At 70.3% G+C, this 667,460-nt stretch carries 607 protein-coding genes, 6 tRNA genes, 1 other RNA gene, 11 pseudogenes and 2 riboswitches (1 of these 627 running past the window's edge); of the genes and pseudogenes, 308 read left to right on the plus strand and 317 right to left on the minus strand.

The features are described from left to right. The 4 genes in view from FHP08_RS01320 to FHP08_RS01335 are tightly spaced (at most 23 nt apart) and all read left to right on the plus strand, a layout consistent with a single transcriptional unit that may run on beyond the window. Positions 1–397, plus strand: partial view of a cytochrome b/b6 domain-containing protein gene (locus FHP08_RS01320; protein WP_147702499.1) — the 3' portion only. It extends 224 nt beyond the left edge of the window; 397 of the gene's 621 nt are visible here — the last part of the coding sequence; the start codon falls outside the window, past its left edge; the stop codon is at positions 395–397. 23 nt (positions 398–420) lie between these two features. Next, positions 421–744: a PepSY domain-containing protein gene (locus FHP08_RS01325; protein ID WP_147702500.1), complete on the plus strand. Its 324-nt coding sequence runs from the start codon at positions 421–423 to the stop codon at positions 742–744. A gap of 4 nt (positions 745–748) precedes the next feature. Beyond that, complete coding sequence (locus tag FHP08_RS01330) at positions 749–1,504, plus strand: response regulator transcription factor (protein WP_147702501.1); 756 nt, start codon at positions 749–751, stop codon at positions 1,502–1,504. Further along, the gene (locus FHP08_RS01335) at positions 1,501–2,880 is read left to right on the plus strand and encodes a sensor histidine kinase (RefSeq protein WP_147702502.1); all 1,380 of its coding nucleotides are present in this window, start codon (positions 1,501–1,503) and stop codon (positions 2,878–2,880) included. Before FHP08_RS01330 ends, FHP08_RS01335 begins: the two co-directional genes overlap by 4 nt. 11 nt (positions 2,881–2,891) lie before the next feature. Here the strand turns inward: FHP08_RS01335 and FHP08_RS01340 are convergent, their stop codons facing one another. Both FHP08_RS01340 and norR read right to left on the minus strand, forming a co-directional pair. Continuing rightward, positions 2,892–3,260, minus strand: a complete 369-nt coding sequence (locus tag FHP08_RS01340) for a YbaN family protein (protein WP_147702503.1) — start codon at positions 3,258–3,260, stop codon at positions 2,892–2,894. Positions 3,261–3,273: 13 nt separating this feature from the next. Then, entirely contained in the window at positions 3,274–4,866 is a 1,593-nt protein-coding gene (gene norR, locus FHP08_RS01345; RefSeq protein WP_147702504.1) for a nitric oxide reductase transcriptional regulator NorR, read from the minus strand. A 171-nt stretch (positions 4,867–5,037) separates the two neighbouring features. Between norR and ytfE the strand changes: the two genes are divergently transcribed. Beyond that, positions 5,038–5,751: an iron-sulfur cluster repair protein YtfE gene (gene ytfE, locus FHP08_RS01350; protein ID WP_225878991.1), complete on the plus strand. Its 714-nt coding sequence runs from the start codon at positions 5,038–5,040 to the stop codon at positions 5,749–5,751. Beyond that, positions 5,744–8,044, plus strand: coding sequence for a nitric-oxide reductase large subunit (locus FHP08_RS01355; protein ID WP_147702505.1), 2,301 nt, complete (start codon positions 5,744–5,746; stop codon positions 8,042–8,044). Before ytfE ends, FHP08_RS01355 begins: the two co-directional genes overlap by 8 nt. 138 nt (positions 8,045–8,182) lie before the next feature. Here FHP08_RS01355 and FHP08_RS01360 read toward each other — a convergent pair whose 3' ends face one another. Together FHP08_RS01360 and FHP08_RS01365 are read right to left on the minus strand one after the other, a co-directional pair. Further along, the gene (locus FHP08_RS01360; RefSeq protein WP_147702506.1) at positions 8,183–8,680 is read right to left on the minus strand and encodes a cyanophycin metabolism-associated DUF1854 family protein; all 498 of its coding nucleotides are present in this window, start codon (positions 8,678–8,680) and stop codon (positions 8,183–8,185) included. After that, positions 8,677–10,935, minus strand: a complete 2,259-nt coding sequence (locus FHP08_RS01365) for a cyanophycin metabolism-associated ABC transporter (protein WP_225878992.1) — start codon at positions 10,933–10,935, stop codon at positions 8,677–8,679. The genes FHP08_RS01360 and FHP08_RS01365 overlap by 4 nt, the downstream gene beginning before the upstream one ends. A 326-nt stretch (positions 10,936–11,261) precedes the next feature. Between FHP08_RS01365 and FHP08_RS01370 the strand changes: the two genes are divergently transcribed. Genes FHP08_RS01370 through FHP08_RS01385 form a run of 4 tightly spaced genes read left to right on the plus strand, consistent with a single transcriptional unit; the run spans position 11,262 to position 17,623 of the window. Next, a complete protein-coding gene (locus FHP08_RS01370; protein WP_147702508.1) occupies positions 11,262–13,505 on the plus strand; it encodes a cyanophycin synthetase in 2,244 nt (747 codons plus the stop codon). 56 nt (positions 13,506–13,561) lie between these two features. Next, a complete protein-coding gene (gene cphA, locus FHP08_RS01375; RefSeq protein ID WP_147702509.1) occupies positions 13,562–16,135 on the plus strand; it encodes a cyanophycin synthetase in 2,574 nt (857 codons plus the stop codon). Positions 16,136–16,144: 9 nt separating this feature from the next. After that, entirely contained in the window at positions 16,145–17,200 is a 1,056-nt protein-coding gene (locus tag FHP08_RS01380; RefSeq protein ID WP_147702510.1) for an acyltransferase family protein, read from the plus strand. Positions 17,201–17,215: 15 nt separating this feature from the next. Next, complete coding sequence (locus FHP08_RS01385; protein ID WP_147702511.1) at positions 17,216–17,623, plus strand: diacylglycerol kinase; 408 nt, start codon at positions 17,216–17,218, stop codon at positions 17,621–17,623. Between the two features lie 41 nt (positions 17,624–17,664). On the opposite strand, the gene FHP08_RS01390 is transcribed toward FHP08_RS01385, so the two are convergent. The 9 genes from FHP08_RS01390 to lptF all read right to left on the minus strand — a co-directional run bounded on the left by FHP08_RS01390 (position 17,665) and on the right by lptF (position 29,528). Then, positions 17,665–18,681 carry a patatin-like phospholipase family protein gene (locus FHP08_RS01390; RefSeq protein WP_147702512.1) on the minus strand — a complete coding sequence of 339 codons (1,017 nt, stop codon included), beginning with the start codon at positions 18,679–18,681 and terminating at the stop codon, positions 17,665–17,667. Between the two features lie 97 nt (positions 18,682–18,778). Beyond that, entirely contained in the window at positions 18,779–22,123 is a 3,345-nt protein-coding gene (mscK, locus tag FHP08_RS01395; RefSeq protein ID WP_147702513.1) for a mechanosensitive channel MscK, read from the minus strand. A gap of 37 nt (positions 22,124–22,160) precedes the next feature. Then, complete coding sequence (locus tag FHP08_RS18385; protein WP_187272119.1) at positions 22,161–22,829, minus strand: DUF937 domain-containing protein; 669 nt, start codon at positions 22,827–22,829, stop codon at positions 22,161–22,163. 447 nt (positions 22,830–23,276) lie between these two features. Further along, a tRNA-Ala gene (locus FHP08_RS01405) sits at positions 23,277–23,352 on the minus strand. 72 nt (positions 23,353–23,424) lie between these two features. Next, the gene (locus FHP08_RS01410; protein WP_147702514.1) at positions 23,425–24,321 is read right to left on the minus strand and encodes an NAD(P)-dependent oxidoreductase; all 897 of its coding nucleotides are present in this window, start codon (positions 24,319–24,321) and stop codon (positions 23,425–23,427) included. 68 nt (positions 24,322–24,389) lie between these two features. Further along, positions 24,390–25,322 carry a CysB family HTH-type transcriptional regulator gene (locus tag FHP08_RS01415; RefSeq protein ID WP_147702515.1) on the minus strand — a complete coding sequence of 311 codons (933 nt, stop codon included), beginning with the start codon at positions 25,320–25,322 and terminating at the stop codon, positions 24,390–24,392. Further along, complete coding sequence (locus FHP08_RS01420) at positions 25,319–26,887, minus strand: glycosyltransferase family 39 protein (RefSeq protein ID WP_147702516.1); 1,569 nt, start codon at positions 26,885–26,887, stop codon at positions 25,319–25,321. Before FHP08_RS01420 ends, FHP08_RS01415 begins: the two co-directional genes overlap by 4 nt. 398 nt (positions 26,888–27,285) lie before the next feature. Beyond that, the gene (lptG, locus tag FHP08_RS01425) at positions 27,286–28,419 is read right to left on the minus strand and encodes an LPS export ABC transporter permease LptG (protein ID WP_147702517.1); all 1,134 of its coding nucleotides are present in this window, start codon (positions 28,417–28,419) and stop codon (positions 27,286–27,288) included. Then, on the minus strand, positions 28,419–29,528 hold the full coding sequence (gene lptF / locus FHP08_RS01430) for an LPS export ABC transporter permease LptF (RefSeq protein ID WP_147702518.1): 1,110 nt from the start codon (positions 29,526–29,528) through the stop codon (positions 28,419–28,421). The genes lptG and lptF overlap by 1 nt, the downstream gene beginning before the upstream one ends. A gap of 66 nt (positions 29,529–29,594) precedes the next feature. Here lptF and FHP08_RS01435 point away from each other — a divergent pair, with 66 nt between their 5' ends. The 4 genes from FHP08_RS01435 to FHP08_RS01450 all read left to right on the plus strand — a co-directional run bounded on the left by FHP08_RS01435 (position 29,595) and on the right by FHP08_RS01450 (position 35,062). After that, positions 29,595–31,076 (plus strand): leucyl aminopeptidase, encoded by a 1,482-nt coding sequence (locus tag FHP08_RS01435; RefSeq protein ID WP_147702519.1) that lies wholly within the window; start codon positions 29,595–29,597, stop codon positions 31,074–31,076. A 49-nt stretch (positions 31,077–31,125) separates the two neighbouring features. Further along, a complete protein-coding gene (locus FHP08_RS01440) occupies positions 31,126–31,554 on the plus strand; it encodes a DNA polymerase III subunit chi (RefSeq protein ID WP_147702520.1) in 429 nt (142 codons plus the stop codon). Positions 31,555–31,574: 20 nt separating this feature from the next. Beyond that, a complete protein-coding gene (locus FHP08_RS01445) occupies positions 31,575–31,970 on the plus strand; it encodes a hypothetical protein (RefSeq protein ID WP_147702521.1) in 396 nt (131 codons plus the stop codon). 68 nt (positions 31,971–32,038) lie between these two features. Next, positions 32,039–35,062 (plus strand): valine--tRNA ligase, encoded by a 3,024-nt coding sequence (locus FHP08_RS01450; RefSeq protein ID WP_147702522.1) that lies wholly within the window; start codon positions 32,039–32,041, stop codon positions 35,060–35,062. 703 nt (positions 35,063–35,765) lie between these two features. On the opposite strand, the gene FHP08_RS01455 is transcribed toward FHP08_RS01450, so the two are convergent. From FHP08_RS01455 to FHP08_RS01485, 7 genes are all read right to left on the minus strand, one after another. Then, positions 35,766–36,503: an SDR family NAD(P)-dependent oxidoreductase gene (locus FHP08_RS01455; protein ID WP_147702523.1), complete on the minus strand. Its 738-nt coding sequence runs from the start codon at positions 36,501–36,503 to the stop codon at positions 35,766–35,768. A 1-nt stretch (position 36,504) separates the two neighbouring features. After that, the gene (locus FHP08_RS01460; protein ID WP_147703097.1) at positions 36,505–36,732 is read right to left on the minus strand and encodes a sulfurtransferase TusA family protein; all 228 of its coding nucleotides are present in this window, start codon (positions 36,730–36,732) and stop codon (positions 36,505–36,507) included. Between the two features lie 124 nt (positions 36,733–36,856). Next, complete coding sequence (locus tag FHP08_RS01465) at positions 36,857–37,384, minus strand: chromate transporter (RefSeq protein ID WP_147702524.1); 528 nt, start codon at positions 37,382–37,384, stop codon at positions 36,857–36,859. Beyond that, a complete protein-coding gene (locus FHP08_RS01470; RefSeq protein WP_225878993.1) occupies positions 37,381–37,971 on the minus strand; it encodes a chromate transporter in 591 nt (196 codons plus the stop codon). Before FHP08_RS01470 ends, FHP08_RS01465 begins: the two co-directional genes overlap by 4 nt. Next, a complete protein-coding gene (locus tag FHP08_RS01475) occupies positions 37,968–39,137 on the minus strand; it encodes an MFS transporter (protein WP_147702525.1) in 1,170 nt (389 codons plus the stop codon). Before FHP08_RS01475 ends, FHP08_RS01470 begins: the two co-directional genes overlap by 4 nt. A 69-nt stretch (positions 39,138–39,206) precedes the next feature. Beyond that, complete coding sequence (alaS, locus tag FHP08_RS01480) at positions 39,207–41,825, minus strand: alanine--tRNA ligase (RefSeq protein ID WP_147702526.1); 2,619 nt, start codon at positions 41,823–41,825, stop codon at positions 39,207–39,209. A 212-nt stretch (positions 41,826–42,037) separates the two neighbouring features. Then, on the minus strand, positions 42,038–42,463 hold the full coding sequence (locus tag FHP08_RS01485) for a hypothetical protein (RefSeq protein ID WP_147702527.1): 426 nt from the start codon (positions 42,461–42,463) through the stop codon (positions 42,038–42,040). Between the two features lie 213 nt (positions 42,464–42,676). Between FHP08_RS01485 and FHP08_RS01490 the strand changes: the two genes are divergently transcribed. From FHP08_RS01490 to FHP08_RS18600, 11 genes and pseudogenes are all read left to right on the plus strand, one after another. Then, positions 42,677–44,689: a PAS domain-containing sensor histidine kinase gene (locus FHP08_RS01490; RefSeq protein WP_147702528.1), complete on the plus strand. Its 2,013-nt coding sequence runs from the start codon at positions 42,677–42,679 to the stop codon at positions 44,687–44,689. Beyond that, positions 44,686–45,312, plus strand: a complete 627-nt coding sequence (locus tag FHP08_RS01495; RefSeq protein WP_147702529.1) for a response regulator transcription factor — start codon at positions 44,686–44,688, stop codon at positions 45,310–45,312. Before FHP08_RS01490 ends, FHP08_RS01495 begins: the two co-directional genes overlap by 4 nt. Positions 45,313–45,447: 135 nt before the next feature. Then, complete coding sequence (locus FHP08_RS01500) at positions 45,448–46,407, plus strand: Bug family tripartite tricarboxylate transporter substrate binding protein (RefSeq protein WP_225879022.1); 960 nt, start codon at positions 45,448–45,450, stop codon at positions 46,405–46,407. 215 nt (positions 46,408–46,622) lie between these two features. After that, positions 46,623–47,084 (plus strand): tripartite tricarboxylate transporter TctB family protein, encoded by a 462-nt coding sequence (locus tag FHP08_RS01505; protein ID WP_147702531.1) that lies wholly within the window; start codon positions 46,623–46,625, stop codon positions 47,082–47,084. A gap of 16 nt (positions 47,085–47,100) precedes the next feature. Continuing rightward, entirely contained in the window at positions 47,101–48,612 is a 1,512-nt protein-coding gene (locus FHP08_RS01510) for a tripartite tricarboxylate transporter permease (protein ID WP_147702532.1), read from the plus strand. A 205-nt stretch (positions 48,613–48,817) separates the two neighbouring features. Beyond that, on the plus strand, positions 48,818–49,789 hold the full coding sequence (locus tag FHP08_RS01515) for a Bug family tripartite tricarboxylate transporter substrate binding protein (protein WP_147702533.1): 972 nt from the start codon (positions 48,818–48,820) through the stop codon (positions 49,787–49,789). Between the two features lie 17 nt (positions 49,790–49,806). Beyond that, positions 49,807–50,538, plus strand: a complete 732-nt coding sequence (locus tag FHP08_RS01520; protein ID WP_147702534.1) for a haloacid dehalogenase type II — start codon at positions 49,807–49,809, stop codon at positions 50,536–50,538. A gap of 21 nt (positions 50,539–50,559) precedes the next feature. Further along, positions 50,560–52,173, plus strand: coding sequence for a gamma-glutamyltransferase family protein (locus tag FHP08_RS01525; RefSeq protein WP_147702535.1), 1,614 nt, complete (start codon positions 50,560–50,562; stop codon positions 52,171–52,173). Positions 52,174–52,206: 33 nt separating this feature from the next. Continuing rightward, positions 52,207–53,151 (plus strand): annotated as a pseudogene (locus FHP08_RS01530) (NAD(P)-dependent oxidoreductase); the annotation flags it as partial. A gap of 76 nt (positions 53,152–53,227) precedes the next feature. Continuing rightward, positions 53,228–53,605: pseudogene (locus FHP08_RS18595) on the plus strand (DUF1499 domain-containing protein); the annotation flags it as partial. A gap of 48 nt (positions 53,606–53,653) precedes the next feature. Then, a complete protein-coding gene (locus tag FHP08_RS18600) occupies positions 53,654–54,007 on the plus strand; it encodes an FKBP-type peptidyl-prolyl cis-trans isomerase (RefSeq protein ID WP_225879023.1) in 354 nt (117 codons plus the stop codon). 7 nt (positions 54,008–54,014) lie between these two features. On the opposite strand, the gene FHP08_RS01540 is transcribed toward FHP08_RS18600, so the two are convergent. Beyond that, positions 54,015–55,349, minus strand: coding sequence for a DUF1302 family protein (locus FHP08_RS01540; RefSeq protein WP_147702537.1), 1,335 nt, complete (start codon positions 55,347–55,349; stop codon positions 54,015–54,017). Between the two features lie 56 nt (positions 55,350–55,405). Next, a complete protein-coding gene (locus FHP08_RS01545) occupies positions 55,406–56,155 on the minus strand; it encodes an ABC transporter ATP-binding protein (protein ID WP_147702538.1) in 750 nt (249 codons plus the stop codon). A 34-nt stretch (positions 56,156–56,189) separates the two neighbouring features. Between FHP08_RS01545 and FHP08_RS01550 the strand changes: the two genes are divergently transcribed. From FHP08_RS01550 to pepA, 7 genes are all read left to right on the plus strand, one after another. Then, entirely contained in the window at positions 56,190–57,059 is an 870-nt protein-coding gene (locus tag FHP08_RS01550; protein ID WP_147702539.1) for an outer membrane lipoprotein-sorting protein, read from the plus strand. 201 nt (positions 57,060–57,260) lie between these two features. Then, positions 57,261–58,106, plus strand: coding sequence for an N-acyl amino acid synthase FeeM domain-containing protein (locus FHP08_RS01555; protein ID WP_147702540.1), 846 nt, complete (start codon positions 57,261–57,263; stop codon positions 58,104–58,106). 187 nt (positions 58,107–58,293) lie between these two features. After that, a complete protein-coding gene (locus FHP08_RS01560) occupies positions 58,294–59,064 on the plus strand; it encodes an N-acyl amino acid synthase FeeM domain-containing protein (protein ID WP_225878995.1) in 771 nt (256 codons plus the stop codon). A 145-nt stretch (positions 59,065–59,209) separates the two neighbouring features. Next, the gene (locus FHP08_RS01565; RefSeq protein ID WP_147702541.1) at positions 59,210–59,983 is read left to right on the plus strand and encodes an N-acyl amino acid synthase FeeM domain-containing protein; all 774 of its coding nucleotides are present in this window, start codon (positions 59,210–59,212) and stop codon (positions 59,981–59,983) included. Positions 59,984–60,033: 50 nt separating this feature from the next. Continuing rightward, positions 60,034–60,900 (plus strand): ThiF family adenylyltransferase, encoded by an 867-nt coding sequence (locus FHP08_RS01570; protein WP_187272120.1) that lies wholly within the window; start codon positions 60,034–60,036, stop codon positions 60,898–60,900. Positions 60,901–60,907: 7 nt separating this feature from the next. After that, positions 60,908–61,969 carry a hypothetical protein gene (locus FHP08_RS01575; protein ID WP_147702542.1) on the plus strand — a complete coding sequence of 354 codons (1,062 nt, stop codon included), beginning with the start codon at positions 60,908–60,910 and terminating at the stop codon, positions 61,967–61,969. Positions 61,970–62,146: 177 nt separating this feature from the next. Next, the gene (gene pepA, locus FHP08_RS01580; RefSeq protein WP_187272121.1) at positions 62,147–62,959 is read left to right on the plus strand and encodes a flocculation-associated PEP-CTERM protein PepA; all 813 of its coding nucleotides are present in this window, start codon (positions 62,147–62,149) and stop codon (positions 62,957–62,959) included. 115 nt (positions 62,960–63,074) lie between these two features. On the opposite strand, the gene FHP08_RS01585 is transcribed toward pepA, so the two are convergent. Beyond that, positions 63,075–64,301, minus strand: a complete 1,227-nt coding sequence (locus tag FHP08_RS01585; RefSeq protein ID WP_147702544.1) for an ABC transporter permease — start codon at positions 64,299–64,301, stop codon at positions 63,075–63,077. Between the two features lie 41 nt (positions 64,302–64,342). Beyond that, positions 64,343–65,530 carry an FtsX-like permease family protein gene (locus tag FHP08_RS01590; protein WP_187272122.1) on the minus strand — a complete coding sequence of 396 codons (1,188 nt, stop codon included), beginning with the start codon at positions 65,528–65,530 and terminating at the stop codon, positions 64,343–64,345. 155 nt (positions 65,531–65,685) lie between these two features. Here FHP08_RS01590 and FHP08_RS01595 point away from each other — a divergent pair, with 155 nt between their 5' ends. Further along, entirely contained in the window at positions 65,686–67,467 is a 1,782-nt protein-coding gene (locus tag FHP08_RS01595) for a glutamine--tRNA ligase/YqeY domain fusion protein (RefSeq protein WP_147702546.1), read from the plus strand. Here the strand turns inward: FHP08_RS01595 and FHP08_RS01600 are convergent. Continuing rightward, positions 67,464–68,114, minus strand: a complete 651-nt coding sequence (locus FHP08_RS01600; protein WP_147702547.1) for an MBL fold metallo-hydrolase — start codon at positions 68,112–68,114, stop codon at positions 67,464–67,466. The genes FHP08_RS01595 and FHP08_RS01600 overlap by 4 nt on opposite strands. Continuing rightward, positions 68,111–68,497, minus strand: a complete 387-nt coding sequence (locus tag FHP08_RS01605) for a DUF2237 family protein (RefSeq protein ID WP_147702548.1) — start codon at positions 68,495–68,497, stop codon at positions 68,111–68,113. Before FHP08_RS01605 ends, FHP08_RS01600 begins: the two co-directional genes overlap by 4 nt. A gap of 179 nt (positions 68,498–68,676) precedes the next feature. Between FHP08_RS01605 and FHP08_RS01610 the strand changes: the two genes are divergently transcribed. Beyond that, positions 68,677–69,066, plus strand: coding sequence for a hypothetical protein (locus tag FHP08_RS01610; protein WP_147702549.1), 390 nt, complete (start codon positions 68,677–68,679; stop codon positions 69,064–69,066). Positions 69,067–69,115: 49 nt separating this feature from the next. Then, positions 69,116–70,555 (plus strand): amidase, encoded by a 1,440-nt coding sequence (locus FHP08_RS01615; RefSeq protein WP_187272123.1) that lies wholly within the window; start codon positions 69,116–69,118, stop codon positions 70,553–70,555. 42 nt (positions 70,556–70,597) lie between these two features. On the opposite strand, the gene FHP08_RS01620 is transcribed toward FHP08_RS01615, so the two are convergent. From FHP08_RS01620 to FHP08_RS01630, 3 genes are read right to left on the minus strand one after another with little or no spacing between them, the layout of a single operon-like run. Next, positions 70,598–71,107, minus strand: coding sequence for a TPM domain-containing protein (locus FHP08_RS01620; protein WP_147702551.1), 510 nt, complete (start codon positions 71,105–71,107; stop codon positions 70,598–70,600). Further along, the gene (locus FHP08_RS18715) at positions 71,107–72,084 is read right to left on the minus strand and encodes a TPM domain-containing protein (protein WP_147702552.1); all 978 of its coding nucleotides are present in this window, start codon (positions 72,082–72,084) and stop codon (positions 71,107–71,109) included. Before FHP08_RS18715 ends, FHP08_RS01620 begins: the two co-directional genes overlap by 1 nt. Continuing rightward, positions 72,081–72,692, minus strand: coding sequence for a LemA family protein (locus FHP08_RS01630; protein ID WP_147702553.1), 612 nt, complete (start codon positions 72,690–72,692; stop codon positions 72,081–72,083). The genes FHP08_RS18715 and FHP08_RS01630 overlap by 4 nt, the downstream gene beginning before the upstream one ends. A 123-nt stretch (positions 72,693–72,815) precedes the next feature. On the opposite strand from FHP08_RS01630, the gene FHP08_RS01635 reads away from it, so the two are divergent. After that, on the plus strand, positions 72,816–73,817 hold the full coding sequence (locus tag FHP08_RS01635; RefSeq protein ID WP_147702554.1) for a Bug family tripartite tricarboxylate transporter substrate binding protein: 1,002 nt from the start codon (positions 72,816–72,818) through the stop codon (positions 73,815–73,817). A 19-nt stretch (positions 73,818–73,836) separates the two neighbouring features. Here FHP08_RS01635 and msrA read toward each other — a convergent pair whose 3' ends face one another. Continuing rightward, on the minus strand, positions 73,837–74,376 hold the full coding sequence (gene msrA, locus FHP08_RS01640; protein ID WP_147702555.1) for a peptide-methionine (S)-S-oxide reductase MsrA: 540 nt from the start codon (positions 74,374–74,376) through the stop codon (positions 73,837–73,839). Further along, complete coding sequence (locus FHP08_RS01645) at positions 74,373–74,753, minus strand: DnaJ family domain-containing protein (RefSeq protein ID WP_147702556.1); 381 nt, start codon at positions 74,751–74,753, stop codon at positions 74,373–74,375. The genes msrA and FHP08_RS01645 overlap by 4 nt, the downstream gene beginning before the upstream one ends. 96 nt (positions 74,754–74,849) lie before the next feature. On the opposite strand from FHP08_RS01645, the gene FHP08_RS01650 reads away from it, so the two are divergent. From FHP08_RS01650 to FHP08_RS01660, 3 genes are read left to right on the plus strand one after another with little or no spacing between them, the layout of a single operon-like run. Then, the gene (locus FHP08_RS01650) at positions 74,850–75,626 is read left to right on the plus strand and encodes an SDR family oxidoreductase (protein ID WP_147702557.1); all 777 of its coding nucleotides are present in this window, start codon (positions 74,850–74,852) and stop codon (positions 75,624–75,626) included. 17 nt (positions 75,627–75,643) lie between these two features. Continuing rightward, positions 75,644–76,582 (plus strand): 3-hydroxyacyl-CoA dehydrogenase, encoded by a 939-nt coding sequence (locus FHP08_RS01655; RefSeq protein ID WP_147702558.1) that lies wholly within the window; start codon positions 75,644–75,646, stop codon positions 76,580–76,582. 12 nt (positions 76,583–76,594) lie between these two features. After that, a complete protein-coding gene (locus tag FHP08_RS01660; protein WP_187272124.1) occupies positions 76,595–77,524 on the plus strand; it encodes a BKACE family enzyme in 930 nt (309 codons plus the stop codon). A 6-nt stretch (positions 77,525–77,530) separates the two neighbouring features. Here FHP08_RS01660 and FHP08_RS01665 read toward each other — a convergent pair whose 3' ends face one another. After that, a complete protein-coding gene (locus tag FHP08_RS01665; RefSeq protein ID WP_147702560.1) occupies positions 77,531–78,430 on the minus strand; it encodes a LysR family transcriptional regulator in 900 nt (299 codons plus the stop codon). Positions 78,431–78,529: 99 nt separating this feature from the next. On the opposite strand from FHP08_RS01665, the gene FHP08_RS01670 reads away from it, so the two are divergent. Together FHP08_RS01670 and FHP08_RS01675 are read left to right on the plus strand one after the other, a co-directional pair. After that, positions 78,530–79,738, plus strand: coding sequence for an acyl-CoA dehydrogenase (locus FHP08_RS01670; RefSeq protein WP_147702561.1), 1,209 nt, complete (start codon positions 78,530–78,532; stop codon positions 79,736–79,738). Positions 79,739–79,790: 52 nt separating this feature from the next. Continuing rightward, positions 79,791–81,275: an MFS transporter gene (locus FHP08_RS01675; RefSeq protein ID WP_187272125.1), complete on the plus strand. Its 1,485-nt coding sequence runs from the start codon at positions 79,791–79,793 to the stop codon at positions 81,273–81,275. Between the two features lie 33 nt (positions 81,276–81,308). Here FHP08_RS01675 and FHP08_RS01680 read toward each other — a convergent pair whose 3' ends face one another. Both FHP08_RS01680 and FHP08_RS01685 read right to left on the minus strand, forming a co-directional pair. Beyond that, entirely contained in the window at positions 81,309–82,319 is a 1,011-nt protein-coding gene (locus FHP08_RS01680; RefSeq protein ID WP_225878996.1) for an asparaginase, read from the minus strand. A gap of 10 nt (positions 82,320–82,329) precedes the next feature. Then, positions 82,330–83,250, minus strand: coding sequence for a 2-hydroxyacid dehydrogenase (locus FHP08_RS01685; protein WP_147702564.1), 921 nt, complete (start codon positions 83,248–83,250; stop codon positions 82,330–82,332). Between the two features lie 125 nt (positions 83,251–83,375). Here FHP08_RS01685 and ltnD point away from each other — a divergent pair. The 3 genes and pseudogenes from ltnD to otnC all read left to right on the plus strand — a co-directional run. Continuing rightward, a pseudogene (ltnD, locus tag FHP08_RS01690) lies at positions 83,376–84,293 on the plus strand (L-threonate dehydrogenase); the annotation flags it as partial. Between the two features lie 2 nt (positions 84,294–84,295). Then, the gene (gene otnK / locus FHP08_RS01695; protein WP_147703100.1) at positions 84,296–85,561 is read left to right on the plus strand and encodes a 3-oxo-tetronate kinase; all 1,266 of its coding nucleotides are present in this window, start codon (positions 84,296–84,298) and stop codon (positions 85,559–85,561) included. A 1-nt stretch (position 85,562) separates the two neighbouring features. Further along, a complete protein-coding gene (otnC, locus tag FHP08_RS01700) occupies positions 85,563–86,210 on the plus strand; it encodes a 3-oxo-tetronate 4-phosphate decarboxylase (RefSeq protein WP_147702566.1) in 648 nt (215 codons plus the stop codon). Between the two features lie 40 nt (positions 86,211–86,250). On the opposite strand, the gene FHP08_RS01705 is transcribed toward otnC, so the two are convergent. Both FHP08_RS01705 and upp read right to left on the minus strand, forming a co-directional pair. Then, on the minus strand, positions 86,251–86,706 hold the full coding sequence (locus tag FHP08_RS01705) for a MaoC family dehydratase (protein WP_147702567.1): 456 nt from the start codon (positions 86,704–86,706) through the stop codon (positions 86,251–86,253). 43 nt (positions 86,707–86,749) lie between these two features. Continuing rightward, positions 86,750–87,400, minus strand: coding sequence for a uracil phosphoribosyltransferase (gene upp, locus FHP08_RS01710; RefSeq protein WP_147703101.1), 651 nt, complete (start codon positions 87,398–87,400; stop codon positions 86,750–86,752). A 132-nt stretch (positions 87,401–87,532) separates the two neighbouring features. Here upp and FHP08_RS01715 point away from each other — a divergent pair, with 132 nt between their 5' ends. Together FHP08_RS01715 and FHP08_RS01720 are read left to right on the plus strand one after the other, a co-directional pair. Continuing rightward, the gene (locus FHP08_RS01715; RefSeq protein ID WP_147702568.1) at positions 87,533–88,294 is read left to right on the plus strand and encodes an SDR family NAD(P)-dependent oxidoreductase; all 762 of its coding nucleotides are present in this window, start codon (positions 87,533–87,535) and stop codon (positions 88,292–88,294) included. Between the two features lie 630 nt (positions 88,295–88,924). After that, positions 88,925–90,274, plus strand: a complete 1,350-nt coding sequence (locus FHP08_RS01720; protein ID WP_147702569.1) for a universal stress protein — start codon at positions 88,925–88,927, stop codon at positions 90,272–90,274. 59 nt (positions 90,275–90,333) lie between these two features. Here FHP08_RS01720 and FHP08_RS01725 read toward each other — a convergent pair whose 3' ends face one another. The 5 genes from FHP08_RS01725 to otnI form a co-directional block, all read right to left on the minus strand. After that, positions 90,334–91,323, minus strand: a complete 990-nt coding sequence (locus FHP08_RS01725) for an L-threonylcarbamoyladenylate synthase (RefSeq protein WP_147702570.1) — start codon at positions 91,321–91,323, stop codon at positions 90,334–90,336. Further along, a complete protein-coding gene (locus FHP08_RS01730; protein WP_147702571.1) occupies positions 91,320–92,504 on the minus strand; it encodes a 5-(carboxyamino)imidazole ribonucleotide synthase in 1,185 nt (394 codons plus the stop codon). The genes FHP08_RS01725 and FHP08_RS01730 overlap by 4 nt, the downstream gene beginning before the upstream one ends. Before the next feature lie 17 nt (positions 92,505–92,521). Further along, positions 92,522–93,016 (minus strand): 5-(carboxyamino)imidazole ribonucleotide mutase, encoded by a 495-nt coding sequence (gene purE, locus FHP08_RS01735; RefSeq protein WP_147702572.1) that lies wholly within the window; start codon positions 93,014–93,016, stop codon positions 92,522–92,524. A 1-nt stretch (position 93,017) separates the two neighbouring features. Next, positions 93,018–93,917 (minus strand): phosphoribosylaminoimidazolesuccinocarboxamide synthase, encoded by a 900-nt coding sequence (locus FHP08_RS01740; RefSeq protein ID WP_147702573.1) that lies wholly within the window; start codon positions 93,915–93,917, stop codon positions 93,018–93,020. A gap of 79 nt (positions 93,918–93,996) precedes the next feature. Beyond that, positions 93,997–94,773 carry a 2-oxo-tetronate isomerase gene (gene otnI / locus FHP08_RS01745; protein ID WP_147702574.1) on the minus strand — a complete coding sequence of 259 codons (777 nt, stop codon included), beginning with the start codon at positions 94,771–94,773 and terminating at the stop codon, positions 93,997–93,999. A gap of 173 nt (positions 94,774–94,946) precedes the next feature. Between otnI and FHP08_RS18535 the strand changes: the two genes are divergently transcribed. From FHP08_RS18535 to FHP08_RS01760, 3 genes are read left to right on the plus strand one after another with little or no spacing between them, the layout of a single operon-like run. Beyond that, complete coding sequence (locus tag FHP08_RS18535; protein WP_222707794.1) at positions 94,947–96,242, plus strand: amidohydrolase family protein; 1,296 nt, start codon at positions 94,947–94,949, stop codon at positions 96,240–96,242. An 11-nt stretch (positions 96,243–96,253) separates the two neighbouring features. Then, positions 96,254–97,534 (plus strand): cytochrome-c peroxidase, encoded by a 1,281-nt coding sequence (locus FHP08_RS01755; protein ID WP_147702575.1) that lies wholly within the window; start codon positions 96,254–96,256, stop codon positions 97,532–97,534. Then, positions 97,531–97,842 (plus strand): YdhR family protein, encoded by a 312-nt coding sequence (locus tag FHP08_RS01760; RefSeq protein ID WP_147702576.1) that lies wholly within the window; start codon positions 97,531–97,533, stop codon positions 97,840–97,842. The genes FHP08_RS01755 and FHP08_RS01760 overlap by 4 nt, the downstream gene beginning before the upstream one ends. A 620-nt stretch (positions 97,843–98,462) precedes the next feature. On the opposite strand, the gene FHP08_RS01765 is transcribed toward FHP08_RS01760, so the two are convergent. The 10 genes from FHP08_RS01765 to tkt all read right to left on the minus strand — a co-directional run bounded on the left by FHP08_RS01765 (position 98,463) and on the right by tkt (position 111,021). After that, a complete protein-coding gene (locus FHP08_RS01765) occupies positions 98,463–99,968 on the minus strand; it encodes a M20/M25/M40 family metallo-hydrolase (protein ID WP_147702577.1) in 1,506 nt (501 codons plus the stop codon). Positions 99,969–100,029: 61 nt separating this feature from the next. Next, complete coding sequence (fba, locus tag FHP08_RS01770; protein ID WP_147702578.1) at positions 100,030–101,094, minus strand: class II fructose-bisphosphate aldolase; 1,065 nt, start codon at positions 101,092–101,094, stop codon at positions 100,030–100,032. Positions 101,095–101,247: 153 nt separating this feature from the next. Continuing rightward, the gene (locus FHP08_RS01775; protein ID WP_147702579.1) at positions 101,248–102,267 is read right to left on the minus strand and encodes a LacI family DNA-binding transcriptional regulator; all 1,020 of its coding nucleotides are present in this window, start codon (positions 102,265–102,267) and stop codon (positions 101,248–101,250) included. Between the two features lie 11 nt (positions 102,268–102,278). After that, positions 102,279–103,061 (minus strand): SDR family NAD(P)-dependent oxidoreductase, encoded by a 783-nt coding sequence (locus tag FHP08_RS01780; RefSeq protein ID WP_147702580.1) that lies wholly within the window; start codon positions 103,059–103,061, stop codon positions 102,279–102,281. A gap of 17 nt (positions 103,062–103,078) precedes the next feature. Continuing rightward, positions 103,079–104,401 carry a histidinol dehydrogenase gene (hisD, locus tag FHP08_RS01785; RefSeq protein ID WP_147702581.1) on the minus strand — a complete coding sequence of 441 codons (1,323 nt, stop codon included), beginning with the start codon at positions 104,399–104,401 and terminating at the stop codon, positions 103,079–103,081. 425 nt (positions 104,402–104,826) lie between these two features. Beyond that, entirely contained in the window at positions 104,827–106,266 is a 1,440-nt protein-coding gene (pyk, locus tag FHP08_RS01790; protein ID WP_147702582.1) for a pyruvate kinase, read from the minus strand. A 114-nt stretch (positions 106,267–106,380) separates the two neighbouring features. Further along, on the minus strand, positions 106,381–107,559 hold the full coding sequence (locus FHP08_RS01795; protein ID WP_147702583.1) for a phosphoglycerate kinase: 1,179 nt from the start codon (positions 107,557–107,559) through the stop codon (positions 106,381–106,383). Positions 107,560–107,567: 8 nt separating this feature from the next. Beyond that, positions 107,568–107,885: a DUF7693 family protein gene (locus FHP08_RS01800; RefSeq protein ID WP_147702584.1), complete on the minus strand. Its 318-nt coding sequence runs from the start codon at positions 107,883–107,885 to the stop codon at positions 107,568–107,570. A 7-nt stretch (positions 107,886–107,892) separates the two neighbouring features. Continuing rightward, on the minus strand, positions 107,893–108,903 hold the full coding sequence (gene gap / locus FHP08_RS01805; protein WP_147702585.1) for a type I glyceraldehyde-3-phosphate dehydrogenase: 1,011 nt from the start codon (positions 108,901–108,903) through the stop codon (positions 107,893–107,895). A 45-nt stretch (positions 108,904–108,948) separates the two neighbouring features. Further along, positions 108,949–111,021 carry a transketolase gene (tkt, locus tag FHP08_RS01810; RefSeq protein ID WP_407703955.1) on the minus strand — a complete coding sequence of 691 codons (2,073 nt, stop codon included), beginning with the start codon at positions 111,019–111,021 and terminating at the stop codon, positions 108,949–108,951. Between the two features lie 288 nt (positions 111,022–111,309). Between tkt and speE the strand changes: the two genes are divergently transcribed. Both speE and FHP08_RS01820 read left to right on the plus strand, forming a co-directional pair. Next, a complete protein-coding gene (speE, locus tag FHP08_RS01815) occupies positions 111,310–112,560 on the plus strand; it encodes a polyamine aminopropyltransferase (protein WP_147702586.1) in 1,251 nt (416 codons plus the stop codon). A 49-nt stretch (positions 112,561–112,609) separates the two neighbouring features. Further along, on the plus strand, positions 112,610–113,344 hold the full coding sequence (locus FHP08_RS01820) for a 16S rRNA (uracil(1498)-N(3))-methyltransferase (RefSeq protein ID WP_187272126.1): 735 nt from the start codon (positions 112,610–112,612) through the stop codon (positions 113,342–113,344). A gap of 97 nt (positions 113,345–113,441) precedes the next feature. Here FHP08_RS01820 and FHP08_RS01825 read toward each other — a convergent pair whose 3' ends face one another. The 7 genes from FHP08_RS01825 to FHP08_RS01855 form a co-directional block, all read right to left on the minus strand. Further along, a complete protein-coding gene (locus FHP08_RS01825; protein WP_225878997.1) occupies positions 113,442–113,867 on the minus strand; it encodes a barstar family protein in 426 nt (141 codons plus the stop codon). A 13-nt stretch (positions 113,868–113,880) separates the two neighbouring features. Next, positions 113,881–114,258 (minus strand): ribonuclease domain-containing protein, encoded by a 378-nt coding sequence (locus FHP08_RS01830; RefSeq protein WP_147702589.1) that lies wholly within the window; start codon positions 114,256–114,258, stop codon positions 113,881–113,883. A 49-nt stretch (positions 114,259–114,307) separates the two neighbouring features. After that, complete coding sequence (locus tag FHP08_RS01835) at positions 114,308–116,506, minus strand: DUF1631 family protein (protein WP_147702590.1); 2,199 nt, start codon at positions 116,504–116,506, stop codon at positions 114,308–114,310. A 169-nt stretch (positions 116,507–116,675) separates the two neighbouring features. Next, on the minus strand, positions 116,676–118,952 hold the full coding sequence (locus FHP08_RS01840) for an NADP-dependent malic enzyme (protein WP_147702591.1): 2,277 nt from the start codon (positions 118,950–118,952) through the stop codon (positions 116,676–116,678). A gap of 130 nt (positions 118,953–119,082) precedes the next feature. Further along, the gene (locus FHP08_RS01845) at positions 119,083–120,231 is read right to left on the minus strand and encodes a molybdate transporter family protein (protein ID WP_147702592.1); all 1,149 of its coding nucleotides are present in this window, start codon (positions 120,229–120,231) and stop codon (positions 119,083–119,085) included. Next, complete coding sequence (locus tag FHP08_RS01850) at positions 120,232–123,309, minus strand: FAD-binding and (Fe-S)-binding domain-containing protein (RefSeq protein WP_147702593.1); 3,078 nt, start codon at positions 123,307–123,309, stop codon at positions 120,232–120,234. It lies immediately after the preceding gene. Beyond that, entirely contained in the window at positions 123,306–123,995 is a 690-nt protein-coding gene (locus FHP08_RS01855; RefSeq protein WP_147702594.1) for a GntR family transcriptional regulator, read from the minus strand. The genes FHP08_RS01850 and FHP08_RS01855 overlap by 4 nt, the downstream gene beginning before the upstream one ends. Before the next feature lie 115 nt (positions 123,996–124,110). Between FHP08_RS01855 and FHP08_RS01860 the strand changes: the two genes are divergently transcribed. The 7 genes from FHP08_RS01860 (at position 124,111) to FHP08_RS01890 (ending at position 131,677) form a co-directional block, all read left to right on the plus strand. After that, positions 124,111–125,337, plus strand: coding sequence for a pyridoxal-phosphate-dependent aminotransferase family protein (locus FHP08_RS01860; protein ID WP_147702595.1), 1,227 nt, complete (start codon positions 124,111–124,113; stop codon positions 125,335–125,337). Between the two features lie 69 nt (positions 125,338–125,406). After that, positions 125,407–126,408 (plus strand): TRAP transporter substrate-binding protein, encoded by a 1,002-nt coding sequence (locus FHP08_RS01865; RefSeq protein WP_222707795.1) that lies wholly within the window; start codon positions 125,407–125,409, stop codon positions 126,406–126,408. 43 nt (positions 126,409–126,451) lie between these two features. After that, the gene (locus tag FHP08_RS01870; protein ID WP_147702596.1) at positions 126,452–126,973 is read left to right on the plus strand and encodes a TRAP transporter small permease; all 522 of its coding nucleotides are present in this window, start codon (positions 126,452–126,454) and stop codon (positions 126,971–126,973) included. A gap of 55 nt (positions 126,974–127,028) precedes the next feature. Next, entirely contained in the window at positions 127,029–128,312 is a 1,284-nt protein-coding gene (locus FHP08_RS01875; protein WP_187272127.1) for a TRAP transporter large permease, read from the plus strand. Positions 128,313–128,401: 89 nt separating this feature from the next. Then, the gene (locus FHP08_RS01880; RefSeq protein ID WP_147702597.1) at positions 128,402–129,193 is read left to right on the plus strand and encodes an enoyl-CoA hydratase/isomerase family protein; all 792 of its coding nucleotides are present in this window, start codon (positions 128,402–128,404) and stop codon (positions 129,191–129,193) included. Positions 129,194–129,205: 12 nt separating this feature from the next. Continuing rightward, positions 129,206–130,417: a CaiB/BaiF CoA transferase family protein gene (locus FHP08_RS01885; protein ID WP_147702598.1), complete on the plus strand. Its 1,212-nt coding sequence runs from the start codon at positions 129,206–129,208 to the stop codon at positions 130,415–130,417. Between the two features lie 66 nt (positions 130,418–130,483). Continuing rightward, positions 130,484–131,677 (plus strand): pyridoxal phosphate-dependent aminotransferase, encoded by a 1,194-nt coding sequence (locus tag FHP08_RS01890; RefSeq protein ID WP_147702599.1) that lies wholly within the window; start codon positions 130,484–130,486, stop codon positions 131,675–131,677. 69 nt (positions 131,678–131,746) lie between these two features. Here the strand turns inward: FHP08_RS01890 and FHP08_RS01895 are convergent, their stop codons facing one another. Beyond that, complete coding sequence (locus tag FHP08_RS01895) at positions 131,747–132,871, minus strand: lytic transglycosylase domain-containing protein (RefSeq protein ID WP_147702600.1); 1,125 nt, start codon at positions 132,869–132,871, stop codon at positions 131,747–131,749. A 457-nt stretch (positions 132,872–133,328) separates the two neighbouring features. Between FHP08_RS01895 and FHP08_RS01900 the strand changes: the two genes are divergently transcribed. Next, entirely contained in the window at positions 133,329–134,885 is a 1,557-nt protein-coding gene (locus FHP08_RS01900) for a UbiD family decarboxylase (protein ID WP_147702601.1), read from the plus strand. Here FHP08_RS01900 and FHP08_RS01905 read toward each other — a convergent pair. Further along, positions 134,842–136,095, minus strand: a complete 1,254-nt coding sequence (locus FHP08_RS01905) for a VanZ family protein (RefSeq protein ID WP_187272128.1) — start codon at positions 136,093–136,095, stop codon at positions 134,842–134,844. The genes FHP08_RS01900 and FHP08_RS01905 overlap by 44 nt on opposite strands. After that, the gene (dacB, locus tag FHP08_RS01910; protein WP_147702603.1) at positions 136,088–137,560 is read right to left on the minus strand and encodes a D-alanyl-D-alanine carboxypeptidase/D-alanyl-D-alanine endopeptidase; all 1,473 of its coding nucleotides are present in this window, start codon (positions 137,558–137,560) and stop codon (positions 136,088–136,090) included. Before dacB ends, FHP08_RS01905 begins: the two co-directional genes overlap by 8 nt. A gap of 50 nt (positions 137,561–137,610) precedes the next feature. Between dacB and FHP08_RS01915 the strand changes: the two genes are divergently transcribed. The 6 genes from FHP08_RS01915 to FHP08_RS01940 all read left to right on the plus strand — a co-directional run bounded on the left by FHP08_RS01915 (position 137,611) and on the right by FHP08_RS01940 (position 143,052). Next, the gene (locus FHP08_RS01915) at positions 137,611–138,375 is read left to right on the plus strand and encodes an SDR family NAD(P)-dependent oxidoreductase (RefSeq protein WP_147702604.1); all 765 of its coding nucleotides are present in this window, start codon (positions 137,611–137,613) and stop codon (positions 138,373–138,375) included. A gap of 102 nt (positions 138,376–138,477) precedes the next feature. Further along, positions 138,478–139,881, plus strand: coding sequence for an oxygen-independent coproporphyrinogen III oxidase (gene hemN / locus FHP08_RS01920; RefSeq protein WP_147702605.1), 1,404 nt, complete (start codon positions 138,478–138,480; stop codon positions 139,879–139,881). Positions 139,882–139,953: 72 nt separating this feature from the next. Next, positions 139,954–141,639, plus strand: coding sequence for a long-chain-fatty-acid--CoA ligase (locus FHP08_RS01925; RefSeq protein ID WP_147702606.1), 1,686 nt, complete (start codon positions 139,954–139,956; stop codon positions 141,637–141,639). Between the two features lie 91 nt (positions 141,640–141,730). Then, positions 141,731–142,261, plus strand: a complete 531-nt coding sequence (locus FHP08_RS01930; RefSeq protein WP_147702607.1) for a carboxymuconolactone decarboxylase family protein — start codon at positions 141,731–141,733, stop codon at positions 142,259–142,261. Then, entirely contained in the window at positions 142,258–142,602 is a 345-nt protein-coding gene (locus FHP08_RS01935; protein ID WP_147702608.1) for a hypothetical protein, read from the plus strand. Before FHP08_RS01930 ends, FHP08_RS01935 begins: the two co-directional genes overlap by 4 nt. 240 nt (positions 142,603–142,842) lie before the next feature. Then, complete coding sequence (locus tag FHP08_RS01940) at positions 142,843–143,052, plus strand: cold-shock protein (RefSeq protein WP_147702609.1); 210 nt, start codon at positions 142,843–142,845, stop codon at positions 143,050–143,052. 75 nt (positions 143,053–143,127) lie between these two features. On the opposite strand, the gene FHP08_RS01945 is transcribed toward FHP08_RS01940, so the two are convergent. Next, positions 143,128–144,087, minus strand: a complete 960-nt coding sequence (locus FHP08_RS01945) for a nucleoside recognition domain-containing protein (RefSeq protein WP_147702610.1) — start codon at positions 144,085–144,087, stop codon at positions 143,128–143,130. A 284-nt stretch (positions 144,088–144,371) separates the two neighbouring features. Between FHP08_RS01945 and groES the strand changes: the two genes are divergently transcribed. Together groES and groL are read left to right on the plus strand one after the other, a co-directional pair. Further along, on the plus strand, positions 144,372–144,659 hold the full coding sequence (gene groES / locus FHP08_RS01950; protein WP_147702611.1) for a co-chaperone GroES: 288 nt from the start codon (positions 144,372–144,374) through the stop codon (positions 144,657–144,659). Between the two features lie 28 nt (positions 144,660–144,687). Then, a complete protein-coding gene (groL, locus tag FHP08_RS01955) occupies positions 144,688–146,331 on the plus strand; it encodes a chaperonin GroEL (RefSeq protein ID WP_147702612.1) in 1,644 nt (547 codons plus the stop codon). A 112-nt stretch (positions 146,332–146,443) separates the two neighbouring features. Here the strand turns inward: groL and FHP08_RS01960 are convergent, their stop codons facing one another. The 5 genes from FHP08_RS01960 to FHP08_RS01980 all read right to left on the minus strand — a co-directional run bounded on the left by FHP08_RS01960 (position 146,444) and on the right by FHP08_RS01980 (position 151,233). Further along, positions 146,444–147,235, minus strand: a complete 792-nt coding sequence (locus tag FHP08_RS01960) for a transglutaminase-like domain-containing protein (RefSeq protein ID WP_222707796.1) — start codon at positions 147,233–147,235, stop codon at positions 146,444–146,446. Positions 147,236–147,425: 190 nt separating this feature from the next. After that, positions 147,426–148,076 (minus strand): OmpA family protein, encoded by a 651-nt coding sequence (locus tag FHP08_RS01965; RefSeq protein WP_147702613.1) that lies wholly within the window; start codon positions 148,074–148,076, stop codon positions 147,426–147,428. 131 nt (positions 148,077–148,207) lie between these two features. Beyond that, positions 148,208–149,881, minus strand: a complete 1,674-nt coding sequence (locus FHP08_RS01970; RefSeq protein WP_147702614.1) for an alkaline phosphatase D family protein — start codon at positions 149,879–149,881, stop codon at positions 148,208–148,210. 6 nt (positions 149,882–149,887) lie between these two features. After that, positions 149,888–150,226: a hypothetical protein gene (locus FHP08_RS01975; RefSeq protein WP_147702615.1), complete on the minus strand. Its 339-nt coding sequence runs from the start codon at positions 150,224–150,226 to the stop codon at positions 149,888–149,890. Positions 150,227–150,327: 101 nt separating this feature from the next. Next, positions 150,328–151,233 (minus strand): DMT family transporter, encoded by a 906-nt coding sequence (locus tag FHP08_RS01980; RefSeq protein ID WP_147702616.1) that lies wholly within the window; start codon positions 151,231–151,233, stop codon positions 150,328–150,330. 44 nt (positions 151,234–151,277) lie between these two features. Between FHP08_RS01980 and pyrF the strand changes: the two genes are divergently transcribed. The 19 genes from pyrF to gloA all read left to right on the plus strand — a co-directional run bounded on the left by pyrF (position 151,278) and on the right by gloA (position 172,044). Continuing rightward, positions 151,278–152,102: an orotidine-5'-phosphate decarboxylase gene (gene pyrF, locus FHP08_RS01985; RefSeq protein WP_147702617.1), complete on the plus strand. Its 825-nt coding sequence runs from the start codon at positions 151,278–151,280 to the stop codon at positions 152,100–152,102. Between the two features lie 26 nt (positions 152,103–152,128). After that, a complete protein-coding gene (locus FHP08_RS01990; protein WP_147702618.1) occupies positions 152,129–152,848 on the plus strand; it encodes a response regulator transcription factor in 720 nt (239 codons plus the stop codon). Beyond that, positions 152,845–154,446: a sensor histidine kinase gene (locus FHP08_RS01995; RefSeq protein WP_147702619.1), complete on the plus strand. Its 1,602-nt coding sequence runs from the start codon at positions 152,845–152,847 to the stop codon at positions 154,444–154,446. Before FHP08_RS01990 ends, FHP08_RS01995 begins: the two co-directional genes overlap by 4 nt. A gap of 93 nt (positions 154,447–154,539) precedes the next feature. Then, positions 154,540–154,616: transfer RNA gene (locus FHP08_RS02000), tRNA-Met, on the plus strand. Between the two features lie 93 nt (positions 154,617–154,709). After that, positions 154,710–155,120, plus strand: coding sequence for a hypothetical protein (locus FHP08_RS02005; protein ID WP_147702620.1), 411 nt, complete (start codon positions 154,710–154,712; stop codon positions 155,118–155,120). 86 nt (positions 155,121–155,206) lie between these two features. Then, a complete protein-coding gene (miaB, locus tag FHP08_RS02010; RefSeq protein WP_267285481.1) occupies positions 155,207–156,502 on the plus strand; it encodes a tRNA (N6-isopentenyl adenosine(37)-C2)-methylthiotransferase MiaB in 1,296 nt (431 codons plus the stop codon). A gap of 4 nt (positions 156,503–156,506) precedes the next feature. Next, positions 156,507–157,904 carry a tetratricopeptide repeat protein gene (locus FHP08_RS02015; protein WP_147702622.1) on the plus strand — a complete coding sequence of 466 codons (1,398 nt, stop codon included), beginning with the start codon at positions 156,507–156,509 and terminating at the stop codon, positions 157,902–157,904. Between the two features lie 17 nt (positions 157,905–157,921). After that, complete coding sequence (locus FHP08_RS02020) at positions 157,922–159,979, plus strand: FecR domain-containing protein (protein WP_147702623.1); 2,058 nt, start codon at positions 157,922–157,924, stop codon at positions 159,977–159,979. A gap of 7 nt (positions 159,980–159,986) precedes the next feature. After that, the gene (locus FHP08_RS02025; protein ID WP_147702624.1) at positions 159,987–160,955 is read left to right on the plus strand and encodes a PhoH family protein; all 969 of its coding nucleotides are present in this window, start codon (positions 159,987–159,989) and stop codon (positions 160,953–160,955) included. After that, the gene (ybeY, locus tag FHP08_RS02030; RefSeq protein WP_147702625.1) at positions 160,927–161,433 is read left to right on the plus strand and encodes an rRNA maturation RNase YbeY; all 507 of its coding nucleotides are present in this window, start codon (positions 160,927–160,929) and stop codon (positions 161,431–161,433) included. Before FHP08_RS02025 ends, ybeY begins: the two co-directional genes overlap by 29 nt. An 88-nt stretch (positions 161,434–161,521) precedes the next feature. After that, positions 161,522–163,573 carry an elongation factor G gene (gene fusA, locus FHP08_RS02035; RefSeq protein WP_147702626.1) on the plus strand — a complete coding sequence of 684 codons (2,052 nt, stop codon included), beginning with the start codon at positions 161,522–161,524 and terminating at the stop codon, positions 163,571–163,573. A 423-nt stretch (positions 163,574–163,996) separates the two neighbouring features. Then, positions 163,997–164,878 (plus strand): HlyC/CorC family transporter, encoded by an 882-nt coding sequence (locus tag FHP08_RS02040; protein ID WP_147702627.1) that lies wholly within the window; start codon positions 163,997–163,999, stop codon positions 164,876–164,878. A gap of 4 nt (positions 164,879–164,882) precedes the next feature. Then, positions 164,883–166,406, plus strand: a complete 1,524-nt coding sequence (lnt, locus tag FHP08_RS02045) for an apolipoprotein N-acyltransferase (protein WP_187272129.1) — start codon at positions 164,883–164,885, stop codon at positions 166,404–166,406. 47 nt (positions 166,407–166,453) lie between these two features. Continuing rightward, positions 166,454–167,341: a glycine--tRNA ligase subunit alpha gene (glyQ, locus tag FHP08_RS02050; protein WP_147702629.1), complete on the plus strand. Its 888-nt coding sequence runs from the start codon at positions 166,454–166,456 to the stop codon at positions 167,339–167,341. A gap of 4 nt (positions 167,342–167,345) precedes the next feature. After that, entirely contained in the window at positions 167,346–169,490 is a 2,145-nt protein-coding gene (gene glyS, locus FHP08_RS02055; RefSeq protein ID WP_225878998.1) for a glycine--tRNA ligase subunit beta, read from the plus strand. Continuing rightward, positions 169,490–170,062: a D-glycero-beta-D-manno-heptose 1,7-bisphosphate 7-phosphatase gene (gmhB, locus tag FHP08_RS02060; RefSeq protein WP_147702630.1), complete on the plus strand. Its 573-nt coding sequence runs from the start codon at positions 169,490–169,492 to the stop codon at positions 170,060–170,062. Before glyS ends, gmhB begins: the two co-directional genes overlap by 1 nt. Before the next feature lie 13 nt (positions 170,063–170,075). Next, positions 170,076–170,840 (plus strand): lysophospholipid acyltransferase family protein, encoded by a 765-nt coding sequence (locus FHP08_RS02065; RefSeq protein ID WP_147703107.1) that lies wholly within the window; start codon positions 170,076–170,078, stop codon positions 170,838–170,840. Then, positions 170,840–171,652, plus strand: coding sequence for a M48 family metallopeptidase (locus FHP08_RS02070; protein ID WP_147702631.1), 813 nt, complete (start codon positions 170,840–170,842; stop codon positions 171,650–171,652). The genes FHP08_RS02065 and FHP08_RS02070 overlap by 1 nt, the downstream gene beginning before the upstream one ends. Beyond that, the gene (gene gloA, locus FHP08_RS02075) at positions 171,649–172,044 is read left to right on the plus strand and encodes a lactoylglutathione lyase (RefSeq protein ID WP_147702632.1); all 396 of its coding nucleotides are present in this window, start codon (positions 171,649–171,651) and stop codon (positions 172,042–172,044) included. Before FHP08_RS02070 ends, gloA begins: the two co-directional genes overlap by 4 nt. Before the next feature lies 1 nt (position 172,045). On the opposite strand, the gene rsmA is transcribed toward gloA, so the two are convergent. The 3 genes from rsmA to FHP08_RS02090 are packed head-to-tail and all read right to left on the minus strand — an operon-like array spanning position 172,046 to position 176,705. Beyond that, positions 172,046–172,867, minus strand: a complete 822-nt coding sequence (rsmA, locus tag FHP08_RS02080) for a 16S rRNA (adenine(1518)-N(6)/adenine(1519)-N(6))-dimethyltransferase RsmA (RefSeq protein ID WP_147702633.1) — start codon at positions 172,865–172,867, stop codon at positions 172,046–172,048. 38 nt (positions 172,868–172,905) lie between these two features. Further along, positions 172,906–174,354 carry a peptidylprolyl isomerase gene (locus FHP08_RS02085; RefSeq protein ID WP_147702634.1) on the minus strand — a complete coding sequence of 483 codons (1,449 nt, stop codon included), beginning with the start codon at positions 174,352–174,354 and terminating at the stop codon, positions 172,906–172,908. Continuing rightward, positions 174,351–176,705: an LPS-assembly protein LptD gene (locus tag FHP08_RS02090; protein ID WP_147702635.1), complete on the minus strand. Its 2,355-nt coding sequence runs from the start codon at positions 176,703–176,705 to the stop codon at positions 174,351–174,353. Before FHP08_RS02090 ends, FHP08_RS02085 begins: the two co-directional genes overlap by 4 nt. A 107-nt stretch (positions 176,706–176,812) precedes the next feature. On the opposite strand from FHP08_RS02090, the gene FHP08_RS02095 reads away from it, so the two are divergent. From FHP08_RS02095 to FHP08_RS02145, 11 genes are all read left to right on the plus strand, one after another. Continuing rightward, positions 176,813–177,955: an aminoglycoside phosphotransferase family protein gene (locus tag FHP08_RS02095; protein WP_147702636.1), complete on the plus strand. Its 1,143-nt coding sequence runs from the start codon at positions 176,813–176,815 to the stop codon at positions 177,953–177,955. Positions 177,956–177,965: 10 nt separating this feature from the next. Further along, entirely contained in the window at positions 177,966–178,643 is a 678-nt protein-coding gene (murU, locus tag FHP08_RS02100) for an N-acetylmuramate alpha-1-phosphate uridylyltransferase MurU (protein WP_147702637.1), read from the plus strand. A 14-nt stretch (positions 178,644–178,657) separates the two neighbouring features. Continuing rightward, positions 178,658–179,989: a Xaa-Pro aminopeptidase gene (pepP, locus tag FHP08_RS02105; RefSeq protein ID WP_147702638.1), complete on the plus strand. Its 1,332-nt coding sequence runs from the start codon at positions 178,658–178,660 to the stop codon at positions 179,987–179,989. After that, on the plus strand, positions 179,986–181,050 hold the full coding sequence (locus FHP08_RS02110) for an FAD-dependent monooxygenase (RefSeq protein ID WP_147702639.1): 1,065 nt from the start codon (positions 179,986–179,988) through the stop codon (positions 181,048–181,050). Before pepP ends, FHP08_RS02110 begins: the two co-directional genes overlap by 4 nt. Before the next feature lie 208 nt (positions 181,051–181,258). Beyond that, positions 181,259–182,335: a tRNA dihydrouridine synthase DusB gene (gene dusB, locus FHP08_RS02115; protein ID WP_147702640.1), complete on the plus strand. Its 1,077-nt coding sequence runs from the start codon at positions 181,259–181,261 to the stop codon at positions 182,333–182,335. Beyond that, the gene (locus FHP08_RS02120; RefSeq protein WP_147702641.1) at positions 182,332–182,568 is read left to right on the plus strand and encodes a helix-turn-helix domain-containing protein; all 237 of its coding nucleotides are present in this window, start codon (positions 182,332–182,334) and stop codon (positions 182,566–182,568) included. Before dusB ends, FHP08_RS02120 begins: the two co-directional genes overlap by 4 nt. Positions 182,569–182,584: 16 nt before the next feature. Beyond that, a complete protein-coding gene (purH, locus tag FHP08_RS02125; RefSeq protein ID WP_147702642.1) occupies positions 182,585–184,237 on the plus strand; it encodes a bifunctional phosphoribosylaminoimidazolecarboxamide formyltransferase/IMP cyclohydrolase in 1,653 nt (550 codons plus the stop codon). Beyond that, entirely contained in the window at positions 184,237–184,788 is a 552-nt protein-coding gene (gene ruvC / locus FHP08_RS02130; protein WP_147703108.1) for a crossover junction endodeoxyribonuclease RuvC, read from the plus strand. Before purH ends, ruvC begins: the two co-directional genes overlap by 1 nt. A gap of 80 nt (positions 184,789–184,868) precedes the next feature. Beyond that, positions 184,869–185,450: a Holliday junction branch migration protein RuvA gene (gene ruvA, locus FHP08_RS02135; protein WP_147702643.1), complete on the plus strand. Its 582-nt coding sequence runs from the start codon at positions 184,869–184,871 to the stop codon at positions 185,448–185,450. Further along, positions 185,447–186,496: a Holliday junction branch migration DNA helicase RuvB gene (gene ruvB / locus FHP08_RS02140; protein WP_147702644.1), complete on the plus strand. Its 1,050-nt coding sequence runs from the start codon at positions 185,447–185,449 to the stop codon at positions 186,494–186,496. Before ruvA ends, ruvB begins: the two co-directional genes overlap by 4 nt. 19 nt (positions 186,497–186,515) lie before the next feature. After that, positions 186,516–187,241: a rhomboid family intramembrane serine protease gene (locus tag FHP08_RS02145; protein WP_147702645.1), complete on the plus strand. Its 726-nt coding sequence runs from the start codon at positions 186,516–186,518 to the stop codon at positions 187,239–187,241. On the opposite strand, the gene eda is transcribed toward FHP08_RS02145, so the two are convergent. Continuing rightward, positions 187,201–187,911: a bifunctional 4-hydroxy-2-oxoglutarate aldolase/2-dehydro-3-deoxy-phosphogluconate aldolase gene (gene eda, locus FHP08_RS02150; RefSeq protein WP_147702646.1), complete on the minus strand. Its 711-nt coding sequence runs from the start codon at positions 187,909–187,911 to the stop codon at positions 187,201–187,203. The genes FHP08_RS02145 and eda overlap by 41 nt on opposite strands. 116 nt (positions 187,912–188,027) lie before the next feature. Here eda and FHP08_RS02155 point away from each other — a divergent pair, with 116 nt between their 5' ends. From FHP08_RS02155 to FHP08_RS02205, 11 genes are all read left to right on the plus strand, one after another. Next, positions 188,028–188,957 carry a sugar kinase gene (locus FHP08_RS02155; protein WP_147702647.1) on the plus strand — a complete coding sequence of 310 codons (930 nt, stop codon included), beginning with the start codon at positions 188,028–188,030 and terminating at the stop codon, positions 188,955–188,957. 11 nt (positions 188,958–188,968) lie between these two features. Then, the gene (ybgC, locus tag FHP08_RS02160; protein ID WP_147702648.1) at positions 188,969–189,439 is read left to right on the plus strand and encodes a tol-pal system-associated acyl-CoA thioesterase; all 471 of its coding nucleotides are present in this window, start codon (positions 188,969–188,971) and stop codon (positions 189,437–189,439) included. Continuing rightward, positions 189,436–190,107 (plus strand): protein TolQ, encoded by a 672-nt coding sequence (gene tolQ / locus FHP08_RS02165; RefSeq protein WP_147702649.1) that lies wholly within the window; start codon positions 189,436–189,438, stop codon positions 190,105–190,107. The genes ybgC and tolQ overlap by 4 nt, the downstream gene beginning before the upstream one ends. A gap of 2 nt (positions 190,108–190,109) precedes the next feature. Then, positions 190,110–190,553 carry a biopolymer transporter ExbD gene (locus FHP08_RS02170; protein WP_147702650.1) on the plus strand — a complete coding sequence of 148 codons (444 nt, stop codon included), beginning with the start codon at positions 190,110–190,112 and terminating at the stop codon, positions 190,551–190,553. Between the two features lie 28 nt (positions 190,554–190,581). Next, positions 190,582–191,757, plus strand: a complete 1,176-nt coding sequence (tolA, locus tag FHP08_RS02175) for a cell envelope integrity protein TolA (RefSeq protein ID WP_147702651.1) — start codon at positions 190,582–190,584, stop codon at positions 191,755–191,757. Positions 191,758–191,795: 38 nt separating this feature from the next. Then, positions 191,796–193,061: a Tol-Pal system beta propeller repeat protein TolB gene (gene tolB / locus FHP08_RS02180; protein WP_147702652.1), complete on the plus strand. Its 1,266-nt coding sequence runs from the start codon at positions 191,796–191,798 to the stop codon at positions 193,059–193,061. 58 nt (positions 193,062–193,119) lie between these two features. Beyond that, positions 193,120–193,674 carry a peptidoglycan-associated lipoprotein Pal gene (pal, locus tag FHP08_RS02185; protein WP_147702653.1) on the plus strand — a complete coding sequence of 185 codons (555 nt, stop codon included), beginning with the start codon at positions 193,120–193,122 and terminating at the stop codon, positions 193,672–193,674. Beyond that, on the plus strand, positions 193,674–194,453 hold the full coding sequence (gene ybgF / locus FHP08_RS02190) for a tol-pal system protein YbgF (protein ID WP_147702654.1): 780 nt from the start codon (positions 193,674–193,676) through the stop codon (positions 194,451–194,453). The genes pal and ybgF overlap by 1 nt, the downstream gene beginning before the upstream one ends. Next, a complete protein-coding gene (queC, locus tag FHP08_RS02195) occupies positions 194,453–195,181 on the plus strand; it encodes a 7-cyano-7-deazaguanine synthase QueC (protein WP_147702655.1) in 729 nt (242 codons plus the stop codon). Before ybgF ends, queC begins: the two co-directional genes overlap by 1 nt. Positions 195,182–195,197: 16 nt before the next feature. Then, positions 195,198–196,313 carry a YeeE/YedE family protein gene (locus FHP08_RS02200; protein WP_147702656.1) on the plus strand — a complete coding sequence of 372 codons (1,116 nt, stop codon included), beginning with the start codon at positions 195,198–195,200 and terminating at the stop codon, positions 196,311–196,313. A 105-nt stretch (positions 196,314–196,418) separates the two neighbouring features. Continuing rightward, positions 196,419–196,494: transfer RNA gene (locus FHP08_RS02205), tRNA-Lys, on the plus strand. 115 nt (positions 196,495–196,609) lie between these two features. Here the strand turns inward: FHP08_RS02205 and FHP08_RS02210 are convergent. After that, positions 196,610–197,977, minus strand: a complete 1,368-nt coding sequence (locus tag FHP08_RS02210) for a PQQ-dependent sugar dehydrogenase (RefSeq protein ID WP_187272130.1) — start codon at positions 197,975–197,977, stop codon at positions 196,610–196,612. A gap of 202 nt (positions 197,978–198,179) precedes the next feature. Between FHP08_RS02210 and FHP08_RS02215 the strand changes: the two genes are divergently transcribed. Beyond that, positions 198,180–199,301: a flotillin family protein gene (locus FHP08_RS02215; protein ID WP_147702658.1), complete on the plus strand. Its 1,122-nt coding sequence runs from the start codon at positions 198,180–198,182 to the stop codon at positions 199,299–199,301. Between the two features lie 62 nt (positions 199,302–199,363). After that, positions 199,364–199,966, plus strand: a complete 603-nt coding sequence (locus FHP08_RS02220; RefSeq protein ID WP_147702659.1) for an IMPACT family protein — start codon at positions 199,364–199,366, stop codon at positions 199,964–199,966. On the opposite strand, the gene nanR is transcribed toward FHP08_RS02220, so the two are convergent. Continuing rightward, the gene (gene nanR, locus FHP08_RS02225; RefSeq protein WP_147702660.1) at positions 199,866–200,705 is read right to left on the minus strand and encodes a transcriptional regulator NanR; all 840 of its coding nucleotides are present in this window, start codon (positions 200,703–200,705) and stop codon (positions 199,866–199,868) included. The genes FHP08_RS02220 and nanR overlap by 101 nt on opposite strands. After that, entirely contained in the window at positions 200,705–201,538 is an 834-nt protein-coding gene (locus tag FHP08_RS02230; RefSeq protein ID WP_147702661.1) for a phosphogluconate dehydrogenase C-terminal domain-containing protein, read from the minus strand. Before FHP08_RS02230 ends, nanR begins: the two co-directional genes overlap by 1 nt. A 162-nt stretch (positions 201,539–201,700) precedes the next feature. Here FHP08_RS02230 and FHP08_RS02235 point away from each other — a divergent pair, with 162 nt between their 5' ends. From FHP08_RS02235 to FHP08_RS02300, 14 genes are all read left to right on the plus strand, one after another. Then, the gene (locus FHP08_RS02235) at positions 201,701–202,945 is read left to right on the plus strand and encodes a ribulose-bisphosphate carboxylase large subunit family protein (protein ID WP_147702662.1); all 1,245 of its coding nucleotides are present in this window, start codon (positions 201,701–201,703) and stop codon (positions 202,943–202,945) included. Positions 202,946–202,983: 38 nt separating this feature from the next. After that, positions 202,984–204,393, plus strand: coding sequence for a 3-oxo-isoapionate kinase OiaK (gene oiaK, locus FHP08_RS02240; RefSeq protein WP_225879000.1), 1,410 nt, complete (start codon positions 202,984–202,986; stop codon positions 204,391–204,393). A 59-nt stretch (positions 204,394–204,452) separates the two neighbouring features. After that, positions 204,453–204,851, plus strand: coding sequence for a VOC family protein (locus FHP08_RS02245; RefSeq protein ID WP_147702664.1), 399 nt, complete (start codon positions 204,453–204,455; stop codon positions 204,849–204,851). A gap of 121 nt (positions 204,852–204,972) precedes the next feature. Beyond that, positions 204,973–206,151, plus strand: coding sequence for an alpha-hydroxy acid oxidase (locus FHP08_RS02250; RefSeq protein WP_147702665.1), 1,179 nt, complete (start codon positions 204,973–204,975; stop codon positions 206,149–206,151). Between the two features lies 1 nt (position 206,152). Further along, the gene (locus FHP08_RS02255) at positions 206,153–207,205 is read left to right on the plus strand and encodes a TRAP transporter substrate-binding protein (protein WP_147702666.1); all 1,053 of its coding nucleotides are present in this window, start codon (positions 206,153–206,155) and stop codon (positions 207,203–207,205) included. Beyond that, positions 207,202–207,900: an AzlC family ABC transporter permease gene (locus FHP08_RS02260; protein WP_187272131.1), complete on the plus strand. Its 699-nt coding sequence runs from the start codon at positions 207,202–207,204 to the stop codon at positions 207,898–207,900. The genes FHP08_RS02255 and FHP08_RS02260 overlap by 4 nt, the downstream gene beginning before the upstream one ends. Continuing rightward, positions 207,893–208,219: an AzlD domain-containing protein gene (locus FHP08_RS02265; protein WP_147702668.1), complete on the plus strand. Its 327-nt coding sequence runs from the start codon at positions 207,893–207,895 to the stop codon at positions 208,217–208,219. The genes FHP08_RS02260 and FHP08_RS02265 overlap by 8 nt, the downstream gene beginning before the upstream one ends. 87 nt (positions 208,220–208,306) lie before the next feature. Then, positions 208,307–208,717 (plus strand): ribonucleotide reductase subunit alpha, encoded by a 411-nt coding sequence (locus tag FHP08_RS02270; RefSeq protein ID WP_147702669.1) that lies wholly within the window; start codon positions 208,307–208,309, stop codon positions 208,715–208,717. 144 nt (positions 208,718–208,861) lie between these two features. Continuing rightward, a complete protein-coding gene (locus tag FHP08_RS02275) occupies positions 208,862–211,093 on the plus strand; it encodes a CFI-box-CTERM domain-containing protein (protein WP_147702670.1) in 2,232 nt (743 codons plus the stop codon). Positions 211,094–211,136: 43 nt separating this feature from the next. Then, positions 211,137–212,051 (plus strand): EamA family transporter, encoded by a 915-nt coding sequence (locus tag FHP08_RS02280; protein WP_147702671.1) that lies wholly within the window; start codon positions 211,137–211,139, stop codon positions 212,049–212,051. A gap of 83 nt (positions 212,052–212,134) precedes the next feature. Next, positions 212,135–212,911 (plus strand): ferredoxin--NADP reductase, encoded by a 777-nt coding sequence (locus FHP08_RS02285; RefSeq protein WP_147702672.1) that lies wholly within the window; start codon positions 212,135–212,137, stop codon positions 212,909–212,911. 163 nt (positions 212,912–213,074) lie between these two features. Further along, a complete protein-coding gene (locus FHP08_RS02290; RefSeq protein ID WP_147702673.1) occupies positions 213,075–214,847 on the plus strand; it encodes an N-acetylglutaminylglutamine amidotransferase in 1,773 nt (590 codons plus the stop codon). Positions 214,848–214,891: 44 nt separating this feature from the next. Further along, entirely contained in the window at positions 214,892–216,637 is a 1,746-nt protein-coding gene (gene ngg, locus FHP08_RS02295) for an N-acetylglutaminylglutamine synthetase (protein ID WP_187272132.1), read from the plus strand. Next, the gene (locus tag FHP08_RS02300) at positions 216,634–217,863 is read left to right on the plus strand and encodes an osmoprotectant NAGGN system M42 family peptidase (protein WP_147702674.1); all 1,230 of its coding nucleotides are present in this window, start codon (positions 216,634–216,636) and stop codon (positions 217,861–217,863) included. The genes ngg and FHP08_RS02300 overlap by 4 nt, the downstream gene beginning before the upstream one ends. A 158-nt stretch (positions 217,864–218,021) precedes the next feature. Here FHP08_RS02300 and FHP08_RS02305 read toward each other — a convergent pair whose 3' ends face one another. From FHP08_RS02305 to FHP08_RS18545, 8 genes are all read right to left on the minus strand, one after another. Beyond that, entirely contained in the window at positions 218,022–219,128 is a 1,107-nt protein-coding gene (locus FHP08_RS02305; protein WP_147702675.1) for an IS5 family transposase, read from the minus strand. Between the two features lie 92 nt (positions 219,129–219,220). Continuing rightward, the gene (locus FHP08_RS02310; protein ID WP_147702676.1) at positions 219,221–220,582 is read right to left on the minus strand and encodes a diguanylate cyclase domain-containing protein; all 1,362 of its coding nucleotides are present in this window, start codon (positions 220,580–220,582) and stop codon (positions 219,221–219,223) included. Between the two features lie 68 nt (positions 220,583–220,650). Beyond that, positions 220,651–221,778 (minus strand): PepSY-associated TM helix domain-containing protein, encoded by a 1,128-nt coding sequence (locus FHP08_RS02315; RefSeq protein ID WP_147702677.1) that lies wholly within the window; start codon positions 221,776–221,778, stop codon positions 220,651–220,653. Positions 221,779–221,837: 59 nt separating this feature from the next. Next, positions 221,838–223,931, minus strand: coding sequence for a TonB-dependent siderophore receptor (locus FHP08_RS02320; protein WP_147702678.1), 2,094 nt, complete (start codon positions 223,929–223,931; stop codon positions 221,838–221,840). Between the two features lie 106 nt (positions 223,932–224,037). After that, positions 224,038–224,703, minus strand: a complete 666-nt coding sequence (locus FHP08_RS02325) for a DsbA family oxidoreductase (RefSeq protein WP_147702679.1) — start codon at positions 224,701–224,703, stop codon at positions 224,038–224,040. Positions 224,704–224,762: 59 nt separating this feature from the next. Then, positions 224,763–225,893, minus strand: a complete 1,131-nt coding sequence (locus FHP08_RS02330; protein ID WP_222707797.1) for an AI-2E family transporter — start codon at positions 225,891–225,893, stop codon at positions 224,763–224,765. 37 nt (positions 225,894–225,930) lie between these two features. Further along, positions 225,931–226,569 carry a trimeric intracellular cation channel family protein gene (locus FHP08_RS18540; protein ID WP_225879001.1) on the minus strand — a complete coding sequence of 213 codons (639 nt, stop codon included), beginning with the start codon at positions 226,567–226,569 and terminating at the stop codon, positions 225,931–225,933. Further along, positions 226,566–227,135: a DUF2062 domain-containing protein gene (locus FHP08_RS18545; protein ID WP_222707798.1), complete on the minus strand. Its 570-nt coding sequence runs from the start codon at positions 227,133–227,135 to the stop codon at positions 226,566–226,568. The genes FHP08_RS18540 and FHP08_RS18545 overlap by 4 nt, the downstream gene beginning before the upstream one ends. A 222-nt stretch (positions 227,136–227,357) precedes the next feature. On the opposite strand from FHP08_RS18545, the gene phhA reads away from it, so the two are divergent. The 5 genes from phhA to alkB all read left to right on the plus strand — a co-directional run bounded on the left by phhA (position 227,358) and on the right by alkB (position 231,722). Continuing rightward, positions 227,358–228,215 carry a phenylalanine 4-monooxygenase gene (gene phhA / locus FHP08_RS02345; RefSeq protein ID WP_147702681.1) on the plus strand — a complete coding sequence of 286 codons (858 nt, stop codon included), beginning with the start codon at positions 227,358–227,360 and terminating at the stop codon, positions 228,213–228,215. After that, on the plus strand, positions 228,215–229,174 hold the full coding sequence (locus FHP08_RS02350) for a delta(1)-pyrroline-2-carboxylate reductase family protein (protein ID WP_147702682.1): 960 nt from the start codon (positions 228,215–228,217) through the stop codon (positions 229,172–229,174). Before phhA ends, FHP08_RS02350 begins: the two co-directional genes overlap by 1 nt. A gap of 95 nt (positions 229,175–229,269) precedes the next feature. Continuing rightward, positions 229,270–230,349: a bifunctional DNA-binding transcriptional regulator/O6-methylguanine-DNA methyltransferase Ada gene (gene ada, locus FHP08_RS02355; protein ID WP_147702683.1), complete on the plus strand. Its 1,080-nt coding sequence runs from the start codon at positions 229,270–229,272 to the stop codon at positions 230,347–230,349. Further along, the gene (locus FHP08_RS02360; RefSeq protein ID WP_225879002.1) at positions 230,346–231,047 is read left to right on the plus strand and encodes a 2OG-Fe(II) oxygenase; all 702 of its coding nucleotides are present in this window, start codon (positions 230,346–230,348) and stop codon (positions 231,045–231,047) included. The genes ada and FHP08_RS02360 overlap by 4 nt, the downstream gene beginning before the upstream one ends. A gap of 12 nt (positions 231,048–231,059) precedes the next feature. After that, positions 231,060–231,722, plus strand: coding sequence for a DNA oxidative demethylase AlkB (alkB, locus tag FHP08_RS02365; RefSeq protein ID WP_147702684.1), 663 nt, complete (start codon positions 231,060–231,062; stop codon positions 231,720–231,722). Between the two features lie 18 nt (positions 231,723–231,740). Here alkB and FHP08_RS02370 read toward each other — a convergent pair whose 3' ends face one another. Then, positions 231,741–232,484 carry a DUF4197 domain-containing protein gene (locus FHP08_RS02370; RefSeq protein ID WP_147702685.1) on the minus strand — a complete coding sequence of 248 codons (744 nt, stop codon included), beginning with the start codon at positions 232,482–232,484 and terminating at the stop codon, positions 231,741–231,743. A 170-nt stretch (positions 232,485–232,654) separates the two neighbouring features. Between FHP08_RS02370 and FHP08_RS02375 the strand changes: the two genes are divergently transcribed. The 4 genes from FHP08_RS02375 to FHP08_RS02390 all read left to right on the plus strand — a co-directional run bounded on the left by FHP08_RS02375 (position 232,655) and on the right by FHP08_RS02390 (position 236,352). Continuing rightward, on the plus strand, positions 232,655–233,113 hold the full coding sequence (locus FHP08_RS02375) for a MarR family winged helix-turn-helix transcriptional regulator (protein ID WP_147702686.1): 459 nt from the start codon (positions 232,655–232,657) through the stop codon (positions 233,111–233,113). Beyond that, positions 233,110–234,411 carry an MFS transporter gene (locus tag FHP08_RS02380; RefSeq protein WP_147702687.1) on the plus strand — a complete coding sequence of 434 codons (1,302 nt, stop codon included), beginning with the start codon at positions 233,110–233,112 and terminating at the stop codon, positions 234,409–234,411. Before FHP08_RS02375 ends, FHP08_RS02380 begins: the two co-directional genes overlap by 4 nt. Positions 234,412–234,505: 94 nt before the next feature. Further along, positions 234,506–235,177: a GTP cyclohydrolase II gene (gene ribA, locus FHP08_RS02385; RefSeq protein ID WP_147702688.1), complete on the plus strand. Its 672-nt coding sequence runs from the start codon at positions 234,506–234,508 to the stop codon at positions 235,175–235,177. Next, a complete protein-coding gene (locus FHP08_RS02390; RefSeq protein WP_147702689.1) occupies positions 235,174–236,352 on the plus strand; it encodes an NAD(P)/FAD-dependent oxidoreductase in 1,179 nt (392 codons plus the stop codon). Before ribA ends, FHP08_RS02390 begins: the two co-directional genes overlap by 4 nt. 21 nt (positions 236,353–236,373) lie before the next feature. On the opposite strand, the gene FHP08_RS02395 is transcribed toward FHP08_RS02390, so the two are convergent. Genes FHP08_RS02395 through FHP08_RS02415 form a run of 5 tightly spaced genes read right to left on the minus strand, consistent with a single transcriptional unit; the run spans position 236,374 to position 241,431 of the window. Beyond that, positions 236,374–237,216 (minus strand): tRNA threonylcarbamoyladenosine dehydratase, encoded by an 843-nt coding sequence (locus tag FHP08_RS02395; protein ID WP_147702690.1) that lies wholly within the window; start codon positions 237,214–237,216, stop codon positions 236,374–236,376. A 10-nt stretch (positions 237,217–237,226) separates the two neighbouring features. After that, positions 237,227–238,195 (minus strand): quinone oxidoreductase family protein, encoded by a 969-nt coding sequence (locus FHP08_RS02400; RefSeq protein WP_147702691.1) that lies wholly within the window; start codon positions 238,193–238,195, stop codon positions 237,227–237,229. A gap of 31 nt (positions 238,196–238,226) precedes the next feature. Continuing rightward, positions 238,227–239,006 carry an SDR family oxidoreductase gene (locus tag FHP08_RS02405; RefSeq protein WP_147702692.1) on the minus strand — a complete coding sequence of 260 codons (780 nt, stop codon included), beginning with the start codon at positions 239,004–239,006 and terminating at the stop codon, positions 238,227–238,229. A gap of 2 nt (positions 239,007–239,008) precedes the next feature. Beyond that, the gene (locus FHP08_RS02410; RefSeq protein WP_147702693.1) at positions 239,009–239,914 is read right to left on the minus strand and encodes a DMT family transporter; all 906 of its coding nucleotides are present in this window, start codon (positions 239,912–239,914) and stop codon (positions 239,009–239,011) included. Further along, positions 239,911–241,431 carry a helicase HerA-like C-terminal domain-containing protein gene (locus FHP08_RS02415; protein ID WP_147702694.1) on the minus strand — a complete coding sequence of 507 codons (1,521 nt, stop codon included), beginning with the start codon at positions 241,429–241,431 and terminating at the stop codon, positions 239,911–239,913. The genes FHP08_RS02410 and FHP08_RS02415 overlap by 4 nt, the downstream gene beginning before the upstream one ends. Before the next feature lie 146 nt (positions 241,432–241,577). On the opposite strand from FHP08_RS02415, the gene FHP08_RS02420 reads away from it, so the two are divergent. From FHP08_RS02420 to FHP08_RS02465, 10 genes are all read left to right on the plus strand, one after another. Beyond that, complete coding sequence (locus tag FHP08_RS02420; RefSeq protein ID WP_147702695.1) at positions 241,578–242,315, plus strand: YebC/PmpR family DNA-binding transcriptional regulator; 738 nt, start codon at positions 241,578–241,580, stop codon at positions 242,313–242,315. Next, a complete protein-coding gene (purD, locus tag FHP08_RS02425) occupies positions 242,312–243,607 on the plus strand; it encodes a phosphoribosylamine--glycine ligase (protein WP_147702696.1) in 1,296 nt (431 codons plus the stop codon). The genes FHP08_RS02420 and purD overlap by 4 nt, the downstream gene beginning before the upstream one ends. Continuing rightward, positions 243,604–244,566 carry an oxygen-dependent coproporphyrinogen oxidase gene (gene hemF / locus FHP08_RS02430; RefSeq protein ID WP_147702697.1) on the plus strand — a complete coding sequence of 321 codons (963 nt, stop codon included), beginning with the start codon at positions 243,604–243,606 and terminating at the stop codon, positions 244,564–244,566. The genes purD and hemF overlap by 4 nt, the downstream gene beginning before the upstream one ends. Positions 244,567–244,602: 36 nt before the next feature. Continuing rightward, positions 244,603–245,268: a nicotinate-nucleotide adenylyltransferase gene (gene nadD / locus FHP08_RS02435; protein WP_147702698.1), complete on the plus strand. Its 666-nt coding sequence runs from the start codon at positions 244,603–244,605 to the stop codon at positions 245,266–245,268. Positions 245,269–245,301: 33 nt separating this feature from the next. After that, complete coding sequence (gene rsfS / locus FHP08_RS02440; protein WP_147702699.1) at positions 245,302–245,880, plus strand: ribosome silencing factor; 579 nt, start codon at positions 245,302–245,304, stop codon at positions 245,878–245,880. A gap of 6 nt (positions 245,881–245,886) precedes the next feature. Continuing rightward, positions 245,887–246,357 carry a 23S rRNA (pseudouridine(1915)-N(3))-methyltransferase RlmH gene (gene rlmH / locus FHP08_RS02445; RefSeq protein ID WP_147702700.1) on the plus strand — a complete coding sequence of 157 codons (471 nt, stop codon included), beginning with the start codon at positions 245,887–245,889 and terminating at the stop codon, positions 246,355–246,357. 19 nt (positions 246,358–246,376) lie between these two features. After that, positions 246,377–246,994 (plus strand): Maf family protein, encoded by a 618-nt coding sequence (locus FHP08_RS02450; RefSeq protein WP_147702701.1) that lies wholly within the window; start codon positions 246,377–246,379, stop codon positions 246,992–246,994. Further along, positions 246,991–248,454, plus strand: a complete 1,464-nt coding sequence (gene rng / locus FHP08_RS02455) for a ribonuclease G (RefSeq protein ID WP_147702702.1) — start codon at positions 246,991–246,993, stop codon at positions 248,452–248,454. Before FHP08_RS02450 ends, rng begins: the two co-directional genes overlap by 4 nt. 144 nt (positions 248,455–248,598) lie before the next feature. Continuing rightward, complete coding sequence (locus FHP08_RS02460; protein WP_147702703.1) at positions 248,599–250,059, plus strand: PQQ-dependent sugar dehydrogenase; 1,461 nt, start codon at positions 248,599–248,601, stop codon at positions 250,057–250,059. A gap of 7 nt (positions 250,060–250,066) precedes the next feature. Next, positions 250,067–250,555 (plus strand): c-type cytochrome, encoded by a 489-nt coding sequence (locus tag FHP08_RS02465; RefSeq protein ID WP_147702704.1) that lies wholly within the window; start codon positions 250,067–250,069, stop codon positions 250,553–250,555. Here the strand turns inward: FHP08_RS02465 and FHP08_RS02470 are convergent, their stop codons facing one another. The 8 genes from FHP08_RS02470 to dnaE are packed head-to-tail and all read right to left on the minus strand — an operon-like array spanning position 250,556 to position 260,806. Further along, entirely contained in the window at positions 250,556–250,912 is a 357-nt protein-coding gene (locus FHP08_RS02470) for a DUF4870 family protein (protein WP_147702705.1), read from the minus strand. Positions 250,913–250,971: 59 nt separating this feature from the next. Then, a complete protein-coding gene (locus FHP08_RS02475) occupies positions 250,972–251,550 on the minus strand; it encodes a peroxidase-related enzyme (protein ID WP_147702706.1) in 579 nt (192 codons plus the stop codon). A 26-nt stretch (positions 251,551–251,576) separates the two neighbouring features. Beyond that, positions 251,577–252,407, minus strand: coding sequence for an FkbM family methyltransferase (locus tag FHP08_RS02480; RefSeq protein ID WP_187272135.1), 831 nt, complete (start codon positions 252,405–252,407; stop codon positions 251,577–251,579). Then, on the minus strand, positions 252,404–253,159 hold the full coding sequence (locus FHP08_RS02485) for a glycosyltransferase family 2 protein (protein WP_147702708.1): 756 nt from the start codon (positions 253,157–253,159) through the stop codon (positions 252,404–252,406). The genes FHP08_RS02480 and FHP08_RS02485 overlap by 4 nt, the downstream gene beginning before the upstream one ends. Then, entirely contained in the window at positions 253,156–254,274 is a 1,119-nt protein-coding gene (locus tag FHP08_RS02490; protein WP_147702709.1) for a glycosyltransferase family 4 protein, read from the minus strand. The genes FHP08_RS02485 and FHP08_RS02490 overlap by 4 nt, the downstream gene beginning before the upstream one ends. Positions 254,275–254,284: 10 nt before the next feature. Next, complete coding sequence (gene msbA, locus FHP08_RS02495) at positions 254,285–256,036, minus strand: lipid A export permease/ATP-binding protein MsbA (RefSeq protein WP_147702710.1); 1,752 nt, start codon at positions 256,034–256,036, stop codon at positions 254,285–254,287. Beyond that, positions 256,033–257,325: an O-antigen ligase family protein gene (locus tag FHP08_RS02500; RefSeq protein ID WP_147702711.1), complete on the minus strand. Its 1,293-nt coding sequence runs from the start codon at positions 257,323–257,325 to the stop codon at positions 256,033–256,035. Before FHP08_RS02500 ends, msbA begins: the two co-directional genes overlap by 4 nt. 1 nt (position 257,326) lies before the next feature. Then, positions 257,327–260,806: a DNA polymerase III subunit alpha gene (gene dnaE, locus FHP08_RS02505; RefSeq protein WP_147702712.1), complete on the minus strand. Its 3,480-nt coding sequence runs from the start codon at positions 260,804–260,806 to the stop codon at positions 257,327–257,329. Between the two features lie 18 nt (positions 260,807–260,824). On the opposite strand from dnaE, the gene FHP08_RS02510 reads away from it, so the two are divergent. Genes FHP08_RS02510 through FHP08_RS02520 form a run of 3 tightly spaced genes read left to right on the plus strand, consistent with a single transcriptional unit; the run spans position 260,825 to position 263,360 of the window. Continuing rightward, positions 260,825–261,718, plus strand: a complete 894-nt coding sequence (locus tag FHP08_RS02510; RefSeq protein ID WP_147702713.1) for a DMT family transporter — start codon at positions 260,825–260,827, stop codon at positions 261,716–261,718. Continuing rightward, positions 261,715–262,494, plus strand: coding sequence for an HAD-IIB family hydrolase (locus FHP08_RS02515; protein ID WP_147702714.1), 780 nt, complete (start codon positions 261,715–261,717; stop codon positions 262,492–262,494). The genes FHP08_RS02510 and FHP08_RS02515 overlap by 4 nt, the downstream gene beginning before the upstream one ends. After that, entirely contained in the window at positions 262,491–263,360 is an 870-nt protein-coding gene (locus FHP08_RS02520; RefSeq protein WP_187272136.1) for an alpha/beta hydrolase, read from the plus strand. Before FHP08_RS02515 ends, FHP08_RS02520 begins: the two co-directional genes overlap by 4 nt. A gap of 32 nt (positions 263,361–263,392) precedes the next feature. Here the strand turns inward: FHP08_RS02520 and FHP08_RS02525 are convergent, their stop codons facing one another. After that, complete coding sequence (locus tag FHP08_RS02525; protein ID WP_147702716.1) at positions 263,393–263,947, minus strand: flavodoxin family protein; 555 nt, start codon at positions 263,945–263,947, stop codon at positions 263,393–263,395. A gap of 156 nt (positions 263,948–264,103) precedes the next feature. Here FHP08_RS02525 and gluQRS point away from each other — a divergent pair, with 156 nt between their 5' ends. Continuing rightward, positions 264,104–265,093 (plus strand): tRNA glutamyl-Q(34) synthetase GluQRS, encoded by a 990-nt coding sequence (gluQRS, locus tag FHP08_RS02530; RefSeq protein ID WP_147702717.1) that lies wholly within the window; start codon positions 264,104–264,106, stop codon positions 265,091–265,093. Here the strand turns inward: gluQRS and FHP08_RS02535 are convergent. Then, positions 265,090–266,637, minus strand: a complete 1,548-nt coding sequence (locus FHP08_RS02535; RefSeq protein WP_147702718.1) for a DEAD/DEAH box helicase — start codon at positions 266,635–266,637, stop codon at positions 265,090–265,092. The genes gluQRS and FHP08_RS02535 overlap by 4 nt on opposite strands. A 179-nt stretch (positions 266,638–266,816) precedes the next feature. On the opposite strand from FHP08_RS02535, the gene FHP08_RS02540 reads away from it, so the two are divergent. Both FHP08_RS02540 and FHP08_RS02545 read left to right on the plus strand, forming a co-directional pair. Continuing rightward, positions 266,817–267,338 carry a hypothetical protein gene (locus FHP08_RS02540; RefSeq protein WP_147702719.1) on the plus strand — a complete coding sequence of 174 codons (522 nt, stop codon included), beginning with the start codon at positions 266,817–266,819 and terminating at the stop codon, positions 267,336–267,338. A gap of 107 nt (positions 267,339–267,445) precedes the next feature. Next, positions 267,446–269,047: a peptide chain release factor 3 gene (locus FHP08_RS02545; protein WP_147702720.1), complete on the plus strand. Its 1,602-nt coding sequence runs from the start codon at positions 267,446–267,448 to the stop codon at positions 269,045–269,047. A 301-nt stretch (positions 269,048–269,348) separates the two neighbouring features. Here the strand turns inward: FHP08_RS02545 and FHP08_RS02550 are convergent, their stop codons facing one another. The 4 genes from FHP08_RS02550 to FHP08_RS02565 are packed head-to-tail and all read right to left on the minus strand — an operon-like array spanning position 269,349 to position 273,996. Next, complete coding sequence (locus FHP08_RS02550; RefSeq protein WP_147702721.1) at positions 269,349–270,596, minus strand: YbfB/YjiJ family MFS transporter; 1,248 nt, start codon at positions 270,594–270,596, stop codon at positions 269,349–269,351. Positions 270,597–270,617: 21 nt separating this feature from the next. Beyond that, positions 270,618–271,592: a quinone oxidoreductase family protein gene (locus tag FHP08_RS02555; protein ID WP_222707812.1), complete on the minus strand. Its 975-nt coding sequence runs from the start codon at positions 271,590–271,592 to the stop codon at positions 270,618–270,620. Positions 271,593–271,612: 20 nt separating this feature from the next. Continuing rightward, positions 271,613–273,052: an aldehyde dehydrogenase family protein gene (locus tag FHP08_RS02560; protein WP_147702723.1), complete on the minus strand. Its 1,440-nt coding sequence runs from the start codon at positions 273,050–273,052 to the stop codon at positions 271,613–271,615. A 14-nt stretch (positions 273,053–273,066) separates the two neighbouring features. After that, complete coding sequence (locus tag FHP08_RS02565; protein ID WP_147702724.1) at positions 273,067–273,996, minus strand: dihydrodipicolinate synthase family protein; 930 nt, start codon at positions 273,994–273,996, stop codon at positions 273,067–273,069. Positions 273,997–274,094: 98 nt separating this feature from the next. Here FHP08_RS02565 and FHP08_RS02570 point away from each other — a divergent pair, with 98 nt between their 5' ends. Continuing rightward, positions 274,095–275,426, plus strand: coding sequence for a DUF3300 domain-containing protein (locus FHP08_RS02570; RefSeq protein ID WP_187272137.1), 1,332 nt, complete (start codon positions 274,095–274,097; stop codon positions 275,424–275,426). A gap of 35 nt (positions 275,427–275,461) precedes the next feature. Then, the gene (locus FHP08_RS02575) at positions 275,462–276,478 is read left to right on the plus strand and encodes an alpha/beta fold hydrolase (RefSeq protein WP_147702726.1); all 1,017 of its coding nucleotides are present in this window, start codon (positions 275,462–275,464) and stop codon (positions 276,476–276,478) included. Positions 276,479–276,482: 4 nt separating this feature from the next. On the opposite strand, the gene FHP08_RS02580 is transcribed toward FHP08_RS02575, so the two are convergent. Next, positions 276,483–277,490, minus strand: a complete 1,008-nt coding sequence (locus tag FHP08_RS02580) for a recombination-associated protein RdgC (RefSeq protein WP_147702727.1) — start codon at positions 277,488–277,490, stop codon at positions 276,483–276,485. Positions 277,491–277,638: 148 nt separating this feature from the next. Here FHP08_RS02580 and FHP08_RS02585 point away from each other — a divergent pair, with 148 nt between their 5' ends. Genes FHP08_RS02585 through FHP08_RS02595 form a run of 4 tightly spaced genes read left to right on the plus strand, consistent with a single transcriptional unit; the run spans position 277,639 to position 281,426 of the window. Beyond that, positions 277,639–278,889, plus strand: coding sequence for an MFS transporter (locus tag FHP08_RS02585; RefSeq protein ID WP_147702728.1), 1,251 nt, complete (start codon positions 277,639–277,641; stop codon positions 278,887–278,889). A gap of 31 nt (positions 278,890–278,920) precedes the next feature. Further along, positions 278,921–279,046 carry a hypothetical protein gene (locus FHP08_RS18720; protein ID WP_267285473.1) on the plus strand — a complete coding sequence of 42 codons (126 nt, stop codon included), beginning with the start codon at positions 278,921–278,923 and terminating at the stop codon, positions 279,044–279,046. 21 nt (positions 279,047–279,067) lie between these two features. Then, positions 279,068–280,768, plus strand: coding sequence for a gamma-glutamyltransferase (ggt, locus tag FHP08_RS02590; RefSeq protein ID WP_222707799.1), 1,701 nt, complete (start codon positions 279,068–279,070; stop codon positions 280,766–280,768). Positions 280,769–280,805: 37 nt separating this feature from the next. Further along, positions 280,806–281,426: a glutathione S-transferase family protein gene (locus FHP08_RS02595; protein ID WP_147702729.1), complete on the plus strand. Its 621-nt coding sequence runs from the start codon at positions 280,806–280,808 to the stop codon at positions 281,424–281,426. Here the strand turns inward: FHP08_RS02595 and FHP08_RS02600 are convergent. The 3 genes from FHP08_RS02600 to FHP08_RS02610 form a co-directional block, all read right to left on the minus strand. After that, positions 281,423–281,761: a nucleotide pyrophosphohydrolase gene (locus FHP08_RS02600; RefSeq protein ID WP_147702730.1), complete on the minus strand. Its 339-nt coding sequence runs from the start codon at positions 281,759–281,761 to the stop codon at positions 281,423–281,425. The two genes, FHP08_RS02595 and FHP08_RS02600, sit on opposite strands and share 4 nt — an antisense overlap. 31 nt (positions 281,762–281,792) lie before the next feature. Continuing rightward, a complete protein-coding gene (locus FHP08_RS02605; protein WP_147702731.1) occupies positions 281,793–282,929 on the minus strand; it encodes an iron-containing alcohol dehydrogenase in 1,137 nt (378 codons plus the stop codon). Positions 282,930–283,022: 93 nt separating this feature from the next. Continuing rightward, on the minus strand, positions 283,023–283,598 hold the full coding sequence (locus tag FHP08_RS02610) for an RraA family protein (RefSeq protein ID WP_222707800.1): 576 nt from the start codon (positions 283,596–283,598) through the stop codon (positions 283,023–283,025). Positions 283,599–283,981: 383 nt separating this feature from the next. On the opposite strand from FHP08_RS02610, the gene FHP08_RS02615 reads away from it, so the two are divergent. Next, complete coding sequence (locus FHP08_RS02615; RefSeq protein WP_225879024.1) at positions 283,982–284,614, plus strand: DUF1989 domain-containing protein; 633 nt, start codon at positions 283,982–283,984, stop codon at positions 284,612–284,614. Here FHP08_RS02615 and FHP08_RS02620 read toward each other — a convergent pair. Genes FHP08_RS02620 through FHP08_RS02630 form a run of 3 tightly spaced genes read right to left on the minus strand, consistent with a single transcriptional unit; the run spans position 284,611 to position 287,149 of the window. Continuing rightward, positions 284,611–285,252, minus strand: a complete 642-nt coding sequence (locus FHP08_RS02620; RefSeq protein ID WP_147702734.1) for a 2-hydroxychromene-2-carboxylate isomerase — start codon at positions 285,250–285,252, stop codon at positions 284,611–284,613. The genes FHP08_RS02615 and FHP08_RS02620 overlap by 4 nt on opposite strands. Continuing rightward, positions 285,249–286,076 carry a MipA/OmpV family protein gene (locus FHP08_RS02625; RefSeq protein WP_147702735.1) on the minus strand — a complete coding sequence of 276 codons (828 nt, stop codon included), beginning with the start codon at positions 286,074–286,076 and terminating at the stop codon, positions 285,249–285,251. Before FHP08_RS02625 ends, FHP08_RS02620 begins: the two co-directional genes overlap by 4 nt. Further along, entirely contained in the window at positions 286,073–287,149 is a 1,077-nt protein-coding gene (locus FHP08_RS02630) for an AraC family transcriptional regulator (RefSeq protein ID WP_147702736.1), read from the minus strand. The genes FHP08_RS02625 and FHP08_RS02630 overlap by 4 nt, the downstream gene beginning before the upstream one ends. Positions 287,150–287,206: 57 nt before the next feature. Here FHP08_RS02630 and FHP08_RS02635 point away from each other — a divergent pair, with 57 nt between their 5' ends. Further along, entirely contained in the window at positions 287,207–287,587 is a 381-nt protein-coding gene (locus FHP08_RS02635; RefSeq protein ID WP_147702737.1) for a DsrE family protein, read from the plus strand. Here FHP08_RS02635 and FHP08_RS02640 read toward each other — a convergent pair. Continuing rightward, the gene (locus tag FHP08_RS02640; protein ID WP_187272139.1) at positions 287,577–288,761 is read right to left on the minus strand and encodes an MFS transporter; all 1,185 of its coding nucleotides are present in this window, start codon (positions 288,759–288,761) and stop codon (positions 287,577–287,579) included. The two genes, FHP08_RS02635 and FHP08_RS02640, sit on opposite strands and share 11 nt — an antisense overlap. A 100-nt stretch (positions 288,762–288,861) precedes the next feature. On the opposite strand from FHP08_RS02640, the gene FHP08_RS02645 reads away from it, so the two are divergent. Continuing rightward, positions 288,862–289,461: a flavin reductase family protein gene (locus tag FHP08_RS02645; RefSeq protein WP_147702739.1), complete on the plus strand. Its 600-nt coding sequence runs from the start codon at positions 288,862–288,864 to the stop codon at positions 289,459–289,461. Positions 289,462–289,601: 140 nt separating this feature from the next. On the opposite strand, the gene FHP08_RS02650 is transcribed toward FHP08_RS02645, so the two are convergent. The 5 genes from FHP08_RS02650 to FHP08_RS02670 all read right to left on the minus strand — a co-directional run bounded on the left by FHP08_RS02650 (position 289,602) and on the right by FHP08_RS02670 (position 295,616). Then, positions 289,602–292,121 carry a solute carrier family 23 protein gene (locus FHP08_RS02650; protein ID WP_147702740.1) on the minus strand — a complete coding sequence of 840 codons (2,520 nt, stop codon included), beginning with the start codon at positions 292,119–292,121 and terminating at the stop codon, positions 289,602–289,604. Next, on the minus strand, positions 292,114–292,497 hold the full coding sequence (locus FHP08_RS02655) for a response regulator transcription factor (protein WP_147702741.1): 384 nt from the start codon (positions 292,495–292,497) through the stop codon (positions 292,114–292,116). Before FHP08_RS02655 ends, FHP08_RS02650 begins: the two co-directional genes overlap by 8 nt. After that, entirely contained in the window at positions 292,494–294,110 is a 1,617-nt protein-coding gene (locus FHP08_RS02660; protein ID WP_225879025.1) for a sensor histidine kinase, read from the minus strand. Before FHP08_RS02660 ends, FHP08_RS02655 begins: the two co-directional genes overlap by 4 nt. 5 nt (positions 294,111–294,115) lie before the next feature. Then, a complete protein-coding gene (locus FHP08_RS02665; RefSeq protein WP_222707801.1) occupies positions 294,116–295,057 on the minus strand; it encodes a TAXI family TRAP transporter solute-binding subunit in 942 nt (313 codons plus the stop codon). Between the two features lie 169 nt (positions 295,058–295,226). After that, positions 295,227–295,616: a RidA family protein gene (locus FHP08_RS02670; protein WP_187272140.1), complete on the minus strand. Its 390-nt coding sequence runs from the start codon at positions 295,614–295,616 to the stop codon at positions 295,227–295,229. Positions 295,617–295,770: 154 nt separating this feature from the next. Between FHP08_RS02670 and FHP08_RS02675 the strand changes: the two genes are divergently transcribed. The 5 genes from FHP08_RS02675 (at position 295,771) to FHP08_RS02695 (ending at position 299,757) form a co-directional block, all read left to right on the plus strand. Beyond that, a complete protein-coding gene (locus FHP08_RS02675; protein ID WP_147702745.1) occupies positions 295,771–295,965 on the plus strand; it encodes a hypothetical protein in 195 nt (64 codons plus the stop codon). 326 nt (positions 295,966–296,291) lie between these two features. Further along, the gene (locus FHP08_RS02680) at positions 296,292–296,693 is read left to right on the plus strand and encodes a GreA/GreB family elongation factor (RefSeq protein ID WP_147702746.1); all 402 of its coding nucleotides are present in this window, start codon (positions 296,292–296,294) and stop codon (positions 296,691–296,693) included. A gap of 97 nt (positions 296,694–296,790) precedes the next feature. After that, positions 296,791–297,720: a universal stress protein gene (locus tag FHP08_RS02685; protein WP_147702747.1), complete on the plus strand. Its 930-nt coding sequence runs from the start codon at positions 296,791–296,793 to the stop codon at positions 297,718–297,720. Then, on the plus strand, positions 297,717–298,442 hold the full coding sequence (locus FHP08_RS02690) for an N-acetyltransferase (protein ID WP_225879003.1): 726 nt from the start codon (positions 297,717–297,719) through the stop codon (positions 298,440–298,442). Before FHP08_RS02685 ends, FHP08_RS02690 begins: the two co-directional genes overlap by 4 nt. A 412-nt stretch (positions 298,443–298,854) precedes the next feature. Beyond that, entirely contained in the window at positions 298,855–299,757 is a 903-nt protein-coding gene (locus tag FHP08_RS02695) for an alpha/beta fold hydrolase (RefSeq protein ID WP_147702748.1), read from the plus strand. A gap of 6 nt (positions 299,758–299,763) precedes the next feature. Here FHP08_RS02695 and FHP08_RS02700 read toward each other — a convergent pair whose 3' ends face one another. After that, positions 299,764–300,510, minus strand: a complete 747-nt coding sequence (locus FHP08_RS02700) for an IclR family transcriptional regulator (RefSeq protein ID WP_147702749.1) — start codon at positions 300,508–300,510, stop codon at positions 299,764–299,766. Between the two features lie 62 nt (positions 300,511–300,572). After that, complete coding sequence (locus FHP08_RS02705) at positions 300,573–301,784, minus strand: CaiB/BaiF CoA transferase family protein (RefSeq protein WP_147702750.1); 1,212 nt, start codon at positions 301,782–301,784, stop codon at positions 300,573–300,575. A 132-nt stretch (positions 301,785–301,916) separates the two neighbouring features. Here FHP08_RS02705 and FHP08_RS02710 point away from each other — a divergent pair, with 132 nt between their 5' ends. Then, positions 301,917–303,083, plus strand: coding sequence for an acyl-CoA dehydrogenase family protein (locus FHP08_RS02710; protein WP_147702751.1), 1,167 nt, complete (start codon positions 301,917–301,919; stop codon positions 303,081–303,083). A 57-nt stretch (positions 303,084–303,140) separates the two neighbouring features. Here FHP08_RS02710 and FHP08_RS02715 read toward each other — a convergent pair whose 3' ends face one another. Continuing rightward, on the minus strand, positions 303,141–304,091 hold the full coding sequence (locus FHP08_RS02715) for a LysR family transcriptional regulator (protein ID WP_187272141.1): 951 nt from the start codon (positions 304,089–304,091) through the stop codon (positions 303,141–303,143). Between the two features lie 81 nt (positions 304,092–304,172). On the opposite strand from FHP08_RS02715, the gene FHP08_RS02720 reads away from it, so the two are divergent. The 4 genes from FHP08_RS02720 (at position 304,173) to FHP08_RS02735 (ending at position 307,769) form a co-directional block, all read left to right on the plus strand. Continuing rightward, positions 304,173–305,234, plus strand: a complete 1,062-nt coding sequence (locus tag FHP08_RS02720; protein WP_187272142.1) for a Bug family tripartite tricarboxylate transporter substrate binding protein — start codon at positions 304,173–304,175, stop codon at positions 305,232–305,234. A gap of 59 nt (positions 305,235–305,293) precedes the next feature. Next, positions 305,294–306,205 (plus strand): amidohydrolase family protein, encoded by a 912-nt coding sequence (locus FHP08_RS02725; protein WP_147702754.1) that lies wholly within the window; start codon positions 305,294–305,296, stop codon positions 306,203–306,205. 35 nt (positions 306,206–306,240) lie between these two features. Then, entirely contained in the window at positions 306,241–307,254 is a 1,014-nt protein-coding gene (locus tag FHP08_RS02730) for an NADP-dependent oxidoreductase (RefSeq protein WP_225879005.1), read from the plus strand. Between the two features lie 143 nt (positions 307,255–307,397). After that, positions 307,398–307,769: a plasmid pRiA4b ORF-3 family protein gene (locus tag FHP08_RS02735; RefSeq protein ID WP_225879006.1), complete on the plus strand. Its 372-nt coding sequence runs from the start codon at positions 307,398–307,400 to the stop codon at positions 307,767–307,769. Here FHP08_RS02735 and FHP08_RS02740 read toward each other — a convergent pair. The 7 genes from FHP08_RS02740 to FHP08_RS02770 all read right to left on the minus strand — a co-directional run bounded on the left by FHP08_RS02740 (position 307,750) and on the right by FHP08_RS02770 (position 314,139). Continuing rightward, the gene (locus FHP08_RS02740) at positions 307,750–309,030 is read right to left on the minus strand and encodes an ABC transporter substrate-binding protein (RefSeq protein ID WP_147702755.1); all 1,281 of its coding nucleotides are present in this window, start codon (positions 309,028–309,030) and stop codon (positions 307,750–307,752) included. The two genes, FHP08_RS02735 and FHP08_RS02740, sit on opposite strands and share 20 nt — an antisense overlap. Positions 309,031–309,076: 46 nt before the next feature. Beyond that, on the minus strand, positions 309,077–309,775 hold the full coding sequence (locus FHP08_RS02745; RefSeq protein WP_147702756.1) for an ABC transporter ATP-binding protein: 699 nt from the start codon (positions 309,773–309,775) through the stop codon (positions 309,077–309,079). After that, positions 309,768–310,538 (minus strand): ABC transporter ATP-binding protein, encoded by a 771-nt coding sequence (locus FHP08_RS02750; RefSeq protein ID WP_147702757.1) that lies wholly within the window; start codon positions 310,536–310,538, stop codon positions 309,768–309,770. Before FHP08_RS02750 ends, FHP08_RS02745 begins: the two co-directional genes overlap by 8 nt. Positions 310,539–310,545: 7 nt before the next feature. Beyond that, positions 310,546–311,184: a DJ-1/PfpI family protein gene (locus FHP08_RS02755; RefSeq protein ID WP_147702758.1), complete on the minus strand. Its 639-nt coding sequence runs from the start codon at positions 311,182–311,184 to the stop codon at positions 310,546–310,548. Next, positions 311,184–312,176, minus strand: coding sequence for a branched-chain amino acid ABC transporter permease (locus FHP08_RS02760; protein WP_147702759.1), 993 nt, complete (start codon positions 312,174–312,176; stop codon positions 311,184–311,186). Before FHP08_RS02760 ends, FHP08_RS02755 begins: the two co-directional genes overlap by 1 nt. Continuing rightward, entirely contained in the window at positions 312,173–313,033 is an 861-nt protein-coding gene (locus FHP08_RS02765; protein ID WP_147702760.1) for a branched-chain amino acid ABC transporter permease, read from the minus strand. Before FHP08_RS02765 ends, FHP08_RS02760 begins: the two co-directional genes overlap by 4 nt. Positions 313,034–313,140: 107 nt before the next feature. Continuing rightward, complete coding sequence (locus FHP08_RS02770; RefSeq protein ID WP_147702761.1) at positions 313,141–314,139, minus strand: LysR family transcriptional regulator; 999 nt, start codon at positions 314,137–314,139, stop codon at positions 313,141–313,143. Positions 314,140–314,255: 116 nt separating this feature from the next. Here FHP08_RS02770 and FHP08_RS02775 point away from each other — a divergent pair, with 116 nt between their 5' ends. Next, a complete protein-coding gene (locus tag FHP08_RS02775; RefSeq protein ID WP_147702762.1) occupies positions 314,256–315,284 on the plus strand; it encodes a carbon-nitrogen hydrolase family protein in 1,029 nt (342 codons plus the stop codon). Next, positions 315,268–316,650 (plus strand): malonyl-CoA decarboxylase, encoded by a 1,383-nt coding sequence (locus FHP08_RS02780; RefSeq protein ID WP_147702763.1) that lies wholly within the window; start codon positions 315,268–315,270, stop codon positions 316,648–316,650. Before FHP08_RS02775 ends, FHP08_RS02780 begins: the two co-directional genes overlap by 17 nt. 165 nt (positions 316,651–316,815) lie before the next feature. Here FHP08_RS02780 and FHP08_RS02785 read toward each other — a convergent pair. Continuing rightward, positions 316,816–316,894: transfer RNA gene (locus tag FHP08_RS02785), tRNA-Ile, on the minus strand. Between the two features lie 124 nt (positions 316,895–317,018). Between FHP08_RS02785 and FHP08_RS02790 the strand changes: the two genes are divergently transcribed. Further along, positions 317,019–318,224: an MFS transporter gene (locus tag FHP08_RS02790; RefSeq protein WP_147702764.1), complete on the plus strand. Its 1,206-nt coding sequence runs from the start codon at positions 317,019–317,021 to the stop codon at positions 318,222–318,224. Next, positions 318,221–319,009 (plus strand): enoyl-CoA hydratase/isomerase family protein, encoded by a 789-nt coding sequence (locus tag FHP08_RS02795; protein ID WP_147702765.1) that lies wholly within the window; start codon positions 318,221–318,223, stop codon positions 319,007–319,009. Before FHP08_RS02790 ends, FHP08_RS02795 begins: the two co-directional genes overlap by 4 nt. Here the strand turns inward: FHP08_RS02795 and FHP08_RS02800 are convergent. The 8 genes from FHP08_RS02800 to rpsU form a co-directional block, all read right to left on the minus strand. After that, positions 318,996–321,137 carry an acetate--CoA ligase family protein gene (locus tag FHP08_RS02800; protein ID WP_225879007.1) on the minus strand — a complete coding sequence of 714 codons (2,142 nt, stop codon included), beginning with the start codon at positions 321,135–321,137 and terminating at the stop codon, positions 318,996–318,998. The genes FHP08_RS02795 and FHP08_RS02800 overlap by 14 nt on opposite strands. Positions 321,138–321,183: 46 nt before the next feature. Then, the gene (locus tag FHP08_RS02805) at positions 321,184–322,149 is read right to left on the minus strand and encodes a DMT family transporter (protein WP_147702767.1); all 966 of its coding nucleotides are present in this window, start codon (positions 322,147–322,149) and stop codon (positions 321,184–321,186) included. Beyond that, positions 322,146–322,355, minus strand: coding sequence for a DUF2788 domain-containing protein (locus FHP08_RS02810; RefSeq protein WP_147702768.1), 210 nt, complete (start codon positions 322,353–322,355; stop codon positions 322,146–322,148). Before FHP08_RS02810 ends, FHP08_RS02805 begins: the two co-directional genes overlap by 4 nt. Position 322,356: 1 nt before the next feature. After that, the gene (locus FHP08_RS02815) at positions 322,357–323,208 is read right to left on the minus strand and encodes a DUF2189 domain-containing protein (protein WP_147702769.1); all 852 of its coding nucleotides are present in this window, start codon (positions 323,206–323,208) and stop codon (positions 322,357–322,359) included. 19 nt (positions 323,209–323,227) lie between these two features. Then, the gene (rpoD, locus tag FHP08_RS02820) at positions 323,228–325,819 is read right to left on the minus strand and encodes an RNA polymerase sigma factor RpoD (protein WP_407703971.1); all 2,592 of its coding nucleotides are present in this window, start codon (positions 325,817–325,819) and stop codon (positions 323,228–323,230) included. 337 nt (positions 325,820–326,156) lie between these two features. Continuing rightward, positions 326,157–328,124, minus strand: a complete 1,968-nt coding sequence (gene dnaG, locus FHP08_RS02825; protein ID WP_147702771.1) for a DNA primase — start codon at positions 328,122–328,124, stop codon at positions 326,157–326,159. A gap of 25 nt (positions 328,125–328,149) precedes the next feature. Next, positions 328,150–328,599: a GatB/YqeY domain-containing protein gene (locus FHP08_RS02830; RefSeq protein WP_147702772.1), complete on the minus strand. Its 450-nt coding sequence runs from the start codon at positions 328,597–328,599 to the stop codon at positions 328,150–328,152. A gap of 139 nt (positions 328,600–328,738) precedes the next feature. Continuing rightward, a complete protein-coding gene (rpsU, locus tag FHP08_RS02835; RefSeq protein WP_147702773.1) occupies positions 328,739–328,951 on the minus strand; it encodes a 30S ribosomal protein S21 in 213 nt (70 codons plus the stop codon). A gap of 179 nt (positions 328,952–329,130) precedes the next feature. Here rpsU and FHP08_RS02840 point away from each other — a divergent pair, with 179 nt between their 5' ends. From FHP08_RS02840 to FHP08_RS02850, 3 genes are all read left to right on the plus strand, one after another. Next, entirely contained in the window at positions 329,131–330,138 is a 1,008-nt protein-coding gene (locus FHP08_RS02840) for an AAA family ATPase (protein WP_147702774.1), read from the plus strand. A gap of 105 nt (positions 330,139–330,243) precedes the next feature. Then, positions 330,244–331,422, plus strand: a complete 1,179-nt coding sequence (locus tag FHP08_RS02845) for a GGDEF domain-containing protein (protein ID WP_147702775.1) — start codon at positions 330,244–330,246, stop codon at positions 331,420–331,422. Between the two features lie 88 nt (positions 331,423–331,510). Beyond that, entirely contained in the window at positions 331,511–332,698 is a 1,188-nt protein-coding gene (locus tag FHP08_RS02850) for a GGDEF domain-containing protein (protein ID WP_147702776.1), read from the plus strand. A 286-nt stretch (positions 332,699–332,984) separates the two neighbouring features. Here FHP08_RS02850 and FHP08_RS02855 read toward each other — a convergent pair whose 3' ends face one another. Then, positions 332,985–334,211 (minus strand): BaiN/RdsA family NAD(P)/FAD-dependent oxidoreductase, encoded by a 1,227-nt coding sequence (locus FHP08_RS02855; RefSeq protein WP_147702777.1) that lies wholly within the window; start codon positions 334,209–334,211, stop codon positions 332,985–332,987. A gap of 74 nt (positions 334,212–334,285) precedes the next feature. On the opposite strand from FHP08_RS02855, the gene tsaD reads away from it, so the two are divergent. After that, positions 334,286–335,359: a tRNA (adenosine(37)-N6)-threonylcarbamoyltransferase complex transferase subunit TsaD gene (gene tsaD / locus FHP08_RS02860; RefSeq protein WP_147702778.1), complete on the plus strand. Its 1,074-nt coding sequence runs from the start codon at positions 334,286–334,288 to the stop codon at positions 335,357–335,359. 28 nt (positions 335,360–335,387) lie between these two features. On the opposite strand, the gene FHP08_RS02865 is transcribed toward tsaD, so the two are convergent. The 4 genes from FHP08_RS02865 to FHP08_RS02880 are packed head-to-tail and all read right to left on the minus strand — an operon-like array spanning position 335,388 to position 338,602. After that, entirely contained in the window at positions 335,388–336,338 is a 951-nt protein-coding gene (locus FHP08_RS02865) for an ROK family protein (protein WP_147702779.1), read from the minus strand. A gap of 7 nt (positions 336,339–336,345) precedes the next feature. Continuing rightward, a complete protein-coding gene (gene plsY, locus FHP08_RS02870; RefSeq protein WP_147702780.1) occupies positions 336,346–337,029 on the minus strand; it encodes a glycerol-3-phosphate 1-O-acyltransferase PlsY in 684 nt (227 codons plus the stop codon). A gap of 51 nt (positions 337,030–337,080) precedes the next feature. Next, on the minus strand, positions 337,081–337,566 hold the full coding sequence (gene ybaK / locus FHP08_RS02875; protein ID WP_147702781.1) for a Cys-tRNA(Pro) deacylase: 486 nt from the start codon (positions 337,564–337,566) through the stop codon (positions 337,081–337,083). A 7-nt stretch (positions 337,567–337,573) separates the two neighbouring features. Next, the gene (locus FHP08_RS02880) at positions 337,574–338,602 is read right to left on the minus strand and encodes a 2-dehydropantoate 2-reductase (protein ID WP_147702782.1); all 1,029 of its coding nucleotides are present in this window, start codon (positions 338,600–338,602) and stop codon (positions 337,574–337,576) included. A 330-nt stretch (positions 338,603–338,932) separates the two neighbouring features. Here FHP08_RS02880 and FHP08_RS02885 point away from each other — a divergent pair, with 330 nt between their 5' ends. Further along, positions 338,933–341,329, plus strand: a complete 2,397-nt coding sequence (locus tag FHP08_RS02885) for a putative bifunctional diguanylate cyclase/phosphodiesterase (protein ID WP_147702783.1) — start codon at positions 338,933–338,935, stop codon at positions 341,327–341,329. Between the two features lie 22 nt (positions 341,330–341,351). Here FHP08_RS02885 and FHP08_RS02890 read toward each other — a convergent pair. Continuing rightward, positions 341,352–341,498: pseudogene (locus FHP08_RS02890) on the minus strand (class II aldolase/adducin family protein); the annotation flags it as partial. Positions 341,499–341,923: 425 nt separating this feature from the next. Continuing rightward, positions 341,924–342,811 (minus strand): diacylglycerol/lipid kinase family protein, encoded by an 888-nt coding sequence (locus FHP08_RS02895; protein ID WP_187272143.1) that lies wholly within the window; start codon positions 342,809–342,811, stop codon positions 341,924–341,926. A 161-nt stretch (positions 342,812–342,972) separates the two neighbouring features. Here FHP08_RS02895 and FHP08_RS02900 point away from each other — a divergent pair, with 161 nt between their 5' ends. From FHP08_RS02900 to FHP08_RS02915, 4 genes and pseudogenes are all read left to right on the plus strand, one after another. After that, positions 342,973–343,467 (plus strand): fumarylacetoacetate hydrolase family protein, encoded by a 495-nt coding sequence (locus tag FHP08_RS02900; protein WP_147702785.1) that lies wholly within the window; start codon positions 342,973–342,975, stop codon positions 343,465–343,467. Next, entirely contained in the window at positions 343,454–343,939 is a 486-nt protein-coding gene (gene hpaR / locus FHP08_RS02905) for a homoprotocatechuate degradation operon regulator HpaR (protein WP_147702786.1), read from the plus strand. Before FHP08_RS02900 ends, hpaR begins: the two co-directional genes overlap by 14 nt. Positions 343,940–343,949: 10 nt before the next feature. Then, a pseudogene (locus FHP08_RS02910) lies at positions 343,950–344,204 on the plus strand (cation transporting ATPase C-terminal domain-containing protein); the annotation flags it as partial. A gap of 37 nt (positions 344,205–344,241) precedes the next feature. Next, complete coding sequence (locus FHP08_RS02915) at positions 344,242–344,829, plus strand: Uma2 family endonuclease (RefSeq protein ID WP_187272144.1); 588 nt, start codon at positions 344,242–344,244, stop codon at positions 344,827–344,829. A gap of 37 nt (positions 344,830–344,866) precedes the next feature. Here the strand turns inward: FHP08_RS02915 and xerD are convergent, their stop codons facing one another. The 5 genes from xerD to FHP08_RS02940 are packed head-to-tail and all read right to left on the minus strand — an operon-like array spanning position 344,867 to position 352,767. Then, a complete protein-coding gene (xerD, locus tag FHP08_RS02920; protein WP_147702789.1) occupies positions 344,867–345,772 on the minus strand; it encodes a site-specific tyrosine recombinase XerD in 906 nt (301 codons plus the stop codon). Positions 345,773–345,777: 5 nt separating this feature from the next. Continuing rightward, positions 345,778–346,989: a chalcone isomerase family protein gene (locus FHP08_RS02925; protein ID WP_147702790.1), complete on the minus strand. Its 1,212-nt coding sequence runs from the start codon at positions 346,987–346,989 to the stop codon at positions 345,778–345,780. Further along, positions 346,986–348,428, minus strand: coding sequence for an efflux transporter outer membrane subunit (locus tag FHP08_RS02930; RefSeq protein ID WP_147702791.1), 1,443 nt, complete (start codon positions 348,426–348,428; stop codon positions 346,986–346,988). The genes FHP08_RS02925 and FHP08_RS02930 overlap by 4 nt, the downstream gene beginning before the upstream one ends. After that, on the minus strand, positions 348,425–351,574 hold the full coding sequence (locus FHP08_RS02935; RefSeq protein WP_147702792.1) for an efflux RND transporter permease subunit: 3,150 nt from the start codon (positions 351,572–351,574) through the stop codon (positions 348,425–348,427). Before FHP08_RS02935 ends, FHP08_RS02930 begins: the two co-directional genes overlap by 4 nt. Positions 351,575–351,576: 2 nt before the next feature. Then, positions 351,577–352,767, minus strand: coding sequence for an efflux RND transporter periplasmic adaptor subunit (locus FHP08_RS02940; RefSeq protein ID WP_147702793.1), 1,191 nt, complete (start codon positions 352,765–352,767; stop codon positions 351,577–351,579). A gap of 87 nt (positions 352,768–352,854) precedes the next feature. Between FHP08_RS02940 and FHP08_RS02945 the strand changes: the two genes are divergently transcribed. Continuing rightward, entirely contained in the window at positions 352,855–353,772 is a 918-nt protein-coding gene (locus tag FHP08_RS02945; RefSeq protein ID WP_147702794.1) for an AEC family transporter, read from the plus strand. On the opposite strand, the gene queG is transcribed toward FHP08_RS02945, so the two are convergent. After that, positions 353,762–354,928, minus strand: a complete 1,167-nt coding sequence (queG, locus tag FHP08_RS02950) for a tRNA epoxyqueuosine(34) reductase QueG (protein WP_147702795.1) — start codon at positions 354,926–354,928, stop codon at positions 353,762–353,764. The two genes, FHP08_RS02945 and queG, sit on opposite strands and share 11 nt — an antisense overlap. 27 nt (positions 354,929–354,955) lie before the next feature. Here queG and tsaE point away from each other — a divergent pair, with 27 nt between their 5' ends. Further along, the gene (tsaE, locus tag FHP08_RS02955; protein ID WP_147702796.1) at positions 354,956–355,468 is read left to right on the plus strand and encodes a tRNA (adenosine(37)-N6)-threonylcarbamoyltransferase complex ATPase subunit type 1 TsaE; all 513 of its coding nucleotides are present in this window, start codon (positions 354,956–354,958) and stop codon (positions 355,466–355,468) included. Next, on the plus strand, positions 355,411–356,871 hold the full coding sequence (locus FHP08_RS02960) for an N-acetylmuramoyl-L-alanine amidase (RefSeq protein WP_147702797.1): 1,461 nt from the start codon (positions 355,411–355,413) through the stop codon (positions 356,869–356,871). Before tsaE ends, FHP08_RS02960 begins: the two co-directional genes overlap by 58 nt. A 4-nt stretch (positions 356,872–356,875) precedes the next feature. On the opposite strand, the gene FHP08_RS02965 is transcribed toward FHP08_RS02960, so the two are convergent. Then, the gene (locus FHP08_RS02965) at positions 356,876–357,559 is read right to left on the minus strand and encodes a winged helix-turn-helix domain-containing protein (RefSeq protein ID WP_187272145.1); all 684 of its coding nucleotides are present in this window, start codon (positions 357,557–357,559) and stop codon (positions 356,876–356,878) included. A gap of 223 nt (positions 357,560–357,782) precedes the next feature. Here FHP08_RS02965 and mutL point away from each other — a divergent pair, with 223 nt between their 5' ends. The 4 genes from mutL to FHP08_RS02985 are packed head-to-tail and all read left to right on the plus strand — an operon-like array spanning position 357,783 to position 362,204. After that, the gene (gene mutL, locus FHP08_RS02970; protein WP_147702799.1) at positions 357,783–359,675 is read left to right on the plus strand and encodes a DNA mismatch repair endonuclease MutL; all 1,893 of its coding nucleotides are present in this window, start codon (positions 357,783–357,785) and stop codon (positions 359,673–359,675) included. Continuing rightward, positions 359,672–360,628: a tRNA (adenosine(37)-N6)-dimethylallyltransferase MiaA gene (miaA, locus tag FHP08_RS02975; RefSeq protein WP_147702800.1), complete on the plus strand. Its 957-nt coding sequence runs from the start codon at positions 359,672–359,674 to the stop codon at positions 360,626–360,628. Before mutL ends, miaA begins: the two co-directional genes overlap by 4 nt. 26 nt (positions 360,629–360,654) lie before the next feature. Then, positions 360,655–361,662 (plus strand): phosphogluconate dehydrogenase (NAD(+)-dependent, decarboxylating), encoded by a 1,008-nt coding sequence (gnd, locus tag FHP08_RS02980; RefSeq protein ID WP_147702801.1) that lies wholly within the window; start codon positions 360,655–360,657, stop codon positions 361,660–361,662. 56 nt (positions 361,663–361,718) lie between these two features. After that, the gene (locus tag FHP08_RS02985) at positions 361,719–362,204 is read left to right on the plus strand and encodes a gluconokinase (protein WP_147703116.1); all 486 of its coding nucleotides are present in this window, start codon (positions 361,719–361,721) and stop codon (positions 362,202–362,204) included. On the opposite strand, the gene FHP08_RS02990 is transcribed toward FHP08_RS02985, so the two are convergent. Genes FHP08_RS02990 through purM form a run of 3 tightly spaced genes read right to left on the minus strand, consistent with a single transcriptional unit; the run spans position 362,189 to position 368,974 of the window. Next, complete coding sequence (locus FHP08_RS02990; protein ID WP_147702802.1) at positions 362,189–366,082, minus strand: translocation/assembly module TamB domain-containing protein; 3,894 nt, start codon at positions 366,080–366,082, stop codon at positions 362,189–362,191. The genes FHP08_RS02985 and FHP08_RS02990 overlap by 16 nt on opposite strands. Then, positions 366,082–367,953 carry an autotransporter assembly complex protein TamA gene (locus tag FHP08_RS02995; protein ID WP_147702803.1) on the minus strand — a complete coding sequence of 624 codons (1,872 nt, stop codon included), beginning with the start codon at positions 367,951–367,953 and terminating at the stop codon, positions 366,082–366,084. The genes FHP08_RS02990 and FHP08_RS02995 overlap by 1 nt, the downstream gene beginning before the upstream one ends. Then, positions 367,928–368,974 carry a phosphoribosylformylglycinamidine cyclo-ligase gene (purM, locus tag FHP08_RS03000; RefSeq protein ID WP_147702804.1) on the minus strand — a complete coding sequence of 349 codons (1,047 nt, stop codon included), beginning with the start codon at positions 368,972–368,974 and terminating at the stop codon, positions 367,928–367,930. The genes FHP08_RS02995 and purM overlap by 26 nt, the downstream gene beginning before the upstream one ends. 118 nt (positions 368,975–369,092) lie before the next feature. Here purM and FHP08_RS03005 point away from each other — a divergent pair, with 118 nt between their 5' ends. The 13 genes and pseudogenes from FHP08_RS03005 to FHP08_RS03065 form a co-directional block, all read left to right on the plus strand. Beyond that, positions 369,093–370,169, plus strand: coding sequence for an AI-2E family transporter (locus tag FHP08_RS03005; protein WP_147702805.1), 1,077 nt, complete (start codon positions 369,093–369,095; stop codon positions 370,167–370,169). Next, positions 370,166–370,918, plus strand: coding sequence for a DnaA regulatory inactivator Hda (gene hda / locus FHP08_RS03010; protein ID WP_147702806.1), 753 nt, complete (start codon positions 370,166–370,168; stop codon positions 370,916–370,918). Before FHP08_RS03005 ends, hda begins: the two co-directional genes overlap by 4 nt. Positions 370,919–370,931: 13 nt before the next feature. Then, positions 370,932–371,639, plus strand: coding sequence for a histidinol-phosphatase (locus FHP08_RS03015; RefSeq protein WP_225879008.1), 708 nt, complete (start codon positions 370,932–370,934; stop codon positions 371,637–371,639). Beyond that, positions 371,636–373,036, plus strand: coding sequence for a polynucleotide adenylyltransferase PcnB (pcnB, locus tag FHP08_RS03020; protein ID WP_147702808.1), 1,401 nt, complete (start codon positions 371,636–371,638; stop codon positions 373,034–373,036). The genes FHP08_RS03015 and pcnB overlap by 4 nt, the downstream gene beginning before the upstream one ends. A gap of 31 nt (positions 373,037–373,067) precedes the next feature. Beyond that, the gene (gene folK / locus FHP08_RS03025) at positions 373,068–373,643 is read left to right on the plus strand and encodes a 2-amino-4-hydroxy-6-hydroxymethyldihydropteridine diphosphokinase (RefSeq protein ID WP_147702809.1); all 576 of its coding nucleotides are present in this window, start codon (positions 373,068–373,070) and stop codon (positions 373,641–373,643) included. Continuing rightward, positions 373,640–373,990 carry a DMT family protein gene (locus FHP08_RS03030; RefSeq protein WP_147702810.1) on the plus strand — a complete coding sequence of 117 codons (351 nt, stop codon included), beginning with the start codon at positions 373,640–373,642 and terminating at the stop codon, positions 373,988–373,990. Before folK ends, FHP08_RS03030 begins: the two co-directional genes overlap by 4 nt. A gap of 19 nt (positions 373,991–374,009) precedes the next feature. Then, entirely contained in the window at positions 374,010–374,699 is a 690-nt protein-coding gene (locus tag FHP08_RS03035) for a deoxynucleoside kinase (RefSeq protein WP_147702811.1), read from the plus strand. A 61-nt stretch (positions 374,700–374,760) separates the two neighbouring features. Next, a complete protein-coding gene (locus tag FHP08_RS03040) occupies positions 374,761–376,077 on the plus strand; it encodes a hemolysin family protein (RefSeq protein ID WP_147702812.1) in 1,317 nt (438 codons plus the stop codon). A gap of 215 nt (positions 376,078–376,292) precedes the next feature. After that, a complete protein-coding gene (cspE, locus tag FHP08_RS03045; RefSeq protein ID WP_147702813.1) occupies positions 376,293–376,499 on the plus strand; it encodes a transcription antiterminator/RNA stability regulator CspE in 207 nt (68 codons plus the stop codon). A gap of 209 nt (positions 376,500–376,708) precedes the next feature. Further along, positions 376,709–377,587: pseudogene (locus FHP08_RS03050) on the plus strand (ISL3 family transposase); the annotation flags it as partial. Between the two features lie 67 nt (positions 377,588–377,654). Then, complete coding sequence (gene istA / locus FHP08_RS03055) at positions 377,655–378,668, plus strand: IS21 family transposase (protein ID WP_147702814.1); 1,014 nt, start codon at positions 377,655–377,657, stop codon at positions 378,666–378,668. Beyond that, complete coding sequence (gene istB, locus FHP08_RS03060) at positions 378,665–379,447, plus strand: IS21-like element helper ATPase IstB (RefSeq protein ID WP_147702815.1); 783 nt, start codon at positions 378,665–378,667, stop codon at positions 379,445–379,447. The genes istA and istB overlap by 4 nt, the downstream gene beginning before the upstream one ends. A gap of 80 nt (positions 379,448–379,527) precedes the next feature. After that, a pseudogene (locus FHP08_RS03065) lies at positions 379,528–380,013 on the plus strand (ISL3 family transposase); the annotation flags it as partial. Positions 380,014–380,095: 82 nt separating this feature from the next. Here the strand turns inward: FHP08_RS03065 and merA are convergent. From merA to merT, 3 genes are read right to left on the minus strand one after another with little or no spacing between them, the layout of a single operon-like run. Continuing rightward, positions 380,096–381,790, minus strand: a complete 1,695-nt coding sequence (gene merA, locus FHP08_RS03070; RefSeq protein ID WP_147702816.1) for a mercury(II) reductase — start codon at positions 381,788–381,790, stop codon at positions 380,096–380,098. Between the two features lie 10 nt (positions 381,791–381,800). Further along, complete coding sequence (merP, locus tag FHP08_RS03075; RefSeq protein ID WP_012480190.1) at positions 381,801–382,079, minus strand: mercury resistance system periplasmic binding protein MerP; 279 nt, start codon at positions 382,077–382,079, stop codon at positions 381,801–381,803. Positions 382,080–382,091: 12 nt separating this feature from the next. After that, a complete protein-coding gene (merT, locus tag FHP08_RS03080) occupies positions 382,092–382,442 on the minus strand; it encodes a mercuric ion transporter MerT (RefSeq protein ID WP_019183730.1) in 351 nt (116 codons plus the stop codon). A 74-nt stretch (positions 382,443–382,516) separates the two neighbouring features. Here merT and merR point away from each other — a divergent pair, with 74 nt between their 5' ends. Together merR and FHP08_RS03090 are read left to right on the plus strand one after the other, a co-directional pair. After that, entirely contained in the window at positions 382,517–382,924 is a 408-nt protein-coding gene (gene merR, locus FHP08_RS03085; RefSeq protein ID WP_012480188.1) for an Hg(II)-responsive transcriptional regulator, read from the plus strand. A 289-nt stretch (positions 382,925–383,213) separates the two neighbouring features. Then, positions 383,214–383,462 (plus strand): hypothetical protein, encoded by a 249-nt coding sequence (locus FHP08_RS03090; RefSeq protein WP_147702817.1) that lies wholly within the window; start codon positions 383,214–383,216, stop codon positions 383,460–383,462. Between the two features lie 71 nt (positions 383,463–383,533). Here FHP08_RS03090 and FHP08_RS03095 read toward each other — a convergent pair whose 3' ends face one another. From FHP08_RS03095 to galE, 5 genes are all read right to left on the minus strand, one after another. Beyond that, positions 383,534–385,225, minus strand: a complete 1,692-nt coding sequence (locus FHP08_RS03095; RefSeq protein ID WP_147702818.1) for an NAD(P)/FAD-dependent oxidoreductase — start codon at positions 385,223–385,225, stop codon at positions 383,534–383,536. A gap of 97 nt (positions 385,226–385,322) precedes the next feature. Next, positions 385,323–385,823, minus strand: a complete 501-nt coding sequence (locus tag FHP08_RS03100) for an arsenate reductase ArsC (protein WP_147702819.1) — start codon at positions 385,821–385,823, stop codon at positions 385,323–385,325. A gap of 167 nt (positions 385,824–385,990) precedes the next feature. After that, on the minus strand, positions 385,991–387,247 hold the full coding sequence (arsJ, locus tag FHP08_RS03110; RefSeq protein ID WP_225879009.1) for an organoarsenical effux MFS transporter ArsJ: 1,257 nt from the start codon (positions 387,245–387,247) through the stop codon (positions 385,991–385,993). Positions 387,248–387,266: 19 nt separating this feature from the next. Continuing rightward, complete coding sequence (locus tag FHP08_RS03115; RefSeq protein ID WP_147702821.1) at positions 387,267–388,310, minus strand: ArsJ-associated glyceraldehyde-3-phosphate dehydrogenase; 1,044 nt, start codon at positions 388,308–388,310, stop codon at positions 387,267–387,269. A 138-nt stretch (positions 388,311–388,448) separates the two neighbouring features. After that, positions 388,449–389,486, minus strand: a complete 1,038-nt coding sequence (galE, locus tag FHP08_RS03120; protein WP_147702822.1) for a UDP-glucose 4-epimerase GalE — start codon at positions 389,484–389,486, stop codon at positions 388,449–388,451. A 74-nt stretch (positions 389,487–389,560) separates the two neighbouring features. On the opposite strand from galE, the gene thpR reads away from it, so the two are divergent. The 3 genes from thpR to phoR are packed head-to-tail and all read left to right on the plus strand — an operon-like array spanning position 389,561 to position 392,230. Then, on the plus strand, positions 389,561–390,163 hold the full coding sequence (gene thpR, locus FHP08_RS03125) for an RNA 2',3'-cyclic phosphodiesterase (protein WP_187272146.1): 603 nt from the start codon (positions 389,561–389,563) through the stop codon (positions 390,161–390,163). Positions 390,164–390,206: 43 nt separating this feature from the next. Continuing rightward, the gene (phoB, locus tag FHP08_RS03130; protein WP_147702824.1) at positions 390,207–390,893 is read left to right on the plus strand and encodes a phosphate regulon transcriptional regulator PhoB; all 687 of its coding nucleotides are present in this window, start codon (positions 390,207–390,209) and stop codon (positions 390,891–390,893) included. 53 nt (positions 390,894–390,946) lie between these two features. Then, on the plus strand, positions 390,947–392,230 hold the full coding sequence (gene phoR / locus FHP08_RS03135) for a phosphate regulon sensor histidine kinase PhoR (RefSeq protein WP_187272147.1): 1,284 nt from the start codon (positions 390,947–390,949) through the stop codon (positions 392,228–392,230). Positions 392,231–392,279: 49 nt separating this feature from the next. Here the strand turns inward: phoR and phoU are convergent, their stop codons facing one another. The 8 genes from phoU to FHP08_RS03175 all read right to left on the minus strand — a co-directional run bounded on the left by phoU (position 392,280) and on the right by FHP08_RS03175 (position 401,232). After that, positions 392,280–392,981, minus strand: a complete 702-nt coding sequence (gene phoU, locus FHP08_RS03140) for a phosphate signaling complex protein PhoU (RefSeq protein ID WP_147702826.1) — start codon at positions 392,979–392,981, stop codon at positions 392,280–392,282. Positions 392,982–393,010: 29 nt separating this feature from the next. Continuing rightward, a complete protein-coding gene (pstB, locus tag FHP08_RS03145) occupies positions 393,011–393,811 on the minus strand; it encodes a phosphate ABC transporter ATP-binding protein PstB (RefSeq protein ID WP_225879027.1) in 801 nt (266 codons plus the stop codon). A 52-nt stretch (positions 393,812–393,863) separates the two neighbouring features. Next, on the minus strand, positions 393,864–394,715 hold the full coding sequence (gene pstA, locus FHP08_RS03150; protein ID WP_407703973.1) for a phosphate ABC transporter permease PstA: 852 nt from the start codon (positions 394,713–394,715) through the stop codon (positions 393,864–393,866). A gap of 7 nt (positions 394,716–394,722) precedes the next feature. Then, positions 394,723–395,745, minus strand: a complete 1,023-nt coding sequence (gene pstC, locus FHP08_RS03155; RefSeq protein ID WP_225879010.1) for a phosphate ABC transporter permease subunit PstC — start codon at positions 395,743–395,745, stop codon at positions 394,723–394,725. A gap of 124 nt (positions 395,746–395,869) precedes the next feature. Next, positions 395,870–396,907, minus strand: coding sequence for a phosphate ABC transporter substrate-binding protein PstS (gene pstS, locus FHP08_RS03160; RefSeq protein ID WP_147702828.1), 1,038 nt, complete (start codon positions 396,905–396,907; stop codon positions 395,870–395,872). Between the two features lie 198 nt (positions 396,908–397,105). Continuing rightward, the gene (locus FHP08_RS03165; protein WP_147702829.1) at positions 397,106–398,251 is read right to left on the minus strand and encodes an acyl-CoA dehydrogenase family protein; all 1,146 of its coding nucleotides are present in this window, start codon (positions 398,249–398,251) and stop codon (positions 397,106–397,108) included. 2 nt (positions 398,252–398,253) lie between these two features. Then, positions 398,254–399,432, minus strand: a complete 1,179-nt coding sequence (locus tag FHP08_RS03170; RefSeq protein ID WP_147702830.1) for an acyl-CoA dehydrogenase family protein — start codon at positions 399,430–399,432, stop codon at positions 398,254–398,256. A 102-nt stretch (positions 399,433–399,534) separates the two neighbouring features. Then, positions 399,535–401,232 carry a potassium/proton antiporter gene (locus FHP08_RS03175; protein ID WP_147702831.1) on the minus strand — a complete coding sequence of 566 codons (1,698 nt, stop codon included), beginning with the start codon at positions 401,230–401,232 and terminating at the stop codon, positions 399,535–399,537. Between the two features lie 202 nt (positions 401,233–401,434). Here FHP08_RS03175 and FHP08_RS03180 point away from each other — a divergent pair, with 202 nt between their 5' ends. Then, positions 401,435–401,659: a hypothetical protein gene (locus FHP08_RS03180; protein WP_147702832.1), complete on the plus strand. Its 225-nt coding sequence runs from the start codon at positions 401,435–401,437 to the stop codon at positions 401,657–401,659. Here the strand turns inward: FHP08_RS03180 and FHP08_RS03185 are convergent. From FHP08_RS03185 to FHP08_RS03210, 6 genes are all read right to left on the minus strand, one after another. Then, positions 401,656–403,800 carry an FAD-dependent oxidoreductase gene (locus FHP08_RS03185; RefSeq protein WP_147702833.1) on the minus strand — a complete coding sequence of 715 codons (2,145 nt, stop codon included), beginning with the start codon at positions 403,798–403,800 and terminating at the stop codon, positions 401,656–401,658. The two genes, FHP08_RS03180 and FHP08_RS03185, sit on opposite strands and share 4 nt — an antisense overlap. A gap of 65 nt (positions 403,801–403,865) precedes the next feature. Next, the gene (gene gorA / locus FHP08_RS03190) at positions 403,866–405,251 is read right to left on the minus strand and encodes a glutathione-disulfide reductase (RefSeq protein WP_323808884.1); all 1,386 of its coding nucleotides are present in this window, start codon (positions 405,249–405,251) and stop codon (positions 403,866–403,868) included. Between the two features lie 145 nt (positions 405,252–405,396). Continuing rightward, on the minus strand, positions 405,397–405,696 hold the full coding sequence (locus FHP08_RS03195; protein ID WP_147702834.1) for a hypothetical protein: 300 nt from the start codon (positions 405,694–405,696) through the stop codon (positions 405,397–405,399). Positions 405,697–405,856: 160 nt separating this feature from the next. Continuing rightward, a tRNA-Leu gene (locus FHP08_RS03200) sits at positions 405,857–405,943 on the minus strand. 82 nt (positions 405,944–406,025) lie between these two features. Further along, complete coding sequence (locus FHP08_RS03205; RefSeq protein ID WP_225879011.1) at positions 406,026–407,453, minus strand: FAD-binding oxidoreductase; 1,428 nt, start codon at positions 407,451–407,453, stop codon at positions 406,026–406,028. Continuing rightward, a complete protein-coding gene (locus FHP08_RS03210) occupies positions 407,443–408,690 on the minus strand; it encodes an SAM-dependent methyltransferase (RefSeq protein ID WP_147702836.1) in 1,248 nt (415 codons plus the stop codon). Before FHP08_RS03210 ends, FHP08_RS03205 begins: the two co-directional genes overlap by 11 nt. Before the next feature lie 65 nt (positions 408,691–408,755). On the opposite strand from FHP08_RS03210, the gene queA reads away from it, so the two are divergent. Together queA and tgt are read left to right on the plus strand one after the other, a co-directional pair. Next, the gene (gene queA / locus FHP08_RS03215; protein ID WP_147702837.1) at positions 408,756–409,874 is read left to right on the plus strand and encodes a tRNA preQ1(34) S-adenosylmethionine ribosyltransferase-isomerase QueA; all 1,119 of its coding nucleotides are present in this window, start codon (positions 408,756–408,758) and stop codon (positions 409,872–409,874) included. Positions 409,875–409,881: 7 nt separating this feature from the next. Next, positions 409,882–411,012, plus strand: coding sequence for a tRNA guanosine(34) transglycosylase Tgt (gene tgt / locus FHP08_RS03220; protein ID WP_147702838.1), 1,131 nt, complete (start codon positions 409,882–409,884; stop codon positions 411,010–411,012). A 31-nt stretch (positions 411,013–411,043) separates the two neighbouring features. On the opposite strand, the gene FHP08_RS03225 is transcribed toward tgt, so the two are convergent. Next, entirely contained in the window at positions 411,044–412,633 is a 1,590-nt protein-coding gene (locus FHP08_RS03225) for a glycine betaine ABC transporter substrate-binding protein (RefSeq protein ID WP_147702839.1), read from the minus strand. Positions 412,634–412,757: 124 nt separating this feature from the next. Between FHP08_RS03225 and FHP08_RS03230 the strand changes: the two genes are divergently transcribed. The 5 genes from FHP08_RS03230 (at position 412,758) to FHP08_RS03250 (ending at position 417,203) form a co-directional block, all read left to right on the plus strand. Next, complete coding sequence (locus FHP08_RS03230; protein WP_147702840.1) at positions 412,758–413,138, plus strand: VOC family protein; 381 nt, start codon at positions 412,758–412,760, stop codon at positions 413,136–413,138. A 137-nt stretch (positions 413,139–413,275) separates the two neighbouring features. After that, the gene (gene yajC / locus FHP08_RS03235) at positions 413,276–413,623 is read left to right on the plus strand and encodes a preprotein translocase subunit YajC (protein ID WP_147702841.1); all 348 of its coding nucleotides are present in this window, start codon (positions 413,276–413,278) and stop codon (positions 413,621–413,623) included. Positions 413,624–413,627: 4 nt separating this feature from the next. Next, positions 413,628–415,487, plus strand: a complete 1,860-nt coding sequence (secD, locus tag FHP08_RS03240) for a protein translocase subunit SecD (protein ID WP_147702842.1) — start codon at positions 413,628–413,630, stop codon at positions 415,485–415,487. A 32-nt stretch (positions 415,488–415,519) separates the two neighbouring features. Beyond that, complete coding sequence (gene secF / locus FHP08_RS03245; protein WP_147702843.1) at positions 415,520–416,461, plus strand: protein translocase subunit SecF; 942 nt, start codon at positions 415,520–415,522, stop codon at positions 416,459–416,461. 73 nt (positions 416,462–416,534) lie between these two features. Next, positions 416,535–417,203 carry a cytochrome b/b6 domain-containing protein gene (locus FHP08_RS03250; protein WP_147702844.1) on the plus strand — a complete coding sequence of 223 codons (669 nt, stop codon included), beginning with the start codon at positions 416,535–416,537 and terminating at the stop codon, positions 417,201–417,203. Between the two features lie 57 nt (positions 417,204–417,260). Here FHP08_RS03250 and FHP08_RS03255 read toward each other — a convergent pair whose 3' ends face one another. Next, positions 417,261–417,719, minus strand: coding sequence for a c-type cytochrome (locus tag FHP08_RS03255; RefSeq protein ID WP_147702845.1), 459 nt, complete (start codon positions 417,717–417,719; stop codon positions 417,261–417,263). A 138-nt stretch (positions 417,720–417,857) separates the two neighbouring features. Further along, entirely contained in the window at positions 417,858–419,237 is a 1,380-nt protein-coding gene (gene purB, locus FHP08_RS03260) for an adenylosuccinate lyase (RefSeq protein WP_147702846.1), read from the minus strand. 130 nt (positions 419,238–419,367) lie between these two features. On the opposite strand from purB, the gene FHP08_RS03265 reads away from it, so the two are divergent. After that, on the plus strand, positions 419,368–419,976 hold the full coding sequence (locus tag FHP08_RS03265) for a glutathione S-transferase N-terminal domain-containing protein (protein ID WP_147702847.1): 609 nt from the start codon (positions 419,368–419,370) through the stop codon (positions 419,974–419,976). A gap of 91 nt (positions 419,977–420,067) precedes the next feature. On the opposite strand, the gene mnmA is transcribed toward FHP08_RS03265, so the two are convergent. Both mnmA and FHP08_RS03275 read right to left on the minus strand, forming a co-directional pair. Next, positions 420,068–421,156, minus strand: a complete 1,089-nt coding sequence (gene mnmA / locus FHP08_RS03270; protein WP_147702848.1) for a tRNA 2-thiouridine(34) synthase MnmA — start codon at positions 421,154–421,156, stop codon at positions 420,068–420,070. Then, positions 421,153–421,626 carry an NUDIX hydrolase gene (locus FHP08_RS03275; protein ID WP_147702849.1) on the minus strand — a complete coding sequence of 158 codons (474 nt, stop codon included), beginning with the start codon at positions 421,624–421,626 and terminating at the stop codon, positions 421,153–421,155. The genes mnmA and FHP08_RS03275 overlap by 4 nt, the downstream gene beginning before the upstream one ends. A gap of 142 nt (positions 421,627–421,768) precedes the next feature. On the opposite strand from FHP08_RS03275, the gene FHP08_RS03280 reads away from it, so the two are divergent. From FHP08_RS03280 to FHP08_RS03310, 7 genes are read left to right on the plus strand one after another with little or no spacing between them, the layout of a single operon-like run. Continuing rightward, positions 421,769–422,884 carry a Re/Si-specific NAD(P)(+) transhydrogenase subunit alpha gene (locus FHP08_RS03280; RefSeq protein ID WP_147702850.1) on the plus strand — a complete coding sequence of 372 codons (1,116 nt, stop codon included), beginning with the start codon at positions 421,769–421,771 and terminating at the stop codon, positions 422,882–422,884. Positions 422,885–422,939: 55 nt separating this feature from the next. Next, entirely contained in the window at positions 422,940–423,260 is a 321-nt protein-coding gene (locus tag FHP08_RS03285) for an NAD(P) transhydrogenase subunit alpha (protein WP_147702851.1), read from the plus strand. Then, positions 423,257–423,514, plus strand: coding sequence for a hypothetical protein (locus tag FHP08_RS03290; protein WP_147702852.1), 258 nt, complete (start codon positions 423,257–423,259; stop codon positions 423,512–423,514). Before FHP08_RS03285 ends, FHP08_RS03290 begins: the two co-directional genes overlap by 4 nt. Continuing rightward, positions 423,511–424,941, plus strand: a complete 1,431-nt coding sequence (locus FHP08_RS03295; protein ID WP_147702853.1) for an NAD(P)(+) transhydrogenase (Re/Si-specific) subunit beta — start codon at positions 423,511–423,513, stop codon at positions 424,939–424,941. The genes FHP08_RS03290 and FHP08_RS03295 overlap by 4 nt, the downstream gene beginning before the upstream one ends. A 25-nt stretch (positions 424,942–424,966) precedes the next feature. After that, complete coding sequence (locus FHP08_RS03300) at positions 424,967–425,620, plus strand: MarC family NAAT transporter (RefSeq protein WP_147702854.1); 654 nt, start codon at positions 424,967–424,969, stop codon at positions 425,618–425,620. Between the two features lie 3 nt (positions 425,621–425,623). Beyond that, positions 425,624–425,971, plus strand: coding sequence for a DUF4870 family protein (locus FHP08_RS03305; protein WP_147702855.1), 348 nt, complete (start codon positions 425,624–425,626; stop codon positions 425,969–425,971). Beyond that, positions 425,935–426,657, plus strand: coding sequence for a hypothetical protein (locus tag FHP08_RS03310; RefSeq protein ID WP_147702856.1), 723 nt, complete (start codon positions 425,935–425,937; stop codon positions 426,655–426,657). The genes FHP08_RS03305 and FHP08_RS03310 overlap by 37 nt, the downstream gene beginning before the upstream one ends. Before the next feature lie 6 nt (positions 426,658–426,663). On the opposite strand, the gene FHP08_RS03315 is transcribed toward FHP08_RS03310, so the two are convergent. The 9 genes from FHP08_RS03315 to FHP08_RS03355 form a co-directional block, all read right to left on the minus strand. Then, the gene (locus FHP08_RS03315) at positions 426,664–429,705 is read right to left on the minus strand and encodes a pilus assembly protein (RefSeq protein WP_147702857.1); all 3,042 of its coding nucleotides are present in this window, start codon (positions 429,703–429,705) and stop codon (positions 426,664–426,666) included. Positions 429,706–429,715: 10 nt separating this feature from the next. After that, positions 429,716–430,288: a PilX N-terminal domain-containing pilus assembly protein gene (locus tag FHP08_RS03320; RefSeq protein WP_147702858.1), complete on the minus strand. Its 573-nt coding sequence runs from the start codon at positions 430,286–430,288 to the stop codon at positions 429,716–429,718. Next, a complete protein-coding gene (locus FHP08_RS03325) occupies positions 430,285–431,304 on the minus strand; it encodes a PilW family protein (RefSeq protein ID WP_147702859.1) in 1,020 nt (339 codons plus the stop codon). Before FHP08_RS03325 ends, FHP08_RS03320 begins: the two co-directional genes overlap by 4 nt. 2 nt (positions 431,305–431,306) lie before the next feature. Next, the gene (locus FHP08_RS03330) at positions 431,307–431,864 is read right to left on the minus strand and encodes a type IV pilus modification PilV family protein (RefSeq protein WP_147702860.1); all 558 of its coding nucleotides are present in this window, start codon (positions 431,862–431,864) and stop codon (positions 431,307–431,309) included. After that, positions 431,861–432,376: a GspH/FimT family pseudopilin gene (locus tag FHP08_RS03335; RefSeq protein ID WP_147703120.1), complete on the minus strand. Its 516-nt coding sequence runs from the start codon at positions 432,374–432,376 to the stop codon at positions 431,861–431,863. The genes FHP08_RS03330 and FHP08_RS03335 overlap by 4 nt, the downstream gene beginning before the upstream one ends. Positions 432,377–432,381: 5 nt before the next feature. Next, the gene (locus FHP08_RS03340; protein ID WP_147702861.1) at positions 432,382–432,795 is read right to left on the minus strand and encodes a type IV pilin protein; all 414 of its coding nucleotides are present in this window, start codon (positions 432,793–432,795) and stop codon (positions 432,382–432,384) included. 94 nt (positions 432,796–432,889) lie between these two features. Beyond that, on the minus strand, positions 432,890–434,134 hold the full coding sequence (gene glcF / locus FHP08_RS03345; RefSeq protein WP_147702862.1) for a glycolate oxidase subunit GlcF: 1,245 nt from the start codon (positions 434,132–434,134) through the stop codon (positions 432,890–432,892). 23 nt (positions 434,135–434,157) lie between these two features. Then, positions 434,158–435,291, minus strand: coding sequence for a glycolate oxidase subunit GlcE (gene glcE, locus FHP08_RS03350; protein ID WP_147702863.1), 1,134 nt, complete (start codon positions 435,289–435,291; stop codon positions 434,158–434,160). 4 nt (positions 435,292–435,295) lie between these two features. Further along, positions 435,296–436,804, minus strand: coding sequence for an FAD-linked oxidase C-terminal domain-containing protein (locus FHP08_RS03355; protein ID WP_147702864.1), 1,509 nt, complete (start codon positions 436,802–436,804; stop codon positions 435,296–435,298). 91 nt (positions 436,805–436,895) lie between these two features. Between FHP08_RS03355 and FHP08_RS03360 the strand changes: the two genes are divergently transcribed. From FHP08_RS03360 to FHP08_RS03415, 13 genes and pseudogenes are all read left to right on the plus strand, one after another. Further along, positions 436,896–437,834, plus strand: coding sequence for a DMT family transporter (locus FHP08_RS03360; protein WP_225879012.1), 939 nt, complete (start codon positions 436,896–436,898; stop codon positions 437,832–437,834). Between the two features lie 71 nt (positions 437,835–437,905). Further along, positions 437,906–442,048 (plus strand): PAS domain-containing protein, encoded by a 4,143-nt coding sequence (locus FHP08_RS03365; RefSeq protein ID WP_147702866.1) that lies wholly within the window; start codon positions 437,906–437,908, stop codon positions 442,046–442,048. 33 nt (positions 442,049–442,081) lie between these two features. Beyond that, on the plus strand, positions 442,082–443,302 hold the full coding sequence (locus FHP08_RS03370; RefSeq protein WP_147702867.1) for an EAL domain-containing response regulator: 1,221 nt from the start codon (positions 442,082–442,084) through the stop codon (positions 443,300–443,302). Next, positions 443,303–443,479: a response regulator gene (locus FHP08_RS03375; RefSeq protein WP_147702868.1), complete on the plus strand. Its 177-nt coding sequence runs from the start codon at positions 443,303–443,305 to the stop codon at positions 443,477–443,479. Between the two features lie 2 nt (positions 443,480–443,481). Continuing rightward, the gene (locus tag FHP08_RS18725) at positions 443,482–443,613 is read left to right on the plus strand and encodes a response regulator (RefSeq protein ID WP_267285475.1); all 132 of its coding nucleotides are present in this window, start codon (positions 443,482–443,484) and stop codon (positions 443,611–443,613) included. Positions 443,614–443,617: 4 nt separating this feature from the next. Next, positions 443,618–446,113: an ATP-binding protein gene (locus tag FHP08_RS03380; RefSeq protein WP_147702869.1), complete on the plus strand. Its 2,496-nt coding sequence runs from the start codon at positions 443,618–443,620 to the stop codon at positions 446,111–446,113. A gap of 110 nt (positions 446,114–446,223) precedes the next feature. After that, positions 446,224–446,323, plus strand: a riboswitch (glycine riboswitch). 3 nt (positions 446,324–446,326) lie between these two features. Beyond that, a riboswitch (glycine riboswitch) is annotated at positions 446,327–446,433 on the plus strand. A 97-nt stretch (positions 446,434–446,530) separates the two neighbouring features. Beyond that, on the plus strand, positions 446,531–446,917 hold the full coding sequence (gene gcvH, locus FHP08_RS03385; protein ID WP_187272148.1) for a glycine cleavage system protein GcvH: 387 nt from the start codon (positions 446,531–446,533) through the stop codon (positions 446,915–446,917). Positions 446,918–446,940: 23 nt separating this feature from the next. Beyond that, on the plus strand, positions 446,941–449,943 hold the full coding sequence (gcvP, locus tag FHP08_RS03390; protein ID WP_147702871.1) for an aminomethyl-transferring glycine dehydrogenase: 3,003 nt from the start codon (positions 446,941–446,943) through the stop codon (positions 449,941–449,943). Then, positions 449,940–451,076, plus strand: a complete 1,137-nt coding sequence (gcvT, locus tag FHP08_RS03395; protein WP_147702872.1) for a glycine cleavage system aminomethyltransferase GcvT — start codon at positions 449,940–449,942, stop codon at positions 451,074–451,076. The genes gcvP and gcvT overlap by 4 nt, the downstream gene beginning before the upstream one ends. Positions 451,077–451,177: 101 nt before the next feature. Further along, positions 451,178–452,205, plus strand: a pseudogene (locus tag FHP08_RS03400) (amino acid ABC transporter substrate-binding protein). A gap of 94 nt (positions 452,206–452,299) precedes the next feature. Further along, the gene (locus tag FHP08_RS03405; RefSeq protein ID WP_147702873.1) at positions 452,300–453,442 is read left to right on the plus strand and encodes an amino acid ABC transporter permease; all 1,143 of its coding nucleotides are present in this window, start codon (positions 452,300–452,302) and stop codon (positions 453,440–453,442) included. Positions 453,443–453,445: 3 nt separating this feature from the next. Continuing rightward, complete coding sequence (locus FHP08_RS03410) at positions 453,446–454,582, plus strand: amino acid ABC transporter permease (RefSeq protein ID WP_147702874.1); 1,137 nt, start codon at positions 453,446–453,448, stop codon at positions 454,580–454,582. A gap of 31 nt (positions 454,583–454,613) precedes the next feature. Further along, on the plus strand, positions 454,614–455,411 hold the full coding sequence (locus tag FHP08_RS03415) for an amino acid ABC transporter ATP-binding protein (RefSeq protein WP_147703121.1): 798 nt from the start codon (positions 454,614–454,616) through the stop codon (positions 455,409–455,411). Here the strand turns inward: FHP08_RS03415 and FHP08_RS03420 are convergent. The 3 genes from FHP08_RS03420 to FHP08_RS03430 form a co-directional block, all read right to left on the minus strand. Further along, a complete protein-coding gene (locus FHP08_RS03420) occupies positions 455,408–455,950 on the minus strand; it encodes a hemerythrin domain-containing protein (RefSeq protein WP_147702875.1) in 543 nt (180 codons plus the stop codon). The two genes, FHP08_RS03415 and FHP08_RS03420, sit on opposite strands and share 4 nt — an antisense overlap. A gap of 91 nt (positions 455,951–456,041) precedes the next feature. Continuing rightward, positions 456,042–457,457 (minus strand): FAD-binding oxidoreductase, encoded by a 1,416-nt coding sequence (locus tag FHP08_RS03425; RefSeq protein WP_147702876.1) that lies wholly within the window; start codon positions 457,455–457,457, stop codon positions 456,042–456,044. A gap of 32 nt (positions 457,458–457,489) precedes the next feature. Further along, positions 457,490–458,548, minus strand: a complete 1,059-nt coding sequence (locus FHP08_RS03430; RefSeq protein ID WP_187272149.1) for a porin — start codon at positions 458,546–458,548, stop codon at positions 457,490–457,492. 149 nt (positions 458,549–458,697) lie between these two features. On the opposite strand from FHP08_RS03430, the gene FHP08_RS03435 reads away from it, so the two are divergent. Next, positions 458,698–459,255, plus strand: coding sequence for a cob(I)yrinic acid a,c-diamide adenosyltransferase (locus tag FHP08_RS03435; protein ID WP_147702878.1), 558 nt, complete (start codon positions 458,698–458,700; stop codon positions 459,253–459,255). Between the two features lie 40 nt (positions 459,256–459,295). Here FHP08_RS03435 and FHP08_RS03440 read toward each other — a convergent pair whose 3' ends face one another. The 6 genes from FHP08_RS03440 to FHP08_RS03465 form a co-directional block, all read right to left on the minus strand. Next, the gene (locus FHP08_RS03440; RefSeq protein ID WP_147702879.1) at positions 459,296–459,886 is read right to left on the minus strand and encodes a cyclic nucleotide-binding domain-containing protein; all 591 of its coding nucleotides are present in this window, start codon (positions 459,884–459,886) and stop codon (positions 459,296–459,298) included. A gap of 50 nt (positions 459,887–459,936) precedes the next feature. Further along, the gene (aroG, locus tag FHP08_RS03445) at positions 459,937–461,001 is read right to left on the minus strand and encodes a 3-deoxy-7-phosphoheptulonate synthase AroG (RefSeq protein ID WP_147702880.1); all 1,065 of its coding nucleotides are present in this window, start codon (positions 460,999–461,001) and stop codon (positions 459,937–459,939) included. Between the two features lie 257 nt (positions 461,002–461,258). Beyond that, positions 461,259–465,137 (minus strand): DUF748 domain-containing protein, encoded by a 3,879-nt coding sequence (locus FHP08_RS03450; RefSeq protein WP_147702881.1) that lies wholly within the window; start codon positions 465,135–465,137, stop codon positions 461,259–461,261. Beyond that, positions 465,121–466,581: a metalloprotease TldD gene (gene tldD, locus FHP08_RS03455; protein WP_147702882.1), complete on the minus strand. Its 1,461-nt coding sequence runs from the start codon at positions 466,579–466,581 to the stop codon at positions 465,121–465,123. The genes FHP08_RS03450 and tldD overlap by 17 nt, the downstream gene beginning before the upstream one ends. 86 nt (positions 466,582–466,667) lie before the next feature. Next, positions 466,668–467,528 (minus strand): carbon-nitrogen hydrolase family protein, encoded by an 861-nt coding sequence (locus FHP08_RS03460; RefSeq protein ID WP_147702883.1) that lies wholly within the window; start codon positions 467,526–467,528, stop codon positions 466,668–466,670. Between the two features lie 40 nt (positions 467,529–467,568). Next, on the minus strand, positions 467,569–471,585 hold the full coding sequence (locus FHP08_RS03465) for a YhdP family protein (protein ID WP_187272150.1): 4,017 nt from the start codon (positions 471,583–471,585) through the stop codon (positions 467,569–467,571). Between the two features lie 146 nt (positions 471,586–471,731). On the opposite strand from FHP08_RS03465, the gene glnE reads away from it, so the two are divergent. After that, a complete protein-coding gene (glnE, locus tag FHP08_RS03470) occupies positions 471,732–474,428 on the plus strand; it encodes a bifunctional [glutamate--ammonia ligase]-adenylyl-L-tyrosine phosphorylase/[glutamate--ammonia-ligase] adenylyltransferase (RefSeq protein ID WP_147702885.1) in 2,697 nt (898 codons plus the stop codon). Between the two features lie 6 nt (positions 474,429–474,434). Here glnE and FHP08_RS03475 read toward each other — a convergent pair whose 3' ends face one another. From FHP08_RS03475 to FHP08_RS03485, 3 genes are read right to left on the minus strand one after another with little or no spacing between them, the layout of a single operon-like run. After that, positions 474,435–474,779, minus strand: coding sequence for an AzlD domain-containing protein (locus tag FHP08_RS03475; RefSeq protein WP_147702886.1), 345 nt, complete (start codon positions 474,777–474,779; stop codon positions 474,435–474,437). After that, positions 474,776–475,525 carry an AzlC family ABC transporter permease gene (locus FHP08_RS03480; RefSeq protein ID WP_187272151.1) on the minus strand — a complete coding sequence of 250 codons (750 nt, stop codon included), beginning with the start codon at positions 475,523–475,525 and terminating at the stop codon, positions 474,776–474,778. Before FHP08_RS03480 ends, FHP08_RS03475 begins: the two co-directional genes overlap by 4 nt. 10 nt (positions 475,526–475,535) lie before the next feature. After that, complete coding sequence (locus tag FHP08_RS03485) at positions 475,536–476,762, minus strand: MFS transporter (RefSeq protein WP_147702888.1); 1,227 nt, start codon at positions 476,760–476,762, stop codon at positions 475,536–475,538. Positions 476,763–476,890: 128 nt separating this feature from the next. Between FHP08_RS03485 and FHP08_RS03490 the strand changes: the two genes are divergently transcribed. From FHP08_RS03490 to FHP08_RS03515, 6 genes are read left to right on the plus strand one after another with little or no spacing between them, the layout of a single operon-like run. Further along, positions 476,891–477,814 carry a branched-chain amino acid transaminase gene (locus FHP08_RS03490; protein WP_147702889.1) on the plus strand — a complete coding sequence of 308 codons (924 nt, stop codon included), beginning with the start codon at positions 476,891–476,893 and terminating at the stop codon, positions 477,812–477,814. A gap of 13 nt (positions 477,815–477,827) precedes the next feature. Next, entirely contained in the window at positions 477,828–478,031 is a 204-nt protein-coding gene (locus FHP08_RS03495) for a zinc-finger domain-containing protein (RefSeq protein ID WP_147702890.1), read from the plus strand. 49 nt (positions 478,032–478,080) lie between these two features. Further along, on the plus strand, positions 478,081–479,103 hold the full coding sequence (gene waaF / locus FHP08_RS03500) for a lipopolysaccharide heptosyltransferase II (RefSeq protein WP_147702891.1): 1,023 nt from the start codon (positions 478,081–478,083) through the stop codon (positions 479,101–479,103). A gap of 33 nt (positions 479,104–479,136) precedes the next feature. Next, positions 479,137–479,565, plus strand: a complete 429-nt coding sequence (locus FHP08_RS03505) for a YybH family protein (RefSeq protein WP_147702892.1) — start codon at positions 479,137–479,139, stop codon at positions 479,563–479,565. Further along, on the plus strand, positions 479,565–480,602 hold the full coding sequence (locus tag FHP08_RS03510; RefSeq protein ID WP_147702893.1) for a YheT family hydrolase: 1,038 nt from the start codon (positions 479,565–479,567) through the stop codon (positions 480,600–480,602). Before FHP08_RS03505 ends, FHP08_RS03510 begins: the two co-directional genes overlap by 1 nt. Next, the gene (locus FHP08_RS03515) at positions 480,595–481,143 is read left to right on the plus strand and encodes a DUF2946 family protein (protein WP_147702894.1); all 549 of its coding nucleotides are present in this window, start codon (positions 480,595–480,597) and stop codon (positions 481,141–481,143) included. The genes FHP08_RS03510 and FHP08_RS03515 overlap by 8 nt, the downstream gene beginning before the upstream one ends. A gap of 25 nt (positions 481,144–481,168) precedes the next feature. Here FHP08_RS03515 and FHP08_RS03520 read toward each other — a convergent pair whose 3' ends face one another. Next, positions 481,169–482,611 carry a M48 family metalloprotease gene (locus tag FHP08_RS03520; protein WP_187272152.1) on the minus strand — a complete coding sequence of 481 codons (1,443 nt, stop codon included), beginning with the start codon at positions 482,609–482,611 and terminating at the stop codon, positions 481,169–481,171. A gap of 148 nt (positions 482,612–482,759) precedes the next feature. On the opposite strand from FHP08_RS03520, the gene moaC reads away from it, so the two are divergent. After that, entirely contained in the window at positions 482,760–483,239 is a 480-nt protein-coding gene (moaC, locus tag FHP08_RS03525; protein ID WP_147702896.1) for a cyclic pyranopterin monophosphate synthase MoaC, read from the plus strand. Between the two features lie 175 nt (positions 483,240–483,414). Beyond that, complete coding sequence (locus FHP08_RS03530; protein ID WP_147702897.1) at positions 483,415–483,912, plus strand: hypothetical protein; 498 nt, start codon at positions 483,415–483,417, stop codon at positions 483,910–483,912. A gap of 6 nt (positions 483,913–483,918) precedes the next feature. Here FHP08_RS03530 and FHP08_RS03535 read toward each other — a convergent pair whose 3' ends face one another. Continuing rightward, entirely contained in the window at positions 483,919–485,736 is a 1,818-nt protein-coding gene (locus tag FHP08_RS03535; protein ID WP_147702898.1) for a chloride channel protein, read from the minus strand. A gap of 50 nt (positions 485,737–485,786) precedes the next feature. Then, the gene (locus tag FHP08_RS03540) at positions 485,787–486,239 is read right to left on the minus strand and encodes a MarR family winged helix-turn-helix transcriptional regulator (protein ID WP_222707813.1); all 453 of its coding nucleotides are present in this window, start codon (positions 486,237–486,239) and stop codon (positions 485,787–485,789) included. Positions 486,240–486,473: 234 nt separating this feature from the next. On the opposite strand from FHP08_RS03540, the gene badH reads away from it, so the two are divergent. The 5 genes from badH (at position 486,474) to FHP08_RS03565 (ending at position 490,562) form a co-directional block, all read left to right on the plus strand. After that, on the plus strand, positions 486,474–487,241 hold the full coding sequence (badH, locus tag FHP08_RS03545) for a 2-hydroxycyclohexanecarboxyl-CoA dehydrogenase (RefSeq protein WP_147702900.1): 768 nt from the start codon (positions 486,474–486,476) through the stop codon (positions 487,239–487,241). A gap of 38 nt (positions 487,242–487,279) precedes the next feature. Beyond that, positions 487,280–488,062: a 2-ketocyclohexanecarboxyl-CoA hydrolase gene (gene badI / locus FHP08_RS03550; RefSeq protein ID WP_147702901.1), complete on the plus strand. Its 783-nt coding sequence runs from the start codon at positions 487,280–487,282 to the stop codon at positions 488,060–488,062. 22 nt (positions 488,063–488,084) lie between these two features. After that, positions 488,085–489,236: a cyclohexanecarboxyl-CoA dehydrogenase gene (gene aliB, locus FHP08_RS03555; protein ID WP_147702902.1), complete on the plus strand. Its 1,152-nt coding sequence runs from the start codon at positions 488,085–488,087 to the stop codon at positions 489,234–489,236. A gap of 133 nt (positions 489,237–489,369) precedes the next feature. Continuing rightward, a complete protein-coding gene (locus FHP08_RS03560; protein ID WP_147702903.1) occupies positions 489,370–490,134 on the plus strand; it encodes a hypothetical protein in 765 nt (254 codons plus the stop codon). 242 nt (positions 490,135–490,376) lie between these two features. Beyond that, entirely contained in the window at positions 490,377–490,562 is a 186-nt protein-coding gene (locus FHP08_RS03565; RefSeq protein ID WP_147702904.1) for a hypothetical protein, read from the plus strand. Here FHP08_RS03565 and FHP08_RS03570 read toward each other — a convergent pair. The 6 genes from FHP08_RS03570 to FHP08_RS03595 all read right to left on the minus strand — a co-directional run bounded on the left by FHP08_RS03570 (position 490,553) and on the right by FHP08_RS03595 (position 495,595). Beyond that, the gene (locus FHP08_RS03570; RefSeq protein WP_147702905.1) at positions 490,553–491,026 is read right to left on the minus strand and encodes a DUF411 domain-containing protein; all 474 of its coding nucleotides are present in this window, start codon (positions 491,024–491,026) and stop codon (positions 490,553–490,555) included. The two genes, FHP08_RS03565 and FHP08_RS03570, sit on opposite strands and share 10 nt — an antisense overlap. Positions 491,027–491,030: 4 nt before the next feature. After that, positions 491,031–491,534, minus strand: coding sequence for a cupredoxin domain-containing protein (locus FHP08_RS03575; protein ID WP_147702906.1), 504 nt, complete (start codon positions 491,532–491,534; stop codon positions 491,031–491,033). Positions 491,535–491,568: 34 nt separating this feature from the next. Next, positions 491,569–492,957, minus strand: a complete 1,389-nt coding sequence (locus FHP08_RS03580) for a multicopper oxidase family protein (RefSeq protein WP_147702907.1) — start codon at positions 492,955–492,957, stop codon at positions 491,569–491,571. A 44-nt stretch (positions 492,958–493,001) separates the two neighbouring features. Further along, positions 493,002–494,414, minus strand: a complete 1,413-nt coding sequence (locus FHP08_RS03585) for a TolC family protein (protein WP_147702908.1) — start codon at positions 494,412–494,414, stop codon at positions 493,002–493,004. Further along, positions 494,411–495,073 (minus strand): copper-binding protein, encoded by a 663-nt coding sequence (locus tag FHP08_RS03590; RefSeq protein ID WP_147702909.1) that lies wholly within the window; start codon positions 495,071–495,073, stop codon positions 494,411–494,413. The genes FHP08_RS03585 and FHP08_RS03590 overlap by 4 nt, the downstream gene beginning before the upstream one ends. A gap of 153 nt (positions 495,074–495,226) precedes the next feature. Further along, on the minus strand, positions 495,227–495,595 hold the full coding sequence (locus tag FHP08_RS03595; protein WP_147702910.1) for a hypothetical protein: 369 nt from the start codon (positions 495,593–495,595) through the stop codon (positions 495,227–495,229). 80 nt (positions 495,596–495,675) lie between these two features. Between FHP08_RS03595 and FHP08_RS03600 the strand changes: the two genes are divergently transcribed. Then, positions 495,676–496,545 (plus strand): S1 family peptidase, encoded by an 870-nt coding sequence (locus FHP08_RS03600; RefSeq protein WP_147702911.1) that lies wholly within the window; start codon positions 495,676–495,678, stop codon positions 496,543–496,545. An 8-nt stretch (positions 496,546–496,553) separates the two neighbouring features. On the opposite strand, the gene FHP08_RS03605 is transcribed toward FHP08_RS03600, so the two are convergent. The 9 genes from FHP08_RS03605 to mpl form a co-directional block, all read right to left on the minus strand. Further along, positions 496,554–499,736, minus strand: a complete 3,183-nt coding sequence (locus tag FHP08_RS03605; RefSeq protein WP_147702912.1) for a PAS domain-containing hybrid sensor histidine kinase/response regulator — start codon at positions 499,734–499,736, stop codon at positions 496,554–496,556. A gap of 48 nt (positions 499,737–499,784) precedes the next feature. Beyond that, a complete protein-coding gene (mgtE, locus tag FHP08_RS03610; protein WP_147702913.1) occupies positions 499,785–501,317 on the minus strand; it encodes a magnesium transporter in 1,533 nt (510 codons plus the stop codon). An 18-nt stretch (positions 501,318–501,335) separates the two neighbouring features. Next, a complete protein-coding gene (gene mtgA, locus FHP08_RS03615) occupies positions 501,336–502,034 on the minus strand; it encodes a monofunctional biosynthetic peptidoglycan transglycosylase (protein WP_147702914.1) in 699 nt (232 codons plus the stop codon). A gap of 75 nt (positions 502,035–502,109) precedes the next feature. Beyond that, positions 502,110–502,958: a shikimate dehydrogenase gene (gene aroE, locus FHP08_RS03620; protein ID WP_147702915.1), complete on the minus strand. Its 849-nt coding sequence runs from the start codon at positions 502,956–502,958 to the stop codon at positions 502,110–502,112. Then, the gene (locus FHP08_RS03625; RefSeq protein WP_147702916.1) at positions 502,955–503,845 is read right to left on the minus strand and encodes an energy transducer TonB; all 891 of its coding nucleotides are present in this window, start codon (positions 503,843–503,845) and stop codon (positions 502,955–502,957) included. The genes aroE and FHP08_RS03625 overlap by 4 nt, the downstream gene beginning before the upstream one ends. 10 nt (positions 503,846–503,855) lie before the next feature. Then, entirely contained in the window at positions 503,856–505,814 is a 1,959-nt protein-coding gene (locus FHP08_RS03630) for a ribonuclease catalytic domain-containing protein (RefSeq protein ID WP_147702917.1), read from the minus strand. A gap of 70 nt (positions 505,815–505,884) precedes the next feature. Beyond that, positions 505,885–506,625 carry a 3-oxoacyl-ACP reductase FabG gene (gene fabG / locus FHP08_RS03635; protein WP_147702918.1) on the minus strand — a complete coding sequence of 247 codons (741 nt, stop codon included), beginning with the start codon at positions 506,623–506,625 and terminating at the stop codon, positions 505,885–505,887. 138 nt (positions 506,626–506,763) lie between these two features. Beyond that, on the minus strand, positions 506,764–507,357 hold the full coding sequence (locus tag FHP08_RS03640) for a YqiA/YcfP family alpha/beta fold hydrolase (RefSeq protein ID WP_147702919.1): 594 nt from the start codon (positions 507,355–507,357) through the stop codon (positions 506,764–506,766). A gap of 19 nt (positions 507,358–507,376) precedes the next feature. Continuing rightward, on the minus strand, positions 507,377–508,732 hold the full coding sequence (gene mpl / locus FHP08_RS03645) for a UDP-N-acetylmuramate:L-alanyl-gamma-D-glutamyl-meso-diaminopimelate ligase (RefSeq protein WP_147702920.1): 1,356 nt from the start codon (positions 508,730–508,732) through the stop codon (positions 507,377–507,379). Positions 508,733–508,769: 37 nt separating this feature from the next. On the opposite strand from mpl, the gene FHP08_RS03650 reads away from it, so the two are divergent. The 8 genes from FHP08_RS03650 (at position 508,770) to FHP08_RS03685 (ending at position 515,735) form a co-directional block, all read left to right on the plus strand. Beyond that, positions 508,770–509,399 (plus strand): UDP-N-acetylmuramate--alanine ligase, encoded by a 630-nt coding sequence (locus FHP08_RS03650; protein WP_147702921.1) that lies wholly within the window; start codon positions 508,770–508,772, stop codon positions 509,397–509,399. Next, on the plus strand, positions 509,396–509,929 hold the full coding sequence (locus FHP08_RS03655; RefSeq protein ID WP_147702922.1) for a TlpA family protein disulfide reductase: 534 nt from the start codon (positions 509,396–509,398) through the stop codon (positions 509,927–509,929). Before FHP08_RS03650 ends, FHP08_RS03655 begins: the two co-directional genes overlap by 4 nt. 107 nt (positions 509,930–510,036) lie before the next feature. Then, positions 510,037–510,498, plus strand: a complete 462-nt coding sequence (aroQ, locus tag FHP08_RS03660; RefSeq protein WP_147702923.1) for a type II 3-dehydroquinate dehydratase — start codon at positions 510,037–510,039, stop codon at positions 510,496–510,498. Positions 510,499–510,607: 109 nt separating this feature from the next. Then, positions 510,608–511,063, plus strand: a complete 456-nt coding sequence (gene accB / locus FHP08_RS03665; RefSeq protein WP_147702924.1) for an acetyl-CoA carboxylase biotin carboxyl carrier protein — start codon at positions 510,608–510,610, stop codon at positions 511,061–511,063. 1 nt (position 511,064) lies between these two features. Next, entirely contained in the window at positions 511,065–512,414 is a 1,350-nt protein-coding gene (accC, locus tag FHP08_RS03670) for an acetyl-CoA carboxylase biotin carboxylase subunit (RefSeq protein ID WP_147702925.1), read from the plus strand. Positions 512,415–512,445: 31 nt separating this feature from the next. After that, the gene (gene prmA / locus FHP08_RS03675) at positions 512,446–513,345 is read left to right on the plus strand and encodes a 50S ribosomal protein L11 methyltransferase (RefSeq protein ID WP_147702926.1); all 900 of its coding nucleotides are present in this window, start codon (positions 512,446–512,448) and stop codon (positions 513,343–513,345) included. A 70-nt stretch (positions 513,346–513,415) separates the two neighbouring features. Continuing rightward, positions 513,416–514,735, plus strand: coding sequence for a DUF3426 domain-containing protein (locus FHP08_RS03680; protein WP_147702927.1), 1,320 nt, complete (start codon positions 513,416–513,418; stop codon positions 514,733–514,735). A 52-nt stretch (positions 514,736–514,787) separates the two neighbouring features. Further along, positions 514,788–515,735, plus strand: a complete 948-nt coding sequence (locus FHP08_RS03685; RefSeq protein WP_147702928.1) for a carbohydrate kinase family protein — start codon at positions 514,788–514,790, stop codon at positions 515,733–515,735. 7 nt (positions 515,736–515,742) lie between these two features. Here FHP08_RS03685 and FHP08_RS03690 read toward each other — a convergent pair whose 3' ends face one another. The 9 genes from FHP08_RS03690 to FHP08_RS03730 all read right to left on the minus strand — a co-directional run bounded on the left by FHP08_RS03690 (position 515,743) and on the right by FHP08_RS03730 (position 527,026). Beyond that, complete coding sequence (locus FHP08_RS03690; protein WP_147702929.1) at positions 515,743–516,303, minus strand: YggT family protein; 561 nt, start codon at positions 516,301–516,303, stop codon at positions 515,743–515,745. Positions 516,304–516,426: 123 nt separating this feature from the next. After that, positions 516,427–516,969, minus strand: a complete 543-nt coding sequence (locus tag FHP08_RS03695; protein WP_147702930.1) for a histone H1-like DNA-binding protein — start codon at positions 516,967–516,969, stop codon at positions 516,427–516,429. A gap of 325 nt (positions 516,970–517,294) precedes the next feature. Next, positions 517,295–518,470: a ribonucleotide-diphosphate reductase subunit beta gene (locus FHP08_RS03700; RefSeq protein WP_407703974.1), complete on the minus strand. Its 1,176-nt coding sequence runs from the start codon at positions 518,468–518,470 to the stop codon at positions 517,295–517,297. A gap of 300 nt (positions 518,471–518,770) precedes the next feature. Further along, the gene (locus FHP08_RS03705) at positions 518,771–521,734 is read right to left on the minus strand and encodes a ribonucleoside-diphosphate reductase subunit alpha (RefSeq protein ID WP_147702932.1); all 2,964 of its coding nucleotides are present in this window, start codon (positions 521,732–521,734) and stop codon (positions 518,771–518,773) included. Positions 521,735–522,050: 316 nt separating this feature from the next. After that, positions 522,051–522,719 carry a 1,6-anhydro-N-acetylmuramyl-L-alanine amidase AmpD gene (gene ampD / locus FHP08_RS03710; protein ID WP_147702933.1) on the minus strand — a complete coding sequence of 223 codons (669 nt, stop codon included), beginning with the start codon at positions 522,717–522,719 and terminating at the stop codon, positions 522,051–522,053. Between the two features lie 6 nt (positions 522,720–522,725). Next, entirely contained in the window at positions 522,726–524,273 is a 1,548-nt protein-coding gene (locus tag FHP08_RS03715; protein ID WP_147702934.1) for a sigma-54-dependent transcriptional regulator, read from the minus strand. A gap of 13 nt (positions 524,274–524,286) precedes the next feature. Beyond that, positions 524,287–525,963: a sensor histidine kinase gene (locus FHP08_RS03720; RefSeq protein ID WP_147702935.1), complete on the minus strand. Its 1,677-nt coding sequence runs from the start codon at positions 525,961–525,963 to the stop codon at positions 524,287–524,289. Further along, entirely contained in the window at positions 525,947–526,180 is a 234-nt protein-coding gene (locus FHP08_RS03725; protein WP_147702936.1) for a PP0621 family protein, read from the minus strand. Before FHP08_RS03725 ends, FHP08_RS03720 begins: the two co-directional genes overlap by 17 nt. 6 nt (positions 526,181–526,186) lie before the next feature. Continuing rightward, the gene (locus tag FHP08_RS03730) at positions 526,187–527,026 is read right to left on the minus strand and encodes a cytochrome C assembly family protein (protein WP_147702937.1); all 840 of its coding nucleotides are present in this window, start codon (positions 527,024–527,026) and stop codon (positions 526,187–526,189) included. 22 nt (positions 527,027–527,048) lie between these two features. Between FHP08_RS03730 and ffh the strand changes: the two genes are divergently transcribed. The 4 genes from ffh to FHP08_RS03750 all read left to right on the plus strand — a co-directional run bounded on the left by ffh (position 527,049) and on the right by FHP08_RS03750 (position 533,109). Further along, complete coding sequence (gene ffh / locus FHP08_RS03735; protein ID WP_147702938.1) at positions 527,049–528,407, plus strand: signal recognition particle protein; 1,359 nt, start codon at positions 527,049–527,051, stop codon at positions 528,405–528,407. A 21-nt stretch (positions 528,408–528,428) separates the two neighbouring features. Next, positions 528,429–528,977 carry a cysteine hydrolase family protein gene (locus tag FHP08_RS03740; protein WP_147702939.1) on the plus strand — a complete coding sequence of 183 codons (549 nt, stop codon included), beginning with the start codon at positions 528,429–528,431 and terminating at the stop codon, positions 528,975–528,977. A gap of 150 nt (positions 528,978–529,127) precedes the next feature. After that, positions 529,128–531,557 carry an Ig-like domain-containing protein gene (locus tag FHP08_RS03745; RefSeq protein ID WP_147702940.1) on the plus strand — a complete coding sequence of 810 codons (2,430 nt, stop codon included), beginning with the start codon at positions 529,128–529,130 and terminating at the stop codon, positions 531,555–531,557. A gap of 88 nt (positions 531,558–531,645) precedes the next feature. Further along, a complete protein-coding gene (locus FHP08_RS03750) occupies positions 531,646–533,109 on the plus strand; it encodes an FAD-binding oxidoreductase (RefSeq protein ID WP_147702941.1) in 1,464 nt (487 codons plus the stop codon). A 47-nt stretch (positions 533,110–533,156) separates the two neighbouring features. Here the strand turns inward: FHP08_RS03750 and FHP08_RS03755 are convergent, their stop codons facing one another. From FHP08_RS03755 to FHP08_RS03795, 9 genes are all read right to left on the minus strand, one after another. After that, positions 533,157–533,744, minus strand: a complete 588-nt coding sequence (locus FHP08_RS03755) for a DUF882 domain-containing protein (protein ID WP_147702942.1) — start codon at positions 533,742–533,744, stop codon at positions 533,157–533,159. Next, complete coding sequence (locus tag FHP08_RS03760; protein ID WP_222707804.1) at positions 533,741–534,589, minus strand: L,D-transpeptidase family protein; 849 nt, start codon at positions 534,587–534,589, stop codon at positions 533,741–533,743. Before FHP08_RS03760 ends, FHP08_RS03755 begins: the two co-directional genes overlap by 4 nt. Positions 534,590–535,012: 423 nt before the next feature. Continuing rightward, complete coding sequence (locus FHP08_RS03765) at positions 535,013–535,717, minus strand: ABC transporter ATP-binding protein (RefSeq protein WP_147702944.1); 705 nt, start codon at positions 535,715–535,717, stop codon at positions 535,013–535,015. Between the two features lie 37 nt (positions 535,718–535,754). Next, a complete protein-coding gene (locus tag FHP08_RS03770; RefSeq protein WP_147702945.1) occupies positions 535,755–536,474 on the minus strand; it encodes an ABC transporter ATP-binding protein in 720 nt (239 codons plus the stop codon). Then, entirely contained in the window at positions 536,458–537,510 is a 1,053-nt protein-coding gene (locus tag FHP08_RS03775; RefSeq protein ID WP_147702946.1) for a branched-chain amino acid ABC transporter permease, read from the minus strand. Before FHP08_RS03775 ends, FHP08_RS03770 begins: the two co-directional genes overlap by 17 nt. Before the next feature lie 4 nt (positions 537,511–537,514). Beyond that, entirely contained in the window at positions 537,515–538,381 is an 867-nt protein-coding gene (locus FHP08_RS03780) for a branched-chain amino acid ABC transporter permease (RefSeq protein WP_147702947.1), read from the minus strand. Between the two features lie 111 nt (positions 538,382–538,492). Further along, on the minus strand, positions 538,493–539,155 hold the full coding sequence (locus FHP08_RS03785) for a PEP-CTERM sorting domain-containing protein (protein ID WP_147702948.1): 663 nt from the start codon (positions 539,153–539,155) through the stop codon (positions 538,493–538,495). Between the two features lie 172 nt (positions 539,156–539,327). Further along, positions 539,328–540,575, minus strand: coding sequence for an ABC transporter substrate-binding protein (locus FHP08_RS03790; protein ID WP_147702949.1), 1,248 nt, complete (start codon positions 540,573–540,575; stop codon positions 539,328–539,330). 58 nt (positions 540,576–540,633) lie between these two features. After that, the gene (locus FHP08_RS03795) at positions 540,634–542,184 is read right to left on the minus strand and encodes a class I adenylate-forming enzyme family protein (protein WP_147702950.1); all 1,551 of its coding nucleotides are present in this window, start codon (positions 542,182–542,184) and stop codon (positions 540,634–540,636) included. A gap of 41 nt (positions 542,185–542,225) precedes the next feature. Between FHP08_RS03795 and FHP08_RS03800 the strand changes: the two genes are divergently transcribed. Then, positions 542,226–542,681, plus strand: coding sequence for a MarR family winged helix-turn-helix transcriptional regulator (locus FHP08_RS03800; RefSeq protein ID WP_187272153.1), 456 nt, complete (start codon positions 542,226–542,228; stop codon positions 542,679–542,681). Positions 542,682–542,729: 48 nt separating this feature from the next. Next, positions 542,730–543,185 carry a hotdog fold thioesterase gene (locus FHP08_RS03805; RefSeq protein ID WP_147702952.1) on the plus strand — a complete coding sequence of 152 codons (456 nt, stop codon included), beginning with the start codon at positions 542,730–542,732 and terminating at the stop codon, positions 543,183–543,185. Here the strand turns inward: FHP08_RS03805 and FHP08_RS03810 are convergent. Together FHP08_RS03810 and FHP08_RS03815 are read right to left on the minus strand one after the other, a co-directional pair. Beyond that, positions 543,142–543,930 carry a lytic transglycosylase domain-containing protein gene (locus FHP08_RS03810; RefSeq protein ID WP_147702953.1) on the minus strand — a complete coding sequence of 263 codons (789 nt, stop codon included), beginning with the start codon at positions 543,928–543,930 and terminating at the stop codon, positions 543,142–543,144. The two genes, FHP08_RS03805 and FHP08_RS03810, sit on opposite strands and share 44 nt — an antisense overlap. Positions 543,931–543,955: 25 nt before the next feature. Beyond that, the gene (locus FHP08_RS03815) at positions 543,956–545,725 is read right to left on the minus strand and encodes a proline--tRNA ligase (protein ID WP_147702954.1); all 1,770 of its coding nucleotides are present in this window, start codon (positions 545,723–545,725) and stop codon (positions 543,956–543,958) included. Positions 545,726–545,786: 61 nt separating this feature from the next. On the opposite strand from FHP08_RS03815, the gene FHP08_RS03820 reads away from it, so the two are divergent. Continuing rightward, positions 545,787–546,335: an RNA pyrophosphohydrolase gene (locus FHP08_RS03820; RefSeq protein ID WP_147702955.1), complete on the plus strand. Its 549-nt coding sequence runs from the start codon at positions 545,787–545,789 to the stop codon at positions 546,333–546,335. Beyond that, the gene (locus FHP08_RS03825; protein WP_147702956.1) at positions 546,332–546,919 is read left to right on the plus strand and encodes a CNP1-like family protein; all 588 of its coding nucleotides are present in this window, start codon (positions 546,332–546,334) and stop codon (positions 546,917–546,919) included. The genes FHP08_RS03820 and FHP08_RS03825 overlap by 4 nt, the downstream gene beginning before the upstream one ends. 6 nt (positions 546,920–546,925) lie before the next feature. Here the strand turns inward: FHP08_RS03825 and FHP08_RS03830 are convergent, their stop codons facing one another. The 3 genes from FHP08_RS03830 to FHP08_RS03840 all read right to left on the minus strand — a co-directional run bounded on the left by FHP08_RS03830 (position 546,926) and on the right by FHP08_RS03840 (position 549,813). Then, the gene (locus FHP08_RS03830; protein WP_147702957.1) at positions 546,926–547,867 is read right to left on the minus strand and encodes a 2-hydroxyacid dehydrogenase; all 942 of its coding nucleotides are present in this window, start codon (positions 547,865–547,867) and stop codon (positions 546,926–546,928) included. Between the two features lie 61 nt (positions 547,868–547,928). Further along, a complete protein-coding gene (locus FHP08_RS03835) occupies positions 547,929–549,023 on the minus strand; it encodes an Ldh family oxidoreductase (protein ID WP_147703122.1) in 1,095 nt (364 codons plus the stop codon). Between the two features lie 31 nt (positions 549,024–549,054). Next, a complete protein-coding gene (locus tag FHP08_RS03840) occupies positions 549,055–549,813 on the minus strand; it encodes an SDR family NAD(P)-dependent oxidoreductase (protein WP_147702958.1) in 759 nt (252 codons plus the stop codon). 80 nt (positions 549,814–549,893) lie between these two features. Between FHP08_RS03840 and FHP08_RS03845 the strand changes: the two genes are divergently transcribed. After that, positions 549,894–550,865, plus strand: a complete 972-nt coding sequence (locus FHP08_RS03845) for a C-terminal binding protein (protein ID WP_147702959.1) — start codon at positions 549,894–549,896, stop codon at positions 550,863–550,865. Positions 550,866–550,907: 42 nt separating this feature from the next. On the opposite strand, the gene FHP08_RS03850 is transcribed toward FHP08_RS03845, so the two are convergent. The 6 genes from FHP08_RS03850 to FHP08_RS03875 all read right to left on the minus strand — a co-directional run bounded on the left by FHP08_RS03850 (position 550,908) and on the right by FHP08_RS03875 (position 557,948). Continuing rightward, on the minus strand, positions 550,908–551,756 hold the full coding sequence (locus FHP08_RS03850) for a fumarylacetoacetate hydrolase family protein (protein WP_147702960.1): 849 nt from the start codon (positions 551,754–551,756) through the stop codon (positions 550,908–550,910). 50 nt (positions 551,757–551,806) lie between these two features. After that, positions 551,807–552,586, minus strand: coding sequence for an SDR family oxidoreductase (locus FHP08_RS03855; RefSeq protein ID WP_147702961.1), 780 nt, complete (start codon positions 552,584–552,586; stop codon positions 551,807–551,809). 64 nt (positions 552,587–552,650) lie between these two features. Next, positions 552,651–554,483, minus strand: a complete 1,833-nt coding sequence (locus FHP08_RS03860) for an ABC transporter transmembrane domain-containing protein (protein ID WP_147702962.1) — start codon at positions 554,481–554,483, stop codon at positions 552,651–552,653. Continuing rightward, a complete protein-coding gene (locus FHP08_RS03865; RefSeq protein ID WP_187272154.1) occupies positions 554,480–555,889 on the minus strand; it encodes a mannitol dehydrogenase family protein in 1,410 nt (469 codons plus the stop codon). Before FHP08_RS03865 ends, FHP08_RS03860 begins: the two co-directional genes overlap by 4 nt. After that, positions 555,886–557,142 carry an enolase C-terminal domain-like protein gene (locus FHP08_RS03870; RefSeq protein ID WP_147702964.1) on the minus strand — a complete coding sequence of 419 codons (1,257 nt, stop codon included), beginning with the start codon at positions 557,140–557,142 and terminating at the stop codon, positions 555,886–555,888. The genes FHP08_RS03865 and FHP08_RS03870 overlap by 4 nt, the downstream gene beginning before the upstream one ends. Beyond that, on the minus strand, positions 557,139–557,948 hold the full coding sequence (locus tag FHP08_RS03875) for a GntR family transcriptional regulator (protein WP_147702965.1): 810 nt from the start codon (positions 557,946–557,948) through the stop codon (positions 557,139–557,141). The genes FHP08_RS03870 and FHP08_RS03875 overlap by 4 nt, the downstream gene beginning before the upstream one ends. 94 nt (positions 557,949–558,042) lie before the next feature. Between FHP08_RS03875 and FHP08_RS03880 the strand changes: the two genes are divergently transcribed. The 8 genes from FHP08_RS03880 to FHP08_RS03915 all read left to right on the plus strand — a co-directional run bounded on the left by FHP08_RS03880 (position 558,043) and on the right by FHP08_RS03915 (position 566,958). After that, positions 558,043–559,086 carry an L-idonate 5-dehydrogenase gene (locus tag FHP08_RS03880; protein WP_147702966.1) on the plus strand — a complete coding sequence of 348 codons (1,044 nt, stop codon included), beginning with the start codon at positions 558,043–558,045 and terminating at the stop codon, positions 559,084–559,086. Positions 559,087–559,168: 82 nt separating this feature from the next. After that, a complete protein-coding gene (locus tag FHP08_RS03885) occupies positions 559,169–560,137 on the plus strand; it encodes a sialic acid TRAP transporter substrate-binding protein SiaP (protein WP_147702967.1) in 969 nt (322 codons plus the stop codon). Positions 560,138–560,209: 72 nt separating this feature from the next. Beyond that, a complete protein-coding gene (locus FHP08_RS03890) occupies positions 560,210–560,770 on the plus strand; it encodes a TRAP transporter small permease (RefSeq protein WP_147702968.1) in 561 nt (186 codons plus the stop codon). A 21-nt stretch (positions 560,771–560,791) separates the two neighbouring features. Continuing rightward, entirely contained in the window at positions 560,792–562,201 is a 1,410-nt protein-coding gene (locus FHP08_RS03895) for a TRAP transporter large permease (RefSeq protein ID WP_147702969.1), read from the plus strand. A gap of 37 nt (positions 562,202–562,238) precedes the next feature. Continuing rightward, the gene (locus FHP08_RS03900) at positions 562,239–563,345 is read left to right on the plus strand and encodes a mandelate racemase/muconate lactonizing enzyme family protein (protein ID WP_147702970.1); all 1,107 of its coding nucleotides are present in this window, start codon (positions 562,239–562,241) and stop codon (positions 563,343–563,345) included. Between the two features lie 4 nt (positions 563,346–563,349). After that, entirely contained in the window at positions 563,350–564,315 is a 966-nt protein-coding gene (locus FHP08_RS03905) for a dihydrodipicolinate synthase family protein (RefSeq protein WP_187272155.1), read from the plus strand. 17 nt (positions 564,316–564,332) lie between these two features. Beyond that, on the plus strand, positions 564,333–565,868 hold the full coding sequence (locus FHP08_RS03910) for a UxaA family hydrolase (protein WP_147702971.1): 1,536 nt from the start codon (positions 564,333–564,335) through the stop codon (positions 565,866–565,868). Between the two features lie 49 nt (positions 565,869–565,917). Beyond that, entirely contained in the window at positions 565,918–566,958 is a 1,041-nt protein-coding gene (locus tag FHP08_RS03915) for a threonine aldolase family protein (protein ID WP_147702972.1), read from the plus strand. A 568-nt stretch (positions 566,959–567,526) separates the two neighbouring features. Here FHP08_RS03915 and fumC read toward each other — a convergent pair. Then, entirely contained in the window at positions 567,527–568,924 is a 1,398-nt protein-coding gene (gene fumC, locus FHP08_RS03920) for a class II fumarate hydratase (protein ID WP_147702973.1), read from the minus strand. A gap of 210 nt (positions 568,925–569,134) precedes the next feature. Between fumC and FHP08_RS03925 the strand changes: the two genes are divergently transcribed. The 3 genes from FHP08_RS03925 to FHP08_RS03935 are packed head-to-tail and all read left to right on the plus strand — an operon-like array spanning position 569,135 to position 571,062. Continuing rightward, positions 569,135–570,103, plus strand: coding sequence for an MBL fold metallo-hydrolase (locus FHP08_RS03925; protein WP_147702974.1), 969 nt, complete (start codon positions 569,135–569,137; stop codon positions 570,101–570,103). Further along, positions 570,096–570,485, plus strand: a complete 390-nt coding sequence (locus tag FHP08_RS03930) for a DUF2784 domain-containing protein (RefSeq protein ID WP_147702975.1) — start codon at positions 570,096–570,098, stop codon at positions 570,483–570,485. Before FHP08_RS03925 ends, FHP08_RS03930 begins: the two co-directional genes overlap by 8 nt. 19 nt (positions 570,486–570,504) lie before the next feature. Further along, positions 570,505–571,062 carry a hypothetical protein gene (locus FHP08_RS03935; protein ID WP_147702976.1) on the plus strand — a complete coding sequence of 186 codons (558 nt, stop codon included), beginning with the start codon at positions 570,505–570,507 and terminating at the stop codon, positions 571,060–571,062. A 60-nt stretch (positions 571,063–571,122) separates the two neighbouring features. Here the strand turns inward: FHP08_RS03935 and FHP08_RS03940 are convergent, their stop codons facing one another. The 10 genes and pseudogenes from FHP08_RS03940 to rplU all read right to left on the minus strand — a co-directional run. Then, complete coding sequence (locus FHP08_RS03940; protein ID WP_147702977.1) at positions 571,123–571,803, minus strand: DUF2848 domain-containing protein; 681 nt, start codon at positions 571,801–571,803, stop codon at positions 571,123–571,125. Between the two features lie 39 nt (positions 571,804–571,842). Continuing rightward, positions 571,843–573,126 carry a TRAP transporter large permease gene (locus FHP08_RS03945; RefSeq protein WP_147702978.1) on the minus strand — a complete coding sequence of 428 codons (1,284 nt, stop codon included), beginning with the start codon at positions 573,124–573,126 and terminating at the stop codon, positions 571,843–571,845. Between the two features lie 3 nt (positions 573,127–573,129). Continuing rightward, positions 573,130–573,747, minus strand: coding sequence for a TRAP transporter small permease subunit (locus FHP08_RS03950; RefSeq protein WP_147702979.1), 618 nt, complete (start codon positions 573,745–573,747; stop codon positions 573,130–573,132). A gap of 115 nt (positions 573,748–573,862) precedes the next feature. Further along, positions 573,863–574,927: a TRAP transporter substrate-binding protein gene (locus FHP08_RS03955; RefSeq protein WP_147702980.1), complete on the minus strand. Its 1,065-nt coding sequence runs from the start codon at positions 574,925–574,927 to the stop codon at positions 573,863–573,865. Positions 574,928–574,973: 46 nt separating this feature from the next. Beyond that, positions 574,974–575,786, minus strand: coding sequence for a putative hydro-lyase (locus FHP08_RS03960; protein ID WP_225879014.1), 813 nt, complete (start codon positions 575,784–575,786; stop codon positions 574,974–574,976). A gap of 109 nt (positions 575,787–575,895) precedes the next feature. After that, complete coding sequence (locus tag FHP08_RS03965; protein ID WP_147702981.1) at positions 575,896–576,831, minus strand: LysR family transcriptional regulator; 936 nt, start codon at positions 576,829–576,831, stop codon at positions 575,896–575,898. Between the two features lie 183 nt (positions 576,832–577,014). Further along, a complete protein-coding gene (gene proB, locus FHP08_RS03970; protein ID WP_147703125.1) occupies positions 577,015–578,136 on the minus strand; it encodes a glutamate 5-kinase in 1,122 nt (373 codons plus the stop codon). A gap of 316 nt (positions 578,137–578,452) precedes the next feature. Continuing rightward, positions 578,453–579,520 (minus strand): annotated as a pseudogene (gene obgE, locus FHP08_RS03975) (GTPase ObgE); the annotation flags it as partial. 61 nt (positions 579,521–579,581) lie between these two features. Then, the gene (rpmA, locus tag FHP08_RS03980) at positions 579,582–579,845 is read right to left on the minus strand and encodes a 50S ribosomal protein L27 (protein ID WP_147702983.1); all 264 of its coding nucleotides are present in this window, start codon (positions 579,843–579,845) and stop codon (positions 579,582–579,584) included. 143 nt (positions 579,846–579,988) lie between these two features. Continuing rightward, a pseudogene (gene rplU, locus FHP08_RS03985) lies at positions 579,989–580,297 on the minus strand (50S ribosomal protein L21); the annotation flags it as partial. A gap of 168 nt (positions 580,298–580,465) precedes the next feature. Between rplU and FHP08_RS03990 the strand changes: the two are divergent. The 6 genes from FHP08_RS03990 to FHP08_RS04010 all read left to right on the plus strand — a co-directional run bounded on the left by FHP08_RS03990 (position 580,466) and on the right by FHP08_RS04010 (position 584,251). Further along, complete coding sequence (locus FHP08_RS03990; protein ID WP_147702985.1) at positions 580,466–581,461, plus strand: polyprenyl synthetase family protein; 996 nt, start codon at positions 580,466–580,468, stop codon at positions 581,459–581,461. 91 nt (positions 581,462–581,552) lie between these two features. Beyond that, positions 581,553–581,629, plus strand: a tRNA-Pro gene (locus FHP08_RS03995). A gap of 219 nt (positions 581,630–581,848) precedes the next feature. Next, on the plus strand, positions 581,849–582,016 hold the full coding sequence (locus FHP08_RS18395) for a hypothetical protein (RefSeq protein ID WP_187272156.1): 168 nt from the start codon (positions 581,849–581,851) through the stop codon (positions 582,014–582,016). Positions 582,017–582,111: 95 nt separating this feature from the next. Beyond that, entirely contained in the window at positions 582,112–582,645 is a 534-nt protein-coding gene (locus FHP08_RS04000; RefSeq protein ID WP_147702986.1) for a hypothetical protein, read from the plus strand. Next, the gene (locus tag FHP08_RS04005; protein WP_147702987.1) at positions 582,642–583,769 is read left to right on the plus strand and encodes a helix-turn-helix domain-containing protein; all 1,128 of its coding nucleotides are present in this window, start codon (positions 582,642–582,644) and stop codon (positions 583,767–583,769) included. Before FHP08_RS04000 ends, FHP08_RS04005 begins: the two co-directional genes overlap by 4 nt. Then, positions 583,766–584,251 (plus strand): hypothetical protein, encoded by a 486-nt coding sequence (locus FHP08_RS04010; protein WP_147702988.1) that lies wholly within the window; start codon positions 583,766–583,768, stop codon positions 584,249–584,251. The genes FHP08_RS04005 and FHP08_RS04010 overlap by 4 nt, the downstream gene beginning before the upstream one ends. Here the strand turns inward: FHP08_RS04010 and FHP08_RS04015 are convergent. The 3 genes from FHP08_RS04015 to FHP08_RS04025 form a co-directional block, all read right to left on the minus strand. Next, a complete protein-coding gene (locus tag FHP08_RS04015) occupies positions 584,248–585,378 on the minus strand; it encodes a hypothetical protein (protein ID WP_225879015.1) in 1,131 nt (376 codons plus the stop codon). The genes FHP08_RS04010 and FHP08_RS04015 overlap by 4 nt on opposite strands. A 153-nt stretch (positions 585,379–585,531) precedes the next feature. Beyond that, positions 585,532–586,560, minus strand: coding sequence for a TerC family protein (locus FHP08_RS04020; protein ID WP_147702989.1), 1,029 nt, complete (start codon positions 586,558–586,560; stop codon positions 585,532–585,534). Positions 586,561–586,877: 317 nt separating this feature from the next. Next, positions 586,878–587,447: an NADPH-dependent FMN reductase gene (locus FHP08_RS04025; RefSeq protein WP_147702990.1), complete on the minus strand. Its 570-nt coding sequence runs from the start codon at positions 587,445–587,447 to the stop codon at positions 586,878–586,880. A 216-nt stretch (positions 587,448–587,663) separates the two neighbouring features. On the opposite strand from FHP08_RS04025, the gene FHP08_RS04030 reads away from it, so the two are divergent. From FHP08_RS04030 to FHP08_RS04040, 3 genes are all read left to right on the plus strand, one after another. Continuing rightward, positions 587,664–588,839, plus strand: coding sequence for an LLM class flavin-dependent oxidoreductase (locus FHP08_RS04030; protein ID WP_147702991.1), 1,176 nt, complete (start codon positions 587,664–587,666; stop codon positions 588,837–588,839). Between the two features lie 114 nt (positions 588,840–588,953). Continuing rightward, positions 588,954–589,901, plus strand: a complete 948-nt coding sequence (locus FHP08_RS04035) for a TAXI family TRAP transporter solute-binding subunit (RefSeq protein WP_147702992.1) — start codon at positions 588,954–588,956, stop codon at positions 589,899–589,901. 104 nt (positions 589,902–590,005) lie between these two features. After that, positions 590,006–591,883 carry a TRAP transporter permease gene (locus FHP08_RS04040; RefSeq protein ID WP_147702993.1) on the plus strand — a complete coding sequence of 626 codons (1,878 nt, stop codon included), beginning with the start codon at positions 590,006–590,008 and terminating at the stop codon, positions 591,881–591,883. A 12-nt stretch (positions 591,884–591,895) separates the two neighbouring features. On the opposite strand, the gene FHP08_RS04045 is transcribed toward FHP08_RS04040, so the two are convergent. Beyond that, positions 591,896–593,365, minus strand: a complete 1,470-nt coding sequence (locus FHP08_RS04045; protein WP_147702994.1) for a TrkH family potassium uptake protein — start codon at positions 593,363–593,365, stop codon at positions 591,896–591,898. Between the two features lie 54 nt (positions 593,366–593,419). Beyond that, entirely contained in the window at positions 593,420–594,508 is a 1,089-nt protein-coding gene (locus FHP08_RS04050; RefSeq protein WP_147702995.1) for a mandelate racemase/muconate lactonizing enzyme family protein, read from the minus strand. 91 nt (positions 594,509–594,599) lie between these two features. Between FHP08_RS04050 and FHP08_RS04055 the strand changes: the two genes are divergently transcribed. Then, positions 594,600–596,174, plus strand: coding sequence for an aldehyde dehydrogenase family protein (locus FHP08_RS04055; RefSeq protein ID WP_147702996.1), 1,575 nt, complete (start codon positions 594,600–594,602; stop codon positions 596,172–596,174). 667 nt (positions 596,175–596,841) lie between these two features. Here FHP08_RS04055 and FHP08_RS04060 read toward each other — a convergent pair. The 7 genes from FHP08_RS04060 to FHP08_RS04090 form a co-directional block, all read right to left on the minus strand. After that, positions 596,842–597,732 (minus strand): branched-chain amino acid ABC transporter permease, encoded by an 891-nt coding sequence (locus FHP08_RS04060; protein ID WP_225879029.1) that lies wholly within the window; start codon positions 597,730–597,732, stop codon positions 596,842–596,844. Between the two features lie 79 nt (positions 597,733–597,811). Then, positions 597,812–598,696: a branched-chain amino acid ABC transporter permease gene (locus tag FHP08_RS04065; RefSeq protein WP_147702998.1), complete on the minus strand. Its 885-nt coding sequence runs from the start codon at positions 598,694–598,696 to the stop codon at positions 597,812–597,814. A 92-nt stretch (positions 598,697–598,788) separates the two neighbouring features. Further along, positions 598,789–600,003, minus strand: coding sequence for an ABC transporter substrate-binding protein (locus tag FHP08_RS04070; RefSeq protein ID WP_147702999.1), 1,215 nt, complete (start codon positions 600,001–600,003; stop codon positions 598,789–598,791). 109 nt (positions 600,004–600,112) lie between these two features. Beyond that, positions 600,113–600,826 carry an ABC transporter ATP-binding protein gene (locus tag FHP08_RS04075; RefSeq protein WP_147703000.1) on the minus strand — a complete coding sequence of 238 codons (714 nt, stop codon included), beginning with the start codon at positions 600,824–600,826 and terminating at the stop codon, positions 600,113–600,115. After that, complete coding sequence (locus FHP08_RS04080) at positions 600,816–601,604, minus strand: ABC transporter ATP-binding protein (RefSeq protein WP_147703001.1); 789 nt, start codon at positions 601,602–601,604, stop codon at positions 600,816–600,818. The genes FHP08_RS04075 and FHP08_RS04080 overlap by 11 nt, the downstream gene beginning before the upstream one ends. 97 nt (positions 601,605–601,701) lie before the next feature. Next, positions 601,702–602,112 carry a hypothetical protein gene (locus FHP08_RS04085; RefSeq protein ID WP_147703002.1) on the minus strand — a complete coding sequence of 137 codons (411 nt, stop codon included), beginning with the start codon at positions 602,110–602,112 and terminating at the stop codon, positions 601,702–601,704. 10 nt (positions 602,113–602,122) lie between these two features. Then, entirely contained in the window at positions 602,123–603,913 is a 1,791-nt protein-coding gene (locus tag FHP08_RS04090; RefSeq protein WP_147703003.1) for an IlvD/Edd family dehydratase, read from the minus strand. 191 nt (positions 603,914–604,104) lie between these two features. On the opposite strand from FHP08_RS04090, the gene FHP08_RS04095 reads away from it, so the two are divergent. The 7 genes from FHP08_RS04095 (at position 604,105) to FHP08_RS04125 (ending at position 611,291) form a co-directional block, all read left to right on the plus strand. Continuing rightward, on the plus strand, positions 604,105–605,394 hold the full coding sequence (locus FHP08_RS04095; RefSeq protein WP_147703004.1) for an HlyC/CorC family transporter: 1,290 nt from the start codon (positions 604,105–604,107) through the stop codon (positions 605,392–605,394). 154 nt (positions 605,395–605,548) lie between these two features. Then, positions 605,549–607,276 (plus strand): type IV-A pilus assembly ATPase PilB, encoded by a 1,728-nt coding sequence (gene pilB, locus FHP08_RS04100; RefSeq protein WP_147703005.1) that lies wholly within the window; start codon positions 605,549–605,551, stop codon positions 607,274–607,276. A 23-nt stretch (positions 607,277–607,299) separates the two neighbouring features. Continuing rightward, on the plus strand, positions 607,300–608,532 hold the full coding sequence (locus FHP08_RS04105; RefSeq protein ID WP_147703006.1) for a type II secretion system F family protein: 1,233 nt from the start codon (positions 607,300–607,302) through the stop codon (positions 608,530–608,532). A 27-nt stretch (positions 608,533–608,559) separates the two neighbouring features. Then, a complete protein-coding gene (locus tag FHP08_RS04110; RefSeq protein ID WP_147703007.1) occupies positions 608,560–609,411 on the plus strand; it encodes a prepilin peptidase in 852 nt (283 codons plus the stop codon). A gap of 132 nt (positions 609,412–609,543) precedes the next feature. Then, the gene (gene coaE / locus FHP08_RS04115; protein ID WP_147703008.1) at positions 609,544–610,227 is read left to right on the plus strand and encodes a dephospho-CoA kinase; all 684 of its coding nucleotides are present in this window, start codon (positions 609,544–609,546) and stop codon (positions 610,225–610,227) included. Positions 610,228–610,318: 91 nt separating this feature from the next. Further along, positions 610,319–611,074 (plus strand): cell division protein ZapD, encoded by a 756-nt coding sequence (gene zapD / locus FHP08_RS04120; protein WP_147703009.1) that lies wholly within the window; start codon positions 610,319–610,321, stop codon positions 611,072–611,074. 4 nt (positions 611,075–611,078) lie between these two features. Then, entirely contained in the window at positions 611,079–611,291 is a 213-nt protein-coding gene (locus tag FHP08_RS04125; RefSeq protein WP_147703010.1) for a DNA gyrase inhibitor YacG, read from the plus strand. Here FHP08_RS04125 and FHP08_RS04130 read toward each other — a convergent pair. Genes FHP08_RS04130 through secA form a run of 4 tightly spaced genes read right to left on the minus strand, consistent with a single transcriptional unit; the run spans position 611,269 to position 617,188 of the window. Then, a complete protein-coding gene (locus FHP08_RS04130) occupies positions 611,269–612,228 on the minus strand; it encodes a Nudix family hydrolase (RefSeq protein ID WP_147703011.1) in 960 nt (319 codons plus the stop codon). The two genes, FHP08_RS04125 and FHP08_RS04130, sit on opposite strands and share 23 nt — an antisense overlap. Next, a complete protein-coding gene (locus FHP08_RS04135; RefSeq protein ID WP_147703012.1) occupies positions 612,225–613,154 on the minus strand; it encodes an ATP-binding protein in 930 nt (309 codons plus the stop codon). Before FHP08_RS04135 ends, FHP08_RS04130 begins: the two co-directional genes overlap by 4 nt. Next, on the minus strand, positions 613,154–614,383 hold the full coding sequence (gene argJ, locus FHP08_RS04140; protein ID WP_147703013.1) for a bifunctional glutamate N-acetyltransferase/amino-acid acetyltransferase ArgJ: 1,230 nt from the start codon (positions 614,381–614,383) through the stop codon (positions 613,154–613,156). The genes FHP08_RS04135 and argJ overlap by 1 nt, the downstream gene beginning before the upstream one ends. A gap of 18 nt (positions 614,384–614,401) precedes the next feature. After that, positions 614,402–617,188: a preprotein translocase subunit SecA gene (secA, locus tag FHP08_RS04145; RefSeq protein ID WP_147703014.1), complete on the minus strand. Its 2,787-nt coding sequence runs from the start codon at positions 617,186–617,188 to the stop codon at positions 614,402–614,404. Positions 617,189–617,378: 190 nt separating this feature from the next. On the opposite strand from secA, the gene FHP08_RS04150 reads away from it, so the two are divergent. Next, positions 617,379–617,843, plus strand: coding sequence for a DciA family protein (locus FHP08_RS04150; RefSeq protein WP_187272157.1), 465 nt, complete (start codon positions 617,379–617,381; stop codon positions 617,841–617,843). Here FHP08_RS04150 and FHP08_RS04155 read toward each other — a convergent pair. From FHP08_RS04155 to FHP08_RS04275, 25 genes are all read right to left on the minus strand, one after another. Beyond that, entirely contained in the window at positions 617,818–618,000 is a 183-nt protein-coding gene (locus FHP08_RS04155; RefSeq protein ID WP_147703016.1) for a hypothetical protein, read from the minus strand. The genes FHP08_RS04150 and FHP08_RS04155 overlap by 26 nt on opposite strands. Before the next feature lie 108 nt (positions 618,001–618,108). Continuing rightward, positions 618,109–619,038 carry a UDP-3-O-acyl-N-acetylglucosamine deacetylase gene (gene lpxC / locus FHP08_RS04160; RefSeq protein WP_147703017.1) on the minus strand — a complete coding sequence of 310 codons (930 nt, stop codon included), beginning with the start codon at positions 619,036–619,038 and terminating at the stop codon, positions 618,109–618,111. A 53-nt stretch (positions 619,039–619,091) separates the two neighbouring features. Next, positions 619,092–619,595, minus strand: a complete 504-nt coding sequence (locus tag FHP08_RS04165; RefSeq protein ID WP_147703018.1) for a peroxiredoxin — start codon at positions 619,593–619,595, stop codon at positions 619,092–619,094. Between the two features lie 253 nt (positions 619,596–619,848). After that, positions 619,849–621,006, minus strand: a complete 1,158-nt coding sequence (gene ftsZ, locus FHP08_RS04170; protein WP_147703019.1) for a cell division protein FtsZ — start codon at positions 621,004–621,006, stop codon at positions 619,849–619,851. 131 nt (positions 621,007–621,137) lie between these two features. Then, positions 621,138–622,370: a cell division protein FtsA gene (gene ftsA, locus FHP08_RS04175; RefSeq protein WP_147703020.1), complete on the minus strand. Its 1,233-nt coding sequence runs from the start codon at positions 622,368–622,370 to the stop codon at positions 621,138–621,140. A gap of 136 nt (positions 622,371–622,506) precedes the next feature. Continuing rightward, positions 622,507–623,358 carry a cell division protein FtsQ/DivIB gene (locus tag FHP08_RS04180; RefSeq protein WP_147703021.1) on the minus strand — a complete coding sequence of 284 codons (852 nt, stop codon included), beginning with the start codon at positions 623,356–623,358 and terminating at the stop codon, positions 622,507–622,509. Beyond that, positions 623,355–624,323 carry a D-alanine--D-alanine ligase gene (locus FHP08_RS04185; protein WP_407703964.1) on the minus strand — a complete coding sequence of 323 codons (969 nt, stop codon included), beginning with the start codon at positions 624,321–624,323 and terminating at the stop codon, positions 623,355–623,357. The genes FHP08_RS04180 and FHP08_RS04185 overlap by 4 nt, the downstream gene beginning before the upstream one ends. Continuing rightward, positions 624,320–625,723, minus strand: a complete 1,404-nt coding sequence (gene murC, locus FHP08_RS04190) for a UDP-N-acetylmuramate--L-alanine ligase (protein ID WP_147703022.1) — start codon at positions 625,721–625,723, stop codon at positions 624,320–624,322. Before murC ends, FHP08_RS04185 begins: the two co-directional genes overlap by 4 nt. Next, positions 625,720–626,802 (minus strand): undecaprenyldiphospho-muramoylpentapeptide beta-N-acetylglucosaminyltransferase, encoded by a 1,083-nt coding sequence (gene murG, locus FHP08_RS04195; RefSeq protein ID WP_147703023.1) that lies wholly within the window; start codon positions 626,800–626,802, stop codon positions 625,720–625,722. The genes murC and murG overlap by 4 nt, the downstream gene beginning before the upstream one ends. A gap of 97 nt (positions 626,803–626,899) precedes the next feature. Then, entirely contained in the window at positions 626,900–628,105 is a 1,206-nt protein-coding gene (gene ftsW / locus FHP08_RS04200) for a putative lipid II flippase FtsW (protein WP_147703024.1), read from the minus strand. Next, positions 628,099–629,628 carry a UDP-N-acetylmuramoyl-L-alanine--D-glutamate ligase gene (gene murD, locus FHP08_RS04205; RefSeq protein ID WP_147703025.1) on the minus strand — a complete coding sequence of 510 codons (1,530 nt, stop codon included), beginning with the start codon at positions 629,626–629,628 and terminating at the stop codon, positions 628,099–628,101. The genes ftsW and murD overlap by 7 nt, the downstream gene beginning before the upstream one ends. A 7-nt stretch (positions 629,629–629,635) precedes the next feature. Continuing rightward, positions 629,636–630,805, minus strand: a complete 1,170-nt coding sequence (gene mraY / locus FHP08_RS04210; protein ID WP_147703026.1) for a phospho-N-acetylmuramoyl-pentapeptide-transferase — start codon at positions 630,803–630,805, stop codon at positions 629,636–629,638. Then, complete coding sequence (locus tag FHP08_RS04215) at positions 630,805–632,187, minus strand: UDP-N-acetylmuramoyl-tripeptide--D-alanyl-D-alanine ligase (protein ID WP_147703027.1); 1,383 nt, start codon at positions 632,185–632,187, stop codon at positions 630,805–630,807. Before FHP08_RS04215 ends, mraY begins: the two co-directional genes overlap by 1 nt. Then, positions 632,180–633,718 carry a UDP-N-acetylmuramoyl-L-alanyl-D-glutamate--2,6-diaminopimelate ligase gene (locus FHP08_RS04220; protein WP_147703028.1) on the minus strand — a complete coding sequence of 513 codons (1,539 nt, stop codon included), beginning with the start codon at positions 633,716–633,718 and terminating at the stop codon, positions 632,180–632,182. Before FHP08_RS04220 ends, FHP08_RS04215 begins: the two co-directional genes overlap by 8 nt. After that, on the minus strand, positions 633,715–635,460 hold the full coding sequence (locus FHP08_RS04225; protein ID WP_147703029.1) for a peptidoglycan D,D-transpeptidase FtsI family protein: 1,746 nt from the start codon (positions 635,458–635,460) through the stop codon (positions 633,715–633,717). Before FHP08_RS04225 ends, FHP08_RS04220 begins: the two co-directional genes overlap by 4 nt. Further along, positions 635,457–635,915 (minus strand): cell division protein FtsL, encoded by a 459-nt coding sequence (gene ftsL, locus FHP08_RS04230; RefSeq protein ID WP_147703030.1) that lies wholly within the window; start codon positions 635,913–635,915, stop codon positions 635,457–635,459. The genes FHP08_RS04225 and ftsL overlap by 4 nt, the downstream gene beginning before the upstream one ends. Before the next feature lie 11 nt (positions 635,916–635,926). Continuing rightward, a complete protein-coding gene (gene rsmH / locus FHP08_RS04235) occupies positions 635,927–636,865 on the minus strand; it encodes a 16S rRNA (cytosine(1402)-N(4))-methyltransferase RsmH (protein WP_147703128.1) in 939 nt (312 codons plus the stop codon). Positions 636,866–636,907: 42 nt separating this feature from the next. Next, the gene (gene mraZ / locus FHP08_RS04240) at positions 636,908–637,336 is read right to left on the minus strand and encodes a division/cell wall cluster transcriptional repressor MraZ (RefSeq protein WP_147703031.1); all 429 of its coding nucleotides are present in this window, start codon (positions 637,334–637,336) and stop codon (positions 636,908–636,910) included. A 246-nt stretch (positions 637,337–637,582) separates the two neighbouring features. Further along, positions 637,583–638,001: RNase P RNA component class A (gene rnpB / locus FHP08_RS04245), an RNA gene on the minus strand. 13 nt (positions 638,002–638,014) lie between these two features. Then, the gene (gene denD, locus FHP08_RS04250) at positions 638,015–639,013 is read right to left on the minus strand and encodes a D-erythronate dehydrogenase (RefSeq protein ID WP_147703032.1); all 999 of its coding nucleotides are present in this window, start codon (positions 639,011–639,013) and stop codon (positions 638,015–638,017) included. After that, the gene (locus FHP08_RS04255) at positions 639,010–639,819 is read right to left on the minus strand and encodes a DUF3025 domain-containing protein (protein WP_147703033.1); all 810 of its coding nucleotides are present in this window, start codon (positions 639,817–639,819) and stop codon (positions 639,010–639,012) included. Before FHP08_RS04255 ends, denD begins: the two co-directional genes overlap by 4 nt. A 26-nt stretch (positions 639,820–639,845) precedes the next feature. Beyond that, positions 639,846–640,898, minus strand: a complete 1,053-nt coding sequence (gene pyrC, locus FHP08_RS04260) for a dihydroorotase (protein WP_147703034.1) — start codon at positions 640,896–640,898, stop codon at positions 639,846–639,848. A gap of 38 nt (positions 640,899–640,936) precedes the next feature. Beyond that, complete coding sequence (locus FHP08_RS04265) at positions 640,937–642,226, minus strand: glycerate kinase type-2 family protein (protein ID WP_147703035.1); 1,290 nt, start codon at positions 642,224–642,226, stop codon at positions 640,937–640,939. 85 nt (positions 642,227–642,311) lie between these two features. After that, on the minus strand, positions 642,312–643,292 hold the full coding sequence (locus tag FHP08_RS04270; protein ID WP_147703036.1) for a tripartite tricarboxylate transporter substrate binding protein BugD: 981 nt from the start codon (positions 643,290–643,292) through the stop codon (positions 642,312–642,314). 97 nt (positions 643,293–643,389) lie between these two features. Beyond that, positions 643,390–644,460, minus strand: coding sequence for a tartrate dehydrogenase (locus FHP08_RS04275; RefSeq protein WP_147703037.1), 1,071 nt, complete (start codon positions 644,458–644,460; stop codon positions 643,390–643,392). A gap of 98 nt (positions 644,461–644,558) precedes the next feature. Here FHP08_RS04275 and FHP08_RS04280 point away from each other — a divergent pair, with 98 nt between their 5' ends. Further along, positions 644,559–645,116: a hypothetical protein gene (locus FHP08_RS04280; RefSeq protein ID WP_147703038.1), complete on the plus strand. Its 558-nt coding sequence runs from the start codon at positions 644,559–644,561 to the stop codon at positions 645,114–645,116. A gap of 27 nt (positions 645,117–645,143) precedes the next feature. On the opposite strand, the gene FHP08_RS04285 is transcribed toward FHP08_RS04280, so the two are convergent. Beyond that, positions 645,144–646,988, minus strand: a complete 1,845-nt coding sequence (locus tag FHP08_RS04285) for an ABCB family ABC transporter ATP-binding protein/permease (protein WP_147703039.1) — start codon at positions 646,986–646,988, stop codon at positions 645,144–645,146. A 95-nt stretch (positions 646,989–647,083) separates the two neighbouring features. Here FHP08_RS04285 and FHP08_RS04290 point away from each other — a divergent pair, with 95 nt between their 5' ends. Continuing rightward, positions 647,084–647,482 carry an acyl-CoA thioesterase gene (locus FHP08_RS04290; RefSeq protein WP_147703040.1) on the plus strand — a complete coding sequence of 133 codons (399 nt, stop codon included), beginning with the start codon at positions 647,084–647,086 and terminating at the stop codon, positions 647,480–647,482. 43 nt (positions 647,483–647,525) lie between these two features. Here the strand turns inward: FHP08_RS04290 and FHP08_RS04295 are convergent, their stop codons facing one another. Beyond that, entirely contained in the window at positions 647,526–648,212 is a 687-nt protein-coding gene (locus FHP08_RS04295; protein ID WP_187272158.1) for an SDR family oxidoreductase, read from the minus strand. A gap of 132 nt (positions 648,213–648,344) precedes the next feature. Between FHP08_RS04295 and FHP08_RS04300 the strand changes: the two genes are divergently transcribed. The 7 genes from FHP08_RS04300 to FHP08_RS04330 are packed head-to-tail and all read left to right on the plus strand — an operon-like array spanning position 648,345 to position 655,420. Then, complete coding sequence (locus tag FHP08_RS04300; RefSeq protein ID WP_147703041.1) at positions 648,345–649,457, plus strand: calcium/sodium antiporter; 1,113 nt, start codon at positions 648,345–648,347, stop codon at positions 649,455–649,457. Next, positions 649,454–652,270: a monovalent cation/H+ antiporter subunit A gene (locus FHP08_RS04305; RefSeq protein ID WP_147703042.1), complete on the plus strand. Its 2,817-nt coding sequence runs from the start codon at positions 649,454–649,456 to the stop codon at positions 652,268–652,270. The genes FHP08_RS04300 and FHP08_RS04305 overlap by 4 nt, the downstream gene beginning before the upstream one ends. Then, on the plus strand, positions 652,267–652,614 hold the full coding sequence (locus tag FHP08_RS04310) for a Na+/H+ antiporter subunit C (RefSeq protein WP_147703043.1): 348 nt from the start codon (positions 652,267–652,269) through the stop codon (positions 652,612–652,614). The genes FHP08_RS04305 and FHP08_RS04310 overlap by 4 nt, the downstream gene beginning before the upstream one ends. Further along, positions 652,611–654,290, plus strand: coding sequence for a monovalent cation/H+ antiporter subunit D (locus FHP08_RS04315; RefSeq protein ID WP_147703044.1), 1,680 nt, complete (start codon positions 652,611–652,613; stop codon positions 654,288–654,290). The genes FHP08_RS04310 and FHP08_RS04315 overlap by 4 nt, the downstream gene beginning before the upstream one ends. Then, the gene (locus FHP08_RS04320; protein WP_147703045.1) at positions 654,287–654,772 is read left to right on the plus strand and encodes a Na+/H+ antiporter subunit E; all 486 of its coding nucleotides are present in this window, start codon (positions 654,287–654,289) and stop codon (positions 654,770–654,772) included. Before FHP08_RS04315 ends, FHP08_RS04320 begins: the two co-directional genes overlap by 4 nt. Beyond that, on the plus strand, positions 654,769–655,041 hold the full coding sequence (locus tag FHP08_RS04325; RefSeq protein ID WP_187272159.1) for a K+/H+ antiporter subunit F: 273 nt from the start codon (positions 654,769–654,771) through the stop codon (positions 655,039–655,041). Before FHP08_RS04320 ends, FHP08_RS04325 begins: the two co-directional genes overlap by 4 nt. A gap of 4 nt (positions 655,042–655,045) precedes the next feature. Further along, positions 655,046–655,420: a Na+/H+ antiporter subunit G gene (locus tag FHP08_RS04330; protein ID WP_147703046.1), complete on the plus strand. Its 375-nt coding sequence runs from the start codon at positions 655,046–655,048 to the stop codon at positions 655,418–655,420. On the opposite strand, the gene FHP08_RS04335 is transcribed toward FHP08_RS04330, so the two are convergent. The 9 genes from FHP08_RS04335 to FHP08_RS04380 form a co-directional block, all read right to left on the minus strand. Beyond that, positions 655,326–656,180 carry a class I SAM-dependent methyltransferase gene (locus FHP08_RS04335; protein ID WP_147703047.1) on the minus strand — a complete coding sequence of 285 codons (855 nt, stop codon included), beginning with the start codon at positions 656,178–656,180 and terminating at the stop codon, positions 655,326–655,328. The genes FHP08_RS04330 and FHP08_RS04335 overlap by 95 nt on opposite strands. A gap of 140 nt (positions 656,181–656,320) precedes the next feature. Further along, a complete protein-coding gene (locus tag FHP08_RS04340; protein WP_147703048.1) occupies positions 656,321–656,569 on the minus strand; it encodes a hypothetical protein in 249 nt (82 codons plus the stop codon). Further along, the gene (locus tag FHP08_RS04345) at positions 656,566–656,943 is read right to left on the minus strand and encodes a VOC family protein (protein WP_147703049.1); all 378 of its coding nucleotides are present in this window, start codon (positions 656,941–656,943) and stop codon (positions 656,566–656,568) included. Before FHP08_RS04345 ends, FHP08_RS04340 begins: the two co-directional genes overlap by 4 nt. Positions 656,944–657,002: 59 nt before the next feature. Continuing rightward, positions 657,003–657,248: a PQ-loop repeat-containing protein gene (locus FHP08_RS04350; protein WP_147703050.1), complete on the minus strand. Its 246-nt coding sequence runs from the start codon at positions 657,246–657,248 to the stop codon at positions 657,003–657,005. Between the two features lie 68 nt (positions 657,249–657,316). Then, entirely contained in the window at positions 657,317–657,715 is a 399-nt protein-coding gene (locus FHP08_RS04355) for a nuclear transport factor 2 family protein (RefSeq protein WP_147703051.1), read from the minus strand. A 114-nt stretch (positions 657,716–657,829) separates the two neighbouring features. After that, positions 657,830–658,222, minus strand: a complete 393-nt coding sequence (locus tag FHP08_RS04360; protein ID WP_147703052.1) for a VOC family protein — start codon at positions 658,220–658,222, stop codon at positions 657,830–657,832. Between the two features lie 81 nt (positions 658,223–658,303). Continuing rightward, entirely contained in the window at positions 658,304–658,723 is a 420-nt protein-coding gene (locus tag FHP08_RS04365) for a hypothetical protein (RefSeq protein WP_147703053.1), read from the minus strand. 148 nt (positions 658,724–658,871) lie between these two features. After that, entirely contained in the window at positions 658,872–659,288 is a 417-nt protein-coding gene (locus FHP08_RS04375; protein ID WP_147703054.1) for a VOC family protein, read from the minus strand. Positions 659,289–659,373: 85 nt separating this feature from the next. Then, the gene (locus tag FHP08_RS04380) at positions 659,374–660,120 is read right to left on the minus strand and encodes an ArsR/SmtB family transcription factor (protein WP_147703055.1); all 747 of its coding nucleotides are present in this window, start codon (positions 660,118–660,120) and stop codon (positions 659,374–659,376) included. Between the two features lie 75 nt (positions 660,121–660,195). Between FHP08_RS04380 and FHP08_RS04385 the strand changes: the two genes are divergently transcribed. Both FHP08_RS04385 and FHP08_RS04390 read left to right on the plus strand, forming a co-directional pair. Beyond that, positions 660,196–660,543 (plus strand): NIPSNAP family protein, encoded by a 348-nt coding sequence (locus FHP08_RS04385; protein WP_147703056.1) that lies wholly within the window; start codon positions 660,196–660,198, stop codon positions 660,541–660,543. Continuing rightward, entirely contained in the window at positions 660,540–660,740 is a 201-nt protein-coding gene (locus tag FHP08_RS04390; protein WP_147703057.1) for an antibiotic biosynthesis monooxygenase family protein, read from the plus strand. The genes FHP08_RS04385 and FHP08_RS04390 overlap by 4 nt, the downstream gene beginning before the upstream one ends. A gap of 186 nt (positions 660,741–660,926) precedes the next feature. On the opposite strand, the gene FHP08_RS04395 is transcribed toward FHP08_RS04390, so the two are convergent. The 8 genes and pseudogenes from FHP08_RS04395 to FHP08_RS04435 all read right to left on the minus strand — a co-directional run. Continuing rightward, positions 660,927–661,712: a class I SAM-dependent methyltransferase gene (locus tag FHP08_RS04395; RefSeq protein WP_147703058.1), complete on the minus strand. Its 786-nt coding sequence runs from the start codon at positions 661,710–661,712 to the stop codon at positions 660,927–660,929. A gap of 302 nt (positions 661,713–662,014) precedes the next feature. Beyond that, positions 662,015–662,281 carry a hypothetical protein gene (locus FHP08_RS04405; RefSeq protein WP_147703059.1) on the minus strand — a complete coding sequence of 89 codons (267 nt, stop codon included), beginning with the start codon at positions 662,279–662,281 and terminating at the stop codon, positions 662,015–662,017. A 210-nt stretch (positions 662,282–662,491) separates the two neighbouring features. Then, positions 662,492–662,878, minus strand: a pseudogene (locus tag FHP08_RS04410) (GNAT family N-acetyltransferase); the annotation flags it as partial. Between the two features lie 333 nt (positions 662,879–663,211). Beyond that, entirely contained in the window at positions 663,212–664,000 is a 789-nt protein-coding gene (locus FHP08_RS04415) for a hypothetical protein (protein WP_147703060.1), read from the minus strand. Positions 664,001–664,141: 141 nt separating this feature from the next. Then, positions 664,142–665,029: a hypothetical protein gene (locus FHP08_RS04420; RefSeq protein WP_147703061.1), complete on the minus strand. Its 888-nt coding sequence runs from the start codon at positions 665,027–665,029 to the stop codon at positions 664,142–664,144. 508 nt (positions 665,030–665,537) lie between these two features. Next, a complete protein-coding gene (locus FHP08_RS04425; protein WP_147703062.1) occupies positions 665,538–666,554 on the minus strand; it encodes a competence protein CoiA family protein in 1,017 nt (338 codons plus the stop codon). 142 nt (positions 666,555–666,696) lie between these two features. Next, positions 666,697–667,323: a hypothetical protein gene (locus tag FHP08_RS04430; protein ID WP_147703063.1), complete on the minus strand. Its 627-nt coding sequence runs from the start codon at positions 667,321–667,323 to the stop codon at positions 666,697–666,699. A gap of 5 nt (positions 667,324–667,328) precedes the next feature. Further along, on the minus strand, positions 667,329–667,460 hold a 132-nt coding region (locus tag FHP08_RS04435), incomplete at its 5' end, for an integrase core domain-containing protein (protein ID WP_147703064.1).

Consider the following 667,460-nt stretch of genomic DNA (forward strand, 5'->3'; position numbering starts at 1 on the left):
AGCATTCCGCTATGCCCTGCAGGCCGTCACCGGCCGCGCCGAGCGTCACCTGGGCCACAACCCGACCGGCGGGCTGATGGTGATCGTGCTGCTCGTCGGGGTCGCCCTGGTCGCGCTCAGCGGGATGGCGACGCTGGCCGTGGAAGAAGGCGCCGGTCCGCTGGCCGGATTGCTCGCGGGCGTCGGCCACGACACCGGCGAATGGATCGGCGAGCTCCACGAATTCCTCGCCAACGCAACGATGTTGCTGGTCGGGCTGCACGTGGCCGGCGTCGTCGTCGAGAGCCTGGTGCACCGCGAGAACCTGGTTCGCGCGATGGTCACCGGTCGCAAACCCGCGCGCGAGCGCACCGGCGCCGAAACGCCGGACCGCCCCGCCTCCGGGCTTTCCCACTAAAGTGCAACGATTGGAGCCTCATCATGAAGAAGTCACGCATCCTCGCCCTCGTCACCGCTGCCGGGGTCGCCGGCGCCGGCCTGATCGCCGCCCTCCCCGCCAGTGCCGACAGCGGCCTGCGGCAAGACGAAGTCCGGCAACTGCGCGAAAGCGGCAAGATCATGCCGATGGAGGACATCCTCGGGCGGGCCCGGCAGGCGCAGCCCGGGCAGGTGGTGGAGGTCGAGCTCGAGCGCGAGAACGGCCGCTACGTCTACGAGGTCAAGCTGATCGACACCGGCAACAAGGTCCACAAGCTCGAGCTCGATGCCGGCACCGGCGAGGTGCTGCGTCGCAAGGCGCGCTGAACCCGTGCGGCTGCTGATCGCCGAAGACGACGCGGAGCTGGGCAACCGGCTCCGCGATCGACTCGCCCGCGAGGGCTATGCCGTGGACCTGACCGCCGACGGCATCGATGCGCATCACCTCGGCGCCACCGAGCCCTACGACGCGGTGATCCTCGATCTCGGCCTGCCCGGCCGGCCCGGTCTCGACGTGCTGCGCGACTGGCGCGCCGCGGGCAACACGGTGCCGGTGCTGATCCTCACCGCCCGCGACGGCTGGGCGCAGCGCGTCGAGGGCCTGCAGGCCGGCGCCGACGATTACCTGGGCAAGCCCTTCCACCCCGAAGAACTGCTGGCGCGCGTGCAGGCCTTGCTGCGGCGGGCCGCGCCGGCACAGGCGCCGGAACTTCGGGTCGGCCCGTGGCGGCTCGACGAGGCACGGCAGTGCCTGGTGGCCGATGAGGTGCCGCAGTCCGGCGCCCCAAAGGGCACCGCTGCGGCTCAGGACACCAGGGCCCGAGCGGCGACACGCGAGCAGCCGCTCACCGCGACCGAGTTCCGGCTGCTGCGCTACTTCATGCGCCACCCGAACGAGGTGCTGTCGAAGACACGGCTGTCCGAACACGTCTACGACTACGACGGCGATCGCGACAGCAACGTGATCGAGGTCTACGTGCGCAGGCTGCGTGGCATGATCGGCGCCGACCGGATCGAGACCCGCCGGGGCCAGGGCTACCTCTTCCGCTGCGACGGAGCGGGGACCGGCGTGACCGAGGCGCGATGAATTCGCTGCGCAACCGGCTCTCCCTGTGGCTGGCCCTGGTGCTGGTCGCCGCCGCCGCGCTGCTCGCGACCGGGCTCGAGCGCTACCCGCGCGATCTGGTCGAGGGCTACGTGCTTTCGCGGCTGGAGCACGACGCCGATCTCCTCTACGCGCGGGTGCACGACGCTCCCGACACGGCAGCCGCGGCCGAGGCCGCGCAGCAGGCGGCAGGCACCGTCTACCGGCTCCCCCTGTCGGGACACTACTTCCGGGTCGTTCGCGGCGAGTTCTCGATCCGCTCCCGCTCGCTCTGGGACGAGGAACTCCCGCCGATGCCGGCCCGTTCGGCCGCCTCGCCAGGCGTCGAGGCGCCGGACCGGGTCGCGCGAATGTCCGGGCCCGCGGGCCAGGCCCTGCTCGCGATCGAGCGGACCTATCCCGGCGACCCCGAGCCCTGGCGGATCGTGGTGGCCGAAGACGTCTCCCAGGTCGACGAGGCGATCGCCGCCTTCCGCCGCTGGCTGCTGGCCGGCGTGGCGCTCGCGCTGGCCCTGCTCCTCTGGGTGCAGCGCCGGTTGATCGTGCGCGGCCTGGCGCCGCTGGAATCGGCGGTCGACGCCTGCCGCAGGCTCGAGCGCGGCGAGGCGGCCCCGGTCGGGGGCCGGGCGCCGGCCGAGGTGCAGCCGATGATCGACGCGGTCAACCGACTGGCACGCCACCAGGCGCAAAGGCTGTCGCGGATCCGGCACGCCGCCGGCAACCTGTCGCACGCGCTGAAGACGCCGATGGCCGTGCTGGCGCAGGCCGCCGACGAGGCCGCCTCGCGGGGCGAGGCCGCGCTCGCCGCGACGATGCGCGCCCAGCTCGATGCCATGCGCGCGACCGTGGAGCGCGAGCTGAACCGCGCCCGGCTCGCGGGCGGCGGCACGCCGGGAAGCGGCTTCGAGGCGCGCGCGCAGCTGCAGGCGCTGGCTGCCGCGCTCGGGCGCCTGCACGCCGCGCGCGGCGTCTCGATCGAGGTCGACGCGCCGGATGCGCGCCTGCCGGTGGACCGCGAGGACATGCTGGAGCTGTTCGGCAACCTGCTCGACAACGCCTGCAAATGGGCCGGCTCGCGAGTGCGGATCGCGCTGCGGCACGAGGGCGCGACCGAGACCCTGGTCTTCGGGGTCGAGGACGACGGCCCGGGAGTTCCCGATGCGCTGCTCGCCGACATCGGCGCCGCCGGCGCGCGCGCCGACGAGAGCCGGCCGGGCCACGGGCTGGGCCTCGCGATCGTGGGCGACATCGTGGCGCAGTACGGTGGCAGCATCGAGTACGACCGCTCCGAGGCGCTCGGCGGCCTGCGGGTCAGCGGGCGCCTTCCCCTGGGCGAGGCGATCGATCCGGCGGCCTGAGCCGCCGCGGATCAGTCCTCGGGCCTGCGCCAGAGCCAGACGGCCACCGAGGCCATCATGGCCGGCGCGCCGATCTTGACCCAGAGCGGCGCGGTCGACAAGGCCAGCATGCTCGCGCTGGCCAGCATCATCAGCGACGAGAACCACTTGGCCTTGCGCGGCACCGCGCCGCGCTCGCGCCAGCGCAGGATGTGAGGGCCATGCTTCGGATGCGCCAGCAGGCGCGCTTCGAGCGAGGGCCAGCCACGGCTCGCGGCCCATGCGGCCACCAGCAGGAAGGGCACGGTGGGCAGCACCGGCAGCACCGCGCCGACCATCCCCAGCAGCACCATCAGCGCGGCGAAGATCCGCCAGAGCAGCAGGCGCGTGTGACGGATCATCGCGCCGCGCCCCTCACTTCAGCCCCAGCCGGCGGGCCAGCTTGTGCAGGTTGCTGGCGTCCACGTCGAGCCTCCGGGCCGCCTGCGACCAGTTGCCGTCGCAGGCGGCCAGCGCCTGGCGGATCATCCGTCGCTGGCAGGCGTCGACCGCGTCACGCAACTGGATCGGCTCGCCGGACGGCCAGTCCGGATCGGGCTCTCCGGTGGGGATGCCCTCGCCCGACAAGGCGCCGAAGCCGGGGCCCGCCGCGCGACCGTTCGCCACGGGCCCTTCGGCGACCTCGCGGCCCACGTCCAGATCGAGCAGCGCGGCATCGAGCGTGACGATGCCGCCGCGCTCGCCGCCCCGGCTCAAGGCCTTCAGCGCCGCCCGGCTGATCACGTGCTCCAGCTCGCGCACGTTGCCCGGCCAGCGATACCGGGACAGCGCCTCGCCCGCCTCGGGCGACAGGCGCAGGCTGCGCAGGCCCAAGCGCGCGCGATTCAGCTCCAGGAAGCGACCAGCCAGCAGCAGCACGTCGGCGCCGCGCTCGCGCAAGGGCGGTATCGGCACCGGGTAGACCGACAGGCGGTGATAGAGGTCGGCGCGAAAGCGGCCATCGCGCACCGCTTCGCGCAGGTTGCGGTTGGTGGCGGCCACCACCCGCACGTCCACGCTGCGCGGGCGGTCGGCGCCCAGCCGCTGGATCTCGCCGTTCTGCAGGGCGCGCAGCAGCTTGGCCTGCACCGGCAACGGCAGCTCGCCCACCTCGTCCAGGAACAGCGTGCCGCCGTCGGCGGCCTCGAAGCGGCCGGGCCGCTCGGCGCCGGCGCCGGAGAAGGCGCCCTTGGCATGGCCGAAGAGCTCGCTCTCGGCGAGCGACTCCGGCAGCGCCGCACAGTTCACGTGCACCAGCGGCCGCTCGCGCCGGCGCGAGCGCTGGTGGATGCGGCGCGCGAAGAGCTCCTTGCCGACGCCGGTCTCGCCGAGCAGCAGCACCGGCAGCTCGGAATCGGCCACCACGTCGATCTCGCGCAGCAGCGCCGCGATCGCCTCGCTGCCGCCGACGATCTCGTCGCGCCCGTCTGCCGCGACGCCTTCGACCGGCCCGGCCGAGCCGCGCGACAGCCGGAGCCCGCGCATCTCGTCCTCGAGCCGGGTGACCCGGATCGCCGCCTCGATCAGCAACGAATAGCGGCGCAGTTCGTCGCGCGCGCGCTCGTCGAAGGTGCCCGCCTGCAACGCGTCGAGCGTGAGCGCGCCCCACAACTCGCCTTCGATGTAGAGGCTCGCGCCCATGCAGTCGTGCACCGGCAGCGGCGCACCGACCTGCGAATCGAGCAGGCCGTCATAGGGGTCGGGCAGCTCGGAATCCGGCTCGAACCGGGTGGTGCCGCGCCGCGCCAGGATCGCGGCGAGCCTCGGGTGCTGGCTGACCATGAATCGCCGGCCGAGCGCCTCGCGCACGAGGCCGTCGACCGCGATCGGCCGAAGGCTGTCTCCTTCCAGGCGAAGCAGGCCCACCGCCCCGCAGCGGAAGTGCTCACGCAGCGTGCAGACCAGACGCTGAAGCCTGACCGCATGAGGAAGGTCGGTGGCGAGATCGGCCAGCAAGGTATCGCGCATATAGGTAATCATAACCCTAAAAGGTATCTATTACCTCGATCTGCCAGGGTTTTTTTGACCTTATACCCGATGTTGCAGTGCGCAAATCCCTGATTCCAAAGCGTTCCCATTCTGGCACGTCGATTGCGAAGCCAAGGGCACGGCAATGCCGTCTGAACGGAGATAAGAACAGTGAGTACCTCAGTCGCCACACCCCTGAGCACGCCCGCGAGCACGCTCGACCAATCGCTCGGATCGCTGGCCCGGAGCATTCCGGGCGCGACCGCCCTTTTCGACGCCAGCGGCCTGGACTTCTGCTGCGCCGGCAACAAGACGCTGCGCAAGGCGGCCGCGGAGAACGGCCTGGACGCCGAAGCCCTCGCCGCACGGCTGGACGCGATGCGCGGCGGCCCTGCCGAAGGCCGCGACTGGCGCGCCGCGCCGGCCGCCGAACTGATCGACCACATCGTCGAGCGATACCACGCCCGCCACCGCGAGCAGTTGCCGGAGCTGATCCGGCTTGCCCGCCGCGTGGAGCAGGTGCACGGCGAGCGGCCCGATTGTCCGGCCGGTCTGGCCGACCACCTGGAAGCCATGCGGCAGGAGCTCGAGAGCCACATGATGAAGGAGGAGCAAATCCTGTTCCCGATGCTGGCGCGCGGCATGCGGCCGCAGGCCGCGGGTCCCATCTCGGTCATGCGCTTCGAGCACGAGCAGCACGGCGATGCCCTGGAGGGCCTGTCGGCGCTGACCAACGGCATCGTCACGCCCTCGGGCGCCTGCAATACCTGGCGGGCGCTGTACCTGGGGCTGGCCACGCTGCGCGACGACCTCGTCAACCACATCCACCTCGAGAACAACATCCTGTTCGACGAGAGCGCCGCCGCGGAGGTCAGCCATGCGTGAGTACCGCCGACTCTGGTTCCTGCTGATCGCCGTCCTGGCGGTCACCTTCTCCCTGCTCGGCTACTACGGCGCCGAGGTCTACCGGGTCGCGCCGCCGATCCCGGCGCAGGTCGTGACCGCGTCGGGCGACAAGCTCTTCACGAAGGACGACATCCTCGACGGCCAGACCGCCTGGCAATCGGTGGGCGGCATGCAGCTCGGCTCGGTCTGGGGCCACGGCGCCTACCAGGCGCCGGACTGGAGCGCCGACTGGCTGCATCGTGAGGTGGTCGCCTGGCTCGACCTTGCCGCGCAGGAGGAGCACGGCAAGGCCTGGGCCCGGCTCGACGCCGCGGACCGCGAGGCGCTGCGCTACCAGGCCCAGCTCGAGTACCGCGGCAACGACGTCGACCGCGCGACCGGCACGCTGACGCTGTCCGCGCGCCGCGCCGAAGCGATGCGTCAGACGGCCGACTACTACGGCCGCCTCTTCTCGGCCGATCCCGCGCTGCAGGGCACCCGCGAGAGCTACGCGATGAAGGAGGACACGCTGCCGTCCGCCGAGCGTCGCCAGGACCTCACGCAGTTCTTCTTCTGGACCGCCTGGGCGGCCGCCACCGAGCGGCCCGACAGCGCGGCCACCTACACGAACAACTGGCCGCACGAGCCGCTGATCGGCAACGTGCCGACCGGCGAGAACGTGATGTGGTCGATCGTGAGCGTGGTGCTGCTGATCGCCGGCGTGGGCTTCCTGATCTGGGCCTGGGCATTCCTTCGGAAGGAGGAAGGCGAGCTGCCCAAGGCGCCCGCCAGCGACCCGCTGACCAGCTTCGCACTGACGCCCTCGCAGAAGGCGCTGGGCAAGTACCTGTTCCTGGTCGTGGCGCTGTTCGTGTTCCAGGTGCTGATCGGCGGCTTCACCGCGCACTACACCGTGGAGGGCCAGACCTTCTACGGCATCGAGGTCTCGCGCTGGTTCCCGTACTCGCTGGTGCGCACCTGGCACATCCAGGCGGCGCTCTTCTGGGTGGCCACCGGCTTCCTGGCGGCCGGCCTGTTCCTTGCCCCGTTGATCAACGGCGGCAAGGATCCGAAGTACCAGAAGCTGGGCGTGGACGTCCTGTTCTGGGCGCTGGTCGTGGTGTGCGTGGGCTCCTTCGCCGGCAACTACCTGGCGATCGCGCAGATCATGCCCGAGCACCTGAACTTCTGGCTGGGCCACCAGGGCTACGAGTACGTGGACCTCGGCCGGCTCTGGCAGATCGGCAAGTTCGTCGGCGTGGCCTTCTGGCTCGTATTGATGCTGCGCGGCATGGTGCCGGCGCTGCGCCAGCCCGGCGACCGCAACCTGCTCGCGCTGCTGGCCTCGTCGGTCATCGCGATCGGCCTCTTCTACGGCGCCGGTCTGTTCTACGGCGAGCGCACCCACATCTCGATCATGGAGTACTGGCGCTGGTGGGTGGTGCACCTGTGGGTCGAGGGCTTCTTCGAGGTCTTCGCCACCACGGCGCTGGCCTTCATCTTCTCGACGCTGGGCCTGGTGTCGAAACGGATGGCCACCACCGCGAGCCTCGCATCGGCCTCGCTCTTCATGCTGGGCGGCGTGCCGGGCACCTTCCACCACTTGTACTTCTCCGGCACGACCACGCCGGTGATGGCGGTGGGCGCGACCTTCAGCGCGCTCGAAGTGGTGCCGCTGGTGGTGCTGGGCCACGAGGCCTGGGAGAACTGGCGGCTGCGCGAGCGCGCCTCGTGGATGCAGAACCTGAAGTGGCCGCTCTACTGCTTCGTGGCGGTCGCCTTCTGGAACATGCTCGGCGCGGGCGTCTTCGGCTTCATGATCAACCCGCCGATCTCGCTGTACTACATCCAGGGCTTGAACACGACCCCGGTGCACGCGCATGCGGCGCTGTTCGGCGTGTACGGCTTCCTCGCGCTGGGCTTCACGCTGCTGGTGCTGCGCTACATCCGGCCGCAGATGGTGTTCGACGAGAAGCTGATGAAGGTGGCCTTCTGGTCGCTGAACCTGGGCATCGGGCTGATGATCGCCACCAGCCTGCTGCCGATCGGCCTGTTCCAGTTCCACGCCAGCGCCACGGTCGGCATGTGGTACGCCCGCAGCGAGGAGTTCCTGCAGCAACCGCTGCTCGAGACGCTGCGCTGGGTGCGCACCTTCGGCGACGTGGTGTTCATCGTGGGCGCCGTGGCCATGGCCTGGCAGGTGGTCAGCGGCCTGCAGGGCCCGCTGCAGCCGGCCGCGGCTCCGGCACGCGCCGCGCGCGGCGGCAGGCTCGCCGAGGGCGGGCAGCAGTAAGGCGCCATTGCCTCCCTGACGTCGCCCGGACGGTCCCGGGCGGCGTGCTGGCCGCCGGTGCTCGCAGGAGCCCGGCGGCTTTTTTGTTCGTCGTCATCGACGCGGGGGCGGCGCCCCGCGACCGGTCGCTGCGGCGCGCTACAGGAAGCGGTCGAGGATCTTGCGACTCGCGCGATCGAGCGCCTTCGGGTCGCGGATCAGGAAGTGCACGCCATGGCTGTCGGCGATCAGCAGCATGCCGCCCGCCAGCCGGCGGATGTGCTCCTCGCCGGACAGCACGAAACTCACGCCGCCGCGGTCAGTCGCCACGCTCCAGGTGCTGGGCGTCATGTAGCTGGACACCGAGACGATCGCGCGGATCTCGGGCATGAACTCGCGTCCGGAGAGTTCTTCGGCGATCAGCGCGGCAAGGTCGGCCGGCAACGCGGCCCGGTCGTCCACCCAGGCGAGCTCGTGGCCATCGGCGCTCATGATCGCCAACCCGGTGTCCGGCGACGAGATCGGGAAGGCTCGAACCGGCATCACGCCTTCGTGCGCGACGCCGTCAGCGCCAGTGAGCACCAGCCGGCCGAAACCGTCGCGCACCAGCGTGAAATCGCCGGTGCGGATCGCGTTCTCGTTCGTGCCGGTCGTCATGCTTCCTCCCGCGCCGGAGACGGCAGCGTCTGCGCGGCCGCCTCGGCATCGGCCTCGGCCTGGCGCTGCTGCGCCTGGTAGAGCTTCCAGTAGGCGCCTTCGCGCGCGAGCAGCGCGTCGTGCGTACCCATCTCCACGATGCGGCCGCGGTCGAGCACCACCAGCCGGTCGGCGCGGCGCAGGGTGCTGAGCCGGTGCGCCACCGCGATCGTGGTGCGACCGCGCACCAGGTTGTCGAGCGCCTTCTGGATTTCCTTCTCGGTGGTGGTGTCCACCGACGAGGTGGCCTCGTCGAGGATCAGCACGCGCGGATCGATCAGCAGCGCGCGGGCGATCGAGATCCGCTGGCGCTCGCCGCCCGACAGCGACTGGCCGCGCTCGCCCACGACGGAGTCGTAGCCGTGCGGCAGGCGCAGGATGAACTCGTGGGCGTGCGCCGCGCGCGCCGCGGCCACGATCTCCTCGCGGCTCGCATCGGGCCGGCCGTAGGCGATGTTCTCGGCGATGGTCCCGAAGAACAGGAAAGGCTCCTGGAGCACCACGCCGATGCGCCGGCGCCAGTCCGCGATCGCCACCTTTCGCACGTCGATGCCGTCGACCAGGATCGCGCCCTCGCTCAGGTCGTAGAAGCGGCAGATCAGGTTCACCAGCGTGCTCTTGCCCGAGCCGCTGTGCCCGACCAGGCCGATCATCTCACCCGGGGCGATCTCGAGGTTCAGGCCGCGGATCACCGCCCGGTTACCGTAGCGGAAGCCCGCGTCGCGCAGCGTGATGCGGCCCTGAACGTCGGCCAGCGGCACCGGATCGACGGGCTCCGGCACGTTGGACTGGTGGTCCAGGATGTCGAAGATCCGCTTGGCGCCGGCGGCCGCCTTCTGGGTCACCGACACGATCCGGCTCATCGAATCGAGGCGGATGTAGAAGCGCCCGATGTAGGCCAGGAAGGCGGTCAGCACGCCCACCGTGATCTCGTCGCGCGAGACCTGCCAGATGCCGAAGGCCCAGACGATGAGCAGCCCCACCTCGGTGAGCAGGGTCACCGTGGGCGAGAACAGCGACCAGACCCGGTTCACGCGATCGTTGACCGCCAGATTGTGCTGGTTGGCCGCGCGAAAGCGGGCCGCCTCGCGCTTTTCCTGCGCGAAGGCCTTGACCACGCGGATGCCGGGGATCGTGTCCGACAGCACGTTGGTGACCTCGGCCCAGATCCGGTCGACCTTCTCGAAGCCGTGACGAAGCCGGTCACGCACCTGGTGGATCATCCAGGCGATGAAGGGCAGCGGCAGCAGCGTGACCAAGGCCAGCCAGGGCTCGATCGAGAACAGGATCGCCGAGGTCATCGCGATCATCAGCACGTCGGTCGCGAAGTCGAGCAGGTGCAGCGACAGGAAGACGTTGATGCGGTCGGTCTCCGCGCCGATCCGGGCCATCAGGTCGCCGGTGCGCTTCCCGCCGAAGTACTCGAGAGACAGCGAAAGCAGGTGCTCGTAAGTGCTGGTGCGCAGGTCGGCGCCGATCCGCTCGCTGACCAGCGCCAGGATGTAGGTGCGCGCCCAGCCCAGCGCCCAGGCCACCAGTGCCGCAGCCAGCAGCGCGCCCAGGTAGCCGGTGACCAGCGCGCGGTCGATCGGCTGGCCGTTCTGGTACGGGATCAGCACCTCGTCCATCAGCGGCATGGTCAGGTAGGGCGGCACCAGCGTCGCGGCGGTCGCGGCGAGCGTGAGCAGGAAGCCGCCGAGCAACTGCCAGCGATACGGGCGGGCGAAACGCCAGAGCCGGAACAGGGTCCAGGTGGACGGCGCCTCGGTGGACTCGCCGTCGCAGCGCGGGCATTCCTCCGAGCCGGGCGGCAGCGGCGCGCCGCAACTCGCGCAGAGCGGCCTGGCGATCGGCGTCGGCGCCTTGCCTTCGCGCAGTTCGACGCAGGCGCGCTCCCAGGCCTCGACGAAACGCAGCATCGTGGCGTGATGGCCGATCGTGTAGCGCCACAGCGCCAGGCGCCCCCGCTCGTCGACCAGCTCGAGCGTGCCCACGCCGGCGTGGTCGTGGTGCCGCAGCGACCAGGACGGGTCGAGCGGCCAGGCCTGCCAGACGGCATCGTCGGCGCCGCGGGCGAGCAGCCGCCGGTCGGTCAGCGCGAGCAGGCCTTCGGTGAAGCGCAAGGACGCGTCGAGATCGAGCACGAAGAAGGCCAGCAGGGTCTCGCCCCCGTCGAGCCCGGCGCCCAGCGGGCCGCGCCAACGCTCGGGGACCACCAACTCATGCGAGCGATCGCCGTGCGACTCGCGAACGGGCTCGGACGGGGCGATCGAAGAAATATGTTCGGAGGAATGCATCGGGCGACCGGGCAACCGGGGGCAGGGGGGCCGGAAGGTCGGCAAGCGTACCGCATCGGAAGCGTAGCGAATCTGATCGAATCTGACAGATGTCGCACGCAATGAGGGCCGCTGCGAGGCTTGTCTCGGAATTGGAGCGATTCGCGCTCGAACCCGCGTCAGCCGGTAAACCGGTTCGCCGACACTCCGTTGAACACCCCTCGGGGCTCTTCCCGCATACAGGCCGCCAGGCCGGACTCGCAAAAGTGAAAAAGCGCTACATCGACATCCTCCAGCTGACCCACCTCCGCGGTCCCAGCATGTGGACCTACCCGCCGGTGATCGAGGCGCTGGTCGACATCGGCGAACTGGAAGACTTTCCGTCGAACACCCTGCCCGGGTTCTACGAGCGGCTGTCGACCTGGCTGCCCGGCCTGATCGAGCATCGCTGCAGCTACGGGGTCCGGGGCGGTTTCCTGCGGCGCCTGCGCGAAGGCACCTGGGCCGGACACGTGCTCGAGCACGTCACGCTCGAGCTGCAGAACCAGGCCGGCATGCCCGGCGGCTTCGGCAAGGCGCGCGAAACCTCCGAACGCGGCGTATACAAGGTCGTGGTCACCGCCTGGCACGAGAAGGTCACGGTTCCGGCGCTGTACTCGGCGCGCGACCTGATCATGGCCGCCATCGAGGACCGGGCGTTCGACGTGCCGGGCGCCATCGACACGCTGAAGGACCTGGCCGACGACGCCTGCCTGGGCCCGAGCACCGGTTGCATCGTCGAGGCCGCCCAGGAAGCGCTCAAGATCCCGGCCATTCGCCTGAACGACGGGAACCTGGTCCAGTTGGGCTACGGTTCCAGGCAGAAGCGGATCTGGACGGCCGAGACCGAGCTGACCAGCGCGATCGCCGAAGGCATCTCGCGCGACAAGGACCTGACCAAGCAGTTGCTGCAGACGGTCGGCGTGCCGGTTCCCGAGGGCCGCCTGGTGACCGATGCCGACGACGCCTGGGCCGCCGCCGAGGAAGTCGGCCTGCCGGTGGTCGTCAAGCCCTACGACGGCAACCACGGTCGGGGCGTGTTCACGAACCTGCGCACCCGCGAGCAGGTGGCCCGCGCCTGGGAAGTCGCTGCGGGGGAAGGCAGCGGCGTGATCGTCGAGCGCTTCGTCCTGGGCAACGAACATCGCCTGCTGGTCGTCGGCGGCAAGCTGGCCGCCGCCGCGCGTGGCGAGCTGGCCTGGGTCACCGGCGACGGCGCCAACACGATCCGGTCGCTGATCGAGCTCCAGCTGAATTCCGACCCCCGTCGCGGCCGCACCGAAGACGCGCCGCTGAACCCGGTCCGGATCGACTCGGCCGCCCGCATCGAGCTGGCCAACCAGGGCTTCGAGCCCGACTCGATCCCGCCGGCCGGCAGCCGGGTGCTGATCCAGCGCAACGGCAACGTGGCGATCGACTGCACCGACGAGGTCCACCCCTCGGTGGCGGCAGCCGCCGCGCTGGCCGCCCGGACCGTGGGCCTGGACATCGCCGGCGTCGACCTGGTGGCCGAAGACATCTCGCGCCCGCTGCAGGAACAGGGCGGCGCGATCGTCGAGGTCAATGCCGGCCCGGGCCTGCTGATGCACCTCAAGCCCGCCGAGGGCAAGCCGCGCCCCGTGGGCCGCGCGATCGCCGATCACCTGTTCCCCGAAGGTGAATCCGGCCGGATTCCGGTGGTCGGGATCACCGGCCGCCGCGGCACCACCGCCATCGCCCATCTGGTCGAGCGGATGCTCCGCCTGTCCGGCCAGCGCACCGGCCTGGCCTGCGCCGATGGCCTGTATCTCGCCGAGCGCCAGCTCGAGCAGCGCGACTGCACCGACTTCGAGTCGGGTCGCCGGCTGCTGGTCAATCGCGCGGTCGACGCGGCGGTGATCGAGAACACCGCCCGCACGATCGCCGAAGAAGGTCTCGCCTACGACCGCTGCGCGGTCGGCGTGGTCACCAGCGTGGAACTGGCCGACGCCCTGCCCGGACGCGACATCCTCGAGCTCGATCAGGTGTACAGCCTGCTGCGCACGCAGGTCGACGTGGTCCTGACCGACGGCGCCTCGGTGCTCAACGCCGCCGATCCGATGGTGGCGCGGATGGCATCGCTCAGCGACGGCGAGGTGATCTTCTACGCGGCCAACCCGACCCTGCCGGCCATCGACGGCCACCGCGCGCGCGGCGGCCGCTCGGTCCACACCCGCGACGGCCTGATCGTGCTGGCCACCGGCGGCGAGGAGATCATCCTCACCCGCCTGGCTTCGGTGCCCTCGCTCGAAGGCGCCGACGAACCGGCCGTCGAGCCGGTGCTGGCCGCGGTTGCCGCCGCCTGGGCGCTGGGCCTGAGCACCGAGCTGATCCGCTCGGCGATCGAGACCATCGAGCCCGCGCCGGCCACCGGCGTGGCCCCGGCCGTCCCGGTTCGCGCCGCGGTTCCGGCCGCCGCCGAACCGGCGCCGGCCGATCGCGCGCTGGCCTGACCCGTCGGCCCGACCCCCATCGCCGCCCTGCCCTTCCCCAGCGGAACCCCCCACGCATGAATCTCACCCGTATCCGCGCGCTGCGCGGTCCGAATCTCTGGAGCCGCCGCACCTCGATCGAGGCGGTCGTCGAATGCGAGGCGCGCGAACGATCGCTCGACCTGATGCCGGGCTTCTTGGCCCGGGTCCGGCAGCGTTTCCCGGCGCTGCCCGCGCTCGGCGCCGACGCCTCGCTCGCCCACGCGCTCGAGGCCTGCGCGCTGGCGCTGCAGGTCGAGGCGGGGTGCCCCGTGAGCTTCTCGCGAACCGCACCCACCCCCGAGGCCGGAACCTTCCAGGTGGTGGTCGAGTACAGCGAGGAGGCGGTCGGCCGCCTGGCGGTGGAACTCGCGCAGGCCCTCTGCGAAGCCGCGCGTGACGACCTGCCCTTCGACGCGGCTGCCGCGCTGGCCCGACTGCGCGCGCTCGACGAAGACGAGCGCCTGGGGCCGAGCACCGGCAACATCGTCGACGCGGCGGTGGCCCGTGGCATCCCCTATCGCCGCCTGACCAGCGGCAGCCTGGTGCAGTTCGGCTGGGGCAGCCGGCAGCAGCGGATCCAGGCCGCGGAGATCGACCGCACCAGCGCGATCGCCGAATCCATCGCGCAGGACAAGGACCTGACCAAGGACCTGCTGCACGGCGCCGGCATCCCGGTGCCGCTCGGCCGGCCGGTCGAGGACGCCGACGACGCCTGGAAGGCCGCCTGCGAGATCGGCACGCCAGTGGTCGTCAAGCCGCGCCACGGCAACCAGGGCAAGGGCGTGGCGGTGAACGTCAGCACCCGCGAGCAGGTGCTGGCCGCCTATGCGGCGGCGCGCGAGCACGGCGCCGAGATCATCGTCGAGAAGTACCTGCCGGGCCAGGACTTCCGGCTGCTGGTGGTCGGCGACCGACTGGTCGCCGCGGCGCGCCGCGATCCGCCGCTGGTGGTCGGCGACGGCAAGCGCACGATCCGCCAGCTGGTCGACCAGGTGAACACCGATCCGCGCCGCGGCGACGGCCACGCCACGCCGCTGACCCGGATCCGCCTCGACGACATCGCGCTGGCGCGGCTGGCCACCCAGCAGTACACGCCCGACTCGGTGCCCGCCCGGGGCGAGCGGGTCGTCCTGCGCAACAACGCCAACCTGAGCACCGGCGGCAGCGCCACCGACGTGACCCGCGACGTCCATCCCGAGCTGGCCGCCCGCGTGGTCGCGGCCGCCCAGACGGTGGGCCTGGACATCTGCGGCGTCGACGTGGTCTGCACCACGGTGGCCGAGCCGCTCGAATCGCAAGGCGGCGGCATCGTCGAGGTCAACGCCGCGCCCGGCCTGCGCATGCACATCTCGCCTTCCTTCGGCGAAGGCCAGGCAGTGGGCCAGGCCGTGGTCGACACGATGTTCGGGCCGGGCGAGGACGGCCGGATCCCGGTCGTGGCGGTCACCGGCAACAACGGCAAGACGACCACCGTCCGGCTGGTCGCTCACCTGGCCGCCAGCACCGGCAAGCGGGTCGGCATGACCAACTCCGACGGCGTCTACGTGGCCGGCAACCGCATCGACACCGGCGACTGCAGCGGCCCGCGAAGCGCGCGCAGCGTGCTGATGCATCCGGACGTCGACTTCGCGGTGCTGGAAACCGCGCGCGGCGGCATCCTGCGCGAAGGCCTGGCCTTCGACCGCTGCGACGTGGCGGTCGTCACCAACATCGGCGCGGGCGACCACCTGGGGATGAACTTCATCACCACCGTCGAAGGCCTCGCCGCGGTCAAGCGGGTCGTGGTCGAGAACGTAGCCCCCGCCGGCCATGCAGTGCTGAACGCCGCCGACCCGATCGTGGCGGCCATGGCCCCCTACTGCCCGGGCTCGGTGATCTTCTTCGCCGCCGACGCCTCGCATCCGGTACTGGCCGCGCATCGCGCCGCCGGCAAGCGGGTGGTGTTCGTCGAGCGTGGCGACCTCGTGGCCGCCGAAGGCGAGTCCGAGCACCGGATCCCGCTCGCGCAGGTGCCGCTCACCCGCAACGGAACGATTCCCTTCCAGGTCGAGAACGCGATGGGCGCGATGGCGGCCGGCTGGGCAGTGGCCCTGTCCTGGGACGCCATCGCAGCCGGCTTGCGCAGCTTCGTCAACGACGCGAACACGGCGCCGGGCCGCTTCAACGTTTTCGACTACAAGGGCGCGACCGTGATCGCGGACTACGGGCACAACCCCGATGCGATCGAGGCGCTGGTGCGGGCGGTGGACGCGATGCCCGCCAGGCGCCGTCACGTGGTGATCAGCGGCGCCGGCGACCGTCGCGACGAAGACCTGCGGCGCCAGACCGAGATCCTGGGCGCGAGCTTCGACGACGTGATCCTCTACGAAGACGCCTGCCAGCGCGGCCGCGCCGACGGCGAAGTGCTGTCGCTGCTGCGCCAGGGCCTGGCCGGCGCCACGCGCGTGCGCGAGGTGGACGAGATCCGCGGCGAGTTCCTGGCCATCGACCGCGCGCTGGCCAGGCTGCAGCCTGGCGACCTGTGCCTGGTGCTGGTCGACCAGGTCGAGGAGGCGCTCGCGCACATCGGCGCCCGGGTCGCCGAGCAACAGGTGGCGAAGGCGGCCTGAGCGCCGCCGATGAGCCGATCCGCGGCGCTGGCCGCGCGCCTGCCGCTGATCGACGCGCTGAAGGCGATCGCCTCGCAGCTGATCGTCCTTCACCACCTGGCCTTCTACGGACCGATGTCCGACGCCGCGGCGCCGCTGGCGCCGGCGCTGTTCGGCTGGCTGACCGAGCACGCCCGGGTGGCGGTCCAGGTCTTCCTGGTGATCGGCGGCTTCCTGACCGCGCGAAGCCTCGCCAGGACCGGCGCGGCCCCGGCGACGCCGGGCCGGATGCTCGCCGCCTTCGGGCGCCGCTACCGCCGGCTGGCCCTGCCCTTCATCGCCGCGATCGGACTCGCGATCGTGGGCGCGGCGATCGCTCGCGCCTGGATGCAGCACGACTCGGTGCCGGCCGCACCGGGACTCGGCCAGCTGCTTGCGCATGCGCTGCTGCTGCACGACCTGCTCGGGCAGGAAGCGCTGTCGGCCGGTGTCTGGTACGTGGCCATCGACCTGCAGCTCTTCGGCACGATGCTGCTCGCAATCTGGCTGGGCCAGCGGCTGGGCGCCCCGTGGCTGCCGGTGCTCGCGCTGGCGCTGGCCTCGCTGTTCGTGTTCAATCGCGATGCCCGCTGGGACGTGGCCGCGCCCTATTTCTTCGGCGCCTACGCGCTGGGCGCCTTTGCCTGGCAGGCACGCGACCGCGCCCGGATCCCACTGGCCGCGATCCTGCTGCTCGCTGCCACGGTCGCCGCGCTGGCGCTCGATTTCCGGGTCCGGATCGCGGTGGCGCTCGCCGTGGCGATCGGCCTGGCGGCCGCCAGTCGCTGGGGTATGCTTTCGCGATGGCCGCACGCCCGCCCGATCGCCTTCCTGGGGAACATCTCGTACTCGGTCTTCCTGGTCCACTTCCCGGTGTGCCTGGTGGTGAACGCCGCGTTCGCCCGCTTCGTGGGAGCAGACCCCTTCGCCAACCTGGCGGGCATCGGACTCGCCTGGGCGGCCAGCGTTGCCGCAGGCGCGTTCTTCCATCGCCGGATCGAGACCCGCTTCGGCGGCGCCGCCGCGCCAGAGGCCCCGGCCCGCTGAAGGCCTCGCGCGCCGATGCCTGAGCCGCGCGACACGCTGCCAACCGGCAGGGACGCCGACTCGCCGCGCAAGGGCGCAACGGGCCTGCGCCGCGTGCTGAACGCCACGCGCAACTCTGCCGACGGACTTGCCGCGGCCTGGCGCCACGAAGCCGCCTTCCGCCAGGAACTGCTGCTGGCGATCGCGCTGGTGCCGGTGGCCCTGCTGCTCGACGTGCCCGGAACCGGCAAGGCGCTGATGATCGCGAGCATCCTGCTGGTGCTGATCGTCGAGCTGCTGAACTCGGCAGTCGAAGCCGCGATCGACAGGATCTCGCTCGACCGCCATCCGCTCGCCAAGCGCGCCAAGGACGTTGGCAGCGCCGCGGTGATGATCGCGCTGCTGAACGTGGCGGCGGTCTGGAGTCTGGTGCTCTTCGGCTGAATGCGCCCGCCTGCGGCGCGCCCTTCCCGGGCCCCGGATCGTCAGGCCTCGAGCTTGCCTGGCGCCTGCTCGCCTGCCAGTTCGTGCAAGCGCCCGGTGGCGCTGCGATATCCGATCTCGATGATGTCGCCCGCCTGATCGAACTCCAGGAAGCGCACCGAGCCCAGCGGCGGCTGGATCAGCACCTCGGGCCGATCGAGCTGCAGCGTGGCCTGCGCGATGCGCGCCTGCATGATGTACAGCGAAGCCAGCATCACGTCGACGATGCCCGGCAACGGCTCGCGCTCGAGCCACTCGCGAAACTGGATCAGCATCGGATGCTCGAGCGGCTGGAAGCTCTCGAGCACCCGGGTCATGGCCTGCACGATCGGCTTGCCGTTGTCGGTCCCGTTGGGCCGCGTGAGCCGGTTGGTGACGATGTCGTGGTTCAGGTCCACCGCGATGACGACCTCGGCGCCCATCTGGCGGGCGACGCTGACCGGCACCGGATCGACCAGCCCGCCGTCGACGAAGACCTTGCCGTTGCACCGGACCGGGTTGAAAACACCCGGCACCGCGATGCTCGCGCGCACCGCTTCGATCAGGCTGCCCGAACCGATGGCCACTTCCTCGCCGGTGGAGATGTCGGTGGCCACCGCCCGGAAGGGAATCGGCAAGGCCTCGATGTCGGGCTCGGCCACATGGCGCCTGACGAACTCGCCGATCTTGAGCCCGTCGATCAGGCCCGAGCGCGGGAACACCGGATCGACCAGCGACGCGATGCCCTGCCAGCCCATGCCCCGGAACTCCTTCTCGAGCTCGTCGAGCTTGCCGGCCGCGAACATCGCGCCCACGAAGGCGCCCATGCTGGTGCCGGCGACCACGTCGACCCGGATGCCGGCCTCGACCAGCGCACGCAATACGCCGATGTGGGCCAGGCCGCGCGCCGAGCCGCTGCCGAGCGCGAGGCCGACCCGCTTGCCGGCGAAACGCGCAGCGAGGCCGCCCGACGCAGGCTCGCCGGACTCGTGGGGCGGCGCCTTCGGCGCCGAGGGCCGTTTACGCTCGGGGGAGCTCATCGGGAGTGACTTCCTTCGGCAGCGCGCCCCGCGACAGGCGCCGCGGCATGGCCTGCCCGACGCGCTCGCGCCGCCCTGGCTCGCGCAGGCGAGACCATCATTTTAGCGCCGGCGCAGCGCCGTCTTCCGGTCGCGGCCTCGGTGCGACCGCGTCCGCCCTTCGCAGCGTGACTTCCATCTGGTTGAACGCGATCTCGATCCCCAGCTCGCGGAACACCCGGTCGATCCTGCGATTGATCTCGTCGACCGCGGCATTGCGGTCGGCGAGTTCGCGCACGTGCACGCGCAGTTCGTGATCCAGCGTGCTCGCGCCGAACTGCAGGAAGACGACCATCGGCTCGGGCTCCTTCAGCACGCGTGGATTCTCGGCAGCGATCTTCAGCAGCAGGCTGCGAACCCGGTCGAGGTCCGAGCCGTAGGCGACTCCCACCTTGATCGTCACCCGGGTCACCGTGTCGGTGAGGGTCCAGTTCACCAGCTGGTCGGTCACGAAGGTCTTGTTCGGGACGATGATCTCCTTGTGGTCGAAGTCGATGATCGTGGTGGCGCGTATCCGGATCCGGCTGACCGTGCCCGAGAGGTTGCCGATCGTGACCACGTCGCCGATGCGCACCGGCTTCTCGAACAGGATGATCAGGCCCGACACGAAGTTCGCGAAGATCTCCTGCAAGCCGAACCCCAGGCCGACGCCCAGCGCGGCGACCAGCCACTGCAGCTTGTCCCAGCTCACGCCCAGCGCGGACAGCGCCGAGACCGCGCCGACCCCCACGATCAGGTAGGAGATCAGCGTGGTGGCGGCGTAGGCGCTGCCCTGGCCCAGGCTCATTCGCGACAGCACCAGCACTTCGAGCAGGCCGGGCAGGTTGCGCGCGAGCACCAGCGCGGCCCCGGCGATCGCCAGCGCGCCCAGCACGTCGAGCAGGCTGATCGGGACCAGGGCCGAGGCGCCGGCCGAGCCGCCTTCGTACTGGTAGAGCGTGATCTTGTCGAGGTAGGCGGTGACCGCGATCAGGTCGGCCCAGACCCAGTAGAGCGCGAGCAGCGCGAGCGCCAGCAGGCCCAGCCGCACCAGGCGCAGCGACTGCCGGTTGACCTGCTCGATGTCGAGCACCGGCTCCTCCACGACCTCGGGCAGCTCGGCGTTCTCGCGGGCGGCCTCCTCGCGCGCAGCCTGCCGCCGCGCGAGCGCCCGCTGGAACGCGAGCCGGCGCGCGGCCACCGCCAGGCTGCGCATCACCGAAGCCTCGAGCACCCTCCAGACCACCAGCACCAGCAGCGTGTCGACCAGCCGGCCGCTCAGCTTCAGCGCGGTGTAGTAGTAGCCCAGCCAGACCGTCACGATCAGCGCGAGCGGCAACAGCCGCAGGGCGAGCAGCGCGAGCAGCGAGAAGCCCGGGATCCGCTCGCCTTCTTCGTCGCGGACCGGCGCCCCGAATTGCCAGGCCATCAGGCCCAGCCCGGCCAGCAGCACGACGATGCCGATCACGTCCTCGGCCAGCGCCGCCGGCACCTTCTCGGCAAGCGTCGCCACCGCGATCAGGACCAGCGTCACCAGGCCGAGCCTGCGCGTGCGCGTGCGCTCGATCGCGGCCCTGGCCGGATCGAAGCCGAAGTGCCGCTCCGCCACGCCGCCGGGCGACAGCATCCGCCAGGCAGTGTGGAGCACGATCCAGACCAGCGACATCTCGAGCAGTGCCCCGCCGATCTCCGGATTGAGGCCGCGCCCGTCGCGCTGCAGCGCGTGGCCGGCCAGCGCGAGCATCAGGCCCACAGGCAGCGCGGCCAGCAGGTCGAGCAGGACCGCCAGCGGCGTGTGCCACTGGCTGTCGCGCCGCACGTTGCCGATGTCGCCGTGCAGCGCCTGCCGCCTGCGCCCCAGGGCCCGGCGCTGCCACGACAATACCGCCGCCAGCAGCAGCGCCGGCAAGACGGCCAGGGGTCGCGCCGAGAACGCCGCGCCGAGATCGGACAGCATCGTTCGCCACGAGAAACCGGCGAGCTGTCGCTCGAGCATCCCGGGAACCGCCTTCAGCCAGGCAAGATCCAGCGGACGGTTGCTCGGCACCCAGAACATGTGCTCGTCGAGCGTGGCGCGCAGGCGGTCGGTCGTGGTGCGGAGCGCCGTCTGGCTGGTCTGCAGCTCGAACGAGGCGCCGATCAGCGCGTCCAGTTCCCGGGTCAGCCGCTGCAACAACTCGGCCCGCGTGGCGAGCAGCGCGCGCAACTCCTGGCGCAGCGCGTCGGTCGCCGGCTCGGACGGATGCTCGGCGATCAGCCGCGCTGCGAGCGCTTCCGGATCGACCAGCTCGCTGCGATAGCGACCGATCTCGAACTGATAGAGGCGCAGGTCGGCAAGCTGGTCGGCCAGCTCGCCGTCGAGCTGCAGCCGGGGCAGCGCGCGTTGCTGTTCGTACAGGATCCGCGTGAGGAGCCGGCTTCCCTGGAGCACGCTGATCTGCTCGTCGAGCGCCTGCTCGACCTGCTCGAGCGAGTCGAGCTGCCGGCGCGCCTCGAGACTGCGCCGGTTCAGATCGTTGAGCCGGTCGGTGGCGCCCAGCAGGTACTCGGAGAGCTTGCGGTTGAGCGCGGCCTCCTGCGCCAGCAGGCCGCCGCCCTGGGCAGGCGCGCCGGGCGTGAGCTCCGCCACCGCCTGCTCCGACTGCGCGCGGCGGCGCTCCGCGATCCGTTGCTGCAGCGCCTGGATCGCCCGCTCCTCGCGCGCGATCCGCTCCGCCAGCAGATCCCGGCGAGCCTGGTTGAGCTCCAGGAGCACGCTGTTGCCGGCCAGTTCCTGCCGCAGCAGGCGCAGGCGATTCTCGAGCGCCAGCGCCTCCGCCGCGAGCAGGTCACGGCGCTCGGGCGTGAGCGGCCGGTTGGCCTCGCGACCGGTGCGCAGCGCATCGGCGAGCGCCTTCGCGCGGCTCTCGCCCGCGATGGTCTCTTCGGAGCCGCGTTCGGGGCGCGTCTGCGCAGCAATGACCTGGCTGTTGGCGTCGGCCAGTTCCTTCTGCCACTCGGCAAGGCGTGCGCTGCGCTCGTCGAACAGCTTCTCGAGCTCGCCCAGGCCGCGCTCGGCCACCCCGGCTGGCACCGCGGGCTCGGCGCCCGCCCCCAGGCGCTCGAGCTCGGCGCGCGCCTCCTTGATCCGCGCGGGCGCTCCATCGAGCGTCTGCCTGAGCTGCCGGAGCCGCTCGGCGCTCTCCTCGGCCGTCTTGAGCTGGGCGAGCGTCTGCTCCAGCACCTGCTTGAGCGCGTTGCGCTCCGCCTCGGGCAGATTCCGCGAACCCAGTTCGTCGAGATTCTTGCGGACCACCGCCGCGTCCGGCGCCGACGCGCCCGCCTGCGCCGCCGCCGGCTGGGCGAGCACGCTCGACACCGAGCCCGCCAGAAGGGCCCAGACCAGCAGGCAGTGGGCGAACAGCAGCCTGGAAAGTACGCTCATCGGACGCCGGAGGCGCGATCAGCGGCCGGACCTGCGATCAGCGCTTGCCCAGGAACTGGCTTGCCATGCCCAGGATGTCGTCGAGCGCCGAACCGTCCCGGTTGCGGTCGAGCATCGGGGTCAGCATGTCCAGCAGGCCGCCCTGGGACCCGGGCCGGCCGAAACCCGATGCCGCGCCACCCGATCCGCCGCCCAGCACGCTGCCGAGCACGTCGCCCAGTCCACCCTGACTGCCGCCCCGTCCACCGCCGAGGACACCGTCCAGTCCGCCCGAGTCGCCTTGCCCGCCGCCGAGTGCGCCCTTGCTGAGCCCGCCCATCAGCATCGCTGCCACGATGGGCAGCATGCGCTTGAGCACGTCGGCGCCGAGCCCGGTCTGCGCGGAGGCGCGCGAGGCGACCTCGCGGCTCACCTCCTTGCTGCCGAACAGGTGGCCCAGGATGGCGTTGCCGTCCTCCACCGCGACCTCGTCCGTGAGGCTGGACGGATCGTCGAGATAGCGCTGGTGATGCCCATCGGACAGCGCGCCGAGCAGCGCCTCGAGCCCGCCGGGCTGCGTGGCGTTGCGGTTCACCGCGCCGGCCAGCATCGGCAGCAGCGCCTCGAGCGCGGACCGGGCCTGGCCCTCGTCGACCCCGACGCGGGCGCCCATCTGGCGCACCGGGGCGCCGCCTTGCGCGGAAAGAATCGCTTCGAGGATGTTCATGGGCTCTCCCTTTGCCTGCTGGTTGGCTGGCCCGGCTTGTCGGGCGTCAGTCGGAGCATACCGTCGAATCATGGCCGCGCGCGGCCGGCCTCCGGGCTGACCGGGGCAGATTCCTGCAGGCGCTTCGGGGCGGCGGCCTCCGGATCGACGTGAATCGCGCGGATCCCGGGCCAGGACGCAGGCAGCGGCCAGGGGGCCGCCGCTTCGTGCCCGGAGCCTGTGCGCTCCCGCCCACTCGCGTTGCCGGATCGACCTGGCCAGGTGCGCGGCGTTGGCCGGCGTCTCGGGCACATGCACGGTCGCCTGCCGGATTTCGAAGGCATCCCGCCACATCACGACGGCATCCGGCGCATCGCGGCGGGTGATGACGGTCACGCCCGGATCGTCGACGTCGGCTTCGCCGCGAAAACAAAAAGGCCCGGGTTTGACCCCGAGCCTTTCGATTCTTGGTGGAGCGGAGGAGGATCGAACTCCCGACCTTCGCATTGCGAACGCGACGCTCTCCCAGCTGAGCTACCGCCCCAAGAGCCCGCCATTATACACAGATCGGGCAATGCTCCGGCAAGCCTTCGCACCCGGCCGGCGGGCACCCGGATCAGGCATTGCCCGGGTCGTTCGCCGCCGGATTCGCGCCCTCGAGCACCCGCAGCAGCGACGAAGTGTCGTCCCTGCCCCAGCCCTTGCCGACCAGCGCGTTGAGCTGCTGCGAAACGAGCGCGGTGGCCGGCATGGCGAGGCCCAGCGCCTGCGTCATCGACACCACCAGGCCGAAATCCTTCTGGTGCAGGCGGGCCTCGATGCCGGCGGCGAAGTCGCGCCCGGCCATCTTGGGCCCCATCATGTCGAGCATCCGGCTGCCGGCCATCCCGGCCTGAAGCGCGACCAGCATCTTCTTCGGGTCCACGCCGTTGGCCTGCGCGAACAGCATCGCCTCGGCGATGCCCTGGATGTTCACCACCTGCACGACCTGGTTGCAGGCCTTGACCACCTGGCCGGCCCCGTGGCCCCCGATGTGGGTGATCGTCTTGCCGAGCGTCTCGAGCAGCGGCCGCGCCCGCTCGAGCACCTCGGCCTTGCCGCCGACGATGATCGACAGGGTGGCGGCCTGCGCACCCATGGAGCCGCCCGACACCGGGCAGTCGAGCATCTCGATGCCCTTTCTGGCCAGGCGCTCGGCGAACTCGCGGGTGGCCACCGCCGAGATCGTCGAGAAGTCGATCACGACCGTTCCCGGATTCGCCGCGCCGGCCACGCCGCCCTCGCCGAACAGCACCTTCTCCACGTCGGCGGTGGCGGTCACGTTGGTGCAGACGAAGTCCGCCTCGCGCGCCGCCGCGGCCGGCGTGGCCGCCCAGCGCGCGCCCTGGTCGACCACGGCCTGCGCCGCCTCGCGCCGCCGGGTGTGCACGACCAGTTCGTGGCCGGCCCCGAGCAGGTGGCCGATCATCGGCGCGCCCATCGCGCCGGCTCCGATGAAACCGATCCGGGCCATCGTCAGTCTCTCCATTCGAAGTGGGAACAGGTATGTCGGGGCGCGCGCGGCCCCGCAGGGCCGGCGGCTCACTCCTTGCGGGACGGGCCGCGCATCAGCCGCTCGAGCGTGCGCGGGTCCACCTCGGGCGCGAACAGCTCGATGAAGCTCAGCGCGAATCCGCGCAGGAAGGCATCGCGTCGCACCGCGAGCTTGACCCGGTTGGCGCCGAACAGCGCGCCGGCCGGCATCGCGACCAGGCCCTTGTCGCGCGCCGCGTCGAAGGCGAGGTCCGCGACGATGCCCACGCCGAGGCCCACGCCCACGTAGGTCTTGATCACGTCGGCATCGATGGCGGCCAGCACGATGTCCGGCTTCAGCCCCGCCTCGGCGAAGGCCCGGTCGATGCGGCGGCGCCCGGCGAACTCTTCCACGTAGGTGATCAGCGGGTACTTGACCAGCGCCTGCAGGGTCGGCACCTGGCCGGCGAGCGGGTGCTTCGTCGGAACGATCACCGCGTGCTCCCAGTCGTAGGAGGGAATCGACACCAGCTCGTCGACGTCGTCGGGCACCTCGGTGGCGATCGCGAAGTCCACCTCGCGCGCCAGCACCAACGCGGTGATCTGCTTCGGGCTGCCCTGCAGCAGCGTGAGCCGCACCGCGGGATACCGGCGCCGGAATTCGCCGACCACCGCCGGCAGCACGTAGCGCGCCTGCGCATGGGTGGTGGCGACCCGCAGTTCGCCGGCGTCGCGGGCCCGGAAGTCGGCGGTGACCTGCTCGATGCCGGCCACCTCGGCGAGCACCCGCTCGGCGCGGGCCAGCACCGCCTTGCCCGGCTCGGTCAGGCCGAGGATCCGCTTGCCGTGGCGCACGAAGATGTCCACCCCGAGCTCGGCCTCGAGCTCGAGGATGCCGCGCGAGAGCGCCGGCTGCGAGGTGCCGATCGCCTGCGCCGCGCGCGTCAGGCTGAAGCCGTGGTTCGCGGTCTCGCGGACGAAGCGCAACTGCTGCAGGTTCATGAACCGCTCCGGTGGCAGGCCCGCTCGGGGAAGTAGCGGTCGCAGAAATAGCAGGGGCCGGCCGGCAGCCACTCGGGCACCGCATACCAGCGTCGACGGACCTCGTCGAGCACCCGGTCGCGGTAGGCCTCGTAGCGGAAGCCGTGGCCCTCGATCAGGTGGAAGGTGGCGCCGCGCAGCACCAGCTGGCGGTACTCGACGCGCTCGAAGTACGGATCGTAGTCGTCCTTCGCGTAGCGGTCGTCCTTGCGAACGATCAGGATGTCGCGGCCGGCCAGCTCGCGCACGTCGGTCAGGATGTCGTCGTGGCGGGCGTGGCTGGAGCCGGGGCCGAACACGAATACGTACTCGCGCAGGCCATGGCCCAGCGTGACCGCCGGCGAGTAGCCCGACGAGGCGATCGCGTAACGGCCGCGCCAGGGTTCGAGCTCGCGGGCCAGCTCGTCGACGTGCGCGGTCATCACCAGGCCCGGATAGCCCTTCCAGCTGCGGAAGGTCTCGGTGGGCAGGGCCGCCAGCACCGCGATCAGCAGCCAGTGCGCCGCCGCGATGCCGCCGGCCACGGCGATCGCGCGCGCCAGCGCACGCGGCCCGGCGAGCAGCACGAAGGCCAGCACCGCCGGCAGCACGAAGCTCGCCAGCCAGTGCAGGCCGATGGTCTTGACCGGCGAGAGCAGCGCGAAGATCGCGAAGGGCACCAGCGCGAGCCAGCGCAGCACACGGGCGTCGGCGAGCGCGCCGGTCGAGCTGGTCTCGACGGTCGAGCCGGTCTGCGCGTTCCCGCGCAGCAGCCGCCAGGCCACAGCCGGCGTGAGCACGTAGACCGCCGAGATCGCGAACAGCAGCGGCGTCTGCCAGGAAAGCCCGGCGTTGTCGTGCCTGTTGACCAGGTTGAACATCACGTTGGGCCAGCAGTGCTGCGCGTTCCAGGCGATCTGGATCGCCGCCGCCGGCAGCGAGCCGAGCACCACCCACAACAAGCCCACGATGCGCCTGCGCTCGGGCCGCCACACCGAATGCGCGAAGATCGCGATCGCCAGCAGCCCGGCGAAATACTTCGACATCAGCGCGCCGGCGAGCATCAGGCCCGCCAGCAGAAAATCCGCCGCCCTGCCGCTGCGTTGCGCGCGAAGGTAGGCCAGCACGGTCAACGCGCTGAAGATCATCAGCGGGATGTCGGTGGTGACCGCCACGTTCCAGGCGTTCAACGGCACCAGCAGGGTCAGCGTGCCGGCGTTCCAGGACAGCGTCTGACCGTGGCGGCGCATCGCGGCCACCGCCAGGAACGCCAGCAGCGGCGGCGCGGCCAGCGCGGGCAGCCGCAGCACGAAGGGCTCCAGCGAGATCGCCGACAGCGGCGCGAGCCACCAGCCGATCATCGGCGGGTGGTCGTAAAAGCCCCAGTCGGGATTCAGCCCCCAGAAGGTGAAGTAGGCCTCGTCGCTGGTGAAGGGCAGGCCCGCCGACAGCGCGGCGCGCAGCGCGGTCAGCACGAGCAGCACGAAGAGGAACAGGCGCCGCGAGGAACCGGGGCTCGCGAGCAGGGTCTGGAGACGGGAGATCATGGGTCTCGGCAGGAAAAAAAAAAGCGCACATCGCTGTGCGCCCCAAATGGCAGCATCGCTGCCTCTCCTCCTCCTCGATACTCCTTGGAACCGCTGTCGCGGCTTGATTGCGGCGAATCCTAATTCAATCGATTGCGCTTCGTCTACGAATTTCTTGTCCATGACAATCCAATGACAATTCGATGACGAATACGGACATTCCACAGGCAGGAGGATTTCTTATCCTCTCTCGACAATTTCCCTAAGTAATTGCCCCTCCTGCCTTGCCCACTTCCGAACGCGCGAAGAAATCGTAGCGAGCGGCCCGAGGTCGCGCCGAGAAGCGCAGCCGTACGGGGGCGTACGGCGAGCATCGCAGGTGCGAGATCGGGCCGCGCAGCAGATTCATTCGCGCGCGCTCAGCGGGCCCGGTCGACCCAGGCGAGCATGCCCAAGGCGAGCATGAAGGCGACCACGCTCGGGATGCTGACCGACAGCAGCGGCGGCCAGGTGTTCAGCAGGCCCAGATGCGAGAACAGCCCATTCATGAAGTGGAAGGCGATGCCCAGCATGATGCCGGCGAACACCTTGTAGCCGGTGCCGCCGGCCCGGACCTGCAGGTAGGCGAAGGGCAGCGCCAGCGCCATCATCACGATCACCGCGAGCGGATAGACGATCTTCTTCCAGAAGGCGATCTCGTACTGGCTGGTGTTCTGCGCGTTCTCGCGCAGGTGCCGGATGTAGCTGTACAGGTTCAGCCCCGACATGCGGTCGGGCTCCACGAGCAGCACGCCGAGGATCTCGGGCCTGAGCTCGGTCTGCCAGTGCAGCGTGGGCGCGGTGGCCCGCCGGGTGCCCACGGCCGGCGCCAGCCCCGCGGCCGGCACGTCGGTGAAGCGGATCTCCTCGACCTCGCGCAACTCCCAGCCGTTGCCCCGTCCCCAGCTCGCGCCACGTGCCTCGAGCAGGCGGCTCAGGCGCATCTGCGCATCGAACTCGAAGATCCGCACGTCGCGCAAGGTGCCGTCGGGAAGCAGCTCACCGATGTTCACGAAGCGCATCAGGTTCACCTCGCCCGCCTGGTCGCGAGCGGTGTCCTTGACCCACAGGCCCGAGCGGAACTGCCCGGTGACCGAGCCGCCGATCGCCGACAGCCTCAGCTGCTGCCCGAGGCGCTCGGCCGGCGGCGACAGCACCTCGCCCACCAGCGCGGTGAGCACGGCCAGGGCGAGCCCCACGCGGGCCACCGCCCCCAGGGCGCGCCGGCGACCCAGGCCTGCGGCGCGCATCGCGGTGTACTCGGAGTGCGAGGCCAGTTGCGAAAGCGCGTAGATGCTGCCGATCAGGGCCGCGATCGGCATCAGCTCGTACACGTGGGAAGGCAGGCCGAGCAGGACGAAGGCCACTGCGTGCTGGAGCCGGTAGCCGCCGCGGCCGACGTCCTCGAGCTCGTTGATCAGGTCGAAGAAGGCGAAGAGCGCGAGAAATCCCACGAGCACGAAGGCCACCGCGACGACGATCTCGCGCCTGAGATAGCGGCCGACCAGCAGCATCAGCCCGTGCTCCGGGGCCGCGCCAGCGCGAAGCGGGCGAACAGGCTGCCGCGCGGCAGCCGCACCCTGCGCCAGAACAGCAGCGCGATCAGCGCTGCAAGCGCTGCGTGGACCCCCCAGACGCCGATCCCGAAACCGATCCGCTCCTGCGCCACCCAGGCCTGGGACACCGACATGAGGTTGTTGTAGAGCACGTAGAGCAGCAGCGCCGCGAACAGGTTGACCGAGCGCCCGATGCGCGGATTCATGGCCGACAGCGGGATCGCCAGCAGCGCAACCAGCACGGCCGACACCGGCTGGCCGATCCGCCACAGCAGCTCGGCCAGGTTGCGCGGATTGGGATCGGCGAACAGCTCCAGCGTGGACTTGATCTTGCTGCGCTCGTCGCTCAGCACGGTAGCGCGGGACTCGAGCCGGATGCCGTAGCGCTCGAACTCCATGAGGCGGAAGTCGAGCCGGCCCGGCCCGCCGTCGTAACGCCGGCCGTCTTCAAGGACCAGGAAACGGTCGCCGTTCTCCTGGCGCTCGATCTGCCCGCCGCGCGACACCACCACCACCAGCGAGTCACCCTGCCGCTGCGTGACGAAGACGTTGCGCACCTGGTTCTCTGTCTCGTCGAGCGACTCGACGAAGAACACGCGATTGGCCGACACGGATTCGCGGAACTGTCCGGCAGAGACTTGCGAGACGTCCTCGCGCTGCGCGAAACGCTGCTGGTACTCGCTCGACTGCCGGTTGGCCCAGGGCGCCACGAAGAAAGCGACCAGCGCGACCAGCACCACGAAGGGCGCCGCGAAACCGAGCACCGGCCTGATCCACGAGAGCAGGCTCTGCCCGCTGGCGAACCACACGACCATCTCGGAGTCGCGATAGGCGCGGGTGAGCGCGGACAGCACCGCGATGTAAAGGGTGAGCACCAGCAGAACCGGCAGCACGTTGATCGCGTTGAAGGCGATCAGCGGCAGCACGCTGGCCGTGTCCACGCGCCCGCCCGCCGCCCGGCCGAGCAGCCGGATCAGCGAGGTCGTGACCATGATCACGAACAGCGTCGAGAACACGATGCCGGCGAGATTGAGCAAGTCGCGCCGCAACGCTTTCCGGAAAAGCATGGACGGGCGGGCCCTCGCTATAATCGGCCGCTGAAAAATCGCGGCGAACCGGACGGAAAGAGAACGATGAAATTTAGCACACGAGCGGCATCGATCGAGCGCCTTCGCACCGACTGCGTCTGGTTGCCGGTAGTCGGCGGCAGGCACCTGAGCCCGGGCGGGGAGGCCCTCGACGCCGAGACCGGCGGCCGCATTTCGGCTGCCCTGGCCAGCGGCGACCTGTCCGCGAAGGCCGGCGCCACGCTGATGCTGCACCTCGACGGCGACGCGCGCCGCGCGCTGCTCGTGTCCTTCGGCGAAACCGACGAGGTCGGCGAGAAGGCCTGGAACGAAGCCGTACGCGCGGCCTTTCGCGCCGCCGGCGCGATTGCCGCGAACGACGCGGTGTCGCTGCTGCACGAGGTCCCCGTGACCGGCCGCGGCGTGGAGTGGAAGCTGCGCAACCAGGTCGCGGCCGGCCGCGAGGCCGCCTATCGCTTCGAGCAGCTCAAGAGCAAGCGCGACAAGCAGCCGGTGCGGCCGGAGCGGGTCACGCTGCTGGTCGCGCGCGCCGGCGCCTCGCGCGCCGCCACCGAGGTGGCCCGCGCCACCGCGCTGGCCAACGGCGTGGACCTCGCGCGCGATCTCGGCAACCTGCCCGGCAACGTCTGCACCCCCAGCTACCTGGGCGACGTCGCCAAGAAGCTCGGCCGCGACTTCGACCTGAAGGTCGAGGTGCTGGGCGAGCGCCAGATGCAGGCGCTCAAGATGTTCTCGCTGCTGTCGGTGGGCAAGGGCTCGGAGCAGCCGCCACGCCTGATCGTCCTCCACTACCAGGGCGCGTCGAGCAAGCAGGCGCCGGTCGCGCTGGTCGGCAAGGGCATCACCTTCGACACCGGGGGCATCTCGCTGAAGCCGGCCGCCGAGATGGACGAGATGAAGTACGACATGTGCGGCGCGGCCTCGGTGCTGGGCACGATGCGCGCGGTCGCCGAGATGAAGCTGAAGATCAATCTGGTCGGCGTGATCGCCGCCGCCGAGAACATGCCGGGCGGCCGGGCCAGCAAGCCGGGCGACATCGTGACCAGCATGTCGGGCCAGACGATCGAGATCCTGAACACCGACGCCGAAGGCCGGCTGGTGCTCTGCGACGCCCTCACCTACGTGCAACGCTTCAAGCCGCGCACCGTGGTCGACATCGCCACGCTCACCGGCGCCTGCGTGATCGCGCTGGGCCACCACCACAGCGGCCTGTTCACTCGCGAAGACGCCTTGGCCGCCGAGCTGACCGACGCGGGCCGCGAGGCAGGCGACACCTGCTGGCGCATGCCGCTCGACGACGCCTACCAGGAGCAGCTCAAGTCGCCGTTCGCCGACATGGCGAACATCGGCGGCCGGCCCGCGGGTTCGGTCACCGCGGCCTGCTTCCTGTCGCGCTTCGCCGACGGCTACGACTGGGCGCACCTGGACATTGCCGGCACCGCCTGGAAGTCCGGCGCGAACAAGGGCGCCAGCGGCCGGCCGGTGCCGTTGCTGACCCGCTTCCTGATCGGTCGCTGCGAAGGCTGAAGCGCAGGCGCCCGGCGAGGCCGCCCGCGCGCCGCCGAAGGCCCGCCCCTTGACCCGCGTCGACTTCCACATCAACGTCCCGGACAAGCTGGCCTACGGTTGCCGGCTGGTCCGCAAGGCCTACCAGTCGGGCCGGCAGGTGCTCGTCTGGTGCGACGACCCGGTCATGCTGGCGGAATTCGACCGCCTGCTCTGGACCTTCTCGGCCGGCGACTTCATTCCGCACGTGGCGGCCTCCGATCCGCTCGCGGCCGACACCCCGGTGCTGCTGGCCGCCGACGCCCCCGAGGTCGCACACCACGACGTGCTGGTGAATCTCGGCCAGCGCACGCCGCCCAACTTCTCGCGCTTCGACCGGCTGATCGAGCTGGTGTCGATCGACGACGAGGACAAGGGCCTGGCGCGCGAGCGCTTCCGCTTCTATCGCGACCGCGGCTACCCGATGCAGACGCACGACCGCGCGTCGGGCGCCGAGTAGCGCCGCCACCAGGACCCACGATGAACGACGACGAGATCCGAAGACTGGCCGAGCGCCTGCGCGGCCCGGGCGGCGGAGCCGAAGCCGCAGGCGAGCCGGACGAAGCCGACGACGCGATCCCGATGCTGACCGAGGTCGTGGCCGGGCCGGCCCGCGGCGAAACCGCGCCGGCGCTGGATGCCGCAGCCGAGGACCGCATCGTCGAGCGCGCGATCGAGCGCCTGCTCGGCGATCCCGAGCTGCTGGGCGGGCCGCTGCGCGATGCGATCGCCGCCGCCACCGAGCGCTTCGCCGAGCAGCTGGCCGCCGAGCTGCGCGCCACCCTCGTCTACGCGCTGCACGACGCGCTCGCGCCGGCGGTGCGCGAGGCGGTGCGCGAGGCGGCCCAGGGCGGCCCGGGGCAGCCGCCGCTGTAGGCACGCCATGCCCGCTGCACGCAGGCGGCGCCCTCTATAATCTCCCGTTCGATCAGACACTTGCGAACATGACCGCTGCAACTGCCGCGGGCGCCGACGCGCTCGCCAAGAGTTTCGAACCCGCCGACATCGAGGCCCGCTGGTACCCGCTGTGGGAATCCCGCGGCTACTTCGCCGCCGGCGAGACGCCCGACGCGCCGGCCTTCTGCATCCAGCTGCCGCCGCCCAACGTGACCGGCACGCTGCACATGGGCCACGCGTTCAACCAGACGGTCATGGACGCGCTGACCCGCTACTACCGGATGCGCGGCGCCAACACGCTGTGGCTGCCCGGCACCGACCACGCGGGCATTGCGACCCAGATCGTCGTCGAGCGCCAGCTCGACGCCAGGGGCATGTCGCGCCACGACCTGGGCCGCGAGAAGTTCGTCGAGCGCGTCTGGGAGTGGAAGCAGGAGTCCGGCTCCACGATCACCCGACAGATGCGCCGGATGGGCGCGTCGACCGACTGGTCGCTCGAGTACTTCACGATGGACCCGAAGCTCTCGGAGGTCGTCAAGCAGGTCTTCGTGAAGCTCCATCGGCAAGGCCTGATCTACCGCGGCAAGCGGCTGGTCAACTGGGACCCGAAGCTGCTCACCGCGGTCTCCGACCTGGAAGTCGTCAGCGAGGAAGAGGACGGCCACCTGTGGCACATCCGCTATCCGCTGGCCGACGGCAGCGGCTTCGTGACCGTGGCCACGACGCGGCCCGAGACCATGCTGGGCGACACCGCGGTCATGGTGCATCCGGAGGACGAGCGCTACGCGGCGCTGATCGGCCGCAGGGTCCTTCTGCCTGTCACCGGGGAGGGCGAGCCCTTCGACGGCCGCGCAATGGACGCCGCCGCGCTGGCCGCGGCCGGCCGCGCTGCGGGCTGGCGCGAGATCCCGGTGATCGCCGATGCCTACGTGGATCGCGAGTTCGGCACCGGCGTGGTCAAGGTGACGCCCGCGCACGACTTCAACGACTATGCGGTGGGCCAGCGCCACGGGCTGCCGGTGATCCCGGTGCTCACGCTCGACGCGAAGATCAACGAGAACGGCCCGGCCCGCTACCAGGGCACGGACCGTTTCGACGCGCGCAAGCGCATCGTCGAGGACCTCGAAGCTCTCGGCCTGCTCGAGTCGGTCAAGCCGCACAAGCTGATGGTGCCGCGCGGCGACCGCACCAACGCGGTCATCGAGCCGATGCTCACCGACCAGTGGTTCGTGGCCATGAGCAAGCCCTCGCCGGCCGACTCGCTGCTCGGCGGCAAGAGCATCGCCGATCGCTCGCTCGAGGTGGTGGCCGACGGTTCGATCCGCTTCGTTCCCGAGAACTGGACCGCCACCTACAACCACTGGCTCACGAACATCCAGGACTGGTGCATTTCGCGCCAACTCTGGTGGGGCCACCAGATTCCGGCCTGGTACAAGGCCGGCGAGCACGGCGCGCCCATTCACGACGGCAGCGTGTTCGTTGCGCTCGACGAGACCGACGCGCGCGCGCAGGCGGCCGCCGCCGGCTGGACCGGCCCGCTGGTGCGCGACGCCGACGTGCTCGACACCTGGTTCTCGTCGGCGCTGGTGCCCTTCTCCACGCTGGTCGACCCGGAGCGGCCCTTCCGCGACGGCGCGCCGAACGTGCTGCCCAGGCTCGCGCAGTTCCTGCCCTCGTCGGTGCTGGTCACCGGCTTCGACATCATCTTCTTCTGGGTCGCGCGCATGGTCATGATGACCCTCGCGTTCACCGGCCAGGCGCCCTTCCGGCACGTCTACGTGCACGCGCTGGTGCGCGATGCCGAAGGCCAGAAGATGTCGAAGAGCAAGGGCAACACGCTCGACCCGATCGACCTGATCGACGGCATCGACATCGAGGCGCTGGTGGCCAAGCGCACCACCGGCCTGATGAACCCGAAGCAGGCCGCAAGCATCGAGAAGCGCACCCGCAAGGAGTACCCGGAGGGCATCCCGGCCTTCGGCGCCGACGCGCTGCGCTTCACCTTCGCGTCGCTGGCCAGCCCGGGACGCAACATCAATTTCGACCTCGGCCGCTGCGAGGGCTACCGCAACTTCTGCAACAAGCTGTGGAACGCCACCCGCTTCGTGCTGATGAACTGCGAAGGGCAGGACTGCGGGCTCGAACCGCACACCGCCGAGCAGTGCGCACCCGGCGGCTACCTCGAGTTCAGCCAGGCCGACCGCTGGATCACCTCGCAACTGCAGCGGGTCGAGGCCGAGGTCGAGAAGCACTTCGGCGACTACCGATTCGACCTGGCCGCGCGCGCGATCTACGAGTTCGTCTGGAACGAGTACTGCGACTGGTACCTCGAGCTGGCCAAGGTGCAGGTGCAAGGCGGCAACGAGGCCATCGCGCGCGCCACCCGGCGCACGCTGCTGCGCGTGCTCGAGGCGGTGCTGCGCCTGGCCCACCCGGTGGTCCCCTTCATCACCGAGGAACTGTGGCAGAAGGTCGCGCCGCTCGCGCAGCGCTACGGCGAGCGCGGCGAACAGACGCTGGCCGGCGAGGCGCTCGCGCAGGCCATGGCCGAGCGCCGGTTCTCGATCATGACCCAGCGCTACCCGCAATCCGAGCCCGGCAAGATCGACGAGGTCGCCGAGGCCTGGGTGTCGGAGCTCAAGTCGCAGATCGACGCCTGCCGCGCGCTGCGCGGCGAGATGGGCATCTCGCCCGCGCAGAAGCTGCCGCTGGTCGCCTCCGGCGATCGCGGGCGGCTTGCCGGCTTCGCGCCCTACCTGAAGGCGCTGGCCAAGCTCGAAGCGGTCGAGATCGTCGACGCCCTGCCTGTCGACTCGGTCGCGCCGGTGCAGATCGTGGGCGACGCGCACCTGATGCTCAAGGTCGAGATCGACGTCGACGCCGAGCGCCAGCGCCTGGACAAGGAGATCGCGCGGATCGACGGCGAGATCGCGAAGGCGCAGGGCAAGCTGGGCAATGCCAGCTTCGTCGAGCGCGCGCCGGCGGCGGTGGTCGAGCAGGAGCGCGGGCGGCTGGCGGGGTTCAGCGAGACGGTGGCGAAACTGCGGGCGCAGCGGGCCCGCCTCGGCTGACCGCTCGCGCGGCGCGTCACCCTGGCCGCGTGCTCGCTGTGAGGAGTGCGCCGGGCGTGGGGCGGGGGCCGCGAGTGCGGGGGCGGTGCTGCGCCCCGCTTCGCGGGGTTCGCTCGCCTTCCTCGTCCGCGGCGGCTCGGGCGCAACTCGCGAGCCCTTTGGGCTCGCTCGGACAGCGCCCTCGCTGATCGCCGCTCCCTTCGGAAGCGCTCGCCGCGCACAAGCCCCCGCACTCGCGGCCCCCGCCCCACGCCCTCGCCATCTCGAAATGCGACGCACGCGGCCAGGGTGACGCGCTGCGCTCGCTCATGCCTGGCAAAGCGAACGCCGCGGTCAAAGTCATGCGCGACCGAACGATTGTCGCGACGACATCGCGCGCCACTTTCGAGTCCTTCGGGCTTCCAGCACCGAGCCCGAATCGGCACGCCCGCGCGCCGCAACGTATCGAGCGCGCGGAGGGGGATGGGGATGCGCACCCGTGTGCGCTGGCGCGGGAGCGCAGTGAAGACCCGGCGAGCGAAGCGAGAGCGGAACGCTGTCTGAAGCCCGCCAAAGGCGGGCTGAGTTGCGTTCCGCGACGGGGCTGAACGTCCGCGCGACCAAGCGTTTCCGCGAAGCGGGCAGCGCACCCGGGTGCGCATCCCCACCTCCCCCTCCGCGCGCCCGCCCCAACGTCCCGACGCGCGGGCGAGCCGAAACGGGATCAGCCCACCGTGCAGTAGCCGCCGTCCACCAGCATCACCGTGCCCGTCATGTACCGCGCCGCATCCGAGCACAGGAACAGGATCGGGTCGGCGATCTCGGACGGGTCGGCCCAGCGGCCCATCGGAATGCGCGACATGATCTGGGCGTGGCGATCGGGGTTGTCGCGCGCGCCCTTCGACAGGTTGGTCACGATCCAGCCGGGCGCGACCGCGTTCACGCGGATGCCGTCGGCCGCGTAGGCGGCGGCCAGCGACATGGTCAGGTTGCGCACCGCGCCTTTCGAGGCCGAGTAGGCGGGCTGCTTCGGGCCGCCGAACACGGTCATCACCGAGGCGATGAACACGATGGCGCCCTTGCTCCTGGCGAGCAGCGGCCGCGCGGCGGTGGACACGCGCATGCCGCCCGACACGTTGACGTCGAGCACCTTGTCGAACATCACCGGATCGTGCTCGGCGTCGCGCATGATCATGCCCGCGCTGTTGACGACCACATCAAGCGCGTCGAGCCCGCCGACCAGAGCATCGACCGCGGCCTTGTCGGACACGTCGAGCGCGCGCACGTCGATGCCGGCGAAATCGGGGTTGGTCCGCGCCGCGGCGATCTCCTCGGGCGTGAAGCCGCAGGCGACGACGCGCGCGCCGGCTCGCTTGAAGGCCAGGCTGGTCGCGGCGCCGATGCCCGAGGTGCCGCCGGTGACCAGCACCGTCTTGCCCGAATAGTCGAAGGAGACGTTCATGTCAGCGGCGCTTGAGGAAGAAGGTCCACTCGCGGTCGCCGGCGTCGGTGCGCAGCAGCTCGTGGCCGGTCTGGCGGGAGAAGGCCTGGAAGTCGCGCTGCGATCCGGGGTCGGTGGACATGACCTTGAGCACCTGCCCGCTCTGCAGCTCGGCAAGCGCCTTCTTTGCGCGGAGGATGGGTAGCGGGCAGTTGAGCCCGCGCGCGTCGACCTCGCGGTCGAACGAGATGGCGGTGTCTGTCATGGCTGGTCGCTGTTCGTTGTCGTTGATGGCCGGACGGAAACTGACAAAAATCAAGTCTAGCAGCAGCCGCGCGACCCGGATCGATCGGCCGGCAAGGGGGCCGGCGTTCTCAGACGACGCCCAGCGCGCCGGCCAGGGCACCGGTCGCGATCAGCCACAGCGGGTTGCGCCGGCTGAAGAGGAAGAAGCCGAAGGCGGCCACGGAGAGCGCCCAGAGCTTCCAGTCGACGTTGTTGGCCACCGAAATGATCCAGCCGGCCGCGAGGGTGAGGCCGATCGCGATCGGCGACAGGCCGCGCCGGATCGACCGGACGAGCCGGCCGCTCGCGTTCGCGGCGCGCCAGCGGTTCCCGAAGAAGCAAAGCACGCTGGACGGCAACAGGATGCCCGCGGTCGCAGCGAGCGCGCCAGGGGCGCCCGCGGCCTGCCAGCCCAGCAGGGTCACGAACAGGATGTTGGGGCCCGGCGCGGCGTGGGCCAGCGCGATCGCGTCGGTGAACTGCGCGTCGGTCATCCAGCCACGCTGGTCGACCAGGTAGCGGTTCATTTCGGGCGAAGTGCCGAGCGCGCCGCCGATCGCCAGCAGCGACAGCGACAGGAAGTGCAGGAAGAGCTGCAGGAGGTCGGTGCCGCTCACCGGCCGCTCCCGCCCGTGTCCGCGCCGGGAACGTCATTCGCCGCATCGCGCGGGCGCTCGGCGATCCAGGCCAGGCCGATCGCGACCGGCGCGACCGCCGCCAGCACCCAGGCCATCGGCAGGCGCAGCACCGCGATGCCGGCGAAGGCGGCAGCGCCGAAGGCCAGCCAGCGCCAGCGGCCGGCAAAGCCCTGCCCGAGCCGCACCGCAGTGGCCAGCAGGAGTCCGGCCGCCACCGCGGCCATCGCGCTGACCGCGCGCTGCAGCCAGGCGATCTCGGCAAAGCGATCGTAGGCGACCGCGATCGACAGCACGATGACCGCCGGGAAGGTCAGCATGCCGGCCAGCGCCACCACCGCCCCGCGCCAGCCGAACCAGCGGTCGCCGGCCATCAGCGCCAGGTTGCAGACGTTCGGCCCGGGCATCAGCTGCCCGAAGGCCAGCAGCTCCACGAAGTCCTCGCGGCTCAGCCAGCGCCGCTCGTCGACCAGCACCCGCTGCGCCCAGGGCAGCACTCCGCCGAAGCCGTGCAAGGCCAGGCGGCTGAACACGAGGAAGAGCTCGAGCAGCGAGGCGGGGCGGTTCAATCCCGCTCCTCCTGCCGCAGCCCGCGCCAGACATGCGCGCCGCCGCCGGCGATCAGCAGCGCCATGCCCCAGAAGATCGCCGACAGGCCGAAGGCCGCGCCGAAGGCGCCGAAGGCGGTGGGCAGGAAGGTCTGCGTGCCGTTGATCAGGGTCATCCGCAGGCCGGCCGCCTCGCCGATGCGGTCGTGGGGCGACGCCCGGTACAGCACCGCCATCATCATCGGTTGCGCCACGCCCAGCCCCAGGCCCAGCAGGAAGGACAGCGCCAGCATCGTGGAGAGCACCGGGAACACCGGATAGGCCAGGTAGACCAGCGCAGCCACGGCCATGGCGCCGAGCACCGGCGGCCAGTCGCCGACCCGTCCGGCCAGCCAGGGAATCGTCAGCCGCACGATGAAGGTGGCGACCGAGAAGGCCCCGAGCACCAGGCCGATCTTCGAGGCCGAGATTCCGAGCGATGCGCCGTACAGCGGCACCAGGAACTGGTGCACGTCCCAGGCCGACGAGAGCACCACCACCGACAGGTACAGGCGCCTGAGTTCCGGCGTGCCGAGCAGATCCATGAGCCGCGTCGGCGGCGCCGGGGGGCCCGCCACCTGCGGCCCGGGCGCCGGCAACTCGCGCGTCAGCGATGCGCGCAGCAGCACGGCCAGGGTCGCCAACGCCGCCGCCGCCAGCAGCGCGAAGGTCCAGCGATGGCCGATCAGGTCGATCGCCACGCCGGCGCTCGTCGGCCCGAGGAATCCGGACATCGAGAAGCCGAGCGCCATCAGGCTGAAGTTGGCGGTGCGGGACGCGTCGCCGCCGATCATGCCGGCCGCCTTCTGGACCGCCAGGTAGTAGCCCATCATGCCCAGCCCGATCGTGACGCTGGCCAGGTACATCGCGCCGATGTCCCAGGTGAGGAAGGGAACGGCCACGCCGAAAGCCAGCAGGCCGGTGCCCGCGAGCATCGGCAGGCGCATGCCGACCCGGTCGATCCAGCGACCGGCCGGCACCGCCAGGAACATCGGAAGCAGCCCGTAGAAGGACAGCAGCAGCCCGATCGCGAAGGGCGACGCGCCGAGTTCCAGCGCGCCGAGCGGAATCGCGACCCGGCTGCCGGCGAAGGCCGTGTGGTTCAGGACAGTCAGCGCGACCAGCAGCCGGATGGGCGTCAGCCTCATGGGCGGGCGTGCCTCATCGGCATGGGGCGCCCCGGCGACCGGCCGTTCGCACCGGGGACGCCGTCTCCGTCAGACGCGTTCGCGCACCCAGTCGGCCACCGAAGCCAGCGCCTGGGGCAGCTTGGCGGGTTCGGTGCCGCCGGCCTGGGCCATGTCGGGCCGGCCGCCGCCCTTGCCGCCCACCTGGCTGGCGACGAAGTTGACCAGCTCGCCGGCCTTGACCCTGGCGGTGGCGTCGGCGGTGACCCCTGCGATCAGGCTCACCTTGCCGCCGTCCACGCCCGCCAGCACGATGGCCGCGCTGCCGAGCTTGTCCTTGAGCTTGTCCATGGTCTCGCGCAACGTCTTGACGTCGGCGCCGTCGAGCGAGGCGGCGAGCACCCGCAGCCCGCCCACCTCGACCGCCTGCCCGGCGAGGTCGTCGCCCTGCGAGGCGGCGAGCTTGGACTTGAGCCGCGCCAGTTCCTTCTCGGCGGACTTGACCTGCTCCAGCATCTGGCCCAGCTTGGCCGAAAGTTCCGAAGCCGGCGCCTTCAGCGCGGCGGCGGCCTCGTTGACCGTGTCCTCGAGCTGCTGCACCCAGGCCAGCGCGTTCTCGCCGGTGACCGCCTCGACGCGGCGGATGCCGGCTGCCACGCCGCCTTCGGAGACGATCTTGAACAGGCCGATGTCGCCGGTGCGCTCCACGTGCGTGCCGCCGCACAGCTCGCGCGAGGTGCCGATGTCGAGCACGCGGACCCGGTCGCCGTATTTCTCGCCGAACAAGGCCATTGCCCCGTGCTTGACCGCCTCGTCGAAGCCCATCAACCGGGCCTGCGTGGCGGCGTTGGCGAGGATCTCGCGATTGACGATGGCCTCGATGCGGCGCACCTCGTCGTCGGTGAGCGGCGCGTTGTGCGAGAAGTCGAAGCGGGTCTTGTCGGGATCGACCAGCGAGCCCTTCTGCTGCACGTGGGTGCCCAGCACCTCGCGCAGCGCCTTGTGCATCAGGTGCGTGGCCGAGTGGTTGCGCACGGTGCGCGCGCGGCGCTCGGCGTCGACCTCGGCGGTGACCGTGTCGCCGACCTTCAGCGCGCCCGACAGCAGGCGGCCGTGGTGGCCGAAGACCTCGGCCTGGATCTTCTGGGTGTCTTCCACCGCGAAGCGCACCGCGCGGTCGGCCGACCACAGTTCGCCGGCGTCGCCGACCTGGCCGCCCGACTCGGCATAGAACGGGGTGTTGTCGAGCACGACCACGCCCTGCTGGCCGCCCTGCATGGCGGGCACCGACACGCCGTCGACGTAGAGCGCCAGCACTTTCGCGCCCTCGAGCGCGAGCCGATCGTAGCCGTGGAAGGCGGTGGACTGGCCGTCGTAGTCGAGGCCGGCCGCCATCTTGAACTTGCCGGCGGCGCGCGCCTGCTCGCGCTGGCGGTTCATGGCCGACTCGAAACCGGACTCGTCGACGCTCACGCCGCGCTCGCGACAGACGTCGGCGGTCAGGTCGAGCGGGAAGCCGTAGGTGTCGTAGAGCTTGAAGGCGGTCTCGCCGTCGAGCCGCGTGGCGCCGCCCGCCAGCGCCGCCTCGAGGATCGCCATGCCGTGCTCGAGCGTTTCGCCGAAGCGCTCTTCTTCCTGGGCCAGCACCTGGGCCACCCGGTCGCGCGCGGCGCGCAGCTCGGGATAGGCATCGCCCATGGCCCGATCCAGGTCGGCGACCAGACGATGGAAGAAGGGCTGCGACTGGCCGAGCTTGTGGCCGTGGCGCAGGGCGCGGCGGACGATCCGGCGCAGGACGTAGCCACGCCCCTCGTTGCCGGGAATGACGCCGTCGACGATCAGGAAGGCGCAAGCGCGGATGTGATCGGCGATGACCCGCAGCGACGGATTGGCCAGGTCGGTGCAGCCCGTTTCGCGCGCGGCCGCGGCGATCAGCACCTGGAAGAGGTCGATCTCGTAGTTGCTGTGCACGTGCTGAAGCACCGCGGCGATCCGCTCGAGCCCCATGCCGGTGTCCACGCAGGGGCGCGGCAGCGGGTGCAGCGTGCCGCTGGCGTCGCGGTCGTACTGCATGAAGACCAGGTTCCAGATCTCGATGTAGCGGTCGCCGTCGGCCTCGGGCGACCCCGGAGGCCCGCCCCAGACCGCGGGGCCGTGGTCGTAGAAGATCTCGCTGCAGGGGCCGCAGGGGCCGGTGTCGGCCATCTGCCAGAAGTTGTCCGAGGCGTAGGGCGCGCCCTTGTTGTCGCCGATGCGCACGATGCGCTCGGCCGGCACGCCGATCTCCTTCGCCCAGATGTCATGGGCCTCGTCGTCGTCCTGGTAGACGGTGACCCAGAGCTTTTCCTTCGGCAGGCCGTAGACCCCGGTGAGCAGTTCCCAGGCGTAGGCGATGGCCTCGCGCTTGAAGTAGTCGCCGAAGGAGAAGTTGCCGAGCATCTCGAAGAAGGTGTGATGCCTGGCGGTGTAGCCGACGTTCTCGAGATCGTTGTGCTTGCCGCCGGCCCGCACGCTGCGCTGCGACGAGGTGGCGCGCTTGTACGGGCGATGCTCCTTGCCGAGGAATACGTCCTTGAACTGGACCATGCCGCTGTTGGTGAAGAGCAGCGTGGGATCGTTGGCCGGCACCAGCGGGCTCGAAGGAACGATCGTGTGCCCCTTCGATTCGAAGAAGCGCAGGAATTTCTCGCGGATCTCGGCCGACTTCATGGCGTGCTCGGAGCTCGTCTAGGTGGGAACTGAGGGGGGAACTCAAGAGGAAATTCTGGGCAACCTGTGATTCTACCCAATCATGGCGAACCAATGACGCCAAAAAGAGACGCCAAAAAGAAGGGCGCCCAGAGGCGCCCGAAAGGGGGAGGAGGGGGCAGAGAGCATCTGGCTCCCTGAAGGTGGTCTGCCGTGGCGTCGATTCCTGACGCTCAGCGGCCGCGGCCGCCGGCCACGCCGCCGCCGGTGCCGCCGCGCATGCCCTGGCCGCCACCGGTGCCGTCCTGACGGCGCTGCATCGGGTGCTCGCGCTCGCGGATCCGCTTGCGTTCCTGAAGTCGGGCTGGATCGCCCTGCCGCATGCCCTGGCCCGCGCCGGGATTGGCGTTCGGACCGGGGCCGAACTGCTGCCCGGCGCCCTGGCCCGGCCCGGGACCGAATTGCTGACCGGCGCCCTGGCCCGGACCGCGGCCGAAGGCCTGACCGGCAGACGGGGTGGCCGGCGTGGCCGGAACCGCGGCAGTGCCGGCGGCCGGATTGGCGGGCGTTGCCGGGACGGCCGGCGTGGCAGGGGTCTGGGCCCACGCCGAGATCGCTGCACTGGAAAGCAGGCCGGCAATCAGGATCCTGGTACGCATCGCGTGCTCCTTCGGTTCGTGAACTCGATCCGGCGCGTCGTCCGCGCCGCGTCGAGGACATCTTGTCGCGGCAGCGCTGCCCGAGGGGTGTCGAAATCAAGAATCCTGTAACTTTCCGTAATTGCGCCCTCGCCATTGCTGACAAATGTTCGATTCCAGCCCCGTCTGCTCCAACGACTGCAGCGCGTTGCGCGCTTGAGGCCCCTCCCGGGCATGGACAGGCGCACCCGAATCCTCGCTGCGCTGGCCGCGCTGATGGTCGGCGCCGTGCTGGCTGCCGCAGTGATGCTCTCGATCCGCTACGAGCGCAGCGAGCGGCAAGAGGCGGTGCTGCGCGCCACCGAGGACGCGGTCGCCGCCATCCGGGCGCGCATGGCCGACACCGAACGCCGCCTGGGCCTGCTGGCCGCCGAGCTGCAGCGAAGCGATGCGGCCCAGCACTTCGCGCGGATGGCGCACGAACTGCTCGCCGAGGAAAACGCGCTGCTGCGCGTCGAGTGGCGTGACGACTCCGGCGCGCTGCTGCACGGCGCGGGGGCGCCCGCGCCCCGCCCGAAGCTGGACTCATCGCTGCGCGGCAAGCTGGGCTTCGAGGCGATGCTGGCGCTGCGCTCGGCGATCGAGTTCGACCGCCCGCTGTACTCGCGCCCCTACTACGTGAGTTTCGGCGACAGCAGCGGCTTCGAGGTCACCGAGCTGGCGGTCCCGGTCGAAGGCAGCGCGAACGAGGCGCTGGTCGCCGTGTACTCGATGCCGCTGCTGATCGACGGCACGCTGCCGGCCTCGCTGCTGCGCTCCCACCAGGTCTACCTCACCGAGACCGACGGCACCTTCGTCGCCCGCTCGTCCGTGCGCCTTCACGGCGCCGGCATCTACACCGCGTCGGTGCCGCTGGAGCTGCCGGGGATGTCGCTGCAGCTGCGCACCAACAGCGCGCAGGGCTCCCCCAAGCTGATCCCCAACCTGCTGACCGCGCTGCTGATCGCGGTCACGCTGGGCCTGCTGGCCAGCGGCGCGCTGCTGTGGCGCGACAGCCGGCTGCGCGCCCGCGCCGAGCGCGAGTTGCGCGACCAGCACGCCTTCCGCAAGGCGATGGAGGACTCGCTGTTCACCGGCCTGCGCGCCCGCGACCTCGACGGCCGGATCACCTACGTCAACCCGGCTTTCTGCCGGATGACCGGTTACACCGCCGAGGAACTGGTGGGCCGGGCCCCGCCCATGCCTTACTGGCTGCCCGATCTGGTGCAGGACGGCCGGCCGCGGCTCGACCGGATGCGCGGCTCCGACGCGATGCGCCTGGGCTACGAGACCGAGTTCGTGCGACGCGACGGCGAGCGCTTCCCGGTGCTGATCTTCGAGGCGCCGCTGATCGACGAGCGCGGGCGGCAGACCGGCTGGATGGGCTCGATCCTGGACGTCAGCGAGCAGCGTCGGGTCGAGACGCTCGCCCGCGTCCAGCAGGAAAAACTGCAGGTGAACGCGCGGATGGCCCTGCTCGGCGAGGTGGCCTCCGCGCTGTCGCACGAGCTCAACCAGCCGCTCGCCGCGATCGCGAGCTACGCCACCGCCGGCGAGAACCTGCTGGCAGCCGGCAGGCCTGGCGAATCCGAGGATCCCGCGCAACCGACGCGCGCCGGGGACGGCGGCAGCGTCGGCGCATTGCGCACCGCGCTGTCACGGATCCGCGACCAATCCGAGCGGGCCGGCCAGGTCATCCGCAGCGTCCAGGCCTTCATGCGACGGCGGCACGTCGATCGCGCGCCGATCCGCTTCGACGCGCTGCTGGCCTCGATCGAGCCGCTGATCCAGCTCCAGGCGCGGCGATCGGCCTGCACACTGAACTGGCGCGCCGACCCCGACACGATCGTGCTCGGCGACCGCACGATGCTCGAGCAGGTCATGCTGAACCTGACCCGAAACGCCATCGAGGCGATGGAGCAGTCGAAGGCGGATCGGCGCGTGCTCGAGGTCGAAGCGCGACGAGAGCCACCGGGCGGTGGCGCCGTGGCGGTCGAGGTGCGCGACCGCGGCGCAGGCGTGGCGCCCGAGGTCGCGCCGCAGCTCTTCAGCGCCTTCGTGACGACCAAGCCCGAGGGCCTGGGCATCGGCCTGAGCCTGTGCCGCTCGGTGATCGAGGCCCACGGCGGCAGGCTGCGCTACCTGCCCCGGGAAGGCGGCGGGGCGGTGTTCCGCTTCGAGCTGCCCGCCGCGGAGGCCCGCTCGTGAGCGCCGGCACCGTGTTCGTCGTCGAGGACGACGACGCGCTGGCCGACGCGCTCGCCTTCCTGCTGGCGTCGCGAGGGCTCGCGGTGAAGCGCCACGACTCCGCCGAGGCCTTCCTCCGGCAGCTGCGGGACAACCCGGGCTGGCCGGAGCAGCCCGCCTGCCTGCTGCTCGACGTCCGGATGCGCGGCATGTCCGGGCTCGAGCTCTTCGACCTTCTGCAGCGCGAGCGCCCGGGGCTCGCGGCACCGGTCGTGTTCCTGAGCGGACACGGCGACATCCGGATGGCGGTCGACGCGGTCAAGCGCGGCGCCTTCGACTTCTTCGAAAAGCCGTTCAGCGACAACCGGCTGGCCGATCGGCTGATCGAGGCGCTCGGCGAATCCGCCCGGCGCATCGCCGCCGCCCGCGGCGCGGCCAGCGTGGAGTCCCGCCTTGCGCGGCTCAGCGCCCGCGAGCGCGAGGTCATGGACCGGGTGCTCGAAGGCCGCTCCAACAAGCTGATCGCGCAGGACCTAGGCATCAGCATGCGCACGGTGGAAGTGCACCGATCGAACGTCTTCGCCAAGATGGAAGTGCGCAGCGCGGTGGAGCTCGCCCGCCTGCTCGCGCCGGGCGAAGGCTGAGCGCGCGGTTATCATCCGCGCAACCGACAACCGACCGAGGACCGAGCCATGAAAGACAGGATCGCCCGCGCTTCGCGGCCTGCGAGCGCACTCGCCCGCCGTTCAGCGACCCGCGTGCTGGCCGCCGGCGCGCTGATGCTGGCGAGCGCCATCCCGTTCACGATCGCGCCCGCCGCGGCGCAGGCCTGGCCTTCCAAGCCCATCCGCTTCGTGGTGCCCTACCCGCCGGGCGGACCGCTGGACTCGGTCGCCCGCGCGCTCGCCGAATCGCTTCGCGATCCGCTCGGCCAGACGGTGGTCGTCGAGAATCGGCCGGGGGCGGGCGGCAACCTGGGGGCCGACAACGTGGCCAAGTCGGCGCCCGACGGCTATTCGATCGTGATGGGCGCGGTGGCCACCCATGCGATCAACCCGTACCTGTACGCGAAGATGCCCTACGACGCGAACCGCGATTTCGCGCCGGTCACCCGCGTGGCCACGGTACCCAACGTGCTGGTGATGAACCCCGAGACCGCGAAGGAGCTGGGCATCGGCTCGGTCGAGGACCTGGTCGCCTACGCGCGCAGCCACCCCGGCAAGCTGAACTACGCTTCGGGCGGCAACGGCAGCGCGGGCCACCTGGCGGGCGAGCTGTTCAAGGCGCAGGCGAAGGTCAGCATGGTCCACATCCCCTACAAGGGCGCGGCGCCGGCCCAGCTGGGCCTGCTGGGCGCGCAGACCGACCTGATGTTCGACAACCTCGCCTCGGCCGCCCCGCAGATCCGCGCCGGCAAGCTGAAGGCCTTCGCGGTGACCACCTCGCAGCGCTCGGGCTTCTTCCCCGAGCTGCCGACGGTGGCAGAGAGCGGGCTGCCCGGCTTCGACATCAGCACCTGGTTCGGCGTGTTCGCACCGGCCGGCACGCCGCCGGCGATCGTCGACCGCCTGAACGCCGAGTTCGGCAAGGCCCTGGCCTCGCCCGCGATACGCGAGCTGCTGGCCAAGCTGGGCGCCGAGCCGTCGCCGTTGAGCCCGGCGGACTTCGCGGCCTTCGTGCGCACGGAGCAGGCCAAGTACGAGAAAGTGGTCAAGGCATCGGGGGCGCGGGTCGACTGACGGAAGACCGGCGGAGGGCGGTCCGGCCCTTGCGGGCATTGTGGATTTCCCGCATGGCCGGTCCCGGAACCGCGGATTAAGATCGCGAGTTGCCGCGGCGGCGAGAAGCCGCCGGGGCCGCGCGCAGGGCGGCCAGAAAGAGCGGCCAGAGGGCGGCAGACAAAAGGCGCGCCAGGCCTTCGCCCGCAGGCATTTCGAACAACAGGGGGAGTTTCATGCGTTTGAGGAACCAGCAGGATTTCTGGGCCGGGGTGATGTTCACCCTCATCGGCGTGCTGTTCGCCTTCTTCTCCACCTCCTACGAGGTGGGCACCGCCGCCCGGATGGGTCCCGGTTACTTCCCGCTGCTCCTCGGCATCCTGCTGGCGCTGCTGGGCCTGATCATCGGCTGGCGCTCCTTTGCCGCCTCGCATCCGAAATCCACGCTCGCCCGGACGGGCTGGCGCGAGATCCTGCTGATCCTCGGCTCGGTGGCCCTGTTCGGCGCCACGCTGTCCACCCTGGGCATGGTGATCGCGATCGTGCTGCTGATCCTGGTCGCGTCCATCGCCAGCCACGAGTTCACCTGGAAAGGAACGATCCTGTCCATCGTCGTGCTGCTGATCATGTCCGAACTCGTGTTCGTCAAGGGACTGGAACTGCAATTCCCGGTCTGGCCGACGTTCCTGACCAACTGAAGCCGAGGCCTTGCACATGGAAATCCTTGCCAATCTCGGTCTGGGCTTCGCCACGGCGCTGAGCTTCGACAATCTCTTCTACTGCTTCGTGGGGGTGCTGCTCGGCACGCTGATCGGCGTGCTGCCCGGCCTCGGCCCGCTCGCGACCATCGCGATGCTGCTGCCGATCACCTACAAGATGACCGACCCGACGACCGCGCTGATCATGCTCGCCGGCATCTACTACGGCGCGCAGTACGGCGGCTCGACCACGGCCATCCTGGTCAACCTTCCGGGCGAGACCTCGTCGGTGGTGACCACCCTCGACGGCTATCAGATGGCCCGCAACGGGCGTCCCGGCCCGGCGCTGGCCATCGCGGCGATCGGCTCCTTCTTCGCTGGCTCGGTCGCCACGATCATGATCGCGGCCTTCGCGCCGCCGATGGCCGAGATCGCCTTCAAGTTCGGCCCGGCCGAGTACTTCTCGCTCATGGTCATGGGCCTGATCGCGGCGGTGGTGCTGGCGCACGGTTCGATCATCAAGGCGCTGGCCATGGTCGTGTTCGGCCTGCTGCTCGGCATGGTGGGCACCGACGTGAACTCGGGCGTGGCCCGCTTTTCCTTCGACATCCCGGAACTGACCGACGGCCTGAGCTTCACCGCGGTGGCCATGGGCATCTTCGGCTTCGGCGAGATCATCGCCAACCTGGAGCAGCGCGAGAACCGCGAGGTGTTCACCAAGAAGGTCGGGCGCCTGCTGCCGAGCTGGGAAGAGTTCAAGCGATCGATCGCGCCGATCATCCGGGGCACCGCGCTCGGCTCCTTCCTGGGCGTGCTGCCGGGCGGGGGCGCCGTGCTGTCCTCGTTCACCTCCTACGCCATCGAGAAGAAGATGTCGAAGACGCCGGAGAAATTCGGCACCGGCATGATCGAAGGCGTGGCCGGCCCCGAGGCCGCGAACAACGCCGGCGCCCAGACCTCGTTCATCCCGATGCTCACGCTGGGCATCCCGACCAACGCGGTCATGGCGCTGATGGTGGCGGGCATGATGATCCACAACATCCAGCCGGGGCCGCAGGTCATGACCAGCAACCCCACGCTGTTCTGGGGCCTGATCGCCTCGATGTGGATCGGCAACGCGATGCTGGTCATCCTGAACCTGCCGCTGATCGGCATCTGGATCCGCCTGCTCACCGTGCCCTACCGGATCCTGTACCCGGCGATCCTGCTGTTCTGCTGCGTGGGCGTCTACTCTGTCAACAACAACGTCTTCGACGTGTTCATGACGATCCCCTTCGCGATCCTCGGCTACCTGTTCCGCAAGTTCGGCTGCGAGCCGGCGCCGCTGCTGCTCGGCCTGGTGCTGGGCCAGCTCATGGAGGAGTACCTGCGGCGCGCGATGACCATCTCGCGCGGCGACTGGTCGATCTTCGTGACCCGGCCGCTGTCGCTCACGCTGCTGATCATCGCCGCGGTGCTGCTGGTGATCGTGTTCCTGCCGGCCATCGCGAAGAAGCGCGAGGAGGCCTTCGCCGAGGAACAGGACTGACGGGGCTTCGGCTTTCGCGCTCCCGAAGGGCCCCGAGAGGGGCCCTTTCCGCTGAAGGGCCCCGCTCGGGGCCCTTTCCTTTCTCCGACCCGGGTTTTGCTATCCTCGCCGGTCTGGTTCCTGCCCGGCGACAGTCTCCGCGCGGGCGGCCCGAAACCCGGGCCGGGCATTCCGGCCCGCTCATCCTTTCTCTGGCACTTCGATCATGAAGAAGCTTCTCGCCCTCGTCGCGGCCGCCATGATGGCCGTTGCCACAGCCCCCGCCTCCGCGCAGTCCTGGCCCTCGCGCCCGATCAAGCTGGTGATCCCCTTCCCTGCCGGCGGCGCCACCGACATCGTGGGCCGCACGATCGCGCAGAAGCTGTCGGCCGCGCTGGGCCAGAACGTGGTGGTCGAGAACCGGCCGGGCGCCGGCGGCACGATCGGCGCGGATCAGGTCGCGAAGGCCGCGCCCGACGGCTACACGATCCTGATGGCCACCAGCTCCACCCACTCGATCGGCCCGCTGATCAACCCGAAGATCCCCTACGACCCGTTCAAGGACTTCGCGCCGGTGGCCCACGTGGCCAGCGCCCCGAGCGTGCTGGTGGTGGGCGGCAGCTCGCCGGTCAAGTCGGCCACCGAGCTGATCGACCTGCTGAAGAAGAATCCCGGCAAGTACAACTTCGGCTCGAGCGGCATCGGCACCTATCCGCACCTGGCGGCCGAGATGTTCAAGTGGCGGGCGGGCAACCTGTTCGTCGTCCACATTCCCTACCGCGGCACCGGCCTGGTGATTCCCGACCTGGTCTCGGGGCAGATCACCTTCCTGATGGACAGCATCGTCTCGGCGCAGAGCCACATCCAGGACGGCCGGATCAAGCCGCTCGCGGTCAGCGGCGCGGTGCGTTCCAAGTCCCTGCCCGACGTGCCCACCTTCAAGGAGATCGGCGTGACCGGCATGGAGATCTCGAACTGGTTCGGCGTGTTCGCGCCGGCCGGCACGCCGGCCGACGTGGTGCAGCGCCTGAACCGCGAGCTGAACACGATCGTCAGGCAGCCCGACGTGGTCGAGCGCTTCGACCGGGTGGGCGCCGAGCCGGCCACCGGCTCGCCGGAGCAGTTCGCCAAGCTCTATCGCACCGAGAGCGAGAACTGGCAGGCGGTGATCAAGCGGGCCAACATCAAGCTCGATTGAAGCGCATGGCGGCGATGATGAGCGAAACCGATACGTCGCGGCCGGCCTCGGCGCCGGCCCTGCCCAAGGTCCTGGCCTTCGACGTGTTCGGCACGGTGGTCGACTGGCACGGCTCGATCGTGCGCGAAGTGTCGGCGCTGCGCCTGCCGGTGGACCCCGGCCAGTTCGCGATCGCGTGGCGAGCCGGCTACCGGCCGGCGATGGCGCGGGTGCGCGGCGGCGAGCTGGGCTGGACGAAGATCGACGACCTGCACCGGATGATCCTCGACGACATCCTGGTGAAGTTCGGCCTCGAGGACATGGACGAGGCCATGCGCCGGCACCTGAACCTCGTCTGGCACCGGCTCGATCCCTGGCCCGACGCGGTCGAGGGCCTGCGCCGGCTGAAGTCGAAGTTCACCCTCTGCACGCTGTCCAACGGCAATCTCGGCCTGCTCGCCGACATGGCCAAGCGCGCCGGCCTGCCCTGGGACCTGATCCTGTCGGCCGAAGTGTTCCGGCACTACAAGCCCGACCCCGAGGCCTACCTGGGCGTGTGCGAAGTCTTCGATGTGGCGCCCGCCGAGATGATGCTGGTGGCGGCGCACCAGGATGACCTGGCCGCGGCGCGCGCCTGCGGCTGCCGCGCGGCCTACGTGGAGCGCCGCTTCGAGTTCGGCCCCACGCTGCCCAAGGACGTGAGCCCGGACCCGGCCAACGACTGGCACGCCACCGATTTCCTGGATCTCGCCCGGCAGCTCGGCTGCTGAGCATTCATAGGACCCCCGACGATGACCTATCCCTTCAACTGGGCCAAGAACTATCCCACCGTCCGCACCCCGGTGTTCGCCCGCAACGTGGTGTCGACCTCGCAGCCGCTGGCCGCGCAGGCCGGTCTCCGGATGCTGCTGGCCGGCGGCAATGCGGTCGACGCGGCGATCGCCGCCGCGGCCGCGATCACCATCGTCGAGCCGGTCTCCTGCGGCCTGGGCAGCGACGCCTTCGCGATCGTCTGGGACGGCCGCGAGCTGCACGGCCTGAACGCCTCGGGCACCGCGCCGGCGGCCTGGGACCTCGACTACTTCAAGCGCAAGCACGGCGAGAAGATGCCGGCCCGCGGCTGGGACACCGTCACCATTCCCGGCGTGATCGCCGGCTGGGTTGCGCTGCACGAGAAGTTCGGCAAGCTGCCCTTCGCCGACCTGATGCAGCCGGCGATCGAGCTGGCCGAGCGCGGCTACGGCATGACGCCCATCGTCCAGCGCAAGTGGGCCGCCCAGGTGCCGATCCTGAAGGACCAGCCGGGCTTCGCCGAGGTCTTCATGCCGAACGGGCGCGCGCCGGCGATCGGCGAGCGCTTCGTGCTCAAGGGCGCGGCCGCCACGCTGCGGCGCATCGCCGAGAGCAAGGGCCGCGACTACTACGAGGGCGAGACCGCCGAGAAGCTGGTGGCCTGGTCGAACCAGCACGGCGGCGCGATGACGCTGGCCGACCTCCGCGGCTACGCGCCCGACTGGTGCGGCACCATCGCCAAGGACTACCGCGGCTACACGCTGCACGAGATCCCGCCCAACGGCCAGGGCATCGCCGCGCTGATGGCGCTGGGCATGCTGTCGCACTTCGACCTGCCGAACATGGACCCGGACTCGGCCGAATGCCGGCACCTGCAGATCGAGGCGATGAAGCTGGCCTTCGCCGACGTGTACCGCTGGGTGGCCGACATCCGCCACATGACCGAAGTCACGCCCGAACACCTGCTCGACGACGGCTACCTGAAGCACCGCGCCTCGCTGATCTCGCGCGAGCGCGCCACCGACTTCAAGCACGGCATGCCGCCGTCGGGCGGCACGATCTACCTGAGCGCCGCCGACGAGAGCGGGATGATGATCTCGTTCATCCAGTCCAACTACATGGGCTTCGGCTCCGGCGTGGTGGTGCCCGAGATCGGCGTGTCGCTGCAGAACCGTGGCCACGGTTTCGTGCTCGACCCCAGGCATCCGAACTGCGTGGCGCCCGGCAAGCGGCCCTTCCAGACCATCATCCCCGCCTTCCTGATGAAGGACGGCAAGCCGCAGATGAGCTACGGCGTGATGGGCGGCAACATGCAGCCGCAGGGCCACATGCAGACGCTGTCGCGCATGCTCGACGCGAAGCAGCATCCGCAGGCCGCCTGCGACGCGCCGCGCTGGAAGGTCCACACCGGGCTCACCGTCGACGTCGAGGACACGATGGAGCCCGAGGTCGTCGAGGCGCTGCAGGCGCGCGGCCACTCGGTCAAGAAGATCAACGACCCGTACATGGACTTCGGCTCGGGCCAGTTCATCTGGCGCCTGACCGACGACATGGAAGACGGCTACGTGGCGGCCAGCGACAGCCGGCGCGACGGCTCGGCGGTGGGTTACTGATCGCCCGCCGGACCCAATACGGCGCGCCGTCCTGCAGCGGCGCGCGCAGCGACCCGCGACAGAGGAGAAAAGAAGATGAGCGAACGCAGCTACGACCCGGTCACCCCGCACAAGGTCGCCTTCCTGGGGCTGGGCGTGATGGGCTACCCGATGGCCGGCCACCTGAAGAGGGCTGGCCACGACGTGACCGTCTATAACCGCACCTCGGCCAAGGCCGACCAGTGGGCCGCCGAGTACGGCGGCAAGTCGGCCCCCACGCCGCGGCAGGCGGCGCACGGCGCCGACATCGTGTTCTGCTGCGTGGGCAACGACGACGACCTGCGCTCGGTGGTGCTGGGCGAGCACGGCGCCTTCGCCGGCATGAAGGCGGGCGCGGTGTTCGTGGATCACACCACTGCCTCGGCCGAAGTGGCGCGCGAACTGTTCGAGACCGCCAGGCACAAGAGTCTGGCCTTCGTGGACGCGCCAGTGTCCGGCGGCCAGGCCGGCGCGGTCAACGGCATGCTCACCGTCATGTGCGGCGGCGAGCAGGCGGACTTCGCCCGGGTCAAGCCGGTGGGCGTGGCCTACTCGCGCGCGTTCACGCTGGTGGGCGCGCCGGGCGCCGGGCAACTGGCCAAGATGGTCAACCAGATCTGCATCGCCGGCCTGGTGCAAGGCCTGTCCGAGGGCATCAACTTCGGCCTGGCCGCCGGCCTGGACATGAAGCTGGTGCTGGACGTGATCAACAAGGGCGCGGCCGGCTCCTGGCAGATGGACAACCGCGGCAGCACGATGGTCGACGACAAGTTCGACTTCGGCTTCGCGGTGGACTGGATGCGCAAGGACCTCGGCATGTGCCTGGACGAAGCCAAGCGCAACGGCGCGCCGCTGCCGGCCACCGCCCTGATCGACCAGTTCTACGGCGACGTGCAGCGCATGGGCGGCGGCCGCTGGGACACCTCCAGCCTGATCAAGCGGCTGCGCAAGGCGAAGTGACCGAGGGCCGATGCGCCGTCGTCGTCTCCTCGCCTCGCTCGCGCTCCTGGCCGCCGCCTCGGTTCTCGCCACCCGGATGGGCCTGCTCTCCGGAAAGCGCCCCGCCGGCCTCGGCCCTGTCGACGGCCGGCTGGCGCCGGTGCGCGAGCAACTCTGGAACTCGGTCAGCAGCTTCGCCAGCAGTGACTACCACCGGATCGCGCCGTTGGCCGCGGGGCCGGCACCGCGTGCGGCCTTCGCCCGGCTCGAAGCGCTCGTGACTGCCGATCCGGCCGCGGCCATCGTCGAGCGCCGGCCCGGCTACCTGTACGCCGAGTACACCAGCCGCTGGCTGCGCTTCGTGGACGACGTCGAATTCTTGCTCGACGAGGGAGCAGGCGTCATCCATGTACGATCGGCCTCCCGGCTCGGCCGCAAGGACTTCGGCGTGAATCGCGCCCGGATCGAGACGATTCGCGCAAGGCTCCAATCCGAACTCAGCAAACCACAAGGAATCGACACGATGAGCTACACCACCACCCCCTCCGGCCTGCAGTTCAACGACACCGTGGTCGGCAGCGGCGATGAGGCCCGCGCCGGCGACCGCGTCAGCGTCCACTACACCGGCTGGCTCTACGAGAACGGCCAGGCTGGCGCCAAGTTCGACTCCAGCAAGGACCGCGGTCAGCCCTTCGTGTTCCCGCTGGGCGCCGGCCATGTGATCCGCGGCTGGGACGAAGGCGTGCAGGGCATGAAGGTGGGCGGCACCCGGATGCTGGTGATCCCGGCCGACCTGGGCTATGGCGCGCGCGGCGCGGGCGGGGTGATTCCGCCGAACGCCACCTTGTTGTTCGAGGTGGAGCTGCTGGGGGTCTGAGGGCGGGTCAGAAGCTGTACCGATACTCGGCCCACAGTCGGTCGCTGTTGTCGAAGCGGCCGAACAGCCCCAGCGGGTTGCCGGCGAAGACGTCCACGCCAGCCCGGATCCGGCGATTCGCGTCAGGCTTCCAGGTGAGCATCGCGCGCAGCAGGCGATCGCTGCGATTCAGACTGGTGATGCCGAGGAACTCGGCATCGAGCCGACCGGTGAGGGCATGCGCGACCAGGAGGCTCATGCCGTTCTCGCGTCGATCCGTCCCCGTGGCCGCATCGTGGTCGAGGAAGGCCCGCTGGTAGAACTGCGCGTTGACGCGCCAGTCGTCGGCGGGCGTGAAGTCCAGGCTGGCCGCCCAGTCGATCGTGTCGAGCTCGGCCAGCCCGCTGCCGGCATCGAGCGGGAGCAGCCCGAACTTGCGGCCGCTGGTGTGGACGATCTCGGCCTTGGCCACGATGCCGTCGAAATCCTTGGACACCGTGCCACCGATCCGCGTGACCTTGTCGTAGCGGGCCTGGTAGACCACGGACTGCGGATCGGCCGGCGTGGCGCCGGGCACCAGCGAGCGATTGAAGGCCGCCTGGGTGTCGGGCGCCCGATAGACGAACGCGGTCAGGTCCCAGCCGCTGACCAGGGTGGACACCCGCGCGCCGATGCCCGAGTTCGACAGTCGGCGCGACGGCCGCTCATCGCCCAGGATGCTGTAGCCGTAACCCTGGTACTGCGGCGGCCATGGAAAGAACTCGGCACCGGGCTCTCCGATGCGATCCACCTCGGGGGCCGGCAGCCAGACAAGCTCCAGGTGCGTGTCGTCGCCGAACCACTCGGCGCGCGCCGCCCATTGAGGAATCCGGATCTGCTCGAACTCGGGCAACACGAAACTGCGCAGGTCCTTTGCCGACACCACGTCGGCGAAGAAGAGCCCGACCATCTCGCCCCACACGATGTTCTGCTTGCCCAGCCGGAACTCCCAGCTGCCGGCGCCGAAGTCCACGTAAGCCTCGCGCAGGCGCAGTTCGGCCCGCTGGTCGCGGCGCACGCCGGGCAGGTAGTGGTCCGAGATGCCGTAGGCGGCATCGAGGCTCGCCTGCGCGGAGAGCTTCCATTTGGCGCCGTTCTCCCAGGCGCCACGGCCCGCGAGTTCGGCCATGGTGCGCAGGTTCTGGAAATGACCGGGAGACTGCCAGCCATAGGCTGCGTCGACCTGCAACCAGCCGTTCCAGCGGGTGGGCTCGGCAGGCTTGAAGCCGAGGCCGGCCGGGCTCGCGGTCGAGACGCCGGTTTTCGTTGCGGTCTGCGCCTGTACGGATGGTAAGACGAAGGCCGACGGGATCGCGGTAGCCATCGCCCATGCCAGCATGAGTATCGCGCCGCGGGCAGTCCTCGGAGTGCGTTCGGGAATCATCGTTCCAGGGCTTCCATGGATGCGTCTGCATCGGCCTTGACCATCACCCAGCGGGATTGCTGCCTGACGCCCAGCCCGATGATGCGGCCGTCCTCGATGCGAACCAGGCGATCGGCGGCCGCCATCACGCTCTCGTCGTGCGTAGAGAACACGAAGGTGGTCCGGTACTTCTGGTTGATGGCCTTCATCAGTCGAAGGATCTCGCCGCCGGTCTGATGATCGAGATTCGCGGTCGGTTCGTCGGCCAGCACGATGCGCGGCTTGACCGCGAGCGCTCGCGCGATCGCCACCCGCTGGCGCTGGCCGCCCGACAGCTGGTTGGGGCGGTGGCCGGCGAACTTCGAGAGCCCCACCAGGTCCAGGAAGCGGGCGACGCGCTCCCGCCGCTCCTTCTTTCCCAGCTCGGGAAACTGCAGCAACGGATACTCGACGTTCTCCCAGGCAGTCAACACCGGGAACAGGTTGAAGGTCTGGAAGATGAAGCCGACCGTGCGCGCGCGATAGTCGGCGAGCTGGTCTGGCGTCCGGCCGCTGACGTCCCGGCCGTCGATGACGATGCGACCCGAGTCCGCGGTATCGATGCAGCCGATCAGGTTCAGCAAGGTAGACTTGCCGCTTCCAGAGGGGCCGGCAATCGCGAGAAACACGCCCTCGTCGATGCGCAGGCTGACGTCGCGCAGCGCGTGCACCGTCTGACCGCCGAGCCGGTATTGCCTCGAGACGTTTTCGAGCATGACGAGAGCCATGCCTGAATGTAACCGATCAGAACCGGGTGCCGCCATGGCCAGACCCTTCGTTCCCCTCCGACTGTTCGTTCCCGTCGGGCCCTTCGCGCCTCGCCGCCTGCCCGTTCGCCACCGAGCCTGCGTTGCGCTGCTGCTGGCCGCGGCGCTCGCGCTGCCGTCGACGCCAAGCGCGCAGGATGTCGGGCAGACCGCAGACAGCGCGGCTCCGGCGGCTGCCGAGGACGCCGACACGCAACGCGCCCGCGAGATCGTGGCCCGCGCCGACGAAGTCCGCTTTCCGAAGGGCGGATTCCAGGTCGACATCCGCGTGAGCTCGACGACCGGCGGCGAAGCCCAGGAGCCGCGCCTGTACCGGGTGCTCTCCAAGGGCAACGAGAACACGATCATCCAGACCGTGGAGCCCGTCGTGGAACGGGGCCAGAACCTGCTGATGCGCGGGCGCGAGCTCTGGATCTACATGCCCACCGTGTCGCAACCGGTGCGCCTGTCGCTGTCGCAGCGGCTCACCGGCCAGGTGGCGAACGGGGACCTGGCGCGGGCCAATTTCTCGGGCGACTACACGCCTACGATCCTGCGCACCGAGAAGATCGGCGGCCACGATCATCACGTGCTGGAACTGAAGGCCGCCGAGCGCGGCGTGACCTATCCGAAGGTCCTCTACTGGGTGAGGGCCGACAACGGACATCCACACAAGGCGGAGTTTTACGCACTCTCAGGCAGGCTGCTGAAGACCTGCGTATACGAGGACTTCCGGGAGCTGGGCGGTCAGGTCCGGCCCACCAGGCTGGTGATGACCGACGCGCTGAAACCCGGCGACGTGTCAGTACTCGAGTATTCCGACCTCGAACGACGGAACTTGCCCGATCGCATGTTCACGAAGGACTACATGAAGCGGTTGGAGTAGGGCAAGCCCGGACCGACACGCGGATTCCAGCGCACGCGAGCAGGGGACGTTCCGATTCTTCAGGAATTGCCATCGAATTGCCCGAATATATCCCGCCGCCCGTCACAGACGGCGGAGGCATCGCGGCTAGACTTCGGCAACTGGGGAATTTCGCAACAACGTGTTCCCTTCTCGCTTGACATTTTTAGAAGAAGCAGAGCCTTGTATCAAGCAGCACCCCTCTCTGCGTTCCTGTCGGCGACCTGCCAGGAAAAGCACCCCCCCCCGGCTCTCGACCCCCAGTTCAATTGTCCCCGCCACGCCGCGAACGACGCCGACGGCCAGTCGCTCGCCGCCCGCTCCTTGCTGACGGCATCGCTGCTGCGGGACGTCTCCCCATCCAGGCTGAGCATCCGCGTCGCCGACACCGTCGGCCAGCGCCGCGAGGCCAGTGTTCTGGTCAGCAAGATGTATGGCTGGCGGGGTTACAGGACCGAGGGCGCGGAAACCACTGCCCGCCCTGAAGTGAGGAGCGCACGCAACGATGCGTCGCCCACGGGCGTGACCCTGATCGCTTTCCTCGGTCAGCGGCTGGTCGGCACCTTGACCGTCGGCGTCGATTCGCCGGCTGGCCTTGCGTGCAGCGAGCTCTACCCGGACGAAGTGGCGCGCCTGCGGGCTGAGGGCGCGCGCATTTGCGAATTCACCCGGCTGGCGGTGGACGGCGCCGAGCACTCCACGCAACTGCTCGCCATGATGTTCCATGTGGCGTTCATCTATGCTCGGCAGTTGCGCGGCGGCACGGACCTGCTGGTCGAAGTGAACCCGAGGCACGCCGCCTTCTACAGGCGAATGCTCGACTTTTCGCAGCTGGGGCCGGAACGAGTCTGCTCGCGCGTGAATGCGCCGGCGGTGCTGCTCGGGCTGAAGCTCGAGCACGCGGAGCAGCAAATTGCCCGGTTCGGCGGGCACGACGAGATCGCCCGGGGCGTGCGTTCGCTCTACCCGCTGGGGTTCCGCCCAGAAGAAATCGCGCGGATAGCCAGCCGTCTGGGCGCGGCGGCCTGACAGCTCGGGCCGGCGGCCATCCGTGCCGCCGAAGCGCCCATCCATCCGGATCCGCGTGTCCTGCCCGGGCGTCCTGCGTAACTTCACCTTGCACCCCGCCTGCGACGGATTTGCGCAGGGGTTCCTTGACGCAAGGTCTAGCGAAGTGAGCGATCTGTCAATGTTGACTGCCGAAGGAGCCTTGCCCATGTTGGCGCAGGCTGCCGAGGATCCTTGGCCTGACACCATCGTGAACGTGCGCGAGGATGAAGGCGTCCTTCGGGCATCTCTTCCGGAATCCGTGCTCGCAGAAGATTTCTCGGCAATGCGGAAGTTCGTGGACACGCCGGGTCGCTTCCGCATCCGGCTCGCGAACGACGAAGGGCGCCGCAGCCTGGCCAGCTACCTGGTCAGCAAGCGCTACGGCTGGCGCGGCTACACGGCCGGCCCGATCCGTATGACGCCGGACCAGATCACGCTGATCGCCTCGGACGACGAGCGCGCGCTGGCAACGATTTCCGTCGGCTTCGACCGCGACGCCGGTCTTCTTGCGGACTCGCTCTATCCCGACGAAGTGGCCGGACTCCGCGCCCAGGGCGCGAGGCTGTGCGAGTTCACGAAGCTTGCGGTCGAGCCCGGCAAGCATTCGCAGGAAGTCCTGGCGATGCTGTTTCACATCGCCTACATCTACGCGCGACGGATAAACCGGTGCACCGAGCTCCTCATCGAGGTCAACCCCCGCCATGTGCGCTTCTACGAGTCTGCCCTGGGTTTCGAGCGGCTAGGCCCGCAGAGGATCTGCCCTCGCGTCGACGCACCTGCGGTGCTGCTCAGGCTGGACCTGTCCCATTGCGAGCAAGAACTGGCCCGGGTCGGGGGTCACCGCAAGATGGCGGGTCGAATCCGTTCCCTGTACCCGCTGGGGTTCTCCCCGCGGGAAGAGGAAGGCATCCATGCGCGGCTCTTCCAGCTAGGCTGACGCAAGGCCAGTATCGCCCCTGAGTTCATCTTATCGTTGGCAGATTCAAGCATTGAAGTCAACGGCAAAAGTGCGATAGCCTGCTGACTTCGCCGCAAACACGTCCGTTCGGTTTCGGCATTGTTGTATTTAGGGAACGAAACCATTGGACAACGACAGCCTGGCGCCCGTTCTTTCCGGAAGCCGCGACAGCGGCCGCCCGCTCCGGCGCGACCCGGGCTCTTCCGAACGCGTGCTCGCAGATTCGGGTGCTGAGCCTTTGGTCGAAATCCCGGCAAAGGACGACTCTCGCCTCACCATCAGGCTGGCCGACGACAACGGCCGGCGTAATCAGGCGAGCTATTTGCTGCACAAGCGGTACGGGTGGCGCGGCTATACGACCGCGCAGCTTCCTGACGATCCGAACTGCGTCACGCTGGTCGCGCTCGATGACGCCGCGGCGGTGGCAACCCTGACGATCGGGTTCGACTCGCCGGCCGGGATGAGCGCATGCGAGTTGTACCCCGACGAGGTCTCCAGGCTGCGCGAAACAGGCGCCCGTCTGTGCGAATTCACGCGCTTCGCGGTCGATCGATCGGACCGGTCGCTCGAGTTGCTCGCGATGATGTTCCACGTTGCCTATTTGCTGGCGCGGCGGCAACGCGGCGCCACACATGTCCTTGCCGAAGTGAACCCGCGCCATCTGCACTTCTACACTCGGATGCTCGATTTCCAGCAGATCGGCCCGGAACGGACCTGCCCCAGGGTGAACGCGCCGGCGGTACTCTTGTCACTATCGCTGGAATTCGGTGAGCGGCAGATCGCTCGATATGGGGGCAAACGAGAGCTGGCGCGAAAGATTCGCTCGTTGTATCCGCTCTCGTTCTCCACGGCCGAGGAAGCCGGCATCGCCGAGCGGCTGCTACGCGCCCGTCCCTGAGGCCGCGACCCCCGCACAGGGCCCCCGATTTCCGCTTTTCGATGTAGAGAATGTTCGACTACCAAGGCGCCTTCGCGCGCAATATCGGCTGGCTGCGCGAAGACGAGCAGCAGGTCCTGCGCAGCAAGCGCGTGGCCATCGCCGGCATGGGCGGCGTAGGCGGCGTGCATCTTCTGACCCTGGCCCGGCTCGGCATCGGCCGGTTCAACATCGCCGATCTGGACAACTTCGAGCTGGCCAACTTCAACCGACAGGCGGGGGCATCCATGTCCACGCTCGGGCGCCCCAAGGTGGAGGTCATGGCGGAAGCAGCGCGGGAGATCAACCCCGAGCTGGAGCTGGGGATCTTCCGGGACGGCGTCAACGAGTCGAATCTCGACGCCTTTTTCGACGGCGTCGACGTCTACGTGGACGGGCTGGATTTCTTCTCCTTCGACATTCGCGAGCGCGTGTTCGCCTACTGCGCCGAAAAGGGCATTCCCGCAGTCACGGTGGCGCCGTTGGGCATGAGCGCAGCCCTGTTGAACTTCCTGCCGGGAGAAATGACTTTCGAGGAGTATTTTCAGGTCGCGGGCCGGCCCGACCTGGAGAAGGCAGTGCGCTTTCTGGTCGGCCTGGCGCCGGCATTGCAGCACCGGCACTACTTGGCCGACAAGACCCGGGTGAGCCTCGAAAGCGGCGCGGGGCCCTCCACGGTGATGGCCTGCCAGCTCTGCGCCGGGGTCGCCGGCATCGAAGTGCTCAAGCTTCTGCTGGGCCGCGGAAAAGTCTGGGCCGCGCCGCACGGCATCCAGTACGACGGCTATCGCAACAAACTGGCCCACACCTGGCGGCCGGGCGGCAACCGGAATCCGCTCAATCGGCTGGCGATCGCGATTGCGATGCGGCAGCTGGGGCTCGGGCACCGCCGCGGGTGAAGGCACGATGGGCCGACTGACCAACGAGCAACTCGAGTTCGTCCTGCAGAGCGCGATTCTTGCGCCTTCGGCCGACAATCTACACCGTTTGCGGTTCAAGTGCGAGGGCGACGCACTGTCGATCCTGTCGAGCGAGCAGGGGCTGCCCCGCCAAGTTAGCTACCGTCTCGTCCTCGACCTGCTTTCGCTCGGCGCGGTCGTGGAGAACATTGCGACCGCCGCAGGTCGCTTCGGATTTGGAGCAGCGGCGTCCTTGCTGCCCGAACCGTCCAGTCCGCGTTTGCTCACACGAATCCGTTTCGAACAACAGGATTCCGCCCGGAATTCCACGCCACTCTGGCCGGCAATCGCCCTGCGGCATACGAACCGCAGTCTGCGCTTCCGAGGTCCTGCCTTGTCCGGCGACGAGCGCGCGCGCCTGGATCGTGCGATAGAGTGCTTTCCAGACTGCAGCCTTGAATGGCTCGACCAGCCCCAGCGCCGACGCTCGGTCCTGGACCTGATACACCGCGCGGAGTCCGAACGATTCCGGAACCGCTTACTGCACCAGGAGATGTTCTCGTCGATCCGCTTCGAGGCGGGGTGGCGATCCAGCACCACCGAAGGTCTTCCCCCAGGAGCCCTCGGCATAGAGCCCCCGTTGCGGCCCTTCTTCAGGATGCTTCGGCACTGGCCAATCCTCCGGGCGGCGAACGCCTTGGGCGCGCACCGCATGCTCGGCTTTCGCGCCGCCGCACTCCCGAGCCGGATAGCGCCGGATCTGGCCCTGCTCGCTGTCAAGTCGCTCGACAACGGGCCGCTCTTCGACGCCGGGAGAGTATTGCAGCGTACTTGGCTCGGCCTGACACAGATGGGACGCGTCGCGCAGCCACTGCCCGCCGCTGCCCTCTACGCCCTCCCAAGCGCTTCCCACGACGGAATTCCGCATCACCTGCAGTTGCACTTGGCCAACCGCTGGAAGCACGAGCTTCCGAATGCTATTCCAGTGATGGCGCTACGAATCGGGCGGGCCAGGACGCCTCGCGTCGTCGCGGGGCGCCCTCCTGTCGACCACTTCCGCATCGACTGACGTCGTGCGTCGCGGCACGGCACTTCGCGCTGTCGAATTTCTTTACACTGAGATTCTTGGCCTTTCCGGCGGACAAAAAATTCTCTTTTAAAACAGAGCTTTGCTCATCTGGCATGTCAATTGCTTATACCCGAGCGCTACATGGCATTGTGGCCTCATGAAAACAAGGAGTATCAGATGAAGCTCAAAGCATTGGTTGCGGCCTTGGGGCTGAGCACGGTTGCCGTGGCAGCACAAGGGGCCGTGCTGCAGCAGTTCACGGTGGAGGAAAGCGCCATTTCTGGCACTCCTTCGAATCAGGTCACTGCGGATCAGATCACCATCCGTTACGAGGCCTCGATCGTCCAGGTGCTGGATGCCGGTACGGGAGTCACCTCCTTCACGGAAACGGGCTGGTTTGACGCCACCGGGCTGGTTCTGGGAAATACTGCCCAGTCTAGTTACCTGAACTCCCCCGAAGCCAGCGGCTACGGGATGTATGGCCTCTTTTCGGTGAGCGGCACGATCAGTTTCGTCGGCACCACCGCGCTGGCCACGTTCACAAGCGGCAGCGTTGCCCTCTATGCAGACCCCACGCAGGACACTGTGCTCTCTGTGGTCGCAGGCGGCACGCCGAGTGTTAACGACGTTTCGGGCAATGACGGCATCCTTGCTTCGTCCAGCCAAGTGCTCGGGGGCTCGCAAGCCAACGTGCCTCTCGTTGGCAACCAGGCAGCGTCCGGCGGATCGTATGTGATCAACTACGGTGATCTGCTGCTCTCCGCCCTCGGTGAGAGCTACTTCATCGATCCGATCAACTTCTACCTCAACGTCGTTGTGACTGGCGAGAACGAGAGTTTTACGCCCGTGCTCACCGCCGGCAACTACACCGGCCTTGCGCAAGGCGATGGCTCCGCTGGTTTCTACAGCGTGCCTGAACCTGCCAGCATGACCCTTCTGGGGCTTGGCCTTCTGGGCCTCGGCGCCACGGTGCGGCGCCGGCGCGGTTAAGACGCGCTACGGCCGCCTGTCGGCGATCACGCAACGGCAGGCGGCTCGCCTGACGAAAGAAGCTCCCTCGGGAGCTTTTTTTGTTTCCAGGACCTACATTTCGGAATCTCAAACCTCAAACCCGTTTGCCCAATGCATAAACAATGGGTAATCGTGCCGCCCGGAACGAAGGTAGGCATCCCCCGATCACCGAGGAAGCGACACCCACTCCCGCCGCACCGAGCAACGCTACAGGCGACAAGAGCACTCTCGCCGTGAATCCCGCCTCAGCATTCGGCGGCGGCGGCATCGGGATGCCTATCCAGGAGATCAGCATTCCGGCAACGATGGCTACGGCCACCCCGAGCAAGGCGCCCGCGAACCCAAGAGCGGCGGACTCGAGTGCGAGCAGCTTCACCACGGTGCGCGATTCCGCGCCGAGCGCGCGCATCGTGCCGAACTCGGCAGTGCGCTCGAACACCGTGATGTTGGTGCTCGTCAGTACGCTCATCGCGATGAGCACCAGGGCAATGAGCCGGAGGATCCCGAACTGGCGGGCATACAGCTCCCGAGTGCTTGCGTAGAAGTCGGACAGGATGTACCAGGGCTGCAGGTCGAGGCCCCGGAGCTGCGAGCGTCCGACCAGATCGGCCAGCACCGCGCCGGTATCGTCGGTTCGGCGCAGGTGGATCACGATTGTGTTGACGCCGGCTACCTGGACCAACTCCTGCGCGTCGGCGAGCGGAATCCTGATGGTGCGATCGTCGAATTCCTTCGAGAAGGTCCGGAAGACGCCCGCCACCTCGAGTTCCACCGCGTTCATCGACCCGTCGACCGTGGCGCTGGTCAGCGTGACGTAGTCGCCGCGGCGCACGCCCAGGTGTCGGGCAACTCCTTCGCCGAGCAGGGCGGCATGCGCTCCGCCTCGATCCAGGCCGACACCGTCCAGCAGCGTCAAGTAGGTGCCGTCGACCGCTTCGGGCGTCGGCTCGACGCCTTCCACCTCGACCGGCAACTCGCGGTTCTCGACATTGATCACGCCCGAAACCTGAAGCCTCCCGGCCACCGACTCGATGCGGGAATCGCCTCGCAATGCGCTGCGTATCGCCTCGGTTCGCTCGATGACGAACGCTTCCGGCCGGCCAGCTCCGCTCTCCCTGAATCCCGGCCGGGCGACCTGGAGGTGGCCGAGCTGCCCCCTGACAGTCGCCTCGCCGAGTTGGAAGAAGACGTCGCGGATGAAGCCATCCGCCAGGGCAAGCCCGGCAACCCCGAACACGATGGCCGCCAGCGCGAAGGCGCTGTGCCGCACCTGGCGCATGAGGTTCCGCAAGGCGATCCGTAGGAGTGCGTTGAAAGGCATCTGGGCAGGTTTGCGGTAGCGGGGACCGACGGGGAAGGGATTCAGCGATCGGCGCGCAATGCGTCGACGATATTCGCCCGCGACGCACGCAGCGCCGGCAACAGTGCCGCGATCACGCAGATCGCCACGATGGACAGGAATGCCAACGAAGCGGTAGCGAGCGAGAAGCTGACCCCCCCGACGAAACCGTGCGCGTTGCCGGGTGGCGGCGGCATCGGAATGCCGATCCAGGTCACCGCTCGGGCAATCGCCCCACCGACGACGACACCGACAAGGCCACCGACCACGCCCATCGCCAGTGCCTCGGCGACGAACTTTCCGGCGACGGTCGCGCGCCGCGCCCCCAGTGCCATCATGGTCCCGATCTCGCGCTGCTGCTCGAGCACGTTTCGCGCCATGGCGTTGGAGGCCGCGAGCAGCACGATCGCGAGGATCACCGTGCGCACGAAGCTCAACTGGCGGCTGAAAAGGTCGACCGTCTTGTTGTAGAAGTCAGCGAGTTCGCTCCAGACCTTGACCTGCACGCCCTCGCCCGTCAGTACCTCGCGCAGGCGCAGCGCAGTCGCGGCAGCGGCGTCGGTATCGGAGAGCAGGATCATCAGCCTGGAGACTCCGCTGCTGCGAGTGAGTTGCTGCGCGGCTGCGATCGACAATCGCAGCGCCCGATCGTCATAGGCCTTCGTCGCGGTGTGAAACAAACCGACGACGACAGCTTCGATGGCATTGACGCCTCCACCGCGAACGTTCGTCAACAGCGTAATACGATCGCCGACGCTCGCGCCGATGCTGCGGGCGAGCCCCTCGCCAAGCAAAACTTCGTTCCCGCTTCCTGTTATCTGCGAACCGGAACTGAGCCTGACGGCCTTCGAGAGCGCCACCTCCTTGTCCGGCTCGACGCCCTCGCCGACAAATCCGACGGTACGTTCACCGAAGGACACCAGGCCGGCAAAGGACAGGCGTGCGGCCACGACCGCGCCCGGATCAGACGCGAGTTCCCGCTCCAACAAGCTCCTGGTGTCGCCACCGCGCGCCTCCGTGCCGATTCGCCCGTCGGCCTCCGCGGGTAGCACTTGAATATGCGCGAAGTGCGCACGAATGATGTCCTCGCGGAAGACGAACATCGTCCGGTCTATGAAACCGTCGGCGAGGATCAGCGCAATCGTTCCCAAGGCCACGGTCAGGCATACCATCAGCACACGCTGAGGCTCGCGCAGGAAGGCCAAGGCCATCCGGAGTCTCGTGAGGTATCGATCCATGACCTTCGTCGGTTGTCCGGTCGAAGGTTACTCCAGCCGGATTGCAAGAGGTGCACGCGCGCTCCCGATGCGGCATTTCGTACAATGCAAGGTTCGCGACCAAACCGATCCGCCCGCCGACCTCCACGATGCGCGACAAGTACGATAGCCAGGCCCTTCCGGCGCCGACGAACTTCATCCGGTCGGCCATCGACGAGCACCTTGCCAACGGCAAGTACGCCCCCCGCCGCTGGGCCGGCCACCCCGACGTCGCCCAGGCGCACCGAGCCGCGCCGCTCGACCCCGCAAAGATCCGCACCCGCTTCCCCCCCGAGCCCAACGGCTACCTGCACATCGGCCACGCCAAGTCGATCTGCCTGAACTTCGGCCTCGCCCTGGACTATGCCGGGCGCTGCCACATGCGCTTCGACGACACGAATCCGGAGAAGGAGGAGCAGGAGTACGTCGACTCGATCCTGGATTCGGTCCGCTGGCTGGGCTTCTCGTGGAAGGACTCGCAGGAGGACAACCTCTACTTCGCGAGCGACTACTTCGACCACTTCTACGCGATGGCGGAGTGGCTGGTCCTGGCCGGCCACGCCTACGTGGACTCGCAGAATACCGAGGAGATGCGAGCCAATCGCGGCACTTTGACCGAAGCTGGCCGCAATTCGCCGTTCCGCGACCGTTCCCCAGAGGAGAACCTGCGGCTGTTCCGCGAAATGCGCGACGGCAAGCACGCCGAGGGCTCGCACGTGCTGCGCGCGAAGATCGACATGGCTTCGCCGAACATGAACATGCGCGACCCGGCGCTGTACCGGATCCGCGTCGCAAGCCACCACCGGACCGGCGACAAGTGGTGCATCTACCCGATGTACGACTACGCGCACCCGATCGAGGATGCGCTCGAGAACATCACGCACTCCCTGTGCACGCTGGAGTTCCAGGACCACCGGCCGCTCTACGACTGGCTGCTCGAGCGCCTGGCTGAAGGCAAGTTTTTCGACAAGCCGCTGCCGCAGCAGATCGAGTTCGCCCGGCTGAACCTGACCTACACGATCACCAGCAAGCGGAAGCTGCAGGAGCTGATCCGCGGCGGCCACGTCGACGGCTGGGACGACCCGCGCATGACCACCATCGTGGGCCTGCGCCGGCGCGGCTACACGCCCGAGTCCATTCGCCTCTTCTGCGACCGGATCGGCGTGGCCAAGGCGGACTCCTGGGTGGACATGGGCACGCTGGAGCTGGCGCTGCGCGACGACCTGGAGGCCAAGGCGGCCCGCGCGGTGGCGGTGCTGGACCCGCTCAAGCTCGTCATCACCAACTGGCCCGAGGGAAAGGTCGAGGACTGCGAGGCGCCGGCCCACCCGCAGCAGCCCGAGCGCGGCAAGCGGGTCTTCCCGATCTCGCGCGAGTTGTGGATCGAGCGCGAGGACTTCGCCGAGACGCCACCCAAGGGCTTCTTCCGGCTGTTCCCGGGCAACCGGGTGCGGCTGCGCTACGGCTATGTGATCGAGTGCACCGGCTGCGAAAAGGACGCCGACGGGAACGTGATCGCGGTGCACGCTACGTATTTCGACGACTCGAAGTCCGGCACCCCGGGCGCCGATGCCTACAAGGTCAAGGGCAACCTGCACTGGGCGTCGGCCGCGCATGCGCTCGACGCCGAGGTGCGGCTCTACGACCGCCTCTACAAGGACCCGCACCCCGGCGCCGGCGATACCGACCACCTGGCCTCGCTGAACCCGGACTCGAAGAAGGTGATCCGCGCCAAGCTCGAACCGACGCTGGCCGCCGCGCTGCCCGACGACCGCTTCCAGTTCGAGCGGCACGGCTACTTCGTGGCCGACCGGGTCGACTCGAAGCCGGGCGCGCCGGTGTTCAACCGGGCGGTGACGCTGAAGGACTCCTGGGGCGGGGGGAGGCGCTAGCGGCGCCCCAGCACCGCATCCCCCACGAACGGATTCCCCGCCCGCTCGTCTCCGAAGGTCGACATCGGCCCGTGCCCAGGAACGAAGGACACGTCGTTCCCCAGCGGCCAGAGCTTGGTGGTGATCGAGCGGATCAGCGTGGCATGGTCGCCGCGCGGAAAGTCGGTGCGGCCGATGGATCCCTGGAACAGCACGTCGCCCACGATGGCCAGCCGAGCGGCCTCGTGGAAGAAGACCACGTGGCCGGGCGTGTGGCCCGGGCAATGGAACACCTTCAGCGTCTGCGCGCCGAACTCGACGGTGTCGCCGTCCTCGAGCCAGCGATCCGGCGTGAACGCGTCGAGCCGGGCGAAGCCGAAGCGCTTGCCTTGCTCGGGCAACTGGTCGATCCAGAACGCGTCCTCGCGCTGCGGGCCTTCGAGCGGCACGCCGTGGCGCTTCGCGAACTCGGCCGACTGGCCGCAGTGGTCGATGTGGCCGTGGGTGAGGAACACCTTCTCGAGCGTGGCGCCGGTGCCCTTCAGCGCCTCGTCGATCCGGTCGAGGTCGCCGCCCGGGTCGAAGGCGGCGGCGCGATTCGTTTCCTCGCAGACCAGCAGCGAGCAGTTCTGCATGAAGGGGGTGACGGGGACGATCAGCAGTTTCATCGGACGGGGCCGGTCTGGCCGGCGGCGAGCAGCAGGTCCTTCGGGATGATTTCCAGGGCCGCCTCGTGGGTGGCCTCGAGCACCACCGGCGGTGCCACGCCTGACCGGTGGGCCTCCAGCCAGCGCGCGGCGCACAGGCACCAGCGGTCACCCGGCTTCAGCCCGCGAAAACGCCATTCCGGGCGCGGCGTGGACAGGTCGTTGCCGCGCGACATCGAGAACGCCAGGAATTCGGCGGTGACCCGCGCGCAGACCACGTGCCGGCCGGCATCGTCGGGACCGGTCTCGCAGCAGCCGCTGCGGGTGAAGCCGGTCAGCGGGTCGTAGGAGCAGGCCAGCAGCGGGCCGCCGAGCACGTTTCGGGCCGTCGAGGGAGTGTCCATGCGTGTCTGGGATTGTCGACGCAGCTCTTATACCATCGGCCTGCGGACACGATCCGAGTGACCGATTTCCTGTCGGATTTCTTGACGCCGGTCCGGCGGCGCCATCCCCGAGGTTTCGCAAACCATTGATGCGCATGACACCCAGTTCCCGGGCCCGAATGTTGCTTCGATGCCCGTCGATGAAGATAAGAATTCATTCGATATGGCGGGTGGTGCCGGTCCCGGTCATCGTGGTGCGCCGGCTGCCCGGGCGCGTGGTCGGCATCAGCCTGGGACCGCTGGTGCTGGTGCGCCACGGCTATCACGACGACTGGCCCACGCTGGTCCACGAGCTCGAGCATTGCAAGCAGTTCTGGCGAGGCGGCGCGGTGATCCATCTGGTGCGCTACCTGGCCGATCCGAAATATCGGCTGCGTACCGAAATCGAGGCCTACCGCGCCGAACTCGCGGCCTGCCCGCCCGCGGAGCGCAAGGGCCGTCTGTATGATTCGGCCGACGCCCTGGCCTTCGGATACGGGCTGGGCGTCGACGCGAGGGCCTGCCGCAGGCTGCTGCGCGTTCCCGGCTGACCCGGGCACGGCGGCCCCGCGTCGATCCCCATCGACCACGGACCGCTCCATGACCCAGCCCAAGCCGCTTCCCCCGGTCGCCGACCTGCTGCGCGACTTCCACGCCGGCGCGCGCACGCCCGAAGGCCTGATGCGCGACTGCTTCGACACGATCGACCGGCTCGACGGCCAGATCAACGCGCTGCCCACCCGGGTGCCGCGCGAGCGCGCGCTCGAAGCCGCCGAGCGGGCGGGCCGCGCGATCCGCGCCGGCGAGCCGGTGGGCGCGCTGGCCGGGCTGCCCTACGCGGCCAAGGACATGCACCGCACGGCCGGCATCCGCACCACCTTCGGCTCGCCGATCTTCGCCGACCACGTGCCCGATCGGAACGACGCGATCGTGCAGCGGGTGCTCGACGCCGGCGCGATCCTGATCGCCAAGTCGAACACGCCCGAGTTCGCTGCGGGCGGCCAGACCTTCAACCCGGTGCTGGGCACCACCTGCAATCCGCACGATCCGCGCCGTACCTCCGGCGGTTCCTCGGGCGGCGGGGCCGCGGCAGTCGCCTCCGGCATGGCCGTGGTGGCCGACGGCTCGGACCTGGGCGCCAGCCTGCGCAACCCGGCGGCCTTCTGCGGGGTGGTCGGGCTGCGCCCGTCGACGATCTCGAACCCGGCGCTGATGCCCGACGCCAACGGCTTCAACACGATGAACACCGTGGGCTCGATGGCGCCGCGGGTGGCCGACCTGCGCTGGATCAACCGCGCGATCCACGCGCCGATGCCCGCCCGCCCGATGGCCGACTGGCTGGCAGCGATCGACGCCGAGGCTGCCGCGCGCAGGCGCGCCGCAGCCGATCGCCCGCTGCGCCTGGCCTACTCGATCGACGCCGGCGGCGCGATGCCGGTGGCTGCCCCGGTGCGCCGCGCCCTGCAGCGCGCGATCGACACGCTGCGCACCCGGGCCGGCGCCAGGGGCATCGAGCTGGTCGAAGCCTTTCCCGACATGGCCGACGCCGACGACTGCTTCCAGGTGTTGCGCGCCCAGTACTTCGTGGAAAACCTGGGCGAGCTGTACCGCACCGACCGCGCGAAGATGAAGGACACGGTCGCCTGGAACATCGAACAAGGGCTGGCGCTCACGCCCGAGCGGCTCGCCGCGGCCGCCGTCACCCGCACACGGATCTTCGCGCGCGTGGCCGCGTTCCTGGGCGGCTTCGACGCCTGGCTGCTGCCCACGGTGCAGGTGCTGCCCTTCGCGCACGAGATTCCCTTCCCCACCGAGATCGACGGCAAGCCGCTCGCCACCTACATCGACTGGGTCAAGAGCTGCTACTGGATCACGGTGAGCGGGCACCCCGGCCTGTCGCTCCCGGCCGGTTTCGAACCCGACCCGGCCGATCCGCTCGGCGTGCCGCTGCCGGTCGGTCTGCAGTTGGTCGGTCACTACGGGCGCGACGAAGCGCTGCTCGATGTGGGCGAGCGGATCGAAGCGCTGCTGGCGGGCTGATCAGAGGATCGCGGGGCCTTCCCGGAGAATCGCCGGCGGTTCTCAGAGAATCGCCGGCCTATTCGGCAACTCGTTCTCGTCCGTCTCCGGGGACACCAGGGGGAAGGCCTCGGCCAGGTCCTGGTTGAGGCGAGCGATCGCGTCCAGCAGGCCCTGCTCGCCGCGGCCGGCGCCAAGCCCCTCGCCCAGCCGGTCGCAGACCTGCTGCAGCTCGGGCGCGCCGAGCGCCGCGAGCGCAGCCCGATCGGCCACGATCTCGATTGCTTGGTCCGCCACCATCAGGTAGACCAGCACGCCGTTGTTGGCCTCGGTGTCCCAGACACGCAGTTCGGAAAAGACCTCCAGCGCACGCTCGCGCGGCATGACACCGCGTGCCACCCGGTGCCAGGGCAGCGAGGCCTCGATCGCGATGCGGATCTCGGCGCAATGGCCGCGCTCGCCCTCGCTCACCGCTTGCTCGATCCGACGCAGGCTCTCGTCGGGAAAAAGCCGGCGCACGTCCCGCGCGTCGCAGGCGAGGTGCGCCCAGATCCTGGCGAGCCCGCGCTTCATCACCACCCCCCCGAGGCGCCGCCGCCGCCGAAGCCGCCGCCGCCCCCGCGAAAGCCTCCGCCACCGAAGCCGCCACCGCCGCGCGGGAAGCCGCCTCCGCCCCCGATGCCCCCCGGAAAGCCGCCGGGACCGGAACGCCAGGTGTGCGGACCCACCCTGCCCATGCCGGCGCCCACGCCCATCACGAGCAGCACGAGAAACATCAGCAAGCCGGCGCCGATCGCCAACGGCAGTCCGGCCCCGAACACCCAGGCGCTGGCGCCACCGAACAGCGCGCCGGCCGAGGAGCCGAGCACCCGGCCGAAGATCTGCCGCAGGATGAGTCCCGCGAAGAAGGCCAACAGCAGCACGCTCACCCAGTCCACGCCCGAGTCGCCCGCGCCAGCCGCCGGCGCCTGACCGCGCGCAGGCGCGGGGAGTTCCTCGCCGTCGATGAGCTTCATCAGCGCATCGACGCCGGCCTCGACGCCGCCCGCGAAGTCGCCCTGGCGGAAGCGCGGCGTGATGATGTTCTCGATCACCTGCCTGGCCCGGGCATCGGGGATCGCGCCCTCGAGCCCGTAGCCGACCTCGATCCTCAGGCGCCGATCGTCCTTGGCCACCACCAGCAGCACGCCGTCGTCGACCCGCTGCCCGTCGACCCGGCCGCGGCCGATCTTCCAGGCCTCGGCGACCCGGATCGAGAAATCCTCGATCGGCTCGGGCGCCGTGCTGCCCACCATCAGTACCGCCAGCTGGCTGCCCTTGCGCTGCTCGAAAGCCTGCAGGCGCGACTCGATCCGCGCGCGGGCGGCGGCGTCGAGCGTGCCGGTCAGGTCGGTGACACGGGTTTGCAGCGGTGGCACCGGCTGCAGGCCGGACTGCGCGGCGCCGGTGAGCGGCGCCAGCAGCAGCGCAAGGACGAGCGAGAACAGCGCCGCAAAGGCGGCCCAGGACCGCGCTGCGGCCCTCGATCCGGTCCTTGCGTCGGGCTTCACTTCGCTCCGGCAGGCGCCGGCGTGCCGCGGCCGAAGTCCACCGTGGGCGGCTTCGAGAGCTCGCGCTCGTTCTCGACCGCGAACTGCGGCTTCGGCTTGTAGCCGAAGACCATCGCGGTCAGGTTCACCGGGAACTGGCGCACCAGCACGTTGAACTGCTCGACCGACTCGATGTAGCGGCGCCGCGCGACGGTGATCCGGTTCTCGGTGCCCTCGAGCTGGGTCTGAAGATCGCGGAAGTTGGCGTCGGACTTCAGCTGCGGATAGTTCTCGGCCACCACCAGCAGGCGGGACAGCGCGCTGCCCATGTCGCGCTGGGCCGCCTCGAACTGCTGCAGCGAGGCCGGATCGCCCGGGTCGACGCGCACCTGGCCCACCCGCGAGCGCGCCTCGGTGACCGCGATCAGCACCTCGCGCTCCTGCTCGGCGAAGCCCTTGACCGTGTTCACCAGGTTGGGGATCAGGTCGGCCCGGCGCTGGTACTGGTTGAGCACCTCGGACCAGGCCGACTTGGTGGCTTCCTCGGCCTGCTGGATCGAGTTGTAGCCGCAGCCGCTCAGCGTTGCCGCGGCGACGACGGCCAGCAGCCATTTCGCGATTCGGTTCATGTGCCAGCTCCTTGGTTTCGGTCCAGTCTAGCGCAGCCGTGCTGAAGTACTGCTGAAGTACCATGCTTCGTCTCCCAGGCATGTCTTCCGCCCAGTGCGCCTTCCGGATACCCGCGCCCAACGATGAACACCCAAGCCTCCCGTCGCCGCGCGCTGGCCGGCCTCGCCGCCGCTGTCCTGCCCGCCACCCTGTCCCTGTCGCCCGCGCGCGCGTTCGCGCAGGCCTGGCCCAGCCGGCCGATCCGCCTCGTGGTCCCCACGCCGCCCGGCAGCTCGGTCGACGTGGCCGCGCGGCTGATCGCCGAGGGCCTGCGCGGCAAGCTCGGCGGCGCCACCGTGCTGGTCGAGAACAAACCGGGGGCCGGGGGCACCATCGCCGCGGCCGACGTGGCCCGCTCCGCCCCCGACGGGCACAGTTTGTTCGTGGGCTTCAATGGCCCGCTGGCCACCGCCGAGCACGTCTTCCCCAGGCTGCCCTACAAGCCGCTGGAGAGCTTCGCGCCGATCATCGCCACCGTGTCGCAGCCCCACGTGCTGGTCGTCAATGCCGCCCATCCGGCCCGCACGCTGCGCGAATTCGTGGCCGGCGTGAAGGCCGCGCCCGGCAAGGCCAACTACGCGTCGGTGGGCAATGCCAGCGCCTCGCACCTGACCATGGAGCTGTTCAAGAGCGCAGCGGGGCTGTTCATCGTCCACATTCCCTACAACGGCGGGCCGGCGGCCACGCAGGGCCTGATCGCCGGTGACGTCGACGCGCTGTTCACCGCCTACGTGAACGTGCAGGGTCCGGTGTCGGCCGGCCGCCTGCGGGTGCTCGCGCTCGCCGAGAAGAAGCGCTCGCCGCGCCTGCCCGAGGTGCCGACCTTCGCCGAGCAGGGCGTGCCCCAGGTCGACGCGCCGCTGTGGAACGCGATCGTGGCGCCGGCCGGCACGCCCGCCGAGATCGTCGGGAAGCTCAATGCGGCGATCGACGCGGTGCTCGCCGAGCCCGCGGTGCGCGAGAAGCTCGCCGGCGGCGGCATGGACGTCATCGGCGGCCGGCCCGAGCTGCTGGCCGAGATGATGCGCACCGAGTCGGCCAAGTGGCTGCCGGTGGTCCGTCGGCTGGGGATCAAGCCGGACTGAAGAAGACTCGCGCCCGCGCTCAGCGCTTCCTGAGACGCGCCGCGAAGGCGCGCCGGAACTTGGCCACCTTCGGCGCCACCACCGCCATGCAGTAGCCCTGCCAGGGATTGCGCTCGAAGAAGCGCTGGTGGTAGGCCTCGGCGGCGTACCAGGTGCCGGGCGGCTCGATCGTGGTCACGATCGGCGCGTCGAACACGCGGTCGGCCTGGAGCTTCGCGACGAAGACCTCGGCCTGCGCGCGCTGGGCCTCGTCGAGCGGGAAGATCGCCGAGCGGTACTGGGTGCCCACGTCGTTGCCCTGCCAGTTCAGGGTCGTCGGATCGTGGGTGCCGAAGAAGATGCCAAGCAGGTCCTGGTAGCCGATCCGGTCGGCGTCGAACTCGATGCGCACCGCCTCGGCGTGGCCGGTACGCCCGCCGCAGACCTCTTCGTAGCCGGGGTCGGAGGTCTGGCCGCCGCAATACCCCGATTCGACGGACAGCACGCCGTCGACCTCGAGGAACACCGCCTCGGTGCACCAGAAGCATCCGCCTGCCAGGATCGCAACCTGCCGGTTCATGCCTTCTCCCTGTCGAAACGTTCGAGGAGCGCCCGCCGATATTCGAGCGCCGCGCCGGTGGTCAGCGCCGCCCCGCGCGCCTCGAGCGCAATGGACAGCGCGAGCAGCCTGCGGCCCGCCCGCTTCGCCTCCGGCGAATCCTCGGGCGCGTCGACCGCCACCCGCAGCATCGAATCGAGATCGAGCAGCGCCTCGACCTCGGGCGGCACGTAGCCTGCGTTCTTCAGGATGCGGAAGGCCACCCGCAACTCCTCCGGCACCAGCCGGTCGTCGTCGAGGTCCATCGGCTTGCCCGCGCCCGGCAGGTCGTCGAAGGCGCCCTGGCGGCGCGCCTCGTCGATGCGTCGTTCGATGAGTTCGTTGAATGCGGCGAACATCCGATGAACTTACCAGAGATGGCCGTCAGACCAGCGCACCTCCATGCGGCAAGCCCTAGAATGGCCGACTGTCGAACGAACGAGACCGGGGAGGCCATGGACACATCGATGAACGGCAAGCGGGTGCTGGTGACCGCCGGCGCGCAGGGAATCGGGCTCGCGATCGCGGAAACCTTCGCCAGCGCCGGCGCGCAGGTGCACGTCTGCGACGTCGCCGCAGCCGCGCTCGATGCCACCGTCAAGAGTCTGCCCGGCGTCACCGCCTCGCTGACCGACGTCGCCGACGACGCGCAGGTCGAGGCAATGTTCGCCGACCTGCGCCAACGCTGGCGCACGCTCGACGTGCTGGTGAACAACGCCGGCATCGCAGGCCCGACCGCGGCGGTGGAGGACATCTCGCTGGCCGACTGGAACCGGACGCTGGCAGTGAACCTGACTGGCATGTTCCTGTGCACGCGCGCCGCGGTGCCGATGCTCAGGAAGGCCGGCGGCGGCTCGATCGTGAACCTGTCCTCGGTCGCCGGCCGGCTCGGCTTCCCGCTGCGAACGCCCTACTCCGCCACCAAGTTCGGCGTGATCGGCCTGACCGAGACCTGGGCGATGGAGCTCGGCCCCGCGAAGATCCGCGTCAACGCGATCCTCCCGGGCGCGGTGTCGGGCGACCGCATCGAGCGGGTCATCTCGGCCAAGGCCGAGGCGCTGGGCATCGACAGGGACGCGATGCGCGAACGGCTGGTCTCCAAGGTCTCGCTTCGCACGATGGTGAGCCCCTACGACATCGCCAACCAGATCCTCTTCATCTGTTCGCCGGCCGGACAGCACATCAGCGGGCAGAGCCTCTCGGTCTGCGGCAACGTGGAGCATCTCGGATGAGCAAGCAAGCACCTGTCATGAAAGATGAAACCGTCGGAATCGTCGGCGCCGGCCTGATCGGCCGCGCCTGGGCCATCGTCTTCGCGCGCAGCGGCTTCCAGGTGCGGCTGCACGACCAGGTGCCGGCCGCGCTGGACAATTGCCTGGGCATCATCGGCGAGCGCCTGCGCGACCTGGCCGAGTTCGGACTGATCGCCGAGCCGCCCGAGACCATCCTGGCGCGGATCCGTCCCTCGCCTTCGCTGGCCGAGGCCGTCGGCGAGGCGGTGCTGGTGCAGGAGAACGTGGCCGAGAAGCTGGAAGTCAAGCGCGAGATCTTCGCCGAGCTCGACCGCCTGGCGCCGCCCCACGCAGTCCTCGCCAGTTCCACGTCCTGGCTGCCCGCGTCGAGCTTCACCGAGCACGTGCCGGGTCGCGCGCGCTGCCTGGTCGGTCATCCGGTGAACCCGCCCTACCTGGTGCCCCTGGTCGAGATCGCGCCGGCGCCGTGGACCTCGCCCGAGGCGGTCGCGCGCGCCCGCGAGATCTACGCGAAGGCCGGCCAGACGCCGGTCACCCTGAAGAAGGAGATCACCGGTTTCCTGCTCAACCGCGTGCAGAGCGCGGTGCTGAGCGAGGTCTTCGCGTTGTATCGCGAGGGCTACGCCGACGCCGAGGATCTCGACCGCGTGCTCAAGGACGGCCTGGCGCTGCGCTGGTCCTTCATGGGCCCCTTCGAGACGATCGACCTCAACGCGCCCGCGGGGCTGGCCGACTACGCGGCCCGATTCGGCGGCACCTATCGCGACGTGGCCGCCAGCGCGGTCGCCTTTGACTGGGACGCCGAAACCGTCGCGAAGGCCGATGCCGAACGCCGGAAGCAGTTGCCGCTCGAGGACATCGAGAAGCGCTCGGCCTGGCGCGACCGCCGGCTGATGGCGCTGCTCGCGCACAAACGCAGTCAACCCGAATCCTGAGAGAGACCCATCATGGCCAAGCAGAAAGTCATCATCACCTGCGCCGTCACCGGCGCGATCCACACGCCCTCGATGTCGCCCTACCTGCCGGTGACCGCCGACGAGATCGCCGACGCGGCGATCGGCGCGGCCGAGGCCGGCGCAGCGATCGTCCACCTGCACGCCCGCAAACCCGAAGACGGCAGCCCCTCGCAGGACCCGGACCTGTTCCGCGCCTTCCTGCCGAAGATCAAGGCGGCGTCCAAGGTCGTGATCAACCTCACCACCGGCGGCGCGCCGACGATGGGTGTGGAGGAGCGGCTGCAGCCCGCGCTGCAACTGAAGCCCGAGGTCGCCTCGCTGAACATGGGCTCGATGAACTTCGGCCTGTACGAGATGCTGAACCGCTACAAGGAGTTCAAGCACGACTGGGAACGACCCTACCTGGCGGGGTCCGACGACCGGATCTTCCGCAACACCTTCAAGGACATCGCCTACATCCTCGAGTCGTGCAGCGACAACGGCACGCGCTTCGAGATCGAGTGCTACGACATCGGCCACCTGTATACCGCGTCGCACTTCTTCGATCGCGGCCTGATCAAGGCGCCCTTCTTCATCCAGTCGGTGTTCGGACTGCGCGGCGGCATCGGCTCGCACATCGAGGACGTCATGCAGATGAAGCGCACCGCCGACCGCCTCTTCGGCAACGACTACCTGTGGTCGGTGCTCGGCGCGGGCCGCTCGCAGATCCCGATCGCCACCGTGTCGGCGGCCATAGGCGGCAACGTGCGGGTGGGCCTCGAGGACTCGCTCTGGGACGGCCCCGGCAATCTGGCGAAGTCGAACGCCGACCAGGTGAAACGGATCCGCACCGTCATCGAGGCCTTGTCGCTCGAAGTGGCCACGCCCGACGAGGCGCGGGCGATGCTGCAACTGAAGGGCGGGAACAACGTGGGCTTCTGATCGGCCTCAGCTGGCCGCCGCCGCGACCAGCCAGTCGGCGAACCGCGCCAGCGCCGGGTTCCCTGCCCGCCGCTCCGGCACCACCAGGTGGTACGAGCGGCCGCCGTGCAAGGGCCGGTCGCAAGGCACGACCAGCTCTCCGCGGGCGAGCTCGGCCTCGACCAGCATCGTGGGCATCAGCGCCGCGCCCATCCCGCGCGCGGCCGCCACCGCGAGCATCGAGAACAGGTCGAAGCGCGGGCCGTTCAGGTCCGGGGCTCCGGCGACACCATTGGCTTCGAACCACTGCCGCCAGGCATAGGGCCGCGTCGACTGCTGGAGCAGCGGCACTTCGGCCAGCTGCGCCGGCGTGAGCCGCTTGCGCGGCGCGATCAGCGCCGGCGCGCAGACCGGCACCACGATCTCCGGCATCAGCGCGGTCGCGATCGTGCCCGGCCAGTTCGCCAGGTCGGCCGGTGTCCCGGCGTAGATCGCGGCGTCGAAATCGGTGTCGGCGAACAGGAAAGGCCGGGTGCTGGTTTCCATGTTCACCACGATGGCCGGGTGCCGGGCGCGAAAGTCCGGCAGGCGCGGCAGCAGCCAGCGCGTTGCGAAGGTCGGCACCACGGCCAGGTCGATCGCGCCCGAAGCCTCGCCGCGCCCGATGACCGCCAGCGCATCGCGCTCGACCGCGTCGAGCCGCCTGGCCACCAGCCGGCTGTAGTTCTGCCCCGCCTCGGTCAGCACGATGCCGTGCCGCGAGCGGCGGAACAGCTTCACGCCCAGGAAGTCCTCCAGCCCCGCCACCTGCCGGTAGACCGCGCTCTGGGTCAGCGCGAGCTCGTGCGCGGCCTTGGTGAAGCTCTCGTGGCGCGCCGAGGCCTCGAAGCAGACGAGCGCCTGCGTGCTGGGCAGCTTTCTTCTCATGTCAGTCATGAGTTTATGGCATGACTGGCTTCGGAATACGCGTTTGTCCGGGCATTGGCCGGCGCGTTAACATCGAGGGCTGCACATCAGGAGATCACGATGAACGCCCCCGACTCCCGCATCAAGGCCGCCTTCAAGTGGGACGACCCGCTTCTGCTCGACGCGCAGCTCACCGAGGAAGAGCGCATGGTCCGCGACGCGGCCGCCTCGTACTGCCAGGACAAGCTGCTGCCGCGCGTGGTCGAGTCCTTCCGCAACGAGAAGACCGATGCCGAGATCTTCCGTGAGATGGGCGCGCTGGGCCTGCTCGGCCCGACCATCCCCGAGCAGTACGGCGGCCCGGGCCTGAACTACGTCAGCTACGGCCTGATCGCCCGTGAGGTCGAGCGGGTCGATTCCGGTTACCGGTCGATGATGAGCGTGCAGAGCTCGCTGGTCATGGTGCCGATCTTCGAGTTCGGCTCCGAAGCACAGAAGCAGAAGTACCTGCCCAAGCTGGCCACCGGCGAGTGGATCGGCTGCTTCGGCCTCACCGAGCCGAACCACGGCTCCGACCCGGGCAGCATGGAAACCCGCGCGAGGAAGATCGATGGCGGCTACGCGCTCACCGGCAACAAGATGTGGATCAGCAACTCGCCGATCGCCGACGTCTTCGTCGTCTGGGCCAAGTGCGTGGGCGGCGACTTCGACGGCCGCATCAAGGGTTTCGTCCTCGAGAAGGGCATGAAGGGGCTGTCGGCGCCGAAGATCATGGGCAAGGTCGGCCTGCGCACCTCGATCACCGGCGAAATCGTGATGGACAACGTCGAGGTCTCCGACGCCCAGCTGATGCCCGGCGTCGAGGGCCTGAAGGGCCCCTTCACCTGCCTGAACAGCGCCCGCTACGGCATCGCCTGGGGCGCGCTGGGCGCTGCCGAGGACTGCTGGCACCGCGCCCGCCAGTACGTGCTGGACCGCAAGCAGTTCGGCCGCCCGCTGGCCGCCAACCAGCTGATCCAGAAGAAGCTGGCCGACATGCAGACCGAGATCACGCTGGGCCTGCAGGGCTGCCTGCGCCTGGGCCGCATGAAGGACGAGGGCACGGCCGCGGTCGAGATCACCTCGATCATGAAGCGCAACTCCTGCGGCAAGTCGCTCGACATCGCGCGCCTGGCGCGCGACATGATGGGCGGCAACGGCATCTCCGACGAGTTCGGCGTGGCCCGCCACCTGGTCAACCTCGAGGTGGTCAACACCTACGAAGGCACGCACGACATCCACGCGCTGATCCTGGGCCGCGCGCAGACCGGCATCCAGGCCTTCTCGTGATTCGGTGGTTCGGTGATCTGCTGACCGCATACCGCACAGGGCCCATCCGGACTTGACCGAAGGCGACACAGGCCGGCCCGCGCCGCTCACCGAAGCGGAGGTCACGCGGGTCGTCCTCGGCCTGCTGCTGGCCCTGTTCCTGGCCGCGATCGACCAGACCATCGTCTCGGTCGCACTGGTCTCGATCGCGCGCGACATCGGCGGCTTCGAGCTGGTGCCCTGGGTCGTCTCGGGCTACCTGGTCGCCTCCACCGTCTCCACGCCGATCTACGGCAAGCTGTCCGATCTCTATGGCCGGCGGCCGCTGCTGTCGGTGGCCATCGCGATCTACATGCTCGCGGCGCTGCTGTGCGCGCTGGCCCAGTCGATGCCGCAGCTGGTCGCCTTCCGAATCCTGCAGGGCCTGGGCGGCGGCGGCCTGATCGCGCTGTCGCAGGCCACGATCGCCGACATCGTGCCGGGCGCCCAGCGCGGCCGTTACCAGGGCTACCTGTCGGGCGTGTTCGCGGTGGCTGCGGTGGCGGGCCCGGTGCTGGGCGGCTACCTGACCTTCTACCTCTCCTGGCGCGCGATCTTCTGGCAGGCCGTGCCGCTGGCGATCGCGGCCTTCCTGATCTCGCGCCGCGCGATGCTGCGGCTGTCGGCGCGCGGCGAGCGCCGACCGATCGACTGGCTCGGCGCCCTGCTGCTGGCCGCGGGTCTCAGCGCGCTGATGATCGCGCTCACCCGGATCGGCCAGGGCCACGGCTGGGACTCGCCCTCCACGCTTCTGCTCGCCGGCCTGTCGGCGCTGTCGCTCATTGCCTGCGCGCTGCGCGAACAGGTCGCACCCGAACCGATCCTGCCGCCTGACCTGTTCACCAGTCGCACGGTGATCCTCTGCTACCTGCTGGCCGGCCTGGCCTTCTTCGTGCTTGTGGGCAACTCGGTGCTACTGCCGATCTGGATGCAGTCGCTCGGCGGCGCCGGCGCCGACGAGGTCGCGCTGCGGATGCTGCCGCTCACCCTGGCGGTGCCGGCCGGTGCCTTCGTGTCGGGACGCACGATGATGCGCACCGCCGGCTACCGCCCGCTGATGCTCTGGGGAAGCGTCCTGTCGCTGGCTGCCGCCGCCGCGCTGCCGTTCATCCCGGTGGCCGCGGACCTGCCCGCCGCGCTCGCGATGACGCTGCTGGGCCTCGGCCTGGGGCTGCAGATGCCCGCCTCGCTGGTGGCGGTGCAGTCTGCCGTGGCGCCGCGCCAGATGGGCATCGCCACCGCGGTGAGCGCGCTGTTCCGCACGCTGGGCGGCGCGGTGGGCATCGCGATCCTGACCGCGGTGCTGTTCGCGCAGGTGCGCGCCGCGCGCGGGCTGTCCGCTGGTGAAGCCACCGGTCCGCTCGCCGACGTGGCGGCAGAGACGCTGCAGGCGGGCTTCCGCGGAGCTTTCGGGGTCACCTTGGGGGTCGCGGTGCTGTCGCTGATCGTTGCCTGGGCGATACCGGCGCGCACGCTGCTGGCGGCGCCGGAGTCCTCGTCGACCGGGCCTCGCGGCTAGAAGACCGTCGCCGGCGGACGGGCGCTCGGGATCTCAGTTGGCCCGCGCCGCGAAGGCCTCGGCGAGCGGCGCGCCCGACTGGCCCGCACGCAGGAGCAGCATCAGCAGGACTCTCGCCTTCAAGCCGCCGAGGGCGCCGCCCGGGATCAGGCCGCGGCCAAGCAGGTCGATCTCCGAGCCCGGATAGCCGTAGGTGCGCGTGAAGGCCGGTCCGGCATGGGCACGGGTAGCGAGCACCACCGGCACCGAGGCCGCCAACGCGTCGAACAGCGGCGCCACGTCCTGGGGAACGTGGCCAGCGCCCATGCCTTCCACGACCACGCCACGGTAGCCGAGTGCCGGCAGCGCCCTCAGCAGCCGGCCGTCGTCGCCCAGCGCCATCCGCAGCAGCGCGACCGGCGCCTCGGGTCGCTCGCGCCAGTGGGCAGGCATCGCGATCGGCTCGGTACGCGGCGGCCGAAGGAACACCGACAGCCGCCCCTCGGCCACCAGTCCCACCGGGCCGGCAAGCGGCGACGCGAAGGCCGAGGGCAGCGCGGTATGCGCCTTGCGCACGTAGCGCGCCGCGTGCACCTGGTCGTTCAGCACGACGGTCACGCCCAGTCCGACCGCAGCCGGGGATGCGGCGACGATCGCCGCCGACAGCAGGTTGGCCGGCCCGTCGGCGCCGGGGGCTTGCGGCCCGCGCATCGCGCCGGTGACCACCACCGGCTTGTCGCCGCCCACGAGCAGGTCGAGCAGCCAGGCGGTCTCCTCGATCGTGTCGGTGCCCTGGATCACCACCGCGCCGTCCACCGTGCCGGGCTCGCTTGCGCCAGCCACCAGCCGCTCACGCAACATCGCAGCCAGCGCGATCAGCTCGTCGACCGGCAGCGACGCGCTGGCCAGCCGCATCGGCGAGATCGCCTCGAATTCCGCCACCTTCTCGATGCCGGGCACCGAACGGATCAGGTCGGCGGCAGTCAGCGTGGGCACGATGCCCGCGGAGCCGCCCTGGGTCATCGTGATGGTGCCGCCCAGCGACACGACCAGCACTCGCGCCATCGCCATCTGCTCAATACCCCCGCGCCCGATCCACCCGCCGCGGAATCGGCTCGCCGCGCTGCACCGCCCGGTAGGCCTCGACGAACTGGCTGGCGACGATCTCGAGCCGCGTCTGGCCCGCGATATGCGGCGTGATCGAGATCCCCTCGACCGACCACAGCGGATCGTCGGGCGGCATCGGCTCGTTGCGCTGCACGTCGAGCGCGGCGCCGGCCATGTGCCCCGAGCGGACGGCCTCGATCAGGTCGGGCTCCACGACATGCTCGCCGCGGGCCACGTTGATGAAGTAGGCGCCGCGAGGCAGCCTGGCCAGCATCGCCGCATCGACGATGCCGGCGGTTGCCGGGGTCAGCGGCAGGGCGCAGACCAGGATCTCGGACTCCGCGAGGAAGGCGTCGAGCTCGTCGGCGCCGAAACTCGGGAACGGAAGCTCGGGCCGACGGCGCGTGCTCCAGCCGCGCGGCGCGAATCCGAGCCCCGCCAGGGTCTGCGCGATCGTGGCGCCTACCGCGCCCACCCCCAGGATGCCGACGCGCCGCGTGGCGACCTCCACCGGAAATCGGGTCCACGCCCGCTCGGCCTGCTGGCGGGCGTAGCGGCCGAAATCGCGCGCATGCCAGAGCGCCATCGTGACCACGTGCTGGGCGATGCCCAGGTTGACCAGCGGGTCGACGATCCGGGTCACCGGCACCTGCGCAGGCAGGTCCGGCGTCATCAGCTTCTCGACGCCCGCCGCGTTGGCGCAGACCAGCTTCAGGTTCGGCAGCGTGGCGGCGTAGCCGGGCCGGATCCGCCAGCCGAGGATCGCGTCGATCTCGGCCGGGTCGGCGTCCTCGCGGCGCTCGATGCAGCGGATGTCGGGGGCGATCTCGCGGATCTTGTTCGCCACCGCCTGGGGGGGCGTGGGCTTGGTCAGCAACAGGACGGCCATCGGGCGGTGCGGGTCGGTTCGTATCGGTGCGATCATAGCGGCTCGCCGCGCCACCGCCGGCCGCCAGGGTCCGTTTCGGGCGCCCCCGGCGCCCGCGAGCGCCTCACGCAAGGCACAACACGGGAGTCGGAATGAAGGTATCGAAGATCGGCGTCGTCGGCCTCGGCGCCATGGGAATCGGTGTGGCCCGTTCGCTGCTGCGCAAGGGCTTCGAGGTGCACGCCTGCGACGTGCGCCCGCAGGTGCTCGAGCAGATCGCGGCCGAGGGCGCGCACGCCCACGCCACGCCCGCTTCGCTCGCGGCCAGGGTCGATGCGCTGATCGTGCTGGTGGTCAACGCCGACCAGACCGAGGCGGTGCTGTTCGGCGAGAACGGCGCCGCAGGCACGCTCAAGCCCGGCGGCATCGTGATGGCCTCGAGCACCGTGCCGCCGCACTACGGCGAGGCGCTCGGCGCCCGGCTCGCCAAGGCCGGCTTCGCGATGCTCGACGCGCCGGTGTCCGGCGGCGCGGCCCGCGCAGCCGCGGGCGAGATGACCGTGATGGCCTCGGGCGCGCCCGAGGTCTTCGAAGCGATGGCCGGCGTGCTCGACGCGATCGCGGCCAAGGTCTACCGCCTGGGCGACGCGCCCGGCATGGGCTCGAAAGTCAAGATGATCAACCAGCTGCTGGCCGGCGTGCACATCGCCGCGGCGACCGAGGCGATGGCGCTGGGCATTCGCGCCGGCATCGACCCCGACACGCTCTACGAGGTGATCTCGAACAGCGCGGGCAACAGCTGGATGTTCAGCAATCGCGTGCCGCACATCCTGGCCGGCGACTACACGCCGCTGTCGGCGGTCGACATCTTCGTGAAGGACCTCGGCATCGTGCTCGATTCCGCGCGCAAGATGACCTTCCCGCTGCCCCTCACCTCGTCGGCCCTGCAGATGTTCATCGCGACCAGCGCCTCGGGCCTCGGCGGCGAGGACGACTCCGCCGTCATCAAGATGTTCCAGCGGCTCACCGGCATCGACCTGCCGGAGCCGAAGAAGGAAGGTTGACCATGCTCCTGGGCTGCATCGCCGACGACTTCACCGGCGCGACCGATCTCGCCAACAACCTGGTGCGCGCGGGCATGCGCACCGTGCAGACCATCGGCGTGCCCGACGCCTCGCTTGCCATCGACGCGGACGCGGTGGTGGTGGCGCTGAAGTCGCGCACGATCGCCCCCGCCGACGCGGTGGCGCAATCGCTGGCCGCACTGGCCTGGCTGCGCGCGGCAGGCTGCCGGCAGTTCTACTTCAAGTACTGCTCGACCTTCGACTCCACCGAGCTCGGCAACATCGGCCCGGTCACCGATGCGCTGATGGACGCACTGGGCTGCGACTTCACGATCGCCTGCCCGGCCTTCCCCGCGGCCGGCCGAACGATCTTCCGCGGCCACCTGTTCGTGGGCGACCTGCTGCTGTCGGATTCGGGCATGCGCGACCACCCGCTCACCCCGATGACCGACGCGAACCTGGTTCGCGTGCTGCAGCGGCAAAGCGCGAAGAAGGTCGGCCTGCTGCGCTACGACACGCTTGCGCAGGGGGTCGAGGCCAGCCAGGCCGCCATCGCGACGCTGCGCGCCGACGGCGTGGGCGTCGCGATCGTGGACGCCACCAGCGACGCCGACCTGATGACCATGGGCGAGGCCTTCGCCGACCTGCCGCTGGTCACCGCCGGCTCCGGCGTGGCGATCGGCCTGCCGCAGAACTTCCGCCGCGCGGGGCTGTTGCCGGCCGAGCCGGTGGCGCCCGCGCTGCCGAAGATCGCCGGACCCGCGGTGGTGCTGTCCGGAAGCTGCTCGCAGGCCACGCTCGCCCAGGTGGCTGCATGGCGCGCCTCGCGGCCCGCCTGCCAGGTCGACGCGATGCGGGTGGCGCGCGGCGAGCCGGTCGCCGCCGAAGCCGCCGCCTTCGCGCGCGAGGCGCAGGCCCGCGGCGAGACTGCCCTGGTCTACGCCAGCGCCTCGCCCGACGAGGTGCGCGCGGTCCAGCAGCAGCTCGGCCGCGACGAGGCCGGCGCGATGATCGAGCGCACTCTCGCCGAGGTCGCGCGTGCGATGCGCGCGGCCGGCACTCGCCGCTTCGTGGTCGCCGGCGGCGAGACCTCGGGCGCGGTGGTGCAGGCGCTCGACGTGCGCGCCCTGCGGATCGGCCCGCAGATCGACCCCGGCGTGCCGTGGACCGAGACCGTGGAGCGCGAGCCGGTCGCGCTCGCGCTGAAGTCGGGCAACTTCGGCGCGGTCGATTTCTTCGCGAAGTCGCTCGCGCTGCTGGACGCCTGAGATGAGCGCCGAAGAATCCCGCCTGCGCGAGGACCTCTGCCGCCTCGGCCGCTCGATGTTCTCGCGCGGCCTCACCCACGGTTCGACCGGGAACCTGAGCGTGCGCCTGCCCGACGGCGGCTACCTGATGACGCCCACCGGATCGAAGCTCGGCGAGCTCGACCCGGCCCGGCTGTCCAAGCTCGACGCGACGGGCACGCACCTGGACGGCGACAAGCCGACCAAGGAGAGCTTCCTGCACATCGCGATGTACGAGGAGCGCGCGCGCAGCGCGGCGGTGGTCCACCTGCATTCCACGTACTCGACCGCCGTGTCGGTGCTGGAAGGCGTGGACCCGGAAGACGTGCTGCCGCCGCTCACCGCCTACTACGTGATGCGGATCGGCACGCTGCCGCTGGTGCCCTATTTCGCGCCCGGCGACATGAACCTCGCGCACGCGGTGCGCCGTTTCGCCGGCCGCCACCACGCGGTGCTGCTGGCCAACCACGGCCCGGTGGTGGCCGGCAGCAGCCTGTCGGCCGCCGCCGACGCGATCGAGGAGCTCGAGGCCACCGCGAAGCTGCACCTGACGCTGCACGGGCGCGCCTGCCGCTGCCTGACGCCCGGGCAGGTGGCGGAGCTGAAGGCGAAGTTCCCGGCCCAGGCCTGAGGCCCCGCGGGCGGTTCAGGCCTGGCGCGCGCCGGGCGCCTCACGCATAGCGACGCGAGATCGTCTCGGCCACGCAGGCCGGCTTGTCCGAGCCCTTGCGTTCGATCGTGACCTCGGTGGTCATCTGCACGCCGCCGTCGGGGAGCTCATCGAAGGCCTTCAGGCGGATGCGCGCGCGCAGCTCGCTGCCCACCGGCACCGGCGAGGTGAAGCGCACGCGATTCAAACCGTAGTTCACGCCCATCTTCACGTCGCGGATGTCCACCGAGGACTCGAGGAACAGCGGCAGCATCGACAGTGTGAGGAAGCCGTGCGCGATCGTCTTGCCGAAGGGCCCCTTCGCCGCGCGCTCCGGGTCCACGTGGATCCACTGGTGATCGCCGGTGGCCTCGGCGAAGGTGTCGATCCGCTCCTGCGTGATCGGGAACCAGTCGCTGGTGGCCAGCTCCTCGCCGACCAGCGCCTTCAGATCGGCCAGCTTCTCGAAGACTCGCATTCTTCCCCCTGTGTCGATGTTCGTCGGGGCGCGTCGTCACGCCCTAGTTCTTGGTGCCGAAGATCCGGTCGCCCGCGTCGCCCAGCCCCGGCACGATGTAGGCATCGTCGTTGAGCCGCGCGTCGAGCGCGGCCACGTAGACTGGCACCTGCGGATGCGCGTCCTGGAAGACCTGCACGCCCTCGGGCGCGGCCACCAGGGCCAGGTAGCGGATGGCGTCGGGCGCCACGCCCCGATCGATCAGCATCTGCACTGCGTGCAAGGCCGAATAGCCGGTGGCCAGCATCGGGTCGCAGACGATGAACAGCCGCCGCTCGGGCTCGGGCAGACGCACGTAGTACTCCACCGGCCGGTTGTCCTCGCCGCGGTACAGCCCGATGTGACCCTCGCGCGCCGACGGGATCAGCTCGAGCAGGCCGTCGGCCATGCCCAGGCCCGCGCGCAGCACCGGCACGATCGCGACCTTCTTGCCCGCGATCACCGGCGCATCCATCGGCTCGAGCGGCGTATCGATGGCCCGGGTGGTCAGCGGCAGGTCGCGCGTGATCTCGTAGCCCATGAGCAGCGTGATCTCGCGCAGCAGTTCGCGGAAGGTGCGCGTGGACGTGGTCCGGTCGCGCATGTGCGACAGCTTGTGCTGGATCAGCGGGTGATCGATGATGAAAAGTTTCGGAAAACGTGGATCCTGGCGCATCGCGGTGTCGCTCGTGGCGTGATCGGGGCGGCGCGCGCGCATCGCGCGGCGCTTCGAAACGGAAGGCCGCTGCCGCCCGGAGGGCGACGTTACCATGATGCCCCCGCTCACACACGGACAAGGAAAAGACGAATGGACGACATCAAGGGCAAGGTCGCGCTGGTCACCGGCGGTTCCACCGGCATCGGCGCCGCGGTCGCGCGCGAGTTCGGCCGCCTTGGCGCGAAGATCGGCGTGCACTACAACAGCAGCCGCGACGCCGCCGAGAAGGTGGCCGACGAGATCCGCGCCGCCGGCGGCGAGGCCTTCACCGTGAAGGCGGACGGGCTCGACACCGCGCAGATGAAGGCGGCGGTCGAGGCCACGGTCGCCAGGTTCGGACGCATCGACGTGCTGGTCAACAACGCCGGCGCGTTGGTCAAGCGCGTGCCGGTCGAGGCCACCGACGACGCCTTCTTCGACGAAGTGCTGCACCTGAACGGCCGATCCGCCTGGATGGCCACCGCCGCGGCCGTGCCCCACATGCGCAAGCAGGGCGGCGGCAACGTGATCTTCGTGACCTCGGTCGCGGCCCGCCACGGCGGCGGCCCCGGCGCGGTGCTCTACGCGGCCTCGAAGGGCTTCGTCAGCACCGCCACCCGGGGACTGGCCAAGGAGCTCGCCAAGGACCAGATCCGCGTGAACGCGGTCGCGCCGGGCGTGATCACCACGCCCTTCCACGAGAAGTTCAGCACGCCGCAGCAGCTCGAGGGTTTCAAGGCCACGATCCCGATGGGGCGCCTGGGCAGCGCCGACGAATGCGTGGGGGCCTTCGTGTTCCTCGCGTCGGATCGACTGTCCGGTTACGTGACCGGGCAGATCCTGGAGGTCAACGGCGGTCAGTACATGCCCTGACGTGCCGTGCGCCGTGCGCGGAGCGCGGGCCGGTTCCCTTTCGCCGGCGCGGAGACGCTGTCCGCTTCGCGGAAACGCTTGGTCGCGCGGACGCTCAGCCCCGTCGCGGAACGCAACTCGGCCCGCCTGCGGCGGACCTCGGACAGCGTTCCGCTCGCGCTTCGCGCGCCGGGTCTTCGCTGCGCTCCCGCGCCAGCGTCCACGCGCCGGCGAAAGGGAACCGGCCCGCGCTCCGGGATGCGCCGCGACACATGTGCTCGCGCACGCTCCCAGCGGTCGGGACTGGCGAGCGCGGCTCTGCTTGGCGCTGACCTGTCGGCTCGCTCATGATGGGAGGCCAGGGGCGTGAGCCGGGCGCCATCCCCGGTCCCTTGGCGCTGGCGCGGGAGCGCAGCGAAGACCCGGCGAGCGAAGCGAGAGCCGGCCCACTGTCCGAGGGAGCGAAGCGACCGAGTTCGGGCCGGCGACGGGGCTGAGCGTCCGCGCGACCAAGCGTTTCGCCGAAGGCGACAGCGCCTCGGGACCGGGAAAGGCGCCCGGCTCACGCCCCTGGCCTCACCGCCGCTACACTTGACTCGTATCGCGGGGCTCGAGTCCCCTGCGCCGCCGAGTCGACACGAGGAACGGGCAATGCGAATTACCTGTGGCACGGATTTCAGCGAACGCGGGCGCGAGGCTGCCGAGGTCGCGGCCTTGCTCGCCGCTCGCTCTGGGGGGCGGCTCGAGCTGGTCCACGCGCTGGACACGCGCGGGGCGGTGTTCGGCGCGGCGCACGTGCTGCAGACGCTCGAGGAGGCCGCGCGCGAGCGGCTCGACGCCGAGATCGAGCGGCTGCGCGGGCTGGGCGCCGCGGTCGAGGGGGCGATGCCCGACGGCTGGCCCGACGAGGCGCTGCTGGGCGAGGCCGAGCGGCACGACTCGACGCTGATCGTGCTGGCCGCCACCGGCTCGCGGGACGGAGCCGGGGTGTCGGTGGGCAAGACCTGCGAGCGAACCTTGTCGCGCACCCGGCTGCCGATGCTGGTGGTTCGCGACCCGGCGCCGCTGCTCGCCTGGCTGCGCGGCGAGCGGGCCTTGCAGATCCTGGTGGCCTTCGATTTCTCGACGCAGGCCGGCTCGGCACTGACCTTCGCGGCGCGCCTGGCCCGGCTGGGCAACTGCCGGATCGTGGCCGCCTTCACCGACGATCCAAAGCGCGAAGCCCGCAGGATGGGCCTGTCCGACACGCCCGACGAGGCGCAAGCGCGCCTGCAGGAGGCGCTGGCGAACCGGGTCGCGGAGCTGGAGCCGGAACTGCCGGCCGACGTCGTGGTATCGGCCCATCTGGGCGACCCGGCCGCGCGACTCGCCCATCTGGCCGAGCGCGAGAACGCCGACCTGGTCATCGCCGGCACCCAGCAGCGCGGGCCGCTGCTGCGGCTTATCGCGGGCTCGGTTTCGCTGCAGCTGCTGCGCGACGCGGCCACCAACCTGATCGTGGTGCCCACCACCGATGCCGCTGCTGCCGCGCTCGCCGCGACGCCGCACGAGGTACGTCGCGTGCTGGTGGCCACCGACCTGTCCGAGACCGGCAACCGGGCGGTCGCGCACGCGCTGGCGCTCGCCCCCGCCGGCGCCGAGGTCCGGATCATCCACGTGATGAGCCCGAACCAGATGCTCGAGGGCGCCTACGGCCGTCCCTCGTATCGCCAGTTCGAGGCCGAGCACGCCGCCGAGCGCGCCAACCGCCAGCAGGCACTCGAGGGACTGGTGCCCAGGGACGCGCAGGCCGGCTCGCGCACCGTGGTCTGCGAAGTGGTCGAGCACGATCTGCCGGCCAAGGCGATCGCCGAGCAGGCCGAGCACTACGACGCCGACCTGGTCTGCGTGGGTACGCTGGGCCGTTCAGGGCTGTCCGCCGCGCTGCTCGGTTCGACCGCGCAGGACGTGCTGAAGCAGCTGCGCCGGCCGCTGCTGCTGGTGCCACCCGCGGAGCGCTGAGCGCGCATTCGGGAGCGCCCCTGCTGCGCTTCGGACCGGGGACCGGCTCCGCCGGCGAGTCAGTCCAGCGCAGGCGCGCCCACCGCGGCGCGATGCAACCGGTCGGCGGCCGCCGCCCATTCCCCGGTTTCCGGCGGCCGCTCGATCAGGATCCGGTCGAAGCCGGCCCGGTCGAGCCGGCGAAGCGTGTCGTAGAGCGCGCGCGCATACGCCTCGGGCTCGGCCGCCGCAGGCTCCCAGCCGCCCTCGCCCCGGTCCGGCCGCTGCCGCGACCAGGCCACCGTCTTCACGCCTCGTGCAGCGAGCACGCGCACCCGCTGCCCGATCGCGCCCGCGTCGAGGAGTTCGAGCGGGGTGCGCGGCGCATAGTGGGCCGCCAGCGTGCCCGATGCGCGTGGCGCCGCCGCATCGGGCGACGCGAGCGGCTGGCCCAGCACCGCCTCGATCCGCGCGGCGGGCAGACCGCCCGGTCGGAGCAGCACCGGCCGGCCGCGCGACAAGTCGACGATCGTGGACTCCAGGCCCACCTCGCAGGCGCCGCCGTCGAGCACCAGCGGCGCGTCGGCGCCGAGATCGTCGATCACATGGGCAGCCCGGGTCGGACTGACCCGGCCGAAACGGTTGGCCGAGGGCGCCGCCACCCCCATCCCGCCGAGGCGCTCGAAGGCCTGCAGCAGCGCGCGCGCCACCGGATGCGCGGGCGAACGCAGGCCGATCGAGGGCTGTCCGCCGCAGGCCCAGGCGGGCGCGCCAGGCAGGCGTTCGAGGATCAGGGTGAGCGGCCCCGGCCAGAATGCGTCGGCCAGTCGCTGCGCCGCATCGCGCCAGTGCGCCCATCGGCGCGCCTGGTCGGCGCCGGTCACGTGCACGATCAGCGGATGGTCGGGCGGCCGACCCTTTAGCCGGTAGATCGCGCCGACCGCCTCGGCCGAGGCGGCGTCCGCGCCCAGACCGTAGACGGTCTCGGTCGGGAAGGCCACCAGCCGGCCGGCGGCCAGTTCCGCCGCCGCCGCCTCGATCGCGGCAGCGTCCGCGGGCCGCGGGTTCATCGCGCGGCGCCGACCACCCGGGCGACCTGGCCGGCCACATGCACCGCATGGGCCAGCGAGTCGGCCACCACGGTCACGTGACCCATCTTGCGCCCCGCCCGTGCCTCGGTCTTGCCGTAGAGATGCAGCTTCGCCTCCGGGAAGGCGAGCACCTCGGCCCAGGGCGGTTCGCCACCGGCCGCGACCCAGCAGTCCCCGAGCAGGTTGAGCATCACCGCGTGCTGGTGCTGGCGGGTCGAGCCCAGGGGCAGCCCCGCCATCGCGCGGGCCTGCTGCTCGAACTGGCTGGTGACGCAGGCGTCGATCGTGTAGTGGCCGGAGTTGTGCGGCCGCGGCGCCATCTCGTTGACCAGCAAGGCGCCGTCGGCCAGCACGAAGAACTCCACGCAGAGCACGCCCACGTAGTCCAGCGCCTGCGCGATCTTGCGGGTGGCCGCCTCGGCGCGCGCCGCGACGTCCTGCGACACGCGCGCCGGCACCGTGGAGGTGGCCAGGATGCCGCCCACGTGCACGTTCTCGGACACCGGGTAGGCGACCGCCTTGCCGTCGAAGCCGCGCGCGACGATCACCGAGACCTCGAGCTCGAGCGCGAGGCGCTTCTCGAGCACGCAGGGCACGCTGCCGAAGGACTCGAAGGCCGCGACCGCCTCGTCGACCGAGGCGACCGTGGCCTGGCCCTTGCCGTCGTAGCCCAGGCGGGCCGCCTTCAGGATGCCGGGAAACAGCTTCGGATCGGCCGCGCGCAGATCGCCGGCAGAGCGGATGGGGGCATAGGGCGCTGTCTCGATGCCGCATTCGCGCACGAAGCCCTTCTCGACGATCCGGTCCTGCGCGACCGCCACCGAAGGACCGGCGGGACTCACCACGCAGCGCTGCGCCAGGAAGTCCAGCGCCTGCGCCGGCACGTTCTCGAACTCGGTGGTGACCGCGCCACAGAGGCGGCCGAGCTCGTCGAGCGCGGTTTCGTCGAGGTAGCCGGCCTTCAGGTGGCGATCGGCCACGCTCCCGGCCGGGCTGTCGTCGGCCGGATCGAGCACGCAGACCCGGTAGCCGAGCGACTGCGCCGCCATGCAGAACATGCGGCCGAGCTGCCCGCCGCCGAGCATGCCGAGCCAGGAGCCGGGCGGCAGCGCCGGAACCGGGACCCTGCGGGCACCGCCCGAGCTTCGTTCGCCGGCCATCGTCCCTTCGCCCGCCATCATTCGCTCGCCGGCAGCGTCATCGCGCGGGCCGCGGCGCTCTGCCTGGCCCGGAAGGTCTCCAGCCGCTCGGCCAGCGCCGGATCGGTGCCGGCCAGCATCGCCACCGCGTACAGGCCGGCGTTGGCCGCGCCGGCCTCGCCGATCGCGAAGGTGGCCACCGGGATGCCGCGCGGCATCTGCACGATCGACAGCAGGGAATCCTCGCCGCGCAGGTACTTCGACGGCACCGGCACGCCCAGCACCGGCACCGTGGTCTTGGACGCGATCATGCCAGGCAGGTGGGCCGCGCCGCCGGCGCCGGCAACGATCGCGCGCAGCCCGCGGCCGCGCGCCTGCTCGGCGTAGGCGAACATGTCGTCGGGCATCCGGTGGGCCGACACGACGCGCGCCTCGTGCGGCACGCCGAACTCCCTGAGCACCGCGACCGCGTGCTGCATCACGTCCCAGTCGCTGCTCGATCCCATCACCACGCCTACCAGCGGAGCGTCCATCTCAGTCTTCCAGTTCGATGCCGGTGAGCCTGCGCAGCGCTTCGCGGTACTTGGCCGCGGTGCGCGCGATCACGTCGGCGGGCAGGCTGGGCGGCGGCGGGCGCTTGTTCCACCCGGGCACCGTTTCGAGCCAGTCGCGGACGAACTGCTTGTCGAAGGACGGCGGCGAGACGCCGGGCCGCCATTCGTCCGCCGGCCAGAAGCGCGAGGAATCAGCGGTGAGCACCTCGTCCATCAGGTGCAGCGTGCCCCGGTCGTCGAGGCCGAACTCGAACTTGGTGTCGGCGATGATGATGCCGCGGGTGGCCGCATGCCCCGACGCCCGGCGATAGAGCTCGAGGCTGATCGCGCGGATCCGCTCGGCCAGCTCGCCGCCGATGCGCGCGGCCATGTCGTCGAAGCCGATGTTCTCGTCGTGCTCGCCCAGCTCGGCCTTGGCCGCCGGGGTGAAGATCGGCTCGGGAAGCTTGTCGGCCATCTGCAAGCCGGGCGGAAGCGCGATGCCGCACACCGCGCCGGTGGCCTGGTAGTCCTTCCAGCCCGAGCCGATGATGTAGCCGCGCACCACCGCCTCGACGAGGATCGGCTTCAGGCGCTTGACCACCATGGAACGGTCGCGGACCTGCTCGCGCTCGTCGGGCGCCACCACGGAGTCGGGATCGACGCCGGTCAGGTGGTTGGGCACCACGTCGGCCAGGCGATCGAACCAGAACAGCGCCATCCTGTTGAGCACCCGCCCCTTGTCGGGAATCGGCTCGGACATGATCACGTCGAAGGCCGACAGGCGATCGGTGGTCACGATCAGCAGCCGGTCGTTGCCGACCGCGTAGTTGTCGCGGACCTTGCCGCGCGAGAGCAGCGGCAGCGAATGAAGCGAAGACTGGTGGACGACGGCCGCCATCGGTACGGCTCCGGCAAAAACCGCCATTTTGCCTGATCGCCCCGCGGCGGCCTCGAACCGGCGGCGCTCGCCCGCCCGGTCAGCGCAGCCCCTTCAGCCAGCCGAGCCCCTCGCTGGTGCCGGCCCGCGGCCGGTACTCGCATCCGATCCAGCCCTCGTAGCCCAGCTGGTCGAGCAGCGCGAACAGGTAGGGATGGTTGAGCTCGCCCAGGTCGGGCTCGTGCCGCTCGGGCACGCCGGCGATCTGGATGTGACCGACGCCCGCGAGGTACTTGCGGATCTTCATCGCCAGATCGCCCTCGACGATCTGGCAGTGATAAAGGTCCATCTGCACCTTCAGGTTGGGCTCGCCGACCTCCGCGATCACCGCGTGCGCGTCGGCCTGGGTGTTCAGCAGGAAGCCCGGGATGTCGCGCGTGTTGATCGGCTCGATCAGGCCGGTCAGGCCGTAGGCCGCCAGCCGCTTCGCCGCGCGACGCAGGTTCGCCACGTAGGTCGCGTGCTGCTCGGCGCGGCGCGATTCGTCCGCGACCAGCCCGGCCATCAGGTGGATGCGCGGGCACTCGAGCGCCTGGGCGTAGTCGATCGCCTTGTCGAGCCCCTCGTCGAATTCGCGTTCGCGGCCCGGCAGGCTGGCAACGCCCTTCTCTCCCGCGGCCCAATCGCCGGGAGGTGCGTTGAACAGCACCTGCTTCAGGCCGGCGCCGCGCAGCGCGGCAGCGACCTCGGAGGCCGGGTGGTCGTACGGAAACAGGAACTCGACTGCCGCGAAGCCGTCACCGGCCGCCGCCGCGAAGCGGTGCAGGAAGGCGTGCTCGTTGTACATCATCGAGAGGTTGGCGGCGAAACGAGGCATGACGGCTCCGGGAGCGTGGATCTGTTGTTGCCGCAATCTTAGGGCCAAAACCGGGGCTGAACCCGACATCGCCACGGGGAAACCCGACATCGAGCCACCGGCTTTGCGGGCCAGGATCCGGCGACGCGCGATGATTCCCGGGCGTCCCAGCCCTTCCGGAAAGCCCGATGCCGATGCCCGCCTCACCATCCGCCCCGGCCCGTGCGCTGGCCCGGCTCCTGGTCGCCGCCAGCCTTGCGGCACCGGCGGCGGCCTTCGCGCAGTCGCCGATGCCGATCGCCGACATGCATCTGCACTACAGCCATGACGCGGTGGCCTCGGTGCCGGCCGACGAGGTGCTCGGGCTGCTGCGCCAGGCCGGACTTCGCCGGGCGCTGGTGTCGAGCTCCGACGACACCGGCACGCAGGAACTCCTGGGGCTCGCGCCCGACATCGTGGTGCCCAGCCTGCGCCCCTACCGCTCGCGCGGCGAGATCGGGACCTGGTTCCGCGACCCGACCGTGATCGACTATCTCGAGCAGCGACTGGCGCGCCATCGCTACGCGGCGATCGGCGAGTTCCACCTGTACGGCGCCGACGCCGACCTGCCGGTCCCCACCGCGATGGTCACGCTGGCCCGACGTCACGACCTGATCCTGCACGCCCACTCCGACGCCGACGCGGTCAAGCGGCTGTTCCGGCAGTGGCCGGAGGCGCGCATCATCTGGGCCCACGCCGGATTCGATTCGCCGGAGAACGTTCGCGAGATGCTGCGCGCGCACCCGAATCTGTGGGCGGATCTCGCCTTCCGCAGCGACCACGCGTCGGGCGAGCGGATCGACCCCGGCTGGCGCGAGGCCTTCCTCGAGTTCCCCGAGCGCTTCATGGTCGGCACCGACACCTTCACGCCGGAGCGGCTGTTCTACATCCCGCAGCACGCCGCGTGGGCGCGGGGCTGGCTCGCCACGCTGCCGGCCGAGGTGGCCGAACGGATCGCCTGGCGCAACGCCGAGGCCCTGCTCGCCGCGGCCTGGCCTGCCCGCTCGGCCTCGGCCACGCCTGCCGGCGCATCCCCGCCGCCTGCCGGCGCGCCCGCGCCCGCGGCCGGCAATCCCGAGCCCCCTTCCTGCGCGCAGGCGGGCAACGGCGTGCGCAGCCTGCAGGGCAAGGCGGCACGGCTGGTCTACCGGACCGAGCCCGCCGCGATCGCCCTCGGCGAGCCCTTCCGCCTGCTGGCCAGGCTCTGCCCCGAAGCCGAGGCGCGGGCCAGCGCAGGGGCCACCTCGGGCGCCGGCGCCCGCCTCAGCGTCGACGCCACGATGCCCGAGCACCGCCACGGCATGAACTACACGCCCCGCCTCGCGCAAAGCCCGAATGGCCTGGTCGCCGACGGCCTGCTGTTCCACATGGCCGGGCGCTGGCAGCTGGTGGTGGAGGCGCGGGAAGGCGATGCCGTCGAGCGCTTCGCCGACGACATCGTGATTCGCTGAGCCGCGACCGCATGCCGCGTCGCGCCGTGCCGGCCCTCCCGGCCCTCCCGGCCGTGCCTGCCGGGCTCGCGAGGCTGCAAGCGGGGCTTGCGCGGCTGCTCGTCGCCCTCGCGCCGCTGCTGCCCGCGCACGCACAGGCGGACGGCGGCATCGCGGCCGGGTTCACCGAGGCCGAGATCGCCACGATCCTCTCGCACGGCCCCTGGCCGCCCGAGCCACGCCGCGACCCGACGAACCGCCTGTCGGGCGACCCCGATGCGATCGCACTGGGGCGCGAGCTCTTCTTCGACCCGGGCCTGTCGCGCGACGGACGGATCTCCTGCGCGAGCTGCCACGACCCCGCGAAGGGCTTCACCGACGGACTGCCGCGCGGGCAGGGCCTCGCGCGCCACGACCGGAACACCCAGGCGCTGCTCGACCTGAGCCTTCAGCGCTGGTTCGGCTGGGACGGCGGCGCCGACAGCCTGTGGGCGGCCTCCATACGGCCCATGCTCTCGCCGATCGAGATGGGCGCAGACGCCGCCAGCGCCGCAGCCCGGCTTGGCGAGCGCCCCGAGCTGGCCGGTCGCCTGGCGTCCTGGCCCCCACACGAGGCGCCAGCTTCGGACGAGGCCCGGCTGGTCTACGCCGGCAAGGCCATCGCCGCCTGGCTGGAAACCCTCGTGTCGCCGCGAACGCCCTTCGACGAATTCCGCGACGCGCTGGCCCGCGGCGACGAAGCCGCGATGCGCGCCTACCCGGCACCCGCCCTGCGCGGGTTGAAGCTCTTCACCGGCCGCGGCAACTGCTCGGTCTGCCACGCCGGCCCCGCCTTCAGCAACGGCGAGTTCCACGACATCGGTCGCCCCTTCCTCGTCGAGCGCGGCCGCATCGACCCGGGCAGGCACGCCGGCATCCGCCGGCTGAAGACCGACCCCTACAACCTGACCGGACGCTGGAACGACCAGCCGCCTGCGGGCGGGTCGGCCGACGCCTCGCTGCGCACCCGCACCGTGGCGCTGCAGCACCGCAACTGGGGCGAGTGGAAGACGCCCACGCTGCGCGGCCTGCCCGCCACCGGGCCCTACACCCACGACGGCAGCCTGGCCACGCTGCGCGACATGGTCAGGCATTATTCGGAGCTCGACCTCGACCGGCTCCACGCCGACGGCGAAGCGCTGCTGAAGCCGCTGAAGCTGAGCGACGCGCAGATCGACGATCTGGTCGCCTTCCTCGAATCGCTGGGCGCGCCAGTCGGGCGCACGGCCGCGGCGAAGGCCGGCGACGAACAAGGACAGGAGAAGAAGGAATGATCAGCGAACTCGTCAGCTTCGCGCTGCCGGCCGGCATGAGCCGCGAAGAGGTGATCGCAGGCATGCGCGAGGTCGCGCCCAACTGGCGGCGCAACCCGGACCTGATCCGCAAGACCTTCCTCTACGACCCCGAGGCCGGCCAGACCGGCGCGCTCTACCTGTGGCCGAATCGCGAGGCCGCCGAGCGCGCGCACGACCAGGCCTGGCGCGAGCGGATCCGCGCGAAGTACGGCAGCGAGCCCACGATCCGCTACTTCGAGACGCCGCTGGTGGTGGACAACGCCCTCGGCGCGATCATCGACGCCTGAGGGTCTGCGGGCGGGCTCGGGCTCCGGGCCTTGGCTCGGGCTCCGTGTCTTTTCTCCGTCCCGAGGCGCTGTCGCCTTCGGCGAAACGCTTGGTCGCGCGGCCGCTCAGCCCCGTCGCGGAACGCAACTCAGCCTGCCTGCGGCGCGCTTCGGACAGCGTTCCGCTCGCGCTTCGCGCGCCGGGTCTTCACTGCGCTCCCGCGCCAGCGCCTCGGGACGGAGAAAAGACACGAAGCCCGATCCCGCTCGAGGTGGCCGGTACCGGCGCCGCGACACGCCGCCACGAGCGTCGACCAACGGACGCGGGCCACTTCGCGAAGCCGATGTGGTCGCTCGACTCTGGCCGATCGACGCCCGCGCGGAGTGGACGGGGTCCTTCGCCGGGCCGGAGGCGGCCCTGCTTTTCAGGGCTCCTGGCGCTGGCGCGGGAGCGCAGTGAAGACCCGGCGAGCGAAGCGAGAGCCGAGCCATGTCCGAGCGACCGCAGGAAGCGAGTTCGGCTCGGCGACGGGGCTGAACGTCCGCGCGACCAAGCGTTTCCGCGAAGCGGACAGCGCCTCGAGCCCTGAAAAACAGGGCCGCCTCCGGCCCGCTGCCCAACGCAGGCTGACCGAGAGAGCTCAGCGAACCGCCGTCAGCAGCGAAGCGACCGCAACGGAGAGCTTCTTCGCGTACCCGATGTGCAGGAACTCGTCCGGCCCGTGCGCGTTGCTCTGCGGGCCGAGCACGCCGGTGACGACGAACTGCGCCTTCGGAAAGCGCTCGCCGAGCATGGCCATGAACGGGATGGTGCCGCCTTCGCCGATCCAGGCGACCGGGCGGCCAAAGGCGCTTTGCGAGGCGTCCTCGAGCGCGCGGGCCAGCCACGGCGCCGTGGGCGCGGCGCTCCAGCCGCTGGCCGCGTGGTCGGGCTCGAAGCGCACGACGGCGCCGTAGGGCGGGTCGCGCTCGAGGGCCGTCTTCATTGCCGCCGTGGCCAGTTCGGCGTCGACGGTGGGCGGCAGCCGCATGCTGAGCTTCAGCGTGGTGCGCGGGCGCAGCACGTTGCCGGCGTCGCGCGGCAGCGGCAGGTCGGCCGCACCGGTGACCGACAGCGCCGGCCGCCAGGTGCGATTCAGCAGTCCCTCGACCGGGTCGGTGGTGGTCGGCTGCGCCTGCAGGTGGCCGGGCGCGGCGTGCGTGGCGGCCTGGGCGCGCAGCCTCGCCGCTGCATCGAGCCCCTCGACCTTCGGCTGCGGCAGGTGCTCGCAGGAGGCCCACGGGAACTGCTGCCAGACCGCGTCGCCCAGGATGGCGCCGGCCTGGCGCGCCTGCTCGAGCCGTTCGGCCGGAATGCCGGCGTGCAGCTCGGGCAGCAGCACGCGACCCGTGGCCGGATCGTCGAGGCGCGACAGCAGCTGGCGGGCGATCCGGAAGCTCGACGGCACCAGGCCGCTGGCAGCGCCGGAATGCACCCCGTGACGCAGGATCTCGACGGTCAGCGTGCCGCCGGCCAGCCCGCGCAGCGAGCTGGTGACCCACAGCTGCTCGTAGTTGCCGCAACCGGAGTCGAGCGCGCACACGAGCTGCACGTCGCCGAAGCGCGGCGCCAGCGCCTCGAGATAAGCGGGCAGGTCCGGGCTGCCCGATTCTTCCGAGGTCTCGATCAGCCCCACGCAGCGCGGCCGCGCGATGCCCTGCGCGTCGAGCCCCTGGAGCACCGACAGCGCGGCGTAGACCGCGTAGCCGTCGTCTGCCGCGCCGCGCCCATAGAGCCTGCCGTTCTCGATGACCGGCACGTAGGGGCCGAAGCCCTCGCGCCAGCCCGCCATCTCCGGCTGCTTGTCGAGGTGACCGTAGAACAGCACCGTGCGCTCGTTGCCGAGCCCGCCGGTGGCTGGGGCGTCGAACAGCAGGCAGGGCGTGCGGCCCGGCAAGGCGACGATCTCGAGCGCGAGCCCGGCGATGCCCAGGCCCCCGGCCCAGCGGCGGGCCTCGTCGAGGACCGAGCCGAGCTCGCCGCGCGCCGCCCAGCCGGCGTCGAACATCGGCGACTTCGCCGGCACCCGCACGTAGTCGACCAGGCGCGGCACCAGGTCGTCTTCCCAGCGCGCATCGAGCAGCGCGCGAACCTCGGCCAGATTCATTGCTTCCCTCCGGATGGTCCTCGGGCCGCCGCTCGGCGGCCCCTTGCCCGGCGCAGGCCTCTCAGGCCACGACCTGGGCGAGCTCGCCCTTCGCGTAGCGCTGGACCATCGTCGACAGCGGCACCGCCTGGATCTTGCCGCCCTGCCCTTCGCAACCGAACTCGCGGTAGCGGGCCAGGCAGATCGCCTTGGCCGCCTCGCGGGCCGGCTTGAGGTACTCGCGGGGATCGAATTTCGACGGGTTCTCGGCCATGAAGCGGCGGATCGCGGCGGTCATCGCCAGCCGGATGTCGGTGTCGATGTTGATCTTGCGGACGCCGTACTTGATCGCTTCCTGGATCTCCTCGACCGGGACGCCGTAGGTCTCCTTCATGTCGCCGCCGTACTTGCGGATCTCGGCGAGCAGCTCCTGCGGCACCGACGACGAGCCGTGCATGACCAGGTGCGTGTTCGGAATGCGCCGGTGGATCTCCTTGATCCGGTCGATGGCCAGGATGTCGCCGGTCGGCTTGCGGGTGAACTTGTAGGCGCCGTGGCTGGTGCCGATCGCGATGGCCAGCGCGTCGACCTGGGTCTGGCGCACGAAGTCGGCGGCCTGCTCCGGATCGGTCAGGAGCTGCTCGCGGGTCATCGTGCCTTCCGCGCCGTGGCCGTCTTCCTTGTCGCCCTTCATGGTCTCGAGCGAACCGAGGCAGCCGAGCTCGCCCTCGACGGTGACGCCGACCTTGTGGGCCATGTCGACGACCCTGCGGGTCACGTCGACGTTGTACTCGTAGCTGGCGATGGTCTTGCCGTCTTCCTTCAGCGAGCCGTCCATCATGACCGACGAGAAGCCGAGGTCGATGGCGCCCTGGCAGACGGCCGGGGACTGGCCGTGGTCCTGGTGCATGACGACCGGCACCTTCGGATAGGACGCCACCGCGGCCTGGATCAGGTGCTTGAGAAAGTCCTCGCCCGCGTACTTCCGGGCGCCTGCAGAGGCCTGCATGATCACCGGCGCGTCGACCTCGCTGGCCGCGGACATGATCGCCTGGACCTGCTCCAGGTTGTTGACGTTGAAGGCGGGAATCCCGTAGCCGTTCTCGGCCGCGTGATCCAGCAACTGGCGCATGGAAACGAGGGGCATCTGCGAAGACCTCCGGATTGGAATGCGGGCGAGGCGCCGCGGCCGCACGGCCGTTCTGCGACGCCTCGGCAAACCGTGATTATCGCCCAGCCGGCGACCTGCGCTCAGGAACTCCGCCACACCTGCAGGGGGACCCGCCGGGGCCCGTCCGGGTCAGCCCGCCAGCCCCCTGACCGAATCGCGCACGACGAGCCTCACCGGCACGTCCACGCGGCGCGCGGAAGCGGACTTGCGGTCGACCTGATCCATCAGCAAGGCGACCGTGGCCTCGACCATCGGCGCCACCGCCTGCTCGACGGTGGTGAGGCGGTAGGAATCCCAGGCGGCCTGGGGCGCGTCGTCGAAACCGATCACCGACACGTCGTGGGGCACGCGCAGCCCGAGCTCGTGGCGCAGCGTGTCCATCACCGCGATCGCCATGTGATCGTTCGCCACGAAGAGCGCATCAGGCGGCCGGCCCGTCGAGAACAATCGTCTGGCCGCCTTGCGGGCCCCGTCGAAGCTGTAGTGGCCGACCGCGCGCCGGTAGCGGCTGACGCCATGGCGCGCCAGCTCCTCCCGGAAGCCCGCCTCGCGGTCGCGGCTGGTCGAGGTGTTCTCGAGCCCGGCCACGAAGGCGAGGTTCCGGTGGCCAGTGTCGAGCAGCGCGCGGGCGGCGATCCGGCCGCCCTCGACGTTGTCGGAGGCCACCGCGCTGACGTTGCCGATCGCGTCCACGCGATTGAAGAGCACGACCGGAACACCGATCCTCGCGCACTCCCGGGCGAGCGCCGACGACAGCGTCGCGCTGACCAGCACGATCCCGTCGACCTGGTACTGCATCAGCTGCTCGAGCAGGGCATCGGCGGCCTCGGTGTCGCTGATGAACAGCAGCAGGTGATAGCCGTCGCGCTGCAGCCGCTGCGACATCCGCTCGACGATGGCCGGATAGAACGGGTTCTCCAGGTAGGAGACGACCATCGCCACGATCCGCGAGCGGCGCGTGATCAGCGTGCGCGCGATCGCGTTCGGCCGGTAGCCGAGTTCCCGAGCCGCCTCGAACACGCGCTTGCGCGTCGCCTGGGCCACGCTGGCCCCCGGCGTGAACGCGCGGCTGACGGCCGACTGGCTGACGCCCGCCAGCAGCGCCACGTCGAGCGAAGTGACCGCGCCGTGCCGCCTGTCCCTGGCCATGCCCGACGCGCTCAGGCCGCGGTCCAGCCGCCGTCGATCATCAGCGCCGAGCCGGTCACCATCGCCGAAGCGTCGCTGGCCAGGAAGAGCACCGCGCCCATGATGTCCTCGAGCCGACCGAAGCGGCCGAGCGCGATCCGCGGCGCGGCGTAGGCCACGAAGGCCGGGTCGGCCAGCATCGGCCGCGTCAGCTCGGTCTCGATGAAGGTCGGGCACAGCGAGTTCACGCGGATGCCGGCCGAGCCGAGCTCCCAGGCGAGCGCCTTCGTGAAGCCCTCGATCGCGTGCTTGGTCGCGCAGTACACGGTGCGGTTCAGTCCGCCCACGTGCCCCATCTGCGAGGAGACGTTGATCAGGCTGCCACCCCGGCCGCTCGCCAGCAGCGCCCGCGCCCACTCGCGCGCGACCCGGTAAGCCGCCTTCAGGTTCAGGTCGACGACCGCGTCGAGGTCCTCGTCGGAAGTCTCCGTCATCGGCTTCGGCCGATTGGTGCCCGCGTTGTTGACGAGGATCTCGAAGGGGCGCGCGCCGGCGAAGGCGCGGGTCACCGCGGCCGAATCGGTCACATCCAGCACCAGGGTGTCGGCGCGCCCGCCGCGGCCGCGGATCGCCTCGGCCAGCGCATCGAGGTCCGCCTGCGTGCGCGAGGCCAGCGTGAGCTCGGCGCCGGCGTCGGCCAGGGCCACCGCGGCGGCCAGGCCGATGCCGCGGCCCGCGCCGGTCACGAGCGCGCGCCGGCCGTCGAGCCGGAACGAAGGCGTGACCGGCAGCGCAGGCACGGCGGATGCCTTCATGGCCGACGCCCCGCGGCTCAATCGAGCGCCGGCACCGGCTGGTACCAGGGCACTTCGCCGCGATCGCCGTAGCGCCGCACCCTCAGGTTCGCCTGCTCGCCATGACCGGCGAAGTTCTCCATGTGACACAGCCGGGAGCAGTACTCGCCCACCAGCGTCGAGGCGGCGTCGGTCGTCACCCGCTGATAGGTGCAGGTCTTCAGGAACTTGCCGACCCAAAGGCCGCCGGTGTAGCGCGCGTTGCGTCGGGTGGGCAGCGTGTGGTTGGTGCCGATGACCTTGTCGCCGAAGCTCACGTTGGTGCGCGGCCCGAGGAACAGCGCGCCGTAGTTGGTCATGTTCCGCAGGAAGAAGTCCGGATCGCGGGTCATCACCTGCACGTGCTCGAAGGCCAGCTCGTCGGCCTTCGCGAGCAGCTCCTCGCGCGTGTCGCAGACGATCACCTCGCCATGCTCGGCCCAGGACACGCGGGCGATGTCGGCGGTGGGCAGGATGCCGAGCTGCCGATCGACCTCGGCGATGGTCTCGCGCGCCAGCGCCTCGCTGTCGGTGAGCAGGATGGCCGGCGAGGTCGGCCCGTGCTCGGCCTGCCCGAGCAGGTCGACCGCGCACATCTCGGCATCGACCGAGTCGTCGGCGATCACCAGCGTCTCGGTGGGCCCCGCGAACAGGTCGATGCCCACGCGGCCGAAGAGCTGCCGCTTGGCCTCCGCCACGAACATGTTGCCCGGGCCGACCAGCATGTCGACCGGCGCGATCGCCTTCGTGCCGATCGCCATGGCCGCGACCGCCTGCACGCCGCCCAGCGCGAGGATCTCGTCGGCCCCGGCGAAATGCATGGCCGCCACGATCGCCGGATGCGGCTCGCCCTGGAAAGGCGGCGCGGTCGAAACGATCCGCTTCACGCCCGCCACCTTGGCGGTGAGCACGCTCATGTGCGCCGAGGCGATCATCGGGTACTTGCCGCCCGGCACGTAGCAGCCCACCGCGTTGACCGGGATGTGCCGGTGGCCGAGCACCACGCCCGGCATGGTCTCGACCTCGACGTCCGTCATCGACTCGCGCTGGATCCGCGCGAAGTTCCGGATCTGCTTCTGCGCGAAGCGGATGTCCTCGATCTCGCGCGCCGACAGCCGCCCGATCGCCTGCTCGATCTGCGCCTGCGAGAGCCGGAACTCCGAGGGGTCCCAGTTGTCGAACTTGCGCGAGTACTCGCGCACCGCCTCGTCGCCGCGCTTCTCGATGTCCGCGACGATCGCCTCGACCGTGGCGCGCACCTTGGCGTCCGCCTCGGAGATCGCCGCGGCATCCTTGCCGCGTTTCAGGTAACGGATTGCCATGTTGACTGCTCCTGCGAGTCGAGGCCCGGCCACTGCCAGCCCCGTTGCATACGTTTGCAAATCCGGATGTTAGCCACGATCCGCCCAATCGGCAATACCAGCGCCTCCGCTGACCGCCAGGCCGGTGAGAGACTCGATCGGAGGGCCGCCGCGGGAGCGAAGCGACCCGCGCGAACCCCCTCGCGCAAGCCGACCGCTCCAGGGCCGGCGGGCGGGCAGGCCGATGCCGGGCAGTGTGCAAGCCGCGCGCCACCGAAAGAAATCTCGCGGGACCCGCTCGTAGGGGCGAAGCCCCTTACGAGGCGGGTGCGAGATTTCGAGGTGGGCGAGGGAAGCCCCGCCAACGGCGGGGCCGCAGCACCCTGCCCGGCATCGGCCTGCCCGCCCGCCGGCCCGGGCGCAAGCCGCACCCGGGGTCAGGCGGGTCAGTGGTGCTCGCCCACCCGCACGATCTTCAGCGTGTTCGTCCCCCCCGACTTCCCGATCGGCTCCCCGATCGTCAGCACGATCAGGTCGCCCTTCTCCACGATGCCGGCCTCGAGCAGCTTCTGCTCGGCCTCGAGCAGCAGCGCCTCGCGCTCCTGCGCGTGGTAGTTCATCAGCAGCGGATGGACCTCGCGATACAGGCACATGCGCCGGCGGCTCGACTCGAGCGGAGTGAGCGCATAGATCGGCACGCCGGAATCCAGCCGCGACATCCACAGCGCGGTCGAGCCCGACTCGGTCAGCGACACCACAGCCTTGACCTTCATGTGGTGGGCCACGAACAGCGCGCTCATCGCGATCGACTGGTCGATCCGCGAGAAGGTCCGGTGCAGGAAGGCGGCGTCGAAGGACACGATCTCGGAGCGGTCCGCCTCGACGCACACGCGGGCCATGGCCTCGATGGTCTCCACCGGATACTTGCCGGCCGCGGTCTCGGCCGACAGCATGACCGCGTCGGTGCCGTCGAGCACCGCGTTGGCCACGTCCGACACCTCCGCACGGGTCGGCACCGGCGCCTCGATCATCGACTCCATCATCTGGGTCGCGGTGATCGTGACCCGGTTCAGCTCCTTGGCCATGCGGATCATGCGTTTCTGCAGCGCCGGCACCGCGGCGTCGCCGACCTCGACCGCGAGGTCCCCGCGCGCCACCATGATGCAGTCGGAGGCCTTCAGGATCTCCTCGAGGTTGCCGATCGCCTCGTAGCGCTCGATCTTGGCGATCATCAGTGCCTTGCCGCCGGCGGCGCGCACCAGCTCGCGGGCCATGTACATGTCGGCCGCGTTCTTCGGGAAGGACACCGCGATGAAGTCCGCCTTGAAGGCGACCGCGGTCTTGATGTCCTCCATGTCCTTGGAGGTGAGCGCCGGCGCCGACAGCCCGCCGCCCTGGCGGTTGATGCCCTTGCGGTTGGACAGGGTGCCGCCCTGGGTGACGGTGCACTCGATGGTGGTCGCGGTGACCCGGTCGACCTTCATCATCATCCGGCCGTCGTTCAGCAGCAGCGTGTCGCCGGCCTTCACGTCGTTGACCAGCTCGGGGTAGTCCAGCCCCACCCTGCCCTGGTCGCCGAGCTCGCAGTCGATGTCGAAGGTGAAGCGGTCGCCGTCGACGAGCTCGACCTTGCCGTCGGCGAACTTGCCGACGCGGATCTTCGGGCCCTGCAAGTCGGCCAGCACGCCCACGCCGCGGCCGATCCGCTGGGCGGTCTCGCGGACCAGGTTGACGATCCGGGTGTGCTCGTCGGCCGTGCCGTGCGAAAAATTGACGCGAACCACGTCGACCCCGGCCCGCAGCATTCTCTCCAGGACAGCGGGGTCGCTCGACGCCGGGCCGAGCGTGGCGACGATCTTCGTGGCGCGGGGCGCGGGAGTGAACATTGAGGCGCAGCCTTGTCGTTGTGATGAAGCGGGTTTGCCGTTCATCCTACCCGAGAGGCCGCGCGCTGCGCATGACAAGGAAACGCCCCGGCGGGGCATCGCCCGCCGGGCGCGTCAGGCCCGCTCGGCCAGCGCCGCCACCGCGGGCAGTTCGCGCCCTTCGAGGAACTCGAGGAAGGCGCCGCCGCCGGTGGAGATGTAGCCGACCCGGTCGGTGACGCCGAACTTGGCGATCGCGGCCAGCGTGTCGCCGCCGCCGGCGATCGAGAAGCCCGGCGATCCGGCGATCGCGCGCGCCACCGCCTCGGTCCCCCTGGCGAAGGCATCGAACTCGAACACGCCCACCGGGCCGTTCCAGACGATGGTGCCGGCCTGCCCGAGGCGCTCGGCGAGCATCGCCGCGGTCTTCGGTCCGATATCGAGGATCAGGTCGTCGTCGGCCACCTCGGTCGCGGCCTTGATGGTGGCGGCAGCGCTGGCCGAGAACTCCTTGGCGCAGACGACGTCGACCGGGATGGGCACCTGCGCGCCGCGCGCGGCCATCAGGTCGATGATCGCCTTCGCCTCGCCGGCCAGCTCGCGCTCGGCGAGCGATTTGCCGATCGGCAGGCCGGCCGCGAGCATGAAGGTGTTGGCGATGCCGCCGCCCACGATCAGCTGGTCGACCTTGGCCGCCAGCGACTTCAGGATCGTGAGCTTGGTCGAGACCTTGGAACCGGCCACGATCGCGGCCAGCGGCCGCTTCGGCTCGTGCAGCGCGCGGCCCAGCGCGTCGAGCTCGGCCGCCAGCAGCGGGCCGGCGCAGGCGATCGGCGCGAACCTCGCGATGCCGTGCGTGGTGGCCTCGGCGCGGTGGGCGGTGCCGAAGGCGTCGTTCACGTAGACGTCGCACAGCGCGGCCATTTTGCGCGAAAGCGTCTCGTCGTTCTTCTTCTCGCCCTTGTTGACCCGGCAATTCTCGAGCAGCACCAGATCCCCCGGCGCCACCTGGAACCCGCCGTCGACCCAGTCGCGCACCAGCCTGACCTCCCGGCCGAGCAGCTCGCCCAGCCGCCGCGCCACCGGGGCGAGCGAGTCCTCGTCGCGCAGCTCGCCCTCGATGGGCCGGCCCAGGTGGGAGGTGATCATCACCGCCGCGCCGGCGTCGAGGCAGTGGCGGATGGCGGGCACCGAGGCGCGGATGCGGGTGTCGTCGGTGATCGCGCCGGCGTCGTCCTGCGGCACGTTCAGGTCGGCGCGGATGAACACCCGCTTGCCCTTCAGGTCCAGGTCTTCGAGTCGCTTGAATCGCATCGCATCACTCACAGTTCGTGCAGCCTCTGCTCCAGCTCGACCAGCTCCCCGTCGTCGAGGAACTCGAGCGGATTGCGGCCATCGCGCGACAGCCAGTCGGCGAAGCCGGCCTCGCGGCCGTCGGACAGCCGGATCCGGGCGACATGGTCGATGCTGGCGCTGTCGACGAAGAAGACGAGGGTGGCGTCGCCAGCCTCGACCGCCCATTCGCCGACCGCCACGGAAACCAGCGGCCGGCCGGTGCCGGCGCGCCGCAGCGCCCGCGTGCCTGCCAGCAGCTCGCGGATCAGGGCCGCCGCTTCGGCGGCCGCCAGATGCCCCGCCACGCCGGGCTTACCTGGCGTTGACCAGGGCAACCGTGGTGTCGAGCATCCGGTTCGAGAAGCCCCACTCGTTGTCGTACCAGCTGTTGACCTTGACCAGCCGGCCGGAGACCTTGGTGAGCGTGGCGTCGAAGGTGCTGGACGCCGGGTCGTGGTTGTAGTCGACCGAAACGAGCGGCGCTTCGCTGTACGCGAGCACGCCCTTCATCGAGCCTTCGGCCGCCGCCTTCATGATCGCGTTGACTTCGTCGGCCGTCGTGTCGCGCGCGGCGACGAAGGACAGGTCGACGATCGACACGTTGATCGTCGGCACGCGCATCGCGTAGCCGTCGAGCTTGCCGTTCAGTTCGGGCAGCACCAGGCCGACCGCGGCGGCCGCGCCGGTCTTGGTCGGGATCATCGACATCGTGGCCGAGCGCGCGCGGCGCAGGTCCTCGTGGTAGACGTCGGTCAGCACCTGGTCGTTGGTGTAGGCGTGGATCGTCGTCATCAGGCCGTTGAGGATGCCGATCTTCTCGTGCAGCACCTTGGCGACCGGTGCCAGGCAGTTGGTCGTGCACGAGGCGTTCGAGATCACCGTGTCGGAGGCCTGCAGCACGCCGTGGTTGACGCCGTAGACGACGGTGGCGTCGACGTCCTTGCCGCCCGGCGCCGAGATGATGACCTTCTTCGCGCCGCCCTTCAGGTGCGCCGAGGCCTTCTCCTTGCTGGTGAAGAAGCCGGTGCACTCGAGGACCACATCGACCCCCAGCTCGCCCCAGGGCAGGTCGGCCGGGTTGCGATTGGACAGCACGCGGATCCGGTCGCCGTTCACCACGATGGAGTCGCCGTCGACCGACACGGTGCCGGGGAAACGGCCGTGCGCGGTGTCGTACTGGGTCAGGTGCGCATTGATCTTCGCGTCGCCCAGGTCGTTGATCGCGACGATCTCGATCGGGTGCTTCTTGCCGCCCTCGTAGTGGGCGCGCAGGATGTTTCGGCCGATGCGGCCGTAGCCGTTGATCGCAACACGGATGGTCATGGCAGTTTTCCCGGGAGGTTGAATGGATTCGTTCGGAAGCGGCGCTCAGCCGGCGCGCCGGCGCAGGACCTCGCGCACCGTGTCGGCCACGTTCTCGGCGGTGAAGCCGAAGTGCTGGAACAGCGCGCCGGCAGGCGCCGACTCGCCGAAGGCGTCGATGCCCACGACCGCGTCGCAGCGGTACTTCCACCAGAAGTCGCTGACGCCGGCCTCGACCGCGACGCGCGGCAGCCCTTCGGGCAGCACCACGCTCTTCCAGGCGGTTTCCTGGCGATCGAACACGGTGGTGGACGGCATGGAGACGATGCGCACCGCGATGCCATCGGCTGCCAGCAGCTCGCGCGCGGCCAGCGCGAGCCCGACTTCGGAGCCGGTGGCGATGATGACCGCCGCCGCCTCTTCGGCGTCGCGCAGCACGTAGCCACCACGGTGGATCGCGTCGACCTGACGCTCGGAGCGGGTCACGAAGGGCACCGCCTGGCGCGAGAACAGCAGCGAGCTGGGGCCGTCGCGGCGCGAGATCGCCTCGGACCAGGCCACCACGCTCTCGACCGGATCGCAGGGCCGCCAGAGATCCATGTTGGGAATCAGCCGCAGCGACGAGGCCTGCTCGACCGCCTGGTGGGTCGGGCCGTCCTCGCCCAGCCCGATCGAGTCGTGGGTGTAGACGTAGACCACCCGCTGCTTCATCAGCGCCGCCATGCGCAGCGCGTTGCGCGCGTAGTCGGAGAAGGTTAGGAAGGTGCCGCCGTAGGGAATGAAGCCGCCGTGCAGGGCCATTCCGTTGAGGATGCCGCTCATGCCGAACTCGCGCACCCCGAAGTTGATGTGCCGGGCGTTGGCGAAGGACGCGTCGGCGCGCAGCGCGCCCGCGCCCTTGAAATCGGTCAGGTTGCTGCCGGTCAGGTCGGCCGAGCCCCCCACCAGTTCGGGAATGGCCGGCCCGAAGTGGTTCAGTGCGTTCTGCGAGGCCTTCCGGGTGGCGATGGCCTCGCCCTTGGCGAGCGCCTCGGCGAGCGCCGCCTCGAGCGCGTCGTCGAAGCTGGCCGGCAGCTCGCCGCGCATGCGGCGCTCGAATTCGGCGGCCTCGGCCGGGTGCTCGGCCGCATAGGCCTCGAACAGCTTCTGCCAGGTCTCCTCGCGCGCCGCGCCGGCTTCGCGGGCGTCCCAGGCCGCGTAGACGTCGGCAGGGACCTCGAAGGGCGCATGCGGCCAGCCGATGGCCGCGCGGGTGGCCGCGATCTCGTCCTTGCCCAGCGGCTCGCCGTGGGCCTTGGCCGAGTCGACGCGGTTCGGCGAGCCCTTTCCGATGTGCGTGCGGCACTGGATGAGCGTGGGCGCGAAGACGCCGTCGCGGCCGTTCGAGCCCCAGTCGCGGGCCATGGCGATGGCCGCGTCGAGCGCCTCGACGTCGTGCCCGTCGACGTCGGGGATCACGTGCCAGCCGTAGGCCTGGAAGCGGCGCGCGGTATCGTCGGAGAACCAGTGCCGCACCTGGCCGTCGATCGAGATCCCGTTGTCGTCGTACAGCACCACCAGCCTGGACAGTCTGAGCGTGCCGGCCAGCGAGCAGGCCTCGTGCGAGATGCCTTCCATCAGGCAGCCGTCGCCGGCGAAAGCCCAGGTGAAGTGGTCCACGACAGGGAAGCCGTCGCGGTTGAAGCGGTCGGCGAGGATCTTCTCCGACAGCGCCATGCCCACCGCGTTGGCCAGCCCCTGGCCGAGCGGCCCGGTGGTGGTCTCCACGCCGGGCGTGACGCCGACCTCGGGGTGCCCCGGCGTGCGCGAGTGCAGCTGGCGGAAGTTGCGCAGCTCGTCGACGGGCAGCGCGTAGCCGGTGAGATGCAGCAGCGAGTAGAGCAGCATCGAGCCGTGGCCGTTGGACAGCACGAAGCGGTCGCGATCGGCCCAGGCCGGGTTCGCCGGGTTGTGCCTGAGGTGGCGCGACCACAGCGCGACGGCGACCTCGGCCATGCCCATCGGCATGCCGGGGTGCCCCGAGTTGGCCTGCTGGACAGCATCCATGGACAGCGCGCGGATCGCGTTGGCCATCGCCGAGGCCGGAACGCCCCCCGGAGACTGGCGGTTCGACTGGTCTGCGCGTTCGGAGTTGCCCATGCCTCGGTCCTTGGTCGGGAGAAGGAGTCGGCGCCATCCGGCACCGGGAATCGGCGCCGCCCGGCACACGCCTCGACGCGCGAATCCAAACCGGCGATTCTACCAAAGGGGCCATGGCCGTGACTGTGGCGCGACACACGGATTTGATAGAATCAAAAGTTTTTGGGGCCCGCCCAGGAATCGGCTTGTCGGCGGCGGGCCCACCACCTTTCCATTGGTCCGGCATATCGGCGCGGCGTCATGCCTGCGGCGAGCGGGCTAGGAAACCAGGACGGGGTTGGTCGAAACATGCAGGGATTGCATCTGACCGCCGATCTGTACGGATGCCAATGCGAGGCCTCCCTGCTGATCGACGCGGAAACGCTCGCCGGACTGTGCCGGCAATCGGTCGCAAGCGCGGGCCTCACGCTCGTCGACGAAAAATACTTCACCTTTCCGGAGTGGGAAGGTCAGCCTGGCGGCGTCACCGGCGCGGCGCTGCTGGCCGAGTCGCACCTGGCGGTGCACACCTGGCCCGAGCGCGGCGGGGTCACGCTCGACGTCTACGTCTGCAACTTCTCGACCGACAACTCGCACAGGGCCGAGCAGCTGCTCGACGACCTGATCGTGGCCTTCGCGCCGCGCCAGCAGAGCACCAACCGCATCCTTCGCGGTTCGCAGGATCCCGAGACGCGGTCCGACGAGTTGCTGCTCGAGTGGCTCAACGCCGATTCGGCCTACGGCTTCCGGGCAACGCGCCGGCTCGAGACGGTCCGCACGCCCTACCAGATGCTCGAGGTCTTCGACACGCCGCAATGGGGCAAGCTGTTCCGCCTCGACGGCTGCTACATGACCTCCGAGCGCGACGAGTTCTTCTACCACGAGCCGATCGTGCACGCGGCAGCGATCGCGCAGCCCGCGCCTCGTTCCGCGCTGGTCATCGGCGGCGGCGACGGCGGCTCGAGCGAGGAGCTGCTCAAGCACCCGTCGATGCAGCGGGTGGTCATGGCCGAACTCGACCCCGAGGTGGTCCGGGTCGCCCGCGAGCACCTCGCCGGCGTGCACCACGGCGTGTTCGATGACCCACGCCTGACGGTCGAGATCGGCGACGGCTGGAAGTACGTCGAGCGCCTGGCCGGGCAGCCCGACGGCGAGCGCTTCGACCTGGTCGTGCTCGACCTGACCGACCCCGACACGCCGGCGCACCAGTTGTACACGCCGGAGTTCTTCCGCCTGGTGAAGCGAGCGCTCGCGCCCGGCGGCGCGCTCACGCTGCACATCGGCTCGCCGGTCTACAACCCGGCGCGAGTCCGCGAACTGGTCTCCCACCTGTCGGGCGTGTTCGGCATCGTGCGGCCCTTCGGCCTCTACGTGCCGCTCTACGGCGCCTACTGGGGGATGGCCTGCGCCTCCGACGCGCTGGATCCGCTGGCGATCGAGCCCGATGTGGTCGAACGCCGGCTGGCCGAGCGCAGGATCGGCGACCTGCAGTACTTCAACGGCGACGTGCATCGCGCGCTGTTCGCGCTGCCCAACTTCTTTCGCAAGCTGGTCGGCTGACCGGCCCGCGCGAGCGCGCCGAAGCCGGCATCGAGGCGACCGGACCGAGATGACCCGCGTCCTGTTCGACGGCCACGCCGGGGCCTGCGCCCCCGGCGACCGGGTAGTGCTCGACGAGCGCCGCTCGCATCACCTGGTTCGCGTGCTGCGATTGAGGGCCGGCGAACGCGTTGAGGCCTTCGACGGCACCGGCAGCGTCTTTGCCGCGACGATCGCCGAGGCCGACCCGAGGCGCAGCGCGCTCCTGCTCGGTGAGCGCCTGTCACGCGAGACCGAGAGCCCGCTGTCGATCACGCTGGCCCAGTGCCTGTCGAGCGCCGAGCGGATGGACTGGACGATCGAGAAGGCGGTCGAGCTCGGCGCGCGCGCGATCGTGCCGCTCGAGTCCGATCGCTCCCAGGTCAGGCTCGACGCATCGCGCGCCGCCCGCAAGCACGATCACTGGCTGCGGATCGTGGAGTCGGCCTGCGCGCAGTCCGGCCGCGCCTGGCTGCCGGCACTGCATCCGCTGGAATCGCTGCGTGCGTTCATCGGCGACAGCGTGCCGGGCCGCCGCCTGGTGCTCGCGCCGGGGGCGTCGGTGCCGCTGTCGGCCGCGGGCGTGGCGCGCGGCGACTCGGTGACCCTGCTGGCAGGCCCCGAGTCGGGCTTCGGCGAGGCCGAACTGGCGCTCGCGATCGCGGCCGGCTTCCTGCCGGTGTCGCTGGGCCCGAGAATCCTGCGCACGGAGACTGCCGGCCTGGCCGCGATCGCAGCGCTGCAGGCGCTCGCCGGCGATTTCTGAGGGGCGGTCAGAGGAGGCGCGCCCGGCGCGCGGGCGCTCAGAGGAAACGCGCCCGGCGCGCGGGCGCTCAGAGGAAACGCGCCCGATCAGTGGGCGCTCAGGCCCGGCCGGCCGCCCGGTCGCTCGACGCTCCGGCCACCGAATAGAACACCCGGAACGCAGTGTCGCGATCGTAGAAGAAGTCCGCTGCGTCGCGGAACACATCGAGCAGCGCGTCGCGCTGTTCGCGCCCGAAGCTCCGCGTGTCGGGAAGGTTCTGGAGGATCACCAGGAAACCCGGGTGCTCGGCATCGGCAAGCGGCTGCAGGTCGGTGACGCAGTCGTAGAGCGCGTCGAGATTGCGCCCGAAGTACGGGGGGAGCGCGAAGGCATCGGCGATCGCCCCCATCACCGAATCGCGGTCGGTGGCGCCGGACAGGTCCACCGCGAGCAGGCGCTGGTCGGCGCGCTCGGCCGCTCGCTTCAGTGAGTCGCCGTCGTAGGCGCCCAGCGGCAATACGGCATGAGGCGGGATGTTGCTCAACGCACCCATCTTCTCACTCCCTTATCCGCCTGAAGCTGCGGTAGTGATCCTCGGTGTACCAGAAGTCGCCGGAGGCCTTCGGGTCGCCGCCCGCCACGATGCGGCGGGCGCCGCGATCGCGCGACCCCGGCGTGGGCACCGTGTACTCCTTGTAGTGTCCACGAGGCCGCGCCGGAAGCAAACCCTCGCGATTGAAGAAGGTCGTGCCGTCCTTCGAGTACGGGAACGGCCCTCCGCGCCGGATCAGCGCGTAGGTGGCCTGCGCCTCGGCCGGCAAGGCCTCGAGCGAGATCTCGCTGCCGGCGGGGCCGGAATCGACGCGCGGGGAGCACGCACCCGAAGCGAGCGCGAGAACGAGAAGGCAGAGAGAGAGAAGGCGTCGCCAGATCATGCGGGCATGGTAAACGCCTTCCCCTGCCCAGGGAACGACCGCGAGGCGATCAGGCGGGGAGGCCCGCCTTGCCTGCCGCGATCGTCGCGATCGTGCGCTCGATGGCCGTTTCGGCGTCGGCGAGCCGAACGCGGCCGGTGGCCAGCCAGCGCGCGAGTTCGGCGCGCTCGACCGGCCGCGCCACCTCAGGGTGGCGCGTGAGCACGAACAGCCGGCGAGTCGGGCTGACCCAGGAGATCCTCAGGCGGCGCCGCGCCCCGTCGGGCTCCAGCAACTCCAGGGTGTCGCCGCGGCGCAGGTCGCCCAGTTGCCTGGCGATCTCCGGGGACACCGGCGGCTCGGCGGGCCTGGAAGCGACCGCTTCCCTCGGCGGCGCGGCCGGCTGCCCGAAGGCGGGCAGCGGGCTGGCGGGCCCGGCGGCGCCCACCTTGGCGCGCTGGATCACCTCGCCGTGCCGCTTGAGCAATTCGTTGAAGAACCGCTCCTGGTCGCTCTTGTCGACGCCCGCCCGCGCCAGTCCCCGGTTCAGTTCGGCGATCAGCTTCGGCAACAGGCTCGCGAGCCGCGGGATCTCCGGAGACTCCTTGGGCTGCACGCTCCAGACCAGGGCGTCGATGCAGGCCAGCGCGTCGCGCCAGGCCGCGTCGCCGTCCTCGACCCGCAGCATCGCCATCACCCGGTACCAGCTGCGGTCCAGGAAGTCGACCATGAAGGCGGGCGCCGACTCGCCTGCCCGCGCACGGATCTCGGCCCTGGCCTGCTCCTGCGCGAGAACGAGCGCCTCGAGCCGCTCGGCCTGCCTGGCGAGCGCCGCGTCGCGCTCCATGCGGCGCTGGGATTCGATCGACAGGAGCAGGTCGAGGCGCATCGCAGCGTCGTCGAACACCGACAGGTCGCTCTCGAAGCTGGCGAGCAGCCAGTCGACGATCTCGGCCACGCCGCCGACCAGCGCGGAATCGGGACCCACGTCGGCATCCGGGTCGCTGGCCGCGCGGCAGATCTCGTCCAGCAGGCGGCGCATCGGATGCCGGCGGCTGGCGAAGAAGCTGCGGTCGATCAGCGCGGCCTTCACCGCGACCACCTGCAGCCGCAGCATCTGCTGCTTGATCGTGTCCGGCAGGCGTCGATCCGCGTAGAGGTGGTCGAAGACCTGCGAGACGATCTCCACGGTGAGCTGGTCCAGCGGCGACCCCATGGTGCGCCCCTTCTCCAGCATCTCGTCCAGGAGCCTGGGGCCGCCGGCGCCGCTCTCGCCGCATCCGGCCTGAATCGCATGCAAAGAGTCGAGCAGGCCGGTTTCGACCGCCGGCGGCGACTTGCCCGCGCCGAAGCTGGCCGGATTCGCCAGCAGGCGCGCCGCCGCGAGTCGCGCCGGCGTCGTGCCGTCCGCCAGCCGCGCGGCCAGCAGAACGAACGGATCCTCGCCAGCCGGCACGCTCTCGATCGCCGGATCGGCAGCCGGCGCCGCGACGGCGGAGTCCGGGGCCGGCGCGGGCGGCTGGGCCGCCTTGGCGCGCCGGGCCTGGGCTTTCGCGGTCACCACCTGCGGCCGGATGCGGGGCAGGACGTGGTTGCTGCGCAGACGCTCGTTGACCGTCGTGTAGATCGCGCCCAGGTTCGACGAGACATGGGGCTCGATCGCGTCCAGGAGCGCATCGCGCACGCCGGCTTCGGCGTTGAGCTGCGCCAGCGTCCGGCGCAGGGCCTCGAAGACCGCCTCGGGCGCAGCCGGGTGATTGTCCTCGTCGAACCAGTCGCCGGCCGCCAGGACCCCGAGCCGCGCCCGGATGCCGAGCACCTCGTCGGGGTCGAGCTTGCTGCGCGCGCGCTGGATGATCCGGTCGAACGCGATCTTCTCCTCGATCACGCTGTCGTCGACCAGGGCCAGTCCGCCCGCCGGCGCGTCGGCGGGCCCGTCGTCGTCGCCGTGGATCCGTCGCGCGAAGATGTCGGCGAACATCTCCCGGAACCGGGCCTCGATGTCGGCATGATGGCGCCGCACCAGCGTGACCGCATCGAGCAGCGCCTGCTGGGCCGCAGGGTCCCTGTTGCGCAGCGCCAGAGCGGTCAGGTCGTCGCCGACCTTCTTCAGCGCCTCGGCGATCGCGCCGGACAGCTGCGAGACCACCATCCCGCTGCAGTCCTGCAGCAGCGCGGAGCGACGCGCCGGGTCGATGGGCGCATCGTCGTCGTCGCGCTCGTCGCGGTCGTCGCGAGCGGTCGCGGTGCCAGCCTGCGCCAGGGACATGATGGGGTCGTCGTGCTTCGGAGATGTGAGCTTCCGAGGCTATGGGCCGGCCCCGGACAGGTCAATCGCGGCCGGCACGAACGGCGCCCTGCGGCGCCGCGTGCCGACGAACGGCGGGCCGGCCGTTGCGGACGGGCCGCCAGGCGCTCGCCTGGCGCCCGGCGCCCGCCTAGCGTTCGGCGATCGCGTCGACCACGGTCCAGGCGGTCATGTTGACGATCCGGCGCACCGTGGCCGAGGCGGTCAGGATGTGGACCGGGCGCGCGGCGCCGAGCAGCACCGGCCCGATCGCCACGTTGTTGCCGGCCGCGGTCTTGAGCAGGTTGTAGGAGATGTTGGCCGCGTCGATGCCGGGCAGCACCAGCAGGTTCGCCTCGCCGGCCAGCGTCGAACGCGGCATGATCCGCCGGCGCAGCTCGCTGTCCAGGGCGGCGTCGCCGTGCATCTCGCCGTCGACCTCCAGCTCGGGCGCCTGCTCGCGCAGCAGCGCGAGGGCTTCGCGCATCCTCTCGGCGCTCGGGTGGTTGGAGGTGCCGAAGTTGGAGTGCGACAGCAAGGCCACCTTGGGCCGGATGCCGAAGCGCAGCAGCTCGTCGGCGGCCATCCGGGTGATCTCGGCCAGCTGCGCGGCAGTGGGGTCGGCGTTCACGTGGGTGTCGACCAGCGTGACCTGCCGGTTGGGCAGCATCAGCGTGTTCATGGCCGCATAGACCGTGCTGCCCGGCCGCCGGCCGATCACCTGGTCGATGTAGTGCAGGTGCAGCGAGTAGTGGCCGAAGGTGCCGCAGACCATGCCGTCGGCCTCGCCCATGTGGATCATCATCGCGCCGATCAGGGTCAGCCGGCGGCGCATCTCGATCTGCGCGTATTCCTCGGTGACGCCCTTGCGCTCGGTCAGGCGGTGGTACTCGCGCCAGTAGCGACCGTAGCGCTCGTCCCACTCCGGGTTGACGATCTCGAAGTCCACGCCCGGCCGGATCCGCAGTCCGAAGCGCTCGAGGCGCCGCTCGATGACCGCCGGACGGCCCACCAGCAACGGCCGGGCGAGCTTCTCGTCGACCACCACCTGGACCGCGCGCAGCACCCGCTCGTCCTCGCCCTCGGGGTAGACGATCCGCTTGTCCGGCGAGCGGCGCGCCGTCGAGAAGATGGGCTTCATGAAGTTGCCCGAGTGGTAGACGAACTGCTCGAGCTGCGAACGGTAGGCGTCGAAATCGGCGATCGGGCGGGTCGCCACGCCGCTGTCCATCGCGGCCTTGGCCACCGCCGGCGCGATCTTCACGATCAGCCGGGGGTCGAAGGGCTTGGGAATCAGGTACTCGGGGCCGAAGCCGGTGCCGACCGCGCCGTAGGCGGCCGTGACCACCTCGCTGGACTCGGCCCGGGCCAGCTCGGCCACCGCCTGCACCGCGGCGACCTCCATCTCCCGCGTGATCGTGGTGGCGCCCACGTCGAGCGCGCCGCGGAAGATGAAGGGAAAGCAGAGGACGTTGTTGACCTGGTTCGGATAGTCGGTTCGGCCGGTCGCGATGACCGCGTCGTCGCGGACCTTCTTCACCTCCTCGGGCATGATCTCGGGCGTGGGATTCGCCAGCGCGAACACCAGCGGCCGCGCGGCCATGCGGGCGACCATCTCGGGCTTGAGCACCCCGCCGGCGGACAGGCCGAGGAACACGTCGGCGCCGTCGATGATCTCGGCCAGCGTGCGCTTGTCGGTCTTCTGCGCGAAGCGGGCCTTGTCGGGATCCATCAGCTCGGCGCGGCCCTCGTAGACCACGCCGGCGATGTCGGCCACCCAGATGTTCTCGCGCTTCAGGCCGAGGTCGACCAGCAGTTGCAGGCAGGCCAGCGCTGCCGCGCCGGCGCCGCTGCAGACCAGCCTGACCTCGTCGATCCTCTTGCCCACCACGGCGAGCCCGTTGGTCATCGCGGCGCCGACGACGATCGCGGTGCCGTGCTGATCGTCGTGAAAGACCGGAATCTTCAGCCGCTCGCGCAGCTTGCGCTCGACGATGAAGCAGTCCGGCGCCTTGATGTCCTCGAGGTTGATCGCGCCGAAGGTCGGCTCGAGCGCCGCGATGATCTCGACCAGCCTGTCCGGGTCGAGTTCGGCCAGCTCGATGTCGAAGACGTCGATGCCGGCGAACTTCTTGAACAGGACCGCCTTGCCCTCCATGACCGGCTTGGAGGCCAGCGGCCCGATGTTGCCGAGCCCCAGAACCGCGGTGCCGTTCGTGACGACGCCGACCAGATTGCCGCGGCTGGTGTAGCGGAACGCGTTCGCCGGGTCGGCGACGATCTCCTCGCAGGCCGCCGCGACCCCGGGCGAGTAGGCGAGCGCCAGGTCTCGCTGGCTGACGAGCTGCTTGGTCGCGGTGACCGACAGCTTTCCGGGCCGGCCCTGCTCGTGGTACTCGAGGGCGGCCTTGCGAAGGTTCGGATCCATGGCTGAACGCTTTCCGTGAATGCTTTGCGCGGGTGTCTGGGTGCTTCGCGCGGGCGACCAGGCGCTGTGCGCGGGCGACTGCCCGGCTCTTCCGGCCGGCAGGGCCTGAAAGGATACTCGCCCGCCGCGATCAGGGCCTGAGCCACCCTGCGCGGACCGCGTGATGGGCGGCGATCCCGAACAGAACCGCGGCCCCCGCGTTCCAGGTCGCGATGCCGGCAGTGGCCAGCAACACGAAGCGGTCGGTCTTCTCGGCCTCGGGATCGCGGCTGCCGAGCGCCAGCTCCACCCCCGCGAGGAACAGGATGACACCCAGCACCGACGCCGGCACCAGATCGAACAGCAGACCGATGGCGTCGCCGAAGAAGAGCGCGAGCACGATCAGCGCCACCCCGAGCATGATCGCCGCGCCGCCCGTCCTGGCGCCGAATCGCACGTGGCCGGCCATGCCGCCGGCGCCGTGGCACATCGGCACGCCGCCGCCGGCGCTGGCCAGCAGGTTCATCAGGCCGGTGGACAATGCCACCCTGCGCTCGTCGATCGGACGGTCCGGGAACAGCCGGTTGTTCTCGGCGGTGATCGCCACCAGCGCGTTGCCGAAGGTCAGCGGCAACTGAGGCAAGGCCAGCAGCAGCGCGCCGGTCCAGAGGTCCGACGCCGACAGGCCGGGCCAGGCGAAGGCGGGCCAGCGCAGCACCGCCTGCTGGTCGCCGAGCCGGGCGGCGAGCGACGGGTCGCGCAGCAGCGCGATCGCGGCCCCGACGGCGAGCAGTGCCAGCATCGCCGGCCAGCGCCGCGAAAGCATGAGCAAGGTGACGGCCAGCATCACCGCCGAGAGCAGCCATTGCCCGGCCATCATCCGGACGCCCTCGAGCATGAAGGCGAAACCGAGCCCCATGACCACGCCGAGCAGCGCGGCGCGCGGCACCAGACGGGCCAGGCGCGCCGCCAGCCCGGACAGCGCCAGCGCCAGCCAGATCAGGCCGGTCACCAGCCCCGCGGCGACGACGGCGTCGCCGGTGAGGCCGCCGGAGACCGTGGCCTGGGTCAGCGCGGTGGCGCCGATCGCCTTCATCGGCTGGACCGGGAAAGGCGTGCGGAATACCGCGCCCACGACCAGCAGCGCCACGCCGAAAGGCAGCAGCACGGCCGTGGCATTCATCTTCAGCACCGCCACGTAGGCGACCACGAAGGGAATCAGCGTGCCGAGGTCCCCGAACGCGCCGCCGACCTCGGCGAGGTCGAAGCGGTTGCGGGGACGGGCAGCGCCGTGTCGCACTTACTGCGCGGCGGGCCGCCGGCCGCTGCCGTCCAGGGCGCGGTCGAGCAGCACCGCCACGTGCACCGCGTCGCGGCCCGCCCCGTCGGCGATCTGGTGACGGCAGCTGGTGCCGTCGGCCACCACCACCGTGTCCGGGCCGGCCTCGCGCACCGCCGGCAGCAGCGACAGCTCGCCCATCTTCATCGAGACCTCGTAGTGCTCGGCCTCATAGCCGAAGGCTCCGGCCATGCCGCAGCAGCTCGACTCGACCGTCTTCACCTCGAGGCCCGGCACCAGCTTCAGCACGATCTCGATCGGGCGCACAGCGTCGAAGGCCTTCTGGTGGCAATGGCCGTGAAGCAGCGCGGTGCGCCCGGGCAGGGCCTGCAGCGGCAGCGACAGGCGCCCCGCCGAGTGCTCGCGCGCGAGGAACTCCTCGAACAGCAGGGCCTGGCCGGCCAGACGGCGCGCGGCGTCGCCCAGTCCCATGACCAGGAACTCGTCGCGCATCGTGAGCAGGCAGGAGGGCTCCAGGCCCACCACCGGCACGCCCCGCTCGACGTAGGGCGCAAGCGCGGCCAGGGTGCGCCGCGCCTCGGCGCGCGCCTCGTCGACCAGACCGGCGGACAGGAAGGTGCGGCCGCAGCACAGCGGGCGCGCGGGATCGGCATCGGCCGCGGCGCGCGCCACGTGGACGCGGTAACCGGCGGCCCGCAGCACCCTGCGTGCGGCGCGCAGGTTCTCGGGTTCGAACCAGTTGTCGAAGGTGTCCGCCCACAGCACCAGCTCGCCCACGACCTCGCCCGCCGCGGCGGGCGGCAAGTCATCGAGCCCCCGATCGGCGGTGAACGGGTCGCCGCGCCAGCGCGGCAGGCTGCGCTTCGCCGAGAAGCCGAGCAGCTTCTCCGACAGGCGCGCGGCGCCCGGCAGCGTGTCGCGCAGGTTCAGCAGCCAGCGCAGCCGGGAGGCCCAGGCCGCGTAGCGCGGCATGTAGGCGATCAGCCGGTCCTTCAGGCGAAGGCCGTGCTTCTTCGTGTAGTGGTGCTGGAACTCGATCTTCATCCGGGCCATGTCGACGCCGGTCGGGCAATCGCGCTTGCAGCCCTTGCAGCCCACGCACAGGTCCATGGTCTCGCGCATGGCCGACGAGGTCAGCGCCTCGTGCCCCAGCTGCCCCGACAGCGCCAGCCGCAGCGTGTTGGCGCGGCCGCGGGTCAGGTGCTTCTCGTCCTTCGTGACCCGCCAGCTCGGGCACATGGTGCCGGCGTCGAACTTGCGGCAGTGTCCGTTGTTGTTGCACATCTCGGCGGCCTTCGCGAATCCGCGCGCCGGATCACCGCCGGTGCCGGGTGCGCTGACCCGCTCGGTCACCGGGTCGGCGGTCACGTCCCAGGCCGACCAGTCGAGCGCGGTCGACAGCGGCAGCGCGGCGTGTCCCGGCGGGTAGCGGAACAGCCGAGCGTCGTCCATCTTCGTGCCGCGGACGATCTTGCCCGGGTTCATCAGCCCCAGCGGGTCGAACAGGTCCTTGACCTCCTCGAAGGCCTTGGTGAGCCGCGCGCCGAACTGCCAGCCCACCCACTCGGTGCGCACCAGGCCGTCGCCGTGCTCGCCCGAGAAGGCGCCCTTGTAGTGGCGGACCAGCGCGGCGGCCTCTTCGGCGATCGCGCGCATCCTGGCCGCGCCGTCCTGGCGCATGTCGAGAATGGGCCGCACGTGAAGCGTTCCGACCGAGGCGTGCGCATACCAGGTGCCGCGGGTGCCGTGCCGGGAGAACACTTCGGTGAGCCGGCCGGTGTACTCGGCGAGGTGCTCCAGCGGCACCGCGCAGTCCTCGATGAAGGAGACCGGCTTGCCGTCGCCCTTCAGCGACATCATGATGTTCAGGCCCGCCTTGCGGACGTCCCACAAGGCCTTCTGCGCCTGCTCTTCGGGCATCTCCACGACGCTGCCGGGCAGGCCCAGGTCGCCCATCAGCTCCACCAGGCGCGCGAGCCGGGTGAGCAGCTCGCCGCGATCCTCGCCCGAGAACTCGACCAGCAGGATCGCCTCGGGCGGCTTGCCTTCGCGCTCGATCAGCGCGCGCTCGATCGTGGGTCGGAACACCGGGTTGGCGCGCGAGAGCTCGATCATCGTCCGATCGACCAGCTCGACCGCGCTGGGCCCGAGCTTCACGATGTGCCGGGCGCTGTCCATCGCGGCCCAGAAGGTCGGGAAGTTGACGACGCCCAGCACGCGCGCCTTCGGCAAGGGCGAGAGCTCGAGCACCAGCCGACGGAAGTAGCCCAGCGTGCCCTCCGAGCCGACCAGCAGGTGCGCCAGGTTGACCGAGCCGTCGTCGGTGTACGGGCGCTCGGACTGCGGGTGGAAGACGTCGAGGTTGTAGCCGCCCACGCGCCTCAGGACCCTGGGCCAGACGCGCGCGATCTCGTCGCGCTCGCGCGCGCCGAGCGCGAACAGTTGCGCGACCAGCTCGCCGGCGCGCCCGGAGGCCATCGCGCGGCCGGCGTTCACGCCGAAGGGGCCGAAGTACTCCGACACACCGTCGGACAGGATCGCCTCGATGCCCAGCACGTTGTGCACCATGTTGCCGTAGGCGATCGAGCGCGACCCGCAGGAGTTGTTGCCGGCCATCCCGCCGATCGTGGCCTGCGCCGAGGTGGACACGTCCACCGGGAACCAGAGGCCGTGCGGCTTGAGGTATGCGTTGAGGTGGTCCAGCACGACGCCGGGCTGGACCTCGACGGTGCGGGCCTCGGGATCGAAGGCGATCACCTTGTTCAGGTGGCGGCTGTTGTCGATGACCAGCGCCTCGCCGACGGTCTGGCCGCACTGGCTGGTGCCGCCGCCGCGCGGCAGGATGGGCACGCGCATCTCGCGGGCCAGGTCGATCGCGGCGACCACGTCGGCCTCGTCGGCGGGCACCACGACGCCGACCGGGTCGACCTGGTAGATCGAGGCATCGGTTGCGTAGCGGCCGCGCGAGGCGGCATCGAAGAGCACGTCGCCGCGCAGCACGCGGCGAAGCCGCTGCGCGAGGCGGCTGCGGTCCAGCGAGGCAGTCCGCAGCATGCGGACCGGGGTGGGAGCGTTCATGTCGCGGCGGGGTCGATGGCCGGCCACTGCTCGAGCACCGCATCGCGCTTGTTGCGCAGGTGGGTCTCGAGCAGGGCCCGGAGCGCGGAGCCATTGCCGGTCTCGAGCGCCTCCAGCATCTGCTGGTGCTCGCGGACCGCGTGGTTCCACTTGTCCTGGTTGAAGTTGGAGCGGAAGCGCAGGTTCTGGATGCGCGTGTTCACGCTGTCGTAGGTCTCGGCGAGCATGTCGTTGCGCGCGCAACGGCTGATCGCGACATGGATGCGCCGGTTCAGGTCGTAGTAGGCCGGCAGGTCGCGCCGCGCGTGCGCGGCCAGCATCTCGAAGTGCAGCGCGCGGATCTCGGCGAGCTCCCCCTCGGTGCGTCGCTCGGCCGCGAGCTTGCCGGCCAGGCCCTCCAGCGCGCCCATCAGCTCGAAGAGCTGATCGACGTCCGAACGCGACAAGGCGACGACGCTCGCGCCGCGGTTCGGGCTGAGTTCCACCAGCCGCTCGGCGGCCAGCACCTTGAAGGCCTCGCGCAGGGGCGTGCGCGAGACGCGCAGCCGCTCGCAGAGCACCCGTTCGTTCAGGCGCGCGCCTGGCGCGAGCAGGCCTTCGGTGATCATCGCGCGGAGCCGGTCGGCGACCTCCTCGTGCAGCGGGCGCCTGTCGATCTCGAGCGACTGCTCGACGGCATTTTGCATACAGAATATGGAACGAGGACAGATTTAAGGGAAAATCCCGGTTGCGCAGCCAGATTTTTGCATACAAAATGCGTTTTCGCAATCATCACTGCCACCCTTCACCGTCGAGGCGAACATGAAACTGTCCAATGGCCTGGCGCTCAACAGCCACCCGTCCGGTCGGCATTTCCTGCAGATTCCAGGGCCCAGCACCGTGCCCGACCGGATCCTGCGCGCGATGGACTACCCCACGATCGACCATCGCGGACCGGAGTTCCAGCAGCTCGGCAAGTCGGTGCTCGCAGGCATCCGCAAGATCTTCAGGACCGAGTCGCATGTGGTCATCTACCCGGCATCGGGCACCGGCGCCTGGGAAGCCGCGCTGGTCAACACGCTGTCGCCGGGCGACACGGTGCTGATGTGCGAGACCGGGCATTTCGCCTCGCTCTGGAAGCGGATGGCCGAACGGCTGGGCCTGGTCGTGGAGTTCATCCCCGGCGACTGGCGTCACGGGGCGGATCCCGCGGCCATCGAGGCGAAGCTGGCCGCCGATCCGCAGCATCGCTACAAGGCCGTCTGCGTGGTCCACAACGAGACCTCGACCGGCGTGACCAGCCGGATCGCCGACGTGCGCAAGGCGATCGACCGCGCGAAGCATCCGGCCCTCTTCATGGTCGACACGATCTCCGGCCTCGCATCGGCCGACTACCGCCATGACGAGTGGGGCGTGGACGTGACCGTGTCCGGCTCGCAGAAAGGCCTGATGCTGCCGCCCGGGCTGTCGTTCAACGCGATCAGCGCGAAGGCGCTGGAGGCCTCGAAGAACGCGAAGCTTCCGCGCGCCTACTGGGAATGGAACGAGATGATCGCGTCCAACGCGAGCGGCTACTTCCCGTCGACGCCGGCCACCAACCTGCTCTATGGCCTGCACGAGGCCATCGCGATGCTGCACGAAGAGGGGCTGGACAACGTGTTCGCACGTCACAAGCGCCACGGCGAGGCGACTCGCGCAGCCGTGCGCGCCTGGGGCCTCGAGGTGCTCTGCCTGGAGCCTGCCGAGTACAGCCCGGTGCTGACCGCGGTGGTGATGCCCGAGGGGCACAGCGCCGACGCCTTCCGCAAGATCGTGCTGGCGAACTTCAACATGTCGCTGGGCCAGGGTTTGGGCAAGGTCGCCGGCAAGGTGTTCCGGATCGGACACCTGGGCGACTTCAACGACCTGACGCTGATGGGCACGCTCGCCGGCGTCGAGATGGGCCTGGGCCTGTCCGGCGTGCCGCACCGCAAGGGCGGCGTGCTGGCGGCGATGGAGCACCTGGCCGCCACCGCGCCCGCGGCGCCGGCCAGCGAAAAGGCTGCCTGAGCGGCCGGACCGCCGCCGACGATCACTGAACCGCCCCAAAAAGGGGCAGACACTCCGGAGGAGGAGACGATGAAAGCAACGATGAAGTCCGCCCGCCGCCTGCTGCTGCAGGCGGCAATCGCCGGCGGCGCGGCCGCCCTCGCGCTGCCCGCCGCCGCGCAGCAGATCGAGCTCAAGCTCGGCCACGTCGGCGAGCCCGGCTCGCTGTACCAGATCGCTTCCGAGGACTTTGCCAAGCGCGTGCAGCAGAAGCTCGGCGACAAGGTCAAGATCACCATCTTCGGCTCGAGCCAGCTCGGCGGCGACAAGGAGATGCTCCAGAAGATCAAGCTGGGCACGCTCGACATGTCGATCCCGTCGACGGTCATGAGCAGCGAAGTCGACCTGTTCGGCATGTTCGAGATGCCCTACCTGGTCAAGGACCGCAAGCACCTGGCGAAGATCGAGAAGGAGATCTTCTGGCCGTCGCTGGCCCCGGCCGTGGAGCCCAAGGGCCTGAAGATGCTCGCGCTGTGGGAGAACGGCTATCGCCACATCACCAGCAACGTGAAGCCGATCGTCAAGCCCGAGGACCTGGCCGGCGTGAAGCTGCGCGTGCCCGAGGGCAAGTGGCGCGTGGCGATGTTCAAGGCCTACGGCGCCAACCCGAGCCCGATGAAGTTCTCGGAGCTCTTCACCGCGCTGCAGACCGGCGTGATGGACGGCCAGGAGAACCCGTTCACCCAGATCGTCAGCGCCAAGCTGCACGAAGTGCAGAAGTACCTGTCGCTGTCGGGCCACGTGTACGCGCCGGCCTACCTGGTGGCGGGCAAGCGCAAGTGGGAACAGATGCCGGCCGACATCCGCAAGGAGCTCGAAGCGGCCGCCCGCGAGACCCAGGCCACCGTCTACGCGGCCACCGACCGAATGGAAGGCGATCTCCTGAAGACGATCAAGGGCGCCGGCGTGCAGGTCAACGAGGTCGACAAGGACGCCTTCATCGCGGCCAGCGGCCCGATCTACGAGGAGTTCGGCAACTCGGTCAAGGGCGCCAAGCCGCTGGTCGACAAGGCGATCGCCCTGGGCAAGTGAAGCACTGAACGCATAGAACCGATAGAGCCAGGAGACAGAATCGATGCAAGCGCTTCGAAAGGGCTACGAAAAGATCCTCGAGTGGGTCGTGATCGTGCTGATGGTGATCCTCGCGGTCGAGGTCACCGTCGGCGTCGTGTACCGGACCATGGGCGCCTCGCTCGTCTGGTACGACGAGATCGCGTCGATCCTGCTCGCCTGGCTCACCTTCTACGGTTCCGCCTACGCCGCCGCCAGGCGCGGCCACATCAGCTGTCCGGAGCTGGTCGCGATGATGCCGCCCGGCCCCCGGCTGGCGGTGACCATCGTCGTCGAGGCCCTCGTCATCGGCTTCTTCGCGCTGCTGGGCTACATGGGCTGGTACGTGCTGGAGATCCTGGCCACCGACACCCTGGTCAGCCTGCCCGACATCCCGGTGTCCTGGGTGCAGTCGGTGATCCCGATCTCGGCCGTGCTGATCATCATCGCGGAGCTGCTGACCCTGCCCGAGGCGCTGGCCTGGGCGCGCGCCGACCACGCACACGGCGCGACGGCGGAGGGCGCGGCCCGCGAGGCCTCGCACTGAAGGCCCGCACGAACGTCGAAACACCCGAAGAAAGACAAGACAAGGAGAATCGAACATGGAGATGCTGTTCCTGTTCGCGTGCGTGCTGGGCCTGGTGCTGCTGAACGTCCCGATCGCCGTCGCGCTCGGCGTGGTCGCGATCGCCGCGATCTGGCTGGCGCAGGGCACCGATGCGCTGCTGAACCTGCCGATCGTCGTGTACAACGCGGCGACCAACTTCCCGCTGCTGGCGATCCCGCTGTTCATCCTGGCCGGCGCGATCATGAACGCGTCGGGGATCTCGTCGCGGCTGATCGCCTTCGCCACGGCCCTGCTCGGCTTCATCCGCGGCGGCCTGGCCATGGTCTCCATCGGCGCCTCGCTGTTCTTCGCCGAGATCTCCGGCTCGGCAGTCGCCGACGTGGCCGCACTGGGGTCGATCACGATCCCGGCCATGAAGAAGAAGGGCTATCCGCGGGCCCTGGCGGCCGCGGTGATGTCCTCGTCGGCCACGCTGGCGGTGATCATCCCGCCGTCGATCCCGATGATCCTGTACGCGGTGATGGCCGAAGCCTCGGTGGTCCAGCTGTTCGTGGCCGGCATCGTGCCGGGCATCATCGGCGGCCTGGGCCTGATGGCCATGGCCTACTACTTCGCGCGCCGCTACAACCTGCCGATCGAGCAGCGCTTCAGCTGGAAGGAAGTGCGCCGCACCGCCCGCGAGGCGATGTGGGCCTTCACGCTGCCGATGATCATCCTGGGCGGCATCTTCGGCGGCTTCGTGACCGCGACCGAGGGCGCCGCGCTGGCGGTGGTGGCCGCGCTGTTCATCGGGCTCGCAGTCTATCGCGAGCTGGACCTGCCGCACCTCAAGGAGGCCATCATCGAGGGCGGCAGCCAGACCGCGGTGGTCATGCTGCTGGTTTCGACCTCCGCCCTGCTCGGCGTCTACCTGACCGAGGTCCAGGCGCCGCAGGAACTGGCCCAGGCGGTGATGGACCTGACCACGAACAAGTGGTTCGTGCTGGCCCTGCTCAACGTGCTGTTCCTGCTGCTCGGCATGTTCCTGCACTCGGCCGCGGCGATCATCCTGGTCGTGCCGGTGGTGATGCCGCTGGTCAAGGCCGCGGGCATCGACCCGGTTCACTTCGGCCTGATCGTCACGATCAACCTGGGCATCGGCCAGCAGACTCCGCCGGTGGCCAGCGTGCTGATGGTGGCCTGCTCGATCGCCAAGGCCGGCGTCTGGGAAGTCACGCGGACCAACGTGTACTTCGTGGGCGTGCTGCTGGCGGTGCTGCTGTTGGTGACCTACGTGCCGATCACCGGCATGGGCCTGGTCGAACTCTTTTACCGCTGAACCCCGGGCCGCCCCGGCGGCCCCTACGTTTCACATCCGGGGGCCGATCGATCCGCGTCGATCGGCCCCCGTTCACTTCCGGAGCCGACATGACTGAAAGAACTGCGGAAACCATCGTGGTGGAGCGCGATGGCGCGATCGCCACGGTGATCCTGAACCGCCCGCACAAGCTGAACGCGCTGACCAAGCCGATGTGGAGGCTGCTCGGCGAGATCATGGACCGGCTGTCGGCCGACGACTCGGTGCGCTGCGTGATCCTGCGCGGCGCGGGCGAGAAGTCCTTTTCGCCCGGCAACGACATCTCCGAGTTCGAGACCGAGCGCTCGAACCGCGAGCAGGCCATCGCCTACGGTCACATCATGCACGAGACCGCCCGCGCGATCGCCGACTGCCGCCACCCGACGCTTGCGCAGATCCACGGGATCTGCGTGGGCGGCGGCCTGGAGATCGCCGCGCTGTGCGACATGCGGATCTGCGGCGAGTCGAGCCGATTCGGCGCGCCGATCAAGAACCTGGGGCTGGTGATGGCCTTCCCGGAAATGGAGCCGCTGATCCACTTGGCCGGCCCGTCGGTCGCGCTCGAGATCCTCTATGAAGGAAGGATCTTCGACGCCGCCGAGGCGAAGGACAAGCGGCTGGTCAACCGGGTGGTCGCCGACGACCGGGTGGCCGGCGAGTGCCGCGAGACCGCCCGGCGGATCGCCGACGGCGCGCCGCTGGTGGCGCGCTGGCACAAGAAGTTCGCCCGCAAGCTGATGAGCGGCCAGCCGCTGACCGAGCAGGAATACCTCGAGTGCTTCGACTGCTTCGACACCGAGGACTTCCGCATCGGCTACAAGGCCTTCCTCGCGAAGGCGAAGCCCGAGTTCGTCGGCCGCTGAGGATCATCCGGGATGAGCACGAAACGAAGCGCCGGCCCGCTGGCCGGCATGAAGGTCCTGGAGCTCTCGCAGATCATGGCCGGCCCCACCGCCGGGATGATGCTCGCCGACCTCGGCGCCGACGTGATCAAGGTGGAGAAGCTGCCGGGGGGCGACGATTCGCGCAGCTACCGCGAGCCGCGGGTCAATGGCGTCTCGGCGCCGTTCATGATCCTGAACCGCAACAAGCGCGGCATCGCGCTCGACCTGAAGCACCCGAAGGGCAAGGAGGTGCTCAAGCGGATGGCGGCCGGGGCCGATGTGCTGACCGAGAACTACCGCAAGGGCACGCTGGAGAAGCTCGGGGTCGGCTACGACACGCTGTCCAGGCTCAACCCGGGCCTGATCTACTCGTCGGTCTCGGGCTACGGCCGCACCGGTCCCTGGGCCGACAAGGGCGGCTTCGACCTGATCGCACAGGGCTTCTCGGGCCTGATGAGCATCACCGGCGAGCCGGGCCGCCCGCCCGCGAAATCGGGCAACCCGGTCGCGGACATCAACGCCGGCATCCTCCAGGCGATGGGCATCATCGCGGCCTACGTGCACAAGCTGAAGACGGGCGAGGGCCAGATCGTCGAGACCTCGCTGATGGAAGCGGCGCTGCAGCAGACCTACTGGCACGCGGCGATCTTCTTCGCGACCGGCGCCTCGGGCGGGCCGCTGGGCTCGAGCCACGTGCTGACCGCGCCCTACCAGGCCTTTCGCACCGCCGACGGCTTCATCAACATCGGCGGCGCGAACCAGTCGAACTGGGAGCGCATCACCGACGTGCTGGGTCATCCGGAGTGGAAATCCGACCCGCGCTTCGTCGACAACAACGCGCGCATGCGCAACCTGACGGCGCTGGTCGAGGCGATGGAGGCAGTGCTGATCGCGCACGATCGCGCCCACTGGATCGCGGCCTTCGACGCGGCCGGCGTGCCGGCAGGACCGGTGCACTCGATCGGCGAGGCACTGACCCATCCGCAGGTGCTCGCCCGCGACATGGTCGTCGAGGTCGACCACCCGAAGGCCGGCCGCACCCGGGCGGTGGGCTTTCCGGTGAAGCTGCACGGGACGCCCGCGGTGGCGCCGAAGCCCGCGCCCGCGCTGGGCGAGCACACCCGGGCGGTGCTGGCAGAATTCGGGTACACGGCCGACGAGATCGACGCGCTGATCGCGGAAGGTGTCGTCAGGGCCGACTAGCACCTTGCCGCCCCGGCGGCCGGCGGCGCCACGCGCGCTGGCCGGCCGCCACCCGACGACACCGACATGACGCCTCCGACTCCCCTCCCCGTTTCCTATCCCCTGGCGAGCCGCACCGGCCGCATCGATCCCTTCCACGTGATGGAGCTGGCCAAGCGCGCCGCCGCGCTGGAGGCCGCCGGCCACCCGATCATCCACATGAGCATCGGCGAGCCGGACTTCACCGCGCCCGAGCCGGTGGTCGCGGCGCTCGAGCGCGCCGCCCGCGCCGGCCACACGCAGTACACCGGCGCTACCGGGCTCGCTTCGCTGAGGAAGGCGATCGCCTACGACTACGGCGAGCGCTATGGGCTGGACATCGCGCCCTCGCGGATCGTGGTCACCGCCGGCGCCTCGGCCGCGCTGTCCCTGGCTTGCTGCGCGCTGGTCAACCCTGGTGACGGCGTGCTGATGACCGACCCCAGCTACCCGTGCAACCGGCACTTCGTGGCCGCCTTCGACGGCGAGCCACAACTGGTGCCGGTGGGGCCGGACACGCGTTTCCAGCTCGACCGGGCACTGCTCGAGGCGAACTGGGCGCCGAACACCCGCGGCACGCTGCTCGCCTCGCCTGCCAACCCGACCGGCACCTCGATTCCCTTCGACGAGCTGGCCCGAATCGCGGACGCCGTCCGCGCGCGCGGCGGCTTCTCGATCGTCGACGAGATCTACCTGGGCCTGTCCTACGACGACGCGCCGCGCAGCGCGCTGGCGCTGGGCGACGACCTGATCGTCACCAACAGCTTCTCGAAGTACTTCCACATGACCGGCTGGCGTCTCGGGTGGCTGGTGGTGCCGGAGTCGCTGGCGCCAGTCTTCGAGAAGCTGTCGCAGAACCTCTACATCTGCGCGTCGACGCTCGCCCAGCATGCGGCGCTCGCCTGCTTCGATCCCGAGTCGCTGGCGATCTTCGAGGCGCGGCGCGACGAGTTCCGCCGCCGGCGCGACTGGATCGTGCCGGCGCTGCGCGGCATCGGGCTCGACGTTCCGGTGATGCCCGACGGCGCCTTCTACGCCTGGGCCGACTGCAGCGCGCACGCCGACGACAGCTCGGCCTTCGCGATCGAGCTGCTGGAGCAGACCGGCGTGTCGGTGGTGCCCGGCAAGGACTTCGGCCGCCACGACCCGCAGCGCTGGATCAGGCTGTCGTACGCGACCTCGATGCAGAAGATGAGCGAGGCGATCGAACGCCTGGGCCGGCACCTCGCGCAGCGCAGCTGAGGAATCGCGGCAGTCGGAGATCGCGCGGCCGGGGCGCCGCGCGGACCGGGCGGACGATGGCAGCCCGGGTCAGTGGTCGTGCAGCTTGTCCATCAGCTGCGCCACCGCCTCCACGCCGCGGAGGTCGGCGCTGCTGGCCGGCGGGACGTCGATCTTGCCGATCGGCGCGTCGAGATCGAACAGCGAGATGGTCTTGGTCTCGCCCGGCGTGCCGCTGTCGGGCGTGATGCGTGCAGCCTCCGGAATCACGCGGGCGCCGGCCTGGCGCTCGGCCTGCGCGCGGCCCTGGGCCGCCGCCGCGATCCGCTCGCGTTCTGAAAGCACCTTGCGCCCGTAGCCGAAGTCGTGCGACAGCAGGGCCGCGCCGACGTAGGACTTGAGCGCGCCTTCGACCGAGCCTTCCCGGACCAGGTATTCCTTCAGGATCGCCGAGCCGACCGTGATGTTGGCCACCGGGTCGAAGGCGGCGGCCGCGCCGCCGAAGGGCGCGAACTTGTCGGTGTGGACCCGGGTGAGCACCTGCATCAGGCCCTGGGCGCCCTTCGAGCTGCGCGCGTTCGGGTTGAAGCTCGACTCGACCGAGACGACCGCGAGGATCAGGTGAGGATCGAGACGGAATTCGCGCGCCGCGCGGTAGGCATGGGCGACGAAGGTCTGGACGTCGTCGACCGCGACCCGGTACTTGGACGCGATGAAGCGCGCGATGTTGCGCTGTTCGTCGGTGAGCTTGAGGGGCGGGCGCGCGGCCTCGGCCTCGCGTGCGGTCGCGGCCTGCCGCGCGAGGCGCTCGCGCTCGACCGCAGGCTGGCCCGGGACGGCCGTGCCCGTCGACGCCAGGGCGCGCTGCGCGCCGCCGCCGGACGACGGTTCGCGGCTTGCCGCCGCATGCCTGGCCCGCGCCATGTGCCGCTCGATCTCGGCAAGCGCGCTGGCGCGGGCACCGCCCGCGGACGCGGGGGCGCCTTGCGCGAGGGCGGCGGCGCCGGACTGCGCCGGCACGGCGAACGCGACGTCGCTTCCCGCGCCGGACAGCACGGACCGATTGGCGTCGGCCTTCGCGCCGACACCGTGAAGCGTCGAAACCGCGACCGCGATCACCGCGACCATCGGCATCGACGCCACCGACGATCGGCCGGCGCCGACGAATCGCGCGAGCGATCCGAACATGTTCGTGACTTGACGCTGCTCGAGCATCGAGCCTCCTTCCGGCTTGCGCCGTACGGTTCGCCCGAAAGGCGAGTGATCCTGCGAATCGGGACCGCAGACCGTGCAGTGAGCGGACCCGGTTCCGCGTCGACAGCGTGGTCGAGACCTGCGGAACCTCTTGCGGGCGATGCGTGGCCGCCTGCTGTAGGCGAACCCCCGGCATGCTCACAGCCGATTCGCCCTCGTCGGGGGCCGGATCGCCGGCATGCTCACGGCACGACCCCCGCTTTCGCGCTCGTCAAGAGGCCTCCGACGAACGCAAGGCCGCGCTGGAACGGCGGCCGACCCTGTGGAGAGATGGCCGGATTTTAGGGATCGACGGCGGCGGGGTCAACCGAAAGATATTGCCAGAATGCAGTCTCCGGGCCGGGCCGATGGCCGGAATCCTTGCGCGCCCGGGCCGGTGCGACAATCCGCTGCGCCCCTCAACGACGCCTGGAAACCCATGAAATACGAGGATCTGCGGGACTTCGTCCGCCAGCTCGAGACCGCCGGCGAGCTGAAGCGGATCGGCAAGGAGGTGTCGCCATCCCTGGAAATGACCGAGGTCGCGGATCGGGTATTGCGGGCGGGCGGCCCTGCCCTGCTCTTCGAGCATCCGGTCCACGAGGGCCGGCGCTGGCCGATCCCGGTGCTGGCCAACCTGTTCGGCACGCCCAGGCGGGTCGCCCTGGGCATGGGCGCCGAATCGACCGACGCGCTTAGGGAGACCGGCAAGCTGCTGGCCTACCTGAAGGAACCCGAGCCGCCCAAGGGCCTGCGCGACGCCTGGGACAAGCTGCCGATGCTGCGCCAGGTGCTGAACATGGCGCCGAAGGAGGTGGGCCGGCCCGCCTGCCAGGAGCAGGTGCTCGCAGGCGACGAGGCCGACCTCGCGAAGCTGCCGGTGCAAACCTGCTGGCCCGGCGACGCGGCGCCGCTGATCACCTGGGGGCTGGTGGTGACGCGCGGCCCGAACCGGGCGCGACAGAACCTGGGCATTTACCGCCAGCAGGTGATCGGACCCAGGCAGACGATCATGCGCTGGCTCGCCCATCGCGGCGGGGCGCTGGACTTCCGGGACCACGCCGCGCGGCATCCGGGACAGCCTTTCCCGATCGCGGTGGCGCTGGGCGCCGACCCGGCGACGATCCTCGGCGCGGTGACGCCGGTGCCGGACACGCTTTCGGAGTACCAGTTCGCGGGCCTGCTGCGCGGCTCGAAGACCTTGCTCGCGAAATGCCTCGGCAGCACGCTGCGGGTGCCCGCCAGCGCCGAGATCGTCCTCGAAGGGGCGATCCGGCCCGATCCGGACGGCAGCCTGACCGAAGGCCATGCCCGGCGCCTGGGCTGGCAGGGCGATCTTCCGGCCACCGCGCGCACGGGCTGGGAAATGGCGCTCGAGGGTCCCTACGGCGACCACACCGGCTATTACAACGAGCAGGACTGGTTCCCGGTGTTCACCATCGACCGGATCACGATGCGCGAGTCGCCGATCTACCACTCGACCTACACCGGCAAGCCGCCCGACGAGCCGGCGATCCTCGGCGTGGCGCTGAACGAGGTCTTCGTACCGATCCTGTGCCGGCAGTTTCCGGAAATCGTGGACTTCTACCTGCCGCCCGAGGGCTGCTCCTACCGGATGGCGGTGGTGTCGATCCGCAAGCAGTACCCGGGCCATGCCAAGCGGGTGATGTTCGGGATCTGGAGCTTCCTGCGCCAGTTCATGTACACCAAGTTCATCGTCGTCGTCGACGAGGACATCGACGTGCGCGACTGGAAGGAAGTGATCTGGGCGATCACGACCCGGGTCGATCCGATCCGCGACGCGACGCTGGTCGACCGCACGCCGATCGACTACCTGGACTTCGCTTCGCCGGTGTCCGGGCTCGGCTCGAAACTGGGGCTGGACGCCACCAACAAGTGGCCCGGCGAGACCACGCGCGAGTGGGGTCGGCCGATCGTGATGGACGAAGCGGTCAGGCGGCGGGTCGACGCGATGTGGGCCGAGCTCGGTCTCTGATCGGGCGGTCATCGCCTGCCCGGCCGAAGAGCGCCCAGGCCACGGCGAAGGCCAGCCCGGTCAGCAGCGGCGCCGAGCTGTCGGGCACGCGCCCCGGTATCCAGGCCTGGGCGACCTCGGAAGCGAGCATCAGCCCGACCACCCCGCCGGGCAGCACGACGCGGCGCCGCGCGATGTCCACGCCGCACTGCTGGAGCCAGCGCAGCGAGAGCAGCAGCGAGAACGCGAGCCAACCGAACATCAGCGAAAGCTCGAGCGCCGGCAGCAGGCTGCCGCGGCCAAGCTGCGGCAACCACTCGAACCCGCCGGCGTGCACGCCGCCCCGCCCCGGTGCGAGCTGGTAGGCCCCCACCGAGACGAGCGCCAGCAGCGGCAACAGCCGGGCCAGGACCGGACCGGCCGAGCGCGAAGGCATCCAGAATGCGAGCGCGGCGGCCAGCGCCACCGCCGCGAGCTCGTCATAGGACAGGGCCCGCCAGACCAGCAGCACCTGCCCCACGAGCGCCGCGCCGATCGCCAGGGCCAGCGCGAGGCTCGCGGCCGCCCGTCCGCGCCAGATCGCCCGCAAGGCCACGGCCACCGCCAGCCAGCCGAAGAAGTGACGGGCGAAGCGCCACGGATCGGGACCGCCCCAGTCCGCCCAGTGCAGCAGGAAGGCCAGGTTGGACCGGATCGTTCCCACGTCGAGGGTGAAGCGCCAGGGCGCCAGCGCCAGCGCGAGCCAGGCGCCCGTCACGAGAAGCACCGGCCAGAGCAGCGGCGCGCGGATCGCGGCGGCCACCGGGGCATGGCCCGGCGCGGCCACCGGGGCATGGCCCGGCGCCGCCACGCGGGACATGAGCAGCAGCCCGGCCAGCCCGCCGGCCGAGTTCATCGCGAGGTCGAACCACGAGGATACGCGGGCCGGCATGCAGGCCTGCAGCAACTCCATCGCAAGCGAGAACCCCGCGATCGCCGCCAGCCCGGCCGCCAGGGACACTGCCGAGCGCCGGGGGGCGAGCCAGGCCGCGGCGAGCAGGCCCAGAGGAAGGTAGGCGACGAGGTTGGCGAGCCCGTCGCTCAGCGAGAGCCGCTGCCCCTGCTGAAGCAGGGGCAGCCTGCACTCGCCGGCACCGCCGCCGGCGAGCGACTGGTAGGCGACGAACAGCAGGTACGCCACGGTCGCCGCGGCGAGCGCAAGGCGAGGCCGGCGGCCCGCGCCTTCAGCCATTCTCGTGCAGCCAGCGGAGCAGCCTGTCCTGGGCGGCGCCCGAAGCGCCCGCGCGGGGACCGTTGACGAACATCGCCAGCGCATAGCGCCGGCCCGACGCCGCCTCGAGATAGCCGGCGATCGAGCGGACTTCCGCAAGGCTGCCGCTCTTGATCCAGGCGCGGCCGGCGACTGGCTGGCCGACCAGCCTGAAGCGGACCGTGCCGGTCTCGCCAACCCGCGGCAGCGAAGCCCGGAAGCGCTCGCCGAGGGGCTCCCGGGCCGCCTGCGCCAGCAGGCTGACCAGGCTGGCCGGGCTGATCCGGGCCTGCCGGGACAGGCCTGCGCCGTTGTCCAGCACCATCTCGGGGAAATCGAGCCCGCGCTCGCGCAGCCAGGCGCGCACCGCGTCGCCCCCCTCTCGGACGCCCGCCGGCCGCGCGCCGGACGCCGCCGCGACCTGCAACAGCAGCTGGCGGGCCATCACGTTGTTGCTGAAGTGATTGACGTCGTCGACCACCTCGGCAAGGGTTCGCGGCGAAACCCAGTCGATCCACGGCTTGCCGTCGGCCGCGCCGCGCTCGAGCCGCGCGCCGCCCTCCCAGACTCCGCCGGAGCCCCGCCAGGCCGCCGCGAAGAAGGCCCGCGCGAACTCGACGTGGCCGAGCACCGCCGCGAACAGGCCCTGCTCGCCGCACCCTGCCGAGTAAGGACCTTCGACCCGGATGACCGGCGGAGCGTCGCCCCGCCCTGCCTCATCGCGCACCCGCAGGCCCGCGACGCCATGGCGGCAGGGACCGCGCTGCACGCGGATCCGGTTCTCGATCCGGACGTCGGCCAGCGGCGGATCGAGCTCGATGCGGGCCCCGGCGGCCTCGGGGCGGACCACCAACCGCGTGGCCTTGAAGTTCATCAGCGCGCCGGAGGGCAACACGTTGTAGGGCTGCGAGGGGTCGCCGTCGAAGGGCGCCTGCGTATCGTCGACCGGTTCGAAGATCGCGTCGTCGATCACCAGGTCGCCGCGGATCTCGCGCAGCCCGGCGGCCCGGATCCGGGCGATCCACTCGGTGAGATCCTCCACCACGAGCTTCGGGTCGCCGCCGCCGCGCAGGATCAGGTCGCCCTCGAGAACGCCGTCGACGATGGCGCCGCGCAGGTGCAGCGTGGTGCGCCAGCGGAACTCGGGCCCGAGGATGGACAGCGCGGCCCAGGTGGTGACCAGCTTCAGCGTGGAGGCCGGATTGAACGGCCGGTCGGCGTTCAGGCCCCAGGCCGGACCGCCGCGGACGCCGTCGAGCCGGCGGATCGCGATGCCCACGTCGGCCGTATCGATCCCTGCCTCGCGCAGCCAGTCGGCGACCGGCGGCCCGGTCTCGGCGCGCGCCGGGGACCCCGGGACACCGAGCACGAAGAGGACCATCGCGAGGATGGCGCAAAATGCCGACTTTCGGCGGCTTGCGGGCCGCCCCGATCTCGAAGCTTTCATGTCGCCCGGATTATCCCATCGGGCAAGCCGAAAACGGAGGAGAACAGGCAATGCGTTTGACGGACAAGGTGGCGCTGGTGACGGGCGGGGCGAAGGGCATCGGCGAGGCGATCGCGCGCCGCTTCGCAGCCGAGGGAGCGAGAGTGGTCATCGCCGACCGCGACGCCGATGCCGGCAGCGCGGTCGCGGCCAGCGTGCCGGGCATGCACTTCGTGGCCGCCGACGTGGCCGCCCCTGGCGCGGGCACGGCGCTGGTGGAGGCCGCGATCGAGCGCTTCGGTCGGCTCGACGTGCTGGTGAACAACGCCGGCATCACCCACGCCGCGGACTTCCTCGACCTGCGCGAGGAAGACTTCGACCGCGTGCTGTCGGTGAACCTGCGCTCCTACTTCGTCGTCGGCCAGGCGGCGGCGCGCCAGATGGTCGCCCAGGGCGGCGGCGGCGCGATCGTGAACATGTCCAGCGTGAACGCGATCCTGGCCATTCCCGACCAAGTGCCCTACGTGGTTTCCAAGGGCGCGGTGAACCAGCTGACCCGGGTCATGGCGATCTCCCTGGCGCCGCACGACATCCGCGTGAATGCGGTCGGGCCGGGCACGATCGCCACCGAGCTCGCCCGCAAGGCGGTCATGGGCTCGCCCGAGGCGCGCCTCAAGCTGCTGTCGCGCACGCCGATGCGACGGCTGGGCGAGCCCGACGAGGTCGCCAAGGTGGCGCTGTTCCTGGCCAGCGACGATGCGTCCTACCTGACCGGCCAGATCGTGTATCCGGACGGCGGGCGGATGGCGCTCAACTACACCGTGCCGGTCGAGTGAATGCCGGCCAGGGAAATTCCTGATCCGCACGGCGGAATTCCTTCCCGCGCGCTTGCGCCCGATCAAGACGTGGAATGCGCGGCGGGCGGCACACTTGCCGCCATGCTATCCACCAGACCGCCGCCCCTCGAGATCGACGAGGCGCTGCTCGACCGCTTCGGCGGGCGCGGGCCGCGCTACACCTCCTATCCGACCGCCGACCGTTTCCACGCGGGCTTCACCCACGAGGACTACGATCGCGCGCTGCTGCGCCGCGCCGACCGTCGCGACGAGCCCCTGGGCCTCTACGTTCACGTGCCCTTCTGCCGGACCATCTGCTGGTACTGCGCCTGCAACAAGATCGGCACCAAGCACCAGGAGCAGTCCTCGCCCTACCTCGAGGCGGTGCTCAAGGAGCTGCACCTGGTCAAGCACCGGATCGGCGCCGGGCACCGGGTGAGCCACCTGCACTTCGGCGGCGGCACGCCGACCTTCATGCCGGACGCCGAGCTCGCGCGGCTGATCGGGGCCTTCCGGGAGGCCTTCGACTTCGCGCCCGACGGCGAAGGCGAGTACTCGATCGAGATCGACCCGCGCACGGTGGACGGCGCCCGCCTGCGCGTGCTGCGCGACCTGGGCATGAACCGGGTGAGCCTCGGCGTGCAGGATTTCGACCCGGAGGTCCAGAAGGCGGTCAACCGGATCCAGCCCAAGGAACTGACGATCGCCCTCATCGAGGCGGCGCGCGACTCGGGCTTTCGCTCGGTGAACGTGGACCTGATCTACGGCCTGCCGAAACAGACGCCGGACAGCTTCCGGCGAACCGTCGAGCAGACGATCGCGGCCGGCCCCGACCGGATCGCCCTGTATCACTACGCGCACCTGCCCACGCTCTTCAAGCCCCAGCGGCGGATCGCCGAGGCGGAGCTGCCCTCGTCGCCGGACAAGGCCCGGATGTTCGAGGAGGCGGTGCGGCTGTTCGAGGCGGCAGGCTACCTGTACCTCGGGCTCGACCACTTCGCCAGGGCCGACGACGAGCTCGCGATCGCGCAGCGCGAGGGTCGACTGAACCGCAACTTCCAGGGCTATACCTCGCATTCGTCGGGCGACCTGATCGCGCTCGGCGTTTCGGCGATCGCCTCGGTCGGCGACGTCTACGCGCAGAACGAGAAGGTGCTTCAGGGCTACTACGACGCGCTCGCCGCCGACCGTCTGCCGGTCTCCCGCGGCATCCGGCTCAACCGCGAGGACTTCATCCGGCGCGACGCGATCGAGTCGCTGATGTGCCGATTCGAGCTCGACTGGGGCTGGCTGGCCCGGCGCCGCGGCGTGGACGGCGCCCGCCACTTCGAGCGCGAGCTCGCCGCGCTGGCACCGCTGGTCGAGGCCGGCGCGGTGCGGATCGACGATGCCGGCGTGACCGTGCTGCCGCGCGGGCGCCTGCTGGTGCGCGCGGTGGCCATGGCCTTCGACGAATACCTGGGCAAGGGCGCTCGGCCCGCCGGCGGCTACTCTCGGATCGCGTAGGGACGAGTCGACGCCAGGGCGGGGCGGGCTTCGACCGGTATCATCCCGAAGCCTCATTCCCCGCCTGCAACGATGCCCGCGCTGACCCTGCACCACCGCTTCTGGCCGCCCGGCCGACCCTTCTCGCTCGACTATCCGCAGCGCTCGCTGTACGAGAACCTGTCGCTGTCCGCCCGCCGCAAGCCCGGGCACCCGATGCTGGTCTTCTACGACGGCAGCATCTCCTACGGCGAAGGACTGGCCCAGGTCGACGCGCTGGCCGGCTGGCTGCAGCGCGAGTGCGGGGTGCGGCGCGGCGACCGTGTCCTGCTCTACATGCAGAACAGCCCGCAATGGGTGCTCGCCTATTACGCGATCCTGCGGGCCGACGCGATGGTGGTGCCGGTCAATCCCATGCTGCTCGACGACGAGGTGGCGCACCTTGCCGCCGACAGCGGCGCGCGCGTGGCCATCGCGGCCGAGGATCTTGCCGCGCACCTCGGCCGGGCCGGGCTCGCGCACCTGGTACTGGTCCGCTATGCCGACTGCATCGGCCACCCGTCCGCGCCGCGCACGCCGGCGTCGCTGCTGGCCGATCCGGTCGACATCGCGTCCCTGGGCCAGCGCCTGACGGGGGTCCGGATCGCGCGCTGGGCCGACGCGCTGGCGGCCGGCATCGCGCCGGGTCCGCACCTGGCCGGCCCCGACGACCTCGCGGTGCTGCCCTATTCGTCCGGCACCACCGGCAAGCCCAAGGGCTGCGTGCACACGCACAGGACCGTGATGGCCACGGCGGTCATGCACGCCCACTGGGCCGACTGGGGCGAAGCGCCGGTGATCCTGGCCACGCTGCCGCTCTTTCACGTGACCGGCATGCAGGGCAACATGAACTGCCCGATCCTGCTCGGCGCCACGATGGTGGTGCTCCAGCGCTGGGACCGCGAGGCGGCGGCCGCGCTGATCGAATCGATGAAGATCACCTCGTGGTCCTGCATCACCACGATGGCGATCGACCTGCTGTCGATGCCCGGCATCGAGCGGCACGACCTGTCCAGCCTGCGCCGGATCGGCGGCGGCGGCGCCTCGATGCCCGAGGCCGTCGGCGCCCGGCTGAAGGCGCTCACCGGCCTGGAGTACATCGAGGGCTACGGGCTGTCCGAGACCATCGCGCCCACCCACATCAACCCGCCGCAGCGCCCGAAGCGGCAGTGCGGGGGCGTGCCGATCTTCGACGTCGACTCGCGGATCATCGACCCCGACACGCTGGCCGAGCGCGGCCCGAACGAGTCGGGCGAGATCGCGATCCACGCCCCGCAGGTGTTCCTCGGCTACTGGAACGACCCCGAGGCCACGCGGGCCGCGTTCGTCGAGATCGAAGGCAAGCGCTTCTTTCGCACCGGTGACATCGGCCACTACGACGACGAGGGTTATTTCTTCATCACCGACCGTCTCAAGCGGATGATCAACGCCTCGGGCTTCAAGGTCTGGCCGGCCGAGATCGAGGCGATGATGTACGCGCACCCGGACATCCGCGAGGCCTGCGTGATCGCGGCCCGCGACGAGCGGCGAGGCGAGACGGTGAAGGCGGTGGTGGTGCTGAAGCCGGAAAGCCGCGGCCGCGTGGGCGCCGACGACATCGTGGCCTGGTGCCGCGAACGGATGGCCGCGTACAAGGCGCCGCGCGTCGTCGAGATCGTCGACGCGCTGCCGCGCTCGGCCACCGGAAAGATCATGTGGCGCGAACTGCAGGACAAGGCATTGCGCGCGGCCCGGGCCTGAGGCACGCTCCCGGCGCCCCGCGACGGCACGGCCCGCCGCCCACGCATCGACAGACCTATCGACATACCGACCGCGAGGAGGAAGCGAACCGATGGCGAGAATCCCCTATGTGAGCGCAGACCTGGCCGAGCCGCGCGAGATCGTCGACGCCGTGCGCAAGCGCCGCGGCGGCACGCTGCTCAACCTGGACCGGATGCTGCTGCACAGTCCCGAGCTCGCCAGCGGCTGGAACGCCTATCTCGGCGCGGTGCGCACCCGGCTCTCGCTCTCGCCCAGGCTGCGCGAGCTCGCGATGTGCATCGTGGCGGTCGTCAACGGCGCCGAGTACGAGTTCATCCACCACGCGCCGGTGTTCATCGAGGCCGGCGGCACCCAGGCCCAGGTCGACGCGATGCGCGACCCCGACCGGGCAGCGGCCGACAGCGCGCTGTTCGACGACACCGACCGCGCCGCGCTGGCGGTCGCGATCGCGATGACCCGCTCGGTCAAGGTCCCCGATGCGGCCTTCGACGCGCTGAAGTCCCGACTGCCCGAACGCGAGCTGGTCGAGTTCGTGGCCACCGTCGCGGCCTACAACATGGTGTCGCGCTTCCTGGTCGCGATGGGCGTGGAACCCGAATGACACGCAAGGCCTCCGGACCGCTGATGGTGCGGTTGCCGCCCGCCCTGGCGGAGTTCCTGCGCAGGGAGGCCGGGCACCGCGGGGTCACCGCGCCGGAACTCGCCCGCCAGTTGCTGATGCGGGGGCTGCACGCGCAGCGGCTCGACGACGTGATCCGCGACCTCTACCCGGATTGCGGCGCGGCGCCGCCCAGCAGCGAGGCCATGCTCGCCGCCCGGCTCGAGGCCGGCGCGGTGCTCGGCGCGTTCTCGGCGCCGCCCCCGCGCCGGCCTGCGGCGCCATCCGACGCCTGCGAGGCGACCCGCCACGCGATCGATCGCGCGTCGCGCCGAAACGCGTGAGCCCGGTCCGGACGCCTGGCGCCCAACTTCCGCTGGACAAGGCCCTCCCCGTCGTGTAAGGTGCGCCTCGCATACGGTTCAAGCAGATCCCACTTTCTTGTGTCAAGCCCGCCTGCCCCGCAGCGCGTCGCGGCCGAATCCCGGCCTGGAATACCTGGTTGTGCTCTCTTGATTTGTTTGCCGCCACGGGCATGTTTCGCCCAAGGCGTTTCTAGTCATGCGTAATCAATGGAGCGCAACATGAGCAGAGCAACCGGCACGGTCAAGTGGTTCAACGAATCGAAGGGCTTCGGCTTCATCGCCCCCGACGATGGCAGCGCGGATCTCTTCGCGCACTTCTCGGAAATCCAGGGCAGCGGTTTCAAGACCCTGCAGGAAGCCCAGCGGGTCGAGTTCACCGTCAAGCAGGGCCCGAAGGGCCTGCAGGCTTCGGCGATCAAGCCCCTGTAAGCCGGCTCCGGACCGACGCCAGCCCGCCCTTCGGGGCAGCCGGCGTCCGCTCCCGGAACCCGAAGAACGCGCCGCTCACGCGGCGCGTTTTTTTTCGCCCGCAGGCAGCGCAGGTTCCTGCAGCGCCGCGGCCAGGGCTGCGACGATCGCCATCGTGAGCAGCACCCTGCCCACCAGCACGATCCAGACGTCGGCGCCGAGCGCGAGGAACAACAGCGTGTCCTCGATCAGCGAATGCGACAGCGAAAGCCAGGTCAGCGCCAGGAAGCGGGTGCGCGCCGCGAAGCGCTGCCGCTCGGCCTCCTCGATGATCAGCGCGCCGCCGTAGGTCAGGCCCAGCAGCACGCCCACGGTGGTCACCGGCGCAGCGGCCGGCGGCAGCCCGCTCACCCGCAGGACCGGCGCCATCAGCGCGGTGATGCGGCGGGTGATACCCGTGCGCTCCAGCAGGTCCAGCAGCATGAGCAGGGCCACGATGATGCCGAAGGTGAGCGCGAGCGAGAAAGCGGTGGCGGCCAGCCAGTCCCCCAGACCGCCAGCACCGGAAGCGGCGTCCTGCGCGCCGCCCTGCAACCAGCCGAAGGAGACCGGATCGGCGAGGACGCCGGCGGCGCCGCAGGCCCAGGTGACCAGCGTGCCGTAGGCGAGCGCGGCGCCGATCCGCAGGCCCGCCGTCACCCAGAAACTGGCGCCGGCCCGCCGCACGATCGCCTGCTCCACCGGGACCCCGTGCGCGAACAGGACCATGGCCGCCAGCGCGCTGAACTGGGCCACGCTCATCTCGAGCGTGGGCCCGAAACCGACCAGGGCGCCGATCGCGCCGTAGACCCCCACGAAGACGCCGGTGACCCAGATCATGCCGGCCTCGGGCGGCAGACCCAGCCACCCGATGGCGGGCGCGATCGCCCGCCCCAGCCCGTCGACCAGGCCCATCTCCTGGCCCACGCGCACCGCGATCATCACGGGCAGCATGACCTTGACCAGCGCGAGGAACAGACGCCGAGTGCGGGCGAGGAGCGCGGCGAGGTAGGGCATGCCGAAGGAAGGGGGAAAGGAGGAAGGGAGCAGTTCGTGGCGCGCGCCCGGCGCCGGCGCGCGTCGGGCGGGTCTTCCTGGAACGGGCGGCGGAAAGAATAACCCGGTCGACAGGCCCGGCGCTTGAAAAATTCCGTCGAGCCCCTACAATTAGCACTCGCCAGCGGTGAGTGCTAACAAGAATGCGGCACCAGCACGCTGCCGTGGGGATTGTCCGAAGTCGGCCCTGTCCGGCTTTCTGATCCTGTCTGTTCGCTTTTCATTCCAATTCGGAGCCAAATCGCATGAAACTGCGTCCTTTGCATGATCGCGTGATCATCAAGCGTCTGGACAACGAGCGCAAGACCTCGTCGGGCATCGTGATTCCCGACAACGCCGCCGAGAAGCCGGACCAGGGCGAGATTCTCGCCGTGGGCAACGGCAAGGTCGGTGACGACGGCAAGGTCCGCCCGCTGGCCGTCAAGGTCGGCGACAAGGTCCTGTTCGGCAAGTACAGCGGCCAGACCGTCAAGGTCGACGGCGAGGAGCTGCTGGTCATGCGCGAAGAAGACATCATGGCCGTGGTCGAGTAAGTAACAGATTTCGAGGAGTTAAACGCATATGGCAGCCAAACAGGTTTTTTTCCACGACGATGCGCGTAGCCGCATGGTCGCCGGCGTCAATGTCCTGGCCAACGCGGTCAAGGTCACCCTGGGTCCGAAGGGCCGCAACGTGGTGCTCGAGCGCTCGTTCGGCGCCCCCACCGTCACCAAGGACGGCGTCTCGGTCGCCAAGGAAATCGAGCTGAAGGACAAGTTCGAGAACATGGGCGCCCAGATGGTCAAGGAAGTCGCTTCCAAGACCTCGGACAATGCCGGTGACGGCACCACCACCGCCACCGTGCTGGCCCAGGCGATCGTCCGCGAGGGAATGAAGTTCGTCGCCGCCGGCATGAATCCGATGGACCTGAAGCGCGGCATCGACAAGGCGGTCTCCGCCCTGACCGAAGAGCTGAGGAAGGTCAGCAAGCCCTGCACCACCACGAAGGAAATCGCCCAGGTCGGCTCGATCTCGGCGAACTCCGACGAGGAAATCGGCCGGATCATCTCCGAGTCGATGGAGAAGGTCGGCAAGGAAGGCGTGATCACCGTCGAGGACGGCAAGTCGCTCGAGAACGAGCTCGACATCGTCGAGGGCATGCAGTTCGATCGCGGCTACCTGTCGCCCTACTTCATCAACAACCCGGACAAGCAGGTCGCCGTCCTGGAAGATCCGTTCGTGCTGCTGCACGACAAGAAGGTGAGCAACATCCGCGAGCTGCTGCCGGTGCTCGAGCAGGTTGCCAAGGCCGGCAAGCCGCTGCTGATCATCGCCGAGGAAGTCGAGGGCGAGGCCCTGGCGACCCTGGTCGTCAACAACATCCGCGGCATCCTGAAGACCGTCGCCGTCAAGGCCCCGGGCTTCGGTGACCGTCGCAAGGCGATGCTGGAAGACATGGCCATCCTGACCGGCGGCACCGTGATCTCGGAAGAGACCGGCATGACGCTCGAGAAGGCCACCCTGGCCGAACTGGGCCGTGCCAAGCGCGTCGAGGTGGGCAAGGAGAACACGACGCTCATCGACGGCGCCGGCGAGACCAAGGCCATCGAGGCCCGCGTCAAGGCCATCCGTGCCCAGATCGAGGAAGCCACCAGCGACTACGACCGCGAGAAGCTTCAGGAGCGCGTCGCCAAGCTGGCCGGCGGCGTGGCCGTCATCCGCGTCGGTGCCGCCACCGAGGTCGAGATGAAGGAGAAGAAGGCCCGCGTCGAAGACGCGCTGCACGCCACCCGGGCCGCCGTCGAGGAAGGCATCGTGGCCGGCGGTGGCGTCGCGCTGCTGCGCGCCCGCGCCGCGATCAAGGTCAAGGGCGACAACCCCGACCAGGAAGCCGGCATCAAGATCGTGCTGCGCGCAGTCGAGGAGCCGCTTCGCCAGATCGTCGCCAACGCCGGCGACGAGGCGAGCGTGGTCGTTGCCAAGGTCCTCGAGGGCAAGGGCAGCTACGGCTACAACGCGGCCAACGGCACCTACGGCGACATGCTCGAGATGGGCGTGGTCGACCCGACCAAGGTCACCCGCACCGCGCTGCAGAACGCCGCCTCGGTCGCCAGCCTGATGCTGACCACCGACGCGATGATCGCCGAGGCGCCGGAAGACAAGCCGGCGGCCGGCGGCATGCCCCCGGGCATGGGCGGCATGGGCGGCATGGGCATGGACATGTAATCGGTCTTCGGACCGGTCGTGGCGCGGCCCTCGTGGCCGCGCGGCCCAGAGAAAAGCCCGGCGAAAGCCGGGCTTTTTTCGTCTGTCGACTGTGATGCGGGCGCCCCGCCGTTCAGCGCAGTGGCGCGTCGTCCTCGAAGCGCCCCGCGTCCGCGGCGGGCCGGCCCGCCGCGTGGCCCGGCAAGACCGAAGCCCCCTGCTCGAAGAGCTCCCGCGGATAATGCTGCACGAAATCGTCGCGCACCTTGTCCAGGGGCAGGTCGGACCAGGTCCCATGATCGGCCTGGTAGGCCATTCGCCGCCGGTTGTCGGCGTCGAACTCCTGGTACAGCGCGTCGCTGGTGCCGTCGAAATCGGTGGGCCGTACACCGAAGCGCTCGCACAGCTCGATGTTGAAGGCCGGTACCGTCTTCACCCAGCGTCCGTCGACCCGCAATGCCGCGTAGCCGTGGTCGTAGAACACGTCGGTGCCGCCCATCCGCTGGCGCAGCTTCTCGGTGTTCATGTGATTGACCACGTCGGCCAATCCGATGGCGGAGGGGATGCCGGCCGCCCGCGCGCAGGCCGCGAGCAGTACCGCCTTCGGCACGCACCAACCGTAACCGGCCGCCAGGACGCTGCTGGCGCGGTACTGGATCGGATCGAAGGAGATCCGGTACGGGTCGTAACGGATTCCGTCGCGCACCGCATAGAACAGCCGGACCGCCTTGCGGCGCTCGTCGGCCTCGTCACCGATCGCGCGCGCGACGAACTCCCGGATCGCCGGCGAGTCGCTGTCCAGGAAACCTGTCGGCACGAGCCAGGGGCGCAGCGATTCGCCCGCGAAGACTTCCGGAAGCCCTGCGAGGTGGATCCCTCCGTCGGCTGACCGCCGGGAATCGGCTCGTGCGTTGGCTTCGTTCACGAAGAATCCCTGCCTCGGTTGCGGCCTGTGCCGCACCCAGTGCCGCGTGTCCTGCCATGGGTCCGGAACGGCCGCGCACCCGCCCGGCACGGCGCCGGCGGGGCTGACCGCGCCCTTGCGCCGCTCCCGGACCCGACGCAGGCGGCCCGAGGAAAAGAGGCCACCGGCGGACAGGGCCAGGGGGCCGCGATCAGCCCTGGGGCTCTCCGACGAAGATCTCGACGCGGCGGTTCTGGGCGCGGCCGGCCGCGGTGGCGTTGTCGGCGATCGGCTCGCGCGAGCCCCGGCCGTCGATGGCGATGCGGGTGGCGCTCACGCCGCGATCGGCCAGGTACTGGCGAACGCTCGCCGCGCGGTTGACCGAGAGCGGCTCGTTGACCGCGTCGGTGCCGGTGCTGTCGGTGTGGCCGATGATCCGGACCGTGGTGCCCGGATTCGCGCTCAGCGTCTGGGCAAAACGGTCGAGAATGGGCCGGAAGTTCGGCTTGATGTCGGCGCGACCGGTGTCGAACGAGATGTCGCTCGGGATGTCCAGCTTGAGCTGGTTGTCGGCGGTCTGCGTGACGCCGACACCGGTGCCGGCGGTGGCCTGCTGCATGGCGAGCTTCTGCTCTTCCATGCGCTTGGACCACATGTAGGTGCCGATGCCGCCGGCAGCCGCGCCCAGCACCGCCGCATTGCGCGTGGCGGTGCCGCTGCCGCCCACCGCGCTGCCCAGGGCCGCGCCGGCCAGCGCGCCCAGGCCCGTGCCGATCGCGGTCCGCTGCTGGGTCTCGGTCATCGATTCGCAACCGGCCAGGGCGATGGCCGCGACCGCGAGGATTGAGATGGTCTTCTTCATGTGCTTCCTGCTCCTTTCGAGGTGACGAGACCGCTGGAAAGCGGCTCGCCGGGGAGGGAAATACCCTGTTCCATTTTAGCGGTTTCGGCACGGCGGCGTTCCGGCCGGCCAAGCGCCTGGCCGCCAAGCCGCTACGCCAGCCTGGCGCCGGGCCGTCCGGACTCGACCACGAAGCGCGCCCGGGTGGCGATCCGCTGCCCCGGCAACTTCACCGTATCCACGGTCCTCAGCGTGGTCGCGCAGCGCTCCGGTGTCAACTCGACGACGCCATAGCCCCGGTGATCGCTTTCGGCCAGCCGCACATGCGGGTTCTCGTCGCGAGCCCGGTCGAGCTGCGCCTGGGGCCGCCCCTGCGAGGTGATCGAGGTACCGCAGAACTCGGTGGCCACCGCCGCAGAGCCCGGATCGGCGAAATCCGCCTTGACGTCGCAAACCCAGTTCGAATGCACGTCGCCGCCCAGCAGCACGGGGTTGGCGAGCCGGCGCGCCCGCATTGCGTCGAGCAGCCGCTGGCGCGCGACCGGGTAGCCGTCCCAGCCGTCGGTCCATGCGGTCTCGCCGGGTCCCCGCCGGCCGTCGGCCCGAGAGAACAGCGTCTGCTGCCCGATCAGGTTCCACCGGCCGCGCGACTCGGCGAAACAGCGGTCCAGCCAGCGCTCCTGCGCCGCGCCCAGCATCGATCGGGACGGATCGCGCAGATCGGGGCACCGCTCGACGTCGACCACGTTGGCGCCGCCGCGGCGCGGCTTCGGGCAGGCCTGGTAGGCCCGATGCTGCCGGTCGTCGAGGATCAGGAACTCGGCAAGCCTGCCGAAGCGGTGCCGGCCGTACAGCCGCATGGCGGGGCCCTCGGGCCTCGCGGACTGGCGAAGCGGCATGTGCTCGAAGTAGGCACGATAGGCCGCCGCGCGCCGTGCGAGGAAGGTCGCATCGAGATCCTCGGAACGATCGTCGGCGTAATCGTTGTCCACCTCGTGGTCGTCCCAGGTCAGCAGCCAGGGTGCCGCCGCGTGCATCCGCTGCAGGTCCGGATCGCCCCGGTACTGCGCGTGACGGATCCGGTATTCCGCCAGCGATTTCGGCTCGCCGCCCTGGTGGGCCCGAACGTGATCGCGCCCCCAGCTGCTCTCGTAGATGTAGTCGCCGAGGAACAGGACCAGGTCGAGATCCTCTTCGACCATGTGCCGGTAGGCGCCGAAGTAGCCCTGCTCGAACTGCTGGCACGACGCGAAGGCGAAACGCAGGCGGGCCGGCAATGCGTCGGGCGGCGGGGCCGTGCGGGTCCTGCCGGCGGGACTGACCGCCTGGTTCGCGCCGTCGCCGGTCAGGAAGCGATAGTGGTACCAGCGCTCCGGCTTCAGCCCCTGCACCTCGACATGCACGCTGTGCGCAAGCTCCGGGTGCGCCACCGTCCGGCCGCTGCGCACGATGCGGGCAAAGCCCTCGTCCTCGGCGACTTCCCAGCGCACCGTCACCGGCCCGGGCGGCATGCCGCCGTGGACCTGGCCGGGCTCGGGGGCCAGCCGCGTCCACAGCACGAAGCCCTCGGGCTCTGGCGCGCCCGAGGCCACGCCCAGCGAGAACGGATCCCTGGCGAAGCGCGGTGGGGCGGTCGCGCAGCCCGACGAGGCCAGCGCCACGCCGCCGGCCCACGACACGCAGGCCAGCTGCCAGGCGGCCCGGGCGATCGCGCGCCGCCCCGGCTGCGCGGTGTGCGGACCGTCGGCCGTGCCGCGGCGAAGTCCGGGCAGCACGCGAGCGGCGGCCCGGAGGTAGTCGGGAATGCGGGCGGCGGGACGGGGCATCGAGGCTCACCTGGAGATGAAGATCTGCCCGATTCTAGGCATTCGCCACGGCGCGCGGATCACCCCCACGGTCGATCCGGATGGCCTACACCGACGGCTCGTCAGGGTGGCCTGCACCGACGGCTCATCCGGGTGGCCGCCTCGCGCCATCGGCCAACCTGCGGCACGACCCACTCGCCACCCCCCGCCCTTCTCGTCGAACTTGCCGCAGACCTGCAGGCGGACCTCGTCGTGCCAGCTGTAGAGCGCTTCCTCGAGCGCGTTCTCGAAGATCTGCCGCTTTTCGTCGACCCGCAGGATCTCGACCGAGGCCGAGGCCCCGACCCCCTCGGTGACCGCCTTCATCCCCCGGCAGACCCGGCCATCCCGACCTCGCCCAGCCGTGCAGGCTTCGAAGGTCTGGTCGGACTGGTGCGGCAACGTGGAGGACTTGGCGGCCCGCGGCGTCAGCCGGCGGGCGGAGTTCTCCTCGATGGCGACAGGACCGTTGCCATCGCCGCCAGGATGCAAGCGAGCGCGCCCCAGTCCTGCCAGAGCAGCCGCTCGCCGAGCATCCACACGCCCGAGAAGACGCCGGTGACAGGAATCAGCATGACCGACAGCCCGCTGGCCACCGGCGGCAGGATGGTCGCGAGCCGGAACCAGACCAGTTGCGCGAAGCCGAACACCAGGAAGGCGTTGAAGGCGATCGCGCCCCATTCCGCCGCATTGGGCGGGCGGTGCACCTGGCCGCGCTCGAAGAGCAGCGCGATGCTGCCGCACACGACGAGCCCGAGCGCGAGCGACCAGAAGGTGATGACCAGGATGTGCGTGGGCTGGATGCGCCGCCGCATCCGGTGCGTGCCGTAGGCCCAGATCACGGCGGCCGCCAGCATGCACAGGGTGCCGAGCGGGCTGCCGGCGATCGCGGTGAACTCGCTGGCCAGCAGCAGGGCGACCCCGGCCGCGGCGGCGGCCACGCCCATCCAGAGTCGCCGCGACGGGTTCTCGCCGAACACCAGGATCGCGACCACCGCGCTCCAGATCGGCATCGTGTAGCCGAGGATGGCCGCGCGGCCCGAGGACAGCAGCTTGACCCCGTACATCGCGAACACGAACCAGAGCACCATGTTCGTGAGCGCGAGCAGCAGCAGCTCCCGCCAGTGTTCGCGCGGCACCTTCAGCGACAGGCCGCGGCCGTGCGCGATCGCCGCGAGCATGGGCAGCCCGCCGATCATGCACAGCGATCGGAAGGTCATCGGCGGAAGTTCCTGGACGCCGATCTTCATGATCGGCCAGTTGACGCCCCACAACAGCGTCAGCAGGGCGAGCAGGCCCAGGTCCCGCGGGCTCAGGGTGATGGTGCGAGGCATGACTGGATAGAATTGGCGACGATTATCCGCGCGGGGAGCAGCGAGTGAGTTTCGTTTTGTCGCTCAGGAAGGCCTGGGAGGGTTCGCAGTCGATGCTCTGCGTGGGCCTGGACCCCGACCCCGCGAAGATCCCGGCGTCGCTGGGCGAGCCGGACGACCCGGATACCGTGCTGCGCTTCTGCCGCGGCATCGTCGACGCGACCGCGCCCTTTGCCTGCACCTTCAAGCCGCAGATCGCGTATTTCGCGGCCGCGCGCGCCGAGGGCCAGCTCGAGGCGCTGATCCACCACGTTCACCGCGCCCACCCCGGCATTCCGGTGGTGCTCGACGGAAAGCGCGGCGACATCGGCGCCACCGCCGAGCGCTACGCGATCGAGGCGTTCGAGCGCTATCAGGCAGACGCGGTCACGGTGAACCCCTACATGGGCTTCGATTCCATCGAACCCTGGCTCGCCGGGCGCGACCGCGGCGTGTTCCTGCTGTGCCGCACGTCCAACCCCGGCGGCAGCGATCTGCAGGCGCTCGACGTGGGCGGCGAGCGGCTGTTCGAGCGGGTGGCCCGGCTCGCGGCCGGCCACTGGAACACGAACGGCCAGCTGGGCCTGGTGGTGGGCGCCACCTTCCCCGAGGAACTGGCCCGGGTGCGGGCGCTGGTCGGCGAGATGCCATTGCTGGTGCCCGGCATCGGCGCCCAGGGCGGCGACATCGACGCCACCGTGGCAGCCGGCGCGGGCCGCGCCACGCCGGGCATGCTGGTCAACTCGTCGCGCGCGATCCTGTACGCCAGCAAGGGCCCGGACTGGGCCGAGGCGGCGGCCCGCGTGGCGCGCGAGACCCGCGACGCGCTGCGCCGCGCCGCCGCGCGCTAGACGCCGCCGCGCGCTAGACTTTCCGAATGCGGATCCTGCTGGCCGAAGACGATCAGGTGCTGGCCGACGCGCTGTCCCGTTCGCTGCGGGGCGGCGGCTACGCGGTGGATCACGTCGCCAGCGGCAGCGAGGCCGACACCGCGCTGTCCACCCAGGAATACGACCTGCTGATCCTCGACCTGGGACTGCCGCGGCTTCCCGGCATCGAGGTGCTCAAGCGGCTGCGCGCGCGGGACTCCCGGCTGCCGGTGCTGATCCTCACCGCGGCGGACTCCGTCGAGCAACGCGTGCGCGGCCTCGATCTCGGCGCCGATGACTTCATGGCCAAGCCCTTCGCGCTGTCCGAGCTCGAGGCGAGGGCGCGCGCCCTGGTCCGCCGCAGCATGGGCACGGGCAGCAGCCAGCTCAAGCTCGGCGCGCTGGCCTATGACCAGGTCGGCCGCACCGCCACCTTGAACGGACAGGCGCTGGACCTCTCCGCCCGCGAGCTCGGCGTGCTCGAAATCCTGCTGCAGCGGGTCGACCGCCTGGTCAGCAAGGAGCAGATCGTCGACCACCTCTGCGAATGGGGCGAGGAGGTGAGCCACAATGCGATCGAGGTCTACGTGCACCGGCTGCGCCGCAAGCTCGAGGGTGGCGACATCCGCATCGTGACCATGCGCGGCCTCGGCTACTGCCTGCAGCGGCCGGCCGACGAGGCGCAGGGCGAGGACGCGGCCGGCGCTTCGCCGGGCGCCGCCGAATGAACCGCCCCGAGCGACCTCCTTCGGCCGGGCACTCCCACTCGCCGGAACAGGGCCCGCCTGCGGAGCGCCCCCCCTCGATCCTCGAGGACCTGGTCGCCACCCGAGAGACGCCGAGCCGGCCGGTCTTCTCGGGAAACCGGCCACGCCACCGGGCCACGCGCCGCGGAGCGGCACGCAGCACCGAGCAGCGCTCGCTGTTCGGCGAGATCCTCGACTGGATGTTCGCGCCGCTGCTGCTGCTCTGGCCGTTGTCGATCGCGGTGACCTTCCTGGTGGCGCGATCGCTGGCCGACGCGCCATTCGACCGCTCGCTGCACGACCGTGCGATCGTCCTGGCCCAGCAGGTCCGCAACGCGCCCGAATCCGATCCCCGCGAGGCGCTCGAGCGCGCCGCGCGCGAGCTCTTCGACAGGGAGGCCGAAGGCCAGTACTACTTCCAGATCGTCGACGAGCGGGGCACGCTGCTCGCCGGCGACCGCGACTTTCCCCGGCCCAGGCTCTACGACTTCCCGGACGCCAGTCGCGTGAAGATCCGCAACCTGGTGATCGATGGCGACGAGGTGCGCGCCGCCTATACCTACATCGGCGTGCCGCGGGCGGACGACGCCGAGGCCCAGGTGCTGGTGCAGGTGGCCGAGACCCTCGAACAACGCGGCGTGCTGGCCAACGAGATCATCAAGGGGGTGATCCTGCCCCAGTTCCTGATCCTGCCGGTGGCGCTGGCGCTGGTCTGGTTCGGCCTGTCGCGCGGGCTGGCGCCGCTGAAGTCGCTGCAGGAGCGGATTCGCGCCCGGCGCCCCGACGACCTCTCGCCGGTCGATCCGCTCGGCGCGCCGGAGGAGATCGCGCCGCTGGTCGCGTCCTTCAACGACCTGCTTGCGCGCCAGTCGCAGAACCTGCAGGCCCAGCGACGCTTCATCGCCGACGCGGCCCACCAGCTGAAGACACCGCTCGCCGGCCTGCGCTCGCAGGCCGAGCTGGCCATGCGCGAATCCGACCCGTCCGACCTCCGGCGCTCGCTCGCGCAGCTGGTGCGCAGCGCCGAGCGCAGCGCACACCTGGTGAGCCAGCTGCTGGCGCTCGCGCGGATGGAGAATCTCGGCGCGAGCACGCCGCTCGAGCTGCTCGGCCTGCATCCGCTGGTCCGGACCGTCGCGGCGGACTGGACGGCGTTCGCGATCCGCCAGCGCATCGACTTCGGGGTGGAGAACGACGACCGCCCGGCGCCGATCGCCGGCCACCCGATCCTGCTGCGCGAGCTGATCAACAACCTGATCGACAACGCGCTGCGCTACACGCCCCCGGGCGGCATCGTGACGGTGCGCGCGCGCAGCACCCCCGACACGGTGGTGCTGGAGGTCGAGGACGACGGGCCCGGCATCCCGGCCTCCGAGCGCGAGCTCGTCTTCGAACGCTTCTACCGGATCGCGGACGTGCAGGGCGAGGGCAGCGGGCTCGGCCTGCCCATCGTTCGCGAGATCGCCGAGCACCACCGTGCCCGGGTGCGCATCGACGACGGTCTGCCCTGGCCGGCGAAGCGAGGCGTCGGTTTCGGAACCCGGGTCAGCGTGATGTTCCCGAAGCAGCAGGATTTTTGACAGCAGCTACGCTGGCCGATAGAATTTCGGGTTCAGTGGTTCGACAACGGTCACGCCGTCCGTCTGCTCGGATCCGCTGCTTGCCGGACCCGTGGAGATGTAGCTCAGCTGGTTAGAGCGCGGCACTCATAATGCCGAGGTCGGTGGTTCAAGCCCACCCATCTCTACCACCCCCTCCGGCGCAACTGTCCCGGGCGGCCAGCCATCCTGATTTCTGGGCCGTCGGGGCCCGGGCCGGCGCACCAGACGCTAGACTCCCCACGATGAAGCGTTCGACCCCCGTCCTGCACCGGTGCCCGGCGCCGCCCCGGCGAAGCGCCCTGATCCGGATCGCCGCGCTGGCCCTGGCCCCAGGCCTGCCGGCCCTGATACCCGCCGCGCTCGCGCAAGCGCCCGGCACCCCGGTCCCGGGCCTGCGGCAGATCCCGGCCGATGCGCGCTACGGCGAATTCGAGATCCTCGCCTATCCCGAGGCCACGATCGACGGCAAGACCGTGCGGCTCGCCGCCGGCGCGCAGATCCGCGACGCCCGCAACATGATCGCCCTGCCCTCCACCGTGAGCGGCAGGCACCCGGCGCTCTATCGGCTCGACCCGTCGGGCCAGCTGTCGCGCGTCTGGCTCCTGGCCCCCGGAGAGATCGAGGCGGCCCGGGCCCGCCCGACCGGCGACTGAGCCGGACGCCTGCCGACCGAGAATCCCCGCGACCCTCCGCCAATCCAGTGACGCGCAAGCTCTACATCAAGACCTTCGGCTGCCAGATGAACGAGTACGACTCGGATCGGATGGCGGACGTGCTGGCGGCCACCGAGGGCGTCGAGCCCACCGACGACCCCGCGCAGGCCGACATCATCCTGTTCAACACCTGCTCGGTTCGGGAAAAGGCGCAGGAGAAGGTGTTCTCCGACCTCGGGCGGGTGCGTGCGCTCAAGCGCGAGCGGCCTGGCCTGATCGTCGGGGTCGGCGGCTGCGTGGCCAGCCAGGAAGGCGAGGCGATCGTTGCGCGCGCGCCCTACGTCGACGTGGTCTTCGGCCCGCAGACCTTGCACCGCCTGCCCGAGCTGATCGCGAAGCGCCGCGACACCGGTCGCCCGCAGGTCGACATCAGCTTCCCGGAGATCGAGAAGTTCGACAATCTCCCGCCGGCGCGGGTCGAGGGCTACACCGCCTTCGTGTCGATCATGGAAGGCTGCTCGAAGTACTGCAGCTTCTGCGTCGTGCCCTACACGCGCGGCGAGGAGGTCTCCCGCCCGTTCGAGGACGTGCTGACCGAGATCGCCGGCCTGGCCTCGCAGGGCGTGCGCGAGGTCACCCTGCTCGGCCAGAACGTGAACGCCTACGTGGGCCGGATGGCCGACGACGAGACCGCCGACTTCGCGCTGCTGCTCGAATACGTGGCGGAGATTCCCGGCATCGACCGGATCCGTTACACCACCTCGCACCCGAAGGAATTCACCCATCGGCTGATCGACGCGTATGCGCGCATCCCGAAGCTGGTGAGCCACGTCCACCTGCCGGTGCAGTCCGGCTCGGACCGGATCCTGGCCGCGATGAAGCGCGGCTACACCGCCCTCGAGTACAAGTCGATCATCCGCAGGCTCAGGGCGGCGCGTCCGGACATCAGCCTGTCCTCGGATTTCATCGTGGGCTTTCCCGGCGAGACCGCCGAGGACTTCGAGCGCACGATGAAGCTGGTCGAGGACACCGGCTTCGACCACTCCTTCTCGTTCGTCTACAGCTCGCGTCCCGGCACGCCGGCCGCCGACCTGCCCGACGACACGCCGCAATCGCTCAAGCTCGAGCGGCTGCGGCGTCTGCAGGCCGCGATCGACGCGAACGCCGCCCGGATCAGCCAGGCCATGGTGGGCACGGTGCAGCGTGTGCTGGTCGACGGCCGCGCCCGCAAGGACGCAAGCGAGCTGTCGGGCCGCACCGACAACAACCGGGTGGTCAATTTCGCCGGCGCCGATCGACTGCTGGGCAACTTCGCCGACGTCCGGATCACCGCCGCCCTTCCCCACTCGCTGCGCGGCGAAGTCGTCACCGTCGACGAATGAGCCGATGACGCCCAGCGCCGCCAGGCTGCTTCTCGCTCACGCCATCGTCGCCGGCCTTCTGGCCGCGCCGGCGCCGTGCGCGCAGGCGCAGCCGGCCCCGGGCAGCGCCGCGCAGGCGACGCCGGCCGCCGATCCGATCGGGCAGGCCGAGCGTCTGCTGGCTGCTGGGCGCGCCGAGGCAGCCTGGCAGATGCTGGAGGCCCGAGCGGCCGAGATGGCCGGCAGGCCCGATTTCGATTACCTGCTGGGACTGGCCGCGCTCGATTCCGGACGTCCGGGGCAGGCGATCTTCGCGCTGGAGCGCGTCCTGATGGCCCGGCCCGACTTCCTGCCTGCCCGCGCGGAGATCGCAAGAGCCTATTTCATGGCCAGGGAGACCGAGAATGCACGCCGCGAGTTCGCGGCCGTCGCCGCGCGCCGGATTCCCGAGGCAGCGCGGCAGACCATCGGCCGCTATCTCGATGCGATCGAGCGTGGCGACGTGGCCGGGGTGCCGCGCGCCACCGCGCGCGTGGAACTCGCGCTCGATGCGGGCTACGACTCGAACGTGAACTTCGGCAGCGCCTCGGGCCAGTGGGTGCTGGCCGACGGCACGGCGGTCACGCCGCTCGCGGCCTCGCTGCCTCGCTCGAGCAACACGCTGGGAGCCGTCCTCGCGGCCACGGCGTCGGGGCCGGTCTCCGCCTCGCTGGCCGGGCCGCTGGCCGGCAAGCTCGAGTGGAACCTCGGCGCCCGAGCCTCGCTTCGCCGTTACGACCGGGTGTCCGACTTCGACCAGGAGCAGTTCGACGTATCGAGCGGCCTGTCGCTGCGCAACGGCTGCCACCGCTACACGATCGCCGCGCTGCTGCAGCATCTTCGGCTCGACGGCCAGGCCTATCGCAACGCGTCGGGCGCGCTGCTGCAGTGGCAGTGCGAGACCGATCCGCGCACGCTGATCGGCGCCACCCTGCAGAGCTTCCGGCTCGACTTCCCGGGCGCCGGGCTGCGCGATGCGCGGCGCAACGCAGTGGGCCTGAACGCCGCCCGCATCCTCGATGGGGCATTGCGTCCCATCCTGATCGGCTCGATCGCCGCCGGCAAGGAGACCTCGCGCAGCGGGCTGGACAATCTCGGCCACGACTTCCTGAGCCTGCGGGCCGGGATGGTCGCCCGGCTGTCGGCCGACTGGCGCGGCACCACCGTGCTGGGCTGGGAGAAACGCGACTTCGACGGCGTGGAGCCGCTGTTCGGGACGGTGCGTGAAGACCGCCAGACCGAGCTGCGGATCGAGTTCGAGCGCCGCGTGAACAATCGCACGTTCGTGGCGCCGCAGATCGTCCACACTCGAAATCGCTCGACGCTGTCGCCGAACGACTTCCGCCGCACCGAGGTGGGTGTCCAGCTGCGACATCGGTTCTGACAGCGGAGTCGCGAACGATGCAAGCCGCCTCCCCCATCCTTGCCGAAGCACCGTCGCGGACCACGCGACCGCCGGCATGGGCGCACGCCTTGCGTCGCCTCGCCGCGCCGTTGTTGGCCGTCTGGCTCGCGCTGGCTGCGGGCTGGGCGGTCGCCGCCGACGGCGTGGTCATCGCGCTGGTCGGCATGGTGTCGGCCGAGCGCGTCGATTCCGCCGGCGGCGCGCCGGCCAGCCGGACACTGGGCGTAGGCAGCGAGCTCTTCCAGGGCGATCTGGTTCGAACCGGCCCGGACGGCCGCACGCAGATCCGGTTTTCGGACGGGGGGCTGGTGTCGCTCCAGCCGGGCACCGACTTCCGTATCGACGAGTACCAGTTCGACACGCCCGACGAGCGCAGCTTCTTCTCGCTGCTGCGCGGCGCGCTGCGCTCTGCCACCGGCGCGATCGGCAAGCGCGACCATGAGCATTACCGGCTGCGCACCCCGACCGCGACGATCGGCATTCGCGGCACCGAGTTCCTGGCCGAGGAAACCGTCTGCGCCCCGGTCTGCGCACCGGGCTCGCGCGCCGGGCTGAAGGTGTCGGTGACGCAAGGCAGGATTGCGCTCACCACGCGCGCTGGCACGCTCGAGGTCGGCGAAGGCCAGTCCGCCGAAGTCGAGAGCCCTGACGCGATGCCGCGCCTCGCCGCCGCCGGCCCGTTGCTGGCGCCGCCCACGCTTGCCGTCCGTGCCGGCGCAGGCTCTTCCCAGCCTGCGACCGGCGACCTGCCCTCGGCAGGGGGCGTCAGCGGATCGACAGCAGCCCGCGCGGTCGGGCCGGCGTCGGGCAGCGCGACAACGACGAAATCCGAAGGCGCCGGCTCGTCCGTGGCCCTGGCCAACGGCGGGTTCTTCCCGACCACGTCGTCGACCGTCGCGGCGAAGGCCGCCACGCCCGATGGCGGCGACGCGGCGGTCTCGGCGGGCGCCGGCGCGGGCAGCGGCGCCGGATCCGTGATGCCTGGATCGGGCCCCAGCACCGGTACCGGGGCAGGCAGTCTCGACGGTCTTTTCGACGACGCGTCGTGGATTCCGGCTGCCGGCGACGCCACGTCTGCGAACGCGGCGCGCGACCCGAGCGGCGACCTCGTCGCGGTGGTCTCGGCGTCCGGGGCCGCGCCGCCTCCACCAGTCGGCGGCCCGGGCGGTGATCCCGGTCCCGACCCGGGCTCCGGTTCAGGATCCGATCCGGGCTCCGGCCCGGGCTCCGATCCGGGTTCCGACCCCGGCTCACCCGGCAGCGGCGGCGCCCCGATCGGGCCAGGGCACACCGGGATCGCGGGCCGGGTGTCCATTTCCCTGACCGGCCTGCCGATTTCCTGGCTCAGTTCGCTCGGGCTCGATTCGGCCGAGGCGAGCTATCACCTCGACAAGGCGACGACCCTGGAGTCCGTCGGACTATGCCCATCGTTCGCCTGCCTGGCACGAGGCACGACACGGGTCGCGGAATCGGGACACGACGCCCAGGTCGCCTGGGGTCGGTGGACCGACGGCGTGCTGGCACCGCGCGGCCTGCTGGCGCTGATCCTCCCCACCGAGCGCGCACGCCGGCTGACCGAGAACCAGGGCATCCACTACATGGTGGGCGTGCCATCGGAGACGGTGCCCACGCAGGGCACCTTCGGCTACACGCTGATGGGTGCCACGCGCCCGACCATGGCCGACGGCAGCCTCGCGCCCGGTTCCTTCGCAGCCCGGGCGGCGGTGCAGTTCGGCCCGGCCCAGCCGGCGAGGATCGGCCTGGAAGGACAGGTAAGCCTGGGGGGCAGCACGATCGGATTCACGACGACCGGCGGCATCGCGAATCCCGGCGCCAGCGAGCTGGCCACCGGCGCACGCTTCGGTTTTTCGGGCTCGGTCGATGCCGGTTCAGCCGGCGCCGACGTTGTCGGGTGCGCCACCTCGGGATGCAGGGTCGAACTGCGGGGCGGGCTCTTCGGCCCCGATGCCAGCCGTCTGGGATTGACTTACACTGTCCGCGGCGACTCGCCCGATCGCGCGATCGGTGGCGCCGCCGTCTTCGGAAAACAGTGATCGATTCTTGAAAGCAAAGACCCTCGAGTTCAGCCCCGACATCGCCGACAACCGGCGACTCGCCAACCTGTGCGGCCCCCTTGACCAGAACCTGCGGCAGATCGAGGAAGCCTTCGACGTCAAGCTGGCGCGACGCGGCGACGTCTTCTCGGTGGAAGGCCCCGCGCCGGCCGCGCGCCGGGCGCTGGCGGCACTGGAGCACTTCTGGACGCTGTCCGAGACTCCGCTGTCGCTCGACGACATCCAGCTCGGCCTGGTCGAGCGGCGCGCGCCCCGGCCCGCCCCGATCGCCCCCGATGCCGGCGACGAGGCCCCCGTGCTGCACACCCGCCGCGCCGACCTCCAGGGCCGCACGCCGCGCCAGCGCGAATACCTGCGCAACATCCTGTCGCACGACATCACCTTCGGCATCGGCCCGGCCGGCACCGGCAAGACCTACCTCGCGGTGGCCTGCGCGGTCGACGCGCTCGAGCGCGACGCGATCCAGCGGATCGTGCTGACCCGGCCGGCAGTCGAGGCCGGCGAGCGGCTCGGCTTCCTGCCCGGCGACCTGGCGCAGAAGGTCGACCCCTACCTGCGTCCGTTGTACGACGCGCTCTACGACCTGCTGGGCTTCGAGCGCACCGCGCGCATGTTCGAGAAGCAGGCGATCGAAATCGCGCCGCTGGCCTACATGCGAGGGCGCACGCTCAACAACTCATTCATCATCCTCGACGAAGCGCAGAACACGACGCCCGAGCAGATGAAGATGTTCCTCACCCGCATCGGCTTCGGCTCGCGCGCGGTGGTCACCGGCGACATGACCCAGATCGACCTGCCGCGCGGCCAGGGCTCGGGGCTGATCGAGGCGCGCCGCGTGCTGCGCGGCATCCGCGGCCTGGCCTTCACCGAGTTCGACAGCAGCGACGTCGTCCGTCACCCGCTGGTGGCCCGGATCGTCGACGCCTATGAGCGCTTCGCGAACAAGGAAGACTGAGCGCCCGACGCTCTCGCTGTCCATCCAGCTCGGCGACGGCGTCGCGGCGCTGCCGGCCGCGCGCGCGCAGTTGCGCCGCTGGGTCGCTGCCGCGGTCGAGGCCGACGCCGCGCTCACGCTGCGCTTCGTCGGGCAGGCCGAAGGCCGGATGCTGAACCGCGACTACCGCGGGCGTGACTACGCGACCAACGTGCTGACATTCGCCTACGACCCGCCCGCCGGCCCCGGGGCGGCGGCGCTCCCGTCCGACCGCGCCCCGGCGGTCCAGGCCGACATCGTCATCTGCATGCCGGTGCTCGAGCGCGAGGCCCGCGAGCGGCGCATCCCGCTCGCGCACCACCTCGGCCACCTGGTCGTGCACGGCGTGCTGCACGCCTGCGGCCACGATCACGAGCACGACGACGAGGCGCGCGAAATGGAAGCGCGCGAGACCGCGCTGCTGGCCCGCTTCGGAATTCCCGACCCCTACCAGGGCTAGCCCGGGCACGCGGCCGGCGCTTGCGCCCGCCCGCCGATCGCTTCATCCTAGTCACCCGTTGCCGCATGGCGGCGCAAGGGAGTCACGCATGGCTGCGCATCCAAGCGAGAACCTGCGAACCCTGGCCTTCGTCGGTCATGCCGGCGTGGGCAAGACCACGCTGATCGAGGCGCTGCTGGCGAGTACCGGCGCGATTCCCTCGACCGGCAGCGTCGAGGGCGGGGACACCGTGTGCGACTACGACCCGCTCGAGAAAGTCCACGGCCATTCGCTGAAGCTGGCCTGCGCGCATTTCGAGCGCGACGGCGTGCGCGCCCACCTGCTCGACACGCCCGGCTACCCCGATTTCGCCGGCCGCGCGCTGGCCGCGCTCGACGCGGTCGAGACCATCGGCATCGTGATCGACGCGCAGCGCGGCGTGGAGCTCTCCACCGCGCGAATGGGCCTCTGGGCCCAGACCCGAGGGCTCTGCCGGGTCGTGATCGTGAACCGCATCGACGCGGCCGAGGCCGACCTGCCGGCCCGGCTCGACGAGATCCGCGCCACCCTGGGCCGCGAATGCCTGCCGCTCAACCTGCCGGCCGAGGGCGGGGCGCGGGTCGTCGACTGCTTCTTTGCGCCCGATGGGAGACCGACCGACTTCGACAGCGTCGAGAGCGCGCACCGCGCACTCGTCGAGCAGATCGTCGAAGTCGACGATTCGCTGACCGAACGCTACCTGGCCGGCGAGGCCATCGAGGCCGGCGCACTGCACGACGCCTTCGAGCGCGCGCTGCGCGAAGCGCACATCGTGCCGGTGCTGTTCGTGTCGGCGCGCACCGGCGCGGGCGTGGCCGAGCTCGCCGACTTCGTCGTCCGCTTGTGCCCGCATCCGCTCGAGGGCAATCCGCCCCTGTTCGAACGCTGGCCGGAAGGAGATCCGTCCCGGGCGAAGGCCTTCGTCGCCAGTCGCTCGCCCGAAGACCACGTGCTCGCCCACGTGTTCAAGGTCGAGATCGACCCCTACGTCGGCCGCATCGGCGTGGTGCGCGTGCACCAGGGCACCCTGCGCCCCGGCGCGTCCCTCTATGTGGGCGAAGGCCGCAAGGCCGTGCGCATCGGCAATCCCGTGCTCCTTCAGGGGCGCGAACAGAAGCCGCTCGCCGCCGCCGGTCCCGGCGAGATCTGCGCGCTGGCCAAGGTCGACGAGATCGCCTTCGACGCGGTGCTGCACGACGCGCCCGAAGACGCCGCAATCCACTTCAAGCCCTTGCCCATTCCGCACGCGGTCTACGGCCTGGCGCTCAGGGTGGCCAGGCGGGGCGACGAGCAGAAGCTCGCCGAAGTCCTGCAGCGGCTCACGCTCGAGGATCCGAGCCTGGGCGTCGAGCACGACCCCACCACGCACGAGGCGGTGATCCGCGGCCTGGGCGAGCTGCACGTGGCCGGCGCGCTGGAGCGGATCCGCTCGCTCTACCGGCTCGAGGTCGAGGCGCATCCTCCCAGCATCCCCTACCGCGAAACGATCGCCGCGCCGGCCGAGGGCCACCACCGCCACAAGAAGCAGAGCGGCGGCGCCGGCCAGTTCGGCGAGGTCTTCCTGCGGGTCGCCCCGCTCGCGCGCGGCGAGGGTTTTCGCTTCGTCGACGAGGTCAAGGGCGGCGCGATCCCGGGGCCGTTCATCGCGGCGGTCGAGAAGGGCGTGCGGCAGGCGCTCACCGAGGGCGCGGTCGCGGGGTTTCCGGTGCAGGATGTCGCGGTCACCGTCTACGACGGCAAGAGCCACCCGGTGGACGGCAAGGAGATCGCCTTCGTCACCGCCGGGCGCAAGGCCTTCCTCGACGCGGCCGCCCGCGCCCGGCCGGTGGTGCTCGAACCGATCCTCGGACTCGAGATCACGGTGCCCGAAGAAGCGATCGGCGCGGTGTCGGGCGAACTCTCCGCCCGCCGCGGCCAGGTCTCCGGCTCCGGCACCGCCCGCGCCGGCATGGTCACCCTGAGCGCCCGCGCGCCGATGGCCGAGCTCGAAGACTTCCAGGGCCGCCTGAAGGCCGTCACCGGCGGCCAGGGCAGCTACACCCTGGAGCTGATCGGCTACGAAGAAGCCCCGCCCCCCGTCCAGGCCAGGCTGCGCGCCGCCTGGAAGCCCGCCGAGGAGTGAGCCGGGCGTACAGGGCACGCGATGCGCTGCAGGCAAGGCAGGCGACGCGACGCTGCCGCCCGAGCAAGCCGGCGCCGCAGGCACGGCGGCCGAACGACGAGACCTCCAGGCCGCGGGAGCGCGCCCCGGCCCGCCGGACATTCGGGGCAAGCCGCGCGCTGACGAAGGAGCCGGCGATCAGCGAGGGCGCTGTCCGAGCGGGCCCGTTGGGCCCGCGAGTTGCGCCCGAGCCGCCGGCGACGAGGCAGGCGCGGGAACCCCTCGCCGCAGGCGAGGGGTGCCGCCCCATGTCCGGCGGGCCGGGGCGCGCTCCCGCGGCCGCGCACACGGATCGAACGGACGCCGCGTCCGGGCCGAGCGACCGTTTGGCGCCCCCGAATCGCATCGGTTATCCTCGATCCGCCCCGACTCCCCCCGCCATCCATGTCAGACGACTCACCGGGCCCGGACGCCCGGCGCCCGCTGTTCGAGCGACTGGCCGCGCTGCTGTTGCGCGTGCCCGAGGACCGCGAGCAGTTGCTCGGCGTGCTGCGACAGGCCCACGATCGATCGCTGCTCGACGCCGACGCGCTGTCGATGATCGAAGGCGTGCTGCAAGTCGCCGAGCTTTCCGCGGTCGACGTCATGGTGCCCCGCGCGCAGATGGACGTGATCGACGTCTCCGAGCCGCCGGAAGCCTTCCTGACCAAGGTGATCGCCACCGCGCACTCGCGTTTCCCGGTGGTCGAGGGCGATCGCGACAACGTGGTCGGCATCCTGCACGCGAAGGAGCTGCTGCGGATGTACGGCGGCGAGGAAGTCGACCTGCGCGACCTGCTGCGCCCCGCCATCTTCATTCCCGAATCCAAGCGGCTCAACGTGCTGCTGCGCGAGTTCCGCGTCAACCGCAACCACCTGGCGATCGTGGTCGACGAGTACGGCGGCACGGCCGGCCTGATCACGATCGAGGACGTGCTCGAGCAGATCGTGGGCGACATCGAGGACGAGTTCGACTTCGACGAGGAGATCGACCACATCGTGCCGGTCGAGCCTTGCGCCGCCGGCCCGCGCTGGCGCGTGCGCGCGATCGCCGGCATCCGCCAGCTCAACGAGATCGCCGGCAGCGCCCTCTCCGACGAGGACGTCGACACGGTGGGCGGCCTGGTCACCGACACGCTGGGGCGGGTGCCCCGCCGCGGCGAGCGGGTGGAGATCGACGGCCTCGTCTTCGAGATCCTGCGCGCCGACGCTCGCCAGGTCCATCTGCTCCTGGTCGAGCGGCTGGCGTCACGCCATCCCGACGACCAGGGCGCGGCGCGCGACTGACCCGGTGCGCCCAGACCGGCTCCGGCGCGCGGTGCTGCCCGGCGCGGCCTTCGCCGCCGGCCTCGTGCATGCGGCGGCCTTCGCGCCGCTGAACCTGTGGTGGCTGCAATTGCTGGCGCTCGCCGCCGCGATCCGGCTCGCCTGCGCCGCCGCGACCCTGCGGTCGACCGCGCTGGTCGGACTGGCCTTCGGGTTCGGATGGTTCGTGAGCGGGGTGGCCTGGCTCTTCGTGAGCATGCATCGCTATGGCGGCATGCCTGCGCCGATGGCGGCGGCGGCGTTGATGCTGTTCGCGCTCTACCTCGGCGCGTTCGCCGCGGCAAGCCTCGCGCTCGGCGCGCCCGTCCTGCGCCAGGCGCGTCACGGTGCCGCGCTGCTGTTCGCCGGGGCCTGGGGTGCCGGCGAGATGCTGCGTGGCTGGCTGTTCACCGGCTTCCCGTGGCTGTCCTCGGGCTACGCCCATGTCGACGGGCCGCTCGCCGGCCTGGCGCCGCTGGTGGGCGCGCACGGGGTCGGCACGCTGGCCGCGCTGGTCGCTGCGGGCCTCGCGCTGGCGACCACCGGCCGGCGAGGCGCGTCCTTCGCCGCGCTGGCCTGCGTGGGGCTGCCGCTGCTGGCGGGCCTCGCCCTGGGTCCGGTGCGCTGGTCGCAAGAGGCGGGAGAACCGATCCGCGTGAGGCTCCTGCAAGGCAACGTGCCCCAGCAGCTGAAGTTCGATCCGCAACGCAGCGTGGCGGCCATGCAGGCCTACGCCCGGTCGATCGCCGCCCAGCCCGCCGACCTGGTCGTGCTGCCCGAGACAGCCTGGACGCTTCCCTGGTCGCACACGCCGCAGGCGATCGCCGACGCGATCACGGCGTCGCTCGGACACGGCGGCATCGCCGCGATCGGGATGCCGCTGCCCGCGACCACCCGCCGCGGCGAGCCCACGCTCGCCAACAGCGTGGCGGCGATCGGCGCCGGCGGCCCGCTGCCCTGGCGCTACGACAAGCGGCACCTGGTCCCCTTCGGCGAGTTCGTGCCGACCGGCTTCGGCTGGTTCGTTCGGATGATGAACATTCCGCTGGGCGACTTCGGCCGCGGCACGCCGCACCAGCCGGCGCTGCCGGTGCGCGACCAGCGGCTGGCCTTCAACATCTGCTACGAGGACATCTTCGGCCGCGAGCTGGCGCCGCAGGTGCGCGACGGCGCCACGATCCTGGTCAACCTCAGCAACATCGCCTGGTTCGGCGATTCGCATGCGCTGCCCCAGCACCTGCAGATCGCGCGGATGCGCTCGATCGAGCTGGCCCGCCCGATGCTTCGCGCCACCAACACCGGCATGACCGCCGCGATCGACGCGCGCGGCCGGGTCCTCGGCGCCCTCGAGCCCTACACCGAGGACGCGCTCGCCATCGAGCTGCGCGGCAGCGCCGGCCTGACCCCGTACGCGCGCGCCGGCGACCTCGCGCCAGCGGCGCTGATCGCCCTGCTGGCGCTGGCCGGCCTCGGCCTGGGCGCCCGGCTGCCGCACAAAGCGGCACGATAGAATGGCGGTTTAGTCCTGACACGCCCGCCCCCGGGCCCGCCTCGTCGATGCTCACTTTCCAGCAGATGATCCTGCGCCTTCAGGCGTACTGGGACCAGCGCGGCTGCGCGCTGCTGCAGCCCTACGACATGGAGGTCGGTGCCGGCACCTTCCACACCGCCACCTTCCTGCGCGCGATCGGGCCCGAGCCCTGGCGCGCGGCCTACGTGCAGCCCTCGCGCCGCCCGAAGGACGGCCGCTACGGCGACAACCCGAACCGCCTGCAGCACTACTACCAGTACCAGGTGGTGCTCAAGCCCTCGCCGCCCGACATCCTGGACATGTACCTCGGCTCGCTGGAGGCGATCGGCATCGACCTGCAGGCCAACGACGTGCGCTTCGTCGAGGACGACTGGGAGTCGCCCACGCTGGGCGCCTGGGGCCTGGGCTGGGAAGTCTGGCTCAACGGCATGGAAGTCACGCAGTTCACCTACTTCCAGGAAGTCGGCTCGCTGAAGTGCCAGCCCATCACCGGCGAGATCACCTACGGCCTCGAGCGGCTCGCGATGTACCTGCAGCGTGTCGAGAGCGTCTACGACCTGCAGTGGACCGAGGGCGTCACCTATCGCGACGTCTTCCACCAGAACGAGGTCGAGCAGTCGACCTACAACTTCGAACACTCGAATGCGCCGATGCTGTTCCGGCACTTCGACGAATACGAGGCCGAGGCGAAGCGCCTGATCGAGGCCAGCCTCGCCCTGCCGGCCTACGAGATGGTCATGAAGTGCTCGCACACCTTCAACCTGCTCGATGCCCGCGGCGCGATCTCGGTGACCGAGCGCGCCGCCTACATCGGCCGCGTGCGCGCGCTGGCGCGCGCCGTCGCCCAGGCCTATCACGACTCCCGCGAGCGGCTCGGCTTCCCGATGCTCGCCCCGCTCAACGCCGCAGCCTGAAGCCGTGACCGCAGCCCTGCTCTCCCCTTCGCCCGCGACGACCGCCCCGCTGCTCGTCGAACTGTTCACCGAGGAACTGCCTCCCAAGGCGCTCGCCCGGCTCGGCCAGGCCTTCGCCGAAGGCATCGCCGAAGGCCTGCGCACGCGCGGCCTGGCGGCCGCCGACGCGCGCGTCGAGCGCTTCGCCACGCCGCGCCGCCTCGCGGTGCGCGTGCACGGCGTACGCTCGCAGGCACCCGAGCGCGCGGTCGAGCAGAAGGGCCCGTCGGTCAAGGTCGGCCTCGACGCCGATGGCCTGCCCACGCAGGCCCTGCTCAAGTGGGCCGAGCGCCAGGGCGCCGAGATCCGCCAGCTCGAGCGGGCCAGCGACGGCAAGCAGGAATGCTTCTGGTTCCGCAGCACCGCGCCGGGCGAGATCCTCGACGCATCGATCGAGGCGATCGTCGAGCACGCACTCGGCCGGCTGCCCATCCCCAAGCTGATGCAGTACCAGCTGGCCGACGGCCGCACCACCGTGAGCTTCGTGAGGCCGGTCCACGGGCTGGTCGTGCTGCACGGCGACCGGCTCGTGCCCGCGCAGGTGCTGGGCGTGCACGCCGGCAGCATCACGCACGGCCATCGCTTCCAGTCCTCTGGCGCGCTGGAGATCCCCGACGCGCTGTCCTACGAAGCCGTGCTGCGCGAGCGCGGCCGCGTCGTGGCCTCGTTCGACGAGCGCCGCGCCCGGATCGCGAGCCTGCTGCAGGAACGCGCCGCCGCGCTCGGCGCGAGCATCGGCGAGGGCGACACGGTGGAGGCGCTGCTCGACGAGGTCACCGCGCTGGTCGAGTGGCCGGCCGTCTACCTGGGCGAGTTCGAGGGCGACTTCCTGAAGGTGCCGCCCGAGTGCCTGATCCTCACCATGCGCACCAACCAGAAGTACTTCCCGCTCTTCGACGCGAGCGGGAAGCTCCTGCCGAAGTTCCTGCTGGTGTCGAACATGGAGGTCGACGACCCGTCCTTCATCGTCGACGGCAACCAGCGCGTGGTGCGCCCTCGCCTGGCCGACGCGCGCTTCTTCTTCGAGCAGGACCTGAAGGCCACGCTCGAATCGCGCGTGCCGCGGCTGGCCTCGGTGGTCTACCACGCCAGGCTCGGCTCGCAGGGCGAGCGCGTCGAACGCGTCCGCGCGATCGCGCGCGAGATCGCCGGCATGCTGGGAGCGGACGTCGCGAAGGCAGATCGCGCCGCGCTGCTCGCCAAGGCCGACCTGCTCACCGGCATGGTCGGCGAGTTCCCCGAGCTGCAGGGCATCATGGGCGCCTATTACGCCCGGCACGACGGCGAGCCCGAGGAGGTCGCGGTCGCGATCCGCGAACATTACCAGCCGCGCTTCGCCGGCGACGCCCTGCCCTCGCAGACCACCGGCCTGGTGCTCGCCATGGCCGACAAGCTCGAGACGCTGGCCGGCCTGTTCGGCATCGGCCAGCTGCCGACCGGCGACAAGGACCCGTTCGCGCTGCGCCGTCACGCGCTGGGCCTGATCCGCATGCTGGTCGAGGCCAGGCTTGCGCTGTCGTTGTCCGCGCTGCTGCGCTGCGCCTTCGCGGCCTTCGGCGGCAAGGTGGCCGACGCCAGCGATGCGCTCGCCGGCTTCGTCCACGAGCGGCTCGCCGGCTGGCTGCGCGAGCGCGGCTTCAGCGCGCAGGAAGTCGCCGCCGTGGTCGACCAGGGCCCCGACGACCTGGCCGAGGTGCCGGCCCGCCTGGAGGCGGTCCGGGCCTTCTCCGGCCTGCCCGAAGCGCAGGCGCTGGCCGCGGCCAACAAGCGGATCGGCAACATCCTGCGCAAGGCAGAAGGCGCCGACCTGGCGGCCGCCTCCGGGGCCACCGGCGGCTTCGACGCCGCGCTGCTCGCGGAGCCGGCCGAACGGGCGCTCGCCGACACCATCGTGGCGCTCGCGCCCGGCGTCGACGCGGCGATGCAGGCGTCGGACTACGGCACCGCGCTCGCGCTGATGGCGCGCGCCCGCGAGCCGGTCGACCGCTTCTTCGATTCGGTGATGGTCATGGCCGACGACCCGGCGGTGCGCGCCAATCGGCTTGCGCTCCTCGCGCGGCTGCGCGAGCTGATGAACCGCGTGGCCGACATCTCGAGGCTGTCCGTCTGATGCCGGGCGGCGAGCGCGGCGCGCGCCCGAAGCTGATCATCCTCGACCGCGACGGGGTGATCAACCTCGACAGCGACGCCTACATCAAGAGTCCCGACGAATGGCGGCCGCTGCCCGGGAGCATCGAGGCGATCGCCCGGCTCACCAAGGCAGGCTTTCGCATCGCGGTCGTGACCAACCAGTCGGGCGTGGCGCGCGGGCTGTTCGACCTGCAGGTGCTGGCCGCGATCCACGCCAAGATGCTCGGGCTGGTCGAGAAGGCCGGCGGGCGGATCGACGCGATCTTCTTCTGCCCGCACGGCCCGAACGCGGCCTGCGAGTGCCGAAAGCCCAGGCCGGGGCTGTTCGTCGAGGCGCTCGAGCGCTTCGGCGCCCTGCCCGCCGAGACCTGGTCGGTCGGCGACCAGTTGCGCGACCTGCAGGCCGCGCACGCTGCCGGCTGCCGCACGGTGCTGGTGCTCAGCGGCAAGGGGCAGGCCACGATGCAGCGCGGCGATCTGCCGCCCGGCACGATCGTGCGCGTCGACCTCGCCGCGGTGGCTGCCGAGATCGCGGCGCCGGGTGACAGCTGATCGCGAAGCCGCGATGCTGGCGCTTCGGTCCGCGCTGTTCCTGCTGTTCCAGGTGGTCACCGTGGTGCCGTACGCGCTCGGATGCCTGCTCCTCGCGCCGCTGCCACGGCCGCTGCGGTACCGCTACACGGTCGGCTGGCCCAGGCTGGTGATCTGGGCCGCGCGCGCGCTGGTCGGCATCCGGTGGCGGGTCGTCGGCGCGGAGAATCTCCCCGACGGCCCCGCGATCGTGCTGGCCAAGCATCAGTCCACCTGGGAGACCCTGTTCCTGGCCTCGTGGCTGCCGCGAGAGGTCTGCTACGTGTTCAAGCGGGAGCTGCTCTACCTGCCCTTCTTCGGCTGGGGCATCGCGCTGCTCGACATGATCCACATCGACCGCGGCCGACGGGCCAATGCCTTCGAACAAGTGGTCTCGCAGGGCACGCGCAAGCTGGCGGAAGGCCGCTGGATCATCGTCTTTCCCGAGGGCACGCGCACGCCGGCCGGTTCGCAGGGCCGCTACAAGAGCGGCGGCGCGCGGCTCGCGGTGCGCACCGGCGCGCCGGTGGTTCCGATCGCGGTGAACTCCGGCGAATGCTGGCCGCGCCGCGCATTCGTGTTGCGCCCGGGAGTGATCACCGTGTCGATCGGCCCGCCGATCCCGGCAGCGGGCCGCGACGCCGACGCGGTGAACGCGACGGTCGAAGGCTGGATAGAATCCGAGATGCGCCGGCTGAGCCCTCACCTGTATGCCGGCACCCCGAAGCCGGCACGGGCCGGCGACTCGCGAACGAGCTGATGCCCAAGGAAACCGGTCGCGCCCTCGACTCGAGACAGCTTTCGCTGTTCGACAACCTGCGCGCGGATGCTGCCGAAGTCGCACCTGTCGGCACGCCGGCGCGCCGCGTGCTGCTCGGCGGCCATCCGGTCGCCTGGGAACTGCGCCGGGCGCGCCGCCGCACGATCGGCTTCATGATCGATCACCGCGGGCTGCGGGTGAGCGCGCCCCGCTGGGTCACGCTGTCCGAGATCGAGCGCGCGCTCGTCGAGAAGGCCGACTGGATCCTGCGCAAGCTCGCCGAGTGGCGCGAGCACGCCGCGCGGCGCGAGCGGCTCGCGCCGCGCTGGGAAGACGGCGCGCCGCTCAGGCTGCTGGGCCGCACGCTCACCATGCGGATCGACGCGCGCGTGGGCGGTGTGGCGCTGGCCGGCGAGGAACTTCTGGTCGGCCTGCCGGCAGGCGCCGGCCCCGAGCAGTTCCGCGACATCGTGCAGTCCTGGCTGCAGCAGCGCGCCCGCGAGGTCTTCGCCGAGCGCATCCCGGTGTTCTCGGAGCGGCTGGGCCGTGCCCCGGCGCGCTGGACGATCTCCTCCGCGCGCACCCGCTGGGGCAGTTGCTCGGCCGACGGCTCGATCCGGCTGAACTGGCGACTCGTGCACTTCCCGCTCGAGATCGTCGACTACGTCATCGCACACGAGCTCGCGCACCTGCGCGAGATGAACCACAGCCCCCGCTTCTGGTCCACCGTCGGCTCGCTGTTCCCCGAGTTCGAGCGCGCGCGCGACTGGCTCAAACGCATTCCCGATCCCGAACGAGGAGAACCGAAATGAGATTCCTGCACACCATGCTGCGTGTCGGCGACATGCAGCGGTCGATCGATTTCTACACCAAGGTGCTGGGCATGAACCTGCTGCGCACCACCGAGCGGCCCGAGCAGAAGTACTCGCTCGCCTTCGTGGGCTTCGGCAAGGGCAACGCCGAGGGCCAGGGCGAGATCGAGCTCACCTGCAACCACGGCGTGTCCTCGTACGAGATGGGCGGCGCCTACGGGCACATCGCGATCGAGGTGCCCGACGCGTATGCCGCCTGCGACCGCATCAAGGCCGCCGGCGGCAACGTCACCCGCGAGGCCGGGCCGGTCAAGGGCGGCACCACGGTGATCGCCTTCGTGCAGGATCCGGACGGCTACAAGATCGAGCTGATCGAGCGCAAGCCCGGCTGATTCAGCGCGCGGCCGCCACCCGCGCCGCGAGCGCGCGCCAGGTGTCCACGTCGATCTCCTCGGCGCGCGCGGTCGGCGCGATTCCCTCGGCCGACACGCCGCGCTGCGCGAGCCAGGGCAGCAACGTGCCGCGCAGCATCTTTCGCCGCTGGCCGAACGCCACCGCCAGCACCTGCTGCAGCGGAGCGGGGTCTTCCGCCTCGCGATCGCGGCGCACCGTCATGCGCACCACGGCCGAGTCGACGCGCGGCGGCGGGTCGAAGGCCTCGGGCGGCACGTCGAACAGGCTGTCACAGTGATGGAAGGCCTGCATCAGCACCGACAGCCTGCCGTAGTCGCCGCTGCGGGGCGCGGCCACGATCCGGTCGACCACCTCCTTCTGCAGCATGAAGTGCTGGTCGTGCACGATGGCGCGATAGTCGAGCAGCCGCACCAGCAGCGGGCTGGAGATGTTGTAGGGCAGGTTGCCCACGATCCGCAGGCGCTCGCCCGCGGCAGCCGCCTCGGCCGGCAGCACGGCGGCGAAATCGAAGGCCAGCGCGTCGCCTTCGTGCAGCCCGAGTCTGTCCTGCGGATGACGCTTGCGGAGCCGCGCCGCGAGGTCGCGGTCGATCTCCACCGCCTGGATCGCATCGATGCGCTCGAGCAGCGCATCGGTGAGCGCGGCGAGCCCTGGCCCGATCTCGACGATGTGCTGGCCGTCGCGCGGCGCGATCGCGTCGACGATCGCGCGCACCACGCCGATGTCGGCGAGGAAATGCTGGCCGAAACGCTTTCGCGCGCGGTGTCCGCTGGTGGCCGGCGCGCCGGGTTTCCTGCTCACGGTCGGCCACCCGCTGCTCGCCAGGGCGCGTTCACGCCTCAGTTCCCGTCGAGCTTGTACTCGACGTAGGTGCTGTCGCGAAGCTGCCGCAGCCAGTCCTGGAAACGCTCCTCGATGCGCCGCGCGCGCAGGATCTCGCGCACCCGCTGGCGCAGCCGCTCGGGCGAGGCCTCGTCGGTGCGCCGCTCGAGCACCTGGATCAGGTGAACGCCGAAGGGCGTGCGAACCGGCTCGCCGACCTGGCCCGGCGACAGCGCGTTCATCGCGCGCTCGAATTCGGGCACCGTGTCGCCGGGATAGACCCAGCCGAGATCGCCGCCGCGCCCCGCGCTGCCGTCGGCCGAATACTGGCGCGCCATCTCGCCGAAATCGGCGGTGCCGCCCTGCACCCGCTCGCGGATCTCGCGCAGGCGGCGGAAGGCCTCTTCTTCGCTGACCACTTCGTTCGGGCGGATCAGGATGTGCCGGGCGCGCGTCTGGGTGACCGGTTGGCTCTGCAGCGAAGAGCCGGAACCCTCGCGCTTGTCGACCAGCTGCAGCAGGTGGAAGCCCGCCGGGCTGCGCAGCAGCGGCGAAAGCTGGCCGCGATCGAGCGAGCCCACCGCATTGGCGAACAGCTCGGGCAAGCGATCGGCGCTGCGCCACTCGAGCAGGCCGCCGTTCAGCGCATCGGGCGCATCGGAGAACGCCGCCGCCAGCCGCGCGAAGCTCGCTCCGCCCTCGATCTGGCGCCGGATTTCCTCGCCGCGCAGACGCTGCCGCTCGATCTGCTCGGGGCTCGCCCCCTCGGGCACGCGCAGCAGGATCTGGGCGACGCGGTACTCGGCCGCGCCGCCCGCCTGTCCCCCCTGGCTTGCGAGGAAGGCGTCGATGTCGGCCTCGCTGACCTGGACCTTCGCGTCGACCTCGCGCTCGCGCACGCGCGTGCGAAGGATCTCGCTGCGGATGTCTTCGCGGAAGCGGGCAAAGCTCCGCCCGTCCCGCTCGACCCGCTCGCGCAGCTGCGGAACCGTCAGGCGGTTCTCCTGGGCGATGCCGGCGATCGCGCGGTCGAGCTGCTGGTCGTCGACACGGATGCCGTATTCGCGCGCCCGCTGCAGCTGCGCACGCTCGACGATCATCTGCTCGAGCAACTGGCGAAGCATCACGTCGCGCGGCGGCAGCTCGGTGCCCTGGCGCCGGAGCTGGGCGCTCACCAGTTCGGCCCGCCGCTCGAGCTCGCGCAGCGTGATCACGTCGTTGTTGACCACCGCCACCACCCGGTCGATCTCGCGGATCGCGCCGCCCTGCGCGGCGCTGCCGGACGCGGGCGCCGGCCGGGCGGCATCGCCCGCCGGCGCTTCGGATCCGGCGCCGGGCAGTCGCAGCCCCGAGCCGCCCGGCGCCGGGGCGCGCAGCTGCGCGACGGCGGTCGACGCGAAGAGGGCGAATGCGAGCGCCGCGAAGGCCGCCCGCAGGGCTCGCGACGTGGTCTGACGATCTTTCATTCGTATCCGAAGTAGCGCGAAGTCGGACCCGGCGTGACGTCCGGCACGCGGAAGCCGGGAATGTTCCGGCGCAGTATATCGAACGGGTCGGAGCCGATCCTGCCCAGCCCCTTGAGCTCGAGCTGGAAGAAGAAGGCGGTGGTCGAGGTATCGACGCCGGTCGTGTAGCGCTGGATCACGAAACGCGAGATCCAGCAGCAGGCGTCGTACTCGAGGCCGAGCACGCTCTCGACGATGCCGCGCTGGTTCGGGATGCCGCTCACCGGGTCGCGGCCGCTGTCGAGGAACGAGTAGTTGAGCCGGCCCATCGACATCCAGCGCTTCGACAGCGGCCAGCGCCACGAGGTGTCGAACTGGCCGATCTCCTCGCGCCGGTAGCGGGTGCCCACGTTGAGCACCTGCCCCTCGCGCGGCAACCAGCGCCACACCGCGCTGAACCGGGGAATGCGCGAGCTCTCCAGGCTGTACTGCAGGCCGGTGTCGAAGCTCATTCCCTGGCCGAACTTGCCGCCGGCCGCCAGCAGGATGTCCGACTTGCCGTCGGTGACCGGCGGCAGGCCGGGCAAGGTCACCCTCTGGTCCGAGAAGTAGATGCGCTGGCCGACCGCGAAGCGCATGCGCTCCGCCCCGGTGGACGGCTCCACCATCCGCGACACCGCCGCTGCAGTGAGCTGGTTCACGTCGGCGATCCGGTCGTGCCCCACGAAGGTGTTCTCGGAGAAGAGCTGGGCGAAGCTGAAGTCGGTGGTCGCCGAATCGAAGACCGGGAAGGTCGACTGGTCGCGGTAGGGGGTGCGCGCGTAGAAGAGCCTCGGCTCGAGCGTCTGGATCGTGTCGCGACCGAAGAAGCGGGTCTCGCGCTCGAAGACCAGCCCGGCGTCGACCGAGAAGGTGGGCACGACCCGCGTGAGCGTGGTCTCGAAGCCGGCGTTGCGGTCGAGCTGGTAGGCGGTGGCGTGAAGCGAGACCTTCGGCACGATCGACCAGCCGGGCCGCACGATCGGCCAGCTGACCTGGGTGTTGCCGAACATCCGCCAGCCCTGCGGCCCGGTGGGCGTGGGCGAGGCGAAGAGCGTGGCGTCGAGCGTGGTGTCGATGTCGAAGCCGGCCACGTCGCGCTTGACCTGGCGCAGCTGCATCTGCGGCACCCGCTCGTAGGGCCCCGGTCGCGCATCGAGGATGGGCTGCCACTTCTGCACGTCGAGCAGCAGCGACCAGTCGCGGCCCACGACGCGCGAGGCGTAGAAGCGCTGCGGCAGCACCCGGTCGGCCGCCGTGAGGATGGAGCGCGAATAGTCGATGAAGTAGTTGTCGTCGGACACGCCGCGCACCAGCCAGCCGCCGCTCCAGCCCGCGTAGCCGTTGAACGCGTGCTGCAGGCCGTAGTAGTGGCGCGACTCGCCGGTGACCAGGTCGCTCGGGTTCACCTCGAAATCGATCTGCCCGGAGAAGCGCGGCTCGAGGTAGCGGAACTCGCCCCCGAACTGCGCGCCGCGCCGGGTGCTCAGGCGCGGGTACAGGGTGAAGTCGCGATTCGGCGCGATGTTCCAGTAATAAGGCACGACCACGTCGAGGCCGGTTCGCGAGTTGATCGCCAGGGTGGGCGGCAGGAAGCCGCTCTTGCGCTCGTCGCCCAGCGGAAAGGCGAACGCCGGCAGCGCGAGGATCTTCAGCCCCATGAAGCTCAGGCTGGCCGAGCGCCCGGTGCCCATGCCCTCTTCCTCGTCGAGCTCGAGCGTGCGGGCCTGCAGGATCCAGTCGGGATCGTCGGGCTCGCAGGTGGTGTAGCTGGCCTCGCGAAAGCGCGTGCGCGACGGCCCCAGGAACTCGATCAGGGCGGCGCGCCCGCGTCCGCGGTACTGGGGAAAGTAGTAGCCGGGCGACGAGAAGCTGCCTTCGCTCGTGTCGAGCCTGAGTCGAAGTTGCGGCCCGGCGAAGACGTTGCCGTCGCGGTTCACGCGAACGTTGCCGACCGCGAAGACTTCTTCGTCGGCCTCGTAGTAGGTGATCCGGTCCGCGCGCAGCACGGTGCCCGCGCGGCGCAGCTCGGCCTCGCCCTCGAGCGTGCTGTCGCGACCGGTGCGACCGGTGAGCCGCTCGCCGCTGCCATAGACCGGCAGCGCGTCGCCCCCGGCAGCCTTGCGCTCGCCGAGCCGGGATTCGAACCGAAGCCGCAGCGGCTGCGTGCCGGCATCGGGAGCGCTCGCCTGCGCGAGGGCCCCGGCAGGCAGCGCGGCCGCCAGTGCGCAGCCCAGCAGGGCCGGAATCACCCCGGCAAACCCGGCCGCGCCGCGCGAGAGCGCCGGCAGCGGACGAAGGTTTCGGAGGGCAGGCTTCTGTCGGCGACCCATTCGGAAGAAAGGCGCCCGCTGGGAGGGCGCGAGGACATGCCGGGCTGGCGCCGACGGCTCGCCTTATTATACGGATCGAAGAGCCTCGCCGACGCCCCGCCGCGCCCATGACCCGCCCGGAGTCCCCCTCCTTGTCCTCGACCTCGTCCGATACCGCGACCGCGCCCGACGCGACCGCGCCCGACCCTCGTCTCGCGCTGCTGCGCGAGTGGCTCGCCGGGCTGGCCGACCGGCACGAACTGCAGGTCGACTCGATCCGGCCCGCGTCGAACGACGCGAGCTTCCGGCGCTACTTCCGCATCGACACCGGCGTCGAGTCGATGGCGGGCAGCGTGATCGCGATGGACGCGCCGCCGCCGCAGGAAGACTGCCGCCCGTTCGTGCACGCCGCCGAGGTCTTCGCGGCGGCCGGCCTGAGGGTGCCGGCCGTGCTGGAGGCCGACCTGGCGCGCGGCTTCCTGCTGCTCGAGGACTTCGGCGGCGAGACCCTGCTCGACCGGCTCGGGCGCAGCGACCCGGCCGACGACGCGCGGATCGAGCGTCTGTATCGCGGCGCCACCCACGCGCTGATCACCATGCAGGCGGCCAGCCGGGCAGGAGTGTTCCCGGACTACGACCGCGTGCTGCTCGAGCGCGAGCTGATGCTCTACCCCGACTGGTACCTGGCCAGGCATCGCGGCGTCGCATTGACCGACGACGACCGCAACGCGCTGCGCGCGGCCTTCGATGCGCTGCTCGCGAACAACCTCGGGCAGGCGCGCGTCTTCGTGCATCGGGACTACCACTCGCGCAACCTGATGGTCCTGCCCCCTGCCGCCCGTGGCCCGGCGCGCGACGACGACTCGCCCGCGCCCGGCGTGCTCGACTTCCAGGACGCGGTCCATGGCCCGATCACCTACGACCTGGTCTCGCTGCTTCGCGATGCGTATGCAAGCTGGCCCGAAGACCGGCAGATCGACTGGGCGATCCGCTGGTGGGAGGCGGCCCGGGCGCGCGGCCTGCCGGTGCCGCACGACTTCGGCGACTTCTGGCGCGACTTCGAGTGGATGGGCCTGCAGCGGCACCTGAAGGTGCTGGGCATCTTCGCGCGGCTGCATCACCGCGACGGCAAGGACCGCTACCTCGCCGACATGCCGCGCGTGCTCGCCGCGGCGATCGAGGTGGCCGGCCGCTACGACGCCTTCGGCGGGCTCGCGCGGCTGATCGATCGCGTCGAGAACCGCGCGCTGCGCGCCGGCTACACCTTCTGAATCCCCTGCGATGCGCGCGATGATCCTGGCCGCCGGCCGCGGCGAGCGGATGCGGCCGCTGACCGACACCTGCCCCAAGCCGCTCCTGCTGGCAGGCGGCAAGCCGCTGATCGCCTGGCATCTCGAGGCGCTGGCGGCAGCGGGCTTTCGCGAGGTGGTGATCAACCACGCGCACCTGGGCACGCTGCTCGAACGGGCGCTGGGCGACGGCGCGCGCTGGGGCCTGCGGATCTCGTGGTCGCCCGAGAACCCGGCGCTCGAGACCGCCGGCGGCATCGCGCACGCGCTGCCGCTGCTCGGTGGCGAACCCTTCCTGGTGATCAACGGCGACGTCTTCTCCGACTTCCCGCTGGCGCGGGCGCGCACGATCGCCGCGCAGATGGCTGCCGCGCGCCTGCTCGCCTGGTGCGTGCTGGTGCCCAATCCGCCGCATCATCCCGACGGCGATTTCGCGCTGGCCGACGGCCTGCTCGATGCGGGACGGCGCAACCTCACCTTTTCCGGCATCGGCGTCTACCGGCCCGAGCTGTTCGCGGGGCTCGATCCCGACGCGCCGGCCCGGCTGGCGCCGCTGCTGCGCGAAGCCGCGGCGCGCGGGCGCGTGGGTGCCGAACTGCACGACGGCCGCTGGATCGACGTGGGCACCCCCGAGCGGCTCGCCGCCGTCGATGCACAATTGCGTCGCTGACGCAGGAGTTACGCATGCAGGTTCACGCTTCCCGACGTTCCCGCCTGGCCGCCACGATGCGGGCCCAGGGGGGCGGCGTCGCGATCGTCTTCACCGCGCCCGAGAAGGCGCGCAACCGCGATGCGCACTATCCGTATCGCTGGGACAGCCACTTCTACTGGCTCACCGGATTTCCCGAGCCCGATGCGATCGTGGTCGTGGTGGCGGGCGCCGATTCCGAGGAATCCATCCTCTTCTGCCGCGAGAAGAACGAGGAACGCGAGATCTGGGACGGCTGGCGCCATGGCCCCGAGCTCGCGCGCGAGCGCTTCGGCTTCGACCGCAGCTTCACCATCGACAAGCTCGACGAGGAGCTGCCGAAGCTGCTCGCCGACCAGCCGGCGGTCTGGCACGCCATGGGCAGCGACGCCGCGCTGGACGCGCGGCTGCGCGGCTGGCTCGACGCTGTGCGCGCCCAGGCGCGCGCCGGCGTGACCGCGCCGGCCCGGGCCTTCGACGTGCTGCACGTGCTCGACGAGATGCGCCTCGTGAAGGACGCGCACGAGCTCGACATCATGCGCCGCGCCGCGAAGATATCGGCCGCCGCGCACGTGCGCGCCATGCGCGCCGCGCGCCCCGGGCGCCGCGAGTACGAGATCGAGGCCGAGCTGCTGCACGCCTTCCGTGCGGCCGGCTCGCAGTACCCCGCCTACGGCTCGATCGTGGCCGCCGGGCGCAATGCCTGCGTGCTGCACTACGTGTCGAACGACGCGGTGATGGCCGACGGCGACCTGCTGCTGATCGACGCCGGCTGCGAGCTCGACGGCTACGCCTCCGACATCACCCGCACCTTCCCGGTCAACGGCCGCTTCGGCGGCCCGCAGCGCACGCTCTACGACATCGTGCTGGCATCGCAGCACGCCGCGATCGATGCGACCCGACCGGGGGCGCGCTTCACCGATCCGCACGACGCGGCGGTGCGCGTGCTCGCGCAGGGCATGATCGACTGCGGGCTGCTCCAGGGCAGCGTCGACGCGGCCGTCGAGTCGGGCGCCTACCGACGCTTCTACATGCACCGCACCGGCCACTGGCTGGGCATGGACGTGCACGACTGCGGCGACTACCGCGAGCCGGGCGAGCCCGCCGGCGAGGGCGGCCGCCCGTGGCGGATCCTGCGGCCCGGCATGGTGCTCACCGTCGAGCCGGGCATCTACGTGCGCGCCGCCGACGATGTTCCCGAGGCCTTCCACGACATCGGCATCCGGATCGAGGACGACGCGGTGGTCACCGAGAGCGGCTGCGAGATCATCACCGGCGACGTGCCGAAGGCCGCCGGCGAGATCGAGGCGCTGATGCGCTCGCGATGAGCGATCCGGCAGCGATCCGGATCATCGGCACCGGCCCGGTGTCGCTGCTGCTGCGCGGCCTGCTCGCGCGGCAGGGCTTCGGGCCCGACGAGCTGGCCTGCGACCCGGTTCCCGACGCGCTGCCTCCCTGGCTCGCGCAGCGCGCGATCGCGCTGTCGCTCGGCAGCTGGCAGGTTCTCGCCCGCATTGCGCATCCCCCGCTGTCGGCGCCGATCACCACGGTCGACGTCACGCTGCGCGGGGCGGCCGGCCGCACCCGCCTCACCGCCGAAGAACTTCGCGTCCCCGCCCTCGGCCACGTCGTCCGCTACGCAGCCCTCCACCACGCCCTGCGCAAGGCCCTCCCCACTCCCTTCTCCCGTCCTCCTTCTCCTGCTTCAGTCAGCATCATCGCCGACGGCAACCCCGGCGACGACGGCCGCTCGCGCGACTTCGACCAGGCCGCGCTGCTCGCCACGTTGCGCGTGTCGCGCCCGCGGGAGGGCGTGGCCTACGAGCGCTTCACCGAGGAAGGGCCGCTCGCGCTGCTGCCCTTGCCGGAGAGCGGCCTCTGGTCGCTGGTCTGGTGCGCACCCACGCCGGTTTCACAAGATCGGCTCGGCCTGCACGCAACCGAGCTGGCCGCACTGCTTCGGCAACGCTTCGGCCCCGCGCTCGGCGACCTCGAATTCCACGATGCGCCGCAACTCGCCCCGCTGCACCGACGCCTGCGCCGGCAGGTGGTGAACGGCAGCGAGGTCGCGATCGGCAATGCCGCGCAGGCCCTGCACCCGGTGGCAGGCCAGGGCATGAACCTGGGCTTTCGCGATGCCTTCGTGCTCGCCGAGTCGCTCGGCGCGGCGCGCGCCCGCGGCGAGCCTCTGGTCGCCTCGCTGAAGCCCTTCGCCCGGGCCCGCCGGGCCGATCGCGCCGCGACGGTGGCGGTCACCGACATGCTGGCCACGCTGTTCGCCGCGCCGCCGCTGCATCCGCTGCAATCACTTGCGCTCGGCGCACTGGATCTCGCCGGCCCCGCTCGCCGCACGCTCGCGCGCGCCTTCATGTTCGGCCTTCGCAACTGACAAGCGCCCGCCCTGAGCGACAGGCGTGCGCGAACATTGCGCGTACTCAAAGTGTGAGCAGCCACTAGCACGCGATTTTTGCGCTGCACAGTTCTTGGGCAGCGCAATAAGGGGTTAGAATCCCCCTCCCCAAGGCGCCACGCGCCCGCTCCTTTTTCGCGACGCGCCCGCTCCGTTTCCCACATCCCATTCGTTGATGCCTGCTGCGATGAGAATCGGCCCTTTCGCCTTGCGCAACAACGTGTTCGTTGCGCCCATGGCTGGAGTGACCGACCGACCCTATCGGCAGCTGTGCAAGCGACTGGGCGCGGGCTACGCGGTATCCGAGATGGCCGCGTCGAACCCGAAGCTGTGGGCCAGCGTCAAGACCTCGCGACGCATCGACCACTCCGGCGAGATGGAGCCCAAGGCGGTGCAGCTGGCGGGGGCCGACCCGCGGATGATGGCCGAGGCCGCGCGCTTCAACGTCGACCGCGGCGCGCAGATCATCGACATCAACATGGGCTGCCCGGTCAAGAAGGTGTGCAATGCCTGGTCGGGCTCCGCGCTGATGGCCAACGAGCCGCTGGCCCGCGAGATCGTCGAGGCCGTCGCATCGGCGGTCGGCGTGCCGGTCACGGTCAAGATGCGCACCGGCCCCTCGCCCGACAGCCGCAATGCGGTGAGGCTCGCGCGCGACTTCGAGCGCGCCGGCGCCGCGATGATCACGGTGCACGGGCGCACCCGGGCCTGCGGCTACGGCGGTCACGCCGAGTACGACACGATCGCCGCGGTGAAGGCGGCAGTCTCGGTGCCGGTGGTCGCCAACGGCGACATCGACAGCCCGGTCAAGGCGCGCGAGGTGCTGCGGCTCACCGGCGCCGACGCGGTGATGATCGGCCGCGCCGCCCAGGGCCGGCCCTGGATCTTCCGCGAGATCGTCCACTTTCTCGAAACGGGCGGGATGCTCGCGCCGCCGGACGCGGCCGAGCTGCGCGCGATGCTGCGCGAGCACCTGCTCGACCACTACGCCTTCCACGGCGAGCTCACCGGGGTGCGCACCGCCCGCAAGCACGTGGGCTGGTACCTGCGCGCGTTCGAGCAGGCCCGCGCGGGCGCGCTCGACGGGGCGGCCGTGCTCGCCTTCATCGACCGATTCAACCGCCTCGACGACCCGCAGCAGCAGCTCGAGGCGATCGATCTCTTCCTCGACACCGATCCGGCCTCGCACGACGACGCCGGCTGGCGCGTCGCCCACTGCGACGCGGCCAACGACAAGCAGTTCCGTTGGAGCCACCTGGCATGAGCAGGCAATCGAATCTCGACGAAGCCGTGTCGAAGAGCCTGGAGCGCTATTTCCGCGACCTCGAAGGCACCCCTCCGAACGCCATCTACCAGATGGTCATCCAGGCCGTCGAGCGACCGATGCTCGAGGTGGTCATGCGCGAGGCGCAGGGCAACCAGCTTCGCGCAAGCGAGATGCTCGGCATCAACCGGAACACGCTGCGCAAGAAGCTGCAGATGCACGGCATGCTCTGACCCCGCACCCGAAGCCATGACCCAGACCCCGTCACAGACCCCGTCGCAGACCCAGTCCCAGGACAAGCCGAACCCCACGCTGCCGGTGCGCCGGGCGCTGATCAGCGTTTCCGACAAGACCGGCGTCGTCGAGCTGGCCCGCGCGCTCGCCTCGCTGGGCGTGGCCATCCTGTCCACCGGCGGCACCGCGAAGCTGCTGGCCGAGAGCGGGATCGCGGTCACCGAGGTCTCCGCGCACACCGGCTTTCCCGAGATGCTCGACGGCCGGGTGAAGACCCTGCACCCGACGATCCACGGCGGCCTGCTCGCGCGGCGCGATCTCGATGCGCACATGGCCGCGATCGCCGAGCACGGCATCCCCCCGATCGACCTGCTGGTCGTCAACCTCTATCCGTTCGAAGCCACCGTCGCGAAGCCCGGCTGCACGCTCGAGGACGCGATCGAGAACATCGACATCGGCGGCCCGGCCATGGTCCGCTCCGGCGCCAAGAACTGGCGCGGCGTCGGCGTGCTGACCGATGCCTCGCAGTACGAGGCCGCGCTGGCCGAGGTCCGCGAATCCGGCGGCCTGTCCGACGCGACCCGCTTCGCGCTCGCGGTGGCGGCCTTCAATGCCATCTCGAACTACGACGGCGCGATCAGCGACTGGCTGTCGTCGCTGCAGCCCGACGGCAGCCGCGCCGCCTTCCCCGCGCAGAGCAACGGCCGCTTCGTCAAGCTCCAGGACCTGCGCTACGGCGAGAACCCGCACCAGAGCGCGGCCTTCTACCGCGACCTGGGCCCCGCGCCCGGCTCGCTGGTCACCGCGAAGCAGCTGCAGGGCAAGGAGCTCTCGTACAACAACATCGCGGACGCCGACGCGGCCTGGGAGTGCGTCAAGAGCTTCGACGCGCCGGCCTGCGTGATCGTCAAGCACGCCAACCCCTGCGGCGTGGCGGTGGGCAATGATTCGGCCGACGCCTACGCGCGCGCCTTCCGCACCGATCCCACGTCGGCCTTCGGCGGCATCATCGCCTTCAACCGGCCGGTGGACGGCGAAGCCGCTCGCGCGGTGTCGAAGCAGTTCGTCGAGGTGCTGCTCGCGCCCTCCTACACCGACGAGGCCCGGCAGGTCCTGTCGGCCAAGGCCAACGCGCGCGTGCTCGAGATCCCGCTCGACCAGGTGCGGGCCGACGGCCCGACCGACTGGGCGCGCGGGCGCAACGCGCACGACGTCAAGCGCGTCGGCTCGGGACTGCTGGTCCAGACCGCGGACAACCGCGAGGTTCGGGCGGACGAGCTCAAGGTCGTCACCAAGAAGGCGCCCACCGCCGCCCAGCTCGCCGACCTGCTGTTCGCCTGGCGGGTCGCGAAGTACGTGAAGTCGAACGCGATCGTGTTCTGCGCGAACGGCGCCACGATGGGCGTGGGCGCCGGGCAGATGAGCCGGATCGACTCGGCCCGCATCGCGTCGATCAAGGCCGAGAACGCCGGCCTGTCGCTCGCCGGTTCGGTGGTCGCCTCCGACGCCTTCTTCCCCTTCCGCGACGGCCTCGACGTGGTCGTCGACGCGGGCGCGGTCGCGGTGATCCAGCCCGGCGGCTCGGTGCGCGACGACGAGGTCATCGCGGCGGCCGACGAGCGCGGCATCGCGATGGTGTTCACCGGCGTGCGGCACTTCCGGCATTGATCCGCATTCTCGGCATCGACCCCGGGCTGCGCGTCACCGGTTTCGGGGTCGTCGACGCCGACGGGCCGCGGCTGCGCTACGTGGCCAGCGGCGTGATCCGCATCGGCAGCGGCGCGCTGCCGCCCCGCCTCAAGACCGTGCACGACGGCCTGGCCGAAGTGATACGCGAATACCGCCCGCAGGTGGCCGCCGTCGAGATCATCTTCGTCAACGTGAACCCGCAGTCCACGCTGCTGCTGGGCCAGGCGCGCGGGGCGGCGATCACCACCGCGGTCGTCCACGAGCTGCCGGTGAGCGAGTACACCGCGATGCAGGTCAAGCAGGCAGTGGCCGGCTATGGCCGCGCCGCCAAGTCGCAGGTGCAGGCGATGGTCCAGCGGCTGCTCGCGCTGCCCGGCCTGCCCTCGACCGACGCCGCCGACGCGCTGGCCTGCGCGATCTGCCACGCGCACGCCGCCACCATGACCGCCGCAGCGACCGCGCAGCTGGCCCCGGCCCCGCGCGGCAAGACCGGCCGCGGCCTGCGGATGCGCGCCGGCCGCCTGCGCTGAGCTGCGCCGGGCGGCGCGGCGCTTCCTCCTGAGCCCCGCCGCCCGCCGCGGCGCTCCCCCGCTTCGGCTAAACTGACCCGATGATCGGACGCCTCTCCGGAACCCTGCTCGAAAAGAACCCGCCGATGGTGCTCGTCGACGTCGGCGGCGTGGGCTACGAGGTCGACGTGCCCATGAGCACCTTCTACGACCTGCCCGCCGCGGGCCAGAAGCTGGTGCTGCTGGTCCAGCAGGTGGTCCGCGAAGATGCGCACCTGCTCTACGGCTTCCTCACCGCCGGCGAGCGCGACGCCTTCCGGGAACTGATCAAGGTGGCCGGCGTCGGCCCGCGCACCGCGCTCGCGGTGCTCTCGGGCATGTCGGTCGGCGACCTGGCCCGCGCGGTGACCGCCCAGGAAAGCGCGCGCCTGATCAAGGTGCCGGGCATCGGCAAGAAGACCGCCGAGCGGCTGCTCCTGGAACTCAAGGGCCGGCTCGCGCCCGAGCTGCCCGGCGTGGCCGGCCGCGGCGCGGTCGACGAGGCGGGTGCCGACGTCCTGCGCGCGCTGCTGGCGCTGGGCTACTCCGAACGCGAGGCCGCCGTGGCGGTCAGGCAATTGCCGGCCGATGCCGCGGTCTCCGACGGGATCCGGCAGGCGCTGCGGCACCTGGCCAAGCCATGATCGAACACGACCGCCTGATCGCGCCGTCCGCGGCCACGCCCGCCGAAGAGGCGGTCGAGCGCGCGCTGCGCCCCAAGCGGCTCGCCGAATACGTGGGCCAGCCGCGCATCCGCGAGCAGCTCGAGATCTTCATCAGCGCGGCGCGCGGCCGCAGCGAGCCGCTCGACCACGTGCTGTTGTTCGGCCCGCCGGGCCTGGGCAAGACCACGCTGGCGCACATCATTGCCGCCGAGATGGGCGTGGGCCTGCGCCAGACCTCGGGCCCGGTGCTCGAGAAGCCGGGCGACCTGGCCGCGCTGCTCACCAACCTCGAGAAGAACGACGTCCTGTTCATCGACGAGATCCACCGACTCAGCCCGATCGTCGAGGAGATCCTGTACCCGGCGCTCGAGGACTACCAGATCGACATCATGATCGGCGAGGGCCCGGCCGCGCGCTCGATCAAGCTCGACCTGCAGCCCTTCACGCTGGTCGGCGCGACCACCCGCGCCGGCATGCTCACCAATCCGCTGCGTGACCGCTTCGGCATCATCGCGCGGCTCGAGTTCTACGACGTGCCCGATCTTGCGAAGATCGTGGCGCGCTCGGCCGACCTGCTCGGCGCCCAGGTCACGCCGGATGGCGCGCTGGAGATCGCCCGGCGCTCGCGCGGCACGCCGCGCATCGCCAATCGCCTGCTGCGCCGGGTGCGCGACTACGCCGAGGTCAAGGCCAGCGGGCGGATCGACACGAAGGTCGCCGACGCCGCGCTGGCCATGCTCGAGGTCGACGCCGCCGGCTTCGACCTCATGGACCGCAAGCTGCTCGAGGCCATCGTGCATCGCTTCGCCGGCGGGCCGGTGGGGCTCGACAACCTCGCCGCGGCGATCGGCGAAGAACGCGACACCATCGAGGACGTGCTCGAGCCCTACCTGATCCAGCAGGGCTACCTGCAGCGCACGCCGCGCGGCCGCGTGGCCAGCGCCGCCGCCTGGCGCCACCTCGGCCTTGCCGCGCCCGGCCAGGCCGGACCCGACCTGTGGTCCGAGGATTCCGGAGCGGGCTGAGGCCCGGTCCTCGAACCCGATGATCGAGGACTTCCTCCACCGGCTCGAGGCGGCCACGCCGCACGCCACCGTGACCGGCACGCTGATTGCGCTGAACCTGCTCGTCTGGCTGGCCAACCTGGCCGGGGGTCTCAGCCCCTTCCTGCCCGAGGCCGGCGAGCTGCTCGCCTGGGGCGGCAACCTGCTGCCGCTCACCCAGCGCGAGCCCTGGCGGCTGGTGAGCGCGATGTTCCTGCACGCCGGCATCATCCACCTGGCTTTCAACATGTGGGCGCTGTGGAACGTGGGCAGCATCGCCGAGCGCTTCTACGGCAACACGCAGTTCGCGCTGATCTACCTGCTCTCGGGGCTGTTCGGCTCGCTGGCCAGCCTGTTCTTCGCGGCCCGCACCGCGGTGTCGGTGGGCGCCTCGGGCGCGATCTTCGGCATCACCGGCGCCCTGCTCGCGGCCATCCTGCTCAAGCGCGACAAGCTGCCCGCGCCGCTGGTGGCGTCGATGCGCTCGTCGCTGTTCATGTTCGTCGGCTACTCGCTGTTCCTGGGCTTCACCTCGGGCGTGGTCGACAACGCGGCCCACGTGGGCGGGCTGCTGTCGGGCTTCGCGCTGGCCTGGATCATGGCCGAGAAGTTCGACTGGGTCGACTACCGGCGCAATGCGGTCTCGCGCGCGTTGGTGGCCGTGGGCGCGGCGATCGCCGCCGCCTTCATCCTCTGGCAGCTGCTGCCCGCTCGGCCAGCGCTGTGATCCGCGGCCAGTCGCGGCCGGCGATCGCATCGGCCGGCGTGAGCCAGGATCCGCCCACCGCGAACACGTTGGGCAGCGCCAGATACTGGGCCATGTTCTCCTGAGTCACCCCGCCGGTCGGGCAGAAGCGCAGCTCGGCGAAGGGCCCGGCCATCGCCTTGAGCATCGGCACGCCGCCCGCCACCGAGGCCGGGAAGAGCTTCAGCGCCCGGTGACCGCGGTTGGCGGCGGCCATCGTCTCCGAAGGAGTCATCACGCCGGGCACGAACTCGATGCCCTCGTCGCGCGCCGCATCGGACAATTCGGGCGCCCAGCCCGGCGAGAACGCGAAGGCCGCGCCGGCCTGCCGCACCGCACGCAGCTCGGCGGGCCGGGTCACCGTGCCGGCGCCGACCAGCGCATCGGGCACCTCGGCCGCGATCCGGCGGATCGCCTCGAGTCCTGCCGGCGTGCGCAGGGTTACCTCCAGGGCCCGCACGCCGCCGGCCAGCAGGGCGCGGGCGAGCGGCACCGCATCGGCGGCATCGGCCACGACGATGACCGGGATGACCGGCGCGGAAAGCCGGTCGGCCAGCGGCGGCGCCGAAGCGTCAGGCTCGGTCGGCTGGATCGACGCCGCACTTCGGGCCGGGGACAGGACGGGATCATGGCGAACATCGGGGCGATTCATGGCGGACTCCGGAACCGGGAACGCGCCGGCACGGGGCCTGCGCCGAAACCGGCACAATAGATGGCATCGATCCAGGCGGCAAACCTGCCGCGATCTCCCGCAACCCCGAACGAACCATGGCCGACATCGTCGCGATCGGCGAACCCCTCTTCGAGTTCAACCAGCTTCCCGGTCAGACGCTCTACCGCCAGGGCTTCGGCGGGGACACCGCCAATTTCGCGGTCGCCGCGGCGCGCGCGGGCGCCTCGGTCGCCTACCTGACCAGCCTGGGAGACGAGGCCTTCGGCCGGCAGTTCCTCGACCTGTGGGATCGCGAAGGCGTCGACCACTCGGCGGTCACGCTCGACCCCGAGGCGCCCACCGGCATCTACTTCGTCAGCCACGGGCCGGCCGGCCACGAGTTCACCTATCGCCGCAGCGGCTCGGCAGCCAGCCGGATGCGCTTCACCGAGGCCTTCGCCGAACGGGTCGCGGCGGCGAAATGGCTGCACGCATCGGGCATCTCGCAGGCGATCGGGCCGCAGGCCTGCGATGCGGTGTTCGCGGCCATCGACCACGCCCGTGCCCACGGCACGCGGGTGAGCTACGACCTGAACTTCCGGCCGCGGCTCTGGCCCAGGGCCCGCGCCGCCGCGATCGCTCGCGCCACGATCGCCGCCTGCGACCTGTTCCTGCCCTCGATCGACGAGGCCGCGACGCTGTTCGGCATCGAGGATCCGCACCGCCTGATCGCCTTCGCTCACGAACTCGGCGCCCGCGCGGTGGCGGTCAAGCTCGGCGCGCGCGGCGCGCTGGTCTCCGACGGCGAGGCGATCCACGAGGTGGCCGCGATGCGGGTCGAGCCGGTCGACGCCACCGGCGCCGGCGACTGCTTCGGCGGCGTGACCGTCGCCCGGCTGCTGGCCGGCGATACGCTGGCCGCGGCGGCCCGCGCAGGCTGCGCCGCGGCCGCGCTGTCCACCACCGGCTACGGCGCGATCGACCCGCTGCCGCGGCGCGAGGAAATCCGCGCCGCGCTCGGGATTCCGACCGGCGCGGATTGGTAGAATCTCGCCCTGTGACTGCCGCTGCCCATGTCTCGACGGACGCCCCTGACTTCAGCCTGCGAGTCCGCGTCTACTACGAGGACACCGACGCCGGGGGCATCGTCTACCACGCGAACTGGCTGCGCTGGTTCGAGCGTGCCCGGACGGACTGGCTGCGCGCGCTCGGTGTCGAGCACTCCCGCATGCTGGCGGAAACCGGCGTGGGCTTCGTCGTGCGCGACATGAGCATCGACTACCGGCGCCCGGCCCGGCTCGACGAAGAGCTGCTGGTCGACGTGCGGCTCGCCGAAGCGCGCCGCGCGAGCTGGACCCTGGCGCAACAGGCGCGCCGGCCGGGCGAATCGGAGCCGCTGGTGAGCGCCACGCTGCGCATCGCGGCCGTGCACCTGGCCAGCGGCCGGCCCACCGCGATCCCGAAGGACCTCGCCGAACGCGCACTGGCGCGCGGCCCCGCCAACAACCCCTTGCCCGACTCCGCATGAACTCCGAACTCTCGATCCTGTCGCTGGTCCTGCAAGCCAGCGTCCTGGTGCAGCTGGTGATGGCCGGCCTGCTGGCCATCTCGATCGGCTCCTGGACGATCATCTTCCGCAAGGGATTCACGATCCGGGCGGCCCGCCGCGCCACCGACGCCTTCGAAGACGACTTCTGGAACGACCGCGACCTCGGCGGGCTGTATCAGCAGGTCCGCCACGACTCGGCCGATCGGGGCGCCATGGCCCGGATCTTCGAGGCCGGCATGAGCGAGTTCCTGAAGACCCGGCAGCAGAAGCCGGGCGACGTGCAGGCCATGCTCGACGGTTCGCGACGCGCGATGCGCGCGACCTTCCAGCGCGAAATGGACGCGCTCGAGTCCAGCCTGGCCTTCCTCGCGTCGGCCGGCTCGGTCAGCCCCTACATCGGCCTGTTCGGTACCGTCTGGGGGATCATGAACTCCTTCCGCGGGCTGGCCAACGTGCAGCAGGCCACCCTGGCCGCGGTGGCGCCGGGCATCGCCGAGGCGCTGGTGGCGACCGCGATCGGCCTGTTCGCCGCGATCCCCGCGGTGGTGGCCTACAACCGATTCGCGCACGACCTCGACCGGCTGTCGAGCCGCTTCGACAGCTTCATCGAGGAGTTCTCCAACATCCTGCAACGCCAGGCGAAGTAACGATGCCCGCACTCGCTTCCCGCTCGCGCGGCGGCCGGTCCCGCCGGATGGTGAACGACATCAACGTCGTGCCCTACATCGACGTCATGCTGGTGCTGCTGGTGATCTTCATGGTCACCGCGCCGCTGGTGCCCCCCGGCGCGATCGACCTGCCGCGCGCGGGCCGCAGCACGGCCAAGACCGACAAGTACATCGAGGTGCAGGTCTTCGCCGACGGCACGATGCGGCTGCGCACCGGCAACACCGGCGATCCGTCCGAACGACGGGTGGCGCGGGCCGACCTGGAGGGCTCGGTGCGGGCCTTGCTGGCCGAGCACGGCGAAGCGATGCCGGTGGTGATCAGCGGCGATCGCGCGGTGCGCTACGAGCGCGTGATCGAGGTGCTCGGCGACCTGCAACAGATGAACATCGCGCGGGTGGCGCTGATGGTCAAGCCGGGCAACTGATGCGGGTCTCGCCGCAGGGTCGATCGCAATGAAGTTGGGCCGCAAGCCGGTGCGCCGCCCCGAGGGCCTCGTGTCGCGCACACCGCCGCGTCCCCGCGGCCGCCTGCGCGCGTTCGCGCTCGCCCTGGTGATGCATCTGCTGCTGGTCGCGATGCTGTTCGTCGGCATTCGCTGGCAGACCCAGCCGCCGCCGGCGGTGTCGGCCGAGCTCTGGGTGCCGCCGCCCCCGCCGCAGGTGGCCAAGGCCGAACCGAAACCGGAACCCAAGCCGGAGCCCAAGCTCGTCTCGCAGCCCGAGCCGAAGCCGGAGCCGCCGCCCCCTCCCCCGCCGCCACCGCCGGTCAAGGCGCCCGAACAGCCCGACCCCGAGATCGCCCTCGAGAAGAAGCGCGAGGAAGAGCGCAGGCGCGAGCAGGAGCGGCTCGCCGAGGAAGCGCGGCTGGCCGAGCAGAAGGCGAAGCGCGAGGCCGAAGAGAAGCGGCTCGCAGAAGAGAAGCGCGCCGCCGAGGAGAAGCGCGCGGCCGATGAAAAGGCCAGACGCCAAGCCGACCAGAAGCGGCTCGCGGAGGAAAAGCGCGCGGCCGAAGAGAAGGCGAAGCGCGAAGCCGAGGAGAAGCGTCGCGCCGAAGAGAAGCGCGCCGCCGAGGAGAAGGCCAAGCGCGAAGCCGAAGCGAAAGCCAGGCGCGAGGCCGAAGCCAGGGCGAAGCGCGAGGCGGAAGAGAAGGCGAAACGCGAGGCCGAGGAGAAGGCCAGGCGCGAAGCCGCCGCCAAGGCCAAGGCCGCGGCCGAGGAAAAGGCCCGCCAGGAAGCCGCCGAGAAGCGCCGCCAGGAGTACCTGAACAGCCTGATGGCCAAGGCGGGCAGCGCCAACGGCGGGTCGGCGTCGGGCACCGCGGCGGGCGCGGGAGCGGGCGGCGGCGGCAACGACGCCGGCTACATCGCCAAGTTGTCGTCGATGCTGCGCTCGAACACGACCTACCAGATCCCCGGCGACCTGCAGGGCAATCCGAAGGCGGTGTTCGTGGTGACGGTGGGCGCCGACTGCAAGATCCTCGCGGTCAAGCTGCGCCGATCGAGCGGCGTGCCGGCCTGGGACGCGGCAGCGCAGCGTGGCATCGAGCGGACCAGTCCGCTGCCTGCGCAGGTCGATGGGACCTGCCCGCGCGAGCTCGAAATCGCTCGCGGGCCGCGGGACGAACGCTGACCGGTTAGAATTTGGATTCGCCCTTCACGAGGAGTTCCATGAGGCATCTCGTCCTCGCGCTGCTCGGCGCACTGTTCCTTCCCTTCGCGGCGTCCGCGCAGATGCGCATCGACGTCTCCGGCGTGGGGGCCACCCAGTACCCGATCGCCATCGCGCAATTCGCGAGCGACGGACGCGCCCCGCAGGACGTGGCCGCCGTCGTGCGCGGCGACCTGTCGCGAAGCGGCGCCTTCCGCATCATCGAGCAGGCCGGCACCCTGTCCGACACGGCCTCCATCGACTTCGTCGACATGCGCCGGCGCGGCGCCGACGCGGTGCTCACCGGCTCGGTCTCGCGCCTGGCCGACGGCCGCTACGACATCCGCTACCGACTCAGCGACGCGGTCCGCCAGACCACGCTGGGCGGCGAGTCGCTGGTGGTGTCCGAGGCCGACCTGCGCTATGGGGCCCACCGGATCGCCGACTGGGTCTACGAGAAACTCACCGGCGAGAAGGGCATCTTCTCCACCCGGATCGCCTTCGTCTCCAAGCAGGGCAATCGCTACAAGCTGAACATCGCCGACTGGGACGGCGAGAACGTGGTCACCCCGCTCAACTCGCCCGAGCCGATCATCTCGCCGAGCTGGTCGAAGGACGGCTCGCGGCTGGCCTACGTGTCCTTCGAGAGCAAGAAGCCGGTCGTCTACGTCCACACGCTGGCCAGCGGCCAGCGCAAGGCGGTCGCCAACTTCAAGGGCAGCAACAGCGCGCCCGCCTGGTCTCCCGACGGCAGCACGCTCGCGGTGGCGCTCACCATCGACGGCCTGTCGCAGATCTACCTGATCCCGGCCGAGGGCGGCGGGCAGCCCAGGCGCCTGACCAGCTCCACCAGCATCGACACCGAGCCGGTCTTCACGCCGGACGGCCGTTCGCTCTACTTCACCTCCGATCGCGGCGGCTCGCCGCAGATCTACCGGATTCCTGTCAGCGGCGGCGATGCCACGCGCGTTACCTTCACCGGCACCTACAACGTGAGCCCGCGCGTGAGCCCCGACGGCCGCTTGCTGGCCTACGTCTCGCGTCGCGACGGCAGGTTCCTGGTCGTGGTCCGGGACCTGACTTCCGGTGCGGAGCAGGTGCTGTCCGACGGGGGCCGCGAGGAATCGCCCAGCTTCGCGCCGAACGGCCGGTGGATCATGTACGCCACCCAGGCAGGCGGCCGCGATTCGCTGGTGGCCGCGAGCGTCGACGGCCGGGTGCGCCAGCGCCTCACGTCGAACGCGGGCGACATCCGCGAGCCGACCTGGGGCCCTTTTTCGAACTGATGACTCGACCTGACGACCGCTCTCTCCGACAACCGATAACCGAAACGCCGAGGAAAAGATGAACCGAACCACCAAGCTCCTGCTCGCAGGCCTGACCGCCGCCCTGCTGTCCGCCTGCGGCTCGAACGTCAAGCTGGAAGACACCCAGCAGACCGCCGCGCCGGTCGAGAGCCGCACGACGAACGGTCAGGCCGGCGGGGCCGACGCCTCGGGCGCCGGCTCGCGCGGCGTGCAGCAGGTCACGCTGGGCGACAAGGATCCGCTGAACGATCCCGCCAGCCCGCTGGCCCGTCGCAGCATCTACTTCGACTTCGACAGCTTCGCGATCCGCGACGAGTACCGCGGCACGATCGACGCCCATGCCCGTTACCTGACCTCGAACCAGGGCCGCCGCGTGCTGATCCAGGGCAACACCGACGAGCGCGGCAGCCGCGAGTACAACCTGGCCCTGGGCCAGAAGCGGGCCGAAGCCGTCCGTCGCGCGCTGGGCGCGCTGGGCGTGCCCGAGAGCCAGATGGAGGCGGTCAGCCTCGGCGAAGAGCGGCCGCGCGCCACCGGTTCCGACGAAGCCTCGTGGACCGAGAACCGCCGCGCCGACCTGGTGTACCAGTGATGCGCGCCGCGCTCGTCCAGGGCGCGCTGGCGCTGGCGCTCGTCGCCGGCGCCTCGCCGGCGCACGCGCTGTTCGGCGACGACGAAGCCCGCAAGGCGATCCTCGACCTGCGCGGTCGCGTGCAGGAGTACCAGGACACGACCGAGCAGCGCCTCGCGAAGATCGAAGCCCAGCTCGCCGACCTGACCAGCCGGCTGTCGAACACTCAGCTGGACAACCAGGCCCAGGTCGACCAGCTCCGGCAGGAGATCAGCAAGCTGCGCGGCCAGGTCGAAGTGCAGGCCCACGAGCTGGCGGTCACCCAGCGGCAGCTGCGAGACCAGCTCGCCACGGTGGACAACCGGATCAAGCGCTTCGAGCCGGTCGACGTCGAGATCGACGGCAACAAGGCCACGGTCGACCAGAGCGAGAAGAAGGCCTTCGAGGCCGCGCTCGCGCTGTTCCGCGGCGGCGACTTCAAGTCGGCGCTCACCGCGTTCAGCCAGTTCCAGAGCCAGTATCCCGACAGCGCCTACGCGCCCGCGGTCTACTTCTGGATCGGGAGCAGCCAGTTCGCGCTGAAGGACTACAAGGCGGCGATCGCCAGTCACCAGGCGCTGGTCAGCCGGTTCCCGCAGAACCCCAGAGTGCCCGACGCGCTGCTGAACATGGGCTACGCGCAGGCCGAGAGCGGCGACCGCGCGGGCGCCCGCCGCACCCTGCAGTCGATCGTCGACAAGCACCCGCAGAGCCCCGCGGCGCAGTTGGCCCGCGACCGGATCGCCAGCCTGGGGCGCTGATGAGCCACGAGCGGGCTCCCGGCGGCGCCCGGGCGGTCGTGCTGCTGTCCGGCGGGCTGGACTCGGCCACCGTGCTCGCCATCGCCCGCTCGCGCGGCTTCGACTGCTACGCGCTGTCGGTGGACTACGGCCAGCGGCATCGCGCCGAGCTCGATGCCGCGGTCCGGGTGGCCGGCGCGCTCGGCGCCGCGCGCCACGTGATCGCCGACGTCGACCTGTCGCGCTTCGGCGGCTCCGCCCTCACGGACACCTCGATCGCGGTGCCCGAGGGCGCGGATGCCGGAGCCCCGGCCTCCGCGTCATCCAACCCCTCGATCCCCATCACCTACGTGCCCGCACGCAACACGATCATGCTGTCGATCGCGCTGGGCTGGGCCGAAGTGCTGCAAGCCGACGACATCTTCTTCGGCGCCAACGCGGTCGACTACTCCGGTTATCCCGACTGCCGGCCCGGATACGTCCAGGCCTTCGAGCGCATGGCCAACCTGGCCACGAAGTCCGCCGTCGAAGGCCGGCCCATGCGGATCAACGCACCGATCATCGACCTGTCCAAGGCGCAGATCATCCGCGAGGGCGCGCGGCTCGGCGTGGACTTCTCGCTGACCGTTTCCTGCTACCAGGCCGATGCCGCGGGCCGCGCCTGCGGCCGCTGCGATTCCTGCCGGATCCGACGCGAGGGATTCGCCGCCGCCGGCCTTCCCGACTCCACCCGTTACCAGACCGGCTGAGTCCGGCCATACCGCCATGCCCGAGATCGACATCGCCGCCGTGCAGAGCACCGTGGTCTGGGCCACATTCGCGCTGGGGCTCGTGCTGGGCGCGGTCATGAACCGCACCAACTTCTGCACGATGGGGGCGGTGGCCGACATCGTGAACATGGGCGACTGGACCCGGATGCGGATGTGGGCCAGCGCGATCGGCGTGGCCATGATCGGCACGCAGCTGCTGGCGGCTGCCGGCCTGGTCGACCCCGGCAAGTCGATCTACACCGGCGCGAACTTCACCTGGCTGTCCTACCTGGTGGGCGGCTTCCTGTTCGGCTTCGGCATGGTGCTGGCCTCGGGCTGCGGCAGCAAGACGCTGGTGCGGATCGGCGGCGGCTCGCTGAAGTCCCTCGTGGTCTTCATCATGCTCGGGCTGGGCGCCTACATGACGCTGCGCGGCCTCACCGGCGTGTGGCGTGTCGCCGCGCTCGACCCGGTGTCGGCGGTCATGCACCCCGGCCAGGACCTTCCTCGACTGCTGGCCGGCAGCGACGGCGCCATGCTCGACACGTGGCGGATCGCGCTCGCGCTGGGGATCGGCGGCGCGCTGCTCGCCTGGAGCCTGGCCGGCCGCGAGTTCCGCGAGGCGAACAACCTGCTCGGCGGCATCGCCACCGGCCTCGCGATCGTGGGCCTGTGGTACGTGTCGGGCCATCTGGGCTACGTGGCCGAGCACCCGGACACGCTCGAGGAAGCCTTCGTGGCCACCAACACCGGCCGCGCCGAATCCTTCACCTTCGTGGCGCCCATCGCCTTCACGCTGGAGCTGCTGCTCTTCTGGAGCGACACCAGCCGGATCGTGACGGTGGGCATCGCGGCGGTGCTGGGCATGATCGCCGGCTCCTTCCTGTGGGCCCTGCTCGCCCGGCAGTTCCGCTGGGAAGGCTTTCGCGGCACCGAGGACACCGCCAACCACCTGGTGGGCGGCCTGCTGATGGGCATCGGCGGCGTGACCGCGCTGGGCTGCACCATCGGCCAGGGCATCACCGGCCTGTCCACGCTGGCGCTGGGCTCCTTCGTGGCGGTGGCCGCCATCGTGGCGGGTGCGGTGGCCGCACTGAAGTACCAGATGTGGCGGATCGAGCGGATGGGCTGACGCCGCGGTCCGGCACGGACGAGGCGGTTTGACGACACCCGTGTCGCTGGCTATAATTTCTGTCTTTCCGGATTGCAGCGGGCAACCCTTGCCATCGGAAAACGTGGGTCGTTAGCTCAGTTGGTAGAGCAGCGGACTTTTAATCCGTTGGTCGCTGGTTCGAGCCCAGCACGGCCTACCAGAAGAACAAGGGAAAAGGGCCGGTCCTCGCGACTGGCCCTTTTTCTTTCAGGGCCAGCCCGCGCGCCATCCGCAGCCGACCGGGGCAGGTCAGGCAGACGCCGCCGCCACGCGTTTCAACCGCCCCCCTTCCCTTCGCCGCGCGCCACCAACCGGAACACCTTCCCGGTAGTCCCGTACGGCCCGAAGGTCTCGTTCGTCAGCAGGTACACCTCTCCGCGGGCATCCTCGGCCAGGCCGATGATCCGGCTGTCGATCACCCGCACGCGCCGGTACGGCCAGGGCCTGCCCTTCGCGCCGCCGGGATCTGCGACGAAGACTTGTCCGCTCGGCTTGCGGAAGTCGGCGCTCCAGTCGGTGAACAGCAGCTTGCCGACCAGGCCGGGGATGCTCTTGCCCCGGTAGATGCGCGCGCCGGTGATCGCGGTGCCCACGCCGCGGATGCCGAGCTTGGTGTCCGGATGCGAGACCTGCATGTTCGGGTACTCGAGCACGGGCATGAGGATCGGCCGGCCGCTCGCGTCGCGCGCAGGGCAGGACGCCGGTGGCTGCCGCGGCCTCAGCCGGTCGACGCAGTGGGTGCCTTCCCTCAGCGGCCAGCCGAAGTTGCCCGGCCGCTCCACGCGATAGGCGGCCTCCCACAGCGTCTCCGCGACCGCGGTGACGTAGAAGCTGCCATCCTCGCGATCGAAGGCGATCCGGTAAGGGTTGCGGAAGCCCCAGGCCCAGATCTCGCGGCGCCCGCCGCCGCGCGCGAACGGATTGTCCGGCGGGATGGCGTAGCCGGGAAAGCCGCGGTCCACGTCGATCCGAAGCACCTTGCCGTACAGCGACTCGGTGTCCTGCGCGAGGTGGTCCCAGGTCAGCGCCTCGCGCGGGACGTCGAAGGCCTCCCAGCGCACCGCCCTGCCGATGCCGTGCGAAGCGCCGCTGTCGCCCAGCCCGATGTACAGGAATCCGTCGGGGCCGAAGGCGAGCCCACCGCCGTTGTGCTTGCGGCTCGGCCAGTCGAGTTCGAGGAGCACGCGCTCGGACCCGGGATCGATGCGGGAGAGATCGCCGGGGCGGGTGCTGAACTCGGAGATTCGACGGGTGTGGTTCCAGTTGCCGGGTGCGCCGGCGCGCAGCGGCGCCGAGTAGCTGGCGAACACCCGGCCATTGCGCCTGAACTCGGGATGCAGGGCGAAGCCCAGCAGCCCGCGCTCTTCGAAGTTCTGCTCGAGCGGCAGCATGGCCGGCCGCAGGTCGAGGAAGGGCTCGGGCGCGAGCCGGCCGTCGCGATCCAGGATCCGGACGACGCCGTCCTGCTGGACGATGAAGCTTCGCCCGCTCCCGTCGGCCGGCTCGACGAACTCGACCGGGGCGGTCAGCCCGTCGGCCACGAGCGCCAGGGCCAGGTCCTGGGCCCGCGCGGGCAGTCCATTGGCGAGCAGCATCGAGGAAGCGAGCCAAGCCACGAAACGGCACATCAATCGGGAAGTCATCCGGAACTCCTTGTCGTTCGCACCGGGAGCCAGAAGCTGCCTGTCCAGGGACGCAGCGCGGCCCCCGGCACCAAGGACGCCATAAACGGAATGCGCCCGCGCCGCACATCGGCCCTGGCCGCACGCCGGTCCCGAGAGCCGCTTCGCCGCGTGCCCGGCCGACGATACTCCCCCGCTGCCCATCCTCAACCAGACCGACGAGATGATCGCTTCGATTTCCAAGTCCCTGTCCGGCATGCTGCTGGCCACCTGCCTTGCGTTGCTCGCCGGATGCGCCACCGGCCCTGCGCACTACGCGGCGTCCGATTCGACCAAGGCCTCGTTCCAGGCGCTGCAGACGACCGATCCGGAGCTCCAGGCCGCCCGGTTCGGCGCCTATGCAAAGGCCGCGGGCAAGTCCTTCATCGGCACCCTGCCTGACGGGCAGCTCGCTGCCTGCGCCTACCGCTGGGAAATTCCGGGCGTGGTGATCGAGGAGCACTGTCGGTGGCCGTACAACTATCTCATGGCATTCCAGTACAACCCCGAAAACAGAAAGCTCGACGTGTACAACCTTCACGCCAATCGGGCGCACATCCGCGAGCTGACGGTGTTTCCGGACGGCTCGGTGGAATGGCCCACGGCGCTTCTCGGACTCGAGCCGGTGTCGCGAGTGACCCTGGACGAGAACGGCGCGCTCGACCGGGTATTCCCGGGGAGCGGCGAGCGGATCGCCCTTCGCGACGTGCCTCGAGACGAGTACGAATCCGTGCTTGCCGATGCGCGGGCCCGAAAGCAGTTCGAGGAAGAATCGAAATCGCGCGCCCGCATCGAGTTCATGCAGTCGATCACGAGCGGGCTCCGCGGCGTGAGCGCGCAACTGCGCGCCGAGAACGAGGCGAAACGGCAGCGCGACGAGCAGATGCGCGCGGCGATGATCAAGGCGAAGGCGGCGGAAATGCAGGCCACCACCAAGCGAAGCGCCGAGCAGCAGCGCGCGGCGACGGTCGAGTCGCAGCGGCGGCGGGAGAGCGACGCGACGGCGCAACAGCGGGCCACGCGCAGCGACGGCGACAAACGCTCCGTCGGCAGCATCACCGTCACCGACGACACCGAAGCCCAGCGAAAACTCAAGCAGCGAGTCGCGGAACTGGAGAGGCAGGCCGCCGCGGACAGTGCCGCTCAACAGCAACGCCTGGCGGAGCGTCAGGCGAGGGAGGAAGCGGCGGTTGCCGAGTTCGAGAAGGTGCGCGCGAAGGCGGCGGCCGAGAATCAGGCCCGCCAGGCGCGGTGCGCAGCGCGCGGAGTCCCCAAGGCCAACTGCAGCGGCGCGTCGCGGCAATAGGGACCGGCGCGGCCCGATCCCTACAATGCGGGCATGCACCCGACGCGCCAGATCCCCGCGAAATGTCCGTCACCCTCGCCGCCCCCGCCCACAGCGAGCTGATCATCAGGAAGAGCCGCTTCATCGGCTGCGTGCAGCCGATGGCCGATCGGGCCGGCGCCGTGGCGGTGGTCGATGTGCTGCGCGCCGAGCATCCAGGCGCGGCGCACGTGTGCTGGGCGCTGCTGGCAGGCGGGCACTCGGCCGCGGTCGACGACGGCGAGCCGTCCGGCACCGCGGGCAGGCCCATGCTCGACGTGCTGCGCCACCAGGATCTCGACGGCGTGCTGGCCACCGTGGTGCGCTACTTCGGCGGCGTGAAGCTGGGCGCTGGCGGGCTGGTGCGCGCGTACACCGACTCGGTGGCGCAGGCGCTGCTCGGCGCAGTGAAGGTGCCGATCGTGCGCAGGCAGGCGTTGCGCTGCCAGGTGCCCTACGCGCTCGAAGGCATGGTGCGGCGCGAGCTGGAGCAGGCCGGCGCGTCGCTCGACGCGGTGGCGCACGGCGAACTGGTCGAGCTCGCGTTCAGCCTGCCCGAGGACGCGGCCGCGCCTTTCGTGGCGCGGCTGAACGACCTGGCGCACGGGCGGGCGCTCTGGCCGAGCGAAGAGGCTGGGGCGCAGTAGGTTCGCCGCGCAACAGGGTCCCGTAGAGCGCGTTCGCGCGCGCCAGGTGCCGACGCATCGCCTCTTCGGCGGCCTGCGGATCGCGGCGCGCGATCGCGTCGCGGATGTCGTCGTGCTCGCGCAGCGTGAGCGACTCGGCGCCGGGCGCGCGGACCAGCGCGCGATAGTGGCCGCCGAGCCAGCGGAACATCGCGTCGACGATGGCCGGGAAGACGGGATTGCCGGTCATTGCCGCGATCGCCACGTGGAACTCCCGGTCGCCGTCGACGAAGCTCGCCGGGTCGCCTGCGAGGCGCCCGCGTTCGTCCGCGAGCCGGTGGTGCGCGGCCAGGGCCTCGTCGAGCCGCGCCAGTGCGGCCGCATCGGCCCGCTGCGCGGCGATCCGCGCGATGCCGGTCTCAAGGAACTCGCGGACTTCCTTCAGGTGCCCGAGCGAAGCCGGATCCATCCGCAGCAGGTGCTGCGCGCCCGCCGCCACCTGCGCGACCAGCGACTCCGCGGTGGGCAGCACCACGCGCGCCCGCTCGCCGTGGCTCACCTCCACGATCCCTGCGCGCGCCAGCGCGAGCATGGCCTCGCGCACCGCCGAGCGGCCCACGCCGTAGTGGTCCATCAGCTCGCGCTCGGAGGGCAGGTGCTCGCCGGGCAGGATCTCGCGGCTGCGGATCCGCTCGAGCAGCCGCTCGTAGACCTCCTGGTACAGCTTGCGCCGCTGGATCGGCTCGCGCGCTTCCGTCATCAGGTGATGCGCCGGATGCTCTCGGCGATCTCGTCGCGGTCGAACACGCCCAGCCAGTCGTCGCGCAGCAGGCGCGGCATGCCGAATGAGATCGCCTTGTTGCAGGCGTCGGAGAAGGCGCCCGGAACTTCCTCGAAGATCACCGCGGCCAGGATGTTCATGTGCCCGAGCAGGAACTCACGGGCGGCCTCCTTCGGTACGCCGCGACGCACGACCTCGTCCATCGCGTCGCGCATCGTGGCCAGCAGCGTGGCCACCACCGTTTCCGACAGGCCGGGCTCGAGCAGCGCCATCTGCTCGACCGACACGCGATACGCGTTCAGCACCGGCGCGTAGATCACCCTGGCGATCGCCTCGCCGACCGCGTAGTGCTCGTCGGGACCCTGCATCAGCGCGCTGACGATGGACTGGCGCGCGGCCAGCCCGCCGAAGCGGTCGCGCCGCGCCGCCTCGTTCGGGTCGTCGTTGAAGATCGACGGATGGCAGGGGTGGGTGACGAAATAGACGAGGTCGGGCCGGTCCGGCAGGTGGCCGGCGAAGGGCGCGGCCGCGTCGAGCGTGACGACCATGGTGCCGGGCTTCAGCTTCGGCGAGAGCGCGGCGGCCAGCTTGCCGATGATCGTGTCGGGCACCGCCAGGATGACGACCTGCGCGTCGGCGAGCGCGGCATCTTCGTCCACGCAGCGGATGCCGAGCTCGCGCTCGAGCCGCTCGCGGCCGGCGGGGCTCGGCTCCACGTGCCGCACCGCGTAGCGCGAGGCGTGCAGGTTGCGCGAGAGCCGATAGCCCATCTTTCCGCCCGCGCCGAACAGCGCGATCGTCGGTTCGTTCATCCGCTTGCTCCTGTCTGGTTCGCGGCGGCTCGCCGCAGGGCATCGGTGCCCGCGGCGGCGGCTCGCTGGTATGATGTCAGCTTATCAGACAAGTACATGACTTCCAAGGCACGGGCCGGTCGGCAGCACCGCCGCGCACCCGCGACGAGGCCCGGACACGAAATGAGCGAACGCATCCGCGCAAGCTACTGGCTGGAAACCGGCGACGACCCGCAGCGCGCCGCCGACACGATCGCCGGCGAGCAGTCGAGCGGCACCTTCGTCGCGCTGGCGATGGAAACGCCCGCGCTCAAGGCGCGCTCGGGGGCGCGCGTCGAGCGGCTCGAGGTGCTCGAGCGCGTGCGCGAGCCCAGCCTGCCCACGCCGGTGCGCGCACCCCACTACACCCGCTGCCTGCTGGAGCTGTCCTGGCCCATCGAGAACTTCGGGGCGTCGCTGCCGATGCTGATGGCCACGGTCGCCGGCAACCTGTTCGAGCTGCGCGCGGTCACCGGCCTGCGGATCCTCGATCTGCACTTGCCGCCGGCCTTCATGGCCGCGTACCCGGGGCCGGCCTTCGGCGTGGCGGGCACGCGCCGGCTGGCCGGCGTGGCGCGCGGCCCGCTGGTCGGCACCATCATCAAGCCCAGCGTGGGCCTGGACGCCCGGCAGACCGCCGAACAGGTCGCGGCGCTGGTCGAGGGCAGCATCGACTTCATCAAGGACGACGAGCTCCAGGCGGACGGCCCCCACTGCCCCTTCGAGGAGCGGGTGAAACGGGTGATGGCCGTCGTGAACCGCGCCGCCGATCGCAGCGGCCGCAAGGCGATGGTGGCCTTCAACCTGACCGGCGACCTCGACCAGATGCGCCGCCGCCACGACATCGTGCTGGCCGCGGGCGGCACTTGCGTCATGGCCTGCCTGAACGCGATCGGGCTGGTGGGGCTGCACGAACTGCGCCGCCATGCGCAGCTGCCGATCCACGCGCATCGCGCGGGCTGGGGCCACCTGAATCGCTCGCCCGCGCTGGGCTGGGACTATGCGCCCTGGCAGAAGCTGTGGCGGCTGGCCGGCGCCGATCACATGCACGTGAACGGGCTCGCCAACAAGTTCAGCGAGCCCGACGACAGCGTGATCGCCGCCGCGCGCGCGGTGCTGGCGCCGCTCTCGCCCGAGGCGCCGATGACCGCGATGCCGGTCTTCAGCTCGGGCCAGACCGGACTGCAGGCTGCCGGCACGCACGCGGCGCTGGGCTGCGCCGACCTGATCCACACCGCGGGCGGCGGCATCTTCGGGCACCCGCTGGGCGTCGCCGCCGGCGTCACGGCCATGCGCGAGGCCTGGGAGGCCGCGATGGCCGGCGAGCCGCTGGCCGCTCGCGCCGAGCGCAGCCAGGCCTTGCGCGCCGCGCTGGGGTTCTGGAAATGAGCCCGGCGAGCCCCCGCACCGGCAGGCTCGAAGATCCCGTGGCTGACGCCCTTGCCGCGGCAGACCGCCTGCCCGACGGCCTGCTGCTCGCCTACTACGGTGACGACTTCACCGGCTCGACCGACGCGCTCGAGGCGATGACCGCCGCGGGCCTGCCCACCGTGCTGTTCCTCGAGCCGCCCGCCCCCGATCCGTGGGCGCGTCTTCCCCGGTTGCTGGCGCGCTTCCCCGACGCCCGCTGCGTGGGCCTGGCGGGCTCGTCGCGCGCACGAGATCCCGCGTGGATGGACGCGCACCTGCCCGCCGCCTTCGACACGCTGGCCCGGCTCGGCGCGCCCATACTCCAGTACAAGGTCTGCTCGACCTTCGATTCCTCGCCCGCGGTCGGTTCGATCGGCAAGGCCATCGACCTCGGCGTGTCCCGAATGCCCGGCGACTGGTCGCCCTGCGTGGTCGGCGCGCCGCGGCTGGGCCGCTTCCAGGTCTTCGGCAACCTGTTCGCGGTGGCCGGCGGCACCGGCCATCGCCTGGATCGGCATCCGACGATGTCGTGCCACCCGGTGACCCCGATGGACGAGGCCGACCTGCCCCGGCACCTGGCCAGGCAGACCGCGCGGCCGATCGCGCTGGTGGACATGCTCGCGCTGCGGCGCGGCGATGCGCAGCCGCCCCGGCGCGTTTCGGGCGAGGTCCCGGCGGTCTTCATCGACGTCGTCGACGAGCAGACCCTCGCGCAGGCCGGCCGGCTGGTCTGGGAGCAGCGCGGCCCGGGCCTGTTCAGCGCTTCCTCGTCGGGCCTGGACTACGCGCTGACCGCCTGGTGGCGTGCCCGCGGCTGGCTGCCGGAGCCGCCCGGTCTGCCGCCCGCGGCGCCTGCGCCGGTCATCGCCGCGGTGAGCGGCAGCTGCTCGCCGGTGACCGCCGGGCAGATCCGCTGGGCGCGCGCGCACGGCTTCCGCACCGAACGACTGGACCTGGCCCGCGCGCTCGCCCGCGACGCGCGCGCGGCCGCGGCCGAGATCGCGCGCGCCGCGCGCGTCGCCGTCGATGCCCTCCGGGGGGGCGCCAGCGCGATCGTCTTCAGCGCCGAGGGCCCGGACGATCCCGCGGTGACCGGCTTCGACGCCGTCGCCGCAAGCGCCGGCCTGTCTCGCGGTGAGGCGGCCCGCCGGGTGGGGGAATGCCTTGCCGCGGTGATGCGCGGCATCCTCGCCGAGACGCGGCTGCAGCGGATCGTCGTGGCCGGCGGCGACAGCTCCGGCGAAGTCGCCTCGGCGCTGGGCATCGACGCGCTGACCGCGCAGGCGGCCATCGTGCCCGGCGCGCCGCTGTGCCGCGCCTGGAGCGCCGACCCGGCGCGCGACGGCCTCGAGATCGTGCTCAAGGGCGGACAGATAGGCGGCGACGACTTCTTCGGCAAGGCGCTGGGTCAGGCTTCACGCATTTGACAGGTGCGGCACGCACGACACCCGGCGCGGCGCGGCATGCAGAAACAGGAGAGAAACCCATGAGCAGGCTTGTCGATCGCATCGACCACATCGTTCTGACCGTCGCCGACATCGAGGCGGCCACCCGGTTCTACGAGCGCGCCTTCGGCTTCGAGCGGGAGTTCTTCCGCGGCCCGGAGGGCCAGCCCCGTCACGCGGTGCGCTGCGGGCAGTTCAAGATCAACCTGCAGGATGCGGCGACCGAGACGCCCACCAAGGCGCGGGTGCCCACGATCGGCGCCGGCGACTTCTGCCTGATCGCGTCAGTGCCGCTCGACGCGTTCATCGCGCATCTCGGGACCGAGGGCATCCCGATCGACACCGGCCCGGTGCCGCGCCGCGGCGCGCTCGGCCCGATCCGCTCGGTCTACCTGCGCGACCCAGACGGCAACCTGGTCGAGGTCGCGGAGTACCTGTGAGCGGCTTTCCGGATCATCCGCATGTCGAATCCGGCATGGCCTCGCGCTTCGCGCCGGGAGCGCATGGCATCATCGTCCGGGCACTGAACCCGGGTTCGCCCGGCCGGGAGACATTCCACCCATGAGCCTCGCCGAACAGGCGCTTGCAGGCGCCCTGTCCATCGCCGACCTGCGCCGGATCGCGCGCCGCCGCCTGCCGCGCGCCGTGTTCGAGTTCATCGACGGCGGCGCCGAAGACGAGCTCACGCTCGCCGGGAACCGCCGCGCCTTCGAGCGCCGGCGCATCGTTCGGCGCGTGCTGATCGACGTGTCCGAGCCGTCGATGCGCACCTCGCTGCTCGGCGCGCCCGCGGCAGCGCCCTTCGTGATCGCGCCGATGGGCTCGTGCGCGCTGGCCTGGCCAGAGGCCGATCTCGCCATCGCCCGCGCCGCCTGCGCGGCGGGCATTCCCTACACACTCTCCACGATGTCCACCACCAGCATCGAGCGGATGGCGAAAGCGGTGCAGGGCAGGCTCTGGTTCCAGCTCTACGTGCTGCGCGAGCAGGCGTCCACCGACAAGCTGGTCGAGCGCGCGGCGGCGGCCGGCTACGAGGCGCTGGCGGTCACCGTGGACCTGCAGGCCGGCGGCAAGCGCGAGCGCGACCTGCGCAACGGCATCTCGCTGCCGCCGAAGATGAGCGCGCGGCACGTCCTGGACGGCATGCTGCATCCCTCCTGGGCGCTGCAGATGCTGCGCGCCGGCCTCCCCCAGTTCGAGAACGTCCGCGGACTCCTGGGCGACGAGGGCGCCGGCCCGACCATCGCGGCGCGCGTCGGCCAGAACCTGAACCCGGCCTGGAACTGGGATGACCTGGCCCGCCTGCGCGACCGCTGGCCGCGCAAGCTGCTGGTCAAGGGCGTCGAGCACCCCGACGACGCCCGGCGCATGGTTTCCATGGGCGTGGACGCCCTCTGGGTCTCGAACCACGGCGGGCGGCAGCTCGACGGCGCGATCGCGTCGGCCGACGCCCTGCCCCGCATCGCCGACGCGGTGGGCGGCAAGGCCGAGATCCTGGTCGATTCCGGCGTTCGCCGCGGCATCGACGCGTTGAAGGCGCGCGCGCTGGGCGCCGGCGCCGTGGCGATCGGCCGCGCCGCGCTGTTCGGCGCGGCGGCCGGCGGCGAAGCCGGGGCGCGCCGCGCCATCGAGATCCTGACCGGCGAGCTCGCGCTCGCGATGAAACTGTCGGGCACGCCCGACATCGACTCGGTCGGGCGCGCGCTGCTCGACGGGGAACCCACCCAAGGAGGAGACTGAGATGTCGAAGAAGACGATGGCAGTTGTCGCCGCGGCCTGCACGGCCGCGCTGCTCGCGGCGGGCGCCGCCCACGCCCAGGACAAGAAGGTCAGGCTGCAGATGGCCAGCTCCTACGGCAGCACGCTGCCCATCCTGGGCGAAGCGGCCGCGGCCTTCGTCAAGAAGGTCGAGGCGGCCACCGGCGGATCGGTCCAGATCAAGTTCAACGAGCCGAACGCGCTGGTGCCGGTGCTGCAGTCCTTCGACGCGGTGTCGCAGGGATCGGTGGACTCCGCCTGGACCGCGTCGGCCTTCTGGTCGGGCAAGGACAGCGCCTACAACTTCTTCAGCAGCGTGCCCTTCGGCCCGGGCGCGGCCGAATACCTGGCCTGGCTGAGCTACGGCGGCGGCAAGGAGCTGAAGGCCGAGATGTACGGCCAGCACGGCATCCACTCGATCACCTGCGGCATGCTGCCGCCCGAGGGCTCGGGCTGGTTCCGCAAGGAGGTCAAGTCGCTCGACGAGCTGAAGGGGCTGAAGATGCGCTTTCTCGGGCTCGGCGCCAAGGTCATGGACAAGCTCGGGGCGGCCACCCAGCTGATCGCCCCGGGCGAGATCTACCAGGCCCTGCAGCTCGGCACGATCGACGCCACCGAGTTCTCGACGCCCGTCATGGACCTCAAGCTCGGCTTCTACCAGGTGGCGAAGTACTACTACCTGCCGGGCTGGCACCAGCAGACGACCGCGCTCGAGTTCCTGATCAACAAGAAGAAGTGGGACGCGATGTCGCCGGCGCAACGGGCCGCGATCGAGCAGGCCTGCGGCGACACCGTTCAGGAGACCGTCGCGCAGGGCGAGGCCACCCAGGCCGGCGCGCTGAAGGAGATCCAGGCCAAGGGCGTCGAGCTGAAGAAGTGGCCGCCCGAGTTCATCGCCGCCTTCGAGAAGACCTGGAAGGAGGTCATCGCCGAGGAATCCGCCAAGAACCCGAACTTCAAGCGCGTGCACGAGTCCTACGCGAAGTTCCGCGCGGAGTACGCGATCTGGCGCGAGTACGGCTACCTGAAGCAGTGAGTTCCGGCTACCGCCTCGGCGCACGCGAGGCGCTCGGCACGCCGGCCGCGGTGCTCGCGGCCGGCTACATCGGCTACGGCGCGCTGTCGGCCGACATCGGCCTGTCGCTCTGGAGCACGCTGCTGTCCACGATCGCGATCTGGGCGCTGCCCGGCCAGCTGATCCTGGTCGAGATGTCGTCGTCCGGCGCGCCGCTGATCGCGATCCTGCTGGCGGTCAGCTTCTCGGCGGTGCGCTTCCTGCCGATGACCGTGTCCCTGCTGCCGGTGCTGCGCGCACCGGCACACGGGCGCGTCAAGGAGTTCCTGGCGGCTCACCTGATCGCGATGACCGGCTGGATCGTGGCCATGCGCCGCGCGCCGGACCTGCCCGCGCACGACCGGATGCCCTACTTCGTCGGCTTCGCGCTGGCGCTCTGGCTGGCCTCGATCGCCGCCACCGGGGCCGGCTACCTGATCGCCGATTCGCTGCCCCCGGTCACGAAGGCCGCCTTCGTGTTCATGAACCCGGTCTACTTCCTGCTGCTGATGATCGGCGACGCCCGCACCCGGGTCATGGTCCTGTCGCTCGCCGGAGGTGCGGTCTTCGGCCCGCTGGTCTACCTGGTGACGCCGCAGTGGAGCGTGCTCGGCGGCGGCCTGATCGGCGGCACCGCCGCGTTCGCGATCCACCGGGCGAGCACGCGCCATGGCTGAGGCACTGATCGTGGCGATCTGCGGCGCCACCACCTACCTGTGGCGCGCGCTCGGGGTCGTGCTGTCGGGTCGCGTGCGCACCGACAGCGCGGTGTTCACCTGGGTCGGCTGCGTGGCCTGGGCGATGATCGCCGGACTCACAATGCGCATCCTGCTGATGCCGGCCGGCGTGCTGGCCGAGACCACGTTGCCCGAGCGGGCGATCGGCTGCGCGGTGGCGCTGCTGTGCTACTTCGTGCTGAGCCGGCGCAACCTGTTCCTCGGCGTGGGCTCGGCCTTTGCGACGATGATCGTGCTCACGCTGTTGCACCGGGCTTGATCCGGAGCAAGACCCTCTTGCGGACGGGCACCGAGCATCGGTCAGACCCCTCCGTCGCGAAAACATCCTGCCTCCCGACACTTCCGCATGAACATCGCCAGTTTCGACGACCTGCTCCAGGCCGCCCGCAGCCAGCCCGAGCCGCAACGCCTGCTCTTCGTGTTCGCCAACGTCGAGTTGCCGGACAAGCCCACCGCCGAGCAACGCGCCGCGTTCGAGGCGGGGCGCGGCGGCTCGCTCGCGCCGGTGATGTGCGTGGACAAGTCGCCTGCGGAACTGCCCGACTTCGCCACGCTGGTCGGCGAGTCGGAGCAGTTCGGGCAGTCCTGGGCGCTGGTGTTCGCCGCGGCACTCTCGGGGCACAACGGCCGCGCGCCGGCCGATTCGGACATCGACAAGGCGCTCGAGCGGATGGTGGCGTCCATCAAGGGCGGCGCGATCGGGTCGATGATCCCTTTCGACCGTCACGGCCAGGTGCTGATGCTCAACGGCGGCTGACCGGCCCGGCTCCGCGCCGCGCTTGACGACCGTCAAGCCAGGCGGCGTCGGCGCGCTCAGAATGATCGGCAGGGGGCGGCGTTCCAAGGGGGGCCGGCCACCTGGGTCACAGGAAACGCGCATGGCAGGCGGGGGCAGGACATCATGCAACGCATCCATCGACGCGACCGCGTCCGGTTCCCGCTGCTTCTGCCGGTCCTGCTGATCCTGGCCGCGTGCGGCGGTGGCGGCGACGGCGTTCCCGTCCCGCCTCCGCCGGACCTTTCCGGCGTCTGGGCCGGAACCTGGCAAGGCTCCGACCCGGTGGCGGGCCGGGTGAGCGGCACCTTCGAGGCGGTGCTCGCGCAGGGCGACCGCTCGGTTTCCGGCACGGCCACGCTGCTCGGCGACGTCGACTGCATGGACGGTGTCGTCGCCGGCGGCGTCGACGCGGACAGCGTGGTGAGCGGCACCTACGACCGCAGCCCCTGCGTGCTGAACACCTGGACGCTGACCGCCATCGACATCGAGGCGAACATCGCCTCCGGCACCTGGGGCCAGCCGGCCGCCGGCGCGAGCGGCAGCATGACCGGCCGCCGGATCGCGGTGCCGGGTGGCCCGCGCGTGCGCTTCGCCCACCCGCCCTCGGGCGTGACCGGCACGATCGTCACCCTGGCGGGCACCGGGTTCGGCGCCCCGCCGGCCGACAACGCGGTCACCTTCGGGCTGCCGACCGCGACCGTGCTGTCGGCGGGTCCGACCACGCTGGTGGCTCGCGTGCCCGACGGCGCGGGCCTTGCGCCGGTGGCCGTCACGGCGCCCTCGGGCGTCGCGTTGTCGCCGCGCGCCTTCGATCCGGCACCTCGCTCGCCCGGGATGGTCGCGGCCGGGTCGATCGAAACCGGCCTGCAAGGCGCGCAAGGCATCGCCTTCGGCCCGGGCGGCACGAAGGCCTATCTCGCGACACCGGGGTTCGGCGGGACCCCTGGCGCCGTCGCGGTGCTCGACACGGTCCGGCGCAAGCTGGTCGTGGTTCCACCCGCCCCGCTGCCGGCGCCCGCCGCACCGACGGCGCTGGTCGCCAGCCCGGACGGCAAGCGCGTCTACGTCGCCGCGGGCGCAGCGGGCGTGCTGGTGCTCGATGCCGCGCTCGGCTCGGTCATCGACCGGATCGACGCGCCGGCCGGCGGCACGCTCTACGACAATCCGCAAGGCATCGCGCTGAGTCCCGACGGGCGGCGGCTCTATGTGACCGACAACCGAGAGGGCGGTGTGCTGTCGATCGTCGACCTGAGCTCGCGCGCGATCGTCACCGTGCCGATGGGCGCGGCCGAGGTGCCGCTCGGAGTCGCCGTTCATCCGGACGGCACGAGACTCTTCGTCGCGGTCGCCGATGCCGCGCTGTCCGGTGGCGACACGGTCCGCATGCTCGATGCGCTCGGCGGCCAAACCATCCTGACGCTGCCGGCGGGCCGGCGGCCCACGGGCCTGGCGATCACGCCGAACGGCGCGTGGCTGCATGCCACCAATCAGCTCGACGGCACGGTCGATGTCTTCGACGCGAACACCGGCTCGGCCCAGGGCAGCTTCGCCCCCGGCCTCGGGCCGACCGGCATCGCGGCCTCCCCGGACGGCACCCGGGTCCTGATCGCGCTGAAGGACGACTTCACCGTCAGCGCCTGGCTGGTGGGCGGCGGCGAATCGGCACGGGTCCAGCTCGGGTCGGCGCCCCCCGTCGGCATCGCGATCGCGCCCGACGGCCGTGTCGCCTACGTCGCGAGCCCTGCGCGCGAGGAGGCCCTGGCGATCGGCGACCTGCAGACGCTCACCGTGTCGAAATCGGGCACCGGCATCGGTACCGTCACCTCGAGCCCGACAGGCATCGACTGCGGCATTGCCTGCATCGCCAGCTTCGATCGCGACACGGTCGTCACCCTGCACGCCGTGCCGGCCTCCGGCTCGGTGTTCGGCGGCTGGACCCCCGATGGCAATGCCGACTGCAGCGACGGCGTCGTCACGATGAGCAGCGCGGTTTCGTGCACTGCGATCTTCAATGCGCTCGAGCCGCCGAGCGCGGCGATCGCCGCGCCGGGCTGCTTCATCGCGACCGCCGCCTGGGGCAGCCCGATGGCCGACGAGGTCGCCACGCTGCGCCGCTTCCGCGACGAGGTCCTGCTGCGAAGCGATGCCGGCCGCGCCTTCGTCCGCGCCTACTACCGCCTGTCGCCGCCGATCGCCGACTTCATCCGCGAGCGCGCGCCGCTGCGCGCGGCCGTGCGTGTCGCGCTGTGGCCGGTCGTGAAGGCGGTGGCCCATCCGCTCGAGGCCCTCGGCCTCGGCATGCTGATGCTCGCCGCGCCGCTGCTGGTGCGCCGGAGGACCCGCGGGAGCGTGTAAAGTCCGGCGCATGCCCGGATCCCCCCATCCTGCCGCAGGGCCGATGCCCCGGTGGCTCGGCGTTCTCGTGCTGCTCGCGATCGCCGCCACCTTCGGTGCCAATCACGTGGCGGCACGCCTTGCTTTCGATCACGGCACCAGCGTCAGCACCGCGGTGGCGGTGCGATCGCTCGGCACGGCCCTGTTCGTGCTGGTACTGCTGCGTCTGTCGCGGGTGCCGCTGGGCATCCCGGGGCCCACGCTGCGCCGCGGCCTGCTGATCGGCGTGCTGATCGCGGTGCAGAGCTACTGCCTGTACTCGGCGGTGGCGCGGATCCCGGTGGCGCTGGCCCTGCTGGCCTTCAATACCTTCCCGATCATGCTCGGCCTGGTGTCCTGGCTGGCGGGCGGCGAGCGACCGGCGCGGCGCACCCTGATCGCGATGCCGGTAGCGCTGCTCGGGCTGGCCATCGCGCTGGACGTGACCGGTGTCGGCAATCGCGCCGCGGGCGCGGCGGGCACCGCCGGCGCCTCCTTCACGGCGATGCTGCCCGGCGTGGGCTTCGCGATCGGCGCGTCGATCTGCTTCGGCGTGGCGCTGCACCTGATCGGGCGATGGCTGCCCGCGATCGACGGCCGCCTGCGCACGCTGATGTTCATGGTGGTCGTGGCAGTCGTCACGATTTCGGCCGGCGCCGCCACCACCGGCTTCCACTGGCCCGCGGACGCTACCGGCTGGACCGGCCTCACGCTGCTCACCGTGCTCTACGGCACCGCGATCACCGGCCTGTTCGTGGTGCTGCCCCGCCTGGGCGCCGTGAACAACGCCGCGATCATGAACTTCGAGCCAGTGGCCGCGCTGGCCATGGCCTGGGCGGTGCTGGGCCAGACCGTGTCCGTGGTCCAGCTCTTCGGTGGCGCGATCGTGATCGGCGCGATCGTCTACCTGAGCACCGGCCCCCGACCGGGCCGAGGCTAGAGCCTGTTCACACTACGATCGTCCCTGCGTGAACCCCGATCAAAATCAAGGGTTTGCCTTCGCCGAGGGGCGACACTCCCGCCATGGCTGCCTTCAATACCGAAACCGTCACCGACGTCCACCACTGGGACGACCGGCTCTTCAGCTTCCGCACCACCCGCGACCGCTCGCTGCGCTTCCACAACGGCCACTTCGTCATGCTGGGGCTCGAGGTCGACGGCCGACCGCTGATGCGCGCCTACAGCATCGCCAGCGCCAACCACGAGGATCATCTCGAGTTCCTGAGCATCAAGGTACCCAACGGCCCGCTGACCTCGCGCCTGCAGCACCTGAAGGCGGGCGACACCGTGCTGGTGAGCCGCAAGCCCACCGGCACCCTGGTCGCGTCCGACCTGCTGCCGGGCAAGCGGCTCTGGCTGCTGGCCACCGGCACCGGCCTGGCGCCCTTCATGAGCATCGTCAGGGATCCCGAGGTCCACGAGCGCTTCGAGAAGGTGATCCTGGTGCACGGCGTGCGGCGGGTCAGCGAACTCGCCTATGCCGACTACCTGCAGCACGGGTTGCCGCAGGACGAGTTCCTCGGCGAGATGGTCCGCGAGAAGCTGCTGTACTACCCCACCGTGACCCGCGAGCCCTTCCGCAACCAGGGCCGCATCACCACGCTGCTCGATTCCGGCAAGCTCGCAGCCGATCTGGGCCTGCCGCCGATCTCTCCGGCCGGGGACCGCTTCATGCTGTGCGGCAGCGCCGCGATGCTGGCCGACCTGCGCCACCTGCTCGACGCGCGCGGCTTCCAGATCTCGCCCCAGACCGGCCACCCCGGCCACTACGTGATCGAGAAGGCCTTCGCCGAGAAGTAGGCGCAAGGTCTTCGTCTATTCCGGAAATTCACGTGAATTCCCCGAAATTCGACCCCTGATCGCGCAAGATGTCATTCGCATTCGACAGAATGCATTTGCATAAAAACAACATTTCTGCCATACTCCCCTCGCTCCACCCACGACACAGCGAGGCAATCCACTCATGTGCGGATTTGCGGGTGAAGCCCGCTTCGGCTCTGCCACCGCCGACATCGGCGTCGTCGCCCGGATGGGCGAAGTCCTCCAGCCCCGTGGCCCCGACGCATCGGGCGCCTTCCAGCACGGCGGCATCGCGCTGGCCCATCGCCGGCTGCGCATCATCGATCTCTCGGAGACCGCCCAGCAGCCGATGACCGACCCGGGCCTGGGGCTCACCGTCGTCTTCAACGGCTGCATCTACAACTACCGGGCACTCAGGCGCGAGCTGGAAGCCCTCGACTACCGCTTCTTCTCCGATGGCGACACGGAAGTGGTGCTCAAGAGCTTTCACGCCTGGGGGCGCGATTGCGTCAATCGCTTCCACGGCATGTTCGCCTTCGCGATCTTCGAGCGCGACAGCGGGCGGCTCACGCTGGCGCGCGACCGATTCGGGATCAAGCCGCTCTACCTGACCGAAGCCACGGGGCGCCTGCGCTTCGCGTCCTCGCTGCCGGCGCTGCTCGCCGGCGGTGGCATCGACACGGCGGTCGACCCCGCGGCGCTGCACCACTACATGAGCTGGCATGCGGTGGTCCCGCCCCCGCTCACCCTCCTGGCCGGCGTGCGCAAGCTGCCGCCGGCCACCGTGGCCACCTGGGACGCCGAGGGCCGCTGCGAGACCGGGCGCTTCTGGGGCCTGAAGGTGCAGGCCGACCCTGCGCTGGCCGCCTTGCCTGTCGACGAGCGCGAGCGCATGGTCGAGGACGCCCTTCGCACCGCGGTGCGCCGCCGGATGGTGGCCGACGTGCCGGTCGGCGTGCTGCTCTCGGGCGGCGTGGATTCCAGCCTGATCGTCGCGCTGCTGGCCGAGGCCGGCCAGCACGACCTGCGCACCTTCTCGATCGGCTTCGAGGCCGCCGGCGGCGAATCGGGCGACGAGTTCGTCTACTCCGACCTGGTGGCCAGGCGCTTCGGCACCCGTCACGCGCAGATCCGGATCCCGACCTCGGAGCTGATGGGCGCGCTGCCCGGAACGATCGCCGCGATGAGCGAGCCCATGGTCAGCTACGACAACGTGGCCTTCTACCTGCTGTCGCGGGAGGTCTCGAAGCACCTGAAGGTGGTCCAGAGCGGCCAGGGTGCCGACGAGGTCTTCGCCGGCTACCACTGGTATCCGAAGCTGACCGACAGCGCCGACCCCACCGGCGACTACGCGCGCGCCTTTTTCGATCGCGGCCACGCCGAGTACCTGGACACGGTCGGCGAGGCCTTCGCCACCGACGATCACAGCCGCGCCTTCCTCGAGCGCGAGTTCGCCGCCGGCCACGGCGGCAGCGCGGTCGAGAAGGCCCTGCACCTGGACACCACGGTCATGCTGGCCGACGACCCGGTCAAGCGGGTCGACAACATGACGATGGCCTGGGGTCTCGAGGCGCGCGTGCCCTTCCTCGATCACGAGCTGGTCGAGCTGGCAGGCAGGCTGCCGGTCGAGGACAAGCTCGGCGACGGCGGCAAGGGCGTGCTGAAGTCGATCGCGCGCAGGCTGGTCCCGCACGAGGTGGTGGACCGCCCCAAGGGCTACTTCCCGGTGCCCATCCTCAAGTACATCGACGGCCCGGTGCTCGACATGGTGCGCGACACGCTCGGCAGCCGGGCGGCCCGCGAGCGCGGGCTGTTCCGCCCCGAGGCGGTGGCGCGTCTGCTCCAGGCGCCCTCCGAGCACATCACCCCGCTGCGCGGCTCCAAGCTCTGGCAGGTCGCGCTGCTGGAATTCTGGCTGCAGGCCCGCGGGCTCTGAACCGGCCGGCGCCGCGGCCCGCCCGCCGCGGCAAGGAGAACACCATGACGAACATCGGAACCGCCGACGACCGCGACCCCATGGATCCGGTCCGCATGACCTCGCTCAAGCACTGGGGCGCGCTGCCCGAGGGCGCCGGCGAGCGGATGCGCGACGAGGCCACCGTCGACTGCGGCTGGGGCCGGCTGGTCTTCGGCCAGACCTATGCGTCGCCGGAGCGGCTCGCCGAAGAGATCCGCCGCGAGGCGCCGGGCCGGCGCGACGTCGCGCTCTACATCCGCGATCCGCACGTGGTGATCGCGCTGGCGCCGCAGCAACTGTTCCTGGACCCCTCGCACACCTTCCGGCTGGCGCTGCGCAAGGGGCCGGCCGGCGATCCGGTCTGCAGCGGCATCGCGATCCGCAGCGCGCGTCCCGAGGACGAGCCGGCAGTCAACCGCATCTACCTGTCGCGTTCGATGGTGCCGGTGCGCGCAGGCTTCTTCGCCGACGCGCGCCGCGACCCTTCGCTCGAGCTGCTCGTGGCCGAGGACGCCGACAGCGGCGCGATCCTCGGCGGCGTCACCGGCGTGGACCACGTGGCCGCCTGCGACGATCCCGACGGCGGCTCGAGCCTGTGGTCGCTGACCGTCGACCCGCAGGGCACGCGGCCCGGCGTGGGCGAGGCGCTGGTCCGGGCGCTCGCAGCGCGATTCGGCGAGCGCGGGCGCGGTTTCATGGACCTCTCGGTGATGCACGACAACGCCGAGGCGATCGGGCTCTACGAGAAGCTCGGCTTCGAACGGGTGCCGGTCTACTGCGTGAAGAACAAGAACCCGATCAACGAGAAGCTCTTCGTCGGCCCCGACAGCTTCGCCGGGCTCAACGTCTACGCGCGCATCCTGGTCGACGAGGCCCGCCGCCGCGGCATCGGCGTGGAGGTCATCGACGCCGAGCACGGCTACTTCAGGCTCGGCCACGGCGGCCGCACGATCACCTGCCGGGAATCGCTCTCCGAACTGACCAGTGCGGTGGCCATGAGCCGCTGCGACGACAAGCGCGTCACGCGCAGGCTGCTCACCGGCGCCGGACTGCGCATGCCCGACCAGATCCCGGCTGGCGACGACGAATCGCTGCGCGCCTTTCTCGATCGGCACGGCCGCGTGGTCGTCAAGCCGGCGCGCGGCGAACAGGGCCATGGCGTGAAGGTCGACCTTCGCAGCCTCGGAGAAGTGAAGGCAGCCATCGACCAGGCCCGCCGCCATTGCGAGGACGTGATCGTCGAGGAGCTGGTGCCCGGCGAGGACTTGCGCATCGTGGTCATCGACTACCAGGTGGTGGCCGCCGCCACCCGCAGGCCGGCCCGGGTGATCGGCGACGGCGAGAACACGGTGCGCAGGCTGATCGACAAGCAGAGCCGCCGGCGCCAGGCGGCCACCGGCGGCGAGAGCGCCATCCCGCTCGACGCGGAGACCGAGCGCTGCGTGATGGCCGGCGGCAAGACCATGTCCTCGGTGCTGGCGCCGGGCGAAACGCTGATCGTGCGCAGGACGGCCAACCTGCACACCGGCGGCACGATCCATGACGAGACCGCGCGCCTGCACCCGAAGCTGGCCGAGGTCGCGATTCGCGCGGCGCGCGCGCTGGAGATCCCGGTCGTGGGCTTCGACCTGATGGTGCCCGACGTGACCGGCGACGACTACGCGATCATCGAGGCCAACGAACGGCCGGGCCTCGCGAACCACGAACCGCAGCCGACGGCCGAGCGCTTCGTCGACCTGCTGTTCCCGCAGACGAGGACCGGATCATGACGACGAACCTTCCCGCCGGGCGCGCGCCCGCCAACGCCTCGGTCATCGACCGGGCCTATCTTCTCGACATCCTCGGCCGGCTGCTCGCCACCCCGAGCCCGTCGGGCATGACCGACCAGATCGTGCTGACCGCCTCCCAGGAGCTCGACAAGCTGGGCATTCCCTTCAGCCTCACGCGGCGCGGCGCGATCCGCGCCGACCTGGAAGGCGTGCGCCACAGTCCGGACCGCGCGATCGTGGCGCACCTGGATACGCTGGGCGCGATGGTCAAGCAGCTCAAGCCCAACGGCCGGCTCGAGGTGGTGCCGATCGGGCACTGGTCGGCGCGATTCGCCGAGGGCGCGCGCTGCACCGTGCACGGCGACGACGGCCGCTACTTCCGCGGCACGATCCTCCCGCTGAAGGCCTCCGGCCACACCTACAACGAGCAGATCGACACCCAGCCGGTCGGCTGGGAGCAGGTGGAGCTGCGGCTCGACGAGCGCAGCCACTCGATCGACGACCTGGTGAAGCTCGGGGTGAACATCGGCGACACGATCTCGATCGATTCGCAGCCCGAGTTCTGCGACAACGGCTTCGTCAACGCGCGCCACATCGACGACAAGGCGGGCGTGGCGGCGCTGCTGGCGGTCGCCAAGGCCTGCCGCGACACCGGCGCCCGGCTGCCGGTGGACTGCCACCTGCTGCTCACGATCTCCGAGGAGACCGGCGTGGGCGCCTCGCACGTCCTGCACGGCGACGTGGCCGAGCTGGTGTCGATCGACAACGGCACGATCGCGCCGGGCCAGAACACCTGCGAGTACGGCGTCACCGTCTCGATGCAGGATTCGTCAGGCCCCTTCGACTGGCACCTGACCCGCCACCTGCTGGGGCTCGCGCGCGATCACCGGATCGAGCACAGCCGCGACGTGTTCCGCTACTACCGCAGCGATGCGGCCGCGGCGGTCGAGGCCGGCAACGACATCCGCACCGCGCTGGTCTGCTTCGCGCTCGACGCCTCGCACGGCTACGAACGCACGCACGTGGATTCGCTGATGGCGCTCGCCGACCTGCTGTTCGCCTACGTGACCAGCGAGCCGCTGTTCCGTCGCGATGCGCTGCGGCTGGGCCCGGTCGCGGACTTCCCGACCCCGCCTCCGCTGCCCGACCGGCCCTCGGACGATCCTGCGGTGGCCGACCAGGCGCCGCCGCGCCAGCCCGGCTCCGAATTCACGCCACGGGGATGAGGCCCTGGGGATGACGCGCTAGCAGGCTGTTGAATTTCGCCGCGATGCGAGTGCGACGATCGGTTTAGCGAGCGTTTTGGATGAACTTTGGCATCCAGATGGATCGATTAGAGCGCGCTGCGCGCCGAGAAGGCGAGCATCGGCTGCTGGTTGCCGAGTCATGCCGCACCTCCTTGCGGTACCGCACTCAGTATTCGCGCCATTCGGACGAGATTCGAGGCGGTCATCGTCAGCTTGAAGTGCTGGTCGACGTTGCGGATGCCGCGGTAGACGGTCTGCCGGATGCGCCCCACCGTCTTTCCCCAGCCGAAGTGCTCCTCGATGCGCTTGCGCTTGGTCTGGCTGAGCCGGTAGCCCTCGTGACGCGTGGTGCGCCCGTCAATGGCGCTACGCCGATGCCCCGAGCCGTTACTCGCCACATGAGGCGTCACCTGCCGGCGGCGGCACGCCTCGATGAAGTCACGCGTGTCGTAGGCCTTGTCGGCACCCACCGTCCGCGGCCTGCTTGCCGGCACCGCGTCGAGCATCGCCAGCGCTGCGGCGCGCTCTCCGAATCCGTCGGCGTGCGTGACGATGGTGCCCACCACCAACCCCGAGCGGTTCTCCATCAGCACATGGCCTTGGTAGGCCAGGATCGCTGCGGTGTTGTGGCTCTTCCGGTACTGCCGCGCATCCGGGTCGGTCGTGCTCGCGTGCGTGTCGTTGCTGCGCCGAGTGCCCTTCCAATTCGCCTGTGCATTACGTCCCGGGCCGCTCGCGTCCGAGTCGTCGCTGCCGTCCTTCGGCCTGAAGCTCTTGTGGCTGGCCCACGCCTGGATCAGCGTGCCGTCCACCGAGAAGTGCTCCTTCGAGAGCAGTCCGGCCTTATCAGCCAGCGTCATCACTTCAGTGAAGAACGCCTCGACCACCTCATGCTCGAGCAGCCGGTCGCGGTTCTTGGAGAACACCGAGTGGTCCCACACCGCATCGTCGATCGCCAGTCCTACGAACCAGCGAAACAGCAGGTTGTAGCGGATCTGCTCCATCAGTTGCCGCTCGCCGCGAATCGAGTAGAACACCTGCAGCAGCAGCGCGCGCACCAGCTTCTCGGGGGCAATCGATGCGCGCCCCGTGTCGGCATAGATCGTATTGAACAGGCCATTGAGCCGCGTAAGACCCTCGTTAACCAGCTTCTGGATCGCACGCAGCGGGTGATCGGTCGGCACGAAATCATCGAGCTTGGCGAACATGAACAGCGCCTCTTGCACCGCATCCGATCCACGCATCCTCAACCTCGCAAGGCATCGACCATGACCGGATTATCCCGATCGATACGGTGCAGAGCTACAAGTTCTTGCGGGCGAATTTCAACAGCCTGCTAGAGCTTGTCGGCGTACATCCGCGAATCGGCCAGCTTCATCAGCGCATCGAGCGTCACCGATGCGTCGGTCGCGACCGCGTGACCGATGCTGGCCGACACCACGCCGGGCGGCAGCCCGCCGACGACGATCCCGTCCAGGGCCGCGCGCAACCTGTCGCAGATCGCCGCCGCCTGGGCGGCCTCGTCCAGGTCGTCGAGCAGGACCACGAACTCGTCCCCGCCGACCCGGGCCACCGTGTCCGAGGGGCGCACCGCCGCGCCCATCAGGCCGGCCACGCGCATCAGCACCGCGTCGCCCGCGTCGTGGCCCCAGGTGTCGTTGACCTCCTTGAAGCGGTCGAGGTCGATGAGCGCAATGCCGATCATTGCCCCCTTGCGCCGCAGGCGTCGCCGGGCCGCTTCGAACCTGTCCTCGAGAAGATATCGGTTGGCGAGCCCCGTCAGGTTGTCGTGGTGCGCCCGGTAGGCCAGCTCCCGCTCGGCCTCCTTGCGCGCGGTGATGTCGCGCGCGATCACCACCAGCAGGCGGTCGGACAGTCTGCCGTCTCGGACCGCGCGAACGAAGCGGGTCTCCACCGGGTAGCGGCCGCCGTCGCGTCGCAGGTGCTCGCATTCGCTGACGATCCAAGGCTTGCCGTCCCGCAAGGCATCGATGATCCGGACCAGGTTCCTGCGGTCGTAGGCGGGCGAGACCCGGGCCGGACCGAGCCTCCCGATCTCCTCGTCCCCGCATCCGATCCGCTGCAGGCCGCCCGCATTCGCGTAGACGACCCGGTCGGCGTGCACGTCGAACAGATAGGCTTCCTCGACGGCGGCATCGAGCATGTCGCCGATCGCGATCCGCTCCTCGTCGCGCCTGCGCAGCCCGATGATCTCCGCGGCGGTGTCCGCCAGCTGCGCGAGCAGGCGGCGCCCGGCATCGTCGAGCCGCCGCGGCTGCCGGTCGAGCACGCACAGGGTGCCGATCGTGAAGCCGCCCGAGCGAATCGGCGCGCCGGCGTAGAAGCCGATGAAGGGCTCGCCGAGAACGAGGGGGTTGTCGGCGAAGCGGGGATCGGCGGCGGCATCTTCGACCACCATCGGCTCGGCGGCGAGGATCGCCCAGGCGCAGAACGCGTCCTGGCGCGGCGTTTGCCTGGCCTCCAGCGGACCCGCAACCGACTTGAACCACTGCCTGTTCGCGTCGACCAGCGACAGCAAGGCCTGGCGGGTCCCGAGGTGCTCGCGGGCGATCGCGGTCAGGCGGTCGAACACCGGCTCGGGCGGGGAATCGAGAAGTCCCAGATCGCACAGGTGCGCGACCCGCGCCGAATCGTCTCCCGGAATCGGGGGCAGCACTCGGTCGGCGGGCTGTGGCATCGGGCAATCCTTTCGGGCCCGAACAACCGGGCTGCTTGCCGCCCGGCATTCCAGGGCGTGCGGCCAGTCTAGCGCGGTCGCCGGCCCGCGGCGGGCTCGCCGGATCGCCGGCGCGACCGCGGCACCGGGCGGCGGGCCCCCCACAGGCAGACGCCCAGCACCGACAGCGAGGCGAGCATGGCGCCCGAAATCCCGGTCAGCAGCAGCTGGGTGGCCCCACCCAGTTCTCCGATGTGCAACGGATACATCAGCTCATACAGGCGGGTGCCGGGATCGAGCTCGTCGTGCCGTGTCACCCGCAGCACCTCGGCCGTGCGCGGATCCAGCCAGACCATGGACAGCCCGTTCGGATGCGTCTCGCCCGGCAGCCGCTTGCGCACGCGCACCGGCCGCGCCGGATCGGCGGGCACCTCCACGTAGCCGGGCTGCCCGCCCGGCAGGGCCAGGTCGGCCGCGGCGACCAACCGATCGATCGACGGCAGGTGCCGATGCGGCGGTTCGAAAGCGACGGCCGGCAACGACGGCGGAACAAGGGGCGCTTCTCCCGCAATCGCGCTGACGAAACCCGAGACCGGCCGCCACGCCATGTAGACGCCCGACAGCAGGCTGCTGGCGATGATCAGGCCCGCCAGAGCACCGCCGACCCGATGAAGATCGAAAAGCAGCCGGACCTGTCCTGCCCCCGGTTGCACGCGAAACGCCGAACTCCAGCCCGCCGGCCACCAGAGCCAGTAGCCGCTCGCGATCAGCAGCAGGCCGCCCAGGCCGGCGGCCGCCAGCACCGCCCGGCCGGCCTGGCCCGACAACAGCTCGGCGTGCAGTTCGAACAGCCAGTCGAACCAGGCGCCGGTCCCCTTGCGCTCGCCGAGCAGGCGCCCGGTGTACGGATCGACGAACACCCGCCCGTGCCAGGTGCCATCGACATGGACGATCAGGCTCTCGTCGTCCGCTCGAGGCGGCCGGTAGACGAACGACGCGCCATCCCCGAAACGTGCCACGAGACCGGCATGGATCGCGTCGAGCCCTCGTCTCGCCTGGCCCGGCTCGACGACGAACAGTTCCCGCCCGAGCGCCCGGTCGACAGGCTTGCCGACGATCAACAGCAAGCCGGTCAGGCCCTGCAGCAACAGCGGGACGAGCAGCACGAGCCCAAGCCAGCGGTGGAGGCTGCGCAGCAGCGAACGCGACCGCTTCATGTCGGGTGCACCATCGCAACCGGAACCATCCTGGGCCCTGCGCGCGGAACGCCGCGGAATCAGAACGCCATCTGCGCGCTCAGGCGCAGCGTGCGTGGCAGTCCCTGGGCGAGATAGCCGGCGCCGGCCGCTGCCCAGTAGTTCCGGTCGGTCAGGTTCTCGATGTTCGCTCGCAAGACGACCGGCCTGCCATCGAACTTCGTCCGCCAGGCAGCGCCAAGATCGACGCGGGTGAAGCTCCCGATCTCGCCCTGATTGAGGTTGTTCACCATGCGCGCACCCACGTGGAACACACCCGCGCCGACCGACAGGCCGGGCAGGGCCTCGACGCGGTAGTCGACGTAGAGGCTGGCCGTGAACTCGGCAGTGTTCTCGGGCCGCTTGCCGACGAGGGCCGGGCTGGTCGAGCGCACCACCTCGGCATCGAGCAGCTGCGTCGAGGAATAGAAGGACAGCCGGCGCGTCAGCTCGCCGCTCGCAGCCAGCTCGAGGCCGCGGTAGCGCGCCTCGCCGTTCACCGAGTAGACGTTGGTCGCAGGATCGATGCCGGCGCTGGGTCGGTCGATCTCGAACAGCGAGGCCTGCACCAGCGCGCCGCCGACCTCGGCTTTCGCGCCGACTTCGCGCTGCTTCGTCCTGACCGCGGGAAACACCTGCGCGGGGTTGGCCGCCGACAGCGGCGCCTGGCCACCCTCCTCCAGACCCTCGATGTAGCTGGCGTACAGGTTGACTCGCGGCGCCAGCCGGTAGCCGACGGAAACGGCCGGAGTCGTCTCGCTGGTCTCGTAGACAGAGGTCGGCGACACGTTGCGGTAGTCGATCCAGCGCACGCCGACCGAGCCGCTCCAGTTGCCCCAGCTCATCCTGTCGTGAACGTAGAGGCCGCGGTCGTTGATACGGGTGCGCGGCGCCGGTGCACCCAGCGTCACGGTCGGCGCGGCGAGCGCCACCGGGTCGTAGAGGTTCTGCGGCTGGGCGAAGCTGGTGAAGGCCCCGGAGGTCTGCTCCCTGCGATTGTCGACCCAGCCGAAGGTCAGCTCATGCGACAACCCGCCGGCGTCGAACATTCCCAGGACTTCGGTGCGCAGCATCCGGTTGTCGTAGTCCTGGCAGCACTGGACGAAGGTGAAGGCCTGGCCGGCGCCGGTGACGAGGTCGTAGTTTCGGATGTCGGTGAAGTTGCGCCGCGGCCGCTCGGTCTCGGCAGACCCGACCTCGACGGTCCAGATCCAGTTGTCCGACAGCGAGTAGTCCGAGCGCAGCAGCAGGTTGGTCGCGTTGGCTTCGTAGCGCGCCCAGTCGGCGGTCAGCAGCTTCGTCGGATTGGGCAGCCTGGGGATCGGCACGACGCCGTCGACCGCCGGCAGCAAGCGAACGGATGCCTGCTCGACCGAATCCTGCCGAACGTGCTCGAGGTCGGCCTTCAGCAGCCACCGGTCGGTGACCCGCCAGTCCAGCGCTGCGGAGGCGAAGCTGCGCGAGCCTTCGAAGCCGTGGATGCCCTCGCGCTGGCGCGAGTCGGCGAGATTGACGCGCCAGCCGAAGCTGCCGTCCTCGCTGCGGCGCGCTAGGTCGCCGTGGATGCCCAGCGCGCCGTGCTGGTTGCCGGTGAGCGTGAGCGTCGTGACCGGATCCGGGCCCGCGCGCCTGGTGACCAGGTTGACGATGCCCGAGGGCGGCACCAGGCCATAGTAGAGGCCGGAGGAGCCCTTCAGCACCTCGATCCGCTCCTTGTTCTCGATCGGCAAGTCGATCAGGTTGATCACCGGCAGCGAACCGTTCATCCGGTAGTTCGACCGGTTCTCGACCGTGATGCCGCGGATCGCGATGTTGCTGTAGATCGTCGGGCCGAGCTGCGAGCGGGTGACGCCGGCCGTGTTCTTCAGCGCCTCGTAGATCGTCGTGGCCTGCTGCGCCTCGATCACCGCGGCAGGCACCACGTCGACCGACAACGGCACGTCGATGACGTCGCGATCGCGGAACACGCCGGTCTGGGTAGACACGCCACGCCAGCTGCCGGCCGACTCGCCGGTGACGGTCACCGCCTCGAGCTCTCGCTCTCCGGTGGTCTGGGCGTTCGAGATCGACGGGATGGAGGCGGCGGCGGTTGCTGCGATCAGCACGGCCGCCGCGGCGTTGCGGTCTGCGGGCATGGTGACTCCTGGATTTATTACGAATCTTAATGAGAACGATTCGCAATCGTATCACAGGAACCGCCCCGCCGTTCCAGCGGCGGGAGGCGCGCCTTCGCCGCGCCGGTCAGCTGCCGCGCGCCTGCCCGAAGGCCGCCAGCAGCGCGTCGGCGCCCTGCGCGCCGCTCACGCCGAGCTTGCCGTCGATCACGAAGAAGGGCACGCCGCTCACGCCGAGTTCGCGCGCCTCGGTGTCGTCGCGAGCCGCCTGCTGCGCGCCGGCGCCGTCGAGCGCGTCGCGGATCGCTTCGTCGGGCAGGCCGGCCTCGCGCGCCAGCGCGGCGAGCGTGTCGCGGGAAGTCAGATCCGCGCCCTCGACGAAATAGGCGCTGAACAGGCGCTCGACGACCGCCTGCTGCGCGTCGCCCTGCGCGGCGCTGATCAGCGCATGGGCGCGCAAGGTGTTCGGCTGGCGGGCGATCTTCGCGAAGTCGGGCTCGAGCCCCACGGCCCGGGCCGCCGCGCTCACGCGCTGGTAGATCGCGCCGGGATCGGGCGTGCCGAACTTGCGCGCCAGGTAATCGGCCCGCGTCATGCCTTCCGCGGGCAGGTCCGGGTTGAGCTGGAACGGATGCCAGCGCACCTGCGGGTCCGGCGTGTCGGGGTGCGCCTCGCGCCAGCGCGCGAGGGCGGCCTCGAGCTGCCGCTTGCCCACGTAGCACCAGGGACACACCACGTCGGAAATCACGTCGACGCGCAGCGCCGGGCCGGCGGGTTCGAGGATGGCGTTCATGTCTTTCTCCGTCAGCGCGCGAGCATCGCGCAGGTCAGCGGGTCGACGACGCTCGCGCGTCAGTCGTGCGAGAGGAATTCGCCGAGCGCCGACATGCGTTCGACGTGGTCGGCGCAGATCTTGAGCACCACCAGGATCGGGATTGCCACCACCACCCCGGCGAGCCCCCAGAGCCAGCCCCAGACCAGCACGGCCAGGAAGGTCACGACGACGTTGAGGCGCAGCCGCCGGCCCACCAGGATGGGCTGCAGGAACTGCCCTTCGAGCAGCACCAGCGCGAAGAAGCTGATCGGCACCGCCAGGATGGCCGGCCAGCTGTCCAGGCTGACGAAGGCGCCGGCGGTAAGCAGCACCAGGCTCATCCCCGGCCCGGCGTAGGGAATGAAGTTGAGCGCCGCCACCAGCGCACCCCAGAACACTGCCGAAGGCATCCCGAGCAGGGCCATCAGCCCTGCGGTGACCACGCCCAGCCCCAGGTTGATCGAGGCGATCGTCATGAAGTACCGGCCGATCTCGACCTGGATCGTCCGTGCGATCCCCACCGCCTTCTTCTTGTCGGTGAGCCTGGGCAGGATCCGGATCAGCTTGCGCAGGAACAGGTCGCCCGTGGACAGCAGGAAGTACAGCAGGACCACCGTGGACAAGGCGCCCACCAGCAGCGGCTTCGCGTCGTCCAGCGCCTTGAAGATGTCGCGGCGCTCGACCACCACTTCCTTCGGCTTGGGCTTGCCGGGCTTGTCCTCGGCGATGTCGGCCATCCGCTCCTGGGCGTCCTTGATCGTGTCGAGCGGCTTCTTGACCTCGCGGATCCGGAATTCGAGCTTGCGCCACTCGGGGGACTTGGGATTGAGCCAGCGCTCGGCCGGCGCGGCAAGCTGGGTGGCCGCGGTCACCAGCACCCCGATCAAGGCGACCATCACCAGCAGGGCGCCGAGCCAGCGCGGCAGCCGCAGGCGGTCGGTGAGGTCCACCGCCGGGGTGAGCAGCAAGGCCAGCAGGATCGCGAGCACGATCGGGAACAGCAGCCCCTGCGCCGCCGAGAGCGCGACGCCGCCGGCCACGATCGCGAGGATGGTCAGGCTCAGGCGCATGCCCGGCCAGCCGGGCCAGGACTCCACGATCGCGCGCGGCGGCGGGCCTTCGTTGGCCGTCCCCGAGTCGACCGGCCCGTCCGGAGTGTCGTCTTGCACCATGCAGGGAAGAATACCCCGCCCGGGGTGCTCCGCCTCAGGGTCCGGCAAGGCCGGGAACGCGCCAGTCGCGGGCGAGCGCGATCAGGCGCAGGCCGGCAGTGACCAGGATGCCCGCCGCGAGCGCCGGCCAGCCCGGTCCCTGAAGCCAGGCGACGGCCAGGAAGGACCATGCCCCGGCGAAGGAGCAGACCGCGTAAGGCCGGTGGTCGGCGAAGATCGCCGGCACCTCGTTGCACAGCACGTCGCGCATCACGCCGCCGAACACGCCGGTGACCACCCCCATCAGCGCGCAGACGATCGCCGGCTGCCCCATTTCCCAGGTCAGGCCGGCGCCCGATGCGCTGAACAGCCCGAGCCCGAGCGCGTCGGCCCACAGCATCGGGCGCGCCGAAGGCGACAGGTGCGCGGCCCGCAGGCCGGCCGTGCCGGCCACCACCAGGGCCAGCACCGCCCAGACGTATTCGCTGTGCTGCACCCAGAAGAAGGGCCGCCGATCGAGCAGGATGTCGCGCAGCGTGCCGCCGCCGAAGGCCGCGAAGAAGGTGACCGCGGCGACCCCCACGATGTCCATCCGCTTGCGCGCGGCCTCGATGAAGCCCGACAGCCCGAAGGCCAGCGTGCCGGCAATCTCGACCGCGGTGAGGACCCAGTCGACCCTGACGACAGGCGTCACGCGCGGGCCCGCAGGTGCCGTGGGCGGCGCCGCTTGATGACGACCGAGGCGCGCCAGGCCAGCAGGGTGCCGAAATAGGCGAGCACCGACAGCGAGACCGCCATGATCCCCAGGCCCAGGAAGAGCGGCTTGCCGTAGGCGGACAGGCGGATCCAGATCTCCGACAGCCACGCGCCGATGCCCGACGCCGCGTGCTCGAGCGAGGGCGTGACCGCATGCGCCAGCGCGGGGTCGAGGTCGGCGGCGGCAGCCGCCTCGGGCGCGCCGAGCAGGAAGCCGCCCAGCCGGTAGGCCGCGTAGTAGATCGGCGCGTAGGTGAAGGGATTGGACACCAGCGTAGCGATCGCCGAGACCCACAGGTTGGCTCGCGCAAGGAAAGCGCCGATGGCCGCCGCAGGGATCTGCGCCACCGGGATCATGAAGCCGAAGAACACGCCGATCGCCACGCCCCGGGCCACCGCGCGCCGGTTCAGGTGCCACAGGCCAGGCTCGTGCAGGCGCGGGCCGAGCCACCGCAACAGGCGGTTGCCCTTGATGCTGTCCTGGGTGGGCAGGAACCGGCGCAAGATGTTTCTCCGGAGAATCGGCGCGCCGGACACGCCGACGCAGAGGTAGGGGATCGTACCAACTTTCGTCGTCGGCACCCTGTGCGAAATGACAGCCAGCGCGCGGTCGACGGACCACCCGGGAGCGGGGCAGAATCCGGGCATGGGCGCCCTCCCGCCACCGGCAGCGGCCCGCGTCCGCCTGGCGGCCCACGGAGGACCGCTGCAAACAGGACCCCCACGATGCGCGATACCGACGAGCCATCCGCCACCCCCGGCGACCGGGCCGGCTTCCTGGCCGACGTCGCCGCCCGCTCCGCGCACGGCCTGCGCGGCGACTACTCGCGCATGGGCGAGGACTACACCGTCGAGCAGGACTACCGGCTCTACTCCTCGTCCCACCAGGACCTCTGGCGCCGCCTGCACGCCCGCCAGCTCGAGCTGCTGCCCGGGCGGGCCTGCGCGGCCTTTCGCTCCGCGCTGGCCCGGCTGGATTTCGGCAGCGCCATTCCGCGCTTCGACGCAGTCAACGAGCGCCTGCATGCGGCCACCCGCTGGCGGCTGGTGCCGGTGCCCGGCCTGCTGCCCGACGACGTCTTCTTCGGCCACCTCGCGAAGCGCCAGTTTCCGGTCACCGTCTGGATACGCGAACCCGAGGAGTTCGACTACATCGTGGAACCGGACCTGTTCCACGACTTCTTCGGCCACGTGCCGATGCTCTTCGACCCGCAGATCGCCGACTACCTGCAGGCCTACGGGCTGGGCGGGCTGAAGGCCAGGCGGCTGGGCGGCCTGAAGTACCTGGCCCGGCTCTACTGGTACACCATCGAGTTCGGCCTGATCGCCGAGGACGGCGGCGTGCGCGCCTACGGCGCGGGCATCCTGTCCTCGCCGGGCGAGATCCGCCATGCGGTCGACGCCGAGGGCGTCCACCGCGAGCGCTTCGACCTGATCCGGGTGATGCAGACGAAGTACCTGATCGACGACTTCCAGAAGGTCTACTTCGTGGTCGATTCCTTCGGCCAGCTCTTCGAGGAGACGGCGCCGGACTTTTCGCTGCTGTATCGTGCGCTCGAACGCTTGCCCGAACTCGACCCCTGATGAAAGTCCTCGACGCCCAAGCCACCGCCGCCGCCCTGCCCTGGGCCGGCCTGATCGGCGCGCTGCGCGACATGCTGGCCCGCCGGCGCGCCGGCCTCACCCAGTCGCCCGAGCGGCTGGCCGTGCCGCTGTCCGGCGGCATCCTGCTCGCCATGCCGGCCACCGACGGCGAGTACGCGTCGACCAAGCTGGTCACCGTCTGCGCCGGCAACGCGGCGCGCGGCCTGCCCACGCTGCTCGGCGAGGTGCTGCTGATGCGCGCCGACACCGGCGAGCGGCTGCTGATGCTCGACGGCCCCACGGTCACGGCGCGACGCACCGCGGCCATGTCCGCACTCGCGGCGATCGAGCTGGGCGCCGCCAGGCTCTCGGCGCCCACCGGCGCCACGGCCGGTCCGGCGCCGAAGGGCGGCCCGTCGATGCTGATCGTCGGCAGTGGCGTGCAGGCGCAGGGACATCTCGAGGTGTTCACGCAGGCGCTCGGCGTGCGGCGAGTGCGCGTGGCCTCGCGCAATCCGGCGAACGCGCAGGCCTTCGCCGCGCGTGGCCGCGCCGCCGGCGTCGACTGCGAAGCGATCGGGCACCCGGCGCAGGCGCTGCGCGAGGCCGACATCGTGGTCACCGGCACCACCAGCCTCGCCCCGCTCTTCGACGACGATCCGGCCTTCGACGGCTTCGTGGCCGCGGTCGGCGCCTTCCGGCCCGAGATGTGCGAGTTGCCGGCGGGGCTGGTGGGCCGCGCGCGCCTGTACATCGACGACAAGCCGGGCGGCCTGCACGAGGCCGGCGACTTCATCCAGGCGAAGGCCGACTGGGATCGCGTGACCGCGCTCGAGGACGCGATCGCGGCCGGCGACAGGCCGGCCGCAGGCCCGGTGGTCTTCAAGAGCGTGGGGCAGGCGTTGTGGGACCTGGCGGCCTGCAGGCTGGCTGTCGAACGGCTCGGCGCGGCGAGGTGATCCACGCCCGATTCGACCGCAAGCAGCGGAGTGAAGCCGGTCACGAGAGCGAATAGATTCTGTCCGTCGACGCTTTACCTGCCGGAGGGACGGAAATGAACATGAGCACGAGAAAGGAACATCTCGCCGCGGCCACGGTGGCGGATCCCCGCTGGAGCGCCGTGGCGGCGCGCGACCCGGCTTGCGACGGCCGCTTCGTCTATTCGGTGGCCAGCACCGGCGTGTACTGCCGGCCCTCGTGCGCCGCGCGCAGGCCCCGGCCCGAGAACGTCGCCTTCCACGCCGGGCCGGCCGAGGCCGAGCGGGCCGGCTTTCGCCCCTGCAGGCGCTGCCGGCCCGATCGGCCGTCGCTGGCCGAATCCCACGCCCGGATGGTCGCGGGCCTTTGCCGGACGATCGAAAGCGCGGAACAAGCGCCCACGCTCGATGCGCTGGCGCGCGAAGCCGGCATGAGTCCGCACCACCTGCAGCGGGTCTTCAAGGCGCTCGTCGGACTGTCGCCCCGCCAGTACGCGGCCGCGCATCGCGCGCAACGCTTGCGCGAGCGACTCGGCGGCGGCGGGCGCGTCACCGACGCGATCTACGACGCCGGCTTCGGATCGAGCGGCCGCTTCTACGAGAACGCGAACGAGGTGCTGGGCATGACCCCGACCGTCTGGCGCGCCGGCGGCGCGAACACCGAGATCCGCTTCGCGATCGGCCAGTGCTCGCTCGGCGCGATCCTGGTGGCGGCGAGCGAGCGCGGCGTCTGCGCGATCCTGATCGGCGACGATCCCGAGGCGCTCGCCCGCGACCTTCAGGATCGCTTCCCGCGCGCCGCCCTGGTCGGCGGAGACGCCGACTTCGAGAAGACGGTCGCCACCGTCGTCGGCTTCGTCGAGGCGCCGCGACTGGGACTCGAGCTGCCGCTCGACGTGCGCGGCACCGCCTTCCAGCAGCGGGTCTGGCAGGCGCTGCGCGACATCCCGCCCGGCAGCACGGCCAGCTACACCGAGATCGCCGCGCGGATCGGCGCGCCGAAGTCGGTGCGCGCGGTCGCCGGCGCCTGCGCAGCGAACGCGATCGCGGTCGCGATCCCCTGTCATCGGGTCGTGCGCACCGACGGCGGCCTGGCCGGCTACCGCTGGGGCGTGGCGCGCAAGCGTGCGCTGCTCGAGCGGGAGGCAGCGCAGTGAGGACCCGGATCGAGAGGCGCGACTGGACATCGATCGAGCAGGCGCTGGACGCTCGCGGCAATGCGGTCCTCGGCGGGCTGCTGTCGCCCGCCGAGTGCGCGGACCTGGCGGCGCTTTACCCGGCCGACCATCGGTTCCGCAGCCGCGTGGCGATGGCGCGCCACGGTTTCGGTCGCGGCGAGTACAAGTACTTCGACTACCCGCTGCCGGCGCCGGTGGCGGAGCTTCGCGAAGCGATCTATCCGCGCCTGGCTCCGATCGCCAACCGCTGGAACGCAACGATGGGCGTCGCCGACCGCTATCCTGCCTTGCACGCCGCCTACCTCGAGCGCTGTCATGCGGCTGGCCAGCGGCGTCCGACGCCGCTGCTGCTGCAGTACGGCGTCGACGACTACAACTGCCTGCACCAGGATCTCTACGGCGAGCAGGCGTTCCCGCTGCAGGTCGCGGTGCTGCTGTCCGATCCGGGTCGAGACTTCGAGGGCGGCGAGTTCGTGCTGACCGAGCAGCGGCCGCGGATGCAGTCGCGCGCCGAGGTGTTGCCCTTGCGGCAGGGCGATGCCGCGATCTTCGCGGTCAGCCACCGGCCGGTGCAGGGCGCACGCGGCCCCTACCGCGTGATGCTGCGCCACGGCGTCAGCCGTGTGCGCGCGGGCAGGCGACACACGCTCGGCATCATCTTCCACGATGCCGCCTGACCCGGCTCGCCGATGACCCCCGACCTCTTCGAGTCGGTCGCCCCGCCCCTGCCCGGCGAAGCGGCCGCGGAGCCGCTCGCCGAAGGCGCGGTCGTGCTGCGCGGCTTCGCGCTGCCCGCCGAGGCCGCGCTGCTGGACGGCCTGCAGCGGGTCGTGGCGCAGGCGCCGCTGCGCCGCATGGTCACGCCGGGCGGCTTCACCATGTCGGTCGCGATGACCAATTGCGGCGCGCTCGGCTGGGTGTCGGATCGCCGCGGCTATCGTTATGCGCCGCGGGACCCCGGCAGCGCCCTGCCCTGGCCCGCGATGCCGCAGGCCTTCGCGCGACTCGCAGTGGCGGCCGCCGCACGCGCCGGCTTTCCGGGCTTCGCGCCCGACGCCTGCCTGGTCAATCGCTACGAGCCGGGCGCGCGCCTGACGCTGCACCAGGACCGCAACGAGCGGGACTTCGGCGCGCCGATCGTGTCGGTGTCACTGGGCCTGCCGGCCGTCTTCCTGTTCGGCGGCCGCGAGCGCAGCGAGCGGCCCCGCCGGATTCCGCTGGCCCACGGCGACGTGGTGGTGTGGGGCGGTCCCGCCCGGCTCCGCCATCACGGCGTGATGCCGGTGAAGTCCGGCGATCACCCGCTGCTCGGCGGCTGCCGCGTCAACCTGACCTTCCGCCGGGCCGCCTGAGGATCGCCGGCGCAGGTGTCAGCGGCCGAAGACCCTCTTGAGCAAGTCGGTCGTTCGGGCCGCCGGGTTCGCGCGAATCTTCTTCTCCTCCTCGCCGACCATCAGGAACAGGCCGTCGAGCGCCTTGCCGGTCACGTAGTCGTCCAGGTCGAGCGACTGGCGACCCACCAGCGGCACCTTCTCGTAGCGGCCGATCAGGTCCTTGTAGGCGCGGGTGGCGCCGACCTCGTCGACCTTCTTCGACACCACCGGCCTGAAGGCCGCGAACAGCCTGTCCTGCGTCTTGCCGCGGAAGAACTCGGTCGCCGTGGTGTCGCCGCCGGCGAGAATGCCCCGCGCATCGTCGAGCGTCATGTCCCGGATGGCGTCGCCGAAGAAGCGGCTGGCCATCGGCACCGCGGCCTCGGCCGCGCGGTTCATGCTCAGCACGAAGTCGTCGACCTGCTTCTGGAAGCCGGCCATCCGGGCGACGTCGGCCACCTTCTGGATCGACGCGGGCATCAGGATCTTCACCGCCTGGTTGCCGAAGTAGCCGTCGCGCCGGGACAAGCCGGCCACGGCGCGCTCGGTGCCCACGGCGAGCGCCTCCTTGATGCCGGCGACGTCGGTCGGCGCATCGCCGCTGCCGGCGCCGCCGGCAGACAGACCGGGCAGCGCGGCGCCGCCCTTGTTCAGCAGGTCGTCGAGCCGGGGCAGTTGCGCCCGCGCGGTGCCGCAGGCCAGCAGTGCGGCCAGCGCCGCAAGAGTCGTTCGCCGCTTCATCCTGGGGCTCCCGTCGTCGTCGGACACCATGCCCGCACGCTGCTCATCCTAGCGGACCCGCGCGAGGCCGGCTTGCGCTGCCCTTTTGATTGCATCTACAATTGTTGTAATTACAAATTCACCCCCTGTCCGACCTTGTCCCCGCTTGCCCATCCGGTGGCCGATTCGTGATGACCGCACGCTCCGCACAGCCCCCCAGGGCCTGCACGAACTTCAGGCTCCGCCAGCTGACCCGCCGCGTCACCCAGTTCTACGACGCGGAGATGGGCAAGACGGGCCTCAAGACCACCCAGTACTCGCTGCTGTCGCATGTGCTCAAGCTCGGCCCGGTGCGGCCCGGCGAGCTGGCCCGCGCCATGACGATGGATGCGTCCACGCTGACCCGGAATCTCAAGCCGCTGGTCGACGCCGGCTGGGTCGCCGTCGCGGCCGGACCCGACGCGCGCTCGCGGACGATCACCATCACCCCGGCCGGGCGTGCCCTGCGCGAGGCCGCGCGAAGCGACTGGCAGCGCGCCCAGAAAGGCCTCGAGGCGCGCCTGGGGCCGGGAAGGCTGATCGCCCTGCACGCGCTGATCGACGAATCCCTGGCGCTTCTCGACGCGCCGCTCGAAGGAGACACCGAATGAGCCGACCCTCCGACCGAACCGGGCAGGCCGCGGGCCCCGCGACCGCCACGGTGCCGGACCCGGCCCGCGTCGCCGTCTGGCTGGTGCTGCTGGCCGCGGCCGGCACCTTCGCGCTCACCATGGGCACCCGCCAGACCATGGGCCTGTTCCTGAGCCCGCTCAACAGCGCCACCGGACTCGGACTGGGCAGCATCAGCCTGGCCTTCGCCTTCGGCCAGCTCTGGTGGGGGCTCACCCAGCCCTTCGCCGGCGCGATCGCCGACCGGATCGGCGCAGGCCGGGTGCTGCTCGCCGGCGTGCTGCTGGTGGCCCTGGGAACCCTCCTCACCCCTTTCATGACCACCACGGCCGGCCTGGTGCTCGCGATCGGCGTGCTGGCGGCCGGCGGCGCCGGCATGGCCGGCCCGGCCGTGCTGATGGCTGCGACGATGCGGCTCCTGCCGCAGCGCATGCGCGGCATGGCCACCGGTATCGTCAACGCGGGCGGCTCCTTCGGCCAGTTCGCGCTGGCGCCGATCGCGGGCGCGCTGATGGTCGGCTACGGCTGGTCGATCGCGATGCAGGTCCTGGGCGCCATCGTGCTGCTCGCGCTGCCGGCCGCTTTCCTGCTGCGCGGAAACGGACAGGCTTCGCCCTCCGCGGCCACCTCAGCGACCGCTGCTCCCTCCCCCGCCGCTGCCGCAAGCCCCCGACCCGTCGGCGCTCGCGCCGCCCTCGCCGAAGCCGCTCGCGACCCCAGCTACCGGATGCTCGCGGCGGGCTTCTTCGTCTGCGGCTTCCACGTGGCCTTCCTGGCCACCCACCTGCCCGGCGTGATCGCCACCTGCGGCCTGCCGGTCCAGTTCGGCGCCTGGGCGCTGGCCATGCTGGGCCTGTTCAACATCGTGGGCAGCGTGGCGATGGGCTGGGCGGTCGGACGCTGGCGCATGAAGTCACTGTTGTCGCTGGTCTACGCCACGCGCGCGCTCGCGGTGCTCGCCTTCCTGCTGGCCCCCAAGACCGGTTTCACCGTGCTGGCCTTCTCGGCAGTCATGGGTCTGACCTTCCTGTCCACCGTGCCGCCGACCGCCGGGCTGGTGGCCAAGCTCTTCGGTACCGCCAACATGGCGATGCTGTTCGGCGTGGTGATGCTGTCGCACCAGGTGGGCGGATTCCTCGGGGCCTGGCTGGGCGGCCGCGCGTTCGAGGCCACCGGCAGCTACGACTGGATCTGGTACGTCGACATCATGCTGGCGGTGGGCGCCGCATTGATCCACCTTCCGATCCGCGAGGCCAGGCTCGCGCGCGCGGCAGCCTGAGCTGGGCAGCGGGGTCGCCCGGAACGCGCCGGGAGCGCCGCTCGCCCCGGCCCGATATGATTCGTCTTTGCGACCCGATGGTCCCCCCACAAGCATGGCGAACCAGACGCCCCTCGAAGACTCCCCCGATACCGCCGCCGGCGAGCCCGCGATCCGGCTGGTCGCCTCCTGCAAGCTGCCTACCGAGTGGGGAGTCTTCACGCTGCACGGCTTCGAGGAGGCCGCCACCGGCCGCGAGCATGTCGCGCTCACGATGGGCGACCTCGGCGACGGCACGCCGGTGCTGGCCAGGCTGCATTCGGAGTGCCTGACCGGCGATGCGCTGTTCAGCCTGCGTTGCGACTGCGGCCCGCAACTCGAGGCCGCGCTGGCCGCGATCGCCGCAGAGGGCCGCGGCATGCTGCTCTACCTGCGCCAGGAAGGCCGCGGCATCGGGCTGCTCAACAAGATCCGGGCCTACCGGTTGCAGGATGAAGGCGCCGACACGGTGGAAGCCAACCTGCGCCTGGGGCTCGCCCCCGACCTGCGCAAGTACGACATCGCCGCCGAGATGCTGGTCCAGCTCGGCGTGCGCGCGCTGCGGCTCATGACCAACAACCCGCGCAAGATCCGCGCGCTCGAGAAGGCCGGCATCGAGATCGCCGAGCGCGTGCCGCTGCAGATCGAGCCCAACCCCCACAACGCCGGCTACCTGCGCACCAAGCGCCAGCGGCTGGGCCACCTGCTGGCGGCCAGCGGCCTGCAGCCGGACGAGACCGCGCCATGACGCGGTCGGCCGGGTCGGCGGCGCCGGGTGCGGGCGCCGCGGGACGCTTCGACGCGATCGTGATCGGCGCCGGCATCGTGGGCGCGGCCTGCGCGCGCCGCCTTGCCGAGAGCGGAATGAAGGTCCTGGTGCTCGAGCGCGAGCCCGCGCCGGCGACCCATTCGACCGGGCGCAGCGCGGCGGGCATCCGCGTCCAGTTCAGCGAGGCGGTGAACGTGCTGCTGTCGGCCGCCAGTCTCGCCGAATACCGGGACATGCCCGAGGCCTCCTACTGCCCGGTCGGCTACCTGTTCTTCGTGCCGCCCGAACAGTGGCCCGCGCACCTGCACGGCTACGAACTGCAACGCGCCCTGGGCATGCCGGTCGAAAAGCTCACCGGCGAGCAGGCGGCGCGCATCGTTCCGGCCCGGGTCGACGACATCGCCGGCGCGACCTGGTGCCCGACCGACGGCATCCTCGACCCGCACGGCATCACGATGGCCTTCCTGGCGCAGGCGAAACGGCTGGGCGCCACCCTGAAGCTGAACGCGCCAGTGGAGGCGATCGTCGGCGCCGGCTCGGCCGCCGCGCCGCGCTGGCAGGTCCTCACGCCGGCGGGCGAGTTCGAGGCGCCAGTTCTCGTCAACTGCGCGGGTGCCTGGGCCGGCCAGGTCGGCGCGCTGGCCGGCCTGCGGGTGCCGGTGGGCCCGGCGCGGCGCATCGTCTTCGCCACCGGCCCGCGCCCGCAAGAGGCGGTCTACCCGCTGACCGTCGACGCCGGCACCGGCTTCTGGTTCCGCTCCGAGGGCCCGCGGATCATCTTCGGCCTGAGCAACCCGGAGGACACCGGTTTCGAGGAAGGCATCGACTGGCCGTGGCTCGAGACGGTCTACCCGATCGCGGTCGATCGCTTCCCCTGGTTCGAGACCCTGGACCTGGACCGCAAGGCCAGCTGGTGGGGCTACTACGAGGTCACGCCGGACCACCAGCCGTTGGTGGGCCCGATGCCCGGCGCGCCCGGCTGGTTCAATGCCTGCGGCTTCTCTGGCCACGGCGTGCAGCAGGCGGCGGCGATCGGCCGGGTGGTGGCCGCGCAAGTGCGGGGCGACACACCCTTCGTCGACGTCTCGTCGCTCGCGATCGAGCGCTTCAGCGGCTCGGGCGCGCCGGCGAAGCGCGAATCGCTGATCGTCTGAACCGCCGCGCCCCGCGCGACGTCAACGCCGCGCGGCCCGCGCGAGATCCAGCGCGCGCGCCGCGGCGGCCATGCCCATCGTCGCGGTCACGGTGACCAGCGAGCCGTAGCCGGCGCAGGACAGGCCGGCGCCGCCCCACTGCGGCGCATCCGCCTGGGCCGCACCCGCCTGGCTCGCGACGCCCGAGGCGCGGCCGCCGGCCATGTGCTCGTCGCTGTAGATCGCGTCCACGCCGAAACGCTTGCCCGGCTCGCGCGGAAACCCGTGCTCGCGCCGCAGGCGGGCGCGCAGCGAAGACAGCAGGGCGTCGCCCTTCGTGCCGGCCAGGTCGTCGCGGCGCAGGCGCAGCGGATCGTGGCGCCCGCCGGCCCCGCCGCACACGACCAGCTTCTGCCGTCGTTCGCGGCACAGCGCCACCAGCGCCACCTTGGCGCGCACCTGGTCGATCGCGTCGACCACGATCGCGTCGGACGGCACCAGTCGCGCCGCATTCTCCGGGGTGACGAAGTCGTCGACGATGCTCACCCGGCACGCCGGCGCGATGTCGGCGATCCGCGCCCGCATCGCCTCGACCTTGGCGGCGCCCAGCGTGGAATCCAGCGCGAGAACCTGGCGATTCAGGTTGGATTCGGCCACGTGATCGAGATCGATCAGCGTGAGGCGCCCCACGCCCGAGCGGGCCAGCGCCTCGGCCGCCCAGGAGCCCACGCCGCCCAGCCCGATCACGCAGACGTGGGCGGCGGCGATCCGCGCGAAGGCCTCGTCGCCGAACACGCGCGCCACACCCGAGAAGCGGCGCGGCGCCGCGGCCGCGCTCGCCTCGACCGGGCAGGCGGCCCCGGCCGAGGCCGGCTTCGCCTCCATCGACAGGGACTCAGGGCAGCAGGATCGAGGAGCCGGTGTTCTTGCGCGACTCCAGATCCTTGTGCGCCTTGACCACGTCGGCCAGCGCGTAGCGCTGGTCGATCTCGATCTTCACCTTGCCCGAGCCGACCATCCTGAACAGGTCGGCCGCCATCTCGACGAGATTCTCGCGTTTCGCCGTGTGCGGCATCAGCCCGGGCCGGCAGAGGTAGAGCGAGCCCTTGAGCACGGTGAGCGGGATCGGCGGCACCGGGCCCGAGGCATTGCCGAAGCTGACCATCAGCCCGAAGGGCTGCAGCGAGTCGATCGAGGCCTGGAAGGTGTCCTTGCCCACGCCGTCGTAGACCACCGGCACCATCGCGCCCCTGGTGATCTCGCGCACCCGCTCGGGCACGTTCTCCTTGCGGTACAGGATCACGTGGTCGGCGCCGAATTTCTTCGCCAGCGCCGCCTTCTCCTCGGAGCCCGCGGTGCCGATCACGGTCACGCCGAGCGCCTTGGCCCACTGCATCGCGATCAGGCCCACGCCACCGGCGGCCGCGTGGAACAGGATGGTCTGGCCCTTCTGCAGCTTGTAGGTGCGGCGGAACAGGTACTGGACCGTCAGGCCCTTGAGCATCATCGCCGCCGCGGTCTCGAAGTCGACCTTCTTCGGCAGCTTCACCAGCACGGCGGCCGGCATGTTGCGCAGTTCGGCGTAGGCGCCGACCGGCCCGCCGCAATAGGCGACCCGGTCGCCCACCTTCACCTCGGTCACGCCCGCGCCCACCGCGGTGACCACGCCGGCGCCCTCGAGCCCGATGCCGGCGGGCAAGGGCATCGGGTAGAGCCCGCTTCGATAGTAGGTGTCGATGTAGTTGAGGCCGAGCGCGTGGTTGCGCACCTGCGCCTCGCCGGGGCCGGGGGCGCCGACCTCGATGTCGACCAGCTTCATCACCTCGGGACCGCCGGTCTCGGCGATCCGGATCGCTTTCGTCATTGCCGTCTCCTCGTGGATCTGTGAACGATGATCAGAACGTGCCCGGGTAGTTGCCGCCGTCGATCAGGAAGTTCTGCCCGGTGACATAGCCGGCCTGCGCGCTGCACAGGTAGGCGCAGGCCTGACCGAACTCCCACGACGTTCCGAAGCGGCCGGCCGGAATCGAGGCCATGCGGCGCGCTGCAGCCTCTTCCAGCGTGATGCCGGCGGCGGTGGCGGCGGCCTGGTTCGTGCCGCGCAGGCGGTCGGTGTCGAACATCCCGGGCAGCAGGTTGTTGATGGTCACGTTGTGGACCACCGTCTTGCGGGCCAGCCCCGCGACGAAGCCGGTCAGGCCCGAGCGCGCGCCGTTGGACAGGCCCAGGATGTCGATCGGCGCCTTGACCGCGCTCGAGGTGATATTGACGATCCGGCCGAACTTGCGCTCGATCATCGGGTCCACCGTGGCCTTGATCAGCTCGATCGGCGTGAGCATGTTGGCGTCGACCGCCTTGATCCAGTCGTCGCGGGTGAACTTGCGGAAGTCGCCCGGGGGCGGCCCGCCGGCATTGTTCACCAGGATGTCCACCTGGGGCGCGGCGGCCAGCGCCTCGTTCCGGCCGGCTTCGGTGGTGATGTCGCAGGCCACCGCCCGGACCTCGACGCCGGTCTCGCCGGCGATCCGCCTGGCGGCCTCTTCGAGAGGACCGGCCGAACGCGCGTTGATCACCAGGTTGACGCCCTCCTTCGCAAGCGAGATCGCGCAGCCGTAGCCCAGTCCCTTGCTGGCGCCGCAGACCAGCGCCCATTTGCCGGCAATGCCGAGATCCATCGTCAGACTCTCCGTTGTTGTCGTGTAAGAAAGAAGATACCGGCAAGCACGATGGCCGTGCCGAGCACCTGGGTTCCGGAAACCGCCTCGCCGAGCAGCAGCGCGCCCAGCGCGATCGTGGACACCGGGCCGAGCATCCCGGTCTGCGCGGCCGCGGCCGAACCGATGCGGTCGATCGCGAACATGACCAGGAAGACCGGCAGGACGGTGCAAAGGGTACCGTTGAGCAGCGACAGCCACCAGACCGGCGCCGGTTGCACCAGCAGCGCGCCCGCATCCAGCACGAGCGCCTGCCCGATGCAGGCCAGGCTCGCCACGATGCTGGCCCAGGCGGTCAGCCGCACCGGCCCGAGCCGCTTGACCATCTGGCCGCTGACCACCAGGTAGATCGCGTACGACAGCGCGCTGGCGAAGACCAGCAGGCCGCCGAGCGGCACGTTCGCCCCCTCCACCCGCACGTCGTGCGCGAACACGAGGAACACGCCGAGATAGGTGATGGCCAGCGCGATCACTTCGTGCCGGCGAACCGGCCGGCGCAAGGCCAGCGCGGAGATCAGCAGGACCAGCGTCGGGTTCAGGTACAGGATGATCCGCTCCAGGCCGGCGGAAATGTACTGCAGCCCGAGGAAGTCCAGGTAGCTGGCCAGGTAGTAGCCCAGCAGCCCCAGCACGACGACCTGCAGTCGGTCGCCCGGGCGCCAGGCCATCGGCGCGCGCCTGCCGATCCACCACGCCGCGGCCGCGAAGAAGGGCAGCGCGACCAGCATGCGCATCGCGATCAGCGTGGCGGGGTCGACTTGCCAGCGATAGGCGAGCTTGACGATGATCGCCTTGGCCGAGAACAGCACCGCGCCGGTCGCGGCCAGCGCAAAGCCGCCGGCGCGCGAGGGCGTGGCGGCGCCGGTCAACGCCGGGTGCCGCCGAGCAGCGTGCCGAGGATGCCGCGGACGATCTGCCGGCCCAGCGTGGAGCCGATCGAGCGCGCAGCGCTCTTGGCCATGGCCTCGACCGTGGATTGCCTGCGCCCGCCGCCGCCGCCGAGGATGTCGTCGAGGATGCCACCCTGGCCCGCCTGGCCCGCGCGGCCCCTCTGCGCCTTTTCCTGCTCCTTCGCCGCCTGCTCGGCGGCCTGCTCGGCGGCTTCGCTCTGGGCACGCGCCTTGAGCATCTCGAAGGCCGACTCGCGATCGACCGTCTTGTCGTAGACGCCGGCCACGATCGAATTGCGCAGCAGCGGCGCCCGCTCTTCGTCGGTGATCGGGCCGATTCGCGAGGCCGGCGGGCACACCCAGGCGCGCTCGACGACGCTGGGCCGCCCCTTCTCGTCGAGCATCGAGACCAGGCCCTCGCCGACGCCCAGTTCGGTGATCGCCTTCTCGGTGTCGATCGCGGGGTTCTGGCGCATGGTGCTCGCCGCGGTGCGCACCGCCTTCTGGTCGCGAGGCGTGTAGGCGCGCAGCGCGTGCTGGACCCGGTTGCCGAGCTGGCCCAGCACCGTCTCCGGAACGTCGAGCGGATTCTGGGTCACGAAGAACACGCCCACGCCCTTGGAGCGGATCAGCCTCACCACCTGCTCGACCTTGTCGAGCAGCGCCTTGGGCGCGTCGTCGAACAGCAGGTGGGCCTCGTCGAAGAAGAAGACCATCTTGGGCTTGTCGCGATCGCCGACCTCGGGCAGGCGCTCGAAGAGCTCGGACAGCAGCCAGAGCAGGAAGCTGCCATAGAGCTTGGGCGCGTTCAGCAGCCGGTCGGCGGCCAGGACGTTCACCACGCCCCGACCCTGGGCGTCGGTCTGCATCAGGTCGTCGACGTTCAGCATCGGCTCGCCGAAGAAGCGGTCGGCGCCCTGCTGGTCGAGCACCAGCAGCGCTCGCTGGATCGCGCCGATCGACGCGGCCGACACGTTGCCGTAGCTGGTGGTGAACTCGCGCGCGTTCTCGCCCACGAACTGCAGCATCGCGCGCAGGTCCTTGGCGTCGAGCAGCAGCATCCCCTGCTCGTCGGCGATCTTGAACACCAGGTGCAGCACGCCTTCCTGGGTCTCGTTCAGGCCCATCATCCGCGACAGCAGCAGCGGCCCCATGTCGGACACGGTGGCGCGCAGCGGATGGCCCTTCTCGCCGTAGACGTCCCAGAGCGTGACCGGGACACCGGCGAAGGCCGGCATCTCGAAGCCGAGCCTGTCCAGCCGCTCCTTCAGCTTGGGCGAGGCCGCGCCCGGCTGCGACAGGCCGGTCAGGTCGCCCTTGACGTCGGACAGGAACACCGGCACGCCGATGGACGAGAAACGCTCGGTGAGCACCTGCAGCGTGACCGTCTTGCCGGTGCCGGTCGCCCCGGTGATCAGGCCATGACGGTTGGCGAGCGCCGGGAGCAGGTGCAGCAGGGTGTCGCCGTGACGGGCAATGAGAAGGGGCTCGGGCATGGGCTCGGCGCGGCGATACGCGCGGGGAAAATGAAGGGCGAATGCTAAAATCGGCGGTTTTCCGATGCAGCTATTCGACCACGGCGGCCGCTTGCGAGGCAAGCGGCGCCCGGGTGGTCGCCACGCGAGAGGGCAAGAGGCGATACATGGCGGGTCACTCGAAATGGGCCAACATCCAGCACCGCAAGAACCGGCAGGATGAGAAGCGCGGCAAGCTGTTCACCCGGCTGATCCGCGAGATCACCGTCTCCGCCCGGCTCGGCGGGGGCGACCCGGGCACCAACCCGCGCCTGCGGCTCGCGCTCGACAAGGCTTCCGACGCCAACATGCCCAAGGACACGGTCCAGCGGGCCATCCAGAAGGGCATCGGCGGCCTGGAAGGCCAGAACTACGAGGAAATCCGCTACGAAGGCTACGGCATCGGCGGCGCGGCGGTGATCGTCGACTGCATGACCGACAACCGCACCCGCACGGTGGCCGAGGTGCGCCACGCCTTCTCGAAGAACGGCGGCAACCTGGGCACCGACGGCTCGGTGGCCTTCATGTTCCGCCACTGCGGGCAAATCCTGTTCGAGCCGGGCACCCCGGAAGAAAGGGTCATGGAAGTCGCGATCGACGCCGGCGCCGAGGACGTGCTCACCGACGACGAAGGCGGGATCGAGGTGCTCAGCGCGCCGGGCGACTTCGAGGCGGTCAAGGGCGCGCTCGAGGCCGCCGGGCTGAAGCCCGCGCTGGCCGAGATCACGATGCGCCCCGACACGATGACCTCGCTCGCCGGCGACGACGCCGCGAAGATGCAGAAGCTGCTCGATGCGCTCGAGAACCTCGACGACGTCCAGCAGGTGTACACCAACGCGGAATTCGACGAGACCGGGCAATCATGAAGATCCTCGTAGTCGGCTCCGGCGGCCGCGAGCACGCGCTGGCCTGGCGGCTCGCCCAGTCGCCGCGGGTCCAGATGGTCTACGTCGCACCGGGCAACGGCGGCACCGCGCGCGAGCGCAACCTGGTCAATCTGCCGATCACCAGCCTCGACACGCTGGCCGCGTTCGCCGAGCGGGAGAAAGTCGCGTTCACCGTGGTCGGGCCCGAAGCGCCGCTGGCGGCGGGCATCGTCGACCTGTTCCGCGCGAAGGGCCTGCGCATCTTCGGCCCCACCCGCGCGGCGGCCCAGCTCGAGTCCTCCAAGGACTTCGCCAAGGCCTTCATGAAGCGCCACGGCATTCCCACCGCCGACTACGAGACCTTCGCCGACGCGAAGGCCGCGCACGACTACGTCAACCGGCGCGGCGCGCCGATCGTGATCAAGGCCGACGGCCTCGCCGCCGGCAAGGGCGTGGTGGTGGCCGGCACGCTGGACGAAGCGCACGCGGCCATCGACGCGATGCTCCTCGACAACAGCATGGGCGACGCCGGCGCGCGCGTGGTCATCGAGGATTTCCTCGACGGCGAAGAGGCCAGCTTCATCGTGATGGTCGACGGCCGCCACGTGCTGCCGCTGGCCTCCAGCCAGGACCACAAGCGGCTGCGCGACGGCGACCAGGGGCCGAACACCGGCGGCATGGGCGCCTATTCGCCCGCCCCGGTGGTCACTCCCGACATCCACGCGCGGGTGCTGCGGGAGATCATCAAGCCGACCGTCGAGGGCATGGCTGCCGACGGCATCCCGTTCACCGGTTTCCTCTATGCCGGGCTGATGATCGACGCCACCGGCAAGCCGCGCACGCTGGAGTTCAACTGCCGGATGGGCGACCCGGAAACCCAGCCGATCATGGCCCGCATCAAGAGCGACCTGGTCGAGGTCTTCGAGCATGCGCTGTCGGGCACGCTGGACCAGGCCGAGATCGAGTGGGACCGCCGCACCGCGCTGGGCGTGGTGCTGGCCGCCAAGGGCTACCCCGACTCGCCGCGCAAGGGCGACGTCATCGAAGGCCTGCCGGCGCACGGCAACGAGTTCGGCGAGGACTGCATCGTCTTCCACGCGGGCACCGCGGCCGACGGCGAGCGCACGCTCACCGCCGGCGGTCGCGTGCTCTGCGTGACCGCGCTGGGCGACTCGGTCAAGATCGCGCAGGCCCGCGCCTACCGCGCGATCGAGTCGCTGCGCTTCGACGGCATGCAGTACCGGCGCGACATCGGCCACCGCGCGATCGGCCGCGGCGGCAGCGCCCGATGAACCCGCCCCCGCTGCGCGTGGTGCCGGCACCGGACGCCGCTTCGGGCCCCGATGCGGGTGCGGTGCGCGACTGGCTGCTGGGCCTGCAGCAGCGGATCGTGGCCGGGCTCGAGGCCCTCGACGGCCGGCCCTTCCGGCGCGACACCTGGCAGCGCGAGCCCGGCGGCCCCAGCGAGCTGGGCGGCGGCGGCGGCGTGAGCTGCGTCATCGAGGAAGGCGGCGTGTTCGAACGCGGCGCGGTGCTGTTCTCGCACGTGCACGGCGAGCGCCTGCCCGCCGCGGCCAGCGCGCGTCGCCCGGGCCTGGGCGGGCGCCCCTTCGAGGCCACCGGCGTGTCGCTGGTCCTGCATCCGCGCAATCCCTACGTGCCCACCGTGCACATGAACGTGCGCTTCTTCCTCGCCGGCGGCGAGGGGGACCCGATCTGGTGGTTCGGCGGCGGCATGGACCTCACGCCCTACTACCCGTTCGAGAAGGACGTGGTTCGCTTTCACGGTGTCTGCAAGCAGGCGCTCCAGCCCTTCGGCGCGGACTGGCATCCGCGCTTCAAGAAGTGGTGCGACGAGTACTTCCACCTTCGGCATCGGGGCGAGGCCCGCGGCGTGGGCGGCGTGTTCTTCGACGACCTGAACGAGCCTGGCTTCGACACCTCCTACGCGATGACGCGCGCGGTCGGCGACGCCTTCCTCGAAGCCTACGCGCCGATCGTCGAGCGGCACTGCGACGCCGCCTACGGCGAGCGGGAGCGAGACTTCCAGGCCTATCGGCGCGGCCGCTACGTCGAGTTCAACCTGGTCTACGACCGCGGCACGCTGTTCGGGCTGCAGTCGGGCGGGCGCACCGAGTCCATCCTCTGTTCGATGCCGCCGATCGCGCGCTGGCGCTACGACTGGCATCCCGAGCCCGGCAGCCCCGAGGCGCGCCTGTACGAGTTCCTCGTGCCGCGCGACTGGGCCTGAGCGCGTGGTGCGAGTTCACCCCGACGCAACGCGCGAGTGAAGATTCCCGTGGCGCGCAAACGCATCGGCCTGCTCGGCGGCACCTTCGACCCGATCCACGTCGGGCACCTGGCGCTGGCGCGCGCGGCCCAGCAGGCGCTGCCTCTCGACGAGGTGCGCTTCCTGCCCACCGGCCATTCCTGGCAGAAGCAGGGCGCGGCCACCGCCGCCGAGCACCGGCTCGCGATGACGCGCCTGGCCGTGGGCGACACCCCGGGCTGGACCGTGGACACCCGCGAGATCGACCGGGCGGGCGCCACCTACACGGTGGACACGCTTCGCGAACTGCGCGAGGCGCTGGGCCCCGACCTGGCGCTCGTCCTGCTGCTGGGCAGCGACCAGTTGCGCAACCTCGCCACCTGGCACCGCTATCGCGAGCTGCTCCAGCACGCGCACATCGCCGCCACGCAGCGCGGCCCGCACCGGCTCGCCGAGTTCGATCCGCTGGTCGAGGTGCTGGTCGCCACCCACGGCTGCGATGCGCTGCCCGATGCGCCCGCCGGCGCGATCGTCTTCTTCCGGATGCCGCCGGTGCCGGTCTCGGCCACCGTGCTGCGCGAGGCGCTGGCGCGCGGCGAGCGGCCCGCCGAACTGTTGCCGGCCCCGGTTCTCGACTATATTGACCGCCACCACCTCTACCAGGACGGCGCGGCCCGCGGCTGACCCGCGTGCCCTCCGTCCGATACCCGGACACGGATGGATATCAAGAAACTGCAGCGCGTCATCGTGGATGCGCTCGAAGACGTCAAGGCCCAGGACATCAAGGTCTTCGACACCACCGGACAGACCCAGCTCTTCGACCGCGTGATCGTGGCCAGCGGCACCTCGAACCGGCAGACGCGCGCGCTGGCCTCGAACGTGCGCGACAAGGTCAAGGAAGCCGGCGGCCACGTCATCTCGGTCGAGGGCGAGGAGACCGGCGAATGGGTGCTGGTCGACCTCGGCGACGCGGTCGTGCACGTGATGCAGCCGTCCATCCGCGATTACTACCGCCTCGAGGAGATCTGGGGCGAGAAGCCGGTGCCGGCCAGACCCGCCCCGGCCAGGAAGCCCGTCGCCGACAAGGCGACCGCCGAGAAGCCCGCGGCGAAGAAGCCCGCGGCGAAGAAGCCCGCGGCGAAGAAGCCGGCGGCGAAGAGGCCGGCAACCAAGACCGCCGCCACGAAGACTGCTGCAACGAACAAGCCTGCCGCGAAGAAGGCGGCCGCACCGAAGGCTGCCGCCAGCAAGCCGGCAGCGAAGAAGCCCGCCGCCCGCAAGCCCGGCGCGGGCTGAACGCCCGTGCTGATCCGCGTCGTGGCGGTCGGCGCGCGGATGCCGGCCTGGGTCGGCGCCGCGGTCGACGACTACGCGAAGCGGCTGCCGGCGGGGTTCACCGTGGAACTGCGCGAGGTCCGCGCCGAGACGCGCTCGAGCACCGCCAGCGCCGCTGCCTGGATGCAGAAGGAAGCCGCGCGCATCGAGGCGGCGCTGCCCGCAGCCTGCCGGATCGTCGTGCTCGACGAGCGCGGCAAGGACCTCGACACGCGCGGGCTGGCCGAGCGCATGCGCGCCTGGCAGGAAGACGCCCGGCCGGTCGCGATCCTGATCGGCGGCCCGGACGGGCTCGACCCCGCGCTGAAGGCGCGCGCCGACGAGACGATCCGGCTGTCCAGCCTCACGCTGCCGCACCCGCTGGTGCGCGTGCTGCTGGCCGAGCAGCTCTACCGGGGCTGGTCCATCCTTGCCGGGCATCCGTATCATCGGGAATGAGCCCCGAGGGAACCCGATCTTGCCCAGCGACTTCATCTACCTCGCCTCCACCAGCCCCCGCCGCCAGGAACTGCTCGCGCAGATCGGCGTGCGCTTCGAGCTGCTGCTGCCCGACCCGGACGAGGACGCCGAAGCGCTCGAAGCCTTCCGCCCCGGGGAGTCCCCGACCCGCTACGTCGAGCGGGTCACGCTCGCCAAGGCTGCCGCCGCGCGGCAACGGCAGGCTCGACGCGCGCTCCCCCCTGCGCCGATCCTGGCGGCCGACACCACGGTGGCGATCGGCGGAAGGATCCTGGCCAAGCCCGCGGACGACGCCGACGCCTGCCGGATGCTGACCGAGCTGGCCGGCCGCACCCACCGTGTCCTGACCGCGGTGGCGGTCGTGCGCGGGCCGCGGATCGAGCACCGGATCAACGTGTCGCGCGTGTCCTTCGCCCGGATGAGCGCGGCCGAGATCGCGCGCTACGTGGCCAGCGGGGAACCGCGCGGCAAGGCGGGCGGCTACGCGATCCAGGGCATGGTCGCGCGCTTCGTGCGACGAATCGAGGGCAGCCACTCCGGTATCATGGGACTGCCCTTGTACGAGACCGCGCAGCTGCTGCGCGACGACGGCAGCCCGCCCCCAGCGACCCGATGACCGAAGAGATCCTCGTCAACCACGCCGCGCACGAGACCCGGGTCGCCGTCATCCAGCAGGGCGCGATGCAGGAGCTGCACGTCGAGCGCGCCGCCACCCGCGGCCTGGTCGGCAACGTGTACCTGGGCCGCGTGTCGAGGGTGCTGCCGGGCATGCAGTCGGCCTTCGTCGACGTCGGCCTCGAGCGCGCCGCCTTCCTGCACGTGGCCGACCTATGGCAGTCGCGTGCCAGCGCCCACGGCAGCGGGTCGCCCATCCCCATCGAGAAGCTGCTGTTCGAGGGCCAGCCCCTGCTGGTGCAGGTGATCAAGGACCCGCTGGGCACCAAGGGCGCCCGCCTGTCCACGCAGATCAGCATCGCCGGGCGCTTCCTCGTCTACCTGCCGCAGGATCCGCACATCGGCGTGTCGCAGCGCATCGGCGACGAGGCCGGCCGCGCCGAGCTGCGCGCCCGCCTGCAGCGGCTGATGCCCGACGACGAGAAGGGCGGCTTCATCATCCGCACCTCGGCCGAAGACGCCTCCGACGACGAGCTCGCCGCCGACATCGCCTACCTGCGCAAGCGCTGGCGCCAGATCCTCGGCGCGAGCCGCGAGCGTCCCGCGCCCTCGCTGCTCTACCAGGAGCTGAGCCTGGGCGAACGGGTGCTGCGCGACCTCGCCACCGACCGCACCGGCGCGATCATGGTGGACTCGCGCGAAGCGCTGGCCGAGCTGGCGGACTTCGCCCGCGCCTACATGCCCTCGATGGCGGGGCGCCTGCGCCACTATGCGGGCGAGCGCCCGCTCTTCGAGCTGCACGGCGTGGAAGACGAGATCGCCCGCGCGCTGTCGCGCCGGGTCGACCTGAAGTCCGGCGGCTACCTGATCATCGACCAGACCGAGGCGATGACCACGATCGACGTCAACACCGGCGGCTACGTGGGCGGGCGCAACTTCGACGACACGATCTTCCGCACGAACCTCGAAGCCGCCCACGCGATCGCGCGGCAACTGCGGGTGCGCAACCTGGGCGGGATCATCATCGTCGACTTCATCGACATGACCGGCAACGAGCACCGCGAGGCCGTGCTGCAGGAATTGCGCAAGGCGCTCGCGCGCGACCGCACCAAGTCGAGCGTGAACGGCTTCACCTCGCTCGGGCTGGTCGAGATGACCCGCAAGCGCACCCGCGAGTCGCTCGCGCACATCCTGCTCGAGCGCTGCCCCACCTGCGAAGGCAAGGGACAGATCAAGACCGCGCGCAGCGTCTGCTACGAGATCCTGCGCGAGATCCAGCGCGAGGCGGGACAGTTCAGCCCGAAGGAGTTCCGCATCGTGGCCTCGCAGTCGGTCATCGACCTCTTCCTCGAGGAAGAATCGCAGCCTCTGGCCGCGCTGGGCGACGCGATCGGCAAGCGCATCGCGCTGCAGGTCGAGACCGTCTTCGCGCAGGAGCAGTACGACATCGTTCTGATGTGAGCGAAGCGGTCGATCGAGCACGGGACGGAAGAGGCCTGGCGCCTCGACGCGCGCTGCTGCGCCGCGCAATGCATTTCCTTTGACCCCCGCGGAAATTGGGCATAGATTGAGGCCCCTTCGCGTCCTGAAAAGGGGGATCGGAACATGGTCACCTCGCCCTTCGGATCGCTCCCGGCGCACGTCCTGCGCCCCCGCGCCGCCCTGATCGGCGCGGCCCTCTCGGCGGCGGCACTCGGCGCCGCCCACGCTCAGCAGATCCCGACCTCGCCCGACCAGGTCGCCCGACCGGGCGGCAAGGTCCCCGGTGCGCCCAAGCTCGCGCTGGTCAAGGTCGCCGACGGCTTTCACGACCCGGTGGGCGTCACCGCGGCCAATGACGGGTCGGGCCGGATCTTCGTCGTCGAACGGGTCGGCCGCGTGCGCGTGGTGAACAAGGACGGCAAGGTCAATCCCGAGCCCTTCCTCGACCTCACGAACTTCAATCCGCTGGGCACCGACGTGCAGACCGGCTTCGTCGAGCAGGGGCTCTGGTCGATCGCCCTTCATCCGAAGTTCAAGGAGAACGGCCACGTCTACGTGCATTACTCGTCGCTGCCCTTCAACGGGGCGTCGATGGTCGCCCGCTTCACGGTGGACAAGGCCAGCCCGGACCGGATCACGAAAGAGCAGCTCACGAAATCGGCCAAGGTCCTGATGAACATCCCCCAGCCGTACTACAACCACTACGGCGGCCGGATCGACTTCGGGCCCGACGGCAAGCTCTACATCGGCAAGGGCGACGGCGGCTGGGAGGGCGACCCGCTCAACGCGGGACAGAACCTGAACGTGCTCTGGGCGAAGATCCTGCGCATCGACGTCGACACGCCCGACGACGTGGCCTACGCGATCCCGAAGGACAACCCCTTCGCGAAGGCCGACCGGCCGCAGCTGATGTCGCTGTTCGGCATCACCGAGCAAGGCTTCACCGCCAACCAGATCGGCTCGCGCCCCGAGACCTGGGCCTACGGGCTGCGCAATCCCTACTCCTTCCACTTCGATCCGAAGACCGGCGACCTGTTCATCGCCGACGTCGGCCAGAACCACTGGGAGGAGATCGACTGGCAGCCGGCCTCGTCGAAGGGGGGCGAGAACTACGGCTGGAAGTTCAACCAGGGCTCGCATTGCCATCCCACCACCGGCCCGGGCGAGAAATGCCCGATCGTCGGCGTGCTGCCGGTCGCGGAGTATCCGCACCAGGAGCCCTATCCTGGCGCGGAGAAACTCACGAGCGGATGGGGCTGCTCCGCCCAGGGTCTGGGCGTGGCCAATTACGGGGGCATGAAGAGCACCTACCTGGTCGGCGACTGGTGCTCGGGCCGCCTGTTCGGCGTGGCCTGGGACCCCGGCGCATCGAAGTGGCAGATGCAGGAATTGCTGCAGGCGACCTTGCAGTTCACCTCCGGCACGGTCGATGCCGATGGACACGTGCTGGCGACCAATTGCGTCTGCTTCTACACCGAGGACAAGGGCCCGACCGCGAACCCGCCCGGCTCGCTGTGGCGAATCCTGCCGGCCGACCAGGTCCCGGCCGGAGCCGAGGTCGCGCGGGTGCGACAAGCTCAGTAAAGGGGCCATGCCCGAATTCCCGCCACGATCGCGCGCCGGACGATGGGCCCGCGGGTTGCTGGCGGGCGTTGCGGTCACGGCCTTCGCGGGCGCGGCGCTGGCCGAAAAGCCGGTCTTCACGCACCCCTTCGATGGCGCGCCGATCGACACGCCGCTCGAGGCCGGCGAGAAGTCCACGCCCGCCCTCGAGAAGTTCAAGGAAACCGGCGAGAACCCTTACCGCGGCCAGCCCGATGCGCTGGCCGCGGGCAAGAAGCTCTACGACGAGTGGTGCCAGGTCTGCCACGCCGCCGACGCCACCGGAAAGATGGGCCCGTCGCTGGTCGGGAACAAGCACGTCTACGCCCAGACCGCGACCGACGCCGGGATGTTCGCGGTCGTCTACGCCGGCGCGTCAGGCGCGATGCAGCCCTTCGGCGGCCGGATTCCCCAGGACGACATCCTGAAGATCATCGCCTACGTGCGCAGCCTGGACAAGCAGGCTGCCGCGCGTTGATCAGACCAGCTTCGACGCGTCGACCGCCTTGCCGTCGTTCAGCGCGAGCCAGCCCTTGACGATGCGGTAGATCGCCCACACGCCGACTGCCAGCAGCATCGGGAATCCGATCAGGATGAACATCAGCAGCCAGCTCACGAAGGCGCCGACCAGCGTGTACCAGAAGGTCTTGATCTGCCACTCGAAGTGGCTTGCCACCCAGGTGCCGGCGACCTCGTCACGCTTCAGGTAGTTGATGATGATCGCCGCGATCGCGGTGATCCCGATGATGCAGGAGATCGCGTAGAGCGCGTAGCAGATCGTGGCGAGCTTCCTCGCCTGCTCGGTTCGAATGTCGTCGGACGGCATCTGTTCCATTCCGTGTCTCCGTGATTGCGAATCGGGCCGGTCGCGGCCGACGCACCGGCCCCGGGGATTCAACTGCGGGGCAAGCGGCCCATCGCGTAGAACTCTTCGTTGGGCATCATGCCCGAGAGGTTGGCCATCCGGTTCGACAGCGCGAAGAACGCGGCGATCGCGCCGATGTCCCAGGCGTCCTCGTCGGAGAATCCGTGCGCGTGGAGCTTCTCGAAGTCGGCCGGCACCAGCGCAGCGGAATCGGTGGCGACCTTCATCGCGAACTCGATCATCGCGGACTGGCGGGGCGTGAGCTCGGCCTTGCGCCAGTTGGTGGCCAGCTGGTCCGAGACGCGCGGGTTCTTCTCGTAGATGCGCAGGATGGCGCCGTGCGCCACCACGCAGTACAGGCACTGGTTCGCCCCGCTCGTGGCGACCACGATCATTTCCTTCTCGCCCTTCGACAGGCCGTTCTTCGGCAGCATCAGCGCGTCGTGGTAGGCGAAGAAGGCGCGGAACTCCTCGGGCCGGCGCGCGAGCTTGAGGAAGACGTTCGGCACGAAGCCCGCCTTTTCCTGCACCGCCAGGATCTTCTCGCGGATGTCGTCGGGCAGGCCCGCGATCCTGGGCAGCGGGTAACGGTCGGTCTTGTCGGTCATCGATGGTTCTCCGATAGCGATTCTCGTCATGTTAGCCGTTGCCACAGCAGATCGGCCTGCCCGGTCAATGTCCGCAGCGCGGTCGCATCGACCTCGACCATGCCCGTCTCGCCGAACATCGAGACCTGCATGCCGCTCGAGTCCAGCAAGTCGATCAAGGCCGACGGTTCAATGCCGGCCCGCCTCATCAGGTCGGGCGAGTACTCGATCACCATGTTCCTGCAACGAGACAGGGTCGCGCTGGCGCCTCGCAGCGCGGACAGCTCGAACCCCTCGATGTCGATCTTGATCAGGTCGACGGGGCGCTCGGCAAGGCCGAGCGCGGCAAGCCGGTCGTCGAGCGCCACGACCGGCACCCGCACCGTTTCCCCGCCGGGCGTGGGCAGCAGCGAATGGCGGCCGGGGTTCGACGCCTTGTACAGGTGCAGCTCGAGCTCGCCGGGCCGATCGGCCAGGCCCTCGCGCAGCGCGCTCACGTTCCGGCAGCCGTTGCGCAGGAGGTTCGCTTCGAGCAGGCCGAAATTGCCCGGCTCCGGTTCGAAGGCCACCACCCGCCCCGTGCCGCCCGCCAGCCTCGAGAACAGGCAGCTGTACCACCCGAAGTTGGCGCCGATGTCGACGAACAGCCCGCCGCCGCCGATCGGGAAGGCGTCCAGGATCCAGTTCCCGATCGCCGGCTCGTAGGAGCGGTACTTGTACAGATGCCGGGCGAGTCCGGAACGGATCGGCAAGCGGAAGCTCAACTCGAGCACGGGCACCTGTGCGACCAGGCTGCCGGCGGGCGTCGCGACGCGCCGCAAGGCGTACGCGAGCGTGCGAACCAGGCTGCGCGAGCGCGCCAGTCTTGGCTGATTCACCGGGGCGGCTCCTCCTCGATCCATCTGTACTTGAGCCAGCTGCCCAGCGCATTGAGCCGCGCGATCGTGAAGCCCGCGCGGCCGTCGAGAAAGCCGCCGCGCAGCAGGTAGCCGCGCAGGAAGGTCCAGCCGGCATGCAAGGCGGCGCTGGCGACGCCGCCGCGCCGGCCCTTCGCACGCAGTTTCGCCGCGCCGAGCCGCGCGTAGCGCACGGTCTTCTCGCGCATGTCCTCCACCGAGTCCACGCTGTCGTGCAGCAGCAGGCCGGCCAGCCGGTCGTGCGGCGGCGGGCAGTCCACCCGCTCGTGCACCAGGTCGTCGGTGAAGCGGGCGTGCTCGCGGCGGAACAGGCGCAGCACGCGATCGTTGCGCCAGTCGCCGTGGCGGATGCGCTGGCCACAGAAGAAGCTGCCGCGCTCGATCCAGTAGCCCAGCGGCTCGCCCGCGCCCCGCACCACCGCGAGGATGGCCTCGCGCAGCGCGTCGTCGACCTGCTCGTCCGCGTCGATCGACAGCACCCAGTCGCCGTGACAGGCGTCCAGCGCGCGGTTCTTCTGCGGGCCGAACCCCGGCCAGTCCGGCGTTGCGATCACGGTTGCGCCGAGCCGTCTCGCGATGTCCGGCGTGCCGTCGTCGCTGCCCGAGTCGACGATCACGATCTCGTCGGCGAAATCCACCGAGCGCAGGCAGCGCTCGATCCGGTGCGCCTCGTTCTTCGCGATGACCGCAACCGACAGGACGGGCCGGCTCAAGGCGCCGACTCCGCCGCCACCTCGGCGAACAGCCGCTCCATCCGGTCGAGCATCGCCTCGATGGAGCAGCGCTCGAGCGCCGCCTCGCGCGCGCGGCGGCCCAGTCGCGCGCGCAGCGCCGCGTCGCCGAGCACCCGCTCGATGCCCGAGCGCAGCGCCGCCACGTCGCCTGGCGCCACGAACAGTGCGCTCTCGCCATCGGCGGCGATCTCCGGAATCCCGCCGACCGGCGTGGTCACACAGCACAGGCCCGCGCCCATCGCCTGCGAGAGCGACTGCGGAATGCCCTCGTGCAGCGTGGGCAGCACGAAAGCGTCGAGCGCCTGCAACCAGGGCAGCACGTCGGCCTGGCTGCCGGCGAACAGCACGCGTCCCGGCGGCAGCGCCCCGTCCGCCTGCTTCTCGAGCGCCGCGCGCTGCGCGCCGTCGCCGATCACCAGCACGCGGACCGGCATGGACAGGCCGGCGACCGCATCGATCAGGAGGTGGTGGCCCTTGGCCCGCCTGAGCGAGGCCACGATCCCGATCACCGGCAGATCGTCTTCCGGCAAGCCGAGCGCCCGCCGGGCCCGGGCGCGATCGCCGGGCCGGAAATGGCCGAGGTCGATGCCGGTGGGCACCGACACGATGCGCCGGCCATCGAAGCCCTGGTCGCGAACCAGCATGTGGCGGATCGCCTCGCTGCCGGTCACGACGCGCGCGGCCGCCCGGGTGTAGAGCCAGCGGCTCGCCGGGCCGCGCGGCAGCGATGCCGAGGCGTGGTGGATGCGCACGATCGGCGGCGCGCGGCGCAGGCTCGCGCGGGCCAGCGCCATCAGCCAGTTGTCGACCGGGCCATGCGCGACCAGCACGTCGAAGCCACCGTCGGCGACCAGGCGGCGCGCCGCGCGCAGCGCCGCGACGCGCGCGGCGACGCCGTCGCGGCCCAGGCCGGGGCCGGCCGGCAGCTCCAGCACCGGCACGCCGTAGCCGGCGGCGCGCGCGCCGGCAGGCGCGCCCGGCGGACAGGCGATCGTCACTTCGTGCCCGCGCGCGATCAGGCCCGCGGCCTCCGTGATCATCCGGATCTGAGCACCGCCCCAATCGGTGGCCGAAGAGGTGTGCAGGATCTTCATGGCCGCGCCGTCAGTCCGCAGCCGCTGCCGACGCCGCGTACTGGGCGCGGTGCAGGCCGGCGTAGGCGCCGCCCAGCGCCAGCAGCGCCTCGTGCCGCCCCTGCTCGACGACGCGCCCGCCCTCGAGCACGACGATGCGATCGGCCCGCTCGATCGTCGACAGGCGATGCGCGATGACCAGCGTGGTGCGGCCGGACATGCCCTGCTCGAGCGCCTCCTGCACCTCGCGCTCGGTGCCGGTGTCGAGCGCGGACGTGGCCTCGTCGAGGAGCAGGATCGGGGCATCCTTGAGCAGCGCTCGGGCGATCGCGAGGCGCTGGCGCTGCCCGCCCGAGAGCTTCGCGCCGCGCTCGCCGATCACCGTGTCGAGCCCCTGCGGCAGGCCATCGACGAACGAGTCGAGCGCCGCCTTGCGCAGCGCCTGCCGGATCGCGGACTCCGCAACCGGGCCGCGCACGCCGAAGGCCACGTTCGCGCGCACCGTGTCGTTGAACAGCACGATGTCCTGGCTCACCAGCGCGAGCTGGTCGCGCAGGCTCTCCAGGGTGAGCGCCTCGATCGGTACGCCGTCGATCAGGATCCGGCCCTGCGTGGGCGAGTAGAAGCGAGGCAGCAGGTTGGCCAGCGTGGTCTTGCCGCCGCCCGACCCCCCCACGAAGGCCACCATCTCCCCCGCGCCGATGGCCAGGTCGATGCCCGACAGCGCATCGCGCGCAGCGCCGGGATAGCGGAAGGACACGTTCTCGAAGACGACCTCGCCGCGGGCACGCCCGATCGTGCGCAAGCCGGCGTCGGGTTCGGCGTTGCGGTCGAGCAGCGCGAACACGTTCTCGGCCGCCGCCAGTCCGCGCTGCAGCGGCCCGTTCAGGTCGGCCAGGTGCTTGAGCGGTCCGAGCAGCATCAGCATGGCGGTCACGAAGGACACGAAGCCGCCGACCGTGGTCTGGTTGTCCATCGACTGCACCAGCGCGATCGACACCACGGCGGCCACCGCGATCGCCGCCGCAAGCTGGCTGATCGGCGCCATGGCGCCACTGGCGATCGCCTCGCGCATCGCGAATCCGCGCAGCCGCTCCACCGTCCGGTCGAACAGCGCCTTCTCGCGTTCGTAGGCGCCGAAGATCTTGATGACCTTGTAGCCGTGCACCGCCTCCTCGACCACCCGGGTCAGCTCGCCGGTGTGCTCCAGGCTCTTGCGGCCGAGATTGCGCAGCCGCTTGCTGAACACGCGAACCAGCACGGCCATCACCGGGATCAGCGCGAAGGCCACCAGCGTGAGCTGCCAGTTCAGGTACAGCAACCAGGCCAGCAGGCCGATCACGATCAGCGTGTCGCGCACCAGCGTGGACAGCACGCTGGAGGTGGCCGCCATCAGGTTGTTGACCTCGAAGACGATCCGCGAGATCAGCAGGCCGGCGGCCTCGCGCTCGAACTCCGAGGCCGGCAGCTTCAGCGCATGGCCGAACATCTCCTTGCGCACCGAGGCCAGCACGTTGTTGGCCACCCAGGCCAGGCCGTAGTGCCCGGCGAAGGTGCCGATCCCGCGCACCACGAAGATCAGGATGATCACTGCGGGCACCATCCACAGCGGCACGCCGCTGCGCTCGACGAAACCCTCGTCGAGCAGCGGTTTCATCAATGCCGGGAAGAATGGCTCGGTCAGCGCGGCGACGACCATCCCGAGGATCGCCAGGACGAAGCCCTTGCGGTAAGGGGCCGTGTAACCGAGCAGCCGGCGATAGATCGCTAGGCTCTTGTTCATCGGGACATGCCGGAGTGGGAGCCGATTCTAGCAGCGCCCCCCCTGGCGCCGGCCACTGCGAGCGCCGCGAGCGCGGCCAGCAGCTGCCCCTCGACCGAATCCCACAGGAAGCTGTTGACCAGCGCGCCGGCCGCGTAGGCCACCAGCGCCGCACCCAGGAGTCCGGCATCGGGCCGCAGGCGAGCGGCCCTGCGCAACAGCGCCAGCAGCCCGGCCAGGTACAGCGCCGCACCGACCAGGCCCGTCTGGGCCGCGACGTGGAGCAGCTCGTTGTGCGGATGCTCGTGCCCCAGCAGCATCTGCTCGCGCTGCGCCGCCGACATCTCGGCGGCGACCTTCGCGTGCCAGCTGCCCAGGCCCGTGCCGAACCACGGGTGCGCACGCACCAGCTCGACCGTGCTCTCCCAGAACAGCAGGCGCGAACCTGCCGAGGTCGGCGCCACCTCGCCCTCGGCGAAGCGCAAGGTCTCGGTCACGGCCTGGTCGACGCGCGCGCGCATCGTGTCCGACACCCGGTAGGCGCCGGCCCCGAGCACCGCGATCGCGAGCAGCCCGGCAATGACGCCGCGCAGCCGGAAGCGGCGAAAGCCGAAGTACATCAGCCCGGCGGCCAGGATCAGGTAGCCGGTGCGCCCCGGGACCATCAGCAGCACGTTGGCCGCGGCCGCCAGCGACACGAAGCGCCAGAGCGCGGCGCGCGCCGGCGATCCGGCCGCGACGGAGCGCGACGCCTGCAGCCAGGCGACCAGCGCGAGGGCGGCGATCACGGTCGAGTGCGTGATGCCGTGGCGAAGCACCAGGGCGCCCTCGGTCGGCCCGCGCGGGCTGGTGGCCAGCCCCAGCCACTGCGCGGTCGACACCAGCACCAGCCCGAGGCCCGACAGGCCGAAGGCCATCAGCGCGCGCTCGCGCCAGGCTTCGTCGCGAAACAGCGCGACCACCGGGATCGACAACAGCAGCTCGCGATACCGGAGCAGCGCCGGCAGGCCTTCGGCCAACGGATCGGGGGAGGCCAGCGCGGCGACCGTCAGCAGCGCGAAACCCGCCACGAAGACGCGCACCAGCGGCTCGCTGCCGAGCTCCCGCAACGAGACCCCCTGCCGCCCGCCGGCGAGCCAGAGCAGGAAGCCGAGCGCGAACATCGCATTGACCGGGGCGATCAGCCAGGGCGTGAAGGCAAGGCCCGCGACGTAGCAGACGCGGGCCGCCGCGGCGAGCGCCGCCCCGACCCGCGCCAGGGCCGGGGACGGGCCCCGGGGCAGGACCCCCGCTGGCGAATCGCCGCCCAAGTCAGTACTCGATCGCCGTGTCGATCGGATGCAGCGCGTCGACGATCGCGGCGATCAGGTCGTCGTGCGGTTGCACCCGCCATCCGCGCCCGAGCTCCACCGCGCAGACCGCCTCGCGGTTGCCGTATTCGACCACCACCGGAACCGCGGGCACGTCCTGACGCTCGCCGACCGCGAACGGGCCGATCGCGCCGCGCAGGGCCGCACCGTCGGCGATGCCGTTGAGCCGGATGCGCAGCCGCCTGCCGAACTCCTGGCGCGCGCCGACCAGGTCGAGCACGCGCTCGGCCACCACCCGCTGGCCGCCGGTGTAGTCGTCCTTGCTGACCTTGCCGAGCACCACCAGCAGCTCGTCGTCGCGGATGATCCGGCGGTGCGCGTCGTACAGTTCGTTGAAGACCGAGACCTCGACCGCCGCGCTGCCGTCGTCGAGGGTGACGAAGACCATCTTGCCGCGCCGGGTCATCATCGTTCGCTGGGCCGCCACCACGCCGGCGATCCACAGCGGCTGCGGCGCCGGCTGCAGGTCGGCGAGCCGGGTGCGAACGAAGCGCCTGACCTCGTCGCGGTAGCCGTTGAACAGGTGGCCGCTCAGGAAGAAGCCGAGCGCGGACTTCTCCTCCTGCAGCCGCTGGCGTTCGGTCCATGCCGGCGCCGGCAGCCACTCGGGCGCGCTCGGCATGCCGGAATCCTCGCCGAACAGGCTCACCTGGTCGGCCGCCGCGCCGGCCGCCTCGGCCGCGTCGATCGCGCGGCCCACGTTGACGAGCATCTTCGCGCGATCGGGGTCGAGCGAATCGAAGGCGCCGGCGCGCACCAGCGCCTCGATCGCGCGGCGATTGACCAGCTTGCGGTCGATGCGCTCGCAGAAATCGAACAGGTTCTCGAAGCGCCGCTCCGCGCGCGCGCGCAGGATGTCGACCACCGCCGATTCGCCGGTGCCCTTGACCGCGCCCAGGCCGTAGCGGATGGCCCGGTCCGAGACGGGCTCGAAGCGGAAGGCCGACTCGTTGATGTCGGGCGGAAGCACCTCGACGCCATTGGCCTTCGCGTCGGCCACGAAGAGCTGCACCTTGTCGGTGTCGTCCATGTCCGACGACAGCGTGGCCGCCATGAACTCGGCCGGATAGTGCGCCTTGAGCCAGGCCGTGTGGTAGGTGACCACCGCATAGGCGGCCGTGTGCGACTTGTTGAAGCCGTACTCGGCGAACATCGCCATCAGGTCGAACAGCTTGTTGGCGAGGTCGACCGGATAGCCCTTCTTCTCGGCGCCCTCGACGAACAACCCGCGGTGCTGCGCCATCTCCTCGGGCTTCTTCTTGCCCATGGCCCGGCGCAGCAGGTCGGCGCCGCCCAGCGTGTAGCCGCCGATGATCTGCGCGATCTGCATCACCTGCTCCTGGTACACGATGACGCCGTAGGTCGGCTCAAGGCAGGCTTTCAGGTCGGGATGGAAATAGTCGATCTGCTGCTGGCCCTTCTTGCGAAGGATGAAGTCCTCGACCATGCCCGAGCCGAGCGGCCCGGGGCGGTACAGGGCGAGCACCGCGATGATGTCCTCGAAGCGGTCGGGCGCGAGCTTCTTGAGCAGCTTCTTCATGCCCTCGCTTTCCAGCTGGAAGATCGCGGTGGTGTTCGCGTCCTTCAGCACCTGGTAGGCCTTCGGGTCGGTGAAGGGCAGCGTGTTCAGGTCCAGGCGCAGCTCGGGGTGGCGCTGGTTGATGTAGCGCACCGCCAGGTCGATGATGGTCAGGTTGCGCAGGCCGAGGAAGTCGAACTTGACCAGGCCCACCGCCTCGACGTCGTCCTTGTCGAACTGGCTGACCACGCCGCCCTCGGCCCCGGGCGGCCGGTACAGCGGACAGAAGTCGGTGAGCCTGCCGGGCGCGATCAGCACGCCGCCCGCGTGCATGCCCACGTTGCGGGTCAGGTCCTCGAGCGGCTCGGCCAGCGCCAGCAGGCCGCGAACCTCGTCTTCCTTCTCCTCTCGCTCCTTCAGCAGCGGCTCGGACTCGCGCGCCTTGGCGAGCGACACCGGCTTGTTCTGCACCACCGGGATCAGCTTGGAGAGCTGGTCGCAGAAGTTGTAGCCCATGTCGAGCACGCGACCCACGTCGCGGATCACCGCCTTGGAGGCCATCGTGCCGAAGGTCGCGATCTGCGACACCGCCTGCTCGCCGTAGCGGGCGCGAACGTACTCGATGACCTTCCAGCGGTTGTCCTGGCAGAAGTCGATGTCGAAGTCGGGCATCGACACCCGCTCGGGGTTCAGGAAGCGCTCGAACAGCAGCGCGTACGGGATCGGGTCGAGATCGGTGATGCCCAGCGCGAAGGCCACCAGCGACCCCGCACCCGAGCCCCGCCCCGGACCCACTGGCACGCCGTTCTGCTTGGCCCAGTTGATGAAGTCGGCCACGATCAGGAAGTAGCCGGGAAAGCCCATCTGCACGATCGTGTCGCACTCGTACTCGAGCCGCTTCGCGTACTGCTCGCGCCGGGCCTCGAGCACCTCGGGCGGCGTGGTCTCCGGCGGGAAGAGCTTCTTCATCCGCCCGACCAGGCCCTCGTGCGCGAGCTGGCGCAGGTAGTCGTCGAGCGTGACCCCCTCGGGGGTGGGGAACTGCGGCAGTTGCGGCTTGCCGAGCACCATCGGCAGGCTGCAGCGGCGCGCGATCTCCACGCTGTTGGCCAGCGCCGACGGCAGGTCGGCGAAGAGCTCGGACATTTCCTGCTGGCTGCGGAAGTACTGGTCTTCGGTGAACTTCCGCTGGCGTCGCGGGTTGGCGAGGATCTCGCCTTCGGCGATGCACACCCGCGCCTCGTGGGCGCGGAACTCCTCGCGCGCGATGAACTGCACCGGATGGGTGGCCACCAGCGGCAGGCCCAGCTCGGCGGCCAACCGGGCGGCGGCACGGGTCTGCGCCTCGGCCTCGGGCGCGCCGTATCGCTGCACCTCGAGGTAGAAGGCTCCCGGGAAGCGCTGCGCCCAGCGTCGCGCGGCGGCCTCGGCGGCCTCGCGGTTGCCGGCCAGCAGCGCCTGCCCGACCTCGCCGGCGTGGGCGCCGGACAGCGCGATCAGGCCCTCGCCCAGCGGGCGACCGTCTCCGGCTGGCTCGTCGAACCAGTCGGCGCGCAACTCGGCCCGGCCGCGGTACTCGTTCTCCAGCCAGGCGCGGCTCAGCAGCTCGCACAGGCGCAGATAGCCGTCGCGGTTGCGCGCGAGCAGCAGGATGCGCGTCGGACGCTCGCGGTCGGCGTCGTTGGCCACCCAGCAATCGGCGCCGCAGATCGGCTTGACGCCCTTGCCCCGCGCCGCCGTGTAGAACTTGACCCAGCCGAACAGGTTGCCGAGATCCGTGACGGCGACGGCCGGTTGCGCGTCGGCGGCGGCCGCCGCGACCAGCGCGTCGAGGCGCACGATCGAGTCGCTGATCGAGTATTCCGAATGGACGCGAAGATGGACGAAGCGGGGATCGGTCATCGGTACAATTCTATCCCCATGCCCCGCGACCTCTCCCACCGAAACGCAGCCCTGCTGCTGGCCTTCTGCGCGCTTTGCTGGAGCATCGCGGGAGTCTTCACTCGCCACCTCGAGCGCGCCGACGGATTCGAGATCACTTTCTGGCGAAGCTTCTTCTGCGCGGTCGCCATGCTGATCATCCTGGCCCGCCAGCGGCGCGGCAATCCGCTGGCGCCGGTGATCGCCATGGGCTGGCCGGGCCTGTTCTCGGGCGCCATGTGGTCGGTCATGTTCACCTGCTTCATGCTGGCCATCACCCGCACCAGCGTGGCCAACACGCTGCTGGTGCTCAGCGTGTCCCCGCTGCTGGCGGCCCTGCTGGGCCGGGCGGTGCTGGGCACCCGGATCTCTCCGATGACCTGGACCGCGATCGCGCTGGCCGGCTTCGGGATCTGGTGGATGGTGCACGAGGGGGTCTCGGCCGACGGCCTGTCCGGCATGCTCATCGCCGCCGCGGTGCCGGTGGCGGCGGCGATCAACATCGTCACGCTGAAGAAGCTGCAGGCCGACGTCGACCTGGCCCCTGCCGTGCTGATCGGCGCGCTGCTCTCCTGCCTGTTCACGCTGCCGCTCGCCTGGCCGCTGGATGCCACCGGCAACGACCTGGCCATCCTGGCCCTGCTCGGCGTGGTCCAGCTCGCGATCCCCTGCTTCCTGATGATCCGGGCCACCCGCTCGCTGGCCCCGCACGAGGTCGCGCTGATCGCGCTGCTCGAGGTGGTCTTCGGCCCGATCTGGGCCTGGCTCGGGGCCGGCGAGGCCATGCCCGCCGCGACGATCCAGGGCGGGCTGGTGGTCCTCGTCGCGCTGGTCGGCAATGCCCTGCTCGCCCGCCCCTCGGCGCCACGCGTCGTGGCCAAGGCTGCTGCGTGAGACCGCTCGCGGAGTTCGACGCGCGCGGCATCCACGGGGTGCTGACCGACCTCGACGACACACTGAGCACCGATGGCCGCCTCGACCCGGAGGCCTTCGCGGCCATGAACCGGCTGCGCGAGGCGGGGCTGCGCGTGGTGCCGGTCACCGGCCGATCGGCTGGCTGGTGCGACCACTTCGTGCGGATGTGGCCGGTGGACGCGGTCATCGGCGAAACCGGCGCCTTCTACATGCTGCGCGAGGGCGGCGGCGTGCGCACCGTGTTCATGCCCGATGCCGCCGCGCTCGAAGCCGCCCGTACCCGACGCGGGCCGATCGCCGAAGCGGTGCTGCGCGAGGTGCCCGAGGCGGCGCTGGCCGGCGACCAGCCCTACCGGCTCGTCGACCTGGCGATCGACATCGCTGAGGCGGTGCCGCCAGTGGCGCCCGAGCGCGTGGCACGCATCGTGGCACTGCTGCGCGCCCACGGCATGCATGCGCAGCCCAGCTCGATCCACGTGAACGCCTGGTTCGGCGAGTTCGACAAGGGCCGTACCGCGCTCGAGTTGCTGGCCGGGCACTTCGGCGAAACCGACGAGGCGGCCCGCGACCGCTGGGTCTGCGTGGGCGATGCGCCCAACGACGCGCCGCTGTTCGCGGCCTTTCGCAACTCCGTGGGCGTGGCCAACCTGCTCGAGCGGGCCGACCGGATGCCGGTGCTGCCTCGATGGATCACCGGCGCGCCCAGCGGCGCGGGCTTCGCCGAGCTGGCCGCGCACCTGCTGGCGGCGAGATGAGAACGGACACCGAACTGCGCCGCCCCGACGGCACGGTGCTGCGCGGCTGGGTTCGCCGGCCGACCGCGCCCGCCGGCCCCGCCCGGGCAGTCTGGCTCGTCCACGGCCTGGGCGAGCACCTGGGCCGGCATGACGAGCTCGCCGATTGGTTCCTCGCCCGGGGCTTCATCGTGGCCGGCCACGACCACCGCGGCCATGGCCGATCGAGCGGGCGGCGCGCCGCGATCTCGGCAGCCGAGGACCTGGTCGACGACCTGGAGGCCGGGCTGGCGGCTCTTGCCGATCGGTTTGGCGGCCAGTCCGGCGGCGAACCGGGCGCCCGCCTGGCCGGCCCGCCGCTGCTGTTCGGCCAGAGCCTGGGCGGTCTGGTCGCGCTCACCCTGGCGCTGCGCGCGCCCGAACGCGTGGCGGGGCTCGTGATGTCCTCGCCGGCGCTGGACCCGGGACTCTCCCGGGCGCAAGCGCTGCTCTACCGGACCATGCTGGCGCTCGCCCCAGACCTGCCTGTCCCGTCCGGGCTCGAGCCCGACCGGCTCTCGCACGACCCCGAGGTGGCGCGACGCTGGCGCGCGGATCCGCTGGTGCACGGGCGCATCACCGCCCGGCTGCTGCGCTTCGTCGTCGAGGGCTCGGCCCGCGCCTTGCGCGAGGCGCCGCGGCTCGCGGTGCCGGCGCTTCTGCAATACGGCACCGACGACAGCTTCGTGAATCCCGAAGGCAGCCGGCGCTTCGCCGCCGCTGCGCCGGCGCGCAGGCTCACCGCCCGCGAGTACGCCGGCCTGCGCCACGAATTGCAGCAGGAACCGGAACCGATGCGCGCGCGGGTGCGCGCCGATCTCGCCGACTGGCTGGCGCGGGTCGCCTGAAGCCGGCGTGGCTCACCTGAAGCCGGCGTGGCTCACCTCAGCCTGGCGAACCCGGCGATCCGCTGCCCGTACACGAAAGCAGTCTCCAGGTCGCCGGGCGGCGGGCTCTGGTCGGGCGGCAGGTTGTCGGCCTGCGCCATCACGCCCAGGTAGCTGCCCAGGCGGTTGAGCCGATCGGGGTCGCCGGCACGCTCGGCCGGCAGCATGCCCAGCCCGACCCAGATCATGCCGTGCTGCATCGCCAGCGTGACCATGGCCATCAGCGTGGCGTACTTGTCGCCGCTCATCGTGAGCGAACAGGTGAAGCCGCCGGCGATCTTGTCCTTCCAGCCCTGGGTGAACCAGACCTTGGCGCTCGCGTCGGCGAAGGCCTTGAACTGCGCCGAGGGCCCGCCCATGTAGGTGGGCGCGCCGAAGACGATCGCGTCGGCCTCGGCCAGCCTGCGCCAGCCGGCATCGTCGAGCGCCGACAGGTCCAGCAGGCCGGCCTCGATCCCGGTCACCGAGGCCGCGCCGTCCACGACGGCCTCGGCGACCTTGCGCGTGTGCCCGTAACCGGAGTGAAAGGCGACGACGACCTTGCGCATCGGGGCCTCAGGCGGGTTCGCCATGGACCGGGGCTGCGACGCGTCGAACTTCGGCCATCGGGCGATCCTCTTCTTGAATGATCGGGAGCCCGGAGTCTATCGCCCCTTCAACGGCCCGGTGGGAATGGTCGTCGCGAGGGACATAGAATGCCGCGCATGCATGCCTCGCGCGCACCCGCCCCGCCCGGCGACATCACTGCGGAGCAGACTTCGAGCCGCTCCAGTGGACCCGGCTACGTCGGCCGTTTCGCGCCCTCGCCCACCGGACCGCTGCACGCCGGCTCGCTGGCCACCGCGCTGGCCAGCCGGCTCGACGCCCTCGCCCGCGGCGGGCAATGGCTGCTGCGAATCGAGGACCTCGACCCGCCGCGCGAAGTGCCGGGCGCCGCGGCCACCATCGTGGACACGCTCGGGCGGCTCGGCTTCGCGCCCGACGGGCCGATCGAGTACCAGAGTCGGCGCGGCGCGCGTTACCAGGAGGCCTTCGAGCGGCTGCACGCGGCCGGGCTGGTCTATCCCTGCGCCTGCACGCGGCGTGAGATCGCCGATTCGCTCGGCCGCGCCGGACTTGCGCGCGAACGCAACCGCGAACGGGTCTACCCCGGCACCTGCCGCAACGGCATGCCCGCGGGACGCAGCGCGCGCGCCTGGCGCCTGCGGGTCGGCGAAGCGGTGGTCGCCTGGACCGACCGCAGCGGGCGTGCCTTCGAGGACCGGATGGCCGACGAGGTGGGCGACTTCGTGCTCAGGCGCGCCGACGGACTGTGGGCCTACCAGCTGGCCGTGGTGGTGGACGACGCGGCGCAGGGCGTGACCGACATCGTGCGCGGCGAGGACCTGATCGGCTCGACTTCGCGCCAGATCCTGCTGCAGCGCCTGCTCGGGCTGCCCACCCCGCGCTACCTGCACCTGCCGGTGGTGGCGGGCGCCGACGGGGAGAAACTGTCGAAGCAGAACGGCGCCGAGCCGGTCGATGCGAGCCGGCCGCTGGAGGCGCTGCACGCGGCGATGCGGCACCTGGGTCTGTCGACGATCGAGCCCCCGCTCGCCGAGGCGCGAATGCTGCCGGACAGGCGCGAATCGCTGGACGTCTTCTGGGAACGTGCGGCGCGCGCCTGGCGCGCCTCGCACTGGTTCGCTGGCTAGGGTTTGCCCAGACCGCCCAGCAACGCAGCCACCACCTTGCGCGAACGACGCGCCCCGGTGATCGCGCCGCGCACGCCGCGGTCGTGGCGACCGGCCTCGGCCGCCGCGGCGACCAGCTCGGTCTCCGCCTCGGTGGCGGCCGGCGGCTCGGGCGCTTCGTAGGGCTGGGAGAAGAGCGGATCGTCACGCAGGGCGGGCGCGCCTGGCCGAGAGCCCGACGGCGCCTCGCGCGGGCGGCGCGCGCGCCCGGACTCCTCGCCTCGGACGGGCCGTTCATGCCCGGTCCGGTCGCCGCGCGATGAACGCTCGCCGCGTTCGACGCGTTCGCCGCGTTCGACGCGCTCACCACGCTCGGGACGCTCGCCTCGTTCGCGGACGACCGGCCCGACGTCGAGCGGCACCGGCTTCAGCTCGCGCTTGATGAGCTTCTCGATGTCGGCCAGCAGGCGCTCGTCGTTGCTGCCACACATCAGCGACAGGGCGACGCCGCTCGCCCCGGCGCGGCCGGTGCGGCCGATCCGGTGAACGTAGTCCTCGGCGTTGTGCGGCAGGTCGTAGTTGATGACCGCCGGCAACTCGGCGATGTCCAGCCCGCGCGCGGCAACGTCGGTGGCCACCAGCACGCTGGTCTCGCCCTTCTTGAAGGCCTCGAGCGTGGCGAGCCGTTCCTGCTGCGACTTGTCGCCGTGGATCGCCGCGGCGTTCAGGCCGTCGCGCTCGAGCAGCCGCGCCAGCCGGCCGGCGCCGATCTTGGTGTTCGTGAAGACGATCACCTGCGACAGCGTCCGGTCCTTGATCAGCTTGGCCACCGCCGCGCGCTTGGAATCGGCGTCGGCCACCCGGTACACGGCCTGCTCGACATTCTCGGCGGTGGCATTGCGCCGCGCGACCTCGATCGAGACCGGATCCTTCAGGAAGCTCTCGGCCAGCTTGCGGATCTCGCCCGAGAAGGTGGCCGAGAACATCAGGTTCTGGCGCTTCTTCGGCAGCAGGTTGATGATTCGCTGGATGTCGGGCATGAAGCCCATGTCGAGCATCCGGTCGGCCTCGTCGAGCACCAGCAGCTCGGCCTGCGCCAGCGACACCGTGCGCTGACCCACGTGGTCGAGCAGCCGGCCCGGCGTGGCGATCAGCACCTCGGCGCCCTTCTTCAGCTCGGCGATCTGCGGCTTGATGTCCACGCCGCCGAACACGACCGCCGCCCGCAGCCCCGAGTACTTCGCGTAGTCGCGGACGTTCTCGAAGATCTGGTCGGCCAGCTCGCGGGTGGGCGCGAGGATCAGCGCGCGCACCGGGTGGCGCGCCGGCGACGCGCTGGTGTTCGCGTGCTTCATCAGCAGCTGCAGGATGGGCAGCGCGAAACCGGCGGTCTTGCCAGTGCCCGTCTGGGCGGCGCCCATGACGTCGCGGCCCTGCAACACGATCGGAATCGCCTGGGCCTGGATCGGGGTGGGTTCGCGGTAACCGAGCTCGGTGACGGCCCGCAGGATGGGTTCGGCCAAGCCGAAGGAATCGAATGTAGTAGTCAAATGCTTGCTTGACATGCCGCGAGGCGCGGCACAGGGGGTGAAAAAACGATATTGTCCGGCTTTCGGACCGCGATGCAACACAAATCGCCGTGCAGCCACGACTTTCGACGCGCCTTGCGGCGCCCGCGCCCTCGGGCGCAACGCCGGCCCGGGCCCTCGGCCACGCCGCGGCCGCTGCGGCGGCCGTCCTGACATTGGCGTCATGTCAGTCGCTGCTCCCGGACGCCCGCGACGACACGCTGGTCACCTGGAAGACCTTCGACGACGCGCGCGACGCCATCGAGCGGATCGAACCCTTCAAGACCACCCGCGCCGAGCTGGCGGCACAGGGCATCGACCCGCTCCACAACCCGTCGGTCACGCTGCTCGCCTATCCTGACATCGTCCAGCGCTTCTCGGCAGGGGCGGCCGCGCAGCCCGAGCAGCTCGATCCGGGCGTGCTGCGCTGCCTCACCTCGGGCAAGACCTGCACCGGCTACGCGATCGCGGTGCGCCGGATCAAGCGCGAGCGCACCGGCAACTTCTGGCTCGACTCGTTCAACTTCCGCCGCGAAGTCACGAGCACCGGCTGGACCTTCACCGCCACGATCCTGTTCGTCGACGATCAGGCCGTCTTCGCGGTCTACGGCGGGCAGCCCGCGATGAACGAGCGGCAGGTCACCCGCAATCCGCTGGGCCCGCTGCAAGCCTGGGGCGACCTGGTCCGGCCCCGCTGAGAACGCGAGGCCGGCGGCCACTTCACTGGTAGACTGAAGGGTTTTCCACCCTCCCGCGCTGCCGCGTCGCATTCCGCCCTCGGCCGGCGCAGCCCAGACGTACCCCGATGTCCATCCAGACCGAAGTCGCCCGACGCCGGAGCTTCGCGATCATCTCGCACCCCGACGCCGGCAAGACCACGCTCACCGAGAAGCTGCTGCTGTTCTCCGGCGCGATCCAGATCGCCGGCACGGTGCGCGCGCGCAAGGCGAGCCGCTTCGCCACGTCGGACTGGATGGAGATCGAGAAGCAGCGCGGCATCTCGGTGGCCAGCTCGGTCATGCAGTTCGTCTACCGCGACTGCGTGATCAACCTGCTCGACACACCGGGCCACCAGGACTTTTCGGAAGACACCTACCGGGTGCTGACCGCGGTCGACGCCGCGCTGATGGTGATCGACGGCGCCAACGGCATCGAGCCGCAGACGATGCGGCTGCTGAAGATCTGCCGCGCCCGCAACATCCCGATCGTCACCTTCGTCAACAAGTTCGACCGCGAGGTCCGCGAGCCGCTCGACCTGCTCGACGAGCTCGAGCGCGAGCTCGGCATGACGCCGGTGCCGCTGACCTGGCCGATCGGCATGGGCTCGCGTTTCCGCGGCGTGTTCGACCTGCGCGAGAACCGCGTGCGGATCTTCCGCGCCGGCGAGGACCGGATCGGCGAGGAAAGCTTCGTCTCGCCCGACGATGCTGCCGGCATGGCCGCGCTGGGCCCGGAGTGGCCGCAGGCCGAGGCCGAGATCGAGCTGGTCCAGGGCGCATCCGAGCCCTTCGATCCGCAGGCCTTCGTGTCGGCCACGCAGACGCCGGTCTACTTCGGCTCGGCGATCAACAACTTCGGCGTGCGCGAGGTGCTCGACGCGATCGTGGACTTCTGCCCGCCGCCGGGCGCGAAGCACGCCGAACAGCGCGAGGTCGAGCCCACCGAGGACGCGTTCACCGGCGTGGTGTTCAAGGTGCAGGCCAACATGGACCCGCAGCACCGCGACCGGGTGGCCTTCGTTCGCGTGTGCTCGGGCCACTTCGAGCGCGGCATGCCGATCGTCAACGCGCGCACCAAGCGCACGCTGCGTCCGCATAACGTCGTCACCTTCCTCTCGCAGCGGCGCGACATCGTCGACGAGGCCTGGCCCGGCGACATCATCGGCATCCCGAACCACGGCACGCTGCGGCTGGGCGACACGCTGACCCAGGGCGAGAACCTGCAGTTCACCGGCCTTCCCTGGTTCGCGCCCGAGGCCTTCCGCTCGATCGAGGTGGTCGACCCGATGAAGGCCAAGCAGCTGCGCGCCGCGCTGGATCAACTGGGCGACGAGGGCGCGATCCAGGTCTTCCGTTTCGACGACGGCCAGATGCTGCTCGGCGCAGTGGGCGTGCTGCAGTTCGAGGTGGTCGCGCACCGGCTCGCGGCCGAGTACGGCGTGGCCGCGCGGATCGGCCCGTCGACCTACATCGCGGCGCGCTGGGTCAGCTGCGACGACGAGGCCGAGCTCGAGCGCTTCATCTCGTACAACGAGGCGCGAATCGCCCGCGACACGGTCGACGCGCCGGCCTATCTGGCCAAGATGCTGGTGGAGCTCGAGGTGGCGAAGGAGCGCTGGCCGAAGATCCGGTTCAGTGCGTTTCGGGAGTTCGGGAGCTCGACGTTCGCGGGGGTGGCGGCGGAGTAAGTCCCGCGCGGGCGCGAGGGGCGGGCGAGGTGCGCTTCGGCGCCCCGAGGCGCTGTCCGCTTCGCGGAAACGCTTGGTCGCGCGGACGCTCAGCCCCGGCCGCGGAACGCAACTCGGCCCGCCGGTGGCGGGCCTCGAACAGCGTTCCGCTCGCGCTTCGCGCGCCGGGTCTTCACTGCGCTCCCGCGCCAGCGCCAAGGGGCGCCGAAGCGCACCTCGCCCGCCCCTCGCGCCGATGCCGGTGGGGTGCACGTTGCCGCTCAGCCCGCGCGTCGACGACGCGACTTGCGGAAGGACCTGATCAGCCGCGCGAGCCGCGCGTCATGTCCCGCTGCCAGAGCGCCACCAGGGCGCCCACGAGCAGAACGACGACCGACAGGGCCAGGCCGGGGCGCAGCGAGCCGTACAGGTCAGCCAGCCAGCCGGTGACGGTGGGGCCCACGATCTGACCGACGGCGAACACGATGGTGAAGACGGCCATCGCGCCGCCCCAGGCGGGTTTCGGGAGCTGCTTGCGGATCAGGGTGCTCACGGCGGACGGGGTGGAGAACATGCCGGCGCCGAAGAGGGCGGCCGAGGCGAGCATGGCGGGCAGGCCGGAGGCGAGCAGCGGCAGGCCGGCGCCGGCGGCGAGCACGGTCATCACCAACGCGATCACCGGGCCGCCACGCCAATCGGCGAAGGGGCGCTTCCACAGCCAGGGGGCCACGAGCGTCGCGATGCCCAGCAGGCTCCAGACCAGGATCACGTCGGAGGTCGAGGCGCCGCGCTCGCGCATCCACGCGATCACGAAGGTCATGTAGCCGATGTAGCCGAGCCCGAAGCCGGTGTAGGCGAGCAGCGCCGGCGCGAGATCGCGCGGCCGCCAGGCCGGCGCGCGGACGGAGGCGCAAACCGGGGCTGGGCCGGAAGCGGAGATGACGGCGGCGGCAGGCGCCGCGCCGTGCGCCGATCGCCGCGCCCCGATGGCCGCGGGCTCGACGATCGCTCGGGCCGCTGCGATGGCGGCCACGGTCATCGCCAGCGACGCCGCGCCCATCGCCAGCCAGGCCTGCCGCCAGCCGGCATCGCCCGCGAGTTCGAGCAGCAGCGGGATGCCCGCGCCGCACAGGACCAGCCCGACACCCGATCCGCCGAAGAACACGGTGATCGCCAGCGTGGCGCGGCGCGGGTCATCGGGGAACACGTTGCCGGCGAGCGCGCCACCGCAGACGAACACCATGGCGCCGGCCACGCCGGCAAGCGCGCGCAGCGCCGACAGCGCGAACAGGTCGTCGACGAGGCCCGTGGCGAGCAGCGCCAGTGCGGTGGCCGGCATCCCCGCGACGAACAGCGCGCGGTTGCCCACGCGGTCGACCAGCGCCCGGGCGAGCAGCGCGCCGGCCAGGTAGCCGAAGGCATTGGCGGTGTTCAGCCAGCCCGCCTGCGACCAGTTCCACCCGAGGTCGTTGCGCATGGCCGGCAGCATCAGCGCGTAGGCGAAGCGCGCGAAGGAGTTCGACACCACGGTGCCGAGCGACAGCAGGAAGGCGACGCCCAGCCCGTTCATCCGGCCGGCCCCGCCCGCCCCTTATGGCCGCAGCACGATCGCGCCGGTGGTCGTGCGCGACTCGGCGACCCGGTGCGCCTGCGCGACCTCGTCGAGCGAGAATCGCGCGCCAATGGCCGCCTGCACGTGGCCGGCGGCAATCGCCTGGAAGACCTCGACCGCATTGGCGCGGAAGGTCGCCGGGTCGGCATTGTGCGGGAAGACCGAGGGACGCGTCAGGAAGAGGCAGCCCTTCTTGTTCAGCAACTCCGGCTCGATCGCGGGCGCCGGGCCCGAGGCAGCGCCATAGAGCACCACCAGGCCGAAGGGCGCGGCGCAGTCGAGCGAGTGCAGGAAGGTGTCCTTGCCGACCGAGTCGTAGACGACGCGCGCCTTGCGCCCGCCGGTGGCCTTCAGCATGGCCTCGGGCCAGCCCGGCTTCGAGTAGTCGATCGCGTGGTCGGCGCCGGCGGCGCGTGCGATCTCGCACTTGGCTGCCGATCCGGCAGTGCCGACGACCTCGGCGCCGAGCGCCTTGGCCCAGCGGCACAGGATCTGGCCCACGCCGCCGGCCGCCGCATGCACCAGCAGCAGGTCGCCGGGCGCCACGCGATGGGTCTTGCGCAGCAGGTACTGCGCGGTCATCGCCTTGAAGAAGATCGCGGCTGCGTCTTCGTCGGAGACCGACGCCGGCAAGGTGGCCAGCCGTTCCGCGGGCAGGTTGCGACGATCGGCATAGGCGCCGATGCCGGCGTTCATGTAGACCACGCGATCGCCGGCGCGCAACTCCGCCACGCCCGGTCCCACGGCCTCGACGACGCCCGCGGCCTCGTGACCGAGACCGGTGGGCAGCGGCAGCGGATAGGCGCCGCGCCGCTGGTACACGTCGATGAAGTTGAAGCCGATGGCGGTCTGGCGCACCGTGACCTCGCCGACGCCGGGATCGGGGAGCTCGACTTGCTCGATCCTGAGCGCCTCGGGACCGCCGAACTCGCGGATGCGCACCGCGCGGGACATCGTCATGACCGGGCCTCCCGTCAGGCGAGCGTGTAGGCGGTCTTCACCGTGGTGAAGAACTCCTGCGCGTAGCGACCCTGCTCGCGCGGGCCGTAGCTCGAGCCCTTGCGGCCACCGAAGGGCACGTGATAGTCCACGCCGGCGGTCGGCAGGTTGACCATCACCATGCCCGACTGGCAGTGGCGCTTGAAGTGCGCGGCGTGCTTCAGCGAGGTGGTGGCGATGCCGGCCGACAGGCCGAAGGTGGTGTCGTTCGCCGCCGCCAGGGCGGCTTCGTAGTCCTTCACCCGGATGACGCTCGCCACCGGGCCGAAGATCTCCTCGCGGTTGATCCGCATCGCGGCGGTGGTGTCGGTGAACAGCGCCGGCGCCATGTAGAAGCCCTCGGTCTCGCGCTTCAGGCGGTCACCGCCGATCACCAGCGTGGCGCCCTCGGACTGGCCGATCTCGATGTAGCTCATGTCCTGCTCGAGCTGCGACTGGCTGGAGACCGGACCGATGTCGGTGCCGGCCTTCAGCGCGTCGTCGACCTTCAACGCGGCCATCCGCTCCTTCATCGCCTCGATGAACTTCGTGTAGATGCCGTCGGTCACGATCAGCCGGCTCGACGCGGTGCAGCGCTGCCCCGTCTGGAAGAAGGCGCTCTGCACGCAGATCTCGACCGCCTGCTTCAGGTCGGCGTCGTCGAGCACCACCTGCGGGTTCTTGCCGCCCATCTCGAGCTGCACCTTCTTGAGGTTTTGCGCGCAGGCCTGCGCCACGCGCGCGCCCACGCTCTGCGAGCCGGTGAAGCTGATCGCGTCGATGCCGGGGTGGTTGATCAGGCGCTCGCCCACCACGCTGCCGCGGCCCATGACCAGGTTGAACACGCCGGCCGGGATGCCCGAGCGCGAGATGATCTCGGCGATGGCCCAGGAGCAGCCCGGCACCAGGTCGGCGGGCTTCAGGACCACGCAGTTGCCGTAGGCCAGCGCCGGCGCGACTTTCCACGCGGGGATCGCGATCGGGAAGTTCCAGGGCGTGATGATGCCGACCACGCCGACCGGCTCGCGGGTGACTTCGACACCGATGCCCGGACGCACCGAGGGCAGCGTCTCGCCGGCCAGCCGCAGGCACTCGCCGGCGAAGAACTTGAAGATGTTCCCCGCGCGCACCGCCTCGCCGATGCCATCGGCCAGCGTCTTGCCCTCTTCGCGAGCCAGCAGCCTGCCGAGTTCTTCCCGGCGCGCGAGGATCTCGGTGCCGATCTTGTCGAGCGCGTCGTGCCGCGCCTGGATGCCGCCGGTCGACCAGGCCGGGAAGGCCGCCCGCGCCGCCTGCACGGCCGCATCGAGCTGCGCGGCGTCGGCCTGCGCGTACTCGCCGATCACGTCGGACAGGTTCGACGGGCTGATGTTCTTCGTGTAGGCATTGCCGGCGACCCATTCGCCGCCGATCAGGTTCTCGTGCTGTTTCGTCATGGCGTTCTCCTTGTTCACTTGCCCCAGCGCAGCACGAGCGGATCGAGCCGCCGGGCGACGTCGATCAGGCCCGCTCGCGTGGCGGGATGCATGGGCGGAATCGGGTGGCGCGGCGCCTCGCAGTCGATCACGCCCCCTTCCTTCATCAGCGCCTTGGCGGCCAGCAGCCAGCCCTGGCGGTTCTCGTAGTTGATCAGCGGCAACCAGCGGTTGTAGGCGACCATGGCCGTCTCGCGATCGCCTGCCAGGTAGGGATCGACGATGGTGCGGATGCCGTCGGGATAGCCGCCGCCGGTCATCGCACCGTTGGCGCCGGCGTCCATGTCGGCCAGCAGGGTGATCGCCTCCTCGCCGTCCCAGGGCCCTTCGATCGCGTCGCCGCCCAGCCGGATCAGTTCGCGCAGCTTGGAGGCGGCGCCGGCCGTCTCGATCTTGAAATAGGACACCTGCTCGATCTCGCGGGCCATCTTCGCCAGGAAGGCGGGCGTGAGCGTGGTGCCCGATACCGGCGCGTCCTGGATCATGATCGGGATGTCGATCGCGTCCGAAAGCCGGGCGAAGAACTGCTCGATCACCGGCTCGGCCACCCGGATCGAGGCCCCGTGGTACGGCGGCATCACCATCACCATGGCCGCGCCCATGTCCTGGGCCCGGCGGCTGCGCTCGGCGCAGACCCGGGTGCTGAAGTGGGTGGTGGTCACGATGACCGGCACGCGCCCTGCCACGTGGGCGAGGATCTCGCGCGTGAGCAGCTCGCGCTCGTCGTCGGACAGCACGAACTGCTCGGAGAAGTTCGCCAGGATGCACAGGCCGTTGGAGCCTGCGTCGATCATGAAGTCCACGCAGCGTTTCTGGCTGGCGAGGTCCAGCTCGCCGTTCTCGCGGAACGTGGTCGGCACGACGGGGAAAACGCCCTGGTAGCGGGCCTTGCGGGGAGTGGTCATCGGGATCGCCCTGCGGGTTCGTTCTTGTGGCCGGCCGGCGAGGCGAACGCCGGCGGATGCGGAACGCAATGATACCGGGCCGGCGAATCCAGCGCTCGTTGAGCAGGTTCAAGCCGGCCTGCGCCCCGGTGCGGGGCTTCGGTGTCATGATGAAGGAAAGCCGTCGACCCGCGATGCACGAGGAGCCGTCGATGAAGCACACCACGCCGATCGCCGCGCTGGCCGGCACGATCGTTTCCGCTGCCCTGCTGCTGGCCCCGGTCGCGCCCGTGCAGGCGCAGGAGCCCGCCATCTGGCGAGCCCATGCGCCCTACAGCCAGCAGGAGCTCGACCAGATGCTGGCGCCGATCGCGCTGTATCCGGACGCGCTGCTCGCGCAGGTGCTGATGGCCGCCACCTACCCGCTCGAGGTCGTGCAGGCGGCGCGGTTCATGCAGCGCAACCCCGGCCTGTCCGGCGATGCCCTGGCGCGCGCCATCGCGCCGATGCGCTGGGACCCGAGCGTCGCGGCGCTCACGCAGTTCCCGTCGGTGCTGGCCATGATGAACGAGGAGCTCGAGTGGACCGAGCGCCTCGGCGAAGCTTTCCTCGCGCAGCGCGAGCAGGTCATGGACACGATCCAGATGCTGCGCGACCGCGCCTGGGCGGCCGGTACGCTGCGGCCGAACGATCGCCAGAACGTGATCGTTCGCGACCGCGTCTACCTGATCGAGACCTGGCACCCCGGCTACTACTGGGTGCCCTACTACAACCCGCTGATCGTGTTCGGCACCTGGTGGTGGCCGGCCTATCCCCCCTTCCTGTGGGTGCCCCCGGTCGTCTACCGCCCGCCCTACTTTCCTCAGGTCTACTCGGTGGGCATCGTCTGGGGTCCGGTGGTGCTGGTGCTGGACTCGCTTTGGAGCGACCCGCTTCCGGTGTGGCGCGACCGCGCCGTGGTGCTCGGCACGCAGCCGGTGACCAACGTGATCGTGACCAGCGCGAGCGCGCCACGGCCGGTGATCTGGCGGCACGACCCCAGCCATCGGCGCCACGTCGAGTACCGCACCCCGGCGCTGCGCGACGGCATCCCGCCGCTGTTTCCCGAGAAGCCCTCGCGCGTGTCGCCCAGCGTCCAGCCCCCACGCGCGCCCGATGCACGCCCGCTCCCGGAAACCCGCCCGATTCCGGACACGCGCCCGATGCCAGACAGCCGCCCGCTGCCGCGCCAGCAGGTGCCGGTCAAGCCGCCCGCCGTCGTGCCCGAGCGCACGCTTCCGCGACAATCGCTGCCGGTCGCGCCACGGCAACCGGTCCCGCAGCAGATGACGCCGCGCCAGCCCGCGCCGCCGCAGTACCAGCAGCGCGCGCCGCAGCCGCAGCCCCAGCGCGAGATCCGCCAGGGCGGGCAGTCGGGCGGCTCGCCACGACAGTCCTGGCCGGCTCAATAGGCTGGACACGACAGAATCCGGAGCCTTCATCCTTCATGACGAACCCTGCCGCCATCTTCGAAGCCGGAGACCTCCGGCTGAGCTCGGGCGCCACCTATCGTGGCGCACGGCTCTCCTACCGCACCTACGGCAAGCTCTCGCCGGCGCGCGACAACGTCGTGCTCTATCCCACTTCGTATTCGGCGCAGCACCTGGACACCGAGTGGCTGATCGAGCCCGACGGCATCCTCGATCCGACGCGCTGGTTCGTCGTGATCCCCGACATGTTCGGCAACGGCCTGTCGGCCTCGCCGAGCAATACCGCTCCGCCCTGGGACGGAAGCCGCTATCCGCATTTCAGCATCCTCGACAACGTCCGCGTGCAGCGTCGGCTGCTGCGCGAGGTGTTCGGCGTGGCGCGGCTGAAGATGGTCTACGGCTGGTCGATGGGCGGCATGCAGGCCTACCAGTGGGGGGCCAGCTTCCCGGACGAGGTCGAGCGGGTCGTGGTGGTCTGCGGGGCGGCGCGCTGCGCCCGGCACAACTACGTGTTCCTCGAAGGCGTCAAGGCGGCGCTGACCGCCGACCCGGCCTGGCGCGACGGGCGCTTCGAGCGCAAACCCGAGCGCGGGCTGCGGGCCATGGGCCGGGTCTACGCCGGCTGGGCCATGTCGCAGGCCTTCTACCGCGACGAGCTGTGGCGACAGGTCGGCTTCTCGTCGCTCGAGGATTACCTGGTGGGCGGCTGGGAGGGCAATTTCCTGCGCCGGCACGCCGAGGACCTGCTGGCCCAGATCCACACCTGGCAGCATTTCAGCATCGCCGACGATCCGGCCTTCGCCGGCGACTTCGAGGCGGCGCTGCGCGCGATCCGGGCCGAGGTGCTGCTGATGCCCGGCCGCACCGACCTCTACTTCCGGGTCGAGGACAACGCCGACGAGCTGCCCCGGCTCGCGCGCGGCCGGCTGGCCCCGATCGAGTCCGACTGGGGCCACCGCGCCGGCAACCCGGTGCACCGGGGCGCCGACTGGGCCTTCATCCGCGAGCAGGTCCGGGCCCTGCTCGAACGCTGAGGATTCAGCCCGTCCTCGCGGACGCCGCCTCGGCCGCGCCCTCCGGCTCGATCTCGCCGCCCAGCGCCTCGAGCAGGTCGGGAACGAGCCGGCCGAGCTCGGCCGTGGCGATCGCCACGTCGGCGTCGAAGCCGTCGTCTTCCTCGCCGCCGCCGGGCTGGCCGGCGGCCGCCTCGAGCACGACGTCGAGGATCTCGAGCCGCCTGAGCACGAGGCTGGCGTCGAGCACGAAGGACACCCGCTCCTGCCAGGTCATCGCGAGCTTCGTGGCCACCTTGCCCTGCTCGATGTGCGCGACGATCTCGTCGATGTCCAGGGGGTGGCGGGCGTAGCGCACCGTGGCCTTGTCGCCGGCGGGGGCCGGCGCGGCGCCCTCGAGCGCCACCTGCGACTCGCCGGCGCCGGCCTGCCTGAGCTCGCACTCGCGATCGAGCGAGAACCCGGCCGGCGCCTCGCGCTCGGCCAGCCAGGTCGACATCGCGGTCGACGGCGACAGTCCGGTCTTCACCAGGCTGGCGGGCAGCTCGGCCGCCATGTCGCGGAAGGCCTCCATCAGCGCGCCGACCGCCTCGTCGGCCCTGGCGGCGCTGCCGGCGCCCACCAGCATGAGCCGGGCCTTCGGATCGATCCAGATCCGCGTGGTCGAGAACTTGCTGAAGGCGCGCGGCAGCAGGTCGATCACCACCTCCTCCTTCAGCTCCTTGCGCTGCTTGCCGCGTGGCCGGTTGCCCGTCTCCTGCTCGATGCGCCGCAGCCGATCCTCGAGCGCGTCCTTGACTGCCGAACCCGGCACCGCGCGCACCTCGGTGCGCAGGCTCAGCACCAGCTGGCCGCCCACCGACTCGGCCAGCGCGCCGTGCGCCCTGCCCCGCGGCTCGACCCAGCCGGCCGAGCGCGGCTCGGTCGGGCTGCAGGGCGCGAAGCGCGCGCGGTCGAGCGCCTCTTCGAGCGCTTCGAGCGAGGGCGGCTCCCAGCCGGGAGCGATGCGATAGACGATGGCGGACTTGAACATGACCCTGCGGATTGCGTTGAATTCGGGAGCGGGAGACTAACCGAAAGCGCGGCGGCGCGCGGAATCGCCCGAACCGGAACGCCCGGAAGACCGATCGGAACGCGGAGCCGACCGATGCCCCGGTCGCGCCCCGATAATCGTCCGCATCATGAAGGGCTTCTACGGCTGGCGCATGGTGATCGCGGGCTCCGCGCTGCAGTTCCTGCAGGGCGGCCTGATGATGCAGGCATTCGGCGCCTACGTGGCGGTCCTCACGACCGAGCGCGGCTGGAGCAAGACCGCGCTGTCGGGCGCCGCCGCGCTGCAGTCGGTCGAGAGCGCGCTGATCGGCCCGGCGCTGGGCTGGCTGGTGGACCGGGTCGGCGAGCACCGGCTCATCCAGCTTGGCATCGTGATCTTCGGGCTGGGCCTGATCGCCATGGGCTCGGTCGACACGCTGGCCGGCTTCTATGGCGCCGTCCTGCTGGTCGCGCTGGGCAGCAGCCTGGCCGGCTACTTCACGATCAACATCGCACTGATCCACTGGTTCGAGCGGCAGCGAGCCCGCGCGCTGTCCAGCGCGGGATTGGGCCTTGCGCTGGGCGGCTTGTTCGTCCCGGTGGTGGCGGCATCCATCACCGCGTTCGGCTGGCGCGCCACCGCGATCGGCTCGGGCGTGCTCGCGATCGCCATCGGCTGGCCGCTTGCGCGGGTCTTCCGGGGCCGTCCCGACGCGCTGGGCATGAGGATCGACGGCGCCTCGGCCCAGACGGCCGCGGCGACCGATGCCCCCGCGCCGACCCACACCGACGTGACCCCGGGCCTGACCGCGCGCCAGGCCCTGCGCACCGGGGCCTTCTGGCTGCTGTCGGCCGGCCACGGCATCGCGCTGTTCGCGGTCACCAGCGTGAACGTGCACGCGATCACCCACATCAAGGAAGGCCTGGGCTACTCGGTGGCGCAGGCCTCGCTGGTGATCACGCTGATGACCGGCGCGCAGATCGGCGGCGTACTGCTCGGCATGGCGGCAGGCGACCGCTACGACAAGCGCTGGATCTGCGCCGCCTGCATGCTGGGCCACGGCTTTGGCCTGCTGATGCTCACCTACGCGAACGGCAGCGTGATGCTCGCCGCCTTCGCGTTGCTGCACGGCACGGCCTGGGGGCTGCGCGGCCCGCTGATGCAGGCGATCCGGGCCGACTACTTCGGTCGCCGCTCGATCGGCATGATCATGGGCCTGTCGTCGGTGGTCATCGCGGTCGGCCAGGTCGGCGGCCCGCTGGTGGCTGGCGCATTCGCCGACCTTACCGGAGACTATCGCCTCGGCTACACGCTGCTGGCGGTGCTGGCGCTGGGCGGCTCCTTCGCCTTCCTGCTCGCCAGGCCGCCCGCGCTGCCCGGCGTGCCGGCCGCACGCTGAAGCGGCAGCCGCTCAAAGGAGGAGACCCGCCATGAAGCTTCCGGTCCTCGTTCTCGCGCTCGGCCTGCTCGCCGGCTGTGCGAGCGGCGCGCGGCACGATGCCGCCCCCGGTCCGACGGCCTGCCCGCCGGCCTACAACGGCTGCTTTGCCGACTGACCGACTGCACCACGATTCGACATGAGCACAGACTTCGGATTCGCCTGCGAGAAGCGCCCCGCGATCGGCACGCGGGGCATGGTCGTGACCAACCACCCGCTGGCCTCGGCCGCCGGGGCCGAGATGCTGGCTGCCGGCGGCAATGCGATCGACGCGGCCGTGGCGGCGCTGTTCACGCTGAGCGTCGTCGAACCGATGATGGTGGGCATCTTCGGCGGCGGCATCGCGCACCTGCGCCTTGCCGATGGCCGTCACCGCATCATCGACGGCCTCAGCTGCGCGCCCGGCGCCGCGCGCGCCGACAGCTACCGGCCGGTGTCGGACCGCATGCCCGACTACATGGAGACCGAAGACCGCGAGAACGCGGTCGGCGCGAAGTCGGTGGCGGTGCCGGGCAACCTGCTCGGCTGGTGCGAGGCCGCGCGGCGCCACGGCAGCCTGCCGCTCGCCGACCTGCTGGAACCGGCGATCCGGCACGCGCGCCGAGGCTTCCGGATCACCGGCTACCTTTCCGGCTGCATCGCCGAATGCGCGGCCGACCTGGCGGCCGACGCCGAGATCGCCCGGCACTTCCTGCCCGGCGGCAAGCCGCTGGCGGCCGGAGACCGGCTGGTGTCGGCCGCCTATGCCGACACCCTCGCCACGATCGCCCGGCAAGGACCCGCCGCGCTGCACGGCGGCGACCTGGGCCGGCATGCCGCCGAGGCGCTCGCGCGCCGCGGTGGCCTGCTCGCGCTCGACGACCTGGAAGGCTATTCGCTCGTCGACCGAGAGCCGGTGCGCGGCAGCTACCGGGGCCTCGAAGTGATTGGCCCCCCGCCGCCCTCGGCCGGAGGGGTGCACGTGCTGCAGATGCTGAACATCCTCGAGGCCTTCGACCTGCGCGGCATGGGCTTCGGCTCCCCGCAGGCCATGCACCTGCTGGCCGAAGCGCTGAAGATCGCCTTCGCCGATCGCGCTGCCGCCACCGCGGACCCGGCCTTCGTGGACGTGCCGGTGGCTCGCCTGGTGTCGAAGGACTACGCGGCCGAGCGCCGCGCGCTGCTCGACCGCGCCCGCGCCCGGGACTGGCAAGCCGGCGTCGCGGCGCCAGCCGGTTCCGGTCCCCTGCCCCGCGAATCCGCCAACACCACCCACGTCAGCGTGGCCGATCGCGACGGCAACATCGTGTCGAGCACGCAGACGATCAACAGCCTGTTCGGCGCGCGCATCATGATCCCGGGCACCGGCATCATCCCCAACAACTACATGTACCTGTTCGACCCGCACCCCGGCAAGGCGCTGTCGATCGCGCCCGGCAAGCGCGTCACGACCTCCACCGCGCCGACCATCGTGCTGCGCGACGGCCACCCGCGCTACGTGCTGGGACTGCCCGGCGGCCTGCGCATCTTCGGCTCGGTCATGCAGGCGCTGGTGAACCTGATCGACCACGGTATGACGATGCAGCAGGCGGTCGAAGCGCCGCGGCTGTGGACGCAAGGCCAGGAGCTCGAGGCCGAGGAAGGCCTGCCGAAGGCCGGCCGTGAAGCCCTGCGCGCAATGGGGCACCCGCTCATGGTGGTGCCCCACGTGGCCGGCGGCATGAACGGCATCGAGTTCGGCGAAGACGGCTCGATGACCGGCGCCGCCTGCTGGCGCGCCGACGGCACCGCGATCGGCCTGGGCGGCGGGACGGCGCGGCCCGACACGCGGTTCTGGCCCGAAGCGCCGCGAAAACCCTGAGGCCGGGCGCGGCCTGGAATCACACGGAACGACGACGATGTTGAAGATCTGGGGACGCCGCAACTCGATCAACGTGATGAAGGTGCTGTGGGTCTGCGAAGAGCTCGCCCTGCCCTTCGAGCAGATCGACGCCGGCATGCAGTTCGGCGTGGTGAACACGCCCGAGTACGCGGCGATGAACCCGAACCGCAAGGTGCCCACCATCGACGACGACGGCTTCACGCTGGCCGAGTCCAACACCATCGTGCGCTACCTGGCGGCCAGGCACGGCCGCGAGGACCTGCTGCCGACGGACGCGCGGGCGCGCGCGCGGATCGAGAGCTGGATGGACTGGGCCTCGTTCAGCCTGGCGATCGCGATGACGCCGCTCTTCTGGCAGCTGATCCGCACGCCCGGGAACCAGCGCGACCCCAAGGTCATCGCAGCGAACGCGACCGAGGCCGAGCGCTGCATGCGCATCCTGGACGACCAGCTCGCCGGCCAGCCGCACCTGGCCGGCGAGGGCTTCACGCTGGCCGACGTGCCGGCCGCGGCCTTCGTCCATCGCTGGCTGGCGCTGCCGATCGAGCGGCCGGCGCTGCCGCGGCTGGAGGCGTACTACCGGCGCATGCTGGAGCGGCGAGGGTACCGCGCGCACGTGGCGGGGCCGCTGAGCTAGGCCGGATACCTCCGCGCATTCGCCGCGAGCTTCTCGCGCACCGCGGCGTCCAGGTCCACGCCCAGCACCGAAGCGAGCCGCACCAGGTAGATCAGCACGTCGGCCAGCTCGTCGCGCACCGCCTGCGCGGTGGCCGGATCGCGGGCCGCCTCGGCGGACTGGGTCTCGGTCAGCCACTGGAAGATCTCGACCAGTTCGCCGACCTCGCCGGTCAGCGCCATCGCCAGGTTCTTCGGCGAATGGAAGCGGTTCCAGTCGCGCGCGTCGGCGAACGCCTGCAGCGCGGACTGCAGCGCCGAGACGTCGACGAGCGTGCCGGCGTCCTTCCTTGTCATGTCGCGGACCGATCCCGGTGGCGGCCGCGCATCAGCCTTCGAACGACGCCTCGAGCATGCCGAGGTAGTCGTCCCGCGTGGCCGCGCGCGGATTGGTCGCGTGGCAGTGGTCGAGCAGCGCCGCGTCGGCGATGCCCGGCAGGTCATCGCGGCGAACGCCCATTGCGGCGAGCCCCGCCGGCAGGCCGAGCCGGGCGTTGAGACCCTCGATGAACGCCGCCGGATCGGCGCCCGCGGGCAGGCCCATCGCATCGGTCAGCGTGCGCGCCCTGGCCTCGAGCACCGGGGCATTGAATCGCAGCACCGCGGGCAGCAGGACCGCGTTCAGCGTGCCGTGGTGCAGCGGCCGTCCCTTCAACGCACCGAGCGGATGCGACAGCGCGTGCACCGCGCCCAGCCCCTTCTGGAAGGCCATGGCGCCTTCCATCGCGGCCATCATCATCTCCCAGCGCGCCTGGCGATCGCCACCGTCGCGCGTCGCGCGCTCGATGTGCGCGCAACCGCGCCGCAGGCCGTCGAGCGCGATCGCCTCGGCCGGCGGATTCACCGACGGCGCGCAGAAGGTCTCGATGCAATGCGCGATCGCATCCATGCCGGTGGCGGCGGTCAGCATGGCCGGCAGGCCGAGCGTGAGCTCGGGGTCGCACAGCGCGACCTTCGGCAGCAGATGAGGGCTGAGCAGGCCGAGCTTGCGGCCGTTTCGCATCACGATCACGCTGCCGCGGCCGACCTCGCTGCCGGTGCCCGCGGTGGTGGGAATCGCCACCAGCGGCGCCACCTTGGCGGTGATCCGCGCCGCGCCCCCCTCGACCGCGGCGTACTGCAGCAGCGGCTCGGGATGGGTGGCAATCAGCGCCACCGCCTTGGCCAGGTCGATCGACGAGCCCCCGCCCACGGCCACCAGGCCGTCGCAAGCCTGCTCGCGGTACACCTGCGCGGCGAGCATCACCGCGTCCTCGGTGGGATTGGGCGGCGTGCCGTCCCAGGTCCGCGCGTCGGCCGCACTGCCGATCGCCTCGGTGACCCGGGCAAGCAGCCCGGCGGCCACCACGCCGCGGTCGGTGACGATCAGCGGCCGGGTCACGCCGAGGCGCTGCAACTCGCCGGGCAACAGGCGCAGCGCGCCGAAGTCGAACTGGATCGTCGTCAGGTAGGTGATGGTGGCCATGTGGAGTCCGGGGTCGGTGAGCGGGGTACGGCTCGGGATCGAAGGCGATCGCGAGACTGCGATGGTATCGGTTCGGCGGGCGAGCGGATCGGATCAGCGCTCGAGAAAGGGCGGCAGGCGCAGGCCCGCCCTGACCTTCGCATCCAGCGCCGCCTCGGCCGCGCGCACGGCCTCGAGGCGCGCGAGCACCTCGTCGATCCGTTCGAAGGGCACGACCACCACGCCGTCCTGGTCGCCGGCCAGGATGTCGCCCGTGGCGACCGCCGAACCGGCCAGCACCACCGGGAAACCCACCGTGCCGGGGCCCTCGCGAGCAGGCGAATTCGGCGTCACGCCGAGCGCGAAGCAGGGGAGACCGACCTCGCGCAGCCCGGGAATGTCGCGCACGCAGCCATCGGTCACGAAGGCGACCGCGCCGCTGTTGCGCGCCATGCCGAGCAACAGGTCGCCGGCGACCGCGCAGCCCGCATGTCCGCCGGTGGCCGCCGCGAGCACGTCGCCGGGCTGCAGCAGGCGCAGCGCCGCGAACACCGCCAGGTTGTCGGCCGGGCCGGCATCGCAGGTGAGCGCCACCCCGCAGAAGGCGGCCTGCTCCGACACGACCGGCTTGATCCGGTAGTCGAGCCCGCCGCTGCCGCCGAGCGCATCGACGACGAAGCCGGTGGGCACGCCGCGAAGCGCCGCCAGCTGGTCGGGGCGCGGGCGCCGCAGTTCTTTCCCAACGCGAATCTTAGGTGCGTCTTCGATCAAGGCGATCCCCTGGACGTTCGGTGACCCTTCATTCTAGGAGCGCAGGAGCGGCCGCGCTCGACGACGACGCGATCCGGAACGCGATGGCGACGCCGTTGCCGATCTCCGACGAAGCGATCGACTGGCTGCGCCACCCGTCGGCCGATGCCCCGCGACTGCCCCGCCTGGCGCCAGTCGCCCGATCGTCAGCGCTGGCTGGGCGAGTCGCGGCTGGACGCCTTCTCTGCGATGATTGTCCGCGCGATGCGCGAGCGCGCGCTGGACCCGAAACCCGAACCCGCACGGAGACGTCCTTGAACAAGGTGATCGAGAGAGTGGTTCCAGGAAAGCACGGCATCGCCGTCGAGATGCAGCCCGGACAGCAGCTGCGCGTCACCGACCTGGAAGGCCGGCAGGTCGTCGACATGGCGCTGTTCAATCTGCAGAACCTGCGCGAGAAACTGTCGACCTCGTACTCGCGGACCCGCTACCTCCCGAAGCACGTCGGGGACTACATCCCGCGCGACCGGATCAACGTCGGCGACACCCTGATGTCCACCCTCTGCCGGCCGATGATGACCTTCATCGACGAGACGGCTCCCGAGAAGGGGGTGCACGACTGCCACAACCGCATGTGCAACCGCTACCTGTACGAGGTGCAGCTGGGGCTCGGGCCGCAGGACGGCTGCCACGAGATCATCGCGAAAGCCGTCTCGCCCTACGGCCTGCTGCCAGAGGACATCCCCGACACCTTCGACATCAACATGCGCTACGAGCACGACTGCACCCGGCATCGATGGGTGATCGGCTTGCCAGCCAGCCGTGCCGGCGATTACGTCGAATTCCGCGCCGAGATGCCTCTGCTGGTTGCGCTGTCGGTCTGCCCGCTCGAGTCGGGCGACTGCAACGGCGGCAAGTCGACGCCGGTCCGCGTCGAGGTGTTCGAGCCTGCCTAGCGGTCGCGCGGCAGGCCCCAGGGCAGCCGGGTCACCGACGCCCAATCCGGCCCCGCGAACCACGGATCGCCCGCCAGGAAAGCCCGCAGCATCGGCAGCGAATCCAGGCCCCAGAACAATCGACCATCGACCTCGAGGGTCGGCACGCCGAACACCTTCCCCGCGATCGCCTCGGCGGTGTTCGCGCGCAGCAGCGCCCGGACCTCGGGCCCTTCCGGATCCAGTTGCGGCGCGAGCCTGCGCTCGAGCGCGGCCAGGCGGTCGGGATCCAGCGGCTCCTCGCCGCTCTCCCACACGTGGCGAAACACCGCCTCGCACGCCGCCGCGCCCGGGCACCCGCGCGAATCGGTGGCCAGCGCGAGGCGAAGCAACGACACCGGGTTGAACGGATGCCGCGCCGGCATCCGCAGCGGGGTGCCCTGGCTTCGGCCCAGCCAAAGCACCTGCCGGTAGGTCCAGTCGCGCTTGGGCGGGATCTCGGCCGGCCCGAGGCTGCCGAGCTCGCGCAGCAGCGCGCCGAGCAGCACCGGCCGGTGGATGACCTCGACCTCGAGCCCGTCCAGCGCGCGGGGAAGCGCGTCGAAGGCGAGCCAGGCATAGGGCGACACGAAGTCCAGATGGAAAGTGATCGTCTTCATCGCGACCCCGCAAAGATCCAGGCCACGCCGAACCCGCCGGCAAGGTAGCTGCGCGAGCGCACCAGCGGGCTGTCCTCCAGCGCCGAAGCGCCGTGCAAGGAGTCCATGCGAAGAAAGCCTCCGAACCAGAAGTTTCCGTACCGGCGACCGAAACTCAGCTGCGACTGGATGCCGGCATAGCCGCCCGGCGCCTCGTAGGCCGGACGGGTGGCGGTGGCGAACCGCGGGGCCACCGAGTAGAAGTAGTCGTGATGACGGCTGTCGCCATAGAGCAGGCCCAGCGAGGCGTTCACGTCCAGCCCCGAGCCCCAGGCATCGGGCAGGTGCAAGGCCAGGTAGGGGCTCGCCGTCCAGCCCTTGTGCGAGAGCCCGCCGCCCTCCAGCGCGAAGGCGGCGCGCGCCGCCAGGCGGAAGCTCAGCTCGCTCTCGCGCTTGCGCCGGTCGCCGACCAGGCGCACCACGAGCTCGGGACCGATCTCGCCGAGCGGGTCGAGCTCGGGCATGCCGGCGCGGGCGCGGTTGCCGCCGCTGCGCAGCGAGATGTTCCCGGTGAAGCTCGCGTCGAGCTCCACCCGCTCGGAGTCGAACAGCCGGGCCACGACGCCGCCTCGATCCACGCGCAGGCGCTCGCCGCGGTACACGAAGTACGGGAAGGGCAGCAGGTAGCCGTGCGCCTCGTCCGAGCCACGGTAGTCCGGAAGGCGAACGGCCGACAGGCCGACGCCGGCTTCCCAGAACGGCTGCGCGGAGGCGTTCGCAGCGCCAAGCAGCGCCAGCAGGCACGCAAGGCGCAGGCCACGCAGGGGGCCGCGATCGCGCCTCATGGCCCGGCGCTCGCGGACGCGCGACCGGCATGAGACTGGCCTACCGGGGGCTGGCTCGCGGGGGCATGCCCGGGCTGTTGCCTGCGCCACTCGCCGGGCGGCAGCCCGAAGCGCCGCTTGAAGGCCCGGCTGAAGGCCGCCTCGGACTCGTAGCCGGCCCGACCGGCGATCGTCTTCGTCGGCAAGTCGCTGGACTTCAACTGCTGCGCAGCGAGCTGCAGGCGCCAACCGGCCAGGTAATGCATGGGCGGCTGGTCGAGCAGGCGCCGGAAGCGATCGGCGAGCACGCTGCGCGACACGCCCACCCGCCGGGCAAGCTCCGTCACGCTCCAGGCCCCGAAGGGCTCGGCATGCAGGTATCCGAGCGCGGCCCGGGCCACCGGATCGCGATAGGCCGCGAACCAGCCGGCCTGGTCGTCGGCCAGGCCCTGCATGCGCGCGCGCAGGATCTCGATGAACACCAGTTCGGCCAGCCGCGGCAGCATGTTGCGCGAGCCGGGCATCAGTTCGGTGGCCTCGGCGGCGGCATGGCGAATCGTCGCCGCCAGCCAGCTGTCACCCGGCCAGGACTCGGGCCCCACGTGCAGCAGCGCTGGCAGGTGCCGCAGGATCGGATGGAAGAGCAACTCGTCGCACTGCAGGAAACCGCAGACGATCGAGCTCGGGGGCCCCGCGCCGCCCCCGTGCTGCACGACCAGGATGTCCGTCCAGGGCGGCAGCGGAAGCAGCTGCCCGACCTGCACCGGCATTGCGGCCTCGCGGCCTCGCAGGCCGTGGCTGTCGCCGTGAGGCAGCAGCACGGCGTCGCCCTCGGCCAGCCAGACCGGCTCGTGCCCCGGCAACTCGAGCCAGCAACCGCCGGATGCCACGATATGGAAGGGAATGATGTGCTCGGTGCGAAACGGCAGCACCCGCGCCAGCTGCCGCGAACCCGGCGTCTGCACGGCCCACGGCTCGCGGAACTCGGCGCGAAAGAGCACGGTGCCCACCAGGTGCATGCTGCCCAGCAGGTCCGAAAGCAGGTCGCCCGCCGAAGCCGGCGTTTCGGGCAAGACCTTCGGCCTTTCGATCATGTTCTCCCCGCGCAAAACGGCCTACGCTGACGAAACATACAACGGAGGAAGCCCGCCATGGCCAACCAGACTGCTCCCGGGGCCCGCGAACTGGTCGTCGTGCTCACGCACGGCATCGACCACGAACTCTCGTCGGCTGGCATGATCATCGCCCTGGGCGGCATGACCGCCGGCCTGAAGGTCTCGATCTTCCTGACCAGTTCGGGAGTGGACATCGTTCGGCGGGGCGCCGCCGACACCACTCACGTCAAGCCGCTGGAACCCCTGGCCGACATGCTGCGCGACTTCCTGGCCCGGGGCGGCACCCTGTGGGCATGCACCCCCTGCGTGAAGAGCCGCGGGTACACGCAGGAGAGCCTGCTCGATGGCGTGATCATCGCCGGATCGAGCGTCATGCACGAGCGGATCAAGGCCGGCGCGGCCACGCTCAGCTTCTGAGCGATCGGCCGCCGGCGGGCAATCCCCCCGCCAGCAGTGCGCCCAGCACATTGCCGCCCGCCGCGACCAGCACCGCGGCGCCATAGCCGCCGGTGCGGTCGAACAGCCAGCCCGCCAGGATCGGCAGGCTGACCGCTGCGATGCACCAGGCAATGTACAGTTGCCCGGCGATCCGGCCGAACTCGTTGCGATGCCAGTACTGGGCGATCGCCCCGGCCACCGCGCCCGACATGAAGCCGTAGCCCATGCCGATCATCGCCAGCGCCGGCACCGCGGCCAGGGGCCCGGGCCAGAAGCTCAGCAGCATCGCGCCGGCGAGCGACCACAGGTGCGCAGCCGCGGCGACCCGCGGCATCGGAAAGCGGTCGACCAGCCAGCCGCCCCCGACGCGTGCCGCGGCGATCGCCGCGGTGATGAAGGTGGTGGCCCCGAGCGCCAGTGCGGTGCGCCCGCCGTAGGCCTGCACGATTCCGGCGGCCTGGCTCATCACGGTGAGCCCCGCCGCCGCCGCGAGAAAGAACACCACGAACAGCCGCGCGAACACCGGCCACTGCCGATCGATCGACCCGGCGGCCGGGAGGTCTGACGTCCGCATCCGGATGTCGGCCCGGGCCAGCAGCCAGGCGGCGAACACGCAGGCGGCGAGGACGGTCGCGCCGAGCCCCGCCAGCGTGGCCCGCAATCCGAAGGCCGCGATCGTATAGCCGAACAGAGGCGCCCCGATCATGGCGCCCAACGGGTACAACGCCACCACGTAGCCGTTCACCAGGCCGCCGCTCGAAGCCAGCGTCTGGTTGACGCCCTGCTGGACCAGGATGAAACCCACCCCGCCACCCAGCCCGAACAACAGACCGTAACCCAGCGCAAGCTGGCCGATGCCACCCGCGCTCGCCGCCAGCCAGAGCCCGATCGCGCTGCCCGCGCCGGCCAGCAGGAGCACCGGCACGGCCGGCAGGCGGCGATACAGCAAGGGCGAAAGGTTCATGCCCACGACCAGGCAGATCGTGGCCAGGCCGAACACGAAGCTCATCTGCGCGCGGCCGATGCCGAGCATCTCCTCCATCGGCTTCAGGAATACGCTGAACGCGTAGATGGTGCCGAAGGGCAGGTTGACCGCGGTGGCCGCGGCGACGACGGCAAGGGCGCGCTGGCGGTGACTCGTCGGGCTGGGCATGCCGCAACTTAGCCTTTCGACCGGCGAATGGCTATGCTGCGTGCCATCCCGAACGCGGCCGCCATGCCGTTTTTCCCGCACCGAACCTGCACGCCGGACCATGCGAAAGCCCGTTGCCCTCCCCCATGCCTCCCGCCTGCTCAACCACGGCCCCACCGTCCTGGTGAGCAGCGCCCACCGGGGATGCCGCAACGTCATGGCGGCCGCCTGGTCGATGCCGGTCGAGTTCACGCCGCCGCGCATCGCGGTGGTCATCGACAAGAGCACCTACACCCGAGAGCTGGTCGCCGCGAGCGGCGCCTTCGCCCTGAACATACCCTGTCGAGCGCAGGCCGACCTGGCCTTCGCCGTGGGCAGCACCAGCGGGCGAGCGTCGCTGGCGCACGGCACCGACAAGTTCGCCGAATACGGCATCGACACCTTCGACGGACCCGAGCTCGGCCTGCCGCTGGTCGCCGGCTGCATCGCCTGGATGGAGTGCCGGACGATCGCCGAGCCGCATGCCGAGCAAGCCTACGACACCTTCTTCGCCGAGGTGGCTTCGGCGCAGGCGGATCCGCGGGTGTTCGACGGCGGCAAGTGGCACCTTTCGCCGGAAAACGCGGCGCTGCACACGCTGCATCACCTGGGCGGCGGCGTGTTCGCGGTGGCGGCGGAGGGAGTGCGGGCGAAGCCGCTGCCCGGCCGGCACGGCAGGTAGGCGGTCCGGACGATCTCGCCGATTCCGGATCGCCGCTCCTGCTCGCGCAGGTGCGGCTCTACGGCCACATGGTCTCGCGCCTGCTGCACTTCGCCGCCTGCCTGGGCGCGCGCGCCCTGTTACGGCTGCCACAGCCTTGCTCAGTGCTCGAACTCGAAGCAGATCGATTGCGCGTCCAGGATCCGCGCCCTGCAGTCGTACCGGCGTTCGATCGTCCGGGCGACCCGCTCCAGCGCGGCCGACTGGTCGAGCGACTGCGCGCCGCTGCGGGCAGAACCGGGCTGCCCGTTCCGCACCACCACCGAAAGCCGGAATTCGTCGAACTGAAGCGCCACCTCGAGGCTCGTGGCGCCCGACACGATCGCAAGCTCCTCGCACCACTCCGTGACCGCCGGCGCGGCACGGTGGATCACATCGCCGCGAGCCCCCCAACTGGCGCCCTGCCGCTCGAAGAACCGCAAGATCCGGTCTGCGGTCCCGGAGTCGAAGACCAGATCCAGCTTCGCGCGACTGGAGACCCCCGCATTGAGGCCCAGGTTCAGGACCAGCGCCAGGATCGTGGACACCGACAGCGGACTTCCTGCCAAGGCCAGGGCCCAGGCCGGCGCATCTTCGGCAATGCCGGGCATCGCCATCAGCCCGACTCCGGCAAGCAAGGGAAGCCCCACCACGTAGTTGCGCCGCGCGTCGAGCATCCGCGCAGTGACGAGCTCGGCGCCGGAGGACACCAGGTGACAGGCGACGAACAGCAGGCCCGCCCCCATGACCGGCGCAGGCATCATCGAAAGCAGCGTGGTCGCCTTCGGCATGAAGGCCAGCGCAAGGAACATCCCGGCCACCACCAGCCCCAGCACGCGCGCGGTAGCGCCGGTGGCTGCCGCGAGGCCCACACTCCCCCCCGAGATCCCCAGCCCGACGCCGCCCAGGGCTCCGGCGGCCAGGTTGCCCACTCCGCTCGCCATGATTGCGCCGCTCGTCGAGCGCATGTCGGGCCGCTTCCATCCAGCGTCGTTCGTCTTCTGGCAACTGGTCACCAAGCCGGCCTCCTTCACGCCCGAGGCGAGCGCCGCCGCGAAGAAGGGCATCACCAGCGCCACTTCGAACCGCAGGCCCTCGGCGGGGAGCGCCAGCATGCCGAACAACGGCAACTCGCCGACCCGCTGGGCCGTCGTCACATCCAGCAAGCCTGCGGCGGCCCCTGCGAGGTAGCCGAGCCCCATGCCGGCGGCCGTGGCGTAGAGGCGGATCCTGCGGAAGGGCAGCACCGACAGGACCACGATCGCGCCGAGAGTCAGCAGGCCCACCCCGATGCTGGCGGACCGGGCCACGGCAACACCATCGCCACCCCCGAACACCTGCGGCAGCGCAACCGGCACGATGGACAGCCCGACCATCAGGACGACCACCCCCGAGACCTCGGGCGGAAACAGCTTGCGAAAACGCAGCACGAGCTGTGACATCAAGAGCGTGACCGCGCCGGCGAAGATCGTCATCCCGAACACGAGGCCGAGGCCCCCGAGCCTGGCAGCGAGCAGGCTCGGGCCCAGGTAGATCGCCGACGTGATGTACGGGGCGAGGAATCCGGATCCCACCCATCCGGACCGAGACGTCTGCAGCAGGGTCGCAACAGCCATCGCGACCAGCGACATGCTCACGACCGATGCGGCAGCCGAGCGCGAGCCGCCCGCCTCGAGGGTCACCAGCACCGGATAGGCGAGGGACATCACCGCGATCAGCACGTGCTGGAATGCGAGCAGCAAGGCGACCCCGACCGGCGGACGGTCGTCGACCGCGTAGATGAGATCGACCGGCTTGCCGGATGTCGACTTCAGGGCGCGATCGAGTCGCGCCGCCTCGATCGCCGCAGCAGCATGGGCCGCCATCGAGTTGACCGCCTGAAGCTCGCCGGCGCTGAACTCGCGACGCGCCCGCATCCCGGCCACCAGCACTCCGAATACCCGGTCGTGCGACCTCAGGGGGCTGCAGATGATCGACTGCAGCCGGTTCCGCGCCGCCAGCGATCGCGAGTCGGACGAGACCTCGTTGACGATCTCGCCCACCCCCGATTGCAGGACCGACGCGACGATGTCGTCCGCCACGTCACGGGTCGCCCGGTCGTGAAAGGGATCGCCGCGCCCCGCCGCCGTTTCCAGCCGGTTCGTCTCGGGATTCAGGAGCAGCGCGGTCGCGCTGTCGCAGCGAAGGAAACGGGCCGCTTCCTCGCAGAGCACCTGCGCGATCTCGCCCGAATCGGTGGCCCCGATGATCTTCTCCGAGACGGCGTAGAGCATCGTGACTTCCTTGTAGCGGTCGAGCGACTCGCGGGCGAGCGCGCCTGTCTCTGCCTCCTGCGCGAACAGCACGCGGAGCAGGCGCGCCAGCTCGCCGGCGCGAGGGCCGTACACCCGCGCAACCGGGCGACCGTCAATCGTCACCACCTGGTGCTCGCCGTCGAGCTCGATCGGATCGCCGGCAACCGCCTTCCCTTGCGGATCCGTCAACGCGTGCCGGGGTCCCAGTCTGGTCAGTTCGGACGCCAGGTACTCGGCGAGCCCGGGCTTGCGAAGCAACCTTCGCAACGCCCTTCCGGACGCTCCCGAGGCGCCCTCGTCGTTCGCGCCTGCCCGCTCGCCTGCGTCGAGCAGGCGTCCCCTAGTCATCGGCGAAGCCAAGCGCCTGCCGAACCGCGGCCAGGAGCGCGTCCGGATCGAAGGGCTTGATCAGGTAACCGTTCGCGCCGACCTCCCGGGCCCTGGCGCGGTCGTACTCCTGCCCCTTCGCCGTCAGGAAGATGACGTGGGCGCCGCGAGCGCCGTCGTCGTTGCGCAGGTTCGCGCAGACCTCGAAACCGTTCATCCCGGGCATCATGACGTCGAGCAGCACCACGTCCGGCCGCTCCACGAGGATCATCGAGAGCGCCGTCGTCCCGTCAGGGGCAACGAGGATCTCCACTCCCTCGTCCTCGAGTTCCTCGATGCTTCGCTCGATCAGGGTACGGATGTGGGCCTGGTCCTCGGCGATCAAGACCTTCTTCATGGCTCGCGGCCCTCCTGGCGCTCGACGCTCCGGCCGCCCCCGTCGCAGCCGGGGAGGACAAAGCGGAAGGTACTGCCCTTGCCGACCTCGCTTTCGACCCAGATCTCGCCGCCGAAGTCCTTGACGATCTCGCGGCAGATCGGCAGGCCGAGTCCGGTGCCGGTCGGCTTGTCCGTCAGCGTATCGCCCACCTGCCGGAACTTCTCGAAGATGGCCTCGCGGTCCTCCGGCGCGATGCCGAGGCCCGTGTCGGCGACACTGAACTCCACGAAGCCGTCGTCGCGCCGACGCGCTGCACAGCGTATCTCTCCCTGCGACGTGAACTTGACCGCGTTCGAAATCAGGTTGACCAGCACCTGGATCAGGCCGTCTCGATCCGCGAGCACCGAGCCGACATCCGCGGCAGCGTGGACCCTGCAGGCCAGGCCCTTCGCCGCGTAAAGCGAGCTGGTTGCGGCGGCCGCCTGCGAGAGGACCTCCGGAACATCGACCGGGCCGACGTCCCAACGCATCTCCCCGGCCTCGATCTTCTCGAGATCGAGAAGATTGTTGATCAGGGAAGTGAGGCGCTCGCCTTCGCCCAGGATGATCCCGATGTGCTCGCTCACCTCGTCGACTGCCGGCCCGAGATTCGCAGGACCGGACTGGATGGCCGGGCGAATCGTCCGCTCGAGCCGGCGCTGGATCAACCGCGTGAAACCGAGGATCGAGGTCAGTGGCGTGCGCAACTCGTGGCTCACATTCGTGAGGAATGCCGATTTCGCCAGGTTGGCCGCCTCGGCTGCCCTGCGAGCTTCGTCGAGGGATCGCTCGTGATCGCGGAGCTCCCGGGTCACCGCATCGAACACGCCGACCGCCCGGGCCATCTCGCCGATCTCGTCGCGCCGGTCTCGGCCCGGCACCTCGTTGACGCGGTCCCCGGCCGCGATGGCCGTGAGAATGTCGATCATCTGGCTGATCGGCCGGGAGATCGCGCGGCCGACGTAGATCGTGATCCCTATCGAAAGCAGGATCACGAGCGCCGCCCCGATCGCGAGCATCCGTGCCAGCCGGGCGACCTCGCGCTCGGCACGCTCGACGGTGGCGAGCGCGGAATCGAGCGAGCGCTCGGCGAGTTCGGAGATGTAGCCCTGCAGCTGCTGGTAGTGCGCCATGATCGTGCTGACCGACATCGTGTCGACCGGCGCCCCGCCGAACATGCGCGTGGAGACCGCCCTGTGGATCGTCAGGAAGTCCTCGATATTCGCCACGACGTCGCCGTGACCTGCTCCGACGGGACTCGCCTTCACGCTGTCGAGCGCGCGCGCGATGTCCTCGTAGCGGTCGAGGATCGATTCGCGAAGATCGGCGAGCACGGGGTCGTCGGCATCCAGCCGTTGCCGCAGCTGCGCGTAGCGCAGCACCGCCGCCTGCACCTCAGACACCGAAAGCAGCAGACGCGTCGTGGTCGTCGTGGCGACCGTGAGAGGCCCCTGCACCACTTCGCGGTAGCTGGCCTGCTGCTTGCGGAGCGCAAGGTCGAAGACCAGCATCGCACCGAGCATCAGCACAATGATGATCGACGGCGCGACGAACACGGTCGTCCTGATCGACCAGCGGCTCCATGCGCTCACGCCGGTCAATTCGCGAGGCCCTTGGCCCGAAAGAAGTTCAGTGCCCCGGGATGGACCTCGATAGGGCGAACCGCCAGCGCCTTCTCGGCGCTGATCCCGCGGATCGCCTGGTGCGTTGCGCGGATCTCGTCGAGATTCCCGAAGATCGCCCTCGTGATCTCGAAGATCTGCGCCTCCGGAGCGTCGATCGTCGTGACGAAGTAGTTGTTCAGGGCCGCCGTCGCGACGGCCTGGCTCTGCCCGGGATAGGTGCCGGCAGGAATCGAAGTCGAGAAGAACATCCGCGGATTCCTCTCGACGATCTCGCGCTCGATCGGCACGATCGTCACTTGCGCGCGCGTGCTGGCGTCAGTGACCGCCTTGACCCCGAGCCCGGCCGAAACGACGATCGCGTCGAGCTCGCCCTTCACCAGCAGCTCGACGCTCTCGCCGTAGTGAAGGTACTCGACATGCAGCAGGTCCGCGTAGCTGAGCTTGACCGCACCGAGAAGCGCCCGCGCGTTGAGTTCGTTTCCGCTGCGCGCGGCGCCCACCGACACGCGCTTGCCGACAAGGTCGTGGATGGTGCCGATACGGGCGTCGCGGCGGGCAACCAGGTGTATGTAGTTGGGGTAGGCGGCCCCGACGAGGCGGATCTTGGTGCGCGAGCTCGGAAAGCCCGCCGCCGGGTTGCCCGCCATCGCCTCCGAGAGAATGTCTCCCTGGGCCAGGGCGAGCACGCCGACCCCCCGCTGCAGGAGATTCAGGTTCTCGACGGTGCCCTGCGTGGACCGCACGGTCACCGAAGTTCCCTTCAGCTCGCGCTCGAGGATTTCCTTCAGCTTGAGGCCGACCGGGTAGTAGACGCCCGCCTTGCCCCCGGTGAGGATCTCGAGCGATTGCGATGCCGACGGGCCCGGCAAGCACCCGAGCACAAGCGCGACCCAGAGGACTCCGATCCTGATCATCGCCGCTCCCCCGGGGCCGGTATTTTCGGGGCGCGCCGCCAGCGCACGGGCGCGCCCATCACCGACCCCGCGCTCGGTCACTCGATGCGCCGGACCTCGGCATTCTTAACCGAGCCGGCGGACTCTGTCCACGGGTTCCGGCTTGCGCCGGGACTGCAGGTCTCGGCCGCTACCCGACCACCGCCACCACCTCGACCTCCAGCATCAGGTCCTCGTGCACCAGCGCCGGCGTGGCCACCAGCGTGCTCGCCGGCTTGTGCCCGCCCAGGTGGCGCCCCCGGATCTCGCGAAGGCAGCGCACCTTCTCCGACGTGAGGTCCCGCACGTAGACGTTCATCTTCACGATGTCGGAGAACTGCGCGCCGCCTGCGGCCAAAGCGATCCGCAGGTTGTGGAAGACGCGCTCGGCCTGCTCGGCGAAGGTGGCGCCGACCACCTTTCCGGACTCGTCGAAGGCGACCTGGCCGGACACGTAAAGGGTGCGGCCACCGCTCACGACCGCGGTATGCGAATAGCTGCCGGCCGCGAGGCCGGCGGGATTGTGGAACTCGACGCTCATGGTGTCTCCTCCGTTGGAGGCCGCGCGCGGCGGGCGCGCGGCGCCGCGAAAGGCTATCACCCGGGGCGAGACACAGAGACAGAATCGCACCGAAACCATCGACGAATGCCGGCGCACCCGGCGCCCCCGCCCGACGTCACGAGGTTCTCCCCACATGCCAGACAACCGGTTCGCCGCCATCGCCCACGGCATCGCTCGGGCCACCGCCCTTGCGGCCTGCGCGACCCTGCTCACCGCGCTGCCCGCCGAAGCGGTGATCGAAGAGCTGACGCAGGCGGGCTATCGCCTGAAGCAGGAGCACGGCTTCCTGCCGAACCAGTACTTCCTGGTCTTCGAGCCGGTCGTCTGAAACCGGCGCGCATCGACGCGGGCGCACCGCGGTCCGGGCTGCGATCGGGACCTCGTTTGACTTCTTGCCGGATATTGCCTATGGTCGGGCCCATGGCTATTCCCCGCATCCTCGTTCGCCTCGCCGACATCGCCCCGCTTTCGCGGCGCGAGCTGTCGTCGCGCGCGCGCGAGCTCACGCGCACTCCGGGAATCTGCCAGTCCGCCGCAGATTCCTGAGCCCGGCGATACCCCCTCTCATTAGCGCAAACAGCTATCGCCGGGCCTAAGCCAGGCGCGATGGCGGCCGTTCCTCTCGAACCACGGCCGCGCTGACGGGAGTCTTCCATGTCCGCAATCCTCAGCGGTGAGCGCGTGCTCACCGAGCTCGACTTCGCTCGCTTGTCCAGGCTCGGCGATGGCCGTCTGCCCGACGACCTCGCTGCGGGTCTTGCCGCGGCCGACCTGACCTCGTCACGGGAAGTCCCGACCGACGTGGTGACGATGTACTCGCAGGTGGTGATCCGCCATGGCGGCACCGGCACGAAGCAGAGGCTCACGCTCTGCTATCCGGAAGACGCCGAACCTTCCGAAGGCTTCGTCTCGGTGCTCTCGCCCGTCGGGGCGAGCCTGCTCGGCCTGCGCGTGGGCGCCACGGCGCGCTGGCAGACGCCCCACGGCGACGAGCGCTGCGCAACGATCGAGTCGATCCTGTTCCAGCCGGAAGCCAGCGGCGACTACACGCTCTGAACGAGCGGTAGTCGCCTTCCCCCGCGCGCGCCAGCGCGCCTTGCATGGACTCCAGGCCTCGCTGCCTGGAGCGTCTTCGCTCGACCGGGAGCTCTGCATGAAAATCGAATCGATCCTCGCCCTGACCGACTTCTCGGCCGGCGCCGACCTCGCGCTCGAGCGCGCGGCGCGGCTTGCCGCGGACCACGGCGCACTGCTGCGCGTGGCCTACCTGACCGACCGGCCCGGCCACCGCCTGGCCGATCGCCTGACGCGCCTGTCGCAGCGCGCGCAACAGCTCGCACGCGAACACCGCATTCACGCGCGCGGCTCGCAGCGACACGTGGCCTCGCTCGCCGACCTGATCGAACAGGCGCGAAGAGCCGACCTGCTCGTGCTGGATCCGCTCGCCGATCATCGCTTCGGAGGCCTGTGGCGGCGCGCCGCCCTGCCCCAGGTGATCGCGCAGGTTCCGTGTCCCGTGCTGGTGGTGCGAAACGAGCGGCCGCAAGCCTATGCGAAGACGCTGCTGGCCTTCGATCCGGTGGTCGACCCGCGCGACCTGGTTCGCTACGCGAGCGACTTCGAGACCGACTCGTCGCTGGAAGTCCTGCGAATCGAGAAGCGCCGGTCGTCCGCCGAGACGCCGCGCCCGCGGATTCCGCGCAGCCTGGTGGCCCGGGCGGTTCGCAACGGCCGGCGTGCCGAGGGCAACCGCGCGTTCAGGCTGACCGACCCGCTCGAGAACCGCAAGAGCCGGCTGCTTGCGGCGCTGGGGCAGGTCGATGCGGTGGCGCAGATCCTGAACGAGCAGGACTACAACGGCGCCGACCTGGTCGTGGCGGCCAGGCAGGCGCCCGCGCTGGTCGACACGATCCTGAACGGCGACTTCGCGCAGCGACTGGCGCGCGGGCTTCGTTGCGACCTGCTGCTGGTACCGCACGGGCATCTGGACCGCTCGGCCGAACTGGCCGTGGGCCGGATGCGCGGCCTGGGCTGCGAGCCCGCGGCAGGGCTGCGCGCAGCGGGCGGAGGGCTGGCGGAATGATCGCGCACGTGCCGAGCCTCGACCGGGTCGGCCTGCTGGCCGGCCTGCCGCTTGCGTTCACGCCCCTGATCCGGAACGCGTCGACGGTCCTGCTGCGCCAGTCCACGGTGCGCCGCCGACCGCGTCCGACCGAGCTGCGCATCGACGTGCAGCGCGATCCGGCGAACCTGCAGGCCGAGCTCGACGCGATCGAGCGGCGTCTGCACCGCAAGGGCGACGCATTGAACGGGCTGCCGACGCTGGACATCCGCCGGCCGGGCTTCGTGTTCCGCCATCGCGAGGCCGATGGCGAGCACTACGTGTACGTCGAGGACGCCCCGCGCGGCCGCCTGGCCGGCTACACCGTGTTCAATCGGCTGGTGGAAGTGGACCGTCGAGCCGACCGGCACCTGCGCGCGCCGCACTCCCGCTACGCGCCCGACTACCAGCGATGCGGCCTGGCCACCGCGGTGTACGACTGGTGGCTCGCCGCTGGGCGCAGCCTGATCACCGGCGCGCGGCAGTCGCCCGCGGCGAACGCGCTGTGGCACTCGCTGGCGAAGCGGCACGAGCTGTTCTACGTGAGGCTCGAAGACAAGCGGCTGCGCTGCCTCGGCGAAGAGGTGGACGAGGTCACACGCGGGGACCTGCACACGCGGATGATCCTGGTGGGGAGCGGGCTGGATCGGACAGGCCTTGCCGCGCTGATCGGCTGCCAGCAAGAGGTCGCGCGCCTGCAGTGACGAACGCGGCGAGCCCGGGCGATACGCCGACCCGATCCAGTCGGCGGAACTCCACTTCCAGCGCCGGCAGTACCGAATCGTGACGGGTCGAGGGTCTGCTGTGCGGTGAGCATCGATCACCGCCGCGGCGGCGCCGATTCCGGTCGGACGCCCACCCTATCGCGAGCAGGCCGCTCCGGGTCCAATCGAGCGTCGCGGCGCAGGTTCGTGAAGCATTGCAGGAAAGCGCTGGCCATTCGCTCGTCTAGCCAGGCACGAGTCGCTTCCCCGTGCCGGCCCCTTACAACTCGAAGCCACCGCCTGGCGCCCGGAGGACGAGGCTTGCGCGACATGCCGGCCGGCCCGTAACTTCCGGCAAGGCAATCTTGCAGAAACCTGTGCATCCGACACTGCCACACTGACTGGAGCCCGAATGCCCTACGCCAAATCGAAAGGCGCCCGCCTCTACTTCGAAGAAACCGGAAGCGGCCGCCCGATCGTCTTCGTCCACGAATTCGGCGCAGACCTGCGCGAATGGGAGCAACAGGTGCGCTGGTTCTCGCGCGAGTACCGCTGCATCCGTTTCAATGCGCGCGGCTATCCGCCCTCGGACGTGCCGGAGTCGGACGATCTCTACGGCTACGAGCACTCGGCCGGCGACATCCTGGCGGTGATGGACGAACTGGGCATCGAGCGCGCGCACATCGTGGGCCTGAGCATGGGCGCCTACGCCACGTTGCAGTTCGGGCTGCGCCACCCGGGCCGCGCGCTTTCATTGGTCGCAGCCGGAGTCGGCTCCGGCGCCCCGCGCGAGGTTCGCGTCGAGTTCAAGGCCCATTCCGAAGCCCTGGCCCAGCGCTTCCTGAACGAAGGCTCGCCCGCGATCGCGCGGGAGATGGGCCTGGCCGCGACCCGGGTGCAGCTGCTCACCAAGGACCCGCGCGGATGGCAGGCGTTCGTGGAGCACCTGTCGGAGCACTCGGCCGTCGGCTCGGCCTACACCCTGCGACGCTACCAGGCGCTGCGCCCCTCGCTGTTCGACTTCGAGGCCGAGTTCGCTGCGTGCGCACTGCCCACGCTGCTGGTGGTGGGCGACGAGGACGATCCCTGTCTCGAGACGAATCTGTTCCTGAAGCGCACGATGCGCACCGCGCAACTCTGGGTGGTGCCCGGCACCGGGCATGCGGTGAACCTGGAGGAGCCTGCGGCATTCAATGCCGGCGTTCAGGGCTTTCTCTCGGCGGTGGATCGAGGGTGCTGGCGCACGCGCGATCCGCGGGCGGTTGGCGGCGGGGCCCTGCCGGTCGCCAGGGCATCCGCAAGCGCGGACAAGTGACGCTCGTCAACGCGGGTCGGGCCGGGTGCTCCCGCCGAGCATCCGACTCAGCTTTCGCGAGGCCGCAGCGAGTTCGCGCTCGATCAATCCGCCGTTTGCGGCCACCCTTTCCGACGGACCCGCCACCAGCAGTGCTGCAACGGCGCGCTTGTCCGGACCGAAGACCGGCGCCGCGATGCCGCTGGCCCCTGCCACCCGCTCGGCGTTCGTGCGCGCAAGGCCTGCGCGCCGGATCTGCGCGAGCTCGACCCGGAGTCCCGACGGCGAGGTGATCGTGGTCGGGGTGAAGCGCTTCAGGCTGCGCTTCGCCAGGATGCGCCTGGCGAAGGCGGGATCGCCGAAGGCCAGCAGCACCTTGCCCGTGGCCGTGCAGTGAGGCTCGCGCCGCTCGCCGACCTTCACCGTGTAGCGCACCGGGTTGTCGCTCTCGACCCTGTCGAGGTAGACGACCAGATCGGCGTCGTCGGCGATTGCGCCGAGCACCGCGGTTTCGCCAGTGGCCGAGACCAGGTCCCTCAATACCGGCTGCGCCAGCTCGGCGAACGCCTGCCCGCCGGCGGCCAGGGCCACGAACTCGTGGATCCGATCGCCCAGGACGTAGCAGCCGTGCGCCTCCCGCCGGAGGCATCGCTCGCGCACCAGCGCGTTCAGCAGGCCCACCAGGCTGGTCCTGGGGGCTCCCGCGAAGGCAGCAAGCTCGGTGAGCGTGGCGCCCTCGCGCTGCGTCGCGAGCATCTCCAGGACCGCGATCACGCGACCCACCGACTGCGGCCCGCCGGAGGGTGAATCGGCGCCGGGCTCTCGACCCACGCGGCTCACCGGGGACCCGCCGGCGCCCGGGTGACGCCGGCCGCCAGGAGAGCGCGGATCTCGTGCTCGGCGTAACCGTGCTCGCGCAGCACCGCCACGCTGTGCTCGCCGAGCCGCGGGGCAGGCCGGGTCGCGCAGGGCTGAGTCTTCGACCAGGTGCTGGGCACCGCCATCTGCCGAAGGCGACCTTCGCTCGGGTGATCGGCCGTCGCGAAGAAGCCGACCGCCGCGAGGTGCGGATCGTCGAGCAGCGACTCGAGGCTGTGAAGAGGCATTGCCGGGATGTCGGCGTCCTCCAGCAGTGCCAGCCACTCGGCCGTGGAGCGTTCGGCGATCACGGCCGCCAGTTCGCCATAGATGGCCTCGATGTTCCGGGTGCGGGTGGTCATGTCCGCGAAGCGCGGATCGCGCTCGAACTCGTCCTCGCGTCCGAGCAGCCTGAAGAAGGAACGCCACTGCCTGTCCGAATAGACGAGGATGCACAGGTAGCCGTCCCGGGTTCGGTAGGGGCGCCTGTCGGGCGTGAGCATGCGCGGGTAGCCGGGCGGACCCAGCGGCGGATCGAAGGTCTCCCCCGCCATGTGATCGCCCAGCACGAAGGCGGCCATGGTCTCGAACATCGGGATGTCGAGACGCTGGCCCTCGCCCGTGCGAACCTGGTGCAGGAGCGCGGCGTTGATCAGACCCACCGCGGACAGCGCCACCCCGCGGTCCACGATGGCCGTGGGCACGTAGCGAGGCGGCTCGCCGCTGGCGATGTGCGACAGCCAGGGGATCGCCGCCGCCCCCTGGATCAGGTCGTCGTAGGCTGGCCGGTCCGCGTACGGCCCCGCCTGGCCGTAACCGAACAGGCCGGCGTAGACGATGCGCGGATTGGCCGCGGCCACTTCGTCGTAGGAAAGACCCAGGCGCTGCATCACACGCGGCCGGAGGTTGTAGACCATCAGGTCGGCATCGGGCAGCAGGCGCATCAGCGCCTCGCGCCCCGCCGGCTGCTTCAGGTCGAGGACGATGCTGCGCTTGCTCCGGTTGGCATGCAGGAAGATCGCGCCCATCCCCGGGTTGCGAAACGGCCCGATGCCACGCAGCGGATCGCCCTCGGGCGCCTCCACCTTGATCACGTCGGCCCCCAGGTCGCCCAGGATCTGCGTGGCATGGGGCGCCATCAGCACGTTGGAGAGGTCCACCACCTTGATGCCCTGCAGGGGCAGCTTCATTGCCGTTTCCCTCGCTCCCCCGGGGCCGCGCGGCGGCCCGCGATTCATTGACAGGACCCTGACCTGGCGGCCATGATCGTCTTGAACGATTTTACGAAACTCTTTCGTATATTCGCAACCGAGAGCTGCCACGTGAGCATCGACTTCACCCCCGAGCAACGCCAGATCACTGAAAGTGTCAGGCGTATCTGCGATCGCTTCGGCGACGAATACTGGCTCGAGCGCGACCGGGACGGGCGCTTCCCCGAGGATTTCTGCCGGGTGCTTGCCGACAGCGGTTACATGGGCATTGCCATGCCGGTCGAGTACGGCGGCTCGGGGCTGGGCATCACCGAGGCAGCGCTGCTGATGCAGGCGATCTCCGAGTCGGGCGCCGGAAACGGGGGCGTTTCGTCCGTCAGCATCGGGATCTTCGGGCTGAATCCGGTGGTGAAGTTCGGCAGCGCCGAGCAGAAGGCGCGCATGCTGCCGCCGATCGTCAGGCGCGAGGACATCGCCTGCTTCGGCGTCACCGAGCCCGACGCCGGGCTGGACACGACCCGCCTGCGGACCCGCGCCGTGCGCAAGGGCGACCGCTACGTCGTCCACGGCCAGAAGACCTGGATCTCCACCGCCCAGGTGGCCAACAAGATCCTGCTGATCGCACGCACGTCGGACATCGCGGACTCCGGCAAGCCGATCGACGGGCTCAGCCTGTTCTTCACCGACCTCGACCGCTCGAAGGTCGAGATCCGCGAAATCGAGAAGATGGGCCGCAAGTGCGTGGACTCGAACCAGCTGTTCATCGACGGCCTGGAGATACCCGTGGAGAACCGGATCGGTGAAGAGGGCAAGGGCTTTCGCTACCTGTTGCACGGGATCAACCCGGAAAGGATCCTGATCTCGGCGGGTCTGGTGGGGCTTGGGCGCGCCGCCCTGCGCCGGGCGTCGGACTATGCGAAGCAGCGGGTGGTGTTCGGTCGCCCGATCGGCATGAACCAGGCGATCCAGCACCCGCTCGCCCAGAACTGGGCCGAGCTCGAGGCGGCCAACCTGATGGCCTTCCGCGCGGCGCAGCTCTACGACCGCGGCGAAGACTGCGGCGCCATGGCAAACGCCGCCAAGTTCCTGGCGGGCGAAGCGGCGTTCAACGCCTGCACCAACGCCGTGATGACGCACGGCGGCATGGGCTACGCCAAGGAGTACCACGTGGAGCGCTACCTGCGCGAATGCATGATCCACCGCCTTGCGCCGATCACGCCGCACCTGGTTCTGTGCTACATCGCGGAGCGGGCGCTGGGTTTGCCGAAGTCGTATTGAGCGACCCTGCCCGGCCGCGGACAATCCAGCCGACTCGGGAGCGCCGGGCGCGCAGGATCAGCCGATTCCATCCGGCTCCGCCAGCGGCGGCAGATCGAATCGCTTGCCCGGGAAATCTGCCGCGAGTCGGCGGCGAGCCAGGTCGATGAAGGCTCCGGCAGCCTGTTCCAGGGCGCACTGCCGGTTCCATATGACTGCAGCCCAGGCGCCGAGGCGCTGTCCGCGATGCTCGATCGGGATGATGCGTGCCCGAGGATCGACGACGTCGACCATGGACAAGACGACCGCGACACCGTGTCCGGCCGTGGCCAGGCTGATGAGCCCGTTGTAGACGCCGCACTCGAGCCGTATGTTGCGCAAGAGAATGCCGCTGTCGCGGCACGCCTGGTCGAGAAGGGTCCGGCTGCCCACTTCCCTCGGCAGCAGCAGCAGCGGCTCCTCTTCGAGGTCTTCGACCTCGACCTTTCGCCGCCCCGCGTACCGGTGCGTCTCGCTGACGACGGCGATCAGGTGCATCGGAAACAGCCGCTTCGCGGCGATGGCGTCATTCGACACGAAGCGCGTGAAGGCGACGTCCAGCTTTCTCGCTTCGATCTGCTCCTGCAGCACCGGGGCGCTCGCCGCGGTGAGGCTGACGACGACATCCCGACGACGCCTGCCGTACGCCGACAGCAGGTCCGGCATCGTTCGGTCGTACAGCAAGGGATTCGCGCCAACCCGCAGCGCGCGCCGATCCCCGTCGGCAAACGCCCTGGCACGGGTCTGCAGATCGGCCGCGTCGCCCACCACCCGTGATGCCCGCCGGTACAGGTCCTCGCCGGCCGGCGTCAAGGCCAGTGATCGCCCCTGTCGGTCGAACAGCCTCACGCCGAGTTCGCGCTCGAGTTGAGCCACCTGCCTGGAAAGCGAGGGTTGCGTCCGGAAGACGCGGCTGGCGGCCGCCGTGAAGCTCGCCGCCTCTGCCACGGCGCAGAAAGTGCGCAGGCTCGAAAGAGTCAGGTTCTTCATCGTTCGCGAATCTGGTGACATGACATGACACGAATGGTATGGGAAGTGCGGTCAATTAGTCATTTGACGCGCATGGAGCGAATGAGCATCCTCGACAGAGATTCGCACCGAGTACCCAGACGTCAGATCGATCACCCGCAGGAGACGATGACCGTGACCAGAAGACTTCTTCGCGCAATGCTCGCCATGGGGACCCTGGCCGCTGTTTCGCTGGCCTTGTCTCCGGCGCGCGCTGCCGACTATCCGACCCGCCCCATCAAGCTCATCGTTCCCTGGGGCGCTGGGAGCGGCATCGACGTCCAGACGAGGCAGTTCGCGACGGCTTTCGCGGAGGCAATCGGCGGCCCGGTCGTCGTCGAGAACCGAACCGGCGCGGGCAGTCAGATCGGCTACGAGATCGCCGCCCGTGCGGAGCCGGACGGTTACACGCTCTTTGCCGGCACCAACGCGAACTTCATCCACCAGTTCCTGCGCCCGACATCGAAGATCGATCCGCTCAAGGACATGGCGCCGATCACCCTCGTGAACTGGCTGCCGAGCGTGTTGGTGGTCGCCAAGGATTCGCCCGTGCGCAGCGTCGATGACCTGGTGGCGCTTGCCCGATCCAGGCCTGGTGCGCTCGCCTACGGCTCGGGCGGCATGGGGGCCGCCTCGCATCTGCTCGCCTCGGCGATCGTGAGCCGGAACGGCCTCGATGTCGCCCATGTCCCCCTGCGGACGCTGACCGCCGATCTCGCGCCGATGCTCGCCCGCGGAGACATCCATTTCGCGTTTCCGGTCACCAGCGTGGCGGCGAACCAGATTGCCGCCGGCACGGTCCGACCCATCGCGATCACCTCGGCACAGCGCCATCCCCAGTGGCCTGACGTGCCGACGCTTGCCGAATCGTTCAAGGACGAGCGCTACGTCGCCGACAGCTGGAACGGCCTGTTTGCCCCCGCCGGCACCCCGGAGCCGATCCTGCGCAAGATCTTCGCCGCCGCGGTCAAGGCAGTCGACAGCCCGCTTCATCAGGCGTCGGCCAGGACGCTCCTCACCATTCCCGAGAAGAGCGACAGCCCGGCAGCCTTCAGGAAGTTCCTCGAACGGGAGGCGCTCAAGTGGCGCGACATGGTGGTCGACTCGGGCATCAAGGCCGAGTGACCACGCAGCGCGCAGGCGACCCCGAATCCATGCATGCCAACGAATCAAGGCGATCACGAATGAATCCCAGCTTCGAGGCCCTGAAGGGCCGGATCATCGACTTCCGACTCCGTCCTCCCACCGGCCCGTACCGCGACTTCTTCACCCCGACCGTCGTCGACCGGCTGTGCCGGATGTGGGGCGACGCAGGGGCTCCCGCGTCTTACACCACGAGCACGAGCGGCCGGGACGGGGCCGACGATGAGGCGCTTCGCGTGCTGGTGAGGGAGATGGATGAAGCCGGCGTTCGGCTGGGCGTGATGAACGGCCGGCACTCGCCGAATCGCGCGGTCCCCGTGCACATCGAGGACGCCTACATGCACCAGATCGTCGGCAAGCTGGACGGCAGGATGGTCGCGGTTGCCGGCGTGAATCTCGACCAGCCGGTCGGCGAGATCCTCGCCGGCCTCGAGCACGCGATGAAGGCCCTGGACATGCGTGGCGTATGCATCGAGCCAGGATTCGCCCGCAAGCCCCTGTATGCCGACGACGAGTCGCTGATGCCGATCTACCAGAAGGTATCGGAGCTCGGCGTCCCGCTGCTGTTCATGTCCGGGCCACTGTCGGGTCCGGACAATACCTATACCGACCCGGTGCGATTCGAGCGCGTCGCGCGCGCCTTTCCGAAGATGCCGGTGGTGCTCGGTCACGCCGCCTGGCCCTATGTCAACGAGGCCATCGCACTGGCCTACAAGAGCGAGGCGACCGGCGTCATGAACGTGCACCTGTCGCCCGACGTCTACGTGTTCGCGCCCGGGGGCCACGCGTACGTCGAGGCGATCCGGGCGATGCCGGAGCGGATGATCTACGCCTCGGCCTACGCCTTCTGCAGCATCGGGACCGCGGTCAGGCGCACGCTGGAACTGGGCCTTCCCGAAGACGTCCTCGAGACCTACATGGTCCGGAACGCAGAGAAGCTGCTGGGTCTCTGACCCGGCCCACCGGAACCGATCGAAGGAAGCCCTCAGTGAATCCAGTCAACTTGCAGATCCGCATGGCCCGCCACCCCGCTGGGGAACTCGACGACGCCGACTTCCAGGTCGTCGAGGCGCCACGGCCGGCGCCGGCGGACGGCCAGGTCCTGATCCGGCACCTGTACCTGTCGCTGGACCCGTTCATCCGCCCGATGATGGATCCGGTGCGATCCTATGTGCCTCACCTGAACCCCGGCGACCTGATGCCGGGGTTCGGGGTGGGCCAGGTGGTCCAGAGCCGGAATCCCGCGCTTCCTGAAGGCACCCATGTCAGCGGCCGTTTCGGCTGGCAGGAGTACATCGTGGCCGATCCGGCGGCGCTGCGCGTGATCGACCCGTCCCTCGCCCCGATCACCACCGCGGTGGGCATCCTGGGAATGCCAGGGGCGACCGCGCACTATGGCCTGCTCGAGCTGGGCAAGCCGAAGCCCGGCGAAACCGTGGTGGTCAGCGCGGCGACCGGCGCCGTCGGCAGCGTCGTCGGGCAGATCGCCAAGCTGCGGGGCTGCCGGGTGATCGGCATCGCCGGCGGTCCCGCGAAATGCGACCACGCCGTACAGGAGCTCGGTTTCGACGCCTGCCTCGACTACCGCGCTGCGGGCATCGAGGAGCGGTTCTCGGCGCTGACCCCCGGCTATGTGGACGTCCTGTTCGAGAATGTCGGCGGCCCGCTGATGGACATGGTGCTGCGTCGCTTGAATGCCCACGCCAGGGTCGTTCTTTGCGGCGCGATCAGCCAGTACGACGGCCCGACATCGGGCATCGGCGTTCCCGCATTCGAGTTCGTCCGCCAGCGCGCGACCATGACCGGTTTCATCATCAGCGAACACATGGCGCACTGGCCGGGCGCCTTCGAGGAGCTGGCGCGCTGGATCCGCGAGGGGAAGATCCGCTACCGGGAGTCGATCGCGGACGGCCTGCGCAACGCGCCTGCGGCCTTCAAGGGCCTGCTGACGGGGAAGAACTTCGGCAAGCAGCTGGTCAGGGTGGCCCGCGAGAACGGGTGATGGCCCGGCGAATCCTGCCCGGGTCAGCTTGGTCGACAGTGGCGCCCGAGGTTCGTAGCGCCATGACTCGGCATCATGCGAGCACCGCTTGACAAGCCCCTCGGAAAGGCTTCCTGGAGCATGCGTACAGACCGCGTAACGGGTTGCTCCACATCGAACCGCCGGTCTGGCGAACCCTGCAGGTTCCGGACACCCTGAGCCAGGCCAAGCTCGACCGGCTCATCCAGGCCGCGATGAGCGGGAACAAGAGCCGCCTGCGCGCGTGGCAGATCCAGGGCGAGCGATGCGGCCGACCGGGCCTCGAATGGGACGCGCCGGGAACCCTCTTCGTCGATCGCAAGATCCCCGACGGCGCAGGATTCACCTGCAGATGTGGCGCTGGCATGGAAGCTCCTTCGGTCCGCGCGGCCCGAGCCTCGACGAGGCGGGCCGCGCGAACGAGCTTCACCGTTCAGACCCGCGGGGGCTCGAAGGCCTTGGCCGGCCAGGCGTCTCTCAGAGCTTCTCCTTGGTGAAGTCGAACCGGGGCGGCAGTTCCTTGACCAACTCCTCCTTGGTCACCCGCTTCTTCACCTCGAGCTTGCCGTTCTCGACCCGGCTGATGTAGCAGTCGATGATGCCGCTGTGGTCCTGGGCTCGCAGCAGCTTGTCGCCCTGCGGGTAGCCCAGCGAGTTCTTCATCTGCATGCCCTCGAGCGCCTGGACGACTCCCGGGGTGTCCTTCCTGGTCTTCCACCCCGAGGCCTCGATCGCCTGCTTCAACGCGAACATGTTCTCCCACGACTGCCAGGCGTGGCTCTTGGCCATGACGCGCTTGCTCGTGAACTCGCGCGCATGCACGTCGTCGATCTCCATGATCTTGTTGTGCTCCTTGTGGAACTCGTCGTTCTTGTGCGCGAGCATCCTCGGGAAGTTCTCGACGATGTAGACGCCCTCGGCTGCGCCCTGTATGTCGTCGGGCGCGATCGCCTCGATGGTCCCCGAAACCGAATACATCCGCATCGTCTTCTCCAGGCCCATCGCCTTCGCCTGCGTGTAGAACGCCACCGACAGCGAACCGAAGAACACCGAGAACAGGACTTCGGTCTCCTGCGGAATGCGCGACAGGTAGGGCACCAGGTCTTTCGCATCGAGCGGCACCGCGATCGGGGGGTTCACCTTGCCGCCCAGCTTCTCGATCAGCGCCTTGGCCTCCTGATGGTGGCTGTGTCCCCACGCATAGTCCGGGAAGATCATCGTCCAGTTCTTGCCGAGGTTCTCGAAGGCCCAGGGCACGCCGGCTGCGGCCAGGCCGTAGGTGTCCGTGCCGGTGCGGAAGCTGTAGCGGGTGCCCTTCGAACCAGTGGCCTCGGTGGCCTCGCCTTGCGAGAAATAGATGGTCTTCAGCTCGCTTGCGATCGGAATCGACGCGAGCATCACGCCCGAGTGCACCGAGCCGACGATGAACTCGGCCCCCGAGCGCTGGATCAGCGATCGCAGCTTGCGCGCGCCGCTCGCCGGGTTCGACTCGGTATCTTCGGTGATCAGCTCGATCTTGCGGCCCGCGATGCCCCCTGCCTGGTTGATCAAGTCGACCGCCTTTCGGCCGGCCTTGTCATGCCAATACCCCCACGAGGCAAAGCCGCCTGTCAGCTCCACGTGGTGACCGATCTTGATCGGCCCGCTCGGCTGCGCGAAGGCGTCCTTCATGATGTAGAGGTTGGCGGTGCCCGCCGCTGCACCTCCCGCGAGGGCTGCGCTCAGGAAACTGCGTCGGGTGACTTTTCGGTCGGACATGGCGATTACTCCCGGTTCAGGTTGCGTGACGACAAGGAACGCCCGCCTACAAGGCAAGCCCAAGATAGCGGTGGATCAGCTCTGGCTCGGCCCGCAGCTGCGCGGTCGTGCCGTCGTAGACGACGACCCCTTTCTCCATGATGAAGGCCCGTGTGCAGAGTTTCAGCGCGGTCTTCACGTTCTGCTCCACCAGCAGCACCGACATGCCGGCCTGGTTCGCGCGCTGGATCTCGTGGCGAATCTCGTTGACCAGCTTCGGCATGATCCCCTCGGTCGGCTCGTCAAGGATCAGCAACCGGGGCTCGAGCACCAGGCAGCGCGCGATCGCCAGCATCTGCTGCTCGCCGCCGGAAAGCGTGCCGCCGGCCTGGTCGACGCGCTCGCGCAGCCGCGGGAATCGCTCGAACACATACTTCAGCCTGTCTTCGGGCGGCTTGCCCTTGAGGCCGATGCAGAGGTTCTCGAAGACCGTCAGCATCGGGAAGATTCCCCGGCCCTGCGGCACGTAGCCGATTCCCCTGCCGGCAATCCGGTGCGCCGCAACGGTGCGAAGGTCCTGGCCGTTGAACTCGATGCGACCGCCCGACGCGGGCAGCAGCCCCATGATCGTTCGCAGCGTCGTGGTCTTGCCGACGCCGTTGCGACCGAGCAGCGCAACCGATTCACCCGCCTCGACCTTCAGGTTGACCCCGCGCAGCACCCGGACCTTTCCGTAGCTGGCGTGGACGTCCACCAATTCAAGCATGCAGGTCCCCCGCGAGTTCGTCCTCGTCGATGCCCAGGTAGGCCTCCTTCACCCGCTCGTCGGTGGCGATCTCCTTCGCGGTGCCGCGGGCCAGCACGCCACCCTGGGCCATCACGACGATGTCTTCGGCGATGTCGAAGACGACCTCCATGTCGTGCTCGATCAGGATGACGTCGATCGACTTCGACAGCTCGACGATCTTCCCGACCGTGTGTGCGGTTTCCTGGGGGCTCATGCCGCAGATGGGCTCGTCGAGCAGCAACAGGCGCGGCTCGGCGGCCAGCGCGATGCCCAGCTCGAGCAGCGCCATGTCCCCGTAGGAAAGCGTGCCGGCCTGTCGCTCGGCAAGCCGCGTCAGGCCGACCTCCTCGAGCAGCCGATCGACCTTCTCGTCGGTCGCCTTGAAGCGACTGACGGGCCGGAACGGATGCAGCCAGGGCAGCCGCGCCTGTGCGGCGATCCAGACGTTCTCCCGGACGCTCAGCTGGTTGAACACGCTCTTGATCTGGAGCGTGCGCGCCATCCCGAGCTTGCTGATCTGGTGAGTCTTCAGGCCGGTGATGTCGTGGCCGTCGAACTCCACCCTCCCCTCATCCGGCCGAAGGAAGCCGGAGATCAGGTTGAAGAAGGTGGTCTTGCCCGCGCCGTTCGGGCCGATGATGGCGTGCAGGCGCCCGGAGTCGAAGTCGACCTCCACGTCATCCACCGCGGTCAGGCCACCGAACCGCTTCGTCAAGCCTCGCACCGACAGGATGTTCGACATGCTTGCCTCAGCCCTCGATCTCGACGCGCCGGCGGTTGTCGTGCGGGTACGGATACTCCATGTAGCGCGCCAGGCTCCGGGTGACCGCCTGGCCGCACTCGCGCTCCACCAGCGACAGCGCCAGCTCGATCCCGGCGGAGATGCCAGCGGAGGTGACCAGATCACCGTCGTCCACGACATGCATGTGCCGCTCGACCCGCACCTTCGGATAGTTCTCGGCCAGCCAGCCCAGCGAGTTCCAGTGGGTCGTGGCTCGCCGGCCATCGAGGACGCCGGCCGCCGCAAGAAGCCGGGCGCCGGTGCACACGGAGGCGGTCAGCGCGGCTTGCCGGCTGCGTTCCCGGATCCAGCCGACCAGGGCTGCGTTGCCCGCCTCCCGGCGCGTTCCCCAACCGCCGGGAACAACCAACCAGTCCAGCGGCGGGCAGTCGTCGAGGCTGTGATCCATCACCACCTTCATGCCGCCATGGCAGCGCACCACGTCGGCCTGCGCGACCAGCCGGACATCGAACGGACTATCCATCTCCCAGCGCGTCTTCTCGTCGAGCCGGGCCCCCTTCAGCACCTCGTATGGTCCGGCGAAGTCGAGCACCTCGACATCGTCGAACATCACGACGCCCACGGTCTTGCGAGCAGATTGGGCCATCACTCCTCCTCCACCTTCGTCTTGCCCCGCGACGCCAGGCCGGTGACCCATCCGTTCCAGAGGCCGACCACGCCCTTGGGCGCATAGATGACCACGAGGATCGCAACCGCGCCGACGAGCAACAAATAGTGCTCCCAGATCGACGACAGCTCCTCGCGCACGATGATGAGCAGACTGGTGCCGACGATCGGGCCGAACAGCGTGCCGGCGCCACCGACGATGGCCCACACGACTGCCTCGCCGGACACGTGATAGAACATGTACGAGGCCGACGCATAGCGGCCGAACAGCGCGAACAAGGCGCCGGCCACGCCAGCGAAGAAGCCGGCCACGATGAAGGCCAGCAGGCGCAGCCGATACACGTTCAGGCCGATCAGCGCCGCGCGCGTGTCGTTCTCGCGGATCGCCATCAGGCCGCGGCCGAACGGGCTGGCCAGCACCCGGTACTTCAGGTAGAAGCAGAGCGCCACGCAGACGAGAATGAAGAAGTACTGGAAGGTCGGATCGGCCAGCCCGTACTCCTCTTCGCCCCAGGTGAAGGTCGGCGGCAGACTGAACACTGTCCCGTCGTCCCCGCCGGTCAGCGGCTTGAGCGTCATCGCGAGGAAGTAGAAGATCAGCGAGAACACGACCGTGATGATGGCGAAGTAGTGCCAGGTGAGCCGGACCGCGAACACGCCAGTGATCGCGGCCATGGCCACCGACAGCAGCACGCCGAGCCCGAAGGCCGGCCAGAACGAAAGGCCCAGCTTGGCCACCCCGATCGCCACCCCGTACATGCCCATCCCGAAATACAGCGCCTGGCCGAAGGACAACAACCCCACGTAGCCGAACAGGAAGTTCACGCTGGCCGCAAGCAGCGACCAGATCAGGATCTCGGTGATGATGCTGACCCAGAAAGCGTCGGCAATCACCGGGATCAGGTAGGGCACGGCGAGCAGGAAGGCGGCGAAGATCGCCAGCAGCACCTTCTCGAGAACGGACCAGCTCATCGTGCCGCCCCCTTGAAGATCCCCTGCGGCCGGTACATCAACACGGCGCTCATCAGGACCAGCGAAGTGATTCGCGCGACGGTCGGATCCGCGAAGCTCGCGATCACCCCTTCCAGGAAGGCCAGCAGGATCGCGGCCGCCACGGTGCCGGGAAGGTTGCCCAATCCGCCGATGATCACTGCCATGAAGCAGACCGGCAGGATGTCGACCCCGGCGCGAAAGTCGACGGTCGTGATCGGCGCCGCCACCAATCCGCCCAGGGCTGCCAGCGCGGTGCCGATCGCGAAGGTCAGCATGTACACCCGCTGCGCCGGGATGCCCATCGCGATCGCGGTGTCCCGGTCGTGGCGCACCGCCCGCATCCAGGTGCCGGTCTTGGTGCGCTTGAGGAAGACGAAGAAGCCCGCCAGCACGATCATCGACACCAGCGCCGCGAACAGCCGGTAGACCTCGTACTCGATCCCGAACATCGGGATCGTCCCCTCGATCGGCGGCAGGATGCGACGCGGCGTAGCGCCGAAGGTGGCGCGCACGCCCTCTTGCAGGATCAGGGAGAGTCCGAACGTGGCGACGATCGACAGCGCCGCGGCGCTCTTGATCGGCCGGATCACCAGCCGCTCCATGATCACGCCGAGAACGAAGGCCGCGATCGGAACGAGGAGGAAGCCGAGCCAGTAGTTGCCCGTGAACTGCAGGGTGGTCCACGCAAGCACCGTTCCGATCATGAAGAAGTCGCCGTGCGCGATGTTGATGATGTCGAGCAAGCCGAAAATGATCGACAAGCCGAGCGCGATCAGCGCGATGATCATCCCCCAGACCAGACCGTTGATCGCCAGCGGAATCAGGTACTCAGGCATGGCGGGCCGTCCCTGTCATCGGTTTGCAGCAAATCATCCGCATCCTCGCAATGCCCCTCCCGGTCGATGCGATTCAATCTACTTGAGGCTTCCGGCGCGAGAAAGCCTCAAATCTGCACGCTTGCTTGCACGATTCCTGCAGTTTCGCCGGTACCCGTGCAGCGCACGCCGGGCCTGCCCTGCTCCCCGACCCCGTTCAGGTAGGGCTGATCCTCACGCAGCCGGGCCTCCAGGTATCGCAGCACCGCTTTCACCCGGCTCGAGTACTGAAGATCCTGGTGCACACTCAGCCAGAGGCCACGCGTCACCCGGATCTCCCGTTCGAGCACCGGCTGCAAGGCGGGCTCGTTCTCCACCGAGAAGCGCGGCAACAGCACGAGACCGAGCCCGGCGGCAGCCGCGGTCATCTGGGCGATCATGCTGTTCGAACGGAATCGCATCCTGGGCTCCGCGATGACCTCTTCCAGCCAGCGCACCGCGTCTACCTGGATCATGTCCTCCAGGTAGCCGGTGAACCAGTGCCGCGCCAGTTCGGCGACCGTCTCGGGCCGGCCGTGCTCGCGGAAGTAGGCCTGCGAACCATACAGGCTCAGCGCAAAGCTGCCGACACGGTGAAAACTCATGCCGCGCCCGCTGGGCTCGAAGAAGCTGATGAAGACATCGGCCTCCCGCCGGCTCACGTTGACCTGCTGCGCCGAGGTCACGAGCTCGATCCGCAGATCCGGATGCTGCACCGCAATAGACGCAAGACGCCTTGCCATGTAGAGCGAGCCGATGCCTTCCATCATCGCGATGCGCACGGGGCCCGAAGGCTGGTCCGCGCTCCCGCAGATCTTCTCGCGCAGCTGGACAACTCCCCCTTCCACGGCCTCGACGTGGGGCAGGATGCTCTCGGCAAGCTCCGTCGGCGTCAAACCGGTGCGGCGCCGCTTGAACAATGCGCCACCCAGGCACAGCTCGAGTCGCGAGATGTGGCGACTCACCGTGGAGTGATCCAGCTTCAGTTGCCGGGCCGCCAGCGAGATGTTCCCGACCCGCAAGACAGCCATGAAGATCCGCAGGTCGTCCCAGTTCATGTTCTCGACAGCGATCTTCTTCGTCGTCATCCTGCCTCCACACGCCTCTGCGGTAATGCACACAAGCGTGCAATTTTCGCCGTTGCCTCGCTTGTAGCAAGACTCGTACCCTTATTCAACTCATTCAGCACGACGGGCACGAGAACATGAGCCATCTCCCGAAGGTAAAGGTCGCCGCGGCGCACGCGGCGCCTGTCTTCCTCGACAAGCGCGCCACCGCCGAGAAGGCGGTCAGCCTGATCGCCGAGGCGGCGCGTCAGGGCGCCGAACTGGTGGTGTTTCCCGAGTCCTACGTACCGGCTTTCCCGGTCTGGGCCGCGCTGTGGGCGCCGCTTCACAACCACGACCTCTTCGCGCGGATGGTGGCCAACAGCATCGAGGTGCCTGGCCCCGAGATCCGGATGATCGCCGCCGAGGCGCGCCGGCGCGGCGTGTTCGTGTCCCTGGGCATCAGCGAGAAGAGCCCGGTCAGCGCCGGGTGCATCTGGAACTCGAACCTGCTGATCGACGATCAGGGTCGACTGCTGAACCACCACCGCAAGCTGGTGCCGACCTTCTTCGAGAAACTGGTCTGGGCGCCCGGAGACGGCGCCGGGCTGCGGGTGTCCGACACCCGGATCGGGAACATCGGCGCGCTGATCTGCGGCGAGAACACCAATCCGCTGGCCCGCTACGCGCTGATGGCCCAGGCCGAGCAGATCCACATCTCGACCTGGCCGCCGATCTGGCCGACCAGGGTGCCTCGCGCGGGCGGCAACTACGACAACGTTGCGGCGAACCGCACGCGCGCCGCGGCGCACTCGTTCGAGGCGAAGGCCTTCACCATCGTGTGCGCCGGCTTCATGGACCGGGCGATGCGCGATTTCCTGGTCGACCGCGATGCGAGCGTCGCCGACGTACTCGACGAGACGCCGCGCGCCGCATCGATGCTGGTCGACCCGACCGGCGCACAGGTGGGCGACATGCTTCAGGCCGAGGAAGGCATCCTGACCGGCGAACTCGACCTGGCCGCCTGCGTGGAGCCCAAGCAGTTCCACGACGTCGTCGGGTACTACAACCGCTTCGACGTGTTCGAACTGAAGGTCACGCGCGAGCGCACGCGGGCGGCACAGTTCCTCGACCACGACCTGCCCGGCCCCATCCCGCTGGCGGACGACGATGCCGGGCAGCCTTAAGGCCAACGGCGCCGTCGGCCGGCTGGCCGAAACCGTCGCCTACGGGCCCGAGATCTTCGCGCGCTTCGTGCGCGCGCTGAAGGGCCGCAACAAGGTCGATGCGCCAGTCCGGCTGGCCGAAATGGCCGCCGGCCTGCTTTCCATCCGCGGCGAAGCCTCGGGCGTGGCGCTCGCCCGGCAACTGCTCGACGAGTACCTCGAGGCCAGCGACGCCGACAAGCTGGCCTTCCTGCTGGAGCTGGCGCGCGAGTTCGGGCCCGACCAGAAGGCGCTCGAGCGCAGTGTCGCGGCCTGGATGAAGAAGCCATCAGGCGCGACCGCATTGGCGCTGCACCAGGCAGCCGAGTCGCGCCGCCAGGAGCTGATCCGCCGGATGAACCAGGCGCCGGGCGGCACCGCCACGCTGGTGAGCATGCGCGAAGACGTGCTGCGCAACCTGAAGGCGGAGCCCGATCTGGCGCCGCTCGACGCCGACTTCGTGCATCTGCTGTCGTCGTGGTTCAACCGCGGTTTCCTGCGCATGCATCGGATCGACTGGTCGACGCCGGCCGAGATTCTCGAACGGATCATCCGCTACGAAGCAGTGCACGAGATCTCCAGCTGGGACGACCTGCGCCGGCGCATCGACCCATCCGATCGCCAGTGCTTCGGCTTCTTCCACCCCGCGCTGGGCAACGACCCTCTCGTGTTCGTCGAGGTCGCGCTGACCGAGGGCATCCCGAGCGCCATCGCGCCGCTGCTCGCAGAGAAACGCAAGCCGATAGACCCGAGCAAGGCCGATACCGCAGTGTTCTATTCGATCTCGAATTGCCACATGGGGCTGCGCGGCGTCTCCTTCGGCAACTTCCTGATCAAGCAGGTCGTCGAGGAACTGTCACGCGAGTTCGCGGGGCTGCAGACCTTCGCGACCCTGTCGCCCGTGCCCGGTTTCACCCGCTGGCTGGCGAAGGAGGCTGCCAGCCGCGACGGCGCCCTGCTGACACCCGGCGATCGCGACAGGCTGGAGCCCCTCACGCGCAGCGACGTCGAGCTCTCGGACCGCCTGCTGGAAGCCGCCAAACCGGCGCTGAACAACGCGCTGCTCACCTATCTCTTCGACGCGAAGGACGGCACGGCCAAGTCGCTGGACCCGGTGTCGCGCTTCCACCTGGGCAACGGCGCCCGGCTCGACCGCGTCCATTGGGCGGCCGACACCAGCAGCAAGGGGCTCAAGCAGGCGCTGGGCTTCATGGTCAGCTACGTGTACGAGCTGCAGGCCGTCGAGCGCAACCACGAGGCCTACGTCAGCAAGGGCGAGATCGCCATGTCGCCGGCGCTCTCCAGGAGCGTTGCGGCGATGAGAAAGCGGCGGGAGCAGAAGGAGTAGGCCGCGCCAGTCGAATCCGCCGCTCGATACCGAACCGTACAAATCGAGTTCGCGCAGACGCTCCTCGACGATCATGATTCTCTCCGAGGGTTCTCTCCGAGGGTCGATCGACGTAGGCGTTTGCCGAGTGGGGCGCACTTGGCATCCCCACCCCGCCCCGCAATCTGGTGGGCCCCCTGGGAGTCGAACCCAGCACCAACGGATTATGAGTCCGCTGCTCTAACCAGGCATGAGCTAGAGGCCCGCGCCGCCGATGATAACCGCTCACCGACCGCGGGCCGTATCGATCCGCAATGCGGCAAACCGGGCCTGACCGACCCTTCCGGTATCGTTACGCCCCTGCCCTCCCTGCGCCGTGCCGCCTCTCGATGTCCCAGCCCGATCGCACCCTTTTCTGGCTCGCCGCCGCCTCGTTCGCGAGCATGGCGTCGATGCGCATCTGCGATCCGATGCTGCCGGCGCTGGCGGCCGATTTCGGCACCACTGCGACGGGCGCGGCGGGGGTGGTCACGCTCTACACGATCGGCTACGGCTTCTCGCAGCTCGCGCACGGACCGCTCGGCGACCGCATCGGCAAGGCGCGTTACATCGCGGGGGCGGCGCTGGCCGCAGCGCTGGCTTCACTGCTGTGCGCGCTGGCGCCGGGGCTGGCCGTGCTGGAGATCGCGCGGCTGCTCACCGGCTCGATCGCGGCGGCGATCATTCCGCTGTCGATGGCCTGGGTGGGCGACACGGTGCCGTACGAGCGGCGGCAGGCCACGCTCGCCCGATTCCTGAACGGCACCATCCTGGGCCTGATCCTGGGCCAGGCCATGGGCGGGCTGCTGGCCGACACGCTGGGCTGGCGATCGGCTTTCGTGCTGCTGGCGGCGATCTTCGCGATGGCGGGGTGGAAGCTGCGGGCGGTGGTGCGCGCCGGAGTGCAAGCCGCGCCCGCCGCGCCCGCTGCGACGGTCGAGCCGCCACCCGCCGGTGCGCTCGCCCGCTATGCGCTCGTGCTGGGCGTGCCCTGGGCGCGAGTGATCCTCGCCATCGTGGCCATCGAGGGGCTGCTGGCCTTCGGCGCGCTGGCCTTCATTCCCACCTCCCTGCACGAGCAGGCGGGACTGCCCATCTGGCTGGCCGGCGCCACGGTGGCGGCCTTCGGACTGGGCGGCTTTGCCTACACGCTCACCGCCGCGCGACTGGTGCGCCGCTTCGGCGAAGCGGGCCTGGCGATCGGCGGCGGCGCGGTCCTGGCCGCGGGCTTCGGGCTGGTCGCCGCGGCGCCGGGCTTCCTGTCGGGCGCGATCGCCTGCATGCTGATCGGGCTGGGCTACCACATGCTGCACAACACGCTGCAGACGAACGCCACGCAGATGGCGCCCACCGTGCGCGGCACGGCGGTTGCGCTGTTCGCGATGAGCCTGTTCATCGGGCAGTCGGTCGGCGTCACGCTGGCAGCGGGCGCCCTTCCCTCGACCGGCTTCGCGCCCTTGTTCGCCGCCACGGCCCTGGGGCTGGCAGCGACCGGGGCGGTGTTCGCGTGGTTGATCGGGCGTCGGCAACAGACGATTCAGGAGAGACTTTCATGAGCAAGCCCCCCGGCACCGCAGACATCGGCGTGGACCTCGCCGATCACGTTGCGGTCGTCGAGATCCGCCGCGGACCGCACAACTTCTTCGACATCCCGATGATCGCCGGCCTTGCGGGCATCTTCGAGGCGCTCGAGGCCGATCCGGACTGCCGCGTCATCCTGCTGTGCGCCGAGGGAAAGTCCTTCTGTGCGGGAGCGGACTTCCAGACGCGCGACGCCACGCCCGAGCAGGCCAGCCCGCGCGGCATCAATCCCATCTACTTCGAAGCCGTCCGTCTCTTCGCCTGCAGCAAGCCGGTGGTCGGCGCGATTCACGGCCCGGCGATCGGCGGCGGCCTCGGGCTGGCGCTGGTGCCCGACTTCCGCGTGACCTGCCCCGAGGCGCGCTTCTCGGCCAACTTCAACCGGCTGGGCTTCCACCCGGGCTTCGGCCTGTCGTACACGCTGCCGCGCCTGGTCGGTCCGCAGCAGGCGGCGATGCTCTTCTATACCGGCAAGCGGATCGGCGGTGACGAGGCGGTGCGCATCGGGCTGGCCGACGTGCTGGTGCCGCAGGCCGAGGTGCGCAGCGAGGCGATGCGGATGGCGACCGAGATCGCGATCTCCTCGCCGCTGGCGGTGCAGTCCACGCGCGCCACGCTGCGCGCGGGCATGGTCGAACAGATCCGGCTGGCTGTCGCCCGCGAGAGCGTCGAGCAGAACTGGCAGTTCAAGACCGAGGACTTCAAGGAAGGCGTGAAGGCGATGGCCGAGCGGCGCAATCCGGATTTCAAGGGGAAGTAGGCCGTTCCGCCCGCGTCCGCAACCCGATCAGTGCGTCCACGCCCACGATCCGGTCCTTCGAACAGATCAGCGGGTTCAGGTCCAGTTCGGTGATCCGGCTGCGGTGGTCCGAGGCGAACTGCGCGACCCGGCACACGATGTCGGCGAGCTTGTCGAGGTCGACCGGTTCGCTGCCCCGGAAGCCCTGCAACAGGCGCGCGCTCTTCAGGCCACGCAGCATGCGCAGCGCCTCGTCGTGCGCCAGCGGCGCCAGCGAGACCGCGGTATCGCGCATCAACTCGACCATGATGCCGCCCAGGCCTACCACCACGGTGGGCCCGAACAGCGGGTCGACGCGGGCACCCACGAACACTTCAACGCCGGCGCCCACCATGGGCTGGACCAGCACGCCGCGGATCGCGTCTGCGTGGGTCACCCGCAGCGCGTTCGCCACGATCTCCGCATGCGCCGCGCGCACCGCATTCTCGTCGGCGAGTGCGAGCCGCACGACGCCGGCTTCGGTCTTGTGAGGGATGTCGATCGACTCCACTTTCATAACCACCGGGAAACCGATCTCGCGCGCCGCGGCGATCGCCTCGTCGGCGGAGGCCGCCAGCCGGTCCTGCACCATCGGGATGCCGTAGGCGGCGAGCACGGCCTTCGCCTGGCCTTCGGTCATCACCTCGGCCTGGGCCGCGTCGAGACTGCGCCCGACCGACGCGCTCACCTCGGGCGCCACGAGGGCCGCCGATGCCGGATCGCGCGCGGCCGCGCGTTGCGACCACCCGTGCCACTTCTTCAAGGCCTCGAAGCAGGCGCCCATCGAGCGGAACAAGGCCACCCGGTCGGACTGCTCGGCGATCGTCGACCCCGGGCCTTCGATCCACTGGGTCAGCCAGACGATGCATGCGATCTTGCCGTGCCTGCGCGCCAGTTCGTCCAGCACACCGATCCTCGGGGTCGCGATGTCGTAGGCGTAGGCAAAGGGCACGACCAGCGTGCCGTAGGCGGAATCCGCCATCAGGGCCTCGGCGACTCTCCTGAAGGACATCGGGTCGCTGATCACCTGGGCGGTGATGTCGCAGGGGTTCCGGGCCGAGCCGAACTCGGGAATGGCGTCGGCCAGCACCGCCCGGCATGCCTCGGCCGGTTGCGGCAGTTCGATACCGCGCGACTCCGCTTCGTCGGCAGCCATGATCGCGGCGCCGCCCGAGGTCGAGGCCACGGCCACGCCGCTCGCCACGGGCCTGGGCGCCTTCGCGAAGAAGGACGCTGTCTCGACCAGCGCATTGAAGTCCTCGACCAGAACGATCCCCGCATGCTCGAACGCGGCGCGATAGGTGCGGTTCGAACCGGCCAGCGAGCCGGTGTGCGACAGCGCTGCGGCCGCGCCCTGCTCGCCGGTGGCGATCTTGTAGACGATCACCGGCTTGCCGTGCCGGCGGGCGATCCCGGCGGCCTCGATCAGCCGCATCGGCTCGGCCATGCCCTCGAACAGACAGGCGATCGCGGTGCAGGCGTCGTCCTCGGCCAGGTAGGCGATGAAATCGGCCACGTCGACGTCGGCCGAATTGCCGGCGGTCAGCACGTGGCTGAACGACACGCCGTGCTCGATCGCCTGCCCGAACGCGAAGCCGAGCGCGCCCGACTGGCTCACCAGCCCGATCGACAGCGGTCGCGGCGCGTCGATCACCGCGGTGGCCGCGAACGTGACGATCGCACCCAGCGAGTAGTTGAGCACGCCCAGACAATTCGGACCGACCAGCCGCACGCCGGCGTTGCGGGCGATCTCGACGATGCGCGCCTGCTCGGCAGCGCGATCCGGCTTGCCCGTCTCGGCGAAGCCCGACGCGAACACGATCACGCCGCCCACGCCCAGTCGGCCGCATTCCTCGATCACCGCCTCGACCTGCTCGCGCGGCGCCGCCACCACGACACAGTCGGGGACTTCCGGCAGCGCGCTCAGCGACGGATGGCAGGGCAAGCCCTCGATCCGCTCGTAGCGGCTGTTGACCAGGTGCAGGCGCCCCAGGTAGTTGCCGAGATTGCGCAGCAGGCGCAGCCCGAAGGAGCCCTCGCGTGCCGATGCGCCGACGATGGCGATGCTGGCCGGCGCGACGAGCCGGCGCAGGTCCGAATGACGATACAAACCGCGATTCATGGTCCCGGACACTAAGGCCGGGCCGGGACGCGCGTCAAGAAAGCCGGCGCGGCCGACGGCGCAGGTACACGTTGTTCGCCACCAGCGCCCCGACCACGATCGCGGCGCCCGCGATCTCCGAGGGCACGAAGCGCGCGCCCTCGGCCGCGCGGAAGGCGAAGGTGACCACCGGCATCAGGTTGAGCAGCAGCATCGCGTTGACCGCGCCGATCTTCTTCGCGCCGTAGTTCCACAGGAACATCGAGATCACGACGCCGACCACCGACACGTAGGCCAGGCGCCAGCTCGCCGCGGGCAGCACTTCTTCGTTCGCATAGGTGGCGCCGGCCAGCCAGGCGATACCCCAGGCGGCCAGCACCAGCGCAACGGCCGGGCCGCTGGTGAGCGCCGACACGCGTATCGTGGACCAGCCGTGCAGGCGGGTGGTGATCAGAACGTACGACACCCAGGCGGTGGCGGCGCCGAAGGTGAGCAGGTTGCCCAGCACCTCGCCGCGCACCGCGGGCGCGGGGTTCAGGATGGCGTCGCCACCGCGAGTCACGGCGATGGCCACGCCGGCGAACGCCAGCGCGAGGCACGCCAGCGTGAATGCCGGCGGGCGCTTCTTCCAGACGGCCCAGTCGGCGATCGCGGTCATCGCCGGCTGCAGCCCGAGGATCAGCACCGCGATCTCGGGCCGGGTGCGCGCCAGGCCGGTGATCATCAGCAGGGCCGAGGCGCCCATCGCGATGCCGGCCACGACGACCAGCTTCAGGTCGCGCCCCTGGGCGACGAAGGCGCGCAGGCCCTCGAGCCACACGAGCAGCGGGATGAAGCACAGGAAGGCGACGCCGTAGCGCACCACGCTGATCGAGAAACCGTCCAGCGCCGGGAAGATGCCCTTGGCGATCGGCAGTTGCCCGCCCCAGACCAGCACGGCGAACAGCGCGGCGCCCAGGCCGCGGCCCAGGCCGGAGGGTCCGGTCAGGCCCGACGATCCCGACGCGCCGGCCCCGCTCACGGCGCCAGGATCGCCTGCAGGATCGACTTGGCGACGAAGCCGAGGATGCCGAAGGCGAGCACGAAGAACAGGATGAAGGTCCCGAAGCGGCCGGCCTGCGAGTCGCGCGCCAGCCTCCAGATGACGAACAGCATGAACAGGATGAACCCGCCCACGCCGAAGGTCATGCCGAACTCGGCGATCTGTTCTTCTGTGTAGCCGAACATCTCAGCGCCCCGCACGCGGCGCGCGGGCCGGGTTCGCCTGTCCACCCATTGGCTCGACCAGGTCGCGATACGCATGCCAGGTGGCATGGCCCAGCACCGGCAGCACCACGGCCAGGCCGATCACGGTGACGAAGCCCAGCAGCGTGAGCGCCATGATCGCCGCGGCCCACACGCCCAGCGAGACCGGGTTCAGGCCCACCGCCGCCACGCTGGTGCGGATCGCGGTGGCGAGCGGCACAGGCCGGTCGACCAGCAGGGGCACCGAGACGGCCGTGACCGCGAACACGATCGCGGCGCCCAGCCCGCCGGCCAGGAACCAGACGAGCAGCCAGGCGTCGCCGGCGGCGAGGAACTGGTGGACGAAGCCTGCGACGCCGCCGGCGTACCCGCTCGCCGCGGAACCGGCGCCGCTTCCGCCAGCCAGGCGCACCAGCATCGACGAGAAGCCCACCCACAGCGTGCCCGCCACCGCGAGCAGCCCGCCGAGCGCCGCGAGCTGCGCGCCGCGCCGCTTCCAGACCGCGAGCAGCGCGAGCAGGCCCAGCGGCGGCAGCCGCTCGCCCGCCTCGAGCCGGCGGCTCAGTTCGTGAAAGCCGGTGACCAGCACCGGCGCCACGATCACGAAGCCGGTGAAGGCGCCGGCCAGCAGGCCGGAGTCGCGCCAGCCGACGGCCACGATCGCCAGCGCGCCGGCGAGGAACAGCAGGCCGTGCAGCGCGCTGGCCAGCGGCGCGCGAGCGAAGTCTCGCCAGCCGGCGGCCAGCCAGCCGGCCACGTGGGCAGGCGTGATCTCGCGCAGCGCGGGCAGCGGCGGCGCGCTGCCCGGCCGGGACGCTCCGGGGGAGGCGGACATCCGGCGCTCGCCCGCGGCCTTACTGGCCTTCGAGGAAGCTCTTCAGCTTGTCGGCGCGGCTCGGATGGCGCAGCTTGCGCAGCGCCTTGGCCTCGATCTGTCGGATCCGCTCGCGGGTGACGTCGAACTGCTTGCCGACTTCCTCGAGCGTGTGGTCGGTGCTCATCTCGATGCCGAAGCGCATGCGCAGCACCTTGGCCTCGCGCGGGGTGAGCGAGTCCAGCACCTCTTTCACCACGTCGCGCATCGAGCCGTGCAGCGCCGCGTCGGCCGGGGCCAGCGTGGCGGTGTCCTCGATGAAGTCGCCCAGGTGCGAGTCGTCGTCGTCGCCGATCGGCGTTTCCATCGAGATCGGCTCTTTCGCGATCTTGAGGATCTTGCGGATCTTGTCCTCGGGCATTTCCATGCGCGCGGCCAGCGTGGCGGGATCCGGCTCCTGGCCGGTTTCCTGCAGGATCTGGCGGCTGATCCGGTTCATCTTGTTGATCGTCTCGATCATGTGGACCGGGATGCGGATCGTGCGCGCCTGGTCGGCGATGGACCGGGTGATGGCCTGGCGGATCCACCAGGTGGCGTACGTGGAGAACTTGTAGCCGCGCCGGTACTCGAACTTGTCCACCGCCTTCATCAGGCCGATGTTGCCTTCCTGGATCAGGTCGAGGAACTGCAGGCCGCGATTCGTGTACTTCTTGGCAATGGAGATGACCAGGCGCAGGTTGGCCTCGGTCATCTCGCGCTTGGCGCGACGGGCCTTGGTCTCGCCCGCCGACATCCGCTTGTTGATCTCTTTCAGGTCCGGCAGCGGGAGCACCACGCGCGCCTGCAGGTCGATGAGCTTTTGCTGCAAGTCCTGGATGGACGGCAGGTTGCGCTGCATGACCTCGGCATAGGGCGGGTTCTTCGCGATGATCTGCTCGGCCCACCGCAGGTTGGTCTCGTTGCCGGGGAAGCTCTCGATGAACTTCTCGCGCGGCATGCCCACGCGATTCACGCAGATGTCGGCGATGGCCCGCTCGAAGGTGCGGACCTCGTCGACCTGGCCACGCAGCGTGTCGCACAGCTTCTCGACCATCTTGGCCGTGAAGCGGATGCTCATAAGCTCGTCCTGGATCGCGGTCTGCGCCTTGACGTAGGCCTTGCTCTTGTAGCCTTCCTTCTCGTAGGCCACGCGCATCTTGTCGAACCACTGGCCGATGTTCGTGAACTTCTCGAGCGAGGCGCGCTTGAGCTCCTCGAGCCTGGCGGTGCCCGCAGCAGCCGCGGCGTCCTCGTCTTCTTCCTCGTCGTCGGAGGCGGCGGCGGCGGCCGCGGCCGAGGCGGCCGGGCGCAGGTCCTCGTCCTCGTCGGCGTTCGGGTCGATCAGGCCGTCGACCACCTCGTCGATGCGCATGCTGCCGGCGCCGATCTTCTCGGCGTGGGCGAGCACTTCGGCGATGGTGGTGGGGCAGGCCGAGATGGCCTGCACCATGTGCTTGAGGCCGTCCTCGATGCGCTTGGCGATCTCGATCTCGCCCTCGCGGGTGAGCAGCTCAACCGAGCCCATCTCGCGCATGTACATGCGCACCGGGTCGGTGGTGCGGCCGAACTCGGAGTCCACGGTGGACAGCGCGGCTTCGGCCTCTTCCTCGGCGTCGTCGTCGGTGGCCACCACCGGCGAGGTCTCGCCGATCAGCAGCGTCTCGGCATCGGGCGCCTGCTCGTAGACGCGGATGCCCATGTCGCTGAACGTGCCGACGATCGAATCGATGGATTCGGCGTCGACCAGGTCTTCGGGCAGCTGGTCGTTGATCTCGGCGTAGGTGAGGTAGCCGCGCTCCTTGCCCTGCTTGATCAGCAGCTTGAGCTTGTTGCGGGTGGCCTCGCGCTGCTCTTCGGTGATGCCCTGGCGCCCACCGAATTCCTTGAGCAGCTGCTTTTCCTTGGTGCGGGCGCCGCGGCGCGACTTCACCGCCGGCGCGGCGACGACTTCTTCCTCGGGGATGGCCTCGACGTCGGCTTCGTCCGAGTCGACGTCGGCGTCGTCATCGAAGGACGCGACGGAATCGTCGTCCTCGATGATGTCGTCGTCGAGATCGCCGTTGCCGGAGCCCTTCTTGCCCTTGGCGCCCTTGGCGCCCTTGGCACCCTTGGCTCCCTTGGCTCCCTTCGCAGCCTTCACGCCCCTGGCGGCCTTCCCGGCCCTGGGCGCCTTGGCTGCGCCGGCCGTCTTGGCCGGAACGGCGGTCTCGAGTTCCTGTAGATCCTCAGCGGCGCTTGCGGCGGCCTTGGCCGCCCTGGTCGACTTGACCGCCCTGGTCGGCTCAGCAGCCTTGGCGGAAGCCGACTTGTCGGCCTTCGACCGGGCCGGCACGGCCTTGGGCGCCACCGCTCTGGCGGCGGGCTTCGCTGCCTGCGTCGCGACCTTGGGTGCCTTGGCGGGGGTCTTGGCGGGGGTCTTGGCCGGGGCCTTGGCGGGAGTCTTGGCCGCAACCTTGGCGGCAGCCTTCGGCGCGCCGGCCTTGGGCGCAGCGGCCTTGGCGGCTCTCGGCGTGGCAGCCTTGGGCGTCGCAGCCTTGGAGGCAGCCTTGGCCGGCGCTTTGGCCACAGCCTTGGCCGGCGCCTTCGCTTCGATCCTGGAAGCCGGGGCCTTGCCCGCGGCCTTGCTGCTCTTGGCGGAAGTTTTCGTCGTCACTGGATGATTCGCCTTGGACGGGTTGCCTGCGCGCCGGATCGCGCCGCCTTCTCCGGGGGACGTGAATGCTCGAACGACCCGGACTCCTGTTTCGTCGACGACACCCCGGCGGCCTTGCGGCGCTGGTCGTGCCCGGCGGGCTTTCGGCGCCGGTGGTCCACTCGCGGCCTTGCGACGCGGCACCTTGCCGCCCGCAGCCGTGGACCGGCCAGGGGTGCTCGAACACGGGGTCCCTGACGAGCCAGGCGGCTTTTTGGCAGGGTAACTGATCATTATATCAAGAACGGGCCCGCATCGCCATAAGTGCCTGATATCTCTCGCGATCCTCGTCGGTGCGGATGCCGGCCTTCGCCAGTTCGTCGATCTGGCGGCGCACGTGGCGGTCGCGCAACTGCGCGACCGCCGCCGACAGTTCGGCGGCAGCCTCGGCAGCCGTCAGGTCCGCCAGTGCGGCCGCGTCGGAGGCCAGCGCCCGTTCGAAGGCGCGCACCGACTCGGGATCGGCCTCGCGGAGGCTTTCGACGACGTTGCCGGCGGTGCTGCCCGGCGGCAACACGGCCACCCGGTCCACCCATTCGATGAGCCCGGCCGACAGCCACTCGCCGCGCTCGACGGTGGACGCCAGCCCCGGGTGAAGCGCGACCAGCAGCCGCAGCCTCGCCTCCAGATCGGGCCTGGCCACAGGCGGCCGCGGGACCGGGCGATCGCGAAAGCCAGGCCTGCCGCGACCGCTCCACGAGCGGCCCTCTCCGCCCCAGGAACGGCCCTCGCCGCTCCACGACCGGCCCTCGCCCGGCAGGCCCGCTTCGTCTTGCCATGGCCCGGCATTGCCCTGCCACGGCCCCGCGTCGCCGGACCGGCTGCCGCCCTGGCCGTCCGCGCCGCCCACCGGCCCCCCGTGGCTGCCCGCACCCGGCCTGCCCGCCTGCCCGGCGCGCGCAGCGTGCTGGGCGGCCTGGCTGGCGAAATAGCGCTCGACCTCGTCCACGCCGAGCCGGGCCAGCTCGGCCACGCGGTGAACCAGCTGCAGCTTGAGCGCCGGCGCCGCCAGCGCCTGCAGCAGCGGCGCAGCCTCGGCCAGCAGCCGGGCACGGCCCTCGGGCGTCTCGAGGCCGACCCGCTCGGACAGTTCCGTGACCAGCAGCTCCGACAGGGGCATCGCGCCGGCCAGCGCCTCGCGGAAGCCTTCGGCGCCGTGGGCGCGCACGAAGCTGTCCGGATCGTGCTCGGGCGGCAGGAACAGGAAGTCGATCCGCCTGGCGTCCGCGGCCTGGGGCAGGCTGGCTTCGAGCGCGCGCCAGGCGGCCTTGCGGCCGGCGGCATCGCCGTCGAAGGCGAAGACCACCCGGTCGGCCAGTCGCAACAGCTTGCGAACATGGTCGGGCGTGGTCGAAGTGCCCAGCGTGGCCACGGCATTGCCGACCCCGTGACGGGCGAGCATCACCACGTCCATGTAGCCCTCGACGACCAGCACGCAGTTCTCGCGGCGGATGCCGTCGCGCGCTTCGAACAGCCCGTAGAGCTCGCGCCCCTTCGAGAAGACCGGGGTCTCGGGCGAGTTCAGGTACTTGGGTTCGCCGCGGTCGAGCACCCGGCCGCCGAAGCCGATCACCTGGCCGCGGGGATTGCGGATCGGAAACATGATCCGGTCGCGGAAGCGGTCGTAGCGGCGCTTGCGGCCGTCGTCGCCCTCGCTCTCGATGACCAGGCCGGCCTCGACCAGGGCCGGCGCCTCGTAATCGGGCACCGCGGCCTCGAGGCCGCGCCACTGGTCGGGCGCGTAGCCGATGCCGAAGCGGGCGGCGATCTCGCCGGTGAGCCCCCGCCCCTTCAGGTAGTCGATCGCCCGCGGCGTGTCCTTCAACCGCCGCCGGTAGAACTGGGCGGCGCGGGCCAGCAGATCCAGCAGGCCCGGCGTGCGCGGGTCGGGGCCGGCCCTGCCGACCGTGCCCGGCTCGCGCGGCACCTCGAGGCCCAGCGAGCGCGCGAGATCGGTGACCGCGTCGACGTAGCCGAGACCGGCGTGCTCCATCAGGAAGCCGATCGCCGAACCGTGCGCGCCGCAGCCGAAGCAGTGGTAGAACTGCTTGGTCGGGCTGACGGTGAACGAGGGCGACTTCTCGGTGTGGAAAGGACAGAGCCCCAGATAGTTCGCCCCCGCCTTCTTCAGCCGCACGTAGCGGCCCACCACGTCGACGATGTCGACGCGGGCGAGGAGGTCCTGGATGAAGCTCTGGGGAATCACCCGGCTAGCTTAACCGGCCATCCGCTCAGCGCGCGGCGAGCCTCTCGCGCACCCGTCCCGAGACGGCCGACAGGTCGGTGCGACCGGCCAGCTTCTGCTTGAGCACGCCCATCACCTTGCCCATGTCCTGCGGGCCGGCGGCGCCCACGGCGGCGATCGCTGCGTCGATCTCGGCCGCCACTTCGGCCTCGCTGGCCTGCTTCGGGAGGTAGGCGGACAGCACCTCGATCTCCGCACGCTCGCGGTCGGCCAGATCCTGGCGACCGGCACGCTCGTACTGCTCGATGGAATCCCGGCGCTGCTTGCACAGCTTGTCGACGACCGCCGTGACCTGGGCGTCGTCGAGCTCGATGCGCTCGTCGACTTCCTTCTGCTTGATCGCTGCCAGCAACATGCGGATGGCCGACAGGCGGTCGGCCTCGCGCGCGCGCATCGCGGCCTTCATGTCTTCGCCGATACGGTTCTTCAGGCTCATGTTCGATTCCGAAAAGACAAAAACCCGCCTCGGACTGCAATCCGGGGCGGGTTCAGGGACCTGCCAGGGCCGGGGGCCGCGCTGCAGACGCGCAGGTCGTGCAGCAGGCCCGGTCAGCCGGCGGTGCGAGGCAAGAAGCTCAGTAGAGCTTCTTCGGCAGCATCTGGCTGCGGATGCGCTTGTAGTGACGCTTTACAGCGGCAGCTTTCTTGCGCTTGCGCTCGGCGGTCGGCTTCTCGTAGAACTCGCGCGCGCGAAGCTCGGTAATGATCCCGGCTTTCTCGATCGTGCGCTTGAATCGACGAAGCGCGACGTCGAACGGCTCGTTCTCCTTGACGCGGACTGTCGGCATTTAACTCTCACCCCCTTTCATAGAGCCCGACACGATAGCACAGACCCTGCCACTGCGCAAACCAGCGTGCGGCTGCGTTGCCACGCCGCCGCCGTTCGGCCGCCGGCGCCCTGCGCCTCTTGATGCGCGCCCGGCCTGTGCCTATAAATGAGGCAGTGTCGTTCGATTGGAGTCGCGCCATGACGTCGTCGATCGTTCCCGCCCCCGCGGATCCGCGCGCAAGCGGCGGCTCGCCGATCTCGATCGCCGGGTTCCGGAGGATCTACTCGACCTCGCAGGTCGAGTCCGCGCTCGGCGAACTGGGGCCGGGCGGCAACGAGGCGCTGAAGGGCGTCTACGAGAAGATGCTGCGCGCCGGCGGTGAGCGCTTCAGCGTGAAGCCGGGCGCGATGCCCGACTTCGACGGACTGGCCGCCGAGCTGCCCAACTTCGCCGAAGTCCTCGACGACCTGCGCAAACAGCTCGCGCTGTGCCTGGAGACCGACGATCCGGTGGAGCTGGCCCCCCTGCTGCTGCTGGGCGAGCCGGGCATCGGCAAGACCCACTTCGCGCGGCGCATCTCGCGACTGCTGGGCACCGGCTACGGATTCGTATCGATGAGCTCGCTGACCGCGGGCTGGATCCTGTCGGGCGCCTCGGCGCAGTGGCGCAATGCCCGGGCGGGCAAGGTCTTCGACACGCTGGTCAACGGCGACTACGCGAACCCGGTCATCGTGATCGACGAGATCGACAAGACGGCCACCGACGGGCAGTACGATCCGCTCGGCGCCCTGTACAGCCTCCTCGAGCCGGGCACCGCCGCCGAGTTCGTCGACGAGTTCGCCGAGATCCCGCTCGACTGCTCGGAGATCGTCTGGGTGGCCACGGCCAACGACGCGAGCCGGATTCCCGAGCCGATCCTGAACCGGATGAACGTCTACGAGATCGAACCGCCGGACCGCGAGGGCGCGCACCGGATCGCCCAGAGCCTGTACCGCGAGATCCGCGATTCGCACAGCTGGGGCGCGCAGTTCCCGGAGATGCTCGACGAGGCGGTGGCCGACAAGCTCGCCGCGGTGGCGCCGCGCGAGATGCGCCGGCAACTGGTCGGCGCCTTCGGCAACGCCAAGCTGGCGCGCCGCGACCGGCTGCTTCCCGAGGACCTGAACGCGGAGCGCTCGATGCGGCGGCAACGGATCGGCTTCTGACGCATCGCCTCCTTCGGGATTGCCTCCTGAGGGATCGCCTTCCGGACGGGGGCCGCCCGGCCGGCGAGGCTACCGCTGCGCGTTCGGCGGCGTCATAATTTGTCGATGGATTTCGCCGTTCCGCTCGACCTGAGGTCGATCTTCTTCGTTTCAGGCATCAGCAGCCTGCTGGGCGCCGCCTTCCTGTTCGGCATGCGGCCGCGCGACGGCGCGCTGCGCGAGGCCTTCGGCCTGTTCGCGGTGGCCGTCTCGATGATGGCGGCCGGATTCGTAGGCCTCGGCGCCGCCGGCATGCCCGAGACGGTCGCCGGGCGCGTGCTTTCCAACGTGCTGGTGAGCGGCTCCTCGGTCCTCATCTGGGGCGCCTGCAGCCGGCTGGCCGACCGCCCGGCGAAGCCGATGCTGATGCTGGTCTCGCTGGTCGTCCTGGCGGCGGCGCTGTTGCCGCTCAGCACCCAGGCCGGCATGCAGCCCCTGCGGCACCTGCTGGGCAGCGTCTGGGCGCTGGGTTTCCTGGGGCTCGCGCTGCGCCAGCTGCTTGCCGCGCCGCCCCGCGGGGACGCCCGCGCGATGCGACTGGCCACCGGCACGCTGGTGGTGTTCTGCCTGTTGCTGGTGATCCGGATCGCGGCGCTCTCGGTGGCCGGGCCGACCCCGCCAGCCGAACTCGAGCATCCCGGGATCGCCGTGGGCTGGTTCAACCTGGTCTTCGCGATGGTTCCGTTCGCGATCGCGATCGCCGCGCTGGCCATCTCGAACGCCCGCCTGACGGCGGAGCTGGCGCGGCTGGCCGGCACCGACGACCTCACCGGCCTGGTCTCACGCCGGCTGCTGTTCGAGCGCGGCGAGGCGATGCTGGCCCGCCTGCCCGCCGACGGCTGCCTGGCGGTGCTGATGATCGACCTGGACGACTTCAAGCGGGTCAACGACGCGCACGGGCACGCGGTGGGCGACGAGGTCCTGCGCCACGTCGCCCGGCTGCTGCGCGAGTCGCTGCGCGAGGATTCGCTGATCGTTCGCTACGGCGGCGACGAGTTCTGCGCGCTGGTGCCGGTGGCCAGCGAGGCGGCCGCCTTCGTGGTCGGCGAGCGGCTGCGCATCGCGATGGCCACCTCGCCCTACCTGCAGGTCGACCCGCCGATCATGATCACCGCCAGCGTGGGCGTGTCGGTGCATCGCCACGGCAGCTCGCTGCGCGAGCGGCTCGTCGAGGCCGACAAGCGCGCGTACAACGCCAAGGCGGGTGGCCGCAACCTGGTGGTCGGCGACCGGCCGATGCTCTGATCTCGCGCTCGCGTCGCTCCGACGCCGCACCTTGCCATCCATCGGCCCGTTCTTGCGCGAAACGGCGGCCGCTCCGAAGAATCTCCGGATGGCGAGCGCCTTCTTCGACATCCCGACCGTCTACCTGCTGACCGGCTTCAGCAGCCTGATGGCCGCCTGCATCCTGTTCTGGCTGCGCGGCGACCATCGCCATTCCGAGCCGGCGTTGACCGCCGTCGCCGCCTCGATCTTCATGCTGGGCCTGGGCTTCGCCTGCTTCGCCAACCCCGGAACCTGGCTGGGCGTCATCGGGCCCTCGTTCGGCTACGCGGCATTCGGCGTAGCCGGGGTGCTGCTCTGGCTCGGATCGGCCCACCTGTTCGGGGCGCAGCCGCGCCCGGTCGTCGCCGGGGTCGCGCTGGCCAGCTACCTGGCGCTGATCGCGATCCCGCACCAGCCGCTCGCCTCGCACGCGATGGCGCGGATCACGCTGAGCAGCGTCTTCATGATCCCCTTCCTGACGCTGGCGGCGCTCCACGCCCACCGCTCGCCCTGGGCGGCAAAGCTGCGCTCGGTGCGGCTGATGCGAAACATCCTGGCCGCCTACGCGGCGATCGTGACGATCCGGCTGGCGGCCTTCGTGATGCAGGACATCCCCCTGCTGTCCGACGGCAGCTCGCCGCCGGGCACCATGCGCCTGCTGTTCTCGCTGGCCTTTGGCTCGATCCCTTTCGCGATCACCGTGGTGGTGCTCAGCATCGCGAACTCGCAGCTGTCGAGCGAGCTGCGCCGGATGGCCGAGACCGATGACCTGACCGGCCTGGTGTCGCGCCGCTGGCTGAACGACTCCGCGCGCCACCTGCTCGACAGCCAGGATGACGGCCAGCTGCGGGCGCTGCTGATGATCGACCTGGACGATTTCAAGACGATCAACGACCGGTACGGCCACGCGGTCGGCGACGAGGTGCTGCGCCACGTGTCCGAAGTGCTGCGCCGCGAGCTGCGCGCAGGCGCGCTGATCGCCCGCTATGGCGGCGACGAGTTCTGCGCGCTGGTGCCGGTGGCCGGCGAGGCCGCGGCCTTCGTGATCGCCGAACGGCTGCGCGCGGCGATGGAGGCCAGCCCCTTCCACAAGGGGGCGACGCCGATCCCGATCACGCTGAGCATCGGGGTGACGATGCATCGCCAGGGCGCGACGCTCGCGCAACTGCTCGACGAAGCCGATCGCCGTGCCTATCGCGCGAAGGCCCGTGGCCGGAACCGGGTCGTCGGCGACGACCGCCTCGCAACGGCGTGATCGCGCGGCGCCTTGGCGCCGTCGCCCTGCAAGGCACGACATCCAGGGCCGGTGCGAGGCGGCAGCCCGCGTCCGGGCATTGTGCAAGCCGAGCGCCACCGAAAGAAATCTCGCGGGACCCGCTCGTAGGGGCGAAGCCCCTTACGAGGCGGGTGCGAGATTTCGAGGTGGGCGAGGGAAGCCCCGCCGCAGGCGGGGCCGCAGCGCTTGCCCGGACGCGGGCTGCCGCCTCGCACCGGCCCGGGCGCATGCTCCAATAGGACGAAGGCGCCAGGGCGCCGCGCGATCACGCCGTTGCGGATCGGCGGCCGATGGCCTGCCCGGCCAGGAAGCCCGATGACCAGGCCCACTGGAAGTTGTAGCCGCCGAGCCAGCCGGTGATGTCGACGACTTCGCCCACGAAATAGAGACCGGGCGCCTTGAACGACTGCATCGACCGCGGGTCGAGCTCGTCGGTGGCCACGCCGCCGGCCATGACTTCGGCTTTCCTGAAGCCTTCGGTGCCGGTGGGCACGATCTGCCAGTCGCGCAGCGCGGCGGCCACGGTGGCCAGTTCGCGGTCGGCAATCTCGGCCAGGCGCTTCGTGCAAAGCGCGGCGAAGCGTTCGTCGGCCAGCCAGCGCGCGGCCAGCCGCCGCGGCAGCAGGCCGGCGAGCGCGCCTGCCAGTTGTTGCCGGGTGGCGCGTTTGGCCTCGATCAGGCGCGCCGTGAGGTCGTTGCCCGCCGCCAGGTCGATCGCCAGCGGATCGCCGCGCTTCCAGAAGGTGGAGATCTGCAGCACCGCCGGGCCGGACAGGCCGCGGTGGGTGAACAGCAGGTCCTCGTCGAAGGCCGGCGCGCCGGGCGTGCCGGGTGCGCGGACGGTGACGGGCAGCGCGACGCCGGCCAGCTCGGCATAAGGCCGCCAGGCCTGGGCGTCGAAGGTCAGCGGCACCAGCGCCGGTCGCGGTTCGACGATGCGGTGGCCGAAGCGCCGCGCGATCCGCAGGCCCAGGTCGCTGGCGCCGGCCTTGGGGATCGCGAGCCCGCCGGTGGCGACCACCACGGCGTCGGCGCGCAGCTCGCCCGCCTCGCGGGTGCGGATCACGAAGCCGGCTTCCGGCTCCACGTCGTCGACCGTCACCGGCCGGAACCAGTGCACGCCGGCCGCGTCGCAGTCCTCGCGCAGCATCGCGATGATCCGCTCAGACGACTCGTCGCAGAAAAGCTGACCCTTGTGCTTTTCGTGGAAGGCGATGCCGCGCCGGCGCACCTGCTCGATGAAGCGCCCGGGGGGCAGCGCGCGCAACGCGTTGCGCGCGAAGGCCGGGTTCTCGCCGGCGAAACGGTCGACGCGGCCGGCGTCGAGATTGGTGAAGTTGCAGCGCCCGCCGCCGGAGATGCGGATCTTCTCGGCGAGCCGGGGCCAATGATCCAGCAGCGCCACGCGCAGGCCGCGCCGACCGGCCTGCGCGGCACAGTACATGCCCGCAGCGCCGGCACCGATCACGATCGCATCGAAGCGCTGGGCCATGGGCGCGGATTATCGCAGGCGTCGCCTGTGTCACAGGCGCTGACCGACATCCGGCCGCATGAGAAAATCCCGGCATGATCGTCCTCGGCATCGAAACCTCCTGCGACGAGACCGGCGTCGCGCTCCACTGCAGCGAACGCGGCCTGCTGGCCCAGGCGCTGCACTCGCAGATCGCGATGCACCAGCGCTACGGCGGCGTGGTGCCGGAGCTCGCCTCGCGCGACCACATCCGCCGCGTGCTGCCGCTCGCCCGCCAGGTGCTCGACGAAGCCGGGCTCGGCCTCTCCGACCTGAACGCAGTGGCCTACACCGCCGGCCCCGGACTGGCGGGCGCGCTGCTGGTGGGCGCGGGCGTGGGCGCCTCGCTGGCCTGGGCGCTGGGCGTGCCGGCCATCGGCGTGCACCACCTCGAGGGCCACCTGCTGTCGCCGCTGCTGGCGGTCGACCCGCCGGCCTTTCCCTTCGTGGCGCTGCTGGTCTCCGGCGGCCACACGCAGCTGATGGACGTGCAGGGCGTGGGCCGCTACGAGCTGCTGGGCGACACGCTGGACGACGCCGCCGGCGAGGCCTTCGACAAGAGCGCCAAGCTGCTCGGCCTGGGCTACCCGGGCGGGCCCGCCATCGCGAAGCTTGCCGAATCGGGCCGCCCCGGCCGCTACGAGTTGCCGCGCCCGATGCTGCGCTCGGGCGACCTGGACTTCAGCTTCAGCGGCCTGAAGACCGCGGTGCTCACGCTGGTGCGCCGCGAGCTCGACGAAGGCGCCGGCTCGGGCAACCCCGAGACCCGCGACCCGCGGCAGGTGCGCGCCGACATCGCCGCCGAGGTGCAGGCCGCGATCACCGACGTGCTGGTCGCCAAGTCCGTGAAGGCGCTGCAGCACGCGGGCCGCGAGACGCTGGTGGTGGCCGGCGGCGTCAGCGCCAACCGAAGGCTGCGCGAGCGGCTGGCGGCCGAGCAGGAACGCAGGCGATTCCGCGTGCACTTCCCCGAACTGGCGCTGTGCTCGGACAACGGCGCGATGATCGCCTTCGCCGGGGCGCTTCGCCTGGCGGCGCTGAAGGAGCGCGGCGAGCTGGCCGGCTTGAAGCCGCCGGAGGGCTTCCGGGTCCGGCCGCGCTGGCCGCTCGACGAGCTCGACGCCGCCTGATCGCGCCCGTGTCGCGGCGCGCCCCGGCTCAGGCCTGCGACGCGACGAGCCGCGCGGCCCCGCGCACGCCCGACGAGTCGCCGTGCCTGGCCCGCAGGAGGGGCGTGCGTGCCCGATCGGCGAACACCAGCCGCGGCAGGCGGCGCGGCACTTCCGCGTAGAGTTCGTCGACCCGGCTCAGGCCGCCGCCCAGCACGATCGCATCCGGGTCCAGCAGGTTGATCACGCCGGCCAGCGCGCGCGCCAGCCGGCCGAAATAGCGTTCGAGGCTCTCCGCAGCCATCCGGTCGCCGAATCGCATCGCGGCGACGACCGCCGAGGCATCGCGGTCGGGCGGCGAAGTGACGGCCCCTCGTTCACGATCGGCTGTCCGCTCGTGACCGGCGACCCAGGCATGATCGGCGGCCAGCGCCGGCCCGCTGAGCCAGGTCTCGATGCAGCCGCGCCGGCCGCACCAGCATCGCGGCCCGGGCAACTCGCCCTCGGCGAAGGGCCCGGGCAGCGGGTTGTGGCCCCATTCGCCGGCGATGCCGTTGGCGCCTTCGAGCAGGTGCCCGCGGACCACGATGCCGCCGCCGACCCCGGTGCCCAGGATCACGCCGAACACCACGCCCATGCCCGCCGCAGCGCCGTCGGTGGCCTCTGACAGCGCGAAGCAGTTGGCGTCGTTGGCGATGGCCACCGGCCGGCCCAGCGCCCGCGCCAGGTCGGCGCCCAGCGGCCGGCCGTTCAGCCAGGTGGAGTTCGCATTGCGCACCAGCCCGGTGTGCGGCGACAGCGAGCCCGGGATGCCGATCCCGATCGACGAGGCCGGCCCGCAGCGCGCCTCGGCCCGCCCGACCAGCGAAGCGATCGCCGCGAGCGTTGCGCCGTAGTCGCCGCGCGGAGAAGGAATGCGATGGCGAAAGGCCTCGCCCCCTGCCTCGTCGAGCGCGACGACCTCGGTCTTCGTGCCGCCCAGGTCGATGCCGATCCGCATCACGCGCCTAGCCCCTTCGCCCCGCTCCCTTGCCCCTTGCCTTCTCTTCTCGCTTCTCCCTTCCCTGCGTGCCCGCCTGACCCTTCTTCTCCCCGATCCGGCTCTCCTTGCCGGCCAGCAGGTTCTGGATGTTGGCGGAGTGCCGCCAGACCAGCAGCAGGCTCATCAGCACGACCGCCGCCGCGATCGGATCCGGGCGGAACAGGAACATGTACCAGAGGGGCGCGAAGACCGCCGAGACCAGCGCGGCCAGCGACGAGTAGCGGAAGAACCAGGCGATGAGGATCCAGGTGAGCAGCGTGCCCAGGCCAAGCAGCGGATGCAGGGCGATCAGCACGCCGGCGGCGGTGGCCACGCCCTTGCCGCCCTTGAATCCATGGAACACCGGGAACAGGTGGCCGACGAAGGCCGCCAGCGCCACCAGCGCGATGGTGCCGTCGCCGAAGCCCAGGCGATCGGCGAGCGCCTTCGCGATCAGCACCGCCGCGACGCCCTTCAGCGCGTCGCCCAGCAGCGTGAACAGGGCCGCCTTGCGATTGCCGGTGCGCAGCACGTTGGTGGCGCCCGGATTCTTCGAACCGTAGCTGCGCGGGTCGGCCAGGCCCATCGCCTTGCTGACGACGACCGCGAACGACACCGAGCCGATCAGATAGGCGGCAACGACCGCCAGCACGCTGTAGAGCGCTTCCATGCTCCCCCCTGGATCCGCGACGGGCGCCGACGCCGCGCCCGTCTTGCCGACTCAGTCGGCGAGCGCGCAGTTTACCGGCTGCGCGCGCAGCAGATCGACCAGCACCCGCGGCTCGAGCGACACCAGGAATCCGCGCCGCCCGCCGTTGATCCATATCTTCGGCAACTCGAGCACCGTGGCCTCCACGTAGACCGGCATCGCCTTGCGGGTGGCGAAGGGCGAGGTGCCGCCCACCAGGTAGCCCGAATGCCGCTGCGCGACGTCGGGCGCGCAGGGTTCGATGCTCTTGCGACCGGCCTGCCGCGCGAGGTTCTTGGTGGACACCTTGCGATCGCCGTGCATCAGCACGATCAGCGGCTTGCCGGCCTCGTCCTGCATGACCAGGGTCTTCACGACCGCGTGCTCGTCCACGCCGAGCTGGCGGGCCGACTCGCCGGTGCCGCCGTGCTCGACGTAGTCGTAGGGATGCTCGCCAAAGGCCACCCGATGCTTGCGCAGCAGCTGGGTGGCCGGAGTCTCGGAAACGTGCCTGGCCATCGCTGCCTCAGGCCCCGGACGCCACGGCAGCCGCCACGGGCGCGGGCCACGGGTAGAGGCCGCGCACCCGCGCGTGCAGTCGTGCGATGCCGAGCAAGGCCTCGATGTCGGGCGTGGGCACCCCGACCGCGCTGCCGATCTCGGCCACGATCGCCACCAGCGCGTCGAGCTCCACCGCCTTGCCGGCGTCGACGTCCTGCAGCATCGAGGTGCGGAAGGCGCCGAGCTTGCGCGTGACCTCGTGGCGCTGCTCGGGCGTGATCGGAATGGGCAGGCCGATCCGCTCGCCGATCGCGGCCGCCTCGCGCATCGCGCGCGAGATGAAGCCCCTGACCAGCGGGTCGTCGAGGATGCGGTCGGCAGTGGCGCCGGTGATCGCGGAGATCGGGTTCATCGTCATGTTGCCCCACAGCTTGAACCAGACGTCCTGCTGGATCCGTTGCGAGACCTCGACCTCGAATCCGCCGTCACGCAGCGCCTGCGCGGCGCGCGCGCACCGCTCGCTGACACCGCCCTGCGGCTCGCCGAGGATCAGCCGATTGCCCTGCCCGTGCCTGACCACGCCGGGGGCGGGCATCGCGCAGGAGAAGTGCACCACGGCGCCCAGCACCCGCCGGGCCGGAATCGCGGCCGCGATGCGGCCGCCCGCGTCGATCGCCTGCCATTCGCGGCCCGCCAGCGCCTCGTCGAGCCCGTGGAAGAACCACCAGGGCACGCCGTTCATCGCAGAAAGCACCGCTGTGTCGGGGCCGAGCAGCGGGCCGATCCGCTGCGCCACATCGGCGAGGCCGGTGGTCTTGACGCTGAGCACGACCAGATCCTGCTCGCCGAGTTCGGCCGCATCGTCGGACACCCGGAGCTGCAGCCGCGTCTCGCGCGGGCGATCTTCGGCACCCTCGAGCAGCGCGAGGCCGTCCTGCCTGACATGCTCGAGCGTGGCGCCGCGCGCCAGCGCGCTCACCTGGTGTCCTCCGGCGACGAGCCGCGCGGCGAGAAGGCCGCCCACGGCGCCGAGGCCGACGATGCCGATGCGCATGAATCGATGTCTCCGAGAACGAAAAGTCAAAAGCCCGGCCGACGGGACCGCCGGGCGACGACCGCCACGCCCTTCGACGGCGCGACCACGGCACGATTCTATCGGCCGCGCGATGCACCGCCGTTCGTCGGACGGTGCGGCGCATTCGACGACCCGATGCAAGTATCCCGCCCACGCGCCCGGGCGCCGACTTACGATGGAACCCGGCCGACCCGTCTGGACGGCCGCGACCCACCACAACGGAGAGGAAAGCTGCCAACGGCCCGGAACTCGCCAGCCGCCGGCCCTACCGCGCCGAGAGATCGGGCCGGTGACCACGACGCGCGCGTCGTGAGGATCCTGCTCTTGCTCGTCACGACGCTGGTGCTCGCCGCGGCCCTCTTCGGCTACCTGACCGGCGACACGACGCCGGCCCGCCTCGCGATCCGCCTGATGTTCGCGGGCGTGACCGCGGTCGGGCTGGTCGCGCTTCGCCTGGGCGGCGCCACGCTGGCGGTCGGCGTCTTCCTCTACGGCAGCCTGGCGCTGAGCCTGGCCGATGCCTTGCTGCTCGGGGGCATCCGCGCGCCTTCCCTGCTGGCGCTTTCGGCGCTGCCCGCGATCGCAGGCTGGTTCATCGGCTGGCGCGCCGGGATGCTCGTCGCCTTCTCGGCCGGCGTCGGCGCCTGCGCCGTGGCCTGGCTCGAGCACACGCAGCGGATCGCCCTCGACGCGACCGGGCCCGCCGATCACCTGCTCACGCTCGCAGTGATGCTGCCCGTCTCGGCCTTCGTCGGCCTGCACGCGCACCGCCGCTTCCTGAGGCAGCTGCGGGTGGCGCGCGAGAACGCGCGGCGGATTCGCGAGGAGCTCGACACCCGCCACCGGATCCAGCGCGACCTGCAGGCGCGCAACAGCGAACTGCAGCTGATCCACCGGCTCTCGGCGCGGATCCAGAGCATTCGCGACGTGGAGGCGATCATGCGGGTGGCGATCGACACCATCGTCGAGGTGGCCGGCGCCGAGCAGGTGACCACCTACCTGATGGCCCCGGACGGCCGGGACATGAAGCTGGTGGCGAGCCACGGCTTCGATGCCGGGTTCGAGCACACCGCGGCCCGGTTCACGCTGCAGGGCAGCTGGAGCGAGCGAGCCTTCCGGGAAGGACGGCCGCTGATCGCCGCCGACCTGGCCGCCGAGCACCTGTACACGCCGGCGATCCGCGAGGCGCTCACCGCGCGCGGCCTGGCCGGGGCCGCCCTGCTGCCGCTCACCGAACAGGGCGCGCCGCTGGGCTGCGTCGCGCTGTTCTATCGCGCCGGCGTGGTCGAGCGCTTCGGGCCGGGCCGCACCGCGAGCCTCGAGGCGGTGGCCCGCACGCTGTCGATGGCGATCGCGAGCGCGCGCCACCTGCAGCACCTGCTCTATCGCGCGCGCCACGACTCGCTGACCGGGCTGCCCAACCGGATCGTCCTGCACGAGACCTTCGACGGCCTCGCCGACCGGCTGCGCGCCGGCGCCCAGCCGGCGGTCATGCTGCTCGACCTCGACCGGTTCAAGGAGATCAACGACACCCTGGGGCACGAGGTCGGCGACGATCTCCTGAGCGCGATCGCGCGGCGGCTCGAGCGCGTGGCGGGGCACGAGGACGCGCTGACCTGCCGCTTGGGCGGCGACGAGTTCGCGGTCCTGTTGCGCGACGCGGAATCCCCCGATGCGGCGCTCGAGCGCGCCCACCGGATCCGCGACGCGCTCGAGCGCCCCTTCGACATCGGCGGCATGAGCCTGAAGATCGGCGCGAGCCTCGGGCTGGCCCTGTACCCCGAGCACGGCGCCAACAGCCACCAGCTGCTGCGCGCCGCCGACGTGGCGATGTACCGGGCCAAGCACCACGGCCTGGGCGTGAGCCTCTACGACCGGCGCACCGACACCCACTCGGCCGACAAGCTGCTGCTGCTCGCCGAGCTCACCGAGGCGCTCGACGAAGGCCAGCTGGTGCTGCACTTCCAGCCCGAGAAGGAGCTGCGCACCGGCCGGATCATGGGCGTGGAGGCGCTCGTGCGCTGGCGTCACCCCAAGCGCGGCTTCCTCGCCCCGGGCGAGTTCGTGCCGCTGGTCGAGGCGAGCGAGCTGATCCACCCCTTCACCCGGGCCGTGCTCGCGATGGCGATGCAGGCCTGCCGGAGGCTCCGGCGCGAGGGCTTCGCCTGCCCGATGGCCCTGAATCTCTCGGCGCGCAACCTGGTCGACGACCGATGCGTGCAGGACATCGAACGCCAGCTCCGCGCGCACGAGCTGTCGGGCCCGGACATCGTGGTCGAGCTGACCGAAACGGCGATCATGCACGACACCACGCAGGTCGCGGAGCTGCTCGACCGGCTCGACCGGCAGGGCGTGGGCCTGGCGCTCGACGACTTCGGCACCGGCTTCTCCTCGCTGGCCAACCTCAAGCGGCTGCCGCTGGACTTCCTGAAGATCGACGGTTCCTTCGTGCGCGACATGACCACCGACGAGCAGGACGCGATCATCGTGCGCTCGACGATCACCCTCGCGCACAACCTGGGCAAGAAGGTCATCGCCGAGGGCGTGGAGAATGCCGCCGCCGAGCGGCTGCTGCGCGAGATGGGCTGCGACATCGTGCAGGGCTACCACCTGGCCCGCCCGATGCCGCTCGACGAGCTCATCGAGTGGATGCACCTCCACGAGGCAATGCGCCTGTCGCCGGAGCCCCTGCTGCTGAGCTCCTAGGCCCTGTACCCCGGATCCAGCCGGTCCACCTGCCGCTCATCGACAGCCCGCCTTGCGAGCGGGCCACCGCCATGCCGGCGGTGGTGTGCGTGTGCATCACGCAGTGCGCGCCGGCCACGCCTTCGTGGATCGCCGCGTGCACCGTGAAGCCAGCCGGGTTCACCGGCCAGTCGGGGCGCGCGAGGGGCGCACAGGACAGCACCTTCTCGCAGTGACGCGGGTGGATCAGCGGTCCGACCTCGGTGGTCGGGTCGAGCGGATGGCCGACGCGGATCCTCTTCACGCGCTCGAGGCTGGGCCGCGGATCGGACTCGCGCAGCTCGAGCGTGAGGCCCAGCGGCGACTCGGCGAACAGCGCCTGCGTGTGCGCGACCAGCGCGTCGAACACCGCGCAGGCGGCGAGCGTGGTCTCCTGAAGGCGATCGGCCCGCCGCTGCGGCGCGAACCGCTCGCGGAGATTCACCGAGTACTCGACGACGATGCGGGGCATCGACTCCTCCTGCCTGGCCCGCCGTGCGACCGCAGCCGGAACGAGGCTTCCTGTTCGATTGCTTAACATGTCAATTGAAAGCCCGGTCGGCCGCCACGACGGCATCACCGCACCACGCGCAGCGCGCCGGGCAGCACCCGCACCGCAAGCGAGGTCGTCTCGCCCAGCGGCTCGCCGTCGGCTGCGATCGGGATCGGCGCATCGGCCTCGATCGCAAGCTCCGCGAACTGCGCAGCCAGCACCCGCGGATGCCCGAGATGGCGCCCGAGCAGCAGCCTGGGCAGCATCGCCAGCGCGCCCGCCCGGCCGAAGCGGCCGGCGACCACGGCATCGAGCACGCCGTCGTCGATGCGGGCCGCCGGCGCGATCGGCATGCCGGAGCCATAGCTGGGCGTGTTCAGGCAGGCCGCAAACAGCGCCTCGCCCTCGTGCAGCAGGCGGCGGTCGGCCAGGACCCTGATCCGGCAGGACTTCAGTGCGACGAGTTCGGCCAAGGTGGCGACCAGGTATCGGGGCATGCCACCGACCCAGCCCGGCACCGCGAGCGCGCGCCGGGACACCGCGGCGTCGAAGCCGGCCGACAGGCTGGAGGCGAAAGGAACGGCCCCCGCCGGCATACGCAGCTCGCCCACGTCGCAGGGGAGGGCCGGCGCGCGCAGCGCCCGCGCGAGCGCGGCCTCGAGGCCGAGTCCGAACACGCCCAGGGCGCGCGCGAAATCGTTGCCAGTGCCGACCGGCACCAGCCCCAGCTCGAGCCGGCCGGCCAGCAAAGCCGGCAACAGACGGTGGACGCTGCCGTCGCCGCCGACCAGGACCGCCCGGCTGCCCGGCGACAAGCCGGCCAGCCGGCTGCGGAGCTCGTCGGGCCCGGCCGCCAGGACCGGCGTGCCCGGCGCGTGGCGCGAAAGCCAGGCCCGAATCGGCTCGACCAGCTTCGCCGCCCGCCCGCCGGCGGCCCTGGGGTTGACGATGACGATGGCAGTGGCAGTCATGGCCGGGCCGGACGAACGGGAAGTCGCCGACGATAGCAGGCGAGCCGACACGACGGCCAGCGGCGATCGAGGTGCCGGGGCCGGAATCGAACTGCGCGAGCGGAGGAAGCGATGGAAAGGCGCGGGAGCGGGGGGCCGCCAGTTGGTTCGCATGCGAAGCGATGAAACTGATCAGCTTCGAGCATTCCGGGCGCGCCTCCTTCGGCGCGGTGGTCGAGACCGCTGTCGACGGCTCCGCGCCGCCCGCGGGCTGGCACGCCGAGGCGGCGGTCGTGGACCTGGGCGCGCGCCTGCCCCGATATGCCGACCTGCGCGCGGGCGACCTGACGCTGTGCCGGCCCATCCCCTTCCCCGAGAAGATCGTCTGCGTCGGCATCGACTACGCCGAGCGCAACGAGGCGTACCAGGACGTCAGCGAGCGCCCGAAGTACCCGAGCCTGTTCATGCGCGCCCCCGATTCGCTGGTCGCGCACGGCGCGACCATCCTGCGCCCGCCCGAGTCCGCGCAGCTCGACTACGGGGGCGAGATCGCGATCGTGATCGGCAAGGGCGCGCGCTTCGACCCGCCCCGCTGGCTGGTGCCCGGCGACACGATCGAGGTCGAGGTGGACGGCATCGGGATGCCGAGCAACGCGGTCGGCGATGAAGCGGCCTGACGGGACGCCGCCGGCCGGCAAGTCGACGGCGCCGCTGCGCGACTTCTCGCAATCGCTGCCGATGCTGCTGCGCAGCCACCAGGCGGTGATGGCCGAGTTCAGGCCGATCCTGCGCGAGCGCGGCATCACCGAGACGCAGTGGCGCGTCCTGCGCGCGCTGACCACCGCCGAGTCGCTGCGCGCCAGCCAGCTCGCGGCGCTGACCCTGATCAGCGGCCCCAGCCTGACGCGGATCCTCAAGGCGCTCGAGCAGAGGCGGCTGATCTCTCGCGGCGCCGAGGCCGACGACCAGCGCGCCGCCCGGATCGCGATCTCGGCGGCAGGCCGGCGCCTGATCGCCACGGTGGCGCCCCACTCGGAGGCGCGCTACCGCGCGATCGGCGAGCGCATCGGCGCCGACCGCATGGACCAGCTCTACGCACTGCTCGGAGAACTTCCAGAACGTTTGCGCCGGGTCAAAGGCGTGCGGTAAGGCCTTCCGGCCGGCCTGCTCGGCAAACCGCTACGTGCTGGCCTCGATCGCGGCCTGCGCGGTGCTGCAGCGGCTGCATACGCATACGCCGGTCATGCACGCGATCTTCGGCTCGGCGCGCCTCTCGCCGGGGGAGTGGCTGCGGGCCATCGGCGCCGGCCTGCTGGTCTTCGTGGTCGAGGAGATCGAGAAGGCGGTGATCCGGCGGATGGGCGTGGCGACAGGCCGGCGGATAGGCCTTCTGGCCGATGGCGGGCCGCGATAGACTGGTGCAGCATGTCTGCAACAGGGACTTACGCCAGATGAACGCCGTCATCGAGCCCACCCGGCACAAGCTGTCGATCGACGACTACATGCGCCTCGGCGAGGCAGGTGTCCTTGCGCCCGACGCTCGCGTCGAGCTGATCGAAGGAGACCTGATCGACATGCCCCCGATCGGACCCGGCCACATGTCGGTAACCAATCGCCTGAACCGCCTGTTGATTCGGCGGGCGGGCGACGGCGCGATCGTCTCGGTCGCGCACCCGATGAGCCTTCCGCCCTGGTCGATGCCGCAGCCGGACTTCATGTTGCTGGCGCCTCGCCCCGACGACTACGCGTCGGCCCACCCGGGTTCGGCCGATGTGCTGCTGGCGATCGAGGTCGCCGACTCGTCGCTGCGCTACGACCGGAACACCAAGGCGCGGCTGTACGCCGGGCATGGCGTCGCCGAATACTGGATCGTCGAGGTCGGCGCGCGCCGGCTGCACCGATTCCTTGGTCCGCTGGCGGCCGACGCATCCTGGGCCTCCTCGGAAACGCTCGAGGCGCCCTTCTCCGTCGCGCCGCGGGCCTTGCCCAGGCTCGTGCTGCGCTCCGACGAGATCTGGCCCCGCACGGTAAGCAGCTGAATGCCGCGGCGGCTGGCGCCCGGCTGCGGGCCCCGGATCAGCCGCGAGGATGATGCTTCGCGTGCAGCGCCTTGAGCCGCTCGCGCGCCACGTGCGTGTAGATCTGGGTGGTCGAGATGTCGGCGTGACCGAGCAGCATCTGGACCACCCGCAGGTCAGCGCCGTGATTGAGCAGGTGCGTGGCGAAGGCATGGCGCAGCACGTGCGGCGACAGCGGCGCGTGGATGCCGGCTTCACGGGCGTAGCGCTTGACCAGGTTCCAGAACATCTGCCGGCTCATCGGCCCGCCCAGCCGGGTCACGAAGATCGCGTCGCTGGGCCGCGCGCCCAGCAGTTCGCGCCGGCCTTCGGCCAGCCAGCGCGCGATCCAGTCGCGGGCCTCGTCGCCCAGCGGCACCAGGCGCTCCTTGTCGCCCTTGCCCACGATGCGCACCACGCCCTCGTTCAGGCCGACCTCGACGGTGCGCAGCCCCACCAGCTCGGACACGCGCAGGCCGGTCGCGTACAGGGTTTCCAGCATCGCGCGGTCGCGCTGGCCCAGCGCGCTGTCGGTGTCGGGCGCCGCGAGCAGGGCCTCGACCTGCTGCTCGGACAAGGTCTTCGGGAAGCGCGGCGCCTGGCGGGCCGACCGGATGTGGAGCGTGGGGTCGTCTTCGCGCCGGCGCTCGCGCACCAGCCACCGATAGAAGCGCCGGAACACGGTGAGCCGCCGGTTCGCGCTGGTCGCCTTCGACGCGGGGTGGCGCGCGGCGATGTAGCGCTGCAGCTCGCTCGCCCCGGCGTCGGCCAGCGGGGGCGCCGATTCGGCCCGCAGCCAGTGCGCGTAGAGCAGGAGGTCGCGCCGGTAGGCGTCCAGCGTGTTCCTGGCCAGTCCGTCCTCGAGCCAGAGGGCCTCGCAGAAGGCCTCCACGAGCCGCGAGGAATCCTCGGCCGCTCGCTCCATGGCGCTCAGTCGGATCGGGCCGCGCCCGCCGGGCCGGCCGAGCCGGCCTGCCCGGCCGCCTCCTGAGGCGGCAAGCCGAGCAGGCCGCGCTGCAGGTCGACGTCGATCGGCTGCGCACCCACGAAGGCGCGCAGCAGCGCGTCGCGGAACAGCAGTCCGGCGATCGGCTCGCCGACCATCATGTCGTTGAAGGAAACGCGCGTGCTGCCTTCCGCCAGGTCGAGCGTGAGCCGGTCGCCCTTCTGGGTGGGCCCGATCGCGCGCAAGGTCGCCACGAAGGCCTTGATCTGCGCGTCGATCGAGGCCAGCAGCAGGGGGTCGTGGTTGCGGCGGATCGCGTCGAGAATGCCGCGCGCGATGCGATCGATCGAGACGTCGGCCAGCAGCGAGATCGCCAGCCGGCGCGGGCCGGGATCGGCGATCAGCGCCTGGGCGCTGCGCACCGGCCCGGGCGTGTACAACGCGGCCACCCAGGTCTTCACGATGTAGACCTCGCGCAGGCCGGTGCCGTTCACCGAGAGCGTGGCGCCGCCCAGGGCGACCGCGTCGTCGAAGTGCACGCCTTCCACCTCGACCGCATGGCCCGACGCCGGCAAGCCGCCCCAAAGCGCGAGCGAGACGGCCAGTGCCGAGGCCAGCCCCGCGGTCGAACGCCCGGCCGCCGGCGCAGGCCGGCGCCGGGCGCCATCGAGCAGGACGGTCAGGACCGACTCCACCGCGTCGGCCGCGGCCAGCCGGCCTTCGCGCACCGAATTCGCCGCCTCGAACAGCAGCGCGCTCGTGGCGTCGTGCATCCACTGCGCGGTCAGGTCCACGCGCAGGCAGCCTTCCTCTTGCCCGCGCCGGAACAGGGCAAGCACCCGCTGCCGGTTCGGTTCGAACCTGGCCAGCCAGGTGTCGGCCTGCCCGCAGCGCTCCTGGCGCGCCGATTGCAGGAACAGGTACAGCACCGCGTTCGGCATGAAGGTGGCCACCAGCCGCCTGAGCGCCTCGTCGGCGGGACCTTGGTCGATGGCCGCGCTGTCGATCGCCTCTCGGCTCGCCTCGAGCGCCAGCGCCAGGACCGCTTCGACGATGGCCTCGCGATTCGGAAACATCCGGTGCAGCGTCGCCCGGCTGATGCCGATCGCCTGCGCGAGCTGCTCCATCGGAAGCCGCGGCTGGTCGGTGAGGACCGTCGCGATCGCGCGCAGCAGCTGGTCGCGTTCGACGCTCATGAGGCTGCGCCGCTCGCCGAGCGCTCGTTCCAGCCGCCGCCCAGCGCCTTGTAGAGCTCCACCCGATTGGCCAGCTCGGCGGCGCGCGCCGCCAGCAGCCCCTGCTCCGCGCCCAGCAGGCTGCGCTGGGCCTCGAGCCACTGCAGCTGGCTGTCCACACCAGTGCGGTAGCGCAGCTCGGACAGCTCGAGGGTGCGCGCGGCAGCGTCGACCTGGGCCTGCAATGCCCGCAGGCGCTCGCCGATCGTGCTGCGCGCGGCCAGGGCGTCGGCCACTTCTCGGAAGGCCCGCTGGATCGTGCGCTCGTAGTCGGCCACCGCGATGTTGCGACGGGCCTCGGCGAGGTCGAGGTTGGCCTGGTTGCGGCCGGCGTCGAAGAGCGGCAGCGAGATCTGCGGCACGAAGCTCCAGATGCCCGAGCCGCCACCGAAGAGACCCGACAGCTCGCGGCTGGCGGTGCCCAGCGCGCCGGTCAGCGCGATGCGCGGAAAGAAGGCCGCGCGGGCGGCGCCGATGCTGGCATTGGCGCCGCGCAGGCGCTGCTCGGCCGCCAGGACGTCGGGGCGGCGCTCGAGCAGCGCCGAGGGCAGGCCCGCCGGCGGCGCGGCCTGCACCCGGGCCTCGGCGAGCGAGACACTGTCCGCCAGGTCCTCGTCGGCCAGCGGCGCGCCGACCAGCAGCTCCAGGCCGTTGCGGGCCTGCAGCCGCGCGCGCCGGGCCTCGGCGAGCTCGGCGCGCGCCCCTTCGAGCAGGCCCTCGGCCTGGCGCAGCTCCAGTTCCGAGGCCACGCCCGCGCCGTGGCGCAGGCGGATCAGCTCGTAGCTGCGCCGTCGGGCCTCGATCGTGCGCTCGAGCAGCGCGATCTGCTCGGCCGCCGCCCGTTCGGCAAGCCAGCCGCCGGCGACTTGCGCGACCAGGCCGATCCGCGCCGCGCGGGCGGCCTCTTCGGTGGCCAGGTACTCGGCCAGCGCGGCCTCGCTCAGGCTGCGCACGCGGCCGAAGAAATCGAGCTCGAAGCCGGTCACGCCGACGTCGACCTGGTAGCGGTCGCTGATCGCGGATCGCCCGGTGGGCGAAAGGTCGGCGGGCACCCGCTGGCGGCTGGCGCTCGCGCCGGCGCCCACCGTGGGCAGTTCGTCGGCGCGGCGGATGCCGTACTGGGCGCGCGCCGCCTCGATGTTGAGGATCGCGATGCGCAGGTCGCGGTTGTGCTCGAGCGCGCGATCGATCAGCCGCCGCAGCGCGGGCTCGGCGTAGAAGTCGCGCCAGCCGATGTCGGCGGCCGCACCCGGCGCCGCGTCGCCCGCGGCGCGCGGCGCGCCGGCGCCGTCCACCTTCCAGGCGGCGGCCACCGGCGCCTGCGGGCGCTCGTAGACCGGCGCGAGCGAACAGGCGCCCAGCGACAGGGCGATCAGCGGAATCGTGAGTGCGGTTCTCATTCCTGGTGCTCCGTGGCAAGCCCGTCGCCCTCGACGGCCGCCGTCGACTGGTCGCGGCGCCGGCCGAACAGGCGCTGGACCGCAACGAAGAATACAGGCACGAACAGGACACCGAGCAGGGTGGCGGCGATCATTCCGCCCAGCACGCCGGTGCCGATCGCCCGCTGGCTGGCCGAGCTGGCGCCGCTGGCGATGGCCAGCGGCACGACGCCCAGGATGAAGGCCAGCGAGGTCATCACGATCGGGCGAAAGCGCAGCCGCGCCGCCTCGACCGCCGCCGCGATCGTGCCCTTGCCCTGGGCGACCAGGTCCTTCGCGAACTCGACGATCAGGATCGCGTTCTTGGCCGACAGGCCGATGATCGTGATCAGTCCGACCTTGAAGAACACGTCGTTCGGCATGCCGCGCAGCGTGACCGCCAGTACCGCGCCGATCACGCCCAGCGGCACGATCAGCAGCACCGACAGCGGGATGGCCCAGCTCTCGTAGAGCGCGGCCAGCACCAGGAACACCACGATCAGCGCGAGCGCCATCAGCATCGGCGCCTGGGCGCCCGATTCGCGCTCCTGCAGCGACTGGCCCGTCCACTCGTAGCCGATGCCGGCCGGCAGCTCGCCGACCAGCCGCTCCATCTCGGCCATGGCCTGGCCGGTGCTGAAGCCGGGCTTCGCGTCGCCGGAGATCTTGTACGAGGGATAGCCGTTGTAGCGGATCAGCTGCACCGGACCGGTGGTCCACGACGTGGTCGCGAAGGCCGACAGCGGCACCATGCCGCCGCGACTGCCAGGCACGTTCAGATCGAGCAGCGCCTCCGGGCTCATCCGGCTGGCCGCGTCGGCCTGCACGATCACCCGCTGCATCCGCCCGAAATTGGCGAAGTCGTTGATCGTGGCCGAGCCGAGCGCGGTCGACACCGTGCTGGCGATCGCGCCGAAGTCCACCCCGAGCGCGCTCGCCTTGTCGCGGTCGATCTCCAGCTGCAGCTGGGGCGCGTCCTCCAGGCCCTCGACCCGCGCGTAGGCGATCACCGGGCTCTGGGCGACCGCGGCCAGCAGCTGGTCGCGCGCCGCCAGCAGGGCGTCGTGGCCGATCCCGCCGCGGTCCTGCAGCCGCAGGCTGAAGCCGCTGGCGGTGCCGAGCTCGGGAATCGCCGGCGGCACCAGCGAGAACATCTGCGCGTCCTTCACGCCCATGAACATCGCGCCGTTGGCGCGGTCGGCCTCGGCCTGCGCCGACTCGGCGGGACCACGCTCGGACCAGTCCTTGAACACGGTGAAGGCCAGGCCGGCGTTCTGCCCCATGCCCGAGAAGCTGAAGCCGGTGATCGCGACGATGCTGTCGACCGAGGGGCGCGACAGGTAGTGCGCCTCGAGCTGGCCGAGCGCCGCGAGCGTGCGGTTGGCGGTGGCGCCGGCCGGCAGTTGCACGTCGGTGATCACGTAGCCCTGGTCCTCGACCGGCAGGAAGGCCGAGGGCAGGCGCATGAAGCTGAACGCCAGTACGCCGAGCAGCAGCGCGTAGACGAAGAGCGTGCGGCCGGCCCGCCCGACCAGCGCGCCGACCCAGCCCTCGTACCGGTCGGTGACGCGGTGAAAGCGGCGGTTGAACCAGCCGGCGAAACCCTTCTTCTCGTGGTGGCCCGCCGGGATCGGCTTCAGCAAGGTGGCGCACAAGGCTGGCGTGAGCGACAAGGCCAGGAAGCCCGAGAACAGGATCGAGGTGGCCATCGACAACGAGAACTGCCGGTAGATCACGCCCACCGAGCCGGACATGAAGGCCAGCGGCAGGAACACCGCGGCCAGCACCAGCGTGATGCCGACGATGGCGCCGGTGATCTGGCCCATGGCCTTGCGGGTGGCCTCCTTCGGCGACAGACCCTCCTCGGCCATGATCCGCTCGACGTTCTCGACCACGACGATCGCGTCGTCGACCAGGATGCCGATCGCCAGCACCATGCCGAACATCGTGAGCACGTTGATCGAGAAGCCCGCCACCAGCATCACCGCGAAGGTGCCCAGCAGCGCGATCGGGACGACGATGGTGGGGATCAGCGTGTAGCGCAGGTTCTGCAGGAACAGCAACATCACCAGGAACACCAGCACCATCGCCTCGGCCAGCGTCTTGACCACCTGCTCGATCGAGATCTTGACGAAGGGCGCAGTGTTGTACGGGATCTCGTAGCTCACGCCGGCCGGAAAATAGCGCGAGAGCTCCTCGAGCTTGGCCTCGACGTCGGTGGCGGTCTGCAGCGCGTTGGCTCCAGGGGCGAGCTGGACCGCCACTGCCGCGGTCTCCTTGCCGTTCAGGCGCGCGCCGAACTGGTAGGTCTCGCCGCCGATCTCGATGCGGGCCACGTCGCGCAGGCGCACGGTGGAGCCGTCGGGGTTGGCGCGCAGCACGATCGCGCCGAACTCCTCGGGCGAGCCGAGCAGGCCCCGGACGATCACCGAGGCGCTCACCTGCTGCGTGTCGGGCGCCGGGCGATCGCCGATCGCGCCGGCAGGCACCTGCCGGTTCTGGGCGGCGATGGCCGCGTTGACCTCGGCCGCGCTCAGCCGGTATCCGACCAGCTTCTCGGGGTCCAGCCAGATCCGCATGGCGCGCTGCGCCGCGTAGAGCTCGGCCTTGCCGACACCGGGCACGCGCCGGATCTCGTTGATGACGTTGCGGGTGATGTAGTCGGCCAGCCCGAGCTGGTCGAGCCGGCCGTCCTGCGACGACAGGGTGGCCACCAGCAGGAAGCTGCTACTGGCCTTCTCCACCTGCAAGCCCATCTGCATGACCGCCTGCGGCAGGCGCGACTCGGCCTTCTTGATCCGGTTCTGCACGTCGACCGTGGCCAGCTCGGGATCGGTGCCCGGCGCGAAGGTGGCGGTGATCTGCGCACGGCCGTACGAGTTGCTCTGCGACTCGTAGTACAGCATGCCCTTGGCGCCGTTGAGCTCCTGCTCGATCAGGCTGGTGACCGCCTGGTCCACGGTCTCCGCCGAGGCGCCCGGATAGGTGGCGCTGATCTCCACGCTGGGCGGCGCCACGCTCGGGTACTGCGAGATCGGCAGACCTGGAATGGCCAGCAAGCCGGCCAGGATGATGAACAGCGCCACCACCCAGGCGAAGATCGGCCGCTCGATGAAGAACTTCGGCATGGTCAGGACCTCGGGGCGGCGTCGGCGACGCCCGTGCCACGCGCCACCCAGGGCTCGGCGCTCACCGGTGCGCCGGGGCGGATCTTCTGGAAGCCCTCGACCACGACCCGATCACCCGGCTTCAGGCCCTCGCGGACGATCAGCTCGTCGCCGACCGTGGCGCCGGTCGTCACCGTGCGCTGCGCCGGCACGTCGTCGTCGCCGACCACCCAGACCCAGGCGCCGCCGTCGGACGAGCGCTGGATCGCCTGGCGCGGCAGCCGGATCGCCTGCCGGTCCACGCCCTGCTCGAGCCGCACGCGCACGTACATGCCCGGCAGCAGGCTGCGGTCCGGATTGGGGAACTCGGCGCGCAGCGTGACCTGGCCGGTGCCGGGGTCCACCGTCACGTCGGAGAACAGCAGCTTGCCGGTCGCGGGATGCTCGGTGCCGTCGTCGAGGACCAGCGCGACCCGCGCCGACTCGCCGGCCACCCTTTCGACGCTGCCGCTTTCGAAGGCCTTGCGCAGCCGGGCCAGCTCGGTGGCGGGCTGGGTGAAGTCCACGTAGATCGGATCGAGCTGCTGGATGGTGGCCATCGGCGTGGGCTCGCCCTGGCCGACCAGGGCGCCCTCGGTCACCAGCGCGCGGCCGATGCGCCCGGAGATCGGCGCGCCGACCGTGGCATAGCCGAGATTCAGGCGGGCGCGGTCGCGGGCGGCGCGCATCGCGGCCACGTCGGCCTGGGCGAGCTTCTGCTGGGCCAGCGCGTTGTCGAACTGCTGGCGGCTGATCGCGTTCGCCTTGACCAGCGGCTCGAAACGGGCCACCTCGGCGCGCGCCAGCGCGAGCGCCGCCTCGGCGCGCTGCAGGCTCGCGTCGGCCGCAGCCAGGTCGGCCTGCAGCGGCGCGGGGTCGATCCGGAACAGCAACTGACCCGCCTTGACCTCGCTGCCTTCGCGAAAGGCCCGCTTCTGCACGATGCCGGGCACGCGAGCGCGGACCTCGGCGATCCGCGTCGGCTCGAGGCGGCCGGGCAGTTCGCTCGAGACGATCGTGGGGGTCGGCTCGGCCACCACGATGGCGACCGGCGCCGGGGGCGGGGCGGCGCCCGTCGGCTGCGCGGCGGAAGGATCACGGCCGCATCCGGTGGCGACCGACAGGGTCAGCAAGGCGACGCCGGCGACGCGGGCGGCCGAAGAGGTGACAGGCATGGGGAGTCCGATTCGGAGTAGTGATTGAATTGTACCGAATGAGACATTTTTGTGTCAATCGAGCCGACCGCTACACTCCCGGTGCCGATGGAAACGCTCACCCTTCTCTTTCCCGACCTGGCGCTGATCGCGATCGGGCACCTGCTCTTCCGCTCCGGAATCTGGGGCCGCGGCTTCTGGCAGGAGCTCGAGAAGATGATCTATTTCCTGCTCTTCCCGGCGCTGCTCTTCAACACGATCCTGCGCACCAACCTGGGCTCGGCGGGCGCGCTGCCGGCAGTGTCGGTGACGCTCGGCGCGATCGCGATCGGGATCGCACTCGGCTTTGCGGCCCGTCCGCTGCTCAGGCCCCTGCCGCTGCAGTTCGCCTCGGGCGTGCAGTGCGCCTTCCGCTTCAACTCCTACATTCTCCTGGCGCTGGCGCAGCGCTTTGCCGGCGAACCGGGACTCGCGCTGGCCGCGGTCGTCATGGGCGGGGCGGTGCCGATCCTGAACGTGGCGGCAGTCTGGCCCCTGGCGCGCACGGCCAACAGCGGCCTGGCGCGCGAGCTGGCGCGCAATCCGCTGATCCTGGCCACGCTGGCCGGGCTGGCCGGCAACTTCGCCGGCTTGTCGTTGCCCGAGCCGATCGGCGCCACGATCGGCCGGCTGGGCAGCGCGTCGCTGGCGCTCGGCCTGCTCGCCGCGGGCGCCGGCCTGCGGCTGGAACGCTCGCCGACCTCGGATGGCGCCGCGCGCGCCAGCGCGTTGCGGCTGACCGCCTGGTTCACCGCGGTCAAGCTGGTCGCGATGCCAGCCACCGCGCTGCTGCTCTCGAGCCTGTTCGGCGTGCCGCCGCTCGCGCAGCAGATCGCGGTGCTGTTCGCCTCGATGCCGGCGGCCTCGTCGTCCTACATCCTGGCGAGCAGGATGGGCGGCGACGGCCCCTTCGTGGCGATGCTGGTCACGGTGTCGATGCTGGCAGCGCTGGTGGCGCTGCCGTTCTGGATCGGCCTCAGTCGTTAGCGCGAGCCGGCGCCCCCTCGCCGCCCTCGTTTCGCCCGCCCGGCGCGCGGCGCTCCAGTTGCGCCAGGGCCCAGCCGACATGCTCCCTGACCAGTGCGGACGGATGATCGGCCCGCGCCGCGAGCGCTGCGCGCGCGACGGCGATCGCATCGGCCCCGCCGCCCGTGCCCTCCGCGCCGCGGACCCCGTCAGTCCCGCCCGCGTTGCCCAGCGCCACCGCGATGTTCCTCAGCCAGCGCTCGTGGCCGATGCGCCGGATCGGCGAGCCGGCCAGGCGCGCGTCGAACTCTTCGGCGCTCCAGCGGAAGAGTTCGACCAGCGAGGCCGCGTCGAGGCCGTTGCGGGGCGCGAAGTCAGGAAGCCCGGCTGGCTGCGCGAATCGGTTCCACGGACAGGCGAGCTGGCAGTCGTCGCAGCCGTAGATGCGATTGCCGATCGGCGCCCGCAGGGGCTCCGGGATCGCCCCCTTCAGCTCGATCGTCAGGTAGGAGATGCAGCGCCGGGCGTCGAGGCGCCAGGGCGACACGATCGCCCCGGTCGGGCAAGCCTCGATGCAGCGGGTGCAGCTGCCGCAGTGGTCGGGCTCGGGTTCGTCGGCCGGCAGCGGCAGGTCGGTGTAGAGCGTGCCCAGGAAGAAGGTGGAGCCGCGCTTCGGGTGGATGAGCAGCGTGTGCTTGCCGCGCCAGCCGAGTCCGGCGCGGCGCGCGAGCTCGACCTCCATGACCGGCGCCGAGTCGCAGAACACCCGGTGGCCGAAGGGTCCGGCCGCCGCGGCGATCCGCTCGGCCAGCTTCTGCAGCCGGGCACGCACCACCTTGTGATAATCGCGCCCCAGCGCGTAGCGCGACAGGTAGGCGCGCTCGCCCTGGGCGAGGGTTCGCCACGCCAGATCCACCCATCCGGGATCCTCCGGCGCGTAGTCGAGCGTGACCATGATCGCGCTGACGGTCCCGGGCACCAGCTCGGCCGGACGGGCCCGGGCCATGCCGTGCCGCGCCATATAATCCATTTCGCCGTGCCAACCCGCGTCGAGCCAGGCCTGCAGGCCGCCCTCGACCGACGACAGGTCGACGCCGGCCACGCCGAGCGACGCGAAGCCGAGCTCGGCGGCCCACTGCCGCAGCGTTGCGGTCGCGAGGTTCGGCGTCGAGGACATGACTCGACCATTCTAAGGGGCGCGCCGATGCCCGCCGATTCGCTGAGCCTGCTGCTGCCCGACGAGACCGCCACCGCGGCGCTCGCCCGGGCGATCGCGGGCGCGCTGCAACCCGGCACCACGATCCACCTGTCCGGCGACCTGGGCAGCGGCAAGACCGCCTTCACCCGCGCCCTGCTGCGGGCGCTCGGCCACACCGGACGTGCAAAAAGCCCCACCTTCACGCTGGTGGAACCTTATAATCTGTCGAAGTTCAATCTGTATCATTTTGATTTTTATAGGCTCTCATCCGAGAGGGCTTGGCTGGATGCAGGCTTCGACGAATATCTCGACGGGCGCGGCGTGGTCGTCATCGAATGGCCCGAGATGGCCGGCAACACGCTTCCCGAACCCGACCTGCTGCTGCGGATCCGCTGCGATCCGGCGGCGGGCGGCGACGCACGCCGGGTCGACGCGCACGCGCGCGGGCCGCAGGGGCTCGCATGCCTGAACGCGATTCGCGCCGCCGGCTGCTTCGGGCCGGAGCCGGCGCCGCGCTGAGCCGCGCGGTGGCGGGCGCGCTGGCCGCGCTCGCCGCACCGGCCGCGCAGGCGGCCACCATCGTGGCGGTGCGGGTGTGGCCGGCCCGCGACTACACGCGGGTGGCGCTCGAGCTCGACGAGCCGCTGCGCTCCACGCAGATGCAGCTCTCCGATCCGCCCCGGATCGTCGTCGACCTGGAAGGCCTGGAGATCGACCTCGCGCTGCGCGAGCTGATCGCCAAGGTGCAGCCCGACGATCCGTACATCGCTCAGGTGCGCATCGGCCAGAACCGGCCCCGCGTGGCGCGGCTGGTCTTCGACCTGAAGACCGAGGTAGCGCCCCAGCTGTTCACGCTGCCGCCGGTCGGCAACTACCGGCACAGGCTGGTGCTGGACCTGTACCCCACGGTCGCCCCCGATCCGCTGGCCTCGCTGCTCGAGCAGATGAACCGGGCCGGGCCCGCCGCCCCTCCCGCGCCGCAGCCCGATCCGCTCGCTGCGCTCCTGGGGGGGAGCCGGCCCGGGGGGGTGCCCGCGGGCGAACCCCGTGCAAGCGGGCCCTCCGCACCGCAGCCCGGCGGACCGGGCGGCTCGCCGGGCGCCTGGGCCGAGGCGCCGGCCACGGTGCCGCCGATCACGTCGCGACACGGGCCTGCGAAGTCGCGGCCCCCGGGCGCGGTCGCCCCCCCCGCCTCGCCCAGGGGACCCGCCACCCGGCTGGTCACCATCGCGATCGACCCGGGGCACGGCGGGGAAGACCCGGGCGCGATCGGTCGCGCCGGCACGCGCGAGAAGGACGTGGTCCTTCGCATCGCACAGCTGCTTCGCGAGAGGATCCAGGCCGATCCGGCGATGCGCCCCTTCATGACCCGGGACGGCGACTACTTCGTGCCGCTGGCCACGCGGGTCGCCAAGGCCAGACGGGTGCAGGCCGACCTGCTGGTGTCCATCCACGCCGACGCCTTCGTGCGGCCGACTGCGCGCGGCGCCTCGGTGTACGTGCTCTCCGAGCGCGGGGCGAGCAGTTCGGCCGCGCGCTGGCTGGCCAACCGGGAGAACGCCTCGGACCTGATCGGCGGGGTGAACCTGAACACGCGCAACGCCGAGGTGCGCCAGGTCTTGCTCGACCTGTCGACCAGCGCGCAGATCCAGGCCTCGAGCGTGATCGGCCAGCGGGTGCTGGCCGAGCTGGGCGACGTCGGCAACCTCCACAAGCCGCGGATCGAGCAGGCCGGCTTCGCGGTGCTCAAGGCGCCCGACATCCCGTCGATCCTGGTCGAGACCGCGTTCATCAGCAACCCCCACGAGGAACGCCGGCTGCGCGACCCGCGCTACCAGGCGAACGTGGCCGACGCGATCTTCCGGGGCATCCAGTCCTGGCTGCGCAGCCACCCGCCGGAGCAGCGCGGACGGCTCACCTGAACGATCAGGCGACCTCGGCGGGCTGCTCGAGCCGGTAGCCGACTCCGCGCACCGTGCTGATGCGCGCGCCGGTGCCGGCCAGCTTGCCGCGAAGCCGCGACACGTAGACTTCGATCGCGTTCGGCGCGAGCTTTTCGTCCCATCCGGCAATCGCGCGCAAGAGCCGGTCCTTGGTGACCGCGGCGCCGGCGTGCATGACCAGGAACTCCAGGATCGACCACTCGCGCGGCGTCAGGTCGATGGGCACCGAGCCGTGCCGGACTTCGCGCCGCCGGCTGTCGACCACCAGTTCCCCGCAGACGACGACGTCGGTCCGCAGCGCCGTCCCGCTCTGCCGGCGCAGGAGCGCCTGGCAGCGCGCGACCAGCTCGCGCGGGTCGACCGGCCGGATCAGGTGGTCGTCCGCCCCGGCCTCGACGGCCGCGATCCGGGTCTCGACCGCATCGAGCGCGCTGAGCGTGACCACGCCCAGCCGGATCCGGCGCTCGCGCAGGCTGCGCAGCCACGCCAGTTCGTCGGCCGCCTGCACGGGCAGGTCGACCAGGATCGCGTCGTAGTGGCCGCCGCGCAGCGCCTCGTCGGCCGCCAGGAGACTGGCGGCCAGGTCGACCTGGTGGCCGGCCGCGCGCAAGGGCTCGGCAAGGCGCTCGAGCGTGAGGTCATCCCGGCTGACCGCGAGTGTCTTCATCGGCGATTCCGGCCGTTTCCGGCCGGCCGGCATCGAGGCGCCGAGCGGCGCGCCCCGGGGGGTTCAGGAAAGTCCGGAGCTCATGCTACGCGGGGCCGGGGGCGCGAGCGATGATATCGGTCAAGCGCGCGTCGTTTCGCGGCAACGCCTCGACGGGTGCCGGAGCGCCTCGAACACCGCCGGCTGGCCGGGGATGTCGCACGCGGCTCCCTATAATCCCGCCATGAATGCCCCCACGACGCGCCGCCCGATCGCGCCGCTGCCCGATCGCCTGATCAGCCAGATCGCTGCCGGCGAGGTGGTCGAGCGGCCCGCCTCGGTGGTCAAGGAACTTCTCGAGAACGCGATCGACGCCGGCGCGAGCCGGATCTCGCTGCGCATCGAGGAAGGCGGGGTGCGCCGAATCGTGGTGGCCGACGACGGCGTCGGCATCCCGGCCGCCGAACTGCCGCTCGCCCCACTGCGCCACGCCACCAGCAAGATCGCCACGCTCGACGAGCTCGAGCGGGTGGCCACGCTGGGCTTCCGCGGCGAGGCGCTCGCGTCGATCGCGTCGGTGGCCCGCCTGAGCGTGACCAGCCGCACCGCCGACGCCGGGCACGCCTGGAAGCTCGACGCCGAGACCGGCGAGATCCAGCCGGCGGCGGGCGCGCGCGGCACCACGATCGAAGTGCTGGACCTGTACGCGGCCACACCGGCGCGGCGCAAGTTCCTGAAGGCGCCGGCCACCGAGGCGGCCCACTGCCTGGAGGCGCTGCGCCGGGTGGCGCTGGCCCATCCCGACATCGGCTTCGAGGCGGTGAACGACGGCCGGGCCGTCGAGCCGCTGCCGGCCGGCGGCTGGCGCGAGCGGGCGCTGGCCGGCCTGGGCGACGACTACAAGTCCGCGCACCGGTTGGTCGACGCCGAGGCCGGCGGCCTGCGGCTGCAGGGCGTGCTCGGCGCGCCCACGCTGAACCGCGCGCGCGCCGACCGGCAGTTCCTCTACGTGAACGGACGCTTCGTGCGCGACCGGCTGCTCGGCTACGCGGTACGCCAAGCCTACTCGGACATGATGCACGGCGACCGGCACGCCGCCTGGGTGCTGCACCTGTGGCTCGATCCGTCGCTGGTGGACGCGAACGTGCATCCGGCCAAGACCGAGGTCCGCTTTCGCGATGCCTCCGCGGTCAGGTCATTCGTATTCCATGCGGTCCAGGACGCGCTGCGCGAGGCGCATCGCCCGGCGGGGGGCAGCGCCGGGCAGGATGCCGGTGGCGGGCACGGCGAAGGCGGACCCTCCGGCGGCCCGGGCGACACGGTCTTCCGCTTTGCCGCCGCGACCGGCGCGATCGGTTCGCGACTCACCGCCGCCGACGTGACCCGCAGCCTGCAGTTCCATGCGCCCGGCGTGGACTTCGCCCCGGGCGCCGGGCTGGCCATCTTCGAGCGGGCCAGCGGATCCGTGCCGACCGCGTCCGGTGGAACAGGCGAGACCGGTGGAGCGGGCGAGGCCGGCGGCACGGCTTTCGTCCAACGGTCGCCGGCGGACATCCCGCCGCTCGGCTTCGCGATCGCGCAGCTGCACGGCCTGTACATCCTGGCGCAGAACGCCGCGGGACTGGTGGTCGTCGACATGCACGCGGCGCACGAGCGCATCGTCTACGAGCGGCTGAAGACCGCCATCGCCGACCACGGACTGAAGCAGCAGCCGCTGCTGATCCCGGCCACCTTCCGCGCCGACCCCCTCGAGGTGCGCGTGGTCGAGGACGAGCAGGAGACGATCGCGCAGCTCGGGCTGGACGTCTCGGCGATGGGTCCCGACGTGCTGGCGGTGCGCGCGGTGCCTGCCGAGCTCGCGCGCGGCGACGTGGTCGCGCTCGCGCGCTCGGTGATCGACGAGATCCGCGAGTACGGCGCATCGGCGGCGCTGGCGGCACGCCGCGACGCGATGCTGGCCACGATGGCCTGCCACGCCGCGGTGCGCGCGAATCGCCGCCTGGGCCTCGACGAAATGAACGCGCTGCTGCGCGACATCGAGCGCACCCCCGCGGCCGACCAGTGCAACCACGGCCGGCCGACCTGGGTGCAGGTAGGCATCACGGAGCTGGACCGCTGGTTCCTGCGCGGCCAATGAGCGCCGGCGATCCGCCGCTCGTGATGCTGCTCGGACCGACCGCCTCGGGCAAGACCGCCGTCGCGCTGGCGATCGCCGAACGACTGCCGGTCGAGATCGTGTCGGTCGATTCGGCGCTCGTCTACCGCGGCATGGACATCGGCACCGCCAAGCCCGGCCCCGACGAGAGGCGCCGCGTGCCGCACCACCTGATCGACCTGATCGAGCCCACCGAGAGCTATTCGGCCGCCCGCTTCGTGGCCGACGCCCGCGCGGCCATCGCCGGCATTCGCGCGCGCGGCCGCCTGCCGCTGCTGGTGGGCGGCACCATGCTCTACGCGAAGGCCTTCGCCGAGGGCCTGCACGAGCTGCCGCAGGCCGACCGCGAGCTGCGCTGCCGCATCGAGGACGAGGCGCGCGCGCTCGGCTGGCCGGCGCTGCATGCACGGCTGGCCTCGCTCGACCCCGCCACCGCCGCGCGGCTCGAGCCCGGCGACGCGCAGCGTATCCAGCGCGCGCTGGAGATCGTGGCGCTGACCGGCGTGCCGATGTCCGAGTGGCTGGCGCGGCAGCGCCCCGTCGGGACAGCGGCCGAGACCATCCTCACGATCGCGCTGGAGCCCTCCTCGCGGGCGGCCCTGCACGAGCGGATCGCGCAGCGCTTCCAGGCCATGCTCGGCGCCGGCTTCGTCGACGAAGTGCGCGCGTTGCGCGCGCGCGGCGACCTGCACGCCGGCCTGCCGGCCATGCGCTGCGTGGGCTATCGCCAGCTCTGGCAATGGTGCGACGAAGGAGAACACGGCGGCGACGTCTGGCAGCGCGCGGTCGCGGCCGGCATCGCCGCCACCCGCCAGTTGGCCAAGCGGCAACTGACCTGGCTGCGCGCGATGCCCGGCCGCCAGGTGATCGACTGCCTGGCGAGCGACGCCGCCGCGCAGGCGCTGGCGCTCGTACGCCGCGCAAGCGGCGCCTGACACCCGAGACCCACGAGACCCGCGACATGAACCCAGGAAACGAGAACGGCCCCGCCACCCGCCGACACGATCCGTCCGCTGCGCCGATCGCGATGATCGGCCTGGGCCGGATGGGCGCCAACATGGCGCGCCGCCTCGCGCGCGCGGGCATCGCGGTCGAGGGTTTCGACCCGCTGCCGGCCAGCCGCGAAGCGCTTGCCGGCGAGCCCGGCGTTCGCCTGCACGCCTCGCTCGCCGACGCGGTGGCCGCGCTGCCGGCGCCGCGCACCGTGTGGCTGATGCTGCCGGCCGGCGAGGCCACCGCGTCCACGCTCGCCGGGCTGCGTGGCCTGCTGGCGCCCGGCGACCTGGTCGTCGACGGCGGCAACGCGAACTACCTGGACTCGCAACGCCGCGCGGCCGAGCTCGATGCCGACGGTGTCGGCTTCGCCGACTGCGGCGTGTCGGGCGGCGTGTGGGGGCTCGCGAACGGCTACTGCCTGATGTTCGGCGCGGCCGACGCGCAGGCCGCCGCGCGCGTGGCCGTCTATGCCCGGGCGCTCGCGCCGGCGCCCGATTGCGGCTGGCTGCACTGCGGTCCGGTCGGCGCCGGGCACTTCACCAAGATGATCCACAACGGCATCGAGTACGGAATGATGCAGGCGATCGCCGAAGGCTTCGCGCTGCTCGAGGGGCGGCAGGAGATGCAGCTGGACCTCGGCGCGATCGCCGAGCTGTGGCGCCACGGCAGCGTGGTCCGCTCCTGGCTGCTCGACCTGACCGCCGACGCCCTGCGCGAGCCCGGCGCGATCGGCTCGGTGGCGCCGCTGGTCCCGGACTCGGGCGAGGGGCGCTGGACCGTCGACGAGGCGGTGCGCCAGGGAACGCCGGCGCCGGTGATCGCCATGGCGCTGATGAGCCGCTTCGACTCGCAGGGGCGCGCCGACACCGGCAACCGGCTGCTCGCGTTGATGCGCAAGGGCTTCGGCGGCCACGCGGTCACCGCCGCCTCGTCGCCGGCCATGCTGGCGGGCAAGCCCGGGGCCGGATCGTGAGCGCACCGGTCCGCGGCGATGCGTGCGCGAGGGGCGCGGTGACCGCCATCGTCGTGATGGGCGTCTCGGGCTGCGGCAAGTCGACGGTGGGCAGCGCGCTCGCGGATCGCCTGGGCTGGCGCTTCGCCGACGGCGACGACTTCCATCCGCCGGCCAACGTCGAGAAGATGCGTGCAGGCGTTCCGCTCGACGACAGCGACCGCGCGCCCTGGCTGGCCCGGCTCAACGCGATGCTGCGCGAATCGGCGGCCGCGGGCGGTCCGGTGGTGCTCGCCTGCTCGGCCCTCAGGCAGCGCTATCGCGACGCGCTGGCGGAAGGCATGCCGGGCCTGCGCTTCGTGCACCTGGCCGGCAGCGCCGGACTGATCGGCGACCGGCTCGCGGCGCGCCGGCACCGCTACATGCCCGCCGCGCTGCTGGCCAGCCAGTTCGCCACGCTCGAGCCGCCGGCCGACGCGCTGACGCTCGACGTGGCCGAGCCGGTCGACGCGCTGGTCGAGGCCATCGTCGCGGGCCTCTGCCCGGATCAGTCGAACGAATAAAAGTACAGCAGGTCCACCGCCGTGTCGGTTCCGGTCTGCGCCCGCACCGACAGCCGGCGGGTGATGTCGTACTGGAAGCGCAGCAGGCTCCAGATCCCGCGCAGGCCCTGCTCGTAGGTGATCAGCATCCGGGAGCCGAGACGCTTGCCGATCGCGACCACGTCCTGGGTGGCGCCGGTGGCGGGGGCGCTGCCGGTGCCTGCCTGGCCGGGGAAGCTCGCGCCGAAGTTCGCGTCGAAGCCGCTGGCCGCCGCGTTGCGGATCGTGAGCACGTCCAGGCCCAGCGACTCCTGGATGCCGGACACCAGGCCGCCGCCTTCGCCGCCGAACAGCGTGGCCGCCGCGGCCTGCAGCGCCGCGACCTGTCCGCCGGTGCGGGCGTCCTCGGGCCCCACGCCCAGCACCAGCCAGGAGAGCTTCTGCGAGTCGGGCACTTCGGGCTCGGATACCAGCTTCACCCGCGGCGACAGCACGGTGCCGGTGACGGCCACGCCGGCCTCGACCGCAGGGCCACGCCGCATCGCGGTGATGTCGAGCACCGGATTGTCGAGCGGGCCGTTGAAGATCACGCGGCCGCGCGAGATCTCCAGCTTCTGGCCGTAGGCGGTGTAGGTGCCGTCGCGGATGCGCACCGTGCCGGTCGCGCGCGGCGCGTCCGGCAGGGTGCCGCGCAGCCGCAACGTGCCGGCCAGCCGCGCGTCCACGCCACTGCCGCGCACCCGGATGCGCTCGCCGAGGTCCACCTCGAGGTCGGCGCCCAGCCTCAGCGCGGACTCCGACTGTGCGGGCCCGGACTGCGCGGCCGCGCTTCCGGCGGCCCCGGCGCCCCGGGGCGCGGGCGGCGCCGAAGCGTCGACGATCACCACGTCGCCCGGCAGCGACGGCGCCTCGCCGCCGCGCAATTCGATCAGGCCCTCGTCGGCGCGGATCTTGCCGGTCCACTGCAGTTCCGCCGCCCGGCTCTCGATACGGGTGTCGCCCGAGACCACGATGCGCTGGCCTGGCCCGATCGGCACCGGCAGGCGATCGGCAAGCAGCCGGAAGTCGCCGCGCGCGCCTTCGAGCAGCAGCGTGCCGCTCAGCGTGACCGAGCCCTCGCCGGAGGCGAGCCGCAGCGTCTTCACCTCGAGCCGGTCGCCGTCGAAGCGGGCGTCGAGCACGCCGTCGCCGAGACGCCAGCCGAGCCGGCGCTGGATCATCGCCAGCTCGCGCCCCTCGAGCGTGCCGGCGAAACCGGGCTCGCGCAGCGTGCCCGACAGATCGGCCGCCACCCGCAAGCGCCCGGCCACCGCCCACTCGGGGCCGATCATCCGGTTGGCCACCGCCAGCGAGGGCAGCACCAGGTCGACGCGGCCCGACAGCGCGCCGCGCTGCAGGCGCAGGTCGGCCTGGCCGCCGGCGTCGAGCCGCTCGGTCGTCGAGACGCGCAGCTGCAGCGCGCCGTCGAGGTCGTCGACCGAGGTGCCCGCAAGCGTCCACCGGCCGCCCAGCCTCACCTCGTCGATGGTCGCGGCGTCCCGGGGGATCAGCCCGAAGCGTTCGGCCCAGCGCGATACCGGCAGCGCCTGCGCCTCGCCGGCGAGCTCGATGCGGCCCTCGCGCAATGCGAAGTCGGCGATGTCGAGCCGGCCGCCGTCGGCGCGCAGCGAGCCGGGCCCGGCCCGCACGCTGCCCGGCTCGACCGCAAGCGGCATCGGCGCGGCGAGCGCGACCGCCAGCGGCAGCTCGGTGGCGAGCCGGTCGATGCGGCCTTCCCAGCGCCAGGCCGGCGATGCGCCCGTGGCCCGGGCATCGCCACCGGCCTGGCCGGCCGAACGGCCGGGCTGACCGGCAGCGAGCCCGGGCAAGGCCAGGCCGCCACTCGCAACGAGCGAACCGGCGACGCGAGTCGAGCCGACTTGCGCCCGCCCGAGATCGAACGCCATGCGATGCGCGCCCAGCGTGCCCTCGACCGTGATCCGCGCGCGCTCGACGGTGGCCGCCGGGTGGCGCAGCCCGCGCGCGTCGATTCGCAGCACCACCTGCGATCGCTCGAGTGCGGCCGCGTCGAAGCCCGGCACCGACACCTCGCCCTCGGCGGTCAGCGCACCTTCCAGCCCCAGCGCCAAGGGAAGCGCCGTGCCGACGGCGGCCAAGGACGGCAATCGCAGGCGCAGGCTCAAACGGTCGCCGTCGCGGCCGGCATCGCCGGCCAGCCGCGCGCTCAGCTCGCCCAGCGACGCAACCAGGGCGGCGCCGGTCACCCGATCCGGCGACACCCTTCCCTGCCAGTCGACGCGAAGGGGCCGGTCGTCGAACCGGCCCTCGGTGATCCTCAGGCGCGAATCGAGGGCCAGCACCGGCGCCACCTCGCCCTTGGCCGCCCAGTCGCCGGCCAGCCCACTCAGCGCAGCCACTTGCGCCGGCAGCTCGACACCGGCGATCGCGGCCAGGCGCGCCGGATCGAGGCCGGCAAAGCGGCCTTCGAGGTCGATCTGCCAGGGCGCCTGCCATCGAGCACTGCCGGCCACGTCGATCGAGCCCGAAGGCGTGCGCAGCTTCGACGAGGCGATCCGCAGGCGCTCGCCCTGCAGGATCGCCGCCCCGGCCAGGCTCAGGTTGCGCCGGTCGGCGTCGGTCAGCGAGAACTCGAGGCGCCCGGCGTCGAGCGCGATCTCGCCGCCCAGCCTGGCCGGCCAGGCCTGGCGGTGCGCCTTCGCCGGATCCAGGCCGCGCAAGGCCAGCCGTGCCGCGATCGCCGGCAGCTCGACGCCGAAGAGCGGGCGCGACACGGCCGTGTCCACCAGGATCTCGCCGCGCAACATGCCGCCGTCCAGATCGATGTCGTCGAGCGCCAGCCGGCGATCCGCCCAGCGCAGTGCGGTGTCCAGGCTGGCGAAGGGCAGCAGCCCGGTGTCGACCGGGCCGGGCAGCGCATTGCGCAGCGCCAGCCGGCCGCGCCAGGCCACCTCGGCAAGCGAGGCCGCTTCGCTCGCGGATTCGGCCGCAAGCTCCAGCCGCCCGGAGAGCCGCGCCCGCGGGCCGGGCAGGCCGATCGCGTCGGGCTCGAAGCCGTCGAGCGACAGCGTCAGCGCCTGCACCGGCAGCGGCGACAGCGGCCGCACCGTCGTCTCGAGCGTGGCCCAGGCCGGCGCGCCCGGGCCCGGCTCGCCCAGGCTCGCCTTGCCGGGCGGGGCGAGCATCCGCAGACGTGCGGCGAGCGTCTCGATCGGCCCGTTCGCATCGAGCTGCAGCGGCGGCAGCAAGGGATAGCCGGGGATCGCCGGCTCGATGCGCGCCGCCAGCGCGGTCTGGAAGGGCGACGCCACCGCCGCGTGCGCCTCGGCGCTCAGCGCGCCCCAGCCGTCGACGCTGGCCGCCAGCCGTGGCAGCCGCAGGGCCTGGTCGTCGATGCGCAGCCCGGCGAGCAGGCCACGGATCGCCGGCATCGAGAACCCTTCGCCGCGCACCGAGAGCTCGCCGACCTCGAGTTCGTCGACGGCGACCTTCATAGGCAGCGCGATCCGCTCGGGCAGCACCGGCGGCCCGCCCTCGCCGCCCGGCCCGAGCGTGACCGCAACGCGCGCGGCGCGCAGCTCGCTCAGGCGCAGTTCGCCCGACAGCAGCGCGACCGGCCGCCAGCCCAGCCGCAGCCCGGTGATCTCCACCCGCGTGCCGGCCTGCTCCCAGGTCATCCGCGCCAGCTCGACGCCCGACAGCAGCGTGCCGCGCGCCTCGCCGGACCGCAGCGCCCCGCCAGCGGCCGTTTCGGCCTGCGCCAGCGCCCAGCGCACGAAGGACGTGGTCTGCCCGACCCACCAGGCGCCCGCCGCTGCGGCCAGCAGCAGCAGGGCCAGCAACGCGCCGGCCGCCCAGCCGATCAGTCGTCGCAGCCGCATCAGAAGGCGTACCCGACCGAGAGGTGGAAGCGCAGCCGCCGGACCTCGTCGCCCCAGGCCAGGTCCAGGTTGACCGGCCCGATCGGCGAGCGCCAGCGCACGCCGACCCCGGCGCCCCAGGCCGGCTTCCAGTCCTGCCAGCGGTCGGCGGCGTCGCCCGCGTCGAGGAAGACCGCGCCGTACCAGTCGCGCACCAGCGGATGCTGGTACTCGAGGCTGGCCAGCGCCATCACGCGGCCACCGACGATCGCCCCGCCCTCGGGCACGCCCAGCGACAGGTAGGGGTAGCCGCGCACCGTGTGCGTGCCGCCGGTGCGGAACAGGTTCTCGGTCGGGATCCCCTCGCGCGAGGAAGCGAAGACCTGCCCGCCTTCGACCAGGCCGACCAGGATGCCGCCATCGAAGGCCGAGCCCTCGGGCATCGGCCAGAAGCGCATCGCGCGCGCCCAGGTCCGCACGAAGCTGCGATCGCTGAACAGGGCCCGCGCGCCGCCCGAGGCCTGGGCGCTGATCGTGTAGCCGCGCCGCGGGTCGACCTGGGAGTCGACCCGGCGCAGGTTCCATGCATAGCCGAGCGTGAAGGCCTGCCGGCGGTCGGTCTCCGGGTCGAGCGGCACCGTGCGCTGCTCGGTCTGGTACTGCAGCGACAGGAAGTGGTCGATTTCCTCGCCGCGCTTGCCGCGCCCGACCAGCACCGTCTGGCGGTCGGTCAGCTCGCCCTGGACCTCGAGCCGCTCGACGCGCGCGCCGGCCTGGTCGAAGTAGCCGTCCGCCCGCTGGGGCGTGCGCACCGACACGAAGGCTCGCCGCCGCACGTCCTGCCACAGCAGGCCCGATTCGAGCTGCAGGCCGCGCCCGAGGAAGTCGCGATGCTCGTAGCCAAGCAGCGCGCGGGGCCCTTCGTCGGAGCTGTAGCCCACGCCCAGCGTCACGCGCTTGCGCCGCCGCTCGCGCAGCACCGCCACCACCGGCACCTCGGCCAGGCCGGGGTCGGCCTCGATCGCCGACAGGTCGGGCAGCACGTCGACTCCGGTGAAATAGCCGGATCCGCGCAGCCGGGCCTGGAAGCGCAGCAGCTGGTCGAAGTCGTAGGGGTCGCCGGCGGCATCCGGGCCCGCCTCGCGCCAGGGCTTGAGCGCCTCCACGATGCTGCGGTCGTAACGCTCCAGCCCGCGCACCGTGAGCGCGCCGAAGGGCAGGCGCGGACCGGTCTCGATCGTGAGCGCCAGGCTCGCGGCGGTGGCCTGCACGTCGACCTGGGCGCGGCTGCTCGCGATCTTCGCGCGCACGAAACCGCGCTGCTGCAGCAGCTCGAGCATCAGCCGCTTGCCCTGCTCCCAGGCGCTGGGCCGGAAGAAACTGCCTTCCGGCAAGGGCCAGCGCTCGAGCAGCTCGTCGCGCAGCGCCTGCGCGTCGGCAGCGCCGTCGAGCTCGAAGGCCAGTCGCGACACCGTGGTGCGCGCGCCGGCGTCGACGGCGATGGTCACGGTGGGCAGGGCCGCGTCGGCAGCGGGCCGCGCCGGCGCCAGCAGGTCGGCCGGTTCGCCCGCCTCGGGCGGATCGACCCGGACCTCGACCTTCGCCGAAAAGTAGCCGGCGTCGCGCACGATGGCGGCGGCTTCTTCGCGACCGCGGATCACGAAGAGCGGCAGCTGCTCGCGCTCGAAGCCGGCCTCCTCGATCCAGCGCCCGAGCAGCGTGCGCTCGCGGATCGGCTCGACCAGTTCCTCGGGCGCCTCGATCTCCAGCCGGTAGTTCTCGGCGCGCGCCGGCAACGCGGCGACCAGCAGCAGCCAGGCGGTCGCGAGGAGGCGAAGCGCGCCGCGCGTCGGCGCGCCGTGACGATCAGGCGACCACGGTCTGCGGCGCATCGCCCCGCCGCTCGACGATCTCCCCGATCCGCCAGGCGGTTTCGCCGGCGTCGTGCAGGGCCGCGAGCGCAGCGTCGACCGACTCGGCCGGAACGATCGCGACCATGCCGACGCCGCAGTTGAACACGCGGTGCATCTCGTCGTCGGCCACGCGGCCTTCGCGCTGCAGCCACTGGAACAGCGACGGCATGGTCCAGGCGTCGCGATGCAGCACGGCCTGCAGGTGCTCGGGCAGCACGCGCGGCACGTTGCCGACCAGGCCGCCGCCGGTGATGTGGGCCAGACCGTGGACGGGCAGCGCCTCGAGCAGGCCCAGCACCGGCTTCACGTAGATGCGGGTGGGTGCGATCAGCGCATCGGCAAAAGAGCGGCCGTCGAAGTCGGCCTGCATCGCCGGCGTGTCGAAGCCGCCGTGGGCACGCTCGACGATGCGGCGGACCAGCGAATAGCCGTTCGAGTGCGCGCCGCTCGAGGCCAGGCCGATGACCGCGTTGCCCGCGGCGACCTTCGAGCCGTCGAGGATCTTGGACTTCTCGACCGCGCCGACCGCGAAGCCGGCCAGGTCGTACTCGCCGTCGGGGTACATGCCAGGCATCTCGGCGGTCTCGCCGCCGATCAGCGCGCAGCCCGCCAGCTCGCAGCCTCGGGCGATGCCGCCGACCACCTGGGCGGCGGTGTCGACGTCGAGCCGGCCGCAGGCGAAGTAGTCGAGGAAGAACAGCGGCTCGGCGCCCTGGACCAGGATGTCGTTGACGCTCATGGCCACCAGGTCGATGCCGACCGTGTCGTGGCGGTTCAGCGAAAAGGCGACCTTCAGCTTGGTGCCCACGCCATCGGTGCCCGAGACCAGCACGGGCTCGCGGTAGCGCCTGGGCACCTCGAACAGCGCGCCGAAACCGCCGATGCCGGCCAGCACGCCCTCGCGCATCGTGCGTTTGGCAAGCGGCTTGATCCGGTCGACCAGCGCGTCGCCGGCATCGATGTCGACGCCGGCATCCTTGTAGGAGAGAGAATCAGCCATCGTGGCGGTATCCGGTGGAGTCGGTCGTGCGTTCGGTGGTGCGCGTCCGTTCGCATGCGTTTCGGCCGCAAGACGCCCCGCGCCCGTAAAATGGAGCTTTTCCCCGGATTGTAGCCTCTTGCCCTTCACCGCCCGCCAGCGCCAGACCTTGTTGTGGACAGGGGTAGGCGCGCTCTTCGTCTGGGCGCTGATCGCGCTCGGCCAGGTGCTCACGCCCTTCGTCGCGGCCGCGATCCTCGCCTACGTGCTGTCGCCGCTGGTGGCGGCGATGCAGCGCCGGCGCGTGCCCCGCCTGGTCGCGGTCGTGCTCGCCATTTCGCTGGCGCTGCTCGCGCTGCTCGCGCTGGTGCTGATCCTGGTGCCCATCGTGCAGAAGGAGTTCGGCCTGATCCGCAGCGAGTTGCCCGGGCTGGTGGCCACGATCACCGGCCGGGTGCAACCCTGGCTCGAGCGGATCTCCGGGCTCAGCATCCAGCTCGACGCAGCCTCGATCCGCGAATGGCTGGCCGCCCAGTTCGCCGACAGCGGCGAGGACGTGCTGGCCGCGCTGTTCGGCTACGCGAAGACCGGCTGGGGCGCCGCGCTGCAGGTGATCGGCACCCTGTTCCTGGTGCCGGTGGTGCTCTTCTACCTGCTGGCCGACTGGCCCGAGATCACCGGGCGCACCCGCGACCTGATCCCGCCGCGCTGGAAACCCGAGATCGACGCGCTGCTCGGGGAAACCGACGCGCTGCTCGGCCAGTACCTGCGCGGCCAGATGCTGGTCATGCTGACGCTGGCGGTCTGGTTCTCGGTCGCCCTCCTGGTCGCGGGCTTCGAGCTGTGGCTGCCGATCGGCGTGCTGAGCGGGCTGCTGATCTTCATTCCGTACATCGGCTTCGCGCTCGGCTTCCTGTTCGCCGCCATCGCCGGCATGCTGCAGCTCGGGCCGCTGGCCGGTTTCGTGTCGGTGGCCGTGATCTATGGCATCGCCCAGGTCGCGGAAAGCACCTGGCTCACGCCCCGGCTGGTCGGCGAGCGGATCGGCCTGCACCCGGTGGCGGTGATCTTCGCGCTGCTGGCCTTCGGCGCGCTGTTCGGCTTCGTGGGCGTGCTGCTCGCGCTGCCGCTGGCGGCGATCACCGCGGTGGGCCTGCGCCGGCTGCGACAGGCCTGGGTCGACAGCGACTTCTACCGCCGCGAGCAGGGCCAGTGAGCGCCGGCCCGATGCGGCAGATCCCGCTGGCCCTGAGCGCCGCCGAGCCGCCTTCCTTCGACAACTACGTGGCAGGCAGCAACGGCGAAGCGCTGGCCGTCCTCCGGGTCGTGGCCGGGGAGGAAGACGCGGCGCCCGCGCCGCGCGCGGTCTACCTGTGGGGCGAGCCGGGCGCCGGCAAGACCCACCTGCTCGATGCGCTGGCCGCGGCGGTGGGGGCGCGCGCGATCCGCCTGGGGCCCGAACCGCCGACGGCGGCCTTCGCCGACGCGCTCGACCGGCTTTTGCAGCTTGCCGCCTCGCCACCGGGGGCCCGGCCCGCCGCGCCGGTGGTGATCGTCGACGACTGCGAAGGCCTCGACGACGCCCGCCAGCAGGCCGTCTTCCACCTGTTCAACCGGGTGGGCGAGATCCCGGGCGCGGCCTTCGCGGCGGCCGGCGCCCAGCCCCCGATTGCGCTGGCGCTGCGCGACGAGCTGCGCACCCGGCTCGGCTGGGGCGTGGTGCTGCGGCTCGCGCTGCTCACCGACGGCGAGAAGGCCGACGCGCTGCGCCGCGCCGCGCAGGGTCGAGGCATCGCGCTGCCCGACGAGCTGATCCGCTGGCTTCTCACCCACCGCTCGCGCGACATCCGCTGGTTGCTGCGGCTGCTCGACGCGCTGGACCGCTACGCGCTCGAGCGCAAGCGCGCCATCACGCTGCCGCTGCTGCGCGAATTCGAGAACGCCGAGCCGCTGGTAAAATCATAATCGAATCATGCATTTGAACACTCCCTCCCAGTCCGCCACGCCCCACCGGGCCTCCGCCCGGCTCGCGCTGTTCGACCTCGACTACACGCTGCTGCCGATCGACAGCGATTACGAGTGGGCGCGCTTCCTGGTGCGCATCGGCGTGGTCGACGGCGCCGAGTACGAGCGCCGCAACGACGAGTTCTTCCGCCAGTACCACGCGGGCACGCTCGACATCCACGAGTTCCTCGAGTTCCAGCTCGCGCCGCTCGGCGCCCACCCGCCCGAAACTCTCGAGCGCTGGCACGCGCAGTTCATGGAAGAAGTCATCCGGCCACAGCTCCGACCGCGCGCGCTGGAACTGGTGCGCGGCCACCTGGAGCGCGGCGACCTGTGCGCGATCGTCACCGCGACCAACGAGTTCGTGACCGGCCCGATCGCCCGCGCCTTCGGCATCGAGCACCTGGTCGCGACCGGCGTCGAGCGCGTCGGCGGCCGCTACACCGGCCGCCCGAGCGGCACGCCCTCGTTCCGCGAGGGCAAGATCCTGCGCACCCGCGAGTGGCTCGCCGACCTGGGCCGCGACTTCGCCGATTTCGGCGAGAGCTGGTTCTACAGCGACTCGGCCAACGACGTCCCGCTGCTCGAGCAGGTCACGAACCCTGTGGCCACCAATCCCGACGAGCGCCTCGCGGCGCTGGCCGGCGAACGCAACTGGCCGGTCCTGAGGCTCTTCGAATGATCCGCAAGCTCATCGACAAGTTGATCGGCGGCCGCAAGGGAGCGCGTGCGGCGGTGCGACGCAAGCCGAAGCAATACCGCGGGACGGAGCTCGGGATGATCCTCGAGGACGTCTCCCAGGCCGCGGTGCGCACCTGCGAGACGCTGCAAAAGGCGGGCCACCAGGCCTGGATCGTGGGCGGCGGGGTGCGCGACCTGCTGCTTAAGCTCGAGCCCAAGGACTTCGACGTGGCCACCGACGCCACGCCCGACCAGGTGCGCGCGCTGTTCCGCCGCTCGCGGATCATCGGCCGGCGCTTCCAGATCGTGCACGTGATGTACGGCCGCGAGCAGATCGAGGTCTCGACCTTCCGGGCAATCCAGGAAGACGCCGAGACCGACGAGCACGGCCGCGTGCTGCGCGACAACGTCTGGGGCACGCAGGCCGAGGACGCCGCTCGCCGCGACTTCACGATCAACGCGCTCTACTACGACCCGGTGGCCGACATCGTGCTCGACTACCACGACGGCGTGCGCGACCTGAAGGCCCGCACGCTGCGGATGATCGGCGACCCCGTCACGCGCTTCCGCGAAGATCCGGTGCGCATGCTGCGGGTGGCCCGCTTCGTGGCCAAGCTCGGGTTCAAGATCGACCCGGCCACCCGCAAGCCGATCGCCGAACTGGCGCCGCTGGTGCGCAACGTGCCGTCGGCACGGCTGTTCGACGAAATGCTCAAGCTGCTCACCTCGGGACACGCGATGGCCTGCCTGCAGGAGTTGCGCCGCGAGGGCCTGCACCACGGCATGCTGCCGATGCTCGACGTGATCCTCGAGCAGCCCGACGGCAAGAGCTTCGTCTCGCTCGCGCTCGAGCGCACCGACGAGCGGGTGCGCGCCGACCGCACGATCTCGCCCGGATTCCTGTTCGCCACGCTGCTCTGGCAGCCGGTGGCGGGGCGCTGGCGCGAAGGCGTCGCGCGCGGCGCGCCGGCCATTCCGGCGCTGGCCGACGCGATCGACTCGGTGCTCGACGAACAAGGCAATCGCCTGGCGATCACCCGCCGGTTTCTCGCCGACATGCGCGAGATCTGGATGATGCAGCCGCGCTTCGAGCGCCGCACCGGCCGCTCGCCCTGGGGCCTGGTCGAGCACCTGCGCTTCCGCGCCGGCTACGATTTTCTGCTGCTGCGCTGCCAGTCGGGCGAGCTGCCCGAGGAGATCGGCCGCTGGTGGACCGATTTCCAGGGCGCCGACAACGAGCAGCGCGAGGCGCTGATCGCCGAGGCACAGGCCAGCCGCACCGCGGGCGGCCCGGGTTCGGGCAGCGGCGCGCGCAAGCGCCGCCGGCGAAGCGGTCGCAAGCGTTCGGAGTCCGCCGGCGAAGGGCGCGACCTGAGCGACCCTGGCCAGGCAGCCTGAGCGGCCGGGCCCGGGGCTCGCGCACGCTGCCATGAACGCGCCGGCGCGCGCCTGGGTCGCCCTGGGCGCCAACCTGGGCGACGCCAGGCGGGCGCTCGTCGACGCACTCTCGGCACTGGCCGCGCTGCCCGGCACGCGGGTCGTCGCGGTGTCGTCGCTCTACCGGAGCGCCCCGGTCGACACGGCCGGCCCGGACTTCCTCAACGCGGTCGCCGCGCTCGACACCGGGCTCGCGCCCGCCGATCTGCTCGCGGCGATGCATGCGATCGAGCACGCCGCCGGCCGCGAGCGGCCCTACCGCAACGCGCCGCGCCTGCTCGACCTGGATCTGCTGCTGCACGGCGACACGCTGTCCGACGCCCCGGCGCTCGTGCTGCCTCACCCGCGCATGCACCTGCGCGCTTTCGTGATGGCGCCGCTGGCCGAACTGGCGCCGACGCTGTCGGTGCCCGGCCGCGGCCGGGTCGACATGCTGCTCGAACGCATCACCGGCCAGCCGATCGAACGATTGCACCCGGCGCCCGACGGCCCCGACCGGCCCGGGTGGCCCGGGCCCCTGTACCCCCCGACGAGCGCCCCCTCGCGAGACAACCGGGACAATCCATGAGCACGCTGCCGATCCCGCTGCAGACCGTCCTGTTGCTGACGCTGTCCAACGTCTTCATGACTTTCGCCTGGTACGCCCATCTGAAGGATCTGGCCGCCCGTCCCTGGTGGATCGCCGCGCTCGTCAGCTGGGGCGTGGCGTTCTTCGAGTACATGCTGCAAGTGCCGGCGAACCGGATAGGATTCGGACACTTCACGCTGCCCCAGCTGAAGATCATCCAGGAGGTGATCACGCTGGCGGTGTTCGTGCCCTTCGCCGTGCTCTACATGAACCAGCCCGTCAAGCTCGACTACCTCTGGGCCGCGCTGTGCATGCTGGGCGCGGTCTATTTCATCTTCCGCTCCTGACGCGCACCCTCTCCTGCCGATGACCGATCCGCACACTGCCTCACCGGGCCCCGCCCCCGATCTCGCCTCGCCCTTCGAGCGCTTCCGGCACATCGTCGTCGAAGGCCCGATCGGCGCCGGCAAGACCTCGCTGGCGCGCAAGCTGGCCGAGCGCTTCGGCGCGCAGCCGGTGCTCGAAGAGGCAATGGGCAACCCCTTCCTCGAGCGCTTCTACCGGGACAGCCGGCGCTACGCGCTGCCCACGCAGCTCTTCTTCCTGTTCCAGCGGGTCAACCAGCTGCGCGACCTGGCCCAGCACGACCTGTTCTCGCAGGCGATGGTCGGCGACTTCCTGCTGGACAAGGACCCGCTGTTCGCGCGGCTCACGCTCGACGACGACGAGCTCAGGCTCTACCAGCAGATCTTCGACAGCCTGAGCCCGCAGGCGCCCACGCCGGACCTGGTCATCTACCTGCAGGCCCAGCCCGACACGCTGGTCGAGCGGGTGCAGAAACGCGGCATCGGGATGGAGGCCGCGATCTCCGAGCCCTACCTGCGTGCCCTGGCCGAGACCTACAGCCGCTACTTCTACCACTACGACGAGGCGCCGCTGCTGATCGTGAACACCGAGCACCTGAACCCGATCGACCGCGACGAGGACTTCGCGGTGCTGGTCAGGCAGCTCGCGGAGTTGCGCGGCCGGCGCAGCTTCTTCAGCATCGGGGAGTGAGGCCTTCGCGGCCACTGCCCGGCACCGCACCCACGATGACCGCACCCACGATCACCGCCACATGGAGTCTCCGCTGACACTCGGGCTGATCCTGCTGCTGATCCTGGCGAGCGCCTTCCTGTCGCTGTCGGAGATCGCGATGGCCGCCGCCCGCCGGCTGCGCCTGCAACAGCTCGCCGATGCCGGCGACGCGCGGGCGACGCGCGCGCTGGAGATCCAGGTCCGGCCGGGCAACTACTTCACCGTGGTGCAGATCGGCCAGAACATGGTGGCGATTCTCGGCGGCATCGTCGGCGAGGGCGTGCTCACGCCCTGGTTCGTGTCGCTGCTCGAGCATGTCGCGAGCCCGAAGGCGGCGGCCACGATCGGCTTCGTCGCATCGTTTGCCACGGTGACCTCGCTGTTCGTGCTGTTCTCCGACCTGTTCCCGAAGCGGCTGGCCATGGTCAGTCCCGAGGCGCTGGTGCTGCGGGTCGTCGGCCCGATGCGCTGGTTCATGTTCCTGCTGCGGCCCGCGGTGTGGGTCTTCGACGGGCTGGCCAACCTGCTGATCCGCGCGTTCCGGCTGCCCACCGAGCGCGACGAGCGGGTCACCTCGGCCGACATCCTGGCCATGGCCGAGGCCAGCGCGCAGGCCGGCCTGCTGGCGGTGCAGGAACAGCAGGTGATCGAGAACGTGTTCGAGCTCGACACCCGCACGGTGGAGAGCGCGATGACCACGCGCGAGCGGATCGTGTACCTGCTTCTCGACGACAGCGACGAGCAGATCCGCAGCCGCATCGCTTCGCAACCGCACTCCACCTACCTGGTCTGCGACCAGCACATCGACCAGGTGGTCGGCTACGTGGACGCGCCCGACCTGTTCCAGCGCGTGCTGCAGAACGAGTCGATCTCGCTGAACGACAGGTTCGCCGGCGAGCTGATCCGCAAGGTGCTGATCGTGCCCGACCGGCTCACACTGTCCGAGGTGCTCGAGCAGTTCCGCCAGGCGCACGAGGACTTCGCGGTGATCGTCAACGAGTACAGCCTCGTGGTCGGCATCATCACGCTGAACGACGTGATGAGCACGGTGATGGGCAGCCTGGTGGCGCCCGGCGACGAGGAGCAGATCGTGCGCCGCGACGACGGCTCCTGGCTGATGGACGGCCTCACGCCGATCGGCGACGTGGCCCGCGCGATCGACGCCGACGCGACGGCGCTGCCGCACCGCGGCCAGTACGACACGCTGGCCGGCTTCCTGATGGTGATGCTGCGCCGGATTCCTCGGCGCACCGACACGCTGACCTGGGCCGGCCACTGCTTCGAGGTGATGGACGTCGACGGCTACAAGATCGACCAGGTGATGGTCACGCGGGTGGACGAAGGGCATCGGGAGTGAGCCCGCATGCGAATGCGAAAATAAAGGTATCCCTGCGCCCCCGCTTCATGTACTATTCGCTTCGTAGATCTGTTCAAGACTGTATTTCTGTAAGTCTCCTCTGCACCGGCCGGGTTCTCCGGCAGGCTCGGTCGAAATTCCCAGCGGTGAGTTTCTTGGCGTTTCTGCACTGCGTCGGCATGTGCTTGCGCAACACTCATCAAAAGGAAATCGACATGACCGAGACCGGCATCGTCAAGTGGTTCAACGAAGAAAAAGGCTTCGGCTTCATTACCCCGGACACCGGCGGTAAGGACCTGTTCGCCCACTTCAGCCAGATCCAGGGCGGCGGCTTCAAGACCCTGGCCGAAAGCCAGCGCGTCCAGTTCGAAGTGACCCAGGGCCAGAAAGGTCCCCAGGCCTCGAACATCCGCGTGCTCTGATCGACACGCCGGCGGCCCCTTGCGGGGTTGCCCGAAAGAACCGCGGCCTGGTCCGCGGTTTTTTTTGGGTATCCGGAATCTGGTGTGGGTTCTGGCTCCTTGGGTCTTTGTAGCTATCACTTTCAAAGAATGGATTTTGGTGTTGGACGGCTGAGCGGATGTGCTAGAGTAAAAGTCGGATTTCAGTGTGGGTTCGCCCAAGGTGCTGAGTGACGGACTTTCTCCAGCTGCGAAGCCTGAAGACGCTTGAAATCCTGACCAGCGAGGACAGTTATGTCGTCAAGGCCGAAGGCGTCAATCAGTGGGTGACCTGCCCGCTGTGCAAGACCGGACGCCTGCATGGTCACGGCTCACAGGAACAGTCGTTTCAGGACACACCGACGCACGGCAAACCCGTCGTGATCTTCATCCAGCGCCGTCGCTATCGCTGTACAAGCTGCACCAAGACCTTGTTTGAGCCTGTGGCGGACCTTGATGGAAAACGCCAAGCCACGGCGCGTCTGGTGCGTTATATCCGCGACCAGTCCTTCTCCAAGACCTTTGCGGCCCTTGCCCGGGAAGTAGCCGTGGACGAAAAGACGGTCCGCCACGTCTTCGACGATTTCATCGAGGAGGTCGAGGCCAAGACCCAGTTCCGGACGCCGCGGGTGCTGGGTATCGACGAGCTCAAGATCATCGGCCAGTACCGGGCCATGATCACCAACGTCGAGCGCAAGACCGTGTTCGATATCCGCCCCAGCCGGGCCAAAGCCGAGTTGATGCCCTATTTCCGCGACCTGCGGGACAAGGACTCGGTCGAGTGGGTGGCGATGGACATGTACCACGTTTATCGGCAGGTGGTGCGCGCCACGCTGCCACAGGCCCGGATCGTGGTCGATCGATTCCATATCCAGCGCATGGCGAACGACGCGCTGGAGAAGCTGCGCAAGCGCATTCGCAAGGATTTGTCCACCCGGCAGCGCCTCAAACTCAAGGACGAGCGGTTCCTGCTGCTCAAGCGGCAGCACGACCTGACAGGGAGAGATATGGACCGGATGCGGGAATGGTTCCAACAGTTCCCGCTCCTAAGTGTTAGCGCCGATGTAAAACTGACCCGCTTCGTCGGAGTAAAAGTGACCCACCTGGGAGAGGATCGGGGCCTTTTGGCCGCGATCGATGTTGACCCAGGAGCAGGCAGTGGAGATCAGGGTGCTGGCCCGTCAGGGGATGGGGATCAGGGAGATCGCGCGGCAGATGGGCTGCGCGCGCAACACGGTCAAGCGGTACTTGCGTGATGCGGAGGCGCAGCGCTACGGGCCTCGGGCGCCGCGGCCGACCAAGCTCGATGCGTTCAAGCCGTACCTGTGCGCGAGGATCGAGGCGGCGCGACCACACTGGATCCCGGCGGTGGTGCTGCTGCGCGAGATCGGGGAGCTCGGCTACGAGGGCGGGCTGACGCAGCTCAAGGATTTCCTTGCCCCGCTCAAGGCGGCGCCGGCCGACCCGGTGGTGCGCTTCGAGACGTCGCCCGGCGAGCAGATGCAGGCCGACTTCACGGTGATCCGGCGCGGACGCGAGCCGCTGCTGGCCTTCGTGGCCACGCTGGGCTACAGCCGCGCGAGCTGGGTGCGCTTCACGACCGGCGAGGACACGCAAACATGGGTCGCCTGCCTTCGCGAGGCGCTGGCCGCGTTCGGCGGCGTGCCCAAGCATGTGTTGTTCGACAACGCCAAGGCGGTCGTCATCGAGCGCGATGCCTACGGCGAGGGGCTGCATCGCTGGAACCCGTCTCTGCTGGACCTGGCCGAGCAGTACGGCTTCACGCTGCGGCTGTGCCGTCCGTACCGGGCCCGCACCAAGGGCAAGGTGGAGCGCTTCAACGGCTACCTCAAGGGCAGCTTCCTGGTGCCGCTGGCCGCGACGCTCAAATCCGCCGGCCTGAAGCTGGATGCGGATGCCGCCAACGCCCACATCGGGCGCTGGCTGGCCGAGGTGGCCAACGCCCGGATTCACGGCACCACCGGCGAGCGGCCCGATCGGCGCCTGGTGATCGAGCGCGCGGCGCTGGTGCCGCTGCCGCCTTCGGCGCAGATCGTGCCGATGCGAGCGGCCACCCGCCGGCCGTTGCCGGTCGAGAGCCTGCAGCATCCGCTGTCGGTGTACGAGTCGTTGCTGGAGGTGCGGGCATGAACCTGCAGCATGAGCGAATCGCCGCGCTGTGCGAGCAGATGAAGTTCGCGGGTCTTGCCACCGACTGGCCGGCGCTGGCCCAGCAGGCGGCCGACACCGAGGCGAGCTTCGCCGACTTCCTGGAGCGCGCGCTCAAGGCCGAGTACGAGGCGCGCCAGCAGCGCAAGCGCCAGACGCTGCTCAAGCTGGCGACGCTGCCGGCGGTCAAGACGCTCGAGCAGTACGACTTCGGCTTCGCCTCGGGCGCGCCGCGTAGCCAGATCATGGAGCTCGGCGGGCTGGGCTTCGTCGAGCGGGCCGAGAACGTGGTGCTGCTCGGACCCTCGGGCGTGGGCAAGAGCCACCTCGCCATCTCTCTGGCCTACCGGGCCGTGATGGCCGGCATCAAGGTGCGCTTCATCAGCGCGGCCGACCTGATGCTGCAGCTGGCCACGGCCCGCAACCAGGGGCGGCTGAACGAGTACTTCAACCGTGCGGTGATCGGGCCCAAGCTGCTGGTGGTCGACGAGATCGGGTTCCTGCCCTTCGGGCGCGAGGAGGCGAACCTGTTCTTCAACGTGGTGGCCAAGCGCTACGAGCGCGGCAGCATGATCTTGACCAGCAACCTGCCGTTCACGCAGTGGGCGGGCACCTTTGCCGACGACCAGGTGCTGGTCGCCGCGATGCTCGACCGGCTGCTGCACCACGCGCACATCGTGCAGATCACGGGCGAGAGCTGGCGACTGAAAGACAAGCGCCGAGCTGGGCACGCCCCGCTCGGCAAGGCATCGAAGAGCTGAATCGAACAGGAGTCGGGTGGGTTAGATTTACTCCGACGTTTCCACCGGAAGGTGGGTCAGAATTCAACCGGCGTTGACACCTAAGCGAAGCCCACGCGCTCAAGGAAGGATTTCTGTCGATCTGGGATCAGAAGACCCGCCCAGCAGCAGAAGCCGCCTGCGCGAAGTGGCAGGCCAATATTCCGACCGAATTGGCGGCCACGTTCAAGGACCTGACCACCGCCGTGCACAACTGGCACGACGAAATCTTCGCCTACTTCGAGCAGCCGATTACCAATGCCTATACTGAGTCAGTCAACCGAGTGGCCAAAGACATGAACCGCATGGGCAGGGGTTACAGCTTCGAGGTGCTTCGGGCGCGCATGCTCTACGACAAGAAGGCGCGCAAGGATGGCTCGGTTATCGAAACCGTGTTGGTCGATGACGACGACCCAATGACCACGGACTTCGTGTTCCAGCGGATGACCACGGCGGCAACGCGCAAGAAGAAGATCACGCGCGTGGTCGAGTACGGCCCCTATCTCCCGACGCTGGCGCGGCTACTCGAAGAGGGGTATTTCGAATAGTCCTCAGCCCATTGTGCAAGAGGCGGCGCTTCAGCCTGAATTTGTGATTCAGCCGATGAAGCATAGGTAAGAGGCCCAGCCACTACCCCGCGCAACAGGACAGTTGCTTTACGTCCTTGGTGAAGGTTTGTGCCGCGAGTTTCAGCCCCTCGACCATCGTCAGGTAGGGGAATAACTGGTCGGCCAACTCTCGCACCGTCATGCGGTTGCGAATCGCCAGTGCTGCGGTTTGGATCAGCTCGCCTGCTTCCGGGGCTACCGCTTGCACGCCGATCAGTCGTCCCGAACCGGCCTCCGAAACCAGCTTGATGAAACCGCGCGTGTCGAAGTTGACCAGCGCCCGGGGCACGTTGTCGAGCGTCAGCGTGCGGCTGTCGGTCTCGATACCGTCGTGGTGCGCTTCGGCTTCGCTGTAGCCCACGGTGGCGACCTGCGGGTCGGTGAACACCACCGCCGGCATCGCCGTCAGATCCAGCGTCGCGTTGCCACCCGTCATGTTGATTGCAGCGCGGGTGCCGGCCGCCGCCGCGACGTAGACGAACTGCGGCTCGTCAGTGCAGTCGCCGGCGGCATAGATGTGCGGCACGGTAGTGCGCATCGCGTGGTCGATGGTGATGGCGCCTTGCGCATTGACCACCACACCGGCCGCGTCGAGGTTGAGCGTGCGGGTGTTTGGGGTGCGGCCGGTGGCGAACAACAGCCGGTCGGCATGCAGTTCGCCGCGTTCGGTGGTGAGCACGAATTCCCCATCCTCATAGGCGACCTGGCTGGCCTGGGTGTGGTCCAGCACTTCGATGCCTTCGGCGCGGAACACGGCCGTGATGGCCTCGCCAATGGCGGGGTCTTCGCGAAAGAACAGTGTGCTGCGCGCCAGCATGGTCACCTTGCTGCCCAGCCGGGCAAAGGCCTGCGCGAGTTCGACGGCCACCACCGACGAGCCGATCACGGCCAGCCGATCGGGGATCGTGTCGCTGGCCAGCGCTTCGGTCGACGTCCAGAAGGGCGTGTCTTTCAAGCCCGGGATCGGTGGAATCGCCGGACTGGCCCCGGTGGCGATGAGGCAGCGGTCGAAACTCACCTCGCGCATCCCGTCGTCAGCGGTTGCCACGGTCAGCGTGTGCGCATCCTTGAATCGGGCATCGCCGCGCAGCACGGTGATGGTCGGGGTGCTCGTCAGGATGCCTTCGTACTTGGCGTGGCGCAGTTCATCGACGCGCCCCTGCTGCTGAGCCAGCAAGCGCTTACGCAGAATCTTCGGCGAGGCGGCGGCAATGCCGTCATCGAACGGACTCTCGCGACGCAGATGCGCAATGTGGGCAGCGCGGATCATGATCTTGGACGGCACACATCCGACGTTGACGCAGGTGCCGCCGAGAGTGCTGCGCTCGATCAGCGTCACACGCGCCCCTTGCTCGACGGCCTTCAACGCCGCCGCCATCGCCGCGCCGCCGCTGCCGATCACGGCCACGTGCAGTGCAGCCTCATCGTCCTCGCGCTTTGGTTCGCCGCCCAGCCGCTCTTGTGCATTGTTCAGCAGGTCGCTGGGTTGCCCCGGCGCATCGGCAAGCTGCGCTCGGTAACCGAGTGCGGATACCGCCGCGACCAGCGAGGTCACGTCCGCGGCGGTACCTACGCTGGCCTCAATCTCGGCCCGGCGCTGTGGGTAGGACACTGAGGCCGAACGCACGCCGGGCACCTTTTCCAAGGTCTGCTTGACGTGCTCGGCGCACGACCCGCAGGTCATGCCATCGATGTGCAGCGTGATCGCCTCGGTCATGAGCGTGTGCTCACTTCTTGACGGTAGACGGGTAGCCGGCGTTCTCGGTGGCTTTGGTCAACGCGGCCGGAGTGGTCTTGGCATCGTCGTAGGTTACCACCGCCTCCTTGGGCTCCCAGGTCACCTTGGCCTCGATGACGCCTTCGACCTTGGTCAGCGCCTTCTTGACCGTGATCGGACAGGTGGCGCAGGTCATGCTCGGCACCGACAGCGTGACGGTTTTGGTGGCGGCCCAGGCGGGAGCGCTGAGGGCAACGGTCAGAGCGAGCAATGCGACGAGTTTCTTCATGGCAATCTCCTTTCAGTAGAACAGGGGCATGAGGTAGGGGAACACGAGCGCGATCAGCACCAGGGCGGTGACGATCCAGAAGATCACCTTGTAGGCCGTCCGCACCTGGGGCACGGCGCATGCGTCGTCCGGCGCGCAGGCGCGAGCCGGCCGGAAGATGCGACGCCACGCGAAGAACAGCGCCACGAGCGCCACGCCAATGAAGATCGGCCGGTACGGTTCCAGCGCGGTCAAGTTGCCGATCCAGGCGCCGGAGAAACCCAGCGTGATCAGCACCAGCGGACCGAGGCAGCAGGTCGAGGCGAGGATGGCGGCGAGGCCACCGGCGGCCAGTGCACCGCGGCCGTTGCTGGGGTCTGCCATGTGAGGGATCTCCTTCCGAGACGTTGCGTGATGCGCTAAGGTTACTTCCGTAGTCAAGTACGGAGTCAAGCGCGATGGTGAACGATCCGCAAACACTGACCATCGGGGCTTTCGCCAAGGCCGCTGGGGTCAACGTGGAGACCATCCGGTTCTATCAGCGCAAGGGGTTATTGCCAGAACCAGGTCGGCCCGTCGGCAGTATTCGCCGCTACGGATCGGCGGACGTGGCGCGGGTGCGTTTCGTGAAATCCGCCCAGCGGCTGGGGTTCAACCTGGACGAAGTCGGCCAACTCCTACAGCTTGAGGACGGCACTCACTGCAGCGAAGCCGCCGAGCTGGCTGCGCTCCAGCTCACCGACGTGCGCACCAAGATGGCGGACCTGACGCGAATCGAAGCGGTGCTGTCACGGTTGGTCAACGAGTGCCATGCGCAGCGAGGCACTGTGTCGTGCCCGCTGATCGATTCTCTGCACGGGAGCTAGGCGCGTGGCTTAACCCGGTTTTCCGTTCCACTGCGCCTCAAACCCCAGTTCGAGCCGGGGGCAAGGTGACCTGCCACTGATTGTTTCCTTGCACCGACATGCGCCAGACAAAGCCCACACTGAAGGCTAAAAGCGCGTAAGCCTTGCGATACCAGAAACCTACCGAACGAGAGCTGTCAGACAAGAAGGGCTAGTGCGGTCTTCCCACACTAAAATCCGGATACCCTTTTTTTTTCGCCCAAGCGCGCCGCGGTTCGCTGCCCGCGCATCCTTACCTGGAGGACTCGCCATGAAAGACCTGCAGGAAGCCACCGAGCGCATCTGCGACCTGAAGGGCAGCCTGGTCGCGCTCGACGCGCTGGTCACCGCCATGCTCCACGAGCTGCCGGCCGAAACGCGCGCCCGGCTGGGCCAGATCTTCGCGCTGCACGCCGAGGTCGCGCGTACCGTGCTGCTGAACACGCCCACCTCCGAGCACACGATCGCTGCCTTCGAGCGCGACGCGCAGCGCACGTCGACCATGATCGAAGCCGGCTGAAGCGGAGCGAACCGTGTGCGGCCTGGCGCGGACCGGGCCGTGCTCGGAAGCACGGCCCGCGGAAGACCGGCTCAGCCGCCCGCGATCATCCGCGCGCCGAGCTTCTCGGCGACCTCGATGCCGTCGACGCCCGCCGACATGATGCCGCCGGCGTAACCGGCGCCCTCTCCTGCCGGGTAGAGCCCCGCCACGTTCAGGCTCTGGCAGTCCTTGCCGCGCGTGATCCGCAGCGGCGACGAGGTGCGGGTCTCCACGCCGGTCAGCACCGCGTCGGCCATCGCGAAGCCGGGAATCTGCCGCTCGAAGGCCGGCAGCGCCTCGCGGATCGCGGCCAGCACCTCGCCGGGCAGGCTTTCGTTGCCCGGCTCGGCCAGGTCGGTGAGCGTCACGCCCGGCTTGTACGAGGGCAGCACGTCACCGAACTCGCGCGCCACCGCCTTGCCGTGGCGACCGGCGACGAAGTCCCCGACCAGCTGGCCCGGCGCGCGATAGCCGCCGCCGCCCAGCACATAGGCGCGCGACTCCCAGGCGCGCTGGAAGGCGATGCCGTCCAGCGGCGACACCGGTCCGCTGGCGTTGCGGTCCTGCCGGTAGTCGTCCGGCGAGATGCCCACCACAATGCCCGCGTTGGCATTTCGCTCGGCGCGCGAGTACTGGCTCATCCCGTTGGTCACCACGCGCTCGGATTCCGAGGTGGCGGCCACCACGGTGCCGCCGGGGCACATGCAGAAGCTGTAGACGGAGCGACCGTTCTTCGCGTGGTGCACCAGCTTGTAGTCGGCTGCGCCAAGGATCGGATTGCCGGCGTTCGGCCCGAAGCGCGCGCGATCGATCAGGCCCTGCGGATGCTCGATCCGGAAGCCCACCGAAAAGGGCTTGGCCTCCATGAACACGCCGCGCGCCTGGAGCATCGCGAAGGTGTCGCGCGCGCTGTGGCCGAGCGCCAGCACGACGTGGTCCGTGCGGATCTGCTCGCCGCCGGCCAGCACGACGCCGCGCAGGTGGCGCGTGCGTCCCGCCTCGTCGGCCGGACCGTCCTCGAGCAGCAGGTCGGTCACCCGCGCCCCGAAGCGGATGTCGCCGCCCAGCGCGACAATCTCGGCGCGCATCTTCTCGACCATGCTGACCAGCCGGAAGGTGCCGATGTGGGGCTTGCCCACGTAGAGGATCTCCTCGGGCGCGCCGGCCTTCACGAACTCGTCGAGCACCTTGCGGGTCAGGTGGCGCGGATCGCTGATCTGGCTCCACAGCTTGCCGTCGGAGAAGGTGCCGGCGCCACCCTCGCCGAACTGCACGTTCGATTCGGGATTCAGCACGCTCTTGCGCCACAGCCCCCAGGTGTCCTTCGTGCGCTCGCGCACCGCCTTGCCGCGCTCGAGCACGATGGGGCACAGCCCCATCTGGGCCAGCACCAGCGCCGCCAGGATTCCACAAGGCCCGAAGCCGATCACCACCGGCCGCGGCCGCTGCGCGGCGTAGAAGTCGGCCGGCGCCTGCGCGACCAGGTGATAGCGGCTGTCCGGCGCAGGGCGCACGTGACGATCCTCGGCGAACCGGGCCAGCACCGCCGCCTCGTCGGCCACCTCGCAGTCGATGGTGTAGGTCAGCACGATCGCCGCCTTGCGGCGCGCATCGTAGTTGCGCCGGAAGACGGTGAAGCCGAGCAGGTCGACGTCGTCGACGCCCAGGCGCGCCGCGATCGCCGGGCGCAGCGCGTCCGGCGCGTGATCGAGCGGCAGGCGGAGTTCGGTGATCCTCAGCATCGCAGGCGGAATCGTCGGGAAAGGCATCGCATGGCCGCGATTCTGCCAGCTTGCCGACCCGCCCCGCTCGGGCGGCCAGGCGCCGGTCCTGCCGCGCTCAGGCGCCGGCCTTGCCGATCTGGTCCAGTTCGCGCTTCAGCGCCAGCCCGGCCAGCTTGGCCAGCGGCAGGGCCAGCATCAGCTCGATGCGACGCTTCAGCATCTTCGCGGCATCGGCGTGCGCGCGCGCCTTCTGCTCGTCGCCGCCCTCGACCGCCATCGGGTCGGGCACGCCCCAGTGCGCGGTCATCGGCTGGCCTGGCCAGACCGGGCAGACCTCGCCGGCTGCGTCATCGCAGACGGTGAACACGAAGTCGAACCCGGGCGCCCCCGGCTGCGCGAATTCGTCCCAGGACTTGCTGCGCAAGCCCTCGGTCGGAACCCGCCACTGCGCGAGCAGCGACAGCGCGAACGGGCTGACCTCGCCCTTGGGATGGCTGCCCGCGGAGAAGGCCTGGAAGCGGCCGCCGCCCATCTTGTTCATGACCGCTTCGGCGATGATCGATCGCGCCGAACTGCCGGTGCAGATGAACAGCACCTTGTAGATCTTGTCGCTCACTTTCCGCTCCGGATGAATCGGGTGTCGCTGGAGACGCGCTCGCCCTCGGCGTCATGCCCTGGCGCCCGGCGACCGCCAGCGGGCGGAACACCTGCAGCCGCGACGGTTGGGCGAGCGCGGCCAGCGCCCTCACCGCGGGTCGTCGCGCCTTGCGACGGACGCCTCGGTCACGAGGCCGCCCCGGCACCGGAGGCCGGCCGCCGCCCCCGCGCGGCAGCGGCCGCGTTCTCCGGCAGGGCCAGCGTGACCAGCCAGCAGGCGACGAGCATCAGCGCCGAGCCGGCCAGCGCCCAGAGCAGCCCGCCCCACTGGTACAGCAGCCCCGACATCAGCGTGCCGGAGAAGCGGCCCGCCGCATTGGCCGCGTAGTAGAAGCCGACGTCCTCGGCGGCCTTCTCCGAGCCCGCATAGGCCAGGATCAGGTAGGAGTGCACCGACGAATTCACCGCGAACGCGAAACCGAACACGCCCAGCCCCAGCACCACCACCCACTCCAGGTTCGGCGCCTCGAGCGCCACCGCGGCGGCCAGCGCGACCGGCACCAGCGCGAGCGCGGCCGACCACCACCGCGCGGCCGGCACCTCGCGGCTGAGGCCGTCAGCGCTTCGCCTGACGAGCGCTGGCGCGATCGCCTGCACCAGGCCGTAGCCGATCGTCCAGGCGGCGAGGAAACCGCCCACCATCGTGAAGGTCCAGCCCGAGGCGTAGAGGAAGACCGGCACGCCGACCACGAACCAGACGTCGCGCGCGCCGAACAGCGCCACCCGCGCGGCCGCCAGCAGGTTGATGCCGCGGTTCTTGGCGAACAGCTCGCGCACCGACTTCGAGGCCTTGCTCCTGCCCATCAGCCTGGGCACGAAGGCGATCACGCCGGCGAGCACGACGGCCAGCAGCGCGGCCATCGCCCACAGGGCGCCGCGAAAGCCGAGCAGCTCGAGCAGCAGACCGCCGAGAAAGAAGCCCACGCCCTTCATCGCGTTCTTGCTGCCGGTGAACCAGGCCACCCACTTGAACAGGGTGCCCGAGGCCTCGCCGGCGGTCAGCTTGATCGCCGACTTGCTCGCGGTCTTGGTCAGGTCCTTGGCCACGCCGCACACACCCTGGGCCAGCACCACCCAGGCCACCGACAGCGCAGCCGACCAGTCGGGCGAGAGCATGGACAGCAACAGGAAGCCGAAGATCTGCGTGGCCAGCCCCGCGGTGAGCATCCGCGCAATGCCGTAGCGGGTGGCCAGCCAGCCGCCGACCAGGTTGGCCAGCACGCCGGCGGCCTCGTACAGCAGGAACAGGAAGGCGAGCGTGAACGGCGAGTAGCCGAGACGGTAGAAGTGCAGCAGCACCAGCATCCGAAGCGCGCCGTCGGTCAGCGTGAAGCCCCAGTAGGCGGCGGTGACGATCGCGTAGTTGCGGGCGGCGGTGTTCACGTGCGGATGCCCTCCAGGATCAGATGCCCTCGTCCTGCACCAGGCAGGCCAGGTCGACCATCCGGCAGGCATAGCCCATCTCGTTGTCGTACCAGGCGTAGACCTTCAGCAGCGTGCCGTCGGTCACCATCGTGGACGGCGCGTCGACGATCGCGCTGCGCGTGTCGCGCGCATAGTCGGCGCTGACCAGCGGCCGCTCCTCGTAGCCGAGGATGCCGGCCAGCGGGCCGCGGGCGGCCTGCGCGAACAGCGCGTTCACTTCCTGCGGCGTCGTCGCGCGCTGCAGCTCGAACACGCAGTCGGTCAGCGAGGCATTGAGCACCGGCGCGCGCACCGCGTGGCCGTTCAGCTTGCCCTTCAGCTCCGGATAGATCAGCGCGATCGCGGTGGCGCTGCCGGTGGTGGTCGGCGCCAGGCTGAGCATCGCGCTGCGCGCCCGGCGCAGATCCTTGTGCGGGGCGTCGACGACGACATTGGTGTTGGTCGGGTCGTGGATCGTGGTGATCTGCCCGTGGCGGATGCCGATCGCCTCGTGGACCACCTTCACCACCGGCGCCAGGCAGTTGGTCGTGCACGAGGCTGCGGTCACGATCCGGTCGCGCGAGGGCTCGTACAGGTGGTCGTTGACGCCGACGACGATGTTCAGCACCTTGCCGACCTTGACCGGCGCGGCCACGATCACCCGCTTCGCGCCGCGATCGAGGTGGCCCCGGATCGTCTCCGGCGCCAGGAACTTGCCGGTGCACTCGAGCACCAGGTCCACGCCCAGGTCGCCCCAGGGGATGTCGCCGGGAGAGGCATGCGACGAGAAGGACAGCTTGCGATCGCCGACCCGGATCGCCGCATCGCCCTCGGCGGCGATGTCGGTCCGCCAGCGGCCCTGCACGCTGTCGAATGCCAGCAGGTGGGCAGTGGCCGCCGCGCCGCCCTTGATCTCGTTCAGGTGGGCCACCTCGAGGCGGTTGCCCGCACGCGGGTCGTCCGGGGGGCGCTCGGCCGCGCCGAAGGCGGCGCGCAGCGCCAGGCGGCCGATGCGGCCCATACCGTTGATGCCGACTTTCATGATCCGTTCGCTGTGGGCCGCCCGATCGGACACGGCCACGATGATTTCACGATCGTCGAATTGTCGAAGATGTCGATGACAGTTCGGTGACAAGGTGCCACCCCGGGGACTGCGGATTCCCGGTCACGGGGCGCCGGGTCATTCCGGCTTCGGATACCCCTCGGGATTCCCGCTCTGCCAGCGCCAGGCGTCGGCGCACATCCGCTCCAGGTCCAGCTCGGCGCGCCACCCGAGCAGCCGTTCGGCCTGCGCCGGGTCGGCATAGCAGGCCGCGATGTCGCCGGCCCGCCGGTCCACGATCCGGTACGGCACCGGCCGGCCGCTCGCCTTCTCGAAGGCGCGCACCATCTCCAGCACCGAGTAGCCGGTGCCGGTGCCCAGGTTCACGGTGAAGGCGCCGGACCGTGCGCGAACCCTGCCCAGCGCCGCCAGGTGGCCGCGGGCCAGGTCCACCACGTGGATGTAGTCGCGCACGCCGGTGCCGTCGGGGGTGGGCCAGTCGCCGCCGAACACCGACAGCTGCGGCAGCCGCCCCACTGCGACCTGGCTCACGAAGGGCATCAGGTTGTTCGGGATGCCGCGCGGGTCCTCGCCGATCAGGCCGCTCTCGTGCGCGCCCACCGGATTGAAGTAGCGCAGGATGCCGATGGCCCAGCGGGAATCGGACGCCGCCAGGTCGTTCAGCACGTGCTCGACCATCCACTTGCTGCGGCCGTAGGGATTGGTCGGGCCGGTGCGCGCGCCCTCGTCGATCGGCACCCGTTGCGGATCGCCGTACACGGTGGCCGACGAGCTGAACACGAAGCGGGTCACGCCGGTCTCGCCCAGGCAGCGCAGCAGCGTGGTGGTGCCGCCCACGTTGACGTCGTAGTAACGCAGCGGCTGCGCCACCGACTCGCCGACGGCCTTGAGGCCGGCGAAGTGGATCGCGGCGTCGACGCGCTCGCGCGTGAGCAGGTCCCTGAGCAGCGATTCGTCGCGCACGTCACCGACCACCAGCGGCGCCGGCTTGCCGGTGATGCGTTCGACGCGCTTCAAGGATTCGGGGCTCGAATTGGACAGGTCGTCGAGCACCACGACCTCGTGGCCCGCCCGCAGCAGCTCCAGTACCGTGTGCGAGCCGATGTAGCCGGCGCCGCCGGTCACCAGCACCCTGCCCGCCGATGGCTTCGTCATTGCCCTGCGCTCCTTTGCCAGTCCCGATTCGAGCCGCGAGTGTCGCACGCCGCATCGTCCGTACAATCGCCAGGATGGCTGAACCGAGCTGCTCGCCACTGGCCGCCTCGCGATTCTTCGTCGCGCTGCGCCCCGACGTCCTGGCCAGCGGGCGCCTGGGCCGGCTCGCGGCCGAGCTGGGCACCCGCTGCCGCGGAAGGCCGCTGGCCGCGCGCGACCTGCACCTGACGCTGGCCTTCATCGGCGAGCTGCCGCTCGCGGAGGGCGACCGGCTGGTCGCGCTGCTCGCCGGCCTGCCCGCGAAGCATCCCGGCTTCGCGCTCGACGAGATCGGCCGCTTCGGCCCCGCGCTGCTGTGGGCCGGCCCGAGCGAGGATCCGCCCTGGATCGCCCCGCTGGTCGATGCGGTGCGCGAGCGTCTGCGAGCCGGCGGCGTGCGCTTCGACGCGCGGGCCTTCAAGTCGCACCTGACGCTGGTCCGCAATGCCCGCGACCGCGCCGCGGTCGGCACCGCCATCGCGCATCTCGACCCGAAGCGCGCCCACCCTGTATCGACCTGGCGGCTGGCCGTGGGCGGCTCGCATCCGGAGCCGACTCCCGAGCGGCGCTACCTGTGGCGGCGGCTTCCGGACATCGAAGCGGCGGGCACCGAGCGCCGTCATCGTTCCGTCAAATGACCGTCATATTCTGGAAGACATCCCAAAGCGCAGGAATATCGCCGTGTCCGCCCGCATCCTGATCGTCGAAGACGAGCCCGCGATCCGCGAACTGCTCGCCGTGAACCTCCGGCACGCCGGCCACCTGGTCAGCGGCGTGGAAAGCGCCGAGGCCGCCCAGGCCCACCTCGACGCCACGGTGCCCGACCTGATCGTCCTCGACTGGATGCTTCCGGGCCAGTCCGGCATCGACTACGCCAGGCGGCTGCGCGCCGACCCGCGCACCCGGGAGGTCCCGATCCTGATGCTGACCGCCCGCGCGCAGGAGGGCGACACGCTGCAGGGCTTCGACGTGGGCGCCGACGACTACGTGACCAAGCCCTTCTCGCCGCGCGAGCTGCTGGCCCGCGTCCGGGCGCTGCTGCGCCGCGCCGCGCCCGAGACCGCCGAGGAGCCGATCGAGGTGGGCGGCATCCGGCTCGAGCCCGCGACCTTCCGGGTGTTCGCCGGCGAAGCCTCGCTGAGCCTGAGCCCCACCGAGTTCCGGCTGCTCCACTTCTTCATGAAGAACCCGGATCGCGTGCTCTCGCGCACCCGCCTGCTCGACAACGTCTGGGGCGACCACGTGTATATTGAGGAGCGAACGGTCGACGTGCACATCCGCCGGCTGCGCCTCGCGCTGCAGCCCACCGGGCACGACCGGCTGATCGAAACGGTTCGCGGCGGCGGCTACCGCTTCCTGCCCCGCTGACCCGCGCCGGCGCCTCCGGGCGCTGTTTCCCGGGACTCTCTTCTCGCGCCGACTTGGCCTTCTTTCTTCGATACCTGGTTGCGATCGCCGTCGTCCTGGCGATCGGCTCGCTGCTCTACCGCGCGGTATCGCCTGCCGCCGGCCTGTGGTGGATAGCGGGTGCCTTCGCGCTGCAGTCGCTGCTGTCGGCCTTCCACCTGGCCAGGGTCAATCACTGGGTCGCGCTGCCCCGTCAGCGCGAACTGCCGGGTGGCATCGGCCCGTGGCGCGGCGTCTTCGACCGCCTGGCCCGCTTCGTTCGCCAGGAGGCCGACACCCGCGCCGAACTGGCCGCCGAGCTCGAGCGGATCCACGCCGCGGTCGACCGGCTCTCAGACGGACTGGTGGTGCTCGACCGCTTCGACCACGTGGTCTGGAGCAACCTCGCCGCGCAGGAGCTGCACGGCATCTTCGGCACCCGGCGCCCGATCCACCACTTCATCCGCCAGCCCGAGTTCATCGCGATGCTGGCAGGGGGCGACGCGCCCGAGCCGGTGCGGCTCGCCCTGCCCGGCCGGCCCGGGCGGGTCTACGAGCTGAGGTTGCAGGGAGCCGAGCGCGACCAGCGCCTGCTGGTCACCCGCGACATCACCGAGCAGGCCCGGCTGGATGCGATGCGCAGCGACTTCGTGGCCAACGTGTCGCACGAGATCCGCACGCCGATCACGGTCATCTCGGGCTTCGCCGAAACGCTGCTCTCGCTGGACCTCGGGGAGGCCGAGCGCCGGCAGTACCTCGAATCCATCCTGCGGCAGAGCACCACGATGCAGCGCCTGGTGGAGGACCTGCTCACGCTGTCCACGCTGGAGGCCAGCATCGACCGGCCCCCCGACGAGCCGGTGGACATCCACGAACTGCTGAACGGCCTGCTCGACGAGGCCAAGGTGCTGTCCAGCGGACGGCACGCCTTCACGCTGTCGCTGGACGGCCCGCGCAGGGTCAGCGGCATCGCCGCGGAACTCGAGAGCGCGGCCCGCAACCTGCTGACCAACGCGATCCGCTACACGCCCGACGGCGGAACCATCGCGGCGAGCTGGGCGGTGCGCAGCGAGGAAGGCTGGCTCAGCGTGCGCGACACCGGGATCGGCATCGCTCCCGAGCACCTGCCGCGGATCGCCGAGCGCTTCTACCGGGTGGACCGGGGCCGCTCGCGCGAGACCGGCGGCACCGGGCTGGGCCTGGCGATCACCAGGCGGATCATGCTGCGCCATCAGGGCTCGCTGCACATCGCGAGCGAGCCGGGCAAGGGAAGCACCTTCTCGCTGCGGCTTCCGGCCGTGCGACTGCTGGCCGACTGAGGCCGCCCCCCAGAGGGCGCGGCCAGCGGCAGCCGGCCGCGCGCGGGCGTCAGCGCCGCGCGGCGATCCGGGCGACTTCCTCGGGGCTGGCGTGCCGCAGGTCCACGCCTTCGACCACGTTGACCACGTACTCGGCGATGTTGCGGGCATGGTCGCCGACCCGCTCGATCGACTGCACCACGAAGATCAGCGCCAGCGCCGCGGACACCGAGGTCGGGCGCTCGGCCATCACGGCCATCAGGTCGGCGATCAGCACGTCGCGCAGCTGGTCGACCTCGGCGTCGCGCTCGGCCAGCAGGCCGGCCACCGCGATGTCGTGGCGCACGAAGGCGTCGATCGCGGCGCGGACCATGTCCGACACCAGGTTGGCCATCTGCTCGATGCGATCGAGCGGAATCGGCGCGGCGCCGTTCTGCAGCTCGCGCGCCTTCATCGCGATCTTCTTGGCCTCGTCGCCGATGCGCTCGAGGTCGTTGTTGCTGTGGATGATCGCGATGATCTCGCGCAGGTCCACCGCGATGGGCTGCTGCCGCGCGATCGTCTGGTGGCAGCGCAGGTCGGACTCCATGTGAAGCTGGTTGACCCGGTTCTCGTCGGTCAGCACCTGCGCGACGATCCCCATGTCGCCCAGCCGCACCGCGTCGACCGCGCGCACGAACTGGCGCTCGACCAGACCGCCCATCGTGGTGACGACGCTGCGCAGCGCATCGAAGTCGGAATCGAATTTCTTGAGCGTGTGATCCAGGGGCATCTCTTTCTCCGTTCGCCGGCGCCGGGCGGTCAGCCGAAGCGTCCGGTGATGTAGTCTTCGGTCGCCTTCTTCTTCGGCTTCACGAAGATCTCGTCAGTCTGCCCGAACTCGATCAGCTCGCCGAGGTACATGTAGGCGGTGCAGTCGGAAATCCGCGCCGCCTGCTGCATGTTGTGCGTGACGATCGCGATCGTGTACTCGGACTTCAGCTCGTTGACCAGTTCCTCGATCTTGGCGGTGGAGATCGGGTCCAGCGCGCTGGTCGGCTCGTCGAGCAGCAGCACCTCGGGCTTGACCGCCACCATGCGGGCGATGCACAGGCGCTGCTGCTGCCCGCCCGACAGGCTCAGGCCGCTCTGGTCGAGCTTGGTCTTGACCTCCTCCCACAGCGCCGCCTTGCGCAGCGCCCACTCCACCCGCTCGTCCATCTCGGACTTGGACAGGCTCTCGTACAGGCGCACCCCGAAGGCGATGTTCTCGTAGATCGTCATCGGGAAAGGGGTGGGCTTCTGGAAGACCATGCCGACCTTGGCCCGCAGCAGGTTGACGTCCTGCTTGGGGTCGAGGATGTTGCGGCCGTTGAACAGGATCTCGCCCTCGGCACGCTGGCCGGGATACAGGTCGAACATCCGGTTGAAGGTGCGCAGCAGGGTGGACTTGCCGCAACCCGACGGCCCGATGAAGGCGGTGACCTTGTTGCGGGCGATGTCGAGCGACACGTCCTTCAGGCCCTGGAAGCGGCCGTAGAAGAAGGACAGGTCGCGGATCTGCAGCGCGGCCGGCACGTCGAGGGCAGATGCGCGGCTGGCGGCCGGGCGTGGGGCCGTCATCGGCGCGGGAGTCTGGACGGAGGCACTCATCGGATCGTTTCCATGGTCGTTCTCAGGCCTGCACCTTGCTGCGGAACAGCACGCGGGCGGAGATGTTGATGCCGAGCACGATCAGCGCGATCAGCGCGGCAGCGCCCCAGGCGAGCTGCTGCCAGTCCTCGTAGGGGCTCATCGCGAAGTTGTAGATCACGACCGGCAGGTTGGCCATGGGCTGGCTCATGTCGGTGCTGAAGAACTGGTTGTTCAGCGCGGTGAAGAGCAGCGGCGCCGTCTCGCCGATGATCCGGGCGACCGCGAGCAGCACGCCGGTGATCACGCCGCCGCGCACCGCGCGCAGGGTGACCGCCAGGCTCACCTTCCAGCGCGGGGCACCCAGCGCGAACGCGGCCTCGCGCAGGCTGCCCGGCACCAGCTTGAGCATGTTCTCGGTGGTGCGCACCACCACCGGGATCGCGATCAGGCTGAGCGCCAGCGAGCCCGCCCAGCCCGAGAAGTGCTTGACCGTGGCCACCGCGATCGCATACACGAACAGGCCGATCACGATCGACGGCGCCGACAGCATGATGTCGGTCACGAAGCGGGTGACGGCCGCGAACTTCGACCGGGCGCCGAACTCCGCCAGATAGATGCCGGCCAGGATGCCGATCGGCGTGGACACCAGCGTGGCGAAGCCCACCATCATCAGGCTGCCGACGATGGCGTTGGCCATGCCGCCCCCGGGGCTGCCCGGGGCCGGCGTGGAGGCCAGGAAGAAGTCGGCGTTGAAGGAGCTCAGGCCGTTGTAGAACAGCGTCCAGAGGATCCAGAACAGGCCGATGAGGCCGGCGGCCATCGACACGTAGGAGAAGGCCAGGCCGAGCCAGTTCGTCAGCTTTCGACGGGTGTAGATTCCGCGGCTCACGATCGGCTCCTCAGTGGCCCGCGCGCGCGGTGCTGCGGTCGGTGAGCCACTTGGCGCCGATCAGCACGATCACCGTGATCACGAACAGCAGCAGGCCGAGCGCGAACAGGGCCGGGATGTGCAGGACCGGGTCGGCCTCGGCGAACTCGTTGGCCAGCGTGGAGGCAATCGAGTTGCCCGGCGCGAACAGGCTGGAGGCCAGCCGGTTGGCGTTGCCGATCACGAAGGTGACCGCCATGGTCTCGCCCAGGGCGCGCCCCAGGCCGAGCATGATGCCGCCGATCACGCCCACGCGGGTGTAGGGCAGCACGATGTTGCGGATGACTTCCCAGGTGGTGCAACCCAGGCCGTAGGCGGACTCCTTGAGCACCGGCGGCACCGTCTCGAACACGTCGCGCATCACCGAGGCGGTGAACGGGATCACCATCAGCGCCAGCACCATGCCGGCGGTGAAGATGCCGATGCCCAGCGGCGGGCCCGAGAAGATCGGCAGGCCGGTGGCGCCGAGCAGCGGCTGCACGTATTCCTGCAGGATGGGGGCCAGCACGAACAGGCCCCAGAAGCCGTAGATGATCGACGGGATGCCGGCGAGCAGCTCGATCGCGGTGCCGAGCGGCCGGCGCAGGGAACGCGGGCAGGTCTCGGTCAGGAAGACCGCGATGCCGAAGCTGATGGGCACCGCGAACAGCAGCGCGATCGCCGAAGTGGCCAGCGTGCCGTAGATGCCGATGACCGCGCCGTAGACGTCGTCGGTCGGGCTCCAGGTGGTGCCCCACAGGAAGGACGGACCGAACTCGCGCAGCGCCGGCCAGGCCTCGATGAACAGCGAGACGAGGATGCCGAGCAGCACCAGCAGCACGAGCGCGGCGAACGAGAAGGTGACCCAGCCGAAAAGACTGTCCTGCGCGGCGAAGCGCCTGACCCGCTTCGCGAGCGCCTGCTGCGCGGCCTGCGCGGCGTCGACTTCACCGGACGACGGAGCGCCAAGCCCGGTCGCCGAAGTGCTTGCCGTGGTGCCCATCGGTTTCTTCATCCCGCAATCTTGACAAGAAAACGGGCGGCGTGGCCAGTTTCGACCAACGCCGCCGTTCCGGGAGCCCGAGCCGCGGCCGGATCCGGGCTTGCGCCCGGGTCTGGCCGGCCCCGGAAGCCGGACCTCAGTCGCCCATCACGGGCTTGCCCGAGGCGTCGCGGATCTGGGACCAGGAGGCCTCGATCTGCTTGACCACGTTGGCCGGCAACGGCACGTAGTCGAGCTCGGCGGCCATCTTCTGGCCGTTTTCGAGCGACCACTTGAAGAACTTCAGGGACTCGGCCGAGCGCTGCGGCTTGTCGGCGGTCTTGTGCATCAGGATGAACGAGGCCGAGGTGATCGGCCATGCGTCTGCGCCAGGCTGGTTGTTCAGGTTCACGCCGAAACCGGGCGCCGCGTTCCAGTCGGCGTTGGCGGCCGCAGCGGCGAAGGTCTTCTCGTCAGGCTGGACCGCCTTGCCGTCGCGGTTGACCATCGCCGCGTGCGTCATCTTGTTCTGCTTGGCGTAGGCGTACTCCACGTAACCCAGCGAGCCCTTGATCTTGGTGACGCTGGCGGCCACGCCCGCATTGCCCTTGCCGCCGAGGCCGACCGGCCAGTTGACCGTCTTGCCGGCGCCGACCTTGTCCTTGAACTCGGGCGAAACCTGGGCCAGGTAGTCGGTGAAGCCGGCGGTGGTGCCCGAGGAATCCGAGCGATAGACCAGGGTGATCGCGGTCGAAGGCAGCTTCACGCCGGGGTTCAGCGCCGCGATGGCGGCGTCGTCCCACTTGGTGATCGCGCCGCGGTACATGTCGGCCAGCACCTTGCCGGTCAGCTTCAGCTGGCCGGGCTGCACGCCTTCGAGGTTCATCACCGGCACAATGCCGCCGATGATCGCCGGGAACTGGACCAGGCCGTTCTTCTCGAGGTCCGCGCCCTTCATCGGGTCGTCGGAGGCGCCGAAGTCGACGGTCTTCGAGTTGATCTGCTTCACGCCGCCGCCCGAGCCGATGGCCTGGTAGTTCAGGGCGTTGCCGGTGGCGGCCTTGTAGGCCTCGGCCCACTTGGCGTAGATCGGGGCCGGGAAGGTGGCGCCGGCGCCGGTGATGTCGGCCGCCTGGGCGGAAATCGTGGCGGCGGCGAACAAGCCACCGGCCAGCACGGAGATGATCGTCTTCATGAAGCGTTCCCTCTGGAGGTTGGGAGAATCGACATGTGAAGACTAAGGGCGGCGGATGACAGTTCGGTTACAGCTGCAACCGTCCACGCCGCACCCTGACCCGGGAGCCGGCAACGCTCGCCGATGCCGCGAGCAAGCCGCATTCACGAAGCGGGCCGGGACCGCGGCCCTCGTTGGCGCCGCGATCCCGGCAGGGAATCAGGCGGCCGACGCGAAGCGCTCCAGATGCTGGTCCACGTCGCCGAACTGCTGGGCGATCATGGTCAGCCGCTTGAAGCTGTGTGCCACCTTCATTTCCTGCGTCATGCCCATGCCGCCGTGCAGCTGGATGGCTTCCTGGCCCACGTGACGGCAGGCGTCGGACACCTTGATCTTGGCCGCCGACACCACACGCCGGCGTTCGGCGGCGTCGATCTCGCCGCGCGCGGCGGCGTCGACCCTGGCGGCCGCCAGCAGGCAGATCGAGCGCGACTGCTCGGCGCTGATCCGCATGTCGACCATCCTGTGCTGCAGGACCTGGAAAGTGCCGATGGGCACGCCGAACTGCTTGCGGGTCTTCAGGTACTCGAGCGTGGTCTCGTTGGCGAAACGCATGGCCCCGACGGCCTCGCAGCAGGCCAGCACGGTGGCGAAGTCGACCGCCTCGTCGATGGCCGGGAAGGCCCGGCCGGCCTCGCCGAGCAGCGCGTCGGCAGGCAGCTTCACGCCGGTGAAGCTCACCTCCGCCGCGCGCAGGTTGTCGATGGTCCGGTAGGTCTTCATCGAGACGCCGGCCGCCTTCGGGTCCACCACGAACAGGCTGAGGCCCGCTTCGTCGGCGGCGCCGCCCGACGTGCGCGCCGACACGATGAGCCGGTCGGCCATCGGGGCGTGCAGCACGACCACCTTCTCGCCGTCGAGCTGCCAGCCCTCGCCGGCCTTGCTCGCCTTCAGCTCGACCTGCGACAGCGTGTAGCGCGCGGTGCGCTCGGTGTGCGCGAACGCGAGCTTCGTGGAGCCGTCGATCACGCCCGGCAGCAAAGCCTCGCGCTGCGCGGCGCTGCCGGCGTTGGCGACCAGCCGGCCGCCCAGGACCGTGGACAGGAATGGCTCGACCACCAGGCCGGCGCCGATGGCCTCCATCGTGGCGATCAGGTCGGTGGCGCCGCCGCCGAAGCCGCCATCGGCCTCGGAGAACGGGATCATCAGCAGGCCCATTTCCGCCAGGCTGCCCCAGACCTCTGGGCTCCAGCCCTCGGCCGACCCGACGATCTTCTTGCGCGACTCGAAGTCGTAGCTCTTCTCGACCAGCCGGCCGACCGCGTCGGCGAGCTGCTGCTGTTCCTGCGTGTACTGGAAGTCCATGATCAGAGTCCGAGTGACATCTTGGCGATGATCCCGCGCTGGATCTCGTTCGAGCCGGCGTAGATCGAGGTCTTGCGGAAGTTGAAGTAGCGCGCCGCGATCGAGCCCATGAAGTCGTCGAAGCCGTCGTAGTCAACCGGCCTGAAGCTCTGGGCCATCGGGCCGGCCACCTGCATCAGCAGCTCGGTGATCGCCTGCTGGATCTCGGTGCCCTTGATCTTCAGCATCGACACGTCGGCGCCGATCTGGCCGGTGCGGCGCATCTCGTCGACGAACTTCAGGTTGGTGATCTCCAGCGCCATCAGCTCGACCTCGACGCGACTCACCTTGTCTCGAAAGCGCGGATCCTCGATCAGCGGCCGGCCATTCTTGGTCGTGCGCGCGGCCATGTCCTTGAGCTTGAGCATCTCGCGCTTGGAGGCGCCGATCCGGCCGGTGTTCAGGCGCTCGTGGCCGAGCAGGTACTTGGCCACGGTCCAGCCCTTGTTCTCCTCGAAGACCAGGTTCTCGACCGGCACCTCGACGTCGTCGAAGAAGACCTCGTTGACCTCGTGGCCCTCGTCGAGCAGGATCAGCGGCCGAACGGTGATGCCCGGCGTCTTCATGTCGATCAGCAGGAAGCTGATGCCTTCCTGCTTCTTGGCCACCGTGCTGTCGGTGCGCACCAGGCAGAAGATCCAGTCGCCGTAGTGGCCCAGCGTGGTCCAGATCTTCTGGCCATTGACCACGTAGTGGTCGCCGCGGCGCTCTGCGCGCGTCTTGAGCGAGGCCAGGTCGGAGCCGGCACCCGGCTCGGAGTAGCCCTGGCACCAGAAGTCGTCGCAGTGGTAGATGCGCGGCAGGAAGCGCTTCTTCTGCGCCTCGGTGCCGAACTTCAGCAGCACCGACGCGCACATCGTGGGGCCGAAGGGCGCGATCGGGGGCGCGCCGGCGTAGGCGTACTCCTCCTCGAAGATGTAGCGCTGGACCGGCGACCAGTCGGTGCCGCCCCATTCCACCGGCCACGAGGGCGCGAGCCAGCCCTTCCTGGCGAGGATCTTGTGCCAGCGCACCAGGTCCTCTTTCGACAGCTCTTCGTAGTTGAGCACCTTCTCGCGCAGCTCGGGCGGAATGTTCGCCTGCAGCCAGCCCCGCACTTCGTCGCGGAAGGCGAGCTCGTCGGCGGTGTAGTTCAGGTCCATGACGTCTCCAGCGTTCGGTTCGCCCGAGAGTTTAACGCGGAGGCCCTGCCGGCTAACGCGGAGGCCCTGCCGGCGCCGGCCGGGGCTGCGCCCGTCGTCCGGCTATCTGACCAGTTTCAAGCCAGCCTTCACCACCTGGCCGTCGGCGATCTCGCGGGCCACCAGCGCCAGGCCGGCCACCCTGACCTCGTCGCCCTCGACCAGCCGCGGGGCCAGGCTGCGCATGGTCTCGTCGAGGCTCTTGTCCGCGTAGTCAGCCGGGGCCTCGCAACCGTAAGCCGCGCAGACGTCGGCAAAGCCGGCCGAGCCATCGAGCACGAAATCGCCCCAGGCTGCCCGGCGCACCGCGGCCTCGACCCGGGTGAACATCTCGGACAGGCGATCGACCTCGTGATCGGGCGCGACCAGCATGACAACGTCCTGCGGCTGCAGCGCGCCGGCCTCGGCGCCGTCCATCAGCCTGGATTCGCGCAAAACGCCGACCACCCTGACCCCGGGCGGAAAGATCAGGGATTCGAGCGCGACGCCAGCCAGCGACGAGCGCTCGCCCACCGGGAACTCGAGCACTGCAAGCTGGTCGTTGGACAGCGTGGGCCGCACCTGCGGCTCGTCGCGCGGCGGCAGTCCCACGCCGAATCGACGCGCCGCGAGGGGCACCGAGGCGCCCTGCAGGACCAGCGAGCTGAGAACCACCACGAAGGCCACGTTGAACAGCAGCTTGGCGTCCGGCACGCCGGCCAGCAGCGGGAACATGGCCAGCACGATCGGCACCGCGCCGCGCAGCCCCATCCAGCCCATGAAGCCGACCTCGCGCGGCGCGAAGGCGAAGGGCTTGAGGCAAAGCCAGACGGCGGCTGGCCGGGCCACGAACATCAGGAAGGCCGACACCAGCAGCGCCGCCACCACGATCGCCGGCATTTCGGACGGGCTGACCAGCAGGCCCATCAGCAGGAACATGCTGGATTGCGCGAGCCAGGCCATGCCGTCCATGGCCTTGAGCAGGTTCTCGCCGGCGCGGCGAATCCGGTTGCCCACCACCAGCCCGACCAGGTACACCGCGATGAAACCGCTGCCGCCGACCAAGTTGACCAGTGCGAAAGCCGCCACCCCGCCCGAACAGAGCAGCAGCGCCGACAGGCCCTCGCCCACCTGCGCCCGCTTCATGATCCAGGCCATGACGCGGCCGAGCAGCAGCCCCAGCACGATGCCCAGGCCGAACTGCATCGCGAGCTGGGACAGCAGGTCCGCCAACCCGAAGGTCTCCGGCATCATCAGCGCCTGGATCATCAGCGTGGTCAGGAAGATCGCCATCGGATCGTTGACGCCCGATTCGATCTCCAGCGTGTTGGCCACCCGCTCGTTCAGCCGGGTGCCGCTGGCGCGCAGCAGCGCGAACACCGCGGCTGCGTCGGTGGAGCCCACGATGGAGCCGAGCAGCAGGCCCAGGCGCCAGTCGATGCCGAGCACCCAGGCGGCGAACAGCCCGACCGGCACCGCGGTCAGCAGCACGCCGGCCGTAGCCAGCACCAGCGAGGGCCTGAGCGCGATCCGGAAGGTGGCGAGCTTGGTGCGCAGGCCGCCGTCGAGCAGGATGATCGCCAGCGCCAGGTTGCCCACGAAGAAGGTGGTGCTGTAGTTGCCGAACTGGATGCCGCCGATGCCGTCCTCGCCGGCCAGCATGCCCACCACCAGGAAGACGACCAGGAAAGGAATGCCCTGGCGCGACGAAACGGCGCCCAGCAGGATGCCGGCGAACATGACCAGCGCGCCGGCCAGCAAGACCTGGTTGACTGCGTCCATGCAGCGAGATTCGAGGAGAGGCGGAACGGCCGGTGAGGCGGCCGCGGGAGGGGAGGCCGGAACGCCGGCCGGTTTTCAGAATATCAAACCGGATGTCCGCGAGACGATTTCGCCGGGGAATCCGGACGCGCAGTGACCGCGCCGTGACCCTGACGTGACCCGCGCGGCGGAGGATCGAGGCTCCACCCCGCGGGAGAACGACATGACCGCATTCCTCTCACTGCTGGCGGCCGCGCTGATCGCATCGGCCGGCGCCGACGCTGGCCGCGAACCGGCGCCGCCCGCGCCCGTGCCGGCCGGGCAGCCCGCCGGCGACCAGGCGCCCGGCCTGATCACGCCTTTCGACGCCTGGGCCGGGCTGGACCCGGAACTCGTTCGCCTGCCCGGCGCCGCCGGCCCGGTGGATCCCTCGGCCGGTACGACCTAGCCGCGCCGCCAGGCGTGAAAGCGCTCGACCCAGCGCAGCAGGCGCTGCGGCGCGTGCGCGCGCTTCCACGCGCCGGCCGCGTACTTGTTGGCCTCGGCCATCGTCGGGTAGACGTGGATGGTGCCCAGGATCCGGTCGAGCCCGATCCCGTGCTTCATGGCCAGCACGTACTCGGCGATCAGCTCGCCCGCGTGGGCCCCGACGATGGTCACGCCCAGGATGCGATCCTTGCCCGGCGCGGTGAGCACCTTCACGAAGCCCTGCGCCTCGCCGTCTGCGATCGCCCGATCCAGGTCGTCGATGCCATAGACGGTCACCTCGTGCGCGATGCCCCGCGCGCGCGCCTCCTGCTCGTTCAGCCCCACCCGCGCCACCTCCGGGTCCACGAAGGTCGCCCAGGGAATCACCGAGTAGTCGGCGCGGAATTTCCGGAACGGATCGAAGAGCGCGTTGACCGCCGCGTACCAGGCCTGGTGAGCGGCCGCGTGGGTCAGCTGATACGGTCCGGCGACGTCGCCGGCGGCATAGATGTTCGGGTAGTTGGTCTGCAGGAAACCGTTGGTCTCCACCGTCCGGCCGGCGCGCACGCCCAGGGACTCCAGGCCGAAGCCCTCCAGGTTGGCGGTCCGCCCCACGGCCACGAGCACCACGTCGAAGGGAATCCGCAGTTCGGCATCGCCATCCCGCGCCACCAGGGTCTTCCCGTCCTGCCCGATCTCGAAGCGCGCGGCGGCGTGGCCGGTCAGCACGCGGATGCCCTCCTCGGCAAAGCGCCGCGCCACCAGCTCGGACACCTCCGCATCCTCGCGCGACAGCAGGCGCGGCTGCATCTCGACCAGCGAAACCTGCGAACCGAATCGCGCGAAGGCCTGGGCGAGCTCGCAACCGATCGGGCCGCCGCCGAGCACCAGCAGGCGCTTCGGCAGCTCGCGCAGATCCCAGAGGGTGTCCGAGGTCAGGAAGCCCACTTCGTCGAGACCGGGAATCGGTGGCACGGTCGGTCGTGCGCCGGTCGCGATCACGATGCTGCGCGTGCTCAGGCGCTGCACGCCACCGTCGCGCCCCGTGACCTCGACCTCCCAGGGCGACACGATCCGGGCGTTGCCCTCGATCACGTCCACCCCCAGCCCGGTGTAGCGCTCCACCGAGTCGTGCGGCTCGATCTGCCGCACCACGCGCCCCACACGGGCCATGACCTCGGCGAAGTCGAGCTCGGCCTGCGCGTCGCGAATCCCGAACTCCCTCGCGCGGCCGATCTGCGACAGGAGCTTCGCGGAGCGGAGCAGCGCCTTGGACGGCACGCATCCGGTGTTCAGGCAGTCGCCGCCCATCCGGTGCCTCTCGACCAGGGTCACTTTCGCGCGCACCGCGGCGGCGATGTAGGCGGTGACCAGACCCGCCGATCCCGCGCCGATGACCACCAGGTTGCGATCGAAACGGCGCGGGCGCTGCCAGCGGGCATACACCCGGCGGGCCTGCGCGACTTCGACGAGCTTGCGCGCAAGCAGCGGAAACAGGCCCAGCAGCGCGAAGGAAAGCAGCAGGCCGGGCGAGACGATGCCCGCCACCGAATCGATGCTCGCCAGGCGGGTGCCGGCATTCACGTAGACCAGCGTGCCGGGCAGCATGCCGAGCTGGCTGACCCAGTAGAAGGTGCGAGCGCGCAGCGGGGTGAGCCCCATCAGGAGGTTCACCGCGAAGAAGGGGAAGAGCGGCACCAGCCTGAGCGTGAGCAGGTAGAACGGGCCGTCCTTCGCGATGCCCTCGTTCACCGCGCGCAAGCGCCCCCCGAAGCGCGACTGCACCCAGTCGCGCAGCAGCGTTCGCGAGGCGAGAAAGGCGAGCGTGGCGCCGATCGTGGACGCGAACGACACGATCAGCAGGCCCCAGCCAAATCCGAAGACCGCGCCGGCGGCCAGCGTCATCACCGCGGCGCCGGGCAGCGAGAGCGCGGTGACCGCCACGTACGCGAGGAAGAATGCCGCCGCCGCGGCCAGTGGCCTCGCGGCCCGCCAGGCCTCGAGCCGGTCCTGCTGCGAAGCGATCGACTCCAGGCTCAGGAATCGATCGAGGTCGAGCCAGAAGTACAGGACAAGCCCGGCAGCGATCGCAAGGATCACCGCCCGGCGGCGCGGAGTCACCGACCGGGCCGGCCCTCCTGCCGGCCGATTGACCCGGTCCGGCGGCGCGCCGCCCCGCGGATCCGTCACGCCGCCCTGCCCGGTTCGCGCGCAGGCAGCCGCCGAGACGGCTCGCGCATCAGGACGAACTCCTCGGCGGCGGTGGGATGCACCGCGATCGTCCGGTCGAAGTCGCGCTTGCTGGCGCCGCAGGTCAGCGCCACCGACAGGCTCTGCACGATCTCCGGCGCATCGGGTCCGAGCATGTGGACACCGAGCACGCGCCCGCTCAGGCCGTCGGCAATCAGCTTCATGTAGCTGCGCTGCTGGCCGCCCACGAAGGCGGTCTTCATCGGCCGGAACTCGGACTCGTAGACGTCCACCGGGCCGAGCTCGACGGCCTGCGACTCGGTGAGGCCCACTGTCCCGATGGGCGGGTCGGTGAACACCGCGGCCGCGACGACCCGGTGGTCGACGCGGGCCGGGCTGGCGCCGAACTCGGTGTCGGCGAAGGCGCGTCCCTCGGCAATGGCCACCGGCGTGAGGTTGCGGCGATTGGTGAGGTCGCCGATCGCCCAGATGCCCGGCACGGTGCTCCGGCTGTCGTGGTCCACCACGACGGCGCCGAAGCGGTCGGTGGCCACCCCCGCCCGGTCCAGCCCGAGGCCCGCGGTGTTCGGCCGTCTTCCGGTGGCATTGAGCACCGCGGCCGCGGCGAGCACCGATCCGTCGAGGCGCTCGACCTCGAACCCGCTCGCCACCTTGCGCAGCGATGCGAAGCCCGCGCCCGAAGCGATCGCGACGCCGCGCGCGGCCAGCGCGTCCGCGAGCCGCCTGCGCAAGTCCGCGTCGAAGCCGCGCAGCGGCAGCACGTCGCGAAAGGCCAGCGTCACGCGCGCCCCGAGCCCGGCGAGGATGCTGGCGAATTCCACCGCGATGAAGCCCCCGCCGATCACCAGCAGCGACTCCGGCACTGTGGTCAGGTCGAGGACCTCGTTCGAGGTCATCGCCAGCTCCAATCCGGGAAAGGCGTCGGCGGCGGGCCGCCCGCCGGTGGCCAGCAGGATGCGCGGCGCGCGGAGCACCTCGCCGTTCACCTCGACCTCGCCCGGCCCCTTCAAGCGCGCCCAGCCGGCCCGGCGCTCGACGCCGGACCCGGACAGCAAGTTGCGATAGATCCCCTCGAGCCGGTCGATCTCGGCCGCCTTGGCCGCCGCCCAGTCCGACATCTCGAATCGGCCGCCGGCATCCCGCCAGCCGTAGCCGCGCGCCTCCTCGAAGGCCTGAGAGAAGCCGGCGGCATACATCATCAGCTTCTTCGGCACGCAGCCGCGGATCACGCAGGTGCCGCCGACCCGATCGCCCTCGATGACCAGCACCTTCGCGCCATGCGCGGCGGCGCGGCGCGAAGCGGCCACGCCGCCCGAGCCGGCGCCGATCGTGATCAGGTCGTAGTCCTTGTCCATGTCCATCCTCTGCACCGAGTCGGATCAAGCAGTTCGCGCGCCTGCCTGCGGATCGCGCAGCCCGCGCGACTTTCGGCGCAGTGTCTCAGAAATGCCGAAAGCCGCGCGACCCTGAAGGCCGCGCGGCTTTCGAATCGGTGACCGGAGGAGGTCAGGCCGAGAAGGCCGGCCCGATCGGGTTGCGAATCTCGGCGCCGGCCTGCACTTCGGCGCGCGTGAGCGAACTCGCCTTCTCGTAGGCCGGGTTCACCTGGACCGGGCCCGCGCTCGACTGGATCAGGAAGGGCTCGGCATTGCCTGCCGGCGCGGCCGAGGTCTGCGCGGGCGCCACCACGCCGGCGCCGACCGAACCGGTGACGACCGGGTAGTCGGTCTCGATCAGCTGGGCATTGGCGCCAGCGGCACCGAGGGCGAAGACGGCGGGAACCAGGATGCGTGCGAACTTGATCATGACGTGCTCCTTGAAGCTTTGGTCGGGTCGACAGCACCGCGCTGCCGATGACTGAAGTCTGGGATCACGAATTCACGCAGGCGTTGCCCGGCCGTGACGATTGGGGATCGAGAAGATAACGAAATCGTCTCGATCGCGGGCTGGCGCTCGCGTGAAGACCTGGTGCCGGAGGCGGGAATCGAACCCGCACGCCCTTTCGGGCACCGGATTTTGAGTCCGGCGCGTCTACCAGTTCCACCACTCCGGCAAGGAGCGCCGAGCGAGACGCACGGCGAAGCGGACCCGCATTATCTGCAATCGCCCGGCCGCCGGCAAACGGCCGCTCCGGGTCAGGCCCGCAGCACGCATTTCTCGTACAGGCCCAGCATCCGGCCGTCGGGATCGTACCGGGCCTTCAGCGCCGCGTAGGCCGGCATCGAATAGGCGCGCGCGAACGCCTCGGGCGTGAAGAAACTGTCCGAATAGAGCGACTTGATGCCGCCCAGCCGCATCACCTCGCGCTCGACCAGCCGATTGAAGTGACCGGCCTCGCGCGGCGAGCCGGTCTCGACCACGTCCCAGAATCCGAAGTTCACGTAGCGCAGGCCGGGCTCGAGCGGATACAGCGTGAAGCGGCGCCCGCCCTCCGCCGGGCGGATCGGGCAGATCCACACCGGCAGGATGCCGATCTCGCGCAGCAGGAAGTCGAGAAACCCGGCTGCCCGGTCCAGGGGGATATCGACGTCCTGGATCACCGACTCGGTGAAGCGCCCGCGCAAGCGGGCCAGCGCGCGCGTGATCCCCAGCCGGGCGTTGGCCCGCATCACGCGGGTGTAAAAGCGCGAGTTCAGCCGCTTGCGCCCGAGCAGCCGCCGCACCACCGGGTTCTGCGCGCCCAGGCTCCTGGAGCACCAGAACCAGTCGGTGTCCCAGCGCCACAGGTAGTCGTGAACACCCAGGTAGTCGGTCTCCCGCTCGCGCAACGAGCGCCAGTAGATCCGCTCGAAGCCGTAGTCGCTGGTCCAGGGCGCCTCGCCGACGAAGCGGCCAGCGCTCAGCACCAGGTCCGTGCCGGAGAAGACCACGCCATCGACGAAATCCGCGTCGCCGTCGCATTGCCTGGCCAGGTCGTCGAAGAAGGCGCGCTGGCCGGCGTGGCGACGGTGCTCGACCCGCACGAAGGGCCGGACCGGAATCGTCTTCAGCTTCAGCCGGACCGCGTAGCCGAGCGTTCCGTAGGAGTTCGGGAAACCGAAGAACAGGTCGTCGTGCGCGTTGTCGGGCGCGCAGGCGACGACGCTGCCGTCGGGCAGGAGCACGTCGAAGTCGATCAGCGTGTCGTGGACCAGCCCCTGCCGGAACGAGGTGGCCTCGATGGCGACCCCGGCCACGGCCCCCCCCACGGTGATCGTCTTCAACTGCGGCACGACCGCAGGCATCACCCCGTGAGGCAAGGTCGCGTCGACCAGCGACTCGTAGCGGATCGTCCCCTCGACGTCGACCCAGCCCGCGGCCGGGTCGATGTCGAGCACGTGCGTGAACTCGTCGAGGTCGAGCCGCCGCTTCGGCCCGGCTGCCCGGTCGCGAAAGAGATTGGACGTGCGCTTGGACAGGCCCAGCGGCGCCGCCTGCCCTGCGCCGTCGCCCCGCAGACTCGCGACGACCCGTGCCAGCCGCGCCTGGTGGGCCTCGCGCGCCGGCTGCCCGGCTCGCGGCTCCCGCGCTGCGCGGCCGGTGCCCTCCCGCTCACGGCCAGGGGCCCTTCGCTCAGCGTCCACGGCCGTCCCCTCGGGCATCGCCGGCGCCCGCATGGAGGAAAGCACGCGCCATCGGGTAGCCGTCGCGCGTGACGTTGCCCTTGCTGAACACGATCTGGAACAGGTGCGTGTAGCCGGCGGGCGAACGGAACATCTCTGCGCAGCCGATCAGGTAGGTCAGCCAGATCCGGCGGAACCGCTCGTCGAAGCGCGCGGCGTCGAGCGCGCGTATCGCGTGCCAGTGGCGCTGGAAGCGCCCGGCCCAGGCGTCCAGCGTCAGCGCGTAGTGCCGGCGCAGGTTCTCGATGTCGAGGATCTCCAGCCCGCAGCGCTCCATTTCGACGATCACGTCGGCCAGCGAGGGGATCCACCCGCCCGGGAACACGTGCTTGCGGATGAAGAGCTCGGTGTCGTAGCGGCCCACGTGGCCGATGAAGTGCAGCATGCCGAGCCCGCCCGGCTTCAGGAAATCGGCGTGCGCCCGCACCACCCCGGCCAGCTGGTCGCGCCCGGCGTGCTCCAGCACGCCGATCGACACCACCTTGTCGTACTGCGCGTCGACCTCGCGGAAATCTGCCTCGCGCACCCAGAGCCGGTCCCGCAGCCCGCGCCGGGCGATCTCGCCCTGCAGCCACTCGACCTGTTCGGTGGCCGTGTTCACGCCCACGCCGCTCGCGCCGGTGGTCTGCGCCGCGCGGAACATGAAGCCGCCGAAGCCGCAACCGATGTCGACGAAGCGCTCGCCCTCGGCGAGCCGGATCTTCCGGCAGACGTGGTCGATCTTGTTGCGCTGCGCCTGCTCGAGCGAAGCCGTCCCTTCCGGCCAGTAGCCGCAGGTGTACATCATCAGAGGCTCGTCGAGCCACAGCCGGTAGAAGTCCGCGCCCAGTCCGTAGTGCGCGCGGGCGTTCGCCTTGGCGCGAGCCGGGTCGCGGTTCGAACTTCGCCATTCGAGCAGGTGGTTCTCGACTTTCGTGACCGCGCGGGACTCCAGCTGCCCGTAGCCGACCGCCCCGGCCGCGAACAGCGCGCCGAGATCGCCCTGGACTTCGACCTTCCCGTCGAACCAGGCCTCGAGCAGGCCGACGTAGCCCCGGGTGAGCGCGGCGACCAGCGCCGCCTGGCTTCGCACCAGGATCCCGAAGCGCGGTTCGCCCGGGCCCGTCCGCCAGCGCGTGCCGTCGGGCATGACCACCTCGAACGGCGTGCCGGTCCTTGCCCCGATCGACTCGACGATGCCCTGGATCGAGAGTGCCAACGCCCTTCCTCCTGCGGTCCGGCCGCTCCCGGAGCGTGCGCCGGGAAACTCTAGAATGCCAGCCCATGCGCCTTTCCGACTTCGATTTCGAGCTGCCCCCCGAACTGATCGCCCAGCATCCGCCCGCCGAGCGGGGCGCCTCGCGACTGCTCGTGGTGCGTGCGGGCGGGGCCGGAGACGGTGCGGCGGCGGCGGGCGGAGCCGAGGCTCGGCCGGAAGAGCGTCCGGAAGCCCGCCTCGAGGACCGCCTCTTCGCCGACCTCCCCTCGCTGCTGGCCCCCGGCGACCTGCTGGTGCTCAACGACACCCGGGTAATCCGCGCCCGGCTGTTCGGCGTCAAGGACACCGGCGGGCGTGTCGAGGCCCTGGTCGAGCGGGTGAGCGGCCCGAAAGAGGCGATCGCGATGCTGCGCGCGAGCAAGCCGCCGAAGCCGGGCAGCCGGATCGCCTGGCGCAGCGGCGGCGCCGAGGTGCTGGAGCGCGCCGACGAGTTCTGGCGCCTGCGCTTCGACGACCCGGTCATGGAGGTGCTCGAGCGCGAGGGCCGGCTTCCGCTGCCGCCCTACATCACGCACGCCCCCGGCGCCGAGGACGAGCGCCGCTACCAGACCGTCTACGCCCGCGAGGCCGGCTCGGTGGCTGCGCCGACCGCTGGCCTGCATTTCGACGAGGCCATGCTCGCGCGGCTGCGCAACGCAGGTGTCGGCCTGGCCTGGGTCACGCTGCACGTGGGGGCCGGCACCTTCCAGCCGGTGCGGGTCGAAGACCTGAGCCGGCACCGGATGCACGCCGAGCGCTACGAGGTGCCCGAGGCCACCGCCCGGGCGATCGCCGACACCCGCGCCGCCGGCGGCCGCGTCGTCGCGGTGGGCACCACCTCGCTGCGCACGCTGGAGGGCGTGGCCGCCGCGCACGACGGCGCGGTGGTGGCCGGCGCCGGCGAGACGCGGCTCTTCGTGAGGCCCGGTTTCCGCTTCCGCGTCGTCGACAGGCTGATCACCAACTTCCATCTGCCGAAGTCCACGCTGCTGATGCTGGTCTCGGCCTTCGCCGGCATGGAGACCATCCGGCGCGCCTACGCGCACGCGATCGCGCAGCGCTACCGCTTCTTCAGCTACGGCGACGCGATGCTGCTCGAACGCTCGCCGGGTGCGGACGGGCACGATCCGAACGACCCGCTATGATCCGCCGATGCTGAAATACGAACTCCTGGCCACCGACGGGCTGGCCCGGCGCGGCCGGATCACGCTGAATCACGGTGTCGTCGAGACGCCGATCTTCATGCCGGTGGGCACCTACGGCGCGGTGAAGGCGATGTCGCCGCGCGAGCTCGACGAGGTCGGCGCGCAGATCATCCTGGGCAACACCTTCCACCTGTGGCTGCGCCCGGGGCTCGAAGTGTTCGCGAAGTTCGGCGGCCTGCATCGCTTCAACGGCTGGCAGAAACCGATCCTGACCGATTCCGGCGGCTTCCAGGTCTGGAGCCTGGGCGAGCTGCGCAAGATCAGCGAGGAAGGCGTGCGCTTCGCTTCGCCGGTCAACGGCGACAGGCTGATGCTGACGCCCGAGGAATCGATGCGGATCCAGCGCGCGCTCGACTCCGACATCGCGATGATCTTCGACGAGTGCACGCCCTACGAGACCGCCGGCGTGCCGACCGGCCACGACGAGGCCGCGGCGTCGATGCGGCTCAGCCTGCGTTGGGCGCGCCGCTCGCGCGACGCGTTCGATCGGCTGGAGAACCCGAACGCGCTGTTCGGCATCGTCCAGGGCGGCATGTACGAGACGCTGCGCGACGAGTCGCTGGCCGGGCTGGTGGACATCGGCTTCCACGGCTACGCCATCGGCGGCCTGTCGGTCGGCGAGCCGAAGGAGGAAATGCTGCGGATCCTGTCGCACACCGCACCGCGCCTGCCCGCCGGCAAGCCGCGCTACCTGATGGGCGTGGGCACGCCGGAAGACCTCGTCGCCGGCGTGGCGGCCGGCATCGACATGTTCGACTGCGTGATGCCGACCCGCAACGCGCGCAACGGCTGGCTGTTCACCCGCTTCGGCGACCTGCGCCTGCGCAATGCGCGGCATCGCGACGACACCCGACCGATCGACGAGACCTGCGGCTGCCACGCCTGCGCGGACTTCTCGCGGGCCTACGTGCACCACCTGCAGAAGGTCAACGAGATCCTGGGCGCCCGGCTGGCCACGATCCACAACCTGCACTACTACCTGACGCTGATGCGCGAGATGCGCGAAGCGATCGCCGCGGGGCGCTTCGAGGCCTGGCGCGCGGCGTTCCACCGCGACCGGGCGCGCGGCGTCGGCTGAGCCGCCGGCAGCGGCGCGGTCCGCGCAGGTTTCAGCCCGCAGCCCGGGACCAGCGCGACACCCGTCGCTCGACGAGCGCGAACAGGCCATCCACCAGAAAGGCCAGCGCCGCCGACGGCAGCGCGCCGGCGAGCAGCAGGCGATGATCGTTCAGCGCCAGTCCGGTGGCGATCCGCTCGCCGAACCCGCCGGCCCCGATGAAGGCGGCGATCGTCGCGGTGCCCACGCAGATGACCGCCGCGGTCCGGACACCCGCCAGGATGGTCGGCAGGGCGATCGGCAGGTCGACCAGCAAGAGCCGCACACCCGGACGCAGGCCGAGCGCGCCGGCGGCCTCGCGCAGCGCCCCGGGCACCTGCTGCATGCCCACGCACGCGTTGCGCACGATCGGCAGCAGCGCGTAGGCGAATAGCGCGATCAGCGCCGGCAGCGCGCCGATCGCGCCGACCGCCGGGATCAGCAGCGCGAGCAGGGCCAGCGACGGTATCGTCTGCACCGCCCCGACCACGGCCAGCAGCGACGCGCCCAGTCGCGGCCGGAATGCCGCCGCGACCCCGGCCGGCACGCCCACCGCCACCGCGGCCAGCACCGCCGCCGCGACCAGGCCGACGTGCTGCGCCGCCAGCCGCCAGAAATCGTCGGCGAAGACCGCATCCGCGATGCCCGCGCCCCGGCGGACGCCGCCCTCGCCGGCACTGCCCGGCCCCTCCCCCTGCCGCTGTCCCTGGGCCTGCCCCGTGCCCCTTTCCGCTGCCGCGCCGAGGGCTCCCCGGGCCTGCGATGCCAGGAATCCGGCGGCGATGTCGGCGAACCCGCGGCCGCCCAGTTCTGCCTCGGCGTTCAGCTGGGCCATCCGCCGGGCATCGATGCTGCCGGCCAGCGCCTGCAGTGCCGGCCAGGCCTCGGGAAAGCGCGCCGGCACGTCGGTCCGGTGGAGCACCACCGCGTCGTAGCGCGGAAAGTAGCCGAGATCGTCGCGCAGGACCTTCAGGCGGTACCGGCCGATCTTCGCGTCGGTCGAATAGATGTCGGTCACGTCGATCGTGCCGTCGGCGATCGCCTCGTAGGCCAGGCCGTGGTCCAGGCCGACCGGGCGGTGCGCGAGGCCGTAGCGCGCCTTCAGCCCCGGCCAGCCGTCGGCCCTGCCGAGAAACTCGTGCGACAGGCCGAGGCGCAATCCGGGCCGCGACGCGAGGTCGCCGATCGTCTCGAGTCCGGCACCGGCCGCGATGTCGGAGCGGACAGCCAGCGCATAGGTGTTCTCGAAGCCGAACGAGATCGACGCGGCGAGGCCGAGCGGCGCCAGGGCCCGGTTCACCGCCTCGAGCGAGCCGCTCGCTGCCGGCAGCTTCAGGATCTCGCGCTCGATCGTGCCGAGGTACTCCGGGTACAGGTCGATGCTGCCGGCCTGCAGCGCAGCGAAGAGGATCGCCGTGTTCCCCAGCCCCGGCCGATGCTCGACCGGCGCATGGGGCCTGGCCGCCGCGACGAGGATCTCGGCCAGCACGTAGGATTCGGTGAAGCGCTTGGAGCCGACCCGCAGGGTCTCGGCGCACGCGGCCGGTGCGGCCGCGCCCAACAGGCCCAGGATCGTCGTCCAGGTGGCGATGCAGCCCCGCATGCGGGTCCTTCAGCTTGCTCGTGAGGGTCGGTGGCCGGACTTCTCGCCAGCCGGCCGAAGGAGAATAATGGGAGATTGCCTTCGGCGCGCAAAGCGCCAGGCACCGCACGCATGGGAGGCTCACATGCTCGGCTCCGCTCCGCTCACCACGATGCTCCCGGTCGTCGACCTCGACCGGGCCCGCCACTTCTACCAGGACCGTCTCGGCCTGACGCCGATCGGCGATACGGCCGACGGCAAGTTCGCGTTCCAGTGCGGCGGCGCCACGCTGGCCTTGTTCCCCCGGCCCGGCGGCACGAAGGCCGAACACACCGCGGTCAGCTTCCGGGTGCACGACATCGCGGCCGAGATCGCCGATCTCGAATCGCGCGGCGTCGTGTTCGAAGACTACGACCTGCCGGGCCTGAAGACCGTCGGGCACGTCTGCGTGCTGGGCTCCGAGAAGGCCGCCTGGTTCAAGGACACCGAGGGCAACTACCTCTGTATTCACGAGGACCTTGCCTGACGGGCTGAGCTCGCGGGGCGACGCGCCGCCCCGCCGCGCTTGCCGCGGCCCGCGCCGGCCGCGGGGAAGAACACACGGCCCGGAGGGACTCCAGCGGCCGGCAGGTATACTTTCGGCCTCGCAAAAAGGAGACTTTCGTGTTCATTTCAACGGCTTACGCACAGGCTGCAGGCGGCGGCGCCGAATCGCAGCTGATCGGTTTCCTGCCGATCATCCTGATGTTCGTGGTGCTCTACTTCCTGATGATCCGTCCGCAGATGAAGCGCGCGAAGGAGCACAAGACCATGCTCGAGGCCCTGAAGAAGGGCGACGAGGTCGTCACCGCCGGTGGCGTGGTCGGGCGTGTCATCAAGGTGGGCGAGAGCTACGTGACCCTCGAGGTCGCGCGCAACGAGGGCAAGGGCGGCGAAGCTGCGGTCGAGATGCACTTCCAGAAGTCGTCCGTGCAGACCCTGCTGCCCAACGGCACGATCAAGGCGATCTGAGCGCATGAACCGATACCCGGTCTGGAAGTACGCGATCCTGGCCTTCGCGGTCGTATTCGGCCTGCTGTACACGCTGCCGAACTTCTACGGCGAGGCGCCAGCCATCCAGGTCTCCAGCGGCAAGGCCACGGTCCGGCTCGAGCCGGCCATGGCGGGCCGGGTGGAAACGGCGCTACGCGAGGCCGGGATCGAACACACCGGGATCTTCACCGACGCCAACTCGATCAAGGTGCGGTTCCGCGACACCGACACGCAGTTGCGCGCGAAGGACGTCGTCTCCCGCGCACTGAATCCCGACCCGGCAGACCCGACCTGGATCGTGGCGCTGAACCTGCTGTCCAACTCGCCCAACTGGCTCACCCGCATCGGCGCGCTGCCGATGTACCTGGGCCTGGACCTGCGCGGCGGCGTGCACTTCCTGCTGCAGGTGGACATGAAGGAGGCGCTCGACAAGCGCATCGAGGCCACCGTCGGCGACCTGCGCACGCTGATGCGCGACAAGAACATCCGGCACGCGGGCATCGCGCGCGTGGGCGACAGCGTCGAGGTGCGCTTCCGCGACGCGGACACGCGCAATCGCGCGCGCAACCTGATCGCCGACAACCTGACCGACCTGGCCACCGTCGACGCCGGCGAGGGCGAGGCCCTGCGCCTGGTGGCGAGCTTCAAGCCCGAAGCCGCGCGCCGCATCCAGGACAACGCGCTCAAGCAGAACATCACCACGCTCAGCAACCGGGTCAACGAGCTGGGCGTGGCAGAACCGGTCATCCAGCAGCAAGGCGCCGACCGCGTCGTGGTCCAGCTGCCGGGCGTGCAGGATACCGCCAAGGCCAAGGACATCCTGGGCCGCACCGCCACGCTCGAAGTGCGGATGGTGTGCGAGTCCCCGGAGGAGCTGGCCGCGCTGAACGCAGGCACGGTGCCCTTCGGCTGCGAGCGCTACAGCGAGCGGGGCGGCCGGCCCATCCTGGTGCGCCGGCAGATCATCCTGACCGGCGAGAACCTGAACGACGCCCAGGCCGGCTTCGACGACACCCAGCAGCCGGCCGTGCACCTGAACCTCGACGCCAAGGGCGCGCGCATCTTCCGCGACGTCACCCGCGAGAACGTCGGCAAGCGCATGGCCATCCTGCTCTTCGAGAAGGGCAAGGGCGAGGTCGTCACCGCGCCGGTGATCCGCTCGGAGATCGGCGGAGGCCGCGTGCAGATCAGCGGCGCCATGACCACCCAGGAAGCGAACGACACCGCCCTGCTGCTGCGCGCCGGCTCGCTGGCCGCCCCGATGGAGATCATCGAGGAGCGCACGATCGGCCCGAGCCTGGGCGCCGAGAACATCGCCAAGGGTTTCAACTCCACGATGTGGGGCTTCCTGGCGGTGGCGGCCTTCATGTCGATCTACTACATGCTGTTCGGCGTGATCTCGTCGATCGCGCTGTCGGTGAACCTGCTGCTGCTGGTCGCGCTGCTGTCCCTGCTGCAGGCCACGCTCACGCTGCCCGGCATCGCCGCGATCGCGCTCACGCTGGGCATGGCGATCGACGCCAACGTCCTGATCAACGAGCGGGTGCGCGAGGAACTGCGCAACGGCGCCACGCCGCAGGCGGCGATCGCAGCCGGCTACGACCGCGCCTGGGCCACCATCCTCGACTCGAACGTGACCTCGCTGATCGCGGGCCTGGCCTTGCTGGTCTTCGGCTCCGGCCCGGTGCGCGGCTTCGCGGTCGTCCACTGCCTGGGCCTGCTCACCTCGATGTTCTCGGCAGTCTTCTTCTCGCGCGGCCTGGTCAATCTCTGGTACGGCGGCCGCAAGAAGCTCGCGAAGATCTCGATCGGCCAGATCTGGAAACCCGACTCCGCGGCCTGAGGCGCGGACCAAAGCCTCGAGGCAGCTGAACAATGGAACTTTTCCGGATCCGGCGCGACATCCCGTTCATGCGCCACGCGCTGGTGCTGAACGCCGTGTCGATCATCACCTTCGTGCTCGCGGTGTTCTTCCTGGCCACCCGCGGGCTTCACCTCTCTATCGAGTTCACCGGCGGCACGGTCATGGAGGTCGGCTACACGCAGAGCGCCGACCTGGGCAAGATCCGCGAGACCATCGGCGGACTCGGCTACACCGACGCGCAGGTGCAGAACTTCGGCACCTCGCAGGACGTCATGATCCGCCTGCCGCTGCGCTCCGAGGCCGGGCAGACCTCGGCCGCGCAGAGCGAGCAGGTGATGGCGGCGCTGAAAGCGGCCGACGCCGGCGCCGAGCTCAAGCGGGTCGAGTTCGTGGGCCCGCAGATCGGCAAGGAACTGTTCGCCGACGGCGCGATGGCCCTGCTCTTCGTGATCGTGGGCATCATCGCCTACCTGGCGATCCGCTTCGAATGGAAGTTCGCGGTGGCGGCCATCATCGCCAACCTGCACGATGTGGTGATCATCCTCGGCTTCTTCGCCTACTTCCAGTGGGAGTTCTCGCTCTCGGTGCTGGCTGCGGTGCTGGCGGTGCTGGGTTACTCGGTGAACGAGTCGGTCGTCATCTTCGACCGGATCCGCGAATACTTCCGCAAGTTCCGCAAGATCGGCACCGCGGAGGTGATCGACAAGGCCATCACCAGCACGATCTCGCGGACCATCATCACGCATGGCTCCACGCAGATCATGGTGCTGTCGATGCTGCTGTTCGGCGGCCCGTCGCTGCACTACTTCGCGGTCGCGCTGACCATCGGCATCCTGTTCGGGATCTACTCGTCGGTGTTCGTGGCCGCCGCGATCGCGATGTGGCTGGGCGTCACCCGCGAGGACCTGGTCAAGCCGAAGAAGAAGGACGAGGGCGAGCCCGAGCTTCCCTGAGGGCGCGCCGCCCCTCACCTGAGGGCGCGCCGCCCCTCGTCGCAGACGGCGCCACGAGTCGAGGACACCGACGATGCGAGAGGAAACGATTCGGGTCTGGGACCTGCCGACACGCCTCTTTCACTGGGGCCTGGCAGCCTGCGTGATCGGTTCGCTGGTCACGATCAACCTGGGCGGCAATGCGGTGGCCTGGCATTTCCGCTTCGGCTACGCCATCCTCACGCTGCTGATCTTCCGGCTCGCCTGGGGCTTTGTCGGCCCCCGCTACGCGCGCTTCGCGTCCTTCCCGCCGAACCCCATGGCGGCGCTCCGCTACCTGCGCGGGCCGGTGCAGGGCGCGCTCGGCCACAGCCCGCTGGGCGCGCTGTCGGTCTATGCATTGCTGCTGTCGCTCGGCTTCCAGGCCTGCACCGGGCTCTTCGCCAACGACGCGATCATGTGGGACGGCCCGCTGCGCAACACGGTCAGCAATGCCACCAGCGACTGGCTGACGTCGCTGCACAAGACCAACCGGTACGTGCTGCTGGGGTTGATCGCACTGCATCTCGGGGCGATCGCCTACTACACGCTGTTCAAGCGCAAGCCGCTGGTGCGGCCCATGATCACCGGCGACGCGCTGCCGCCGCCCGGCCGGTCGCGCGCACGCGCCTCCGGGGACGGCCTTCGGGAGCGTTCGCTCGCGTCCCTCCTGCTCGCGGCCAGCAGCGGGATCGTCTGGGCGGTGATCGAACTTCTGCCCTGAACCGTCGGGCGCGGGCACGCCCGCCTCGGCGAGCCGCGCCCGACGGGCCGGGCGGGATTACTGCGCCCGGTACTTGTCGTGACAGGCCTTGCAGGCCGACCCCGTGGCGCCCAGCTGCTTGCGAAGGCCATCGAGGCTGCCGACCGCATCCGGGAGCTTGGCCGTCTCGGCCATCAGCTTTTCCTGCAAGGACTTGAAATCGTCCGCGTTCTTCCAGGGATCGCCCTTCACGTTGGAGAAACCGCCATCGGAGCCCGGCGTGAAGGCCTCCCAGGGAAGCTTCGACATGGTCTGGATCAGCTGCGCGGAAGCCTTCGCGGACGCCGCGTCGAAGGGCTTCTCTCCCTTGGCCATGGCCGACAGGCGGCCCATGTGATTGGCCATCACGGTGAAGGCGGACTGACGGTAGTCGATGGCGTCCTCGGCCTTGGCGAACTGCGCGGCGGCAGGGGTGGCAACCAGGCTGCCGGCGGCGACGGCCAGGGCCATGGCCGCGACGGCGAGATTCTTGTTCATTGGGCGCTCCTCGTGGGGGTAAGGGATCGGGAAGGAATCCTGGGGGCAAACGCATTGCCCCCTCGGATTATTCCCGAAGGCCGGAACCCGACCAACGGCTTCCCCGCAAGGAGGTCGGATTAACGTCTCGGAACCGGGTCAAGCGCGCCGCGCGAGCTCGGCCGCCTTGCCCACGTAGGAGGCCGGCGTCATCGCCTTCAGGCGCGTCTTGGCATCGTCGGGAATGGCCAGGCCGTCGACGAAGGCGGCCAGGTCGGCCGCGGTGATCCGCTTGCCGCGGGTCAGCTCCTTGAGCTGCTCGTACGGATTCTCGACGCCGTAGCGACGCATCACGGTCTGGACGGGCTCGGCGAGCACTTCCCAGTTGGCGTCAAGGTCGGCCGCCATGCGCTGCGCATCGACCTCGAGCTTGCTCAGGCCGCGCTGGCAGGAATCCCAGGCGAGCAGCGAGTAGCCCAGTGCCACGCCCATGTTGCGCAGCACGGTGGAGTCGGTCAGGTCGCGCTGCCAGCGCGAGACCGGCAGCTTGGCAGACAGGTGGCCGAGCATCGCATTGGCCAGTCCGAGGTTGCCCTCGGAATTCTCGAAGTCGATCGGATTGACCTTGTGCGGCATGGTCGAGGAACCGATCTCCCCGGCCTTGGTGCGCTGCCGGAAGTAGCCGAAGGCGATATAGCCCCAGACGTCGCGGTCGAAGTCGAGCAGCACCGTGTTCAGCCGGGCGATCGTGTCGAACAGCTCGGCCATCCAGTCGTGCGGCTCGATCTGGATCGTGTAGGGGTTGAACGCCAGGCCCAGCGACTCGACGACGCCCCGGCAGAAGGCCTCCCAGTCGAAGTCCGGCCAGGCCGAGAGGTGCGCGTTGTAGTTGCCCACCGCGCCGTTGAGCTTGGCCAGCGGCTGCACGCGCTCGAGCGCCGCGATCGCGCGCTCGAGGCGCGCCAGGACGTTGGCCATTTCCTTGCCGAGCGTGGTCGGCGAGGCCGGCTGCCCGTGGGTGCGCGACAGCATGGGCACGGCCGCGTGCTCGTGGGCCATCGCGCGCAGCGTGGCGGCGATGCCGCGCGCTGCCGGCAGCAGAACCTCGTCGCGGGCGGCCTTCAGCATCAGCGCGTGCGAGGTATTGTTGATGTCCTCGGACGTGCAGGCGAAGTGGATGAACTCGGAGGCGGCGACCAGCTCGGGGTGCTCGCGCACCGACTCCTTCAGGAAATACTCGACCGCCTTCACGTCGTGGTTGGTGACCCGCTCGATCTCCTTGATGCGCGCCGCGTGCGAGGCGTCGAAGCGGCCGACCAGCGCGCGCAGGAAATCGCGCGAGCCCTGCGAGAAGGGCTTCAGCTCCTCGAAACCGGCGTCGGACAGCGCGATCAGCCACTCGACCTCGACCTCGACCCGATGGCGCATGAAGCCGGCCTCGGACATCAGCGCCCGCAGCGGCCCCATCCGCGAGGCGTAGCGGCCGTCGAGCGGCGAGAGCGCGGTCAGTTCGGAAAGATCGGTCAGCGAGGCGTTCATGGCGGGTTCCGGATCCGGGCGAAAAGCCTCAAATCCTAGCATTCGCGCGGTTCCGGTCCCTTCGAGGGAGCCTTAACCGCGTAAGGCCGTTTGCTATACTGGATCGCGACCAACCTCCGGCAGCCGCCAGATGAAGCTCCTCGGATCCATCACCAGCCCTTACGTTCGCAAGGTTCGCGTGGTAATGGCCGAGAAGAGAATCGAGGCCCAGTTCGAGCTGGTCGACATCAATGCCGAGAACTCGCCCATCCTGCAGTCCAACCCGCTCGGCAAGATCCCCTGCCTGATCATGGACGACGGCGGGGCGGTCTTCGACTCGCGCGTGATCGTCGAGTACCTTGACAACCTTACGCCGGTGCATCGGCTGATCCCGCCCAACGGGCGGGCCCGCGTCGAGGTCCGCACCTGGGAGGCCCTGGCCGACGGCCTGCTCGATGCCGCGCTGCTGGTGCGCGCCGAGCAGACCCAACGCACCGAGGGCCAGCGCAGCCCCGATGTCATCGCCCGGCAGATGGGCAAGATCGAGCGCGCCCTGGCCGCCATGTCCAGCGGCCTGTCCGACAAGCCCTGGTGCGCCGACGGCAAGTACTCGCTTGCCGACATCGCGGTCGGCTGCGCCCTCGGCTACCTCGACTTCCGCTTTCCCCAGCTCGGCTGGCGCGCGCAGTTCTCGAACCTGGCCGCGCACGCCGACAAGCTGTTCGCGCGGCCCAGCTTCGCCGAGACGCGCCCCTCCTGAACTTCCGGATGAATCTACTGCGCGGCGCGACCTCGGGACGCTCGCTACGATTTCTTCGGACTTTCCTGAATCCCCTGCGCGGCCCTGCGGATCAGGTGTCGGCCGAGGCAATGATGCCGCCGCCAAGACAGACCTCTCCCCGATAGAGCACCGCGCTCTGACCCGGCGTGACCGCCCATTGCGGTGAATCGAAAGCCAGCTTGAAACGGTCGCCGTCGATCGGCTCGAAGGCACAACGCGCGTCGGTCTGGCGGTAGCGTGTCTTGGCGCCCATCGAGCCATCGTCGAGCGGCGGCTCGCCGGCGATCCAGCTGGCGCTGTCGGCCTCGAGTCGGCGGCTCATCAGCCAGGGGTGGTCGTGGCCCTGCACCACCACCAGCGTGTTGCGGGCCAGGTCCTTGCGGGCGACGAACCACGGGTCGCCGCTGCCCTCGCGCTGGCCGCCCACGCCCAGGCCCTTGCGCTGGCCCAGCGTGTAGAAGGACAGCCCCAGATGCTTGCCGACGACGCGGCCGTCGTCGCTCACGATGGGCCCCGGCTTCGTCGGCAGGTAGCGGTTCAGGAACTCGCGGAAGGGCCGCTCGCCGATGAAGCAGATGCCGGTGGAGTCCTTCTTGGCCGCGTTGGGCAGGCCGATGCGCTGCGCGATCTCGCGCACCTCGCGCTTGTGCAGGTGGCCGATCGGGAACATCGCGCGCGAAAGCTGCGCCTGCGTGAGCCGGTGCAGGAAGTAGCTCTGGTCCTTGCCGGGGTCCAGTCCGCGCAGCAGCTCGAAGCGCGCCCCGGTCTCGCGCACCCGCGCATAGTGCCCGGTGGCGATCCGTTCGGCGCCCATCGCGATGGCGTGGTCGAGGAAGGCCTTGAACTTGATCTCGGCATTGCACAGCACGTCCGGATTCGGCGTGCGGCCGGCCGTGTACTCGCGAAGGAACTCGGCGAACACCCGGTCCTTGTACTCGGCCGAAAAATTGACCGCCTCGAGCTCGACGCCCACGACATCCGCAGCGGCGGCGGCGTCGATCAGATCCTGCCGGGTGGAACAGTAGTCGCCATCGTCGTCGTCCTCCCAGTTCTTCATGAAGAGGCCGATCACCTCCCAGCCCTGCTGCTTGAGCAGCCAGGCGGTGACCGACGAATCGACGCCGCCGGACATGCCGACCACGACGCGGCGCGCGCTCATCGCAGGCAGGAAGGGTCGGTGTGAATCAGCCCGAGCGGGAAGCGCCGGCCGGCGAGCCAGTCGTCCACCGTGCGCATCACCAGCGGGCTGCGGTGCCGCCCGCTCGCCGCCCGGAGCTCGTCGGCGCTCAGCCAGAGCGCCCTCACGATGCCGGTGTCCAGCACCCTGCCCGGCTCCTCGGCCAGGAAGCGGCAGGCGAAAGCGAAGCGCAGGTAGCTGACGTCGAGGCCCAACGCCGGCCGCTGGAAGCGGGTCATGTAGACCCCGACCAGCGCCTCGGGCTCGACCCGGCAGGCGGTTTCTTCGAGCGCCTCGCGGGCCACCGCCTGCGGCAGCGACTCGCCCGGGTCGAGATGGCCGGCCGGCTGGTTGAGCCGCAGGCCGTCGGGGGTCTCTTCCTCGACGATCAGGAAGCGCCCGTCGCGCTCGACGACCGCCGCCACCGTGGTGCTGGGCTTCCAGTTGCTCATCCGGGGAGGATACCGCAGCCGGGGCGCCCCGGCCGGCCGGCCGATTGGCCGTGGTATAAAGAAGGGTTAAGGAGCCCCCAAGGCTCCGTCTTTTTTCCAACAGATTCTCGAGGCCCCTCGCGGGGCGTCCATGGGAGGATGCATGCGCATCGGCGTTCCCGCGGAAACCCGGGCAGGTGAGACCCGGGTCGCCGCCACGGCGGAAACCGTCAAGAAGCTGGTCTCTGCGGGCCACCAGGTCGTCGTCGAGCACGACGCGGGCCTGCGCGCGAGCCAGACCGACGAGGCCTACACGGCCGCGGGAGCCGTGATCGGCTCGGCCGCAGACGCGCTCGGCGCCGAGCTGGTGCTCAAGGTGCGCGCGCCCGGCGACCAGGAGCTGGCGGCCATGTCGCGCGGCGCCACGCTGGTCGGCATGCTCGATCCCTTCGATCGCGAGGGCCTGGAGAAGATCGCCGCCGCCGGCCTGACCGCCTTCGCGCTCGAGGCCGCGCCGCGCACCACGCGCGCTCAGAGCATGGACGTGCTGTCCTCGCAGGCCAACATCGCCGGCTACAAGGCGGTGCTGCTGGCGGCCAACGTCTATCAACGCTTCTTCCCGATGATGATGACCGCCGCCGGCACCGCCAAGGCGGCGCGGGTGGTCATCCTGGGTGCCGGCGTGGCCGGGCTGCAGGCGATCGCCACCGCCAAGCGGCTGGGCGCGGTCATCGAGGCCTCCGACGTGCGGCCGGCGGTCAAGGAGCAGGTCGAGTCGCTGGGCGCCAAGTTCATCGACGTCCCCTTCGAGACCGAGGAAGAGCGCGAGATCGCCCAGGGCGTGGGCGGCTACGCCCGCCCGATGCCCGAGAGCTGGATGAAACGGCAGGCCGCGCTGGTGGCCGAGCGCATCCGCCAGGCCGACATCGTGATCACCACCGCGCTGATCCCGGGCCGCAAGGCGCCGGTGCTGGTCACCGAGGAGATGGTCAAGTCGATGAAACCAGGCTCGGTCATCGTGGACATGGCGGTCGAGCGGGGCGGCAACTGCCCGCTCTCCGAGGCGGGCCGTACCGTGATCAAGCACGGCGTCACGCTGGTCGGCGAGACCAACCTGCCGGCCATGGCGGCGGCGGACGCGTCGGCGCTGTACGCGCGCAACGTGCTCGACTTCCTGAAGCTGATCGTCGCCAGGGAAGGCACGCTGAACGTCGACATGGCCGACGACATCGTGGCCGCCTGCCTGATGACCCGCGACGGCCAGCTGCTGCGCCAGTGATCCCGTGCGCCGCGGCCCGCCGCGGCGGCAACCCGACAATCACCGAGGATTTCCGATGGAAGCCATCTCTCCCACCATCGTCAACCTGATCATCTTCGTGCTGGCCATCTACGTCGGCTACCACGTGGTCTGGAACGTCACGCCGGCGCTTCACACGCCGCTCATGGCGGTCACCAACGCGATCTCGGCCATCGTCATCGTCGGCGCGATGCTGGCGGCGGCGCTCACCGAGACCGGCCTGGGCAAGACCATGGGCGTGCTGGCGGTCGCGCTGGCAGCGGTGAACGTCTTCGGCGGCTTCCTGGTCACGCGCCGGATGCTCGAGATGTTCAAGAAGAAGGAGCCGAAAGCGAAGGCGGCCGAGTCCAGGGCATGACCCGCAACGGCTTCATCCTGCTGATGCTGACCACGGTGGTCGCGATCTTCATCGGCGCCACCGTCGCCGAGCGCTACACCGACGAAGGCTTCGGCAGGACCCTGGTGGTGGGCGCGATCGCCGCGGCGATCGTGTTCCCGGTTTCCTGGCTGGCCGAGAAGTTCGGCCTGGTCAAGGGCAAGTTCGATCCCTCCAAGCTCGGAGCGCCGCAGGACGGCGAAGGCCGCGACCCTCGCGGCGGAGACCAAAAATGAGCCTGAATCTCGTCGTACTTCTTTATCTCGTCGCCTCGATCTGCTTCATCCAGGCCCTCAAGGGGCTGTCGCATCCGACCACCTCGCGGCTTGGCAACACCTTCGGCATGGTCGGCATGGCGATCGCCGTGCTCACCACGATCGCGCTGATCGTCAAGCTCTCGGGCGACGCCGGCGCGCTTGGGCTGGGCTGGGTCGTGCTGGGCGTCGCCATCGGCGGCACCGCGGGCACGCTCATGGCCAAGCGGGTCGAGATGACCAAGATGCCCGAGCTGGTCGCCTTCATGCACTCGATGATCGGCCTGGCCGCGGTGTTCATCGCGATCGCCGCGGTGGCCGAGCCCTGGGCCTTCGGCATCGCCGGGAAGGGCCAGCCGATCCCGCTCGGCAACCGGCTCGAACTGTTCATCGGCACCTTCGTCGGCGCGATCACCTTCTCGGGCTCGGTGATCGCCTTCGGAAAGCTCTCGGGCAAGTACAAGTTCCGCCTGTTCCAGGGCGCGCCGGTGGTGTTCGCCGGCCAGCACATGCTGAACCTGGCGCTTGCGCTGGCCATGCTGGGCTTCGGCCTGTGGTTCTTCCTGACCCAGCAATGGACCCCGTTCTGGATCATGACCATCCTGGCCTTCGTGCTGGGCGTGCTGATCATCATCCCGATCGGCGGCGCCGACATGCCGGTGGTGGTGTCGATGCTGAACAGCTACTCGGGCTGGGCGGCGGCCGGCATCGGCTTCTCGCTCAACAACAGCATGCTGATCATCGCCGGCTCGCTGGTCGGCTCCTCGGGCGCCATCCTCTCGTACATCATGTGCAAGGCGATGAACCGCTCGTTCTTCAACGTGATCCTGGGCGGCTTCGGCGGCGACGCCGGCGCCGGAGCGGCGGGCGGCGCCATCGAACAGCGCCCGGTCAAGTCGGGTTCGTCCGACGACGCGGCCTTCCTGCTCTCGAACGCCGACAGCGTGATCATCGTGCCGGGCTATGGCCTGGCGGTGGCGCGCGCCCAGCATCCGCTGAAGGAGCTCACCGACAAGCTGATCGAGCGCGGCATTTCGGTCAAGTACGCGATCCACCCCGTGGCGGGGCGCATGCCCGGCCACATGAACGTGCTGCTGGCCGAGGCCGAGGTGCCCTACGACCAGGTCTTCGAGATGGAAGACATCAACAGCGAGTTCGGCGACACCGACGTGGTGCTGGTGCTGGGCGCCAACGACGTGGTGAACCCGGCCGCCAAGGACCCGAAGTCGCCGATCGCCGGCATGCCGATCCTCGAGGCCTACAAGGCCCGCCAGGTCATCGTGAACAAGCGCTCGATGGCCTCCGGCTATGCCGGCCTGGACAACGAGCTGTTCTACATGGACAAGACCATGATGGTCTTCGGCGACGCCAAGAAGGTGGTCGAGGACATGGTCAAGGCGATCGACTGACGGGCGCAGCCAGTATCATCGGCCGATGATCTGGCTGTTCTCCGACATCTTCGCGACCTTCTTCCTGGGCTCCTTCGTGAGCCTGATCACCATCATCAACCCGCCGTCGGCGATCCCGCTGTTCACGTCGCTGAGCACGCAGCTCGACGACGCCGAAACCGAGAAGCTCGCGCGCCGCGGCGCGCTCTACGCCTTCGCGATCCTCACCGTCAGCCTGTTCGCCGGCAGCCTGATCCTGAGCACCTTCGGGATCTCCTACGGCGCGCTGCGGATCGCCGGCGGGATCGTGGTCGCGCTGCTGGGCCACAGCATGCTCTTCGGACGCGAACAGGTCCGCAGCGGCCCGGCCGTCGAGCAGCCCCACAATCCGGCCTTCTTTCCGCTGGCGCTGCCGGGCCTGAGCGGCCCGGGCACGATCGCGGTGGTGATCGGCATCTCCACCGAGATCCGGGAACTGGGCGGCTGGGGCGGCGTGGCGATCGCCGGCGCCGGCACCGTGGCCGCGATGGCGGCCACCTGCCTGCTGATCTGGCTCACGCTGCGCAGCGCCCGGCAGATTTCGAATAGACTGGGGCGCAGCGGAATCGACGCGATGACTCGCCTGATGGGCTTCCTGCTGATCTGCATCGGCGTGCAGTTCATCGCCTCGGGCATCCGCACCTTCGTTTCGGGAATCTGAAGCATGAGCAACGCGGTCACCCTCCGCACACCGGAGCACGAGTCGCTTCGCAGGTACGCGATGCTGGGCTATGCCATGCACCTTTTCGGCCTGGTCTCGATCATCGGCTTCGTGGTGGGCCTGATCATCACCTGGATCAAGCGCGACGATGCCGCCGGCACCGTCTACTACAGCCACTTCGCCTGGCAGAGCCGCTCGTTCTGGTGGTTCCTGCTGTGGTTCGTGCTGCTGCTGGTGCCGACCTTCATCACCGTCGGCTTCGTTCCGTTCTTCGTGATCGCCCAGGTCTGGTTCGGCTACAGGATGATCAAGGGATGGATGCGACTGAACGAGGATCGCGAGATCCGCTGAGACCGGACCGCCGGCGACTTCTGCTCGCCGGGCTGGCCGTGCTGCCGGCGGCCTGCGCCACGCCCGTGCCGATGCTGCCCCCGCCCGCGGTGGCGCCGCCGCTGCCGCAGGTGAAGCTCGGCCAGCGCTGGCGCTACGAGACCGTGGACCTGTATCGCGGGGAAGTCGTGGGCGAGCTGCGGGCGCAGGTCACGAGCCTGGACCCGCTGGTGGTCGCGCTCGCCGACGCGCGCGGCGCGCCGGCAGGCGAAGAGCGCTGGGCGCGCCCCTGGGACGTGCTGGTGGAGCCGGCCTACGACCTGCCGCAGCACTTCGAGACGCCGGTGCCGCTGCTGCCCGACCGGCTGGAGCCCGGCGCCGGCCGCGACGACGCGACCTGGTACCGGATTCCCGACTCGAGCTTCCGGCTGTACTGGCGCCAGCGACTGCGCGCGATCGGCTGGGAGCGGGTACGGGTGCCGGCCGGCGAGTTCGTCGCGCTGCGGGTGCAGCGCTACATCGATTTTCGGCACTGGGACACCTGGCGCGAGCAGCCCTGGCGGATCGACACGCTGTGGCACGCCCCCGAGGTGGGCCGCTGGGTCCAGCGGGAATGGACCGGCGAGTACCGCTGGCCGGGCCGCCGGCCGGTCACCGCGTACGAGGACCGGATCCGGTGGCGGCTGGTGGAGTGGGCAGCGGGCTGAACCGGTTCAGCGCTCGGTTTCCGGGTACCAGTACAGGCGCTTGCGTTTCGGCGGCACCGTGATCGGCACTTTCGATCCCTCGATGCCGGACTTCTTGGTATTGAAACCGCCGATGATGAAGGGCACCAGGCGGGTGCCGGTGGTCCCGTCCGGCTTCACGTAGGTCACCGCCACGTTGCCGGTCACCGGGCTCGGCGGAAGGCCACCGCCCAGCAGGACCTGCGACTTCGGCGTCTTGCACATCAGCGGCACGCCGTAGACCTTGGCCTCGCCGAGGTTGCCGTTGCAGGAGTTGCCCGTGGAGGAACTCGGCCTGTTGGTGCTGAAGTAGGTCACTCCGCCCGCGGTGACCGGCGAGTTCACCACCTTCTCGCCTGCCGGGTCCAGGGCGACGTAGCATCCTCGCACTGCGGAAGGGGTGGTGAAGCTCGACTGCGTCACCACGTCGGTGATCGAGATCGGCGTGAAGGTCGCGGGCAGGCCCTTGGCGGGGTTGTCGTCGAACAGGCTGAAGAAGCGTTCGTCGGTCGAGGCGTCCAGCGGCTTCTCGCGGTCGCCGGTGCCGACCAGCACCACCGCGTAGTTCTTCGTGACCACCACGTCCGGCGCATAGAAGATCTTGCGCGCCCCGAGGCTGGCGAAGGTCTTCATCGCCCAGACCCCGGTTCCGCTGGTGGTGCCCGCCTCGAAATCGATCCGGTAGACGTTGCCGCCCAGGTCGGCGGCATAGCCGCGGTCGACCAGGCCGTCGTAGTCGGTGTCGACCAGTGCGATGTCGGCCACGACGGGACGCGCGGTGGGGAAGTTGGCGAGCACCGTGCCGGTCTCGGCGTCGAGCACGAGGACCGCATTGCCCATCGTCACCGCGCCCTGCGGCTCCGCGTCCTCGGCGGCTGCGTCGTAGCCGGCGCCCATCACCAGGACCGGGTTGCTGTAGCCCTTCACCTTGGCCACGCGCGCCTCGGACCAGGTCTGGCCCAGCACGGGGATGTCGGCGTTGGTCTTCTTCCAGCGGAACTTCGGCGCGGTCGGGTCGGTGACGTCGAAGGAGTAGAGGGCCCGCCCGCCGCGGCGCATCGCGGCGTACAGGTAGACCTTGTCGGTATCGCCGTTGGCGTCGATCTTCTGGTAGAAGCTCAGCGGCCCGTCGAAGAAGTATCCGCGCGGCGTCGCGGTGCCCCCGAGCGGTGTCGTCGAGAGGCGGATCTTCGGGTCGTTGTCGCGCAGGCGCTTGAGCTTGTCGAAGCCCTCGGTGGGAACGAAGCTCCAGTACTCGCCTCCGGCAATGGTTCCGTCCGGTCCTGCCTGCGTCTGGTTGCCGTTCACCGCGTGCAGCATCCCGTCGTTGGCGCCGTAGAAGACCACCACGCCCTTGCTGCCGCCATAGTTCACCACCACCGGTCGGGAGTGCAGGACATCGCCGTGCACCGAGGGCCGGATCCAGCGAGCGCTGCTGGCGCCCAGCTCGTCGCCTGCGTTGTCCTTGCCGCGGACCCAGTCGATCAGGGCGGCCCGGTCGGTCGCGTCGGCAACGCCGAGCGCTGCCTGCGTGATCCCGCTGTTCGACGAACCGAACACCGTGCCGGTGGCCGACCCGAGCGTGGAATCGCCCGCGCATCCGGTGCAGGTGAACACCCTGCGGTTCGGGCCGGAAGTCGACGTCGCGTAGGCCTCGCGCAAGCGCTGCGCCGCGCCGCCCTTCTCGACCACCTGCCCGTCCGGCGCGTCGCTGGCCGACGGCGGCGTGCCCATCTGCTCGCTCGCCCAGAAGGTGCTGTTCGTGGTCCAGAACGAGACCGCGCTGGGCGCGAAGAAGCCGGTGGCCGGGTTGATCGCCGGGTTGCCGGCGCCGTCCGCGAGCTGCAACGAGTCCGTGGCCGCGTCGTAGGCGAACTGGTACTGCTTCAGGTTGCCCCGCCAGCGCGGCGCTGCGGTGGCGTCCGGCCGGAACAGACCCATGAAGATCTGGTTCAGGTAGGTGCCCCGGCTGTTGACCGACACCGGCAGGCTCGCCGACACGAAGGCGCTGTCGACGTCGGCCAGCTCCTGGAAGATGTCGAGCAGCGCCGTGGTCAGCTGGTCGGCGCTGCGCGCCTCGTGGAAGTCGCCGCCGCCCTGCTGGGCCATCGCGCGCAGGAAGTTCAGGTACTGGGCGTCGTTCTTTGCGCCGTCGGTCACGCCGACCGTGTAGGTCGTGATCATCTGGGCGCCTTCCTTGGTGCTCAGGTCGGCGCTGGCCATGAACTTGGTGTACTCGTCTGCGTAGTTGGCCTGGTCGCTGTTCTTGATGTAGCCGGAGGCGTAGGTGAGCATGGTCGTGTCGCCGCCCAGGCCAGCGAGCAGCGACTCCGGCTTCGTTCCGCCGACCGGGTCGCCGGGCGAACCGTTGCCGATGAAGATCACGTAGTTTCGGCTGCAGGAGCCGGCCGCGGGCGACACGTACTTGCCTCCGGAGAAGGCCCGGCCGTCGACCCGCCACATGTCCGAGGCCTTCAGCTGGTCCCCCGCGAAGGGCGCGGCGCCCGCGTAGTACAGGTAGGCCTCGTGCAGCGCCTTGGCGAAGGCCGGGCTGTCGCTCTTGTCGGCCGGATGCGAGATCGCGCGGATCCGCGCCTTCATGTTCGCCTTCTCGGTCGCGGTCACCGGCACGATCGCGATCCTGGGGTAGCCGCCGTCCACCTTGGCCCCCGACGAGCTGAACATCATCAGGCCGACGTTGTACAGCGCCTCGCCGGTCGGGCCGGTCGGGAGCGCGTCGATCACGTTGTGCAGCGCGCACTTCTCGAGACCGACCTTGGCCGTCGTCTCGGCCGGCCCCTCCGCCGTCAGGACGCCGTTCTCCTTGTACTTGCAGTTGTGGACCAGCGAGGACTGCCAGTTCGCCGAGTTGTCGAGGACGAGCAGCACGTTCGGCCGGTCGGTGCCGCCCACGTTGGCCGAGTAGATGTCGATGTCCTCGGCGCGCGCGCTGCCCGCCGCCGCGACGAGCGCCAGCGCGCCGCACGATGCCATCGTGCCTGCCAGCCACCTGTGCAGCGATCGGCTCATGATTCCCTCGTCAGTTGCAGAAGTTTTCCGAATCGGTCTCGAGGATCCGCACGCCCACGCCCTGGTTCAGCGCGACCTGCACGCCGGTGTTCGGCTCCGCGACCTGGGCGCGGATCAGCCACTCGGAGTTCGCGCACATCGACTTGCCCGCCTCGGCGGCCGCATCGGCGCTGTCGATGCCGGCGGTGCGCGCCACGCCGGAGCCCATGCAGGCCAGGTCGGCCTCGAGGCTCGCGTCGAGCTCGGTCATCCTGATCGGCGCCACCTTCCGGCAGGCCGGCGCGGGCTGCAGGACCGGCTGCAGGTCGACCAGGCCGTCGCCGTCGATGTCGATGTCGACCGGCGCCGCCGCGACGGCGACGGGATCGGTCGTGAACAGCGTGTCGCCGATCGTCCGGTCGATCGCGGCCTGCACCGCCGCCTGCGCCTCCTGGCGGGCCTCGGTGTTGCCCACCACCCGGACGTTGGCGGTGCCTGCGTTGAAGGCCGACACCGAAAGGAAGGTGATCGCGGCCAGCAGGATCAGGGCGATCAGCAGGGAGACGCCGCGCTGGCGCGCGCGCAGGTGAACGCCCGGCTTCATAGCTCCCTCCGCCCCGCCGGGTTGTTCAGGCGGACCACCGTGGCATAGACCCTGCGCTTGAAGCCGTCGTTGAAGGGCCCGACCGTGCCTGCCAGCCCGAGGTCGTAGACCTTGGTGTCCTGGTAGCCGGCAGTGGCCTCGGTGGTCCGCGACAGCACGTACAGGCGGACCGCCATCACGTTGTTCCAGTCGCTGGTCCCGGGCAAGGCGTCGACGGTGAGCCGCCACGCGTCGGGAGAGCCGTCATTGTCGGTGTCGAAGCCCAGGTCCAGGCCGATCGCCTCGATGCCCTCGACCAGTGTGTCCAGCCGCAGCGCGCCGCCCGCCATCTCCACCCGCTTCAGCGACGGAATCGTGTCGGCTCCGCAGTTGCTGCACGAGGCGATGAAATACGTGCGCTGCATGATCCGGCGCACCGGCGCCAGGGTGGCGCAGTCGAGACTGCGAAGCGTGAAGCTCGAGGCAGCGCCGTCGATCTCCAGCGGCGTGCCGATCGGGTCGCTCTTGCAGGCGGAGACCTGCACGTAGTCATTGCCTGCGGCCACCGCCGCCGGCGCGATCGCGCTCGTGGACAGGCGACGGATCGCGAGAGCGGGCGACGCGAAGTTCAGGCTGGAAACCGGGCCCGCAGCGCGGTCCGAAAGGCAGGCCTGCGCGGCGTAGATCGCCTGCATCGGCACGGGCACCCGCAACGGACTCTCGCTCCAGCCGAGCTGCGCGGCGTCGACCGCGCAGGCCGACGGTGTCGCATACGTGGCGCCGTCAATCTGCACCTCGCCAAAGAAACCGGCGACCCGCAGCTCCTCGGACAACAGCTCCACCGCATAGCGGCCGCTCTCGATCTGTCTGTTGGACCGGTCGAGCTCGGTGCGCGCCCGGCTGCTGTTCACGAACACACCGACGAGCGCCGCAGTGATCGCCAGCGCGATCGCCGACGCGATCATGAGCTCGACGAGCGTCAGGCCGAGCTGCGTGTTCCTGCCGCGCATCGCGCGAAGCGGCCTTCCCTTGCGCATGCTCAGGCTCCCAGGTCCGGGACGACGACGACGGTGGTGACTGCCCGCCGCAGGCCCTCGTCGCCGTACTGGTTGGCGCCGCAGGCGGTATTGGGCGGTCCGCTCGGCACGACCCCCGCCCAGACGACCGCGATCACGTAGGTATCGACTGCCGGGCTGGTGATGCAGGCGCGCGCCTGCGTCATCGCGCCGACCGCCGCGCCGCCGGCCGTCTCGCCGGCGCCGCGCAAGTTGTTGCCGATCTCGCAGAGGTCCCTGGCGACCGCGTCGACCGCGAGGGTGCAATCCGCGACGGTCCCCGTCCCGATGTCGGCGCCCAGGTAGGACACCGCGTTGGCGCGATTCGCGTTGATCCTGGAAGCGATGTCCTCGAGCAGCGCCAGCGCCTGCGAGCGCTGGTAGGACTCGGCCTCGACCTGGTAGGAGCGGGCCTGCATACCGATCAGGCCCAGGATACCGACCACCGACACGACGATCGCGATGAGCACCTCCAGCAGGGCGAAGCCACCCTGCCGCGTCGACGCGGCGCCTGCGTCCGGCGCGATCCGGCGCGCCCTCACGAACAGCCTCCCACGTCGCTGCGGGCGCGGCCCAGCGGGTCGATCGACACGCAGCGCTTCTGGCCGTCGTGCGACAAGGCGGTGGAGTCGAGCTGCACGCGCACCGTCCCCCCCCCGCCGGCAAGCCTGCCATTGCGGTCGTAGGTCAGCGACGACGGCGCATTCGAGATCGCCAGCGCGCCGCCCGCGGGCGAACGCTGTCGCAGCACCGAATTGTCGGCGGCCAGCCGGACCTGCCAACCCGTCGTCCAGTCGGCTCCCGATTGCGGCGACACCGTCACGTTTGCACCCCGCTTGAGCGCCTCGTTGCGCGCGAGCGAGAGATCGGCCATGAGGTCGAAGGCCGCGGAGCGCAGGCGCTGGGATTCGAGCAGGTCGCGCATGCCCGGCACAGCCACCGACAAGAGGATCGCCATGATGCTGACGGCGGCCAGCATCTCGACCAGCGTGAAGCCGCCGGCGCGCCGCGCGACGAAGCCGCTGCCGCGGCATGCGAAGTCTCCGGCGCGCATCCCGCTCACCAGCAGTCTGCCGGCGCCTTCGCGCCGGCTTCGTCGATCGTCAGGGTGCCGCAGGCTTCCGAGGCCTGCTTGCCCTGCGGCGTGGCGGTCAGCGTGAAGCCGGCAGGCGGCCCTGCGTCGAGCGCGATCGTGATCGTGTAGTTCGCTGCCACGTCGGCGGGCACGCTGGTGCGAAGCCCCGCGACCGTGCCGGAATAGGCGCGGGTGTCGACAAAGAACTGGTGCTGACGCGAGGCGAGATCGGTCATCACGCCCTGCGCCGCGGCGCGATTCGAGCGCAGCACGTACTGCACGTAGGACGGATACGCAACCGACGCCAGGATCGCGACGATCGCCACCGTGATCATCAGCTCGATCAGCGTGAAGCCGGCGATTGCCGGCGTCCTGCGAGGTCGACTACAGGGGTTCATCTCGGGCCTTCTTGTCGAATGGCCCGATTGGACTCCGCGGCGCCTCCTGTCGTCCCTTGCGGCCGGACGAGCGGCAGCGCGGAACCGGTGAACGTCAGCCAGGCGCCGCCATCGCCTCGTCCAGCCACTCGATCCAGTGCCGGACCGGGGTGCCGGTGCCGGCCTGCAGGTGGGCCAGGCAACCGATGTTGGCCGACAGGATCAGGTCGGGCTTGCCGGCCTGCAGATTGGCGAGCTTGCGCTCGCGCAGCTGCCTGGAGAGCTCGGGCTGCAGCACCGAATAGGTGCCGGCCGAACCGCAGCACAGGTGGACATCGGCCACCGGCAAGGGCGGCACGCCCAGCGAGGCCAGCAGCTTCTCGACCGCGCCGCGGATCTGCTGGCCGTGCTGCAACGTGCAGGGCGGATGGAAGACGACCTTGGGCGCACCGCGGGCGGCCAGCTTGTCGCGCAGGGCGGGCGCCGCCGCGGCGAGCTGCTCCGGCAGCCACTCGGCGAGATCCCTGGTGAAAGACACGATACGCAGGGCCTTGGGGCCCCACTCGGGGTCGTCGCGCAGCAGGTGGGCGTAGTCCTTGACCATGGCCCCGCAGCCGGAAGCGTTGATCACGATCGCCTCGGCGCCGGCCTCGACGTGCGGCCACCAGGCCGCGATGTTGCGCTTCACGTCGGCCAGCGCGCCGTCGGGGTCGTTCAGGTGCTGGCGGATCGCGCCGCAGCAGCCCGAGCGCGCCTCGACCACCGTCTCGATGCCCAGGCGGTCCAGCACGCGCGCGGTGGCCGCGTCGATGCCGGGCATCATCGCAGGCTGCGTGCAGCCGTTCAGGATCAGCACCTTGCGCTCGTGCCGGCCGGTCGGCCAGCCGCCGGCGGGCCGGCGCTCGGGAACCTTGTCGCGCAGTGTGGCCGGCAGCAGCGGGCGCAGCGCCTGCCCCACCCGCATCGCCGGGTCGAACAGCCAGCGACGGGTGAGCCCCTCGCGCAGCGCGGCGCGCACCAGGCGCTGGCCCAGAGGGCGCCGCACCTGCTTCTCGACCAGCTTGCGTCCCACGTCGACCAGGTGCCCGTAGCGCACGCCGGAGGGGCAGGTGGTCTCGCAGTTGCGGCAGGTGAGGCAGCGGTCGAGGTGCGACAGCGTGGCGACGGTGGCCGGCTTGCCCTCCACCACCTGCTTGATCAGGTAGATGCGACCGCGCGGACCGTCGAGCTCGTCCCCGAGCAGCTGGTAGGTCGGGCAGGTGGCGGTGCAAAAGCCGCAATGCACGCACTTGCGCAGGATCGCTTCGGCCTCGGCCCCGTCGGCGGTGCCTTTCAGCCAGTCGGCGAGATGGGTTTCCATGTTCGGCGTGTTCCCGCTGCGGGTCAGAGGTCCGGATACATCCGGCCCGGGTTGAAGATGCCCCTGGGATCGAACTCGGCCTTCAGGCGGCGATGCAGGGCCAGCAGCGCCGGCGGCAGCGGCGCGAACACGCCGGCCCGGCGATCGCCGCCTCGGAACAGCGTGGCGTGGCCGCCGACACGGGCCGCGGCCTCGCGGATCGCGGCCGGCTCGGCGTCGGTGCGCCACCAGCGCAACGCGCCGCCCCACTCGATCAGCTCCTCGCCCGGCAAGGCCAGCGGCGGGGCCACCGAGGGCACCGAGAGGCGCCACAGGGGCAGCGCGCCGGCGCCCTGGCCCGCCCCGGCCGCCTGTCCTGTCCCGGGCAGTCCGTCGAAGAAGGGCAGGGTCTGCCCGCGCACGGCGCTCCAGAAGCGATGCACCTCACCATCGAGCGGCTGGGCGCCGTGCTCGCGGGTGAACCACGCGACCGCGGCGTCGACCGCCGCGCGCGCGCCCGCCAGCCGCAAGGCCAGCGTGCCGCCCAGCCAGGCGCTGGCCGAGATCGGCAAGGGCCGGCCGGACCACTCGTTGAGCATGCGCAGCGCCGCCGGGCGGTCGAGCGCCATGGTCACCGTGGCCGTCGCGGCCGGCTGCGGGAGCACCTTCAGTGAAACCTCGGCAACCAGGCCCAGGATGCCCAGCGAGCCGCAGAGCAATCGGGACAGGTCGTAGCCGGCCACGTTCTTCATCACCTGGCCGCCGAAGTTCAGCGCCCGCCCCTGGGCGTCGAGCATGGCCGCGCCCAGCACGAAGTCGCGCACCGCGCCGGCCGACTGGCGGCCGGGGCCGGAGAGTCCGGCCGCGATCATGCCGCCGACGGTCGCGCCCGCGCCGAAGGCGGGCGGTTCGAAGGGCAGCCACTGCCCCTTCTCGGCCAGCGCCGCGTCGATCTCGGACAGCGGCGTGCCGCAACGGGCGGTGATGACCAGCTCGGTCGGCTCATAGGAGACGATGCCGCGGTAATCGCGGGTGTCGAGCACCTCGCCGCGCGGCTCGCAGCCGTAGAAATCCTTGGTGCCGCCGCCACGGATCCGCAGCGCGCTGCCGGCTTCGGCAGCCGCGCGAATCCGGTCGGCCAGGCGCACCAGCGCGGCCTGCGAGGGGGAGTCGCTCATCGTTTCAGAACCTCGGCAGGTCGGGGAATGCCAGGCGGCCGGCGTGGACGTGCATCTTTCCGTACTCGGCGCAGCGCGCAAGCGTGGGAATGCCCTTGCCGGGATTGAGCAGCCCCGGAGGATCGAAGGCGCGCTTGACCGCGAAGAAGGCGGCGCGCTCCTCGGGCGAGAACTGCACGCACATCGAGTTGATCTTCTCGATGCCCACGCCGTGCTCGCCGGTGACGGTGCCGCCGTATTCCACGCACAGCTCGAGGATCTCGGCGCCGAACAACTCGGCGCGGTGCCATTCGTCGGGATCGTTCGCGTCGAACAGGATCAGCGGATGCATGTTGCCGTCGCCGGCGTGGAAGACGTTCATGCAGCGCAGGCGGTACTTGTCCTCCATTGCCGCGATGTCGGCGAGCAGTCGGCCGATGTTCTTGCGCGGGATCGTGCCGTCCATGCAGTAGTAGTCGGGCGACACCCGCCCCGCCGCCGGAAAGGCGTTCTTGCGGCCGGACCAGAAGAGCAGGCGCTGGGCCTCGGACTCGGAGACCTGGATCCGGGTCGCGCCCGATTCGCGGAGCACCGCTTCCATGCGGACGATCTCCTCGGCGACCTCTTCCGGCGTGCCGTCTGACTCTGCCAGCAGGATCGCCGCCGCATCGAGGTCGTAGCCCGCCCGCACGAACTCCTCGACCGCCACGGTGGCCTTGCGATCCATCATCTCGAGCCCGGCGGGAATGATCCCGGCGGCGATGATGCCGGCCACCGCGTCGCCGGCCTTGACCACGTCGTCGAACGAAGCCATGACCACGCGCGCCAGCTGCGGCTTGGGCACCAGCTTGAGCGTGGCCTCCATGGTCACCGCGAGCATGCCCTCGGAGCCGATGACCACCGACAGCAGGTCCAGCCCCGGCGAATCGAGCGCCTCGCTGCCGAACTCCACCGGCTCGCCGGCCACCGAGTAGCCGCGCACCCGCAGCACGTTGTGGACGGTGAGGCCGTACTTCAGGCAATGCACGCCGCCTGAATTCTCGGCCAGGTTGCCACCGATCGAGCAGGCGATCTGCGACGACGGGTCCGGCGCGTAATACAGCTCGTAGGGCGCCGCCGCCTCGGACACCGCCAGGTTGCGCACGCCGGGTTGCACGCGGGCGGTCCGCGCCACCGGGTCGATGGCCAGGATCCGGTTGAACTTGGCCAGCGACAGCACCACCCCCGCCGCGTGCGGCATCGAGCCGCCGGAGAGACTCGTGCCAGCGCCGCGCGCCACGATCGGCACCTCGAGCTCGTGGCAGGCCTTCAGGATGCCGACGACCTGCTCCTCGGTCTCGGGCAGGGCCACCACCATCGGCATCTGCCTGAAGGCCGTCAGGGCGTCGCACTCGTAGGGGCGGACGTCTTCCTCGCGAAAGAGCAGCGCGTGGGGCGGCAGCAGCGCCCTCAGGCGCTCGACGACCTGCTGCTGCCGGCCCGGCGGCGGCGCGGCGGCCAGATCGGCGAAACGATCTTCGTAGACGGTGTTCATGGCTGGATTCTCTCCCGATCCCCGACAGTATCGCCGGAGGCGGCGCCGGGGAAGATACCCGAAGGTCGAAGTTCTTTTACACTGGCCGGCCGTGACGCAGCCTGAATTCCCGCCCACCCGCCGCCTGCAGGGCTACGCGCTGCTCTTCTCCGGCATGGCCCTGGTCGGGACCTACGTGGCGCTGAGCAAGCCGCTGACCGGCACGTTCCCCGTCTTCCTGCTCGCCTGGCTGCGCTTCGCGATCGCCGCGGTGGCCATGGTCCCCTGGTTGCGCCGCGAGCCGGGCGAGGTCGCGCTGGATCGCGGCCTGGCCGGCACGATCTTCGTGCAATCGCTGTTCGGCAACTTCCTGTTCTCGATCCTGATGCTGAGCGGCGTGTCGATGACCTCGGCCGCCGCCGCCGGCGTCATCCTGGCGACACTGCCGGCGGCGGTCGCGCTGCTGTCCTGGCTCGTGCTGCGAGAGCGCCTGGGCCCGCGTACCTGGGTTGCCGTGGCGCTGGCCGTCGGCGGCGTCACGGTCCTGACCCTCGCCCGCGGCGGCGCGGGGCAGGACGCGCAGTCGCTCGTCGGCAATCTCCTGGTGCTGGGCTGCGTGTTCTGCGAAGCGGTCTACGTGATTCTCGGCAAGCGCCTGACCGCGAGGTTGTCGGCCAGGCGGATCTCGGCGCTGCTGAACCTGTGGGGCCTCGCCCTGATGACCCCGCTCGGCCTGTGGCAGGCGGCCGGCTTCGACTTCGGCGCGGTCGGCGCCGGGGCCTGGGCCCTTCTGCTCTTCTATGCGCTGGCCGCCAGCATGATCTCGACCTGGCTGTGGCTGAGCGGGCTTCGGCACGTTCCGGCCAACCACAGCGGCGTGTTCACGATCGCGATGCCCCTGGCCGCGAGCGTGGTCGCGATCGCTTTCCTCGGCGAGTCGCCGGGCCCCGGTCACGCGGTCGCCCTGGTCTGCGCTGCTGTCGGAATCGTGCTGATCGCGGGCGCCCCGCCCGCCGTTCGTCGGCCCGAGGGTGACCGGGAAGCGGTTTAGGCGGTCCGCCCGACTGGCGTCGCACCTTGACAGCCCCTATCCTGACAGCGTCGAACGCCAACAATCTCCGAATGCCGATCGTGTCCGGCAAGCTCACACACACGCCCGGCCGGCCAGACGAACCGGTCGACGACGATCACGGCACGGACTTCACCGTGTTGTTGAATCACTGCGCGCGCGCGTGCCGCGCAAGCGCCGCCGTGCTGGAATGGAACGACGGCAGCGGCACGCGGCTGCGCCACGCGGTAGGGCTGCGCGAGGGCGAGGACCCAGCGAAGATCCTCCTTCGCTGTGCGCAGGCCGCGCCGGCGACCCCGGCCGATCCGCTGCCCCGCGCCGCTTGCGGCCGCCGTCTGCAGCGGGTCTTCTGTGCCCCGGTCCGGTCGTCGACTGACGAATCCGGCGTACTCGCAGTCCTGGATTTCGGCGAAGAGGCGAACGGCCCCTCCGCGGAACTCGAGAACGCGCGGCGCGACGTGCTCGCGGCCTTCGCCGATCAGGCCGCCGCGCTGCGCGCGCTGCAGCGCCGGCTCGACGGCGCGGAGCAGCGACTCGTCGAGCGCGACCGCGAGATCGCGCGGCTGGAGCAGCGGGCCGCGCACCTGGCGCTGGCCCAGGCCATTGCGGGGGTCGGCAGCTGGGAGTATCGCGACAGCGACGGCCGACTGTATTGGAGCGAAGAGACGGCGCGCTTGTTCGGCCTGCCCGCCGCGCCGACCGACCTCCGGTTCGCCGATTTCATCGGCCGGGTCCATCCTGACGACCGCCGACGCATGCGGCGAATCCAGAAGCAGGCACTGGCCGGGGGTGGCAACTACGAAGTGAATTACCGGGTCGTGCTCCCGGACGGCGGCATTCGCCATGTGCACGAGCGCTGCCTGTCGACGCGGTCCGGTGCAGACGCTGTCCACCGGATCGCAGGCACGGTGCGCGACATCACCGGGCAGGTCGAGGCCGAGAACGAGCGGCGCGCCCTGCTCGCCTCCGAGAGGCGGGCACGCCGGGAAGCGGAAGCGGCGCGCGCGAGCTTCAGCGCGCTCTTCGAACATGCGCCGGGGCTGTACCTGGTGCTTTCCGCGCCCGACTACCGGATCGTGGCGGTCAGCAACGCCTACCTCGAGGCGACCATGACGCGTCGCGAGTCGATCGTCGGTCGCCCTGTCCAGGAAGTGTTTCCCGAGGCGCCCGGCGATCGCGACGCCGGCGGTGTGGCAGCGCTGAGCGCCTCGCTCGGCCGGGTCTGCCGCACCGGACAATCCGACGTGATGGCCATCCAGCGCTATCCGATCCCGCGCCCGGCGTCGCTCGGCGGCGGCTTCGAGACCCGCTACTGGAGCGTGGTCAACACGCCGGTGCCCGGCCGGGAAGGCACGGTCGCCTACGTGATCCACCGGGTCGAGGACGTCACCGAGCTGACCAACCAGGTCGAGCAATCCGGCGACGCCGCGCCGAGTCCGGCCTGGACGCCGGCAGGCGATGGTGGCGTCGCCGCCGAGGTGATCCTGCGGGCCGGCGAGATCTTCCGGATGAACCACCGGATACGCAGCAGCGAGCGTCGCTACCGGCGCCTGCTCGCCGATGCGCCGGTGGGTATCGTCACCCTTTCGGCCGACGGGCGGATCGGGGAAGCGAACCGCGCGTTCTGCACACTGATCGGGCATGACGAGGCAGACCTGCCGCCGATCGGACTGGCGTCGGTGCTGCCCGAGGCCGTGCGAGCACCGATCATCGGCGAACTGGCGAAGCTCGCCTCGGGCCGGCTCGAACGCTTCTCGACCGACACCCTGATCCTGCGAGGCGCCGGCTCGCAGGCCTGGGTCCGGCTCACGCTGACGGCGATCTCCGAAGACGATGACGAACCGAGCGAGATCATCGCGATCGTCGAGGACATCGATGCCCGCAAGGCTGCCGAGGAGGGCCTTCGGCGCAGCGAGCAACTCCTGAAGATCGCCGGCCGCACCGCCTCGCTGGGCGGCTGGGTGTGGGAGCGCGGCTCTGACCTGATCGTATGGTCGGACGAGGCAGCCGCCATTCATGGCGAGCCCGCGGGCACGCACCCGACGCTGCAGCGGGTCGTCGAGTACTACACGCCCGCATGGCGGAGCGCGATCGAGGCGGCCTTCGTGGCGTGCGCCCGCAACGGCACGCCCTTCGACGGCGAGTTCGAGATCCTGCGCGCGGACGGCATCGCAGCCTGGGTCCGGTCGACCGGCGAGGCGGTCCGCAACGAGGAAGGCATCGTCGTCCGGATCCAGGGCGCCTGCCAGGACATCACGCATCGCCGCACCGCCGAGCGCGCGCTGCGCGACAGCGAGGCGCGCTTCCGGGCGGTTGCGCAAGCCTCGACCGACGTGATCTGGGACTACGATTTCGCGACCCGCTCCGTATGGTGGAACCAGGGAATCGAGACGATCCTCGGCTACCGGCGTGAGGCGCCGGTGGCCACCACTCGCTGGTGGACCTCGCGAATTCACCCCGACGACCGGAACCGGGTGCTCGAGACGGTCCGTGATGCCATCGCGACCCGGAAGGCGTCGCTGCACGGCGAGTACCGGTTCCTTCGGGCGGACGACTCGGTGGCGACGATCGAGGATCGCGTCGTCGTGCTCTACGACGAAGCCGGCGAGCCGCGCCGAATGATCGGCGGCATGACGGACGTCACCGACGCGCGACGCCGCAACGCGCAGCTTGCCCAGCAGGCGGCGCTGCTCGACGCCGCCCGCGACGCGATCGTCGTGCGCGATTTCAAGCGCGGCGTCGTGTACTGGAACCGCGGCGCGGAACGCCTGTACGGATGGAGCGCCGCACAGATGCTCGGGCAGCCGCTGCTGCCGATGATCTATCAGGACCAGCGCGAGTACGAGACCGCGTGCCGGCGGGTGGCCGAGGACGGGCAATGGGCCGGCGAACTGCACCAGAAGCGAATCGACGGCATGCCGCTGACGATCGAGAGCAGCTGGTCGCTGATGTTCGATGCCGACGGCCAGCCGACCGGCATCATCGCGATCAGCACCGATGCCACCGCGCGCAAGTCCCTCGAGCTGCAGCTGCACCAGGCGCAGCGCCTCGAATCCGTCGGGCTGCTGTCGGGCGGCATCGCGCATGACTTCAACAACCTTCTCACGGTGATCGTCGGCAACGCCGAGCTGCTGGGCGAGGAGATAGCCCAGCAGCCGGCGCTCGAATCCCTGCTGCCGACGGTCGAGATGGTGCTGTCGGCCGCGCAGCGGGGCGCCGAACTGACCCGGCAGCTGCTCGCCTTCTCCAGCCGCCAGCCGCTGACCCCACGGGCGGTCTCGATCGAGGACACGCTGCAGGCGATGGACTCGCTGCTGCGTCGCGCGCTCACGTCCGCGGTCGAGGTGGACCTGGCAAAGACCGCGGGCGACGCGCGCTGGCTCGCCTTCGCCGACCGTGTCCAGCTCGAGGCTGCGATCCTGAATCTCTGCGTGAATGCGCGCGACGCGATGCCCGCGGGCGGACGGCTCCGGCTGGCGGTGGAACACTGCCGGATTCTCGATGGCGATGGCGACGGCGCCGCCGGCACGTCGCTGAACCCGGGCGACTACGTGGTGCTGGTCGTCTCGGATACCGGACAAGGCATCCCGCCCGAGCACCTCGAACGCGTGTTCGACCCGTTCTTCACCACCAAGGAGACGGGCAAGGGCACCGGCCTCGGGCTGAGCATCGTCTACGGCTTCGCCCGCCAGTCCGGCGGCCGGGTCGCGATCGAATCGTCCGTCGGCCGCGGGACCACGGTACGCCTCTGGCTCCCGAGAGCCGGCGAGGCCGGGCCTGCCCCCGACATGGCGCTCGCCGAGCAGGAGGTTCCGCGAGGCACCGAGGCGGTGCTGGTCGTCGAGGACGATCCGCTCGTCCAGGCGCACGCCCGCCGGTTGCTGACGACGCTCGGCTACGAGGTGACCTGCGCGAACGACGCGTTGCAGGCGCTCGACTGCCTGCGTGGCGACCTGCCGGTCGACCTGCTTTTCACCGACATCGTGATGCCGGGCGGCATCGACGGTCGCCAGCTCGGGCGACAGGCCAGGACGCTTCGTCCCGGCATCGCCGTGCTCTACACCTCGGGCTACGCGAAATCCAGCGTCGAGGACACCTCGCGGGAAGACGCTCCCGTCATCCTTCTCCCGAAGCCCTACCGCAAACCGGAACTTGCGGGCATGGTCCGCGCCGCACTGCGGGCCACCCGACCGTGACCTGACTCGAAGTCCCATGGCGACGAGACACACATGCCGATGACGCCCCCAGGACGCCTGCTGATCCTCGACGACGACCCTGCCGTCGGGCTGACGATCGGCCTGATCGCCAAGCGCGAAGGCTTCGACTACCGTACCACGGTGATGGCCGCCGAGTTCTTCGCCGAGTTCGAGCGCTGGCAGCCGACCCACATCGCGCTCGACCTGGTGATGCCGGAGGTGGACGGCATCGAGATCCTGCGCCGACTCGGCGCGATCGAGTGCTCGGCCGCGATCATCATCACCAGCGGCGCCGGCTCGAGGGTGCTGGAGGCGGCGCGCCGCTCGGCATCCGAGCACGGCCTGAACATCGCCGGCGTCGCGGCCAAGCCGTTCAACAGCGCCAGCCTGCGCGCGTTGCTGGAGATCGGCGCGCCAGCGGACTCGGCCCGCGTCGGGCGCAAGCGCGGTGCGCCGCAGTCCGACCTGGACGTCTCCGAAGGTGCCTTGCGCGCGGCACTGTCGCGCCGCGAGTTCCAGGTCTTCTACCAGCCCAGGATCGACTGCGCCACGCAGGTGGTGTCCGGCTTCGAGGCGCTGGTGCGATGGCGGCATCCGGAGCATGGCATCGTCAGCCCGGACCGCTTCATCGGCCCCTGCGAACAGCTGGGACTGATCGACAGCCTGACCGAGCAGGTCTTCGACGAGGGTCTGCGCTGGCTTTCGCACAATCTGCCTGCCAGCGACACCAGGCTTTCCCTGAACCTGTCGGCCTGCTCGCTGGATGACGACGGGCTCGCCGACCGGATGGAGCAGTGGTGCCGCAAGGCCGGCATCGCCCCGCGCCGGATCATCGTCGAACTGACCGAGACCGCCGCGATGAACGATCCGTCGGCGGCCCTCGACCTCCTGACGCGGCTGCGGCTCAAGGGCTTCCACTTGTCGATCGACGATTTCGGGGTCGGGCATTCGTCCCTGGTGCAGCTCGCCCGCCTGCCATTCTCGGAGCTCAAGATCGACCGGACATTCGTGGCCGGGGCGATCGAATCGAGCGAGTCGCAGACCATCTGTCGCGCCGTGATCGGCCTCGGCCACGGCCTGGGCCTGACCGTCACGGCAGAAGGCGTGGAGAACGAGGCCGTCCTCGCCTTCCTCGCCGCGGCGGGCTGCGACAGCGCCCAGGGCTACCTCTTCGCGCGCCCGATGAGCGGAGACGACACGATCCGTTGGCTCGAGCGCCACACCCAGCCGGACCGGACCGCGAGAGCGCGCTGAATGAAGGCGCCGCGAGGCTCCGGAGCGATCTGCCTGGTCGAGGACGATTCGCTGGTGCGCGAGTTCACACGGAGCGTGCTTGTCGATCTCGGCTACTCGGTGCACGATTTCGGCAACGGCGACGATGCCCTGGCGGCGATCGACGCCGGGCTGCCCGCTCCCGGCGCCCCGACCTGAAGGTGCTCTACGTGTCGGGCTACAGCGAGAACGCGATCATCCATCACGGTCGTCTCGACCCGGGGGTGGAGCTTCTCAGCAAGCCGTTCCGCCGCGTGGATCTGGCCATGCGACTGCAGAATCTCCTGAGCTGACCCGATGGCATCGCCGCGCAACCTCGCACTGTTCGAGAATCACCGCTGGGAAGACACGCCGCTCGGCCCCGTCGACCGATGGCCCGCTGCCATGCGCGCGACGGTGCGCACCGTGCTCTCATCCGGCATGCCGATGGCCACCGCCTGGGGGCCGCACCGGGTCCAGATCTACAACGACGGCTACAACGCGATCTATGGCGACAAGCACCCGGCGGCGTTCGGCGCGCCTGCGGCCGAGTGTTGGGGCGAGATCTGGAGTTTCCTCGCGCCGGCCATCGACACCATCTTCGACTCGGGCAATACGCTGAACTTCGAGAACACGCTGCTCGCGCTGAGCAAGCATGGCCCGCCAGAGGAGTGCTACTTCGACTTCTCCTACAGTCCGGTCTTCGACGAGGACGGGCGAGTGCTCGGCTTCCTGTCGGCAGCGGTGGAAACCACCGCTCGCATCGTGACGGCCAGGCGGCAGGCGGTGTTCGACGCGATCGCATCGCTGCGCCCGGCGACCGGCGACGTCGCCGATTTCCTCGGCGGACTGCGCGAGGCGCTGGCAAGCAACCAGGACGATGCCGCTTCGGCGGCTCTGTACTCGGTCGATCCGGCCAGCGGCCTGCCCGACCGTCTGCTTTGGTCGCTGCGGGCCGACGACGTGCTCCTGGCGGCGCTGCACGAGGCAGCCCGCGGGCATCGGCTTGCACCGGACCTTCGGACGCCCTCGCCGGCGGCCGTCGCGGTGGCGAGCGGCGGCGGCCCGCGGCAGGCGGGCCTGTTGCCGGTGCACCGGCGAGACGGCTCGCCGGTGGCGCTGCTGTTGCTCACGCACGGGCCCTACGTGCCGTGGTCGAGCAGTCACCGGCCGTTCTGCCTCGCGCTGTCCGAACGGCTGCACGTCGCGCTGCACGACTTCGAGGCACGCGAAATGCAGTTGCGCTCGCTCACCATGAGTCTCGACGAGAAGCAGCAGCTCTACCAGTTCCTGTTCGACAACATCGTCGACGGCGCGATCTACGCGGTCAGCACGGTCACGGACGATCCGCCCGAAACCGTGCTGGCCGCCAACCGGCAAGCGTGCGCGATGCTCGGCTACGACGAGCGCGAGATCGTCGGACTGCGCCGCGAGCAGCTCGTCTTCGACGACGGCGGCACCTTGTCGGCGGCGGTGCGCAGGCGGGAGAAGACCGGCGAATTCGTCGGAGAGCTGCGCTTCAGGCACCGCGACGGCCGACCGATCCTCGTCGAGGTTGCGTCGCGGCTGGTCACCACCGAGCGCGGCGACATCCGCTCGGTCACCCTGGTGCGCGACATCAGCGCCCGCAAGGCCCTGGAGCGGCGGCATCTCCAGGAGGTTCGCGCCGAAACGATGTCCCAGATGAGCGCCGGCATCGCGCACGATTTCAACAACCTGCTGACCGTCATCGTCGGCGGCGTCGACCTGATGCGGGGCCGCTTCGAGGCGGGCACCGTCGAAGCCCAGGTGATGGCTGCGATGCAGCAGGCCGCCGACAAGGCGGCATCGCTGACGCGCGAGCTGCTGAGCTTCACCGGCGTGCAGAACGTGCAGGCGCACCTCGCCGACATCGCGGCACTGGTGATCGAGACCGAGCAGATGCTGCGGGGCGCGATCGGCGATTCCATCCGGTTGGAACTTCGGCTCGCGCCAGACCTTCCGCATTGCCTGGTCGACCCCGCGCTGTTCTCGACCGCCTTGCTGAACCTCGCGCTGAACGCACGCGATGCGATGCCCGAAGGCGGCGTGGTGACGATTGCCGCCGACCTGTTCAAGCCGCTGGACCTCGAGCCGGCCCATTCCGTGCCGCCCGCGATGGATCGGCCGCACGTCAGGCTGACGGTGAGCGATACCGGCCACGGCATTCCTGCCGAACTGCTGGAGCGGATATTCGACCCATTCTTCACGACGAAGCAGACGGGGCTCGGCTCCGGTCTCGGACTGCCGATGGTGCTCGCCTTCGCGCGCAAGTCCGGCGGCTTCGTCAGGGTCGCCAGCGAGCCTGGCCGGGGCGCGCGCTTCGAGCTGCTGTTGCCGGCGGTCGAAGCCGCCGACAGCCCGCCCGGGTTGCCTCGCACGGTGCCGGGCACCGGCGCCTCAGGCCAGACCGTGCTGGTCGTCGAGGACAACGACCTGGTCCGCATGCAGGCCATGCGCATGCTGACCGACGCCGGCTTTCGCTGCATACCGGCGCCCGATGGCCAGAAGGCGCTTTCGATCCTGTCGACCGACATGACGATCGGCATCGTCTTCACCGACGTGATGATGCCCGGCATGTCCGGCCGCCGGCTGGCCGACGAAGTCCACCGGCAGCGGCCCGGCCTTCCCATCCTGCTGACCACCGGCTACGACGGAGAGATCCGTGAGCAAGCCGAGCTGGCGGGCGCCCGCTACGAGGTTCTTCCGAAGCCTTACACGCGCGGTGAACTCGTCTCAGCGGTGCTGCGACAGTTCGAGGCGGCGAGGCGATCTCCCCCCTTCGAACCCCGCTAGGGTCGTCGGCATCTCTGCGACGATGCCCGCGGCCGGCCGCCCCGTGCGCTCCTCGACGACCATGGAGATTTGACAGCGCCCCGCCCGGTTGGCATCCTCCCGCGAGCCGAACAACCGCTGTGGAAGAGATCGCGCAGGCCCTGCAGGCCCGCGCGGCGCCGAAGGTGTATCGCCCCGGAAACTCTCAGGCAAAAGGACTTCAGCGGTTCGGCGCTCTGGAGAGAAGCTGCATCCGGTCGTGACCGGGCCGCGGCTCGCCGAAGGAAACAGGTGGCGCGGACCACTCCGCGCCGCTGAATGTCTCAGGCAAACGGACAGAGGGGGCTGCCGGCCGGGTTCTTCCGGCCGCCCTTCGTCTTTTCAGCCTTCGCCGCACGCGCCCGACCCGCCGACTCGCGAACGCCTCTGGAGCCCGCCTTGGACAATCCCGCCGATCTGAAATACACCGCCTCCCACGAGTGGCTGCGCCGCGAAGGCGACGGCACCGCCACCGTCGGCATCACCGATCACGCCCAGGACGCCCTCGGCGAGCTCGTCTACGTCGAGCTGCCCCAAGTCGGCCGCCGCGTCGAGCAGGGCGAGGCCTGCGTGGTGGTCGAGTCCACCAAGGCGGCCTCCGACGTCTACGCACCGGTGACCGGCGAGATCGTCGCGGTCAACGAAGCGCTGGCCGACGCGCCGCAGACGGTCAACGAGGCGCCCTTCGCCGGCGGCTGGCTGTTCCGGATCAGGCCCGACGACGCCGGCCAGATCGACGGTCTGCTCGACGCCACCGCCTACGCCGCCGGCCCCGGCGCGGCCTGACCCTCCGCAGGAGCGACTCCTCCATGACCCCGCATGACCAGGCGGGCGACGGCGTTCGCGCGCTGCTCGCCCCCGACGAATTCCACGGCCGCCACATCGGCCCCTCCGAGGCCCAGCAGGCCGCGATGCTGGCCCGGCTCGGCCACCCCAGCCGTGACGCGCTGATCCGCGCCACGGTGCCGCCGGCGATCCTGCTCGACGCGCCGCTCGCCTTCGAAGGCCCGGCCACCGAAGCCGACGCGCTGGCCGAGCTGCGCGGCCTGGCCGCCCGCAACCAGGTCTGGCGCAGCTACATCGGCGCCGGCTACCACGACACCCTCGTGCCCGAGCCGATCCGGCGCAACGTGCTGGAGAACCCGGGCTGGTACACCGCCTACACGCCCTACCAGGCCGAGGTGGCCCAGGGCCGGCTCGAGGCCCTGCTGAACTACCAGCAGATGATCATCGACCTGACCGGCCTGCCGGTGGCCAATGCCTCGCTGCTGGACGAGGCCACCGCGGCCGCCGAGGCCATGGCGATGGCGCGCCGCGCGTCGAAGTCGAGATCGACGCGCTTCTTCGTCGACGCCGACGTGCACCCGCAGGTGCTGTCGGTGATCCGCACCCGCGCGCAGTGGATGGGATTCGAGGTGGTGACCGGCCATGCCGAAACGGTGCTGGGCGGCGACACGGCGCAGACCGGAGGCGACTCCGACTTCTTCGGCGCCCACCTGCAGACCCCCGACACCCAGGGCCGGCTGCGCGACTTCACGCCGCAGATCGCCGCGCTGCACGCCGCCGGCGCGCGGGTGTCGGTGGGCTGCGACCCGCTGGCCGCGATGCTGGTCAAGTCGGCCGGCGCGATGGGCGCCGACATCGCGATCGGCTCGGCGCAGCGCTTCGGCGTGCCGCTCGGCTACGGCGGCCCGCACGCCGCCTTCATGTCGGCGCGCGAAGAGCTGGTGCGCACGATGCCCGGCCGGATCATCGGCGTGTCGAAGGACGCCGCCGGCAATCCCGCATTGCGCATGGCGCTGCAGACCCGCGAGCAGCACATCCGCCGGGAGAAAGCCACCAGCAACATCTGCACCGCGCAGGCGCTGCTCGCCAACATGGCCGGCTTCTACGCGGTCTGGCACGGGCCGCAGGGGCTGCGCCGGATCGCGCTGCGGGTCAACGCGATGGGCCGTCTGCTGGCGAAGCTGCTGGCCGAGGTCGCGCAGGCCCGCGGCGGCGCGCCGCTGCAGCCCGCGCACGCGGCCTGGTTCGACACGCTGGCCTTCGACGTCGGCACGCTGCTCGCCGACATCCGCGAGCGCGCCGCCGCGCTGCGGATCAACCTGCGCGAGCTGCCGGCGGCCGAAGGCGAGCCGGCGCGCATCGGCATCGCGCTGGACGAGACCGTGAAGCCGGTCGACATCGTCGACCTGGTGTTCGTGCTGACCGGCCAGCATCTCGACGCGGCCTCGCTCGAGGCGGCGCTCGACGCGCTGCCGGCCGATCCGGCCTCGGTCCCGGCCGCGCTGCGGCGCACCGACGCGGTGCTGACCCACCCGGTCTTCAGCCGGCACCACAGCGAGAGCGAGTTCGTCCGCTACCTGAAGAAGCTCGAGAATCGCGACATCTCGCTGGTCCACTCGATGATCCCGCTCGGCTCCTGCACGATGAAGCTGAACGCGGCCGCCGAGATGGCGCCGGTGACCTGGCCCGAGTTCGCCGCCATCCATCCCTTCGCGCCGCGCGAGCAGGCGGCCGGCTACGCGGCGATGCTCGAGCAGCTCGGCCGTTGGCTGGCCGAGATCACCGGCTTTGCCGCCGTTTCCTTCCAGCCGAACTCGGGGGCCCAGGGCGAGTACGCCGGCCTGCTGGCGATCCGCGATTTCCTGGCCGCCCGGGGCCAGGGCCATCGCGACGTCTGCCTGATCCCTGCGTCGGCCCACGGCACCAACCCGGCGTCGGCGCAGATGATGGGGATGAAGATCGTCGTGGTGGCCTGCGACGACCAGGGCAACATCGACCTGGCCGACCTCGACGCGAAGATCGCGAAGCACCGCGATGCGGTCGCCGCGCTGATGGTCACCTACCCGTCGACCCACGGCGTGTTCGAGGACACGATCGTCGAGGTCTGCCGCAGGGTCCACGACGCGGGCGGACAGGTCTACATGGACGGCGCGAACCTGAACGCGCAGGCCGGCCTGACCAAGCCGGGGCTGATCGGCGCCGACGTCTGCCACATGAACCTGCACAAGACCTTCTGCATCCCGCACGGCGGGGGCGGCCCGGGCATGGGGCCGATCGCGGTGGCGGCGCACCTGGCGCCCCACCTGCCCACCGACCCGCTCTCGGGCGAGCCGGGGAGCGTGTCGGCGGCGCCCTTCGGCAGCGCGCTGATCACGACCATCTCGTGGATGTACATCCGGATGATGGGCGCATCGGGCATCCGCAAGGCCACCGAGGTCGCGATCCTGAATGCCAACTACGTGGCCGCCCGGCTGCAGGACTACTTCCCGGTGCTGTACCGCGGGCACTCGGGCAGCGTGGCCCACGAGTGCATCCTGGACATGCGCAACCTGAAGGCCGAATACGGCGTGTCGGCCGAGGACGTCGCCAAGCGGCTGATGGACTACGGTTTCCACGCCCCCACGCTGTCCTTCCCGGTGGCCGACACGCTGATGGTCGAGCCTACCGAGTCCGAGCCGAAAGCCGAGCTCGACCGTTTCTGCGACGCGATGATCGCGATCCACGGCGAACTGCAGAAGATCCGCAGCGGTGAGTGGGACGCCGAGGACAACCCCCTCAAGTGCGCGCCGCACACCGCGGCCGAGATCGCCGGGGAGTGGACGCACGCCTACTCGCGCGAGACCGCCGCCTTCCCGCTGCCCTGGGTGCGCGAGGCCAAGTTCTGGCCGTCGGTCAAGCGGATCGACAATGCCGCGGGCGACCGTCACCTGGTCTGCAGCTGCCCGCCGATGTCCGACTACGAGGAAGACGACGCCCCCGAGGCGCACCCGGCGCCGGCCGTCGAGCCGGCAGGAGCGACAGCATGACCGACACCCGACGCGTCCCGCTCGATGCGATGCACCGCGCCGCCGGCGCAAAGATGGGCCCGTTCGCCGGCTGGGAGATGCCGATCCAGTACCCGTCGGGGCTCAAGGCCGAGCATCAGCACACACGCGAGGCCGCGAGCCTCTTCGACGTCTCGCACATGGGCCAGCTGCGCGTGACCGCCGCCGACGGCCGGGCCGCGACGCTGCACGCCCAGCTCGAGGCGGCGTTGCCGGTGGACTTCGAGGACTGGGCCAGCGGCCAGCAGAAGTACTCGTACCTGCTCAACGACGCCGGCGGCATCGAGGACGACCTGATGCTGGTCCACCTCACCGACGGCCGGCACGCCGAGGTCCGGATCGTGGTCAACGCCGGCAACCGCGACGCAGACCTGAAGTGGTTCCACCGTCACTGCCCGAAGCTGCACTTCGAATGGGTGCCGGCGGCGCTGCTGGCGCTGCAGGGCCCGGGCGCGGAGCAGGCGCTCGCGGCGCTCGACCCGCAGGCCGCTTCGCTGCGCTTCATGCAGGCGGCCGCGCTGAAGCTGCTCGGCGCCGACTGCTTCGCCACCCGGTCGGGCTACACCGGCGAGGACGGCTACGAGATCTCGATCCCGGTCGAGGCGGCCGAGGCGATCGCCGCCCGCCTGCTCGAGATCGACGAGGTCAGGTGGGCCGGACTGGGCGCGCGCGACACGCTGCGGCTCGAGGCCGGCCTGCCGCTGCACGGCAGCGACATCGGTCCGCAGACCTCGCCGGTGGAAGCCGGACTGGCCTTCGCGATCCCGAAGTCGCGGCGGCCCGGCGGTCCGAAGGCCGGAGGCTTCCCTGGAGCCGAGACGGTCCTGAGGCAGTTTGCCGAGGGCGCGCACCGCAAGCTGGTCGGCCTGGTCTCGCACGACCCGGTGCCGATCCGGGCGCACAGCGCGATCGTCGACGCACACGAGCGCCAGATCGGCGAAGTCAGCAGCGGCACCGTGTCGCCCACGCTGGGCCACCCGGTGATGCTGGCGTGGCTCGAACGCCAGGCCATCGAGCATGAAGCCACCGCGCCGCTTCGCGCCGTGGTGCGCGACAAGCGGCCGGCGGTTCAGGTCACCTCCTTGCCCTTCGTGCCCAAGCGCTACAAACGCTGAGAAGCCTTGAGCGGCCGGGGTTCTATGGCTAGACTTCGCCCCGTAGCAACGAAACGAGCACGCCTCCCCCGGGCGTGACCGACAACGAACGGAGACGAAGCATGGCACGACGATTCCTGATCGGCTTGGCGGCTTGCGCCGCGCTGCTGGCCCCCACCCTCGCCTCGGCCGGCCCCACCCTCGACGCGATCAAGGAGCGCGGCTCGCTGCGCTGCGCGGTCAATACCGGCCTGCTCGGCTTCTCGGCGCCAGACAGCAAGGGGCGCTGGAACGGCATCGACGCCGACTTCTGCCGCGCGGTGGCCGCCGCGATCCTGGGCGACCCGGAGAAGGTGCAGTTCGTCGCCACCAACGCCCAGAACCGGTTCACCGTGCTGCAGGCCGGCGAGGCCGACATGCTGTCGCGCAACACCACCTGGACCTCGTCGCGCGACGCGACGCTGGGCTCGGTGTTCACCGGCGTGCTCTTCTACGATGGCCAGGGCTTCATGGTGCCCAAGAAGCTCGGCGTGAAGAGCGCCAAGGAGCTCGACGGCGCCACGGTCTGCGTGCAGCCGGGCACCAGCCGGGCACCACCACCGAGCTGAACGTCAGCGACTACTTCCGCTCGAACAAGATGAACTTCAAGCCGGTGGTGATCGCCGAGCTGAACCAGATCGAGCAGGCCTTCTTCGCCGGCCGCTGCGACGTCTACACCACGGACATCTCGGGCCTGGCGGCCACGCGTCTCAAGGCGCCCAACAAGGACGACTACGTGATCCTGCCCGACGCGATCTCCAAGGAGCCGCTGGGCCCGATGGTCCGCCGCGGCGACTGGGAGTTCTTCAACATCGTCAAGTGGACGCTGTTCGGTCTGCTCGAGGCCGAGGAGATGGGCGTCACCTCGGCCAACGTCGAGGCGAAGAAGGGCGAGGCCGCGAACAATCCGCCGCTGCAGCGCCTGCTGGGCCTGTCGGGCGACACCGGCAAGAGCATCGGCCTGGACAACGACTGGCTGATCCGCGCCGTCAAGGCGGTGGGCAACTACGGCGAGATGTACGAGCGCAACATCGGGCCGCTGGGCATCCAGCGCGGCCTGAATGCGCAGTGGACCAAGGGCGGGCTGATGTACGCGCCGCCGATCCGCTGATCGGTCCCTTCGGGTTCGGGGGACCCGGCCCGGCCTTGCCGGCCCGGATCCCTCCGTCGCACGCTCGCCCGGTCCTGGCCCAGGAGTCCGCCCCATGCTCTCCAACGAGCGCGCACGCGGCATCTTCTACCAGTTGCTGTTGCTGGCCGCCGTCTTCGGGGTCGGCTGGTACCTGATCGGCAACACGCTGCACAACCTGTCGACCCGGCAGATCCAGGTCGGCTTCGATTTCCTCGGCCGCGAGGCCGGCTTCGAGATCGCCGAGTCGCAGATCGCCTACGCGCCGAGCGACTCCTATTTCCGCGCCTTCCTGGTCGGGCTGTTCAACACGCTGCACGTCGCGCTGCTGGGCATCGTGCTGGCCACCGCGATCGGCACGCTGGTGGGCGTGGCGCGGCTGTCCACGAACTGGCTGATGTCCCGCCTCGCCTCGGCCTACGTCGAGACGATGCGCAACATTCCGCTGCTGCTGCAGCTCTTCGTCTGGTACGGCCTGTTCACCGAGCTGATGCCCCCGGTGCGCCAGGCGATCGACCTGGGCGGCGGGATCTTCGTCACCCAGCGCGGCCTCTACTATCCCTGGCCCGAGCCGCACGCGGCATGGCCTGCGGCTGGCTGGGCGCTGCTCGCAGGCATCGCGCTGGCCCTGGCCTGGCGCGCCCGGGCGAAGCGGGTGCGGGATCGCACCGGCCGGCAGCTTCCGGTCGGCCTGCCGATGGCGCTGCTGGTGCTGGGCCTGCCGCTGGCCGCCTGGGCGGCCCTGGGCGCGCCGACCTCGCTGGTCTACCCTGAGCTGCGCGGCTTCAACTTCCGCGGCGGCAAGGTGCTGTCGCCCGAGTTCCTCGCGCTGCTGATCGGCCTGTCGACCTACACCGCGGCTTTCGTGGCCGAGATCGTGCGGGCGGGCATCCTGGCGGTGGATCGCGGCCAGGGCGAGGCCGCGATGTCGCTGGGCCTGAACCGCGGCCAGGAGTTGCGGCTGGTCACGCTGCCGCAGGCGCTGCGCGTGATCATCCCGCCGATGACCAGCCAGTACCTGAACCTGACCAAGAACTCGTCGCTGGCGGTGGCGATCGGCTATCCGGACCTGGTCGCGGTCGCCAACACCACGATGAACCAGACCGGCCAGGCGATCGAGGCGATCGCGATCCTGATGGCGGTCTATCTGAGCATCAGCCTGCTGATCTCGCTGTTCATGAACTGGTACAACAACCGCGTCCGGCTGGTGGAGCGCTGAGCGATGACCGGACCCGCCGCCAGCACGCCAGACCCCGGCTCGCCCGGCGCGGGCCCGCGCGTCCCCGGCGCGCCGCCCGCACTGTCCCGCGGCCCGTTCGCCTGGATGCGGACGAACCTGTTCGCCACCCCCTTCGACACCGCCCTCACCATCCTGCTGCTGGCCGCACTGGCCTGGATCGTCCCGAAGGCCTCGGGGTGGCTGTTCTTCGACGCGGTGTGGGGAAACCAACCGCTCTCGGCCTGCGACGCGGTGCGCGGCCAGGGCGCCTGCTGGGCGGTGGTCTGGGAGAAGTTCCGCTTCATGATGTTCGGCGTCTACCCCTTTGACGAGCAGTGGCGCCCGGCGATCGCGATCTTCGTGCTCTCCGGCCTGCTGGTGGTCTCGGCCTTCCGCGCCTTCTGGAACCGACGGCTGGCGGTCGTCTGGACGATCGGCCTGGCGCTGACCTTCTGGCTGATGGGCGGCGGCCTGGGGCTCGCGCCGGTGCGCACCGAGCAGTGGGGCGGGCTGCCGGTCACGCTGATCCTGGCGATATTCGGCGTGGCCTTCGCCTTTCCGCTGGGCGTGCTGCTCGCGCTGGGCCGGAGGTCGAGCCTGCCGCTGGTGCGGGCCTTCTGCGTGGTCTACATCGAGGTGATCCGGGGCGTGCCGCTGATCACCGTCCTGTTCATGGCGTCGGTGATGTTCTCGCTGTTCATGCCCGAGGGCATGCGCATCGAGCAACTGCTGCGCGCGCAGATCGCGATCATCCTGTTCGTGGCGGCCTACCTGGCCGAGGCGGTGCGCGGCGGGCTGCAGGCAGTGCCCCGGGGGCAGTACGAGGCAGCCGAGGCGCTCGGCCTGCCCTACTGGAAGTCCACGGGGCTGATCGTGCTGCCGCAGGCGCTGCGCATCTCGATCCCGCCGATCGTCAACAGCTTCATCTCGCTGTTCAAGGACACGTCGCTGGTGGTGATCATCGGCATCTACGACTTCGCCTACGCGGTGAAGAAATCGGTGGAGACCGACTTCTCATGGAAGAAGTACTTCATCGAGGCCTTCCTGTTCTCGATCGTCGTGTACTGGATCTACTGCTTCGCGATGTCGAAGTACAGCCAGAAGCTGGAGCGCGATTTCGCGCGCGGCCACCAGCGCTGAGATCCGCAGCCGGAGCCCTCGAGTGAACCCGATGAACCCGTCGAACCCGAACCCAGCCGCCGGCGCCGCCGCGCAGCCGAACGAGGCGGGCGGCCCGCCGGCCATCGTCATCGAGAAGCTGAACAAGTGGTTCGGCGAGTTCCACGTGCTCGAGGACATCGACCTGACGGTGGCCCGCGGCGAGCGCATCGTGATCTGCGGGCCGTCGGGCTCGGGCAAGTCCACGCTGATCCGCTGCATCAACCGGCTCGAGCCGCACCAGAAGGGGCGGATCGTGGTCAATGGCACCGAACTGACCGACAACCTGAAGCACATCGACCAGGTCCGCTCCGATGTCGGCATGGTCTTCCAGCACTTCAACCTGTTCCCTCACCTGACCGTGCTCGACAACTGCACGCTCGCGCCGATCTGGGTGCGCAAGAAGCCGCGAGCCGAGGCCGAGGCCACCGCGATGAAGTTCCTGGAGCGGGTACGCATCGCCGACCAGGCGCAGAAGTACCCCGGCCAGCTGTCGGGCGGCCAGCAGCAGCGGGTGGCGATCGCCCGCGCGCTTTGCATGACGCCCTCGATCATGCTGTTCGACGAACCCACCTCGGCGCTGGACCCGGAGATGGTCAAGGAGGTGCTCGACACGATGATCATGCTGGCCGGCGAGGGCATGACCATGCTCTGCGTGACCCACGAGATGGGCTTCGCGCGGGCGGTGGCCGACCGGGTGATCTTCATGGACCGCGGCGAGATCGTCGAGCAGAACGCGCCGGGCCCCTTCTTCGACGACCCGCAGAACGAGCGGACCCGGCAGTTCCTCAGCCAGATCCTGCACCGCTAGATGTGCGCGACGACCTTGTCGAGCGCGTGCCGCAGGTGAAGGGTGAGCCCCAGGGCCGCCTGGTCGTTGGGCTTCAGGATCCGCTCCGAAAGCGGCAGCCAGACGCGCTCCTCGAAGTGCGCATGCTCGGCGTAGGAGCGGCACAGGCGATCGACCGCCTTGGTGTCGATGTCGGCCGTCTTGCCGCGCGCGAAGTTCTTCATCGCGGGCTCCAGTCCGGCCCACAAGGCCTCGAGCTCGCGGTGCTCCCGGGTGAGGCGCGCGATCAGCGAGTCGACCAGCTGGCGCTCGTCGCCGGGCGCGGCGCTGCGCGCCACCGCCGGAAACAGCGCCTCTTCTTCCTCGGCGTGGTGCTCGAACACCGCATCGCGCACGAAGCGCACCATGCCGTCGGCGAACTGGCGGGCCGCCGGCAGGTCTGCCGGATCGGCGAGCAGTTGCGGCAAGCGCTTCAGGCGCTCGAAGCGCGACAGGATGCCGGCGTGGCAATTCGAGAAGCCGGCGATCGGCCCCTCTTGCTGGGATGACTTGGCGCTCATGGTGTGCGGGCCCGAACGAGGAACTCGGGCCAGTCTGGGCGCATGAGGGCGGCGGGGTCTTGACGCAAGACAAGCCCCCGCACCGGCGCCCTCAGTCTAGGCGGAAGATCTTGCCCGGATTCAGGATGTTGTCGGGATCGAGCGCCCGCTTGATCCGCCGCATCAGGTCGATCGCGTCGGCGCCCGCCTCTTCCTCGAGGAAGCCGATCTTGTGCAGGCCCACGCCGTGCTCGCCGGTGCAGGTGCCGTCCATCGACTGCGCGAGCCTGACGATCTCGTCGTTCAGGCGCTCGGCCTCCTCGGCCTCTTGGGCGTCGTCCGGATCGATCAGCAGCACCGCGTGGAAATTGCCGTCGCCGACGTGGCCCAGCAGCATGGTCGGGAACTTCGCGGTGTCCAGGATGCGCCGCGCGCCGCTGATCGAGTCGGCCAGCCGGGAGATCGGCACGCAGGTGTCGGTCGAGATCGCCCGGCAGCCCGGCCGCATCTGCAGGCAGGCGAAATAGGCGTTGTGGCGGGCGTTCCAGAGCCGGGTGCGATCCTCGGGGCGGCTCGCCCACTCGAAGTCCTGGCCACCGTGCTCGCGGGCCAGCTGCTGGACCAGCTCGGCCTGCTCCTTGACCGAAGACTCGGTGCCGTGGAACTCGAAAAACAAGGTCGGGGCCTCGCGCAGCGTGGTCTTGCTGTGCGCGTTGATCGCGCGGATCGTCTGGTCGCAGAGGAACTCGCTGCGGGCGACCGGCACGCCGAGCTGGATGGTCTGGATCACCGTGTCGACCGCGTCGGCCATGGTCGGGAAGTTGACCACCGCGGCCGACACCGCCTCGGGCACCGGGTAGAGCTTGACCGTGACCTCGGTGATCACGCCCAGCGTGCCCTCGGAGCCGATGAAGAGCCGCGTGAGGTCGTAGCCGGCGCTGGATTTCTTGGCGCGGGTGGCGGTGCGGATCACCTTGCCGTCGGCGGTGACCACGGTGAGCCCCAGCACGTTCTCCTTCATCGTGCCGTAACGGACCGCGTTGGTGCCCGAGGCGCGGGTGGCGCTCATGCCGCCGAGGCTGGCGTCCGCGCCCGGATCGATCGGGAAGAACAGCCCGGTGCTCTTGAGCTCCTCGTTGAGCTGCTTGCGGGTCACGCCGGCCTGCACGGTCACCGTGAGGTCTTCGGCGTTGACCGCCAGCACCTTGTTCATCTGCGACAGGTCGATCGACACCCCGCCCTGCACCGCCAGCAGATGCCCTTCCAGCGACGAGCCCACGCCGAAGGGAATCAGCGGGACCTTGTCCTGCGCGCACAGGCGCACCACCTCGGCGACCTCCTCGGTGCTGTGGGCGTAGACGACCGCGTCGGGCGGGATCGCCGGGAACGGCGACTCGTCGCGGCCGTGGTGGTCGCGCACTGCCTGGGCGGTGCTGAAACGCTCGCCGAAGCGCGCGCGCAGCGCGGCGATCATGGCGTCGGGCAAGGGGCGGCGCAGCGCGTCGCTGAAGGCGTAGGGGTGGTTCATGTCGGTGACTCCGGATGTGCGATGGGCGCCGCTCAGAAGCGATGCCGCATGCCCACGGCAATGACCCGTTCCGTCGGGCCTGCCGGAGATTTCAGCGCGTCGCGGTAGAGCATGGCGTAGAGATCGGTGCGCTTCGAGAGCAGGTGGTCGTAGCCCAGCGCCCAGCCGTCGCGCTTCTCGGAAGACAGCGGGTCGGCGTCCTCGATCTTCGAGTTCGCCCACGAGGCGAGGAGCTTTCCCGGGCCGAGCGGCACCGAGGCGCCGAGCTGCCAGGTGCGGACATCGACCTCGGTGGCCGGGCCCGCGCCGCTGTCGGCGATGTCCTGGTACTGCGCGAAAAGCTTCGCGGCCTTCAGGTCGTAGCTCGCGCCCAGCAGCCAGGCCTTCTGCTCGCGGCCGTCGCCCGGCGCGAGGGTGCCCGACAGGTCGATCGAGCGGTACGCCAGCGAGGCGGCAAACGGCCCCGAGCCGTAGTGGATCACGCCGTCGAAGGCCCTGCCCCGCTTGCGGTCGGGCTGCGTGCCCCGCTCCTCGCCGGCCGACCACAGCAGGTCGCTGCGCCAGGGGCCGCGGCCCGCGGTCTGCAGCCGGATCGAGTTGCTCATGCCGGTGTCGCCGGCCAGCGTCCCGCGAAACGTGTGCGCGATCATCGGCCCGAAGACGAAGGAGTCCGCCAGCGGGTTGAACTCGAGCAGCGACACGAAGTAGGGCGCGGTGTTCCTGCCGAAGGTCGTGCGGCCGAACCCGCCCTCGAAACCGACCGCCGCGCTGCGCGCCCAGAAGGCGTCGCCGTCGAAGCGCCCGGCCGCGCCGGTGTCGTTGCGCAGGAAGGCCTCGAGCTGGAACACCGCCTTCAGCCCGCCGCCCAGGTCCTCGGCGCCCGCGACGCCGACGAAGGAGGTCTGCATGCCGCCCGAGTCGACCACGGTCCGCGAGACGGCCGGCGCGCCGGGCGACTCGGTCCGGATCGACCCGGCGAAGCCGTCGATCACGCCGTAGACGGTGGTATGCTGCGCGAACGCCGGACCGGCAAGCAGGCCGCCGGCGAGACAGGCGCTTGCGAGCAGGATGTGTCGGGACGGGGCGGGCATCGGCATGTCGGGGGTCGGCGAGTCGGGTGTCGGCGAAGGCCCTCGATCTTAGCCGACCCGGCGCCCAGGCCAAAGGCGAAAGGCCCTGACGCCGGCGCCCTGCCCGCAGGCTTTAAACTGCGGGCTTTCCCCCGAGCAGGACCAAGGAGATGGGACACCGACTCTCGCGCATCGCCACCCGCACCGGCGACGACGGCACCACCGGGCTGGGCGACGGCAGCCGAACCGGCAAGGACAGCCTGCGGATCGCCGCGATCGGCGAGGTCGACGAGCTGAACTCGACGATCGGCCTGCTGCTCGCCGAGGCCGTGCCCGACGCGATCCGCGACCAGCTGATCGCCATCCAGCACGACCTGTTCGACCTGGGCGGCGAGTTGTGCATCCCGGGTTTCGAGAACGTGCACGAGGCGCAGGTCGCGAAGCTCGACGCGCTGCTGGAGGAACACAACGCCGCGCTGCCGCGGCTGCAGGAGTTCATCCTGCCCGGAGGCGCGCGCACCGCCGCGATCGCCCACGTGGCGCGCACCGTGTGCCGGCGGGCCGAGCGCGCCGTGGTGTCGCTGGGCCGCGAGGAGACGCTGCGTCCGGTGTGCCGTCAATACCTGAACCGGCTGTCCGATCTGCTCTTCGTGCTGGCGCGGGTGCTCAACCGCGAGGCGGGCTGCGGCGACGTGCTCTGGCAGAAGGACCGCGTCAAGGGCGGCTGAGCGCGCAAGGCGTGAAGAGATCGGATCCCTTCACACCTTGTCAGGTGTCGCGCGCGGCTTCCAGGTAGGACACCAGCTTGGCGCTGGTCTGGCGAAGCCGGTCGGAGAGCAGCTGGACCAGCTTCAGCAGGATCTTGTTGCCGAGCTCGGGCTCCTCGGAGAGCACCAGCATCAGCGAGTCGCGCGAGAGCACCGCCAGCCGGCAGTTCTCGAGCGTGACGCAGGAGGCGAAGCGCGGCTCGCCGTCGAACATCGACATCTCGCCCAGTGCGTGGCCCACATGGGCCACCGCGATCCGGGAGGGATAGTTGTAGCGATTGCGACGCAGGACGTCGATCATGCCGTCCATCAGCAGCATCATGAAGTCGCCAGGCTCGCCCTCGTTGATGATGGTGACCCCGGGCGGCGCCTCGTAGACGTACATGAAGCCGCCCAGCTTGCGGGTTTCCTCGATCTCGAGACCTGAAAAGAGCGGCGTGCGCGACATCAGCCGGTGGATCTCCTCGGCGTAGTCGTTGGCGCGGCCGACCGGCACCAGCCCCAGCGCGGTCAGGCGCTCGTGGGGCGTGCGCCGCCCGGCGCCCGCCGTGGCGGCCGCCTGGTCCTGGGGCGCGGCATTCGTCGTCTGCATTTCCACCTCCGGAAGCAGGCCCGAAGTCTATAGGACGAATCAGATACCGGTCATTCGTCGACGGCAAGCCTGCGCTGACGAACGGCATCGGCCAGGTGCTCGAGAATCGAGACCGTGTCCTCCCAGCCGATGCAGCCGTCGGTGATGCTCTGGCCGTAGGTCAGCGCCTTGCCGGGCACCAGGTCCTGGCGGCCGGCGTTCAGGTGGCTCTCGACCATCACCCCGAAGATCCGCATGTCGCCGGCGGCGAGCTGCGTGGCGACGTCCTTCAGCACCGGGATCTGGTTCTCGGGCTTCTTCTGGCTGTTGCCGTGGCTGGCGTCGATCATCAGCCGGCAGGCCAGCGCGGCGGCCGCGGCCTCCTTGCAGGCGGCATCGACACTCGCCGCGTCGTAGTTCGGCGCCTTGCCGCCGCGCAGGATCATGTGACAGTCCTCGTTGCCGTTGGTCGACACGATGGCCGAGTGTCCGCCCTTGGTCACCGACAGGAAATGGTGGGGCTGCGAGGCCGCCTTGATGGCGTCGAGCGCGATCTTCAGGTTGCCGTCGGTGCCGTTCTTGAAGCCCACCGGGCAGGACAGCCCCGAGGCGAGTTCGCGATGCACCTGCGACTCGGTGGTGCGCGCACCGATGGCGCCCCAGGCGATCAGGTCGGCGATGTACTGCGGGGTGATCATGTCGAGGAACTCGGTGCCGCAGGGCAGCCCCATCTCGTTGATGTCCAGCAGCAGCGAGCGGGCGGTGCGCAGCCCCTTGTTGATGTTGAAGGTGTCGTCGAGATCCGGGTCGTTGATCAACCCCTTCCAGCCCACCGTGGTGCGCGGCTTCTCGAAATAGACCCGCATCACGATCTCGAGGTCGTCCTTCAGGCGTTCGCGGACCGCCACCAGGCGCTGCGCGTACTCGAGCGCCGCCTTCGAGTCGTGGATCGAGCAGGGCCCCACGACGACCAGCAGCCGGTCGTCCATCGAATGCAGGATGCGGTGGGTCGCCTGACGCGAAGCGTAGGTCGTGGCCGCCGCGCGATCGCCGATCGGGTACTCGCGAAGCAGGTGGGAGGGCGGCGCGAGCTCCTTGATCTCGCGGATCCGGACATCATCGGTGGTGACGGTCATGACGGGCCTTCGTTGACGGCTTGGTTGATCGGGGTCTTCGGATCCGGCGAGACGGTGCAAAAAAAAACCGCCGGGCTCGCCGGCGGTCTTCATCGGATTCGGTTCAGTCCTGCTGTCTACGAACGCGCTCCCGACTCGTCCCGCCGCGGGCGGAAAAAGCCGAAAAAATAAAAAAAGTAGAACGCGATGCGGTGCAACATGACGAATCGAGTGTATGCCTTAGCCTGCCGCCGCGCAAGTCGGGGCGCGCCAGTCGGTCACTTCAGGGTCATCTCGACGCCGACCGCCGGCCTGTCCTCGGCCTCCCCGGTCGACGTCGGCGCGGTCACGAACAGGCGCCCCGGGTCGACCTTGCCCGCCCCGGCCAGCCAGTCCTTGGCGGCCTGCGCCCGCCGGTTGGCCAGCTCGCGCAAGGCGCCGTCGGGAAGCGCCACCGCGGCGACCAGCTCCTGCTGCATCCTGTAGGCCGGCGGTCGGTCTTTCTCGGCCGGGGCCGGCACGCGCCCCATCAGCCAGGCCTGCGCCAGCAGCACGGGCCGCTGGGTCTCGGTGATCGGCTGCTTCTCGTCGGTGCCGTCCAGGGCCTTGCGGATGCGCTTGAGCCGCGCCTCGAGCTGCGCCTGCTGCATCGCCATCCGGTCGACGGCAGTGGCGCGCCCGGCGATGTCGAGCTTCAGGCCCGGCCGCTCGGCCAGCGCCTTGGCCAGCGAGCCCAGCCGCTCGCGCGCCTTGTCGCCGAGCGCCACGTCGGCAGGCGCGAAGTCCAGCGTGGACAGCTCCTCGCCCGCGCCGCCCACCAGCCCGGCGATCAGCGAGAACGGCGCAGTGACCGCCTTGACGATCAGGTTGCCGATGATGCGCAGCACGATGCCGGCCACGCTGAACTGCGGGTCGTCGAGCGAGCCGCTGATCGGCAGCTGCACGTCGATGACGCCGTTGCGGTCCTTGAGCAGCGACACCGCGAACAGCACCGGCAGCTTCAGCGCGTCGGGGCTGTCGACCGGCTCGCCGAAGCTCAGCTGGTCGAGCACGATCTTGTTCTGGGCGGTGAGCTGGCCGGACTCGACCCGGTACTCGACGCTGGCCGACAGCTTGCCCTTCTGGATGCCGTAGCCGACGTACTTGCCCGAATAGGGCGAGAGCGCCGGCAGGTCGATGTCGTGGGCGTCGGCGCGCACGTCGAGAAAGAGCGGCTCGCCGATCGGATCGATGCGGCCGGCGATCTTCACCGAGCCGGTGTTGTCGATGCGCCCGTCGAGCGACAGCTCGGCCGGCTGGCCGGCGCGCATCTCGCCGACCGACCCCCGCAGGCCGGTCAGGTTGGCCGAGTAGTTGGGCTTGATGAAGTAGTCGCTGAAATCGATGTTGCTGTCGGCCACCTGGATGCGGCCGATGCGCAGCGGCGGCGGATCGGTCTTGGGCAGCGCAGCGCTGCGCGCGGGCGCGGCATCGGCCCCGCCCATCGGCGGACCGTCGTCGGCGCGCGGCGCGTCGCCGGCGGCTGCCGTGCCGCCTGCCGCCGCGGCGCCGGGCGCATCGCCCCCGGGCGCCCCGCCGCCCTCGCGGTCGACCACGTCTTGCAGGTTGAAGCGGCCGTTGGGCTGGATGACCAGCCGGGACCGCAAGCCGTCGATCTCGATGTCGCCGAGATCGACGAACAAGGGCGAAAGCGTCACCCTGGTGGACGAGAGGCGGAGCGACTTCCAGCCGAGCAGGTCTGCCGGGTCGGCGCCCTCCCGGACCATCTCGGCGGGGATGGCGGCCGCGGCCTCGCCCTTGAGCCGCGCATTCAGGTCGGCCACCGAGACAGCGCCCTGCCACTGGCCGCGCGGCGCGCCATCGGCGCCGAAGTCGAGCTGAAGCTTGCCGTCGGCCGACAAGGCGCCCGAGACCAGATTCGCGTTGACCGCGGGCGGCAGCCAGGCCTGGGCCGCCGGAATCGGCAGCGCGCGGGCCTGCAGCGCCAGCGCGAGCGCGCCCGTGGTCGGCACCACGGTTCCGCGGGCGGACAGCCGCCCGCCCTTGTCGACGCGCACCGCGACCGACACCGGCACGGGCGAAGTCCCGTCGGTGGCAAGGCCCTGCGCCTCGATCGCAATGCCGCCCAGGCGAAGCGGCGGGTGCCGCTGGCCACCCGCCGGCGCATAGGCGAGCTCGACCTCGGCGCCCGTGACCGCAAGCTTGCCGATCGTGGCCTGCCAGGCGGCATCGTCGCGCCCGTCCCGAGCGGCGCCCCTGCCCTGCCTGCCGGCGTCGGCCGAACCTGCCGAGGCGGACCTCCCGGCTTCGCCCGCCCCACCGTCGCGCCACCAGCCGGCCGCATCGAGCGCGCCGCGGGCATCGCGCCTGAGCGCCAGCTTGCCGCCGTCGAGCAGCGCCGAGTCGAGGGTCACCCGGCGCTTGCCCGGGTCCACGCCGACGCCCTGGACCTCGAGCTTGCCGATGCGCGCCACCTCGCGGGCGGCGTCGGCCAGGACCAGCGAATCCACGCGCAGGCGCCCGTCGTTCAGCTGCCAGCCGATCGCCTCGGCCTGGCTTGCGCCCGCCTCCGGCTTCGCGCCCGCGTTCCCACCCCCTTCCGTCGCCTGGCCGGACCGGACCCGGTAACGCGTCGAAACCGCCAGCTTGCCCTCGCGCACTTTCAGCGCGAGCGCCGGGCCGGCGAGCCAGGCCCAGCGTGCGACCGAAATCTCGTCGAGCGAAGCCTCGCCGTCCATCGCGAACGGCGCGATACTGAGCTTCGCGTTCGCGGCCAGGACCTCGCCGTCGGCGGTCCGGCCCGAAAACTTCAGCTGCGCCGGCTGCTGCTGCGGCAGCCCGAAGCCGTCCAGCGCGATGTCGAAGGGCGCAAGCGCGACCCGCAGCGGCTGCGGCGTGAAGGCCTGGTCGTCGAAGGCCAGCCGCCCATGGTCGATGGCGATCGTGGCGATTGACCAGGCGAAGCCGCTCCCGTCGGCGGCGGTCGCGCCCTGTGCGGCCCGCCGCTCGAGCGCCGAGAGGACCGGGTCGAGGAAACGCGCCTCGCCGCTGCGCCGCCCGATCGCGATCTCCGGCCGCGACACCGCCAGCCGGTCGATCGACAGCCGCGACGCGATCAGGTCGAAGTCGATGCCGGTGGCCTCGGCCGCGGGCAGCTTCAGCAGCGGCCGGTCGTCGGGCTGCCGCAGCTCCACGCCGCCCAGCGATCCGCTGCCGCGCACCGTGACCGCCGCCGGCGCCGACTCGGGCGCCCGGAAGCCCAGGGTGAGCTCGCTGGCCAGCTCGGCGGACACCAGCTTCACCGGCAGCGGTTCGGGCAGATGCGGCAGCAGCCGGGTCAGGTCGAAGGACTGGAGCGAGACCTGCAGCTCGCCGGTGGGTTCTGCCGCGAACGGCAGCATCCGGCCGCGGGCGCGGATCGGCGCACCATCGAGCGTGGCCTCGAAGCCCGGCTCGACCTCGATCGCCTGGTCCACCGGCAGGCTCGACGCGAAAGGTACGCGCAGGCCGATGTCGGTCACCGCGTGGCGGGCATCGAGCTTGCGATCGTCCAGGCCCACGCTGCCACCGGAGAGCTCGATGTTCGCCACCGAAAAGCGGAAAGGCCCGGCGTCTTCCTGCGGCGCCTCGGGCCCGCGGGCGCCGAGCCGCTCGACGATGTCGGCGCCGTCGTAGACACCCTCGGCATCGCGCGCCACGAACACCGCGGGCTCGGCGAGCTTCAGGCGCTCCAGCACCGGCGCGAGGCGCCGGAGCGAACGCCAGGACAGGTCGGCCTCCAGCAAGGCCAGCCGGGCATGACTGCGGGCCGGGCCGCCGGCGCTGCCGTCGCTCTGCTCGCCCACCGTCAGCCCGTGCAGGCGGAAGACCAGCGCATAGGGCTCGATCTCGATTCGTTCGACGCTGGCTGGCCGCCCGGTCAGCTCGGCCAGCTGGCTGGCGATGGCGTCGCGCAGCAGGCCCGGCGCGACGAAGCGCAGCACGATGCCCCAGAGCGCGACGAGCGCCACGACGATCGCCAGCGCCCTGAACCAGCGGCTGCGCAGCCAGCCGCGGCGAGCGGGCGCTGCCGGAGGCTCGGCCGAGGAGGCCCCTTCGCCGACGGGCGACGCCGGCGCGGCGGCCGGCCCGGGCTTGCCGTCAGGCGGTGCCGCCAACGGTGAGCCCCTCGATCCGCAGCGTGGGCTGGCCCACGCCGACCGGCACGCTCTGGCCGTCCTTCCCGCAGACGCCCACGCCCGGATCCATGCTCATGTCGTTGCCGATCATGGTGACGCGGGTCAGCGCATCCGGACCGTTGCCGATGATGGTGGCGCCCTTGACGGGGTACTGCAGCTTGCCGTTCTCGACCCACCAGGCCTCGGAGGCCGAGAACACGAACTTGCCGTTGGTGATGTCGACCTGGCCGCCGCCGAAGTTCACCGCGTAGAGCCCGCGGTCGATCGACGCGACGATCTCGGCCGGATCGCGGTCGCCGTTGAGCATCAGCGTGTTGGTCATGCGCGGCATCGGCAGGTGCGCGAAGGACTCGCGCCGGCCGTTGCCGGTGGCCGGCACCTTCATCAGCCGGGCGTTCAGCGAATCCTGCATGTAGCCGCGCAGGATGCCGTCCTCGATCAGCACGTTGCGCTGCGTGGCGTTGCCTTCGTCGTCGATGTTCAGCGAGCCGCGCCGATCGGGAATGGTGCCGTCGTCGACCACGGTGACGCCCCGGGCTGCCACCCGCTCGCCGATGCGGCCCGAGAACACCGAGGAGCCTTTGCGATTGAAGTCGCCCTCGAGGCCGTGGCCCACCGCCTCGTGCAGCAGGATGCCGGGCCAACCCGGGCCGAGCACCACGGTCATCGTGCCGGCCGGCGCCGGGCGCGACTCCAGGTTGGTCAGCGCCGCGTGCACCGCGTCGTCCACGTAGCGCGCGATGACGGCGTCGTCGAAGTAGGACAGGTCGAAGCGCCCGCCGCCGCCGCCGTGGCCCTGCTCGCGGCGGCCGCCCTGCTCGGCGATCACCGTGACGGACAGCCGCACCAGCGGCCGCACGTCGGCAGCGATCAGGCCGTCGGATCGAGCCACCAGCACGACGTCGTACTCGGCGGCCAACCCGGCCATGACCTGGGTGATGCGCGGGTCGCGCGCGCGCGCGAGCTTCTCCACGCGGCCAAGCATCTCGACCTTCATCGCGGCCTCGTAGCTGGCGATGGGGTCGTCGGCCGGGTAGAGCATGCGCCCGCGGGCCGGGTTCAGCGTGGCGGCCACCTTGAGGCGACCGGCGCCGCTGCGCGCGATCGTGCGGGTGGCGCGTGCCGCCGAGAGCAGCGCGGGCCCGGTGATGTCGTCGGAGTAGGCGAAGGCGGTCTTGTCGCCCGACACGGCGCGGACACCGACGCCGCGGTCGATCGAGAAGCTGCCCGACTTGACGATGCCTTCCTCGAGGCTCCAGCCCTCGTTGCGGGTGAACTGGAAGTAGAGATCGGCGTAGTCGACCCGGTGCCGGAAGATCTCGGCCAGCGCGCCGGTCAGGTGGCCCTCGTCGAGTCCGGCCGGCTCGAGCAGCAACCGGCGGGCGATCGCCAGATGTTCGATGGAGGTGTCGATCGGTTTCATGGCCTTCATCCTACCCGAGCGGCCGGACGACGGCAGGCATGGCACCACCGCCCGGGCGGGCTCGGCGGCTCACGGCTTCCCGTGGCTCACAGGACCCGGTGGCCAAGCGCCGGCAGCGTGGCGCGCACCTTGTCGATCCGCTCGCGCACGACGTCGCCCACCACGACGCCCTCGCCCTCGGGCTGCACCTGCAGCACTTCGCCCCAGGGATCGACCAGCATCGTGTGTCCCCAGGTGCGCCGGCCGTTCTCGTGCAGCCCGCCCTGGGCGGGCGCCAGGACGTAGCACTGGTTCTCGATCGCGCGGGCGCGCAGCAGGGTCTCCCAGTGCGCGCTGCCGGTGGTGAAGGTGAAGGCAGACGGCACCAGCAACAGGTCCACCGGCGAGAGCGCGCGGTAGAGCTCCGGAAAGCGCAGGTCGTAGCAGACGCTCAGGCCGACGCGCCAGCGCCGGCCGCCTTCGTCGATGTCGAGCACGGTCGGCGTGCGGCCGGGCTCGATCGTGGCCGCCTCGTCGAAGCGCTCCTCGCCGTGCCGCAGCCCGAAGAGGTGGATCTTGTCGTAGCGCGCGACCCGCGATCCGTCCGGCCCGTAGACCAGCGAGGCGTTCCAGACCTTGCCCGGCCGGTGCGAGGCGAGGGGCACGGTGCCTCCGACCAGCCAGATCCGGTGCCGGCGCGCCTGTTCCGACAGGAAGGCCTGGAGCGGGCCGTCGCCATCGGGCTCGCGGATGGCCAGCTTGTCGCGATCGCTTCGCCCCAGCAGCGCGAAGTACTCGGGCAGCGCGACCAGCCGCGCGCCGGACTGCGCCGCCCGGGCGATCAGCGGCTCGACCGCGGCAAGGCTGGTGTCCACGGTGGCCGCCGACACCGTCTGCACGGCCGCCACGCGCAATGCGGCCGCCGCCTGCGCCGGGCCCGCGCCGCCTGTCGTCTGTCCTGTCGTCATCGCCTTGCTTCCTGTCCTGGAGTGCGGGGAACCGCGTCGCTCAATTGCCGGGCGGCGGCGCCTCGACCTGCGGCCGCGACTTCGTCGTGACCACCGGGTCCGCCCAGGAACCCTTCACCTCGTACTGCCAGGCGAAGATGTCCTTGAGCGGCTCGCGCAGCAGCCACTGCGCGAGAAAGGTCCCCAGCCCGATCGCCGGGTTGGCCAGCGCCGCGTAGGCCAGCGACGCGAGGCCGGCGTTGAGCTCGGGCCGCACCTCGACGACCAGGTCCTGGGTCTCGGCGGACAGGTCCGCCTGCCCGGTGATCTTCACCTGGGCGGTCACGCCCTTCATCGTGAAGTCGTCGGTCTGCGCGACCCCTTTCGAAACCTTCGCGCTGCCCGCAACCTCGTCGAAGGCGAAGCCCTCGGCGAACAGGTCGCGGAAGTCGAAGGCGAGCCGCCGCCTGAGCGATTGCAGGTTGAGCACCCCGATCAGCTTCGCGATGCCGGGATCGGTCTTCAGGAACTGGCCCTTGCCGAGCTTCAGCGACAACTGGCCGTTAAGCGAAGGATAGTCGATCGCGAACGGCGAACCGGTCCAGGCGATGCGCCCCGCCAGGCTGCCGGCGCCGGCGCGCATCGTGTCGCGATAGCCGTAGACATCGAGCAGCCGGCCCGCATCGTCGACGTTGAGCTCGAAATCGAGCGCCATGCCGCGGGGTTCGCCGCCGCGCGGCGAGCGCCAGTCGCCCTGGGCGCGCAGCGTCGCCGCCTCGTTGGCCACGCTCAGGGTCTCGACCCGCCAGACGGGCGCGGCCGCGCCGCCGGCATTCACCGCACGCAGGGCGAGCCGCCCCAGCCGGCGCCCGCTGAGCACGAACTCGTCGGCCGCGATGTCCAGCGCGGGCAGCCGCTCCGGCGGACTGTCCAGCAACGATGCGACCTCGTCGCCGCGGGCGCGCGGAATCTCTAGCCGGCCGAAGCGGGCGGTCAGCGTGCCGATCTGCTGGCCGGGCAGCGCGGCCCGCCAGGTGAAGAAACCATCCACCTGGCGCGAATGGACGTTGGCGCGCCAGAAACCGCCGCTGCGGGTCGCCCCGACCACGACCTCGCTCAGATCCTTGCCGGCCAGCCGCAGCTCCTGCGCGACCAGGGACAACTCGCTCGGCAGCAGCGAGAAGGCCTGCCCGGACTCGGTCGACTCGCCCTCCAGCGCCGGGCCGAGAACCGCAGCCCAGGCGTCGATGTCCACGCGCGGCGCCTGCAGCCGCACCGCGAATCCGGAGGCCGGCATCAGCGGCTCGGCGGTCAGCGCGAACACGCCGCGGCGCACCTTCATCGAACCCGAGGCCGGGTCGCGCTCGCGATCGAACACCAGGCGTACGTCGTCGCGCATCGCGATGCTCAGCGTGTCGCGCCGTGCGCCCGGGCCCTCGCCATTGGCGGCGCGCGCCGGCACGGTCTCGATCCGCAGGGGCCAGCGCTCGTCGGCCTGCTTGGCGAAGGGCGCGGGCAGACGCGTCGACAGGCCGGCGAGATCGGACTCGATGACCATGGCCGGCACCTGGCCGCGCACGTCGATGTCGGCGCGCCAATCGGTCGCGCCGTCCAGCGCGCGGGTCAGCGGGTTGTCGGCCAGCCGGCGGATGCCGTCGGCCGCGGCCCGCCCGCTCGCGCGCAGGGCCAGGCGGCCCGCCTCGGTCGTCTCGCCGTCGACCCGCACCGCGCCGCCCAGGAAGACCCCGCTCATGCCCCGCAACGCGAGCGAGTCCTCGGTGAAGGCCAGTGTGCCGGCCACGCGCGAGAACGGAGGGATCGCGGTGTCGAGGACCAGGTCGTTGCCGTCAAACTGCACGCTGCCCGCGACCCGGGTGGCCTCGACCTCGTCGAGCGGAATGTCGAGATTGAGCCGGAGCCCGGCCGAGCCCTTCACGTCGATGCCGCGGCTGAAGTCGCCGATCCGGTTGCGCAGCGGGCTCTCGTCGATGAAGCGAAGCATGTCCTGCGCCGGTCCGTCGCCGCTGCCTTCGATACGCAGCAGCGCCTCGCGATACTCGGCGATCGTGGCCCGGGTGCGACCCAGCGTCACGCCCCAGATCTGGCCGGACTGCGCGTCGATGTCCATGCCCGCGCCCTCGAAAAGCAGGCGGCCGCGGATCTTCTCGATCGCCGGCCAGCCCGGGGCATAGGCCAGCGTGGCGTCGCGCAGTGCCGCCTCGATCCGGAACAGGCCGGTGCCCGGCGTGCGGTACGGGAAGTCGCGCAGGTCCCCGCGCAGCACGAAGCGCACGTCGTCGGAGCGGCCCGCGCGGATCGCCCGCGACACCCAGTTGCGCACGTCCGCGGAGATCTCGAGCGGCAGGTAGCGCGCCACCCGGGTCGCGTCGGCGCGGCTCAGGCTGCCGCTCAGGTCGACCACGCCCAGGCCCTTGCCGCCGCTGGTGTAGCGGCCCGAGGTCTCGCCCGCGGCATCGGCCGCCGCGAAGCGCATCTGCTCGATGTCGACCTCCACGGGAGCCGGCGAGCCGCCCTGCGCCGGCAGCATGCGCCAGGACACGCGCGCGTCGATGGCCTCGAGCGGGATCGCCGGCTCGGCGAACAGGCCCGGAAAGACCAGCACCGCCGTGCGGCCGGCGGCATTGAGCCGGCCGCCGGCCTCGTTGAAGCTCACCGAACCCGACAGATTCCTGAACGAAGGCAGCCCCAGTTCGCCCGGCGCGGGAGCCGGGGCCTCGCGCGCGAGGGACAGGCCCTCGAAGCGGGCCTCGATCGCGTAGCGCAGCGGCGCGCCGCGCCAGGCGAGGTCCAGCCGCTCGACCACGCCGTCGGCGCGGATCGCCGCCAGCCGATCGCGCAGCGCATCGGGCCCGGGCAGGCGCTGCGCGAGCGCGAGCAGCTTGCCCGCGTCGAAGCGATCGAACGCGAGCTCGCCGCCCTGCAGGCCCGCCTCGGCATCGAAACGAAGCGCCTGCATCGCATCCGGCAAGGCCCTGAGCACCAGCCCGTCCTCGACGACCGCCTCCAGCCGGCGCAAGCGCAGCAGCGACTCGCCAGTGCGCTCGCGGCTCAGCTCGGCCTCGAGATCGAGGCCGGCGATCGGGAGCGGGCCGTCGGCGAGCGCGAGCTCGGCGTCGACCGCGGAGAGCTTGAGCAAGGCGTCGACCGGGGCGCCCCCCTCGAAGCGGGTCCAGAGGCGGGCCGCGGCCCTGCCTCGGCCGAATTCCACGCTCGGCGGCGGCGCGTCCGTCGTTTCGCCGGCGCGCTGCTCGCGCACGAGGGCGCCCAGGCGCAAGTCGCGCGCAAGCGCGCTCACGGCAGGCAGTTCCACCTGCGCCACCGCCAGGTGCAACTCGCCCGTCCAGCGGCGCCACTCTGCGAGCGGCGCGAAGGCCGGGCGATGCAGCTCGATCGCCGCGTCGACGCCGCTGCCCAGGCCCGGGACCTGCGCGACCTTGAGCGACAAGCGGTGCCGCCGCCCGACGGCGCCCAGCACCAGGTCCGCGCCCGCCAGCTCGAGCACGCGGCCGGAGACCCGATCGATCCACTCCAGGTCGACGCCGCGCAGGGCGACCAGGCGCTGCGCGAACAGCCAGTCCGCGCCGCCTGCGCCGCTTCCGACCTTCCCGGCGTCGGCCAGGTCGAGCTCGATGCCGCCCACGATGAAGCGGCCGGGGGCGAGCCGCTCGACGCGCAGCGACGGCGCCTGCACCTCGAGCCGCGCGAAGCGGACCTGCCCGGCCGCCAGGCTGCCGAGCGACAGCGCCGCGTGGATCCGATCGACCGAGAAGGCCGGCTCGCCGCTGGCGTCGAGCACCGTCACGCCGTCCACGTCGAGGGAAGGCCGCAACCCGTCGAAACCGGCGCGCACCGCGCCGATCTTCAAGGGCCTGCCGACCGACTCGGCGAGCACGCGTTCGACCTGCGGCAGCCACAGCGCCGTATTCGGCCAGACCAGGTAGCGCAGCGCGAGATAGCCGAGCCCGGCCACGAAGTAGGCGATGACCAGCAGCCAGGCCAGCGCGCGAAGCAGCCGGGTGCCGGCCGGTACACGTTCGGACGAGGCGGAGGAACTCACGGGGTCGGTCGGTGGCTGCGGCCGGTTTTGCGACAATGGGCGAACGGAACGGCGGTCTCCTCCGGGGACGAGACGCCTGTCCGCTAGCATAACCGGCCGGAACCGGCGTCGCCGGCGCCGCCGACACAAGGAAGTTGCGGTCGATCATGCGATTCGAAGCGGAAGGCCTCTCCAGCTACTTCAGGCGCTCGCTGGTCTCGCTGGGCGCGAGGCTCGGCGAGCGGGCCGCCGCGGACCGCCTCGAGGCCCTGATCGGCGCGCCGCTCGACGCTGCCGCGATCGACCGCCTGCTGGCCGCCGAGCTGGCCGGCGCGGACTTGCCGATCGAGACCGCCCTGCGCCGGGCGCGGCAGTGGCTGATGCTCGGCCTGATCGAGCGCGACCTGCGCGGCGCCGCCAGCCTCGACGAGGTCTGCAGCGCGATGACCGCCTTCGCCGGCGTGGCCACCGGTCACGCGATGCGCGACGCGGCGGCCACGCTGCTCGCCCGGCACGGCCGGCCGCTGGACGGCGAGGGCCGGCCCCAGGACCTGCTCGCGGTCGGCATGGGCAAGGCCGGCGGCAACGAGCTGAACGTGTCCTCCGACCTCGACCTGGTCTTCGTCTTTCGCGCCGAGGGCGAGACCGAGGGCGTCGAGGGCGCGGGCCGCATCGCCAACAGCGAGTGGATGCACAGGCTGGCTCGGCGCACGATCGCCGCACTCTCCGAGCTCACCGCAGACGGGTTCGTGTTCCGGGTGGACACCCGGTTGCGCCCCAACGGCGATTCGGGCCCGCTGGTCGTTCCCTTCGGCATGCTCGAGACCTACTTCTACGCGCAGGGCCGCGAGTGGGAGCGCTTCGCCTGGCTCAAGGGCCGGGTGATCGCCGACTCCGGCGTGGCCGGCGCCGAGGCCCGGGCCGCCGACGAGCAGGCGCTCGAGCGGATCGTCGATCCCTTCGTGTTCCGGCGCTACATGGACTACGAGGCCTTCGCCGCGCTGCGCGACCTGCACCGGCTGATCCGCCAGGAGGTCGCCAAGCGCGCGGCCCGCGACCCCGAGGCCTCCGACGTCAAGCTGGGCCGCGGCGGGATCCGCGAGATCGAGTTCACCGCCCAGCTCTTCCAGGTGGTTCGCGGCGGCCGCGACCCCGGCCTGCGCGACCGCGGCACCCGGGTCACGCTGGCCGCGCTGGCCGAGCGCGGCCTGCTGCCGGCCGACGAGGCGGCCACGCTGGACCGGGCCTACCGGCTGCTGCGCCGGACCGAGCATGCGCTGCAGTACCGCGACGACGCTCAGACCCACCGTCTGCCCAGGGACCCGGCGGTGCGCGCCGACGTGGCGGCGATGCTGCGGATGTCGCCCGCCGAGTTCGATGCCGCGATCGCCGAGGCCACCGACTCGGTGGAAACCATCTTCGATCGCCTGCTCTCGCCGGCCGCGGGCGCCGCGGAAGAGCCGCCCAGGGAGGGCGCGCCGACCCCCGCCGAGCTCGACCCCGAAGTGGCCCGCCGCTTCGACTCGCTGCGCGCCAGCCCGCGCTACGCGGCCGCCAAGGCCAGCACCCGCGAGGCCATCGAGCGCTTGCTGACCGACGCGGTGCGCCTGGGCAGCGGCAACTCGGGGCTGGTCCGCCTGGTGGATCTGCTCGAGTCGGTCTGCCGCCGGCCGGCCTACGTGGCGCTGCTCGCGCAGTTCCCCGAGGCCTTCGAGCGGGTGCTGCGCATCCTCGACTGGTCGAAGTGGCCGGCCGACTACCTGATGCGCCACCCGGTGGTGCTCGACGAGCTGCTCGACGGCGAGCTGCTCGAGCCCACCGACTACGACGCCTGGGCGGCCGAGCTCGCGCAGCGGGTCGACGCGGCGCGAATCGACGACCAGCCCGACGTCGAGCGCCAGATGGACATCGTGCGCGAGGCGCACCACGCCCAGGTGTTCCGGCTGATGGTCCAGGATCTCGAGGGCCGCCTCACCGTGGAAAAGGTGTCCGACCACCTGAGCGAGCTGGCCGACCGGGTGCTCGACCTGGCGATCGGCATCGTCTGGTCGCAGCTGCGCCACCGCTTCCGCGAGCGGCCGCGCTTCGCCGCGATCGCCTATGGCCGGCTGGGCGGCAAGGAGCTCGGCTACGCCTCGGACCTGGACCTGGTCTTCCTGTTCGACGACGACGACGAGCGCGCCCCCGAGGCCTACGCGCTGCTCGCCCAGCGCCTGTCCGGCTGGCTGTCGACGCGCACCGCCGCCGGCCTGCTCTTCGAGATCGACCTGCGGTTGCGGCCCAACGGCGCCGCCGGCCTGCTGGTCTCCACGCTGCCGGCCTTCGAGGCCTACCAGCGCCACTCGGCCTGGCCCTGGGAGCACCAGGCGCTGACCCGCGCCCGCTTCTGCGCCGGCGATCGCGCGATCGGCGAGCGCTTCGAGGCCATCCGCCGCGACATGCTCGCCCGGCGCCGCGACCTCGCGAAGCTGCGCGAGGAGGTCGTCGCGATGCGCCGCAAGATGCACGACGGCCACCCCAACCGCAGCGAGCTCTTCGACCTGAAGCACGATCTCGGCGGCATGGTCGACATCGAGTTCATCGTCCAGTACCTGGTGCTGGCCCACTCGGCCGACCATCCGCCGCTGCTCGAGAACCGCGGCAACATCGCGCTGCTCGGGATGGCGGCCGGGGCTGGCCTGATCGACGCCGGCCTGGCAGACGCCGTGGCCGACGCCTACCGCCGCTACCGCCGGCTGCAGCACAAGCTGCGGCTCGACGACGCCGAGTACGCGCGCATCCCGCCCGACGACGCGAAGGACGAACGCGCCGCGGTCACTCAGTTGTGGCGCGCGGTGCTGGGCGCCGACCTGCGCCCGGGCTGAAGGCCCCTAGCTCAGCACGAAGAACACCGCCACGCCCGAGACCAGCGCGGCCAGCGCGTTGCGCGTGGACCGGCTCACCACCGCCACCGCGACCGCCGAGAGCACGCGCGGATCGACGAAGCCGCCCCAGGCGAAGCCGGGCGCGCGCAGGATCGGCTGCAGGATCTCGGGGGCCAGCAGCGCCACCAGCGCGGCCAGCGGCGCGTAGCGCAGCGCCCGTTCGAGGGTGCCGCGCGGCTGCCAGTCGCGCGGCAGCACCAGGAAAGTGTTGCGCAGGCCCACGATCACCAGCGCGAGCAGCAGGATCGTGGTCCAGACATCGAAGGCCGGGATCGAGATCGGCGCGGTCATCGCGGCTGCACTCCGGGATCCGGCCGGCCGGCGAAGCGCTCGATCGCCAGCGCCGCGGCCACCCCGGCCACGATCGCCAGGAACATGCCCAGCCGCCACGGCCAGTGCCAGCCGATCACCGCCACGAAGGCGCTGGCCGCCGCCGCGCCGATCGCCGGCCGCGAGGAGATCATCGGCACCGTGATCACCAGCATTGCGAGGATGCCCAGCCAGGCGTAGCGCGGGTCGGGCGGCAGGGCGGCGGCCAGGCCGATGCCGGCCAGCGACCCCAGGTGCCAGGCGAACCAGACCGGCAGGTTGTAGCCCATGTACAGCGAGATCCGCTGGGGCGGCGTCTCGCGGGCGCGACGCATCTGGTAGAGCGCCATGCCGGAATCGCTCATCAGGTAGCCCCAGAGCAGCCGCTTGCGCAGCGGCAAGCGACCGATGTCGCGCGAGACCGAGGCGCTGTAGACGATGAAGCGCAGGCCGGTGAGGATCGCGGTGAGCGCGATCATCGCCTGCGAGGCGCCGGCCGCCATCAGCGGCATCGCGGCGAGCTGCGTGGTGCCCGAATAGACCAGCAGCGACATGCCCAGCGCCTGCGGCAGCGTGAGCCCCGACTGGATCATCGCGATGCCGGTCACCAGTCCCCAGCTGCCGGTGCCGAAGGCCGAGGGCAGCACCGCCCGGAATGCCTGACGCCGGTGCTGGCGGCGCAGGCGCGCCACGCCCGGCGACGGGCCGCGCCGGCCCGCCCGGCTCACGCCGCCCCGCTCACGCCGGCCGAGGCGCCGCGGGCGGCGCGGCGCGGCCGAGGCGCCAGCCCTTTCGGGCGCCCAGCCAGAGCACCGAGCCCAGCACGAAGACGACCGCGGGCAGCGACAGCAGATTCAGGATCGACCAGCCGTTCACGAACAGCAGCGCGCCGGAGCTGGCCGACGAGGTGACCATCACCCCGAACACGCACAGGTCCATGAAGCCCTGGACCCGGTTCTTCTCGGCGGGCCGGTAGGCCGAGGTCAACAGCGTGGTGCCGCCGGTGTACATGAAGTTCCAGCCCACGCCCAGCAGGAACAGCGCCGAGACGAAGTGCATCAGCTCGACGCCGGACAGCGCGATCGCCACGCAGGCCAGCATCAGCAGGCAGCCCGCCACGATCACCTGCAGCACGCCGAAGCGCGCGATCAGCGCCCCGGTGAAGAGCCCCGGCGCGAACATGCCGACCACGTGCCAGGAGATCACGAAGGCGGCTTCCTCGTAGGGCAGGCTGCAGACCTCCATGGCCAGCGGCGTGGCCACCATCAGCAGGTTCATCACGCCGTAGCCCAGGGCGGCGCAGACGATCGCGACCCAGCAGGCCGGCTGGCGCAGGATCTCGGCCAGCGGCCGGGCGGCATCGGCGCCGGCCGCCGCAGCCTGCCTGGCGACCGGCAGGCGCAGCAACTGCGCGAGCAGCAGCGAGGCGAGCGCAAAGGCGACCAGGGTCAGGTAGGTGCCCGCGAACTGCGCCGGCAGCCAGGTCCGCGACCAGGTCGACAGCGTGGGGCCGATGATGCCGCCCGCAATGCCGCCGGTGATGACCAGCGAGATCGCGCGCGCCCGGAAGTCGGGCCGGTAGGCGTCGGCCACGTCGGCGGCGGCGAAGCGCAGGCTGGCGCCGAAGGCGTTGTACAGCCCGCAGACGAAGGTGGCGAGGCAGAGCAGCCAGAGGCTGCCCACGGTGAGCGCGAACCAGCCCAGGACGGCGCCGGCCATGGCCACGATCGAGCCGACCGTGTAGCCGGCCCGCCGGCCGAAGCGGCGCATGAAGCTCGCGGCCGGCATCGCCCAGAAGGCGCCGCCCAGCACGTAGCCGGTCACCGGCAAGGTGGCCAGCAGCTTGTTGTCGGCGAGCTGCAGGCCGGCCAGCCCGTTGACCGCGATCAGCGTGACGTTGTTGGTCAGCAGCAGCGCCTGCATCAGTGCAAGCAGGCCGACCTGGAAGCGGAGATTGGCGAACATCGGTCAAGTTTAGCCGCCCGGCCATCAGGGGATAAAATGTCAAGTTGACCCGGAATTCCGGAAGCTCGCGGCCTCGTCGCGCGGGCCCGGTCCGGCACCATCCAAACAGTCCCTCTGGAGAGATTTCCATGTCGATGGCCGACCGCGACGGTCTGATCTGGTACGACGGCAAGATGGTCGATTGGCGCGATGCCAAGCTCCACGTGCTGACCCACTCGCTGCACTACGGCATGGGCGTCTTCGAGGGCGTTCGCGCCTACAGGACCGACTCGGGCAGCACCGCGGTCTTCCGGCTCAACGAGCACACCCGTCGACTGTTCAACTCGGCCAAGATCTTCCAGATGAAGCTGCCGCACTCGTTCGACGAGATCGTGCAGGCGCAGAAGGACGTGGTGAAGGCGAACAAGCTCGAGTCCTGCTACATCCGCCCGATCGCCTGGATCGGCTCCGAGAAGCTGGGGGTGTCGCCGCGCGGCAACACGGTCCACGTGGCGATCGCAGCCTGGTCCTGGGGCGCCTACCTGGGCGAGGAAGGCCTGTCCAAGGGCATCCGCGTCAAGACCTCGTCCTTCAGCCGGCACCACGTCAACGTGTCGCTGGTCCGCGCCAAGGCCAGCGGCTACTACATCAACTCGATCCTGGCCAACCAGGAGGTCACCGCCCACGGCTACGACGAGGCACTGCTGCTCGACACCGAGGGCTACGTGTCCGAGGGCGCCGGCGAGAACGTCTTCATCGTGAAGGACGGCGTGCTGTTCACGCCCGACCTGGCCTCCTGCCTCGACGGAATCACCCGCAACTCGGTGATCCAGATCGCGAAGGACCTGGGCATCGAGGTCCGCGAGAAGCGGATCACCCGCGACGAGATGTACTGCGCCGACGAGGCCTTCTTCACCGGCACCGCCGCCGAGGTCACGCCGATCCGCGAGCTCGACGACCGCCCGATCGGCGAAGGCCGCCGCGGCCCGGTCACGGAGAAACTGCAGACCGTCTTCTTCGACATCGTCGCCGGGCGCAACCCGAAGTACGCCGGCTGGCTGGCGCCGGTCTGACGGAGACGCAGCCATGTCCGCCGCCACCGATAGCACGGCCATCGTCGAGGTCGAGGGCAAGAACCTGCCGGTTCATTGTCCGAATCCGAAGATGCCGGTCTGGTCGTCGCATCCGCGCGTGTTCCTCGACATCGTGCACACCGGCGAGGTCAAGTGCCCGTACTGCGGCACCCTGTACCGGCTGCGGCCGGGCACGGTGATCAAGGGACACCACTGAGGAACCTGGCGCGCAGGCCGCCCTTGCCGGCGGCGCGCGCCACCGGCCCATGCGAACGCTGATCGTCGCCCCGAACTGGATCGGCGACGCCGTCATGTCGCAGCCGCTGCTGGCGCTGCTGCGCGCGCAGCAAGCCGGCGCGCCGATCCACGCGCTCTGCCCGCCGCACATCGCCCCGGTCTACCGGGCAATGCCCGAGGTCGACGCGGTCATCGAGTCGCCGAACGTGCACGGCAAGCTCGACCTGGCCGGTCGCTGGCGGCTGGCGCGCTCGTTGCGAGCCGCCCGCTACGCGCGCGCGGTGGTGCTGCCGAACTCCGCCAAGTCCGCGCTGGTGCCCTGGCTTGCCGGCATCCCGCTGCGCATCGGCTATCGCGGCGAGGCGCGGCGGCTGATGCTCAACCGGATGCACGAGGACCGGAGGCAGGGCGCCGAGCGCCCGCCGATGGTCGATCACTACGCCGCGCTCGCCTTCGAGCCGGGCCGCGCGCCCGACGGCCCGGTTGCCGATCCGAGGCTGACGATCGATCCGGCGCTCGCGCACGCGGCCCGAGAGCGGCTGGCGCTGCCGGCCGGAGCCCCGCTGTTCGCGCTGTGCCCGGGCGCCGAATTCGGGCCGGCCAAGCGCTGGCCGGCGCGGCACTTCGCGGGTCTGGCCGATCTGCTGCGCGCGGCGTGGCCCGAGGCCGAGGTGGTCGCGTTGGGCGGTCCCAGGGACCGGCCGATCGGCGACGAAATCGCCGCGCAGAGCCGCGCACGGGTGCGAAACCTGTGCGGCGACACCACGCTCGCCGAAGCGATGGCCCTCTTGTCGTCGGCCGCCGGCGTGGCCTCGAACGACTCGGGGCTGATGCACGTGACCGCTGCCTTCGACCGGCCGATGGTCGCCTTGTTCGGGTCGTCGGACCCCCGCCACACACCGCCGCGCTCGCGGCACGCGCGGGTCGAATGGCTGCACCTCGACTGCAGCCCCTGCTTCGAAAGAGAATGCCCGCTCGGCCACCTCGACTGCCTGAACCGGATCGAGCCGGCGCGGGCAATGCGCGCGCTGCGGGCCGCCCTGGCCGGGTAGGTCCGGCAGTCCACGACCCCGAAGGAAGCCCCGATGCGCCGCAGCCCGCTTTTCGACACCGCCGAATCGGTCGAGGAAGCCTTCTACGACGCGATGCGGCGCGGCGACCTCGAGGCGATGATGGCGCTGTGGTCGACCGAGGACGAAGTGACCTGCATCCATCCCGGCAGCGCCCGCCTGATCGGCCTCGACACGATCCGGGCGTCCTGGGAGTCGATCTTCTCCGGCGGCGGCGTGACGGTGCGCACGCGCGACGTCGCGGTCCAGAGCAGCGGCGTGGTCTCGGTGCACAACCTTATCGAGCAGATCACGATCAACGGCCGGACGGGCAGCCAGGTGGTCGAGTGCGTGGTCACCAACGTCTACGTGAAGGGCGCGGCCGGCTGGCGGGTCGTGCTTCACCACGGATCTCCCGCCGCCGAGACCGAGCCCTCGGCTCCGGCCGGGGCCGTGCTGCACTGATGCGCGCCCGGGACGGCCGCCGCGACGGCTACCGGCCTCCGCGCTGGTTGCGCGGCCCGCACCTGCAGACGATATGGCCGGCCACGCTCGCGCCGAAGCCGCCGGTGCGCTACGTCCGCGAGCGCTGGGACACGCCCGACGGCGACTTCATCGAGATCGACCTGCTCGCCGACGATCCGCCGCGCGGGGCGGTCCACACCGGCGGATCCGGCCCGCTTGCCCGCCATGAGGTCCGGCCCTTCGTCGTGCTGTTCCACGGCCTCGAGGGCGACTCCGACAGCCACTACGCCCGCTCGCTGATGGCGGCGCTGCCCGCGCGGGGCTGGCGCGGCGCGGTCGCGCACTTCCGGGGCTGCGGCGGCGCGCCGAACCGGCTGCCGCGGGCCTATCACTCGGGCGACTCCGAGGAGATCGACTGGATCCTGCGCCGCTTCGCGGCGGGCCCCGCACGCGGCGCGCCGCTGCACGCGGTCGGCGTGTCGCTGGGCGGCAACGCATTGCTCAAGTGGCTGGGCGAGCGCGGCGAGTCGGCGGCCTTCGTGCGCTCGGCGGCAGCGGTCTCGCCGCCGCAGGATCTGGCCGCCGGCGCGGCGGCGCTGGCGCGAGGCTTCAACCGCGTCTACACCGCGAACTTCCTGGTCACGCTCAAGCGCAAGAGCCTGGCCCAGCTCGATCGCCACCCCGGCCTCTTCGATCGCGAGCGGGTGCTGGCCGCCCGCGACTTCTTCGACTTCGACGACGCGGTCACCGCGCCCCTGCACGGCTTCGCCGGCGCGCAGGACTACTGGCGGCGCTCGTCGTGCAAACCCTTCCTGCGCGGCATCCGCGTGCCGACCGCGATCGTCCACGCGTACAACGACCCCTTCCTGCCCGCCGGCGCGCTGGCCGGCCCCGCCGAGGTCTCGGCCGCGGTGCGCCTCGACTACTCGGCCGAGGGCGGCCACGTGGGTTTCGCGACCGGCGTGCCGCCGGGCAGGCTCGACTGGCTGCCGGCGCGGCTGCTCGAGCATCTCGATCCGGAGCACGGCGATGGATGAGCAGGTCCTGAAGGCCATGGCCCGCTGGCCGAACGTGCCGGCGGTGCATGGCTGGCTGCGCCTGGACCGGCGCGGCGGCTGGCATCTGATCGACCGCGGGCAGGAAGGCTTCGACGAGTCGCGCGACGGTCGGGGCAGCCCGATCACCAGTCCGCCCATCGTCGAGTTCATTCACCGCAACTACGCGCACGACGATCTGGGGCGCTGGTACTGGCAGAACGGGCCGCAGCGGGTCTACGCGGACCTGGACGCGGCGCCGCTGGTGTTCAGGGTGTTCGGCGAGGGCCGGGACGCGCGGCTGGTCGCGCACACCGGCGAACCGGTATCGCGGGTGGACGCCGGCTGGGTCGGGCCCGACGGCGAGGTCCTGCTGGCCACCGACCTGGGGCCGGGGGGGGTGCACGACCTGGACCTGGGGGCGCTGGCGATCGAGGAGCGCGGCGACACCATGGTGCTGGCTCTGGGCGGCAGGGAGATCGCCCTGGCGGAGACCGCCGACCCCGCCGGCACGCTCGGGTTCGTGATGCGGCCGCGGCCCTAGGATCGGGTCCGTCGCGCCTCCGTCCTCAGCGTCGCTCCCGCTCCTCGCGCTCGCGCAGGTACTCGCGCTCGAGCTCGCGCAGCCGTGCGTCGACCTGCGAGCCGGTATAGAAGTCCAGCGTGCCCGCCTGGCGCGCGCGCCTGAGCTGGTCGATCGCGGCCGGCAGTCCCCCGAGCAGCGCGAAGTGCTCGGCCGACGCCCGATGCGCGCGCGCCGGCTCGCCGGCGCCGTTCCAGGCATCGGCCAGCAAGCGCCAGAGCGTGGCGTCGGACGCGTGGATCTCGACCGCCTTGCCCAGCATGTCCGCCGCAGCGCGATGCTCGCGCGCCGCGATCAGCGCCTGCGCCTTCACGCGAATCAGCGCACGGTTCGAGGGCTGCTGCGCCAGCGCCGCGTCGGCGAGCTCGCGCGCCCGCACCGGCTGGCCCGCGTCGAGCGCGATCTGCGCAGCCAGGCGCTCGATCATCGGATGGGCGCCGGCCCGCTTGCGCGCCTCGGCCAGCGCCTCGCGCGCCCGAACCGGATCGCGCTGGGCATTGCGCACCGTGGCCAGGCCGAACCAGCCGGCTGCCTCGTCGATCGTGCGCTTGCGCAACTGGCGCTCGAAGGTGGCCGCCGCCCTTGCCAGCGTGTCGACGTCGCTGCCGGCCAGCGCGCGAAGCTTGGCCTGCACCAGCAGGAAATCGATGCTGTCGGCGTGCTGGCGATAACGGGTCTCGCGGAGCCGGTTCTGGATGTCGGCCATCCGCTCCGAGGTGACCGGATGGCTGCGCAGATAGTCGGGCGCGCCGTTCTCGTAGAGCCGGCCGGCCTGCTGCAACCTGCCGAGGATGGCGACCATGCCGTTGGCGTCGTAGCCGCCCTCGCGCAGCATGTCCAGGCCGATCCGGTCGGCCTCGCGCTCGGCCTCTCGCGAGAATCCGAGCATCTGCTGCTGGGCCACGGTGCTGCCCAGCGACGCGACGCCCAGCGCGGCCTGCGGATTCGAGCTGGCCGCCAGCGCCGCGAGCACCAGCGACGCCAGCATGACCACCGAGGCCTGCCGGTCGCGCGCCAGCATGCGCGCGATGTGGCGCTGCGTGACGTGGCCGATCTCGTGGGCGATCACCGAGGCCAGTTCGGATTCGCTCTGGGCCGCCACGATCAGGCCGCTGTGCACGCCGATGAATCCACCTGGCAACGCGAAGGCGTTCAGCGTGCCGTCGCGGATCAGGAAGAGCTCGAGGCTGTAGCCGGCCGCGGGCGCAGTCGACGCGAGCCGGGCCGCGAAGGCGTTCAGCCAGTCGGTGACCTCGGCATCGTCGGCGATCACCCGCTCGCGGTGCATGTCGCGAACGATCTGCTCGCCGATCCGGCGCTCCATGGTCGGCGAGAGCTCTTCGGCCCCCGCGTCGCCCAGGCGCGGCAGGTTGGCCGACTGCGCCAGCGCGACCGGCTGCGCGAACGCGACCGCCGCGGCGACCAGCACCGCGGCCGCTCGTCGGAACGCGGCCATGGAAAACAAGGACAGGAACCCCGGACTCAATGCTGAACCTCGCCGCGCCGCCGCCGGCCCCATTGCCCGGCCGCCTGCGGCGCATCGCATTGTTATGATAGTTCCCGGACGAAGTCGACCCATGAAACAGACCCTTACCCATTTCGATGCCGCCGGCCATGCCCACATGGTCGACATCGCCGACAAGGCGGTCACCCACCGTGTGGCGGTGGCCCGAGGCAGCATCCGCATGAAGCCCGAAACCCTGGCGCTGGTGAAGCGCGGCAGCGCGAAGAAGGGCGACGTGATCGGCATCGCCCGCATCGCGGCGATCCAGGGTGCCAAGCGCACCGCCGACCTGATCCCGCTTTGCCATCCGATCCCGATCACCCGGGTCGCCGTGGAACTCGAGATCGACGAGGCCGCCAGCACCGTGCACTGCACCGCCACCGTGGAGTGCGACGGCAAGACCGGCGTGGAAATGGAGGCGCTGACCGCGGTCCAGGTCGGGCTGCTCACCGTCTACGACATGTGCAAGGCCGCCGACCGGGGCATGGTGATCGAGCAGGTGCGCCTGCTCGAGAAGCACGGCGGCAAGAGCGGGAGCTTCGTGGCGGCCTGACGGGGGGCGCGGCCCGGCACCGCTCGCGGTCGGCCCCGCCGCGCCGAACGTCGGCTCGCGCTTTGCGCGCCGCCTCGCCCATGGTCGGATGCCAGGCGCAGCATGCAGGCGATCCGGAAGCTGCCGCGACGCCCCCCGAACCCTTGACCGACCCGCTCGTACCAGGAACCCCGACATGAAGCGCTTCCTCTTCGCGGCCGCGCTGGCCGCCGTCACGACGCCGGCATTCGCGACCGATGTCGGTGTGTCGGTCAGCATCGGCCAGCCCGGCTTCTACGGCCGGCTCGACATCGGGAACTTCCCCCGGCCCCGGCTGCTCTACGCCGAGCCGATGATCATCGAGCCGGTGCCGGTCGGCGTCGTCCGGCGTCCGGCCTACCTGCACGTGCCGCCGGGCCACGCGAAGAACTGGCGCAAGCACTGCCACAAGTACGGCGCCTGCGGCCAGCCGGTCTATTTCGTCGACGAGGGCTGGTACAACGACGTGTACGCGCCGCGCTATCGCGAGCAGGCGCGGGGGCGTCACATGGACGCGCGCGACGACCGCCGTGTGGAGTACCGCGGCGACTATCGCGACGATCGCCGCGGGCGCGACGACGATCGCGGCCGCGGCAAGGGCCGGGGCGACGACCACGGCAAGGGCAACGGCAAGGGCCGCGGCCACGATCGCTGAGCCGGGTCAGAAGCCGTTGCGGGCGCCCGAGTCGATATCCTGCCGGCCGATGACGCCGTAGACCTGCTTGCGCCGAGCCGCGCCGCCGCAGACCAGCACCGCCTCGGCGCGACGATCGTCCAGCGCGGCGCGCGCCTCGCGCAGCGTGGCGTGCATCGCCACCGTGGCGAAGGCGGGCAGCTTTCCGGGCAGCGCCATGGGCGCCGCCTGCGCGCCCGGATCCGCCGCCGGCCCTGCTTCGTCCTCGGCCTGCAGCCCGAGCGCCCCGGCGGCCAGCACGCCGACCACCGCCTCGCCGTCGACCACCACCAGCCAGTCCGGCCTGCCGACCCGCGCGCGATCCAGCGCCGCCGCGTCGGCGTCGCGCGCCACGACCGCGTAGCGCCGGCTCATCACCGCCCCGACACCGGTGCGCTCGAGCGCCTGGGCAATCGGATCGAAGCGGAAGTCCATGCCCCGCGAGCGCAGGATGGACACGAACATCGGGTCCTGGCGAAAGGCCACCCGCGCGACCAGGAAGGCGGTGATCACCGCGACCATGCCGGGCAGCATCGTGTTGGGGTTGGCGGTCAGTTCCAGGATCGCCATCAGCGCGGCCAGCGGAGCCTGCAGGCTGGCGCCCATCATCGCCACCATGCCGAGCGCCGCGTAGAAGGCCGGCGAAGCGCTGGCGTCGGGCACGATCGCGTGGCCGACGATGCCCAGCGCGCCGCCCGCGGTGGCGCCCATCACGATCATCGGACCGATCAGCCCTCCCGGCAGGCCCAGGCCGCCGCAGGCGATCGTGGCCACCAGCTTCATGGCGGCGATCAGCGCCAGCGCGCCCAGCCCGATGCCGCCGATCAGCGTGAGCTGCACCGTGTCGTAGCCCAGGCCCATGATCTCGGGCGCGACCAGCGCGCACAGGCCGCAGAAGGCGCCGGCGAGCGTGGTGCGCAGCACCAGCGGCAGGTGGCGGAAGCGCTCGTCGACCTCGCGCACGCCGGCCACGTAGGCAGCGGCCATGCAGCCGACGACCGCGCCCAGCAGAGCGACCCAGGGCAGCTCGAGCAGCGAGACCCGCTGCAGCCCGGGCACCGCGAAGGCCGGGTCGGGGCCGTAGGCCAGCCAGCTGAGCGAGGTGGCCGCAACCGCCGAGAGGATCACCGGCGCGAAGCCGAGCAGCGTGTACTCGAGCATCACCACCTCCATCGCGAACACGACGCCCGCGATGGGGGTGTTGAACGAGGCGGCGATGGCGCCGGCCACGCCGCAGGCGACCAGCGTGCGGATGCTGTTGTTGGGCAGGCGCATCCACTGGCCCAGCAGGCTCGCGCTGGCCGCCCCGACGTGGATCACCGGGCCTTCCCGGCCGACCGAGTGCCCGGAAACGATCGAGATCGCGCCGCCGAAGAACTGCAGCACCGCGTTGCGCCAGGGCAGGCGCCCGCCCTGCGAGGCCAGCTGCGCCATCACGTGCACCGGGCCGACCTGGCGCGCACCCACCGCGAACATCCGGAACAAGAGGCCGATCGCGAGGCCGCCGGCAATGGGCAGGCCCAGCCGCCATTCCCAGGACAGCGCCTCGAAGCGCTCGGCATTCGGCATGACGCCCGCCAGCACCAGGCTCCATTCCGTGAGGAGACGGAAGGCGACGATGACCGCGCCGGTGACCGCGCCGGCAGCCACGCCGAGCAGCGACAGGCCGAGCAGCGCGTCGGCGCTCGACAGGTAGACGCGGAAGTCGTCGAAGGCCGCGCGCGAGGCGGCCCCGCCTGACCGCCCGCGCTGCCGCGCGGCGCCAGGTCCGGACTGCTTGCTTGATGAAGGCGCTTCCGAGGGCAAGGCTCTCCCCTGCAAGGGCGGGCGCACCGCCCGGCTGGAAAAGCCCGATGCTAACGCCCCTGCGTGTCCAGTCGCGCCATGTTGTCGAGCAGCTTGAGCAGGTAGTGGATCGCGTGGGCCATGTCGTCGACCGAGAAGCCCTCGAGGGCCCGGGCGTAATAGGCCTCGATCTTGGGCTGCGCCAGCACGGTCCAGACGCGTCGCCCGGAGGGCGTCATCGTGATGCGCCGCGCACGGCGGTCTTGCCCGTCGGGCGCGCTGGCGAGATGACCGTCGCGCTCCATCCGGCCGATCAGGCCCGAGAGGTTCTGGCGGCTGACCATCAGGTAGCGCGCGAGCTCGTTGACGGTCATCCCGTCGCCCGCCTGCGGCCTGGACAAGGCCCCGAGCACCGCCCACTGCTGGGTGGTGAGCCCTTCCTCCTCCACCGCGCGTGTGCCGGTTTTATGCAACATATTGGCGCACTGGTACAGACGGAAGAAGAGACGGTTGGCGAGATCCATGCGCGTGGCATCGATCGCGCCACCCGCCGGAATGTGCCCCGAATCGGTGTTATTGCTCTCTGTCTTCATGGCTCGTCTCTTGGTCATCGCGCACCCGCCCGGAACGGAATGAGCCTCGGGGAAAACGCTTGTCTTGATCGATCATATCAGTCAATATATTGACATACAATTCCGACCAGACCCCGGTTCCCGGCCAGGACATGCCGTGGAGCCCCATCCATGAAGGAGGAACCCTTGAACGCATTCGAAGGCAAGACCGTGATCGTCACCGGCGGCGGCGGCGGCATCGGCGGGGCGACCTGCCGCCGCTTCGCGAAGGCCGGCGCCCGGGTCGCGGTGCTCGATCGCAACCCCGAGGCTGCCGGCACGGTGGCCCGCGAGATCCAGGCCGCCGGCGGCGCCGCTGCCGCGATCACCTGCGACATCACCGACCGCGCGAGCGTCGATGCGGCGGTGGCGGCCGCCTCCGGGCAGCTCGGCCCGATCGACGTGCTGGTCAACAACGCCGGCTGGGACATCTTCAAGCCCTTCACGAAGACCGAGCCCTCGCAGTGGGACAGGCTGATCGCGATCAACCTGGTCGGCGCGCTGCACATGCACCACGCGGTGCTGCCCGGCATGGTCGAGCGGCGGCGCGGCCGGATCGTCAACGTGTCGTCGGACGCGGCGCGTGTGGGCTCCTCGGGCGAGGCGGTCTACGCCGCCTGCAAGGGCGGGCTGGTCGCCTTCTCCAAGACCATCGCCCGCGAGCACGCCCGCCACGGCATCACGGTCAACGTGGTGTGCCCCGGCCCCACCGACACCGCGCTGTTCGCCGACTACAAGGAAGGCGCGGGCAACCCCGAGAAGCTGGTCGAGGCCTTCACCCGCTCGATCCCGCTGGGCCGCATCGGCCAGCCCGACGACCTGCCCGGCGCGATCCTCTTCTTCGCGAGCGACGACGCCGCCTACATCACCGGCCAGGTCCTGAGCGTCTCCGGCGGCCTCACCATGGCCGGCTGAGGATGCGAATCCATCACACCATCAGAACGGAACGAGACATGAACTACGAAGACATCCTGTACGAAGTGCGCAACGGCGCGGCCTGGATCACGATCAACCGCCCCGAGAAGATGAACGCCTTCCGCGGCAAGACCTGCGACGAGCTGATCCACGCGATCAACCGCGCGGGCTACGACCGCGAGATCGGCGCCATCGTGCTCGCCGGCGCCGGCGAGCGTGCCTTCTGCACCGGCGGCGACCAGTCGGCCCACGAGGGCCAGTACGACGGCCGCGGCACCATCGGCCTGCCGGTGGAGGAACTGCACAACGCGATCCGCGACGTGCCCAAGCCGGTGATCGCCCGGGTGCAGGGCTATGCGATCGGCGGAGGCAACGTGCTGTGCACGATCTGCGACTTCACCATCGCCTCGGAGAAGGCGATCTTCGGCCAGGTGGGCCCGAAGATGGGCTCGGTGGATCCGGGCTTCGGCACCGCCTTCCTCGCCCGCGTGGTGGGCGAGAAGAAGGCGCGCGAGATCTGGTACCTGTGCCGCCGCTACCCGGCCGCCGAGGCCCTGGCCATGGGCCTGATCAACGCGGTGGTGCCGCACGAGCAGCTCGACGCCGAGGTGCAGAAGTGGTGCGACGAGATCATGGAGAAGAGCCCCACCGCCCTCGCGATCGCCAAGCGCTCGTTCAACATGGACACCGCCCATCAGGCGGGCATCGCCGGCATGGGCATGTACGCGCTCAAGCTCTACTACGACACCGAGGAGTCGCGCGAGGGCGTCAAGGCCTTCCAGGAAAAGCGCAAGCCCGACTTCCGCAAGTACGCCAAGTGACCACCGGCAGCCAGGAGTGGCGATGAACCCCTACATCGACGAGGATCTCGCGGCGCTCGGCGAGCACGCCCGGCGCTTCGCGACCGACCGGATCGCACCCGGCTTCCTCGAGCGCGACCGCACCCGGGTGCTCGACCGCGCATTGATGCGCCAGATGGGCGAGATGGGATTCATCGCGCCCGAGCTGCCGGAGCAGTACGGCGGCCAGGGCATGGGCTGCCTGGCCGCCGGGGTGATCCACGAGGAGATCGCACGCGCCGACCTGAGCCTGTCCTACATCAACCTGCTCGCCTCGCTGACCGGCCAGATCCTGGCCGAGCACGCGCGGCCCGACGTCGCCGCACACTGGCTGCCCCGGCTCACCCGGGGCGAGGCGCTGCTGGCGATCGCGCTGACCGAGCCGCGCGGCGGCTCGGACGCGGCCAACCTGCGGCTCAAGATGACGCGCGACGGCGACCACTATGTGATCGACGGCGAGAAGACCTCGATCTCGGCGGCCGACCAGGCCGACGCCACCGTGCTCTTCGCGCGCACCGGCACGGTCGAATCCGGCGCGCGCGGCGTATCGGCCATCCTGGTGCCGATGGACACGCCCGGCGTGACCACCACCCGCTTCGACTGCCACGGCCAGCGCGCGATCGGCCGCGGCTCGATCTTCTTCCAGAACGCGCGCGTGCCGGCCAGCCACCTGCTCGGGCAGGAAGGCCAGGGCTTCGTGCAGGTGATGCAGGGCTTCGACTTCTCGCGCGCGCTGATCGGACTGCAGGTGCTCGCGGTGGCGCGCGTCGCGCTCGAGGAGACCTGGGAGTACGTCGCGCAGCGCGAGGCCTTCGGCAAGCCGCTGTCGGCCTTCCAGGGCGTCTCGCATCCGCTCGCCGACTACGAGACCCAGGTCGAGGCCGCGCGGCTGCTGTGCCTGCAGACGCTGTGGCTCAAGGACAAGGGCCTGCCGCACACGGCCGAGGCCGCGATGTGCAAATGGTGGGGCCCGAAGCTCGCCTACGACACGGTGCACCAGTGCCTGCTGTCCTTCGGGCACGGCGGCTACGACCGCGGTCCGATGGAGCAGCGGCTGCGCGACGTGCTGGGCTTCCAGATCGGCGACGGCACCGCGCAGATCATGAAGACGATCATCGCGCGCGGGCGGGCGGGGCGAGGTTCGGTGCCGGCGTGAGCGGGCGGGGTCCGGAAAGCGGACCGGGTTCGTCTCCGAATCATGTCACCATGCCGGGGACCGGGCCGTCGGGCGAACGGCCCACGCACATCGCCGATGTGGCCCGGTGCCCACCTGCCGACGCCTTCGTTCGATGCTCCTGCTGCTCAAGCTCGCCCTCGTCCCGGCCTCGATCCTGCTCGCAACCCTGGCCGCGCGGCGCTTCGGCCACGCGATCTCGGGGCTGCTGGCCGGCTTCCCGATCATCGGCGGGCCGATCGTCGCGGCGCTGATGATCGACCTGCCGCCGGCGCAGGTGGCCGACATCGCGCAGGCCACGCTGGCCGGCTGCCCGGCGTCGATCGCGCACATCGTGACCTTCGCCTGGTTGTCGCGCCGGCTGCCCTGGTGGGGTTGCCTGGCCTTCGCGGCGCTGGCCTTCTTCGCGGTCGGAAGCCTCACCACCGCCGCCTGGGTGCCGGTGTGGTTCGTGTTCGCGCTCGCGCTGGCCGGGCCCTGGATCGCCTGGGCGATCATGCCGCGCGCACCCAAGGCGAGCGGCGCGGTCCACGTGCCGCGCGGCGAGGTCCTGATGCGGGTCGCCGCGGGCTTCGTGCTGGCCGCGGCGATCCTGCTGAGCACCGAGCGGGTGCCCGCCGCGGTGAGCGGCCTGATGCTCGCCTGGCCGATCAGCGGCAGCATCCTGCCCAGCTTCACGCTACCGGTCCACGGCCACGCCGCCACGGTCACCCTGCTGCGCGGCTTCGCGATCGGGCTGGTCGGCTTCGTGGTGTTCTTCGTGGCGCTGGTGATGCTGCTGCGGCTTTGGAACGCGAGCCTGCCGTCCTTCGTGGTGGCGACCGCCTCGTCCGCGCTGGCGGGCTGGTCCGTGCACCGGATCCGCCAGCGACGCGGCTGAAGCCGCTGCGCCCCGGGGTATCACGCCGCGCTACCGCGCGCGCCGCGCTTGCCGCGCCCTCGCCGGCCTGCCGATCATCGCCTCACCGAATGCGAACGAGCGAGGCGACGATGAAACGAGGCAGCACGAGGCGAAGCAGTTTCCGGAGAGACGACGAGACCGCCGCAGGCGAACGCGCAGGTCGCCACCGGGCGGGCGAGCACGCGACGATCCGCGACCCGGATGCGAACGAGGGCTCGACGATGCGCAGGCTGCGAGCTGCCTGCCTCGGCTGCCGGCTGCTGGCGCTGGCCGCTTGCGCGAGCGGCCTCGCGCTCGCCGTGCAGGCGCAGCCGCACGCCGCGCATCCGGCCGGGGCTGCCGCGCCGGGCCTCACGCTGGCCCTGCTCGGCGCGATCGTGGCGGCGCTGGCCGGCCGTCAGCGATAGGCGCGCCAGACCGAGGCGCCCCCCTCCCGGGAAACCAGCAGCACGTCGTAGGGATCCCGCTGATCGCCCTGCTCCATCCCCGGCGAGCCGATCGGCATGCCGGGCACCGCGAGCCCGAGCGCGGCCGGGCGTTGCGCCAGCAGGCGCATCACGTCCTCGGCCGGCACATGCCCCTCGACCACGTAGCCGTCCACCAGCGCCGTGTGGCAGGACCCGAACTTCGCCGGCAGGCCGGCCTTCGCGCGCGCGGCCGCGTTGCCCACGTCGTGGATCCGCACGTCGAAGCCGGCGGCCTGCATGTGCTCGATCCAGGCGCCGCAGCAACCGCAGGTGGGGGACTTCCAGACCTCGAGCAGCGGCCGGGCGCGCGCGGCGAAGGCCGGCATGGCCGGCGCTGCCAGGGCTGCGGCCACCGCTGCGGACGCCGCAGCCAACAGTTTGCGACGATCGTTCGATCGGTTCATCTCGTTACTCCGTGACGGTGATGCGGCCGACCATGCCGGCCTCGAAATGCCCGGGAATCAGGCAGGCGAATCGATACTCGCCGGGCTTCGTGAACTGCCAGACGATGCGGCCGCTCTTGCCCGGGTCCACGTGGGCCATGTAGGGCTCCTCGTGTTCCATGCCGGGGAACTTCTTCATCATCTCGGCGTGCGCCTTCAGTTCGGCCTCGGTGCCGATCACCATCTCGTGCAGGACGCGGCCCGCATTGGCGATCTCGAAGCTCACCGTCTCGCCCCGGCGGACCTGGATCGCATCGGGCGAAAAGCGCATCGTGTCGCTCATGTCGATGCGGATCGTGCGGGCGGCCTTCGACGGATCGCCGGTGCGGCCGAAGGCGGTCTCGACGACCTCCAGGGCCTTCTGGCCATGCGACGCATCGTGCGACGAGCCGTGCGCAGAGGCGCCGGGAGCGGCCGCCAGCAGCGCCGATCCGAACAGCGCAGCGAGGATCGGGGTGTGGAACTTCATCGGTGTCTTCCTTTCTCGGAGTATCGGTTTCGGGTCAGTGGTGCCCGTGCGCGCCGGGCTTGCGGACCTGCAGTTCGACGGGCGGTGAATGCGCGGCCCCGCCCGTCGCTCGCGGCGCCGCGAACGGCTCGCCTGTCCACTCGCGCGCCACGGTGCCCGGCGGGTGCGCGTACCAGCCCGGGTCGCGGTAGTCGTTCGCGGCGAGCCCTTCGCGCACCTTGACCACGGTGAACATGCCGCCCATCTCGATCGGACCGAAGGGGCCGCGTCCGGTCATCATCGGCAGGGTGTTCGCCGGCAGCTCCATCTCCATCTCGCCCATGTCGGCCATGCCGCGATCGCCCATCGCCATGTAGCCGGGCACCAGACGCTCGATGCGCTTCGCGACCTCGCGGAAGTCGACACCGATCGTGGTCGGCACGTCGTGGCCCATCGCGTTCATCGTGTGGTGCGACTTGTGGCAATGGAAGGCCCAGTCGCCCGGCGCGTTCGCGACGAACTCGATCGCGCGCATCTGTCCGACCGCGACGTCGGTCGTCACCTCGGGCCAGCGCGCGGTCTTCGGCACCCAGCCGCCGTCGGTGCCCGAGACTTCGAAGTCGTAGCCGTGCAGGTGGATCGGGTGGTTGGTCATCGTCAGGTTGCCGAAGCGGATCCGCACCCGGTCTCCCTTGCGCACGACCAGCGGGTCGATGCCCGGGAAGGCCCGGCTGTTCCAGGTCCACAGGTTGAAGTCGAGCATCGTGTTGATCTTCGGCGTCGCCGACCCGGGCTCGATGTCGTAGGCGTTGATCAGGAAGACGAAGTCCCGGTCCACCTCGGCGTAGCCGCGCACCGCCTTCGGGTTCCTCGGGTGGACCACCAGGAAGCCCATCATCCCCATCGCCATCTGCACCATCTCGTCGGCGTGCGGGTGGTACATGAAGGTGCCCGACTTCGTCATCTCGAATTCGTAGACGAAGGTCTTGCCAACCGGGATCTGCGGCTGCGTGAGGCCCCCGACGCCGTCCATGCCGCTGGGCAGCAGGATGCCGTGCCAGTGGATGGTCGTGTGCTCGGGCAGCCGGTTGGTGACGAAGATGCGCACCTTGTCGCCCTCGACGCACTCGATCGTCGGGCCCGGCGACTGGCCGTTGTAGCCCCAGAGGTTGGCGACCATGCCCGGCGCGATCTCGCGCTGCACCGGCTCGGCGACCAGGTGGAACTCCTTCCATCCGTCCTTGGCCCGCCACGGCGAAGTCCAGCCGTTCAGCGTGGCGACCGGCCGATAGGGGCGGCCATCGGGCGGCGCGAGCGGCGGCTGCATCGCCGCGCTGTCCATCTGCGGCGCCTCGGGGAGCGAGGCCGCCCCGGCCTTCGACACGAGGCCGGCGCCGAGCGCGAGCGCCGCGCCGCGGCCGAAGAACTGTCTGCGTGAAACCATGATTCGTTTTCCGTTCGTGGAGTCGGCTCGTTCGGCGGGCGCGCTCAGTGGGGCGCGCCCGCGCCGGCCTGCACCGTGGCGCCCTGCCCGGCCGCGGCCATGGCAGGCGCGACCTCGGCGCCGCCCGCGCCCAGCATGGCCGCCTGCATCCGCACGTCGGCAAGCCAGAAGTCGCGCTGCGCGGCGATGGCGGCGTTGACGGTGGCGGCCTTCTGGCCGGCGTCGGCCAACAGGTCGAACACGCCGATCAGCATCCCGTTGTACTTGCGCAGTTGCTCGTCGGAGATGCGCTTGCGCAGCGGGACGATCTCGTCCCGATAGTGGCGCGCCAGCTCCCAGGCCGATCGCCAGCCCTGCCAGGACTCGCGCACCTCGGAACGCGCGTCGATGGCCACCCGCGCCGCCTCGGCCGCCGCCTGCATGTACAGCGACTCGGCCTTCGCCACCTTCGCCGTGCCCCAGTCGAAGAGCGGGATCGCGAGCTCCAGCTCGTAGCCGCGCATCCAGGCGTGGTCGCCTTCGCGCACCCGGGCGGGGCCGATCTCGAGCAGGCTGACGAAGCGGTTCGCGCGGGTCAGGCCGAGGGCCCGGGCCGTGCCTTCGAGCCCGGCGCGCGCAGCCGAGATGTCGAAGCGCTGGCGCATCGCCTGGTTTTCCAGGTCGCCTGCCTCGGCGAGCTGCTCCGGCAGCGCGGGCAGACGTTCGGGCAGCTTCAGCTCGGCGCGCGGTCCCCATACGCCGAGCGCGCGCACCAGCCGCTCGCGCGTCGCGACCGTATGCTGGCGGGCGCGCTCGAGTTGCGCGAGCGACTCCGCGTAGAAGAGCTGGTCGCGCGCCGCGCTGGCCTGCGGCCAGTTGCCCACGCGCGCCATCCGCACCGACAGGTCGCGGCCGATCTCGGCCGCCTCGACGACGTCGGCCAGGTAGCGCTCGGCCTCGCGGGCGGCGACCGCCTCGTACCACGCGGCGCGCGCCTCGAGCGCCACGCGGGCGACCGCGGCTGCGGCCGAGAGCCGGGCTGCCTCGAAGCGACGAGTCTCGACCTCCCGCGCGAGCGGCATCAGCAGCAGGCCGCCCAGGTCGAACAACAGCACGCCTTCGCGCTTGCTGTCGCCGGCGTCGTTGTCCACCTTCATCCAGGACAGCACCGGATTGCGCAGGCGGCCGGCCTGCACCAGGTCGGCCTCGGCCACGCCCAGCTGCGCGAAGCTCGCCTGCAGCGCCGGCGCGCCGAGCAGCGCGACCTTCGCCGCGGCATCGGCGTCGAGGATGCCGCTCAGCAGCCGCTCGACCTCGGCATCGACCTTGCGGCGCGATTCGTCGTCGCGCAGCGGCCCCACGGTCGTGCCGAAGCGCTCGGCCGCGAGCCGGCGGGCCGGGTCGAGTCCGCCGTCGGCCGAGAACTGCGCGCAACCGCCGAGGACGAGCATGAGGAGCGCCAGGGTGATCCCTTTCATTTCGCGCCCTCCCGGACCCAGTCGATGATCACGAATGCCTGGCCGCGCTGCTCGACCCGGAAGCCGATCGTCTCGCCGACGCTCACCGCGTCGAGCAGGGCAGGATCGGCGACCTGGAACAGCATCGTCATCCCCGGCATCTCGAGCTTGGCGATCGGTCCGTGGCGCAGGCGCACGCGCTGCGCCTCCCGGTCGATCCGGAGCACGGTCGCCACCGCGTCGGCGCCGGCGGGGGCCGACGCACCGGACGACGCATCGGCGCCGCCGTGGCCGTGAGCGGCCGGCGCGGCCTGGGCCAGCGGCGGGCGCTCGGCCTGCGGCCCCGGCTCACGCCCGGCCTGCGGCGCGCCGGCCGGACGATCGTGGTCGACGAAGTCCCCCGAGTCGTCGAACAACCGCCGCCAGGGAAGCGGCTCGAGGGCGGGCAGCGGACGATAGCCGCCGGCCAGGCCCTGGCGCTGCGGCAGCGCGGTGGCAGGCGCTGCGGGGTCGAGCGGCGAAGCGGACGGGGCCGGCGCGGCCGGCGGCGCCGCCCGCGCGGCCGACGCCAGAACGGCCACGGACAGGGCAAGCGCGGTGAACGTGGCCGCCGGAGTCGGAAGCGCTGCGCGCGAAGCGGCAGCGACGACGCGGGCGGCGCGTGATGCGAGTCTGGACATGATTCACCTGAACGTCTCGGATGCCGGCCTGCCGCCGGGACGGCGGCGGGACCGGATGAGCCGGCGGGGGCGGCGTCATCCCGCCCGCGACCGGCAACGGCGGCCGTGAGGCCGCCCCGGGCCGGCGACGGTGCGCCGGTCCGCTATCCGCGTTCAGGCGATGGGAGGGGGATCCGGAGGAACCTGGTTCAGGCTGTCGAAGCGGTCTGCGCGGGAGGCCACCGCCGAGCAGGACGCCTCCGCCGGCGGCACCGAAGCGCCCGGCAACACCAGCGCGATCGACGATGCGAAGCAGAAGGCGCAGTCCACGCAACTCGCGGCATCGTGCGCGTCGGCCTTGGCGCAGGCGGCGGGCGCGGCATGCGCGGCCGATGCATGACCTTCCGGCGTGGCGTCGTGCCCGTGGCAAGCGTGCTGGCCCACCCCCGCCGCGACCTGCATGGGTGCCGACACCGCGAAGGCCGTCCCGAGCTGCAGCGGGAGCCACAGCGCGATCAGGGCGGCAATCAGGCGGCGGAACATGGGCAAGGGCAGCGTCGGTCCGTGGGGTCGGTGACTTTCGACGCTCACTGCGTCGGGCGAATGAGTCTAGCATTACGCACATGAAGCAGTCCCCGGTCACGGCAAGGCTCCATCGCGCGGCGATCCTCGGGTTCGCGGCGCTGGCCGCGCTCGGGGCCGCGGCCTGTCCGTCCGCCGCGCGGGCGCAGCTGCCGCCCGCCCCCACCCCGGTGCCCGGCTCGCTGCTCGATCGCCCTCGGCCGGCGCCGGCTCCGCAAGCCTCGCCGGGCGACCCCGCCGGCACCGGCGCCCCGCAGGCGCGGGCGGCACGGCGGATCGCCTTCGGCACTGCCTTCCGGGTGGGCGACGCGGGGCATCTGGTCACCAACCGCCACGTGGTGGACGGCTGCACCGCGATCGGCATCGTGGCGGGCAACAAGGCCACGGGGAACCTGCGGCTGGTCGCCGCCGACCGCAAGCACGACCTGGCCCTGCTGGCCGGCGCGCCGGGGCCGTCCGGGGCGGTGCTGCGGGCCGACGACGACCCGGTGCAGGGCGAGGACGTGCTGGTCTACGGTTACCCCTTGCCGGGCATGCTGTCGGCCTCGGGCCAGCTCGGCGCCGGCATGGTCACCGCGCTGACCGGCATCCGCAACGACCCCGACCAGTTGCAGATCGACGCGCCGCTGCAGCAAGGCAACAGCGGCGGACCGTTGCTCGATCGGCGCGGCCAGGTGATCGGCGTGGTGTTCGCCAAGCTCAACGCGCTGCGCGTCGCCCAGCTGACCGGGGACCTGCCCCAGAACGTGAACTTCGCGGTGCGGCTCGCGCCGCTCAAGCGGCTGCTCGAGGCCAACGACGTGCGCTACGAGCTGGGCCCCGCCGACGGCCCCGCGCTGAGCAACCAGGAAGTGGCCGCGCGGGCGCGCGACTGGACCGTGCCGATCGCCTGCCAGCGGCAGCCCGGCTGACCCGGGTCTCAGGCGCCGCGATTCGGCTCGTCGAGCACCCTGCGAAGCTTCGCGGCGAGTTCCCCTCGGCGGTATGGCTTGCTCAACAGATGCACGCCCCGGTCGAGACGTCCGTGGTGAACGATCGCATTCTCCGTGTAGCCGGAGGTGAACAGCACTTTCAGGGCGGGCCACCGCGCCCTCGCCGTGTCGGCGAGTTGCCGCCCGTTCATGCCACCGGGCATCACGACATCGGTGAACAGCAGATCGATGTCGGCGTTGCGCTCGAGCTCGGCCAGCGCCGCGCGGCCGGCGCTGGCTCCGGTGACCCGGTAGCCGAGGCCGCGGAGCTGCGCGATCAGGTGCTCCCGGACCAGGTCGTCGTCCTCGACGACCAGGATGTGTTCACCCCCGCCGATCACCCCGGCGCCGCGCGCCGGCGCAGGCTGATCGATCGAACCGGCCTTGACCCGCGGCAGATACAGCCTGGCCGTCGTGCCTTCGCCCTGCTCCGAGTAGATCCGCACATGGCCGCCCGACTGCTTCACGAAGCCGTAGACCATGCTGAGCCCCAGGCCGCTGCCCTTGCCCGCCTCCTTGGTGGTGAAGAAGGGGTCGAAGGCCCGGGCAACCACGTCCGGCGGCATGCCGGTGCCGGTGTCCGAGACCGAGACCATCACGTACTGGCCGGGCACGAGCTCGCCGTGCATCGCCGCATACTCCTCGTCGAGCGAGGCGTTGCCGGTCTCGATGGTCAGCCGCCCGCCGTCCGGCATCGCATCGCGCGCGTTGATCACCAGGTTCAGCAGCGCGGACTCGAGCTGCGCGCCGTCGACCTCGGCGATCCACAATCCCGCCGCGCGAACGAACTCGATCTCGATGTCCTCGGACAGGGTCCTGCGCAGCAGCCCGTCCATGCCGGCCACGAGCCGGTTCACGTCGATCGGACGCGGCTCGAGCGGCTGGCGGCGCGCGAACGCGAGCAGGCGATTCGTCAGCTCCGCGCCGCGCTCGGCGGCGGCGGCAGTCATGTCGGCCAGCTGCTTGCGCGACGGCTGGTCGGCGAGCTCCTCGCAGAGCATCTCGCTGTTGCCGATGATCACGGTCAGCAGATTGTTGAAGTCGTGGGCGATGCCGCCGGTGAGCTGGCCGATGGCCTCGAGCCGCTGCGACTGGCGCAGGCGTTCGTCGAGCTCCCGCCGCTCGGTGATGTCGGTCATCGACCCGAGCATCCGGACTGCCTTGCCGGCCCCGTCGCGGATCACGAAGCCCCGGTCGGCGACGGTCGCGTAACGGCCGTCCGCTCGGACGAACCGGTACTCGTCGGCCCAGGTCGTGGCGACGCCATCCATCGCCGCGTGGATTCCGGCGGAGACTCGCGGCCGGTCGTCGGGATGGATCCGGCCCAGCCAGGACTCCGGGCCCGGCTCGAGCGACTCGCGCCGGAATCCGAACACGAGGTGCATGGCCTCGTTCCACCAGACCGTGCCGGCCCGCAGATCCCAGTCCCAGATGACATCGTTCGTCGCCCGGGCGATCAGCCGGAAGCGCTCCTCGCTGGCGCGCAGGGCCTCCTCCGCCCGGCGGCGTTCGGTCACGTCGCGAAAGTAGACGGCGAGGCCGCCCGCGGTCGGATAGGCAACGACCTCGAACCAGCTGTCCAGGGGCGCGAAGTACTCGGTGAACCGCACCGTCTCCCTGGCCTGCACCGCCCGTTCGTACTGCTGCTGGAAGGTCGTGCCCACCGCCCCGGGAAACTCGTCCCACACCACGCGGCCGAGCAGTCCGGTTCGCGCCCGGCGCAGCAGCTTCTCGGCCTGCCCGTTCAGGAAGCTGAAGCGCCAGCATTCGTCGAGCGTGTAGAACGCATCGCTGATCTGCTCGAGCGTGCTGGCGAGCTGGCTCTCGGATGCCAGCTCCCGGGTGATGTCCTGGACGACGCCGATGAGCCGGCGATGTTCCTGCCCGCCCTCGAGCTCGGCCGCGCCGCGAACGTGGGCGATCGTCCCGTCGGGGCGCACCAGGCGATGCGCAAAATCCATGCGCCGCCTGCCCGATGCCAGGAACGCGTCGAGCGATGCCTGCAGCAGGTCCCGGTCCTCGGGATGCACCCGCTCGAGCTGGGCCGTCCAGCTGCCCGCGAATTCGCCTCGCCCGAGCCCGAAGATCCGGTACACGTTGTCCGACCACTGGACGGCCCGAGTGTCGACGTCCAGGCTCCAGATCCCGAAGCCGAGCATCCGCTTGGCCAGCCTGAGGTAGCCGTCCTCGGCCCGCATGCGCGTGCTTGCGGCAGTCGATTCGCGAACCGAGGAGAGCACTTCGCCGAGCGACCAGGCGACCGCGCCGGCGCTGTCCGGCGACGCGTCGGGTATCGCATCGCCGGCCGGGCCGCGGACCACCTCGGTGACGTCGGTGACCCGATGAATGATGTGCAGGATCGCGCCGTCCGGGGCCTTCGCCGGCGTGTTGACCGAGCTCCACCATCGTTCGACGAACCCGCCGCCGTGTTCGGGCGGCTGCGGAATCGGGTAGCGCTGGATGGCCATGACGTCGGTCTGGCCGGTGGCCTCGACGCGCTCGAGCGATTCGCGCAGTTTCTGCACGCCGTCGCCGGACGGATCGGCCGGATCCGCCGGGAACGCGTCGAACAACTGCCGACCCACGATGTCCCGGCGAGAGCGCATCGTCGCCTCGAGATAGGCGTCGCTGGCCGCAACGATCTCCCAGGTTCCGGGGGCGAGCACCAGGAAGGCGCCGGGGGCCGCCTCGAACAAGGTGCGGAACCGGTCCGCCGCGTCCTCGGCAAGGCGCCGGACCTCGCGCTCGCGCGCGAGCAGCGCGGCGTTCTCGCGCTCGATCGCGACCTGGTGGCTGACGTCGCGGCACGAGACCAGCCGCGCGCCGCGGCCGCGATACGCGACCTCGTGCGAGGTCACGTCGGCATGGATGATCGCGCCCGACTTCAGTCGATGGCGCCAGACGCCGGAGTGGCTCAGCGCGGGCACTCCGGTGCGAACCACATCGGCGAGCGCGGGCACGTCCTCCGGCGGCCGGATGTCGGCGATCGTCAGCCGGAGGAACTCGTCGCGTGAATACCCGTAGGCGGCAACGGCGGCTCGGTTGACCTCGAGGATCGCGAGCGTCTCGCGATCGTAGATCCACATCGGGACCGGATTGTTCTCGAAGAAGACCTCGGTGGTCAGCTCCATCCCCTGCCTGCCAATCGTCGAAGGCGGCCGACCGGCCGCAGAACCCGGTCAGGCGAAGAAGAGCGTCGCCAGTCCGAGGAAGATCATAAACCCCATGCTGTCGGTGCTGAAAGTGAGCAACACCGACGAGCCGATGGCCGGGTCGCGCCCCAGGCGCTCGAGCGTGAACGGAACCGCGAAGGCGATCAGCGCCGCCACCAGCAGATTGAGCACGATCGCGAGCCCCATCGTGAGCCCGATCAGCCAGCCCTGCGGCGAGGCGCGGTAGAGCAGCCAGGCGGCCAGGCCCGCGATCGTGCCCCAGGCCGCGCCGTTCAGGCCCGCGATCGCGAACTCCTTGGCCAGCAGCCGGCGCGCGTTCGAGGCGTTCACCTGCCCCAGCGCGATCGAGCGGACCAGCAGCGTCATCGTCTGGTTGCCAGTATTGCCGGCCAGGCCGGCCACGATGGGCATCAGCGTGGCGAGCGCCACCACCCGCTCGATCGTGCCTTCGAACAGGCCGATCACGCGCGACGCGAAGAAGGCGGTGCACAGGTTCACCGCCAGCCAGGGCCAGCGGTTGCGGGCGGAGTCCCAGACGCTGGAGAACAGGTCTTCCTCCTCGCGCAGGCCGGCCTTGGCCAGCGCCTCGGAGTCGCCCTCCTCGCGGATCACGTCGAGCATCTCGGCCACCGTGACCCGGCCGATGATCCGGTTGTACGGATCGACGACCGGCGCCGAGACCAGGTCGTAGCGCTCGAAGGCCTGGGCCGCCTCGCCGGCCTCCTCGAGCGGCTGCAGCGTCAGCACGTCGCGCTTCATCACGTCGGTGACCAGCACGTCGGGCTGGTTCACCAGCAGGCGGTCGAGCGGCAGCGAGCCCAGCAGTGCGCCCTGCTCGTCGACCACGAAGACCTGGTCGGTGTGATCGGGCAGTTCCTCGAGGGTGCGCAGCTCGCGCAGGACCATGTCGAGCGTGTAGTCGTGGCGAACCGTGATCGCCTCGAAGTCCATCAGCTCGCCGACCGAGTCCTCCGGGAAGGACATCGACGCGCGCAGCTGCGCGCGCTCCTCGTGGCTGAGGCCCTGGCTGACCTCCTCGACCACGTCGGTGGGCAGATCGGGCGCGAGCTCGGCGATCTCGTCGGTGTCGAGCGTCTCGACCGCCTCGACCAGTTCCTCGCGATCCATGGACTGGATCAGCGATTCGCGCACCGAATCGGAGACCTCGAGCAGGATCTCGCCGTCGCGCTCCGACTTGACCAGGTCCCAGACGATCATCCGGTCCGGGTACGGCAGGGCCTCGAGCACGTAGGCGATGTCGGCCGAATGCAGCCGGTCGAGCCGCGCGCGCAGCTCGGCCAGGTGCTGCTTCTCGACCAGCTGCTCGACCAGCTCGTGGCGTTCCTCGGCCTCGCCGTGCCGCTGGCGATGCGCTAGCTCGAGCACCACGCGGTGCCGGCGCAGCAGCTCCTGGACCTCGCCGAGCGCGCGCGAAGCGGCCTCCGGATCCCGCGGCTGCGAGGCGTCCGGACCGGACTCGTACTCGTGCGAAGAGGCGGCTTCGGCCTCCTCGGCGTTCAGGACGTCTTCGTCGGCCATGGCAAGGCCGATTCTAGATCAGGGCGGGTCGATCGACCCCATCCAGCGCGCCACGAAGGCGGAGCGTCGCGCCAGCGCCGCAGAACCGGGGTTGGCGTCGTAGTAGCGCGGCCTGGGCAGCATCGCGGCCATGCGCGCCGCCTGGCCCGGGGCGAGGCGCGCGGCCGGCACGCCGAAGTGGTGACGGGCCCCTGCCTCGGCGCCGAACACGCCGGTGCCCCATTCGGCCACGTTCAGGTAGATCTCGAGGATCCGGCGCTTGCTCATCACCGCCTCGATCATGTAGGTGATGACCAGCTCCTGCCCCTTGCGCAGGTAGCTGCGCTCGCCGGACAGGAAGAGATTCTTGGCGAGCTGCATCGTGATCGTCGAGCCGCCGTGGCTGACCCGGCCGCGCACGAGATTGCGCTCCCAGGCCTTCTCGATCGCGTCCCAGTCCACGCCCTCGTGCTCGGTGAACCTGGCGTCTTCGGCGGCGATCACCGCCCGCTTCAGGTGCGCCGAGATGCGCTCGTAGGGCACCCACTCGAAACGCAGGTCCGCTTTCGGATTCTCCTGCCGCAGACGGGCGAGCTCGGCGCGCATGAAGGCGGTGGAGGCGGGGTCGACCTGGCTCCACCAGAGCACGTGACCGAAGTACCAGGCCTGCAGCGCAAGCACCGCCGCGAAGGCCAGCGCGGCCGCCCAGCCCAGGGCCAGCCCGGTCAGGCGCAGCATGGCCCCGCGCGCAGCCCGGCGACGGGCACGGCGCGTGCGGCCGGCATTGCGGCTGCGGTCCCGCTTCGCCACGGGTCAGCGCGCGGCCTCGGCCGCGAGCTCGGCGCGCAGGGCCCGGTAGACCGGTTCGGTGTCGGGGCGCGTGCCGCGCCAAACCAGGAAGGACTCGGCGGCCTGCTCGACCAGCATGCCCAGGCCGTCGGAAACCCGCGGGCAGCCGGCCGCGCTCGCCTGCGCCATGAAGGCGGTCGGCCGCGCGGCGTAGACCATGTCGTAGGCCAGCCGCGCCTCGGCGAAGCGCGCGCCGGGCACCGGCAGCGCCTCGCCGCCCAGGCCGGTCGAGGTGGCGTTGACCAGCAGGTCGACGGCGCCGCCCTGCCCGAGCATCGCGTCGATCTCGTCGAAGCCGCCGCCCACCACCCGCGCGTCGTCCACATCGGCGGCCAGCTCGCGTGCCCGGCCGGCGCCGCGATTGGCGATCGCGACCCGGCTCGCGCCGGCGTCGAGCAGCGGCCGGATGACGCCGCGCGCCGCGCCGCCCGCGCCCAGCAGCATCACCGAGCGGCCGGCCAGCGGCAGGGCCAGCCGGACCTCGATGTCGCGGACCAGCCCGGCGCCGTCGGTGTTGTCGCCGTAGATCCGGTCGCCGTCGAAGGCCAGCAGGTTCACCGCGCCGGCGGCCTGCGCGCGCGCGCTGCGCAGGCCGGCCAGCGCGAAGGCGTCGAGCTTGAAGGGCAGCGTGACGTTGAGGCCGCGCCCGCCTTCGTCGCGAAAGCGCAGCGCGACCTGCGCAAAGCCGTCGACCGGCGCGAGCAGCCGCTCGTAGACGATGTCCTGGCCGGTGGCCTCGGCAAAGCGGGCGTGGATCGCCGGCGAGCGGCTGTGGGCGATCGGGTTGCCGATCACGGCGTAACGGTCCTTCATGGGCGGTCCACCGCCTCGGTCTCGAGCCCGCCCCGGGTGAAGTTCCAGGTGCGGACGATCTGCAGGATGTCGCCCTCGCGGGCCATCGCGTCGCTGAAGCGCGGATAGGGCGCACCGGCGAGCACGATCTGTCGCACCGCGCGGTTGAGCGCCGCGTGCTTCGACGGCTTGTCGACGATCACGTCGACCACGTTGCCGTCGCGGTCGATCTCCACGGTGATGATCAGCGAATCGTAGAGCTTGCCGCGCGCCTCGGGCGGGTAGCGCTCGGTGCCGATCTTCTCGATCCGGGCGGCCCAGTCCTCGACGTAGCGCGCGTAGCTGACACCGACCGCGTTGATGCCGTAGGTGAGCCGCTTGGGCCGCTTGTTGTAGTCGGAGATCTGCTTGTCGATCTGCGCCTGCAGGCGGGCGATCACCGCGTCGGCGCTCTGGTCGTCCTGCCCGGTCGGCTGCGGCGCGGCCTTGGGCGCGGGACGCTCGGCCTGCACCGGCACCGGCTTGCCGGCGGCCAGCGCGAGCAGCTCGCGCTGGCGAGCCTCGAGCTCGGCGACCCGCTGGCGCTGCCGCACCAGCGCCTCGCCGTCGCTCGCCTGCTTCTCGGCCGGCAAGGGGCTGCGCGCGCGCCCCGTGTCGCGGTCGCCGCCGCCCACCATGTCGACCTGCGCCAGCACCTCGGGCCTGGCCGGACGGTTCTCGGTCTGCGCGTTCAGCAGGATGACCTCGAGCCGCGGATCGATCGGCTCGAACCTGATCGGCGCCGGCGGGGCGAAGCGCATCATCAGCACGACCAGGTGCAGCAGCACCGACACGCCGATCGCGAACGCGAGCCGGTCCCTCGGCACCGCGAGCCGCCGTGTCCAGGCCGGGGCAGTCATGGTGGCCATCCCGCGAGCCTCAGAGCGACCCCGCGACCGGCTCTTCGTCGGTCTCGTCGAACAGGCTGCCGGCCGCCTCGGCCTCGACGAAACGCGCCTGCACCGACAAGTCGATCTCGTCGGTGGCAAGCAGGTCGGCGACGAAGCGCCGGCCCGGCGGCAGCATCGGCATGCCGGGCAGGCGGAAGTAGAGCGGCGCGTTCACCAGCCGCACCAGGTCCTCGCGCACCACCACCGCGTCGACGCGGGTCAGTCCCTGCTGGGCGACCCAGCGCAGGCACCAGTAGCGCTCCATCCGCTGCTGGAATTCGGCGTAGGCGGCGTACTTCGCATCGAAGGCGTTCATCACCGAGAACAAGTCGGCGTCGTTCTGGCCGAAGGGCGCGCGCTCGCCGGACAGCACCGCGACCAGCTGGCGCTGGTTGACCAGGTCCACGTAGCGGCGAAGCGGCGAGCTGGCCCACATGTACTGCGGCACGCCCAGGCCCTGGTGCGGCAGCGGATGGCTGGTGACCCGCACCCGACCTTGCTGCTGCGAGCGGTAGATGCCGGGCGTGTCGTGCTCGCCGAGCAGCCCGCCCCACTCGCAGTTGGCGAGGATGGCCATCTCGGACACGATCCGGTCCAGGGGCGAGTTGCGCCCGCGCGGCACGATCCGCACCCGCGGCTCCTCGCCCGCTTCGGCCGGATCGAGATAGAAGCTGAAGTCGGCCCGGAAGCGGGGTTCCGGCTTGCCGCGCACCCGCTCCCGCTCGGCGCCCAGCGCCAGCGCGAGCTTCCAGAGCACGGCGAGCTCGTCGGCGAAGCGCAGCGGCTGGCCGTCGGCGTCGACCGCGGGCGCGTTGGCCGGCCCCAGCACGGCCTCGGTATACACGCCGTCGAGCAGGTCGTGGCGCAGGTTGGCCGCGACGCGCACCCGCTCGGGCTGCGAGTGCCGCCCGACGATGGCCTCGCCGTCCTCGTCGATGTCCAGGTACAGCGAGAGCGCCGGCATTTCGCGGCCTTCGTCGAGCGAGCAGGCGGCGATCAGCGGCTCGGGGAGCATCGTGATCTTGCCGCCTGGCATGTAGACGGTGGACATCCGCTCGCGGGCCACCAGGTCGAGCTCGCTGCCCGGCGCGATCGCCAGCGCGGGCGCTGCGATGTGGATGCCGATGCGCCAGCCGCGCGCAGTGCGGCGCACCGACAGCGCGTCGTCGATCTCGGTGGTGGTGGAGTCGTCGACCGAGAAGGCCTCGACCTCTGCCAGCGGCAGCGCCGCCACCGCCTCGGCAAAGCCCTCGAGCGGATCGCGGCGCAGCGTGATGCCGAAGCCGTGAGGGAAGTGCTCGGCGGCGAAGCGCGCCATGTGCAGGTCGCGCGGCGAGGCGAAGGCGCCGAGCTCGAGCAGCAGCCGCTCCGGGCTCTTGCCGGTGGCCGCCAGCGCCCGGTCGAAGGCCTTCCAGGTCAGCGACATCTTGTCGGGCCGCACCAGCAGCCAGGCCGCCTGCTCGCCGACCTCCCTGGGCAGCCGGCCCTCGATCATCTCCTGCGCGTGGGCCTCGATCTGCGCCTCCTGCAGGCGCTTGCGCTCCAGCGCCGCCAGCGCCGCCTTCAGCGTCTCGGCCGGCGCCGGCCGGTAGTGGCCGCGGCCCTTGCGGTGGAAATGGACCGGCGCGCCCTGCAGCCGGATCAGCAGCGCGGCGGCCTGGGTCGGCGTTGCCTGCCCGCCGAAATACTCGTCGGCCAGCGCGGTGAACGCGAACTCGTCGTGCGGCGCGCACTCCCAGAGAAAATCGACGTCGATCTCCTCGGCCAGGGCGCGGGCAGCCGGCAGCATCGCCTCGGGTGCCGGCGCGTCGAAGCGCAGCAGCACGTGCGAGGCCTTGACCTTGGCCCGCTTGCCGCTGGCCAGCTCGACCTGCAGGCTGGAGCCGGCCTCCGACATCAGCGTGCCGGCCTTGAAATCGCCGTTGTCTTCGAACAGCAGGTGCTTCATCGTCGGGAAAGGTTACAGGACTCGGGCGCCGCCGGCCGCGGGCGGCCGATCGGCGGAGCGGAACGGCCGCTCACAGCATGATGCCGCCGGAGACCTCGATCACCGCGCCGTTGATGTAGCTCGCGTCGTCCGAGGCCAGGAAGGCGTAGACGCCGGCGATCTCGTCGGGCCGGCCCAGGCGGCCCAGCGGCACCTTGTCGACCATCTTCTGCATGACGGCCTCGGGGATCGTGTCGAGGATGGGCGTGGCCACGAAGCCCGGGCAGACCGCGGCCACGCGGATGCCCTTGGGCCCGAGCTCGCGCGCCCAGGTCTTGGTGAAGCCGATCAGGCCGGCCTTGGTGGCGGCGTAGTTCGTCTGGCCGAAGTTGCCGTACAGGCCGACCACGGACGAGGCGTTCAGGATCACGCCGGCGCCCTGCAGGATCATCGTGTCGGCCACCGCCTGGGTGCAGTGGAAGACGCCCTTCAGGTTCACGTCGATCACCTTGTCGAACTGCTCGGCGGTCATCTTGACCAGCCGCGCGTCGAGCGTGATGCCGGCGTTGTTCACCAGGCAGTCGATGCGGCCGAAGGCGTCTCGGGTGGCCTTGACCATCGCGTCGACGCTGGCCCGGTCGGTCACGTCGACCCGCAGGCCCAGCGCCCCGCCTTCGCCCGCGCCGAGCTCGGCCAGCGCAGCGGCGATGCGCTTGTCGTCGATGTCGGCCACCGCCACCCGCGCGCCGTCGCGCACGAAGCGCTTCGCCGTGGCCAGGCCGATGCCGCTTGCCGCGCCGGTGATGATCGCCACCCTGTTCTCGAGACGCATGATCGCTTCCTTTCAGTCAGTCCGAATTCGTTTCGTTGCCGCGCGAGGCGCGACGGGTCGCCGGGGCCCCGGAACGCGCGAAGGGATCGCGGCGCGCGGCCCGAGCTCGCGCCGCGCGGCAGATCCGTTCACGCGCCCTCAGCCGTCGGGCAGCATTCCCGCAAAGCCCAGGACCTCGTCGAGCAGCTCGGCGAAGTCCGACAGGCCGTGATCGCTGCCCTCGAGGACCCTCTGGCGCGCGCCGGCGTAGCGGCCGACCATCTCGCGCCAGTCGAGCAGCTCGTCGCCCTTGGCGGCCACCAGCAGGTAGCGCCCGGGAAACGTGATCGCGCCGACCTCGAGCGCGGCGAGCTCGCCCAGGTAGCGAGGTTCGAACACGAAGGGCGCATCGCTGTGGTACATCCGCTGCGGCCCGACGTGACCGCGCAGGTCGCGGGCGGGGTCGACCGCCGGGTTCAGCAGCACGGCGCGGCAACCATGCCGCTCGGCCAGCCAGGTGGCGTAGTAGCCGCCCAGCGAGCTGCCCACCAGCGTGTCATGCGGCCGGGGCAGCAGCCGCTCCGACACCAGCGCGACCGCCTCGGCCGGCGAGGCGGGCAACTGCGGGCAGACGAAGTCCGCGCCGCGGCCCAGCGCCTGCATCCGCGCGTCGATCAGCCGGGCCTTGAACGAGGCCGGCGACGAGCGGAACCCGTGCAGGTAGATCAGGCGGGGTCGTTCGGGATGCTGCATGGGAACCGGCCGGAGCGGATCAGCCGAGCGCGGCCAGCAGCCGCTCGTGGATGCCGCCGAAACCGCCGTTGCTCATCACCAGGATCCGGTCGCCCGGACGCGCTTCTGCCGTCACCGCGGCCACCAGCGCGTCGAGGTCGTCCATCGTGCGGGCACGGGCACCCATCGGCGCCAGCGCGGCCGCGGCGTCCCAGCCCAGGTTCGCGGTGTAGCACCAGGTCAGGTCGGCATCGGCCAGGCTGGCCGGCAGCTGGGCGGCCATCGTGCCCAGCTTCATCGTGTTCGATCGCGGCTCGAGCACGGCCAGGATGCGCCCCGCGCCGCCCATGCGGGCGCGCAGGCCGGCCACCGTGGTCGCGATCGCGGTCGGGTGATGGGCGAAGTCGTCGTAAACCTGGATCCCGCCGCGCCCACCGCGCAGCTCGAGCCGGCGGCGGACCCCGCCGAACCGGCCCAGCGCGGCGATCGCGTCGGCCGGCGCCACACCGATGCGGGCCGCCGCGGCGATCGCCCCCAGCGCGTTGGCCCGGCTGTGGGCGCCGGCGAGGGGCAGCGCGCAGCGACCGTGGCGGACCTCGCCCTCGAACACGTCGAACTCGGTGCGATCCGGCAGCTCGTCGACCGCTGCCTCGTGCCAGCCCTCGGCCGAACCGAAGCGCACGCAGCCGCTCCAGACGCCACGGGCGAGCACCCGGTCCAGCGCCGGCGCCTGGGCGTTGATCACCAGCCAGCCGCTGCGCGGCACGGTGCGCACCAGATGGTGGAACTGGGTCTCGATCGCAGCGAGATCGGGGAAGATGTCGGCGTGATCGAACTCCAGGTTGTTCAGCAGCGCCACCTGGGGCCGGTAGTGGACGAACTTCGAACGCTTGTCGAAGAAGGCCGTGTCGTACTCGTCGGCCTCGATCACGAACCATTCGCCGGCGCCGAGCCGGGCCGAAACCGGGAAATCGATCGGCACGCCGCCGATCAGGAAGCCCGGCGCCAGGCCGGCCGATTCGAGGATCCAGGCCAGCATCGACGCGGTGGTCGTCTTCCCGTGGGTGCCGGCCACGGCGGCGACCGGGCGGCCGCGCAACACATGCTCGGACAGCCACTGCGGGCCCGAGATGTAGGGCAGGCGGGCGTCGAGGATCGCCTCCATCAGCGGATTGCCGCGCGACACCACGTTGCCGACCACCCACAGGTCGGGGGCGAGCGCGAGCTGCGCCGGATCGTAGCCCTCGATCAGCTCGATGCCCAGCTTGCGCAGCTGGTCGCTCATCGGCGGATAGACATTGGCGTCGCAACCGGTGACGCGGTGGCCGGCTTCGCGGGCGATCGCGGCGATTCCGCCCATGAAGGTTCCACAGATACCGAGAACGTGAATGTGCATCGGGGCGATAATGAAAAAGGCCCCGGATTCTAACGCCATGACCGATACCTCCCCCGACGCGCTGCGACTCGAGATCGCCGCCGTCGCCGCCCGGCTGATCGCCGACGGCGGCCTCGACTACGCCGGCGCCAAGCGCAAGGCGCTTCGCCAGGTGCTCGGCGAAGGCAGCTCGCCGAAAGCTTCGATGCCCGACAACGACGAGATCGATGCCGCGCTGCGCGAGCACCTCGACCTGTTCGACGAGGAGCACGCCGGCCGCGTCGCCAGGCGGCGCCAGGCCGCTGCGGCGCTGATGCGCCGGCTCGCACCCTTCCGGCCCTACCTGACCGGCGCCGTGTGGAAAGGGATCGTCGCCGAACATGCGCCGATCCACCTGCAACTGTTTCATGACAACCCGAAAGACGTGGAAATCCAGCTTCTGAACGACGGCATCCGCTTCGACGTGGAAACCACCCCGCACTTCCGCGATCGCAGCCGCGACGACGTCGAGGCGATCGTGTTCTGGTGGCGCGACGAGCCGGTGATGCTGTCGCTGTACGACGAGGACGACCTGCGCGGCGCGCTGCGCGGCGGCAGCGCCGGGGCCGAGCGCGGCGACCTGCCCGCGCTGCTCGCGCGAATCGAAGAGCCCGGCACGGCGGACCCGGTGGCGCGAGGCGCCCGATGAACGCCCGTCGACGCTGGCTGGCCTTCGGAACGGTCGCGGCCGTGGCCGGCGGCCTGGGGGCCTGGACCGCCTGGCGCCGCTATGCGCCGGACGAAGGCGAGATCGACGCGGCGCATCTGCTGTTCGCCCTCAACCTGCCCGATGCGCAAGGCTTCGCCACCGGTCTCGACCAGCTGCGCGGCAAGCCGCTGGTCGTGAACTTCTGGGCGACCTGGTGCCCGCCCTGCGTCGAGGAAATGCCGGAGCTCAGCGAACTGCAGCAGCAGTACCGGGACCGGGGCCTGCAGGTGGTCGGCCTGGGCGTCGACTCGCCGGACAACATCCGCAAGTTCTCCGAGCAGAGACCGGTCGCCTATCCGCTGCTGGTGGCGGGCGCGGGAGGCAGCGAGCTCTCGCGGCGCTTCGGGAACCGGGCCGGCGGCTTGCCCTACACCGTGGTGATCGACCGCTCCGGCCGGGTGACCCGCCGGATCATCGGCCGATTCAAGTACCAGGACCTGCGCGACGCCATCGAGGCGGTCGTCGCCTGAGAGCCGGAAAACCCAGGCTCAGGAAATCTCTTGACCCGATTTTCGGAATCGGCGTTAAACTCCGGCATCTTCGGTGAACGGGCGGTCAAGTTGCGCGCCCACCTTCGATGTCAAAACTGATCTGGATTCTGCACGGCCCGAACCTGAACCTGCTCGGCACTCGCGAGCCCGGTGTCTACGGTTCGACCACCCTGAGCCAGATCAACGAAGATCTCGAAAGATACGGGCTGGATCGCGGCATCAAGGTCGATTCATTCCAGACGAACCACGAGGGCGCGCTGGTCGACCGCATCCAGTCGGCAGGCCCGGCGGGGGTGGACTTCATCGTGATCAATCCCGCGGCCTTCACTCACACCAGCGTGGCGATCCGCGATGCGCTGGCGGCCGTGGCGGTGCCCTTCGTGGAGGTGCACCTGTCGAACATCCACCGGCGCGAGGCGTTCCGACGCCATTCGTATTTCTCCGACCTGGCGGTCGGCGTGATCGCGGGTCTCGGCCCGGCAGGCTACCGGCTGGCGCTCGACTACGCGATCACCACGGTCGAGGCCGACAAGGCCGCCCAGGGCTGAGGCAGTTCCCGGCAGCGCGGTCGGCCCGAGCCGGACCCGAGCGCGGGCCCGGAACGATCCACACACGATTTCCATGGTGCGGCCGCGAGCCGCCCGAAAGGCAGAGACGATGGACCTGAGAAAACTGAAGACCCTGATCGACCTGGTCGCCGAATCCGGCATCTCCGAGCTGGAGATCACCGAGGGCGAAGGCAAGGTGCGGATCGTGAAGGCGCCCCCGGTGCAGGCCGCGGCACCGATGCCCATGCAGATGACGGCGCCCGTCGCCGTGGCCGCGCCCGCCGCGCCCGCCCCGGCAGGGGCAGCGCCCGCGGAACCCGCGGCCCCGAGCGGTCACGTGGTCAAGTCGCCGATGGTCGGCACCTTCTACCGCGCCGGCCAGCCGGGCGCCGAGCCCTTCGTCTCGGTGGGAAGCCAGGTCAAGGAAGGCGACACGCTGTGCATCATCGAGGCGATGAAGCTGATGAACGAGATCGAGGCCGACGCCACCGGCACGATCCGCGAGATCCTCGTCGAGAACGGGTCGCCGGTGGAGTTCGGCCAGCCGCTGTTCGTGATCGAATGACATGTTCGAGAAGATCCTGATCGCCAACCGCGGCGAGATCGCGCTGCGGATCCAGCGGGCCTGCCGCGAGCTGGGCATCAAGACGGTCGTCGTCCACTCCCAGGCCGATACCGAGGCCAAGTACGTCAAGCTCGCCGACGAGTCGGTCTGCATCGGTCCCCCGCCCTCGCGCGACAGCTACCTGAACATCCCGGCGATCATCAGCGCGGCCGAGGTGACCGACGCCGAGGCGATCCACCCCGGCTACGGCTTCCTGTCCGAGAACGCCGATTTCGCCGAGCGGGTGGAGAAGAGCGGATTCGTGTTCATCGGCCCGCGCCCGGACTCGATCCGGTTGATGGGCGACAAGGTGTCCGCCAAGGACGCGATGAAGAAGGCCGGCGTGCCCTGCGTGCCCGGCTCCGACGGCGCGCTGCCCGACGACCCGAAGGAGATCCTGCGGATCGCCCGCGCGGTCGGCTACCCGGTCATCATCAAGGCGGCCGGCGGCGGCGGCGGGCGCGGCATGCGGGTGGTCCACACCGAGGCGGCCCTGCTCAACGCGGTCACGATGACCCGCAGCGAAGCGCAGGCGGCCTTCAGCAATCCCTCCGTCTATCTCGAGAAGTTCCTCGAGAATCCGCGGCACATCGAGATCCAGATCCTGGCCGACAGCTTCCGCAGCGCGGTGCACCTGGGCGAACGCGACTGCTCGATGCAGCGCCGCCACCAGAAGATCATCGAGGAAGCGCCGGCGCCCGGCATCAGCCGCCGCCTGCTCGACCGGCTGGGTGCGCGCTGCGCCGAGGCCAGCCGCAAGATCGGCTACCGGGGCGCCGGCACCTTCGAGTTCCTGTACGAGAACGGCGAGTTCTACTTCATCGAGATGAACACCCGGGTGCAGGTCGAGCATCCGGTCACCGAACTGATCACCGGCATCGACATCGTGCAGGAGCAGATCCGGATCGCCGCCGGCGAGAAGCTGCGCTTCAAGCAGCGCGACATCGTGCTCACCGGCCACGCGATCGAGTGCCGGATCAACGCCGAGGACCCGTACAAGTTCACGCCGTCGCCGGGGCGGATCATCGCCTGGCATCCGCCTGGCGGGCCAGGCATCCGCGTCGACTCGCACGCCTACGCGAACTACTTCGTTCCGCCGCACTACGACTCGATGATCGCCAAGCTGCTGGCGCGCGGCGACACCCGCGAGCAGGCGATCCGGCGCATGCGCATCGCGCTGTCCGAGATGGCGGTCGAGGGCATCCAGACCAACCTGCCGCTTCACCGCGAGCTGCTGGCGGACGCGAACTTCGTGACCGGCGGCACCTCGATCCACTACCTCGAGAACCGGCTGGCCCAGCGCAAGCTCTGATCGCGCGGTCGACCCGAAGGACAATGCCGGCATGTGGAGGGAAGTGATCTTCGTCGTTGCCCAGGACCGCGTCGAGGCCTGGTCCGACGCGCTGCTCGAGTGCGGCGCGGTGTCGGTGCAGGCCGAGGATGCCGACGACGGCTCGCCCGACGAGCAGGCCCTGTTCGGCGAACCGGGCGAGCCCGCGCCGGCACAAGGCTGGCTGCGCACCCGCCTCGCCGCGATGATCGGCGACGAGGTCGACGCCGGGCGGATGCTGGCCGACGCCGCCGCACAGTGCGGCGACGCGCCGCCGGTCTCGCATTCGCTGCGCCCGGTGCCCGAGCTCGACTGGGTCCGACAGACCCAGGCGCAGTTCGAGCCGATCCCGATCGGCGAGCGACTCTGGATCACGCCGTCCTGGCACCTGCCCAGCGGCGACTCGGCCGGCAACCGCCTGCCCATCGTGCTCGATCCCGGCCTGGCCTTCGGCACCGGCAGCCATCCGACCACCCGGATGTGCCTCGAGTGGCTCGACGCGAACCTCGCGCCCGGCGCCACCGTGATCGACTACGGCTGCGGCTCGGGGATCCTGGCGATCGCCGCGGCGCGGCTGGATGCCGGCAGCGTCGTCGCGATCGACATCGATCCACAGGCCGTCGAGAGCACTCGCGCGAACGCCGCGGTCAACCAGGTGTCGCTCGAGGCGCGCGAGCCCGGCGGCACGCCGCCAGCGCCCGCCGACGTCGTGGTCGCCAACATCCTGGCCAACCCGCTGCGGATCCTGGCGCCGCTGCTGTCCTCGCTGGTCAGGCCGGGCGGATGGCTGGTCCTGGCAGGCCTGCTCGACCGGCAGGCCGAGGAGATCGCCGCCTGCTATCCGGACGTGGCGCTCGAAGCCTGGCGTTCGCTCGACGGCTGGACTTGCCTGGCCGGCCGCGCCCGGTCATGATCGACGCGGCCGGCGAGCCGGCCCCGCGCGCGCGCAGGCGGCGCGCCCGCTTGCCGATCCTCCCGATCCGATGACCCTCGTCACCACCTGCCCGAACTGCGAAACCAGCTTCCGCGTCGTCGCGGACCAGCTCAAGTTGCGCCGCGGGTTCGTGCGCTGCGGACAGTGCCGCACCGTGTTCTCGGGGCTGGAGCGCCTGCGCAGGCTCGAGGAGGAATCCGGCGCGCCGACCAGCGCGTCGGGTGCGGCGCCCCCTTCGACGGCAGCCCCTCTTGCAGTCACGCCGGCGACGGGACCCGAGGCGGGGCCGGACAGCGGCCCCCTCCCGTCCTTCGGCGCCCCGGCTTCGGAGGCGGGCGTGCCGTCCTTCGGCGCTGCCGGGCAGATCGACGACGACCCGGGCCCCGAGGACTACGCGCCCTGGCGGTCCGCGCATGCGCATCCGGCGCGCGAAGACGATCTCGACGGCGAGCACTGGCGCACGGAGCGCTTCGAAGAAGACGCGTCGCCGATGACGCTCTTGGTCGATTCCGCGGACACCCTTCCGATCGAGGATGAAACGCTCGCGCACGAGGAGACGCTCCCGCGGAACGAAACGCTCCCGCCGGACGAAACGCTCCCGCCGGACGAAGCGCTCCCGCCGGACGAAACGCACCCGAACGACGACACGATTCCGCACGATGCGGCGCAGCCGCGGCGCGAGGCCTGGCGATCGGAATGGCCGGACATCGCGCCGAGCAACTTGTTTCGCACCCCGCCTGCGCGGCGGCCTGCCGGTGAGCCTGCGGCGCCACACGACGAAGACCAGCGCTTCGCAGAGGAGCTCGAGGCAGTCGCGCAGGAACTCGAGGCCTGGGACGACAACGAGTCCGCGATCGACTACTTCTCGGCCGAGCGCCGCCGCCGCGGCTTCATCGGCCGGAATGGCGGCTGGAAGCTGCTTGGGGCCTCCGCGCTGGTCGCTCTGCTGGGGCTGCAGGCGATGTTCGCCAGCCGCGACTGGCTGGCCGCGCGCTTCCCCGCGCTCGAGCCGATGATCGCCACGCTGGGCGCGCCCATCGGTCTCGAGATCCGGCTGCCGCGCGCGCTCGAGTCACTGGCCATCGAATCCTTCGAGCTGCAGGCGGCGGGGCGCCCGGGCCTGTTCTCGGTCTCGGCGATCGTTCGCAACGACGCGAGCTACGCGGTGCGCTGGCCGTCGATGCTGCTCACGCTGACCGATCCGGCCAACCGGGTGCTGCTGCGCAAGGCCATCGACCCGGCCGACTACCTTTCGCCCGCAGCCGTCGAGGCCGGCCTGCGGCCGCGCTCCGAGCGCCCGATCCGGCTCGCGCTCGAGGCCGACGAGGTCCAGCCGGCGGGCTATTCGGTCACGCTCTTCTACCGCTGACGCGCCCGCTTCCGACAACGCCCCTTTTCCCGACAACCGAACAGGAGTCCCGATGTCCCGCCGCGTGCTGATCAGTGGCTCGGTCGCCTACGACACGATCATGGTCTTCGAGGGCCACTTCCGCGACCACATCCTTCCGGATCGCGTGCACATGCTGAACGTGGCCTTCCTCACGCCGCGGCTCAAGCGCGAATTCGGGGGCTGCGCGGCGAACATCGCCTACAACCTGCAGAGCCTGGGCGGCGAAGCGGTGGTGCTGGCCGCGGTAGGACACGACGGCGAGCCGTTCCTCAAGCGCCTGCGCGCGCTGGGCGTCGACACCGCGCCGATGCTCCGCTGCGAAGACCTCTTCACCGCGCAGGCATTCATCACCACCGACCTGTCCGACAACCAGATCACTGCCTTCCACCCCGGTGCCATGTCCGAGGCCCACCGGGTGTCGGCGAGCCAGGCCGCGCAGGCCGGCGCCGCCTGGGGCATCGTGGCACCCAACGGCCGCGACGCGATGCTCTCGCACGCACGGGAGTTCTCGCAGGCCGGCGTGCCCTGGCTGTTCGACCCGGGACAGGGCTTGCCGATGTTCGACGGCGCCGAGCTGCGCGAGTTCGTGGAGCAGGCCTCTGCGGTGGCGGTCAACGACTACGAGGCGGGCCTGCTCACCGAGCGCACCGGATGGTCCGAGGAGGAGATCGCCTCGCGCGTGCAGGCGATGATCGTGACCCGCGGCGCCGAAGGCTCGGTGCTCTACGAGGGCGGGCGTCGCCAGCTGGTCGAGGCGGTCGCAGTGAAGGACCCGGTCGACCCCACCGGTTGCGGCGACGCCTACCGCGGCGGCCTGCTCTACGGCCTGTCGGCCGGCTGGTCGTGGCGAGACGCCGCGAGACTCGGCTCGCTGATGGGCGCGCTGAAGATCGCGCACCAGGGTGCGCAGAACCATCCGGTCAGCCGGGACGAGGTCGCGGCGCGCTACGGGGCGCTGTGGGGCACCCGCCCCTGGTGAGGGGCGATCAGCGCGCGAAGGCCATCATTCCGGGGAGCAGCGACTGCAGCAGCGTGAGCAGCACCTGCACCAGGAGGATCAGCACCAGCGGCGAGAGGTCCACGCCGCCGATGGGCGGAACGACCCGGCGGATCGGCGCCAGGAAGGGCCGCGTGAGCGCCGCGATGGTCGGCGCGATCGGCGCGTGCGGATTGACCCATGAGAGCACCGCCTGCATCAGCACCAGGGCGGTGAGCAGCCACAGCGACCACTTGAACAGCCAGAACACCGACAGCATCAGCACCGCGCCGGGCGCCGGAAATCGTCCGCCGCCGAAGAGCGCGACGAACAGCACCGCGAGGACCAGCGACACGACGAAGCCCGCCATGATGCTGGCCCAGTCGACAGTCCGGCCAGCCGGCAGCACGCGCCGCAGCGGCCTGACCAGCCAGTCGGTGATCGCGACCACGAACTGGCCGACGGGATTGCGCGCGCCGAGGCCGACGCGGTTCATGTAGGCGCGAAGCAGGCAGGCCGTTGCGAGCAGGCTGCCCAGCGTTTCGAGCAGAAGCCAGAGCGCTTGGTGCATGGAGGATCATCCGGGGGGTTCGAACGATTCTCGCACAAAGCCCCGTCATGGCCGACGCGCGTTCACGCGTCGGCCATGACGGGAGACCGTGCGCGGGCCGAAGCGCTCGGCCCGCGCAAACCGTCAGGGACGATTGCCGGTCGGAAACGGCCAGGCTGCGGCCGGGTTCAGCGGCTTGGGTGCCGCGACCTTCTTGGCAGCCGGCTTGCTCGCCGCCGCGGGCTTGGCCGCAGGCTTCTTCGCAGCCGGCTTCTTGGCAGCGGGCTTCTTCGCCGCAGGCTTCTTCGCCGCGGCTTTCTTGGCGGCGGGCTTCCTGGCGGCGGCCTTCTTGACCGCCTTCACTGCCTTCTTGACGGCCTTCTTGGCAGCGACCTTCTTGGCGGTGACCTTCTTGGCGACCTTGGCCGCCGCCTTCTTGACGGCCTTCTTGACGGCCTTCTTCGCCGCCGGCTTCTTCGCCGCGACCTTCTTCGCTGCCGGCTTCTTCGCCGCAACCTTCTTGGCCGCCGGCTTCTTGGCGGCGACCTTCTTCGCCGCCGGCTTCTTGGCGGCGGGCTTCTTCGCAGCGACCGCGGCCTTCTTCACGGCGGGTTTCTTGGCGGCGGCCTTCTTGGCCGCAGGCTTCTTCGCCGCGGCTTTCTTCGCGGGCTTCTTGGCGGTTGCCATCACGGATCTCCTTGCGTGGATGTTGCGGTAACGGAGACCCCTGTCGGAGCGCCCGAAGGCGCCCACCGACACGGGCCATTCATCGGCGCAAGAACGCGCGGTGTCCGCGCGAAAGCTCCTACGCTAATGAATTCGGCGCAAAAAAGGCGCCGGCCACCGGGGCGCGACGCCTTCTTCGAGGTCTTTCCGCAGGGGGAAGCAGTCCCCGCGGCCACCAGGGGCCGCCTTGCCTGTGCTGCTTCGCCGAGTCCCGATCTGCGGTGAGACCTCAATTCGGATCCTGTGCAAGCCGCGACGCCCGCTCGCGCGGGCCGCCGCCGCGATTTCATTCCCAGCTGAGCGCCCCGCCGGTCTGATACTCGATGACCCGGGTCTCGAAGAAGTTGCGTTCCTTCTTGAGATCGATCATCTCGCTCATCCACGGGAAGGGGTTCTCTTCCTGAGGGAACAGCGGATCGAGGCCGATCTGCTGCGCCCGGCGGTTCGCGATGAACCGCAGGTAACCCTTGAACATCGATGCGTTCAGGCCGAGCACGCCGCGCGGCATGGTGTCCTCGGCATAGGCGTACTCGAGCTCGACCGCCCGCATGAACAGCGCGCGGACCTCGTCGCGGAACTGCGGCGTCCAGAGCTGCGGGTTCTCGAGCTTGATCTGGTTGATCAGGTCGATGCCGAAGTTGCAGTGCATCGACTCGTCGCGAAGGATGTACTGGTACTGCTCGGCCGCGCCGGTCATCTTGTTCTGCCGGCCCAACGCGAGGATCTGCACGAAGCCCACGTAGAAGAACAGGCCTTCCATCAGGCAGGCAAAGACGATCAGCGACTTCAGCAACGCCTGGTCGCTCTCGGCGGTGCCGGTCTTGAAGTTGGGATCGGTCAGCGTGTCGATGAACGGGATCAGGAACTCGTCCTTGTCGCGGATCGACTTGACCTCGTGGTACGCGTTGAAGATCTCGCCCTCGTCGAGGCCCAGCGACTCGACGATGTACTGGTAGGCGTGCGTGTGGATCGCTTCCTCGAAGGCCTGGCGCAGCAGGAACTGGCGGCACTCGGGAGCGGTGATGTGCCGGTAGGTGCCCAGCACGATGTTGTTCGCGGCCAGCGAGTCGGCTGTCACGAAGAAGCCCAGGTTGCGCTTGACCAGGCGACGCTCGTCGTCGGTCAGGCCGTTCGGGTTCTTCCAGAGCGCGATGTCGCGGCTCATGTTGATTTCCTGCGGCATCCAGTGGTTGGCGCAGGTGGCCAGGTACTTCTCCCAGGCCCATTTGTACTTGAACGGCACCAGCTGGTTGACGTCGGCGCCGCCGTTGATGATCCGCTTGTCCTCGACGCGCACGCGGCGGTCGCTCTGCGCGAGCTGCGAGCCGTTGTGCGGCCGGGCATCGGCATGAGGCTGGGCCGGAACGGCGATCTGGTCGGGTGTGGCGCGGACGGCGGCGGGGGCCTGCGGCCGGGCCGCGGTCGGGGCGGCGGCCGTGCTCACCGGCTGGAGGGCCGGCATCGGCGACTGTGCGGGCGCCGGGCGGGCCGGCGTGGCAGGAATCGGATCGTCCCAGGAAAGCATCTGAGGTCTCGCTTCAATACTTCGATTTAACTTCTTGTACTGCCGCGAGATTCCGCCGTTATTCACAAGCGGAATCTTACGGCGCGCGTGTACTGCACGCAACGCATTTGCGCATCGAGTCTTGACGAACGGCCGCTTTGTGGTGACCGACGCAACAACTCGCGCCTCGGCGCGCGCATCGACGCGGGCCTCGGTGCGCGACGCGCGAAGGGCGCGACGCGCATCGAGGCATCCGTGTCACTGGCAGGCTTCGCATTCCGGATCGTCGAGCGCGCAGAACTTCGGCGCGATCGGCTCGTCGGTCATCGCCGGCAGCACCGCCGACTGCATCGACGATGCGCCGCCCGCCATCGCACTCGCCGCGCCAGCGGCGTAGCTGAAGCCCGCGTTCATGCCGCCGTCGGCCGACACCGAGTTGAGCTGGCCGATCTTGTCGGTGGTCGACTTCTCGGCGCTGGTGGCGCCCAGCGTGCGCAGGTAGTAGGTGGTCTTGAGCCCGCGCAGCCACGCCATCATGTAGGTGTCGTGCAGCTTCTTGCCCGAGGCGCCCGCCATGTAGATGTTCAGCGACTGCGCCTGGTCGATCCACTTCTGCCGGCGCGACGCGCACTCGACCAGCCACGACGGGTCGACCTCGAAGGCGGTGGCGTAGATCGCGCGCAGCTCGGCCGGGGCCCGGTCGATCTTCGACAGCGAGCCGTCGAAGAACTTCAGGTCCGCGATCATGACCTCGTCCCAGAGGCCCAGGCGCTTGAGGTCGCGCACCAGGTAGTCGTTGACCACGGTGAACTCGCCCGACAGGTTCGACTTCACGTAGAGGTTCTGGAAGGTCGGTTCGATGCAGGCCGACACGCCGATGATGTTGGAGATCGTGGCGGTCGGCGCGATCGCGATGCAGTTCGAGTTGCGCATGCCGTGAGCGCGGATCCGCTCGCGCAGCGCGCCCCAGTCGAGGGTCTCGGACATGTCGACCTCGACGTAGCCGCCGCGCTGCTCGGCAAGCAGCTTCAGCGTGTCCTGCGGCAGGATGCCCTGGTCCCACAGCGACCCGCGGAAGCTCGGGTAGCGGCCGCGCTCCTCGGCCAGCTCGGTCGAGGCCCAGTAGGCGTGGTAGCAGACCGCCTCCATCGAGCGGTCGGCGAACTCGACCGCCTCGGGGCTCGCGAAGGGCGTGCGCATCAGGTGCAGGCAATCCTGGAAGCCCATGATGCCCATGCCGACCGGGCGGTGGCGCAGGTTGGAATTGCGCGCCTTGCCGACCGCGTAGTAGTTGATGTCGATGACGTTGTCGAGCATGCGCATGGCCGTGCGAACCGTGCGATGCAGCTTCTCGTGGTCCAGCTGCCAGGCGCCGTCGCGCTCGACCATGTGCTCGACCAGGTTGACCGAGCCCAGGTTGCAGACCGCGATCTCGGTGTCGCTGGTGTTGAGCGTGATCTCGGTGCACAGGTTCGAGCTGTGGACCACGCCCACGTGCTGCTGCGGCGAGCGCAGGTTGCAGGGATCCTTGAAGGTGATCCACGGGTGGCCGGTCTCGAACAGCATCGAGAGCATCTTGCGCCACAGCTGCACCGCCGGGATCCGCCGGAAGAGCTTGAGCTCGCCGCTGTCGGCCTTGCGCTCGTAGCGCAGGTAGGCCTCCTCGAAGGCCTTGCCGTACAGGTCGTGCAGGTCCGGGCAGTCGGACGGCGAGAACAGCGTCCACTCGCCGTTCTCGGCCACCCGCTTCATGAACAGGTCGGGAATCCAGTTCGCCGTGTTCATGTCGTGGGTGCGTCGGCGGTCGTCGCCGGTGTTCTTGCGCAGTTCGAGGAACTCCTCGATGTCCAGGTGCCAGGTCTCGAGATAGGCACAGACCGCGCCCTTGCGCTTGCCGCCCTGGTTGACCGCGACCGCGGTGTCGTTGACCACCTTCAGGAAGGGCACCACGCCCTGGCTCTTGCCGTTCGTGCCCTTGATGTGCGAGCCGAGCGCGCGCACCGGCGTCCAGTCGTTGCCCAGGCCGCCGGCGAACTTGGCCAGCAGCGCGTTCTCCTTGATGGCCTCGTAGATGCCGTCGAGGTCGTCGGAGACCGTCGTCAGGTAGCACGACGACAGCTGTGAGCGCTGGGTGCCCGAGTTGAACAGCGTGGGCGTGGAGCTCATGAAGTCGAACGTCGACAGCAGCTCGTAGAACTCGATGGCGCGCGCCTCGCGATCGATCTCGTTGAGCGCCAGGCCCATCGCGACCCGCATGAAGAAGGCCTGCGGCAGCTCGATGCGCTGCTCGTCGATGTGCAGGAAATAGCGGTCGTACAGGGTCTGCAGGCCGAGGTAGCCGAACTTCAGGTCGCGACCGGCATCGAGCGCCTCTCCCAGGCGCTTCAGGTCGAACTGCAGCAGCTTGTCGTCGAGCAGCTCGGCCGCGACGCCGCGCTTGACGAACTGCGGGAAGTACTCGGCGTAGCGGGTGGCCATCGCGGCCTGCGAGACCTCTTCGCCGAGGACTTCGCGGCGCACCGTGTGCAGCAGCAGCCGCGCGGTGACCTGGCTGTAGGCCGGATCTTTCTCGATCAGCGCGCGCGCCGACAGGATGGCCGACTTGTGCACTTCCTCGAGCGGCACGCCGTCGTAGAGATTGCGAACGGTCTCGCCGATGACCGCCTCGGGGCTCACGAACTCGCCCAGGCCCACGCAGGCCGACTCGACCAGCGCGCGCAGCGCCGCCATGTCCAGCGGCGTGCGCTTGTCGCCGTCGACCACGTGCAGCACCGGCTGCGCGGAATCGTCGGCGCGGGCCTTGGCCTGCGCGGCCCGCTCCTGGGCGCGGCGCTCGCGGTACAGCACGTAGGCGCGGGCCACCTCGTGCTCGCCCGAACGCATCAGCGCCAGTTCGACGTGGTCCTGGATGTCCTCGATGTGGAAGGTCGCGCCGCCGGCCTTGCCGCGGGTCAGCGCCGCCACCACGCCGGCGGTGAGCTGCTCGACCAGTTCGCGTACCCGCGCGGACGCCGCGCCATGCCCGCCGTTGACCGCCAGGAAGGCCTTGGTCACCGCGATCGAGATCTTCGACGGCTCGAAGCCGACGACCGAACCATTGCGGCGGATGACCTTGCAGTCGACCCAGGCGCCCGACGAGGCCGGGCGCGACTCGATGTCGGCGGCGCCGGCGGAATGGTGATGCCCCTGGGTCGAGGGCGAGCGTTCGGCGACCCTTTGCATGCGTGAACCTCCGCGGTGAATGACGATGCGCCCCTGCGGCGCGGCAGGGGTCAGGCGAAAAGGAAGAGAGGAAGCGAGACCTCGGGGTCTGACCACTAGATGTGGTGCCGCGAAGCTTGTATGGCGCTAATTCTAGTGGCCGCGGGTGCCGGCGATCAAGTGCGATCGGACCGGTTTCCTGGTCGCCCGACAGGCCCCGCCGCGCGAGACCGCGCGGTGCCTGCATCGACGAAGCCGAAGCGCACTGCGACGGGGGGTTGCGGCCGATATCGGCCCGCAGGGCGCACGGGCACTGCGCGCGGCCCGTCGCGCTCGCTCAGGCCGGCGAGACGCCCGGATGCGACAGTCGCGCGAGCCGCGATCGCCGGCGGCGCGGCAGCAGCGCGTCGCCGGCATGCGCCGGCGCGAAGGGCGCGGCCAGCCCGCGCGCCTCGCGCGCGCCCGCGATCCGCCGCCAGTCGAAGTACGGCCCCGGGTCCTCCTTGCGATCCGGGGCGACGTCGGCGTGGCCGGCGATCCAGCGAAGCGGATAACGTTCGCGCAGCCGCGCGACCAGCCGCCTCAGCGCCCGGTACTGGCTGGCGGTGAAGCGGTGCGCGCCGTCGCCCTCGAGCTCGACGCCGATCGAGAAATCATTGCAGCGCTCGCGCCCGTCGAACCGCGAGACACCGGCATGCCAGGCGCGCCGGTCGGCGTCGACGAACTGCAGCAGCTCGCCATTGCGACGGACCAGGAAATGCGCCGAGACGCGCAGCTCGCCCAGCGGCGCGAAGGCCGGATGTGCGGCGGCATCGAGGCGATTGGTGAACAGGCGCTCGATCGCGTCGCCGCGAAAGCGTCCGGGCGGCAGGCTGATGTAGTGGACGACCAGCAGTTCGACCGCCGCGCCCGTCGGCCGCTCATCGTGGTTGGGCGAAGGCACGGCCCGCGCGGATCGAAGCCAGCCGCCTCGCCAGCCACCGGGCCGCGCAGTAGATTTGCTCACGCGGCGTCAGTTGAGGCCGAGGCGCTGCATTCTGTAGCGCAGCGCGCGAAACGTGATGCCGAGAAGCCTGGCGGCGGCCGTCCGGTTGTGCCGCGTCTTGTCGAGCGCGCGCAGGATCGCTTCGCGCTCGAGCTGGTCGAGGTAGTCGGGCAGCGAGTCGGGGATGCCGTCTTCGGAGAGTCGTACCGGACGCCGCTCGCCGGCCTGCGTTGCCGGGGCTTGCGCGGACGGCTGCGCTTGCTCCGGCGAATGGGCCCGCGCCGCGCCGGCCTCGTCGGCGCGCTCGTTCTCGGCCAGGTCGGCCACGGCCGGCCGCAGGCCCAGGTCCTCGACGTTGATCACCTCGCCGTTCGAGAAAGCGAGCGCGCGCTCGAGCAGGTTCTCGAGCTCGCGAACGTTGCCGGGGAAGGCATAGCTCTGCAGGTAACGCAGCGTGACCGAGGCGAGCCTCGGCGCGGGCGAAATGCCCGCGCGGCGCGCCAGGCCCTCGAGCACCGCGTCGGCCAGCGCCGGGATGTCCTCGCGACGCTCGCGCAGCGGCGGCAGCTTCAGCTCGATGACGTTGAGCCGGTAGTAGAGGTCCTGCCGGAAACGGCCGGCGGCCACGCACCGGGCGAGATCCTGGTGCGTGGCGCTGACGATGCGCACGTCGACCTGCTCCTCGACGGTGGCGCCGACCTTGCGCACCCGCTTTTCCTGGATCGCGCGAAGCAGCTTGACCTGCATCGCGAGCGGCAGGTCGGCGACCTCGTCGAGGAAGAGCGTGCCGCCGCTGGCCGCCTGGAAGAAGCCGTCGCGATCCTGATCGGCGCCGGTGAAGGCGCCCTTGCGGTAGCCGAAGAACTCGGCTTCCATCAGCGTCTCGGGAATCGCGCCGCAGTTGACCGCCACGAAGGGGCGCGCGGCGCGCGGCCCCGACTCGTGGATCAGTCGCGCGGCGAGCTCCTTGCCGGTGCCGGACTCGCCGGTGATCGCCACCGGCGCCATGCTGCGCGACAGCCGATGGATCTGCGCGCGCACCTCGACCATGCCTGGCGACTCGCCGAGAAGACGGCGAGCGTCCTGCCCGGCCGCGCCGGCCGGCGGCGCGCCCGCGGCACCGCCCTGCGGCAGCGCGATCGCCGAGCGCACCAGCGCGCGCAGCGAATCGAGCGCGACCGGCTTGGCCAGGTAGTCGAAGGCGCCAGCCTTCAGCGCGGCGATCGCGTTCTCGGTGCTGCCGTAAGCGGTGATCACCGCCACCGGCGGCTGCACCTCGCGGCGCTGGATCGCGGCGACCAGTTGAAGGCCGTCGCCATCGGGCAGCCGCATGTCGGTGAGGCAGAGCGCGTAGTCGTGGGCATCGAGCAGCGCGAGCGCGCCGGCCAGGTCGGGCGCGCAATCGACGTCCAGTCCCATGCCCACCAGCGTGAGCTCGAGCAGTTCGCGCAGGTCGGCCTCGTCATCGACCACCAGGACCCGCGGCACGCGAGAGCGGCCCGACTGGGGACCGGGCGTTCGAGCCGGCGCGGAGGCCGGCGCGGCGGAGGCAGGCGAAGCGGCGGGCGCAGGCATCGGGCGATCGTGCTCAGGCAGCGGCATCGGCCCGCGGCTCGACGACGAAGGCGCCGGGGCGCGGACCGAAGGGCGGCTCGTAGCGGATCGACGCGCCGTTGGCCACGCAGAGCTCGCGGGTCAGGTAGAGGCCGAGCCCGGTGCCGCGCGCCTCGGTGGTGAAGAAGGGTTCGAAAGCCTGCTGCTGCATCTCGGGAGAGAGTCCGGGCCCGTCGTCGGAGACGCGCAATTCTAATCGATGGGGCCCGCGTTCGCGCCACGAAACCCGCACCGAGGAAGGTCGTGCCGAGGCGTAGCGCAGCGCGTTGCCGACCAGGTTCACCAGGATCTGGCGAAGGTGGTTGGCATCGAAGCGCATCGGACGCGGCGTGTCCACGGCCAGCGCGATCCGCTCGCGCGGCACGCCCGCCTGCGCGGCGAACTCCTCGGCGAAGGCGGACAGGAAGGGCGCCATCTCGATCGTCTCGTCGCCGGGCCGCTCGCGGCGCGACACCGACAGTACGTCGGTGACCACGCGGTCGATGCGCAGGGTGTTGTCCTCGATGATCTTCGACAGCCGAGCCTGCGCCGGATCGTCCAGCCGCTCGGCAAGCAGCGCGTTGGCGTGGCGGATCGCGCCCAGCGGATTGCGGATCTCGTGGGCGATCGACGCCGACAGCCGCCCCATCGACGCGAGCTTGAGCTGCTGCGCGCGCTCCTCGGCGCGCCGCAGGTCCTCGAGCATCAGCACGCTGTCGCCGCCCGGCGTGGCCACGAAGCGCAGCATCACGCGCAGCGGCGCGCCGCGCGGCGCTTCGCCGCCCGCGGTGGCGCCGCCCATGGAGCCTCCAGCCTCGTCGACCGACGGGGCGGCCGGCCTGGCGGCCGGTGCCTCACGCGGGGGCAACAGCAGCTCGCGCTGCTCGCCGGGGCGCGCGCCGGCCTCGCGCCACTGCACGCAGGCCCGCGCCACCGCGGCCATGCCGGCGCCGCCGGTGTCCTCGGCGCCGGCGCCCAGCAGCTCGCGCGCCGCCGGGTTCATCGCGCGGATGCGACCGTCGGGCGCGATCACCAGCACCCCCTGCTCCAGCTCGGCCACCACCCGCTGGGTCACCGCCAGCTGGTTGCGCAGGTCTTCGCCTCGCGCCCGGGAGATCTCCTCCTGGCGGCGCAGCTGCGTGGCCAGCCAGTTCACCAGCATCGCGGTCACGAAGCAGGCCGCCCCGGTGAGGCCGGCCATCATCGGCAGCCCGGCGCCGGAGCCGTCGCTGCGCAACCAGGAGAGCGCGGCTTCGCCCAGCAGCAGCAGCGAGGCCGACGCCGCGAAGAAGGCCGCCATCAGCCTCGTGGACAGCACCGACGCGGCCGTCACCGCGGCCACGACCAGCACGCCGAAGCCGCCGCGCAAGCCGCTTGCCGCATGCAGCATCACCACCAGCGCGAGCAGGTCGGTCAGCGCGTGGACCGCGAGCTGAGGATGAAAGCGCGGCTTGAGCGGGCCGATCGCCACCAGGAAGACGAAGGCCGCAGCCAGGTAGAGCCCGGCGGCCCAGCCGAAGAGCGTGGGGTTGCCCAGCCAGCCCACGCCGGTGCGGGCGCCGTCGAGCGAGAGCAGCAGGGTGAGCGCCAGCGCGACGGCCAGCCTGCTGGCCGCCATCCAGCGCAGCGACAGCCACTGGGACTCGCTTACCGGCTCAGCCTCGGCCCGCATTGCGGTGTTCGGCGCAGCAGTAGTAGTCGTCGCCGCTGCGCAGCGCCTCGGATGCGGGAAGGTGCACGCCGCACTTCGCGCAGGCGACGATGCGCTCGGGCTCGCGCTTCCCGGCCCGGCGCTCCCCCTGTTCGCGCTTGCGCTGCGAGAGCCGGATCATCGACCAGGCGCCCCAGCCCACGGCGAGCACCACGACCCAGAAGAGGACCTTGCCCATCGGCGCTCAGTGCCTGCCCAGGACCACTTCGAGCACGAAGCGGCTGCCGACGTATGCCAGCAGCAGCAGCGCGAAGCCGGTCAGCGTGAGGCGCAATGCCGTGCGGCCGCGCCAGCCGCGCAGCCGGCGTCCGATCAGCAGCACGCCGAAGACGACCCAGGCGATCACCGAGAACACGGTCTTGTGATCGGCCACGAAGGGCCGGCCGAACACCTCTTCGGAGAACAGCACGCCGCTGGCGGCGGTGAGCGTGAGGAAGGCGAAACCCACCGCGATGAAGCGGAACAGGATGCGCTCGAGCACCAGCAGCGGCGGCAGCTCCTCGAGGAAGCGCCCGAGCGGGCTGTCGAGCGCGGGTCCGGCGCCGCCGTGCAGCGCGCGTTCGGTGGCGGTCATCAGCAGCGCGTGCAGGGCGGCCAGCGCCAGCACGCCGTAGGCGAGCGTGCCCACGATCAGGTGCGGCACGAACAGGGGGCGGGCGGCCTGGGCGCTGATGTCGGCGCCCGGGAAGAACAGCGGCAGCACCGAGGCTGCGGCGGCCACCGGCAGCACCAGCCGGCGCAGTGCCTGCACCCCGACCCGCAGGCCCTCGACCCACAGGACGATGACGCCGATCCAGAGGGTGGCCGACAGGATGGCGGCAAAGCCCAGGCGCCAGCCGCCGCCGAGCACTTCGTGGTACAGCGACGCGGCGTGGGCCGCCAGGCCCAGCGCGAGCAGGACGTCGGCACCACCCGCGCCCCCCCGGCCGGCGCCCGCGCGCGCAGCGGGCGAACCCGATGCGAACCATGCGGCCAGGTAGAAGGCCGCGGGGAGCAGGTGGACGATAACCAGTAGAATCGGCACGAATCCAGTTTACTCCAAGGCCATGCTCGAAAATCTGTCGCAACGGCTGTCGAAGGTCGTCAAGACGCTGCGCGGCGAGGCGCGCCTCACCGAGGCGAACACGCAGGAAATGCTGCGCGAGATCCGCGTCGCCCTGCTCGAGGCCGATGTGGCGCTGCCGGTCGTGCGCGACCTGGTCGCCCGGATCAAGGAAAAGGCGCTCGGCCAGGAAGTGGTAGGCAGCCTCACCCCGGGCCAGGCGCTGGTCGGCGTGGTGCACCGCGAGCTCACCGCGATCATGGGCGGCCAGGCCGCCGAGCTCGACCTGTCGGTGCGCCCGCCCGCCATCGTGCTGATGGCCGGCCTGCAGGGCGCGGGCAAGACCACCACGGTCGGCAAGCTCGCCAAGTGGCTGAAGGAGAACAAGAAGAAGAAGGTGCTCACCGTTTCCTGCGACGTCTACCGCCCGGCCGCCATCGAGCAGCTGCGCACCGTCACCGGGCAGGCGGGCGCGGACTTCTTCCCGTCCACCGCCGACCAGAAGCCGGTCGACATCGCGAACGCCGCCCTTCAGTGGGCGCGCACCCACTACCACGACGTGCTGCTGGTCGACACCGCCGGCCGGCTGGCGATCGACGAGCAGATGATGCGCGAGATCGCCGAGCTGCACCGGCAGCTGCAGCCGTCCGAGACCCTGTTCGTCGTCGACGCCATGCAGGGCCAGGACGCCGTCAACACCGCCAAGGCCTTCCGCGAGGTGCTGCCGCTCACCGGCGTGGTGCTCACCAAGCTCGACGGCGACTCGCGCGGCGGCGCCGCGCTGTCGGTCAAGGCGGTCACCGGCGCGCCGATCAAGTTCGCCGGCGTCGGCGAGAAGCTCACCGGGCTCGAGGCCTTCCACCCCGAGCGGATGGCCAACCGCATCCTGGGCATGGGCGACATCGTGTCGCTGGTCGAGGAGGCGCACAAGGCCGTCGATCAGGAAGAGGCGCAGAAGCTCGCCGCCAAGCTGAAGGCCGGCAACCGCTTCGACCTGAACGACTTCGCCGGCCAGCTCGGCCAGATGAGCCGCATGGGCGGGCTGTCGGGCCTGCTCGACAAGCTGCCCGCCCAGTTCCAGCAGGCCGCCGCCGGCGCCGACATGTCCAAGGCGGAAAAGCAGGTCAAGCGGATGCAGGCGATCATCTACTCGATGACCCCCGGCGAACGTGCCAGGCCCGAGCTGATCAAGGCCAGCCGCAAGCGCCGGATCGCCACCGGCGCCGGCGTGCCGGTGCAGGAAGTCAACCGACTGCTGTCCCAGTTCGACCAGATGCAGTCGATGATGAAGAAGATGCAGAAGGGCGGGCTGGCCAAGATGATGCGCGGAATGAAGGGCATGCTGCCCGGCGGCATGCGCTGAAAGAACACACGGAGACTTCGAATGACCCAGGCCCTCGTCATCGTCGACATCCAGAACGACTACTTCCCGGGCGGCGCCATGCCGCTCGAAGGCAGCCCCGAAGCCGCCGCCAAGGCCGCGAAGCTGCTCGCCGCCTTCCGCGCCAAGCGCCTGCCGGTGGTCCACGTGCAGCACCTATCCACGCGGCCGGGCGCCACCTTCTTCCTGCCCGACACGAAGGGCGCGGAGATCAACGAAGCCGTGGCGCCCCAGGCCGGCGAGAAGCGGGTGGTCAAGCACACGCCCAGCTCCTTCCGCGGCACCGACCTGCAGGAGCACCTGAAGTCGGTCGGCGCCGATCAGCTGGTCATCGCCGGCATGATGACCCACATGTGCATCGACTCCACGGTGCGCGCGGCCTTCGACCTGGGCTACGCCTGCACGCTGGCCCACGACGCCTGCGCCACCCGCGCGCTGGTGCTGAACGGCAAGACCCTCCCCGCCGCCCAGGTGCACGAGTCCTTCCTGGCCGGCATCAACGGGCTGTTCGCCAAGCTGGCCGCCAGCGACGAGATCGCCGCCGGGCTCTGACCCGCACCGTTTCCCTACCCTTCCCCCTCGCCTGACCCGGAGCCTCACGAGGGAGGCCCCGGTGCCTCGCGGCCGGCGCCGCCGCGCGCCCGTCGCCCGCCCGATCCCTGCCTGAAATTCGCCCTCGGTCGGCCCGAGACGCTCTCGACCATGCGTCGTCCGCGCATCGGCGACGGACGACCTCGCGTCGGCTTTCGTGTGACGCAGTTCTCGTGCGCGAGGTTTCATCGGAGTGCTGACCGGCCCCCTCCCGGCCGAAGCCCCCACACCCTGCGACCTAATCGATCAGAGGCCCAGATGCGCCCGAACCGCGCCCGACCGACCCCAGGCCCCGCACGCCATCTCCGGACCGCACTGGCCACCGCAACGGCGCTGACCATGCTCGCCGCCTTCTCGCCCGCACTCCATGCCCAGGCCTCTCACTCGCATGTGCCCGCCTCGCCGACGGCCGCGCAGCAAAGCCAGCGCGCGGCACTGGACAAGCAGGCCACCGACCTCGGCAACGGTTTGCTTCGCGCGATGAAGGCGCTGGAAAACGCCTCGAGCGCCAACCGCTCGCAGCGGGCAGATGAAGTCCTCCAGATCGTGCAGGCCCGCCGGCAGGCCCTGCTCGAACTCGTCAAGGCGGACCCGGGTCGGGTGCTCGCGCTGGCGATGCCGGAGGCGCTGCGCGCGCGCCTGCCGCAGCATGCGCGGTCGCTCGTCGAGCAACGCGTGCAGGCCGAAGGCGTCGTGGCTGCGATGGTCGAGGAGGACATCGAACGCGGCATCTCGAAGCAGCCGTACTTCCTGGAGGTCGACGGCCCCACCGGCAAATGGCAGTATGACCTTCACTGGGTCGACGCCGGCATGTCCGAACGACAGCAGGAAGCCTTGATCGAGAAGCGCGTCCGGCTCAAGGCGGTGCAACTCGACCGGCATCTGATCGTCGGCGACAAGAACGAGGTCGAAGATGCCTACGCCCCCGGCAACAAGACGAAGGGCGGCACCGGCGCGACTCAGGACGGCAGTACCACGACCGACGCCTACGCGACGACGCCGACCTCGACGGTCAGCGGCGACCAGAAAACGCTGGTGATCCTCGCCAACTTCACCGACAAGGCGGTGAGTTGCTCGGTCGACGCCGTTCGCAACACGGTCTTCGGCGCCAGCAACTCCGCCAACCAGATCTTGCGCGAGTCCTCGCGCAACGCCGTCAGCCTCTCCGGGGACGTGGTCGGCCCCTTCAATATTCCCTATTCGTCGACCGGCACCTGCGACTATCGCACCTGGGGCACGGCGGCCGACTCGGCGGCCAGGGCCGCGGGCATCGACACCAGCAGGTACACGCGGATCTCGTATGCCATTCCGCCCAACAGTTGCGGCTGGGGCGGGGTCGCCAACTTGGGCGGCACGGCGCCGACCCGCTCTTGGATCGCCTACTGTGCGTATCCCGCGATCTTCGCGCACGAAATCGGCCACAACCTTCGCTTCCATCACGCATCGACGCCGAGCGCCGAGTACGGCGACCTGTCGGACCCGATGGGTCACAACCCGGTGGTGCAGTTGAACGGGTCGAACAAGTCGATGGCCGGCTGGCTGTCGCCGGGCAACGTGGTCGACGCGAGTGCCTCGGGAAGCTATTCGCTGACCTCGCTGGCTGCACCCGACACCGGCGCGGCCCAGGTCGTTCGCCTGCGCAAGGCCGACACCAACGAGTTCTATTACGTGAGCCTGCGGCACGCGATCGATCTCGACGCCAACCTCTCGTCGAGCTATCGCGACCGGATTTCGATCCACACGTCGCCCGGCACGATGCCGGCCAAGACGGTGCTTCAAGGCACGCTGGCCGCGGGGGAGTCCTTCAAGGACAGCGCCAACGGGATCACGATCACGGCGCAGTCGATCGCCAGCGGCTCGGCCACGATCTCGGTCCAGACCGCCGGCGCAACCTGCGCGCCGGCGACCCCGTCCGTGACCGTCGGACCATCTCCCCAGACGACCTCGGCGGGCGTGGCGGTCGGCTATTCCGCGACCGTGAAGAACAACGACTCGAGCGCCTGCGGGAATACCGCTTTCTCGTTCGCCCAGACCCTGCCCGCCGGTTTCACCGGCAACTTTTCGACTTCGTCGATCCAGCTGTCCCCGGGCGCCTCCGTCAGCATCCCGTGGTCCGTCACGCCGGGCGCCACGGCCGCCGACGGCATCTACGACCTGCGGGCCTCGGTGAGCGCCTCGGGCCGCGGCAGCGTCACGGCTTCGGCGAGCCTGCAGGTCTATACCGCGGTCACGCCGCCGAGTTCCGATGGCGGCACGACGGCCTCGGACACTGCACCACCGACGGTCTCGGTGACCTACCCGAAAGATGGCGAGATCCTCCCGGCGAAGCCGGTGTCCTTCAGCGCGAGCGCGTTCGACGATGGCGGTGTCGCACGCGTCGACTTCTTCGTGAACGGCGCATTGGTCGGCAGTTCGAGCACCGCGCCCTACCAGGTGCGCTGGAACGCAAGGAAGGCCAAGGGCACCAGCACGATGACCGCACGTGCGGTCGACAACGCCGGCAACCAGACCGAGGCCTCCGTGTCGTTCACGGTGAAGTGATCGCTGCGAATGCGGGCCGCCGGCCCGCTTCGCCTTCGACGCCCGGGCATCCACCCGGGCGTTTGTCCATCGGCGGTAAACTGCCCCGATGGACACGCAAGCCTCCTCCTCCGCCCCCGCAGCCCTGCCGCCCGCCGACCTCGAGTCGCTGCGGGCTGCCTTCTCCGGCCGCCTGATCACCGACCCGGCAGACCAGGAACCGTTCCTGATCGACTGGCGCCGCCGCTACCGCGGCCGCGCGCTGGCGGTGGCCGTGCCCGATTCGGTGGACGACGTCGCCGCCGTGGTCCGTTGGTGCGCCGAGCGGCGACTGCCGATCGTGCCTCAGGGCGGCAACACCGGGATGTCCGGCGCGGCCACACCCGACGACTCCGGCCGCGCGGTCGTGCTGTCGCTCGCGAAGCTCACGAAGGTGCGGTCGATCGACACGATCAACAACTCGATCACCGTCGAGGCCGGCTGCACGCTCGACTCGGTGCGCGAGGCCGCCGCGGCCGCCGGTCGACTCTTCCCGCTGAGCCTGCCCTCGGGCGGCTCCTGCACGATCGGCGGCAACCTGTCGACCAACGCCGGCGGCACCGCCGTGCTGCGCTACGGCAACACGCGCGAGCTGTGCCTGGGGCTCGAGGTGGTCACCGCCGAGGGCGAGGTCTGGGATGGCCTGCGCGGGCTGCGCAAGGACAACACCGGCTACGACCTGCGCGACCTGTACGTGGGCTCCGAGGGCACGCTGGGCGTGATCACCGCCGCCACGATGAAGCTCTACCCGCAGCCGGCCGCGCAGATCACCGCCATCGCCGCGGTCGCCGATCCGCACGCCGCGCTGAAGCTGCTCGAGATGGCCCAGGGCAAGCTCGGCTCCTCGCTCACCGCCTTCGAACTGATCGCGGACCTGTGCCTGGACCTGGTGGTGCGCTACTTCCCCGACTGCCAGAAGCCCTTCCGCGAGGCCTCGCCCTACGTGGTGCTGATGGAGACCTCCGACAGCGAGAGCGAGGCCCACGCCAACGCCAGCTTCGAGTCGCTGATGGAAGCCGCGATCGAGGCCGGCGTGGTCACCGATGCAGTGGTCGCACAGTCGCTCGCCCAGAGCCAGGCGATGTGGAAGCTGCGCGAGTTCGTCTCCGAGGCACAATCGGCAGAGGGCAAGAACATCAAGCACGACATCTCGGTGCCGATCTCGGACATCGGGCGTTTCATCGAGGAAACGAACGCACTGGTCGAGCAGGCCTTCCCGGGCATCCGGATGGTCGTGTTCGGCCACCTGGGCGACGGCAACCTGCACTACAACGTGTCGCCGCCGGTCGGCCGCACCGGCGCCGAGCACGAGGCATGGTTCCTGGGACTGCAGCCAGCGATCAACCTGCTGGTGCACGACGCGGTGGCCGCGGCCAACGGCTCGATCTCGGCCGAGCACGGCCTGGGGCAGCTGCGCCGCGACGAGGCCGCGCGCTACAAGTCGCCGGTGGAGAAGGCGCTGATGTGGCGGGTCAAGCGGGCGCTCGATCCGCTGGGGATCATGAACCCCGGCAAGGTGCTCGCCGAGGACTAGCCTCGCGCAGGGTCAGGCAGACAGGCAGTGCTTTGCCCCCCGGATGGTCACCCGCGCCAGTTGCGCACGCGCCCGGTGTCGAGATGCACGAAGTCCGAGCCCGGGTAGTAGCCCACGCCGCCGGCCTTCATGTCGAGCGCGGCTTCGCGCACCCGCGCCAGCGGCACGCCGGGAATCCGGATGTCGATCGCGCGGCCCTCCATGTGCAGGCTCATCTTCGCGACCCCGCCGCTGCGCGAGGCCAGCATCGCGTTGCTGCGCGGCGAGCGATAGCCCGAGATCACGTGATAGGGGTCCTTGCCCACGCCGAGCATCGCGGCCAGCCGGTCGAGCTGGTCGAGCAGGGCCGGGTCGATCGGATGGACCTCGTCGGTGCGGTGGTCGCGCAGCACGTGATCGATGCGGGCCAGCGCATTGGTGAGGTAGCGCGGCCCCTCGCGGTAGACCACGCGCAGCGACTCGCTGGTGTGGGTGTTCACGAAGGCGAGCCGGGCCAGTTCGTCGGCCGTCGAGCCGGCGACGGTCGGGATCGGCCTGGCGATCGCGCCGCCCGCCATCACGATGCCCGCGCCGGCTACGGCGCCCCTCAGACCCGCGCGCAGCAGGTGCCGCCGCGAAACCACTCGGTCGATCATCGATTTCCTCCATTGGACTGAGGCTCGCCGGCGGCCACCGCCCCGGCGCCGGCTTCGGCGAGTCCGCCAGGAATCGGGCCGGCCTCGCGGGCCAGCCCGTCTCGCTCGCGCAGCATCTTCGCGACCTGCGCCCAATCCACCGCCGCTTCGGCGATGCCCTGTTCACGCGCCATGGCGCGCACGGTTTCGATCGTTCCACCGCCCCGCCGATAAGCGTCCGGGTTGGCCTCGAACCAGATTCGCCCGCGCGCGTCACGTGCCAGCAGAAGCGGCTCGTAGACGATGCGGCCCCGCTCGCCGAGCGTCACACGCTCGAACAGCGCCGCCACGTCGTCGGGATGCATGCGGATGCAGCCGTGAGAGCGGAAACCATAGACGCTGGCCGGCGCGTTCGTACCGTGGATGCCGATCGCCGGCAGGCTCAGGCCGATCCAGTGGCGACCGAGCGGGTTCTCGGGCCCCGGCGGCACCTGGGTCAACACCGGCTTGCCTTCGCGGCGCATCTCTTCCTGGATCGACACCGGCACGTACCAGGTCTTGTCCTGCTCGCGGGTGCGAACGGTGAAGTCGCCCACGGGCGTCGGCCAGTCGGGGCGCCCCACCGCCACCGGCCAGGCGCCGTCCAGCCGCCCCGCAACATAGCGGAAGGCCATCCGCTGCGGCAGGTTGATCACGATGCCGTCGTCGAGCTCGGCCGCGCGCGGCGCCAGGTGGCGCGAGCAGACGATCAGCGTTTGGCCGACCTCCAGGCGGGCGCCCGGATCCAGGCCGTTGGTCTCGGCGATCCGCCGCACCGACTGGCCGTAGCGCGCGCCGATCGAGGTCAGGCTGTCGCCGCGAACCACCACGTGTTGGTTGCTGGAGTCGGCAATCTCGCCGATGCTCCATGACGGCGGCGTGGGAGCTCCCTCCGCCGTCGCGGCGCCGGACGCATTCGGGGTCGACCCGGGCGGCTCGCTCAGCGGGTCGCAGCCGGCCCGGGCGCTGCCTGCCCACGGACTTCCGACCAGGAACAGGACGGCCACGCAGGCCGCAAGGCGAGGCGGGCGCAGTCGTGCCGCACACTGCCGAAAGCGTGACGGGAAGGACGCCGATCGGAAGACGATACGTGCAGCGGGGGACGGTCGAAGCATCGAAACTACGCGAAGACTGCAGGGCCGCCGGACTGCCGACGCCCCCCGATGGTACCGTCATTCGCGGAACGCCCCGGCGACCGCCGGTCAGCGGCTCGTTGCCGCAGGCCCGCCGCGCCGCGCGGCGCGGACGCTTCAGAGCCCCAGGTAGGCCTCGCGCACCCGCGGGTCCTCGAGCAGCGCCGCACCGCTGCCCTCGAGCACGATGCTGCCGTTCTCCAGCACGTAGGCGCGATCGGCCAGCTGCAGCGAGGCCGCCACGTTCTGCTCGACCAGCAGGATGGTCATGCCCTCGCCGTGCAGCATCCGGATCGTGTTCAGCACCTCGGCCACCACCGCGGGCGCCAGGCCCAGCGAGGGCTCGTCGAACATGATCAGGCGCGGCGCGCCCATCAGGCAGCGGCCGATGGCCAGCATCTGCTGCTCGCCGCCGGACAGGGTGCCGGCGAGCTGGCCCGCGCGCTCCTTCAGGCGCGGGAACATCCGGAACACGCGCTCGAGCGTTCCGCCGGCCTGGCCGCGGGCGCGCGGCAGCAGCCCGCCGACCTGCAGGTTCTCCAGCACCGTCATCGACGGAAAGACCTGCCGGCCCTCGGCCACCTGCCCCACGCCCAGGTCGCAGACCCGGTGGCTGTCCAGCCCGCCGATGGCCACGCCGTCGAATTCGATCGTGCCGGCGCGCGGCTTCAGGATGCCGGCCACGGTGCGGATCAGCGAGGTCTTGCCGGCGCCGTTGGCGCCGACCAGCGCAACGATCTCGCCCGCGCCCACCGACAGGCTCACCCGGTCGAGCGCCTGCGCGTCGCCGTAGAAGACCGACAGGTCGCGGACCGCCAGCATCAGCGCCCGCCTCCCGAAGGCATGATCGGCGCGCGCATCAGTGCACCGCCCCCGTGCCCAGGTAGCTCTCCAGCACGCGCGGGTCCTGGGTCACCTGCTGCGGCGTGCCCTGCGCGATGATCTCGCCGTGATGCAGCACGTAGACCCGCTGGGCCAGCGCCATCACCGCGCGCATCACGTGTTCGATCAGCAGGATGGTGATGCCGTGGCGCTCGGCCAGCCGCCGGAAGGCCGCGACCATCTGGTCGGTCTCGGTGGGCCGAAGGCCGGCCATCACCTCGTCGAGCAGCAGCAGCTTCGGCTGGGTCGCCAGCGCCCGCGCGACCTCGAGCCGCTTGCGGTCGGGCAGCGTGAGGCTGGCGGCCGGGCGATTGCGAAGCGCCCACATGTCCAGTCCCTGCAGCGCGAGCGACGCGCGCTCGCGGGCCTGCTCGCGATCGGCGGTGCCGCGAAAGCCGCCGACCATCGCGTTCTCGAGCACGGTCATGTCGGCGAAGGGCTTGACCAGCTGGAAGGTTCGGCCGATGCCGGCATCGCAGACCTGGTCGGCGCGCTTGCCGGCGATCTCGGCGCCCAGGAAGCGGATGCTGCCCGCGTCGGGCTTCATCGCGCCGGCCACCAGGTTGAACAGCGTGGTCTTGCCCGCGCCGTTGGGGCCGATGAGCGCCACGATCTCGCCCTGCCTGACTTCGAGCGAGGCCTCGGACACGGCGCGCAGGCCGCGGAAGCTCTTGGAGACCTCAGCGACCTCGAGCATCGCGGCCCTCCCCGGTCTCCTCGCGGCTGCGCGCGAAACCGAATCGGCGCGCGATGCCCGGCCAGATGCCGTGGGGCATGAACATGATCGACAGCCCCAGTGCGATCCCGTACAGGATCTGCTTGGCCCCCGGGATCTCGTGACCGGTGGCGGCCAGCGCCTCGTTGATGCCCTCGGACAGCAGCGTGAGCACCGCCGCCCCCAGCACCGGCCCGAACAGCGTGCCGACACCGCCGATGATGGGTGCCAGGATGATCTCGATCGAGCGGCCGATGTTGAAGATCTGCTCGGGGAACAGGTTGTTGTAGAAGAACGCGAAGAACACGCCGGCCAGCGCGGTCATGCCTGCCGAGACCTGGATCGCATACATCTTGTAGCGGAAGGTGTTCACGCCGGCCGCGCGGGCGGCTTCCTCGTTGTCGCGGATCGCGCGGAAATAGAAGCCGGGCCGGCCGCGCAGCAGCCAGGCCGACAGCACGAAGCCCAGCACCGCGAGCCCCAGCGCCAGGTAATAGAACATCAGCGGATGGCCGCGCAGGTTCAGCAGGTCGAAGCGATCCTGCTGAACCACCTTCAGGAAGAAGCCACCGGATCCGCCGACCCAGCCGAAGTGGTCGAAGCCGATCCGGGTGAACTCGGCGAAGGCGATCGTGAGCAGCGCGAAGTAGGTGCCCGAGATGCCGAAGCGGAAGGCCAACCAGCCGATGATCGTGGCGGCGATCACGCACACGAGGACCGCCGCCACCATGCCCACCCAGGGGATGATCCCGAAGTGCTGGTACAGCGCCGCTGCGGTGTAGGCGCCCAGCCCCACGTAGAGCGCGTGGCCCAGCGAGAGCTGGCCGCAGAAGCCCATCATGATGTTCCAGGCCTGGCCCACGTAGGCGAAGTACAGGATCAGGATCATCACCGACAGCAGGTATCGGTCCAGCGCCAGCGGCAGCGCCAGCAGCGCCGCGAGAAGCACGATCAGCGCCGTGCGCGAGCGCGTCGGCGCGTCGGCGAACACGGCGACCAGGTCGCGGCGGGCGCTCATCCGCTCACTTGCCCGAGAACAGGCCCTGCGGCCGGAAGGCGAGCACCAGGATCAGCAGTGCGAAGGACAGCATGCTCTTGGCCGAGGGCGTGATCAGCAGACCGGCCACCGACTCGGACACGCCGATCAGCACCCCGCCGGCCAGCGCGCCCACCATCGAGCCCAGCCCGCCGATGATCACGATGATGAAGGCCAGCAGCGTGTAGGCCGGCCCCGACACCGGGGTCACGTCGACCAGCAGCGTGAGCAGGCAGCCGGCCACGCCCACGCAGGCGGTGCCCAGCCCGAAGGTCAGCGCATACAGGTGCTTGACGTTCAGCCCCACCACCTGCGCGCCGAGCAGGTTGTCCGCGCAGGCGCGGATCGCCTTGCCGAAGGAGGTGTAGCGGAAGATGCCGAACAGCACCGCGCAGGTGGCCAGCGCCACCACCGCGCAGATGATCCGGACCTTGTCGATCAGCAGCGGCCCGATCTCGACCGAGTCGAGCGCATAGTCCACCTGAACGTTGCGCGCGTCGGGCCCGAACACGATCAGCAGGCCGTTGACCAGCACCAGGGCGACGGCCAGCAGAAGCATGAACTGCGAGTGCTCGGGCCGGTCGATGAAGGGATTGATCAGGCCGCGTTGCAGCAGGTAACCCAGCCCGAAGAAGCTTGCTGCCACCGGCACGATCATCCACAGCGGATCGAGGCCGGCGAAGGCGAAGACCACCACCGCGGCGTACATCGCCATGGTCATCAGCTCGCCGTGGGCGAAGTTGACGATGCGCACCACGCCGTAGATCACCGACAGCCCGAGCGCCATCAGCCCGTAGACCAGGCCGGTCAGGATGCCGCTGAGGACGATGTTGGCGATCGCGTCGATGGGCACGCGACGGTCTCCCCGGAATTGTTATGACGAATAACCGTCGACTTCAGCGGCGAGCATAGCCAAAAAAAAACGCCGGGGAAACCCCGGCGTTCTTCGTCGAGCGGGTCGACTTCAGGCGGCGCGACGGCGACGAGCCGCAACGATGCCGGCGAGACCGAGACCCAGCAGGCCGAGCATTGCGGGCTCGGGTAGCGGACCCGGCCCCGGAACATCACCACCCCCCGTCCTCGCCCAGAAGCTGAAGTTCGAGAAATCGGGAACGTTTCCGCCGTTATTGAGCCAGTTGATTTCCCAAGTCCCGGAACCGCTCGAATTTGCAACGAGGCCGCGATCGTTGAACAGGAAGGTGCCAGCCCTGTTCGACGCGTGAATGCCGACCGCGAGATCGAGACTGGCGGGACCACCCGTCCAATTGAACGTCCACGTTCCCGTATCTTGGGCGACGTTCGCAACGAAACTGATCGAGGTGAAGGTCACACCATTGATCGTGGCGCCCTGCAGCACTTGGGTAAAGCTCCCCGTACCGTAGGTCGGACTGTAATAGGTGCCGAGCAAGGTGCCGTTCGTGTTGCCGCCATTACCGTCGTTGCTGAGGTTGCATGCGTCGGACTCGATGGCTGCGCCCCCGTTCAGGGAAAGCGTGGCATCCGCAGTCGACATCGTGCCAAGGGAAGCAGCCGTGAGAGTGCCGCCGAGTGAGCAAGTAGCCGCGAAGACGCTCCCACTCGCCCCCAGGAGCACGGCGGCCGCAATAACAGAGAGAGGAGCTTTCATGACATCGTCCTAATAAACGCAAGGGATCTTGCCCAATCCGAAGCAAGGAGCATGCCTGTCCATGATGGCGTCTATAAAACAATCACTTGCAAACAACCCAGCGGCACCTCCGCCGGGCGGTGTAAAACTAGCCGACACTTGAAGGGGGTGCGCCTGGCGTCCCTTCGCTGCGTCAACCCCGCTGCGTCCACCCCGGCACCGGAAACACCGGCTTCGCCTGCGCCGCACTCGAGGGCAGCACCACCACCGGCTGCCCGCCCCGGTTCTGGATGCATGCCGAGGCAATCTGGGTGTTCTGGCCCTTGGCGTCGAAGCTGATCGGGCCGCCGACCATCATCCTGTCGGCGATGTTGGTTTTCCGGATCGCGTCGGCCAGGGCGGTGCCGTCGGTGCTGCCGGCCCGCTTGAAGGCGTCGGCGGCGATCATCAGTGATTCGAAGGTGAAGCCCACGTTCAGCGCGTGGAACATCAGCTTTTCCTTCGGGAACTGCTTGTTGAAGGCGGCCTCGACCCGCTTGGTCAGCGCGGCGTTCGGGTTGTACCAGGGCACGTTCGAGATCGCGTAGTCCGAGTACCTGGGCCCCAGCGCCTTGTAGAACTGGGCCTCGTACATGCCGGGCGAGCCCGGGCTCATGATCCCCTGCGGCGACCAGCGCTGCTTGACCATCTCGCGCACCAGCAGGATCGCGTCGTTCAGCCGGCTGACCAGCATCACCATGTCGGCGCCGCTGGCCTTGGCTTTCGCCACCTCGACCGACAGGTCGCGCGCCGCCGGATCGTAGGAAATGGTATCCACCACCTTGAACGGCAGGTAGTCCAGCCGGGGCAGGATGGCCGAGATCCCCTTGGCCATCGACTGCCCGAAGGTGTCGTTCACGTGCATGAAGACGGCGGTGCGCGGCGCCGAGTTCGTCGCCTGGAACAGGTCGCGGAACAGCGACAGGCCATTGCGGATCAGGTCGATCGCGGTCGGGAAGTTGCGGAAGGTGTACTTGTAGCCCTGCTCGGTGATCTGCGGCGCGGCCGCGATGTTGATCACGAAGGGGATCTTCCGTTGCTCGGCCACCTGGGCGATCGCCGCCGCCGCGCCCGAATCGAAGGGCCCGATCAGCAACTGGGCACCGTCGTTGATCAGCTTTTCCGCCCGCGACCGCGCCACCTCCACGTTGGTCTCGGTATCGGCGTTCATCAGCTCGATGTCCACGCCGAACATCTCGCGCAGCGGCCCCGGCGCTATATCCGCGCCAAGCTGACAGGACTGTCCGATGAAGGCCTGGGTGCCCGAGCGCGGCAGCAGCACGCCGACCTTGAGCTTGTTGCCCTGGGCGCGGACGATGGCCGGCGCGGCCAGCGCCGCGGAACCTGCGACCGCGGAACCGGCGGCAAGGCGGTTGAAGTCGCGACGCGTGACTCGGGTCATGGTGGTCTCCTCCTGGTTGTCTGTCTGTGCAGTCAGTTCTACCGCGCGCCGACGGCGATCAGACCTGGCCGGCCTGGTCCCGCAGGACGCGCTTCAGGATCTTCCCGGTGGCGCTCTTGGGCAACTCGCTCACCACGTCGACCCGCGCCGGCACCTTGTACGCGGCGATGTTTTCGCGACAGTACGCGATCACCTCGTCCGCCGACAAGGTCTGGCCGGCCCTGGGCACCACGGCAACGGCCACCTGCTCGCCCTTCTCGGGGTGCGGAACGCCGTAGACCGCCACCTCCTGGACCTGCGGCATCTTGTACAGGTACTGCTCGACCTCGGCCGGCCACACCTTGAAGCCGGACACGTTGATCATGTCCTTCACCCGGTCCACGATGTAGACGTAGCCGTCTTCGTCCATCCGGCCGATGTCGCCCGAATGCAGCCAGCCGCCGCGCAGCGCCCGCTCGGTGTCCTGGGGCCGGTTCCAGTAGCCCTTCATCACGCCCGGGCCGCGGATCACGATCTCGCCCCACTCCCCGCGCGGCACTTCCCGGTCGTTCTCGTCGAAGATCGCGAGATCGAAGCCCTCCACCGCCCGCCCCACCGAGCCGAAACGGTGCTCGACCAGGTCGTTGTAGCAGGCGAAGGGCGAGCACTCGGTCAGGCCATAGCCCTCGTAGACCCGCCGGCCGAAGCGCTCGGTCCAGCGGCGGGAGATCTCCTCGGGCATCGTGGCCGCCGCCGACATCTCGTAGCGGATCGAGCTCAGGTCCCAAGGTGTCAAATCCACCGACAACAGGGCGATGAAGATGGTCGGCACGCCGAAGAACATCGTGATCCTGTCCTGCTGGACAGACTTCAGCACCTGATCGGGCACGAAACGGCGGAACAGCACCACGGTGGCGCCGGACAGGATCGCCGCGTTCAGGATGTAGTTCTGGCCGTACACATGGAAGAGCGGCAGGAATGCGGCCAGCCGATCGTCCGCCCGATAGCCCGAGTACTTCGCTGCGGTGGCGATGTTCGACGCGACGTTCGCCTGGGTCAGCGTGACGCCCTTGGGGAAGCCGGTGGTGCCCGAGGAATACAGCAGCGCGGCGGGATCGTCGGCGGCACGCGACACCGGATCGAAGCTTGTCGGCTGGCTTGACACCCATTCGGCCAAAGACTCCGACGGCACCTGGGCGCCGCCGCTGGACGTGGCGCCGGCGGGCGTCGCCCCGCTGCCGGCCGGCGCGTCGACCACCACCACGTGCTCGAGCGCCGGACACTTGTCGCGCGGCACGAAACCGGCGAGCTCGCCGGTGGTGAACACCGCGCGCGCACCCGAGTCGTTGAGCAGGTACTCGACCTCGGCCGAGCGGAAGATCGCGTTGATCGACACCGGCACCGCGCCCAGCCGCTGCGCCGCGTAGTACACGACCGCGAACTCGGGCACATTGGGCAGGAAGATCGCGATCCGGTCGTCGGCGGCGATGCCGCGCCCGGCCATCGCGTGGGCCAGCTGCGACGAGCGCTCGTCGAGATCGCGATAGGTGATCGTGCTGCCTTCGAACAGGATCGCCGGGTGTTGCGGCGATGCGGCTGCCCGGCGCTTCAGCATGTCGGCCAGGTTCACTTTCTTTGTCTCCTCGATTGCTATGCGTTATAACAATCACCATGGCGATCCGCAAGCCCGATCATAGTCCCGCCGCCGTCGATCACGGCGCGCTGAAGCAGTCGCTGGGCTACCTGGTCCACCTGGCCGACCTGGCCAACATGCAGGGCTTCGCGCGCGCCTTCGCCGGCACCGGCCTGACCGCGGCCCGCTACACCGCGCTGGAGCTGATCGGCAGCAACCCCGGCATCAAGCCCGCCGACCTGGCCGCCGCGATGGCGGTCGAGCGCTCGAACCTGGTCGCCCTGGTGCGATTCCTGTCCGACAAGGGATGGGTGCAGGCCGGGGCCGGACCGAACCGGCGCGAGAAGTCGCTGGAGCTGACCCCGGCCGGGCGCAACGCGCTGGCCGGCCTGCGCGAGCGGCTGGCCCGGCACGAACGCGAACTGGCGGCCCGCCTGTCCGCCGAGGACCGCCGGCAACTCGAGGCGCTGCTCGCCCGGATCGTGGGGGCCTGAGCGCCCGACTGGCGCTAGAATCGCGGCTTTTCGCCCGCACCGCCCGCCATGCCCGTCCCCCTCTGGAAGAAGACCGCCTCCTGCGAAGACATCAACCGAACGCATGCGCAGACGCTGTGCGGCCGCATCGGCATCGAGTTCGTCGAGATCGGCGAGGACTTCCTGCGGGCGCGGATGCCGGTGGACCACCGGACCGTGCAGCCGATGGGCATCGTGCACGGCGGGGCATCGGTCGCGCTGGCCGAGACGCTGGGCAGCGTGGCCTCGTGGCTGTGCCTGGACGATTCGAAGGCGGCGGTGGGCCTGGAGATCAATGCCAACCACCTGCGGCCGGCCACGAAGGGCTGGGTCTACGGGCGATGCTCGCCGATCCACGTGGGCCGCACCACCCACGTGTGGCAGATCGAGCTCAACGACGAGGACGGCCGCCGCACCTGCGTGTCGCGGCTGACCATGGCGGTCATCGACCGGCCGCCGGAGCAGGTGCGGGTGAAGCCGGCCTGAGCTCGGCCAGCATCGGCGCCGCCTGCTGCCGCGGCGCGGGCGCCCTCGCCTCCCAGCGCTTCCAGGCGCGCAGCACCAGGTTCGGGTACTCCGCGCGGCCCAGGCTGCCGTTGTAGCGGCCCAGCGCGCGGAACAGGTTGCCGCGCTCGATGTCCAGGTAGTGGCGCAGGATCGTGCAGCCGTAGCGCAGGTTGGCACGCATGTCGAAGAGCTTGGCCGGATCCTTGTCGCCGATCACGCCGGTCCAGAAGGGCATGACCTGCATGTAGCCGCGCGCGCCGGCGTGCGAGATCGCGTAGCGCCGGAAGGCGCTCTCGACCTCGATCAGGCCCAGCACCAGGTGCGGGTCGAGCCCCGCGCGCTGCGCCTCGTAGCGCACCGCGTCGAGGAACTCCACCCGCTGCCGGTGATCCGGCTTCCAGCGCCGCGGCAGATGGGTGGACATCGCGGCCAGCCAGTCCACCTTCTCGAGCACGCTGTCGTAGCGGGCCTCGCCGACCCGGTCGTCGCTCACCGCCGCGGCCAGCGCGGTGCGCACCGCGTCGGTGAGCGGCTCGTACTGCTGGCGGCCGGCATGGGCGTTGCCGGCGCCGGCCAGCAGCAGGCAGGCCGCGGCCAGCGCCGCCAGCGAACGACCAACGCGAGGGCCAACGCGCGTGCGCAGCCGACCGATCCGCGCGCGCAGCGCGGAACCGGCGCGCGCGGATAGCGCGCAGGGAGGCGGAGCGAAGGAGACCAGGCGCATCCGCCGATTGAACCGCGAGGCCGGCTCAGCCGGCAAGCGCCTGCCGGACGGCCGGCACCGCATCGCCGACGGATACCGCGCTGGTCTGCATCCCGCGGCGGGCGAGCAGCTCCACCTTGCCCTCGTTCAGGCTGCGCTCGCCGATCGTGACCCGCAGCGGGACGCCGACCAGTTCCCAGTCGGCGAACATCGCGCCGGGCCGCTCGTCGCGGTCGTCCAGGATGGCGTCCACGCCGGCCGCCAGCAGTCCGGCGTACAGCGCGTCGGCGGTCTCCCGCACCTTCTCGGACTTGCGGTAGCCCAGCGGACAGATCGCCACCTCGAAGGGCGCGATCGCGCGCGGCCACACGATGCCGCGCTCGTCGTGGTTCTGCTCGATTGCGGCGCCCACCAGCCGGGTGACGCCGATGCCGTAGCAGCCCATCTCGAAGGGCTTGGACTTGCCGTCCTCGTCGATGAAGGTGGCGTTCATCGCCTCGGAGTACTTGGTGCCGAGGTAGAACACGTGGCCGACCTCGATGCCGCGCTGGATGGCCAACGCACCCTTGCCATCGGGCGACGGATCGCCGGCCTGCACGTTGCGGATGTCGGCCACCACCGGCTCGGGCAGGTCGCGGCCCCAGTTCACGCCGGTGTAGTGGAAGCCTTCCTCGTTGGCGCCGCAGACGAAGTCGCTCATGTTGGCCACGGTGCGGTCGGCGACCACCTTCACAGGTTTCGCGGTGCCGATGGGCCCGAGATAGCCCGGCGGGCTGCCGAAGTGCTCGACGATCTCGGCCTCGCTCGCGAAGCGGAAACCCTCGAGCCCCGGCACCTTGCCGGCCTTGACCTCGTTCAGTTCGTGGTCGCCGCGGATGAGGAGCAACCAGATGTCGGTACCCACCACCCGGCCGGGGACGGCGAAGTCCTCGGAACCGTCCTTGACCGGCTCGCGGCGGTCCACCGCCAGCACGATGGACTTCACCGTGCGCGCGAGCGGCAGCCCGAGCAGCTCGGCCACCGCCTCGCACTTCTCGCGGTTGGGGGTGGCGGTCTTCTTCAGCGGCTCGGCGGCGGGCGCCCGGCTCGCGATCAGCGGCAGCGCCTCGGCCAGCTCCACGTTGGCCGCGAAGTCCGAATCCGGGCACCAGGCGATGGCGTCCTCGCCGGTGTCGGCGATGACCTGGAACTCGTGGCTGGCCGAGCCGCCGATCGCGCCGGTGTCGGCCGCCACCGCGCGAAAGCTCAGGCCCATCCGCTCGAAGATCGCCACGTAGGCGTCGTACATGATCTTGTAGCTGGCCAGCGCGGACTCGCGGTCGCGGTCGAAGGAGTAGGCGTCCTTCATCGTGAACTCGCGCCCGCGCATGATGCCGAAGCGCGGCCGGCGCTCGTCGCGGAACTTGGTCTGGATGTGGTACAGGTTCTTGGGCAGCTGCTTGTAGCTGCGCAGCTCCTGGCGGGCGATGTCGGTGATCACCTCTTCCGAGGTCGGCTGCACGATGAAGTCGCGGCCGTGACGGTCCTTGACCCGCAACAGCTCGGGCCCGTACTTGTCCCAGCGACCCGATTCCATCCACAGCTCGGCCGGCTGCACCACCGGCATCAGGAGCTCGATCGCGCCGGCGCGGTTCATTTCCTCGCGAACGATCGCCTCGATCTTGCGGATCACCCGCAGGCCCATCGGCATGTAGTTGTAGATGCCGCCGGCCAGCTTGCGGATCATGCCGGCGCGGGTCATCAGCCGGTGGCTGACGATCTCGGCGTCGGAGGGCGCCTCCTTGAGGGTGGCAATGTGGAAACGGGAGGCTTTCATGGGATGAGGGGATTCGCTCTATATAATCGATTCAATTGTAAGAGATCGAAGGGGTGCGGCCATGCTGGACCGTGACGGCTATCGCCCCAACGTAGGCATCATCCTGATCAACTCGAGGAACGAGGTCTTCTGGGGCAAGCGGATCCGTGAGCATTCCTGGCAGTTCCCGCAGGGCGGGATCAAGCGCGGCGAGTCGCCCGAACAGGCGATGTTCCGCGAGCTGCACGAGGAAGTCGGCCTGCGACCCGAGCACGTTCGCGTGATCGGCCGCACCCGCGAGTGGCTGCGCTACGACGTCCCCCAGCACTGGGTGCGGCGCGAGTGGCGGGGCCACTACCGCGGCCAGAAGCAGATCTGGTTCCTGCTGAAGCTGGTCGGGCGCGACACGGACATCGACCTGCGCGCCAGCGGCCATCCGGAGTTCGATGCCTGGCGTTGGAACGAGTTCTGGGTTCCGCTCGACGCGGTGATCGAGTTCAAGCGCGAGGTGTACCGACTCGCCCTGCAGGAACTGTCGCGGATGCTGCCGCGGGGCGACGGCCACCGTCAGGGCCACGGCCGCGTGCGCGAACCCGGCGAAGTCCAGCGCGGCGCCGAACAAGGTCAATGAAGATGCGACATCCCTACGCCGGCGCGCGCCGCGCCGCGCCCAGGCGCGCGGCGCTGGCGCCTGCCCTGCTGGCCGCTCTCGTTTCCTCGGCCGCGTTCGCGCAGACCCCCGACCCGGTCAACAACCCCACGATCGACTACGTGGCGCCGGAGCGCAAGAAGGTCGAGGCAGCGCTGCCCGAGAACATGCCGCCGATCCCTGCCGAAGGCGCCACGAAGGCCTTCGAGGTCAGCGCCACCAGCCGCAACCGTTTCGGCGTGGATCCGGCGAGCCTCCTGATCCTGGACCGCCGGATCGTGCAGTACACGATCGTGATCACCAGCCCGAGCGGCGTGCGCAACATCGGCTACGAGGCGATCGACTGCGGCAACGGCCGCGCCGCGCTGCTGGCCATCGGCCGCGACGGCCAGGGCTGGTCGCCGGTGTCCAGGCCCGACTGGCGGCCGGTGGTCGCCGGCGACACGCTCAACGCGCACCGGCGCGAGCTCGCCCGACTGTGGTGCGCCGGCGCGGGCACCTCCGACGGCACCCCGCGCGAGCTGCTGCGGCGCCTGGACCTCACGCCGCAGCACTACCGGTACTGACGAGGCTCAGGCCACTGGCGTGACCAGCGGCTTGCCCTCGCTCCACGCGGCAACGTTCTCCAGCACCAGCCTGCCCATCTCGGTGCGGGTCGCGTGCGTGGCGCTGCCCATGTGCGGCTGGAGCACCACGTTCTCCATCTCGATCAGCGCCTGCGGCACGTTCGGCTCGTCGTCGAACACGTCGAGGCCGGCCGAGCCGAGCTTGCCCTTGCCCAGCAGCTCGACCAGCGCCGCCTGGTCCACGACCGAGCCGCGTGCGATGTTCACGAAGATGCCTTCCGGGCCCAGGGCCTCGAGCGCCGCGCGCGAGATCAGCCGATGCGTCTCGGGGCCGCCCGGGCAGGCGGCGATCAGCACGTCGGCCCAGCGAGCCAGTTCGACCACGTCGTCGAAGTACTGCCAGCCCACGCCCGGCTTGGCACGCGGGCCGTGCCAGCCGATCGTGGTGCCGAAGGGCTCGCAGCGGCGGCCGATCGCGGCGCCGATCCGGCCCAGGCCCACGATGCCCACCTTGCGCCCGCGCAGGCTCTGGGTGAGCGGCATGCCGCCCTTCAGCCAGCGCCCCTCGCGCACGAAGCGGTCGCCGTAGGGAATGCGGCGCACCGTGGCCAGCAGCAGGGCCAGCGCCAGGTCGGCGACCTCGTCGGTCAGCACGTCGGGCGTGTTGGTGACCGCAACACCGTGCTTGCGGCAGTAGCCGAGGTCGATCGCGTCCACGCCCACGCCGAAGCAGGCGACGAGCGCCAGCTTCGGCAGCCTGGCCATCGTGGCCGCGTCGATGCCCTTGCCGCCGGTGGTGACCACCACGCGGCAGGTGTCGGCCAGCGACGCGATCAGCGCGCCGGCATCGGGCGCCTCCCAGAGCCGGTGCACAGTGTGGCGGGACTCGAGCTTTTCCTGGGTGGGGCCGTGCAGCGGCGCCATCAGCAGGATCGGGGATTCGTTCATCGCGGATTCCTTTCTTGTCGTTCGAATTCGTCGTTCGAATGCGGGTGGGTTGCGGAGGGCCTCAGCGCGACGCGGGCAGCGCCACGCCCAGCTTGCCGGCCCAGGGCCCGAGCGCCGGCATGATCGCCGGATGCAGCGCCACGCCCTGCGCGAGCTGCTCGGCGCGCAGCCTGAGCCCGCGCTCGCCGGGCAGGCGCACCGGACGCGCCGGATCGCGCGGCTGCGAGGCGTGGCAGGCATCGGCCACCCAGTCGCTCTGGCGCAGGAAGGCCTCGCTGCCGGCGAAGGCCGCCGGGTCGTAGATCTGCACGAACACGGTGGCGCCCCAGCCCTCGGACGGATCGGCGCGGCCGTGGCCGGCCAGCCCGCCGGTCAGCGCCTCGATGGTCAGCGCCAGCCCGTAGCCCTTGTGGCCGGCGTCGAGCCCGCCCAGCGGCAGGATGGTGCCCGGCGGCTGGGTGAACAGCACCACCGGGTCGTCGCTCGGCTTGCCGTCGGCGTCGAGCCACCAGGGGTGCGCGCCGCGCTGGCCGGCCGCCTTGAGCCGGTTGCTCATGCCATTGGTGGTGATCGATGCCGAGATGTCGATCATCATCGGCCCGCCGGAGGCGGGAATGCCCACCGCCAGCGGATTGGGCGTGAACACCGGCTGCGTGCCGCCGAAGGGCGCCACGCTGGCCACCGCCGGGTCGGAACTGGCGATCACCACCATCAGCCCGTCGCGCGCCGGCTGCTCCAGGTAGGCCGCCAGGCAGGCGATGTGGTGGCTGCGCCGGATCGCCACCGTGGCCGCGCCGTGCTCGCGCGCCCGCGGCGCGCCCCAGGCGATCGCCCGGCGCACCAGCCAGGGGCCGGGCAGCCGCCGGCCGTCCCAGGTGGCCACCGCGCTGCGCTCGGCGATCACGCGCGGATCGCCGTCGACGGTCATCGAGCCCTTCTCGAGTTCGCCCAGGTAGCCGCCCAAAAGGTGCAGCCCGTGCGTGTCGTGGCCCAGCAGGTCGCCCTCGACCAGCACCTCGGCCACGTCGCGCGCCTTGCCGGCATCCAGCCCGGCGCCGCGCAGCAGCGCTTCGCCGAAGGCGGTCAGCGCGGCGGCGTCGAAGCGTGGGCGATTCTCCGCTTCAGCTGCGCGCTTCCCTGCTTCAGGTGCGCCCATGCGTTCGTCGGTCATCGTGCGCTCCGTGGGCTCAGTAGACGGCGCGGCCGCCGGACAGGTCGAACACCGCCCCGGTGGAGAACGAGCACTCCTCGCTCGACAGCCAGGCGATCATCGCGGCGATCTCGTCCACGCCGCCGAAGCGGCCCATCGGGATCCTGGAAAGCATGAAGTCGATGTGCTGCTGGGTCATCTGGTCGAAGATCGGCGTGCGCACCGCCGCCGGCGTCACGCAGTTGACCCGGATGCCCGACTTCGCCACTTCCTTGCCCAGCGACTTGGTCAGGCCGATCACCGCCGCCTTCGACGCGCTGTAGGCCGAGGCGTTGGGGTTGCCTTCCTTGCCGGCGATCGACGCGATGTTCACGATCCGGCCGTAGTCGCTCTTCAGCATCTCGCGCACCACCGCGCGGTTGCACAGGAACACGCCGTGCACGTTCACGTCGAAGACCTTCTTCCACTCCGCCGCCGGATACTCGGCCACGGTGGTGTTCGGGCCGGTGATGCCGGCGCTGCAGCACAGCACGTCGATGCGGCCCATCGCGGCCACGGTGGCGGCGGTGGCCGCGTCCACGCCGGCCTCGTCGGCCACGTTCACCGCGTAGCCCGCGTGCGCGCCGCCCGCGACTGCCGGCAGCGCCGCGGCCGTGGCCTTCGCCGCCTGCTCGTTCACGTCCCACACCGCCACGCGCGCGCCGCTGGACGCATACCGCTGCGCGATCGCCGCGCCGATTCCGGACGCGCCACCGGTGACGACCGCCACGCGGCCCTTCAGGTCGATTTCGTTCATTCGAAGCTTCCTCGTTGCTGTATCGTTGGCGGCGGATTCCATCCCGGATCCGATCCCGGATCCGAACCCGCACGACTCCAATGAAAAAAGTACTGTTCACCGACTACGACATGCTCGACGTCTCGCTCGAGCGCAAGATCTTCGCCGACGCCGGCATCGAGCTGGTCGAAGGCCAGTGCCGGACCGAAGACGAGGTCATCCGCCTGTCCGAAGGCTGCAGCGCGCTGCTGGTGCAATACGCGCCGGTGGGCGACAAGGTCTTCGCCGCGCGCCCCGGCATCGGCCTGGCCTCGCGCATCGGCGCCGGCTACGACACGATCGACGCGCGCGCTGCCGCGCGCCACGGCGTGTGGGTGGCCAACTCGCCCGACTACGGCGTGGGCGAGGTCTCGCTGCACGCGCTGTCGATGATGCTCTCGGTGATCCGCAACATCGCCCGCTACGACCGCGACATCCACGCGGGCACCTGGCACTACACCAGCCCCGGCAAGATCCCGCGCGCCCAGAACCTCACGGTGGGCATCCTCGGCCTGGGCCGCATCGGCAAGCGCTTCGCCCACTATGCCCAGCCGATCTTCAAGCGCGTGATCGCGCACGACCCCTACCTGATCGAGGGCGACTTCCCGCAGTACGTTCAGCGGGTGTCGCTCGAAGACCTGTTCCGGCAGGCCGACGCCATCTCGATCCACTGCCTGCTCAACGAAGAGACCCGCGGGCTGGTGAGCGAACAGCTGCTGTCGCTGATGAAGCCCGGCTCGTATCTCGTGAACACCGCGCGTGGCGCCATCGTCGACGTCGACGGGCTGGCGCGCGTGCTGAAGACCGACCGACTGGCAGGCGTGGGCCTGGACGTCCTGCCGGAGGAGCCGGTTCAGCCCGACCACCCGCTGCTGTCCGATCCGCGTGTGCTGCTCTCGCCGCATTCGGCCTTCTATTCGGTGGAGTCGGAGATCGAGCTGCGGCGCAAGGCCGCGATGAACATCGTGAACTGGCTGAAGAACGGCCAGCCCGACTACCCGGTCGTCATCGGCACCCGTCAGCCGCCGAACTGAACGTTCGCGGAGCAACGCTCCGCGAACGTTCCGAGGGCGGTTTCAGGCCTTGAACTTCAGGACCCGCTGGCTCTGCTCGCCCAGCCCGGCGATGCCCAGCGTCATCACGTCGCCGGCCTTCAGGAACTGCTGCGGCTTCATGCCCATGCCGACGCCCGGCGGCGTGCCGGTGGTGATGATGTCGCCCGGGTTCAACGTCATGAACTGGCTCACGTAGGACACCAACGTGGCGCAGTCGAAGATCATGGTCTTCGTGTTGCCGGTCTGCATGCGCACGCCGTTCACGTCGAGCCACATGTCGAGGTTCTGCGGGTTCTTCACCTCGTCGGCGGTCAGGATCCAGGGGCCCACCGGGCCGAAGGTGTCGCAGCCCTTGCCCTTGTCCCAGGTGCCGCCGCGCTCGAGCTGGTACTCGCGCTCGGACACGTCGTTGACCAGCACGTAGCCGGCCACGTGGTCGAGCGCCGCCTTCTTGGTCACGTAGCGCGCGCGGCTGCCGATGACGATGCCCAGCTCGACCTCCCAGTCGGTCTTGACCGAGCCCTTGGGCAACATCACGTCGTCGTTCGGGCCGACCATCGAGCTGAGCGTCTTGTGGAAGATGATCGGCTCCTTCGGCACCGGCGAGCCGGTCTCGGCCGCGTGGTCCGAGTAGTTCAGGCCGATGGCCACGAACTTGGTGGTGCCGGTCAGCGGCACGCCGTAGCGCGGCTTGCCGCGCACCAGCGGCAGCTTGTCGGCCTTGAGCTTGGCGAGCTTCGCCAGGCCCTTGGGCGAGAGCTGCTCGGGGCCGATGTCGGCCACCACGCCGGACAGGTCGCGCAGCTTGCCGGCGGCATCGATCAGGCCGGGCTTCTCCTTGCCGGGCTTTCCGTAACGAACGAGTTTCATGGGGTCTCCAGTGAGGTCGTGTGTGGATCGGGGGGTGAACGTAAAAGAGGTCAGATGGTCATGCCGCCGTCGACGGCGACGCACTGCCCGGTCATGAAGGCGCTTTCGTCGCTGGCCAGGTAGATCACGATCGGGATGATCTCCTCGGCGGTCGCGATCCGGCCCATCGGCTGGCGCGCGACGAACATCTTGCGGGCTTCCTCGATGTCGCCGAGCTGGCGCATCCGGTCGTGCAGGCTGGGGGTTTCCACGGTGCCCGGCGCGATGCAGTTGCAGCGAACGCCCTTCGCGACGAAGTCGGCGGCGACCTGCTTGGTCAGGCCCACCACCGCGGCCTTCGAGGCGCCATAGGCGAAGCGGTTGGGCAGCCCGCGCAGCGACGAGCAGACCGAGGCCATGTTCACGATCGAGCCGCCGCCGTTCTCGAGCATCCCGGGCAGCGCCGCCTTGATGGTCTTGTACATCGCGCGCACGTTGATCGCGAAGCTCCGGTCCCAGTCGGCGTCCTCGCACTCGAAGATCGTGCCCTGGTGCACGTATCCGGCGCAGTTGAACAGCACGTCGAGCGGCGGCAGCTCGCCGATCATCTTCGCGACGGCCGCGTCGTCGGTCACGTCGAGCCGAGCCGCCACGATGGGCAACCCCTCGGCGCGCGCCTCGTCGGCCAGCGCCTCGAGCAGGTCCTCGCGCAGGTCGCTGGCCACCACCCGAGCGCCCTCGCGCGCCATGGCCAGCACCGATGCGCGGCCCATGCCCTGCGCGGCCGCGGTGACGAACACATGCTTTCCTTCCAACCGTCCCGCCACTTTCGTTTCTCCTGTCGATGTCATGCTTCGCCTTCGGGTGCCGCATCGACGCCAGCCGCGATTATCCGCCGCCAGCGTAGCGCAGCGCTCATCTCACCTCAAACTGCATGGCGGCCAGCCGCGCGTAGAGGCCGCCGGCCGCGGCCAGCGCGTCGTGCGTGCCCTGCTCCACGATGCGGCCGTGGTCCAGCACGACGATCCGGTCGGCGTTCACCACGGTGGCCAGCCGGTGCGCGATGACCAGCGTGGTGCGGCCCTGCATCGCCTCTTCGAGCGCGGCCTGGACCGCGCGCTCGCTCTCGGCGTCGAGCGCGCTGGTGGCCTCGTCGAGCAGCAGCAGCGGCGGGTTGCGCAGCAGGGCCCGCGCGATCGCAATGCGCTGGCGCTGGCCGCCGGACAGCCGCACGCCCCGCTCGCCGAGGAAGGTGCGCCAGCGTTGCGGCAGGCGCTCCACGAACTCGTCGACCCGCGCGGCGCGCGCCGCAGCGATCACTTCCTCGTCGCTCGCGTCGAGCCGGCCGTAGCGGATGTTCTCCATCGCGTCGGCCGAGAACACGATGCTGTCCTGCGACACCAGGCCGATGGCCTCGCGCAGGTCGGCCGGATCGAGCCTGCGCAGGTCGATGCCGTCGAAGCGGATCGCGCCCGCCTGCGGGTCGTGGAAGCGCAGCAACAGCTGGAAGAGCGTCGTCTTGCCCGAGCCCGACGGCCCGACGATGGCGACGGTCTCGCCCGGCGCCACGCGCAGGCTCACCGCGTCGAGCGCGCGCTCGGCGGGCCGGGACGGATAGCTGAAGCCGACGCGGTCGAACTCGACGGCCGCCGCCGACACCGGCGCGCCTGCCGCCGCCGGCGTCTCGGCGCGGGCCGCCTTCCCGGATGCCCGGCGCGGCAGCCGGACCGGCTCGGCCGGCGCCGCGATCGCCGGCTGCGCCTCGATCAGCTCGAGCAGACGTTCGGTGGCGCCGGCCGCGCGCTGCACGTCGCCGAACACTTCGGCGATCGCGCCCGCCGAACCGCCCACGATCACCGCGTACAGGATGAACTGGGTCAGCAGGCCGGCGGTCATCCGCCCTTCGAGCACCGCGTGCGCGCCCATCCACAGCACGAAGACGATCGCGCCGAAGACCAGGACGATGGCCAGCGCGGTCAGCGCCGAGCGCGCCCGGATCCGGCGGATCGCGCTGCCGAATGCGGTCTCGGTCGAGGCGGCGAAGCGGCCCGACTCGAAGGCCTCGCGCGCGTAGGCCTGCACGATCTGGATCGCGTTCAGGGTCTCGCCGGCCAGCGCGCTGGCGTCGGCGATCCGGTCCTGGCTGTCGCGCGACAGGCGGCGCACCCGCCGGCCGAAGACCAGGATGGGCAGGACGACCACCACCAGCAGGCCCACGATCGCCGCGGCCAGCGCGGGGCTGGTGATGACCAGCATGGTCAGCGCGCCGGCGAACAGCAGCGCGTTGCGCAGGCCCAGCGAGACGCTGGTGCCCACCAGCGTCTGGATCAGCGTGGTGTCGCCGGTGAGCCGCGACAGGACCTCGCCGGTCTTCAGCGTCTCGAAGAAACGGGGGTCCTGGCGCAGCACCTGCCGGTAGACCGCGTTGCGGATGTCGGCGGTCACCCGCTCGCCGAGCCAGGACACGCAGTAGAAGCGCAGCGCGGTGCCCAGCGCCAGCACCACCGCCACCGCGAACAGTCCCAGGAAGGCGCGGTTCACGCCCGCGCCCGCGGCCGCCACGTCGGCGAAGCCCAGGTCGATCAGCTGGCGAAAGGCCAGGGGCAGGGCCAGCGTCGCGCCGGCCGCAACCAGCAAGGCCACCGCAGCCAGCGCCACGCGCGAGCGGTAGGGCGCCAGGAAAGGCCAGAGCGCGCGCAGCACCGCGAGCGAGCCGCGCGAAGCCTGCGACGTGCCGGCCTCGTTCACTCGAGCGCGCCTCGCGTGCCCTCGACGTGCAGCCGCCGATGCCAGTGCTTCACCCGCGCGGCAAGCCCGGCGTGGCCGGCCAGGTCGCCGAACACCGGCTCGAAGCCGAGCACCGCGTCGACGCGGCGATCGAGGACCGCGAGCGGGCCGGTGGCGAGCGAGTCGGCGGCGAACGCAGCGTCCAGCCTCTGGGCGAGCGCGGCGGCCAGCGGATCGTCGATCGTCCACGCTTCGCCGCCTTCACCCCGGCCGCCCAGGAAGCGGATCCACCCGGCGATCGCCACGGCCAGCGCATCGGGCACCGCGCCTTGCGCGAGCGCCGCGCGCGCCGCGGGCAGCCAGCGCATCGGGATCTTCTGCGAGCCGTCGATCGCGATCTGCCGCAGCCGGTGGCCCAGCGCCGGATTGCCGAAACGCGCAAGCAGGGCGCGACAGTAGCCGGGCACCGCGTCGCGGACCTCGGCCGGCAGACCGGGCGCGAGATCCTCGCGCCACATCCGTTCGACGAAGCCGCGCAGCGCCGGATCGGCGATCGCTCGGTCCACCGTGTCGAGCCCCGCCGGCACGCCCAGATAGGCCAGCGCCGAATGGGCGGCGTTCAGAAGACGCAGCTTCATCGCCTCGAAGGGCGCCACGTCGCGCACGAACGCCACGCCGTCGCGCGCCCAGTCGGGGCGGCCCGCGGCGAATCGGTCCTCGATCACCCACTGCGTGAAGGGCTCGGTGGCCACCGGGCAGGCATCGGCAAGCCCGGTCAGGGCCAGCGCCTCGTCGATGTCGGCCTGGCCGGTGGCAGGCACGATCCGGTCGACCATCGTGTTCGGGCATTCGATGCGCTCGGCCACGAAGCCGGCCAGCGCCCGGTCGCCGCGGCGCGCGGCAGCTTGCGCCAGCACCTCGCGCAGCGTGTCGCCATTGCCCGACAGGTTGTCGCAGGACAGCAAGGTGAGGGGGCCCGCCCGCGCCGCGATCCGCGCGGCGAGACCGTCGAGGAGCAACGCAATCGCGCCACCCACGCCGTCGGCATAGCCCTTCTCGGTGATCGTGAGCGTGACGATCCGCACCGCCGGGTCGGCCAGGCGGGCCGTCGCGCGCTTCGGCTCGGCCGCGAAGGCGATGGCCTCGCGCAGCGCGCCGATCACGCGCGCCCGGGTGCCGGAAACGGCGTCGCCCTCGCCCGCGCCGCGCACCAGCAACGTGTAGAGCCCGTCCTGCGCGTTCAGCCGGTCGACGATGTCGCGGCTGCGCAGGTTGATGCCGCAGATCGCCCAGTCGCGCTCGCCTGCGGCCAGCGCGTCGTCGGCGTAAACCGCCTGGTGCGCGCGATGGAAATTGCCGATGCCCAGGTGGACGATGCCGACGCGGACCTCGCGCGGGTCGTAGCGCGGCCGCACCGGACCCTTCAACGCTTCACCCCGAGATCCGGCACCAGGCGCTGCGCGGGATCCGCCCAGCGCGCATTGGGGACGAGCGGATACCAGCCCGGCCGGCCCGGATCGCGATCGTAGGCGTAGCCGCCCAGCTCCAGGAACAGCTCGTGGTAACGGCGGACCTTGTCGCGGTCCAGCCTCACGCCCAGCCCCGGCCCCTCGGGCACAGCGATCGCGCCATCGCGGTAGCGCATCGGGCCGCCGACGATCACGTCGTCCAGCAGGTGATGATAGTGCGCGTCGGCAGCGTAGGAGAGGTTGGGCACCACCGCGCCCATGTGCAGCATGGTGGCCAACTGCACGCCGAGCTCGCCCGACGAGTGCACCGCCACGCCGAGACCGAAGGTCTCGCAGATGCCCGCCGCCTTGATGCAGGGCCGGATGCCGCCCCAGAAGGTGGTGTCGAGCAGGATCACGTCGACCGCGCGCTGCGCCACGTTGGCCGCCAGCTGCTCGAAGTTGATCACCACGGTGTTGGTCGCGGTCGGGATGCGCACGAACTCGCGCAGCCGCGAGAGCTGCGGCATGCCCCAGACCGGATCCTCGTAGTAGTCGTTGTTCAGGCCCTCGATGGCGCGGCCGAACTCGATCGCGTCGCCCAGCGACAGCGCGCTGTTCGGGTCGTAGCGCAGCCGGTCGCCGCCCACCGCGTCGGCCAGCGCCCGGTAGCACTCGAGCTCGTGGCGCGGCGGGTACACGCCGCCCTTGAGCTTGTGCGAGGTGAAGCCGTGGCTCGCCTTCAGGACGCGCGCCTGGGCGGCGAGCTGCTCCGGGGTGCGCACCTCGTGGCGCCCGTCCGCGTCGCCGTAGCGGAAGAACAGGTAGCTCGCGAAGGGAATTTCGTCGCGGATGCGCCCGCCCAGCAGCTCGGAGACGGACACGCCGAGCTTCTGGCCCATGATGTCCAGGCAGGCGAACTCCAGTGCGGCGTGGATCTGCGTGCGGTTGTTGTAGAGGCTCGCCGTGGGGTTGCAGATCGCGAAGCGCATGGCCTCGAGCCGGAAGGGATCATGCCCCTTCAGGTAGCCGATCAGCCCTTCGACCGCCGCGGTGGCGCTCTCGCCTCCGCCGCCGAACTCGCCCAGCCCGACCAGGCCGTCGTCGGTCTCGACCTCGACCAGCGTGCGCACGAAACGCCCCCAGTGCGCCCCGTTGCTGTGAAGCAGGGGCGCCTCGAGCGGCACCGTGACCGGCGTGGCGCGGATCGCCACGATGCGACTGGCTTTCAATCCTCGCCCCCTGCTCGAGCCTCGTCTCGCGCGGCGACCGCCTCGCGGCTGGAATGGCCGGCCGGCAGCCCCTCGCCGGGACGACCGGAGTCGTCGAAGTAATCGGCGTGCTTCTCGGCGATCGCGCCGAGCACGTCCATGACCGTGCCCAGGTGGGCCCGCATCGCCTCGGCCGCACCCTTCGCGTCGCCGGCGATCACGCGCTCGGCGATCGCCCGGTGCTCGAGCACGGTCTCGCGAGGCCGGCCCGGCCGGGTGAGGCCAAGGTGGCGGATGCGGTCGAGCTGGGCCTTCGCCTCCTGGATGACGTCCCAGGCGTAGGCATGGCCCGCGAAACGGGCAAGCATCGCGTGCATGGACTCGTCGGCCCGGAAATGGGCCTCGCGATCGCCGCCGCGCTGCGCCAGCTCGAGCTCGCGCAGGTTGCGCACCAGCTCGGCGCGCTGGGCGTCGTCGATCCGCTCGGCGGCCAGCTCCACGATCCGGCACTCGAGCGTCTCGCGAACGAAGTGGGCATCGCGCACCGCCTGCATGTCGATCCGCGCCACGTAGGTCCCCACCTGGGGCACGACGTCGAGAAAGCCGTCCTCGGCCAGCCGCTTGAAGGCTTCGCGCACCGGCGTGCGGCTCACGCCGTAATGCTCGGCGATCCGGGCCTCGGACAGCCACGCCCCCGGCTTCAGCGCGATCGAGACGATCTGGCTGCGCAGGTCGGAATAGATCTGCGGAACCGCAACGCGACTGCGGCGCGGCGCGCTGGCTTGGCCCGCGTTGTGGCCCGGGTTGTTGCCCGAAAGGGTGGACATGGCGAACTAGTATACTAGTCCACAAGACGCGTGCTAGGATCGCCGACGCACCAAGCGGAACCGCAATTCGAATACCCCGGGGGAGAAACCAGCAATGCTCGAGTGCAAAGTCCACGGCGCCGAAGACCTGCGCATCATCGATTCGCCGATGCCCTCGCCGGCCGCCGGCGAGGTGCTGGTCAAGCTCGGCGCCGCCGGCATCTGCGGGTCGGACCTGCACTACTACCTGCACGGCCGCGTCGGCAATTTCGTGATCCGCGAGCCGCTCACCCCGGGCCACGAGGCCTCGGGCATCGTGGCGGCGGTCGGCGCCGGCGTCACCCGCGTCGAGGAAGGCGACCGCATCGCGATCAATCCCTCCAGCCCCTGCGGCAAGTGCCCCGCCTGCCGAGAGGGCCGCGAGAACCTCTGCCACAACGTGCGCTTCCTGGGCAGCGCCAGCGTGTTCCCCCACATGCAGGGAATGTTCCGCGAGTACTTCACGATGCCCGAGTCGCAGTGCGTGAAGGTCACCAACGACGCCGTCTCGCTGGGCGAGATCGCCATGTCCGAGCCGCTGTCGGTGGCGCTGCACTCGGCCAACCGGGCCGGCAACCTGCTCGGCAAGTCGGTGCTGATCACGGGCAGCGGCACCATCGGCTGCATGCAGGTCATCGCCTGCCGGCTGGCTGGCGCCTCGCGGATCGCGATCACCGACGTGGTCGACCATCCGCTGTCGGTGGCCCGGCAGGTCGGCGCCGACCAGGCCCTCCGCGTCGACCAGCTGCCCGCCGGCACCACGGTGGCCGCGGCGGCGGGCGGCGAGTTCGACGTGGCCTTCGAGGTGTCCGGGGCGCCGCAGGCGCTGGGCGCCTGCCTCGAGTCGGTGCGCCGTGGCGGCGTGGTCGTGCAGGTCGGCACGCTGCCCGCAGAGGGCATCCATCTTCACGCCAACCTTGTCATGTCGCGCGAGATCGACCTGCGCGGCTCGTTCAGGTTCGGCAACGTGTTCGAGCTCGCCGTCGCCGCGATCACCTCGCGGCGCGTCGACGTGCGTCCGGTGATCAGCGGCGAGTGGCCCCTGCAGAAGGCCGCCGAAGCGATCCAGACCGCGCGCGACAAGACGCGCAGCATGAAAGTGCAGCTGGTCGCTGCATGAGGACGCGCGCCCCGGCGCGCGCCCCGGTTTCGCGGCGACCCTGCCGCTTTCATCGCAACAACCCGTTCCAACAGGAGGAGTCATGAAACTCATCGCAACCGTGGTGGCCGTCGCCGCCGCCTTCGGCATCGCGGGCCCCGCCGCCGCGCAGACCAAGCTCAAGTGGGCGCACGTCTACGAGACTTCCGAGCCGTACCACACGGAATCGTTGTGGGCCGCCGAGGAGATCAAGAAGCGCACCAACGGCAAGTTCGAGATCCAGGTCTTCCCCGCCTCGTCGCTGGGCAAGGAGACCGACATCAACCAGGGCCTGCAGCTGGGCACCGTGGACATGATCATCTCGGGCCTGTCCTTCGCCGCGCGCAGCTTCCCGCGCATCGGCGTGGGCTACTACCCGTTCACCTTCCGTGACGCCGATCACCAGTACAAGTGGTCGATGAGCCCGGCCTTCCGCGAGCTGGCCGACGGCTACAAGGCCAAGACCGGCGTGCACATCACCGCGCTCACCTACTACGGCGCCCGCCACACCACGTCGAACCGGCCGATCAAGCACTGCGCGGACATGAAAGGCCTCAAGATCCGCGTGCCCGACGTGCCGGCCTACATGGCCATGCCGCGCGCCTGCGGAGCGAATCCCACCCCGATCGCCTTCGCCGAGGTCTACCTGGCTCTCCAGAACGGCACGGTCGAGGCGCAGGAGAACCCGCTGCCGACCATCGAGGCCAAGAAGTTCTACGAGGTCCAGAAGCACATAATCCTGACCGGCCACATCATCGACGGCGTGGCCACCCAGATCGCTCCGCACGTCTGGAACAAGCTGACCGACGAGGAGAAGAAGATCTTCACCGAGGTCACCCAGGAAGCGGCCCGCCGCGGCACCAAGATCGTCGAGCAGCGCGAGGCGGCCCTGGCCGAAGAGTTCAAGAAGCGCGGCCTGACCGTCACCGAAGTCGATCGCGGCGAGTTCCAGAAAGCGGTGCTGGACAAGGTGCCGATGGAGTCGATGGGCTACGTCAAGAAGGACTGGGACGCGATCCAGGCCCTGAAGTAATCGCCCCTGGGGCCGCGCCGGCGCGTCGCCGGGCGCGGCCCTTTCTTTTCTCCAACGACGCGGAACATCCCGATGACCCAGACAGCAGCAGGGCACGAGGCCCGGCAGTTCGACGACGCCGGCCTGCATGCCGAAGACGAGCCGATCGATCTTTCCGTCTACAAATGGGAAGACTGGTTGACGCTTGCGATCTTCTGGCTGCTCGCCTTCACCGTCTTCTACCAGTTCTTCACCCGCTACGTGCTCGACGACTCGGCCGCCTGGACCGAAGAGATCGCGCGCTACCTGCTCATCGTGATCACCTTCCTCGGCGGCTCGATGGCCGTGCGCAGGAACACGCACATCCACGTCGAGTTCCTTTACCGATACCTTCCCGCGCCGGCCGGCCGCGCAATGTCGACGATGGTCGACCTCGTCAGGCTCGGCTTCCTCGGCTACGCGACCTGGCTGTCGATCGACCTGGTGCCGCGCATGCACAACCTGGGCATGACGGTGGTCGACCTGCCGATGAGCTATGTCTACGGCTTCGTCGCCGCCGGCTTCGCGATGATGACCTTCCGTGCCCTCCTGGTCACGATCCATCACTGGAAGCAAGGCTGGAGCTCGCTGGAGCGCCCGGGCGAAGCGGACTGAGTCGAGCGGAAACACGAAAACATGAACGCCCTCTTTTTCGGAACCTTCCTGGCGGCGATGACCACCGGCGTGCCGATCGCGATCGCGATGGCGCTGGGCTCGCTCGTCTACATCTGGCTGAGCGGATCGATCCCGCCGATCACGGTGGTGCACCGGATGGTCGGCGGCGTGGACAGCTTCCCGCTGCTGGCCGTGCCCTTCTTCATCTTCGCCGGCAACCTGATGAACTCGGCCGGCATCACGAACCGCATCTTCGGCTTCGCGCTCAAGCTGGTGGGCTGGATGAAAGGCGGCCTCGGCCATGTCAACATCGTCGGTTCGGTCGTCTTCGCCGGAATGTCCGGCACCGCCGTGGCGGATGCCGGCGGTCTGGGCACGATCGAGATCAAGGCGATGAAGGACCATGGCTACCCGGTCGAGTTCGCGGTCGGAATCACCGCGGCCTCGTCGACGCTGGGCCCGATCATCCCCCCCTCGCTGCCGATGGTGATCTACGGCGTGCAGGCGAACGCGTCGATCGGCAAGCTGTTCGCGGGCGGCTTCATTCCCGGCGTGGTCATGGCGCTGCTGATGATGCTGATGGTGGGGTACTACGCGCACGTCCGGAAGTACGGCGCCGACTACCCCTTCACCTGGCGCGGCATGTCCAGCGGGCTCGGCGAGCTGATCGTCGTGGGCATCACGTCGGTCGTTCTGTTCCAGCTCTGGGGCGACAAGGAGCTCGGGGGTCTGATGAAGTTCGGCGCGCCGCTGGCCGCGATCCTGATCATCGACAAGGTGTTCAAGTTCGACGCCCTGATGGCCCTGCTCACCCCTGTCATCCTGATCGGCGGCATGGCCTCTGGCCTGTTCACCCCGACAGAGGCGGCGGTGGCCGCGGTGTTCTGGGCGCTGTTCCTCGGCTTCGTCTGGTACCGGACGCTGACTTTCCGGATGCTGATGAAGATCTCGATGGACACGATCGAGACCACGGCCACGGTCCTGTTCATCGTCGCTGCTGCGTCGATCTTCGCCTGGGTCCTGACCACCACCCAGATGACCGAAGCAGTCGCCCAGTGGGTGCTGTCGATCAGCTCGGAGCCCTGGATCTTCCTGCTGCTGGCCAACATCTTCCTGCTGTTCGTCGGCTGCTTCATGGAGACGATCGCCGCGATCACGATCCTCGTGCCGGTGTTCATGCCCATCCTGGCCCAGCTCGGCATCGACCCGATCCACTTCGGCCTGATCATGGTGCTGAACCTGATGATCGGACTGATCACGCCACCGGTGGGGATCGTCATCTTCGTGCTGTCGAAGATATCGGGGCTCTCTTTCGAGAAGACCCTGGCCGCGATCGTGCCGTGGATGGTCCCGCTGCTCATCACGCTGCTGCTGATCACCTACATCCCGGAGCTGGTGCTGTGGCTGCCGAACATCCTGTACCCGGAATGAACCCGGGCGATCCGAACCCGCGCAAGGGAATTCACTCATGAGCAGGATCAGCCGCATCGAGATCTGGCAGGTGAACCTGCCGCCCAAGGTGCCGCGCTCCGACGCGATCCAGTCCTTCGTCACGCAGGAGACGCCGATGCTGCGCGTCACCTGCGACGATGGCGCGCAGGGCACCGGCTACACCTACACGATCGGCACCGGCGGCTCGTCGGTCGTGGCGCTGCTGGCCGATCACCTGGCGCCCCGGCTGCTCGGCCGCGAGGCCGACGACATCGAGGCGATCTGGAAGGATCTGTTCTTCCATACCCACGCCACCGCGGTCGGCGCGATCACCGCGCTGGCGCTGGCGGCGGTCGACACCGCGCTGTGGGACCTGCGCTGCCGGCGACTCGGGCTGCCGCTGTGGAAGCTCGCGGGCGGCGCGCAGCCCCGGGTGCCGGTCTACAGCACCGAGGGCGGCTGGCTGCAGTTGCCCGTCGAGACCCTGGTCGCGGAGTCGGTCGCCGCGAAGCAGGCCGGCTTCCGCGGCGTCAAGATCAAGGTCGGCAAGCCGCACGTCAGCGAAGACGTCGCGCGGCTGCGCGCGGTGCGCGAGGCGGTCGGCCCCGGCTTCGAGATCATGGTCGACGCCAACCAGGCCTTCACCGTGGGCGAGGCGATCCGGCGCGCGCGCCACTACGAGCCGCTGGACCTGGCATGGTTCGAGGAGCCGCTGCCCGCGGAGGACCTCGGCGGCCACGTGCGGCTGGCGGCATCGACCTCGCTGCCGGTGGCGGTCGGCGAGTCCATCTACTCGCTGCAGCACTTCCGGGAGTACCTGCAGCGCGAAGCCTGCTCGATCGTGCAGGCCGACGTGGCCCGCATCGGCGGCATCACGCCCTGGCTCAAGACGGCCCACCTGGCGGAGAGCTTCAACCTGCCTATCTGCCCGCACTTCCTGATGGAGCTGCACGTGTCGCTGTGCGCGGCAGTGCCCAACGCGGCCTGGGTCGAGTACATCCCGCAGCTCGACGGCATCACCACCTCGCGCATCGCGATCCAGGACGGCTACGCGATCCCGCCCGACGCACCCGGCATCGGCATCGACTGGGACTGGCCGGCCATCGAGCGCAGCGCCGTGGCCCGCCACGACATCCGGATCTGAGGCCATGCGCGGCATCTGGCCGATCCTCTTCGCCTGCTTCGACGCCGACGATCGGCTCGACCGCGAGGCCATGCGCCGGCAGGTGCATGCAGCGCTCGCCTGGGGCGCGCCGGGCATCGCGGTGCTGGGCGTGGCCACCGAGGTCGGCAAGCTGTCGGTCGACGAGCGCCGCAGCGTCATCCGCTGGGCCGCGGAAGACATCGCCGGCCGCGCGCCCCTGGCGGTGACGATCGCCGGCGAGACCGTGGCCGCCCAGCGCGAGCTGGCCGATTACGCGGTCTCGCAGGGCGCGGCCTTCCTGATCCTGCAGCCGCCGCCCGCCGCGGCCCGCGGCGAGCTCGATGCCGCCGGCTGCGAGCGCTTCTTCGCCGAAGTCATGCGCGGGCAGCCGGTGCCGGTGGGCATCCAGAATGCGCCCGAGTACCTGGGCTTCGGCCTGTCGCCCGAGGCGATCGTGCGGCTGGCAGAGCAACGGCCCGAGTTCCGCATCCTCAAGGGCGAAGCGTCGAGCGTGATCATCGAGCGCACGATCGCGGCGGTCGGCGGCCGCCTGCAGGTCCTCAACGGCCGCGGCGGCCTGGAGCTGCTCGAGAACCTCGAAGCCGGCTGCAGCGGGATGATCGTCGCCCCCGACAACGCCGACCACCAGCACGCCATCCACTCGGCGCTCGCCGAAGGGCGCCCGGACGAAGCGCGGCAGCGCTACGAGCGCCTGCTGCCGGCCATCGTGTTCGCGATGCAGTCGCTGGACACGCTGATCTGCTACGGCAAGCGGATCGCGGCCTGGCGCATGGGCTTCGAGGTGCTGCACGACCGGGCGCCCGCCCTGCTTCCCACCGAATTCGGCCTGCGCATGGCTCGCGAGCATGCGCAGCGACTGGGCCCGCTGCCCGTGCCTGCCGGAATGCCGGAGGCAGCCCCGGCGGCGAGACCCGCCCACGATCCGTCCGGCGCGCGCCGCGCCAACTGAACATCCAGGAGTCCACCATGTCCAATGTCGTTTCCCTCGTGCGCCGACCCACGCTGCGCCTGAGCCCCGCCGACGACGTCGTCATCGCGGCCAAGCCGCTGTCGGCGGGCACGGTCGTCGAGGCCGAAGGCGTCACCTGCGCCGATGCGATTCCCGCCGGGCACAAGCTCGCGGTGCGCGCGGTCGCCAAGGGCCAACCGGTGCGCCGCTACGGCCAGATCATCGGCTTCGCCACCGCGGACATCGCGCCCGGGCAGCACGTGCACACGCACAACCTGGCCTTCGAGACCTTCGAGCGCGACTACGCGGTCGGCGTCGACGTGAAGCCGGTGGAGAAGCCCGCCGAGCAGGCCACCTTCATGGGCATCGTGCGGGCAGACGGCCGGGTGGCCACCCGCAACTACATCGGCGTGATCTCCACGGTGAACTGCTCGGCCTCGGTGTCGAAGTTCGTGGCCCAGCACTTCACGCCCGAGGTGCTGGCCGAGTTCCCCAACGTGGACGGCGTGGTGCCGATCACGCACTCGTCGGGCTGCGGCATGGACACCGGCGGCGCCGGCATGGACATCCTGCGCCGCACGATCGCCGGATACGGCCGGCATCCGAACTTCGCCGGCGTGGTCCTGATCGGCCTGGGCTGCGAGGCCAACCAGATGGACGCGCTCTTCCAGGCGCAGCAGATGAAGGAGACCGAGCAGCTCAAGGCCTTCGTCATGCAGACCAGCGGGGGCACGCGAAAGACGGTCGAGGCCGCGATCGCGGCGGTGAAGGCCATGCTGCCCAAGGCCAACGACATCCGGCGCGAACGGGTGCCGGCCAGCCACATCACGATCGGCCTGCAGTGCGGCGGCTCCGACGGCTATTCGGGCATCACCGCCAACCCTGCGCTGGGCGCGGCATGCGACATCCTGGTCGCGCACGGCGGCACCGTGATCCTGTCCGAGACGCCCGAGGTCTACGGTGCCGAGCACCTGCTGACCCGCCGCGCGGTCTCGCAGGAAGTGGCCGACAAGCTGATCCGACGTATCAAGTGGTGGGAGGACTACACCGCCCGCAACCACGGCAGCATGGACAACAACCCGTCGCCGGGCAACAAGGCCGGCGGCCTGACCACCATCCTCGAGAAGTCGCTGGGTGCGGTCGCCAAGGGCGGCACCACCAACCTGGTCGACGTCTTCGAGTACGCAGAGCCGGTCACCACCAAGGGCTTCGTCTTCATGGACACCCCGGGTTACGACCCGGTGTCGATCACCGGGCAGGTGGCGGGGGGCGCGAACATGGTCGTGTTCACGACAGGTCGCGGCTCCTGCTACGGGTGCAAGCCCTCCCCGTCGATCAAGCTGGCCACCAACACGCCGATGTACGAGCGGATGGTCGAGGACATGGACATCAACTGCGGCGCGATCGTCGACGGCGGCAGCAGCGTGCAGGAGAAGGGCCGCGAGATCTTCGAGATGGTGCTGCGCGTGGCCAGCGGCGAGCGCAGCAAGAGCGAGGTGCTGGGCATCGGCAGCGAGGAGTTCATCCCGTGGTCGATCGGCGCGGTGATGTGAGCTTCGGCGAGACCTTCACACGCCACTGCGGCGCCACGACCTCGCGTCCATGATCCTCCTTACCAGCGACACCGAGACGAAGCCCACCGCCGCGATGCGCGCCGCGATCGCGGCGGCCGAGGTCGGCGACGAGCAGAAGCACGAGGACCCCACCGTGCTGCGGCTCACCGGCCGGGTGGCTGACCTGCTCGGCAAGGAAGCCGCGCTCTTCGTGCCGAGCGGCACGATGTGCAACGTGATCGCGGTGCGCGCGCACACCCAGCACGGCGAGGTGCTGCTCGCCGAGCGCGACTCGCACGTGCTGCGCGCCGAGGGCGGCGGCGCCGGGATGGTCTCGGGCGTGATGACCGAGCCGCTCGAGAGCGAACGCGGCGCGTTCGCCCCCGCCACGCTCGACGCGGCCCTCGACCGGATCGGCGCCCTGCCCTCGCCCTACGGCCCGCGCCCGCGCCTGCTGTGCCTGGAGAACACGCACAACTTCGGCGGCGGCACCGTCTGGCCGCAGGACCGGCTCGACGCGGTCTGCGAGACCGCCCACGCGCGCGGCCTGAAGGTCCACCTCGACGGCGCCCGCCTGATGAACGCGGCGGTCGCGAGCGGCCTGTCCGCACGGCGGATCTGCGAGAAGGTGGACACCGTCTGGCTGGACTTCACCAAGGGCCTGGGCGCGCCGATCGGCGCGGTGCTCGCCGGCAGCCGGGAGTTCATCGCCGAGGCACGGCGACTGCGCCAGATGGTCGGCGGCGCGATGCGCCAGGCCGGCATCGCAGCGGCAGCCTGCCTGCACGCGCTCGATCACCACGTCGAGCGCCTGGCCGAGGATCACGACAACGCCAGGCGGTTCGCCGAAGGCCTGCAGGCAATCCCCGGCATCCGGCTGGTCCACGGCCTGCCCGAGACCAACATCGTGTTCTTCGATCCGCGCGCGGCCGGATGGACGGCGGCCGACTTCGCGAAAGCGGCCGCATCACGTGGCGTGAAGCTGGTGCCGGTGGCGGGCATGATCCGCGCGGTCACGCACCTGGACGTGTCGCGGGCGCAGATCGACGAGGCGCTCGCGGCGATTCGGGCGATGATGGGGCGCGGGTAGTTATTCGTCCTGCGCCCGGTCCAGCGAGGACTTCCGACTCTGCGTGGACACGGGCTGCGCCCCTCGCCTGCGGCGAGGGGTTCCCGCGTCTGCCTCGCAAATTCGCACCCGCCTCGTAGGGGCTTCGCCCCGACGAGCGGGTCCCGCGAATTTGCTTTCGGCAGCCCGCGGCTTGCCCTAAGGTCCACGCAGAGTCGGAAGTCCTCGCTGGACCTGGAGGTTGGCGCAGCACGAGGCTTATCGTTCGGCACTCGCACGGCCTGCGACCCTCGCGCGCCGTGCGGCCCGATCGCATCGTGCAGACCGATCGCGTCGCGCAGGCCGATCGTCGTCGCCCGTCACATCCTTCCGCCGAACTCCCGCACGCGCCCGTAGTTCGGGGCCATCGGCCGGACGAGCCGACGCCCGACGCTGGCCAGGGCTCGGCGAGCGGGCCCATGCTGCGGGGCGGACATTGCGGGCAAGCGGCGGGCTACCGTAGGAGCCGGCGATCAGGGAGGGCGCCGCCCGCGTCCGTCCCGCAGCATGGGCCCGCTCGCCGAGCCCCCGCGCCACCGCAACCAGAGGCTCACCCGCCCGAAGGCCCGAGCATCCGATCCGCCCGCACCCACGCGTCGAACTGCTCGCCGCTCACGTACCCAAGCGCCAGCGCCGCCTCGCGCAGCGAGCTTCCTTCGCGATGCGCCTTCTTGGCGATCTCGGCGGCGCGGTCGTAGCCGATGTGGGGAGCCAGCGCGGTGACCAGCATCAGAGAGCGTTCGACCAGGCTCGCGATGCGTTCGCGATCGGGCTCGATGCCGCGGGCGCAATGGCGTCCGAACGAGGCCATCGCGTCGGACAGCAGGCGCAGGCTCTGCAGCAGGTCGTGCGCGATCAGCGGCTGGTAGACGTTCAGTTCGAACTGGCCCGAGGCTGCCCCGATTCCCAGCGCGACGTCGTTGCCGATCACCTGCGCGCAGGCCATCGTCATGGCCTCGCACTGGGTGGGGTTGACCTTGCCCGGCATGATCGAGCTGCCCGGCTCGTTCTCGGGAATCCGGATCTCGGCCAGGCCCGCGCGGGGGCCGCTGGCCAGCCAGCGCACGTCGTTGGCGATCTTGGTCAGCGCCAGCGCCAGCGTTCGCAGCGCGCCGTGCAGCGCGGCGACCGGCTCGTGACCGGCCAGGGCGGCGAAGCGATTCGGCGCCGGCGCGAAGTCGATGCCGCTGCGTGCGGCCAGCAGCGCGCACACCCTCGCGCCGAAGTCCGGGTGCGTGTTCAGGCCGGTGCCCACCGCGGTGCCGCCGATCGCCAGGCGAGCCAGCGCCGGCAGGCTCGCGTCGATCGACGCCCGCGCCCGGTCGAGCTGGCCGACCCAGCCCGAGATCTCCTGCCCCAGGGTGAGCGGCGTGGCGTCCTGCAGGTGGGTGCGCCCGATCTTCACGATGCCGGCGAAGGCCTGCGCCTTCTCTTGCAGGGTCGCGCGCAGCGCGTCGAATGCCGGCAGCACGCGCGCCCTGACCGCGACCGCCGCAGCCAGGTGGATCGCGGTGGGCATCACGTCGTTCGAGGACTGGCCGCGATTGACCTCGTCGTTCGGGTGCACCAGGCGGCCCTCGCCGCGGGCGCCCCCGAGCAGCTCGGAGGCGCGGTTGGCGAGCACCTCGTTCATGTTCATGTTGGTCTGCGTGCCGGACCCGGTCTGCCAGACCGAGAGCGGGAACTCGGCATCGTGCGCCCCGGCCAGCACCTCGTCGGCCGCGGCGACGATCGCCTGGGCCTTGGCGGCGTCGAGCAGGCCGAACGCTCCGTTGGCCTGCGCTGCGGCGCGCTTGACCTCGGCCAGCGCCCGCAACACTTCCACCGGCATGCGCTCGGTCGAGATCGCGAAGTGCTGCAGCGAGCGCTGCGTCTGCGCGCCCCAGAGTCTGGCCGCCGGCACCTCTATCGTGCCGAAGGCATCGCGTTCGATCCTGGTGTCGTTCATGGCGCCCTCCTTCGGGTCAAGCCTACGCCCTGCAGGGCAGAAAACACCACCGTCCGAGGAAGGAATGCGGGAAAGCCGGGCGGCCATTTGCTACGCTCGCGAGCAGTGCCGGCACGCCTCTCCCAGGATTCCCGGCATCGCCCGGTTCGCACGGCCACAGGCCGGCACCCAGCCCCCCGCATCGAACACGCACAAGAACGGAGTTCCGCAATGAGCTTTCCCCGTCGCCAGTTCCTCCGCGTCGGCCTCGGCCTGACCGCTGCCTCGTCGCTTCCCATCGTCGCCGGCTGCGCGGGCCTGTCGGGCGCCGCGCCTTCCGGGACCCGGGTGTCGGAGGGCGTCTATCGCACTCGCGTCGGTTCCGCGACCGTCACCGCGATCGCCGATGGCGTCGCGGTCCGCCCGCTGGCCGACGGCTTCGTGCGCAACGCATCACTGGCGCAAGTCCAGCAGGCGCTGAGCGAGGCGAACCTGCCGACCGACAAGGTGACCCTCTCGTTCACCGCCTTCGTCGTGGAGCTCGACGGCAAGCGCGTGCTGATCGATGCCGGCAACGGCCAGTTCGGCGCCCCCACCAGCGGCCAGGTCCTGTCCAACCTGAAGTCGGCCGGCTTCGCGCCCGAGTCGATCGATCACATCGTGATCTCGCACTTCCACGGCGACCACATCAACGGTCTGCGGGGCAAGGACGGCCAGCTGGTCTATCCGAAGGCGAAGATCCACGTGCCGGCGCCCGAGTGGGACTTCTGGATGAGCGACGCCAACATGGCCAAGGCGTCCGAGGCGATGAAGGGCGCGTTCCAGGCGCCGCGCCGGGTGTTCGGCCCGATCGCTTCGCAGCTGAACCGGTTCAAGCCCGGCGCCGAACTGCTGCCGGGCCTGGTGTCGATGGAAGCCTTCGGCCATACGCCCGGGCATACGGCCTTCGCGCTCATGTCGGGCGACCGGACCTGGGTCTTCCTCGCCGACTTCGCGAACATTCCGCAACTGTTCTTGCGCAACCCGGACTGGGCGGTGGCCTTCGACATGGATGCCGAGAAGGCGCGCCAGACCCGGCGACGCCTGCTCGAGCAGGCAATCGCGCAGGACTGGCTGATCTCGGGTTACCACATGCCCTTCCCGGCGATCGGGCGCATCGCCCGGCGCGGCGCCGGCTACGACTTCGTTCCGCTTGGCTGAGCGCCTCGCCGCCGATGGCCTGGTGCTGCTGCACCTGGCCTTCATCGTCTTCGTGGCGCTGGGCGGCTTGCTGGCCGCCTGGCGGCCGCGCCTGGCCTGGCTGCACCTGCCGGCCGCGGCCTGGGGCGCATGGATCGAGGCCGCCGGCGCGACCTGCCCGCTCACGCCGTGGGAGAATCGCCTGCGCCGGGCCGCGGGAGAGTCCGGCTACCCGGGCGGCTTCGTCGAGCACTACCTGATCCCGCTGGTCTATCCTCCCGGGTTGGACAGCGCACAGCAACGCTGGCTCGCGCTGGGCGTCGTGCTGCTGAACCTGGCAGTCTATTTCGGCGCGGTGCTGCCGGCGGTCCATCGCAAGCGGAAACGCCCAGGGACACGCTGAGGAGAAAGCCGAGGCACCGATGGAATTCCGGCTCGTCTACGAAGGCCCGCTGCTCGCGCAGGGCGCGAAGGCCGCGCACAAGTGGGAGATCCGCCGCGCGCTGCATCCGCAACTCGCGCGGCTCTGGCAGGAAAAGCCGCTGGTTGCGGCGGCCTCGCGCCTGCTCGACGCCTCGCCGCAGCGCACCCCCGAATCGATCGTCGTCGAGCGAGACGGGCTGCTGTTCGCACCGCTGGTCTCGCCGAGGCTCAACCTCTACGCCGAGATCTCGGTGCTGCTGATGCGCCAGCAGGTGCACGGCACGGTCTTCTCCGAAGGGGGCGACATCGACAATCGCCTCAAGACGCTGCTCGATGCGCTGCGCCTGCCCCGCGGCCCGAACGAGGGCCGGGCGGTCGACTCGCGAAGCGACGATCCCGAGCCCTTCTTCTGCCTGATGGAAGACGACGCGCTGATCACCAAGGTATCGGTCGAGACCGCGCAACTGCTGCGGCCGGCCCCGCCCGATCACGTGCTGGCGATCATCGGCGTTCACGTCAAGAAGACCATGCTCACCTACGCGAACATGGCGCTGTGAGCCGGCAGCGGGCGGTCGGCGGCACGAACCGGCGCCGGTCGGCGCGCCCGCGGCGCACGATCAGCTGACGACCGGCAGCGCCTCGACGTCGTAGGCGTGGACGAGCCTGCGGCCCAGCACCGGATCCTCGAGCTCCATCTCGAATCGGCTGCCCGGGCGCACGCCCCCGATCGAGTTCAGCGTGCCGCAGAACATCAGGGTGCCCGGCGGCAGGCTCGCCTGACCGGTGCAGCGCTGCATCAGGTCCTGGGGGCTGCGGATGGCCGCGGCGGCGCCTTCCTGGTACAGCACGCGCTTGCCGTCGATGGTGGCCCACGCGCGCAGGACCAGCCGGTCCCAGTGCGGCGCCACCTCGTCGAAACGCCACAGCCGCGTGCCCAGCACCTTCGAGCACAGCTGCTTGGACAGCGCCACGCCCATCGCCTCGGCCTTGCGGTCGGTGTGGTCGGAGCCCAGCGTGACCCACAGGCCATCGGCCAGCGACACCAGCACCGGCTCGACCTCGCCCGAAGTGTCGGGCCCCAGCACCTGCAGGTGCTCGACCTGCGCGAGCTGGGTCACGCCGAGGCGATAGAAGAGCGGGTAGGTGGACGGGCCGGGAATGCCCAGCGCCCCGAGCTCCTCGATGTGGTGCTGGACGGCGGCGGCGTCGCGGGCGGTCCAGCCTGCCACGATCAGCTGGTCGATCTGAACCGCGATGCGATCGCGGCGGTCCTGCCAGGTACGTTCGAAGGTCAGCAAGGTCTCAACTCCAGGAAAATGCGGGCGGTGCCTGACAGCTCAGCCAAAGAGGCCGGGCAGCCACAGCGCGAGGCCCGGGAAGAAGGCGAGCAGCGCGATCATCACCAGCATGGCCACCACGAAAGGCACCGAGCCCGCGATCACGTCGTTCAGCGTGCCGTGAGTGCGCAGCGACTGCACGACGAAGAGGTTCAGGCCCACCGGCGGCGTGATCAGCGCCATCTCGATCAGGATCACCAGCACCACGCCGAACCACAGCGGATCGAAGCCCAGCCCGAACATCACCGGCGCGACGATCGGGATCGTGGTGATCATCATCGACAGCGTCTCCATGAAGCAGCCGAGGATCAGGTAGAAGACCACGATCGCGAGCAGCATCTCGAACTTCGACAGGCCCAGGCCCGAGATGAAGTCGGTGAGCATCGCGGTCAGGCCGATCGCGGAGATCACGAAGTTCAGGAAGTAGGCCGCGACGATGATCAGCATCACCATGGCGGTCGTGCGCATCGAGTTCTCGAGCACTTCCTTCAGCATGTCCAGCGACAGTTTGCCGTAGGCCCAGGCCAATCCCAGCGCCGCGACCACGCCCAGCGAGGCGGCCTCGGTGGGCGTGGCGATACCGGCGTAGATCGAACCGACCACCACCAGGAAGATGCCCAGCGGCGGCAACAGGTGGGGCAGGCTCGCGAAGCGCTCCGCCCAGCTCGCCGAGAGCCGGCGCCCGCCCCAGGACGGGCGCGCCAGGCAGACGATCACGATCATCACCATGAAGGCCAGCGCCAGGCCGAGGCCTGGCACGATCCCCGCCAGGTAGAGCTTGGGGATCGAGGTGTCGGTGAGCACCGCGTAGATGATCAGGTTGATCGAGGGCGGGATCAGGATGCCCAGCGTGCCGCCGGCCGCGAGCGTGCCGAGGAAGAGCCGCTCGTTGTAGCCGTACTTCTTCACGAGTGGCAGCGCGACCGTGCCGACGGTGGCGGCGGTGGCCACCGAGGAACCCGAGGTGGCCGCGAACACGGTGCAGGCGCCGATATTCGAGTGCATCAGGCCGCCCGGCAGCCAGGACATCCACTTGACCATCGCGTCGTACATCCGCTCGGCCACGCCAGCGCGCAGCAGGATCTCGCCGAGCAGGATGAACATGGGAATCGCGACGAGCAGGAAGTCCTTCGAAGAGGACCAGGCCACTTCGCCCAGCGCCAGCGTGAGCGGCATCTGCGAGTAGATCTGGTCGAGCAGCACGCCCAGCGTGCCGAGCGCGCCGGCCACCGGCAGGGCCAGCGCGAGCAGGGCGAGAAGGAGGAAGAGCGTCGTGGCGAGCATGGATCAGCCCCCGTTCGCGGCGCCGGCGCCGCGTTCGCGCAGGTGGGCCGTGTGCGAGGCCTCGGCGGCGGCGTCCTCCTCGATGGTGCGGGCGCCGGCCAGCCGCCGCACGGTGGCCAGGTCGCCCGACAGCAGCGCGAGCAGCGCGCGCAGCATCAGGGGCGCCCAGGTGAAGGCGAACAGCACCAGCCCGGCCAGCCACAGCGACTGCGGCATCCACAGCGGCGTCTGCAGCGGCGTGGTGGCGCGCGCGTCGAAGGCCAGCGAGGTCTCGAGCACTGCCCACGCCTGCCAGGTGAGCAGGCCCACGAAGAAGCCCAGCACGAGCAGGGCCACCAGATCGAGGACTGCCTGCAGCGCGGCCGGCAGGCGGATGTAAAGCGCGTCGACCCGCACGTTGGCGCGCTGCAACAGCGTGAAGGCCAGCGCCCAGGTCGTGCCGATCGCGAAGGCGTAGCCCGACAGCTCGTCGGCCCCGCCGATCGTGAACACGAACAGCTTGCGCACGATCACGTCGAAGGCGACCAGGAAGGCCGATGCGAGCACGAGCGCGCCGCCGAACCAGACGCCGTAGCGCGACAGCCGGCCCGTCAGGCCCAGCCAGCGATCGAGGATGTTCACGAGGGTGTCTCCGGGTTGCCGGGCAGCGGGCCGCCGCGGGGGGCAGCGGCCTGCCGCCTCGCCGGGTCGCGGGCGACGCCCGCTCCCGGCCGAGACGCGCGGGATCGCCCCGCGCTTACTTCCTGGCCGTCAGGCCGACGACCTTGCCGACGCTGTCGTTCCAGGCCGCCACGCAGTCGCCCTGGCAGCGAGCGGCCCACTTCGGCAGCACGACGTCGGCCAGGGCCTTCTTCAGCAGCTCCTTGTCGGCCTCGGACACCGGCACCACGGTCATGCTGGCCTTGGTGCCCATCGTGCACTCGGGCTTGCCGGCGTTGCAGAGGTAGCCCTGCTCGGTCTCTTCCGCAGCGGCCTTCCAGATGCGATCCTCGAGGCCGGCGATCTCCTTCTGCAGGAAATCGCGCACCTTCGGATCGAGGCTGTTCCAGCGCTTCAGGTTGACCGCGTGCATCACGTGGCTCCAGCCCAGCGGCAGCGCGTAGATGTGCGTGGCCACCTCGTGCCACTTGGCCGAGTTGCCCGACAAGGTGCCGGTGATCGCGCAGTCGACGACCTTGTTCTGCAGGGCCGGGACCACCTCGTTGAAGGCCAGCGTGACGCCGGTGCCGCCGAAGGCCTCGACGAACTCGGCCAGCGTGCGGTTGCCGGTGCGCACCTTCTTGCCCTTCAGGTCGGCCAGGCCCTTGATCTCGCCGTTGCAGAACAGGACCTGGGCCGAGTACGGCCACACGCCCAGCACCTTGATGCCGAAGCGTTCGCCGTAGAACTTGTCGAAGATCGGCTTGTAGGCGTCGGACACCTTGCGCGCAGTGGCCACGTCCGGCGACAGGCCGGCCAGGTCGACCGCCTCGTTGCGGGCGTCGTCGGCCGCCACGTAGCCCAGCACCGTGGAGCCGAAATCGATCACGCCCAGGCGCATCAGGCGGAAGATCTCGGCGCCCTTCAGGCCCATCTCGTTGAACGGGGTGATCTCGGCGGTGATCGCGCCGCCCGACTTCTCGGCGAGCTCCTTGGTCCAGAAGGGCTGCTCGAAGTTCTTGTACTGGGTGAGGTTGCCCCAGGCGCCGACGACCTTCAGCGAGGTCTTGGGCATGTCCTGGGCCACGGCGGTGCCGGCCAGGCCGGCCGCGACTGCGCCGGCGAGCGCCCACAGGCGGGCGCGCTTTGCGATGCTCTTCATGTCTCGTCTCCTTGGGGTCTTGCTGTGACAGTGGAAAACTCGCGCCTCAGAACACCGACAGGCGGCTGTTCTTCAGGTCGGTGACCAGCATGTAGCCGGGCGCGTGGGTGATGCTGAACTCGGGCCTGACCGCGGCGATGACCGACTGCGGGGTCACGCCGCAGGCCCAGAACACCGGCAGTTCGTCGGGCTTCACCTCGACCGCGTCGCCGTAGTCGGGTCGCGACAGGTCGGCAATGCCGATCGACTCCGGCTTGCCGATGTGCACCGGCGCGCCGTGCACCGCGGGGAAGCGCGAGGTGATCTGGATCGCGCGGATCGCGTCGGCGGGCCTGAGCGGGCGCATCGAGACCACCAGCGGGCCGTGGAAGGGGCCGGCAGGACGGGTCTGCATGCTGGTGCGCCACATCGGCACGTTGGTGCCCTGCTCGATGTGGCGCAGGCGGATGCCATCCTCGACCAGCGCCTCCTCGAAGGAAAAGGAGCAGCCGATCGCAAAGGCGACCAGGTCGTCGCGCCAGATCCGCATCAGGTCGTCGACCTCGTCGACCAGCTCGCCCTTGCGCCACACGCGGTAGCGCGGAATGTCGGTCCGGATGTCGAGGTCCTCGCCGAGCAACGGCAGGCGCGGGTCGCCAGGCTCGGAAGCGGCCAGCAGCGGGCAAGGCTTCGGGTTGAACTGGCAGAAACGGAAGAAGTCGTCGGCCAGCGCCTTGGGCAGCACCGCGAGGTTGGCCTGGACGAAACCCGGCGCGATGCCCGCAGTCGGCGCGCGATGGTCACCACGCCGAACCGCCCGGCGCGCCTCGGCGCCGCTGTCGAAGATCCGGGGAACTGCGTTCTCGGCGACTGCGTTCATCTCCCTGCCTCGCTCCTGCATCGGTGAATGACGCAATGGCATCACGGGCGGACCGCGATGTCCAATCAGGAGTTCGGATCGGGACTCATAAGAAAAATCGATGTCTGGCTCAAGTCGCCATCCGTCGCTTGGATGCCGCGGCGCGACGCGAGCCCCCCCTTCGCTCGGCGAGCGCGAGCTCCTGCGCGATGGCCACCACGCGCTCGGCCATGTAGCTGTCGGGCTTGACCGGGTAGCTCGCGTTGAAGTCCAGATCGGGGAGCTGCCGCTCGGCACGGACCACGCACAGGCGCTTCTCGGCGAGCTCGCGAGCGATGACCACCGGCGGCATCGCGCTCACGCCGATGCCGTCGAGGGTCATCCGCACGATCGTGCTCAGCGACGCGTTGCCGTAGATCCGCAGGTCGTGCAGGCCTTCGCCGGCCATCATCTCGCGCACCAGCGCGTAGGGCCGGGTGTTGCGCGGGTAGGTGATGATCGGCCAGCGCGCCAGCGTGGCCAGCGGCACCGGTTCGCTCCCCAGGTCGAGCCGCGGATTGGCGACCCAGGCCATCGGGTAGCTCGACAGCGGCACGTTGCGCACCCTCGGCTCGCTGACCGGCCCGAGGAGGAAGGCGATGTCGAGCTGGCGCGCGAGCAGCCGGTCGCGCATCTGCGGCGAAGTGTCGACCTCGATCTCGAGCGTGAGCGCCGGGTACTCGGCGTGCACCCGCTCGATCAGCCTGGAGAGCCAGGTGTGGACCAGGGTCTCCGCGACACCCAGGCGGACCAGCCCGCGCATGGACTTCTTCTCGCGGGCGGCCTCAAGCAGGTCCGCGCGCAGCTGCAGCATGCGCTCGGCATAGGGCAGCAGCTCGTGGCCCTTGGGGGTGAGCGCCACGCCGCGCGACTCGCGGTCGAAGAGCCGCACGCCGAGTTCCTGCTCGAGCAGGGCGATCCGCTGCGAGATCGCCGGCTGGGTGGCGTTGAGCCGGTCGGCGGCCGCGCGGAAGCTGCCCAGGTGGGCGATCCAGACGAAGGTCTCGAGACTGCGGAGGTCGGCCATGAGAGTTCGAATATAGCCTCCGGCGCCCTGTCTGTTGTGGCACCGACCGGCGCTTCGCGCGCTTGACTTGCCTGGGGCAAGTCAGCCTGCGCCGCACTTGTCTGTTGTGGCTCCGGCCGCCCGCTTCGCGGGCTTGACTTGCCTGCGGCAAGTCAGCCTGCGCCGCAATCTGGTTCTGCGCTTTCAGCGCAGAACCAGATTGTCCCGGTGAATCAGCTCGGGTTCTTCGATGAAGCCGAGGATGGTCTCGATCTCGGCGCTGGGGCGGCGCATGATGCGGCGGGCGTCGGAGCTGGAGTAGTTGATCAGGCCGCGGGCGATCTCACGGCCTTCGGGGTCGCGGATCGCGACGGCCTCGCCGCGCTCGAATTCGCCGCTGACCTCGGTGACGCCGATCGGCAGCAGGCTGCGGCCGCCCGCCACCAGCGCGCGCGCAGCGCCTTCGTCCAGGCGCACCGAACCGCGCAGCTGCAGGTGATCGGCCAGCCACTTCTTGCGGGCGGCGAGCCGCGGGGTCTGCGCGATGAACTGGGTGCCGATCGACTCGCCGCGGGCCAGTCTCACCAGCACCTCAGGCTGGCGCCCCGAGGCCACCACCGTGTGGGCGCCGCCGCTGGCCGCGCGCCGGGCGGCGAGCACCTTGGTGATCATCCCACCCTTTCCGATCGACGAACCGGCGCCGCCGGCCATGGTCTCGAGCACCGGATCGCCGGCCACCACCCGCTCGAGCAGGCCCGCCTGCGGGTCGCGGCGAGGGTCGGCGGTGAACAGGCCCGACTGGTCGGTCAGGATCACCAGCGCGTCGGCGTCGATCAGGTTGGTGACCAGCGCCCCCAGCGTGTCGTTGTCGCCGAACTTGATCTCGTCGGTGACGACCGTGTCGTTCTCGTTGATGATCGGCACCACACCCAGTTCGAGCAGCGCCAGCAGCGTGGAGCGCGCGTTCAGGTAGCGCTTGCGATCGGCCAGGTCGTCGTGGGTGAGCAGCACCTGGGCGGTGGCCAGCCCGTGGGCGCGAAAGCGCGTTTCGTAGACCTGGGCGAGACCCATCTGCCCGACGGCGGCGGCGGCCTGCAGCTCGTGCATCGCCTTGGGCCGCCTGGCCCAGCCCAGGCGCTTCATGCCTTCGGCCACGGCGCCCGAGGACACCATCACCACTTCCTTGCCCATCGCGCGCAGCTCGGCGATCTGGCGGCCCCAGCGCGAGATGGCGTCTTCGTCGAGGCCGCGCCCCTCGTTCGTGACCAGGGTGGACCCCACCTTGACCACGATGCGACGAGCGTCGCGGACCACCGACTCGGGCACGTGGGCGGCGACCCGCAGGGCCTGTCCGGCGCCCGACCGCCCCCCGCCGGCGCCGCCAGCCTCGCGCTGCCCGGCCTCGTTCCGGTCGTCAGCCACGCTCGATGTCTCCGCCCGCCTCGTCGGCGCACGACCGCTCGTCGGCGCCGCCGAAACCGTCGGCGCGGGGCGAATCGTGGCTTGCGCGCTCGATGTCGGGATTGCCGCGATCCGGCAGCGCCGCCGCGTGCTCGATGTCGCGGTTGCCGCGCTCGGCCGACTCGCTCAGCGCCGCGCCGCGCGGGCCGAAGCGGGGATCGTCCACCGCCGGCGCATCGCGGTCGAAACGCACGTCGACCACCGCGGGCTCGGGTTCCCTGATGGACTCCAGGTACTCGTTGACCGCCAGGCACAACGGCTCGCAACCTTCGCGCGTGAGACCGGAAACGGCGAACACCCGCTCGACCGGGATCGCGCTGCGGCCGCGGCCGCGATAGCGCTTCACGAAGTCGGCAATGCGCGCCTCGCGTTCCTCGGGCGGGATCATGTCGATCTTGTTCAGCACCAGCCAGCGCGGGCGGGCGGCGAGATCCGGATCGTACTTGCGAAGCTCCTTCAGGATCGCGCGGGCGTCGCGCGCCGGCTCGGCGCCGGGGTCGACCGGCGCCATGTCCACGAGGTGCAACAGCAGGCGGGTGCGCTGCAGGTGGCGCAGGAAGCGGATGCCCAGCCCCGCGCCCTCCGCCGCGCCTTCGATCAGGCCGGGAATGTCGGCCACCACGAAGCTCTTGCCCGCGCCGACCCGCACCACGCCCAGGTTGGGATGCAGCGTGGTGAACGGATAGTCTGCGATCTTGGGCCGCGCGTTGCTGATCGCGGCGATCAGCGTGGATTTCCCGGCATTGGGCATGCCCAGCAGGCCGACGTCGGCCAGCACCTTCAGCTCCAGCTTGAGCCGGCGCTGCTCGCCCGGCGTGCCCGGCGTGCACTGCTTCGGCGCCCGGTTGGTGCTCGACTTGAAGTGGATGTTGCCCAGCCCGCCTTCGCCGCCCTTGGCGAGGCGCACGCGCTCGCCGTGACGGGTCAGGTCGAACAGCAGCTCGCCGCTGTCCTCGTCGATGACCTGGGTGCCGACCGGCACGCGGAGCTCGACATCCTCGGCGGCCGCCCCGTACTGGTCGGAGCCGCGGCCGCGCTCGCCGTTGCGGGCCTGGTACCTGCGCTGGTAGCGGAAATCGACCAGCGTGTTGATGTTGCGATCGGCCGTGGCCCAGATGCTGCCGCCGCGGCCGCCGTCGCCGCCGTCGGGACCGCCCTTCGGGATGAACTTCTCGCGACGGAACGACACGATCCCGTTGCCGCCGTCGCCGGCGATGACCTCGATGTGCGCTTCGTCGATGAACTTCATTCCAGACCCCCAGACGAAAAAAGCCCCGCGCTGCGGGGCTTTCGTGCCGAACGCAGCAGGATTACTGCTGCAGCGGCTCGATGCTGACCGTGCTGCGCTGCTTCTCGCCCTTCACGGCGAAACGCACCTGGCCGTCGACCAGCGCGAACAGCGTGTGGTCCTTGCCCCGGCCGACATTCTCGCCGGCATGGAAGCGGGTGCCGCGCTGGCGCACGATGATCGAGCCCGCGCTGACGGTCTGGCCGCCGTATGCCTTGATGCCGAGCATCTTCGGCTGGGAATCGCGGCCGTTCCGGGTGGAACCGCCGCCCTTTTTCTGTGCCATGGTATGTGACTCCTGACTTGATCGGGGACGGCTTACTCGCCGGCCGGCTGCGCTGCCGCGGGGGCTTCGGCCCGAACCGGGTGGTCGGCCCGAACCGGGTGGTCGGCCCGAACCGGGAGGTCGGCCTTCACCGAACCGGCCGCCGACGTGATCCCGCTGATGAACAGCTCGGTGTAGTTCTGGCGGTGGCCCTGCTGCTTGCGATAGTGCTTGCGGCGACGCATCTTGAAGATGCGGACCTTGTCGTGCCGGCCCTGGGAAAGCACCGTCGCCGAAACCGTCGCCCCTGCCACCAGCGGCGTGCCGACCGAAAGCTGGTCGCCTGCGCCGACCGCCAGCACCTGGTCGATCGTGATTTCAGCTCCGATGTCCGCCGGTATCTGTTCTACTTTGAGTTTTTCGCCGGCAGCGACTTTGTACTGCTTGCCGCCGGTTTTTATGACCGCGTACATGGGAACCTCTTCAATCAAAAGAACACCCGCCGACCCAGCGCGCCCGCCGCAAAGCGAGCGCAATCCCGGCCGCCGGGAACCGAAAACCCTATATTGTCCTTCAAACTCGGCCGTGCGTCAAAGGCTCTGGCAGTCCGTCTATAATCGGCCGGCCCTCACGGCTTGCCGATGAAACCCGCCGAACTCTTCCCTGCCCTCGCCCCCGACCTGGCCCAGACCGACCGCGTGATCCGCGAGCGGCTCGGCTCCGAGGTCGCCCTGATCAATACGGTCGCCGACTACATCATCGGCGCCGGGGGCAAGCGCCTGCGGCCGGTGCTGCTGCTGCTGGTGTCCCGGGCGCTCGGCTACCGGGGGCCCGGCCACCACTGGCTGCTGGCCGCGGTGGTGGAGTTCATCCACACCGCCACGCTGCTTCACGACGACGTGGTCGACGAGTCCGCCCTGCGCCGCGGCCGCCAGACCGCCAACGCCGCCTTCGGCAACGCCGCCTCGGTGCTGGTGGGCGACTTCCTCTACTCGCGCGCCTTCCAGATGATGGTCGAGGTGAACGACATGCGCATCATGCGCGTGCTGGCCGACGCCACGAACACCATCGCCGAGGGCGAGGTGCTGCAGCTGATCAACTGCAACGACCCCGACACCGACGAAGGCCGCTACCTGCAGGTCATCCGCTACAAGACCGCGCGCCTGTTCGAGGCGGCGGCGCAGATCGGCGCCATCCTGTGCGCCTCGAGCCCGGAAGTCGAGACCGCGGCGGCCGCCTATGGCCGCCACCTGGGCACCGCCTTCCAGCTGATCGACGACGTGCTCGACTACTCCGGCATCACCGCGGACATCGGCAAGACGGTCGGCGACGACCTGCGCGAAGGCAAGCCCACGCTGCCCCTGATCCACGTGATCGCGCACGGCAACCAGGCCGAGCGCACGCTGGTGCGCGAGGCCATCGAGCAGGGCCACACCGAGGCCTTCGACCCGATCCTGGCCGCGATCCGGCGCACCGGCGCGCTGGACTACACCCGCGAAAGGGCCCGCATCGAGTCGGCATCGGCGCTGGCCGCCCTGGAAACGATGCTCGCCGGCAGCGCATCCGACGACTCCGCTTCCGCCTGCCGAGAAGCCCTGCTATACTTGCCGACTTACTCGATCTCGCGGGATCGCTGAAGGCGCGTCAGGCGCCACGTTTCAGCCCCCGCGGCAAGGGCCGGTTCTCCCGACGCCAGCGGCCCGAGCAAGCGGATCGACGCACCATCATCGGGGTGTAGCTTAGCCTGGTAGAGCGCTACGTTCGGGACGTAGAGGCCGGAGGTTCGAATCCTCTCACCCCGACCAAGATTTTTCTTCTAGACTGGGCACTATTCGGTGTCCGATCTGCTTTGTGGAAACCCGTCCGGCACCCAGCCGTGCCAAATCTGTGCAAAAGCGCGTCGGTTGAGCGGACGGAACGCATCCGTCTTCACCTCTGCTGAGCAGGTATGCGGGAAATTCTCAGTCCGTATACCACCGCTTGGTCTGCCTCCACGGTTCCTTCCAGCCTGAGGACACCGTCAGATGACCATCACCAATCGAAGCCGCTTCGTCGCTTCCGTCAAGAACAACGAGGCGCTCCGACTCGAATTTCCATTCGACAAAGCCCAAGGGAAGTCCGGCAGGGCGAACGCCGAATCGTCCGCCGCAACGCCGGCGGCCGCGAGCAATAGGCTCTTGCGCAAGAATTAGTACTGGTTAAAAATACAGGTACGCTACAAAGGATAGTTATGCCTAGCTACATCTTCGTGTCGCCTGGTTCCGACCCAGGAGCCGGGCTCGCCCTCGTGGATCCGATGCTCAGCTCCTCGAAGCCCTCCATGGGCACGTGCAGGCCAGACCTGAGGCGCATGGTGAAGCCGGGAGACCACATCTTCGTGATCAGCGGGAGCCGCGGGCGGACCATCCCCCAATACGTCATCGGGGGCATGCAGATCGACAAGAAGCTCGATGACCAGCTTGAGGCGCTCCGGCATCGCCCCGAGAACGCGGTGCGCTTCGAGGGCACGCAGCGGGCCGGGAACATCATCGCCCTGCCGGACGGAACCCAACACCCGCTCGACGACCACGACAAGCGCGACCGCGAAAAGTTCGAGAGCCGGATCAAAAATTACATCTTAGGCAAGAACCCGGTGATGCTCGTAACTCCGAAGGAGGTCGAGATCGGCCGCGACCGCTCGGTAGGCATCCTGTCGAACATCTTCGACGTCCCCGGGCATCGCATGCAGCAGGTAGTCGGACGGGGGCGCAAACTGTCGCACGCCCAAGTCGACCAGTTGCTGCGCGCGCTCGACGACATCAAGCGAGAGGCGCGCTCGTGACCAACATCGCTGCCCACATTGCGAGCAAGAATCTGACCATGGAGAAGGCGGCCAAGAAGGCCGGCATGACTCCCGAGAGGTTCAAGCAAGTCGCGGGTGGCGCAAAGGCAACGCTGGGGGAGATGCGCGGCATCGCTAAGGCCTTGCAGGTCCCGGTATCGAGCCTCATGGAGCGCGAGCGCGAGGCTGCCGAGCCGATCAAGATGCTGTTCCGGCAGACGTTGGAGCAGCGAGAAGCCGTGGAGGTCGCGTCTTATGTCGACGTGCTCTCAGCCCAGGTCCGCGACGCGCTCTCCATCGCCCATGGGCTGCGCTCGGATCTCGCTTGGCTGGACCTCTTTCGCGGCATGGCGCCGGTGCCTGCGAACGCGCCTGGTTTCGCGGATTTGTTCCGCAAGGAATTCGGAGGTATCGACGACTTCGAGCCATTCCCGCACTTGGCGCAGGCCCTCGCCGCCTTGGGCGTGCTGCTGCTCTTCTCGCGCGACCCTACGGTCGAAGGAGTGTCCGCCATCGTGGAGGGCCACGCGATCGTGGTGATCGGACCGCGCACCTTCAAGCCGCGCATGCTGTTCACCGTCGCCCACGAGCTCGGGCACCTAGTCGCTCATCACGACCGCCGCGCCCAAGGCTACGCACATTTGGACAAGGAGGCCGACTGGTCGCGAAGCCCACGGCGCGCCGAGGAGAAGTTCGCCGATGCCTTCGCCTCTGCCGTCCTGCTGCCCCAGCACGGCGTGCTCAGCGCTCTGAAAGTCGTGCGCGAGCAACTCGGCATCTCGCAGCAGCCCTTGGGCGCCGCGGAGATCGCTTGGATCGCGCATCTGTTCCACGTCAGCTTCGAAGTCGCCGCTAGGCGCTTCGAATCGTTCGGATTGCTGCCCGCCAGCGGCGCGCGCGCCTTCTATCAGCGCCTGCAGGATGACTTTAAGAACCCTGAGAAATTCGCCGCCGACGTCGGCGTCCCGGCGCGCCAAGAACTAATCATCGAAACGACGCCCGCGCTCTTGCAGTCCGCCGCGGCGAAAGTGAGAGCCGGCGAGCTGTCGCTGGGGAAAGCCGCGGAACTGCTGAACGTTCCGGTCTCGGCCATCGTGCTCGCGAACTCGGAAATCAGCGCGTGATCGTCGTCCTCGACGCCTCCACATTGATCAACCTAGACAACGGCGAGGTCCTCGCCGAGGTTCTCTCGCTTCCAGGCAGGATTTTTCAGATCAGTCCGGAAGTCCGGCGCGAGTCGCGCACCGTCGTCAAGGCGATCAAGGCTGCCGTCGAGCGCGGAGATCTGGACTGGGTGGACGACACCGCGATCGACGCCGGGGAATATGAGGACGCGCTTGCCGTTTGGGAGCTGGGTCCGGGCGAGACCGAGTGCATCCTGGCCGCGAAGGCCTTGGACTGCTCGGTCGCCTGCGACGATGGGGCTGCCCGTAGGGTGGTCGAGCGCGAGATAGGCATTGCACGCATGACGGGAACCGTGGGCCTGCTTCGCGAGGCCGTCGTCGTAGGGCTGTTGACAGCGGAGGAGGCGTTTGCCGCCTACGAGCAGATGAAGCGCCTGGGGGGCTTTCTCCCCAAGAAGTCGTTGGCCGACTTCCAGCCCTAGATCGTCTCGGGGCGCAGCCCGAGCTTGTCCTCGCGCACCGGGCCGGTGGCGTTCAGCCCGAGCTTCCTGCGCAGGCCCACGAACGGGTTCCCAATCGTCTTCTTCAACTGGCCCGGGGCCTGGAAGGTTTCGCCGCACGAATGGCACTCGTGATCGACGTGGGGAGTGAAGGCGTGCTTGCCGCGCTCAAAGTGGGCCTCGCCGCAGTGCGGGCACGTAAGATCCACGACGCGGCATTCCAGGTGAGGCATGGCCGACTGGGCCATGTAGGTCCGAACCTGCTCAGGATCCAGCTTGATGCCGTCGATCGTGACCTTGGCGTAAGTCTCGTCGACGTCGGGTATCTCCTGGTCGGCGGTCTTGAAGGCGTGCAGGTGAATGCCCGTCATTTCGGGATCGGACGACGTCCACAGGATCGCGGGATTTGATCCCCAAATCTGGATGCCGCCCGGGTAGTCGCGCTGCTTGATCGAGATCGAATCGGGAGCCTTGCGCTTCTTGGTGGGCCTCGCGCCTAGCATGTGGCGCAGTTCGGCGATGGGATTGCCGACTCCCACGGCAGTGTCCGAGAACTGGCGGCCGCACCCGTGGCACTGGTGCTTGCGGTGCGAGTGCACGGCGAACCAGTCGCGGTCCAGGTGTGGGAAGCCGCAGTAGACGCACCTGACCGAGATCGTCTCGAAGCCGAAGACGCCGGAGACCATGTAGTTGATCGCGTCGATCTCGTCGACGTCGACCCAGCCATCCGAGAGCAGGTCCGCCTGGAGGGGAATGCGCAGCCGGCGGTAGGTCCTGTCGATGTCCTTGAGGCCGCCCTTTGCGGATCTGGCGTGGACGTGGATGCCGCGATCGGTCGGCTGGCTGGTCGTGTCGTAGACGGCCGGCACCGACCCCCACAGGGCGACGCCGCCGGGGTAGTCCGCGAAGTCCAGGTGCAGCGTCTCTTCAGCCGTGATCGGCGGATCATCCGCCGCGACACACTGCTCCGCAGCCACTCCGTACTTGGCCGTTGCGTTGGCGTGGTGCTCCAAGCACCAATAGCGGATCCCGCCATCTCGGCGCTTTCCGACAGCGACGATCTTACAGCCCATGGGCGCATTATCGCGGAGGAGCGCGGCGCGCTCCATCCCGCCGGGCTCGCCTCCGCTCGCAATCGAAACCCTTAGATGTTACATCCAAGCCTCCCGATGAATACTCGCTTTCGCGAGTATTCATCGCCACCTGCCTTCAAGCAATTCTGCATTTGACTCCGGACACTACCAGCGTGCACGCCGAGCCGATCAGCGCCCTTCCTGTGCCGCCTGCGCCTCGCGCTTCTTCGCCCCGAACGGGTAGGCGCTGCCCGCCTCGCCCGGCCGCGCCGGGATCCGCAGCGAGAGCAGCATCGTGACCGCCAGCGTGGTCACGGTGAAGCCCAGCGACCAGACGATCGGGATCTTGTAGACGTCGATCAGCAGCATCTTCGTGCCGATGAACACCAGCACCACCGCCAGGCCGTAGGACAGGAGGTGGAAGCGCTCGTGCATGCCGGCGAGCAGGAAGTACATCGCGCGCAGGCCCAGGATCGCAAACACGTTCGAGGTCAGCACGATGAAGGGATCGGTGGTGATCGCGAAGATCGCCGGGATCGAGTCGACCGCGAACACCACGTCGACGATGCCGATCAGCAGGATCACGACGAACAGCGGCGTGGCCATGCGCACCCCGTTCTCCATCGTGAAGAAGCGCTCGCCGTCGTAGCGCGGCGAGATCTTCATGTGCCGGTTGATCCAGCGCAGCGCGGGGTTCGAGTCGAGGTCGGGCTCCTGCCCGGCGGCCCACCACATCTTGATGCCGGTGAAGACCAGGAAGGCGCCGAACACGTACATGACCCAGTGGAACTGCGAGATCAGCCAGGCGCCCACCAGGATCATGACCGCGCGCAGCACCAGCGCGCCGATGATGCCGATCATCAGCACCCGCTTCTGGAACTCGGCCGGCACCGCGAAATAGGTGAACAACATCAGGAACACGAAGATGTTGTCGACCGCGAGCGCCTTCTCGACCAGGTAGCCGGTCACGAACTCCAGCGCCTTGGCGTCGGCCAGCGCGCTCGCGGCCTCGTCGGTGGACGTGCCGCCCAGGTACCACCAGAGCCAGCCGACGAACACGAAGGAGACCGCGACCCAGATCAGGGACCACACTCCCGCCTCGCGCATCGAGACGGCGTGCGCGCCCTGGCGGTTCATGGCGAAGAAGTCGATCGCGAGCGCGACCAGAACGAAGACCGCAAAGAGCGACCACAGCAACGGCGTGCCGATGGAGATCATCGGGAAGACCTTTTCACCGACCTGGCAGGGGCCGGACGACGGTTTTGTCGAAGGTCCTCACTGGTCTTGCCAACCGCGCGCCCGAGCGCTGCGGATCACGACACCGGGCGCCCGGTCGGTTGCCAGCCCGACCGGCACCGTAATGACGATGCCGCGGCGCCGGGATCCTGCGACCCTGCGCCGGCTACTCCCCTGGAGAGGAGCGCGGATTGAACCAGCCGCCCCGCAGTGCCGTCAACGAAGCCCTGCGGCACGTGGGGGCATTCCCGGCATCCGGGGCCGGGAAGCCGCGCGTTCCTCGACCGCGCCGCCTCGGGTCACCCCCGCCGCATCGTCCGGGCGAACGCGACGACCTCGTCGGCGACCAGCTCGCAGGCGCGGATCGCAGCCAGATCGGCCTCGATGCCGTCGCCGCCGAATGGCCGCGACCGCGAATTGAGCGCTGCGCCGTAGGGGGTGGGCCAGCCGCGCAGCGCGTGGACGATCGCCCGCAGCGAGGCCATCGTGGAGCCCAGGGCCTGCGGGCCGTCGGCACAGACGATGCAGCCCACCGCCCGCCCTTCGAAGTAGACGCGGGCGTCGTCGCGCATGTCCTCGACGAAGTCGATCGCGTTCTTCACCAGGCCCGAGATCCCGCCGTGATAGGCGGGGGTCGAGATGATCACGCCATCGGCGCTCCGCAGCGCCGCGACCAGCGCCCGGGCCTGCTCGCTGCGGTCGGGACGCGAGGGGTCGTAGGGCTCGGTCGGCATCGCCCCGGCGCCGAAGGCCATCGTGGCGCATCCCAGCGCTTCGGCCCGTCGCAGCGCGGTCGCGACAGCGCGCTCGGAGGTCGATCCGACCCGCGTGGTTCCGCCGATGCCGACGATGAGGGGTGATTCCGACATGCGATTTCCTTCCCGATCGATTTGCCTGCGAACGATAACCGCGCAAGGCCGGAGCATGCCGCGTGCCGTGCCGGAAACGGTTCACCCACCCCCTGGCGCCCGGGGATTCTGTGGACATCGCGAACCGCGGCGCGATATAAGCGAGCGGGCAGAGCCGAAGACACATTCGGCAGGGCGTTCCGTCCGGACAGACTACCCCACCACGAGGAGCACACGATGACCCACCGCATGCGCTTCGGAATATTCCTGGCGCCCTTCCACAAGCCCGGCATCAATCCGACCCTCGCGCTCGAGCAGGATCTGGAGTTGATCCAGTGGCTGGACCGCTGCGGCTACGACGAAGCCTGGTGCGGCGAGCACCACTCCGCCGGCACCGAGATCAGCGCGTCGCCCGAGATCTTCATGGCGGTGGCCTCGCAGCGCACGCGGCACATCCGGCTCGGCTCCGGGGTGGTCAGCGTCTCGTATCACAACCCGCTGTGGGTCGCCGAGCGCATCGTGCAGCTCGACCACCTGACCCGCGGCCGGGTCATGCTCGGCGTGGGGCCGGGGTCGCTGCCGAGCGACGGGATCATGATCGGCCTGTCGCAGTCGCAGACCCGGGGCCTGCTCGAGGACGGGCTCGGCGTCATCATGAAGCTGCTGACCTCCGAGGAGCCGGTCACCTTCAAGAACGACCGCTGGGACCTGCGCGACGCGCGGCTGCACCTGCGTCCCTACTCGAACCCGCTGTTCGACGTGGCGGTGGCGGCGGTGGCGTCCCCGACGGGCCCGAAGCTCGCGGGCATGCACGGCACCGGCCTGCTGTCGATCGGCGCGACCACCGCGGCCGGCTTCGACGCGCTGGCACTGCACTGGAACGTGATGGAGCAGCAGGCGGCCCACTACGGCACGAAGGTCGATCGCAGCAAGTGGCGACTGGTGGGCCTGGTGCACTGCGCCGAGACGATGGACCAGGCGTACCGCGACGTCGAGTACGGCATCGAGCACTGGTTCAACTACTTCCAGGCGGTGGCGGCCTTCCCGCAGATGGCGGTGCCGGGCAGCAACATCAAGGAGATGGTCTCCTTCATCAACGACTCGGGCTTCGGCGCGATCGGCACGCCCGACATGGTCACCGCCCAGATCGACCGGCTCTGGAAGCAATCGAACGGCGGCTTCGGCGCCTACCTGATGCTGGCGCACAACTGGGCGAACTTCGACGCCACCCGGCGCAGCTACGAGCTGATCGCACGCCACGTGTTCCCGCGCTTCCAGGGTCACCACGAGCCCACGATGGCGGCGTCGGCGCGGGCGCGCGCCGCTCGCCCCGAGCTGGCGGCGGTCCACTCGAAGGCGGTCGAGGACGCCACGCAGCGGTTCCAGGCCGAGACGGCCGCGCGCGGCGGCTGAAACGGCGAGGCCGGCCGGCGGCAACGCGACCGGCCGACCTGTAATACCATGCGCCTCGAGGACCCGCGCTTGCGCGGCCGTCGCCCGCTCTGTACACAAAGAGGAGACAACACGATGAGCGTCAAGACCAGGAAGATCGCAATCGCCGCCGCCATGGGCGCCACCATGCTCGCCGCCGGCGCGGCCCAGGCCCAGCAGGTCCGGCTGATGACCGGCCCTCAGGGCGGCTCGTGGTACCCGCTCGGCGGCGCCATGGCCAACATCGCCGACAAGACCGCGGGCATCAAGATCCAGGTGCTGCCGGGCGCGGGCATCGCCAACGTGAAGGCGGTCGAGGCGGGCAAGGCCGACATGGGCTTCGGCAACTCGATCTCCACCGTCGACGGCGTCGCGGGCCGCGCGCCCTTCGACACCGCCACCAAGAACGTCTGCAACGTGGCCACGCTGTATCCGCAGTATCTGCAGATCGTCGCGAACGCCGATTCCGGCGTCAACACGCTCGCCGATCTCAAGGGCAAGCCGATCGCGGTCCAGCCCAAGGGCAACACCGCCGAGTTCATCACGGTGCAGGCGCTCGAGGTCTACGGCCTGGGCTACAAGGACATGGCGCGGGTGAGCCACGTGTCCTACACCGACGCGGTCTCGCTGATGAAGGACAACAACGCGCAGGCCTTCACGCTGGGCACCACGATCCCGGCCTCGTCGGTCATGGACCTGGCCTCGGCCCGCGACATCAAGCTGATCCCGATCCCGGACGACAAGTTCGATGCGATGCGCAAGCTGAATCCGGGCTACACCAAGCTCACGATCCCTGCCGGCACCTATCCCAAGCAGGACAAGGACGTGCAGGCCGTCGGCTACGCCACCCACCTGATCGCGCGCTGCGACCTCGACGAGAAGGTGGTCTACAACGTGCTGAAGGGGATGGTCGCGAACAACGCCGACCTGACCGCGATCGCCAAGGTCATGGGCAAGACCACCCCCAAGGTCATGGCCGAGGACATCGGCGTGCCGATGCACAAGGGCGCCGCCAAGTTCTACAAGGAACAGGGCGTGATGTAAGCGCCCGGGCCGCCCTCGCGGCCATGCGGCCCGCCGTCGGACGATTGGCCTGACGGCGGGCCGCCGTCGTTTTTCCTTCCGGTACCTGCCCAGGACGCCTGACGATGTTCACGCTGCCCGCCTCCCTGACTCGATGGCTGCTCACGCTTACCGGCGTCGGCATGTCGGTCTTCCATCTGTACGTGGCCCAGGTCGGGCCGCCCGACGCCTATGTGATGCGCGGGCTGCACCTGGCCTTCGCGATGGTGCTGGCCTTCCTGATGTTTCCGGGTTTCGGCCGGCGCGCGCCCACCGCCTTCGACCTGATCCTGCTGATCGCCGCCGCGGCGTCGGCGCTCTATCCGACCTTCAACCTGCAGTACATCCAGAACCGGATGTACTACGTCGACGACCCGATCGTCCTCGACTACGTCTTCGGCGGCGGCCTGACCCTGCTGCTGCTCGAGGCGACCCGCCGCGCGACCGGCTGGGCGCTGCCCATCACCGCGCTGGCCTTCCTGCTGTACGGCCTCACCGCAGGCAACCAGTCGATCGGGATCATGCTCGACCAGCTGTACCTGACGACCGAGGGCATCTTCGGGATCCCGCTCTACGTGTCGGCGACCTACGTGATGCTGTTCATCCTGTTCGGCGCCTTCGTCGAGCGCAGCGGCGCCGGGCAGCTGTTCATGGACTTCGCGCTCGCGCTGGCCGGCCACACCTCGGGGGGGCCCGCCAAGGTCGCGATCATCACCAGCAGCCTGTTCGGCACGGTGTCGGGCAGCGCGGTGGCCAACGTGATGACCACCGGCACCTTCACCATTCCGCTGATGATCCGCACCGGTTACCGGCCGGCCTTCGCCGGCGCGGTCGAGGCGGTGGCCTCCACCGGGGGCCAGCTGATGCCACCGATCATGGGCGCGGCGGCCTTCGTGATGGCCGAGTTCCTGGGGGTGTCCTACCTCACGGTGGCCACCTTCGCGATCCTGCCGGCGATCCTCTATTACCTCGCCGTGTTCATGGCGGTGCACTTCGAGGCCCGCCGCGTGGGTCTGGTCGGGCTGCCCAAGCCCGACCTGCCGCGGGTGGGCCAGGTGCTGCGCGAACGCGGCCACCTGTTCCTGCCGCTGGCTATCATCATCGGCGTGCTGCTCGCCGGCTTCAGCGCCGCCTTCGCCGCGCTGTGCGGGATCGCCTCGGTGGTGCCCACCACCTGGCTGCGCGCGAACACCCGCAGGACCTTCACGATCCCGGTGATCATCGACGCGCTCGAGGCCGGCGCCAAGAACACGGTGATCGTGGCGCTGGCCTGCGCCTGCGCCGGCATCGTCATCGGCACGATCACGCTGACCGGCCTGGGCCTGAGCTTCACCGGCGTCGTGCTGGCGCTTTCTCAGAACTCGCTGATCCTGGCGCTGATCCTCACGATGGCCGCCGGCATCGTGCTGGGCATGGGCCTGCCCACCACGCCCGCCTACATCGTGCAGGTGGCCTTGCTGGTGCCGGCGCTGGTCAAGCTGGGCGTGCAGGTCGAGGCGGCCCACCTGTTCGTGCTGTATTTCGCGGTGCTGTCGGCGATCACACCGCCGGTGGCCATGGCGGTCTACGCGGCCAACGGCATCTCGCGCGCGGGCCTGATGGAAAGCAGCTGGGCGGCGGTCAAGCTCGGGCTCACCGGGTACATCATCCCCTTCATGTTCGTGTATGGCCCGTCGCTGCTTCTGATCGGCGAGGCCTCCACGATCGCGCTGACCATCGTGAGCGCCACGGTGGGCGTGATGTGCCTGGCCGGGGGCCTGCACAGCTACTTCTTCTTCGGCGCCACCCGGATCTGGGAGCGGGCCATGCTGATCGGCGCGGCGTTCGCGCTGATCAAGCCGGGCATCGTGACCGACCTGATCGGCGCGGGCCTGATCGCCGCCACGGTCGCCAGCCAGCTGATGATCTCGCGGCCCGTCACGCCGGCCGCCGCGGCGGCCGGGAAGGCCGGGTCGACGGGCTGATGCAAGCGGCGCTCAGCGCCGCCAGAAGCCCGGCGTGAGCAGCACCAGCAGGCTGAACATCTCGAGCCGGCCGAGCAGCATCGTGATCGTGCAGATCCAGGTCTGGAAGTCGGTCAGCACTGCGTAGTTGCCGGCCGGGCCGACCGGCCCCAGGCCGGGGCCCATGTTGTTGACGCTGGCCAGGATCGCGGTGAAGGCAGTCACCGGGTCCAGGCCCGAGAAGATCAGCGCCAGCGTCGTCACGATCACCGTGCCGCCGTACATCAGCATGAAGGCGAGCACCGAGAACACCACCTTGTTCTCCACGGACACGCCCTCGACCTGCAGCGGCAGCGTGGCCTTCGGGTGGTGGATTCGGGCCAGCTCGCGGGCCGCCTGCTTCGCGAGGATGATCGCCCGGATCATCTTGATGCCCGCGCCGGTCGAGCCCGCCGAAGTGGCGAAGCACGACAGCAGGATCATCAGGATGGGCGCGAACACCGGCCAGGTGGCATAGTCGGTCGACGCGAAGCCGGTGGTCGACGCGATCGACACCAGGTTGAAGCTCGCGTAGCGCAGGGCCTCGAGCGGGTCCGCGTAGACCTCGAGCCACCACAGGTAGATCGCCACGAAAAGGCTCGCGCCGATCATCGTGGCCAGCGTCATCCGGGTCTCGAGGCTGGCCAGGATCGGGCGCAGCGATCGCCGATAGACCGCGATGAAGTACACCGCGAAGTTGCAGCTCGCCGCCAGCATGAAGAACACCGCGATCCACTCGAGCAGCGGCGACTGGAAGTGGCCGAAGCTCGCGTCGTGGCTCGACAGCCCGCCCAGGCTCATCGTGGTGAACATGTGCATCCACGCGTCGGGCCAGTCCATGCCCCCGGCCCGATACGCCACCACGCAGGCCAGCGAGATGCCGCAGTACACGCTCCAGAGGCCCTTGGCGGTCTCGGTGATCCGCGGGGTCAGCTTGGTGTCCTTCAGCGGGCCGGCGCTCTCGGCGCGGAACAGGTTCATGCCGCCGCTGCCCACCAGCGGCAGGATGGCCACCGCCAGCACCAGGATGCCCATGCCGCCGATCCACTGCATCAGGCAGCGCCAGAAGTTGATCGACGACGGCAGCGCGTCCAGGCCGGTGAGCACGGTCGAGCCGGTGGTGGTGAGCGCGGACACTGTCTCGAAGTAGGCATCGGTGAAGGACAGCGGCGTACCGGCCTGCCCGAACCAGAGCAGCAACGGCAGCGTGCCGAAAGCCGGCAGCCCCACCCAGACCATCGAGACCAGCAGGAAGGCGTCGCGCGCATGCAGCTCGCGCCGGTGGCGCCAGGTGGCCGCCGCGAGCAGGCCGCCGCCGGCCAGGGTGGCCAGCATCGCCTCCAGGTAGACGTCGGTGGCCCCGTCGGCCTGGGCGAGCGAGTCGAGCAGCGGAACGCCCATCGTCAGGGCGAAGACGATGGTCAGCAGTCCGAAGACGTTCGCGACCGGAAGCAGGTGCCGCACGAAGCAGGATGCGGGAGGAAAGCCGGGATTATGCGCCTTCCCAAGCCGGCTGCATCAGGCGCGGCAGCGCGCCAGCGCGTCCCAGTCGAGCTCGATGCCATGACCTGGCCGGTCCGGGGCGATCGCCTTCCCGTCGACGATCCGGAGCGGCTCGGCCACGAATCGCTCGAGGCCGAAGCCGTGGGCCTCCAGCCAGCTGCGGTTCGGGCAGGCGGCCAGCAGGTGCACCGTGACTTCGTGGGCGCCGTGCGAGGTCACCGGCAGGTTGAAGGCCTCGGCCAGGTGGGCGATCTTCATGAAGGCGGTAACGCCGCCGCAGTTCGTCACGTCGGGCTCCGGGAAGCTGACCCCGCCCGCCGCGATCAGCTGCCTGAACTCCCAGACGCTTCGCAGGTTCTCGCCGGCGGCGATCGGCAACCCGCCCTCGCGAAGCACCCGCGCGTGGCCGGCCGGGTCGTCGGGCACGATCGGCTCCTCGAGCCACAGCGGCTCGAAGGGCTGCAGCGCGCGGGCCGCCCGGATCGCCTCGTCGATGCCCCACTTCATGTTGGCGTCCACCATCAGCGGGAAATCCGCGCCGAGGTGCCCGCGCATGGCCCGCACGCGCTCGACGTCCTCGGACAGCCGATCACGGCCCACCTTCATCTTGATCGCCCGGAAGCCGCGGGCGAGGTTGCGCTCGGTCTGCGCGATCAGCGCGCCGACGTCGAGCTGCAGGTCGATGCCGCCCGCGTAGCAGGGCACAGCCGGATCGAATCCCCCGAGCAGGTTCCAGAGCGGGAGCGCGGCGCGGCGCGCCTTGAGGTCCCACAGCGCGATGTCGGCCGCCGACAGCGCGAGCACCGCCGCGCCGCCCCGTCCGCCGTAGTGCAGCGCCCACCAGCACTCGTGCCAGCGACGGGCGATGTCGTCCGCCTCGCGCCCGCGCAGCAGTTCGGCGATCTCGACGCGCAGCGTCGCGGCGATCGCGGCGCCGTTGCGGCCGACGGTGAAGGTGTAGCCGAACCCTTGCGCGCCGTCGGCGTCGCGGATCCTGACCGTGTTCAGCTCGAAGGCGCGGATGTCGCCGTGCGTGCTGTCCGCGATCTCGGTCTCCGGGGCAATCCTGAAATGTCCTGTTTCGATCGATTCGATCCTCGCCATGGGCGCCTCCCTCGCTGTCGGCTTCTCACCCCCGGTTATACCCGCTCGCGCTGCTAACATCGACCGATCCCTTCCCGTGGAGACCGATGCAATGACCGAGCAGACCTACAAGCTCACCTACTCGACGATGTTCGACCCGCCCGCTTCGCTGCACGAGCGCTTCGACGCCGCACTGGGCGAGGCCCGGGCGACGATGGGCGCCGAGCACGCGATGCGCGTCGGCGCGCACGCGGTGACCGCCGACGATTGCTTCGAACTCCGATCGCCGATCGACCGCGAGCTGCTGCTCGGCCGCTTCCAGAACGGCACGGCCGCGCACGCCGGCCAGGCGGTCCGCGCCGCGCGCGAGGCCTTCCCGGCCTGGTCCCACACGCCGTGGCGCGAGCGCGTGGCGATCCTGCGCCGCGCGGCGGCGCTGATCGAGGAGCGCGTCTGGGCGATGTCGGCCTGCCTGTCCATCGAGGTCGGCAAGAACCGGATGGAGTCGCTGGGCGAGGTCCAGGAGACCGCCGACCTGATCGCCTGGTACTGCGACCGGATGGAGGAGAACGAGGGCTTCGACCGGCGCCTGCCCAACGACCCGCTGACCGGCTTCACCAGCCACAACCGCACACGGCTGCGCCCCTACGGCGTCTGGGCGGTGATCGCGCCTTTCAACTTCCCGTTCGCGCTGGCCGGCGGGCCGGTCGGCGCCGCGCTGGTCACCGGCAACACCGCGGTGTTCAAGACCGCGTCCGACACCGCCTTGAGCGGCACGCTGCTGATGCAGGCCTTCCGCGACGCGGGCCTGCCCGACGGCGTGCTGAACCACGTCACCGGCCCCGGCAGCACCATCGGCGAGGCGCTGGCCAGCCACCCCGATGTCGCCGGCATCACCTTCACCGGCTCCGCGCAGGTCGGCATGTCGATCGCGCGCGAGTTCGCCGGAGGCCGCTGGCCACGGCCCTGCATCGCCGAGATGGGCGGCAAGAACGCGGCCATCGTCAGCGACCGCGCGGACCTCGAGCGCGCGGCAGCCGGCATCGTGCGCTCCGCCTTCGGCCTGCAGGGCCAGAAGTGCTCGGCCTGCTCGCGCGTCTACGTGCAGCGCGGCGCGGCCGCCGAGCTGCGCGACCGGCTGGTGGCGCTTACCGACGCCATCAAGGTCGGCGACCCGACCCTGCGCGAGAACTGGATGGGCCCGGTGATCAATCGTTCGGCCCGCGAGCGCTTTCGCCGCGCGGTCGACGCGATCGGCGAGGCCGGCACCATCCTGGCTGGCGGTCGGCTGCTCACCGAAGGCGCGCTGGAGCGCGGCTGGTTCGTCGCGCCGACCGTGGCCGCCGCGCCGCGCGACCACTACGTGTGGCGCGAGGAGCAGTTCGCCCCGCTGGTGCTGATCGACGAGGTCGAATCGGTCCACGAGGCCATCGCCCTGGCGAATGCATCGGACTACGGGCTGACCGCCGGCTTCTACGGCGGCGCCGACGAGATCGACGGCTTCCTGGACCGGATCGAAGCAGGCGTGGTCTACGTGAACCGCCCGCAGGGCGCCACCACCGGCGCCTGGCCCGGCTACCAGCCCTTCGGCGGCTGGAAGGCCAGCGGCAGCACCGGCAAGGCGATCGGGTCGTTCTGGTACCTGCCCTTGTACATGCGGGAGCAGTCGCAGACGGTGGTGGACTGACTCGGCTCGGCTCGGCTCGACCTCGACCTCGGGCTCAAGCTCGAGCTCGACGGGCGGCGCGGCCCAGGCGGGCGCCTCGCGCTTCGGGCCTGCCGCGACGGCGGTCCGGCCAGACGGCCGGACTACCCTCGCTGCTCGGAGTCGCGGCCCGGCGCGCAACTCACTTCGCTCGCTGCGCTCGCTTCGTTCGGACAGGCGCGCCGAGTCAGTTGTGGAGGCGCGCTGCGCGCGCGGGCCGCGGCTCCTGCGCGGCTCGGCGCCGTCGAGGCAGGCCCGAAGCGCGAGGCGCCCGCCTGGGCTGGATGCGATGGCGGCTCGAGCCAGACCGGGCCAGGCCGGGCCGAGCCGAGCCAATCTGAGCGAACCAGGTCAAACCGAGTCAACAATCCCGCAGCCGACAAAGAGGCCGGCGGCGGGGGCGCCTGCGTCGGTCCGGGGGATCAGGACCCCGCGTCGAGCAGCACAGCGCTTGCGGCCCGCGCGCGCAGCGCGCTTCGTAAAATCCGACTTGGCGCGCCTGTCCGAACGAAGCGAGCGCAGCGAGCGAAGTGAGTTGCGCGCCAGGGCCGCAAGCGCGAGCAGCGCAGAGCAGTCCGGCCAACAGGCCGGACCGCGGGTGCCGCCCGGACCGAGGCAGGCGCCCCCGCCGCCGGCCCGAAACGAAGCCTCAGAGCGGCTTCTTGATGATGTTCGCGATCTCGCCCACGATGCCGCGCCGGAAGGCCAGCACGCAGATCACGAAGATCAGGCCCTGCACCACGGTGACCCAGGCGCCGAGCTGGGCCAGGTAGTTCTGCATCGTGACGATGACCGCCGCGCCGACCACCGGGCCGAACAACGTTCCCAGGCCGCCCAGCAGGGTCATCAGCACGACCTCGCCGGACATCGACCAGTGCACGTCGGTCAGCGAGGCAAGCTGGAAGACCAGCGCCTTGGTGGCGCCCGCCACGCCCGCGAGCGTGCCCGACAGCACGAAGGCCACGTGCTTGTAGCGGTCGGTGTCGTAGCCCAGCGAAAGCGCGCGCGGCTCGTTCTCGCGGATGGCCTTGAGGATCTGTCCGAACGGGGAGTTGATGATCCGCCAGATCAGCAGGAAGCCGCCCAGGAAGATCACCAGCACGACCGGGTACATGCCGGCGGCGGTGCTCAGGTCGAACAGGCCGAACAGCTTGCCGCGCGGCACGGCCTGGATGCCATCCTCGCCGCCGGTGAACGGCGCCTGCAGGCTGAAGAAGAAGACCATCTGGGCCAGCGCCAGCGTGATCATCGCGAAGTAGATTCCCTGCCGCTTGATCGCGAGATACCCGGCGACCCAGGCGAGCGCCGCCGAGCAGGCAGTGCCCAGCAGGATCGCGATCTCGGGCGTGACGCCCCAGACCTTGGCCGCGTGCGCGGACACGTAGCCGGCCATGCCCAGGAACATCGCGTGGCCGAAGGAGAGCAGCCCCACGTAGCCGATCAGCAGGTTGAAGGCGCACGCGAACAGCGCGAAGCACATCACCTTCATCAGGAAGATCGGGTAGACGAAGAGCGGCGCGATCGCGAAGAACGCCGCCATCAGGACGAAGGCGATCTTCTGGTAGCGGTTGTCGCCGGTCGCGGCCGGCGCGAGGGTTTGCGTCTGAGCCATGACAGCCTTATTTCTGGGTTCCGAACAGGCCTGCGGGCCTGAGCAGCAGGACGATCGCCATGATCACGAAGATGACCGTGTTCGAGGCCTCGGGGTAGAAGACCTTGGTCAGGCCCTCGATCAACCCCAGGCCGAAGCCGGTCACGATCGACCCCATGATCGAACCCATGCCGCCGATGACCACGACGGCGAAGACGACGATGATCAGATCGGAGCCCATCTGCGGGCTGACCTGGTAGATCGGGGCAGCCATCACGCCGGCCAGCGCGGCCAGGCCGACGCCGAAGCCGTAGGTCAGCGTGATCATCCTGGGCACGTTGATGCCGAAGGCCTGCACCAGCGAGGGATTCTCGGTGGCGGCGCGCAGGTAGGCGCCCAGCTTGGTGCGCTCGACCACGAACCAGGTGCCGAAGCAGATCACGAGCGAGGCCACGACGACCCAGGCCCGATAGTTGGGCAGGAACATGAAGCCGAGGTTCTGGCCGCCGGTGAGCGCCGCGGGAACCTGGTAGGGCTGGCCCGAGGAGCCGTATTCGTTTCGGAACAGGCCCTGGATGATCAGCGCGATGCCGAAGGTCAGCAGCAGGCCGTACAGATGATCGAGCTTGTACAGGCGCTGCAGCATCGTGCGCTCGATGATGACGCCGGTGGCGCCCACGAGGATCGGCGCGATCAGCAGCGACCACCAGTAGCCGATGCCGAGCTTGTTCAGCAGAAGGTAAGCCACGAACGCGCCCATCATGTACTGCGCGCCGTGGGTGAAATTGATGATGTTCAGCAGGCCGAAGATGACGGCCAGGCCGAGCGACAGAAGCGCGTAGAACGACCCGTTGATCAGGCCGATCAGCAACTGGCCGAACAGCACTTGCGTCGGTATGCCGAAGATCTCCATCCGCGAAGCCCGTTGAAAGTGTCCTGGGGGTGCAGGGAGCCGCCGGGCGCGCTGCGCCCGGCGGCTGGTACGACTAGGTCAGACTTGCCTGATCACTTGACCAGCGGGCAACCGCCCTCGTTGATCGGGCGGAACGCCTGATCGGCCGGGATGGTCTTGCGGACCTTCAGCAGGTCCCACTCTCCCTTGGACTCGGCCGGCTTCTTGACCTCGACCAGGTAGGCCGGGTGGATCTTGCGGCCGTCGGCGCGGATCGAGCCCTTGCCGAACAGCGGATCGTCGGTCGGCATTTCCTTCATCTTCGCGATGACCTTGGTGCCGTCGTCGGTGTTGCCGGCCTCGACCGCCTTGAGGTAGTGCAGCACCGACGAATACACGCCGGCCTGGACCATCGTGGGCGGCTTGCCGCCGTGAGCCGCCATGAAGCGCTTCGAGAACGCCCGGGTGCCGTCGTTCAGGTCCCAGTAGAAGCTGGTCGTGAAGATCAGGCCCTGCGCGGTCTGCAGGCCGAGCGCCTTGACGTCGGTCAGGAACATCAGAAGGCCGGCCAGGTTCTGGCCGCCCGCGACGATGCCGAACTCGGCCGCCTGCTTGATCGAGTTGATCGTGTCGCCGCCGGCGTTGGCCAGGCCGATGATCTTGGCCTTGGAAGCCTGTGCCTGCAGCAGGAAGGACGAGAAATCCTGGCCCGGGAACGGGTGGCGAACCTTGCCGAGCACCTTGCCGCCGTTCTTGACCACGACCGCCTCGGTGTCGCGCTCGAGCGCATGACCGAAGGCGTAGTCGGCGGTCAGGAAGAACCAGGTGTCGCCGCCGGTCTCCACGATCGCCTTGCCGGTGCCGTTGGACAGCATCCAGGTGTCGTACGCCCAGTGGATCGTGTTCGGCGAGCAGGCCTTGCCGGTCATGTCCGAGGTGGCCGAACCCGAGTTCAGGTAGGCCTTGCCCTTGTCGCGGGTGACCTGGTTGACCGCCAGGCCCACCGACGAGGTCGGCACGTCGACGATCACGTCGACCTTGTCGGTGTCGTACCACTGGCGGGCCACGGTCGAGCCGACGTCCGGCTTGTTCTGGTGGTCGGCCGAGACGATCTCGATCTTCAGGTTGGCTTTCGACGTCTTCTGGAAGTCCTCGACCGCCAGCCTGGCGGCGACGACCGAGCCCGGACCCGCGATGTCGGCGTACAGGCCGGACATGTCGTTCAGGACACCGATCTTCACGACGCCATCCGAAATTTGCGCGGAAGCCGCGCCGGCGAGTCCGGCCAGCGCCGCACCGACCAGGACCGATGTGAGTTTGCGTTTCATCATTGTCATTCCTCCAGGACTAATCGGTCTCCAGACCGGTTCAGGCGCCCGTTCGGCGCGCCATTCTCTTCGGGCCCCGTCGGCGGCGCCCCGTTGTCGTTCGCACGCCTCAGACGCCGAGGTACTCGTGCAGCATTCCCATCTTCTGTTCGAGCTCGGAAGCCTCGAAGCCTTCGACGATGCGGCCGTGCTCCATCACGTAGAAGCGGTCGGCCAGCGGCGCGGCGAAGCGGAAGTTCTGCTCGACCATGATCACGGTGAAGCCCTTCTCGCGCAGCATGCGGATCATCCGGGCCAGCGTCTGCACGATGACCGGCGCGAGGCCCTCGGAGATCTCGTCGAGCAGCAGCAGCTTGGCGCCGGTGCGCAGGATGCGCGCCACCGCCAGCATCTGCTGCTCGCCGCCCGAAAGCCGCGTGCCGGGGCTGTTGCGACGTTCCTTCAGGTTCGGGAACATCTCGTAGATCTCGTCGAGGCCCATGCCGCCGGAGGCCACCGGCGGCGGCAGCATCAGGTTCTCCTCGCAGCTCAGGCTGGCGAAGATTCCTCGCTCCTCGGGGCAGTAGCCGAGGCCGAGCCGGGCGATAGTGTGCGGCGGCAGGTTCACCGCCTCGGTGCCGTTGATCATGATGGAGCCGGTGCGCCGGCCCACCAGACCCATGATCGACTTCAACGTGGTGGTGCGCCCGGCGCCGTTGCGCCCGAGCAGCGTGACCACCTCGCCGCGGTTCACGACCATGTCGACACCATGAAGGATGTGCGACTCGCCGTAGAACGCGTGCAGGTCGGCGATGCGCAGGAATTCGGTCTTGTCAGTGGCCATGGGACGCCCCCGCCAGAGCCTCGTCGGCGCTGCCCATGTAGGCCTCGAGCACCTGCGGATTCTTCGACACGATCTCGTACGGGCCTTCGGCGATGACCTGGCCGCGCTGCAGCACGCTGATCGTGTCGGCGATCGTCGAGACCACGTTCATGTTGTGCTCGACCATCAGGATCGTGCGGTTGGCCGAGACCTTCTTGATGAGCTGCGTGACGCGGTCGACGTCTTCGTGGCCCATGCCCTGGGTGGGCTCGTCGAGCAGCATCAGCTCGGGCTCGGTGGCCAGCGTGGTGGCGATCTCGAGCGCGCGCTTGCGGCCGTAAGGCAGCTCGACGGTGACGAAGTCGGCGTACTCGCGCAGGTCCACCATTTCGAGCAGCTCGAGCGCGCGGTCGTTCAGCGCATCGAGCATGCTGGCCGGGCGCCAGAAGTGAAAGGAGGTGCCCTGCGCGCGCTGCAGTCCGATGCGCACGTTCTCGAGCACCGTCAGGTGCGGGAACGTGGCCGAGATCTGGAAGGAGCGCACGACGCCGCGCCGCGCGACCTGCGCGGGCTTCTCGTAGGTGATGTCCTGGCCGTTGAAGAGGATCTGGCCCCGGGTGGGGATCAGGAACTTGGTCAGGAGATTGAACACCGTCGTCTTGCCCGCGCCGTTGGGACCGATCAAGGCGTGGATCTGCCCGCGCTTGACACGCAGGTTCACGTCGTTGACCGCCACGAAGCCGCGGAACTCCTTGACGAGGTTCCTTGTCTCCAGAATGTAATCGTTATTGCCTGCCATCTTGTCCGAGGTGGTTGCCGGTCGGGCGTTGCGCAGAGCGGCGATTATTGCGGGAAACCGGAACGGGCGCAAACGGACCCCGGCGACAAGGGGACATTCAGCCGTCGCGCGCGGGTGCGGCCAGATCGATCCACCATTGCGCGCCGCAGCGCGGGCACATCGCCCGCAGCCGGCCGGCAGGCGCATCGGCCACGCGAAAACCGTAGCGCAGGCACCTTTCACAGACTGCCTGCTCGCTGACCGACGCCGCCAGTGTCATCGAGACCCGGTAGCGCCGCCAGGCCTGCCAGCCCAGGGTCGCCGCCAGCGCGATCAGCAAGGCGTCGAACAGGAACTCGGACGCGCCGTCGCCCAGGGACAGCAGCTCGAAGCCGGTGGCCACGAAGATCATGGCCACGAAGCAGGCGACCAGCCAACCATGCGCAACGAGCAAGGTGCGCTCGTGCCAGCGCCTGAACCCCAGCCTGCGGATCCGCTCGGGAACCGACTCGGCCGGGGCCGTGCTCATGGCATGGCGCTCAGTGGTTGTCGCGCGGAACGCCGTGCGTCTGGTCGATCCGCTGGTAGCTGACCGCGAAATCGAGGCAGCCGCCGTCCTGGAGCTGGCCCACGGTCCGGCGGTGCAGCTCCTGCCAGGGCGTCTGGCTCACCAGCTCGGGCGGCCGCCAGGCCGCCTTGCGGCGCGCGAATTCCTCGTCGCTGATCAGGATGTTCGCGGACCGCTTGTTCAGGTCGATGCGCACCCGGTCGCCGGTCTGCAGCAAGGCCAGCCCGCCGCCCACCGCCGACTCGGGCGAGGCGTTCAGGATCGACGGGCTGCCCGAGGTGCCGGACTGGCGGCCGTCGCCGATGCAGGGCAGCATCGTGATGCCTTGCCTGACCAATGCGTCAGGCGGGAGCATGTTGACCACCTCGGCAGCGCCCGGATAACCCACCGGACCCACGCCGCGGATGAACAGCATGCAGTCGGCGTCGATCTTCAGCGACGGATCGTTGATGCGGTGGTGGTAGTCCTCGGGGCCCTCGAAGACGATGGCCCGGCCCTCGAAGGCCTCCGGATCGGCCGGGTTCTCCAGGTAGCGCTGGCGGAACTCGGGCGAGATCACCGAGGTCTTCATCACGGCCGACTCGAACAGGTTGCCCGACAGCACGGCGAAGCCGGCTTCGTGCAGCATGGGGTCGTCGTAGGTCCGGATCACGTCGTGGTTGGACGACGGCGTGTCGGCGTACAGCTCGCCGATGGGGCGGCCGGTCACGGTGATGGCCCCGGCGTTCAGCTTGCCGGCCTTCAGCAGCTCGTGCATGACGGCGGGCACGCCGCCGGCGCGGTGGAAATCTTCGCCGAGGTACTGGCCGGCAGGCATGCAGTTGACCAGCAGCGGGATCTCGTAGCCGATGCGGTCCCAGTCGCGCACCTCGAGCGGCACGCCGGCGTGGCGCGCGATCGCGTTGACGTGCGGCGGGCAGTTGGTGGACGCGCCCAGCGCGCTGGCGGCGACGATCGCGTTCTCGAAGGCCTCGCGGGTGAGGATCTTCGAGGGCCGCAGGTCCTCGTGGACCATCTCGACGATGCGCCGGCCAGTGTAGTAGGCCATCTGCCCGCGTTCGCGGTAGGGCCCGGGGATCGCCGCGCAGCCCGGCAGGGCCATGCCCAGCGCCTCGGCCATCGAGTTCATCGACAGCGCGGTGCCCATCGTGTTGCAGTGCCCGACCGAGGGGGCCGAAGCCGCGACCATCTCGAGGAACTGGTCGTAGTCGATGCGCCCGGCCGCGAGCTCCTGGCGCGCGAACCAGACCACGGTGCCCGAGCCGGCCAGCCCGCCGTTGTAGTAGCCGTTGAGCATGGGGCCGCCGGACAGGACGATGGCGGGGAGGTCGACGGTGGCCGCACCCATGATCATTGCCGGCGTGGTCTTGTCGCAGCCGGTGGTCAGCACCACGCCGTCGAACATGTAGCCGTACAGGCACTCGACCAGGCCCAGGTAGGCCAGGTTGCGGTCGAGCGCCGCGGTCGGCCGCTTGGTGGTCTCCTGGATCGGATGCACCGGAAACTCGATCGGGATGCCGCCCGCATCGCGGATGCCGTCGCGGATGCGGTTGGCGAGGTCGATGTGGTGGCGGTTGCAGGGCGACAGGTCGCTGCCCGTCTGCGCGATCCCGATGATCGGCTTGCCGCTCTTCTGGAGCTCCTCGAGCGTGAGGCCGAAGTTCATCATCCGCTCGAGGTAGAGCGCGGTCATCCCCGGGTTGTCGGGGTTGTCGAACCAGGCGCGGGAGCGCAGCTTGGGGGTCTTGCCGTCCTTGCTCATCGGGAGATCCTGTCGGGGGTTGTCGGCTGGCATCGTTGTGCCCGTCAGCCGGCCAGTGTAGCGCCGTGACGGCGCGCCGGGGAGCGGGTCGCGGCGCGCGCCGGGGCCATGCGAAGGGAATCGGAATCCGGTAGGCTTTCGACGCACCCGCCTTCGGGCCACGCGCCCACCCCTCGAACGGTCGCCCTCGCTTGGAAGCCCTACCGATCTGGCTGCAGTTGACGCTGCTGGTCCTGCTGCTGCTGGCCTCCGCGTTCTTCTCGATCGCCGAGACCAGCATGATGGCGCTCAGCCGCTTCCGGCTCGGCCACCTGGTCCGCCAGGGCCGGCGCAGCGCCCGCATCACCGCCGGCCTGCTGGCCCAGACCGACCGGCTGCTGGGCACGATCCTGCTCGGCAACAACGTGGCCAATACCGCGCTGACCGCGATCGTGACCGCGCTGGCGATCCGCTACTTCGGCAACGACGACCGGGTGATCGTGATCGCCACGACGGTCGTGGCAGTGATCCTGATCGTGTTCTGCGAGATCACGCCCAAGGTGATCGGCGCCACCCATCCCGAACGGATCGCCCTGCCGGCGAGCTACCTGCTGCGCGCGCTGATGCTGCTCTTCTCGCCGGTGGTCTGGACGGTCAACCTGTTCGTGGGGCGCCTGCTCGCGCTGGCCGGCGTGAAGACCTCGGGGACGAAGGAGCCGACGCTGTCGCTCGACGAGCTGCGCACGATCGTGCTCGAATCGGGCCGCTTCATGCCCCAGAAGCATCGGTCGATCCTGCTCAACCTGTTCGACCTGGAGCGGATCAGCGTCGACGACGTGATGGTCCCCCGCCATCGGGTCGAGGCGCTGGACCTGGCCACCGAGGAGCGCGGTCTGCGCGAGCAGCTGGCGACCTGCTACCACAACAAGCTCCCCGTCCACGAAGGCGAGATCAACCGGGTGGTCGGCGTGCTGCACGTCCGCCGGGCGCTGGGCCTGCTTCAGCGCGAGTCCTTCGACGCCGCCGACGTCAGGGCGCTGCTCTCCGCTCCGTATTTCGTTCCCAGCGGCACGCCGGTGTTCCGGCAGCTCCAGTTCTTCCAGGAGAACCGCCAGAAACTCGGGCTGGTCGTCGACGAATACGGCGAGGTGCTCGGGCTCGTCACGCTCGAGGACATCATCGAGGAGATCATCGGGGAGTTCACCACCACCGCCCCCGGCGGGGACGGCGGACAGGGCTGGCGCGACGACGAGGCGGTCGTGGAAGGCTCCGCCTCGCTGCGCGACCTCAACCGCCGCCTGGGCACCCGCTTCGCGCTCGACGGCCCGCGCACGCTGAACGGCCTGCTGCTGGACATCCTGCAGGCGCTGCCCGAGGCGCCGGTGAGCGTGCGGATCGGCGACCTGGTCGTCGAGATCCAGCAGATCGAGGACCGGATGATCCGCAGCGTCCGGCTGCACCGGGGCGCCCGCCCCGCCTCCGCCCCCCGCCCCGGCCGGTGAGGCGTTGCCCGGGGGCAGCGCCGCGCACCGTTCGTCCGACCGCCCGCCGCCGCTCGTCCAGCACCGGTCCGCGCCCCGCGCGCCCGCAGCGCAATATCTGCCGGGATCCCAGCCGGGATCGGACCCCGCATTACAGGACGCAGGACGACGACGGATGGCCGCAATCACGACCACGCAACGCCCCCAGGCCCGGCAGACCATCCTGGCCGGCCTCGGACGGGCGCTCGTCCAGCACCAGCGCCTGCGCCTCGACCAGGCCACCGACATCCAGCGCCGGGCCGACGAGGCCGAGACGGGCTTCGTCGACGCCTTGCTCGCCAGCGGCGCGATGAACGCGCGGCAGCTCGCGTCGTTCGCCGCCGAGGTCTTCGGCCACCCGCTGCTCGATCTCTCTGCAGTCGACCTGGCAGCCTTGCCCGTCGACGTGCTGGACCGCAAGTTCGCCACGGAGGCCGGCGTCGTCGCGCTGGGCAAGCGCGGCGGTCGGCTGTCGGTGGCGGTGTCCGACCCGACCGACACCAAGTTGCTGGACCGCATCCGGTTCACCGCGCAGGCGAGCGTCGAGGCCATCGTCGTCGAGCACGACAAGCTGCTTCGCATGGTGGAGAAGCTCGGGCGCAGCGCCGCCGACACGCTGGACGAGATCGCCGGCGAGGTCGAGGGGGTCGACGTCACCAACGACGAGCAGGCGGGGCAGGTCGACAGCAGCGACATCGACGACGCGCCGGTGGTGCGCTTCCTGCAGAAGATCCTCGTCGACGCGATCCAGGCCGGCGCATCGGACCTGCACTTCGAGCCCTTCGAGAAGTTCTACCGGATCCGCTTCCGCGTCGACGGCGAATTGCGCGAGATCGCCCAGCCGCCGCTCGCGATCAAGGAGAAGCTCGCCTCGCGCATCAAGGTCATCTCCCGGCTGGACATCTCCGAGAAGCGGGTGCCCCAGGACGGCCGGATGAAGCTGGTGCTGTCGGGCAACCGGGCGATCGACTTCCGGGTCTCGACGCTGCCGACCCTGTTCGGCGAGAAGATCGTGATGCGGATCCTGGACCCGGCCCAGGCCAAGCTCGGGATCGACGCGCTGGGCTACGAGCCCGACCAGAAGGAAGCGCTGATCGATGCGATCAGGCGGCCCTACGGCATGGTGCTGGTCACCGGCCCGACCGGCTCGGGCAAGACGGTGTCGCTGTACTCGTGCCTGAACATCCTGAACGAGCCGGGCGTGAACATCTCGACCGCCGAGGACCCGGCGGAGATCAACCTGCCGGGCGTCAACCAGGTCAACGTCAACGAGAAGGCCGGGCTCACCTTCGCGGCCGCGCTGCGCGCCTTCCTGCGCCAGGACCCGGACGTGATCATGGTCGGCGAGATCCGCGACCTGGAGACCGCCGACATCGCCATCAAGGCGGCCCAGACCGGCCACCTGGTGATGTCCACCCTGCACACGAACGACGCGCCGACGACGCTCACCCGGCTGGCCAACATGGGCGTGCCGGCCTTCAACATCGCCTCGTCGGTGAGCCTGATCACCGCCCAGCGCCTGGCGCGCCGGCTGTGCACCTGCAAGCAACCGCTCGAGGTTGACGAGGGCGCGCTGCTGAACGCGGGCTTCCTGGAGGCCGACCTCGACGGCAGCTGGCTGCCCTACCGGCCGGTGGGCTGCGAGCGCTGCAATGGCAGCGGCTACAAGGGCCGGGTCGGCATCTACCAGGTGATGCCGATCACCGAGGAGATGCAGAAGCTGATCCTGGCCGGCGGCAACGCGCTGCAGATCGCGGCGCAGGCCGAGGTGGAGGGCGTGCGCGACCTGCGCCGCTCGGGCCTGATGAAGGTGATGCAGGGCATGACCAGCATCGAGGAAGTCCTCGGTGTGACCAACGAATGAACCGAACGACGGGAACCTGACCGATGGCAACCAGAGCAGCGACCGCTCCCCGCCGGGCCCAGCCGCGCGAGCAGACCTTCATGTGGGAGGGCCGGGACCGCGCCGGGAAGACCGTTCGCGGCGAGGTCCGCGCCAAGAGCCAGGCAGTGCTGCAGTCCTCGCTGCGCCGCCAGGGCATCGTGGTGACCAAGGTCAAGAAGCGCAGCTACGCGCGCGGCCGCAGGATCCAGGAGAAGGACATCGCGATGTTCACCCGCCAGCTGGCCACGATGATGAAGGCCGGCGTGCCGCTGCTGCAGTCCTTCGACATCGTGGCGCGGGGCTCGAGCAACGCGGCGGTGTCCAAGCTGTTCACCGACATCCGCGGCGACGTGGAGACCGGCACCTCGCTGGCCCAGGCCTTCCGCAAGTACCCGCTGTACTTCGACAGCCTGTTCTGCAACCTGGTGAATGCCGGCGAGCAGGCGGGCATCCTCGACGACCTGCTCGACCGGCTCGCCAGCTACAAGGAGAAGATGCTGGCGATCAAGGGCAAGATCAAGTCGGCCCTGTTCTACCCGACGGCGGTGCTGGCGGTCGCCTTCATCGTCGTGGCGGTGATCATGCTGTTCGTGGTGCCCGCCTTCAAGGAGGTCTTCTCGAACTTCGGCGCCGACCTGCCGGCGCCCACGCTGATGGTGATCGCGGCGTCGGACTTCTTCGTCGAGCACTGGTACCTGATCTTCGGCGGCATCGGCGGCTCGCTGTACTTCCTGTTGCAGGCCTGGAAGCGATCGACGAAGGTCCAGATGTTCATGGACCGGCTGCTGCTCAAGCTGCCGGTGTTCGGGGCGGTGGTCGAGAAGGCCACGATCGCCCGCTGGCTGCGCACCCTGTCCACGATGTTCGCCGCCGGCGTGCCGCTGGTCGAGGCGCTCGACTCGGTGGGCGGCGCCGCGGGCAACCACGTGTACCTGGTGGCCACGAAGAGGGTCCAGCAGGAGGTGTCGACCGGCACCAGCCTCACCGTGGCGATGCAGAACTCGCAGGTGTTCCCGAACATGGTGCTGCAGATGGCCTCGATCGGCGAGGAGTCGGGCTCGCTCGACTCGATGCTGTCCAAGGCCGCGGACATCTTCGAGCGCGAGGTGGACGAGGCGGTCGAAAGCCTTTCCAGCCTGCTCGAGCCCATGATCATGGTCGTGCTCGGCGTGGTCATCGGCGGCCTGGTCGTGGCGATGTACCTGCCGATCTTCAAGCTGGGCCAGGTGGTATAAGGCGGATCGCCTTCCTTTCCTGCCCCCATGATCGAAGCCCTCCAGCAGTCTCCTGCCCTGGCCGTCGGCACCGCGCTGGTGTTCGGCCTGATGATCGGCAGCTTCCTGAACGTCGTCGTCCACCGGCTGCCGAAGATGATGGAACTGGAGTGGGAGGCCCAGGCCGCCGAGCTTCGCGGCGAGGATCCGCCGGCGGCCGAGCGCTTCAACCTGCTGGTGCCGCGCTCGCGCTGCCCGTCCTGCGGCCACCAGCTCGGGGCGCTGGAGAACGTCCCGCTGCTGAGCTGGCTGATCCAGCGCGGCCGCTGCAAGGCCTGCGGCACCCCGATCTCCGCCCGCTACCCGCTGGTCGAGCTGGCCACCGGGCTGCTGACCGCACTGGCGATCTGGCGCTTCGGCGCGACCTGGGCCGGGCTCGGCGCCGCGCTCCTGGGCTTCGTGCTGATCGCGCTGACCTTCATCGACCTGGACACGCAGCTGCTGCCCGACAGCATGACGATGCCGCTGCTGTGGCTGGGGCTGCTGTTCAACCTCTGGGGCGTGTTCGTGCCGCTGCAGGAAGCGGTGGTCGGCGCGATGGCCGGCTACCTGAGCCTGTGGACCGTCTACTGGCTGTTCCGGCTGGTCACCGGCAAGGAAGGCATGGGCTTCGGCGACTTCAAGCTGCTGGCCGCGCTGGGCGCCTGGTTCGGCTGGACCGCCCTGCCGGCGATCATCCTGCTGGCCTCGGTCGTGGGCTCGGTGGCCGGCGTGTCGATGATCCTGTTCGCGCGTCACCTGCGCGAGGTCCCCATCCCCTTCGGCCCCTACCTGGCCGGGGCGGGGCTGCTCGCGCTCTACTTCCGCGAACCGCTGGGCTCGCTGATCGGCCTGCGCTGATCGGGCCGGCGGGCCGCCCCGCCGCCGGAGCGCGCGCCCGCTCGGAGCGCACGCCACATTCTGGCGCGACTGCCCGAAGGCTGCCCGTGCTGCGCCCCGAAGCCGTCGACGCGGCCTGCTAGACTCGATCGCATGGATTCCAGACGCTTCCTGGTCGGCCTGACCGGCGGCATCGGCAGCGGCAAGAGCACGGTTGCCGACCTGTTCGCCGCGCACGGTGTCACGATCGTGGACACCGACGCGATCGCGCACGCGCTCACCGCCCCCGGCGGCGCGGCGATCCCTGCCATCCGCGAAGCCTTCGGCGACCCGGTCATCGCCGAGGACGGCGCGCTGGACCGCGCAGCGATGCGCTCGGTCGTGTTCGCCGACCCGCAGGCCCGGCATCGGCTCGAGGCCATCCTGCACCCGATGATCGGGCACTGCTGCGAGCTGATGATCGCCGAGGCCACCGGGCCCTACACGATGGCGGTGGTGCCGCTGCTGGTGGAGTCGGGACGCTGGCGCCAGCGCATCGACCGCCTGGCGGTGGTCGACTGCCCGGTGGAAACGCAGATCGCCCGGGTCATGCAGCGCAACCGTTTCGAGCGATCCCAGATCGAGGCGATCATCGCGGTCCAGGCCAGCCGCGAGGCGAGGCTGGCCGCCGCCGACGACGTCGTCGACAACGGCGGCGATCCGCAGGCGCTCGCGCCGCAGGTCGACGCGCTGCATGCCCGCTACCTCGAACTGGCCGCACGCAAGGCCGCGGGGCCGGGCGGGGCCCGCGACGCGGGCCCCGCAGCGGCCAACCACCGCGGCGAGGACGGCCGATGACGGGCGCCGCCCGCTGCAAGCGGTTTGTCAAGCTCGACCCTTTGCGCCAGAATTCGCCGAACCGCGCCAACGAACGGCCCAGGACGAGCCCTTGATCCTGTACGAGTACCCGCTAAACGAACGCGTCCGGACCTTGCTGCGGCTCGAGGATCTGTTCGAACGTCTCGACACCTTCGCGCGGCGCGAGCACCCGCTCGACCACCATGTCGCGCTGACCACGCTGTTCGAGATCCTCGACGTCTCCGCGCGCGCCGACCTCAAGTCCGACCTGCTGCAGGAGCTCGAGCGCCAGCGCCAGACGCTGATGGCCTTCCGTGCCAGCCCCGACGTGGCGATCGACATGCTCGATCGCGTGCTGGCGCAGATCGACGCCGCGGCCGCCGGCCTGGGCGCGATCACCGGCCGCACCGGCCAGCATCTGCGCGACAACGAGTGGCTGATGAGCATCCGCAGCCGGGTGATCATCGCCGGCGGCGCCTGCGAGTTCGACCTGCCCTCCTACCACGCCTGGCAGCATCGGCCGCCCGAGGTTCGCCAGCGCGACGTCGCCGGCTGGGCGGCGCCTTTCCGGGCGCTCCACGACAGCCTGACCATCGTGCTGAGCCTGCTGCGCGAGAGCGCGCAGCGCTCGGTGCTGACCGCCCGGCAGGGCAGCTTCCAGCAGTCGCTTGGCGGGCGCACCTGGCAGATGGTCCAGGTGCGGCTCGACGACTCGCTGGGTGCGATTCCCGAGATCAGCGCGAACAAGTACCTGCTGTGGATCCGCTTCACCAGCCAGGGCGGCGACTTGCGCCCCAAGCCCTTCGAAGGCGACGTGGACTTCGAGCTCGCGCTCTGCAATCTCTGACGCCATGGCGGTGAAGGTCGACTGCCCCACCTGCGGCCGCAAGGCGGACTTTTCGCCGGCCAACCGCTGGCGACCGTTCTGTTCGGAGCGCTGCAAGACGGTCGACCTCGGCGCCTGGGCCGCCGAAGCCTACCGGATCGCGGGCGACGTCCGCGACGACGCGGCCTCTTCCGACGAAGGCGAGGCCGCCGCCCTCAACGCCAGGCCGCGCTCCTGAGCGCCACGCCGTGCGCGCCCGCGCGGCGCGCCTGCGGGCCGTCGCGGTCGGCCAGGCCGCCCAGCGCATAGACCGGCACCGAGGTCGGCGCCGCAATTTCCGAGAAGCGCTGCCAGCCGATGCCCGGCTGTCCGGGGTGCGAGGCGGTCGCCCGCACCGGCCCGATCAAGGCGTAGTCGGCCTCGATCGCGCAGGCCCTGGCCAGCTCGGATTCGTCGTGGCATGACGCGCCGACCCAGCGCAGGTCGGGCCGGCGCTCGAGCCGCATCAGGTCGGCCGCGCGCAGGTGCACGCCGCCCGCCGCCCGCCAGTACGAAGCCGGGTGCGCGCTGTTGACCAGCAGCCGCGCTCCGTGCCGCTCGCAGCGGGCGCGCACCTCGCGAAAGAGCGCGTCGAATCGCGCGGCGTTCATCCCGGGCTCGCGCAGCTGGACCATCGTCGCGCCGGCGCGCAGCCGCGCGTCGAGAGCGGCCAGGAAGGGCGCGTCGCCGATCTCCGCGGCCGCCGAGATCGCATGCACCGGCGGCAGCCGCAGCCAGCCCACCACCCGGATCGCCGCGGGCAGCAGCGGCGCCGCGTCGATCGAATCGGGCTTCAGCCAGCGCAGCGCCTGGCCTTCGCGCGAACGCGGCTCGCCGCGCCAGTCCTCGACCCGATGGAAGTGAAGCCGGACGTGGGCGTGCGGATAGACGTGCTCGCGCACCACCCAGGGGGAGGTGCCGGCGATGTCGATGCCGAGCTCTTCGTGGAGCTCGCGGGCGAGCGCCTGCGTGACGGTCTCGCCGGCCTCGAGCTTGCCGCCGGGAAACTCCCACCAGCCCGCGTAGGGCTTGCCGGCCAGGCGCTGCCCGAAGAGGACGGCGCCGTCGGCGCGGACCAGGACGCCGACCGCGACCTCGACGATGCCCGCCGCGTCCGGCGCGCGCCCGGAACTCATGCGGCCCGCGGCTTGGCCCGGGTCTTGGCGCGACGGCCGGTGCGGCCGTGCTGGCCCGCCCAGTCCTTCGCGAACTGCCAGGCCACGCGGCCCGAACGCGAGCCGCGCTCGAGCGCGAAGCGCAGCGCGTCGCCGCGCGCCGCGGCGATCTCGCGCTGGCCCACGCCGAAGCTGGCCAGCCAGTGGCCCACGATGGCCAGGTACTCTTCCTGGCGGAACGGGTAGAAGGACACCCACAGGCCGAAGCGCTCGGACAGCGAGATCTTCTCCTCGGTGCGTTCGCCCGGATGGATCTCGCCGTCTTCCTGGTACTTGGCTTCGAGGTTCTCGGCCATGTACTCCGGCATCAGGTGCCGGCGGTTGGACGTGGCGTAGATCAGCAGGTTCTCGGACTGTGCGGCCACCGAGCCGTCGAGCGCCACCTTCAGCGCCTTGTAGCCGGCCTCGCCCTCCTCGAAGGACAGGTCGTCGCAGAACACGATGAAGCGCTCGGGGCGCCCGGCCACCAGTTCGATGATGTCGGGCAGGTCGACGAGGTCGTCCTTGTCGACCTCGATCAGCCGCAAGCCGTCCGAGGCCCATTCGTTCAGGCAGGCCTTGATCAGCGAGGACTTGCCGGTGCCGCGCGAGCCGGTCAGCAGCACGTTGTTCGCAGGCAGGCGCTCGACGAACTGGCGGGTGTTGCGGGCGATCGCCTCTTTCTGGTCGTCGATGTTCTGCAGGTCGTCGAGGCGGATGCCGGACACCTGGCGCACCGGCTGCAGGAAGGACTGCAGGCCCAGCGCGGTCTGGCGGCGGCGCCAGCGGAAGGCGACAGCGCCGGCCCAGTCGGGCTCGGCGGCGGCGGGCATCAGGGACTCGAGGCGGTCGAGCAGGGCGCTGGCGCGATCGACGAGCCGATCGAGCGGGGAACTGGAGGCGGACATCAGGAACGGTAGTCGGCGTTGATCGAAACGTAGTCGTGCGAGAGGTCGCAGGTCCACACGGTGGTGTCGTGGCTGCCGCGGGCGAGATCGACGCGGATCCGGATCTCGGCCTGCTTCATGACGCGCTGGCCGTCTTCCTCGCGGTAGTCGGGATGGCGCCCGCCGCGGGTGGCCACGTGCACGTCGTCGAGGTAGAGCTCGATGCGGTCGACGTCGAGGTCGGCGACGCCGCTGTAGCCGATCGCGGCCAGGATGCGCCCCAGGTTCGGGTCGGACGCGAAGAACGCGGTCTTGACCAGCGGCGAGTGGGCGATCGCGTAGCCGACGGCGGCGGCCTCCGCGTCGCTCGCGGCCTGGCGGACCTCGATCGTGATGAACTTGGTGGCGCCCTCGCCGTCGCGCACCAGCGCCTGGGCGAGCTTCTGCGCGACCGCCAGCAGCGCGGCCTTCAGCTCGGCCGCGCCAGGGTCGGACTCCGACGACACCGAGGCGCCGCTGGCGCCCGTCGCCGCCACCACCAGCGAATCGTTGGTCGAGGTGTCGCCGTCCACCGTGACGCGGTTGAAGCTGAGGTCGGCGATCTCGCGCACCCAGCGTTCGAGCAGCGGCTGCGCGATCGCCGCGTCGGTGGCCATGTAGCCCAGCATCGTGGCCATGTTCGGCCGGATCATGCCGGCGCCCTTGGAGATGCCGGTGACGGTGACGGTGCGCCCGCCGGTCTTCAGCTGCGCCGACTCGCCCTTGGGGATCGTGTCGGTGGTCATGATCGCCTCGGCGGCGTCGAGCCAGTCGCCGCGGCCGACATCGGCCACGGCCGCCGAGATCCCGGCCGCCAGCCGGTCCATCGGCAGGTGCTCGAGGATCACGCCGGTGGAGAAGGGCAGCACGCGGCCCGCCTCGCAGCCGAGCGCCTGCCCGAGCAGCTCGCAGCTGCGGCGCGCGTTGGCCAGGCCCTGCTCGCCGGTGCCCGCGTTGGCGCAGCCGGTGTTGACCAGAAGCGCGCGGATCGCGCCGCCGCTCGCGCCCAGGTGCTCCTGGCAAACCCGCACCGGTGCGGCGCGGAAGCGGTTGGTGGTGAACACGCCGGCCACCGTGCTGCCTTCGGCCAGGCGCATCACGAGCACGTCTCGGCGGCCCTGCTTGCGGATCGCGGCCCTGGCGGTGCCGATCTCGACCCCGCCGACCGGCAGCAGGGACTCGCGCGCGGGGGGAACCAGGTTCACTGGCATCGGGTCACTCCGGAAGCGTCAGGCCAGGCGGCCGTGGCACTGCTTGTATTTCTTGCCCGAGCCGCAGGGGCAGGGATCGTTGCGGCCGACCTTGTTGCCGAAGCGGCGCACCGGCTGCTGGCCCGCCGCCTCGGCCTCGGGCGCGTGCTGCAGGGCGATGGCCACCGACTCGGGATCGCTGCCCTCGGCCGCGGCTGCCGCCTCGTCGAAGTCGGCGTGCGTGTAGTTCACGTTCGAGTAGTGCGGCTGCACCGCCTCCTCGGCCTGCTCGACCTGCTCGGCGGACTGCACCCGCACCGTCATCAGGATGCGCGTGACGTCGTCGCGGATGCGCTGCTGCATCAGGCCGAACAGCTCGAAGGCCTCGCGCTTGTATTCCTGCTTGGGGTTCTTCTGCGCGTAGCCGCGCAGGTGAATGCCCTGGCGCAGGTAGTCGAGCGCCGACAGGTGCTCGCGCCAGTGCTGGTCGATGGTCTGCAGCAGGATCGAGCGCTCGAAGCCGGCGAAGGCCTCCTCGCCCACCAGCTCGACCTTGGTCCGGTAGTGCGCGTCGGCCGCCGCGACGACCTTGCCGAGCAGGTCCTCGTCGGTCAGGTCGGGCTGGTCGGCGAGCATCTGGGTGAGCGGCACCTCGATCTGCCACTCGGTCTCGAGCAGCTTCTGCAGGCCGGCGACGTCCCATTGCTCCTCGACCGACTCCTCGGGCACGTACTGCCGGAAGAGCCCGGTGAATACCGCGTGGCGAAGCTCGGTGGCCCGGTCGGAGATGCCCTCGGACTCGAGCAGGGCGTTGCGATCGGAATAGACGATCTTGCGCTGGTCGTTGGCGACGTCGTCGTACTCGAGCAGCTGCTTGCGGATGTCGAAGTTGCGGGCCTCGACCTTGCGCTGCGCCGACTCGATCGATCGGGTGACCATGCCGGCCTCGATGGCCTCGCCCTCGGGCAGCTTCAGGCGGTCCATGATCGCCTTGAGCCGGTCGCCGGCGAAGATCTTGAGCAGCGGATCTTCCATCGACAGGTAGAAGCGCGAGGAGCCCGGATCGCCCTGGCGACCCGAGCGGCCGCGCAGCTGGTTGTCGATCCGGCGCGACTCGTGGCGCTCGGTGCCGATGATGTGCAGGCCGCCGGCCGCGATGACCTGGTCGTGCAGCGCCTGCCACTCGCCGCGGATCTTCTCGATTCGCGAGGCTTTCTCGGCCTCGGGCAGGCCCTCGTCGGCGCGGAGGTGATCGACCTGCTTCTCGGCGTTGCCGCCCAGCACGATGTCGGTGCCGCGGCCGGCCATGTTGGTCGCGATGGTGATCGCCTGCGGCCGGCCCGCCTCGGCGACGATCGCCGCTTCGCGCTCGTGCTGCTTGGCGTTCAGCACCTGGTGCGGCAGCTTCTTGGCCGCCAGCATGCCCGACAGCAGCTCGGAGTTCTCGATCGACGTGGTGCCGACCAGCACCGGCTGGCCGCGCTTGTAGCAGTCCTCGATGTCGGCGATGATCGCGTTGTACTTCTCGCCGGCGGTGCGAAAGACCTGGTCCTGGCGGTCCTGCCGCACCATCGGCCGGTGCGTGGGGATCACGATGGTTTCCAGGCCGTAGATCTCCTGGAACTCGTAGGCCTCGGTGTCGGCCGTGCCGGTCATGCCGGCGAGCTTGCCGTACATCCGGAAGTAGTTCTGGAAGGTGATCGAGGCGAGCGTCTGGTTCTCGGCCTGGATCGCGACGCCTTCCTTGGCCTCGACCGCCTGGTGCAGGCCGTCGGACCAGCGGCGCCCCGGCATCAGGCGGCCGGTGAACTCGTCGACGATGATCACCTCGCCGTTCTGCACCACGTACTGCTGGTCCTTGTGGAACAGCGTGTGGGCGCGCAGCGCGGCCATCAGGTGGTGCATCAGGCCGATGTTGGCCGGATCGTAGAGGCTGGCGCCGGCCTCGAGCAGCCCCATCTCGCCGAGCAGGTGCTCGGCCTTCTCGTGGCCGGCCTCGGAGAGGTAGACCTGGTGCGCCTTGCGATCGACCCAGTAGTCGCCCGGGGGATCGGGCTCGCCGGTCTTGGGCTCATGAGGCATCTCGGACAGCAGCCTGGGCACCTGGTTGATGCGCAGGTACATCTCGGTGTGGTCCTCGGCCTGCCCCGAGATGATCAGCGGCGTGCGCGCCTCGTCGATCAGGATCGAGTCGACCTCGTCGACGATCGCATAGTGGAGCGCGCGCTGCCGGCGATCGCCGACCGAGTACTCCATGTTGTCGCGCAGGTAGTCGAAGCCGAACTCGTTGTTCGTGCCGTAGGTGATGTCGGCCGCGTAGGCTTCCTTCTTGTCGGCGGTGGCCTGCTGCGACAGGATCGTGCCGACCGACATGCCCAGGAAGCGGTAGAGCCGCCCCATCCACTCGGCGTCGCGGCTGGCCAGGTAGTCGTTGACCGTGACCACGTGCACGCCCTTGCCGGCCAGCGCGTTCAGGTACACCGGCAGCGTGGCGGTGAGGGTCTTGCCTTCGCCGGTTCGCATCTCGGCGATTCGGCCCGAGTGCAGCACCATGCCGCCGACCAGCTGCACGTCGAAGTGACGCATGCCGAGCACGCGGCGCGCGGCTTCGCGGCACACCGCGAAGGCCTCGGGCAGCAGCGCGTCGACGGTCTCGCCCTTGGCGATGCGCTCGCGGAACTCGACGGTCTTGCCCGCGAGCTGCTCGTCGCTCAGCGGCGTGAGCGAGGCTTCGAGCGCGTTGATTTCGGCAACGGTCTTGCGATACCCCTTCAGCATCCGCTGGTTGCGGCTGCCGAAGATCCGGGTAAGGAATTTCTGGATCATCGGGTCTCGGGCGGCCAGGCCAGGGTCGCGAATGCGACGGACGAACCGCCGGGTAGATTAACCGATGGAGTCTAGCACGCGAGCCCGGGCGGCCCGGGGCCGTGCTATCTTGGCCAGGACGATCCTTCCACCCCCTTCCCGAGGCCCTGCGCAGCCGCCGGGAATGCCCTTCCAGGAAGCCCGCCCTCCGATGCAAGCCCGCTTCTCGCGCCCGGTCCTGACCTGGCTCGATCGCGATCCGGCCTTCCGGCAGCTTGCCCGCCAGCTCGACGATCTGGTGGCGCTCCAGCGCGTGCTGCACAAGGCCAGCGGCGGCGCGCCGGTGACCGTGTCGGGGCTCGCCGACGGCACGCTGACCGTGGTGGTGCCGGGGGCGGCCTGGGCAAGCAGGCTGCGACAGGTCGAGCCCAGCCTGGTGGCGGCGCTGGCGCGGGAAGGCGTGCGGGTGCAAAGGCTGAAGATCCGCCCCAGGCGGCAGGCCGAGGCGGCCGCGCCGCCGCGCGCCCCGAAGAAGCCACCGCCGCCCGAGGCCCTGGCGGCGCTGGCGGCCCTGCGCGCCGAGGCCGGCGCGCCCGCCCTGCAGCAGGCGCTGGCGCGGATGCTGGCCCGCCACGGGGCGGGCTCGCCGCTCAGGCCTGAAGCCGTTCGACGATGACCACGCCGAAGAACACGAGCGCCACCGCCACCGAGATCTTCAGCGCCAGCAGCGCCCGGCCCAGCCAGACGCGGTCCCGGGTCACGAGCCAGGCCAGCGCGCACAGGCCCACCGAGCCCAGGCCCAGCAAGGCCACGATGCGCAGGATGGCGATCATCCGCCGGAAGTCCGGGAAAGGCCGGCAGCCCCGGATCGGCCCGCAGCCCGGGTGCGGCCCCCGGCCGGGTCGTGCGCCGCGGACTCGCGCCGCGCGGCTTGCCGGCGCTCAGGCATGCGCCCAGTCGAGTGCGAAGAACTTCGGCGCCTCGCGCCGCTCGGAAAAGGTCACGATCTCCCAGGCCTCCCGGCGCTCGAGCAGGGCCCGCAGCAGCTGATTGTTCAGCGCGTGGCCCGACTTGTGGGCGCTGTAGGCGGCCAGCAGCGGGTGGCCGACCAGGTAGAGGTCGCCGATCGCGTCGAGGATCTTGTGCTTGACGAACTCGTCGCCGAAGCGAAGGCCATCGGCGTTCAGCACCCGGTACTCGTCCATGACGATGGCGTTGCCGAAGCTCCCGCCCTTGGCCAGGCCGTGCGCGCGCAGGTACTCGACGTCCTGCATGAAGCCGAAGGTGCGGGCCCGGGCGACGTCGCGAACGTAGGAGGTCTCGGCGAAGTCGACTTCGACTTCCTGGATCGTGGCGTCGATCGCCGGATGGCCGAACTCGATCGAGAACTTGAGCCGGAAGCCGAAGTGCGGATCGAGCCGCACCCACTTGTCGCCGTCGCGGATCTCGACCGACTCGAGCACCCGGATGAACTTCTTGGCCGCCGCCTGCTCGACGATGCCGGCCGACTGGATCAGGAACACGAAGGACCCGGCCGAGCCATCGAGGATGGGGATCTCGGCGGCGGTGACATCGACGTAGAGGTTGTCGATGCCCAGGCCAGCCAGCGCCGACATCAGGTGTTCGACCGTGGCCACGCGCACCTGCGCCGCCTCGCCCGAGTCGCCGGCGGTCAGCGTGGAGGCCATGCGGGTGTCGGTCACCCGCGAAGCCTCGCTGCGGATCTCGACCGGCGGATCGAGATCGACCCGCCGGAACACGATGCCGGTGTCGGCGGCGGCTGGCCGCAGCACGAGCTCGACCCGCTCGCCCGAATGCAGGCCGACGCCGGTGGTGCGCACCAGCGAGCGGATCGTCCGTTGTCGCATCATCGCCTTTCCGGGAGGGTCGGTCGGGTGGAACGGGTCGAGGAAGCGGGCGCGGCTCAGACGCGCGCCAGCATCGCCTCGGCGCTGGAGACCTCGAACTTGCCCGGCGCCTCGACGTCGAGCGACTTGACCACGCCGTCCTCGACGAGCATGGCGTAGCGCTGCGAGCGCAGGCCGAGACCGCGGGCGGTGAGGTCGAGCTCGAGGCCCACGGCCTTCGTGAACTCGGCGCTGCCGTCGGCCATCATGCGGACCTTGCCGCCGCATTTCTGGTCGCGGCCCCAGGCGCCCATCACGAAGGCGTCGTTCACCGACACGCACCAGATCTCGTCGACGCCCTTCGCCTTGAGCGCGTCGAAGTGCTTCAGGTAGCCCGGGACGTGTTGCGCCGAGCAGGTGGGGGTGTACGCACCCGGCAAGCCGAAGACGACGATCTTCTTGCCGCGCACCAGGTCCGAGACCTTGAACGCGTTCGGACCGATCGAGCAGCCGTTGCCCTCGACTTCGATGTACTCGTGCAGCGTGGCTTCCGGCAGCTTGTCGCCGATCTTGATCGTCATGACGGAACTCCTTGGCGGGGTTGAAGGGTTGAAGGAACCCTTCATTTTAAGTCTTTGCGCGTCGCTGTGCCGGCAGTCGTGCCGCTTGCCCCTGCCAGGGCAGGGGACATGCGATGCGGCTGCCGGCGCGGCGGCACGCCCGACGCCGCCGCCCGCCCGTGGAGGCCTCCCCGGGCGGGCGTGCGGTACCGCTCCTGCGCGGGCCGGGTCGCCGGTGCGGGGGAACCGGCTGCCCGGCCCGCGCGACCGACGATCAGTCGGCCTGCTTGCGCAGGAAGGCCGGGATGTCGAAGCGCTCGACGCCGCTGTCCTCGAGCGCCTGCACCTGGGCCACCGCCGAGGCGCGGCCGCTGCGCCACACCGTGGGCTGGTCGAGCTGGCCGTAGTTCATCCCCGGCGCCACCGCGTTGTCGGTGCCGGTGCGCAACTGCGACTGCGGCACCAGGACCGGCTTGGCGGCGCGCTTGCCGATGCCGGTGGCGACCACGGTCACGCGCAGGCGGTCGTCCATGTTCTCGTCGAACACGGTGCCGTGGATGATCGTGGCGTCGTCGGCGCAGAAGGCCTTGATCGTGTTGATGACGTCGTTGGTCTCCTTCAGCTTCAGGCTGCGGTTGGCGGTGATGTTCACGATCACGCCGCGCGCACCCTGCAGGTCCACGCCATCGAGCAGCGGCGAGGCCACGGCCTGCTCGGCCGCGATCCGGGCGCGGTCCAGCCCGGCGGCTTCGCCGATGCCCATCATCGCCTTGCCCTGCTCGCCCATCACCGTGCGCACGTCGGCGAAGTCGACGTTGACCAGGCCCGGGATGTTGATGATCTCGGCGATGCCGGCCACCGCGTTGTGCAGCACGTCGTCGGCGCGGCGGAAGGCGTCCTCGAGGCTGGCGTCGTCGTCCATGACTTCGAAGAGCTTCTGGTTCAGCACGACGATCAGCGAGTCGACGTGCTCGACCAGCTGCTCGATGCCCTGCTCGGCGATCTGCATCTTCTTCGCGCCCTCGAACTCGAAGGGCTTGGTGACGACGCCCACGGTCAGCACGCCGAGCTCCTTGGCGACCTCGGCGACGATCGGCGACGCGCCGGTGCCGGTGCCCTTGCCCATGCCGGCGGTCAGGAAGACCATGTTGGCCCCCTGCAGCGCGGCGCGGATCTCGTCGCGCATCGCGTCGGCGGCGGCGCGGCCGGCTTCGGGCCGGGCGCCGGCGCCCAGGCCCATTTCGCCGAGCTGGATCGCGCGCTCGGCGAGCGAGCGGCGCAGGGCCTGCTTGTCGGTGTTGAGCGCGATGAACTCGACGCCCTGCACGCCGCGGTTGATCATGTGGTTGACCGCGTTGCCGCCGGCGCCACCGACGCCGATCACCTTGATCACGGCGCCTTCCACTTCGTTTTCGATCATTTCAAAGCTCATCGTACTGGCCTCCAGGATGGAAGGGCGACGGTTCGGAGAAGGCGAGCCGATCGATGGCACGCGCCCCCGCAGGCACGGCCTCGCGGCCAAGCCCTCTCGCGATGTCGCCCCGTTGGGTGAAAACGGGATTGTCAGAAATTCCCAAGGAACCACTCCTTCATGCGGCGCAGGGTTTCCTTGAACGAACCGGACTGCTCGGCCACCTTGCGGCCGCGCAGTCGCTGGATGCGGGCTTCCTCGAGCAGGCCTACCGCGGTCGAGTAGCGCGGCGAGCGCACCACGTCGGCCAGGCCGCCGCTGTAGGCGGGCATGCCGATGCGGACCGGCTTCAGGAAGATGTCCTCGGCGAGCTCGACCATGCCGGGCAGCAGGCTGGTGCCGCCGGTGATCACCACGCCCGACGACAGCAGCTCCTCGTAGCCCGACTCGCGGATCACCTGCTGGACCAGCGAGAAGAGCTCCTCGACCCTCGGCTCGATCACCGCGGCCAGCGCCTGGCGCGACAGCGTGCGCGGGCTGCGGTCGCCGAGCCCGGGCACCTCGATCTTCGCGTTCGGATCGGCGAGCGCCTGCTTGGCGATGCCCGAGCGCAGCTTGATCTCCTCGGCCTCGGGCGTGGGCGTGCGCAGCGCCATGGCCACGTCGTTGGTGATCTGGTCGCCGGCGATCGGGATCACCGCCGTGTGACGGATCGCGCCGCCGGTGAAGATCGCGATGTCGGTCGTGCCGCCGCCGATGTCGACCAGCGCCACGCCGAGCTCCTTCTCGTCCTGCGTGAGGATCGACATGCTGGAGGCCAGCGGCTGCAGGATCAGGTCCTGCACCTCGAGACCGCAGCGGCGCACGCACTTGACGATGTTCTGCGCGGCCGACACCGCGCCGGTCACGATGTGGACCTTGACCTCCAGGCGCACGCCGCTCATGCCGATCGGCTCGCGGATGTCCTCCTGGCCGTCGATGATGAATTCCTGCGGCAGCACGTGCAGGATCTGCTGGTCGGTGGGGATGTTCACCGCCTTGGCGGTCTCGATCACCCGGGCCATGTCGGCCTCGGTGACCTCCTTGTCCTTGATCGCCACCATCCCGCTCGAGTTGAACGAGCGGATGTGGCTGCCCGCGATCCCGGTGTAGACCGTGCGGATCTTGCAGTCGGCCATCAGCTCGGCTTCCTCGAGCGCGCGCTGGATCGAGGCGACCGTGCTCTCGATGTTGACCACCACGCCCTTCTTCAGGCCCTTCGAGTCGTGCTGGCCCAGGCCGACGATCTCGTAGTGGCCGTCGCCGCGCATCTCGGCCACGATCGCCACGATCTTCGACGTGCCGATGTCCAGCCCGACGATCAGGTCCTTCGCGTCTCTCGTCATGCTGCGGCCCCGGCTGCGTTCATCCCCGTCCTCTTCCCTGCGTTCATCCGCTCGTTTCCCCCGCCGCCGCGCGGCGCTCCTTCGCTGCCCTCCGGCGCCGCCCCGCGACCGCGCGTCGCCCGTCCTGCGAGCCGGCTCATCGCGGCCGCTCCTGTGTCTTGCCCTGGCCCCGCGCGGGCTCGCGCGCGGCCTGCCGGCCCTGCGAGGCGCCCGCGCCTTCCCCGCCTTCGCCGCCCCCCTCGCCCTCGAGCATGGCCAGCGAGCGGATCGCGAAGCCGTTCGGGTAGCGCAGGTCGATCACCTCCGCGCGCCGGTTCAGCTCGGCCATCACCTGCGGATAGGTCTCCACCCAGCGCGCGAGCCGCTTGTCGATCGGCATGCCCTGCTCGCGGCCCAGCAGCAGCGTGGTGCCGTCGGCGAGCTTCAGCGTCCAGGCGTGGCGCTCCGAGAGGGCCAGGGCCACCGGCTCCGCGCCCAGCGGCGCGACCACCTGGCGCAACTCGGCGAAGCGGCGCGCCACCTGCACCTCGGTGCCCGGCGGGCCCGAGAAGTGCGGCAGCGGACCGGCTTCCTCGGCCTCGCCGAGGTTGGCCGAGAACAGCTCGCCGAAGGTGTTCACCAGTCGGCCGTCGCCCCACAGCGCGAGCGGGCGATGCTCTTCGATTTCCACCATCAGGCCGTCGGGGAAGACGCGCCGGACGCTTGCCTTGCGCACCCAGGGAACCGTCTCGAAGACCGCGCGCACCTCGGCCAGCGGCGTCGCGAAGAAGTTGCCGCGCACGCCCTTCACGACGGTGGTGCGCAGCACCGCGTCGGACACGTGGCGAAGCGCGTCGCCCGGGCGCGGCTCGACCTCGACCGCACGCAGCGTGAAGACCGGCCGCTGGGAGACCCACCACATCGCCAGTCCGGCGCAGGCCGCGAGCACGCACGCGAACAACAGGTTCGCGAGCATGTTCAGCAGGCGGGCGTCGTGCCAGGGATTCACCGTGCGCCTCCGATCTTGAGCGACGCGCCGGCCAGGATGGACAGGCACAGGTCCTCGTAGCTCATGCCGACGGCGCGCGCCGCCATCGGCACGAGCGAATGCCCGGTCATCCCCGGCGAGGTGTTGACCTCGAGCAGGAAGGGCTCGGCGTCGGCTTTGCGCAGCATCACGTCGACCCGGCCCCAGCCCTCGCAGTTCAGCGCTCGGTAGGCGTCGAGCGCCTGCGCGGCGATGCGCGCGGCCAGCGGCGCGGGCAGCTCGGCCGGGCAGACGTAGCGGGTGTCGTCGCGGAAGTACTTGTTCTGGTAGTCGTAGTTGCCCGCGGGCGCCACGATCTCGATGATGGGCAGCGCTCGCGCCTGCGCGCCCGAGCCCAGGATGGCCACGGTGAGCTCGCGCCCCGCGACGAACTCCTCGCACAGCACTTCGTCGTCGTGCCGGCGGGCGATCTCCCAGGCCACCGCGGCCTGGTCGGCCGAGGTCAGCTTGGTGAAGCCGATCGTCGACCCCTCGCGCGAGGGCTTGACCGCCAGCGGCAGGCCGAATCGCGCCGCGGCCCCGGCCACGTCGGCGGCGCTGCGCGCGACCGCGAAACCGGGCGTGGCCAGGCCGTGGGTGATCCAGATCCGCTTCGTGAAGACCTTGTCCATCGCGATCGCGGAGGCCATCACGCCGCTGCCGGTGTACGGGATGCCGAGCAGTTCGAGCGCGCCCTGCACCGTGCCGTCCTCGCCGTAGCGGCCGTGCAGCGCGATGAAGGCGCGATCGAAGCCCTCGCGGCGAAGGTCGTCGAGCGGGCGCTCCGCCGGGTCGAAGGGATGCGCATCGACGCCCCGCCGGCGCAAGGCCTCGAGCACGCCGGCGCCCGACATCAGCGAGACTTCCCGCTCGGCGGAGCGGCCGCCGAACAGCACGGCCACGCGGCCCATCGCGGCCGGGTCCACGGTCCTGGAATCGTCGCTCACTGGCCTCCTCCCTGCTCGGCGATTTCCTTCAGGCGGGCCGGCACCGAGCCGATCGAGCCGGCGCCCATCGTCACGACGACGTCGCCGTCGCGCGCCACTTCGAGGATGGTCCCGGGCATGTCCGAGATGTCCTCGACGAACACCGGCTCCACGCGCCCGCCCACCCGGATCGCCCGGGTCAGCGCGCGGCCGTCGGCGGCCACGATCGGGGCCTCGCCGGCCGGGTACACCTCGGCCAGCAGCAGGAGATCCACCGTGGACAGCACGCGGACGAAGTCCTCGAACAGGTCGCGGGTGCGGGTGTAGCGATGCGGCTGGAAGGCGAGCACGATCCGCCGGCCGGGGAAGGCGCCGCGCGCGGCCGCGAGCGTGGCGTCCATCTCCGCGGGGTGGTGGCCGTAGTCGTCGACCACCGTGAAGCGCCCGCCGCCGCTGGCGGCGAACTCGCCCCAGCGCTGGAAGCGGCGGCCCACGCCGTGGAACTCGGCCAGCGCCGAGACGATCGCGTCGTCGGGGATGCCGAGCTCGTCGGCCACCGCGATCGCGGCCAGCGCATTGCGCACGTTGTGCTCGCCGGGCAGGTTCAGCACGACCGGCAGCGGGTCGGCGTCCTCGCGCAGCAGCGTGAAGCGCATCCGCCCGGCATCGGGCCGCACGTCGGCGGCGCGGAAGCGCGCGCCTTCGGACAGGCCGTAGCTCAGCACCGGCTTGGACACGAAGGGCAGGATCTCGCGCACCACCGGGTCGTCGATGCACAGCACGGCCGCGCCGTAGAAGGGCAGGCGCTGGGTGAACTCCACGAAGGCCTGCTTGAGCCGCGCGAAGTCGTGCCCGTAGGTCTCCATGTGGTCGGCGTCGATGTTGGTGATCACCGCGACCATGGGCGACAGGTTCAGGAAGGAGGCGTCGGATTCGTCGGCCTCCACCACGATGTACTCGCCGGTGCCCAGCCGCGCATTGGCGCCCGCGCTGACCAGGCGCCCGCCGATCACGAAGGTCGGGTCGAGCCCGCCGGCGGCGAGCACCGAGGCCACCAGGCTGGTGGTGGTGGTCTTGCCGTGGGTGCCGGCGATCGCGATGCCCTGCTTGAGCTTCATCAGCTCTGCGAGCATCAGCGCGCGCGGCACGACCGGCACGCGCCGGCCGCGGGCCGCGATCACTTCGGGATTGTCGCCACGCACCGCGGTGGAGGTGACCACGCAGTCGGCGCCGTCGATGTTGGCCGCCGCGTGACCGATCGCCACGCTCGCGCCGAGCGCCTCGAGCCTGCGGGTCGTGGCGCTGTCGGCGACGTCGGAGCCGCTGATCCGGTAGCCGAGGTTCAGCAACACCTCGGCGATGCCGCTCATGCCGGCCCCGCCGATGCCCACGAAATGGATGTGCTTGACCTTGTGCTTCATGTGTCGGCTGCCACCTGTTCGCAGACGTCGGCCACCGCGGCCGCGGCGTCGGGGCGCGCCAGCGCCCGGGCGCGCGCCGCCATCGCCGCGCAGGCGCCCCGATCGAGCTCGGCGATCAGGCCGGCCAGGCGCGCCGCGTCGAACCCCGCCTGCGGCAGCAGGCGGGCGGCGCCCTGCTCCGACAGGAAGCGGGCGTTGCCGGTCTGGTGATCGTCGACCGCATGCGGGAAGGGCACCAGGATGCTGGCCACGCCCGCCGCGGCGATCTCGGAAACGGTCATCGCGCCGGCCCGGCAGACCAGCAGGTCGGCCTCGGCGTAGGCGCCGGCCATGTCGTCGATGAACTCCACGACCTGTGCGTCGAGCCCCGATTCCCGGTAGCGACGCTCGACCTCGTCGCGACGCCCGCGGCCGGTCTGGTGCGTCACCCGCGGCCGCGCCTCGGCCGGCAGCGCGGCGAGCGCGGCCGGCACGACCTCGTTGAGCACCTGCGCGCCGAGGCTGCCGCCGACCACCAGCAGGCGCAGCGCGCCGCTGCGCGCGCCGTAGCGCTGCGCCGGATCCGGCAGCCGCGCAAGATCGCCGCGAACCGGATTGCCGCAGGCCAGCGCGCCCGGCAGCGCGCCGGGGAAGGCCTCGAGCACCCGGTTCGCGAGCCTGGCGAGCAGGCGATTGGTGAGGCCGGCCACCGAGTTCTGCTCGTGGACCACCAGCGGCCGGCCGGTCAGCCGCGCCATCACGCCGCCCGGGAAGGCCACGTAGCCGCCCATGCCGAGGACGACCGAGGGCCGGGTGGCGCGCAGCGCGCGCAGGCTCTGCCAGAACGCGCGCGCGAGCATCGCGGGCAGCATCAGCCGGGCGAGGAGGCCCTTGCCGCGCACGCCGCCGATCTCGACCGGCTGCATCGCGATCCCGTGCCTGGGCACCAGCCGCGCTTCCATGCCGGCCGGATTGCCGAGCCAGACCACGTTCCAGCTGCGCGCGCGCATCTCCTCGGCCACCGCCAGGCCGGGCATCACGTGACCGCCGGTGCCGCCGGCCATGATCATGATGGTGCGGGTCATCGGGGCGGCAGTCATGCGGCACCCCGCATCGGACGAACGTTTTGGCTCCGGCCGCTCGCATTCGCCCGCTTGACTTTGCTGCGCGAAGTCAGCCTGCGCCGAAACAGGAAACTCATGCGGCACCCCGCATGAGTTTCCTGTTTTCGAAATCCACGCGAAGCACGATCGCGATCGCGGTCAGGTTGACCAGGATGCCGGTGCCGCCGTAGCTCATCAGCGGCAGCGTGAGGCCCTTGGTCGGCAGCAGGCCGGTGTTCACGCCCATGTTGATGAAGGCCTGGAAGCCGATCCACAGGCCGATCCCCTTGGCGACCATGCCGGCATAGACGCGGTCGAGCTTGATCGCCTGGCGGCCGATCTCGAAGGCGCGGCGCGTCAGCCAGAAGAAGGCCACGATGATCGCCATCACGCCGACCAGGCCCAGCTCCTCGCCGATCACCGCCAGCAGGAAGTCGGTGTGCGCCTCGGGCAGGTAGTGCAGCTTCTCGACCGACCCGCCCAGGCCCACGCCGAAGAACTCGCCGCGGCCGAAGGCGATCAGCGAATGCGACAGCTGGTAGCCCTTGCCCAGCGCATTGGCCTCGTCGAAGGGATCGAGGTAGGCGAAGATGCGCTCGCGCCGCCAGGGCGACAGCGCGATCAGCGCCGCGAAGGTGCCGCCGGCGATCACCACCAGCCCGGCGAACAGCCGGCCGCTGACGCCGCCCAGGAACAGCACGCCCATCGCGATGCCGGCGATGACGACGAAGGCGCCCATGTCCGGCTCGAGCAGCAGCAGCAGGCCGACCAGGGCGACCGCCACGCCCATCGGCAGGAAGCCCTTCTTGAAGGTCTGCATGTGGTCCTGCTTGCGCACCGTGTAGTCGGCCGCGTAGAGCACCACGAACAGCTTCATCAGCTCGGAGGGCTGCAGGTTGAACACGTACAGCGAGAGCCAGCGCCGCGCGCCGTAGACGACCTTGCCCACGCCCGGGATCAGCACGATCACCAGCAGCACCAGGCCCAGCAGGAACAGCCACTTGGACCACGACTGCCAGCGGTTCATCGGCACCGAGAACGCGACCACGGCCGCCAGCAGACCCACGCAGATGGCCAGCGTGTGGCGCAGCAGGAAGTGGGTGGGCGCGTAGCGTGCGAAGCGCGGCGAGTCGGGCAGCGCGATCGAGGCCGAATACACCATGACCAGGCCGGTGATCAGCAGCGCCCCGACCACCCAGAGCATCGCCACGTCGACGCCGGGCGCGGCCGAGGCCAGCCGGGCGCTCGGGCGAGGCGCGGTGCCGCGGACCGGCGAGCGCAGGCGAAGGCTGCTCAGCATGCGGCCTCCACGGGATTGCCGCGGTCCGCCGCGAGATCGGCCACCGCCTGTGCGAAGACCTCGGCGCGGTGCGCGTAGTCGCGGAACATGTCCAGGCTGGCGCAGGCCGGCGAGAGCAGCACCGCGTCGCCGGCGCGCGCGCCCTCGGCCGCCGCGCGGACCGCCGACGGCAGGTCCGGGCAGTCCGTCATCGGAACGCCGGTGCCGGCGAGCGCCTCGCGCAGCCGCGGGGCGTCGCGCCCGATCAGCCAGACGCCGGCCGCGTGTCGCGCGACCGCCGGCGCCAGGGGCGCGAAGTCCTGGCCCTTGCCGTCGCCGCCGGCGATCAACCGGCAGCGCTTGCCGAGCCCCTCGAGGGCCGCCACGGTGGCGCCCACGTTGGTGCCCTTGCTGTCGTCGTAGTACTCGACGTCGTCGACGACCGCGATGAGCTGGCAGCGGTGGGGCTCGCCCTCATAGGCGCGCAGGCCATGCAGCATCTTCGCCATCGGCACGCCGATCGCGCTGCACAGCGCGAGCGCGGCGAGCGCGTTGAGCTGGTTGTGCAGGCCCCGGATGCGCAGCGCGTCGGCCGGCATCAGCTTGCGGAGCATCACCGGCACCGGCTCGCGGCGGCGGCGTCCGCCCGGGGCCTCCTCGGCCGCGACCGCCTGCGCCAGCCAGACCAGGGGACCCTCGCGCACCAGCCCGAAGTCGCCGGCCGCCGCGGGCGCGTCGGCGCCGAAACCGGCGCGCGGCTCGCGCTCGATCGCGGTGGCCGCATCGCCGCGATTGAAGACCGCCACCGCGCCGGGCGCGTAGATGCGCTTCTTGGCCGCGGCGTAGCTGGCCATCGACGCGTGCCAGTCGAGATGGTCCTCGCTGAGGTTCAGGATCGCGGCGGCGTCGGGCGCGAAGCTGTCGGCCAGCGCCAGCTGGAAGCTCGAGAGCTCCAGCACCCAGACCTGCGGCAGGTCCTGGGCCGCGATCGCCTCGCGCAGGGCATCGAGCATCGGCGGGCGGATGTTCCCGGCCGAGCGGACCGACAGGCCCGCCGAGGCGCACAGGTGAGCCGCCAGCGCGGTGGTGGTGGTCTTGCCGTTGGTGCCGGTGACCGCGACGACCTTCGGCGCATAGCCGCCCTCGCGCAGCTCGGCGAGCGCCTGCGCGAACAGCTCCAGCTCGCCCGCCACCGCGATGCCTCGCGATCGGGCGGCCGAGTGGAACGCGGCCGAGGGGCCGGCCTCGATCGACAGGCCCGGGCTCCAGGCCACCAGGTCCACGCCGTCGAGCCAGGCCGCGTCGAACTCGCCGCCGCGCACCTCGACGTCGCCCGCCGCCTCGCGCAGGTCGGCCAGGCGCGGCAGGCGCGAGGGGTCGCCGGCGCGGGTGTCCGCCACCCGCAGCACGGCGCCGCGTGCCGCGGCCCAGCGGGCCATCGCCAGGCCGGAGTCGCCCAGACCGAGGACCAGCACGCGCCGGCCGGCCAGGTCGAAGAGCCTGAGCTGCGAGGCCTGGCCGGTCTGGAGGATGGGGGCGCTCATCGTTCGGTCACCGCAGCTTGAGCGTGGACAGGCCGAACAGCACGAGCATCATCGTGACGATCCAGAAGCGCACGACGACCTGGCTCTCCTTCACGCCGCCGACCTCGAAGTGGTGATGCAGCGGCGCCATCCGGAAGATGCGGCGACCCTCCCCGTAGCGGCGCTTGGTGTACTTGAAGTAGCCGACCTGCAGCATCACCGACAGCGTCTCGACCACGAACACGCCGCCCATGATGAAGAGCACGATCTCCTGGCGCGCGATGACCGCCACCGTGCCCAGCGCGCCGCCCAGCGCGAGCGCGCCCACGTCGCCCATGAAGACCTGCGCGGGATAGGCGTTGTACCAGAGGAAGGCGAGGCCCGCGCCGGCGATCGCCGCGCAGAACACGGTCAGCTCCCCCGCGCCGGGAATGAACGGGATCAGCAGGTACTTGGCGAAGACCGCGTTGCCGGTCACGTAGGCGAACACGCCGAGCGCCGAACCGACCAGCACCGAGGGCATGATCGCGAGGCCGTCGGCGCCGTCGGTCAGGTTCACCGCGTTGCTGGTGCCCACGATCACCAGGTAGGTCAGCACGATGAAGCCGACCACGCCGAGCGGATAGGCGACGTTCTTGAAGAAGGGCACGATCAGGTCGGCCTGCGGCGGCAGGCTGGCGGTGAAGCCGCTGGACACCCAGTCCACGAACAGCGACCAGGCCTGCGCGTTGGTCTGCGCCGGCACCGCGAAGGCCAGCGCGATCGCGGCGCCCAGGCCGATCGCCGACTGCCAGAAGTACTTCTCCTTTGCCGACATGCCCTTGGGGTCGCGGTGCACGACCTTGCGGTAATCGTCGATCCAGCCGATCCAACCGAAGCCCAGCGTGACGATCAGCACGATCCAGACGAAGCGGTTGCCCAGATCCGCCCACAGCAGCGTGGCCGAGGCGATCGAGATCAGGATCAGCGCGCCGCCCATGGTCGGCGTGCCCGACTTGGTCAGGTGCGTCTGCGGCCCGTCGGTGCGCACCGCCTGCCCGATCTTCAGCTCGGTGAGCTTGCGGATCAGCGAGGGGCCGAACATCAGGCCGATCGCCAGCGCGGTCAGCGCGGCGAGCACCGCGCGCAGCGTGATGTAGCCGAAGACCGAGAAGGCGCGGACGTCCTGGGCGAGCCACTGGGTGAGCGCGAGCAGCATCAGTGAGCCTCCGCCTGCGCCGCGCCGGCCAGCGCCGCGACGACGCGTTCCATCCGCATGAAGCGCGAACCCTTGACCAGCAGCGTGGCCGGCGGCAGCGCCAGCCCGCGCGCCCGCTCGATCAGGGCGTCGACGTCGTCGAAGTGCTCGGCCGCCGGGCCGCAGGCCGCGACGGTCTCGCGGGTGGCCCCGCCGAGCGCGAGCACGCGGTCGATGCCGCGCTCGCGCGCGTAGTCGCCGACCTCGCGGTGATAGCGCGGCCCCTCGTCGCCGACCTCGCCCATGTCTCCGAGCACCAGCACGCGGGGCGCGGGCAGAGAAGCCAGAACGTCGATCGCGGCGCGCACCGAATCGGGGTTGGCGTTGTAGCTGTCGTCGATCAGCGTGGCGCCCGAGGCCGCGCGCAGGCGCGCAAGCCGGCCCACCGCCGGGCGGAAGCGCTCGAGCCCGCGCACGATGGCGTCGGCGCCGGCGCCCGCCGCGAGCGCGCAGGCCGCGGCGGCCAGCGCATTGCGGACGTTGTGCGCGCCGTCGATCGAGAGCCGCACCGGATGCGCCTGGCCCGCGATGGCGATCGTGAACCCGTCGGGCCGCGCGCCGGCCTCGGCCGACACGGTGAAGCGCGAGTGATCGGCGGGGTCGGCGCGCAGGCCGAACTCGAAACAGTGGCGCGCGCCGGCGAGCGAGCGCCAGATCGGGGTGTGCGGGTCGTCGCCGGGAAACACCGCGACGCCGTCCGCAGGCAACGCCGCGATGGACTGCCCGTTCTCGATCGCGGTCGCCTCGACGCTGCGCATGAACTCCTGGTGCTCGCGCTGGGCGTTGTTGACCAAGGCGATCGTGGGCGCGGCGATCTCCGAGAGCCAGGCGATCTCGCCCGGGCGGTTCATGCCCAGTTCGATCACCGCCGCCCTGTGGGCCCCGGTCAGGTTGAACAGGGTGAGCGGCACGCCGACGTCGTTGTTCAGGTTGCCGCGGGTCGAGAGCCGGGCCTTCTCGCCGAAGGCCTCGGCGAGGATCGCCGCGACCATCTCCTTGACGGTCGTCTTGCCGTTGCTGCCGGTCACCGCGATCAGCGGCAGCTCGAAGCGCCGCCGCCAGCCCGCGGCAAGCTCGCCGAGCGCGCGCCGGCTGTCCGGCACCCACAGCGCCGGCAGCGGTATGCCCTCGACCCAGCGCTCGAAGAGCACGGCGGCCGCGCCCTTCGCGCGCGCGCCGGCCAGGAAATCGTGCGCGTCGAAGCGCTCGCCGCGCAAGGCCACGAAGAGTCGCCCCGGCGCCAGCGCGCGGGTGTCGGTGCAGACACCCGCCACCTTCACGGCCGGGTCGCCGATCAGCCTGCCGGCCGACAGCCAGTCCAGTGCCTGGCGCAGGTCAAACATCGCTGCGCTCCTCGGCCGGCTGCGCGAGCCCGAGCAACTCGCACACCGTGTCGACATCCGAGTAGGGATGACGCACGCCCTGGATCTCCTGGTAGTCCTCGTGACCCTTTCCGGCGACCAGGACGACGTCGGCCGGCGCGGCGATCCGCAGCGTGCGCGCGATCGCCTCGCGCCGGTCGAGCTCGGTGAGCCAGGGCTCGCGGGTCAGCCCCGCCCGGATGTCGGACGCGATCCTGAAGGGCGTCTCGCTGCGCGGGTTGTCGCTGGTGATCACCACGCGATCGGCGTGACGCTCGGCGACCAGGCCCATCAACGGGCGCTTGCCGGCGTCGCGGTCGCCGCCGGCGCCGAACACGCACCACAGGAATCCGCCGCGGGCGGTCGCCACCGGGCGCAGCGCCTGCAGCACGCTCATCAGCGCGTCCGGAGTGTGCGCGTAGTCGACCACCACCAGCGGCGAGCCGGCGGCCTCGAGGCGCTGCATCCGGCCGGGGATCGGCCGCAGCGTGCGCAGCATCGACATGGCCTCGTCGAAGGGCATGCCGAGCGAGATCCATGTCGCCGCGACCGCGGTGGCGTTCACCACGTTGAATCGCCCCAGCACACCGAACTCGATCTGCGCGCGCCCGAAGTCGCCGCCGATCGAGACCGCCATGCTGCTGGTGCCCTCGGCGATCTGCCAGGCGGACAGCTTCTTGCGCGCCCGCCAGCCGTGTTCGCCGGGCAGCTGGCCGAAGGCGATCGTGGGCACCCCCTCGGGCACGGTATCGATGACGACCGGCGCGATCGGATCGTCGCCATTGATGATCGCCATGCGAAGCCCCGGCCACGCGAACAGCCGCAGCTTGGCGCCGAGGTAGGCGCGCTCGTCGCCGTGGTAGTCGAGGTGATCGCGGGAGAAGTTCGTGAAGACCGCGGTGTGCACCGTCAGCCCGTCGATGCGGCCCTGGTCGATCCCGATCGACGAGACCTCCATGGCCACGACTTCGACGCCGGCCTCGACGAAAGCGGCGAGCATGCGCTGGAGCGAGATCGCGTCGGGCGTGGTGAGGCCGAAGGAGGCGAGCGTCACGCCCTCGCGGCCGGGCTCGACGATGCCGCTGCCCAGCGTGCCGATGACGGCCGACTTGCGGCCGGACTCGGCCAGGCCGCGGGCGATCCACTGGGTGCAGCTGGTCTTGCCGTTGGTGCCGGTGACCGCGACCACCACCAGCTTCGAGGACGGGTCGCCGTACCAGGCCGCGGCCAGCAGGCCGACGCAGCGGACCAGCCCCTCGACCTCGCGGATCGGGACACTGCAGGCCGGCGCTTCGCCGCCGGCCTCGCACACCACCGCCGCGGCGCCGGCCGCGACCGCGTCGCCGATGTGGCGGCGGCCGTCGCTGCGCCGCCCGGGCAACGCGACGAACACGTCGCCCGGCCGGACAGCCCGGCTGTCGGCGACCAGATGGGCGCCCGGCGCGACGACACCGCGCAGCCATGCGACGAGGGAATGCACCAGCGGATCGCTGTCCTGGCGCGGATCGGTCACATGCTCTCCTTCACGGGCTCGGCAGGCAGCACGACCTGGGCGAGCGGGGCATCGGGCGGAATCCTGAGCGCGCGCAGCGAGTCGCCGGTGATCCGCGCGAAGATGGGCGCGGCAACGACGCCGCCGTAATACTTGCCGGCCGAGGGCTCGTCGAGCATGACCGCCACGACCACCCTGGGATCCGAGACCGGCGCGAAGCCGACGAACGACGAGATGTACTTCTTCACGTACCGGCCGCCTTCCTGCTTGTGCGCGGTGCCGGTCTTGCCGGCCACCCGGTAGCCGGCGATCTGCGCGCGCGGCGCGGTGCCCCCGGGGCCGGCGGCGAGCTCGAGCATCCTGCGGACCGCCCGCGCGGTCTGCGGCTTGATCACCTGCTCGCCCTGCACCCGGCCATCGGCCCGGAACATCGAGAGCGGCACCAGCTCGCCGTCGCGCGCGAACACGCTGTAGGCGCGCGCCAGTTGCAGCAGCGAGACCGACATGCCGTGGCCGTAGGACATCGTGGCCTGCTCGATCGGCTTCCAGCTGCGGTACGGACGCACCCTGCCGGCCACCGCGCCGGGGAAGCCCAGGCGGGGCGCCTGGCCGAAGCCCAGCGCCGCGTAGAACTCCCACATCTTCTGCGCCGGCATGTCGAGCGCCATCTTCGCGGTGCCGACGTTCGAGGACTTCTGGATGACCTCCTCGACGGTGAGCAGGCCGTGCGGGTGGGCATCGCCGATGGTGTTCGACCCGATGCGCATGCGCCCCGGCGCGGTGTCGATCACCGTTTCCGGCCGCACCCGGCCCAGCTCGAGCGCCAGGGCGGCGGTGAAGGGCTTCATCGTCGAGCCGGGCTCGAAGGTGTCGGTCAGGACGCGATTGCGAAGCTGCGCGCCGGTGAGCTTGTCGCGCCGGTTCGGGTCGTAGGTCGGCCAGTTGGCCAGCGCGAGCACCTCGCCGGTCTTGACGTCGATCACGACCGCGGCGCCGGCCTTGGCCTTGTGCTCCTGCACCGCGTCGCGCACCGCGTCGAAGGCGAGGAACTGGATCTTCGAATCGATCGAGAGCGCGAGGTCGCTGCCATGGTGGGGCTCGCGGGTCGCGCCCACGTCCTCGATGATCCGCCCGAGCCGGTCGCGGATCACGCGACGGCTGCCGGGCTCGCCGGCGAGCACCGAGTTCTTGGCCAGCTCGACGCCCTCCTGCCCGATGTCCTCGACGTTGGTGAAGCCGACCACGTGCGCGATCGTCTCGCCCTCGGGATAGTGCCGCTTGTACTCGCGCTGCTGGTGGATGCCCGGAATGCCGAGCGCGGCGATCTTCTGCGCGATGTCGGGCTCGACCTGGCGGCGCAGGTAGACGAAAGTCCGGTCGTTGTCGGCCAGCCGCTTGCGCAGGTCGGGCTCCTTCATCTGGAGCAGTTTCGCCAGCTGCGCGATCTGCGCCGGCGTGGCGTCGACGTCCTCGGGCGACGCCCAGACCGCCCGGGCGGGCAGGCTCGACGCGAGCACGATGCCGTTGCGGTCGAAGATCTTGCCGCGCGAAGCCGGCAGCTCGAGCGTGCGCGCGTAGCGCGACTCGCCCTGGCGCTGCAGGAAGTCCTGGGTGAACACCTGGAGCCAGACGGCGCGGGCGGCCAGCGCGACGAAGCCGATCGCCACGAAGAACATCAGGACCTGGGAGCGGTAGGCCGGCAGCCGCACCCGCAGCAGCGGATGGGCGGCGAAGGGCACGTGACGGCCGCGCTTGCGGGTCATTGCCGCACTCCCTTGGCCGGCGGCGCACCGGTCGGGGCCGCGCGCGGGGCGCCGGCGGGGGAAGCGCGCCGCGTGCCGCTCGCGTTGTCCGGCTTGCGCGGGCCGGTCGCAGCCGCCCGCACGCCGGACAGGCGCGCGCCGGACGGCCGCTCGATCCAGGGCTGGCTCAGGCTCACCGAGCGGGTGACCGGATCGACGCTCAGGTGCAGCGTGCGGTCGGCCGGCACCGCCTGCATGCCGAGCTCCCGGCGGGCGCGCTCGTCGATCAGCGAGGCCTTGGCGAGCTCGGTCTGCTCGACCTGCAGCTGGTCCCAGCGCACCTCGTGCTCGACGGCGTGGGTCTGCGCGCGCTCGAGGTCGATGAAGAGCTTGCGGGCCCGATGCTGGGACGTCACCAGGCCGAGCGCGCAGATCACGAGCAGGAAGGCGAGCATGAGGTTGAAGCGCGCGAGCATCGTCCGCGCGCTCAGAGGCGCTCGGCGACCCGCAGCACCGCAGAGCGGGCGCGGGGGTTGGCGGCGATCTCGGACTCGCCGGGCAGCACCCGCGCCACCGGGCGCAGCCGCGCGGCGACCAGCGGCCGGGGCACGCCGGTCACCGGATCGCGCGGAGCGTCGCGGCCTGCTTCACGGGCGATGAACTGCTTGACCATCCGATCCTCGAGCGAGTGGAAACTGATGATCGCGAGCCGCCCGCCCGGGGACAGGCAGGCCACTGCGCGATCGAGGACTAGCGCGAGTTCCTCAAGCTCCTGATTGACGAAAATCCGTAGAGCCTGAAAGGTGCGTGTGGCCGGGTCCTTGCCCACCTCCGCCCGCTTCTGGCGCCGCCTGACGACACCAGCCACGAGTGCGGCAAGCTCTCCTGTCGTGCGGAGCGCGTCGTCGCCGGCGTCCCGGCGGCAAGCAGCAATCGCCTGTGCAATCGGAACAGCAAACCGTTCTTCCCCATATTCCCTCACCACCTTTGCGATGTCCTGCTCGGACGCTTCGAGCAGCCACTGCCGAGCCGAGATGCCCCGGGTCGGATCCATCCGCATGTCGAGCGGCCCGTCCGCGCGAAAGCTGAAGCCGCGTTGCGCCTCGTCGAGCTGCGGCGAGGAAACCCCCAGGTCGAGCAGGACCCCGTCGACCGCGGCCAGGCCGCGCGCCGCCAGCACCGCGCCGATCTCGGAGAAGCGCGCGTGATCGATCGAGAAGCGCGGATCGGTCCAGGCCCGCCCCGCGGCGACCGCGGCCGGGTCGCGGTCGATCGCGAGCAGGCGGCCGCCAGGGCCGAGCTCGCGCAGGATCGCCGCGCTGTGACCGCCGCGCCCGAAGGTGCCATCGAGGTAGCAGCCGTCAGGCCGGATCGCGAGGGCGCGAAGGCAGGCATCGAGCAGGACCGGTTCGTGTCCGGATTCCAGGGCCCGTTGTTCGCGCGGTTCATCGCCGGGCGCCTTCACGGGTCAGAAATTGAAGTTCGCGAGGGAGTCGGGCATCCCGGCGGCGATCGCGGCCTTCTCCTTCTCGGCCAGCGTCGCGGCGTCCCAGATCTCGAAGTGGCTGCCCATGCCGAGCAGCATCACCTCCTTCGACAACGAGGCCGCGGTGCGCAATTCCGGGGAAATCAGGATGCGGCCGGTGCCGTCCATCTCGACGTCGCAGGCGCTGCCGAGAAAGATCCGGGTCCAGGCGCGCGCCGAGATCGGCAGCGCCGCGAGGCGCTCGCGCTGCGCCTCCCAGATCGGACGGGGGAAGAGCAGGAGGCAGCCGTCGGGGTGGCGGGTCAGTGTAAGTTTGTGCTCACATTCCACGCCCAGCGCGTCACGATGTTTCGACGGGACGGTCATCCGTCCCTTCGCATCGAGCAACAGCGCTGAACTTCCTTGGAACATGCCCATCCAATCCGGCTGCGTGCCTGGGACGGCGCCCCACCGGAAGGGCTCCTGATCCCACTAATTTGCACTTATCTGCACAAGTCACCACTTTACGGAAAAGGTTGCGCCATGGCAAGCCGGCCAGACGGGGAATTTCCAGTCCGGACAAAGACTTAGCGAAGCTTGTTGAGAAGCTCGAGACCAAGGAAATCGTCGCCCGATTAATGACTTGGGCGAGCACGTGAATGTGCTTTGTGAAGAAAAGGGGGGAGCGGGCCTGTAGGCCGGATTCTGTTCGCCGGACCGAAGCCCGGCGTGACGACCATTCGTCTGGGCGACCGGTTGCCCGGCCGCTCGAGCCATCTACCCGCATGCTCGGACGGGCCGTCCTGTGGCGCCCGGAGGCGCCGCGCATGCCTATTCGATGTTGCTCCGGGTGGGGTTTGGCGTGCCGGTCGTGTCGCCACGACCGCGGTGAGCTCTTACCTCGCCGTTTCACCCTTGCCGTCGGCAGCCGGCGAACCGGCTGCCGCTTGGGCGGTATGCTTTCTGTTCCACTTTCCGTCGCCCTGGGCCTTTCGGCTTGCTGCGCCTGGCCGTTAGCCAGCACCCTGCCCTGCGGAGTCCGGACCTTCCTCCAGTCGCGGCGCGAGGCCGCGGCCAGCGGCCGTCCGGCCCGCTCCCTGGAAAGGGATTTTACGCCGATCGGCGCACACCCGGCAGCTTGATCGCCGTCGGGTTGTCCTCGATGTAGGCGCGAACGATGGTCGCGAAGTCCGGGTCGGCGCGGAAGCCCATGGCCAGGGCGCGGGCGGTATCGAAGTTCGCGGCCCAGGTCCGGACCAGCTTCAGCACCTTCTCGTCGGGCTGGTGGCGCACCAGCGCGACCGCGGCGTCGCCGCCCACCTCGCGCAGCGCGGCGAGCTCCTCCTCCATGCTGACGACCAGGCCCGGCAGGTTGATCGAGCGGTTCCAGCCCCAGTCCTGCGGCGAGAGCTCGAGCGCGTGCAGGAACATCCCGACCACCGCGCGCGGCGAGGCGACCCACATCTTCGTGGCCGGCTCGACCGGGAGGATCGCCGCGACGCCGGCCAGCGGCTCGCGGATGATGCCCGAGGCGAAGCCCGAGGCGGCGGCGTTCGGCGCGCCGGGGCGCACCACCACGGTGGGCACGCGCACCGCGCGGCCGTCGATGTAGCCCTTGCGGCTGTAGTCGGCAACCAGCAGCTCGCCGACCAGCTTCTGGATGCCGTAGGAGCCCTGGGGCGTGGGCGTGGTCGCGTCGGTGACCACCGCCGGCAGGTCGCCGCCGAAGACCGCGATCGAGCTGGTGAACAGCACGCGCGGCTGGTGGCCCGCCGTCCGGCAGGCGTCGAGCAGCAGCCGGGTGCCGTCGAGGTTGACCCGCATGCCGAGGTCGAAGTCGGCTTCCGCCCCGCCGCTGACCACCGCGGCCAGATGCACCACCACCGCGGTGTCGCGATCGATCAGGCCGCGCACGGTGGCCGGGTCGGCGATGTCGCCGGTGCGGTACTCGACGCGAGCATCCTGCAATGCGCCGGCGCCCTGGTCGAAGCAGACGATCCGGTCGACCTTCGCCTCGCCGCCGGCCAGGCGCAGCGAGCCGCGGTCGAGAAGCGCGCGGGCGAGCTGCTGGCCCAGGAAACCGGCGCCGCCGGTGATCAGGATCTTCATTGCGGGGAACTCCTTCGTCTGCCTGGTCTGAAAACGGAGGCGTCATTGTAGAACGCAGGGTCCTCGTTGCCGGGCCACCATCCGGGGATGCCGAGCAGGGGCAAGGGCGCCAGCCGTTCGCGCGCGAGCGCGCCGGCGTCGAGCGTCGCGGCGACCGCGGCATCGAGGCGATCGAGCGCGTCCGGCCGCCCGGGAGCGACGTCGTCGAGCGCCATCGCGACCGGCAGCGCGTGCGCGCAGAGAGCCTTGTACGGCGACTGCAGTTTCTCGAGCAGGGCGTGGCCCACGACCAGCACGCGGACGCGCGAGGCGAAGGTCTCGCGCCGGGCCACGAACAGGCCCCGCCAGTCGAAGCCCCGCAGGCTGGCGATCGCGCCCTCGTCGTCGGCGAGGAACAGCGCGCCGCTTTCGTCGAACAGCGTGATCGCGTCGCGCAGCGCGCCGCGCGGTCCGGCGAGGCTGGCCGGCCGGGCGCGGATCGCCTCGGCCTGCAGCCGGTTCATCCGCGCCTTGATCGCCGGCCAGCGCAGCCAGCACAGGGCGTTGAACCAGTCGTGCACCATGCCCGGCCCGTCGACGCGGGTCGGCACCTCGCCGGTCGCGGCGATGGCCAGCTCGTAGGGCATCGGCCCGGCCGCCGCCGCGTCGACGAAGCGCACCGGCGTTCCGCCTTCCAGCGCCAGGCCGCGCGCCTCGGCCAGCGCGTTCAGCCGCCCGAGATCGAGCCGCCCGACCGGGCGCGGATCGCTCGCCGTCGCCCACGCGGCGAAGGGCGCGAGCCAGGGCGGCCCCGCAGCGGGCTCCACCTGCGCGCCCGGCTCCGCCGCCCGCCTCAGGCGACCAGCCTCCAGTCGAGCGGCTCGCCACCGGCCAGCGGCACGATGTCGTCGTCGCCGAAGGGCAGCGACTCCGGGATGGTCCAGCGCTCGCGCCGCAGCGTGATGCGGCCGGCGTTGCGCGGCAGCCGGTAGAAGTCGGGCCCGTTGAAGCTGGCGAAGGCTTCCAGCCGGTCCAGCGCGCCGGCCCGCTCGAAGGCGGTGGCGTAGAGCTCCATCGCGTGCGGCGCGGTGTAGCAGCCCGCGCAGGCGGCGGCGTGGGCCTTGAGCCGGGCCGGGTGCGGCGCGCTGTCGGTGCCCAGGAAGAAGCGCGGATTGCCGCTGGTGGCCGCGGCCACCAGCGCCTGGCGGTGGATCTCGCGCTTGAGCACCGGCAGGCAGTACCAGTGCGGCCGCAGCCCGCCGCTGAAGATCGCGTTGCGGTTGTAGAGCAGGTGGTGGGCGGTGATCGTGGCGCCGATCCCCTCGCCGGCCTGCTCCACGTATTGCGCGGCCTCGCGGGTGGTGATGTGCTCGAAGACGATGCGCAGCGCCGGAAAGTCGCGGCGCAGCGGCTCGAGCACCCGGTCGATGAACACCGCCTCGCGGTCGAAGACGTCGATGTCGGAATCGGTGACCTCGCCGTGCACCAGCAGCGGCATGCCGGCCCGCTGCATCGCCTCGAGGGCGGCGCGCGGCTTCGCGATGTCGGTGACCCCGGCGTCGGAGTTGGTGGTGGCGCCGGCCGGGTAGAGCTTGACCGCCCGCACCACCCCGCCTTCGGCCGCCCGCAGGATTTCGTCGGCCGGCGTGACGTCGGTCAGGTAGAGCGTCATCAACGGCTCGAAGTCGCTGCCGGCCGGCAGGGCGGCCACGATCCGCTCGCGGTAGGCCAGCGCCTGCGCGACCGTGGTGACCGGCGGCTTCAGGTTGGGCATGACGATCGCGCGGGCGAACTGCGCCGCGCTCGTGCCGGCGACCGCCTGCAACGCCTCGCCGTCGCGAAGGTGAAGGTGCCAGTCGTCGGGGCGGGTCAGCGAGAGAGTCGCCGTCGCTTGCCTGTCGTTCAATCGGGACTCCGTGCGTGGTTCGGGACGACGACCGCGCCTCAGCGAGGCAGCAGCAGGATCGCCCGGTAGTCGTTGACGTTGGTTCGGGTCGGCCCGGTGACCACCAGGTCGCCCAGCGTGGAGAAGAATCGCCAGGCGTCGTTGTCGTCGAGCAGCCTGCGCGCGTCGAGCCCGGCGGCGCGCCCGCGCGCGATCGAATCCGGGGCCAGCACCGCGCCGGCATTGTCCTCCACGCCGTCGATGCCGTCGGTGTCGGCCGCGATCGCCCAGGCGCCGGCCAGGCCGTCGAGCTCGCGGCCCAGCGCGAGCAGGAACTCGGCGCAGCGCCCGCCGCGCCCCTGGCCGCGCACGGTGACCGTGCACTCGCCGCCCGAGACCAGCGCCACCGGCCGCGCGAAGGGCGCCTCGCGCGAGGCGATCTCGCGCGCCAGTGCCGCCATCACCTGGGCCACGTCGCGAGCCTCGCCGGTGACCGTGTCGCCCAGGATCGCGGCGCGCACGCCGGCGCGCTCGAAGACCGCGGCCCCGGCTTCGAGGCTTCGATGGGCGGTGGCGACCAGCTCGCTGCGCACCCGCGCGAACAGCGGATCGCCGGGCTTCGGGGTCTCGCCGATCTCGCCGCGAGCGCCGGCCTGCAGGCGCCGCGCGATCGAGGCCGGCGGTTCGACGTCCCAGCGCGCCAGCACGTCGAGCGCGTCGGCGTAGGTGCTCGGATCGGGCGCGCAGGGGCCGCTCGCGATCGCCGACAGGTCGTCGCCGGCCACGTCGGAGATGACCAGCGCCAGCACCCGCGCGCGGGTGGCCTGCGCCAGCCGGCCGCCCTGGATGCGCGACAGGTGCTTGCGCACCACGTTCATCTCCTGGATCGGCGCGCCGCTGGCGAGCAGCGCGCGGGTGACCGCCTTGAGATCGGCCATCGGCACGCCGTCGGCAGGCAGGCTCAACAGGCTGGAGCCGCCGCCCGAGACCAGGACCAGCAGCAGGTCGTCCGGCCCCAGCGCGGCGGCGCGCGAAAGGATGTCGGCGGCAGCGCGCTCGCCGGCCTCGTCGGGCACCGGATGCCCGGCCTCGACGACCTGGATGCGGTCGCAGGGCAGGCCGTGCGCGTAGCGGGTGATGACCAGCCCCTCGAGCGGCGCCCCGGCAGGCCAGGCCTGCTCGACCGCGCGGGCCATGCTGGCGGCTGCCTTGCCCGCCCCCACCACCAGCGTGCGGCGGAAGCGCCCGATCTCTTCGGGCGCGGGCAGGAAGCCGGAGAGGGTCTTCAGCGGGTCGGCGGCGTCGACCGCCGCCCGGAAGCTTTCGAGAAGCAGCTCGCGGGGATTCATCCCGCGAACTTTAACCCAGCGGGCGCGGCGCCCGGCCGGCCTGCGCGCCGCGCGAGCCGCCTCGGGGAACGCCGCGAATCGGCGATCAGTCGGCGTACACGCCGGCCTTCTGGATCACCGGACGCCACCGGTCGATCTCGGCGGCCAGGTGCTTGCGCAGGGCCTCGGGCGTGGCCCGGTCCTTCGACACGGTGGTCGCGCCCAGGTCGGCGAAGCGCTTGTTGAGGTTCTCGTCCTCGAGCGCCTTCTGCAGCGCGGCCACCAGCTTGTCGATGACCGGCTTGGGCGTGCCCTTGGGCGCGTACATGCCGTGCCAGATCGAGATGTCGAAGTCCTTGTGGCCCTGCTCGATCATCGTGGGCAGGTCGGGCAGCGACGGGATCCGCTTGGGCGAGGTGATCGCCACCGCCTTCACCTTGCCGGCCTTGATCTGCGGCGTGGTGTTGGTGGTCTGGTCGCACAGCAGGTCGACCTGGCCGCCCATCAGGTCGGCCATCGCCGGCGCCGTGCCCTTGTACGGCACGGTGACCAGCTCCTGGCCGATGGCCGACTGGAACATCAGGCCGCACAGGTGCGAAGCGGCGCCGATGCCGGCGTTGGCCAGCGTGACCTTCGAGGCATTGGCCTTCAGGTAGGGAACGAGCTCGGTCATGTTCCTGGCCGGCAGGTCGTTCTTGACCATGATGGTCATCGGCACTTCGTTGATCATGCCGATGAACTCGAAGTCCTCGAGCGGGTCGTACTGCAGCTTGCGGTACAGGGAGGGCGCGGTGGCCATCCCGATGTGGAAGACCAGCAGCGAATAGCCGTCGGCCTTGGCACGCGCCACCTTGCCCACGCCGATCGTCCCGCCGGCGCCGGCGGTGTTCTCGACGACGATGTTGGCGCCGGGCAGGTGCTTGGCCATCGCGTCGGCCACGGTGCGCGCCACCGTGTCGGTGGGGCCGCCCGCCGCGAAGGGCACGGTGATCGCGATCGGGCGGGTGGGGTAGTCCTGGGCCGAGGCGACCCCGGCGGCGAAGGACAGCGCCAGGCCGGCAGCGCCAGCCATCAGACGTACGAACATCGGAATGCTCCCTGGGAATGGAATAGCGGCCCGAATCTAACCGATCCGGACAGCTCCCGGCGCCGGAACCGTATCGCCGGCCTGACTTTTGGCACTTTCAACCGGAAGCCAGCGCCTCGGCGACCGCGCGGCCAACGTCGGCGGTGCTGGCCTTGCCGCCCATGTCGGGGGTGCGCGGCCCGTGCTCGGTGACCTGCTCGATCGCCGCGAGGATCGCGTCATGGGCGTCCTTGTGGCCCAGGTGCTCGAGCATCATTGCGCCGCACCAGATCTGCCCGATCGGGTTGGCGACGCCCTTGCCGGCGATGTCCGGGGCCGAGCCGTGGACCGGTTCGAACAGCGAGGGGAAGTCGCGCTCGGGGTTGATGTTGGCCGACGGCGCGATGCCGATCGTGCCGGTGCAGGCCGGGCCCAGGTCCGACAGGATGTCGCCGAACAGGTTGCTGGCCACCACCACGTCGAACCAGTGCGGGTTGCGCACGAAATGCGCGGTCAGGATGTCGATGTGGAACTTGTCGACCTTCAGGTCCGGATACTGCTTCTGCATCTCGGCGACCCGCTCGTCCCAGTAGGGCATCGAGATGAAGATTCCGTTCGACTTGGTGGCCGAGGTCAGGTGCTTCTTCGGGCGCTTGCGCGCGAGCTCGAAGGCGTAGCGCAGCACGCGGTCGACGCCGGTGCGGGTGAAGATCGACTCCTGGATCACCACCTCGCGGTCGGTGCCCGGGAACATCTTGCCGCCCACCGACGAATACTCGCCCTCGGTGTTCTCGCGCACCACGTAGAAGTCGATGTCGCCGGGCTTGCGGCCGACCAGCGGGCTGGGCACGCCCGGCATCAGCCGGACCGGACGCAGGTTGATGTACTGGTCGAACTCGCGCCGGAACAGCAGCAGCGAGCCCCACAGCGAGATGTGGTCGGGCACCGTGGCCGGCCAGCCGACCGCGCCGTAGAAGATCGCGTCGTGCCCGCCGATCTGGTCTTTCCAGTTGGCCGGCATCATCTCGCCGTGCTTGGCGTACCAGTCGCAGCTCGCGAAGTCGAAGTGGTCGTAGCGCAGGTCGATGCCGAACTTGCGGGCGGCCTCGTCGAGCACGCGCAGCCCCTCGGGCACGACCTCCTTGCCGATGCCATCGCCGGGAATCACCGCGATCCGGTGTGTCGTCATTGTCCGCCCTCCTCTGGCGATCCTGTGAACTCTGTTAGCGAGTGTAAAGCCTCGCCGAGGAGGTCAACGGCGGGCTGGCCGCAGCCGTTCTGGAAAGCATGAATGCGAATCGAAGCACCGGCCCCCGCCCCGGGTCCAACGGCCTCCGCCTGGTCGGCGCCCTGGCCTTGGGCGGTACGCTGCTGCTGGCGGGCTGCGTGACCCCGGCGTCCACGGTCTATTACGACCAGGGCTATCCGGTCGGGCCCGCCCCGGTCTACGCGGAGCCCTACCCGCCGGCGCCGGTCTGGGTCGATCCCTACTACGTCCCCTCCTACCCGCCGACGGTGGTCGTGCCGCCGCGCTACATTCCGCCCCCGGTGATCGTGAGCCCGCCGCCCGTCTACATCGAGCGGCCCCCGGTCTACCGGCCGGCGCCCGGCTATCGCCCGCACCCGGGATACCGCCCGCCCGGCTACCACGCCGGGCAGCCGCGGCCCTCCCCGCCGCCGAACCGCTGGCAACCCGGCGGACGACCGGATTACGGCGGCCCGCAGGCCGGGCGCCCGCCGCGCCCCGACGGCAACGGCGTGCGCAGCAGCCGGCCGCCGCCCGCGCCCGGCACGGCGCGGCCGTGGGGCGGCCGGCCCGAGTCGGGCGAGAACTCGGGGCCGTAGGCCCCCGCGGGCCGTCCCGATTCGCAGCTATGCCGGCGCGGGCGCCTCGCGCTGAGCGCCCGGCTCGGCGTCGCGCTGCTGCAGCGCCCACAGCCGCGCGTACTCGCCCCCGGCGCGCAGCAACTGCACGTGGGTGCCGCGCTCGACGATGCGGCCGTCGGCCATCACCAGGATCTGGGCCGCGTCGGCGATCGTGGACAGCCGGTGCGCAACGACCAGCGTGGTGCGGTTGGCCGCCGCCACGCGCAGGGCGCCCTGGATCGCCTGCTCGTTGCGGCTGTCCAGCGCGGACGTGGCCTCGTCGAGCACCAGGATGGGCGGATCCTTGAGCAGGGCGCGCGCGATCGCCACCCGCTGCTTCTCGCCGCCCGACAACTTGAGCCCGCGCTCGCCGACCATGGTGTCGTAGCCCCTGGGCAGGGCCTGAACGAAATCGTGGAGCCGGGCCGCCTTCGCCGCCGCGACGATCTCGTCCTCGCCGACGCCGGGCCGTCCGTAGCCGATGTTGTAGCGGATGGTGTCGTTGAAGAGCACCGTGTCCTGCGGAACGATCCCGATCGCCGCGCGCAGGCTGGCCTGCGTGACCGACCGGATGTCCTGGCCGTCGATCGCGATCCGGCCCGCGCCCACCTCGTAGAAGCGGAACAGCAGCCTGGCCAGCGTGGACTTGCCGGCGCCGCTCGCGCCGACCACCGCGGTGGTGGTGCCGGGCGCCATCTCGAAATCCACCTGGTGCAGGATGGGCCGCGCCGGCTCGTAGGCGAAGGACACCCGCTCGAAGCGCACCGCCGGCGCGCCCTCGAGCCGCAGCGGCGGCGCGCCCGGCGCGTCGTCGATCTCGCGCTGCTCAGAGAGCAGGCGGAACATCCGCTCCATGTCGGTCAGCGCCTGGCGGATCTCGCGGTAGAGCACGCCCAGGAAGTTCAGCGGCGCGTAGAGCTGGATCATGAAGGCGTTGACCAGCACCAGGTCGCCCAGCGACATCGATCCGTCGACCACGCCGGCAGTGGCCCGCCACAGCAGCAGGGTCACCGCGGTGGCGATGATCAGGCTCTGCCCCAGGTTGAGCACGCTGAGCGAGGCCTGCGAGCGGATCGCGGCGCGCATCTTCTCGCGCAGGTTCTCGTCGTAGCGGCCCGCCTCGAAGTCCTCGTTGCCGAAGTAGCGCACCGTCTCGTAGTTGATCAGCGCATCGACTGCCCGGGTGTTGGCGCGCGAATCCTGCTCGTTCATCCGCCGGCGGAACTGGGTGCGCCACTCGGTGACCTTCACCGTCCAGACCACGTAGAGCGTGAGCGCGCCCACCGCGATCGCGGCGAACCAGCGGTCGTAGTTCAGCGCCAGGTAGCCGACCACCAGCAGGATCTCGATCAGCGTGGGCAGCACGCTGTAGAGCGTGAACGAGATCAGGCTGGAGATGCCCTGCGCGCCGCGCTCGATGTCGCGCGACATGCCGCCCATCTGACGGTCGAGGTGAAAGCGCAGCGACAGCGACAGCAGGTGCCGGAAGACCTGCAGCGTGATCGTGCGCGAGGCGTCGTGGGTGACCCGAGAGAAGATCAGCTCGCGCAGTTCGGTGAACAGGGTCACGCCGAGCCGCAGCAGTCCGTAGCCCGCGAGCAGCGCCACCGGCACCACCAGCGCGGCGCGGGCCGCGTCGTCGCGCACGTCGAGCGCGTCGACGATCTCCTTGAGCACCAGCGGCACGCCCACGTTGGCCAGCTTGGCCGCCACCAGGCAGGACAGCGCGAACCCGATCCGCCAGCGCCAGGTCCAAAGGTAGGGCAGCAGCCGGGCGACCGTGTGCCAGTCGCCGGCGGGCTGCGGGCCCGCGCCGGCGGGCGGCGGGTCGAGGGTGGCGCTTCTTCGCATGTCGCAGGGGCCGGTACGGGGTCGGTGAAGGCCCGGGATGGGGCCCGACAAAAGCGCTATTCTCCGACGAACCCCCGAATACCGGAGAACCGCGGATGGAAGCCACGACCACCTCGCTGCCCGAAGGCCGCATGCCGGTGCTGCGCGTGATGCCCATGCCGGCCGACGCCAACGTTCACGGCGACGTCTTCGGCGGCTGGATCATGTCGCAGGTGGACATCGCCGGGTCGCTGCCCGCGGTGCGCCGGGCCAACGGCCGGGTGGCCACCGTGGCGGTGAATTCCTTCGTGTTCAAGCAGCCGGTGTTCGTGGGCGACCTGCTCAGCTTCTACGCCGACGTGGTCAAGGTGGGCCGCACCTCGATCACGGTGTTCGTGGAGGTCTACGCGCAGCGCAACCGGCTGGTCGACGAGGTGGTCAAGGTGACCGAGGCCACGCTGACCTACGTGGCCACCGACGAGGACCGCCAGCCGCGGCCGCTGCCGCCGGGCTGAGCGCCTCGGCGTGCCGCCCCGCGCGACTGCGCGGGCGCCGCGCTCAGCTCACCCAGCCGCCCGCGAAGGGAAAGCTCTGGCCGGCGAAGAAGTTCACCTCCGAACTGGCCAGGAAGACCGCGAACAGCGCGTCCTCGCGCGGCGTGGCGAGCCGGCCCGCCGGCACCTCGCGCTCGAGCCGCCGCTGAAAGGCCGGCAGCGCCTGCACCTCGGGCCCGTAGTACATCGGGTTCTCGACGAAATTCTGCGCGATCAGGTTGACCTGCACGTTGCTGGCGGCCACCTCGGCGCCCACCGCGCGCACGTAGGAGACCTGGGCGCCGCGCGCCGCGGCGTAGGTCGAGGTGCGCTTCTGGCCGCGGAAGGCGGTGGCGCTGCCCATCACCACGATCTTGCCCGCGCGGCGCTCCAGCATGCCGGGCAGCACCGCCCGGAACAGGCGCGGCAGCGGGTCGACGATGTTGGCGAACACGTGCCGCCACTCGGCATCGCCCACCTCGTGCGCGCGGGTGGACGGCGCCGGCACGCCCAGGTTGGCGATCAGCACGTCGACCGGACCGGCGGCCTCGGCCGCCCGCTGCGGCGCGCCGGGATCCTCCATCGAGGACTCGTCGGCGAACACCGTGGCGCCGTGCTCGCGGAACACCTCGGCCAGCACCGGCCCCATGAAATCCCCGGCCTGCGTGACGAGCACCCGCTTGCCCGCCAGGCTGTCTCCGATCCGCCCCATCTTCTGCCTCCGCCCTGTCTTCGCCTTGCCTTGCAGCGATTATCGCCGCCGACCCGTCTCCACGAAATCATCCCGATTCCGGAACGCGGTGAAGTAAGGTTCGCGCTGAGTGCTCGAAAAAAAAGGTTGATCATGACCATCTTCCTGTTCATTGCCGGACTGGTGCTGCTGGTGGCGGGCGCCGAACTGCTGGTGCGCGGCGCCTCGAAGCTCGCCGCTGCGATCGGCATGTCGCCGCTCGTCATCGGGCTGACCGTCGTCGCCTTCGGCACCAGCGCGCCCGAGATCGCGATCTCCGTGGGCGCGGCGCTGAAGGGCCAGTCCGACGTGGCGGTCGGCAACGTGGTCGGCAGCAACATCTTCAACGTGCTGTTCATCCTGGGCGTGTCGGCGCTGATCGTGCCGCTGGCAGTGGCCCGGCAGCTGATCCGCCAGGAGGTGCCGGTGATGCTCGGCACTTCGCTGCTGCTGCTGGTGCTGATCCTCGATCGCTCGCTCGACAAGCTGGACGGCGCGCTGCTCGCCCTGCTCACGCTGGGCTACCTGGGCTTCCTGATCGTGCAATCGCGGCGCGAGGGCGCGGCGACGGCAGGCGGCGGCAGCGCGGCAGCCGAAGCCGGGGCGTCCGGGCCCGCGCAGGCGGCACCGAAACCCCCGCGCCGGGGCGGCGGGCTGGCGCTCCAGATCGCGCTGGTCGTCGGCGGCCTGATCGCGCTCGTCTTCGGCGCGCGGATGCTGGTCGACGCCGCGGTGGCGTTCGCGCGGGCGATGGGCGTGAGCGAGCTGGTGATCGGCCTCACGATCGTGGCGGCTGGCACCTCGCTGCCCGAGGTCGCCGCCTCGATCACCGCCGCGCTGCGCGGCGAGCGCGACATGGCGGTGGGCAACGTGGTGGGCAGCAACATCCTGAACATCCTGGCCTGCCTCGGGCTGGCCTCGCTGGTGGCGCCCGCACCGCTCGCAATCGCGCCTTCGGTGCTGAACTTCGACATCTGGGTGATGCTGGCCGCGGCGCTGGCCTGCCTGCCCGTGCTGATCACCGGCCGCGAGATCGCCCGCTGGGAAGGCGTCATCTTCCTTGGCTACTACCTGGCGTACGCCGCCTACCTGATCCTTGCGGCGCAGCAGCACGACGCGCTGGCAGGGTTCTCGAACGTCATGCTGTCCTTCGTGATCCCGCTCACGATCGTCACGTTCGTGGCGCTGGCCGTCCGGCCGGGCGCCACGCGGAGCCCGCGTCGATGACCTCGTTGCCCATCCTCGCACTGCTGCCCTTCGCGGCGGCCGTGCTGCTCGCCGCGGTGCCCAATCGCTCTAAGCCGGCCGCTGCCTGGATCGCCGGCCTGACCGCGCTCGCCGGCTGCGCGCTGCTGGCGAGCCTCGCCCCCGCGGTCTTCGGCGGACGGGTGCCGGCCTGGAGCGTGCCCTGGATGCCGGGGCTGGGCATGGACTTCGGCTTCAGGCTCGACGGCCTGGCCTGGATGTTCTCGCTGCTGATCCTGGGCATCGGCGCGCTGGTGGTGCTGTACTCGGCCTGGTACCTGCACGACGAGGATCCGCCCGCGCGCTTCTTCATGTTCCTGATGCTGTTCATGGGAGCCATGCTCGGCGTGGTGCTCGCGGACAACCTGCTGCTGCTGGTCGTGTTCTGGGAGCTGACCAGCCTGTCGTCGTTCCTGCTGATCGGCTACTGGAACCACCGGATCGACGCCCGCGAGGGCGCGCGGATGGCGCTCACGATCACCGGCGCCGGCGGCCTGGCACTGCTGGCCGGCGTGCTGCTGATCGGTCACATCGTGGGCAGCTACAAGCTCGACGACGTGCTGGCCGCAGGCGACGTCATCCGCGCGCACCCCCTGTACCTGCCGGCGCTGCTGCTGGTGCTGGCCGGCGCCTTCACCAAGTCGGCGCAGTTCCCCTTCCACTTCTGGCTGCCCCACGCGATGGCCGCGCCCACCCCGGTGTCGGCCTACCTGCACTCGGCCACCATGGTGAAGGCCGGCGTGTTCCTGCTGGCGCGCATGTACCCGGCGCTGGGCGGCAGCGACGCCTGGTTCTGGATCGTCACGCTGACCGGCCTGGCCACGCTGCTCGCCGGCGCCTGGCTCGCGATCTTCAAGCACGACCTGAAGGGCCTGCTCGCCTATTCCACGATCAGCCACCTGGGCCTGATCACGATGCTGTTCGGCCTGGACACGCGGCTGGCGGTGGTGGCGGGCGTCTTCCACATCATGAACCACGCGACCTTCAAGGCCTCGCTGTTCATGGCGGCCGGCATCATCGACCACGAGAGCGGCACGCGCGACATGCGCAAGCTCAATGGCCTGTTCCGCTACATGCCGAAGACCGCGGTGCTGGGCATGGTGGCGGCCTCGGCCATGGCCGGCGTGCCGCTGCTCAACGGCTTCCTGTCCAAGGAGATGTTCTTCGCGGAAACCCTGGCGCGCTCGGGCAGCGGCATCACCGGCTGGCTGCTGCCGGCCGGCGCGACGCTGGCGGGGCTGTTCAGCGTGGCCTACAGCACGCGCTTCGTGCACGACGTGTTCTTCAACGGCGAGCCGAAGGACCTGCCCAAGACCCCGCACGAGCCGCCGCGCTTCATGCGGGTGCCGGTCGAGTTGCTGGTGGTGCTGTGCCTGGCGGTGGGCATCGCGCCTGCGCTCACCGTGGCGCCGCTGCTTGCGGTGGCCGCCGGCGCGGCGCTGGGCGGCCCGCTGCCCGAGTACAGCCTCTCTGTCTGGCACGGCTTCAACCTGCCGCTGCTGATGAGCGCGATCGCGCTGGCGGGCGGCCTGGCGCTCTACTTCGGCCTGCAGCGCAAGATGGACCTGCACCAGTTCATCCGCGTGCCGCGCGGCGGCCGCGAGGCCTTCCTGTTCGTGATCGAACGAAGCTACGAAGCGGCCCGCGGCCTCACGCTCGCGCTGCAGAACGGCAGCCTGCAGCGCTACCTGATGCTGCTGGTGGTCTGCGCGATCGCGGCCGGCGCCCTGCCCTTCGTCGAGCAGGGCTTCGGTGCGGGCGACCCCGGCGTCGGCGCAGTGCCGGTTCCGCCCTTCAACGGCGCCGTCGCTGCGATCTGGGCGGTGGGCGTGGTGGCGGCCTTCGCCACGACCATCGCCTACCGGCGCCGCCTGCTCGCGCTGATTCCCCTGGGCGCGGTGGGGCTGATCGTGAGCCTGGCCTTCGTGCACTTCTCGGCGCCCGACCTGGCGCTGACCCAGATCCTGGTCGAGGTGGTGACCATCATCCTGATGATGCTCGCGCTGGCCTGGCTGCCCGAGGAGAGCCCGCGCGAGCGCAGCCGCTGGGAAACCGGCCGCGACGCGCTGCTGGCCATGGTCGCCGGCCTGGGCGTGGCGGCGCTGGTGTATGCGGTGCTCGACCGCCCGGTGTCGTCGATCTCGCCCTACTTCCTGGAGACCGCCCTGCCCGAAGGCGGCGGCTCGAACGCGGTCAACGTGATCCTGGTCGACTACCGGGGCTTCGACACCCTGGGCGAAATCACCGTGCTGGGCATCGCCGGCATCGCGATCCACGCGATCCTCGCCGGCTTCATGCCGCGGCGTCGCCCCAACGCCGGCGCAGCCGGCGCCGACCCGCACCCGCTGATGCTGGCGATCGTCTCGCGCCTGCTGCTGCCGCTGGCCGCGCTGGTGTCGGCCTACCTGTTCCTGCGCGGCCACAACCTGCCCGGCGGCGGCTTCATCGCCGGCCTGGTGCTGGCCATCGCGCTGATCCTGCAGTACGTGGCCAACGGCCAGGGCTTCGTGAGCGAGCGCATGCGCACCGACTTCCGGCCCTGGATCGGCTGGGGCCTGCTGATCGCCGGCGGCACCGGCGTGGGCGCCTGGCTCTTCGACGCGCCCTTCCTGACCAGCACCTACGACTATCCCCTGTGGCCGGTGGTGGGCGCGGTGCCGCTGGCCAGCGCGGCCGCCTTCGACCTGGGCGTGTTCCTCACCGTGGTCGGCGCCACGATGGTGGGCCTGGCCTCGATCGCCCGACTCAACGCGCCGGCCGCACCGGCCGCCGCAAACGAAAGGAGCCAGGGATGAGCCTGCTCGTTGCGCTGGGCATCGGCGCGCTCACCGGCACCGGCCTCTGGCTGATGCTGCGGGCCCGCACCTTCGACCTGATCCTGGGCCTCACCCTGCTGTCCTACGCGGTGAACCTGTTCATCTTCGCGATGGGCCGGCTCAAGGTCGCCGCGCCGCCCATCCTGGACCCCTACCTGCCGCCCACGCTCGAGACCTATGCCGATCCCCTGCCGCAGGCCCTGGTGCTGACCGCGATCGTGATCGGCTTCGCGATGACCGCGCTGATGCTGGTCATCGCGCTGCGCACCCACCTGGAGACCGGGTCGGACCATGTCGACGGCGGGGGCTCCGACCGCACATGAACTGGCCCCACCTGATCATCGTCCCGGTCGTCCTGCCGCTGCTGGCGGGCGCGTTCCTGCTGCTGCTCGAGCGTCGCGCGGAGCGGGGCGGCGCGCGGCCGGGCGGCGGCCCGGCCGCCCTGCTGTCGCTGCTCGCAGTGCTCGCGCAGCTCGCGGTGGCGCTGATGCTCGCCGCGCGAGCCGCCGGCGGCGGCGTCGACGCCTACCTGCTCGGCAACTGGCAGGCGCCCTTCGGGATCGCGCTCGCGCTCGACCGCCTGTCCGCGCTGATGCTGGTGCTCACCGCGCTGGTGGCGCTGGGCAGCGTGCTGTACGCGCGGGCCGGCGACGCGGCGCGCGGCCCGCACTTCCACGCCCTCTTCCAGTTCCAGCTCATGGGGCTGAACGGCGCCTTCCTGACCGCCGACCTGTTCAACCTGTTCGTGTTCTTCGAGGTGCTGCTGATCGCCTCGTACGGCCTGCTGCTGCACGGCGGCGGCGCGGTGCGGCTCAAGGCCTCGATCCACTACGTGGCCTTCAACCTGGCCGGCTCCTCGCTGTTCCTGATCGCGGTGGCGCTGCTCTACGGCCTCACCGGCACGCTGAACATGGCCGACCTGGCCGAGCGCGTGGCCGCGCTGCCTGGCACCGACACCGCGATGATCCGCGCCGCCGGCCTGCTGCTGCTCGTGGTGTTCTCGGTGAAGGCCGCGCTGCTGCCGCTCTACTTCTGGCTGCCCGAGACCTACGGCGCCGCCACCGCGCCGGTGGCGGCCCTGTTCGCGATCATGACCAAGGTGGGCGTGTACTCGATCGCCCGGATCTACACGCTGGTGTTCGGCGACGACGGCGGCGCGGCAGCGAACGTGGCCTGGCCCTGGCTGCCCTTGCTGGCCCTGGGCACGCTCGCGCTGGGCGCGGTGGGCACGCTGGCGGCCACCCGGCTGCGCGGCCTGGTCGCCTACCTGGTGGTCGGCTCGGCGGGCACGCTGTTGCTGGCGCTGGGCCTGGGCAACGAGGCCTCGGTGTCCGCGGGCCTGTTCTACATGATCAACAGCACGCTGATGGCGGGCGCGCTGTTCCTGCTGGTCGACCGGATCTCCGCGGCTCGCGCGGTGCACGGCGACGTCCTCAGACCCGACGACTTCCTGGGCGACCGCGCGGCGCTGGGCGCGGCCTTCTTCACCTGCGCGGTCGCCGCCGGCGGCCTGCCGCCGCTGGCCGGCTTCCTGGGCAAGGCGATGCTGCTGGAAGCCGCCACCCCCACCCCGCTGGCCGTGTGGACCTGGATCGTGGTGCTCGCGGCCGGCCTGGGCACGATCGTGGCGCTGTCGCGCACCGGCAGCCTGCTGTTCTGGCGCAACGGGTCCAGGCAGGCGCGGTCCGGCGAGGAAGCGCACGGCCACGGCACGCACGGCCACGGTCCACAGGGGCCCGCCGCGCAAGGCGAGCCCGATTCCCGGGCCGGCCTCGCCCCGGGGCAGGCGCTGGGCGCCGGCCTGCTGGTTGCGCTGCTGCCGCTGCTCGCGGCCTTCGGCGGCCCGGTGCACGGGTACACCAGCGCCGCGGCCGCGCAGCTGCTCGAGCGCCGGGCCTACATCGACGCGGTGCTCGGCGCGCGACCGGTGCCGGCGGCGATCGACGTGCGCCGCGAGATGCGCGAGCGCGGCGAGATCAAGGGAGCGAAGAAGCCATGAAGCGACTGCTGCCCGCCCCGCTGCTGAGCGCCACGCTGTTCGTGGCCTGGCTGATGCTCAACCAGTCGGCCTCGGCCGGCAACCTGGTGCTGGCCGCGATCTTCGCGGCAGGCCTGCCGCTGGCCTTCGGCGGCTTTCGCGTGGATCCGCCGCGCATCCGCCGCCCGCTGGTCATCGCCAGGCTCGGTCTGCTGGTGCTCTACGACATCGTGATGTCCAACATCGAGGTGGCCCGGCGCATCCTGGGCCCGGAGTCGAAGATCACGCCGCGCTTCGTGTGGGTGCCGCTGGACATCCGCGACCCGCACGGCATCGCCGCGCTGGCCGGCATCATCACCATGACCCCCGGCACGCTGTCCTCCGACCTGACCGAGGACCGGCGCCACCTGCTGGTGCACGCGTTCAACGTCGACGACGAGCAGGCGCTGGTCGCGTCGATCAAGGAACGCTACGAAACGCCGCTGCGGGAGATCTTCGAATGATCATCGCCCAGGTCCTGCCCTTCGCGATCGGCGCCTTCGCGCTGGCGATCCTGCTGTCGGCCTGGCGGCTGCTGCGCGGCCCCGACCTGCCCGACCGCATCCTCGCGCTGGACACGCTCTACATCAACGCGCTGGCGCTGCTGGTGCTGGCGGGCCTGCAGTACGGCACCAACCTGTACTTCGAGGTGGCGCTGGTGATGAGCATGCTGGGCTTCATCGGCACCGTGGTGCTGTCTAGGTTCCTGTCGCGCGGCGACATCGCGGAGTGAACGCATGAGCCTGCAAGACCTTCCGCTGTGGCTCGACCTGCTGCTGACCGCGCTGGTCGTCGTCGGCGCCTTCTTCGCGCTGGTCGGCTCCTGGGGCCTGGCCAAGCTGTCCGACTTCTACAAGCGGCTGCACGGCCCGACCAAGGCCACCACGCTGGGCGTGGGCTGCGTGCTGATCGCGTCGTCGATCTGGTTCAGCATCGGCCAGCAGACCCTCAGCGTTCACGAGTTCCTGATCACGCTGTTCCTGTTCCTGACCGCGCCGGTGTCGGCGCACCTGCTGATCAAGGCGGCGATGCACCTGGACCCGGGGAGCCGGCCGGCGCCGCCGAAAGGGCGGAGCGGCGAGCGCCGCGAACGGCCCAGGCCCTCAGCCTGAGCGAGATCGCACCGCCCGATGCAGGTCGCAGTGCCGACTCCAGCGCGGTCCGCAGCGTCGCGCGCCGGTCCTCCGGAAGCGACGCGACATAGGCTGGCGCGGGCCCCTGCCCTCCGAGAAACGGACGCCAGTAGTCCTCGAAGTCGGCGAATTCCGCCTTCGCGTCGAGCGACGACGTCTCGACCCCGGAGAAGCCTGCTTCCACGAAGGCGGCTTCCAGCGCGGTGGGCCTGCACACCGGGAAGCGAATCCCTTCGTGGAGCCGCGCGGCCTCGTGATCGAGCGACGCGGCGACGTCCCAGAAGCGCCGGATGACCTCCATGCCCTCGGCGTAGTCCCAGACATAGGCCGCGACCTCGCCGCCGGGAGCCGTGACCCGCTTCATCTCCGAGAGGGCCGCCGGCAAGGCCGGAACGAAGTTCAGCACGAGCCCCGAGACGACGACGTCGCACGCGCCGTCATCGAGCGGCAGCGCAGCCGCATCTCCGGCGAGGAAGCGCGCCCTGTGGGCGAGCTTGCGAACGGCCAGCTCGCGAAATCCGTCCGAAGGCTCGACGCCCACCAGACTGCCCGGGGCACAGCGATCGAGGATGGCCGCGGACAGCGCACCGGTGCCGCAGCCTACGTCCAGCCACCGCTTGCCCGCGGGCGGGTCCAGCCACTGCAGGAACAGCGGGGCGATCCTTCGGCTCCAGCGGCCGATGTACTGCTCGTACGGGCTGCCGCGTTCCCACGTGTCCGAAACATGCGTCGTGTCCATCGCTTGTCGCTCCGATGATGGCCGGCGAACACGAGGCCTCGGCGCCCCCTGCGGGTTCAGCCTCGGGCCTCCCCTGGAAATCCGGCCGCGGCCCGCGCGCCTGGCCATCGACCCTGCCTGGGTGCCGAGCTGCTCGAAGCTCAGGGCAAGGGCCCGAGCCGCGACAACCACGACTCCTTGGCGGTGACAGCGGACCAGACCATGTTGCCACCCACCGTCACGAACGCCGCGCCACCGGCAAGCCGGACGACACCCGCCGTGTCGGCCAGGATCAGCACGCAAGCGCCCACGCCGCACAGGAGCAGCCCGAGCGCTGCGGTGATCAGCCGGTACGTTCTTCGGGCATGGAAGGGCTTGCCCGCCCCTTGCTCGGTCGCGTCGGGCGTCATCGCGCGAGCGGCTGCATCAGGTGCGCGACCGCGCCGGCGGGGTCCGCCACGGCGCAGATCCGGCTGACGCCGGGCACGTCGTGCGGCGCGACCACGACGCTTCCGCCAAGGGAAACAGCGCGCCTGGCGCTGTCGTCGGCGTCCGCCACCGCGATGTAGAAATGCCAGTACGCGCCCTTGCCCGGGCTGTCGGGGGTCGGGTTCATCATCCCCGCGACGTCCTGGCCCTTCGCCTGGAAGAGGGTGTAGGTGCCGTAGGGCCCCGCATCGACCTCCCGGCGGGTCCAACCGAACAGCCCGCTGAAGAAGGCGCCGCTGACCGCCTGGTCGGCAGTGACCAGCTCGTGCCACAGGAATGGACTCTGTGCCTGCATGGCGCCTCGCGTGAAGAGATGTTGCCGCGACGCGCCGTCAGGCCGGAATCTGCGCGGCGCTAGGCATAGACGATCGCCCCGACGATCACCGCCGCGTCCAGGCCCACCCAACCGACGCACGGCAGGTAGATGTTCTTGTCGCCCTTCTGGAGCCCGTACCAGAACCAGAGCAGGGCCGAGAGCAGGTAGGCGCTCCAGGACACGATGGAAACGCCGGCGGCCTGATGGCCCACCCAGATGGTCAGGACCTGGGGAACCGTCATCAGCATGGTGAAGACGGACATCGCGCCGAGCACGCGACTCATGACCGTCCGGGATTGTTCGTCGTCGCCGACGGGTGTCGCGGGATCGGGCGCCATGGTGCTCTCCCGGCTCAGGCAGAGGGGATGGGTGGACGATTCTTGCGGTAGGAGTTCTTCAGGACGATCTTGCCGTCGCGAAGCGTGAACAGGTCGCAGCCATGGACCTCGACGCGGGTACCGTCCGCGCGGGTCCCGGTGAAGGTCCACTCCGACACGCCCCGGTCGCCGTGAACGAAATGGCGCGCGTTCGCCCAGTGGGCGTCGGGAAACGTGGCCCAGACCTCGGCGAAGCCGGCGCGCACGGCGTCCCTGCCCGCATATCGGGTTCCGCAGACCCCGGGGCCGGCCGAGGCCTCGAAGACGCAGTCCTCGGCCATGAAGGACATCAGCGCGTCGACGTCGTGGCGATTCCACGCGTCGGCGAAGGCCTGCAGGACCTCGGCGGTCACCTCGGGAGCGGCTGTCTGCATGATCGGGCACCTCCGTGTCGGAACCGCACTGCGCGGATCGTCGATCGTAGGCCGGAAGCGCCCTTTCGGGAAGGCCGCGGCGAGGACGCCCCCCGCCGCCGCCGCCGATCCGGTCTACTTCGGCCGGTAAAGCGCGCAGAGCTTGTTGCCGTCGGGATCGCGAACGTAGCCGAGGTACAGCGATCCGGAGGCGCCTTCGCGCAGTCCCGGCGGGTTCTCGATCGAGGCACCGCCATGCGCGACCGCGACGTCGTGGAACTGCTGCACCTGCTCAGGCGAACTGCACTTGAATCCGATCGTTCCGCCGTTCGCATGGACGGCGGGACCGCCGTCGATCGGCTCGGAGACACAGAACGTGCTGCCATCGTGTCGGTAGAACAGCCTGGCATGGCCGGTGGCAGCGATGTTGCGCACCGCCTCTTCCGCGCCGAGGACGCCCAGGACGGCGTCGTAGAAGCGTTTGGATTTCTCGATGTCGTTGGTTCCGACCATCACATGACTCAGCACGTCTCGTCTCCCTTGCTCGTGGTGGATGAATGAATCTCGAGCGCACATGGTATCCGGCAACGCCGGCCGGCCACGACCGGCTCACGCCCGATCGTCCCGATCGCCATCAAATTGCCCGACTAAGGCAGGCATGAGTGCGAACAGCACCAGCATCGCCAGGTACACGCTTCCGGAGACGGGGTCGCGACTGGCGACATACTCCGCCAGTGATCGTTCCTGCAAGGCCACCGCGAGCAGCACTTCGGCAACGAGCAACAGGGCCAGGGCAAGAAGCCCCGTTCCGAGCCGCGCGGGCAAGGCAAGCGGGACGGCGAATCGCCTGACGACGAATCTCGCCGCCATCACGACGACGGCAAGCATCAAGGGCATCTCGCTCAGTTCCGCGATGCGCTCCCCAAGACGCGGCACCAGGAGGGAGACACGCAGCGCCCCGAGGGCGAAGCCGGCGCCGAACACCAGCGCGAAGTATGCGAGCCCGGCCTTGATCGATTGCGCGGTCACGTCAACACCGCTCTACCGGCCTTCGCGGCGATGGCTTCCCCGAAAACCCCGCATACGGGCCGTCCCCCGTCCGCACGGCGTCGCGAGCGCTGAAACGAATCCATGCTTTCGGTTCCTCGACGAAAGCCGGGTCATTCATCAGGCGCGCTCAAGGCTGGAATTGCGGATTCCAGACGACTTCCCACAGATGCCCGTCCGGATCCTGGAAGTATCCCGCATAGCCGCCCCAGAAAGTGTCCCCGGCCGCCTTCACGATCCGGGCGCCGGCCGCCTGCGCCCGCGCCATGACCGCATCGACCTCCTCCTTCGAGGCCAGGTTGTGCCCCAGCGAGAGCCCGGTCGGGCTCGGCGGCGTCACCGGCAGCCCCGAGTCGTGCGCCAGGCTCTTGCGCGGCCACAGCGCCAGCCTGAGGCCCGGCTGCATGTCGAAGAAGGCGACCGCGCCGAACTCGAACTCCCGGCCCACGATGCCCTCGGTCGGAAAGCCCAGGCCCTCGGCGTAGAAGCGTACCGCGCGCTCGAGATCGTCGACGCCGAGCGTGATCACGGAGATGCCCGGCCTCATGGCGATCTGCCGTGGCGAACATGGACGGCCGGGCCGCGCATGCCTTGCTGCATGTCGATCAGGAGCAGGGCCGATTCTTCGTTCCTCATGTCCATCTTTCTTGTTGCCACGCCGCTGCCTGTAGTTCCGCCGCAGCCGGGTCTCTCGCGCCGCTCACCTGGAACAAGGCGCGAAGAGACTGCTCGCCATCCGTCGAGAATGTGATCGCGCGGGACGCCTGCTCGCGCTGTGCCCAACCCATGTCCAGGATGTGCTTCAGCAGCGCTGCCCCGAGCCATCCCGCCAAGTGGTGGCGACGCTCGCTCCAGTCTAGGCACGCGCGGCAGAACGACCGCTTTCGCCCCGCCGCGTGGCGAAGGTCGATTCCGATGCGCGCGCCCCAGGCGCCCCCCTGCTCGGTGAGCCTCGGTGCGCCATCGAGACGTTCCAGAAGGCCGTGCCCGAGCATCTCTTCGTAGATCAATACGCCGAGCTCGCCGGCCAGGTGGTCGTAGCAGACGCGAGCCTTGCGAAGCGCAGGCTCACGGGGCCCGAAGCGCGGGCGCGATGGCGCCGACCTGGCCGCGAGGCCCATCAGGGACTCGAGGAGCTCGGCCACCTCGCCGCCCGCGAGCCGGAAGTACCGGTGACGGCCCTGCTGGTCGACCTCCACCAGGCCCGCATCCAGCAGCTTCCCGAGATGGGAGCTGATGGTCTGCCGGGTGACGCCCGCCGTGTCCGCAAGCTCCGTCGCGGTCCAGGAACAGCCCGCCATGAGGGCCGAAAGCACCTCGGCCCTGGCGTTATCGCCAATGAGCGACGCGACCCGCGCGATGTTCGGTCCTCGAGCCATGGTTCGACCTCGATCGAATCAAGTTGAAGGGACGGCCGCTACTGTGAGCACAGCCCGTTCATCAGAGACACCACCATGACCATCACCTGCGTGATCCGCTACGAGATCGACCCGTTCCAGCGAGAGGCCTTCAAACGCTACGCCGAGACCTGGGGCCGAATCATTCCGCGTTGCGGCGGCCATCTCGTCGGCTACTTCCTGCCCCACGAGGGGACGAACGACGTCGCCTGGGGCCTGATCGCCTTCGAGAGCCTTGCCGCGTACGAAGCCTACCGCGCGCGCTTGAAGACAGACGAGGAAGGACGCGCGAACTTCGCCATGGCCCAGGATCGAAAGTTGATCCTAAAGGAAGCGCGCACTTTCGTGGAAGTGGTGGACGGCACCTTCGGTATCGCGCCGGAGGAAGGAGAACAGAACCAATGATCGCGGTGATCTTCGAAGTGATGCCCCATGCCGACCGCCGGCAGGACTATCTCGACACGGCAGCGGAACTCAGGCCCCATCTCGAACAGGTGGAGGGCAGGCGATCGATCTTCGCCGACGACCGGCTCCGCGTCGCGCACGTCGTCCGGGACTACGGATTGTCGGACAGGCGGGGCGGTGCATCTGCGCCGCTCTAGTTCTGGCGCGTGCCCTACGGCGGTCATTGACGGCCTCCAGTGATCGCTCGAATCGCCCTATGCGGGCGGACTGGACCACTATCCGCATTGAATGGCGCCGATGCAATCGAAGAGAACGGCTCGGCATCGTCGGTCGTGGATCCTTGGCCGAAAGAGCCAGATCGGGAAACCGGCTCCAGCGAAGAATTAGCCGTCGGTACGCGCGATGATGAACACATAGTCCCCCTCCGCTGTCGAGCAGGCGTTCCTGATCGAGGCGAAGGCGCCACTCTCCAGATCCGCGGCCAAGCGGGCAAGACCGACTTGGAGTTCCTCTGCCGCCGCGAGATTCGCGAAGGAACTGATGTTCGCGCGTATGGCGCCGTCCAGGTACAACTCGGGGCGATGTTTCCCGGAGTACAGGAACAGATCCTGAAGCTCGCTCGTGACGAAGAACGGGGCGACGTCGACGCGCTTGAATCCGGAGCGATTCAGAGCGGCACGAATGCGCGCCTCCGAGGGCATCCTCGCGATCGAGCGCTTCATCATCTGGGGGAAGTAGTGGCAGAGCCAGTAGTGGCGCATCTGCTCGGCCAGACCCGTAAAAATGACGAACGAGCCCGAACGGAGTGTTCTACGCACTTCTTCGAACGGGGCTTCCAGGCTCTCGAAGTGATGAATGGCGAGCGTGCAGATCGCTGCGTCGAAGCTGCCGCTGGGAAAGGGAAGCGAGTCGGCATTCGACCGAATCCATGTGATCGAGCCGTCTCTGCTTCGAGCCTGAGCGAGCATGAGCTCGGAGACATCTACCGCGGTCCAGGCGCCTCCCAGGGCACTGAGCGCACTTGTGTAGTTGCCGGTGCCGCAGGCCAGATCCAGGTACGCACCGGCATCAGTCAACCGGATATCCCTGGCGAGAGCTTGCACGATAGCGGGATCGGCACGCCGGGATTGCGAGTAAGTGCTGCCGATGACGTCATAGAGAGGATGCATCTGAAGGCAGACCTTTGAGTTGAGGCGCTGCCGTCGGCTTGCCGGTGGCGGTCGCCTCGAATGACGGTTTAGCCAGCTTGGCGGATCCAGTCACGTATCTTCATCCCGACTCGCTCGACGTCCAGCGAGCCGGAACGGGATTCCAGCGTCGCCAGGCCGCCCCGTCCTTGTTCCATTGCTCGCGCGGGGCGTTCTTGTACTTCGCTGCATCGAATGAGGGTTGCCGCGCGTCCATTTTCGAATGACTCCACCGACTGCCCGTCGATTCGATGAGTTGCTTCGACCTCACCTCGCACGCGCGCTCATCCGGACGCGAACCAAGCGAAGATTGCCGCCCAGAACAAGACCACGATGCATCCGGCGAACCAGCCGGCCTGCCTGGCGCTCCTGGCGAAGAAAGCCAGTGGCAGAAGGCCGATCACGAAGACGGCCAGGCCGAAGTCTCGCGCGGCGTCTCCGAACAGCGGCCCCGCATAGCCGAACCGCGTCCAGCGTCCCGGTGCATACGAAGAAAAGAAGCTCAGCGCACCGAGCCCCGATACGGTCATCAGCGCCGCGGTGATTCGCACCAGCAGTGGTTGCCTTGTCGGAGCGGGAGCGATCTTTGTCATGGGTGCCGACCGGAACACCTGAGCAGGTTTTCACTGAGTCATTACAGAAACGACGAGCGACGGCAAGTCTCCGGTCACCATGAACTCCTGACGCTCGTCATCTCGGAATGCGGCTTACGTTGCGCGGACCGACCAACGAGAGTTATGGGGTTATGTTGTCAAAGATGCCTACTCACGCCAGTACTCTGGCTTGGCCATGCTCTCGGGGCAAGCGATGACGCCCGTGACCGTGCCCAGAACGTCCGGAACCAGTGGGCGAACCATCCACGCCTCCTCCGGCACGATCGGATAGGGGGCACGAAGGCCGAAGGGAAATGCCGGAACGAAGCCGCAGCGCGTGTAGTAGCCAGGATGGCCGAGCACAAAGAGCAACTGCACACCGGATGCTGCGAGCAGGCTGGCGCCGTGCTCGATGAGTGCGCGGCCCACCCCTTGGTGCTGGAACTCGGGGAGTACAGCCAAAGGCGCCAGGATGGCAGCCGGAACCTTGCGGGAAGCTCCGGCAAGAACCGCTTTGGTGAACAAGACGTGCCCCACTGGCTTGTCCTGCAGGAGGCGAGCAACGAGAGACTGGGCTGAGCCGAGGGATCCTGGAGCAAGTCCGCCACCAGCGCCGCCTCGTCTTCCCGCGCAAAGGCCGCGCGTTCGACGCTCAGTACGGCGTGTGAATCAGCTGCAGTTGCTTCAGCGATCCGCATGATGCATGGGGGTTCTGGTAACGGCTAACGCTCGACATGAGCGGCAGGCGCCGGCTTGCCGGCGTCTGCCCGCTTGGGCGAAGGGTTAGCCAGCCAACAAGAGCTGGGACGGACGCAACTCCGTAATTAGTGCCTGTCACCGACCGCTCTCGCTCTAGTTGTCCAAGAAGGAATGGTGTCGGGTAACTGCCTACAAACAGCTTTCTCGTGGTTTCCGATGAGCGTACATCGTCGGATAGGCACGCCCATGCCAAACGTTGGAAAAATCGAGTTGATGAACGGACGAGTAGTCGGCGACGTACTCCTTATCCAGGGGCTGCAAAAATACGCGTTCAATAGGGTTATTCAAATTCACGGAGACGCCCTTTCCACCCGACGCAAGCTGCGCAACCCTGACCCTGCCGAAGAAGGTAATCGAGATTGGCAATCTTTCTCCGGGGTAATCCAGACCACCAGGATCACTCACGCAGTAGCCGCGATCTCGGCGATACAAGCAGATCGCTTTTCGGTCGAATTCATCGATAACGTAGACTCGATCGAATGTATTGGCTGCCCTACACACGCCGCAAACAGATCCTATAAGCTCCCATGTTGGCTCGAGCTTGTTAACTCTATGACTGAACGCTGCCGAGCCAACATGCAGCACCAACCAGGCTTCCTCGGCGTCACATCGCTTCTTGTATGCGTTGACCTTGAGCGACTTTTCATTAACAGCGCCACGAACCCATACATGAGGTTCTAAGGGCATAAAAATCTGATAGAGACCCTCTGGCGCGAACCTGAAACCGTGCAACTTCATTAGCCTTTCAGGCGTAAAGATGCGACATTCAACGGCTACACGCTTCCCGTCCACAACGAATAACGCATCGGGACGATCAGTGATGCCGTCTTCTTCAACTATGAAGGCGTACTTTTGAGCTAGACTTTCCCTTAGGACATCGATCGCCTTCTGTTCGCTGGCCGTTCTTGTGGGTCGCATAGGAATCGCCTAGCGAGGATGTCAACTTCGCTTTTGGCTAACGCCTGAGTTCAACGGCGTTTGAGGCGCCGCCCATATTTGCGGCAGCGAAATTGGGTGGCGCCTCAAGCGTCCGCTGCGACGCATTGCCAGGTGCGCCCTTCAGATAGAAAGAATTGTTTTAATGATAGAAATTGGCTTTTGCCCATGGAACAGGGCGCGCATGAATATTCCGCCCAAGAGGGCCATTTCGTTGTCATTATTCCCTATGAATATCGACCTACCCTTGTGGCGATGAGGCTTTACGCCAGCCCGTTCGATCTCCGTCGTCTCCTTATTCGATCCAAACCTGACGTGAAGGCCAGCGGCCTCACAGCGCTTGATTAAAGCATCCACGTTGATTCCCATGCATATCTGCTTGCGACCGAATAGGAGATCAAATTTGGCCTCCTCCGGTAGTTGACGTGAGAATATTGGAAGCGCCAACGGCGCTTGCATGCTGTCCAATAGTCGGGCACGAGGGCTAAATTCATCTCCTCCACATTCATCGAACCAAGCGTTAAAGGCAAGATTACTCGCGTGAAGCATTGCACCCTTTGAGTAGCAGGCAACGAAGAGGCAGCCTTCCACAACGTCTAGAGCCCAACCTCTCTCCTCAGACTTTTCAATCAATTGATTTAGCTCGGCGTCCCAGTCTTGGACCGGAATGAATTCCTCCGGAATCTTGATCTTCTGGGAGGTGTCCGGGTCCGTGCCGGTGCCGGTTTTCATCACTTCCAGTACATGGCTCATGCGCTCTTCTTGGCGAAGCATTCTGCCCATCTGCTTCGCCACATGTGGCCCCTCACTCGCCAGGAAATATTCAAGCGCTCTGTCACACCCGCTTTGACGGTAAAATCCCAGGAAGTCGAGAATTCTATTGTTTACCGCACCTTCCTTTACCTCAATAATTGTTAGCCCCTTTCCCGGAACCATCGAGATGATGTCTCCAATTTGAACGAAGCTAGTCAAGTCTGAAATGAGCGGCATCGCATCGGCGTCGCTCTGCATGATCGAATTGGCTGCGGCCACGACAGACGAAAAATTGCATTGCCTGAGGTCTGGTTGACGCCGTTCCTTAAAGAGACGACGTGCGTGACATAACTGACCTCCTAGGAACTGCCAAGCGATCGAATCTGCTATCCCCCGATAGAGAAGTTCTTCTGACACAGAGAGTCGTGCGCTGGACTGCACTTGCTCAATGAGGAAGTCCTGAGCCGACCTCATGCCTTCGTGAGCAGCTGACATAAATCTTTTCTGCAACGCCACATCGTTTCTGAATGTGGATTCCGAATCGAGATCAGGCCACAGTTGCCTCGTTCCACAACAAGCCTTCTCGTAGAGGTCTCGAGCTATGCCTTCTAGCGATGGATCCAACATCGTAGGCTTGAGCGTCTCCGCAGGATCGTATCGCTGTTTTCTGCGCGCGGATCTATTCTTGCCCATTGGTCCTTGCCTCTATGCACCTAACGCCTGTAATTAAGCCGCGTCGCGAAGCTGCGTCGGTTTGAATGAACTGTTAGGTGCTCTGTCGCCGTGACTTGAGCCATTCGGGGAACTCTTTGAACGGCACGAACTGTATGTTCTCGGCGCCCAACAGTCTCTCAAGATTTGGCATCCGCCCCCGTGTGATGACAGCTGCACTGTCAACCGCGCCCGTCCGCAATAGCTCTTGTAGGTACCTTGCCACACGCGAAATCATCGAAATGGGCGGAGGTGAGCGCCATGACTTTGTCTCTATCGCAATTCGCTTTCCGCCGACTTCAATCACAAAGTCTGGCCTAAGCATCCCAATTTTTGGCTCAATCTGGAATGAGATCCCTTGTTTTCCAAGTGTCTCCATTACTTCGTGTTCAAGTAGCGCCCCTTCTGCAGCAGCCGCAACCCGAGTTGGAGCATCCTCGGGTGCCTCCCGAATCTTCTTGACGAAAGATATTGCGATCACCGAGACCAAGCTCGCGAAGAAGACCGCAAAGATCGGCAAGAATGATCGAAATGCAGAAATGTCAGTTCCCGTCGAAAGCTCCTTGCCAATGGTCAAAAATAGGGAAACGAGCGCACCCATCAAAGATGCAAGCAAACCCAAAATGCCAACGAGCACGGCCTTTCGCTTCTCGTGATCAGGCGAGGCGAGGCGCGCCTCGTCAATCTTCTGTTTTCCCTTCGTCAACTCGTCAAAAGCGCTACCAACCCTAGATTCGATTTCTGATCGTTTCTCTGGCGCGATGAAGTCATTATCAAATATCTCTGCAAATACTTTATTCAATACCTGCTCGTCCGGATGCAGATCACCTGGAGAAACCTTGAACTCATGCGCCTTTCCTTCAATTAGTCTGTTTATGTCATCGATTTTGGGGGCGTACTCCTCGAGGACGAGTCTACGAAGAAGCGCTTTATAGACAGCGCGGTTCGCTGAGCTGACCCGCTCTCTCCGCGCGCCAATTGTCTGCCGATATCCGATCAGGAAGAGGATCACGGATACGACGATGCCAATCGTTGTCTGTAGGTAGCCGTCCACGAAGCCGCCCCTGAGCACCTAACGTTCGAGCTAAGCTGCCCGCGGAGGCAGGTACTGCAAGCCCGGACTGAGACAATCTGCGGAATACCTCTGGACGGGCTTACAGTGCCTGCCGTAGTGAGTCAGCTTGTGCAAGGGGTTAGGCCTCACTGCCGGAGAATCAATAGTCATCTTCAAGAGTCACATCATCGATTGAATCAATGGCTATGGAGATGTGCTCACCAATGTTCTCTTCGGAAATCGATTTCAGGGCGGTCGGATCGAAAGACAGCTTCACAATCCCCGAAACACGCACTTGCCGGTCCTCTTCTGCTTCATAGTAGTGATCGTTGTGGTCGCTGACGCTTGGCAAATTCTTGTCATCAAGCGTGAAGTAGTCGGACTTGAGAATGTAGTAGGTGATCGAGACCGTGGCAAGAAAGGTGAATGGAAGACCAAACTCACCATAGCCGTAGTAGCTTAGCTCCGAGAAATCTAGCTCAATATCCGCAGGATCGCAGTAGCCAGTGATCGTTGCTTCGTGGCTATCGTCCGGAATAGATCGGGAGTGGACCTCCTTCCACACGAGCGCTTCTCCACCCTTGTGCTGCAGATGATGGGCAATCTGGCCATCCTCATTCTCGTAGGACTCAATCACATCCCTGATGGACGGCAGATTCTTAACGATATCCAAGTCCAGAAGTTCGGCTTGGATCGGGGCAGAGTCGATGAAGGCGATCAAGCTGCGATGAACGGAAACACCCGGAAGCGATTCCGATGCTTGAGCAATCTTTTCATCCTCGGCCACCACAACTAGATGTGAAGCGTCAAGACGTTGTTGTCTGACGCGGCGTTGAGTCTGGAGATCGGCGGCACGCCGCCGATGCCCTGATGCGGGCGGTGCCAGTTGTAGTGGTGCTGCCACTTCGCAAGCATCTGGGTACG

The sequence above is a fragment of the Zeimonas arvi genome, assembly GCF_008039575.1.
Lineage (GTDB): Bacteria > Pseudomonadota > Gammaproteobacteria > Burkholderiales > Burkholderiaceae_E > Zeimonas > Zeimonas arvi.

Excerpts from the sequence above, each read along its gene's own strand:
- FHP08_RS01325 (WP_147702500.1), top strand. The coding sequence starts at position 421 with ATGAAGAAGTCACGCATCCTCGCCCTCGTCACCGCTGCCGGGGTCGCC.
- FHP08_RS01335 (WP_147702502.1), top strand. The coding sequence starts at position 1,501 with ATGAATTCGCTGCGCAACCGGCTCTCCCTGTGGCTGGCCCTGGTGCTG.
- FHP08_RS01340 (WP_147702503.1), bottom strand. The coding sequence starts at position 3,260 with ATGATCCGTCACACGCGCCTGCTGCTCTGGCGGATCTTCGCCGCGCTG.
- norR (WP_147702504.1), bottom strand. The coding sequence starts at position 4,866 with ATGCGCGATACCTTGCTGGCCGATCTCGCCACCGACCTTCCTCATGCG.
- FHP08_RS01355 (WP_147702505.1), top strand. The coding sequence starts at position 5,744 with ATGCGTGAGTACCGCCGACTCTGGTTCCTGCTGATCGCCGTCCTGGCG.
- FHP08_RS01360 (WP_147702506.1), bottom strand. The coding sequence starts at position 8,680 with ATGACGACCGGCACGAACGAGAACGCGATCCGCACCGGCGATTTCACG.
- cphA (WP_147702509.1), top strand. The coding sequence starts at position 13,562 with ATGAATCTCACCCGTATCCGCGCGCTGCGCGGTCCGAATCTCTGGAGC.
- FHP08_RS01380 (WP_147702510.1), top strand. The coding sequence starts at position 16,145 with ATGAGCCGATCCGCGGCGCTGGCCGCGCGCCTGCCGCTGATCGACGCG.
- FHP08_RS01385 (WP_147702511.1), top strand. The coding sequence starts at position 17,216 with ATGCCTGAGCCGCGCGACACGCTGCCAACCGGCAGGGACGCCGACTCG.
- FHP08_RS01390 (WP_147702512.1), bottom strand. The coding sequence starts at position 18,681 with ATGAGCTCCCCCGAGCGTAAACGGCCCTCGGCGCCGAAGGCGCCGCCC.
- mscK (WP_147702513.1), bottom strand. The coding sequence starts at position 22,123 with ATGAGCGTACTTTCCAGGCTGCTGTTCGCCCACTGCCTGCTGGTCTGG.
- FHP08_RS18385 (WP_187272119.1), bottom strand. The coding sequence starts at position 22,829 with ATGAACATCCTCGAAGCGATTCTTTCCGCGCAAGGCGGCGCCCCGGTG.
- FHP08_RS01410 (WP_147702514.1), bottom strand. The coding sequence starts at position 24,321 with ATGGCCCGGATCGGTTTCATCGGAGCCGGCGCGATGGGCGCGCCGATG.
- FHP08_RS01415 (WP_147702515.1), bottom strand. The coding sequence starts at position 25,322 with ATGAACCTGCAGCAGTTGCGCTTCGTCCGCGAGACCGCGAACCACGGC.
- FHP08_RS01420 (WP_147702516.1), bottom strand. The coding sequence starts at position 26,887 with ATGATCTCCCGTCTCCAGACCCTGCTCGCGAGCCCCGGTTCCTCGCGG.
- lptG (WP_147702517.1), bottom strand. The coding sequence starts at position 28,419 with ATGCTGCTGGTCGGCCGCTATCTCAGGCGCGAGATCGTCGTCGCGGTG.
- lptF (WP_147702518.1), bottom strand. The coding sequence starts at position 29,528 with ATGCTTTTCCGGAAAGCGTTGCGGCGCGACTTGCTCAATCTCGCCGGC.
- FHP08_RS01435 (WP_147702519.1), top strand. The coding sequence starts at position 29,595 with ATGAAATTTAGCACACGAGCGGCATCGATCGAGCGCCTTCGCACCGAC.
- FHP08_RS01445 (WP_147702521.1), top strand. The coding sequence starts at position 31,575 with ATGAACGACGACGAGATCCGAAGACTGGCCGAGCGCCTGCGCGGCCCG.
- FHP08_RS01450 (WP_147702522.1), top strand. The coding sequence starts at position 32,039 with ATGACCGCTGCAACTGCCGCGGGCGCCGACGCGCTCGCCAAGAGTTTC.
- FHP08_RS01455 (WP_147702523.1), bottom strand. The coding sequence starts at position 36,503 with ATGAACGTCTCCTTCGACTATTCGGGCAAGACGGTGCTGGTCACCGGC.
- FHP08_RS01475 (WP_147702525.1), bottom strand. The coding sequence starts at position 39,137 with ATGAGGCTGACGCCCATCCGGCTGCTGGTCGCGCTGACTGTCCTGAAC.
- alaS (WP_147702526.1), bottom strand. The coding sequence starts at position 41,825 with ATGAAGTCGGCCGAGATCCGCGAGAAATTCCTGCGCTTCTTCGAATCG.
- FHP08_RS01485 (WP_147702527.1), bottom strand. The coding sequence starts at position 42,463 with ATGCGTACCAGGATCCTGATTGCCGGCCTGCTTTCCAGTGCAGCGATC.
- FHP08_RS01490 (WP_147702528.1), top strand. The coding sequence starts at position 42,677 with ATGGACAGGCGCACCCGAATCCTCGCTGCGCTGGCCGCGCTGATGGTC.
- FHP08_RS01500 (WP_225879022.1), top strand. The coding sequence starts at position 45,448 with ATGCTGGCGAGCGCCATCCCGTTCACGATCGCGCCCGCCGCGGCGCAG.
- FHP08_RS01505 (WP_147702531.1), top strand. The coding sequence starts at position 46,623 with ATGCGTTTGAGGAACCAGCAGGATTTCTGGGCCGGGGTGATGTTCACC.
- FHP08_RS01510 (WP_147702532.1), top strand. The coding sequence starts at position 47,101 with ATGGAAATCCTTGCCAATCTCGGTCTGGGCTTCGCCACGGCGCTGAGC.
- FHP08_RS01515 (WP_147702533.1), top strand. The coding sequence starts at position 48,818 with ATGAAGAAGCTTCTCGCCCTCGTCGCGGCCGCCATGATGGCCGTTGCC.
- FHP08_RS01520 (WP_147702534.1), top strand. The coding sequence starts at position 49,807 with ATGAGCGAAACCGATACGTCGCGGCCGGCCTCGGCGCCGGCCCTGCCC.
- FHP08_RS01525 (WP_147702535.1), top strand. The coding sequence starts at position 50,560 with ATGACCTATCCCTTCAACTGGGCCAAGAACTATCCCACCGTCCGCACC.
- FHP08_RS18600 (WP_225879023.1), top strand. The coding sequence starts at position 53,654 with ATGAGCTACACCACCACCCCCTCCGGCCTGCAGTTCAACGACACCGTG.
- FHP08_RS01540 (WP_147702537.1), bottom strand. The coding sequence starts at position 55,349 with ATGGCTACCGCGATCCCGTCGGCCTTCGTCTTACCATCCGTACAGGCG.
- FHP08_RS01545 (WP_147702538.1), bottom strand. The coding sequence starts at position 56,155 with ATGGCTCTCGTCATGCTCGAAAACGTCTCGAGGCAATACCGGCTCGGC.
- FHP08_RS01550 (WP_147702539.1), top strand. The coding sequence starts at position 56,190 with ATGGCCAGACCCTTCGTTCCCCTCCGACTGTTCGTTCCCGTCGGGCCC.
- FHP08_RS01560 (WP_225878995.1), top strand. The coding sequence starts at position 58,294 with ATGTTGGCGCAGGCTGCCGAGGATCCTTGGCCTGACACCATCGTGAAC.
- FHP08_RS01570 (WP_187272120.1), top strand. The coding sequence starts at position 60,034 with ATGTTCGACTACCAAGGCGCCTTCGCGCGCAATATCGGCTGGCTGCGC.
- FHP08_RS01575 (WP_147702542.1), top strand. The coding sequence starts at position 60,908 with ATGGGCCGACTGACCAACGAGCAACTCGAGTTCGTCCTGCAGAGCGCG.
- pepA (WP_187272121.1), top strand. The coding sequence starts at position 62,147 with ATGAAGCTCAAAGCATTGGTTGCGGCCTTGGGGCTGAGCACGGTTGCC.
- FHP08_RS01585 (WP_147702544.1), bottom strand. The coding sequence starts at position 64,301 with ATGCCTTTCAACGCACTCCTACGGATCGCCTTGCGGAACCTCATGCGC.
- FHP08_RS01590 (WP_187272122.1), bottom strand. The coding sequence starts at position 65,530 with ATGGCCTTGGCCTTCCTGCGCGAGCCTCAGCGTGTGCTGATGGTATGC.
- FHP08_RS01595 (WP_147702546.1), top strand. The coding sequence starts at position 65,686 with ATGCGCGACAAGTACGATAGCCAGGCCCTTCCGGCGCCGACGAACTTC.
- FHP08_RS01600 (WP_147702547.1), bottom strand. The coding sequence starts at position 68,114 with ATGAAACTGCTGATCGTCCCCGTCACCCCCTTCATGCAGAACTGCTCG.
- FHP08_RS01605 (WP_147702548.1), bottom strand. The coding sequence starts at position 68,497 with ATGGACACTCCCTCGACGGCCCGAAACGTGCTCGGCGGCCCGCTGCTG.
- FHP08_RS01610 (WP_147702549.1), top strand. The coding sequence starts at position 68,677 with ATGAAGATAAGAATTCATTCGATATGGCGGGTGGTGCCGGTCCCGGTC.
- FHP08_RS01615 (WP_187272123.1), top strand. The coding sequence starts at position 69,116 with ATGACCCAGCCCAAGCCGCTTCCCCCGGTCGCCGACCTGCTGCGCGAC.
- FHP08_RS01620 (WP_147702551.1), bottom strand. The coding sequence starts at position 71,107 with ATGAAGCGCGGGCTCGCCAGGATCTGGGCGCACCTCGCCTGCGACGCG.
- FHP08_RS01630 (WP_147702553.1), bottom strand. The coding sequence starts at position 72,692 with ATGAACCGAATCGCGAAATGGCTGCTGGCCGTCGTCGCCGCGGCAACG.
- FHP08_RS01635 (WP_147702554.1), top strand. The coding sequence starts at position 72,816 with ATGAACACCCAAGCCTCCCGTCGCCGCGCGCTGGCCGGCCTCGCCGCC.
- msrA (WP_147702555.1), bottom strand. The coding sequence starts at position 74,376 with ATGAACCGGCAGGTTGCGATCCTGGCAGGCGGATGCTTCTGGTGCACC.
- FHP08_RS01645 (WP_147702556.1), bottom strand. The coding sequence starts at position 74,753 with ATGTTCGCCGCATTCAACGAACTCATCGAACGACGCATCGACGAGGCG.
- FHP08_RS01650 (WP_147702557.1), top strand. The coding sequence starts at position 74,850 with ATGGACACATCGATGAACGGCAAGCGGGTGCTGGTGACCGCCGGCGCG.
- FHP08_RS01655 (WP_147702558.1), top strand. The coding sequence starts at position 75,644 with ATGAAAGATGAAACCGTCGGAATCGTCGGCGCCGGCCTGATCGGCCGC.
- FHP08_RS01660 (WP_187272124.1), top strand. The coding sequence starts at position 76,595 with ATGGCCAAGCAGAAAGTCATCATCACCTGCGCCGTCACCGGCGCGATC.
- FHP08_RS01665 (WP_147702560.1), bottom strand. The coding sequence starts at position 78,430 with ATGAGAAGAAAGCTGCCCAGCACGCAGGCGCTCGTCTGCTTCGAGGCC.
- FHP08_RS01670 (WP_147702561.1), top strand. The coding sequence starts at position 78,530 with ATGAACGCCCCCGACTCCCGCATCAAGGCCGCCTTCAAGTGGGACGAC.
- FHP08_RS01680 (WP_225878996.1), bottom strand. The coding sequence starts at position 82,319 with ATGGCGCGAGTGCTGGTCGTGTCGCTGGGCGGCACCATCACGATGACC.
- FHP08_RS01685 (WP_147702564.1), bottom strand. The coding sequence starts at position 83,250 with ATGGCCGTCCTGTTGCTGACCAAGCCCACGCCCCCCCAGGCGGTGGCG.
- otnK (WP_147703100.1), top strand. The coding sequence starts at position 84,296 with ATGCTCCTGGGCTGCATCGCCGACGACTTCACCGGCGCGACCGATCTC.
- otnC (WP_147702566.1), top strand. The coding sequence starts at position 85,563 with ATGAGCGCCGAAGAATCCCGCCTGCGCGAGGACCTCTGCCGCCTCGGC.
- FHP08_RS01705 (WP_147702567.1), bottom strand. The coding sequence starts at position 86,706 with ATGCGAGTCTTCGAGAAGCTGGCCGATCTGAAGGCGCTGGTCGGCGAG.
- upp (WP_147703101.1), bottom strand. The coding sequence starts at position 87,400 with ATGCGCCAGGATCCACGTTTTCCGAAACTTTTCATCATCGATCACCCG.
- FHP08_RS01715 (WP_147702568.1), top strand. The coding sequence starts at position 87,533 with ATGGACGACATCAAGGGCAAGGTCGCGCTGGTCACCGGCGGTTCCACC.
- FHP08_RS01720 (WP_147702569.1), top strand. The coding sequence starts at position 88,925 with ATGCGAATTACCTGTGGCACGGATTTCAGCGAACGCGGGCGCGAGGCT.
- FHP08_RS01725 (WP_147702570.1), bottom strand. The coding sequence starts at position 91,323 with ATGAACCCGCGGCCCGCGGACGCTGCCGCGATCGAGGCGGCGGCGGCG.
- FHP08_RS01730 (WP_147702571.1), bottom strand. The coding sequence starts at position 92,504 with ATGGCCGGCGAACGAAGCTCGGGCGGTGCCCGCAGGGTCCCGGTTCCG.
- purE (WP_147702572.1), bottom strand. The coding sequence starts at position 93,016 with ATGGACGCTCCGCTGGTAGGCGTGGTGATGGGATCGAGCAGCGACTGG.
- FHP08_RS01740 (WP_147702573.1), bottom strand. The coding sequence starts at position 93,917 with ATGGCGGCCGTCGTCCACCAGTCTTCGCTTCATTCGCTGCCGCTGCTC.
- otnI (WP_147702574.1), bottom strand. The coding sequence starts at position 94,773 with ATGCCTCGTTTCGCCGCCAACCTCTCGATGATGTACAACGAGCACGCC.
- FHP08_RS18535 (WP_222707794.1), top strand. The coding sequence starts at position 94,947 with ATGCCCGCCTCACCATCCGCCCCGGCCCGTGCGCTGGCCCGGCTCCTG.
- FHP08_RS01755 (WP_147702575.1), top strand. The coding sequence starts at position 96,254 with ATGCCGCGTCGCGCCGTGCCGGCCCTCCCGGCCCTCCCGGCCGTGCCT.
- FHP08_RS01760 (WP_147702576.1), top strand. The coding sequence starts at position 97,531 with ATGATCAGCGAACTCGTCAGCTTCGCGCTGCCGGCCGGCATGAGCCGC.
- FHP08_RS01765 (WP_147702577.1), bottom strand. The coding sequence starts at position 99,968 with ATGAATCTGGCCGAGGTTCGCGCGCTGCTCGATGCGCGCTGGGAAGAC.
- fba (WP_147702578.1), bottom strand. The coding sequence starts at position 101,094 with ATGCCCCTCGTTTCCATGCGCCAGTTGCTGGATCACGCGGCCGAGAAC.
- FHP08_RS01775 (WP_147702579.1), bottom strand. The coding sequence starts at position 102,267 with ATGGCCAGGGACAGGCGGCACGGCGCGGTCACTTCGCTCGACGTGGCG.
- FHP08_RS01780 (WP_147702580.1), bottom strand. The coding sequence starts at position 103,061 with ATGAAGGCATCCGCCGTGCCTGCGCTGCCGGTCACGCCTTCGTTCCGG.
- hisD (WP_147702581.1), bottom strand. The coding sequence starts at position 104,401 with ATGGCAATCCGTTACCTGAAACGCGGCAAGGATGCCGCGGCGATCTCC.
- pyk (WP_147702582.1), bottom strand. The coding sequence starts at position 106,266 with ATGTTCACTCCCGCGCCCCGCGCCACGAAGATCGTCGCCACGCTCGGC.
- FHP08_RS01795 (WP_147702583.1), bottom strand. The coding sequence starts at position 107,559 with ATGCGATTCAAGCGACTCGAAGACCTGGACCTGAAGGGCAAGCGGGTG.
- gap (WP_147702585.1), bottom strand. The coding sequence starts at position 108,903 with ATGACCATCCGTGTTGCGATCAACGGCTACGGCCGCATCGGCCGAAAC.
- tkt (WP_407703955.1), bottom strand. The coding sequence starts at position 111,021 with ATGGGCAACTCCGAACGCGCAGACCAGTCGAACCGCCAGTCTCCGGGG.
- speE (WP_147702586.1), top strand. The coding sequence starts at position 111,310 with ATGCAGGGATTGCATCTGACCGCCGATCTGTACGGATGCCAATGCGAG.
- FHP08_RS01820 (WP_187272126.1), top strand. The coding sequence starts at position 112,610 with ATGACCCGCGTCCTGTTCGACGGCCACGCCGGGGCCTGCGCCCCCGGC.
- FHP08_RS01830 (WP_147702589.1), bottom strand. The coding sequence starts at position 114,258 with ATGATCTGGCGACGCCTTCTCTCTCTCTGCCTTCTCGTTCTCGCGCTC.
- FHP08_RS01835 (WP_147702590.1), bottom strand. The coding sequence starts at position 116,506 with ATGTCCCTGGCGCAGGCTGGCACCGCGACCGCTCGCGACGACCGCGAC.
- FHP08_RS01840 (WP_147702591.1), bottom strand. The coding sequence starts at position 118,952 with ATGGATCCGAACCTTCGCAAGGCCGCCCTCGAGTACCACGAGCAGGGC.
- FHP08_RS01850 (WP_147702593.1), bottom strand. The coding sequence starts at position 123,309 with ATGAACGCTCCCACCCCGGTCCGCATGCTGCGGACTGCCTCGCTGGAC.
- FHP08_RS01855 (WP_147702594.1), bottom strand. The coding sequence starts at position 123,995 with ATGCAAAATGCCGTCGAGCAGTCGCTCGAGATCGACAGGCGCCCGCTG.
- FHP08_RS01860 (WP_147702595.1), top strand. The coding sequence starts at position 124,111 with ATGAAACTGTCCAATGGCCTGGCGCTCAACAGCCACCCGTCCGGTCGG.
- FHP08_RS01865 (WP_222707795.1), top strand. The coding sequence starts at position 125,407 with ATGAAAGCAACGATGAAGTCCGCCCGCCGCCTGCTGCTGCAGGCGGCA.
- FHP08_RS01870 (WP_147702596.1), top strand. The coding sequence starts at position 126,452 with ATGCAAGCGCTTCGAAAGGGCTACGAAAAGATCCTCGAGTGGGTCGTG.
- FHP08_RS01875 (WP_187272127.1), top strand. The coding sequence starts at position 127,029 with ATGGAGATGCTGTTCCTGTTCGCGTGCGTGCTGGGCCTGGTGCTGCTG.
- FHP08_RS01880 (WP_147702597.1), top strand. The coding sequence starts at position 128,402 with ATGACTGAAAGAACTGCGGAAACCATCGTGGTGGAGCGCGATGGCGCG.
- FHP08_RS01885 (WP_147702598.1), top strand. The coding sequence starts at position 129,206 with ATGAGCACGAAACGAAGCGCCGGCCCGCTGGCCGGCATGAAGGTCCTG.
- FHP08_RS01890 (WP_147702599.1), top strand. The coding sequence starts at position 130,484 with ATGACGCCTCCGACTCCCCTCCCCGTTTCCTATCCCCTGGCGAGCCGC.
- FHP08_RS01895 (WP_147702600.1), bottom strand. The coding sequence starts at position 132,871 with ATGCTCGAGCAGCGTCAAGTCACGAACATGTTCGGATCGCTCGCGCGA.
- FHP08_RS01900 (WP_147702601.1), top strand. The coding sequence starts at position 133,329 with ATGAAATACGAGGATCTGCGGGACTTCGTCCGCCAGCTCGAGACCGCC.
- FHP08_RS01905 (WP_187272128.1), bottom strand. The coding sequence starts at position 136,095 with ATGGCTGAAGGCGCGGGCCGCCGGCCTCGCCTTGCGCTCGCCGCGGCG.
- dacB (WP_147702603.1), bottom strand. The coding sequence starts at position 137,560 with ATGAAAGCTTCGAGATCGGGGCGGCCCGCAAGCCGCCGAAAGTCGGCA.
- FHP08_RS01915 (WP_147702604.1), top strand. The coding sequence starts at position 137,611 with ATGCGTTTGACGGACAAGGTGGCGCTGGTGACGGGCGGGGCGAAGGGC.
- hemN (WP_147702605.1), top strand. The coding sequence starts at position 138,478 with ATGCTATCCACCAGACCGCCGCCCCTCGAGATCGACGAGGCGCTGCTC.
- FHP08_RS01925 (WP_147702606.1), top strand. The coding sequence starts at position 139,954 with ATGCCCGCGCTGACCCTGCACCACCGCTTCTGGCCGCCCGGCCGACCC.
- FHP08_RS01930 (WP_147702607.1), top strand. The coding sequence starts at position 141,731 with ATGGCGAGAATCCCCTATGTGAGCGCAGACCTGGCCGAGCCGCGCGAG.
- FHP08_RS01935 (WP_147702608.1), top strand. The coding sequence starts at position 142,258 with ATGACACGCAAGGCCTCCGGACCGCTGATGGTGCGGTTGCCGCCCGCC.
- FHP08_RS01940 (WP_147702609.1), top strand. The coding sequence starts at position 142,843 with ATGAGCAGAGCAACCGGCACGGTCAAGTGGTTCAACGAATCGAAGGGC.
- FHP08_RS01945 (WP_147702610.1), bottom strand. The coding sequence starts at position 144,087 with ATGCCCTACCTCGCCGCGCTCCTCGCCCGCACTCGGCGTCTGTTCCTC.
- groES (WP_147702611.1), top strand. The coding sequence starts at position 144,372 with ATGAAACTGCGTCCTTTGCATGATCGCGTGATCATCAAGCGTCTGGAC.
- groL (WP_147702612.1), top strand. The coding sequence starts at position 144,688 with ATGGCAGCCAAACAGGTTTTTTTCCACGACGATGCGCGTAGCCGCATG.
- FHP08_RS01965 (WP_147702613.1), bottom strand. The coding sequence starts at position 148,076 with ATGAAGAAGACCATCTCAATCCTCGCGGTCGCGGCCATCGCCCTGGCC.
- FHP08_RS01970 (WP_147702614.1), bottom strand. The coding sequence starts at position 149,881 with ATGCCCCGTCCCGCCGCCCGCATTCCCGACTACCTCCGGGCCGCCGCT.
- FHP08_RS01975 (WP_147702615.1), bottom strand. The coding sequence starts at position 150,226 with ATGAAGGCGGTCACCGAGGGGGTCGGGGCCTCGGCCTCGGTCGAGATC.
- FHP08_RS01980 (WP_147702616.1), bottom strand. The coding sequence starts at position 151,233 with ATGCCTCGCACCATCACCCTGAGCCCGCGGGACCTGGGCCTGCTCGCC.
- FHP08_RS01990 (WP_147702618.1), top strand. The coding sequence starts at position 152,129 with ATGCGGATCCTGCTGGCCGAAGACGATCAGGTGCTGGCCGACGCGCTG.
- FHP08_RS01995 (WP_147702619.1), top strand. The coding sequence starts at position 152,845 with ATGAACCGCCCCGAGCGACCTCCTTCGGCCGGGCACTCCCACTCGCCG.
- FHP08_RS02005 (WP_147702620.1), top strand. The coding sequence starts at position 154,710 with ATGAAGCGTTCGACCCCCGTCCTGCACCGGTGCCCGGCGCCGCCCCGG.
- miaB (WP_267285481.1), top strand. The coding sequence starts at position 155,207 with ATGAACGAGTACGACTCGGATCGGATGGCGGACGTGCTGGCGGCCACC.
- FHP08_RS02015 (WP_147702622.1), top strand. The coding sequence starts at position 156,507 with ATGACGCCCAGCGCCGCCAGGCTGCTTCTCGCTCACGCCATCGTCGCC.
- FHP08_RS02020 (WP_147702623.1), top strand. The coding sequence starts at position 157,922 with ATGCAAGCCGCCTCCCCCATCCTTGCCGAAGCACCGTCGCGGACCACG.
- ybeY (WP_147702625.1), top strand. The coding sequence starts at position 160,927 with ATGAGCGCTTCGCGAACAAGGAAGACTGAGCGCCCGACGCTCTCGCTG.
- fusA (WP_147702626.1), top strand. The coding sequence starts at position 161,522 with ATGGCTGCGCATCCAAGCGAGAACCTGCGAACCCTGGCCTTCGTCGGT.
- FHP08_RS02040 (WP_147702627.1), top strand. The coding sequence starts at position 163,997 with ATGTCAGACGACTCACCGGGCCCGGACGCCCGGCGCCCGCTGTTCGAG.
- glyQ (WP_147702629.1), top strand. The coding sequence starts at position 166,454 with ATGCTCACTTTCCAGCAGATGATCCTGCGCCTTCAGGCGTACTGGGAC.
- gmhB (WP_147702630.1), top strand. The coding sequence starts at position 169,490 with ATGCCGGGCGGCGAGCGCGGCGCGCGCCCGAAGCTGATCATCCTCGAC.
- FHP08_RS02065 (WP_147703107.1), top strand. The coding sequence starts at position 170,076 with ATGCTGGCGCTTCGGTCCGCGCTGTTCCTGCTGTTCCAGGTGGTCACC.
- FHP08_RS02070 (WP_147702631.1), top strand. The coding sequence starts at position 170,840 with ATGCCCAAGGAAACCGGTCGCGCCCTCGACTCGAGACAGCTTTCGCTG.
- gloA (WP_147702632.1), top strand. The coding sequence starts at position 171,649 with ATGAGATTCCTGCACACCATGCTGCGTGTCGGCGACATGCAGCGGTCG.
- FHP08_RS02085 (WP_147702634.1), bottom strand. The coding sequence starts at position 174,354 with ATGAAAGATCGTCAGACCACGTCGCGAGCCCTGCGGGCGGCCTTCGCG.
- FHP08_RS02090 (WP_147702635.1), bottom strand. The coding sequence starts at position 176,705 with ATGGGTCGCCGACAGAAGCCTGCCCTCCGAAACCTTCGTCCGCTGCCG.
- FHP08_RS02095 (WP_147702636.1), top strand. The coding sequence starts at position 176,813 with ATGACCCGCCCGGAGTCCCCCTCCTTGTCCTCGACCTCGTCCGATACC.
- murU (WP_147702637.1), top strand. The coding sequence starts at position 177,966 with ATGCGCGCGATGATCCTGGCCGCCGGCCGCGGCGAGCGGATGCGGCCG.
- pepP (WP_147702638.1), top strand. The coding sequence starts at position 178,658 with ATGCAGGTTCACGCTTCCCGACGTTCCCGCCTGGCCGCCACGATGCGG.
- FHP08_RS02110 (WP_147702639.1), top strand. The coding sequence starts at position 179,986 with ATGAGCGATCCGGCAGCGATCCGGATCATCGGCACCGGCCCGGTGTCG.
- dusB (WP_147702640.1), top strand. The coding sequence starts at position 181,259 with ATGAGAATCGGCCCTTTCGCCTTGCGCAACAACGTGTTCGTTGCGCCC.
- FHP08_RS02120 (WP_147702641.1), top strand. The coding sequence starts at position 182,332 with ATGAGCAGGCAATCGAATCTCGACGAAGCCGTGTCGAAGAGCCTGGAG.
- purH (WP_147702642.1), top strand. The coding sequence starts at position 182,585 with ATGACCCAGACCCCGTCACAGACCCCGTCGCAGACCCAGTCCCAGGAC.
- ruvA (WP_147702643.1), top strand. The coding sequence starts at position 184,869 with ATGATCGGACGCCTCTCCGGAACCCTGCTCGAAAAGAACCCGCCGATG.
- ruvB (WP_147702644.1), top strand. The coding sequence starts at position 185,447 with ATGATCGAACACGACCGCCTGATCGCGCCGTCCGCGGCCACGCCCGCC.
- FHP08_RS02145 (WP_147702645.1), top strand. The coding sequence starts at position 186,516 with ATGATCGAGGACTTCCTCCACCGGCTCGAGGCGGCCACGCCGCACGCC.
- eda (WP_147702646.1), bottom strand. The coding sequence starts at position 187,911 with ATGAATCGCCCCGATGTTCGCCATGATCCCGTCCTGTCCCCGGCCCGA.
- FHP08_RS02155 (WP_147702647.1), top strand. The coding sequence starts at position 188,028 with ATGGCCGACATCGTCGCGATCGGCGAACCCCTCTTCGAGTTCAACCAG.
- tolQ (WP_147702649.1), top strand. The coding sequence starts at position 189,436 with ATGAACTCCGAACTCTCGATCCTGTCGCTGGTCCTGCAAGCCAGCGTC.
- FHP08_RS02170 (WP_147702650.1), top strand. The coding sequence starts at position 190,110 with ATGCCCGCACTCGCTTCCCGCTCGCGCGGCGGCCGGTCCCGCCGGATG.
- tolA (WP_147702651.1), top strand. The coding sequence starts at position 190,582 with ATGAAGTTGGGCCGCAAGCCGGTGCGCCGCCCCGAGGGCCTCGTGTCG.
- tolB (WP_147702652.1), top strand. The coding sequence starts at position 191,796 with ATGAGGCATCTCGTCCTCGCGCTGCTCGGCGCACTGTTCCTTCCCTTC.
- pal (WP_147702653.1), top strand. The coding sequence starts at position 193,120 with ATGAACCGAACCACCAAGCTCCTGCTCGCAGGCCTGACCGCCGCCCTG.
- ybgF (WP_147702654.1), top strand. The coding sequence starts at position 193,674 with ATGCGCGCCGCGCTCGTCCAGGGCGCGCTGGCGCTGGCGCTCGTCGCC.
- queC (WP_147702655.1), top strand. The coding sequence starts at position 194,453 with ATGAGCCACGAGCGGGCTCCCGGCGGCGCCCGGGCGGTCGTGCTGCTG.
- FHP08_RS02200 (WP_147702656.1), top strand. The coding sequence starts at position 195,198 with ATGCCCGAGATCGACATCGCCGCCGTGCAGAGCACCGTGGTCTGGGCC.
- FHP08_RS02210 (WP_187272130.1), bottom strand. The coding sequence starts at position 197,977 with ATGACTTCCCGATTGATGTGCCGTTTCGTGGCTTGGCTCGCTTCCTCG.
- FHP08_RS02215 (WP_147702658.1), top strand. The coding sequence starts at position 198,180 with ATGATCGCTTCGATTTCCAAGTCCCTGTCCGGCATGCTGCTGGCCACC.
- FHP08_RS02220 (WP_147702659.1), top strand. The coding sequence starts at position 199,364 with ATGTCCGTCACCCTCGCCGCCCCCGCCCACAGCGAGCTGATCATCAGG.
- nanR (WP_147702660.1), bottom strand. The coding sequence starts at position 200,705 with ATGACGGAAGCGCGCGAGCCGATCCAGCGGCGCAAGCTGTACCAGGAG.
- FHP08_RS02230 (WP_147702661.1), bottom strand. The coding sequence starts at position 201,538 with ATGAACGAACCGACGATCGCGCTGTTCGGCGCGGGCGGAAAGATGGGC.
- FHP08_RS02235 (WP_147702662.1), top strand. The coding sequence starts at position 201,701 with ATGAGCGAACGCATCCGCGCAAGCTACTGGCTGGAAACCGGCGACGAC.
- FHP08_RS02245 (WP_147702664.1), top strand. The coding sequence starts at position 204,453 with ATGAGCAGGCTTGTCGATCGCATCGACCACATCGTTCTGACCGTCGCC.
- FHP08_RS02250 (WP_147702665.1), top strand. The coding sequence starts at position 204,973 with ATGAGCCTCGCCGAACAGGCGCTTGCAGGCGCCCTGTCCATCGCCGAC.
- FHP08_RS02255 (WP_147702666.1), top strand. The coding sequence starts at position 206,153 with ATGTCGAAGAAGACGATGGCAGTTGTCGCCGCGGCCTGCACGGCCGCG.
- FHP08_RS02265 (WP_147702668.1), top strand. The coding sequence starts at position 207,893 with ATGGCTGAGGCACTGATCGTGGCGATCTGCGGCGCCACCACCTACCTG.
- FHP08_RS02270 (WP_147702669.1), top strand. The coding sequence starts at position 208,307 with ATGAACATCGCCAGTTTCGACGACCTGCTCCAGGCCGCCCGCAGCCAG.
- FHP08_RS02275 (WP_147702670.1), top strand. The coding sequence starts at position 208,862 with ATGCAACGCATCCATCGACGCGACCGCGTCCGGTTCCCGCTGCTTCTG.
- FHP08_RS02280 (WP_147702671.1), top strand. The coding sequence starts at position 211,137 with ATGCCCCGGTGGCTCGGCGTTCTCGTGCTGCTCGCGATCGCCGCCACC.
- FHP08_RS02285 (WP_147702672.1), top strand. The coding sequence starts at position 212,135 with ATGGCTGCCTTCAATACCGAAACCGTCACCGACGTCCACCACTGGGAC.
- FHP08_RS02290 (WP_147702673.1), top strand. The coding sequence starts at position 213,075 with ATGTGCGGATTTGCGGGTGAAGCCCGCTTCGGCTCTGCCACCGCCGAC.
- ngg (WP_187272132.1), top strand. The coding sequence starts at position 214,892 with ATGACGAACATCGGAACCGCCGACGACCGCGACCCCATGGATCCGGTC.
- FHP08_RS02300 (WP_147702674.1), top strand. The coding sequence starts at position 216,634 with ATGACGACGAACCTTCCCGCCGGGCGCGCGCCCGCCAACGCCTCGGTC.
- FHP08_RS02305 (WP_147702675.1), bottom strand. The coding sequence starts at position 219,128 with ATGCGTGGATCGGATGCGGTGCAAGAGGCGCTGTTCATGTTCGCCAAG.
- FHP08_RS02310 (WP_147702676.1), bottom strand. The coding sequence starts at position 220,582 with ATGCCACAGCCCGCCGACCGAGTGCTGCCCCCGATTCCGGGAGACGAT.
- FHP08_RS02315 (WP_147702677.1), bottom strand. The coding sequence starts at position 221,778 with ATGAAGCGGTCGCGTTCGCTGCTGCGCAGCCTCCACCGCTGGCTTGGG.
- FHP08_RS02320 (WP_147702678.1), bottom strand. The coding sequence starts at position 223,931 with ATGCCCGCAGACCGCAACGCCGCGGCGGCCGTGCTGATCGCAGCAACC.
- FHP08_RS02325 (WP_147702679.1), bottom strand. The coding sequence starts at position 224,703 with ATGAACGCCATCCTCGAACCCGCCGGCCCGGCGCTGCGCGTCGACGTG.
- phhA (WP_147702681.1), top strand. The coding sequence starts at position 227,358 with ATGCGCGATACCGACGAGCCATCCGCCACCCCCGGCGACCGGGCCGGC.
- FHP08_RS02350 (WP_147702682.1), top strand. The coding sequence starts at position 228,215 with ATGAAAGTCCTCGACGCCCAAGCCACCGCCGCCGCCCTGCCCTGGGCC.
- ada (WP_147702683.1), top strand. The coding sequence starts at position 229,270 with ATGAACATGAGCACGAGAAAGGAACATCTCGCCGCGGCCACGGTGGCG.
- alkB (WP_147702684.1), top strand. The coding sequence starts at position 231,060 with ATGACCCCCGACCTCTTCGAGTCGGTCGCCCCGCCCCTGCCCGGCGAA.
- FHP08_RS02370 (WP_147702685.1), bottom strand. The coding sequence starts at position 232,484 with ATGAAGCGGCGAACGACTCTTGCGGCGCTGGCCGCACTGCTGGCCTGC.
- FHP08_RS02375 (WP_147702686.1), top strand. The coding sequence starts at position 232,655 with ATGACCGCACGCTCCGCACAGCCCCCCAGGGCCTGCACGAACTTCAGG.
- FHP08_RS02380 (WP_147702687.1), top strand. The coding sequence starts at position 233,110 with ATGAGCCGACCCTCCGACCGAACCGGGCAGGCCGCGGGCCCCGCGACC.
- ribA (WP_147702688.1), top strand. The coding sequence starts at position 234,506 with ATGGCGAACCAGACGCCCCTCGAAGACTCCCCCGATACCGCCGCCGGC.
- FHP08_RS02390 (WP_147702689.1), top strand. The coding sequence starts at position 235,174 with ATGACGCGGTCGGCCGGGTCGGCGGCGCCGGGTGCGGGCGCCGCGGGA.
- FHP08_RS02395 (WP_147702690.1), bottom strand. The coding sequence starts at position 237,216 with ATGGAGGCGAAGCCGGCCTCGGCCGGGGCCGCCTGCCCGGTCGAGGCG.
- FHP08_RS02400 (WP_147702691.1), bottom strand. The coding sequence starts at position 238,195 with ATGACGAAAGCGATCCGGATCGCCGAGACCGGCGGTCCCGAGGTGATG.
- FHP08_RS02405 (WP_147702692.1), bottom strand. The coding sequence starts at position 239,006 with ATGGATCTCGGCATTGCCGGCAAATGGGCGCTGGTCTGCGGCGCCAGC.
- FHP08_RS02415 (WP_147702694.1), bottom strand. The coding sequence starts at position 241,431 with ATGCCCGAGCCCCTTCTCATTGCCCGTCACGGCGACACCCTGCTGCAC.
- FHP08_RS02420 (WP_147702695.1), top strand. The coding sequence starts at position 241,578 with ATGGCGGGTCACTCGAAATGGGCCAACATCCAGCACCGCAAGAACCGG.
- purD (WP_147702696.1), top strand. The coding sequence starts at position 242,312 with ATGAAGATCCTCGTAGTCGGCTCCGGCGGCCGCGAGCACGCGCTGGCC.
- hemF (WP_147702697.1), top strand. The coding sequence starts at position 243,604 with ATGAACCCGCCCCCGCTGCGCGTGGTGCCGGCACCGGACGCCGCTTCG.
- rsfS (WP_147702699.1), top strand. The coding sequence starts at position 245,302 with ATGGATATCAAGAAACTGCAGCGCGTCATCGTGGATGCGCTCGAAGAC.
- rng (WP_147702702.1), top strand. The coding sequence starts at position 246,991 with ATGACCGAAGAGATCCTCGTCAACCACGCCGCGCACGAGACCCGGGTC.
- FHP08_RS02460 (WP_147702703.1), top strand. The coding sequence starts at position 248,599 with ATGGTCACCTCGCCCTTCGGATCGCTCCCGGCGCACGTCCTGCGCCCC.
- FHP08_RS02465 (WP_147702704.1), top strand. The coding sequence starts at position 250,067 with ATGCCCGAATTCCCGCCACGATCGCGCGCCGGACGATGGGCCCGCGGG.
- FHP08_RS02470 (WP_147702705.1), bottom strand. The coding sequence starts at position 250,912 with ATGGAACAGATGCCGTCCGACGACATTCGAACCGAGCAGGCGAGGAAG.
- FHP08_RS02475 (WP_147702706.1), bottom strand. The coding sequence starts at position 251,550 with ATGACCGACAAGACCGACCGTTACCCGCTGCCCAGGATCGCGGGCCTG.
- FHP08_RS02490 (WP_147702709.1), bottom strand. The coding sequence starts at position 254,274 with ATGAAGATCCTGCACACCTCTTCGGCCACCGATTGGGGCGGTGCTCAG.
- msbA (WP_147702710.1), bottom strand. The coding sequence starts at position 256,036 with ATGAACAAGAGCCTAGCGATCTATCGCCGGCTGCTCGGTTACACGGCC.
- dnaE (WP_147702712.1), bottom strand. The coding sequence starts at position 260,806 with ATGACCGATCCCCGCTTCGTCCATCTTCGCGTCCATTCGGAATACTCG.
- FHP08_RS02510 (WP_147702713.1), top strand. The coding sequence starts at position 260,825 with ATGCCCCGCGACCTCTCCCACCGAAACGCAGCCCTGCTGCTGGCCTTC.
- FHP08_RS02520 (WP_187272136.1), top strand. The coding sequence starts at position 262,491 with ATGAGAACGGACACCGAACTGCGCCGCCCCGACGGCACGGTGCTGCGC.
- FHP08_RS02525 (WP_147702716.1), bottom strand. The coding sequence starts at position 263,947 with ATGCGCAAGGTCGTCGTCGCCTTTCACTCCGGTTACGGGCACACGCGC.
- gluQRS (WP_147702717.1), top strand. The coding sequence starts at position 264,104 with ATGCATGCCTCGCGCGCACCCGCCCCGCCCGGCGACATCACTGCGGAG.
- FHP08_RS02535 (WP_147702718.1), bottom strand. The coding sequence starts at position 266,637 with ATGTCAAGCAAGCATTTGACTACTACATTCGATTCCTTCGGCTTGGCC.
- FHP08_RS02545 (WP_147702720.1), top strand. The coding sequence starts at position 267,446 with ATGTCCATCCAGACCGAAGTCGCCCGACGCCGGAGCTTCGCGATCATC.
- FHP08_RS02550 (WP_147702721.1), bottom strand. The coding sequence starts at position 270,596 with ATGAACGGGCTGGGCGTCGCCTTCCTGCTGTCGCTCGGCACCGTGGTG.
- FHP08_RS02555 (WP_222707812.1), bottom strand. The coding sequence starts at position 271,592 with ATGTCCCGCGCGGTGCGCATCCGCGAGTTCGGCGGTCCCGAGGCGCTC.
- FHP08_RS02560 (WP_147702723.1), bottom strand. The coding sequence starts at position 273,052 with ATGACGAAACAGCACGAGAACCTGATCGGCGGCGAATGGGTCGCCGGC.
- FHP08_RS02565 (WP_147702724.1), bottom strand. The coding sequence starts at position 273,996 with ATGACCACTCCCCGCAAGGCCCGCTACCAGGGCGTTTTCCCCGTCGTG.
- FHP08_RS02575 (WP_147702726.1), top strand. The coding sequence starts at position 275,462 with ATGACGAACCCTGCCGCCATCTTCGAAGCCGGAGACCTCCGGCTGAGC.
- FHP08_RS02580 (WP_147702727.1), bottom strand. The coding sequence starts at position 277,490 with ATGTTCAAGTCCGCCATCGTCTATCGCATCGCTCCCGGCTGGGAGCCG.
- FHP08_RS02585 (WP_147702728.1), top strand. The coding sequence starts at position 277,639 with ATGAAGGGCTTCTACGGCTGGCGCATGGTGATCGCGGGCTCCGCGCTG.
- FHP08_RS18720 (WP_267285473.1), top strand. The coding sequence starts at position 278,921 with ATGAAGCTTCCGGTCCTCGTTCTCGCGCTCGGCCTGCTCGCCGGCTGT.
- ggt (WP_222707799.1), top strand. The coding sequence starts at position 279,068 with ATGAGCACAGACTTCGGATTCGCCTGCGAGAAGCGCCCCGCGATCGGC.
- FHP08_RS02595 (WP_147702729.1), top strand. The coding sequence starts at position 280,806 with ATGTTGAAGATCTGGGGACGCCGCAACTCGATCAACGTGATGAAGGTG.
- FHP08_RS02600 (WP_147702730.1), bottom strand. The coding sequence starts at position 281,761 with ATGACAAGGAAGGACGCCGGCACGCTCGTCGACGTCTCGGCGCTGCAG.
- FHP08_RS02605 (WP_147702731.1), bottom strand. The coding sequence starts at position 282,929 with ATGGCCACCATCACCTACCTGACGACGATCCAGTTCGACTTCGGCGCG.
- FHP08_RS02620 (WP_147702734.1), bottom strand. The coding sequence starts at position 285,252 with ATGAAGACGATCACTTTCCATCTGGACTTCGTGTCGCCCTATGCCTGG.
- FHP08_RS02625 (WP_147702735.1), bottom strand. The coding sequence starts at position 286,076 with ATGAGGCGCGATCGCGGCCCCCTGCGTGGCCTGCGCCTTGCGTGCCTG.
- FHP08_RS02630 (WP_147702736.1), bottom strand. The coding sequence starts at position 287,149 with ATGATCGAAAGGCCGAAGGTCTTGCCCGAAACGCCGGCTTCGGCGGGC.
- FHP08_RS02635 (WP_147702737.1), top strand. The coding sequence starts at position 287,207 with ATGGCCAACCAGACTGCTCCCGGGGCCCGCGAACTGGTCGTCGTGCTC.
- FHP08_RS02640 (WP_187272139.1), bottom strand. The coding sequence starts at position 288,761 with ATGCCCAGCCCGACGAGTCACCGCCAGCGCGCCCTTGCCGTCGTCGCC.
- FHP08_RS02645 (WP_147702739.1), top strand. The coding sequence starts at position 288,862 with ATGCGAAAGCCCGTTGCCCTCCCCCATGCCTCCCGCCTGCTCAACCAC.
- FHP08_RS02650 (WP_147702740.1), bottom strand. The coding sequence starts at position 292,121 with ATGACTAGGGGACGCCTGCTCGACGCAGGCGAGCGGGCAGGCGCGAAC.
- FHP08_RS02655 (WP_147702741.1), bottom strand. The coding sequence starts at position 292,497 with ATGAAGAAGGTCTTGATCGCCGAGGACCAGGCCCACATCCGTACCCTG.
- FHP08_RS02665 (WP_222707801.1), bottom strand. The coding sequence starts at position 295,057 with ATGATCAGGATCGGAGTCCTCTGGGTCGCGCTTGTGCTCGGGTGCTTG.
- FHP08_RS02670 (WP_187272140.1), bottom strand. The coding sequence starts at position 295,616 with ATGAGCGTCGAGTTCCACAATCCCGCCGGCCTCGCGGCCGGCAGCTAT.
- FHP08_RS02675 (WP_147702745.1), top strand. The coding sequence starts at position 295,771 with ATGCCAGACAACCGGTTCGCCGCCATCGCCCACGGCATCGCTCGGGCC.
- FHP08_RS02680 (WP_147702746.1), top strand. The coding sequence starts at position 296,292 with ATGTCCGCAATCCTCAGCGGTGAGCGCGTGCTCACCGAGCTCGACTTC.
- FHP08_RS02685 (WP_147702747.1), top strand. The coding sequence starts at position 296,791 with ATGAAAATCGAATCGATCCTCGCCCTGACCGACTTCTCGGCCGGCGCC.
- FHP08_RS02690 (WP_225879003.1), top strand. The coding sequence starts at position 297,717 with ATGATCGCGCACGTGCCGAGCCTCGACCGGGTCGGCCTGCTGGCCGGC.
- FHP08_RS02695 (WP_147702748.1), top strand. The coding sequence starts at position 298,855 with ATGCCCTACGCCAAATCGAAAGGCGCCCGCCTCTACTTCGAAGAAACC.
- FHP08_RS02705 (WP_147702750.1), bottom strand. The coding sequence starts at position 301,784 with ATGAAGCTGCCCCTGCAGGGCATCAAGGTGGTGGACCTCTCCAACGTG.
- FHP08_RS02715 (WP_187272141.1), bottom strand. The coding sequence starts at position 304,091 with ATGAAGAACCTGACTCTTTCGAGCCTGCGCACTTTCTGCGCCGTGGCA.
- FHP08_RS02720 (WP_187272142.1), top strand. The coding sequence starts at position 304,173 with ATGAGCATCCTCGACAGAGATTCGCACCGAGTACCCAGACGTCAGATC.
- FHP08_RS02725 (WP_147702754.1), top strand. The coding sequence starts at position 305,294 with ATGAATCCCAGCTTCGAGGCCCTGAAGGGCCGGATCATCGACTTCCGA.
- FHP08_RS02740 (WP_147702755.1), bottom strand. The coding sequence starts at position 309,030 with ATGTCCGACCGAAAAGTCACCCGACGCAGTTTCCTGAGCGCAGCCCTC.
- FHP08_RS02745 (WP_147702756.1), bottom strand. The coding sequence starts at position 309,775 with ATGCTTGAATTGGTGGACGTCCACGCCAGCTACGGAAAGGTCCGGGTG.
- FHP08_RS02750 (WP_147702757.1), bottom strand. The coding sequence starts at position 310,538 with ATGTCGAACATCCTGTCGGTGCGAGGCTTGACGAAGCGGTTCGGTGGC.
- FHP08_RS02755 (WP_147702758.1), bottom strand. The coding sequence starts at position 311,184 with ATGGCCCAATCTGCTCGCAAGACCGTGGGCGTCGTGATGTTCGACGAT.
- FHP08_RS02760 (WP_147702759.1), bottom strand. The coding sequence starts at position 312,176 with ATGAGCTGGTCCGTTCTCGAGAAGGTGCTGCTGGCGATCTTCGCCGCC.
- FHP08_RS02765 (WP_147702760.1), bottom strand. The coding sequence starts at position 313,033 with ATGCCTGAGTACCTGATTCCGCTGGCGATCAACGGTCTGGTCTGGGGG.
- FHP08_RS02770 (WP_147702761.1), bottom strand. The coding sequence starts at position 314,139 with ATGACGACGAAGAAGATCGCTGTCGAGAACATGAACTGGGACGACCTG.
- FHP08_RS02775 (WP_147702762.1), top strand. The coding sequence starts at position 314,256 with ATGAGCCATCTCCCGAAGGTAAAGGTCGCCGCGGCGCACGCGGCGCCT.
- FHP08_RS02780 (WP_147702763.1), top strand. The coding sequence starts at position 315,268 with ATGCCGGGCAGCCTTAAGGCCAACGGCGCCGTCGGCCGGCTGGCCGAA.
- FHP08_RS02790 (WP_147702764.1), top strand. The coding sequence starts at position 317,019 with ATGTCCCAGCCCGATCGCACCCTTTTCTGGCTCGCCGCCGCCTCGTTC.
- FHP08_RS02795 (WP_147702765.1), top strand. The coding sequence starts at position 318,221 with ATGAGCAAGCCCCCCGGCACCGCAGACATCGGCGTGGACCTCGCCGAT.
- FHP08_RS02810 (WP_147702768.1), bottom strand. The coding sequence starts at position 322,355 with ATGTTCGGCTACACAGAAGAACAGATCGCCGAGTTCGGCATGACCTTC.
- FHP08_RS02815 (WP_147702769.1), bottom strand. The coding sequence starts at position 323,208 with ATGTCCGCCTCCCCCGGAGCGTCCCGGCCGGGCAGCGCGCCGCCGCTG.
- FHP08_RS02830 (WP_147702772.1), bottom strand. The coding sequence starts at position 328,599 with ATGAGCCTGAAGAACCGTATCGGCGAAGACATGAAGGCCGCGATGCGC.
- rpsU (WP_147702773.1), bottom strand. The coding sequence starts at position 328,951 with ATGCCGACAGTCCGCGTCAAGGAGAACGAGCCGTTCGACGTCGCGCTT.
- FHP08_RS02840 (WP_147702774.1), top strand. The coding sequence starts at position 329,131 with ATGACGTCGTCGATCGTTCCCGCCCCCGCGGATCCGCGCGCAAGCGGC.
- FHP08_RS02845 (WP_147702775.1), top strand. The coding sequence starts at position 330,244 with ATGGATTTCGCCGTTCCGCTCGACCTGAGGTCGATCTTCTTCGTTTCA.
- FHP08_RS02850 (WP_147702776.1), top strand. The coding sequence starts at position 331,511 with ATGGCGAGCGCCTTCTTCGACATCCCGACCGTCTACCTGCTGACCGGC.
- FHP08_RS02855 (WP_147702777.1), bottom strand. The coding sequence starts at position 334,211 with ATGGCCCAGCGCTTCGATGCGATCGTGATCGGTGCCGGCGCTGCGGGC.
- tsaD (WP_147702778.1), top strand. The coding sequence starts at position 334,286 with ATGATCGTCCTCGGCATCGAAACCTCCTGCGACGAGACCGGCGTCGCG.
- FHP08_RS02865 (WP_147702779.1), bottom strand. The coding sequence starts at position 336,338 with ATGCGGATCGGCATCGACCTGGGCGGCACGAAGACCGAGGTCGTCGCG.
- plsY (WP_147702780.1), bottom strand. The coding sequence starts at position 337,029 with ATGGAAGCGCTCTACAGCGTGCTGGCGGTCGTTGCCGCCTATCTGATC.
- ybaK (WP_147702781.1), bottom strand. The coding sequence starts at position 337,566 with ATGGCCAGGCACGTTTCCGAGACTCCGGCCACCCAGCTGCTGCGCAAG.
- FHP08_RS02880 (WP_147702782.1), bottom strand. The coding sequence starts at position 338,602 with ATGCGCATCGGCATCGTCGGCCTCGGCGCCGTGGGCGGCCTTCTCGCC.
- FHP08_RS02895 (WP_187272143.1), bottom strand. The coding sequence starts at position 342,811 with ATGACTGCCACTGCCATCGTCATCGTCAACCCCAGGGCCGCCGGCGGG.
- FHP08_RS02900 (WP_147702785.1), top strand. The coding sequence starts at position 342,973 with ATGAAACTGATCAGCTTCGAGCATTCCGGGCGCGCCTCCTTCGGCGCG.
- hpaR (WP_147702786.1), top strand. The coding sequence starts at position 343,454 with ATGAAGCGGCCTGACGGGACGCCGCCGGCCGGCAAGTCGACGGCGCCG.
- FHP08_RS02915 (WP_187272144.1), top strand. The coding sequence starts at position 344,242 with ATGAACGCCGTCATCGAGCCCACCCGGCACAAGCTGTCGATCGACGAC.
- xerD (WP_147702789.1), bottom strand. The coding sequence starts at position 345,772 with ATGGAGCGAGCGGCCGAGGATTCCTCGCGGCTCGTGGAGGCCTTCTGC.
- FHP08_RS02925 (WP_147702790.1), bottom strand. The coding sequence starts at position 346,989 with ATGAGCGTCGAACGCGACCAGCTGCTGCGCGCGATCGCGACGGTCCTC.
- FHP08_RS02930 (WP_147702791.1), bottom strand. The coding sequence starts at position 348,428 with ATGAGAACCGCACTCACGATTCCGCTGATCGCCCTGTCGCTGGGCGCC.
- FHP08_RS02935 (WP_147702792.1), bottom strand. The coding sequence starts at position 351,574 with ATGCCGAAGTTCTTCATCGAGCGGCCGATCTTCGCCTGGGTGGTGGCG.
- FHP08_RS02940 (WP_147702793.1), bottom strand. The coding sequence starts at position 352,767 with ATGCCTGTCACCTCTTCGGCCGCCCGCGTCGCCGGCGTCGCCTTGCTG.
- FHP08_RS02945 (WP_147702794.1), top strand. The coding sequence starts at position 352,855 with ATGGAAACGCTCACCCTTCTCTTTCCCGACCTGGCGCTGATCGCGATC.
- queG (WP_147702795.1), bottom strand. The coding sequence starts at position 354,928 with ATGTCCTCGACGCCGAACCTCGCGACCGCAACGCTGCGGCAGTGGGCC.
- tsaE (WP_147702796.1), top strand. The coding sequence starts at position 354,956 with ATGCCCGCCGATTCGCTGAGCCTGCTGCTGCCCGACGAGACCGCCACC.
- FHP08_RS02960 (WP_147702797.1), top strand. The coding sequence starts at position 355,411 with ATGCCTGAACGCGATTCGCGCCGCCGGCTGCTTCGGGCCGGAGCCGGC.
- FHP08_RS02965 (WP_187272145.1), bottom strand. The coding sequence starts at position 357,559 with ATGAAGACACTCGCGGTCAGCCGGGATGACCTCACGCTCGAGCGCCTT.
- mutL (WP_147702799.1), top strand. The coding sequence starts at position 357,783 with ATGAATGCCCCCACGACGCGCCGCCCGATCGCGCCGCTGCCCGATCGC.
- miaA (WP_147702800.1), top strand. The coding sequence starts at position 359,672 with ATGAGCGCCGGCGATCCGCCGCTCGTGATGCTGCTCGGACCGACCGCC.
- gnd (WP_147702801.1), top strand. The coding sequence starts at position 360,655 with ATGAACCCAGGAAACGAGAACGGCCCCGCCACCCGCCGACACGATCCG.
- FHP08_RS02985 (WP_147703116.1), top strand. The coding sequence starts at position 361,719 with ATGGGCGTCTCGGGCTGCGGCAAGTCGACGGTGGGCAGCGCGCTCGCG.
- FHP08_RS02990 (WP_147702802.1), bottom strand. The coding sequence starts at position 366,082 with ATGCGGCTGCGACGACTGATCGGCTGGGCGGCCGGCGCGTTGCTGGCC.
- FHP08_RS02995 (WP_147702803.1), bottom strand. The coding sequence starts at position 367,953 with ATGCGCCGCAGACCGTGGTCGCCTGATCGTCACGGCGCGCCGACGCGC.
- purM (WP_147702804.1), bottom strand. The coding sequence starts at position 368,974 with ATGGCTGATTCTCTCTCCTACAAGGATGCCGGCGTCGACATCGATGCC.
- pcnB (WP_147702808.1), top strand. The coding sequence starts at position 371,636 with ATGATCCGCAAGCTCATCGACAAGTTGATCGGCGGCCGCAAGGGAGCG.
- folK (WP_147702809.1), top strand. The coding sequence starts at position 373,068 with ATGAACGCGCCGGCGCGCGCCTGGGTCGCCCTGGGCGCCAACCTGGGC.
- FHP08_RS03030 (WP_147702810.1), top strand. The coding sequence starts at position 373,640 with ATGAGCACGCTGCCGATCCCGCTGCAGACCGTCCTGTTGCTGACGCTG.
- FHP08_RS03035 (WP_147702811.1), top strand. The coding sequence starts at position 374,010 with ATGACCGATCCGCACACTGCCTCACCGGGCCCCGCCCCCGATCTCGCC.
- FHP08_RS03040 (WP_147702812.1), top strand. The coding sequence starts at position 374,761 with ATGGAGTCTCCGCTGACACTCGGGCTGATCCTGCTGCTGATCCTGGCG.
- cspE (WP_147702813.1), top strand. The coding sequence starts at position 376,293 with ATGACCGAGACCGGCATCGTCAAGTGGTTCAACGAAGAAAAAGGCTTC.
- istA (WP_147702814.1), top strand. The coding sequence starts at position 377,655 with ATGTTGACCCAGGAGCAGGCAGTGGAGATCAGGGTGCTGGCCCGTCAG.
- istB (WP_147702815.1), top strand. The coding sequence starts at position 378,665 with ATGAACCTGCAGCATGAGCGAATCGCCGCGCTGTGCGAGCAGATGAAG.
- merA (WP_147702816.1), bottom strand. The coding sequence starts at position 381,790 with ATGACCGAGGCGATCACGCTGCACATCGATGGCATGACCTGCGGGTCG.
- merP (WP_012480190.1), bottom strand. The coding sequence starts at position 382,079 with ATGAAGAAACTCGTCGCATTGCTCGCTCTGACCGTTGCCCTCAGCGCT.
- merT (WP_019183730.1), bottom strand. The coding sequence starts at position 382,442 with ATGGCAGACCCCAGCAACGGCCGCGGTGCACTGGCCGCCGGTGGCCTC.
- merR (WP_012480188.1), top strand. The coding sequence starts at position 382,517 with ATGGTGAACGATCCGCAAACACTGACCATCGGGGCTTTCGCCAAGGCC.
- FHP08_RS03090 (WP_147702817.1), top strand. The coding sequence starts at position 383,214 with ATGAAAGACCTGCAGGAAGCCACCGAGCGCATCTGCGACCTGAAGGGC.
- FHP08_RS03095 (WP_147702818.1), bottom strand. The coding sequence starts at position 385,225 with ATGCTGAGGATCACCGAACTCCGCCTGCCGCTCGATCACGCGCCGGAC.
- FHP08_RS03115 (WP_147702821.1), bottom strand. The coding sequence starts at position 388,310 with ATGAAAGTCGGCATCAACGGTATGGGCCGCATCGGCCGCCTGGCGCTG.
- galE (WP_147702822.1), bottom strand. The coding sequence starts at position 389,486 with ATGACGAAGCCATCGGCGGGCAGGGTGCTGGTGACCGGCGGCGCCGGC.
- thpR (WP_187272146.1), top strand. The coding sequence starts at position 389,561 with ATGGCTGAACCGAGCTGCTCGCCACTGGCCGCCTCGCGATTCTTCGTC.
- phoU (WP_147702826.1), bottom strand. The coding sequence starts at position 392,981 with ATGCCCCTGGATCACACGCTCAAGAAATTCGATTCCGACTTCGATGCG.
- pstB (WP_225879027.1), bottom strand. The coding sequence starts at position 393,811 with ATGACGGCCCCACGCCCGGCCGCCAGCCGCGCATCTGCCCTCGACGTG.
- pstC (WP_225879010.1), bottom strand. The coding sequence starts at position 395,745 with ATGAAGAAACCGATGGGCACCACGGCAAGCACTTCGGCGACCGGGCTT.
- pstS (WP_147702828.1), bottom strand. The coding sequence starts at position 396,907 with ATGAAGACGATCATCTCCGTGCTGGCCGGTGGCTTGTTCGCCGCCGCC.
- FHP08_RS03165 (WP_147702829.1), bottom strand. The coding sequence starts at position 398,251 with ATGGACTTCCAGTACACGCAGGAACAGCAGCAGCTCGCCGACGCGGTC.
- FHP08_RS03170 (WP_147702830.1), bottom strand. The coding sequence starts at position 399,432 with ATGGACCTGAACTACACCGCCGACGAGCTCGCCTTCCGCGACGAAGTG.
- FHP08_RS03175 (WP_147702831.1), bottom strand. The coding sequence starts at position 401,232 with ATGGACGCAGTCAACCAGGTCTTGCTGGCCGGCGCGCTGGTCATGTTC.
- FHP08_RS03180 (WP_147702832.1), top strand. The coding sequence starts at position 401,435 with ATGACCGCATTCCTCTCACTGCTGGCGGCCGCGCTGATCGCATCGGCC.
- gorA (WP_323808884.1), bottom strand. The coding sequence starts at position 405,251 with ATGGACATGGACAAGGACTACGACCTGATCACGATCGGCGCCGGCTCG.
- FHP08_RS03195 (WP_147702834.1), bottom strand. The coding sequence starts at position 405,696 with ATGATCAAGTTCGCACGCATCCTGGTTCCCGCCGTCTTCGCCCTCGGT.
- queA (WP_147702837.1), top strand. The coding sequence starts at position 408,756 with ATGCGCCTTTCCGACTTCGATTTCGAGCTGCCCCCCGAACTGATCGCC.
- tgt (WP_147702838.1), top strand. The coding sequence starts at position 409,882 with ATGCTGAAATACGAACTCCTGGCCACCGACGGGCTGGCCCGGCGCGGC.
- FHP08_RS03225 (WP_147702839.1), bottom strand. The coding sequence starts at position 412,633 with ATGCGGGGCTGCATCGCCACCTGGACGACGATCCTGGGCCTGTTGGGC.
- FHP08_RS03230 (WP_147702840.1), top strand. The coding sequence starts at position 412,758 with ATGCTCGGCTCCGCTCCGCTCACCACGATGCTCCCGGTCGTCGACCTC.
- secD (WP_147702842.1), top strand. The coding sequence starts at position 413,628 with ATGAACCGATACCCGGTCTGGAAGTACGCGATCCTGGCCTTCGCGGTC.
- secF (WP_147702843.1), top strand. The coding sequence starts at position 415,520 with ATGGAACTTTTCCGGATCCGGCGCGACATCCCGTTCATGCGCCACGCG.
- FHP08_RS03250 (WP_147702844.1), top strand. The coding sequence starts at position 416,535 with ATGCGAGAGGAAACGATTCGGGTCTGGGACCTGCCGACACGCCTCTTT.
- FHP08_RS03255 (WP_147702845.1), bottom strand. The coding sequence starts at position 417,719 with ATGAACAAGAATCTCGCCGTCGCGGCCATGGCCCTGGCCGTCGCCGCC.
- purB (WP_147702846.1), bottom strand. The coding sequence starts at position 419,237 with ATGAACGCCTCGCTGACCGATCTTTCCGAACTGACCGCGCTCTCGCCG.
- FHP08_RS03265 (WP_147702847.1), top strand. The coding sequence starts at position 419,368 with ATGAAGCTCCTCGGATCCATCACCAGCCCTTACGTTCGCAAGGTTCGC.
- mnmA (WP_147702848.1), bottom strand. The coding sequence starts at position 421,156 with ATGAGCGCGCGCCGCGTCGTGGTCGGCATGTCCGGCGGCGTCGATTCG.
- FHP08_RS03275 (WP_147702849.1), bottom strand. The coding sequence starts at position 421,626 with ATGAGCAACTGGAAGCCCAGCACCACGGTGGCGGCGGTCGTCGAGCGC.
- FHP08_RS03280 (WP_147702850.1), top strand. The coding sequence starts at position 421,769 with ATGCGCATCGGCGTTCCCGCGGAAACCCGGGCAGGTGAGACCCGGGTC.
- FHP08_RS03285 (WP_147702851.1), top strand. The coding sequence starts at position 422,940 with ATGGAAGCCATCTCTCCCACCATCGTCAACCTGATCATCTTCGTGCTG.
- FHP08_RS03290 (WP_147702852.1), top strand. The coding sequence starts at position 423,257 with ATGACCCGCAACGGCTTCATCCTGCTGATGCTGACCACGGTGGTCGCG.
- FHP08_RS03295 (WP_147702853.1), top strand. The coding sequence starts at position 423,511 with ATGAGCCTGAATCTCGTCGTACTTCTTTATCTCGTCGCCTCGATCTGC.
- FHP08_RS03300 (WP_147702854.1), top strand. The coding sequence starts at position 424,967 with ATGATCTGGCTGTTCTCCGACATCTTCGCGACCTTCTTCCTGGGCTCC.
- FHP08_RS03305 (WP_147702855.1), top strand. The coding sequence starts at position 425,624 with ATGAGCAACGCGGTCACCCTCCGCACACCGGAGCACGAGTCGCTTCGC.
- FHP08_RS03310 (WP_147702856.1), top strand. The coding sequence starts at position 425,935 with ATGGATGCGACTGAACGAGGATCGCGAGATCCGCTGAGACCGGACCGC.
- FHP08_RS03315 (WP_147702857.1), bottom strand. The coding sequence starts at position 429,705 with ATGAGCCGATCGCTGCACAGGTGGCTGGCAGGCACGATGGCATCGTGC.
- FHP08_RS03320 (WP_147702858.1), bottom strand. The coding sequence starts at position 430,288 with ATGAAGCCGGGCGTTCACCTGCGCGCGCGCCAGCGCGGCGTCTCCCTG.
- FHP08_RS03325 (WP_147702859.1), bottom strand. The coding sequence starts at position 431,304 with ATGCGCAAGGGAAGGCCGCTTCGCGCGATGCGCGGCAGGAACACGCAG.
- FHP08_RS03335 (WP_147703120.1), bottom strand. The coding sequence starts at position 432,376 with ATGCGCGCCGGAGACTTCGCATGCCGCGGCAGCGGCTTCGTCGCGCGG.
- FHP08_RS03340 (WP_147702861.1), bottom strand. The coding sequence starts at position 432,795 with ATGAACCCCTGTAGTCGACCTCGCAGGACGCCGGCAATCGCCGGCTTC.
- glcF (WP_147702862.1), bottom strand. The coding sequence starts at position 434,134 with ATGGAAACCCATCTCGCCGACTGGCTGAAAGGCACCGCCGACGGGGCC.
- glcE (WP_147702863.1), bottom strand. The coding sequence starts at position 435,291 with ATGAGCGACTCCCCCTCGCAGGCCGCGCTGGTGCGCCTGGCCGACCGG.
- FHP08_RS03355 (WP_147702864.1), bottom strand. The coding sequence starts at position 436,804 with ATGAACACCGTCTACGAAGATCGTTTCGCCGATCTGGCCGCCGCGCCG.
- FHP08_RS03365 (WP_147702866.1), top strand. The coding sequence starts at position 437,906 with ATGCCGATCGTGTCCGGCAAGCTCACACACACGCCCGGCCGGCCAGAC.
- FHP08_RS03370 (WP_147702867.1), top strand. The coding sequence starts at position 442,082 with ATGCCGATGACGCCCCCAGGACGCCTGCTGATCCTCGACGACGACCCT.
- FHP08_RS03375 (WP_147702868.1), top strand. The coding sequence starts at position 443,303 with ATGAAGGCGCCGCGAGGCTCCGGAGCGATCTGCCTGGTCGAGGACGAT.
- FHP08_RS03380 (WP_147702869.1), top strand. The coding sequence starts at position 443,618 with ATGGCATCGCCGCGCAACCTCGCACTGTTCGAGAATCACCGCTGGGAA.
- gcvP (WP_147702871.1), top strand. The coding sequence starts at position 446,941 with ATGACCCCGCATGACCAGGCGGGCGACGGCGTTCGCGCGCTGCTCGCC.
- gcvT (WP_147702872.1), top strand. The coding sequence starts at position 449,940 with ATGACCGACACCCGACGCGTCCCGCTCGATGCGATGCACCGCGCCGCC.
- FHP08_RS03405 (WP_147702873.1), top strand. The coding sequence starts at position 452,300 with ATGCTCTCCAACGAGCGCGCACGCGGCATCTTCTACCAGTTGCTGTTG.
- FHP08_RS03410 (WP_147702874.1), top strand. The coding sequence starts at position 453,446 with ATGACCGGACCCGCCGCCAGCACGCCAGACCCCGGCTCGCCCGGCGCG.
- FHP08_RS03415 (WP_147703121.1), top strand. The coding sequence starts at position 454,614 with ATGAACCCGTCGAACCCGAACCCAGCCGCCGGCGCCGCCGCGCAGCCG.
- FHP08_RS03420 (WP_147702875.1), bottom strand. The coding sequence starts at position 455,950 with ATGAGCGCCAAGTCATCCCAGCAAGAGGGGCCGATCGCCGGCTTCTCG.
- FHP08_RS03425 (WP_147702876.1), bottom strand. The coding sequence starts at position 457,457 with ATGAACCACCCCTACGCCTTCAGCGACGCGCTGCGCCGCCCCTTGCCC.
- FHP08_RS03430 (WP_187272149.1), bottom strand. The coding sequence starts at position 458,548 with ATGCCCGCCCCGTCCCGACACATCCTGCTCGCAAGCGCCTGTCTCGCC.
- FHP08_RS03435 (WP_147702878.1), top strand. The coding sequence starts at position 458,698 with ATGGGACACCGACTCTCGCGCATCGCCACCCGCACCGGCGACGACGGC.
- FHP08_RS03440 (WP_147702879.1), bottom strand. The coding sequence starts at position 459,886 with ATGCAGACGACGAATGCCGCGCCCCAGGACCAGGCGGCCGCCACGGCG.
- aroG (WP_147702880.1), bottom strand. The coding sequence starts at position 461,001 with ATGACCGTCACCACCGATGATGTCCGGATCCGCGAGATCAAGGAGCTC.
- tldD (WP_147702882.1), bottom strand. The coding sequence starts at position 466,581 with ATGAAACCGATCGACACCTCCATCGAACATCTGGCGATCGCCCGCCGG.
- FHP08_RS03460 (WP_147702883.1), bottom strand. The coding sequence starts at position 467,528 with ATGACGACAGGACAGACGACAGGCGGCGCGGGCCCGGCGCAGGCGGCG.
- glnE (WP_147702885.1), top strand. The coding sequence starts at position 471,732 with ATGCGATTCGAAGCGGAAGGCCTCTCCAGCTACTTCAGGCGCTCGCTG.
- FHP08_RS03475 (WP_147702886.1), bottom strand. The coding sequence starts at position 474,779 with ATGACCGCGCCGATCTCGATCCCGGCCTTCGATGTCTGGACCACGATC.
- FHP08_RS03485 (WP_147702888.1), bottom strand. The coding sequence starts at position 476,762 with ATGTTCGCCAATCTCCGCTTCCAGGTCGGCCTGCTTGCACTGATGCAG.
- FHP08_RS03490 (WP_147702889.1), top strand. The coding sequence starts at position 476,891 with ATGTCGATGGCCGACCGCGACGGTCTGATCTGGTACGACGGCAAGATG.
- FHP08_RS03495 (WP_147702890.1), top strand. The coding sequence starts at position 477,828 with ATGTCCGCCGCCACCGATAGCACGGCCATCGTCGAGGTCGAGGGCAAG.
- waaF (WP_147702891.1), top strand. The coding sequence starts at position 478,081 with ATGCGAACGCTGATCGTCGCCCCGAACTGGATCGGCGACGCCGTCATG.
- FHP08_RS03505 (WP_147702892.1), top strand. The coding sequence starts at position 479,137 with ATGCGCCGCAGCCCGCTTTTCGACACCGCCGAATCGGTCGAGGAAGCC.
- FHP08_RS03510 (WP_147702893.1), top strand. The coding sequence starts at position 479,565 with ATGCGCGCCCGGGACGGCCGCCGCGACGGCTACCGGCCTCCGCGCTGG.
- FHP08_RS03515 (WP_147702894.1), top strand. The coding sequence starts at position 480,595 with ATGGATGAGCAGGTCCTGAAGGCCATGGCCCGCTGGCCGAACGTGCCG.
- moaC (WP_147702896.1), top strand. The coding sequence starts at position 482,760 with ATGAAACAGACCCTTACCCATTTCGATGCCGCCGGCCATGCCCACATG.
- FHP08_RS03530 (WP_147702897.1), top strand. The coding sequence starts at position 483,415 with ATGAAGCGCTTCCTCTTCGCGGCCGCGCTGGCCGCCGTCACGACGCCG.
- FHP08_RS03540 (WP_222707813.1), bottom strand. The coding sequence starts at position 486,239 with ATGGATCTCGCCAACCGTCTCTTCTTCCGTCTGTACCAGTGCGCCAAT.
- badI (WP_147702901.1), top strand. The coding sequence starts at position 487,280 with ATGAACTACGAAGACATCCTGTACGAAGTGCGCAACGGCGCGGCCTGG.
- aliB (WP_147702902.1), top strand. The coding sequence starts at position 488,085 with ATGAACCCCTACATCGACGAGGATCTCGCGGCGCTCGGCGAGCACGCC.
- FHP08_RS03560 (WP_147702903.1), top strand. The coding sequence starts at position 489,370 with ATGCTCCTGCTGCTCAAGCTCGCCCTCGTCCCGGCCTCGATCCTGCTC.
- FHP08_RS03565 (WP_147702904.1), top strand. The coding sequence starts at position 490,377 with ATGCGCAGGCTGCGAGCTGCCTGCCTCGGCTGCCGGCTGCTGGCGCTG.
- FHP08_RS03570 (WP_147702905.1), bottom strand. The coding sequence starts at position 491,026 with ATGAACCGATCGAACGATCGTCGCAAACTGTTGGCTGCGGCGTCCGCA.
- FHP08_RS03575 (WP_147702906.1), bottom strand. The coding sequence starts at position 491,534 with ATGAAGTTCCACACCCCGATCCTCGCTGCGCTGTTCGGATCGGCGCTG.
- FHP08_RS03580 (WP_147702907.1), bottom strand. The coding sequence starts at position 492,957 with ATGGTTTCACGCAGACAGTTCTTCGGCCGCGGCGCGGCGCTCGCGCTC.
- FHP08_RS03585 (WP_147702908.1), bottom strand. The coding sequence starts at position 494,414 with ATGAAAGGGATCACCCTGGCGCTCCTCATGCTCGTCCTCGGCGGTTGC.
- FHP08_RS03590 (WP_147702909.1), bottom strand. The coding sequence starts at position 495,073 with ATGTCCAGACTCGCATCACGCGCCGCCCGCGTCGTCGCTGCCGCTTCG.
- FHP08_RS03595 (WP_147702910.1), bottom strand. The coding sequence starts at position 495,595 with ATGTTCCGCCGCCTGATTGCCGCCCTGATCGCGCTGTGGCTCCCGCTG.
- FHP08_RS03600 (WP_147702911.1), top strand. The coding sequence starts at position 495,676 with ATGAAGCAGTCCCCGGTCACGGCAAGGCTCCATCGCGCGGCGATCCTC.
- FHP08_RS03605 (WP_147702912.1), bottom strand. The coding sequence starts at position 499,736 with ATGGAGCTGACCACCGAGGTCTTCTTCGAGAACAATCCGGTCCCGATG.
- mgtE (WP_147702913.1), bottom strand. The coding sequence starts at position 501,317 with ATGGCCGACGAAGACGTCCTGAACGCCGAGGAGGCCGAAGCCGCCTCT.
- mtgA (WP_147702914.1), bottom strand. The coding sequence starts at position 502,034 with ATGCTGCGCCTGACCGGGCTGGCCCTGGGCTGGGCGGCCGCGCTGGCC.
- aroE (WP_147702915.1), bottom strand. The coding sequence starts at position 502,958 with ATGAAGGACCGTTACGCCGTGATCGGCAACCCGATCGCCCACAGCCGC.
- FHP08_RS03625 (WP_147702916.1), bottom strand. The coding sequence starts at position 503,845 with ATGGCCACCATGACTGCCCCGGCCTGGACACGGCGGCTCGCGGTGCCG.
- FHP08_RS03630 (WP_147702917.1), bottom strand. The coding sequence starts at position 505,814 with ATGAAGCACCTGCTGTTCGAAGACAACGGCGATTTCAAGGCCGGCACG.
- fabG (WP_147702918.1), bottom strand. The coding sequence starts at position 506,625 with ATGCGTCTCGAGAACAGGGTGGCGATCATCACCGGCGCGGCAAGCGGC.
- FHP08_RS03640 (WP_147702919.1), bottom strand. The coding sequence starts at position 507,357 with ATGCAGCATCCCGAACGACCCCGCCTGATCTACCTGCACGGGTTCCGC.
- mpl (WP_147702920.1), bottom strand. The coding sequence starts at position 508,732 with ATGCACATTCACGTTCTCGGTATCTGTGGAACCTTCATGGGCGGAATC.
- FHP08_RS03650 (WP_147702921.1), top strand. The coding sequence starts at position 508,770 with ATGACCGATACCTCCCCCGACGCGCTGCGACTCGAGATCGCCGCCGTC.
- FHP08_RS03655 (WP_147702922.1), top strand. The coding sequence starts at position 509,396 with ATGAACGCCCGTCGACGCTGGCTGGCCTTCGGAACGGTCGCGGCCGTG.
- aroQ (WP_147702923.1), top strand. The coding sequence starts at position 510,037 with ATGTCAAAACTGATCTGGATTCTGCACGGCCCGAACCTGAACCTGCTC.
- accB (WP_147702924.1), top strand. The coding sequence starts at position 510,608 with ATGGACCTGAGAAAACTGAAGACCCTGATCGACCTGGTCGCCGAATCC.
- accC (WP_147702925.1), top strand. The coding sequence starts at position 511,065 with ATGTTCGAGAAGATCCTGATCGCCAACCGCGGCGAGATCGCGCTGCGG.
- prmA (WP_147702926.1), top strand. The coding sequence starts at position 512,446 with ATGTGGAGGGAAGTGATCTTCGTCGTTGCCCAGGACCGCGTCGAGGCC.
- FHP08_RS03680 (WP_147702927.1), top strand. The coding sequence starts at position 513,416 with ATGACCCTCGTCACCACCTGCCCGAACTGCGAAACCAGCTTCCGCGTC.
- FHP08_RS03685 (WP_147702928.1), top strand. The coding sequence starts at position 514,788 with ATGTCCCGCCGCGTGCTGATCAGTGGCTCGGTCGCCTACGACACGATC.
- FHP08_RS03690 (WP_147702929.1), bottom strand. The coding sequence starts at position 516,303 with ATGCACCAAGCGCTCTGGCTTCTGCTCGAAACGCTGGGCAGCCTGCTC.
- FHP08_RS03695 (WP_147702930.1), bottom strand. The coding sequence starts at position 516,969 with ATGGCAACCGCCAAGAAGCCCGCGAAGAAAGCCGCGGCGAAGAAGCCT.
- FHP08_RS03700 (WP_407703974.1), bottom strand. The coding sequence starts at position 518,470 with ATGCCGGCCCTCCAGCCGGTGAGCACGGCCGCCGCCCCGACCGCGGCC.
- FHP08_RS03705 (WP_147702932.1), bottom strand. The coding sequence starts at position 521,734 with ATGCAAAGGGTCGCCGAACGCTCGCCCTCGACCCAGGGGCATCACCAT.
- FHP08_RS03715 (WP_147702934.1), bottom strand. The coding sequence starts at position 524,273 with ATGCCTGCGCCCGCCGCTTCGCCTGCCTCCGCCGCGCCGGCCTCCGCG.
- FHP08_RS03720 (WP_147702935.1), bottom strand. The coding sequence starts at position 525,963 with ATGCGGGCCGAGGCTGAGCCGGTAAGCGAGTCCCAGTGGCTGTCGCTG.
- FHP08_RS03725 (WP_147702936.1), bottom strand. The coding sequence starts at position 526,180 with ATGGGCAAGGTCCTCTTCTGGGTCGTGGTGCTCGCCGTGGGCTGGGGC.
- ffh (WP_147702938.1), top strand. The coding sequence starts at position 527,049 with ATGCTCGAAAATCTGTCGCAACGGCTGTCGAAGGTCGTCAAGACGCTG.
- FHP08_RS03740 (WP_147702939.1), top strand. The coding sequence starts at position 528,429 with ATGACCCAGGCCCTCGTCATCGTCGACATCCAGAACGACTACTTCCCG.
- FHP08_RS03745 (WP_147702940.1), top strand. The coding sequence starts at position 529,128 with ATGCGTCGTCCGCGCATCGGCGACGGACGACCTCGCGTCGGCTTTCGT.
- FHP08_RS03750 (WP_147702941.1), top strand. The coding sequence starts at position 531,646 with ATGGACACGCAAGCCTCCTCCTCCGCCCCCGCAGCCCTGCCGCCCGCC.
- FHP08_RS03755 (WP_147702942.1), bottom strand. The coding sequence starts at position 533,744 with ATGATCGACCGAGTGGTTTCGCGGCGGCACCTGCTGCGCGCGGGTCTG.
- FHP08_RS03765 (WP_147702944.1), bottom strand. The coding sequence starts at position 535,717 with ATGCTGGCGGTCCGCGACCTGTCGGTCTTCTACGGCGACGCGCAGGCG.
- FHP08_RS03770 (WP_147702945.1), bottom strand. The coding sequence starts at position 536,474 with ATGCTCGAGGTCGCTGAGGTCTCCAAGAGCTTCCGCGGCCTGCGCGCC.
- FHP08_RS03775 (WP_147702946.1), bottom strand. The coding sequence starts at position 537,510 with ATGAGCGCCCGCCGCGACCTGGTCGCCGTGTTCGCCGACGCGCCGACG.
- FHP08_RS03785 (WP_147702948.1), bottom strand. The coding sequence starts at position 539,155 with ATGAAAGCTCCTCTCTCTGTTATTGCGGCCGCCGTGCTCCTGGGGGCG.
- FHP08_RS03790 (WP_147702949.1), bottom strand. The coding sequence starts at position 540,575 with ATGACCCGAGTCACGCGTCGCGACTTCAACCGCCTTGCCGCCGGTTCC.
- FHP08_RS03800 (WP_187272153.1), top strand. The coding sequence starts at position 542,226 with ATGGCGATCCGCAAGCCCGATCATAGTCCCGCCGCCGTCGATCACGGC.
- FHP08_RS03805 (WP_147702952.1), top strand. The coding sequence starts at position 542,730 with ATGCCCGTCCCCCTCTGGAAGAAGACCGCCTCCTGCGAAGACATCAAC.
- FHP08_RS03810 (WP_147702953.1), bottom strand. The coding sequence starts at position 543,930 with ATGCGCCTGGTCTCCTTCGCTCCGCCTCCCTGCGCGCTATCCGCGCGC.
- FHP08_RS03815 (WP_147702954.1), bottom strand. The coding sequence starts at position 545,725 with ATGAAAGCCTCCCGTTTCCACATTGCCACCCTCAAGGAGGCGCCCTCC.
- FHP08_RS03820 (WP_147702955.1), top strand. The coding sequence starts at position 545,787 with ATGCTGGACCGTGACGGCTATCGCCCCAACGTAGGCATCATCCTGATC.
- FHP08_RS03825 (WP_147702956.1), top strand. The coding sequence starts at position 546,332 with ATGAAGATGCGACATCCCTACGCCGGCGCGCGCCGCGCCGCGCCCAGG.
- FHP08_RS03830 (WP_147702957.1), bottom strand. The coding sequence starts at position 547,867 with ATGAACGAATCCCCGATCCTGCTGATGGCGCCGCTGCACGGCCCCACC.
- FHP08_RS03835 (WP_147703122.1), bottom strand. The coding sequence starts at position 549,023 with ATGGGCGCACCTGAAGCAGGGAAGCGCGCAGCTGAAGCGGAGAATCGC.
- FHP08_RS03840 (WP_147702958.1), bottom strand. The coding sequence starts at position 549,813 with ATGAACGAAATCGACCTGAAGGGCCGCGTGGCGGTCGTCACCGGTGGC.
- FHP08_RS03845 (WP_147702959.1), top strand. The coding sequence starts at position 549,894 with ATGAAAAAAGTACTGTTCACCGACTACGACATGCTCGACGTCTCGCTC.
- FHP08_RS03850 (WP_147702960.1), bottom strand. The coding sequence starts at position 551,756 with ATGAAACTCGTTCGTTACGGAAAGCCCGGCAAGGAGAAGCCCGGCCTG.
- FHP08_RS03855 (WP_147702961.1), bottom strand. The coding sequence starts at position 552,586 with ATGACATCGACAGGAGAAACGAAAGTGGCGGGACGGTTGGAAGGAAAG.
- FHP08_RS03875 (WP_147702965.1), bottom strand. The coding sequence starts at position 557,948 with ATGTCCACCCTTTCGGGCAACAACCCGGGCCACAACGCGGGCCAAGCC.
- FHP08_RS03880 (WP_147702966.1), top strand. The coding sequence starts at position 558,043 with ATGCTCGAGTGCAAAGTCCACGGCGCCGAAGACCTGCGCATCATCGAT.
- FHP08_RS03885 (WP_147702967.1), top strand. The coding sequence starts at position 559,169 with ATGAAACTCATCGCAACCGTGGTGGCCGTCGCCGCCGCCTTCGGCATC.
- FHP08_RS03890 (WP_147702968.1), top strand. The coding sequence starts at position 560,210 with ATGACCCAGACAGCAGCAGGGCACGAGGCCCGGCAGTTCGACGACGCC.
- FHP08_RS03895 (WP_147702969.1), top strand. The coding sequence starts at position 560,792 with ATGAACGCCCTCTTTTTCGGAACCTTCCTGGCGGCGATGACCACCGGC.
- FHP08_RS03900 (WP_147702970.1), top strand. The coding sequence starts at position 562,239 with ATGAGCAGGATCAGCCGCATCGAGATCTGGCAGGTGAACCTGCCGCCC.
- FHP08_RS03905 (WP_187272155.1), top strand. The coding sequence starts at position 563,350 with ATGCGCGGCATCTGGCCGATCCTCTTCGCCTGCTTCGACGCCGACGAT.
- FHP08_RS03910 (WP_147702971.1), top strand. The coding sequence starts at position 564,333 with ATGTCCAATGTCGTTTCCCTCGTGCGCCGACCCACGCTGCGCCTGAGC.
- FHP08_RS03915 (WP_147702972.1), top strand. The coding sequence starts at position 565,918 with ATGATCCTCCTTACCAGCGACACCGAGACGAAGCCCACCGCCGCGATG.
- fumC (WP_147702973.1), bottom strand. The coding sequence starts at position 568,924 with ATGAACGACACCAGGATCGAACGCGATGCCTTCGGCACGATAGAGGTG.
- FHP08_RS03925 (WP_147702974.1), top strand. The coding sequence starts at position 569,135 with ATGAGCTTTCCCCGTCGCCAGTTCCTCCGCGTCGGCCTCGGCCTGACC.
- FHP08_RS03935 (WP_147702976.1), top strand. The coding sequence starts at position 570,505 with ATGGAATTCCGGCTCGTCTACGAAGGCCCGCTGCTCGCGCAGGGCGCG.
- FHP08_RS03945 (WP_147702978.1), bottom strand. The coding sequence starts at position 573,126 with ATGCTCGCCACGACGCTCTTCCTCCTTCTCGCCCTGCTCGCGCTGGCC.
- FHP08_RS03955 (WP_147702980.1), bottom strand. The coding sequence starts at position 574,927 with ATGAAGAGCATCGCAAAGCGCGCCCGCCTGTGGGCGCTCGCCGGCGCA.
- FHP08_RS03960 (WP_225879014.1), bottom strand. The coding sequence starts at position 575,786 with ATGAACGCAGTCGCCGAGAACGCAGTTCCCCGGATCTTCGACAGCGGC.
- FHP08_RS03965 (WP_147702981.1), bottom strand. The coding sequence starts at position 576,831 with ATGGCCGACCTCCGCAGTCTCGAGACCTTCGTCTGGATCGCCCACCTG.
- rpmA (WP_147702983.1), bottom strand. The coding sequence starts at position 579,845 with ATGGCACAGAAAAAGGGCGGCGGTTCCACCCGGAACGGCCGCGATTCC.
- FHP08_RS03990 (WP_147702985.1), top strand. The coding sequence starts at position 580,466 with ATGAAACCCGCCGAACTCTTCCCTGCCCTCGCCCCCGACCTGGCCCAG.
- FHP08_RS18395 (WP_187272156.1), top strand. The coding sequence starts at position 581,849 with ATGACCATCACCAATCGAAGCCGCTTCGTCGCTTCCGTCAAGAACAAC.
- FHP08_RS04015 (WP_225879015.1), bottom strand. The coding sequence starts at position 585,378 with ATGGAGCGCGCCGCGCTCCTCCGCGATAATGCGCCCATGGGCTGTAAG.
- FHP08_RS04020 (WP_147702989.1), bottom strand. The coding sequence starts at position 586,560 with ATGATCTCCATCGGCACGCCGTTGCTGTGGTCGCTCTTTGCGGTCTTC.
- FHP08_RS04025 (WP_147702990.1), bottom strand. The coding sequence starts at position 587,447 with ATGTCGGAATCACCCCTCATCGTCGGCATCGGCGGAACCACGCGGGTC.
- FHP08_RS04030 (WP_147702991.1), top strand. The coding sequence starts at position 587,664 with ATGACCCACCGCATGCGCTTCGGAATATTCCTGGCGCCCTTCCACAAG.
- FHP08_RS04035 (WP_147702992.1), top strand. The coding sequence starts at position 588,954 with ATGAGCGTCAAGACCAGGAAGATCGCAATCGCCGCCGCCATGGGCGCC.
- FHP08_RS04040 (WP_147702993.1), top strand. The coding sequence starts at position 590,006 with ATGTTCACGCTGCCCGCCTCCCTGACTCGATGGCTGCTCACGCTTACC.
- FHP08_RS04050 (WP_147702995.1), bottom strand. The coding sequence starts at position 594,508 with ATGGCGAGGATCGAATCGATCGAAACAGGACATTTCAGGATTGCCCCG.
- FHP08_RS04055 (WP_147702996.1), top strand. The coding sequence starts at position 594,600 with ATGACCGAGCAGACCTACAAGCTCACCTACTCGACGATGTTCGACCCG.
- FHP08_RS04060 (WP_225879029.1), bottom strand. The coding sequence starts at position 597,732 with ATGGCGGCGTTCTTCGCGATCGCGCCGCTCTTCGTCTACCCGATCTTC.
- FHP08_RS04065 (WP_147702998.1), bottom strand. The coding sequence starts at position 598,696 with ATGGAGATCTTCGGCATACCGACGCAAGTGCTGTTCGGCCAGTTGCTG.
- FHP08_RS04070 (WP_147702999.1), bottom strand. The coding sequence starts at position 600,003 with ATGAAACGCAAACTCACATCGGTCCTGGTCGGTGCGGCGCTGGCCGGA.
- FHP08_RS04075 (WP_147703000.1), bottom strand. The coding sequence starts at position 600,826 with ATGGCCACTGACAAGACCGAATTCCTGCGCATCGCCGACCTGCACGCG.
- FHP08_RS04080 (WP_147703001.1), bottom strand. The coding sequence starts at position 601,604 with ATGGCAGGCAATAACGATTACATTCTGGAGACAAGGAACCTCGTCAAG.
- FHP08_RS04085 (WP_147703002.1), bottom strand. The coding sequence starts at position 602,112 with ATGAGCACGGCCCCGGCCGAGTCGGTTCCCGAGCGGATCCGCAGGCTG.
- FHP08_RS04090 (WP_147703003.1), bottom strand. The coding sequence starts at position 603,913 with ATGAGCAAGGACGGCAAGACCCCCAAGCTGCGCTCCCGCGCCTGGTTC.
- pilB (WP_147703005.1), top strand. The coding sequence starts at position 605,549 with ATGGCCGCAATCACGACCACGCAACGCCCCCAGGCCCGGCAGACCATC.
- FHP08_RS04105 (WP_147703006.1), top strand. The coding sequence starts at position 607,300 with ATGGCAACCAGAGCAGCGACCGCTCCCCGCCGGGCCCAGCCGCGCGAG.
- FHP08_RS04110 (WP_147703007.1), top strand. The coding sequence starts at position 608,560 with ATGATCGAAGCCCTCCAGCAGTCTCCTGCCCTGGCCGTCGGCACCGCG.
- coaE (WP_147703008.1), top strand. The coding sequence starts at position 609,544 with ATGGATTCCAGACGCTTCCTGGTCGGCCTGACCGGCGGCATCGGCAGC.
- FHP08_RS04125 (WP_147703010.1), top strand. The coding sequence starts at position 611,079 with ATGGCGGTGAAGGTCGACTGCCCCACCTGCGGCCGCAAGGCGGACTTT.
- FHP08_RS04130 (WP_147703011.1), bottom strand. The coding sequence starts at position 612,228 with ATGAGTTCCGGGCGCGCGCCGGACGCGGCGGGCATCGTCGAGGTCGCG.
- FHP08_RS04135 (WP_147703012.1), bottom strand. The coding sequence starts at position 613,154 with ATGTCCGCCTCCAGTTCCCCGCTCGATCGGCTCGTCGATCGCGCCAGC.
- argJ (WP_147703013.1), bottom strand. The coding sequence starts at position 614,383 with ATGCCAGTGAACCTGGTTCCCCCCGCGCGCGAGTCCCTGCTGCCGGTC.
- secA (WP_147703014.1), bottom strand. The coding sequence starts at position 617,188 with ATGATCCAGAAATTCCTTACCCGGATCTTCGGCAGCCGCAACCAGCGG.
- FHP08_RS04150 (WP_187272157.1), top strand. The coding sequence starts at position 617,379 with ATGCAAGCCCGCTTCTCGCGCCCGGTCCTGACCTGGCTCGATCGCGAT.
- FHP08_RS04155 (WP_147703016.1), bottom strand. The coding sequence starts at position 618,000 with ATGATCGCCATCCTGCGCATCGTGGCCTTGCTGGGCCTGGGCTCGGTG.
- lpxC (WP_147703017.1), bottom strand. The coding sequence starts at position 619,038 with ATGATGCGACAACGGACGATCCGCTCGCTGGTGCGCACCACCGGCGTC.
- FHP08_RS04165 (WP_147703018.1), bottom strand. The coding sequence starts at position 619,595 with ATGACGATCAAGATCGGCGACAAGCTGCCGGAAGCCACGCTGCACGAG.
- ftsZ (WP_147703019.1), bottom strand. The coding sequence starts at position 621,006 with ATGAGCTTTGAAATGATCGAAAACGAAGTGGAAGGCGCCGTGATCAAG.
- ftsA (WP_147703020.1), bottom strand. The coding sequence starts at position 622,370 with ATGACGAGAGACGCGAAGGACCTGATCGTCGGGCTGGACATCGGCACG.
- murC (WP_147703022.1), bottom strand. The coding sequence starts at position 625,723 with ATGAAGCACAAGGTCAAGCACATCCATTTCGTGGGCATCGGCGGGGCC.
- murG (WP_147703023.1), bottom strand. The coding sequence starts at position 626,802 with ATGACTGCCGCCCCGATGACCCGCACCATCATGATCATGGCCGGCGGC.
- ftsW (WP_147703024.1), bottom strand. The coding sequence starts at position 628,105 with ATGCTGAGCAGCCTTCGCCTGCGCTCGCCGGTCCGCGGCACCGCGCCT.
- murD (WP_147703025.1), bottom strand. The coding sequence starts at position 629,628 with ATGAGCGCCCCCATCCTCCAGACCGGCCAGGCCTCGCAGCTCAGGCTC.
- mraY (WP_147703026.1), bottom strand. The coding sequence starts at position 630,805 with ATGCTGCTCGCGCTCACCCAGTGGCTCGCCCAGGACGTCCGCGCCTTC.
- FHP08_RS04215 (WP_147703027.1), bottom strand. The coding sequence starts at position 632,187 with ATGTTTGACCTGCGCCAGGCACTGGACTGGCTGTCGGCCGGCAGGCTG.
- FHP08_RS04225 (WP_147703029.1), bottom strand. The coding sequence starts at position 635,460 with ATGACCCGCAAGCGCGGCCGTCACGTGCCCTTCGCCGCCCATCCGCTG.
- ftsL (WP_147703030.1), bottom strand. The coding sequence starts at position 635,915 with ATGCTCGCGCGCTTCAACCTCATGCTCGCCTTCCTGCTCGTGATCTGC.
- mraZ (WP_147703031.1), bottom strand. The coding sequence starts at position 637,336 with ATGTTCCAAGGAAGTTCAGCGCTGTTGCTCGATGCGAAGGGACGGATG.
- denD (WP_147703032.1), bottom strand. The coding sequence starts at position 639,013 with ATGAAGATCCTGATCACCGGCGGCGCCGGTTTCCTGGGCCAGCAGCTC.
- FHP08_RS04265 (WP_147703035.1), bottom strand. The coding sequence starts at position 642,226 with ATGAATCCCCGCGAGCTGCTTCTCGAAAGCTTCCGGGCGGCGGTCGAC.
- FHP08_RS04270 (WP_147703036.1), bottom strand. The coding sequence starts at position 643,292 with ATGTTCGTACGTCTGATGGCTGGCGCTGCCGGCCTGGCGCTGTCCTTC.
- FHP08_RS04275 (WP_147703037.1), bottom strand. The coding sequence starts at position 644,460 with ATGACGACACACCGGATCGCGGTGATTCCCGGCGATGGCATCGGCAAG.
- FHP08_RS04280 (WP_147703038.1), top strand. The coding sequence starts at position 644,559 with ATGAATGCGAATCGAAGCACCGGCCCCCGCCCCGGGTCCAACGGCCTC.
- FHP08_RS04285 (WP_147703039.1), bottom strand. The coding sequence starts at position 646,988 with ATGCGAAGAAGCGCCACCCTCGACCCGCCGCCCGCCGGCGCGGGCCCG.
- FHP08_RS04290 (WP_147703040.1), top strand. The coding sequence starts at position 647,084 with ATGGAAGCCACGACCACCTCGCTGCCCGAAGGCCGCATGCCGGTGCTG.
- FHP08_RS04295 (WP_187272158.1), bottom strand. The coding sequence starts at position 648,212 with ATGGGGCGGATCGGAGACAGCCTGGCGGGCAAGCGGGTGCTCGTCACG.
- FHP08_RS04300 (WP_147703041.1), top strand. The coding sequence starts at position 648,345 with ATGACCATCTTCCTGTTCATTGCCGGACTGGTGCTGCTGGTGGCGGGC.
- FHP08_RS04305 (WP_147703042.1), top strand. The coding sequence starts at position 649,454 with ATGACCTCGTTGCCCATCCTCGCACTGCTGCCCTTCGCGGCGGCCGTG.
- FHP08_RS04310 (WP_147703043.1), top strand. The coding sequence starts at position 652,267 with ATGAGCCTGCTCGTTGCGCTGGGCATCGGCGCGCTCACCGGCACCGGC.
- FHP08_RS04315 (WP_147703044.1), top strand. The coding sequence starts at position 652,611 with ATGAACTGGCCCCACCTGATCATCGTCCCGGTCGTCCTGCCGCTGCTG.
- FHP08_RS04320 (WP_147703045.1), top strand. The coding sequence starts at position 654,287 with ATGAAGCGACTGCTGCCCGCCCCGCTGCTGAGCGCCACGCTGTTCGTG.
- FHP08_RS04325 (WP_187272159.1), top strand. The coding sequence starts at position 654,769 with ATGATCATCGCCCAGGTCCTGCCCTTCGCGATCGGCGCCTTCGCGCTG.
- FHP08_RS04330 (WP_147703046.1), top strand. The coding sequence starts at position 655,046 with ATGAGCCTGCAAGACCTTCCGCTGTGGCTCGACCTGCTGCTGACCGCG.
- FHP08_RS04335 (WP_147703047.1), bottom strand. The coding sequence starts at position 656,180 with ATGGACACGACGCATGTTTCGGACACGTGGGAACGCGGCAGCCCGTAC.
- FHP08_RS04340 (WP_147703048.1), bottom strand. The coding sequence starts at position 656,569 with ATGACGCCCGACGCGACCGAGCAAGGGGCGGGCAAGCCCTTCCATGCC.
- FHP08_RS04345 (WP_147703049.1), bottom strand. The coding sequence starts at position 656,943 with ATGCAGGCACAGAGTCCATTCCTGTGGCACGAGCTGGTCACTGCCGAC.
- FHP08_RS04350 (WP_147703050.1), bottom strand. The coding sequence starts at position 657,248 with ATGAGTCGCGTGCTCGGCGCGATGTCCGTCTTCACCATGCTGATGACG.
- FHP08_RS04355 (WP_147703051.1), bottom strand. The coding sequence starts at position 657,715 with ATGCAGACAGCCGCTCCCGAGGTGACCGCCGAGGTCCTGCAGGCCTTC.
- FHP08_RS04375 (WP_147703054.1), bottom strand. The coding sequence starts at position 659,288 with ATGAGGCCGGGCATCTCCGTGATCACGCTCGGCGTCGACGATCTCGAG.
- FHP08_RS04380 (WP_147703055.1), bottom strand. The coding sequence starts at position 660,120 with ATGGCTCGAGGACCGAACATCGCGCGGGTCGCGTCGCTCATTGGCGAT.
- FHP08_RS04385 (WP_147703056.1), top strand. The coding sequence starts at position 660,196 with ATGACCATCACCTGCGTGATCCGCTACGAGATCGACCCGTTCCAGCGA.
- FHP08_RS04390 (WP_147703057.1), top strand. The coding sequence starts at position 660,540 with ATGATCGCGGTGATCTTCGAAGTGATGCCCCATGCCGACCGCCGGCAG.
- FHP08_RS04395 (WP_147703058.1), bottom strand. The coding sequence starts at position 661,712 with ATGCATCCTCTCTATGACGTCATCGGCAGCACTTACTCGCAATCCCGG.
- FHP08_RS04415 (WP_147703060.1), bottom strand. The coding sequence starts at position 664,000 with ATGCGACCCACAAGAACGGCCAGCGAACAGAAGGCGATCGATGTCCTA.
- FHP08_RS04420 (WP_147703061.1), bottom strand. The coding sequence starts at position 665,029 with ATGCAGAGCGACGCCGATGCGATGCCGCTCATTTCAGACTTGACTAGC.